754 protein-coding genes, 15 tRNA genes, 2 rRNA genes, 1 other RNA gene, 7 pseudogenes, 1 riboswitch and 6 other annotated features (2 of these 786 running past the window's edge) are annotated in these 751,703 nt (G+C 48.0%); of the genes and pseudogenes, 154 read left to right on the forward strand and 625 right to left on the reverse strand.

The features are described 5' to 3' along the window. The 6 genes from AC5LIL_RS07385 to AC5LIL_RS07410 form a co-directional block, all read right to left on the reverse strand. Positions 1-961, reverse strand: the 5' portion of a protein-coding gene (locus tag AC5LIL_RS07385; RefSeq protein ID WP_499825339.1) for a DUF58 domain-containing protein. Its footprint begins 101 nt before the window's first position; 961 of the gene's 1,062 nt are visible here — the first part of the coding sequence; its start codon is at positions 959-961; the stop codon falls past the left edge of the window. Positions 962-963: 2 nt separating this feature from the next. Continuing rightward, complete coding sequence (locus AC5LIL_RS07390; protein WP_339963045.1) at positions 964-1,887, reverse strand: AAA family ATPase; 924 nt, start codon at positions 1,885-1,887, stop codon at positions 964-966. Then, positions 1,884-2,654, reverse strand: a complete 771-nt coding sequence (locus AC5LIL_RS07395) for a hypothetical protein (RefSeq protein WP_499823742.1) — start codon at positions 2,652-2,654, stop codon at positions 1,884-1,886. The genes AC5LIL_RS07390 and AC5LIL_RS07395 overlap by 4 nt, the downstream gene beginning before the upstream one ends. Before the next feature lie 159 nt (positions 2,655-2,813). Next, positions 2,814-3,164: a DUF3916 domain-containing protein gene (locus AC5LIL_RS07400; protein ID WP_499823743.1), complete on the reverse strand. Its 351-nt coding sequence runs from the start codon at positions 3,162-3,164 to the stop codon at positions 2,814-2,816. A gap of 137 nt (positions 3,165-3,301) precedes the next feature. Then, positions 3,302-3,769 (reverse strand): DinB family protein, encoded by a 468-nt coding sequence (locus AC5LIL_RS07405; protein WP_339963042.1) that lies wholly within the window; start codon positions 3,767-3,769, stop codon positions 3,302-3,304. Between the two features lie 105 nt (positions 3,770-3,874). Then, positions 3,875-5,137 (reverse strand): solute carrier family 23 protein, encoded by a 1,263-nt coding sequence (locus AC5LIL_RS07410; protein WP_499823744.1) that lies wholly within the window; start codon positions 5,135-5,137, stop codon positions 3,875-3,877. Positions 5,138-5,419: 282 nt separating this feature from the next. On the opposite strand from AC5LIL_RS07410, the gene AC5LIL_RS07415 reads away from it, so the two are divergent. After that, the gene (locus AC5LIL_RS07415) at positions 5,420-5,542 is read left to right on the forward strand and encodes a hypothetical protein (RefSeq protein WP_255349577.1); all 123 of its coding nucleotides are present in this window, start codon (positions 5,420-5,422) and stop codon (positions 5,540-5,542) included. Between the two features lie 82 nt (positions 5,543-5,624). Beyond that, positions 5,625-7,195, forward strand: a protein-coding gene (locus AC5LIL_RS07420) for an IS3 family transposase (RefSeq protein ID WP_499823745.1) whose coding sequence is annotated in 2 segments (ribosomal slippage) — positions 5,625-6,264 and positions 6,264-7,195 — 1,572 coding nt in all. Because the reading frame shifts where the segments join, the coding sequence is not laid out codon by codon here. 249 nt (positions 7,196-7,444) lie between these two features. Here the strand turns inward: AC5LIL_RS07420 and AC5LIL_RS07425 are convergent. The 4 genes from AC5LIL_RS07425 to AC5LIL_RS07440 form a co-directional block, all read right to left on the reverse strand. Further along, a complete protein-coding gene (locus tag AC5LIL_RS07425; RefSeq protein WP_499823746.1) occupies positions 7,445-8,944 on the reverse strand; it encodes a PH domain-containing protein in 1,500 nt (499 codons plus the stop codon). After that, positions 8,941-9,468, reverse strand: coding sequence for a PH domain-containing protein (locus tag AC5LIL_RS07430; protein WP_499823747.1), 528 nt, complete (start codon positions 9,466-9,468; stop codon positions 8,941-8,943). The genes AC5LIL_RS07425 and AC5LIL_RS07430 overlap by 4 nt, the downstream gene beginning before the upstream one ends. Positions 9,469-9,533: 65 nt before the next feature. Further along, the gene (locus tag AC5LIL_RS07435) at positions 9,534-10,205 is read right to left on the reverse strand and encodes a WGR domain-containing protein (RefSeq protein WP_499823748.1); all 672 of its coding nucleotides are present in this window, start codon (positions 10,203-10,205) and stop codon (positions 9,534-9,536) included. 68 nt (positions 10,206-10,273) lie between these two features. Next, on the reverse strand, positions 10,274-11,365 hold the full coding sequence (locus tag AC5LIL_RS07440) for an FUSC family protein (protein WP_214692333.1): 1,092 nt from the start codon (positions 11,363-11,365) through the stop codon (positions 10,274-10,276). Positions 11,366-11,540: 175 nt separating this feature from the next. Here AC5LIL_RS07440 and AC5LIL_RS07445 point away from each other — a divergent pair, with 175 nt between their 5' ends. Next, entirely contained in the window at positions 11,541-12,161 is a 621-nt protein-coding gene (locus AC5LIL_RS07445) for an NAD(P)-dependent oxidoreductase (RefSeq protein ID WP_499823749.1), read from the forward strand. Between the two features lie 16 nt (positions 12,162-12,177). Beyond that, positions 12,178-15,564, forward strand: a complete 3,387-nt coding sequence (locus AC5LIL_RS07450; protein ID WP_499823750.1) for a dynamin family protein — start codon at positions 12,178-12,180, stop codon at positions 15,562-15,564. Positions 15,565-15,709: 145 nt separating this feature from the next. On the opposite strand, the gene AC5LIL_RS07455 is transcribed toward AC5LIL_RS07450, so the two are convergent. Further along, a complete protein-coding gene (locus AC5LIL_RS07455; RefSeq protein ID WP_499823751.1) occupies positions 15,710-16,690 on the reverse strand; it encodes a Gfo/Idh/MocA family protein in 981 nt (326 codons plus the stop codon). Between the two features lie 172 nt (positions 16,691-16,862). Between AC5LIL_RS07455 and AC5LIL_RS07460 the strand changes: the two genes are divergently transcribed. Beyond that, positions 16,863-17,582: a DUF5694 domain-containing protein gene (locus AC5LIL_RS07460; RefSeq protein WP_499823752.1), complete on the forward strand. Its 720-nt coding sequence runs from the start codon at positions 16,863-16,865 to the stop codon at positions 17,580-17,582. 121 nt (positions 17,583-17,703) lie between these two features. Here AC5LIL_RS07460 and AC5LIL_RS07465 read toward each other — a convergent pair whose 3' ends face one another. The 3 genes from AC5LIL_RS07465 to AC5LIL_RS07475 all read right to left on the reverse strand — a co-directional run bounded on the left by AC5LIL_RS07465 (position 17,704) and on the right by AC5LIL_RS07475 (position 19,523). After that, on the reverse strand, positions 17,704-18,363 hold the full coding sequence (locus AC5LIL_RS07465; protein ID WP_499823753.1) for a hypothetical protein: 660 nt from the start codon (positions 18,361-18,363) through the stop codon (positions 17,704-17,706). A 6-nt stretch (positions 18,364-18,369) separates the two neighbouring features. Further along, entirely contained in the window at positions 18,370-19,053 is a 684-nt protein-coding gene (locus tag AC5LIL_RS07470) for a hypothetical protein (protein ID WP_499823754.1), read from the reverse strand. A 101-nt stretch (positions 19,054-19,154) separates the two neighbouring features. Further along, the gene (locus tag AC5LIL_RS07475) at positions 19,155-19,523 is read right to left on the reverse strand and encodes a PH domain-containing protein (RefSeq protein WP_214692319.1); all 369 of its coding nucleotides are present in this window, start codon (positions 19,521-19,523) and stop codon (positions 19,155-19,157) included. Positions 19,524-19,642: 119 nt separating this feature from the next. Between AC5LIL_RS07475 and AC5LIL_RS07480 the strand changes: the two genes are divergently transcribed. The 5 genes from AC5LIL_RS07480 to AC5LIL_RS07500 all read left to right on the forward strand — a co-directional run bounded on the left by AC5LIL_RS07480 (position 19,643) and on the right by AC5LIL_RS07500 (position 22,444). Beyond that, positions 19,643-20,848 carry a cation:proton antiporter gene (locus AC5LIL_RS07480; protein WP_499823755.1) on the forward strand — a complete coding sequence of 402 codons (1,206 nt, stop codon included), beginning with the start codon at positions 19,643-19,645 and terminating at the stop codon, positions 20,846-20,848. 100 nt (positions 20,849-20,948) lie between these two features. After that, positions 20,949-21,245, forward strand: a complete 297-nt coding sequence (locus AC5LIL_RS07485; RefSeq protein ID WP_274665159.1) for a hypothetical protein — start codon at positions 20,949-20,951, stop codon at positions 21,243-21,245. A 28-nt stretch (positions 21,246-21,273) separates the two neighbouring features. After that, positions 21,274-21,753 carry a helix-turn-helix transcriptional regulator gene (locus tag AC5LIL_RS07490; RefSeq protein ID WP_499823756.1) on the forward strand — a complete coding sequence of 160 codons (480 nt, stop codon included), beginning with the start codon at positions 21,274-21,276 and terminating at the stop codon, positions 21,751-21,753. Beyond that, complete coding sequence (locus AC5LIL_RS07495; RefSeq protein ID WP_499823757.1) at positions 21,737-22,021, forward strand: hypothetical protein; 285 nt, start codon at positions 21,737-21,739, stop codon at positions 22,019-22,021. The genes AC5LIL_RS07490 and AC5LIL_RS07495 overlap by 17 nt, the downstream gene beginning before the upstream one ends. 18 nt (positions 22,022-22,039) lie before the next feature. Continuing rightward, positions 22,040-22,444, forward strand: a complete 405-nt coding sequence (locus AC5LIL_RS07500; protein WP_499823758.1) for a nucleoside 2-deoxyribosyltransferase — start codon at positions 22,040-22,042, stop codon at positions 22,442-22,444. On the opposite strand, the gene AC5LIL_RS07505 is transcribed toward AC5LIL_RS07500, so the two are convergent. Beyond that, a complete protein-coding gene (locus tag AC5LIL_RS07505; RefSeq protein WP_499823759.1) occupies positions 22,431-23,195 on the reverse strand; it encodes a helix-turn-helix domain-containing protein in 765 nt (254 codons plus the stop codon). The genes AC5LIL_RS07500 and AC5LIL_RS07505 overlap by 14 nt on opposite strands. A 127-nt stretch (positions 23,196-23,322) precedes the next feature. Here AC5LIL_RS07505 and AC5LIL_RS07510 point away from each other — a divergent pair, with 127 nt between their 5' ends. Further along, positions 23,323-24,561, forward strand: a complete 1,239-nt coding sequence (locus tag AC5LIL_RS07510; RefSeq protein ID WP_499823760.1) for an MDR family MFS transporter — start codon at positions 23,323-23,325, stop codon at positions 24,559-24,561. A 100-nt stretch (positions 24,562-24,661) separates the two neighbouring features. Next, positions 24,662-24,915 (forward strand) — a binding site (T-box leader). Positions 24,916-24,973: 58 nt separating this feature from the next. Next, positions 24,974-26,206: an MFS transporter gene (locus AC5LIL_RS07515; RefSeq protein WP_499823761.1), complete on the forward strand. Its 1,233-nt coding sequence runs from the start codon at positions 24,974-24,976 to the stop codon at positions 26,204-26,206. A gap of 67 nt (positions 26,207-26,273) precedes the next feature. Here AC5LIL_RS07515 and AC5LIL_RS07520 read toward each other — a convergent pair whose 3' ends face one another. Continuing rightward, complete coding sequence (locus tag AC5LIL_RS07520; RefSeq protein WP_274665152.1) at positions 26,274-26,660, reverse strand: NUDIX domain-containing protein; 387 nt, start codon at positions 26,658-26,660, stop codon at positions 26,274-26,276. A gap of 91 nt (positions 26,661-26,751) precedes the next feature. Between AC5LIL_RS07520 and AC5LIL_RS07525 the strand changes: the two genes are divergently transcribed. After that, positions 26,752-27,453: a CPBP family intramembrane glutamic endopeptidase gene (locus AC5LIL_RS07525; protein WP_499823762.1), complete on the forward strand. Its 702-nt coding sequence runs from the start codon at positions 26,752-26,754 to the stop codon at positions 27,451-27,453. A gap of 5 nt (positions 27,454-27,458) precedes the next feature. On the opposite strand, the gene AC5LIL_RS07530 is transcribed toward AC5LIL_RS07525, so the two are convergent. Genes AC5LIL_RS07530 through AC5LIL_RS07540 form a run of 3 tightly spaced genes read right to left on the reverse strand, consistent with a single transcriptional unit; the run spans position 27,459 to position 29,717 of the window. Continuing rightward, complete coding sequence (locus tag AC5LIL_RS07530) at positions 27,459-28,193, reverse strand: MerR family transcriptional regulator (protein WP_499823763.1); 735 nt, start codon at positions 28,191-28,193, stop codon at positions 27,459-27,461. A gap of 23 nt (positions 28,194-28,216) precedes the next feature. Then, complete coding sequence (locus AC5LIL_RS07535) at positions 28,217-29,194, reverse strand: serine hydrolase domain-containing protein (RefSeq protein ID WP_274665149.1); 978 nt, start codon at positions 29,192-29,194, stop codon at positions 28,217-28,219. Next, the gene (locus AC5LIL_RS07540) at positions 29,169-29,717 is read right to left on the reverse strand and encodes a Rossmann-fold NAD(P)-binding domain-containing protein (protein ID WP_499823764.1); all 549 of its coding nucleotides are present in this window, start codon (positions 29,715-29,717) and stop codon (positions 29,169-29,171) included. Before AC5LIL_RS07540 ends, AC5LIL_RS07535 begins: the two co-directional genes overlap by 26 nt. A 218-nt stretch (positions 29,718-29,935) precedes the next feature. Here AC5LIL_RS07540 and AC5LIL_RS07545 point away from each other — a divergent pair, with 218 nt between their 5' ends. Further along, on the forward strand, positions 29,936-30,751 hold the full coding sequence (locus AC5LIL_RS07545) for a diguanylate cyclase domain-containing protein (protein WP_339963019.1): 816 nt from the start codon (positions 29,936-29,938) through the stop codon (positions 30,749-30,751). Positions 30,752-30,765: 14 nt separating this feature from the next. Here AC5LIL_RS07545 and AC5LIL_RS07550 read toward each other — a convergent pair whose 3' ends face one another. The 7 genes from AC5LIL_RS07550 to AC5LIL_RS07580 form a co-directional block, all read right to left on the reverse strand. Further along, positions 30,766-31,455, reverse strand: a complete 690-nt coding sequence (locus tag AC5LIL_RS07550) for a toxoflavin lyase-like VOC family protein (RefSeq protein ID WP_499823765.1) — start codon at positions 31,453-31,455, stop codon at positions 30,766-30,768. Positions 31,456-31,496: 41 nt separating this feature from the next. Further along, complete coding sequence (locus tag AC5LIL_RS07555) at positions 31,497-32,243, reverse strand: hypothetical protein (protein WP_499823766.1); 747 nt, start codon at positions 32,241-32,243, stop codon at positions 31,497-31,499. A 14-nt stretch (positions 32,244-32,257) separates the two neighbouring features. Beyond that, positions 32,258-32,785 carry a DUF2199 domain-containing protein gene (locus tag AC5LIL_RS07560; RefSeq protein WP_499823767.1) on the reverse strand — a complete coding sequence of 176 codons (528 nt, stop codon included), beginning with the start codon at positions 32,783-32,785 and terminating at the stop codon, positions 32,258-32,260. 73 nt (positions 32,786-32,858) lie between these two features. Continuing rightward, entirely contained in the window at positions 32,859-33,497 is a 639-nt protein-coding gene (locus tag AC5LIL_RS07565) for a carbon-nitrogen hydrolase family protein (RefSeq protein ID WP_499823768.1), read from the reverse strand. Between the two features lie 127 nt (positions 33,498-33,624). Next, positions 33,625-34,536 (reverse strand): NAD(P)-dependent alcohol dehydrogenase, encoded by a 912-nt coding sequence (locus AC5LIL_RS07570; protein ID WP_499823769.1) that lies wholly within the window; start codon positions 34,534-34,536, stop codon positions 33,625-33,627. Positions 34,537-34,635: 99 nt separating this feature from the next. Continuing rightward, the gene (locus AC5LIL_RS07575) at positions 34,636-35,679 is read right to left on the reverse strand and encodes an ABC transporter permease (protein WP_499823770.1); all 1,044 of its coding nucleotides are present in this window, start codon (positions 35,677-35,679) and stop codon (positions 34,636-34,638) included. Next, positions 35,679-36,539 carry an ABC transporter permease subunit gene (locus AC5LIL_RS07580; RefSeq protein ID WP_499823771.1) on the reverse strand — a complete coding sequence of 287 codons (861 nt, stop codon included), beginning with the start codon at positions 36,537-36,539 and terminating at the stop codon, positions 35,679-35,681. The genes AC5LIL_RS07575 and AC5LIL_RS07580 overlap by 1 nt, the downstream gene beginning before the upstream one ends. Before the next feature lie 207 nt (positions 36,540-36,746). Here AC5LIL_RS07580 and AC5LIL_RS07585 point away from each other — a divergent pair, with 207 nt between their 5' ends. Then, entirely contained in the window at positions 36,747-37,061 is a 315-nt protein-coding gene (locus AC5LIL_RS07585; RefSeq protein ID WP_214783135.1) for a hypothetical protein, read from the forward strand. A gap of 19 nt (positions 37,062-37,080) precedes the next feature. Here the strand turns inward: AC5LIL_RS07585 and AC5LIL_RS07590 are convergent, their stop codons facing one another. The 4 genes from AC5LIL_RS07590 to AC5LIL_RS07605 form a co-directional block, all read right to left on the reverse strand. Continuing rightward, a complete protein-coding gene (locus AC5LIL_RS07590; protein ID WP_499823772.1) occupies positions 37,081-37,521 on the reverse strand; it encodes a hypothetical protein in 441 nt (146 codons plus the stop codon). Positions 37,522-37,605: 84 nt separating this feature from the next. Further along, positions 37,606-38,370, reverse strand: coding sequence for a DUF817 domain-containing protein (locus AC5LIL_RS07595; RefSeq protein ID WP_499823773.1), 765 nt, complete (start codon positions 38,368-38,370; stop codon positions 37,606-37,608). Between the two features lie 9 nt (positions 38,371-38,379). Beyond that, a complete protein-coding gene (locus tag AC5LIL_RS07600) occupies positions 38,380-39,240 on the reverse strand; it encodes a metal-dependent hydrolase (protein ID WP_499823774.1) in 861 nt (286 codons plus the stop codon). A gap of 200 nt (positions 39,241-39,440) precedes the next feature. Continuing rightward, positions 39,441-40,448 carry a helix-turn-helix transcriptional regulator gene (locus tag AC5LIL_RS07605; RefSeq protein ID WP_274664773.1) on the reverse strand — a complete coding sequence of 336 codons (1,008 nt, stop codon included), beginning with the start codon at positions 40,446-40,448 and terminating at the stop codon, positions 39,441-39,443. A 116-nt stretch (positions 40,449-40,564) separates the two neighbouring features. On the opposite strand from AC5LIL_RS07605, the gene AC5LIL_RS07610 reads away from it, so the two are divergent. Continuing rightward, positions 40,565-41,410 carry an alpha/beta fold hydrolase gene (locus AC5LIL_RS07610; RefSeq protein WP_499823775.1) on the forward strand — a complete coding sequence of 282 codons (846 nt, stop codon included), beginning with the start codon at positions 40,565-40,567 and terminating at the stop codon, positions 41,408-41,410. Positions 41,411-41,434: 24 nt separating this feature from the next. Here the strand turns inward: AC5LIL_RS07610 and AC5LIL_RS07615 are convergent, their stop codons facing one another. The 7 genes from AC5LIL_RS07615 to AC5LIL_RS07645 form a co-directional block, all read right to left on the reverse strand. Next, complete coding sequence (locus AC5LIL_RS07615; protein ID WP_499823776.1) at positions 41,435-41,848, reverse strand: YhfM domain-containing protein; 414 nt, start codon at positions 41,846-41,848, stop codon at positions 41,435-41,437. A gap of 99 nt (positions 41,849-41,947) precedes the next feature. Then, on the reverse strand, positions 41,948-43,366 hold the full coding sequence (locus tag AC5LIL_RS07620; RefSeq protein ID WP_499823777.1) for a glycoside hydrolase family 32 protein: 1,419 nt from the start codon (positions 43,364-43,366) through the stop codon (positions 41,948-41,950). Between the two features lie 19 nt (positions 43,367-43,385). Next, positions 43,386-44,816, reverse strand: coding sequence for a sucrose-specific PTS transporter subunit IIBC (locus AC5LIL_RS07625; RefSeq protein WP_274664777.1), 1,431 nt, complete (start codon positions 44,814-44,816; stop codon positions 43,386-43,388). A gap of 2 nt (positions 44,817-44,818) precedes the next feature. Continuing rightward, positions 44,819-45,757, reverse strand: a complete 939-nt coding sequence (locus AC5LIL_RS07630; RefSeq protein ID WP_499823778.1) for a carbohydrate kinase family protein — start codon at positions 45,755-45,757, stop codon at positions 44,819-44,821. A gap of 107 nt (positions 45,758-45,864) precedes the next feature. Then, positions 45,865-46,854 carry a LacI family DNA-binding transcriptional regulator gene (locus tag AC5LIL_RS07635; RefSeq protein ID WP_499823779.1) on the reverse strand — a complete coding sequence of 330 codons (990 nt, stop codon included), beginning with the start codon at positions 46,852-46,854 and terminating at the stop codon, positions 45,865-45,867. Positions 46,855-46,901: 47 nt separating this feature from the next. Further along, positions 46,902-47,378 (reverse strand): N-acetyltransferase, encoded by a 477-nt coding sequence (locus tag AC5LIL_RS07640; protein WP_499823780.1) that lies wholly within the window; start codon positions 47,376-47,378, stop codon positions 46,902-46,904. Positions 47,379-47,465: 87 nt separating this feature from the next. Beyond that, positions 47,466-48,329, reverse strand: coding sequence for a cation diffusion facilitator family transporter (locus AC5LIL_RS07645; RefSeq protein WP_499823781.1), 864 nt, complete (start codon positions 48,327-48,329; stop codon positions 47,466-47,468). A gap of 180 nt (positions 48,330-48,509) precedes the next feature. On the opposite strand from AC5LIL_RS07645, the gene AC5LIL_RS07650 reads away from it, so the two are divergent. The 5 genes from AC5LIL_RS07650 to AC5LIL_RS07670 all read left to right on the forward strand — a co-directional run bounded on the left by AC5LIL_RS07650 (position 48,510) and on the right by AC5LIL_RS07670 (position 53,368). Further along, entirely contained in the window at positions 48,510-48,821 is a 312-nt protein-coding gene (locus AC5LIL_RS07650; protein WP_026826028.1) for a hypothetical protein, read from the forward strand. Between the two features lie 40 nt (positions 48,822-48,861). Then, entirely contained in the window at positions 48,862-49,653 is a 792-nt protein-coding gene (locus AC5LIL_RS07655) for a class I SAM-dependent methyltransferase (RefSeq protein WP_499823782.1), read from the forward strand. 137 nt (positions 49,654-49,790) lie between these two features. Beyond that, the gene (locus AC5LIL_RS07660) at positions 49,791-52,184 is read left to right on the forward strand and encodes an immune inhibitor A domain-containing protein (protein WP_499823783.1); all 2,394 of its coding nucleotides are present in this window, start codon (positions 49,791-49,793) and stop codon (positions 52,182-52,184) included. Between the two features lie 107 nt (positions 52,185-52,291). Then, positions 52,292-52,362, forward strand: a tRNA-Thr gene (locus AC5LIL_RS07665). A gap of 310 nt (positions 52,363-52,672) precedes the next feature. Continuing rightward, a complete protein-coding gene (locus AC5LIL_RS07670) occupies positions 52,673-53,368 on the forward strand; it encodes a queuosine precursor transporter (RefSeq protein ID WP_214760835.1) in 696 nt (231 codons plus the stop codon). A gap of 38 nt (positions 53,369-53,406) precedes the next feature. On the opposite strand, the gene AC5LIL_RS07675 is transcribed toward AC5LIL_RS07670, so the two are convergent. Next, positions 53,407-53,655, reverse strand: coding sequence for a hypothetical protein (locus AC5LIL_RS07675; protein ID WP_214692196.1), 249 nt, complete (start codon positions 53,653-53,655; stop codon positions 53,407-53,409). 147 nt (positions 53,656-53,802) lie between these two features. Here AC5LIL_RS07675 and AC5LIL_RS07680 point away from each other — a divergent pair, with 147 nt between their 5' ends. The 3 genes from AC5LIL_RS07680 (at position 53,803) to AC5LIL_RS07690 (ending at position 55,228) form a co-directional block, all read left to right on the forward strand. Then, positions 53,803-54,159 carry a PilZ domain-containing protein gene (locus AC5LIL_RS07680; protein ID WP_499823784.1) on the forward strand — a complete coding sequence of 119 codons (357 nt, stop codon included), beginning with the start codon at positions 53,803-53,805 and terminating at the stop codon, positions 54,157-54,159. An 88-nt stretch (positions 54,160-54,247) separates the two neighbouring features. After that, positions 54,248-54,889, forward strand: a complete 642-nt coding sequence (locus AC5LIL_RS07685; protein ID WP_224860901.1) for a hypothetical protein — start codon at positions 54,248-54,250, stop codon at positions 54,887-54,889. 66 nt (positions 54,890-54,955) lie between these two features. Then, positions 54,956-55,228: a hypothetical protein gene (locus tag AC5LIL_RS07690; RefSeq protein ID WP_214745180.1), complete on the forward strand. Its 273-nt coding sequence runs from the start codon at positions 54,956-54,958 to the stop codon at positions 55,226-55,228. A gap of 65 nt (positions 55,229-55,293) precedes the next feature. Here the strand turns inward: AC5LIL_RS07690 and AC5LIL_RS07695 are convergent, their stop codons facing one another. Then, positions 55,294-55,422, reverse strand: coding sequence for a hypothetical protein (locus AC5LIL_RS07695; protein WP_256441151.1), 129 nt, complete (start codon positions 55,420-55,422; stop codon positions 55,294-55,296). A 60-nt stretch (positions 55,423-55,482) separates the two neighbouring features. Further along, positions 55,483-58,146: a cation-transporting P-type ATPase gene (locus AC5LIL_RS07700; RefSeq protein ID WP_499823785.1), complete on the reverse strand. Its 2,664-nt coding sequence runs from the start codon at positions 58,144-58,146 to the stop codon at positions 55,483-55,485. A 264-nt stretch (positions 58,147-58,410) separates the two neighbouring features. Between AC5LIL_RS07700 and AC5LIL_RS07705 the strand changes: the two genes are divergently transcribed. After that, entirely contained in the window at positions 58,411-59,445 is a 1,035-nt protein-coding gene (locus AC5LIL_RS07705) for a PTS sugar transporter subunit IIC (protein ID WP_499823786.1), read from the forward strand. A gap of 46 nt (positions 59,446-59,491) precedes the next feature. Here AC5LIL_RS07705 and AC5LIL_RS07710 read toward each other — a convergent pair whose 3' ends face one another. The 4 genes from AC5LIL_RS07710 to AC5LIL_RS07725 all read right to left on the reverse strand — a co-directional run bounded on the left by AC5LIL_RS07710 (position 59,492) and on the right by AC5LIL_RS07725 (position 62,796). Continuing rightward, positions 59,492-60,532: a GNAT family N-acetyltransferase gene (locus tag AC5LIL_RS07710; protein ID WP_499823787.1), complete on the reverse strand. Its 1,041-nt coding sequence runs from the start codon at positions 60,530-60,532 to the stop codon at positions 59,492-59,494. A 215-nt stretch (positions 60,533-60,747) separates the two neighbouring features. Beyond that, the gene (locus AC5LIL_RS07715) at positions 60,748-61,743 is read right to left on the reverse strand and encodes a Gfo/Idh/MocA family oxidoreductase (protein WP_499823788.1); all 996 of its coding nucleotides are present in this window, start codon (positions 61,741-61,743) and stop codon (positions 60,748-60,750) included. Positions 61,744-61,798: 55 nt separating this feature from the next. After that, entirely contained in the window at positions 61,799-62,287 is a 489-nt protein-coding gene (locus tag AC5LIL_RS07720) for a GNAT family N-acetyltransferase (RefSeq protein WP_499823789.1), read from the reverse strand. Positions 62,288-62,361: 74 nt separating this feature from the next. Beyond that, on the reverse strand, positions 62,362-62,796 hold the full coding sequence (locus tag AC5LIL_RS07725; protein ID WP_214783398.1) for an OsmC family protein: 435 nt from the start codon (positions 62,794-62,796) through the stop codon (positions 62,362-62,364). Between the two features lie 85 nt (positions 62,797-62,881). Here AC5LIL_RS07725 and cls (AC5LIL_RS07730) point away from each other — a divergent pair, with 85 nt between their 5' ends. Beyond that, positions 62,882-64,345 (forward strand): cardiolipin synthase, encoded by a 1,464-nt coding sequence (cls, locus tag AC5LIL_RS07730; protein ID WP_499823790.1) that lies wholly within the window; start codon positions 62,882-62,884, stop codon positions 64,343-64,345. 39 nt (positions 64,346-64,384) lie between these two features. Here the strand turns inward: cls (AC5LIL_RS07730) and AC5LIL_RS07735 are convergent, their stop codons facing one another. Then, on the reverse strand, positions 64,385-66,358 hold the full coding sequence (locus AC5LIL_RS07735; RefSeq protein WP_499823791.1) for a methyl-accepting chemotaxis protein: 1,974 nt from the start codon (positions 66,356-66,358) through the stop codon (positions 64,385-64,387). Between the two features lie 240 nt (positions 66,359-66,598). Here AC5LIL_RS07735 and AC5LIL_RS07740 point away from each other — a divergent pair, with 240 nt between their 5' ends. Then, positions 66,599-67,234, forward strand: a complete 636-nt coding sequence (locus AC5LIL_RS07740) for a peroxiredoxin-like family protein (RefSeq protein ID WP_499823792.1) — start codon at positions 66,599-66,601, stop codon at positions 67,232-67,234. Positions 67,235-67,569: 335 nt separating this feature from the next. Here the strand turns inward: AC5LIL_RS07740 and AC5LIL_RS07745 are convergent, their stop codons facing one another. The 8 genes from AC5LIL_RS07745 to adhE all read right to left on the reverse strand — a co-directional run bounded on the left by AC5LIL_RS07745 (position 67,570) and on the right by adhE (position 77,146). Beyond that, on the reverse strand, positions 67,570-68,223 hold the full coding sequence (locus tag AC5LIL_RS07745) for an alpha/beta family hydrolase (RefSeq protein ID WP_499823793.1): 654 nt from the start codon (positions 68,221-68,223) through the stop codon (positions 67,570-67,572). A gap of 9 nt (positions 68,224-68,232) precedes the next feature. Further along, the gene (pyrH, locus tag AC5LIL_RS07750; RefSeq protein ID WP_499823794.1) at positions 68,233-68,970 is read right to left on the reverse strand and encodes a UMP kinase; all 738 of its coding nucleotides are present in this window, start codon (positions 68,968-68,970) and stop codon (positions 68,233-68,235) included. Between the two features lie 156 nt (positions 68,971-69,126). Then, the gene (locus tag AC5LIL_RS07755) at positions 69,127-69,648 is read right to left on the reverse strand and encodes a GNAT family N-acetyltransferase (RefSeq protein ID WP_214692154.1); all 522 of its coding nucleotides are present in this window, start codon (positions 69,646-69,648) and stop codon (positions 69,127-69,129) included. Between the two features lie 141 nt (positions 69,649-69,789). Continuing rightward, complete coding sequence (locus AC5LIL_RS07760; RefSeq protein ID WP_214783416.1) at positions 69,790-71,697, reverse strand: PTS fructose transporter subunit IIABC; 1,908 nt, start codon at positions 71,695-71,697, stop codon at positions 69,790-69,792. After that, entirely contained in the window at positions 71,694-72,623 is a 930-nt protein-coding gene (gene pfkB / locus AC5LIL_RS07765; protein WP_499823795.1) for a 1-phosphofructokinase, read from the reverse strand. The genes AC5LIL_RS07760 and pfkB overlap by 4 nt, the downstream gene beginning before the upstream one ends. Continuing rightward, positions 72,620-73,363: a DeoR/GlpR family DNA-binding transcription regulator gene (locus AC5LIL_RS07770; RefSeq protein ID WP_214875742.1), complete on the reverse strand. Its 744-nt coding sequence runs from the start codon at positions 73,361-73,363 to the stop codon at positions 72,620-72,622. Before AC5LIL_RS07770 ends, pfkB begins: the two co-directional genes overlap by 4 nt. 135 nt (positions 73,364-73,498) lie before the next feature. Next, positions 73,499-74,413, reverse strand: a complete 915-nt coding sequence (locus AC5LIL_RS07775; RefSeq protein ID WP_274664825.1) for an alpha/beta hydrolase — start codon at positions 74,411-74,413, stop codon at positions 73,499-73,501. Between the two features lie 141 nt (positions 74,414-74,554). Continuing rightward, positions 74,555-77,146, reverse strand: a complete 2,592-nt coding sequence (gene adhE / locus AC5LIL_RS07780; protein WP_499823796.1) for a bifunctional acetaldehyde-CoA/alcohol dehydrogenase — start codon at positions 77,144-77,146, stop codon at positions 74,555-74,557. A gap of 389 nt (positions 77,147-77,535) precedes the next feature. Here adhE and AC5LIL_RS07785 point away from each other — a divergent pair, with 389 nt between their 5' ends. The 3 genes from AC5LIL_RS07785 (at position 77,536) to AC5LIL_RS07795 (ending at position 80,239) form a co-directional block, all read left to right on the forward strand. After that, positions 77,536-77,982, forward strand: coding sequence for a MarR family winged helix-turn-helix transcriptional regulator (locus AC5LIL_RS07785; RefSeq protein WP_499823797.1), 447 nt, complete (start codon positions 77,536-77,538; stop codon positions 77,980-77,982). A gap of 80 nt (positions 77,983-78,062) precedes the next feature. Continuing rightward, positions 78,063-78,776, forward strand: coding sequence for a YebC/PmpR family DNA-binding transcriptional regulator (locus AC5LIL_RS07790; protein WP_499823798.1), 714 nt, complete (start codon positions 78,063-78,065; stop codon positions 78,774-78,776). A gap of 143 nt (positions 78,777-78,919) precedes the next feature. Beyond that, positions 78,920-80,239, forward strand: coding sequence for a Na+/H+ antiporter family protein (locus tag AC5LIL_RS07795; RefSeq protein ID WP_499823799.1), 1,320 nt, complete (start codon positions 78,920-78,922; stop codon positions 80,237-80,239). A gap of 138 nt (positions 80,240-80,377) precedes the next feature. Here AC5LIL_RS07795 and AC5LIL_RS07800 read toward each other — a convergent pair whose 3' ends face one another. The 6 genes from AC5LIL_RS07800 to AC5LIL_RS07825 all read right to left on the reverse strand — a co-directional run bounded on the left by AC5LIL_RS07800 (position 80,378) and on the right by AC5LIL_RS07825 (position 89,935). Next, entirely contained in the window at positions 80,378-81,829 is a 1,452-nt protein-coding gene (locus tag AC5LIL_RS07800) for a glutamate synthase subunit beta (RefSeq protein ID WP_499823800.1), read from the reverse strand. Further along, entirely contained in the window at positions 81,826-86,265 is a 4,440-nt protein-coding gene (gene gltB, locus AC5LIL_RS07805; protein ID WP_499823801.1) for a glutamate synthase large subunit, read from the reverse strand. Before gltB ends, AC5LIL_RS07800 begins: the two co-directional genes overlap by 4 nt. Before the next feature lie 255 nt (positions 86,266-86,520). After that, a complete protein-coding gene (locus AC5LIL_RS07810) occupies positions 86,521-87,273 on the reverse strand; it encodes a TspO-related membrane protein (RefSeq protein ID WP_224860860.1) in 753 nt (250 codons plus the stop codon). A gap of 116 nt (positions 87,274-87,389) precedes the next feature. After that, positions 87,390-88,202 (reverse strand): aldo/keto reductase, encoded by an 813-nt coding sequence (locus AC5LIL_RS07815; RefSeq protein WP_499823802.1) that lies wholly within the window; start codon positions 88,200-88,202, stop codon positions 87,390-87,392. Between the two features lie 65 nt (positions 88,203-88,267). Beyond that, positions 88,268-89,062, reverse strand: a complete 795-nt coding sequence (locus AC5LIL_RS07820) for an ABC transporter permease subunit (RefSeq protein WP_499823803.1) — start codon at positions 89,060-89,062, stop codon at positions 88,268-88,270. Further along, entirely contained in the window at positions 89,063-89,935 is an 873-nt protein-coding gene (locus tag AC5LIL_RS07825; protein WP_499823804.1) for an ABC transporter ATP-binding protein, read from the reverse strand. A 121-nt stretch (positions 89,936-90,056) separates the two neighbouring features. Between AC5LIL_RS07825 and AC5LIL_RS07830 the strand changes: the two genes are divergently transcribed. After that, positions 90,057-90,620, forward strand: coding sequence for a TetR/AcrR family transcriptional regulator (locus tag AC5LIL_RS07830; protein ID WP_499823805.1), 564 nt, complete (start codon positions 90,057-90,059; stop codon positions 90,618-90,620). 36 nt (positions 90,621-90,656) lie between these two features. Here the strand turns inward: AC5LIL_RS07830 and AC5LIL_RS07835 are convergent, their stop codons facing one another. The 3 genes from AC5LIL_RS07835 to AC5LIL_RS07845 form a co-directional block, all read right to left on the reverse strand. Next, positions 90,657-91,769 carry an NAD(P)/FAD-dependent oxidoreductase gene (locus tag AC5LIL_RS07835; protein ID WP_499823806.1) on the reverse strand — a complete coding sequence of 371 codons (1,113 nt, stop codon included), beginning with the start codon at positions 91,767-91,769 and terminating at the stop codon, positions 90,657-90,659. Positions 91,770-91,844: 75 nt separating this feature from the next. Further along, positions 91,845-92,579 carry a Bax inhibitor-1/YccA family protein gene (locus tag AC5LIL_RS07840; protein WP_337873769.1) on the reverse strand — a complete coding sequence of 245 codons (735 nt, stop codon included), beginning with the start codon at positions 92,577-92,579 and terminating at the stop codon, positions 91,845-91,847. A gap of 26 nt (positions 92,580-92,605) precedes the next feature. Beyond that, entirely contained in the window at positions 92,606-93,130 is a 525-nt protein-coding gene (locus tag AC5LIL_RS07845; protein WP_026826070.1) for a type 1 glutamine amidotransferase domain-containing protein, read from the reverse strand. Positions 93,131-93,293: 163 nt separating this feature from the next. Here AC5LIL_RS07845 and AC5LIL_RS07850 point away from each other — a divergent pair, with 163 nt between their 5' ends. After that, on the forward strand, positions 93,294-94,088 hold the full coding sequence (locus AC5LIL_RS07850) for a thymidylate synthase (RefSeq protein WP_499823807.1): 795 nt from the start codon (positions 93,294-93,296) through the stop codon (positions 94,086-94,088). After that, positions 94,085-94,570, forward strand: a complete 486-nt coding sequence (locus AC5LIL_RS07855; RefSeq protein ID WP_499823808.1) for a dihydrofolate reductase — start codon at positions 94,085-94,087, stop codon at positions 94,568-94,570. Before AC5LIL_RS07850 ends, AC5LIL_RS07855 begins: the two co-directional genes overlap by 4 nt. 18 nt (positions 94,571-94,588) lie before the next feature. On the opposite strand, the gene AC5LIL_RS07860 is transcribed toward AC5LIL_RS07855, so the two are convergent. The 7 genes and pseudogenes from AC5LIL_RS07860 to AC5LIL_RS07890 all read right to left on the reverse strand — a co-directional run bounded on the left by AC5LIL_RS07860 (position 94,589) and on the right by AC5LIL_RS07890 (position 101,036). Then, positions 94,589-96,079: a GGDEF domain-containing protein gene (locus AC5LIL_RS07860; RefSeq protein ID WP_499823809.1), complete on the reverse strand. Its 1,491-nt coding sequence runs from the start codon at positions 96,077-96,079 to the stop codon at positions 94,589-94,591. Between the two features lie 169 nt (positions 96,080-96,248). Continuing rightward, complete coding sequence (fumC, locus tag AC5LIL_RS07865) at positions 96,249-97,652, reverse strand: class II fumarate hydratase (RefSeq protein WP_214761861.1); 1,404 nt, start codon at positions 97,650-97,652, stop codon at positions 96,249-96,251. 103 nt (positions 97,653-97,755) lie between these two features. Next, the gene (locus AC5LIL_RS07870) at positions 97,756-98,148 is read right to left on the reverse strand and encodes a reverse transcriptase-like protein (RefSeq protein ID WP_214761859.1); all 393 of its coding nucleotides are present in this window, start codon (positions 98,146-98,148) and stop codon (positions 97,756-97,758) included. Further along, positions 98,129-98,911 carry a 5'-3' exonuclease gene (locus AC5LIL_RS07875; RefSeq protein ID WP_214692097.1) on the reverse strand — a complete coding sequence of 261 codons (783 nt, stop codon included), beginning with the start codon at positions 98,909-98,911 and terminating at the stop codon, positions 98,129-98,131. The genes AC5LIL_RS07870 and AC5LIL_RS07875 overlap by 20 nt, the downstream gene beginning before the upstream one ends. Then, a complete protein-coding gene (locus tag AC5LIL_RS07880) occupies positions 98,892-99,239 on the reverse strand; it encodes a CobW C-terminal domain-containing protein (protein ID WP_499825355.1) in 348 nt (115 codons plus the stop codon). Before AC5LIL_RS07880 ends, AC5LIL_RS07875 begins: the two co-directional genes overlap by 20 nt. A 135-nt stretch (positions 99,240-99,374) precedes the next feature. Next, positions 99,375-99,842 (reverse strand): annotated as a pseudogene (locus AC5LIL_RS07885) (CobW family GTP-binding protein); the annotation flags it as partial. Between the two features lie 15 nt (positions 99,843-99,857). Then, the gene (locus AC5LIL_RS07890; RefSeq protein WP_499823810.1) at positions 99,858-101,036 is read right to left on the reverse strand and encodes an HD domain-containing protein; all 1,179 of its coding nucleotides are present in this window, start codon (positions 101,034-101,036) and stop codon (positions 99,858-99,860) included. A gap of 155 nt (positions 101,037-101,191) precedes the next feature. Between AC5LIL_RS07890 and AC5LIL_RS07895 the strand changes: the two genes are divergently transcribed. Next, a complete protein-coding gene (locus AC5LIL_RS07895) occupies positions 101,192-101,704 on the forward strand; it encodes a hypothetical protein (RefSeq protein WP_499823811.1) in 513 nt (170 codons plus the stop codon). Positions 101,705-101,740: 36 nt separating this feature from the next. On the opposite strand, the gene hfq is transcribed toward AC5LIL_RS07895, so the two are convergent. The 8 genes from hfq to AC5LIL_RS07935 form a co-directional block, all read right to left on the reverse strand. After that, on the reverse strand, positions 101,741-101,989 hold the full coding sequence (gene hfq, locus AC5LIL_RS07900) for an RNA chaperone Hfq (RefSeq protein WP_012726185.1): 249 nt from the start codon (positions 101,987-101,989) through the stop codon (positions 101,741-101,743). A 27-nt stretch (positions 101,990-102,016) separates the two neighbouring features. Beyond that, positions 102,017-102,952 carry a tRNA (adenosine(37)-N6)-dimethylallyltransferase MiaA gene (gene miaA / locus AC5LIL_RS07905; RefSeq protein ID WP_499823812.1) on the reverse strand — a complete coding sequence of 312 codons (936 nt, stop codon included), beginning with the start codon at positions 102,950-102,952 and terminating at the stop codon, positions 102,017-102,019. A 267-nt stretch (positions 102,953-103,219) separates the two neighbouring features. Next, complete coding sequence (locus AC5LIL_RS07910) at positions 103,220-103,699, reverse strand: SMI1/KNR4 family protein (RefSeq protein WP_499823813.1); 480 nt, start codon at positions 103,697-103,699, stop codon at positions 103,220-103,222. A gap of 129 nt (positions 103,700-103,828) precedes the next feature. Next, positions 103,829-104,419, reverse strand: a complete 591-nt coding sequence (locus tag AC5LIL_RS07915) for an AmiS/UreI family transporter (protein ID WP_499823814.1) — start codon at positions 104,417-104,419, stop codon at positions 103,829-103,831. A gap of 111 nt (positions 104,420-104,530) precedes the next feature. Then, positions 104,531-105,391: a PPK2 family polyphosphate kinase gene (locus AC5LIL_RS07920; RefSeq protein WP_499823815.1), complete on the reverse strand. Its 861-nt coding sequence runs from the start codon at positions 105,389-105,391 to the stop codon at positions 104,531-104,533. Between the two features lie 101 nt (positions 105,392-105,492). Further along, positions 105,493-107,022 carry a M4 family metallopeptidase gene (locus AC5LIL_RS07925; protein ID WP_499823816.1) on the reverse strand — a complete coding sequence of 510 codons (1,530 nt, stop codon included), beginning with the start codon at positions 107,020-107,022 and terminating at the stop codon, positions 105,493-105,495. A 175-nt stretch (positions 107,023-107,197) separates the two neighbouring features. Then, positions 107,198-108,196, reverse strand: a complete 999-nt coding sequence (locus AC5LIL_RS07930; protein WP_214783496.1) for an ABC transporter permease — start codon at positions 108,194-108,196, stop codon at positions 107,198-107,200. Continuing rightward, complete coding sequence (locus AC5LIL_RS07935; protein ID WP_214783499.1) at positions 108,189-109,109, reverse strand: ABC transporter ATP-binding protein; 921 nt, start codon at positions 109,107-109,109, stop codon at positions 108,189-108,191. Before AC5LIL_RS07935 ends, AC5LIL_RS07930 begins: the two co-directional genes overlap by 8 nt. Before the next feature lie 118 nt (positions 109,110-109,227). On the opposite strand from AC5LIL_RS07935, the gene AC5LIL_RS07940 reads away from it, so the two are divergent. Then, positions 109,228-109,977, forward strand: coding sequence for a GDSL-type esterase/lipase family protein (locus AC5LIL_RS07940; RefSeq protein ID WP_214745256.1), 750 nt, complete (start codon positions 109,228-109,230; stop codon positions 109,975-109,977). A gap of 31 nt (positions 109,978-110,008) precedes the next feature. Here AC5LIL_RS07940 and AC5LIL_RS07945 read toward each other — a convergent pair whose 3' ends face one another. Together AC5LIL_RS07945 and AC5LIL_RS07950 are read right to left on the reverse strand one after the other, a co-directional pair. After that, complete coding sequence (locus AC5LIL_RS07945; protein WP_499823817.1) at positions 110,009-110,680, reverse strand: GNAT family N-acetyltransferase; 672 nt, start codon at positions 110,678-110,680, stop codon at positions 110,009-110,011. Next, positions 110,667-111,797 carry a mandelate racemase/muconate lactonizing enzyme family protein gene (locus tag AC5LIL_RS07950; protein WP_499823818.1) on the reverse strand — a complete coding sequence of 377 codons (1,131 nt, stop codon included), beginning with the start codon at positions 111,795-111,797 and terminating at the stop codon, positions 110,667-110,669. The genes AC5LIL_RS07945 and AC5LIL_RS07950 overlap by 14 nt, the downstream gene beginning before the upstream one ends. Positions 111,798-111,877: 80 nt before the next feature. Between AC5LIL_RS07950 and AC5LIL_RS07955 the strand changes: the two genes are divergently transcribed. Beyond that, a complete protein-coding gene (locus AC5LIL_RS07955) occupies positions 111,878-113,077 on the forward strand; it encodes a hypothetical protein (protein ID WP_499823819.1) in 1,200 nt (399 codons plus the stop codon). Positions 113,078-113,092: 15 nt separating this feature from the next. On the opposite strand, the gene nhaC is transcribed toward AC5LIL_RS07955, so the two are convergent. From nhaC to AC5LIL_RS08025, 14 genes are all read right to left on the reverse strand, one after another. Then, a complete protein-coding gene (gene nhaC / locus AC5LIL_RS07960; RefSeq protein ID WP_499823820.1) occupies positions 113,093-114,520 on the reverse strand; it encodes a Na+/H+ antiporter NhaC in 1,428 nt (475 codons plus the stop codon). A gap of 135 nt (positions 114,521-114,655) precedes the next feature. Beyond that, positions 114,656-115,744 (reverse strand): amidohydrolase, encoded by a 1,089-nt coding sequence (locus tag AC5LIL_RS07965; protein WP_499823821.1) that lies wholly within the window; start codon positions 115,742-115,744, stop codon positions 114,656-114,658. Between the two features lie 16 nt (positions 115,745-115,760). Further along, entirely contained in the window at positions 115,761-116,105 is a 345-nt protein-coding gene (locus AC5LIL_RS07970) for a DoxX family protein (protein WP_078146805.1), read from the reverse strand. Positions 116,106-116,161: 56 nt separating this feature from the next. Continuing rightward, entirely contained in the window at positions 116,162-117,427 is a 1,266-nt protein-coding gene (locus AC5LIL_RS07975) for a S1C family serine protease (RefSeq protein ID WP_499823822.1), read from the reverse strand. A gap of 111 nt (positions 117,428-117,538) precedes the next feature. Further along, the gene (locus tag AC5LIL_RS07980) at positions 117,539-118,357 is read right to left on the reverse strand and encodes a fumarylacetoacetate hydrolase family protein (RefSeq protein WP_499823823.1); all 819 of its coding nucleotides are present in this window, start codon (positions 118,355-118,357) and stop codon (positions 117,539-117,541) included. Positions 118,358-118,412: 55 nt separating this feature from the next. Then, positions 118,413-118,868 (reverse strand): anaerobic ribonucleoside-triphosphate reductase activating protein, encoded by a 456-nt coding sequence (gene nrdG, locus AC5LIL_RS07985; RefSeq protein ID WP_499823824.1) that lies wholly within the window; start codon positions 118,866-118,868, stop codon positions 118,413-118,415. Next, on the reverse strand, positions 118,846-120,696 hold the full coding sequence (locus AC5LIL_RS07990; protein ID WP_499823825.1) for an anaerobic ribonucleoside triphosphate reductase: 1,851 nt from the start codon (positions 120,694-120,696) through the stop codon (positions 118,846-118,848). Before AC5LIL_RS07990 ends, nrdG begins: the two co-directional genes overlap by 23 nt. A 191-nt stretch (positions 120,697-120,887) precedes the next feature. Further along, entirely contained in the window at positions 120,888-121,718 is an 831-nt protein-coding gene (locus tag AC5LIL_RS07995; RefSeq protein WP_074035310.1) for a formate/nitrite transporter family protein, read from the reverse strand. Between the two features lie 212 nt (positions 121,719-121,930). Beyond that, entirely contained in the window at positions 121,931-122,581 is a 651-nt protein-coding gene (locus AC5LIL_RS08000) for a 50S ribosomal protein L25/general stress protein Ctc (RefSeq protein WP_214783525.1), read from the reverse strand. A gap of 165 nt (positions 122,582-122,746) precedes the next feature. Next, positions 122,747-124,564 (reverse strand): DNA mismatch repair endonuclease MutL, encoded by a 1,818-nt coding sequence (gene mutL / locus AC5LIL_RS08005; protein WP_339962286.1) that lies wholly within the window; start codon positions 124,562-124,564, stop codon positions 122,747-122,749. 4 nt (positions 124,565-124,568) lie between these two features. Further along, positions 124,569-127,097, reverse strand: a complete 2,529-nt coding sequence (mutS, locus tag AC5LIL_RS08010; RefSeq protein ID WP_499823826.1) for a DNA mismatch repair protein MutS — start codon at positions 127,095-127,097, stop codon at positions 124,569-124,571. 53 nt (positions 127,098-127,150) lie between these two features. After that, positions 127,151-127,582, reverse strand: a complete 432-nt coding sequence (locus AC5LIL_RS08015) for a YlbF/YmcA family competence regulator (protein WP_012726155.1) — start codon at positions 127,580-127,582, stop codon at positions 127,151-127,153. Between the two features lie 58 nt (positions 127,583-127,640). Then, positions 127,641-128,099 (reverse strand): GNAT family N-acetyltransferase, encoded by a 459-nt coding sequence (locus AC5LIL_RS08020; RefSeq protein WP_337873746.1) that lies wholly within the window; start codon positions 128,097-128,099, stop codon positions 127,641-127,643. Positions 128,100-128,109: 10 nt separating this feature from the next. After that, on the reverse strand, positions 128,110-129,576 hold the full coding sequence (locus tag AC5LIL_RS08025; RefSeq protein WP_499823829.1) for a phytoene desaturase family protein: 1,467 nt from the start codon (positions 129,574-129,576) through the stop codon (positions 128,110-128,112). A 137-nt stretch (positions 129,577-129,713) separates the two neighbouring features. Between AC5LIL_RS08025 and AC5LIL_RS08030 the strand changes: the two genes are divergently transcribed. The 6 genes from AC5LIL_RS08030 to AC5LIL_RS08055 all read left to right on the forward strand — a co-directional run bounded on the left by AC5LIL_RS08030 (position 129,714) and on the right by AC5LIL_RS08055 (position 133,694). Continuing rightward, the gene (locus AC5LIL_RS08030; protein ID WP_499823830.1) at positions 129,714-130,220 is read left to right on the forward strand and encodes a hypothetical protein; all 507 of its coding nucleotides are present in this window, start codon (positions 129,714-129,716) and stop codon (positions 130,218-130,220) included. A 33-nt stretch (positions 130,221-130,253) separates the two neighbouring features. Further along, positions 130,254-130,775: a DNA topology modulation protein gene (locus tag AC5LIL_RS08035; RefSeq protein ID WP_499825356.1), complete on the forward strand. Its 522-nt coding sequence runs from the start codon at positions 130,254-130,256 to the stop codon at positions 130,773-130,775. After that, entirely contained in the window at positions 130,772-131,122 is a 351-nt protein-coding gene (locus AC5LIL_RS08040) for a VOC family protein (RefSeq protein ID WP_499823831.1), read from the forward strand. The genes AC5LIL_RS08035 and AC5LIL_RS08040 overlap by 4 nt, the downstream gene beginning before the upstream one ends. 160 nt (positions 131,123-131,282) lie before the next feature. Continuing rightward, on the forward strand, positions 131,283-131,795 hold the full coding sequence (locus AC5LIL_RS08045) for a P-loop nucleotide/nucleoside kinase family protein (protein WP_337873743.1): 513 nt from the start codon (positions 131,283-131,285) through the stop codon (positions 131,793-131,795). A gap of 121 nt (positions 131,796-131,916) precedes the next feature. Further along, positions 131,917-132,684: a transporter substrate-binding domain-containing protein gene (locus tag AC5LIL_RS08050; RefSeq protein ID WP_499823832.1), complete on the forward strand. Its 768-nt coding sequence runs from the start codon at positions 131,917-131,919 to the stop codon at positions 132,682-132,684. Beyond that, entirely contained in the window at positions 132,681-133,694 is a 1,014-nt protein-coding gene (locus tag AC5LIL_RS08055; protein ID WP_499823833.1) for a pyridoxal phosphate-dependent aminotransferase, read from the forward strand. The genes AC5LIL_RS08050 and AC5LIL_RS08055 overlap by 4 nt, the downstream gene beginning before the upstream one ends. Before the next feature lie 22 nt (positions 133,695-133,716). Here AC5LIL_RS08055 and AC5LIL_RS08060 read toward each other — a convergent pair whose 3' ends face one another. Next, entirely contained in the window at positions 133,717-134,274 is a 558-nt protein-coding gene (locus tag AC5LIL_RS08060) for a maltose acetyltransferase domain-containing protein (protein WP_499823834.1), read from the reverse strand. An 82-nt stretch (positions 134,275-134,356) separates the two neighbouring features. Here AC5LIL_RS08060 and AC5LIL_RS08065 point away from each other — a divergent pair, with 82 nt between their 5' ends. Next, entirely contained in the window at positions 134,357-135,280 is a 924-nt protein-coding gene (locus tag AC5LIL_RS08065; RefSeq protein ID WP_214875665.1) for a DUF7916 family protein, read from the forward strand. Between the two features lie 37 nt (positions 135,281-135,317). On the opposite strand, the pseudogene hisIE reads toward AC5LIL_RS08065, so the two are convergent. The 9 genes and pseudogenes from hisIE to AC5LIL_RS08110 form a co-directional block, all read right to left on the reverse strand. Beyond that, positions 135,318-135,955, reverse strand: a pseudogene (hisIE, locus tag AC5LIL_RS08070) (bifunctional phosphoribosyl-AMP cyclohydrolase/phosphoribosyl-ATP diphosphatase HisIE). Continuing rightward, on the reverse strand, positions 135,904-136,671 hold the full coding sequence (gene hisF / locus AC5LIL_RS08075; protein ID WP_214692002.1) for an imidazole glycerol phosphate synthase subunit HisF: 768 nt from the start codon (positions 136,669-136,671) through the stop codon (positions 135,904-135,906). Before hisF ends, hisIE begins: the two are co-directional and overlap by 52 nt. Then, positions 136,664-137,377, reverse strand: coding sequence for a 1-(5-phosphoribosyl)-5-[(5-phosphoribosylamino)methylideneamino]imidazole-4-carboxamide isomerase (gene hisA, locus AC5LIL_RS08080; RefSeq protein ID WP_214745297.1), 714 nt, complete (start codon positions 137,375-137,377; stop codon positions 136,664-136,666). The genes hisF and hisA overlap by 8 nt, the downstream gene beginning before the upstream one ends. Continuing rightward, the gene (gene hisH / locus AC5LIL_RS08085; protein WP_499823835.1) at positions 137,355-137,942 is read right to left on the reverse strand and encodes an imidazole glycerol phosphate synthase subunit HisH; all 588 of its coding nucleotides are present in this window, start codon (positions 137,940-137,942) and stop codon (positions 137,355-137,357) included. The genes hisA and hisH overlap by 23 nt, the downstream gene beginning before the upstream one ends. Next, the gene (gene hisB, locus AC5LIL_RS08090; protein ID WP_214783567.1) at positions 137,939-138,526 is read right to left on the reverse strand and encodes an imidazoleglycerol-phosphate dehydratase HisB; all 588 of its coding nucleotides are present in this window, start codon (positions 138,524-138,526) and stop codon (positions 137,939-137,941) included. The genes hisH and hisB overlap by 4 nt, the downstream gene beginning before the upstream one ends. Next, entirely contained in the window at positions 138,513-139,529 is a 1,017-nt protein-coding gene (locus AC5LIL_RS08095) for a pyridoxal phosphate-dependent aminotransferase (protein ID WP_499823836.1), read from the reverse strand. Before AC5LIL_RS08095 ends, hisB begins: the two co-directional genes overlap by 14 nt. Beyond that, positions 139,526-140,743 carry a histidinol dehydrogenase gene (gene hisD / locus AC5LIL_RS08100; RefSeq protein ID WP_499823837.1) on the reverse strand — a complete coding sequence of 406 codons (1,218 nt, stop codon included), beginning with the start codon at positions 140,741-140,743 and terminating at the stop codon, positions 139,526-139,528. The genes AC5LIL_RS08095 and hisD overlap by 4 nt, the downstream gene beginning before the upstream one ends. Further along, positions 140,740-141,348 carry an ATP phosphoribosyltransferase gene (gene hisG / locus AC5LIL_RS08105; protein ID WP_214691980.1) on the reverse strand — a complete coding sequence of 203 codons (609 nt, stop codon included), beginning with the start codon at positions 141,346-141,348 and terminating at the stop codon, positions 140,740-140,742. Before hisG ends, hisD begins: the two co-directional genes overlap by 4 nt. Beyond that, positions 141,345-142,268 (reverse strand): ATP phosphoribosyltransferase regulatory subunit, encoded by a 924-nt coding sequence (locus AC5LIL_RS08110; protein ID WP_339962305.1) that lies wholly within the window; start codon positions 142,266-142,268, stop codon positions 141,345-141,347. Before AC5LIL_RS08110 ends, hisG begins: the two co-directional genes overlap by 4 nt. Positions 142,269-142,378: 110 nt before the next feature. On the opposite strand from AC5LIL_RS08110, the gene hisJ reads away from it, so the two are divergent. Then, positions 142,379-143,197: a histidinol-phosphatase HisJ gene (gene hisJ / locus AC5LIL_RS08115; RefSeq protein ID WP_499823838.1), complete on the forward strand. Its 819-nt coding sequence runs from the start codon at positions 142,379-142,381 to the stop codon at positions 143,195-143,197. Between the two features lie 151 nt (positions 143,198-143,348). On the opposite strand, the gene AC5LIL_RS08120 is transcribed toward hisJ, so the two are convergent. The 13 genes and pseudogenes from AC5LIL_RS08120 to AC5LIL_RS08180 all read right to left on the reverse strand — a co-directional run bounded on the left by AC5LIL_RS08120 (position 143,349) and on the right by AC5LIL_RS08180 (position 154,822). Then, on the reverse strand, positions 143,349-143,699 hold the full coding sequence (locus AC5LIL_RS08120) for a hypothetical protein (RefSeq protein ID WP_074034584.1): 351 nt from the start codon (positions 143,697-143,699) through the stop codon (positions 143,349-143,351). A gap of 200 nt (positions 143,700-143,899) precedes the next feature. Then, positions 143,900-144,475: a deoxycytidylate deaminase gene (locus AC5LIL_RS08125; RefSeq protein WP_337873735.1), complete on the reverse strand. Its 576-nt coding sequence runs from the start codon at positions 144,473-144,475 to the stop codon at positions 143,900-143,902. 51 nt (positions 144,476-144,526) lie between these two features. Then, positions 144,527-145,756: a toxic anion resistance protein gene (locus AC5LIL_RS08130; RefSeq protein ID WP_074034586.1), complete on the reverse strand. Its 1,230-nt coding sequence runs from the start codon at positions 145,754-145,756 to the stop codon at positions 144,527-144,529. Beyond that, complete coding sequence (locus AC5LIL_RS08135) at positions 145,740-146,462, reverse strand: 5-bromo-4-chloroindolyl phosphate hydrolysis family protein (RefSeq protein WP_214691961.1); 723 nt, start codon at positions 146,460-146,462, stop codon at positions 145,740-145,742. Before AC5LIL_RS08135 ends, AC5LIL_RS08130 begins: the two co-directional genes overlap by 17 nt. A gap of 197 nt (positions 146,463-146,659) precedes the next feature. Further along, positions 146,660-148,012, reverse strand: a complete 1,353-nt coding sequence (locus AC5LIL_RS08140; protein ID WP_214783584.1) for a sodium-dependent transporter — start codon at positions 148,010-148,012, stop codon at positions 146,660-146,662. 122 nt (positions 148,013-148,134) lie between these two features. Further along, positions 148,135-149,007 (reverse strand): diacylglycerol/lipid kinase family protein, encoded by an 873-nt coding sequence (locus AC5LIL_RS08145; protein ID WP_499823839.1) that lies wholly within the window; start codon positions 149,005-149,007, stop codon positions 148,135-148,137. After that, entirely contained in the window at positions 149,004-150,518 is a 1,515-nt protein-coding gene (locus AC5LIL_RS08150) for an ABC transporter permease/substrate-binding protein (RefSeq protein ID WP_499825357.1), read from the reverse strand. Before AC5LIL_RS08150 ends, AC5LIL_RS08145 begins: the two co-directional genes overlap by 4 nt. Before the next feature lies 1 nt (position 150,519). Continuing rightward, positions 150,520-151,236: pseudogene (locus AC5LIL_RS08155) on the reverse strand (ABC transporter ATP-binding protein); the annotation flags it as partial. 106 nt (positions 151,237-151,342) lie between these two features. Then, positions 151,343-152,068: a 3D domain-containing protein gene (locus AC5LIL_RS08160; RefSeq protein ID WP_285800655.1), complete on the reverse strand. Its 726-nt coding sequence runs from the start codon at positions 152,066-152,068 to the stop codon at positions 151,343-151,345. A 238-nt stretch (positions 152,069-152,306) separates the two neighbouring features. Continuing rightward, positions 152,307-152,759, reverse strand: coding sequence for a GDYXXLXY domain-containing protein (locus AC5LIL_RS08165; protein ID WP_499823840.1), 453 nt, complete (start codon positions 152,757-152,759; stop codon positions 152,307-152,309). Beyond that, positions 152,756-153,940 (reverse strand): DUF2157 domain-containing protein, encoded by a 1,185-nt coding sequence (locus AC5LIL_RS08170; protein WP_224862730.1) that lies wholly within the window; start codon positions 153,938-153,940, stop codon positions 152,756-152,758. Before AC5LIL_RS08170 ends, AC5LIL_RS08165 begins: the two co-directional genes overlap by 4 nt. Positions 153,941-153,957: 17 nt before the next feature. Then, entirely contained in the window at positions 153,958-154,158 is a 201-nt protein-coding gene (locus AC5LIL_RS08175) for a DUF2187 family protein (RefSeq protein WP_012726121.1), read from the reverse strand. A gap of 40 nt (positions 154,159-154,198) precedes the next feature. Then, complete coding sequence (locus AC5LIL_RS08180) at positions 154,199-154,822, reverse strand: NUDIX hydrolase (RefSeq protein WP_224860765.1); 624 nt, start codon at positions 154,820-154,822, stop codon at positions 154,199-154,201. A 112-nt stretch (positions 154,823-154,934) separates the two neighbouring features. Between AC5LIL_RS08180 and AC5LIL_RS08185 the strand changes: the two genes are divergently transcribed. Further along, entirely contained in the window at positions 154,935-156,473 is a 1,539-nt protein-coding gene (locus tag AC5LIL_RS08185; protein ID WP_499823841.1) for an FAD-dependent monooxygenase, read from the forward strand. Positions 156,474-156,523: 50 nt separating this feature from the next. On the opposite strand, the gene AC5LIL_RS08190 is transcribed toward AC5LIL_RS08185, so the two are convergent. Next, complete coding sequence (locus tag AC5LIL_RS08190) at positions 156,524-156,775, reverse strand: hypothetical protein (protein ID WP_214691944.1); 252 nt, start codon at positions 156,773-156,775, stop codon at positions 156,524-156,526. Positions 156,776-156,870: 95 nt separating this feature from the next. Here AC5LIL_RS08190 and AC5LIL_RS08195 point away from each other — a divergent pair, with 95 nt between their 5' ends. Further along, positions 156,871-157,158 carry a hypothetical protein gene (locus AC5LIL_RS08195; RefSeq protein ID WP_214691937.1) on the forward strand — a complete coding sequence of 96 codons (288 nt, stop codon included), beginning with the start codon at positions 156,871-156,873 and terminating at the stop codon, positions 157,156-157,158. A gap of 146 nt (positions 157,159-157,304) precedes the next feature. Here the strand turns inward: AC5LIL_RS08195 and AC5LIL_RS08200 are convergent. The 9 genes and pseudogenes from AC5LIL_RS08200 to recU form a co-directional block, all read right to left on the reverse strand. Continuing rightward, positions 157,305-158,653, reverse strand: a pseudogene (locus AC5LIL_RS08200) (IS1182 family transposase); the annotation flags it as partial. 329 nt (positions 158,654-158,982) lie between these two features. Then, a complete protein-coding gene (locus AC5LIL_RS08205) occupies positions 158,983-159,558 on the reverse strand; it encodes an NERD domain-containing protein (RefSeq protein ID WP_214783608.1) in 576 nt (191 codons plus the stop codon). A gap of 19 nt (positions 159,559-159,577) precedes the next feature. Then, a complete protein-coding gene (gene gpsB / locus AC5LIL_RS08210; protein WP_214691933.1) occupies positions 159,578-159,874 on the reverse strand; it encodes a cell division regulator GpsB in 297 nt (98 codons plus the stop codon). 4 nt (positions 159,875-159,878) lie between these two features. Continuing rightward, a complete protein-coding gene (locus tag AC5LIL_RS08215) occupies positions 159,879-160,424 on the reverse strand; it encodes an SLOG family protein (protein ID WP_214691931.1) in 546 nt (181 codons plus the stop codon). Then, positions 160,421-161,584, reverse strand: a complete 1,164-nt coding sequence (locus AC5LIL_RS08220) for a ribonuclease H-like domain-containing protein (protein ID WP_499823842.1) — start codon at positions 161,582-161,584, stop codon at positions 160,421-160,423. The genes AC5LIL_RS08215 and AC5LIL_RS08220 overlap by 4 nt, the downstream gene beginning before the upstream one ends. After that, positions 161,581-163,830 carry a DEAD/DEAH box helicase gene (locus AC5LIL_RS08225; protein ID WP_499823843.1) on the reverse strand — a complete coding sequence of 750 codons (2,250 nt, stop codon included), beginning with the start codon at positions 163,828-163,830 and terminating at the stop codon, positions 161,581-161,583. The genes AC5LIL_RS08220 and AC5LIL_RS08225 overlap by 4 nt, the downstream gene beginning before the upstream one ends. Positions 163,831-163,846: 16 nt before the next feature. Next, the gene (locus tag AC5LIL_RS08230; protein WP_499823844.1) at positions 163,847-164,407 is read right to left on the reverse strand and encodes a hypothetical protein; all 561 of its coding nucleotides are present in this window, start codon (positions 164,405-164,407) and stop codon (positions 163,847-163,849) included. Between the two features lie 80 nt (positions 164,408-164,487). Then, a complete protein-coding gene (locus AC5LIL_RS08235; protein ID WP_499823845.1) occupies positions 164,488-167,127 on the reverse strand; it encodes a transglycosylase domain-containing protein in 2,640 nt (879 codons plus the stop codon). Between the two features lie 20 nt (positions 167,128-167,147). Further along, entirely contained in the window at positions 167,148-167,774 is a 627-nt protein-coding gene (recU, locus tag AC5LIL_RS08240; RefSeq protein ID WP_214783619.1) for a Holliday junction resolvase RecU, read from the reverse strand. A gap of 357 nt (positions 167,775-168,131) precedes the next feature. On the opposite strand from recU, the gene AC5LIL_RS08245 reads away from it, so the two are divergent. Beyond that, the gene (locus AC5LIL_RS08245) at positions 168,132-168,983 is read left to right on the forward strand and encodes a DUF3800 domain-containing protein (protein ID WP_198930015.1); all 852 of its coding nucleotides are present in this window, start codon (positions 168,132-168,134) and stop codon (positions 168,981-168,983) included. A gap of 38 nt (positions 168,984-169,021) precedes the next feature. Here the strand turns inward: AC5LIL_RS08245 and nth are convergent, their stop codons facing one another. From nth to bshB1, 14 genes are all read right to left on the reverse strand, one after another. Then, positions 169,022-169,681 (reverse strand): endonuclease III, encoded by a 660-nt coding sequence (gene nth / locus AC5LIL_RS08250; protein ID WP_214691920.1) that lies wholly within the window; start codon positions 169,679-169,681, stop codon positions 169,022-169,024. Further along, positions 169,681-170,265, reverse strand: a complete 585-nt coding sequence (locus AC5LIL_RS08255) for a DnaD domain-containing protein (protein ID WP_499823847.1) — start codon at positions 170,263-170,265, stop codon at positions 169,681-169,683. Before AC5LIL_RS08255 ends, nth begins: the two co-directional genes overlap by 1 nt. Before the next feature lie 62 nt (positions 170,266-170,327). Then, positions 170,328-171,629 carry an asparagine--tRNA ligase gene (gene asnS / locus AC5LIL_RS08260; protein ID WP_337873729.1) on the reverse strand — a complete coding sequence of 434 codons (1,302 nt, stop codon included), beginning with the start codon at positions 171,627-171,629 and terminating at the stop codon, positions 170,328-170,330. A gap of 20 nt (positions 171,630-171,649) precedes the next feature. Then, entirely contained in the window at positions 171,650-172,837 is a 1,188-nt protein-coding gene (locus AC5LIL_RS08265) for a pyridoxal phosphate-dependent aminotransferase (protein ID WP_499823848.1), read from the reverse strand. Positions 172,838-172,857: 20 nt separating this feature from the next. Further along, positions 172,858-173,343 (reverse strand): hypothetical protein, encoded by a 486-nt coding sequence (locus AC5LIL_RS08270; protein ID WP_499823849.1) that lies wholly within the window; start codon positions 173,341-173,343, stop codon positions 172,858-172,860. Beyond that, the gene (locus AC5LIL_RS08275; RefSeq protein ID WP_015881492.1) at positions 173,340-173,525 is read right to left on the reverse strand and encodes a YpmA family protein; all 186 of its coding nucleotides are present in this window, start codon (positions 173,523-173,525) and stop codon (positions 173,340-173,342) included. Before AC5LIL_RS08275 ends, AC5LIL_RS08270 begins: the two co-directional genes overlap by 4 nt. 63 nt (positions 173,526-173,588) lie before the next feature. Next, positions 173,589-176,399: an ATP-dependent DNA helicase DinG gene (gene dinG, locus AC5LIL_RS08280; RefSeq protein ID WP_499823850.1), complete on the reverse strand. Its 2,811-nt coding sequence runs from the start codon at positions 176,397-176,399 to the stop codon at positions 173,589-173,591. Positions 176,400-176,505: 106 nt separating this feature from the next. Next, a complete protein-coding gene (gene panD, locus AC5LIL_RS08285) occupies positions 176,506-176,889 on the reverse strand; it encodes an aspartate 1-decarboxylase (RefSeq protein WP_015881490.1) in 384 nt (127 codons plus the stop codon). Positions 176,890-176,894: 5 nt separating this feature from the next. Beyond that, positions 176,895-177,725, reverse strand: a complete 831-nt coding sequence (gene panC / locus AC5LIL_RS08290) for a pantoate--beta-alanine ligase (protein ID WP_499823851.1) — start codon at positions 177,723-177,725, stop codon at positions 176,895-176,897. After that, positions 177,725-178,558 carry a 3-methyl-2-oxobutanoate hydroxymethyltransferase gene (gene panB / locus AC5LIL_RS08295; RefSeq protein ID WP_499823852.1) on the reverse strand — a complete coding sequence of 278 codons (834 nt, stop codon included), beginning with the start codon at positions 178,556-178,558 and terminating at the stop codon, positions 177,725-177,727. Before panB ends, panC begins: the two co-directional genes overlap by 1 nt. Positions 178,559-178,782: 224 nt before the next feature. Continuing rightward, complete coding sequence (locus AC5LIL_RS08300) at positions 178,783-179,745, reverse strand: biotin--[acetyl-CoA-carboxylase] ligase (RefSeq protein WP_499823853.1); 963 nt, start codon at positions 179,743-179,745, stop codon at positions 178,783-178,785. Continuing rightward, complete coding sequence (locus AC5LIL_RS08305; protein WP_499823854.1) at positions 179,718-180,857, reverse strand: CCA tRNA nucleotidyltransferase; 1,140 nt, start codon at positions 180,855-180,857, stop codon at positions 179,718-179,720. The genes AC5LIL_RS08300 and AC5LIL_RS08305 overlap by 28 nt, the downstream gene beginning before the upstream one ends. Next, a complete protein-coding gene (gene bshA, locus AC5LIL_RS08310; protein WP_499823855.1) occupies positions 180,854-181,975 on the reverse strand; it encodes an N-acetyl-alpha-D-glucosaminyl L-malate synthase BshA in 1,122 nt (373 codons plus the stop codon). Before bshA ends, AC5LIL_RS08305 begins: the two co-directional genes overlap by 4 nt. Further along, positions 181,972-182,655, reverse strand: coding sequence for a bacillithiol biosynthesis deacetylase BshB1 (gene bshB1, locus AC5LIL_RS08315; protein WP_499823856.1), 684 nt, complete (start codon positions 182,653-182,655; stop codon positions 181,972-181,974). The genes bshA and bshB1 overlap by 4 nt, the downstream gene beginning before the upstream one ends. A gap of 112 nt (positions 182,656-182,767) precedes the next feature. Between bshB1 and AC5LIL_RS08320 the strand changes: the two genes are divergently transcribed. Further along, positions 182,768-183,643, forward strand: coding sequence for a YitT family protein (locus AC5LIL_RS08320; RefSeq protein ID WP_074034617.1), 876 nt, complete (start codon positions 182,768-182,770; stop codon positions 183,641-183,643). Positions 183,644-183,684: 41 nt separating this feature from the next. On the opposite strand, the gene AC5LIL_RS08325 is transcribed toward AC5LIL_RS08320, so the two are convergent. The 27 genes from AC5LIL_RS08325 to prsW form a co-directional block, all read right to left on the reverse strand. Beyond that, a complete protein-coding gene (locus AC5LIL_RS08325; RefSeq protein WP_499823857.1) occupies positions 183,685-184,140 on the reverse strand; it encodes a GreA/GreB family elongation factor in 456 nt (151 codons plus the stop codon). A 61-nt stretch (positions 184,141-184,201) separates the two neighbouring features. Further along, positions 184,202-184,885, reverse strand: a complete 684-nt coding sequence (locus tag AC5LIL_RS08330) for a zinc metallopeptidase (RefSeq protein WP_074034619.1) — start codon at positions 184,883-184,885, stop codon at positions 184,202-184,204. A gap of 38 nt (positions 184,886-184,923) precedes the next feature. After that, positions 184,924-185,541, reverse strand: coding sequence for a DUF1405 domain-containing protein (locus tag AC5LIL_RS08335; protein WP_499823858.1), 618 nt, complete (start codon positions 185,539-185,541; stop codon positions 184,924-184,926). A gap of 88 nt (positions 185,542-185,629) precedes the next feature. Further along, positions 185,630-186,424, reverse strand: a complete 795-nt coding sequence (locus AC5LIL_RS08340) for a menaquinol-cytochrome c reductase cytochrome b/c subunit (protein ID WP_074034621.1) — start codon at positions 186,422-186,424, stop codon at positions 185,630-185,632. A 33-nt stretch (positions 186,425-186,457) separates the two neighbouring features. Continuing rightward, positions 186,458-187,129, reverse strand: a complete 672-nt coding sequence (gene qcrB, locus AC5LIL_RS08345; protein WP_214881436.1) for a menaquinol-cytochrome c reductase cytochrome b subunit — start codon at positions 187,127-187,129, stop codon at positions 186,458-186,460. Positions 187,130-187,148: 19 nt separating this feature from the next. Further along, positions 187,149-187,649 (reverse strand): QcrA and Rieske domain-containing protein, encoded by a 501-nt coding sequence (locus tag AC5LIL_RS08350; RefSeq protein WP_074034622.1) that lies wholly within the window; start codon positions 187,647-187,649, stop codon positions 187,149-187,151. Positions 187,650-187,759: 110 nt separating this feature from the next. Then, a complete protein-coding gene (locus tag AC5LIL_RS08355) occupies positions 187,760-188,200 on the reverse strand; it encodes a DUF2487 family protein (RefSeq protein WP_499823859.1) in 441 nt (146 codons plus the stop codon). Between the two features lie 160 nt (positions 188,201-188,360). Further along, a complete protein-coding gene (locus AC5LIL_RS08360; protein ID WP_499823860.1) occupies positions 188,361-188,894 on the reverse strand; it encodes a ReoY family proteolytic degradation factor in 534 nt (177 codons plus the stop codon). 23 nt (positions 188,895-188,917) lie between these two features. Continuing rightward, positions 188,918-190,192: a tetratricopeptide repeat protein gene (locus tag AC5LIL_RS08365; RefSeq protein ID WP_499823861.1), complete on the reverse strand. Its 1,275-nt coding sequence runs from the start codon at positions 190,190-190,192 to the stop codon at positions 188,918-188,920. Between the two features lie 29 nt (positions 190,193-190,221). Then, complete coding sequence (gene aroA / locus AC5LIL_RS08370; RefSeq protein ID WP_499823862.1) at positions 190,222-191,472, reverse strand: 3-phosphoshikimate 1-carboxyvinyltransferase; 1,251 nt, start codon at positions 191,470-191,472, stop codon at positions 190,222-190,224. Continuing rightward, positions 191,472-192,524 (reverse strand): 3-dehydroquinate synthase, encoded by a 1,053-nt coding sequence (locus AC5LIL_RS08375; protein WP_499823863.1) that lies wholly within the window; start codon positions 192,522-192,524, stop codon positions 191,472-191,474. The genes aroA and AC5LIL_RS08375 overlap by 1 nt, the downstream gene beginning before the upstream one ends. Continuing rightward, positions 192,518-193,681 (reverse strand): chorismate synthase, encoded by a 1,164-nt coding sequence (gene aroC / locus AC5LIL_RS08380; protein ID WP_499823864.1) that lies wholly within the window; start codon positions 193,679-193,681, stop codon positions 192,518-192,520. The genes AC5LIL_RS08375 and aroC overlap by 7 nt, the downstream gene beginning before the upstream one ends. A gap of 9 nt (positions 193,682-193,690) precedes the next feature. Further along, the gene (locus AC5LIL_RS08385; RefSeq protein WP_074034629.1) at positions 193,691-194,470 is read right to left on the reverse strand and encodes a CheR family methyltransferase; all 780 of its coding nucleotides are present in this window, start codon (positions 194,468-194,470) and stop codon (positions 193,691-193,693) included. Positions 194,471-194,572: 102 nt separating this feature from the next. Next, positions 194,573-194,992, reverse strand: coding sequence for a nucleoside-diphosphate kinase (gene ndk, locus AC5LIL_RS08390; protein WP_074034630.1), 420 nt, complete (start codon positions 194,990-194,992; stop codon positions 194,573-194,575). 91 nt (positions 194,993-195,083) lie between these two features. Further along, a complete protein-coding gene (locus AC5LIL_RS08395; RefSeq protein ID WP_499823865.1) occupies positions 195,084-196,046 on the reverse strand; it encodes a polyprenyl synthetase family protein in 963 nt (320 codons plus the stop codon). Between the two features lie 3 nt (positions 196,047-196,049). After that, positions 196,050-196,751: a demethylmenaquinone methyltransferase gene (locus AC5LIL_RS08400; RefSeq protein WP_499823866.1), complete on the reverse strand. Its 702-nt coding sequence runs from the start codon at positions 196,749-196,751 to the stop codon at positions 196,050-196,052. A gap of 20 nt (positions 196,752-196,771) precedes the next feature. Then, a complete protein-coding gene (locus AC5LIL_RS08405; protein ID WP_214875556.1) occupies positions 196,772-197,344 on the reverse strand; it encodes a heptaprenyl diphosphate synthase component 1 in 573 nt (190 codons plus the stop codon). 125 nt (positions 197,345-197,469) lie between these two features. Continuing rightward, positions 197,470-197,742, reverse strand: a complete 273-nt coding sequence (gene hbs, locus AC5LIL_RS08410; protein ID WP_074034634.1) for a non-specific DNA-binding protein Hbs — start codon at positions 197,740-197,742, stop codon at positions 197,470-197,472. 109 nt (positions 197,743-197,851) lie between these two features. Beyond that, positions 197,852-198,562, reverse strand: a complete 711-nt coding sequence (locus AC5LIL_RS08415; RefSeq protein ID WP_499823867.1) for a YphF family lipoprotein — start codon at positions 198,560-198,562, stop codon at positions 197,852-197,854. A 3-nt stretch (positions 198,563-198,565) separates the two neighbouring features. After that, entirely contained in the window at positions 198,566-198,766 is a 201-nt protein-coding gene (locus AC5LIL_RS08420) for a DUF2768 family protein (protein ID WP_074034636.1), read from the reverse strand. 94 nt (positions 198,767-198,860) lie between these two features. After that, the gene (locus AC5LIL_RS08425; protein ID WP_499823868.1) at positions 198,861-199,886 is read right to left on the reverse strand and encodes an NAD(P)H-dependent glycerol-3-phosphate dehydrogenase; all 1,026 of its coding nucleotides are present in this window, start codon (positions 199,884-199,886) and stop codon (positions 198,861-198,863) included. Positions 199,887-199,903: 17 nt separating this feature from the next. Next, positions 199,904-201,214, reverse strand: a complete 1,311-nt coding sequence (gene der / locus AC5LIL_RS08430; RefSeq protein ID WP_499823869.1) for a ribosome biogenesis GTPase Der — start codon at positions 201,212-201,214, stop codon at positions 199,904-199,906. A 138-nt stretch (positions 201,215-201,352) separates the two neighbouring features. Beyond that, positions 201,353-202,501 (reverse strand): 30S ribosomal protein S1, encoded by a 1,149-nt coding sequence (rpsA, locus tag AC5LIL_RS08435; protein WP_214691862.1) that lies wholly within the window; start codon positions 202,499-202,501, stop codon positions 201,353-201,355. 155 nt (positions 202,502-202,656) lie between these two features. Next, complete coding sequence (locus AC5LIL_RS08440) at positions 202,657-203,280, reverse strand: lysophospholipid acyltransferase family protein (protein ID WP_499823870.1); 624 nt, start codon at positions 203,278-203,280, stop codon at positions 202,657-202,659. Beyond that, complete coding sequence (gene cmk, locus AC5LIL_RS08445) at positions 203,277-203,951, reverse strand: (d)CMP kinase (RefSeq protein WP_214691861.1); 675 nt, start codon at positions 203,949-203,951, stop codon at positions 203,277-203,279. Before cmk ends, AC5LIL_RS08440 begins: the two co-directional genes overlap by 4 nt. 74 nt (positions 203,952-204,025) lie before the next feature. Next, positions 204,026-204,691, reverse strand: coding sequence for a flagellar brake protein (locus tag AC5LIL_RS08450; protein WP_499823871.1), 666 nt, complete (start codon positions 204,689-204,691; stop codon positions 204,026-204,028). A 14-nt stretch (positions 204,692-204,705) separates the two neighbouring features. Further along, entirely contained in the window at positions 204,706-205,362 is a 657-nt protein-coding gene (prsW, locus tag AC5LIL_RS08455; protein WP_214691859.1) for a glutamic-type intramembrane protease PrsW, read from the reverse strand. A gap of 107 nt (positions 205,363-205,469) precedes the next feature. Between prsW and AC5LIL_RS08460 the strand changes: the two genes are divergently transcribed. Next, positions 205,470-206,441, forward strand: coding sequence for an asparaginase (locus tag AC5LIL_RS08460; RefSeq protein WP_214745390.1), 972 nt, complete (start codon positions 205,470-205,472; stop codon positions 206,439-206,441). Between the two features lie 51 nt (positions 206,442-206,492). Then, a complete protein-coding gene (locus tag AC5LIL_RS08465; RefSeq protein WP_499823872.1) occupies positions 206,493-207,473 on the forward strand; it encodes a YpdA family putative bacillithiol disulfide reductase in 981 nt (326 codons plus the stop codon). A 38-nt stretch (positions 207,474-207,511) separates the two neighbouring features. On the opposite strand, the gene AC5LIL_RS08470 is transcribed toward AC5LIL_RS08465, so the two are convergent. From AC5LIL_RS08470 to AC5LIL_RS08500, 7 genes are all read right to left on the reverse strand, one after another. Beyond that, on the reverse strand, positions 207,512-208,780 hold the full coding sequence (locus AC5LIL_RS08470) for a Glu/Leu/Phe/Val family dehydrogenase (protein ID WP_015881453.1): 1,269 nt from the start codon (positions 208,778-208,780) through the stop codon (positions 207,512-207,514). 146 nt (positions 208,781-208,926) lie between these two features. After that, a complete protein-coding gene (locus AC5LIL_RS08475) occupies positions 208,927-209,853 on the reverse strand; it encodes a D-alanine--D-alanine ligase (protein WP_214783688.1) in 927 nt (308 codons plus the stop codon). A gap of 96 nt (positions 209,854-209,949) precedes the next feature. Next, positions 209,950-210,528, reverse strand: a complete 579-nt coding sequence (locus tag AC5LIL_RS08480; RefSeq protein WP_074034646.1) for an adaptor protein MecA — start codon at positions 210,526-210,528, stop codon at positions 209,950-209,952. 60 nt (positions 210,529-210,588) lie between these two features. Further along, complete coding sequence (locus AC5LIL_RS08485; RefSeq protein ID WP_214745396.1) at positions 210,589-211,452, reverse strand: MerR family transcriptional regulator; 864 nt, start codon at positions 211,450-211,452, stop codon at positions 210,589-210,591. Between the two features lie 128 nt (positions 211,453-211,580). Further along, complete coding sequence (locus AC5LIL_RS08490) at positions 211,581-211,781, reverse strand: hypothetical protein (protein ID WP_074034648.1); 201 nt, start codon at positions 211,779-211,781, stop codon at positions 211,581-211,583. Positions 211,782-211,822: 41 nt separating this feature from the next. Further along, the gene (locus AC5LIL_RS08495) at positions 211,823-213,250 is read right to left on the reverse strand and encodes a RecQ family ATP-dependent DNA helicase (protein WP_499823873.1); all 1,428 of its coding nucleotides are present in this window, start codon (positions 213,248-213,250) and stop codon (positions 211,823-211,825) included. Then, entirely contained in the window at positions 213,234-214,256 is a 1,023-nt protein-coding gene (locus AC5LIL_RS08500) for a YpbB family protein (protein ID WP_499823874.1), read from the reverse strand. Before AC5LIL_RS08500 ends, AC5LIL_RS08495 begins: the two co-directional genes overlap by 17 nt. A gap of 142 nt (positions 214,257-214,398) precedes the next feature. Between AC5LIL_RS08500 and AC5LIL_RS08505 the strand changes: the two genes are divergently transcribed. Beyond that, positions 214,399-214,647 (forward strand): ferredoxin, encoded by a 249-nt coding sequence (locus AC5LIL_RS08505; RefSeq protein WP_074034651.1) that lies wholly within the window; start codon positions 214,399-214,401, stop codon positions 214,645-214,647. Positions 214,648-214,806: 159 nt separating this feature from the next. Here AC5LIL_RS08505 and AC5LIL_RS08510 read toward each other — a convergent pair whose 3' ends face one another. From AC5LIL_RS08510 to smc, 84 genes are all read right to left on the reverse strand, one after another. Further along, entirely contained in the window at positions 214,807-215,766 is a 960-nt protein-coding gene (locus tag AC5LIL_RS08510; RefSeq protein WP_074034652.1) for an ABC transporter permease, read from the reverse strand. Next, the gene (locus AC5LIL_RS08515) at positions 215,763-216,827 is read right to left on the reverse strand and encodes an ABC transporter permease (RefSeq protein ID WP_214691853.1); all 1,065 of its coding nucleotides are present in this window, start codon (positions 216,825-216,827) and stop codon (positions 215,763-215,765) included. The genes AC5LIL_RS08510 and AC5LIL_RS08515 overlap by 4 nt, the downstream gene beginning before the upstream one ends. Beyond that, positions 216,824-218,350, reverse strand: a complete 1,527-nt coding sequence (locus tag AC5LIL_RS08520) for an ABC transporter ATP-binding protein (RefSeq protein ID WP_214745406.1) — start codon at positions 218,348-218,350, stop codon at positions 216,824-216,826. Before AC5LIL_RS08520 ends, AC5LIL_RS08515 begins: the two co-directional genes overlap by 4 nt. A 63-nt stretch (positions 218,351-218,413) precedes the next feature. Further along, entirely contained in the window at positions 218,414-219,502 is a 1,089-nt protein-coding gene (locus AC5LIL_RS08525; protein ID WP_499825358.1) for a BMP family lipoprotein, read from the reverse strand. Positions 219,503-219,632: 130 nt separating this feature from the next. Continuing rightward, positions 219,633-220,352 (reverse strand): GntR family transcriptional regulator, encoded by a 720-nt coding sequence (locus tag AC5LIL_RS08530; RefSeq protein WP_074034655.1) that lies wholly within the window; start codon positions 220,350-220,352, stop codon positions 219,633-219,635. A 402-nt stretch (positions 220,353-220,754) separates the two neighbouring features. Next, positions 220,755-222,959: an FtsK/SpoIIIE family DNA translocase gene (locus AC5LIL_RS08535; protein ID WP_499823876.1), complete on the reverse strand. Its 2,205-nt coding sequence runs from the start codon at positions 222,957-222,959 to the stop codon at positions 220,755-220,757. 62 nt (positions 222,960-223,021) lie between these two features. After that, a complete protein-coding gene (locus tag AC5LIL_RS08540) occupies positions 223,022-224,689 on the reverse strand; it encodes a ribonuclease J (RefSeq protein ID WP_499823877.1) in 1,668 nt (555 codons plus the stop codon). A 94-nt stretch (positions 224,690-224,783) separates the two neighbouring features. After that, positions 224,784-225,422: a M15 family metallopeptidase gene (locus AC5LIL_RS08545; RefSeq protein ID WP_353047391.1), complete on the reverse strand. Its 639-nt coding sequence runs from the start codon at positions 225,420-225,422 to the stop codon at positions 224,784-224,786. Between the two features lie 11 nt (positions 225,423-225,433). After that, positions 225,434-226,687, reverse strand: a complete 1,254-nt coding sequence (locus AC5LIL_RS08550; RefSeq protein WP_499823878.1) for a lipid II:glycine glycyltransferase FemX — start codon at positions 226,685-226,687, stop codon at positions 225,434-225,436. A gap of 3 nt (positions 226,688-226,690) precedes the next feature. After that, entirely contained in the window at positions 226,691-228,184 is a 1,494-nt protein-coding gene (locus AC5LIL_RS08555; protein WP_499823879.1) for a UDP-N-acetylmuramoyl-L-alanyl-D-glutamate--2,6-diaminopimelate ligase, read from the reverse strand. Positions 228,185-228,235: 51 nt separating this feature from the next. Then, the gene (locus AC5LIL_RS08560) at positions 228,236-229,453 is read right to left on the reverse strand and encodes a M16 family metallopeptidase (RefSeq protein ID WP_274663874.1); all 1,218 of its coding nucleotides are present in this window, start codon (positions 229,451-229,453) and stop codon (positions 228,236-228,238) included. A gap of 51 nt (positions 229,454-229,504) precedes the next feature. Further along, positions 229,505-231,721, reverse strand: a complete 2,217-nt coding sequence (gene pnp / locus AC5LIL_RS08565) for a polyribonucleotide nucleotidyltransferase (protein WP_499823880.1) — start codon at positions 231,719-231,721, stop codon at positions 229,505-229,507. A gap of 130 nt (positions 231,722-231,851) precedes the next feature. Then, complete coding sequence (gene rpsO / locus AC5LIL_RS08570; RefSeq protein ID WP_074034662.1) at positions 231,852-232,121, reverse strand: 30S ribosomal protein S15; 270 nt, start codon at positions 232,119-232,121, stop codon at positions 231,852-231,854. A gap of 124 nt (positions 232,122-232,245) precedes the next feature. Further along, entirely contained in the window at positions 232,246-233,172 is a 927-nt protein-coding gene (locus tag AC5LIL_RS08575) for a bifunctional riboflavin kinase/FAD synthetase (RefSeq protein ID WP_499823882.1), read from the reverse strand. Positions 233,173-233,188: 16 nt separating this feature from the next. After that, positions 233,189-234,103, reverse strand: coding sequence for a tRNA pseudouridine(55) synthase TruB (gene truB, locus AC5LIL_RS08580; protein WP_251126857.1), 915 nt, complete (start codon positions 234,101-234,103; stop codon positions 233,189-233,191). 42 nt (positions 234,104-234,145) lie between these two features. After that, positions 234,146-234,493, reverse strand: coding sequence for a 30S ribosome-binding factor RbfA (rbfA, locus tag AC5LIL_RS08585; protein WP_015881430.1), 348 nt, complete (start codon positions 234,491-234,493; stop codon positions 234,146-234,148). An 18-nt stretch (positions 234,494-234,511) separates the two neighbouring features. Next, a complete protein-coding gene (infB, locus tag AC5LIL_RS08590) occupies positions 234,512-236,713 on the reverse strand; it encodes a translation initiation factor IF-2 (protein ID WP_074034665.1) in 2,202 nt (733 codons plus the stop codon). Between the two features lie 21 nt (positions 236,714-236,734). Continuing rightward, complete coding sequence (locus AC5LIL_RS08595; RefSeq protein ID WP_015881428.1) at positions 236,735-237,031, reverse strand: YlxQ family RNA-binding protein; 297 nt, start codon at positions 237,029-237,031, stop codon at positions 236,735-236,737. Beyond that, positions 237,028-237,303, reverse strand: a complete 276-nt coding sequence (rnpM, locus tag AC5LIL_RS08600) for an RNase P modulator RnpM (RefSeq protein ID WP_214875499.1) — start codon at positions 237,301-237,303, stop codon at positions 237,028-237,030. Before rnpM ends, AC5LIL_RS08595 begins: the two co-directional genes overlap by 4 nt. After that, positions 237,300-238,463: a transcription termination factor NusA gene (gene nusA / locus AC5LIL_RS08605; RefSeq protein ID WP_214745422.1), complete on the reverse strand. Its 1,164-nt coding sequence runs from the start codon at positions 238,461-238,463 to the stop codon at positions 237,300-237,302. The genes rnpM and nusA overlap by 4 nt, the downstream gene beginning before the upstream one ends. A gap of 14 nt (positions 238,464-238,477) precedes the next feature. Then, positions 238,478-238,948, reverse strand: coding sequence for a ribosome maturation factor RimP (gene rimP, locus AC5LIL_RS08610; RefSeq protein ID WP_015881425.1), 471 nt, complete (start codon positions 238,946-238,948; stop codon positions 238,478-238,480). Between the two features lie 119 nt (positions 238,949-239,067). After that, positions 239,068-243,360 (reverse strand): PolC-type DNA polymerase III, encoded by a 4,293-nt coding sequence (locus AC5LIL_RS08615; protein WP_499823883.1) that lies wholly within the window; start codon positions 243,358-243,360, stop codon positions 239,068-239,070. Between the two features lie 74 nt (positions 243,361-243,434). Next, complete coding sequence (locus AC5LIL_RS08620; protein ID WP_499823884.1) at positions 243,435-245,135, reverse strand: proline--tRNA ligase; 1,701 nt, start codon at positions 245,133-245,135, stop codon at positions 243,435-243,437. Between the two features lie 32 nt (positions 245,136-245,167). After that, the gene (rseP, locus tag AC5LIL_RS08625) at positions 245,168-246,418 is read right to left on the reverse strand and encodes an RIP metalloprotease RseP (protein ID WP_499823885.1); all 1,251 of its coding nucleotides are present in this window, start codon (positions 246,416-246,418) and stop codon (positions 245,168-245,170) included. 3 nt (positions 246,419-246,421) lie between these two features. Then, the gene (gene dxr, locus AC5LIL_RS08630) at positions 246,422-247,579 is read right to left on the reverse strand and encodes a 1-deoxy-D-xylulose-5-phosphate reductoisomerase (RefSeq protein ID WP_214691839.1); all 1,158 of its coding nucleotides are present in this window, start codon (positions 247,577-247,579) and stop codon (positions 246,422-246,424) included. Between the two features lie 14 nt (positions 247,580-247,593). Beyond that, positions 247,594-248,391, reverse strand: a complete 798-nt coding sequence (locus AC5LIL_RS08635) for a phosphatidate cytidylyltransferase (RefSeq protein WP_499823886.1) — start codon at positions 248,389-248,391, stop codon at positions 247,594-247,596. 1 nt (position 248,392) lies between these two features. Continuing rightward, on the reverse strand, positions 248,393-249,130 hold the full coding sequence (gene uppS / locus AC5LIL_RS08640; protein WP_074034673.1) for an undecaprenyl pyrophosphate synthase: 738 nt from the start codon (positions 249,128-249,130) through the stop codon (positions 248,393-248,395). Positions 249,131-249,214: 84 nt separating this feature from the next. After that, entirely contained in the window at positions 249,215-249,775 is a 561-nt protein-coding gene (gene frr / locus AC5LIL_RS08645) for a ribosome recycling factor (RefSeq protein ID WP_074034674.1), read from the reverse strand. Beyond that, positions 249,772-250,497 carry a UMP kinase gene (gene pyrH / locus AC5LIL_RS08650; protein WP_214740153.1) on the reverse strand — a complete coding sequence of 242 codons (726 nt, stop codon included), beginning with the start codon at positions 250,495-250,497 and terminating at the stop codon, positions 249,772-249,774. Before pyrH (AC5LIL_RS08650) ends, frr begins: the two co-directional genes overlap by 4 nt. A 110-nt stretch (positions 250,498-250,607) precedes the next feature. Next, a complete protein-coding gene (gene tsf / locus AC5LIL_RS08655) occupies positions 250,608-251,489 on the reverse strand; it encodes a translation elongation factor Ts (protein WP_074034676.1) in 882 nt (293 codons plus the stop codon). A gap of 117 nt (positions 251,490-251,606) precedes the next feature. After that, a complete protein-coding gene (rpsB, locus tag AC5LIL_RS08660; RefSeq protein WP_015881415.1) occupies positions 251,607-252,347 on the reverse strand; it encodes a 30S ribosomal protein S2 in 741 nt (246 codons plus the stop codon). A gap of 152 nt (positions 252,348-252,499) precedes the next feature. Then, a complete protein-coding gene (locus AC5LIL_RS08665; RefSeq protein WP_499823887.1) occupies positions 252,500-252,886 on the reverse strand; it encodes a hypothetical protein in 387 nt (128 codons plus the stop codon). Between the two features lie 12 nt (positions 252,887-252,898). Further along, positions 252,899-253,669, reverse strand: coding sequence for a FliA/WhiG family RNA polymerase sigma factor (locus AC5LIL_RS08670; protein ID WP_214783733.1), 771 nt, complete (start codon positions 253,667-253,669; stop codon positions 252,899-252,901). 12 nt (positions 253,670-253,681) lie between these two features. Then, positions 253,682-254,167: a chemotaxis protein CheD gene (locus AC5LIL_RS08675; protein WP_074034679.1), complete on the reverse strand. Its 486-nt coding sequence runs from the start codon at positions 254,165-254,167 to the stop codon at positions 253,682-253,684. Then, a complete protein-coding gene (locus tag AC5LIL_RS08680; protein WP_499823888.1) occupies positions 254,160-254,759 on the reverse strand; it encodes a chemotaxis protein CheC in 600 nt (199 codons plus the stop codon). The genes AC5LIL_RS08675 and AC5LIL_RS08680 overlap by 8 nt, the downstream gene beginning before the upstream one ends. Beyond that, entirely contained in the window at positions 254,749-255,180 is a 432-nt protein-coding gene (locus tag AC5LIL_RS08685; protein ID WP_214691833.1) for a chemotaxis protein CheW, read from the reverse strand. The genes AC5LIL_RS08680 and AC5LIL_RS08685 overlap by 11 nt, the downstream gene beginning before the upstream one ends. A 12-nt stretch (positions 255,181-255,192) precedes the next feature. Continuing rightward, the gene (locus AC5LIL_RS08690) at positions 255,193-257,190 is read right to left on the reverse strand and encodes a chemotaxis protein CheW (RefSeq protein ID WP_499823889.1); all 1,998 of its coding nucleotides are present in this window, start codon (positions 257,188-257,190) and stop codon (positions 255,193-255,195) included. Positions 257,191-257,209: 19 nt separating this feature from the next. Then, a complete protein-coding gene (locus AC5LIL_RS08695) occupies positions 257,210-258,049 on the reverse strand; it encodes a MinD/ParA family protein (RefSeq protein ID WP_214875479.1) in 840 nt (279 codons plus the stop codon). Beyond that, positions 258,028-259,101: a flagellar biosynthesis protein FlhF gene (locus AC5LIL_RS08700; protein ID WP_499823890.1), complete on the reverse strand. Its 1,074-nt coding sequence runs from the start codon at positions 259,099-259,101 to the stop codon at positions 258,028-258,030. Before AC5LIL_RS08700 ends, AC5LIL_RS08695 begins: the two co-directional genes overlap by 22 nt. Next, entirely contained in the window at positions 259,102-261,123 is a 2,022-nt protein-coding gene (flhA, locus tag AC5LIL_RS08705; RefSeq protein ID WP_499823891.1) for a flagellar biosynthesis protein FlhA, read from the reverse strand. A gap of 13 nt (positions 261,124-261,136) precedes the next feature. Then, positions 261,137-262,231, reverse strand: a complete 1,095-nt coding sequence (gene flhB / locus AC5LIL_RS08710; RefSeq protein ID WP_499823892.1) for a flagellar biosynthesis protein FlhB — start codon at positions 262,229-262,231, stop codon at positions 261,137-261,139. Then, positions 262,228-262,998 carry a flagellar biosynthetic protein FliR gene (gene fliR, locus AC5LIL_RS08715; protein ID WP_499823893.1) on the reverse strand — a complete coding sequence of 257 codons (771 nt, stop codon included), beginning with the start codon at positions 262,996-262,998 and terminating at the stop codon, positions 262,228-262,230. Before fliR ends, flhB begins: the two co-directional genes overlap by 4 nt. Next, complete coding sequence (fliQ, locus tag AC5LIL_RS08720; protein WP_015881403.1) at positions 262,995-263,267, reverse strand: flagellar biosynthesis protein FliQ; 273 nt, start codon at positions 263,265-263,267, stop codon at positions 262,995-262,997. The genes fliR and fliQ overlap by 4 nt, the downstream gene beginning before the upstream one ends. 11 nt (positions 263,268-263,278) lie before the next feature. Next, a complete protein-coding gene (fliP, locus tag AC5LIL_RS08725; protein ID WP_074034688.1) occupies positions 263,279-263,944 on the reverse strand; it encodes a flagellar type III secretion system pore protein FliP in 666 nt (221 codons plus the stop codon). Beyond that, positions 263,941-264,435, reverse strand: coding sequence for a flagellar biosynthetic protein FliO (locus tag AC5LIL_RS08730; protein ID WP_274663863.1), 495 nt, complete (start codon positions 264,433-264,435; stop codon positions 263,941-263,943). The genes fliP and AC5LIL_RS08730 overlap by 4 nt, the downstream gene beginning before the upstream one ends. Next, complete coding sequence (locus AC5LIL_RS08735; protein WP_074034690.1) at positions 264,432-264,797, reverse strand: response regulator; 366 nt, start codon at positions 264,795-264,797, stop codon at positions 264,432-264,434. The genes AC5LIL_RS08730 and AC5LIL_RS08735 overlap by 4 nt, the downstream gene beginning before the upstream one ends. 13 nt (positions 264,798-264,810) lie before the next feature. Further along, complete coding sequence (gene fliY / locus AC5LIL_RS08740) at positions 264,811-265,929, reverse strand: flagellar motor switch phosphatase FliY (RefSeq protein ID WP_274663862.1); 1,119 nt, start codon at positions 265,927-265,929, stop codon at positions 264,811-264,813. Continuing rightward, positions 265,926-266,915, reverse strand: coding sequence for a flagellar motor switch protein FliM (fliM, locus tag AC5LIL_RS08745; RefSeq protein WP_074034699.1), 990 nt, complete (start codon positions 266,913-266,915; stop codon positions 265,926-265,928). The genes fliY and fliM overlap by 4 nt, the downstream gene beginning before the upstream one ends. 9 nt (positions 266,916-266,924) lie before the next feature. Then, a complete protein-coding gene (locus AC5LIL_RS08750; protein WP_214691824.1) occupies positions 266,925-267,377 on the reverse strand; it encodes a flagellar basal body-associated FliL family protein in 453 nt (150 codons plus the stop codon). Then, the gene (locus AC5LIL_RS08755) at positions 267,370-267,588 is read right to left on the reverse strand and encodes a flagellar FlbD family protein (protein WP_031421671.1); all 219 of its coding nucleotides are present in this window, start codon (positions 267,586-267,588) and stop codon (positions 267,370-267,372) included. The genes AC5LIL_RS08750 and AC5LIL_RS08755 overlap by 8 nt, the downstream gene beginning before the upstream one ends. After that, a complete protein-coding gene (gene flgG / locus AC5LIL_RS08760; protein ID WP_074034702.1) occupies positions 267,588-268,457 on the reverse strand; it encodes a flagellar basal body rod protein FlgG in 870 nt (289 codons plus the stop codon). The genes AC5LIL_RS08755 and flgG overlap by 1 nt, the downstream gene beginning before the upstream one ends. An 18-nt stretch (positions 268,458-268,475) precedes the next feature. Next, complete coding sequence (locus AC5LIL_RS08765) at positions 268,476-268,904, reverse strand: flagellar hook capping FlgD N-terminal domain-containing protein (RefSeq protein WP_214783760.1); 429 nt, start codon at positions 268,902-268,904, stop codon at positions 268,476-268,478. After that, the gene (locus AC5LIL_RS08770; RefSeq protein ID WP_214783762.1) at positions 268,876-269,940 is read right to left on the reverse strand and encodes a flagellar hook-length control protein FliK; all 1,065 of its coding nucleotides are present in this window, start codon (positions 269,938-269,940) and stop codon (positions 268,876-268,878) included. Before AC5LIL_RS08770 ends, AC5LIL_RS08765 begins: the two co-directional genes overlap by 29 nt. 22 nt (positions 269,941-269,962) lie before the next feature. Continuing rightward, entirely contained in the window at positions 269,963-270,532 is a 570-nt protein-coding gene (locus AC5LIL_RS08775; protein WP_274663859.1) for a MotE family protein, read from the reverse strand. 1 nt (position 270,533) lies between these two features. Then, positions 270,534-270,968, reverse strand: a complete 435-nt coding sequence (locus AC5LIL_RS08780) for a flagellar FliJ family protein (RefSeq protein ID WP_499823897.1) — start codon at positions 270,966-270,968, stop codon at positions 270,534-270,536. Beyond that, the gene (gene fliI, locus AC5LIL_RS08785; RefSeq protein ID WP_499823898.1) at positions 270,965-272,284 is read right to left on the reverse strand and encodes a flagellar protein export ATPase FliI; all 1,320 of its coding nucleotides are present in this window, start codon (positions 272,282-272,284) and stop codon (positions 270,965-270,967) included. The genes AC5LIL_RS08780 and fliI overlap by 4 nt, the downstream gene beginning before the upstream one ends. Beyond that, positions 272,271-272,996, reverse strand: coding sequence for a FliH/SctL family protein (locus AC5LIL_RS08790; RefSeq protein ID WP_499823899.1), 726 nt, complete (start codon positions 272,994-272,996; stop codon positions 272,271-272,273). Before AC5LIL_RS08790 ends, fliI begins: the two co-directional genes overlap by 14 nt. Next, positions 272,980-273,987, reverse strand: a complete 1,008-nt coding sequence (gene fliG / locus AC5LIL_RS08795) for a flagellar motor switch protein FliG (RefSeq protein WP_074034724.1) — start codon at positions 273,985-273,987, stop codon at positions 272,980-272,982. Before fliG ends, AC5LIL_RS08790 begins: the two co-directional genes overlap by 17 nt. Positions 273,988-273,992: 5 nt before the next feature. Continuing rightward, the gene (gene fliF, locus AC5LIL_RS08800) at positions 273,993-275,564 is read right to left on the reverse strand and encodes a flagellar basal-body MS-ring/collar protein FliF (protein ID WP_214783777.1); all 1,572 of its coding nucleotides are present in this window, start codon (positions 275,562-275,564) and stop codon (positions 273,993-273,995) included. A 22-nt stretch (positions 275,565-275,586) separates the two neighbouring features. Continuing rightward, positions 275,587-275,868 carry a flagellar hook-basal body complex protein FliE gene (gene fliE, locus AC5LIL_RS08805; protein WP_214760359.1) on the reverse strand — a complete coding sequence of 94 codons (282 nt, stop codon included), beginning with the start codon at positions 275,866-275,868 and terminating at the stop codon, positions 275,587-275,589. A gap of 13 nt (positions 275,869-275,881) precedes the next feature. Further along, complete coding sequence (gene flgC / locus AC5LIL_RS08810) at positions 275,882-276,310, reverse strand: flagellar basal body rod protein FlgC (protein ID WP_214783779.1); 429 nt, start codon at positions 276,308-276,310, stop codon at positions 275,882-275,884. Between the two features lie 3 nt (positions 276,311-276,313). Further along, entirely contained in the window at positions 276,314-276,682 is a 369-nt protein-coding gene (flgB, locus tag AC5LIL_RS08815) for a flagellar basal body rod protein FlgB (RefSeq protein ID WP_074035320.1), read from the reverse strand. A gap of 273 nt (positions 276,683-276,955) precedes the next feature. Continuing rightward, the gene (codY, locus tag AC5LIL_RS08820) at positions 276,956-277,735 is read right to left on the reverse strand and encodes a GTP-sensing pleiotropic transcriptional regulator CodY (RefSeq protein ID WP_214691812.1); all 780 of its coding nucleotides are present in this window, start codon (positions 277,733-277,735) and stop codon (positions 276,956-276,958) included. Positions 277,736-277,771: 36 nt separating this feature from the next. Next, complete coding sequence (gene hslU / locus AC5LIL_RS08825) at positions 277,772-279,142, reverse strand: ATP-dependent protease ATPase subunit HslU (protein ID WP_214745463.1); 1,371 nt, start codon at positions 279,140-279,142, stop codon at positions 277,772-277,774. Beyond that, a complete protein-coding gene (gene hslV, locus AC5LIL_RS08830) occupies positions 279,139-279,687 on the reverse strand; it encodes an ATP-dependent protease subunit HslV (protein WP_074034743.1) in 549 nt (182 codons plus the stop codon). The genes hslU and hslV overlap by 4 nt, the downstream gene beginning before the upstream one ends. Before the next feature lie 11 nt (positions 279,688-279,698). Next, positions 279,699-280,580 carry a tyrosine-type recombinase/integrase gene (locus AC5LIL_RS08835; RefSeq protein ID WP_214783782.1) on the reverse strand — a complete coding sequence of 294 codons (882 nt, stop codon included), beginning with the start codon at positions 280,578-280,580 and terminating at the stop codon, positions 279,699-279,701. Positions 280,581-280,764: 184 nt separating this feature from the next. Then, the gene (trmFO, locus tag AC5LIL_RS08840) at positions 280,765-282,075 is read right to left on the reverse strand and encodes an FADH(2)-oxidizing methylenetetrahydrofolate--tRNA-(uracil(54)-C(5))-methyltransferase TrmFO (RefSeq protein WP_214691808.1); all 1,311 of its coding nucleotides are present in this window, start codon (positions 282,073-282,075) and stop codon (positions 280,765-280,767) included. Then, complete coding sequence (gene topA / locus AC5LIL_RS08845) at positions 282,075-284,171, reverse strand: type I DNA topoisomerase (RefSeq protein ID WP_214745468.1); 2,097 nt, start codon at positions 284,169-284,171, stop codon at positions 282,075-282,077. The genes trmFO and topA overlap by 1 nt, the downstream gene beginning before the upstream one ends. A gap of 65 nt (positions 284,172-284,236) precedes the next feature. Further along, positions 284,237-285,031 (reverse strand): DNA-processing protein DprA, encoded by a 795-nt coding sequence (gene dprA / locus AC5LIL_RS08850; protein ID WP_499823900.1) that lies wholly within the window; start codon positions 285,029-285,031, stop codon positions 284,237-284,239. A gap of 50 nt (positions 285,032-285,081) precedes the next feature. Then, positions 285,082-285,999 carry a succinate--CoA ligase subunit alpha gene (gene sucD / locus AC5LIL_RS08855; protein WP_074034760.1) on the reverse strand — a complete coding sequence of 306 codons (918 nt, stop codon included), beginning with the start codon at positions 285,997-285,999 and terminating at the stop codon, positions 285,082-285,084. Between the two features lie 12 nt (positions 286,000-286,011). Continuing rightward, positions 286,012-287,172 carry an ADP-forming succinate--CoA ligase subunit beta gene (sucC, locus tag AC5LIL_RS08860; RefSeq protein WP_074034761.1) on the reverse strand — a complete coding sequence of 387 codons (1,161 nt, stop codon included), beginning with the start codon at positions 287,170-287,172 and terminating at the stop codon, positions 286,012-286,014. Positions 287,173-287,292: 120 nt separating this feature from the next. Beyond that, a complete protein-coding gene (locus AC5LIL_RS08865; protein WP_074034763.1) occupies positions 287,293-287,553 on the reverse strand; it encodes an EscU/YscU/HrcU family type III secretion system export apparatus switch protein in 261 nt (86 codons plus the stop codon). After that, positions 287,550-288,395, reverse strand: coding sequence for a hypothetical protein (locus AC5LIL_RS08870; RefSeq protein ID WP_499823904.1), 846 nt, complete (start codon positions 288,393-288,395; stop codon positions 287,550-287,552). Before AC5LIL_RS08870 ends, AC5LIL_RS08865 begins: the two co-directional genes overlap by 4 nt. A 14-nt stretch (positions 288,396-288,409) precedes the next feature. Next, positions 288,410-289,162, reverse strand: a complete 753-nt coding sequence (rnhB, locus tag AC5LIL_RS08875; RefSeq protein ID WP_499823908.1) for a ribonuclease HII — start codon at positions 289,160-289,162, stop codon at positions 288,410-288,412. A gap of 41 nt (positions 289,163-289,203) precedes the next feature. Next, positions 289,204-290,064 (reverse strand): ribosome biogenesis GTPase YlqF, encoded by an 861-nt coding sequence (gene ylqF, locus AC5LIL_RS08880; RefSeq protein WP_214745483.1) that lies wholly within the window; start codon positions 290,062-290,064, stop codon positions 289,204-289,206. Positions 290,065-290,076: 12 nt separating this feature from the next. Continuing rightward, entirely contained in the window at positions 290,077-290,619 is a 543-nt protein-coding gene (lepB, locus tag AC5LIL_RS08885; RefSeq protein ID WP_074034770.1) for a signal peptidase I, read from the reverse strand. Positions 290,620-290,701: 82 nt separating this feature from the next. Next, positions 290,702-291,055 carry a 50S ribosomal protein L19 gene (gene rplS / locus AC5LIL_RS08890; RefSeq protein WP_015881369.1) on the reverse strand — a complete coding sequence of 118 codons (354 nt, stop codon included), beginning with the start codon at positions 291,053-291,055 and terminating at the stop codon, positions 290,702-290,704. Between the two features lie 114 nt (positions 291,056-291,169). Further along, positions 291,170-291,886 (reverse strand): tRNA (guanosine(37)-N1)-methyltransferase TrmD, encoded by a 717-nt coding sequence (gene trmD / locus AC5LIL_RS08895; RefSeq protein ID WP_214783797.1) that lies wholly within the window; start codon positions 291,884-291,886, stop codon positions 291,170-291,172. Next, positions 291,876-292,391, reverse strand: a complete 516-nt coding sequence (rimM, locus tag AC5LIL_RS08900; RefSeq protein WP_337873694.1) for a ribosome maturation factor RimM — start codon at positions 292,389-292,391, stop codon at positions 291,876-291,878. Before rimM ends, trmD begins: the two co-directional genes overlap by 11 nt. A gap of 54 nt (positions 292,392-292,445) precedes the next feature. Then, positions 292,446-292,721 (reverse strand): 30S ribosomal protein S16, encoded by a 276-nt coding sequence (rpsP, locus tag AC5LIL_RS08905; RefSeq protein WP_015881366.1) that lies wholly within the window; start codon positions 292,719-292,721, stop codon positions 292,446-292,448. Positions 292,722-292,803: 82 nt separating this feature from the next. Next, positions 292,804-294,144 (reverse strand): signal recognition particle protein, encoded by a 1,341-nt coding sequence (gene ffh, locus AC5LIL_RS08910; RefSeq protein ID WP_214783803.1) that lies wholly within the window; start codon positions 294,142-294,144, stop codon positions 292,804-292,806. A gap of 11 nt (positions 294,145-294,155) precedes the next feature. Further along, on the reverse strand, positions 294,156-294,479 hold the full coding sequence (locus tag AC5LIL_RS08915; protein WP_074034780.1) for a putative DNA-binding protein: 324 nt from the start codon (positions 294,477-294,479) through the stop codon (positions 294,156-294,158). A 96-nt stretch (positions 294,480-294,575) separates the two neighbouring features. Further along, a complete protein-coding gene (gene ftsY, locus AC5LIL_RS08920) occupies positions 294,576-295,601 on the reverse strand; it encodes a signal recognition particle-docking protein FtsY (protein ID WP_074034782.1) in 1,026 nt (341 codons plus the stop codon). Then, positions 295,598-299,155, reverse strand: coding sequence for a chromosome segregation protein SMC (smc, locus tag AC5LIL_RS08925; protein WP_499823914.1), 3,558 nt, complete (start codon positions 299,153-299,155; stop codon positions 295,598-295,600). Before smc ends, ftsY begins: the two co-directional genes overlap by 4 nt. A gap of 114 nt (positions 299,156-299,269) precedes the next feature. On the opposite strand from smc, the gene AC5LIL_RS08930 reads away from it, so the two are divergent. Continuing rightward, positions 299,270-299,464 (forward strand): DUF1128 family protein, encoded by a 195-nt coding sequence (locus AC5LIL_RS08930; RefSeq protein ID WP_015881361.1) that lies wholly within the window; start codon positions 299,270-299,272, stop codon positions 299,462-299,464. Positions 299,465-299,505: 41 nt separating this feature from the next. On the opposite strand, the gene rnc is transcribed toward AC5LIL_RS08930, so the two are convergent. The 11 genes from rnc to AC5LIL_RS08985 form a co-directional block, all read right to left on the reverse strand. Beyond that, on the reverse strand, positions 299,506-300,222 hold the full coding sequence (rnc, locus tag AC5LIL_RS08935) for a ribonuclease III (protein ID WP_214693956.1): 717 nt from the start codon (positions 300,220-300,222) through the stop codon (positions 299,506-299,508). Positions 300,223-300,345: 123 nt separating this feature from the next. Then, complete coding sequence (gene acpP, locus AC5LIL_RS08940) at positions 300,346-300,585, reverse strand: acyl carrier protein (RefSeq protein ID WP_074034794.1); 240 nt, start codon at positions 300,583-300,585, stop codon at positions 300,346-300,348. Positions 300,586-300,643: 58 nt separating this feature from the next. Beyond that, complete coding sequence (fabG, locus tag AC5LIL_RS08945) at positions 300,644-301,384, reverse strand: 3-oxoacyl-[acyl-carrier-protein] reductase (RefSeq protein ID WP_214783809.1); 741 nt, start codon at positions 301,382-301,384, stop codon at positions 300,644-300,646. After that, complete coding sequence (gene fabD, locus AC5LIL_RS08950) at positions 301,377-302,297, reverse strand: ACP S-malonyltransferase (RefSeq protein WP_214745501.1); 921 nt, start codon at positions 302,295-302,297, stop codon at positions 301,377-301,379. Before fabD ends, fabG begins: the two co-directional genes overlap by 8 nt. A gap of 18 nt (positions 302,298-302,315) precedes the next feature. Beyond that, positions 302,316-303,305, reverse strand: coding sequence for a phosphate acyltransferase PlsX (plsX, locus tag AC5LIL_RS08955; protein WP_214745504.1), 990 nt, complete (start codon positions 303,303-303,305; stop codon positions 302,316-302,318). After that, entirely contained in the window at positions 303,302-303,871 is a 570-nt protein-coding gene (gene fapR / locus AC5LIL_RS08960; RefSeq protein ID WP_074034802.1) for a transcription factor FapR, read from the reverse strand. Before fapR ends, plsX begins: the two co-directional genes overlap by 4 nt. Positions 303,872-303,956: 85 nt before the next feature. Further along, a complete protein-coding gene (recG, locus tag AC5LIL_RS08965; protein WP_499823915.1) occupies positions 303,957-305,987 on the reverse strand; it encodes an ATP-dependent DNA helicase RecG in 2,031 nt (676 codons plus the stop codon). Beyond that, positions 305,974-306,861, reverse strand: coding sequence for an L-serine ammonia-lyase, iron-sulfur-dependent, subunit alpha (gene sdaAA, locus AC5LIL_RS08970; protein ID WP_499823916.1), 888 nt, complete (start codon positions 306,859-306,861; stop codon positions 305,974-305,976). Before sdaAA ends, recG begins: the two co-directional genes overlap by 14 nt. Before the next feature lie 12 nt (positions 306,862-306,873). After that, positions 306,874-307,536 (reverse strand): L-serine ammonia-lyase, iron-sulfur-dependent subunit beta, encoded by a 663-nt coding sequence (gene sdaAB, locus AC5LIL_RS08975; RefSeq protein WP_047795429.1) that lies wholly within the window; start codon positions 307,534-307,536, stop codon positions 306,874-306,876. Positions 307,537-307,599: 63 nt separating this feature from the next. After that, the gene (locus tag AC5LIL_RS08980) at positions 307,600-309,279 is read right to left on the reverse strand and encodes a DAK2 domain-containing protein (protein ID WP_499823918.1); all 1,680 of its coding nucleotides are present in this window, start codon (positions 309,277-309,279) and stop codon (positions 307,600-307,602) included. Positions 309,280-309,301: 22 nt separating this feature from the next. Further along, the gene (locus AC5LIL_RS08985) at positions 309,302-309,664 is read right to left on the reverse strand and encodes an Asp23/Gls24 family envelope stress response protein (protein WP_015881350.1); all 363 of its coding nucleotides are present in this window, start codon (positions 309,662-309,664) and stop codon (positions 309,302-309,304) included. A 252-nt stretch (positions 309,665-309,916) separates the two neighbouring features. Between AC5LIL_RS08985 and rpmB the strand changes: the two genes are divergently transcribed. Beyond that, positions 309,917-310,105, forward strand: coding sequence for a 50S ribosomal protein L28 (gene rpmB, locus AC5LIL_RS08990; protein WP_015881349.1), 189 nt, complete (start codon positions 309,917-309,919; stop codon positions 310,103-310,105). A gap of 57 nt (positions 310,106-310,162) precedes the next feature. Here rpmB and AC5LIL_RS08995 read toward each other — a convergent pair whose 3' ends face one another. The 13 genes from AC5LIL_RS08995 to gmk all read right to left on the reverse strand — a co-directional run bounded on the left by AC5LIL_RS08995 (position 310,163) and on the right by gmk (position 324,051). Then, a complete protein-coding gene (locus tag AC5LIL_RS08995; RefSeq protein WP_499823920.1) occupies positions 310,163-310,750 on the reverse strand; it encodes a thiamine diphosphokinase in 588 nt (195 codons plus the stop codon). Beyond that, a complete protein-coding gene (gene thiT / locus AC5LIL_RS09000) occupies positions 310,747-311,322 on the reverse strand; it encodes an energy-coupled thiamine transporter ThiT (RefSeq protein WP_074034820.1) in 576 nt (191 codons plus the stop codon). Before thiT ends, AC5LIL_RS08995 begins: the two co-directional genes overlap by 4 nt. A gap of 73 nt (positions 311,323-311,395) precedes the next feature. Then, a riboswitch (TPP riboswitch) is annotated at positions 311,396-311,496 on the reverse strand. 20 nt (positions 311,497-311,516) lie between these two features. Next, positions 311,517-312,173, reverse strand: a complete 657-nt coding sequence (gene rpe / locus AC5LIL_RS09005) for a ribulose-phosphate 3-epimerase (RefSeq protein ID WP_499823921.1) — start codon at positions 312,171-312,173, stop codon at positions 311,517-311,519. Positions 312,174-312,176: 3 nt separating this feature from the next. Further along, the gene (gene rsgA, locus AC5LIL_RS09010; protein WP_499825359.1) at positions 312,177-313,064 is read right to left on the reverse strand and encodes a ribosome small subunit-dependent GTPase A; all 888 of its coding nucleotides are present in this window, start codon (positions 313,062-313,064) and stop codon (positions 312,177-312,179) included. Between the two features lie 42 nt (positions 313,065-313,106). Next, entirely contained in the window at positions 313,107-315,056 is a 1,950-nt protein-coding gene (pknB, locus tag AC5LIL_RS09015) for a Stk1 family PASTA domain-containing Ser/Thr kinase (RefSeq protein WP_499823922.1), read from the reverse strand. A 5-nt stretch (positions 315,057-315,061) separates the two neighbouring features. Continuing rightward, entirely contained in the window at positions 315,062-315,796 is a 735-nt protein-coding gene (locus tag AC5LIL_RS09020) for a Stp1/IreP family PP2C-type Ser/Thr phosphatase (RefSeq protein ID WP_214745525.1), read from the reverse strand. A gap of 8 nt (positions 315,797-315,804) precedes the next feature. Then, the gene (gene rlmN, locus AC5LIL_RS09025; protein WP_214783832.1) at positions 315,805-316,890 is read right to left on the reverse strand and encodes a dual-specificity RNA methyltransferase RlmN; all 1,086 of its coding nucleotides are present in this window, start codon (positions 316,888-316,890) and stop codon (positions 315,805-315,807) included. Between the two features lie 4 nt (positions 316,891-316,894). Then, positions 316,895-318,226 carry a 16S rRNA (cytosine(967)-C(5))-methyltransferase RsmB gene (rsmB, locus tag AC5LIL_RS09030; RefSeq protein ID WP_214783835.1) on the reverse strand — a complete coding sequence of 444 codons (1,332 nt, stop codon included), beginning with the start codon at positions 318,224-318,226 and terminating at the stop codon, positions 316,895-316,897. Beyond that, the gene (gene fmt, locus AC5LIL_RS09035) at positions 318,213-319,613 is read right to left on the reverse strand and encodes a methionyl-tRNA formyltransferase (RefSeq protein ID WP_214783838.1); all 1,401 of its coding nucleotides are present in this window, start codon (positions 319,611-319,613) and stop codon (positions 318,213-318,215) included. Before fmt ends, rsmB begins: the two co-directional genes overlap by 14 nt. Before the next feature lie 11 nt (positions 319,614-319,624). Then, positions 319,625-321,949, reverse strand: a complete 2,325-nt coding sequence (gene priA, locus AC5LIL_RS09040) for a primosomal protein N' (protein WP_499823923.1) — start codon at positions 321,947-321,949, stop codon at positions 319,625-319,627. Beyond that, a complete protein-coding gene (gene coaBC / locus AC5LIL_RS09045) occupies positions 321,946-323,136 on the reverse strand; it encodes a bifunctional phosphopantothenoylcysteine decarboxylase/phosphopantothenate--cysteine ligase CoaBC (protein WP_214783844.1) in 1,191 nt (396 codons plus the stop codon). Before coaBC ends, priA begins: the two co-directional genes overlap by 4 nt. A gap of 58 nt (positions 323,137-323,194) precedes the next feature. Beyond that, the gene (gene rpoZ / locus AC5LIL_RS09050) at positions 323,195-323,404 is read right to left on the reverse strand and encodes a DNA-directed RNA polymerase subunit omega (RefSeq protein ID WP_015881337.1); all 210 of its coding nucleotides are present in this window, start codon (positions 323,402-323,404) and stop codon (positions 323,195-323,197) included. Further along, on the reverse strand, positions 323,404-324,051 hold the full coding sequence (gene gmk, locus AC5LIL_RS09055) for a guanylate kinase (RefSeq protein WP_031421596.1): 648 nt from the start codon (positions 324,049-324,051) through the stop codon (positions 323,404-323,406). The genes rpoZ and gmk overlap by 1 nt, the downstream gene beginning before the upstream one ends. A 131-nt stretch (positions 324,052-324,182) precedes the next feature. Between gmk and AC5LIL_RS09060 the strand changes: the two genes are divergently transcribed. Beyond that, the gene (locus AC5LIL_RS09060) at positions 324,183-325,874 is read left to right on the forward strand and encodes an Rqc2 family fibronectin-binding protein (RefSeq protein ID WP_499823924.1); all 1,692 of its coding nucleotides are present in this window, start codon (positions 324,183-324,185) and stop codon (positions 325,872-325,874) included. Between the two features lie 52 nt (positions 325,875-325,926). Here the strand turns inward: AC5LIL_RS09060 and AC5LIL_RS09065 are convergent, their stop codons facing one another. The 36 genes from AC5LIL_RS09065 to AC5LIL_RS09240 form a co-directional block, all read right to left on the reverse strand. Next, positions 325,927-326,865 (reverse strand): FUSC family protein, encoded by a 939-nt coding sequence (locus AC5LIL_RS09065; protein WP_214760403.1) that lies wholly within the window; start codon positions 326,863-326,865, stop codon positions 325,927-325,929. After that, positions 326,862-327,692: a hypothetical protein gene (locus AC5LIL_RS09070; RefSeq protein WP_499823926.1), complete on the reverse strand. Its 831-nt coding sequence runs from the start codon at positions 327,690-327,692 to the stop codon at positions 326,862-326,864. The genes AC5LIL_RS09065 and AC5LIL_RS09070 overlap by 4 nt, the downstream gene beginning before the upstream one ends. Positions 327,693-327,781: 89 nt before the next feature. Next, positions 327,782-328,408, reverse strand: a complete 627-nt coding sequence (gene pyrE / locus AC5LIL_RS09075) for an orotate phosphoribosyltransferase (protein WP_499823927.1) — start codon at positions 328,406-328,408, stop codon at positions 327,782-327,784. Continuing rightward, positions 328,392-329,096, reverse strand: a complete 705-nt coding sequence (gene pyrF / locus AC5LIL_RS09080; protein ID WP_427373011.1) for an orotidine-5'-phosphate decarboxylase — start codon at positions 329,094-329,096, stop codon at positions 328,392-328,394. Before pyrF ends, pyrE begins: the two co-directional genes overlap by 17 nt. Beyond that, on the reverse strand, positions 329,071-329,997 hold the full coding sequence (locus AC5LIL_RS09085; RefSeq protein ID WP_427373012.1) for a dihydroorotate dehydrogenase: 927 nt from the start codon (positions 329,995-329,997) through the stop codon (positions 329,071-329,073). The genes pyrF and AC5LIL_RS09085 overlap by 26 nt, the downstream gene beginning before the upstream one ends. Next, entirely contained in the window at positions 329,994-330,713 is a 720-nt protein-coding gene (locus AC5LIL_RS09090) for a dihydroorotate dehydrogenase electron transfer subunit (protein WP_499823928.1), read from the reverse strand. Before AC5LIL_RS09090 ends, AC5LIL_RS09085 begins: the two co-directional genes overlap by 4 nt. Next, complete coding sequence (gene carB, locus AC5LIL_RS09095) at positions 330,710-333,913, reverse strand: carbamoyl-phosphate synthase large subunit (protein WP_499823929.1); 3,204 nt, start codon at positions 333,911-333,913, stop codon at positions 330,710-330,712. The genes AC5LIL_RS09090 and carB overlap by 4 nt, the downstream gene beginning before the upstream one ends. A gap of 1 nt (position 333,914) precedes the next feature. After that, positions 333,915-334,997: a carbamoyl phosphate synthase small subunit gene (locus AC5LIL_RS09100; RefSeq protein WP_499823930.1), complete on the reverse strand. Its 1,083-nt coding sequence runs from the start codon at positions 334,995-334,997 to the stop codon at positions 333,915-333,917. Further along, the gene (gene pyrC / locus AC5LIL_RS09105) at positions 334,975-336,255 is read right to left on the reverse strand and encodes a dihydroorotase (protein WP_499823931.1); all 1,281 of its coding nucleotides are present in this window, start codon (positions 336,253-336,255) and stop codon (positions 334,975-334,977) included. Before pyrC ends, AC5LIL_RS09100 begins: the two co-directional genes overlap by 23 nt. After that, positions 336,252-337,166: an aspartate carbamoyltransferase catalytic subunit gene (locus tag AC5LIL_RS09110; protein WP_083600163.1), complete on the reverse strand. Its 915-nt coding sequence runs from the start codon at positions 337,164-337,166 to the stop codon at positions 336,252-336,254. The genes pyrC and AC5LIL_RS09110 overlap by 4 nt, the downstream gene beginning before the upstream one ends. Positions 337,167-337,295: 129 nt before the next feature. Continuing rightward, positions 337,296-338,600 (reverse strand): uracil-xanthine permease family protein, encoded by a 1,305-nt coding sequence (locus AC5LIL_RS09115; protein WP_499823932.1) that lies wholly within the window; start codon positions 338,598-338,600, stop codon positions 337,296-337,298. A gap of 50 nt (positions 338,601-338,650) precedes the next feature. Then, positions 338,651-339,184 carry a bifunctional pyr operon transcriptional regulator/uracil phosphoribosyltransferase PyrR gene (gene pyrR, locus AC5LIL_RS09120; protein WP_499823933.1) on the reverse strand — a complete coding sequence of 178 codons (534 nt, stop codon included), beginning with the start codon at positions 339,182-339,184 and terminating at the stop codon, positions 338,651-338,653. Positions 339,185-339,384: 200 nt separating this feature from the next. Beyond that, positions 339,385-340,296: an RluA family pseudouridine synthase gene (locus AC5LIL_RS09125; protein ID WP_499823934.1), complete on the reverse strand. Its 912-nt coding sequence runs from the start codon at positions 340,294-340,296 to the stop codon at positions 339,385-339,387. Further along, positions 340,296-340,769 carry a signal peptidase II gene (gene lspA / locus AC5LIL_RS09130; protein ID WP_214875366.1) on the reverse strand — a complete coding sequence of 158 codons (474 nt, stop codon included), beginning with the start codon at positions 340,767-340,769 and terminating at the stop codon, positions 340,296-340,298. The genes AC5LIL_RS09125 and lspA overlap by 1 nt, the downstream gene beginning before the upstream one ends. A 57-nt stretch (positions 340,770-340,826) precedes the next feature. Then, positions 340,827-343,553, reverse strand: coding sequence for an isoleucine--tRNA ligase (gene ileS / locus AC5LIL_RS09135; protein WP_499823935.1), 2,727 nt, complete (start codon positions 343,551-343,553; stop codon positions 340,827-340,829). 53 nt (positions 343,554-343,606) lie between these two features. Continuing rightward, positions 343,607-343,826 (reverse strand) — a binding site (T-box leader). Positions 343,827-343,829: 3 nt separating this feature from the next. After that, complete coding sequence (locus AC5LIL_RS09140; RefSeq protein ID WP_074034869.1) at positions 343,830-344,378, reverse strand: DivIVA domain-containing protein; 549 nt, start codon at positions 344,376-344,378, stop codon at positions 343,830-343,832. Between the two features lie 19 nt (positions 344,379-344,397). Beyond that, on the reverse strand, positions 344,398-345,168 hold the full coding sequence (locus tag AC5LIL_RS09145) for a YlmH family RNA-binding protein (protein WP_224860613.1): 771 nt from the start codon (positions 345,166-345,168) through the stop codon (positions 344,398-344,400). A gap of 3 nt (positions 345,169-345,171) precedes the next feature. Further along, positions 345,172-345,441 (reverse strand): YggT family protein, encoded by a 270-nt coding sequence (locus AC5LIL_RS09150; RefSeq protein WP_074034873.1) that lies wholly within the window; start codon positions 345,439-345,441, stop codon positions 345,172-345,174. Positions 345,442-345,445: 4 nt separating this feature from the next. Then, positions 345,446-345,916: a cell division protein SepF gene (locus AC5LIL_RS09155; protein ID WP_499823937.1), complete on the reverse strand. Its 471-nt coding sequence runs from the start codon at positions 345,914-345,916 to the stop codon at positions 345,446-345,448. A gap of 23 nt (positions 345,917-345,939) precedes the next feature. Next, positions 345,940-346,593 carry a YggS family pyridoxal phosphate-dependent enzyme gene (locus AC5LIL_RS09160; protein WP_499823938.1) on the reverse strand — a complete coding sequence of 218 codons (654 nt, stop codon included), beginning with the start codon at positions 346,591-346,593 and terminating at the stop codon, positions 345,940-345,942. Beyond that, positions 346,590-347,351, reverse strand: coding sequence for a peptidoglycan editing factor PgeF (gene pgeF, locus AC5LIL_RS09165; protein ID WP_274664030.1), 762 nt, complete (start codon positions 347,349-347,351; stop codon positions 346,590-346,592). The genes AC5LIL_RS09160 and pgeF overlap by 4 nt, the downstream gene beginning before the upstream one ends. 54 nt (positions 347,352-347,405) lie before the next feature. Then, entirely contained in the window at positions 347,406-348,548 is a 1,143-nt protein-coding gene (gene ftsZ, locus AC5LIL_RS09170) for a cell division protein FtsZ (protein WP_499823939.1), read from the reverse strand. Between the two features lie 46 nt (positions 348,549-348,594). Then, on the reverse strand, positions 348,595-349,881 hold the full coding sequence (gene ftsA, locus AC5LIL_RS09175; RefSeq protein WP_214691764.1) for a cell division protein FtsA: 1,287 nt from the start codon (positions 349,879-349,881) through the stop codon (positions 348,595-348,597). A 228-nt stretch (positions 349,882-350,109) separates the two neighbouring features. Further along, positions 350,110-350,880 carry a cell division protein FtsQ/DivIB gene (locus tag AC5LIL_RS09180; RefSeq protein WP_499823940.1) on the reverse strand — a complete coding sequence of 257 codons (771 nt, stop codon included), beginning with the start codon at positions 350,878-350,880 and terminating at the stop codon, positions 350,110-350,112. A gap of 14 nt (positions 350,881-350,894) precedes the next feature. Further along, positions 350,895-351,971, reverse strand: coding sequence for an undecaprenyldiphospho-muramoylpentapeptide beta-N-acetylglucosaminyltransferase (gene murG, locus AC5LIL_RS09185; protein ID WP_499823941.1), 1,077 nt, complete (start codon positions 351,969-351,971; stop codon positions 350,895-350,897). Continuing rightward, positions 351,968-353,305 carry a UDP-N-acetylmuramoyl-L-alanine--D-glutamate ligase gene (murD, locus tag AC5LIL_RS09190; protein WP_499823942.1) on the reverse strand — a complete coding sequence of 446 codons (1,338 nt, stop codon included), beginning with the start codon at positions 353,303-353,305 and terminating at the stop codon, positions 351,968-351,970. Before murD ends, murG begins: the two co-directional genes overlap by 4 nt. Positions 353,306-353,319: 14 nt before the next feature. After that, a complete protein-coding gene (mraY, locus tag AC5LIL_RS09195) occupies positions 353,320-354,279 on the reverse strand; it encodes a phospho-N-acetylmuramoyl-pentapeptide-transferase (protein ID WP_214745601.1) in 960 nt (319 codons plus the stop codon). A 21-nt stretch (positions 354,280-354,300) separates the two neighbouring features. Continuing rightward, a complete protein-coding gene (locus tag AC5LIL_RS09200) occupies positions 354,301-355,605 on the reverse strand; it encodes a UDP-N-acetylmuramoyl-tripeptide--D-alanyl-D-alanine ligase (RefSeq protein ID WP_499823943.1) in 1,305 nt (434 codons plus the stop codon). A gap of 57 nt (positions 355,606-355,662) precedes the next feature. Next, on the reverse strand, positions 355,663-357,810 hold the full coding sequence (locus AC5LIL_RS09205; protein ID WP_499823944.1) for a penicillin-binding protein: 2,148 nt from the start codon (positions 357,808-357,810) through the stop codon (positions 355,663-355,665). Continuing rightward, the gene (ftsL, locus tag AC5LIL_RS09210; protein ID WP_074034895.1) at positions 357,810-358,172 is read right to left on the reverse strand and encodes a cell division protein FtsL; all 363 of its coding nucleotides are present in this window, start codon (positions 358,170-358,172) and stop codon (positions 357,810-357,812) included. The genes AC5LIL_RS09205 and ftsL overlap by 1 nt, the downstream gene beginning before the upstream one ends. A 23-nt stretch (positions 358,173-358,195) precedes the next feature. Next, positions 358,196-359,128, reverse strand: coding sequence for a 16S rRNA (cytosine(1402)-N(4))-methyltransferase RsmH (gene rsmH, locus AC5LIL_RS09215; RefSeq protein WP_499823945.1), 933 nt, complete (start codon positions 359,126-359,128; stop codon positions 358,196-358,198). A 159-nt stretch (positions 359,129-359,287) separates the two neighbouring features. Further along, complete coding sequence (bshC, locus tag AC5LIL_RS09220; RefSeq protein WP_499823946.1) at positions 359,288-360,844, reverse strand: bacillithiol biosynthesis cysteine-adding enzyme BshC; 1,557 nt, start codon at positions 360,842-360,844, stop codon at positions 359,288-359,290. A gap of 24 nt (positions 360,845-360,868) precedes the next feature. Then, positions 360,869-361,228: a DUF3397 domain-containing protein gene (locus tag AC5LIL_RS09225; RefSeq protein WP_074034903.1), complete on the reverse strand. Its 360-nt coding sequence runs from the start codon at positions 361,226-361,228 to the stop codon at positions 360,869-360,871. Continuing rightward, entirely contained in the window at positions 361,222-362,061 is an 840-nt protein-coding gene (locus AC5LIL_RS09230) for a 2-dehydropantoate 2-reductase (RefSeq protein ID WP_499823948.1), read from the reverse strand. The genes AC5LIL_RS09225 and AC5LIL_RS09230 overlap by 7 nt, the downstream gene beginning before the upstream one ends. Before the next feature lie 120 nt (positions 362,062-362,181). Further along, the gene (rpmF, locus tag AC5LIL_RS09235) at positions 362,182-362,355 is read right to left on the reverse strand and encodes a 50S ribosomal protein L32 (protein ID WP_015881300.1); all 174 of its coding nucleotides are present in this window, start codon (positions 362,353-362,355) and stop codon (positions 362,182-362,184) included. A gap of 22 nt (positions 362,356-362,377) precedes the next feature. Further along, positions 362,378-362,905 (reverse strand): YceD family protein, encoded by a 528-nt coding sequence (locus AC5LIL_RS09240; protein ID WP_074034907.1) that lies wholly within the window; start codon positions 362,903-362,905, stop codon positions 362,378-362,380. A gap of 156 nt (positions 362,906-363,061) precedes the next feature. Here AC5LIL_RS09240 and AC5LIL_RS09245 point away from each other — a divergent pair, with 156 nt between their 5' ends. Continuing rightward, entirely contained in the window at positions 363,062-364,192 is a 1,131-nt protein-coding gene (locus AC5LIL_RS09245) for a tRNA(Met) cytidine acetate ligase (RefSeq protein WP_499823949.1), read from the forward strand. Here the strand turns inward: AC5LIL_RS09245 and AC5LIL_RS09250 are convergent. From AC5LIL_RS09250 to AC5LIL_RS09270, 5 genes are read right to left on the reverse strand one after another with little or no spacing between them, the layout of a single operon-like run. Then, positions 364,171-365,163 (reverse strand): SepM family pheromone-processing serine protease, encoded by a 993-nt coding sequence (locus AC5LIL_RS09250; protein WP_499823950.1) that lies wholly within the window; start codon positions 365,161-365,163, stop codon positions 364,171-364,173. The genes AC5LIL_RS09245 and AC5LIL_RS09250 overlap by 22 nt on opposite strands. Next, on the reverse strand, positions 365,160-365,654 hold the full coding sequence (gene coaD / locus AC5LIL_RS09255) for a pantetheine-phosphate adenylyltransferase (RefSeq protein WP_074034918.1): 495 nt from the start codon (positions 365,652-365,654) through the stop codon (positions 365,160-365,162). The genes AC5LIL_RS09250 and coaD overlap by 4 nt, the downstream gene beginning before the upstream one ends. Before the next feature lie 5 nt (positions 365,655-365,659). Further along, on the reverse strand, positions 365,660-366,226 hold the full coding sequence (gene rsmD, locus AC5LIL_RS09260; RefSeq protein ID WP_074034920.1) for a 16S rRNA (guanine(966)-N(2))-methyltransferase RsmD: 567 nt from the start codon (positions 366,224-366,226) through the stop codon (positions 365,660-365,662). A gap of 52 nt (positions 366,227-366,278) precedes the next feature. Continuing rightward, complete coding sequence (locus AC5LIL_RS09265; RefSeq protein ID WP_143406649.1) at positions 366,279-366,533, reverse strand: YlbG family protein; 255 nt, start codon at positions 366,531-366,533, stop codon at positions 366,279-366,281. Further along, positions 366,517-366,966: a YlbF/YmcA family competence regulator gene (locus AC5LIL_RS09270; RefSeq protein WP_074034922.1), complete on the reverse strand. Its 450-nt coding sequence runs from the start codon at positions 366,964-366,966 to the stop codon at positions 366,517-366,519. The genes AC5LIL_RS09265 and AC5LIL_RS09270 overlap by 17 nt, the downstream gene beginning before the upstream one ends. A gap of 153 nt (positions 366,967-367,119) precedes the next feature. On the opposite strand from AC5LIL_RS09270, the gene AC5LIL_RS09275 reads away from it, so the two are divergent. Together AC5LIL_RS09275 and AC5LIL_RS09280 are read left to right on the forward strand one after the other, a co-directional pair. Continuing rightward, the gene (locus tag AC5LIL_RS09275; RefSeq protein ID WP_271305028.1) at positions 367,120-367,854 is read left to right on the forward strand and encodes an ATP-grasp domain-containing protein; all 735 of its coding nucleotides are present in this window, start codon (positions 367,120-367,122) and stop codon (positions 367,852-367,854) included. A gap of 104 nt (positions 367,855-367,958) precedes the next feature. Then, positions 367,959-368,321 carry a YugN family protein gene (locus tag AC5LIL_RS09280; protein WP_015881291.1) on the forward strand — a complete coding sequence of 121 codons (363 nt, stop codon included), beginning with the start codon at positions 367,959-367,961 and terminating at the stop codon, positions 368,319-368,321. 62 nt (positions 368,322-368,383) lie between these two features. Here AC5LIL_RS09280 and AC5LIL_RS09285 read toward each other — a convergent pair whose 3' ends face one another. From AC5LIL_RS09285 to cyoE, 9 genes are all read right to left on the reverse strand, one after another. Further along, positions 368,384-368,659 (reverse strand): hypothetical protein, encoded by a 276-nt coding sequence (locus tag AC5LIL_RS09285; protein WP_074034927.1) that lies wholly within the window; start codon positions 368,657-368,659, stop codon positions 368,384-368,386. 5 nt (positions 368,660-368,664) lie between these two features. After that, positions 368,665-369,279, reverse strand: a complete 615-nt coding sequence (locus AC5LIL_RS09290) for an SCO family protein (protein WP_074034929.1) — start codon at positions 369,277-369,279, stop codon at positions 368,665-368,667. A gap of 21 nt (positions 369,280-369,300) precedes the next feature. Next, a complete protein-coding gene (locus AC5LIL_RS09295; RefSeq protein ID WP_074034935.1) occupies positions 369,301-369,762 on the reverse strand; it encodes a DUF420 domain-containing protein in 462 nt (153 codons plus the stop codon). Between the two features lie 23 nt (positions 369,763-369,785). After that, on the reverse strand, positions 369,786-370,709 hold the full coding sequence (locus AC5LIL_RS09300) for a cytochrome c oxidase assembly protein (RefSeq protein WP_499823951.1): 924 nt from the start codon (positions 370,707-370,709) through the stop codon (positions 369,786-369,788). A 134-nt stretch (positions 370,710-370,843) separates the two neighbouring features. Then, positions 370,844-371,173 carry a cytochrome C oxidase subunit IV family protein gene (locus AC5LIL_RS09305; RefSeq protein ID WP_074034939.1) on the reverse strand — a complete coding sequence of 110 codons (330 nt, stop codon included), beginning with the start codon at positions 371,171-371,173 and terminating at the stop codon, positions 370,844-370,846. 1 nt (position 371,174) lies between these two features. Then, positions 371,175-371,801, reverse strand: coding sequence for a cytochrome (ubi)quinol oxidase subunit III (locus AC5LIL_RS09310; RefSeq protein ID WP_015881284.1), 627 nt, complete (start codon positions 371,799-371,801; stop codon positions 371,175-371,177). After that, positions 371,802-373,670, reverse strand: a complete 1,869-nt coding sequence (gene ctaD / locus AC5LIL_RS09315) for a cytochrome c oxidase subunit I (protein ID WP_074035326.1) — start codon at positions 373,668-373,670, stop codon at positions 371,802-371,804. It lies immediately after the preceding gene. 38 nt (positions 373,671-373,708) lie between these two features. After that, the gene (gene coxB / locus AC5LIL_RS09320; protein WP_074035327.1) at positions 373,709-374,686 is read right to left on the reverse strand and encodes a cytochrome c oxidase subunit II; all 978 of its coding nucleotides are present in this window, start codon (positions 374,684-374,686) and stop codon (positions 373,709-373,711) included. A gap of 97 nt (positions 374,687-374,783) precedes the next feature. After that, positions 374,784-375,710, reverse strand: coding sequence for a heme o synthase (gene cyoE, locus AC5LIL_RS09325; protein WP_214783949.1), 927 nt, complete (start codon positions 375,708-375,710; stop codon positions 374,784-374,786). A 334-nt stretch (positions 375,711-376,044) separates the two neighbouring features. Here cyoE and AC5LIL_RS09330 point away from each other — a divergent pair, with 334 nt between their 5' ends. Then, on the forward strand, positions 376,045-376,950 hold the full coding sequence (locus AC5LIL_RS09330; protein ID WP_499823952.1) for a COX15/CtaA family protein: 906 nt from the start codon (positions 376,045-376,047) through the stop codon (positions 376,948-376,950). Positions 376,951-376,982: 32 nt separating this feature from the next. Here the strand turns inward: AC5LIL_RS09330 and AC5LIL_RS09335 are convergent, their stop codons facing one another. The 4 genes from AC5LIL_RS09335 to AC5LIL_RS09350 form a co-directional block, all read right to left on the reverse strand. After that, positions 376,983-378,335 carry a cryptochrome/photolyase family protein gene (locus AC5LIL_RS09335; RefSeq protein WP_499823953.1) on the reverse strand — a complete coding sequence of 451 codons (1,353 nt, stop codon included), beginning with the start codon at positions 378,333-378,335 and terminating at the stop codon, positions 376,983-376,985. A 53-nt stretch (positions 378,336-378,388) separates the two neighbouring features. Further along, positions 378,389-381,823, reverse strand: coding sequence for a pyruvate carboxylase (locus AC5LIL_RS09340; protein ID WP_499823954.1), 3,435 nt, complete (start codon positions 381,821-381,823; stop codon positions 378,389-378,391). Positions 381,824-381,858: 35 nt separating this feature from the next. Continuing rightward, entirely contained in the window at positions 381,859-383,094 is a 1,236-nt protein-coding gene (locus AC5LIL_RS09345; protein WP_499823955.1) for an FtsW/RodA/SpoVE family cell cycle protein, read from the reverse strand. Positions 383,095-383,180: 86 nt separating this feature from the next. Continuing rightward, positions 383,181-383,459, reverse strand: a complete 279-nt coding sequence (locus AC5LIL_RS09350) for an Fpa/YlaN family protein (RefSeq protein WP_015881276.1) — start codon at positions 383,457-383,459, stop codon at positions 383,181-383,183. Between the two features lie 172 nt (positions 383,460-383,631). On the opposite strand from AC5LIL_RS09350, the gene AC5LIL_RS09355 reads away from it, so the two are divergent. Further along, complete coding sequence (locus AC5LIL_RS09355) at positions 383,632-384,099, forward strand: hypothetical protein (protein ID WP_499823956.1); 468 nt, start codon at positions 383,632-383,634, stop codon at positions 384,097-384,099. Positions 384,100-384,199: 100 nt separating this feature from the next. Then, the gene (locus tag AC5LIL_RS09360; protein ID WP_214760428.1) at positions 384,200-385,396 is read left to right on the forward strand and encodes a multidrug efflux MFS transporter; all 1,197 of its coding nucleotides are present in this window, start codon (positions 384,200-384,202) and stop codon (positions 385,394-385,396) included. Positions 385,397-385,434: 38 nt separating this feature from the next. On the opposite strand, the gene AC5LIL_RS09365 is transcribed toward AC5LIL_RS09360, so the two are convergent. Together AC5LIL_RS09365 and AC5LIL_RS09370 are read right to left on the reverse strand one after the other, a co-directional pair. Continuing rightward, entirely contained in the window at positions 385,435-386,751 is a 1,317-nt protein-coding gene (locus tag AC5LIL_RS09365) for a PhoH family protein (protein ID WP_214695586.1), read from the reverse strand. Positions 386,752-386,784: 33 nt separating this feature from the next. After that, the gene (locus tag AC5LIL_RS09370; protein ID WP_214695585.1) at positions 386,785-387,234 is read right to left on the reverse strand and encodes a PNPOx family protein; all 450 of its coding nucleotides are present in this window, start codon (positions 387,232-387,234) and stop codon (positions 386,785-386,787) included. 115 nt (positions 387,235-387,349) lie between these two features. On the opposite strand from AC5LIL_RS09370, the gene AC5LIL_RS09375 reads away from it, so the two are divergent. Then, positions 387,350-387,550 (forward strand): YlaI family protein, encoded by a 201-nt coding sequence (locus AC5LIL_RS09375; RefSeq protein WP_074034957.1) that lies wholly within the window; start codon positions 387,350-387,352, stop codon positions 387,548-387,550. Between the two features lie 36 nt (positions 387,551-387,586). Here AC5LIL_RS09375 and AC5LIL_RS09380 read toward each other — a convergent pair whose 3' ends face one another. Continuing rightward, positions 387,587-387,931: a YlaH-like family protein gene (locus AC5LIL_RS09380; protein ID WP_074034961.1), complete on the reverse strand. Its 345-nt coding sequence runs from the start codon at positions 387,929-387,931 to the stop codon at positions 387,587-387,589. Between the two features lie 88 nt (positions 387,932-388,019). Further along, positions 388,020-389,864 (reverse strand): translational GTPase TypA, encoded by a 1,845-nt coding sequence (typA, locus tag AC5LIL_RS09385; protein WP_499823957.1) that lies wholly within the window; start codon positions 389,862-389,864, stop codon positions 388,020-388,022. 163 nt (positions 389,865-390,027) lie between these two features. Between typA and AC5LIL_RS09390 the strand changes: the two genes are divergently transcribed. Further along, positions 390,028-390,207: a DUF5325 family protein gene (locus AC5LIL_RS09390; RefSeq protein WP_074034965.1), complete on the forward strand. Its 180-nt coding sequence runs from the start codon at positions 390,028-390,030 to the stop codon at positions 390,205-390,207. A gap of 58 nt (positions 390,208-390,265) precedes the next feature. Here the strand turns inward: AC5LIL_RS09390 and AC5LIL_RS09395 are convergent, their stop codons facing one another. The 3 genes from AC5LIL_RS09395 to AC5LIL_RS09405 form a co-directional block, all read right to left on the reverse strand. Next, positions 390,266-391,519 carry an inositol monophosphatase family protein gene (locus tag AC5LIL_RS09395; protein WP_499823959.1) on the reverse strand — a complete coding sequence of 418 codons (1,254 nt, stop codon included), beginning with the start codon at positions 391,517-391,519 and terminating at the stop codon, positions 390,266-390,268. 78 nt (positions 391,520-391,597) lie between these two features. Continuing rightward, the gene (locus tag AC5LIL_RS09400; protein WP_015881266.1) at positions 391,598-391,786 is read right to left on the reverse strand and encodes a YkzI domain-containing protein; all 189 of its coding nucleotides are present in this window, start codon (positions 391,784-391,786) and stop codon (positions 391,598-391,600) included. A gap of 236 nt (positions 391,787-392,022) precedes the next feature. After that, positions 392,023-392,289 carry a UPF0223 family protein gene (locus tag AC5LIL_RS09405; protein WP_499823961.1) on the reverse strand — a complete coding sequence of 89 codons (267 nt, stop codon included), beginning with the start codon at positions 392,287-392,289 and terminating at the stop codon, positions 392,023-392,025. Positions 392,290-392,447: 158 nt separating this feature from the next. Here AC5LIL_RS09405 and AC5LIL_RS09410 point away from each other — a divergent pair, with 158 nt between their 5' ends. After that, positions 392,448-393,929, forward strand: coding sequence for an aminotransferase class I/II-fold pyridoxal phosphate-dependent enzyme (locus AC5LIL_RS09410; RefSeq protein WP_499823962.1), 1,482 nt, complete (start codon positions 392,448-392,450; stop codon positions 393,927-393,929). Between the two features lie 118 nt (positions 393,930-394,047). Here AC5LIL_RS09410 and AC5LIL_RS09415 read toward each other — a convergent pair whose 3' ends face one another. Continuing rightward, complete coding sequence (locus tag AC5LIL_RS09415) at positions 394,048-394,353, reverse strand: DUF3055 domain-containing protein (protein ID WP_074034985.1); 306 nt, start codon at positions 394,351-394,353, stop codon at positions 394,048-394,050. A 75-nt stretch (positions 394,354-394,428) separates the two neighbouring features. On the opposite strand from AC5LIL_RS09415, the gene aac(6') reads away from it, so the two are divergent. Next, complete coding sequence (aac(6'), locus tag AC5LIL_RS09420; protein WP_499823964.1) at positions 394,429-394,878, forward strand: aminoglycoside 6'-N-acetyltransferase; 450 nt, start codon at positions 394,429-394,431, stop codon at positions 394,876-394,878. A gap of 20 nt (positions 394,879-394,898) precedes the next feature. Here aac(6') and lpdA read toward each other — a convergent pair whose 3' ends face one another. The 4 genes from lpdA to pdhA form a co-directional block, all read right to left on the reverse strand. After that, positions 394,899-396,311 carry a dihydrolipoyl dehydrogenase gene (gene lpdA, locus AC5LIL_RS09425; protein ID WP_074034989.1) on the reverse strand — a complete coding sequence of 471 codons (1,413 nt, stop codon included), beginning with the start codon at positions 396,309-396,311 and terminating at the stop codon, positions 394,899-394,901. A 4-nt stretch (positions 396,312-396,315) separates the two neighbouring features. Beyond that, the gene (locus AC5LIL_RS09430) at positions 396,316-397,605 is read right to left on the reverse strand and encodes a dihydrolipoamide acetyltransferase family protein (RefSeq protein ID WP_015881260.1); all 1,290 of its coding nucleotides are present in this window, start codon (positions 397,603-397,605) and stop codon (positions 396,316-396,318) included. Positions 397,606-397,683: 78 nt separating this feature from the next. Beyond that, positions 397,684-398,661: an alpha-ketoacid dehydrogenase subunit beta gene (locus AC5LIL_RS09435; protein WP_074034993.1), complete on the reverse strand. Its 978-nt coding sequence runs from the start codon at positions 398,659-398,661 to the stop codon at positions 397,684-397,686. 3 nt (positions 398,662-398,664) lie between these two features. Then, the gene (gene pdhA / locus AC5LIL_RS09440; protein ID WP_015881258.1) at positions 398,665-399,750 is read right to left on the reverse strand and encodes a pyruvate dehydrogenase (acetyl-transferring) E1 component subunit alpha; all 1,086 of its coding nucleotides are present in this window, start codon (positions 399,748-399,750) and stop codon (positions 398,665-398,667) included. Positions 399,751-400,081: 331 nt separating this feature from the next. Between pdhA and def the strand changes: the two genes are divergently transcribed. Beyond that, entirely contained in the window at positions 400,082-400,621 is a 540-nt protein-coding gene (gene def, locus AC5LIL_RS09445; RefSeq protein WP_499823966.1) for a peptide deformylase, read from the forward strand. 1 nt (position 400,622) lies between these two features. Then, positions 400,623-402,248, forward strand: a complete 1,626-nt coding sequence (locus AC5LIL_RS09450) for an alpha/beta hydrolase (protein ID WP_499823967.1) — start codon at positions 400,623-400,625, stop codon at positions 402,246-402,248. Positions 402,249-402,287: 39 nt separating this feature from the next. Here the strand turns inward: AC5LIL_RS09450 and AC5LIL_RS09455 are convergent, their stop codons facing one another. After that, the gene (locus AC5LIL_RS09455) at positions 402,288-403,745 is read right to left on the reverse strand and encodes a phospholipase D family protein (RefSeq protein WP_499823968.1); all 1,458 of its coding nucleotides are present in this window, start codon (positions 403,743-403,745) and stop codon (positions 402,288-402,290) included. Positions 403,746-403,805: 60 nt separating this feature from the next. Continuing rightward, positions 403,806-405,473 carry a ribonuclease J1 gene (rnjA, locus tag AC5LIL_RS09460; protein ID WP_015881254.1) on the reverse strand — a complete coding sequence of 556 codons (1,668 nt, stop codon included), beginning with the start codon at positions 405,471-405,473 and terminating at the stop codon, positions 403,806-403,808. Between the two features lie 200 nt (positions 405,474-405,673). Between rnjA and AC5LIL_RS09465 the strand changes: the two genes are divergently transcribed. After that, positions 405,674-406,462, forward strand: coding sequence for a Cof-type HAD-IIB family hydrolase (locus AC5LIL_RS09465; protein ID WP_499823969.1), 789 nt, complete (start codon positions 405,674-405,676; stop codon positions 406,460-406,462). Positions 406,463-406,579: 117 nt separating this feature from the next. Here AC5LIL_RS09465 and tnpB read toward each other — a convergent pair whose 3' ends face one another. The 6 genes from tnpB to ccpC all read right to left on the reverse strand — a co-directional run bounded on the left by tnpB (position 406,580) and on the right by ccpC (position 413,443). Next, positions 406,580-407,668 (reverse strand): IS200/IS605 family element RNA-guided endonuclease TnpB, encoded by a 1,089-nt coding sequence (gene tnpB, locus AC5LIL_RS09470; protein WP_499823970.1) that lies wholly within the window; start codon positions 407,666-407,668, stop codon positions 406,580-406,582. A gap of 290 nt (positions 407,669-407,958) precedes the next feature. Further along, positions 407,959-408,621: a potassium channel family protein gene (locus tag AC5LIL_RS09475; protein ID WP_074035000.1), complete on the reverse strand. Its 663-nt coding sequence runs from the start codon at positions 408,619-408,621 to the stop codon at positions 407,959-407,961. 131 nt (positions 408,622-408,752) lie between these two features. Then, a complete protein-coding gene (locus tag AC5LIL_RS09480; protein ID WP_015881251.1) occupies positions 408,753-409,784 on the reverse strand; it encodes a cytochrome d ubiquinol oxidase subunit II in 1,032 nt (343 codons plus the stop codon). A 14-nt stretch (positions 409,785-409,798) separates the two neighbouring features. Continuing rightward, entirely contained in the window at positions 409,799-411,187 is a 1,389-nt protein-coding gene (locus AC5LIL_RS09485; RefSeq protein WP_214785218.1) for a cytochrome ubiquinol oxidase subunit I, read from the reverse strand. Positions 411,188-411,446: 259 nt separating this feature from the next. Beyond that, on the reverse strand, positions 411,447-412,568 hold the full coding sequence (locus AC5LIL_RS09490; protein ID WP_074035009.1) for an N-acetyldiaminopimelate deacetylase: 1,122 nt from the start codon (positions 412,566-412,568) through the stop codon (positions 411,447-411,449). Then, a complete protein-coding gene (gene ccpC, locus AC5LIL_RS09495) occupies positions 412,565-413,443 on the reverse strand; it encodes a transcriptional regulator CcpC (protein ID WP_214785219.1) in 879 nt (292 codons plus the stop codon). The genes AC5LIL_RS09490 and ccpC overlap by 4 nt, the downstream gene beginning before the upstream one ends. Positions 413,444-413,551: 108 nt before the next feature. On the opposite strand from ccpC, the gene AC5LIL_RS09500 reads away from it, so the two are divergent. Further along, complete coding sequence (locus AC5LIL_RS09500; RefSeq protein WP_214748368.1) at positions 413,552-413,938, forward strand: disulfide bond formation protein B; 387 nt, start codon at positions 413,552-413,554, stop codon at positions 413,936-413,938. 44 nt (positions 413,939-413,982) lie between these two features. Here AC5LIL_RS09500 and nadE read toward each other — a convergent pair whose 3' ends face one another. The 8 genes from nadE to AC5LIL_RS09540 all read right to left on the reverse strand — a co-directional run bounded on the left by nadE (position 413,983) and on the right by AC5LIL_RS09540 (position 419,566). Continuing rightward, on the reverse strand, positions 413,983-414,798 hold the full coding sequence (gene nadE / locus AC5LIL_RS09505; RefSeq protein WP_214748371.1) for an NAD(+) synthase: 816 nt from the start codon (positions 414,796-414,798) through the stop codon (positions 413,983-413,985). Between the two features lie 111 nt (positions 414,799-414,909). After that, a complete protein-coding gene (locus AC5LIL_RS09510; protein WP_214785220.1) occupies positions 414,910-415,704 on the reverse strand; it encodes a BsuPI-related putative proteinase inhibitor in 795 nt (264 codons plus the stop codon). 98 nt (positions 415,705-415,802) lie between these two features. Beyond that, positions 415,803-415,997 (reverse strand): hypothetical protein, encoded by a 195-nt coding sequence (locus AC5LIL_RS09515; RefSeq protein ID WP_214695545.1) that lies wholly within the window; start codon positions 415,995-415,997, stop codon positions 415,803-415,805. Between the two features lie 245 nt (positions 415,998-416,242). Continuing rightward, positions 416,243-417,334, reverse strand: a complete 1,092-nt coding sequence (locus AC5LIL_RS09520) for a virulence factor (protein ID WP_214695543.1) — start codon at positions 417,332-417,334, stop codon at positions 416,243-416,245. An 85-nt stretch (positions 417,335-417,419) separates the two neighbouring features. After that, complete coding sequence (locus tag AC5LIL_RS09525) at positions 417,420-417,659, reverse strand: hypothetical protein (protein WP_074035023.1); 240 nt, start codon at positions 417,657-417,659, stop codon at positions 417,420-417,422. Positions 417,660-417,727: 68 nt separating this feature from the next. Further along, positions 417,728-418,288, reverse strand: coding sequence for an NADPH-dependent FMN reductase (locus AC5LIL_RS09530; protein WP_499823972.1), 561 nt, complete (start codon positions 418,286-418,288; stop codon positions 417,728-417,730). Further along, positions 418,275-418,994 (reverse strand): alpha/beta fold hydrolase, encoded by a 720-nt coding sequence (locus AC5LIL_RS09535; RefSeq protein WP_499823973.1) that lies wholly within the window; start codon positions 418,992-418,994, stop codon positions 418,275-418,277. Before AC5LIL_RS09535 ends, AC5LIL_RS09530 begins: the two co-directional genes overlap by 14 nt. Next, on the reverse strand, positions 418,991-419,566 hold the full coding sequence (locus AC5LIL_RS09540) for a GNAT family N-acetyltransferase (protein WP_499823974.1): 576 nt from the start codon (positions 419,564-419,566) through the stop codon (positions 418,991-418,993). The genes AC5LIL_RS09535 and AC5LIL_RS09540 overlap by 4 nt, the downstream gene beginning before the upstream one ends. Before the next feature lie 149 nt (positions 419,567-419,715). Here AC5LIL_RS09540 and AC5LIL_RS09545 point away from each other — a divergent pair, with 149 nt between their 5' ends. Then, positions 419,716-420,447 carry a hypothetical protein gene (locus AC5LIL_RS09545; protein WP_499823975.1) on the forward strand — a complete coding sequence of 244 codons (732 nt, stop codon included), beginning with the start codon at positions 419,716-419,718 and terminating at the stop codon, positions 420,445-420,447. A 273-nt stretch (positions 420,448-420,720) separates the two neighbouring features. Beyond that, positions 420,721-421,008 (forward strand): hypothetical protein, encoded by a 288-nt coding sequence (locus tag AC5LIL_RS09550; RefSeq protein ID WP_015881237.1) that lies wholly within the window; start codon positions 420,721-420,723, stop codon positions 421,006-421,008. A 75-nt stretch (positions 421,009-421,083) separates the two neighbouring features. Here AC5LIL_RS09550 and ykzS read toward each other — a convergent pair whose 3' ends face one another. Genes ykzS through AC5LIL_RS09570 form a run of 4 tightly spaced genes read right to left on the reverse strand, consistent with a single transcriptional unit; the run spans position 421,084 to position 422,936 of the window. Continuing rightward, positions 421,084-421,278, reverse strand: a complete 195-nt coding sequence (ykzS, locus tag AC5LIL_RS09555; protein WP_074035038.1) for a protein YkzS — start codon at positions 421,276-421,278, stop codon at positions 421,084-421,086. Continuing rightward, the gene (locus tag AC5LIL_RS09560; protein WP_499823976.1) at positions 421,271-421,807 is read right to left on the reverse strand and encodes a hypothetical protein; all 537 of its coding nucleotides are present in this window, start codon (positions 421,805-421,807) and stop codon (positions 421,271-421,273) included. Before AC5LIL_RS09560 ends, ykzS begins: the two co-directional genes overlap by 8 nt. After that, a complete protein-coding gene (locus AC5LIL_RS09565) occupies positions 421,804-422,391 on the reverse strand; it encodes a phosphatase PAP2 family protein (RefSeq protein ID WP_499823978.1) in 588 nt (195 codons plus the stop codon). Before AC5LIL_RS09565 ends, AC5LIL_RS09560 begins: the two co-directional genes overlap by 4 nt. Continuing rightward, positions 422,391-422,936, reverse strand: a complete 546-nt coding sequence (locus tag AC5LIL_RS09570) for a phosphatidylglycerophosphatase A family protein (RefSeq protein ID WP_499825360.1) — start codon at positions 422,934-422,936, stop codon at positions 422,391-422,393. The genes AC5LIL_RS09565 and AC5LIL_RS09570 overlap by 1 nt, the downstream gene beginning before the upstream one ends. Positions 422,937-423,111: 175 nt before the next feature. On the opposite strand from AC5LIL_RS09570, the gene AC5LIL_RS09575 reads away from it, so the two are divergent. After that, a complete protein-coding gene (locus AC5LIL_RS09575; protein ID WP_031421499.1) occupies positions 423,112-423,621 on the forward strand; it encodes a YjcG family protein in 510 nt (169 codons plus the stop codon). A gap of 2 nt (positions 423,622-423,623) precedes the next feature. On the opposite strand, the gene AC5LIL_RS09580 is transcribed toward AC5LIL_RS09575, so the two are convergent. Together AC5LIL_RS09580 and fabI are read right to left on the reverse strand one after the other, a co-directional pair. Beyond that, on the reverse strand, positions 423,624-423,812 hold the full coding sequence (locus AC5LIL_RS09580; protein WP_015881231.1) for a hypothetical protein: 189 nt from the start codon (positions 423,810-423,812) through the stop codon (positions 423,624-423,626). A gap of 83 nt (positions 423,813-423,895) precedes the next feature. Further along, positions 423,896-424,669, reverse strand: a complete 774-nt coding sequence (gene fabI / locus AC5LIL_RS09585) for an enoyl-ACP reductase FabI (protein WP_214687872.1) — start codon at positions 424,667-424,669, stop codon at positions 423,896-423,898. Between the two features lie 149 nt (positions 424,670-424,818). On the opposite strand from fabI, the gene AC5LIL_RS09590 reads away from it, so the two are divergent. Continuing rightward, the gene (locus AC5LIL_RS09590; protein WP_214757156.1) at positions 424,819-425,985 is read left to right on the forward strand and encodes an FtsW/RodA/SpoVE family cell cycle protein; all 1,167 of its coding nucleotides are present in this window, start codon (positions 424,819-424,821) and stop codon (positions 425,983-425,985) included. Positions 425,986-426,195: 210 nt separating this feature from the next. Here AC5LIL_RS09590 and AC5LIL_RS09595 read toward each other — a convergent pair whose 3' ends face one another. The 3 genes from AC5LIL_RS09595 to yjbM are packed head-to-tail and all read right to left on the reverse strand — an operon-like array spanning position 426,196 to position 428,517. Next, positions 426,196-427,059: an RluA family pseudouridine synthase gene (locus tag AC5LIL_RS09595; RefSeq protein WP_499823979.1), complete on the reverse strand. Its 864-nt coding sequence runs from the start codon at positions 427,057-427,059 to the stop codon at positions 426,196-426,198. A gap of 3 nt (positions 427,060-427,062) precedes the next feature. Then, positions 427,063-427,860, reverse strand: a complete 798-nt coding sequence (locus AC5LIL_RS09600; protein WP_214684572.1) for an NAD kinase — start codon at positions 427,858-427,860, stop codon at positions 427,063-427,065. Between the two features lie 12 nt (positions 427,861-427,872). Next, a complete protein-coding gene (yjbM, locus tag AC5LIL_RS09605) occupies positions 427,873-428,517 on the reverse strand; it encodes a GTP diphosphokinase (protein ID WP_214684573.1) in 645 nt (214 codons plus the stop codon). Between the two features lie 109 nt (positions 428,518-428,626). On the opposite strand from yjbM, the gene AC5LIL_RS09610 reads away from it, so the two are divergent. Both AC5LIL_RS09610 and AC5LIL_RS09615 read left to right on the forward strand, forming a co-directional pair. Then, positions 428,627-429,208, forward strand: a complete 582-nt coding sequence (locus AC5LIL_RS09610; RefSeq protein ID WP_214872778.1) for a CYTH domain-containing protein — start codon at positions 428,627-428,629, stop codon at positions 429,206-429,208. A gap of 86 nt (positions 429,209-429,294) precedes the next feature. After that, positions 429,295-430,068 (forward strand): DsbA family protein, encoded by a 774-nt coding sequence (locus AC5LIL_RS09615; protein WP_499823980.1) that lies wholly within the window; start codon positions 429,295-429,297, stop codon positions 430,066-430,068. A gap of 204 nt (positions 430,069-430,272) precedes the next feature. Here AC5LIL_RS09615 and pepF read toward each other — a convergent pair whose 3' ends face one another. The 3 genes from pepF to cls (AC5LIL_RS09630) are packed head-to-tail and all read right to left on the reverse strand — an operon-like array spanning position 430,273 to position 434,678. Continuing rightward, the gene (gene pepF / locus AC5LIL_RS09620; RefSeq protein WP_499823981.1) at positions 430,273-432,075 is read right to left on the reverse strand and encodes an oligoendopeptidase F; all 1,803 of its coding nucleotides are present in this window, start codon (positions 432,073-432,075) and stop codon (positions 430,273-430,275) included. Next, positions 432,060-433,154: a competence protein CoiA gene (locus AC5LIL_RS09625; protein ID WP_499823982.1), complete on the reverse strand. Its 1,095-nt coding sequence runs from the start codon at positions 433,152-433,154 to the stop codon at positions 432,060-432,062. The genes pepF and AC5LIL_RS09625 overlap by 16 nt, the downstream gene beginning before the upstream one ends. Positions 433,155-433,166: 12 nt before the next feature. Then, entirely contained in the window at positions 433,167-434,678 is a 1,512-nt protein-coding gene (cls, locus tag AC5LIL_RS09630; protein WP_214695480.1) for a cardiolipin synthase, read from the reverse strand. An 83-nt stretch (positions 434,679-434,761) separates the two neighbouring features. Here cls (AC5LIL_RS09630) and AC5LIL_RS09635 point away from each other — a divergent pair, with 83 nt between their 5' ends. Then, positions 434,762-435,487, forward strand: a complete 726-nt coding sequence (locus AC5LIL_RS09635) for an SDR family NAD(P)-dependent oxidoreductase (RefSeq protein WP_499823983.1) — start codon at positions 434,762-434,764, stop codon at positions 435,485-435,487. Between the two features lie 38 nt (positions 435,488-435,525). On the opposite strand, the gene AC5LIL_RS09640 is transcribed toward AC5LIL_RS09635, so the two are convergent. The 4 genes from AC5LIL_RS09640 to AC5LIL_RS09655 form a co-directional block, all read right to left on the reverse strand. Beyond that, complete coding sequence (locus AC5LIL_RS09640; protein ID WP_499823984.1) at positions 435,526-436,758, reverse strand: DUF2254 domain-containing protein; 1,233 nt, start codon at positions 436,756-436,758, stop codon at positions 435,526-435,528. A gap of 64 nt (positions 436,759-436,822) precedes the next feature. Further along, entirely contained in the window at positions 436,823-437,479 is a 657-nt protein-coding gene (mecA, locus tag AC5LIL_RS09645; protein WP_274664951.1) for an adaptor protein MecA, read from the reverse strand. A 171-nt stretch (positions 437,480-437,650) separates the two neighbouring features. Then, on the reverse strand, positions 437,651-438,049 hold the full coding sequence (gene spxA / locus AC5LIL_RS09650; protein WP_015881217.1) for a transcriptional regulator SpxA: 399 nt from the start codon (positions 438,047-438,049) through the stop codon (positions 437,651-437,653). A gap of 177 nt (positions 438,050-438,226) precedes the next feature. Then, positions 438,227-438,364 carry a hypothetical protein gene (locus AC5LIL_RS09655; protein WP_015881216.1) on the reverse strand — a complete coding sequence of 46 codons (138 nt, stop codon included), beginning with the start codon at positions 438,362-438,364 and terminating at the stop codon, positions 438,227-438,229. 220 nt (positions 438,365-438,584) lie between these two features. On the opposite strand from AC5LIL_RS09655, the gene AC5LIL_RS09660 reads away from it, so the two are divergent. Beyond that, on the forward strand, positions 438,585-439,118 hold the full coding sequence (locus AC5LIL_RS09660; RefSeq protein WP_074035089.1) for an HD domain-containing protein: 534 nt from the start codon (positions 438,585-438,587) through the stop codon (positions 439,116-439,118). Positions 439,119-439,196: 78 nt separating this feature from the next. Here the strand turns inward: AC5LIL_RS09660 and AC5LIL_RS09665 are convergent, their stop codons facing one another. The 5 genes from AC5LIL_RS09665 to AC5LIL_RS09685 all read right to left on the reverse strand — a co-directional run bounded on the left by AC5LIL_RS09665 (position 439,197) and on the right by AC5LIL_RS09685 (position 445,121). Next, on the reverse strand, positions 439,197-440,147 hold the full coding sequence (locus AC5LIL_RS09665) for an ABC transporter ATP-binding protein (protein WP_074035095.1): 951 nt from the start codon (positions 440,145-440,147) through the stop codon (positions 439,197-439,199). Next, positions 440,147-441,220: an ABC transporter ATP-binding protein gene (locus AC5LIL_RS09670; protein ID WP_214785235.1), complete on the reverse strand. Its 1,074-nt coding sequence runs from the start codon at positions 441,218-441,220 to the stop codon at positions 440,147-440,149. Before AC5LIL_RS09670 ends, AC5LIL_RS09665 begins: the two co-directional genes overlap by 1 nt. A gap of 23 nt (positions 441,221-441,243) precedes the next feature. Next, entirely contained in the window at positions 441,244-442,269 is a 1,026-nt protein-coding gene (gene opp3C / locus AC5LIL_RS09675; RefSeq protein ID WP_499823985.1) for an oligopeptide ABC transporter permease, read from the reverse strand. After that, a complete protein-coding gene (opp3b, locus tag AC5LIL_RS09680) occupies positions 442,269-443,195 on the reverse strand; it encodes an oligopeptide ABC transporter permease (RefSeq protein WP_499823986.1) in 927 nt (308 codons plus the stop codon). The genes opp3C and opp3b overlap by 1 nt, the downstream gene beginning before the upstream one ends. Before the next feature lie 306 nt (positions 443,196-443,501). Next, positions 443,502-445,121 carry a peptide ABC transporter substrate-binding protein gene (locus AC5LIL_RS09685; RefSeq protein ID WP_339962389.1) on the reverse strand — a complete coding sequence of 540 codons (1,620 nt, stop codon included), beginning with the start codon at positions 445,119-445,121 and terminating at the stop codon, positions 443,502-443,504. A 269-nt stretch (positions 445,122-445,390) separates the two neighbouring features. On the opposite strand from AC5LIL_RS09685, the gene AC5LIL_RS09690 reads away from it, so the two are divergent. Together AC5LIL_RS09690 and trpS are read left to right on the forward strand one after the other, a co-directional pair. Further along, positions 445,391-445,762 carry a DUF3899 domain-containing protein gene (locus AC5LIL_RS09690; protein WP_214785238.1) on the forward strand — a complete coding sequence of 124 codons (372 nt, stop codon included), beginning with the start codon at positions 445,391-445,393 and terminating at the stop codon, positions 445,760-445,762. Between the two features lie 42 nt (positions 445,763-445,804). Then, positions 445,805-446,011 (forward strand) — a binding site (T-box leader). Positions 446,012-446,061: 50 nt separating this feature from the next. Continuing rightward, positions 446,062-447,063, forward strand: coding sequence for a tryptophan--tRNA ligase (gene trpS / locus AC5LIL_RS09695; RefSeq protein WP_499823987.1), 1,002 nt, complete (start codon positions 446,062-446,064; stop codon positions 447,061-447,063). A gap of 107 nt (positions 447,064-447,170) precedes the next feature. Here trpS and AC5LIL_RS09700 read toward each other — a convergent pair whose 3' ends face one another. The 15 genes from AC5LIL_RS09700 to AC5LIL_RS09770 form a co-directional block, all read right to left on the reverse strand. After that, the gene (locus AC5LIL_RS09700) at positions 447,171-448,826 is read right to left on the reverse strand and encodes a peptide ABC transporter substrate-binding protein (RefSeq protein ID WP_499823988.1); all 1,656 of its coding nucleotides are present in this window, start codon (positions 448,824-448,826) and stop codon (positions 447,171-447,173) included. 202 nt (positions 448,827-449,028) lie between these two features. Then, on the reverse strand, positions 449,029-450,561 hold the full coding sequence (locus tag AC5LIL_RS09705) for a peptide ABC transporter substrate-binding protein (protein WP_499823989.1): 1,533 nt from the start codon (positions 450,559-450,561) through the stop codon (positions 449,029-449,031). A 66-nt stretch (positions 450,562-450,627) separates the two neighbouring features. Then, positions 450,628-451,860, reverse strand: a complete 1,233-nt coding sequence (gene fabF, locus AC5LIL_RS09710; protein ID WP_214785241.1) for a beta-ketoacyl-ACP synthase II — start codon at positions 451,858-451,860, stop codon at positions 450,628-450,630. Next, complete coding sequence (locus AC5LIL_RS09715; protein ID WP_499823990.1) at positions 451,857-452,816, reverse strand: beta-ketoacyl-ACP synthase III; 960 nt, start codon at positions 452,814-452,816, stop codon at positions 451,857-451,859. Before AC5LIL_RS09715 ends, fabF begins: the two co-directional genes overlap by 4 nt. A gap of 85 nt (positions 452,817-452,901) precedes the next feature. Continuing rightward, positions 452,902-453,603, reverse strand: coding sequence for a 5'-methylthioadenosine/S-adenosylhomocysteine nucleosidase (mtnN, locus tag AC5LIL_RS09720; protein WP_499823991.1), 702 nt, complete (start codon positions 453,601-453,603; stop codon positions 452,902-452,904). Positions 453,604-453,657: 54 nt separating this feature from the next. Beyond that, entirely contained in the window at positions 453,658-454,131 is a 474-nt protein-coding gene (gene greA / locus AC5LIL_RS09725; RefSeq protein WP_074035127.1) for a transcription elongation factor GreA, read from the reverse strand. 66 nt (positions 454,132-454,197) lie between these two features. Further along, positions 454,198-454,833, reverse strand: coding sequence for a uridine kinase (gene udk / locus AC5LIL_RS09730; RefSeq protein ID WP_074035132.1), 636 nt, complete (start codon positions 454,831-454,833; stop codon positions 454,198-454,200). Positions 454,834-454,849: 16 nt separating this feature from the next. Beyond that, positions 454,850-455,491 (reverse strand): O-methyltransferase, encoded by a 642-nt coding sequence (locus AC5LIL_RS09735; RefSeq protein ID WP_214748553.1) that lies wholly within the window; start codon positions 455,489-455,491, stop codon positions 454,850-454,852. Positions 455,492-455,553: 62 nt separating this feature from the next. Continuing rightward, complete coding sequence (gene mltG / locus AC5LIL_RS09740; RefSeq protein ID WP_214785243.1) at positions 455,554-456,696, reverse strand: endolytic transglycosylase MltG; 1,143 nt, start codon at positions 456,694-456,696, stop codon at positions 455,554-455,556. 67 nt (positions 456,697-456,763) lie between these two features. Then, positions 456,764-457,060, reverse strand: a complete 297-nt coding sequence (locus AC5LIL_RS09745) for a DUF1292 domain-containing protein (protein WP_078146594.1) — start codon at positions 457,058-457,060, stop codon at positions 456,764-456,766. 13 nt (positions 457,061-457,073) lie between these two features. Further along, positions 457,074-457,496, reverse strand: coding sequence for a Holliday junction resolvase RuvX (gene ruvX, locus AC5LIL_RS09750; protein WP_015881197.1), 423 nt, complete (start codon positions 457,494-457,496; stop codon positions 457,074-457,076). A gap of 1 nt (position 457,497) precedes the next feature. After that, positions 457,498-457,764: an IreB family regulatory phosphoprotein gene (locus AC5LIL_RS09755; RefSeq protein WP_015881196.1), complete on the reverse strand. Its 267-nt coding sequence runs from the start codon at positions 457,762-457,764 to the stop codon at positions 457,498-457,500. Positions 457,765-457,801: 37 nt separating this feature from the next. Further along, entirely contained in the window at positions 457,802-460,444 is a 2,643-nt protein-coding gene (alaS, locus tag AC5LIL_RS09760; protein WP_499823993.1) for an alanine--tRNA ligase, read from the reverse strand. 309 nt (positions 460,445-460,753) lie between these two features. Next, positions 460,754-462,961 carry an SF1B family DNA helicase RecD2 gene (recD2, locus tag AC5LIL_RS09765; protein WP_499823994.1) on the reverse strand — a complete coding sequence of 736 codons (2,208 nt, stop codon included), beginning with the start codon at positions 462,959-462,961 and terminating at the stop codon, positions 460,754-460,756. Positions 462,962-463,031: 70 nt separating this feature from the next. Beyond that, positions 463,032-463,718 (reverse strand): hypothetical protein, encoded by a 687-nt coding sequence (locus AC5LIL_RS09770; RefSeq protein ID WP_499823995.1) that lies wholly within the window; start codon positions 463,716-463,718, stop codon positions 463,032-463,034. Positions 463,719-463,833: 115 nt separating this feature from the next. Between AC5LIL_RS09770 and AC5LIL_RS09775 the strand changes: the two genes are divergently transcribed. Next, on the forward strand, positions 463,834-464,382 hold the full coding sequence (locus AC5LIL_RS09775) for a VOC family protein (protein ID WP_214785247.1): 549 nt from the start codon (positions 463,834-463,836) through the stop codon (positions 464,380-464,382). A 56-nt stretch (positions 464,383-464,438) separates the two neighbouring features. Here the strand turns inward: AC5LIL_RS09775 and AC5LIL_RS09780 are convergent, their stop codons facing one another. From AC5LIL_RS09780 to cymR, 4 genes are read right to left on the reverse strand one after another with little or no spacing between them, the layout of a single operon-like run. Beyond that, positions 464,439-465,098 carry a tetratricopeptide repeat protein gene (locus tag AC5LIL_RS09780; protein WP_499823996.1) on the reverse strand — a complete coding sequence of 220 codons (660 nt, stop codon included), beginning with the start codon at positions 465,096-465,098 and terminating at the stop codon, positions 464,439-464,441. Between the two features lie 10 nt (positions 465,099-465,108). Beyond that, complete coding sequence (gene mnmA / locus AC5LIL_RS09785; RefSeq protein WP_214695422.1) at positions 465,109-466,230, reverse strand: tRNA 2-thiouridine(34) synthase MnmA; 1,122 nt, start codon at positions 466,228-466,230, stop codon at positions 465,109-465,111. Further along, on the reverse strand, positions 466,231-467,367 hold the full coding sequence (locus AC5LIL_RS09790; protein ID WP_499823997.1) for a cysteine desulfurase family protein: 1,137 nt from the start codon (positions 467,365-467,367) through the stop codon (positions 466,231-466,233). It lies immediately after the preceding gene. Positions 467,368-467,385: 18 nt separating this feature from the next. Further along, on the reverse strand, positions 467,386-467,793 hold the full coding sequence (gene cymR, locus AC5LIL_RS09795; protein ID WP_214695418.1) for a cysteine metabolism transcriptional regulator CymR: 408 nt from the start codon (positions 467,791-467,793) through the stop codon (positions 467,386-467,388). A gap of 60 nt (positions 467,794-467,853) precedes the next feature. On the opposite strand from cymR, the gene AC5LIL_RS09800 reads away from it, so the two are divergent. Next, positions 467,854-469,170: a replication-associated recombination protein A gene (locus AC5LIL_RS09800; RefSeq protein WP_432232817.1), complete on the forward strand. Its 1,317-nt coding sequence runs from the start codon at positions 467,854-467,856 to the stop codon at positions 469,168-469,170. A 12-nt stretch (positions 469,171-469,182) separates the two neighbouring features. Here AC5LIL_RS09800 and AC5LIL_RS09805 read toward each other — a convergent pair whose 3' ends face one another. From AC5LIL_RS09805 to AC5LIL_RS09815, 3 genes are all read right to left on the reverse strand, one after another. Then, on the reverse strand, positions 469,183-469,950 hold the full coding sequence (locus AC5LIL_RS09805; protein WP_214687847.1) for a tRNA threonylcarbamoyladenosine dehydratase: 768 nt from the start codon (positions 469,948-469,950) through the stop codon (positions 469,183-469,185). Between the two features lie 95 nt (positions 469,951-470,045). Continuing rightward, positions 470,046-470,232: non-coding RNA, 6S RNA (ssrS, locus tag AC5LIL_RS09810), on the reverse strand. Between the two features lie 74 nt (positions 470,233-470,306). Further along, on the reverse strand, positions 470,307-471,521 hold the full coding sequence (locus tag AC5LIL_RS09815; RefSeq protein WP_499823998.1) for a DASH family cryptochrome: 1,215 nt from the start codon (positions 471,519-471,521) through the stop codon (positions 470,307-470,309). A gap of 336 nt (positions 471,522-471,857) precedes the next feature. Between AC5LIL_RS09815 and AC5LIL_RS09820 the strand changes: the two genes are divergently transcribed. Further along, positions 471,858-472,511 (forward strand): YczE/YyaS/YitT family protein, encoded by a 654-nt coding sequence (locus AC5LIL_RS09820; protein WP_499824000.1) that lies wholly within the window; start codon positions 471,858-471,860, stop codon positions 472,509-472,511. 28 nt (positions 472,512-472,539) lie between these two features. Here the strand turns inward: AC5LIL_RS09820 and AC5LIL_RS09825 are convergent, their stop codons facing one another. Continuing rightward, positions 472,540-473,580 (reverse strand): alcohol dehydrogenase family protein, encoded by a 1,041-nt coding sequence (locus tag AC5LIL_RS09825; RefSeq protein ID WP_499824001.1) that lies wholly within the window; start codon positions 473,578-473,580, stop codon positions 472,540-472,542. Between the two features lie 100 nt (positions 473,581-473,680). Continuing rightward, positions 473,681-475,393 carry an ABC transporter ATP-binding protein gene (locus AC5LIL_RS09830; RefSeq protein WP_499824002.1) on the reverse strand — a complete coding sequence of 571 codons (1,713 nt, stop codon included), beginning with the start codon at positions 475,391-475,393 and terminating at the stop codon, positions 473,681-473,683. Between the two features lie 120 nt (positions 475,394-475,513). Here AC5LIL_RS09830 and AC5LIL_RS09835 point away from each other — a divergent pair, with 120 nt between their 5' ends. After that, positions 475,514-475,864, forward strand: a complete 351-nt coding sequence (locus AC5LIL_RS09835) for an iron-sulfur cluster biosynthesis family protein (protein ID WP_214748512.1) — start codon at positions 475,514-475,516, stop codon at positions 475,862-475,864. Next, complete coding sequence (locus AC5LIL_RS09840; protein WP_427373079.1) at positions 475,837-476,058, forward strand: hypothetical protein; 222 nt, start codon at positions 475,837-475,839, stop codon at positions 476,056-476,058. Before AC5LIL_RS09835 ends, AC5LIL_RS09840 begins: the two co-directional genes overlap by 28 nt. A gap of 114 nt (positions 476,059-476,172) precedes the next feature. On the opposite strand, the gene AC5LIL_RS09845 is transcribed toward AC5LIL_RS09840, so the two are convergent. From AC5LIL_RS09845 to secD, 8 genes and pseudogenes are all read right to left on the reverse strand, one after another. Beyond that, positions 476,173-477,351: a hypothetical protein gene (locus AC5LIL_RS09845; RefSeq protein WP_499824003.1), complete on the reverse strand. Its 1,179-nt coding sequence runs from the start codon at positions 477,349-477,351 to the stop codon at positions 476,173-476,175. Between the two features lie 117 nt (positions 477,352-477,468). Next, positions 477,469-479,241: an aspartate--tRNA ligase gene (aspS, locus tag AC5LIL_RS09850; RefSeq protein ID WP_499824004.1), complete on the reverse strand. Its 1,773-nt coding sequence runs from the start codon at positions 479,239-479,241 to the stop codon at positions 477,469-477,471. Beyond that, complete coding sequence (gene hisS / locus AC5LIL_RS09855) at positions 479,238-480,518, reverse strand: histidine--tRNA ligase (RefSeq protein ID WP_499825361.1); 1,281 nt, start codon at positions 480,516-480,518, stop codon at positions 479,238-479,240. The genes aspS and hisS overlap by 4 nt, the downstream gene beginning before the upstream one ends. 44 nt (positions 480,519-480,562) lie before the next feature. Further along, positions 480,563-480,797, reverse strand: a binding site (T-box leader). A gap of 38 nt (positions 480,798-480,835) precedes the next feature. Further along, entirely contained in the window at positions 480,836-481,279 is a 444-nt protein-coding gene (gene dtd, locus AC5LIL_RS09860; RefSeq protein ID WP_031421442.1) for a D-aminoacyl-tRNA deacylase, read from the reverse strand. A 16-nt stretch (positions 481,280-481,295) separates the two neighbouring features. Continuing rightward, on the reverse strand, positions 481,296-483,485 hold the full coding sequence (locus AC5LIL_RS09865) for a RelA/SpoT family protein (RefSeq protein WP_074035181.1): 2,190 nt from the start codon (positions 483,483-483,485) through the stop codon (positions 481,296-481,298). A 189-nt stretch (positions 483,486-483,674) separates the two neighbouring features. Continuing rightward, positions 483,675-484,193 (reverse strand): adenine phosphoribosyltransferase, encoded by a 519-nt coding sequence (locus AC5LIL_RS09870; protein WP_074035183.1) that lies wholly within the window; start codon positions 484,191-484,193, stop codon positions 483,675-483,677. Position 484,194: 1 nt separating this feature from the next. Then, a complete protein-coding gene (gene recJ / locus AC5LIL_RS09875; protein ID WP_499824005.1) occupies positions 484,195-486,489 on the reverse strand; it encodes a single-stranded-DNA-specific exonuclease RecJ in 2,295 nt (764 codons plus the stop codon). A gap of 99 nt (positions 486,490-486,588) precedes the next feature. Then, positions 486,589-488,806: pseudogene (gene secD / locus AC5LIL_RS09880) on the reverse strand (protein translocase subunit SecD). 211 nt (positions 488,807-489,017) lie between these two features. On the opposite strand from secD, the gene zupT reads away from it, so the two are divergent. Continuing rightward, positions 489,018-489,878, forward strand: coding sequence for a zinc transporter ZupT (zupT, locus tag AC5LIL_RS09885; RefSeq protein WP_074035187.1), 861 nt, complete (start codon positions 489,018-489,020; stop codon positions 489,876-489,878). 36 nt (positions 489,879-489,914) lie between these two features. Here zupT and AC5LIL_RS09890 read toward each other — a convergent pair whose 3' ends face one another. The 10 genes and pseudogenes from AC5LIL_RS09890 to AC5LIL_RS09935 form a co-directional block, all read right to left on the reverse strand. Continuing rightward, positions 489,915-491,687, reverse strand: a complete 1,773-nt coding sequence (locus AC5LIL_RS09890; RefSeq protein ID WP_499824006.1) for a methyl-accepting chemotaxis protein — start codon at positions 491,685-491,687, stop codon at positions 489,915-489,917. A gap of 181 nt (positions 491,688-491,868) precedes the next feature. Further along, on the reverse strand, positions 491,869-492,147 hold the full coding sequence (gene yajC / locus AC5LIL_RS09895; RefSeq protein ID WP_211781462.1) for a preprotein translocase subunit YajC: 279 nt from the start codon (positions 492,145-492,147) through the stop codon (positions 491,869-491,871). An 84-nt stretch (positions 492,148-492,231) separates the two neighbouring features. Next, positions 492,232-493,377, reverse strand: a complete 1,146-nt coding sequence (gene tgt / locus AC5LIL_RS09900) for a tRNA guanosine(34) transglycosylase Tgt (RefSeq protein WP_015881169.1) — start codon at positions 493,375-493,377, stop codon at positions 492,232-492,234. Further along, positions 493,374-494,417: a tRNA preQ1(34) S-adenosylmethionine ribosyltransferase-isomerase QueA gene (gene queA / locus AC5LIL_RS09905; protein WP_499825362.1), complete on the reverse strand. Its 1,044-nt coding sequence runs from the start codon at positions 494,415-494,417 to the stop codon at positions 493,374-493,376. The genes tgt and queA overlap by 4 nt, the downstream gene beginning before the upstream one ends. An 18-nt stretch (positions 494,418-494,435) precedes the next feature. After that, on the reverse strand, positions 494,436-495,437 hold the full coding sequence (gene ruvB / locus AC5LIL_RS09910) for a Holliday junction branch migration DNA helicase RuvB (RefSeq protein WP_214695364.1): 1,002 nt from the start codon (positions 495,435-495,437) through the stop codon (positions 494,436-494,438). 10 nt (positions 495,438-495,447) lie between these two features. Next, a complete protein-coding gene (gene ruvA, locus AC5LIL_RS09915) occupies positions 495,448-496,035 on the reverse strand; it encodes a Holliday junction branch migration protein RuvA (RefSeq protein WP_499824007.1) in 588 nt (195 codons plus the stop codon). Between the two features lie 203 nt (positions 496,036-496,238). Continuing rightward, a pseudogene (locus tag AC5LIL_RS09920) lies at positions 496,239-497,585 on the reverse strand (IS1182 family transposase); the annotation flags it as partial. Positions 497,586-497,914: 329 nt separating this feature from the next. Next, positions 497,915-498,994 carry a quinolinate synthase NadA gene (gene nadA, locus AC5LIL_RS09925; protein WP_499824008.1) on the reverse strand — a complete coding sequence of 360 codons (1,080 nt, stop codon included), beginning with the start codon at positions 498,992-498,994 and terminating at the stop codon, positions 497,915-497,917. Continuing rightward, positions 498,957-499,826, reverse strand: coding sequence for a carboxylating nicotinate-nucleotide diphosphorylase (gene nadC / locus AC5LIL_RS09930; RefSeq protein ID WP_499824009.1), 870 nt, complete (start codon positions 499,824-499,826; stop codon positions 498,957-498,959). Before nadC ends, nadA begins: the two co-directional genes overlap by 38 nt. Beyond that, positions 499,780-501,213 (reverse strand): L-aspartate oxidase, encoded by a 1,434-nt coding sequence (locus tag AC5LIL_RS09935; protein ID WP_499824011.1) that lies wholly within the window; start codon positions 501,211-501,213, stop codon positions 499,780-499,782. The genes nadC and AC5LIL_RS09935 overlap by 47 nt, the downstream gene beginning before the upstream one ends. Positions 501,214-501,308: 95 nt before the next feature. Between AC5LIL_RS09935 and AC5LIL_RS09940 the strand changes: the two genes are divergently transcribed. From AC5LIL_RS09940 to AC5LIL_RS09955, 4 genes are all read left to right on the forward strand, one after another. Continuing rightward, entirely contained in the window at positions 501,309-502,439 is a 1,131-nt protein-coding gene (locus tag AC5LIL_RS09940; RefSeq protein WP_214819439.1) for a cysteine desulfurase family protein, read from the forward strand. Then, positions 502,417-502,956: a transcription repressor NadR gene (locus AC5LIL_RS09945; protein WP_214695354.1), complete on the forward strand. Its 540-nt coding sequence runs from the start codon at positions 502,417-502,419 to the stop codon at positions 502,954-502,956. The genes AC5LIL_RS09940 and AC5LIL_RS09945 overlap by 23 nt, the downstream gene beginning before the upstream one ends. A gap of 107 nt (positions 502,957-503,063) precedes the next feature. Continuing rightward, positions 503,064-503,642 (forward strand): DedA family protein, encoded by a 579-nt coding sequence (locus AC5LIL_RS09950; RefSeq protein WP_214785267.1) that lies wholly within the window; start codon positions 503,064-503,066, stop codon positions 503,640-503,642. Positions 503,643-503,761: 119 nt separating this feature from the next. Continuing rightward, a complete protein-coding gene (locus AC5LIL_RS09955; RefSeq protein ID WP_499824012.1) occupies positions 503,762-504,535 on the forward strand; it encodes an NUDIX domain-containing protein in 774 nt (257 codons plus the stop codon). Between the two features lie 43 nt (positions 504,536-504,578). Here AC5LIL_RS09955 and AC5LIL_RS09960 read toward each other — a convergent pair whose 3' ends face one another. The 26 genes from AC5LIL_RS09960 to AC5LIL_RS10085 all read right to left on the reverse strand — a co-directional run bounded on the left by AC5LIL_RS09960 (position 504,579) and on the right by AC5LIL_RS10085 (position 526,660). Then, positions 504,579-505,856 (reverse strand): hemolysin family protein, encoded by a 1,278-nt coding sequence (locus AC5LIL_RS09960; RefSeq protein ID WP_499824013.1) that lies wholly within the window; start codon positions 505,854-505,856, stop codon positions 504,579-504,581. Between the two features lie 43 nt (positions 505,857-505,899). After that, entirely contained in the window at positions 505,900-507,189 is a 1,290-nt protein-coding gene (obgE, locus tag AC5LIL_RS09965; RefSeq protein WP_074035227.1) for a GTPase ObgE, read from the reverse strand. After that, on the reverse strand, positions 507,190-507,630 hold the full coding sequence (locus AC5LIL_RS09970) for a Spo0B domain-containing protein (RefSeq protein ID WP_274664648.1): 441 nt from the start codon (positions 507,628-507,630) through the stop codon (positions 507,190-507,192). A 66-nt stretch (positions 507,631-507,696) separates the two neighbouring features. Continuing rightward, on the reverse strand, positions 507,697-507,978 hold the full coding sequence (rpmA, locus tag AC5LIL_RS09975; RefSeq protein ID WP_015881155.1) for a 50S ribosomal protein L27: 282 nt from the start codon (positions 507,976-507,978) through the stop codon (positions 507,697-507,699). 12 nt (positions 507,979-507,990) lie between these two features. Next, positions 507,991-508,326 carry a ribosomal-processing cysteine protease Prp gene (locus tag AC5LIL_RS09980; RefSeq protein WP_074035231.1) on the reverse strand — a complete coding sequence of 112 codons (336 nt, stop codon included), beginning with the start codon at positions 508,324-508,326 and terminating at the stop codon, positions 507,991-507,993. A gap of 3 nt (positions 508,327-508,329) precedes the next feature. Further along, a complete protein-coding gene (gene rplU / locus AC5LIL_RS09985) occupies positions 508,330-508,638 on the reverse strand; it encodes a 50S ribosomal protein L21 (protein WP_015881153.1) in 309 nt (102 codons plus the stop codon). A 15-nt stretch (positions 508,639-508,653) separates the two neighbouring features. Then, positions 508,654-508,726 (reverse strand) — a sequence feature (ribosomal protein L21 leader region). A gap of 55 nt (positions 508,727-508,781) precedes the next feature. Further along, entirely contained in the window at positions 508,782-510,107 is a 1,326-nt protein-coding gene (locus tag AC5LIL_RS09990) for a ribonuclease E/G (protein WP_499824014.1), read from the reverse strand. 43 nt (positions 510,108-510,150) lie between these two features. Further along, positions 510,151-511,008, reverse strand: a complete 858-nt coding sequence (gene minD, locus AC5LIL_RS09995; RefSeq protein WP_499824015.1) for a septum site-determining protein MinD — start codon at positions 511,006-511,008, stop codon at positions 510,151-510,153. A gap of 5 nt (positions 511,009-511,013) precedes the next feature. Continuing rightward, positions 511,014-511,682, reverse strand: coding sequence for a septum site-determining protein MinC (locus tag AC5LIL_RS10000; RefSeq protein WP_243834777.1), 669 nt, complete (start codon positions 511,680-511,682; stop codon positions 511,014-511,016). 5 nt (positions 511,683-511,687) lie between these two features. Further along, a complete protein-coding gene (gene mreD, locus AC5LIL_RS10005) occupies positions 511,688-512,182 on the reverse strand; it encodes a rod shape-determining protein MreD (protein WP_083600174.1) in 495 nt (164 codons plus the stop codon). A gap of 1 nt (position 512,183) precedes the next feature. Continuing rightward, entirely contained in the window at positions 512,184-513,074 is an 891-nt protein-coding gene (gene mreC / locus AC5LIL_RS10010; RefSeq protein ID WP_074035245.1) for a rod shape-determining protein MreC, read from the reverse strand. A 13-nt stretch (positions 513,075-513,087) separates the two neighbouring features. Continuing rightward, positions 513,088-514,125, reverse strand: coding sequence for a rod shape-determining protein (locus AC5LIL_RS10015; RefSeq protein WP_214695333.1), 1,038 nt, complete (start codon positions 514,123-514,125; stop codon positions 513,088-513,090). Between the two features lie 198 nt (positions 514,126-514,323). Then, a complete protein-coding gene (locus tag AC5LIL_RS10020) occupies positions 514,324-514,764 on the reverse strand; it encodes a hypothetical protein (protein ID WP_499824017.1) in 441 nt (146 codons plus the stop codon). A gap of 74 nt (positions 514,765-514,838) precedes the next feature. Next, positions 514,839-515,669 (reverse strand): DUF2785 domain-containing protein, encoded by an 831-nt coding sequence (locus tag AC5LIL_RS10025; RefSeq protein ID WP_499824018.1) that lies wholly within the window; start codon positions 515,667-515,669, stop codon positions 514,839-514,841. A gap of 72 nt (positions 515,670-515,741) precedes the next feature. After that, on the reverse strand, positions 515,742-515,939 hold the full coding sequence (locus AC5LIL_RS10030) for a hypothetical protein (protein ID WP_499824019.1): 198 nt from the start codon (positions 515,937-515,939) through the stop codon (positions 515,742-515,744). A gap of 167 nt (positions 515,940-516,106) precedes the next feature. Then, positions 516,107-516,736 (reverse strand): RadC family protein, encoded by a 630-nt coding sequence (gene radC / locus AC5LIL_RS10035; protein ID WP_499824020.1) that lies wholly within the window; start codon positions 516,734-516,736, stop codon positions 516,107-516,109. 23 nt (positions 516,737-516,759) lie between these two features. After that, positions 516,760-517,344: a Maf family protein gene (locus AC5LIL_RS10040; protein WP_271305096.1), complete on the reverse strand. Its 585-nt coding sequence runs from the start codon at positions 517,342-517,344 to the stop codon at positions 516,760-516,762. Positions 517,345-517,485: 141 nt separating this feature from the next. Next, positions 517,486-518,193 (reverse strand): hypothetical protein, encoded by a 708-nt coding sequence (locus AC5LIL_RS10045; RefSeq protein ID WP_499824021.1) that lies wholly within the window; start codon positions 518,191-518,193, stop codon positions 517,486-517,488. Next, the gene (pilM, locus tag AC5LIL_RS10050; protein WP_499824022.1) at positions 518,190-519,755 is read right to left on the reverse strand and encodes a pilus assembly protein PilM; all 1,566 of its coding nucleotides are present in this window, start codon (positions 519,753-519,755) and stop codon (positions 518,190-518,192) included. The genes AC5LIL_RS10045 and pilM overlap by 4 nt, the downstream gene beginning before the upstream one ends. Positions 519,756-519,768: 13 nt before the next feature. Then, on the reverse strand, positions 519,769-520,521 hold the full coding sequence (locus AC5LIL_RS10055; RefSeq protein ID WP_499824023.1) for a prepilin peptidase: 753 nt from the start codon (positions 520,519-520,521) through the stop codon (positions 519,769-519,771). Positions 520,522-520,604: 83 nt separating this feature from the next. Beyond that, positions 520,605-521,099, reverse strand: coding sequence for a prepilin-type N-terminal cleavage/methylation domain-containing protein (locus AC5LIL_RS10060; RefSeq protein ID WP_499824024.1), 495 nt, complete (start codon positions 521,097-521,099; stop codon positions 520,605-520,607). Between the two features lie 142 nt (positions 521,100-521,241). After that, positions 521,242-522,459 carry a type II secretion system F family protein gene (locus AC5LIL_RS10065; protein ID WP_499824025.1) on the reverse strand — a complete coding sequence of 406 codons (1,218 nt, stop codon included), beginning with the start codon at positions 522,457-522,459 and terminating at the stop codon, positions 521,242-521,244. A gap of 6 nt (positions 522,460-522,465) precedes the next feature. Continuing rightward, positions 522,466-523,503 (reverse strand): type IV pilus twitching motility protein PilT, encoded by a 1,038-nt coding sequence (locus AC5LIL_RS10070; protein ID WP_499824026.1) that lies wholly within the window; start codon positions 523,501-523,503, stop codon positions 522,466-522,468. Then, positions 523,496-525,166: a GspE/PulE family protein gene (locus AC5LIL_RS10075; protein WP_499824027.1), complete on the reverse strand. Its 1,671-nt coding sequence runs from the start codon at positions 525,164-525,166 to the stop codon at positions 523,496-523,498. The genes AC5LIL_RS10070 and AC5LIL_RS10075 overlap by 8 nt, the downstream gene beginning before the upstream one ends. A 1-nt stretch (position 525,167) precedes the next feature. After that, positions 525,168-525,452, reverse strand: coding sequence for a hypothetical protein (locus tag AC5LIL_RS10080; protein ID WP_499824028.1), 285 nt, complete (start codon positions 525,450-525,452; stop codon positions 525,168-525,170). Then, positions 525,449-526,660 (reverse strand): G5 domain-containing protein, encoded by a 1,212-nt coding sequence (locus tag AC5LIL_RS10085; RefSeq protein WP_499824029.1) that lies wholly within the window; start codon positions 526,658-526,660, stop codon positions 525,449-525,451. Before AC5LIL_RS10085 ends, AC5LIL_RS10080 begins: the two co-directional genes overlap by 4 nt. 158 nt (positions 526,661-526,818) lie before the next feature. Here AC5LIL_RS10085 and AC5LIL_RS10090 point away from each other — a divergent pair, with 158 nt between their 5' ends. The 3 genes from AC5LIL_RS10090 to AC5LIL_RS10100 are packed head-to-tail and all read left to right on the forward strand — an operon-like array spanning position 526,819 to position 529,427. After that, positions 526,819-527,268 carry a prepilin-type N-terminal cleavage/methylation domain-containing protein gene (locus AC5LIL_RS10090; RefSeq protein ID WP_499824030.1) on the forward strand — a complete coding sequence of 150 codons (450 nt, stop codon included), beginning with the start codon at positions 526,819-526,821 and terminating at the stop codon, positions 527,266-527,268. Then, positions 527,210-527,770 (forward strand): PilW family protein, encoded by a 561-nt coding sequence (locus tag AC5LIL_RS10095; RefSeq protein WP_499824031.1) that lies wholly within the window; start codon positions 527,210-527,212, stop codon positions 527,768-527,770. The genes AC5LIL_RS10090 and AC5LIL_RS10095 overlap by 59 nt, the downstream gene beginning before the upstream one ends. 16 nt (positions 527,771-527,786) lie before the next feature. Next, positions 527,787-529,427, forward strand: coding sequence for a hypothetical protein (locus AC5LIL_RS10100; protein WP_499824032.1), 1,641 nt, complete (start codon positions 527,787-527,789; stop codon positions 529,425-529,427). A 46-nt stretch (positions 529,428-529,473) separates the two neighbouring features. Here the strand turns inward: AC5LIL_RS10100 and AC5LIL_RS10105 are convergent, their stop codons facing one another. Both AC5LIL_RS10105 and AC5LIL_RS10110 read right to left on the reverse strand, forming a co-directional pair. Next, the gene (locus AC5LIL_RS10105; protein ID WP_499824033.1) at positions 529,474-530,994 is read right to left on the reverse strand and encodes a hypothetical protein; all 1,521 of its coding nucleotides are present in this window, start codon (positions 530,992-530,994) and stop codon (positions 529,474-529,476) included. A 74-nt stretch (positions 530,995-531,068) separates the two neighbouring features. Continuing rightward, complete coding sequence (locus AC5LIL_RS10110) at positions 531,069-532,283, reverse strand: bifunctional folylpolyglutamate synthase/dihydrofolate synthase (RefSeq protein ID WP_499824035.1); 1,215 nt, start codon at positions 532,281-532,283, stop codon at positions 531,069-531,071. 109 nt (positions 532,284-532,392) lie between these two features. Between AC5LIL_RS10110 and AC5LIL_RS10115 the strand changes: the two genes are divergently transcribed. The 4 genes from AC5LIL_RS10115 to AC5LIL_RS10130 all read left to right on the forward strand — a co-directional run bounded on the left by AC5LIL_RS10115 (position 532,393) and on the right by AC5LIL_RS10130 (position 534,456). Then, positions 532,393-533,829 carry a protein adenylyltransferase SelO gene (locus AC5LIL_RS10115; protein WP_499824036.1) on the forward strand — a complete coding sequence of 479 codons (1,437 nt, stop codon included), beginning with the start codon at positions 532,393-532,395 and terminating at the stop codon, positions 533,827-533,829. An 89-nt stretch (positions 533,830-533,918) separates the two neighbouring features. Further along, on the forward strand, positions 533,919-534,095 hold the full coding sequence (locus AC5LIL_RS10120; RefSeq protein ID WP_158024788.1) for a hypothetical protein: 177 nt from the start codon (positions 533,919-533,921) through the stop codon (positions 534,093-534,095). Next, positions 534,092-534,283 carry a hypothetical protein gene (locus AC5LIL_RS10125; protein ID WP_499824037.1) on the forward strand — a complete coding sequence of 64 codons (192 nt, stop codon included), beginning with the start codon at positions 534,092-534,094 and terminating at the stop codon, positions 534,281-534,283. Before AC5LIL_RS10120 ends, AC5LIL_RS10125 begins: the two co-directional genes overlap by 4 nt. Next, on the forward strand, positions 534,280-534,456 hold the full coding sequence (locus AC5LIL_RS10130; protein ID WP_499824038.1) for a hypothetical protein: 177 nt from the start codon (positions 534,280-534,282) through the stop codon (positions 534,454-534,456). Before AC5LIL_RS10125 ends, AC5LIL_RS10130 begins: the two co-directional genes overlap by 4 nt. Positions 534,457-534,472: 16 nt before the next feature. Here the strand turns inward: AC5LIL_RS10130 and AC5LIL_RS10135 are convergent, their stop codons facing one another. From AC5LIL_RS10135 to AC5LIL_RS10250, 24 genes are all read right to left on the reverse strand, one after another. Further along, positions 534,473-535,228: a hypothetical protein gene (locus AC5LIL_RS10135; protein ID WP_499824039.1), complete on the reverse strand. Its 756-nt coding sequence runs from the start codon at positions 535,226-535,228 to the stop codon at positions 534,473-534,475. 71 nt (positions 535,229-535,299) lie between these two features. Continuing rightward, positions 535,300-536,049 carry a hypothetical protein gene (locus AC5LIL_RS10140; RefSeq protein ID WP_499824040.1) on the reverse strand — a complete coding sequence of 250 codons (750 nt, stop codon included), beginning with the start codon at positions 536,047-536,049 and terminating at the stop codon, positions 535,300-535,302. Between the two features lie 94 nt (positions 536,050-536,143). After that, entirely contained in the window at positions 536,144-538,795 is a 2,652-nt protein-coding gene (locus AC5LIL_RS10145) for a valine--tRNA ligase (RefSeq protein WP_214760515.1), read from the reverse strand. Positions 538,796-538,852: 57 nt separating this feature from the next. Beyond that, positions 538,853-539,075 (reverse strand) — a binding site (T-box leader). 47 nt (positions 539,076-539,122) lie between these two features. Next, positions 539,123-540,427: a glutamate-1-semialdehyde 2,1-aminomutase gene (gene hemL / locus AC5LIL_RS10150; RefSeq protein WP_339962430.1), complete on the reverse strand. Its 1,305-nt coding sequence runs from the start codon at positions 540,425-540,427 to the stop codon at positions 539,123-539,125. Next, positions 540,424-541,404 carry a porphobilinogen synthase gene (hemB, locus tag AC5LIL_RS10155; protein ID WP_499824041.1) on the reverse strand — a complete coding sequence of 327 codons (981 nt, stop codon included), beginning with the start codon at positions 541,402-541,404 and terminating at the stop codon, positions 540,424-540,426. The genes hemL and hemB overlap by 4 nt, the downstream gene beginning before the upstream one ends. Beyond that, positions 541,401-542,087: a uroporphyrinogen-III synthase gene (locus AC5LIL_RS10160; protein ID WP_499824043.1), complete on the reverse strand. Its 687-nt coding sequence runs from the start codon at positions 542,085-542,087 to the stop codon at positions 541,401-541,403. The genes hemB and AC5LIL_RS10160 overlap by 4 nt, the downstream gene beginning before the upstream one ends. Beyond that, on the reverse strand, positions 542,059-542,976 hold the full coding sequence (hemC, locus tag AC5LIL_RS10165) for a hydroxymethylbilane synthase (RefSeq protein WP_499824044.1): 918 nt from the start codon (positions 542,974-542,976) through the stop codon (positions 542,059-542,061). Before hemC ends, AC5LIL_RS10160 begins: the two co-directional genes overlap by 29 nt. Before the next feature lie 53 nt (positions 542,977-543,029). Then, complete coding sequence (gene hemA, locus AC5LIL_RS10170; RefSeq protein WP_214760507.1) at positions 543,030-544,376, reverse strand: glutamyl-tRNA reductase; 1,347 nt, start codon at positions 544,374-544,376, stop codon at positions 543,030-543,032. Positions 544,377-544,559: 183 nt separating this feature from the next. Beyond that, complete coding sequence (locus tag AC5LIL_RS10175; RefSeq protein ID WP_499824045.1) at positions 544,560-545,729, reverse strand: AI-2E family transporter; 1,170 nt, start codon at positions 545,727-545,729, stop codon at positions 544,560-544,562. A 110-nt stretch (positions 545,730-545,839) separates the two neighbouring features. Continuing rightward, positions 545,840-546,433 carry a ribosome biogenesis GTP-binding protein YihA/YsxC gene (gene yihA, locus AC5LIL_RS10180; protein WP_074032795.1) on the reverse strand — a complete coding sequence of 198 codons (594 nt, stop codon included), beginning with the start codon at positions 546,431-546,433 and terminating at the stop codon, positions 545,840-545,842. Further along, on the reverse strand, positions 546,434-548,734 hold the full coding sequence (gene lon / locus AC5LIL_RS10185; RefSeq protein ID WP_499824046.1) for an endopeptidase La: 2,301 nt from the start codon (positions 548,732-548,734) through the stop codon (positions 546,434-546,436). 73 nt (positions 548,735-548,807) lie between these two features. Then, complete coding sequence (gene clpX, locus AC5LIL_RS10190; RefSeq protein WP_015881113.1) at positions 548,808-550,076, reverse strand: ATP-dependent protease ATP-binding subunit ClpX; 1,269 nt, start codon at positions 550,074-550,076, stop codon at positions 548,808-548,810. 211 nt (positions 550,077-550,287) lie between these two features. Then, a complete protein-coding gene (gene tig, locus AC5LIL_RS10195; protein WP_427373123.1) occupies positions 550,288-551,580 on the reverse strand; it encodes a trigger factor in 1,293 nt (430 codons plus the stop codon). 89 nt (positions 551,581-551,669) lie between these two features. After that, positions 551,670-552,581 (reverse strand): hypothetical protein, encoded by a 912-nt coding sequence (locus AC5LIL_RS10200; protein ID WP_214749751.1) that lies wholly within the window; start codon positions 552,579-552,581, stop codon positions 551,670-551,672. A gap of 250 nt (positions 552,582-552,831) precedes the next feature. Next, positions 552,832-553,245: a group I intron-associated PD-(D/E)XK endonuclease gene (locus tag AC5LIL_RS10205; RefSeq protein ID WP_074032786.1), complete on the reverse strand. Its 414-nt coding sequence runs from the start codon at positions 553,243-553,245 to the stop codon at positions 552,832-552,834. A gap of 226 nt (positions 553,246-553,471) precedes the next feature. Then, the gene (locus tag AC5LIL_RS10210; RefSeq protein ID WP_074032782.1) at positions 553,472-553,984 is read right to left on the reverse strand and encodes a metallophosphoesterase family protein; all 513 of its coding nucleotides are present in this window, start codon (positions 553,982-553,984) and stop codon (positions 553,472-553,474) included. Positions 553,985-553,989: 5 nt separating this feature from the next. Beyond that, complete coding sequence (locus tag AC5LIL_RS10215; RefSeq protein ID WP_214695264.1) at positions 553,990-554,580, reverse strand: XTP/dITP diphosphatase; 591 nt, start codon at positions 554,578-554,580, stop codon at positions 553,990-553,992. Continuing rightward, on the reverse strand, positions 554,577-555,326 hold the full coding sequence (gene rph, locus AC5LIL_RS10220) for a ribonuclease PH (protein ID WP_214785298.1): 750 nt from the start codon (positions 555,324-555,326) through the stop codon (positions 554,577-554,579). Before rph ends, AC5LIL_RS10215 begins: the two co-directional genes overlap by 4 nt. Continuing rightward, the gene (gene racE / locus AC5LIL_RS10225; RefSeq protein ID WP_499824047.1) at positions 555,319-556,122 is read right to left on the reverse strand and encodes a glutamate racemase; all 804 of its coding nucleotides are present in this window, start codon (positions 556,120-556,122) and stop codon (positions 555,319-555,321) included. Before racE ends, rph begins: the two co-directional genes overlap by 8 nt. Positions 556,123-556,235: 113 nt before the next feature. After that, the gene (locus AC5LIL_RS10230; RefSeq protein ID WP_015881106.1) at positions 556,236-556,499 is read right to left on the reverse strand and encodes a phosphocarrier protein HPr; all 264 of its coding nucleotides are present in this window, start codon (positions 556,497-556,499) and stop codon (positions 556,236-556,238) included. 74 nt (positions 556,500-556,573) lie between these two features. Beyond that, positions 556,574-557,014, reverse strand: coding sequence for an acyl-CoA thioesterase (locus AC5LIL_RS10235; RefSeq protein WP_074032771.1), 441 nt, complete (start codon positions 557,012-557,014; stop codon positions 556,574-556,576). An 8-nt stretch (positions 557,015-557,022) separates the two neighbouring features. Beyond that, the gene (gene sdhB, locus AC5LIL_RS10240; protein WP_193343274.1) at positions 557,023-557,811 is read right to left on the reverse strand and encodes a succinate dehydrogenase iron-sulfur subunit; all 789 of its coding nucleotides are present in this window, start codon (positions 557,809-557,811) and stop codon (positions 557,023-557,025) included. Between the two features lie 8 nt (positions 557,812-557,819). After that, positions 557,820-559,577, reverse strand: a complete 1,758-nt coding sequence (gene sdhA / locus AC5LIL_RS10245) for a succinate dehydrogenase flavoprotein subunit (RefSeq protein WP_074032768.1) — start codon at positions 559,575-559,577, stop codon at positions 557,820-557,822. Between the two features lie 16 nt (positions 559,578-559,593). Next, positions 559,594-560,211: a succinate dehydrogenase cytochrome b558 subunit gene (locus AC5LIL_RS10250; protein WP_074032764.1), complete on the reverse strand. Its 618-nt coding sequence runs from the start codon at positions 560,209-560,211 to the stop codon at positions 559,594-559,596. Between the two features lie 223 nt (positions 560,212-560,434). On the opposite strand from AC5LIL_RS10250, the gene AC5LIL_RS10255 reads away from it, so the two are divergent. Further along, positions 560,435-560,827, forward strand: coding sequence for a YslB family protein (locus tag AC5LIL_RS10255; protein WP_243834707.1), 393 nt, complete (start codon positions 560,435-560,437; stop codon positions 560,825-560,827). Between the two features lie 25 nt (positions 560,828-560,852). Here the strand turns inward: AC5LIL_RS10255 and AC5LIL_RS10260 are convergent, their stop codons facing one another. Further along, entirely contained in the window at positions 560,853-561,629 is a 777-nt protein-coding gene (locus tag AC5LIL_RS10260; protein ID WP_499824048.1) for an aminoglycoside adenylyltransferase domain-containing protein, read from the reverse strand. After that, positions 561,626-563,416 (reverse strand): excinuclease ABC subunit UvrC, encoded by a 1,791-nt coding sequence (uvrC, locus tag AC5LIL_RS10265; RefSeq protein WP_499824049.1) that lies wholly within the window; start codon positions 563,414-563,416, stop codon positions 561,626-561,628. The genes AC5LIL_RS10260 and uvrC overlap by 4 nt, the downstream gene beginning before the upstream one ends. Before the next feature lie 70 nt (positions 563,417-563,486). Here uvrC and AC5LIL_RS10270 point away from each other — a divergent pair, with 70 nt between their 5' ends. Then, positions 563,487-564,800, forward strand: a complete 1,314-nt coding sequence (locus AC5LIL_RS10270) for a dihydrolipoyl dehydrogenase family protein (protein ID WP_499824050.1) — start codon at positions 563,487-563,489, stop codon at positions 564,798-564,800. A gap of 42 nt (positions 564,801-564,842) precedes the next feature. Here the strand turns inward: AC5LIL_RS10270 and mnhG are convergent, their stop codons facing one another. The 16 genes from mnhG to AC5LIL_RS10350 all read right to left on the reverse strand — a co-directional run bounded on the left by mnhG (position 564,843) and on the right by AC5LIL_RS10350 (position 578,557). Next, complete coding sequence (mnhG, locus tag AC5LIL_RS10275) at positions 564,843-565,202, reverse strand: monovalent cation/H(+) antiporter subunit G (RefSeq protein ID WP_015881097.1); 360 nt, start codon at positions 565,200-565,202, stop codon at positions 564,843-564,845. Further along, positions 565,180-565,476: a Na(+)/H(+) antiporter subunit F1 gene (locus AC5LIL_RS10280; protein ID WP_026826530.1), complete on the reverse strand. Its 297-nt coding sequence runs from the start codon at positions 565,474-565,476 to the stop codon at positions 565,180-565,182. Before AC5LIL_RS10280 ends, mnhG begins: the two co-directional genes overlap by 23 nt. After that, a complete protein-coding gene (locus tag AC5LIL_RS10285; protein ID WP_214785303.1) occupies positions 565,476-565,961 on the reverse strand; it encodes a Na+/H+ antiporter subunit E in 486 nt (161 codons plus the stop codon). The genes AC5LIL_RS10280 and AC5LIL_RS10285 overlap by 1 nt, the downstream gene beginning before the upstream one ends. Positions 565,962-565,968: 7 nt before the next feature. After that, positions 565,969-567,453, reverse strand: coding sequence for a Na+/H+ antiporter subunit D (locus AC5LIL_RS10290; RefSeq protein ID WP_499824051.1), 1,485 nt, complete (start codon positions 567,451-567,453; stop codon positions 565,969-565,971). Next, entirely contained in the window at positions 567,446-567,787 is a 342-nt protein-coding gene (locus AC5LIL_RS10295; RefSeq protein WP_015881093.1) for a Na(+)/H(+) antiporter subunit C, read from the reverse strand. The genes AC5LIL_RS10290 and AC5LIL_RS10295 overlap by 8 nt, the downstream gene beginning before the upstream one ends. Beyond that, positions 567,787-568,224, reverse strand: a complete 438-nt coding sequence (locus tag AC5LIL_RS10300; RefSeq protein WP_074032750.1) for a Na(+)/H(+) antiporter subunit B — start codon at positions 568,222-568,224, stop codon at positions 567,787-567,789. The genes AC5LIL_RS10295 and AC5LIL_RS10300 overlap by 1 nt, the downstream gene beginning before the upstream one ends. Then, the gene (locus AC5LIL_RS10305) at positions 568,196-570,637 is read right to left on the reverse strand and encodes a Na+/H+ antiporter subunit A (protein ID WP_499824052.1); all 2,442 of its coding nucleotides are present in this window, start codon (positions 570,635-570,637) and stop codon (positions 568,196-568,198) included. The genes AC5LIL_RS10300 and AC5LIL_RS10305 overlap by 29 nt, the downstream gene beginning before the upstream one ends. 347 nt (positions 570,638-570,984) lie before the next feature. After that, positions 570,985-571,299 carry a thioredoxin gene (trxA, locus tag AC5LIL_RS10310; RefSeq protein ID WP_015881090.1) on the reverse strand — a complete coding sequence of 105 codons (315 nt, stop codon included), beginning with the start codon at positions 571,297-571,299 and terminating at the stop codon, positions 570,985-570,987. 107 nt (positions 571,300-571,406) lie between these two features. Further along, the gene (locus AC5LIL_RS10315; RefSeq protein ID WP_214695236.1) at positions 571,407-572,372 is read right to left on the reverse strand and encodes an electron transfer flavoprotein subunit alpha/FixB family protein; all 966 of its coding nucleotides are present in this window, start codon (positions 572,370-572,372) and stop codon (positions 571,407-571,409) included. Between the two features lie 14 nt (positions 572,373-572,386). Beyond that, the gene (locus AC5LIL_RS10320) at positions 572,387-573,160 is read right to left on the reverse strand and encodes an electron transfer flavoprotein subunit beta/FixA family protein (RefSeq protein ID WP_074032747.1); all 774 of its coding nucleotides are present in this window, start codon (positions 573,158-573,160) and stop codon (positions 572,387-572,389) included. Between the two features lie 80 nt (positions 573,161-573,240). Then, entirely contained in the window at positions 573,241-573,819 is a 579-nt protein-coding gene (gene fadR / locus AC5LIL_RS10325) for a fatty acid metabolism transcriptional regulator FadR (RefSeq protein ID WP_214695232.1), read from the reverse strand. 79 nt (positions 573,820-573,898) lie between these two features. Then, the gene (locus tag AC5LIL_RS10330; protein ID WP_499824053.1) at positions 573,899-575,572 is read right to left on the reverse strand and encodes an AMP-binding protein; all 1,674 of its coding nucleotides are present in this window, start codon (positions 575,570-575,572) and stop codon (positions 573,899-573,901) included. Positions 575,573-575,708: 136 nt separating this feature from the next. After that, on the reverse strand, positions 575,709-576,173 hold the full coding sequence (locus AC5LIL_RS10335; protein ID WP_499824054.1) for a DUF4825 domain-containing protein: 465 nt from the start codon (positions 576,171-576,173) through the stop codon (positions 575,709-575,711). 12 nt (positions 576,174-576,185) lie between these two features. Then, on the reverse strand, positions 576,186-577,310 hold the full coding sequence (locus AC5LIL_RS10340) for an ABC transporter permease subunit (protein ID WP_499824055.1): 1,125 nt from the start codon (positions 577,308-577,310) through the stop codon (positions 576,186-576,188). Then, on the reverse strand, positions 577,300-578,181 hold the full coding sequence (locus AC5LIL_RS10345) for an ABC transporter ATP-binding protein (RefSeq protein WP_499824056.1): 882 nt from the start codon (positions 578,179-578,181) through the stop codon (positions 577,300-577,302). The genes AC5LIL_RS10340 and AC5LIL_RS10345 overlap by 11 nt, the downstream gene beginning before the upstream one ends. Continuing rightward, entirely contained in the window at positions 578,168-578,557 is a 390-nt protein-coding gene (locus AC5LIL_RS10350) for a GntR family transcriptional regulator (protein WP_074032742.1), read from the reverse strand. Before AC5LIL_RS10350 ends, AC5LIL_RS10345 begins: the two co-directional genes overlap by 14 nt. 183 nt (positions 578,558-578,740) lie before the next feature. Here AC5LIL_RS10350 and AC5LIL_RS10355 point away from each other — a divergent pair, with 183 nt between their 5' ends. The 6 genes from AC5LIL_RS10355 to AC5LIL_RS10380 all read left to right on the forward strand — a co-directional run bounded on the left by AC5LIL_RS10355 (position 578,741) and on the right by AC5LIL_RS10380 (position 581,724). Further along, positions 578,741-579,505, forward strand: coding sequence for a hypothetical protein (locus AC5LIL_RS10355; protein ID WP_499824057.1), 765 nt, complete (start codon positions 578,741-578,743; stop codon positions 579,503-579,505). 106 nt (positions 579,506-579,611) lie between these two features. Then, positions 579,612-580,022 (forward strand): MarR family winged helix-turn-helix transcriptional regulator, encoded by a 411-nt coding sequence (locus AC5LIL_RS10360; RefSeq protein ID WP_499824058.1) that lies wholly within the window; start codon positions 579,612-579,614, stop codon positions 580,020-580,022. Between the two features lie 23 nt (positions 580,023-580,045). Continuing rightward, positions 580,046-580,684, forward strand: a complete 639-nt coding sequence (locus tag AC5LIL_RS10365) for a nitroreductase family protein (protein ID WP_214785313.1) — start codon at positions 580,046-580,048, stop codon at positions 580,682-580,684. 27 nt (positions 580,685-580,711) lie between these two features. Then, positions 580,712-580,996 (forward strand): putative quinol monooxygenase, encoded by a 285-nt coding sequence (locus AC5LIL_RS10370; protein WP_026826548.1) that lies wholly within the window; start codon positions 580,712-580,714, stop codon positions 580,994-580,996. 1 nt (position 580,997) lies between these two features. Then, the gene (locus tag AC5LIL_RS10375; protein WP_499824059.1) at positions 580,998-581,363 is read left to right on the forward strand and encodes a DUF1304 domain-containing protein; all 366 of its coding nucleotides are present in this window, start codon (positions 580,998-581,000) and stop codon (positions 581,361-581,363) included. 82 nt (positions 581,364-581,445) lie between these two features. Beyond that, on the forward strand, positions 581,446-581,724 hold the full coding sequence (locus tag AC5LIL_RS10380; protein ID WP_499824060.1) for a CPCC family cysteine-rich protein: 279 nt from the start codon (positions 581,446-581,448) through the stop codon (positions 581,722-581,724). A 41-nt stretch (positions 581,725-581,765) separates the two neighbouring features. Here the strand turns inward: AC5LIL_RS10380 and AC5LIL_RS10385 are convergent, their stop codons facing one another. The 10 genes from AC5LIL_RS10385 to AC5LIL_RS10430 form a co-directional block, all read right to left on the reverse strand. Beyond that, on the reverse strand, positions 581,766-582,188 hold the full coding sequence (locus AC5LIL_RS10385) for a stage III sporulation protein AH (RefSeq protein WP_499824061.1): 423 nt from the start codon (positions 582,186-582,188) through the stop codon (positions 581,766-581,768). A 12-nt stretch (positions 582,189-582,200) separates the two neighbouring features. Further along, the gene (locus AC5LIL_RS10390) at positions 582,201-582,563 is read right to left on the reverse strand and encodes a hypothetical protein (protein WP_499824062.1); all 363 of its coding nucleotides are present in this window, start codon (positions 582,561-582,563) and stop codon (positions 582,201-582,203) included. A gap of 93 nt (positions 582,564-582,656) precedes the next feature. Beyond that, on the reverse strand, positions 582,657-584,195 hold the full coding sequence (locus AC5LIL_RS10395; protein ID WP_499824064.1) for a hypothetical protein: 1,539 nt from the start codon (positions 584,193-584,195) through the stop codon (positions 582,657-582,659). A gap of 128 nt (positions 584,196-584,323) precedes the next feature. Continuing rightward, positions 584,324-584,581, reverse strand: coding sequence for a hypothetical protein (locus AC5LIL_RS10400; protein WP_214775661.1), 258 nt, complete (start codon positions 584,579-584,581; stop codon positions 584,324-584,326). Positions 584,582-584,595: 14 nt separating this feature from the next. Beyond that, a complete protein-coding gene (locus tag AC5LIL_RS10405) occupies positions 584,596-585,060 on the reverse strand; it encodes a hypothetical protein (protein ID WP_499824065.1) in 465 nt (154 codons plus the stop codon). A 2-nt stretch (positions 585,061-585,062) separates the two neighbouring features. Then, on the reverse strand, positions 585,063-585,431 hold the full coding sequence (locus tag AC5LIL_RS10410) for a hypothetical protein (protein ID WP_499824066.1): 369 nt from the start codon (positions 585,429-585,431) through the stop codon (positions 585,063-585,065). A gap of 65 nt (positions 585,432-585,496) precedes the next feature. Further along, complete coding sequence (locus AC5LIL_RS10415; protein WP_499824067.1) at positions 585,497-587,416, reverse strand: DEAD/DEAH box helicase family protein; 1,920 nt, start codon at positions 587,414-587,416, stop codon at positions 585,497-585,499. Then, positions 587,409-587,738: a nucleoside triphosphate pyrophosphohydrolase gene (locus AC5LIL_RS10420; RefSeq protein WP_499824068.1), complete on the reverse strand. Its 330-nt coding sequence runs from the start codon at positions 587,736-587,738 to the stop codon at positions 587,409-587,411. Before AC5LIL_RS10420 ends, AC5LIL_RS10415 begins: the two co-directional genes overlap by 8 nt. Before the next feature lie 198 nt (positions 587,739-587,936). Next, a complete protein-coding gene (locus tag AC5LIL_RS10425; RefSeq protein ID WP_499824069.1) occupies positions 587,937-588,983 on the reverse strand; it encodes a phospholipase D family protein in 1,047 nt (348 codons plus the stop codon). A 307-nt stretch (positions 588,984-589,290) separates the two neighbouring features. Then, positions 589,291-589,494, reverse strand: coding sequence for a hypothetical protein (locus AC5LIL_RS10430; protein ID WP_499824070.1), 204 nt, complete (start codon positions 589,492-589,494; stop codon positions 589,291-589,293). A gap of 153 nt (positions 589,495-589,647) precedes the next feature. On the opposite strand from AC5LIL_RS10430, the gene AC5LIL_RS10435 reads away from it, so the two are divergent. Next, entirely contained in the window at positions 589,648-590,340 is a 693-nt protein-coding gene (locus AC5LIL_RS10435) for an ABC transporter ATP-binding protein (RefSeq protein ID WP_499824071.1), read from the forward strand. Beyond that, positions 590,333-593,557, forward strand: a complete 3,225-nt coding sequence (locus AC5LIL_RS10440) for an FtsX-like permease family protein (protein ID WP_499824072.1) — start codon at positions 590,333-590,335, stop codon at positions 593,555-593,557. The genes AC5LIL_RS10435 and AC5LIL_RS10440 overlap by 8 nt, the downstream gene beginning before the upstream one ends. 398 nt (positions 593,558-593,955) lie before the next feature. On the opposite strand, the gene dcd is transcribed toward AC5LIL_RS10440, so the two are convergent. The 8 genes from dcd to zapA all read right to left on the reverse strand — a co-directional run bounded on the left by dcd (position 593,956) and on the right by zapA (position 601,999). Next, positions 593,956-594,573 carry a dCTP deaminase gene (gene dcd, locus AC5LIL_RS10445; protein ID WP_499824073.1) on the reverse strand — a complete coding sequence of 206 codons (618 nt, stop codon included), beginning with the start codon at positions 594,571-594,573 and terminating at the stop codon, positions 593,956-593,958. Next, positions 594,557-595,981 carry a hypothetical protein gene (locus AC5LIL_RS10450; protein ID WP_499824074.1) on the reverse strand — a complete coding sequence of 475 codons (1,425 nt, stop codon included), beginning with the start codon at positions 595,979-595,981 and terminating at the stop codon, positions 594,557-594,559. Before AC5LIL_RS10450 ends, dcd begins: the two co-directional genes overlap by 17 nt. Beyond that, the gene (locus AC5LIL_RS10455) at positions 595,978-596,406 is read right to left on the reverse strand and encodes a hypothetical protein (protein WP_499824076.1); all 429 of its coding nucleotides are present in this window, start codon (positions 596,404-596,406) and stop codon (positions 595,978-595,980) included. Before AC5LIL_RS10455 ends, AC5LIL_RS10450 begins: the two co-directional genes overlap by 4 nt. A gap of 270 nt (positions 596,407-596,676) precedes the next feature. Continuing rightward, positions 596,677-597,087, reverse strand: a complete 411-nt coding sequence (locus AC5LIL_RS10460) for a DUF350 domain-containing protein (RefSeq protein WP_214760452.1) — start codon at positions 597,085-597,087, stop codon at positions 596,677-596,679. A gap of 13 nt (positions 597,088-597,100) precedes the next feature. Further along, complete coding sequence (locus tag AC5LIL_RS10465) at positions 597,101-599,455, reverse strand: endonuclease MutS2 (protein WP_499824077.1); 2,355 nt, start codon at positions 599,453-599,455, stop codon at positions 597,101-597,103. 15 nt (positions 599,456-599,470) lie between these two features. Next, entirely contained in the window at positions 599,471-601,165 is a 1,695-nt protein-coding gene (gene polX, locus AC5LIL_RS10470; RefSeq protein WP_499824079.1) for a DNA polymerase/3'-5' exonuclease PolX, read from the reverse strand. A gap of 67 nt (positions 601,166-601,232) precedes the next feature. After that, positions 601,233-601,769: a CvpA family protein gene (locus AC5LIL_RS10475; protein WP_074032727.1), complete on the reverse strand. Its 537-nt coding sequence runs from the start codon at positions 601,767-601,769 to the stop codon at positions 601,233-601,235. An 8-nt stretch (positions 601,770-601,777) separates the two neighbouring features. Next, positions 601,778-601,999, reverse strand: coding sequence for a cell division protein ZapA (gene zapA, locus AC5LIL_RS10480; protein ID WP_015881047.1), 222 nt, complete (start codon positions 601,997-601,999; stop codon positions 601,778-601,780). A gap of 217 nt (positions 602,000-602,216) precedes the next feature. Here zapA and AC5LIL_RS10485 point away from each other — a divergent pair, with 217 nt between their 5' ends. From AC5LIL_RS10485 to AC5LIL_RS10495, 3 genes are all read left to right on the forward strand, one after another. Next, a complete protein-coding gene (locus AC5LIL_RS10485; protein WP_251125655.1) occupies positions 602,217-603,425 on the forward strand; it encodes a dicarboxylate/amino acid:cation symporter in 1,209 nt (402 codons plus the stop codon). A gap of 70 nt (positions 603,426-603,495) precedes the next feature. Beyond that, on the forward strand, positions 603,496-604,341 hold the full coding sequence (locus AC5LIL_RS10490) for a GNAT family N-acetyltransferase (RefSeq protein WP_499824084.1): 846 nt from the start codon (positions 603,496-603,498) through the stop codon (positions 604,339-604,341). A 43-nt stretch (positions 604,342-604,384) separates the two neighbouring features. Then, positions 604,385-604,555: a hypothetical protein gene (locus AC5LIL_RS10495; RefSeq protein ID WP_214695154.1), complete on the forward strand. Its 171-nt coding sequence runs from the start codon at positions 604,385-604,387 to the stop codon at positions 604,553-604,555. A gap of 34 nt (positions 604,556-604,589) precedes the next feature. Here AC5LIL_RS10495 and AC5LIL_RS10500 read toward each other — a convergent pair whose 3' ends face one another. Continuing rightward, positions 604,590-605,891 (reverse strand): murein hydrolase activator EnvC family protein, encoded by a 1,302-nt coding sequence (locus tag AC5LIL_RS10500; RefSeq protein ID WP_499824085.1) that lies wholly within the window; start codon positions 605,889-605,891, stop codon positions 604,590-604,592. A 294-nt stretch (positions 605,892-606,185) separates the two neighbouring features. Beyond that, positions 606,186-606,704 (reverse strand): VanZ family protein, encoded by a 519-nt coding sequence (locus AC5LIL_RS10505; RefSeq protein ID WP_499824086.1) that lies wholly within the window; start codon positions 606,702-606,704, stop codon positions 606,186-606,188. 162 nt (positions 606,705-606,866) lie between these two features. Here AC5LIL_RS10505 and AC5LIL_RS10510 point away from each other — a divergent pair, with 162 nt between their 5' ends. Beyond that, positions 606,867-607,340, forward strand: coding sequence for a glutathione peroxidase (locus tag AC5LIL_RS10510; protein WP_499824088.1), 474 nt, complete (start codon positions 606,867-606,869; stop codon positions 607,338-607,340). A gap of 35 nt (positions 607,341-607,375) precedes the next feature. Here the strand turns inward: AC5LIL_RS10510 and AC5LIL_RS10515 are convergent, their stop codons facing one another. Both AC5LIL_RS10515 and AC5LIL_RS10520 read right to left on the reverse strand, forming a co-directional pair. Beyond that, a complete protein-coding gene (locus AC5LIL_RS10515; RefSeq protein WP_499824091.1) occupies positions 607,376-608,290 on the reverse strand; it encodes a CAP domain-containing protein in 915 nt (304 codons plus the stop codon). Between the two features lie 13 nt (positions 608,291-608,303). After that, positions 608,304-608,756, reverse strand: coding sequence for a MarR family winged helix-turn-helix transcriptional regulator (locus AC5LIL_RS10520; protein ID WP_214819315.1), 453 nt, complete (start codon positions 608,754-608,756; stop codon positions 608,304-608,306). Positions 608,757-608,873: 117 nt separating this feature from the next. On the opposite strand from AC5LIL_RS10520, the gene AC5LIL_RS10525 reads away from it, so the two are divergent. Then, complete coding sequence (locus AC5LIL_RS10525; protein WP_074032719.1) at positions 608,874-609,287, forward strand: organic hydroperoxide resistance protein; 414 nt, start codon at positions 608,874-608,876, stop codon at positions 609,285-609,287. 94 nt (positions 609,288-609,381) lie between these two features. Then, positions 609,382-610,224, forward strand: a complete 843-nt coding sequence (locus AC5LIL_RS10530; RefSeq protein ID WP_499824095.1) for a metallophosphoesterase — start codon at positions 609,382-609,384, stop codon at positions 610,222-610,224. Positions 610,225-610,252: 28 nt separating this feature from the next. Here the strand turns inward: AC5LIL_RS10530 and AC5LIL_RS10535 are convergent, their stop codons facing one another. From AC5LIL_RS10535 to abc-f, 3 genes are all read right to left on the reverse strand, one after another. Beyond that, on the reverse strand, positions 610,253-611,155 hold the full coding sequence (locus AC5LIL_RS10535; RefSeq protein WP_337873547.1) for a cation diffusion facilitator family transporter: 903 nt from the start codon (positions 611,153-611,155) through the stop codon (positions 610,253-610,255). A gap of 109 nt (positions 611,156-611,264) precedes the next feature. Beyond that, positions 611,265-612,023, reverse strand: coding sequence for a hypothetical protein (locus AC5LIL_RS10540; protein ID WP_499824097.1), 759 nt, complete (start codon positions 612,021-612,023; stop codon positions 611,265-611,267). Between the two features lie 11 nt (positions 612,024-612,034). Next, entirely contained in the window at positions 612,035-613,732 is a 1,698-nt protein-coding gene (gene abc-f, locus AC5LIL_RS10545) for a ribosomal protection-like ABC-F family protein (RefSeq protein WP_499824098.1), read from the reverse strand. A 367-nt stretch (positions 613,733-614,099) separates the two neighbouring features. Here abc-f and AC5LIL_RS10550 point away from each other — a divergent pair, with 367 nt between their 5' ends. From AC5LIL_RS10550 to AC5LIL_RS10560, 3 genes are all read left to right on the forward strand, one after another. Then, on the forward strand, positions 614,100-615,005 hold the full coding sequence (locus AC5LIL_RS10550; protein ID WP_339962472.1) for an MBL fold metallo-hydrolase: 906 nt from the start codon (positions 614,100-614,102) through the stop codon (positions 615,003-615,005). Positions 615,006-615,066: 61 nt separating this feature from the next. Beyond that, complete coding sequence (locus AC5LIL_RS10555) at positions 615,067-615,900, forward strand: aldo/keto reductase (protein WP_499824099.1); 834 nt, start codon at positions 615,067-615,069, stop codon at positions 615,898-615,900. A gap of 12 nt (positions 615,901-615,912) precedes the next feature. After that, positions 615,913-616,527: a PH domain-containing protein gene (locus tag AC5LIL_RS10560; RefSeq protein ID WP_214747806.1), complete on the forward strand. Its 615-nt coding sequence runs from the start codon at positions 615,913-615,915 to the stop codon at positions 616,525-616,527. A 43-nt stretch (positions 616,528-616,570) separates the two neighbouring features. Here the strand turns inward: AC5LIL_RS10560 and AC5LIL_RS10565 are convergent, their stop codons facing one another. Continuing rightward, complete coding sequence (locus AC5LIL_RS10565) at positions 616,571-617,092, reverse strand: DUF1836 domain-containing protein (RefSeq protein WP_499824100.1); 522 nt, start codon at positions 617,090-617,092, stop codon at positions 616,571-616,573. Positions 617,093-617,219: 127 nt separating this feature from the next. On the opposite strand from AC5LIL_RS10565, the gene trhA reads away from it, so the two are divergent. The 3 genes from trhA (at position 617,220) to AC5LIL_RS10580 (ending at position 619,962) form a co-directional block, all read left to right on the forward strand. Further along, positions 617,220-617,864, forward strand: coding sequence for a PAQR family membrane homeostasis protein TrhA (gene trhA, locus AC5LIL_RS10570; protein WP_074032708.1), 645 nt, complete (start codon positions 617,220-617,222; stop codon positions 617,862-617,864). Positions 617,865-617,951: 87 nt separating this feature from the next. Further along, positions 617,952-618,647: a DsbA family oxidoreductase gene (locus AC5LIL_RS10575; protein ID WP_499824101.1), complete on the forward strand. Its 696-nt coding sequence runs from the start codon at positions 617,952-617,954 to the stop codon at positions 618,645-618,647. Positions 618,648-618,744: 97 nt separating this feature from the next. Further along, positions 618,745-619,962, forward strand: coding sequence for an MFS transporter (locus AC5LIL_RS10580; protein WP_499824102.1), 1,218 nt, complete (start codon positions 618,745-618,747; stop codon positions 619,960-619,962). A gap of 22 nt (positions 619,963-619,984) precedes the next feature. Here AC5LIL_RS10580 and AC5LIL_RS10585 read toward each other — a convergent pair whose 3' ends face one another. Next, positions 619,985-621,079 carry an MBL fold metallo-hydrolase gene (locus AC5LIL_RS10585; RefSeq protein ID WP_499824103.1) on the reverse strand — a complete coding sequence of 365 codons (1,095 nt, stop codon included), beginning with the start codon at positions 621,077-621,079 and terminating at the stop codon, positions 619,985-619,987. 182 nt (positions 621,080-621,261) lie between these two features. On the opposite strand from AC5LIL_RS10585, the gene AC5LIL_RS10590 reads away from it, so the two are divergent. After that, positions 621,262-621,984 (forward strand): DUF4386 domain-containing protein, encoded by a 723-nt coding sequence (locus tag AC5LIL_RS10590; RefSeq protein WP_499824104.1) that lies wholly within the window; start codon positions 621,262-621,264, stop codon positions 621,982-621,984. Here AC5LIL_RS10590 and AC5LIL_RS10595 read toward each other — a convergent pair. From AC5LIL_RS10595 to AC5LIL_RS10610, 4 genes are all read right to left on the reverse strand, one after another. Then, positions 621,944-622,537 carry a Crp/Fnr family transcriptional regulator gene (locus AC5LIL_RS10595; protein ID WP_499824105.1) on the reverse strand — a complete coding sequence of 198 codons (594 nt, stop codon included), beginning with the start codon at positions 622,535-622,537 and terminating at the stop codon, positions 621,944-621,946. The two genes, AC5LIL_RS10590 and AC5LIL_RS10595, sit on opposite strands and share 41 nt — an antisense overlap. Positions 622,538-622,641: 104 nt before the next feature. Next, positions 622,642-623,229: an SCO family protein gene (locus AC5LIL_RS10600; RefSeq protein ID WP_499824106.1), complete on the reverse strand. Its 588-nt coding sequence runs from the start codon at positions 623,227-623,229 to the stop codon at positions 622,642-622,644. Positions 623,230-623,233: 4 nt separating this feature from the next. Then, positions 623,234-623,647: a disulfide oxidoreductase gene (locus tag AC5LIL_RS10605; protein ID WP_499824107.1), complete on the reverse strand. Its 414-nt coding sequence runs from the start codon at positions 623,645-623,647 to the stop codon at positions 623,234-623,236. 1 nt (position 623,648) lies between these two features. Continuing rightward, positions 623,649-624,305, reverse strand: a complete 657-nt coding sequence (locus AC5LIL_RS10610) for a DsbA family protein (RefSeq protein WP_074032702.1) — start codon at positions 624,303-624,305, stop codon at positions 623,649-623,651. Positions 624,306-624,428: 123 nt separating this feature from the next. Here AC5LIL_RS10610 and AC5LIL_RS10615 point away from each other — a divergent pair, with 123 nt between their 5' ends. Beyond that, positions 624,429-626,021, forward strand: a complete 1,593-nt coding sequence (locus AC5LIL_RS10615) for a diguanylate cyclase domain-containing protein (RefSeq protein ID WP_499824108.1) — start codon at positions 624,429-624,431, stop codon at positions 626,019-626,021. Positions 626,022-626,068: 47 nt separating this feature from the next. Here the strand turns inward: AC5LIL_RS10615 and AC5LIL_RS10620 are convergent, their stop codons facing one another. From AC5LIL_RS10620 to AC5LIL_RS10630, 3 genes are all read right to left on the reverse strand, one after another. Next, positions 626,069-626,743, reverse strand: a complete 675-nt coding sequence (locus tag AC5LIL_RS10620; RefSeq protein WP_143406611.1) for a DUF6241 domain-containing protein — start codon at positions 626,741-626,743, stop codon at positions 626,069-626,071. 145 nt (positions 626,744-626,888) lie between these two features. Beyond that, positions 626,889-628,163 (reverse strand): 2-oxoglutarate dehydrogenase complex dihydrolipoyllysine-residue succinyltransferase, encoded by a 1,275-nt coding sequence (gene odhB, locus AC5LIL_RS10625; protein WP_499824109.1) that lies wholly within the window; start codon positions 628,161-628,163, stop codon positions 626,889-626,891. A gap of 18 nt (positions 628,164-628,181) precedes the next feature. Beyond that, positions 628,182-631,034 carry a 2-oxoglutarate dehydrogenase E1 component gene (locus AC5LIL_RS10630; RefSeq protein ID WP_499824110.1) on the reverse strand — a complete coding sequence of 951 codons (2,853 nt, stop codon included), beginning with the start codon at positions 631,032-631,034 and terminating at the stop codon, positions 628,182-628,184. 337 nt (positions 631,035-631,371) lie between these two features. Between AC5LIL_RS10630 and AC5LIL_RS10635 the strand changes: the two genes are divergently transcribed. From AC5LIL_RS10635 to AC5LIL_RS10650, 4 genes are all read left to right on the forward strand, one after another. After that, positions 631,372-632,304 carry an ABC transporter ATP-binding protein gene (locus tag AC5LIL_RS10635; protein ID WP_074032697.1) on the forward strand — a complete coding sequence of 311 codons (933 nt, stop codon included), beginning with the start codon at positions 631,372-631,374 and terminating at the stop codon, positions 632,302-632,304. Beyond that, the gene (locus tag AC5LIL_RS10640) at positions 632,282-633,019 is read left to right on the forward strand and encodes a DUF2705 family protein (RefSeq protein WP_074032696.1); all 738 of its coding nucleotides are present in this window, start codon (positions 632,282-632,284) and stop codon (positions 633,017-633,019) included. Before AC5LIL_RS10635 ends, AC5LIL_RS10640 begins: the two co-directional genes overlap by 23 nt. Positions 633,020-633,084: 65 nt before the next feature. Beyond that, complete coding sequence (locus tag AC5LIL_RS10645) at positions 633,085-633,633, forward strand: cysteine hydrolase family protein (RefSeq protein ID WP_499824111.1); 549 nt, start codon at positions 633,085-633,087, stop codon at positions 633,631-633,633. A gap of 105 nt (positions 633,634-633,738) precedes the next feature. Then, complete coding sequence (locus tag AC5LIL_RS10650; protein WP_499824112.1) at positions 633,739-633,933, forward strand: hypothetical protein; 195 nt, start codon at positions 633,739-633,741, stop codon at positions 633,931-633,933. A 42-nt stretch (positions 633,934-633,975) separates the two neighbouring features. Here AC5LIL_RS10650 and AC5LIL_RS10655 read toward each other — a convergent pair whose 3' ends face one another. Then, on the reverse strand, positions 633,976-634,755 hold the full coding sequence (locus tag AC5LIL_RS10655; protein ID WP_499824113.1) for a sulfite exporter TauE/SafE family protein: 780 nt from the start codon (positions 634,753-634,755) through the stop codon (positions 633,976-633,978). A 33-nt stretch (positions 634,756-634,788) separates the two neighbouring features. Continuing rightward, on the reverse strand, positions 634,789-635,163 hold the full coding sequence (locus AC5LIL_RS10660; RefSeq protein WP_499824114.1) for a rhodanese-like domain-containing protein: 375 nt from the start codon (positions 635,161-635,163) through the stop codon (positions 634,789-634,791). Between the two features lie 115 nt (positions 635,164-635,278). On the opposite strand from AC5LIL_RS10660, the gene AC5LIL_RS10665 reads away from it, so the two are divergent. The 3 genes from AC5LIL_RS10665 to AC5LIL_RS10675 all read left to right on the forward strand — a co-directional run bounded on the left by AC5LIL_RS10665 (position 635,279) and on the right by AC5LIL_RS10675 (position 638,197). Continuing rightward, positions 635,279-635,575, forward strand: a complete 297-nt coding sequence (locus tag AC5LIL_RS10665) for a rhodanese-like domain-containing protein (RefSeq protein ID WP_015881009.1) — start codon at positions 635,279-635,281, stop codon at positions 635,573-635,575. A 33-nt stretch (positions 635,576-635,608) separates the two neighbouring features. Further along, positions 635,609-637,009 carry an MBL fold metallo-hydrolase gene (locus AC5LIL_RS10670; RefSeq protein ID WP_499824115.1) on the forward strand — a complete coding sequence of 467 codons (1,401 nt, stop codon included), beginning with the start codon at positions 635,609-635,611 and terminating at the stop codon, positions 637,007-637,009. Between the two features lie 66 nt (positions 637,010-637,075). Then, positions 637,076-638,197, forward strand: coding sequence for a TlpA family protein disulfide reductase (locus tag AC5LIL_RS10675; RefSeq protein ID WP_427373193.1), 1,122 nt, complete (start codon positions 637,076-637,078; stop codon positions 638,195-638,197). A 41-nt stretch (positions 638,198-638,238) separates the two neighbouring features. Here AC5LIL_RS10675 and nfsA read toward each other — a convergent pair whose 3' ends face one another. Further along, positions 638,239-638,988, reverse strand: a complete 750-nt coding sequence (gene nfsA, locus AC5LIL_RS10680) for an oxygen-insensitive NADPH nitroreductase (protein ID WP_214785359.1) — start codon at positions 638,986-638,988, stop codon at positions 638,239-638,241. A gap of 170 nt (positions 638,989-639,158) precedes the next feature. Here nfsA and AC5LIL_RS10685 point away from each other — a divergent pair, with 170 nt between their 5' ends. Further along, positions 639,159-640,052: a DNA/RNA non-specific endonuclease gene (locus AC5LIL_RS10685; protein ID WP_427373194.1), complete on the forward strand. Its 894-nt coding sequence runs from the start codon at positions 639,159-639,161 to the stop codon at positions 640,050-640,052. 84 nt (positions 640,053-640,136) lie between these two features. On the opposite strand, the gene AC5LIL_RS10690 is transcribed toward AC5LIL_RS10685, so the two are convergent. Then, entirely contained in the window at positions 640,137-641,606 is a 1,470-nt protein-coding gene (locus AC5LIL_RS10690) for a catalase (protein ID WP_499824117.1), read from the reverse strand. An 83-nt stretch (positions 641,607-641,689) separates the two neighbouring features. Continuing rightward, on the reverse strand, positions 641,690-642,286 hold the full coding sequence (locus AC5LIL_RS10695) for a DUF2238 domain-containing protein (RefSeq protein ID WP_427373195.1): 597 nt from the start codon (positions 642,284-642,286) through the stop codon (positions 641,690-641,692). 155 nt (positions 642,287-642,441) lie between these two features. Here AC5LIL_RS10695 and AC5LIL_RS10700 point away from each other — a divergent pair. After that, positions 642,442-642,853, forward strand: a pseudogene (locus AC5LIL_RS10700) (VOC family protein). 101 nt (positions 642,854-642,954) lie between these two features. Further along, a complete protein-coding gene (locus tag AC5LIL_RS10705) occupies positions 642,955-643,503 on the forward strand; it encodes a GrpB family protein (RefSeq protein WP_214785363.1) in 549 nt (182 codons plus the stop codon). 42 nt (positions 643,504-643,545) lie between these two features. Here the strand turns inward: AC5LIL_RS10705 and AC5LIL_RS10710 are convergent, their stop codons facing one another. From AC5LIL_RS10710 to AC5LIL_RS10760, 11 genes are all read right to left on the reverse strand, one after another. Further along, on the reverse strand, positions 643,546-644,271 hold the full coding sequence (locus tag AC5LIL_RS10710) for a class I SAM-dependent DNA methyltransferase (RefSeq protein WP_214785364.1): 726 nt from the start codon (positions 644,269-644,271) through the stop codon (positions 643,546-643,548). Then, complete coding sequence (rsfS, locus tag AC5LIL_RS10715; protein ID WP_074032684.1) at positions 644,271-644,618, reverse strand: ribosome silencing factor; 348 nt, start codon at positions 644,616-644,618, stop codon at positions 644,271-644,273. Before rsfS ends, AC5LIL_RS10710 begins: the two co-directional genes overlap by 1 nt. Positions 644,619-644,628: 10 nt before the next feature. After that, positions 644,629-645,186, reverse strand: coding sequence for a bis(5'-nucleosyl)-tetraphosphatase (symmetrical) YqeK (gene yqeK / locus AC5LIL_RS10720; RefSeq protein ID WP_214785365.1), 558 nt, complete (start codon positions 645,184-645,186; stop codon positions 644,629-644,631). Continuing rightward, on the reverse strand, positions 645,176-645,745 hold the full coding sequence (locus AC5LIL_RS10725) for a nicotinate-nucleotide adenylyltransferase (RefSeq protein ID WP_214785366.1): 570 nt from the start codon (positions 645,743-645,745) through the stop codon (positions 645,176-645,178). The genes yqeK and AC5LIL_RS10725 overlap by 11 nt, the downstream gene beginning before the upstream one ends. Then, entirely contained in the window at positions 645,742-646,038 is a 297-nt protein-coding gene (gene yhbY / locus AC5LIL_RS10730) for a ribosome assembly RNA-binding protein YhbY (RefSeq protein WP_074032681.1), read from the reverse strand. Before yhbY ends, AC5LIL_RS10725 begins: the two co-directional genes overlap by 4 nt. Positions 646,039-646,044: 6 nt before the next feature. Beyond that, positions 646,045-646,830, reverse strand: coding sequence for a shikimate dehydrogenase (gene aroE, locus AC5LIL_RS10735; protein WP_499824118.1), 786 nt, complete (start codon positions 646,828-646,830; stop codon positions 646,045-646,047). Beyond that, on the reverse strand, positions 646,827-647,939 hold the full coding sequence (gene yqeH / locus AC5LIL_RS10740) for a ribosome biogenesis GTPase YqeH (RefSeq protein ID WP_015880995.1): 1,113 nt from the start codon (positions 647,937-647,939) through the stop codon (positions 646,827-646,829). Before yqeH ends, aroE begins: the two co-directional genes overlap by 4 nt. Before the next feature lie 133 nt (positions 647,940-648,072). Further along, the gene (locus tag AC5LIL_RS10745) at positions 648,073-648,699 is read right to left on the reverse strand and encodes a YqeG family HAD IIIA-type phosphatase (protein ID WP_274663891.1); all 627 of its coding nucleotides are present in this window, start codon (positions 648,697-648,699) and stop codon (positions 648,073-648,075) included. Between the two features lie 125 nt (positions 648,700-648,824). Then, entirely contained in the window at positions 648,825-649,604 is a 780-nt protein-coding gene (locus AC5LIL_RS10750; RefSeq protein ID WP_499824119.1) for a phosphatidylserine decarboxylase, read from the reverse strand. Next, entirely contained in the window at positions 649,601-650,023 is a 423-nt protein-coding gene (locus AC5LIL_RS10755; protein WP_499824121.1) for a thioredoxin family protein, read from the reverse strand. The genes AC5LIL_RS10750 and AC5LIL_RS10755 overlap by 4 nt, the downstream gene beginning before the upstream one ends. A 75-nt stretch (positions 650,024-650,098) precedes the next feature. Beyond that, positions 650,099-650,293, reverse strand: coding sequence for a YjzD family protein (locus tag AC5LIL_RS10760; protein WP_074032676.1), 195 nt, complete (start codon positions 650,291-650,293; stop codon positions 650,099-650,101). A gap of 162 nt (positions 650,294-650,455) precedes the next feature. Here AC5LIL_RS10760 and AC5LIL_RS10765 point away from each other — a divergent pair, with 162 nt between their 5' ends. Then, positions 650,456-651,268, forward strand: coding sequence for a Cof-type HAD-IIB family hydrolase (locus tag AC5LIL_RS10765; protein ID WP_499824123.1), 813 nt, complete (start codon positions 650,456-650,458; stop codon positions 651,266-651,268). A 50-nt stretch (positions 651,269-651,318) separates the two neighbouring features. On the opposite strand, the gene AC5LIL_RS10770 is transcribed toward AC5LIL_RS10765, so the two are convergent. The 11 genes from AC5LIL_RS10770 to AC5LIL_RS10820 all read right to left on the reverse strand — a co-directional run bounded on the left by AC5LIL_RS10770 (position 651,319) and on the right by AC5LIL_RS10820 (position 663,484). After that, positions 651,319-652,167: a YitT family protein gene (locus tag AC5LIL_RS10770; protein ID WP_074032674.1), complete on the reverse strand. Its 849-nt coding sequence runs from the start codon at positions 652,165-652,167 to the stop codon at positions 651,319-651,321. A 146-nt stretch (positions 652,168-652,313) separates the two neighbouring features. Beyond that, complete coding sequence (locus tag AC5LIL_RS10775) at positions 652,314-654,611, reverse strand: glycoside hydrolase family 65 protein (RefSeq protein ID WP_499824125.1); 2,298 nt, start codon at positions 654,609-654,611, stop codon at positions 652,314-652,316. A gap of 215 nt (positions 654,612-654,826) precedes the next feature. Next, positions 654,827-655,072 (reverse strand): hypothetical protein, encoded by a 246-nt coding sequence (locus AC5LIL_RS10780; protein ID WP_499824126.1) that lies wholly within the window; start codon positions 655,070-655,072, stop codon positions 654,827-654,829. 34 nt (positions 655,073-655,106) lie between these two features. Further along, entirely contained in the window at positions 655,107-655,232 is a 126-nt protein-coding gene (locus AC5LIL_RS10785; protein ID WP_275531718.1) for a hypothetical protein, read from the reverse strand. Beyond that, a complete protein-coding gene (locus AC5LIL_RS10790) occupies positions 655,229-656,038 on the reverse strand; it encodes a YsnF/AvaK domain-containing protein (protein ID WP_499824127.1) in 810 nt (269 codons plus the stop codon). Before AC5LIL_RS10790 ends, AC5LIL_RS10785 begins: the two co-directional genes overlap by 4 nt. Before the next feature lie 87 nt (positions 656,039-656,125). After that, positions 656,126-657,067, reverse strand: a complete 942-nt coding sequence (locus AC5LIL_RS10795) for a YsnF/AvaK domain-containing protein (RefSeq protein ID WP_214685863.1) — start codon at positions 657,065-657,067, stop codon at positions 656,126-656,128. Between the two features lie 234 nt (positions 657,068-657,301). Next, entirely contained in the window at positions 657,302-658,345 is a 1,044-nt protein-coding gene (locus AC5LIL_RS10800; protein WP_499824128.1) for a LacI family DNA-binding transcriptional regulator, read from the reverse strand. A 54-nt stretch (positions 658,346-658,399) separates the two neighbouring features. Beyond that, positions 658,400-659,902: an alpha-amylase family glycosyl hydrolase gene (locus tag AC5LIL_RS10805; protein ID WP_499824129.1), complete on the reverse strand. Its 1,503-nt coding sequence runs from the start codon at positions 659,900-659,902 to the stop codon at positions 658,400-658,402. A 23-nt stretch (positions 659,903-659,925) separates the two neighbouring features. Beyond that, positions 659,926-660,759, reverse strand: a complete 834-nt coding sequence (locus AC5LIL_RS10810; RefSeq protein WP_074037639.1) for a sugar ABC transporter permease — start codon at positions 660,757-660,759, stop codon at positions 659,926-659,928. A gap of 1 nt (position 660,760) precedes the next feature. Beyond that, positions 660,761-662,113: a sugar ABC transporter permease gene (locus AC5LIL_RS10815; protein WP_074032667.1), complete on the reverse strand. Its 1,353-nt coding sequence runs from the start codon at positions 662,111-662,113 to the stop codon at positions 660,761-660,763. A 105-nt stretch (positions 662,114-662,218) separates the two neighbouring features. Beyond that, positions 662,219-663,484 (reverse strand): extracellular solute-binding protein, encoded by a 1,266-nt coding sequence (locus AC5LIL_RS10820; RefSeq protein WP_074037640.1) that lies wholly within the window; start codon positions 663,482-663,484, stop codon positions 662,219-662,221. A 370-nt stretch (positions 663,485-663,854) separates the two neighbouring features. Between AC5LIL_RS10820 and AC5LIL_RS10825 the strand changes: the two genes are divergently transcribed. Together AC5LIL_RS10825 and AC5LIL_RS10830 are read left to right on the forward strand one after the other, a co-directional pair. After that, the gene (locus tag AC5LIL_RS10825; protein ID WP_214785375.1) at positions 663,855-665,639 is read left to right on the forward strand and encodes a glycoside hydrolase family 13 protein; all 1,785 of its coding nucleotides are present in this window, start codon (positions 663,855-663,857) and stop codon (positions 665,637-665,639) included. 160 nt (positions 665,640-665,799) lie between these two features. Continuing rightward, the gene (locus tag AC5LIL_RS10830) at positions 665,800-667,158 is read left to right on the forward strand and encodes an MATE family efflux transporter (RefSeq protein ID WP_211781580.1); all 1,359 of its coding nucleotides are present in this window, start codon (positions 665,800-665,802) and stop codon (positions 667,156-667,158) included. A gap of 23 nt (positions 667,159-667,181) precedes the next feature. On the opposite strand, the gene AC5LIL_RS10835 is transcribed toward AC5LIL_RS10830, so the two are convergent. Beyond that, positions 667,182-667,916, reverse strand: coding sequence for an enoyl-CoA hydratase/isomerase family protein (locus AC5LIL_RS10835; RefSeq protein WP_214785376.1), 735 nt, complete (start codon positions 667,914-667,916; stop codon positions 667,182-667,184). Positions 667,917-668,067: 151 nt separating this feature from the next. Between AC5LIL_RS10835 and ybaK the strand changes: the two genes are divergently transcribed. The 6 genes from ybaK (at position 668,068) to AC5LIL_RS10865 (ending at position 673,314) form a co-directional block, all read left to right on the forward strand. Beyond that, positions 668,068-668,532 (forward strand): Cys-tRNA(Pro) deacylase, encoded by a 465-nt coding sequence (ybaK, locus tag AC5LIL_RS10840; protein ID WP_499824130.1) that lies wholly within the window; start codon positions 668,068-668,070, stop codon positions 668,530-668,532. A gap of 19 nt (positions 668,533-668,551) precedes the next feature. Further along, positions 668,552-669,250 carry a CDP-diacylglycerol--serine O-phosphatidyltransferase gene (gene pssA / locus AC5LIL_RS10845; RefSeq protein ID WP_031421233.1) on the forward strand — a complete coding sequence of 233 codons (699 nt, stop codon included), beginning with the start codon at positions 668,552-668,554 and terminating at the stop codon, positions 669,248-669,250. Between the two features lie 89 nt (positions 669,251-669,339). Beyond that, the gene (locus AC5LIL_RS10850; protein ID WP_214785378.1) at positions 669,340-670,089 is read left to right on the forward strand and encodes a carotenoid biosynthesis protein; all 750 of its coding nucleotides are present in this window, start codon (positions 669,340-669,342) and stop codon (positions 670,087-670,089) included. After that, the gene (locus AC5LIL_RS10855; protein ID WP_499824131.1) at positions 670,055-670,753 is read left to right on the forward strand and encodes a lysophospholipid acyltransferase family protein; all 699 of its coding nucleotides are present in this window, start codon (positions 670,055-670,057) and stop codon (positions 670,751-670,753) included. The genes AC5LIL_RS10850 and AC5LIL_RS10855 overlap by 35 nt, the downstream gene beginning before the upstream one ends. Then, the gene (locus AC5LIL_RS10860) at positions 670,750-671,817 is read left to right on the forward strand and encodes a glycosyltransferase family 2 protein (RefSeq protein WP_499824132.1); all 1,068 of its coding nucleotides are present in this window, start codon (positions 670,750-670,752) and stop codon (positions 671,815-671,817) included. Before AC5LIL_RS10855 ends, AC5LIL_RS10860 begins: the two co-directional genes overlap by 4 nt. Positions 671,818-671,847: 30 nt before the next feature. After that, positions 671,848-673,314: a phytoene desaturase family protein gene (locus tag AC5LIL_RS10865; RefSeq protein WP_499824133.1), complete on the forward strand. Its 1,467-nt coding sequence runs from the start codon at positions 671,848-671,850 to the stop codon at positions 673,312-673,314. Between the two features lie 442 nt (positions 673,315-673,756). Here AC5LIL_RS10865 and AC5LIL_RS10870 read toward each other — a convergent pair whose 3' ends face one another. The 12 genes from AC5LIL_RS10870 to addB form a co-directional block, all read right to left on the reverse strand. Next, the gene (locus tag AC5LIL_RS10870; RefSeq protein ID WP_499825363.1) at positions 673,757-674,599 is read right to left on the reverse strand and encodes a phytoene/squalene synthase family protein; all 843 of its coding nucleotides are present in this window, start codon (positions 674,597-674,599) and stop codon (positions 673,757-673,759) included. Beyond that, positions 674,565-676,043, reverse strand: a complete 1,479-nt coding sequence (locus AC5LIL_RS10875; protein ID WP_499824134.1) for a phytoene desaturase family protein — start codon at positions 676,041-676,043, stop codon at positions 674,565-674,567. Before AC5LIL_RS10875 ends, AC5LIL_RS10870 begins: the two co-directional genes overlap by 35 nt. Continuing rightward, positions 676,040-677,533: a phytoene desaturase family protein gene (locus AC5LIL_RS10880; RefSeq protein ID WP_499824135.1), complete on the reverse strand. Its 1,494-nt coding sequence runs from the start codon at positions 677,531-677,533 to the stop codon at positions 676,040-676,042. The genes AC5LIL_RS10875 and AC5LIL_RS10880 overlap by 4 nt, the downstream gene beginning before the upstream one ends. Positions 677,534-677,602: 69 nt before the next feature. Beyond that, the gene (locus AC5LIL_RS10885; RefSeq protein ID WP_499824136.1) at positions 677,603-678,634 is read right to left on the reverse strand and encodes a class I SAM-dependent methyltransferase; all 1,032 of its coding nucleotides are present in this window, start codon (positions 678,632-678,634) and stop codon (positions 677,603-677,605) included. A gap of 100 nt (positions 678,635-678,734) precedes the next feature. Then, entirely contained in the window at positions 678,735-679,118 is a 384-nt protein-coding gene (locus AC5LIL_RS10890; protein WP_214696141.1) for a YisL family protein, read from the reverse strand. A gap of 117 nt (positions 679,119-679,235) precedes the next feature. After that, positions 679,236-681,794, reverse strand: coding sequence for a sensor histidine kinase (locus AC5LIL_RS10895; RefSeq protein WP_499824137.1), 2,559 nt, complete (start codon positions 681,792-681,794; stop codon positions 679,236-679,238). Next, positions 681,791-682,153: a response regulator gene (locus AC5LIL_RS10900; protein WP_074032651.1), complete on the reverse strand. Its 363-nt coding sequence runs from the start codon at positions 682,151-682,153 to the stop codon at positions 681,791-681,793. The genes AC5LIL_RS10895 and AC5LIL_RS10900 overlap by 4 nt, the downstream gene beginning before the upstream one ends. 134 nt (positions 682,154-682,287) lie before the next feature. Then, positions 682,288-684,159, reverse strand: a complete 1,872-nt coding sequence (locus AC5LIL_RS10905; protein WP_339962503.1) for an ABC transporter ATP-binding protein — start codon at positions 684,157-684,159, stop codon at positions 682,288-682,290. Then, on the reverse strand, positions 684,156-685,880 hold the full coding sequence (locus AC5LIL_RS10910) for an ABC transporter ATP-binding protein (RefSeq protein WP_339962504.1): 1,725 nt from the start codon (positions 685,878-685,880) through the stop codon (positions 684,156-684,158). The genes AC5LIL_RS10905 and AC5LIL_RS10910 overlap by 4 nt, the downstream gene beginning before the upstream one ends. Continuing rightward, positions 685,873-686,355: a MarR family winged helix-turn-helix transcriptional regulator gene (locus AC5LIL_RS10915; RefSeq protein ID WP_499824138.1), complete on the reverse strand. Its 483-nt coding sequence runs from the start codon at positions 686,353-686,355 to the stop codon at positions 685,873-685,875. Before AC5LIL_RS10915 ends, AC5LIL_RS10910 begins: the two co-directional genes overlap by 8 nt. A 168-nt stretch (positions 686,356-686,523) precedes the next feature. Further along, a complete protein-coding gene (gene addA / locus AC5LIL_RS10920) occupies positions 686,524-690,141 on the reverse strand; it encodes a helicase-exonuclease AddAB subunit AddA (protein ID WP_499824139.1) in 3,618 nt (1,205 codons plus the stop codon). Beyond that, positions 690,119-693,556 carry a helicase-exonuclease AddAB subunit AddB gene (gene addB / locus AC5LIL_RS10925; RefSeq protein ID WP_499824140.1) on the reverse strand — a complete coding sequence of 1,146 codons (3,438 nt, stop codon included), beginning with the start codon at positions 693,554-693,556 and terminating at the stop codon, positions 690,119-690,121. The genes addA and addB overlap by 23 nt, the downstream gene beginning before the upstream one ends. Before the next feature lie 153 nt (positions 693,557-693,709). Here addB and AC5LIL_RS10930 point away from each other — a divergent pair, with 153 nt between their 5' ends. Next, on the forward strand, positions 693,710-694,096 hold the full coding sequence (locus AC5LIL_RS10930) for a truncated hemoglobin (protein WP_251125659.1): 387 nt from the start codon (positions 693,710-693,712) through the stop codon (positions 694,094-694,096). Between the two features lie 55 nt (positions 694,097-694,151). Continuing rightward, complete coding sequence (locus tag AC5LIL_RS10935) at positions 694,152-694,541, forward strand: hypothetical protein (protein ID WP_214785391.1); 390 nt, start codon at positions 694,152-694,154, stop codon at positions 694,539-694,541. Positions 694,542-694,573: 32 nt separating this feature from the next. Here the strand turns inward: AC5LIL_RS10935 and AC5LIL_RS10940 are convergent, their stop codons facing one another. The 10 genes from AC5LIL_RS10940 to AC5LIL_RS10985 form a co-directional block, all read right to left on the reverse strand. Next, complete coding sequence (locus tag AC5LIL_RS10940; RefSeq protein WP_015880958.1) at positions 694,574-694,984, reverse strand: hypothetical protein; 411 nt, start codon at positions 694,982-694,984, stop codon at positions 694,574-694,576. 127 nt (positions 694,985-695,111) lie between these two features. After that, positions 695,112-698,180 carry an efflux RND transporter permease subunit gene (locus AC5LIL_RS10945; RefSeq protein WP_499824141.1) on the reverse strand — a complete coding sequence of 1,023 codons (3,069 nt, stop codon included), beginning with the start codon at positions 698,178-698,180 and terminating at the stop codon, positions 695,112-695,114. Between the two features lie 86 nt (positions 698,181-698,266). After that, positions 698,267-698,737: a competence protein ComK gene (locus AC5LIL_RS10950; RefSeq protein ID WP_214785393.1), complete on the reverse strand. Its 471-nt coding sequence runs from the start codon at positions 698,735-698,737 to the stop codon at positions 698,267-698,269. A 127-nt stretch (positions 698,738-698,864) separates the two neighbouring features. After that, a complete protein-coding gene (locus AC5LIL_RS10955) occupies positions 698,865-700,205 on the reverse strand; it encodes an ATP-binding protein (RefSeq protein ID WP_499824142.1) in 1,341 nt (446 codons plus the stop codon). 26 nt (positions 700,206-700,231) lie between these two features. Further along, positions 700,232-700,894, reverse strand: a complete 663-nt coding sequence (locus AC5LIL_RS10960) for a response regulator transcription factor (protein ID WP_015880954.1) — start codon at positions 700,892-700,894, stop codon at positions 700,232-700,234. A gap of 303 nt (positions 700,895-701,197) precedes the next feature. Then, positions 701,198-701,404, reverse strand: coding sequence for a copper chaperone CopZ (gene copZ, locus AC5LIL_RS10965; RefSeq protein ID WP_074032640.1), 207 nt, complete (start codon positions 701,402-701,404; stop codon positions 701,198-701,200). After that, positions 701,401-703,512: a heavy metal translocating P-type ATPase gene (locus AC5LIL_RS10970; protein WP_339962508.1), complete on the reverse strand. Its 2,112-nt coding sequence runs from the start codon at positions 703,510-703,512 to the stop codon at positions 701,401-701,403. The genes copZ and AC5LIL_RS10970 overlap by 4 nt, the downstream gene beginning before the upstream one ends. An 11-nt stretch (positions 703,513-703,523) precedes the next feature. Then, a complete protein-coding gene (locus tag AC5LIL_RS10975) occupies positions 703,524-703,826 on the reverse strand; it encodes a metal-sensitive transcriptional regulator (protein WP_214739359.1) in 303 nt (100 codons plus the stop codon). A gap of 91 nt (positions 703,827-703,917) precedes the next feature. Next, positions 703,918-705,465, reverse strand: coding sequence for a long-chain-fatty-acid--CoA ligase (locus AC5LIL_RS10980; protein ID WP_214785396.1), 1,548 nt, complete (start codon positions 705,463-705,465; stop codon positions 703,918-703,920). Positions 705,466-705,565: 100 nt separating this feature from the next. Continuing rightward, entirely contained in the window at positions 705,566-706,039 is a 474-nt protein-coding gene (locus AC5LIL_RS10985) for a PTS sugar transporter subunit IIA (protein WP_214785397.1), read from the reverse strand. Positions 706,040-706,229: 190 nt separating this feature from the next. Between AC5LIL_RS10985 and AC5LIL_RS10990 the strand changes: the two genes are divergently transcribed. Further along, entirely contained in the window at positions 706,230-707,093 is an 864-nt protein-coding gene (locus tag AC5LIL_RS10990; RefSeq protein ID WP_499824143.1) for an aminoglycoside phosphotransferase family protein, read from the forward strand. Positions 707,094-707,155: 62 nt separating this feature from the next. On the opposite strand, the gene lplA is transcribed toward AC5LIL_RS10990, so the two are convergent. The 6 genes from lplA to AC5LIL_RS11020 form a co-directional block, all read right to left on the reverse strand. Continuing rightward, positions 707,156-708,145: a lipoate--protein ligase gene (gene lplA / locus AC5LIL_RS10995; protein ID WP_214696188.1), complete on the reverse strand. Its 990-nt coding sequence runs from the start codon at positions 708,143-708,145 to the stop codon at positions 707,156-707,158. Positions 708,146-708,216: 71 nt separating this feature from the next. Beyond that, positions 708,217-709,104, reverse strand: coding sequence for a Cof-type HAD-IIB family hydrolase (locus AC5LIL_RS11000; RefSeq protein WP_214785398.1), 888 nt, complete (start codon positions 709,102-709,104; stop codon positions 708,217-708,219). Positions 709,105-709,191: 87 nt separating this feature from the next. Next, on the reverse strand, positions 709,192-710,577 hold the full coding sequence (gene hemG / locus AC5LIL_RS11005; protein WP_499824144.1) for a protoporphyrinogen oxidase: 1,386 nt from the start codon (positions 710,575-710,577) through the stop codon (positions 709,192-709,194). Next, entirely contained in the window at positions 710,570-711,499 is a 930-nt protein-coding gene (hemH, locus tag AC5LIL_RS11010) for a ferrochelatase (protein WP_214696193.1), read from the reverse strand. The genes hemG and hemH overlap by 8 nt, the downstream gene beginning before the upstream one ends. Continuing rightward, positions 711,496-712,545 carry a uroporphyrinogen decarboxylase gene (hemE, locus tag AC5LIL_RS11015; RefSeq protein ID WP_074032631.1) on the reverse strand — a complete coding sequence of 350 codons (1,050 nt, stop codon included), beginning with the start codon at positions 712,543-712,545 and terminating at the stop codon, positions 711,496-711,498. Before hemE ends, hemH begins: the two co-directional genes overlap by 4 nt. A 116-nt stretch (positions 712,546-712,661) precedes the next feature. Beyond that, positions 712,662-712,967, reverse strand: coding sequence for a MerR family transcriptional regulator (locus tag AC5LIL_RS11020; protein WP_074032630.1), 306 nt, complete (start codon positions 712,965-712,967; stop codon positions 712,662-712,664). A gap of 121 nt (positions 712,968-713,088) precedes the next feature. On the opposite strand from AC5LIL_RS11020, the gene AC5LIL_RS11025 reads away from it, so the two are divergent. Beyond that, entirely contained in the window at positions 713,089-714,393 is a 1,305-nt protein-coding gene (locus AC5LIL_RS11025; RefSeq protein WP_224860203.1) for an ammonium transporter, read from the forward strand. A 352-nt stretch (positions 714,394-714,745) separates the two neighbouring features. Here AC5LIL_RS11025 and AC5LIL_RS11030 read toward each other — a convergent pair whose 3' ends face one another. Both AC5LIL_RS11030 and AC5LIL_RS11035 read right to left on the reverse strand, forming a co-directional pair. Further along, positions 714,746-715,879 (reverse strand): ABC transporter permease, encoded by a 1,134-nt coding sequence (locus tag AC5LIL_RS11030; RefSeq protein ID WP_499824145.1) that lies wholly within the window; start codon positions 715,877-715,879, stop codon positions 714,746-714,748. Continuing rightward, positions 715,876-716,613: an ABC transporter ATP-binding protein gene (locus AC5LIL_RS11035; protein ID WP_263600772.1), complete on the reverse strand. Its 738-nt coding sequence runs from the start codon at positions 716,611-716,613 to the stop codon at positions 715,876-715,878. Before AC5LIL_RS11035 ends, AC5LIL_RS11030 begins: the two co-directional genes overlap by 4 nt. Positions 716,614-716,783: 170 nt before the next feature. On the opposite strand from AC5LIL_RS11035, the gene AC5LIL_RS11040 reads away from it, so the two are divergent. Next, positions 716,784-717,035: a GlsB/YeaQ/YmgE family stress response membrane protein gene (locus AC5LIL_RS11040; protein WP_031421191.1), complete on the forward strand. Its 252-nt coding sequence runs from the start codon at positions 716,784-716,786 to the stop codon at positions 717,033-717,035. 47 nt (positions 717,036-717,082) lie between these two features. On the opposite strand, the gene AC5LIL_RS11045 is transcribed toward AC5LIL_RS11040, so the two are convergent. Continuing rightward, entirely contained in the window at positions 717,083-718,132 is a 1,050-nt protein-coding gene (locus AC5LIL_RS11045) for a hypothetical protein (protein ID WP_499824146.1), read from the reverse strand. A gap of 129 nt (positions 718,133-718,261) precedes the next feature. On the opposite strand from AC5LIL_RS11045, the gene AC5LIL_RS11050 reads away from it, so the two are divergent. Beyond that, complete coding sequence (locus AC5LIL_RS11050) at positions 718,262-718,690, forward strand: HIT family protein (protein WP_214696201.1); 429 nt, start codon at positions 718,262-718,264, stop codon at positions 718,688-718,690. Between the two features lie 40 nt (positions 718,691-718,730). Here the strand turns inward: AC5LIL_RS11050 and AC5LIL_RS11055 are convergent, their stop codons facing one another. Beyond that, complete coding sequence (locus AC5LIL_RS11055) at positions 718,731-719,066, reverse strand: hypothetical protein (protein ID WP_214696207.1); 336 nt, start codon at positions 719,064-719,066, stop codon at positions 718,731-718,733. Between the two features lie 168 nt (positions 719,067-719,234). On the opposite strand from AC5LIL_RS11055, the gene AC5LIL_RS11060 reads away from it, so the two are divergent. Together AC5LIL_RS11060 and AC5LIL_RS11065 are read left to right on the forward strand one after the other, a co-directional pair. Next, positions 719,235-719,591, forward strand: a complete 357-nt coding sequence (locus AC5LIL_RS11060) for a hypothetical protein (protein ID WP_499824147.1) — start codon at positions 719,235-719,237, stop codon at positions 719,589-719,591. A 61-nt stretch (positions 719,592-719,652) separates the two neighbouring features. Further along, entirely contained in the window at positions 719,653-720,216 is a 564-nt protein-coding gene (locus AC5LIL_RS11065; RefSeq protein ID WP_015880933.1) for an HTH-type transcriptional regulator Hpr, read from the forward strand. On the opposite strand, the gene AC5LIL_RS11070 is transcribed toward AC5LIL_RS11065, so the two are convergent. After that, complete coding sequence (locus tag AC5LIL_RS11070) at positions 720,200-720,538, reverse strand: DUF1878 family protein (RefSeq protein WP_224860194.1); 339 nt, start codon at positions 720,536-720,538, stop codon at positions 720,200-720,202. The two genes, AC5LIL_RS11065 and AC5LIL_RS11070, sit on opposite strands and share 17 nt — an antisense overlap. A 153-nt stretch (positions 720,539-720,691) precedes the next feature. Here AC5LIL_RS11070 and AC5LIL_RS11075 point away from each other — a divergent pair, with 153 nt between their 5' ends. Next, the gene (locus AC5LIL_RS11075) at positions 720,692-721,678 is read left to right on the forward strand and encodes a peptidylprolyl isomerase (protein WP_499824148.1); all 987 of its coding nucleotides are present in this window, start codon (positions 720,692-720,694) and stop codon (positions 721,676-721,678) included. A gap of 47 nt (positions 721,679-721,725) precedes the next feature. Here AC5LIL_RS11075 and AC5LIL_RS11080 read toward each other — a convergent pair whose 3' ends face one another. Beyond that, the gene (locus AC5LIL_RS11080; protein ID WP_499824149.1) at positions 721,726-722,685 is read right to left on the reverse strand and encodes an HD domain-containing protein; all 960 of its coding nucleotides are present in this window, start codon (positions 722,683-722,685) and stop codon (positions 721,726-721,728) included. An 81-nt stretch (positions 722,686-722,766) separates the two neighbouring features. On the opposite strand from AC5LIL_RS11080, the gene AC5LIL_RS11085 reads away from it, so the two are divergent. Genes AC5LIL_RS11085 through AC5LIL_RS11095 form a run of 3 tightly spaced genes read left to right on the forward strand, consistent with a single transcriptional unit; the run spans position 722,767 to position 725,076 of the window. Continuing rightward, positions 722,767-723,690, forward strand: a complete 924-nt coding sequence (locus tag AC5LIL_RS11085) for a CorA family divalent cation transporter (RefSeq protein WP_499824150.1) — start codon at positions 722,767-722,769, stop codon at positions 723,688-723,690. A gap of 35 nt (positions 723,691-723,725) precedes the next feature. Then, entirely contained in the window at positions 723,726-724,817 is a 1,092-nt protein-coding gene (dinB, locus tag AC5LIL_RS11090; RefSeq protein WP_499824151.1) for a DNA polymerase IV, read from the forward strand. A 40-nt stretch (positions 724,818-724,857) separates the two neighbouring features. After that, positions 724,858-725,076: a YhzD family protein gene (locus AC5LIL_RS11095; RefSeq protein ID WP_074032616.1), complete on the forward strand. Its 219-nt coding sequence runs from the start codon at positions 724,858-724,860 to the stop codon at positions 725,074-725,076. A 50-nt stretch (positions 725,077-725,126) separates the two neighbouring features. On the opposite strand, the gene AC5LIL_RS11100 is transcribed toward AC5LIL_RS11095, so the two are convergent. The 3 genes from AC5LIL_RS11100 to AC5LIL_RS11110 all read right to left on the reverse strand — a co-directional run bounded on the left by AC5LIL_RS11100 (position 725,127) and on the right by AC5LIL_RS11110 (position 728,532). After that, a complete protein-coding gene (locus AC5LIL_RS11100) occupies positions 725,127-726,905 on the reverse strand; it encodes an SLC13 family permease (RefSeq protein WP_499824152.1) in 1,779 nt (592 codons plus the stop codon). A gap of 127 nt (positions 726,906-727,032) precedes the next feature. Next, positions 727,033-727,404 carry a YlbF family regulator gene (locus tag AC5LIL_RS11105; protein ID WP_074032614.1) on the reverse strand — a complete coding sequence of 124 codons (372 nt, stop codon included), beginning with the start codon at positions 727,402-727,404 and terminating at the stop codon, positions 727,033-727,035. A 36-nt stretch (positions 727,405-727,440) separates the two neighbouring features. Continuing rightward, complete coding sequence (locus tag AC5LIL_RS11110; protein ID WP_499825364.1) at positions 727,441-728,532, reverse strand: DUF445 domain-containing protein; 1,092 nt, start codon at positions 728,530-728,532, stop codon at positions 727,441-727,443. 69 nt (positions 728,533-728,601) lie between these two features. On the opposite strand from AC5LIL_RS11110, the gene AC5LIL_RS11115 reads away from it, so the two are divergent. Both AC5LIL_RS11115 and AC5LIL_RS11120 read left to right on the forward strand, forming a co-directional pair. Continuing rightward, entirely contained in the window at positions 728,602-729,453 is an 852-nt protein-coding gene (locus AC5LIL_RS11115; RefSeq protein ID WP_337874637.1) for a PucR family transcriptional regulator, read from the forward strand. A 104-nt stretch (positions 729,454-729,557) separates the two neighbouring features. Then, the gene (locus AC5LIL_RS11120; RefSeq protein ID WP_214785409.1) at positions 729,558-730,655 is read left to right on the forward strand and encodes an ABC transporter ATP-binding protein; all 1,098 of its coding nucleotides are present in this window, start codon (positions 729,558-729,560) and stop codon (positions 730,653-730,655) included. Positions 730,656-730,697: 42 nt separating this feature from the next. Here the strand turns inward: AC5LIL_RS11120 and AC5LIL_RS11125 are convergent, their stop codons facing one another. The 3 genes from AC5LIL_RS11125 to AC5LIL_RS11135 form a co-directional block, all read right to left on the reverse strand. Continuing rightward, positions 730,698-731,348 (reverse strand): amino acid ABC transporter permease, encoded by a 651-nt coding sequence (locus AC5LIL_RS11125; RefSeq protein WP_015880920.1) that lies wholly within the window; start codon positions 731,346-731,348, stop codon positions 730,698-730,700. Continuing rightward, the gene (locus AC5LIL_RS11130) at positions 731,345-732,103 is read right to left on the reverse strand and encodes a transporter substrate-binding domain-containing protein (protein WP_074032611.1); all 759 of its coding nucleotides are present in this window, start codon (positions 732,101-732,103) and stop codon (positions 731,345-731,347) included. Before AC5LIL_RS11130 ends, AC5LIL_RS11125 begins: the two co-directional genes overlap by 4 nt. A gap of 126 nt (positions 732,104-732,229) precedes the next feature. Continuing rightward, complete coding sequence (locus AC5LIL_RS11135; RefSeq protein ID WP_499824153.1) at positions 732,230-733,957, reverse strand: phospho-sugar mutase; 1,728 nt, start codon at positions 733,955-733,957, stop codon at positions 732,230-732,232. A gap of 100 nt (positions 733,958-734,057) precedes the next feature. Here AC5LIL_RS11135 and AC5LIL_RS11140 point away from each other — a divergent pair, with 100 nt between their 5' ends. Then, complete coding sequence (locus AC5LIL_RS11140) at positions 734,058-734,873, forward strand: sulfurtransferase (RefSeq protein ID WP_214785412.1); 816 nt, start codon at positions 734,058-734,060, stop codon at positions 734,871-734,873. Positions 734,874-734,926: 53 nt separating this feature from the next. Here AC5LIL_RS11140 and AC5LIL_RS11145 read toward each other — a convergent pair whose 3' ends face one another. Genes AC5LIL_RS11145 through AC5LIL_RS11160 form a run of 4 tightly spaced genes read right to left on the reverse strand, consistent with a single transcriptional unit; the run spans position 734,927 to position 741,115 of the window. Beyond that, on the reverse strand, positions 734,927-737,359 hold the full coding sequence (locus tag AC5LIL_RS11145) for a glycogen/starch/alpha-glucan phosphorylase (protein ID WP_499824154.1): 2,433 nt from the start codon (positions 737,357-737,359) through the stop codon (positions 734,927-734,929). 22 nt (positions 737,360-737,381) lie between these two features. Continuing rightward, complete coding sequence (gene glgA / locus AC5LIL_RS11150; RefSeq protein WP_499824155.1) at positions 737,382-738,815, reverse strand: glycogen synthase GlgA; 1,434 nt, start codon at positions 738,813-738,815, stop codon at positions 737,382-737,384. 10 nt (positions 738,816-738,825) lie between these two features. Then, positions 738,826-740,019 (reverse strand): glucose-1-phosphate adenylyltransferase subunit GlgD, encoded by a 1,194-nt coding sequence (glgD, locus tag AC5LIL_RS11155; RefSeq protein WP_499824156.1) that lies wholly within the window; start codon positions 740,017-740,019, stop codon positions 738,826-738,828. Next, a complete protein-coding gene (locus AC5LIL_RS11160) occupies positions 739,961-741,115 on the reverse strand; it encodes a glucose-1-phosphate adenylyltransferase (protein ID WP_224860166.1) in 1,155 nt (384 codons plus the stop codon). Before AC5LIL_RS11160 ends, glgD begins: the two co-directional genes overlap by 59 nt. A gap of 154 nt (positions 741,116-741,269) precedes the next feature. Here AC5LIL_RS11160 and AC5LIL_RS11165 point away from each other — a divergent pair, with 154 nt between their 5' ends. Further along, complete coding sequence (locus tag AC5LIL_RS11165) at positions 741,270-743,057, forward strand: transglycosylase domain-containing protein (protein ID WP_499824157.1); 1,788 nt, start codon at positions 741,270-741,272, stop codon at positions 743,055-743,057. A gap of 47 nt (positions 743,058-743,104) precedes the next feature. On the opposite strand, the gene AC5LIL_RS11170 is transcribed toward AC5LIL_RS11165, so the two are convergent. The 22 genes from AC5LIL_RS11170 to AC5LIL_RS11275 all read right to left on the reverse strand — a co-directional run. Beyond that, positions 743,105-743,980, reverse strand: coding sequence for a hypothetical protein (locus tag AC5LIL_RS11170; protein ID WP_214785417.1), 876 nt, complete (start codon positions 743,978-743,980; stop codon positions 743,105-743,107). After that, the gene (locus AC5LIL_RS11175; protein ID WP_074032604.1) at positions 743,977-744,534 is read right to left on the reverse strand and encodes a DUF5366 family protein; all 558 of its coding nucleotides are present in this window, start codon (positions 744,532-744,534) and stop codon (positions 743,977-743,979) included. Before AC5LIL_RS11175 ends, AC5LIL_RS11170 begins: the two co-directional genes overlap by 4 nt. A 228-nt stretch (positions 744,535-744,762) precedes the next feature. After that, positions 744,763-745,236, reverse strand: coding sequence for a tRNA (uridine(34)/cytosine(34)/5-carboxymethylaminomethyluridine(34)-2'-O)-methyltransferase TrmL (gene trmL / locus AC5LIL_RS11180; RefSeq protein ID WP_026826698.1), 474 nt, complete (start codon positions 745,234-745,236; stop codon positions 744,763-744,765). 12 nt (positions 745,237-745,248) lie between these two features. Further along, entirely contained in the window at positions 745,249-745,689 is a 441-nt protein-coding gene (locus AC5LIL_RS11185) for a methylated-DNA--[protein]-cysteine S-methyltransferase (protein ID WP_499824158.1), read from the reverse strand. After that, a complete protein-coding gene (gene queG, locus AC5LIL_RS11190; protein ID WP_214785419.1) occupies positions 745,670-746,818 on the reverse strand; it encodes a tRNA epoxyqueuosine(34) reductase QueG in 1,149 nt (382 codons plus the stop codon). Before queG ends, AC5LIL_RS11185 begins: the two co-directional genes overlap by 20 nt. Before the next feature lie 67 nt (positions 746,819-746,885). Next, positions 746,886-746,956, reverse strand: a tRNA-Gly gene (locus AC5LIL_RS11195). Between the two features lie 330 nt (positions 746,957-747,286). Continuing rightward, entirely contained in the window at positions 747,287-748,216 is a 930-nt protein-coding gene (locus AC5LIL_RS11200) for a HEAT repeat domain-containing protein (protein WP_499824159.1), read from the reverse strand. Positions 748,217-748,282: 66 nt separating this feature from the next. Next, positions 748,283-748,363 (reverse strand) — tRNA-Leu (locus tag AC5LIL_RS11205). Positions 748,364-748,372: 9 nt separating this feature from the next. Next, positions 748,373-748,446, reverse strand: a tRNA-Cys gene (locus AC5LIL_RS11210). A gap of 10 nt (positions 748,447-748,456) precedes the next feature. Next, positions 748,457-748,531: transfer RNA gene (locus AC5LIL_RS11215), tRNA-Gly, on the reverse strand. A gap of 4 nt (positions 748,532-748,535) precedes the next feature. After that, positions 748,536-748,610: transfer RNA gene (locus AC5LIL_RS11220), tRNA-Gln, on the reverse strand. A 7-nt stretch (positions 748,611-748,617) separates the two neighbouring features. Then, positions 748,618-748,693: transfer RNA gene (locus tag AC5LIL_RS11225), tRNA-His, on the reverse strand. Between the two features lie 16 nt (positions 748,694-748,709). Beyond that, positions 748,710-748,780 (reverse strand) — tRNA-Trp (locus AC5LIL_RS11230). Between the two features lie 3 nt (positions 748,781-748,783). Continuing rightward, positions 748,784-748,867: transfer RNA gene (locus tag AC5LIL_RS11235), tRNA-Tyr, on the reverse strand. 5 nt (positions 748,868-748,872) lie between these two features. Continuing rightward, positions 748,873-748,948, reverse strand: a tRNA-Phe gene (locus tag AC5LIL_RS11240). A gap of 31 nt (positions 748,949-748,979) precedes the next feature. Further along, a tRNA-Asp gene (locus AC5LIL_RS11245) sits at positions 748,980-749,055 on the reverse strand. A 9-nt stretch (positions 749,056-749,064) separates the two neighbouring features. Beyond that, a tRNA-Met gene (locus AC5LIL_RS11250) sits at positions 749,065-749,138 on the reverse strand. Between the two features lie 16 nt (positions 749,139-749,154). Further along, a tRNA-Glu gene (locus AC5LIL_RS11255) sits at positions 749,155-749,229 on the reverse strand. A 20-nt stretch (positions 749,230-749,249) separates the two neighbouring features. Beyond that, positions 749,250-749,340, reverse strand: a tRNA-Ser gene (locus AC5LIL_RS11260). 11 nt (positions 749,341-749,351) lie between these two features. Next, positions 749,352-749,426: transfer RNA gene (locus tag AC5LIL_RS11265), tRNA-Asn, on the reverse strand. Between the two features lie 8 nt (positions 749,427-749,434). After that, positions 749,435-749,551, reverse strand: a 5S ribosomal RNA gene (gene rrf, locus AC5LIL_RS11270). Between the two features lie 95 nt (positions 749,552-749,646). Further along, positions 749,647-751,703: ribosomal RNA gene (locus tag AC5LIL_RS11275) — 23S ribosomal RNA — on the reverse strand (it continues 858 nt past the right edge of the window).

The raw sequence follows: 751,703 nt of genomic DNA on the forward strand, positions 1-751,703 counted from the left end.
CAAACGCGTTCGATTCATGAATCATCGCTAGTCGGACGAGAATGAGCCGTAATTGTTTTCTTCCTTCTCCCAGTGTAACACGGTCGACTTGATTGTTTTTGTCGAGTCGGTTGATTAACAGCTCCACTTTACAGTCTTCTTTGATCAAGTAAGAAACCAAATAGGCCGTCTGTTGAATCAAGTCTTCATAGTGCGCATGGAGCCCGTTCCCGAGCGGACCGCTCAAATCAAGGGAAATCGTGAACGTGTCGAGATTTTGTCGTTCGAACACTTTTGCCTGTACATGACCGACCTTTGAAGTGGCGACCCAGTCGATCTGTTTGGCGGGTTCCTTCTCATATCGTTTTGCACTCTGAATCATCAACGGATCGTTCAACGGAGAGTGCTTGACGATACGGTCACCCATCCGAATCATGCGAGATTCGGTGATTGGTGACTTCGTGATGGTAGGTAACACAATCCATGAGGGCGTATCCATCTCCTCATCCGTGAAAAAAAGAGTACCTAAATAAAACGGTAACGTGACACGCATCACACACGTATGAATCGAAGCAGGTCCACGCTTCACAGCCGAGACGCTCACATGATGTATGTCCTGTTCGATCCTTGTGTCGTATGCCTGTGCCCCGTCCTCGAATACCATCCGTTCATTACCCTCTAGTCGAATCAATAGCGGAACGCCAAGGGCAATGATTCGCTCATACCCATCGATACGGACGATACATGATGTCTCATCGTCGATGAACAAGAGATCTTCTTTCTGCCGGATGGAAAATGAGACTTCGTTTGAAAGTGTTCGAATGAGTCGTTTCCGGATGAACATGACGATTAATAATGCTCCGCATACATAAGCGATGGGCCATAAATAAGGCATCCACATGGTGAGGAGACCGAGACTGACATAAGCCGGCCAAAGTTGGTCCTGAAGGATGGACGGTGTACTGATTTCGACCTGTCGCATCGTTACACCTTTTCGACTGGGACAGTTACGGACTCGAGTACGTCCGCTAGCACTTGTCGCTTCGTCGATTTGATGTCCCCTTCAAGGGTGAGGGTCAATCGGTGTGAGAGAACGTGTGGCGCAACGGCTTGGACGTCTTCAGGCGTGACGAACTGACGGTCGTTCAAGTACGCATAAGCTTGTGAGGCTTTGACGAGCGCAAGTGTCGCCCGTGGGCTCGCCCCGACTTCGACTAACGGGTGTTGTCTCGTCTCGTGGATGAGTGCAAGCAAATACGTGACGACATCTTCATGAATCCGGATATTCTCGACTTCTTCTTGTGCTTCTAAAAAAGCTTCATTCGTCATCAAGGCATGCACTGTCTGTCTCGTCTTTGAAATCGTCTGCAGAATCAAGTTCCGCTCTTCGTCTGCCCCAGGATACCCAACTTGAAGAGACATGAGGAAGCGGTCGAGTTGGGCGTCTGGTAGGGCGAACGTTCCCGCAGACTCGATCGGGTTTTGCGTCGCGATGACGAAGAATGGTTTCGGTAGTTGATAGGTGACGCCGCCGATGGAGACTTGGCGTTCTTCCATCGCTTCAAGCAAGGCGGATTGCGTTCTCGGAACGGCGCGGTTCACTTCATCGATTAACAAGATGTTTGTGAAGATGGGACCGGTACGGTTCTCGAACGTCTGGGTCTGCATATTGAAGAAGTCTGAACCGATGATGTCAGAAGGCAGCAGGTCGGCTGTGAACTGAATTCGGGCGAAGTCTGCCTCAAAGCTTTTGGCGATGCTTTTCGCGAGTAACGTCTTCCCCGTCCCGGGCACATCCTCTAGCAAGATATGGCCGTTCGCCAAAAGGGCTGTGCAACATAATTTTGTGATTTCCGGTTTACCGAGGTAAATGCGGTCTAATTGGTCCAATACGTGTCGGATGGTCATGAGTTCGACTCCTTTTGTGTGCGTAGTAGGTATTCATCAAGTTGTTGGGTGAACGCTCTCTCACGTTGTGGTGAGATGTTTCCATCATCATAACGTGTCTCTAAATAGGTAAGTAGGGATGCATCGAGTTCGATTCGTTTCGCCCAAGTCGACAACGTCTCAGTTGGGCGACGACGTTTATATGGAGGTAACGCTGCTTCGAATTGAATCAACTGCTTTCGGATAGTCGATGCTGGTAATGGATTAACCGTTCGGTTTATCTGCATCGACGCGTTGTCAGAAGTCACTAGCGAGTGATCCTCGATATCTAACTCTCCCTCCTCGCTTTGTTTCTTCGAGGGGCGTCGTTTTTTCCAGAGCCACCATCCGAGCAAGATAAACAGTCCGGTTATCATGTATGGGAGGTAGGAGACGCTGCTCGTCTCTTCTCCTGACGGGTTTCCGTAAGAAGGGGATTGGTCATTGATCCGCTCTTTCGGTGTACCACCTGAATCCTCTTCTGAGTCAATCATCGCTCCGTCTGGACCATTTCCTTCTGGTTCTTCATATGGCGCGTCCCCACACCAAAAATCGACATCCGTCACTTCGAAAATCCCTAAAAACTTTCGTTTGTCATGACAGTCCGTGACCCAACTCGTGATGTCGCTCCCTGAGATGTCTAATGATTGGTAGTAGCGGTATCCCAGTTGACCGGAATAGGAGATGAGGGCGACAAGTAGTAAGGAGAATAGAATCCCTGACACAAAAATCGTTTTGGCTTGTTTCATCGGTGTTTCCGCTTATGTATATTCGGTTTGATTGTTTTCATCTGATGTGACGGCTCCTCTCATAGTCTAAATCCTTTTTTTGGAAATAGGATTAAATGGATTATACCATGAACTTTTACGGAATATTCAGTTATTTTTAGACATAAGAAAAATGCCCGTTCATTGAACGAGCATCCACAATTCTCTACCTTCATCTTCTTCGTCGAACAACCATTCTTCAAATCCATACACGCGAATCTCCTGGTCACTACGAATGTCCCATTTGTTCATAAACGTTTTTTTATGAGAAATCGGGATCCATTTTTGATGGGATGAATCACGCCGCATAAACGTTTGTAACTCCTCTTCATCTTCAAACACGAGAAGCTCAGAGTTCCAGAGTGTAGGAAAATCTAGCAGCACGGCAACTCGCACTCGCTCATCCACACGCAACTCTACTAGTCGTTTTGCTTCATCGAGCAGAATATGGATGATTGCCTGTTTGATTCGGGCATTATGTTGAATATCCAATAAAAAGGTTTATCCAACCGGAATCTTGGTATTGCAATAACCATTATGAAACTCAGTTGGAAAATCACGATGATTTTCTTGCATATTACGCTGAAGACGACTTAACTTTCGTTTCAGACCACGCACTTTCCGATGTCTCATTTCAGGATGGACTCAACTTGCTTCATATGGTGCCGGTCATGCTCGATGAATTCTCTGACAATCACATATAGTGAATATGGGACACCTTGATGCGGATCATGTGAGACGCCATTCGCTGTCGTTTTATAAGTCAGCGCTTCTTCGCTTAAGGAGTCAAGCATCGTGACGAGTGTTCGCCGACTATTGATGGATTCCTTTAGTACGGTCTCACCTGTCAACTTCTCGGTCCTTTTCGTCGCCCGCGCGTTGAACGAGTCAAAGTCAGGGAATATCATCCCTTCGCCGTTCTTCACCGATGGGATGATGACATTCAACAGATGATTGTCCCAATGGGCGATATGTAAGACGATTTGCTTTATGGACCACTTCTCCGAGTCGCTCTGTTTGTTCCAATCAGATTCACTCAGCTTTTCTAACGTCTTGAGCCATTCTGTGTACGATGCGAATTCTTGAATAACTTGCATCCAATCCCCTCCACGTTCGCTTTAAATTACTGCGATTATAGCACGAACGAGTCTTTTCAAATCAAAAAACGGCACCGTTCTTCCTGAACGATGCCGTGCGTATCTCTATAACCAGACTGGTAATGAGAAGAAAACTAAGAACAATACGGTCAAGACACCGACGACCGGACTGAGTGACCGGTAGCCCTTTTTGAACAAGACAATCATCGTGTACGCGATGAACCCGAGTCCGATCCCATCGACGATGGAATACGTGAACGGGATCATGATGATGACGAGAATCGCCGGGAAGGCATGTTCCCAGTTATCGAGCGGCAGATGCTTCACGTTCTGGAACATCATCATCCCGATGATGATCAACACCGGAGCGATCGCCGTCACAGGAATGATTGCAAAGAGCGGTAGCAATAAGAGCGATACCACGTACAATACAGATGTGACGAATGAAGCAATCCCGCCTCGTGCACCGACCGATATTCCGGCAGCCACTTCGACCGTCGAGACGGTCGGACTTGACCCGAACATGGCACCGGCCATCGTCGAGAGGCCTTGTGCAACGAGACCTTTCGGTGCATCCTTTTCTTTGTCGATTGCACGTGTCTGATTCTGGATCAAGCTGATGTTTTCAATCAACAAGACGAGCGTCAGTACACCGACCGCGACTAAGAAGAGCGGAGACGCAGATTCCGCGAACGAGATGTTCCCAAACACCGTGCCGAATGACTCGAAGAACGGTGACAACGAGAAACTTCCCGTCCACTCTAGCGTTCCCATCACGGCGCTGAGACCGACACCGAAACCGATTGTCCATAGGAAGCTGCTCGGTCCCATCTTCAAGAACAACAAGATGGCGACGAAGAGTGATAAAAAGGCCACCTGGACGTTACGCTCTCCGAGGTCACCGATGTGGAGCAATGCCCCACCCCCACCTGAGACAATTCCTGCCGCCTCAAGACCAATCAAAATGAGAAAGAGGCCGAGACCGACCGTCAATCCGTCATGGATAATCGGCGGGAACGCGTTCGCCAATTTCCTCGCCACCTTGGTGACCGTCAACAATACGACGAGTACACCTGAGACGAAAGAGACGGCGAGCGCGCTTTGCCAGCTCAATCCCATCTGTAAGACGAGCGTGTACGTGAAGAGCGCGTTAATCCCCATTCCTGGTAACAAGAGGAGCGGTAGATTGAAGAATCCCGCAATCAACGTCCCGATGATGCTTGTCAAAATCGCTCCGACGAGCGCCCCCTCGAACGGGAGTCCGGCTTGTGTCAAAATTGCCGCATGCACGGCCGGGATGTATGCTGTCGCCAGAAAGTTCAGCACGCCCCCGTATGTTTCTGTTTTCCATTCTGTTTGTTTTGCCATAGGAATCAATCCTTTATTGGCACCCTCACCCACCCGTGTATACACACGAGATTGATTATATCCTGTCAGACATCTAACAAGCAAGAGCGATTCGATTCAATTCCTTCTTTGGACCCATATATGAGACCGATTCCATCAAAAGATTCATTTTATAAAATAAGAACGTTTGTTCTTATTTTTAACGCCATTTTACGAACGAATCTGTTATAATGAAAGGGCAGGTTAACGCAGCAATAGTGGGGTCAGCCGCCAAGTCCACAATGGAGGAAGGCGGTGGTGCGGATGGAACAACTTTGGACCTGGGTTGGAGATTATGTCATGATCCCAATCCTCGCTCCGATCATCGTTCACTTGGTGATTCACCGAACATCCGATCGTGCAACGTCTGAACGCACAAAAAAATGACCCCCTCGGCGCTGATATGCTCCCCGATAGGTAGACAGATGAAATAACAAATCTGTTTATTCTAATTGGGGAGTGTTTTTTTATGGCGAGAAGTCGGCATTCGATCGAACAAAAACTGAGTGCGCTGCGCATGATAGAAGCAGAAACATACACATGGAAGGAAATTATGGAGGCCCATGACGTTTCTAAGGATGCCCTCCGGGTGTGGAAAGTGAAATTCGATACCGGTGGGATCGATGCGTTGAAGGAATCGAAGACATGGAAACTGTACACCAAGGAACAGAAGCTCGCGGCCGTCTGTGACTATCTCGATGGGTTCACTAAAATGGAGGTTCTCTCCAAACATCAAATCAGTGATTGGTCTGTTCTTCGGAGATGGATTAAGAAGTATACTGGTCATAGCGAGTTAACAGATTCGAGAAAAGGGATGGATCGAGCTATGGCAAAAGGGAGAAAGACCACATTCGAGGAACGCATGGAGATCGTCAGATATTGCCTGGACAATGGACGGAACTATCAACGGACGGCCGAGATGTTCGCCGTGTCGTATCAACAGGTCTATGGATGGACGAAAAAATATGACGCCGACGGCGTGCACGGGCTCGAGGACCGGCGTGGACGGACGAAGCAAGAAGAGGAACTGACCAACGAGGAGAAGCTCGAACGTCGCATCCAACAGATCGAGCGGGAGAACGAGCGCCTGCGGGCCGAGAACCTGTTCCTAAAAAAGTTAGAGGAGATCGAGAGGAGAGGTTGATCAGCCAGATCCGGCTACAATTGCGTTACATGGCCATCGAGGAAATGTCGACAACCGATACGTTCCCGGTCGTGCTCCTGTGTGAAATCGCGCAGGTCTCACGGGCCGCCTACTATAAATGGTTGAAGCGTACCGTCTCGGTACGCGAGGAGGAGAACCTGGGCCTACTGGAGGACATCCGCCTCCTCTACGACCAGGTGAACGGGACCTACGGCTATCGACGGATCACCATGACGGTCAACCGCAGACGACGCCAGCATGGCCTGCCGGCATACAACGAGAAGCGCATCTATCGTCTCATGCGCATCCATGAGATTCGTTCGGTCATCCGCCAGAAGCGAAAGCGGTACAAAAAATCGTCCCCGCAGCATGTGACCGAGAACCTGATGAACCGGGAATTCAGCGCGTCCCGACCGGACGAGAAATGGTGCACCGACGTCACCGAGTTTAAATATGGCGCCGGAAGGAAGGCGTATCTGAGCGCGATCATCGACCTCTATGACGGCTCGATCGTCGCCTATCGCGTCGGGAAGTCCAACAACAACGGACTCGTCTTCCAGACGATGATGCCAGCGATCGCGGGGCTCCGTACAGGAGCGGGTCCGATGATCCATAGCGACCGAGGGTATCAATACACATCGAGAGGGTTCAAACGCATAGTAGAAGACGCAGGACTGACCCACAGCATGTCCCGGGTCGGACGTTGTCTCGACAACGCCCCGATCGAGGGTTTTTGGGGTACCCTGAAAGTCGAGATGTACTACCTGCGTGAATTCCAGGCCTATAGCGAACTCACGTCGGCCATCGAAACCTACATATCGTTCTACAATCATGACCGTTTCCAGAAACGGCTAAACGGCTTGAGCCCTGTCGAATACAGGTCTCAAGCCGCCTAGTTTGGTTTTCATTATTTGCCCTGTCTACTTGACGGGGAGCAGTTCACGCAATGAGATGGGTCACTTTCTGATTCACTAACCATTGTGGCGGCTGGGACCACTCTTAAAGTGGGAGCCTGTAAGCCAGAGGTCGGTGTGTCCAGCACCGGTCTCTTTCTACTTGCATCATACCATACTTTATCCGCATTTTCAGTAAGAGAAACATCATTTGATACGAAAATCACAAATAATTCAAACGCTCAGGAAACTTTATCCTGAGCGTTTTTCATTCATTTCGTTATAACGGGAGAACCAGACGAGCATCGCGTCCGCTTCTTCTTTCGGAATGTCGTCAATTGTCTCGACGGACAAGAATCCTCCTCGAGTCGAGAACTGAACCGTACAAAGTCCGAATCGACGTTGCAAGAGCGATTGCTTCACTTGAATCTGTTCGATCCGTGGTTTGTCCGTCAAGAACGACCGGACGTTGAAAGTTCCCGTCCGCAATTGAATAAATTGATCGGTACGGACATATTTTGTCGTGACGTAACTGAGCACACGTCCCCCGATGATAATGGCCCATAAAAGAAGGAGCCACCATGCATAATCTCGGAAGAAATAGAGCACGAGTGCTGATAAGATGAAGCCGAACCAGCTGATTCGCAGTAGTTTGATTCCTAACGCTTTTTTTGGAAGTCGATGTAATTCATCCGACCATGTGAAGTGCGTGAAGTGTTCACGGAGTACTCGCATCGCACGGTCACGTCGAACAAACGGAAGAATCGTTGATGATTCGTCCTTTAATTCATCCATCGTTCCTGCTGCGACGAGTTCGACTCCGACGATGTGGAACCAGCGACGGATGAACGTCTCTTTGATTCGAATCGCTTGAATCTTCTCATAGGGGATCTCTTTTGCACTCCGGTTTAATAATCCTTTTTCGACACGAATGCGCTCCCCTCTTCGCTCGAGTCGGAAGTTCCCATATTTCAAGAAGTTGATGACCATGCCAATCACGACCGACAGCATCAACACCCCGATGACGAGAAGACCGATGACGATGATGGACGCATGGACGACATAATCTTCTACTTGGTTGAACGCCCCATCCAAATTGATGAAGTCATCAATCGAGGAGATGATTGTTGAAGCGACCGGGAAGATGGCGAAGACAGAGAGCGACGTGATAGAAGCCAACACGATTTCGCGCGTGGACAAGGCATATAACAGACGGCTTGGTAAAGATTCTGCCTGTTCAGTTGTCGCATCTGTCGTTTCTGGATTCTCTTCGGTTTGTGCATTCTGTTTCCGATGACGGACTTGCTCGAGAATCTCTTCCAGTCGTTTCGCTTCGGTCGGAAAGACACCAGCCAGTTTGAATGATGCATCGTCACTGTTGGCATTCGTATCAAACGTCAATTCGACGACGCCAAGCAATCGATAGAGGAAGGGACTGTTCGAATGAACGCTTTGAATTTTATAAAGCGGAAGCGATTTTTCTTTTTTCAACCAGTTCCCTTCGATCACATAGACAGTCTTTTCATCGAGGGCATATCGGAAGTTTAACCACCCAAAGAACTTCTGGACAATGTCAAGTAATAGAAAGAGTAGGATGCCGACTCGGATGATGATGCCGAAAGTCGATTCCCAGTCGTTGTTGAGCACAAAGAGTAAGACGATTGGAATGGCGAATGACTTGATGACTTCGAGAATACGCAGCACCAAAACGCGACTCGGGAGTCGATGCCATGTTAACGCGGTCTCGGTCATACGACATCCTCCTCTTCGATTCGTGCATAGATGGCAATCTGCTCACGGAGTGTTTTCGCGAATGACTCTTCAATCGCATAGATTTCGTGAGAACCGGCCGCTGTTCCGATGGTGATGGTCTGTAACCCGTATTTACGTAGAATCGGTCCTTGTTCCGCATGAACATATTGGACTTTCGTCATCGGGATGAGTACGTCATGTGTCGTGATGATTCCATGATGAATCCGGATTTCAAGCGGCTGGACATCATACGTGAATCGTTCCTGTTTCCACTTTTGGAACCAGATGATATCAATCAAGCTATAGACGACATCGATGACAAGTAGCACGATAAAGCCAATCTGTAGCCAAGTCGGCCAGTCGAACCAGTATGATGCGACAACGAGAGCTCCAGTGATGAGGAGACCGATGAGATAAAAAATCGCACTCGATAATCGAAAGACCGCCCGTGCCTCGATCGGAAGTGTTCCGCTGATTCGTTGTGGTGTGACACCTTCTTCTGGTGTCGGTGTTGTTTCTGACATGGTGAATCCCCCTATCGTTCTTATGTATCTGTCTCTATTGTATACGTGTTTCTTCTCGAAAAGTTTCAGGATTCGGTCGGGAATGTACTCAAGCGTTCATATAACTTATCAAACATAGACAGATCCTCTATTTCGAAAGCTTGTTTTAATCGATGGATGGCCGCTAATCCTGTTATTTTCAAATTACCTGTCAGCTTTCCCGTCATCTTTATGGAAGCAAACGCACCAGCGACGAGGACTTGATCACATGTATAGGCATATTCATACGTTGACCAATCTTCTGGGCCGTATACGTCTCGATCAATCCAACTTTCAATTAAGGCGTAAGCGTATGAAAGATAACAAAGGTCTCTATCCTTTCGGAGCACTTCTTCGTACATAACCAATGCATCGGCGCCAGCATCATTTCCGAACGGAGCATATTCTTCCGTACAATCCACAAAGAATTCATCGTTGAAACATTCCTGATACTTCGGATGAGAGGTCAGAAAACTCGGTCCAACTTCCGGGTCATCCACATACATATGGTTGTCCCAATCAAAAGGGCATTCAACATATCCTTTTCTCAACTTTTGACGAATAAGTTTTTCTGCTTCTTTCATACATTCCGAATCGGATTCAAAAGATTTTACTTGTACCTTTCCAATTGTCCCGATTTTTCCGTAGTTTACAGCAAATTCATCACCTATAACGATGATGTTCCAATACTTTGTGATGTGTTGAAAAGACTTCTTCATACTCAATGCCCTCTCTTCTATAACAAAATTAACTCTCTTAAAAAACGAGCCGAATGTCGGCCCGTTTCTCAGTCTTCAAAAAACCATTTCTTACGTGGTTCCACTTTTAAGTTATCTCCATGCTTCTTCATTTCCGTCACAAGGTAGCGTTCGAGTTCATTCATTGCCTTGACCCAGTCGGTCATCGTCGCTACGAGCGGCACGACAATGAGGATGAGTTCTTCCTCTTCTTCTCGCATCCTCTCGATCATTAACTTCGCAAAGTCAAAGTTCTCATGAATAAGATCCTCATCCCGGTCGATGAGGTGCTCGTTCTCAAGCTCATAAGCTGAGAACAGACGCTCATGTCGACGCAACAAATGCCGAATGTGGCGATACAACTCATCGCTCAATTGTGGAGGAAGTTGTTCAATCGTATGGAAATCATGATCGAGTTTCTCGATGACATGGAGCGCGGCTCGGTTCGTCTCAATCATCTTGGACTTCAGGACGGCACGACGGAAGATCGGAGTCTTCTTCTCGAGCCAACGATTCGCTTTGATTTCTTCTTCAAAATAGGCATATGTTTGTTTTGAATCACTATGCAACTTCTTCGTCTCAGGCAAGGATTCAAAGGATGAACGACCGCCTTCTGTTTCCGCAAACAATCGTGCGATCCGGACGACCATTTGAAATACCTCCGTCACCTGCTCTTCCAGTTTCCGTTCATATCGAGGTGGGAACAAAAGTGCGTTTACGATTAATGCAACAGTAATCCCCATCATGATGAGTAAGTAACGTTCACCCGCAAACACCCAAACCGGCATGTCCGACTGACTTGCCCCTTCCATGATGAGAATCGTCGTCAAGATGACGGTCCGTGTCGTCGATTCTAAATTTAAAAACAAAAGGATGGAGATGGCGATGATGATGACGAATCCGATGGCGATGGGTGTCGGATTCGGAGTGAGCAACAAGGACCCGACGGAGAGCAATGCCCCAATCAAGTTCCCTTTCATCTCTTCGATTAAGCGAAGTCCGGTCTGATAAACAGACGGGAGAAGCGCGAGTGACGCAGCGAGTGCCGGGACGACGATCTGTTGGAACTGAAACGCCTCGGCAATCAGTAAAACGATTGCGACCGATAGTCCGGTCTTAATAGTTCGAGCCCCAAATTTCATGTGATGGTGCCTTCCTCTCTTACGCTTGTCATATGTATTTTTTGCCTTCTTCCTCAATTCTAAAACGTACCACATTCTTTTCAAGCAGAATCGAACCATTTCAGGCAGTTTTGTGAACGCTTCCGTGTTATGATGGCGTTGGATATTTCTTTCATATTGATGGGGAGGGGTTTACTTGTCAACAATTGCTTTATTCGGCGGAAGTGGCCGTACAGGGGAACGGATACTTGAGCGTTTATTAAATCAAGGACATGACGTCAAACTTTTAACGAGACATTCGTTGGATTCAAAGGAAGGTGTCAACGAAATCATCGGAGACGCGACGGACAAAGAAGCAGTCCTAGAAACGGTACAATCTGCAGACGTCGTCATCTCGGCGTTAGGAACGGACAAACAAAACGTATTGTCTACATTCACACCACTCGTGATTGACGCGATGAAACAATTTGATGTAACACGCATCATCACAGTAGGGACCGCCGGCATCTTACAGGCACATGACAGCGACAACTATCGCTTTGAAACGAAAGAATCGAAGCGTTCGATGACAACCGCAGCAGAAGATCATGCACGGGCCTATGAATTATTACGAGACTCCGGATTGGCGTTCACAGTCATCTGTCCGACTCAACTGATCAATGAACCATCGAATGGAGACATCATTGTCTCAAAAGAAGTGTTAGGCACGAAACAATCAGGTCCAATCTCGAGAGACGATGTCGCCGAGTTGGTGCTGGATTGTTTAACGAATGATGAATATGTCGGACATCGTGTCGGCATCACGACGGAATCATAATTAGGGGATGGGAAACATGCACGAACAACGAGAACAATTAGCACGGCTTGCTTTAACCTTTCAACAAGAGGAGATGACGGACGCAGCACGACTCGCCCGCACCGCCCTACAAAAAGTAACGAATGAAGAAGTTTGGATTGCCGTCTGTGGTCACTTCTCAGCCGGGAAGTCGACATTGCTCAACGACTGGCTAGAAGATGGGTTCCTTCCAACAAGTCCGATTCCGACAAGTGCCAATATCGTCACGTTACGTGGTGGAGAATCAGCGGCAGCCGTCGCAATCAATGATACGGATTGGATTTCATTAGACGCTTCTTCCCTATCAAACATCAGTGACTATTGCAAAGTCGAGGAAATCAAGGAAGTCGAGTATACGATCGATCGGTTCCCATTTGATGAACATGTCGTGTTGATGGATACACCTGGGATTGATTCAACGGATGAACGACATCGCCAAGCGACGGAACGATCGCTCTTCTTGGCCGATCATTTGTTTTTCATGATGGACTACAACCATGTCCAATCGGAACAAAACATCGGACTGATGAAACAATTTAGCCGGGAAGGACGTCCCTACTCCATCATCATTAACCAAATCGACAAGCATGATGAGGATGAGCTTTCCTTTGTGGACTTCAAGGCGTCATTGACGAAAGCATTCCGTCATCATGACATCGTTCCAAATGACACGTTCTACATCTCACTTCGTGATTTAAAGCATCCACATAACGAAGTCGAGCGCTTGCGGTCGTATGTGCGACAAGTCATCACGGAATCGAGACAGCAGCAAGTCGAGCATGCGGATGCATTGATCAATACGTTGGTCCAACGCAACGAAACTTCGATTCAATCGACGTTGGATCAATTACCGACCTATGAGAAGAGTCCGAAGGAAATGCAATCTCGCCTGCACCGACTTGAGAAGAAACGGGCATGGTGGAGATCGTTCCGTCGTGAATTCTTCAAACACCAAGCGCCAATCGTCGAGAGCGCACCCATCATGACCTATGAATTCCGTGAATTGCTTCGTTCCTATCTCGAAAGTTGTGCCCCTTCATTCAAGGTCGGTCTTTTGTTCTCGAAAGAGAAAACAAAACAAGAACGTGCTCGTCGTGAAGACGTGGCCGTCAAAGAGTTCAACCGTTTGATTGATATGAATTTACGTCCGCACCTCGTGAAATATGCAGAAGACATCATTCGGGATTTGAAACTTCCAGAGACTCTCCTGCCGAAAGGTGATGTCCTACCGATTGCTCCGAGCTCACTCATCACCGAACAAGTAAAATCCGGTGCATCACTCAGTGGTGACACGGTGTTACAGTTTAGTCGTGACATCGAGACGGCCCTTGCGTCATGGGTGACGAAAGTTTCAGAACCGTGGGTCCATTCGACGGATACGTATATGAAAGCGGAAGTCGACATGCGCTTGGAACAATTTTCGACTGAAGAAGACGAGTTGTATGAAGCGCTCGATAATGAAGCATTACGCTTACGCCTATTGAACCGTCTAGATGCTATCGGTCAATATGAAGCGTTGCAACTTGATTCAGGTCAGTTAGATCAGTTGGCCGTTCGAAACTATGTCGATGCAACGTATCTCCCGGAAAAACAGTCGAATGTTGTTGAATCAGAGGTTGCATCGACGTCGATTTTGGAAGATGATCATGATTTATTTGATTTTAATTTTTCTTATGAAAATACGGTATGTGAAATATTAGAGAGTCATCCTTTATTCCGCTCTCGTGTGACGACTCTTCGTAAAAAAATCGATCGTGCGAAGCATGAACAATATACGTTTGCCATCTTCGGTGCGTTTTCAGCCGGAAAATCTTCGACCCTCAATGCCCTTCTCGGGGAGACGGTGTTACCGACCTCACCGAACCCGCTCACGGCGTCAATCACGAAGATTGTTCCGCCGAACGGCCGGACGAATCGTACAGCGACAATCACCTTCAAGTCACGAGATGAACTTGAGGATGAGTTACAAGGTTATGGGACTTCCCTCGCCTCACTCGATGTCGACCACCCGTTCGTCAATGCTGTTAAATCGGCACCGCTCGATTATCTCGGGCAAATGGAGACCGTCGACTATGACACGTTCTGCGCGTTCGTTGCACAAGAAGAGAAAAGCTGTATCGTGAAAGAGATTGAACTGTACCTCGACTCACCGTGGGCGCGACGCGGCATCGTCTTCGTCGACACACCAGGTGCCGATTCGCAGTTCAACCGACACAGCGAGGTGCAATTCGGTTACATGCGTGACGCGGATGCTGTCTTGTTCGTCACGTATTATAATCATGCGTTCACGGAAGCGGACCGAGAGCTCGTCATCCAGCTCGGTCGTGTCCAAGGGACCGGAGACCACGAGATGTTCTTCCTCGTGAACGCCTCCGATCTTGCGACAGATGACGAAGAACGGGATGCTGTCACAAGCTATGTCTCGCAACAGTTGACCGCGCTCGGTGTTCGACGACCGACCGTTCTCCCCATCTCAAGCCGAAACGCCATGCAAGGGAATGACGTAGGATTCGACCGATTCGTCTCGACGCTTGAACGCTATGTCGACAAAGACCTTCGTCTCGCGAACGCGATGCGTATACAGGAAGAGACGACAGCATTGCTCGCCGCCTTCGATCGCGTTTTACAAGAAGCGGAAGAAGACGAGTCGTTGAAAGAACAACGTCGAAAGCAATTGAATGCTGTACTCGAGAACCCGCCGGCACTCGATGTATCAGCACTCATCGACCTGTTTGACCGGGAAGCGAAAGAACTCCTCGCCCACCTCGAGACCCGTTCGCTTCTCCGCCTCTCGGACTTCGTCAAAGAGACCTTCCACCCGGTCGAGGTCGACGGGTCGAGGAAGAGCCTGGAGCGTGCACTTGGACGTACACTCGATAAATACGCCTATGACATCCAACAAGAGCTCCAAGTGTTTCAATATCGGTTGGAGCGATACGTTAAACGCGAATTCGTAGCCTTGGTCGAACGGTTGACCGAACGTCAAGCGTCTATCCTACCGACGCTTGAATTCGACCGTGAACTCGACGTGGCATGGCTTCGAGAGGCTGTCGAATCGATTCATCTCGAAACACCACCTTATCAGTCAGTATTGAAGCGCTATAAGAACGCGAGTCAATTTTTCGAGGGAGAGGGTCGGACGCAACTAAAGGATGAATTGACGGCACTCCTCCGTGACATGATTCGCACTCGTCTCGAGAGCATTCATCAGAAACAGCTCGAGCGGGCCAATGAGGAGATTAGAAATGCTGAAATCGAGATTGAACGAGAATGGTCGACCCAGGTGAAAGAACTTGCCGATGCAGAGCTCAGTATGTTGACGGACAGCCATTCCTTTGATGAGATGCGTGAACGACTCGAATCGCTCAGAAAGGAAACGGTATGAACACATTACTGCTCATCGGTCTCATCCCTGCTGTCGTCATGACGATCGTCTTGGGACTGTTTCTGAGATATCTCTATTTGAACAAAGAATAATGAGAACGGTCCTTGATGTGCACATGACATCGAGGACCGTTTTATTTGTGTACTTATTTGTCTGCTGGATAAACCACACCAACTTGTTTTCGTACCGTTGTCATCACATCAGCAAGACGAATCATATCAGTTCCTGAATGCGCATCCGTCTCTGATTTCCTAGCTTCGATTGCACGGACGAACGCTTCGACCTCATATGACATCGGAGCATTCTGCGCTTCTGATATGATTTCTGACGTGCCATTCCGTAACTCCAGACGGACATCATCGCACGTCGCAATATCGTCGATGATGATGCGTCCCTTTTCCCCAATGATCTCAGAAGGCGTCGATGTCGCATGAATCTTTGAGTGCATGACAACTACATCAAGGTCGTCATAAGAGAGAAGGACCGTACCACTCCCGTCCACTCCAGATTCCAACGTAACGCCGCTCGCCTGGATCTCATTCGGCTGACCGAACAGTTTCAAAGCAGGTCCGAGGAGATAGACACCAAGGTCCATCAACGAGCCGTTCGAAAAATCAGGATTGAACGTGTTCGGATTCTCCCCTTTTTTGTACAGGTCGTACCGTGAAGAATACTGTGATTTATTGAAGACGGCCCGGCGCACCGGAGCGATTTGTTCCATCGCTTGTTGAACCCGTTCAAGGTTCGGCATGAACAGATTACGTAGTGCCTCAAGTAAGACGACGTGGTTCTTCTTCGCGACTTCAATCATACGAGTGACTTCCTGGACGTTCGAGGCGAGCGGTTTTTCACACAGGACGTGTTTACCATGCTGCATGAACAAGATGCTCTGTTCGGCGTGAAGTGAGTTCGGGCTCGCAATATAGATGGCATCGATGACATCACTCTGAGCCATCTCTTCAAGTGACGTGAACGTATGTACAATGGAGTGATTTTCTGCGTATTCTTTAACACGTGATTCCGTGCGCGAGTAAAGTGCCGTCACTTCTACGTCATCCAACTGATGGATTGTCTCGATAAACCAGTCTGTGATGAAGTTTGTACCAATGATGCCGAAACGAATCATGTGAATTCCTCATTTCTATGTAGATTTTTAACAAGTTTGTTAACTAGGATGAACTCGAAGGTCCATGAGAAATATTGACTTGGTTCTTTTGAAATCAAGTAACAAAATATGAAACCTAGAAGAAGTATAAGCGTAGTTAACACTATACATCAAATTGATAAGGAGGATTACTATGAATAAAACAGATATATTGCTCGTTGGCACAACGCATCTAAACATGCCAAACAATGGTGATTTATTTATGCCGGACATGCCAGATGTGTTAAGCGAAAAACGTCAGTTAGAAATTAAACAATTCGTGAATCAATTAGCAAAATTTGAACCTACTAAAGTATGTGTAGAAATGAATACTTCAAAGAAAGAATACATAAATGAGCAATTACAACGTATCATTCAGCAGCCGGAATTAGCAACCGCTAACGAACGTGAACAAATTGCATTCCGACTTGCACAACAATCTTATCTAGATTTCGTATATCCAATCGATTGGAATGAGGATGAGGGATTCAGTTTAGAAACCATTATTCAAGATAAGAAGCAAGAAATGGAGCAAATATTATCATCCCAACAAGATGTCATGAATCATATCGAAAAAATATTTAAGAATCGTACGATTTCTGACTATTATAAAGAAATCAATCACCCTACAATTACATTATCTATGCATCGCGCCTATTTAGAGATTGCATCTCTTGAAGTGTCTGGTACTAGGTGGGTATCACACTACTGGTATTTTCGTAACTTAATGATTTTTAAGGAATTGATGTCACTAAGGGAATCAAATGATCGCATCTTTGTACTTTATGGTTTAGGACATATCCATCTGTTAAAGCAATTCTTGAGTGAGAGCGGATTATTTTCTGTTTATGATTTAAACACATATTTAGTATGATTTCGGTATGTGAAATAATACTCCTAGCTTTTTTGACCTTTAATTTTGTGACTAAATCCACTGACTCTCAATGCGATAAAGAATTCAATTGATTGCCCATTTAATCTACTTAATATCTTCGTTAACTTTCGACTAGTTCGGCACGCTTTCTATCCTCGAATGGCCAGCGATACACCTGCTCGTCTTTCATGACATAGGCAACACCGTCTTCAATCATCAATGACGAACAGTCAAGGAGATGACGGGGCATCGGATAGGAGTCAATCCGTCCGTTCATTTGGACATGGACGAGACGAGCATCGATTGAAGAGATGACCCAAACTCCATTCGTTGACGCACACATCACGTCACAATCATGAAGAGCTGGGGCCTTTCTCACTTCTTGATTGTACCGAAAATGTACGCTTCCCTCCTTTGAGAAACAGACGAGTGCCTCGGTAGAGATCCCATCTCCAAAGATGCCCTCGTCCCCATATCCAATCCAGATTCCCGTATCGTTCATTACAACTGCTGCAATTGCGTTTCCTGCATGAAAGGAATGATTGATCTGTCCATGCTTATCCAGCACCCACGCATTGATCGGTTCTCCTTCTAACGTAAACGCCCAAATGAACAAGTGACTCTCGTCAATGATTCGAATACCTGAGACATATTCATGCCGTCTAAGGTCTATGACCAGCTCATCCCAATTAATATAGAATCGATGATTGGACTTTACCAAACGAGCGGAGCCCATTGACTTCTGCAGATCGAAATCAACCACCTCTATTTCATCGTTCATACACAATCACCCCTTATCCTCTTCCAATCGCATGAACTGTAACGCCTCTCGAAACTGTCTAGATTCTTCATCAGACACTCCTTCATCCACATATCTCGATTTCCAATAAGGAGAGAGGTCAAACTCTTCAACACCGATCCGTTTGAACCAGTCCAAAACGGTCTCATTCGATTGATGCTTTAATGAAACCGGTAAATTCAAGTTGAACTGGATGAGCGCATTCCGAATCTCGCTATCGGTCCATTGAATCTCTTTAAATTCTACAAACTCTTTTGCTTTGGTCTTTCTCCGTCTTCGTTTTACGGCGTCACTCGAGAAATCAATGGTCGAGACGACACGCTTTCTTCTTCGCATCGCGATGATCAGTAGAATCATTAAAACAATCAATCCTCCAATAAGGAACCATAACCAGTATGAACTCCCTGACTCCGTCACCGTCCCATCTGCTCCGAACGTGTAATCTAGAAAGTCGATATTCAAGAACTGTAATTCATCGTCCTCTCTCATCTTGCGTGACTTCCCTTCATAAAAACCGCTGCTCTCACCATCCTCTCCAGAAAAAAGGAGCACAATCCCTCCCTCCGTAGGGTCGTGAAACCATTCCCAAAACAGACGAGCAAGATGGATAAATCCAGTCACCAACATCAAACCGCCGAGCATGATCATCAATAATCGGGTTGTAAATCGCATCGTAACCTCCGTCACACATTATGTCCTATCGTATCATGCAAGATTATGGATTGTCAGAAAAATCCAAATAAAAGGACCGAAAGATTTTTCGGTCCACTGTATTACAAAATTGCTTCCGCGAGCAGACGGTCGAACTTACGCACATCCACTTTTTTATTCAGATTGATTTTGATTGTTCCGGCGCGCGTGAACAGTTGGACTTCTGAGTTCAAGTCGAACATGCGTCCCGCGTTCTCCGTCGAATACATATTGATTGAGTCGTACGGAAGTGAGTAGACTTCAATCTTCTTCCCCGTGAGCCCTTGCGCGTCACGGACAATCAGGCGTTTGTTCGTGAATACGGCGACGTCACGTACCGTCTTGTAGGCAGCGACGGCCCGCTCCCCATCGATGAATGTCTCGGTGATATCACTCGGCACCTCACACTCTGAATAAAACGTCCACGACAAATCGCCAATTGGGTTTCCCATATCGATTCCTCCCTATATGAAATGAATGTACTATCCCCTATATTCCACATTTCTCGTTTGATTAGACCTTGAATGGGAAGATAGTGTATAGCATGTTGAATGTAGAGGAGGACGTCGTTATGATTGCGCAACAGGTGATCACATTACTACTCATTGGCTATTTCATTTATTTGATTGATTCCAAACGCAATTACTTCCCTGTTCCGGTCATCTTGGTCTTGATCGGGATCGGTCTCTCGTATATCGCCTTTTTTGATTCGGTGTTCATCTCAAAAGATATGATTTTCGAGGTGTTCCTGCCTGCACTTCTCTTTACATCTGCCTATCAGTTCAAATACAAAGATTTGAAGGACAATATTGGGATCATCACGATATTGAGTACGGTGGGCCTTGTCTTGACCGCCATCTTGATGGGATATGGCACATTTTGGATCAGTGAGTTCTTCACCCCGCTCAGCCTGACTGCTTCCTTCTTATTAGCGTCCATCTTGATTCCGACCGACCCCGTTTCCGTGACCGCGATTTTAAAGCGGAGTAAAGGTGAGAAGCGGATTGCGGATGTTGTCGAAGGTGAATCGATGGTGAACGATGGAACGAGTGTGGTCATCTTCACCATTTTTCTCAGTATGTTCGCAACGGGAGAGCGTTTCTCCACCTTCAATTTCTTGACCGAATTTTTGATTGTGTCTGCCGGAGGAATCGGCATTGGTTTCATTTCTGGATTTTTACTTAAGAAAATGATGATTGTCAGCTTTAAAAAGCATGAGCTTGTCATGTTGACGATTGTGACTGCATATGGTGCCTTCTACCTCGCCGATGCGCTAGAAGTATCTGGTGTACTCGCAACGGTGACAGCAGGTATGATGTTGTCTCACGAACTCGGAACAAAAGAGGATTACGAATCGGTCCAGCGTCACTTGGATGGTTTCTGGGACATCGTCATTCCGATGTTACTCGCTCTCTTGTTCTTATTGATTGGAATTGAAGCGACCAGCTATTTGTCTGTATCTCTCTGGACGTTCGCAGTTCTTTTATTCTTACTTTCAATCGTGACCCGGTTCATCGTCGTCGGCGGCCTCGTCTATTCGGTCCCCGTCTGGCGTAAGGAATTTAAAGACGATTTAACGGCGACTTCCTTACTCACGTGGTCGGGAATCAAAGGAACGATGTCGATTGCCCTCGTGCTCTGGCTAGAGGCAGAGAAAATTGCCGGGTCGAGCGAAATGATATCCCTCGCGTTCGCCGTCATTCTACTCTCCCTGATCTTACAAAGTATCGGTGTTTACCCACTGACGACATATTTAACGAACAAGCATGACGATTGATAGAGTCCTTCCTTGAGAAGGGCTTTTTTACGAATTGAAAATTGACTTTGTCTACTTTTAGTGTAAAATTACACTTGTAATATATTAAGAGGTGATTATGTTGGAAAACACTTCAACACCATCTGCTGCCATTTCTACTGGAGTGGTGACGGTTGTACTTGCACTTGTTGCATCGTATTTTACTCCATCGTTCTTAAAAGTCGGCATCATCTGGGATATCGTCGCTTTCTTAGTCATCGGCATCGCGACGTTCAGTTTTACATACCATTTTTATCAATCGAAACGGTTCACATATTGGCAATACATTTCCTGCTATATCGTCGTCTGTCTGCTCTTATTCACCGTGTTTCTCGGCATCTCATGGATTCTGATCTTCATTAGCTCGGCGTCACTTTGAGTTCTATGAAAAGGAGGGAAAAAATCATATGCAAAAATCTGAATTTATTGGACAGGTCTCTCGAAAAATGAAATTGATTCGTATTGAATCCCAGCATTCACAAGATGAGATGGCGAGTTTACTTGGTATATCCAAAAAAACACTCATTCAAATCGAGAAGGAACGGAATGAAGCGAGTTGGTCGACCGTAGTCACGCTATGCGCCTTGTTCAATGAGAGTGAGATCCTCATCCATTTAATTGGTGATGACCCGGTCGAGTTCGTCAAACTGATTGCGACCGCGAACACATATGAACCGAAAGAAAAGACGCTCGGAGGACGTGTTTTCTGGCACGCAATCGAAGAAGGACCATACTTCACTCTTCAACAAAATATCATCAGCGGACATTATCGTATCATCGACCTCGATCATGTGAGGTGGTACAGCACATTTGATGCGGAAGATGCCGAACAGGTAAGGTCGAAGTTGGAACATCAGCGTGAGGTTTCAGATGACACGAAAGCATAAAGATTTGGTGATGGCTTTCAGTCTAATCGTCATAACAATCGTCTACTTTTGGCAGATGCCAAACATCACGTATGACTACATTTGGTTAGTTGGCACAATCATTTTACTCGTCCTCTCGTCTATATCGATCACGGGCTTGATTCAATCATACGTTCCACTTTCTTTGATAAAATTCGTCCTGATTAGCGTGATTTTTTTCCTTGTACTCTGTTGTCTGTTGATCACCATGTTTTATGTCGTAGCGCTTTACCAGATGAATCACTTATAACGAATTGGAGGGTTTCCTATGAGATTTTATGTCGGTTCAAGTTTTGCGAATATCGAAGAAGTACGGTTCATACGTGATGAGCTGATGGCCCTCGGTCACACGCATACGTATGACTGGACACAAAACGACCGCGCCGCTTCAATTGATGCGTTACGCTCGATTGGCGAAGAAGAGGTTTCTGGAATTCAAACAGCGGACTTCGTTGTCATCCTGTTGCCTGGAGGCAAAGGCGCACACGTCGAACTCGGGATTGCACTCGGGACGAACAAACCCGTTTTCCTTTACGATTTGGGTGATCAAATGATGAATATGGAGGAGACGAGCACGTTTTATCATGTATATGCGGTACAACTTTGCGAGGGACCGTTCAGCGCCCTCCCCCACCAAATCCAAGATCGATTGAAGCTCTCTAATCACGCTTGAGCTGATGTCCTTTATTCTCACGGAATCGAGCCGGGGTGCAACCTACCCATTCCGTGAAATGCTTGTTCAGTTGAGCCGAACTGTTGAACCCGACTTCTTGACTGATTGCGAGTAGTGTAAGATCCGAATAGCGAAGGAGCGACTTTGCATGAATCAGGCGTTGTCTCGTGATGTATTGATACGGCGTCTGACCGATTCGCTCTCGGAAGTTTCTTATGAACTGATACTTACTTTGATGAACGATTCGACTCAATTCCTCGATGCGAAGCTCTGTATGATAAGAATCATGAATGACTCCCAAGACAGAGGCGAACATGTCTTCATCTTCTAAAGAAGTGTGAAGGAGGTGACTTTGAATGAACGTCATGACTTCAACTGTTGAATCCATCCCTAAAAACCATCGACTTGACCATTGCCCTAGCAACCTTCTTATAGACATGACCGCTACAGATGGAAACGTTGGATTCAATCTATTTTCAAATCCGCTCAAGCGACTTGCAGTAAATCGAAAACTCACGTAAGTCGCTTCAATTGCATCAGCGAACAGTCGAAAGGACTGATTCGGTTGAACTACAATCGATTCGCTATCTTGAAGTCGATATTCGAACGCATCCACCTCAATCCCAATCTTTCCCTCCAATACGAGAACCCAGACGATGTCTTCTACGCTCTCTTCTCTCTCTGTCGTCCAATCCCCATTAAAGGAGACATAACGTATGGCAACGTCAGGCAGTGTCAGTAATTGTTCCATATACCCCTCCAGATTATTGCGCAAAAATCGAGCAATATAGTGCACGATGAATCACTTCAAATCACGCATACTGTTCATAACAGTCAAGTGGCCACTTCGCTGACCTTATGAAAAGATGGTGATTCGCATGTTTCAATCGCTTCATCCCAATTTAAAAATACGACTTGCCTTAAACTTCTTTCAAAAACTGACTCAAACCGCCATATTTCCCTTTATGACGATTTATTTCGTTCGCCAATTCGGTGCGACGGATACTGGACCGCTCATCATCCTGACGATGATTGCCTCATTCATCGCAAGCCTCTATGGTGGTCTTCTGTCCGATCGATATGGAAGAAAACGCGTGCTCTTCATCGGAGAAATGCTACGATTCGTCTGTTATATCGGCATGGCAATCGTAGGTTCTCATATAATCGACAATGCCGTTTTATTATTTATCTTTTTCTTTTTCAGTAACCTTCTGAGTAGTGCCATCACACCTGCAAACGAGGCCATCTTGATTGATGATAGCCGACCCGAGCAGCGAAAATATTTGTATACACTCAGTTACTGGCTGATGAACGGGTCCATCGTCATCGGTAGTTTGCTCGGAGGTTTTTTCTTCGAACAACATCTCTTCTACTTGTTATTATCGGCAGCCATTCTTTCATTCAGATGTGTATTCCTGATTTCCTTCAAACTAGAAGACAACTATAAACCTTTACCGCGTAAAGGACATAAGACCACTGGTGTATGGACAGGTTACCAGACGGTCATGAGGAACCATCTCTTTTGGAAATACCTCGTCGCAGGGATTTTGACGTTGTCATTAGAGTTGCAGCTTACGCATTATCTCGCGATTCACTTTGCTGAAACGTTACACGTTGTCCCGTTCTTCCATTTCTCACTAGATGGGACGAAGATTCTCGGACTGCTTCGAGCGGAGAATACGATTCTCGTGTTACTGCTCGGTCTTGTGTTGATGCGTTGGACCAAATCTATCTCTGAACATGCGTTACTTTACACGGGTGTCACACTGTTCAGTCTTGGATTCGCCATCTTACCGGTTTCACATGATCTTTCAATGTTAGTGCTCGCAACGGCTTGTTTCACGTTTGGAGAACTGCTATATGTCCCCATCCACCAAGCCATGCTAGCTCGACTCATCGAAGACCACCTCCGCAGTCAATACTTGGCCGCGAACGGTTTCCGCTACCGAGGTGCGCTTCTCATCGGCGCAATCAGCGTCTCGACTTATGATGTCGTGTCACCTGGTTGGATGGCCATCACTTATATTTGCTTTGGTATATTGGCAATCTTCTTCTATCGTTCAATCTTGAAAGAACTGGATAAGTGTCAACCTTCAGAAATGGACCGAGCTTCCTAGATGACAACCATAGTTTAGTACCTTGAAGAAGATATACATCTTTTTACCAGAAACGTTTCCAATATTTTTCACAATATGCTATCCTTTTAAAAATGATCTGACAAACGCGATGAAGAGAACAGTACATCAATGAATCTTTCTAAGAGAGCTCCGTCTGGTGAAAAGGAGTAAAGAACGTTGATCGAAACAAGCCTCTGAGCAGCGCTATGGAACTCACCCCGAGGGATGTGGCGACGGGAACTCCCGTTATAGAGTTGAGGTATAGTCCGATTCATTCGGCAGTACCGAATAAGGTTCGTGCGGTGACGTACGGACGAACAGGGGTGGCACCACGATGAGAATCTCGTCCCCAAGAATTCGTTCTTGGGGGTGGGATTTTTTTGCGTTCCGAAAGTGATCAAAAATAGAAGGAGTGATTGACTTGAATTCGTTTCGAAAAACCTCTGCGCTACTGCTCGTTAGTGTCGGAATCTCAAACCTTGGTGCCTGGATATACTTCATTGCGCTCAACTTGATTATCCTAGAGATGACTAGATCCCCTTTCGCCGTCTCGATTCTCTATGTATTAGTCCCGCTCGCCTCGCTCGTCTCGAATCTTTGGTCAGGTAGCCTGATTGACCGGGTCGATACGAGACGACTGATGATGTTACTGGATGGTCTGCGTGCGTTCCTCGTATTCAGCTTAGGCTGGATTGATTCACTGTGGCTCATCTACGGGATCGTCTTTCTTCTCAATGTGATGAGCTCGTTATTCGAATCATCGAGTCTGGTCTACATGACGCAACTCGTACCTGCCTCGAACCGACAAAAGTTCAATGCGATGAAGAACTTTGTACAGTCATCCGGGTTTATTCTAGGTCCGACGATTGCAGGACTGCTCTTTCTAGTCGGGAGCCCAACATTTGCGATTTTCGTGAACGCGTTCGCACTCATCGTCTCGGTCGGTATGCTATCGCGCCTTCGGTCTCATCATCGAACAGAAGCGTCGATTGAACCATTCTCTGTAAGTTTCATTATCGAGGATTGGAAAATGGTCGTACGATTTGCATCAAATTCCAAATACGTGACGCTCATTTATGGATTGTTCTGTGTCATGACCATCTTCATGTCTGGACTCGATTCCTTGGAGGCGTCATTCGCGACCCAAGTCCTTCACTTGTCTGAGAGCCGATATGGCTTTCTCGTCAGTATCGCTGGGATTGGGATTATCTTTGGATCACTCATCAATTCAAGATGGAGTCACCGCTTGTCCTTATCGTTTTGTATTGGATTCGGGGCGATCATGACACCAGTCGGCTATCTTCTTTTCGCAAGTTCATCGTCATTCATGATGGCCTCGGTTGGATTTTTTGTCCTGACATTCGCGCTTGCCTTTGCAAATACAGGATTCTTATCATTCTATCAACACCATGTCCCGGTCGAAATCATGGGTAGGTTCTCTGGCGCTATCAATGTGGCAGAGTCGCTACTCGTCATCCTACTCACATTTGGGATTGGACTTCTTGCCGAAATGGTTGGGATTCGTCCAGTCTATCTCGCATTCTCGATTATCTTCTTCCTTGTTGGTTGTTACACCATACATGTCATGCGCGACCGTTCGAAACGGGAGTATTTCAATCACAATCAAATCGAAGAAGTTTCTTAAGTCATGAGCCGGTCGTTTTTATGCGACCGGCTTGTTCGATTCGGTGAATCGCTTCAATGATTTTTCATCATACACTCCACTGTTTAATCAGCTCAAGATCCTCTGGAAATGCAAGTTCCAATCGCTCTATTTCATGAATCGACCACCAATTGACTTCATCAATGTCCGAGTCGATAGTTGCGGTCGCCATCCGCTCGTCACACGTTGCCAAAAAATAGTGCGTTTCGACTTGGTAACTTGAGATGATGGCTCGTTTGATATGTAATCTTTGATTAATCGAAATGCGATAGCCCGTTTCTTCGAACACTTCACGCAGGCAACACTGTTCAGGAGTTTCTCCTTCTTCTAAACCACCTGATGGCAAACTCCATTTTTGTACGTCACGATTCTTTACGAACAGAACTTTCTTTTCGTCGTTGATGCATAAAGCAGCTGATCCAATCCACTGTTTCATAGTCTTATTACTCCTTTTTTATTTTTCTGCTTGCAGGTGACGTTACGTCACCCGATATGATGGGGCTACAACGACATGAGGAGGAAACACGATGTTCAGTCTAATGCAAAAGAAAACAACTCCCATTTGGACATGGAATCAGTTCGCAATCACAATGATTCTTCTATTCGGAGTGACGCCCCTACTCATCGAAAAACACTTATACAACTTTTTAGAGCAATCATGGGGAAACACCCTCTATTCAGGAACAAGTATTGGCTTGGCGTTAGCCGTAGTGTTTATGACTGTCCTCTATTTCGTCGCAATACGACCACGGACCATATCCCTCGAAACGTTAGGGCTTCGTCGTATTTCATGTAAAGACTCGAAGATAATCCTTCTATGGACGGTGGTATTAATTGTAATTAGTCTCATCATTGTTGTAATCCAAACCTATTTCGGCATCGGTACATCGAACATAAAAACAGAGAGTTTACAAAGTGACTTGTCGCTTATCTCCATACTGATTGCGTTCGGATCGGCAGCCATCGTTTCACCAATCTATGAAGAAATCTTTTATCGCGGGTTTTTATACCGCTTCTTTGAGCAACGATTTGGGGTTTGGATTGGGATGATCGTAAGTGCTGGAATTTTTACTCTCGCTCATTTACCGACAACAAACACATTACTCGTCAATTTTGTATCTGGGCTTGTGTTCGCCTGGGTTTATGAACGAACAAACTCCATTTATTCCAGCATGGTCATCCATGGTACCTTTAATGGGCTGGCCGTTCTATTGACTGCATTGGCATGAATGAATCAGTCTGCTATCTCTTGATATAGTGAATCAATATAGGCAAGAATCGATGCATTGATTGGATACAGTCCTAATTCATTCGATGCATCAGTTGATTTTCGAATCTTCCAAAATGATTCAATCAATTGCTGATTTTCTCCAAATGTCTCGTCTGTTAACCACGTCAAATCTTCTTTAAGAATTTGGGCTTCTTTTGAGGAAGGGGAGACCCCACGTTCGATTAGAATTTCGGTTCTCCGAATCAAGTTGATCCACTTTTTCGTATCATGCTCACCGTCTTCTAATTTAGGTAAAGTTGCTTTCAATGAGTCAGACTCTTCTTCCGAAAAATAGTCCGTCCATTTTTTCCGGTCATTTGATTTCGCTTGAATATGTTGTAGTTTCGTCCAATCGATTTTTTCATTTTCGAGCTTCATGGATTGAAGGAGTGTCATCGTATGATTCTGCGCCTGTTGCAATTCTTCTATCTTTCCTTCTAACGAGGACAGATGGGCGGACAAGATGCTTGTAAGAGATTCCTCATTTAAGATTCTCCGAATCTCATCGAGCGGGACGGTCATCGATTTTAAAAGCATGATTTTTTGAAGCCGAAACATTTCGTCATCACTATAAAATCGTTTCTGTACATCGTTCGTATACGAGGGGGTGACCAAATTGATTTGGTCATAGTATCGAAGCGTACGCACAGACACGTTCAGTTTTCTTGCGACCTCTCCCGTTGAATAGTGTCTAGCCAACGTTTATACCTCCTCACGTTATGTTATGTGTATGCACGTAGCACCTGTCCAATCATCCCTTCAAACTGATGAATTCCTTCATTCCGATTTGACAAACAAATCAAACATATTGGAGAGTTTTTCTCCATTACGAGTATGCTTTGAAACCCAATACCCCAACCGAACGAGAATCCTTTACTCGGTTCATTCGGATTTAGAAATAGACCATGTCCTACTTCAGCATTCATAGAAGAGGTTGTGAACAGGATCCTTCTTGACTCAGTATTCAAGAACCCTTTTGTCGTAATCGCGTTGACGAGCGTCGCTAAATCCGAAGTCGTCGTCCATAGACCGCTCGCTGCGGGATACGGGTAAAAACAAGTATATGCAGAAACGATTGATTCATCTGGCTCAATCCCATTAACGCCAAACTTCTCCACTATCTCCAAGTCATACGAACTCGTTTTCATATTGAGTGGTGTAAAGATGAAATCAGACATAATCTTTTCGAATGTAGATGACATACATTCCTCTATCGCATATTGAAGTAAACAGTAACCTGCATCTGAATAATGGAACTTACCTATTTCCTGTGACTGAACAAACACAGGAAGTTCATAATATGGTGTCGTGCCCGATAGGATTTCTTTCATTGACGGAAAGCTTGTACGTTGAACCGTTGTTCCAAACTGATTCGGTAAATCGACCAGACCCCCTTGATGTTGGATGAGTTGACGGACTGTGACCTGGGAACGCATACCATTTTGATCATTCAACGAAAAAGAGGCAAAATAGTCGTTGATTGGAGAGTCTAGACTCAGCTTCCGGTTTTCAACTAGCTTAAGAATAAGAATAGACGTTACAAGTTTACTGATGGAACAGGCGGCAAACATTCTGCCCTCAGGAGAAGCATCTCCCATTCGATATACAGACATTTCTTCACTCTCATTAACAAATACCATATCTATTTGAGAGACATGATGTTTCTTCATCAATTCACTCATTCTTTCTTTCGTGAGCATCCGATTCCTCCTTATTTATACCAATACACTGATAATCAAATTGTTGGTGCAAAGCGGTTAGTATACCCTTCACAATCTCTTCGTGTGTCAGCCAACGCCAAGTTTCATGCTCATAGATTGCGCCAAGTTGGACTTGTCGGTACGTTTGTTGTTCGTTTATGTATAAAGACCGTTTCTCCTGTTCGGAGTTCGCCTGGCTCCCTAAAATATGTAGAACATCTGCATGCAATGAATGATTCAAGATGATTTGCATCGCCTTCCCGGAGTCCCGGTGTACCCATGCAATGATTTGTTTGAATGGTCCGTACCGCTTGATCGATTCTTGTAGCCCTTTTGATAAATCCTGTTCGCTACGATAATCAAGTAGTAGTGAATGACACGTTTCAGGGTTTCGTCGAACGACTTTTGCCATTCTTTCCGGGTCTCGCCCGATGACAGTGACAAGATGTTCGCTTGCTAAACAAGATGTGACTTCAGCTAACATTCCGGTACCACCGACAATTAAAATATGTTTTTGATTCATGTCATCACCTCATTTCCATTATACACCAATCAATGAACTCTCTTTCGGTAAAGAAGTGTTCTGAAACATTGGCGTATTTTCAAAAATATCCCGTTATTCAATTAAAGAATCACTTATAATGAATCAAGTGTACGAATCAGTTTGAATGATCACTATTTCGGAAAATGGATAATAGTGTTACTATTGCAATTTATTTCTTTTAGGAAGGGGGAGATGAGATGCGACATTGGTCTGCCATGTCACTTCAACTGATTGCGCTCATCGTTGGCTCATTGATCGTAAGTACTCTATTGTCTTCTGTTCTGATGATGAACAATCTACCGGTCTGGTGGATGATTTGTATCCCTGTCCTCTATCTTTCAACGCTACTCATACACCGAGCATCTGGAGTCCTGATCTCGTTAGGGTTCGGCGCTTACTTTTTCATCATGATGTCTGGAACTACAATTCCCTTAAATATTCAACTACTGATTCTTCTGTTGTTTGCGATGTTGACGATTCTAGCTTACTTGCTTCAAGTCGGTTTATTTCGCTCACAATTTGCATTGAGTGTCGCAGAAGCGAGAGTCAGTCAATTAATTGCCGTCGATCCTGAGACCGGGTTCGATAATCGTAATCGATTCTTCATGGACCTTGAAGCAGAGCGGGATCGATTGATTCGAAATAGTGGAACGTTCGTCGTCACATTCGTCACATTACCGCTCCTCAACGATTTCGAAAAACGTTATGGTCGATCCGAATATGAATGGTTTTTAGATTATTTCAGTGACGAATTACATGAAGCGACACGACGGACTGATAAAAAATATCGGGTTGCCTCCGATACATTTGCCATCCTTTTTCCTCAAACCTCACTCGAAAATGCACAAATCGTTCATGAACGCATCAAACCACTGTTACAAGGATACTCTCGTCTAGATGGCGAACCACTTACTATTGATTGTTTAGATAAATCATTTGAAGTGACCTTAGAGAATTCATTTATGAGTTTGGATGAGATTCGGATGTACTTGAGTGAAGACGAAAAAAAATGAGTTCAGGAATGAACTCATTTTTTGATAGAACGAATTTGTAATTTGTGATTCTTATCGATTTCAATGACATATTGCCGATTGATCGTCATTTGAATAGGGCTCGGTATCGACAGCTTTGGTGAAAACAGCCACACACGACCTTCTGGCACCAATAAAATGTATGTATCGCTATTCGGTGCGCCTAAAAAATTCAGATGACGTTCATCGATTGGGTTGCCGTCTCGGCGGTGAATCTCGATATTCGCAAGTTCTTGTGCGACATGAAGCGGGTCTACTGCAGTCAAGCTCATCTCGCCGATTCCAAGAAAGTCATCAGTAGAAAATACCTCTGCATCACTTTCCGGGTTAATCGAATGTCGAGCAATCAATTCGACGACATTCTCGTCCGCATCGTAAAAATAAAGTGACGAGGCATCAATCCCTTCAAAGTAAATCTCATCCTCATCATCTTCACTCAAAAGTGAAACACGTGATTTAATCCATTCTTTCGCTTCTTTGAATCGATTGGACGGGATATTAATGGCGAAATGATACTGTCGCTCTCGAATGGTCGCTGCCTCTTGAAACACCAGCGCATCTTCACCTAGATTGATTCGAAAACTCGTCGAGTCTTCTTCAATGACTGATAATCCAAGTTTTTCCGTATAAAAACGTTTCATTTCGTCAAGCCGGTTCGTGTACAGTGTAGTTTCTGTGATTCTCATGAAATCCCTCCTCGCCTTCCTCATCACTATTCTTGATTCCTTCATTTGATCATTCGCTTGTATTTTTTATATGCTGTCGAACTCATATCCATGCCTAACAGCTCGTTACGAACGTCCCTCTGCCAAGTGTGTGGGTTGAAGCCAATCACTTGAGTCACACATTTTTCACTTGAATCGTCGAAAGTCAAAGCCAGTTGAACAAGTCCCTTCTCTATATAAGATTTGGCCAACCTCGGATTGTGTCGCATGAAATATTCTCCTAAAGAAAAGTAGGGCTGAACTGCCCGCGGACATCTTTCAATGGCCTTGACCAGATACTCTCGCTCCATATGTCTTAGCGATTTTGACATGCTTAGACAAATCAATGCAGAAACCTCAGCTGAAGCCTCTTCTATGCATCGATTCGCCACCTCAATGACTTCTTCGTCCATCTCGAAATCATTCCACCCTATGTCATATAACGCCAAGGCAAAATAGAAAGGTTTATCTGGATGGTATGAAAAGGCTGTTCGGCAAAACGCATTCACTCGATCATAATCTTCAATCCGATCCATCCGTTCATAACCGATAAGCAAATCCCAACGATATGAATCGGTCGGGTCAAGCATCACATGGTCGATCAACAGCTGCTCGATGTCCGGAGAGTTGCGCATGAAATGTTCAAGTTCATTGAATTGTTTGTCGTGAACAAGTACCTCGATTCGCTCTAACATGGTCTGCTGAATGGAAGTGAGCGCTTGATTTCCTGAATCTAAATCGAAAATCAAGGATGACTTCAATTGACTCACCCTGTTTACCTCCTTTATTCATCATCTTCAACGAGTTGGAAAATATCATCGACCCTCGACCTCGTGATGCCATTGCGCTGCTCGATGGCAAGAGGATGATTCGTCGGTTCGAGTTCGATCAACGGGCGTAGTCCGACTTCACGCATATGGACATTCGTTTTTAAATTGATGGTGTCCGGATAGATGGGAAGGTCTGTCGATAGCCAGCCGAACATCGGGTCGAGGTCAACACGAGCGGGTTCATCCCATGAATCGATGACTTTGAAAAAGTTATCCGGACTGAGTGATACCCAGACGTTCCAGATGAATGGATTCTCTTCCCCAATGACCGGAATCTCAAGGCATCCGTAAATGAAGAAGTGGGCTTCATCGAGGACACATACATCATCTGTCAATACGACACGTTTTTTCATCTCACGTGTTGTCAATCCGTTTAGAACTGTTGGCATCCTTGATCCAAAACCAACTTCACTTTCTGTATTCCTGCCACATTTTGAGCAAGTACAATTTTTGTTGTGTTTTCGTTTGAATGGGTATCTCATACATTCTCTCTTTCTATTTTTAAGTTAAAATACGGTATGTGAAATAACAAAATGCTAATAATATTATAATAGGTCAGACAATCATTGTACCTTTTGAAACAGTATCTAACACTCTCGTCCTCGTATCATTTTTCGATAGAAACACTTCTTCACCCTTTTCATCATAACAATACGCGATTGGTATCGATACACCACAATTTCGATACGACCCATCCGCGTGACTCGTTCCGATAATCATCGCTTTACGTTCCATCGCAGTCTTTCTCGCTTCTTCGGACCACTCCATGAATTGTTCTTCACTAAACATCCCGACCCCGATTGGATTGAATATGATTGATAGATGCTCATGATTCTTTAATCCCTCTACCCCCATAAAAATCTCCCTGCAAAGTAAGTATCCGTATTCCTCCGCTCCGTCCTTGACACTTGATGGCATGAACAAGCGCACACTTTCAGGTGTTTTCCGTCGCGTTAACAGCGTTTCACCTTTCTTATTTACAATGAGGACCCGATCTTTATTCGTATCATCCCGATAACCTAAAACAATTGCCGTCTTGAATGCACTAGCTAACTGACGGATCATATCTAATTCTGTATATGTACAATATCCCTCCGGATAGAGAATCAAGTCTACTGTCGGGTTCGCCTCAATCTCTAGCTTCAATTGCTTAAGATCTTGCTCCATTTTAGGTTGTCCAATTAATATATTCATCATTACTCCTCCGTCTCATTGCCCACGTCTGCTATTTATATGTAAGTGAGATGGTAGAACGTACCTCACTATGAAGTTCAACATTGATATCCTGTTTTCATAATACTATCAATCATCTGATTCATTCCTATTCAATTGTCACAATCACATTCCCAACTTTTCTCCCTTGATCGACATATCGGTGTGCCTTGACAATCTCATCCAGTGGATAAACCGAATCAATAACGGGTTGCAACTCTCCTGCTTCAAACAATTCGTTCAAGAACCTCAAATCCTCTTTTCGTTCACTCGCTGGCCCCTGTCCCGCAACAGAACGGAATGACCCGTTCTCCGCAACATGTTTTCGAGCCAATCGCTTATCAATTTTTCCAGACGCATCAAACACGACATCATACGTACCCAATTCACGGTCGTAGCCTTCTTTCGAATAGTCGACGACCACATCTGCCCCAAGTCGCTTCACGAGCTCGATGTTCCGCTCATGGCAAACTGCTGTGACATGTACGCCGAAATGTTTTGCAATCTGTACGGCAGTGGAGCCGACCGCACCTGATCCACCATAAATCAAAACATTTGTCGCATGTTCGATGTTTGCTTTCCGTAAAAAATGTAACGAGGTGGTCCCTCCGAACGGAAGTGCCGCCGCCTCGATAAAGCTGGCATGCTCGGGCATCTGAACCACACATTTCGATTCGTTCACGCAAGCAAACTCCGCATATCCACCAAACTTCATACCCGTGAGCGCATACACGTTGTCTCCAATCTGAAAGTTTTTCACACTACGACCTGTTTCGACGACAACACCTGCCAACACGACACCAAGAATCGGTTGTCTTGGCGCCTTGAACCCCATAACTATCCGCATCGGTAGTTTTCCGAGTGCAGGAACGTCCAGTGCGCGAAGTCGTCGATCTCCTGAGTGAACGGCCGATGCATGTACTTGAATCAGTAGCTCATTGCTTTTTGGCTTCGGGCGGTCTACGTTTTGAATGACGAACACGTCTGGTCCCCCATACGTCGTACAAATCGCAGCTTTCACGTTGATTCACTCCTTTTCTGATTTGTCACTTCATTCTGTTATATATGTTCCCGCAATCATGAGGGTTCAGTCGATTTGGCATAGAAAAACCAGATGACATCATACGATATCATCCGGTTCATTCTTTATTGATACACTCGCATCTACGAGAGAAAACGGATTGTCGAGCGACGCGGCTGCTGCTTCCGACTGTGCGATGTTTATTTCGGTCACCATCGGTTCTTGTCGACGTAGACGGAACGCCCGTTCGAGTCGACTGGTCAATAAATTAAAGATAAAAATCAGCGCTGCGAGCGCAATCGCAGGAATCAGGAATAGATGATTTGTCATCCATGTCATCGCTGTGAATTGTCCGAAATAGTATCCAAACATCGAAGACCATTCATAAATCGTCGGCATGACACCTTCATGTAAAAGAACAGTCCCGCCAAAGAAGATTCCAAACAATGAAAGATGAATAAGCAACATGAGCGTTTGTACGAACTGTTGCATAAAAACGATGACAAGCGTCGGAATCAGATGGGGCAATAGATGTAGTCTCACACGATGCCAGACACTCCCACCAAGCGTCTGGGCAACAATCATAAACTCTTGTTGTAACAATTGACGAATCTCCGTGATGAGATATAACGTGACGGCAGGTAACCCGAGAACGACTAAAACGATTAGCTCAATCTTCACCCGATCCCATAGTGGAGGAACTTGTGTCGAATCCCAAAAGATCATCGTCGAGGCGAGCATCATCAATGCGAGTAACGAAATCGGTAAAATCAAGAATCCATCGAGCAACGTTTTAAAAAAGTGATTCAATCGCGCTCCCCTGAAAGCAAGCGGTATCCCAACCAATAAACCGATGGTCATGCGCCCAAGTGCGACAATCGCACAGATACTAACGGTCCATTTAAATCCTTCCACGAGCATCTGGAATAAATCATATCCAGCATTGTCTGTCCCGAGCCATTGATATTTCGAAGGTTCAAGTGGTGGGATTCCGATGAGTCTCCCTTCATCCGAGTAGAGCATAAGCGTTTGATCTACGTTCCCATCACGAAACACGGTATTTCCAACACTCATCAACAATAGACCCGTGACGATGACAAAGCAGAAGATAAAAATCGGGTCACGCATTAATACGCGTCGCATCAAATCCCTCCTTTCCATGCATTCGGAATAATCCATTCAATCAGTAAATCCAACAGAAAAATCGGGATATAGATGACGAATAAGATGACCAGTAAGATCTCCATCTGCGGGTTGTAGACGGCGAATCGAAACAGTCCCTGGACGTTGAACAAATATTCTACGATGAGAAGTGTCGATAAGATGGTGATGATGTTTGAACGAAAAAAGAGGTAGAAGCGATAGATGATGTTCGGCAACAAATGGTTCCAAAACAGTCCTCTTGGTCGAATCCCTTTCGCTTGGGCAAGTTCAAGGTAAGAGATGGCTTCTTGTTCATGGATATGGATGGTCAACCATTTAATAAAGAAGAATAACGTTGTCAGTGTCAATGTGACAATTGGTAGAAATCGTATGTATTCTGCGAACCCACCAGCTACTTCGATTCGGTCAAACCCTGTTGCTCTATGTATAGAAATGGCGAGAAATTGTGAAAAGATTAACCAAAATAAATCAGGCACCATTTCGAGCGTTTGACTCGTTTGGTGCAGGACGGTGCGAACCCGTCTGCCGCTCCGATAATAGAAGTAGGCATACAGGAGACCAAGTATGGTCGACACGGCAAGCGCCGTCGTAAAAATGATGACCGACTCTTTGACGAGTGGCTCAAGTGCAGGCAATAAAGGTAAATCTGTTTGAGCGGTGACGTTGTAGTATGTAATCTCATCAAGTTTTTGGAGTTGGTCCAGCTGTTGTTGGATGCCGTTCCAGTAACTCGTCAGACTAAAATCTGTTTGAACGACGATCGTCGGTAGCGCACTGATTGCAATCAAGACAAAGAATGCGATGACAAGATGTGCAGATTTTCGTGCAATATAGGCCATAGTTCTGTCTCCTTTAGATGACATATCTCAATCGTAAGTGTGGAAGGACTCTCGTTATCTCTTCACTTTGTAAAGGGAATTATATCCAAAGACACGTTCCATTGATTCTAGCATATTTATTATGTGAATAGAAACAATTTTCAGAAATCATGATGGATAATGATGTATGCTATAATGGATTTATAGAAATATTTAGGAGGTTGAAGCATGTGGATTATTTTTGGATTGGCGGCCATTGGAGCAACGCTGTTGAACTTGACTGTCTTTATGATGGAGAAAGATTACAAACTGCCAATGGCGATTGCGCTGTCCTTGACTGCACTAACACTTTGCGCCGAGTATAGCCTAATCAATATGTGGGTCGATGCAGAGGACTGGGCTGCCTTAAAGGATGTGGTGCCCGGAATGTCACGCGCATTATGGTTCTTGACGATTGCGGCGATTTTCTTGAATCTCCTTCCGATATTTTTAGAGAACATTCGGCAAAAAAGATTCTCTTCCGATAAAAAACAATCCGATTGATTAGTGGAATGCTTCCATCTCAATCGGTTTTTTTACTTTTTTGTGAGTAAGTCGAAAACAACAACTGACCTTCCTCTGATCTCAACTCATAGTCAATCCCGCTTTGAAACTGCTTCGTCATCGTCGCGCGACATGTAAACACATGCCCCGGACCATATGCAACATCCGGAATTTCCTTGAAGCCATATGACCGCTCGCCGAACCATAGCGTCACGTTCGATGAACCCTTCGATGATCGGTCATCGACGACATAACATTCTCCCGTCTCGACGATGTAATTCGTCGTCATACGGTCGTACGTCTCCATTCCCGCCATTCCAAGTACAACCACTGATGCAAAGATCGCGATAGCAGCTTGACCTAATTTCACACGATCGCGTGTCTTCCGCCACTCCATCCAATAGATGACAAGAGAAGCGAGACACAATAATCCAATGAACCAATAGAATACAATTTCCAACAACCCAATCACCTCAATTTATAATACGAATTTCCTCGAAAAAAGATTCGAAGCTTCTCACAAAAAAACTCGACACACGTCGAGTTAAGTCGTTTCATACTCCAGCTTTCGCTTTTGCCAAGCGACAAGTAGGATGCTGATGATGACGAGTAGGAACCAAGAGGATAGTTTCCCTAAATCAACGATGGCCCAGCCGTTCAACTGGTCCGGATACGCCCAGCCGTTGTAAAAGGTCACAATATTTTCAGCAAGCCAGATGAAACAGGCAATCAAGAAGAACGAGAGCACGACCGGCATCTTGAATCGCCGGTCATCGAGTTTGTACGAGACAACCGAGCGGCCAAACGCCAAGAAGATAAGTGCGATCAATAGCCATCGCAGATCTAGCCAAACATGGTGCCAGAAGAAGTTGAAATAAATCGCAATGCCTAGTCCGAAAGCGATGATTGGGTTGGGCATCTTCGTGAACTGTAAATCGAGACGACGCCACGCTTGAACGACATAACTTCCGACGCTCGCATACATAAAGCCCGCATAGAGTGGGACGCCCCATACTTTTGTGAACGCCTCATCCGGATAGCTCCATGACCCCATCTGTACCTTGAATAGTTCAAGTCCGAGACCGATGACGTGGAACCAGCTGATGACTTTTACTTCTTCGATTGTTTCAAGTCCTGTTTTTACGAGGAACACTTGGACGAGCACACACCAGATAAATAAGACATCGTAACGGGGAATCGGCAACTCCAAAAATTTCGTGACGGCGAGTGCACCGAAGATGGCGACTGGGAAAATACAGCTGAGGGCTTGTTCATAAGCGAAAATAAAGAGATAACGGATGCGTCCCATCGATTGATCCTACCTTTCTATATATTCGTATAAGAAAGAAGACTTCCCGTCATAAAAACGTGGGTCAAAGACGCCGAGCCGTTCTTCATTTGCCACGATGACGACGAACGGTGACCATTTGGTCAATGTGAGCGCCTCTTGATTCGCTTCAAACAATGGTTCGAGACTTACTTGTTCGTCAGACGTCAAGTTGTATTGCAAGGTTGCCTCTTGGTAAATAGAGTCTGTATAAAGCGATACGTTTTCGTCAGTCTTTGTGATGACGGTGAACTGAGTCGGGATGAAAGAAGCCGAAAGGGCTACTTCGTCATGTTCATCTGCATATGTCTGATACAAGTAAGCTCCTTGCGCACTTTGAATCGCGACATACAGGACGAGGGCAGCCCATGCATACCGATACGTCTTATAGCGGACTTCTTGTTTACGCGCGACGAGCCAGGCGACCAAGAAGATTCCCCAATAGACAAAATCTACGATCGGAATCACACCGAACGTGATCCTCACGTCTGAAATCGGTTCAAAATAACCTGTCCCCCACGCATTGAACAAGTCGGATGTATTGTGGATGAACACAGACAATAGGGCCCACCAAAAATAGCGGATGTCCGTCACTCGAAAGAGGAGACGAACGAGTATGTAGATGAGCAGTGCAAAGAGCGGGACGAGAAAGATGGAGTGTGTGATGCCGCGATGCCACATCTGATACATCCCTTCCGTGTCCCATAGTCTTGAAATCACATCACTGTCCGGGATTTGACTCCCGACGAGCGTCGTGACGAACAAGGCTCGTTTTTCATGTTGTTGTAAATCACGTTTATCGGCTGCACCATATAGCGTTAAACCGAATAACGTATGTGTAATCGTATCCACGTTATACCTCCATAGCGAAAGAGACATCTCCCAATCAAGGATGATGTCTCTTCATGTTAGTTCTCTTTATCCATTTTCATGGCGCGTCTTGCGACGATCGTTACGAAAATGACAGCGACAATCGGAATGATCAATGGCATCCAATTCAACATCCGCCTGTCCCCCTTCATTAAGTGTCGCAAGCAGTATAGCACATCTGATTACTCGATGGATGAATGAATGCTTGTATTCTCATAAGTATTTGCCATTTTCTTAATCGTTGCCTTCATATGGTCGCGGAGCGTGAGTGGTTCAACAACTTCTACTTGTGCCCCTAAAGAGAGCAACCAGTAAATGAATCCGTCAGACACGGCCGCATCGAAACGGATGAGGAAGCGTTCTTCATGTTCAGACACAGAGACGTCTTCTCCTAACTTATCGAAAATGACCGGTAGAACACGCTCATCGACCGACAAGACGATTTGTTCATCCAAGCCGTTGTACATATTGAAGGACTTTTGGTAATAGTCATCTGGCAGATGGTGTTTCGGACGAATGGTGCCGTCTTCTACAATCTCGGAGTTGACGATTCGGTCGACCCGATAGTTCCGAACCTCTCCAATCGATTCATCGATCCCAATCAAGTAATACTGTTCGTGGTTCCAATGCAAGTCGATTGGATTGATGACATACCGCTCTCCGTCACGACGGAGTGGGAATGTCCGCTTTGTCACGTCAAATCCGATGACGTCCGTATATTGAAACGAGATGGCTTTCCGTTCATGAATCGCTCGCTGAATGCGGTCGATGTGGTACGGTATCTGTCCGTGCTTTTTCTTCGGTGTCTTAATGATCGATTGCAACGTCTTCGCTTCAGGATTGCTCGTCAGCATTTGAAGCTTTTCAACGATCTCTTCAGTCACGTCTTCCGAGATGAATTTGGCTGCGACGATCGCATCGACCATCATCCGAAGTTCGTGAATCTCGAACAAACGAGCAGAGTGCCAATATTTTTTGGCGAGACCATTCTTCTCCAACTCATCCTGCACTTCAAACCCCGAATTATTCAGTGCTTGGATATCGTCTTTCACCGATTTTTTTGCTAACTTAGAAGTATCTCCAATTGTTGACAAGTATTCGAGCAAATCTTCTAGTGTTTTAGGATTTGCTTCATCCGTGTAACGTTCGAAGAAACGTCGAACTTCAAGTAACCGCTCTCGGTTATTCACGGTTCTATCCCCTTTCATTTCTATATCTATAATATGTATAAACAGACATTATCATTTTATTTCCACGAAATAAAGGTATTTTCCATTACAAACTGTTTAAGGAGGCGCCATCTGAAGTGAAATATTACGCACACGTCGACGGCTCAAAAATTGAATATATAGACCGTGGTCACGGTCCTGTGATTGTACTGATTCATGGGACCCAGTCATCGAGTTTAGAACCATACCATGTGGACCAGCTCGTTTTGTCCGGTTTTCGGGTCATAGTCCCATCTAGACCCGGATATGGAGAAACACCGTACTCTTTTTCAGCATCTCCTCAACTCTTTGCATCCCGACTCGCTCACTTGATGCAAATGCTAAAAATAGATCGATATCATGTTTATGGCATCTCTGCCGGAGGACCGACCGCAATTGAGCTCGCTTCTCAAAACCAACGTGTACAAAGCTTGACGCTAGCTGCGGCTGTAACGAGTGTCGTCGATTTTCCGTATCGGGACACAGTCAGCAGAAATATTGTCCAACCTGCATTCATCGCGCTTCAATACATCATGAAACAATTCATTGCTCGTGCCATTCAAAAACATCCTTTCGAAGCGACAGCACGCATGATTCAATCGACGAGTGTGTTGGCACTCGAGACGATTCGGGAAGAGGTGTCTCCTTATGACATCTTCCTCCTCAAACGTGTCGCCAATCAAATGGCGTTTGGCCTTGGCGCACAGTTCGATTTGAAACAGCGTGTATCGAGCGAAGTCTTACTTGGTGTGTCGTGCCCGACCTATATCATTCACTCGAAAAATGACAAAGCAGTACCCGTTCGCCACGCCTATTATGCGAAGCGTTTGATCCCCCATGCTCAGCTAACAATCCTGAACAGCCCGGGTCACTTGATTTGGGTCGGACGGCAAGCTAGAAAATCAGAGCGACAAATCGAACGATTCATTCGATTCAACTCTTAAGCATCTCATAAAGAGGTGCTTTTTTTACGTATGTAACCCGAGGACATCAATCAATCGATTCGTACTATGTTCCGGTATCTTGTAGACCACGTCCTCCCGTCCAAATTTCGTGATGATACTTGGGCGGTTCGGTTGTCCTAGCCAAAGCTGATAGCATTCCTGTTCTCCACCCTTATAGTGCAACATAAGATCGAAATCAGGAGCCACTTCAATCTCAATGCCTTCGATTTCTTCTGAACTTCGGAGCATTTCCGCGAAGACCCGCACCTGGCTCAATTCATGAAACTCTAACGCTACTTCTGGATTGAATGTTCCGCGCTCTGATGACTCCGCCACCATCACTCGTTCCATTTCTTCTCTCTCGAGTTCTTCTGTATCGATTTTATAAGACATCGTCACTTTACGTATCTCACCTGCTAAACGAATCCATTTATCCATCACTCTAACCTCCCGTCTCGTTTTATATACGTTTGTTTTTGTGAAACGGTTTCAACATTTGGAAAATAAAAAAGCCGAGCAAACGCTCAGCTTTTACACTCATTCATACTTCCAACCAACTAATGTCGCATCCGCTCCGATGTAGCGAATCCGTTTCTCGTCGTCACTTGGGAAGACGCGAAGCGTTGCCACTGCGTCACCGTCATTGACGAAACATTCAACACTTGAGGAATCGACAAACAGATGAAGGGACGTGACCTCAATCACTTTTGTCCGAGTCGTCCCGAACTCGGTCGCGAACGGTTCACCCGCGTTTGTCCGATCGATGGTCAATTCGCGTGTATCTTTCTCGTACCGAATCACAAGCGACTCTTCTTCTGTCTTCAATAGTTCAAGCTCGAAGTCTTCTCCGGACGTCGACAATTTCAATTCATAACGTTCGGGCGAAATCATTTCGATATGCGTACCTGATTCGTCTGCGAACTGATTAGTTTGAAGTTGCTTCATTTCAGGGACTGGTCGTTGTTTTAATACGCCATCTTCAAGCGAGAGTTCTCGAGGAAGCGTCAACGCATGGGCCCAACCGTAGCGGTCCGTCGGATATTCAATCTCCGGTAAGCCCATCCAGCCGACTAGAATACGACGACCATCATGCTCCGTCGTTTGTGGAGCGTAAAAGTCGAAACCGAAGTCGAGCTCTTCAAATGACTCGTGCGTGAAGACGAGCGTTTCTAAATCAAGCGTACCTGTGACGTATCCGGATTGATAGATGTTGTGGTAGCGATGACCCTCAGGCTCAATCCCTTGAGGAGAAAAAATGAGGACATGTCTTCCATTCAGTTCAAACACGTCAGGACATTCCCACATGTAACCGAACCGCTCAAGCTCGGTCTTCACTTCACCTAAAAACGTCCATTCATTCAAGTCGGTCGAACGATATAAGACGACACATCCTGTCTCGTCCGTTCGCTGTGCACCGACAATCGCATAATACGATCCATCTTCTTCCCATACTTTCGGATCACGGAAATGTTCCGTGTAGCCTGCTGGAATATCCGGGATCGCCACATTACGACGCTCAATTACCCCGTCACGTAAGACACCGATAATTTGCGAGGCGTGACGCGTCCAATCGTCGGTACGATGATTCCCGGTGTACATCACGTGAAGGGTGTCATCAACGACGAATCCACTTCCAGAATATGCACCATGAGAATCTTCCTTCGTTTCAGGGACTAACGCCACCCCGCGGTCCGTCCAATGGACGAGATCGGGTGAACTGACATGGTACCAATGTTTGAGACCGTGAACTGGCCCGAGCGGGAACCACTGATAGAATAGATGGTACTCTCCATCGTAATATGCGAAGCCGTTCGGGTCATTGAGGAGGCCCGTAGGCGGCTGGATATGGTATCCAAACCGCCACGGGGATGCGGCCGTCTTTGTACGGAGCACCTCCATTTCGAGGGCGCTCACGTCACGGAGTGAACGATAACGTTCGGCCTTCGTCCAATTCATAGTGTCACTTCCTTTTTCATTACGCGGCTTGTTTGACCGCTTCTTTTTTTGCTTGTCGCTTCGCGAGGATGAATGTCAATCCAAATGTCACGGCGAATGCGATGGCCATACCGATGATATATGAGATGATCGAACCAGGTGCGATAGAAATGATTCCTGGTAACCCAGCAGCACCGAGCGCTACTGCCAATACGTCGTTTCCGACGATGAATGCAGAGGCGATAGCTGAACCGACGATGGCTGCGATGAACGGATAACGAAGCTTTAAGTTAACCCCGAACATGGCAGGCTCTGTGATTCCAAGTAATGCTGAGATTCCTGACGCTGATGCGACACCTTTCATCTTCTTATCAGCAGTCAAGAAGAAGACAGCGAGTGTAGCCGCCCCTTGTGCGACGTTCGACATCGCAGCGATTGGGAAGATGAACGATCCGCCAGTTTCGGCGATATCAGCAAGAAGTTGTGTTTCAATCGCGATGAAGCTATGGTGCATACCTGTAATAACGATTGGGGCGTAGAGAAGACCCATGATCAAACCACCGACGAATCCGAGTGAATCATACGTCCATACCAACCCATCAATGATCAAGTTCCCTGCTTCACGTGTGATTGGACCCACGAATGCGAACGTGATGAACGCTGTGAAGAGGAGTGAGAGTAACGGCGTAAGCAAGATATCAAGTGACGCCGGCATGAACTTCCGAATATTGATTTCAAGCTTCGATAAAATATACGTCGAGACGAGAACTGGTAAGACTTGTCCTTGGTATCCTAACTTCTCAATCTCGAGACCGAAGATGTTCCAAACCGGAATCTCTTCAACAGTTGCCTGTGCATAAGCATTGATCAAGTCCGGGTGAACCATGATCATCCCGAGCGCTGCACCAAGATACGGGTTACCCCCGAACCGCTTGGCTGCAGAGAAACCTATGAGTACAGGTAGGAAGACGAAGGCGGCATTTGCGAACGTATTGATCATTGCTGCGAGGTCTGCCATGCCTGGATACTGGTCAATCAATGAACGTCCTTCGAAGAACAAATCCGGTGCCGTCAATAAATTGTTGATCCCCATCAAGAGACCGCCGGCGACGATGGCCGGGATGATTGGAACGAAGATATCCGATAACATTTTGACAAACTGTTGGAGCGGGTTCATCTTTTTCGCTCCGGCTGACTTCACGTCTGTCGTTGACATGTCTCCAAGACCTGTCAATTGTGAAAATTCAGCATAAACCTTGTTGACCGTACCCTGCCCGATGATAATTTGGTATTGTCCTCCCGTTGAGAACGTTCCCTTAACCACATCAAGTTGTTCGAGTGCTTTCTCATCAACCTTTGACTCATCGTTCAATACGAGACGAAGGCGTGTCGCACAGTGGGCGGCTGCCGCTACGTTTTCTTTCCCGCCAATCGCTTCTAATATCGATGCAGCTTCTTTTTTGTAATCCATCTTCATTTCCCTCCTAACGTTTCATTCACAAGTTGTTGTGATGGAATTGCTGGAATAGCGCCATAAGCTGTACATGTTAATGCACCCGTTACGTTTGCATATTCGATGTCGGAACGTAAGCGTTCCGGGTCAAATCCGAGCGTCGCCAACCGATACAAATAAGCACCGACAAACGCATCTCCCGCTCCTGTCGAATCGACACTGTCGATTGAGATTGAAGGAACGATTTCATGATGCGCGCTTGTCGCAATCAACGTCCCACGAGACCCTAATGTGATCGCAATCTGTTTTGCACCTAATTGAAGTAGTGCTTGAACAGCGTCTTCAAGTTGCTCTTTACCGGTCAACAAGTGCGCTTCTTCTTCACTCAATTTAATGAAGTCTGATTCTGCGATGAAATGTCTCGCATCTTGTTTGAACTGCTCAAGGTCCGTGATCAACGCATCTCGATAGTTCGGGTCAAATGAGATGAACAAACCATCCCGCTTTGCAAATTGCAATAATTTGAAGTACGCGTCTTTTAGTTTTCCATCTAGTAATGCTGTCGCAGAACCGAAATGAATGAGATCACCTTTTTGAATCAATGACAAATCGATGGATTCAAACGCATAATCTCCATCACTTCCACGACGGAATGTGAAGTCCCGCTCTCCGTCCTCTTGAATCGACACAAAAGCGAATGTCGTATCTCCCGATTCAACAAGGTTATCTGTGCTGACTCCGTTGTCGGTCAACGTCTGTTTCAGGAAGAGACCGAACGGGTCATTCCCGACTTGTCCGAGAAAACTCGACTGTCCACCATGCTTACTGACGACTGCCGCCACATTTGCAGGTGCGCCACCTGCTTTTTTGACGAACGTCGTTCCGTTGACGAGGTCGCTCGAGGCATCCTCGCATACCCAGTCAATCAACAATTCGCCGATACAATGTACGGTGTTCATATCGTCCACCTCCAAAAATCTTATAAGTTCTACATACAATTGGTACCGGTTCCAATTTAGAATAAAAAATGTTGCGGAACCGGTTCCGCAACACAAATGTAAACGATTTAATTCAGCTTGTCAACGCTTTCGCGCACTTTTAATTCAAAAATTGTGAACGTTTTCATCGGGACGTCATTTCCTTGTAAAAGTTGAAGCATCATATCAGCCGACTTAGCCCCAGTTCGCCGATACGGAAGATGGACGGTCGTAATCGATGGATGTAAGACTTCCGTGAAATCATAGCCTCCAAAGCCACTGACAGAGATGTCATTCGGAACAGAAATCCCTTGATTCGCCAGTCCCTTCAATACACCAAGGGCAATATTGTCTGTTGCACAAATAATGAGTGAGGTCGAGCCAATATCTTTGACCAACCGTTCTCCAATAGGAATGGCATCCTCGATTTTAAAGGTTGTCTGAACGACTGTGACGCGTGCATCCGCCTCATGAAGCGCCTTCAAAAATCCATCGCGCCGATCTTGTCCGACTGCGATATCTGACTCCGAAACACCTACGTAGATGACGTCCCGATGACCCCATTTCGTGAACTCACTACCGAGGGCGTATGCGGCTTCATAGTCTGGGTAGACAAGACTGTGGACGTTATCATGCTGTTGACCAATCAGCAACACCGGGATTTGAATCGCCTCTATTGCTTCGAGGTGACGGTCGGTGACAGTCGTCCCGAGCCAAATGATGCCGGCGACCTTTTGTTTGGCGAGGTTGTATAATTGTTCAATCTCTCGTTCCGTCTGTTGTGCCGTGTTGACGACAAGCATCTGATAGCCTCGTTCTGTCAATCGTTCATCAATTCCCATCATTGTACGCGAGGCAGCGTAAGAATCGAGTCGCGGAACGATGACCCCAATCATCTTCGTCTGCTTTGACTTAAGACTTTGGGCGAATTGATTCGGTTCATAATTGGTTTCCCGAATGACCCGATCGAGCTTCTCTCTCGTCGCCTTCCCTACCGACCCACCGTTCAAATAGCGGGAGACTGTACTCTTTGCGACCCCTGCGAGTTCGGCTATATCTTTAATGGTGACCTGCTTCATCCTTACCCCTCCATATGAAAAAAGCTGACGTGCGAGACGCCGTCAGCTTAATGGTTTACTACATATCGTTTCTTAAAATTTAAATAATATAGACCGTTCCGCTTTTCAAATCCGTTTTGAACGAGCACTTGATGCATCTCTTGTTGATGTGGGCTTGTCGGTGGAATGCCGGCCCGGACTGTTTGTCCATCCATCAATTTTGAGTCCAATAAGGCGAGACGTAAACCTTCCGTCGCATATCCCTTATTTTTGTATGCATCGAACACCATCAGGTCAAGTTGGTAAACTCGGGCAAGCTTGAGCAACAAGACTTTACCGACAAGTTTGTCATCGACCATCAAGTCGTAATAAAAGTCCTCTCCGTAACTATGCTCTTCTGCATGATATAGTTGCTCCGACCCCATTTCTTCGAAGATTCCTTTCAACTCTTCAGCAGAAACGCCATATGCGTTTTCTCCATATTTCTGAAAATGTTCATATTCGATCTCATCAATTTGGCGAATAGGTTGACGCACGATGTTCATCCCGTGCCCTCCTTAACTAGTAGTTCAATATCTGTCTGCGCTTATTATAAACGAATCCAATCATGAAGCGCAAAAGATAACCGAACGTCAAATCGGTTCAATATGAATATGCACCGAATCGACCGCATGCTGTTCATCCAGTTTTCGTTCGATTTCGTCACACAATTCATGGGCCGCGTCCACGGTCAAATCACCGTCAACTGCAATCGTCACATCGAGCATTACGTGATTTCCTAAATGACGCCCTTTAATTTCCCGAACTTCTTTCACACGCTCAAATTGTTCAATCGTTTCCTCATATGTCTCGACAAGGTGTGGAGGGAATCCGTCAGAAAGTTGATGGGTGGCATCTAAAAAGATTTGAATCGCTGTCCGGACAATCATACCGGCAATAATGATTGCTAATACCGTGTCCATCCATGGAACTTGGAAATATGCGAATAAGACACCTAGTGTCGCACCAATAGAAATCATCGCATCGGCCAAATTGTCTTTCGCCGCAGCTTTGAGTGCCAATGACTTTGTTTTCTTCGCGAGGTTCAAGTTGAAGCAATACACCCCGAACATGACGAGCGCACTGGCGAATGCGACGACCGCTGCCAACGGGTTCGGTTCTGCATATGCTCCCCCGATTAAATTCGACAGACTATTAAAGAAGACGAAAATACCGACCGCAATCATGATCAATGAAGCGATGAGAGCGGAGATTGTCTCCATCTTCGCGTGACCATATTTATGCTCGGCATCCCGTGGTAACGCAGCAACCCGAATTCCAATATAGACGGCGACCGACGCGATAATATCTGTCGTATTGTTGAATCCATCGGCTAAAACCGCCTCAGATTCATATAAGTATCCGAAGAATACTTTTAATATAGATAAGATCAAATATGCCGTGATCGACACAATCGCTCCCTTGAGCGCTTTTGGTGGATGATTTGTAGTCTCCATCCGCCCACCTCCTTATTAGCTCAGTTAGTATAGCAGGTGAACTTCGTGTGGGGATAGAGAAACAATGTTTCTTACAGCCAAAATAAATGGAATATATTCCCGGTAGTTTCGTTTAACAAATTTTATGGTAAAGTAAACAGGAAGAGACCTTAAGGTTAAACCGCAAAAGAGGTGAAACAAATGTTTACAGAACGAGATGGAATCAAATTGCGTTTGGAACAAATTGACAGATTACTAGTGGATTTGAATCGTGAAGCGAAACAATTGATGGCGCGCCTTCGTGAGTTAGATGCGTCTGGAGAAAATCCTCACGAAGTATCTTTGAAACCTGAAGAGCGTGATACGTTGAAATCGTCAATCGACGAAACACTAGAAGCACTTCAAAGCCGTTCAAAACGTCCGGTGAACGTGAACGACGAGAAGAAGAAAGAACTTGCTTCTCACAAAGCACTGATTGACGAACTGTCAGATTTACTCAGTAAGAAAAAATGAGACGCGAGTGCGTCTCATTTTTTGTGAAGGAGCCCGTCCCATGTATATCGTAACCACTTGTTTACGTCCGACAGACGAAGTATTGTATCGAGCGCAAAAGCATGCCACCACATACAACATGAAATTTATCGAGCGACGCAAACATTCAATTGAAGAATTGAAAAAGCGGCATCACCAAGATGTACTTGTCTTTGACAAGCGACGTGTTGAGTTCACACCCCTGCAAAGTAAAGAGCCATTCTTTTTTCACCCTTCTAGTTCGGTCTTTCGGGTGAAGCAACTCAGTCGTGGCGGAACAGACCCACTCATTGACGCATTACAAGCAACACCTGGTGATCGTATATTAGACTGTACGCTCGGACTCGGATCGGACAGTATCGTCATGAGCCATGCCGTCGGTTCAACCGGTAAAGTAATCGGTCTTGAAAGCCAATTCATAACGGCACAACTCGTCCGGGAAGGCATGTCCGTTTGGGTCGAAAAAGATGAGCAGGTGAATGAGGCGATGCGCCGCATTGAGGTCGTTCATACGAATTCTCTCGATTATTTGAAATCGTGTGAGGAAAATTCGTACGACTGTGTTTACTTTGATCCGATGTTCGAAAAAACGATTTCAGAGTCGGTTCATCTGAACCCACTTCGTTCAATCGCCGACACCTCCCCACTCTCGGAAGAGTTGATTATTGAAGCGAAACGAGTAGCTAAGAAACGAATTGTCTTAAAGGCGCATTATGAGAGCGATGCCTTCAAACGCTATGATTTTACTCACATAAAGCGAAAAACATCGAAGTTCCATTATGGATATATCGACCTGGGGTCTAAGACTATTTAGTACATATTGACTAAATAGGTCTTTAGGCTCTTTTTTTGGTTATTATTTTCTGAATATTGACATTAATCAGACACAAACGGTACATTTACAACAAGCTCACACATTTTCCCATTATTTTTTACAGGAGGTTCATACAAATGAAAAAACGTTCCATCCGTCGAACGACGCTCGCGGCTCTCATGACATCTGCCATGACAGTCAGCATCGTTCCGGCTGCTGGTGCTGCACCGCTATCGGTTGCACCATCTGTACCGACAACGAGCGAGCTCGCTCCGTTCGACCACAACATCATCGATGAAGATCGTCTCGCAAAAGCACTCGAGAAGCGTGGCGTCATCAAAAAAGGATTGTCAGCATCTGAGCGCATGAAAGCGGTCGACGCGTATATCGCGAAAAAACAAGGTGAAGCGAAAGATCCACATAAGCACGACGACGAATTGAATGAGAAGGCTTCAAAAGCAAAAGAGAAGATACATACTCAATTCGAAAAAGAAACTGAACGAATTCTCGACAAAGCGAAAAAGGGACAAGCGAACTACCGTAAAGGAAAACCGAACGGTCAAGTGAAGGTTTCTCCGGCACAACAATCATCTTATAACGGTGCAGTGCGTGAAGATAAGGTCCTCGTCCTTCTCGTCGAGTATAGCGACTTCAAACACAATAACGTCGAACAAGATCCAGGCTATATGTATAGCGATAACTTCAGCAAAGAGCATTATGAAAAATACATGTTCGGTGACCAACCATTTGAACTCTTCAACGGAGAAAAGGTTCAAACATTCAAACAATACTATGAAGAACAATCAGGTGGCAGTTACACGGTCGACGGAGAAGTTTCTGAATGGTTAACCGTACCAGGAACTGCGAAAGACTATGGTGCGGATAGTGCAGCAGGTGGACACGATAACGTCGGTCCTGGTCCGCGTCAACTCGTTAAAGATGCGTTAAACGCTGCTGTCGCATCAGGAATCGATCTTGCCGAACACGACCAATACGATCTTTATGACTTGGATGGAGACGGTGATTTCAATGAGCCAGACGGCCTCGTCGACCACTTGATGATCATCCACGCTGGTACTGGTCAAGAAGCTGGTGGTGGCGCACTTGGTGACGACGCAGTATGGTCACACCGCTGGGTCCTCAACGGTGTTTATCCAGTAGCTAACACAGAAGCTGCAGTTCCTTACTGGGGCGGAAAAATGGCGGCGTACGATTACACGATTCAACCTGAAGACGGCGCAGTCGGCGTCTTCGCACACGAATTTGGACATGACCTTGGTCTTCCAGATGAGTACGATACGCAGTACACAGGTCAAGGTGAGCCAGTACAATCATGGTCAATCATGAGTGGCGGTAGCTGGGCTGGTAAAGTCGCTGGTACAGAGCCAACAAGCTTCTCACCACAAAACAAAGAATACTTCCAAAAAATCATGGGTGGAAACTGGGCGAACATCACAGAAGTCGATCTTGAAGACATCAGCTCACAAGGTTTTGTCTCACAACTCGACCAATCTGTGACGAAGTCAAACAACCCAGGAATCGTCAAAGTCAACCTTCCTGATAAGAAGATTAAAGGAATCGAACCAGCTTATGGCGAGCGCTACTACTACTCGACAAAAGGTGACGACATCCATACAGAAATGGCTACACCTAGCGTGAAACTTGGCGCGGACGGTGTTCTTACATTCGATTCATTCTATGAAGTTGAATCAGATTACGACTACTTGTATGTGAAAGCCGTCAGCGGCGGTAAAGAAGTTGTCCTCGATGTGTTCGGTGACGACGTCAACGGCGAGAACGAAGCTGGATACCCTGCTGAGACGACGAACGGTGCATGGGTCAACAAGTCTTATGACCTCTCACAATTCGCTGGACAAGATGTACAGATCGTATTCGAATACGTGACAGATGGCGGCGTCGCAATGAAAGGCTTCGCGGTCGACAACTTGTCAATCCAATCAGAATCAGCAACACTCTTCGCAGACGATGCGGAAGGTGCTGAAGCCGTCACACTTGATGGATTTGTCAACTCAGACGGATACGATTCAAAACCGCATTACTACTACCTCGAATGGCGTAACCACGCCGGGTCGGATATGGGTCTTCTCAACGGCCGTGGCGTGAAATACAACACTGGTCTTGTCGTGTGGTACGGTGATGACTCGTACACAGACAACTGGGTCGGTGTCCACCCTGGTGAAGGCTTCCTCGGTGTCGTCGACTCTCACCCAGAGGCGCTCATCGGAAACTTGAACGGGAAAGAGACAGTTGCAGGTAGCACGCGTTACCAAATCGCTGATGCTGCATTCAGTCTCGATAAGACACTCGCTTGGTACATCGATTCACCAAGTCGTGGTGTGTATGACTACAAAGCACAAGCTGGCGTGAAACAGTTCAATGATGCGAATTCGTACATCAACTCACTCATCCCAGATGCAGGACGTAAACTTCCGCAATACGGGCTCGTCATTGACGTTGTCGGTGAAGCGAAAGACAACTCTGCAGGTGCTGTTTGGATCCGTACAAAATAAGGATGAACCATTTGACCTCCAGTCTTCTAACAAAGAAGATTGGAGGTCTTATTATTCTGAAAAAGCTTGAAAAATGGAAGGAACGTGTGTAACATAGTTGGTGTAACGCCTCTGTAGGTTAGTGGCAGACCTCAGCAATGGTAATGCTGCAGCACGAGTTCGATTCTCGTCGGAGGCATCAAAAACACCGCTCAACGAAGCGGTTCAGAGCACTTCCTGTTTATGACAGGAGGTGCTTTCTTTTTGTCCGTTCCCACTTTCTTCATGTCGCGAGCGCACGTTTGTCGAATCGGTTTTTATTTTGTCGAACGATTATCCTTCTAGCTGAGTTTACAAGTCCACATTATAGAGTAGAAATAGCTAAAGGTTTCCTTTGCTTGCTAATACACTTCAGAATGAGTCTCCTTCATCACCTTGACATCATTTCCGTTCCTCTATAAACTTGAAAAGTTGAAATCATTGAATAGTTAGAGGAAGGAGCATGATTCATGCTAAACGAATGGTTATGGATTCCTTCTGCCATCCTTACACTCGGTCTTCTCGTCCTCAGTTACAAATTGTTCGGACGGGTCGGATTATATGCTTGGATTGCGATGGCTTCAGTTGTCGCAAATATTCAAGTCACACAACAGATTGTAATTGGCGGATACATTTTTACGCTCGGTAACATCGTCTACGGTTCGCTTTATTTAGCGACTGATATTTTGAACGAAAAACACGGACGAGCTGCGGCTCGAAAAGGGGTATGGCTCGGGTTCTTCATTTTGATTGTTTCGACGATACTCATGCAGTATGCCCTCTTGTATGAACCGTTCGAAGAAGCGCTCTTCATGCACGAAAGTTTTGAGGCACTCTTCTCGATGCTTCCATTGATCACACTTGGTAGCCTTGCCGCCTATCTCGTCTCTCAATTGTTTGACGTCTTCGTCTACTCGAAGATTCGCGCCAAAACGGGCGAGAAAAAACTTTGGCTCAGAACGACAGGTTCGACTGTGCTCTCACAGTTAATTGATACGTTCACTTTCTGTATCATCGCTTTCTGGGGAATGGATTGGGACATCTGGTGGAATATCTTCATTACGACGTACGTTGCGAAATTCGTGATTGCTTGGATGGCAACACCGTTCATGTACTATGCAAAACGCACGAATCCACAAGATGAAACCGAACAAGACGCTGCATAAGAAAAGCCGTAACTTCACTGTCGAAGTTACGGCTTTTCTTATGGTCGTTCAATCTGGATACGCACAGCATACGGACGGGCTTCTTCAATCGACGCCGACTCTCGACAGACGGTGATCGCCTTAAACGCATCAATGGCGACCGCTTCAATCGTTTGATCGTTCGTTTCGACTTCAAGAATGGTATAGGCAGGTAAACGCTCGAGTTTAACCCACTCCCCGTTACGTTTTTTTTCATAGATGACTGGTGTTTGAATCGAGTAACGTCGGAGTAAATCATGTACATTCATCTGATCTCCTCCCTATTTAAATCGTACACCCATTATAGAAAGCGTTTTCATATTTGTAAAGCGAGCTTATCTAAAAATTATACACATTTCCACTTCATTTCGAATTGTAAATGTCCGATATAGGGAGTAGAGAAATGGGGTGAATTGATGCGTTATCGCAGACAAGAAACTTTTCGCTATATTCTACCGAATCCCCGCACGATCCCATATCGACTCGTTTGGGAAGAGAAGGAACTTTATGAGGGAGAAGGACTTCTATTGAATGTGAGCTCACATGGACTGAAATTGCGCTCCGATTATCTTTTCCCACTATCCGATGATTTGCAGGTCCACTTCGTCCTCGATCTCGTTCCGACTCTTCAACCTATTGAGTTGATTGGACATGTCAGACATTGCAGTCAATTAGGTTCATTATACGATTATGGTATTTTACTTGATGCCAAAATGGAAGAAACGCAACAACTTGTCACGATGATTAAAATGTATGCACGTGAAAATAAATGAGAACATGCGCCATCGCATCTTCTCATTTTTTCGTGTTTCCAAAAGAGGGTATACTACTATTATGACTATCATTGGGTGAGGTGTTCGTATGACAAGAAAATTTCTATTGATTCCATGGGGCGTGGCCATTGCTTTGGCTATTTTCGGTCCGAACGTACCGTTCGACGGGCGTTTCTTACTTGATTTCGTGACGTATAATACGGATGCCTACGAAGGCTATTCTCTTTCCTTATTCAGTATTCTAGGTGTATTTCCATTAGCCATGTTCCCGCTGCTTTGGTCAGAAGTGAACCAATTGAAACCAAATCCGCTGTTTGCGGCAATCAGTAGTTTTTTTGTAGGAGGCTTCTTACTCGCTCCCTATTTGGCTTTTGCGAGACAATCCCCTTATCCAACTCCCGTTAAACCGCTTCCGACACGTATCCTTGGCGTCGTGTTGTTGCTGGTGACAATCGGATTGTTTATCGCGGCCGCAAATACAGGGAATGTAGCAGAATATTGGTCGTATGTGGAGAATAACCAATTTGTCCGAACGATGACTGTCGATTTCTTTTTATTGGCGTTTATTCAGATCACGTTAATGAACCGCGATGCGAAACGGTATAAGATGAGCCTTTGGCCTCTTCCATACATCCCGCTCTTCGGCTTGATCTTCTGGCTCATGATCCGGCATCAAAAACCGTTTAACGAGGCACCGCCAAAACGTGAGCGCGCCGAGATGAAACATTGATATCCTGTTTTGTCTCATGAACCGTTATACTAGTTATTAGTTTTTATTATCAAAGGAGATTATCGCATGCGCTATTTTCAAGTCACCTCTTATGTGACTGTTAAGAATGAAGAACTCGTGTTGAATGAATATGTAAAAGTGCCGAATCAAAAAGTAGATCAATTTTTAAAAGAGACGCTAGAGCTTGATCTGTATGACGATCGAGTATCGTTGCGTGAATGTGTTGTCGCAAAAGGAAAATGGGAATGCCCCGTCGGTGACTTTGTCATCACAGAGCATACGGATGAGAAGAAATTCAACCGTCTTCAAAATAGCCGTTCCTCAAAGACAAAAAAGTAACCTCGACACGAAAAACCTCCTCGTCTAATCAACGAGGAGGTTTTTATTTTTACAAGGTAGTTTGTTTATTCATCCGATTCTTCATCGGGATCTGGATCAGGGTGTTGGGTCGGAGCCGGTTTTTGTGCCGGGTTTGATTCATCATCCGGAATTGGATCTGGATGTACCCCTGGTTGTGATTCGTCTCGTTTCATCGTATCCCTCCTTCATCGTTACTCCATTTATTTATCCGTTTTGTTTATAGATGAAACGTATCAGTGTATATTTTGATTCCCAATCACTCGTCTTGAGATGGCTTTTTCAATCTCTACGATGATAAATACGACGGCTCCAAATGCCACTGGATAAATCCAATCTTCCCACGTAAGTGGAGCGGTCCCGAACAGCGTATGCATAAACGGAACGTACGTGATGAACAATTGGAGGGCGATGAGCAACCCAGATACGAGGAACGCGATTTTATTATCAAAGAAACGACGATTGAACGCTGGAACCAACTCGGTACGACAGTTATATAAGTGGAACAACTGTGCCATGACAATCGCATTTAAAGTAATGGTCTGTAATTTCTCGGTGGAGTAATCGAAATCTCCGAGCATGTAGTTGATCCATAAACTACCTCCCCCGATCAATATCGATACGAACGTGACACGGAAGATGTAATAGCGACTGAGAAGTGGAACGTTCGCCGGTCGTGGAGGACGCTTCATCGTACTCTCTTCAAGTGGTTCAAAGGCAATCGCTAATGAAAGAGTAATCGCGACGACCATGTTGACCCATAAGATTTGAACCGGGCTGAGTGGTGCTGCTGCGCCGAGTAAAATACTCATCGCAACGAGTAACGCCTGTCCGCCGTTCGTAGGGAGTAGGAAGAGGATGGTTTTCTTCAAGTTATCATAAACACGTCGACCTTCACGGACGGCGTTATAGATGGTTTTGAAGTTATCATCGACAAGAACCATTTGAGAGGCTTCTTTTGCGACTTCCGTCCCTTTGATCCCCATTGCGACCCCGATATCGGCACGTTTTAAGGCTGGTGCATCGTTCACACCGTCTCCGGTCATCGAGGTGATCAATCCATTCTCTTGTAACCCTTTCACGAGACGAAGTTTATCGTTCGGACTCGTTCGGGCGAATACGTCATTATGAACCGACGCCTCTTTGATTTCTTCATCAGACATGTCTGTCAGCTCTCGACCCTCGAGCGCCCCTTCCACTTCCATACCGAGCTCTTTTGCGATGGCGACGGCCGTATCCTTATGGTCACCCGTAATCATTTTAATTCGGATTCCAGCATCACGACACGCGGCGACTGCGTCAATCGCCTCTTGACGTGGCGGATCGACGATACCAAACAAACCGAGGAAAGTCAGACCATCTTCAACGTTCTCATGATCAATCGATTGTTTTGAACTGTCGACACGTTTTAATCCAGCACCGAGGACACGTTGACCGCGGTCAGCAATCTCTTTTCGTTTTTCATCCCAATATTCTTGTTTGAATCCGTCTGTTGTCGCCATATCAAATAAGCGATCCGGAGCCCCTTTGACGAAGATCATGCGCTCGCCTTTATACTCAACGAGCGTCGCCATGTATTTATACTCTGAATCAAACGGGATTTTAGAGATGACTTTAAGACGTTCAATCGGGCGCTCCGCTTTCTCAGCGACAGTTAATAAACACGCCTCAGTCGGGTCCCCATTGATGACCCAATCCCCATCTTCTTCGTTCAACTGTGCATCGTTACACGTCTTTCCGACAGTTAATAGGTCAATCATTGACTCATCGTCATCCAAGTCAAACGGTTGACCGTTTAATTCTAAGTCTCCGTTCGGTGCATACCCGCTACCTGACACCTCGATGTCATGTTTCGCCGTCACGATTTGTTTGACGGTCATCTCGTTTTTCGTCAACGTTCCGGTCTTATCTGTACAGATGACCGAGACTGCGCCTAACGTTTCAACAGATGGCAGACTTCGAACAATTGCTTTTTGCTCAGCCATATTCCGAACCCCGAGCGCCAAGATAATCGAGATGACAGCTGGTAATCCTTCTGGAATGGCTGCGACTGCTAGACCAATTGTCGTTAACATGAGTTCAACTGGTTCATAATCTCGTAAGAAATAACCGAATGCATAAATAATGACAGAGATAATTAGGATAGCGATGGAGACCGTCTGTCCAAACTTTGTCGTCTGACGAATCAGTGGCGTCTTCACGGTTTGTACTTCTGAAATCGACGCATTGATTTGACCAAGTTCCGTACCTTCTCCGATTGCCGTCACAATGGCTTTCGCACTTCCCGTCGCCACACTCGTTCCTGAATAGACCATGTTTTTTCGATCTGCGAGCACGGCCTCTTCTTTGACGACGTCTGGTTTTTTCTCGACCGTTGTGGCCTCACCGGTCAATGCGGATTCTTCCACTTTAAATTTTTCCGCTTGAATAACCCTAGCGTCGGCTGGTACCTTGTCGCCTGCAGCGAGTACGAGAATATCCCCGACGACGAGATCACTTGAATCGATTTCGGATTGTTTACCATCGCGAATGACGGTCGCTTTCGTCTCTAACAACTTTTTGATTCCTTCTAATGCTTCTTCCGCTTTATTCTCTTGGAGATAACCGACAACCCCGATGACCGTTACAACCAAGACGATGACAATTGTATCGATATATTCACCAAGGAAACCTGTGACAACTGCCGCTCCTAAAAGGACATAAACGAGAATATCATTGAACTGTCTTAAAAATTTTATGATTTCAGGCGTCTTCTCCTTTTCAGGTAGGACGTTCTTTCCGAACTCCTCCTGACGATTGGTGACCGTTTGTTTCGAGAGACCAGATTCTACATCAGTCTCCACGTGGGACTGAACCTCGTCTACTTCGAGCGCATGCCATTCCCTGTTTTCGTTCTGCATGTTCTTTCCTCCTCGACCAATACTTTATGAAAACATCTATCCCCTATCTGTTCCCAATCTGATGCGGCTCGACACGTCCAAACTTGTATAATTGATGTCATTTTTCAAAGAAAACGCTCCCATGATTCTTTATTTCTTCATGTAAACGGTATCATGAATCAATTTTGATTTTTCTGATGAAAATGGCTTTACAGAAGCCTTTCAATCATTGAATATAGAAGAAATTATGAACGAATACAGATAGATAGAAAGAAGGAAGAGTTTATGGTCATTATTCAAGGAATTGCACTTTTACTGCTCATCCTCGCCTTGTTCACACTTTTCAGTTACAAGGCGCCATACGGAATGAAAGCGATGGGCGCATTGGCAGGTGCGGCAATCGCAAGCTTTCTCGTCGAAGCATTCAACGCTTATGCCATCGGCGGATTACTGCCACTCCCTTTATATGAAGAAGTCGGGCAGGCAGCCGGTTCATTATCTGCTCCTGCTGCCGCAGCACTCGTTGCCATCGCACTCGGAATCAACCCCGTCTATAGCTTAATGATCGGGTTATCCGTGTCTGGTTTCGGGATCCTTCCTGGATTTTTCGCAGGATACATCTTGGCTCTGGCTGGCACACGAATAAACCGCTATCTCCCGACGGGTGTCGATATGATTTTCTACGTGATCGTGATGGCACCGCTCGCACGTCTCGTCGCTACTGGCGTGGACCCACTGGTTTCAAATACACTTGCACAAATCGGTGCAGTCATCGAACTCGCCGCGACGCAAAACCCGGTCGTCATGGGACTCGTTCTCGGTGGAATCGTTACTGTCGTGTCGACGTCACCTCTCAGCTCAATGGCTTTGACGGCGATGCTCGGATTGACTGGTGTGCCGATGGCGATTGCCGCTCTCGCGTTGACTGCATCCATTTCGATGAACTACCTGTTGTTCCGTCAACTGAAAATCGGTACGAAAAAAGACCAGCTTTCTGTAGCCATTGAACCGTTGACACAGGCCGACCTCATCTCGGCGAATCCAATCCCAATCTACAGTGTGAACTTTGTAGGGGGTGCAATCGCAGGATTGATTGTAGCGATGACCGGTATGATCAATGATGCGCCCGGGTCGGCTGCGGGTATTCCTGGTCTACTCGTCATGTATGGCTTCAACGACTGGCAGACTGTCACACTGACAGCTGTTGTTTTATTCATCCTTGGAATCGGATTCGGATTGATTGGAAGTCGACTCTTTAAAAACTTCCCGATTGTCCGACATACGGAAAAAGTTGAATCAACAGAAGAAGATGCCGCATAAAAAAATCGATGCCGCCGAACGAATTGTTCAAGCGTGCATCGATTTTTTATTTTGCTTTCGGGAGTGGGATATCCAACCTTACAGGTGTCCGGTAGATTGGAAAGTAATTAGATAATCCATGCAATTGAATATGCTTCGCATTTAATTGCTGATAAACCTGTTCGTTGAATACAAATTGACCAATGTAGTAAGGAAGCGGCTCATCTCCGGAAAAACTCAATTTAAAGTCATAGAGTGCATCCTGCCCGGTCGCCCCTCCCCCGAGATGAAGATGGAGTTTACCCTTTTCACCCGCCCGGCGAATCATTTCACTGAAGAGGAAATGGTTTGGACGGAGAGGTAAGTAATCCTTAAGAGACCCTCCAAGGTGATAATTGGCTCCCTCATCTCCGTACAATACCAGAACTCCTGCAACCACCATGTTTTCAAACACAGCAAATAGAAATTCCGCTTCAAAGGATTCGCTCGTCAGTAACTGAGTGAAATAAGAATCGGTATAATAATAGTCTTCAATTGCATCCCGACGATTCATGGTCGCCTCATAAAGATGCATAAATGTGTGAATGTCAGAGGCGTCACCACGCACGACAGTCAACTGTTCACGGATGGCTCGTTTCACGTTTCGCTTCGTCATTTTATGGAATCGCTCAGTCAAGTATTCATACGGTTCATCTAGTTGAACATGGACAGTCTGTCGTACTGGAATTGCTCTCCCGAATGTTTCCATAATGACCTCATCAATTCTTAATGGATGATAACGAATCGTTTCGGTCACCGTTTTCTTGTTCTCCTTGCGTTTAATGAAATGTTGCCTTGCGACTTTCACTTCATCATCTGTGAACTTCCCAACACGAAACGGACCACCATATCCATAAGCTGTCACAAGGTCATCATATTTTTCATTGATTCGGCGACGGATATATGGATATACAAGCATCCCTTTAGATGTGATGGCGAGAAACAGCTCTGGTGAGTCGTTCGATTCACAATTCACTTTGACATAATCAAAATGATCATACGCATCGCATGTTGTTAGATCCAACCATTTTTCCCATTCCATTTGGTCTTTGATGATTTTGAATTCCATCATCTCATCCCCTTTTCAGTAAGTGATTTCCATAACCACTTTTCCCATTAAAGGATGAGCACACCAGTGAAGAATTTAACTTTTTGTTGTTAACAATCAATATCCGATAAAGGTAATTCACGAAATAAATATCGTTATTTCTTTTTACGTTTTTGTTCAAAAAAAGAACGAACTCGCACTTAGGCGAATTCGTTCTTATAGAAGTCTTAAGGACATCAATCTACTGAAATCACTTGACCCGTCTTGGACGATTGTCGAGCGAGTTCGATCATTTGCGTCGTAAGTGTCGCATCCATTAATGAAACGACAGGTTGCCGTGTCTGATAGCTTTCGGCTAACTGATGATAATACATCAAATAGTCACCTTTCTCGATTTGAATCGTTTCGACCTCATCCGTCGATAAGATTCCAGTTTCTAACACGTCACTCGCCAACTTTCCATGCTTCAGTGCCTCTTCCTGAGGGTCAAGTCCGAACTTCACGAAGCTACCTTTCGTTCCATGGACTTCGAACCGCGGAGTTTCGCCAGCGATGAATGGATTCGAGCGAAGATACACTCGCTTCTCTCCATAATAGAATGTCACATAGAATCCATCGTCAGACTGTCCACCCTCGCGTTGAATCATCACATCCGCTTGAATCTTGTCAGGTTTTCCGAACAAGGCGAGCGTCTGATCGATGAGATGACTTCCTAAGTCAAACAAAATCCCTGATCCCGGACCTGCATTTTCACGCCAACGGTCCCGTACGTTCGGTCGGAAACGATCAAATCGGGATTCAATCACTTTCCACTCCCCTAACACATTTGAGTCGAGCAATGACTGAATAGTTAAGAAATCACCGTCATAACGACGGTTTTGATAAACGTTGACGATTCCCTCCGACTCCGCTTCGATGCTCATCAACTCAGATCCTTCTGCCGTTGTCAGGAATGCGGGTTTTTCAACCAACACATCTTTTCCAGCTTTGAGGCAGGCAACAATCATCTCTTTATGTAAATGTGATGGTGTCGTAATGACATATAAAGAAGCATCTGTCTGAAGCGCCTCGTCTAATGTCGCATACACCGTGGCACCCGGTAATTCAGCTTTCACTTCATCCGGACGCGATGACACGACCCCGCTCACTTCAAAAGTGTCAATCGCCTTTAAAAACGGCAGATGGAATGTGTTCGCTGAAAAGCCGAACCCTACCAAAATGGTTTTAATCATGAAAACTCCTCCTTTTCGCTTATATTATTGTATCAAAAAAAGGGTCCATAGACCCTTATGCACTCATGCTCTTATCTAATCTGTATTCGAACGTATTGTACCCGTTTCGTGAATCGACAAAGACGAAACCAAAACGTGGATAATAACTATTTAGAAATTCATTGTCAGCAACACAATCTAGACGAATTGGTTCATCTTCATCGGCTTCCTCTAGTACGTGCTCCATGAGTTGCTGCCCGACGCCACGACCTTTCAGCTTTTCGCTGACGACGATTCGATGGATATATTGTCCACGCTCACTGTCGTCCCATAAGTTGTCATCCCAGTCGTCCGGGGGTAACAAGGCGATAGAAGCTAAAATTTGTTGGTCATCTTCAAAGACATATACACTGCCTTCTGCAATGTCAGTGCGCACACGCTCTACGAGGTCCTGTTCCAAATATTCGGTCCATTGGTCGCTTCCTTGTTCATTTAGCGCTACGGCTCGTTGTTCGATTAGGTTCGCAATGTTGTTGGCATCGCGCTTCGTCGCGAGTCGAATCATAACGTCCTCCTTTAGTTATACAGTATTTGAAATACAAATATAACGGAGAACAGATTGCCTTTCAACCATCTTGCTCACTGTTGAAGTTCGAACGGTGTGACCTCGCCATCGTTTAATTGATAGCTGTAGGATAAAGTCGCGTTGAGACTATGTGAAACAGAACAATAGCGTTCAACAGATAGTTCAATCGCACGTCGCACTCGCTCTTCTGACATGTCGCCTTTCAGAATATACAAGATGTGAATGGCTGTAAAGCGTTTCGGATGATCGATTGCCCGAACCCCATCAATCTTCATTTCGAACGATTCTAACGGTTGACGCATCTTATGCAGAATGGAGACGATATCGATTCCCGTGCAAGACGCGGTGGCGTGAAGTAACATCTCCGTCGGACGAGGTCCCGTGTCGAGACCGCCCACGTCCTCGGACGCATCAAGTGTCACCGTGTGCCCCGATGGTGTATGCGTTTCAAACGCCATGCCTTGCTTCCATACGACTTCCATGTTCATTGTCTTCTCCCCCTATTTCATTTGATAGCAACCTATTCCCGCATTTGATGTATGATTAAGCTACAAATCGATTTTTAAGGGGTGTATGTTGTTGGATTGGTCCGTTATTTTCAGTTGGGGGCTATATATCGTCCTCGGGTTAAACTTATTGTTCGCACTCGCCGTCATTTTTGCCGAAAGACGTGACGTCGGCGCGACCTGGGCCTGGTTGCTTGTCCTATTTTTCTTGCCGGTGCTCGGGTTTATCATTTACCTGTTCCTCGGGCGACAACTCAAAAAGGATAACTTTTATAATTTGAGTGTGGAAGAACGCTCTTTTCATGCGCTACAAGTAGAAGCACAGCTCGAACAGATCCACACACGTCAGACGCAACTTGCGCAGCCACTGTTCGAAAAGTATGACCAACTGCTTCAAATGAACTTGCGCTCTTCAAAATCATTAATCAGTGTACATAACCGTTCCCTCATCTTACATGACGGCGAACAAAAGTTTAAGGCGTTGATGGATGATATTCGCTCCGCCGAAACCGAAATCAACATCCAGTACTATATCATCCAGCGCGATGCTCTTGGACAAGCTCTTTTAAAGGAATTGATTGAACGAGCGAAAGCAGGTGTCAAAGTTCGGCTTCTTTACGACGCGGTCGGTTCTCGCAGTCTTCGGAACTCTGACTTCAAAGAATTAATTGCAAACGATGGGGAAGTACGTGTCTTCTTCCCACCGACACTTGTGATGATCAATTTTAAGTTGAACAACCGCAATCACCGAAAAGTCGTCATCATCGATGGGAAGATTGGATATGTCGGTGGATTTAATGTCGGGACCGAATACCTCGGACTTGTTGAGAAGTTCGGTTATTGGCGCGATACCCATTTACGTGTCGAAGGAGACGTCGTCTACAATCTTCAACACCGCTTCATCCTGGACTGGAATTACTCAGGTCACCGCAAGCATGACCCGGAGAATACGTTCTGCTTTGCGAGACATGAGATTAAAGACAATTCGCCAATGCAAATCGTCACAAGTGGACCGAACTCGGACACGGAACATTTAAAAAATATGATGATTAAAATGATCATGTCAGCGAAACGACGGGTCGTCATCCAAACCCCTTATTTCATACCCGACACGAGTTTTATGGATGCATGTAAAATGGCACTCAACTCCGGCGTTCAGATGGACATCATGATTCCCGGAAAACCGGACCACCCGTTCGTCATGTGGGCATCGCTCTCCTTCCTTGGAGAGTTGCTTGATTATGGGGCAAACGTCTATCTGTATGATGAAGGCTTCCTCCACGCGAAGACGCTTGTCGTCGATGAGGAGATTGCGACGGTCGGAACGACGAATTTGGATGCCCGAAGTTTCCGTCTCAACTTTGAAGTGAACGCAGTCATTTACGACGAACGCGTCGCCCTCGAACTTGTTTCTTTATTTGAAACAGACACGGCGGTCAGTCGGACGTATACGATGGAAGACTATGAAAAGCGGAAATGGACAGTACGTGCTCGGGAGGGTGTCTCACGACTCCTCAGCCCGATTTTATAACGAAAGAAGCAGAGCTCGGCGCTCTGCTTCTTTTTCATTTTATAGTTTGAATCGTGAGACGAGGTCTTGTAGTTCTTCTGCCATCGTCGCGAGTGCCTTCGCCGATTGTGACACTTCTTCAATCGATTTCAACTGGTCGTCTGTCGTCGCTGCGACTTGTTTGGAGACACTTGAGTTCTCGTCGGCGATGTCAGCAATTTGGGATGCGGTCGCCGCTACTTCTTGGACGTTTGCCGCAATCTCTTCTACAGTTGCGGTCACATCTTCGATTCGCGGTGTCATCGCGACCGTTCGCTCTTTGATTTTCTCAAATCGATCTGCCGTCATTTCTGAAGAAATGAGACCGGCTTTCGTATGAGTGGACACTTCTTGCATCAGGTGGACGGATTGCTCCGTCTCCTGTTTGATGCGGTCAATCAATGCCGCAATTTGTTTCGTCGACTGTTGGGACTGTTCCGCAAGCTTTCGGACCTCGCTCGCCACGACGGCGAACCCTTTCCCGTTCTCACCGGCACGTGCCGCTTCAATTGCTGCGTTTAAAGCGAGCAGGTTCGTCTGTTCTGCAATCCCGTTGATGACCGAGACGATTTCCCCGATCTCACTTGAACGATGTGCCAACGATTGGATGACACCTTCAAACGTGACGACCGATGCATCGATTGCCTGCATCTGTTTAACGTTCTCTCGCACGGTCGTTGACCCATCTTCTGCTTCATTTGACGTCTCACGTGATAGTTCAGACACGTCCATCGAGCTCTCTGAGATGCGCATGATACCAGATGTGATGGCCTGGAGTGACGTCGCGTTGTCATCAAGTTGACGTTTTGAACCATCGGCACTGACCGCCATCTGGTCGACCGCACGAGCAATCTGTTCTGAAGAAGCGGAATTATGTGCGGAGTTCGCCATCAATTCCTGCGAAGATGCTGCGACTTGACTAATTGAATCGTCTAGACGAAGTAATACCATTCGCAGTGAGGCACTCATCTCATTGAAACTCTCTGAAACACGACCGATCTCATCGTTCGATAAGACGCTGATCGGTTCAGTCAAATCGCCGGACTTGATCCGTTCTGCTCCCTCGGTTAATAAGCGTAGAGGGCGCAAGATCGACCGAAGAACGAAGTATAGAAGAATAGCCGCCACACCGAACATACCGATAATGACGAACACGGTCGTCCAAAGGATGCCGACAGTCTCGTCTTGAATTTCACCATCGTATAGGGTCCCTGTGATTTTCCACCCTGTGAGCGGGTTCGTCACGAACGCTTTTTCGACACCCTTTCCATTCTCTTCAGCGGACAGGATTCCCTCATCTGTTGCAAAAACAGATTCCATCGATGACTCTTCTGATTTCTCTCCGACAGCAATCGATGGATGAATGACGACTTGTTGGGCCTCATCGAAGATGGCCACATATCCTTCTTCACCGATTTGAATATTCTTTGCGACTTCTGCAATATCATTCACGTCCACATCAACCGCCACGACCCCGCGACCATCTGCCGTCTTTTTAGAGACCGTGATCATCATTTTTTGAGAAGCGGCGTCTACGTATGGATTCGTGATGGCGACGTCTTGACCGCTCGCTTCTGCCGCCTCATACCAAGGACGAGTCCGTGGATCGTACCCTTCCGGCAATTCTTGCTCAGGATAGATCGTCATCGTACCTTCCGCTGAGGCAAAATAAATATTTGTCACTTTAGGGTGTGTGTCTAAGTATTCCGTGAACTTTTCTGCTAACGCTTGATTGTCTTCACCTTCTTCATAGATGGATGCATCAATCCGATTGGAGAAGAATGAAATGTCCGTCTGAATCGGAGCAATCAAATTCGTCACTTCATTATTCATCCGGTCTACCCCCGAATTGGCAGACTGGATCATTTGTGACTCGATTTTTTGTTTCGCCTGCGTATAAGCGACGACCCCGATCAATGTTGCTGGAATGAGTAGTAATAGAACTGATAAGACAATTAATTTTTGTTTGATGCTGATGGTACGCTTCTGTTTCATAAAACATCTCCTTACCCCGAATAGAATGTTCAAGAAGCATCGGTATGGGGTACCGAATCCTCCTTGGGTTACTTACAATATCGGTTAGGAAAAATAGATGTTAATCATTGATTGAATTATTCGAAAATTATTTTTCGGAAGCTGAAATGGAGATTCACTTTATTCAGAACATAACGACAAATCATTATATTCGTAATCTAAAATGTATTCAGTTAACATATCGGAAAAGGGGGTAAAAACATGAACACATTATTGGAAGAAATCAAAGCGTATAAAGATCAATTCAAGCAAAAAGCGCCGGCCGAAAAACAACGTTTGATGGCGCAGGCGACACAAGAATTGAAAGAATCAGGGGTGGCTGCCGGTTTAGCAGTCGGGGATCAAGCTCCGCTGTTTGAATTGTCTCATGCGGATGGGACAGAAGTCGGTTTGAAAACACTCCTTGAAAAAGGACCTGTCATCGTCACGTTTTACCGCGGTGGATGGTGCCCATACTGTAACCTCGAACTCCGAGCGTATCAGCGAGAATTGGCACAAATTGAGGAAAAGGGCGCCACACTCGTGGCAATCAGCCCGGAGACTCCGGATTACTCACTATCTACGAAAGAGAAAAATGAGCTCGATTTTTACGTGTTGAGCGACGTGGACAATCAAGTCGCACGCCAATTCGATCTCGTCTTTGATATGCCGGATTATTTGATTGAGATTTATGAGGCATCTGGTCTTCGCGTCGATGCACATAACGGCAATGAGGACTGGCAACTTCCGAAGCCAGCGACATTCATCATCCAACCGGATGGTACGATTTCATTCAGTGATGTGCCCGCTGACTATACAGAACGAGTCGACCCGAAAACGGTTATTGAAACATTGTAAAAAAAGGGAGATGACACGCGTCATCTCCCTATCTTGTTAACAAATAACATGTTCGAACTCGTCCTTCCGGCACCCACGCTTTCCACAGGCAATCCTAGAGCCGCACCGCAACTAAGTCGTTGCTGGGTCTCCGGCGGATTGCGTTCCTGTAGGAGTCGGGGCGCCGTGGGACGAGTCACACAAATGGCCGCCTGCTATGGCGGCCATTTGTTTTTTTCTGAAGCCACGACGGCCGAAAGCCCGATACATACTTCGAATCATTTAAAAGAGGAAAATAAGTAGGTAAACGCCACGCCACATATGATTGCAATCTCCCCATGAAACTCCCCACAGGTTCAATACCTTGAGGAAATAATAAATTGCTCCACGCGCTTGAGAAGTGTTTCAAGTAACCGGAGTGACCGGTATGTCTCTCCTGTGTACTCGAGACTATGATTCATCTCTTTGACAATCTCGAGTTCGGTCAAGGCCAGATGTTCAAGACGCTTCATTCTCTCATCTACATAATGTTGGTCCGCCGTTCCCGTTAGCACGAGCTGTTTACCTTTATGGGACAGGATCGCTTCGTATATGTCGTCTTGTTTCAACAACGGTGTCAACCAAACCAGTTTGGCATCATGAAACACGTTTCGGGTAAGCTCACTTGCCATCGCCATCGTACCGAGCGATTTCCCGACGATTATGTATTCATTAATAGAATGGAATTGTAGCACTTGGTCGATGACGAGACGAACATCGTCAACAATCGCCACTGATACATCGACTGAATCATACCGCTCATCCCGATAATTGTAGTTGATTTCAAGAACGTTCAATCCATTCTCTAAACAAAGTGCTGTCGTGTATCGAAACATCGGGGAATCATTCGTATATCCGTATCCCGGCAACAACATCACGAGCGTGTCGGATGACGAATCAGGTTGCAGGAACGAATACGAGACAGGTATTCCGTTTGTCCCCATGACTTGACCATCTGTTACTTCATGCATATCGTCCCCTCAATTCTGCAAAAGTTGCGTGTCATGGTGATGAATCATCGTTCCAATGGTCTCTCCTTGGAGAATCCGATGAATGGCGTTCCGTTCCTTGAAGTCGAACAAGTGAATCGGCAAACCGTGGTCTCTAGCGAGAAGTAATGCCGATTGATCCATCACTTTCAAATCATGTGCGATGACGTCGTTATAGTGTAGGGTTTCGTATTGACGCGCCTCCGAATCCAACCGAGGGTCTCGGTCAAATACGCCGGAGACACCGTTCTTGGCCACAAACAAGGCATCGCACCCCACTTCGATGGCACGCTGAACAGCCGGGTAGTCTGAAGAGACGAACGGTTGACCGTTACCGCCTGCGAAAATGACGACGTACCCTTTTTTCAAGTGATTGATGGCCCGAAGTTGAATGTATGGCTCGGCTACACTTGGCATTGGAATCGACGTCATGACGCGTACCTCTCGATTGGTATCTCGTTTCAAGATACCACGCAGCATCAATGAATTCATGACTGTCCCGAGCGTCCCGATGCTGTCAGCTTCCACTCGATTGATCCCCCATGCTTCTGCTTGATTCCCTCGGAAGAGATTTCCCCCGCCGACCATGACACACACTTCAACCCCGCTATTTGCGAGTGATAATATTTCTTCTGCAATCAGGCTGAGGCTCATTTCGTCAAAATTATCCGTTCCATCACCAGCCAGAGCGGCTCCACTTAACTTGATACAAATTTTTCGATGCTTCAATGTCTCTCAACCCTTCATTTGGAATTTTTTGTTCAATTCAGTATAAAAGAGTTGTTACAAACAGACAACGATTAGAAAGAAATATATTTATTTAAATGAACCTTATTCATTTCTTTAATACAAAAAAGACCGTAGAACATTCTACAGTCACTAAGCTTAGGCACCCATAATCGAATCATGACGGGTCGTTTCCCAACCGTACGCCACTTCACGGAGTAACAATTCACCAAATTCCCGATCCTTTTGGTCGATGACCTGCCCTTGTTTCCGCTCATAAAATGTGCGGAATGGGTTCATCTCAAGCGCCCAAATCAAAAGTCCCGCCTCGCACATCGATTGGACGGCATGTTCAAGGAGAGCGGACCCGATTCCGTTCCCTTGATGATTTTCCAAAATATAAATGGCATACACTTCGTTCGTATGGTCTGGATACTCACCCGTACGCTCTTCTCCGTAAAGGACGAAGCCCACAATCTCATCATCCACGATCGCCACAAAGCCGGCGACTTCCTGCCGACGAAGCGCTGTCCGCAATCGTTCTGCCCATTCGATGGAACCGGACGAAACTTTCAATAAATACTCAGTCGGAACGATCCCCCGATAGGTCGTACGCCATCCGTTCACACGCACTCTCGCAATCCCATACACATCATCTGGTTTGGCGACTCGAATGTCCAATGTGACCCCCTCCTAACCCGAAGCTTTACAAATAGTTTACCACAAATCCCCAACTTGCAATCCGAGATTATGTGAATTTTCATCGTTCTTCTGCTACAAAAAAAGAGCCGCCACCTCTACTGAGGCAACGGCTCTTTCGGTTTATGCGACTTCTTTTGATTGCACTGGTGTAGATGTTGTCAACGGCTTCTTCAAGAATGAAAGGAGCAATGCACCGACGAGGGCACCTGTCAAGATGGCAACGGCATAGAGTCCCATACTCATCGCGACATTTCCAGCACCTTCAAGAAGTGGGAAGACGAAGATTCCACCGTGCGGGGCCGGTAATTGAATCGCGAAGAATGCTGACAATCCACCTGCGATTGCAGAACCGAGGATGGCAGATGGTAGGACGCGAATCGGGTCAGCTGCAGCGAACGGAATGGCCGCTTCGGTGATGAATGAAGCTCCCATGATGTAAGCAGTCTTACCAGCTTCACGCTCTTGTTTCGAGAATTTCTGACGAGCAAATACGGTTGATGCAAGTGCGACAAGGATTGGTGGTACCATTCCACCCGCCATGACGGCTGCCATGACTTCTTGGTTTCCTGCTGTGAGAGCTGCCGTACCGAACACGTATGCTGTCTTGTTGATTGGACCACCCATATCGACTGCCATCATTCCTCCGACGATGACACCGAGAAGGATCGCATTCGCTCCACTCATGCTGTTCAACGTATCCATCAACCATGTCATAAGTGCTGCAATCGGTTCATTGACGACAAGCAACATAATCATACCTGAGATAAACGATCCGAGTAACGGATACAAAAGAACTGGCTTGATTCCTTCAAGCGAAGCAGGCAATTTCGCGAGTGCCTTTTTCAAGAAGAGGACAACGTAACCTGCCAAGAAACCGGCAATGAGACCACCGAGGAATCCGGCGTTCCCTTGGCTTGCGAGTACCCCTGCGACGAGACCTGGTGCGAGACCTGGTCGATCGGCAATCGACATCGCGATGAAACCTGCAAGAATCGGAACGAGGAAGCCGAATGCAGCTCCACCGATTGTCATCAACTGTGCTGCGAATTCATTGTAAGATGGATCATCCGGGTTAGCAGAGTTGATGCCCCAGAAGAAACTGATTGCGATCAAGAGACCACCTGCAACGACAAGTGGTAGCATCGCAGATACACCGCTCATCAAGTGCTTATAGACACCTGTACGTTGTTCTTTCGGTGCGCCAGACGTTTTGGAAGCTTCATATACCGGCGCATCTTGATTGACGGCACGATTGATGAGTTCTTCCGGTTTCCGGATCCCTTGTGCGACCGGTACTTCGATGACGCGTTTTCCAGCGAAGCGATCCATTTCCACGGCTTTATCCGCTGCGACGATGATGGCTGTCGCACGATCAATGTCTGCCCGTGTAAGCTCGTTCTTCACTCCAGTAGAACCGTTCGTTTCGACTTTAATATCGACACCCATCGCTTCCGCTTTTTGTTTCAAGCTGTCCGCCGCCATATACGTATGGGCGATTCCTGTCGGACAAGCCGTGACCGCTAAGATGAACGGAGCATCTTCGTTCGTCGGTTTGACGACTTCCGGCTTCTCTTCAGCCGCTTCCTTCTCCTCGATGGCACGGATGACATCGCTTTCAGAAGTCGCTGCATAGAGGCGCTCTTGGAATGCTGGGTCCATCAAGTAAACCGATAATTTAGAGAGCGTTTCAAGGTGTTCGTTATTCGCGTTCTCCCCTGCCGCAATCATGAAGAAGAGTCGGCTTGGTTGACCGTCCAACGCTTCGTAATCGACTCCTTCTGAGCGTCCGAAGGCGATTGCTGGTGTTTGGACAGCACTCGTTTTCGCGTGAGGGATGGCAATCCCTTCTCCGAGTCCAGTCGTGCTCTCGCTTTCACGTTTTAAGATGGCGTCACGATATCCATCGCGGTCAGATAGTTTGCCGGCACGGTCGAGGACATCGACGAGTTCTTCGATGACCTCACGCTTAGAGCTAGCACGAAGATTCAATTGAATCGTATCGCGTTGAAGCAAGTCCGTGATTTTCATGTTGTTTCCTCCATTCGTTTAAGTGGTGTGAGTTGTACTTGATCGATCAATCGATCAATATCTTCTTTTGAACAAAGACCAAACGTATATGCGGACGCACTACCTGTTGTGACAGCGTAGCGGAACGCCTCCTGTTCGCCTTTTTCTTTGACGTTTGCGACAAATCCGGCAACGAGTGAGTCTCCGGCACCGACTGAGTTGACGAGTTTACCGACCGGTGTGTTCGCCGTGACCGCGCCGTCCTTGTTGACGAGTAGTGCTCCATCTCCTGCAAACGAAATGATGACGTTTTTCGCGCCACGTTCGACGAGCTGCTCCGCATAAGGAAGCGCGTCGTCAAACGTCTCGATTTCTGTGTCGAACAATTCGCCTAACTCGTGATGGTTCGGTTTAATCATCAACGGTTCGAGCGAAAGGACTTCAAGCATGGCGTCTTTCGTCGTATCGACGACGAAGTCGGCACCCTTTTCGCGAATCGATTCAGCGATCGTCCGGTACAATGAGTCCGGTAAATTGCTTGGGATACTTCCCGCAAGAACGACGATGTCACCTTCATCGACTTGGTCGAACTTCGCTTTCAATTGTTCAAGTTCACCATCCGTGATGTTCGGTCCGCTCGCGTTCAATTCGGTCTCTTCTTTTGCACGAATCTTGACGTTGATTCGGGTATTTCCGTTCACTTCAACAAAATCCGTGTGTACGCCATGGTCGACGAGCGACTTATTGATGAAGTCACCTGTCGTTCCACCGATAAAGCCAAGAGCTTTCGTTTCTTTTTCATATTCTCGAAGCACAATCGAAACGTTGATCCCTTTTCCACCTGCACGTTCGGTCGTTTCTTCGATTCGGTTCACTTCTCCTAAATTTACTTCTGGTAATGTCACATAGTAATCAATAGAAGGGTTGAGTGTTAACGTGTAAATCATTTCGCATTCACCACCTTTGTTATTGTTTGGATGGAACTCATTGATGCATCGCTTGATGTGATCAATTGCGCAGCGTCTAACGTGGCGACTCGGCTGAACGTTCGTTTCCCGATTTTCGATGCGTCCGCGAGCACGTATGACGTCTGTGCCAATTCAATTGCCGTCTTTTTGACAAGCGCTTCTTCTGGGTCCGGTGTCGTGTAGCCTGCGTCAAGGTCGATTCCGTTCATTCCGAGGAAAGCGAGGTCAACTCGATAATTCATCATGCTCTCGCGTGCATTGTATCCGACGAGCGCTTGAGTCGACCGTTTCAATTCTCCGCCGATCACAAACGTCTTAATATCAAGATCAAATAATTCATTCGCTATCGGTAGACTGTTCGTGACGACGACAATTTTCTTTCCTTCTAAAAACGGTACCATCGCTTGAGTCGTTGTCCCGGCATCTAAATAAATCGACATCCCATCTTCAATGAAGGTTGCGGCCTTCCGTGCAATCGCAACTTTTTCATCGACGAAACGATCTCGTTTCTCTTCAAATGTCGGTTCTTCGTCAGGAGTCGCGATGAGTGTCGCTCCCCCGTGCACCCTTGCCAGATATCCTTCCGCTTCGAGGTCCGTCAAATCACGACGAATCGTCGACTCGGATGAATCCGTCAAATCAACCAACTCTTTCAATTTGACGACTTTCTGCTCAGATAAGCGTTGTAGTATCAACTGATGTCGTTGCTTCGTTAACATCTTGTTCCCTCCATACGTCTAATATAAAGCGTTTTCATTATAAAAACAATTAAAATCATTCAAAAACATTCAGATACATTCAATCTGTCACAATTATAACATAAAAAACGGTCATAAAATGACCGTTTTTTATGTTTATGACTGTTTTCTTAACCATTCCACCACTTCTTGCACGAGTTTTGGATGAATTGGTTCATCAATCGCCTCGCGGTATTCTTTATGAAGCGTCAGAAGAGAATGCGGTGAATCTCGCTTCACGAGAAGGTGATTCATGTCATCGATGATAGAGGACTTTACCTCCCCTTTCGTCTGAATCATATGGACGTGTTCCGGTGGGACTTGTACGTCACGTCCCCCTGTAATCGCAAGGACCGGAACGGTGACATGTTCTAACCGCTCCCGTACGTCATACGAGGCATGTTCGCGAATCCATTTTGCGTTCACGACTTGTCCTCTGTATTTAAAAGCGGAAACGTTCGTGCGTAAAGATCGCTCGAGCAAGTCATCCTGCCGCTGTCTTACCTTTTTCGCCACCCCTGTCACCCGGTAAAACATACCTTTCAATCCTTTGACACGTTCGACGTCCTTTGCTAAGGCATCTGCCTGATATAAAAACATCTGTTTCGATGACTCATGGAACCCTGACAATAAAATGAGTCCATCGGATTTCGTCTCCAATTGTACAGCTGGCGCAAGGACTGCCCCTTCACTATGACCGAGTATATAGAGATGATTCACATCTGCAAGTTGTCGAATCGTCCGCACGACTAGAATCGCATCGTTGATCAAATCATGTAACCCGACCTTATTGAAGTCACCATCCGACTTCCCGATTCCTTGTTTGTCATACCGAAAGACGTTATAGCCATGATCGTATAGCGCCTCAGCTAATTTTCCGTACGTATTAAAGCCGACGCCACCCATATTCCCGTCACGGTCACTTGGTCCGCTTCCACTCAACATGACAATGGTCGCCCGAGGCTCCTCATGCGAAAGAAAAGTTCCTGCAATCGTTCCATATGCTGTCGTAATCGTCATCTCTTGTTTCATCGTATCGCCTCCACTTCTATCATACCCGAAACGAACGACCAAAAAAATATGTCGTAACCTGTGCCGTTTCTTAACTAACCTTTTATCTCCTCAAAAAAAGTGCCCGCTCTCTCGAACGGGCACCTTGATTGATTTGATTTCTTATACGCCTTCGTATGCTGCGTACATGATTTCTTTCAACTCTTCAACGAGCGGCATTTTCGGGTTTGCCGTCGTACATTGGTCTTCGAATGCGTCGACTGCCATTTTGTCAATCTTCGCATCGAGTTCTGCTTTCTTGATGCCTTGTGCTTTGAACGAGAGCTTGATGTTCAAACGTTGACCGAGCTCGATGATCGCTTGGACGAGTGACTCGACACCTTCTGCTGTCGTACTTGCCGGAAGGCCGAGGTAACGTGCGATTTCTGCGTAACGCTCGTCTGCGATGAATGACTCATATTTCGGGAACGCCGCAAGTTTTGATGGGCGTGTCGCATTGTAACGGATGACGTGTGGCATAAGGATTGCGTTCGTACGACCATGTGGTACGTGGAACTCTCCACCGATTTTGTGAGCGATCGAGTGGTTGATTCCAAGGAACGCGTTCGCGAACGCCATACCAGCCATCGTTGAAGCGTTGTGCACTTTCTGACGTGCTTCCGCATCGCTACCGTTTTCATACGCTTTTGGTAGGTAGTCGAAGATCATCTTGATGGCGCGGAGGCAGAGGCCGTCCGTGTAATCATTCGCCATGACTGAAACGTATGCTTCGATCGCGTGCGTCATGACGTCCATTCCTGTGTCAGCCGTAATCGATGCTGGCACGGTCATGACGAACTCAGGATCGACGATTGCAACGTCTGGTGTGATTGCATAGTCAGCAATCGGATATTTCACGTTACGTTTTTTGTCTGTGATGACGGTGAACGGTGTCACTTCAGAACCTGTACCAGAAGTTGTCGGGATGGCGATAAACATTGATTTGTTACCGAGCGTCGGGAACTTGTACGTCCGTTTGCGAATATCCATGAATTTCTGACGAAGGTTTGAGAACTTCTCTTCTGGACGTTCGTAGAAGAGCCACATTCCTTTCGCAGCATCCATCGGTGATCCACCACCGAGTGCGATAATCATGTCTGGTTGGAAGTGACGCATCGCTTCGGCACCGTTCATGACCGTTTCGACAGATGGGTCTGGTTCGACTTGGTCAAAGATGCGGTACTCAACACCTGCTGGCAAGTTCTTGATGACTTTGTCAGCAAATCCGAGTTTGACCATCATTTCATCCGTGACGATCATCGCCCGTTTTTTTGTTGTGAGCGATTGAAGGTATTGCACCGAGTTTTTCTCGAAGTAGATTTTTTCAGGTACTTTGAACCATTGCATATTCACGCGACGTCTCGCCACCTTTTTCACGTTGAGTAGATGTTTCGCCGTCACGTTTTCTGAGACGGAGTTTTTACCGTATGACCCACAGCCGAGCGTGAGGGATGGTGTCATTTCGTTATAAAGGTCACCGATTCCACCGTGTGCTGAAGGTGAGTTGACGATGATACGGCAAGCTTTCATACGAAGACCGAAGTCAAGGATTGCATCATCATCTGTTGAGTGGATGACCGCTGTATGACCGAGACCACCGATTTCGAGCATTTTTTCAGCGATGGCGAATCCTTCTTCACGTGACTGAACTTTATAAGCACCGAGAACCGGGCTCAACTTCTCATGAGAAAGAAGTTCAGTTGCGCCGACCGTTTCAAGTTCAGCAATCAAGATTTTCGTATCAGCCGGTACGTTGAGACCTGCTTTTTCAGCGATCCACGCTGCTGGCTTCCCGACGATTTCTGGGTTGACCGCACATGTGTCCGTGCGAATGACGAGTGTTTCGAGTTTCGCTTTTTCTTCAGGTGAGCAGAAGTAGCAACCGAGTGCCGTCATTTCTGCCTTCACTTCTTCGTAAACTTCTTGGTCGACGATGATTGCTTGTTCAGACGCACAAATCATACCGTTGTCGAACGTTTTTGAAAGGATGACGTCTGAGATGGCCCGTTTCACTTTCGCAGTCTTATCGATGTAAGCCGGTACGTTACCAGGTCCGACACCGAGTGCTGGTTTACCAGTCGAATAAGCCGATTTGACCATTGCTGCCCCACCAGTCGCAAGAACCATCGCCACACCTGGGTGGTTCATGAGTGCTTTTGTTGCATCGAGTGACGGGACTTCAACCCATTGAATCAAGTTTTTAGGAGCACCTGCCGCTACCGCTGCGTCACGAAGCACACGTGCAGCTTCACTTGAACATTGTTGAGCGGATGGGTGGAACGCGAAGATGATTGGGTTACGTGTCTTGATGGCGATGATTGCTTTGAACATCGTTGTCGATGTTGGGTTTGTGACCGGTGTGACCCCAGCGACGACACCGACTGGTTCTGCGATGTATGTGATTCCGTTTTGAACGTCGTCTTCAAGAACGCCAACTGTTTTTTCTCCACGGAGTGAGTTGTAAATATATTCTGTCGCGAAGATGTTTTTGATCATCTTGTCTTCAAAGACACCGCGACCTGTTTCTGTATGTGCTAGTTTCGCAAGTGCGACGTGTTGCTCAAGACCAGCGAGCGCCATCGCTTGTACGATTTCATCGATTTTCTCTTGGTCGAACGTCATCAACGTATCGAGTGCGGCATGTGCACCCGCTACGAGCGCATCCACCATTTGTTCTGCCGTAGTTTCCACTTTTGCTTTCTCTTTGACTGCCATGTTAGGTTCCTCCTCATAATTGAGAGCTTTTAATGAACATATTGACTTGATGGAAGACACAATGTGATGACTGCTTTCAAGAGATTGTGCTTTCCTTCACATTCATAGAATACAATGTTTTTCAGAGTTTGTGGGTGACAACAATGTGAACTCTTTCACAATATTTTTTTGTCATTTGTTGATAGCCCTTGATTTTTAACTGTGTCCTCAGTAAAATCGAATACGTTTTCATGAAAACAAGTAATTCCGTTTATGTAAACGCTTACATCGATTGTGTCGAATCTATTTCTACTATGATGTATGAATCATCACATCAACCCGTTTTTAGGTTCAACTGCACCTAACTCGTGTATAATAAAAATAGAACCTAACTAGGAAGTGAATCTACTATGCCGAAACAAGATGCTGCGGACCAGTTTGTCAAACTGATCCCTTTAATTCGTCGTAAACTGCTACGTCGATCTGATTTCCCACAAATTCCGAACTTGAACTTCTCTCATTTCCATCTGTTGATGTTGATTGAGGACGAGGGGGCTGTCACAAACGGACGAATTAGTGAAACACTCTCCATCGCGCCGCCAAACGTTACCCCGCTCATCACGAAGCTGTTAAATGAAGGATATATTACACGCGTACCGGATGAACGGGACCGTCGTGTCATTTGGAACCAGTTGACAGAGAAAGGTGAGCGTATTTTACTCGAACGGAGAGACTCTTTCCGGAGGCTTTTTGAAGAGCGTCTAGCCTTATTAAATGAGGATGAAACCGACCGCCTCATTGACAGTTTGAAGACGCTCACCGAGATTGTTGAGAAGATGGATAAAGGCGACGAGTAAAACTTTTCTCGTCAATTCAAGCAACTTCTTATATAATCTGTAATGAATCTACGTACAAATGGAAAGAGAGATGACATGTAATGGGTCGTAAATGGAACAACATTAAAGAGAAGAAGGCGTCAAAAGACGCGAACACGAGTCGCGTCTATGCGAAGTTCGGTCGCGAGATTTATGTGGCCGCCCGTCAAGGGGAACCTGATCCTGAGTTGAACCAGTCATTAAAATTCGTTGTGGAGCGTGCGAAGACGTATAACGTGCCCCGTGCGATTATCGATCGCGCGATCGATAAAGCAAAAGGTGGCGACGAGGAAAACTTCGATGAACTTCGTTATGAAGGATTCGGACCGAACGGTGCGATGGTCATCGTCGATACGTTGACGAATAACGTGAACCGTACAGCATCTGAAGTACGTGCCGCTTTCGGTAAAAACGGAGGAAACATGGGTGTCAGCGGTTCGGTCGCCTACATGTTTGATGCGACTGCCGTTATCGGTGTCAATCAAATGTCGGCAGACGATGTCCTTGAACTCATGATGGAACACGACCTCGACGTTCGTGACGTCATCGAAGAAGATGAGACGGTCATCGTCTATGCCGAGCCAGAAGCGTTCCATACCGTTCAGACTGCATTCAAGTCTGCAGGGGTTGAAGAGTTCGCCGTCGCCGAACTGACGATGCTTCCACAAAACGAAGTGTCGCTCGATGACGATTCAAAAGAACAGTTTGAAAAATTAATCGATGTGCTCGAAGACTTGGAAGATGTTCGCCAAGTGTATCACAACGTCGATCTGTAACACGTAAGCGATAACTTTCACGAGTTATCGCTTTTTTTCATAATCGATTTGACAAGGGTCACATCATATGTTAAATTTCAAAAAGTCTTTATCATATTAAAGTGATACCAAGAGAAAGAAATTGTGAAAGGTGTTGGATGGAAATGAACGCAGTATTACTTGCAGTCATCGTCTTATTTGCACTCGCCATCAGTCGCGTGCACATTGTATTGTCCTTAATATTAGCTGCGCTTGTCGGTGGGCTTGTAGGAGGGCTCGGATTTAACGATACGTTGACCGCCTTCAGCGACGGTCTTGGCGGCGGAGCGAGCATCGCCCTTAGCTATGCGCTTCTCGGGGCATTCGCCGTTGGATTGTCGAAGACGGGTCTACCGGACGTCTTAGCTGAAAAGTTAATTGCGATGTCAGGTCGTGACGTGTCAGGAAAGCGCGTAATGTATGTCAAAGCGTTCTTGTTATCGCTTCTCTTATTGTTGTCAATCAGCTCACAAAACGTACTCCCGATTCACATCGCCTTTATTCCGATTGTGATTCCGCCGTTACTCGTCTTATTCAATGAGTTGAAGTTAGATCGCCGCCTCGTCGCAACCATCTTGACGTTCGGTCTCGTGACACCGTATATGTTGCTACCAGTCGGGTTCGGTGGCATTTACTTGAACGAAATTTTGATTGCAAACGTTGAAGCGAACGGCTTAGCAGTCGGAGACGTCAATATCATCTCGATCATGGGAATTCCGGCATTAGGGATGGTCGTCGGATTGATCGCTGCGTTCATTCACTACCGGAAACCGCGTTCGTACGAAACGATCGCACTCGGCCCGTCTGACTATGAAGTTCGCCAAATGAGCGGCTTCAAGATGATCATGACACTTGCCGTCGTTCTCATCGTCCTCATCGTCCAATTGCAGACGGAGTCGATGATCGCTTCAGCGGTGACTGGATTGATTTTACTCTCGATTTTCCGCCTCATCCCCTGGTCAGAGGCCGATGACATCTTCACGAGCGGGATGCGCATGATGGCATTCATCGGTTTCGTCATGATTGCCGCTAGTGGATTCGCAGCCGTTATTCGTGAAACAGGTGCCATCGAGCCGCTCGTCAACGGTGCGAGCGATTTGATGGGTGATTCTAAAATGATTGCAGCTCTTGTCATGTTACTTGTCGGACTCGTCATTACACTTGGCATCGGCTCGAGTTTCTCAACAGTTCCAATCATTGCGGCCATCTTCGTACCGCTTTGTGTACAGTATGGCTTCTCTGTCGAGGCGACGATTGCCATCATCGGGACTGCAGGTGCTCTTGGTGACGCCGGGAGTCCTGCGAGTGACTCGACACTCGGACCTACGAGTGGATTGAACGCTGACGGTCAACACGATCACCTTCGTGAAACGGTTTGGCCAACGTTCTTACACTACAACATTCCACTCATCATCTTCGGGGTGATTGCCGCGATGGTGCTTTGATCATTTTTTCCGTCGTGAATAAATGGTTCCTAATAAAATCAGGATGAGAATAAACCAGATTCCCGTATACATGAGGATTTCGGTGAACATAAAACTCCTCCTAAACAAAAGATAAGGAGCGACAGTTGTCGCTCCTTTTTATGATGAGGTTTTTAAAACGGTCTTGCAAGTATCGAGATACGCATCGACCACTTCTGCCACCTCTCGTCCTTCTCGAATTGCCCATACAATCAGGCTTTGCCCCCGCTTCGCATCCCCAGCGACAAAGACGTTATCCGTTTCCGTATGGAAATCTTTCGTCTTCTCGACGCCGATTTTCCGCAACTCGTGCTCTGGTCGTTCAAATCCAATGGCGACGAGGATGAGGTCCGCCGGGTACGTCTCCATCGAATCTTCCTCTACGAAGAAAGTCGCTTGACCATCCGGGTTGACGACTTTCGTCATCCTTTCCGTTTCAATCCCTGTGACACGTCCTTCTTTCGTGACGATTTGGTTGGAGCGAATCAAATATGTTCTCGGGTCTTTCTCATAGACCGCGAGTGATTCCGCATACGCATAATCGGTCGTAAGCGTGTCAGGTTGAAGTGGCCAAGGTTTCTCTGGTGCACGGAGCAACCCTTTTGACGGGTGCTTCCCAAATTGAACGACTGATTTTGCACCTTGACGGATTGCCGTCGCCACGCAGTCCGCTCCTGTATCTCCTCCTCCGATGACGATGACATCTTTGTCTTTGGCGTCATAATCAGAGACAAGGGGAGCTCCTTTTCGTTCATGCATGGATGCCGTCAAATAATCCATCGCCATTTCAACGCCAACGGCATCATCTCCGTCAATCCCGAGCGTGCGCTGTTTTTGAGCTCCGGTCGCCAAGATGACCGCATCGTATTCGTTCCGAAGCGATTCGACCGTTACATCCTTACCAACCTCGACGTTCGTTCGGATGACAATCCCCTCTTGTTCGAGTAACCGAACGCGACGACTTACGACATCTTTATCGAGTTTCATGTTTGGGATTCCATACATGAGCAGTCCTCCCGCTTCATCCGCTTTCTCGATGATGGTGACCGAATGACCCAATTGATTCAATTGATCAGCGGCGGCTAGACCAGCAGGTCCACTTCCGATGATGGCGACCGTCATCCCGGTTCTTCGATGAACCGGTCTCGGCTTCACCCATCCTTCTTCAAATGCCCGGTCGATAATTGTTCGCTCGATGGACTTGATGGCAACCGGATCTTCACTGATTCCGAGAGTACACGATCCTTCACAAGGTGCCGGACAAACCCTTCCCGTGAACTCCGGGAAGTTGTTCGTCTCCATCAAACGATGATATGCGCCCATCCAGTCCGCTTTCGTGACGAGCTTGTTCCACTCTGGAATATAATTATGAATCGGGCATCCAATCGTCTCTTGACCAATCAAATCACCGACATGACAGAACGGTGTGCCGCAGTCCATACAACGCGCGGCTTGTTGCTGGACCGATTCGTCATCCATTCTCGTCGCATATTCGTCATAATCTCTCACACGCTCATCGACTTGACGTTCCGGTAAGGTCGTTCGCGCGATGTTCAAAAAGTTATGTTTCATGCGGTACCTCCTTCAGTCACGACACGGAACAATTCAAGTGCTCTGTCTGCTTCACTCAATTCTGGGCGTTCCGCCTCAATTTGACGCATCACATCTAAGACATTCGCGTAGTCTCTCGGAACGACTTTCACAAAGTGTGAACGTACTTGTTCAAATGACTCTAAAATCGTCCGTGCTTTGACGCTGTCTGTGTGGAATTGGTGCGCTTCAAGAAGCGCATAAATTTGTTCGATATCTTCATCGCCCAACTCCCGTACGACGGAGACAAGCTCCTCATTGACGAGTTGTTCATAGGCTTGCGCTCCGTAAATATAAGCTGTCCCACCGGACATACCGGCGGCAAAATTTCGTCCTATCTGTCCGAGTACAAGAACCGTCCCACCGGTCATATATTCACACCCGTGATCCCCTACTCCTTCGACGACTGCCGTCGCACCAGAGTTACGAACGGCGAACCGCTCACCAACATGTCCGTTGAAGAACGCCTGACCGCTCGTCGCTCCGTACAAGCAGACGTTACCGGCAATCATTTGTTCACTTTCATCAAACGGCGCATGCTTTTCAGCAATCAATGCCAATTTTCCTCCACTCAAGCCTTTGCCGATATAATCGTTCGCATCGCCAATGACAGAGATAGTGATTCCGTTCGGTAAAAATGCCCCCAAACTTTGTCCGGCAGATCCACTAAGGCGAAGCGAAATCGTATCGTCCGGTAAACCGACCTGACCATGAACTTTCGTCACTTCAAAACCTAACTGTGTTCCGACCGCTCGATCGGTGTTTCGGATGCGACCTACGAAGAACGTCGGTTGGCCAGAAGTGATGGAACGTGATACAGCCGGGATGAGCTTACGATGATCGTATGAACGGTATGCCGGATGAGTGAGTTCTTCTCGTTCCGGCAACGGTGTCGGCATCGAAATCATTGGAGACAAATCTAGACGTCGCGCTTTCGGATGATTCGTCTTCCACACGCTTTCTTCGAGTAGATCTGTTCGACAGACCACTTCGTCGAGTGATGTGACACCGAGTGACGCCAAGATTTCCCGCACTTCTTCAGCCAAGAACGTCATCAAGTTGACGACATGCTCTGGTTTCCCCATAAATTTCTGACGAAGTACCGGGTCTTGGGTCGCCACACCGACCGGACAAGTATCTAAATGACATGCGCGCATCATGATACATCCGAGAACGACGAGCGGTGCTGTCGCAAACGCAAACTCTTCGGCACCGAAGATGGCTGCCATGACGATATCGCGACCCGTCATAAGCTTCCCGTCCGTCTCGAGCGTGACTCTTCCCCGGAGTCCGTTCAATGCGAGCGTTTGATGTGTCTCTAGGAGACCGAGTTCCCACGGAAGACCTGTATGCTTGATTGACGTCTTCGGAGAAGCACCGGTCCCACCGTCGTATCCGCTAATGACAATCGTATCCGCGTTCGCTTTCGCCACGCCTGCTGCAATCGTCCCAACCCCTGATTTTGAAACGAGTTTGACACTGATTTTCGCGTTCGGGTTCACATGTTTTAAGTCAAAAATAAGTTGTGCCAAATCCTCAATCGAATAAATATCATGATGCGGAGGCGGCGAGATGAGTCCGACGCCAGGAACCGATCCCCGGACTTCGGCGACCCATGGATACACCTTGTTCCCTGGAAGTTGTCCACCTTCCCCTGGTTTTGCCCCTTGTGCCATCTTGATTTGAATTTCATCGGCATGATATAGATATTCCGCCGTCACGCCGAAACGGCCACTCGCCACTTGTTTGATGCGGCTGATGCGCTCGTTCCCGAATTCATCCGGGACAAAGCGAGCACGGTCTTCCCCACCTTCACCTGAGTTACTTTTCGCACCGATTTGGTTCATCGCAATAGCGAGCGTCTCGTGTGCTTCTTTTGACAAGGATCCGAACGACATCGCTCCCGTCTTAAAGCGGCGTACGATTGCCGTGATCGGTTCCACCTCATCAATCGCCACCGGACGTTGTTCCTTAAACGCGAACAACTGACGGATAAATTGTCCCGACGACTCATGCAACTTCACGTAGGCATCGTAATATTTTCGCTCATTCTCACGGCAGGCGCGTTGCAACAAGTGAATCGTCTTCGGATTGAACGCATGCTCCTCTCCGTCTGCACGCCATTGGAAGTCACTTCCCGCTTCGAGCGGGCGGTTTGTCTCATATGCGTCTTTGTGGAGTGTTTTTGCCTCGTCTTCTAATTCAACGAATCCGATTCCTGACAGCTGAGACGTCGTTCCTCGGAAATGTGTTTCAATCAAATCACGGTCTAATCCAACCGCTTCGAAGATTTGAGCCCCACGATAACTTTGAATCGTCGAGATTCCCATTTTCGACATGATTTTGACGATGCCTTCAACGACAGCTTTTTGATAGGAACGAATTGCCGCTTCAAATGAATGAGTGATTTGTTCATGTTCGACCAAGTGTTGAATCGTCGCATAGGCAACGTAAGGGTAGACCGCATCGGCTCCATAACCAATCAAAGTCGCAGCCTGATGCACTTCTCGCACTTCACCACTTTCACAAATCACGCTACAGTTCGATCTCAAGTTCTCACGAATCAAATGTTGGTGAACGGCACTGATCACGAGGAGCGCCGGCATCGCAGCCCGATCACGTGACATATAACGGTCAGATAGGACAATGACGTTCGCACCATTTCGTACAATTTCGCTGACGTATTGCAAAAGGGCTTCAAGCGACGCCTCTAAATCATTTGTGAACGTCGTATCGACGCGTGCGAGTTTGAGTCGCTCACTAATTTGATCGAGTGTCGAACCATCGATGATTGGATGATCCAGCCACACACGTTTCGCGTGACCACGTCCGGTATGGACCGGATCACCTTGCGGACCAATCCAAGTGAACGTCGCTGTGACAATTTTCTCCCGTAAGGCATCAATTGGCGGGTTCGTCACTTGCGCGAAATGTTGTTTAAAGTAATGGAAGAGCGACCGAGGACGGGTAGAGAGAACTGCGATTGGTTGATCATGCCCCATCGACCCAATCGGATCTTTCTCATCGTTGATTAATGGAATCATATACTGTTCGATATCCTCTTTTGTATACCCGAACGCACGTTGCACACGATCTAGTTCTGAGACGTCTTGTTCCTGAACACCTCTATCTTCCACTTTCATCATTTGTTTGAGCCATTTATGATACGGCTCCGATTTTGCAATCGTCTCCTTGATTTCTTGATCGGGAATCAAACGTTTCGCAATCAAGTCGATCAAGAGCAACTGCCCAGGTCGTAGGCGCTGTTTTGATTTGACGTTCTCGGCATCGACAGGGATGACTCCTGTCTCTGATGACAGAATCAATTCTCCATCCAATGTCTCGACGTAACGCATCGGGCGTAACCCGTTCCGGTCTAAAATTGCACCGATCTGTCGCCCATCGGTAAATACGACGCCGGTTGGACCATCCCACGGCTCCATGATGGATGAGTGATATTGATAGAAGTCACGTTTGAACGGTTCCATCTTACCTTCAACAAACGGTTCGGGAATCAACATCATCGCCGTATGCGCAATCGATCGACCGGTGCGTGTGAAGAACTCGAAGGCATTATCAAGCATCGACGAATCACTGCCGTCCTCTTGGAGAACTGGGAACAAATGATTCACATCCTCAAACAAATCGGTCGATGTGACCCCTTCGCGCGCTCGCATCGCATCGATATTGCCTCGTAACGTGTTGATTTCTCCATTATGGACAATCATCCGGTTTGGGTGTGCACGTTCCCATGAAGGAAACGTATTTGTTGAGAAGCGAGAGTGAACGATCCCGAACGTGCTCTTATAATGCGGTGATTGCAAGTCCAAATAAAAGGCATCAATTTGAACTGGCGTCAGCATTCCTTTATATACAATCGTTCTCGTCGACAGGCTCGCAATATATAAGTTTAGCGATTCAACTTTTTCAATCTTTCGTCGGAGTTCATAGAACACACGTTCATTCGCATCTTCATCGAGAAACGGACAAGAGATGAACCACTGATAAATGACCGGTTGCGTCACGCGTGCATGTTCCCCGATTTGCGTTGCGTCCACGGGTACTTCTCGCCACTCGATAGTCGAACAGTCTAATTCATCTGCCATGCGTTCCATCAAATTTATTTTTTCCTTTAGCCGATCGTCTGATGGCTGAAAAAAAACCATTCCGACAGCGTAACGACCAGGTGACGGAAGGTTCATCGTTTGCGTGAAAAGTTCATGTGGGATTTCAGTCATAATACCCGCACCATCACCGGCATCGATGACACCTTGCCCTCCTCGGTGCTCTAATTTACATAGCATCGAGAGTGATTTACGGACAATCTCATGTTTTTTTAGTCCGTTTAAATTGACGTATAATCCAATCCCGCACGCGTCTTTCTCAAATCTTGAGTCATACAGTCCAACTCGACTCATATCATCGACCCCTTTCACTCACAGTTTCGTAATTAACATTCTGTTCTAAATATTCTGAAAAATCAAGTGGACTGTATGTATTTTTGCATAATAGGAATTGAATCTATTACGATTGAAAGCGTATACATAGCTGATATCAATAGGTTTTATCGTTTTAGTTATGTTAGATAAAGAATAAATATCCATGAATATTATTTATTTGTAGGTTCTTAAGAACATAAAAAAGGGATATCTTTATAGACATCCCTTTCGAACTTAGTGTTCAACTGTTTTTCGCGGGTGATGCAAAAACGATTTCGGACGCTTCCACAAGATCAAACCGATATATCCAATCGCGAGCAATGCGAGCGCACTGACGATGACGACATACAGTGTCCCTTCTTCGATTCTTGCAAAAATACCGATATAGGCCCAGACGAATACGAGTGGATAGATGAAATCGTGATGCCACCACATAAAGAGTAGGGCTAATACAACACCGACCATCAGCATGAGCGATGTCCATGCAAGTTCATCAAGACCTAATAAAGAAGTGATCTGTTCTGTCTTCATCACGACGAACGTATTGACAATCGTTGCGACCGACACCCAACCGATATAGATCGAGAACGGGAAACGATCGAGCCAACTTGTAGATGTGCGGAATGCAATATAGTATAGCCAGCATAGAGACGCTAAGAATGCCACCATGATTACGAGCGAGAGTACGAACCACTCATTCGTAAATGCGAGAAGCCACAATCCGTTCAACACACATGAAATCAGGAATCCTGCTTTCATACGTTCGGCCTGTCGATTGGCCGTCGTCCCTTTTTTCAATTGTAAGACTAACCAGACAAGTAATGCGACATAGATGACGCCCCAAATGGAGAAGGCATAACCCGCCGGTTTAAAGTAGATGTCAATTCGGTCTGAAACCGCGGCATTATCACCGCTCGCAAAATAATTGATGACGACGGTCGCTAGAAAAGCGACCCAGTTTACAATTGGCCATTTTGATAAGTCCATAAGCACGATCTTCTGAATGAAGATCAAACACCTCCTTTTAGCAACATAATAATCATTACCCGCATCCATGTGACTCTACACTTAGAAAGGGGCTCGCAAATGCGAGCCCCAAGTCATTAAAAGTCGATTTCGTCCGGATCTGGTCCAAGACGTTCACCTGTCGCCACCTGGTCGATTTTTGCTAAATCGTCCGCGTCGAGTGAAAAATCGAATACGTCGAAGTTTTCACGAATTCGGTGCGGTGTCACCGACTTCGGCAATGCGACATGACCTGACTCGAGGTGCCAAAGAAGCACAACTTGTGCAGGCGTTTTTCCATGCTTCTCCGCAATCTCCGAGAAGGCATCGATCTCTAAGAACTTCCCTTGCATAAGTGGACTCCACGCCTCAATTTGAATGCCTTCATCCTGGCAATAGTCCAACAAATCCGGTTGTGGAAGTTGTGGATGAAGTTCTACTTGGTTGATGAGTGGTGCCATCAGTCCTTCTTCTTTTAACGTCTCAAGATGATGTTCTTTGAAGTTGGAAACACCGATTGCTTTAATCTTTCCAGCTTCGTATAGTTCGATCAGGTCCTTCCAAGCATCGACGAAACCATCAACAGGCCAGTGAAGCAGACAAAGGTCTAAATAGTCTGTCTCTAGGCGTTTTAATGAGTCTTCAAATGCTTCTTTCGTCTTCCCTTCACGAATATCATCATTCCAAATTTTCGATGTGATGAATAGGTCTGAACGGTCGATTCCAGAGATTTTAATCCCTTTTGCGACGCCTTCTTCATTTTTATAAATGGCAGCCGTGTCGATATGGCGATAGCCAGTCTTGAGTGCCTCGACGACAGCAGCTGGTGCCTCTGTCTCATTGTCGACTTGCCATACCCCAAACCCAATCATCGGAATCTCTACTTTGTTTCGTAACGTAGCATATAACATTTCATTCATCCCCTTTTCTTTCTAACGAGCTGATTGTATCATACCCGACAATTTATTTCGGAAAACTAAATCGTTAAATCTTTTCGGGTAAAGCGGAAGAATGAGAGTGCTGAAAACACGATTAACAAGCCGATTAACCAAATAAAGTGAACAGCACCGAACTCTTCACGCATGATGGCCGGAGTATCGAAGAGAGAAAAGAAAGAGATGTTCCCTAACCATTCGAACTGCTCGCTTACTCCGTTGATAATATTCACCATCAAGAAGAACGTGAAGATTCCGCCAGTCACCATATAAGATTTACTACTGTCATCAAACAGACTGGCCAGCATATAGGCAACGACCCCTAATACGAGAAGCATGAGCGCTCCGTTTAATTGAAGCATCCATAAAACCGCATAGTCGATTTGTAAATCGAATAATACATCTGCCGCCATGAGACTGAAGCCATTCAACCCGACAAACAAGCCAACTCCAATGATCAGGATGACGAACGTAGACCATACATATGTGACACGAGAAATCGGAGCTGCCATATACAGCATGATTTCACCTGAATCGACCGGTTTGGCAAGAAGTTTCGAGGCGAACGTCAACGCAAACAACACGGCAAGTACATAAAAAATCAATCCATAGTAGTTACTCGACAATAAATTGAGCAGATTATCCATCGCCATCGTCGCATCAATTTGAAACACTTCGAGTAACTCAGGTGGTAGTGACTCTAATTTCGCCTCAATCAGTCCCGTTTCCTGAATGGATGGGAATATAGCGGCCAAAAAGAAGAGATAGACGCTTGTCCCGACCGAATAACCGAGAATCCAACTGCGATTCTGTTTAAACATTGAGCGTATTAACATTTATGTCGCCTCCCCGTAATACTGCATAAACAAGTGTTCGAGTTCGTCAGCGCCACTCTCCAAAGAACGAATCTCATAGTCGGCAAGCGTTCGAATCAAGTTGTTCAAGTCTTCTGGCGACGTGATGGCGACTTCTACGTGTATTCCATCTCGCGTTCCAGTCGTTTCGGTGAATCGGATTGCCTCTGCCTCAGAAGAAAACTCAATCTGATATCGTTTCACACTGTGCTGTCTAAGCTCTTCCATATCTTCCTCAATAATGATGCGCCCGTCTTTAATCAACGCGGCTCGATCACACGTCCGTTCCATCTCAGGAAAATGGTGAGAGCTCATCAGAATCGCCTTACCTGCTTCTTTTTCTTCGATTAGCCAATCAATCAAACGTTCTTGCATGAGCGGGTCGAGTCCGCTCGTAGGCTCATCCAAAATATAGACGGGTGCCTCTTTCATGAAGCACGTGATGATGGCGAGCTTTTGTTTCATCCCTTTAGACATCTTCCGAACTTTCGTCGACTCATCGAATGCGAATCGTTCGCGAAGTCGCAGCTCTCGTGCAGAATCCGTTTTATGCAAATGACGCGTCAACCGAATGATTTCTTCTCCGGTCATATGTTGTGGATAATTGATTTCCCCAGGTAAATAACCGACATTTCGTTTGACCTGCTCGGTTTCGCTCCAGCAGTCGAACCCGTTAATGGTCGCCTTCCCTTCGCTCGGTGTCAACAGACCCATTAGATGACGAATCGTCGTCGATTTCCCAGCACCGTTCGGTCCGATGAATCCAAAAATCGTACCGGGTAACACATCGAGTGACACATCAAAAATACCGTGGGTTGCATCGAATCGTTTTGTCAATCGTTCAATCCGAATCATCACAAGCCCTCCTTTTTTGAAATATAAGATTAATATGATTACAAAACTAGTATATCACGTTCTTTTTTGAAATGGAAATGGTATATTTATTACAAAACTATAGAAAGGAGTGCTCCGACCTATGGATGGATTCGCAAAACGCACCGAGGAAAAAAGACAGGCCATCTTACGTGCCGCATATGACTTGATGACAGAAAAACAATCTCGGTTTACCGTAAGTGAACTCGCGAAGCAAGCTCATGTCTCTCCCGTCTCGATCTACAATTACTTCGGCTCGAAAGAACAAGTCATCATTGAAGTGTTGCAGCAGATGACGGAAGAACAAATGAGTTGGATTGATGAACAAATTAAGTCGAACGCTCCGTTTGAGACGTTACTCGTCGATATTTTGAAACGAAAAATCAAAACGGCTGTTCTTTTTGATGAGACCATCACTACGATGATTCAACAAGATCCGAACTGGGAGCAGTTGGCGTCTCGTGGTTATGCATCTTTCGCCCGTTTAATCGAATACGGAAAACAAAAAGGCACTATTGATGCCACATTATCGACCACTTCCTACTTACGGTACGTTCAATTGATGCAACAGGCCATCCTGTCCGACCCGCATTTTTCAATCGGGGACATGAAAGAGACGATGGAAGACTATTTTCATTTCTTTTTGAACGGGGTCATTAAACGCTAAAAAGGTGACTGTCAATAAAGAGACAGCCACCTTTTCTTATGCTTTGAATATAAAGTCTTCAATCGGATAGAGTGAAAGGTCCACTTCACATTCGCCCGTCAGCACGAGTTCACTTAACACTTTTCCGATGAACGGACCGACCGTCAAACCGGATGACCCTAGTCCGTTCGCCACAAGCAATTGATTCGCCCCCGGTACTCTCCCGAGTACAGGAATCGAGTTCGGTGTGACCGGACGGAAACCGACTTTCGTCTCGATGAGTTCTGCTTCCGAAAGTCCTGGTGCTGATTCAAGCCCTTTCGTCAGCACTTCGTGGACACCAATCGCCGTCGGTCGAACATCGAACGCTTTACCTTTCTCATGGGTCGAGCCAATCACGACCTTCCCGTCTTCAAATCCAAGTAGATAACGTCGCCTTGGCGGCATGACAACCGGCCAATTCGAGGCATCGGTATCTTTTAACTGGACGTGAACGAGTTGCGCCTTTTCTCCGTCGACGCGCACCGTATATCCGAGAGGCTGTAACAGCTCCGGAAGCCACGCCCCATTCGCAAGGATGATTTCATCCGCTTCATATCGAGCTCCCTCACACTCGACGCCAATCGCGTCCCCATCGGTCAACCGTGCAGAACCGTATACAAATTTCACACCACGTTTCATAGCGACTCGTTCAAGTGCTGCACGGAATTTCCCACCATCCACACGTGCGCCACCTTTGACTAGAAGCGCATCATATTCATCTGATAGTGGAGGGAAAAGACGTTGTGCCTCTTCTGCTGTCAATCGTTCTAAGTCACCGATCTCTGGTGCTTCTTCGCGACGAACCATCGTCCGCTCCATCATTTGATCAAGTTTAGACTCTTCATGGAGTGCAAGTGTCCCGACACGTTTGTATCCAGTGTCCGTCTCCCCTTCAGTTTCCAACTCTTTCACGACATGCGGATAATAGTGTGCACCACCCTTAGCGAGTGCATACCATGCTTTGTTACGCCGCTGCGCAATCCATGGACAGACGATTCCTGCCGCAGCATCTGTCGCCCGTCCTTCTTCCTTACGGTCGATGACCGTCACGTCAGCTTTCCCAGCCAAATGATAGGCTGTGGAGACACCGACGATGCCCGACCCAATAATCACAATTTTTTTCATCATGTAGCTGCCTTTTCAGACAGATGAACACATCCTTTCGTGAAAAAATCATCGACCCAATGGATCGATGATTGATTGTTATTCTCTCATCGCTAGACGATACAGTAAGTCTAGCAATTCAATATACAACCAGACGAGCGTGACGATTAATCCAAACGCCGCCACCCACTCTAATTGTTTTGGTGCCCGCTCTTCGACTTGACGTGCGATGAAATCGAAGTCTAAGACGAGTGCGAGCGAAGCGACGATGACAATGACAAACTGTACGCCGATTGCAAGTGGGCTTGAACCTGTCATAAACGCCAATCCTGAACCGAACAGGCTCATGACGAGTTGGACAAGGTACAATAACATGACCGTAAAGATTGCAGCCATTACACCTGCTCTGAACTTTTGCGTCACTTTGACAAGACCTGTCGTATAGACAAACCACATCGCAAACGCGACGACGAACGTCGTCATGACGGCACGGCCGACAATACCAGGGACCATCGCTTCAAAGAAGTATGAAATTGAACCGACGAAGACACCTTCGACAATTCCATAGAGCGGCGCAACGACAGGTGCCGTATTCGGCTTGAACGTGATGAGTAACGCAAAGATGAAACCGAGGATGAGTGACCCGATCATGAGCGGGAACAAGAGCCCTTCCCCGATTGTAGGAACGACGAGCCACGTCGTTCCGGCTGCCGCTGTGACGAGAAGAAGCAAGGTGAACACTTTTGACCATGTCCCAGCTTTCGTCATCGGCTCGGCACTGTAAGCTGTAGACTGCATTGATTTACGAAGTAGTGGATTCGATTTTAAGTTCAACGTTGTATAGCTCCTTTATGATTCAATTACTGTTTTGCGAACACGTCGATAAACGCACGCATGTAGTCTGGTAGATCGGGTGGTCGACGACTTGAGACGATATGTCCATCGACGACAACAGGTTCGTCATGCCAAATGGCGCCTGCGTTTTCCATGTCGTCCTTGATTCCTGGTGTACTCGTGACGTTCACCCCGTCCAAAATATTCGCTGAAATCAAGACCCATCCAGCATGGCAAATTTGGCCGATTGGTCGTTTTTGTTCATCCATATAACGGACGAAGCCTTTCACAGAATCAAAACGGCGCAACAAGTCAGGTGACCAGCCACCTGGTACGAGGATCGCATCAAACGATGTGATATCCACATCATCGAATGATACGTCCGATTTCGCTGGCACACCATACTTCCCAATGTAGGCATGGTCTGCCTTTTCCCCGGCTAAAATGACATGCGCACCTTCTTCACGAAGACGGTGTACAGGATACCAAAGTTCTAAATCCTCGAAGTCATTACTGACAAGTTGAAGGACTTTCTTTCCTTGTAGTTTCATCAAACCCCTCCTTTTGTTCATTCCCCATTATACCCGAAACAGAGGTTCTCGAAAACGAAGAATCAAGGTTGTTTTTTCAGTATATGGATGGAATACGCTCCTAGATACTATATCTTGTGTTATCCTTTAGTCATCGAAGATTTAAAAGGAGGTTCATCACCTTATGAAGCAATATCATGATTTATGTCGACACATCCTCGAAAACGGAGTAGTGAAAGAGGACCGTACCGGCACAGGGACGACCAGCGTTTTCGGCTATCAAATGCGATTCAATTTACAAGAAGGCTTCCCCCTCATCACGACGAAAAAGTTACATACTCGTTCGATTATCCATGAACTTCTTTGGTTCATCTCGGGTGAGACGAACATTCGTTATCTACAAGAGAACGGAGTGCGGATTTGGAACGAATGGGCAGATGAAGAAGGGAACCTCGGCCCGGTATACGGCTCACAGTGGCGCTCATTCCCACGCCCGGACGGCTCGTCCGTCGATCAACTGGCTCAAGTGATTGAACAAATTAAAACGAATCCTGATTCAAGACGGTTGATCGTCTCCGCATGGAATCCTGGGCAGCTCGATGAGATGGCCCTTCCGCCGTGTCATTTACTTTTCCAATTCTATGTCGCTGATGGGAAGCTCTCTTGCCAGTTGTATCAACGAAGCGCCGACACATTCTTAGGTGTTCCGTTCAACATCGCATCGTATGCACTTTTGACACATATGGTCGCTCATGTGACCGGCCTAGAAGTTGGCGATTTCGTCCACACGCTCGGAGATGCTCATATTTATCATAACCATCTCGAACAAGTGGCACTTCAACTGTCGCGTGACCCGCGTCCGTTACCACAACTCAAGATTGTCCGTGACGTACCTTCAATTGAATCATTCCGTTTTGAGGACTTTGAGATTCTCGGATATGACCCACATCCACATATTAAAGGAGAAGTGAGCGTATGATTTCGCATGTGGTCGCGTACGGACTCAATCGGGAAATCGGGAAAGACAATGATTTATTGTGGCGATTGCCGGATGATTTAAAACACTTTAAATCTGTCACGTCTGGTGGCACGGTCGTCATGGGAAGAAAAACGTTCGAATCAATTGGAAAGGCATTGCCGAACCGACGGAACATCGTCGTGACGTCCGATTCTACTTTTAAAGCAGATCACATTGAAGTGTGGCATGATTTAGAACGCCTTGTCGAAGAAAGTCAAAACGAGGAATGGTTTGTCATTGGCGGCGCGACGCTATATGAACAGACTATGTCGATGACTAGTCGAATCTATGCCACCGAAGTAAACGCTTCGTTCGAGGCAGACACGTATTACCCTGAACGGAGCGGTTCATGGGCGATCCAGAATCAGATGGATCACCCGCAAGACGAAAAACATGCATACGCCTTTTCGTTCATACAATATGACAAAGCAGACATCGATTGATCATCGATGTCTGCTTTTTTAGTCAGGTAGTTTTTCTAACCATTGTTCAATTTTTTTCGTGATGACTTCATCCTGATTATCATCAGCGAAGTCGTCATAAATCGCTTCAAGTTCGGAGGCTGTGCGCTTGGAGACCGCGAGGATGTGACTGTATTTACCACGCTGTTCTTTCACAGCAGAGAGCGTCCCTCTCGCTTCATGGACGCGGGTGTCATCTAAGACGAACATTTCGATGTTGTCGTTACAAGAATACGCTTCATACGGACGGTACACGACCTCATAGCGACGATGCTCTTTTGGCAAGCGGTTTGCAAGCGATGTGTACGTGTTCTCGGACATTGTCACGTAAGCAATCCGCTTTTCCTCACGAACCGCCGACGTATATCGGACGACACGATTTCGACCATCACGTTTTGCCTTATAGAGCGCCTCATCTGCGTATGCACACCACTCTCCAAGCGTATATCCTGTTTGGCAGACACGGGTATATCCGATTGATACGGTCACTTGATGCTTGTACGGGAATTCCATCTCTTCAATCCGGGTACGGACGCGCTCTAGCACCGATTCGACAATCGCTCGGTCCGATACGTTCAAGAGAATTAAAAACTCTTCTCCTCCATAACGGATGAGCTCATCACTCGATCGAATCGCGTGTCGAATTTCTTCGGAGACACGATGGAGCACATCATCCCCATAAGAGTGACCGAACGTATCGTTCAACTGTTTGAAATGGTCGATATCAAGTAGCGCAACGGCAAAGCTCTCACCAGAGCGCTCTAACCTTGAGATGAAGCGAGAAAACGTCGCTTTTAAATATTTTCGGTTGAACGCACCCGTCAGTTCATCGACAAGTAATGCCTTTGAAACTAAACGAGACTTTTCAATATGTAGACCAAGACGGACTAACCGTTCCTCCATCGGTACCCATGATTCCCAATAGTCATCGAATCCGTAGGAATAGGCAGCGAGACGATAATGCTCATTCGTTCCGATGACAATAAGCGGAACGTAAAGTTTTCTCATCTTGCTCACAAACGATTGGATGTCACGTTCTTTAAACTGAGGCCATAGTTCGACGTCCATGATGATGGCTTTTGGGACGTCCTCATAGTCATACTCGACCGCTTCTTCGAGTGTTTGCAAGAATACAGGACGTGCTCCAAGCTTCTCAACACGCGACTTATACCGACTAAATGTCGAAAAACTCGCAGAAAGAATCAAAACGAGGTCCTCATCTTCTTGTTCAATTCCTAGAACGGTATGGATGTATCGTTTCACCGGTGAGATCAAGGTCATTGCCTCTGCTTGGGTAAGGACGCTAGGCAACTCCTTCGCATCAGACTCGACACGACTAAATATTTCTAACAGATGCATAAAGCGTCGCTGTCTAACCTCTTTCTTCACCCAATCAAGTAGAAACTCGATATCGGATTTAGGAATTTGTCTAGACTCTGATATTTTTTTTAAAATCATATGTATACGCTCAGTGAGTTGACCTTGCTCCATCTTCGTCCCCCCTATGTTCGTACTCCCCGAATTCTCTTATGTATCGATTATGCGACTTCTACAGATAAAATACAACTATTTCCTTATTTATTTTCTATTGTTTTACATATACCTAGTGCTTACGTCCTAAAATAGACATAGAAAAAAGCGGTCTTGCGACCGCTTTGTGTTATTTTTTCACTTTTAGGTTCGGTGATGTCATCTCTTCAGGACGAATCCATTGATCAAATTGCTCTTCTGTCAATAATCCTGTTTCCAATGCCGCCTCTTTTAAAGAAGTACCGTTTTTGTGTGCCAGTTTCGCAATTTTCGCAGCATTTTCATATCCGATATGTGGGTTGAGTGCTGTGACGAGCATGAGCGACTGTTCCACGTTACGAGAAATCACATCATGATTCGGCTCGATCCCGATTGCACAATGATCGTTGAATGAATGTAGGCTGTCCGTCAAGAGACGACAAGTCTGTAAGAAGTTATACATGATGACCGGTTTGAAGACGTTCAGTTCAAAGTTCCCTTGGCTTGCCCCGAAACCAATCGTCGCGTCGTTACCAAGAACTTGGGCGGCAACCATCGTGAGCGCTTCACTTTGTGTCGGATTGACTTTCCCTGGCATGATTGAACTTCCTGGCTCATTTTCAGGAATCGTAATTTCGCCGATTCCCGCACGTGGACCCGATGCCAACCACCGCACATCGTTCGCAATCTTCATTGCATCCATCGCTAACGCTTTTAAAGCACCATGTGTAAAGACGAGTTGATCATGACTCGTAAGAGCGTGGAATTTGTTTACGGCCGTGACAAACGGTTTACCTGTCTCTTCAGAAATCTTTTTCGCCACGACTTCCCCAAATTCAGGATGGGCGTTGATTCCGGTACCGACAGCTGTTCCACCGAGAGCAAGCTCTGTCAATGGTTCAATCGTCCGTTCAATCATTTGTTTTGAGAGTTCAAGCATCCGCACCCAGCCGCTGATTTCCTGACCGAGCGTGACCGGTGTCGCATCTTGAAGATGTGTGCGTCCGATTTTGACGATATCCATATACGCTTCCGCTTTTTGCGAAAGAGTTTGGTGAAGGGCATCGATTGCCGGCAAGACGTCATCTTGCACGGAAAGGATGGCCGCAATGTGCATCGCTGTCGGATACGTGTCATTCGAGCTCTGCGATTTGTTGACATCATCATTCGGATGAATCCAAATCGATTGCTCACGCGCATGCAATTTGATATTCGCAATATTCGCGATCACTTCGTTGACGTTCATGTTTGATTGGGTACCCGATCCCGTTTGCCAGACGACGAGTGGAAATTCAGCGTCGTACTTTCCTTCTAAAATCTCATCGGCTACTTCCGCAATGATTTCAGCTTTCTCTTCTTCCAGTACTCCAAGTTCAGCGTTGGCGAGAGCCGCCCCTTTTTTCAAGATTGCGAAGGCACGTATAATCTCAAGCGGCATCTTTTCTGCACCGATTTTAAAGTTCTCAAGACTACGTTGCGTTTGTGCTCCCCATTTTGCATCAGCCGGGACTTTAATTTCCCCCATCGTGTCCCGTTCGATTCGATAATCCTTCATGCTAAATTCCCCCTCTATAGTTGACTACGCTTTCATTTTAGCGAAAAACCATCTAAAAAGAAACGACTCAATCCAAAAAGCGACCAAGAATGATCTTAGTCGCTTACTTCGTTCCGTTTAATGCTTCACGTGCAATGACATCTGCACGATTTTCTGCACGAGGAATCCATTTGATAAAGACGTTCGGTAAATCATCATACGCAATCAACGCTTTGAGAAAGAGGGGTTTGGCCGAGGAATCTTTCATGAAACGTTGCTCCAACGCACGAACAATCACTTCCGCATCGGAGTAGAGCATGAATGACGTCTCTCCTTGCATCGTATGCGCCATTTCAAGTGCATAGGCACAAGCCGCTAATTCTGCATGGACACTGGACAAACCTTGCGTTTGACGCTTGAACGTCGAGACCGTACCGTCTGATGACTTAATCCAGACACCAAGCCCGTTCTCTTCGGTTGTCTGATTTGTTGCTGCGTCAAAATAAATGTGAACCAAATCGATACGCCTCCCAGTCCGTATTAATCGGCGCATGGATATCAATTTGTGACAGACGTTTAGATAAGAGCGCAATCTCTTCATGCCCGTCTAATTTTTTTGCAAACTTCTGATGTGGTGCCTCGAGCGTTGCATTTTGAACGTGCGTGTAGAGCGTTTCGACCGTATCGTAATGTTGAATCAAGATGGTTGCCGTTTTTGGCCCGATGCCACGAACGCCAGGGATATTATCGGAAGAATCACCTTGTAATGCTTTCACGTCGACAAACTGATATGGTTTCACCCCATACATCGCTTCAAACGAACTCTCATTGACGAGTTGTTCTTCACCTTTTTTCGGCATGATTTGAAACACGTTTGGTGACAATAATTGTAGTAAGTCACGGTCAGAGGAATAAAGATATGATTCTCCTGGGAACGCTGTCGCCACAGCTCCCATCAAGTCGTCCGCCTCATAGCCGGTCAATTCTGATTGTAGAATCCCTCGCTCGTCCAAGGCCGCTCTCAATTTGACATAGTCTTCGAAAAGCGGTTCCGGGAGTCCGTTACGCGTCGCTTTATATTCAGGATAAAGGGCATAACGATGCGTCGTTTCTCTCGTCCCGTCCCAAAAGAAAGCGATGTGTGAAAAGTCCGTCGTCCAGGCATCGACTTTTCGAAGCAACCCTTTCACCGTCACGTCTGGGTCGAGTGCTCTTCTCCGCTCCGTTGCAAAATAATAACGTGATAATAAGTTAAATCCATCAACGAGAATGAGTTTCATCTTGCTCCACCTCACATGCTTTTAATCCTCGTGCCAATGCATCGGCATCTAGTTCTTTTCCAATCCAGACGAATACCGAACGGTTTCCTTCATGTACCTCATTCGCAAATGTCGCGCCCATGAGTTGATTCGTTGCTTGAATGACGAATTTTCGATTCTCATCCTTTAGACGAACGATTGCCTTCATCCGATAGATTGAATCCTCATAATGCATCAGTACCTCACGAACATATCGCGTCACGCGTTCACGAGAGAGCGGACGATCTGCATTCAACGTGACGGCCCGAAGAGAAGAGACAGATTCGGTCGCTTCTGTAAGACGACTCAATTGTTCTTCATCGACTCGCGACAGTTGGAACGTGTTTTCAAGAAGGTCAAATGCCCCTTCCGTCTGGACCGTTTCCACTACACGAACGGTCGGATTGATTTGATTGATACGTGCTCGGGCATGTTTCAATTCCTCGCTCGAGACTAAATCTGTCTTGTTTAATAAGATCATGTCCGCATACGCGATTTGATGAATGCCTTCTTTGAATAAGTCGCGATCCATTTGACTGGCATCCACGACAGTCAAGATGGCGTTCATCTTAAAATGTTGACGTAAGTATTCGTCGTAATAAATCGTCTGGATGATTGGGGCCGGGTCTGCAACACCAGTCGTCTCGATGATGATTCGGTCAAACGTCTCTTTCTTCGACACGAGTTGATAAAACGTCTTACTCAAGTCATTTTGAATCGAACAACAAATACATCCGTTCGAGAGCTCAATTTGCTCCTGGTCCATCTTTACAATCAACTGTTCATCAATATTGACCGCTCCTAGTTCGTTGACAATTAAACAAATCTTCTCATCTGTCGCAGCGAGTAGACGATTCATATACGTCGTCTTACCTGCTCCTAAAAATCCAGTCACTAACTGTACGGGAATCATACTATCACCCTTTTCTTACAAATCTTCGTGTGCACGTGCCCATTTTTCGTAGCGCGCGTCTAACAAATCAATTAAATGAAGCATCCACGCCTCTGTCGTCATCGGTAATACACTCGAACCCCACTCACGTTTCCCGTGATGCGATAAGATCATATGCCAAATGCGGTGATGGACGTCAATCGGCAGACGAACATCTGCACGACGTAGCGTTTCTTCGAATAGCAGTCCACCATACGGCATATGTCCGATCAACGTTCCTAGCGGATTGATGGAAATCCCTGTCGTCTCACTCGTGCCATCGACAGGCGAAAGTTTTTCAAAACGGTTTGGACTCGATAACAGGTGACTGTATTCATATATTTTTCCGATGTCATGGAAGAGGATCCCTAGCGCAAGCTCATCCCAATTCAGCGGTTCCTTCCGCTCTGCCATCGCTTCACATGCCGCATATAATGATTCGAACGTACCTTTATAGGCTTGTTCGATTTTAACACCGTTCATCGTATTCCAAAGGTCGACTTTATGCAACTGCTCGGCTTCTTTGATCACACGGAACACCATTGCCAAATAGTCATCCTGTTCTTGAATCCGATATCCGAGACGCAACATGCAGACGGTATGCTTCAGCAATCCTCCTGCGTAATTGTGATGGTGATAAAGAGCTGCAGGCGATAGTACAAAGTCATCCCAGACGAAATCAAGGAGTCCGTATGCAATCTGTTGATAGGTCGGTGACAACTTATCGATTAAACTGAACAACTCATCTGCAAACTGTTCCATCGTCTCATCACTCGGTAACCCTGGGAGTAAAGAAATCGCCTCATCTTTTGAAATCGGTTGGACACGATCGATTGTAATCGACTTTGCACCATCCGGTTTTGGATAGACATCGATTTTCCCGGACAATTCGATGACACCCGATTCATAGATTGGAAGTAGTTCACTCTCATTTCCACGTAGCCAATGCTTCGCACGCATCATTCCGTTCGCTGTCGTGACACTTAACTGTAGCCATTTCGCCCCGCTTTTCCCTTCTCTCACTTCGACCGTGCTAACGAGCGCTTTCGTCTGAACAGGAGCCCCGTCTGGTAACTGATCTAATCGTTCTTTCGATTTTTCAATTTGCGGTATTTGAAATCTTTCACGGTTCGTCGATGAACCTGTGACCGAATCAATTTGTTGATAATAGTTCATGAACATTCCCTCCTCGCATCTTCTGACATTGTATCGCGTTTCCGCTCATTAGGCGAACATACTTTCTAGTAGGGTCATGATTTCACATTCATTATATTGAAAGCGCTTACGATTATTGGTACGATAAAGATAGTTCTACAAAGGGGGAAACGATAATGATTTCATTAATCGATACGTATGAGCGTTTCATCGCCTCGGGGGAAGCGACACGTTATGCACAAGAGCAACAATCCATTGAACATATTCTACAAGCGTCCAGTTGTCCGATAGAGGTTAAGGACTTAGAACAGTCACTCACTCATCTTTCCGGTAATCCATATGCAAAAGATGAGTCACTCGATAAAATCGTCGAACACGAGATGAAAGGTGCCATGGCCGCTCTCGAGCTATCTGGTTACCCACTCCAGACGCCACTTGCAAAAGCGGTCATCCTATCTGCTTTCACACGTACGAACCGCCTTAACATTGATAAGTTGAAAGAGCTGAGCCATGCCGACCTTCTAGTCCGGATTCAATCGGCAGAACGGGCATGGAAACGCACATATACATTGTTACACCGTTCGACCCCGTCACAGATTTGTGGCCAAATGGATTCGCTCCTTGGTGGATGTGCCATCCAGCGCGTCCTAGATGCAATCAAACAGCCCGGTACGTCAAAAACAGCATAAAAAAGGAGCGGTCCCCGGGCCGCTCCTTTTTTATGCTTATCCTTCTGTTACTTCGACTGCATCTGGCTCGTATAACGTGACGTTACGTGCAGGTGAGAATGTTGAGATCGCATGCTTGTAAATCAATTGTTGACGACCTTCCGATTCGACGATGACAGTAAAGTTATCAAATGATTTGATGACACCTCGAATTTGAAACCCGCTCACTAAAAAGACGGTCGTTGGCACCATTTCTTTTCGGAGTTGATTCAAAAAATGGTCTTGGATGTTGTAGCTCGCTTTCATGCTGGATTCCCCCTAGTCTTTATCTCTTTAAAATAATCGGAATTTTCGAAAAAACCCCTCTACATCATCATAAATATATTTATATGATAGTTCAAATGATTTTCGCCCCATATCCACCCAAATTCCATCAAATTGATGACGGAACCACGTCAACTGACGCTTTGCGAACTGTCTCGTATGCTGTTTCAACAAGTCTGTCGCACGGTCTTTCGAAATATCTCCCTCAACATAAGGAATGATTTCCTTATATCCGATGGCTCGCATCGCCTGAGTATCTCGATATCCTTTCGCCATTAAACTCTCTACTTCCTCAACAAGTCCTGCTTCCATCATCGCATCAACCCGCTGATTGATTCGGTCATAAAGAAGTTCTCGGTCAGCATGGAGGACGAATAATCGGTAATCATAATGTTCGGACGGCGCGCTGTCTGTCGTCTGCGCATCGCCTTGCATCGCCACTTCGAGCGCACGCACGACGCGACGGACGTTATTCGGGTGAATCGTAGCCGCACGTTCCGGGTCAAGGTGGACCAACTTTTGATGTAACGCCTCACGTCCCTCGACTTCTGCTAACCGTTCGAGATCAGCCCGCAACGCCTCATCCACAGGTCGTTCCACAAATTCATAGTCATATAAAATCGAACGAATGTACAAACCTGTTCCGCCGACGATAATCGGTAGTTTGCCACGGGCATAAATATCATCAATGGCAGCACGTGCCAACTGTTGAAAAGTTGCGACACTCATTGCGTCATCCGGGTCACAAATATCAATCAAATGGTGCGGGATTCCTTCGGCTTCTTCTTTCGTTACTTTTGCCGAACCGATGTCCATGCCCCGGTATACTTGAACCGAGTCACCTGAGACAATCTCGCCGTCGAACGCTTTCGCTAGTTCAATACCCGTCTTTGTTTTCCCAACAGCAGTTGGTCCGACGATGACGACGACAGGTGTTTTTTTCATACCTCTCACTCCTCAATTAAAAACCCGTCTCCTCACGAGACGGGCCATCAAATTCTTCTTTTTATTCTATCATCAAATACGACGGCAAACAGCATCCAACCACATAAAAGTAATCCGAGTAATAACACGAGTCCATCACTCATCTGCTTTCGCCTCCTTTAGCTTCCTCATTCCCACTTTTCACATTTTAGACACAAAATAGATGAGAAAAAAGCACACTCATGAAGAGTGCCAGTCAAAGTATATGAAGAAACCACTAATCAATTCTTACCTTCTGAACCAATCCCAAAAATGGGCACCTTGCGCGACAATCAAATAGTCAAACCAACGTTTAAAGCACATCGGAAGTTTTTCAATGTCATCTTGATAAGTCAAAAATTCTCCGACCCAAATGTAGTTTTCATGTTCGTTGACGACCTCACAGACAATCCATTCCCCATCCATACCGGTGCCGACGGGGATGAACTGCTCAGGACATTCCCATATTTCTCGATACTCGTTGATTTCTTCCACACTAAAAAGTTGGATCCCCCCACCGTATGTCGGATGGACAAATAGCTGTGCGCCGTTATGCATGTTCAAAACGTGTATCATGGCTTCTGGTGTTCTTTTTGGCAATCGTTTGATTTCAAGTTCTGTCGCAGGCTGATTGAAGGAAAATCGTAACGTGTCAACATCCCCTTCTTCCCTTTGTACTTTCAATTGATTGTCTGCAAGTCGACTTTTCAATGCTTCTAAGGCGATCAATCCACGGCCCCCTTTCTACGCAACATTTTCTGTTGAATGTAGTATATACCAAACCATTTCAATTTATACAAAAAGGTCATCCGATGCGATAATACCTCACCAGATGACCTCATATGTGTTTCTAGATACTCAAGCCACTTCTACGGCCTGTTTCGTTCGTTTGACGGAGACGATAAAGTATAGAATCGCCGTACCGCTCGCTGCCCACCAAATCATGTCATACAAGCCGTTCATGAGTCCGGCCATCCCGATCATCGCCGGGACAATCAGCGTCAACCACGACAATACGAGAGCGACACGTGCTGTGATGGCCTCATTCGGTCTGCCAAGTCCCATTCCGAAAAAGAAGAGTCCCCATAAGAGTGACCAGAAGAACCATGTCAATGCACCCATTGGATCGGCTACAGCGATTGCCATCACCCCATAAAAAGCAGCTGCAATCGAGACGAATAACGAGAACCAGCCGACGCCGCGTCCGTCTAAATTCAAAATAAACGTCACACCGACATATAAATAAGTGAACGCGAACAGATAGATGCTCGCAAGACCGAATTGTTCTTCAGGACTTGCGCCAATCAGTAACCACGTTGCGATAAACGTTTGCAAGATTCCCGTGAATAAACTGAATACACCGGCACTCTTCATATCGACCTTCCCGAGAAGGACGAGACTATTTAAAAATAGCGCGACGCCACCAAATAATAAACTTACGTTACCCACTCTCATTACCCCTTTTGTACAGATGTCTGACCTCTATTCTACTGTATCACTTTAGCTTGAATTCGCTTTCAGTGCAAGGGGATTTTTGATTGTTCACGAGAACGTCATCCGTTACTCATTTTCAAGCATCTGAATCGCTTCATCGATGCGTTCTTGCTCTTCATCTGAAAAAGTTGGATATTGTGGGTCGATTTGCTCGAGGACATCAATCATGACGGATGAAATGATATAACGACTGTACCACTCGTCGTCTGCCGGCAAGATATACCACGGTGAAACGTCCGTTGATGTGTGTGTGATCATCTCTTCAAAGATTTTTTGATAATCATCCCAATATTGCCGTTCTTCCACATCGCTGAACGAAAACTCCCAATTCTTCTTCGGGTCTTTCAGTCGTTCTAACAAACGATCACGTTGTTTATCTTTTGACACATTGAAAAAGAACTTGATGACTTCAAACCCGTTCTCTTTCAAGTACAATTCGTAATCGTTGATTTGACGATATCGCATTTTCCACACTTTTTCTTGATCCTCTTCATCCGGAAGTACTTCGTCCCCTAACAAGTCATGGACACGAGGAGCAATCACTTCTTCGTAATGAGACCGATTCAAAATGCCAACTTGACCTCTTTCCGGTAACAGGTCGTGCATTCGCCATAGATAGTCATGCTTCTTCTCTGTATCGGAAGGTTTCTGAAACGCATTCGTCTTTAACCCTTGAGCATTCAAGTTTGAAAAAATGTAGCTGATTGCCTCGTCTTTCCCACCTGCATCAAGTGCCTGTAACACGACGACGATTCCGGTCTTGCTCTCGGCGTATAGTCTCCAATGTAACTCTTTCAATCGTTCTACACTGTCTGGAATCAGTTCATCGGTCAATGTCGAATCATCGGGTTTATCTTTCACATGGGTAGAGAAATCACTCAACTGAATTTCCTTGTTCGGTACGGCCATATATTCTTTTAGATTCATGTTATTTCCCCTTTTCAGTCATCATTTCAATTTGATTTACCCTAAATCGACACAAAAAATCCCTTCCGAAATATTTCGGAAGAGATTTCACGTTTAGATTTTTAGTTGATTCCAACAGCATCAAACGATTTCGCAGCCGATACCGCTTGTGGGCTAGTTGCACCGTAAAGATCTTTCGCCGATTGAACGACCGCTTGGCGAAGGCTTGAGAAGTTAGATGTTGGCGTCAAGTAAACATTGAGCGCACGGTAGTAGATATCGCCCATTTCCATGACTCCGATCCCTTGAACAGACACACCGTAGTGTGATCCGCCGCTAGCTAAAAGGTATGCCGCTTTATTCACGATTCCAGAGTTGATGTGCACACCACCATTATCTTGTGTACCTGTGTAACGTTTCGAGTAGTGGTCTGGGTCTCCGTTTGCTGCCGGGTTTGCCATCGAACGAAGGCCGTCTCCCGCTACTCCAGGTGTGTAGATGTCCTCCCCTACCAACCAGTCGAAGTCTGTACCAACACTGTACTCGGCAACTGTACCAAAGATATCCGATACCGCCTCGTTAATTGCGCCAGACTCGTTCTGATAGATCAATCCTGCTGTATACTCCGTGACTGCGTGAGTCAATTCGTGGGCAACAACGTCAAGTGCCCCAGAGAGGTATGTGAATGTCTGACCATCTCCATCACCGTATACCATCTTGCTACCATCCCAGAACGCGTTGTTGTAGCTACGGCTATAGTGAACCGTCGAGTTGAGAGCTGCACCAGCGTTATCATAGCTGTTACGTCCATACGTGTTCTTATAGAAGTCATACGTTTTCGTTGCGTTGACGTGTGCCGAGACTGCTGCACGGTCGTATGTCGTGTTCAAGATGTTATCGACATCAGCCCAAAGTGAACCTGGAAGGCGTGTACGGTTTCCAGCATCGTACGTATAGATTCCTTTTCCACGTGTCGAATCTTGTAAGTAGTAGTATGAACCACTCTTCGTTGTCTTGAACGTCTGACTAGATCCAAGAACATCGATCCCTGTTCCTGTGTATGTAGTTCCTGTCACACCGTTCGTCGGTTTTGCGTGTGCTAACTGATCGAATTTATTAAGAACTTCTCCTGTTCCAGCATCAATGAAGTATGTCCAACGTGACGGCTCTTCGGCATCTAAAATCGTTCCGGTCACTTGATACGCGTAGACCGACTTGTCTCCATTTGGATAGACGATCAATTCCGCTTCAGGTTCGAGTTCGTAAGCACCTTTATGTCCGACAAGCGCTTTGTAGCTTGCGATGGCTTTCTTCTCGCTCAATTTGATTGATTTATGTAGATTCTTTACTGATTTTGCATCATCTACGACCGTTTTCAATTGTCCGGCTTCATCAACGACACCTACAACGACACCACCGAATACCGGAACACCGTCTACCGTCTGTTGTAACTTGACGACTTTACCAAGTTTGTCTGATTTCGACTCGATCGTTTTGAATTCACCTTTTGCTTTCACGAACTCTTTGACGATTGTCGTCGGAGCACTTTCAGATGGTTTCGTCAACGTGCCTGACTTCAATTCTGCCGCCCCGACCAATTGTGGTACGAGTAGGACACCTGCGATTAATGATGTAGATACAACTTTTTTCATGTGTTTGCCTCCTTTGTGATGATTCTTACTTTACACAGTTTCCCACAAACAATGTATCCAACTTTTTAATTATTTTGACAATTCTAAATATTGAGTCATAAGCACTATTTAGTTCTTATTAATAATCATTTAGCCACTAAAAAAAGTGCCACCCAGGAGGGTAGCACTATAGACATTAATATACATCTTTTTGCGTAAAGTGATAAAACGCGTACGCGAGAGCGGCCATCGACCAAATGAGAATGACGACTAGAGAAAACGGTAGAGTCATCCCTTCAATCGGTGGAGCTTGTCCTTCCAAGTAGGTATGAAGGCCGAAGTTGACGTTCACCAAGTACTTCGAGCTATCCCAATTTGATCCAAGCGACGTCAAAAGCGGTCCTGAAATGAGGACGGCCATCATAATCCCGATTCCGGTCGCCGTATTTTTCACCAATACCGAGATCATAAGTGAGATTGTACCGACGGCAGCTACAACAAGCCATGAGAGTCCCATCGACATGAGCAAGTATTCCCACATCGGCAAGGTGTGGACGAAATCGGTTGAGAAAGTTCCAGTCGGTGAAGCTTGGAAGCCTGTCAGGATTGGAGCTGCCCAACCATCCCACCCGAGAACAATTCCGGATATGGCGTAACTGACGACGGCGGTTACAAATATTAAAATTGACGTATACAAAAGTGTCGTCAACCATTTAGCAAGCAAAATTTTATAACGCCGTACCGGTCGGGACAGTAGCGTCTTGATTGTCCCGTCGTTATGCTCCCCACTGACGATATCTGCCATCAAGACGATGATAAAGAGTGGTAGTACGAGCGTCGTCCCTTGCGAGAAGAAGACACGCATAAACGTTGGAGCGCCTGGATAGTTCGGGTTGATATCATTATCTAAATAGTATTGATTCTGCTGCACTTGAAACTCAAGGATTTGTCTAAACTCATCTTGGACGTTCGCAGAAGCGAGTCGGTTTTGTGTATCGATAATCTCTTGCTGAAGATCGACACGCCAATCGATCGTCCCTTGCTCTTCACGTTGCTTCTCGATTTGACGATAGTTCGCGTATGTGAACATCGAGACAAGGACAATCAAGATGATCGAGACGACCATCAACCTGCGTTTTCGATGAATTTTCAATACTTCATTACGTATGAGTCCGAGTAAAGATGGATTAGGCAATGTGATCACCGCCTGTCAATGTAATGAAGAGATCCTCTAACGTTTGTACACGACGTTCGAGTCCGAACACGTCGACATCTCTCTCCATTAGATATCGATTCAATTTTGCTGTTTCCTCAACGTTCATTGATATTCGAATCGTTCGCTCATCGATCACGTCCGCTTGATCGATCCCTTCATAACCTTGAACGATTGGTAACACTTCAAAACTATTGGCGACATGCAAGTCGACCGTCGATGCGAGTTCTTCAATCAAAGCATCGACCGTCCCCACTTTGACAATCTTCCCGCGCGACATGATCGCGACTCGATCCGCTAACAATTCAATCTCCGCTAAGATGTGACTCGACACGAGAACACTCAGCCCCGTTTCTTCGACAAGTCTACGAATGAAAAGTCGTAAATCTCGAATCCCCATCGGATCAAGTCCGTTCGTCGGTTCGTCTAAAATAAGGACGCGTGGATTGTTCAATAATGCCTGTGCGATACCGAGCCGTTGACGCATCCCGAGCGAGTACGTCTTCACTTTATCGTCAATTCGAGCGGTTAAATCGACGAGGTCGATTACTTCTTGAATCCGTTTGTCATCCACGCCAGGCAACATCCGCGCGAACGCTTCTAAGTTCTCACGTCCGGATAAAAATTTGTAAAGTTCCGGGTTCTCAACAATCGCGCCGATTTGATTCATCGCTTGAACGAATTGCTTGTCGACGCGATAGCCACAAATCGAAACACTTCCTTTCGTCGGTTTAATCAATCCGACAATCATTCGAATCGTCGTTGTTTTCCCGGCCCCGTTCGGTCCCAAAAATCCGAAAACCTCCCCTGGATTGACTTCTAACGAAATATTATCGATGATTGTCTTTTTTCCAATCACTTTTGTCAGTTGATGTAACTTTAACGTCGGTTCCATTGTCTCACCTCTTTCTTTATTCTATCGGACAAAATTGAATCTGTCCTATTCGAACATTCACATAGGGCACATCGTCACATTTTTGATATGATGTCTGTATAGAAAGCGAGGTCAGCCCATGAAACATTCGAAATGGTATGCATTTTTAAGTGGCGCCGTACTTTTGACCGGAATCGCCATATATGGTCTTTGGATTGGTTATCAAGATATCGTCAATCCGCCAGAACGAACACTTTCCGTCTCTGAAGACGAACGTCCTGAGCCAGAAGGAGACATCTATGTCGCCCTCGGCGATTCGTTGACTCGCGGTGTCGGCTCGACGTCAGGCGCGGGATATGTACAACCTGTTAGTACAGTACTAGAAGAAGATGGGGTCCGTACACAAAATTTAGCTGTGTCTGGGGCACGTACTGAGGATTTACTTGCTCAACTTGAGCAGCCCGAAGTACGTCGGACAATTGAAAACGCACGATATATCACGTTGACGATCGGCGGAAACGATTTGTTCAACCGTGGGGAAAACGTCGACAACTTTGAATCTGTCGATATTCAACAAGTGGTCACGGATGCAAAGACAAACCTCGAAACGATTTTTTCTGAGATTCGTGCGCTGAACGACTCAGCTACGATTGTCTACATCGGCCTATACAACCCGTTTCAAAATGATGAGAACGGACAAGCGTTCAATCAGCTCATCCTCGATTGGAACGCCTCTGCGAAGCAATTAGCGAATGCGCAAAATATTGATGTGATTGACCCGTTCGCCTATATCTCTGATTTATCACGTGATCTCGCGACCGACCAATTCCATCCGAGTGACCGTACGTATGAAAAATTCGCGAATGATGTCCTTTTCGTCCTCGAATAAACAAAATCCTCGTCAGCTTGACGAGGATTTTTTACTTCTCATATCGAACAATCCACTGTTCCCCTTGTTTCATGAGACTAGTCCCGAACCAACCGGTTTGGAGTAACTCAACTTGTTTCATCCGTTCTTCCATTGGCACATCCATCACTTCTGATGTGGGTTGCCATGAACGATGAAGCTCTTTATAAAAGATATATCTGAGTTTCCCGCCATACTTTTCTTTCAATGCCCCGATTCGAAGTCCAAGCGTGAACTTGTCTTTCATACTTGGAATATTGAACGGTGCGACCGTCGCACAGACGACATCAAATCGGTCATCCACTTCAACTTGTGACATCAATAGTTTGCCCAAGTGCGTCTGCAACCCATATCCCCGGAAATCTGGATGAACATTCGTCACTTCCTGATAAAGGACACGTTCAAGCGAAACCTCCGGCCAGCCAATATCTCGTCCTAAATGTTCGTCGTCAATCGGCGGGATCAGCATGGCACGGAATGCGATCAGTCGCCCTTCAGCCGTTGCCCCAATCAACGTCTGATCCGCCAACAGCTTTGTGAATTCTTCAATTGATAATGATTGATAGTGCTCCGGTTCAGCCAAAGCTTGAATCACTGCCTCTTGAATCGACAACAACTCAGGTAAGTCTGACAACGTCAGAACATGCACTTGAAGCGGAAGACCTTTGATCTCACCTTGCCACATGTGAATCTTCTCCAATCACATATGAATCGATCGTCAGTTCACGCAATAAGTCCTCATCAACATCGATGCCGAGACCAGGACGGTCGTTCAATGAGATGATTGGCAAATCATATGTTAAGTTCCCGACATCCTTCCCGAAGCGGAGCGGTCCTGTCAATTCCACCGTTTTTACAATCTTACTAGAAAAGGCGACATGGAATCCCGCACTCGACGCAATCGAAGATTCGACCATTGAGCCGATTTGGCATTCAATCCCTGACATCTCCGCCATATGGACCAACTTCTTCGCCGGATAGATGCCACCGCATTTCATCAGCTTGATGTTCGCTTTATGGGCTACTTGCATCATCGTCAACCGTCTCATATCGTGAATGTCTTTCAGACCTTCATCAATCATGAGTGGCACCGAAATTTTTTGTTTCACTTCGAACATGCCTTCAAAATCATCCGCCTTGACCGGTTGTTCAACCCAATCGATTCCGTATGGTTCGAGTAGACGCATGGCTTGGACCGTGTTGGCCGCATTGACCCACCCTTGATTGACGTCGACCCGAATCGGAACATTTGGTCCAACGGCTTCTCTCACGGCTTTGACACGTGCAACGTCCGTTTGTACGTCGACCCCGACTTTCATCTTCACGGCCGTATAGCCCTGTTTGATTTGATCAAGAGCCTCTTGTGCCATGTGATCCGGTTCCCCGATACTTAAGACGTGTGTGACCGGGAACGACTCATGGTACCGACCGCCAATCCATTCGTAAATCGGTTGTTTCAGTTTCTTTCCGATCAAATCGTGACAGGCGATATCGAGCGCTGCTTTTGCGGCGGGAACACCTTTTATCGCGAGGTCCATCTCGTCATGAATCCGCTCCAAATGCATCGGATTTTTCCCGATCAATAAAGGTGCCAATAGATGACGGAGGACACTCACCGTACTTTCAGCTGACTCTCCCGTCACGTGTTCATCCGCTACCGCTTCCCCATAGCCAATCAGTCCGCAAGACGTGGTCATTTTGACGATGACAGATGGCATATCGTCATAACGATGATAACTCACGATAAATGGAACTTTTAGTGGGAATCGAACTGAGAAAATTTCAATGCTTTGAATGTTCAATTTCATCACTCCTTTACTTCGTCTACGCTTTCCTCTATATTGTCGTTATATAGTCGTTAAATTGCAAGGGGGATTTTGTGATGTCCATCCATATCGCCGTCGTCGGCTCACCAGCTTTTATTCAACATATTGTAAGAGGTTCTTCTTTACCCGATGTCCGGATTGAAGGGTTTCCTTATGATGACCCACGCGAAGCGAGAGACATCGCCCATCAATTACACTTTTTTGACGGTGTTTTCTTCTCCGGTTCATTTCCGTATTCGTACGCGATGGAGAAGGTGAACCTCCCGTATGCTCATCATGTCGTTCAAGATGATGTCGTCCTATTGACTTCACTCTTATATATGACGTTGACGCAACACGTCCAACTTGAACATCTATCGATTGACCTCGTCGACACGTCACGACTTGAATCAATGTTAGAGCCATTCCCCACTCGTATCTCGCAATCTCAAGTGAAACAGCTTCATCCAAACATGAATTTCGAGGACTTGATTGCCTTTCATAAACAACTTCAAGAAAACAAGAGGACACGATTCGCTTTGACGAGTGTCGAGCAGGTCCATCGTCGATTAGTAAGTGACGGCTATCAGAGTCAACTCATGATTGAACCACAAGAGAGGATTCTTCACCATTTTAATGATTTTCTTCAACAGATTCGATTGCAAAAATCAGATCAGTCACAATTTGCTATTCTTCACTATTCGAATTCGGGTGAAGAAACGTTAGCACACGTGACGGACCAACAGTTCTTCGGTGGCAAGTTGTTGCAATCGAATGAAGAGGGGGTCACAATCTTGTCGAATAAAGGCAAAATTGAGACCGCTATTTCAAATGGTGTTGTTTTACCGGATCTCTCGTCTGTTCATGTTGGCATCGGATATGGTTCAGACTATCAGCGTGCTCTCGACCATGCACGACTCGCGCTTTATGCAGAAAGTGAACGTCTGATGCGCATCGTCGATGATTCGAAGCGACTGATGTTCTCGGATCAACCATCACCCATTCATTTTCGTGTCACGCAAACACGAGTTTACGACATGATGAAACAGACCGGTATGAGTCCGACCAATATCGAAAAACTCATCCACTTCTCACAAAATCAACTTGAGTTCACGGCTAAAGAGTTGACCGATTACTTACATGTCACCCGTCGCACGACAGAGCGACTCATCAAAAAATTGGTTGATACAAAACTCGTTCATCCGATTGGCGAAGAGATGAGCTACAGCCAAGGTCGTCCGCGCACCGTCTATAAATTTCAATTCCCGGTCGATTGACGACCGGGAATTGTTTTATTGGGCTGCTTGCTTCACAACTGACTCTTCATGCTGAATGACGGCCATGCGCTCGATTGTGAATCCCGTAAAGGCGTACAGAATCGAAATGACCGGTACGATAAAGTTTAAGACGGCGTACGGCGCATATTCGAATGCCCCGACCCCGAGCGTACCAAGAATGAATACCCCACACGTATTCCACGGGATGAACACCGATGTCAATGTTCCACCGTCCTCAAGTGCGCGAGATAAGTTTTTTGATTGTAATCCCATTTTTTCATAGGCCCCTGCAAACATACGCGACGGGACGACAATCGAGATATACTGCTCCGAACAGGTCGCATTTGTCGCAATCCCAGCCAAAATTGTTGAAGCAATCAACGATCCTGCCGTTTTTGCCAACTTCAGGATTTGATTCATGATCGATTGAAGCATACCTGAATATTCTAAAATTCCACCGAACGTCATCGCAACGATTGTCATGGAGACCGTGTACATCATCGCATCAAGACCGCCCCGACTAAAGAGGTTATCGACCAATTCATTACCCGTATCAATGACATAGCCACTTTGAAGAGCACCTACGCTGTCTGAAAGTGACCCGCCTTGGATGAATACTTGAGCCAAGAAACCGAGTGCAATCCCGACAACGAGTGCTGGAATCGTAGGTACTTTTTTCGCGACGAGCAAAATGACAGCGAGCGGCACGACGAGTAACCACGGAGAGATGACAAAACTATCTTCAAGAATGTTAAGCGTCTGTGTGATCTCTGAAGAGTCCGTCGTCGAATCTGCAAACCGTCTACCAAGCCAAGCGTATACCCCTAGCGCGATGATGAGTCCTGGAATGGTCGTATATAACATGTGTCGGATATGTACGAATAGATTTGTATGAGTCAGTCCTGCCGCCAAGTTTGTCGTATCTGACAATGGTGACATCTTGTCCCCGAAATATGCACCAGAGATGACGGCTCCCGCAACCATCGGAGCTGGTATCCCCATACTCAGTCCGATCCCCATCCCTGCTACACCGATCGTTCCCATCGTCGACCATGAACTCCCAATCGAGAGCGCGACGACCGCACAGATGAGGCAAATAGTTAACAAAAAGTATGCCGGCGAGATAATCTTCAGTCCGAAATAGATCATCGTGGCAACGATTCCCCCACCAATCCAAGCACCGATTGTCAATCCGACCAAAATAATGATGACGACTGCCGGTAAGGCGAGACGAATCCCTTTATACATCATCTCTTCAATCTCTTTCCATTTGAACCCATGACGCCAGGCTACGAGCGAAGCGACCGCAGTCCCGACGATGAGCGGGATGTGTGGTCCTTGTCCGAGCTTGACGATTGAGATGAGCATGACAACAATCATCACACCAAGTGGTAAGAGCGCCCACCCTAGCTTCATGTCTTGCTTGTTCCCCGTTTTTTCCATCTAACTTCCTCCCCTATAGCGAAAATTCAGAATTGTCGTTATATTGTCGCTAATAACGTTATGATAGCGCTTACACTTACTTGATGCAATAAAAAAATGAGTGGACAGACATCTGTCTATCACACTCATCCTGAATTATGTTGCTGCAATTCGGAGCGCATCCGCAAGCAGGAGTGCCCCATCTTTTAACGCGTCACGGTCAAACGTCATATGCGGATGATGAAGACCTGGACCTAAATCAGCGCCGATTCCAATCATCGTCGCATCAAGCGTCGGTTTCTCAACGGTATAAAAATGAAAATCATCGCTACCTGACGTGACAATCCTCTCGACGAGAGCCGACTGACCGAAGCGTTGCTCGATCGCCTGCTTCGCAATTTGACTCGACTGTTCCCCAACGACCGCTCCTGGTGTGAAGTCTTGCCACTCCCACTCCAATGTCACACGATGAAGCTGACCAACATGGAGTAACATGTCTTCGACACGATTTCGCAGTTCGAGCAATTCCTCATTTTGTTGAGCGCGGACATCAATCGAGAACGTCGCATTTCCTGGAATGATGTTCATGTTGTCACTCCCGGCGTGTACTTTCGTCAACTTGACGGAGTGTGGCTCAAACGGTGATAAGTAAATACTTTTGAGCATGTGTTGAATCGTGAAGATGACATCGAGTGCGTTTTGCCCTTGATGCGGTCTTGCGCCGTGCGCGTCATCCCCAATGACCTCTCCCTTTAAGAAGAAGGCAGCACCATGCTGAATCGCCGCCGCATACTGGCCTTTCTTCAACTCTTCTTGTGGACGCAAATGAATCCCGAAGAGTTGCGTCACGTCTTCTAACGCCCCACGTTCGATCATGGCGAGGGAACCATTCCCTTGCTCTTCGGCAGGTTGGAAGATGAAACGGATCCGCTTCTGTAATGCCTCGTCCTTCAACTGTTCGAGTGCACCGAGTACCATGCTGATGTTCGCGTCGTGCCCGCATGAATGGTTCGCACGAAACGTACCGTCCACTTGTTGCCATAACGCATCGATATCGGCGCGGACTGCAATCACGTCTTCTCCCGATCCAATCTCAGCGATCACCCCGGTCACATTTTCAAACGTCCGATGTGGAATCGACCAGTCCGATAAAATCGATGAAATCGTTCGGGTCGTCTCGACTTCTTTCCAACTGATTTCTGGATGTGCATGAAAATGTTCAAACCATTTCAATACGTTTGTCATATGTATCTCCACACCTTTATATTTTTTTGACACCTTTGATGAGAACCCATTGAAGCGGGAGTCGTCCCCATGTGATCCATTTCGGAATGACTTTCCCACCGATTCTAGATGGCTTCACGGCCATATTGATATTGGCTGGGAAGACAGCGATAAAGAATGCCGGTAGCGTCCGTTTCACGAACGACGTTCCTTTGTTGAGTAAGAGCATCGCCCCGAAGACGACTTCCACGACTCCGCTCAGTTGCACCATCAAGCGGCGGAACGGCCAAGACTTTGGAATAATCGACATGAACGCCTTCTCTCTGACAAAATGTAAAATCCCTGCCCCGAATAATAACACCCCATATAAATTTCGTACCATATTTCATCCTCCTTTTGTATAAGCATAGCAAAAAAGGCGGGCACGTTGCCCACCTTTTACAATGCAGAACCGTTTGCGTTTTGAATCTCGACTTGAACCGTTTCCGTTTTTCCGTCACGGACATATTCGATGTCGACCGTTCCGTCCGTATCTCGAATCAATTCACTGCGGAGGTCGATGAACGAGCTGACGTCTTTGTCATTGATTTTCACGATGACGTCACGCGCTTCAAGACCCGCTTTTGCGGCTGAACTGTTTTGCTGAACTTCTACGATAATCGTTCCGGCCGTTACCGATTCAGGTAAATTGATTTGTTCCGTCAAGTAACCTGGAGGGAACTCTGACACATCACGTAGCGATACGCCGAGCGAAGGATGATTCACTTCTCCCGTCTGTTCGATTTGATTGATCAGCGGAAGGGCGATGTCAACCGGAATCGAGAATCCGACTCCCTCGACTTCTGCCGTCGCAATCTTCATCGAGTTGATTCCGACGAGTTGTCCTTCTTCGTTGATTAACGCACCACCCGAGTTACCTGGGTTGATGGCAGCATCTGTTTGAATGACCTCAGCGTTGAAGTCAGCCTGTCCGTTCTCATCCGTATCCACCGGCACGAGACGTGACGTCGATGAGACGACTCCGCGTGTCACGGAGTTTTCGAATTGTCCAAGCGGATTCCCGATGGCGATGACCGTTTGTCCAGGTTTCAATTCGCTCGATTTTCCGATTGAGATGACAGCTGGTACTTTGTCAGCATCCACTTTCAAGACCGCCAAGTCATACGTCGCGTCACTGCCCATGAGCGTTGCTTCTGCTGTCGTTCCGTCATTAAACGTGACCGTCAGCTTGTCTGCCCCATTAACAACGTGATGGTTCGTTGCGATAAATGCCGAGTCACCTTCTTTTTTGTAGATGACCCCTGAACCGACTCCAGCCTCAACCGCTTCACTCGAGAAGCCGGTTTGGGCGAAGTTGTTCACGGTCACGACGGCAGGCTGAGCGGTCGCTACGGCATTCGTGACTGAAGAGTCAGACACATTTGATGACGTTTGGACCGGAGTCCCTTGTGAGGTCACGTTCGTGTCACTCACACTCGTAGCGGGTTGGTCAATGAACGGGTAAGCGATTGCGCCCGTCAGCAATGCCCCGATGACCCCACCGACAAGTCCTGGGAACATGCGGCTGACGAATGAAGGTTTTGTCTGTGTTCGTACCATTGTCTTTTCTCGGTTGGATGAACCGAGTTCTGTATCTAACCAATCTTTTTGCTGTTCTGATTCATGTAATTGATCGCGTTCATTTGATTGATCGTGACGATCCATAATGATTCATCTCCTCTGTGTTATCTTCTACCCTTACTATAACGAAGAGGAACACTCATTTATAAAATGATAAATGAATTACAAGATTCTTCACATTTTGCGTCATTTCATTCAGACAATCACATTTCTTAGCGTGCCGAGACCTTCAATCGTCACTTCGACGGTGTCTCCCGTTTGAAGATAGGTCGGTGGTGTCATCCCATGCCCGACTCCGGCTGGCGTTCCTGTCGCGATGATGTCACCCGCTTCAAGCGTCATGCCTTTCGATAACGTACGAATGAGCTCGTCAATCGGACGAATCATATCGGCCGTCGTTCCGTCTTGGCGCGTCTCCCCGTTGACATTCGTTTTGATCCGGAGAGGAAATTGAAGCTCGTCCGGCGTCACGATGAATGGTCCCATCGGACAGAACGTATCGAGTGACTTACCACGGAAAAATTGGACATGCTCTTTTTGCACATCTCGTGCCGTCACATCGTTTAGAATCGTGTATCCGAAAATGTGTTCTTCGACCGATTCGATGTCTCGTCCCGACTTTCCGATGATGACGGCGAGTTCGCCTTCATAGTCAAGTTTTTCCGTCAATTCCGGATGGCGCTCGATGACAGCGTCCGGGCCGACGACTGAGGTTGGTGCTTTCGTGAAGATGACGAGTTTCCCCGCTCCCGCTGTATCCATCTCTTTCACGTGTTCTTCATAGTTCTTCCCGATACAAATCACATTTTTCAACGGTCGATACGGGGCAAGCAATTTCACGTCCGTCACTCGGTATGAAGGTGCCACGTCTAAATCAATATCCGGATCGAATTCTCGCGCAATCACTTCTAATAAGTTAGTCGTATGTACTTGATTGCTGACATCGTAGACGAAATCGCCCTCGATGATTCCCACTCGTTGCTCTTCTTGCATGTCAAAACTACACCATTTCATCTAAAATCCCCCTTTTTTAATCATTATACAAAAAATCGAGACATCTCTGCCTCGATTACACTTTATTCAAAAAGATGATTCGTTGATTACTCGATCCCCGAAAGCGGAGTCCCATATCTCGTAGCGACTGCTCAAAGCGACCGTCAACGAGTACATCGGCGTAGTCTAACACGGTTTGAATTGCTTCGTCGTGCATCGCTACCAGCTGTTCGATCGTATAACCCGTATAGACCCATACATTTTTACCGAGCGACTTACATGCCAAGACAAGTTTTGCTAACTCTGAAGATTGAAGAAACGGTTCACCACCTGAGATCGTGACGCCGTCCCAACCACTGATCTTGATGCGACGGACGATCTCATCCACTTCGAATTCCTCACCACCAGCTGGATTCCACGATGAAGGATTGTGACAACCTTTACAGTGGTGAGGACAGCCAGCAGTAAAGATGACTGTTCGAATCCCCGGTCCATCAACGACGGATTCTTCAACGACGGATAGAATGCGCATCGTGTTTCACCCTCGCCCGTTCTTCTTCTCGCTTCGCCGTATTCCAGCGGTCCATCGTCCCGACCAAATAGCCAGTGATACGGCGGATCCGTTCAATCTTCTCATCTTCTCCACAAGTCGGACAAGCCGCGTCAATTAATCCTTCAAGCCCGCAATTCCCGCACCGGTCGACGGGATGATTGATAGAACCGTAGCCGATATCATGCTGGCGCATCAAGCGAACAATCGCCTCTACCGCTTCCGCGTTATGGGCAAGGGAGCCATCGACTTCGACATAGGAGATGTGTCCCGCATCGCACAACGCGTGATATGGAGCCTCGATTCGGATTTTCTCGCGAATAGACACGGACTGATAAACAGGTATGTGGAAGGAATTCGTATAAAACGCACGATTCGTTACCCCGTCGATCATGCCGAACACTTCCTGGTCTCGCGTCACAAATTTGCCTGACAGTCCTTCCGCCGGTGTCGCAAGCAACGAGAAATTCAAATCGTATGATTCGGCCGCCGCTCGCATCCGATCAGCTAAGTGCGTGACGATATCGAGACCGAGTCGTTCCGCTTCACGCGACTCGGCATGTGTACTTCCCGTCAACACCTTCAACGTTTCGGCGAGTCCGATGAAGCCGAGTGAAAGCGTTCCTTGTTTCAAAACATCTCGGACCTCATCATGTATATGTAACTCCTCACTTCCACGCCAGACACCTTGTGTGTAAAGGAAACGGAACTCTTCAGCGCGACGCGTGCATTGATACTCGAATCGTTCAACCAATTGTTCGATGCCGATATCGATATATCGGTTAAGAATGCGATAAAAGTCAGAGAGTGACTCCGAGATCAGTGCCATCTTCACCAAGTTGAGTGTGGAGAAGGAAAGATTGCCACGTCCAACTGACGTCTCCTCTCCGTGCCGATTTCCCATAACCCGAGTGCGACAGCCCATGTACGCCACTTCAGATTCATGCGACCCATCATAGTAAGCGGCATTAAACGGGGCATCGATGAAGGAGAAGTTCGGGAAGAGCCGTTTGCCTGTGACACGACACGCTTCACGAAAAAGATCGACGTTCGGGTCGTCCTCGTTGAAGTTGATGCCTTCTTTTACTTTAAAGATTTGAATGGGAAAAATCGGGGTCTCCCCATTCCCTAATCCCCGTTCCGTGGCACGAAGTAGCTCACGAATGAGAATGCGTCCCCACTTTGAGGTATCCGTCCCGTAATTGATCGAGACGAAAGGGACTTGACCGCCACCTCGTGAATGCATCGAGTTCGCATTATGAATGAACGCCTCACACGCCTGATATGTCGCCGAGATCGTCTCTTCTTCTGCGAGTTGTTCCAATTGTGTCTTGTCCCATTCAACAGGCAGTGATTGGAGTCGGTTCAGTTGGCGCTCATATGTCTTCTCGACATACGGCGCCAAGTCGACGTCAAACATCGGGAACGCTTGACCCCCGTGCTGCATATTTTGATTCGCTTGAAGGATGATGGACGCGAGTGCCATAGCAGAGCGAATGTCCTTTGGCGACCGGATTGTTCCATGCCCCGTATGGAATCCATCTTTTAATAATTGACCGAGTGGTATTTGACAACATGTCGTCGATCCTGTGATGTAATAGTCGGCGTCGTGCACGTATAAATAGTTATCAGTGACGGCCTGTTTTGATCGCTCCGACATCAAATATGTCTGCGACAATTCTTTCGACACTTCTGAAGAGAGTCGTGCTAGTTTCCCAAGTGGGGACTTTCCGTCCACATTCGCATTTTCTTGTACTAAGTCTTGGTCTGGTAAGACGCAGACATCCTCATACAACTGCAGTAATTTCAAAATCTATCACCTCACTATATATGGACTAAAAACATTCATAAATGTTTTTTAAATCCTATATATAGATTATGACACGTATTTTTTACGAAGGTCACGAGTCGATATTGTGACAGTTTACTTGTGAGCATACGACAAAAAAGAGCCTCGTCTTCGGTAAGACAAGGCCCAACGTTATTTGTGACAAACGTCATTTATTTAGCAGCTTTGACGACTTTTAATTCGACTTCTTCCTCTAATTCTTGCGCCTCACGGAGACCTTTTGAGTTGAGCCATGTATAGATTGCTCCCATGAAGAGGGCGCCGCCGATAATGTTACCGAACGTCGCAGGAATCAAATTGTGGATCGCACCAGCCATGCTGATCGTCTCAGGGTGTGGGACGACGAGCGTCAAGGCGAACAAGACGAAGTTGGCGATGACGTGGTCGAATCCTGAAGCGAAGAAGACGGCGACAAGGAAAATCATCGAGAAGATTTGAGCGAACTCATTTTTCATTTGTTTCGGTAAGAAAATGGCGAGACAGACCATCCAGTTACAGAAGATGGCGCGGAAGAAAATTTCAACCGTCGTGTGATGCATTTTCCCCTCGACGACTGAGAACAGCCAGTTGTTCATGCCAAGTTCTTGGATGACGCCAGTCGGTGCAAGTAGTAACGCGAATAGGATTCCCCCAAGTGCGTTCCCGACGAAACAGAGTAACCAGACGAGCATCGTGTCGCTGAGCGTTGTATAGCCGCGAAGTGTCGACGTCGTGAAATACATCGTATTCCCCGTAAACAACTCCGCTCCCCCATAGATGATCATGACGAGCGCAATCCCAAACGAGAAGCCCCCGATGAGTGTCGTGAACGGTGATTCCGCTAAATACATACCGTTGACGACTTTCAATGTGAAGATTGAAGCAAAGCCGATAAAGATCCCGGCTAACATTGCCCGTAAAAAGTATTCCATTGGACGATAATGAATCATTTGCGAGGAAGCCTGTGCTTTTTTCCGTAATGATTCGAGTGCATGGATTTCCATTGATGCCATGTCACAAACCCTTCTTTCTGAATAATTAAATAGGAAAGTATCAGTTCTAATATGTGAAATCATTAACAATATAAACTGTACAGTGTCTGTTGGCAATCCTGTCTTTTATGAATTGACAGAGTGTTCACATCGTAATCGTTTACATATGGCGGATTTGTGACAAAGAAAAAGTGCTTCGATTTCTCGAAGCACTTTTTCTACAATTATTCTTTATCCTCAGTCGATTCTTCTGTTTCTTCAGAAGATCCTTCAGAAGCTTCTTCTTCAGTCGAACCTTCCTCTGATTCAGTTTCTTCCTCTTCCTCAGCAACCGGCTCATTCACAGAGGCGATGTGCATATCTGGTTCAGAGACAATCGTGTACGATTTGTCTTCTGGAAGATCTGCTACCGTCACCGAGTCACCGATTTCGAGGTCTGACACGTCAAGTTCGATGCGTTCAGGGATGTTGGCAGGTGTCGCAGAAACCGTCACTTTATAGAGCGACTGAGCGAGATATCCGCCTTCTTTGACGCCTTTCGCGTCGCCGACGAGGGCGATATCCGCTTCGACTTCTGTCTCTTCATCCATCTTCACAGCCATGAATTCGACGTGCTGATAGAAGTTTGTGAACGGATCTGTTTCTGATCCGTGCACGAGCGTGTTGATTTTGTTTCCATCGAAATGGAGTTCAATCAAGGCGTTGTCACCGTGGTCTCGAAGAATTTTACGAAGGTCCATCTCGTCAAACACGATTGGTGTGCTATCTACTTTATAACCATAGACAACTCCTAACGCTTTTCCTTCGTTACGCAACTTCGTGCGTAGTGAGCGTGGGCGTAATTCTCGTTTTGATACTTGAAGTTTGTTCGTCATTTTCTTTTCCTCCTACATGGATATACATTTCATGTCGACATCTTGAGGGTGAGGCAGTGAAAAAGCCACCTCTCAACCTCGATGCGTTGAGTGACATGTGTATAGTTTTCCCATGAGGACTCGTAAATAAACGTTACATCGTATTAAAACAAGGTAACAAGACGATTACATGACGCGTTTAAATAACTTCTCGAGTTCGTACGTGCTCCACTTCACGAGAATCGGACGACCGTGCGGACAAGTGAATGGAGACGTCGTACGACCTAAATCATCAATCAATTGTCGCATCATGTCCATATTGAGTGGATGATTCGCTTTGATCGACCGTTTACACGCCATGAGGATTGATGCTTCCTCACGATATTTCGCGATGTCAATCGAGCGTTGTTGAATCGCCATCTCCACTAGATCACGAATTGTACCCTCTAAGTCATGTTGCGGATACCATGTCGGAATCTCGCGCACGAGGAACGTGTTTCCCCCAAACGGTTCTAATGTGATACCGGCTTCTGCTAGAAGCGGGAGCACTTCTTCGATGGCGAGCGTCTCTTCTTGCGTGAACTCTAACGTTAACGGAATCAACAGAAGCTGATACTCTTTTTCCGGACGTCCTAACTGCTCATAAAACAATTCATACTTGATGCGTTCCTGGGCAGCATGTTGGTCCATCACGTACATCCCGTCTTCCGCTCCACAGACGATATAACTCGAGTGCAGTTGTCCGATGACGTCTAATGCTGGAAGACGTTCGGACTGAAGAACGGGTTCCTCGACCTGTTCTACCTGGAGCATCTCCGGCTCTGGTTCATGAACGAGCGGCGCCGGGTTCCACTGGGAAGGAGACGTGAGCGACTCTTTTCGCTCACGAGGAATCGGATAATTCCACTCGACCGTGTCTACTTGTTTAGGTTGCGGTTCCATCGAGAAGTCGAGTTTCGACTGTTCGGACGGTGTCTCTCGTTTTGGTTTTGATTCTTGTTTCACAGACGGAATGAGACGTTGCTCACGGAGCGTCAATTGAACGGTCTCTCGGATGAGCTGGCATAGTTCTTTTTCTTTCGACAAGCGTACTTCACGTTTCGTCGGATGGACGTTCACGTCAATCAACATCGGGTCCATCTTCACTTCGAGCACGGCAATCGGATAGCGACCAATCGGTAAGAGCGTATGATAGCCTTCGAGCACACTTTGTGTCAGTGCAAAGTTCTTGATGCTTCGACCGTTTAAGATGAGGGTCACATATTGTTTGTTCGAACGGGTCACTTCCGGGCGTACGAGATGCGCGCTCAACGTATAGTCGTTCGTCTTGCTCGACGCCGTAACGATTTGTGCGGCGACTTGTCGACCATAGATGGCGAGCATGACTTGTTTCAAGTCTCCATTGCCGTTCGTGCGCAATAATTCTTTCTCTTCATGAAAGACGGTGAAGCGAATCTCTGGATGAGACAGTGCCAAACGGTTCAACGTATCGGTAATGCTCGCGAGTTCTGTAGCCGATGTCTTCAAATATTTCAGACGAGCCGGTGTGTTGAAGAAAAGTTGACTGACCGCGATCTCGGTTCCGACATTCGCCGCCGCCGGATTCGTCTCCTTTACGACACCGCCTTCAAGCGTCATCTCAAAACCGTCTTCATCTGCTCGTTTAGACTTTAACGAGACGTGACTGACCGACGCAATCGAGGCGAGTGCCTCACCACGGAAACCGAGCGTCCGAATACGAAACAAGTCATGCTCGTCCCGGATTTTACTCGTCGCATGTCGTAAGAAGGCTCGGGCTGCGTCTTCTTCATGGAACCCATGCCCGTTGTCACGGACTTTGATGAGACGGATACCCGCCTCTTGTAAGTCGACGTCCACTTTCGTCGCTCCCGCATCGATCGCATTCTCGACTAATTCTTTGACAACGGAAGCCGGTCGTTCGACGACCTCCCCGGCTGCGATTCGGTTCGCGAGTTGTTCCGGTAACTCTCGAATGATTCCCATCGACTCACCCTTTCTTTGCGGTCTGTTGCAGTTCGTAGAGCGCCTGCATCGCTTCGATTGGATTCATTGCCAATAGATCGAGTTTGAGCAGCTGTTCTCGAACAGCGTCATTCGACTCGAACAATGACAACTGACTGACTTCTTCCACTTGAGGTGGAGCGGTTTGCTCGTTCAAAGCAGGTTTCGTTGCTTCGGATTCGAGTTCTGACAGAATCGTCCGTGCCCGGTCAATCAATGAATCTGGGAGTTCGGCCAATTCCGCCACGTGAATCCCATACGATTTATCCGCACGTCCTGGATGCACTTCATGGAGGAAGACGACACGCCCATCCCGCTCAATCGCCCGAACATGAACATTCTCAAGTGTCGGAATCGAATCCTCGAGCACCGTCAGTTCATGATAGTGCGTCGAGAAGAGTGTCTTCGCTCCGATTGTTGAGGCAATATACTCGACAATTGCCTGTGCAAGTGCCATCCCATCATACGTTGACGTCCCTCGACCAATCTCATCCAATAGAATCAGACTATTGCTCGTCGCCTCTGTGACGGCTTGTCGCGTCTCGGTCATCTCGACCATGAACGTCGACTGTCCGCTCACCAAATCGTCCGCCGCACCGATCCGTGTAAAGATGCGGTCAAAGAGCGGGAGTTCTGCTGCTTCTGCCGGGACGAATGAACCGATTTGATGAAGGATCGCAATCAACGCAAACTGACGCATATACGTCGATTTACCGGACATGTTCGGTCCGGTGATGAGTAACATTTGACGTGTGTCGTCAAGTGTCAAGTCATTAGCGACATACTCACCTCGCGGCAAGACCGTCTCAATGACAGGGTGACGGCCGCGTTCGATTTGTACGTGCGATGTAGTTTTCGGGCGTACATATTCTCGTCTTTCCGCTACAACGGCAAGGGCGAGGAGCACATCCAACTCACTGAGTGAACGGGCCAATTGCTGAAGAGCCTTCGTGTACGTCTTCACTTCTTCTCGAAGTGCGACAAACAAGTCATATTCGAGCGTACAGCTCTTCTCTTCTGCTCCTAAGATGAGGGCTTCCTTCTCTTTTAGCTCAGGCGTAATGTATCGTTCCGCATTCGTCAACGTCTGCTTCCGCTCATAACGCCCTTCTTCGAGCAACTTCGCATTCGACTTCGTCACTTCCAAGTAGTAACCAAATACGCGGTTATAACCGACTTTCAACGACTTGATGCCGGTTGCGATACGTTCCTGTTGTTCGAGGTTGGCAATCCACGATTTCCCGTTCGCTTTCGCTTCTAGCAGTTCATCGAGCTCTTCTGAATACCCGTGACGAATCATCCCGCCTTCTTTCGTCGAGATCGGAGGTGAGTCGACGAGGGCAGTCCGGAGCTGTTCACTCAACGTCTCGAACGAGTCGAGATTCTGTTCGATTTGCTGCAAGCGATCCGCTTTCACTGTTTGTAAGAGTGACCGGACAGAAGGCATCCGCTCGAGCGTGTCGCGAAGTTGGACGAGATCTCGCGCATTCGCTGTCCCGTACCCAACTTTTGCGACAAGGCGTTCGATGTCATAGACTCGCTTCAACTCTTCCTGTAGTTGATCGCGCAACATAAAGTCGTCCACTAAGTTTTCGACGGCGTCCTGTCGCTCTTTGATGCCTTGTTCTGTATAGAGCGGCTGTTCAAGCCAGCGTTTCAACAAACGACCACCCATTGCCGTCGTCGTCTCATCAAGTAGTGAAAGGAGTGACCCTTTCCGTTCTCCCGAACGAGCGGAACGAAACAGTTCAAGGTTTCGGGCCGTATTGGCGTCGAGCTGCATATGCTGTTCGACCTCATAGGCGACAGCCGGTTGCAAGTGATCGAGCGAACGCTTCTGTGTTTTCGTGAGATAGGCGAACAGCAACTCAAATGCCGAGCGCTGCGCCTCGTCTTTCGCACCTTGTGCGAGTGGACTCTCCCGCTTGTCCACTTGAATCGAGAGAGGAATGCCGGTCTGTTTTAACAAGTCAGCGAGTCGTTCATCCTCAACGATGACCTCGTTCGGAAGCAATCCTTCGATTTCTCGTAAGACGGCTTCTTCTGACGAGAGCGTCGTCAGCCACGATTCCCCCGTCGTCACGTCACCTCGAGCAATCCCAAAACGTCCCGCGACGTCCGAGATGGCGACGAGATAACGGTTCTCTTTTTCGCTTAGTGATGCCATGTATGTACCTGGCGTGATCACTTGAATGACTTCCCGCTTCACGAGCCCTTTTGTCGCTTTCGGATCTTCTGTCTGTTCACAGATGGCGACGTTGAATCCTTTTTCGATCAGTTGTTCGATGTAGATTGCCGCCGAATGGTGTGGGACACCACACATCGGAATTGGATGCTCAGCCTGCTTCCCATTTTTAGAAGTGAGCGTGAGCTCTAATTCCTTGGCGACAATTTGCGCATCTTCAAAAAACAACTCGTAAAAGTCGCCGAGTCGATAGAATAAAAAGGCGTCCGGATAGTCTGCCTTGATGGAGAAATATTGTTTCATCATTGGTGTCTGATGTACTTCTTGCATGTTAATTCACCTCTAGAAAGTACAACAGCTGACCATCGGCCAGCTGTGTCGTTTTAGTATCCGCAGCCGCCGCGTGCTTGTTCAGCCGCCATGCCGCTCCCTGTCTTCCCTGCAAGGACGTCTCCGTCCGTCGATTCGATGATGCGATCCGTCACAGAGTTCGCGAGCGTGACCGTCACGTATTGAAGCAAATCGTTCACTTCGACCTGTGTCTCCTGGAACGCTTGAACGACCGGGATTGAATCGAGTTCTTCCATCGCTTTATCAATCTTCTGCTCGACTTTCGCGAGTGCTTCCGTCTTGCCGTAATGCTTACAGTTGACGGCTTCTTTTTGTAAGAATTTGATTCGTTTAATCAACGTCTGTACGCGGTCACTTCCGTTCACTTTCGCTTCCGCTTCTTTGAAACGCGCCACTTCTGGTGTTTGTGCTAATACGTCTGCCAATTCTCTTGCTTTTGCAATTACTTGTTGATCGGTCACCATTGTAAACCCCTTTATGTCTATGATGTAATCGTGCTCAAAGGCACGTGAATGTTCTTTCTCATTCTAACATGAACGATTCGGAAACGGTACTAGCGGGATTCGTTGATTCTCGTAACATATCGACGTGTGGAATACGATCTTCTTGATACACATCACTTGTCCGTTTGAAGCCAAACGAGGCATAAAAAGGTTCCACATACGTCTGAGCTTGCAGATATAATGTCTCATGACCAAAATCCTTAATTGCAGCTTCCATCAGCTTACGAGAATGACCTTTCCCTCGATGCGTCGCTTTCGTGACGACACGTCCGATGGCGACTGGAGAGGCTTCCGTCAAAACACGAAGCGCAGAGACAATCTCTCCATCTTCTTCGATCCAATAATGGATGGCTTGTTCATCTTTTCCATCGATTTCTTGATACGGACAGTTCTGTTCGACGACGAAAATCTCAGTCCGTAGCGCCAGTAAGCGATACAATTCCAATGTTGTCAGTTCATCAAATGTTTTTTTCTTCATCAATATCCCCCTAATCAATCGTCACCCCGAGTGCTCGGGCAACATGTAACCCGCTCGTCATTGCGCCAATCGTCCCCGCCCCTGGAAATACGGTATCCCCGCATACATAAAAGTTCGGCAAGTCTGTGCGATAACTCGCGGCACGGAACAACGCCTGGCTTGGCGTCTGGGCATACCCCCCGACTGCGCCATGCGGTCGCTTCGTATACTTCACCCATGCACCTGGTCCACCAGGAAGGAGAAGTGACGATTCACGGTCCCAATCGGGAAATCCAGTCGCGACGACGTCGACGAGACGATTGGTCCAATCTTGTTCTAGTTTCTCATATGCCGCTCGGTCTTTCCAATGTTGCCATTCTGATAAATCGATATGTGTGGATACCGTAATGGTCCGTTCCGGTTTTTCTGTGCGCAACACGTCATCCGGCGCCGACATGGATATGAACGCATGCCCACTCGGTAATCGCTCGTGATAGATTTGTTGAAATAGTGGTTGCTGTTGACAGACATCCTCAGGCAAGACGAGGTAGAGGCTGAACGTGCCCCATTGCGATTGTTTCAACTGTCTTCGATATTGTCGTTTGAAGCGTCGTTGTTCCTGTCCTTTGAGAAGTTCGCTCGTCCGCTCAATCGGGATGGCGGAAACAATCACATCGACCAGTTCAAGTCGTCCTCTTCGATCGGTGATGAGCCATCCATCCGTCACTCGTTCGATGGACTGGACATCTCTCCCTAATTTCGTCTCGCCACCAAACGTTCGGACGGCGCGCTCTAACGCATGAGCCAATTGATACAGGCCACCTTCAACATAGTACGCTCCTTCGTGATAGACCGACAGCGCCACTGCACCGAGTAAATGACTCGCTTCTTTCGCACCGGTCTGCAAACTATCGAGCAGGACTCCATCGATAAATCGCTCGAACATCGTACCGTTTAGTCCATGACGAGCTAACGTGTCACCGAGTGGCCGCTGGAGTTTCAGGAGCGCTGTGATTTGATTCGGTCGAAAACCTTTCAGCGCGTAAAGCATGTCTGATGTCGTGCGTAGCGGAAGTGCAGGTAACTCTTGAAACAACGGACGAATCTTCTCAAAGTCACCCCACACTTCACGATAAAACGCATGGATTGCCTCGTGGTTCTCTGAGAACGCATGACTGAGCTCATCAAGTAGACGTTCTCGGTCGCGATAGTAAGTGAGGGTAACGTCAGGCAGATGAATGTCCATCACCTCATCCAATAAAGTGACCTCGACCGATTCGTCCAATTTCTCAAGGACACGCTGATGGACTCCACCTTTTTCAAATCCCATTCCGAGCGTCGCGCCTGCCGGGAACAAGTAGTCACCCCGTTGAAACTTGCCGGCACATCCTCCCCATTCACGCGATGCTTCAAAGACGGTTACGTCATGTCCTTTTTGCTGAGTTAGCGCAGCTGCCGTCAAACCCGCGACACCTCCACCTATGACCCCGATTTTCATGTACATCCCTCCTCTCTATATCATACCTGCTCCGTTAAAAAATTGAAGAAATGAATCGGTTTTTGAGATTCCAGCGTTCTTTTGAAGGGAACTGATTCTCCTATGCAGAAATAGTTTACATCTGAAAAGGTAAGGTGATGAAAATGCGTAGTCGTGTCATGGTTTATTTATTGATTCCCATCCTCATCTTTATTGGTATACTGATTACCCCACCTTCCGAGGAATCGCTCAAGCTCGCGACGATGACCGTCGTCAGCATCCAGGAGATGATTCCTTACGAAAAAGAGTATACGGTACAGAAAGTGCTAGAAGAGCGATCGGCGGACGACAAATCAGCCATCATCGAAGAATGGCGTCTCGAGCAAGGAGCGAGAACGTCTTATAGTTATGTGCTCAGACTGAGAGGATTTGACCATGTGACACAGATCGATGCAGGGGCTGCCAACACGAGGTCGGACGGGTATTACGCGATGCAGGCGCATAGCCCTATTTTCGAGACGGACAAGCCGGTGTCCACGAACTATCCGATTGTCATGTTCAGTTCGGAACAACGTCTCGTCATCGGACAGATGGATGTTCGGGTCATCTATGAAGAGGATGAGCAATTAAAGAAATGGATTGTATTGGAGGATGAACAAGAATAGATGAGCAACTTACGACTTAGTCGCAATGCAAATATGAAACGAATCCTCATCATCGGTTCAGGCGGTGCAGGGAAATCCACAGTTGCCCGTCAACTCGGTGAACGATTACACCTCGATGTCTATCATTTGGATGCTCTCATGTGGAGACCGGGATGGGTGATGGCGCCGAGAGAGGAACGAATCGATATTCAACAACAACTCGTGAAGAAAGATCAATGGATCATCGATGGAAACTTCGGGAACACGCTTGATTTACGTTTACAGGCAGCAGATACCGTCATTTTGATTGACCTTCCGCGAATCATTTGTGTATACCGCGTCCTCAAACGATTTGCCCGTTACCGTGGTACGACGCGACCGGATATGGGCGCATCCTGTGAGGAAAAGCTCGATTTCGCATTTCTGAAATGGGTTTGGAATTTTCCTGACATTCAACGGCCTGAGATGATCAAACGAATCGAACAATATTCTCATGAGAAACAAATCATTGTCTTAAAATCTCGGAAAGATGTTCAAAACTTTATTAATCAAATGAAAAGGCAGAAGTTTCTATGAACCCTATTCTTCACAAAATCGGTACTATCTTTATTCCGGTAAGTGACATTCAAAAGGCGCGTGACTGGTATTGTGATTTATTTGATTTTTCAACAAAAGGAGAGAGTTTATTCGACCATTTATATGTCATTCCATTAGAGGGTACCAACCTCGTTTTAGATAGCAAAATCTACTCAAAAGATAACATCATCCAGACACCACTGTTTCACTTAAATACGCACGATATTCATCAAGCTTATACTTATATGATTCAAAACGACATTGATGTCATCACACCAATTGAGCACGAACATTGGTTCAATTTCAAAGATCTTGATGGAAATGTCATCATGGTATGCAAATGCTAACATCGGATCAAAACTTTAGTCAGACAACTCAGATCATCCGGGTCGATTGTAAAGATGACTACCTTGGAGAACTGAGCCATTGTAACAAGTAAATCAAGTTGTATGAGTAATAAGATTTACTCCCACATAGATGTGAGGTGATCATCTGTTTTTTCTTCAAATGTCTGGAACACCTGGATCAGGAAAATCCACATTGGCTAAGCAAATCATCCAACACGTACACGCGGTCGTCATCGATCATGATGTTTCAAAGACCGCCCTACTCCATACGCTTCCCATTGGCAACTTCTCGGATCGAGAAATCGGGAAGATGGCTTATGATGTCGATTGGTCTCTCATCGAGTATCACCTATCACTTGGACAAAACGTCATTCTCGACAGTCCTTGTCTCTATGACGAATTGCTCGATAAAGGGATAGCGATTTCCACCAAGTACGGTGCAACTTATCGTTACATCGAATGTCGTCATGAAAATCACGAAGAAATTAACGCACGACTTCGAAACCGTGTCAGACGACCAAGTCAAATTGATCAGGTTTCGTATGAGAATTGGTCTAAAATGAATGAACACTGCAAACGACCTACAAACCATCCCTACTTACAAACCTATACGATGGACAATCGAGAGATTCCAATCGAGCAAATTATGTCTTATCTTTTAAAAAACCAATAATAAAACGCTTTCATTTCAAAAGCGTTTTTCTTTTTTTAATTTTTTGTATTTTTATGCTTTACAATTAATAATTATACATATACACTTAGTCTCATCTACAACAGGGAGGCATTATACACATATGAAAAAATGGTTATTAGCAGGTACACTTATGTTAAGCGCGGCTTTACTCGGTGCATGTAGTCAAGAAACAGAAGGTGAAGCGACAGAGCAAAAAACGCTCGTCATGGGGACGAGCGCCGATTACTTCCCATATGAATTTGTCGATACGGCAAACGGAGATGCGATCGTCGGATTTGATATTGAAATCGCGGAGACGATTACAGAACGTCTCGGTTACGAATTGAAGATTGAAGATATGGACTTCGGTAGCTTACTCGGAGCCTTGAACAGCGGGCGTGTCGACTTCGTCATGGCAGGAATGACGCCAACAGAAGAGCGTAAAGAGAATGCGGCCTTCTCAGACATCTATCTTTCCGCGACAAACTTGATCATGACAAAAGATGAGTCACTTCAGGCAATCAAAGATTTGTCTGGTAAGAAAATCGGTGTCCAAACGGCTTCGATTCAAGAAAACATCGCAAAAGAACAAGCGCCTGACGCTGAACTCGTATCGTTGAACAAGATCCCTGAAATCGTTCAAGAGTTGAATACAGGTCGAATCGATGCAATGGTCATCGAAGACACGGTCGCACAAAAGTATCTAGATCAAGACGACAGCTTCTATACATTCGCTTTAAAAGAGGATGGCGAAAAAGGATCAGCTGCTGCATTTAAATTAGATGATGAGTTACGCGACCAGTTCAACGAAGAATTGAACAAGATGATGGAATCTGGCGAAATCGATGAATTGGTGAAAAAATGGTTCTCGATGGAGCCGACTGAATGAGACAAGTCGAGCTGCCGATCTATCCCGTCGTTTATCCGACGGGACATCGGTTAAATCAAAATGAAAGTCAGTTCCCTTTACCTGACCGAATCAAGAGCCAGCTTGATTCGTTGACGTATCATGACTTACATGAATATCCGGTCGAACCGATCAATGAATTGTTCGAACAATATGCTGCGTACGTCGGTGTGACACCTGAGCAACTGCTCGTCGGTTGTGGAAGTGATGAGATGATTCATGTCGTGACGCAAGCATTACTCGCACCAAATGACATCGTCTTGTCCCCGGCTCCTGACTTTTCGATGTATCCCATCTTTACGACCATCGCCCACGGGCAACATGTTCAAGCCAATGATTTATCATATGAGGGAATTGTAGAAGCAATCGAGACGCATCATCCGAAGCTTCTTCTTCTCTCGAACCCGAACAATCCAACCGGGAAGCTGTGGACCGTGAAAGAGTTGACGCATCTCGCCTCACTCGTTCCTTACCTTGTGGTGGACGAGGCGTATATGGATTTCACACCGGATGACAGCATGATCCCGTTCATTGCAAACCATCCGAATCTCATCGTCCTTCGCACGATGTCAAAAGCGTTCGGATTGGCAAACGTACGAATTGGATTCATGGTGACAAACAACGAACTCGCTCACTATTTCCGTCAATTCATCCCACCGTTCAACATTAGCGGGGTGAGTGCAAAGATTTGCAACATCTTCTTAAAAGATGCAACTTATCTTCAAGAAACAATCGAATGGCATGACGAGATGCGGCAAAAGTGGGTATCCGCTTTTGAATCAATTGGTCACGTCCTCCCTGCCTCGACAAACTTTTTGTATATCGAGCTCGAGCAACTCGAAGCAGTATGGGCACAATTGACCGCATTGAACGTACACACTTCGAAACAACCGACGGGCATTCGAGTGACCATCGGTGACGAAGCGGCACTTCATCTCGCACATACAGCTATTCAGCAATACAAGGAAACAAGTCACGTAAAAAACTCCTGAACCTCATGTTCAGGAGTTTTTGTCAGTCGATCGTTTTGATCACGCGCGCCGGATTTCCTCCGACAACCGTCCGTGGTGGCACATCTTTTGTGACGACCGCACCAGATGCGATGACTGCCTCATCTCCAATCGTCACACCCGGATTGATGATGGCCCCTCCACCGATCCATACCCGGTCTCCAATCGTCACGGGTTTTCCGAACTCATACCCAGAGATGCGCTCAATCGGATCAATCGGATGTGTCGCCGTATAGATATGTACACCTGGTGCAAGCATACAGTCATCCCCGAAAGTGATGGGACAAATGTCTAAAAAGACACAGTCAAAATTCGCATAGAATCGTTCACCCAAGTGAATATTGTACCCGTAATCACATTTGAAGTTCGGTTCGAAGTAATACGACTCTTTCGTCGAACCGAGTAACGCACTAAGAATTTCTTTCCGTTCAGTCAAATCATCAATCCCGGAACGATTGAATCGTTCGGTCAATCGCCGGGCATGCTTCCGATCTTTAACGAGCGTCTCATCAACAGCTAAATATAATTCACCACGAATCATCTTCTCTTTTTCCGTCATCATAATCCCTCCTTACACTCAGTATAGAGGATTTTCAAATCATTTAGGGAATAGAGACAAGGATGAGCAGAAGGAGGAAGATGTGATGAAACGTATTTTAGAGTGTCGGGCAAGTGATTTTATCACGTTTAATCGTCAAGATTTAGTCGGGTCGATTCGAAAAGCAGAAGGACGAACGGTCATGGCGGAGGTCATCCCGACGGTGCAACCGCTCTACCCAGAAGTCACGAATGCAGAACTGGCAAGAGCGTTCGGTGCCGACTTGATTTTATTGAACATGTTAGATGTGTTCCATCCTTACATTAAAGGACTTGAAAGTCACGCGCTGTTCGGCGACATGCCAGGTGAGGAGATGAGTGACCATCCGATTTTGGAACTAAAGCGATTGATCGGATTGCCGATTGGAGTCAATTTAGAGCCTGTCGACTTTTCAGAGAGATCGTCTGAAATGAATGAAGTGAAACGAGGCAGACTCGCTTCAGTCGAAGCGTTCCAAAAAGCGTCTGAACTCGGGATCGATTTCGTTTGTCTGACAGGCAACCCGAATACCGGGGTTACGAATGAAGCAATCGAACAAGCGATTATCCGAGGGCGTCGTGAATTCGCTGGCGTCATCATTGCCGGAAAGATGCATCAGGCCGGTGTCGGCAGCGTGTTAGATCGCGACGCATATATCCGCTTCGTTGAAGCAGGGGCAGACATTATTCTTCTGCCAGCTCCAGGAACCGTTCCGGGTGTCCGTGAAGAGGCATTCCACGAACTCGTACAAGAACTGCAAGCACTCGGAGCACTCACGTTAGCCGCAATCGGGACATCTCAAGAAGGGGCTGATGTGGCGACTGTTCGTGAGATCGCACTCTCTTCAAAGCGTGGAGGCGCAGATATCGTCCATATCGGTGACGCCGGATTGTCTGGGATTGCCGTACCAGAGAACATTCAGGCACTTTCAATTGCCATTCGCGGGCGACGTCATACATACATTCGCATGGCTGCCTCGGTCAATCGTTGACACAAAAAAGGAAGGAGACGCGCTCCTTCCTTTTGCTTTACCATTCCGTGACGTCTCGACGAGGCTTCGCAGGCGTCGTCGTGCCGTGACGTTTGGCAAGTAACGCTTCTACATCTTCTAAGCGCACACCTTTAGCTGCCAATAAGACGAGCAGGTGATACAGAAGGTCGGCCGATTCTTCGACCAAATCTTCGTCCGTCATTGCGGCAATCACGACCTCGAACGATTCTTCACCGAACTTCTTCGCAATTTTTTCAACGCCTTGTTCAAACAAATACGTCGTATATGAACCTTCTTTTGGTTCATTCTTTCTTGATTGAATCAATTGCTCCAATTCATGAATCATACGTTCACCTCCGTAAAGAAACAACTTCGATTTCCGGTATGACAAGTCGGACCATTCGCATGGACACGAACAAGAAGCGCATCCTGGTCACAGTCGACGTGGATACTGACGACGTCAAGTGTGTTGCCGCTCGTCTCCCCTTTCATCCATAGCCGACCTTTTGAACGAGACCAGAATGTCACGACCCGTTCACGTAGCGTCTGACGGATGGCCTCATCGTTCATATATCCGAGCATGAGAACGGCCCCGTCTTCTTCTGAGACGATGATGGCGGGAATCAATCCATTTTCGTCGAAACGAACCGCATCGGCAAGTTGTGACTCGTGCATACGTGCTTCACCTCTTCTACTGTCGTTTTTCGGTCATGTAAGATGGAGGCAAGTAGTGCGGCATCGACCTTCTCGAGCGCTTCGACTACGTGCTCGGCATTCCCCGCCCCACCTGAGGCGATAATCGGAATGTCGACGACTTCGCGAAGTTGTTCTAAAATCGCAAGGTCATATCCGCTTTGCTTTCCGTCTTGGTTCATGGACGTGACAAGAAGTTCACCCGCCCCGAGTGCGGCCACTTGTTTCGCCCATTCGACCGCTAACAGTTCTGTCTTCTGTTTACCGCCATATGTGTACACATAGTATTCCCCGTCTTCAAATTTCACGTCGATCGCAACGACGATACATTGTGACCCGAAACGATCGGCCGCTTCTCGAATGAGACTTGGGGATTCGACAGCGAGCGTGTTCAACGATACTTTATCTGCTCCTGCTTTTAATAATGACGAGATGTCATCAAGTGAACGAATCCCTCCACCGACCGTCAACGGGATGAATACTTTCCGTGCCACTGCACTGACGACATCTAGCATCGTCTGGCGGCGTTCCGTACTTGCCGTGATGTCGAGAAAGACGAGTTCATCGGCTCCGGACTCATCATAATACTTCGCGATTTCGACCGGGTCACCGATGTCTCGTAGTTGAACGAATTCAATCCCTTTGACGACACGGCCTTCCTTCACATCGAGACATGGAATAATTCTGCGTTTAAGCATAACGCGCCTCCCATTCAATCAGTTCATCGATACTTACTTTACCGGAGAGGAGTGCTTTCCCAACGACGGCCTCATCAATCTTAGCCATCTTTAGTTCCTTCACGTCCTCTTCGGTCGTCACACCGCCTGAGGCAATGAGTGTGACGTTGACGATTTGGCGTAGCGCCTTCATGCGCGCAACGTTCGGACCATTCAGTTTTCCGTCAGATCCGATGTCCGTATACAGAATCGTCTCAATCCCTCGTTTGACGAGATCTTGAGCGACCGAGATGTCATCGAGCTTTGTCGCTTCCTGCCATCCGTTGATGGCGACCTTTCCGTCATATGCATCGAGTGCCACAGCAACTCGTTTGCCATACTTTTCAATCGCCTTGTCTAAAAAGTCAGGATCCGTAAATGCTTTTGTCCCTAAGAGGACACGATCCGCACCGGTTTCCATGACCGCATCGAGTGAGGCTTCTGAACGAATCCCACCACCCGTCTGTACGAGAAAGCCAAGAGACTTCGCATAACGGACGACATCTAAGTGACGCGGTTCGCCTGCCTTAGCCCCTTCTAAGTCGATCAAGTGAATCATCGGGACTTTTCCTTGCCACGCTTTTAATAATTCATACGGGTCACCGTATTGTTCTTCCGTCGAAAAATCGCCTTCCGTCAAACGGACGATTTTGCCTCCAATTAAATCAATGGCGGGTAGTAATTTCACGCTCGACCGCCTCCTTCCATTCTTGAAGTAAACTGAGACCGAACGCCCCACTTTTTTCCGGGTGAAACTGCATGCCCGTGACGAGTCCTTTTTGAACAATCGCGGGAACACGCTCTTCCATATAATCTGCTTCCGCCACAATATAGGCATCGTCCGTCACGGCGTGATAAGAGTGAACAAAGTAGACGTCCTCATCGCGAAGAATCGAGTTCCATCCAACGTGTGGAAGACGCTTCGCGCGCATTCGCTCAACCGTTCCCGGAATCAACCCGAGACCTTTCGTCGGCATGCCTTCCGTACTTGAATCAAACAAGAGCTGCATCCCAAGACAGATCCCTAAAAACGGCTTTTCCGTCGCCATCTTTTGTAATAGCGGGATGAGCCCCGTCTGTTCGAGTGATTGCATCGCTTGCGGGAAAGCACCGACCCCAGGAAGTAAAATGGCGTCCGCTTCTTCAATTTGGCTTGCATCATTCGTAATCACGACGTAGCAACCGATGGCCTGCAACGCACGTTCGACGTTGAATACGTTACCCATTCCATAATCGATGACCGCTACTTTCATCCTTCAATCCATCCTTTCGTAGAAGGGAGACGATCCGTCCCATCGCTCGAGACCGCCTCAGCAAGTGCTCTTCCGAACGCTTTGAACAACCCTTCAATCATGTGGTGTGAGTTCGATCCATACAGGACCGCGAGGTGAAGCGTGAGTCGACCGTTCATGGCAACCGCTCGGAAGAATTCCTCAGCGAGCTCGGTATCAAAATCCCCAAGCTTCGGATTGCGAATATCCGCTTGATAGACAAGGAAGGGACGTCCTGACACATCGACGACCGCTCGCGCTAACGTCTCGTCCATCGGCATGTAACTCGTTCCATAGCGGCGAATCCCGACTTTGTCTCCGAGAGATTTGGCGATGAGTTGACCGAGCGCAATCCCCACATCTTCCACTGTATGGTGGGCATCGACCCATGTATCTCCTTCAACTTTCACCTCTAAGTCCATCTGACTGTGAAAGGCAAGTAACGTCAACATGTGGTCAAAAAAACCGACTCCTGTTTGGATGGTGCTTTCTCCTGTTCCATCTAGATTGACTCGAATCTCAATTTTTGTCTCTTTCGTCTCACGCTTTAGTTCAGCTGTTCTCAACAGAATTCACCTCTTCAATCGTTTGTCGGATATAGGCATACGCCTCATCTGTCCCTGCACTGACACGTAATCCATCCGGAAACGCACGTACATGGACGCCTTTTTCAAGGAAGTGGGATGCCCACCCTTCACTGTCATCGGTTTTGACATAGATAAAGTTGGCACGACTCGGTAAAATCTCACCGATCGGTCGTAACAACTCAGTTAATTTCTCACGTTGCGCCGTATGGAACTGAATCGACTCTTGGATATACGTCTCATCACGCAATACAACGTTGGCGACCGCGGCACTGAGTCCACTCACATTGAACGGTGAACGGAACCGGTCGATCTGTTCGATGATTTCTTCTGACGCAATCATGAATCCAATCCGAAGGTTCGCAAGACCGAACGCTTTTGATAACGTCCGTAAAATGATGACGTTCGGATGCTCGTTCAAGCGAGACACAAATGAATCCTCCATCGTGAAATCGATATAGGCTTCATCCACAACGAGATAAGGGACACGTGTCGCAATGTCCGACAATTCTTCAAGTGTCCACATCTTACCGGTTGGGTTATTTGGATTCGAAATCAGAACGAGCTTCGGCTCATTCGTTTGAATGAGTTCGGTTAGCGCATCGTAACTCAATCCATGCTTATCCGGTTGCATGAAGTGCCCTCTCGCAATCTGTGTGTATATGCCATACATCGAGAAGTCTGGAGCCGGTGCGACCACACGGTCTTCCGTATCTAAAATGGCCTGACTTAAGATGGCCAACAGCTCGTCGCTTCCACTTCCGACCATCAGTTGCATCGTCTCGACTCCCGCATAGTTCGCATAACTCGCTTTTAAAGCAAGCAATTCTTCGACCGGATAACGGCTGAGCGCCTCGAGTGAAACGTTTCGAATAGCCCGTTCAAGCCGCTCTGGTAACGGATATTGACTTTCATTTTGATTGAGCGCGTATCCTGATACGGCATAGGGCACATATCGCGGGATGTTCTGATAATTTCGTCTCATACGTCCTCCATCCGAACAGCCATGGCACGGGCATGTCCTTCTAATTGTTCTTGTTTTGCGATTCGAATCGCAGCCTTTGTGATCGCCTCATCAAGCTCTGTCATCTCAAGGAACGTCTGACGGCGATAAAAGTCATCGACGGACAATCCGCTCGAGAATCGCGCCGTCCCACTTGTCGGAAGGACATGGTTCGGTCCAGCGATATAATCCCCGAACGCTTCCGCCGCCTCGTGACCGAGGAAGAACGACCCGCCGTGACGTATCGCACCCATCAACGTTTCAGGATTTTTGACGGCCAACTGGACGTGCTCCGCAGCCATCGTGTTCGCGTACTCGATGGCATCTTCTAGTGATCGAACGATGACTCCGCCACGTTTCAATGACTCCCTAGCGATCTCTTGTCGTGGTAAGAGCGAAAGTTGACGCTCAAGTTCTTGTTCGACTTCTTCACGAAGCGTTTCTGTCGTGACGAGTGCGATAGCCGTCGCCTCTACGTCATGTTCTGCTTGTGCGAGAAGATCCGCCGCGACCCACTTCGGATTTGCCGTTTCATCGGCAATGATCAACACTTCGGACGGTCCGGCTACAGAGTCGATGCCGACGATGTGCGAGACGAGCGCCTTCGCCGTCGCGACATACGCATTTCCGGGTCCTACAATTTTATCGACCGGACGAATCGTTTCCGTCCCATATGCGAGTGCGGCAACGGCTTGCGCGCCTCCGACTAGAAAACATTCATCTGCCCCTGCGATTTTTGCTGCAATCAAGAGGGAAATGTCAATCCCATCTGCTTTTGGTGGAGTGACCATGACGACTCGTTTGACACCGGCCACTTTCGCCGGAATGATATTCATCAGGACGCTCGACGGATAGACGGCTGTCCCACCTGGTACGTAGACACCGACCGAATCGAGCGGCATATAACGTCTACCGAGTCGGAACATCGTATCTTCGAACACATCATCTTGACGTACTTGATGCGTGTGGAAGGCGCGAATTCGTTCTGCCGCTAAGGTCAACGCTTCCGTCAGTTCAGCATACGCTGCCGGCGGGGTAAAGCGAGACAAATCGACAGATTCGATTTGGTCGATCCCATCGAATTGACGCGTCCATTCAAGGAGTGCTTCATCTCCGCGTGCCTCAACCGCTTCTACGATTGGTTTGACCGCTTCCGCCCAAGCTTCTCGCCGTGATCGATTCGTTTCTGTACTCATGCATTCTCCTCCTGACTCAGCTTTCGAATCCATGCCTTTAATTCGTCAGGCTGCTCTGCCAAAGCCGTTTCGCTCGTGATGAATTTTGCATTGATTGAAAAAATCGTTTCATATTCCTCTAAGTCATTCGCTGCTAACGTTGCACCTGTCTCGACGATGTCGACGATACAATCCGCTAGTCCTGTTAACGGAGCGAGCTCCACAGACCCATTCAACGCGATGACTTCTACGTTTTGTCGCTTTGACGCGAAGTGTGAGATGGCGATATTCGGATATTTACTCGCCACTTTTAATTTCTTTGTGCCATTACGTCGAACTTTCGGACCACATACGGCCATCCGACAGCGTCCAAACGGTAAGTCGACGACTTCAAGTACACCTGGCGTTTTCTCTCGTAAAATATCTCCACCAACAATTCCGACATCAGCCGCTCCGTGCATCACATATTTATAGACGTCGTCCCCTTTGACGAAAATAAATTCATGATCTCCTGCTTTTACTGTGAGTTCACGTCCCCGCTTCTCTGGCCAAACGGGTAAATCACGTTCGACAAAAAATTGACGAGCTGCTTTTTCAATTCGTCCTTTCGCAACCGCTACCTTCATTTGATCACCTCATCTAACTGTTCTAAATCGAGTGACATGCCGAACGCTCGTCTTGAGTGTCCGAAATGACCATATAGGGAATCGTATCGTCCCCCTGAAAGGACACGCTTTCCTTCTACACTTCCCGTCACGGTCAAACCTGAATAGTAATCGAAATCTCCCGTTTGACCGAAATCGTACGATACGTCTAGACCGATTGCACGCAAGTGTTGTACGGCCTCATCGACTTCATCGATGGCATCGTTTAAAGACTCTGGTGACTCAGCCCGTAATTCTTCGAGCGCTGAATTCCCAATTAAAAACGGTAGCTTTGCAATCAATGGATAGCGATACGTCTCTGCTAACTCACGTAACGATTCTAAATTTCGAAGTGCTAAGATTTTTCGGAATGTCCGTTCTTGAATGCCTGTCTCTTTCGCGATGAGCGAGATGACAGCCGCTGATCCGATTTTAATTGTCAAACGTTCAGTCGGCAGGACTCCTTCCGTCATATCGAGAAATGATTCGATAAGATGACTGTCCTTCTCTTCCCCATCAACCCACTCAAGTCCGAGCTGTTGCCGTTCATGTGGTTGACCGGAATGTTTGACCGTCCGACGGTAGACAGCCCCGGCGTACGCGACACGCATCGGTTCATGACCGTCTGCTAACTTTCTTGCGATTTGCAATGTATAGTCAGGGCGCATGACGAGGAGTTCCCCGTCATTCCCGAATAAACGATAATAGGCCGACTCGTCAAAGAGCGCCAAATTTTGATAGTGCGAATAGTATTCGAGTAACGGCGGGTCGATGACGGCATAACCGCTCGCCTCTGCCTTTTCTAAAAATGAAAGCATCCACCGTTTTGGTCGAATGACATCTCCTGATTGTAGTTCATACCATCCTTCTGGAATTGAACCTTTCGAATTTGACCAAATCATGATAACCACCCTTTATCTTATTATCACTTTACCAAACTAAAGTAGTGTGTTAAATTTATCAAACAGAGAAACACCTGTCAACCAATTGAACTGAAAAGGACGTGTAACAGATGTTTAACTTTACCCATGATGGCCATGTGCATACCCCATATTGTCCACACGGTACGAAAGACCCGATTGAACACTATATTCAAGTCGGGATTGAAAAAAACCTGCAAACGATGACGTTCACAGAACACGCACCGTTCCCACAGGTATTTATCGATCCGGTGCCGAATCAAGACTCCGCGATGTCGATCGACCTCCTTCCTGACTACCTCAATACATTGCATCAGATGAAACGACAGTATCAAGAGGTCATTGACATTAAAGTAGGACTAGAAGTCGACTTGTTGCCACGTCTAGAAGAAGAAACAATCGATTTGTTGAAACCATATGCTCCTCTACTTGATGAAGTCATCTTGTCCCAACACTTTTTATTAATAGATGGTGTATATATGCCAGTAGATTATTCTGCTGAAACGTTTGACGACATCGTTCAAGCGCTCGGTTCATTCGAAAACGCGATGAAAGCTTATTATGACTCGATTGAACGTAGTCTCAGCTTTCCATGGGAAACGATTCAAGTCACTCGGATTGGACACATCGACTTACCGATCAAATATCAAAAAAATTATGACTGGAATCGTTCAGCAGTCAGACAAGAGGAAGAACGTCTCTTGCGAGCGATTGCCGATCGAGGATTCGGCCTCGATTTTAATACCGCAGGACTTAGAAAACCTGATTGTGGTGAGCCATACGTCGCCGGACTCGCCAAAGATGCGAACCAATTGAACATCCCTTTCACGTTAGGATCAGATGCTCACCTCGCTAAAGATGTAGCCGCTGGTTTCGACATCATTGCACAAAAAAAAGCCACGTTCCTATGAACGTGGCTTTTTGACAGCGATCTAGCTATCTAGATCCCCATGCTTATGGTTGACAACGATATGGCGTTCCATTTCTTCATCTGTAAATATCATACCATAACGAAGAATAGATGCAACAAAAAATTGGGTGAAATGGTTCACCCAATTAAAATCACATCGCTGCGTATAAAGTTTTCAAGTCGTTTGTCGCTGCCTCATCCATTTGGAGGGCTACAAGTTCAACATATTGAAGGGCAGGATCTTGATCTTTTGATAAAGCAACGATTTCAGCGGCTGCCTTATCAAGTGCTAACAAAATGCCTGACACCCCGAGTGTCGGATAGTAACGAAGAAGTGCACGGACATGCTTAATCTCAGAAACTTCATTTCCATTGATGGTCAACGATTTGACTGCCAATTCCTGATGCATGCCAATCGCAAATTTATCTTCCCATACTTCTTCAAGCGTGATTAACGCTTCTACTTCATATGCACCATCTGTAAAGCGAACGTGTTTTTCCATGAACAAATTCCCCTCTCCTGAATCTACTTTTATTATATAAGAGATTTTAGAGAGTATATTGTGAAATATTGAACATTATGTGTAAAGTTTGTCTCACTTCATTTTGAACAACAAAAAAGGCCCCTCCGAAGAGGGGCGAATAATGGAAGAGTAAAACACCATTGGCAGTACATTAATAATATATCATCTAATGAAAACGTTTACAATGTATTTTTGTACATTTTTTCAAGTGGCATATGTAACACTTCAATCCCACTCTCACGCATTAATTCTAAACCGTCACCATGCTCATATCCGACCGCATAGACGACGCGGGCGACGCGCGCTGCAATCAGAGCAAGAGAGCAGGCATGACACGGTGAATGAGTAACGTAGGCTGTCGCACCGAACGCATTCGTCGAATCAGCAGCCAATTTTCCGATCGCATTGATTTCGGCATGAATCTCATGTTGCTTCGACCAGTGATGATGATCATACGGGTCCGTACATTTGATATATGTCACATCATCCCGGATGAGCCGGGCGGGCTCATTGATCATATCGAGATCCGATGATGCAACGTAGTCGGCATGCTTATAGAAGCCGTCTTCTTGCTTGATATAAATCTCATTACAGTTCGTATGACCAGAAGGTGTACCATTTAGACCAATTGAAATTGGTTTTTCATCTTTGACGATGACACAGGCAACACTTTTCGATGCACATTTCGAATGTCGTTCTGCCATCATATCGGCGAACAATAACCACGTCTCGTCCCACAATCGTTGTTTCTCCATGTAAGTCCCTCCTCGTAGAAAAGGAAAGTCTGATTGCTCAGACTTCCCTTCTTAATATCCTGTATCTTTTGGCAGTTCTTTATTTTTTGAGGCAATCTCAATGACTTTTTCTTTGAGCTCATGCTCCATCCGGTCGAGTTCACGTTCAGCGTCACGACGCTTTTGTTTACCTTCTTGTTGAATGCGTAACGTTTCATCAAGTGTCGAGAGTAAATTCTCGTGGGCTACTTTAAGGGATTCCACAGAGACAATCCCTTTTTCATTTTCTTGAGCGATTTCAATCGAAGAGTCTTTGAGCATCTTCGAGTTTTGCTCAAGCAACTGATTGGTCGTCTTCGTCACGTCCTGTTGCATGCGAAGCGCCGTCTTCTGACGTGTCAAACTGAGCGCGAGAACGACTTGGTTCTTCCAAAGCGGGATTGTATTGACGACTGCTGACTCGATTTTCTCAGCGAGAATTTGGTTGTTCTGTTGGATGACTCGGATTTGTGGCGCCATTTGTAGGCTGATGGTACGGCTCAATTTCAAATCATGTAGCTTCTTCTCAAATCGATCTGCCAATTGAATCATGTCGTTCAACTGTTGAAGTTTAGACTGATCTTTTGAAATTTCGACTTCTTGACGAAGTGGCGCGATTTCATGTTCACGTACATGATCAAGTTTCGTTTCACCCGCAGCGATATAGACGTTCAACTCTTCGAAATACCGCTTATTCTTATCATACATTTGATCGAGCATCGTGATATCTTTCATCAGACCGAACTTCGCACGATCGAGGTTATGGATGACCTCTTCCAAATAGACGTTCATTTTTTCGAATTGAAGCTTATAGTTTTCGGCTTTCTTCTTTGCACGACCGATGAGCGGGATGTTGTCCATAAAACTCTTTTTCTCCGGTTGAAGCATGTCCGGGTCCATCTTTCGGACGTTCTGCATTAAGTCAGACAAGAGTTTCCCCGCATCCCCGCCATCTTTCATTCGAACTTCCGTCAGAATTTGGTCAGAGAATTGTGAAAGTTCACGTTGAACGTTCGAGCCAAACAACATGACCGAATCTGTCTTTTTAATATCAATCGACTCCGCCAATCGTGTAATTCGCTCACGGTGCTCTTGAGGCACGTCTGGCTTGGCTTGGATGGCAGGTACTTCGTGAGGTTGTGAAACAGATGACCATTCCACAGATGGGTCGCTAAATCCCTCTGTTTCTGTTTTCGTTTTCGTATCAGATGTCAGCTCTTCTTCCGGCCATGACTGCCAGTTCGTTTCATTCGATGAAGTCATGTTTCTTTCTCCCTTCCGGCTGATCAGATAAGACTCGCTCCATCATGATCAGTTCGCGTTCGAAGTCTACGGCGTCATCTTCAAGAAGACGTCCGCGTTGTTCTTTAAATTTATCGACAATTAGTCGCATATTCGTGATTAATTGCTCTCGAGTCTCTTCTTGAATGACGACTCGTTTTCCTTCAAGTTCTTTAAATTTCAAAACGACCGAGACGAGGGAATCTAAGTAGAATGTGAACAAGTCTCGAACATGTTTTGCGTCTTGTGGATTTTCGAAAAGTTCTTCGAACAATTCGTGTGCTTCTTTGGAGACAGCTTTCATCTCACGCCTTACTTCCACATCTTTGATTTCAGGAAGGACGCGGTCAATCTGTTGTAGCTTCTCATATCCTTGTTCAATCGTCCGTTGCAAAAATTGAAGTTCTAAATCGTCCGTCGCCTCGAATTGACGCGCCGGGACGGGTTCCTCAATCGGCTTGAGGATTCTTGAACCTGAGAAAGGTTCGTCCTCATCGAGCAACAGTTTTTTCTTGGCACGCTTCGCGACCATTGTCGGTGTTCGTTGACGGTTTTTGCGCTTGTTCGTCGACCAGACTTCATTCAAGACGAGCGCCCCTACTATAATGAATAACCAGGAGAAATCGAATACGTTGATGGCAAAGTATATGACTGCCCCTGTCAGGGCCCATTTCATCCATGTTTTCATTCTTTTCACCTCATCTCATGTTACTTCTATTGTACATTACGAAACCTATCAAAAAAAGTTTCGTCATCCCTATCATTTTAGCATAATAAAATTCGTTGTTCCCTCCGTCCACAGGTGTAAAAACGAGTACCTATATCGACTTCTTTCCCGTTGTGCTATGAAAAAAACCGTAGACCTTTAAGCCTACGGTTTGTCTATTATGTTGTGACCCACGTTGATACCATAACAATGGCTACTGTCACAGGAATGACGTAGCGAATGAGCGCATGCCAGATCGGATAAAGCTTCTTACCCGGTTCTGACGTTTGAATCTCATCTTTCAAAATACGTTGATCGACGACGTATCCGACAAAGATCGATGTTAAGAGCGCCCCGACCGGCATCAAAATATAGCTGACGAGGTAATCCATCGTATCGAAGAACGTACGCCCATTCCAAATCTGTAAATCACTCAATAGTCCGAATGACAATGCAGATGGAACGCCTACGACGAACACGAGAATGGCTGCCGTTACGGTTACTTGCTTCTTCGTCCAAGTCGATTTCTTTTCGTTCAACCGATCTGTCACACCCGCGACAACAACTTCTAACATCGCGATTGACGACGTGATCGATGCGAACGCGAATAAGAGGAAGAACAACACCATAAAGAACCCGCCAAGTGGTACTTGGTTAAAGACAGCTGGTAATACAACGAACAGTAACGCCGGACCTTCAGCCGGATCAAGTCCTGAAGCGAAGACTGCCGGGAAAATAGCAAGTCCAGCTAAGAGTGAAACCGTGATGTTCAATAGAACAATCATGTTCGCAGAACGGTTCAACGTCCCTTTCGTCTTGATATACGACGCATATGTCAACATCGCCGCTACCCCTAACGATAAGGAGAAGAAGGCTTGTCCTAGGGCAAATAGTACCGATTCACCCGTCAATGCAGAGAAGTCAGGTTGTAAGAAGAAGCGGACTCCTTCCATCGCCCCGTCGAGTGTCAATGAACGGACGACGAGTACGATGAAGCTGATGAACAAGAGCGGCATTAAGATTTTGCTCATCCGTTCAATCCCTGCTTCGACCCCGCGTAAGACAATCAATAACGTGATCAACAAGAATAAGAATTGTCCGAGCACCGCGATGCCAGGTGTTGACACGACATTTCCGAATACATCTCCGAACTCGTCAGCTGTACGTCCAGTTAACGTCCCACTCAAACCGAGACCGATATAAATAAGGACCCATCCTCCAATAACACTATAGAAGGAAAGCAACAAGAAACATGCGATGACTCCTAAATAACCGATAATGCTCCAACGACCATGCCCTAATTGTTTGAAGGCAAGAAGTGCCGTCTTTTGAGTTGAACGTCCAACGATGAATTCACCAATCAATAATGGCAGACCAAGTAATAATGTGAACGCCAAAAACATGAGTAAAAAGGCACCGCCCCCACTAGTTCCAGTGACATATGGAAATTTCCATATCGCACCTAAACCGATTGCCGACCCTGCGGCAGCTAGAATGAATCCAATTTTTGAGGCGAATGAGTTTTGCGCCATGATTACCCCTACTTCCTGTTTTTCATTTCATTTTCATAATAATAGTGAAATACTAACACGGTTCAAGGGTCAGGACAACATAAAAACAGAGAAAAGTCTGAATACTTTTCTCTGTTGATGCTTTATGGCGTTAAAAACGTGAGAGCCTGCTCTCGAATCTGGATTGCTAAGTGATCTGTTTCAAAATGTTCACCGTCGATATCGATGACTTGTGGCTCATTCAACTCAACTTCGACATATGAAGTTTGAAAGTGATTCCACTCCTCTGATTTTTGATCGAGACCGAGCTGTTGGGCCAACAATTGTCGAATCATCGGAAATCCAATAGACGAACTGTGAACGACTTCTAACATGCCATCCGAAAACGATTGCGTCTCCAATTTCGTCGGTACGGTTCCGAGATAACTCCCGTTCCCTACATATAAGAAGCTGACGTCTCCTTCGTAAAGAAGTTCATCTCCTCGACGTAACCGAATCTGAAATGGGTCAGCTTCACGAAATTGGCGGATAGTTGCAAGAAAGTAGCCGATTGAACCTAAAGATTCTTTCTCGCCCGGGTCGATTTGACGTGACGTATCTGCAATCAATCCGACTCCAACGAAATTGAGGGCATACATCTCATCTACTTGAATCACGTCCACATGTTGCTCATGGTTCAATTTGATGATGCTCGCGGCTTGTGTTGGTTGAATAGGAAGATCGAGCGCTCGTGCGAAGTCGTTACACGTCCCTGCAGGAATGATTCCTACTGTCGGTCGCTCCTCAAGCTCTAACGTCATCAACCCATTGACTACTTCATTGAGTGTACCGTCTCCCCCGATGACAATCAGATGGTCGAACGATCCACTTTCTTTTGCAAATCGAAGTGCGTCCCCGATTTCTTGTGTCTTCTTGATGATGATTTCTTCATAGAGCGATTCAATCGTTCCGATGACTTCCCCGAGCATCGTTTCGCTCGTACCAGACTTCGGATTCGAAATAATCAATGCTCTCATAATAACCCTTCCTGTTCTAAGAAGTCTTTCGCTACATCATAGGCGCGTTCATTTCCGTACGCGACACGACGGTTCAATTCAGACATTTGTTCGTCTGTGATTTTACCTGCGAGCTGATTGAGTGCATCTTCAATTTCTGGATACTCTTCAAGCGTCTCTTCTTTCAAGAGCGGTGCCCCTTGGTAAGGCGGGAAGAATTGTCGATCGTCTTCTAGAACGACAAGGTCGTTCTCGGCGATATCAGGATCCGTTGCATAAGCGTCTACTAAATTGACATCTCCTCGTGAAATGGCACGATAGCGTAATTTTTGCTCCATCGAGACGACGGATGGGAAATCAAGACCATACTCGTTTTGAAGTCCTGGATATCCGTCTTCACGGTCGGTAAATTCAAGTGTGAATCCGGCTTGTATATCAGACTGAACGTTTCGTAAATCTGAAATGGCGGAAATGCCTTCTGCCTCTGCATAGTCACGTGGGATTGCGAGTGCGTACGTATTGTTAAACTGCATCGGTTCGAGCATGACGTACCCGTCTTCAGCAAGCGCCTCTCTAGCTTGTTCATATACTTCACGGGCATCGTTTGATTCGGGTGTTTCCTTGACGAGACTCGCGAGTGCCGTTCCGGTGAATTCTGGATAAATGTCAACATCACCAGATTGGAGGGCGCCCCATACAAATGTCGTCTCCCCAAAGTTCGGCTTCACCGATACAGTCAAATCTGTTTCTTCTTCAATCAACAACTTATACATATTCATAAGAATTTCTGGCTCTGGACCGAGTTTCCCAGCTACGACAAGGTCTGTCTCTTGCGAGCGACCAAATGCGAGCGGTGTGATGATGATGAGGGCGAGTACGGTAGAGACGGCAATCAATTTCGTCTTATTACGTGTCGCTGTCGCACCTTCCATCTGACGTAACAAGAAGTCAAACAGGAGGGCTAAAATGGCAGCTGGGATGGCACCCAATAGAATTAAGTAATTGTCATTTCGGTTAATCCCGAGCAAGATCAGCGTACCGAGTCCGCCTGCACCGACGAGAGCGGCAAGTGTCGCCGTACCGACGATGAGGACCATCGCTGTACGGATACCTGCCATGATAACAGGTAGGGCGAGCGGAAGTTCGACTTTCATCAAACTTTGATTCGGTTTCATCCCACAAGCTCGAGCTGCTTCAAGTAACGATTTGTCCACTTCATTCAAACCAGTGAATGTGTTTCGTAAAATCGGTAGGAGCGCATATAAAACAAGCGCAATGATGGCAGGTAATGCCCCAATCCCGACGAGCGGAATCATCAATCCAAGCAAGGCAAGCGAAGGAATCGTTTGAATAATCGCAGTGACGCCAATGGCGGTTTCAGCGATCTTCTTACGGCGCGTCAGCCAAATCCCTAATGGTACGGCAATTAAGACGGCAATCAATAGCGATACGACAGAGAGCTGTAAGTGCTCAATCAGTGCCTCGACAAGCTGTCCTTGTCTATTTTGGAACGTCTCAAGCATCCAGCTCACCTCTTCCACGTTGTGTAAATTCTAAGACGAACGGGTCTTCACTCGCCAAGATTTCTTCTGGTGTTCCGACTAGCATGAGTTCTCCATCACGCATTAACGCAATACGATCCCCGAGCTTCATCGCTTCTTGCATGTCGTGTGTGACAAAAAGAATCGTCTTACCGAGTTCGTCATTTAGTCGTTTGATGTCATCTTGCAATTGGCCACGGCTTATCGGGTCAAGTGCAGAGAACGGTTCATCCATAAGGATGACGTCCGGGTCTGCCGCTAAGGCGCGCAATACACCCACACGTTGCTGTTGACCCCCAGACAGTTCCGAAGGCTTCTTCGAACGTAGTTTTGGATCGAGACCGGCAATTTTCATCAATTCCGTTACCCTTTCTTTTGTTCGTTCTTTTTTCCATTTCAATAGTTCAGGTACGACAGAAATGTTTTCTTCCACTGTCAAATGGGGGAATAAAGCAATTTGTTGGAGCACGTAACCGATGTTACGACGCAATTCGAAAATATTGAACTGGTAGATTTCTTTTCCATCGATTAGAATTTTACCATCCGTATGATCAATTAAACGATTCACCATTTTCATTGTTGTAGTCTTTCCACAACCGGAAGGTCCGATCAATACAAAGATTTCTCCCTTTTCTACTGTTAAGCTTAATTCTTTGACGGCTAACGTCCCGTCCTCATAACGTTTTGATACATCACGAAACTCAATCAACCTGATCCCTCCTCGACTATTTCCAAAATGGAAATTCAAATAGTATTTTGCCCTATTTTCTGCTTTGTTAAACAAAAAAAGGCTCTCCTTCCGGAGAACCTCATCATTAATAAAGCGTAACTTGAATATGTCGACGCCCCCACTGGATGGCATCCTGTTTTGAATCGACGAGTAAATCGACGATATGTCCTTTGATTCTGCCGCCTGTATCAAGGGCAATCGCGTCACCGACACCTTGAATATGGACTTTAGAACCTAATGGAATAATGGCCGGATCGACGGCGATAATTCGCATTCCATTATAATAGATTGAATCTGTGACATCATGGCCGGTTGCTGTTAAGACACGACCGCCATAAGCTTTGTTGTCAGCCACATCATTTGAGTATGCTGTCGATTCGACTGTAATGACTTTTTTATTCGGCGACGTAGACACCGGTGTTGCCGTGGTCTTCTTGCTCGAAGAAGCCGCTGCTTGTTGTGCTGCCGCACGTTCTGCTTCTTTACGCGCTTCTTCCGCTTTACGCTCTGCTTCGAGTTTAGCAAGTCTTGCTTTCTCTGCTTCCGCTTCTGCTTTCGCTTTTTCAGCAGCGAGACGTTCTGCTTCTAAACGTTTCTCTTCAGCGATGCGTTTTTCTTCAGCAATTTTCTTTTGACGAGCGATTTCTTTTTGTCGTTCTTCTTCGATCGCTTGTCGTTCAAGTTCAAGAGGATTTTGGACGATCTTCTGTTCTGTCCCGATTCCGATCTGAGCAGCATCTGCTTGATCGACGAATGTGAACATCCCCATCATCGCGGTTCCAAATAGAATCATATATTTAATGAATTTCATCGTAGTAAGGTCATCACCTTTCTCGTTATGTAACGAACAGATGTTAATTTACCACGACCCGTCACATTCGAGTAGCCATTTCAACGAAGTGAAACATTCCTGACATATGACTTCAAAAGTGGTTACAGATTGTAACAATTGCAAAAAACGTTGCTATTACTAGGTTTCACAAAAAAATTACAGATTCGTTACAATAAGTCTTGTAACAAACCTGTAATCTCCCTGTCATGCGGTTTACTTATTCAATTGGCTTTAAATCATGCAATCTGAGCATCCCCCACGGTGCAACATCAACTTCCACTGTGAACGATTTTTCACCCTTGACCCTATCCACTTCATCTAGAGGGACACGATACGATCCCATTTCTTCTATATAAAGGTTACGGTCATAATAGTTCGCGCGTACTCCTCCGAAAAACGGTTTTGACTCCACTCGGTCGATGACAGCAAAACCATCTTCCCCTTGTTCAAACGAGACGTAAACGGTTCCCGTCTCCACATTATGACGGCCTTCGAATTCATCGTACTCCAGATAAATCGAGTCCCCAAAGTACGGATCATACGGTTCGAACGAGGTACCCTTGAACGTGTATGTCTCCCCCACCCACGAGATGGCGTAAACAAGGATGACAAACAAAATCGCAATCATGACTTGGACGGCAGGAATGATCCACGTTGACAACCGTTTCATGTCGTCACATCCCTTCTCGTACGATTACGCCACCATAATCCGAGTGACAACGCAAAGACGATCAGTGCACCAATCAAGAAGAAGAGAGATATATCGAGACGGTCCCAAACGTAAATGAAATAAATCGTCATCTGGACGACTAAGAAATAGATGAAGGCAAAGATGGTTCGTTGTCTCGTCATGTCTTGACGAACGAGATAAGCCAATGCAATCACTTCAATTAATACCGCCAAAAGAACACCAGAGTCCTCGAACAACGCGAACGGGATGACTGCGAGCAAACTTACCCACATCAAATCGCTCCGACGATGAATCAAGTAGACGGCAACGAGCGCAATGGATAAAAGCGTAGCCTCTATAATCGAAGGCGGTCTTTGAGAGAGCCAGCTTTCCGTGACGTTCACCAAATAACCGATGGATAGAATGGCTGCGACGAACAAATATACAGCTTGCCATGCAGCTTGTTTTCGATAAATGAGAAGCAGCACATGTAGAATAACAAGAGACCAAAGTGGCCATAGTCTACCTTCATAGTCGACATATTGTCCAAAAATGTTGAGAATGCCATAAAAGGTAAGCCAAGCGAACGTTCGGTCTAACGATTCTTCCACAAAATGGAACCATACCCATGTCACGATGAGTGCAAATCCGATCAACGTCAATCCGAGACTTTCGAAACTGTTCGTAACGGCCATAAATGCGGCGATAGCGGAGATCACCGAAAAGATGATGTGCTCATATATGATTCGGTGAAGGACTGCCATTGTGAACAAAATCCAAAATAGAAACGTCAACTGCCCCGAAAGGTTATACGTAGTAAAGATGACCGCCATGGTCGCTACAAAAAAGACGAATCCTAGTACTCGCAATAATGTCACGTACCTTGGGGTTTTCAATCGGACCCGTTCGGCAAACACATAAAATCCAACCATAAAAATGAGAAATAATCCAATCTTCAAAAGGTCGGGAATCGCCTGCCAATTGGCTGCGACGAAGCTGAATAGACTGAGTGCCAGTAAAATTGAACCGACAATGACCAAAACAGGCGGCTTGTGATCATGTTGCCCACTAGCCGCCCGTTGTTTATGTTCATAGTCGACTAGTCTTTTACCGGTCGCTTCATCTAACAAACCCGCCTCTTGCCATTCACGTACTTTTTTGTCAATGGACACCTGAATCATCCCTTTCGGAAAAAAGGTCAGCTGGCGCGTTCAATCAATTCTAATTCTGATTTTAGTAAAACTTGTTTTTCAAACTCGAGCCCGAGCTGTTGAAACTCTTCCATAATCGATACGTCTCCGATTACAGTATTGGTCAGTACGGCGGTCACTTCTGCGACCCATCCTTCACGAGTCGACTTCACGATATCACCTACGAGGAATTCTTCAGACACACCCATTCACTTCCAATCTAAATTTGTTTCTATCATTATAACGAAATTATGTCGGTTTGAATACGTTTTCTTTTATGCGTTGAATAAATTGTGTCAAAAATTTTCCAGTAAGTCCCCAAATGATATAGTCCTCATGTTCATAAAAAGGTTCTCTCATTTTAATTACCCGTTTTTTGTACGCTTTAGCATTCGCCAATCGGTCTAACGGAATATTTTGATCTGGGTTCATCGTCCACTCCATCTCCCCATGAAACGGGTCAATCATGAGCAAGGTGGATACCGGTACCGTAAACAAATGATCGACCTCATCTGTCTCTTTTACGGTCGGCAACTCCGCCAACATGCCCACAAAGGGATAAATCAATTGTCGATGGGGCGTGGCGAGCGGCCTCAATTTACCGATGACTTCGATTTGACTGGAGTCAAGCTCGAGCTCCTCACACGTTTCTCGAACCGCTGCTTCGACAGGCGTCTCCCCTTTTTCAAGTCGTCCACCGGGAAATGAAATCTCCCCAGGCTGCTGCCGCATCGTGTGGGCACGTACTTCAAAGACGACGTGCCATTCTTTTTCTATTTCAACGAGCGGTATCAAAACCGCTGCCGTCTGTTCATAATCCTCTTCCATTGTAAAGCTATCTCGAATTTGCTTTTCTTTGATCCATGGCTGCACACCGTTCACTCACCTTCCGTCATCGAATATCCTATACCGTTCTATACCCCACTTTTCGTTTAATCGCTGCCAATGTCGGAAATATCATTATTAATGATAGGAGTTGATCACTTTGGACGAACAAGTGGATGTACTAATCGTTGGAGCCGGACCGACCGGCCTAACACTCGGCCTCACCTTAGCCAGATATGGCGTATCATTTCAAATCATCGATCGAAAAACGACCCCGTCGGATAATTCTCGAGCCATCGGAATCCAACCGCGTACAATCGAAGTGTTTTCTCGTTTGGATGTTGCACAAGAAGTGCTCGAACGGGCACGGACGATTGAGCGAGGGAATCTCTACTTCTCAGGTCAATGGACGGCAAAGCTCGAGTTCTCAAAACTTGTCACCCCTTATCCGTTCGTGACACTACTTCGTCAAAATGAAACAGAAGAAATTCTAGAACAGGCCTTAAAAAAACATGGTCACTCGGTGAAGCGTGGAGAATCACTCTCTTCCATTACTCAATATCCATCGCGTACAATCGCTCATTTGACTGCTGAAGGCGGAACTCATCGTTCGGTCGAAGCGAAGTATGTCGTTGCTGCTGATGGCGCCAATAGTTCGATTCGTAGAATGCTCGCCCTCCCATTCAGTGGAAAGTCGTTCAAAGAGGCGTGGGTATTGGCAGATTTGAAAGCCGATTGGCCGATTTCTCGCGAAGAGGTTCACATTTTCTTCTCGGACCAAGGGGTGCTCGAAGTATTTCCACTCACGGATGAAACAATTCGAATCACAGGAAACCTACGGACCGATGAGTCGTTTGTCGAATCAGACCTCCAACAATTCGTGGAGCAACGTAGTCATATGCCCGTTCACATACACAATGTCGAATGGTTCTCGCTCTTTCGGGTTCATAACCGGATGGTCGATACGTTCATCCATAATCGCGTCATTCTAATGGGTGATGCCGCCCATATCAATTCACCGGTCGGGGGGCAAGGAATGAATACCGGAATTGCGGATGCATTCAACTTGGGCTGGAAACTATGGCTCCATTTGAAGACAGGGGCACCGCATCAAGTCGTCTCGACGTATCGGAATGAGCGTGAACATGTTGCCAGAAATGTACTACAGACGACAAATGTCGCGACTGTGATGCTTCAGACGACGTTACCGATGCTATTACCGTTTCAAGCGATTGGGGCAGATGTCTTCACTCGCGTCAATCTCGTCAATCAAAAAATCACGGAACGAATCTCTCAACTTCACCTATCCTATCCGAAATCTTTACGTATGCCGTTTCGCCGCGTCGCAGAAGGGAAGATATTCCCAGAGACGGAAATTTTACGAACAGATGATGGATTCCGGACGAAGATTTCAGAGATTGCCGACGGTCGCTTCCAAGTACTCGTTTTCGACGATGGCAAACGTGATTTGACGTCAATCTATGAGTACTTAAATCAGCATCATCCGTTCATTCAGACCATCACCTTGTCGAAGACGAGTCGTCCATTTTTCGACCAAGGGAATGAACTCGCCAAGTCCCTGTTTATGAAACGTGGTATTTTAGTCATTCGTCCGGACGGTTATTTATTGCACAAGCAACATCACGTCCGTCTAAAACCGCTGCAAGAGAAGTTGGCCGTCTGGCTTCCATCATCTTAAAAGTTTATAAATGGAGAGCCTCACCGAATTGGTGAAGCTCTCCATGTCATTTACTCTTCAACATTTACATACAGAATACCTGGTTTTGAGAGCGTCAAGTCATAGAATGCTTCGAACGCTTCGATATCTTCTAGCTTGCGAAAGTCAATCTTGTCAGTCTCTTCGTTCGGGATGGCAACGATAATCCCTTCCTCTGTCGACTTGATCATGCCCGTTTGTCCGTTGTGAATGCGAATATAGAGAACTTGTTGATCTTCAAGAAGCGAAATAGCCTCTCGTCTTGATTGAATCGGTTTTTTCATATAATCCCCTCTTTTCCATTTTAGTATAACGTTCAGTTCGTATTGCTTTCAACTCGCCACCCTATTAAACTTGTGTAAAGAAGGGGTTGAATGCGTTGGAAACATTATTCATCATTGTACTTGCCATCTTGTTCGTCATTTTAGTGACGATTCGGACGATTCGGAACTTAAAATGGATTCGCTTCGGTGAAGCGTTTGGGAAACAAGGGGAAGAACTTCTAGGTGACTATCATTACCTGACAGAACAGGGAATCACATGTCGCATCGAGCAAGGACTTCCGACCGGAAAGTTATTAAAGCCGCTCGCGAAAAACTTAGACGACCGTGTCGCACTATTCGTTCATCGAGATGATGCGGCAAAGGCAAGAGAACTCTTGAAATAAGAAGAAGGCCAAATACAATATTTGGCCTTCAGGCTGTTGACGAACCAGATCGCAAGATGCGATCTGGTTCGTCTTTTTTTATGTTCAACGAGCTTGAGGCGTTCTGTCCGACAAAAGATTGAAGAAATGTTATGTAGACAGTCCTTTCTGGCCAACAGGTTGGCCAGCTTCTTCATGTTTTGTGCGGTGGCTGCCACCAGATTGGCGCGTTGGACCTTCGCGGTCCCCCTGTAGAAGGTGAAACGGAGCCCGTGGAGCTCTTTCCCATCGGCGAACGAGCGCTCGACGGTCTGTGGCCGCAGTCGGTAGAGGGATTTTCCAGTCGCGGACAGGCGGTTCTCGTTCACCTGCTCACGGTAATGTTCATCGACGTGGCGTGTGATGTCCCTTCGGTGCGTCCGGCTGGACGTGCACTTCTCGAGGAGAGGGCAGTTCTGACAGATGGAGGGGTCGGACACGTAATGGTGATAGCCGTGGCGGTCCGTCGTCTGATAGGTGAGGCGCTGTCGCGCCGGACAGAGATATGCATCTTCCTCGGGCAGGTACGTGTACCGGGTCTTGCGGAACATCCCCTTCTTTCCGCCGAAACGCCTCCGGGCGATGACCCCGAAGATGCCCCGTTCGACGAGCGCCTTCGTCGATCCCGGTCGTGAAGTAGCCGGCATCGAGTGCGACCGCCTCAAGCGGGAAATGGAAACGTTCGAGGACATGGTCGAGCCGATTGAGATAGACGGTGCTGTCCGAGACGTTCCCGGGTGTGACGTGTACATCGACGATGAAATTGTGCTTGGCGTCGACCGTCCGATGCGCCAGCCAGAAAAAGCCTTCCGGCTTCTGGTCACGATACATGTATCCCGCATCCGGGTCGGTCCGGCTCATCTTGACGAGCCGGCGCTCCCTCTTCTCAGATGCCGGTTTCAGTTCTTTTTTCCGCGTTCGGCCCGTTCCTCGTTCACGCGGGTGAGAAGCTCGTCCTCGATCGCACCGACGACCCGTTCGACCTCTACCTTGTCGAATTTCTTCTTGTTCGCGTTCGCTCGGATGTGCGTGGAATCCGTTATCAGGATGCGTCCGGAGACGAGACCGTGAGATTCCGCCTGTCGGACGATGTCCTCGAAGATTTGTTGGAACACGTCGTTCCCCTGGAAGCGTCGGCGGTAGGCCTGGCTCGATCGTCGAATGGTCGGGAACCTTCTCATCGATGCCGAGACCGAGGAACCAACGATAGGCGAGGTTCGTCTGAACCTCCCTCACGGTCTGGCGCACGGAACGGATGTTGAACAGGGGTCCGAGTAGGATAATCTTGATGATGATCTCCGGATCGATGCCGGGCGTACCGGTGTTCGAATAGAGCGGGGCGCAGAGCCGGTGCACGATCGAGAAGTCGATGTGACGGTCGAGTCTCCGGACAAGATCGATCCTGCGGGACCAGCTGGTCCAACGTGGTCTTCGACTGGATCGGTTCATGTCGTTTCTCAGAATGGGCGCGATACATATCGGGTTCCTCCTTTTGATGACGGGCGAACTTGTTGTTTACCTTCTTCTTTCCCTGTTTGTAAGGGTTCGAAGTATGTATCAGGCTTTTTCTTCGGCCATCGAGGCCTCAGAAAAAGACAAACGGCCGTCAGATGACGACCGTTTGCGTTGCTCGCCCAACGGCGCCCCGACTCCGACAGGAAAGCAATCCGACGGAGACCCAGCAGCGACCTAGGTCGCGATGCGGCTCCGGGATTGCCTGCGGAAAGCGTGGGCGCCGGACAGGCGAGCGATATGATTCATGTTAGTCAACAAGCTGAAGGCCAAATACAATATTTGGCCTTCTTCTTATTTATGTACTTGTCGTTCAGAGCAATAGTAGGCAATTTGTTTAACGAGCGGTTCTGTCAACGTCTCAAGATTTGTTTTGCTGATGACCTGATTGACGAATGCGAAAGAATCCCCACAATTGGCTTTGACCCGCTTAAGCTTCAACTGTTCCGTCTCCGGGAAAATCAAGAATGAATAGACAGGAATCGCTTGCCCACATTCCTTTTTCAACCGTGTCCGTACTTGTTTCGTCATTCGCTCTAGCTCTGTGAGAGGATGTGGGTAGATATGCTTCCATCCCATAGATGTTTCCGTTCGACACTCGCGGTTCGTCAAATGGACAGGGGCTGGAGTTCGATTTAATTGAATCAAGAATACACCTTTCGGTCCGACGAGCACGTAATGAACGAGATCCTCGCCAAATTCGACTTGTTCAATCATCATCCAATCAAATCGACAGGTGTGCCTGATGTTTTCGACGAGACGATCTGTATAGCTTGTCGGTGCTTTCATCACTTCTTCTTTCGTTCGAAACAGCTTTCTTGATTGTTGTTTAACGGGTTGTTTTTCCGTAGCCGTTAACACTTGCAACATTCACTCCACCCCCTATTCCTTATTCGCTTGGTCCCACTTGCTTTCCGAAGACTGCTTTTTCAAGATTTGAAATGCGACGTAACATATCATAGTTCGACGCAACAGGTTGCGCTGGTTTTGTAGGTTCTGCCACTGGTGCCGATTCGCGACGCAATGAATCATTTTCTTTCTGAAGCCGTTCGATTTCTTTCGCCATCTTTTCATAATCGCGGATGACGACATCTAAAAATTGATCGACTTCTTCTTGCGAGTAGCCTCGTAATGCCGTTTTAAATTCTTGTTTATAAATTGCCTCTGCCGTTAATTCGGTTTGCATTGTATCACTCCCATTGTTGTTCCCATTGTTTTTCTTCCTCAATGACACGTAAATCTTCCTGTGTGATGAGAAAGACCTCCATATTTGGCTTTCGCCGAGCCCCTTCGACTAGAAAACGGGGACTTCCCTCCGTTTCTTCGTCATACAAGGTAATCAATCCTTCTGCTTTATCTAAAAAGAATGCAGTTTTTGCGCGTAATTGACTCGGATCCTCATATGGACGTTGCGTCAACGGTTCAAAGAAATCTGCTTCGAGTTGAAGTTGAACAAACAATTCTTGTTCGAACGGTTTATAGCGTTCGTCCATATTTAAGAACGGAGGAAATACCGCAATTTTAATCGGATATGTTTCTCTTAACTCTAACAATACTTGTCCGGCCCATAATTCACAACCGTTCGTTCCACTAAAGATGAACCATTCAGCACCTAATTCAATGACTTCCAGGATTTTTTTTCGGTAAGCTTCTTGAATGATGTCGATCCCCGGATGGTCCGCTTTGAAAATCCCAAGTTCATGGGGACGATATCCTGTGACGGCTACAACTTTCATGATCGCTTCCTTTCTAGACGGGCAAGCCGATGTTCGAGCTCGGCCTTCTCGCGATTAACGGTTTGACGCAAAACGGTGCGCTTTTGCTCGAGCAGTTCGACGGCTCGTTCCGTGTAATCAATCGCGAGTGCCACGTCCTTCTGTTTATGCTCTGCGTACTTGGCGAGCTCCACATACCCTTCAATCGTATGCAACGATTCAAAGAGCGGAATTGCTTGCTCCATACGACCTGTTCGTTTCAATAAGAGCGCTTGCCGCATGATGGCTCGTTTCGAAGGGTCAGACAGCTGCTCGAATTCTTTAAGTGCCTGCTCCTGCTCCCCTAGGTCATGCAACCAATGCGCACGCTCTTCTCCGAAATCGGTCTCAGGAGTCATGACGAGTTGACTGAGTCGCGTGTAAAGAGAGACGAGGCTCAAACAATCCGCATGATGGTGCTCAAGGACCGGCATGAGAATCTCAGGGTTGCGCTCTTTGACGTACTGAAAATAATGCATCGGAGCTAAAAATCCAGGTAGATCATCCGTCCGTCCGTGACCGAAATACGTTTCGACCGCTTTGAGCGACACCGATTCTAATCGCGGTTTCAACAATCGTCTTGCCGCATGTAGTAAATCGACATGACCGACGGAAGGCAATGCTTTTACCCGTGATTTGACAAACGTATGTCTCGTTTTGATTTGTGGCCAGTCAAAAGACTTTCCATTATAGGTGACGAACCGTACCTCATCCCCGATGTCCTGTAGAAAATGATAATAAAAGGCAGTCTCAAAGGCAGGATGAGGCAAGACATACTGAATCATTTCAAGTTCTTCCGCACGAATCCGTGCAAATCCGATCAAGAAAATCGACGTCCCGGACCCACGTAATCCGGTCGTCTCTGTATCCATAAACAAGACTTGATCCGGTTTTAAGTCGACCGCGAAAAACGGATGTTCCGTTTTCTGCATCATTCGTCTGGCGTCTCCGAACGCATAGTCGTGATAAATCTCATCGAGCGGATAGGTGTTTCGGATTCGGACACACCATTCTCCTTCGAACGTTAAAATTTCCCCACCTTGTTCAGTCCATTTCTGTTGTTCCACTTCATCAGGTGAGGTAACGCGCGGGCGTTCGACAGGTTCTTTCGTTTTAATCAATCTTGATAATTTTGCTTTCATAACGATCCTTTCAAAGCTTGTAACTGACGGATGACCTGATGCTTGAAGTCTCCATATCCAATCATACCGACACAGCGAGGGCATCCACTCTCACAAGGACAATCCGATACCGTCCGCTCTGCTGCCTCGAGCACCATATCTGCATCTTTATAGAGTGCCTCACTGAGGCCGATGCCACCAGGATAACGGTCATATAAATAAACGGTCGGTTTATTCGTATGAGTCGACTTCATTTGAATGGTTGTAAATAAATCGAGTGTATCACACATGAGATAGAGTGGGGCAAGCCGTCTGAATAAGTCACTGACCGCTTCGAGTTGATCTTCGAGATCTGCCTCCGAATAAGCAAAGCGCTCATCCAATGTGAACCATGTCGCCGTCGTATGCAGTTCTCGCTCCGGAAGATGAATCGGGCCTGAACCGATATTCTCATGCGTCCCAAATTTGATTTTTTTGAAGAGCGTGGCCATCGCAATGACCGACACTTCACCAAACGTTTTTGCACCATCCGTTTTGTTCTCTTCGAGCACTTTTAATTCTACTGCCAGATTCGCATCCGTATAGTAGTCGACATCGACACGACGGACGAACGCCTTCTTCTCTTCAAAGTCTAATTTTTCGACCTGATACTGTTCAGCTCCGTGTAAATAAATGGCTTCATCGTGTAACAAAGTCATCGCGCTGAACGTATCCATTTCACCGATCACTTGATGCTTCGCAGTTTGGTCGACGATGACGACATTCTCTTGGTCGCTCGTGCGAAGGGAGATATCGTGTGCCGGGAATGAATCGGTCATCCAATAGTATTTATTCGCTCGTTCGTGTAGCACTTGTGCGTCTGTTAGGAAATCTAAAATATCCTCTGTGTCGACCGTTCCGAAACGCTCTCCTTTTTGAAACGGTAGTTCAAATGCGGCACACTTCATGTGGTCGACTAAAATGATCAAGTTGTTCGGGTCAAGACGAGCCGCTTCCGGCGAACGGTCTAAAATCATGTCAGGCTGTTCGACGACGAGTTGATCAAGAGAGGAAGACGATGCGACGAATACGACGAGTGATTCAGAATGACGACGACCTGCACGACCCGCCTGTTGCCAGAGTGAGGCGACGGTTCCAGGATAGCCATTGAGGACACATGCTTGCAATTGACCGATATCCACACCGAGTTCTAACGCGTTCGTCGATACGACTGCTTTGATTTCGCCATTTCGTAAGCGCCGTTCAATCTTGCGACGTTCAGACGGAAGATAACCTCCTCGATAACCGACGATTGACTTTGGTCCGAGTTCTCGTCGTGTCAGTTCTTGTAAATACGTCAGAAGCACCTCGACTCGGACACGTGAACGTGCGAAGACGATGGTCTGGATGTTCGCTTCCACGAGCTTCGACGCGATTCGTTTCGTCTCAAGCGTTGCACTTCTTCGGATTCCGAGCGCCTCATTGACGACAGGAGGATTGTAGAAGACGAGGTGTTTCTTCCCTTGTGGCGCCCCGTTCCTGTCAATCAACACGACTTCTTCTTCCGTCAATAATTCGGCGAGTTCTCGCGGGTTTGCAATCGTCGCAGAAGTCATAATCCATTTTGGGTGACTCCCATAATAGGCACAAATTCGTTTCAAGCGGCGAAATACGTTGGCCACATGACTGCCAAACACACCACGATACGTGTGCAGCTCGTCGACGACGATGTATTCTAAGTTTTCAAATAGACGAATCCATTTCGTATGGTGCGGTAAAATACCGGAATGTAACATATCCGGATTGGTGATGACGATATTCCCCGCATCCCTGACTTTCGTTCGGGCAGCGGGAGACGTATCCCCATCATACGTGAAGCATCGTAAATTCCCTTCAAGTGCCTCGACCATCTCCATCAAGTCACTATTTTGGTCCTGGGCGAGCGCTTTTGTCGGGTATAGATAAAGTGCACGTGCTGTCGGTTTTTCAATCATTTTTGAAAGTACCGGCAAGTTATAACACAATGTTTTCCCTGATGCGGTAGGGGTCACAATGACGGTCGAATGACCGGCAGCCGTTTGTTTCACAGCCTCAGCTTGGTGCGTATACAGTTGCTCAATTCCCCGACTTTTCAACACGTTCGTCAACTGTTCCGGTACTTGCTCTGGAATGGGTGCATATTGTGCCGGACGTGCATCGACTGTATGCCAGTGACGAACGTTTTTGGCAAAGCTCGGGTCTTCTTTTAATTCTTGAATCATCTCTTCGACGGAGCGTGATTTTCGCATCAGTTCACCTTCTTTTTTATGAGTTCGAAGGTGCAAGTTCGACTACGGTTTGTCGGATCGATTGAATCCGTTCATCTCGTATCATTCTCGATACAGCGGGCATTTTTAAAATGGTCATGTGTTGAAACGTATCAGCCACATGTGCATTCTCTTCTTCGAGGCGGATGAGCGCGTCTGAAAATAGACGTTGTGTCGATCGACCGAATAAGACAATGGTATGTAGCTTCGTACATTTCGAATGAACCGCTAATAGATGTTTGGCGTAGCGTTGCACCGTTTTATAATAATCTTCGTCTGTCGATAACTGTTGACGGTTGCCACGAAGCAAGTCCGGATAGTAGGATTCTTCACCCGTGAACATCGTTTCGACTCCGATTCGTTTTAAGTAAGAATGTCCAATCGCTTCAGCGACGGTTTGATCTTGGATGAGACGTCCGAGTGGAATCGACTCTTTTAATAATAGATGGGAAAGCTTTAATCCGAGATGTCCACTGAGCGGTACGCCGAAATCGTCGTCTTGCAGTCGATCTATAACAAATAACACTTTCATCTTTCGCTTTAAAGAGAGTTGAACCATGTGTCACCATCCTGTTCCCTTTCTTTTCATTATAACAAAGTCATACGAAAAACAGGGCGCACAATGTCGCCCTGCCTTCCTTAGTTATTTCCGTTATTCGAATTGCCGTTCCCACGTTCCGTGGCTGGCGATTCATTATTCGATTGACCTTCTAGCGGAGCACCTTCATCGTCTCCGTCAGTCGGTTGGTCTGTTCCTTCATCCGTTCCTTCATCGGTCGCTGGCTCATCAGGATTTTGTTCGTCAGTGGTATCTTCACCGTTTCCGTTGCCGTTTTCGTTTCCGTTACCATTGTCGCTATTGTTCCCGCTACCGTTGTTCTCGTCCGATGGGTTGTCTTCATTGTTCTCTTCACCAGAAGGATTTTCTTCTTCCTCCTGCGGTTCTTCTTTCGGCACAATCGAGTAGCTCGCTTGTGCCGGGGCAGACTGCTGTTCACCCGTCAATGGGTTTGTCGCCTTGGCGACGATGGTGAACGTTGTGTCCCCTTCAGCCAAGTTTGCGATATCGATACTCGTCTCTCCCGTCGTACCGACGACTTGTTCACCGCCTTCTGCTGACCGTTGCGTCACGGTGAATGAGATGTCTGAATAGCCATCTGCTTGTGCGCCATCAAAATCGTATGACCACGTGACAGAACCGGCTTGTGAATCTTCATCATAGTTGACGCTTGCGCCTGTTGGAGCAGTCAATTTCTCAGGTTGAAGATCTTTTGGCTTCGTCCCTTTGACATAAAGTTCATTCCCGAGAGACAAGACAGAGTCTGGACGTTGGAAGCGATCTGGTTGACCTGAAATCTTTGTCGCTTCCTGCATGATATATTCAAAGAAATATTGTGCATGGTCAGGATCAAATTGTTCAGATGTTGCTTCACTCGATTTTCCCGTCCAAACCGAAATAGAATAGTCGGTCGAGTATCCTGTAAACCATTTATCTTTTGGAATGACATTTCCATTTTCATCTTTCTCATTCGTCGTACCCGTTTTACCAGCTACATCCCATGGGAATGCACCCGGTACATATGTCCCACCTTCAGCGCTCACTACGTCACGAAGCATATCGGTTAACATATAAGCTGTATAGTCTTCCATCGCCTGTTTCGCTTTGACTGGCGAGTTAATACTTGAGCCATCGTTAAATTCAATCTTTTGAATCAAGTGAGGTTTCGTATACATACCATTCGCACCGAGTGCCGCGTAGGCTGCGGCCATTTGCGTCGTACTCGCCTCTGCTGTACCAAGCGTGTTTGATTCAAGTAATTCATCACCAGCATATTCCGGTTCGATTCCAACGTTCTTTACAAACGATTCAATCGCCTCTTGACCGTACTCATCCCGAACTTCTCGGAAGGCACGAACTGCTGGCGTGTTCGCAGAAATCTTCAAATATTGACGCATCGTGTTTGGTCCGCGGAAACCTTGATAATAGTTATTAGGCTGGAACTTACCATCAAGTTGCGCATCAAGTAATACTTTACCAGTCGACCATTGTCCGTTCTCAATCCCTGGACCGTAGTCGAAAAATGGCTTCGCCGTTGACCCAATTTGATACTTCTCGTTTGAATAGTCACGGTACGTTGTATCACCTTGTTTTTCCTGATGACTATCGACAATCGCGACAATTTCACCCGTCTTCGTATTCAGTACGGTTGCACCCATTCTTAATTCCTCTGGGTAACCGTTAGTTTGAAGATTGACATTGTTTGATTTAATATCGCTATTGATTTTCGTGTGCAATTCTTTGTTGATTGACGTATATACCTTTAGACCTGTTCCGTAAATGTCTGACTGTTCAAGTCCGAAATCTTCTTCTAATTCATTGAGCACGCGTGAATAAATCGCACGTGTGAACGCCTCTTCTTCCGTCTCTTCACCAGGTGAGATGACGTCTGCGATGGCAACATCAAGCGCTTCGTTATACTGTTCTTCCGAAATGTGGCCGTCTCGCTTCATCGCAGACAAGACTTGTTCTTGGCGATAACGCGTCAACTCTTGGTCACCATTGATTGGATCGTATGCACTTGGACGTTGCGGAAGACCTGCAAGGATTGCCGCTTCTTGATAATTGACTTCAGAGACCGGCTTGTTGAAGTAGCGCTTCGATGCAGTTTGTACACCGTATCCACCACTACCATAGTAGTTTTTATTTAAATACATCTCTAAAATCTGTTCTTTCGTATACTCACGTTCAAGTTTGAGCGCGAGCCACTGCTCTTGAAGCTTCCGCTTCAACTTCTTGTCTGTTGAAAGAAACGACTGTTTCACCAACTGTTGCGTGATGGTTGATCCACCTTCTGCACCGAAACCGTCAGTCAAGTTGGCCACGACCGCGCCACCGATCCGACGTAAGTCGATTCCGTTGTGCTCATAGAAACGACGGTCCTCAATCGAGACGACCGCTTGTTGCATCACTTCTGAAATATCGTCGATGGAGACGTATTCCCGAATTTGACCGGCTCCTTCGAGCGGTTCACCTTCAGCAGAGATTAGCTGAATCGGATACGTATCGACGAGTTTTTCTTCGTCAAGCTCTGGTGCCGTTGCAATCGCATATACGGTATATGCCCCGAACGCGATGACTGCTGCAATAAATAATAAGAAACCTAATAAAAAGATGCGTTTCCACATCGGTTTTTTACTTTTCGTCTTTGATTGTTTCCCAGTTTTTTTGCGTTTATTCGTCGTCGAATCTTGTCGACGTGCGACCCTACTTCGCTCCATTCATGGTTCACTCCTTCTATTCAATCGAGCCATTGATCGAGCACCGCCAAATAGTCAATCGACGGCAAGGCTCTCGTCGGAACTTCAATCGCTTCCTCTTCGATAAAACGAAGTGGAATTGACTTGCGTCCCGTCAATCGTTGTTCCCACCACTGAACAAGTTGTTCCGTGGTCAATACATATTGCGTATTATAGCGACTAAAGCGGATGATGACAAAACAAATCCCTCCATGGCGTTCGCACTCGCGCATGTGTTCAATCTGGTGCTCGTGAAAGTTGCCGAGCGGAAACGACGTCTTGTTATTCGTTTCTTTCGCTTCAAAGTCAATGTACTTGCCGCGATACACCCCATTATAGTCAGTCGTAGATGCCTGTTTGAAATAGGCTTCCGTCACCTTGGCTGCACTTCGCTTTGGGTAATCGACTTTGACGATTTGTAGCGGTGTCGGTTTCTTATGAATGACGGCTCGTTGATGGATTCGGTAAAATTCATTCGTTTCATTCAACAATGTCTCCAAATTCATTCCGCGATTCGCATAGGTTGGAGAATTCGAGGGTTGTTTCGAAATTCCTTCCTCCTTTGGTGTCTTTGTCACTTTTGCTTTTTTACCGTTTGGATAATGGAACAATGTCGTCACCCCATACATACATATTAACAGGTCGGTCCACTCGTTCCTTCCGTCTCAGGTCTGATTGTCGACTTCTGTCGGTCGACACTTGTGTGGATTTACCGCAACACATATCGTACCAAACTCCCGTATGTTAAACTAGTATGTAAGCGATTGTGTATCCAAATTGAAAAGCTCTCGTCACGTAAGACTTGATTGTTTTTCTATGATAATAGCACCTCTTCTGTTTAACCAAGATTGTACATCGATAAACCTAATTGATGTCATTCTTAAAAAAAGTGTGCCATACCTGTGCAATTGATTGACCGAATCATCATTCGGAAATAAAATAGAATGCTTAAAGCCGTTACTGTTAAGCCGTTTTGGAGGGATTGGATGGAAAGTGGAAAGAAGTATGTCATGTTCGTCGACGAAACAGGTACACCGAAAGGAAACACGCAGTTCAATTTGACTGGTGTTCTAATGGAGTACAAATATTCAATCGATGCGGATGAGACTGGAATGCCATGTGAATTGAAGCGACGTCTTCACGCGTTCAAGCGAGATGTTTTTAAAACCGAGCAAATCCCGCTTCATTTAAAAGAAATTTTAAAAGCCGAGCATCCTTATGGGAAAGAAGATGGCATCACGATCGACATGTTGCGTGATTTTTGGGACAAGCTACCTGATTTTTTGCGAGGAATCGATTGTACAATCGTCAGTGTTGAAGTCGATAAACAAAAACTACATGACTTTTATTCGACGCCAAAAGATCCGTATGTAGTCGCCTTCGCCCACTTGATGAAGTCGTTCTATGCGTTCTTAGAGGAAACAGAGGCGGTCAGTGCACGCGTCGTCCTCGAATCTCGAGATGATTACCAGAACTTACTCATTCAAAAAGCATTTTTTGATATTTTCAACTCGGGCACGGTCCATCTCGATGTCGAAAAGAGTCGTCAAAAAATTAAAGGGTTCATCTTCTCTGAGAAACAGAACACGATGTATCAATCCGGTTTAGAAATCGCTGACCTCGTCTGTCTCCCACTTTCACGTGTCCGTCGAGGTGTGATCGAGGTAAAACCACGGTTCGTCCATTATGGGGACGAGAACCGAATCTTTAAAGCAATCAAGGACAAAATTTACATTCGTAAAGAAAGTCCAGACCAAGATTTCCGCAACTGGGGCTTCAAAAAGGTACCCATCACGAAAAAGCGTCGTGAGTGGAGCGACCATCCTTGGAATCATTAACACAAAAATGCATCGACACACATGTGCCGATGCATTTTTTATGTCGTGACTTTCGCGGATTTCATTCGTTTCTTTCCTTCCCGACACATATGAAGAAGCGGGCACGTCTCACAGGCAGGTCTCTGGGCTTTACAATGATAGCGTCCGAAGAAAATAAATTGATGATGGAGTTGTGACCACTCCTCGCGTGGGAACTTCTTCATCAACGTATCCTCGACTTGACGGACGTTATCTTTCCAGCGGCAAATGCCAAGACGCTTCGACACCCGCTCGACGTGGGTATCGACCGCAAAGGCCGGTTCATGGAACGCGACCGACAGGACTACGTTGGCCGTTTTACGACCGACACCTGGAAGGGCCTCAAGTGATGCCCGGTCCGACGGCACGATGCCGCCATGCTCGTTCACGATTTTTTCAGAGAGTGCCTTCACGTTCTTCGCTTTGTTCCGATACAATCCAATGCGTTTGATCAACGCCTCAATCTCTGAAACGTCTGCCGCAGCCATCGCTTCGACTGTCGGAAACGCTTCAAATAAGCCCGGTGTCACCTTGTTGACGAGGGCATCCGTCGCCTGGGCGGAGAGGGCCACGGCGACCACTAATTCGAATGGGTTTTGATGCGTCAGTTCGCAATGTGCATCCGGGAACATTTGCCTCATCGTATCAGACACTTCTTGTAACTGGACTTTCGTCAACATCATTTATTCCTCCGTTGATATTCCACGACATCCTCAAGCGTCTCGACTTGATGGTCCTGCCAGACGCGTAAGATTTTATCCATGTATTTGAAGTTTCGAACATTCCGAAGTTTCGCTTCGCGTAACGCGGCCATAATTAGTTCTTCGCTGAAATTATCTTCCGTCATCCACCCGACGATTTGTTCAATTTCAAACGGAGTGATTGTGCCAAATTCTCGTTCGAACGTATGGATAATATTTTCATTCAGCGTCTGTTGCGGTGCGATTTTTTCTTCTACTTGTAACGCCTCAAATAACGGTAATAGACTATATCGCTCGCTATTCCCTGACGCGTCAATGGCAATCAATTCTTTTTGCAACAAGCCGAGTAACACAGAACGCGCCTCATTCTCAGAGACGTTCAACCGTTTCCCTAACTCGCTCGGGAGTGGCATGACGATGCCTTCCCCCGTCATTTCAAGAAGATGGACGATGAGACTGAATTCGACAGGCGATAAGTCGAGTCGTCTAGCGTCAGTGAACAGTTTGCGCGGAATAACGACCGGACTTTGCTCGAATAATTGAATCAATTGATGTGCATCCATGTCGCACTTCCTTTCTAAGACACATCAATCGGGGATGACATGACGTCTTCCCCGATTAATCGTTAAGGGTGGATTCGGTTTAATAAACGAGGGAATGGAATGGCTTCACGAATATGCTCGATTCCACTAATCCATGCAACCGTACGCTCGAGTCCGAGTCCGAAACCAGAGTGTGGGACCGAACCGTATTGACGAAGCTCGAGATACCAGTCGTATGCATCTGTTTCATCAAGACCTTCTTTAATGATCTCCTCTTTTAGACGGTCGTAATCGTCTTCACGTTGAGACCCCCCGATGATTTCTCCATATCCTTCTGGTGCAATCAAGTCTGCACAAAGAACGAGCTCAGGATTTTCAGGGTCCACTTTCATGTAGAACGGTTTGATTTCTTTTGGCCAGTGCGTGATGAAGACTGGCTGGTCGTGTGCGTTAGCAATCGCCGTCTCATGCGGTGCACCGAAATCGTCGCCGTATTCGATATCGTCGAATCCTTCTGATTTCAAGAATTTGATTGCCTCTTCGTAACGGACACGTGGGAAAGGTGCCTTCACTTGTGACAACTTCTCAAGGTCACGTCCAAGGAATTCAAGTTCATCCTTACAGTTCTCAAGCGCTGATTGTGCGATATATGAGACGTATTGCTCTTGAATCTCAAGGTTCATGTCGTGATCGAAGAACGCCATCTCTGGCTCAATCATCCAGAACTCAATCAAGTGACGACGCGTTTTTGATTTCTCTGCACGGAAAGTTGGTCCGAACGAGAATACTTTACCGAGTGCCATTGCAGCGGCTTCCATATACAATTGGCCCGTCTGTGAGAGGTAAGCGGATTGACCGAAATAGTCTGTCTCGAACAACTCTGTCGTGCCCTCAGGTGCACTGCTCGTAAGGATTGGCGGATCGATTTTGACGAATCCTTCTTTATTAAAGAATTCATACGTCGCACGAATGATTTCGTTACGCACTTTCATAATCGCGTGTTGGCGACGTGAACGGAGCCATAAGTGACGGTTATCCATCAAGAATTCTGTTCCATGTTCTTTCGGTGTGATTGGGTAATCCACTGACTCTGCAATCACTTCTACATCTGTCACTTCTAATTCAAATCCGAGTGGTGTACGTCCACCATCCGACTTGACGTTACCTGTCACCCAGACAGAAGTCTCTTGTGTCACGCCTTTAGCAAGAGTGAACAATTCTTCGGAGACGTCAGCCTTCACGACGACCGCTTGAGCAAATCCGCTACCGTCACGTAGTTGAAGGAATGCAATTTTCCCGCTAGAACGTTTGTTGGCAATCCAAGCTCCGACGCGGACCGTCTGTCCTTCATAGTCTTTAAATTGGTTAATCGAAATTGTTGTCATATTCATTTCCATCCTTTCGCTTATCGAGCGCGCTTCGTAATGAAGTCTTCTACTCGATCGAGCGCTTCTAATACGCGTTTTAATTCTGTTGCATATGATAATCGTACGTAGTCTTCCTGTCCAAAACCAGAGCCTGGAACAAGTGCCACGTTTGCCTCTTCAAGTACTGCCTCGCACCAAGCATCGACTTTGTCGTATCCACTCTCAGTCGCGGCAACTTTCGCATTGGCATATAAGTAAAATGCACCTTGTGGCTTCAAGCAAGTGATTCCTGGAATTTGTTCGAGACGGTTGTAAACGATGTTGAGTCGCTCTTCAAACGACTGACGCATCATCTCTACATCATCCTGTGGTCCATTGTATGCCTCAACCGCTGCTGCCTGAGCGACAGATGTCGGGTTTGATGTGGAGTGAGACGCTAAGTTTGTCATCGCGCTGATGATTGTCGCATCGCCCACGGCATATCCGATACGCCACCCTGTCATCGCATGAGATTTTGAGACACCGTTGATGATGATCGTACGTTCACGCATATTCGGTAATGTCGCAATCGATACGAATGTTGCGTCACCGTAAATCAACTTCTCATAAATTTCATCGCTCACGACGAGAAGATTATGTCGAAGAACGACATCAGCGAGTGCCTGTAACTCTTCTTTCGTGTAAATCATTCCTGTCGGGTTTGAAGGACTGTTCAATATGACTGCCTTCGTACGATCTGTAATTGCACGTTCGAGCAGTTCAGGTGTCAATTTGAAGGATGTGTCTTCATTTGTATCGACATATACAGGTTCACCGTCAGCGAGTTTGATTTGTTCTGGATAACTGACCCAGTAAGGTGTCGGGACGATGACTTCGTCACCTTCATCTAAAATCGCTTGGAACAATGCGTAAAGCGCATGCTTTGCACCCGAAGCGACCATGACTTCATTGCGCTCATACGTCAGCTGGCTGTCCCGCTTCGTTTTTTCAATGATGGCGTCCTTCAACGCGACCGTTCCGCCCGAAGGTGTATATTTCGTATCGCCATCACGAGCCGCTTGACAAGCAGCATCGATGATTCGTTCCGGTGTATTGAAATCAGGCTCACCTGCGCCGAGTCCAATGACATCTTTGCCCGAAGCCTTGAGCGCCTTTGCTTTCGCTGTAATCGCTAATGTTGTCGACGGCGTGAGTTGTTTCACTCGTTTCGCTAATAGATGTTCCATCATTATCCCCCTCTAATTCTTCACATTTGATCGGTCAATTGGACGCGTCGAATAAACTCTCCAGTCTGTAACGTGTAATACGAATACGTATAAGATGCGTCTGCCTTTGTGACCACTTCGACTAGCGCTCTCTCGTCGAATCCGTACTTACAACTGATGAGTTGTCCGCCTGTATCTTGGACAGAACGAGCGCAGACATCATTCGCATTCACTTCACCGATTTCACGTTGTTCAATCTCGAGCTCTTCATCGAGTGGAACGAACCAAATCGAGTCTCCGTCCGCTTCCGGAAATACGACGTATGCCTCTGTCCCATTGAATAGCTCTCCTTGCCCCACTTGAACGTCTGGCGATTCCTCGTTCAATCGAATCAAGGCTTCCTCAATGAGTTGCTCTTTTTGATTTTCTGTGTGTCCGATCGTGAATCGATACATCACGCTAAAGACAAGGACGACACCGAGCAGTGCCGCCAGTAACGAGACGATCCATTTTGTTTTTCTGGTCATTCTGTACGATAGATGGTGAAGACCATCTCTTCCTTCTTCGGATCATTCACTTTCTTCTCAAGTGAAAGGCCGAACATCAAATCTTGACTTTTTAACGTCCGATTCAATAAATCGACAATCTTATAAACGTCCGCCGTCGGTTCGATGCGCACACTCGCAAGCGTCTCAATATTCGAATTCATGTTGACTCCTCCTCCAAAACCTATACGTATCATTATAAAACGATAACATCATGATGCCTAGCGTTATCTATCATTTCTTGTCACAGAGTTTTCCTTTTCATCTAAGAACAATTCTAACTCGGATAAGGATGTCTCTAGCGTCCCTTCAATCCGGTCCACCTTCGGTAAGCTATTGATGAATTGTTTCCCGTAACGAGTTGTCTCGACACGGCGATCGAACACAAAAATCGCACCATAATCCGATTTTGATCGAATCAATCGACCGACACCTTGTTTGAAACGAATGACTGCTTGAGGAAGCGAAAGCTCGAAGAATGGGGATTTCCCCATCGATTCAATTTTTTCCGAACGGGCTTGCATGATTGGTTGATCGGGCGGCGCGAACGGCAGACGCACAATGACGAGGCATGTCAACGCCTCACCTGGAATATCGACACCTTCCCAAAAGCTGGCTGTCCCGAATAAAATCGACTGTTCCATCCGCTTGAACTGTTTCGTCAATCGGCTTCGCGATCCTCCACTGACCCCTTGAGCAAGTAGCGTATAAGAAGGGTCGAGATGATCTTTTACTTGTTCGTAAGTGAGACGTAACAATTCATTCGAGGTGAAGAGGACGAGCATTCGCCCTTTTGTGACGTTTGCAATTTGAACAATCGATTGAGCGGTCTGATCAACGAACTGAGGAAGCGGCACATCATTGATCAATGGGAAGTCTGACGGAACAAACAGTTTTGCCTGTTCTTTAAAGTTGAACGGCGAAGGCAATACGACTCGTCTGACCGGTTCTCCTTCAAGTCCGAGTCGTCGTTCCATAAAACTAAATTTGCCCGAGACCGTCATCGTCGCCGACGTCAAAATCGTCGGTCTCTTCTTAAATAATCGTTCGTGCAGCAACGGACCGATTTCAACCGGTTGCGTGTAGACCGATGTCAACTTACGGTTGCCTAAATTCAACTCGACCCAACTGACCGCATCATCATTACGTGTCAGCATCGTCTCATAAATGACACTTTCGAGCTCACGGACGTCGCTAATCAATGTTTTCAAATCACTCAAAAGCGCGCGTTGTTTGAACGTCATGTGCTCTTTACGCTCATCGAGCAGTCGATGGAGATGTCTGAGTGACGTCCGTAGTGTACGTAACTTGTCCTCTAATCGATTCGCCACTTCACGAATCGGTCTGAATGATGCGCCTTCTCGCTCGAATCGAACGGTTTGCCGGGGTTCTTTTTTCTTTCCTAGCGACTGTAGTGCCGTCAAGAGGTCTTCGAGCTCTTCTTCGACCCGTGCGAGCGCAGAATCAATCTGTTGACTGAACGCTTCTGCCTCTTCTGTCACAGACGTCAAATCGGCTAGCTGAATGATCCGAGAATGAAACTTCCCGTCCGCACCGTATCCGAACCATTTGAACAACCGATCAAATTGGATGGCGTCAAATGTCACACCGAAATGGTGAGAGGCCACTTCTTCGACTTGATGTGCCTCGTCTAAGACGAGTGGAGTATCGGTCGGTAAGATGCCTGCCTGATGTTGCAAATCAGAGAATAAGAGTGCGTGATTCGTCACAATCAAATCTGCTTCTTTCGAACGGAGGACGGCTTTTGTGAAAAAGTCTCGGCTATACCAAGGGTCGAACCGTCCGAATTCACTTGAAGCATCAGCTTGAATCAACCGTTTAAAAGAAGCCGGACCTTGCATCGCAGATCCTGGGAATGAGAGTTCCTCTAAATCCCCCGTCTCAGTCTCGGTTAACCAGACGAGTACCATCGCCTTACACATCGAAACTAACAATCCATCATTCGACTCATCGAGTACCATCTCGAATTTTCGTAAATCAATATAGTTCCGTCTTCCTTTTAACAAGGTGAATTCAATTTCCGGAAAAATTTGTCGAAGTACCGGCAAATCCCGGTTCAGGAGCTGTTCCTGTAATTGAATCGTATGCGTACTGATGACGACAGGGCGCTTCGTTTCGAGTGCATGATGGGCACTCGGGATTAAGTACGCCAACGTCTTCCCGGTTCCCGTCCCCGCTTCGACTAACAACGTTTCCTCGTCGTCTAACGCTTTATAGACGTGACGCATCATTTCAAATTGACTTTGTCTCGGCTCAAATTGATCAAAGATTGACGGAAGCGTTTCTTCGATCGTGTGAAGGAGAAACGGTTCAAAGGGTTCTCGTTCTTCTGCCGGAACGAACGTATCGCTTGGACGGTGTAACGCAATCTTTCGATGAATATCAAAACGCGTTTCGTCGTCTGGTCGAATCCCAACCTCGAGGATGATTTCATCGAGCAACGGCTCGACGTGACTCGTCCACGATTCAGACAAATCGCGAAGTCGTTTCAATGTCACGACAGGTAAATCGCGCAAGCGCTCGAGCATTCGGATAAAAAGCTCGGCCGTTGCTTCCGCATCACTGAGTGCGCGGTGTGCGTCTGTATGTACGAGGTCGAATGTCTCAGATAACGCTTCTAGGGCATGACTCTCAAGTGTCGGGTAGAGGATGCGAGCGAGTTCAACCGTATCAATGGCCCTCCCCTGAAACGAAAGATAGCCCGCTTGTTCAAGGCTCTCGTTTAAAAAAGTTAAATCAAATGCGACGTTATGCGCGACAAATACCCGTCCATCTAGCATTTTCCAAATGTCGGGAATCACTTCTTCAAATGTTGGTGCATCACTTACGTCATCATCGCTAATCGTTGTTAATTGCGTAATAAAAGGTGGGATTGGTCGACCCGGTCGAATCAAGGTGCTGTAGCGCTCGATCACTTCACCATCTTGTACAACGACCGCCGCAAACTCAATCAGTTCATCACCGGACTTTACGGAATGACCCGTTGTCTCTATATCCACAATCACATACGTGTCCATAACATCCATCCCATCTTAGGCACGCTCGTGCTTTCTGTCTGTCTCATCTTACCATAGAACGAACGACGAAAAAACGAGGATGCCTTTGTCGACATCCCCGAATGTTTTATAAAATCGTGTGAGCGATTTCTTCGTAAAGAAGTTGATCGACCTCGTTTTGCTCGTTCAATACGGCTACTTTTGGACGATGTGTTTTCGCTTCTTCTGCAGTCATTTGACCGTACGCCATGATGATGACAACATCACCAACCTGGAAATGACGTGCTGCCGCACCGTTTAAACAAATCACACCAGAACCACGTTCGCCTTTGATGACGTACGTCTCGATTCGAGCGCCATTGTGGTTGTTCGTGATGTGCACATGTTCATTTTCCATGATGCCTACTGCATCCATCAAGTCCTCATCGATTGTAATCGAACCGACGTAGTGTAAGTTTGCTTCTGTCACCGTTGCTTTATGAAGCTTCGCGTGCATAAATGTACGAATCATTGGATTCATCCCTTCTTCCAAATCACATTATCAATCAATCGGGCTCGCTCAAACTGAACGGCCACTGCTATCAATATTTCCTCCGAATCGCTTGAAGCGTCAGCAAGCGTCGGATAGTCAACGAGTTCGACATAATCGATCTGACTGTTCGGAATCTCGTGTAATCGTTCGGTCAGTCGTTGCTTCACTTCTTCAAGATCATGACCTGCCTCAAGTGTTTCTCTCGCTGTCGTCAAAGCTTTAAAGATTTGACTCGCTTCTTCTTTTTCAACGTCTGACAAATATACGTTCCGAGAAGATTTGGCTAGTCCTGTCTCCTCACGAATAATCGGGCAGCGTCGAATCTCGACCGGGACAAAATAGTCTCGGACGTACCCTTCGATGAGTGCCACTTGCTGGGCATCTTTCAGACCGAAGTAAGCACGTGTCGGTTGAACAAGGTTAAATAATTTCGAGACGATTGTCAACACACCATCAAAATGGCCGGGACGACTCGCCCCACATAATACATCCGCCCCTTGGCGCACAGTGACACGAGCCATATCAAGCGGGTACATCGTCTCCGTCGTCGGATAGAAGAGAAGGTCGATACCGGCTTCTCTTGCCAACTTTTCATCTCGTTCGAAGTCACGAGGATATCGGTCGAGGTCTTCGTTCGGACCGAACTGAGTCGGATTGACGAAAATACTCATGACAACGACGTCATTCTCACGTCGTGCATTCTCGATAAGACTCATGTGCCCTTCATGTAAATATCCCATCGTTGGTACAAAACCAATCGTTTGATCCGTTGGCAACGTGTGACGTAACTCTTCAACTGTTGATACGATTTTCATCATTTTCCTCCGTACAGCGAGTCAAGCAATGACTCATCCATTGTGAACGTATGACGTTCAAGCGGGAATTGTCCAGCTTTCGTCTCTTCCACATAAGAGCGGATGGCATCTGTCGCCACTTCATTCACGTCGGCATATGCCTGAACGAATTTCGGTAAGCGGTCCACGCCATATTTTAATACGTCATGGTAGACGAGTACTTGTCCGTCGACTTCTGCCCCGGCACCGATACCGATGACTGGAATCGTCAACTCTTCTGCGATTCGTTTCGCCAACTGATGCGGTACACACTCAAGGACGAGCATCTTCGCACCGGCACGTTCGGCAGCCAAGCTATCTTGAAGCAGTGTCTCTGCCGCCTCAAGGGATTTCCCTTGTACTTTATACCCTTCTAGTACACCGACCGATTGCGGGGTCAACCCTAGATGGGCAACACAAGGCATTCCTACTTGAGTGAGTCGTTCAATCGTCTGAAGAACTTCACCTGCACCTTCTAGTTTGATCGCATCCGCATGTCCTTCTTGGAAGAGACGGGACGCAGCCTGAAGTGTTCGGTCAAAATTACCATGGTATGTCGCAAATGGCATATCCACCACGACGAATGTGTTTTTCGCTCCACGGCGAACAGCCTTCGAATGGTGAAGCATATCTTCTGTCGTCACCGGGATTGTCGAGTCATACCCGAGGACGACCATCCCAAGAGAATCGCCGACCAAAATCAAATCGACCCCAGCCGCTTCGGCAAGTTTGGCTGACGGGTAATCATACGCCGTCAACATGACGAGCTTTTCTTGCTCGTTCATCTTTTTCAATAATGAAGTCATCGTGTGCATCTGTTTCTCCTCCTAAACGTGGAGACAGGAAAGAATAAACGCCTTCTTACACGGTTGGCAAGAAGGCGCACGAAAAACAATTTCATGGTTTTCATGAGTAGTGTCCTTCTGTCCCTGTCAAAATGATCAAGGCAGACAACTGATTGTGACAGTCTGCAAGCGCGGTACACTTCAATAACTGATAGCGTCCGACACATTAAGTATAGTCGATGGTCTCGCTTTCATCAATCATTCCACACTGCAATCTCAGCAGAGTAGACCGGTTCAACCTTTCCTTCTTCTTCAAGGAGCAATGCGCCCTCTTTGGAAATCCCTCGCATGACCCCTGTACGAGAAGTACGAGAAGCGTTCAACGTGACTTTTTCATTCAAGTAGGCGGCATGTTGCATCCAATTGATCCGGATTGGATCAAAACCACTTTCGAGGAATCGGTCATATTCGACTTCAAGTTCAGCCAGTAGTTCAGCCAACAGTTCACTTCGACGGAATCGCTTTCCGGTCTCTAGATAAAGAGAAGTGGCCCGATGAGCTAACTCGTCTGGAATCTCCTCACCATTGACGTTCATCCCGAAACCTAGGATGACAGCCTGAATCCGATCACCCTCCGTCTGCATCTCTGTCAAAATGCCACCGATTTTCTTCCCATTCAATAATAAATCATTCGGCCACTTGATCATGACATCAAGATTTTGATGGTTGAGCGCCCGTGCGAATGCACTCGCTGCCATCAACGTCAGTTTCGATGCGTCTCGAATCGGCAAATCCGGTCTTAAGATGATGCTCGCAGCAATATTGACATGTTTTGGGTTATGCCAATGACGACCGAGTTGTCCTCGTCCGGCAGTCTGTTCTTCACTGATGACAATCGTTCCTTCCGACACATGCTGTTGCGCCAATTCATGGGCGATTCGTTGTGTCGTATCGACTTGTTCATACGCATGGACCGTCTGACCGAATCGACCTTTACGGAATGAGACAAATGCTGGTTCATCCAGACGGTCACTCTGTTCAATCAGTTGATATCCTTTACGGGGAATCGTATGGATCGCATATCCGTCTTGCTTCAACGTTTCAATGTGCTTCCAAATAGCGGTACGTGAAATATTCAATTGGCGCGCCAATTCTTGTCCGCTCCACACTTCCCCATTTTGTAATAACGTCAAGACACGCCCGCGCGTTGAAGCCATCGTCTCGCCTCCTCTTTTAATACGGTCCCGTGATTCGGAATCTCTTGTGAAATGACACGTCGTTCGAGATCAAGCAATAGATGCTTGATCGCCTCACCTGTCGCACCGAGTTCAAGCGCATCCCGTCCATTGAATTTCAGTTCTTGGCGGGACTGGATTGGGAGTGACTCCTTCAGTTCACGACTGCGGTCTGGTTCACCATTCATTTTAAAATAAGTCGAGAGAGTCGGCTCATCCGTCATATAAACCGTCATCACATCGAGTCCGGTCTCACAGAGCTGCGCAAGCACTCGAGCCTCCCGCTTGATTGCATTCGATCGTTTCCATGGCAGTAGCCATGCCTCATCTTTCGCGTGATAGAGGAAGATGGCCCATCCACTGACCGCATTCACTGGAGTGCGATCATCTTGTTGCACCCGTTGCATCAGTTCCGTCGTCACGTTCGGTAGATAGCGATGGATGCCGAGCTCGACCATCTCTGCTAACGCTTTTCGATAGGCCGGTCCCGTCAACAGTTTCTCAAACTCGATTGCGATGCGTTCCATTGCGATTTGTTCAAGCTTATGACTAAGCGAACTCGCTGCGTGACGCAATTCTTCGTGTAATGTGAAGTCGAGCTGAGACATGAAACGCAGCGCACGCATGATGCGAAGGGCATCTTCACCAAACCGCTCGAAAGGACTCCCGACCGTGCGAATGATGCGTTCATCTAGATCGTGTTGCCCTCCGAATAAATCGACGACTTGTCCGTCATGAAACGCCATCGCGTTCATTGTGAAGTCACGACGTAACATGTCCTCTTCAAGCGATACACCGAGTGCGACATGGTCCGGACGTCTTGAATCTGAATAAGATCCTTCAGACCGGAATGTCGTCACTTCGAACGGATGATGGTCGATGATGACCGTGACCGTTCCATGTTCGATACCGGTCGGGACCGATTTCGGGAACAGCGCCATCACTTCTTCCGGGAAGAGGGACGTGGCCAAATCGATATCGTCGGGCAAATTTCCAAGGACATAGTCCCGAACGGCTCCACCGACGATATACGCCTCGCCGCCATGTCGTTCAATCGTCTCGATAATCTGTTTTGCATACTCCCATTCTGTCATGATGTCACCACCTGTTCATACAAGCGTTCATATTGTGTCACGATGTCTTGTGAGGCGAATCGTTTCGATTTCACCAACCCGTTTTGTCTGAAACGCTCCTGTAACGTTGCGTCTGTCAACAGCTGTTGCATGGCCATAGCGGCTTTCATTGCATCGCCTCGTGGAACGACGAACCCGTCCTCACCGTCCGTGATCACTTCAGGTAGTCCGCCTGCGTCACTGACGACCGACGGGACTCCCGTTGCCATCGCCTCGAGTGCCACAAGTCCGAACGCCTCTTTGTCTGATAAGAGAACATGGACGTCACTAATGGAGAGCAGTGCAGCGACTTGCTCTTGTTTCCCGGCAAAGATGACTTGATCTTCAAGACCCATCTCTGTCACGAGGCGGCGCATGGCACCCATGAGCGGGCCGTCTCCGACGAGTAACAGTTTTTTATTTGGAACGTCCATCTTGTCGAACGCCTCGAGGACGAGGTCGACGCGTTTGACGGGACGGAAGTTTGAAATATGAATCACGACCCGGTCGTCTGTCGTTAAGCCGTATCGTTCCCGTAAGGTTGGGTCGAATTGTGGGGTGTATACCGATTCATCAATAAAGTTGTGAATGACTTGAATCGGCAAATTGCTAGCAATCCGCTCCTCTGTCTCCCGTTTCAAACTGTGTGAGACGGCCGTAATCGCATTAGATTGGCGCAACCCATATAAAATCGCCGGTTTCAATTCCTCATCCTCACCGAGAACGGTGATATCGGTTCCGTGTAGCGTCGAGACAATCGGCGTCTTCACACCGGCCATCTCACGCCCGAGCGCGGCACACACGGCATGTGGTACGGCATAATGTGCATGAATGACATCAAGGCCGAATGACTGGATGACACTCGCAATTTTCGCGGAGAGCGTCATATCGTACGGCGGATAGCGAAAGACCGAGTATTGGTTGATTTCGACTTGGTGGAACGTGATATTCGGATGATAGGCGTTCAAACGAAACGGCATACTGCTCGTAATGAAATGAACGTCATGTCCTCGGTCCGCAAGCTTCATGCCGAGTTCCGTCGCTAAAATACCCGAACCACCGACAGATGGATAACAAAGAATTCCGATTCGATACGTCATGTGAGCTCACCTGCCCGTTTGACGACATACGGTCGCACCCGTTTCAACCCTTCCGCATAAGCGACGCCAATCAAGCTCCCAAAATGGCGTTCACGGGCAATGACCCGTTCCACGTATGCATCGGTGAGCGGTGTTTTCACCCCATCGACTGGAGTGAACTGGCTAGCGTAACATTGGAGTGCCCGTGTCTTCACTTCAATCGTGTCACTAATATCAACGCATACATCCGGCTCGACATGTGCATTGATCATATATTGATACACACTTTCTGGTCGATATGCCGGAAGCTCCGGTAAATATTTTCGAATACCCGCGTTGAATAACGCCTCTGTCACGAGATAAGCGCATGCCGCATGGTCGGGATGGCGATCGACTTCATATGGATACAACAAGTGCGTTGGACGCTCACGTCGAATCAAGGAGACGATTGCCTCGAGCTGTTCTTCTCCCCCGTCAATTCCCCGATCTTTAAATCCGAGATTGATTCGGCGGACACCAAGCACGTCATCTGCCACACTGGCTTCCTGTTGTCTCGTTTCTACATCACCATTTGAAGAAAGTTCCGCTCTCGTCAAATCGACGTACACGACCTCAATCTTCTCTTTCGTCCATTGGGCTGTCATCCCTGCAATCCCGATCTCGATATCATCTGGATGTGCCCCGATGGCTACTACTTTCATTTACATCACCTCTTCTTTGAAAAGTATAGCCGACTCGTTTCTGAATGTCATATGTTCAGGGTAGTCAATCGAACTGTTTTTCGAGTACTCTATCTAAGGGGAGGTGAACCTGATGACGGTACAATTACCGATTCGTGTTCGAAATATTATTTTCATCTTAATAGGTTCTTTTATTTTTGCATTCGGCGTTTATCACTTCAACGTCCAAAACAACTTGGCAGAGGGTGGGTTCACCGGAATCACCTTGATTCTACGTGGTCTATTTGATATCTCGCCTTCCATCACGAACTTGGCGTTAAACATCCCACTCTTTTTCATGAGTTATAAGTTATTAGGTCGAACGACTTTCGTTTATACACTCATCGGGACGTTCTCATTTTCACTTTGGTATGCACTTATCGCTAAATATTCTACACTCGTCATCGACCTAACGGATGACATGGTGCTCGCAAGTTTGTTTGCGGGTCTCTTTATCGGAGTCGGACTCGGAATCATCTTCAACAATGGCGGAACGACGGGGGGCGTCGACATAATCGCACGACTCGTACAACGCTATATCGGCTGGTCGATCGGAAAGACGTTCCTTATCTTTGACTTCTTTGTCATCGTTCTCAGTTTGACGTATCTCGATATCCGCGAGGCGATGTATACGCTTCTCGCTGTCTATATCGGGGCACGTGTCATCGACTCGATGCAAGAAGGAACGTATGCCGGTAAGGCGGCGATGATCATCAGTGACCACCGGACTGCCATCGCCGACGGTATTCATGCGACGATGAACCGCGGCACGACAAGACTACTTGCCAAAGGTGGCTATTCGAACCGTGAACTTGAAGTGCTGTATGTCGTCGTCGGGCGAAATGAAGTGAATCGCTTGAAGACGATCGTCAAACAGATCGATCCTCATGCGTTCGTCACATTCCATCACGTCTATGAAGTGGGCGGAGAAGGCTTTACGTTCGATGAGAATCGAATGCCGCTGAAATAAGCAAAAAATCGCCTCGTTCATAGGAATGAACAGGCGATTTTTTATGGCTCGATGTTGAGCACCTCGACTTGAATCGTGCCTCCAGGCGTTTCAACTTGAATCGTTTGACCGACAGTCGCCCCCATCAAACTACGACCGAGTGGCGATGTCATCGAAATACTTCCTCGTTCTAGATCTGCTTCTGCCTCACTCACGATTCGATAGCTCTCGATCTCCTCGTCGCCTTCACGAATCACGACCCGATTCCCGAACGTCACGACTTCCGACTGTTCCGATTCGACGATTGTCACGTCAGCAAGCAGGCGTTTAAGGTCTAGAATATCCGCTTCCACCCGCTCATATTCCCGTACTGCCTCAGTATAGGTGACATCTTCTCGAAAATCACAAAATTTCCGCGCCGTACGTATACGTTCACGAGCATCCGTCCTGTCTTGCTCTAACATGGCTAGTTTATTTTTCAATTGCTCATGACCCTTCTCTGTCAGTTGCAGTTTCATCAACAACATTTCCTTTCATCACAAAATAAAAAAATCCCGCCGATTATGACGGGATTTCGTTCTACTCCTCACGTGGCATAAACACGATGAGTGCCAAACGGATGAGTTCGGCAACCGCAACGAGCGTTGCAGCCACATACGTCCATGCTGCGGCATTCAATACTTTCCGTGCGCCAGACTCTTCTGTCGCCGTCACGATGCCGTGTGACGTCAACTGAGCCATCGCTCGTTTCGACGCATCGAACTCGACTGGGAGCGTGATCAATTGGAACACAACCGCACCGAGCATCATGATGACACCGAGTTGTGCCAATCCGAGTGCACCGAACAAGAAACCACCGATTAATAATGGGAATGACAAGTTCGACGTGATATTGACGACTGGAACGAGACTATGTCGGACGCGCATCATCTTGTAGTCGGTCGCATCTTGAATGACGTGACCAATCTCGTGGGCCGCGATGGCTGCCGACGAAATCGTCGAACCTTGATACACTTCACGAGAGAGACGGACGACCTTATTGACCGGGTCATAGTGGTCGCTCATGAGTCCATCGACCATCTCGATTCGTACATTGTTGACACCGTTTTGTTTCATAATGAAATCAGCGACTTGTGCGCCAGTGACACCGCTTTGAAGCGGTTGTTTTAAAAACTGTTTGTACGTACTTTTCACTCGCATCTGAGCCCATAAGGGGATGAGCATAATCAGTGCAAGATAGAAAATATAGCCACCTAATGACATTTTCTATTTCACCTCTGCGTGTATTTGATAATTCGATTTTACATTCTTATGAACTTATTTTCAAGCGAAGGGCGTAGGACGAACGCATATCCCATAAAAAAACATAATCCCGTTAACCAAAACGAGCCGTAGCCGATCCACATAATATGTTCCGCGAGTGACGGATAGCGCGGCCATTGTCCGAGCACATAATCAACTACGTCATTATGAATTACCCAAATCAATGAACAGACAAACGAAGTAATGGTCCATTTCATAAATGGTGCGTAGATAAGTGCTTGAAGCGCCATCGCTCCATGAGAAATCATCAACATGACCGCCATTAAAATGGTGATGGTCGGTGCATCCACCGGTAACTCCCCTAAAAACATGATATTCATGATGACGGCCCAGACGCCGTATTTGATTAAGGTAATGAATGCGAGCGTCTCGAATAATGGAGAACGTTTATTCACGATCCACAACCCGAGGACGATTGTAAAGAAGAGGGATGCTGTCGGGCTGTCCGGGACGAACGGCCAATATACGTATGGTGTGTCACGAAGTTGAGGCTCATACCAAATATAACCGTAAATCGTACCGCCTAAGTTGATGACAAATAATAACGTCAGTACGATTCGATTCATTAAGAAAGTGTTTAAAAACGTCGGGTTCATGTTCTCAATCCTTTTTTCTTCAGTTTATCGCAATACGAATACATAAGTAAAAAAGTGTAGCCTGGTTTCTCAGGCTACACTTCATGGCTTACTCGTTATTTTCGCCGCCTTCACCATATGAAGCGATGAATTCAGATAGTACTTGTAAATCTTCAGGCGAGCCGTCCCACTGACCAGCAGGCATCGTCCCAATCCCGTTTACAGCGATATCCGCAATCTCTTCAGCTGTATACTGTGTCCCCACGAGTGCTGGAGCTGCTGCTCCACCCTCTAGGTTTTGACCGTGACAGTTCACACAAGATTGAGCTGAATAAATCTCATATCCTGGTGCAGCTGTATCAATTTCAGGACCTTCACCTGGAATTTGAAGTTCACCTTGAGCGTGAACTTGATCCCAGTGTGTCGTTTGAACAGATTCCCAAGTCAAGTAGAAGACTGAGAGAATTCCAAGCAACATGAAACTGATGGCGACTGGACGTTTCGCCGGACGACGCTCGAGACCTTGGTCAAGCCAAGGTGCGATGAGAAGTGCCGTGAACGCCAAACCTGGAATGATGACCGTACCAAGCAAGATCCAGTCTCCTGCAGCGAATTGATATTTGAGTAATTGATACAAGAACAAGAAATACCAGTCCGGTAATGGAATGTATGACGTGTTCGTTGGATCGGCGATATTTTGAAGCGGTGGTGCTTCGACGATTGTCAAAGCGATGAAGCCGATCAAGAAGACCGACCCTACCATCCACTCTTTAAGCAAGAAGTTCGGCCAAAACGCCTCTGTGCGTCCTGGGTATTCTGAATAGTCTTTTGCAATGTTTTGTTTCCGATTCGAGATTCCTACTCGAGAGTCGGTTACAAATTTCATCCCTTTACCGCGATGCATATCGTTTCTCCTCCTTTTTCTCCTCGAATCGGCTTATAGCGGTCCAGAAATACCTTGTTTACGAATCATCAAGAAGTGGGCCCCTAGTAATCCGAACAATGCAGCCGGTAAGAAGAAGACGTGGATGGCGAAGAATCGTGCGAGCGTGCTCGCCCCGACAATCTCACCACCGGCGAGAAGTGTCTTCGCAATACCACCGATGATTGGTACACTTTCAGCGATTTGAAGCGTAACTTTCGTTGCGAACAATGCTTTCATGTCCCATGGAAGCAAGTATCCTGTAAGTCCAAGCGCCAAGACGACGAAGAACAAGAGAACACCGACGACCCAGTTAAGCTCACGTGGCTTCTTATACGATCCCGTGAAGAACACGCGGAGCGTATGTAAGAATAACATGACGATGGCAACGGATGCGCCCCAGTGGTGCATCCCACGAACGATTTGTCCGTGTGCGATTTCATTTTGCAAATAGTATACCGACGCGTGCGCGTTGATGATATCTGGTACATAGTACATCGTCAAGAACATCCCAGATAGGATTTGAATGACGATTGTAAAGAACGTCAAACCGCCAAAACAATAGACAAATGCAGAGAAGTGATGAGCAGGGTTGACGTGTTCCGGTACTTCATGGTCTGCGATATCGCGCCAGAGCGGTGTGATGTCTACGCGTTCATCGACCCAATCATAAATTTTTTGTAACATCGGCTAGTTCCCCCTCTCATTACTGAGCGACTGGACTACCTAAATATAGGAAGCCGTCTTTTTCTTCTTTTTCATAACGTGCAAGTGGCGCTGTTGGTGGTGTACCCGGGATGTTCGTTCCATCTTTTTCGTAACGTCCTAAGTGACACGGACAGAAGAATTCTTGTGGACGAGTCGGATCACCCGCAAAAGCTACCTGACAGCCGAGGTGTGTACAAATCGGAGAGAGTGCGATGATTTCGCCACTTTCTGTTTTGTATACCCATGCCGAAAGCGTTTCTTCAAATTCGTACCAAGCATCTTGTGTTTGTTTCTTAAAGTCGACACGTTGCGGCTCAGTCGTGATGTCATCAAGACTCATTACTTTTACTTTGTCGCCTGCTCCAGATTTCTTCAAAACCGGATCGATCGCAAAGTTGACCATCGGACTGATCAATGTTGCCGCCATAAAGCCACCTACTCCAGTCAGTGTGTACGTTAAGAACTGACGGCGCGTGACTTTTGACCCATTTTGAGCCATTTCGTTCCCCCCTCATTCGTGTGCATAACCCCATAATTCTTTATGCATTCTTCACAAAAATTTCTCACTCAACAAAATAGTATATCAATAAAACCTCTACGTCAACCGCTTCATGTCGCCATCCAACGGCTCGAAAGTTCCGTGATAACTTGTGTCGCAAAATTTTGAACCATCGTGTGCGCCTGATCGCTCGACATCGCTCCTAGCGCAAGCGGTGGTACGAACAACATCGGCAAATCATATGGCTTGAAACGGACGTCTGACGCAATAAATAAAACGTGAGAAAAACCGGATGATTCCGCTTTTACCACCACATCTTTCACCAGTTCAACACCAGCTTCCACATCGGTGTAACTGATTGTTGGGCTGAGCATCGTCCGACCAGATAATTGTCGTTCTGTCTCAACCGTGACGGCATGAATGACTTCATAGCTTTCGGCTTTACGAACCATATCCTCACCAAACGCCAATTCTGCGAGCGGAACGATGAGCGTATCGACGTATTGTCGTTCGGCAATCGAGCGCAGTGCCCCTTGACTATCGAACCTCATCTTTTCCCTCCTCTCCAACTTATCTCATCATGTCTATTGTATCGTACATGACTTCGTTCACGTTTCAAACTTATGAACGAACTGTGAAATAATTGTGTATTCCTACGTTATTAATATACCAAAAAACAAGCGCCAACCGGAACGGAAGCGCTTGTTTTTTTCAAAATAATTTAGATTCCCTTACTTGGTGGAGTTGACTCGTCAAATTGCGGAATAAGTTTTCGTCCCGACGGTCGAGCGCTTTATCGATTTCAATCAATAATCGCTCTTCTTCAAATTGGGCAACGGAAGCCTGAATGACCGTTTGGGCAGAAGAAGACACTTCATCTTTCACTTCCGCAACCGGTTCGAACGGATTTTGCTCCACGATGTCAATCCAATTCTCATCAATCATCATGCCTTGAAAATTCAATTCTACATAAATTGGCCCATCGTGCAGACGGATGTCATGATACGCCTTTTCAGGATTCGTAGTCACAAGGTCTCCCCGTCGATATCGAAACGGTTCACCGTCAAATCCATACGCCGTCATCACAAGACTTCGTGGCGAGACCGAGGCGTTTGTTACGAAATGAACGTTGCCAAGCTTATCCGGATGTCTCAACCAGTAGTCAAGAATCCATTTCGCTTCACGTTTCCGAAGTGTATGATGAGCGACGAATCGCTTCAAAAAATTCCGTTTCCGCTCGACCATCTGACCTCATTCCCTTCCCTTTATCATTCTACGTCATCAGACAATTGTTCGAGCTGGTCTTCAAGCACTTGGCGATCTTCGAGGTCGACCACCAGTGCAAGCGATTGCTCGACCACACGGCGTGCGTCTTGTCTACGACCTTCCTCTATCAACAGTGTAGCCCATTCTGTCACAAATGACACGTCCTCTTTCATCATCGGCTCAATCGAGGCATACAAACTGACAGCTTCGTCATAGTCCTCTAGCTCATATTTCGCCTTCGCCTTATACCAAGTCATGAGCGGGGATGTCGTATGATCTTCGAGTGCATCAATTGTTTCGAGGACGTCATCGATTTCTCCTGCTTCGAATAAAATCGATAAGATTAATTCTGTCGCTTGTAGCGATTCCGGATTCAAGACGAGTGCTTCTCGAAGCTCTTTAACGGCACCATCGCGATTACCGAGCTTGAGGAGCAATTTTGCTTTCACGTGACGAAGTTCGTCATTATAGTCGTCGCGCGTGATTCCTTGACCGACGATTTCAAGCGCTTCTTCCGTCTGCCCATTCGCGTCCAGTGCTTCGGTGTAAGGAAGATAGAGCGAGGTAAAGTCCGGGTCCATCGCCTGAAGCTCTTTAAACTGCTTGATGGCAACTTCCTCTCGACCGATTCGATGTGCTGTCATCGCATGTCCGAAGACGGTATTTAAATTACGATGTGTTGCTTTTTCATACTCGTCGAGCGCTTCTTCGAACGACCCAACCATTGTGAGTGCTTCCGCATAGTCAGCTTGGTAATCGATTTCGGACGGCAAATTCATTTTAGGTAATCGTGCATAGAGCGGGATGGCCTGCTCGAACGACCCCGTCGAAGCGTACAATTCCGCCAACCCGTAAATGAGTAACGGTTCGTCCGGATTCTTTTCAAGAGCTTCCATCAATTTTTTCACAGCTACCTCGTCGAGCCCCTGAGATTGATACAAATCAGCTAATAAGACGAGACTTCTCACTTGCGTCTCCGCGTCATCTGACTTGACCTTCTCTAAAACAGCAATCGCCTCTTCTTCACGGTCACTGTCTAAATATGCCTCTGCAAGTGAAAGGGCGACGTTTGGGTCACCTTCGTAATCCACGTACAATTTTGAAAGGACTTCTGTCGCTCGGTCGGCAAGACCAAGCTCTAAATACAAATCAGCAATCGCTAAGCGATCATCATCCGACCCGTCTTTCTCAAGTTCTTCTATATGTGCAAGAGCATGTTCAGTCTCTCCTGATTCAAGCATCTCGATAATATGTGTTAATGCTGCTTCATCTAGCATGTTTCGTCCTCCTGGCCTTCGGTTTGTCGTTATTCTATCTCACGTTGAATCTGTTGTAAATCTTGACGGAAGCCGGGATAGCTGACATCGGACGCATCAATGCCTTCAATCTGAATCGTTTCATCCGTGACGAGTGTAGCGACTTGTAACATCATCGACAGACGATGGTCACCATGAGCCGAGACGTTTCCGCCATGAAGACGACTCGGTTTTACGATAAATCCATCCTCTTTTCCAACGATGTCCACCCCCAATTTTCGCAACTCCGAGACGACCACATCAATCCGGTCCGTCTCCTTCACTCTCAGTTCTGCTGCGTCTTTCACGATTGACGGAGAATTTGCCTGTGAAGCGACGAGTGCGAATAACGGCAACTCATCGATTTGTGACGGAATCAGATCCCCTTCTACGACCGTGCCAGACAGTTCACTTGTCGTCACCGTGACGTCACCGACCAATTCCTCCCCGATGGTTCGTTCATTGGAGATGATGACGTGTGCCCCCATCCGTTCGAGCGTCCGCAAAAATCCGATTCGCGTCTCATTCAAACAGACGTCCGTCGTCGTAACGGAGCTATTCGGCACGATGGCCGCCCCTGCCCAGAAGAAGGCAGCCGACGAAGGGTCTGCCGGTACATCGACCGTCGCGCCACTTAGTCGAGAAGGTTCGACACGAATGATTCGTTCCCCTTTTTCCGCATCAACAGTGAGCTGCGCCCCAAAGAGCGGCAACATTCGCTCGGTATGGTCTCTAGACAATATCGGCTCACGAACAATCGTCGTCCCTTCCGCACGTAACCCGGCAAGGAGGACAGCCGATTTCACTTGGGCGCTCGCTACCGGTAACGTATAGTCGATGGATTGTAGCGTTTTTCCTTCAATCACGATTGGCGCCAGATCACCTTTCACGTCCGCTCCCATTTCACGGAGTGGTGCGTTGACACGTCGCATCGGACGTTTTGACAATGACTCATCTCCCACGAGTTCAAATGACCCATCATACCCCGATAAGAGTCCAATCAACAAGCGCATCGTCGTCCCTGAGTTCCCGCAGTCTAATCGTGCCGAACGCGGTGACTCGATCCCCGTGATGAGGAGTTCGTCTTGTTTTTCAATCACTTCTGCTCCGAGTGATCGAATGATGTCGAGCGTAGAGCGACAATCGGCACCGAGTAGTGGATGCACGACGCGCGTCGTCCCAGTCGCCATCATGCCGAATAAAAGCGCACGATGAGTGATCGACTTATCACTCGGCACACGGATTGAACCGTTTAAACTCATCATTCCCACCATCCTTTCATCTGTTCAAATGTATGTTCAAGGTGCTCGAGCGGCACAGATTCAACGACAATCGTGTCACGGAGCAAGACGAACCGAATTTCGCCGTGACGATTCTTTTTATCCCGAACCATTTTTTCGACATATTGCTCGAACGGTTTCCAGTCAATCGGTGTGACATCGTTCAGACGAATCCAATCAAACAATCGTTTCGCCCGTGTCTCGTCTCCCGATAGTAAAAAGGCAAACACCATCCCATGTAACACCGCTTCTCCGTGAGGGATACGGTACGCTTCGACGGACTCAAGCGCATGACCGAACGTATGCCCGAAGTTCAGCCAAGCGCGAATACCTTGCTCTTGCTCATCTTTCTCGACAACTGCTCGTTTCACTTCAATGCCGCGTGCGAGCCATGTGACCCAATCCAATTCCTGATGTTCAGAAAGAGCGGAAAACAAGTCGTCCTCGAAAGAGGATTCGAGGACGTAACGTGATAAATACGCATGTTTCAATAGTTCACCGAGACCGCTCCGAACTTCTTGGATCGGCAAGGTATGAAGTCGAGAAACATTATAATAGACACCAATCGGTTGATAGAATGAGCCGATCGCATTTTTCGCAAGCGGATGATTGACGGCGACTTTACCACCGACAGCCGAATCGTGTGCTAAAATCGTTGTCGGGACTTGTATGTAAGGAACACCACGCATGTAGACACTCGCTAAAAAACCAGCCAAATCACCGATCATCCCGCCACCGAAAGCGACAATCAGAGTATGACGGTCGCATCCGTGTCTCAATCCTTCTGTGACGAGATGTTCGAGTTGCGATAACGACTTCGACGCATCACCCGCCTTGACGACAGATGAGACGACGCATGGGTGAACTTGCTCCAACTTTGCAAGGAACGATTCCCCGTAAAGCGCATCGACCCGTTCATCCGTGACGACCCAGAGCATCGGGTAACGTGACCAATCATTTGTTTCCATCCAGCGGTCTTGATCGTCGACGACAACCTGATACGGGGTCGATGCCGCGATTGGAATGGTCACCATACTCGTAACTCCTCTCGATACTCATTGATTCGGTGTTTTATTCGGTCCATCGTATCATGACCGAACGTCTCACATACTTCCTTCGCCATTTCAAACGCAATGACCGCCTCGACGACGAGTGATGCTGCAGGGACAGCACACGAATCGCTCCGTTCGATTTGAGCGAGGAATGCCTCTTTCGTATCAATATCGACTGATTGAAGAGGCTTATAAAGTGTCGGGATTGGTTTCATGACGGCTGAACAGATAATCGGCATACCCGTTGTCATCCCGCCCTCAAAACCACCGAGATGATTACTGAGTCGGGTATATCCTTCGTCTCCATATGCAATCGGGTCCATCACTTCAGAACCGGGACGGTATGCCATTTCAAAACCATCTCCAAACTCCACGCCTTTAAATGCGTTGACACTCAACACCGCCTGCGCAATTTTCGCATCCAATTTTCGGTCATACTGCACATATGAACCTAGACCTGGTACGACACCGTGCACTTCCGTACAGACGATGCCGCCAATCGAGTCTCCATTTGCCTTGGCTTCATCGATGCGACGCATCATCCGCTCAGCAGCTGCTTCGTCAAGCGTCCGAACGGGTGAGGCGTCAATCACTTCTTTTGCTTCTTGGAGCGATTCAAATGTACGTATCTTTGCCCGTTCTCCACCAATCACTTTGACGTAACTGAAGAGCGACACCCCAACTTGTTGAAGCAATTGTTTACAAAAGGCACCGACCGCGACGCGTGCCGCCGTCTCCCTTGCGCTCGAACGTTCCAAAACATCCCGCAAATCGCGATGGTCATACTTCATCCCACCGACCAAGTCGGCATGCCCTGGTCTCGGTCGCGAGACTCGGCGCTTGATTTCGACATCATCTTCGATTGGCTCGGCTTGCATGACGTGTTTCCAATGGGTGTGGTCTTTATTCTCAATCCAGAATGTGATTGGTGCGCCCGTCGTTTTACCGTGACGTATACCAGAACGAACATCTACTTGATCTGACTCGATTTGCATGCGACGCCCTCGTCCATATCCCGACTGACGTTTTTTCAACTCTAGGTTAATTTGATTTAAATCTATAGCGAGACCGGCAGGGGCACCTTCAATAATGACCGTCAGTCCCGGACCGTGTGATTCACCAGCTGTCAAATAGCGCATCTGTTCACCTCATCCATCTATTTTTTCGTAAAAGAAGCTTTGTTTCATCGCATATCCATAACGCTTAGGCTGGAAGATTTGTTCAGTTCCTCCGACAAACAAGATTCCTCCTGGTCGAAGGGCACGTTGAAACGATGTATATACTTTTTCTTTCGCTTCTTCCGTAAAGTAAATCAATACGTTTCGACAGACAATCAAATCAAAGTTCCGTTCATACACATCCGCTAATAAGTTGTGTTTTTTAAACGTCACGAGTTGTTTAATCTCATCCGAAATGAAATAGTCGTCTCCACGACGCGTAAAGTAGCGGCTTTTAAACTCGTCTGGCAAGTCGATGAGTGCACGTTCGTGATACTTCCCTTGTTTCGCCTTTTCGATGACGAGATCATCTAAATCAGTGGCCATAATGGAAAATTGAGAAGGTGCCAGATGTTTAGACAACAGCATGGCGAGCGAATAAGGTTCTTCTCCAGTCGAGCACGCTGCACTCCACACGCGGAGCTTTCCTTGACTCGAACGAATCAAGTGAGGCAGGATATCTTCTTCTAGCTGCTGCCAACGGATCGGATTGCGATAAAACTCACTTACGTTAATCGTCATTCGGTCAAGGAACTCCTCATAGAGCTGTCGATCTGTCTCCATCGCCTTTAAATATTCAAGAAACGACGCATATCCCTTCTTTTCGCGTAAGGCGACCATCCGACGCTTCATTTGCGCCTCTTTATATAAATTCAAGTCAATTCCAGACTTGATATAGAACTTTTTTACGAAGATGGCATAATCATTCATCACCAATTTCAACCTCAATTCTTTCTCATTTCCTCTTTCTTCTGACCACAGGCTTTTAGAAGGGAATCAAAAAAGGACAGGTTTCCCCGTCCCTTCGAAAAGTCATGAAACGTGTGAGGCAACTCCTGCGAACCAAAGTGCCAATTCGCGTTCTGCGCTGTCCACACTATCAGAACCATGAATTACGTTTTGTGACATCGTCGATGCAAAATCACCACGAATCGTTCCAGGTTGTGCATCGATCGGTTTTGTCTTCCCGATCATGAGACGAGAGACAGCTACGATGTCTTCCCCTTCCCATTCCATCGCGACGACCGGACCAGAAGTCAAAAACTCTACCAATTCACCAAAGAACGGCTTTTCCTTATGCTCTGCATAGTGTGCCTCTGCGACCTCAACTGACGGTGTCACCATTTCGAGACGGTTCAATGTATATCCTTTGTTTTCAAAACGTGAGATGATTTCCCCAATCAATCCACGTTTTACCCCATCCGGTTTAACCATTAAAAATGTCTTTTCCATTCCCCAAATCCCCCTAAGTCAATAAATGTGTACGTTGTACGTATTTAGTGTACACGCTCCTGCACATTTTTGAAAGGGGTTACATGGGCATTTACCATTTACGTTTCCCGATATATTGAGCGATTTCAATCAAAGATTGTTTGTCAGGCACATTTGGCAACCCATCGAGTCTTCGAATAGCGCGTTCAACATATCGGTCAATCGTGCGTTGGCTTCGTTCTAACGTTCCATTCCGCTGCACTTCACGCACGAGTGATTTTGTCATCTCCGTGTCCGTCGATGCGTTCACCTGACAGAGACGCTCGTAAAAAGTTGGATCCTCCGATGAATAGAGGAGCGGTAACGTTTTATGACCATGCTTTAAATCTTCTCCGACTGGTTTCCCGAGTTGGAAACTTTTTGCCGTAAAATCGAGTAAATCATCAGTCATTTGGAATGCCATCCCGATGTCATACCCAAATAAGCTTAATTGTTTGACGACATGAGGTGACGCTCCTGAAATAACAGCGCCTGCCGCACAACTCGTCTCAATTAAAAGGGCCGTCTTTCGTGCAATCCGATCTAAATATCGTTTAGGAGATTGACCCCAATCATATTGATCTTGGATTTGATTGATTTCGCCGACGCAAATCCGCTCCATCGTGTCCGCCATGATTCGCATCACTTCCGGAGAATCGATTTCGGATACGAGACGAATCGCCTCCCCGAATAACGTATTTCCAGTATACATTGCAACGGTCTCATCATACCGCTCCATCACGGTCGGTTTCCCCCGGCGAAGCATCGCATCATCGATGACATCATCATGAACGAGTGATGCCATATGAATCAATTCAAGACTTGAGGCAACTTTCGTCAAACGGATATCTTTCGTCTCACCGAATCCTGCGCTCAATAAAACGAAAGCTGGTCGGATGCGTTTACCACCAGCATCGAGTAGTTGGCGAGATGCCGATTCAATCACAGGGTGGTCCGTCCTGGCGCGAGTTGATAAAAATTGATCGATTTGATCAATCTCTCGGTTCATATGACGGTAAAGTCGCTTCAAAGACATGCTTCACCACTTCTTTCCTAGATGCATGGCACATGCACCTCCGGAGAATGTCTTCACTTCGACTTGTTCGAAACCGGCATCTTCAAACATGCGCTTGAGCGTCAGACGGTCAGGAAACTGATCGGTCGATTCTTGTAACCATTTGTATTGGTCGTATGAACCGGCAAACACTTTGCCGAACACAGGCATGACGGTCCCAAAGTAAAATCGATATAATTCTTTAAAGACGGGTGCCGTCGGTTGACTCGTTTCAAGACAGACGACCGTCCCGCCCGGTTTTAAGACGCGATGCATTTCACGCAACACCGTCATGTAATCCGGAACGTTCCGAAGTCCAAATCCGATTGTGACGTAATCGAACGAATGATCTCCAAACGGTAGCGCCATCGCATTTCCGTGTAGTAGTTCAATCGTCGGCATTGATTTTACTTTTTCTTCTCCCACTTTCAGCATATTCTCTGAAAAGTCGAGGCCTTTGACGACCCCCGTATTCCCTGCAGCTTCAGCCAATTGAATCGTCCAGTCAGCTGTGCCACAACAAACGTCTAGACATTTAGCCCCCGGAAAGACGTTCATTTTCTTCATCGTTGTCCGACGCCACCATTTGTGAAGTCGGAAGCTGATAATTGAGTTCATCGTATCGTAGCTCGGAGAAATGGACTGAAATACTTCGTATACTTTTTGCTCTTTTTCTATCGGTTGCAACGCGTAACATCCTTTCCGTTCTAAGCGACCGCGTGCGCGAGCAACGTGTTGAGTTGCTCCTTTTGGTCTTGTCTGAGCGCTGTCGCTTTCTTATCAATCATTCGTTTCCCACTTGTTGTCAAATAAGGTTGTTCAATCAGTTCGGAAAGTGTTTGAATCAATCCGACGTTCGCTTCGATCCAAATGTTCATCGATACGTTTTTATCGAGCAGTAATGTACATTTTGCAGCATTGACACGTTGTACAGACTGTCCGAATCGATCGCTATACGACGCTGGGAAAGCCGTCAAGATTTTATAAAACTGAGCCGAGGCGAAGTCGCCCGCGAGCACTTTTAATTGGCGCTCTAGCGACCCTTTCGGACTACTGTTCACTTGATCATGTAATTCGAGCGCCTGATGAGCGAAATAAGTTGCCATCACGAGTTGTCGATGCTCAATCGATTCCAAATCAATCATCTCGACCATCCAACGAAGCAACAGCATGTCGACCGCTGGTACAACCTCGTGTTTCGTCAAATAGGGATGATTCATACGTTGTTGGATTTGACGAGCAAGGTCTGTGACAACGAATTCATTTGTCAACTGTTCCATGCTATCCCCCCTCGTCCACTTCATTGTCATTCTGACATAGTATAGCACATTTTTGTCACATTCACGTCATTAGAACTCGCAAACCAAACAAAAAAGCCGCCTTTCGGCGACTTATGTATTGCTGATTACTTGACCGCATCTTTGAGCGCTTTACCTGCTTTAAATGCAGGGACTTTGCTCGCTGGGATTTCGATATCTTCTTTTGTACGTGGGTTACGGCCTTTACGGGCAGCACGTTCACGAACTTCAAAAGTACCAAAACCGATCAATTGAATTTTTTCACCGTTTTGGAGTGCTTCAGTGATAGATTCGAAAGTAGCTTCTACAACTACTGTAGCTTCTTTTTTCGAAACATTTGCTTTCTCCGCTACTGCTTGGATCAATTCAGTTTTGTTCATCACGATTCACCTCCTCTCACTAGGAGTTTACGGGATTAATCATATCGTACAAACGTTGATATGACAACATTTTTTGCGTGAATTCACGACATTCGCCATCAAAACAAGCTCAGTTGTTTAAAAAAACAACTTCTCCTTGTTCATCTATTGTATAGCCTTGTGAATAAGCAGGGGCGAATGGAGCGTCTTCATACAGCAAATAACGAATGTCTTCACCGATTTCTGGCGACTCATCCGTATTTTGAAGCGCTTCCTTCACATCTTCTCGATAGTCTACAAATAGTTGTCCGGTACCGTCTACGTAAATCGGGAGTTCGCGATCCGAATACGGGCTCGGGATGACCGGCTCCTCTGTGACAAAAATCTTGTCGTAATCGAGCGTGAACTGATTTTTCCCAATCGATCCATCGAACGGGAACTTCCCTTCTTTCGCCCGAAACGCATTAATGTTTGTCTGAAGCTGTTGCAAACGTTCCGACACACGCAAGTCGATCAATTTGACGGTCGGGTCCGTTTCGACATCAACGAGAATATATTGGAACAACCCACCGCCCTCAAAACTATTCGCTGGAGGATCCGCTAAATACCCTGGCACGAGCCGGGCAAACTCGATTGGATAACGCTCCATGAGCGGCGTTTCCGCTGGTTTTGTTTTAATGGGCAAGACCCCAGATTGTTCACGATATGCATCGACCGCACTTTGTACGGTATTCAATTGGTCTTCATACGGAATATTGTTAGCTCGTTCCGAGTCCGGAAACATGCATCCTGCCAACAAAGTCGTTAACAGTACGCTAACAGCGATAATGCTCTTTTTCATGGTCTATCCTCCCGTCGGTCCTGAGACGACGACAAAAATCATAATAACTGTCCCAAATAAGAAAATGATGAACGCAATCAGGCGCACAAGTGTCGCAAACCATCCGGTCAGTTTCGTGTGACTGATGGCGACCATCAGTGCAGCGATGGCAAAAGCACCAATCCCCGCAAATGAAATCCACATTTTGATGAGTGACGGTGTCACGTCTATCCCCCTACTTTCTCTATGTTCTCCAGACTTCAAGTGTAGCAAAAAAAAGCGAGGAACTGAACGAAAACGTCAGCTCCTCTCCAAAGTATTATTCTTCAAAATGAAATACTTGTTCCATCTCATGCTTTTGTGGGCGTCTCATAAGTTTTTTCACTTCATCATGAGGACTCTTTTCTTCAAATAGCACGTTATAGAGCGCTTCCGTGATCGGCATTTCGACGCCCGCTTCTTTCGCGAGCGAGTGTGCTGCCTCACAGGCACGGACACCCTCGACGACCATTCCCATGTTTCCGAGAACGTCTTCAAGCTTTTCGCCGCGTCCGATTGCATTGCCGGCCCGCCAGTTTCGGCTATGTTGCGACGTCGCCGTCACAATCAAATCCCCGATTCCTGTCAATCCAGAGAAAGAGGCCGGATTGGCTCCAAGCTTCACTCCAAGTCGGGCAATTTCCACAATCCCACGTGTCATGAGGGCAGCTTTTGCATTGTCCCCATAACCAAGTCCGTCGGTCATACCTGCAGCAAGGGCGATAATATTTTTGAGCGCCCCGCCATACTCGGCACCGACGACATCCGAGTTCAAGTAAACGCGGAATTGATCGTTTGTGAGCAGCTCCTGCACTTCGTCAGCGACATCGAGGTCCTCACAAGCAATCGTGATTGTCGTTGGTTTCCGAACTGCGACTTCTTCAGCGTGAGTCGGTCCGGTCAAGACACCAATGGCCCGACGTTTCGACGGGTCGATTTCTTCCGCAATGATTTCCGAGAGACGCTTGTGCGTTTTCGGTTCAATCCCTTTTGCGGCATGAACGATGGTGACCGGTTCCTTCAACATGGTGTTCAACTGTTTCGAGACAGGACGAATCGCCGAGCTTGGGACGACAAGGAAGACGATGTTGTGTCCGTCGAGCGCTTCCTTCAAATCTGTCGTGGCCCGAATCGATTCCGGTAACGGTGCGTCTTTCAAATAAAACGAGTTTGTATGAGACGAATTGATCTCGTCCACATGCTCTTGTTCACGTCCGTAGAGCAGGACGTCATGACCATTATCCGCTAATACGAGCGAGATGGCCGTTCCCCAACTTCCCGCTCCAATGACAGCTACATTTGCCATAAGTGGCACCCCCGTTATTAGTTTTTCTGACGAGCCACGATATGAATCGGCGTCCCAGTGAAGTCAAATGCTTTACGAATTTGATTATCTAAATAACGTTTATACGAGAAATGCAACAATTCAGGATCGTTGACGAACAAGACGAACGTTGGCGGCTCGATGGCAACTTGAGTCGCGTAGTTGATCTTCAAACGTTGTCCTTTATCTGTCGGTGTCGGGTTCATCGCGACCGCATCGACGATGACATCGTTCAATACGCTCGTCGAGATCCGACGACGATGTGTTTCTGCCACTTGCTTGATGACAGGCAACAATGTTTGCAACCGTTTCGACGTAAGTGCCGACAAGAAGACAATCGGTGCATAATCAAGGAACAAGAATTCTTTGCGAATTTCCTCTTCCATCTTCTTCATCGTCTTATCATCTTTTTCGACTGCATCCCACTTGTTGACGACGATGACAATCGCCTTCCCGGCTTCATGGGCGAGACCGGCAACACGTTTGTCTTGTTCGATGATTCCTTCTTCACCATCGAGGACGACGAGGACGACGTTTGAGCGTTCAATCGCCTTTTGCGCGCGCATGACGCTGTAACGTTCTGTCGATTCGTATACTTTTCCGCGTTTGCGCATACCAGCCGTATCGATGATGACGTACTCTTGTCCGTCACGTGTGAACGGTGTATCGATCGCATCGCGAGTCGTTCCAGCGATGTTTGACACGATGACACGATCTTCACCAAGAATTGAGTTCGTCAAACTAGACTTCCCGACGTTCGGACGACCGATCAACGAGAACTGAATGACGTCTTCGTTATATTCAAATTCATCCTTTTCAGGAGCAAGTTCGAACACTTGGTCTAACAAGTCACCAAGTCCTAAGCCATGTGTCCCCGAAATCGGGAACGGGTCACCGAATCCAAGTGAATAAAATTCATACATGAGATCTCTCATTTCAAAGTTATCCACTTTGTTGACGGCAAGGACAATCGGTTTGTTCGAACGGAACAACAAGTTCGCTACTTCTTCATCGGCTGCCGTGATGCCTTCGCGTCCGTTCACCATGAAGATAATGACATCCGCCTCATCGATGGCAAGTTCAGCCTGATGACGCATTTGGACGAGCAACGGCTCGTCTCCTACTTCGATCCCACCTGTATCAATCAAATGGAACTTACGGTTGAGCCACTCACCTGTACCATAAATACGGTCACGTGTGACACCTGGTTTATCATCGACGATCGAGACACGATCTCCGATGATGCGGTTAAAAATTGTGGATTTCCCGATATTCGGGCGGCCAACGATGGCCACTACTGGAATTCCCATAACAACACCTCACTAATCTTTCTATCAAAATTTCATCATTTCAACATTTCGAAACGCAACTTACCTATCATATCACAGGCAAAATTAAGTGACCATACAAAAAGAAGCGGGAGCATGACTCCCGCTTGAACGATCATCTTATTTAGAGTCGTCCGAAGATTCATCACCTGTCAATTCAGAGACAGAGAATCCTCCTTGGTCGCTGTATTCGTCGAGTAACGCTTGGTCATCATCTTGACGAGTCGGTTCAGATGATTCGAGTGCACGCATCGACAATGAGATTTTCTTATCATCGAGATGAACGTCTAATACTTTAACTTTCACTTCTTGGCCTTCTGATAACACTTCAGATGGCGTTGCGATATGACGGTTTGCGATTTGCGAAATATGAAGGAGACCTTCCACTTGTGGTGCGACCTCGACGAACGCACCGAACGTCACGAGACGTTTGACAGTTCCTTCGATCACATCACCCGGTTGAATTTTCCCTTCAATCGTTTCCCACGGACCTGGTTGTGTCTCTTTAATCGAGAGCTTCACTTTTTCATTATCCAAGTCGAGACCAAGGACTTTCACTTTGACGCGGTCGCCTTCTGTTACGACATCGCTCGGCTTCTCAACACGGCTGTGTGCCATTTCTGAGATATGGACGAGGCCGTCCACACCGCCGATATCAACGAACGCACCGAAGTCCGTCAAACGTTGAACCGTTCCTTCGATCACTTGACCGACTTCGAGCGATTCAAGCGTCTCTGATTTCTTGGCACTCATTTCTGCTTCGACAACTGCTTTATGTGACAAGATGACGCGATTTTTTTCGCGATCAATCTCGACGACTTTTACGGTAATTGGTTTGTTTAAATAAGACGAGAAGTCTTCGACAAAGTGACTTTCGACGAGAGATGCCGGGATAAATCCACGGATTCCGATATCGACGACAAGGCCACCTTTGACCTTATCTTTCACCATCACTTCAAACACTTCGCCCGATTCGAATTTCTCGACAATTCGATCCCATGCTGCTTCAGCATCGACGTCTTTTTTCGAAACGACCACTTCTTCGTCCGTGACTTTTTTAACTTTGACACGAATCTCGTCGTTCACTTGGAGTGATTCGTTTAAATCGTCTAGATGCATGCTTGATACTTCGCTAATTGGCAAAATCGCTTCGGTCTTATAACCGATATCGATCAGCGCTTGCTTGTCCTCGATTTTGACAACTGTTCCGGTCACAATTTGACCACGATTAATTTCAAAATCAGGCATATCTTTCATTTCTTCGACCATTCCAACACTACCCCCTCACGATGAGTACAAAAAGGAGCGCCCTGAGGCGCTTACACCTAGTATAAATCTCTTATAATTCCGAGAATTTGTCAAGGCGTTATGAAGATTGTACCTCTATTGAAAGAAGTTTAAACCTCAATTCCTCAAACCTATAATTACTTCGTGAATGAATGTTTCAAATAGAGGTCGGCAATTGTATCCATGATTAAGTCAGCCGCCTCTTGTGCGTTTGCCTTACGTTCCTTCAAAGGAGCCAAATCAATCGGCTTTCCAATGACGACACGCAATTTCGCACGAAACTTATATCTACCGATGATGGCAATCGGTAAAATGTGCGCGTCTGAACGCATCGCAAAGAAACCAACCCCGGCTTGCGCCTTTCCTAACGTCCCATCTTTTGAACGTGTACCCTCAGGGAAAATCGAGATGACCTCGCCTTCTTTTAGCTTTTGAAGAACAACTCGTAGCGCCTGACGGTCACCTTCCCCACGCGATACAGGAATTTGTCCCGCACGGTTCAAAATATGCTTCAATACAGGAACGCTGAAAAGCTCTTTTTTCGCAAAGAATCGTAATGGACGTTCTTTCGGAATCGCACATGCGAGGAGGACCGGGTCCCAGTTTGACTGGTGGTTCGAACAGACGAGAATCGATCCATCTTTTGGGACATGTTCGCGTCCGATGAATTCGACGCGAAACGATGCGAGTTGAATGATGTTCACGACGGCTCTAGCCATCCGATACATTCCAAACGGACCATTGTTCAACGGTTTACTCATGCTTTCACCTCTTCAATTAATCGTTCAATCGCCGAGACGACCCCATCAATCGACAACGTCGTCGTATCGAGATAATGAGCATCTTCAGCTTGACGGAGAGGCGCGACCTCGCGCTCTGAATCACGTTTGTCACGAAGAGCAATTTCTTCCTTCAATCGCTCGTAATCACTCGGGATTCCTTTTGACACATTTTCCTCATGACGACGGCGTGCCCGTTCTTCGACCGAGGCAGTCATAAACACTTTCAAATCTGCGTTCGGTAACACATGCGTGCCGATATCGCGCCCATCCATGACGACACCGCCATGCTTCGCCAAATCACGCTGTAAATCCATCAAGGCATCCCGTACTTCCGATTGACGGGCGACAAAACTCACATTATTCGTCACTTCACTAGAGCGAATGACATCTGTCACTTCTTGTTCGCCATCGAATACACGTTGCCCTTCTTCAGATGGCACGAGACGAATCGACATGTTCTCGATCATCTTTGCAAGTGCGGGACCATCTTCAAGATTAATCTCCTCGTTTAAAGCACGATATGTGACTGCTCGATAAATCGCACCTGTGTCTATATAGACATAGCCCAATTGTTTCGCCAACGACTTGGCGATTGTACTTTTCCCGGCACCAGCCGGTCCATCTAAAGCAATTTGTAACGATTTTTTCATACAAAACGGGTATCGAGTGTGCCCGATACCCTCCTCCTCTCGGTCTATAATCCCGAGAACATCATAACAGTTTTTTATCTTGAAGAAAATACAGACCCTGTCCGCTTACGCGCTTCAAGTTGAACGCGGAAACAGTATCGTAAAATCGTCTCCTGATCACGAGGGGTCAAATCTTCGAATGCCAAAGAAAGCTCTTGCTTCACTTCTTGTTTATGTATACGTACTAAACGACTCTTCACACGAAAGAGTTGCGGCGCACCCTGCTCATCTTCAATTCGGAACACAACGATGAGCGATTCGTTTACTTCAACGGGCACACGGTTCGCAATAATTTTCATACCGCCTGCCGATACGTCAAGCGACGTCGTTTCGAACGATTCGAAGTCTGCCCCATCTGCCGCAACAACTGTCACATCAATCATTTCAGGGACGCGCAAATATTCACGTCGTTGAATTCGTTTAATTTTTTTCTCATCCGGCATCTTGAAAGCATAGCGAATCGTCATCTGCGCATCACTGATTCGCTTCTCAACTTTCGTATCAAATGCGAACAATTGGTTATCCCCTTTGAAAAAGTAAACACGCATCTCTTCTTCTTCATGTAAGAAGAAGGTTTTAAGCGTCGTCATGTCACTTGGTGATTCAATCCAAACGATTTGATCCACAATAGCCGCAATCTTTGTTTTCCCCTCATTCCGTCCTTCTACTTCGATTCGTAATTCTTGTCCTTCTTTCAGCATACGCATGTTCCCCTTTATTTAAATTGACGACGATTGGACAGATTGGCTGCTCGTACAAGCAGAAGTGCAACCATCCATAAAATGACGATATAGAGCACGGCCGGCAACTTATGATTCGGTTCTAAAATCAAGATCAAATCAAACGTCCCGTGGATGACCGTTGCAGAAAAAATTGCCATAAACAGCCACACCCGCTCACGTGCCGAATGTTTAGCACGTCCCAAACAGTAGCCCATGACAACCGCAAACAATGCATGGCCGCTCACGGGTAAAATGGCGCGCCAAATCGCGATTTCTAATGAATCGTACACCCATAAGTATAAAAAATTCTCTAACGTCGCAAAGCCTAATGAGCAGGCGACCGCATAGAGAATCCCGTCGTAGTAATCATCAAAGACTTTATGTATATATATTGTATAATAAATCATAAACCACTTAAAAAACTCTTCGAGTAAGGCAGTGGTGACATATGCCTGCCAAAACGGACCAGTCAGTACCCCTTCTTCAACGAACGCATATTGGATAAACATGATCGGGAAAACAAGAACGGCCCCGGCCACGAAAGAACGAATCACATATCCGAGCGGTTCTGCTTCCAATTCATGCCGAAGATAGAAGTAGGAAAGAAGGGCAAGCCCTGGTGCAACCGCAGACAAGGCGATTGCGATCATGACGCATCTCTCCTTTCTCTCATTAGCATACACTGAATTGTCTGAAAGAAAAAGTGTGTAACGCCTAGAAAATGGAAATATCCATAAAAATAATTAGGAGGTCATTTATGAATCATTTATTACTTATTCACACAGGCGGTACAATCGCTATGTCCCAATCCGGTACAGGACACGTCGAACCGAGCGATGTGAATCCAATCGACGCTACACTTCCGAAGGCGACGGACATTGCCCACATTACAACGAAGCATTTCTCAAATATCCCATCTCCACATATGACACCCGATAAAATGCTTGAACTGGCTCAATTCATTCAACATGAGTTGACGCAGGACACGTATGACGGAGTCGTGATCACACATGGAACAGATACGCTTGAAGAAACGGCTTACTTCTTGCAGATTACGCTCGGTGCGCCTGTACCAATCGTCTTGACAGGAGCGATGCGTTCCTCGAATGAAGTCGGTTCAGACGGTGAATTCAATTTAATTACCGCTCTTCGGGTCGCAAAGAGTGAATCGGCTCGCGGAAAAGGCGTACTCGTCGTATTTAACGGAGAGATACACTCGGCCTTCAACGTCACAAAAACGCATACGTCATCCGTCGATACGTTCAAGTCGGTTCATTTCGGAAACGTGGGTATGGTCACAAAAGATCACGTACTCATCTATAGTCAACCGGCAACGAGACAGCCTAAAATGATTCCGTCCATCTCAAAACGGGTAGCTGTGTTAAAAGTCGTTGCGGGAATGGAGCCTGATTTGCTCGAATCGGTGATGGAACTTGGATACGACGGACTCGTCCTCGAAGTGTTAGGGCAAGGAAACGTCCCACCGACACTATTGCCGGCACTTGAACGTTTGGTCGAGGAAATTCCCGTCGTGATTGTCAGCCGTTGCTTTAACGGAATCGTCCAAGACGTATACGGGTATGCAGGTGGTGGGAAACAATTGAAAGAGATGGGGATCATTTTCTCGAACGGGCTAAATTCGCAAAAAGCTCGCCTGCGTTTACTCGTGGAACTCGAATCCGGCTCTTCTCAATCCGTGATGGAGCATAGCTTTAGCTTCCAGCAATAACCTTGCGCTTCCGCAGTCCCTTCCCTACAATGAGCAAAGAGGTGATTTTCAGTGAATAAACAAGCGATTATCGTGGGTGCTGGACCATGTGGTCTATCAGCGGCCATCGAGTTAGAGAAGATTGGGGTTTCTTGTACGGTAATTGAGCGAGGAAATATCGTTGATGCAATCTATCGATATCCGACCCATCAAACGTTCTTTTCATCTGCAAACCTGTTGGAAATCGGGGACATCCCGTTTATATGTAAAGATTTAAAGCCACGTCGACAAGATGCACTCGTTTACTATCGGGAAGTCGTCACCCGTACCGGATTGAACGTCCATCCGTTCGAGAACGTCGAATCAGTAGAAAAAATCGACAATCGGTTTGTCGTGACGTCAAGACATGAGCGTCGTGGGGAAATCGTTCGCGAGGCAGATTATGTGATTTTAGCCACAGGATATTATGGACGTCCTCGTATGCTCGATGTACCTGGTGAGGAGTTACCACACGTCCACCATTATTTCCACGAGGCCCATCCGTACTATCGACAACACGTCACCATTATCGGAGGAAAGAACTCTGCAGTCGATGCGGCAATCGAACTCGAAAAAGCCGGAGCGTACGTGACCGTGCTTTATCGCGGTGACTCCTATAGTCCTTCGGTGAAGCCATGGGTTCTGCCTAACTTCGATTCACTCGTCCGACATGAGAAAGTTCGGATGGAATTTGAGGCAACAATCGATCGCATTACCGAAGACGGGGTCTATTATTACCAACATGGGGAAGAGAAGCACGTGTATGCCGATCACGTCCTCGCGATGACAGGGTATCAACCAGATCATCATCTTTTTGAAAATGCGGGAATCACAATCGATGAGGAGAGCGGTGTTCCGACGTTTGATGAGGAATCGTTCGAAACGAATGTCGAGCATTTGTTCATCGCTGGTGTTGTCGCTGCCGGCAACGATGCGAATAAGATTTTTATCGAAAACGGTCGCTTTCATGGGAAAGCTATTGCAGATACAATCGCGAATCGTATTCAAGTATAAAAAAGTTCGGTCAACGCATGTTGACCGAACTTTTTTATTTAAACCCAACCGCGGAAACGTGACGCTTCCGCCATCTTACGTACACCGACCATATAGGCAGCGAGACGCATATCGACTTTGCGGGCTGAAGATGTGTTGTAAACCGTGTTGAACGAATGAACGAGTACTTTTTCAAGTTTTTCCTCGACTTCTTCTTCCGTCCAGTAATAACCTTGGTTGTTTTGTACCCATTCGAAGTAAGAGACCGTGACCCCGCCACTTGATGCCAATACGTCTGGAACGAGGAGAATCCCGCGCTCTGTCAAGATTTTCGTCGCTTCGTTCGTCGTCGGTCCGTTCGCCGCTTCCACTACGATGGAAGCTTTAATGGCATCGGCATTATCTTCCGTGATTTGATTCTCGATAGCAGCTGGCACGAGAATGTCACAGTCGAGTTCTAACATCTCTTTATTCGAAATCGTGTTTTTGAAGAGCGTCGAAATCGTACCGAATGAATCACGACGGTCTAACAAGTAAGGGATATCTAAGCCATTCTCGTCATGGATCGCGCCATACGCGTCACTGACCGCAATCACTTTTGCTCCTGCATCGTACATGAATTTCGAAAGGAAGCTACCCGCGTTCCCGAATCCTTGAACAACGACACGGGCACCTTTCAATTCGATACCACGGCGGAGTGCCGCCTCTCGAATCATGATAGCTACACCTTTCGCAGTCGCAGTTTCACGACCGTGCGAACCTCCAAGTACAAGTGGTTTACCTGTAATAAAACCTGGTGAGTTGAATTCATCGATTCGGCTATACTCATCCATCATCCAGGCCATGATTTGTGAGTTCGTGAACACGTCCGGAGCAGGGATATCTTTTGTCGGTCCTACGATTTGGCTAATGGCACGCACATAACCACGGCTCAATCGTTCGATTTCACGGAAACTCATTTCACGTGGGTCACAGACGATTCCGCCTTTCCCCCCACCGTATGGCAAGTCGACAATCCCCGCCTTTAAACTCATCCATACAGATAATGCTTTGACTTCTACCTCAGTTACGCTCGGGTGGAACCGAATTCCCCCTTTTGTCGGTCCGACCGCATCGTTATGTTGAGCGCGATAACCCGTAAAGATTTTCGTCGAGCCATCATCCATGCGAACTGGGATCCGAACGGTCAGCATGCGAAGCGGTTCTTTTAACAACTCGTACATCTCATCTGGATAGCCGAGTTTATCTAAAGCTTCGTGAATCACCTCTTGTGTCGATTCCAAGATGTTTTTTCGTTTTTGATGACCTTTTTCTTGATCCGTAATCATGAAGGTTTCCTCCCCTAAATTGTCAATTCTCCCCCAAGAATTAACCTCGTATTCGTTTAAAAGTATAGCTGATACGCGCTCAATTTGAAAGGGTTTTACAAAAATAATGAAAGCGTTTTCTTGAAGTATGGAATGATCCAGATGTCTTACTTCGACTCACGTTCGAGTGCTAGCTCCATAAAGCGTTCTAAAAGCTCACCGTATGAGATCCCGACTGTTTTTGCACTGTCCGGGAAGAGGCTCAACGGCGTCATTCCAGGCAGCGTGTTCGTTTCTAAAATATACGCTTCTCCCGTTTCCGATACGAGGAAATCAGAACGTGAATACCCTGAGCAACCGAGCGCACGGTGAGCCATGACTGCCGCTTGTTGCACTTCCGTCGTCAACTCATCCGAGATTTCGGCTGGACATACGTGAATCGAACCACCTTCTGTATACTTCGACTCATAGTCGTAAAACTCATTTTTTGGAATGATTTCAATGACAGGAAGTGCTTCCTCTTTCCCGAAGTTTCCGATGACCGGTACCGTCAATTCTTTTCCTTTAATGTACTGTTCAACAAGTACCGCTGAATCACATGCAAATGCTCGGTCAATTCCTGCACGTAACATCGACTCGTCCATCGCGATTGTCAAACCGTTCGAAGAACCTTCTTGTGCAGGCTTGACGACACATGGAAACTCATTTCCCCACTCAGCTACTTTCGCATCAATCGAATCCACAGATTCAATTAACACGTCGCGTGCCACACGGATGCCTGATGCTGCGAAGATGATTTTCGCTCGCGCCTTATCCATCGCAAGAGCAGATGCCAAGACACCTGACCCTGTGTACGGGATTCCCGCCATTTCTAGCAACGATTGGACGCGACCATCTTCGCCATATTTCCCGTGTAATGCGCTGACGACGACATCGACATCTAACGTCAATAACTCGTTCGCGCGTTCTGGATGAAAATCGATTGCCGTGACCTCATGGCCACGCTCCGTCAATGCCTCAATCATCCCTTGTCCACTTGTGAGGGATACCTCACGTTCTCCTGACACTCCACCATACAATACAGCGACCTTCATTCCAATCTCTCCTTCAACTAACTACTGAAAATTCATGTCTAATCATAACACGGACATGTCAAAAACAATAGAAACAGAAAAGTAAAAAAGCCGTACTTATGCGAATGCATCGTACAGCTCTTTCACGGCCTGTTCAGTTTGAATCGTTTTTCCATATTCCATCATGACGTACGGACTGACCGTAGTCGTTTTACCATATTCGGACAAAATGGCAGCGAGACGTTCTTCCACTTTCTCAGGTAGCACTTCCACGAAGTGGAGATAGTACCGTCCCTCATAGTGATAAAGTGCTCCACCCTGCTCAGTTTCATGTATATGTGGAAACAGTTGAATCGACGCGTTGATCACATCTTCGATATCATCAAACTGATAAATCAAATGATGAATGACATCAATTGTGAGTCGAATCTCAACTTGCTCGACATCAAGCTCTGCTATGGCCTCACCTTTTTGAACATCGATGACGAGACCATCACGAGGAAACATCGTCACATTCAAATCGACCGCTCCTTGTGGTGAGAATCCGTATTCACTCTCTGCTGTTTCAAGTAACTCTTTCCACAGCTGTTGACCGTTTTCCCCCACGATCGTATCGATAGCGATCCCACGTAACGAAAGCTCATTCGCAGTCACATATACACGAAGATGTTCTTTTGTTTGTTTTTCAAATCTCAATCGAAAACCTCCAGTGAATATTCAATCCTACTAATAAGCTACTCCCGTTTTAATCCCGTGTCAAATAGTTGATAACCATTTCGTCCACTCTTCTGGCGTATCACCAAGAAATGCATCATCGAACCGACTCCGTTCGAGGCTGACTGCGTATCCACCCGCCCCAATCTTTAATGTAGGGTGCTCTTCTTGAATATAGTGCATCGCCTCTAACAAGTTCGGGATATGGTCCGTTAACGTGCATGCGAAAATAAGGCAAGATGTGTCAATGTCGTGCAGCGCCTTGCTTAAATCTTCTTTCGGGAAGCCCGCTCCTAAAAAGATGACGTCGTACCCATGTTGGCGCAAATAAAGTGTAACAAACAACAATCCGATTTCATGCATCTCACCCGGTGCACAGACACAAGTGACTCGTGGAAGAAACGGGTTCATCGGCATTTGAAGTGACAGCGTAGAGAGACGCGCCCGTAAAAACGCCGTGGCGAAGTGCTCATGGGCAATCGTAATCGTTCCTTGCTCCCACTTTGAACCGATATCCATCAGTAACGGTCCAATGATATCTTTTGTGACCTTTTCAAAACTGAACGTATTGAACGCACGATTGATTAAATCATGCGCGGTCCGCTCATCAAAAGAAAGCAATGCCTGAAGCAGAGCATCCTTTAACTCTTCATCGTAAAGCTTCGCAGACGTCGGTTCTGGTTCAGGAGCTTGGTGGAGTTGTTGGATTGCTTGTGAGACCGTCAACCCTTCTTTTTGCTTGTCTACCACCCATTTAATTTTCTCGACATCTTGATCTGAATACAGGCGGTGACCTGATTCGGTCCGGCTCGGTACGATAAATTGATATCGCCGTTCCCAAGCTCGAATGGTCGTTGGATTGACACCGGTCAACGTCGCCACAGTTTTAATGGAGTATTTCGGCATCTCCGCCCTCCTCTCCTATTCGTTCTATGATATAAGTATATCCTCAATTAAAGAGGTTTACCCCTTTTATTGTGCAATCGAGTATTTTCCAAAAATAAAAAAAGGCACGGACCATGTCCGCACCCTTCTTAAAAAATGGCATCTCGCCCGATATATATGAAAATGAGAATAATCGCTAACATGGCGAAGGTTAGAGTCATCGCCAACGGGCGCTTCATCAAGTTATCGTTCAACTTCCTCTTCCGTTCATGCTCTTGCCTCTCCGATCGAGACGGCAGCGTGTCCGCCAACTGCTCGCGTAAAGAATCTGCCTGATTCCGATGTCGCAACGTATGCCCTCCTTTACCTTTTTTATCATTTTACTATGATATTATTCAAAGGAAAAGATTTGCGTCAACCGTATTTTCCATTCTGTCACATTTTTTCGAACGATTTGCGGTGTCTCAGGAAACTCAATCGTCCCACACACATCACAACATTCCTCTTGGTCGATTGTCGGCTCCGAAAAATAACGGAGTAAATAATCGCGTCGGCACGTTCGGATAAGAGCATAATCCATCATCTGTCCGAGTTGACGATAGCGATCACGTTTTCTTTCTTTTACCCAATCGACCGCCTCTTGAAGCGAGCGTTCAGACAGCATCTGCTTTAAAAGAAGGAATTTCGGGTCTTCTTCGTTCATCCTCAATAAGCGGGGTAATTGCGAAAGTGTCGTGCCATTTTCACACTCAAAGTATGCTAAGCGAATCTCTTCGTCTTTTGGATATTGACCATCAATCAAAAATTGTTGAATGCGTTCATCTCCATCCGCATAGAGGAGGACAGCAAACGCCGGCTCTCCATCACGACCTGCTCGTCCAATCTCCTGCATATACGCTTCCACCGTTGCAGGGATTTGATAGTGGATGACAGAACGGACGTTGTCTTTGTTCACACCCATCCCAAATGCACTTGTACACACCATGACCGACACTTCATTCCGTAAAAATTGAGATTGTACGAGTCGTCGGTCTTCCGTTGACATGCCGCCGTGGTAAAACAACGCGTCCTCTAGTTCAAACGCCAACGCTTCCGCTTCTCGACGTGTCGCCGTATAGACGACTGCAGGTTTTGGTATGTCTCGGACCAATTCTTTGAGTCGTTCAAGTTTCTTCTCTTTTTCAAGTCGTTCGACCATCAATCGAATTTCTGGTCGATTCGCAGAATGCACGAACTGCTCCGGTGAAAAGAGTGCCAACTTCTCAATGATATCTTGCTTCACGCTCTCAGGAGCCGTCGCTGTGACGGCCATGCATTGAGGACTCCCGATTTGTTTGCGTAGTTCGCCTAAGCGCGCATATTCTGGTCTAAACTCATGACCCCATTGTGAGATACAATGCGCCTCGTCAATGACGAGCATTTGAATCTTCACGTTTGAGAGTGCGCGTGTAACGTACGGAACGGCCAACTGTTCGGGGGAGAGATATAAAAATCGATAACGTTTCAAGTGATTGATGATTTCTTGTTTTTCTTCAGAAGACTCCATCGACGTCAAACGTGCGACACCACGTTCTCCCCGCTCTCGGATATGGAGCATTTGGTCTTCTATCAAAGAGAGGAGAGGTGAGACGATGACCGTCAATCCCCCATTTTTGATGTACGAAGGAAGTTGAAACGTCAACGATTTCCCTGCCCCTGTCGGCATGACGGCTAATACATCTTGCCCTTCTACAACGGAATTGATGATTTCATGCTGCCCAGGACGAAACGAATCATATCCGAACACGCGTTTCAATGTCGATTCATACAAATGTCTCACCTCGTTTCAACCTTGCGAACACAAGGCGTATTTGAAAGTAACTCACGTTGCCCATCTTTTCGAAGATAGGTTTCAAAGCCCAGCTCTCTGGGTCTCGCAGCTTCTCGATGGTGACGATATCGTCGCTCGGCACAAATTGATCGAGGGGAAAGGTGTCTAAATACATTGCCATCTCCACCACATGATCCTCGATCGTACTCGTTCGTAGTCGTCGGCGAGACTGAACTTGTTGAAACGAATAGCCTTTGAGAAAGAGATCATACGATTCACGTGCCGAATAGGTCATTCGCTCAGTCGACAATCCATACGTGAAACCCCGAAGCTTCGCCTCTTTCGGTAACACAGTTAACAGTTCATTCCATCCTGCTAAAAAATAAAGGCGAGCCGTCTCCGAATCGACATCAAGGAGACTGGCGATTTGTTCATAGGTCAGACCGGTCTCAAAGGCTCCCGTAAATCGATAGACGACCGCTGTCGCATATGGATCTCCAATGATGTCAAGCGCGGCCTCGATCTCATGATGGAATGTTTGCATAAGCACCTTCCAATCTCGATCGATCTGTAACAACTGTTTGACCCACTGTTCCGCGGGTCGATCGGCTTGAACGGGATAAAACGTCCTCTCATGTTCCCTAGACATGAATGTCTGAACAAAGAGGCTCAAACGTTTCCACGTCGTCGCATTATAATCACGGCGCTCTCCCCCTAAACGATTGAATAAATCCTCTACCGTTTCAGGTGAAGACAATAGGTTTCCCGCTTCTGTCAGTTTAAACTGTTTACGGTCCAGCCATCCCCGCTTTTCAAATCCTTTTAATAAAGACTCATATGAGTACGTCGTTTGAGGAAATTGACCAAAAACAGGCTCTAGCTCATAAAAGAACGCGTCTTGTAACGTCGTGGCCGAGCGCTTTCCGTTCAAGACATGGAACAGGCTACGTTCACTCCGTTCCCCGTTTAATCGCTTAATGGCCAGCAGTAAAACTCCATCTGCTAAATGAACCAAGTCGTCACATCCTTAAAAAAATCATTATCCTACCAAAAAGACACTCGTTTCCTCATTGAAATAATTGGGTATGTAGACTACAATTACTCGTAGACAGTAGATTGATTTCTAAGAGAAACGAACCGTTTGGAGGGTTATTATCATGGCAAAATTTACTATCGTCGATAAAGATACATGTATCGCATGCGGAGCTTGTGGTGCAGCAGCACCAGATATTTATGATTACGATGATGAAGGTCTCGCATTCAACTTGATGGATGACAACACAGGTACTGTGGAAATCCCTGACGAGTTGTACGAAGACATGATGGATGCATTCGAAGGGTGCCCGACCGATTCAATCAAAGTGGCAGACGAATCGTTCGATGGCGATGCATTGAAGTACGAATAAACTTGCAAAGACATATTGGTCAAATGACCAATATGTCTTTTTTTGTTCACTTCTCCATCCTACTCTAATCATGACAGCTCTAGCCAAGTATAACAAAAAAGGTTGTTTGGCTTAAGTACCAAACAACCCTCCTAAAATGGACATATGTCCTATTCCGGATTAACGTTTTCCTTTAATATATGGAATACCGACCGACTTCGGTGCATCTGCACGACCGACGAGTCCAGCGAGCGCAAGAATCGTGAGGGCATAAGGTGCAATCAAAAGTAGAAGCTGCGGCACGTTATTGATGACAGGCAAGTTGCTTCCGATAATCGATAACGCTTGGGCGAATCCAAAGAACAATCCAGCGCCGAGCGCTCCGAGTGGATTCCACTTCCCGAAGATCATTGCAGCAATCGCCAAGAACCCTTGACCAACGATTGTCGTTCCACTGAAGTTCGTCGTAACCGTGACGGCGTATACCGCTCCGGCAAGACCACCAAACGCACCAGAAAGCATGACGCCCATAAAGCGCATTTTCGTGACGTTGATCCCCATCGTGTCAGCTGCCATCGGGTGTTCTCCTACTGAGCGGAGACGAAGTCCGAACGGCGTCTTGAAGATAACGAACCAGACGACAAACGCTAAAGCGATGGCAACGAATGACGTGTATTGTACGTTAATGAAGAACATTTTTAATACCGGAATATCTGATAAAAATGGTACGTTCTCCTTCGCAATACGGTACTCGATAAAGTCAGTTTGACCTTTGTTGTAAAGCACACGCACAACGAAGATGGCGAGACCGATCGCAAGCATGTTGATCGCTACTCCAAGAACCGTTTGGTCTGCACGCCATAGGATGGCAGGGACAGCCAAGAAGAGCGAGAAGAGCGCACCGACTACCATCGCAACGAGCAAGGAGATCCATGGGCTAAATACACCGGCTCCTAAGTCTGTTAACGTGAGCGTAGTGATGATCCCTGTTGCGGCACCGATAATCATAATCCCTTCAAGGGCAATGTTAACGACACCAGAGCGCTCACTGAAGATTCCACCGAGTGCTGCGATAATGAGTGGAGTCGCATAGGCAAGCGCAACCGGTACGACGATATAGAGGACTTCTAAGAAGCTCATTTTTTCTCCACTCCTTTCTTACGATTTCCTTTAAGTTTCTCAATGACATAGTTAATGGCATAACCAGATGCCACAAAGATGACGATTGCTGCGATGATGACTTTAACAAGTTCAGACGGTACGTTCGCACCGAGCTGCATCGCCAATCCACCGATGTTCAATCCAGCAAATAGAATCGCTGCGAGAATGACACCGATTGCTGTGTTGGCACCAAGAAGGGCTACTGCGATCCCGTCAAAACCGACACCTGTGAACGATGCAGAGAGCGTCATACTACCGAACGTCCCGAGACCTTCCATCGCACCAGCGAGACCTGCAAACATCCCTGAGATGACAAACGAAAGGACGATGTTACGGTCAACGCTCATCCCCGCATATTGAGAGGCGTGTTTGTTGAATCCGACTGCACGCAACTCATAACCGAGTGTCGTACGTTGAAGAATGTAGTAGTACACAATCGCCGCGAGTACTGCAACGAGGACACCCCAGTGAAGACGTGAGTACGTCGTCAACTCTTGCAACCACGGTGACGCAAGCGATGCCGATTCATTGATTGAGTCAGTACGTTCGTTCGTTACGCCAATGACGCTACGCAAAATCGCGTTCGTCGTGTAAAGCGCGATATAGTTCATCATGATGGATGTGATGACTTCGTGGACGTAAAACTTCGCTTTCAAGAATCCAGGAACGAACGCCCAGAGTGCTGCCGCGACCATCGCCGCGAGAAGTGCAAGCGGTAAATGGATGAACATCGGCAAATCGAAGTTGATCCCTACATATACAGCTGCTACCCATCCGATCAATACTTGACCTTCTACCCCGATGTTGAATAGCCCCGTCCGGAATGCGAAGGCAACCGCGAGACCTGAGAAGATGAGAGGTGCTGCTGCTCGTAGCGTCTCCCCAACGGCATATGGGCTTCCAAACATCCCTTCAAACAAAGAGATAAAGCCTTGAATCGGGTCGTATCCACCAATCAACATGACGATGGCTCCGACGAGAAGTCCTAAAATGATGGATAGGAATGGAATGAGAAGTTGATTTAAACTTAATTTTTTCATTCTTTGTCGTCCCCTCTCTGACCGCCGGCCATCAAGAAGCCAAGCTCTTGTTCCGTCGTCTCTTTCGGATCACGAATTCCTACGATTTTTCCTTCATAAAGAACGGCGATCCGGTCGGATACGTGCAAAATCTCATCAAGTTCGAACGAAATAAGCAAGACGGCACGGCCTTTTTCACGTTCTTTGACGAGTTGTTCGTGAATGAATTCAATCGCACCGACATCAAGACCACGCGTCGGCTGTGCTGCGATGAGTAAATCAGGTGAACGATCGACCTCACGGGCAATGATTGCTTTCTGTTGGTTACCACCAGAAAGGGCACGAGCCGGAACGTCGATGGATGGAGTTCGGACGTCAAACTTCTCAATCAACGCCTTCGCTTTTTCTGCCACTGCTTTATAATTCATGAGTCCTCGTTTCGAGAACGGTTCTTTGTAGTACGTTTGAAGAACCATATTGTCACGAATCGAGTAGTCAAGGACGAGACCATGTTTATGACGGTCCTGTGGAATGTGTCCGATTCCAGCTTCCGTCATTTTACGCGGTGTATGACCCGTCACGTCTTTTCCGTTGAGCAAAACTTTACCCGACTCCGGTTTTTTAAGTCCCGAGATCGCTTCAATCAGTTCTGTCTGACCGTTGCCGTCGATTCCGGCAATCCCGAGTACTTCTCCAGCACGAATCTGAAGGTCCAATCCTTCGACAACCTTCAAACCACGGCTGTCTTTGACGACAAGTCCTTGAACGTCGAGAACGACTTGTTGCGGGTCGGCTTTCGAATACTCTGCATCGAAATTAACTTCTCGCCCGACCATCATTTCAGCAAGACTATCTTCGTTAACCGTCTCATCCACTTCAACGGTACCGATATAACGTCCACGGCGAATGACTGTGCAACGGTCTGCGACTTGCATAATTTCCTTCAGCTTGTGCGTGATCAAGATGATCGACTTACCTTCAGCAATCAGACGTTTCATAATTTGGATAAGTTCTTGAATCTCTTGTGGTGTCAACACTGCCGTCGGTTCATCGAAGATCAAAATATCTGCCCCGCGATAGAGCGTCTTCAAGATTTCTACACGCTGTTGCATGCCGACTGAAATATCTTCAATCTTGGCGTCTGGATCAATCTTAAGCCCATACTGTTCTGAAATATCCATGACCTTTTTACGGGCTGTCGCACGGTCAATCGTCACACCGCTCTTTGGCTCAAGTCCAAGGATGATGTTCTCAGTGACTGTGAATTTTTCAACAAGCATAAAGTGCTGGTGGACCATCCCGATCCCAAGTTCGTTGGCGATGTTCGGGTTTTCAATATCCACTTTTTTCCCATGCACACGAATCTCCCCGCCTTCAGGCTGATAGAGACCGAATAACACGTTCATGAGCGTCGACTTCCCCGCCCCGTTCTCTCCGAGAAGCGCATGGATTTCTCCTTTGCGCAATTGGAGTGTGATATTGTCGTTCGCAACGAACGTACCGAACTCTTTGCGAATATTTAGCATTTCAATTACATATTCCAAGGAAGTTCACCCCTAACTTTAAGTAAAGGGAGACCACATGGGTCCCCCCTTCACTCAAATGAATTATTTTACGTTTTTCATGAACTCTTCGAACTCAGCGTCAGTTGCTGGTGCAGTGAGTTCTCCGTCAACCAATTTTGTACGATATTCTTCAACTTTATCGAGAATTTCTTGTGAAACGTGCTTGTCAGAAGTTTCTGCGATGCCGACACCGTCATCTTTCAAACCGAACTCGATGATTTCGCCGCCTGGGAATTCTCCGTCCATCGTCTGTTTCGATACGTCATAAGTAGCTGTATCTACACGTTTGACCATTGAAGTCAACGTAACGTCTTCTGGAAGACCTTCTTCGTACTGGTCACGGTCAACCCCGATTACCCAAACTTCTTCGCCGTTCTTCTTACGGTTTTTCGCTTCTGTGAATACCCCTACACCTGTACCACCAGCTGCGTGATAGATGATGTCCGATCCAGAACCGTACATACCTGAAGCGATTGCTGTTCCTTTTTCAGCCGAGTTGAAGTCTTCTGCATACTTCACGTCGATTGTTGCTTCTGGGTTAACAGCCATGACACCCGCTTTAAATCCATTTTCAAACTTCTTGATCAAGTCAGACTCTACTCCACCGATGAAACCAACTTTGTCAGTTGTCGTTGTGAGACCGGCAATGACACCAACGAGGAATGAACCTTCTTGCTCTTTGAACGTGATTGAAGCAACGTTCGGAGCGTCAACAACCATATCAACGATTGCGAAGTTGTTGTCCGGGAACTGCTCAGCAACTTTTTGTACGTCTTCAGCCATCAAGAAGCCGATACCGTAGATCAAGTTGAAGTTGTCACGAGCCAATTGTTGCAAGTTTGGCTGGTAGTCCGCTTGTTTAGCTGATTGAAGGTATTTGTATCCTTCGTTTTCAGTCAAGTTGTTGTCTTCACCAAATTTCGTGAGACCTTCCCAAGCAGATTGGTTGAATGATTTGTCATCAACACCGCCAGTATCTGTAACCATTGCTACTTTAAAGTCGCCGCCCTCGCCGCCTTCGCCGTTTGAAGATGAGCCGCCTTCGTTGTCATCTCCACCGCATGCTGCGAGTACTGTAGAGAGTGTGAGTCCTGCTGCTAAAGCTGAGAGAATCGTTTTCTTTTTGTTCATCATCGTCGTGTTTCCCCTTTCGGTTCATAACAAATTTTGTTGTCATGTTATCAGTAGTCTTTACACCGGTATAAGAAAGCGCTTTCACGCTATTCCCCAAAAATAACTCTTCCGTTAAAAAACTGTTCGGTTACACTCGTTTACGTACGACATGGAAGTCGAATCGATCAGCTCGGAAAAAGTTGGCCGAATCGAGTAATGGTAAATCACTCTCATCGTAATGCAATTGTTTTAAAGCGAGTAACGGTTGGTCCGTCTGAAGTTGTGACGAAATTTCAGAGCTGACACTCGGTTCGATGTGCGTGATTGCGTATGCGACTCGACGTCCTACCTCTTTTTCGAGAGAGTCAAACAGAGACTTCCCTTCAGTCAATGCCTCAGGATTCGAGACGAGATGGGCCGGCACTTTGTCGACACAATAAACGACCGGTGTGTCATCCGCATATCGAATTCGAACAATCCGATAAATCGGTGAGTTCGGCTCAATCTTGAGACGCTCGGCTTCTCTCTCTGTTGCCAACACTTTCTCGGCCACCAATACTTTCGTTCCTGGTGTCATTTTTGCGCGTGTGATCATATCAGTGACACTGAACAATTCTTCAATTCCTGACGTGAATGGCGGTTTAGAACTAATAAATGTCCCTACTCCATGTTTTCGCACGACAAATTTCTCATCTTCGAGAATTCTTAACGCTTCACGAAGTGTCGCTCGACTTACTCCGAGTTGCTTTGAAAGCTCGAACTCTGAAGGTAACTTCTCACCTTCACGATAGACACCAGCGTCGATATCTTGCTTAATTTTCTCAATCACTCGAAGATAGAGCAATCGATGATCGAGCTTAATCGACATTGGCCTCACCACCTTTAATTTACTTACCAGTGCTCAGACATCTGACGTATGAATGTCCTTGCCAATATTAAGTATAGGGATTCGAGAATTAGAACGCAATAGTTTTTGTTCGGAATCAAGGAAATATTTTAAAAAACTATCTCCAACCGTACCTCTGAGTCCATTTTACCCATTTCGATTCAGTTTGAAAAACTTTTGTAAAATGTAAACGTTATTAAAAAATGTAAGCGTTTCAGTCATTTTTAAAAGTATGTACTAATAAACGTTATAGGACATATGTGCTATATTACATTTATATTATAGCGAACCTCTCTGATTTGAACGAATATTTCCATATCGTAGAAAAAGGAATAAAAAACGAACGATTGTATATCTATGTATACAATCGTTCGTTTTTTAAATTTATTCGTCTTGTTCATGAATTAATACTTTCCGTGGTTTCGAACCTTCTGACGGACCTACGTATCCCGCCTCTTCAAGCGAGTCAATCAAACGCGCTGCCCGATTATACCCAATTCGAAATCTTCGTTGAATCATCGAGGTCGAAGCCGTTTCCTGGGTAACGATGAATTGAATGACTTCTCCGAACAATGAATCGTCCGAGTCAATCGTCGTCACTTCTTCTTCTTTCGGCATCATCGCTTCTACGTACTGCGCACGTTGCTGTGCGATGACGTGATTAACGACCGTTTCGACCTCTTGATCGGAGACGAACGCTCCTTGGACACGTACCGGCTTGTTCATCCCATTAGCAAGCATGAGCATGTCGCCACGCCCAAGCAGTTTTTCTGCTCCTCCTCCATCTAATATCGTCCGAGAATCGGTTTGTGATGAGACCGCAAATGCGATGCGAGACGGGATGTTTGCTTTGATGACCCCTGTAATGACGTCAACCGACGGACGCTGTGTCGCCAGTACCATATGGATCCCGGCAGCCCGTGCCATTTGGGCGAGTCGCATGATGGCGTCCTCAACGTCATTTGAAGCGACCATCATCAAATCTGCCAACTCATCGACTATGACGACGATGAACGGTAGACGTTTTGCATCCTCATCATCGGACTTGTCGACGAGTTCATTGTATCCCTCAATGTTACGGACACCATATCGACTGAACAGCTCATATCGTCTTTCCATCTCGGCGACGACTTGTTTCAATGCCTGAGCCGCCTTTTTCGGATCTGTGACAACCGGTGTCAACAAATGCGGCACACCATTATAAACATTGAGTTCGACCATTTTTGGGTCAATCATCATGAGACGGACCTCATCCGGTCGAGAACGCATCAAGATGGATACAATCATCCCGTTGATACAGACAGATTTACCGGAACCTGTCGATCCTGCCACGAGTAAGTGCGGCATTTTGTTTAGTGAGATGCCGACAGTCTCGCCACTAATGCTTCGTCCGAGTGCAACGAGCAGTTTTGAATCGTCTTGTTTCACTGGGTCTGCCTCAAGCACTTCACGTAGACAGACTGGAGCGACTTCCTGGTTCGGTACCTCGATACCAATCGCCGCCTTGCCTGGTATCGGTGCTTCGATTCGAATATCTTTCGCGGCAAGCGCAAGTGCGAGATCATCACTAAGCGATGTGATTCGACTGACCTTCACACCGATGTCCGGCTGTAACTCATACTTCGTGACCGTCGGACCAAGGTGAATTTTCAATACTTTCACCCCTACACCAAACGACTTTAACGTCTTCACTAACTTAGCTGCATTCTCTTTCAAACGCGCATTTTCCCCAGATAAATCGGTGATTACCGGTTCCTTCAGATTCGTGAAAGGCGGGAGCTCATACGTATCCGAGACGTCTTGCGCCGCGGTCATCATCATCTCCTCGGTCGAGATCGATTCATCCGTTTCCGTAGACGGCTCCATTTTAGGCTCCTCTTTTTTCTCCGCGACAACTTTCTCACTGAATCCGACGATTGGGATGTCATTCATCGTGACCACATCTGATTCTGACTCCACCTCTAAATCGGCTTCTGCCAGCATCGGCTCAGGCGATGGTTTTCGCGACCGCTTCGGTTCTTGATTTTGCTTGTTGTCTTGTTTTTTTTCTGCTTTCGGTCTCGATTGCCATTCTTTTTTCACGGCCATTACGGATTCCTCTAGGCGATGATAGATGGTTCCCCAAATCGTTGGGACATAGAGGGAAACACCGAGGATAAAACAGACGATGCCTAAAAAGATGAGACCAAAATCAGAAAATAAGTATTGGTTTAAGCCATAAAGCGCACCGTTGACCCCACCGCGCTCATCTCCCCAAAGTAAATCTCCAAACAGTAGAAATGAGGCGGTCATACTGAGCAGTCCTGCTCGCTCCATCGGCTTCATCGGTTTTAATACAATCCATAACAAGATGGCAATCATCAAATAGGTGAGCGCACCCCAGCCACCAAACAGGTATTCCGACAAGTCAGATAGTTGCCGACCAATCCATCCAAAATCGAATAAGGCAAATACGAATGCGACGATGGAAAGAACGAAAATTCCCCATCCATATGTACGTGGCGCAATCGGCTGTTTTTTCCGTTTTCTCGTGTTTCGCGTTGTTGGTCGCTTCCGCTTCACGGGTGTTTTTCTCGTTTTTTGAGCCACTTTTAGTTCCTCCTAAAAAAAGAAGGCAAAAGTCAGATGACTTTTGCCTCACTCTCATTCCATTAAATCTCCATGATGATCGGCAAGATCATCGGACGACGTTTCGTCTGCTCGAATAAGAAGACGCTAAGTCGCTCGCGGATATTTGATTTCAATTCGGTCCAATCACTGCCAGCTTGCAGACTCTTTTCAATCTGTTTCGTGACAATACGGTTTGCCTCTGAAATCATTTCTTCCGACTCGCGCATATACACAAATCCACGTGAGATGAGTTCAGGTCCTGAAATCAATTTCTTCTGTTTCCGATTCAATGTGACCACGCAAAGCACGACCCCATCTTGTGACAACAAACGACGGTCTCGTAAGACGATGTTCCCGACGTCACCGACGCCAATCCCATCAATCAATACGTTACCCGCAGGAACTTTTCGGTTCATCCGGGCTTTTCGACCCGTGAACTCGACGACATCTCCTTTTTCGACGATGAAGATGTTGTTCGATTTGACACCGACTTGTTCAGCGAGCTTCGAGTGTGCCATTTGCATCCGGTATTCCCCGTGAATCGGTAAGAAGTATTTCGGTTTGACGAGGTTGAGCATCAACTTCAATTCTTCTGCCGAACCGTGTCCGGATACGTGAACTTTACGTTGGTTGTAAATGACGTTTGCCCCAGAACGGAACAATAAGTCAATCGTTTTCGAAACCGACTTTTCATTCCCTGGAATTGGTGTCGCCGCAATGACGACTGTGTCGTTCAAACGAATGTTCACTTGTTTATGCGCGTTACGTGCCATACGCGTCAATGCAGCCATCGGCTCTCCTTGAGACCCAGTCGTTAAGATGACGACTTTGTTATCAGGAAGACGATTTACTTGCGACAATTCGACGAGTGTCTTCGCTTTGAAACGTAAGTAGTTTAATTTTTGTGCGACTTCGACGATATTGACCATACTACGGCCAACGACCGCGACTTTACGGTCATTCGCTTCTGCGGCTGCAAAGACTTGCTGTAAGCGATGGACGTTCGACGCGAATGACGCTACGATGACACGACCTTCGGCTTGATAAATCACATCGTTCAATTCAGCACCAACAATCGATTCTGAACCAGTCTGACCCGGACGCTCCGCGTTTGTTGAGTCGGAAAGTAACGCGAGTACACCGCGCTGTCCAATCGCTGCTAATTTATTAAAGTCGGATTGTTTCCCGTCGACTGGCGTATAATCAAACTTGAAATCTCCGGTATGGACGATTGCACCTTGAGATGTTTGAATACAAACACCGACACAGTCGGGAATCGAGTGATTGACGCGGAAGAACGTGACGAGATGATCAGCGATAGTCAATTTCGTTTTGGCATCAATCATACGAAGGTCGACTTCTTTCAATAAACCGGCCTCTTTTAATTTCAGTTCAATTAACCCGAGAGTCAATTTTGTCCCGTATACCGGAACGTGTTTTAAATCGCGTAAGACGTAGCTGAGTCCACCAATATGGTCTTCGTGACCATGTGTGATGAAAATCGCTCGAACGCGATCTTTGTTTTCTTTTAAATATGTGATGTCTGGGATGACGATATCAATCCCGAGCATCTCATCGCCTGGAAACATGAGACCGGCATCGATGACGAAGATGTCGTCGTCTAGCTCCACGACGTACATGTTCTTTCCGATTTCGCCTACGCCTCCAAGCGCAAAGACGCTAATATTCTCTGTCTTCTTTTTTGACACTAACAAAAACCTCCTAAATGTTTCATATTCTGTTTCGTCCCTTATCGCTACTGAATATTGTATCGGAAAACGGCTTCATTGCCAACATTTCCGTTCAATCTAGTAGAGGTTTTAGTGTATCCGCAAGCGGTGCGACCGCTTCTTTATCCGGGCGTTTCCCTGCGTCGAGTTGTCGGATGGACAAGCCAAAGTCCATCTGGAGGTGCGGATAGTCAGGGAATGAGTTCCAGTCCCCACCCCATTCGAAACCGAGCGCCTTCCCTAATTCTCCGAGCTCTTGCCAATCTGGTACATCATTGCGATTACGGTCCGTACTTAAATCGTAGTCCGTTTTGTTTTCATGGATGATGACAAAATCGACTGCAAGTCCATAATTATGATAGCTCTGACCCGCTTTTGCATTCGTCACGACTTGCCCGGGTTCAGACCGGCCTTGCGCATATAATGCATTTTGCTCTTTCGCTGAACGATATCCTGACGTCAGTCGAACTTCGAGACCGAGACAAGAATGTGCCAAGCGCACGAAGGTCGCTCCCCGTTCCGCAACTTGCGGATGAAGGCGGTCGAAGTCAATATTGGTTCTTGCCAAAATAGTACTTTCTGCCTCTACGTTTCGCACACACATGTCCGCTTCAAACGTCGGCTCATCCACCCACGGTACAGGTTGTGGTTGCATATAAAAGTAAGCCAGCACTATCCCAATCAAGAAGGCGACCATCGCAAGTGATAACACGCCGGTCCACCTCATCTTCTTAACCGTTTACGCAGTCCTTTAAGGATTGGTAATCCTTTTTCAAGTGCCATATAGAGTGGACGATTCAAGACGAGGTCGAACTCTCCGACTTTCTCAATCATGTCACTCCCCCATCCGGACTTGAAGGCATAGAGACCCGCGTATTCATCATCTGGGTCTGTGCTGCCTGAGACACCGCCGAAGTCATATCGTTCGGCTCCGCTCTCTTTCGCCGCTTGCATCATCGTCCACTGCATCAAATGGTTCGGCATGAACTCACGGAATTCATTCGATGAGGCACCATATAAGTAATATGAACGTCGTCCCGCAAGTGTCAATAGCCCACCTGACAACACAACCCCATCCGGATAAGTCTTGTTCAGTTCGATGAGCTCAGGTAACGCCTGCTCAGCTTTTTGAATTTGTGCCACCGTCTGTTCTTTACGATTAAGAAGGCTTGTCCGTTTCTTTTCGACCGTTTCCTTCTCCAATCCACGTTCAATCTTTTCCAACTCTTTTTTTGCTTTTTCAAGCGTCGCTTGTTGCTGCTCGAGCGCAATTTTCGGTTCGAGCGTTGTCAAAAAGAGTCGCGCATCGTTCGGTTGGAGACAATCATATAGATTCTCAAAATAATCGAGACCTCGAATGGCAAACCCATCACGTTCTCCCGTCACTTTCATGAGGTCGGCAAACGTTTTTAATCCGTCTCGCCCGACTTCTTTACAGACGATTCCTTTTTTCTCCGCTAACCGGACGTTATAACGGAATTTATGATGGAATTTCGCAAAGATTTCTTTTTCACTCGGACGTAAATCTGTCTCCATCGTGAAACGAGGTTGTGCATAGTCAAAGCCACCCCCGTACCCTTTATGACGGAATCCGACAGCTTCCATTTCCGTCAAGAGGCCCGGCATCTCATCGCGGTCGATGTTTGGATCGATTTTAACGACAATCGCCTTGTGATTCGCAGCGATTCGTTTTGCTTCTTTTACAAGTGCCTGGAGAGACGCCACGTCATCATAATCCACCACTAATCCGCGTGGCGCGTAACATAGCGTATACGGTAATTTCGGGACGCGCTTAAATAACAGTAACGCCGCACCGGTCGTTAAACCGTCACGGGCAACCGCAACGCGCTCCGACGTCCACCCATTCTGTCGTTTTACGTCTCCCCAACTTGATAGTTGTAATAAATCACCACGATCATGTGCTTTGACGAAGTCGTCATGTTCTTTTTCTGTCAACGTAACTGGTTGTACTGCCATAAATCATGCTTCCTCCGTATTCAAAATGGTCGATCGGACAATCGCCTCTTCGTCGAGTGGCAATTTTTCGTTTCCGATAATTTGATATTTTTCGTGCCCTTTTCCTGCTAACACGATGATATTATCCGATTTGGCTAAACTTGCCGCGTAACGGACTGCTTCTTCCCGATCGCCGATTTCCACATAGTTATCATGCGTCATTCCGGCCGCAATCCCTTTCGTGATGGATTCATACGCTTCGAAACGTGGGTCGTCCGTTGTAATGATGACCGTCCCAGCGTAAGTCGATGCCATCTCACCCATTGCCGGACGTTTTGTCACGTCACGGTTCCCGCCCGTACCGATTAAAAAGACAATCTTCTCTTTCGGTACACCGACGAGCGATTTCAAACATTGTTCGATGCCATCCGGTGTATGTGCATAATCTGCGTATACGTTGTACCCAGGCACGTCTAGGCGCTGCATGCGTCCTTTGGCCGGATGAATCATTTCAAGCGCTCTAGCGATTTGCTCCAATGAGTATCCTGCTGCGAGGAGGCAACCTGTCGCCAGCAATAAATTATACACGTTAAAACGACCGATAAACTGTACGGTCACCGGTAGGCGTGTGCCTTGATAGTTCAACACAAAGCTCGTTTGAGACAACGTCTGTTCAATCTCTGACGCCATCAAATCGGCCGTCGTGTCGATTCCATATGTCAACACTTTAGCGCCTGTCATCGTCTCATAGAGAGCGCTCTGTGCATCATCCGCATTCAAGACGGCTACCTTCCCACGTGATGCCATTTGACCGAGTTGAGCGAACAACAATCCCTTTGCGCGGGCATAATTTTCAAACGTCCCATGAAAATCGAGATGATCATGGGTCAAATTCGTAAATCCGACAATATCAAAATCCGTACCGATGACACGACCGAGTTCGAGACCGTGCGAAGAGACTTCCATCATGACGTCCGTCACACCCTCATCACGCATTTGTGCCAGTAGTTGTTGCAGTTCTGAGCTTTGAGGTGTCGTATTTTTGCTCGGTACGACCTTGTCATTGATTCGTACCTCGACGGTGCCAATCAGGCCAGTCGAGTGTCCGAGGACGTCTAGGACATCCCGTAAAATCGTGGTTGTCGTCGTTTTACCATTCGTTCCAGTGATTCCGAACAGTCGCATCTGTTCAGACGGATACGCATAAAACGCCGAAGCCAAAAGACCGACCGAGCGAGAACTATCACGCACAATCAAGTTCGGAACCGATAGTTCGAGCGGTCGTTCACTGACAACCGCTACTGCCCCTCGTTCCACTGCTTGAGCCGCATATTCATGTCCATCGACCGTATAGCCTTTAATGGCGACAAACAACGTCCCCGGGATCACTTCCCGAGAATCGGTTGTCACGTGAGTCACCACGATGCCTTCAAGATTTGGTTGGTTAATGAGTTGTATCGTCTTCACTAAGTCCGTTAAGTTCAAGTCTTTCCCTTCTTTCACCTGTATCCTATCCAAACTAAAGAATACCTCTTAATCAGTGTAGAGAACTTACAATTCGGTTTCAAGTCACGCTTCGTTTGGGAGGACATATGACTTCGCTGGCTGATGTGTCAACACTTCACGAATCAACGCATTGACCTCATCACGCTTGATTTTCTCCACTTTTTGAATCACTTGTTCAATCGGCTCCACTTCATCAAGTAGTAACAAGTTCCGACCATTCCGATTCATCCGTGCGCTCGAGCTTTCATTCCCGAGAACGAGCGAACCTTTCAATTGGCGTTTCCCTTTATCGACTTCCTCATCCGTCAATCCTTCTTCGAACAAACGCTTCAATTCTCTTTCTAGAATGACCTCGACTTGATTCAACGTGTCTGGAGATGTTCCGACATAGATTGTAAACGTCCCATGATCGGCGAACGTCGTATAGTATGAGTAAATCGAATAGGCCAATCCTTCTTCTTCACGAATCGATTGAAATAACCGTGAGGACATCGTTGCACCGATGGCGTTGTTCATCAGTGCCAAGTGCGGTAAACGATCATCCGTTGCCGAGATGGCTTCATAGTTCCAACAGAGATGTGCTTGCTCTGTCTCCTTACGTTTCGTCAACGTATCATGGAACAGTTCTGGTTGATTGAGTTCTTTCGACGATTCCCTAGAAGGGATGTTGGCAAACCTACGCTTCACTGCCTCCATCAACTCTTCAGAGACATGTCCTGCGATGGAGACGACGATTTCTTCTGCCACGTACCGTTCTTGTAAATAATCGACGAGTTGGTCGCGTGTCAATCGATTGACGCTCTCCTCCGTTCCAAGGATTGGTTGTGCGAGGATATCGTCACGATATGCCGCAACTGCCAATAGCTCATGTACGAGATCTTCAGGTGTATCCTCATACATTTTGATTTCTTCCACGACGACACGTTTCTCTTTTTCGAGTTCTGTCTCATCGAGTACCGAATCAAACAACATGTCCGTCAAGACGTCGAGTGCCATGACCGCATGCTCGTCGAGCGTCTTCACGTAAAAACAAGTATGGTCTTTTGAGGTGAAGGCGTTGACGCTTCCACCAAGTTCATCGAAAAAGGAAGCAATTTCTTTCGCGTTTTTCGTCGATGTTCCTTTAAATAACATATGTTCAATCAAATGACTGATTCCGATGTTTTCAAATGACTCTGTTCGTGTCCCAGCTTTAATAAAGACACCGGTCGATGTACTGCGAGAACCTTCAATCGGTTCGATGATGACGCGGATACCATTTTGTAGTGTCATCCATTCCATATTCTCACTCCTATGAAAAAGGCCATCGCACCAAGACGATGGCCAGAATAATTAATTTGTCGAGCGCGGTGGACGACGGTCCCCGTCACGACGTGGCGGACGGCCTTCACGAGGTGGACGGCTTTCACGTGCAGCCTTCCGTTTCGCTTCATACGCTTCACGCTCTTCAGGAGATAAGCCTTCTAAAATGAGCGCTTTATGCGACGCGTTGACACGACCTTTATCATCGATTTCCGTAACTTTGACTTGAATCGTATCACCAAGCTTCACAACGTCTTCAACGTTTGCGACACGCTCGAGGCTGAATTCTGAAACGTGTACGAGTGCATCTTTTCCTTTGAAGAGTTCGACGAACGCGCCAAACTTCTCGATGCGGCGTACCGTTGCATCAAATACTTCACCGACGACGACTTCGCGAACGATGTCCCCGATCATCTTCATGGCAAGATCAATGCCTTCTTGGTCTGTCGAGGCGATGAACACCGTACCATCTTGTTCGATGTCAATCTTGACGCCTGTTTGGTCGATGATGCTGTTGATCATCTTACCACCTGGTCCAATCACATCGCGGATCTTATCCGGATTGATTGTCATCGTCACGATTTTCGGTGCATATTTCGACAATTGTGTACGTGGTGTGTCTAATGTTTCAAGCATATGGTCAAGGATGTGTAGACGACCGACACGTGCCTGCTCAAGCGCTTCTTCTAAGATTTCACGCGTGATTCCAGCAATCTTGATATCCATTTGAAGGGCTGTAATCCCATCTTTCGTTCCGGCAACTTTGAAGTCCATGTCACCGAGGTGGTCTTCGAGACCTTGAATATCTGTCAAGACCGTGTAGTGCTCCCCTTCCATGATGAGGCCCATGGCAATCCCAGCGACCGGCGCTTTGATTGGTACACCTGCATCCATCAAGGCAAGCGTCGAGCCACAGATTGAAGCCTGTGAACTTGAACCGTTTGATTCAAGTACTTCCGAGACGAGACGAATCGTATACGGGAAGTCTGCTTCTTTCGGAATGATTGGCAAGAGTGCGCGCTCACCGAGTGCCCCGTGACCAATCTCACGACGACCTGGTGCACGGACTGGACGTGCTTCTCCGACCGAGAACGGTGGGAAGTTGTAGTGGTGCATGAAGCGCTTGTTCTCTTCTAAGCCGATTCCGTCGATGATTTGCGCATCGCCGATGACACCGAGTGTTGCGACCGACATGACTTGTGTTTGACCACGTGTGAAGAGACCGACACCGTGTGCGCGTGGAAGCAATCCGACTTCTGATGCGAGCGGACGAATGACATCTGGGCGACGACCGTCTGGACGGACTTTGTCGACCGTGATCAAGCGACGGACTTCATCTTTGACGAATTTGTTCAAGATGCCTGAAACTTCTCCAAGTTTCGACGGCTCATCAGCAAGGCGCTCTTCATACATTGCCACGTATTTCGCAATCACTTCGTTGATCGCTTCATCGCGGGCATGTTTCTCTTCCACTTGAACCGCTTCAACGATTTCAGGACGAGCTGCTTCAAGCTCTGCTGTGAGTACCTCATCGTATTTCGAGACCGTATATTCAAACTTCGGTTTGCCGACTGCATCAACAATCTCTTGTTGGAACGCAATCAAACGTTTGATTTCTTCATGCCCAAACAAGATCGACTCAAGCATGACATCTTCTGGTACTTCGTTCGCGCCAGCTTCAACCATGTTGATGGCAGTCGATGTACCTGCAACTTGAAGTTCAAGATCCGTTTTCTCCATTTGAGCTGTCGTTGGGTTGACGACGAATTCACCGTCAACACGGCCGACCGTCACACCTGCGATTGGACCATCGAATGGTACATCTGAAATCGAGAGTGCGATTGACGTTCCGAGCATTCCCGCCATTTCAGCCGAGCAGTCTGGATCGTTCGACATGACATAAATCATGACTTGAATGTCATGACGGAATCCATCTGGGAAGAGTGGACGAATCGGACGGTCGATGAGACGTGATGTCAAAATCGCATTTTCCCCCGGACGTCCTTCACGGCGAAGGAATCCTCCTGGAATTTTACCTACCGAGTAAAGTTTTTCCTCATAGTTGACCGTCAATGGGAAAAAGTCTAAATCTTTTGGTGCTTTTGAAGCCGTTACTGTCGCAAGGACGACCGTGTCACCATAGCGAACGAGCGCCGAGCCATTTGCTTGCTTCGCAAGTTGACCGACCTCTACAGACAATGGGCGTCCGCCCCACTCTGTAGAGAATACTTGTTTCGTACCTAACATGTACATTCTCCTCTCAAACCTTATCTAGTTTATTATGTAACTCTATCTTACGAATGTCTAATCATTTTCCTCTTAACAAACAAGAAACGGACTAGGACGTTGTCCCAGCCCGTTAAACAGTCTCGATCGATTAACGACGGAGACCGAGGCGTTGAATCAATTCACGGTAGCGCGTAACGTCCTTGTTACGAAGGTACGTAAGCAAGTTACGACGACGTCCAACCATTTTCAAGAGACCGCGACGTGAGTGGTGGTCTTTCTTGTGTGTACGAAGGTGAGCGTTCAATGTGTTGATTTGTTCAGTCAACACTGCCACTTGTACTTCCGGTGAACCAGTGTCACCTTGTTTAGTCGCGTATTCCGCGATAATTTCGTTTTTACGTTCTTTTGAGAGTGCCATTGCCTCTCCACCTCCATTTAATTAAAAATTGCCGCGTTGCCGAGCCGGCGTTGGTGAATCGACCAGCCAAGCGAAACGGTGTACTTTGCGTACTTGACAAGGATAGCGTAACCGCAACCGAAAGTCAAGATAGGATTGAGCGTGCCGATACCTCATCCTGTTTCAGTTGAGCGACCAATGCATCTAACCCATCGAACGCTCGCTCGTTACGAATATACTGAACCCACTCGATCTCGATCACTTGCCCGTACAAATCCTCCGAAAAGTCAAAGAGATGACTTTCGACAGAGACTGCTCCCGTCTCATAGAACGTCGGACGACGCCCGACGTTGGTCATCGCCTCGAACGTCCGACCATCAGGGAGCGTGACACGTGTCGCATACACGCCGAGTCGTGGCATGACATATGAGGCGTCCATCAACACGTTTGCTGTCGGGAACCCGATTGTACGCCCTCTCGCATCTCCGTGAATGACTCCACCGCAGATGACATAAGGGGCACCGAGTAACTCTTGAGCCGCGTCGACGTGGCCTTCAGCTAATAATTTACGAATTCGCGTCGATGATACCTTTTCTCCATTCATCGTCTGTTCTGTAACAATGGACGTCGTGAACTGATCGCGAGAATGGTATGGGAGTGTCTCCATCGTCCCTTCACCGAACTTGCCGTACGAGTAATCAAATCCTGCCGTCACGTGTACGGCTCCAGCAGCAATCAAATAATCGTCGACAAACTGTTGAGGAGATAATCCAGCCAACTCTTTCGTAAAGGTCAAGACGAGACATCGCTCGACCCCGAGCGCTTCGATTCGTTTCAATTTTCGGGATAGCGGTGTGATATAACGGACCGCGTCGGATTTGTTTGAGAGTACTTGTTTCGGGTGTGGGTCGAACGTGACGACCGTCACCGGAAGGTTATGCTCCGCTGCAACACGCTTCGCATGATTGATCACGGCTTGATGCCCTTTATGAACACCGTCAAAAAAACCGAGTACCATGACCGATGGATACAGGTCAGGCGTTTCTGGATAGGTGAGATGTCTTGTTTCCATACTGTCAATTTCCCCCTTAGTCGATGGCCAGCATGACCTCGACTGTAGCGTCTGTCGTTCCATCTTGTCTTCGATATAAAGCAAGAGGGATTCCTTCTTCATTATAGACAGTAAATAACTCAAATTCGAGCGAAACGCCGTTCAGCTTGCCACCATTCCGAATATACCGCTCCCGATTCTTTGGAATCGTGATGGCTGGCCAACGTTTGATGACCTCTTCGAGTGGGATGACATGCGCCATTCGTTCTTCGACCGTCTCTAATGCCTGTAACTGTTCGAGGGATATAGCGTTCGCTTCTTCGAAAGAGCCGGAGCTCGTGCGTCTCAGTTCGCTCATATGGGCAGGGTAACCGAGCTTCTCACCGATTTGTACAGCGAGTGTACGAATGTACGTCCCTTTTCCGCAATCGATTTCCATTTGGAAACGACATACTCCTTCTTCAAACGTTAACTCGCTCGTCCGCTCCAGACGGTGAATCTCGACCATCCGACGGGGGCGTTCTACGGTTTGGCCTTTGCGGGCGTACTCATACAGTTTCTTCCCATTGACCTTGACCGCTGAATAATAAGGTGGAATCTGTTCAATCGTTCCGACCAATTGTCGCATCGCTTCATCAATCTGTGACTCGACCAACTCATTCGGTGTGACTGTCTTCTGTTCTACGACCTCGCCATGAGCGTCCTCGGTCATAGTGGCCGTCCCGATTGTCACCTCGGCCACGTAACACTTGCCCTCATCCGTGATAAAACGAGATAACTTCGTAGCACGTCCTAAACAGATTGGTAATACGCCTGTCACTTCCGGGTCAAGCGTGCCCGTATGACCCACTTTTTTCGTTTGAAACAACTTTCGTAACTTGAACACGCAGTCATGACTCGTCATGCCTCGGTCCTTATCGAGTACAAGCACTCCGTTCGGTTCCAACTTCATCCCTCCATACAAAAAAGGGAGAACGATGTCTCCCCTTTCAAATTATTGGTCTTTGTTCAAATCACGAATCAATGAATCGATATGGCTACCATATGCGACCGAAGAATCGTATTCAAACGAGATTTCTGGTGTTTTACGAAGACGGATGCGGTTCCCGATTTCGCGACGGATAAATCCTTTCGCTTTGTCGAGACCTGCTTGCGTTTCTGCTTTCACATCTTCCTCATCACCGAGCACCGTATAGTAGACCGTCGCTTGTTGTAAGTCCCCTGTCACATCAACGCTCGTAATTGTAGCGTTCTTTGTACGTGGGTCACTCACTTCCCGTAACAAGACATCTGTAATCTCTTTACGCATTTGCTCGGCAACACGTTGGGCACGAATTTTCATACGTGATCCCTCCTCACATTATTTACGTTCGACTTCTTTCATGACGAACGCTTCAATAACATCTTCTACTTTGATGTCATCAAATTTCTCTACTTTAATCCCACACTCATAACCAGCCGCAACTTCTTTTACGTCATCTTTGAAGCGGCGAAGCGTATCGAGCTTGCCTTCATATACGACGATTCCGTTACGAATAACACGAACACCAGCGTCACGTGTGATTTTACCTTCAGTCACATAACAACCTGCAATCGTACCGACTTTCGATACTTTGAAGACGTCACGGACTTCGACTTGACCAGTGATTTCTTCGACGAACTCAGGGTCAAGCATCCCTTTCATCGCGCTCTCGATTTCTTCGATTGCGTTGTAGATGATGCGGTGGAGACGCATTTCAACATTTTCCTGTTCAGCCATCGAACGGGCGTTACCGTCAGGACGTACGTTGAAACCGATGATGACGGCGTTCGCAGCTGATGCGAGAATGACGTCACCTTCTGTGATGGCACCGACACCTTGGTGAACGATGTTAACTTTGACGCCTTCGACATCAATCTTACGGAGTGAACCAGCCAATGCTTCAGCCGAACCTTGTACGTCTGCTTTAATGATGACGTTCAAGTCTTTCACTTCACCTTCTTGAATACGGCTGAACAAATCGTCAAGGCTGACTTTCGCTGATTCACGGCGTTGTGACTCGAGATAACGTTGGTAACGTTTTTCTCCGATTGCACGTGCTTTCTTCTCATCTTCAAACACGATGAACTGATCACCGGCTTGTGGCACATCGTTCAAACCTGTGATTTCAATCGGTGTAGATGGACCGACTTGTTTCACACGACGACCGATATCGTTAACCATTGCACGGACGCGACCGAACGTGCTACCGACAACGATTGGGTCACCGATACGAAGCGTACCGTGTTGAACGAGAAGCGTTGCAACAGGTCCACGACCTTTGTCGAGTTTTGCTTCGATGACTGATCCACGAGCTGGCATGTCGGGCGTCGACTTGTATTCTTCGACTTCAGATACGAGAAGAATCATCTCGAGCAACTCATCGATTCCTTCACCTTTAATCGCAGAGATCGGAACGAAAATCGTTTCGCCGCCCCACTCTTCCGGAATGAGACCAAACTCAGTCAACTCTTGTTTGACACGGTCAGGGTTTGCCCCTTCTTTGTCCATTTTGTTGACCGCAACGATGATTGGAACGTTCGCTGCTTTCGCGTGCGAGATCGCTTCCTCTGTTTGTGGCATGACGCCATCATCAGCCGCGACGACGATAATGGCGATATCTGTCACTTCCGCACCACGTGCACGCATCGTTGTGAACGCCGCGTGACCTGGCGTATCGAGGAATGTGATTTTCTTGTCGTTTACAGACACTTGGTACGCACCGATATGTTGCGTGATCCCACCCGCTTCTCCTGCAACGACTTTCGTGTTACGAATCGAGTCAAGAAGTGTCGTTTTACCGTGGTCAACGTGACCCATGATTGTAACGACCGCTGGGCGCTCTTCAAGATCATATTGTGAGAAGTCAATCTCAACTGTTTCGAAGTCTGTCTCATCGACGACGACTTCTTTTTCTACTTCAAAACCAAACTCTGAAGCGAGCAACTCGATTGTTTCGTCATCGAGTGTCTGGTTGATTGTCGCCATCACACCAAGACCCATCAATTTCATAATGATTTCGTTTGGTTTTTTGTTCATTTTCTCTGCGAGGTCAGAGACACTGAGCACATCCTCATACTTGATGACGTTCCCCATCTCTGCTTCTTGAGCGAGACGAGCCGCTTTACGCTGACTTGTCTTCGAATTTGGATCGGCTTCTTGTGGCACAGCCGCTTTTACCGGCTTGCCTTTACCTTTCCCTTTTCCGCGTTTTTTATTGCGCGGATCGTTGTTGCGGTTGTCGTTACGATGTTGACCACCGCGATTATTTTGACCGCCACGGTTTTGTTGCGCCGCTTGCGGACGTGACTGTTCTTTTTTCTCTTGTTTCGGCTCGTTTGAAGTTGAAGTCGCTTTCGCTTCAGCTTGCTTCTCAGCGCGATATTTTTCTGGATTGAATACACGGTCCAACTGTTTGACTGTCTCATCATCGAGGACGGCCATGTGGTTTTTCACCGGTTTGTTCAATTTTTCTAGTTGAGTAATGACTTGCTTACTCGTTACATTCTGTTCTTTTGCAAATTCATAGACGCGTTTTCCCAAAGCATCCACCTCCGTTAATAGTTAAGAGAGAAGTTGCTTAAGCTTGTTCGCAAATCCGGATTCTGTCACCGATACGACGACACGCATATCTTTACCGAGTGCGGCACCGATCGTATAGCGATCGCTCACTTCAATCAGCGGCACTTGATAAGATGCACACTTGTCGGTGACTCGTTTTTTCGTCGAGGCACCTGCATCTCCGGCTAGAATGACGAGCTTGGCACGACCCGCTCGCACATCCTTTAATACAAACTCTTCTCCCATCGTTACTTTCCTTGCTCGAGCGGCAAGGCCTAACAATGATTCCCACTGACTCATGATTCGTCACCTGCGGCAGCTTTCAACTGCTCATACAAGTCATCGCTCGTTTTCACTTTCAAATGATGATCGAGCGTCCGTTTTTTCTCTGCTTGACGAACAACATCGATATCTTTTGATAAGTAGGCACCGCGACCGTTCACTTTACCCGTCTGATCGATGACCACGTCACCTTCAGGCGTTCGAACGACACGAATCAATTCTTTCTTCGGGAGCATTTCTTGTGTGACCACACACTTACGCAAAGGAAGTTTCTTTTGCTTCATGGTCATTCCTCTTCTTTCACCACAGCTGTTTCAACTGAAGCATCTGATAAGTCTTGTTCAACTTCATTTTGAACAATTTCTGGTTCTGATTCAACTTTTTCAGCGAACGTATCGAACAAATCGAGTGCTTCCGCATCTGTCTCGCTCTTAATGTCGATTTTCCAACCAGTCAATTTCGCTGCGAGACGAGCGTTTTGACCACGTTTTCCAATCGCGAGTGACAATTGGTAGTCCGGTACGACGACTGTCGTCGACTTCGCAGGCTCATTGACATAGACGGCAACGACTTGCGCCGGGCTGAGTGCGTTTCGAACGAATTCTTTCGGGTCTTCAGACCAACGAACGATATCGATTTTCTCACCGTTCAACTCGTCGACGATCGTTTGGACACGTTGTCCTTTCGGTCCGACACATGCGCCGACCGGGTCAACGATATCCGAGTGCACTGCAATTTTCGAACGGTCACCTGCTTCACGCGATACAGACATGACATCGACTGTTCCGTTTGAAATCTCAGGCACTTCAAGTTCGAACAAACGGCGCAAAAGTCCCGGATGCGTACGCGACACTTGAATCGCAGCTCCTGAACCTTTTGTCGTTGAATCAACTTTCGTCACGTATACTTTGATACGGTCGTGAATCTGATACGACTCGTTCGGCATTTGTTCGTTCGGAGTGAGGACTGCTTCGATGTTGTTCTCAAGACCGATATACAAGTTGCGCGGGTCAAAACGCTCCACAATCCCTGTCATAATCTCGTCTTCTTTATCTGCGAAGTGGTTGTAGATGCGTTCACGCTCCGCTTCACGCATCTTCTGCGTCACGACTTGTTTCGCCGTCATCGCTGCGACACGTCCGAAATCACTTGGTGTGACTTCTTCTTTATGGAAGTCACCAAGTTCATAGTTCGGGTCGATTTCATGTGCTTCCTCAAGCGAGAGCTGTTGGTCTGGTTGTGTGAGACGTTCGACGACTTCTAAAAGTGCGTAGACACGAATGTCTCCTGTCACCTGGTCGAATTCGACTTTCACATGCTCATTCGGGTTCGCGACGTTTCGGCGGTATGCAGAAATGAGCGCTTGTTCGAGAGCGTCGATAATAATATTTTTGTCAATTCCTTTTTCTTTGGCAATCTGTTCGATTGTAGTGAGTAATTGTGGACCCATCTTCTTCCCTCTCCTTAACTAAACGTGACCGCTAAGCGGGCTTGTGCAATTTTGTCTACCGGTAGCGATACCGCTTTTTTTCTCGTCTTGATGCGTGTCTCGATCACGACCGTTTCCCCATCATATGCCGTCAAAATTCCTTCAAACTCCTTGGCACCATCGATCGGAGCGAACGTTTTCATGTAGACGTTTTTGCCTACAGCACGTTCGAAATCACTCGGCTTTTTAAGCGGACGCTCCGCACCAGGACTCGAGACATCAAGATAATAAGCCTGTTCAATCGGATCGGTTTCGTTCAGTTTTTCCGAGAGTTGTTCATTGATATTGACGCAATCGTCTAAATCGACGCCCCCTGGTTTATCGATGTAAACGCGCAAGAACCAGTCTGGACCTTCTTTTACGAATTCCACATCGACCAATTCCATGTTTTCTCGTTCGACGATTGGCAACGCAATCGATTCAACGACTTCTGTTATTTTGGACACTCTCATCCCTCCTTCTGGCTTTTACATACAAGAAAGGAGTAGGGTTCCCTACTCCTTTCCGTCGTAGTATCCAACTTTGTTCGATACCAATATATCATATTTTCCCGACAAATCGCAACTTACACCCCAAAATCAAAGAATGAGAGTTGGTTCTCATCAGGCAAGCCTTCGAGACATTTCATCGTATCAAGTGTCTCGATGACCGTTTTCGATAGCTTCGCTCGTTTGCGTAAATCTTCTTTCGAAAGGAACTGCCCTTCCTCCCTCGCTTCGACAATCGCTTTTGCCGCATTCGTTCCGAGCCCATCGACCGCATTGAATGGAGGAATCAACGTATTATCCTCAATCAAGAACTCTGTCGCGCTTGAACGATACAAGTCGATATTTTGGAACTTCATGCCCCGCTCAAGCATCTCAAGCGCAAGTTCGAGGACCGTATGCAATCCTTTATCTTTCGCTGTCGCGTCGAAGCCTTTTTCACGAATATCCGACATCGCTTTACGGACGGCTTGAGGACCTTTGATCATCGCAGATAAGTCAAAGTCCCCGGCGCGCACGGTGAAGTAGGTCGCATAGTACAGGATAGGATGATGCACTTTGAAATACGCGATACGAACGGCCATCAAGACGTATGCCGTCGCGTGCGCTTTCGGGAACATGTATTTGATCTTCTTACAAGAAGAGATATACCATTCCGGTACATCGTTCTCCCGCATCTCTGACTCCATCTCCTCTGTGAGACCTTTCCCTTTACGGACGGATTCCATGATTTTGAAGGCGAACGATGGCTCGAGCCCTGCGTAAATCAAATAGACCATGATGTCGTCACGACAACCGATAACGTCTTTCAGTTCACACGTCCCGTTGTAAATCAGTTCGTTCGCGTTACCAAGCCACACATCCGTCCCGTGAGACAGACCTGAGATCTGAACGAGCTCCGAGAACGTGGACGGTTTCGTCTCTTCAAGCATCTGACGGACGAACTTCGTCCCAAACTCAGGAATCCCAAGTGTGCCGGTCTTCGACTCGATCTGTTCCGGTGTCACTCCGAGCACTTCTGGCGAGGAGAAAATTTTCATGACGGTCGGATCGTCTGTCGGAATCGTTTTCGGATCGATCCCGGATAAGTCTTGGAGCATCCGAATGACGGTCGGATCATCGTGCCCGAGAATATCGAGCTTCAATAAGTTGTCATGGATGGAATGGAAGTCGAAGTGTGTCGTTTTCCATTCAGACGAGTTGTCATCCGCCGGATATTGAATCGGTGAGATATCCGCGATGTCCATATAGTCAGGAACAACGATGATTCCACCCGGGTGCTGCCCCGTCGTCCGTTTCACGCCGGTAACCCCGGAGACGAGACGATCGACCTCAGCGTTTCGATAAATCTTGTCGTTCTCGGTCGCATATCCTTTCACGTACCCATATGCCGTCTTATCCGCAATCGTTCCAATCGTGCCGGCACGATATACATATTCTTCTCCGAACAACACCTTTGTATAGGCGTGGGCATGCGGTTGATATTCACCCGAGAAGTTCAAATCGATATCTGGCACTTTGTCCCCTTTGAATCCAAGGAACGTTTCGAACGGAATATCATGTCCATCTTTTGTATACCATGTGCCACATTCCGGACACTCTTTGTCCGGTAAGTCATATCCCGAACCGACCGACCCGTCGTTGAAGAAGTGCGAATGTTGACAGTTTGGACATACGTAGTGCGGCGGTAGCGGATTGACCTCGGTGATCTCTGTCATCGTAGCGACGAGACTCGACCCAACCGACCCACGCGAACCGACCAAGTATCCGTCGTCTAGAGATTTCTTAACGAGTTTATGTGAGATTAAGTAGATGACCGCAAATCCATGGCCAATGATCGATTTCAATTCTTTTTCTAGACGTGCCTCAACGATTTCAGGAAGCTCGTCCCCATAAATCGAACGGGCCATGTCGTAGCTCATATTCCGAACCTCGTCATCCGCCCCTTCAATTTTCGGCGTATATAAGTCATCCGGAATGATTTGAATCGATTCGATTTGATCGGCGATCGCATTCGGGTTCGTGATGACGATTTCACGTGCCAAGTCGTCACCAAGAAACTTGAACTCTTCCATCATTTCCTTCGTCGTCCGGAAATGGGCGTGTGGCAACTCTTTTCGAGTATTGATAAAGTTTGCCCCACCTTGAGTACGAATCAAAATCTCACGATACGAGCGGTCTGACCGATCGAGATAGTGCACATTTCCTGTCGCACATACCGGCAACTCGGCTTTCTCCGCTACACGGATGATTCGTTTAATGATCTCACGGAGCTCCATCTCATTCGCGACAATCTCTTTATCGATCAAATGATGATAGAGCGCCGGTGGGTGAATCTCGATAAAGTCGTAAAACGACATCATCTTCTCGAGCTCATCATCTGACTTGTTCAAAGCAGCGTCAAAAATCTCACCATTGTCACAAGCCGAACCAATCAATAGTCCTTCACGGCGTTTCACGAGCTCTGAACGTGGCATCCGTGCCATCCGATATAAATAATCGATATGAGAGAGTGAAATGAGTTCGTATAAATGACGAAGTCCTGGCTTTTTATTTTTCGCATAAATCGTCGCATGAAACGGACGAATCTTCGACACGTCACTCCCGACTTTGGCGTTCAACGAGCGATGCGTCGTCATCTCAAACATCTGTTTGGCGAGGTCGAGAAGTTTCATCAACAAATACGCTGTCGCTTCCGCGTCATAAATCGCACGGTGATGCTGAGTCAATTCGATATCGAATCGCTTCGCAAGCGTGTTTAGTCGGTGATTCTTCAAGGTCGGCATCAATGTACGAGCCAGCTCGAGTGTATCGATGACCGGGTAATCATCCGGTTCATGACCTCCGCTCCGAAGTGTCGCCTCGAGGAAGCCCATGTCGAACGATGCGTTATGGGCGACGAGGATACTGTCACCACACCATTCGACGAACTGTTTCGTGATGACTTCTGGGTCAGGTTGTCCTTGAACCATGTCATCCGTGATTCCCGTCAACTCGATCGTCGTCGCCGACAACGCATGTTTCGGGTCAGCGAACGCCTCAAAGCGGTCGATGATCTCCCCATCCTTGATTTTGACACCAGCGAGCTCGATGATTTTATTGTAGACGGCAGAAAGTCCCGTCGTCTCGACGTCAAAGACGACGTATGTTGCATCATCTAATGACACATCACTTGGATGATAGGCGACCGGAACGCCATCATTGACGACGTTCGCCTCGACCCCATACAACACTTTGATGTCATTTTTCTTCCCGGCATAATACGCTTCCGGGAACGCTTGGACACCAGCATGATCGGTAATCGCAATCGCACGATGTCCCCACTTAGCAGCACGCGCGACGAGAGCGGACACGTTCGTGACTGCGTCCATTTGACTCATCTGTGTATGTGCGTGGAGTTCGACCCGCTTCTCACCTTCCCACTCATCTCGGGGTGGCTCGACTTTCACTTCTTGGAGTTGCGACGCCATCATGCATAGTTCACGCATGAACGAATCATCCTCGACTCGTCCTGCCGTTTGAATCCACATGCCCTTCTTGACGGCACTGAGCATCCGGTCGTCATCGTCATCGCGCGCAAACACTTTCACGATGAGCGAATCCGTATAATCCGTCATTTTGAAAGTGAATAGCTTTTTCCCACTCTTCAGCTCTTTTCGCTCCGCAGAGAAGACGAGACCACGAATCGCGACGCGGCGCTCTTCTTCGATGATCGTCTTGATTGGGACAATCTCATCTTTGATGAGCGCACCCATCCGAATCTCTGTGATGGGCTCGTCATTCGTTTCCGTCGCTTTAGCGAATTGTGCCGCAAGCGCCATTTTCGCTTGCTCGATATCTTCTTGTACCACTTGTTCACGTAAAGCCTGACTGGCTTCGGCGTCTTCAGAAAAGTGTGCCTGACACGGTTTTTTCGTGAACCCATAAGCGCTATAGAGCGCTTGGACTTCTTGACAGAGCTCTTTGTCCACATAGCTCGCCTCAGGTCCGGACCGTACCGGGATCAACAATTTATTCTGTTCAAATCGCGGTGAGACCGATCCGAAATAGCTTCGCATCGCTCCGGACACTTGACTCAACTCACTGACGATTCGTGGCCAGTAATCGATATAGTCCTGCTCGCTCCCACCTTTTGCTGTCGAGAACCGCGCGTACACTTCGTCAGCGAACGTCGCGTACCGATTTTCTAACCGACTCATGAACAATTGATGGACGTCGTACGGTAAGACTGTCGGAAATGTAAAATAAAACGTCCACGTACGTCGTTTTTTATTGACGACGAGTCGTGAGAGTTCCGCTTCGTCGAACAGGTCTGTCTCAGTCGTGATCCCAAGATCACTTAATAATAGTTGCATCTTTTGATTTGCTTCCACGGGTCCGTCTTTCCCCCTTTATGCCAATTCGACAAATGAAGGTGACCGCTTACGCTGTCACCTTCATCCATTAATTAATGAACTTCGCTAAATTTTGAAGTGATGACTTGTTTCAATTCGTCGATTGAAGTTTCAATCACTTCGCCTGTGGCACGTACTTTTACTTCAACGATTCCTTCACCGGCTTTTTTCCCGACGTTGACGCGAATCGGAAGACCGATCAAGTCTGCATCGGCAAATTTGACGCCCGCTCGTTCTTTTCGATCATCGAACAAGACATCGTACGTTTGGCCGAGCTCTTCATAAAGACGATTTGCAAGTTCAACTTGCACCTCATCTTTCGTGTTGATTGCAATCAAATGAAGATCGAACGGCGCCACGTTTCGTGGCCAGATGATTCCACGATCGTCATGATGTTGTTCGACGATGGCAGAAAGTGTCCGTGACACACCGATTCCATAGCAACCCATGATGAGTGGTTCAGCACGACCTTCTTCGTTTAAGAATGTCGCTCCCATCGCCTCTGAATAACGTGTCCCAAGTTTGAAGACTTGCCCGACTTCGATTCCGCGAGCGAAACGAACAGGACCCGACTCGTCAGGTGCTAAATCGCCTTCGACGACGAAACGTAAATCATGATAAGTCAATTCTCCTAAGTCACGCTCGGCATTTACGCCTGTGTAGTGCGTGTTTGCTTCGTTCGCTCCACAAACAGCGTCCACGAGATACTTGACCGCATAGTCGGCAACGACTTTAACTGGCGCATGGATTGGTCCGAGCGTACCTGGTGCACACTTGAACAACTCGACGATTTTTGCCTCATCTTCGAGTTGAATATCGAGTCCACCGAGTGCGTTCTTCACTTTGACCTCGTTCGCTTCGTGGTCGCCACGAACGATTGCCATCACCGTCTCTCCATCCACATTGAATAGGACAGATTTGATGGTCGTCTTTGGATCGACGTTCAAGAATTTCGCTACGTCTTCAATCGTGCGATTTTCTTCCGTGTCCACTTTTTCGAGTGGACGTACGTCAGCTTGTTGCATCTCATAACGGTCGAGTGTTTCTGCCATTTCAATGTTCGCCGCATAGTTCGATGAATCGGTATAAACGATCGTGTCTTCACCGATATCAGCGAGCGCTTGGAATTCGTGCGTATCTTTCCCGCCGATTGCTCCAGAGTCTGCGACGACCGGACGATACTTAAGACCTGTGCGGTCGAAGATGCGTGAGTACGCGTTATACATGTTTGTATATTCTTCGTCTAAGTCTTCTTGTGTCGCGTGGAATGAGTATGCATCCTTCATCAAGAACTCACGTCCGCGAAGCAATCCAAAGCGCGGACGACGTTCATCGCGATACTTCGTTTGAATCTGATACAAGTTCATCGGAAGTTTTTTATACGAGTTGAGCTCGTCTCGGACGATTGATGTGATCAATTCTTCGTGTGTCGCACCGAGTGCGAAGCGACGGTCATGGCGGTCAGTCAATCGCATCAATTCAGGACCATAAATGCCCCAACGTCCCGTCTCTTCCCATAGTTCTGCCGGTTGGATGGCCGGCATCAATAACTCTTGTGCACCCGCACGATTCATCTCTTCACGGATGATTGTTTGGATGTTGTGTAACACTTTATGTCCGAGTGGAAGATAAGAATAGATTCCTGCCGCATTTTGACGGATGAATCCTCCACGGACGAGAAGTTGATGGCTGACCGCTTCCGCGTCAGCCGGTACTTCTCTCAATGTAGGCATGAGCAATCTAGATTGTTTCATACAGTTCAACGTTTCCCTTCTCTACAAACAGCTTATTTAAAGAATGATTGAATGTCGTTCCAAGTGACAATCAACATTAAGATCATCAATAAAGCGAACCCGATAAAGTGGACGAATCCTTCCTTTTTCGGATCAATTGGACGCCCTCGCACCGCTTCGAATAAGAGGAAAATCAAACGTCCTCCATCCAAAGCCGGGAGTGGGAGCAAGTTGAAGATGGCGAGGTTGACAGAAAGGAGCGCTGTCCAGTTCAACAGCATAATCAAACCGCTCGCTGCCACTTCGTCTGTCATCCGTACGATTCCTACAGGTCCTGCCAATTGATCGACACCAACTTGTCCTGTCACCAAATCACCGACGGCTGAGAAGATGAGGGTGGACATCGTCCACGTCGTCTCAGCACCTGTCGTCACGGCTTTGACCGGTGAACGCTCTAATGCGTTCGTGACACCAAGAATCCCGACCGTTTCGCCATTTTGTTCAACCGCTTGTGGTGTGACGGTGACGGTCGCCTCCTCACCATCGCGGACGTACGTGACATCCGTTGGCGTATCGGCGCGGTCAGCTAGAGCCGTGCGCAAGTCGAGCCAATCCGTGACTGGTTCGCCTTCAATCGAAACGATTTCATCTCCACTCATCAACCCTGCCTCATCAGCGGCTGAATCAGGTTGAACGGTACCGATTTGACCATCATTCGTCGGCGTTCCTTGAACGAGACCCACGATAATGAGCAAGATGAACGCTAACACGAAATTCATCGCTGGACCGGCTGCAATCGCCAAGACCCGTTTCCATACCGATTGGGCACCGAACGTGCGATCATACGGTGCGATTTGAATTTCCATCCCTTGGTCGACAAGAAGTGTATCCCGTTCTAACGAATAGACACGCACTTCCTCATCGATGAGGAGCTGTAATTTTAATTCATGCGTCGCATCAAATTTATCGACGGTACCGACGACTTGAACATCTGTAGCGGTGTCCGGCTGAAAATAAACCCGATCCACTGTGCCTTGTTCGGTTAAACGAAGTCCAACGTGTTGCCCTGCACGTACTTCAATCGGTTCGAAATCTTCCCCAGCCATTTTGACATAGCCACCGATTGGTAAGAGACGGATGGTATAGAGCGTTTCATTTTTACGGAATGAAACAATTTTCGGACCGAATCCGATTGCAAACTCGTGACAGAGAATGCCTGCCCGTTTCGCCATGACGAGGTGTCCCCACTCGTGTACAGAAATGAGAACCCCGAACATCAGGACGATGGCGATAAAAGTCGTCATGATTTATTCCCCACCTTCAATTCCTTGCTGAATCTGTTGACGTACTGCCCGGTCTACTTCTAGAATTTGTGCGAGCGTCGGTTCGGCAATCACTTCATGTTGAGCCATCGCCTCTTCAACGAGTCGTTCAATTTCTAAGAACGTGATCTGACCGTTTAGGAACAGATCCACTGCCATTTCATTGGCCGCATTCAGGACTGTCGGCATCGAGCCGCCGATTCTTCCTGCTTCAAACGCTAACCGAAGTGCCGGATAACGGTTGAAATCAGCCTCTTGAAAATGTAGCTTACCGATTTCTTTCAAGTTTAACCGCTTATTCCCCTCAATTTCAAGCCGCTTCGGTTCCGAAAGCGCATAGAGAATCGGTCCCCGCATATCCGGGTTTCCGAGCTGTGCCATCACGGCTGCATCTTTAAATTCGACCATCGAGTGAATAATCGATTCACGATGCAAGATGACTTCAATATCATTATAATCGATATCGAACAGCCAGTGTGCCTCGATCACCTCGAGCCCTTTATTAAACATTGTCGCAGAATCGATTGTGATTTTCGCCCCCATCGACCAGTTCGGATGATTCAATGCATCTTCAACCGTCACGTCGGCTAATTCTTCCCGCGAACGGTCACGGAAGCTTCCACCAGACGCTGTTAAAATAATTTTTGAAACATCTTCTCTTCGTTCCCCATTCAAACACTGGTAGATGGCAGAATGCTCGCTATCGACCGGTAAAAGTTTAACTCCATGTTCTTTCACGGCCGCCTTGACGAGGTGCCCTGCCGTAACGAGTGTTTCTTTGTTGGCGAGTGCAATATCTTTTCCTGCTTGAATCGCAGCAAGCGTCGGCTCGAGACCGACCGCTCCCACGACTGCTGTCACGACGATATCCGCGCGTTCTGCCGTCGCACACTCTTTGAGACCTTCAGGACCGATGAAATATAGAGGTTCATATGTAAGGCGCGGCTTCAATTGTTCGAGTACCTCGATACTTGTCGCCGACACATATTTTGGTCTAAGTCGATTGATCCATTCCGTGGCGACATCGACGTTCGTGCCGAACGCATACGCCTCTAATTCAAACAGGTCGGGGTGCTGTTCGATGACGTCACATGTCTGCACGCCAATCGAACCTGTCGCCCCAATTAAGCTAATTCGCTTCATCTCGACACTCCTTCTTATAGCAGATTAAACACCCAAATGACGGTAAAAACCGCAATCATACTGTCGAACCGGTCAAGGATTCCTCCATGCCCAGGTAAGAGATGACCTGAATCTTTTACTCCGAACTGACGTTTATAAGCGGATTGTACCAAATCACCGAGCTGTCCGACGACGGCAACGACAATGGCTAAAATAATCACTTCTAATACCGGTAAAATCGGATCGATCCAGACGAAGATGATGCCGAGTATAATGGCCGATACAATTCCGCCGATTGCCCCTTCAATCGTCTTATTCGGGCTGATCGATGGCCATAATTTTGCCTTCCCGAACGCTTTCCCAGTGAAATAGGCTCCAGAATCCGTCGCCCAAATCATGAACAAGATGAGCAACACTTTCGACAACCCGTCGTCAGACAGGCGTACGAGTGCGAAACTTGAGAAACCGACGACCAAGTAGACAGCGGATACAAAATAGAACCCAGCATCTTCATACGTGAATCGATTTTTTGTGACGACTGTCCAAAACAGTAATAACACAAGCCCTAATACGAGCCACTGTTCAATCGTGAACGGCATCTCGCCCGTGACGATTCGCGTTTCCAGTAACAACAAGACGAACGGGAAAGCAACGAGGAGCGATGTCACTAAAAATGGGAACGCCAACAGCTTATGTTTTCGCATCAATGTGAATTCGCTCAATCCAATGAGGGCGAGAATCCCCATTAAAGAAACAAAGGCGTTACCACCGAGTGCGATGACGGTAATAAAGATTGCGCCCGCCCATAGGCCTGTAATAATTCGTGTCTTCATGTTACACCCCACCAAAACGTCGCGTGCGCGCGTTGTAAGATTCAATCGCTTCTACAAAATGCTCACGCTTAAATTCCGGCCACAATACTTCTGTGAAGTGGAGTTCAGCATATGCGCTTTGCCATAGTAAAAAGTTTGACAGTCGTTGTTCACCACTCGTACGAATGATGAGATCCACATCTTGAACGTGAGTCATGAGTCGTTCACCGATTAACTGATCATCCACGGCGTCTGGTACTAGCATACCAGACCGTACATCCTCGGCAATGCTACGCATCGCTTGGACAAGTTCATCCCGACCACCATAGTTGAGTGCAAAGACGAGTTTCAAACCTGTATTTGTAGCGGTCCGTTCTCTCGCCTGATCGACAGCCTCCCGCGTCTCGCGTGGAAGCTTCGTCGTGTCCCCAGCGACGAGCACCTGAACATTTTGTTCATGAAGTTCTTTCAAATCGGTCTCTAAAAATTGTTTCGGCAACTTCATCAAGAACGAGACTTCCTCTTCCGGACGAGTCCAGTTTTCCGTAGAAAACGCGTAAAGCGTCAGTGATTGAATCCCGAGTTCTTGCGCTGTCCGAACCGCTTCACGGATTGACTTCATCCCTTCTCGGTGACCCATGATGCGAGGGAGACCACGTTTTTTGGCCCAACGTCCATTTCCATCCATGATGATGGCTACGTGCTCAGGAACACTTAATTCTGCCTCGATTTTTGTTTTAGGATTCACCCATTTAAACATTCTGTTATCCTCCTGATTGTATGAAAGAAGGACCCTCTCAGAAAAAGGGTCCCCACACAGCTTTTTGGTATACCACTTCCGTGATTACACTTCCATGATTTCTTTTTCTTTCGTTGCTGCAGATTCATCAATCTTCTTGATATACGAATCCGTCAACGTTTGAACGTCATCTGCATATCCGCGGAGATCGTCTTCTGTTAACTCGCCATCTTTTTCGAGTTTTTTCAAGTTTTCGTTAGCATCACGGCGAACGTTACGGACAGCGACTTTCGCCTCTTCCGCATATTTCTTCGTGATTTTAACCAATTCTTTACGACGTTCTTCCGTCAAGGCAGGAATCGCCAAACGGATGACTGTTCCGTCAGAAGATGGAGACAAGCCGAGGTCTGCCTTTTGAATCGCTTTTTCTACTTCAGAAACCATTGATTTATCCCATGGTTGAATCAAGAGCAAGCGCGCTTCTGGTGTATTGATGTTTGCTACTTGATTGAGTGGTGTCGGAACACCGTAGTAATCAACTTGAACAGGATCCAAAATCGATGCGCTGGCACGGCCAGTGCGAAGCGTACCAAAATCACGTTTCAGTGACGTGTGCGCTTTTTCCATTTTTTCTTCAGCTGTTTGCAATACTTCTTTGACACTCATGAATTGACTCCTCCTACTACCGTCCCGATATGTTCCCCGAGTACGACACGTTTAATGTTACCTTCTTCAAGCAATGAGAATACAATCAATGGAATGTGATTGTCCATACAGAGTGATGTTGCCGTTGAGTCCATGACTTGAAGCCCGTCTTTTAAGACATCAAGATAAGACAACGTATCATATTTCACTGCAGTGGCATCCAATTTCGGATCGGCAGAGTAGACGCCGTCCACATTGTTTTTACCCATTAAAATGACATCGGCTTCGATTTCAGCAGCGCGAAGCGCAGCTGTCGTATCCGTTGAGAAATATGGGTTTCCTGTACCCGCTGCAAAGATGACGACGCGACCTTTTTCAAGGTGACGCATTGCCCGGCGACGAATGTATGGCTCAGCAACTTGTCGCATTTCAATTGATGTTTGGACACGCGTTTGGACACCGTACGTTTCAAGGCTGTCTTGAAGGGCAAGTGAGTTTAAGACAGTGGCGAGCATTCCCATGTAGTCTGCGTTTGCCCGGTCCATTCCAAGTTCACTACCCGTCTTTCCACGCCAAATGTTTCCGGCACCAACAACCACGGCCACTTCTACACCCATCTCGATCAATTCTTTAATTTGATTTGAGATTGAGTTTACAATGTTAGGGTCAATCCCATAACCTTGATCTCCAGCGAGCGCTTCTCCACTCAATTTTAACACAATTCGTTTATATTTCGGTTCCATAACTTTGCCTCCTCTTGCTTGAAAAAAGGGAACACGCTCCCTTAACGAACTAACTCAAGGTTATAAAGACGTGTTCCCAATTTTGAATGCATCATATACGATGACGCAGATTATTTTTTAAGTTGGTTCATAACTTCTTCAGCAAAGTTCTCTTCACGTTTCTCCATACCTTCTCCTACTTCGAAGCGTACGAATGAGTTGACTTTCCCGCCTTTAGATTCTACATACTTACCAACTTTGAAGTCGCCGTCTTTTACGAACGTTTGGTCTACGAGGCAGATTTCCTCGAAGTACTTGTTCATGCGACCAGCAATCATCTTCTCAACGATGTTAGCAGGTTTGCCTTCGTTAAGAGCTTGCTCAGTCAAGACTTTCTTCTCACGGTCGATTTCTTCAGCTGATACTTCATCGCGTGTCGCGTAAAGTGGACGTGCTGCTGCAACGTGCATTGCAACGTCTTTTGCAACTGTTTCGTCAGACGTGCCGTCGATTACGACTACAGAACCGATGCGACCACCCATGTGGAGGTACGTACCGAATACAGCGTCGTCAGCTTTTTCAAGAACAGCCACACGGCGGAGTGAGATTTTCTCTCCGATTGTAGAAGCTTCTTCTTGGATGTACGTTTCAAGTGTTTTGCCTGCTTCGTAATCAGCTGCGAGTGCTGCTTCTGCAGTTGTTGCGCCTGAAGCGAGTACTGCTTTTGCTACGTTGTTGACGAGTGTTTGGAACTTCTCGTTCTTCGCAACGAAGTCTGTTTCTGAGTTGATTTCGACGAGCACAGCTTTGTTGCCTTCAACTGCTACTGCTGTCAAACCTTCAGCGGCGATACGATCACCTTTTGCTGCTGCTTTAGCGATTCCTTTTTCGCGAAGGAAGTCGATTGCTGCTTGCATGTCACCGTCTGTTTCAACGAGTGCTTTTTTGCAATCGAGCATTCCTGCTCCTGTTTTTTCACGAAGTTCTTTTACCATTGCTGCTGTAACTGCCATCGGAAATTCCTCCTTGTAAAACTTACGAATTTTAAGAAAAAGCACGAGGCTTTTTGAATACTTGTCCTAAAAAAAGGTGATAAAAGGCTTTCCCTTTATCACCTATTGTCTCACTGATTACTCAGCTTCTGTAGCTTCAGCTTCTGTCGCTACAGCTTCTTCAGCAACTTCTTCTTCACCTTGCTTCGCTTCGATGATCGCATCTGCCATTTTCGAAGTGAGCAATTTAACTGCACGAATTGCATCGTCGTTCGCTGGGATAACGTAGTCGATTTCATCTGGGTCACAGTTTGTGTCGACAATCGCAACGATTGGGATGTTCAATTTGTGAGCTTCCGCGATTGCGATACGCTCTTTACGTGGGTCAACGATGAAGAGGGCGTCAGGCACACCAGGCATATCCTTGATTCCGCCGAGGAACTTCTCAAGACGAGTCATTTCTTTTTTCAAGATGATGACTTCTTTCTTAGGAAGTACTTCGAACGTGCCGTCTTCTTCCATTTTTTCGAGTTGCTTCAAGCGGTTAATACGCTTTTTGATTGTTGAGAAGTTAGTGAGTGTTCCACCCAACCAACGCTCGTTAATGAAGAACATTCCAGAACGGATTGCTTCTTCTTTGATTGTATCTTGAGCTTGTTTTTTCGTACCAACGAAGAGGACGTTTCCGCCTTCTGCCGCGAGTTCACGAACAAAGTTGTAAGCTTCGTCTACTTTTTTGACCGTTTTTTGAAGGTCGATGATGTAGATCCCGTTACGCTCTGTGAAGATGTATTTCGCCATTTTTGGGTTCCAACGGCGTGTTTGGTGACCGAAGTGTACACCAGCTTCAAGCAATTGCTTCATTGAAATTACTGCCATGATAAATTTCCTCCTTGTGGTTTAAAAAAGTCCTCCGCCTCGTTCATTGTTGTATTCCGACCTTTCGGCACCGAGGAATATCATCCCGAGACGTGTGTGATGTGTTTAACACCGAGAACTACTATAGCATATGTCACGAAATCCGGCAACTCTCACTTTTTGCGAAGTTTCGCATATAGCGCAAGTTCACCTTCCCCTTTTCCGAGGATGCGGGCCGCGTCTCGAACCGAATGGCGCAGTAACACATCGTCTACGTCAACCGACGTTGTTGACTTCTCTTCATTCAACTCATCGGACACGGACTCAACGTTTGCTTCAACAAGTATAGAGTCTTCCCGATGAACGTCCGCTTTACGCTCTACCGGTTCTTTCGTGACAAGGTCGTTCATCGACTCCATGAACGAGAGAAGCAACGTCTCCGTTTCATGCTTCTCCCGTTCGAGTCGTTCAATCCGTTCTTGTAACGTCTGGACTTGACGGTACCCGAATAAAAAACCGTAAGCAACCAAACAAGCCGTTACTACATACACAATATACACTTGTTCATCTCCTCACGATGTCTTTTCTTCTAAATAGGACCGTCCAAGCGCTTGTTTCAACGTTTTCAAGGCCTTTGAATGAATTTGAGAAATGCGGGAAGTCGATAATTCGAGCACTTCCCCAATCTCAGTCAATGTCAATTCATCAAAATAAAATAACGATACGACGAGCCGTTCTTTTTCCGATAGATGGTCCACTTCTGTCGCGAGCACATCAATCAACTCTCGTTGAAGTAGTGTGTCTTCCGGTTTTTCGGAGTCCGGGTCGAAGTACGTGACTGACATGACTTTGCCTTCCTCTTGTAACGTCACGGCCTCGTCGATCGACAACATGTTGGCGAAATACCCCTCTGCCATCGTTCGTTCGATTTCTGAAATAGGAAGATCACAAGCAGTCGCCAACTCATTCTTCGTCGGAGCGCGATGAAGTGATTGCTCAAGTTGTTCTGCTACCTGATCGATTTTTTTCACTTTCTCACGAACCGAACGAGGTAACCAGTCTACTTTGCGCAATCCATCGATAATAGCTCCTCGAATTCGAAACGCAGCGTACGTATCAAATTTATTGTTATGCTCTGGATCATATTTCATAAGGGCATCGTACAATCCCATGTAACCCAAACTTTTCAATTCGTCGCGTTCGACGCTCTTTGGAAGCGTCACGATCATCCGTTGTACGTGGTAGTGGATGAGAAACTCGTAATGTGCTAGTAGTTCGTTTGCTGTATCCATATCACGGTCCGTATTCCAGCGATCCCACAACTGTGTAAGATGAGTCGTCATGTCGATCCCCCCTTATAGTTCTTTCGTACCTACGCTCACCGTCCGAATCGATAAGACCGATGTCGCAACATCGAACTCAATCGTCCGTCCGTTATGACCGCCACAATCTTCGGCCACGAGCGGAATCCGATGAACCTTTAATGCTTGACGAATCGCCTCGGCGTTTCGTTCACCGATTCGCATCGCTTCATTCTCATATTTAAATTGAAACATTTGTGCCCCACCAGCCATTTTCGCTTGTAGCCGCGTCGCTCCCTCTCGTTTGAGAGAACGGACGAGCGTATCGATGGCTGTGTCCGCATATTTTCCTACTTCAATCGCTTGATTCTTCCGCGCAATGGTCGAGTCAGGTAACATGACATGCGCCATTGCCGCCAATTGGAGACGAGTGTCATATAAGATGACGCCTACACACGAACCAAGTCCGGCTGTCCGTAACCGATTCGGTGCCGTCGTTTGCTTCCACTCGGCGATGCCAATTTTTAAAACGTCAGCCATGACCAATCAACCGTTCTTGAATGCGTTTGAGTGAACCATGTGTTGGTAGGAACAACACATGTCCTGCACTTACTTTTTGATCAATCATAAAGGTCGTATCGATATACAGTGCGGCGTCTTCCTCGGGTTGAACCGATGTGACGACAAACTCGACGATCGATCCTGCCATATCGATGGCGGTAGCCGGTACTTGAATCATGATTGGAGTCTGCAACCAATCCCCTAATGCACGTGCGTACGCACCACTCATAATATTCCCGACTTCTTCCCAGGCTGATTGTCCAAGTTCATCACCAGATCGGAATGAAAATGGCATGCCGATCAAAGTCGAGACCATCTGCTCGGCGTCCTCGACAGCGAATAAAATAAGAATCATGCCACGAATCTCACCGTCTAACTCGAGCAGCACCGAAGCGACGTGTCGCTCCGGACCACCAACCCGGTCTGGCAAATAGGAGATCGGTTCCATCTCTGCAGAAGAAACCGTGATGTTGACCGGTTTCGCTAACATAGCGGATAACGCAGTTGCCGCATGCCCAGACCCTATATTTCCCAGTTCCTTTAACAAATCTTGCTCAAACTCACTCAGCATACTGTTCCTCAAACAACGCATTCGCATCGAGAAGCGAGAAGAGTTTATCTTCCCCTTTGGCGATTGCGGTCAAGTGTGCTGAAATCATGTCGCGACTCGATTCCGGAATTGGTTCGATTCGTACTTCATCACTTTCGACAACTTCGTTTGCACGGTCGACGATGAAGCCTGCATCTCCTTGATTCAATGATGCGATTAAAATACGCGTCTCATCCGTCGGTTCGACTTCTTCATAACCGAGACGTAAACGAAGGTCGATGACCGGTGTGACGACACCCCGAAGGTTGATGACCCCTTTCACGTGTGACGGGGCGTTCGGGACGCGTGTGATTGGCTGAAGCCGCTCGATTGAACGGACCGATTGCACATCGATCCCGTACGTATTTTCTTCAAGTGAAAAGACTACCCATTTCTGTTCCATCCAAATTCCTCCTTAAAAGAGATCGTTACTATCTACGATAAGGGCGACGCGACCGTCACCAAGTATGGTCGCACCTGAGATAGCTGGAATCCCTTCAAGATACGTACCGAGCGGTTTCATGACAATTTCTTGTTGGCCAATCAAATCGTTGACGACGACGCCAACGAGTTTGTTGCCTTTTCGAACGACGACGACCGGGAATTGGGACTTCGTTTCAGATTCGATTCCGAACATTTCTTTCAAATAGACGAGTGGAACCAATTGCCCACGGAAATCAAAGACGCGCTCACGATGCGCCGTCAAGATGTCCGCCTCATCAAGTAAAGTCGTCTCAAGAATCGATGACAACGGAATCGCATACGATTCCTCGCCGACTTGTACGAGCATGGCCGAGATGATGGAGAGGGTGAGTGGCAAGCTGACTTGGAATTTCGTCCCTTGTCCCGCTACCGTCTCTAACGAAACGACACCACCGAGCGACTCGATTTTATTTTTGACGACATCGAGTCCGACTCCACGACCTGAAAGGTCTGTCACCACATCTGCTGTCGAGAAACCTGGGGCGAAGATCAACATCGCCAACTCATTCTCAGACATCATGGTCGCCTCTTCATCTGAAATGACACCACGTTCTAGCGCTTTTGCACGAACTTTATCGACATTGATCCCTGCGCCGTCATCTTCAATTTCGATGAAGACACGGTTCCCGCCGTGATAAGCACGAAGGGCGAGCATGCCTTGTTCCGGCTTCCCAGCTTGTACGCGTACTTCTGGACGTTCGATTCCATGGTCGATCGCATTCCGAATCAAGTGAACGAGCGGGTCGCCAATCTCATCGATGACCGTACGATCTAGTTCTGTCTCCGCACCCGAAATATCCAATTGAACTTTCTTATGGATTTCTTTTGCGACCGACCGCACCATACGCGGGAAGCGATTGAACACTTGTTCGATCGGCATCATGCGAAGTGTCAAGACGAGAGATTGTAGTTCGTTCGTACCCCGCTTGATTTTTTCAACCGTTTCATTCAATTCTGGTTGCCCCACCTCGTCAGCGAGTCGTTCCAAACGTCCACGATCGATGATGAATTCTTCGAACAAGTTCATGAGACGATCGATTCGTTCCAAGTTGACACGAATCGTCTTCGCTTGTGCCTGGGCCGCAACTTGTTCTTTCGTATCTTTCGTGTCTTTTTCTTCCTGATCTGAAGCTGTCTGCACCACTGGTTCTGGGACTATCGCTTCGGCTGTCACTGCGACTTCTGGTTCGCTTTCTGACGCCCCTGTGAACACATTGACTTCGACACGTTCCACTTCCGACACTTGGGCGATGGCGTGTTCGATGACTTCCGCTGTCTCTTGTGAGAGGAACAAGACGTCAAACGATAAGTCGAATTGCTCTTGTTCAATCTCTTCTGTCTCCGGATGTGTCCGTACCACTTCACCGAGTTCTTGAAGGCGATCAAACACCATATACGCCCGAGCCGCTTTTAAGACGACAGCGTCTGATAGTTTCACAGTGATTTGATACGCTTCAAATCCAGTCTGTTTCGCCTGGTCGATGACCGAGTTTGTGTAAAGGTCGACGTCGAAAGTGCTCGACTCTTTCGCTTCAGTGACCACAACCTCTTTTCCACCGATGAATGATTGGAATGCGGCGACCGTTTCAGAAACATCCACGTTTGCCCCTTGTCCCCCGTTCTCGATATCGGCAATCATGTCTTCCATTTGTTCCATCGCGATGAACATCGTATCCAACAAGAGTTGGTTGCTTTCTTTTTTACCACCACGAACGAGGTCGAGTGCACTTTCCATCTCATGCGTTAAATTGGCGACGCGTTCGTACCCCATCGTCGAAGACATCCCTTTTAACGTATGTGCAGACCGGAAAATCTCTTGAACGACATCCGCCCCACCCGACTGCTCTAACTTAAGTAACTGTGTGTTGATCGATTGGATATGTTCTTGGGATTCATCTAAAAACAACCCTAAGTATTCGTTCACGTCCATCTTTATTGCCTCCCTGTCGTTATACTCGGTTCCATTGTTTCCGTAAGTTCCCCATCAAACGGTCCATCAAGTGACGTGGTTTTGGAGGCGTTCCCGTAAGCGTTGTCAAAATTCGTTCGAGCCGCCAGCTAATATCACTTTTTCGATTGTATTGATAAAACGGGACTTGTGCGATGACTGCCTTTCGGACTGAAGGGTCATCCGGTAAAAATCCGAGGAATCGAATCGTCTTATTTAAGAACTGCTTGCATGCGACTTCCATCCGTTCGAAACATTGCAGTGCTTCCTCTCCAGACTGAGCTCGGTTTACGATGACGCCGAGTGGTAAGTCGGGATATTGATGATGCACTAGTTTTGTATATGCGTACCCGTCCATGAGCGAAGTCGGTTCCGGTGTTAAAATCAAAAACATTTCGTCACACCCCGCAATAAATTGCAGGGAGGTGTCCGTCGCCCCGGCGCCCATATCGAAGAGGACGTAATCATATGCGGTCAGTACTTCGAGTTCTCGCATGAGAAATTGCATGTCATCATCTGAGAGATGGACGAGTTGGTCTTGTCCACTCCCTCCATGTAATATATCGACACCATGCACATTTTTCTGAACAGCTGCAGCCAATGGAATACGAGCTTTTACAGACTCGATCATCGTTCTCGACTTCATTGCGTTCATCAAGATGTGAACGTTGGCCATGCCAATATCAAAGTCAACGATCAACACCCGTTTTCCGAGCTCCGAAAGGGCGATTGCCGTATTGACGCAAACGTTCGTCTTTCCAACGCCGCCTTTCCCGCTCGCAAAAGCGATGGTCGTCGGATGGACATCATTGATTGCTCTTAAACGCCTTGCTTGGTCCATCTGGCCCACCCTTCTTTCTCAAACAGCCGTTTCGTCAACGCCTCCGCATCTCCTCGAATCAAATCATCTGGCACTTCTTGACCGTCTGTCATCCATGCGACAGGCAAGCCGCTCTTTTTCACCATTCGATACATCGCGTGGATGTCACTCGTCTCATCCGCTTTAGTGAAGATGAGCGAACTGAGGGGGAGGGATTCGAACTGGGAATAAATCATATCCATATCTTTCATTTTGGATGTCAAACTCAATACAAGCGATAGACTCGTTTCCGTGAAGTCATGATGTTCGTGAAATTGTTCCACGTATGCTGGGTCTCGGAAGTTTCGACCTGCCGTATCGATCAATACAATATCTTTTCGCGCAAATAATTGCTTCGCTCGCTTAAAATCATGAAAGTCGTATGCCACTTCGACAGGGATATTCATAATTTCAGCGTACGTCTTCAACTGTTCGATGGCCGCGATTCGATACGTATCTGTCGTAATCAGCCCGACCGTTTTGCCTTCTGTCAATTTGAAATGTGCAGCTAGTTTGGCAAGTGTCGTCGTTTTTCCGACACCCGTCGGTCCGGCGAGCATGACATAGCGCTTCGCTTCAGGTGGCTCGACGAAAGTCGATTTAACTTGCTCATACACGAATCGTTCTGCTACTTCCACAGACTTCGTCGTATAGTAAAGCTCGTTCAACGTCTCTTCCCATGACTCTTCTGCGAACGACTCCGTCGAAAGTAACGCGTCGATGTGCTGTAGTGACGAGTGCAGCCTTGGTGCTGTCCCTCCTACCATACGAGGTGTTGACGGTACTTGAGGTGATGGCGTTGGTGCAGGTGCTGTGGTCGGCTCTGGCCGAACCGATTCTGTTCGCCTTGGCTTCGTGACCGCCTTCTCTTTTTCGAGTGCGGCGATGACTTCCACTTGTTTCGAAGCGAATAAACCAAACCATCCGGTCTTCACTTGCCGCGAATTGAGGATGACCGCTTCATCACCTAGCTCTTGCTTCACTTTCGTCATCGCCTCAGCCATCGTTTTTGCTGTAAATTTTTTAATTTGCATTTAAATCACCCCAATACTTTTCACTTCGACGGAACTGAGTAACTCGTTATAGGCCAAAACAGGCACATCTGGATAGTATCGTTCGAGCAACTGTCGGACGAACAATCGAATCGTTGGTGAACATAAAATCACCGCCGATGCACCGTAGCGTTCGAACATCGACAATTGTTCGCCCGTACGTTCGATGATCTCACGTGCTTGCTCCGGGTCGAGCGCCAAATAGTTCCCAAACTCGGTCTTCTGTACGGCATCTTGAACGGTCTGTTCCGTCTGACCACCAAACGTGACCACATACAATGGACCTTCTGGTGGCTTGACTTGGTCGGTCAGCTGACGAGATAATCCTTGGCGACAATATTCCCCGAGGATTTCTGCATCTTTCGTTACCTTTCCGTAGTCTGCCATCGTCTCGAACAAGAGAGGCAAGTTTCGAATCGATACGTTCTCTTGTAATAAGTGACGTAGTACTTTTTGAATTTCACCGATCGAGAGGACTGAAGGCGTCACATCTTCTACAAGAACCGGATGAGTTTCCTTCAAGTGCTCGACGAGTTGTTTCGTTTCTTCACGACCGAGTAAATCAGCGGCATGCTTTTTCAGCGTTTCGGTCAAATGTGTCGCGACGACGGATGGTGGGTCTACGACAGTGTACCCACTCATTTCAGCTCGCGTCCGTGTCTCCTCATCAATCCAAAGGGCAGGAAGTCCGAATGCCGGTTCCGTCGTTTCAATTCCATATACTTCTGGGTCTTCAATCCCTGGGCTCATCGCCAAGTAATGGTCGAGTAACAACTCCCCTTCTGCAACGACGTTTCCTTTCACCTTGATGCGATACGCGTTCGGCGAGAGTTGTAGGTGGTCGCGAATACGAACCGTCGGCAAGATAAAACCGAGTTCGAGTGCAAGCTGACGACGTATCATGACGACACGATCTAACAAGTCACCGCCTTGTGACTCATCCGCAAGGGGGATCAAGCCGTAGCCGAACTCGAATTCAATCGAATCGATTTGTAAGAGCGAGACGACAGATTCTGTCGGAGCCATCGAAGGTTCTTCTTCCATAATCGGTTCCTCCGTTACCTGCCGGATGTTTCGTCGCATCGTATACGCTCCGAAGAACGCTGTACCTGCGATGATCATCGTCACTGGAATAAGTGGAGGTGACACGAAACCGAGCAAGAAGACGATGCCGCCTGCGATATAGAGAAGCGATGGGTTTTGACCGAGCTGGTCGATGACATCCTCCCCTAAATTGCCGTCTGAGACGGCACGGGTCACGATGATCCCGGTCGCTGTCGAAATCAAGAGTGCTGGGATTTGACTGACGAGTCCGTCCCCAATCGTCATAAGCGAGAATGTTTGGAATGCCTCCCCGACCGGTAGTCCCATTTGAACGACGCCGATAATGATTCCGAAAATCAAGTTAATCGTCACGATGATGATTCCGGCGATAGCATCCCCTTTGACGAACTTGGATGCCCCATCCATCGAACCGTAAAAGTCGGCCTCGCTTTGAATTTTACGGCGACGCATCTGCGCTTCCTTGTCATCAATCAATCCGGAGTTCAAGTCAGCATCGATGGCCATCTGTTTCCCTGGCATTGCATCGAGTGTGAAGCGGGCGGATACCTCAGACACACGCTCGGCACCTTTTGTAATGACGACGAACTGAATGATGACGAGGATCAGGAAGACGACGAATCCGACAAGGACATTTCCTCCGATGACGAAGTCACCAAAGGTCGCAATAACTTCCCCTCCATACCCGTTCGAGAGAATCGAGCGGGTCGTCGATACGTTCAATCCGAGACGAAACAACGTCACGATCAATAAGAGAGAAGGAAATACGGAGAAGTCAAGCGCTTCTCTGGCATTCATCGCCACAAGTAAGATCATGAGGGCGATTAAAATATTTACGATGATTAAAAAGTCTAATAAAAAGCCCGGTAACGGGATGATCAGCATGATGACAATCATCAAGACACCAATCAAAACTGCAAAATCTTTTGCTTTTACTGCCAACACATACTCCTCCTCAAGACGGTTGCTTCATTTGATAGACGAACGCGAGCACTTCCGCGATTGCTTGGTAGAATGATTCGTCCACCACTTCTCCAATATCGATTTGTGCGTAGAGCGCACGTGCGAGCGGCTTGTTCTCGACAATCGTCACATCGTGCTCTTTTGCGACATCTCGAATATGAAAGGCGACTCGGTCGACCCCTTTTGCGACAACGAGCGGCGCAAAATCTTTCGTGTCATCGTAGCGGATGACGACCGCGTAATGGGTCGGGTTTGTGATGACGACGTCGGCATTCGGAATTTCTTGCATCATCCGTCGCATCGCCATTTCCCGTTGTTGCTGCTTAATCTTGGATTTGATGAGTGGGTCACCTTCCGAGTTTTTATACTCGTCCTTAATGTCTTGCTTTGACATTCGAATCGATTTTTCGAAATCAAATCGTTGGTAAAAAAAGTCGAGTAATGCGAGTGCGAGCAAGGCGACACTTACCCAGAGCCCAAGCTCAATCGTGATCCCTGCGAGCGCGACAATCGATTCTCGAATCTGTTCGACGGCCATTCGGGACAATTCTTTTTGGTTTTGCCAAAGGACAGCAACAGCGGTTGTCAGGATAATCAAAAATTTGAATAAGGACTTTAAAAATTCGACGACCGCTTTCATGCTGACGATCCGTTTTACCCCTTTGATCGGGTCGATCCGTTCGAGCTTTGGCTGGATTGCTTCCAAAGAAAACAACGTTCCAACTTGTAAATAGTTGATGAGAATCCCAAACACGACAGCGACGATGAAGAATGGAGCCAAAATCAGTCCGACTCGAAGCATCAAGTCGATGACCATTCCTGACATGCCCTCAGATATATTGAACAGTAAATATTGTGGGCTAAGTAAATCACCGACTAATGAAAGCAGTTGTTGCCCAATCATTGGTCCGAAGAATGACAGCATGAGAAACATGGCAAAGAGCGCGAATGCTCCCGTCAAATCAGCAGATTTCGCGACTTGCCCTTTCTTTCGTGAGTCCTCTCGTTTACGCGGTGTCGCTTTTTCTGTTTTTTCACCTGCAAAAAACTGTAGATTGACCGATAAAGGATATAGAGGCTTCTTCATGAGGCATCTCCTAGTATGAGCATAAAGTCGTGCATGACTTCTTGTAATAGCGGAATGAACTGACTAATGCCCGTCAATGTCAATCCCATCAACAACACCATGACGGCAAATCCAGCAATGAGTTTAAACGAAAAACCAATTGCAAAGATATTGAACTGTGGCGCCGATTTTGCTAAAAATCCAAGTGCCAAATCGACAAGTAGTAATGATGCCATCATCGGCAAAGCCAATTGCAAGGCGACCATCATCGTCATCGTGACAACTTTCACTGCCATCATGAGTGAGGCTTCCGAGAAGTTGATCATCGGTTGACCGGGTGGATAGATTTGAAAACTGTAATAAATGCCGTCAATCAGGAGTAAATGTAAATTACTCGTCAATAAGATAAACAAGGTAAAAATATAATAAAATCGTCCAATGAGCGGAGACTGTCCGCCAAACATCGGATCATATGCGGAAGCCATCGCCAATCCGAGTTGAAGATCGATGACCCCTCCGGCAATTTGCGGAGCAAAAAAGAGCATGTTAATCAATAGTCCAAGCAACAGTCCGATCATGACCTCATAGACGACTTGCAAGACGAACGCATTCGTCATCTCGATTGGCTCGGTCAATGTGAACATTGCGTAATACGCTAAAAACGCGCTAAATCCGACGCGATGCATAACCGGCAACTGCCTCGTCGAGAACAATGGGACACTGACAAAGAAGCCAGAGAGTCGCGCAAACGTCAGACCGTACATACTGATGAAGTCGACCGCATTCATTTCGACGCAACCTCGACCATCAGCTCAAAAATCAGTCGCGTGAACCCTTCAATTTGTTGAAGCATCCACGGTCCAAAGATGACAAGACCAATAAAGACCGAGATGATTTTTGGAACGAACGAAAGCGTCTGTTCTTGAATTTGAGTCGTGGCCTGTAAAATCGAGATCACGAGACCGACAATCAGTGAAATGAGTAGCAATGGCATTGAAATTTTTAATAATGTCCACACACTCTCAGTTGCCAAGTAAATGACCATTTCTTGTGTCATGTCCGTTCCCCCTACATACTTCTAAGCAATGACTCCACAATCAAGTGCCAGCCATCGACCAATACAAATAACAATAATTTAAACGGTAAGGCAATCATGACCGGTGGTAACATCATCATCCCCATCGACATGAGGACACTCGCAACAACCATATCGATAATTAAAAATGGCAAGAAAATCATGAATCCGATTTGGAAAGCCGTTTTTAACTCACTAATCGCATATGCCGGAACGAGCGCGAGAAGCGGTACGTCATCAAGTGATTCAGGCTGCTCGTAGTTCCCATACTTCAAAAAGAGTTGCAAATCTTCTTGTCTTGTATATTTCGACATGAATTCTTTCATCGTTCCGCTCGCTTCATCAAACGCTTCATCTTGAGAGATTTTATCATCGAGATAAGGTTTTAATGCGTTCTCATTCAAATCAGAGAGAACGGGAGACATGACGAACAATGTAATGAACAAGGCTAATCCGACAATCAACTGGTTTGGCGGTGTTTGCTGTGTACCGAGCGCCGGTCGAATGAAAGATAAGACGACGACGACACGTGTGAAGCACGTCATCAAAATTAAAAAAGATGGTGCAAGTGTCAATAACGTCAGTAAAATCAAGAGTTTGATCGATGTGGATGTACTGTCTGGTGTCTCTAAATTGATTAATTGCTCAAACGTTGTCATGACTTCTTCCTCACTTCTTCTAGTTGAGCAAGTTGTTTCTTAAAGGTATCCAAAAATGCATTCGAATTCGCCGTTCGGAGTGATAAAGGTTCCGACTGCTCCTCGTCCACCGCTTCCGCATCGAGTCGATCAATCAATTGAATCGATTCCCCGACGCCGAGGACATAGACTTGATCTCCAAGCTTCACGAGTTGGACGGAACGGTCTTTTCCGAGTGGGACGCCTCCGAGATGTTTCATATGCTGAGTCGCTTTCACACCTTGTGTTTTGGAACCGAGCCAACGCATCAAGACGATGAAACCGCCGACCACGACTACGAGACTCAACACGACTTTCACGCCATTCCCAATCGTTGACGCTGTCGTTGGAACGTTACTTTCCAATTCTTCTGTCTGTTTTTGCTCGAATTGTTGGTCTACGGTGGCGGCCTCAACCGTGGTCGGAATATAAAGACCGACCACGAGAAGAATAATCAACCACCATTTCTTCATTGTGCGACCGTTTTAGAAACCGCTTCGATGACGCGCTCTGCGTTGAACGGTTTGACGATGAAGTCTTTCGCACCTGCTTGAATCGCATCGATGACCATCGCTTGTTGCCCCATCGCTGAACACATGATGACTTTTGCGTTCGAGTCGAAACTACGAATCTCTTTTAATGCTGCAAGTCCGTCCATCTCTGGCATCGTGATATCAAGTGTGACGAGGTCCGGTGTGAGCTCACGATATTTTACGACCGCGTCAGCTCCGTTTTCTGCCTCACCTACTACGTCATATCCGTTCTTTGTCAAAATATCCTTGATCATCATACGCATGAACGCTGCGTCGTCTACTACTAATACTTTTGCACTCATTCTAATTTCCTCCTTAAACGATTCCGATCCGCTCATGCGGTTGAATAATTTCTGTTACACGTACCCCAAAGTTTTCTTCAATGACGACTACTTCTCCTCTAGCAATCCGCTGTTGGTTGACGTAAATATCAACAGGTTCGCCTGCTAGCTTGTCGAGTTCGATGATTGAACCTTGTGATAGCTCGAGTACTTCCCGGACAGATTTTTTCGTTCTGCCTAGTTCGACGGTCACGTTCAACGGAACGTCATACAGTAATCCTAAGTTCGCCGGCACGGACTCTTGCGGAGCCGGTGATTGGAGCGGCATGAATTCTGCTTGGCTTACCGCGACCTCCGGCATCGATTTTTGCTTTTCCGGTTGTGGTTGTGCCTGTGGTTGCGCCTGTGGTTGAGGTTTCGGTGCCTCGGCTTTCGGCTGTTCTTTTACAGGCTCCACTGCCGTTTGTGCCTCACCGGTCGCTTTCATCAATTCGTCGACCAACTGTTTTCCAAATTGAATTGGTGCAATTTGAACAATTGTCGAGTCAATCAATGTACCGACTTTGAGATTGAACTCAATGAGCACCATCGTCTCCCAAAGTTCGAGGCGGTCGATAATGGTTTGATTTTTCGTCGCATCAAACACTTCGACAAGTGGTGGAGAAATGTCAATCTTCTTCGAGAATACTGTCGATAAAGATGTCGCGGCAGCACCCATCATCTGGTTCATCGCTTCTTGAACGGCCGATAAACGAATCTCATCAAGGCTTTCAGGATCGACGTTCTCTCCCGTCCCACCTAACATGAGGTCAGAGATGATAGCCGCATCTTCGCGAGTCAAGACGAGGACATTTTCACCCTTTATCCCTTCCGTGTACCCGACACGTAATGCCACATGAGGCGTCGGATAACGCTCACGCAACTCTTCGATTCTCACTTCACTGACAACCGGTGTCGTAATTTCTACTTTTTGTTGTAGCAACGTCGACAATGCCGTTGCTGAGTTTCCAAACGAAATGTTTCCGATTTCCCCAAGAGCATCGCTTTCCATCGAATCTAGGTGCTCTTCTTTTTCCGCCTTTGGCGTCGGCGTACTGTCGCTTGTCCCACGTAGTAACGCGTCAATTTCATCTTGTGACAGCATTTCACTCATTGCTCTTCCTCCTTCACACGGTGAAGCACCTGAACCGCCATCCGCTTCCCGCTCACACCGACTTGCCCTTTAAATACTTTATTCTCCCCTACCATGATAGATAGAGGTTCTTTCGCCACTTGATCAAGTGCCAAACAGTCCCCAACTTCAAGGTGCAACAGATCACCAAACGTGATTGTCGTTTCGCCTAGTAACGAGACGACCTCGACCGTCGAGTTCATCAACTGGGCTTTGAGTGGTTCTTTGCTTGACTCACTCGCATTACGACGATTCGCCTCCTGCATCCAGTAATGACTCGACAACTTCGACAAGACCGGTTCGATTGTCACGAATGGAAGACAAACGTTGATCGTTCCGCTCACTTCGCCGATCGTCACCCCGATCGAGATGAGGACGACCGTCTCGTTTGGTGAAACGAGCTGTAGAAACTGCGGATTTACTTCCACTGCAGACATTTCCGCCTTAATTTCCGCAATCGATTCCCACGCATCTCCATACGTTGAGAAGGCACGCTTATATAATTGCGTCAGAATGCGCATCTCGATTTCTGTGAACGATTCAATTTTGTCCATCTCGACACCCGGACCGCCGAGTAGACGGTCGAGCATCGCATAGGAAATGTTCGGATTGACCTCGATGATGAATCGTCCGTTTAACGGTGGCGCTTCAATCAAGTTGATCATCGTCATACTCGGAATAGAATGAATAAATTCATCGTACGGTAGTTGTTCGACCGAGTTGACGGAAAACTGAACATATGTGCGCAGTTGGGCCGAGAAGAACGTCGTTAACATGCGAGTGAAGTGCTCGTGAATTCGAGTCAAACTGCGAATCTGATCTTTTGAAAATCGGACGGCTCGCTTGAAGTCATATTGCCGAACTTTCTTTTCTTCCTCTTGCGCAAGAAAGGAATCCGCTTCGACATCCCCACTGCTTAGTGCAGATAGTAAGGCATCAATTTCTTGTTGAGACAGTACTTCTCCCATGATGCCACCTCACTGAATAATTTTCTTCGTCATATAGACGCGTTGGACTTCACCTTCTTCAAGCAGTCCATTAAGTTGTTCTCGTAGTGTCTGTTCAAACTTTTGCATATCTTCTTTTGTTGCTAACTGTGTTTTTGTCATTCCAGCCAAATCCCCGAGAATGACGTTGTGTACTTGGAATTTACGTAACTCTAGATTCTCCCTTGTTTCCAAAGAATCTGTGACAATCGTGAATTGAACGTTGATGAAACGCTCATCTTGAATGTTCGTCGTCATGTCATCGGTCGTGAAGCTTCGTTCCGCCAATTCTTCGGCAGTGACCGGTTTCGTTTTAGCGGTGACGTTATCTCCGAACACGTATTTATATGTCATGAAGCCGGCTCCGCCCATGACGAGTAGGACGACTAGTAAGATGATGACAACCTTCAGGCCGCCACCCTTTTTCTTCTCTTCTTCACTCATCTTCTTCACCTCTTGTGAACATCGTTCCGACTAAACCGATTGAGCGGTAAAAGGCTTCAGTTCGTTCAATGATTTGATCTTTCGTTTCTTTCACGAGATATGTTTTGCCATTAAACAATTGGATAATCGTGTCCGGTTCTGCTTTCACCGTTTCGATGAGCAAAGCGTTGAGCACGAATTCCTCACCCCGAAATGCCGTGACGCGAATCATCAGCGTTTCAAGTTGACGAGTTCTTGAAGAATCTCGTCTGACGTTGTAATAATTCGTGTGTTCGCCTGGAAACCACGTTGTGCCACAATCATTTCCGTAAACTCTTCAGAAAGGTCGACGTTCGACATTTCAAGAGCACCTGAAACGAGGTTACCTCGTCCTAAATCACCGGCTGCCCCGATGAGTGGGTCGCCTGAGTTTTGAGATTGTAAGAAGTTGTTAGCACCGACTTTCGATAAACCAGCATTGTTGCTGAAGTTTGCCGTCACAATATAGCCTGCTGTCTGAAGTGCACCGGCTGCATCGACATAACTGACTTGACCGTCTTTTCCAATCGACAATGAACGTGCATCTGTCGGAATTGAGATTTTCCCGTAAGCCGTCGATCCTGCCACGACGTCAGGAATATTCCCAGTCAAGTTCGGAGCAGGTAGGTTAGCAGCAGGTTTTGCACCCGTTCCTAATAAGTACGTTCCTTCACCTGTTACCAAGTCACCGTTATTGTCCGTATAAAAGTTACCAGCACGTGTGTACTGTGCTTGTCCGTTGACGATTGTGACGAAGAAGCCCTCACCCGAGATACCGACGTCTAACGCACGTCCCGTATTTTGCATCGCTCCTTGGTTGTAGACGTTATCGACCGTTGCCATCGTCCCACCAAGACCGACTTCTTTCGGGTTAATCCCTCCGGCCGTCGCTCCGTTCCCGCCTGACGCACTACCGACTTGTTGACTGACGAGGTCTTTAAACGTGACACGACCCTTTTTGTAACCGAACGTGTTGACGTTCGCGATGTTGTTCCCGACGACGTCTAATTTCGATTGAAAGTTCTTCAGACCACTGATCCCTGAGTACATTGCTCTTAACATAATAAATTCCCCCTATGCTTATTTGATGGAAGTGATATCGTACACGCTGATCGATGTGCCGTCTTCAAGGTCGGCCATGTATCCAGTTAAATCAGATCGTGAAATCGAGACGACACGGCCTGAGCCTTTTGTCGTTTCTTCACTCGATTCCGAACTGTAGTCAATCGTTTTACCAATCATGCTACTGAATTCAGAAATCGAGGCCATATGACGGTCAACCAATACCGAATCGAGTTGTTTCGAAATCGTTTGCATTTGTTCTAGCGAAGAAAATTGCGCCATCTGAGCGATGAACTCACGGTCTTCCATCGGTGACATCGGGTCCTGGTTCGCGATTTGAGCGAGCAGCAACTTCATAAACATGTCCTTGTCATATTGATTCGTCGCTTTCGGAAGCGACTGGTCTGGCAAAGTAAAATCATTCGTCTTCGGCTGGATGCTCGTCATCCTCAGATCCTCCTTTTGGTTGTTCCTGCGGTTGTTCCTGTTCCGGTTGCTCGGAACCGTCTGGCATCGTCGATTTCGCATCGAGTGCTTGTTGTGTCAAGTTGACCTCGACCCGAACGTTTTGGGAATGAGGCATCAACGTTTGTTGTAACTGCTGGACTTGTGACTGAATCAGTTGCTTCGCCTCTTGATTGCTTGCGAACAACTTCACGACAAGTTCCCCGTTCTGCCGTTCTAGCTTGACGACGAGTTCTCCTAGCTGTTCTGGATAAAGTCGTACCGTAAACACTTTCGATCCATCCGCTCCACTTTGAAATGGTGCTTTTTGAAGTGCTGCCTCAATCCTTGCCTGTAAGTTTTCAGGCAAGGATCCCTTCGAGGCATACATGACCGTCTCTACATCAATTTGTGGTCGTGACCAGTTCAAGCCTTTCGGTAACCAATCCACGTTACTTGATTGAGGGAGTGCTTTTGCTGATTTAATGGTTTCAACGTAAGGCATGACGGGAATCTCTTTCGTGTTGCCAGTCGGTCCATTAAATTGTGCAATCACCCGTTGAATCGTTTGGATCTGCTTCCCAAGTTCTTGATTCGGGACAGCAGGTGTCACACGACTTTTCGCAGACGGATCTGCCTGTTGAATGATGCCACTACTTGAACCAGTTGTCTGAGCAAGCGCAAGGGGCGCATCCTCAGCATTGCTAGACGGCATGGACAAGTGCCCGAGTACGCCTACATATGCATCCATAAACGTCCGATATGCATCTTGCGGAAGTGATTTGAGCCATTTCAAAGTTTCAGGTTTTTGAAACCATGTCTCAAGTTCCTGCGCCACTTTTTCGAGGTCGACGAGTTCTTCAGATAATGCGCCTTCTTCAAGTTGAGGAAGCCCCGCCTGCTCCCCCGAGCCTTGCATTGGGGCAAGCATGGCGGATAAGAGGCTTAAAAAACCGCCTGCCCCCTGTGATTCGCCTTCCGTTACTCCGGTACGAGTCGCTGAACCTTGAATGGCTTGAGTTAGTAACGCAATATTCAATGTGGGTCCTCCCTTCTCATGTTCATTGGAGAAGCTGCGTCACAACTGCAGCTTGTTGCGCATTCATCCGCCCTAAAATATCAGCCTGTTGCTTCGGTGATAGTTCTTTCAACAGTTCGGCCACTTGCGGACTCTCTAGTTCTCCCATGATGGCTGCCGCCTGTTTGGCAGACATCTCTTCATACACACTCGAAATGTCAGATGTATTTTCCTCTTCCGTTGTGGCTGCTGCAAGTTCGGAGACGAGTCGGTCACGTTCTCGAATTAGGTCGGTGATCTCTTCTTGCCTTGCTTTCACTTCATTTGTCAGTTCTACATTTTCATTTCGAAGTTTCTCAATCTCACTGTTTGCTGCTTTCAACCGGTTTGTGGCGTCACTGTCGATGCCCGTCACGTTCACTTTCGCCTCAGACGAATCAGGCGTTTCTGATGTCTTTCCGTCCTCGCTAACTGGTAGGAATGGTACAGATAGAAGTGGACGATCCATCGCATAATTCATGACGACCATTCCGCCTACTAATATGAAGATTGCTGGAATGAGGACCAACGCAACAATCATTTGTTTGCCTCGTTTATTGTTCTCTTTTGCCATGCTACTTCCCTTTCCCATGATGAATCACAGCGAGTTCGTCCATCATTAGTTGCTCTGTGAGTTTTGCCGCTGTCATCTCTTCTAAACTGACCTTTTCATGTAGCGTCACATATTTCTTTTCTTCCACTACTTTCCCAAGAAGTCTTTCTTGCGAGGCGTGATAACGATTGCGCGCTTGTTGAACGACGAGCTGTTGCGTTTCGATTTGACGCTTCACCTGCTCACGCGTTTTTTCTCGGTACTGAGACATGAGTAAATCAATATTCCCTTGCTGTTCGTCTTGATGTTTAATCAATGACTCATACATGAGGAGAAGGTCATACAACACTTCCATTTCCGTTTCGAGTTTCGCCTTGAAGCCTCTAACTTCTGAAGCCGCATCTTCTTTCTCATGTTCAGCAATTGGCATGATTCGTTCTAGAATAAGTCTGTTCATGATTCACCTCGCGCGATATGTAACAAATGAGTCATCGTTTGTTGGAATGCGGCGTCTTCTTCAATCGATTGTTTCAAAAATGTCAATAAGTATGGATACTTCTCGATTGCGGTGTCAATCGCTGGATTCGACCCTTTTTTATATGCGCCGATGTTAATCAAGTCCTCGGCATCGATATATGTCGCCAGCCAACTTCGAAACGTTTGTGCCGCTTCACGATGTGATGGCGAGGCGATTTGGTTCATGACCCGACTAATTGACTTCAAGACATGGATGGCAGGAAACTGTCCACGGTTCGCAAGCGCGCGGTCCATGACAAAGTGTCCATCTAATATCCCACGCACCGCGTCGGCAATCGGTTCGTTCATATCGTCACCATCAACGAGGACCGTATAAAATGCTGTGATCGATCCGGTCGCCGCCGTCCCGCTTCGCTCTAATAATTGCGGGAGCATCGCAAAAACAGACGGTGTATATCCTTTTGATGTCGGTGGCTCCCCCGTCGCAAGTCCGATCTCTCGTTGGGCCATTGCAAAGCGTGTCACCGAGTCCATCATGAGCACCACTTCTTTACCTTGGTCACGAAAATATTCAGCGATTGCGGTTGCCGTGTATGCCCCTTTCAATCGCACGAGCGGTGGTTGGTCGCTTGTCGCCACAATGACGACAGACCGAGCCATTCCTTCTGGACCGAGCTCTTTTTCAATGAATTCCTTCACTTCCCGACCACGTTCCCCAATTAAGGCGATGACGTTAATGTCTGCAGAGGAGCGCTTGGCAATCATGCCGAGTAACGTGGACTTCCCGACCCCAGAACCGGCAAACAATCCGACACGCTGCCCTTTTCCTACAGTCAGGAGACCATCGATCATACGAACACCCGTCGACAACGTATCTAAAATCCGTGGACGATTCAACGGGTTAGGAGGTTTACGTTGAACATCATACCGCTTACCTGTTGCAAGTCGTTCACCTGACAGAGGTCGTCCTAGTCCGTCAAGCACTTGTCCAATCAGTTCCTCACCGACGGGGACTTGGAGCATCTTCCCGGTTCCTTTTACTAAACAGCCTGGTGCAATCTGTGTCGTTTCACCGTATGGCATAAGAAGGACGCGCTCTTCATTAAAGCCCACCACTTCCGCTTCGACCGACTCATTTGATGGGAGCATGATGAAACATCGCTCTCCGACAAACGCACTCGGTCCATTTGACTCGATCATCAACCCTACGACCCGACAAACTCGACCGATTTTGCGAGTGAACTCGCCATCCGTAGACTGTTTGATCGTATCAATGACCTGCTCAATAAGCGCCATCCGCTAAAACCTCCTCGATTTTGGCTTGGATTCGTTCGAAACTGTAGGATAGATCCAATTCATTACCTCGATGTGGGGACTCAATGCGTACGGACGTTTCATTTAAAGAGCCGTCTCCACGATATTTCAAAGGTGGTGTCTCTTCATCACGCCACATCGATTCAAATCGTTGAATCGAAGCAAGGCGAGTGGGATGAACGAAAATCGTTAACGCTTCCGCATCAATGAGTTGCGCCATCTGTTCTTGAATCATCGCCGCAAACAACGCCTCATCTTTTCGAACAAGGTCCGTCGTCACTTGCGCACTTACCGCAATCGCAAGGTCAATGAGTTGAACTTCTGCCTGTTTCCATTTTTCTTGGAACAGTTGTTCGAGTTCAGTGGAAACCGAGTTTAGACGTGTCGTAACGTCCTCAAACTCGGCATATCCATCTTGTCTTCCTTGGAATAGGCCCGCTTCAAAACCTTCTAATCGAGCCTGTTCATATGCTTCTTGTTTGAATCGTTCGAGTTGCTCGAATTCTGTCTGCTGAAACTGTCGGAACGCTTCTTCATCCTGCCTTAATTTCTCATAACGCGACTCGATGACTTGATGATGGTCGATGCCATCAGTCGGGTCAGGAATGGATGTTTCCAATCGTTTTGATTCGATCCGCTGTGGAATATGCGATGTCGCACGTTGACGTTTGATCACATTAGACAACGATGTCATCTCCCCCACCACGACTGATCACGATCTCACCGACGTCTTCTAGACGACGGATGATTCCGACGATTCGGCTCTGTGCTTCTTCGACGTCACGCAATCGAACAGGTCCCATAAATTCCATATCTTCTTTAAACGTTTCGACCATCCGTTGAGACATATTTTTGAAGATGATTTGTTTCACTTCTTCTGACGACACTTTGAGTGCTAGCAACAGGTCGTCGTTCGCCACTTCGCGAATGATTCGTTGAATCGCACGTGAATCGAGTGTGACGATGTCTTCGAAGACAAACATACGCTTCTTGATTTCTTCTGCGAGTTCAGGATCTTCAATCTCAAGTGCATCGAGAATCGTGCGCTCGGTCGTGCGATCGACACCATTCAACACTTCGACGACCGCCTCGATTCCACCTGACTGGGCATAATCTTGCATATCCGTCTGCGAGAGGTTCTTTTCAAGGATTTGTTCGACTTCATGAATGACATCCGGATTAAGTCGGTCCATCGTCGCAATCCGTTTCGCAACTTCCGATTGAATCTCAGGAGGAAGTTCCGATAAGATTTGCCCTGATTTGACCGGCTCCAAGTGAGCTAAAATTAGAGCAATCGTCTGTGGATGTTCGTTTTGAATAAAGTTCAGCAACTGTTTCGGGTCGGCTTTTCGAGCAAACTCGAACGGCCGAACTTGTAAAGTCGACGTCAACCGATGAATCAATGCCATCGCTTTTTCTTCGCCGACCGCTTTTTCAAGAACTGTTTTGGCAAAGCCAATCCCACCCTGGGTAATGTAGCTCTGAGCCATCGCAAGTTCGTGGAACTCACCGAGAATACTCTCTTTCTCTTCTGGAGACACCTTTTTGAGCGCTGAGATTTGAAGCGTCAACTGTTCCATCTCTTCTTCCGAAAGATGTTTATAAACATTCGCTGCCACTTCTGGACCTAATGAGATCATGAGCATTGCTGCTTTTTCTCGATTCGATTGTTTGGCATAGTTCACGTTACTCACTCCTCAGACATCCAAGTACGAAGCAGTTTAGCAAACTCTTCTGGATTACTTTCAGCTAATTTTTCTAACTGTTTCTTCTTCACAGCCCCTTCGCCTCGTTCCTCGAGGTCTAGGTCAGGCACTTCATCTTCATATGGAACTTCCCACTCGTTCGTCTCTTCCCCTACTTCTTGTTTGCGTCTACGCATTGCGAAGAAGATCAGGGCAAGTAAAACGACTGCTCCAGCTGCTGCCGCGTACATCCACCATGGTGTAGGCTGCTCTGTCGTTGCCACCTCTTCTGCCTCAGCAAACGGTCTCGAAACAACGACTACTTTTTGTTCAAGCTCCGCATCTGTGATGGCTTCGTCCGTTTTCGCTAGTGATGTTCGTATGATGGAATACATCATCGTCTCCAGGTCACCTTCAAGCTGTGGGTCAATACTCGTCGCACCGTCTGGTGGTTCTACAATCAATTGCACCCCAAGGTCGCGGATGGTGTACGGTGCATTTTGAATCTGTTTCGTAATGCGATTCACTTCATAGTTGATGATTTCATGATTTTTTTCACTTTCTTCTGTGCTGTCACCTGTAGCAGCAGGGAAGTTGATCGTGTCATTCTCACCGGTCCCAGTCGCTTCTGTCGCCGTTCCCGTACCGCCCGTATACGCCTCTGCAATTCGTTCAGCCGACGTCACGATACCTTCCATGTTTTCTTCATTGACTGGCGTAACAAGGTTTTGTTCTTCGGCCGTCTGAGTCGTATCAATATCTGCTGTGACAGAGACAAGAACGCTTCGTTCACCAAGAAGAACAGATAACATCTGCTGAATTTGTTGACGGACGTCTTTTTCAACTTGACGTTTCAGTGCCAACGGATCAGTGGAAGAGCCACCCGCCACAACGGTTTGATCAAGGTCATAATACGTAAAGTATTGGTCCATGATTGAGATGTTCTCAGGTTTTAAGTTCGGGACACTTTTACTGATCAAATGGTAAAGACCTTTGACCGTGTTTGGTTCTAGATTCGTTCCTGCTCCGATATTTAACACGATCGAGGCTGTCGGCTCACCTTGGTCTTCCGCTAAAAAGACTGACTTCTCAGGAAGCGAGATGATGACTTTCGCTTGGTTGATTCCTTCGATTTGAGTAATGAGCCGCTCGAGTTCCGTCTGCATCGCACTTCGTTCAATGACCGCCATTTCTCGGTCTGTTGTTCCGAAACCAGCATTTTCACTGAAGAAACTATAGTCAATCGACCCGGATTTTGGAATCCCGGCCGCGGCAAGGCTCACTTTCAATTGGTCGACCATTTCATTTGGCACATATACACTGACCCCGTTCGAAGTCGCTTTAATTTCCGACTTCACACCGTCCGCTGTCAGTTTCTCTGTCACTTCCCCCGCTTCTTGTGCGGATAAGTTCGTGTACAAAGGTGCCATATTTGGTCGTGCAAGGAAGAAAGTGAGTAAGAGTGCCGCGATTAAAATGACCGCGATGGAAATACCCCAAACGAGTTTTCGCTTCTTTGGCATCGATTTCAGCCCATCGGTCATTGATTTGAATCGTTCTTTTAATTGTTCATTCATCGCAACTTGTCATCCTCTACAATTAAACTTGCATTCGCATCATTTCTTGATAGGCTTCAACAGCCTTGTTCCTCACCTCGATGGCAAGTTGCATCGCAATCGACGACTCTTCACTTTGGATCATAACTTGATGAAGGTCAGCTTTCCCGACAGCTAAATCTTGACGGGCTTGACTCGTTGCTTGTTGTGTCTCGTTCAACGCATTCATCGCTTCATTCAAATATGACCCAAATTGAGATGGGTTTGTTTTGTTCATTGATGGCGTGATCTCTGGGCTCATCAATTGAATCGGATTAATTTGCATCTTTCGTCACTCCTTATCCTTTTCCAATCTCCATCGCTTTGACGAGCATTGCTTTTGATGCGTTCATCGCGGCAATGTTTGCTTCGTAAGAGCGGGTCGCACCCATAAGGTCGACCATTTCTTTGAGTAGATCAACGTTCGGCATTTGAACATACCCCCGCTCGTCTGCATCAGGATGACTCGGATTGTAGGCAAGCTTATACGGCGCATCGTCTTCAATGATTTGAGCTACCTGGACCCCACCATTGACGGTGTTTAACTGTTTACGGAAAGGTGCTTCCTGTAACACCGTCATCTTTCTCGTATACGGTTGCCACTCCCCATCGACAAGTTTCCCTCGAGTCGTCTGGGCGTTGGCGATGTTCGCCGATACGGTATCCATTCGTAAACGTTGAGACGTTAAGGCAGTAGCTGAAATATGAAAACTATCAAACATTCCCATCGATTAGCGACCTCCTCGAATAACAGACTTCAATCCACCTAGCCTACGATTTAATTGCTCCATCATCGCCTCATACTGGAGTTGATTACGTGCCAGTTCACTCATCTCATAATCTAAGTCGACGTTGTTGCCATCACTTCGCATCGCTCCACCTGCACGATCGATGACAGTAGACTGCGTCGAATCACTCGGGCGCCCACCTTGGAGCTTCAGTCGCATTTCACTTTGGAGCGTCTGTTCAAATACGGCTTGCTTTGCTTTGAAGTTTGGCGTATCGATATTCGAAAGATTATGACTAATCACTTTTTGATTGAGGACTGCATGATTGACGGCTTGCTTGAGTAATTGATAGTCACTACCAATCCAATTCACGGCGTTCACTCGCTTTCATATACTCATTACTGATATATACCTGATTTGGAAATTCTACTATTTCATTGAAACAAATCTGTAACAGTTCTGAAAGATATTTTTTAAAACATAGGTAAATGGCTTCGTATCTTTTTGTCGAATTAACGACAAATTCTGAAAATGATTACTTTTGCACTAAAAAAAACCGCTTCTTCAATGAAGAAAGCGGTTTTTTAGGAACAAAGTCCCTTTTTATAGTGTTTTCAATGGAAAATACACATCTAAAGTTGTGTTTCAGTTTGATTTCAGTTTTTGCAATTCAAACAAGAAGTTATCATTTAATATCTTGATATACGTTCCCTTCATTCCTAACGAACGTGATTCAATGACACCTGCACTTTCTAGTTTCCGAAGTGCGTTCACGATAACAGAACGTGTGATTCCCACACGGTCGGCAATTTTGGAAGCAACTAACAACCCTTCGTTTCCGCCGAGCTCTTCGAAAATGTGTTCAATCGCTTCAAGCTCTGAATACGACAATGAATTGATTGCCATTTGAACGACAGCTTTTTTACGGGCTGACGTTTCTGCTTCTGCCGCCTTCTCACGAAGGATCTCCATGCCAACGACCGTCGCACTATATTCTGCGAGGACGAGGTCATCTTCTGTGAACTCGTTAGCCAATCGACCTAACACGAGCGTCCCAAGACGCTCTCCACCACCGATGATTGGGACAATCGTCGTCTTTGAGTTGAGGAACAAATCGTGGTTCTCTACAGGGAACGCTGTATACTCGCTGTCAATATCGATGTTCGCTGTCGTTTCTTTCACATTGAACAAGTTTGATGCATATGGTTCTGGGAACTGTCGGTCAACGAGAAATGCCTTCATGCGGTCATTCTCAATCTGTTGTTTGATCGCAAAGCCAAGTAGGCGACCACGACGGCTCACGATAAACGTATTGGATTCAAGCACTTCACGCATTTTATCCGCCATTTCTTTAAAATCAACGTGCGCACTCGCTTCTTGTTGAAGCATCGTGTTTAATTGGCGAGTTTTGTCTAGTAAATTCATAATGTCTATTTCCTCCCTGTATGTGCATACAGAATCTTATAAAATATATTGGCTGAGGTCTCGATCATCCGCGATCGACCCAACTTTAGCTTGTACATAAGCGGGAGTGATCTCCACGCTTGTTTGCGGCATATCTGCCGCTTCAAATGAAAGATCTTCTAACACGCGCTCCATAATAGTATAAAGGCGACGCGCGCCGATGTCATCGGTCTCGCGATTGACATGTGTCGCAATTTTTGCGATTTCTTCAATCGCTTCATGCGTGAATCGGACCGTGATTTCTTCCGATTCCAATAATGCGGTATATTGTTTGATTAACGCCTGAGATGGCTCTGTCAAGATTTTGACGAAGTCCTCTTCCGTCAAGCTGTTCAATTCGACACGAATCGGGAAGCGTCCTTGCAACTCCGGAATCAAATCAGACGGTTTGGCCATATGGAACGCTCCAGCTGCGATGAAGAGAACGTGATCGGTTTTGACCGGTCCGTACTTCGTGACGACCGTTGACCCTTCGACAATCGGAAGGATATCGCGCTGCACGCCTTCACGAGAGACACCAGCATGGTCTTGCGACTTCGTTGCAATCTTATCGATTTCATCGACGAAGATGATGCCCATCTGTTCACTACGTTGCACCGCTTCATCATGTACTTCGTTCAAATCCAGAAGATTTTCAGCTTCTTCCGCTATGAGAAGCGGTCTCGCTTCACGGACGGTCAACTTCCGTTGCTTCCGTTTCTTCGGAACGATTTGTCCGAGCATATCTTGAAGGTTCGATAACCCTTCCATTCCTTGCCCTTGGAACAAATCCATCGTTTGCTTTTCTTCAAGCTCAACTTCGATGACTCGGTCTTCTAGTTCACCGAGCTCGAGAAGACGGCGAAGCTGTGCCCGATCATTCTTTGACGTATCCGTTGTGGATTCAGGCTGTTGTGTCTGCCCACCGAACAGCGCCTCGAACGGGTTTGATGCACTTGGTGTAGCTTTCGCTTTCCCTTGTAAGGCATCTAGCAATCGTTCTGTCGCTGCTCGCTCTGCCGGCTCCTTCACGTCTTCTTTCTTCTCTTCTTTCACGAGACGAACGGATGCTTCGACGAGATCTCGTACCATCGACTCGACATCACGACCGACGTAACCGACTTCCGTAAATTTCGTCGCTTCCACTTTGACGAACGGTGCCCCGACCAACTTCGCTAAACGACGTGCGATTTCGGTCTTCCCGACCCCAGTCGGTCCGATCATCAAAATGTTTTTCGGTGTGACTTCATCACGAAGGTCTGCACTTAATTTCTGACGACGATAACGATTACGCAATGCAATCGATACAGCTCGTTTGGCGTCCTTCTGACCGATTACGAACTTGTCCAGTTCCGATACGATTTGTCTTGGTGTCAACTCTCGATTCATTCAGCATCGCCTCCGATCGTTTCTACAATAACTTGATCATTCGTATACACGCAAAGCTCACCGGCAATCTCGAGAGCGGCTCGTGCGATTTCTTCCGCTGACTTCTCAGCGGAATGGCGGACGAGTGCACGCCCTGCTGCGAGTGCGTAATTACCACCCGAACCGATTGCAAGGATCCCGTCATCCGGCTCAATCACTTCTCCATTCCCAGAGACGAGCAGTAAATGGTCAGCATCCATCACAATCAAAAGCGCCTCGAGTTGCCGCAAGATTTTATCGCCGCGCCACTCTTTGGCAAGCTCGACCGCGGCACGCGGTAAGTTACCGTTATACATTTCAAGTTTCGATTCAAACTTTTCAAACAATGTGAAAGCATCGGCTACACTGCCTGCAAAACCGGCAACGACTTTCCCGCCGTATAAGCGTCTGACTTTCTTCGCTTTGTTTTTCATGATGACGGCATTCCCGAATGTGACTTGGCCATCTCCACTCATCGCGCACTGGCCATTGTGTCGAACTGCAAAAATCGTTGTTGCATGAAACATATCGTAACCTCCTACTTTCTTGGATGTGTCGCTTGATAAATCGAACGTAATCGTTCAGTCGATACGTGGGTATAGCGTCCGGTCGTCGACAAGGACTCGTGACCGAGCAACTCTTGGACAGCGCGCAAATCCGCTCCCCGCTCCAATAGGTCCGTTGCAAAGCTATGTCGCAACGAGTGCGGGGTCAACGGCTTATGTACCCCACTGTCTTTTCTCAAGCGCTTCATGACATACCGAATTTGGTCTGTTGTCATCCGATTCCCTTTTTGACTCAAAAATAATGCGCTTTCCGTCGGGAGTCCGACATCTTTCCGTATTTCTACATAGCGCTTCAATGCTTGTACGGCATATTGACCGATTGGAACGTACCGTTCTTTCTTTCCTTTCCCCATCACATGGACGAAAGATAAGACATCGTCAAAGGAAGATAGGTTCATCCCACAAAGCTCTGCGACACGGATTCCCGTTCCATACAACACCTCAATGATGGCGACGTCTCTCGCCTGTAAAAAAGGGTCGTCTTGCATGGAAGCCGCCTCTAACAACCGTTCGACTTCAGACGGTACGGCGAACGTCGGCAAGGATTGTCGCTTTTTCGGTGAAGTCAGGTCGTGGAACAAGGGCTCTCCCCCATGTTCTCTCGCCATATATTTACCGAACTGTTTAAGGCAAGATACTTTTTGGGACACTGTAGACGCGGCCAATTGCTTCTCATAAAGGACATATAAATAACGCCGCGCCGTCTGTGCATCGTAGGGATCTTGATGCGTCGATTGGCAATATGCGGCGTACTGGTCGAGCGTTTGCTCGTAGGAGCGTTTCGTATGAGGAGACAGTCGACGTTCAATTTGGCAGTAGCGTAAAAATGATTGTCGATCCTCTAAGAATCCCATTTTATCGCCTCCTCGATGACACGTAAAAACGCATGTTCTCGTCAAATCGAAATTAGCATAGCATACAGAATGTACAGTGACAATAGATAGTCGTTCAATAATCTGAAAATTTTCAAAGTATGAAACAAAATACACAATTGAAACTTTATTTCAAAACAAAAGAGCCAAAAACTGGCTCTCCTGTTCAAAGGTCCTTAAACTGTTGAATCGTTTCTAAAGCACGGTTGGCGTAACGCTCGTACCGCTCTTGTTTTTTCATTTTCTTCGGAGCGTCCTCTAAAGATGGGACCAATCCAAAGTTCGCATTCATCGGTTGGAAATGCTTCCCGTCCGCTGTCGTGATGTAGTGCGCCATCGAACCGAGCATCGTTTCACGTGGTAAAACGACGAGCTCTTCTCCTGCGATCATCTTCGCTGCATTGATTCCCGCCAACAATCCTGACGCTGCTGACTCCACATATCCTTCTACTCCCGTCATCTGACCGGCAAAGAATAATGTGTCACGCGTGCGCGCCTGATACGTCGGTTTCAACAAGCTCGGCGAATTGATGAACGTGTTGCGGTGCATGACACCGTAACGAACGATATCTGCATTTTCGAGTCCAGGGATGAGACGGATGATACGTTTCTGTTCGCCCCACTTCAAATGCGTCTGGAAGCCGACCAAGTTATAAAGCGTTCCTGCCGAGTTGTCCTGACGAAGTTGAACGACCGCATACGGACGTTTACCCGTCTTCGGATCTTCTAGACCGACCGGCTTCATCGGTCCGAAGAGAAGTGTCTTCTTCCCACGCTCAGCCATGACTTCAAACGGCATACAACCTTCGAAGTAAATCTCTTTTTCGAACTCTTTTAACGGAACGACTTCCGCCTTGATCAATTCCTCGTAAAAGACGTCAAACTCTTCTTCTGTCATCGGGCAGTTCAAGTAAGCGGCTTCACCTTTATCATAGCGCGACTTCAAGTATACTTTATCGCGATCGATCGTATCGCCATCTAGAATCGGAGCGGCCGCATCGTAGAAGTAAAGATAATCTTCCCCTGTGAACGCTTTGAGCGATGCCGATAAATCCGGAGACGTCAATGGCCCTGTCGCGACGATGACAATCCCTTCAGGAATTTCTTTTAATTCCTCGGTATGCACCGTGACGTTTTCATGGTTCTTCAACTTCTCAGTGATGAACCCAGCAAACTCATGTCGGTCGACAGCAAGGGCGCCGCCAGCTGGGACGCTTGCCGTATCTGCCGCTTTCAAGATGAGTGAGTCAAGTGTACGCATCTCTTCTTTCAAGACACCGACCGCGTTTTGAAGCCCGTTCGCCCGAAGCGAGTTCGAACAAACGAGTTCTGCGAATTGATCCGTGTGGTGCGCCGGTGTTTGACGGACCGGTCTCATTTCATACAAATCTACTTGAATGCCACGCTTGGCGAGTTGCCAAGCTGCTTCGGAACCGGCCAAGCCGGCTCCGATTACAGTTACACGTTGTTGCAACATTAATCCTCCTCTTGCTGATGTACCTCGGTATGGGTACATTTCGTACATTGATATTTCACGCCGTCTTTAATTTTCTTCTCGACCATCAAACTGTCGCATACTGGGCACGGTTTCGCAACCGGTTTATCCCATGAGACGAACTCACATTCTGGATAGTTCGAGCAGCCATAGAAGAGGCGACCTTTTTTACTACGACGTTCCACGATTTGTCCGTCCTTACAGTCTGGGCAAGGGACACCAATCTCAACTTGAACTGGTTTCGTGTTCGTACAGTTTGGGAAGTTCGAGCAAGCCATAAACTTACCGTATCGACCCATCTTGATGACCATCGGTGAACCACAAACTTCACAATCGATTCCCGCAGGCTCATCTTTCACTTCAATCTTTTCGATTTCTTCTTCGGCACGCTTCAAGCGTTTCTCGAACGAACGATAGATCGGGGCGACGACTTCCGTCCACTCCACTTCTTTATGCTCAATCGAGTCAAGGAGCGTTTCCATGTCGGCCGTGAACTGGACGGTGATAAAGTCATTGAAATATTCATCAATCATTTCAATGACGAGTTCACCAAGCTCAGTCGGAAGGAACTTCTTCTCTTCTAAGACGACATAGCCACGACGTTGAATCGTGTCAAGTGTAGGGGCATATGTCGACGGGCGACCGATACCGAGCTCTTCCATCGCACGGACGAGTCGTGCTTCCGTGTAACGCGGCGGTGGTTGCGTGAAGTGTTGCTTCGGCTCAATCGCTTCAAAGCTGACCGTATCCTCGACTTCAAGAGGTGGTAACAAGCCCTCTTTCTCTTGGTTCGTATCCTCGATATCATCATCTTTCGATTCGATATATACTTTCATGAAACCTGGGAATTTGACGGTCGAGCCATTCGCACGGAAGATCATTCCGTTCGATTCTACATCGATCTTGACGGTATCGAGTACGGCAGGTGCCATTTGACTCGCAATCAAACGTTCCCAAATCAATTTATAAAGGCGCAACTGGTCACGAGACAAATAAGGTTTTAATGAAGCAGGGTCGCGGAGTGCCGATGTCGGACGAATCGCTTCGTGCGCATCTTGCGCGTTTGCCGCTTTCTTTTCCTTTTGCTTCTGTGAGGCGACGTATTCTTCACCGAATGTCGATTCGATGTATTCTTTCGCCTCTCCCTTCGCCAAGTCCGAGATTCGTGTCGAGTCTGTACGCATATACGTAATCAAACCGACCGTCCCCTCTTTCTTACCGAGGTCGATTCCTTCATATAATTGTTGGGCGAGCATCATCGTCTTCTTCGCACGGAAATTCAATTTACGTGCCGCATCTTGTTGCAACGAACTTGTCGTGAACGGCAACGAAGCGTTGCGTTTACGTTCTTTCTTCGTCACGTCGATGACTTTGAATTCGTCGTTGATGGCATCAAGGACAGCTTGAGCGTCTTCTTCCGACTTCAATTCCATCTTTTTCCCATCTTTTCCGTAAAATGAAGTCTCGAACGTTTCCCCATCATGATTCAAGTCGAGCTTGATCGTCCAATATTCTTCTGGGTCGAACGCATTGATTTCGCGTTCACGGTCGATGATCATCTTCACGGCAACCGACTGAACTCGTCCAGCAGATAGTCCTTTTTTGACTTTCTTCCATAATAACGGACTCATCCCGTATCCGACGAGACGATCTAAAATCCGTCGTGCTTGTTGCGCATCGACGAGGTCATGATTGATTTTACGTGGATGTTTAAATGATTCTTTAATTGCATCTTTTGTGATCTCGTTAAAAACGACACGACATTCAGTCGTTTCATCTACGCCGAGAGCGCGAGCCAAATGCCAGGCAATCGCTTCCCCTTCTCTATCGGGGTCGGCTGCGAGAAAGATTTTTGTGGCTTTTTTCGCCGCTGTCTTCAATTCTTTCAATACGGGTCCTTTACCACGGATGGTAATATACTTCGGTTCAAAGTCGTGTTCGACGTCTACACCGAGTTGACTCTTCGGTAAATCGATGACGTGTCCCATCGAAGCTTTGACCATATAATTCGGACCTAAATAACGTTTAATTGTTTTTGCTTTCGCAGGTGACTCAACGATCACCAAATATTTTGCCATACATCTGCTCCCCTTTTAGAGGTCATTTAAATCCCTACCATAATATTCATGTTCTCACCGGTTTGTCAACGTACAATCCTGAGATCTCGAATAATTTGATCGGAATTCGTCAATGGAATCGCGCCTTCTTCAATCAATCGATTCGGTCCTTCCGCCAATGGATCAAGCGGTGAACCGGGTACGGCGAACACCGTCTTTCCCTGCTCTAGCGCGTGTCCGACCGTATTCATCGTTCCGCTCTTTCGTCTCGCCTGTAAGACAACGAGCGTGTCACCGAGACCGCTCACCAATCGATTTCTTTCCAAAAATTGAAATTTTTGAACAGGTGTGTTTGGGGCATACTCACTCAAGAGAATCCCTTGCTTTGGAATCCGTAAGAGCAACTGTCGATTCGCTGCTGGATAGAGGTTGTTCAGTCCAGCTCCGAGCACCGCCACGGTCGGACGATTCTCATTTACTGCATGATGGTGGACGAGACCATCAATGCCAAGCGCTCCACCCGAAACGGAAACAGTTTCTTCTATTAAAGAGTGATAGTGTTGCACTAACGATTGACTAATTCGATTCAACTCACGACTTCCGACCATCGCGGTCGTTCTTTCTTGTAGTACCTCTAAATCTCCATCGTAAAACAAACAGTACGGCGGGTTGGGAATCTCGAGCAAGCGTATCGGGAACGTTTCATCTTCCCAAGTGACAAATCGAGTAAACGATTCGGACGATCGGAGCGCAGCACTAGCTCGCTTCCAGACATGTGAAGAAAAATGAGTGCGATGTGCTTCTAGCGTTCCGTTCAAATAATGATGCACAAACTCAACCGGAATTCGTGCAGCGGCAAACCGAGCTATTGTTTGATTCATCACAATCTCTCCTTTAAAAAAATGAGGGATGCAAGCATCCCTCATGATTCTTATGTCGTCGGTTGACCCGTGACACACGCTTCGTATAGACCTTCATTTTTCAAGACACGAATCAACGTTTCACCGATGACAGCTGGTGTTTCAGCTACTTCAATTCCATTCGCGTTCAACGTCTTAATCTTTTCAGCAGCCGTCCCTTTACCACCTGAGATGATTGCGCCGGCATGTCCCATACGTTTGCCTTCAGGAGCCGTCTGTCCGCCGATGAAGCCGATGACTGGTTTCGTCATGTTCGCTTTCACCCATTCAGCCGCCTCTTCTTCAGCTGTTCCACCGATTTCCCCGATCATGATGACAGCTTTCGTGTCCTCATCTTCGTTGAACGCCTTGAGCGTATCGATGAAGTTTGTTCCGTTGACTGGGTCTCCCCCGATTCCGACAGCTGTCGATTGACCGATTCCTGCCGTCGTCAACTGATGAACCGCCTCATACGTGAGCGTTCCAGAACGTGACACGATTCCGACATGCCCTTTCGTATGAATATAGCCAGGCATGATTCCAAGTTTTGCTTCTCCTGGAGTGATGATTCCAGGACAGTTCGGTCCGATCAAACGAGCCGGCTTGTCTTCGAGATAGCGTTTCACTTGGATCATGTCCACTACAGGAATGCCTTCAGTGATACAGATGATGAGTTCGATGCCACTGTCCGCTGCTTCCATGATTGAGTCAGCTGCGAAAGCTGGTGGTACGTAGATGATCGATGCGTTTGCACCAGTCGTCTCGACCGCCTCAGAGACAGTGTTGAAGACTGGAACGTTGTCGAGAACGGTCGTACCACCTTTACCTGGTGTTACCCCGCCGACTAATTTCGTGTTATAAGCAAGCATCTGTTCACCATGGAACAAACCTTGCTTCCCTGTAATCCCTTGAATGATGACTTTCGTATCTTTATTCGCCCAAATACTCATGTCGTTTCCCCCTTATCGAACAAGTGCTGCGATTTTTTCCGCACCGTCAGCCATCGAGCTAGCTGTCGTGATCGCAAGTCCAGATTCATCGAGAATGCGCTTCCCGGCATCAACGTTCGTTCCCTCTAAGCGAACAACGAGTGGCAAGTCGAGTCCGATTTCTTTCGTAGCTGCGACAATCCCCTCTGCGATGATGTCACACTTCATGATTCCACCAAAAATGTTAACGAAGATTCCTTTGACTTGGTCATCAGACAGAATCAATTTGAACGCTTCTGTAACTTTTTCTTTTGTCGCACCGCCACCTACATCGAGGAAGTTAGCGGGTTCAGCGCCGTAATGTTTGATGATATCCATCGTTGCCATCGCAAGGCCTGCACCGTTGACAAGGCAACCGATGTTTCCATCAAGTGCGATATAGCTGAGGTCATGTTTTGATGCCTCGACTTCACGTGGATCTTCTTCCGTCGTATCACGAAGCGAAAGGATATCTGAGTGACGATAAAGTGCGTTGCTATCGAAGTTCAACTTCGCATCGAGCGCGATGACGTTTCCGTCTTTCGTCGTGACGAGCGGGTTGATTTCCGCGATTGTGCAATCTGTCTCGACATATACTTTGTACAACTTCATGACCATGTCACTGAACTTGTTCACAAGTTTCGTCGGGACTTCCATTTTGAATGCGAGACGACGTGCTTGGAATGGACGCAAGCCCACAACCGGATCGACGATCTCTTTATGAATCTTCTCAGGTGTATGTTCAGCGACTTCCTCGATGTCCATACCACCTTCTGATGAACCCATGATGACAATTCGGCCGATCGAACGGTCAAGCACGAGTCCTAAGTAAAATTCTTGGTCAATCGCAGAACCTTCTTCGATATAGAGACGCTGGACAACTTTTCCTTCCGGACCTGTTTGGTGTGTCACGAGCGTTTTTCCGAGAATCTCTGTCGCGTATTGCTTCACTTCTTCATCTGTCTTCGCAAGTTTGACGCCACCTGCTTTACCGCGGCCACCTGCGTGGATTTGAGCTTTTACAACTTTCAACTCACCGTCAAGCTTAGCAGCTGCTGCTACAGCTTCTTCAACAGTAAAGGCTGGATAACCCGTCGGAACGGCTACCCCAAACTCTCTTAGCAATTCTTTCGCCTGATACTCATGGATATTCATATGTTTTCCCCCTTAGTCCCCTTTAATATCGGCACGTCTATTGTAACGAAAAACTGAAAGCGCTGTCTATCGTTCTTGCTTTAAGTTTTCATCTTTTTTTCACATATAACCCTAGACAAATCAAATTTTATCTTGTTCCATCTGATAAAGAAAGACAAAAAGTTCGGCAATGACTTGATAAACGTCCTCCGGAATCTGCTCTTCGATGTTTAATGCTGAGAGTAAGGATAGGAGTGCCGGGTCCTCATGAACAGGAATTCCGTTCGCTTGAGCAATCTCAAGCATCCGCTCAGCGACAATCCCCGTCCCTTTCGCCACGACGTGCGGGGCATCCATTGATTGCTCATATGACAGAGCGATTGCTTTCTTTGGATCGTTCATATTTGGAGATCCACCTTTCCAAGAGGCGCAAATGTTTCTGGCACACGCTCACGCTTTTCTTCGTATGAAAAAGAAGACAAATCGAAATCGACGCGTTTCAACCCTTCTTTTAGAAGCGGTTCGTATGTACGGACGTATGGACTCAAATCATGTTGCTCATTAAATACCCGAACGGATACATACCGTTTTTGAATCAACACATCGATTCCCGTTTCGCCGAATCGTGGCGTTTCAAGAAACAAGACGATTCGGGCATGATCAGAATCAATCGCCTCTCGTTTTGGTGCTTCTAAACGAAGTTGAACGTTTTCAAATGGACCTAAATGCGGTATGTGAAATGCTTGAGCGACGAACGGGGGGCTTTGGGTCGCATTGAACGCTTCCTGAGCTCGCACGAACTGCTCGAACTTCGGCTCGCCTTTCGCTTTGAAAAGTTCGCCGACGAGCGCCTTTACATCAGACCCCGCTCCACTCTCTAGCATCGTTTTCCCGGCTGTCTTGACCGATTCTGGTGTCGGAATCGGTTCACGTATGAAACGGGCAAGTTGTTCCCCTAATGTCTGGAGAGGTGATTTGGAAGCCATGAGCGCTTCTGTCGCTTGTGGGACGACTTTCAAGACGAGCTTCGGCTCGACGTCCGTGACGACCATCTTATACGTCACGTTCTCTTTCACGTTCGCATTGACACCGACCCGGAATATTCCTTGCGGCAACTGCATGACTGCCTCGTTTCCGGGCAGAAGTTGTAACACCTTCCCGACAATTGTATTCCCGAGCAAAAGCGGTCGCGACGTCTGTTCGGTCACTTTGAATGGTAAAACCCCTTGATGATCGATGCGCAACGCCATCACTCCTTTCACATATGCTTGATGGGGGCAAATGTACGACGGTGGATTGGTGTCACCCCGTAGCGTCTCAACCCTTCTAAATGAGTCTCCGTCCCATACCCGGCGTTATTGGCAAACCCGTAACCAGGATACGTTCGGTCGTATTCTTCCATCATTCGGTCCCGGACGACCTTAGCGACAACACTCGCCGCAGCGATTGAGACGCTGAGCGTGTCCCCTTTAATCAAGGACTGCTGAGGAATGTCGAGGTCCAGTTTCATGGCGTCAATCAATAAAGCATCGACCTCCCCGACTTGACGAATCGCCTCTATCATCGCAAGCTTCGTCGCCTCATAGATGTTGATCTCATCGATTACCGCGGGCTCGACAATACCGACACCGATTCCCGCGACTTCCATGATGTGATCGTATGCCGTGTCTCTCGCCGTTTTCGACATTTTCTTCGAATCGTCCAACCCTGCGATATAAAACCCTTCCGGTAGCAAGACGGCAGCTGCCACGACCGGTCCTGCGAGCGGACCACGCCCGACCTCATCGACTCCGACAATTCGAGTGAACCCTTGTGCTTTCCATTCACGTTCATACGTCATTCGACGCTCAAAATCGTCCTGTAATGCCTGTTCTCGCTCGAATTGGCGCACTTTTTGCCGAAGCAACGTTTGCACGCCTGCTCGGGGGTCTTGTGACAAGGTTGGGAAGATTTGTACCCATTCTTCATATCGGATGTCCGCTAGTTGTTGTTTAATCTGTTGAATCGTCACGTTCTTCCTCCTATTCAAAAAAGCCCTGTTTTCACAGGACTTTACGCCATTTCATGGTCAGCCGGTGTCTCAAGCGAGATCCGTCCGATTTTTTCATGCCGTAGTTCATTCAAAAGTAGTTCGCTCGCCTTCTCAAAATCGACGTAACCTCCACTGATGAGACCGCGCTTCTTCCCAATCATCTCAAGGAGTTCCACGCCGTCCTCCGGTAACGTTTCGAGTTTGAAGCGTTCCTTTAATTGTTCAGGATAACGAGCATGCAACTCACGAACCGTATACAAGGCGATATCATCCAAATTGAGAATCTCGTCTTTGATGGCGCCGGTCGCGGCGAGACGATATCCGACGAGTTGGTCCTCAAACTTCGGCCAGAGAATACCTGGCGTATCTAAGAGCTCCATCTCGCCACCCTTCATCTTGATCCACTGTTGACGCTTCGTCACACCCGGTCGATCGCCTGTGATGGCAATGTTACGACCTGCGAGACGGTTGATGAGCGTCGACTTCCCGACGTTCGGGATCCCGATGATGAGCGCACGAATCGGGCCAGGGTTACGTCCCTTTTCACGCATGCGATCATGTTTTTCTTGCATCAACTTTTGCGCGCCTGTGATGAGCTGTTTCAAGCCTTTGCTATGCTTCGCATCAACCGCGACGACTTCGACCTCTTCTCGCTTCAGAGCACGTAACCACGCGTCCGTCACGACAGGGTCGGCCATATCCGCCTTGTTGAGGACGATGAGTCTTGGCTTACCAGCCGTAATCTCGTCGACCATCGGGTTACGACTCGATTGTGGCACACGTGCATCCACGAGCTCGATGACGACATCGATCAATTTTAATTTTTCAGTTACTTGTCTTCTTGCTTTGGCCATGTGGCCAGGAAACCATTGAATTGCCAAAAAAGCACCACCTTAATCTTCTACCGTGCCAACATCGTCGAGCGGCCAGAAGATGAAGTTCGTCTTACCGACAATCTCCTCTTTCGACACAAATCCGATTTCACGACTGTCCTTCGAGTTTTGACGGTTGTCTCCCATGACGAAGTATGAGTCTTCAGGGACGACTGACTCGCCTGTCACTTGTTCAAGCGTGAAGTTCTCCGTCAGCGGGAACCCGTTCATCTGTGCGCGGAACTCGTCTAAATACGGTTCTTCTACCGCTTCACCGTTAATATAGAGCACGTCATCTCGATATTCGAGCGTGTCGCCTGGAATGGCGATGACACGTTTAATATAATCTTTTGATTCTGTCGCATGGAATACGACGATATCACCTCGGTCTAGCTCACCAACATAGTTCGAAATTTTACTGACGATCATTCGATCCGCATTGTGGAGTGTCGGCATCATCGACTCCCCTTCAACGATGACAGGAACGAAGATGAACGTCCGGATGACGAACGCGATGACAAGAGCGACAACGATGGCCTTGAGCCAACTAAACACTTCTTTCAACTTCACTCACTCCTCTATCCATTTGAACTTATTGTACTAGAAAAAAAGAAGCTTGTCGCAAGCGACAAGCTTAATTCCCATCTTAACGACGGATTTCTTTAATACGTGCTGCTTTACCGCGAAGGTTACGGAGGTAGTAAAGTTTCGCACGGCGAACTTTACCGTAGCGTACGACTTCGATTTGTGCAACGCGTGGTGAGTGAAGCGGGAATGCACGCTCAACACCTACGCCGTAAGAAATCTTACGGACTGTGAATGTTTCGCTGATGCCGCCACCTTTACGCTTGATTACAACACCTTCGAAGATCTGGATACGCTCACGCGTTCCCTCTACAACTTTAACGTGGACACGTACTGTGTCACCAGGACGGAAAGCAGGTACGTCCGATTTGAATTGTTCTTCTGTGATTTCACGGAACAGTTTTTGTGTGTTCATGAATCATATCTCCTTTTTCTTCAATGTTCATATCTTCATATGCCCAAGCATCCAATAGCGGAACATCGGTAATCGATGGGTTTAACCCACATGCTCAAACATAGCATATATTTCTCAATCGCGCAACGATTGGAGAAACTTTTTATCGTCTTCTGTCAGCTCGAGTTGCTCGAGTAGATCCGGTCGACGTCTGTACGTTCGCTCGAGTGATTGTTCGCGTCGCCACGTCTCAATGCGGGCATGATTGCCAGAGAGGAGGACGTCCGGTACTTTCAACCCACGAAAATCGGCAGGTCGTGTATAGTGCGGATATTCCAGTAGACCGGTTGAGAACGAATCATCCTCGTGGCTCGCCTGATCGCCGAGGACGTCCGGGAGCAGTCTCACCGTCGCATCGATCATCACCATCGTCGCAAGCTCGCCACCCGTCAAGACAAAGTCGCCAATTGACACTTCGTCTGTCGCCAGTTCATCGTGGATGCGTTGGTCGAATCCTTCATAATGCCCACACAAAAAGATCAGGTGTTCTTCCCGCGCCCATTCTTCCGCCATCTGCTGATTGAACGGCTTTCCGGTCGGTGTCGTAAGGATGACACGTGGTGACTTCGCCTCGATCGAGTCAAACGCATCAAAGATCGGTTGTGGGGTAAGCAACATGCCCGCCCCTCCCCCGTACGGATAATCGTCAACCTTATGATGCTTGTTCGTTGAAAAATCCCGGAAATTGATGAACGACATCTCCACTTGTCTGAGCGCTTTCGCGCGGCCGACGATGGAATGGTCGAGCGTCTTGAACATGTCCGGGAATAACGTCAACACATCAATCTTCATCGTCAATCATTCCAGGAATCGGTGTGATGACGACACGTTTCTCTTCGACGTCGATCTCTTTGACGACCGATTCGATATAAGGGATGAGGGCATCCGATTTACCTGGACGTTTGATGACCCATACGTCGTTCGCACCCGTCTCAAAGATATCATCGATCACACCGATCGACTCACCATCGACGATTGCCTCACAACCGATAATCTCATGATAGTAATATTCGTTCTCCGAGAGATTATGCACGTGTTCGGCATGAACATATAACTTCAAGCCTTTATATTTCTCAATGAGGTTGATATTCTCAAACCCTTTGAACGTGACGAGATGGAACTGCTTATGCGGACGATACGTCGTGATCGTCATCTCTTGTTTCGTTCCGTCCACGTCAAGGAACAACGTGTTCCCTTTTTTAAAGCGTTCTTCCGGAAAATCTGTCGCCGCCAAAATCTTTACTTCCCCTTTAAGGCCGTGCGTATTGGCGATTTTCCCAACGTATAACCAATCCATTCGCGTTCCCTCCTCAACAAAATAGGCCGACCTCAGAAAAGGTCGGCCACATCATTACTTCGCGTTTTTCGCGTTGTGGAATTTCTCCATGATCCCTGCTTTAGAGAACAAGTTACGTACTGTGTCAGATGGCTTCGCGCCGTCTGCCAACCATTTGAGAGCGAGTTCTTCGTTGATGCGAACTTCAGCTTCTGGTTTTGCAACCGGGTTGTAGTGACCAACTTGCTCGATGAAGCGACCGTCACGTGGTGAACGTGAGTCTGCTACAACGATACGGTAGAAAGGTGATTTTTTTGCGCCCATGCGCTTAAGACGAATTTTAACTGCCATGGTAATATACCTCCATCATGTGTTTAAGAATTGACAACTTTTATAGTATACAGCTTTTTTGTCCGACTGACAAAAGTTTTTGTTAGAAGAACGGAAGACCTAAGCCCTTTTTCTTCCCTTTCATTTGTCCTGACATTTGCTTCATCAGCTTCTTCATGTCATCGAACTGTTTAATGAGACGGTTCACTTCTTGAATCGAGCGACCGCTACCTTTTGCGATCCGCTTCCGACGACTCGCGTTGAGCACTTCCGGGTTGGAACGCTCATGTTTCGTCATCGAGCGAATGATCGCTTCGACGTGATCGAGTTGTTTCTCGTCGATTTGGACGTTCTTCAACCCTTTCATCTTACCTGCACCAGGTAACATCGAAAGTAATTCATCAATCGGGCCCATGTTTTTCACTTGACCCAACTGTTCAATGAAATCATCGAACGTGAATGACGCGTCACGAATTTTGCTTTCTAGCTCTCTCGCTGCGTCTTGGTCCATCTGTGTCTCGGCTTTTTCAATGAGCGAGAGCACGTCCCCCATTCCAAGGATCCGTGACGCCATGCGTTCTGGATGGAATGGTTCGAGGGCATCCAACTTTTCGCCGAGACCGACGAATTTAATCGGCGCTCCCGTGACTGCCTTGATCGAAAGGGCTGCCCCGCCTCGTGTATCTCCGTCGAGCTTTGTGAGCACGACCCCGGTGATTCCGAGTTTCTCATTGAAACTGTCGGCCACATTGACCGCATCTTGACCTGTCATCGAGTCGACGACAAGGAAGATTTCATTTGGTTTGGCAATCGTCTTCACATTTTCGAGCTCACCCATGAGCGTCTCGTCGATATGAAGGCGACCCGCCGTATCGATCAACACGAAATCGTGATGATTTGTTTTTGCGTACTCGAGTGCTTTCGTCACAATCTCTTCCGGCTTCACTTGATCGCCAAGTGAGAAGACCGGTAAATCGAGTTGTTTCCCGAGTGTCTCGAGCTGCTTGATTGCCGCCGGACGATAAATATCCGCCGCGACGAGAAGTGGACTGCGGTTATGCTTTTTGCGAATCAAGTTCGCTAGCTTCCCGGTCGTTGTCGTCTTACCTGCCCCTTGCAGACCGACCATCATGACGACTGTCGGTGGTTTCTGACTGAATGAGATCGGGACGACATCGCTTCCCATCAAATTCGTCAACTCTTCGTGAACGATTTTGACGACTTGTTGACCTGGCGTCAATGATTTCATGACATCCTGACCAACCGCGCGTTCTTTCACGTCATTGACGAATTGCTTGACCACTTTAAAGTTGACGTCGGCTTCTAGTAAGGCGAGGCGAACCTCACGCATCATCTCTTTGACATCAGCCTCAGAGATTTTCCCTTTACCGCGCATCTTTGAAAGCGTCGATTGCAACCGTTCTGATAATCCTTCAAATGCCATGCTCCAGCCCCCTACTCTAAATTCTCAAGCGCAGAAATCGTAGCCTGCACGTCATCCGTGAGCTCGACTTGACGTTTGAGGGTCTGAAGAAGTTGCTGACGCTGTTCGAATTTTTCGAATAGAGCGAGCTTTTCCTCGTACTGTTCAAGCATCGTTTCTGTACGCTTTATGTTATCGTAGACCGCTTGACGGCTGACTTCAAACTCTTCCGCTATCTCTCCGAGCGAGTAGTCATCTAGGTAATAAAGAGACATATAGTTGCGCTGTTTCGGTGTGAGGAGCGCTTGATAGAAATCGATGAGATAGTTCATGCGATTCGTTTTTTCGAGCGTCAAACCTTTCACCTCCACATGTTAAGTGAAATCCCTTTACAACTACCAATAGTACAGCCGTGCCTAGTACTTGTCAAGTTTTTTTCTTAACAGTAAAACTTAGGCGAGGTCTTTGTTTGTGTCCTCATTTTCAGTTGAGTCCTCTTCTGATTTGTCCTCGAAAACGTCTCCGAACAACCCCAGGACGAACTGCTCTGGGTCAAACTCTTGCAAATCGTCCATCTTCTCCCCGAGACCGACATATTTGACCGGAATATCGAGTTCATTTCGAATCGCGAGAACAATCCCACCTTTTGCTGTACCGTCGAGTTTCGTCAAGACGATCCCGCTCACGTTCGTCGCTTCTTTGAACGCTTTTGCTTGAATCATAGCGTTTTGTCCGGTCGTTGCATCTAATGCGAGTAACACCTCATGTGGTCCGTTCGGGACTTCTCGTTCGATGACCCGCTTCACTTTTTCAAGTTCTTTCATTAAGTTCACTTTATTTTGAAGGCGTCCCGCCGTGTCACAGATGAGCACGTCCATGTTACGTGACTTCGCAGATTGAACTGCATCGTATACGACGGCAGCCGGGTCAGACCCTTCCGTTTGACGAATGACCGGTACTCCGACGCGTTCGCCCCATACTTGAAGTTGCTCGATCGCTCCTGCACGGAACGTGTCTCCTGCCGCGAGCATGACGTTACGACCTTCCGACTTCAATTGATGCGCCAGTTTCCCGATTGTCGTCGTCTTTCCGACCCCGTTCACACCGACAAACAAGATGACCGTGAGCCCGTCTTGCATGTTCAGTTCGCGGTCAGATTCGTCTTCCTGAAGGCGTTTCGCCACCACTTCAACGAGAGCATCCCGAACAGCGACCGGGTCCTTCAAGTTGCGTCGTTTGACTTCTTCTTTCAAGTCTTCGACAAGGTCCATCGTCGTCGTGACGCCGACATCCGCTTGGATGAGCAGATCTTCGAGTTCATCGAAGAAGTCCTCATCCACCTCGCGAAAACGGTAAACGAGGTCGTTGACGGCACTCGCAAATCCGTCACGCGTCTTCGTCAATCCATCTGTAAACTTTTGTGACACCTCTTGGGTAGATGTCGTTAATTTTTCTTTTAATTTCTTGAAAAAACTCAACGTGATTCCTCCATCTCTTCATCCATTTCTACGACACGTTTTGCTTCAGACAGTTCGACCGATAACACTTCGGACACTCCGTTCTGTTGCATCGTGACGCCATAAAGCGTATCTGCCGCTTCCATTGTACCTTTTCGGTGCGTGATGATGACAAATTGCGTGTCGATTGAGAGCGTGCGAATATATTCCCCGAACCGATGTACGTTCGCCTCATCAAGCGCCGCTTCGACTTCATCGAGGACACAGAATGGTACCGGACGCGTTTTTAAAATCGCAAACAGTAAGGCGATTGCCGTGAGTGCACGCTCTCCTCCAGACAACAGACTGAGCGTCTGAAGCTTTTTGCCAGGCGGTTTGGCGACGATCTCAATCCCTGTATTCAACAAGTCGGACTCATCGACCAATTTCAAATCGGCTTCGCCCCCACCGAACAACTCGGTGAACGTCTGTTTGAAGTGTGCCCGAACGTTCGTATATGTCTCTTTGAAAAGACGTGTCACTTCACGGTCCATCTCGGCGATGATCTCATACAAATCTTCTTTCGCACTGACCAAGTCATCCCGCTGTTCAGACAAGAACGTAAAGCGTTCGTGAACGCTATCGAACTCCTCGATCGCATTCAAGTTAACCGGTCCGATCTCTTCAATTTGACGAACGAGTAATTTGAACTCTTCTTTCGCCTCATCAAGAGGAATCTCAAGCGCCGGCAAGAGTTCTGCAACGAGTCCGTGTTCCTCTAACGCATCTAGCTTCCACTGCCGTTTTAATTCAAACTCTTGTTTCGCCGTCTCTAGTTTTCGAACGACTGCTTCCGCCTGACGCCGTGCTTCCGTTGCCTGATCGACGCGCTGACGCATGATGCGGTACGCTTCCTCGTTTGACTTGAGCGTTGCCGTCATCTCTTGAAGTCGCCCTTGAATGTTGCTGAATTCAAGTTTGGCCGTAGCGAGCGTCTCTTCTAACTCGGCAGATGAGACGACTTCCCCACTGTCGAGTCGCGTGAGCTCACGATTCATCTGATCAGTGCGTTCCTGTAGACGCTTCCGTTCAGTCGTCAAGCGCTCCACTTCATAACGAACCCGTTCTTCTTCGAGCGTATGGCGTTGTAGGTCGAGCTCGTTTTGACGAAGCAACGTTTCAAGTTGCCCCGTACTTTCGGCACTTTTTGCCTGTTCGGCACGAAGCGACTCTAGTCGAACACGAATGTCCGCTTGCTCTTTATCCGTATCCGCCAACGTTTTCGTCAAACGTTCGAGCTCGGCTGTCGACGTCTCAATCGTTTTCTCATAACGCAGCATCTCATGATCGAACAGTTCAAGTTGTGACTTGGCATCAAGCGAGGCGCGTTCGGCGGTACGGTAAGCAGCCTCGACTTCTCGAAGGGATCCTTCGACGGTACGTTTCTCGTCTCGTAGCGTTGATAATGCTTCAGTGATTGTCTTCAACGCTTCCGTGTATTCTTGAAGACGTTGTTTTTGCTCATGAAGCATCGCAAGCCCTTGCGTCAATCCTTGTTTCAAGTCGTCTAACTCACGCGATTGCGTGAACAAGGCCACCCCTTGCTTACGACTCCCACCGGTCATCGAACCACCGACGTTCACGATGTCTCCTTCGCGCGTGACGACGCGGAAACGGTATCCGGTCATTTGCGCAATCCGGTTCGCGACTTCTAATGTCTCGGCGACGAGCACCGAACCGAGAAGTGATTTTTTCAACGTTTCGAACGACTCGTCCGTCTCGACTAAATCAGATGCCACTCCAACAAATCCAGTCATCGATTCGAGGCGATGTAACACCTCAGTCGGTACAAATCTTGGTTTGATCGTCGTCATCGGTAAGAACGTCGCGCGACCTGCGTTCGCTTTGCGCAATCGATCGATTTCATGACGTCCGACTGTCTCGTCTTTGACGACGACATGTTGTTGCGTCTGTCCGAGAGCCGTCTCGATGGCGGCTTCATACGAAGGACGAACACGAATCAATTCAGCGACGGCACCAAGCACACCTGATGAACGGTCTTTCAATACAAACTTAACCGCATGGAAATATCCTTCATACGATTGCTTCATCCGTTCGAGCATCTCAATCCGATCTTCCGTCTTTTGACGACGACGTTCGAGGTCATAGTAAGACGTTTCTGCCCGTGTCAACTTTTCGCGGATCGCCGTCTCTTGGTCGCGAAGTTCCGCTTCTTTTTTACTTAGTAATTCGAAACGACCTTGCACATCTTCGTATCGTTCCCGTGTCGCTTCGAGTGTTGCTTCTTGTGAAGACCGATCATCAAGACGATGTTTGTTCTCACGAAGGAGACGTTCTTTCGACTCGATGGCGACATCAATATCCCGTTGCTCCCGCTTTTGTTGGTTACTGATTGTCGCTCGTGTTGTCGCGAGTTCGAACGCCTCACTTTGTAACGCTTCGATCTCGACATTGAAATCACGCGAGGCGGCTGTCAACTGTTGTTGAAGCGTATCTCTCGCCTCGGTCGTTTGTCGCAACGTATCTACTTTTTTAGACAATTCATCACGAACGACCACCAGTCGAGTCTCTAGCTCTTCCATCTCGGCGCTCACTTCTTCACGTTGACGGACGAGACGCTCTTTCATCTCGGCTCCATGCTCTTCTTGTGCTTTCGCGAGCTTGATGTCACCGGTCAAACGTTCGACATACGTCGACTGTTCGCGCTCTTTTTGGTTCATCTCGGATAACTCGTCACGAAGGGTCGATAGCGTAGCCTCAAGTTGACTACGTTCCTCCGTGAGGTGTTGTACCGAACGATCACAATCCGATAATTGCTTGATTGATTCTGTATGACGTACCGTCACTTGTTCAATTTCTTGTTGGAGCAACTGAATTTCGGCACCCATGATCCCCGTCTCGAGTTCGTCATGACGGGCCTTGGCCACTGTATATTCCCGAGCGAGCGCCGCCTGCTCACGAAGTGGTTCCACCCGATCGGCCAATTCAAACAAAATGTCGTCGACACGTGACAAGTTCAATTCAGTGTCTTGCAATTTACGCTCAGCCTGTTTTTTACGCTGGCGATACTTGAGGACACCCGCCGCCTCTTCGATGACGGCACGGCGGTCTTCCGGCTTACCGGAAATGACTTGTTCGACTCGACCTTGCCCGATGATCGCGAATGCATCACGGGAAAGACCTGTGTCTAAAAAGAGGTCAATAACGTCTTTTAGACGACATGGTTTTTTATTCATAAAATAGTCGCTGTCCCCACTTCGGGTCACGCGACGGGTCACACTCACTTCTTCATAAGGGAGATGTAACTGTTCGTCGCGATTATCGAGGACGAGCGTGACCTCCGCGACGTTTCGGTGATTCTCACCTTCACTTCCGGCAAAGATGACGTCTTCCATCTTGGCACCGCGAAGTGATTTGGCCGACTGTTCTCCAAGTACCCAGCGAACAGCGTCCGATATATTGGATTTTCCGCTTCCGTTCGGCCCTACTACAGCCGTGACGCCGGGACGGAAATCTAATTCAATTCGCTTGGCAAATGATTTAAAGCCAGCGAGTTCGATTCGTTTTAAGTGCATCGTGACCATCCTATCCGCAGTAAGCATTCATCTGTATATTTTACCACAGTTAACAGTTCGTCAAAATGACAGAATCATGCTATTCTTAAAAGAACTGTAGAAAGGGGAATACAGATGACGAATGAACAGATGATTGAAGCGATTTTAGACAAAATGAACATTATTAACCGCGGTGCAATCAAGGCGGAAGAATATAATGCGGCTGACCCATCAGCGGTGAAAGAGATTTACGAGTACGTAATGACACGTTCTTCCCTCTCTTTATCGGAAGTCGACGGGATTGTCGAAGAACTCGGTCAATTGACATGAAAAAGGAGTGGAACCATTGTGAATGGTCCACTCCTTTTTGTTTATAGATCAGCGTAACGTCGATTGAACGCGATGAGCGCTTCTTTAGCAGCCAACTGCTCGGCTTCTTTTTTTGAGCGCCCAACTCCCTCCCCGACGATGTCGTCGCTGAGACGTGCATGGGCAACGAATTCACGGCTATGCGCCGGTCCTCGCTCCTCGATGATTTCATACGTGACCGGACCTAAGCCTTCCCGTTGCACACTTTCCTGCAACTGGCTCTTGAAATCGGTCTGTTCTTCAAATACACCCGCTAAGACTTTCGGAAAAACCGCTTCGGCGAGGAATCGTTCGACTGCCTCAATCCCTTGGTCTAAATAAAGAGCACCGATATAGGATTCGAAGACATCGGCAAGTAGTGCCGGACGTTTTCGTCCACCGGTCAACTCTTCACCTTTTCCAAGCAAGATGAAGTCAGAGAAAGCATAGGCCTCCGCAAAATTCACGAGTGACGGTTCGCAAACGATCGCCGCCCGTAATTTCGTTAATTCCCCCTCGGAGCGCTCCGGATAAGTCTCATATAGGAAGCGGGATACGGTCAACTCTAACACGGCATCCCCTAAAAATTCTAAGCGTTCATTGTCTTTTCGTAGTCCACGTTGTTCATTCACATAAGAAGAGTGTGTGAACGCCTGCATGAGCAAGTCGTGATTCGAAAACTGAACGTCTAAACGCTCTTCTAATGACTTGAATAATTCTAAGATGCGTGCCCGTTCCATTTCCTGACGCCGGCGACGCTGCGCCGACCCTTGACGGTCAAACCGTCGTTTGTCTTTTGTCATAGTTCCCTCCATGAATAAGCACAAGCCCACCGCTCGAAACCGAGCGGTGGGATGGCTTGATTACACTTTTGTTTCGATATACGCTACTACGTCGCCAACAGTCGCGAGCTTCTCAGCGTCTTCGTCTTCAATCGTGATGTCGAATTTGTCTTCGAGGTCCATCACCATTTCCATTACTTCAAGCGAGTCAGCGCCAAGGTCGTCCTTGAACGATTTCTCTGCAGTGATCTCAGAAATGTCTTTCCCGAGCTTCTCTGCTACTGCTTCTTGTACGTCTACTAAAATTTGTTCTTTTGTCATGATAAAATCCCTCCAAAGGTAAGTATATTAAATGTCTGTCTATTGGTAAAGTTCTCTTTTACACCATCGTCATGCCGCCATCGACGGCAATCGTCTGACCCGTCACGTAAGCGGCTTGTTCAGATGCTAAGAATGAGACGAGGTTCGCCACATCTTCGACTTGTCCGAAACGATTGAACGGAATTTGCTCGAGTGTAGCGTTCCGCTGTTCATCTGTCAAGGCATCAGTCATATCGGTTTGAATGAAACCTGGGCAAACGGCATTGACCGTCACATGACGACTTGCGAGTTCGCGTGCCACTGATTTCGTCAACCCAATCAATCCTGCTTTTGCAGCCGCATAGTTGGCTTGTCCGGCATTCCCAGTAATCCCGACGACTGAGGCGATATTGATGATTCGCCCCGATTTTGATTTGAGCAACGATCGTGTGACCGCTTGCGATGTGAGGAACGCGCCTTTCAAGTTCGTCGATAAGACGTCATTGAAGTCCGCTTCTTTCATCCGCATGAGTAACCCGTCACGTGTGATGCCTGCATTGTTCACAAGACAATCGACGCGTCCGTACGTATCGACCGTCGTCTTGACGAGCGCTTTAACGTCGTCAGCGTTTGAGACGTCCGCCTTCACGGCCGTAGCATCGCCACCTGCTTCAATGATGGCCGCCACGACAGCGTTTGCTTTTTCTTCACTACCCGAGTAATTCACGACGACTCGGAAGCCGTCTTCCCCTAAACGTTTCGCGATGGCCGCACCGATTCCACGGGACGCGCCAGTCACGATCGCTACTTGATCATGCACGAACTTCTCCTCCTAACGAGGCGACTTCTTCCAACGTGGTCGCCTTTTGAATCGATACATTCGAATCGATTCGTTTAATCAACCCCGAAAGTGGTGACGATGGACCGAATTCGATGAACGTGTCCACCCCGTCTGCAATCGCTTTTCGAACACATTCTTCAAAACGAACAGACGAATATAGTTGTTTCGTCAACAACGCTTTCAGATGTTCGGGATCACGATGCACAGCCGCATCCACGTTCGAAATGAAATCGACAGACGCTTCTTGGAACGGTGATGAGGCGAGGACATCTTGGAAACGTGTCGCCACCGGCATCATATATGAACTGTGGAACGCACCGGAGACGTTTAACGGCAATACCCGTTTCGCGCCGGCTGCCTTCAGTTCTACACTCGCCTGTTCGACCGCATCGATCTGCCCGGAAATGACAAACTGACCAGGGCAATTCAAGTTAGCGATTTGAACCAAGTCTCCACTCGCACTAATTTTTTCAGTGATATGAAGCGCTTCTTGAAGATCGGTCATTCCGACGACTGCCGCCATCGTCCCGTCTTTTACAGAAGACATCAAATTACCACGTTCTCGAACGAGCACGGTCGCCTCTTCTAAATCGATGACCCCCGCTGAGACGAGCGCCGCATACTCTCCTACGCTATGTCCGATGACGACATCCGGTGTCGCACCGTTTGCCGCATAGGCTTGTGCAAGCAACGAGGCATGTGCCACGATTGCTGGTTGTGCGACTTCTGTTTCTTGTAGGTCTTCTTTCGACCCGGCAGACATGACTTCAAGAAGGTCAAATCCGAGTCGACGCCCGATTGCCTGAAGGGCTTCAGGTTGGTCTAAAAAGGTCTGTCCCATTCCAACGGCTTGAGAGCCTTGTCCCGGGAACACCCATGCTACTTTCCCCATGTCCTCACCTGCTTTCGCTTAGTCTATCGCTTTGGCACGCTTGATTTTATCGACGACGTCGTGGTCTACCATGATTTTCGCCTGTTTCAACGCACTCGCAATCGCAAGTGCGTCGCTCGATCCGTGTGCCTTGATGACAGGCGCATTGATCCCGAATAATCCGGCTCCCCCATGTTCACGATAATCAAGCGTTTCTTTCAATCGTCTTAATTTCGGCTTTAAGATGAGAGCGGCAAGTTTTGATACAAGGTTGCTCGTGAATTGTTCTTTCATCATCTTCATGAGCATCGCTGAGGACCCTTCTACACCTTTTAACAAGATGTTACCGGCAAATCCTTCCGTCACGATGACGTCCACGTCTCCCGACATCGCTTCACGCGCTTCGACATTTCCAACAAAGTGGACAGGGGCCTGTTCAAGGAGGGGGAACGCTTCTTTCGTGAGCGCATTTCCTTTTCCGGCTTCCGTCCCGATATTGAGAAGGGCGACACGCGGTGAATTGATGCCACGGACATGTTCTGCATACAGTGAACCCATGATTGCATAATCCACAAGATGTTCGGCTTTCGCATCCGGATTCGCTCCGACATCCAGCACGACGACACCACTACCTGTATATGTAGGGAACGTCGGAGATAGTGCCGGACGCTCGATTCCTGGGATTCGTCCGATGACGAAGAGAGAAGCTGCCATCAAGGCACCGGTGTTCCCGGCAGACACGAGAGCATCCGCTTTCCCCTCTTTAACAAGGTTTGCCGCTACGACGAGCGAGCTGTCCTTTTTGCGGCGGACCGCACGAACAGGCTCATCCTCACCTGTAATGATTTCACTTGCTGGAACGACCGTCACACGAGGATCGTCAAGTCCGTAAGAGGCAATTTTCACCTCGTCACCGACTAGAAAGAGTTCCATCGGTTCATTCGGATATTGTTCGACGAACCGTTTCACACCTTCTACGATTGCTTTCGGTGCGTGATCGCCACCCATTGCATCAATTGCTAATTTCATGCTTGTTCCTCCTCACCACGTCGGTAAATCGTGAAGTCGCCTTCAAAAACGCGCTCCTCACCGACATAACTTTCGACCGTGACGTCTGTTCTCCCGTCCCCTCTTAGCTTCATCACACGAGCCTTGGCAACGACTCGCTCTCCAAGATGAACCTGGCGACTAAACCGGATTTCCGCTTTAGTGGTCAACGCCAATTCATCATTGATGAGCGCCACCGCTAACGAGTTGGCTTGCGCGAACAGGACGTGCCCACGTGCAATCTCATTGCGGCTAAAGACGTGTTCTTTTTCTATATCGAGGACAGAAATCGCAGAGTCATCGAGTTTCAAGTCAATCATATCACCGATGACCTCGCTCATTGAAAGCGATTTGACTTCATCGAGGTGCTCGGAAGCCACATGTTTGATTCGTTCCCTCACTTCTGGAATTTTTAATTCCATCCGGTCGAGTCGAATCGTCTGGATGCTGACGGAAAACTGTTTTGATAGTTCTTCGTCTTTGATGAACGGGTTGCGCTCAATCGTTTCTTGTAACAAGCGTTGCCGCTCTTTCTTAGGTACCCGCATTCAGTTCCCTCCTAAACTAATCGCTAAAGAACTTAATACCTGGTACTAATAGCAGTATATATTCTTTAGTCGTCATTTTCAAGTATTATTCTAACCTTTCCCCAACGAGAAGGTCGAGTTGTTTCAAATAGCCACGTAATCCTTCGTATTGGGCATCATGCCAAAAGGCGTCGCTCCCGAGAAGTTTCACGGCATCTTGCATGGCTACTTCCATCACTTTTAAATCGAGAACGGGATCTGCGACCCGGAAGCTCGGAAGACCGCTTTGGGCGGTACCAAAGAAATCACCGGCACCACGTAACTCTAAATCTTTCTCTGCCAATACGAATCCATCGTTCGTCTCTGTCATCGTTTTCAGTCGTACTTTCCCGACATCTGACTTCGGGTCCCCGACGAGGATACAGAACGATTGATGGGCACCACGACCGACGCGGCCACGTAGCTGGTGCAATTGCGCGAGACCGAAACGCTCGGCGTCATGGATGATGATGAGTGAAGCGTTCGGAACGTTCACCCCGACTTCGACGACCGTCGTCGATACGAGAATTTGCGTCGCATTGTCAGCAAATGACTTCATCACGTCGTCTTTTTCTGCGCTCGATAGCTTTCCATGCATCAGCCCCACAGAATAGTTCGGAAACCGTTCTTTCAACAGTTCATACAAAGCCGTCGCACTTTCGACCTCAAGCGTATCCGACTCCTCGATCAGTGGTGCGATCACATATGCTTGACGACCGAGAGACAGTTCACGGTCGACCATCGAATGGACACGGTCGATTTGGTCTTGCTTCGCCCAGTACGTTTCAATCGGTTTTCGGCCTTTTGGCATCTCATCGATTGTTGAGACGTCCATCTCTCCGAACGCGCTGATGGCAAGTGTCCTCGGAATCGGGGTCGCGGTCATATATAAGACGTCCGCAAATTCCGCTTTATCGCGAAGTTTCTTTCGTTGTTCGACACCGAATCGATGTTGTTCATCCGTAATCGCCAAATGTAAGTTCGAAAACTCGACGGGTCCTTGAATGAGTGCATGTGTCCCCACGATGATGTTGACGTCTCCTGATTGAATTGCCGTTAGAAGCGCTTCTCGCGCCTTTCCTTTCACTGAGCTCGTCAAGAGAGCGATGGTGATGCCGAACGGTTCGAACAATTCCTGTAAAGACGTCGCATGTTGTTCTGCTAAAATCTCAGTCGGCACCATCAACGCCCCTTGATACCCCGCCATGACAGTCGCATACAAGGCAATCGCGGCAACGACGGTCTTCCCGCTCCCGACATCCCCTTGTAGCAATCGATTCATCCGTTCTGGCTTCTCCAAATCGGATACGATTTCACGGATGACCCGTGTTTGGGCTCCCGTCAACGGAAATGCGAGTCGTTTGACGAACTCGTTCAATTGATGCTTATCGAGTTGAAGGGCCCGACCGTTTCCTGACCGCTCCATTTTTCGAAACGCCTGTAATTTCAATTGATACATGAGGCATTCTTCATAAACATAACTCCGTCTCGCCTGCTTATACGTTTCCACGGTATCCGGAAAGTGCATGCCGCGTAGCATATCCATTCGGTCTTCAAGTCGATACCTGGCCCGTATGGACGGCGGTACCCGCTCCGGAAGCTCGCCCACTTGTTCGAATGCTAACTTGACGATCCGACTAAAGTTCTTTTGCGTAAGACCCGCTCGTAATGAATAGATTGGTTGAAGTCCGCCTGACGGAGCACCGAACTCGAGGTCGGTCGCGCTGATCGTCATTCGATTCATGTCCCATTTCCCTTTGACCGTGACGGTCTCGCCGATTGCTAACTTCTCTTTATAAAACGCACGGTTGAACATCGTCACTTGGACCGCATAACGTTCTTCTAACAACAATCTGAACTGAAGTCGATTCTTACCTTTACTATAGTAGCGAACGAGCGGTTCTGCCTGGACTGTCCCACTCCACTTGATCAAGTCACCGTGAACGGCAGTCGTTACGGTCCCACTATTATAATTCTCATAACGAAACGGGACGTGCTCTAGCACGTCCTCGATTCGAACAAGTCCCATCACTTCTAGTTTTTTGGCCATCTCCGGCCCGACTCCTTTCAGAGTCGTCAGTCGTTCATTGTTTTGCATCTTCTTTCGCTCCAAATATATTTCGTTCGAGGCGACGAGCCGTCGGCGTATTCGCCAGCCCACCTTTCGCCGTCTCTTTCAATGCGGTCGGCATCATTTGACCGACTTCATGCATCGCTGAAATGACTTCGTCACAAGGAATGCGTGATGTGATTCCCGCGAGAGCCATGTCCGCCGCAACAATGGCGTTGGCACCACCCATGGCGTTTCGTTTTACACATGGGACTTCAACGAGTCCTGCCACCGGGTCACAGACGAGACCGAGCATGTTCTTAAGGGCGATCGCGAACGCCGTCGCCGACTGGTCCGGTGTCCCGCCGGCTGCTTCGACGATGGCGGCTGCAGCCATTCCGGTCGCTGAACCGACCTCTGCCTGGCAGCCACCTGCCGCTCCCGAGATCGAGGCGTTGTTCGCTACCACGAAACCGAAAGCACCTGACGTGAACAAGTAACGAATCATCGCATCGCGGTCCATCTCGAGACGGTCTTTCACAGCGAATAACGTTCCAGGTACGACGCCTGCACTCCCCGCAGTCGGTGTCGCACAAATCCGTCCCATCGCCGCATTTACTTCGTTCGTCCCGATGGCTTTTGACACGGCATCTAAAATGAGGTCTCCAGCCAGTGATTTACCTGATCGGATATACTCTTGCATGAGTACGGCATCGTTCCCCGTCAATCCTGTCACCGATGTGACACCTTGAAGGGCGCGTTCAACCGCTTCTTCCATGACCTCGAGGTTACGGTCCATCATCCCGACGATGTCCTCCCGGCTCGAGCGTCTGACGTGCATCTCTTGTTCGATCATGACTTCAGAAATCGGGATGCCTCGTTCTGTGGCAATCGTCACTAACTCTTCTACTGATTTAAACATCTCACATTCTCCTTATTCCCCAAAAATAGCTATCCGTTCGATTTGCGGTAACCGTTCCAGTTCTGCGATCACTTCAGCAGGAATCGTTTCATCAATCTCAATCGCCATCAAAGCTTGCATTCCTTTTTCGTGGCGACTCACTTCCATATGCCCGATGTTTAATTGATGGTTTGCCAAGACGCCGGTCACTGCAGCGATGGCGCCGAATCGGTCATGATGCAAGACGACGAGTGCAGGTCCCCCACCTGTCAATTTCAACGGGAACCCATTCAGTTCCGTGATCTCAATCGTTCCCCCACCGATTGAAATCCCGACGATTTCAAATGTCCCGAACTCATCTTCGAGCAAGACACGCGCTGTATTCGGATGATCCGTCAACAAGTCGCTCGTCTCAAAGATGACCTCGATTCCTTTTTCGCGGGCGATGTCTAACGCCTGTGGAATCCGCAAGTCAAACGTATCAAATCCCATGATTCCACCGACGATCGCGACATCCGTACCGTGACCCCGATACGTGTCCGCAAATGACCCATAAAATGTGATGTGCGCGGTGCGGGGCGTTCGCCCGAATAATTTCCCTGCCATCAGCCCGATGCGTGCGGCACCGGCCGTATGCGAACTCGACGGCCCGACCATGACAGGGCCAATAATGTCAAACACACTACGATATTTCACTTCATTTTCCCCCTTTCAAAAATCCCTACCTTCATTATACAGAAGGTAGGGACTTGAAACAGCTTATTCCACACTAAAAATATAAGAGTAAAGCGGTTGTTTGCCGTCGTGTACTTCAATCTCAATCTCATCATTTACAGTTTCGATATATGACGTCAACGCTTCCACGTCTGATTCAGATGAGCCTTCACCTGTTAAGATCGTGATGATTTCATCATCTGCTTCGACGAGTGCATCGACCAACTTTTTAGCCGCTTCGAGGCTTGACGTCGATGAAGAAACAATTTTCTTCTCTGCGATTGCCATATGCTCGTCTTTCTTGATTTCCACGCCATCGATGCTCGTATCACGAACAGCGTAAGTGACTTGACCAGACTTCACAGTCGCGGCAGCCGCTTTCATCGCTTGTTCGTTCATCTCGACATCCGCCTCTGGGTTGAAGGCGATTGCCGCCGCAAGACCTTGTGGGACCGTCTTCGTCGGGATGACAGAGACGCCGCATGGTGCGACAGACGCCGCTTGCTCAGCAGCCATGATGATGTTTGAGTTGTTCGGGAAGATAAAGACATGTTCCGCATGTGCAGATTCAATCGCCTTGACGATATCTTCTGTCGATGGGTTCATCGTCTGACCGCCTTCGATAACATGTGCCGCCCCAAGCGAACGGAACAATTCACTGACACCTTCACCCATTGCCACCGTTACGATCGCAAATGGTGCTTTTGGCTTCTCGGCCTGTTGAACACCGTGCTGATTTGCGCCGTGTTCTTCTTCAAGGATTGTCGAGTGTTGTTGACGCATGTTCTCGATTTTGACTGCAACGAGTTCACCGAAACGCTGACCTTTCGTGATGACCTCACCTGGAGTCTCGACGTGAACGTGAACTTTTAAGAGTTCTTCGTCCGCGACGACAAGGAGAGAATCCCCTAGTTCTGACAATTCGTTACGGAATGCGTCTTCATTGAACGGCGCATTCTTTAACTTATCGTCTTGGAAACGAACCATGATCTCCGTGCAGTAGCCGAATTCGATGTCTTCTGTTGACATGAACCCTTGTGCTGCATGGGCATGATGTTCTGCCTCAATCAACGCATCCATGACAGGTGCATGTGGTTTCTCGAGTTCTTTTCCTTCAAGGCTTGCAAGGAATCCTTCGTAGATGACGAGAAGACCTTGACCACCTGAGTCGACGACGCCGACTTCTTTTAATACCGGCAACAAGTCCGGTGTACGGTCTAACGATGCTTTCGCTTCTACGATGACACGTTTCATAAATTCAGTGAAATCACTTGTCGACTCTGACGCAAGAAGCGCTTCGTCGGCCGCTTCACGAGCAACCGTCAAAATCGTTCCTTCAACCGGTTTCATAACCGCCTTGTATGCCGTGTCGACACCGCGCTTGAGCGCCTCTGCAAAATCAACAGTTGTCAGTTCCGCTTTGCCTTCAACCGCTTTACCGAATCCACGGAACAACTGACTTAAAATAACGCCTGAGTTTCCACGTGCTCCCATAAGTAGTCCACGAGCAAACTTCGATGACACCTCTGCGATATCTGATGAGTTCATCGCTGCTACTTCTTTCGCACCCGACGTCATCGTCAAGTTCATGTTCGTTCCCGTATCTCCGTCTGGAACCGGGAAGACGTTAAGCGAATCCACATAATCTGCGTTTTGGCTCAAGTTGGCCGCTCCGTTCGCGATCATGTTTGAGAGCGCCAATCCATCTAAACGTTTTAAACCCACACCAAATCCTCCTCCGTTTTCGTCAGTCATTCGTCAGACGAACGCCTTGAACGAATATATTTACCGACGAAACGTTTAATCCTAAAGTTTCTCCGAGCGTATACTTCACTCGGCTCTGCACGTTGTATGCAACTTCAGATACTTTCGTTCCGTAGCTTACAATGATGTGCATGTCGATATGTACGTCTTCATCTTCTTGACGTACGACGACACCACGCGCGTAATTTTCACGTTTTAATAATTCAGCAATGCCGTCTTTCAGTTGTGCTTGTGAAGCCATGCCGACCACACCGAAGCATTCCATCGCCGCACCACCTGCGAGTGTCGCGATGACGTCACTTGTGATGTCAATATTGCCATATGTTGTCTTCATTTCAATTGCCATATGGAGTAGCCTCCTTTATTCGGAATGATTCCTAATGTACATTCTACAATAAGTACCTAGTTATTAAAAGAACCTGCTCCAGAAACTCGGTCAATTAACGCGATAACCTCATTCATTATTCAAATCCTTGAGAGTAATGTCAAGTTTTTTTCTTGTCATGGTACGATTTTCTAGTTGCATCGGGAAAAAAGCCGTGCTAATATAAACGAGTGTCTATTAGGACGAACCCACATAAAAAAGGAGGGGAAACGCATGGCACGTAAATGCTACGTAACAGGTAAATCACCTAAATCAGGTAACAACCGTTCGCACGCACTCAACAAGACAAAACGTACTTGGGGTGTAAACGTACAAAAAGTTCGTATTCTCGTTGACGGTAAACCGAAACGCGTTTGGGTTTCAGCTCGCGCACTTAAATCAGGTCTCGTTGAACGCGTATAATACTTATACACGAACGAATAAATCCCAGCGGCATTCGCCGATGGGATTTTTTTTTGCTTATTTTTTGATGATCATGACAAGAACCATTCCGTGATGGACCGTCAATCGGGCAGACGCTTCGGTCCATTCATTCGAAATCGTCAACGCCTCCCCACTCTTGACCTCATGATGGTCGAGTGGATATTTGACACCTTCAATCGAGATCGTGGCCGTCTTCCAAGGCATGAAGGAAAGATAGTGCCCGTCTCGCTTCATAATGACCTCGCTACCTGTTCTCACGAGATAAACCGTTTGACCTTCTCCGTGAAGAACCATCTCCGGATACGTTTCAAGTAAGCCGACGTTCGCAAACGTCATATCGATGCGTCCGCCTAAGCCACCATATACATCCATCCGTGTCGCCCCGCGTTCTCTCGCGAACGCTAGTGCAATCTCTAAGTCCGTCACGTCTTTCTCCGAAGGATAGCGTAGCGCCTCCTCAGGCGGTAGTCCTTTAAACGAATCAAAGTCCCCGACCACGACGTCTGGCATGATCTCTTCATCTAATAATCTTTGATATCCACCATCGACACCGATGACAAAATCGGCATCACGCGGTAAGTCCGGAATGGGTTCCGGACTAGCCGCGACTATCAAAATATTCATTGACGGAGATCCCGTGTCGCCACACGCGTGAAACGTGGTGCTGTCGTGAAGAGGAGCACTAACACGATGGCTGAGATGACAAAGGATGGTGCCATATACGTAGCATTGTAGCCGAGTGAATAGGCGACGACCGGACCTTCTGCATATTCAGCAAAGAAGACAATTCCCGAGATGACGTGCGCCGCGTATCGTAACATCGAACCAAGGAGCGCCCCGAGTACTAAATATGTGGCAAGCGTCTTCGTCGCCCCGTTGCTCGCAGCTTGCTTCACACGCCCCGCGAACACTCCGGCCATTCCGACGAGACCATAAGCGACCGTATAGTCGAGCAGGAATTGTACAGGCGTGAAAATATAGGCACCGAACAAGAGTTGAAGTGTCCCGACGAGGGCACCTGTTGCGAGACCACCTTTTAATCCGTGGCGGAATGCCATCACAAAGATCGGGAGCATCGCTAAACTGATGGATCCCCCTTGTGGCAAACGGTATGGAATGAGCAAATCAAAAATGAGCCCGAGCGCTGCAAACAATGAAATTTCAATGAGCGCTTGTAATTTGAAACGTGATTTCATCTTTCTTCCTCCTTTATTTGGTTGAACGACAAAAAGCAGCATGACGTAAACGCCATGCTGCTTGGATTCGCAACGTGCATTTTCGCCACATCCCTACGTCCGTGTGAACGGAACAGGTTCAAAGGGTTAGCGTATGCCTCTCAGCCACATGATGTGACACCCCTTGCGACTCTATCTTGTTGTTCTATCGTCGATTATACACGAGATGCGCCACGAATGCTATCGATGGCTGCTTTATAATCTGGTTGATTATAGATGGCTGATCCCGCAACAAGGACATCAGCCCCTGCGTCGATGCAATATTTTGCCGTTTCCGCGTTGACACCACCATCGATTTCAATCTCAAAATCAAGCTGACGGTCTTGGCGGAGATGACTGAGTGCTGAAATTTTCGGTACGACCGATTCGATGAAGGCTTGTCCCCCGAACCCTGGGTTGACGGTCATGAGCAATACCATGTCGACGTCCGCAAGCACGTGTTCAATCGTCGAGAGCGGTGTATGCGGGTTCAAGACGACTCCGCATTTTGCGCCAGCCGCTTTGATTTGTTGCAAGACGCGATGCAAATGGTTCGTCGCTTCCACGTGAACGGTCACGATGTCCGCTCCCGCTTTCACGAAGTCTTCGACATAGCGTTCCGGTTGGTCAATCATCAAATGCACATCGAGGACCATGTCTGATTTTTTACGCAAGCTTGCGAGGACCGGCAGACCAATCGAGATGTTCGGCACGAACTGTCCGTCCATGACGTCAAAATGGATATAGTCCGCTCCCGCTTCTTGGACAGCTTTCACTTCCGCCTCCAAATTGGCAAAGTCGGCCGCTAAAATAGATGGTGCAATTTTAATCATCTGTCAATACCTCCGTTTTCGATCGTTTAACTCTTCCATAAAGGTAACATAATTCTCGTATCGTGTTGAAGCGATTTCACCATTTTCAACGGCTTGTTTGATGGCACATCCCGGTTCATTCAGATGAGCACATCCACGGAACTTACAATCGTCATGGCGTTCCACGAAATCAGGGAAGCACCATCTGAGTTCATCTGCCTCAAGTTCTTGCGGAAACTCCAAGCTTGAAAATCCAGGTGTGTCGGCAACAAGACCATCCGCTAATTGAATCAACGTCACGTGACGCGTCGTATGCTTTCCACGACCGAGTGATTTAGAGATTTCCCCTGTCGCCAACTCGAGCTCTGGCGCGACGGCGTTAAGTAACGAACTTTTCCCGACACCGGTCTGACCGGCGAAGACGCTCGTCTTCCCTTTGAAGAGACCGCGCACTTCATCCACTCCGTGCGCTTGCTCCGTCGATGTCTCAATCACGTCATACCCGATGGCGCGATAACGTGCAATCGCTTCTTGTATCGGCTCGACTTCATGTTCATCGAGCAAGTCCATCTTCGTCAAGACGATGATTGGATGAATTTGCTTTGACTCGATGAGGACGAGGAAACGGTCGAGTAAATGATATGAAAACGCCGGTTCTTTTACTGAAAAGAGGAGGAACGCCTGATCGATATTGGCAATCGGCGGGCGAACGAGGTGGTTTTGACGCTCTTCCACCTCTAAAATATAGCCGGTCCCATCTTCTTGATCTTGAATCACCACATCATCGCCGACGACCGGTGAGATGTTGCGTTTTCGAAAGTTTCCTCTGGCCCGACAACGAATCTCTTGATTCGTCTCGGTCATCACATCGTAAAACCCGCCTTGAAGGCGAATGATTGTTCCTTTCATTATGACTACCTCCTTTAAAAAAGAGGTGACGACACCGTCACCTCTTTATTGTGCCTCTTCAGCTTGTGCATATGTGACTGAATCTGTTCGGACAATCTCACCATCGACTTCAATCGTCGCCGTCCCGACTTCGTCAGGGGCAATGACGAGCGTATACGAATACGTTGTCGTCTCTGTGATTTGATCACGAAGCACCTCAATCTCACCGCGTGCGTCAACCGTACGAATCACGACTTCGACCGTCTTCGGTTTCTTGTCTTTGTCCGGTTGCTCGACTTCCACGGTCACTTCACGTTCAATTGAAATATCAGTCGGTTCAACGCCTTCCGATACGATGACCGTGAGCTCCGTTCCCGGGTCGACTGCTGTCCCGGCTGTCGGAAGTTGACGGATGATTTGACCTTTTGGAACACTTGTCGAAAATTCATCCCGCTTCACGATTTTCAATTTGTTCTGTTCAGCATAAATGGATGCTTCGTCGAACGTATATCCAGCAAGGTTCGATAGTTCCACTTTGTTGCTTCCTGTCGAAACGACGAGTGTGACCGTCACCTCTGAAGGAACGACCTCTTCACCTGGGTCGACCGATTGCGAAATCACGTCTCCACTATTCACCGTTTCGGAAGCTTCTGTTGTGATTTCAAGGTCGCTGAATGCCAAGTCTTTCAACATACGTTCGGCAGCAGTTTGCGAGAGACCTTCTACGTTCGGCATTTCGACCGTCTCTTTTCCGGCCGATACGACAATCGTCACGGTCGTTCCGCGTTTTGGCTTACGTCCTTCTTGCGGGTTTTGCGAAATGACCTCACCCTCCGCAATATCATCGCTCGCCCGTTCTGTCACTTCGACGACAAACCCGGAAGCTTCAAGCTCTGTCGTCGCATCCCCGATACTCATACCGACGACATCCGGCACGACGGAACGCGACATCTCATCGGCAACCACGTAAGCGGCAATGCTTCCACCAATCAATAGAACGATGAGTAAGATCCAAATCCACCATTTTCGTTTCTTCTTTTTCACAGGCACCTCTTCCGGTTCCTGTTCTTTTGGTGGCGTGACCGGTGGTGGTGTCACGGGCACATCTTGTTTTTCTTCCGGCACGACCGGTGCCATTACGAGCGTCTGGTCGAACTCGTCTTGATTTGCCGAGAGTCGTCTCGGTTCATTGGCACGTTCACGGCTCAACGCGGTCATGCAATCTTTTTTAAAGGCTGCGACCGATGCATGTCGGGCACCCGGTGATTTTGATAAGGCTTGCATGACACAGTTCTCAAGCGCTTGTGGGATATTCGGATTTAAGTCCATCGGTCGAATCGGGTCATCTTGCAAATGTTGAAGGGCGACCGCGACCGGCGTCTCGCCGATGAACGGTACACGACCCGTCAACAATTCATAAAGAACCGCACCGAGCGAGTAAATGTCCGATTTTTCATCCGCAAATTTCCCACGAGCTTGCTCGGGTGAGAAGTAATGGACAGAACCAAGGACGGACATCGTATGCGTCAACGTCGCATTCGACATCGCGACAGCAATCCCAAAATCGGTCACTTTCACGTTTCCATGCTGATCGATCATCATATTCTGCGGCTTGATGTCCCGGTGAATGATTCGGTTCGCATGGGCGTGGTCAATCGCATCACAAATCTGCCCCATGATGCGCAACGCCTCATCGACAGATATGTATTCTTCCTGCAAATATTGTTTTAACGTCATGCCATCGACGTGCTCCATGACGATATAGTATAAATCATCTTCATCGCCGACGTCGTAGATGGCGACGATATTCGGATGGTTCAGACTCGTAGCCGCGTGGGCTTCTCGCTCGAACCGACGTATAAATTGTTCGTTATGTGAGAATTCAGATCGCAACACCTTGATGGCGACGGTTCGGTTTAAAATCTCGTCATGAGCCCGGTATACATTTGCCATGCCTCCGCTGCCGATTTGTTGTTCGATCCGATAACGATCGTTGATTCGTTCTCCGCTTCGCATCGGATTCATCCTCTCTTTCTATCTGTGAATTGAACGAGGGCGACCGTGATGTTGTCGCTCCCTCCCAATTGGTTGGCTTCCGCAATCAGTTGATCTGCCTTTTGATCAGCTGATACAGCTTGTTGTAAAACGTGTTGAATCGCCCCATCGGTCAGATGTGTCGTCAATCCATCCGTACAAATTAAAATCACATCAAACTCAGGGTCAGCGAGCACTTGTACGTCAGGCTCGACTTGTTCGCTTGAACCGATCGCTCGGGTGATGACATTTCGTTTCGGATGAACGCGCATCTCTTCTTCCGTCAATTCACCGAGCTGTTTGAGCACGTTGACGTAAGAATGGTCTTCTGTAAGACGCCTTAATTCGTTCGCTTGCAGGGCATAGACACGGCTATCGCCGATATGAACGATGACAACTGTCTCTCCGTTCCAACAAACGGCCGCCACAGTCGTTCCCATCATGACAAGGTTCGACTGTTTCGCAAACTGCAACACTTGTTCATTCGCCAAGTGAATGTGATGGCGGAACCATTGTTCGATGTCGACAGGGGTCGACGGGAGAGACGGGAAAGCCCGTCGAAACTCTTCAATCACGATTTGACTCGCGACCTCTCCCGCTGCATGTCCACCCATCCCGTCGGCAACGAGCGCAATTCCTGAGAAGGCATCGCCTAAGATTAAAACTGCATCTTCATTTTGTGTGCGTACTTGTCCACGATCTGTTCGAAATGCTAATTCCATCTTTCTGATTACCTCGTTTCTTGTTCGCGCTCCTTCGCTCGAAGTTGCCCACAAGCAGCATCGATATCCGAACCTTGTTCGCGACGAATCGTCACGTTCACATTGCGGTCTTTGAGCACTTTTTCGAAGGCAAAGATTTGAGCTCTCGGTGTGCGTACGTAGTCGCGTTCCAATACGTGGTTGACTGGGATCAAGTTGACGTGACATTTGATGCCTTTCAACAAGTCAGCCAATTCGTGGGCATGGTCTTCCGTATCGTTGACGCCACCAAACAATCCGTATTCGAACGTGATGCGACGACCGCTCTTCTCCGTATAGTAACGGACGGCATCCATCAACTTGTTCAAGTCAAACGCACGGTTGATTGGCATGAGACGTGTACGTAGTTCTGTCGAAGCCGCATGAAGAGAGATGGCGAAGTTGATGCGCATACCTTCATCGGCAAACTTATAAATTTTTGGAACGATTCCGCTCGTTGATACCGTGATGTGACGGGCACCGATATTAAGGCCGTTATCATGGTTGACCGTACGTAAGAAGCGCATCAACTCATCATAGTTATCAAACGGTTCACCAATTCCCATGACGACGATCGAGTCAACACGTTCGCCTGTCGCGTCTAGGGCGCGCTGTACATCAAGAACTTGTGCCGTGATTTCACCAGCTTCTAAGTTACGTTTCAACCCACCGAGTGTTGAGGCACAGAACGTACAGCCGATCCGGCAACCGACTTGTGTCGTGACACAAATGGAGTTCCCGTACTCGTGACGCATGAGAACCGTTTCAATTGAATAGCCATCTTGAAGTTCGAACAAGAATTTGATCGTACCGTCTTGCGATTCTTGTTTGACCAATTCTTTCAACGTTGTCAGTTGGAACGACTCTTGTAATTGGTCACGAAGTACTTTTGGAACGTTCGTCATATCGTCGAATGACGTGACACGTTTGACGTACATCCAATCATATAATTGTTTCGCACGGAATGATTTTTCTCCTGCTTCCACGACCCACGCCTCAAGTTCAGGGAACGTCAACGAATAAAGTGACGGTTTTGCGCCTAAAAGTGGATTCTTTTCTACTGCTTTTGGATTCATTGTTTTATACCTCTTTCTTAAATGCGGCGATATAGAAGCCGTCGGTCCCGAATGTCGTCGGTAATAGTTTTAATTCAGCACGGTCCGATGCCATGATCGGACGAACAGATTGCGGCAGACGCTCTTTTAGCGTCTCGTCCCACACCAATCCTTTTGACAATACATAGTCAGCCTGCGTCTCGTTCTCGGACGGATCAATCGTACATGTCGAGTAAACAAGCGTACCACCTGGTTTGAGCAGTGGCAATACGGCATCAATGATTTGTCGTTGAATCTTCGGTAAGTTTTCTAACTGGGCTTTGTCTTTCGTCCACTTGATATCTGGCTTCCGACGAATGACACCAAGACCCGAACAAGGAACATCTAGAAGAATACGGTCAAAGCTCTCTTTTTCAAACCGTTCACCTGCCAGACGAGCATCAAGGGCAAGTGCGGTCACTCCATTGATGTGAAGACGTTTGGCTTGCTGGTCGATCAATTTCGCTTTATGTGGATGTAAATCGAGTGCTGTGAGCGAACCGTTCTCCATCCGTTCTGCCGTGTGCATCGCTTTCCCACCAGGGGCGGCACATGCGTCTAAAATCTGATCATCTTTCGACACACCGAGGGCATCTGCGACAAGCATCGAGCTCTCATCTTGAATCGATAAGAGGCCTTCCTCGATGAACGGGGTCGAATGGACGTTGCCCGATTCGACGACGAGTCCGTCGCTTGATAGTTCAGAGCGTGACGTCAAGACACCTAAGTCGGCCAACCGGTTCATCATGTCGTCGACAGACGCTCGTTTACGGTTGACGCGAACCGTGACAGGAGCCGGCTCATTGTTCAATTGACAGATGGCTTCTGCTGTTTCCACCCCATATAGGTAAATCCAATCGGAAACGAGCCATTTCGGATGACTATGTTCGATCGAGATTCTTTCCGCATCTGTCAACTCGCTAAAATCAGGGAACCCTTCACGGAGAACGTTACGTAACACCCCGTTCACGAATTTGCTCGTTCCGAGATGGTGTCCTCGTTTTTTCGCGATTTCGACCGCTTCGTGTAAGACGGCACGATCTGGCACCTTATCGAGGTAAAAGAGTTGATATACACTCATCCGAAGAAGCGGAAGGACGAACTTATCGAGCTTCTTCGGCGAACGGATTCGATCGTTTAAGATGTAATCCAACGTTCCTTTTCGACTGAGTGTCCCGTAAACGAGTTCGGTATACAGACCGACATCTTTTGGGGCGACTTTCTTTTGTTTTAATGCGTCATTGACGGCAATCGTTGAATATGCGCCGCCTTGTTCAATTTTTATCAGCGTATCAAGCGCTGCTTCACGTACGTTCATGAGTTCCTCCTAATCGGTCACCAACACGCAACTTCTGTCCAGCTCCACGCATGAAGGTCGCACCATCCATTCGTTTTTTCCCTGCTGGTTGTAAGTCCGTCACTTTGATGGCAACGCTGTTCCCAGTTGCCACGACGAACCCGTCCTCTTCAAGTCGAACGACTTCTCCAGGTTGCCCTGTACCCGTCGTCTTCTCTCCCATGAACAGTTTCACGCGTTCACCTTCAAGCGTCGAATAGGCAGTCGGGAATGGATTCATCCCGCGAATGTGATTATAGATGGCTTCCCCACCCATACTCCAGTCGATTTGTTCGCGCTCACGGCTGATGTTCGGTGCAAACGTCACATCCCGCTCATCTTGAGGGACCGCTTCAATCCATCCTTCTAAGAAAGCTGGAAGTGTACGGATGAGAAGATCGCTTCCTGCTACAGCCAGTTTATCAAATAACGTTCCGACCGTATCCATTTCTTCAATCGGAACAATCGTATTGGCAATCATGTCACCTGCGTCCAATTTGTCGACCATATACATGATTGTCACACCTGTTTCCGACTCACCATCGATGATGGCTTGATGGATCGGGGCACCTCCACGATATTTCGGAAGTAGCGAGGCATGGACATTGATTGCTCCGTGAGGCGGTGCCTCGAGTAATGCGGTCGGCACGATTTGACCATACGCTGCCGTGACGATGAGGTCCGGACGTAACGCTAAAATTTCTTCATAATCCGTGCGAACTTTCTCAGGTTGCAAGACAGGAATGCCGTGACGTAGTGCATACTCTTTCACAGGCGTTGGTTTCAGTTCACGTTTTCGTCCGACCGGTTTGTCCGGTTGCGAGACGACACCTACGACATTGTATCCTTCTTCGAGCAGTCGCTCAAGTACAGATACCGCAAATGTCGGAGTTCCCATGAAGACGATCCGTTTGTCTTTTCCAGGGTTTGGAACCGCGAGCTTATCTGTGAATAAGACGCCATTCAAATGATCCATCTCATGCTGAATCGCCCGGGCGAAGAAGCCGCTCGCTTGAATCGTATGCGTGCGTCCTTTCAAGTCCTGATTTTTGACGACAATCGACTCATGACGTTCCACGAATCCAAATTCGCCTGGGATGCTCAAACACCCTTCGAGTCCGACCTCACGTCCTGACGTCTCGATGATTTCAGGATTGATCAAGACGAGAGGACCCGTCTCATCATCGGTATGGACGACTGCGAGTCGTTGATTCAAGTTGACCTGTGGTGCCGCAACACCGACTCCATCATACTCATACATCGTATCAAACAATCGGTCGACCGTTTGACGCAATTTTTTATCGAACTTCGTTACCGGTTCGCATGTTACGCGTAATATATCGTTCGGTACTTCTACTACTTTATACATGTCTCTCCACCTCACATGAATACGTATGGGTTCACATCGATACTCATTTGATATTCTTTCTTACTGATCGCTTTCGCTCTTGCTTGTTGAAGGCGAGCTAACTCCGCGTAGAGCGTTTCAGGTTGTTTCGTTTTAATGAACACCTGATAACGATACGCATTCTTTAATTTTGATAACGGGGCAGGCATCGGACCGTTCAAGCGGCTGTTCTCCACTTGTGCCTGTAAAAAGTCTGATGCAAACAGTTCCGCCTCCGCCTTGGCGACGAGCGGATTTTCTGCCGAGAACGTGACGAGCGTCAAAAACCAATACGGCGGATGGTTCCCGACTTGACGAAGACCCATCTCTTTGGCGAAGAACGTCTCATAGTCGTGTTCACTCGCTGTCTCGATGACATAATGGTCCGGATTGTACGTTTGGACGAACGCCTCACCTGGAAGTTTTCCACGACCGGCTCTCCCTGCCACTTGGGTGACAAGTTGGAACGTCCGCTCGGTCGCACGGAAATCAGGCATCCCGAGCGTCGCGTCTGCCGCAAGTACTCCGACGAGCGTGACGTTTGGGAAGTCGAGTCCTTTGGCAATCATTTGGGTGCCGAGTAAAATGTCGGCCTCTCCTTCTTCGAAGCGTCGTAACAATTGTTCGTGCGATCCTTTCCGCGACGTCGTATCTTGGTCCATTCGGATGATCCGCGCCTCCGGAATCCGATTCAACAACTCCGTCTCGATCTTCTGGGTGCCTGATCCGAACTGCTTGATTTTCTTACTATTGCACGATGGACACGTTGACGGCATGCCGACTTCGTAGCCACAATAATGACACTTCAATCGATCACCATATTGATGATACGTTAAGTTGACCGCACAATGCGGACATGTCATTCCTTCCCCACAGTCCCGACACATGACAAATGTCGTAAACCCACGGCGATTCAACAGAATGACACATTGCTCTTTTTTCTCGATCCGGCCGAGGATTCCATTAAACAATTCCTCAGAGAACATCGTCGTATTGCCTTTTGCCAGTTCACGGCGCATATCGATAATGTGGACCGGTGGCATCTCTCCACCGTACCGTTCTTTCAAGTGTAAGTAGCGATACACACCCTTTTGCGCCCGGGCGTATGACTCGAGCGAAGGTGTCGCACTCCCCAACACGACGGGACACCCATGATAGCGGGCCCGCCAGATGGCGACATCGCGCGCATGATAGCGCGGATTCTCTTCTTGTTTATACGTCGTCTCATGCTCTTCATCTAAGATGATGAGGCCGAGACGGTCGAGCGGCGCAAAGATGGCCGAACGAGCACCGACGACGACGTCGACTTCCTTCCGCTTAATTTTACGCCACTCATCATACTTTTCCCCTTTAGAAAGGGCACTGTGTAAGACTGCGACGCGTTCACCAAAGCGACGTTTAAAACGTTTTACCATCATCGGCGTCAAACTGATTTCCGGCACGAGCAAGATGGCCTGCTTTCCTTCATCAATGACTTGCCCAATCGATTCTAAATACACTTCGGTCTTTCCGCTACCGGTCACACCGTGTACAAGTAACGTCTCGCCTGCATCCGCCTCATGGATTGCCTGGACCGCGTTCGCCTGACTATCGTTTAACTGCACCGATTCCTGTACTTGTTCAATCGTCGCGTACGGGTCACGATTCAATTCCACTTCGGTCAACCGCACCGCACCGAGATCTTCGAGCTTTTGAAGTTGCGGACGAGTCAAGCCGATTTGGCGTAATGCCGACCAATACATACGTGGCGTCTCTTCTAACGCTTGAATCGCTTCTAGTTGCTTTTTCGCACGTTTCGAGACGACTGTCGGATTGAGCAGTTCGACGACGATGTCTGTTTTGACTGTTTTCTTTTCTTTCAGAACGGGAGCGAGGGTAAGCTCCCCTTTTTTAGCAAGTCCGAGAATGACCGATTGAATGTCTTTCGGATATTCCGATAAATGTGTCCCGAGACGAACACCTTCAGGCACATGCCCCTCTTTAATTTCTTTGTCGTAACTAACTTTTAGCGCTGCCGGTAGCATCGCAAGGAGTGCAGAAGAACGGAAGCATAGCGTCGTCTCCTTCACATGGATGGACAAGTCGAGCAGTTCATCCGTTAGTGAGGATTCTTCATCTAATAAGGCTTCGAGCGGCTTCAATCCATCTCTCGTCCCGTCCGATGTGCCAACGACGATTCCTAACAGACGGCGTGAACCGAATGGAACGGAGACACGCATCCCCGGTTCAATCAAGGATTCGAATTGTTCGGGTACTTCATAATCAAACGGACGATCAATCGTGATCACCGGTGCATCAACATGGACGTGGGCAATCATTGGACCGCTTCCTTAAAGTGTGTGAGCAACTCGAACGCCAACTGTTTCTTCGACTGTTTCGGAAGTTGAAGCGTCGTCCCATCGGCGTGGAACAGGACAGCCTCATTATCATCTGCACCGAATCCGACGTCACTACCGGATACATCGTTTGCAACGAGGAAATCGACGTTCTTTTTCTTCAGCTTCGCTGCCGCATGTTCTTCGAGTCGTTCCGTCTCCGCAGCAAAGCCGACTAACACTTGATGGGTCTTTCGTTCACCGAGTGTCTTGAGAATGTCTGTCGTTTCTTCGAGTTCGATTGTGAGTGGACCATGCACTTTTTTATGTTTCTCTGCATGGACCGTTTTAGGACGATAATCCGCGACTGCCGCCGACTTCACGACGAGGTCGAGTGATTCGAAACGACTTGTCACTTCCTGCAACATCTCTTCGCTCGATTTGACGGGAATGGCCGTCACACCGTCTGGTACGGGGACTTGAAGCGGACCATGGACGAGGGTGACACGGGCACCCATATCACGTGCCACTTCTGCGAGCGCCACACCCATTTTTCCTGAAGAGTCATTTGATAAGTAACGGACGGGGTCAATGCGTTCTACCGTCGGACCAGCCGTAATCAATACTTCTTTTCCGAGGTATAGTTTCGGGACGAACTGGCTTTCGATGATGCGCACCAAATCTTCTGGTTCCGGTAGACGTCCACCGCCAATCCAGCCACATGCCAAGTTACCGACGCCTGGTTCGATCAACTGATAGCCGTAAGATTTTAACGTCTCGATATTCCGCTGTGTGGCAGGATGTTCGAGCATGTTCACATTCATCGCCGGTGAGACGATCACTGGGCACTTCGCCGCTAGGATCGACGTCGTGATGAAGTCATCTGCAATCCCGTTCGCTAATTTCGCGATCGTGTTTGCCGTCGCAGGAGCGACGACGATTAAGTCACTCGAGTCGACGACATCGATATGTGCAATCTTTGTTGGATCATGCTCTTCAAACACATCGGTATAGACCGGATTTCGACTGAGCGCCTGGAAGGTCGCCTGACCCACGAATTGTTCTGCCGACTTCGTCATCGCGACGCGAACATTCGCTCCGGCTTGAACCAATTTCGATGTGAGCGCACACGCCTTGTAGGCGGCGATGCCACCACTCACACATAACAAAATAGTACGATCCTTCACCATTCCCAAACTCCCCCTTATAGACAATGAGACCCAAGTCGCAAACGACTTGGGTCACACTTCATCCGTTGTTTTTTTCGTTCACGATGATTGTCGTATCACCCGAAAATAGTTCTTCTAACGCTTGACCGACCGGCTTATATGATTTTGGCTCGGCGACTTTCGGTGCTTTTCCATCTTGAATCTGACGCGCCCGTTTTGCAGCGACCGTAACGATCGTATATTTTGACGGGATAGTACGTTGTAAGGCATCAATCGAAGGGTATAACATTAAATGACCTCCATCATGGCTTTTTTATAGAGTGACGCAACACGTTCACGTTTACAATGCTCAGCTGTCACAATCGCTTTAATCCGATCGATGGCTTTGTCGACCTCGTCGTTCGTGACGACGTAATCATAGGCGTCCATCAACTCGATTTCTTCACGCGCGACGAGCAGGCGTTGCTTGATGACTTCTTCAGACTCCGTGCCTCGTCCGATTAGACGATTGCGAAGTTCTTGAAGACTTGGTGGTGCCAAGAATAAAAAGACGGCTTCTGGGAGAAGTTCCTTCACTTGGAACGCCCCTTGCACCTCAATTTCAAGAATGACATCTTGGCCGCTTTCGAGCGTTTCACGCACCCACTCTACAGGCGTCCCGTAATAGTTGCCGACGAACTCGGCGTGTTCGAGCAATTCTTTTTGTTCGATCATGCGTTCGAACTCTTCTCTCGATTTGAAGAAGTAATGCACTCCTTCGACTTCCCCTTCACGTGGCTTTCGAGTCGTCGCCGACACCGAATATTGAAGGTTATTGTCCTCTTCCTCGCGAAGAGCACGACAAACGGTCCCTTTTCCGACACCGCTCGGTCCAGACAAAACGATTAATAATCCTCGTTCTTTAAAATTCACTGCAAGCCCTCCATCTTCTAACATCACATTTAATTATAATAGCAGTCAATCAATTGTCCCGGCAAGAAGAAGTTCGGATTTCCTACTCCATCGTACCATATTTTCTGTTTTTCTGATAACGTAGAGACAGAAAATGAACAAAGGTGATGAGATCATTGGCTTATGATGGATTAATGACATATCGTGTCGTACAAGAATTACAATCGCTCGTCGGAGGACGAATCAACAAAGTACATCAACCGTATTCTCTCGATTTGATGCTCCAAATTCGTTCGAACCGACAGAACGCGCAACTACTCATATCAGCAAACGCGATGTATGCCCGTCTTCAATTGACGGATACACCGATTAAAAATCCGCAAGAACCGCCGATGTTCTGCATGATGCTACGAAAACATGTAGAAGGCGGATTTATCACGGCGGTCGAACAAATCGGTCGTGACCGTGTCATCGTCATCTCCGTCCGCTCTCGAAACGAGCTCGGTGATGAAGAATCGAAAAAAGTCTACATCGAGTTGATGGGACGTCACTCGAACGTCGTCTTAACTACAGAAGACGGGAAAATATTAGATGCAATCAAACACCTCCCGCCTTCGCAAAACACGTATCGAACGATCATGCCGGGTAGTGAATACCTCCTCCCGCCAGAACAACATAAGTTCGACCCGTTGTCTGATTTGACGGAAGGGTTGAAGCGAATCGACTGGAATGCCGGCAAATTGGACAAACAAATCGTCGCCACGTTCGCTGGGGTCAGCCCTCAAATCGCTCAAGAAGTCGTGCACCTCTCGAAGATGCCGAACCGTGAATCGATTCAGCAAGCGTTCGAGAACGTATTGCGTCAGCTTGAAGGACCTTATGTGTTCCAACAACTCGCTTCTGGAAAGGAACGTTTCGCCCCGATCGTATTGACGGCAGGAGAAATCGTATCCGAGGAAACATATGCATCGAGTAAAGAAGTGCTCGACCGTTTCTTCTATGAGAAAGCGAACCGTGACCGCGTCAGACAACAAGCCCACGATGTGGAGCGGCTCTTGAAATCCGAACTCGAGAAGAACTTGTTGAAGCGCCGCCGTCTCTTAGAGGACTTAAAGGCGACAGAACGAGCGGACGAGTTACAAAAGTTTGGCGAGTTGTTGACGACGTACTTGTTCCAGCTTGAAAAAGGGATGCGTGTCGCTGAAGTCGTCGATTACTACGATGAAGAGGGTGCGACCATCTCGATTCCGCTCGACCCGCTCAAAACGCCGAACGAGAATGCGCAACAATATTATAAGAAGTACAACAAATTAAAAGTTGCTAAAGTCGAAGTGAAAAAACAACTCGAATTAAACGACGCGGAAATCGACTATTTGGAGACGCTCACCGCCCAGCTCGATGTCGCCTCTCCATCCGACCTACTCGAGATTCGGGAAGAGCTCGCCGAAGAAGGATACATCCGTCAAAAACGTCAAAAGAAAAAAGCGAATCCAAAGATTTCGCTTGAAGCGTACACGTCTTCGACGGGAACGGAATTCTTCGTCGGGAAGAATAATACCCAAAACGACCATCTGACGTTCAAGTTCGCACGCCGTGATGAGATTTGGCTACACGTCAAAGACATCCCGGGTTCTCACGTCATCATTCGTTCCACGGACCCCGATGAGACGACGCTTCTCGAAGCCGCATCGGTCGCTGCCTACTTCTCGAAAGCACGCGCATCGAGCGGTGTGCCCGTCGATTATACGCGCGCCCGCTACGTGAAAAAACCAAGCGGTGCCAAACCCGGGTTTGTCATCTATACGGATCAACAGACCGTCTACGTGACACCGGATGAGCAATTGATGAAGTCGCTGAAACAGTCATAAACGAAACCCGCCATGTTCTGATGGCGGGTTTTTAGTAAGGAAACAACTTGATTTACGCTTTCGGGTCATGCTTAAATGCTTCGAGCTGTTCATGATAATCGAGCAAATGCCCGTGTAAAATTTCTGAAACGGATAAATCTTCGTGCGGCAACCTAAAGAGCGAATACGGTTTATCACACGTATAGAGAATATCGTGATGGTGCGCGAGTAAATATAAGAACTCCGATTCGAACGCCTGACGTTCTTCCTCGCTCATGAGTAAGAAAGCTTCCCGATGCTCGGCTAGACTTTCTAGCAACAAGACGAGCTTGTCTTCGAGATGAATGAGCAAGCGATACTGCTTGATTGTCATATACTTCAATTTCACGTTCGTCACTTTCATATCCTCTTGAAGCATCATATGCAGCTCCTGATGACCAAGGATGCGGGCACGCGTCTCTAACAGTTCCGCCGGTGAACCGACGAGTTCACGCCAATGGTGGAACAAATAAGATGAAGTCTTTCTGACCTCGCTCAACAAACGATCTTCATACCGCGGTGGCAAGAACGCATAGTTCACACCAAGTGAGACGAATACACCGACCGCCGTCAACAATGAGCGTGTCCATGCATAATGGAAGAAATCCGAAGTCGGGTTTTCTAACATCATGACGATGGCGAACGCCGCGTACGTCGACATGTGTGTCTTATCGAATGTCGTATTGAGCGTGAGCGACACGATGACCGCTATACCAATGGAAATGGGATTGACGCCGAACAAATAGACGATGAATAGTCCACACATGAGACCGACGACCGTTCCAAAGATTCGACTGAACACGATTTTAGACGAGCGCTTGACGGTCGGTTGCATCGCCACGACTGCTGCGATTGCACCCATTCCAGAATAAATTCCGAATACATACCACGAGATTGCGACGGTGATTGATACGGCAATCCCGGTCTTTAACGTACGAAGCCCGATTTTCGGGATGTAGCGTTTTCCATTCATTTCAGTTCGACCTTCCCTGTCTCAGAAATCAACTCAACGACAGGTCGATTCGATGTCGACAACTGATAGACACCTGGTTCGACTTCATCGTAACGGTCGCTACTTGAAATTTTCCCAGTCGTCGTCACGTTCACTTGCCCTGTCGCATGTTTTGGCGCATAACTAAGCGTTCCTGCTTCCGTTTGAACCGTCATCGCCTGGTTCACGACAACGTCTGTGATGGTCGCATGACGATAAGAACGGATATCTCCCGTTACGAGACGCGCGGATTCGATTGTCGTATCACTCTTCGTCTCGATTCGCAGACGATCACTATCGATTTGCTTCAAATTGACGGCGTTCGCATTCATCACAATCGTTTTCACGTTTAACCCTTGCCCGGTCACTTGTTCAGCACCGAGATGGACCGACGTCATCGAACTCGGTAAGGCAACGCGAAGCTTATAGCGGGACGGTTCATCACTGGCCCGACTGCCGAAATAGCTGAACCATCCATACCGCTCGACGACATAGATGGTATCGCCGACCGATTTTACTTTGATACGTCGTTCTTTCGAATTGGTCTGCACCACTTCGATCTGTACTTTTTCATTTGGACTACGCACGAACTCGACATTCCCATGATACGTCTCGAGTCGTAACTTCTTCATTTGGTATCGATCTTCATACTGGTCCCCTAACGCCAACAAATGGCTGAATACGAATAAATTCACGAGAAAGAGCGTCGGGATGACCGTCAAGACGAGACCGAAGGCGATTTTACGATGTTTCGGGATTGCCCGAAATCGTGCGCTCCATGTTTTTTCTTTGCTTCTTGAATACGCCATATGCCTCTCCTTCTTAGTTCACTTTCATCAGTTTACCATGAAGTATGACATATGCCGAATCGAAAAAGAATCCGCCCGAAGGTGGATTCTTAAGATGTGACGAGGTCGCTCCAGGCGCGAGGGTCTTGTTGCCACTCGCGAAGAGAGTGAATCTCTGATTGGGTTAAGTTCCCTGTTGATTCCGCAACCTCGACCAATTCGGGGAATGTCGTCAAGGAAGTGGCACTGATATTTGCACCCGCTAAATTCTTCTCTAAAATCGGCAATCCGTAAGAGAAGATGGCTTGAATGCCGATGACCTCACCACCCGCTTCACGAATCGCATGGGCTGCATCGATACTCGACATACCTGTCGACAACAAATCTTCGATGACGAGCACGCGTGCTCCGCGATCGAGTTTCCCTTCGATTTGATTCCCCTTCCCATGACCTTTCGCACTCGAGCGGACGTAAATGAATGGGAGACCGAGACGGTCGGCAAGTAAAGCGCCGTGTGGGATACCGGCTGTGGCCGTTCCCGCGATGATATCGACTTCTGTTGTCCCGACTGCGTCCACCAATCCATCGATGATCATGTTACGGATGTCGGGATAACTGAGCGTTAACCGGTTGTCACAATAGATTGGGCTTCTCAACCCGCTCGACCATGTATATGGCTCCATCGGTGATAATGTGACGGCTTTAATTTGTAATAAGGCTTCAGCGATTTGTTTCATATGATTGTCCCCATTCCATCATAAATTGTTCATACATAGCTAACGGATCATTTGCGCGTGTAATCGGGCGACCGACAACGATTGCGTGGACACCGGCGAGTCTCGCTTCATGCGGCGTCGCGACACGTACTTGGTCGTCATCGGTTTGACCGAGTCGGATCCCAGGTGTGACCGTCATAAACGCGTCACCGAGTTCCTGATGAATCATCTTCGCTTCCTGAACAGATGCAACGACACCATCAAGTCCCGCCTGCTTAGCGAGCGATGCCTGACGGATGACAGCTTGATCAAGTCGACCCGTTATCCCGAGCTCCGTCTGCATCATCTGTTCATCCGTGGATGTCAATTGGGTGACACCAATCAAACGGGTCGTGTCATTTTCTTGGCGAAGCCCATCCAACGCATAGCGCATCATCTTTTCACCGCCTAGCGTATGCACGTTCGTCATCGCGACTCCAAGCTTTCCGATTTGACGCATCGTGCGACGTGCCGTCTCTGGAATGTCATGTACTTTCACATCGAGAAAAACCGGATACCCGAGGTCGACCAACTCTTCGACAAAGCGTCCACCTTCCCGATAAAACAGTTCCATCCCTACTTTGACAGCAGGTCGGCCCGGGAATGGTTTTAATAAATGAAGCGCCTCATCGCGTGTCTCCACGTCAAGGGCGAGATACAAGTTGTGCATATGCTTTCCCCCTCACGTCCAGTATATGATCGATTCCAAGTGAATCGAGTCGTGCCGGTAATGCCTCGATGATTTCTTGACAAACATATGGATTTTCAAAATTTGCGGTACCGACTGCAACAGCGGACGCTCCCGCATAGATGAATTCGAGAACGTCGTCGACCGTCCGAACGCCGCCCATGGCGATGATTGGGATGTCGACCGCTTGCGCGACTTCATATACCATCCGGACCGCCACCGGTTTAATGGCTGGACCTGATAATCCGCCGATTCGGTTCGCCAAGATCGGTTGCCCGGTTTCGATATCGATCCGCATCCCGACGAGCGTATTGATCATCGTCAAACCGTCCGCCCCAGCCGCTTCGACTGCACGCGCCATGTCTGTGATTGACGTGACGTTCGGGGACAGCTTCACATAGACCGGCTTACTTGAAGCCGCTTTGACGAGTCTCGTCAATTCCGCAGCCATCACAGGATCCGTCCCAAACTGCATCCCCCCACACTTCACGTTCGGACATGAGATGTTCAGCTCGATGGCTTTGATGGTCGGGTCCGCACTGATGCGACGTGCGACTTCCACGTATTCGTCTGGCGTCGACCCGGCGACGTTGGCGATGATCTCTGTATCGAAAGTGGAGAGGAACGGCAATTTCTCCTCGATGATTGCATCGACCCCTGGATTTTGAAGGCCGATCGCATTGAGCATCCCTTGCGCCGTCTCTGCGACACGTGGCGTCGCATTTCCGAATCGTGACTCTTCTGTCGCTGCCTTGATCATGATGCCGCCTAAGATGGAGAGGTCATACAGTTTGGCAAACTCTTCCCCGAATCCGAAACATCCAGAAGCCGGGATAATCGGATTTTTCAACTGGAGTCCTGGTAACTCGACATGTAATCTCATAACAGCACCTCTTCCGCATTGAATACCGGTCCATCGCTACATACTTTCACATAGCCTTCCGGCGCTTTGCAGACGCAAGCAAAGCAAGCGCCGATGCCACAACCCATTCGATTTTCAATCGAGATGTAACGCTCCGGAATCGGTGAAGCGGCGACCGCCTTCAACATCGCTTCTGGACCACAGCTGAATAACACGTCCGCATCGATGCGTGCGAGTGGTCCCGTCACAAATCCGCGTTCCCCGTGGCTCCCGTCAACGGTCGTGATGATTGTTTCCCCGAGCTCTTGAAATGCTTCTTCATAAAAGACGCTCTCTTTTGAATCAAACCCAAGTATCGCAATCGTCTCAATCCCCATCTCATGTAGACGACGTCTGACGTAGTAAAGGGGAGGTACCCCGATTCCACCACCGACAAGGACAATCCGTTTCCCATGTTGTGCGAGCGGAAACCCGTTGCCGAGTGGTCCGAGGACGTCAAGTGTGTCCCCGACACGCTTGTTTGCCAACTCGGAAGTCCCTTCTCCGATTACCTTATATAAAAATGTGACTTCTTCTCCTTCAACGTTCGCCACCGACAACGGTCGACGTAACAGACCGGACGTCTTGATGTGAAAGAACGTCCCTGGGGCGATTTCCACCCCAGGACAACGTACTTTCATCTCCATCGTCGCTTTTGCGATTTGGCGATTGCTGATGATGGTTACGTCACGTCTCATACCATCACCCCGAACTTTGTGAATGCCGGAATGCTGACCGTTTGGAACGACAGGCTTTCAATGACTTGTATTAGCGCTTCGACCGTGTCGAGCGATGTGAGGCACACTGTGCCTTGCTCGGCGGCCGTACGACGAATCAAGAAGCCGTCTTTCGTCACGAGTGCGTCGCGACTCGTCGTATTGATGATCAAGTCGACTTCCCCGCGCTCGATCACGCTGAGCATCGTCTCACCTGATTCTTGAATCTTCCCGACCCGACGGACGCGCATCTGCTCCGCTTCTAGTCCATCTGCCGTACCGCTCGTCGCCATGAGACGGAAGCCGAGACGGTCAAATCGTTTGGCTAAGGCAATCGCCTCCTCCTTGTCGTGATCCGCGATTGTCATGAGGACGTTTCCTTTTAAGGCGATGTTCATTCCAGCTGCGACAAGACCTTTATAGAGTGCCTTTTCAAGAGTCCGGTCTGTTGCCATGACTTCCCCTGTCGATTTCATCTCAGGTCCAAGCGACGGATCGACTTCTTTCAATTTCGCGAAAGAGAAGACCGGCACTTTGACAGAGATGCTGTCTGACTCGGGATGGATGCCTGTTCCAAGACCAAGTTCTTTCAAGCTCGTTCCGAGAATTGTTTGCGTCGCAATTCGTGCGACAGGTAAACCTGTCACTTTTGAGATGAACGGAACCGTTCGGCTCGCACGCGGGTTTACTTCGATGACATACAAATCATCCGCATAGACGAACTGGATGTTGAGAAGCCCTTTGATGCGGAACGCTTTCGCCAACTTGATCGTGTAGTCGACGACTTTTTGCTTCAACGCATCACTGAGGCGTTGTGGCGGATATACTGCGATTGAGTCGCCAGAGTGTACACCGGCACGCTCGATATGCTCCATGATGCCTGGGATATAGACGTCCGTCCCGTCACAGATCGCGTCGACTTCAATCTCAATCCCCGTTAAATAGCGGTCGATGAGAACCGGACGATCTTTCGAAGCGATGACAGCGTTTCGCATGTAACGCTCGAGCTCTGACTGTTCATATACAATCTCCATCGCCCGTCCGCCAAGGACGTAAGATGGTCGGACGAGTACCGGATAACCGAGGTCGTTCGCACATGCAACCGCCTCTTCGACGTTCGTCGCTGTCTTCCCTGGTGGTTGAGCCAATCGTTCAGCTGACAAGGTAGCCTCGAACGCTTTCCGGTCTTCCGCGCGATCGATGTCTTCTAATGATGTCCCGAGAATCTTTACGCCGTTCGCTTCGAGCGATGCCGCCAAGTTGATGGCGGTCTGTCCACCGAATTGAACGATGACGCCGAGCGGATTCTCGTTATCGATGACTTCTAACACATCTTCCGTCGTCAACGGCTCGAAGTACAGGCGATCGGAGATGGAGAAGTCTGTCGAGACCGTCTCTGGGTTGTTGTTGATGATGATGGCTTCATATCCGGCGTCACGAATCGTCTGAATCGAATGAACGGTCGCATAGTCGAACTCGACACCTTGACCGATTCGAATCGGACCTGATCCGAGGACGAGGATTGATGGGCGGTCTGTCTTCACCGCTTCGTTCTCCACTTCATATGTCCCGTAGAAATATGGCGTCTCCGATGCGAATTCCGCCGCACACGTATCGACCATCTTATACACAGGGCGGATGTTCCATCCGTGACGTTGCGCACGAATCGTCTCAACGTCTGTCTCAAGGATTCGGGCGATGGCGACGTCACTGAAGCCGAGTCGCTTCACGTCGAGCAAACGCTCTGACGTCAATGGCTCCGATGCAAGTTGTTGCTCGGTCTGCCAAATATGGTTCAGTTTGTGTAAGTAGAAACGATCGATTTTCGTCAATTGATGAAGCGCTTCTACCGTGTATCCGCGGCGAAGAGCCTCATATACCATGAACAAGCGCTCGTCTGTCGGGTGAACGAGACCGTGCTCGAGCTGTTCTGTGCTCAAGTCCTTAAGTTGCGGGAGATATAATTCCTCCATCCCAAGTTCGAGCGAGCGCACGGCTTTTAAAAGCGCCTCTTCTAAGTTTCGACCGATGGCCATGACTTCACCCGTCGCTTTCATTTGTGTGCCTAAGCGGCGATCCGCGGACTCAAACTTATCAAAAGCGAAACGAGGGATTTTGGCAACGACATAATCAAGTGCCGGCTCGAATGAGGCGTAGCTCGTCTCGGTGACCGGGTTTTTTAGTTCTGACAACTTATAGCCGACAGCGACTTTTGCAGCGAGTTTGGCGATCGGATAGCCTGTCGCTTTTGATGCGAGCGCCGAGCTTCGTGAAACACGTGGGTTAACTTCGATGACGTAGTATGTGAAGCTATCTGGGTCGAGAGCGAACTGGATGTTACATCCTCCTTCAATCCCGAGTGCCCGGATGATGTCGAGCGAGACGCTACGAAGCATCTGATAATCGCGGTCCGATAACGTCTGAGTCGGTGCGAACACGATTGAGTCTCCTGTATGGACACCGACCGGGTCAAAGTTTTCCATCGCACAGACGATGATGGCCTGGTCGCTCGAGTCGCGCATGACCTCAAACTCGACTTCTTTCATCCCCGCAATCGACTTCTCTAACAACACTTGCGTCACTGGACTCGCCTTTAAACCAGATTCGACGATTTGCTCGAACGATTCACGGTCATGGGCAATCCCTCCACCGGTTCCGCCGAGCGTGTAAGCAGGTCGAATGATGATTGGATATCCGATACGCTCTGCAAATCCCCAAGCAGAATCGAGCGTATGGACGATTTCACTCTCAGGAACGCCATGCCCGAGTTCGAACATGAGGTTCCGGAACTGCTCACGGTCTTCAGCTTGCACGATGGCCGCTAGGTTCGTTCCGAGTAATTCCACCCCACAATCGCGTAATACTCCCCGCTTATCGAGTTCAAACGCCAAGTTCAATCCCGTCTGACCTCCGAGTGTCGCGAGTAGCGCATCCGGGCGTTCTTGGCGGATGATCCGCTCGACGAATTCAGGTTCGAGTGGTTCGATATACACGCGGTCCGCTGTCGTCGGGTCCGTCATGATCGTCGCCGGGTTCGAGTTGACGAGAATGACCTCGTAGCCTTCTTCTTTCAAGGCAAGACATGCCTGTGTACCAGCATAATCAAATTCTGCTGCTTGTCCGATCACAATCGGTCCTGATCCGATTACAAGGATTTTCTGAATATCTGGTCGTTTTGGCATGTCAAATTCCCACTTTCTGTTTGTTTTCTTGAACGAGTTGCATGAAACGGTCAAATAAATCGTTGGCGTCAAATGGTCCTGGTGCTGCTTCCGGGTGATACTGTACCGAGAATGTCGGATGATGCAGATGTTTCACTCCTTCGATCGTGCCGTCGTTGACCGCGCGATGCGTCACGATGAGCGCTGTATCGAGTAGTGATGCCTCCTCTACTGCGTATCCATGGTTTTGAGATGTGATCGTCACGGCGCCTGTCTCTAATTCAAGGACAGGATGGTTCGCCCCACGGTGTCCGAACGGAAGTTTGAATGTGTTCGCCCCGTTCGCGAGCGCGATCAGTTGATGACCGAGACAAATCCCGAACATCGGTGTCGTCGGCATAAGTTGTTGAATGAGTGGAATCGCTGTCGGGACGTCTTTCGGATCCCCCGGTCCGTTCGACAACATGATGCCATCTGGCTCGTACCGCAACACGTCTTCTGCAGTAGTGTCATGTGGGAAGACGATGACTTCACAGTCCCGCTTCATCAACTCGCGCATGATGCCAAGTTTGGCCCCGAAGTCGATCAACGCGATCCGTGGACCCGTACCCGTACTTACATACGTCCGTTTCGTCGAGACGCGTGCGACTTGATCGTTCGGAGACAGTTCGTTAAAGCGAGACTGTACCTCGTTCCATGTCAACTCACCATCGACGAGGACACCTCGCATGACACCTTGCGCCCGTAAGTGACGTGTCAACATACGCGTGTCGATATCGGATAACCCCGGGATACCAAAGCGAGTAAGCGTTGCATCTAGCGTCGCCGTGGAACGGAAGTTCGACGGTGTGTCGCAAGCCTCTTTTACAATCAATGCTTTTGCCATCGGAACTGTCGTTTCGAAGTCTTCACGATTGACCCCATAGTTTCCGATCAACGGGTTCGTCAGCACGATCATCTGGTCGCAATACGACGGATCCGACAAAATTTCTTGATAACCGGTCATACCTGTTTGGAAGACGACTTCCCCCATCGTATCCGCTGGTGCCCCGAATCCTTTACCGACAAATTTCATTCCATCCTCAAGCCATAATGTTCGTTTCATCAAATCGCCCCTTATATACAATTTCGCCACCGACCATCGTCATGACCGGCCATCCGACAAGTTGTTTCCCCGTAAACGGTGTGTTCTTTCCTTTTGAATAGAACGTCGACGGATCCACCACTCGCGTCGTTTCTGTATCGATTAGTACCAAATCGGCATCCGCCCCAACTTTCAGTTCACCTCTTGATAATCCAAATACGTCGCTCGGACGCTTTGTCATCCAGTCGATTAACTGATGTTCTTTCATGATGCCCGTCTTCACGAACGTCGTGTACAGAAGCGGGAACGCTGTTTCAAATCCGGTAATCCCGAATGGTGCACGCTCGATGCCTTGCGCTTTCTCCTCTGCCGTATGTGGGGCATGGTCTGTCGCAATCATGTCAATCGTTCCATCGAATAATCCTTCAAGAAGCGCCTGTCGATCGTCCTCGCTTCGGAGCGGAGGATTCATCTTGAAGTTGGCATCAAGCCCTGGGATATCGTCTTCGCTCAAGACGAGGTGGTGAGGAGTCACTTCGGCGGTCACTTGAATACCTGCCCGCTTCGCATCTCGGATGACACGGACCGATTGCCGCGATGAGACGTGACACACGTGATAATGACAGCCCGTTTCTTCAGCAATCAGCACATCTCGGGCGATATGGATACTCTCTGCAAGACTTGGAATCCCTTGAATCCCGTGCGCCTCACTGAACTTTCCTTCGTGGACCGATCCTGCTTTTAGCGTATTGTCTTCACAGTGTGCGACGACGGCCTTGTTCAAGCGTTTCGCTTCACGCATCGCTTGCCGCATCATCGCCGCTGATTGAACACCGACCCCGTCATCGGTGAAGGCGAATGCATCTGATAGAGATTCCATATCAACCTGTTCTTCACCGAGCTGCCGCTTCGTGATGGCAGCGTATGGAAGGACACGGACGATTGCATCTTGCTCAATCTTTTGGAGGAGCGCGTCCATCGTGACGCGATCGTCTGGTACCGGTCGCGTGTTGGGCATCGAACAGATTGTCGTGAATCCGCCCGCCGCTGCCGCCATCGTTCCCGTTTTGATCGTTTCTTTCGCTTCGCCTCCCGGCTCACGCAAGTGGACGTGGACATCGACAAGTCCTGGTGCGAGCAAGTAACTCGTCGCATCGATGACTTCTTCCCCGGCTGTCGACCCGTTATAATCGAGCGATTCGATTTTCCCGTCTTTCAAGAGGATGTTTGTCGTGCGTTTTGTCCCGTTGTCATACCATGTCGCGTTTTGAAGTATCATTGTTGTCCTCCTAATGCTCGATTTAAGATGCTCATGCGTGCATAGACGCCGTTCTTCATTTGCGGGAAGATGCGTGAGCGTTCATGCTCGATCAGACTGCCCGCAATCTCGACATCCCGATTGACCGGTGCCGGATGCATGATGATGGCTCCTTCTTTCATCCGCTCGACTCGCTCGACCGTCAGTCCATATCGTGTGTGATATTCCTCTTTCGAGAAAATGTCTCCCATGATATGACGCTCGTGCTGAACCCGTAACAGCATGATGACGTCACTTTCTGCTAGCACATCATCAAGTTCTTTACGCTCAAGCCCCATGGAATCATCCCACCATGAGGCTGGGCTGCATCCGACGACGTTTGCCCCGAGACGCTTCAACACACTCGCATTCGATCGAGCGACGCGGCTGTGAACGAGGTCTCCACAGATGGCAACGTTCAATCCTTGGAACGTTCTGAACTCTTCAAAGATTGTGACGAGGTCGAGTAGGGATTGGGAAGGGTGTTCACCACTCCCGTCGCCCCCATTGAGTACCGGGATATTCAACTTCTCAACGAGCTCATGGTAGTATCCCGCTTCCGGATGTCGGATGACGAGTGCGTCAACTCCAATCGCTTCGAGCGTCTTACATGTGTCGTATAGGGTCTCTCCCTTCGTGACCGATGACGTCGTCACATCGAACGGAATCTCTTGCATGTTCAAGTGTCGCTCGGCCATTTGAAACGAGTTTTTCGTACGCGTCGAGTTTTCAAAGAACAGGTTTGCGACCGTCTTCCCATCAAATAGTGGGGGTAGGTCCCCTTGCTTATAGCGCAATGACTCTTCAATCATGCCCATGATCTCATCGAGTGAGAGTGTGTCTAAGCTGACGAAGTGTTTGACTGGTTTGACATTCGTTTGCATCGTATTCATGTTCGTCTCCTCCTTTTGTTAGAGGCAAAGAGAAAAGGCGCCTCTTCACCGATGTGAAGGGACGCCTTTATTTGGGCAAGGTACACCCAAATAAACGAGCCTTCACTTTGCCGACCTCACGGGATCGAATTAAAAGTTACTTGCTTGTTTCGTTTCTTCAGTTGTGTTGACTTCCACGACCGTCTCAACTTCTTCTTTCGGTAAGATGGCGTTTAAGAGAATCCCGACTACCGTCGCGAGCGCCATCCCTTGTACAGGGAAGCTGCCGAGTTGAATCATCGCACCACCTAGCCCGATGACGAGGATGACCGATGAGATGATCAAGTTGCGTTTTTCTGCCAAATCGACGTTGCTCTCTACCATCGTCCGTAGTCCGTTCGACGCGATGACCCCGAATAAGAGGATCGAGATGCCACCTTTGACTGGATTCGGAATCGTTGAGATGAATGCCTCGATATGACCGAGGAATCCGAAGCTGATGGCCATGAGCGCCGCTCCAGCGATGACATAGACACTGTAGACGCGTGTGATGGCCATGACGCCGTTGTTTTCACCGTATGTCGTACATGGTGGACCACCGAGTGCGGAAGCGACTGCTTTCCCTACCCCGTCACCGAGTAGCGTGCGATGGAGGCCAGGATCTTTCATCGTCTCTCGTCCGATGATTTTAGATGTGACCATTTGATCGCCGATATGCTCGGTCATTGTGACGAGTGCGACCGGTACGATCGCGAGGAGTGCACCGACTTGCCACATCGGCATGTAGTCGACGAACACCATCGTGAAGTCAGGGAGTTGGAAAAAGCTTGCTTGTTGGATTGGTGAGTAATCGATGATTCCGAATGCTGCAGCAATCCCGTAGCCTCCGACGATTCCGAAAAGGATTGGAACCGCTCCCCAAACTCCTTTCAGTTTTGTCATGGCGAGCATCGTGATTCCAAGTGTCAGGAGTGCGATTGTCATGAACGTTCCGTTATAAACTCCGTCTTGATTCATCGACATGTCGATGGCGACCGGCGCGAGCGACAAACCGATGACCATGATGACCGGTCCGACGACGACTGGTGGGAGCAACCGGAGCAACCAGTTGACGCCTGTCTTATAGATGATTAAGGAAACGACACCGTATACCGAGCCGGCAATGATTCCGCCGAACAGTGCGGCTTCGACACCCCATTGCTGACTGACCGCAATGATTGGGGCGATGTAGGCAAAACTTGAACCGAGGTATGTTGGGACTTTGAAGCGCGTAATCGCTAAGAATGAGAGCGTGGCCACTCCGGAAGCGACGAGGGCGACCGATGTATTCAATCCTGTTAAAATCGGGACTAAAATCGTCGCTCCGAACATGGCGAAGACGTGTTGAAGACTGAATAACAGCCATTGTGGAAAGTGAGCTGGACGCTCGTGGATGTGTAGAACGGGTTGTTTCATATTGAATTTCTCCTTCCTGGCCTCTCTGGACCACCTTAAAGGTTTTAAGATTATTGCTGATTGATTGTCACTTCATCTGCCTTGTCGACTTCACTGAGTCGGACGACGACTTGCTCGGACTTCGATGTCGGAACGTTCTTCCCGATGAAATCAGGTCGAATCGGAAGCTCCCGATGTCCCCGGTCAATCAAGACCGCGAGTTGGATATAGTCTGGGCGACCATGGTCAACGAGTGCGTCCATTGCGGCACGGACCGTTCGACCGGTATATAGGACGTCGTCGACGAGGACGACGGTCTTACCGTTAATATCATGTGGCAACTCAGTTGCCTTCACTTCTGGGTCTAACGATTTTTTTGATAAGTCATCCCGGTAAAGCGTGATGTCGAGATTCCCGAGTGCGACCGGCTTGCCTTCAATCTCTTCGATCCGGCGCGCGAGTCGGTCAGCGAGCGTCTCGCCTCTCGTCTTGATTCCGACGAGGACGACATCGTCGATTCCTTTATTCCGCTCGATGATTTCATGAGCGATTCGTGTCAACGCTCGACGGATGGCTGATTCATCTAAAATGACGGACTGTTTCACGTCACTCCTCCTTTCATGCTTCATTCAAAAAAAGAAGACTCCCTCGTCCGGCTGGAAAGGGAGTCTTCATCAAAAACGGCAGTCTGGTGCCGGGTTGAATTGACGTTAGTGTGACCGCGGTCACAATCCTTTCACAGCCTCTCTGGACTGGGTTTAAAGGTGTTATGCTTCCTAGACTATAAATCGGAACGTGACAGAAGTCAACGAGTTTTCTCGATTTTATCTAACTTTGCAAGTTCTGCCTTAAAGTCTTCTGGAAGTGGTGCCTCAAATTCCATCCATTCTTTCGTACGTGGATGATGGAAACCGAGCGTCGCCGCATGTAGGGCTTGACCGCCTAATTCAATTGTCCGACGTGGTCCATATTTCGGGTCGCCTGCGAGCGGATGCCCGATATAGCGCATGTGCACACGGATTTGGTGTGTACGACCTGTCTCGAGTTTACACTCGACGAGCGTGAAGTCTTTGTAGCGCTCGAGCAGGCGGAAATGCGTCACCGCTTCTTTCGCGTTCTTGTCCGTCACGGTCATACGCTGACGATCATTCGTATCGCGACCAATCGGTGCCTCGATCGTCCCGAGTTCGTGAACGAGTTCGCCGTGAACGAGCGCAATATATTCACGTTTAATCGTCTTGTCTTTCAATTGACTCGCAAGTGATTCATGAGCCAAGTCATTTTTAGCGACCATAAGGAGACCTGTCGTATCTTTGTCGATTCGATGCACGATTCCAGGGCGCTTGACGCCATTGATGCCTGAAAGGTCATCACAATGTCCGAGAAGTGCATTGACGAGCGTTCCAGACGTGTGCCCGGCAGCAGGGTGAACGACCATCCCACGTGCTTTATTGACGACAATCATATCTTCATCTTCGAATACGATTTCAAGCGGAATCTGTTCAGGTAACACTTCGAGTTCCACCGCTTCCGGGACGTTCACTTCGATTTCATCGCCCACTTGGAGCTTATAGTTTGGTTTAACGGCACTACCATTGACGAGAAGTGCCCCTGTCTTAATCCATTCTTGTACTTGTGAGCGTGACCATTCTCCACGGTCGCTCACCCACTTGTCGATCCTTGCCTTTTCATCGGCGACAAAAGTATAGGATTCCATTACGATTGTCCCCTTTCTTTGTGTAATTTTTCTTCAAATAAAATCCCGATGACCATCAAGATGACACCAAACGTGAGTGCCATATCGGCCACGTTAAAAATCGGGAAGTTATAGCCAAACGGATACGTATCAACAAAATCGACGACTTCACCGCGGAACAGTCGATCGATAAAGTTACCGATCGCACCGGCCAGGAGCAGTCCAACACTGTATCCGAGAAGCTGATACCCGTTCACTTCTTTATGCAGGAAGTAAACAAGACCCGCAACGACGAGAATCGTGATGACGAAGAAGAACGCCATCTGTCCTTCTAACATCCCCCAAGCCGCTCCTTTATTGCGATAAGAGGTCCAGTATAACAAGTTCGGGATGACTTCAATCGATTGACCGATTGTCATCGTCTGAACGACCACCCATTTTGTGAGTTGATCGAGCAGAATCAAGATGACGGCCAATCCGTAATATCGTTTCATATGCGTCTCCTTTCAAGCCGTTAAGAAACCGGAGTGGGGACGCCACTCCGGTTCGTCTTAACCGATTACTGATGCACAGCGTGGGCAAAGCTCAGGATGCTCTTCGTTTTGTCCAAGCTCTGTCGAGTATGTCCAACAACGTGCACAAGCGGCACCATCTGCTTTCTTGACTGTGATTTTCGTCGTCGCATAATCGACGTCTGCCGTCTCAGCCCATTCTACTTGTGATACTTGAAGCAACTGACTGACGTTATCGATTGTTTCCAATAACGCCGCAGTCTCTGCTTTCGGTGCGAGAATCAATTTTGCCTCGAGTGGTTTCCCAATCAATTTCTCGCCACGTGCGATTTCGATCGCTTTGAGGACATCGTCACGGAAGACGAGGAATTTCGACCATTTCTCAAGCAACGCTTGCTCGTCAGCAGTCAATGCATCCACTTCTTCTAGATCCGTCAAGAAGATGCTTGCTTCCGACTTCCCAGGAACCTCTTTCCACGCCTCATCGGCAGTGTGTGGAAGGACTGGAGCCAAGAGCTTCGTCAAAAGGACGACCGCATCGTACATGACCGTCTGAACGGCACGACGGCGGAGATCGTCTTCACGCTCGATATAAAGGATATCTTTTGTAAAGTCGAGATAGAACGATGACAACTCGTTAACGCAGAAGTTATGAACGAGATGATACACCGCCATGAAGTCAAACGTGTCATACGTTTTGACCACTTTTGCTTGGAGTTGTTTCAGTTTCGTTGCCATGAAGCGATCTGCCTCTGGCATGTCGTTGAATGCGACACGCATCGACGGATCAAATCCGTTCAAGTTTCCAAGAAGGAAACGAATCGTGTTACGCATCTTACGGTATACTTCTGACACTTGTTTAAAGTTGTCGTGTGAAGCGCGAACATCAGACTGATAGTCGACCGACGCGACCCAAAGACGAACGATTTCAGCACCATATTGCTTCACGAGGTCGTTTGGCGCAATCGTGTTACCGAGTGATTTCGACATCTTACGTCCATCCCCGTCAAGAACGAAACCGTGGCTCAAGACGTTTCGGTATGGCGCTTTGCCCGTCGTCGCAACAGCTGTTGAGAGTGACGAGTTGAACCAACCGCGGTATTGGTCAGATCCTTCAAGATAAAGGTCAGCCGGGCGACGTAGGTTTTCACGTTCCTCTAATACACCAGCGTGTGAAGAACCTGAATCGAACCAGACGTCCATGATGTCGAGTTCTTTACGGAATTCGCCGTTCGGGCTGTTCGGATGCGTGAATCCTTCAGGAAGTAGGTCTTTTGCTTCACGCTCATACCAGACGTTCGAGCCGTGCTCACGGAATAAGTTTGCGACGTGGTCGATCGTCTCGTTCGTGATGATTTCCGTTCCATCCTCTGCATAGAAGATTGGGATTGGCACGCCCCATGCACGTTGACGACTGATGACCCAATCTCCACGGTCACGGACCATGTTGTAAAGACGTGTCATTCCCCATTCCGGAACCCAATTCACTTCTTCGATTTCACGGAGCATGTCTTCACGGAAATCTTTGATGGAAGCGAACCATTGCGGTGTCGCACGGAAGATGACCGGTTTTTTCGTACGCCAGTCATGCGGGTACGAGTGTTTGATGAACTTCAAGTTGAGCAAGTAGCCGTTCTCTTCAAGTTTCATCCCGATTTGTTTGTTCGCATCTTCATAGAACAATCCTTCGAAACCAGGCGCTTCTGCCGTCATGTAACCACGGTCATCGACCGGGCAAAGGACATCCAAGCCGTAAGCCTGTCCGACACGATAGTCATCTTCCCCGTGCCCTGGTGCTGTATGGACGAGTCCAGTCGCATCCGCTGTGACGTGGTCGCCGAGCATGACGAGTGATGTGCGGTCATACAACGGATGTTGAGCCGTCATATATTCAAAGTCGCGACCGTTCCATGAACCGCTCACAGTGTAATCAGTCCAGCCGAGCGCAGTCGTCACTTCTTCAACGAGCGTCTCTGCGACGATATAGCCTTTTCCTTCGTGTTCGATGCGCGTGTACGTCAATTCATCACTCACTGCGATTCCGAGGTTCGCCGGGATTGTCCAAGGCGTCGTCGTCCAGATGACGAAATGATCGTCAGACGTCAATGTGTCTTTTCCGTCTACGACGCGGAATGCCACGTAGATGGCTGGTGATTTTTTATCGTAATATTCAATTTCCGCTTCTGCGAGTGCAGACTCCGAAGACGGCGACCAGTAGACTGGTTTCTTCCCTTTGTAGATGTATCCTTTTTCAGCCATCGTTCCGAACAAGCGGATTTGTGCCGCCTCATATTCCGGAAGGAGCGTGATATATGGATTTTCAAAGTCTGCAAGAAGACCGAGACGTTTGAACTGTTCACGTTGTGAGTTCACTTGTTCCATCGCATATTCTGCACACTTTTCACGGAATTCAGCGACCGTCATTTCTTTACGGTTGACGCCAGCTTTTTGAAGGGCGTTCTCGATTGGAAGACCGTGCGTATCCCAACCTGGAATCATTGGAGACTGGTATCCGTTCATCCCTTTGAAACGGACGATGATGTCTTTTAAGACTTTGTTCATCGCATGTCCCATGTGGATGTCGCCGTTCGCATATGGAGGACCATCATGTAAGATGTATTGTGGTTTCCCTGCATTTTTTTCTTGCACCTTGTTGTAAAGGTCCATGTCTTCCCATTCTGTTTGCATCGCTGGTTCGCGTTTTGGTAAATTCCCACGCATTGCGAATTCTGTGTTTGGCATTAATAGCGTGTCTTTGTAGTTCATCGAAACTCCTCCATCAACATTTTTTAGAAAACAAAAAAAACCAACCCATCCCTGATAGGGACGAGTTGGTTGACTCGCGGTACCACCCTACTAGTCTCACGTTCGTGAGACCGCTCTCGGTAACCGATAACGAGGTCAGGCGGTCACGCTTACTATAGTTCAGCGTGACGACTCATAGGGGATACCGATTCAAGTCTTTCTCTTAGGCTCTCACCGTCCCTAAGTCGCTTCGTAGGTATGACTCGATCGACGCGTCCTACTCAACGTGTTGATCATTTATCCATGTTGTTCTTCATTCTGTGTGACTTCGTGGTCATTATACGCAAGTTCTGATCTATCGTCAAGAACCGTCTGCACAGGCGGCTCCCCGACAATCGTCTCCCACTCGGTGCTGTTTAAGAGCTCCATTTGGGCGTCGACGAGGACACGGAAACGTGTTCGATACAACTCGACTTTTTTGAGCATTTGAACGACTTCACGTTCTGCAAGTTGCTCTTTACGTGCCGCTTCTTCTTCACGAGCGTACGCTTCACGCTCCGCTTGTTTCAAGATGAGGCTCGCTTCTTTTTGCGCGTTGTTCTTCACTTCTTCCGCTGCTTCCTGCGCGACGATGATTGACTTGTTCAATGTATCTTCCATCGAGGAGAAGTAGTCAATGCGAGCTTGCATATCGTTGACAAGTTCTTCATACCGTCGATTCTCACGAATCAATAGTTCAAACTCTTTAATGATTTGATCTAAAAATTCATTGACCTCATCGATGTCGTACCCACGAAAACGGGAAGAGAATTCTTTATTATGAATATCAATCGGTGTCAACGCCATTCGACTTTCCTCCTAAAATTTAACGTATGGTCCCATACTGGATTTTAATCTTTTCACGTTTGGTCGAACCAAGGATCTCCATCATCTTAATACGACCGTATCCACGGACGGATAAAAGATCATCTGGTTCAAGCAAGAAGCTCGGATCTTCAATGACTTTATGATTCACTTTACAGTCACCGTGTTTCACGAGCGCCTGAGCTTTCTGACGAGATATGTTGAGTACCTCGCTCACAACCGTATCAAATCGCAACGAAGAGACGATGCCGAACCCTTCGACCCACTCTGTTTTCGGAACGACGAGTATGTCATCCTTCGCAACAGAAGAAATGCGAACTCTTGCTTTTCCGACACGTTCCAAGTTCATTTCGATGAACCCGACCGCTTCGCGGGTCGTAGCAAACTGGACGATTTCCTCTTCCAGGACGACGTCCCCAAACTTTTGACGCTTTAATCCAGCATTCAGTAAAGTTCCAGTCACTTGTCGATGTGTCAGGTCAACAAATTTTGTCGGATATTCAATACGACGAATCTCAATTTCAAAATCATCGGTATTCAGCTCATAATACTCTGGCGCCAAAATCAGCCGACGTCGTTCAGCTCCTTCAAACCCGCCATCGTCGTGAATGACGAGCTGTTTACCGACAAGCTGTTTGACGATTTGCTGTTCGCGAGGGTCTAAAAAGTCCGTCAACTTCAATACATAGCTGTTCTCGACTTGTTGTACCCAATCCAACACTTGTTCAACGAACGCCCGTTCACTTGGTCGGTAGTGATCATAAACGCTCATACATCACCCGAAAATGGCAGCGATACCGGCTTGTGCCATCCGAAGCACGAACAATGCGACGATTGGAGAGATATCGAGCATGCCACCGATTGGTGGGATAATCCGTCGGAACGGTGCTAAAAATGGTTCACATAAAAACGATAAAATTTGTCCGAACATGGATTCACGTGCGTTCGGGAACCATGATAATAAGATATAGCCAATCAGGACCCAACTATAAATACCAAGCAAAGTACTTAACGTATTGCCTAAGGCAGGGATTACGTTTTCCATTCAGTTACCACCCTTTACTGTGAAGTTCATCCTCCGAAATCAAGTTTGAGATTGAACCAGTCAATTCGACATTGTTCGGAGTACACAGAATCGTGTTATGTCCAATCGAAGTCATCGATCCTTCTAGCGCATATACGACACCAGAAAGGAAGTTGACGACTTGACGTGATTGCTCTTTTGACATGCGCTGAAGATTGACGATGACAGCACGGTTTTCTTTCAATTGATCGCTGATATCTTGCGCTTCAGCGAATACACGTGGTTCAGCCAATACGACTTTCGAGCGTTCTTTCTTCTTCGTATTCAATGCCACGAGATTGTTTGCTGATTTTGGGCGATCCTCTTGTCTCACGACCGTTGTTTCAGTTGAAGAAGTTGCTGATGTGTTTGCGACGGCAAACTCTTCTTCTTCGTATGTGCTGTTCGGATCTTCCTCGAGTCCAAAGAAATCTTTCATTTTGTTTTTGATTGACATAACGGATTCCTCCTTAAGATATATTATTGCACAAGTACGGTACCAATACGAACAAACGATGCGCCTTCTTCAATCGCGATTGGATAATCGTTTGACATCCCCATCGATAGCTCCGTGCAAGGGGCGTGTTCAAACCCTTTTGCGGTCACTTCATCACGTAATCGACGTAAACGACCGAACGTCTCACGAAGGACTGACTCTTCTTCCGTGAACGGTGCCATCGTCATCAACCCGATGATTCGAATATGAGGATACTGTTTACAGTTCTCGATGAAAGGCATAACTTCCTCTATTTCAAGACCATGTTTTGAATCTTCTCCTGACGTATTCACTTGAACGAAGCAATCAATCGTCTCGCTCGCTCGTTTATCGATCTCTGCAGCGAGTGATAAACGATCCAATGAGTGAATAGCTGCCACGTAATCGATGATTTGTCTCACTTTACGTGTCTGTAACGTGCCGATGAAGTGAAACTTTGCATCTTCTGGCATGCCGTTCACTTTCTCAAGTAAGGAATCTGGACGATTTTCACCGAAGTCACGAATTCCTTCTGCGTAGAGAGCATTGGCCACATCTACGCCTACCGACTTCGTGACGGCAATCAAAGTAGGCTCCACATCTTGAACGTGAGCTGCCATGATGGATTGAACTTGTTTTACGTTATCTGAAATACTCACAATTTACGCTCCTTGACGATGACTGCCGCAAATCGACGTTTCGTTTCTCCGTCTCGATACGAGAAAAACGGGGTGCTTGCGCCAGTCGATAAATTCGATTGCATGACGGACGTGTCATGTTCGTTTGCCAACACTTCATTGACGGCTTGGAGTGACAACAAGGCGTGGTCGCCCGACTCCTGTCGAACGGCTTTTTGATAGGCAGTCGGCGAAACGGATTGAACCGCATCTAGCACTCGACGATCGACCTCATATTCATTCCCAGCAATCGCTGGACCGACGAGCATGTCCACTTCTGTCGCATCGATGCCTTGTTCTTCAAACGCTTGGATCATGGACGTGACGATATTACCGACGGTCCCTTTCCAACCCGCATGAGCGACACCGATGACTCCATGGTCTTTCGCACAGAAAAAGAGAGGTACGCAATCTGCAAAGACGAGAGCGAGCGGCAATGCTTCTTCTTTTGTGATCAGTCCGTCTGTTTGCGAAATCGCCTCGTCATATCGAAACGCACCTTTGCCCTTGTCCGCTGAATCCACGCTTTGGACCGTTGTCCCGTGCACTTGGTCGGCCCAAACGGAGTCTTCTAGCGAAAGATTCGCCTGTTGAAAGAACCATTGACGATTTTGAATGACTCCCTCAATATCATCGCCGACATGAAGACCGACGTTTCCGGCATTGTGTCCGTTCGTCCGTGTCGTCACGTAAGCATGATAGCGATTCGTTTCGGTTTCCCATGTATGTAACAGTTGCATCGGTTTCTCCTTTTTTAGAAAAAGGGATGCCGAGTCACGGCACCCCCTTGTTGTTTAGTTACGGCGTTGTCTCACGAACGCAGGGATGTTGATCGTCTCGTCTGGGACGTCTCCTCCATACACTGGGCGATGGAAGTTCCCTTCGTCTTGTTGAGCCGCTTCATTTGCTTTTGGTTGGGGTTCCTTGTTCTCAACCTCTGGCTGTTTTTTCGGCTGCTGAAGGAATGGGTTTGTCCCTTGCGCTTCCTCAGCAAATTCAGTTGCAATCACGGTGACGATGATTTCATCGTTCAAGTTTTCGTTGATGACCGAACCGAAGATCAAGTTTACTTCTTCATCTGCGGCACTTTGAACGATTTGAGCTGCTTCTGTCACTTCATACAAGCTAAGGCTGAGCCCACCTGTAATGTTCATCAAGACACCTTTCGCTCCTTCGATTGAAGATTCGAGAAGTGGTGAAGAGATTGCTTTCTTCGCTGCTTCAACGGCACGGTTTTCACCTGTAGCAACACCTACACCCATGAGTGCAGATCCTTTTTCTGTCATGATCGTCTTCACGTCAGCGAAGTCAAGGTTGATGAGACCAGGGATGGCGATCAAGTCAGTGATCCCTTGTACACCTTGACGAAGGACGTTGTCCGCTTCACGGAAGGCTTCGATCATCGGTGTGTTGCGTTCCACGATTTCAAGAAGCTTATCGTTTGGAATGACGATGAGTGTATCTACTTTTTCTTTAAACGCTTGAATCCCATGTTGCGCGTGTTGCATGCGCTTCCGGCCTTCAAACATGAATGGTTTTGTGACGACACCGACTGTGAGCGCGCCGATTTCTTTTGAAATCTCAGCGATGACCGGTGCAGCACCAGTTCCTGTCCCGCCGCCCATACCAGCTGTGACGAAAACCATATCCGCTCCATCAAGCGCTTCAATCAATTGTTCGCGGCTTTCTTCTGCCGCTTTTTTACCGATATCCGGATTCGCACCAGCACCGAGACCACGTGTCAATTTGGCACCAAGTTGAAGTTTCACATCGGCTTTCGACATATTCAAGGCTTGAGCATCCGTGTTGACAGCGATGAACTCAACTCCTTGTACCCCATGTTCAATCATACGGTTAACGGCGTTTGAACCGCCGCCTCCGACTCCAATTACTTTAATTTTTGCTACGGCGTCAATCGCCTCATCAAAGTACATCATTCAGGTATCCCCCTACTTATTTTCCAAGTTGTATTACAACGTCAGCTTAAACGCCAAATAATTTTTCCATCAAACGACTAAAACCTTTTTTCGACTCTTGATCGGTCTCGTATTCGTTCTCTCCAACATGAGTATCGGTCGGTTCCTGCTTATTGTGAAGCGTTTCGTAGCGAACTTCCGGTTTTTCGAGTTGAGATTTTGAAACGTGATGATCACTCATTAAGACATATTTCAAAACACCGACTGCTGTCGCGTATTTTGGATGTCTGACGCCAATCGACGACGGTTGATACAATCTCGTCTTTTGACCCATGACACGAGTCGCTAACTCTTGAATACCTGGTAGAGCAGCAGCTCCACCGCAAAGTAAGTATCCGCCATTCAGCATCGGAACACCTACTTTTTGAACCTTATTCAACATAAGGGTAAACATTTCCTCTATTCTCGCCTCTAAAACATAGCTAATTTCTGACTGTGGTTCGAACGCCACTTCCCCATTGATGTTCGTGTAGGAGAAACCTTCTGTTCCATCAGCCATTTCTTCGAGTGCGAGACCGTATTCTTCTTTCGCCACTTTGGCGTCTTGATATTTGCAATTTAGCTTATAGACCAAGTCTCTTGTCATATGGTCTCCACCGACTGGAAGGATATACGAGTAAACGAGATCTCCGCGATAAAATACCGAGACCGTCGTCTTTTCGTGCCCGACATCGACAAGACCAATGCCGAGGTCGATTTCATCTACAGAAGCTGCACTCATGCCGAGCGCGAGGTTCCCTAAAATAAATCCTTCGAGGTGTAATCCGGCACGTTCAATCGAACGACGAATACTATGTAAAATTGTCTTCGATCCAGTAACCATTTTCCCATGCATTTCTAGTCGATAACCAAGCATTCCACGAGGATCGACGACACCCGTTTGTTGATCCACCGTGAATGATGATGGGATTACATCGATGACACTCATCTCATCCGGTAATCGCATCACTTGTGCTGAATTGATGACTTCCATCACGTCTGCATCTGTAATTTCCTGATCTTCCCGCTTCACGGATGCGATTCCATGACATGGGGCAATTTGGATATGTTCCCCTTCGATGGCAACGTATACAGATCGAATTTGATCACCTAACGATGTCTCCGCGTGTTCAACGGCCTGTTTGATCGCTTGGACTGTTTTATCGATGTCTACGACAGCACCACGTTTCACCCCTGCAGACGGTGCACACCCTTCTGCCAAAATATTAAGCGTTCCGCCGAGCAATTCACCGACGACGAGCTTAATCTCTGACGTTCCAATATCTAATGCGGCCACATAACCATTCGCTTCCAAAAGGGAAACACCTCCGCTCTATAATTTTCCTTTGCAAATTACATGACAAATATGACAGATATCCAAAAAAATTGTTGGTTTCGACAAGATATCTCACGTCTAAGTTTACAACAAATAAGATAGTGAGAAAAGGTAGAATCCTACAATTTAAGCGGTTTCGCGTTATCAATTCGTTTACAAACGACAAAAAAACAGCCCTTATGTGTCTAAGGACTGTAATATAACTGATTATTCATTCGTTTTCTTGTATGGAACAAAGTAAAAACCACCATCCATGACGACTGTTCCTTGCTGACCTTTCGGAATGTTTTCATAGATTTCTCCATATTTCGAAACGGTCTCGCTTAATTTCAGTGTCGGGGTGAGAAGCGTATTTCCGTCATTCATAAAAATCTCGTAACGTGTCGGCTCTCCCTTTTGTTTAGACAGGATGACTTCCGACATACGCGCTCGCGTCGCGTCATCGACTTGTTCCAACTCACTGGCAATCTTTTCGAGTTCTTTTTCCGAATTGAACTCTCTAAGCAGTGGACCATCTTTTAACTTCTGAGGGTCGGTAATGGTGCCTGTCGGATGAAGTGAGCCGTCTGCTAAAACGACGACATCTCCCGTCTCCGCACGAGCATAGGCAATCATCTTCTCTTCTGTCACGTTTACGTGAACCACGTTATACCAAGATCGGTCAATGTCTACTCGTTTGATACCCGGCAACTTTTCCATTTGGTCACTCATCTTGCTCGGTGATAGACTGACAAATTTTGTCGATGTGTCGAGCTCCATGTCTTGAAACACGTAGGATTCATCAAGCCAGTATAGCCCAGATACGTTCACTTCTTTCACGTTTGACATCGAAGTTTGCATATAGACCACGAGTAGGATGAGAATTCCAAACAAGGAAAGCACGGAGAACATCCGACGGTTCGCTTTTTTCCGTCGCTGCTTTTTCATGTACGGAATACGGTCTTCTAGACTGCGTACCGTTTGTTGGTTTGGTTCCATCGGATTCTACTCCTTTATCGAATGACTTCTTCTACTAAGTCGGCTAATGCATCCGACGCGTCCGGATATCCGAGGGCACGGGATGCGTTCGCCATCTCATTTTGTTTGCCAAGCACTTGGCGAATCGCTTCGACGAGCGTCTCTCCTGACAACGACTCCTCTTTCACGAGTAACGCTGCACCGTTTTCAACAAGGGCAGAAGCGTTCTTCGTCTGATGGTCTGCTGTCACGTAAGGGCTCGGAATCAATACGCTCGGTAAACCGAGGGCGGTCAATTCAGAAATCGTCGAAGCTCCCGCACGCGAGACGACGATTGACGTACAAGCGAGTAAGGCAGGCATATCATAGACGTACGGATGAACGTGTACGTTTTCAGACGATGGGGCTTCTTTCGATACAGATTCGTAATGCACTTTCCCTGTGACGTAGAGCACGTTGATTGGTAAGTCTGAAAGCGCTGGGATGGCCTCAGTGACGGCACGGTTGATTGCTTCGGCGCCACGGCTCCCTCCGTAAATCAATACGATTGGTCGTTCATCGAGATTGTACTGTTCTCGTACAGCTGCATCGTCGACTTTCGTCTGTAGCACTTCACTTCCACGCGGATTTCCAATCAAGCGTACGTTTGCCCCAGAGAAATGAACATCTGACCCTTTAAAGGAAAGGGCGACCCGATCCGCCTTTTTCGATAAAAACTTATTCGTTAACCCTGGGATACTGTTTTGTTCATGCAAAATGGTCGGGATACCGAGTTGTTGCGCCGTATAGACGACCGGTCCTGAGACAAATCCGCCCGTTCCGATGACGACATCCGGTTTGAATGCTGCCATATCTTTTTTAAGAGAGCGGACAGCTTTCAAGAACCAATACGCCGTTTTTAAGTTCTCGAGGGAGAGGGACCGTTTCAATCCAGCGATTTGAATCGATTTGAACGGGACACCTGCTCGAGGAACGAGATCGGCTTCTAACCCATTCTCCGTTCCTACGTATTGTACCTGTAAATTCGGGTGACGTTTTTGTAACGTCTCAATCAATGCGAGGGCCGGATAAATATGACCGCCGGTACCTCCACCAGAAATCATGACTTTCATCGGTTCGCCTCCTCATATGCGCGAACGAGATGGACAAACTGTTCGCCTCGTTCTTCAAACGTCTTAAATTGGTCCCAACTCGCACAAGCAGGAGATAAGAGAATGACATCTCCCGTCTCAGATTGTTCAAACGCGAGTGGAACGGCGTCTGCTAACGTCTCGACCGTGAAAGATGGAATCTGTCGGGATTCCCCAAGCTCTTTAAAACGCTCTTTTGTCTCCCCATACGCGACGACAGCTTTTACGTTTGAGAGAGCTGGCGCGAGCGAAGACAAGTCCGCACCACGTTCGAGTCCTCCACAAAGCCACACGATCGGAGCATCAAATCCTCGTAGCGCCGCCTCCGCCGCAACGTTGTTCGTCGCCTTCGAATCATTGTAGACGGTACGTCCGAGAACATCACCTAAACTTTCAGTTCGATGTGCGACACCGCCAAAGTTTCGTAATACACGCTCGACGTGTGTTTTTGGAAGTGCAAACGGTTCGACCAACAAAAGAGCCGCTAATACGTTCTCGACGTTATGGGCACCACCTAATGCCAATTCATTTACACGAATGATTCGCTCTCCGCGTACCGTGACCCAACCGTCCACAACGGACGCATCTCCTCGCTCAAAGCTGAACGTATTCGGTTCAAGATGAGCCGGGACACGTTTCATCACTTCAGCGTCTGTCACTTTGACGACGATTTGGTCGTCACGTGTCATCTGACGGAACAAGTTTCCTTTTGCATCTGCATACGAGTCGAAGTTGCCGTGATAATCGAGATGGGCTTCTGATAGATTCAGCAACGCTGCCGAACGCGGATGGAAGGACTCGACCCCCATCAACTGAAAGCTAGACAGTTCAATGACAATCAATTCGCCCGCTTTCGCGTTTGTCGCGACCTCGATGGCCGGGAATCCGATGTTTCCCGCGAGATGAACCGGGCGCTCTCCGCCTTTGAGTAACTCATAGACGAGTGTCGTTGTCGTCGTCTTTCCGTTCGAGCCTGTGATTGCGACGAATTCTGCTTCGGTTGCCATGTAGGCGAGCTCGACTTCCGTGTAGATTGGAATCTCACGGGACATCGCTTCTTGAAGCAATGGGATGTGATACGGAATCCCTGGATTTTTCACAATCAACTCTGTCTCATTCAACAAAGCGAGGGGATGTTCATTAAACACCGATTGAATCCCAAGTGACTGAATTTTTTCCTGTTCGTCTTCGGGAGGGATATTCCCCGTATTGATCGTCACATCCGCTCCCGCATGATGCAGATACGTCGCCGCTGCGATCCCGCTCTTGGCGGCGCCGAGGACGAGAACTTTTTTACCGTGCCATTGCTTTTCCATCTGTCTCTCCCTTTTTACATGAGTAGTAATGATAAACCTGCTGTAATTAAACTGATTCCACCAAAAGTAAGAACGATTCGCCATTCCGACCAACCGACCATTTCGAAGTGGTGATGAATCGGGCTCATTTTGAAGATGCGCTTCCCTGTCGTTTTAAATGAAAGAACTTGCAAGATGACGCTCAATGTCTCGATGACAAAAATGATCCCGACGAATACGAGAAGTAACTCAAGTTTCAACATGAGCGCTAGTCCTGCAACGGCTCCACCTAATGCGAGCGAACCTGTATCGCCCATAAAAATCTTCGCCGGATATTTATTGAAAACGAGGAACCCGATCAATGCGCCGACGACGGCGAATGCGAACCAGGCAATCCCAAGCTCATCTTGTGCGAGCGCATAAATCCCAAAGAATGTGAACGTTGGAATCGCCGAGAACGAGACGAGACCGTCAAGGCCGTCCGTCAAGTTGACGGCATTTGAGAAGCCGACAAGCCAGAAGATGACGATGGCGATATAGAACCAACCTGTCTCAAATGAAATCGATGTGAATGGAATCGAAATCGACGTATCAAGCTCTCCACCGAGTGATAGGAACCAGGCGAACAGAACGGATACGACAATTTGACCAATCAACTTCTGAAGTGACGTCAACCCGAGGTTTCGTTTATTCACGACTTTAATATAGTCATCTAAAAATCCGATTACCCCGAACGCCATCGTCACGAATAGAAGTGTCCCGAATCCGGCGACCGCTTCCCCGAAGATGACAGACACGATGAAGCCGACTAAGATGGCGAGCAAGATGACGATTCCGCCCATCGTCGGCGTTCCCGATTTCTTCTGGTGCCAGCCTGGACCTTCATCACGAATCTCTTGTCCAAATTTTAACTGACGCAATGCCGGAATAGCTCGCGGCATGACGATTAATACACTTAATAATGCACTGATTAAGACAATTAAACTAATTAACATGTTGCTACCTCACTACTCTATTTATTGAACGAGACGCTCAAGCGCCAGTCCTCGAGATGCCTTTAACAATACCACAGTATCCGGACGTTGATAACGATGAAGGAGCGCCTTCGCTTCCTCCACGTTCGGGACACATGTGACGTTCACACGCCTGTCTTGAATCCCACCCGCAATCCATTTCGCCTTTTCACCGACGAGAATACAATCCGTCACAGGAGATGTCACGACGTCACCCACTTGTGTGTGCTGGGCTTGTTCATCCGCTCCGAGCTCATACATATCGCCAAGGACGAGCACGCGCTTCGAGAAGCCTTCGAGTGACTTGACCGTTTCGATTGCCGCAATCATCGATGTCGGGCTCGCATTATATGCATCGTTGATGAGATGTGCTTCACCGAACATCTGCTTCTCCATTCGCATGGTCGTCAGTTTGATACGGTCAAGACCACGTTGAATCATCGTATGATCGAGTCCGAACTCGAGACCGCACGCGATGGCATAAGCCGCGTTTCGGATTTGATGGGCACCGAGCACCTTCAGTTCGTACAAGTCACCATTGTATTTAAAGATGGATGCATCGAACGTCGTCTCGATCACTTCGATTTTCCCGTCCGCCGTCTCATCGTATCCAACTCGATAGCCTTGACCGGCAAGAAGTGGTTCGTCCGCATCGACGATTAATCGTCCGTCCGGTTTAAGACCAGCCTTGATTTCAAGCTTCGCTTTCGCGATACCTGTGCGTCCGCCGACTTGTTCACCATGTGACTCCCCAATGTTCGTGACAAATGCCACGTCCGGTTTGGCAATTTTCGATAATTGCTCGATTTGACCAAATCCGTTCATGCCCATCTCCAACACGGCCACTTCCGTGTCGCGCGGCATGCGAAGGACGGTGAGCGGTAAACCAACGTCCGAGTTGAAGTTTCCAGCTGTCTTGTGCGTCTTGAATTTTTCTTCAAGTACGACGGCAATCATATCTTTCGTAGACGTTTTTCCGTTTGATCCGGTAATGGCGACAACGAGTGGATTGATTTCCTCTAAATAGCGTGCCGCTGCCGTTTGCAAGGCGTCGATCGTCGATTTGACAGGGATGACGAACACATTGTCCGGTTGAGGGCGACCTTCTTCCCAAAACGTGACGATGGCCCCTTTCTCAATCGCTGCTTCGATGTAGTCATGACCGTCAACACGTGCACCGACGATCGGGACAAATAGTCCTGCCCCATTCTCATCTCTCGAATCTGTGGCGACGCGTTCGACGAGACGATTGTCTTCCACGTCGATCCCAAACCAAGACGCTAATTTTTGAACTGTCAATTGTTCCATACAAACTTCCTCCTCATACATAGGAAAAGAGAGCCGCAGCCCTCTTCATCTCGTGCGTTAATTCGATGGTGTCTCCAATTTCACTTTCAAGGAGGCACCCGTCTTGACAGGTTTCCCTTTGCCAATCGATTGCGATGTGACAAATCCGGTACCATCAATTTCTAAATTTAATTGATAAAGCGTCGCTAAACGTTTTACATCTCGTAACGACCACCCTTTTAATGTTGGCATCGTAAACGAATTACCCGTTTTTAGCAACAGTCGCTCACCGACGACATAAGATTGTCCTTTTACAGGACTTTGAGCCGTCACTTCATCCCCTTCACCTAAGACGATCGGATTGAATGAACTGTCAGTCGCCTCTTTTACGACATCTTCACGGTTTTTACCGATGTACGATGTCGTCGTCTTTGTCGAGGCATCGACTGCTTTTTCTTGTTTTTCAGGTTCGACACTCCGGTAACGTAACGCGACATCCATCACGTCTTTGAAGAGTGGCGCCATGATGCGTGGTCCCGTTGTCGACGAGTCACTGTTCGGACGATCGACTGCGATATACATGACGAGTTCCGGATCGTCTTCCGGTGCCATCCCGACGAATGAGTGAATGTACTGTCCGCTCAAATACTTTCCGTTCTCAGCGATTTGGGCAGTACCCGTCTTCCCGACCACTTGATAGTTATCTAACGCATACAGTTGGCCTGTTCCCACATCGCTATTGACGACACCGTCGAGTGCTTCACGCGTCTTTTTCGCAGTCTCTGCGGTAATCGGTTGACCGACCACTTTCGGGTTCGTCGTCCGAATCGTTTCGCCCGTCTCGCTGTTGACAATCTTCTTAATGACGTGTGGTTGTTTCATCGTGCCGTCCGTTGCAATCGCAGATGTCGCCTGCAAGATTTGCATTGGCGTCACCGCGGTCGATTGTCCCCAAGCTGTGATCAAGACGTTCATCGGACTCTCAAAGTCGAATTGACTATTTACCTCGCCAGGTAAATCAATCCCGGTCCGTTGATCAAACTTGAACGCTTTAAAGTAATCTTCATAGCGACTGAGACCGAGTCGTTCGTTCGCTAAGATCGAGAACGCGACGTTCGACGAGTGCCAGACGCCTTCTACCATAGGAATGGTACCCCATCCGGTAATGTTGTAATCATTAAATACCGTCTTGCCGTATTTGTATGATCCTGACTTGTACAACTCGTTCGGATTATATACGCCCTCGTTAATTGCAGCCGCCAACGTGAAAATTTTCATCGTCGACCCTGGCTCAAAGCGAGACGAGACCGAGAAGTTACTGTATGAGGAAATTTCACGCGTGTTCGGGTCGAAAGATGGACGGTCCGATAAGGCGATGATTTCTCCTGTTTTCGGATCCATAATGATGGCCGTCGCATTTTTCGGTTCATATTCCTCATATAACTCATCCATCTTCGTCTCGAGAAGCTGTTGAATCCGATGATCAATCGTCAGTTGCACATCAGCCCCGTCTTCTGGCTCGATTTTTAATTGTTCATCGCTCGAGACGAGCTCGCGCCCTGCCAAATCTTTTTCGAATCGATACAAACCATACGACTCACTTAAAATATCGTTGAGCGATTTTTCGATTCCGAGTTCACCCACGAGCTCGATCCGACCGTTTTGGTCAATCTTTTGCGCATAGCCGATGACAGAAGATGCGAACACTTTATTCGGGTAGTAACGTTTCGGTTCTTCGACGAACGTAATACCCGGAAGTTCGAACGCTTCGATTTCTTCTTTTTGTTCAACGGTTAAATCACGCCCGGGAACACCGAACTCGATTTGGCCGCGGTCGACATTTTGCTCCAGTCGCTTTAAGATGTCGGCCTCTGTCATCGGAAGCACGGTCGCGAGTTGTTTCGCAGCTTCTTCGAACTCGTTTGGCATGAGCGTCTTCCCTTCGACCCGCTTGCCACCAAGTTTTAATACGGCGACAAGTCGATACGAAGGAATGTTGATGGCAATCGGTTGACCAAAACGGTCATACACTTCGCCTCGTTCGGCTTCTAACGTACTGACTGCCTTCCACCGCTGCTCTTCAGCGAACGCCAACATATTCTCGCCTTTATATGTATGCGTGACAGACAAATAAAGAAACCATCCGACAAAAAATAAAAAGAGTGGGGTGAAGCAGACAATCGCTACCCACGCCACTCTTTTTTTACTCTGTTGTAGAGAATTCATCAATCAATCACCTTGACGTTCTTCTCATTGAATTTCATTCCGAGTTTCTCGGCAATCGCGTAAATTCGTTCTGGCGAGCTTAGTTGGGCGATTTCATACTTTAGTTCTTCGTTTTCTTTTGCAACCCCATTTACCTGCTGGTTGACGGCTGCCGTATCACGCATCATGTTATACGCTTCGTTGTGTTTTGACACCGTGATGCCACCGAACACGACCACTGAACCAATCATCACTGGATACAGGATCGATTCAAACAAGGTCAACGTGCGTCGTTTTGGAGCAGGTATTGGTCGTTCTTGCGGAATCGGATTTCGATTCGGTGTAACTTGAGGCTGCAACGCCTTACGGGCAGCTTCTGGCATCAGGTATCCCTCCTACAAAGTGATTATTTTTGTTTTTCGGCCACTCTCAGTTTTGCCGAGCGTGAACGACGGTTATCTTCGAGTTCTCCTTCACTCGCCACAATCGGTTTGCGTGTGATCAATTTGAGTTCAGGTTCGAACTCTTTCGGAATAACCGGCAATCCTGGTGGTAACGGCGGGTGTTGGCTCCGTTCTTTAAACACTTGTTTACAAATTCGATCTTCTAATGAATGGAACGTAATAACACAGATGCGTCCGTTCACTGCGAGTATATCAATCGCATCTTGAACGGCACGGTCGAATACGTTCAACTCGTCATTGACGGCGATTCGAATCGCTTGGAACGTCCGTTTCGCTGGATGACCGCCTTTGCGTCTTGCTGGTGCAGGAATTGCTTCTTTAATTAAGTCGACAAGCTCAAACGTCGTCTCAATCGGTTTATCGGCACGGGCTTGCTCAATCTTTCGTGCGATTTGTTTTGAAAACTTTTCCTCCCCGTATGTAAAGAAAATACGAGCAAGTTCTCCAAACGACCATTCATTCACAACATGATAAGCTGAAAACTCTCGCGAGCGATCCATTCTCATATCGAGCGGCGCGTCGTAATTGTAACTGAATCCACGTTCTGCCTCATCAAGCTGAGGCGATGAAACGCCTAGGTCGAATAGTACGCCGTCCACTTTCATCACACCATGTTGGGCGAGTTCTTCTTTCAAGTGAACGAAGTTGCTCTTTATAAACGTCACACGGCCTTCATAAGGAGCCAATCGCTCTTTCGCGTGCGCGAGTGCGACGTCATCTTGGTCGAACGCATATAGTTGTCCCGTCGTTAAACGCTTTGCGATTTCTTCACTATGACCCGCTCCACCTAACGTACAGTCCACATATATACCATCTGGTTTGATGTTCAATCCTTCAATGGACTCCATTTTTAAAACCGTTTCATGCTCAAACATTCAAAAAACCCTCTCAACCTACATATTTCAACTGTTTTATTACACTTACTTTATCATAAAAATGTCAAGGTCCGTACAGGTTTTTAGTGAAAAGAGGAAACAAAAAGGTAACAACAAAAAAAAGCTCCTGACAAATGTCAAGAGCTGTTCAAAAAAAGGTTATACCTTGAACAAACATCGCTCCGCTTCCGATTGCTCATAAGCGTGCTTCATCCGCTCAAAAATATCCAAACCATGGCGATTCAACATCGGGACCATCGATAAAATACGCTCTTGAGGCGCATTCATTGGGAACAGTCGAGTCGAAAGATGAATGCGGCGTGCGTTCAATCGATATTGATCACGTTTTGCCTCGCCACGCATCTCATCTGCCAACCGTTCGAGAACGTGTCTCGACTTCGACTCAAATCGTCTGCCGTGACTGCGGGCTTCCTGGCTGACCGCCTCCGTGAGTGTCCGATACGCATATAACTTCGCTTCGAACGCCTCATCATCAAACGGATGATCAGGCAGTGGGTGTTTCATATATTCCTCAAGTGTGACGCCTTCTTGTCGTAATTTCTTTTCATCGTTACTCGAGACGATTAACCCGCCGAGGCGTGGTAATAGTAGCGGCATTTTCCATCCAATCTCGTGGAATAACGGACGGAGTTGCAGCCAGTAGGCGATTTCTCCAGGACCAGCGACGTAACCAAGCGTCGGAAACAAATAGTCTTGCATAAGCGGTCGAGAGACGACGTTGTTTGAAAAGCGTTCCGGGTGTGCCTCGATTTCATTGAGCAATTCGGTCTCCGTGAATCGATGCCCACGTTTTGTTGTGTATACCGAGTCGATTTTTGTGAGCAGCTCACGCGTCCCGTCATGATAAAAGAGATGTGCCGCCTCTTTATTTAACTCGACAGATGGCATGCCGTCTTCGAAGGCATGTTCAAGCGCTCGTTGCAATGCGTCATGCTGTTCGATCAGTCGACGGAACATCGGACGTTCAAGTGCGCGGACGTCACTCGCGTGCGGGTCAAACAACAAAAAGTCGTTCCCTACGAAACGGCGCATCATTCCTCCAAAGAACTGCGCGAACGAATGACTTTCTTGAATGAGTTCAATCAGCTCCTGATACAGACGTAATGTATGGGGCGTCTCCGTCTCGTTCAACAACATCCGCTGCGCCATTTGTACCAGTTCAAGTTTCACTCGATCGAACTCGAGTTCCCCTACAGATGCTTTCCCTGCTAACGGAAGCGTGGATAATGCATCTTTTTTTAACGTTCTCGAAAACGTCTGGGTCGTGAAGACATGATTGATTTCCGCGAAGTCATGATCTTCCGTCGCCATCCAAAAAATCGGAAGGACCGGTTTGCCGAGCTTCGCTTCCGCCTCTTTCGCTCGTTTGATGACCGCTAGCAATTTGTATACAGCGAATAGAGGACCTCCGTACACGCCGACTTGTTGACCGGTCACCATAACGTATGCTTCACGCTGTTCGAGCAAATCGAGATTCGCTGATAGACGTTCCGATAGTTCCCCGAACTGCTGTTGCTGCTGTTTTAAAATGTGGACGAGTTCATGGAGATGGTCGTAAGAACGTCCTGCAATCTCCGTTGCGCGCTTCTCGACTTCATCCATACCTTGATAATCGAGCCAGCGCCCGTACCCTTCTGCAATTTGTATCATCGGGGATGTGGGTGCGTATAGGGCATCAAATGCTTCTACCTTCACGTATAACAACTTCCTTTCAATCAATCAACGAATCATCTCTTGGGCCACGCCGATCGCAAATAAAATCGCATGCGTCGGGACTAGGATTAAGAAGAGCAAGCGCCAGCCGTGAACGAACATCTTCGTGAATAACACTTCCTCATAACGAATCCGCTGCCAGATTGCATTGATCGGAAAGATGGCGCAACACGCCGCAAGCAACAGAAGAAACACTTCCGTCCCGAAGATGGCCTCCAGTAAAACGCCACATGCATAGAACCAGAGCACGACCCCAGCATCGCAGGCGAGTTTGAATGAGTTGATTGATTTCGGCATAATTTTTCTAAGTATCATATACACCATAAACCATAAGATGAGTGGAAATGAAACGATATACACTAACACGATGCGCTCGCTCCTATAATCAGTTTATGTAGCAGTGGGATGACTGTAAGTGAAATCTTCATTTGTTCGGCTTTCTCAATCACTGGTTTTAGAATCGCATCCACTTCTGTCGGTCGTCCCTCTTCAAGATCACGCAACATAGAAGAACGATTTTCGGCAGTGCGTTCGATGATCGACTCGATATAAGCATACGAGACACGCTTTGAAAATAACGGCGTTAGTTCCTCGTAGATAGAATGCGCAATTTCACGATATGGTGCGTTTACGAGCGCCCCATTCGGAACACGGCATAGTGCTGTAATGGGATTGATGATGGCATTCGCAAAGAGCTTTTCGATCACGACTTGTTCGATGTCGTCTTCCCAAATGACCTGAAGGGGACTATCTTGAAGTGTGATTGGAAGGAGACCTGTCATGCTCCCGATTCGAATACGCCCGAGTCCACGATGCTCGATGATGTTCCCTTGTTTCGTTACCCCGTGTTCAACGACACCTATATGAAAACCACGTTGTTTCGCATAATCTAGATGGGCAATCCCGTTCGAGCAAATGAAGACCGGAACGGCTCCAGAGAGTCGTTCCGTCGCCTGTTCGACTTGATGGGCTTTCGTCGTGACAAAAAAGAGATCTTGGTCAGTTTCTTCTAATGTGGCACTAGATTGTAGCGATACATATGCTGACCCACTCGTCAAACCTGTCCGTGTGATTACAATCTTTTCAGGTGATCCGCTTCGTCCGTATACCGTCACCTCATAATCATCAGCAAGCAAGGATGCCATCAATAGTCCGACCGCCCCGTTCCCGATAATGCCAATCCGTTTAATGGAGTTCATACATGCTCTCCTCCTGAATAGAACTATTTTCGCACAAAAAGTTTACCACATCTTCTCGCCATGACCCAAAAATGACAAACAAAAAAGAAGTGACCTGATATCAGATCACTTCTTCTCGCATTATTTGCTTGTTACTTCTTTACCGTTGTAATGTCCGCAAGATTTGCAAACACGGTGTGAAAGTTTCATTTCGCCACAGTTCGGGCACTCGTTCATACCAGGTACGTTGAGTTTGAAGTGAGTACGACGAAGACGTTTGCGAGTTTTCGACGTTCTACGGAATGGTACTGCCATCGTTGTCCACCTCCTTGAAAAGTTAACCTTCCTCGTTCTCTTTTTTCGAGAACAGGTCGGCCAGTCCCGCGAATCGCGGGTCAATTTTTGGTTGAGCGTCCGGCTGTTCGTCAGTGAGCGTCCAGCCTTCCCCTTCAACCTGAGTTTTGTCTGTTTCGTTCCCGTAAACTTGCATCGGGACGTCTAACATGATGAGCTCTTTTACAATCGGTACAAGACTGATTGTATTTCCTTCTGGCAAATTCACGTCATCGAATTGCTCCGTATAACGCCCATTCTCCAAAAAGAAAGGCTCGAGCGATTCAATATCAAATTCATAAGTGACGTCTTCTAACGTTCGCGCATCTGGCAACGTCAGATCACCTTGAATCTTCAGATTGAATGTAACTTGATTAGATGTGAACGATGCATCCCCGTGCACATGCACCGGGCGAATCGAACGGATATCCGGATGGAGCTGAGTTAGCTCTGGTAGTTCTACCATCTCATCGATCGTAAAACCGTCACCCTGGTTTCGGAGCTTAAGTAGCTGTGCAATAGACCATTTCATCCGAATCACCTCAATTGCAACAATATGAATTATAGATAGGCCAACTTGTTTTGTCAATGTTTTTTCTTTACACTAAAATCAGTTGACGACGGCGCTTTGCCAAAGCGTACTTACTCATCTTACACCAATCCATACGACAATGCAAAGGAGTAAATCATGCAAAAGACGGCCATTATCGCAGAGTACAATCCGTTTCACAACGGGCACTATTATCAAGCGCAAACCGCACGTCAAGAAACCGGGGCTGATGCCATGATTGCCATCATGAGTGCCCAGTTCACACAACGAGGAGAACCAGCCTCATTCGATAAGTGGAAACGGGCAAGAGCGGCCGTCGAGAGCGGGGCAATCGACCTCGTCGTCGAACTACCGACCAAGTATGGGGTACAACGAGCGGACCGCTTCGCTATGTCCGCCGTCTCAATCGCCGAACTACTTCGTTGCCAAACGCTATCGTTCGGAAGCGAAAGCGGCGATGTCGACGCCATCCTTCATGCAGCGCAGTCCAATGTCGAAGAGACACCTCCATATAAAGAGGCACTCCATCAAGCGCTACAAGAAGGTCATTCGTCGGCGCAAGCTTCGAGTCGGGCTTTCCGTTACGTCTATCCGTCGTTTGATTTGACACGTCCTAATAATATTTTGGCGTATCATTACGCCAAAGCAGCAAAGACGATTCAATTACATACTGTGAAGCGTCTCGGGGCAGATTATCACGACACCTCACTCACAGACGTCATGTCGGCCACCGGCATCCGGGCCCATTACCTAGAAACGGGTGAAGTTCGTGCCGTCCCGGCATCGACAGAAGCGATGTTCCAGTCGCAATCGATGACGCATTGGGAACTGTATTGGCCCGTCTTACAATACAAACTCAGGACGTTACCGCTCCATACGTTGAGCGAGCTCGTCGGCATTGACAGTTCCCTCGCACCTCGCCTGAAACGAGCAGGATTCGAAACGTCATTTGAACGTGCCCTCACATCCGTTTCGACACGTCGCTATACGCGCACATCGATTCAACGAGCGTTCGTCTCCGTCCTTCTGCACTGGTTAAAAGAAGAAGCACCGACTCGTTTTGATGATGTTCCATACGTGAGACCGCTCGCGTTTAATGACATCGGCCGTTTGGCATTACGGGATGTGAAACAAGAATTGCCGCTCATCGGTAAGTACGATGAACGGCTCGATTTTGAAGCGCGTGTCACTGAGGCGTATCGACTGCCGCTTCATAACGACACATTGATTGAACACCGCCAGCGACCTCAGTTCATCTCTTCTAAATAACGGATTGCATCTTCGACCGTCTTGACGGGCACGACTTCTATGTCACTGTCGAGACGGTCGCGCGATTCAAGCGCTTTCTCATAATTGGAACCGGCCGGGACGAAAAAGACTTCTGCCCCTTCCTCGTCCGCTGGGACAATCTTTTGCCACGCGCCTCCGATTGGTCCGACATTTCCTTCTTCATCGACGGTTCCCGTGCCGGCGATCCGCTTTCCGTTCGCCAAATCGCCAGGCGTCAGCTGGTCATAAATTTCTAACGTGAACATCAATCCTGCGGACGGCCCCCCGACATTCGTCAAAGCGACATCGACTTTAGGGTCTGCTGTGATCTCTTGGACGGGGAGTGGCTCATAAATACCGATCCCGACGCGGTCACCACTTTGGTCGATCGGTTGAATGAGCGTCTGCACGATACGCTCCTCCCCGTCTCGCTCGATCGTCAACTCGACTTCATCACCGGCATCCGATTCCATCACTCGATTTAAAAAGTCCATACGTGTCGCAAAAGACATTCCGTCGATTGCCGTAATGACATCGCCCGGCTTTAAGACGTTGGCGGCGAGAGATCCCGGAATCGGCGCAGAGACGTAAATCCCTTCAAAATCGACCGTCACTTCTTCGCCAGCGAGCTCATATGCATATTGGATTGCCGCTTGTTGAGAGGAGTCCATCAAAAGTTGTTGACGTCTGTCGTAGTCCGCCTCACTTTCTCCATCGTATAAATAACGACTAGATAAATTGGCTTCTGTGAACGGTGTGACCCAACTCTCCACTAACCAAAACGGTGTCGCTCTCCTTTGTGAGATGGTCACCATCATCAGTTCCCCTTCATCCTTTTCGCCACCTTCGACGGTCAGGAACTCTTCAATCGACGTTGCGGCACCAGGTGAAGAAATGTAATAAGGGAGCGGAACGAAGAGAAATAGAAGAACAGTGACGAGCAGACCAAGTCCGATTTTTAGTGATTTCATTGTCCCGAACTCACTTGATACTTTTTACGTAACGCGACTTCGACTTGCTCTGGGACGAGTTCATTAACTGATGCACCATATTTCGCTACTTCTTTCACGATAGATGAGCTAAGGAATGAGTATTGACTGTTCGTCATCATAAACAATGTTTCCACGTTCTCATTCAACTTCTTATTGATTGATGCGATTTGAAGTTCATATTCAAAATCAGATACGGCTCGTAATCCACGCACAATTGTTGCCGCTTCTCGCTCCGCAGCGTACTCGACGAGAAGTCCACCGAACGCGTCAGCCGACACGTTCGGAAGATGTGTCGTCACCTCTCGGATGAGTCCTAATCGTTCTTCCACATCAAATAGTGGGGCCTTGCTTGAATTTTCAAGGACGGCGACAATGACTTCGTCAAAGATGGCCGCCGCTCGTTCGATAATGTCTAAATGTCCATTTGTGATCGGGTCAAAGCTCCCCGGGCAAATCGCAATCCGCTTCATTTGTTTCACTCCTCAATCGATGCATACTCATAAAAGCTGATTGTGATCACCTCTGAGTATCGCTGTTCTTTAATTCGTTCAAGTCGTCCGATACGTTCCGGTAATGTCACGTCGCTCCCGTGTTCACAGACGATGACGCCAACATCGATCAACATGTCAGATTCATCAATCAGTCGTAAGAAATTCTCGTGCTCTTCCGCATGATACGGGGGATCCATAAAGATCAGCTTAAACTGTTCCTTCTGTGCGCGAAGTTGCTCGAGCACCGCCTTGGCGTCTTGGCGATACACGTTCGCCTTGTTTTCATAATGGGTCGCCCGCAAGTTTTCTTGAATCGTTTGCACGGCTTTCGGTTGACGGTCGACAAACACCGCTTCGTCACACCCTCTCGACAACGCCTCGATGCCAAGTCCACCACTGCCCGCATAGAGGTCTAACGCTTTCCCACCAGAAAAATAGGGTCCAATGATGTTGAATAACGATTCCTTTACTTTATCTGTTGTCGGCCGCGTAGCCGTTCCTGGGACCGCCTTTAAACGGGTCCCTTTTCGTTCTCCAGATATGACACGCATGTCTTTCCCTCCAGCAGAAAAGATGAAGGTGATGCCACCTTCATCTTTTTGTTTATTTCGATTTTGTCTCGTACGTTTCGGAAATGAATGGACGCTCGCTCCGAACGACCGCTTCCACGAACGGCAATGCCTTTACTTGTTCGAGTACAGCTTCATGACCTTCGAGGTCTGTATAAAGAAACGCATACTTCTCTCGTTTTGAGACAAAGTACAGATTCGCATAACGTCTTAACGCTTTCACTTGTTTCAAGGAATTCACGTATACGACGAACCCGATCCGTTCATTCAACTTAGACGGCGCATCCACAACTTCCGCCTCCTCCGCAACTGCCACCACCGGAACATCCACCTTCGTCAAAGAATGGATTACCAGTCGGGACCTTGATTTTAGGAGAGACTGAATGAGCTAATAGTTCACTCACTTCCCCTAACAACTTATCCAAGCTTCGTTCTGCTTTTTTGAACGCAGCAATTTCCGGCTGAACGTCAAGACGACGTTTGACGAGATGCATCTCTTTCTTGATGCGGTCGTGGTCCGGATGGTGCTTCCCGAACCGCTGGACGTACTCATAGTCTTCTTTCATCTTTAGGAACTCGCGCTCGATTTCCTTCGCTTCTTGTGATGCGAGACGTGCCGCTTTCGTTTGAATATATGTTTGAAACGATTCGCTTGCTTCAATCAAATCGGTCAATTCTTCAGTTTGATCGAGCAGGGCAATCGTCTGTTCAGTGATTATCATACCCCTCACCCTTTCTGCCATGATTTTACCACAATTGTTTCCCTATGTAAGCAATCCACACTATAATTGAAGTTGACCGCAAGGCGTTCAATGTAGAAAGGAAGTGAATAGACGTACCCAGTGCGTCTGTATATGAAAAAAGTTTCTTTTAATATGATCCGATCAGCCGGAATCAAGACGGATTATGCGAAGCCTGAATATTATTATGATCAACTCGATAAAGTACGCGAAGCTGACCTCGTTTTATTCCCCGAGTACTGGATGGTCAATTCCATCATTTACGGGATGAACAAAGCCATTTTCCCATCTCCTGCGACATATCATCTCGGGCACGACAAAATCGAGATGACACGTGCCTTTAAAGCGACGTACCCTCACCGTATTCCCAAGACGCTCATCTACGGAAAAAATCCATACACGATTGAACGCGTGTTGGAAGAGTTCCACTATCCGTTCGTTGCCAAAAAAGCCAAATCCTCTATGGGACAAGGGGTTTGGCTGATCAAGAACGATCAAGACTGGTTAGAGTATGTCGAAAATCACGATACGTTCTATGTCCAAGAGTTCATTCCAAATGATCGCGATTTACGAGTCATCATTATTGGTGAAGAAGTCGTCGGTGCGTATTGGCGCGTCAGTGAGGCGTTTTTGAACAACGTCGCCCAAGGCGCTAACTTCTCGTACGAAGACATTCCTGAAGACGTCGTCAAAGAAGTTCAATCGATTGCGAATACGTTGCACATCAACCATGCAGCGTTTGACGTTATCGTGACGGAAGAAGGATTTTATATCTTGGAATTCAACGTCTTTTTCGGTTCGGAAGGACTGCTCCCACTCGGGGTAAAGCTCCCTCAAAAAATCGAAGAATATTTATCTACATTAAGCTGATCAATCGTTCATCTTTTTTTCACAATTTGAACACACGTTATTCCAAGAACGTTTTTGAATATGGTATGATGACATATGAGGTTTATTCGAAAAGGGGGATTATGATGAAATTTGAGCAGTTCCACATCGAGGGAAAAGAAATCCGTTTTGGTTTGCTCGAGACGATCATGGATCATCATCATTTCATCCGTGAAGGTGCTTGGGATTATGAGCGTGCCACGTATGATATGAAATATGAGAAACAATCGACTGGCGAAACATTCTATCTTCGCTTACCTGTATACGCCATTGAAGGTCAAATCGAAGATCGTCACGCTGTTGTTAAAATGCTTACACCGATTTTAGGGAAGCATTATTATCCACACGGTGTTGAATACGATGAAGTCTTCCCAGAAGAAATCGTCCGCGACTGCGAACGTCGCCTAAAAGCACTCGCAGAAACACTAGAAGTCAAACCCCTTGCATAAGCAAAGGGGTTTTTGATTACAAACAAAGCCCACAGAAGACGATTCGTCTCTGTGGGCTTATATTAGTTGGTCGCAATGATGGTCAGCGTCACATCGACCTGACCGAGCAATAAATCAAATTGGTCTCGAACGTAGCGATACAATCGCTCCGCCTCGACGAGTGGTAAAGATGCAATGATTCGATAATCATAATGGTCTTTCGATTGAGATACGACTTTCACTTCTTTTAAGCCGAACTCAATGGCGCTACATGCGATTAAATCTTCAATCGCCCGTTCTGCAATCGTCACGTCTCCGTATGAATAGTCATTCCCAATCACAGCCATCGTATCGTTCATGGTGATCACTCCTTTTCATTCGCGAGTACTTTAACGTCCTCCATGATAGATTCGATATCAACGGGTTCATCCCCTGCTGTCGCCATCTGAGCGACGGCACGAACATCATGATGACGGTCGATGACGTACATCGTCGTCGCATGCGTCACAAGCCCGCTGTTCGCCTTCGAATAATAAAATTGCAGCTGTCGTGTGATTCGGTCAATGTCGACCTGGTCACCCGTCAACATCTTCCATCCGTTTGGCTCCGCCTGGAACGCTTCCCCGTAGTTTTTGAGTACGGGGACCGTGTCCACTTTCGGGTCGACCGTGATGGCGACGAGCTCTACGTCTGAACCGTATAGATTCTCTGCCTTCAACTCTTTCTCAAGCTTCATAAAATCACGTAGCGTGAGCGGACAAATATCAGGGCAGTTCGTATAAAAGAATGTGACAATTTTTACTTTCCCATTATCGGAATTGTATGTTTCTTCATTCAATGCGTTCGTCAATGTGAACGGGGTTGGCTCTTGGATGACCGGCAAGTCGTCTTGGTTGAAGAATACAAAATACACGGCTACTCCGATGACAACGAGCGTTAGGACCGTTAAACCGACCGTCATATAGCTATTCCGTTTCATACAACTCTCCCTCTCTATGGATCATCCTCCGATTATTGCGCGGAATACGTTCGTCGTTTCACCCGGGTCATAAGCAACATAGAGAAGAATATAAACCGTCACACCTGTAATGGCCGTGAAAAACCAGACAACTGATGCTTTCGGTCCGATTTTACGGTGTTTCTCAATCTTGTTTTTATAACCGAGATACAAGGTGATCAAACCGAGGACGCCACCTGTAGTCGCGAGTAGGATATGGAAGATCATAAAGCCGAGATAGAACGGTTTGACAGAATCCGGTCCCCCGAATGCCGTGTTCCCAACAAAGATGGTACGTGAGACGTAAAGGATGAAGAACGTCGTCGCTGCAATCGCGGCCGCCGTCATCACTTTCTTATGTTTTTCGATGTTGCTACGGTCTTTTGCGATGATCACCCATCCGATGGCGACAAGAATCGCACTGATGACGATGAATGTCACACTAATTAAGGCAAGATAGTTCATCAATGTTTCCCCTTTTGTTCTGTTTAATTTTTCTCATTTGTTTCTTGCGGAGTGAAAGACATGCCTTCATCGAGAGCAAGAGATTTCGTACGGCGTACCCAACCGAAGAAGGTCCAGCCGAAGAAGAAGCCGTAAACGATCTCTTGACCGAGTTTCATCAAGACGCCACCGAACCGTTGATCTTCGAGGGCACTGTTCGTCGCTCCCATGAGCGCCTCTAAGTTAATCCCCGACACGTCCCCATTCGGTAGACAATATCCAAGTACCCTAGCGAACGTCTCCGGGTCCGTATACGCGTTATATAGCGTCGTTTGACTGAAGATGATGAGCGCACAGGCTGGTGTTAACAACACTCCATTGGCGACAATATACACCATTCGTTTTAAGTCGGACATGCCTTCCTCTTCGTCTGTGACGAGCGGAACGATGACCGGGTACCACATCGTCAAACTAAAGACGAATAATGCACCGTGGAAGATGCGGTGTACGCCATAGTTCGTCAAGACATAGTCAAATACGACCGGCATGTGATAAATCGAGAACAATGCGTTGAATAAAATGAGCGCGATGAGTGGCTTTGTTAAAAACTTAAACGTTGGCCCAATGAATTTGAAGCTAAGTACTTTTTCAAACACCCAGTACGGTAGACCATACACGACGAGTGCCGGTGCCAAAATATAGACGAGCACCATTTGGAACATATGCACCGATAAAATGATATGTGCCAACACATCAATTGGACTTCCGAAACCGATATAATACAAGACAATTGCAAACAACATACTAAACTTTTGTAATAACGTGGTCGAGGCATATCCTCGCTTCGCCATTCTCTCTGTCACGACGGCATATAACACATAAATCCCGACCATGAGCAATCCGAACAGCGGACTCCATAACGTGAGCCAATCAAATTGATTGAGCAGCTCCGACGTATTCCAGAGCATCCGTTCACCCCTTTTCTTTCTCTCCCTAACCTTTGAAACCGTTCACTTCAAGATTACTATTCATTCATTTTTGAAGTAAAGGAAAAAGGACCGAATCATCCGTGTTTCCACAGATGTTCAATCCTTTGTCACAATTACCAAATGAGTAAGCGTAGTGCCGCGACCGTGATGATGGCGACGAAGATGCCTAACCACATCATGACGACGATCCATGTGTTCCCACGGTTATTCATATGCATGAAAATATACAACTGTAGGAAGACTTGAATGACCGCCAAGATGATTAAGAAACCACCTGCTGCCCAGACTGGCATCAGTTCCGCATAGACGGCACCGAATGCCACGAACGTGAGTAAAATCATCATGGCGAAGCTGATCAACTGAAGTTGATACTCGCGCTTCGATTCTGCTTTTACTTCAAGCTCTAATTGTTTGTGTGATTCGTTCATTGCTCGTTTTTCCATATTAGTTCACCATCCCTAAGAGGTAGACGATTGAGAAGATGAAGACCCAAACAACATCGATGAAGTGCCAGTATAGACTTGATACATAAAACTTCGGTGCGTTGTACACATCGATTGGGCGGTTCCAGTTACGAATCAAGAGTGTCGTAATCCAAAGAAGACCGAACGTAACGTGTGCGCCGTGGAAGCCGACCAACGTGTAGAAGGCTGAACCGAATGCGCTCGACGTGAACGTGTGACCGATGTGGTAGTAGTGAATGAACTCGTAAATCTCAGCACCAAGGAATCCTGCACCAAGAAGGAGCGTCACAATCAACCAAAGCTTCATACGCCCTGGATTGTTTGCTTTCATGTTCATCATCGCAAGGACACTTGTCAGTGAACTTGTGAGGAGGAGCATCGTCATGATGAAGACGAGCTCCATTTCGAAAATGTTATACGAGCGTAACTCCTCTGGCGCACCAGAGTTCAAGAGACCAACGTACGTTCCAAAGAGCGAGGCGAAGAGGACGGTCTCTCCACCAAGGAAGAACCAGAAGGCCACATATTTATTTTTCCCTTCCAGTGTTGCTTTCTCTGGATTGGCCGGGATACCGGTCACTGGGTGTTTTTCTACTGCATGTGCCATTTATTGTTCTCCTTTCTCACGAATCGCTTTCAAGTCTGCTTCGACTTGTGACTTCGGAATGTAGTAGCCGTGATCGTCAATCCAAGAACGTAGGAACATCGAGACGAACGTCATCGCTAATCCAAATCCGATCAATGACCAACCGACGACTGTGTTATCCATCTGGAAGATGGCACCGAGTCCTGCGATAAAGAGGCCGAGTGACATGAAGAACGGAATGAGCGAGTTGTTCGGCATGTGGATGTCCGAAACTTCCTCAGCGACTGACACGCGTTTGTTTCCTGCCATTTTCTCGAGCCAGAACGTATCAAGTCCTTTGACGAGTGGCGTTTGTGCAAAGTTGTACTCCGGAGTCGGAACAGGAAGTGTCCACTCAAGCGTACGCCCGTCTCCCCAGTGGTCTGGTTTGACGCGTTCTTTTGACAAGAAGGCTTTCACGACAGCGATGAGTAAGACAATCGTTGATACACCCATGAAGAATGCTCCGGCTGTCGAGAGCAAATTAAGTGTATCCCAACCTTGACCACCGAGGTACGTGAAGACTCGACGTGGCATACCGAACAATCCGAGGAAGTGTTGCGGGAAGAACGTCAAGTGGAAACCGATAAAGAACAACCAGAACTGCCAGTATCCAAGCTTTTCAGAAAGGGCTTTCCCGAACATGAGTGGGAACCAGTAGTAAAGACCTGCGAAGAGACCGTATACAACCCCACCTACGATAACGTAGTGGAAGTGAGCGACAACGAAGTAGCTGTCGTGGTACTGGTAGTCAGCCGGTGCGACTGAAAGCATAACCCCTGTCATCCCACCAACGAGGAATGAAGGAATGAACGCGACTGAGTAAAGCATCGCCACGTTAAATTTAATTTGACCGCCCCACAGTGTGAAGAGCCAGTTAAAGATTTTAACACCGGTCGGTACAGCAATCGCCATCGTCGCAACAGCGAAGATTGAGTTCGCAACTGGACCAAGACCGACTGTGAACATGTGGTGAACCCAAACCATGAATCCAAGGAAACCGATGAGCATTGTCGCGAAGACCATCGTCGTGTAACCGAAGAGGCGTTTACGCGCAAATGTTGGAATGATTTCCGAGAAAATACCGAATGCCGGTAAGATCAAAATGTATACTTCCGGGTGACCGAAGATCCAGAAAAGGTGTTCCCAGATGACAACGTTCCCACCGAGTGCTGGGTCGAAGTATGCGGCTCCAAAGAGTCGCTCAAACATCAACATGAACAATCCGACCGTAAGTGGCGGGAATGCGAAGACGATCAATGCCGATGCAACGAAAGTCGTCCATGTGAAGAGCGGCATGCGCATGAGCTTCATACCTGGCGCACGCATGTTCAAGATTGTGACGAGGAAGTTAATCCCGGCCATCAATGAACCGAAACCTGAAATCTGAAGACCGAGGGCGTAGAAGTCTACCCCTGTTGCTTCCGGTTGAGTCGAAAGTGGAGCGTAAGCTGTCCACCCTGCGTTCGGTGCTGCTCCGAAGAACCAGCTCAAGTTAAGCATGACTCCACCGAAGAAGAACAACCAAAAACCTAATGAGTTAATGAATGGGAACGCAACGTCGCGTGCCCCGATTTGAAGTGGTACGACGGCGTTCATGAAACCGAATAGCATCGGCATCGCCGCTAGGAAGATCATCGTCGTCCCGTGCATCGTAATCAATTGGTTAAACGTTTCACCGCTGACGAAATCGTTCATTGGTTTAACAAGTTGCCAACGAATCAGTAATGCTTCAATTCCACCGAGAAGGAGGAAGAAGATTCCTGAGAACAAATACAAAATACCGATTTTTTTGTGGTCAACCGTCGTAATCCAATCCATGATGCCATTGTATTTACGCGATTGCTGCATTGCAGTGGTCTGTGCCACGTGAAATCCCCCTTTTCCCGTTAGTCAATCTTCTGCTCATACAAGAAGTCAACGAGTGCGTCTAATTCTTCGTTGCTGATTTGACCTTCATTGAAACCTGGCATGAGAGCCCCTTGTTTCTTATCTTGCGGGTTACGAATCCACTCTTTCAAGTTGTCCTCGTTGTTTTCAAGGTAACCTGCGAGCCACTCGCGATCGCCGAAGTTCGTTAAACTTGGTGCAACTTTACCGCCGCCGTGACAGCTCAAGCAGCTTTGAACATACACTTCTTCACCTGTCGTCAAGTTCGTGTTGTCTGCGACGAGTTTCTCACCGTTCTCGTCTTGCTTGGCTTTCATGTCAGCGAGCCATTGATCATATTCTTCTTGCTCGAGCGCGATGACTTTAAAGTCCATAAGGGCATGTGACGGACCGCAAAGCTCTGCACATTTCCCGTAGTAAGTACCTGGTTCATTTGCATGTAACCACATTTCGTTATCAAGTCCTGGGTTTGTATCTGTTTTACCAGATAAAGCCGGTACCCAGAATGAGTGAATGACATCTTTTGATGTCAAATTGATGCCGACGCGTTTCCCAACTGGGATGACGAGTTCTTGACCTGTCACGACACCTGCTTCTGGATACTCAAATTCCCACCAGTACAAGTTTGCTGTAACGTTGATTTCTTCTTCTTTTTTCGCTTCTTTCGCTTTCGCGAGTTCGACAGTCGTTGTGATTGTCGGAACAGCGAGAATGATGAGAAGGATAATCGGAACGACTGTCCAAATCATCTCAAGTGTACTGCTACCTTCAACTTGCTTCGGAATCGATTCATCTTTCCGACGGAACTTCATGAGCACGTACACGTAAATGACCGATACGATGATGAGTACGAAGAGCATGATCGCCAAACTGATGAGAATGATGCGGAGCTGAAGCTCAGCGCCTTCTCCCATCGGCTTCAATGCAGACAATCCCTCTTGACCGCAACCTGACAACAGGACTGCGAACATCATCATCGGGACGATGCCAAACAGAAGCTTCTTAAATGATTTCACAACAATCCCCACTTTCTCCCAAAATGATGTGTAATGGTTTTCTATATAGTGAGTGCGATTATGCCATTGCTGCTGTCAAAATCAGCGCGATAATCCACACGACTAAATAAATTAATGAATAGAAGAACATTTTGTTTGCCCACTTAATTTCGTCCTCGGCATTGAATCCTTTCAATCCGAGATACAACCAGTAGCCCCCTAAACCGGCTGCGACTGTCAAGTAAACAAGACCATAGTGCATAAATAAGAGCGATGCCGGAATCAGCGTCGCAATCCACCAGATGATCTGCCGTTTTGTGATGGCAAATCCGTTCACGACCGGAAGCATCGGAATGCCTGCCGCTCGATACTCTTCCGTGCGTCGCATAGCGAGCGCTAGGAAGTGAGGTGGTTGCCATAAGAACATGACAAGAAACATGAGCCACGCATCAATATACAAGTTCGGATCAAGTGCTGCCCAACCGATGAGCGGTGGAACGGCTCCCGAAATACTACCGACGACCGTATTGAGCGTACTCGTACGCTTCAGCCACATCGTATAAATCACGACATAAAAAAATGCCCCGATTAAACCGAATACAGCGGCGACGTACGATACAAGGAGCAATAACAGAGTTCCTAACGCAAGTTGTGTCAATCCGAGGAGTAAAATTTTCTCCCCTGAAATCTTGCCGTTTACACTCGGTCGATTGTCCGTACGATCCATTAAGTAATCGATATCTCGGTCCACAAAGTTGTTTAGGTAACAACTCCCCGAAATCACGAGTGCGCTTCCTAACATCGTTAATAAGAGCTGTGGCCAAACTTCAAACAAATAAAGGACTGGCGTATCGCTCTGATACGTCGCTGCCACGAAGAAACCTGCAAACACCAACATCAAGTTGGCGCGAACGATTCCCATTTTCGCTAAGGCGACGTAATCTCGGAATGACGTTGACTCTGTATATTCTACATCTACGGTCATTCCTGGGTTGACTTTTGTCATACTGACCCCCCCCACATAATCACGAAATCCTCGCATTCTCTTCACAGAAAAAACACAATATGAACAAAATACACTTAACTCTCTACAAAGATACCATATTTTTTTATAAAATACGCCCTTTATGCTTGTAAAATAGCGAGTTTTTTGTGTCTATAGTGTGATATTTGTCACACCTTATGTGCCTTACTAATATTAGAATAACGTTTTTGATAACGATTGCAAGCTTTTCCATTTCGTTTTTTGAACGGAAAGCCGTATAATAAGTATGGCGAAAAAAATATAAATAAACAAGGTACATTTTTAACGGATTTTGATTAGAAGCAGGTGGTATTGCATGCATAAAAAACTCGCGTTTTTCTCAGGGTTTGTCACCCTCGGAATGATGCTTGTCCTCATCATGGGTGGAACCGTGACGAAGACAGACTCAGGGGATGGTTGTGGGACTGACTGGCCACTCTGTCACGGTAAGTTGATTCCGACCAATCCAAGTGTTGAGACGATGATCGAGTACAGTCACCGCGTCGTCTCGGGAATCGAAGGTCTCTTGATCATCGCACTCGCCATTTGGACGTTCATCGCGGTCAAACATCGTGTCGATGTGAAAATCTTCGCGTTTCTCGCATTTATCTTTATGCTCATCCAATCGATTATCGGAGCAGGGGCGGTTATTTGGCAACAATCAGATGCCATCTTGGCCCTTCACTTCGGAATTTCTCTCGTCTCGTTTGCATCGCTACTCATTTTGACGATTCTATTATTCGAAGGTGACCGAAAGCATAAAGTCGTATCCAAACGGTTGAGATCTCATCTTTACGGTCTTTCGATTTACACGATGGTTGTCGTGTACACAGGAGCCTATGTCCGTCACCTCGGTGCTACATACGCTTGTGTCGGTTGGCCGATTTGTGAACAAGAAGTGTGGACGTTTGAGTCTTATGTTCAAATGGGTCACCGTGTGATGGCTGGACTACTTGTCTTGTACACGTTGTATGTCCTCTATCTTGCTCGAAAAGAGATGAATCGATTAATCGAACGCGGCATGATGGCGTCCCTTTTCTTCATTCTTCTTCAAGTCGGGACTGGCGCATGGATCGTACTCGGTGGACACGCCACGTACGTGCCGCTCCTCCATGCATTCTTGATCACTTGCTACTTCGGCATCCTGTCCTATCTCGCTTACCATGCGTACCGTTCGACAGACCGACAAAGTGATTCACAATTAAAAGACATGAACGGGTAAGTAAACAAAAAAGCGCCGCGGCGCTTTTTTGTTTACAATTCTTTAAATCGTTCGAGGGCACGCTCTCGCGCTTCTTTATGGTCGACGAGCGGCATCGCATAATTGTCTCGCTCTGACGGGTCCGGAAAATGAATCGATTTGTCTGTCACATCTTTTAGCTCCGGCACATACTTCCGGATGAACGTCCCATCTGGGTCGAACCGTTCAGATTGCATCGTCGGATTAAAAATACGGAAATACGGAACAGCGTCCGTCCCGACCGAGGCGGCCCATTGCCAACCCCCGATATTCGAAGAGGCCTCGTAATCAATCAACTTCCTCTCGAAATATCGTTCCCCTTTCCGCCAATCGAGAAGAAGATGTTTCGTCAAGAAGGATGCGACAATCATGCGTAGACGGTTGTGCATCCATCCGGTCTCGTTCAATTGACGCATCGCTGCATCGACAATCGGATAACCCGTCTCCCCGTTACACCACTTTTCGAACTGCTCCTCATTATCTTCCCATTCGAGCGATTTGTATTTGTCATTGAACGGTTGATCTTTCAATCCTTTTAACTTCGCCATCACCATATAATAAAATTCGCGCCACAACAGTTCGTCGTAATACGTGTCGCGTCCTTTAGATTTTCTGGCGGACAGCACCTGCTCGGTGATCGTACGAATCGATAATACACCGGTCCGTAAGTATGGGGATAATCGGCTCGTCCCGGCAATACTCGGGATGTCACGCTTTTCATCATAATCGACCATCCGATCATTGACGAAGCGGGTCAACCGCTTCTTCGCTTCGGTCTCCCCTAAGCCTTTCCACTCTCGCTCACAGCGTTTGAACAAGTCTTTCAGTTCTTTCGGCTGCTCGTTTTTCGAGCTGATGAAATCTGTTAAACGATTGATATCGACATCGTACGGTTTCGGCGGTTGCTCAGCATAAGCCGCTTTTTTGAACGGGGTGAACACTTTATACGGGTCTCCACTCTTCGTGCTGAACGCATCGGGATGAAACAGATGCCGGTCAAGGAGTCGTACGACTTTCACCTCTTCACCAAGTGCCTCGATGACACGGTCGTCTCGCTGTTTGAACGGTTCTACATACTCCGCATTGAAATATAGAGCATCTATCTCCCCGAGCTGTTCCACGAAATCCTTCTCCGTTTCCGCGACGAGCACTCGAAGCCCCAACCCTTTTGTTTCCAAATCATCCATAAACGTTCGCATCGTCGAGAAGAAATAATCGTGACGGACTTCGAACGGGTCACAATATTTCGGGTTTAGCCAAAAGACGAAAGCGAGGTCATCCCCCTCTTCCATATCGTTCAGCGCCCGGTGAAGCATATGATTATCGGTCAATCTAAAATCCGATCGAAACCAACATACTCGTTTCATCATTCCCACTCCCATCTACAAAAAAGAAGCATAGCGAACTATGCTTCTTTTGATTATACAAATTCAATCAACAAGTCGTCACTTTGTATTGTGTCGCCTTCTTTAATATGGATGGCTTTGATCTCGCCATCTTGTGCTGCCTGAATCGTCGTTTCCATCTTCATCGCTTCCGTGACGAGTAGCTGCTCTCCACGATGAACACGGCTTCCCGGTTCGACCAACACTTTTAAAACAGAGCCCGGCATCGAGGCACCGACTTGTTTCGGGTTCGAACGGTCCACTTTCGGACGGCTTGTTGTCGCGGATTTGACGTTCACGTCTTTAATCTCGATCTCACGCGGTACGCCGTTCATTTCATAAGAGACGAGACGAATGCCATCTTCGTTTGCCGCACTCACTTGTACGAGCTTGATGATCAACGTCTTCCCTGTCTCGATCTCAACTTGAATCGTCTCACCGACGTTTAATCCGTAGAAGAACGTCAACGTGTCGAGGACGGATACGTCACCGTACGTCGTCGTATGTTTGACATAGTCTTCGTATACTTTTGGATAGAGCGCGTGGGCAAGAAGCTCAAAGTCTGTGACCGGTCGCTCAAACTTCTCGAACAACTCTTGGCGTGCTGATTCAAAGTCATATGGCTTGATTAGTTTACCAGGACGAACGTTCAGTGGCTCCTCCCCTTTTAAGATGACTTGTTGGACATCTTTCGGGAAACCGCCAGGAGGTGTACCTAACTCGCCGCGCATCATCTCGACGACCGAGTCTGGGAAGTCGAGTTGATGGCCACGCGTCATCACATCCTCTTCTGTCAAGTTGTGCTGCACCATGAAGAGCGCCATATCACCGACGACTTTCGAAGAAGGGGTGACCTTGACGATATCACCGAACAACATGTTGACACGGGCATACATCGCCTTCACTTCTCCCCAACGGTCTCCAAGCCCGACTGCTTTCGCTTGTTGCTGAAGGTTCGAATATTGACCACCTGGCATCTCGTGTTCGTATACAGACGGATGCGGTGCGCGCATATCACTTTCGAACGGTTCGTAGTTGTGGCGCACGTCTTGCCAGTAATCACTGATCACTTCGTATTGTTTCGGGTCAATCTTCGGTTGTCGTTCGTGGTGGTTGAGCGCGTAGACTAAACTTCCACCTGAAGGTTGCGATGTCATCCCTGACATCGAGCTTGCGGCAACGTCGACGATATCGACACCAGCATCCGTCGCACGTGCGTAAGTGAAGATTCCGTTACCTGAAGCATCGTGTGTATGCAAGTGAATCGGTAAATCGACCGCATCCTTCAATGCTGACACGAGAGCATAGGCAGATTCCGGTTTCAATAAGCCGGCCATATCTTTAATGGCTAGAATATGCGCACCACTCGCTTCAAGTTTCTTCGCAAGGTCAATGTAGTACGGAAGATGGTATTTCGGCCGGTTGCCGTCATACAAGTCACCTGTATAACAAATCGCCGCCTCCGCTACTTTTCCTGTCGGTAGCGTCGCATCAATTGCCAATTGAATCGACTCTAAGTTGTTAAGACTGTCGAAGATTCGGAATACATCGACTCCTGCATACGCCGCTTCATGCACAAACTTCTCAATGACGTTGTCCGCATAGTTTTTATACCCGACCGCGTTCGCGCCGCGAAGTAACATTTGAATCAAGACGTTCGGCATCTTCTCGCGAAGCTTCATAAGACGTACCCATGGGTCTTCTGACAAGAAGCGGTAGGCAACATCAAACGTCGCCCCACCCCATGCCTCGACTGAGAACAATTCTGGCATCAACTTGCTTGTCGGCTCTGCGATATTGAGAATGTCTTGCGTCCGCATGCGCGTCGCGAGCAATGACTGGTGCGCATCACGCATCGTCGTATCCGTCAATAACAGTTCTGGTTGACGCTTGATCCAGTCAGCCAGACCGTCTGGACCGAGTTCCGTCAAGATTTGTTTCGTTCCCGGTTTTGCTTCTGTCGGTAGGTCTTGTGGGATACGTACCGAGCGGCTGATCGGTTTGTCTTTCAGACCGACTCCTGGGAATCCGTTCACTGTTACATCGCCGATATAGTTCAACAACTTTGTCCCACGGTCTTTTCGTTTCGGGAAGACGAACAGTTCTGGCGTCTCATCGATGAATGACGTGTTGTAGTCCCCATTGATGAAGTTCGGATGCTTCATGACGTTAATCAAGAACGGGATGTTCGTCTTGATTCCACGAATTCGAAACTCATTCAAGTTTCGTACCATTTTCGAAGCGGCTTGTTCGAATGTCATGCCATGCGTCGACAGTTTGACGAGAAGCGAGTCATAGTACGGCGAAATTTCTGCACCGACGTACGCGTTTCCGCCGTCAAGACGGACACCAAAACCACCTGGAGAACGGTATGCCATGATTTTCCCTGTATCCGGCATGAAGTTGTTCCCTGGGTCTTCTGACGTTACACGTGATTGAATCGCATAACCGAGGAGTTTAATGTCCTCTTGTTTCGGCATTTGAATCAGATCACCGTGAAGCGATTCTCCTTGTGCGATCATCAATTGCGTTTGGACAATATCAAACCCTGTGACCATCTCTGTGATCGTATGCTCAACTTGGACGCGTGGGTTTACTTCGATGAAGTAGAATGATTCATCTTCTGTCACTAAAAATTCAACCGTACCGGCGTTGACGTATCCGACGTGACGCATAAGTTGAACCGCCGCATCACAAATCGCTTGACGTGATTCTTCGGATAACGTCACACATGGTGCCACTTCGACGACCTTTTGATGTCGGCGCTGCACCGAACAGTCACGCTCGAACAAGTGAATGATGTGACCGTGCTCATCTCCGAGAATTTGAACCTCGATGTGCTTCGGACGTTCAACTAATTTCTCTATGTACACTTCATCAGAACCAAATGCTTGTTTCGCTTCCGATTTTGCACGTTCAATCAAATCTTTCATTTCCGCTTCTGTACGGATGACACGCATCCCGCGTCCTCCGCCACCCATCGATGCTTTGACCATGAGCGGGAAGCCGTGTTCGTTCGCAAACGCTTCTGCATCTTCATACGATGTGAGTGGACCGTTCGAGCCTGGGATAACAGGAAGACCTGCAGCAATCGCACTCTGACGCGCCCGCACTTTGTCCCCGAACGCATGCAAGTGTGACTCGTGTGGACCGACAAAGATGATGCCCTCTTCACGGCAACGTCGTGCGAGGTCAATGTTTTCTGAAAGGAAACCATATCCCGGGTGAATCGCGTCACTGCCTGACTCCTTGGCGATGCGAATGACACCTTCGATATCGAGATACGCATCAATCGGCTTCTTATCGAGTCCAATCAAATAGGCTTCATCCGCTTTAAAGCGATGTAATGAACCGCTATCTTCTTGTGAATAGACGGCTACAGTACGAATGCCTAACTCAGTTGCTGCTCGAAATACGCGAATGGCAATCTCCCCACGGTTTGCAACAAGTAACTTTTTAATTGGTTTCAAATGAAATCCCCCCGTTAATAAAATTTAAATGTTTCTTACCTGACCACATGAAGCGATGAACGTTGAACGTTCTCTTCGGACTTCATCCGAATTTCTTCTCGTCGTGTCGCTTCTCGATGACGGTTACGCATCGAGATACTACTAAGTACCCCGAGAACACCCATCATCATGATCAGCGACGTCCCCCCATAACTGACCAGCGGCAAGGTCACACCTGTCCCTGGGAACCAACCAGACATCGCACCGATATTGATGGCTGTTTGAATGATGATCTGTGATGCAATCCCAAACGAGACGAACATCGCAAAATGACTATCCGCATGATTGGCAATATGAATCGCGCGAAACGCGATAAAGAAGAGTAGTACCAAAACCGTCAGCACACCGAAGAACCCTAACTCTTCGGCAATGATTGACATAATATAGTCGGTTTCGGGTTCTGGTAAATACCCATACTTTTGAAAACTGTTCCCGAGTCCGACACCGGTCAATCCACCATGTACAATCGAGATGATCGACATGAGCAACTGATGACCGTATCCTTCCGGGTCCATGAACGGGTTGAACACGACCTCAATCCGGCTCCGTTGATTCTCTGAGAAGATTGTCGTGAACAATAAGAACACAGCACCGACACCGGCTAAAATCCCAGGAATCAAAATTCGAAGGGGTGCCCCGACTCCGAACCACATGAGAAGCATGATGGAACCGAGAACGAATAGTCCCCCCATGTCTGGCTGTCCATTGATGGCGATGGCGTAGAACGAGAAGTAAAAGAGAACCGGTACTAAGAAGAAGGCACCGATTTGAGCGCGCCACCCTTTTTTCACGATGGCAGCCCGAGCGAGACGCCCCGGTAATCCTTTCAACTCATTATTCCATAGCTCGTGGTAATAGTTCGCAAGCAGTATGATGAGAACAAATTTGGCGATCTCGACCGGCTGAATGGTGAATCCGCCGATAATGAGCCATGCGCGTGCACCGTTCAATGGTGGCATCGCCCATGTAACAAATAGCAAGATGACCGAGACAGCATACATACTGAGACGAATGCCTTTCTTCCGAAACATCTCATAGCGGAACAATGTTGCAATCAAATAAACAAAGATCCCGATTCCTACGTAGACGAGCTGGCGATAGAACAAGCTACTATTCGCATAGTCCCCACGATTCCAAACGCTCGCACTGTAAATCATGATCGAGCTGATCCCGACGAGTAAGAGCACTGACAAAAACAACGCAAAATCAAAATACCGAAACCGTGTTTTCATGTATTCACTTCCTTATGTAAAACAATCCGACGACCCTTATAAAAAAATACTCAAACAGCGCCACTTGCACAGTTTGAGTATAAGGTTCATAATTCTGAAGCTTCTGCCAAGGCAGACAACTTTTGTTCCAATGAATCGAGCAGTCCTTTACCTTCAATGTCTGAAATGAGTCCAAGACGAACCGCAAAATCAATTTGGCGCGATAGTCCAAACATATGTGTATCAAGCACCTCTTCATAAAGCGGGCACTTCGGCATTTTTAGGTTTTCTAACTGCACTTCAATCAGACAACGGATTTTTTCAGCATCCGCCTCGAGTAACTGAAGCGCTTGCTCCCGTTGGATTGCAGCCAAATTTGTCGCCACTACGACCCCTCCTCCGTACGATGACAGACTGTTTGTCATAACTCAACTGTACATTATCTTTCATCATAATTCAATGTACAGTATGGATGATTGCGACATTCTTCCTCTTTTCCATTTTAAGATAAAGAGCGCTATAATGAAATGTGTAATGTGTATAAAGGGGGATGTAAGCATGATTTTTCCACTAGACGGAGCGGTTCGTCACAGTTTGACGATTGACCCGACCGTATGGATTTTTGACGACCGAAAACGAAAGATTGAAGAATTAGACTCTGTGACGGAGAATGACCGTGAGGCCTACTATGCGAAAATGGGGAAAGCATGGGACGATGGTCTATCACAAGGAACAAGAATCGACCACAATAAGCCGATGTCTCGTCAAGACAAGGACGCAGCTTTGCGCGATTCGTTCGCGATGCCGCTCGCACCATTTTTGAACAATGCCGAACCTGTTGATTTGGCCACGCATGTCCGTTTTTACGGAGAAACGGTGTTGACGCTGACGCTTAGTGAAGCATCACGCGTGTACTTACAATTTTCAAAAGACGGGAAAGTACTCGCTGACGGACCGGTCTACGTATTATATGAAGATCAGGTCATTCGCCAAGTGAATCACATCACTGTACTGAGCAATCAATGAGAAGGGACTTTCCTTCTCATTTTTTGGACTTTTTAGTTCATAAAGTGTAATATGTAGTGTATTGACTACGAATTGAATAAGAAAGGTCGTGACGCTTACAATGCCTTTATGGAAACGAAATTTAATAGTTGTTTGGATCGGTAGCTTCTTGACCGCCGCTTCAATGAGTCTCGTCCTCCCCTTCCTGCCGTTGTTTATTGAACAACTCGGGGTGAAGGACCCTGACCATGTCGTCACGTGGTCGGCGATCGCCTTTGGCGCGACGTTCCTCGTGGCCGCCATCGTCTCCCCGATGTGGGGGCGTCTGGCTGACCAAAAAGGGAGAAAGTTGATGCTCATTCGAGCGAGTCTCGGAATGGCTATCGTGATGTTTCTCATCAGTTTTGTGCAAGACGTATATCAACTGGTCGGGTTGCGTTTACTCATGGGTGCCGTTTCTGGATTTATCTCAGCCGGCATCACCTTAGTCGCTTCCCAAACCCCAAAAGAGAAAAGTGGCTGGGCGCTCGGTACCCTGTCGACTGGTGGAATCACCGGTGGTCTACTCGGTCCGCTCATCGGCGGACTACTTGCAGACTGGATTGGGCTTCGATCCGTTTTTCTCTTTACCGGAAGTGCACTCTTCCTAACATTCCTGATTACGCTCTGGTTCGTAAAAGAAGACTTCGTCCCAGTGAAACGTGAAGAACTCGCTTCAGTGAAGTCCATTTTCGCCTCACTGCGGCATCCACAATTGATTGTCGGGTTGTTTGTGACAACGTTCCTTATCCAGTTCTCAACACAATCCATCGGACCGCTCTTGACATTATATGTACGTGAATTAAATCCGCATACGACCGCACTTGCCTTCATGGCAGGAATTGTCGCATCTGCCCCCGGACTTGCCGCGCTCTTTTCGGCGCAGCGTCTCGGACGATTATCGGACCGATACGGGGCAGAACGGATCTTATTTTGGGCACTGCTCCTCTACAGTTTATTCTTAATCCCGCAAGCATTCGTCACCTCGACGACTCAACTCATTCTGTTACGCTTCGGGATTGGATTTGCGACCGCTGCGTTGATGCCATCCGTTCAGTCGTTGCTGAGGCAGCATACTCCAACCGCTGCAACCGGAAGAATCTTTTCCTATAATCAGTCCGCTCAGTTCATGGGAAATCTACTCGGACCGCTATTTGGATCCCAAATCGTAGCACACTTCGGATTTTCCGCACTGTTCATCGTCACAGGATTGATCATGATTTCAAACGCCTTTTTAGAACGGACGAACGTCCAATCGCTACAACTCGATACAAAATAACGCCGAGCGCTTAGCTCGGCGTTATTTGTGTATCTCGCTTATAACAAGTCGGCCGCCAATCTTGCGAGAGACGAACGCTCCCCTTTGACAAGTTGGACGTGACCGAAGACATTTTGTCCTTTGAATCGTTCAACGGCGTATGTCAATCCGTTCGAATATTCATCTAAATACGGATGATCGATTTGGTACGGGTCACCGACGAGAACAATTTTCGAGTTCTCCCCGACACGGGTTAGAATCGTCTTGATTTCATGTTTCGTTAAGTTTTGAGCTTCGTCGATGATGATGAACTGGTCGGGCATGCTTCTTCCTCGAATATAAGTGAGCGCTTCGAGTTGAATCGATTTCATGCCGGCCAGAATATTTCCTAGCTCATCTTTTGAATTGGCACTGAAGAGAAATTCTAGATTATCATAGATCGGTTGCATCCATGGACGTAATTTTTCTTCCATCTCACCTGGCAAGTAGCCGATATCGTTCCCCATCGGGACGACCGGTCGGGCAACGACGAGCTTGTTGTATCGTTGCTCGTCCTCAACGAGTGAGAGTCCTGCCGCTAGGGCAAGGAGCGTCTTTCCGGTTCCCGCTTTCCCGAGTAACGTGACGAACGGAATGTCATCTCGCAACAATAAGTCGAGCGCCATGCGTTGTTGGACGTTTCGTGGATGAATTCCCCAGATGTGGTCAGCGTCGAGCGCTAGCGGACGAACAATCGGTTGGAGCGTGTCGACAACCGCGAGCGCACTCGCTTTCGACACGTTACTTTTTAACACGACGAACGAATTCGGATATAACGTTTGTTTCGTCAATGCGGATGTCGGAAGTTGGCGTACTTTATAAAATTCATCGATAAGTGATTGATCGACCTCGATTTCACGATAGCCGGCATATAAATTCGTCGTATCGACGATGTGGTCGGTCAGATAGTCTTCGGCATCAATTCCGATTGCGTCCGCCTTCACACGGACCAGTATATCTTTTGAGACGACGACGACTTTATGGTTCGTGTCATGCTCGTATTGTTTCATTAATTTTAAGGCAACGAGTAGGATGCGGTTATCGTTCGTCATCACGTCGAATGGAATATCGACTTCGTGTTCGTGTCCAATCTCGACAAAGAGACGTCCACCGTTTTCAAGTGGGACGCCGTCATGAAGTTTCCCCGAAGTTCGGAGCTGGTCTAGGACACGCGACGTTTCACGGGCGTTTCGCCCGACCTCATCCATGTTTCGTTTTTTACCATCAAGTTCTTCTAAGACAATGGCCGGGATGACCACGTCATGTTCTTCAAATTGAAATAAGGATAGCGGATCATGTAGGAGTACGTTCGTATCGAGTACATACGTTTTTTTCATAGACTTTGCCGCCCCTCGACTATAGGATGGTAATCAAGAATGAAGACTTTCTTTCACTTCACGGTCTAATTTTTCCGCCGCTCGGATATCATACGTTTTCGTGATTTCGGGCTGAGCGTATGCTGCACCATAAAATGAGATATTTCTCACTTCTTCGACATGTCCTTCAAAAAAACGAAGATGAAGGCTCGGTTTTACCGCTGGCTCAAATTCTCGGATGGATGAAAGTAGAACATGATAGGACTGACCATCTTCGATAAAGATGAGACCCGCTGTCTTTTCAGTTGATAAAATCGTCACGATATGCGAATTTTTGGTTAAGGCGAACCGCATCGTGTCCTTGTCGAGTGCTTGCACCCAACTGATGGCATGGCTGATTGGCCAACGCTTTGCCTCATCAAAACCGACGAGAAATGTTAACGGCATGTCATTCAACAATCGCTGTTGAGCGGCTGTCAATTCAAACGTTGCCTTACTCGCCATTCAACTCCCCTCCTTTTAACCGGGTATGGTTGTACCATTCTCCCTTACCGATTCAATTCCCTGCTTTCAACGAATGAAATCATGCTATACTCATCCTATAGAGGAAGGTGAGAAGATGCGTGTAAAATGTTCTCTTTGCGATAAAGTCGAAACGATCGACTCATGGTCGTTTGAAGCAAAACGATTGCGCAACAAGCCGGCTAAAACGTATATGTGTCAAGACTGTCAGGAGCGAATCAGCGAACGTACGGCTGAACGCGCCGCATCTGGACAATTCAAGTTATATCCTACATTTCGACAAAAGCGAAATTGGTAATGAAAACGGGCGCCTCCGAAGAGACGCCCGTATTTTTTATGACTCGACTGCATCCTGACGACGGTTCCACCAAAGACGACCGCGATAGATGGCCAACACGATGGCCATGACAGCAAGTACTTCTGGAATCGGCCACGTGAAAAAGACGAGCGCCATCGTACCTGCGCCAAGTGCAAGTAAAATATAGACGATCAGTGATTTCCACCATGCCAATTGTTTTGCAAAACCAAGCTTAAAGACGAGAATCGTCAGTAAGATGACCGTGACAACGAGTGCGTTGAATCCGACCGAAAAATCGTTCGGGTCGCTCCCGACACCTAGCATCGAGGCAATCCACGGAACATCAATTTGTGTGATATCGATTGTTTGAGAAGCTTTCAAGACAAAGAGTCCCCCTTTATTTCATACACATCCATTCTACACTATTCCATGCAAAAGGGAACGCCGAAGCGTTCCCTTTTTCACCTACTTATTCTTTACCAAGTTTACGACGCTTGTCAGCTTTCTCGCGTTCGTTCTTGTTCAAGATTTTCTTACGAAGACGGATTGACTCTGGCGTGATTTCACAGTACTCGTCATCGTTCAAGAACGTGAGCGACTCTTCAAGTGAGAAGACGCGCGGACGTTTCAAGACTTGTGTCGAGTCTTTTGCTGAAGCACGCATGTTTGTCAACTGCTTCCCTTTAACGGCGTTAATCGCAAGGTCGACGTCACGGTTACATTCACCGATGATCATTCCTTCGTATACATCCGTACCTGGCTCGATGAAGATCGTTCCACGGTCTTCGAGTGCACCGATTGAGTAAGCCGTTGACTTCCCGTTTTCGATACAAACCATAACACCACTGCGACGACCACCGATATCAGCTGTGATATACGGACGGTACTCTTCGAACGTGTGGTTCAAGATTCCGTATCCACGTGTCGCCGACAAGAATTCGTTACGGTAACCGATGAGGCCGCGTGATGGAACGATGAATTCCATACGTGTCTGACCGTTATCGTTCGTGTTCATGTTAGCAAGTTCACCTTTACGGAGACCAATCGACTCCATGACTGAACCTGTGTACTCTTCTGGTACGTCGATGATCACGCGCTCAAACGGCTCAACTTTCGTACCGTTTTCGTCTTCACGGATGATAACTTGTGGCTTCGACACTTGAAGCTCGTAACCTTCACGACGCATGTTCTCGATCAAGATACCGAGGTGAAGCTCACCGCGTCCTGACACGACCCACTGGTCAGGAGAATCCGTGTTTTCTACACGAAGTGACACGTCTGTCTCAAGTTGTTTCATCAAACGCTCTTCGATCTTACGTGCAGTGACGAAGTCCCCTTCACGTCCTGCGAACGGCGAGTTGTTCGTCATGAAGCGCATTTGAAGTGTTGGCTCATCGATACGAAGGAGCGGAAGTGGCTCTTCTTTACCGACTGGCGTAACTGTCTCACCGACGTTGATGTCTTCCATACCAGCGATGGCAATCAAGTCACCTGCTTTTGCTTCTTCGATTTCGACGCGCTTGAGGCCGAAGTAACCGAACAATTTCGTGACACGGAGTTGCTTCACCGTACCATCTGTCTTACAGAGTGATACTTGCTCACCGACTTTGATTTTCCCACGGAAGACGCGACCTACACCGATACGACCGAGGTAGTTATCGTAGTCGAGCATCGTTACTTGGAATTGAAGTGGCTCATCTGAGTTATCCACTGGAGCTGGTGTGTTTTCAAGAATTGTATCGAGCACGTGTGTGATCGTGTCTTCTTGGTTTGCTGGATCAGGATCGAACGAACTTGAACCGCTGACAGCCGATGTATAGACGACAGGGAATTCAAGTTGATCTTCATCTGCGCCAAGATCGATCAAGAGATCGACGACTTCATCGACAACGTCGAGTGGACGAACCATCGGCTTATCGATTTTGTTAACAACGACGATTGGACGAAGTCCTTGGTCGAGTGCTTTTTTCAATACGAAGCGAGTCTGTGGCATACAGCCTTCACGCGCATCGACGACGAGGATAACGCCATCAACCATACGCATGATTCGCTCAACTTCCCCACCAAAGTCTGCGTGACCTGGCGTATCTACGATGTTAATGCGTGTATCTTTATAATCGATTGCCGTGTTTTTCGCGAGAATTGTGATTCCGCGCTCACGTTCGATATCGTTCGAGTCCATCGCGCGTTCTGCGACTGCCTCGTTCGTCCGGAAAGTACCAGACTGTTTCAATAATTCATCGACTAACGTTGTTTTACCGTGGTCAACGTGAGCGATGATGGCTACGTTACGAAGGTTTGTTCTTACGTTCATGTAGTTATTCCTCTCTTATTTAAAAAGTTTCAGCTTTTCTTCAACTTTAAGAGTATAGCACACGTCACAGTACCTTTGTCGAGTGGAATCGACTGTGAACGTTTTCATTGGACGTTTTTTATCATACAATGGGGTAGAGAAGAGAAAATAAGGAGGAGTCTCCATGCAGCTTATGTTTCTATTGATTGCCATGGCCGTCGTCGCTGGATTTGTTGGCATCGGCATCGGGGTGGCTGAAGGCAGCGCCGCTATCATTTTAGGAAGCCTCGTACTTAGTGGTGTCGCGACGTTCTTTGGTATTCAATTACGTCGTCGCATTCTTTCTGATCGTCAATCTTCATAAAGAAAGAGGGTTGCTCTGACAAAAGTCGAGCGAACCCTCTTTCCTTTTATTTGATGATTCAAATCGGACGCGTCAAACAGATGCGGTCACGTAAAATCAAACCATCTTCCTCAATCGGATCGTATCCATGCTGTTTAAAATAATCACGTTCCACAGAATCAAATCGGAATCCGGCTTGTTGATAAAAGCGCAATTGCATGATGCTTGAATTCCCAGTACAAACGAGGAGTTCTTGACCGCCGAGTGTTGTCGCCCGTTTTACCGCGTCTTGTAGCATCCGCTGACCAATCGTTTGGTTTTGTCTCTCCGGCTTCACCGCGATATTGACAAGCTCGACCCGTCCTGACCCGTGTGATACGAGCATATAGGCACCGACGATTTCTCCTCCGAGTAACGCTTTAAATGTTCGTCCTGTTTGAAACTGTTCTCGCACCATCGCTTCATTCGGATTCGCTAAAACGAGCAGATCACGAATTTCTTCGTACGATTCATGTTCCACGATTTGAAGATCCGGCTTCGCTTCTGGGGTCACCCCTTTTGCGATGACATAGTGTTTGATGACGTCATTGACGAATGTCTCGCTTCCTGCCAATACAGATGTTCTCCCATCGTATCGAATCGGTTCCCCATATAAGGAAACGACCCGTCCACCCACTTCCTCGACAAGCAATTTCCCTGCAGCATAGTCCCACGGCATGTTGCGCATCGTAATGTATCCGTCCACTCGTCCTGCGGCGAGCCAAGCAAGCTCAAGCGATGCAGCGCCATGCGCCCGTGTCCCAATCGAATCTCGAACAATCGGGGCAAGGATTTCCGGGGCAATTTGATGGTTCGGCGTGACCCACGTCGCATTCATACTTAAAAATGCATCTCGTACATGATGTTCATGTAGATTCGTCAATGTTCGTCCGTTCAATGTCGCACCATACCCTTTTCTGGCCATAAACATCTCATCCGCCATCACGTCATAGACGAATCCGTACTCTACGACTCCATCGACCATCACAGCTACCGAGATGGCGAACATACGCTTCTGATGAATAAAGTTTAACGTCCCATCAATTGGATCGACGAACCATACCGTTCCTGATAACGTGTCTGGCGTATCCGTCGTTCCTTCTTCCCCCATGATTTGATGGTCCGGGAATTGGTTTTGGATACGGCGGACAATCAGCTGTTCCACCGCTCGGTCAATCTCAGTGACCAAATCTCCTTTTCCGGTCTTTCGTTCCACTTCATAATGTTGATCAATCTCGCGACGAATCAGTTCTCCCGCCTGTTTGATTAAATCGACTGCAAACCATTCTATCATCTGTGATCACCTCAACTGTATTGTACCAAACAAAAACCAGTATCCGCTCGGAATACTGGTTGAATGTGTGTGTAATGGTCAGGCTTCGAGACGCAATAATTCTTGGCGGTACTTCTCCAACCGATGCTTGCTAGCCTGAACTGTAGCATCATCCTGTGACGCCATCGCATCGAAAAGGGTTGCCAATTCATAATCAATCTCCAAGCGCAGCACCGGAATCCGTTTTTCTGCGTCTTTTCTTTTGAATGCCTCAATCACTTGTTTCATAAGATGCCACACTCCTTTTGTTGGGCTACAAGTTACGGTTTAGTGAGTTGAATTGAGTATATCAGATAAAATTCGAAAAAGAAAGAGAATTGTCTGACTATTTTGAATTTTTTATCTTAATGGATATATTCCCAATTTCAATGCCCTTAAACCTGAATAAGTGTTAGATAACTGTACCCGATTTAAAGAAGAAATAACAAAAAAGCATGCCTGAATTTGCTCGGGCATGCTCGGACTTACATTTTAATCATCTTGCTCGACGACTTCATCGCTGTTTGAACGGTACGATACGTAGAATATCCAGTCTGTTCGTCGTGAACCGCGTTCAGTTGTTTCTCTTCTGACTTAGATGTTACGATTTGCTTGAAGGCTCGATACGCGTCTAGGAAAACCTCACGCTCGACTCCACCTTCGTTCGCTTGTGCGACAACATTATAAAACTCGACGACCTCGATCAATTCATCGGTCGTCCAATCCGGATTAATCGGATAATTAATTTGCATATTGTTCACCTCGACACTCATTGTATCAACAAAAAAAACTATTGCAAGTTACGTCAGAAATCTCTATAGTTTTTTTGTTGCTTCTTTTTTTAAATCAACATATAACGTAACGATATTATTCATCTAATAAATATACTGATTCCAAGGGGGATTTACGATTGAAATTAAAAGGTGCTACTCAGCTCGAAACGCCACTATTTGACACGTTACTTGAACATGTCGACTCAAATCCGATTGCGTTCCATATTCCTGGTCATAAGAGCGGGAAAGGGATGGATCCGGAGTTTCGTGACTTTATTGGCGAAAACGCCCTAAAAATTGATTTGATTAACATTGCCCCACTCGATGACCTTCATCATCCAAAAGCGGCAATCGCTGAAGCGGAACGCTTGGCGGCAGAGGCGTTCTGTGCTGATGAGACCTTTTTCTCCGTTCAAGGAACGTCGAGTGCCATCATGGCGATGATCATGGGCGTCGTCGGACCGAACGAGAAAATCATCGTGCCACGAAACGTGCACAAATCGGTCATGTCCGCGCTCGTCTTGACGGGTGCGCACCCGGTCTTCATCCACCCAGAATTCGATGAGACGTACGGCATCGCGCACGGAATTACAGCAAGTGCCGTAGAACGTGCACTCGAGCTTCACCCGGATACAAAAGCCGTACTCGTCATCAACCCGACTTATTTCGGTGTCGCGGGTGATTTGGAGCGCATCGTTGAGGTCGCTCATGCACAAGATGTACCTGTACTTGTCGATGAGGCACACGGTGTCCATCTTCCGTTTCACGATGAACTTCCACTCTCGGCAATGCAAGCGGGAGCGGACGTGGCGGCAACGAGCGTGCATAAACTTGGTGGCTCGATGACAGGAAGTTCCATTTTGAACGTACGCCGTGGTCTCGTGTCACCTGAGCGGATTCACGCGATGCTTTCGATGATCACGACGACCTCAACATCATACTTGCTCCTCGCTTCTCTAGATGCAGCGCGTCGACAGCTTGCGACGAAAGGTCATATGATGAACGAACGTGCGCTTGACCTTGCTCGAGCAGCACGGACAGCAATCGGTCAAATGCCAAACTTGTCGGTTTACGGACACGCGGAGCTTCACTCAGAATCGACTTATGCACTCGATGAGACAAAAGTTCTCGTATCGGTTCGTGAGCTCGGTGTGACAGGATTTGAAGTCGAGAAGTATCTTCGTGAGAAACACCGCATCGAAGTCGAGATGTCAGATCTATTGAACGTGCTCTTCATTGTCACGTCAGCAGACGATGAGTCGACGATCCAAGCATTGATTGAAGCGATGCGTGACGTCGTGTCTGTTTATCAGAAGTCTGGGAATGACTCATTATCGATCATGCTTCCAGAGATTCCACCATTGGCGCTAAGCCCGCGTGATGCGTTTTATGAAGAGACGGAGACAATTCCTCTTGAGAACGCCGTCGGACGCATTTCAGCGGAATTCATTATGGTGTACCCACCAGGGATTCCAATCATCATTCCAGGTGAATTGATCACAACGTCGACACTCGATTACATTATGGCCAACATCGAAGCCGGTCTTCCAGTTCAAGGTCTTGAAGATGAGTCTCTTCAGATGATCAAAGTCATCCAACAAACAAAAGCGATTCGCTAAACAAAAAATGAGCCGGTCATCGTGACCGGCTCATTTTTTATGTCATCTCAGAAAAGGTGGCTGTAGATGATCGAATTGCTTCCCCTATTGCCTATTATAAGAAAACGCTTACATTTTTTCAAGTATCAATTTCTTCAGATGCTTCTGTTTTTTCAACTAGGCAGAGTCGTAAAAATTCAGCAACGTGCTCTGTGTCATTCAAGTTAATACCGAGCATCGGATACAATTGACGAGGCTCTTCTAAAGCATGCAGATCGAGAAGGGCCGATTGACCCGTTTGCATACAGACGACTAATACCTTGCCCATGAATTGGTGTGTATAGACGAAACCAAAGTCATAGCGGGCAGCTTCTGTCTCAATCCCGGTGAAACGTACACGACTCGTCTCGGATACGGTATATAATAACTCCTCATCGAATGCCATCAGGATTCCCTCCCTTCTCTCTTCACAAGTATTTTCCTTTATACTACAAGTATGAAACCTAAGGAGAGAGTCATCATGAAAATTGAGTATGCCAAATCGTCAAACCAAGAAACACTCGCGCAATTGATGCATGAGCTATGGCCCGACGCCCCGATTGAGGAATTGCGGATGGAAGTCAAACTCGGTCTTGCTTCAAAAAAAATGCATTATTTCATCGCATCCTCTGACACAAAAGCGATTGGATTTTGCCAGCTCAGCTTCCGGCATGACTACGTGCCAGGTTCAAGCATGTCTCCGACAGCTTATGTGGAAGGAATCTATGTCGTTGAATCCGAGCGTCAGAGAGGTGTCGCTGCCCGTCTGATTGATGCTGCGTCCATGTTCGCTGCACGTCATGGTTGTATCGAACTGGCATCAGATACTGAACTTGAAAACGAGAGCAGCCAACAGTTCCATGAGAAAATCGGATTCAAAGAAGTCGAACGCGTCGTCACCTATATCAAAAAACTCTCTCACGAAACGTGAGAGAGTTTTTTCTAGCGTGCTTATTTAACGACGTGGATTGGCATACCCATTGCGATTTCAGCAGCTTCCATTGCCATCTCACCGAGTGATGGGTGAGCGTGGATTGTAAGTGCGATATCTTCAGCAGTCATACCAGCTTCGATTGCGAGACCAAGCTCAGCAATCATATCTGATGCGCCAGTACCCGCGATTTGAGCACCGATCAAGAGACCGTCCTCTTTGCGAGTGATAAGCTTCATGAAGCCGTCTGGCTCGTCAAGTGCAAGTGCACGACCGTTCGCTGCGAATGGGAATTTCGAAACTGTGATTTCGAGTCCTTCTTCTTTTGCGAGTGGTTCAGTGTAACCAACCGTTGCGAGTTCAGGATCTGTGAAGACGACTGCAGGGATTGCAGAGTAGTCGAGGTAAGCCGGCTTACCTGCTGCTGCTTCCGCTGCGATTTTCGCTTCGTAAGATGCTTTGTGTGCAAGTGGTGGTCCAGGAACGATATCACCGATTGCATAGATGTTTTCGTTCGAAGTCTTACACTGGTCATCGATTTCGATGATTCCACGGTCGCTGATTTTAACGTCCGCGTTCTCAAGACCGATGTCGCCTGTGTTTGGACGACGACCAACTGTGACGAGGACATAGTCCGCTTCAACAGATTGCTCTTCACCGTTTACTTCAAACTTAACAGTTACGCCGTCTTCCGTTTCTTCGACACCTTTAGCAAGTGCGTTCGTGTGGATTGTGACGTTCCCTTTTTGTTTGAGCTTCTTCTTAACGATTTGCGTCATTTGTGGTTCGAAACCAGACAAGATGTCGCTAGCGCCTTCTACAACAACTACTTCTGTATCGAAGTTAGCGTATGCAGTACCGAGCTCCATACCGATGTATCCACCGCCGATGACGACGAGTTTCTTCGGTACTTCAGGAAGTGCCAATGCGCCAGTTGAAGAAAGGACGCGTTTTGACCATTTGAACGATGGAATCTCGATTGGTGTAGAACCAGTCGCAACAATCGCTTTTTTGAATTTGTAAGGAGTTGAGCTGTCTTCTGTGATGACACGAACTGTGTCTTCAGAAGCGAAGAACGCTTCACCTTGAACGATTTCAATCTTGTTTCCTTTAAGGAGACCTTTGACACCGCCAGTCAATTTGTTAACAACTGACTGTTTCCAGTCTTGAACTTTTGTGAAGTCCACTGACACGTTGTCAGACGAGATTCCCATTGAATCGTGTCCTTTAGCGTGTTGGAAGTTGTGTCCAGCTGTGATCAACGCTTTCGATGGGATACATCCGACGTTTAAGCAGACACCACCGAAGTTGCCTTTCTCAACGATTGTTACTTTCATTCCGAGCTGTGCGCCACGGATTGCGGCAACGTATCCACCAGGACCGGCACCGATGACAAGCAAATCAGTTTCTTGTGCGAATTCTCCTACTACCATGTTCTTATCCCTCCATCATTAGAAGTGCTGGGTCTTCGAGCAAGCGTTTCACCATGTTAAGAGCGTTCTGTGCAGTCGCACCGTCGATGAGGCGGTGGTCAAAGCTGAATGAAAGTGCAAGTACTGGCGCAGCAACGATTTCACCGTTCTTCACGACAGCTTTCTCAGCGATACGTCCGATACCGAGAATTGCAACTTCTGGGTGGTTGATGACAGGTGTGAACCATTGTCCACCAGCAGAACCGATGTTTGTGATTGTGATCGATCCGCCTTTCATGTCTTCCCCAGCGAGCTTACCTTCACGAGCTTTACCTGCAAGTTCGTTAATGTTTGTAGCAAGTGCATAGATTGATTTACGGTCTGCATCTTTTACGACTGGTACAACGAGTCCGTTGTCCGTGTCAGCTGCGATACCGATGTTGTAATAGTTTTTGTAAACGATTTCTTCGTTCACGTCATCGATTGAAGCGTTGATTGTTGGGAATGCTTTCGCTGCAGCAGTCAATGCTTTCACGACGAATGGCAAGTACGTGAGTTTCACGCCTTGGTCAGCCGCGACTTGTTTGAAGTCTTTGCGGAGTGCGACGAGTTTTGTAACGTCGACTTCGTCCATGAGTGTAACGTGTGGTGCAGTGTGTTTCGAGTTAACCATTGCTTTCGAGATGGCTTTACGGATTCCACGGATTTTCTCACGTGTTTCAAGTTCTGGAGTCGCTGACTCGTAAGGCTTGATTTCCGTTTTCGCAGCTGCTGCTGGTGCTACAGATTCTGTTTTCTCTGTTGTAGCTTCTGCAGACGGTGCTTCACCGTTCGCGAATGCATCGATGTCTTCTTTCAAGACACGACCGTTGTCGCCAGAACCGTTTACTTCACGGATGTCGACACCTTTTTCACGTGCATATTTACGGACAGATGGCATTGCGATGACACGCTCAGATTTGTGAAGTTGAACGTCGCGTGGCGCGTCTTCTTTCACATCTTCTTTTACGTCTTCTGTCTTCTCTTCTGCTTTCGGTTGTTCAGGTGTTTCTTCTTCACCTGCTGGTGCGTCGCCTTCGATGTCAAACGTAATGAGGACGTCGCCGACTACGGCAACTGTACCTTCAGAAACTTTAACTTCTTTGACTGTACCGTCGACTGGAGCTGGGATTTCAACGACTGCTTTGTCGTTTTGTACTTCTAAAAGAACATCGTCCTCTTTGACCGTATCCCCTGCTTTTACGAACCACTTGACGATTTCACCTTCGTGAATACCTTCACCGATATCTGGTAATTTAAATTCAAATACTGCCACTGGTTTTTCCTCCCATCAATTCATCATGTAAACACGACAAGGGAGAAGATTCTCCCTTATCATTTATTCGACACGATCTTAGAAGTTCACAACTTCCTTAACTTTTGCAACGACATCTTTATGGTCTGGTAACCACATGTCTTCACCTTGTGCAAATGCGAAGACTGTGTCTGGTGCAGTTACTCGAAGAACTGGTGCTTCGAGGTGAAGAATTGCGCGTTCTTGAATTTCAGTTACAACGTTCGCAGCGATACCTGCTTGACGTTGTGCCTCTTGAACGACGATCGCACGACCTGTTTTCTTAACAGATTCTACGATTGTGTCGATATCAAGCGGGCTCACTGTCATGAGGTCGATGACTTCAACGTTGATGTTTTCTTTTTCGAGTTCTTCCGCTGCTTTAAGTGAAGTATGCACCATCGCACCGTAAGTGATGATTGAAACGTCTGTACCTTCACGCTTCACATCTGCTTTACCGAGTTCGATTGTGTAATCACCTTCAGGTACTTCGCCACGGAATGAACGATACAATTTCATGTGCTCGAGGAACACAACTGGATCGTTGTCACGGATTGACGCGATCAACAAACCTTTTGCATCGTAAGGAGTCGACGGAATAACGACTTTAAGACCAGGTGTCTGAGCCATCAAACCTTCAAGGCTGTCCGCGTGAAGCTCAGGTGTCTTAACTCCACCACCGAATGGTGAACGGATTGTGATTGGTTGGCTGTAAGCGCCGCCTGAACGGTAACGCATACGTGCCATTTGAGCTGCGATTGAGTCGAATACTTCGAATACGAATCCGAAGAATTGAACTTCCATGATCGGACGGAATCCAGTAAGACCTAGACCGATTGCAAGACCACCAATCCCTGATTCAGCGAGTGGCGTGTCGAAGACACGGTCTTCGCCGAGCTCGTCTTGGAGGCCTTCCGTTGCACGGAATACCCCACCGTTTTTACCAACGTCTTCTCCGAAGAGAAGTACTTTCTCGTCGCGTTTCATTTCAACGCGCATCGCATCAGTAATCGCTTGGATCATTGTCATTTGAGCCATAACTTACTTCGACTCCTTTGCAGTATATTCTTCAAGCTGTTCTTTCAAGTTTGAAGGAAGTTCTTCGAACATGTTGTTGATGAAGTCCGAAACTTTTTGTTTTGGTTCTTTGTCAGCTTGGCTGATTGCTTCTTTCACATCAGCTTTCGCTTGCTCGATCACTTCGTTCTCCATGTCTTCGTTCCAGAGTTTCTTGTTCTCAAGGAAGAGACGGAAACGTACGAGTGGATCTTTTTCTTGATACTCTGTGTCGAGTTCTTTTGTACGGTAACGTGTTGGGTCATCCCCAGCGAGCGTGTGTGGTCCGTAACGGTAAGTGAGTGACTCGATAAGTGTCGGTGTTCCTTCGAGTGCGTCTACGCGAGCTTGTTGTGTAGCTGCAAGCACTGCAAGAACGTCCATTCCGTCTACTTGGATTCCGTTGATTCCAGCTGCAACAGCTTTTTGCGCGATCGTTTTAGCTGCTGTTTGCTTCTCAACTGGTGTCGAAATAGCGAAGCGGTTGTTTTGAACGACGAAGATTGCTGGTGATTTGAATGCACCTGCAAAGTTCAATCCTTCGTAGAAGTCACCTTGTGATGAGCCACCGTCACCTGTGTAAGTAATAGCGACATTTTTGTTGCCGTTGCGTTTGAGGCCCATTGCCACACCCGCAGTTTGAATGATTTGTGCACCGATGATGATTTGCGGCATCAATACGTTGACACCTTCAGGGATGCGGTTTCCTGCCACGTGTCCACGTGAGAACAAGAACGCTTGATAAAGCGGAAGTCCGTGGAATACGAGTTGTGGAATGTCACGGTATCCTGGAAGGATCCAGTCCTCTTTGTCGAGCGCGTATTGCGTCCCGATCATCGTCGCTTCTTGACCTGCCACTGGCGCGTAGAATCCTAGGCGTCCTTGACGGTTAAGTGAGATGGCGCGTTGGTCCCAGATTCGAGTATAGACCATGCGGCGCATGAGTTCCTGAAGTTGCTCGTCCGTTAGGTCAGGCATTGCGTCTTGGTTGACGACCTCACCCTTCTCGTCGAGAATACGGAACGTTTGGAAGTTTTCTTCCACGTTTTGAAGTACCTGAACGTTGTTCATTCGTTTCACCTCATCCTTTCAACTATGAGACAATTGTCTTTTTTGTGATCAAACACTATCTCAAATCTTACGTGTATCTGTCCAAAAAAGCAATCTGTATTAACGTAATTCAGGAAAGTTATGCTCTCCTGCCGTTTCCTAGTTAGTATAAAACGGGTTGTTATAATAACGCAAAAAATATGCTTACCGAAATAAAACGCTTACATTCAAGGGATATGACATTCATTTTGTCTCTGTATCATTTTCGTTTCACCTTCTGTACCATCCACATTCTTCTCTCTTTAAATATGATATAATCAATCATATATGTTTTACAGAAAGGAAGTTGCACATGTTAACGATGAAAGACGTCATTCGCGAAGGAGACGAACGACTCCGCACACGTTCAATTGAAGTACCGATTCCGCCAACCGAAGAGGACTTGGCGTTACTCGACGAGATGGAGACGTTCCTCGTCAATAGTCAAGACCCAGAGATGAGTGAAAAATACGAGTTACGAGGTGGTGTCGGAATCGCCGCGCCACAACTCGGGGTAAACCGTCGTTTCTTCACAGTCTTGCTACAAGAAGAGGAAGAGACGTTCAAACTCTCAATCTTCAATCCTAAAATCACGAGCCACTCCGTCGAACAGACATTTTTAAACGGTGGGGAAGGCTGTTTGTCGGTCGACCGCGTAATCAAAGGAAATGTACCTCGTTTTCGTCGAATCACATTAGAAGGGTTTGACCGAGACGGACAGCCAATCAAGCTTCGTCTTCGGGGAATGCGCGCGATCGTGTGTCAGCACGAGCTCGACCATTTGGACGGCATCTTGTTCTATGACCGAATCAATATGTCGAATCCGCTAGACACATACGGCGAACCGATTTAACATGTTTAGCTCGAGAAAAAAGGCACTGTTGTTACTATTCCCATTTTTATTTCTTTTAATCGGCGGATGTGTGCGCATTAATTACGATGCGACCGTGCATTACGATCAATCCGTTTCACTCGAAACCACATATGCTTTCCGCGACCACCCGGTGATGAAGTTGCTCAATCTCAGGCTCGACTGGGATACGTGGAAGGAGCAGGCGGAGGAAAACGGGTACGAGACAGAAGATTATTCAAGCGCCGATGATTATGAAGGAATGGTCTTGAAAAAGACGTTCCGCAATGTGGATGAGTTGCAACAGATTAAAGAAGAGTGGAAAACGGGGCCAGCTGGAATTCTCGTCCCTCCTGACATTCAATTCGATATCGAGCAACGAGAAGGCATTTGGTTTGATTCTTACACGATGCAGACGAACCTCGACCTCCGACTTGACCAGGTTGACTTACCGGGTGTCGAACTATCGGGCTCTCCAAAAAAATTAGCCGAGCGCTATATCCGTCAAGCCGACATTCGTTTTAACTTGACTGTTCCGACCGGTGTGTTCGTGGAGGACGGGACCGGACTTGATCTTCGATCGATGAAGCATGTCGAATGGCAAGTGTACGGAGGACGCCAAAATAACTTAAAACTCGTCGCCCATGTGCCAAACGTTAAAGCATGGGTGATCACCATCATCGTATTTGTCGCAGCGATTATTTTAGGGTATTTCATTTGGCGTAAGTATCGAAAAAACATCGGTAACCCTAAAGAAACATCGATTCGTTCGCGCCTGTTGGGGTTATTGATTGTCTCCCTTTCACTCGCATTGATTGTCGGGACATTCCGACAAGAATTGGCGAATGAGCGACAATCCGAGGCGATTCGCCAAGCCTCGCAGACGAACGAATTTATCCCTACGTTCGCGGTGCATGGTCTACTTGGGACCGACCGAACGTTCCTCCGCTTCTCGCAAGCGATGGAACAGAGCGGTCAGGCGACCGACGGCGCCCTTTGTACGGTTACCGTCAAAGGAAAAACCGACTGCGAAATTTATGACTACAGCTCGAATCGTCCAATCGTTCGCATCGAGTTCGAAGATGCAGAAGCTTCTTTGAACAATCAAACGAAATGGTTAAATGCTGCCATTGAAACGTATAAGAAAACGAGAAACCGCTCATTCGATCGCATGTATATCCTCGGTCATAGTATGGGTGGCGTTGCGGCTGCCAACTACATTTTGAATCAGGAGACATACATCATCGATAAGTTCGTCACGTTCGATAGCCCATTTGGGGGCACCCGACTTGCAAACTTCGGCCTATCGGCTAGTAACTTTGGAATCAACACAGGTAGCCCTGCCATCCGTGACTTATCACCGAATTCGGATGGGTTACAGGCCTTCCAGTCAAAACTTGAGACGTGGCCACGATCTGTCCAAGTCCTCTCCTTCTCTGGAAGAGGCGGCGAGTTCAATTTAATCGAGCCGGAAAGCTCTCTGTTACTCGAAGAGTACACGAATAATATTCAAACAGAGACCGTACCGTACGACCACTTCTCGCTTCACCGTAAGAGTGACGTCTTGAAAGAGACCGGGAAATTCTTATATGAATACACGAACGAGTTTAATCCAATCGAGACGAACTAACGTCAAAACAGCTATCCTTAATCTGAGGATAGCTGTTTTTTAGTATGTCATCGTCCATGTCACTTTTTGAAGCCAATACATCACGTACTTTCCGAGCGGGAGATCGGTTTGAATCTCGTCATATGCCACAGTGTACGTTTCATCCTCATTATTCCATAAGCGATTGAAATAATCGTCTACTTCATCAAAGAAAGCTGTATCGTCTTCTCCTTTTACTTCGACGTCTGCCTCAAGGTTGTAGTCGTTCATATTTCGTGTCGTATAATTCCCAGAACCTAGGACGACTGTCTTCTCTTCACCGTCCACATAGAGGATTTTTGGATGATATTGTTCTTTGCCGACCTCATACCAACGAATTTCGATTTGTTCAGGATTGACGGTATTCAGTTCTGCCGTCACAGGTAAGTTCGGCAATCCCGATTTTGAACGACCAAATGCGTTCGTATTCGGGTCGAGAATCATGTTCACGGTCACACCTCGACCGGCGGCATCTTCAATCGCTTGAATGATATTTCGATCAGCCAAATAGAACATACCGATCCATATCGTATCCCCTTCCGTCGCCCCGTTCATCGCATCGAGCACTGACTCCTGGATCTTCCCTTCCGTGACGTAACGAATCTCCATCGGCGCCTCGGTCGGTTCGCTCTCAATCGTTGACAACGCCTCATCATCCGGGAAACGTCGCGCATCGCCTTTGGAGAACGTCGCGACCGCTTGCTCCCCTTCCACAATTTCTTTTAAAATAGGGCCTTTTAAATGGACACCGACGTTAGAGTGATATCCACTTGCATCATGCGGGTTCGCCGATAGCACAAACCCTTCATTTTCTGTCACCATCACTTTTCGATGGTTCGCTTTAATGTTCAGTAATCGTAAATACGCCCGGACGGTAATATCCGGTGCCGACGAGGCCATCGGATTCGGCAACCAGCCGTCCTGACTATCCCCAAACCATTGAATCGCCATCCGATAAAACGTGGAGTACAAAATGTTCGGGTCACGAAGTGCGTCGAGATTCGTGTATACGACTTCGACTCCCGCCTCTTCAAGCACATCGAAGTGGTCGGAAACGTGTCCGTTATACGTCGTATTGATATCGTCTGTAATAAAGACGACTTTCAAATCCGGGTATCGCTCTATTTGCTCTAGAAGAGCTGATGACAATCGCGATGTGATATCCGGATATTGTCGGTCTTCATTGGAATATGGATTGAATAAGAAAAAGTCCATGACGATATATTCCTCAGCTTCTCGAATCGCTCGCTCGACTTCCTTAAAAATTTCTTGCTCGACAATCTCCGTATCCTCTCCTTGATATGTCAAATCATGAAGAAAATCGATTTGATCGTCTGAAATGAGATATGGTTCAGATTGTCGTGACACCCCATCCGGTAACGGTTTCACTTGATGATACACAAGTGTGATGAGAAAAATGACCGCGATGATGACCAATCCCCACTTGAGCCATCCTTTTTTCCCTTTTTCCTTAGCCATGAGTTCCCCTCCTCCTTCGCGGTTCAAAAAACGGGCTGTAGTCACCTACAGCCCGTTCGATCATACTTCCATAATAATCGGCAGGACCATCGGGTGTCTCCGCGTCTTTTGTGCCAAATACGGTGTGAGCGTATCAGATACGAGTTGCTTCATCTCCGACCACTTCATCTGTTTATTTGACAACCCTTGCTCGACCGTTTTCTTCAACAGACGTTCGCCGTCACGAATCAAGCTACCTGATTCACGCATATAGACGAATCCACGCGAGATGATATCCGGTCCTGAAACGAGTTTACGTGTTTTGCCATCGATACTGATGACAACGACGACAAGTCCATCTTCAGAAAGGATACGACGATCCCTTAATACAATATTCCCGATATCGCCGATTCCATTCCCATCAATGTAAACGGCGTTCGCAGAAATTTTACCAGTGACCGCAGCCGACTCAGAATCGACAGCGAGCACTTCTCCGTTATCCATGACGAAGCTATTTTCTTTCGGAATCCCAACTGATTCAGCAAGCTCCGCATGTTTCTTCAGCATGCGATACTCTCCGTGAATCGGCATAAAGAATTTTGGATTGAGAAGACGAATCATTAACAACTGTTCTTGTTGTGAACCGTGTCCAGACGTATGAATGTTCGTCAATTTCCCGTACACGACGTCAGCCCCTGCTTTATACAACTGGTCAATCGTCTTCCCGACCGAGATGGCGTTCCCCGGAATCGGAGAAGATGAGAAGATGACCGTGTCTCCTGGGATAATCGACACTTGACGGTGTGTTCCGTTCGCGATACGACTAAGCGCGGCCATCGGTTCACCTTGTGAACCGGTACAAAGAATGGCAATCTCGTTCGGGTCATAGTGACGCATTTGATTCGCTTCAATGATCATCCCTTTCGGAACGTTGATGAATCCGAGCTCTTGCCCGATCGTCATGACTTTCTCCATGGAACGACCGAAAATCATGAGATGACGCCCAGTCTCAGCACAAGCATCGACGACTTGTTGTAAACGATAAATGTTCGATGCGAATGTGGCGAAGATGATTCGACCGTCCGCTTTACGGAACGTCTCGCTAATCGTCCCCCCGACGACGCTCTCACTCATGGTGAAGCCTTCGACTTCCGCATTTGTCGAATCAGACAAGAGGCAGAGCACGCCTTCTTTTCCGATTTCCGCCATCTTCGCGAGGTCGGCAGGTTCACCGACTGGAGTGAAGTCGAACTTGAAGTCACCTGTATGGACGATGTTCCCCTGTGGTGTTTTGACGACAACACCGAGCGAGTTCGGAATCGAGTGCGTCGTCCGGAAGAACGAAATGCTCGTTTTACGGAACTTGATGAGTGAATCCTCATCGATTTCGTGGAGTTCCGCTTCACGCAACAATCCATGCTCCTCGAGTTTTACTTTAATCAAACCGAGCGCAAGTTTCGTCGCATAAATCGGTAATTGGACTTGCTTGAGTAAGAATGGAATTCCCCCGATATGGTCTTCGTGACCGTGCGTGATGAATACCCCTTTTACCTTGTCCTTGTTTTTAATCAAATACGAGTAATCCGGAATCACATAGTCAATCCCAAGCAAGTCATCCTCTGGGAACATGATTCCCGCATCGATGACGATGATTTCATCTTGGAATTGAACAACGTATGTGTTCTTCCCGATTTCTCCTAGTCCGCCTAATGCGAACACGGCTGTTTGGTGGTTCTTAACAAACTTCATTTAATCTCTCCTTACTTCAATTATTAATACATCTATGTGAAACATAAGTGATTCTCGAATATGTCCGTAAGATTCTTTTTTCATTATAGCTCATATCATGGCAATATTTCACTAACGATGTGATATTCGTGGTAGTTTCCCTATTTCGTGTTATCCTTTTAGTGGGATCGAAAAACATATTTTTTAGACAAAGAGAAAGAATGGTGAATCAAATGGAAGATCAAAAAGTTGTTTTTTTCGACATTGACGGCACACTCTTGCATGAAGGTAGCTATATTCCACCTTCAACGATTTCAGCGATTCAAGCGCTTCGTGAAAACGGCGTCGAGACATTTATCGCGACGGGACGAGGACCAGCGATGTTATCAGATATCCCGGAACGTGTCGGAATCGATAGCCTCGTTTGTTACAATGGTCAAATCGTCGTGCATAAAGGTGAAATCGTGTATCGCAACACCCTATCTAAAGATGCGCTCGGTCGTTTGACGACTCATGCCGCTTCGAACGACCATACTCTCGTCTACCTGGGACAAGATCGCGGCGGCGCTTCAAAACCGGATGACGCCATCGTCAAGCAATCTCTTGGAGAACTCGACATGCCGATTCCGCGCTACGAACCAAACTTCCACACAGAAGAAGACGTCTATCAAACGCTCCTTTACTGTACACCTGAAGATGAGCATCACTATCTCGACGCCTATCATGAGTTCGACTTCATCCGCTGGCATCCACATGCGATGGACGTCATCAATAAAGGTGCAAGTAAAGCCGACGGCATTCGTCACTTTATCGAAGCGAACGGTTATCGACTCGAGAATACGTACGCGTTTGGAGACGCTTTGAACGACTTGGCCATGCTCCAATATGTAGGGACAGGGATTGCCATGGGAAATGCTCGTTCTGAAGCGAAAGACGTTGCGGACTTTGTGACGAAATCGATTCTTGAAGATGGCATCGAATATGGATTGAAAGCGATGAAATTAATGTGAACTACTCGCCACTTATTTGCCTCACAAATTGAAGGGGGAGCTTCTTGGGAAGACCGTACTTTTACTAGCCACGGTTGTTTACCAAGCTCGTCGGGTGGTTCCCACCCTGAAGGATGTTCAGTCGGCCAACATCAATAGGTTGATGCTCGCGTTGATGTCACGGTCATGATGCGCGCCACAGACACATGTCCATTCACGGACATCCATCGCCTTCTTCTCGCCCTTTACGCCGCAAGTGGAGCAGATCTGAGTGGATGCGTACCAAGGACCTGCCTTGATGAGCGTCCGTCCGTAGAAGTTTGATTTGTACTCGAGTTGACGGACGAACTCGTACCAACTGACATCGCCAACCGATTTGGCTAAGCGTCGGTTCTTCATTATGTTGCTCGATTTCAATGTCTCCACGACGATGACTTGATTCTCGTCAACGATCCGTCTCGACAGTTTGTGGAGGAAGTCCTTACGTTGATTCGCAATCTTTTCGTGTTTCTTGGCGAGGATCAACCTGGCCTTCTCACGATTCTTGCTCCCGATCTTCTTGCGTGACAGCGCGCGTTGCGCCTTCTTGACCTTCGCTTCGGATTGTCGGAGAAAGCGAGGGTTGTCAATCTTCTCCGAGACCATCGCATCGTTCGTCATGATGGCGAAATGTTTTAGGCCGAGATCGATCCCGACCTTGTTCTCGGCTGGGATCCATGGTGCATCCTCTTGATCGACGAGGATGGAGACAAAGAACTTGCCCGTCCTCGTCATCGAGACCGTCGCCGACCGGATGACGCCCTCGAACGGGCGATGTTGTGTGAACCGCACGAACCCGACCTTCGGCAGCCGGACTTTTCCCGCCTCGATGCGGATCGTGCCGTGCTGGTTGTTCGTCGTGTAGGAGGCACGCGACCGTCGTCTCGATTTGAAGGCCGGGAAGCCGCCCGTCCCGGCGAAGAACTTCGCGAACGCGGTGTCGAGGTTCAGCTTCGCGTTCGCGTTCGCGAGACTGTCCGCCTCGGCGAGGAACGGGAACAGGGGCTTGTAGGATGCGGGTGTCGCCGGTTTCCGTCTCGTCACGATCCCCGCTTTCGCCTCCTCGCGGATGGCGATGCGGTCCTCGAGCAGCTTGTTGTAGATGAACCGGGCGCAGCCGATCGTCTTGATGAGGAACTCGGCCTGTGCCGGCGTCGGATGGAGCCTGTATGTGTAGCCTTTCAGCATGTCCGTCCCTTCTCCCTCCAGAAGATCGTGATGTGTCCTCCTCATCCGATACCCGCGGAGGGGGAGGGAAAATCTGACGGAATCACGAACTTCTGTTCGTCACATCTGTCACAGGGAAAAAGAGTTTTGGACCGGGCGATTCATCCCCCACCTCCGCCGGGCTACGCCCCGAGACGCTTAGAGGAGGGAGAATTCTCGCCTGATTTAGTTAAAAAAGAGACCTCTTGCGTCAAACCGCCGAGTTGGATCAATCGATTCAACGATCACGGTATCGCTCAAGAGGTCTTTTTTTATTTCGAACGTAACGTCCGTTCAAGTCTGTCTAAATCGGTATCTTTTCCGATGATAATCAAAATATCTTCTGATAAGATCATCTCATCCGCCTGCGGCGAAATGATGACATCATCATCACGACGAATGGCGACAATGTTGACCCCATACTTCGCACGGAAGTCCAAATCGATGAGCGATTTGTTCGATAACTTATCTGACGCTTTAATTTCAACAATCGAATGTTCATTTGATAATTCAAGATAATCTAAAATGCTCTGGCTCATCAAACCGTTTGCGATTCGAACACCCATGTCACGTTCTGGGTGGACGATATTATCTGCACCGATGCGACGGAGAACTTTTTCATGGTAATCGTTTGTCGCTTTGACAGTGATGATTTGGACGCCAAGTTCTTTTAAGATCAACGTCGTTAAAATCGAAGCTTGAATGTTTTCACCGATGGCAACGATGACGTGTTCAAAGTTACGAATCCCCAAACTCTTCAACACGTTTTCATCTGTCGTATCCGCGATCACGGCATGAGTGGCCAAACCCATGAACTCATTGACGCGTTCTTCATCTGAATCGATGGCGAGGACGTCATATCCGTTTGAAGACAACTCACGGACGATTGACCCACCAAACCGCCCTAATCCAATGACTGCAAATTCACCTGTCATGATATTACATCCCTTTCCTACACATGTTCTCTTCTTGATTCTTCGTTCAGTGTAACTGATTCCACTTGAAAACTCTATATAAAAAAACAAGATGGGATCTCCTCCGTATGAAGGAAATCCCATCTTTTCAATCACGCTTTTCCGCTCGAACGTTTCCCACGTACATAATCGTTGTCAAACAGGAACAAACGGAGCAACAAGTAGAGCGCCGGAACGAGAAGGAGCAACCCTAAGATGAATACGATGACGAGTGCCACCGCCATCGACTCGTTGACGACACTTCCATTGATATCGATATACGGATACAAGATATACGGTAAGTGTGAATATCCGTAGCCGAACCATGCCATGAAGAATTGTCCCATGACCATCAAGAAAGCAATCCCGTAATTTCGCTTCATATAAACGAATGAGACGGCAATCACGAAGAAGAGGAAGCTCATTGCGAACCACCACCAGTTTCCTCCTAAGATGCTCTCGTAGTGCCAAGCAGCTTGCGACTTCAAACCGAAGAAGACGAGCCCAGAAGCGATAATCGTCGGAACGCTCCAGAATAGCGCCCATTTTCTGACGAGTTCGACGGCATTTTGATCGCGTGCCTTGTCCGCATAGAACAAGAGGAACATCGCGCTAATATAGAGGACTGAAACAATCGCCAAGATGACGACTGTCCATGAATAAAAATTGGTGAACAACTTCGCGCCGTCAAAGAAGACGCCGTTTTCCGTCTCGGTGATGAATCCACCTTGACTGACCGTCAATACGGTCGACATCGAAGCTGGGATGAGTAATCCTGTGGCTCCGTATAGGAACATATACAGCGTGCTTTCTTTCGACCCATAGTTCGCGAATGCGTAAAAGCTACCGCGAATCGCGAGTAAAATCAACACGACGGATGCCGGAACGAGTAACGCCGTTCCATAGTAATAAGCTGTATCCGGAAAGAATCCGACAATCCCGACGAAGAAGAAGACGAAAAACACGTTCGTCACTTCCCACGTCGGTGACAAATACCGTTTAACGAGACGGTTCACCAAGTGATCCCGTTTTGTATAACGGCTATAGAATGCGAAGAAGCCAGCACCGAAGTCAATCGATGCGACGATGAGATAGCCGTATAGAAACGTCCATAAGACGGCAATCCCTAACTCTTGAATTTGCATGTCATACCCTCCGATCACACTTCATCCGCAAACATCGCTTCACCGCGATGTTCGGATTGATTTAGTTCTTTCCCTACTGGGTTCTCTTTGAACAGACGTGATAGAACGACCACCGTGACTGTCCCGAGTACCGCATAGAGGATCGCGAAAGCGACAAGCATCCAACCGACATTTGCCGACGTCGTAGCTGCTTCACTCGTACGCATCAACTCATAAAGTGCCCACGGTTGACGACCAAATTCAGCGAAGAACCAACCGAATTCAATCGCTGCCATCGCAAGCGGTCCACCGGCTGCGATCGCAAAGAGCATCGGTTTACTGAACTGGTTCAAACGTTTAATATAACGCCCTAATACGAATAGGAAAGAGATGAGCGCTAGAAGCATCCCGATTCCGACCATCGCATCAAACAAGTAGTGAACAAAGAGCGGTGGCTGGTCCTCTTTCGCAAATTCATTGAGACCTGTCACTTCATAATTCGGAACACCGCCGGCAAGAATAGAAAGCGCGTAAGGAATCTTCAAGGCGCCTCGGACTTCATATCCGCCTTCACCGTCATCTTCTAACCAACCACCAAGAATCAACTCAGCCTCGGAGGAGGTTTCAAAGTGCCATTCCGCTGCTGCTAATTTATCCGGCTGATATTGTGCCAAATACTTACCTGAGAAGTCTCCGACAAGTGCTGTCGCAATCGCAAAAATCAAAGCGACTGTCATCGTCAAGCGAAGACCTTTTTTGTGATATTCGATTGACATCTTGTCGAGTTGATTACGACGTTGACGTAACAACTGTACAGCTGCAATCGCCGCTAGGATGAACGCAGACGTTAGAATCGCAGACGTCAATACGTGTGCCATCTTCGTCGGCATAGCTGGACTGAACATCGCCTCAAGCGGACTGACGTTTGCCAAACGACCGTCAACGATATCAAATCCTACCGGTTGGTTCATAAAGCTGTTTACCGTTGTAATAAAGAACCCTGAGAACAATGCACCGACTGCGACTGGAATCCCGAGAAGCATATGATGCCACGGATTTTTAAACCGATCCCACGTGTACAAGTAAATTCCGAGGAAAATCGCTTCAAAGAAGAAAGCGAACGTCTCCATGAATAGTGGAAGTGCAATCGTTTGACCCGCAACGCGCATCAAGTTCGGCCATAATAGCGAAAGCTGAAGACCGATTGCTGTACCCGTTACAACCCCAACTGCTACAGTCACGACATAACCGCGTGACCACCGGCGAGCCATGAGGGTATATTTCGGGTCTTTTTTACGAATTCCTAAAAATTCTGCCAATAAGATTAAAAGTGGAACCCCGACGCCGAGTGTGGCAAAAATCACATGAAAACCTAAAGTGAGTGCCGTTAATGCTCGGCTCATCAGGACAGGATCTTGAAACATCTATTGATTACCTCCTATCTCTCTCTATCGCTTCGAACCCATGTATGAAACGACAATCACAGATGAATACCCTTCGATACTTCCATCATAATGATTTTATATTGCGCTGTAATGTCTCAATGCTCGAGTTTGCAAAATGTTCACATTTGAGCAATCGCCACAGAATTGTCGCTTTACATTCATATTTGATTCCCTCTTTGCTCACACTTCACTCTTTTTTGGGCACACTAAAAGCGGTCTCAACAAAGACCGCTTCGTGTTATTGAATCATGACCGTTCGGAAATAGTGGTCAAACAATTCGATGGCTACTTCAATCGCTCGTTCGTCTGGATTGAGCGTCGATTGATGGAGACCTGACCCCATATCGTTCACACCTAGCCAAACCATGAATCCAGGAACTTGTTTCAGCATATATCCGAAGTCTTCCCCTGTCATGGCGGGAACACATGTCTTATACGAATATCCTACCTCTTCGACCGCTTCTTCGAACTGATAAAGATAGCGCTCATCGTTGACGACTTCGTGATAGCGATTGCCGAATTCAAGGTCAATTTGAACGTTGTACGTCATTTCAACACCGGCGATGATTTGACGAATCCGGCTTTCAAGTACAACCATCTCCTTGTCTGATAACGCGCGTACTGTCCCATCTAACTTGGCTGTATCGGCGATGATGTTCTCTTTTGTTCCCGCTGCGACTTTCCCGATGCTGACGACCGCACTTCCCATCGGATCAATGTTCCGTGACACGATGGTTTGCAGTTGCATGATGAGGGCGGCTTGGACGATAACGGCATCAATTCCTGCGTGAGGGAATGCGCCGTGCCCTCCCTTTCCATGAATCGTAATATGGAGTTCACGTGCGCTTGCGAATAATACACCTGGTCTAGAAGCTACCATCCCGACCGGATATTCAGGCGCGACATGTAATCCAAACAGCGCGTCCGGACGGAAGTGATAGAATAATTCGGATTTCGCCATCGGCTCCGCCCCGCCTGGCCCTTCTTCAGCTGGTTGGAAGAAGACGACAAGATGGTGGTTGAACGGGACTTCGACCGCCCGTTTGATCAATCCGAGTGCGATGGACATATGGACATCATGGCCACACGCATGCATCATACCTTCATGAATCGATGCAAACTCCAATCCGGTCTCCTCGGTAATCGGCAACCCATCCATGTCGGCCCGATACCCAATCGTCTTCTCCCCGACGAGACCATCCACACGTACGAAAAGACCCGTCCGCCAGTGCGTGATATGAACACGTGGCGAATCGAGCGAACGAATCAGTTGTTCGAGAGTCGCTTGCGTTTTGAATTCTTCATATCCGGCTTCCGGGATTAAATGCAGTTGTCTTCTTGCTTCGATTGCCCAATTCATGATTCAGTCTCCTTCGTAACTTCTTCAACAATGTTCCAAAATGCTTGTACTTGTGCCAATTCCAACATCGATTCTGTCGACAGCATCCATGTGTCCCGAACGAGCGGGACACCACTCGAGGACGTCAACGGAATCTTGTTCATTTCATTGACATCTTTAATGGTCGACTCCGGTAAAATGGCGAAGCCGATTCCATGTAACGCCATCTGTTTACACGTTTCAATCTGGTCGACGACGAGTGTGGTGAGCGGCGGGCTCGAAAATCGTTCCTGCCACCATTCTAATATTTCCTGGTAATATGTCGAATCGCTCTTAAACTGAATAAATGAGCGTTCGTTATTTTTTAGTTGGGAGAGGTCTGTCATTTTTAAATCGACCAAGTGTAAGGAGTCAGAGAACAGCTTCATGCGCTCCCCGCGCCAATCCGGATTCCCTCGAATGATGCCGATATGAAAATTCTCCTCAAGCATGTAACGCATCATTTCACTCGACCATCCGGTGACTAACTTGACACGGACAGACGGATATCGCTCCACGAACGTCTTTAACACTTTCGGGAGCCAATACTGACCCATGATGGAAGCGACAGCAATCTTTAACGTGCCATATACTTCTCCCGGATTTGCCGTCAGCTCGCTTCGTAACTCTTGTTCTTCACTGTACATTTTCTTGGCGAACTCGATGATCTTCTCCCCGTCTGGCGTCAAGGCAAGACCACGTGTCGAACGGACAAAGATTTTTTTTCCCCATTGATGTTCAATCGTCACGAGCCGTTGACTGAGCGCCGGTTGGGAGACGAATAACCGCTCCGCCGCTTTGCGCATATTCAATTCTTCTGCAAGGATAATCAACACTTCTACTTCCGATACTTGCATGACGTCACCTGTTTCTCTATCGTTTGAAAGATTGTATACTGAATAAGTATTTGTTTCAATGTATCATATCATGTTTATTCATCAATTTGATTGTTAGGAGGAAATCTGATGCAACGTCATCATTTCGCCTTTATCGTTGCGACCGTCGCGACGCTTGGCAGCCTTTACTTCTCTGAAGTCATGCTCTTTTTACCATGTAAACTGTGTTGGTTCCAACGTATTTTTATGTATCCACTCGCCATCTACTACTTGACGATCATGCTGACCGCCCGCGATGTGAATCGATTGTTCGTCGGAATCATGGCCGGCGCCGGCTGGTGTATCAGTCTTTATCACGTCATCCTAGAACGTATTCCGAACGGAGAAGCCTTCTGCACGAACGACTGTCTCATTCGCTGGGTGAATTACTTTGGTTTTGTTACCATCCCACTTCTCAGTTTTATCGCCTTTACATGTATTCTCATCATTCAATTTGTCCCGTTCAAAAAAGCGTAAGACATACAAAGGAGAAGCCGTCATCAAGACAGCTCCTCCTTTTCTTATTGCCACCACTCGTCGTATAGAGAAGCAGGCATGTGATGCTTATGACGTGAACGTTTGAAAATCGTCTCAATCCGCTCCGCAATCACCGGGTCGATGGATTTACCTTCTAAATAATCATCTAATTGGTCATATGTCATGCCGAGCGCCACTTCGTCAGGCAGGCCAGGACGACCGTCTTCGAGATCTGCTGTCGGCACTTTATAAATGACTCGTTCATGCGCCTCTAGTTCGTGAAGCAACGCTTTCCCTTGACGTTTGTTTAAACCAGTCAACGGTGTGAGGTCACACGCCCCGTCTCCGTGTTTCGTATAGAATCCCGTCACATATTCCGCTGCATGGTCCGTACCGACGACAAGTGCACCAAACGTTGCCGCGATGTCATATTGCGCCTTCATCCGTTCACGCGCTTTCGTGTTCCCTTTATGGAAGTCACTCAACTCAAGACCTGTCGCTTGTCGGAACGCTTCTACCGATGCGTCGACGGCAGGTTTGATATTGACGGTGAGTGACTTGTCCGGACGGATGAACTCGAGGGCGAGTTGGGCATCATCTTCATCATGTTGTTCGCCATACGGTAATCTTACCGCATAAAACGTGTAGTCCCCCGCATCTTCCGCTCGTAGTTCTTCCATGGCGAGCTGACACAGTTTCCCTGCCAAACTAGAGTCTTGTCCACCTGAAATTCCAAGGACAAGTCCTTTCGCACCGGCACGTTTCACATACGCTTTCAAGAAATCGATTCGTTGACGAATCTCCGCCTGCGGATCGATGGTCGGTTTGACATGTGTTGATTCGATAATATGTTGTTGCATGAATGACCCTCCCATAATTCTCTCATTTCGTTTTATTGTCTGATAATTCACAAACCCCGTCAACTAGCGACATACAAAAGAAAGACGGAAACAATCGTTTCCGTCTCATGATTATTGAATTTGGAATGACGTAACTTCTCCACCAATCGGTGTCAATTCGAGGAATAATTTTTGACCTTCCGCTGGTGCTTCATCGAGCAACACACCAAATGTGAAGCTTCCGCCTGTTACTTCTGCCGCACCCTGTGCATACAAGTTATGCCCGTCTGACACAGACCATTCAAACTCTACTTCTTCCGTGAAGCCACTGACTTGAATCATCGTATCATTCAAATCAATTTTTACGTCACGGAACGCACCGTCTGTTTGCGGTTCAGATGCAGGTGTTTCTTCTGGCGTTTCTGTTGTGTCCTCTTCTGGCTCTTCTGCTACTCGTTCAACAGTGAAAGACGTCTCATCCGTCACGGCGATCTCCGGTGCCCCATCGACTTGGCCGAGCCCGATCACTTCGACTGAGTATTCACCGGCTGCCAATTCTAACGGGAAGACTTCATCGAATACTTTTTGCGAGTCTGCTTCCCACGTCTCTTCGATAATCGATTCCGTGAACATATATTCGCTACCATAGTCAAACACAGTTTCGTCACCTTGTTTGATGATCAATTGGAAACGTTGTGATGAGTTGAACGTCACCTTCGCCGCCTCTTCATTCGGATTCGTCATCTTGACAGTTGCTGATAATGTATTAGCTGACGCGTCATATGCCATTTCCGTGTCAAGTGTTAATGGAGCTGGTGGTTCAGACGAATCGCTATTCACTTGACTCGGTTTCGCCTCTTCTTTTCCACATCCTGCTACGACTAGTATGATTGCCGTCACGACGGCGAGTAACCAAGTTTTTTTCATGGATCCCACTCTCCTCAACAAAATAAAAAACGTCTATAGCACTAGTGTATACAAAGTGCAGACGTTTGTAATGATTTCCCTTATATTATTTACCTTTTTTACGAAACTTTAGCTTGTTCCATGTACTGTTGCCAACCGGTCATGAACAACGAATCAGCGATATCGAGATCAGACCGGACTTGAGCCGAAATGGAGAACGTCTCACTATGCATTGATTCAAACGTGACGACCATCGTCTCTCCTACCACTTCTTTATAAGCTACAAGTTCAGGCGTTTCTGCAAACAACATCATAATTATGGCTCCTTTGTTCATCTGTGATAAACCTAGTGTACCAATCTAAAACCAAGATTTAGGTCCTATCGTTCGACAGGGGAACAGTGACATTTTACCTATTGTCGAAACGCTTACATCAAATGTTAGTCAAATGGTGAAATGTGCATTTAAGAGATCGAAAAAGAGAGGAAATCCGCCTTGCAGACACCTCTCCTTTCCTGAAAATGTAAATGAAATTGATTCATCACATGTCGAACGAAACATCATTTCGTGCGGTTTGAAATTTGTTGCCATACGGTTCCGAGAGCCGTTTCTCCGCTTGTGATCCGTTCTTTTGCGAGTCGTGCCTGTAACGAAACTTCAAATTCACGGTCTTGTTCGGCAACTGTTAAAGCCGGAACAGCGCGTTCGTCTCCACAATCGAATAAGAAACGAGCCGCACGCCAACGAACGAGTTTATTCTTGTCTTTCAGCGCTTCAATCATCGAAGGTTGAGATTGAGGTAACGCCCAATCTGAGACCGTATCCCCGGCCGTACGTCGCACGATTGGAGATGCATCTACGAGTGCTTGTTCAATATATGTGACATATTCCTCACGACGTTCTTCAAACATCCCGATCATGACGACAGCTTGTCGGCGAATCGCCATCACGGAATCTTCGAGTGCACGGCGGAAATACACCATATTTTCGTCTTGAATGTCCAATTCGTCCAAGAAAGCCATCCGGTCTTTCCAATTGTCAGATTGCAAGTGGTTCGCATTTGCTTCAAAATCAGCCTCGCGCCCAAACGCTCGAGCAACGATGCGCTCCACTCGTTCTTGTGGATACGCAGCTTCTAACTCTTCTTGAGCGACGACACTGACCTCATCCAGTTCACCATAGCGTGGGGCTTGCTCCACCCAACGGCGGTCTTGAATGACATTCTTCACTTGTGCTTGAACTTCCATGGCCGCGTCGACAAATCGTTTCGACAGCCCGATCCGTTTTTCCTCGTCACCTTTGACGAGTTTCAACTGCATCGGGACATCGAGCACGAACTGGACGGATACATGGACCGGTTCATAGTCTGTATCCATCTGTGCAGATTCGACTTCCTCGACTTGTTCCCCGAACGCCCGTCGGATTTCATTCATCACGTCATGCCAGTCATGTTTTGGATGACGCTCGACAGCGAGAAAATCAGATACCGCATATACCGATTTGACGCCTCGAAGCCCAACGATTTCTTGAATAATGGCTGGGGCATCCGTACTCGCTTTGTCATATGTGGTGCCTCTCCCTTCAAACGGAGGGTCCACAATGATTTTCAAGTTATTCGGACTTGGTGTCGGTTCAATTGCTACTAGTTTCATCCTCATCACCTCACTCTCAATCGTGACGAAAATGACAAAAAAACGCAAGCGAGTCGCTTGCGTTCGAATCACCTATCTATTTTATTTAGAACAACGCAATAAACTGCTGGAGTGAATACGTCGTACCATCCACAGTAAACGTGTCGTCCTCTGAAATCGGTTCAAGGAAGAAACGTTTTTCACCATTCTCTTTTACGTAACCAAAAATATGATTGGATTGATAAAACAATTCAACAATCGTCATCCGTCCAAACGTCATTCCATCATTCATTACCGCTCGATCACCTAATTCGCCGCCATTGTACAGTTCGATGTAAGTTTCCATTTTGGTGTCGCTCCTCTTGTGTTTGTTTTCACAATTCCTTTCTATCAAACAAAAAGAGCGACTTCAAGTTAATTTTTTGCGTTACGCTTCCAAAATTCAATCCATTTACGATACTCCAATAATGTTTTATTGATTTGATGAATCGATTTTTCATCATGTAATCCAGTATTATCAATCTTCTCTTTACAATGTGTAATGAAAATTTCATTTCCCGGTAAAACATTTGCACGATTTGTGGCAAATACTTGTCGGAGATGAATTTGACATCTGGCCGTTCCGAGGATGCCTGGTGAGGCACCAGCAATCATGACCGGTTTATCTCGAAGCGGCGTCCCCGGCTCGAGCGATAACCAGTCGATCGCATTCTTTAAGACGCCAGGGATGCTATGGTTATACTCTGGCGTGACAATCAATAATCCATCGGCTTCTCGAACGGCCTGCTTCAAAGCGGCCACATTTTCCGGTTCATCCGGATCAATCAAATCATCGTTGAACAGCGGGAGCTCAATGGAGACGATTTCAATATCAAAATCATCTTTAGCAAGTTCAATAATTGAATGTAAAAGAGCGGTATTAAATGATTTCTTTCGAAGACTCCCTGACATGGCGATTAATTTATATTTTTCCATGCTCTACCTCCTGAATCCACTGATTCACGATTTCTGCTTCTTCTTCAGGACCTTCCATCATCCCCATGTGACTGTATGGGACAATCACTTTCCTATGACTCTCAGCACCTAAAAATGCCCGTGTCTCGTCCATATTCGGATCTTTCTCCCCATAAATGAATAAACCAGGGAGTTCGGTCACCTGAACAGTATCAACTTCGTCTTCACGGTCACGAATCGCTCGTTGTGCGTTTACAACCCCTTCAACCGACATCTCGTATCCAATCTCGATTGCTTGTTCGATGAGTGCAGGATTTGACTCCTTCGAAAAGACATTCGGGATCATCCCGTCGATAAACGGCTTCACCCCTTCTTCAATGACCTTGTTGATTGCCCCGTTCCGTTTTTCTTTTGCTTCTTCTGAATCAGAGGCAGCGGTCGAATGCATCAACCCAAAGCCGGATAGTTTTTCAGGATATCGACGAACGAGGTTGGTCGTCACATATCCTCCAAACGAATGTCCGATAACAAGTGGTTGTTCAAGGTTTCGGAGTCGAATCTCTTCCATGACCCAATCTGCGAACTGGTCCATCGTTTCTGGTCCGACTTCCGTTCCTGCATGACCCGGAAGTGTGAATGCATGAACCTCGGCATTCAATAACGGTTCTAGCTGTTCAAAATATGTGGGCGAACCGCACAATCCATGTAACAATACGAGTGCTTTCATATCATCGAGTGCTCCTTTTCTTCCCATTCTGTTTTAAGTAGCCGATACATCGTCAAATCCATGAATCGACCATGGCTATATGCATAATCATGTAAGAGACCTTCTTCTATAAATCCGAGTTTTTGTACAAGGCGATTCGATCCTTCATTCCCTGGTGCCACCAAGGCGGAGATTCGGTGAAACTTGAACTCTTCGAATCCGTGTCGGATGACGGCAGTTGCCGCTTCAAATGCCACCCCTTGTCTCCAATAATGGGGCGAGACTTCAAATCCGATTTCAGCCCGGTAATATTGGGGCGTCCAATTATGAAAACCGATTGTGCCGATCAACTCGTTTGTCAATCGATCGCAGATAGCCCAACGAATCGCTTTGCCTTGTTGGAACTGGTCTTTGAAATAGGCGATGACATTTTTCGCCTCATAAACAGCAAGCAACGGGTCCGACCCATAATAACGCATCACTTCTTCAGTGGATAAAATGGTATAAAGTGCTCTAGCATCACGCGGTTCTAGCTCTCGCAGGATAAACCGGGGCGTAGCGAGCTCAGGAAAACTACGTTTCAATCCCCACATGTGGAACCCGCCTTTCCTATTCGTTTCCTCAAGTATACTTCTATTTTCCCAAATGTATCGAACTCAACCCTCTCGAACCGTCTCAAGATAGCGGAAATCATGTGTTTTTGCTACTATAAGTGTAGTATGTCAAACTGAGGGGATACCATATGTCAAAACAACTCTTTTATTTAAAACAAGACCGAGATGTCCAGCGCTTTACGTTACATGGCGTGACATTGGTCGACATTACAGAGGCCCTTTCCGTCACGAGACCGATGATCATTTGTCGAACCGATATCAAAGGAATGAGGCAATCTTCTAGGTCGCGTTTCCGATATATCGAAGCGCATGAGCTCTCTTCATTCTCGTCTAAGTATTTAAATAACCAAACGACATTCACTGCAATCGATTTCCCGGACTACAATACGCTTGAGACGCTGTCGGATCACGAAATCGCAGAGATCCTATTTTTAAGTCATATGGAGCGCGGGATGAAGAAGCCGTTTCTGGATTCAATTGATAATGAGATTGCGTTCTTCAATGAAGCGAACGACCGTCACAGCAGTCTCTACATCCGTGATTGGTCGACGATCAATCGTTTCGTTCAAAACATGTTGCAAAGCAAACTGGACCGAGACATCCGAAACATTAGCTTCGTGCCGATTCCGCTCCCTGTCATCGATGAATTGCTCGATTTGGCACCTCAAGGGCTCATCATCGATTTTGATCACACGAAACGAAGTCTATTCAATCGTCAAATCGTAATCTCCTTCTATGTGGCCGGTCGCTATGAAGACATGTCCGTCCTCGAAGAAGACTTTGATGCCAAAAAGGAATCAATCGCGCTGAAAGGTCAGCTATTGTATCGCCGTCGCACGTGGCACATTGAACGGTTATAAGGTCATGGATGTAAGAAATGCAATCGAACCTCTGAAAACGAGGTTCTTTTTTGTTATTTTCAGACCAATTGTTTAAAGACAAATCCCTTTATGAACGGGTGTGAACGCTATTCTTAAAAATTGATAACAAATTGTCTTAATTTTTTGTTAAATTAACACTTTTCTTTTTCGGACGAGGCGTTATACTAGGAATAACCTTCTGGAGGAATGGAAGGCAATATAGAGAAAGCGAGGTGAAAATCTATTCATCACGCGGATGGATAGATACACGAAATGGAACAACTGAAAGTACAAGGAGTCTCTTCGTTCACCAAGTTTGCGACGAATGGAAAAATGCTGAAACTTAAAGATGCTCACGCAGGGGAACAACGCATTTCACTTCAGGATGCGACTGACATTCAAGTCTCTCTGCTCGACGAGGACCATTCGCGCTTCACTATATTTGGTCATGCCCACCCACTTGTGGAACTGACCCTTCCTCACAACTCTTGTGAAGTCCTCTATGCATGGTTACTCCACAAGATGAAACGACAAAAAATCAAACTCGCTTCGAACGCGTAAAAAAATGAGGTCTTGTCTCCATGTGGGAGAAAGACCTCATTTTTATATTAAGTGAAGAAAAAGTCGTACGCTATTTTATGATGAGGTCGGTGCAACTGGATTGCGGCGATAAATTGTGATTCCGCCATGCTTGGCTTCACCTACAACTTGGAAGAGCCAGCCTTTCTCAATCAAAATCGTACGAGCGTTCAAAAAATCTTCTCGGGGCACTTGGACTTCATCTATTTCTTTATCGAGTAATTGCTGAAACGTCATTTCCCAATCAGTCATGTCCATTCTCCTTACGTGCGTCTTCTTCTCGAATCCATTCGAATAAACGATAACCCGACTTCAATCGATCTGTTGCATCCCATAACTCGGTCGGGACGACGTGACCGGAATCGATAGTCTCATCTCCTGCAAAGACGACACGTTCATTCGTCATCTTTTCAAGATAGTCGAGCGCAAACGATAAGATTGACGTCTCCGAGACGTGCCCACTTCCCTGCAAGGCAAAATCGTATGACTCGTCTCGTTGATTATTCACGAGTAACGTTCGTCCCCCGTCAAGTAACGCCATCGGAGGGACGGCATCAACGTGGAAAACTTCATACGAGCGATACGTTTCCTCATCATAAGCTAATAAAGGAACGAATTGACGTTGACTCGTCCATTTTTTTAATTGGAATAAAATCTTCATGGAAGTGAACCACGTGGCCCCCTCCATTTTCTTCTCTACTAAAATCGTAGGGACCGACGCTTCATCCGCTTCTTTCTTTTGAACAAATAACCACTTCTCTACATCTACAATGACGATCAAACCGTTTTCCTCCTTATAATCCATTCAGATAAGGCGATCATAGTCAACGCGACGAGCCAGCCTCCAATCACATCACTAAAGTAATGGACGTTCAAGACGACTCGACTGAGCGACACCGCAAGGACGAGGCATAATAGTACGAAGATGGCGAATGGTGACTGCCTCTTTCGGTATAGCACATAAGCCGTCAATCCATATAACGCAAGTGACCCAGATGCATGTCCACTCGGAAAGCTATATGTCGTCGCATCGAGGGACGCGTCAATAAGCGGACGGTCAATCCCGTAAACAAGCTTTAGCACTTGTGTGAAAAGAAGTGTCCCAATCCCAACGAGCGCGAGTCGCCAAGCTTCGACGCGGTCACCGCGCCAAAACCAAAATAATGAACCTAGAATTGAGAGCCCGACTATGACTTGAGCGCTCCCTAATTCTGTGACGTATGCAAATACACGATCGGGTAACGGCTGTAACAACTCATACACGAACGTATTCATAGGGCCAACTGCTCCCAAAACGACAAACACCGACACAATCACATAAGCAATCGTCCCGGTGATGACCACCTGCATCGGTGTCAACTTCATCAATACAACCCTTTACGTTCACGCATCTCTTCTTCACCGAAGTCGACCATGTCGCGAAGACGGTGTGCCAGCCGCCCAGACGCGTTCGCTGCAATCGCGCCGACGAGGTCGTCCATGAACGTATGCACTTGACCGTCATCCATTTTCGTATCGAGCTGTTTGATAATGCCGATCTTAGCCTTGTCTAAGTACCCGAACGTTGTTACGGCAATCGAACCATATGTGTTCACGGCACCAATTGCGATCGTTTCATCAACTCCAAATAAGCCTTCGTCAGATGCGATGATAGACAAAAGCGGTTCAGACAGTTGACCCTTCTCCGCCAACATATCGAGCTCCGATCCGACGAGAATAGCATGTTGCAATTCACGTTTTTCGAGAACCGCCTCGACGGAATCCTTACAATCTTTTAGCGAAAGATGCGGCGAATAAGGGGCCTGCATCTGGTAGACGATTTCGGCAATCGATTCAATCGTGACGCCGCGCTCGAGTAAGCGAGCACGAGCTGCTTCTCGAACGTCACGTGAGTGTGGTAAGTGTTTCATAATTGGCGCAGGATCGAAATCCCGCTTCACATCCCTTCGTTCAGAGAGTCATCATCTCTCTAGTTAATATAACCATTATACTGAAAAATCGAAAAAAGACGAACCCTGCTTTGACTTCCCTCATTAAATCGGTCATCATAAACATGTAGGTTAAACGATTAAAGGGGGAAGAGGAATGAAGATTGGGGTAGTCTTATTTCCGTCTAAACAAGTGCAAGATTTTGCGAACTCTTATCGAAAACGGTATGACACAAAATATGCGTTGATTTCACCTCACGTGACCATCAAGGAACGGACTGAGGTGTCCGAAGAAGACTTGCCAAAAGTACTGGAGTACTTGCAACAAGTTGCGGATTCGACTAAACCGATTCAGTTAAAAGTCGATGGCGTTCGGTCTTTCGCACCAACGAACAATGTCTTGTACTTAAAAGTGTTGCCGACACGTGATCTGTCGACTCTTCAGCAACGATTGCATGAAGATGTGCTCAGCCAAGCACCGAAATATGAATTCTTGCCGCACATCACGATTGGTCAAGATTTGACCGATGCCGAGCTGTTCGACGTCCTCGAACGTATGCGTATGGAGCAGGTTCATTTCGAAGAGACGATCACTCGGATGGCCGTCATGTATGAACTCGAAAATGAAACATGGAACGTCTATGAGACGTTCCGTTTCCGAGGCTAACCTTATATGCTCCGGTCGACATAGCGACCGGGGTTTTTTTCTTGCTCTTCTTCAAGCCATTCTTCACGTCGAGGTCGGATTCGTTGGACACGTTTGATTCGTGTCACCGGTTCGATGCTCGCTCGACCTGATGGCTGGACTTGTCGGTTGACGTATTGTACGACAGTAAAATCAATCTGATAAGGACCCATGATCTGACCTCCTTCATAGGTCCTTACCCGATTTATTCACGAGGTAATACAAAAATGGCGCATCACTGCGCCATTCCCCAAACTTATAAAATATGGTATCCGCTATCTACATGAATGACTTCTCCGGTCACGCCGCTTCCCATTCCCGAGAGGAGGAAGAGACCTGTCGAAGCCACTTCTTCTGCCGAAACATTTCGACGCAACGGCGCCTTCTGTTCAAGTTCAGAAAGAATACTGTTGAAATCGCCGACCCCTTTGGCTGACAATGTACGAATCGGACCAGCTGAAATGGCGTTGACACGCACACCGTGGGGACCGTATTCGTTCGCCAAATACTTGACGCTCGAATCAAGGGCCGCTTTGGCGACACCCATCAAGTTGTAGTTCGGAACAACACGCTCGCCGCCGAGGTACGTGAGCGTGATGACGGAGGCGTCTTGTGCGAAGTAAGGCTTCGCCGCTTTCACGACTGCCGTCAAACTATATGCTGAGATGTCTAACGCCTGTGCGAACTGACCACGTGTCATTTCTGAGAATTCACCGCGCAATGCTTCTTTGTCAGCAAACGCGATCGAATGCGCGATTCCTTGAATCTCGCCCGCTTGTTCGTGAATCGAACAGAATGTTGAATCAATTGCTTCGTCATTCGTCACATCACACTCAAGTAGGATCGCTTCTTGCTTCAACTCACTTGCGAGTGACTCGAGACCTGATTTGAATCGTTCTGCCGCATACGTTAACACGAGCTTCGCCCCTGCCTCATCAAGCGATTTGGCAATGGCCCATGCAATCGAGCGCTTGTTGGCAATCCCCATGACGACGTACGTTTTATTCGTTAATGTTGGAAAAATTGACATCATAAACTCCCCTTTTTAGTACCTGGTGATAATATCTGTTATCAGATTACAGAAAGGTTTCTGTTTTGTCAACCGACTCGTTACGTATTGCGATTTTTTTAAGTTGCGGTAAGATAAAATACGTATAGAAAGGGTGATTCGACTTCATTATGAACCGTATACAATCATATTTTAAAAGTTTAGATACGACACTGTTGACCATCGTCTTCCTATTGATGATCATCAGTCTCGGTGCAATCTATACCGCTCAACCGATGTTGCCAACGCGACTTCAACATATCAACTTCGCTCTTGAACAAGGCATTCGTTATGTCATCGGCTTTTTTGCGATGTTCGCAATCATGACGATCGAATATGAGCAACTCCGGAAAATCCATTGGTACTTATACGCATTCGGTCTACTTCTGCTCGTCGGTCTGATTCCGCTTCGTGACACGTCGCTCGTACCGAACATCAATGGGGCATATGGATGGTATAACGTACCTGGATTCAGTTTCCAGCCGGCCGAATTCATGAAGCTCTTTTTATTGATTTCCATGTCGACTATCGTCTACGAGCACAATAAACGTTATGGCTCGTCACAACTCGATACGTGGCTCCTCGTGAAACTGGTATTAGTGGCCATCCCGCCGCTCGGTCTGATTGTGACACAACCGGACTTAGGGACCGGGCTCGTCTTGATGACGATGCTCGGCGCCATCATCATCGTCTCGGGAATCGGTTGGAAGTGGCTTCTCGGTCTCTTCAGCGCCGCGGCTTTGACCATCGGCACGTTCATGTATCTGTTCTTTGCCCATTTCGAAGTCTTGCAAGCATTCGTACCTGGACACGCCCTCAACCGCTTCCAGGCCTGGATATATCCATACGAATATTCAGATGACTTGGCATTCCAATTGATCAAATCGCTACAGGCGATCGGTTCTGGACAGATGTTCGGAGTGGGATACGGCCAGGGCCTCGTCTATTTACCGGAATCTCACACGGACTTCATTTTTGCTGTTATCGCAGAACACTATGGGTTCATCGGCGCAGCTCTCGTGATCATCGTCTTCTTCCTATTCCTCTATCGGATGATTCACATTGCATTAGAGTCTAGTAGCGCGTTCGGAAGTTATATCGTCACCGGCGTTATCGCCATGTTCACGTTCCAGGTGTTCCAAAACATCGGTATGACGATTGGTGTCTTGCCAATCACTGGACTCACCCTTCCGTTCATCAGTTACGGGGGGACAGGGATTATCATGAACATGATTGCCATCGGTCTCGTCATGAACGTTGCCTCTAAATCAAAAACCTATATGTTTGATGATGATTGACAAAAGAGGCTGGGACATAACCCAGAAATTTTATAAGAAAGAGGTCCCCGTGAGCGACTCGTTCGCGCACAGGGGCCTCTTGTCATTTTATGGGTTCGTGCATTTCGGACTAAACAGAAAAGAAGGGGTCCGGCCACCGAAAATCGGTGACCGGACCCCTCTTTTTATCAAAAGTCTTTAAAACCAGCTAGTTATGTCCTAGCCTCTTCTTTATACAGTTCGAAAATCTTCCGGAATTGGCGCCTCAATCTGAATCTCATCCCCTGTCATCGGATGAATGAATCGCGCAGACGCGCTGTGAAGGGCGTGACGGGGCATACGAGCCGTCCCCCCATACATGGAGTCCCCGATGAGCGGATGACCGATATGGCGCAAATGCACACGAATCTGATGGGTCCGTCCCGTCTCGAGTCGAATCGTCAATAACGAGCCGCTCCCGAACGGCTGACATGCGAGGATGTGCGTGATGGCGCGTTGTCCCTCAGTTGTCACGACTCGTTCCATAATCGAGTTCTCGGCACGCCCGATCGGTGCATCAATCGTTTGAGGCGTCACTTCTTCTTCGACCAATGCCTTGTACGTACGCATCAATCCATTCGCTTTCTGAAGTTCGCTAAATCGATGATGGATAAATCCATACTTTGCAAATAAGACGACACCGCTCGTATCGCGATCGAGTCGATTGATCACATGAATCGCAGATGACAGACCGATACGTTGATAATAGCCGATTACAGCGTTTGCAAGTGTATCGGTCGGATGTAGTCGTGATGGGATCGTAGCAATCCCTGCCGGTTTATCGACCGCCAATAGCGTATCGTCTTCATACAGAATTCGAATCGGTCTTTCCGAAGCGACCATGTCGAGTGATGGGGATTCGGGCGGGAATCGCACGATCACTTCATCTCCTGGTTCGAGTTCATGCCTTACGGTGCGGTGCATGCCATTCACTTCAATATCGCCTTCATGCTTCACGAGCGTGAGCATCTTTCGAGAAATGCCCATATCTTGCATTAAAAAGTCGCGAAGTGGGATGGCTTTCTCCACAACGCGACGAATCGTAAACCCTTGCATTCGTTACTTTCCTTCCTCGATGAACGATTCGCGAACTCGGCGCCAGAATGGGAAGGGCCGGAAACGAGCGAACGTCACTTTTTCTTTTGCGACCGCGCATCGAATCGAGACGACATCCGACCAGGACAACGCTTCCTGATGGTCAAACGCCAATTCGAATTCGGTTTTCGTGTGCGGCTTGATTTTCACTTGATGGTGTTTTGGTAAGAGAAGCGGTGCGCCGATCGTTCGATACACTAGGTTGTTGATCGAAGCCATCTCGGTCACTTGAATGGCTTCGATCGATGGGTGAACGATCGCTCCACCGAGTGCCTTGTTATAGGCGGTCGAACCCGATGGTGTCGAAATACATAACCCATCTCCACGGAACGTTTCAAAGTAATCGTCTCGAATCGATAAATCACAGACGAGCGTTCGCTTGTAGTTCTTAATCGTACAGTCATTCATCGCCAATCGACGATCGGTCTCTCCGTTCTCATAGTCAATGAGCACTTCGACGAGCGGATAGGAGACCGGCTCGAACGATTCGCTTGTGATCATCTCGGTCAATTCATCCAACTCATCCGGTTGCCAATCGGCATAAAAGCCGAGATGCCCGGTATGAATCCCGACAAGTAGCGTTTCATCGAGTCGGTCGATGTATTTATGAAACGCCTGTAACATCGTCCCGTCCCCTCCGACCGATACTACGATTCGGGGCTGTTCAGATAATGTATGCCCGGCGGCTTGAAGTTTTTGAGTCAGTTCCTCGGCGATCTCCGCTGATCGCGTATCTCCCCTCGATACAATCGCAAACTGCATATCGGTTTCCCCCTAGTCTTCGTCCGTTTTCACGTTCATCTCTTTATCCCGAAACACCTGCTGGGCGTCCTGAATTTCAACGCGGAGTTGGCTCATCTCGGCATCGAGTAAAAAGGCCGCCTCGGCTGCACGTCTCAATCGTTCCTGCACTTCAAGAGGCATGTCACCATCATATTTATAATTCAATGAGTGCTCAATCGTGGCCCAGAAATTCATCGCAAGCGTGCGGATTTGCACTTCAACGAGCGTAGGGATTTCACCTTGAATCGTCTGAACCGGGTACTCGATGATGACATGATACGATCGATAGCCCGAGTCTTTTTGATGGGTAATGTAATTGCGTTCTTCCACTATTTTAAAATCTGTTCGACGATGTAGCAAATCCAAGACGTGAACGATATCATCGACAAATTGACACATGATTCGTAATCCCGCTATATCCTGCATATCCGTCGCCAATTCATGGTCAGCGATATTTTTTCGTTTCGCTTTCTCGAGAATGCTCCCGACCGGCTTCACTCGACCTGTGACAAATTCAATCGGAGAATGGTCATTTTGGGACTTGAATTGCTTTCGAACGGCTTTCAATTTGACTTTCAACTCGTCTACCGCGATTTGATACGGTACTAAAAACTGATCCCAGTTCATTGATTGCATACGCTGTCACCACTTTCGTTCTTTTCCGGAAAAAACGCGTCCTTTCCGTATGTATCCGTTTGTATGGTATCATAAACGAACAATTGTTCATAGAATGGAGCGATGATTCATGACCCAAGAAGTGGAAATTGAATTTAAATCAATGTTGACGAAAGACGAATATGAGACACTCCTACGTGCCTATCAGCTTGATGATCAGGTTCGTTGGCAAGCGAATGACTATTTCGATACCCCTTCCTTTCAGCTAAAAGCGAACGGGGCGGCACTTCGGATTCGCGAGAAGAAACAAGGTCAAGTGCTGACGTTGAAGCAACCAAACGAGGTTGGATTGCTTGAGACACATGCCACTATTACAGAAGATGAGGCTGAGGATCTGTTTAAGTACGGTATCATTCATGACGAGCAAATGAAACAGGCACTGGCCCCGTTCCAGCTGAATGCACCGCTCGAACATCTCGGTCGACTCGAGACGAATCGGGCAGAGTTGCAGACAGAAGACGGTCTACTCGTTTTGGACGAAAGCCATTATTTGGAGACGAGCGACTATGAAATAGAATTTGAAGTGACGAATGAAGAAGAGGGAAAACGTGCGTTCGAAGGACTTCTTGCAAAACACGGTCTCCCCTATCGTCCCGCCAAAAATAAAATCGTCCGATTCATGGAATTAAAAATGAGTCGGTTGGAAGGTTGAGCAGATACATTGCCAACCTTTTTTTTTCGTTGCTACAATGAGTTTACAAAGTTAAATGAGTTTTTTGCCGAGAGGAGGCGACACAAATGGAACTTGAACAATGTAATGGGTCATCCTGTTCACTGGAAGAAACTCCTATTCAAGTAACGTATAAGCCATTGGAGTTATTCTATTTCATGGACATCTCGAGTCCTGAAAATTTTCACGTGATGACACTGATCAAAAAGTTAGAGATTGAATACGGACATGTGATTCGTTTCCGAATGGTCTCTACCGTTCCTAGCTGTGTTGGCGGATGTCAGGAAGAAGTTCGCCTTCTCACAATGATCAAAGCGCTAGAATTACAAGGGAAACGTCATGCGATGCGTTTTTTACGTCATTTGCATGTGAATGATTTATTCTCTGGTAAACAGTTAGGCTCAATTGATTTATGGGAAATCGCACGGTCTTTCGAAGAGTACGGTCTTGATTTGGATGAACTTGAAGCCGATCTTCAATCGAACCAGCTCTTGAATGCTTTAGCAGTCGATCATCAAGTGCTGAAAGATTGGGAGATTGAGTCATTGCCCGCTCTTACGTTCGTGACGCGCGATGAAGCATTGAAGATTGAAGGTGTCTATCCGTACGACGTGTATCAATCGGTCATGACCGAATTGCTCGGTTATGCCCCGAGTCGTTCGACTGACTGGGATGTAGCCAAAGTCTTGGCTCGTTATGACACGTCGACGATTACTGAACTATCGTATATTCTAGACTTAGATAAAACTGTGATTGAACGCGAACTGAAGAAGCTTTCCTTGCAGCAACGCTGCCGTCCTGTACCGGGATGTAGCGGTGAAGCATGGGCGCAAACGAAATAAAAAAGAACCCCACGGCCGGGGAGCCGTGGGGTTTTTGACGTCTCAAGCGGGGACAAGAGCCGTCGTACCTTGAGGCCCGGGGAAGGCCTGCAAGATGGGAGAAAGTTTACGGTCAATAAAGGGGTTTGTGATTGATTTCACACTTATAATATACCTAGTCCCGCTTCATCTGACAACTAGTTTGTGCACATTGTCACATATTGTTCACGAGAACAATAATGATTCCATTTCATCGAGCACTGCTTCGAACTGATCAAGCGCTTTGAGGACTGGTTCTTTCGTCGTCATATCGACACCTGCCGCTTTCAAGACCTCGATTGAATAGTCGCTAGACCCAGCTTTGAGGAAGTTATCGATGTAACGACGTACGGCCGGCTCCCCCTCTTCCATGATCTGTTGCGACAACGCTGCCGATGCTGAGATACCCGTCGCATATTGATAGACATAGTAATTGTAATAGAAGTGCGGGATACGCGCCCATTCATACGAAATCTCTTCATCGATGACGATTTCTTCTCCGAAGTAGCGTTTGTTCAACTCTAAGTACGTCTCATTCAAATACTCAGGTGTGAGCGATACGCCTTCTTGAGCAGCCTTGTGAATCATATGCTCAAACTCAGCGAACATCGTTTGACGGAACAACGTCCCACGGAATGTTTCGAGTTGATTGTTCAACAAGTAGAGACGTTCTTCTTTTGCCGTCCGCGTTTTCAATAAATGGTCGTTCAATAACGCTTCGTTTGTCGTCGACGCGACTTCTGCTACAAAGATTGAATAGTCGCCATACGGATACGGCTGTGACGTACGCGTGTAATGGCTATGCACCGAGTGACCGAACTCATGCGCGAGCGTGAACAAGTTGTTGACGTTGTCCTGCCAGTTCATAAGGATGAACGGTTGTGTATCGTATGCTCCTGATGAATATGCCCCGCTCCGTTTACCGCGTGTCTCTCGTACGTCGACCCAACGTGAATCGAGACCGTCTTTGACGATTTGAACGTACTCTTCTCCGAGTGGTGCCAAACCATCAACCATCAACTGTTTCGCTTCTTCGTACGACACTTTCATCTCTACGTCTTTGACGAGTGGTGTGTACAAATCATACATATGCAACTCATCTAATCCGAGCGCGCGTTTCCGTAATGCGACATATCGATGCAACAAATCAAGACGCTCGTTCACCGCTTCGACCAGACCGTCATATACAGACTCTGGAATCGCATTATGGTGAAGGGCTGCCTGTCTTGCACTCTCAAACTTACGGACAGTCGCATAGAAGTTATCTTTTTTCACACTGCCTGAGAGCGTAGAGGCAAACGTGTTTAAATACTGCCCATACGTCCCGTACATCGCTTTAAAAGCGTTCTCACGGACACTTCGATCACTCGATTCGAGGAACGTGATGTAACGTCCGTGCGTCAATTCGACCTCTTCCCCTTTTTCGTTCTTCACTTTCGGGAATTTCAAATCCGCGTTATTGAGCATACCAAACGTCGAACTCGATTGTCCGAGCACGTCTCCAGCCTGCGCAAGAATTGCTTCTTCCGCTTCCGTCAATACGTGTGGACGTTCTTGCGCCAACTCATCGAACGCATGACGATACACGCGAAGTGACTCGTGTTGCTCCATAAAGGCTTCAATTTGAGCTTCATCGATTGAAAGAAGCTCTGGCGTCATGAAAGCGAGTTGGGCTGAAATTTGCGAGGCGAGTGAGCCTGCACGGTCATTCAACGCCTGATAATGACTGTTCGCTGTATCTTCATCGTAACGCATGTGCGCGTACGTATACAGTTTATGTAACTTACGAGAAAGCTCATCACGGAGTTGTAACGCTTCGTATAACGTTTCTGCCGATTCACCGAGTTTTCCTTTAAATCCGATTAATGCCGGTACCTGCTCTTTCAATGCTTGAAAATCTGCTTCCCATGCTTGGTCGTTACTGTAGATCGTCTCTAAATTCCACGTCTCTTCGACTGGAACTTGTTGTCGTGTCAATACTTCTGACATACGTTCACTCCCTTTTCTGATTGGTTCGTCGATTGTAACATCAATCGCTGAAGTCCTTGAAACAATCGTGTATCGTGAGGTCTCGCCTCTTCATAGGTGGTTGGAAGCACCCAAGTCGTGACATCACACGATAGACGACATGCATTCAAGAGTTGTTTCCATTGTACATGAAATGACTGGGAAAAGTCGCTTGTCGGTGTCACTCCGAACTGGCGGCACGTCTTTTGAATGCTCCATTCCACTGAATCATTCGGTGACTCATAGCGATTTAAATAGAGGACGATTTGAAACTCAATCGGATGAATGTGTATTCCCCAAAGTGACGTGAGGGGAAGATAGCAGGCTGTCGGTAACAAGGCGGGGATCACCCCTAATGGGTACAGACGATTTAAAATGAGACGTCGATTCTTTGGGGATGGATAGATTGGTGACATTCGCTTTCGTCGAATCATCTCCGTCCATTCCAATGCATTGAACCGATAATATGCTTCATAGGGGGAAGTGGTCACTGAGGACGAGACTTCCCAATTTCCGATTCCATACTTGATTGAAATGGGAAACCCATTGAAACGCACCAACTGTCCATTTTTCACTGTCATCAACCGATGTCGCCGAAACAGTTCAAGGCGCATCCACGGTTGAAACGATTGGTTCATCTTTAAATCAAGACCGCTCGCGAGCCAAATTACATCCAAACCTGCTCGTTTATAATCATTCGTTCGCGCGACATACTCTTCCGCTACCAATGGAGATGCCTGAATCTCAAACACGGTTGGGTTCTCATCCACATTCGTAAGAATGTCTGCCCGACGATTCTTAATCGTCACTTCTTGGTCGACAGGGTATCCTCTTTCTTGAAGCCATTGGCACACTGCCCATTTATCCTGATGGTGCGTAACGGATTCTGCTCTCCCACACGTATGGATGTGGGCGAAATGTAGCCGACGTTTCGCTCCTTCCTTTAGAATCAACATTTCCTGGCACGTCGGACATCGAAAAGGAGCAAGCTGCTCCGCCTGCATTCGATTTAGAGTAAAGGAATCAACGATATCCCCTTCTCGACCGATCGCAAACCGCATCTTGCTCCCCCCTTATAGTAGTGGTGAAAACATTCTGGCCAATGATTCTACGAGTTTTATAAAAAATGAGCGCTTCGCAAACTCTTCTAATACAAGTTCATGAGACCCTTCGAAATCATGATATAAGTCTTGTTTCAACTGATGGACCGAATTCGTGTTGTACAAAAGAGCATTCACTTCGAAGTTCAAATGGAAACTACGAAAATCCATGTTCGCAGTCCCAATCGTGGCAAGTCCGTCATCGACGACGATGACTTTTGAATGCATGAATCCTTCTTCGTACAAATAAATCTTTACCCCGGCCAACAGTAACTCCTCATAATAGGAACGACTCGCATAAAAGACGATTTTATGGTCCGGATAGCTCGGTAAGACGATCCGAACATCGATGCCCGATAGAGATGCTGTCTTCAAAGCACTCATAATGTCCTCATCAGGAATCAGATACGGGGAGGAAATATAGACGGACTTTTTCGCAGCATTGATCAACGAGAAATAAATCGATTTCATCGTCTCATATGGTTCATCGGGTCCGCTGGCAACGATTTGGACGCCTCCACTCGCGCTTCGTACCGTTTCGAGCGGTTCTAAATAGAATGGCGTGAACAGCCGTTCTCCCGTCATGTAGTACCAGTCTTGTAAAAAGATCAACTGTAACTCGGACACCCCTTCTCCTCTGACATACAGATGGGTGTCGCGCCAAAAACCAAATTTAGAGTGTTCGCCTAAATATTCATCCCCTACGTTCAAACCTCCAGTGAATGCTTCTGTTCCGTCGATGACGACAATTTTTCGATGGTTTCGATAGTTCGTCTTACTCGACACGAGCGGAAGGACGACTGGGAAGAACGCCTGCACTTGGACGCCAGCTTGTTTCATCTCCTCGAAAAACGTACTGCTCGTATGAATGGAACCGACGGCATCATATAAGAATCGAACTTCGACCCCTTTTTTGGCTTTCTCGATTAAAATACGCTGAATTTCCCGAGAAATACGGTCTTCCCGAAAAATGTAATACTCTAAATGGATGTGCCGTGTCGCGCCTTTTAGAGCAGGCAGTAACTTCGAGAATTTTTCACGACCGTTCGTCAAAATCTGCGTGTACGTATTCGAGGAGACGGGCAATTGGTTTAACGAAGAGGTGAGATGCATCAACTTCTCATAATCGTCATGCGCAAACATCAGTGACGGAGAGAGCGTCATCGCTTTTTGCCGATAGGCCAAGTACGTCTCTTCGTCGAGCATCGCCTTTTCTTTGAACATCCGTTTACGACGATAGTTCTGACCGAACACAAAGTACGCAAATAGCCCGATGACAGGAAAGCCAATCATGACAATCGCCCAGATCAACGTGCGTTGCGGGTTGCGATTTTCAAGCAAAATCACAAGCAAAATACTGAACGTTGTCAAAAAGACGAGAATCGAGAAGAGCCCGATCACTTGTGAGCTCCAGTAATACGATAATATCGCAATGAGTCCTGCGAGCAAAATAAGGGAAAAGAGTACTTGTATGCGTCGCAACATATTATAACCTGACCTCGTTTCTGTCGTGTATTATCATTAATTATACATCGTAACGCCAATTTTTTGAGGGGAGCGAATGAATTATGGGGACTTTTCTAATCACAGGTGCGACAAGCGGGATTGGGCGCGCCGTCGCCTTGCAGTTAACCGAGAATGGACATCGTGTCATCGGAATCGGTCGTGATGAGACACGGGGGGCTTCTCTCGAATCAGATTCGAACGGATTGGCCACGTTCATCCGGTGCGATCTCCATTCAGCGGAAGACATCGATCACCTCTTTAGACATTTAAAGGAACAAGGGGTGACGTTACATGGTCTTTTCAACAATGCCGCAACATTCGGTAGACCCGGTACACCGGAGCGTTTGTCTCAAGAGTCATACACTGAAGTGTTTGATATCAACCTCTATGCACTGAACACCGTCACACAACGCGCCATCCCTTTGCTTGCTCAAGGAGCGAGTGTCGTCAATAACGCCGCCATCGTGGGACACGTCAAATTCCCTCCTATGCTCGCTCATTACGCCGCCTCGAAGGCCGCTGTCGTTGCCTTGACGAAAACGTTCGCACACCGAATGAAAGGAAAAGTTCGATTTAACGCCGTCTGTTTCGGTCCGGTCGATACACCGCTCAGTCATAAACTATACGGTGGAGAAGCAAAATTCAAAGAGGCAATGACCCATCATTTCCGGGGACATGCCGCCCTACCGGAAGAAGTCGCACCGGTCGTCGAATTTTTATTAACCGATTCCTCAACTTATATAAACGGGCAAGCCATCACGGTCGATGGCGGATATACGCTCTCTTGAACAGAGACCACCTCTTCTTTTGAAAAGGTGGTCTCCTGTCATGTCGTCATCTTTTTAGCTCTCCCTATTTTATTGCGTAAATAGTTCTGTTCTTTCGAATGAAGACTTTCCCAATCAATCACATCTTCAAAATAATCAATCATCTCATCAAACGTCGAATCTAGCGTCTCATGCGCCTGGAGACGCGCCATTCGAATCGCCTCGAACACGGAGCCCATCACAAATATGTCTTTACTCGCGTAAGTCTGCATCGGCGATAGCGATTCAAACAGAATCGTCTCAAGCGTCTTTCGCTTCACATGCCAATCAGATTCCCCGTTCGAGTATAAAAAATCTCCATCCGGCAGTTCGCAAAGTTCCCGTAAAATATCTCCGATGTAATGAATCGCATGAATCGCCGTATTCGGGTCATTGATTCCTGGAGAGATTCCACGTAACGCAATCTCACTCAACTTTTCAATCGCAAATGAAGGGTCTTGCATCGAGGACCGCACTTCGCCGATCTCAAATAGCTCGATGTCCGGGGCATCCTCACCTTTCCAAAATCCGAGTAAATCCCCTTTTGCGACAAATTCACCTACGGCTACGACCGATTCAAAGTCCGTCTCATGATCTCCCTGCTTCTCTCTTAAAAATAAGCGGATATACCCCGTCTGCGGCGCCCGTACCGCTTGACCTTCAAACGAATGAACAGAACGTGGTAAAACGAGATTCACGTCATCTGACTCGACGGCGTCTTTTTGCTCACTGATTACCGATAGTGCTTCTTTATGTAACGCGGATAACAAACGTTCTGCCTGGATCGAGACACTGATGGTCTGAATGAACTTGACAAACGCCCAAATCGAACCAATGACTAAGAGCACACTGATTCCTGAGGATAATACGACACCGTCATCTGCCGTTCGGACGAGGAATAAGTTCGAAATCCCGTAAACGGTTGTCAAAATGAAGAGACCGAGCGTATGCTTAGCCGACGTGTTCGTCAAAAAGTTATTGATGGTCCGTGGAGAAAACTGTGAAGAATACGTCGTCAACACGACAAGGATTGTCGAAAAACTAAACGTCATCATCGTCATAAGGCTCGTGAACGTCGAAGACAGTACGGATGCTGCCGAGTCCAAGTCCAAATAAATAAAGTCCGGTAGTAAATCTCGGAAAAACTCACCGAACAGTTGTGTCAACGCTGTTAACACAATGCCCCCCATCCCATATAAAAATGGAACGAACCATGCACTATCGTCAAGTAGTAGTCGAATTCGTCTCACCATACCCACACCTCTTTACCATTGATTTGAAAAAATCGCCTGTCCGTCTGAACAGGCGATTGATCATTTAGAAGTAATGACGCACTTTCGCGAAGACGTCGCCATCGAGAATGAGTTTACCATACTCTTCAAGCATCGGTTGCGTCTGTGTACTAAATGTTAAATATTCTGCTAGAAGACTGAGTGCATTCTCTTCGTCTTCAGGCTCCATTTCATCCGGGAAATCAATCCACAAATAGTAACGGTCTTGATAATGATATAGTTTCAAATCAAGATCACTGAACGTTTCACCTGCACGCTTACTCAGTGAAATGATCGCCTCGAAATCATCTGTTTCCATCGCGAGTGGCGCCCAAGCATCTGCTTCCGCTTCAAGCTCATCCAACTCACTCAATTGATCGAGTACCGATTGTTGATCTCGTGCTTCATCAATCGCTGAGCGAAGAAGCGAACCGAGTTCAGAATCGTCTTCCGTATCCATCACATTTTTCGCAATTGTCACGGTCACTTCTAGACCTTTTTCAAAAGCTTGGACTTGAATCCACAGTGGACCATCAAACGAGATGTCTTCACGTTCGTGAGCCTCGTCCATCATCTGCCAGAACAGCTGCTCGCCACGTTCTCGGTTGTACCAAATTTCATCACGTGCGAAGCCACGTTTTTCGATGTCCACATATGTGATGAAAAATTTGACGGTATTGTCATTGATGCGCTCAATTTTCACGATTGTCCACTCCCTTCTCACCTCGCTCCCAATTCACATAAGGAGGAGAGGGGAAATTGTCTTGTTATCTTTGTACCCTTTTTGACATCGTTCAATCTAGATGACGGGTTATAACTTTATTTTATAGGAAATAATCGATAATAAAAAGCACACTGCTTAAACAGTATGCTCTCATTCATTCACAAGTCGCTGTGCTTCTTGCAATTGGAACGTCCGAACCTTCCGTGGCAAGAATCGACGAATCTCATCCTCGTTGTATCCGACCTGTAGTCGTTTTTCATCAATCAAAATCGGACGACGTAGTAAGCCCGGATATTCTTGAATCAAATCATACAATTGTTGAAGCGATAAGGCATCAACGGATACATCGATTTTAGAAAAGACTTTAGAACGAGTTGAAATAATCTCATCCGTTCCATCTTCTGTCATACGTAAGATTTGCTTAATCTCATTAAGTGAGAGCGGTTCTGAAAATATGTTTCGTTCTGTAAACGGGATATCGTGTTCTTCGAGCCAAGCTCGAGCCTTTCGGCAAGATGTGCAGCTTGGAGACGTATAAAGTGTGACCATTTTTCTTCCTCCCTGATCGAGTATGCGTCCATCTTTTTAAGTGACTCTATTTGTATACCCAAATTCGCATCCACTTAATTATAATAATTCTTAATTATTAAAACTTCAATGATATTCTTTATCATTCAGATATGAAAAGAGGGCGCATTCGTTGAATGCGACCTTGAATGACCCATCTCAAGATGCCGGGATTCGAGACACTGGTTGAGACACCGTCTCTTTCCCTGGCTTGACTTGCAAGTCTTTCAACTTTTTCTTCAACACTTCTTTCAAAAGTCGTTTTTTCTCTCGTAGAACTTTGTCACGTTCTTTCATGGCCTCTCACCCCCGTACAGCGTAAGCAACCGACCGAGCATTACCGATTCTGAAAATCTTGAACTTGCACTAATCTACAAGTAAATTATAGCACATTTGTTTGTGAAATGTGAATCATTCTTACGAGTTCATCATTTCTTTACACGTATATCATTTGCATTACATACAAAAAGCCTGTATAGTTTATAGAAATAACCTTTTTCTTTTAAGGAGGAGAGCGATGATGAGAATCACATTAGAAACGATTATGGGACATCCGGTTACCCAGAAATATTTAACTCGATCAGGCTTAAAACATGCTGTAGACGTTTGTGAGCGCGCTCTCGAAATGGCAACGAAACGTGGTCTCGATACAGATCTAGCGACGAAAGCTGCGCTACTTCATGATATCGGTCACTATGAATGGTATACAGAAGGCAAATGGAATTATGACTTATATCGTCAGAACGATATTCATGCGATTAAAGGTGCGGAGCGAGCGCACAAGCTACTCATTCGTCTCGGGGAAGACCCTGCCCGTGCCAAAGAGATTTCTGTCATGATTCTCTTGCATACCGATTCCTATTTACCACCAAGTCGAATTCAACGGACCCCGCTTCAACAGCTCGTTCACGACGCAGATACGTTCGTGGAGCAGCCGGGCGGTCTTCATCATTATGAGACAATGGAGATTGAAGATGCACTAGCTCGCGTCCGTCAAATCGATGCCATCGTTGAACGCCTCTCAAATTTACCGCGTATTTCAAACGGATAATCTGTCACCTAGCTCATTAGGTGACTATTTTTTTGCGCTAAAAAACCCTGACTTCATTTAGAGGTCAGGGTCATCGTATTAAACGAGTTGTGCTTTGTATGCTTCGTACTCTTCGTCCGTGAGCGAGACATAGTGTCCTGGCTCGACTTCGCGAAGTGGTGGGATACTCGAATCTTCATCCGAACGTCCAACTGGACCTTTCGAAGTTGACTCGTATACGATCCGTTTACGTGTACGTTCATGCTCCGGATCCGGAAGCGGAATCGCTGAAAGAAGCGATTTCGTGTACGCATGAATTGGGTTCTCATAAAGGCGATCTGCTGTCGCAAGCTCTACGAGGTGACCTTGATACATAACACCGATACGGTCAGAGATGTATTTAACCATCGACAAGTCGTGGGCGATGAACAAATACGTCAAATCGCGATCGCGTTGCAATTCTTTCATCAAGTTGACGACCTGCGCTTGAATCGAAACGTCAAGTGCAGAAATCGGCTCATCGGCGATGATGAAGTCTGGTTCAACCGCAAGGGCACGGGCAATCCCGATTCGCTGACGTTGTCCACCTGAGAATTCGTGTGGGTAACGACTCGCGTGCTCTTTCGTCAAACCAACCGTTTCAAGAAGGTCATACACGCGGTTCATACGATCTTCTTTCGTCTTCGCAAGACCGTGAATATCAATCCCTTCTGCGATGATATCCGCAACCGTCATACGCGGGTTAAGCGATGCGTATGGATCTTGGAAAATCATTTGCATAGCACGGTTGAATTTCAACTTGTCAGCTTTTGATTTTTTACCGTGGACGTTTTCGCCTTTGAACACAACGTCGCCGTCAGTCGCGTCATAAAGACCGATGATTGTACGTCCTGTCGTAGACTTCCCACAGCCAGACTCTCCTACGAGTCCGAGCACTTCACCTTTGAAAATATCAAACGAGATTCCGTCGACCGCTTTGACAACGCGGCCACGGCCAATTTTAAAGTGCTGCTTCAGGTTTTTTACTTCGAGTAATTTCTCGCGTTCCATTATTCAGCACCACCTTTCGTAAACGATTTTGCGAACGCACTGTCCGGACGATACTTGAGAGCGAGTTCACGAATCGCACGTGGCGGACTAACCACTGGTGCTTGTGGGTGTAATAACCAACTAGAAGCAAAGTGTGTATCACTCACCTGGAACATCGGTGGCTCTTTCTCAAAATCAATCTTCATCGCGTATGGGTTACGCGGTGCGAATGCATCCCCTTTTGGAGGATCGAGCAAGTTTGGAGGCGTACCCGGGATTGCCGGTAACGCTTCGTTACGGTCATCTGTCGGACGTGGCATCGAACCAAGAAGTCCCCATGTATACGGGTGACGTGGCTCATAGAAGATTTCATCGACTGTTCCCTTTTCGACAAGACGACCTGCATACATAACAGCGACACGGTCAGCCATGTTCGCAACAACGCCAAGGTCGTGCGTGATGAAGATAATCGCTGTGCCTGTTTTTTGCTGAATGTCTTTTAAAAGTTCGAGAATTTGCGCTTGAATCGTAACATCAAGTGCTGTTGTCGGTTCATCGGCAATCAACACTTTCGGGTTACATGCGAGTGCGATCGCGATAACGATACGCTGACGCATCCCACCAGAGAGTTGGTGTGGGTACTGTTTCAAACGCGCTTCTGGGTTTGGAATCCCTACAAGTGTCAACAATTCGAGCGTACGTTTCTTCGCATCCTCACCTGTTAACCCTTGGTGTTGTTTCAACCCTTCTGCGATTTGTTTGTAAATCGTCATTGTCGGGTTAAGTGATGTCATCGGGTCTTGGAAAATCATTGCGATATCGCGACCACGAATTTTAAGCATTTCTTTTTCCGAAAGTTTCGCCAAGTCTTTCCCTTCGAACATGATTTCTCCGTTCGTGATTTCACCTGGAGGGTTCGGAATGAGACGCATGATCGCCTTCGAAGTAACGGATTTACCTGAACCCGATTCTCCTACGATAGCGAGCGTCTCGCCTTTTTTCAAATCAAACGATACGCCACGAACGGCTTGAACCGTTCCTGCATATGTGTGGAACGAGACCTCTAAATCTCGGACTGATAAAATCGTTTCCATGCACGAGTCCCCCTCTTTCTTTTTTATTTACGCATTTTCGGATCGAACGCATCACGCAAGCCATCGGCAAGCAAGTTGAAGCTGACCATGAGCAAGACGATGATGACCGACGGGATAATAAGAAGGAACGGGAATGTCCGTAGTTCTTTGTATCCATCGTTGATCAACGTACCAAGTGATGCCTGTGGCGGTTGAAGCCCGATCCCGATAAAGCTGAGGAATGCCTCGAAGAAGATGGCAGATGGAATCGTGAACATGAGCGTGATGATAATCGCACCCAATGTGTTTGGAATCAAGTGTTTGAAAATCAATCGCGTACTAGATGCACCAAGTGTGCGAGCTGCCAAGACAAACTCTTGGTTTTTGAGTTTTAAAATCTGACCACGAACGAGTCGACTCATCCCGATCCAACCTGTGATGGCCATGGCGAGGATGATGGTGAATACACCAGGGTCAAAGATTAAGATGAACAAGATGATTAAGATCAAGTTAGGTACACCTGTCAAGATCTCAACAATACGTTGCATGATGTTATCCGTACGCCCACCGAAGTATGCTGAAATTCCACCATATGCCACACCGATGATTGTATCGATGATGGCCGCAACGAAACCGATGAAGAGGGAAATACGTGTCCCTTCCCAAATACGTGACCAGAGATCACGACCGAGGTAGTCCGTACCGAACCAGAAGTTCTCTTCTACGTTCTTTTGTTCGTAGAAGTCGATATCGCGACCACCGAGTGTCGCCATTCCATCAAAGCCAGCCCATTCAAGACCTGTGACTTTTGGCGGAAGTTTTGCTTGTGAAATGTTTTGTTCGTAGGCATCACGACCCGACAACATCGGTCCGAACAATGCAAGTGCAACGAGAATTAAAATAATCGATAGCGAGAGGATGGCCGCTTTGTTTTTCTTTAGGCGCATCCATGCATCTTGCCAGAAGTTTAAACTTTTCCCAGCGATTCGTTCACCAAGCTGTTCATTCATCTCAACAGGTGTGAACATGTCTTGGTCGAACTGTTCGTAATTCTTTTTGTTTTCAATCATCAGTTATTCCCCCCAAGACGAATACGTGGGTCAACAACCCCATAGAGCAAGTCGACAAGCAAAATGATAATAATGAACAATCCTGAGAAGAACAATGTCGTTCCCATGATGACAGAGTAGTCGTTCAACGTGATTGACGTGACGAACAATTCCCCAAGTCCTGGTACAGCGAAGATTTTCTCGATAACGAACGTACCCGTTAAGAGTCCAGCTGTCATCGGTCCAAGAATTGTGATGGCAGGAATCATCGCGTTACGAACCATGTGTTTCCATACGATCGCATTCCCCGTCAACCCTTTCGCTTTCGCGAGCGTGACATAGTCTTGTCCGGTAACCTCTAGCATCTCGGTTCGGACGAAACGAGCAATCGCTGCTGTCACACCGAGCGACAATGAGATTGTTGGTAAAATCGTATGAGCTGGTGTTTCCCAGAACGCGACTGGAAGCAACTGCAATTTAACTCCGACATAGTACTGAAGGAGGGCTGCAAAAACGAACGATGGGACAGAAATCCCGATTACCGATACGAACATTGAACCATAGTCAATGACCGTATTGTGACGAATCGCCGCAACAACACCTAACAATACGCCTACAAAAGTTCCGAGAACTAATGCTTGGAGCCCTAATTGTGCCGAAGGACCGATTCGTTCCATAATCAACTCAGTTACTGGACGGTTCGCCGTACGGAATGAAACGCCAAGGTCGCCTTGGAGCATATTTCCGATGTACGTCGCATAGCGGACCGGAAGCGGATCGTTGAGTCCGTAACGGTCATTCAATAATTGAATTTGTGATTCTGTCAGTTTTTCCTGGTTCTGATACGGTGAACCTGGGAGCAGGTCCATCAGGAAGAACGTGAACGTGGCAATCAAGAAGAACGTGATGAGGCCGTAAGTCAGCCGTTGTAGGATATAACGTCCCATGAATAAAAACCCCCTGTTTTTTCTAATTCTTTCTACTACTTGCACCAACAGCTTCACTATGACATATGACCTATTTTTCAAATTCACAAAATGAAAGGAATATTCTGAAAGAATAGCGTATACGTCATCTCAAGGCTCTTAGCACAGCGGCTGAAAACAAAGAATATTCTTTTCAGAGATTATTCTGAATTTTCACTGTTACTACATTATACTTTACCAACAAAACATTTGAACAGTATTTTCTCTAACTTCAGTAGATTTTTTTAGAAAATCGGGGACATGCGGTTCGCATGCCCCCTCATCCCATTACTTGATATCAACGTATTTGTACTGGTAATCAGCACCGAATAGTTGACGGTTAAAGTTTTCGATGTTTGGACGAATCAAGTACGCCACACCAGCTTGATAAATCGGCATGATCGCTTGATCTTGCTCAATCAAGAGAGCCTCAGCTTCTTTGAACAAGTCATAACGTGCATCGATGTTTGTTTCAGCAGACGCTTCGTCAATCAACTGGTCATATTCAGACGACGCATAGTTGATGTCGTTTTGTCCGTTGTCTGATGTGAAGATCCCAAGGTTCGTAAGTGGATCTTGGTAGTCAGGTCCCCAAAGTGCGAATGACATTTGGTAGTCTCCGTTTGCTTCACGCTCAAGTTTGTTGTTGAAAGGTTGTTGAGCGATTTCAACCGTTACGTTCGGCAAGTTCGACTCAATTTGACCTTTCATGTACTCAGAAATTTGTTTTGAAACTTCGCTATCGAACGAGAGGAGTTCGATTGTTGTCGCTTCTCCGCCTGTTGCTTCTTCCCAAAGTGAAGCAGCTTCGTCAGCGTTTGTTTGGAAGTACTCAACACCTTCTGTGTAATCCGTTCCGTCTTCATATTTGATGAAGTCTTTTGGAATGAATGATGTTGTTGCAATTGAACCGTTGTTCAAGAGTTGGTCGATAATTCCAGTTGGATCGACCGCACGCGCGATGGCTTTACGTGCATTTACATCGGAGAAGATTTCATCTTCGTGGTTGAATTTGAAATATCCGATGGCAGAACGAAGACCTGTGTTGTAATCTTCATCTTCCTGGAAAGCAGCAACTTGTTCTGATGCAAGACCTGCATAGTCAACATCGCCAGCTTCATACAAGTTTACGACTGTAGATGTTTCTTTGACGACGCGAACATCAACGGCTTCAAGCGCGACGTTGTCTTTATCCCAGTACGTATCGTTCTTTGTTAAGACATAACCTTGTTCACGATCCCACTCTGTCCATGTGAATGGTCCGTTGTAGAGAAGGTTTTCAGGATTCGTTGCGAAATCTTCGCCTTTTTCAGTCGCGAATGCTTCATTGATCGGTGTGAATGTTCCGAATGAAGTAAGTGAAAGGAATGATGGGTCTGGACGCTCGAGTGTGACTTCGAGTGTTTTCTCATCAATTGCTTTAACGCCAAGCTCTTCTTTCGGTGTGTCACCTGTGTTGATCGCTTCAGCGTTTTTAATTGTGTTCATGATGTATGCATACTGTGAACCTGTTGCAGGATCAACAGCGCGTTGCCATGCATAAACGAAATCGTTGGCTGTAACTGGCTCTCCGTTTGACCATTCAGCATCACGAAGTGTGAATGTGTAAACAGTCTCATCTTCATTTACTTCTGGTTCGCCTTCAGCGAGAGCTGGTACGGCATTTCCATCTTTATCAAGACGGTAAAGACCTTCCATTGTGTTAGCGATTAAGTTGAATGCGACCGCGTCTGTAGCAAGAGCCGGATCGGCTGTTGTGATGTCTGACGTATCTGTCAAACGAAGAACTTTTTCTCCGTTTGAAGAAGAACTGCCGCCATCAGAGTCTCCGCCTGTCGAACAAGCCGCGAGTACTGAACCGAGTGCCAAGATGATCGTCATCATGAGCAGAATCGATTTTTTCTTCATTGCGATTTCCCCTTTCGTATTGAAAAGCTAGCCGTTCGTCGAATAAACATCTTACTTTTTCTTTAATTTTCTGAATATTTCATAAAGTATTCGACGAAAGAACGTTAGGGCTATTGTAAGAAATTTTTAATCAAACTGTCAACTACTGAATAAAACGCTATCATGCTACTTGAAATTCATACTCGCATTCTTCCCTGCCTTACTAGTATCATAGAAGAAACGCGGAACGGTTGCTCGTTCCTTTTATGGCGTGAAAGGAGATTACATCGTTGAAAAAGTTTCGAAATATATTGATTGTTTGGGGGATTGTCACAATCCTGTACACCGTTTGGTCGATTTTTTCATATTTCCGAAGCGAATCTTTCCTGTTTCATTTGAGCGGCGGTCTATTTGTTTCGGGTATTCTCACGTTTGCGATCGGGATGTTCTCACATATGAGTGCGACAGGATTGTTCGATGGCATTATGTATGGTTTCAAGCGAAGTCGACGTGCAAAACTCAAAGAAATTGATGCGGATTATGAAGAGGATGAAGAAGAAGAAGACCCTGAAGATCGGCAACTCCGTAAGCAATCGGCTTGGAACTGGGTGTTTGTCGGTGTCGGAAGTATCGTTCTTTCGTTTCTCGTTGCGTTGATTTAATCTTTTCGAGAGCATGATCCTATGCTAAACTTAATGCAGAATAAGAACACTTGGATGAAGACAAGTAATTCAAATCACCTTTTCCTCAGAGAGTCTACGGTGCTGCGAGTAGATGAAAAGACTTGAATGAATGGACTTCGGAGTGGCTCGCTTGAACATGAGTATGGCGAGACGATTCACGCCCGTTACAGCGTTCAAGTGGCATATTTTATGCAAATTTGGGTGGCACCGCGGTTATTCGTCCCGATTTATTCGGACGGACGACTGCGGTTTTTTATATTCTTCGGAGGTGTATACACATGGCAACGATTTTTTCAGGAATCAAACCGACCGGCGTCGTGACGCTCGGGAACTACTTAGGCGCGATGAAACAATTCGTCGATCTTCAAGATGACAACAATGCATATTATTGTATCGTTGATTTGCATTCCATCACCGTACCACTCGACCGTGTCGAGTTAATGAACAACACACGAAAACTAGCGGCACTTTATCTCGCTTCTGGTCTCGACCCAGAGAAAGCGACAATCTTCGTTCAATCTGAAGTGAAGGCGCACGCTCAACTCGGATGGATGTTAACATGCATCGCGGGAATGGGTGAGCTTGGTCGCATGACACAGTATAAGGATAAATCGCAAGGCAATGAGAATGTTGGAGCCGGATTATTCGTTTATCCAACACTTATGGCATCTGACATTTTGTTATATAATACGGAACTCGTTCCAGTCGGAGATGACCAAAAGCAACATATCGAATTGACTCGTGATTTGGCGGAGCGCTTCAATAAACGTTACTATGAGACGTTCACGATGCCTGAACCACTTATTCAAAAAGAAGGCGCACGCATCATGTCTCTCACAAATCCCGTGAGAAAAATGTCAAAATCCGACACGAACGCCAAAGGATACATTTCGATGCTCGACGAGCCGAATGTTATCCGTAAAAAAATCAAGAGTGCCGTAACTGATTCAAGTGGTATCATCTCGTTTGACCGTGAGAACAAACCAGGAATTTCGAACTTGTTAGAAATTTATTCGCTTTCGACAGGTACCTCAATCGATGACCTCGTCAAGCAATATGAGAACTCAAATTACGGTACATTTAAACAAGATGTGGCAGAAGCAGTCGTCGCCTTGCTCGAACCGATTCAAGCTCGTTATCACGAACTGATCGATTCTCCAGAACTCGATGAAATTCTTGATGCCGGTCGTGCGAAAGCTGAAGCCATCGCGAATAAAAATCTCTCGAAGATAGAAAAAGCGATGGGCCTTAGTCGTAAACGTGCCAAAGTGAAAAAATAAGTTTGTCTTCTTAGAACTCTCCAAGCGAGAGTTCTTTTTTCGAATAAAAAACTGCACATAAAAAGAGAGACAGGCGTCCCTGTCTCTCTTTTAAGCGTGAAATGAAATTATTCTTTACCTTCGATTGAAGCCCACTTGTAAGAGTAGTCCGCACCGAATGCGTGCTCAACGATACCTTTAACATACGGTTTCGTGAGGCGAGCCGATCCACGTTGGTAAACTGGAGAGATTGCATTCTCTTCAAGAACGATTTTCTCTGCAGCTTGAAGGTCAGCCCAACGCTGTTCAGCATCTGTGCTTGACTTCGCAGATTCAATCAACTTATCGAACTCATCGTTCGACCACTTACCACGGTTGTATGGTCCGTCTGTAACGAAGAGGTCAACGAATGTCATTGGATCTTGATAGTCAGGGCCCCAACCAGCGAATGTGAATTGGAACTCTCCTTTGTTCTCAAGGTCAAGTTTGTTATTAAACGGCTGTTGCTTGATTGTAACTGTCATACCTGGAAGGTTCTTCTCAAGTTCACCTTTGATGAACTCACCGATTTGCTTCGCAGACTCAGAGTCATAGTTAAGGAGTTCAAGTTCAACTGAATCTGTTCCGAGTTCAGAAAGTCCTTCTTCCCAAAGTTTTTGAGCTTCTTCCACGTTGTATCCGCCGATGTCGCCGTTTGCTTCACGGAAGTCTTTTCCGTCTGGACCCGTTACGAAGTCTTTCGGTACGAGGTAGTTAGCAGGAACTGAACCGTTCGCAAGAAGTGTCTCTGAGATTGCAGCTTTGTCGTAAGCACGGTCAATCGCGTTACGGATTTTTTGGTTGTCAAGAGCTTCCACAGCAGTGTTGAACTGGAGGTAGAAGAGTGTTGGCTCAACGACAGTTGAGAAGTCTTCGTTATCTTGATACTGAGCAACGAGCTCAGAAGTCAAGCCTGTGCGGTCAACGTCACCGTTTTCATACAAGTTAACACCTGTTGAAACTTCTTTAACGACTTTAACGTTGATTTCTTCAAGTTTAACTGTGTCTGCATCCCAATAGTCTTCGTTCTTGACCATTTTCCAGCCTTGCTCGCGCTCCCAGCTGTCGAGTTTGAACGGTCCGTTGTAGAGAGTTGTCTCTGCAGATGTACCGAAGTTTTCGCCTTGCTCTGTATCGAATGACTCAAGTTTTGGCATGAACACGCCGAAGCTTGTCAATCCGAGGAAGTAGTCAGCTGGTGCTGTCAATTTAACTTCAAGTGTTTGATCGTCGATTGCTTTAACGCCTACTGCATCGCGCTCGCCTTCGCCAGTGTTGTACGCTTCCGCGCCTTCGATGACTGACATAACGTATGCATATTGTGAAGCGTTATCTGGGTTGAGTACTTCTTTCCAAGCGTATTCGAAGTCGTTCGCTGTGACAGGCTCCCCGTTTGACCAAGTCGCGCCTTCACGGATTTTGAACGTGTATGTTTTCCCGTCTTCTGAAACTTCGTGAGATTCAGCCATACCTGGAGTCGGCTCATCGTTCTCATCCATGCGGTAAAGACCTTCGTTAACGTTGTTCAAGACGTTGAACGATACAGCGTCTGTTGCGAGTGTTGGGTTAAGTGAAGGAATATCTGAGCTGTCGAGCAAGTTGAGGACTTGCGCTTCGCCTGAAGACCCTTCATTTGATGATCCTTGTGAAGAATCTGTTTCATCCCCTGTCGAACATGCAGCTAGGAAAGCACTTGAAAGAAGTGTAACCGAAGATGCTAAAGCAAAACCTTTTTTCTTATTCATTGCGATGACCCCCTGATTTTTTCGTTTTAACGAAGTGAATGATGGTAGAAAATTCAGTCATTTCTTCTGACAGTATTTGTTACCAAAATCCCGTTGATGCAATAATACAATATTCTGATAATTTTGCAAAGTGTTTATTTTGATTTTTCTAAAAAATTTTCTCTATAGTCAAAAAGCCCGCCAAGAGCGGCGGGCCTTTAGCTCAATTTTCATATTTTTTCGAAAAGGTTAGGACATATGAAGGACCGATGACCGGATAACCAATCTGATCGTATCCTTTTTCAACCAAATAAGAACGTCCTGCTTGATAGATTGGCATAACAACCGCCTCTTCTAACAGCTTTGCTTCCGCGTTTCGTAAAATGATATTACGTTCGTCCAAACTTTCAGTTGAGCGGGCCTGATCCATCAGTTGATCGTACGACTCATTTGCATATCGACTTGAATTGAGCACATCGTCAGACTCAAATTGAGTCAAATAGGCAGATAGCATCGGATAGTCCGGTTGCCATCCTGACAACGAAAAGGAATAATCTCCTGAGACTTCTTTCCTAACTTTTTCTCCAAGTGGTAGCTCTACAACCTTGACGGTCAACCCGTCCAATTGTTCCAAATTCTCTTTTAATCTTGTCGAAATTTCACGTGCTTCTTCATCGACAAAGCTAAGCAATTCAATCTCGATCGTTTCTTTTTTTAACCGTTTTTTCACGGTTTCAAATAATTGGTTGGCATCGCCTTCCAACTCTGCAACCAAAGCCTCCTCATCCATGACGAGAAGTCGTTCCGTCGTTCGTTCCGCTCGTGCAAGCGATTCTTCAAGTGTCGTCCGCTCAAGCATCAGTGCGAGGGCTTGTCGAAACGCAACATCATCGAATGGTGCTTTTTCAACGTTTGGTTTTAAATAAAACACGCCACTTCGCGGAACGTCCTCAATATTCATGACTTCCTCATCAATGGTAGAAGTGTCGAAGTCATAAGGAATCAAATGCATTCCTGATGTCTCATTCAAATTTGATTCACTTCGAATGATGATCGTTTCAAGCGTAACATTGTCAGCCTCACGATACGTTTCGCTTCTATGTAACGAGATGCTTGTATCATTCATTCGATCAAATTCAAACGGACCGTTCGTTTCTAACTCATCCCATGATGTCACGGATGGTTGTGGTAAAAACGCTGGCATGGCAAATATTTCTTCGAACCCTTCCATCGGGCGGATGAGTGTGATTTCTAGCGTTCCTTCATCAATTGCTCGAACGCCTAACGCGTCTGGTTCTTGTTGTCCGAGCCCAATTTCTTTTGCCGCTTTGACATCTGCGAGTAAGAAACTAAATGGTGAGTTCGTATCGTCATCGACGAGTTTACGGAAATGATCGACGAACGTTTGTGCCGTTATCGAATTGTCTTCTGTCGTCACACTTTCTTTCAATGTGAACGTATAGACTGTTCCGTCTTCAGATCGTTCTAGCTTCTCGACGAGTCCCGGCTCAATCGCCCCATCTGCGCCGAATCGATAGAGTCCTTCATATAGATGTGACAAAACCGTTTGCGATGCCGGGTCAATCGCGAGCATGACGTCCGGTTGAGTCGGAAGGGATTCCCCATGAATCGTAATTGTTTGTTCTTCTGGTGGTAGTAGTTCACGTGACTGCTCTCGTTGTTCGTTCCAAATAAATAAAAAAAGGATAAGGACTGAACCTAACAAGGCGGCCACGATGAATGATTTCTTGTTCATTCGTTGCACTCCTTTCTGTTAGACCAACCCTTATACCCTAACCTTTTTTGAATGATTTTTCTACCGTCAGTTCGTCACTTTCGCAAATGCGAGTGTCGCATTGTGGCCCCCGAAGCCAAGTGAGTTACTGAGTGCATACTGAATGTCAAGTTCCCGATTTCCTTCACGTACATAGTCAAGGTCGCAATCTGCTGCAGGTGATTCACAGTTGATTGTCGGATGAATCTTCCCTTCATGAATTGAAAGGGCTGTGATGACTGCCTCGACGCCACCTGCTCCTCCGAGAAGATGACCAATCATCGATTTCGACGAGTTGACTGCGAGTTTCTCAGCGTGTTCCCCGAACACACGACGAATCGCTTTCGTCTCAAGCATATCGTTGAGCGGTGTACTCGTCCCGTGTGCGTTGATGTATTGCACGTCTTCCGGCTTGATTCCCGCATCGCGAATCGCCTCACTCATTGCTTTTGACCCGCCTTCTGCTTCTGGTGATGGTGCAGTGATGTGATAGGCGTCTGAACTCATCCCGTATCCGACGACTTCTGCATACATTTTCGCTCCACGTGCCTTCGCATGTTCATACTCTTCTAATACGAGTACGCCAGCGCCTTCACCCATGACAAACCCGTCGCGGTTCTCGTCAAATGGACGGCACGCTGTATTCGGGTCCGGATTCGTTGAAAGTGCTTTGTTCGAACAGAAGCCTGCGAACGAGAGTGGTGTGATTGGCGCTTCCGCTCCACCGGCGAACATGGCAATCGCATCTCCTCGTTGAATGACGCGGAACGCTTCTCCGATTGAGTTCGTCCCTGATGCACATGCTGTCACCGAACAATTACTTGGTCCTTTAGCCCCCAGGTAGATCGACACTTGTCCGCTCGCCATGTTCGGAATCATCATCGGGATGAAGAACGGGCTTACACGACGCGGTCCACGGTCATGAAGGATGGCTGACTGCTTGTCGATGGTTTCGACGCCACCGATTCCGCTCCCAATCCACGTTCCGACTTCATCGGCAATCGCTTTTACATCGAGTCCGCTGTCTTTATGGGCAGCGTCTGCCGCCAACAGTGAGTATTGAATGAACGAATCCATTTTACGTGCTTCTTTTGGTTCGACCAAGTGTTCGATGTTCCACTCTTTTACTTCCGCTCCGACTTTCGCCGGATATTGGCTAATGTCGATTTTCGTCAACGTATCGATCGCGTTGTCCCCTTTTAAAAGACGGTCCCACATTGTCGACACGTCGTTTCCTAACGGTGATACGACTCCTAATCCTGTCACTACTACTCGTTTCATGAATGATTCCCCTCCGTAATTGTTGCATGATTCCATGTCAGACAGCTTGCACCCCACGTGAGTCCGGCTCCAAACCCTGCGATGACGACCGTTTGTCCATCTTGGATTTTACCAGACTTGACGGCTTCCGCTAAGGCGAGCGGGATTGATGCCGCTGATGTATTCGCATGGTCTTGAATGGTCATGACGACTTTCTCTTCTTCTAAATCTAAACGTTCCATCGCCGCATCGATGATTCGACGATTCGCTTGGTGCGGTACAAGGACGTCGAGGTCGTTCAACGACTTATCGGCCTTGTTTAACGATTCGAGCACAATCTCCGGCATTTTCCGCACGGCGAACTTGAACACTTCGCGACCGTTCATGACAATCTTTCCTTCATCGTTTTCATACAAGTGCTTGCCACCTGTACCGTCACTTCCAAGTACGATGGAGTCGATTGAAGCGATCTCGTCTTCCCCGAGTACGACAGCTCCAGCTCCGTCTCCGAATAGGACAGCTGTCGACCGGTCATCCCAGTCAATCAAACTTCCCATCTTCTCTGCTCCGATGACGAGCGTTTTCTTGAAGCCTTTCGAGTCCATAAGGCTTTTCGCTGTATCCATGGCGAAAATAAATCCGCTACATGCTGCACTGATGTCGAACGCCACAGCGGCTTTCGCGCCAAGATTCGCCTGAACCACGCACGCGGTTGCGGGGAAGGCTGGCGCAGTCGCCGTCGCACAGACAATCGCCTCGATCTCATCGATGCTGACTCCAGCGCTCTGTAACGCCCGCTCTGCGGCACGTGTCGCCATATCCGAGACTGATACGTCACTTTCTGCTAAATGTCGCGCCTCGATGCCTGTACGCGTACGAATCCACTCATCGCTCGTATCCATTCGTTTTTCTAAATCGATATTTGTCACCCGATTGTCCGGTAAGAACGATCCGATGCCGATGATTCCAATATTCATATCGTCGACCCCTATTCTTAGTATCTGGTACTAATATAAGGGAATAAAAAGAGGATGTCAATGCATCCTCTTCATGATCAATCGATTAAGCTTGTTCGAGGCGTTTCGTGACAGCCATGACCATCTTCGCAGAGTTGATCGACGCCGTTTCTAAAAATTCATCAAACGATAAGTTCGCCTCTTCGTCCGCGCTGTCTGAAATCGAGCGTGTGACGACGAACGGAACACCGAACTGGTAACACGTTTGCGCGATTGGAGCAGCTTCCATCTCGACGGCAGCGACGCCATCGAAATGGCCAAGGATGTCCGCTACACGTTTTGAGTCGTTGATGAACGAATCCCCCGTTACGATCAATCCTTGATGCACGTTCACGTCCGGTAAGTTTTCAATCACATCTTTACAGACGCTGACGAGCTTTAGATCGGCTTCATACGCTGGTGGCATCCCTGGTACTTGTCCGTACTCATAGCCGAATGCTGTCACGTCAACATCGTGGTGACGTACTTCTGTTGAGACGACGACGTCACCGACTTTCATCCCTTTTTTAAATCCGCCGGCAGAACCCGTATTGATGACGACGTCCGGTTTGAATTTATCAATCAAGAGTGTAGTCCCAATCGCGGCATTGACTTTCCCGATGCCTGACTTCAAGATGACGACTTGCATGTTTCCAAGATACCCTTCATAAAAATGATAGCTTGCGATTTCTGTATCTTTACGTTCAGTTAGTTCGTTCCGAAGCAAATTCACTTCTTCTTCCATCGCACCGATGATTCCAACTTTCATACCGATTCCTCCTCAGAAAGAGAGCGACTTCCAAAATGGAGGTCGCTCAACAACTTATTTGATTTCTTTGATTTCGACGATCATGTCGCCACCTGGTGTTTGAACCGTGACCACATCTCCGATCGTACGGCCAAGAAGTGCTTTCGCGATTGGTGATTCGTTCGAGATTTTCCCTGTGAACGGGTCTGCCTCGGCACCACCGACGATTGTGTATGTCTCGTCTTCGTTATCTTCTTGGATGAAGAATGTTACAGTTTTCCCGATTGAGACAACCGAGTTATCGCCTGCATCATCTTGAATGATGACTGCGTTGCGGAGCATTTCTTCTAATTGTGCGATTCGTCCTTCGACCATCGCTTGTTCTTCTTTCGCCGCGTCGTATTCCGCGTTTTCTGATAAGTCACCGAAATCACGAGCAATCTTAATATTTTCAACGACTTCTTTACGGCGGACCGTCTTCAGTTCGTTTAATTCATTCTCGATCTTCGCTTTTCCGTCTAACGTCATATAGTGTTGTTTTTCAGCCATTTCTGTCACTCCTTCATTGTCTCCTAGTATATTACAGCTAGGGTAAATTGAAAACGATTTATTTCCTCACGCGCGATTACGCTCAGTGAGCACCCAACGGATCTTCGTCACGAGTAAATCGATTGCGACAAAGTTTTCTCCGCCTTCAGGAACGATGATGTCCGCATACCGCTTCGTCGGCTCACAGAACTGCAAATGCATCGGACGAACGACATTCGTGTACTGTGCCACGACCGAATCGATCGAACGTCCACGTTCATTGATATCCCGCTGCATGCGGCGCAGGATGCGAACGTCAGCATCCGTATCCACGAACACCTTAATATCCATCAATTCACGCAAACGGGCATCTTCAAGTGCTAAAATCCCTTCAACGATGACGACATCGACCGGTTCGATCAAAATCGTCTCATCAGAGCGCGTATGGGCCGCGTAGTCATATACCGGCTTCTCGACAGCCTGATGTTGTTGCAATTGTTGGATATGTTCAATTAGCAAATCGTTATCAAAGGCGAAGGGGTGGTCGTAGTTTGTCTTGTACCGCTCCTCCATCGTCATTTCAGATTGATCTTTATAATACGCGTCTTGTTCAATCATGACGACCGATTGACCTTTAAACGCATCGACGAGCGCACGGGCCACGGTCGTTTTTCCAGATCCGGTACCCCCGGCCACGCCAATAATGACGGGTTTATGTTGCATCAAAGTTAAGTCCTCCTCATCGTAATTTACGACTGATTGCTAGGCCATCACCAAGGGGCAAAATTGCAGTATGATAATCGGTCCGTGCCATCAATTGCTCAGTAAACTGTTTCACGAGACGGACAAGTCGGCGTCGACGTCGGTCGAGTACTGACACGTCCTCGAGTAAGACGTCCCCTCGTAAAAACAAATTATCGCTGTAAATCGTACCACCAATTGGTACTAAAGCGCCATACCCATCAAAAAATTTTTGATATTGTCCTTTTGCCGCATCAATAAACACGGCATCGAACTCACCTTCAATCGAACCAATCAATTCAACGGCGTCACCGTGAATCAATGTGATGCGATCGCGAACATCAGAACGTCCGATAAAACCAGTCGCCTCTTCGAAACGACGAGCATTTCGTTCAATCGTGACGATTTCGGCATCTGGTAACAACTCTGCCATACGGATTGCACTGTAGCCAATTGCCGTCCCCACCTCAAGGATGCGGGTCGGTCGCTGCATCGCCAACAAAGAGAGAAGCACTTCAGAGCCCGTCAAGTCCATGATTGGAACGTGATGTTCTCGCGCAAATGCCTCCATCTCCGTCAGTAGCGGAGAGCGGTCGTTGATCAATTGTTCTACATATCCCTCATAGGATGCATGGTCCACTCGTTCCACCTCTTAACTCTCTTCATTCAAACGACCGGAAGCATCCGCTTCCGGTCGTCCCATCAATTACTGTTCGCTTCTTCAAACGCTTCCCATTCGGAACGGTACTTATTGACGTTTTGTTGATGGTCCTCATAATTGACTTCGAACAAGACCTCCCCATTCGGGAACCCTTCACGTGGAGGGCGTGCATAGAAGTAAATGTTCTCTGTGTCATTCGGGTTGAGTACCGCCTCAAACGCGTCGCGACTGACAGCCGCGATTGGACCAATCGGAATCCCTTCATAACGATACGTGTTATATAAGGAATCGTTCTCCAAATCTGCGAATGAAGTGAAAATCGATGTCTCCCCCGTGCCATACCAGACGGTCGGATCAGACTGTAATTTCATGCCGTCGTTTAGACGATTTTCAAAGACACCGGCAATTTCTTTCCGGTCTTCCGTTGAAACAGCTTCTTTCTCGACTACCGATGCGAGCGCGAGCGTCTCATGGAAGGTGCGTCCTGAATCAGCCAAACGACCTTTGTACTCTTGATACATGCTTTCAGTCGGGAGTAGCATCTCATCGATGATTTCAGTGAGTGTTACCCCTTTGTTGAATTCATATGTTGCCGGGAACAGGTATCCTTCAAGCGGATGATAAATGCCTTCCTGCAATACTTCCTCCGTCAACATCTCATGCTCGTTCACGAGCGAACTGATATATTCACGGTCACTCAATTGTTCGGAAATCTCTTCTTTCGGAATATCGGCCTCTTTCGCAAGTCGCGCGATGACCTGGTCGATTGTGAACCCTTCCGGAATGACGAGCTTGATATCAGGAACCACAATGACTTTACCTGTTTGCAACGTTTCAATCAACTCATCGATTGATTGAGATGGTGACAACGTATACGTCCCCGCTTGGAACGATGACTCGTTTTTAAAGCGTGTATAGAAACGGAAAATCGTGCTACTCCTTACAAGCCCATTCTCTTCTAGTAATTCACCAATATATCCCGAACCGGCACCGAGTGGGACTTCGACCTCAACGGTTTCCGTCGATGTCGGATCAATCGGTTCGACGGAGCGCTTCACGAAGACGTAAGCGAGTGCCGAGCCTGTGGCGATGACGAGAAGGAAGATGGCAAGGATGACAACCGTGATGCGACGAACAATCCGGTTGCGGGCACGTTTCTCATCTGACATAGATGGATGATTCATGCATTTCTCCCCTGTTCATTTTATAAAGAGAGGCGACGAGGGAAATCCCTAGCCGCCTGTCCCCTATTTAGTCTAGACCGACTTCGTCATTGACGATATCGAATGCTTCCATGACCTCTTCGAAGTCTTCATCGTCTTCGACGAGCTTCAAGATGAATTCGCCATCTTCAAGTTCTTCAATTTCAAATGCGTATACTTCGATTGTGTCTTCATCTTCTGTTTCCGGAGCGCCGACTGGTTCGAGTACAACGAATGTTTTCTTCGAACGGTCGCTTGTCATACGGAAAATTTCTGCAAATAAATGCTCGTCTCCATTTTCATCTGGAATACGGTACATTTCTTCTTCACGACGGATTTCTGCCATGAGAGATTCCTCCTTATTTCCCGGAACGGTCCAGGTAGTTTTGTAAAATCATCACGGCCGCCATTTTGTCGATGACCGCTTTTCTCTTTTTGCGGCTGACATCTGCTGAAATGAGCATCCGTTCCGCTTGCATCGTCGTTAATCGTTCATCCACCAACACGCAAGGTAAGCCTGTCTGTTCGGTGAACGCCTCGGCAAACGCCTCTGACGCCTCACCGCGCGGACCGACTGTTCCATTCATGTTTTTCGGGTGACCGACGACAACTTCTTTCACATCGTACTGCTCGATAAACGGACGAAGGAGACGGACGGCTTCGTCAAAGTCGGGTTCGGTCCAATAGACCGTCTCCACACCTTGTGCCGTCCATCCCATCAGGTCACTCACCGCGACACCAATTGTCTTCGATCCGACATCGAGTCCCATGACTCGCTTCATATTAATCCTCTCTACGATCGTTCAAATACGATTTGACCAACTCTTCGAGAAGTTCATCCCGCTCAATTTTGCGAATCAAGTTTCGCGCATCATTATGACGTGGGATGTAGGCGGGGTCACCTGACAATAAGTATCCCACGATTTGATTGATCGGTTGATAACCTTTTTCCTCGAGTGCTTGATATACCGTAATCAGCGTCTCACGTGTGTTAGCACGTTGATCATCTTCTGGAAAATTGAATTGCATCGTGCGATCCATTTGGCTCACAAGAATCCACCTCTTTCCGTTTGCACTTCACACTCTATTATGCCAGTGATTGGACGTAATGTGAAGCAAACTTCAATGCTTCGTCCAGTTTTGTTGCATCACGGCCACCTGCTTGTGCCATGTCAGGACGACCGCCACCACCGCCGCCACAGCGTGTTGCGACTTCTTTAATGAGTTTTCCGGCATGGAAGCCACGGTCGTTCAAGTCTTTCGTCACACCTGCGACGAGGTTGACCTTCTCACCGTTCGCCGACCCGAGGATAATCACGGCAGAACCGAGCTTCCCTTTCAAGTCGTCGACCATGCTACGGAGGGCATCCATATCTTGTCCATCGACACGCTTCGCAATCAATTGAACGTCACCAATCGTTTCGATTGCATCCGTCAATGAAGAAGCTTCGATGTTCGCAAGTTTTGCTTTGAGCGATTCTGAAGCACGCTCCACGTCTTTGATTTCAGCCTGGAGTGCTTGAACACGTGCTGGAACCTCGAGTGGTTTCGTCTTCAACAGTTTCGCTGCCGCTTCGAGCGTCTCGATTTGCTGGTTCATTACTTCGTATGCGCCAGCACCTGTGACCGCTTCGATTCGACGCGTTCCTGCACCGATTCCTGATTCAGACAAGATCTTGAAGAGTCCAATTTCAGCCGTGTTAGATACGTGGCATCCACCACAAAGCTCAACCGAGTAGTCCCCAGCCGATACGACACGAACGACATCGCCGTACTTCTCACCAAAGAGTGCCATCGCACCTTTTGCTTTCGCATCCGCGATATTCATTTCTTCGATGTCGACACCGATCGATGCCCAAATCTTCTCGTTCACTTGACGCTCAATCGATTGAAGCTCTTCAGCCGTCACTTGACCGAAGTGAGAGAAGTCGAAACGAAGACGATCTGGTGTCACGAGTGACCCAGCCTGGTTGACGTGCTCGCCGAGCGTGTCTTTCAAGGCACGGTGAAGGAGGTGCGTCGCCGTATGGTTTTTCACGATCGCTTGACGTGAGTCTTGGTCAACCGTTGCTGTCACTGCCACTTCCGCTTTCGCGACGCCTGACTCGACTGTGACCGTGTGCAAGTTTTGACCGTTCGGTGCTTTCGATACATCTTTCACGCGAAGAAGGAAGTCTTCGCCAACGATTTGACCTTTGTCACCGATTTGACCGCCGCTCTCAGCGTAGAATGGCGTTTGATCGAGGATCACTTGTGCCTCTTCCCCTGCAGCGACGACGTCAACGAGTTCCCCGTCGTGAATCAAGCTGACGATTTTCGCGTTCGTCTCAAGGTTGTCGTATCCGAGGAATGTCGATGGCATCGTGATGTCCGCGAGTACGCCAGACTGGATTTGCATCGATTCAACGTCAGCACGCGCTTGGCGTGCACGTTCACGTTGTTCATTCATCGCTTCTTTGAAGCCGTCCTCATCAACCGTCATCTGATGGTCTTCAGCGTATTCGATTGTCAATTCGAGCGGGAAACCGTACGTGTCGTATAGACGGAACGCGTCTTGACCGCTGATCACGTTTGCTCCTGCTGCTTTTTGCGCTTTCGCGACTTCGTTCAAGATTGCGAGTCCATCGTTCAACGTTTCATGGAAACGCTCCTCTTCGTTCTTGATGACTTTCTTGATGAAGTCTTTTTTCTCGTTCACTTGTGGATAGAAGTCGACCATGATGTCACCGACGACGTCGACAAGTTCATACATGAACGGACGCTCGATGCCAAGCATCTTCGCATAGCGGACCGCACGGCGGAGAAGACGACGGAGGACATATCCACGTCCTTCGTTCGACGGGAGTGCCCCGTCACCAATCGCGAACGATACGGTACGGATGTGGTCAGCGATGACCTTGAAGGCAACATCCTTGCTGCTATCTTGACGATATACGTCGCCACTGATTTTTTCTGTCTCACGAATGATCGGCATGAAGAGGTCGGTATCGAAGTTTGTCGGTACGTCTTGAAGGACGCTCGCCATCCGTTCGAGTCCCATCCCTGTATCAATGTTTTTACGTGGAAGCTCTGTGTAGTTCCCGTGCCCGTCATGGTTATATTGGCTGAACACGATGTTCCAGATTTCAAGGTATCGCTCGTTTTCCCCACCTGGATAGAGTTCAGGGTCTGTCGGGTCGTCTCCGAACGCTGGTCCACGGTCGAAGAAGATTTCGGTGTTCGGACCAGATGGGCCTTCACCGATTTCCCAGAAGTTATCTTCAAGTGGGATGATGCGGTCAGCCGGCATGCCGAGGTTCAACCAGATTTGTTTTGATTCTTCATCGTCCGGGTGAATCGTGACAGAGAGGCGATCTGGGTCGAGACCGTACCATTCGTCACTCGTCAAGAGTTCCCAACCCCATGTGATTGCTTCTTCACGGAAGTATTCTCCGACCGAGAAGTTTCCGAGCATTTCGAAGAACGTATGGTGACGTGCTGTCTTCCCGACGTTCTCGATATCGTTCGTACGAATCGATTTTTGTGCGTTGACGATTCGTGGGTTCGCAGGGATGACACGTCCATCAAAGTATTTCTTCAATGTCGCGACACCAGAGTTGATCCATAGAAGAGTCGGATCTTCGACCGGTACGAGCGACGCACTCGGCTCAACGCTGTGACCTTTTGATTTGAAGAAATCTAAGTACATTTGGCGAATCTGTGCGCCAGTCAATGATTTGAGCGGTTTCATGAACAATTCCTCCTTATTTCTGAACGAAACGAAAAAAAGCGATGCCTGCCCCTGTGGAAAGGGACGAAAGCATCGCTTCGTGGTACCACCCTCGTTCGCACGGTAAACACCGTGCCTCGAACATCCGTTAACGTGGATGAGGCGCCCAGGTTGAGTGGGGACTCCAGAATAGCTTCGGTCGGCCGACCCCCATCTTCTCGCAGCCTAGGAAGATGTCTCTGTAGAGGCGGTGACGACGTACTCATTTCCTTCATCGTCTGTATCGTTTCAGTTGTCTATTCGTCATTATCACACGCGCTTATGAAGACGTCAAGACTTCCCGCCTAAGCGTTCGACCAATTTTGTCCGTCGTACGGGTTCTTCTTCACGTGTTGCCGCCTCGAGTGCCCGTACGTCTCCGAACAACAGCAAGCTTTTCTTCGCCCGTGTCACGGCCGTATAAATCAAGTTTCGCGATGAGCGGAAGCCGCCGTTAAAGAAGACCGGCATGAGTACGATTGGGAACTCGGACCCTTGTGACTTATGAATCGTGATGGCGTAGGCGTGGGTGAACTGATCCCATTCACTACGATTATATTCGACTTCCGTCTGATCGAATCGGATATAAATTTTATCGACTTTATCAACGTTCTCTTTCGCGTAGAAAATATTCGTAATCTCACCGATGTCCCCGTTATAAACGTTCTCCTCGGCGTTGTTGACGAGTTGTAGCACTTTATCCCCATTTCGGTAAATGCGAGTCCCATGCTTCACTTCACGGGCACTCGATTTTGGATTGAACACGTGTTGAAGCGCTTCGTTCAGCCCATCGATTCCGCACACGCCTCGATACGTCGGAGCGAGCACTTGGATATCAAATGGTGAATACCCTTTCCGGAGGGCCGCTCCTGCCATCTGACAAATCGCTTGAAGCGCCGACTCTTGGTTCGCCGTGTAGAAACGACGGTCCGGGAGCGCCGCCAATAAGTCTTCTGGCATCTTTTTAGCGTTCAAGGAATGGGCGAGACGTAAAATACTCGACTCCGATGCCTGACGGTGGACGACGTCGAGACGGACGACCGGAATCCCGTCTGTCGCCATCAAATCGGCGAGCACTTGTCCTGGTCCGACTGACGGGAGCTGGTCGCGGTCCCCGACGAACAAGATCTTCATGCCGTTCGGTACCGCTTTGAGTAAGCTTCTGAACAAGAAGATATCAATCATCGACGCCTCGTCGACGATGAGCACTTTCCCCGCAAGTGGGTTCGTCTCATCGACTTGGAACGAACTTCCGTCAAACTTTAACAGACGGTGAATCGTTGATGCCGGAAGACCCGTCGATTCACTGAGCCGTTTTGCGGCCCGACCCGTCGGTGCGGCCAAGACGAACGGGAACGGTTGGTTCGGGACAGGCTCTAACTTCCAGTCGAATACGTCACTCAGTGCATGAATGATGCCTCGAACGACCGTCGTCTTCCCCGTACCCGGACCACCGGTGAGTACCATAAGCGGTGATTTGAGCGCGAGCTCAATCGCTTCTCGCTGTTGGGTCGCGTATTCGATCGAAAACATCTCCTCGACACGTCCGACCGCGTCAAAGATTGTCGTCATGTCCACGTCTTCCGTTGTCGATGTCGCCATAATACGAGCCAACTCTTCTGCCGCCTTTCGTTCAGCGCGGAACACGCGAGGGTGATAGACGACCCCATCATCGATGACGACCCGCTCGTCTTTTGCGAGCGACTCTAATGCCGTGACGAGCGCATCCCCCGGGTCTGCCCCGATGATTCGAGGCATCTCCGCTTCGAGTTGCTCCGCCGTCACATAGAGATGACCGTTCCCTTGTTCGAGCTCTAACACGTAAAGCACTGCTGCCGCGATACGTTCAGGATGAATACCTTGAATCCCGAAATGCGCGGCGATGGCATCCGCCGTCTTGAATCCAATGCCTTGTACATCGTACATGAGCGCATACGGATTCTTCTCAATCGTCTCCATCGCCCGTCCTTCATATTCTTTATGAATCTTTGAGGCGAGACGCGGTGTCACGTCAAACGGAGCGAGAAACAAGAGCAGTTGGTCGACCCCGTATAAGACGTTCAGACGTTCCGTGATCACACGCGCCTGCTTTTCTTTTAACCCATCGACTTCTGACAGGATACTCGGATGTTTCACGATTTGGTCGATGCAATCATCCCCGAGCGTATCTGCGATCTTCTGAGCGGTCTTTTGTCCGATTCCGGGAAAGGAACCGTTCGTCAAAAAGCGGACGGCTGCTCGTTTCGTCATCGGAACGACGCGACGAATCCAATCGGCCTTCATCTGTTTTCCGAATCGGGGATGTTCGACAAGACGACCGTGCGCCTTATATGTCTCCCCTTTTTCGATGCCGACCCCGACGCCAGCGATGACCATCTCGGTCTCGTCCGTCTCAAAATTCTTTTCTTTTATTCGTACGAGCGCAATGGTGTGCGCTTCTTCTTCTGATTGAAACAGGACTCGAATGACTTTTCCAGTCAACTCGTAAGGTGCTGCCATCATATCCGACACCTCCAGCTATTTTTCCATCATTCATTATAGCCCGAGATGAATCGATTGAACAAATGACCTAGTCGAACAGACTCAAGATTTGCTCGATTCGGTCGAGGTCGACGACTTCCAAAATGCGAATGAGTTGTTCGAGGTCGACCCTGTCCAAGATGCGCTCCACCTGATCCAGGTCCACTTCTTCAATCAAGCGTTGGATTCGGTCCAAGTCCCCCGACGCCTGATACGCTTCGAGTTTTGTAAAGAGCTCGGTCTTCTCGATCCGAATCGAATCCTCCAACATCCCCCGAGCACCAAATAGGACGAGACCGATGACCGCCAATTGAATCAACCAATTCGTCACGACTTTCCAGAATGGGACGGTCTGTCCGATGAATGGGATGAGCGGGATGAACGTTAATTGTAGGAGCAACATCCCGACCTGAACGTATACGTTCGGAATCACCAAGCCTAAAATCGCAAGAATCAATGGAACGATCCAGCCGCCCCCGACATGTTCAGACGTGAGTTGCCAGGACTTCTGTTCCGCGTACATATAATGAACAATCCATCCGACAATGAGGAGCGCCACGAATAGAATGAGCAACAGCGTTAAAAGCCCCTGCGGTTCGACGACCACTTGATATAAAATCGTGTTCGTCCACTTCCCATCCGCAAGTCGCTGATTCACCGTTTCAAATAATTGCGTGATCCACACATACTCAATAATGAAAAATAAAATGACACTGACCATGCTAAATTTTCGCAAGTCATTCGACCTCCTTCTATAAAGTGTCATTCCCTCACTTCAAGACAGCTAGTCGCGTTTTTGATTTGAAGAAAGCGGGAACTGTTCGAATGACACATTGAAGGAGGAGTCATATATGGGTAAACGAATTCCAGTCAGCGGATTATGTGAACTTGTATTGGAAGTGACAGATATGGAAGAAGCCGTATCCTTTTGGCATGAAAAATTAGGTCTCCCCGTCGTCGAACAATGGGTCGGAGACGATGCTGAGCCAAGTGAATCGCAAGAACAAGCGAATGAGCCATGGGCAACGTGGCTCTACATCGGAGGGAATACGCGGCTAGGGCTTTGGCTAAAACGTAACTTTACAGAAGAAGAGGATGCGAACCGAAAACAGGACGTGACCGAGTGGGACACGCTCTATGATGAAGGTGGGGTCCACGTCCACTGTGCGTTCTTCGTTCCGATGGAGTCGTTTGAAAAGGCACTCGAGATCCTAGATGAGACCGATGTGCCTGTAAAACTACGGACGTGGGACGAGGACGAGACAAAGAATGGGAAAGAACGCTCGGCATACTTCAAAGACCCGAGCCACAACATCATCGAACTGTATACGAAAAATATGGACGAGGCATACGGCGACTTCGCCGGAGAACCCGTCAAAATCACGACGAAACAACTTTAATTGCCACCAAAAAAGTGCCATCGCTCTATTGCGATGGCACTTTCCTATTCAAGAGATCAGTTCCCGAGCAGTGCGTCCATCTTCGCGATGGCGTCACGTGCGAGTTCGTGATCTGGTTGCATCTCAAGGACGCGTTGAAGTTCGGCATACGTCCGTTCCTGGTCACCCAAGAACGCATACGCGATTGCCAAGTTGTAACGGGCATCCGTATGGCTCGCATCGAGGTCGAGCGTCTCTTCTAACGCGACGACCGCTTCTTCAAGCTGTTCACTTTGTGCGAGTGCAAGTCCGTATTGGAACGTGATTTCCACGTCTTCCGGCGATTGTTTCTTCGCTTCACGCAGGCGCGGCATCGCACGAACGAAGTCACCCATCGCTTTGTACGTCAAGCCGAGCATGAAATGAAGATCGGCATCATCCATCCCCGAGAGGAGCGCTTGGCGAAGCGACGCTTCTGCCGTCTCCAATTGCTCGAGTTCATAGGCAAGGGCACCTTTCGCATAATGCGCGGCACCGAACGAGTCATCGAGTTCAATCGCTTTGTCATAGAAGATGACGGCACGATCGTAATCGTTGATCGCCTGAAGTAACGTCCCCATGTTGACGAAACCAGTCGGGTCCGTCGGGTTCGCTTCAATCGCCTCATTGAAATGTTTGGCTGCCTGTTCGAATTCACCTTGCTGCATCGCTTGGATGCCTTGTTCGTTTGCGTTCATATCAATCACCTCATCCGATATAGTCGAGTCGTTTTCCGTTTCGGTACGCTTCGTCAATCGTTGCCCCACCGAGACAGATGTCGCCATCATAGAAGACGACCGCTTGTCCAGGAGTGATGGCACGTTGTGGCTCATCGAATTTGACGAGTACTTCGCCGCCCTCAAGTGGGGCGACGGTGACCGGCACGTCTTGTTGACGATAGCGGAACTTCGCCGTCGCCCGGAATTCTCCTGTAGGAGCAGCCCCTGTCCACGACAGTTTCGAAGCGAGAAGCGCATCTGAATAGAGTGCGTCGTGATGGAAGCCTTGTCCGACGAACAAGACGTTGTTCTCGACATCTTTCCCGACGACGAACCAAGGGTCCCCATCGCCACCGATTCCGAGACCGTGACGCTGTCCGAGTGTATAATACATCAACCCGTCATGACGTCCTTTGACGACACCGTCGAGCGTCCGCATTTCACCTGGCTGTGACGGAAGGTATTCCGACAAGAACTCTTTGAAGTTCCGCTCACCGATGAAGCAGATTCCGGTCGAATCTTTTTTCTTCGCTGTCGCGAGTCCTGCTTCTTCAGCAATGACACGTACGTCTTTTTTGTCCATATGACCGATCGGGAACATCGTCCGCGCGAGCTGGTCTTGAGACAATTGGTTCAAGAAATACGTTTGGTCTTTGTTGTCGTCTTTCCCACGCAACAAGCGGTGTTCTCCGTCGACGTATTCTACTTGTGCATAATGACCGGTTGCGACAAAATCCGCACCGAGTCGAAGCGCATGGTCCAGGAACGCCTTGAATTTGATTTCTTTGTTACACATGACGTCCGGGTTCGGTGTACGACCGAGACGATATTCTGCCAAGAAATACTCAAAGACACGGTCCCAATATTCTTTTTCAAAGTTGACCGCATAATATGGGATCCCGATTTGGTTCGCGACGGCGATGACGTCTTCATAGTCCTCTGTCGCCGTACACACACCGTTCTCGTCCGTGTCGTCCCAGTTTTTCATAAAGATTCCGATGACGTTATACCCTTGTTCTTTCAATACATGGGCCGTCACCGATGAATCGACGCCACCTGACATCCCGACGACGACCGTCGTCTCTTCAGGGGCTTTCGTGCGTAAATTCATCTATCTCACTCCGTTCATAAATGTCGAGACGACTTCTTGTAGTCGCTCCGCGAGCCGTTTCGCGTCCTCGATCGAGTTGCCGTGGCCAAAACTGATTCGAACAGACTGACGTGTCCGCTCTAAATCCCCGTACATCGCCGACAATACGTGGGACGGTTCGACCGACCCTGCCGTGCAGGCACTTCCGCTTGAAATCGCCATGCCCCGCATATCCATCATGATGAGGAAGGGTTCAAGGTCAATTCCAGGAAGGTATAGGTTCACGATGTGAGGTAAACGATTTGATCCGTTCACCTCATAAGATACGCCTAGTTCGTCAAGGCGCTGACGTAGCGCCAGATCGAGCGACTCATAGAGAGCCACTCGGTCCTCACGCTCTGCCATGACGAGTTCAGCTGCTTTTTGGAATCCGACGGCACCCGGAACATTTTCCGTGCCGGCTCGACGTTTACGTTCTTGTTGTCCACCAAAAGAACGTGACGCTAATTTTACACCTGTTTTCATGAAAAGAAAACCGATACCTTTTGGTCCATTCACTTTATGTGCGGACGCCGACAATAAATCGACATGAATCGCCTTCACATCAATCAGTTCTGTCCCGAGGGCTTGTACCGCATCGGTATGAAAAATGGCGTGATGATCTCGTAACAACTCACCGATTTCTTGAATCGGTTGGCGTGTCCCGACTTCGTTATTGCCGTACATGACCGATACGAGAATCGTGTCATCCCGTAAAGCTGAACGCACGGCGTCGACAGTGACGGATCCCGACGCATCGACATCGAGATACGTGACGTCGAAGCCCTCACGCTCGAGCTGTTCCATCGCATGAAGAACGGCATGGTGCTCGACTTTTGTCGTAATGATATGTTTGCCTTTTTCCTGATGGGCATATGCCGCACCGAACAAGGCATAGTTATCTGACTCCGTCCCACCCGATGTAAAGACGATCTCGTTTGGTGAAGCACCGATCCATTTCGCGAGGACGCGACGTGACGAATCGAGCGCCGCCCGCGCGTTACGCCCAATCCCGTGAATGCTCGACGCGTTTCCGTACGTCTCTAAAAAGTAAGGGGTCATCGCCTCGAGGACTTCCGGTCGCATCGGCGTCGTCGCAGCGTGATCAAAATAGTTCATGTAAGGGTCACCTCGTTCTTAAATATAAAACATATAGCCGTCTGACTCTTCCTCGGCAAGATCGGCGAGTGTCGTTTCGTCAAGGACGGTATCGATGGCTTCTTTGATTTTATCCCAAAGCTTCCGTTTCACCGCATCATCTGCTTCAGATTCCTCGACCACGGCTAACGGTCCTTCGAGTAAGCGAATGATTTCACCCGCCGTCACTTCTTCTGCCGGTTTGACGAGCTGATAGCCACCGTACGCGCCGCGTACACTCTTGACGAGTCCACCATTACGGAGTGGACCGATCAATTGCTCCAAATAATGCTCCGGCAACTCATGCCGTGCCGCAATCTTCTTTAAGCTGAGCGGCTTGTTGTCTGTCTCTCGTGCCAACGCAATCATGATCGTTAAGCCATAACGGCCCTTTGTAGATATTTTCATCTTCAAGTCTCCTTCTGTTATACTAATCGAACAAACGTTTGTCGAAAGGAATGGTTACGTATGCCTGATTTGTTTCATCAATCGAATGGCGGACCGCTCGCCAACCGCATGCGCCCCGAAACGTTAGATGACGTCATCGGACAGCGCCATATCATCGGTGAGGGCAAGCTACTTCGCCGTGCCATCGAAGCCGACCGACTCGGCACGATTATCCTATACGGTCCGCCTGGCACTGGGAAGACGACACTCGCCCGTGTCATTTCGAATTATACGAAAGCGACATTTGTCCAATTGAACGCCGTCACAGCCAAACTCGATGAATTGCGGAACGTCATTCGTGAAGCGGAGTCCCGGTTTGACTATGAGGACGAGCGCACGATCCTCTTTTTAGATGAGATCCATCGATTTAATAAGCTTCAGCAGGATGCGCTCCTCCCTGCCCTTGAGTCCGGAAAACTCGTCCTCATCGGAGCGACGACCGAAAACCCAAGCTTTGAAGTAAATGCCGCCCTCTTGTCACGGGCGACCGTATTTCGGCTTGAACCACCAGGTGCCGAGGAGTTACGTATCGTCCTTGAGCGTGCGCTACACGACTCACGTGGGCTCGGAAATTACCCGGTGAAGATGGATGAAGCTGCCGCTGACCATTATATCAAAATGGCGGATGGTGACTACCGTGTCCTATTGAACGCACTCGAACTCGCCGTCTTGACAACGCCAGAAGTGGATGGACAAATTCACATCACGCTCGAGGTCGCGGAAGAGTCGATTCAACAGAAGTCGATCAAATACGATAAGACGGGTGACCGACATTACGACGTCATCTCGGCGTTTATCAAATCGATTCGTGGGTCGGACCCTGATGCAGCGCTATACTGGTTAGCCGTCATGATCGAGGCTGGCGAATCGCCGCGCTTCATCATGCGTCGCCTTTACGTCCATGCCGCCGAAGATATCGGAATGAGTGATCCGAACGCACTACTCATCGTGGATGCGGCGGCTCGAGCGAGCGAATACATCGGTTTCCCGGAAGCCCGCATCCCGATTGCAGAAGCCGTTCTCTATTTGGCGACCGCACCAAAATCAAATGCGGTCATCACCGCCATCGATAAGGCACTCCATCACGTCCGGACAGTCGAGGGTGGACCTGTCCCCGTACATCTCCGTGACGCTCATAGTCCAGGGGCTCGCGAACTCGGAAACGGGGTCGGATACAAATACCCACACGATGAAAAAGATGGGTTCGTCCCTCAAAACTACTGGCCAGAAAACTTAGCCCGTAAACGACCAACCTACTATAAACCGACACCACGTGGATTCGAGCAACAGATTCAAAAACGGCTCGATTATTGGGAAAAACGACGCGACTCGAAATGAGCCAGCGTCGTTTTATTTTTGGATGCGGTTAATTTCGACGCCCGCTTTTTCGAGCAAATCGTTAATGACGTAACCGGCAGCCACAAGTCCTGCAACCGATGGGACGAACGCGTTCGAACTCGGTGGCATCTTCGCTTTGCGGATCGGAGCGTCTTTCTTACCGACGACTTCATTCACGTCTTCGCGCGTCACGATCGGTGACTCATCTGAGAAGACAACCGGAACACCTTTGTAGATTTTTTCTTTACGTAGACGGGTACGGACCATCTTGGCAATCGGGTCATATGACGTATCTTTAATGTCGACGACTTTGATACGTGTCGGATCCATCTTATTCGCCATCCCCATGCTCGAGATGACCGGGATGCCGCGACGCTTACATTCCACGATTAAATGAATCTTATAGATGATCGTATCTGAGGCGTCGATGACGTAATCGATATTTTGAGCGAAGAACTCTTCGTATGTCTCTTCTGTATAAAACATTTTCAATTGGACGAGGTCTAAGTCCGGGTTAATGTCAAGAAGACGCTTCCCCATCGCTTCGACTTTCGGTTGACCGACTGTCGACAATAATGCATGGATTTGACGGTTGACGTTCGTGATGTCGATGTCATCTTTGTCGACGAGGACGATGCGCCCGACGCCACTGCGCGCAAGTGCCTCTGCCGCAAACGAGCCGACGCCACCGACACCTAAAATCGCGACCGTTTTATTCTTTAGAGCATCAAGGCCTTCAGAGCCGATGGCCAATTCATTTCTTGAAAACTGGTGTAACATATTTCTTCCTCCAACTAATTCTATTTTCTCATACTATTTTACTCGGAATTATAATCAAAAAAAAGACGTCTCGCGACGTATTTACAAAAAAATCGATGGGGCCCGGAGTGCCGTGACGATGCCCTGCTTTTGAACCTGCGTATGCAGGTGGGTGACCTAGCGTTTCCTTCACAAGTCCTCCTGCACGTGATGAGGCAGTTGATCTGGTTAGCAGTTCGGTCTCCCGTATTCAAAGTGTTGGCTCAAAATAACGAAGGCGGCTCTCGTACACCTCAGGTATCCCATCTGTTGATTTAACTATAGCGCTTCTGTAAAAAGAAGTCAATGAGAAACACCGACTTCTCGTGACAGTTTGGTCACAACCATTTGTTACGAAACGCACGATCTGGGTCATACGTGAACTGTTGACGATCGATGTTGAAACGTCGGTCGCGTGAGTCGTTTCCGACACCCGCCTGGTACGCCCAATTCCCCCAATTGCTCGCGACATCGTAATCGATCAGTTTCGATTCAAAGTAGGCAGCCCCGTAGCGCCAATCTTGCTTTAACTCTTTGGCAAAATAATTGGCCACGATTTGCCGTCCCCGATTGGACATCCAACCCGTCGCATTCAATTCGCGCATAAACGCATCAACGAAATCGACGCCCGTCTCTCCCCGTCGCCACTTTTCAATGACATCCGCCTCAACGCGCCAGTCTTTTCGCTTCGACCGGATACCTTGTGACCGAAACAATTTCTTCCCTTGTTCGAGTGCAACCCATTGGAAAAATTCACGCCACAAGAGTTCAAAGTAGAGCCAATAGGTCGATTCGTTCACTCCATGCGTTCGTTCATGCGCTTCAAGTTCAAAAAACACCCGTCGTGGCGATAATGATCCGTTCGCCAAATACGCAGACAGCTTCGTCGAGTCATCGACCCCAAACCCATTCCTCGTCTCTTTATATGTTCGAATCGGTACGGACAAATAGTCATTCAATCGACGCTTTGCTGCCAGTTCGCCACCTTTAAACGGAAATGCTGTCCTCGGGTCCTGCTCGATTTCTTGCATCGGAAACGGGAACGTCACCTCGCGTGTGGCAGCAGTCGCTTTTCGGGAAATTAGTTCACGAGGACGGACATCATATTCGACCGCTTTTCGAAACTCTGTGAAAAGAAACGGTATTTTCTCAAACGGGATGTCATCCTCTTCAAATAACGTGAATCCATCGAACGCCTTGTACTCCCCCTTCCACTTTTTCATCACCTCTTCTTCACGCCGGCGCTCATTGTACCCGATGGCCCGTTGAAATAAGAGACGGTCGGTCGGGTCGAGCGTTTCGATTGGATGACCGACATGGACAAAAAATGGGATTCCGAGCGCATCCAATGAACCGGCCACATCTTCTAACGAGTCTTTCAGGAAGTGGAGTCGTTCGCTCCCGAGTGGAATGACACCATAACGATTTTCAACGAGTTGTTTTGGACTAATAAAATAATGACTTTCAATTGGATCATCATGACGCAATGCTTCCTCGAGGGGTAAATGATCATCGACACGCAAATCGTTTTGATACCAAATGATTGTTTTCATGAATAGACCTCCTCCACTCCTTAGTATGATGGGTTTATATACGGTCCATAAGAATAGAATGTGCTAGAGATATGTTTTTAAAATCAATTTGTGTGGAATATATTGTTCTAGAAGAGAAAGGGGTGCAGCATAATGGCTAAGAAAGGCAAAATGGGAACACTGATCAAAATTGCGACGGCGGTCGCTCCGTTCGTCTACGATTACTATAAAAAGAACAAAGCAAAGAAATCACCGAAGAAATGAATCCAGCGTCTCAGCTAACAAGCTGAGGCGTTTTTTTCATGTTTTCAAATCGAATGTGCTAAGATAAATCAATCATTTCATGGAAACGAGGCGATGTTCGTGCAAGTCCGATCCATCCACTTTTTACGCATTCTCTTCAAATGGGGTCTTTTCATGACCGGGCTGTTCTTGCTCGCACTCGGGTCATCGATCATGATCACAGCAAATCTCGGGGTTTCCACATGGGACGTCCTCCATATCGGGATTGCCCACCATCTCCCGATTTCAATCGGAACGGTCATCCTATGCGTCGGACTTCTACTCGTCCTATTCAAATACATACTCGACCGCGTCCGTCCCCAGTTCGGCACGCTCGTCAACGCGGTCTTTGTCGGGGTATTTATGAACCTGATCTTGAACGAGCAATGGCTCCCGACATTCGATGGATTATTTGTAAACGTCGTTTGGCTCACGTTCGGGATATTCGTCATGGGGATGGGAGCCGGTTTGTACGTCGCTGTCGGATATGGAGCCGGTCCACGCGATGGACTAACACTCGCATTAGCAGACCGTTTTAATACGTCTGTCCGTTCCATGCGGACCTGGATGGAGCTGGTCGCCTGTCTCATCGGTTGGGCGCTCGGGGGACCGCTCTTCTTCGGTACCGTCCTATCCATCTTCCTCATCGGTCCGTTCTTCCAGTTCTGGTTGGAACGCTTCCGTCTGTTCATCGCCTACGTCGATCGCTTGAAAGTCAAATTTGCATGAAAAAGAGAGGGATCACCCCCCTCTCTTTTTATGTGTTCGGAATCAAGACAATCTTTCCGAACTTACCGGATTGTTTGAAATACGTTTGTGCCTCACGCGCTTCTTCGAGCGGGAACGTCCGATCAATGACCGGTTTCAGCTTCCCTTCTGCAATCGACCGCAACATTTCTGCGAATTCATAGCGTGTCCCGAGCACAGACCCGTACATGGCGATATGCTTCAAGTAGAGTGTCCGGAAGTCGAGATGGGTCGTCTGTCCGCCAGCAGAACCGGATATACAGAACTTTCCGCCCTTCTTCAATACTTGAAGAGACACACCAAACAACGCATCTCCGACAACGTCAAGCACGGCATCGACCGGACCACCGTTCGCAGCGATGATGTCCTCCGCAAGCGTCTCAGAACGATAAGAAAAGACTTCCGTTGCCCCAAACGCCTTTAACTCTCTCTCATTCTTCAAATCACCAACGATGGCGAACACTTTCGCACCAAAAACGTTCGCGGCAATTTGAACGTTGAGCGAACCGACGCCACCGCTCGCACCCGTGACGACAATCGTTTCACCGGTACGGATGTGTAACTGCTCGTTCATATGCCATGCCGTGAGTCCACTCACGGAAAAGACCGCACTCTGAACAAAATCATCAAGTGGCATATCAAAACAAAGGTCAGCCGGCCAGGCTACGTATTCTGCGTAACCTCCGTCATATTCCGACCCGATAAAGGACATATCGTCCGACAAATGTTCTTTTCGTTCAGGACCGCTCGAGGTGAATGGGAACAAGACGACGTGTCGTCCCATCCAAGCTTGATCGACCCCATCCCCGAGCTCGACGACTTCACCTGTGATGTCTGAACCGGGAATGCGTGGGAACTGGACGCCTTCCGGGCGCCACCCTGACTTCTCGCCAGTTCCATACGCCCCTTCTCGCATCCATATTTCTGTATTGTTAATGGCACAGGCGCGTACCTTAATCAGCACTTCTCCAGTTTTTGGTGCCGGTTTTGGGATATCGACCACTTGGAGTTGATCGACATCACCGTATCCTACGACTTGTACAGCTTTCATGGTGTATCTTCCTCCCTCTCTTTCGCTCATCCATATGTATTTACCCACGAACCACCTATATCACGCCAGAAAGGCCACCTTTTAAAAGGTGACCTCCCGTTTAAAGCTGTTGACGTTGTAATAGGTTCGTGAAGACGCCGCCTTTTTGGCTAAGCTCTTCATGCGTTCCATCTTCTACGATTCCTTCTGCCGTCACGACAAGAATCCGATCGGCATTTTTTACTGTCGCTAAACGGTGGGCGATGATGAGCGTCGTTCGATTCGCCGCCAATTCATTGAGTGAATCTTGAATGATGGCCTCCGTTTCCGTGTCGAGCGCCGAGGTCGCCTCGTCCAAAATTAAAATCGGTGGGTTTTTCAAGAACATGCGCGCAATGGCAATGCGTTGTTTCTGACCACCCGAGAGCTTCAGTCCACGTTCCCCGATTTGTGTGTCGAGACCGTGCTCGAGCTCCTCGACGAGCGTCCCGAGATGCGCTTTCTCGACCGCGTGCATGATGTCCCCATCGGTCGCATCGAGCTTCCCGTAAGCGATATTCTCACGTAGCGTACCCGCAAACAAGAAGACGTCCTGTTGTACGATTCCGATTTGACGACGTAAGCTCTCTTTCGTCATGTCGCGGATATCCATGCCGTCGATCGAGATGGCACCATTCGTCACATCATAAAAGCGAGGGATGAGTGAACAGATGGTCGTTTTCCCCGCTCCGCTCGTCCCAACTAATGCGACGGTCGTCCCTGCCTTGATTGACAAGTCAATATCCGTCAACACTTGGCGGTAGTCCGAGTAGCCAAACGAAACGTCGTCAAAGACGATATCACCCTTCAACGTCTCGACCTCGATGGCGTTCGAACGGTTCTCGATGTCTGGCTCCTCATCGAGCAACTGCGTGAATCGCTTGAACCCGGCCATCCCTTTCGGATACATTTCGAGAAGTGCCGTGATCTTTTCAATTGGCTTGATAAGTAAGTTCATGTACAAGATGAACCCGACGAGCTGTCCGTATGATAACTGACCCTCGTACGTTAAGTACGCCCCGTAGACAAGGACGAGCAACGTCATCAGACGCGTCGTGATGTAAATGCCCGCGAGCGATGTACTCATGACGCGATATGCTTCAATCTTCGAGCCACGATAGAAGTTGTTGTCTTTTTGGAAACGTCCGATCTCGAACGCCTCGTTCGTAAACGACTGGACGACACGTGCCCCAGACACACTGTCCTCGACACGTGCGTTCACTTCCCCGATGTTCGTGTACATCTTTTGCCACGCCTTGTTCATATTCTTATTCGCATACGTGATCATGATGATCAGGAACGGTACCGCGACAACGGTGACGAGTGCGAGTTCCGGGTCGATCGAGAACATGATCCCGAACGCACCGAGTAACGTCATGATGGCGATAAAGAAGTCTTCCGGTCCGTGGTGCGCCACTTCCCCGATGTCGAACAAGTCGTTCGTGACCCGGCTCATCAAATGTCCGGTCTTATGATTATCAAAGAATCGGAACGACTGTTTATGGATATGTGTGAACAACTCTTCCCGCATGTCTGTCTCGATGTTGATCCCGAGCTTATGCCCCCAGTAGTTGACAACATACTGCATCATCATGGCCAATATGTATAGAATCAACAGACCGATGCTGACGATGATAATCCAGTTCCATTCCCCACCCGGCAACAAGTCGTCGATGAACCATTGAACGGCGAGCGGAAACCCGAGTTCAAGTAAGCCGACGAGAATTGCGAATGAAAAATCGAGGATAAATAGCTTTTTATGTGGTCGATAATAACTAAAAAAACGTGAAATCATTCTCTTTCCCCCTTCTCAACACTCTAAGTGTACGCTTTTTTCCGAAAGGTGGAAAACAGGATGCATCCCTTTTTCATTCTTTTTTCGATCGGCGTATAATGAAAGTAAGGAGTGATACACATGCATGTACACATTACAGAACGTGCGCTCGAACGAATCGAGTCATTGAAGGGCGAACGTGAGGGACAAATGCACCTTTTCTATGAGACGGAAGGTTGCGGCTGTGGAAATAGCGGGATTTTCGAAATTCGATACGTCACGGAGAAGACCCCAGAAGACGTCGAAATCGAATCGAACCTTGGTCCGATCTTAATCAAAAACTGGACGAAAGTATTTTTAGACGAACAGATGAAAATCGACTTCCTTGAAGACCGTCGTACGCTCGTCTTGAAAAGTGACGGACAAGTATTCAATTCGAACCTTCTCGTCACGGACGGCACAGGTTGTCAGTTGAACGTCCCGAGCCGATGAAACAGACGTTGAAACAACATCCGAAACTCCTTATTCTCTTTTTCGTGAGTTTCGGGATCGGGCTGCTTGGGATTTATTTAGCGTTCATCGATTCAGTCTATACGATGTCCGCAGTCATCGCCTCGCTGTTTGCGTTTGGTTTTGCGTTGCAGCGAACAGCAAAGTATATGCAACGCGATGAGGAAAAAAATTAAGGGAGGTATCGTCTTTCAGGGACGAATCTTCCTTTTTTATATTCAAAAGAAAAGGGTTCGCATTTGCGAACCCCCTCCCTTCATAAAACCGTACTACCGATGACATTTATCGTTTTACTTCACATCAATGACGTAGAAACGAACCAATCCCTCACCATCTAATTCAGCATACGCTAATTTTCCATCTTTAAAGACCGGCTTGGATACCGTTCCACCGTCATTCGGTAAATACGAAACGGTCTCTTCTTTTAAATCCGCGATAAGCAATCGATTCATCCCTTCACGGAACAAAATATAATCGTCACGCAAATAACGAAACGCATCGAACGTAATGTTTTTCTGCGAGCCGTTATACACGTATTTCACGTTGGACGGAGTTGCGGATATAAATTCGACTCTTCCTTCTTTGCCCAGAGAGACGAACTTGCTTCCTCGTTCGAAATCAATCAATGCCCCACCTTCTTCATCAAATGAACCATCGGTCGTGACTAATCTACTCGTCAGGTCACCTTCGTTGAAGACACTTTTATGTAGGATTAATCCTTCCTCACCCGAGCGATAATCAAAGATATATTCTCCGTCACGCTTTCCCTCTTCTTGGAGCGTGAATGCCTCAATTGTTTGAATCGAATCAGACATCGGCGAGAACTGCATGACCGTCGTCTTCGTATCCGACGCCGACGCCTCATAATCGACCCATGTGACGGTATCATCGGAAGCTGTTACATAAGGAACGGGCGTCTCAAATCGACTAGTCCCTTCCGCTATTTGTTCAGGTTTTTGTTCGTCCAACGACATCGTAAAAATCGACCATTCATATGCATATCCTTCAGCCTGTACATATTCAACCCAAAACACTTCATCTTGAATCCCGACAAGATTCCCAATCGTTTTTGAGGACGTATGAATAAGATCGTTTGTATTACGCTCCGTATCGTACACATTTATTTGACTGCTGCTTTCTTCAATCAACTCCGTATAGACGATTCGGTTGCCAGTGATGTGCTCTGGTGCGATCATCGGTACTTGATCTGCAAAGAATAAAGATAAGTCATACGATTCCACTTCCCCAATCGGTTCGCTCTCTCCCGCACTTTGTAAACGGATGGCTGGTTCCGATGTTTCCTCTGGTTCGGATGTTGCTGGTGCATCCGGTGTCGATTCTGTCGTCGACTCCTTCTTTTGAACAACCTCTTCCACTTCTGGTGCAGCTTTTGTGTCATCCGTACACCCGGATAACATCGTTGCAACCCCTAGACATACCCCTAATGCCAACGTATTAATTCGCTTCAACATTTCCCCTACTTTCAAAATACATTTTATTCCATAATCGTATCATAACCTTATACAAAGTTGTCAGAAAAATATAAAAAAGGATTCGCCGAGAACGACGAATCCTGTTTAAGCGTATTATTTTTTCTCTTTTACTGCCGTACGAATCGACAACTCTTCAAGTTGCGCGTCCGCGACCGGGCTCGGTGCTTGCGTGAGCAAGTCGCTTGCCGAAGCCGTTTTCGGGAAGGCAATCGTGTCGCGAAGGTTCGAACGACCCGCAAGAATCATGACGAGACGGTCGAGACCAAGTGCGATTCCCGCGTGTGGTGGTGTACCGTATTCGAACGCTTCGAGTAAGAAGCCGAACTGTTCAACTGCTTCTTCTTGCGTGAAGCCGAGCAATTTGAACATGCGCTCCTGGATGTCACGCTCGTAAATACGCTGTGAACCGCCACCGAGCTCGTAACCGTTCAAGACGAGGTCATAGGCGATGGCGCGTACGCTTGCCGGGTCTGTCTCGAGAAGGTGAAGGTCTTCACGGTTTGGCATCGTGAACGGGTGGTGGTTCGCATAGAAACGACCGTCTTCTTCTTCAAACGTCACGAGTGGGAAGTCCGTCACCCATAGGAAGTTGAACTTCGACTCGTCGATGAGACCGAGGTCGTGTCCGAGTTTGACGCGGAGTGCGCCAAGGCTGTCTGCGACGACAGTTGGTTTCGATGCGACGAAGAGGAGAAGGTCTCCTGCTTCTGCATTCGTCGCTTCGATCAACTTCTGTGAGTACGTTTCGTCGAAGAACTTCGCAATCGGACCGTTCAAGCCTTCCGCTGTCACTTTGAGCCATGCGAGACCTTTCGCACCGTAGACCGCTGTGAACTCTTGAAGCTTGTCGATGTCTTTACGTGAGAAGTTGTCCGCCTCACCTTTGACATTGATCGCTTTGACTTGTCCGTTTGATTCGAGTGCTGCGTCGAATACTTTGAAGCCCGCACCTTTCACGGCGTCAGCTACGTCGATGAGTTCGAGGCCAAAACGTGTGTCCGGTTTATCTGAACCGAAACGACGCATTGCTTCTTCATGAGTCATGCGTTCGAATTTCGCTGGTGTATCCGTACGACCGAGCGTCGATTCCATGACTTGTCCCATCATTGATTCCATCATCGCCATCAAGTCTTCGATGTCCATGAAGCTCGTCTCGATGTCGACTTGCGTGAACTCAGGCTGACGGTCTGCACGAAGGTCTTCGTCACGGAAGCAGCGTGCGATTTGGAAGTAACGGTCAAATCCTGCGACCATGAGCAACTGTTTGAAGAGCTGTGGTGATTGCGGGAGTGCGTAGAACTCACCACCGTGGACACGGCTCGGTACGAGATAGTCACGTGCACCTTCTGGTGTCGACTTCGTCAAAATTGGCGTTTCGACTTCGAGGAACTCTTGCTCCGTCAAGAAGTTACGAATCGTGTTCGACGTCTTCGAGCGGAGACGGAACGTCTCTTGAAGCGCTGGACGACGAAGGTCGAGGTAACGGTATTTGAGGCGAAGGTCTTCTGAGACGTTTTCCGCTTCATCACCGATCGGGATTGGTGTCATCTTCGCCGCGTTCAAGATGACGATCTCAGACGCGATGACTTCGATGTTTCCTGTCGGCATGTTCGGGTTTTTGTTCTCACGCTCGAGAACCGTTCCTTTCACGTCGAGGACATACTCGCTACGAATCGTTTCCGCGAGTTGGTGGACTGCTTCGTTTTCCGGGCGTACGACGACTTGGACGATCCCTGTGCGATCACGAAGATCGATGAAGATGAGTCCTCCGAGGTCACGACGTTTTTGTACCCATCCTTTTAATTGTACTTCTTGGCCGATGAGTGACTCTGTCACGCGGCCGTTCATATGTGTGCGTCCGATCATTGTCCTGCTCCTTCCGATAGTTCACGAATTTTGTCTGCGACGGCCGAGAGTGGCACGTCGACTTGTTCACCAGTCGTCATATCTTTCAAGGCGGCTGCCCCACGTTCGACTTCGTCATCCCCTAAGATGACTGTGAACTTGGCTTTCAGGCGGTCCGCCTGTTTGAATTGTCCTTTGAACTTGCGTCCTTGGTAATCACGGTCTGCCTTGAATCCTTCCATACGAAGGAGTTGTAAGAGGCGTGTCGCCGTCAATTCGACTTCTTTCTCGCCTTGGGCGACGATAAAGACATCAAGACCTGTCTCGAGTTCAGGTAAGACTCCTTCATTCTCCAATGCGAGGATGAGGCGCTCCAATCCGATCCCAAAACCGATTCCCGGCATGTCCGGTCCGCCGATATCTTGTACGAGACCGTTGTAGCGTCCACCGCCACAAAGTGTCGTGATGGCTCCGAACCCTTCTGCCTCGGACATGATTTCAAACGCCGTGTGCGTGTAATAATCGAGCCCACGAACGAGCGTCGGGTCGACTTCGTAGGCGACGCCGAGTGCATCGAGTTGTGCGAGCACTTGGTCGAAATAGGCTTTCGATTCTTCGTTCAAATATTCAAGGATTGACGGTGCTGTCTTCATCGACGGGTGATCGCGGTCGACCTTACAATCCAAGATGCGAAGCGGGTTCTTGTAAAGACGTGACTGACAGTCTTGGCAAAGTTCGCCTGCCACCGGCTCGAAGTGACGGATGAGCGCATCGCGGTGGGCGTTGCGGCTTTCCGCGTCCCCAAGCGAGTTGACGACGACTTTGATTTTCTGAAGCCCAAACGACTTGTAGATCGAGTAGGCGAGGCTGATGACCTCAGCGTCAACGGCAGGATCGCTACTGCCAATCGCTTCGACACCGTATTGGTGAAGCTGACGGAAGCGGCCTTTTTGCGGACGCTCGTAGCGGAACATCGGTCCCATGTAGAAGAGCTTCGTCGGTTGGTCCGGATTCCCGAACAGTTTGTTCGTCACGAACGCACGGACGACAGATGCCGTTCCTTCTGGGCGAAGTGTGTACTCGTCTTTCCCTTTCTTCACGAGCGTGAACATCTCTTTTTGTACGATGTCCGTCGTTTCCCCGACACTGCGTGTGAACAGGTTCGTTGTTTCAAAGATTGGTGTGCGGATCTCTTTATAGTTGTAACGGGCGCTCATGTCGCGAAGTTTTTCCTCGACATATTGCCACGTCTCGACCGTGCCCGGAAGCAGGTCTTGTGTACCGCGTGGTGCTTTCATCATCACATTTCCCTCCTTAAAAAATACAAAAAGGCCCTCGTCCGCAAAGGGACGAGAGCCTGTGTAAGTTTCCCGTGGTACCACCCTCGTTGCAGAGCCATTACTTGAAACTCTGCCACTCGAAATCGGTTAACGCCCGATGAGACGGCTCCCCCTACTTATTTTCAAGGGAGCACCTCCAAAGTGTCGTTCGGGTCATCATCCAGTCGATGCTTTCAGCCAAGGCATCGCTCTCTTTGCTGGTGGGTTGACCGTACTCTTCTTTATCATAGGTGTTTGACTATATGCTTCATGATGCCGAATCAAGCCGGCATCTGTCAAGCGTTTTTTTCGAGCATGAGTGTGACCGGTCCGTCATTGACGAGTGCGACGTCCATCATCGCACCGAAGCGTCCCGTCTCGACGACGAGCCCGTTTGACCGGAGTCGCTCATTGAATTTTTCATAGAGCGTCTCGGCCATGTCCGGTTTTGCGGCCTTTGTAAAAGCAGGTCGCCGCCCTTTCATCGTATCTCCATACAATGTGAATTGCGAGACCGACAAGATTTGACCGGACACATCTTGAATCGATAAGTTCATCTTTTCTTGATCGTCCTCGAAGACGCGAAGTCCGGTCACCTTATCGGCGAGCCAGTTCACTTCTTCTTCAGTATCTTCATGTGTCACACCGACGAGAAGCAAGTATCCGGCGTTGATTGCCCCGACGACTTCTTCCTCGACTGTGACCGATGCTTCTTTCACTCGTTGCAATAATACACGCACGTTCCTCTTCCTTTCGTCACGTCATCATGACTCGGCTGACCGAATACACGTCTGAGATTTGTTTGATGCGCTCGACGACTTTCTGCAAATGATTCACGTTCGGAATCGAGATCGTCATCGAGATGCGCGCCTGTTTGTTTTGGTCGCCCCGACCACTGACGGCCACGATATTCGTATTCGTCGCCGATACCGCTTGAAGGACGTCGTTCAAGAGACCTGAACGATCATATCCCGTGATTTCGATATCGACGTTATAGTTCTTCTCTTTCGCCTGTCCGACTTCCCATTCGACGTCAAGAAGACGCTCCGGATGTTGTTCGTTGACGATGTTCAAGCAGTCTTTCCGGTGAATCGAGACGCCGCGTCCACGGGTAATGTATCCGACGATCTCATCTCCTGGGACCGGGTTACAGCAACGGCTCATACGGACGAGCATGTTGTCGATCCCTTTGACCGTTACGCCCGCTTCCGTCGTTTTCTTCTTCGGTGCCTGACTGACTTTTAGTTCGCTGATCGCTTCAGAAAGTTCGAGTTTCGGCTCTTTCCGCTGTTTCTCCGTCAATTTATGTGCGACTTGAGCGGCCGTGATGCCTTGGTAACCGACAGCGGCATACATCTCTTCCTCGTTCCCGAAGTTGAACTTCTCGACAACGATACTGAGTGCCGGCTCATCGATCACTTCTTTCGGTTCAAAACCAAGCTTCTTGATTTCTGCCTCGACGAGATCTTTCCCTTTCTCGACGTTCTCTTCACGCTGTTGACGTTTGAACCATTGACGAATCTTGTTCTTGGCCTGACTCGAAACCGCGAGTTTCAACCAGTCCTTGCTCGGTCCATAACTGTGCTTCGACGTGATGATCTCAATGATGTCACCCGTCTCGAGTTTATAGTCGAGCGGCACCATCCGACCGTTCACTTTCGCACCCGTCATTCGATGACCAATCTCCGTATGGATCCGGTAGGCGTAGTCGATCGGGACAGAGCCTTTCGGCAATTCGAATACGTCCCCTTTCGGTGTGAAGACGTAGAGCATATCGCTAAAGAAGTCGACTTTGAGCGATTCCATGAATTCCTCAGCATCGGTCGTATCTTTTTGAAGCTCAAGAATCTCACGCAGGTGCGCAATCTTCTCATCGAACCCGTTCGTCGAGACGTTCTTCCCTTCTTTATACGCCCAGTGTGCCGCAATCCCGAACTCGGCGATAAAATGCATGTCTTTCGTCCGAATCTGAACTTCGAGCGGCTCACCTTTCGGCCCGATCACGGTCGTATGGAGCGACTGATACATGTTCGGCTTCGGCATGGCGATATAATCTTTGAAGCGTCCTGGCATCGGCTTATATTGCGTGTGGATGATCCCAAGTACCGCATAACAATCGCGAATCGAGTCGACGATAATGCGGACCGCCATCAAATCATAAATTTCATTGAATTCTTTTTTATGCTTCACCATCTTATTGTAGATGGAATAGATATGTTTCGGTCGGCCGTTCACGTCGGCATCGATATGCACTTCTTCAAGAACTCCGTTCACTTCCGTGATGACAGAAGTGACGAGCGCTTCTCGTTCCGTTCGCTTCTGTTTCATCATCGAGACGATCTTGTAGTATTGCTGCGGGTTGATATAACGTAACGAAATATCCTCGAGCTCCCACTTGATCGTCGAGATCCCCATCCGGTGTGCGAGCGGGGCAAAGATTTCAAGCGTTTCTTCGGCCTTTTGGACTTGCTTTTCTTTCGGCATATGCTGAAGTGTCCGCATGTTGTGAAGACGGTCCGCGAGTTTGATCAAGATGACGCGCACGTCTTCTGCCATCGCGATGATCATCTTTCGATGGTTCTCGGCGAGCTCTTCTTTTTTCGACTTGTATTTGATCTTACCAAGTTTCGTGACGCCATCGACGAGCATGGCCACGTCCGGACCGAAGTCGTCCGTCAATTGTTGTAACGAAATATCCGTATCTTCGACAACATCATGCAAGAGCGCTCCGATAATCGTTGTGGCATCTAAGCCGATATCAACGAGAATACCGGCCACTTGGACCGGATGGAGGATATAGGGCTCGCCCGAACGTCGGAACTGACCGGTATGATGAAGTTTTGCGTATTCGTAAGCGCGTTTCACTTCGGCTATATCGTCGTCACCCATATACTCCCCGAGCGCGTCGAGAAGATCCTCAATACTTACGATTTGTTTTTTGGTCATAACATTCGACACCCTTTTTCTAACCGCTCCAATCGCCTCGGATTCGTCGCAGCATGGTAGTAGTTTATATTCAAGATTCTCTAATTTTTATAACCATTATCGAAAAAATCTGACGACCTGTCAAAGGTTGTAGGTTATTTTCCTCAAAAACTATTCAAAAACGGGAAGCATATGCTTCCCGTTTAAACATTAGTCTTCGTATCGGATGAGTGAGAAGACGTCATATCCTTCAAGACGCTCACGTCCACCGAGTCCGTCGAGTTCAATCAAGAACCCGATTCCTGCCACAACTCCACCGAGTTGTTCAATCATTTTGATTGTCGCTTCAATTGTTCCACCTGTCGCGAGCAAGTCGTCGAGGATGACGACTTGTTGTCCAGGTTGGATTGAATCTTTGTGCATCGTTAAGATGTCTGTTCCGTACTCGAGACCGTATGATACACGTACTGTCTCACGTGGTAACTTTCCTTCTTTACGTACAGGTACGAACCCGAGTTCAAGTGCATATGCTGCCGGGCAACCGACGACAAATCCGCGCGCTTCCGGTCCAGCAATCAACTCTGCTCCACGTTCACGTGCATAAGCGACGAGCTCATCTACCGATTTCTTGTAGACTTCGCCATTTTGCATGAGTGACGTGATGTCTTTGAAGCTGATTCCTTCCTTCGGGTAATCCGCTACTTCTTTAATATGATGTTTGAAATCCATTTTATGTGTATGCCTCCTGCATCTTGTTCGATCGCAACGATTGTAACCGCTCTTTGAGCTCCGCCAATGACGCGTATACGAAACGCTCTTCGAGTTGTTGGCGCCCAATCCGGCGTTGATAGCACGGCGCCTCGGTCAAATCGCGTTTCGGTGCTTCTGGATTGACTCCAGGCAGTCCGTCTTCCATTGTAACAAGAAATTCGAGTTCAGAGAATACTTGATGCATAAATTGAATCGTATTTTTTGACCATTTTCGCTCTTTTGACAGACGAATCAGGTTTTCACGTAGATTTTTCCGTTCGCATGTCGCCATGTGTACGTAATACGTTCGGAAATCCTCACGCGAAGGAAGCCGTTCAAAGAACGAGTCCCCTTGACCGAACGCGCAATAAATCCGCTCGACGCCTTCATGAAGCTTTTCTGCGAGGACATCTTCATCGTCAGGCAGATCGAGCAGGACGACGAAACGATTGAGCGGCTCATCTCCTTCATGGAGCGGGTAGTCTTCCGTTGTTCCCTGGAACGATAAGAACGACGTATGTTCTTTCGGTAAGTCCTTCAACTCTTGTACCGATTTTTTCTTGCCGCGATAGTCAAACACTTGGAAGTCATCGACGCGTAAGTCTTGAATCATGAGTTGAGGCTTTCGCATCCCGTTCCATTCATTCACTTGAAGACTGCCCATCACCGAGATGTGAGCCATCTGTGAGATTTCCGAGACGACATGTCCGAAACCGAAGCCGATGCCGTCGAGTTCACGCTTGTCTCCGGCGAGCTGTACTTTCAAGTGTGTCGCATCACGTCCGATTTGACGAATGTCGCGCAGTTTCGCATCTGCGACGACGACGCGGGGAGACGGGTTGCCCATCCCGAACGGTGCTAGTTTCGCAATCTCTGAAATCAAATCGAGCGAGACGTCATTGACCGTCAGCTTCAAATCGACGTTGACCCGCGGCACGAATACGTCATCTGGAATTATTTCCGCTTGGCGATTCAGTCGTTCACGCAATTCGGCGACGTTCTCGGACTGAAGCGTCATCCCGGCAGCGGCCGGATGCCCACCGAAGTGCGGCAAGATGTCTTCATTTTTCGAGAGTTCTTTAAATAAGTCAAACCCGTCAATCGAGCGACCCGAACCTTTCGCCTTGCCCGTCTCCGGGTCGTGGCAAAGGAGAATGACCGGACGATAGTACGCCTCGACGAGACGAGAGGCGACAATCCCGACGACACCCGGGTTCCACTTCTCACTCGCGACGACGAGCACACGGTCCTCGGTCATCGATGCTTCGACGAGTTCTTTCGCTTCAGCCGTAATCGTTTTGACGATGTCTTGACGTTCTTTATTTTGCTTGTCGAGTTGTTTCGCAAGTTCGAGCGCTTCTTCAACGTGTTCGGCAAGGAGCATTTGAAGCGCCGGCATCGCCGAATCGAGACGGCCCGCCGCATTGATCCGTGGCCCGAAGGCGAAACCGACCGATTCTTCGTTTAACACGCTATCACCAAGACCACACACTTCACGTAATGCTAAAATACCTGGTCGTTTCGAAGTTTCGAGTGCCGCGATTCCTTTTTTTGCGAGCAATCGGTTCTCACCGTCGAGTGGGACGAGGTCAGCAATCGTTCCGAGAACGGCCAAATCAAGGAGTTCCTCTGGCATTCTTCCTAAAACGGCATGTGCCACTTTGAGGGCGACCCCCGCACCGGCGAGTTTATCGTATGGATATCTCGGGTCGATGTGCGGGTGGATGATGGCATACGCATCCGGCAATGTCTCTTTCGGCTCGTGATGGTCCGTGATGATCAAATCGACACCGAGGTCTTTTAACAGTGTTGCTTCTTCGATCCCCGAGATCCCACAGTCCACCGTGATGACCAAGGTGAATCCTTCGTTCGCAGCCCATTGGAACGCTTCCTTGTTCGGTCCATATCCCTCCGTGAAACGGTTTGGGATATAGCACTCGGCCATGACACCAACCTCGGTCAAAGCGTGCCACATGACCGAAGAGGCACTGACACCATCGACATCATAGTCGCCATAGATGAGCACCATCTCACCCTCGTCCGCCGCCTGCTTGATCCGGGATACGACTTTTTCCATCTGTTCAAACAAATACGGGTCATGAAAGACGAGTTCTTCCTCGGCATACAAAAATGCCTTGGCCGCTTCTACATCCTGATGTCCACGCTGAACGAGCAACGTCGCAAGTTGTGCTGATATATTTAATTCGTTTTGTAAACGTGTGACGTCGTCCGGGTTCGTTTTCGGATAGAGCCACTGTTTCTTCGAATGGTACATGTCCTTCACTCCAATCAATTGTAGATTATAGCAGACCACGTGAAAGATGTGCCGTCTTGACATTTAAAAAGGTCTCCCGCTTGAAGGGAGACCCACTCGTTACGCCTCTGTGACCGGCGTATCTTTTTTCTTGTTGATGGTCGTGCGTTTAATAAGGAGCCACAAATACGATGCAATGAAGATCGAAGAATACATCCCCATGAGGAGACCAACGATGAGCGCGAGCGAGAAGCTTTGAATTGATTCTGCACCGAACGCATACAAGGCTATGGCTGTAACGAGTACTGTGATGACCGTATTCACGGACCGAACGATTGTCTCTTGAATCGACTTGTTGATGATCGACTCATAGACGTCCATCGACTTGATTTTTCGTTCTTTCTCATACGATGTGATATTCTCGCGGACCCGGTCGAACGTAACAATCGTATCGTTGACGGAATAACCGATAATCGTCAGGATCGCTGCGATGAAGTATAAGTTGACTTCAACTCCAAAGAGCGAGAATGCGACGATCATGAAGAAGGCATCGTGTAACATCGCCACCACGGTCGCAACCGCATAGGAGAACTGGAAACGGACCGTGATATACAGGATGATCCCAATCGACGCAACGGCTACCGCGTACAAAGCATTTTTCGCCAAGTCACGACCGACTTGAGCCGAGACGGTGCTGATGTTCGGGTCGTTCCCGAACTGTTCTGTGAACGCCGTCTTGACGTTCGCGACTTCCTCTTGACCCAATTGTCCAACAAACGTCACGTATGCCAAACGTCCTTCATCAGCATATTGGACGCTCGAAATCTCTTGGTTGACACCGGCATCGTTGAACGCTTGTGTGAATTCTTCTTGCGAGACACGTTCTTCTGTTAAAATCTCGACACGTGTTCCTGAAGCAAAGTCAATCCCAAGGTTCAATCCTCGGAAGAACAAGAGACCGATTCCGAGAACGACGATTGCTGTCGAAACCAAGAACATCGTGCGCATATGTTTGACGTAATTCCATTCAGTAAGCTTAAAGTTCACGGATTTCACTCTCCTTCACACCAAACCATCCTTTACGTTTGTCGAACAGACGACTTGAGACAAGGAGGTGCATCAAATAACGTGAGATGAATACGTTCGAGATGAACGTCATCCCGATTGAGATCATGAGCATGACGGCGAACCCTTTGACCGAGCTTTGTCCAAAGTAGAACAAGACCGCAGCCGAGATGAGCGTCGTCAAGTTGGCATCAATGATCGTACTGAGGGAACGACGGTTACCTGCACGGAATGCCGACAAGACCGACTTCCCAGAGCGGAGCTCATCTTTGATTCGTTCCGCCGTGATGATGTTCGCATCGACCGCCATCCCGACCCCGAGGACAAGTGCCGCAATCCCTGGGAGCGTCAAGACCGCATTGATTCCATTGAAGAACAACATGATCAAGTTAATATACAGTACAAGCGTGATGATCGACACGAGTCCAGGTAGACGATAGAAGAACAACATGAAGATGAACACGGCAATGATCCCGATTGTAGCGGCAAATACCGTTTCTTCTAATGCGTCTTGACCGAACTGAGCCGATACCGACGTCGAGTAGATTTCGTCAAGTTTGACCGGGAGCGCCCCTGCGTTCAAGATGTCCGCAAGGCGTTGACCGCTTTCCGCGTCAATTCCACCACCTGAGATGATGGCTTTATCCGATAAGATCGGACTCGTTACCGAAGCATCTGACACAATTTTCGAGTTCTCTTTTTGAACTTCTTCCTCATATGTGTCGCCCTCTTCATAGTCGAGCCAGATGACCAGACGGTTCTCAGGAGCTGGACGTTGTGCAATCTCAGATGTCACTTCGCCAAACTTGTCGGCCGATTGAAGTGTCAGCTCAACGACCGGTTGTCCTTGTTGGTTGTAGCTGAGCGCTGCCCCACGCGGCGCCAAGTCTTTCCCGTCGAGCAAGACGTTGTCATCCACGTCACGGAACGTCAATTGTGCTGTTGACGAGATGACTTCGCGCGCTTCGTTTTGGTTCGATACGCCAGCGAGCTGGACACGGATTCGATTGTTCTCTTCGATTCGAACGTCCGGTTCGGAAACCCCTAGGACGTTGATTCGGTTGTTGATGGCGCGAACGGTTGCATTCATCGCCGACTCGTCGATGACGTCGCCGTCTTCGAGCGGTTGTACTTCATACAAAACTTCGAATCCACCTTTTAAGTCGAGTCCGAGGTTTGTGTTCTTGACGACCCAAGGTGTCGAGAACACAGCGAGCAGGATTGTCGCAATCATGATGATCGCGAAAATCGCAATGTTGCCTTTTTTGTACATACGACTATTTCCTTTCTAAACCACTGTTCTTGATGTAACTTCTCTCGTTAACATTACAAATTTTCTAAACATTTATCAATCATTTTCCTAAAATTGTAACGTCTATTCACGTAAATGTAGCGTTAATTTGCATATAAGACTAAATGTTGCGCAAGGGCAAAACTTCATGTATGATGTAGCTAACATCACAACATCAAAGGAGTCTTTCCACATGGACAGCACAATCATTTTTGCGTTTCTCCTCACCTTGTTCGCAGGGCTTGCGACGGGAATCGGGAGTATGATCGCATTCTTTGCGAAACGAACAAACACGGCTTTCTTGTCCATCTCTCTCGGATTTTCAGGCGGTGTCATGATTTACGTATCGTTCATCGAGATTTTCCCAAAGGCACTTGAGGAACTTGTCGGTGCACACGGGGAATATACCGGAACGATTTACACCGTCCTCGCGTTCTTCGGGGGAATGTTCTTGATTGGTATGATTGATAAGTTCATCCCGAAAATGGAGAACCCGCACGAGGTCAAGTTCGTTGAATCGATGCAGAACGATCCGTCAACGCAAGAGTTGGCAACGACAGCAACAAATGAAGCGGCTCCAATCAATCATCCTGAGACACAAAGTCGTCTAAAGAAAATGGGGATTTTCATGGCACTCGCCATCGGGATTCACAACTTTCCGGAAGGACTTGCGACGTTCATCTCGGCGCTCGATGACCCAACCGTCGGTGTGGCCATCGCCATCGCCATCGCACTGCATAACATTCCGGAAGGGATTGCCGTCTCCGTCCCGATTTATTATGCGACAGGATCACGGAAGAAGGCGTTCAAACTTTCGATGTTATCCGGTCTCGCCGAACCAGCTGGGGCTGCCATCGGATTTTTGATTCTCATGCCATTTTTAAGCGACACGGTCTTCGGGCTGTTATTCGCGGCAGTCGGAGGGATCATGGTCTTCATCTCACTCGACGAGTTGCTTCCTGCCGCCCGTGAATATGGGAATGCCCATCATTCAATGTACGGAATGGTCGCCGGGATGATTGTCATGGCGACGAGTCTTATCCTATTAATGTAACAAGCAATGCCCTGACGCGAGACGTCAGGGCATTTGTCATGTCGTCTTAAACACATGGACGACATCTTTTAATTCGGACGACATATGACTCATCGTCTCTGCGATGCTGTTGATTTCTTGAATCGCCGCAAGTTGTTCCTCGACATTGGCCCCCGCCTCTTCGACGCTCCGTTGTGTCGAGACGGCGTTCGTGGACATATCCTCGACCGAAACGGCAACTTCTGTCGTATTGGCACTGACTTCTTCTGTCGCAGCGGCAATCTCACTCATCTGACGCGACGTCTCTTCAATGACCGATACAATCTCACGGAACGCCGAGGCGACTTCACCCATCTGTGATACCCCACTCTCGACATGCACGCTCGATTCTTCAAACGCGGTCTCGACTTGCTCCGTGTCTCGCTGGATGTCACGGACGACGGTCTGAATTTGAATGGCAGATTGCTTCGACTCCTCGGCAAGCTTTCTCACTTCTGCCGCGACGACCGCGAAACCTTTCCCATGTTCTCCCGCACGTGCCGCCTCGATGGCCGCATTGAGCGCAAGCAAGTTCGTCTGTTCCGTAATGGCCGTGATGGAGCGGGTAATCTTCTCAATCTCAAGCGACTGGTTCGAAAGACGAGTCACCATCTGTTGCGTGAGCTCATTGGCGCGACGAATCTCTTGCATTCGTTTCTCCGCTAATTGAACGGTCTCAAGCCCACCGTTTGCCGCTTCAAGTGTATGAATCGTCTGTTCATTCACGCCTTGTGACGCTGCGGCAATCTGGTTCAATCCATCAACCGCTTGATTGACGCCAATCGTCCCTTCTTCCGCTCGTTTAGACGACCCTTGGGCCGCCACATTCATGTCTTCAAACAAACGAGAGACACCTTGAGTCGTTGTCGCCACGTGGTCCGTACTCGCATACAGTTCTTCTGAATAGGCAGTGACTTTTTCTGAAGCTTCTCCTACCCGACGAATCAATCCGACAAGGTTATGTTTCATCTCGTTGAAAGCCGTGACAAGGTCTCCGAGCTCATCGTTTGAGGCAACCTCAATATCTTCGCCCGTCAAATCCCCGCCCGCCATAATTCGTGCTTGACGACCGAGTCGGTTGATCGGTTTTAAGAAGAGACGTTGCAGGGCGAGCAAGGACAGGATTCCAATCACGACACCGACGACGCTGATGACAAGCATCCAGAGGATCGAGCTCTCCGCTTCGGCTTGCACAGCCTTCGTCTCTGACGCGAGGAGATCACCTTTGTATTCGACAAGGTCTGTCACCGTCATCCGAACACGGTCCGTCGTCGGCGTCACGCTCGTATTGAGAACCGTTTTATACCCAATCTCATCTTGTTGCTGGCGAAGTTCGATGGCACGATTCATTTCACGGTCCAACAACTCGTTAAATTTCTCCAAATCGCCCAACCAAGATAAAATCTTCTCATCTGAAGAGGATGCCTTCAGTGAAGCCATCAACTCGTCACGCTGCTCCTGGACACTTTGCAGACTGATGAGTGTTTTCGGATTGGCAACGAGCATATAGTAATTCAAATAACGTTCCGCATCGGTCACCGCGAGCGACAGATTTTCAGCCAACAGCATCTCCTGTGTCCCCTCGCTCAACACCCGGTCATATGCGGCAGTCGATTGTCTCAGTTGATATGAACCAAGCGCCCCGACAAGAACGAGAGCAATAATTGTGGGTACTAGCGCAATCGACATTCGTCTTCTGAGAGAAGAACGTCCCTTCTGTTTTGTACCACTCCGCTTCCATGTCCACCCTTTCCAATTCTTTATCGGTCGTACCAATCGTTTCACGTCCATGTCATCCGTTCTCCTTCATCTCGAATTTCTTCTCAACTTGACATTAATGCAAACGTTTTCATGAATCAAATCGATTTTTCGAAATGAGGTGGATGAATCACCGAATTGACATACTTTGTCAAAAAACAGTCGCTTTTCTATAAAAAAAGCGTCTGACCATAATGGTCAGACGCTTACTGGCTTATTCCTCAAATGAGGCATTCGCTTTTTTCACGACTTCCGCAACTGCGCTTCGGTTGAAACGGAGAAGCGATTGATCGCATTTCAAAACGACATGTGTGTCTTCGATTTGATGAACGACGCCGTGTAAACCGCCGATTGTGACAACGTTGTCGCCACGCTCGAGGGCGTTTTGCATCGCTTGAACTTCTTTTTGGCGTTTCGTCTGTGGACGAATCAACAAGAAGTAAAATACGACGAAAATCAAGATCATTGGTAATAACGCAACGATTGTTTCCATGAGTAACATTCACCCTTTCCTTCAATATCAGGTTCATTATACCGTGAAACTGAAGCATTGTCACACAATGTCCGACACGTTTGCTTAGAAATTCTTCGCGTTCGGCTTGTTGTAGCCGTATTCTTCGAAGAACTCTTCTTTGAAATCGAGCAAACGGTCTTCGCGAATCGCTTGACGAACCTGCTCCATCAACTTCACAAGGAAGTGAAGGTTGTGTGTCGTACATAAGTGAAGGCCGAACATCTCGTCCGCACGAATCAAATGATGGACATAGGCACGTGAGTAGTTCTTACACGTGTTGCAGTCACACTTCTCATCAATCGGGCCGAAGTCTGTCTTATACTTCGCTTGCTTGATTGTGACGCGACCTTTCGAAGTCATGAGCGTCCCGTTCCGTGCAATCCGTGTCGGGAGGACACAGTCGAACATATCAATTCCACGAATCGACCCTTCAATCAATGCATCCGGCGAACCGACACCCATCAAATAACGTGGTTTGTTTTCCGGCATGAGCGGCGTCGTGAACTCGAGGGCACGATACATGACGTCTTTCGGTTCACCAACCGAGAGACCGCCGACCGCATATCCTGGGAAATCGAGTGAGACGAGATCTTGTGCACTTTGACGACGAAGGTCCTCATATTCCCCACCTTGAATGATCCCGAAGAGCGCTTGGTCTTCTGGACGCTCGTGTGCCTCAAGGCAACGTTCTGCCCAACGGCTCGTGCGTTCGACCGACTTCTTCATGTATTCATGCGTCGCCGGATAAGGTGGGCACTCATCGAATGCCATCATGATATCCGAGCCGAGCGCGTTTTGAATCTCCATCGCCTTTTCCGGTGACAAGAACAACTTGTCGCCGTTCAAGTGGTTTCGGAAATGCACGCCTTCTTCTTGAATGTTTCGGAGGTCGGCAAGTGAGAACACTTGGAAGCCGCCTGAGTCCGTGAGAATCGCGCCGTCCCAGTTCATGAACTTATGAAGCCCGCCAGCTTGTTTGATGACCTCATGTCCCGGGCGGACCCATAGATGATACGTGTTCGACAAGATAATGTTCGCACCCATCGCCTTTACCTGTTCTGGTGCCATCGTCTTGACACTCGCTTGCGTCCCGACCGGCATAAAGACCGGTGTTTCGAACGACCCGTGCGGCGTATGGACGATTCCGTGCCGCGCTCCGGTCTGTTTACATGTGTGAATGTGTTCGTATGTGACTGCGTGTTTTGTCATTGTGTTACTTCCTTCCTCGTGATGAGCATCGCGTCTCCAAAACTGAAGAAGCGGTATCGTTCTGCGACCGCAGTCCGATAAGCGTGTAAGATGATGTCGCGCGTCGCGAATGCCGAGACGAGCATGACGAGTGTCGATTTAGGCAAGTGGAAGTTCGTGATCAATCCATCGATTGCTTTCAATTCGACACCAGGGTAGATAAAGATATCCGTCCAGCCCGATGACTCGACGAAGTCCCCATGGTCTCGCATGATTGTCTCGAGCGTGCGTGTCGATGTCGTACCGACCGCAAAGATGCGACCGCCACTCGACCGGACATCTCGGAGCGCTTCAGCCGATTGAGCTGACAACTCGAAATATTCGCTATGCATCGTATGTTCTTCAATCGAATCAGCCGTCACCGGACGGAACGTACCGAGACCGACGTGAAGCGTGAGCGGGATCAACCGAACACCTTTCGCCTTCGCTGCCTCGAGCAGTTCTTCTGTAAAATGAAGACCTGCTGTCGGAGCGGCTGCACTGCCACGTTCCCGCGCATAGACCGTTTGATAACGATCTTGGTCATCGAGTTGTTCACGGATGTACGGTGGGAGTGGCATCGTTCCGAGTTCGTCTAAAATCTCGTAGAAGATACCGTCGTAGTCAAACTTGAAACGACGACCTCCTTCCGGGAGTTCCTCGACGCATTCCGCGCGGAGAAGTCCGTCACCGAATTCGACGATGGAACCGACGCGAACTTTTTTCGCCGGTTTGACGAGTGCTTCCCATACGTCGTCCTCCGTCTGCTTCAACAAGAGCAACTCGACTTTCCCGCCTGTTTCTTGTTTCGCTCCGAAGAGACGAGCCGGTAAGACGCGCGAATCGTTGACGACGAGCGCATCTCCCTCGTTCAAGTAGTCGAGCACGTCACGGAAATGACGATGCTCGATGTCTCCTGTCTCACGGTCCAACACGAGCAGACGTGAGCTCGTCCGATCGAGCAACGGAACTTGCGCAATCAACTCTTCTGGCAATTCAAAATCATAATCGTTTACGTTCAATTGAATGTCTTGCATACCTTACTCCTCTTCCTCTTCATAACCAAAATGCGACTTGGCAAACTGTGTGATCATCCGTCCTCGCGGCGTCCGCTGCAAGAACCCTTGTTGTAATAAATATGGCTCGTAGACGTCTTCGATCGTCTGAGCATCCTCGCCGATGGTTGCGGCGAGCGTCTCAAGCCCGACCGGTCCCCCTCCAAATCGTTCCACCATGGCCCGAAGCAATCGGTGGTCGACTTCATCGAGTCCGAGTGCATCGACGTGTAGACGGTCGAGCGCATCGGATGCGAGCACCGGATCGATTTCTTTCGTGCCGGCCACTTGCGCGAAGTCACGGACTCGACGCAAGAGACGATTGGCGATTCGCGGTGTCCCTCGCGAGCGCTTCGCAATCGCGCCACTCGCCTCAGGTGAGATCGAAAGGCGGAACAGCTGGGCCGTCCGACTGACGATGGCCGCGAGTTCATGTGGCTCATAGTATTCAAGTTTCAATGTGACCCCGAAACGGTCCCGAAGCGGTGCCGATAACATCCCGGCCCGCGTCGTCGCCCCAACGAGCGTGAACGGCGGCAAATCGATGCGTACGCTTCGTGCCATCTCACCTTGTCCGTAGACGATGTCGAGACAGTAATCTTCCATCGCTGGATAGAGAATTTCTTCAATCGTCCGGCTCAACCGGTGAATCTCATCGATAAATAAGACGTCACCCGGCTCAAGTGTCGAGAGGATCGCTGCCAGGTCACCCGGGCGTTCAATCGCTGGTCCGGCGGTCGTCTTGATGCCGACGCCCATCTCGTTGGCGATAATTTGCGCGAGCGTCGTCTTCCCGAGTCCCGGTGGTCCATACAATAGGACATGGTCGAGCGTCTCACTGCGAAGTTTAGCGGCCTGAATGAAGACCGACAAATTGCCTTTCGCCTTTTCCTGCCCGATATATTGCTCGAAGCGCTGCGGACGTAAGCTCCACTCTTCAGAGTCTTCATATTGCTGATGAGATTGTGACAACAATCGTTCGTCCATAGCTTCCTCCTTATTTCAATAACAGCTGTAGCGCGCGTTTTATGTACGCGTCGGTCGTCAAGATCTCCCCGCTCAATGCTTTGCGGACTTTCGCGATCTCTCGTTCAGAATATCCGAGGGCGACGAGCGCCTCACACGCCTCGTCGAGTTCTGATGCACCTTGTGCGAATAATCCTTCGTTCGGCACATAATCCGGTGCAAGTTCGGATAACTTCCCTTTCAAGTCGAGTGCCATCTGTTTGGCCGTCTTCTTCCCGACTCCCGGGAACTTCGTCAAATACTTCTCATTCTCGGTTTCAATCGCATCGATCAACGCGTCGATATCTCCAGAGGCGACGATGGCGAGTGCCCCTTTCGGTCCGATGCCGCTCACGCTAAGGAGTTTATTGAAGAGCTCCCGTTCCCGGCGTGACCGGAAACCGTATAGCGTCTGTTGATCTTCACGGACGTAATGATACGTAAACACGATTACATGTTCGTCTTGTTCACGATAAAAAAACGGGTTAGGCACATGTACTTTGTAGCCGACGCCCGAGACATCTAACGTTATATATTCCGCACACACATAGGCGACGGGTCCTTTTACGAATTCAATCACGGTGTAATCTCCTTTTCGGTCGGAAAAACTGCATTTATTGTACCATAACGAGCGATATGAAAAAAGGACAGGCGTTTGCCTGTCCTCAGGCTGTTGACGAACCAGATCGCAAGATGCGATCTGGTTCGTCTTTTTTTATGTTCAACGAGCTTGAGGCGTTCTGTCCGACAAAAGATTGAAGAAATGTTATGTAGACAGTCCTTTCTGGCCAACAGGTTGGCCAGCTTCTTCATGTTTTGTGCGGTGGCTGCCACCAGATTGGCGCGTTGGACCTTCGCGGTCCCCCTGTAGAAGGTGAAACGGAGCCCGTGGAGCTCTTTCCCATCGGCGAACGAGCGCTCGACGGTCTGTGGCCGCAGTCGGTAGAGGGATTTTCCAGTCGCGGACAGGCGGTTCTCGTTCACCTGCTCACGGTAATGTTCATCGACGTGGCGTGTGATGTCCCTTCGGTGCGTCCGGCTGGACGTGCACTTCTCGAGGAGAGGGCAGTTCTGACAGATGGAGGGGTCGGACACGTAATGGTGATAGCCGTGGCGGTCCGTCGTCTGATAGGTGAGGCGCTGTCGCGCCGGACAGAGATATGCATCTTCCTCGGGCAGGTACGTGTACCGGGTCTTGCGGAACATCCCCTTCTTTCCGCCGAAACGCCTCCGGGCGATGACCCCGAAGATGCCCCGTTCGACGAGCGCCTTCGCCGATCCCGGTCGTGAAGTAGCCGGCATCGAGTGCGACCGCCTCAAGCGGGAAATGGAAACGTTCGAGGACATGGTCGAGCCGATTGAGATAGACGGTGCTGTCCGAGACGTTCCCGGGTGTGACGTGTACATCGACGATGAAATTGTGCTTGGCGTCGACCGTCCGATGCGCCAGCCAGAAAAAGCCTTCCGGCTTCTGGTCACGATACATGTATCCCGCATCCGGGTCGGTCCGGCTCATCTTGACGAGCCGGCGCTCCCTCTTCTCAGATGCCGGTTTCAGTTCTTTTTTCCGCGTTCGGCCCGTTCCTCGTTCACGCGGGTGAGAAGCTCGTCCTCGATCGCACCGACGACCCGTTCGACCTCTACCTTGTCGAATTTCTTCTTGTTCGCGTTCGCTCGGATGTGCGTGGAATCCGTTATCAGGATGCGTCCGGAGACGAGACCGTGAGATTCCGCCTGTCGGACGATGTCCTCGAAGATTTGTTGGAACACGTCGTTCCCCTGGAAGCGTCGGCGGTAGGCCTGGCTGATCGTCGAATGGTCGGGAACCTTCTCATCGATGCCGAGACCGAGGAACCAACGATAGGCGAGGTTCGTCTGAACCTCCCTCACGGTCTGGCGCACGGAACGGATGTTGAACAGGGGTCCGAGTAGGATAATCTTGATGATGATCTCCGGATCGATGCCGGGCGTACCGGTGTTCGAATAGAGCGGGGCGCAGAGCCGGTGCACGATCGAGAAGTCGATGTGACGGTCGAGTCTCCGGACAAGATCATCCTGCGGGACCAGCTGGTCCAACGTGGTCTTCGACTGGATCGGTTCATGTCGTTTCTCAGAATGGGCGCGATACATATCGGGTTCCTCCTTTTGATGACGGGCGAACTTGTTGTTTACCTTCTTCTTTCCCTGTTTGTAAGGGTTCGAAGTATGTATCAGGCTTTTTCTTCGGCCATCGAGGCCTCAGAAAAAGACAAACGGCCGTCAGATGACGACCGTTTGCGTTGCTCGCCCAACGGCGCCCCGACTCCGACAGGAAAGCAATCCGACGGAGACCCAGCAGCGACCTAGGTCGCGATGCGGCTCCGGGATTGCCTGCGGAAAGCGTGGGCGCCGGACAGGCGAGCGATATGATTCATGTTAGTCAACAAGCTGAGGACAGGCGTTTGCCTGTCCTGAAGCGATTACCGTGCGAGCATACGTTCAAGTGCACGTTTCGACCACTCTGTCGTCTCAGCATCGACGCGAATGACGTTCACAGGGTCCGTCTCGAGCGACTCGAGCGCCCAGAGGAGATGTTGCAAGTCGATTCGGTTCATCGTCAGACACGGACACATGAACGGGTTCAACGAGACGATATCGAGATGCGGGTACGTCGCCGCCAATCGGTTCACGAGGTTCATCTCCGTCCCGACCGCCCATTTTGTCCCGGGTTCACTCGCATCAATCTTGTCGATAATATACGACGTCGATCCGGCCTCGTCGGCTGCCTGCACGACATCAAACGTACATTCCGGATGGACGATGATGCGACGATCCGGTTCGCGCTCACGGAACGATTGAATTTGCGAGACCGTAAATTTCTCATGGACAGAACAATGCCCTTTCCAAAGAATGACCCGAATCTGTTCGAGTTCTCCTTCTGCCACTAGTTCTTCGCGGAGCGGATCCCAGACGGCCATCGCCTCGAGCGGGATGCCAAGGTCATACGCCGTATTCCGTCCGAGATGCTGGTCGGGAAGGAACAAAATGCGCTCTCCTGCTTCTAGCGCCCAGCGGACGATTTCATGTGCGTTCGACGATGTGACCGTCGCCCCGCCATGACGTCCGACAAATGCCTTGATGGCCGCCGTCGAATTGACGTATGTAATCGGGATGATTCCTTCCCCGAACTGCTCCGTCAATTCTTCCCACGCAATCTCTGTCTGATCGATATCAGCCATGTCTGCCATGGAGCAACCGGCCCGCATATCAGGTAAGACGACAATCTGGTCGTCGCGTGTCAACATGTCTGCTGTCTCCGCCATGAAATGCACGCCACAGAAGACGATGAATTCCGCTTCGCTCATCTGTTCTGCGAGGCGTGCGAGCTGGAGCGAATCCCCTGTCGCGTCCGCGAATTGGACGACCTCGTCTTTTTGATAATGATGCGCCGGTAAGAAGAGACGTGTCCCGAGCCGGTCCTTGACCGCTTGAATCCGCGTCTCCATTTCCTCCACTGATAGATTAGCGTACGTCGGTGGGAGTGTTCCGAGTAGTTGCATGTTTCATTCCTCCTTGTAAATTCATACTGCAGTCGAGCGCCCGTACCGAGTGGGTCAACTGACCGAGTGAAATGACATCGATGCGAATCCCTTTATAGTCGGAAATCGTGTCGAGCGTGATGCCGCCAGACACTTCGATGGTGACATGGTCCGGAATATGCTGGACCCATTCTCGCAGTTCATCGGGTGTCCGATTATCGAGCATCACAATATCCGGATTCGCTTGAACGGCTTCTAAGAGTTGCGCGAACGACTCGACCTCGACTTCGATTGGAGTTGTATGACCGACTCTTGAGCGCGCGGCGTGAATGGCTTTTGTCACACCACCGAGTGCGACGATATGGTTATCTTTGATCATGACGGCATCGTCGAGGCGGAGCCGATGGTTGTAGCCGCCACCGACACGAACGGCGTACTTCTCAAGCATGCGGAGTCCTGGTGTCGTTTTCCGCGTATCCGTGACGTGAATCGAGTCGTCATCGAGCGCATCGACACATTGACGTGTCATCGTCGCAATCCCGCTCACACGCTGAATCACATTCAATAGGACGCGTTCCGTCTCTAATAGGACACGAGTCTTCCCTTTCAAGATGATCAGTTCATCGCCTGGTTCAATCCGCTTCCCGTCATCTCGGCAATCCACCAATTCGAGTTGCTGCATTCTAGCGAGCTCTTGGACGATCGGCTTCCCGCAGAAGACGCCTTGCTCTTTTGCGATGATGGTCGCGATTGACTCGTCGTGTTCATCGATCAGCTCACTCGATAGATCGCCATATCCGATATCCTCAATCAGAAACTGTCGTAGCTGTTCGCGTAGATAAATCGTGTTCATCGTACCTCTCCATTTCGAGGATGCTTTGCGCGATGAGGCGCGCCGCATCAAGTTGTAAAGTTTGTTCACTTAATTGTCTTGTCACGTGTTTCGTCAAGGTCAACGTTTGGGTATTTTGTAAGAAACATTTCATTTCGTCGTGATTCGGTGAAATCGTCAACCACTTGCCGATTTGTTGGCGGAGCGAACGGAACGTGTCAGGTGAGATGTCATACGCCATCACATCGCTCGTTGCAAAGCCTCTGTCCTTCACTTGAATCGCCTCGGCGACACGTTTTCCGAACACCCAGCATTCCAAGAGTGAATTCGAGGCGAGTCGATTCGTACCGTGTACACCTGCTTCCGCCACTTCTCCGACGGCATACAAACCGTCGACGTCCGTTCGACCCACGTCATCCACTTCGATTCCCCCCATATGAAAATGAAGCCCTGGGCGAACGGGGATTTGGCGAAGGTCGATGCCTAACTTGTCACACGTCATTGCGAGTTTCGGGAACCGGTCACGTAATCGCGTCACGCCAGACGTATCGAGAAAGACGTGTCCAGCCTGGTCTGTCAGGACACGGGCCACCACGTCTCGAGGGGCGAGACTCCCAAGCGGGTGATGCGCCATCACATCGTTTCCAGATGTATCGACCAGTCTTGCACCGGCACCACGGAGCGCCTCGGTGACGAGATGAGGTTCATCGGCGGCCAACAAGGTCGGGTGAAATTGGATCCGCTGTAAGTTCGTCAGTTTGGCCCCGCATCGATTTGCCAAGACGAGACCGTCACCGGTCACCGTCTGCGCGTTCGAGGTCCAATCGACAAGTCCACCGATTCCGCCGGTCGCGAGAACGACGGCACCTGCCTCGATGTGTAGCCATTTTTCTTTCTGAAACGCCAACGCACCGACGACTCGTCCTTCCTTCATCACAAGGTCATGGACGAGGACGTGTTCGAGCATGTTCACGTTATCCGGTAAAGACTGGCGCAAGTGCCGCATGACATGTCGACCGGTCTCGTCACCCCCGGCATGAAAGATGCGATGCAACCGATGAGCCCCTTCCCGTCCGAGGGCATACCCGTCCTCGTCACGATCGAAGCGGACACCGAACCGTTCCATCTCTTTAATCGCTCGACGTCCTTCTTCAACGAGAATGTCGACGCGTTCTGAGAACGATGTCTGATTCGAAGCAAGCATCGTGTCTTCTTTATGTGCCTCACTCGTCTCCTCGAGATACGAGCTCGCAATTCCCCCCTGTGCCAAATCGGAGTTCGTCGACGTCGCCTCCCCTTTGGAGACGAGGAGGACAGACAAAGAGGATGGCACATGTAGCGCCGTCGTGACGGCGGCAAGTCCTGTTCCAATAATCAAAATGTCGGTTTTCTCTATATGTAAAGACACTTGTATATCACCTGTTTTTCATATGTAATGTTGACTTGTAAACTAGTTTCGCATAATTTTGTGTAGAAGACAACATGAGAAAAGGGGAGTCCATGATGAACCGCTACTTCGACTACGCCGCTACACATCCTATGACACATGCAGCATTAGACCATTACGTGGCTATGGCCAAAAACGTTTATGGGAACCCATCATCACTCCACGCGCACGGATATATGGCTGAAGATTATTTGACAGAGGCACGGCGACTACTTAAACAAGCACTAGGACTCGATGTCTTACGTGGTAAGTTATTATTTACTGGAAGTGGTTCTGAAAGTAATTACATCGCGCTGACGAGCTTACGGAAACGCATGAAAGGAAAAGAAGTCATCACGTCCTGGCACGAACATGATTCGGTCGCCCTCCTGCTTGAAGAATGGGAACGCGAAGGGATCATCGTCCATCGCTTAAAATTGAAAGACGGAAAGTTTGATTTGGAGACGTTCACGCACTTACTCGACCGTGACATCGGACTCGTCACGCTCCAACACGTCAATTCCGACACGGGATGGGTGTTGCCGCTCCATCACATCCAATGTCTCCTAAAATATAAAAAGATTCTCTTTCACGTGGACGGGGTACAGGCACTAGGGAAAATCCCGATTTCTGTGGAAGGAATCGACGCCTACTCGTTCAGCGCCCATAAGGTCGGTGGTCCAAAAGGGATCGGTGCCCTCTATATGGAACGCTTGATTCCCCCACCTTACTACCCGGGTCATCACCAATACGGGATTCGTCCGGGTACGATCGATGTTCCAGGAATTAGCGCCTTCGTCAAAGCGCTCGGGGAACGTCAGGATCAATTGACACGTTTTCAGAGAAATTTCATGGCGTTTCGTGCTATCTTGAAAGAGAAGACGTCAGCGTATGTCCATTGGCTCGAGTTTGACGAACAAAGTCCCGCTATCTTTTCCTTCGTATCCCATCAACGCGACGGACAATGGTGGATGACCGAGCTCGACGATCTCGGGTTCCAAGTATCCGCCGGGTCAGCATGTCGCGCCGGTCAGAACGGACCGAACCGCATGCTCGAAGCACTCGGATATGAGACGAGCGCCTGCCACGGCCTCGTCCGCATTTCCTTCGGCGCACAAACGACCGTCGAAGACACATCGGCCCTCGCCGATGCCATCGTCACTTTAGCAAGGAGAGTCGAACATCATGAACAAACGTTTAGCCGGTGAAGAACGCCGTCGCACTTTACTTCAACTGATCGAATCGAGCAATGAACCGATCACTGGATCTGAACTGGCAAGGCATGTATCCGTCAGTCGCCAAGTCATCGTCCAAGATTTGTCGCTCTTAAAAGCGAAAGGTCACCAAATCGTCGCCACCGCTCGCGGTTACGTTTATTTGCACGGCGACTTCACCCCGTCTACTTATTCAAAAAAGGTGGCTTGCCGCCATACGGCAGAAGAGATGGAGGCAGAGATGAACGCCATCGTCGATGAAGGGGTCACCATCAAAGATGTCATCATCGACCACCCCGTTTACGGATCCATCACGGGACAGCTCATGGTGAAGAGTCGACGTGACGTCCGCGCCTTCCTCGAACGGGTCAAGGCACACGGGGCCTCACCGCTCTCGCAATTGACCGGAGGATTACATGTCCATACACTTGAAGCCGATCATCAGGAAGCGATTGATGCCGCGGTGAAAGAGCTTGACCGGCTCGGTATTCTCGTATCCGAATTAGATTGAAGAGATGTCACGAATATGTGACATCTCTTCTTTTTCTTTTCAGTCATGTCCGTTATACTGATGGATGGAACAAGTTTCCTGCAATCACTTTGAAAGGAGATCTCGTCATGAACGTCCTCGAGCACATGCTTGCCGTATGTGGTGTTTTCAGCATTCCTCTCGGCATCTTCATCCAATTCATCCCGAACGAACTCGTTCTCGCATATGGCGGCTTTCTCGTCGATTCGCATGACGCGTCTTTCTTCCTGATGTTCCTACTGGCGTGGGTTTCCTTCACGCTCAGTCAGATCGGTCTGTACTGGATTGGTCGATATGGTGGGCGTCCCGTCGCCTTGAAGCTGTATCGTTATTTCCGGATTCGGCAAGACAAGCAACTGCGGGCCGAGCGCTGGTTTGAGAAATACGGGGCATGGATCGTCTGTCTCAGCCTGTTCTGGCGCCAGCTGTTCGCGGTCAGTGCCGGCGTGATGCGCCTGTCGTTCCGAAAGTTCTTGTCGGTGACGACCGTCATTTTTGCCGTCTGGTCATTCATCTTCATTCATGTCGGGATGATGCTCGGCAACAACTGGCGGATGATTGGCCACTTCATGGACGACATCCTGCCCTTCCTGGCGCTCGCCATCGGAATTTTTCTCGTCGTCCGTCATCTTCGTCAGCAACCAAAACATGTGAAAGAATCAGCGTAACGAACGCTGATTCTTTTTTTGTCGGAAAGGGAAACGCTATCATCTGTCGAATAAGAACCATGTAAGCGAATCGCGGTCACACAAACAGGACACCGCACAACGAAAAAGGAGGAATCACCATGTTCCATCGCCGTAAAACGTATACGATTCGACCTGAACGCCTGCAAGAATTCACCGACTTCTTCCATACATACATCTATCCGATTCAAGCGTCCCATGGCGCTCGCCTCGTCGGACGCTGGGTGACCGAAGACAAATCCGAGGTCATGGCATTATGGGAATATCGGGACCGTGAACACTATGAACAAGTCGAGCGGGACTACCGTGGTAGCACGTTACGACGGGACGCCATGAAGCAGCGAGCCCGCCTCGGAAAAGACCTGTATATCAAGTCGAGCGAAGAGTTCATGATGCCGACCGGTCACTACACGCCGCCGCGTGCGATTGTCTGTGTGACAGCGTATATCACGAACGAAGCAGGTGAAATCCTCCTCGTCAAAAACATGCACCGGAACGATTCGTTCGAGATGCCGGGCGGACAGGTGGAAGAGCACGAGTCACTCGTCGACGCCATCCACCGTGAAGTGAACGAAGAGACAGGCGTGAAAATCGAGGTCGAAGGCATCACGGGAATCTATCAAAACGTGTCGTCCCGCGTCCTCTGCGTCACGTTCCGCGCAAAATATGTATCCGGGGACCTCAGACCACAAGCCGGGGAAACACAGGAAGTCGGATTCTACAAAGTCGACTCGCGTAACGTCGGTGACTATATCAAACGGGAGCACTTCCAGATGCGCTTCCTCGATGCGATCGACCCTGTATATATGCCATACGCCATCTACAAAGTACGTCCATACGAATTGATTGAGCGCATCGAGCGCCAATCGGTGTAACGCAAAAAGGGATGATCCGCTATGCGCGAATCATCCCTTTTCTTTATGCTTCTTCTTGTAGGCCTTCTTGCTGTGATTGTCCAGTCTCCACTAACAGTTTCCGGACACGGCGTTTTTCCACGTGGAGAACGGTGAACGTCATATCTTGATACGTGACTTGTGCACCTTTCTCCGGAATGTCGCCGAGTAATTCAACGAACCAACCGCCCATCGTGTTGGAATCGACGTCTGGTTCCGCAATCCCCATCTCTTCGGCGAATTCATCGACGTTCATGTCAGCCATACATTCGTAGACCCCTTCACGGAGACGTCGGAGATAGACGACGGATTCGTCGTGCTCATCCCAGATATCGCCGACGAGTTCCTCGAGCATGTCTTCTAACGTGATGAGACCCGCCGTGCCCCCGAATTCATCGAGGACGACAGCCATGTGAGATTGTTTCTGTTGGAGAATCGGAAGTAGTTCAATCAATTTCGTCTGTGGTGACACGTATGTGAGCGGTCGGATGAGCGAACGGACATCCGTCACTTCATCCTTCATCATCGAACGTAAGAAGTCACGTTCTGACAAGACACCGATGACGTTGTCAATCGAGTCTTTGTAGACCGGCAAACGTGAATGTCCCCCACTGAAAATCGTGTCTTTGATTTCATCGAGCGAATCGTCGATGTCGACAGCCAAAATATCGATTCGCGGCGTCAAGACGTCATCGACGGTAATATCGTTGAAGGCGAAGGCGCTATGGACGAGCTCAGCTTCCGTCTCACCAAGCACACCTTCCTCTTCTCCCATATCGACGAGCACTTTCAACTCTTCTTCCGTGACTGACGGCTCCTTGTCTTTCATCCCGATCATCCGAAGCGTCAACTTCTTCAACCCAGTGAAAATCATCGTCACCGGTTTGAGGACTTTGACGAGGAACACGAGAATCCCGCTGATAAGAAGCGAATACTTCTCCGCAAACTCTTTGGCGAGCGACTTCGGTAAAATCTCACCGAAGATCAAAATGATGACCGTCGTCGCGAACGTCGACACGAGAAGACCCGTACCGCCACTAAAAATCGACGTGGCGATGGCGGTCGATACCGTCGCCGAACCGATGTTGACGATGTTGTTCCCGACGAGGATCGTCGAGAGCGTATCGTCAAAGCGGTCGACGAGACTGAGGACGCGTTTTGCGGCTTTGTCGCCGTCTTCTGCCATCCGAATCATCCGAACACGGTTTACACTTGAAAGCGCCGTTTCTGCTGATGAGAAAAACGCTGACAACATGACGAGAACTACATATAGAATTAAACTTGACGAGGGCACAGGGTCCACGTTAGCTTCACACTCCGTTTCTTCTTAACAAATAATTTTTTTCTTACTCCACGAACTCGAATTCGAAGTCGAGAATCGCAACAACGCTACCGTCTTCGGCACCGAGCTTACGAAGATCATCATCGACGCCCATCTGACGCATTTGACGAGCGAATCGTTTGATCGACTCATCATGGTCAAAGTTCGTCATCTTGAAGAGCTTCTCGATGCGAGGGCCCGTGATCACGAAGCGATCGTATTCATCGATGTGGATTTGATAGCCTTTCTCTTCCTTCTCATAACGATACACGACACGAGGCGTCGCTGTCTTCTCTTCAAGCTCATCGAGTGGGAATTCAGGTGTCGTATCGACAAAGTTCGCCACTTCGATCAACAAGTTACGAAGGCCATCTTGTGCGAGGGCAGAAATTGGGAAGACTTTGACATCGTCTCCTACTTTCTTCTTGAACTCTTCAAGATGTTCCTCTGCGTCCGGCATATCCATTTTGTTCGCCACGACGACTTGTGGACGCTCGAGGAGACGTAAGTTATACGACTCGAGCTCACGGTTGATTGTCGTGTAGTCTTCGAACGGGTCGCGTCCTTCCATTCCACTCATATCGATCATGTGAACGATGACTTTCGTCCGTTCGATATGACGAAGGAATTGGTGACCGAGACCAACGCCTTGGCTAGCCCCTTCAATCAAACCTGGAAGGTCGGCCATGACGAAGCTACGGTCGTCCGCTGTCTTGACGACACCGAGGTTCGGTGTGATCGTCGTGAAGTGGTACGCGCCGATTTTCGGACGTGCCGACGAAACGACAGACAGAAGCGTTGATTTCCCGACAGACGGGAAACCGACGAGTCCGACGTCTGCGAGGAGTTTCAATTCAAGACGCAATTCACGCTCTTGACCTGGTTCACCGTTCTCCGCGATTTCTGGAGCCGGGTTGGCCGGTGTCGCGAAACGACAGTTCCCACGTCCACCACGTCCACCTTTGGCGATCGTCGCTTGTTGTCCGTGCTCCGTCAAGTCGGCGATGACCGTATCCGTCTCTGCGTCGAATACGATGGTACCAGGTGGGACTTTGACGATAAGCGGCTTCGCTTTACGTCCGTGCATCCCTTTTGACATCCCTTTTTCGCCATCGTGGGCAATAAACTTCTTCGAATAACGGAAATCAACGAGTGTGCGTAATCCTTCTTCTACTTCGAAGACGACGTCTCCACCGTGACCACCGTCACCACCTGCAGGTCCACCATCTGGGACATACTTTTCGCGACGGAAGGCAACCATCCCTTTTCCGCCGTCTCCAGCTTTTACAAAAATATTAACCTGATCGACAAACATTTATTTCCCCTCCTTTATGTGAAACGTAGTCATCTCTACGTTCTGTTCGTACACATCGGCTGACGTGAGCACGTCTTCCGGGACTTCTCCCGTGACGCGAACCATCAGTCCGTCCGTGAACGTCACATGAATCGGCCCGTCCGTGTCTTTCAACAAGCGGACAAGCATCTCTGCCACTCGCGCATCATCGATGGCGAGTTGGTCGGTCGAAATCGTATACGTCATCCGTCCTTCCCAATTCGCTTGAATCACGACAAGGCTCGTCTGTGGCACGTTCAACCGAACGAGCGCACTCTCCTCGTCGGCCTGTTTCCGATAGCGTTCGTAAAGTTCCTCGAGCTTATTCGGATCGAGTGCCGCATAGAGCGAGATCAATTGAAGCCGATTCATCCATTCGTGACGGACGGTCGATAAGAGCTCGAGTGTCTGTTCTGAATCCATTTGATCCTCTCCTAGAAAAAAAGACTCTAACCAAAAAAGTGGCTAGAGTCTTCTGCGTCGTTCAACTTACGCGACTGGGTAAACGCTCACTTGTTTCTTGTCGCGACCAAGACGCTCATAGCGTACTACGCCGTCAACTTTCGCAAACAAAGTGTCGTCGCCACCACGGCCAACGTTTTCACCTGGGTGAATCTTTGTACCGCGTTGGCGGTAAAGGATTGATCCAGCTGAAACTGTTTGTCCGTCAGCGCGTTTTGCACCGAGACGTTTCGAAATTGAGTCACGACCGTTTTTAGTCGAACCAACTCCCTTTTTCGAAGCGAAGAACTGAAGGTTCAATTGTAACATGAGGTCCACCTCCTATTGTTCAATTTGGATATATTCACCGTAGCTTTGGGCGACCGTGTCTAACTGCACGAGCATCCCTTCTAATAACAGTTGGGTGCGTTCCATATCCTGCGGTGATAAGTCAGGATACGTCTCGACATAAAAGTAACCACCCTCTGTTTGATCTGCCATTTCTACAAGAAGCGATTGACCCGCAAGCGTTTCGACGGCGTTATAGGCACCAAATATGATGGCTGAAACACCGGCGCACACCAAGTCAGAACCAGGTTCTGCAAAGTTGGCATGACCAGTCACTTCGACGGAGCGAATCGAGTTCGCCTCGTCTCGTCTTACCTTGACCCGAATCATAGCTTACGCTTCGATTTTCTCGATGCGAACTTTCGTGTAAGGCTGACGGTGACCTTGCTTACGACGGTAGTTTTTCTTAGCTTTCATTTTGAAGACAGTGATCTTCTTAGCGCGGCCGTGTTTTACCACAGTACCGACAACTTTAGCGCCTTCTACGAGTGGAGCGCCGACTTTAACATCGTCACCACCAACGAAAAGAACCTCACCGAATTCTACAGTACCTTCGACATCAGCATCGAGTTTTTCGATGTAGATCTCTTGACCTGCTTCAACTTTGATTTGCTTACCACCAGTTTTGATGATTGCGTACATATACGTGCACCTCCTTGTTAAACTCAGACTCGCCATCCTGGGCAGGGCAAATACCTTTAAAACCCGTTCTGTGCGGTTGTAGCCATTTGGGTGCTTCCAAACGAACTAACGTTATAGATAATACCACTCTCAATTATTCATTGTCAACGGCGAGATAAGAAATTCTGACATTCTGCGGACGTCCCGTAAAAGGCGAACTCCGGCTCCCCTTCGACGAGGTGTACGTCAATGTCAAATTCATGCCAGGAAGCGTCATGCCACTTCTTAGGTAGTGCGAGTACGACCGCCTCGTATTGCCCACTCAGATCAAGGAGCGCGCGTTCAAACTGCGAGAAGACGGCCAGTTTCGACGGCTTGCCTCCATATGTCATCCGGTCTTGGATCGAGCGTCCGGTCCGCTCCCGTGACAATTCGAATAAGCCCATCCGTGTGAAGCCGTACACTTCGACGCGTCGTGGGTCACGTGCCCCGAGCTCTTTCAACTTTTTCAGGAGACGAGTTTGACCATCTTTCGAGCCGCGTAGGAAGTCGATGACAATCATGCCGCCGATGTTACGTAAGCGCAACTGCTCCATGATCGTATAGAGCGCCGCTTCATTGATTGTGTCGGCCGCGCGCCCCTTGTCTTTGACGGCGACGTTCTTCCCGCTGTTGACGTCGATGACGGTCATCGTCTCGACTTGTTCGATCAAGACGAACGCCCCGCCATCTAACCAGACGGCACGACTCTCGAGCTTTTCAATCGCCTCGTCGAGACGCTTCGCCTCCGGGATTCGACCTTTCCCGATGTGACGTTTCACGGGAACGTCCAAGCGTTCGACGCGAGCTTGTCCTTCCTTGTCGTTCAAGAGGACCGACTCGACCGCATGGCGCCGTACGAAATGTTCACATAGTAGTTCGTCTTGCCCGTAACGCTGTTCGATCACAGCTTTCGCACGGTCGCGGAGTAGATCGAGTTCTTCCTGTAAGGCGTCTGGTGCCACTTGTCCGGCCTCCGTCCGAAACAGGACCCCTTCCTCTTCTGAAAGCGCAATCGACTTCGAGAGACGGTCCTGCGTGACGAGGTCGAGCTTCCGACTGAACAGTTTCCGACGACCGTACGGGAAGTAGACGAGGTAACGTCCACCGAACCGAATGTTTTCGGTCACTTTATGATGCTTGCCGTTGATGCCTTCTTTCGTCACTTGCACGAGTCGTTTTTCCCCGACGACAGCCGCTTGTCCGATGGCAGGCACGTCCGGATACGAGGCCAGTGCGCGAAGCGTCTCCGCAATCGGTAAAAAGAACGTCGTCTCCCCGTCCGTCAAAAAAGCCGCACCGAGTGACGGATGGATCCGTTCAATCGCAGCCTCGACAATCGTACCGACCGATAATTGGTCGACGAAGCGTTCTTCGACCTCGAGTAACCGTTCCCCGTCCACGAGCATCGCCCGTTCAATGGAAGGTGTTCGTTCGTAGATTAACTTCATGTGCACCTCTCCTTTCGACAGAAAAAGGCAACTTTCGTTGCCTTTACCCTTTTTTCATTCCAAATTTCATCATGAGTCGTGCCCAAAAGCCGACCGGCGCCGTCTCTGTCTGAATCGACATGAGCGGGACCGATTCGCCGAGGATGCGACGCGTGATGTTGCGGTACGCTTGTCCGGCATTGTTGTCCGGGTTCATCGTGACCGGTACCCCGCGGTTCGCAGCGGCAATGACTTCCTCATCATCGATGACGACGCCAAGGAGGTCGATCGACAAGATGCGCATGATGTCATCGATATCGAGCATATCGCCCGATTCGACGAGGTGGTTCTTCACCCGGTTGACGACGAGCTTCGGTGCTTCGATGTGACTCGCTTGCTCGAGCATCCCGATGATGCGGTCCGCGTCTTGAACGGCCGCCTTCTCAGGCGTCGTGACGACAATCGCCTCGTCCGCTCCAGCAATCGCGTTCATGAACCCTTGCTCGATCCCTGCAGGGCAGTCAATCAAGACGAAATCATATTCTGTCTTCAACTGGTCGACAATCTCTTTCACTTGCTCAGGATTGACCGACGTCTTGTCTTTCGACTGTGCGGCCGGAAGTAAGTACATCTCTTCGAACCGTTTGTCGCGAACGAGCGCCTGATTCAACTTACATTGTCCTGTGATGACGTCGACGAGGTTATAAATGCTCCGGTTGTCGAGTCCGAGAATGATATCGAGGTTACGCAACCCGATATCCGTATCGACGAGGCAGACCGAGTGTCCAGACAAGGCGAGCCCCGTCCCGATGTTGGCGGTCGTCGTCGTTTTCCCGACGCCCCCTTTTCCTGATGTCACGACGATGGCTCTGCCGTTTTTCACTTCTTTTTCTGTATGTACAGGCTCCACTACTTGCTCCATTCCACTCACCCTCTCTGTAATTCCATTGCATATGCGTCTTTCAGACCGGTCATGACGTGGCGGAGACGTGTCATCTCAATCCCGTCATTCGTCTGATACGCACAACCCATCTCAATCTCAGGAAGTTCTTCCTCATCGTCGGACGTGAGAACATGTTCGCCGATTGCCAAAAACTTCGGATGGAGGAGGCTCGCGGTAATGACCGCTTCTTCCCATCCTTCGACACCCGCACGCACATTTCCTCGTATCGTGCCCAAACAATAAATACTTCCTGTCGCCCGGACCTCAGAACCGGGATTGATGTCCCCGATCACAAGCACCGAGCCATCAAACGCGAGGACCTGTCCACTGCGAATCGTCCCACTATGATAATGGAACGTCTTTCTGCCGTACGTCGCTTTCGCTTCTTCCGTCAACATGACATCGCTCGACAAGTCTTCAATATAAAAAACGCCATGACGAGCGACGACCTCACGAATTTGACGTGTCAGCTCCTCGTCAAGATAACGAGTACCCGCGTGCAACTTCAGGGCAATCTTACCGGACGGCGGCTCCATTTCTTGTAATGTCGCTTCAAAGTCCGTAAGCACCTCGTCGATGCCACTCTTCGGATTGAAGTGGATGGCAATTCCGTTGCGATGTCCTTTAATCGTAATGTGTCGTTTACGCTCCATCATGGCTACCCTCTTTTCACAACAGGTCGGATCGTCACATACCGCATCATCGGATAATAAAGAATCACGATGGCGATGGCATTGACGAGCACGGTCCCTGGAATCTGTTCAATCAATAGTGTTTGAATCGTCATCAACGTCCCACCGATTGCTGCCATGATCCCGTATATCGCAACTGTGAATACGACAATCATGAACGTGAAGGTGATGGTGACGGAGAAGAAGTTCTCACCTATATATTTTAACACGAAGCTGGCTAAGAGAGGAATGAGTGAAAAAGTAAATACATAAATTCCGAGCAAGTCGGTGTAGACGATATCATACAGCAATCCGAATACAAGACCGAACCCGAGCGCCGTCTCCCATCGACCGTACAGACTGACGAACATCAGCCCGATTAGCGTCAATAAAAGATACGGCGTGGCATAGTGCCACGAGAAAATCGATGCCCATGTTCCTTCAATAAGAAAAAGGAGGAACAGGGCGATGAACACTTTCATGTTACTCACCCGCTGCTCCTCCTTCCTCGGGACCCGTTAGAAACGGTTCGTCTAGTGTCCGATCAATCACGTACATTTGTGAGAACTCATTGAAGTCGGCCTCCGGTTTGATCCGGGCGACTTGAGAGACGCCATATTCGTCCGTCTCGATCGACTCGATCGTACCGATGACGAGTCCGGCCGGGTAACGTCCTCCGAGTCCAGAGGTCGATACAATTTCTCCTTCTTTCAGCTTGACGCTATTCGATACTTTCGTGAAGAATAACTCGTTCGTCTCCGTATCGAAGCCGTCAATCGTCCCATACGTCGCTTTGCCGTCAGCATCTTTGACGACAGCCGAGACGTTGTTCGTCCGGTTGTTGTCGCTGAGCAGCTGCACTTGTGACGTATAGGCACTCGTTTGAATGACACGACCGACCATCCCGCTCGCCGCGGTCACGGCCATGCCTTTCTCAACGCCGCTTTCAGAACCGACGTTGATGGTGACGTAGCGTTGCCAATCGTTCGGTGTCCGCCCGATGACCTCCGCCGGAATGAGGTCGAAGTCGCGTAACGACTCGTCTTTCGCTTCGACCATTTTCCGAAGCTCCTCATTCTCACGGCGCAAATCATCTGCCTCAACCGATACCTCAGCATACTTCGCCAAATGTTCTTTCAGTTGACGGTTCTCTTCGTAGATGTCGCGGACGTCCGAGATGGATGAGACGGTCGAGTCCATCCATCCGATTGGTACCGCGAACACTCGCTGGAACGTGCCGACCACATCACGCGTGACGTCTTGGTACCAGGCTGATTCCGATCGTCCTCGAATCGAAACCCCTAAAATGACGAAAAACAAGATCAGTACAATTAGCGTGATGATGAGCTTTTTATTACGTACGAATCGGCTCATCGTGTCTCACCTCTCATCGACGTGACGAGATGCCTGATTTCGAACGGAGGACGTCCATCATTTCAAGAGATTTTCCTGTACCGACTGCTACACAGTCGAGTGGCTCATCCGCAACGAGTGTCGGGATGTGCGTCTCGTCTGAGATGACGTCGTCCAAGTTTTTGAGGAGCGCGCCGCCGCCAGTCAAGACGATTCCACGGTCCATCACGTCAGCCGCGAGTTCTGGTGGTGTTTGTTCGAGCGTCTGCTTGACACCTGCCAAGATCGCTTCGACTGTATCTGAGAGTGCTTCGCATACTTCTGTAGATGACACTTCAATTTGTTTCGGAAGTCCTGTCACGAGGTCGCGACCACGGATTTCCATCTTCTCCGCCTCGTTTGATGCGTCGATACGTGCTGAACCGACTTCCATCTTGAGCGTCTCGGCCGTACGTTCCCCGATCATGAGGTTGTACTTGTTTTTGATGTAACGAATAATGGCGTCATCCATTTCGTCACCACCGACACGAATCGATTGGCTTGTCACGATGCCGCCGAGTGAGATCACTGCGACTTCGGTCGTACCGCCACCGATATCCACGACCATCGAGCCAGTCGGTTCCCAAACCGGGAGACCTGCGCCGATTGCTGCCGCGAACGGTTCTTCGATTGTATAAGCTTCACGAGCGCCTGCTTGTTTTGCCGCGTCTTCAACAGCGCGTTTTTCAACAGACGTGATGCCACTTGGCACACAAATCATGACGTTCGTTTTCGATGAGAACAAACCGCCTTTTGATTTTTGCGCTTGCTCCATGAAGTATTTGATCATCGTTGCTGTCGTTTCAAAGTCAGCGATAACGCCGTCTTTCATTGGACGACGAGCAGAGACGTTCCCTGGTGTACGTCCAATCATATCTTTTGCCTGGTTACCAACGGCCTCAATTCTACCTGTATCTGTGCGGAACGCCACAACGGACGGTTCACGAACAACAATTCCTTGACCCTTTACGTAAACGAGCGTATTAGCCGTTCCAAGGTCGATTCCGATTTCTCGGTTAAAACTACGAAACATAGGTGTTGCTCCTCTCTTCGTTACACTATTTTTTATTATAACGGAAAAATCATGTTTGAAAACGTTCATTCGATTACAGGTTATTTACAATAACCGCATCTCAGTCCTGTCTCACCGTCTACTAGTTTGCCTTCTTTTGAGGAAAAAGGCAAATCAAAAAAAGCAGACGCGAGTAGGCGTCTGCCTAATAGAGAACGGTTACAAACCAGGTTGGAGCGGGAGTAAAAGCATCGCTCCGTAAAAGAAGACCGAAAAGATAAGCACCGGTCGAAAGAAACGGGATGGTTTCACGCGCGTCGCCCCGGCTAAAAAGCTCGATGTCGTCATAACGAATATGTAGATCCCAACGTACATAAGTAGCAAGCGGACGGGCACCGTCCAAATGCCAAGTTGGTCGAGTTCGTTGAAAGTGAATACAACCAGACCAAGATAGGCGATGAGTGATAAAATGCCTACCCCGACACCGACGAGCGGTGAGACGCGATTGAGCCAGTGGTCCTCATCGAACCGAAGGAATAGCGTCGTACTCACGAATAAAAATAGAACGAACAAAGCGAGCGAGAAGATCGTTGTGTCTAGATGGACGTAGCTCACAAGGAGCGATACGCCAAGCATGAACAACCAGATGATTTTTTCCATGTTGAACACCTCACCTGACAATCTTACCAAAGTTCACAAGTCAATTGGAGGAAATTGTATATTTCTTTTCTTAGTCATAGTTTCTTTAACGTATGCAAGGTAGTTTGTTGCAAGGAAACGTGAAGATGGTCTTCGTTTAATCGGATGTACAGACCTTTTAAAAATGTTTTCACGTTATGAACAACGTACCAGTATCGTTCATCATCAAGGTGTGGCTTGAGATTCGCAACATCCTGCGGCAAACTTTCTAGCTTGCGACGAACAGCTCCGATATCCATCCCACGATCGAGTAATCGAAGGAGCGGGTTGATGAGACGTTCCTCCTCATCATGCGCCAATATGTCAGAACGCATGATTTGTACGATGATGATATTGAACAGTTCAGGAAATGACTTTGGCTTGAGTTTGGGATTTGCGATGAGCTCGTCTACCGCATCTGCAGCGTGGGCGATCGAGTGGGCCCACCCATTCCCATTTACGTATCCTCTTGTGTCTTTCTCTAATGTTAAGTATTGAATAAGAGCAGTCTTTGTACGCTTGAACTGCTCCTCTGTCAAAAAATTCTCTTCTATATCTCGATGGAGGATCAATGCCATCAGTAAGGTCGTGAACGCTCTCGTGAAAACGTCGTCCGACTTCATTTTCTCTATCCCATGAAATAAAAGAGACTCCACGGACGTTTCAAGTAGCTCACTCATCTTGTCAATTTCGATGTCTTTTTGTTCAACGATGAGGCGAAAGAACATTGTGTATATGAGTCGATCACGGAGTTCGCCGTCCGGTGATCCGATATGCTGAACCATACTTGTGAGAATGGCTTCTTTATTTTTTTCGTAATACGTCAGATTTCCATCTTTCATCATCCGAAGGGTTTCTTTTAATTCATCTTCCGGCAATACATTCATATTCCAACACCGCTCTTCTCAATTTCATTCTTTATCTAATTTTTAGCCAAATTTTAGTTTAGATATCACTATTCATTCATGTCTTTCATTCGAATGTTGTGGTGACTCTTCTCCACCGGAATTAATCATCCACAAACTTAACATCAAACAAATCAATCCGCCCAGTCCCGTCGTAATCAAGGACAATTGCTCATCAAAAAAGGATTTACTGACTGCTAAGAAAATAAGAAATCCCCATCCAATCACATTCCATATCGTGATTTGCGACAAATTAGACACCTCCTGTGCGCAAAGTAATGCATGATCATTTCTGCCCTCTTCAAATTTTACATCTTCCTTCATCATTTTCCAACTATATACAAAAAATAAAGAGGTGTCGTCATTCTATAAGACAACAAAATAAAAAAGCAGACATCCCGATGCCTGCTTCCCACTTCTCACCCATTCATATATCCTCGCTGCTTCATACTGACGTAATGGTCTTCCCCAATGATGACGTGATCGAGACAGGCGATGCCGACGATGTTCCCTGCTTCGACCAACCGCTCGGACACTTCGATGTCTTCTCGACTCGGCGTCGCGTCCCCACTCGGATGATTATGCACAGCGATAAAGCACGCCGCAGACAACTTGAGCGCTTCGCGGAACACGTCACGCGGATGCACGATTGACGAATTAAGTCCACCAACAAAGAGCGTCTTCTGGGCAATCAGTTGATTTTTCGTGTTGAGATACAGACAAACGAAATGCTCCTGATTCAAAAGCCGCAATTCATCCCGCAACAACTCATACGCATCTTGCGGCGACCGAATCGTCGGCATACTCGCTTTCGGTTCTTCGACGTATCGAATCCCAATCGTGAATGCGGCCAGGAGTTGCTCCGCCTTCTTCTTCGTCATCCCTTCGATTTTGCACAAGTCATGGACGGACGCCTGTGACAGCGCCCGTAACGTCGGATACACGTCCGAGATACGGCGTGCCGTCTCCATCGGGTCCGGTCCCCGCCCTCCGATTTGAAGCAATCTGGCGATGGCGGTCTCTACACTACGGTCAATCACCATGGTCATTCCTTCACCTACTTTCAAGGCATTCACAGGAAGCGAGGCGTCACCCCATGCCGGTCGAGCGTCTTGACAAGCGGATGAATCGGCAAGCCGACGACGTTATAAAAATCACCTTCGATTTTCTCAACGAAAAGACCACCCGACCCTTGGATGCCGTATGCTCCCGCCTTGTCGTACGGTTCTGTGGAATCAAGGTAATCTTCCATCCAACTCTCCGGAATCACATCGAATGTCACATGCGTCGTCGTGACGAACAAGTCCTGCGTCGCACCGATGATGCTCACGCCTGTGAGCACTTCATGGGTCGAGCCGGATAAGCGTTCGAGCATCCGTTTCGCATCCTCACGGTCCGCTGGCTTCTCCAAGATGACGCCGTCTAAGACGACGACCGTATCCGCGCCGATCACGATAGCATCTCGATGATCACGTGCCACATCCATCGCTTTCTCACGAGCGAGACGGGCAACGTAATCGCTCGGGGACTCCTTGCCGTCCGTTCCTTCCGTCACGTTCGATGGGATGACCTCATGCTCGATTCCCGCTTTACGCAGTAACTCCGTACGTCGTGGTGACATCGAGGCGAGAATGACACGCTTCTGTGTTGAATTCATTGTATCGACTCCTTCTCTTCTTCTAAAACGGGCTTCCTTGCAGTTTCACACTTCTCTGTTGATTGTAGGCAACACGGGTCGTAAACACAATCACTCGGGTCGAAAAAAACGCCCCTTCATTTTTTGAAGGGACGTGTCAATTCATGGTGTCGTATAGTCGTAGACTGGAATATCCTTCTGTTCGAAAGCCGGTTCCGGGATGTAACGATCTGGTACGAGCTGATCGAGGTCTGGACGATAGAAGGCATCCAGCTCGACCGTAAAATCAAGCGCCTGTACTTCTTCGACCGTATTTGGTCCCGTCTCGGCTGGTCCCGTGAACTGGACCGTCCGCAACACATGGATGCGGTTCATCGACTCAATCGATTCCAAGAACGAGACGAGGGCATCATACGTTTCGGCCTGAAGGGTCACGGTCGAACGAATTGTCGAGGCATTGACCGGTGCGACGTCCGTCGGTTCAGCCGGTTCATTCGTCTCACTGACGTCGGCCGGATTGAACGGCTCGACTGTCTCAGGTACCTCAGACTCAGCTACTAGCCCATCGGCGAACGCGATACTTGTGACATCGACGCCAGCTAATAAGCTTGCCTGAGACAACGCCTCGACGACCGTATCGAGTGCAGGTGCCGTCGGAACGCGTGTCTGGAGCGTTTGTGAGTCTGCCACGTCTACGGCTTTCCCTTCTTGACGCAACAGTTCAAGCTTCGTCCGTTCGAGCGAGAGGTCTCGCTCGAGCGCTTCGACTTCTCCTTGTTTGATGAAGTACGTATAACCGAAGTAAGCCGGAGCTATGATGGCTGCGAGGAGGCAAATCGCAAATAACGCATAAATTGTCGAACGCTTCATTGACTCACCACCTCCGCATCTGCTTCCTCTTCTTCAGTCAATTCTTCCTCCACGTCTTGGAACATGAACGTGAACTCTCCGATGTAGCGTGGAAGGGGGTCTTCTTCGAATGAACTCTCTTCTTCCTCTTCTGCCGACTTCAATTCGGTCGTCACGCCGAGAAGCTTCACGTCAAGGAAGCGTTCATCGGTCATAAGCGAACGTTGGAAGGCGTTCAAATCTTCAAGCGTCTCAAATTGTGTCCGCACGCTCATAATCGATCCGTCCGCGTAGTTATACGTCAACACGTAACCCGTCGGAGGCAATTGTTCGGTCAGCGCCCGAAGTGCCGGCACCGCATCTTTCTCCATGTCCGTCAACGCCGTCACGGTCTGGTCGAGCGAGAGCACTTGTTGTGCTTTCGAGTTCACTTGTTCCGTTTGATAGATTTCAACAAGTTGGAGTTCCTCTTCAATACGTGCTTGTTCTGCTTCCAATTGCCCCACCTCATAGTAAAGGTAACCGGCAGCGCCTCCTCCGAGGAGAAGTGCGACAAGTCCCGTCACGATTGGCCAACGGAGCGTCACATCGGTCGAGTTGATAAAGTTCGTATCCTGGTCCCGTTGAAGGGTCGCCATCCCGAGTAAAGGAAGCATCTGATGCGATAGCGGTGTCCCATGGGCAATCGCGAGCGGTTGTTCGACTCGAGTCACGGAGACGAGAGATTCGGCTTGAATCATGCGGACGAGGTCATCCACTTCAGATACTGTACCCGAGACGTACAAGTGGTCGATGGCACGACCATCCGTCCGTAGCGAGTAACGATAGAAATCAAGGAATCGGGCGAGTTCGTTCAACCAGTCATCCATCTGGTTCGCTTTCATCTCATCCGTCCCGTTGTATGTATACGTCACGACGCCGTCTTTCGTCCCGACTTGGTACGGGAGGTCTGACTCAATCGAACGAATGAAGCGAATCTGTCCTTCTTCTAACACCAACAATTGATGCGAGAACGGGGTCACATGCCAAATCAGTGTCGACTGAAGTGAATCGATCTCCGATAAACGCATGACACCGTTCGCGACCGCGACAGAGCGTGGCGTGATTTTCTTCAAAGCGAGACCACGTTTTTTCATGTACGAGCGCAGCGACTTCGTCAGCTCAATCGATACGGCATGAAGCATGACGTCCGTCTTGACCCCGTCTTCGCCTAACACTTCATAATCGAACGACACATCATCGAACGGTAAGATGATGGAACTGCCGATTTCCATGAACAAGTAGCCACGAATCTCATCCTTCGGAATCGTAGAAGGAATCTCGACTTTCCGTGACAACACTTCCGTCTCATCCAATGCGACCGCGCACGTCATTCCGCGACGAACTTTCAATTTACGACAGAGTTCGTCGAAGGCGAGACTGAACGCCGTCTCATCGAGAATCTTTCCTTCGCCATACGCATCTTTTGCCAACTGAACCGAGGCGCTTCGTTTGAACACACCTTGTTTGATGACGGCACCGTGGATGCTGAGTGCATCAAACGAAAAATAGGTGACCGTCCCTTTCTCTATCCCACGACTCATGATCGTTTTCCCCCTACATCAACTCAAAATACCAATCAAAAAAGCTTTCACTAAACCAAAACGTCAACATCGTCCCGAGCGCGATCGATGGCACGAACGGAATCGGTTGTTTTCGTCCAATTTTCTTTGAGGCGATCAAGCCCACTCCGACAACCGCTCCAATCAAGCTCGACAAGAACAAAGCGACGAGGACATCTCGAGGACCGAGCACGAGACCGATCATAGTAAACAATTTGACGTCCCCTGCCCCAAGTCCCCCTTTTGAGACGAAAAAGACGGTCGCTAAAAGAGAAAATCCGAGAAGCGCCCCAGCAAGCGGTGACCACCACGTGGCTCCTGTGACGTATGTAAGGACGAGTAATATCGGTGCCGTGATCCGCAAGATGACGTTCGGCACGAGCATCGTTGATAGATCAGATACGGCGAGGGCCAACAACGTCGATAAGAAGGCGAACGCGAGGAGCGTCGTCATACTAAATCCGTAAAGTGTAAAGCTATAGCCATATCCGATAGCTCCGAGCAATTCAAAGATCGGATACGTCGGCGCGATCCGCTCGCCACACCCACGGCATCTCCCACGAAGGGCGAGATAGCCGAAAATCGGGATGAGTTCCCACGGTGACAATTCGTGACCGCAAGACGGACAATGTGAGCGCGGTGTCACGATAGATTGATTGCGTGGCACGCGGAGCCCGACGACGTTCGTGAACGACGTGATAACCGCCCCGAGGACGATGCTATATAAGAATCCAATCAATTCGATCAAGGGAGGATCCTCCTTTTGTCAGTATATGCCAAAAACAGAAAACCGGCTAGGCTGAGCGAGTGCCCAGCGCCAGCCGGAGGGAATTATGGAGCAGTTGCTAAATTACCACTTTCTTTATTAAGAGAACTTTCGCCTTTATCTACAAATTTGAACTTAGATCCTGTCAAATTAACAGTATAAGTGTATGTCCCGCTACTTTCAGTTATGTCTACTGTAGCTACTGAATAAGCACTTCCGCCAAACGGATCTTTCATATCACTAATATATGATTGAGTTCCTACAATTCGCGGTGTAGTCCCCGCAGCAGCAGTATCAGTTTTTACTTTGAAGTCTAAACGCGTTTTGTCTAGTACAGGATTCGATGCAGTATACAATTTTGCCGCACTGACCATTTGTTTTGCATCAGCAACCATTGCATCCTTTTTCGAGTTCTCGATAATCCCACCAATCGCAACAACCGCGATGGCTGCGATAATTCCTAAAATAACAACGACAACGAGCAACTCGACGAGTGTAAGTCCACGCTCATCTTTTAATTGTTTGGCATCTTGCCAAATCATTTTCAACTTCTCTACCATGATTCATTCTCCCCTTTTGTGTGTTGTGCTGCATGTAAGCTAGATTTATTACGAAAGACCTAAACTAGAAGTAGAACAATTTTACTATACCTTCTAAATAAAGTATTGAAAAGGTATATTTTCAAAACTCTGCATATTCCGTTTACTGATTTTGAATATCGCCATAGATTTGGAACATCGGAACGACAATCGAGATGACAATCACCCCGACGACACTCGCTAGGACAACGATGAGAAGTGGCTCGATAATCGACTTGAGTCGATCCGTCGTCGTCTCGACCTCTGTCTCATAAAACTCGGCGACTTCGTTTAACATCGAATCCAAATCCCCGCTTTCTTCCCCGACCGCAATCATTTGCGTCATGAGTGGTGGGAAGTTCGAGTTGCGCATGAGCGGTTCGTGGAGCGGGATCCCTTGTGCCATCATTTCCCGTGCCTCCGTCAATCCTTTTCGGATGACGCGGTTCGACACGATACGTTCCGTGATCTCGATGGCTGTTAAAATCGGAACCGCTGCCTGTAACAGGACGGCCAAGCTTCGCGTCAGTAGCGCGATTTGCGACTTCGTCACAATCGGTCCGAAAATCGGCATCTTGAGCAGCAAGCGGTCGATGACGAATCGTTCTCGGTCCCGCTTCAACATCCACGTGAACACAAGCACCCCGAGTATGGCGATAGCGAGTAAGAGCCACCAGAACGCCGCGATAAAGTCTGAAACGGCGACGACGATTCTCGTGATGAGCGGAAGCTCACCGCCGAGTTGACCGAAGATGCTCGCGAACGTCGGAACGACGTTTACCATCAAGAAAGCGACGACACCGATGGCGACAATCGAGACGACCAACGGATACGTCAAGGCGGATATGACTTTCCGCTTCACATCATATTGTTTCTGGAGTTGGAGCCCGATCTGGTCGAGCGCCTCCTCCAAGTTCCCACTCGTCTCCCCGGCAAGTGCCATCGAACTGAAGAAGTTCGAAAAGATGCGTGGATGTTTTTTGATCGCCTCGGAATAGGCAATCCCTTCTTTCAAGTCATCCTCGACTTGACTGAGTGTCTTCTTCAAGACTTTCGATTCGGTCTGTACCCGCAAGATGGACGTCGCACGGACAATCGGCACCCCTGCTCGGATGAGCGTCGCGAACTGTCTGACGTACATGATTAGATGTTCGATTTTGACCCGTTCCGGTAGGATGTTGACCTCTTTGTTTAAGCCGGTCGACTCGAGTTCGGACAAGTCCGTCACAAGAATCGATTCTTGGCGTAACTTATCTTTTGCCTCCCGAAGCGAGACGGCCGTGATGCGACCTTTCTTGCGCTTCCCGTTCAGGAGCTTTCCTTCGTACTGAAATATCGCCATCACTCATCACCTCATCTCTTCTGTCGGGACGGCGTTCGGATTGATGATCCCTTGCCGTACGAGCTGTTCAATCGCGGCATCCATCGACTGCATCCCATGCTGGCGACTCGTCTGGATGACGGTCGGAAGCTGGAACTCTTTTTCATTTCGAATCAAGTTGGCGACCGCCGGGTTCCCTAGCATGATTTCCATCGCGGCGACACGACCTTTCGGCACATCGATTCGTGGAAACAATCGTTGACTGACGACCCCGAGCAAAACGTTCGCGAGCTGCGTCCGGATTTGATCTTGCTGCTCGGCCGGGAACGCATCGATGATTCGGCTCACGGTCGACATCGCACTCGATGTATGGAGCGTCGCCATGACGAGGTGCCCCGTCTCGGCTGCTGTCATCGCCGTCGAAATCGTTTCCAAGTCACGCATTTCCCCGAGCAAAATGACATCCGGGTCTTGGCGCAAAGCCGCTCGTAGACCGCTCACGAACTTCATGACGTCCGAGCCGATTTCGCGTTGGTCGACGATGCTTTGGTCGTGGGAATGCAAATATTCGATCGGATCTTCTAACGTGATGATCCGCTTTCGTTGCGTCCGATTGATCTCGTGAATCATCGCCGCAAGCGTTGTCGATTTCCCAGACCCGGTCGGCCCCGTCACGAGGATGAGACCGTGCGGTTTTTCAATCAATCGCTTCAACACTGTAGGCAAGTTGAGTTCATTTAATGTCGGGATTTCCCCGGAAATGGAACGGAATGCGATGGCAATCGTTCCCCGCTGATAATAGGCGTTGACACGGAAACGTGAGACACGCGGCACCCCGAACGAGAAGTCGAGATCACGTTCATGCTCGAGCCGTTCACGCATATCCTCCGTCATAATTTCTTTTAAAAAGGCTTCAAGATGATGAGGCAATACTTTCTCCTCACCCATCGTGATGAGACTCCCGTCTACCCTAATGATTGGTGGCGAACCTGCCGTCAAATGAATGTCTGAGGCGCGTCGCTCGACCGCATTCGTCAAGATGACTTCAATCGATTGATTAATCATAAGCACTCTCCGTAATGACCGTTCGTAATATTTCTTCAGTCGTCGTCAACCCGGCTGCGACTTTTTCTAGTCCGTCAGCCAGTAAGAACGTCGCTCCTTGTGACTTCGCGTATTCCACCATCTCAGATTCGGTCGCCTGGTTCATAATCATCCGTCGTAATCCTTCGTTGATTGGAATTACTTCATGGATGGCGAGACGCCCTCGGTATCCTGTCGAGTTGCATGAAGAACATCCTTTTCCACGAACAATTCGGTCGATGTGAATGCCTTCTGCCTCGAAGAGACGTTGTTCACTTTTTGAGACCGGTTCTGCCTGACCACAGTCACGACAGACGCGTCGTACGAGACGTTGCGCGACGAGCCCGGTCGTCGAAGCGGCGACGAGGAACGGTTCGACACCCATATCGACGAGACGGGTGATGGAACTGATGGCCGAGTTTGTATGTAGTGTAGATAGGACGAGGTGTCCTGTAAGTGAGGCCCGAATGGCAATCTCGGCTGTTTCGGTATCACGAATCTCCCCGACCATGACGATGTTCGGGTCTTGTCGTAAAATCGAACGAAGACCAGATGCGAACGTCAAACCGACTTTGGAGTTGACCTGAACTTGATTGATCCCATCGAGCTGATACTCGACCGGGTCTTCTACCGTGATGATGTTTTTCGTCTCGTCATTCAACTCTACTAGTGAGGCATAGAGAGTCGACGACTTCCCTGAACCGGTCGGACCAGTGATGAGAATAATGCCGTTCGGACGTTTGAGCATTTCGCGATACGCTTGCTCGTTTCGTTCCCCGAATCCTAGTTTCGTCAAATCTGTCAGCCCTTGTGACGAGTCGAGCACTCGAATTACAATCTTCTCCCCGTACATCGTTGGGAGCGTCGACACACGGAAGTCATAGGCGCGATTGCGTAACGTATACTTAATCCGCCCATCTTGTGGGAGACGACTTTCCGTGATATCGAGGTTACTCATGACTTTGAGGCGTGTCAGCATAACACTTTGAATTTTCTTCGGATAAATCGTTTCCGTACGCAAATCTCCATCAATCCGAAAGCGGACATGAAGTTGTTTCTCATGTGGGTCGAAATGGATATCTGATGCTCGTTGATCGATTGCACTCAAGAAGATTTGGTTCACGAGACGAATGATTGGGGCATCGTCCCGACTAGTCGTTTCTTGTCGATCCATATCCGGTGCATCTTCCTTTAAAATCTCGACGAGTGAATGATCCATCTCATAATAACGACTGATTGTCTTTCGAATCTGTTCACGTGTCGAAATACCAATCTCGATATTCATCCCAGTCTGCAAACGAACGTCATCGATCGCAATCAAATCGAGTGGGTCGGCCGTCGCAATATGAAGCGTGTTTCCAATCAATTGATACGGCATGACATCATGTTTTTGTGCCAATGCTTTCGGCACGAGTTTCGTGACGGTCACGTTGATATCTTGTGCATACAGCTCGATAATCGGCACATGGAGTTGTTCATGAATCATCTGAATCAATTGCGTTTCGGTAATGTGGTTCAACCGAATGAGTGTGTCCCCCAGCTTTTCACCTGGGCGTTTTTGTTCGAGCGCTTCATCGAGCTGACTCGTCGTTATGAGTCCGGCCTCGATGAGCATCTCGCCGAGTCTTCGTTTCGTTCGTCTCACGTCACTTCACCATCCTCTGAGGAGCCTCCTCTTGCTCGACTTCCCTCTCTTCGACGAAAGTACTGGCCGTCACTCCACCAATCAATATGACAAGGAGTAGGAACCACGCCCACCATGCTTGCGTCAACGACTCCGTCACCATGTAGTAAATTCCTGCTGAAAGAAGTGCTGTCCAGACACTGATGAGTAATTTCGTTTCACGCTTCTTCATCGATGGGACAGACAAGGCGAATAACGTCAATGTGGCCAATACCCAAAAACCAAGTAAAATCATATAACCAATCATCCGACTGCCTCCTGATCTGCAGGGTCTTCTTCAAATACGGGCGGTTCTTCAAAGTCGTCATTTAGTTCATCGTCAAAAGTCGGGTCTTCTTCCACCTCTTCATCCGGGAATGTTGGAATGACCGGTTCGACCGGTTCAGGTGGCGGAAGTGGGACCGAGCTCTTCGTCACGATTTCCGGTGTCGGGGCATAAAAATCAAATCCGAGCAACTCCATCGTTTCTCCTTCTTCCGTCACTTTGACGCGATACAACTTACCTGACTGGCCAGATTGTCCAGATTGTGTGACTGATGAGCTGCCTGCCGGAAGTGACGAAGAGAAACGGACGACTTTTTGATAAGGAACCGACGTCACTTCTTCCACTCGCGCCTCGTAAGCCGATTCAAACGGTTGACCGAGTAATTGGACGGTCACCGCATTCCCTTCATTCAAAACGAGAATGGCGTATGATGACTTCTCACGGTTTTGCACCGCAAAGTTCGAGCGGGCGTCCACTTTCGTGTCATATCCAAGTTCGACACCAGACGGAAGCGTCTCATGCGGCACACGTTCAAGAATGGCGAACGGCGTGGCAGCGAACATGCGATAAAACGAAGAGCCAAGTGTCGTGAGCGCCTCAAAGTCTTCCCCGAACGATTTGAGACTAAAGATATCACCTGCTGCCATCTCGAATCCGTTCATTCGGTCGAGCGCCGACTGCATCGCCGGAGTCGGGCTCACGGTAAATGAAGCAACGACTTCACTCTCTGCCGCGACTTGTTCCAATGCGACCGTTGACTCAAGCATCGATGCCGCTTCCATCAAGGCCGGGGCAATCATCGTCATCGTCACAGGTTGACCTTCGAGATAAGGTTCGACTTTTGACTCATCGATTGCGGTCAACAATGGGTATTCACCGTCATCCGGGATGGCATCGAGCGTGTTCGGTACGTCAAACGTCACGACTTCTTTTCCGATTTCAATGACGGTCCCGTCCATCAGATTGACCGAAAACGGCATCGTGTTGAAATCTTTGATGGCGTTATCGAGACGAACGTCAGCCTCTTCCTTCGTCATTCCCGAAACATCGACGCCCGCGACTATTGTTTCTGTATATGTAGTGCTTGATTCGGCGGACGCATCTAAGTAATTGACGAGTCCGATGGTCGGCAACGTCACGAGTGCAACGAGTCCGATCAGAATGAAAAGATGCATCCCATACCGCTTCATGTAAAAATCCCCCTATGTTTCATCTGTCTACTATTCTATGTATCCGTTCAGTGTGTAACTTTAGTATAATATGTATTGTACAAAAAATAACAATTTATTCATTATTCCATACGTTATTTACCGATTGTTTTACTTTTTTTGAATAGGAGGTCAACGTTTTGTCGCATAACCAAAAAGGGTTTACGCTCGTTGAAGTACTCGTCTCCATTATCGTCGTTTCTATCTTGGCAGGAGCCATGATGAGTATCTTCTCGCAAAGTCTTCAAATTACCTCTTCTGATTTAGATCGAACGGTTGCAAATCAAATTGCACAAAGCACGTTACATACGATTGAACGCAGAGCGAAGGAGTCTGACACTTCATTTTCTCTTGATGCGTTGAAAACAGATGTGAATGGAACTTGTGATTTATGTTCGACCACAATAAATGGTCGCGATTATTCGATTGACATTGATTCCGTTCAAACTTCTTCGAACGTTATGGACGTGACCATCATCGTTGATTCCGATACGTTACTCCAACCAATCACGCTGAAAGGAGTCGTGACCGATGCGAGCCTCCATGAAAAGTTCCCTGAAACGAGCAATCCAGAAGCTACAACGCCCTGAAGAAGGTGTCACACTTGTTGAGTTGTTGTTGGCGCTCGTTATTTCCACCATCTTCGCCGGAATTATCATCACGGTATTTTTATCTGGGACGCTCGGCTTTCGTTTGACGAATGATTCTAGTTCTCTTCGAGCAGAAGCGGACTATTTGATTGCTTCGGTCATGCAGGACTTGAACCAAACAAAATTTGATGCGATGACTGAACGTAATGGGGTCTATACGTTTCACGTCTTAAATGACCCGAAAGTATCGGCGAATGGGATTTTGTATCGTGAAAGCGGCTATCTCGATACCGGCAAAACATTATCCGCTGCTTCCTTCTCTTCTTCTACGAATGATGTCGTACTCCAATCGATGGACATTTCGATTGTTGACGGTGCCGTCGAAGCGAGAGTCAATCAGCCATCCTACTATAAGTCTGGCTTGATTGAACTGACAATCACACTATCTCCAGCCAATGATCCATCTGAGACGAAGACATTCAAGAGTGCCATCCCATTCTGAAAAGGAGTTTGTACCTATGAAGCAAGATGAACGAGGTTACGTCCTCATTCTTGTCCTCGTGACCATGGCGGCATTAGCCGTCTTGTCACTTGCTGCCATCCAAGTCAACTTAGCGACAAATAAACAGACCATCATTCGCGTTGACGAGACACAACTCGATGCCGACGTCAAAAGTACGTTAAATCTTCTAGTTGCTGATTTAAAGACAACATTTCCGATTCACGATGAAGCAGATGTACCTAATTACATGAAATCGGAGCAAGCCTTTCAAGACGAAATAAATTCGTTACTCGTGAGTAATCAATCATATACCGGAAACCAATTGTCCGGAGATAACGATGTCGTCTATTCGATTGAACGCTCTACTGCAGATCGAACCGATGCCCCATTCACAACTGTCCTCACACTGACAGCAACGGGCACGACAGTCCCAAAAGCCGAGCAACCAATACAAACGGCTACGTACACACAAGAAGTATATGTGACCGCCCTGCCATCTTTTTTGTATTACGTACTCGGGTCTGACGAGCAGCTGACAGTCAATGGTCCACCTAAAATCACAGGAAACATCTTTGTCGGAAATAGTGATGCTTCGACGAATGAATTAAACGTTCAACGAACTGCATTCTACCAACTAGGTTCAACAAAGAAATCACTTGAAAATAGTTCGACAAGTCGATTTTATTTGGACGGAAAAATCGATTTAGCACCTGGAGCGACTTGTGATGGTTGCGAGTTAAACGAATATTTCACGAGTGACACGACACCGATTGCAGGAGAAAAACCAAAGATTGGCGAGATTGATTCATCCTTCTCACCATTCAATTTCGACTATTCGATTATTCAATACGTCAATCGCTTCCAATCTGCTACGAAACTAAGCTACGAAGATGCGCCTGCCACTTCCATTTTTAATAGCGGACGGATACCAGCAATCTCAAGTCCTCCTTACTTGGAGCAGCCCAACCTCGGATTGACGGAATATATCGACAAACAGCAGATTGATGCGATTGATTCTCTTAAAATCATCACATCACCCGTCGCCGCTTCTACCATTATTAGTGAATCGGTCGCGAGCTCTAACGTGCCGCTCTTATTCGATGGGGACGTCATCATCGAAGCGATACGTCCAATCACAATTAGTCGCCCACTTATTGTGAATGGAAACCTTACGATTCGAGGAAATGTCGCGTTCAATACGACTGTATACGCCCTGAAAGATGCCTTTATCGACCGTGCTTCCATCACAGGGGTCAGCCAATCCCAAAATAGCTCTCTCGTTCTGTTAGCGAAAGGAAAAGTGCTGTTAAATCGAATCAATGAATTTGAAGATGCGACGACACCGCTCCAAGCATTTTTATACAGTGACTCAGAGGAGAAGAGTAAACTGTACGCAGTTGGCTCAATCATCAATATAAAAGGTGGTCTTTATAGTCGTGGTCCACTAGAAATCAATACGTTCCGGGGGACGTTCCGCCCACTACCAGCCCAAAGTGCAAAAGAGGCCCAGTTTGCACCAGGTAACCGGACCCAGACCGATGATATCGAAAAATCACGCCTGATCATGACGTATAACGAAGGCGTGTTTGAACAAATCAATACGTTACCTGTTTCCAACCAACTTCAACTGTTTACCGCACGTCCTGTCAAACAATGAACATAAAAAAAGAAGCCGACATCAAATCGGCTTCTTTTTCGTATACTTAGTAAAAATCACCAGCTGGTGTATCGATACCAGGGTTTGGATCTGTCCCGTCTTTCACTTGAACGTAGAAATATTGAGAAATGGGCTCGGGGCCCCCACCATTCGGGAATGAGGCGCTGACATCTTGTGTAACAAGTCCCACTTTCGCAAGTCCTGGTTTCAACAGTTTGAGTTCCCCCTGTTCGATTCTTAGCACATCTGTCCCTTCCAATACCGTCAATCCATAGCCCGTAACGTTCGCTGTATCCGGATAGAAAGTGATTTGTTTCCCATACGAATATGGACTGTCGCTCATGTACAGGATGACGTTCGGCGTTGAAATCAACTGCGGGTATTCTTTGACGTCGATCAATGTTCGTTTCGATTGTCCTGGATAATCTGTAAGTTCACCTAGTATTGTCACGCCACCCTGACTCCCGTGTTCGGCACGAACCGTTGCAACGTTCACGCCAGTTTCAGAGACAGACAACGCAGTGGATGAGGACGTCCAGTCTACCCCTAATGGTCCACTCAATTTAGACCCGTCTAATTTCTTCTGGTCTAAGGTAATGGTCACAGATTGTTTGATGAGGGTACCTTCTGCATCTTGATATACCCATAGTTCGTTCGGTTTCGGATTCAATGCGAGATCCGGCAACTTCACCATCACTTTTAAATCATTTGACTTCACGACATAACCATTCGGATACGTATATGTCGCTCGAATTGTCGTCTCCCCTACTATTTTAGGAAAAATCGATACCGTTGTTCCGTTTGACTTCAGTCCGACAATCCCATCGTTGTCGCTTTCCCATCTCACCTTAGAAGAATCGATGGTACCCGTAGCGTCTACGTTCGTACTAGCATCTTCTCCTACATACAACGTCAACGTATTCGGAACGGTCAAAGTCGTTCCTTTTACTGTAACGGTTTTAGATGATAGTGTCCCTGGACTGCCATTTATGTCACGATCATGCTTCGTTGTACCTTGTCCAGAATGCTCCGCATAAAAGGTATACGCAAACTTACCAGAATTAAATGTAAATGTTCCAGGTGTTGTCGCGGTTAAAGGAATGGAGAATTCAGAAATCAGTGAGTTTTTATTCAGTACTTTGTTACATTTATTATCATTCTTCCCCTTCTCCTTCATACATTCTAGCGAAAACTTTCCTGTTAACTCTCGCGTCTCTTTATTGAAAGCAAAACCTTCAGGTAAGTCTTTATTATCAGGTACCGTAAACTCCTTAGGAATCTTCTCCACAATTTCCGCATTCCATTTGATTAGTTCATAGGAATTTAGACTAGGACGGCCTTTCACTTCATTTAGAATTTTTTGGGGGTCAAAGGTATACGTCAACGTAAAGATTGATTGCACCCAATCTTCGTCTGGAGATATCGTTCGAATGACTTCACCATTAACTGGTGTCGTGATCGGATAATCGCTATCTTTCTTAGCAAACGTTGAGGAGTAAATAGAAAGGATGAATACTGTCGCAATCAATATGATCAGGCCGTACTTGGATCTCGGATGCTTGAACATGGAAAGTCCTCCAGTCGGTTTGTCGTCACACTTCTTCAGTTAATTCATACCCTTTCCAATCCCATTTAACAAGTTCATTTTTTCAAACTTTGGAAATGAGTTCTTACTTCACTAATGAAATAAAGAGACCCGGTCACAATCAACGTCTTACTCGTCGGCGCTTCCATCCAATCGTTTAGCCATTCTTTCCATTCAACGAAGCGTGCTCCATCTTTTATAAGCTGCTCTTTCGTTCTCGCACGTGGAAAATCAAACGTCGTCTCGTACACGTCGCCAATCTCTTGAAGCGCGTGAATCATCGTGTCACGGTCCTTGTCCGCTAAAATCGCTGTCAGCACGGTCACGTCTGTCTCTTGTTTGGCTTGCACAACCAATGCCTCGATGCCTTCCTGGTTATGTGCCCCATCCAAGATCACACGTGGTCGTTTGGAGACGAGTTCATATCGCCCCGGATGTTGTGCCCGCTCAAGACCAGAACGAATTGCCTTTTCCGTCCAACCGAGATGACGCGCTACGGCAACGGCACATGACCCGTTATAAGCTTGATGATGTCCCGTCAATCCGAGCACGACAGGCGGCATCCCTTCATACGTCACAATCGTCTCAGCCCCGTCCTCGATTTCTGTCACAAGTGTTCGTACATCATGAATCGAAGCGCCCACGTCTTCTCCTTTTTGAAGCAACAGTTCAATCAACTTTTCCTCACCGACACTATGGAACATCGGCACGTCATACTTCATGATGCCGTATTTCTCCATCGCAATCTCTTCAAGCGTATCCCCGAGAATCCCTTGATGGTCATGTCCAATCGACGTCACGATGGTCGCAAGTGGATGTGTCAACACGTTCGTCGAGTCGAGTCGTCCCCCGAGACCGACTTCCCAAATGATCACATCCGGACGCGTGTCATCAAAATAGCACCATGCCATCATCGTCAAGAGTTCAAACTCCGTCAACGTCTCTGGCGCCTCGTCCGCACACGCTTTGACACGGTTCGCCACGTCGACGAGCGCGTCTTCTTGAATCGGTTCCCCGTTCAACATAATCCGTTCCTCGAACTGAATGATATAAGGCGACGTGAACGTTCCGACGGATAATCCATTCTCCATCGCCATTGCCCGTAAAAAGGCCACGGTCGATCCTTTTCCGTTTGTCCCTGCCACATGAATGGATGGACGTTCTTCTAACCCTAGTTGCTCAATCATCCAGTTCATCCGCTCAAGACCCGGTTTGATCCCGAAGCGAAGCTGTCCACTCAACCAATCGAATACATCTTGTCTCGTCTTCATCTTCCACACTCCTACTGTTTACACTTCTGTTTCATCTTATCAAAATTCACGACAGCCGTTATGGAAAACAGTCTGTGCTATACTCGAAGCGAAGAAGGAGGCATGCGCCATGACAACTGACTGGAACTTCGAGGCGACGTACCTCGAACTACGTGACATCTTTTACGACCGTGGACCCATCCATCCGGTCGACAATCCAACACTTGTCTTGTTTAACGATCCATTAGCCGCGTCGCTCGGGCTTGATGCACAAACACTCAAACAAGACATCGATTTACTTGCAGGCAATCGTCAAACCGAGACGTCGTTCTCGCAAGCCTACGCCGGACATCAATTCGGCAACTTGACGATGCTCGGAGACGGACGGGCCCTCATGCTAGGGGAGCACGTGACTCAAGACGGGAAACGTGTCGATGTGCAACTCAAAGGCTCTGGACCGACGGAGTACTCTAGAGGTGGCGACGGACGAGCCGCCCTCGGGCCGATGGTACGGGAATTTATTATCAGCGAGGCGATGCATGCACTCGGCATCCCAACGAACCGGGCACTCGCCGTCGTGCAGACCGGGGAAGCCATCATGCGTCAAGGTCCAAAACATGGAGCCATCCTGACCCGGGTCGCCTCGAGTCACTTGCGTGTCGGGACGTTCCAATTCGCGGCAGGTGCCGGCTCCATCGATGACGTCATCGCGCTCGCGGAATTTGCAATCAAACGTCACGACCCAGACCTCATCGATGCACCCGATCGCTACGAACAGTTTCTCGGACGCGTCGTCGAAAGACAGGCGAGACTCATCGCTAACTGGCAACTCGTCGGGTTCATTCACGGGGTGATGAATACGGACAATATGTTCATCAGTGGAGAAGGTCTCGATTACGGACCGTGCGCATTTATGGATACTTATCATCCGGAGACGGTCTTCAGTTCGATCGACCGGGAAGGACGATACGCCTACGGAAATCAACCGTACATCGGGTCTTGGAACCTTGCCCGACTCGCAGAGACATTGCTGCCGCTCCTTGGGGAGACGAAAGAAGAAGCAGTCGATGTGGCAAACAAACAGCTCACACGCTATACGGAGTTGTATAAAGAAGCCTACTTTACCGGACTCGCGCACAAGATCGGCGTATACGTCCGAAAAGACGGTGACGATGCACTAACCGATGAACTGCTCCGCTTGATGATGGAGACAGAGGCAGATTATACGAATACGTTCCGTTCGTTGACGCTCGGTGAAATCGATTCGCTTTCATTCGCAACTCGGGAAGATGGGAAGGCGTGGCTTGACGCTTGGCAAAAACGCCTAAGCGAACAAGGTCTACCAGACGAGGACGTAAGTCGAATCATGTGCCAATACAACCCGGCCGTCATTCCTCGAAATCATCATGTCGAAAAAGCGATTCAAGCAGCAGAACGAGGCGATTTCGGACCGACCGAGGCGCTACTCACGATTTTACTTGACCCTTATAACTACGACCAACCGTCTGAATACGTATCAGCAGGTCCACCGTGGACGTATCCGTACCAAACGTTTTGTGGCACATGAACCATTTCGCATTCGCGAGATGGTTTTTTTGAATCATTTTCCAATCTTCAAACGTAAGATAAGGTATTACAAAATGGAGGTACTTATATATGCGCTTACTCACCTCACTCGTCTCATTAGGATTTGCCTGTTTACTCGCACTCGAACTCTGGCAAGCCCCATACTTAAGCAATATCGTTTGGGCGATGCCCGTCTTTTTCTTGAGTGTGTCGTTCGTCCAGTACATGAAACATCTCAATGAGTCGGAATGGAGTGACACAAAATGAAAAAACTGATTCCATTGATCCTCATTACCGCTTCAGCATCTTATGTAGTGTATAGTCTATATCTAACTTTAGTCGGTCAACCGATTCAGCCACAGTTGACTGGTGTGGCGATTGGTCTTCTTTTTACATCTTCATACTACATCACAACAGGCCGTGTGCCGTTTTGGAGTGAAGAGGAAGAGGCATGAAACGCATCTATATCGCTCTCCTGGTTATTGGTGCGGCTCTATATTCCACGTATATCGTTCACCTGTTTCGAATCGGTTTCACGACCCCACTGTTTACTCAACTCCCGATGCTATTAGGTATTGGAGTCATCGTCTGGTGGCTCATTCAAACAAGACCCGAACGTCGCTCTTGACGCTCGGGTCTTGTTGTTATTCTGAATCATGAAAAGGAAACGACACAGATGAAGGTTCCGGTAGAGAATCAGCTAGCTTCAACAACTCCTCTTCCGAGATATTTCCCGTTACGATGATCAGCTTACCTTGAGATAAGTAATATAAGCCGCTCCCGTATGCTTGCTCCAGTAGGTATGGTTTTGGCTGATCCGACATCTCCCCTTCGATTTCAGTGAAATCGTCCGTCTCAATGATACTGATGAGGCGTGTCTCATCGTATAACGTCCAAAGCTTCACCGGCCAATCGTTAACTGAATAGTCAGAGCTGATGACTTCCATCTCTTTGACTGGAAGATTTAATCCCTGAGTAGACGCACTGGACGTATCGGGTACCCCGAAGCGTTGCATCCCGCGTTGCGCCCATCCCTTCTTTTCATCATGAATGAATACGCCAAACGGGTTTTCACGGTCAGGGACGGTCATCGCAACTAAACCGATTCCTCCGACCATCGTCTCCGTTAAAATGTGATCCTTCGACAACTGTTTTGTTGAGCCATCTTCATATTGAAGGGTGATTTGTGCCACGACCGCGTCAGAGACCTTTTCTGTCCCTAGTGGTACTTCGGCAATCATCGTCCCTGTCACTTCTGCGTCGGGAAATTGTGATTCATCGATTCCTTCCACTTGCTCTACTTTTTTCACCTCAACCGTCTCCACAGACTTCGTCTCTTTTGGTGCCATACACCCCGCTAGCCCCAACACAAGAACACAGATTACCCCGATTCGCTTCATCTCATACCCCCATTTCCATGATTCCTAATGTTTAGCACCAATCCAAAATCTCTTTTGTACATAAAGAATCTTTATTCTGATTCATCGAAAGGAAACGACACAGATGAAGGTTCCGGTAAAGAATCAGCTAGTGTCAACAGCTCTTCTTCAGAGATGTTTCCTGTCACGAGAATCAGTTTGTCTCGACTGATGAAGTAGATTCCATTGCCGCTCGGCTGGTTCAATCGATCATACTCCACTCCATCTGCATGACGATTGATTCGCTCACCGTCTCCCACACTGAATGCATCGGTCATCAAAATGGTGACTAGTTGCGTCTCATCATATAACGTCCACAGTTTTACAGGTCGTTCCACGTCATCGATTTCACTATCGATTGTATACATCAAATCTTGTGGGAGCGCCAAGTCGTGACGTCTTTTATCAGAAGCGTCAGTAATCCCAAAATGCTTCATCCCGTGCATGACCCATTCCTTGTCACGTGAATAGTGATATACCCCGAAGGAAGGTGTTTGGTTCGGATGACCAATCGCGATCAATCCGATGTCTCCGACTGTCGTCTCATAGATGACATCGTTTTTAGAAAGGTGTCCTTCTGACCCGTCCTTGTATTGAAGTGTAATTTGCTGAACCACCGCATCTGATAGCGATTCGGTGCCTTTTGGTACATCTTCAACTAGCGTACCTACCCATTCAGGCGAGGTGGTCACTTCAATCGTCTCAACTTCATCTCTGTCTTTCTTTATAGACTTCGTCTCTTCTGATGTCGTACATCCAGTCAGCCCCAACACAAGAACACACATTAACCCGATTCGTTTCATCTTGTATCCCCTTTTCTACATCTACCTCTCCAAATTCTACCAAAACACAAAAAAACCTTCTTCAGAGAATTCATCTCCAAAGAAGGTCCATGTCTTATTTACGCAACTCTTCTAAACGGGCGCGGACCGCGTCACGCTTGTCGAGGTAATCTTTTTCTTTTGCTTTCTCTTCGTCGATGACGTGAGCCGGTGCCTTGGCGATGAAGCCTTGGTTTCCGAGTTTCTTCTGTACGCGCTCGACTTCTTTCTCATACTTCGCCACTTCTTTTTCAAGACGCGCGATTTCTTCTTCGAAATTGATGAGGTCTGCGAGCGGGATGAAGAGCTCCGCTCCTGTCATGATCGCTGACATCGACTTGTCCGGAGCCGTGAGGCCACGTCCGATTTCAAGCTCTGTCGCATTCGTGAACTTGCCGATCGTCATTTCGTTCGCGCTCAAGTAACCTTGTGTCGCATCGTCGCTTGTCGAGATGAAGAGCTGGATTGGTTTCGACATCGGTGCGTTCACTTCGGCACGGATGTTACGAACCGAGCGGATGACGTTCATCACAGCTTCAAACGCTGGAACCGAATCTGCGAAGTGAAGGTCGTCACGACGCGTCGGGTAACTTGCACGAACGATTGAATCACCTTCGTGCGGCAAGTGCTGCCAAATTTCCTCTGTGAGGAACGGCATGAACGGATGCATGAGACGCATGATTGAATCAAGCGTGTGCGCGAGGACCGAACGTGTCGTGTGCTTCGCCGCTTCGTCTTCACCGTAGAGCGTGAGTTTCGCCATCTCGATGTACCAGTTACAGAACTCTTCCCAGATGAAGTTGTACAAGTAGCGACCTGCTTCACCGAACTCGTACTTGTCGACGAGGCGTGTCACTTGGTCGATCGTATCGTTCAAGCGTGTCAAGATCCACTTGTCAGCAAGCGTCTTCTCGCCCGTGAGGTCGATCTCTTCCACTTTGAGTCCATCCATGTTCATGAGAGCGAAACGGCTCGCGTTCCAAATCTTGTTCGAGAAGTTCCATGTCGACTCGATCTTCTCCCAATAGAAACGAAGGTCGTTCCCTGGTGTCGAACCTGTGAGGAGGAACCAACGGAGTGAATCCGCTCCGTACTGGTCGATGACTTCCATCGGGTCAACGCCGTTACCGAGTGACTTCGACATCTTGCGTCCTTCCGAGTCACGGATGAGACCGTGGATGAGAACATCGTTGAACGGTTGTTTCCCTGTGAACTCGAGTGATTGGAAGATCATGCGTGATACCCAGAAGAAGATGATGTCGTATCCCGTAACGAGCGCGCTCGTCGGGAAGTAACGGTTGAAGTCCGGTGCGTCCGTATCCGGCCAGCCCATCGTTGAGAACGGCCAAAGCGCTGACGAGAACCATGTGTCGAGGACGTCCTCGTCTTGTGTCCAGTTCTCACTGTCCGCTGGCGCTTCTTTTCCTACATACACTTCGCCTGTCTCGTTATGGTACCAAGCTGGGATGCGGTGGCCCCACCAAAGTTGACGGCTGATACACCAGTCGCGGATGTTCTCCATCCAACGGAGGTACGTGCCTTCGAAGCGTTCTGGGACGAAGTTGACTTTCGTGTCGTCGTTTCCTTGTGCCTCGAGTGCCGCTTTTGAGAGTGGCTCCATGTCAACGAACCATTGTTTCGAAAGGTATGGTTCGATGACTGCGCCTGAACGCTCTGAGTGACCGACCGAGTGCGTGTGCGGTTCAATCTTCACGAGTGTGCCGTCAGCCTCTAAGTCTTTGACGAGTTGCTTGCGGCACTCGAAGCGGTCGAGCCCTTCGTACTTGCCAGCGTTCTCGTTCATCTTCCCGCCTTCGTCCATGACGAGGATACGTGGAAGTTCGTGACGGTTTCCGATTTCAAAGTCATTCGGGTCGTGGGCAGGCGTGATCTTCACGCAACCTGTACCGAACTCCATGTCGACGTAGTCGTCCGCAACGATCGGAATCTCACGGTTCATGACCGGAAGCATGATCGTCTTGCCGATGAGGTGTGTGTAACGCTCATCTTTCGGGTTGACGGCAACCGCCGTATCCCCGAGCATCGTCTCTGGACGTGTCGTCGCGATCTCGATGTGACCTGAGCCGTCAGCGAGTGGATACTTCATGTGATAGAACGCACCCTCGACTTCTTGGTAAATAACCTCGATATCCGAAACGGCCGTCTTTTGAGCCGGGTCCCAGTTGACGATATATTCGCCACGGTAGATCAAGCCTTTCTCATACAAGCGAACGAATACTTCTTGAACGGCTTTTGAGAGCCCTTCGTCGAGTGTGAAGCGTTCACGTGAATAGTCGAGGCCGAGACCGAGCTTAGACCATTGGTCGCGAATCGTCTTCGCGTACTCGTCTTTCCATTCCCACGTCTTCTCGAGGAACTTCTCACGTCCGAGGTCGTAACGCATGACGCCTTCTTCACGGAGTTTTTGTTCAACTTTCGCCTGTGTCGCGATGCCGGCATGGTCCATTCCCGGGAGCCAGAGCACGTCATAGCCTTGCATGCGCTTGAGACGCGTCAACAAATCTTGGAGCGTCGTGTCCCAAGCGTGACCGAGGTGAAGTTTCCCCGTAACGTTCGGTGGTGGGATGACGATCGTGTACGGTTGTTTCGAATCGTCCTCATCTGCTTTAAATACATCATTCTCTAACCAGTAGTCGTACCATTTTGACTCCGTCGCACTTGGGTCGTACTTCGTCGGCATGGTAATTTCATTTGTTTCATGGGCCATGTGTGGCGCCTCCTCTATATCTTAATGAACACAAAAACGGCTTCTCTCGTCCTATACGCTAAGGACGAAAGAAGCCGTGATCTTCCGCGGTACCACCTTAGTTCGCCAACAAGTGGCGCACTCAAAATCGAATAACGGTCGATGGACCGAACTTTCTTACTCCATTCAGAAAGTCAGCTCCGAGGCGACTTCCGCGTCCATCCCTCGCAACCTTTCACCAAGCGGTCGCGTCTCTAAAAAGGAATGGATGATGCGTACTACTCCTCATCAAAGCAATTCATCATATCTGTTAAATAATTGTAGCGACAGAAACGTCAGCAGTCAAGATTAGAGTGAAAACTCTTCTTGAAGCTCCTTGAACGTCGCTTCGACCGCTGCAATCGTCTTCTCGATATCCTCATCCGTATGCGCCGTCGAGAGGAACAATCCTTCGAACTGTGACGGTGGCAAGAATACGCCGCGCGCTGCCATCTTCTGATAGTACGAACGGAACATCTCGAGGTTCGCCGATTTCGCTTTCTCGAAGTTCGTCACTTTCTCATTCGTGAAGAAGAAACCAAACATCGAGCCGGCACGGTTCGTGTCGTGCGGGATGTTGTATTTCTCACCGGCCTGCGTGAATCCTTCCGCGAGACGGTCTGCCTTCCGCTCGAACTCCGTATAGTGCTCAGGCTTCAGTTGCGAGAGTGTCGTATAACCGGCAATCATCGCGAGTGGGTTACCTGAGAGCGTACCCGCTTGATAGATTGGACCTTGCGGCGCAATCTGTTCCATGATTTCACGTTTCCCGCCGTAAGCACCGACCGGAAGTCCACCGCCGATGACCTTACCGAGACATGTGAGGTCCGGTGTGACACCGAAGTATCCTTGTGCACAGTTGTACCCGACACGGAAGCCCGTCATGACCTCATCAAAGATGAGAAGCGCGCCATTTTGTTCCGTGATTTCACGGAGTCCTTCGAGGAATCCTGGTTGTGGTGGTACGAAGCCCATGTTTCCAGCCGCTGGTTCGACGATGACACCAGCGAGATCGTCGCCGTATTTCTCAAACGCGACGCGGACTGCGTCCAAGTCGTTGTAAGGAACGGTGAGCGTGTGGCTTGCGAGTTCTTTCGGTACACCTGGTGAGTCCGGAAGACCGAGTGTTGCGACACCCGAACCGGCTTTAATGAGAAGCGAGTCGCCGTGTCCGTGGTAGCATCCTTCGAACTTCAAGATCTTCGTCTTCCCTGTATAGCCGCGTGCGAGGCGAAGTGCTGCCATCGTCGCTTCCGTACCCGAGTTGACCATACGAACCATCTCGATTGATGGGACGCGGTCGATGACGAGTTCTGCCATCTTCGTCTCAAGCTCGGTCGGCGTTCCGAACGTCCAGCCTTTTTCAGCTTGTTCTTGGATCGCTTTCGTGACGACAGGGTCACGGTGACCGAGGATGAGTGGTCCCCATGAGAGGACGTAATCGATATACTCGTTGCCGTCGATGTCATAGACGCGTGAACCTTCACCACGTTCGGCGAAGATTGGTGTCATACCAACCGATTTGTAGGCACGGACCGGACTGTTGACACCGCCTGGCATGAGTGGGCGGGCTTGTTCGAACGCTTCTTGTGAGCGCGTTTGGTTGTATGTCATGCGTAGTCTCCTTCCAAATAGCGACAAACGTCTTTTGCGAAATACGTGACGATGAGATCGGCACCGGCACGTTTGAATCCGACCATCGTCTCCATGACGATGCGTTCTTCGTCGACCCAGTCGTTGAGTGACGCGGCTTTAATCATCGCGTACTCTCCGCTCACGTTATACGCCACAATTGGCATATCGAGTGAGTCGCGCATATCACGGATGATGTCCATGAATGCGAGAGCCGGTTTAACAATCATGAAGTCGGCACCTTGTTCGACGTCAGATTGTGACTCGCGGAACGCCTCACGACGGTTCGCCGGGTCCATCTGATAGCCTTTACGGTCGCCTTCCCCTGGAGCTGATTGGGCAGCGTCACGGAACGGTCCGTAATACGCCGACGCATATTTCACGCCATAGCTCATGATCGGGATGTGGCTAAACCCGTTTTGGTCGAGACCTTCACGGATGGCTGCAACGAATCCGTCCATCATCGAACTCGGTGCGATGATATCGGCACCCGCTTGTGCTTGCGTGATAGCTGTCTGGACGTGAAGAGGAAGCGATGCGTCGTTATCGACGTCCCCGTCCTTCACGAGGCCACAGTGACCTGTAGACGTGTATTCACACAGGCACGTATCGGCGATGACAGTGAGCTGTGGCGCCCACTCTTTTACTTTACGGATCGCTTCTTGGACGATGCCGTGGTCGTGATACGCTTCACTGCCTTCCGGGTCTTTATGTTCCGGCACTCCGAACAAGAGCACGGATCGGAGACCGAGGTCGACGATTTCTTTGATCTCTTCTTCGAGTCGGTCAAGTGAATAATTAAAGACGCCAGGCATCGAGCTGACTTCACGTTTAATGTTAGTCCCTTCAATGATGAAGAGTGGGTAAATCAAATCTTCTTTCCGAACATGATTTTCACGTACGAGGGCACGCATCGACTTCGATGAGCGAAGACGACGGTGACGGTCAAACTGGTTCATGAAAAATCCTCCCCTACACACTGTATTAATGCATCCATAGTATAACATTCTGGCACTCGTACCGGTAACGTCGACACTTGTCGGACGGCACGTGCGGTCACTTCGCCGATGGCGTACCACGTCCCATTGAAGCGGGACAAGTACGGTGTGAGCGCCTCGACGGCCGACGGGCTCAAGACGAGCAGTGCCTTCACGGTCTCGAGTTGTTGCTGTTGCGCCGGTGTCAGTGGCACTGGAATCGTCTCGTAGACGACCCAGTCCTGCACGTGAGAGAGCATCGTCATATGCGACGTGTTCGCCAAATTGCCACGTGCGAACAAGACGACCTCATCGGCGGAAACAACATCGCGTAACTGCTCAAAGAGCGCCTCACCCGTATACGTCTCCGGCATAAGCGAGACGGTAAACCCTTCCGCTTCAAGCGCCCGTTTCGTCTTCTCACCGACAGCAGCGACCTTGACATCACGCGTCAGATTTCGAAGCGCGGGCACCGCGTTTTGACTCGTGACGACGAGCCAATCGAATCGTTCCACGGGTGGTGGGACGTGCGTCTCTCTCGTCTGAATGAGCGGGACATGATGAACGGAAAGACCGCTCGCCTCGAGCAGCGCCCGTTGCGAAGCGGTCATTCGTTTCGTTCCCGTGTACCAGACGTCACTCATTGACCGAGGCGAGGATTTCACGCCCGCCACGTCCAAGCAATTCTTCTGCGACGTCCATTCCGAGTGCGACCCCGTCCGTTGACGTTTTCGTCACGCGGAGCACTTCTTTCCCGTCCACTGACGCGATGAGGCCCGTGAGCGTCACTTCGTCACCGTCGACCGTTGCGTAACCGCCGACCGGGACGTGACAGCTTCCTTCGATGGCTTTTAAGAAAGTCCGTTCCGCTGTCGCGGCTTTTGCCGTCACGTCATCATGTAACAATTGAAGCACTGCCGTTACCTCTGCATCGTCTTTACGGCTCTCGATCGCGAGTACGCCTTGTCCGACAGCAGGTACCATGACGTCCGGGTCAAGCGCTTCGAAGTCGACTCGGTCCGTCCACCCCATCCGTTCGAGCCCGGCTTTCGCGAGCAAGATGGCGTTGTATTTTTCCGAGTCCAACTTCTTAAGACGCGTGTCGATGTTTCCGCGGATCCATTGAATCTCAAGGTCAGGACGTGCCGCTAAGATCTGTGCCCCACGACGGAGTGAGCTCGTTCCGACGATTGAACCTTTCGGAAGCGTCTCGAACGTGTAGCCGTTCTCGCAGATAAGGACGTCACGTGCGTCGACACGTTTCGGCATGCAGCTGATATAGAGTTCTTCCGGAAGTTCGGCTGGAACGTCTTTCATGCTGTGGACGGCGAAGTCGATATCCCCGTCGAGCATCTGTTGTTGAATCTCTTTGACGAATAGACCTTTCCCGCCGACTTTTGACAATTGTACGTCGACGATTTGGTCCCCTTTCGTCACGATTTCTTTAATTTCGAACTCGTTTTGTGCTCCGGCTTTCTTCAATTGTTCGATGACCCATTTCGTTTGAGTCATGGCGAGTTGGGAACGGCGTGAGCCGACGATGATTTTTCGCATGTTGAGTCTCTCCTTCATAGAAAAAGGCGACACACGTCGCCTTTTATATCTTGTTAGCGCATCAATGCGCGAAGTGGTGCTTTCGCAGAAGTGGCATCTGTTTCTTCCACTTCGTCTACCGGTTGTTCTGGTAACTCGACATCGAGTCCGAACGTCTCGACAAACTGTGCGATTCGAACGTTCGCGTCCGGCTGTGCCGCTGCGTCTTTAATATAGTCAATCGGATCACGAAGCATCTGGTTGATGATCGACTTCATATGCTTTCCGATGACTTTCTTGTCACGTGCTGACAAGTGGTCGAGCTTACGCTCTAGACTCGTCATTGTGTCTTCTTGAATATCAAGTGCACGGGCACGCAACTCGTTCATGATCGGTACGACACCGAGCGTGACGAGCCATGTTTGGAACTCTTGAATCGCTTCATCGATCTTCATCTCGATCTTCTCGGCCTCGAGGAGACGAGCTTCGAGATTCTTGTTGACGATTCCATTCAAATCATCGACATCGAACAAATGAACACCTGGAAGTGTCGCGACCGCTGGATCGATATCTCGCGGCACAGCAATGTCAATGAGAAGAAGTGGACGTTCACGGCGCAACAATTGTGCCGCTGCCACATCGTCATATCCGATGACGGCGTCTTTCGCTCCGGTCGAACTGATCAAAATATCCGCATCGAGTAAACCACATGCGATTTCACGAATCGAATGGGCACGGCCTTTGAACTTGTCCGCAACAGCTTTCGCTTTGCTCTCCGTCCGGTTGAAGACGGCGATTTGTTTGGCACCAGCCTCGAACAAATTGAGTGTTGTCAGTTCACCCGTTTCTCCGGCTCCGACGACGACGACCTGCTTATCTTCGAGCTGTTGGTACATTTCTTGTGCGAGCGTCACGGCAGCCGAGCTGACCGATACAGACATTTCCCCAATTTGCGTGTCCGTATGGGCGCGCTTGGCGAGTGTGACCGCTTCTTTGAATAATTTGTTGAAGACAGTTCCTGTCGTTCCATGCTCTTGTGCACGGAAGAAACTCGTCTTCACCTGACCTAAAATTTGTGTTTCCCCGATGATCATCGAGTCGAGGCCCGATGTGACACGGAACAAGTGGCGAATCGCCTCTTCCCCTTCTCGAATCGACAAGTATGGTGTGAACTGCTCCATCTCTAGATTGAACCAGTTCGCCAAGAAACGTTTCGTGTAATAACGTCCAGTATGGAGTTGATCTGTCACGACGTACAGCTCCGTCCGGTTACACGTAGACAAAATAACCGACTCGAAAATGCTCTTCTCTTCGCGAAGTGCAATCATCGCATCCACGATTTCTTGCTCCCCAAACGAGAACTGCTCCCGAATCGCGACAGGGGCTGTCTTGTTATTTAGTCCAACGACGACAATATGCATGTATCTCTTCCCCTCATCTAAAATCCACCGACGGTTGTCTCTTCTTTTTTCAATCTCTACCGTACATTATAACAGTTCTTATCTGGTAACTATAATCTTCTGTTTGATTTTCCTGAAATAAAATAAGAACTTTTTGTGACAAAAAGAAGTAGAAATGGCGAAACCCCATTTCTACCCTTCTTCTTATGAATGTGGTGAGTTTGGATCCGTAATAATAGAGCTTTCCGTCTCTTCTTTGTCCAAATATTGTTTACGCTCTTTTAGTTTATAGATGCGAACGATATTCTGGACAACTGTTTTGGCGACCGCATAGAACGGTACGGCGATGAGCATCCCGATGATCCCGGCCAAGTTCCCAGCCACGAGCAAAACGATGATGATTGTGAGCGGGTGGACTTTCAAGGACTTCCCTTGAATGAGCGGCGAGATGACGTTCGATTCGATCTGCTGCACGACAATGATGACGACGATGACCCATACAACTTTGATTGGATCTTGAATGAACGCGACCACTACTGCTGGTGCAGCTCCTAAGAATGGTCCGACATACGGGATGATATTTGTCACCATCATGAAGAGCGCGAGCAGGATAGCATAATCCACACCGACGATCCAAAGACCGATGAGCGACGTGATCCCGACGAAGAACGCGACGAGCAACTGTGCGTTGACATAGCTTCGCACCGTCTCGTGCATGTCATGCAAAATGTGACGCGTCTCTTTTTCGTAGCTCGATGGCAAGAGTTTGACGATAGCGTCCGGCAGACGCTTCCCATCAAGCAACATGTAAAGAAGCATGAACGGGATGACGACAATCGTGATGACCGCTGACGTCACGAATCCGACGACTTGACCGAATGACGACGCGATGTTTCCGAACAAGTCTCCTAAATACGACGTGATATTCGTCGTCAAGTTGCGGAACATCTCATCATTCTCTGCCATGAAGCGTGACAAGAACTCATTTTGGAGTAATGTGTCACGGACGGCGAACGCTTGTTGTTGAAGCTCTTTCGCGATACTCGGCATCGCATTGATGAGCGATGTGATTTGTTCAGCAAGGACCGGTCCGAGAATACTGAAGACGATGGTAAAGATGAGTACGAGACCGATCAGTGTCATCGCGACCGCAAGTGCGCGTTTCCCTTTCAACCGTTTTTCTAAAAAGTCGACGATGCCGACCAAGAAATAAAAGAAGAGTCCGGCCACAATGAGTGGGACCGTGACGAGTGCCAAAATAACTTGAATCGGTTCAAACACGAATGAGATCTCTGTTCCGACCCAAATGACTAAAAAGATGGTCAGCGTCCAAAAGAGGGCGCGGTACCATTTGTTTTCAAACATGCGCTGCATTTCTCCACCTCGTTTACGATTATGACTATGTACTAACTATGATTATACGATAATTACCCGATTGCGGGATGAGAAAAACAAAAAGGCGAAGGAATCCCTTCGCCCATACTTCATTCACCTTCCGTGATGAGTGCGTAAATTGCTTTCCACGCATCGTCTTTTCCTTCTGCTGTTTCGGCTGAGAAAGCGACGAAACGGTCAGATGGATCGAACTGAAGCTTACGTTTTACCGCTGCCTCGTGCTTTTGACGCTGGCTCTTCTTAATCTTATCGAGCTTCGTCGCCACGACGATGACAGGAATGTCATAGTGCTTCAAGAAGTTGTACATCGTCACATCGTCACCTGTTGGCTCATGACGGATATCGACGAGTAAGACGACGCCGCGAAGCGCCTCTTGGCTCGTCAAATATTGCTCCATCATGACGCCCCACTTCTCACGTTCCGTCTTCGATACTTTCGCATAACCGTATCCTGGAACGTCAACAAACATGATTTCATCATTGATGTTAAAGAAGTTGAGGGTCTGAGTCTTTCCTGGTTTTGAAGACGTCCGTGCGAGCGCCTTTCGTTGGCAAATCTTATTGATGAACGACGACTTCCCGACGTTCGACCGTCCGGCAAGCGCCACTTCCGGCAACTCATGGACCGGGTAATGGTCTGGCGCGACGGCACTCGTCACGAATTCTGCTTTGTTGATCTTCATTTAATTTCCTCCAAATGCTACATCTAGTACTTCATCGAGTGTCGTCACGGGAACGAACGTCAGTTTCTCACGCACCGTTTCTTGAATGTCATCGATGTCTCGCTCATTATCTTTTGGAATGACGATGGTCGTCAACCCGGCCCGATGAGCGGCGAGCGCTTTTTCTTTCAATCCACCAATTGGTAAGACGCGTCCACGGAGCGTGATCTCGCCTGTCATCCCGACATCACGATGGACTTTTTTCCCAGTCAACGCGGAAATGAGTGCGGTCGCAATCGTAATTCCGGCCGATGGTCCATCTTTCGGGACAGCCCCTTCCGGAACGTGAATATGGATGTCTTGTCGCTCATAGAACGTCGGGTCAATCCCAAACCGTTCCGCATTCGCGCGCACGTAGCTGTATGCCGTCTGTGCCGACTCCTGCATCACATCACCGAGTTTACCCGTCAACTGAAGTTTGCCTTTCCCTGGGGCGAGCGCCACTTCGATTGTGAGCGTGTCTCCACCGAATGCCGTGTAGGCAAGACCTGTCACTGCACCGATTGAGTCCTCGGTCTCCCCTTTTCCGTAACGATACTTCGGCTTTCCGAGATACGTGATGATGGCTTTCTTCGAAATCGTGACCCGTTTTTTCTCACCGATTGCGATTTGTTTCGCTGCTTTACGGCAGAGCGAACCGATGACGCGTTCTAAGTTCCGGACACCCGCTTCACGTGTGTAGCGGCGTACGACTTCATAGAGCGCATCTTCTTTGATCGTCAATTGGCTCTTCTTCAATCCGTGCTCTTTCAACTGTTTCGGCACTAAGTGGCGCTTCGCGATTTCGACTTTCTCGAGCTCCGTATACCCACCGATTTGAATGAGTTCCATCCGGTCAAGGAGCGGTGCCGGGATTTGAGAGACGTCGTTCGCTGTCGCGATGAAGAGGACGTTCGATAAATCGAACGGTTCTTCGATGTAGTGGTCCGAGAACGATACGTTTTGCTCAGGGTCAAGTACTTCGAGCATCGCCGACGCCGGGTCTCCTCTGAAGTCAGATGCCATCTTGTCGATTTCATCGAGTAAGAAGACCGGGTTCTTGCTTTCCGCTTGCTTCAACCCGCGGATGACACGTCCTGGCATCGCACCGATATACGTCCGGCGGTGACCACGGATTTCTGCCTCATCGCGTACCCCACCGAGTGAGACACGAACGAAGTGACGTTCAAGCGCCGAGGCGATAGAACGGGCGAGCGACGTCTTCCCGACCCCTGGAGGTCCGGCGAGACAAAGGATTGGTCCACGAAGCGAGTTCGTCAACTGGCGGACGGCCAAGTATTCGAGGATTCGGTCTTTCACCGACTCCAAGCCATAATGGTCATCGTCGAGGACGTCTGCCGCATGTTTCACATCGAGCTTATCTTCCGTCTCGATGCCCCATGGAAGGGATGCGACCCAGTCAAGGTAGTTACGGATGACCGCATACTCCGGCGACGTTTGTGGGACGACGTTCAATCGCTCTGCTTCACGCATGACGTTCTTTCGAGTCGTCTCTGGCAAGTCGAGCGCTTCTAACTTCTCGAGGAGGCGGTTCGGCTCAGACTCTTGCGTCTGGTCACCGAGCTCTTGTTGAATCGTCTTCATCTGTTCTCGTAAGTAGTACTCGCGCTGCGACTGCTCAATCGACTTCTTCGTCCGCTCGCGCATCTCTTGCTCGAGTTCGATTACTTCCACCTCGTGTGCGATGATTTCAAGCAGCTCAAGCCCTCGTTTGACCGCATCTGCTTCTTCGAGCATCGCTTGGCGAAGTTCGACATCGACATCAAGTTTCGACGTGATATAGTCTGTGAGCGACTCGAGCCGCTCATACATTTCGAAACGACGACGTTCGTCCGGGGACATGCCTTTAATATTCGCGACAAGTTTACCGAACTGCTCTTTCAACAGTCGGACGAGCGCCGTACGCTCGACCTCTTCCCCTTCAGCAAGCTCGAGTGGTTCGACGTTGGCGAACCAGCCTTCATCCGTCGATTCGACCGAGTCGACGCGGACACGCTCTTTCCCGACGATGCGAACCCGAATCGTCTCGTTCGACAATTCGCTCATTTTAGCGATATGGACACGCGTTCCAATCGTGTACAAGTCTTCCGGTTCTGGTGATTCGTTCCCGGTCTCTTTTTGAGTGACGACAATTAAATCCGTCTCATGCTCCTTTGCAGCAAGGAGCGCCCGAAGTGATAACGGGCGTCCGACATCGATTGTCACACCGATGAGCGGATATACGACGACTCCTCGCAACGGAAGGATTGGTAATTTTTCCATCTACAACGCCTCCTGTGCAAAAAGGCCCAAAACTCGGAGTATGCCGAGTGTTTGAGCCTTCTTCGTTAACAAATTATGCTGTCTCTTTGTTGTCCCCTGTCTGTTCGACAGTACCATCACGAAGGACGTATTTCGGACCGGCAAGACCCGTAATCGTTTCATCTGTGATGATGACTTTCTCGATATCGTCACGCGATGGGACGGTGAACATCACATCGAGCATCATTTCTTCGATAATCGAGCGGAGACCGCGCGCGCCAGTCTTACGTTTGATTGCAAGTTTGGCGATTTCGATCAATGCCTCGTCTGTGAACGTCAATTCGACATCGTCAAGCTCGAGCATTTTCTCGTACTGACGAACGAGGGCATTTTTCGGCTTCGTCAAGATTTCAACGAGTGCTTCCTCGTCGAGTGTCGTGAGCGTCGCCATGACTGGCAAACGACCGATGAACTCAGGAATCAAACCGAATTTTTGAAGGTCTTCAGGAAGTGCGCGGGCGAGCAAGTCTTCTTGCGTCAACTCGCGATTCTCTTGATCGTTTCCGAAACCGATGACTTTCTTCCCGATTCGGCGTTTGACGACCGATTCAATCCCGGCGAATGCTCCGCCGACGATGAAGAGAATGTTTGTCGTATCGATTTGGATGAATTCTTGATGCGGATGCTTACGTCCACCTTGTGGCGGTACGCTTGCTGTCGTGCCTTCAAGAATTTTAAGAAGTGCCTGCTGAACGCCTTCACCGGATACGTCACGCGTAATCGATGGGTTTTCAGACTTACGAGCAATCTTATCGATCTCATCAATATAGATGATTCCTTTTTCAGCCTTCTCGACATCATAGTCAGCTGATTGGATCAATTTGAGCAAGATATTTTCGACGTCTTCACCGACGTAACCCGCTTCCGTCAAGCTCGTCGCATCCGCGATTGCGAATGGGACGTTCAAGACGCGAGCCATCGTCTGGGCGAGAAGCGTCTTCCCGCTACCAGTTGGTCCGATCATGACGATGTTCGACTTCGCAAGTTCGACATCATCTGAACGGCCGCCGGCGTTGATTCGTTTATAGTGGTTATAGACAGCTACTGAAAGCGCACGTTTGGCGCGGTCTTGTCCAATGACATAATCGTCTAGAATGTTACGAATCTCTTGTGGTTTCGGAATGTCTTTGAATTCGACTTCTTCCTCTACACCGAGCTCTTCCTCAACGATTTCATTGCAAAGTTCGATACACTCATCGCAAATGTATACGCCTGGACCGGCGACTAACTTACGAACTTGTTCTTGCGATTTTCCGCAAAACGAGCACTTGAGTTGCCCCTTTTCCTCGTTAAATTTGAACATTCGATACACCCCTTCTGTGGTGAAAATGGATGTAAGTGCGATAAATCGCGATTTGTATTTTCTGGTGCGATGCACCGTGAAAAGACATTTTACATCTCTGCGTTGAAATAATTGTAGCATGAACATATTGCGACTTCAAAGAATTACACATCTAAAGTGTTGTGACAGAAAAAAGGACGACCGCTAAGCAGTCGTCCCACTAAAAATCAACTTACTTCGCTTTACCGTTTTCAACGAGGATGTCGATCGCTTTACGGAATTTGAGGTCACCTTTAAGTGTCTCAAGACCGCCTTGTGGAGCGAGCATCGTACGGAGTTGGTCCGGTGCGATGTTGTAAAGTTTAGACATTTCTTCAAGCTCTTTCTCAGCATCTTCATCAGATACTTCGATTGCTTCTTTTTCAGCGATTGCTTTCAAGACGAGACGAGCTTTAACGCGCTCTTCAGCTTGCTCTTTCATCTCTTCGCGCATTGCTTCTTCAGAAGTACCAGTGAGTTCGAAGTACATGTTAAGGTCGATTCCTTGTGAAGATACACGTGAACCGAACTCTTGTACCATGCGGTCTACTTCTTGGTCAACGAGAACTTGTGGTACGTCGATTGTCGCGTTAGCAGTCGCCTGCTCAACGAGTTGGTCGCGCATTGTACCTTCAGCTTCTTGTTTCTTACCAGCTTCTAAACGTTCACGGATGCTCGCTTTCAACTCGTCGAGTGTCGAAACAGACTCGTCGATGTCTTTTGCGAACTCGTCGTCGAGTTCAGGAACTTGTTTTGTTTTCACTTCGTGAAGTTTGACTTTGAATGTCGCTGGTTTACCCGCTAAGTTTTCAGCGTGGTACTCTTCAGGGAATGTTACTTCAACGTCTTTTTCTTCACCAGCAGTCATGCCGACCATTTGCTCTTCGAATCCTGGGATGAATTGACCAGAACCGATTTCGAGTGTGTAGTTCTCAGCTGTGCCGCCTTCGAACTGCTCACCGTCAGCGAAACCTGCGAAATCAAATACAGCTGTATCGCCGTTTTCGATTGCACCTTCTTTAACAGCGAGTTCTGCGCCTTGCTGTTGAAGTGCTTCAAGTTCTGCTGTTACTTCGTCTTCTGTTACTTCAGTTGAAACAGCTTCGTACTCGAGGCCTTTGTATTCGCCAAGCTCAGCTTCTGGCTCAACCACGAATGTCACTTTGAAAGCGACTGGTTTGCCTTTCTCGAGCGTGCCGTCTACATCGATGTTTTCGAGCGCGATTGGTTCGAAACCAGCTTCTTCAACCGCACCTTGGATTGTGTCGCGGTAGAGAATGTCGAGCGCATCTTGATAGAGCGCTTCTTCTCCATACATTTTGTTGAACATTGGGCGTGGCAATTTACCTTTACGGAAGCCAGGCACGTTCAAGTCTTTGACGACTGTTTTAAATGCGGCGTCAACTGCTTTATCAAAAGCTTCTGCAGGAGCTTCGTACGTGAGTACGCCTTGGCTACCTGATGTTTTTTCCCATTTTGCTGTCATGCTAAGTCCCTCCAACAATTCGTTTATACCGTACAAAAATGTACAACAATCCGTATTATAGCATAAATCCTCGGTATGCACACAAGGATTTAGTCTAATAACGCCTGTGTGAAGCGCAGATCCGCCTCTAAAATCGCAGCTGCCAAACCGTCGACTGCCTCGTCATGCAAAATCGCTTGTTTCGCCTGTACGAGCGCCTGTTCCACGTCCGCTTTTTCGGCTGGCACATACGGATAATGCGTGTACATATAGTTCATCAACAACTGAGTCCCGATCTCATCGCCCTCAACTGATTTCTGAAGCGAGAGGACGGTCTTCTCCCACGTCTCGATGTGCGATGTCGCTTCCATTTGCGACATCTCGTTTGTCGAATCCCCATCCGACCACTTGATGACCGCGAGTTCGGCAAACGCCTTCTCTAACACGATTAATTTGACGAGCTTCGGTCGCTTGGATACGAGTAGCTCATGAAGCACATTGTCGAGCACCGAATCGATATTGAAATGAACATGTTGCAACGCCTCGATTTGTTCCCCTGTACTGCCGCGCGTCAACGTCCGTTTCAATTTGGCGATGGCCGCAGGAAACTCGGTCATTTTCAACACTTGAAGCACCTGATGTGCCTGTGTGTTGACCGTATCCTTTTTGTCTTGCCATTCGAGATACTGGTTGATCCAGTGCGCCGCTTCAAACGGCTGGTCCCGCATGATGTAATACTGCGCAATCTGTAATCCGCCCGAAGCCGGTTCTTCCGCTTCCGCCATCTGGATGGCGACGAGTTCCTGCAACTTCTCGAGCGTTTCCGGGTCGTCCGGTTTTTCCATCGCACATTGGAAGATTTCCATGAAAATAAACGGGTCACCCGGAATCGCCTGATACCAATCCCATAAAATCGGTTCGATCCGCTGTCGTTCCCCAGAGGCATCTGCTTCTTGAATCATCTTATGCAGGCGCGACCAATTCCCGGGGAACGGATAGTCCTGGTCCTTTTCCTTCTCCATCTTCCCTCACCCTCTCTTCCATTCCCTTTCATCTTCCGTTAGGACGCGATTCCTTGTCAATCGATTTCCCGGAAAATGAAAAAAGAGACGTTCTCCGTAGAGAACATCTCTATTTTAATGGAAGCGTCCCAAGAGGGATTCGAACCCCCGACCGACGGCTTAGCTTACCACCATGACTTTCGTCACCAACATCGTGTTGTTTGTAGTCTGGACTATATCTTCACCGTTTCAGGTGCGACACGTGTAGTCTCTACGGAACCTCACGATAATCATCTGCAAAAAGAATATTTTGCTTTTGATTATTCTTTGGTGTTTTTACCCTCAATGAAATAGATTTTTCAAAAAGATTCGGTTCAAAGTAATAACAGGTATCAGTCTGTGGACAATATACACAGTATACATCAATTTCATCTTTGTTTATAAACCGCGTCTGAACTCCACTCGCGGTACTATAGCTTGAACGAAACCGAACATTTAGAACCCCGTTTGTGTTTAGTTCTCTGTACTTAACTTGAATCCGTTTAAACTGGTTGTCTTTGTAAACAACTAAGTCAAACGGTGCATGTTCAGTTGCAGGGAACAAAATCATAAACCCTTTTTGATATAAATCTACTTGAGCCTTTAAAACACCTAAATCTCCCTTACTTTTTGTGTGATGATACATAAAACATCACTCCTTAAGAGATCGTAAGTTTCCTCGGTATTACCATCAGCATCATCTGTTAAGGCTTCACCGATATAGTGTCGTCCACTTTATAGGTTTCTGTTTCCCTATAAAGGCTCCTATTTGTCTTGAAGGCCGTTGCTCTATCCTGCTGAGCTATTGGGACATTGACATGAAAACTATAATAGAAAAATGGTTTCCTGTCAATCGATTTCCCATTCGAAACTCATAGTTTTCCTGCGATGTCCAAATCTTCGACGTGAGAACCGTCTTCCGATCGATAAAAACGTACCGCCGCTTCCCCGTTTTCTAGGTCAAGAAGCGCATACGTTTTGTCCGAACGTCCCCGTGGCATCCGAATCGAACCCGGGTTGATGTAGACGACCCCGTCCTCGATCAAAGCACCCGCCACATGCGAGTGACCGAACAAGACGACGTTCGCGCCCACTTCTTCCGCCCGGTAACGCAGCCGATTCAAGTCAAATTTGACGTCGTGATGATGCCCGTGGACGATGAGGATTGTGCCGGCATCCGTCGTCTCGATCCGTTCGAGCGGAAGGTCTCCCCCAAAATCACAATTCCCACGGACCGTTCGATACGGCAATAGATGTTCATCGACAAGTGCGAGTTGTGAATCGCCGCAATGGAACGCGTCATCAATCTCCGCCTCGTGTCGTTCAAAAATCGTTGTCAATTCTTCCGTCAGACCATGACTATCACTCACTATTAGAAAACGCATAAGCTTCATCCTTTCATGAATGGAATGATTTCTGCCTCCAGTTTTCGTAATGCCTGTCCACGGTGACTGACGACCGCTTTTTCTTCACGTTCTAGTTCGGCCGCCGTCTTGTGGAGCGATGGAACGATAAAGAGCGGGTCGTATCCAAAACCGTTCTCGCCACGTGGGGAATAGCCGATTGTCCCTTCAATTGTTCCGCGAACGGTCAACGTCTCTCCTGTCGGTTTCGCCAGACAGAGGGCACAGACGAAGCGGGCCACGCGATTCGTTTCGCCGTTCAATTTTTCAAGAAGAAGCGCATTGTTCGCCTCATCCGATTTTTCAGGACCGGCGAAGCGAGCTGAATATACACCAGGTGCCCCGTCGAGCGCGTCGACTTCAAGACCGGAGTCGTCCGCGAGTACGGCATGCCCGAAATAGGCAGCCGCTTCCGTCGCTTTTAACGCCGCATTTTCTTCAAATGTCGTCCCTGTCTCATCTGTTTCCGGCGCATCCGGATAGTCGAGTAGTGATTCGACCTCAAATCCGAGCGGTGTTAACATCCCTTCTAGTTCTTTCACTTTTCCAGGATTGTGTGTCGCAATGATCAACTTCATAATGTCTCCTCCGAACGTTCTCCGACGTACCACCAAGAAGCACCGAGCGCCTCTTGTGCCGTCTTGAATAATGATTCGATTCCGTGTTGTGCAAGCGCGAGCATCTCGTTCATCTCTTGAAGCGTGAACGTCGCCTCTTCACCTGTCCCCTGTACTTCGACGAAACGACCGCTTGCCGTCATGACGACGTTCATGTCGACTTCAGCCGCCACATCTTCCATATAGTCCAAATCGAGAACGAGTTCATCGGTACGTCCGACCGAGATGGCCGCGACGCCTTCTTTGATTGGTGTATCGTCGAGTTTCCCTTGACGGATCAAACGATCGACGGCGAGGACGAGGGCACAAAAACCACCCGTGATGGATGCCGTACGCGTACCGCCATCCGCTTGGATAACGTCACAGTCAATCCAAATCGTGCGTTCGCCGAGACGTTCCAAGTCAACGACCGAACGGAGTGATCGGGCGATGAGACGCTGAATCTCCATCGTTCGACCCGATTGCTTCCCACGTACCGCTTCTCGGACAGTCCGGTCACCTGTCGCACGTGGCAACATGGCATACTCGGCATTGATCCAGCCTTGCTTCTTCCCACGAAGGAAGTTCGGAACACGTTCTTCGACAGTCGCTGTACAAATCACTTTCGTATCACCAATCGAAATGAGGACAGACCCTTCCGCATGCTTGTTCACATGCGGTACGATCTCGACTGTTCGTAATTCATCAAATTGTCTCGTATCACGCAATGCCGGTCACCTCGACTTTCTCCGCATGGACCGGACGACCGAGCCATTCGCTCGCTAGTCGGTCAAATAGTTCAATATCCCCCGTCGCATAAAAGGCATGGGATGGGACAGTATCTAATCCGTTCTCGAGCTCTTGATAATCAAGCATCGCTGCGACTTCGAGCGCCGTCTCGTCACCAGACGAGATGAGGTGCACGTTCGGCCCGACCACGTCCTGGATAACAGGAGCAAGGATCGGATAATGCGTACAACCGAGAATGAGTGTATCCATCTCGGAAGGTTGTAGCGGACGCAGCGTCTCTTCCACGATTTGACGGACGCGCTCTCCTGAAACGTCTCCCGCTTCGACGAGCGGGACGAACGGTGGGCAAGCGAGTGAGTACACGTCGACCTCACCAGCTACGTGACGAAGCGCCTTCTCATAAGAAGCGCTCTCAATCGTCATCTTCGTACCGATGACACCGATATGTTTGTTTCGCGTCCCTTTGACGGCCGCACGGGCACCTGGGTCGATGACACCGATGACCGGGATATCGAGGCGTTTCCGCGCCTCTTTCAAAACGACTGCCGTCGCCGTGTTACACGCGATGACAATCATTTTGACGTCTTTCTTCAATAGAAACTCAATGAGTTCCCATGTATAAGCTTCAATCTCATCGTGCGGACGCGGCCCGTATGGACAGCGTTCCGTATCCCCGATATAGATAATTTCTTCTTTAGGGAGCTGGCGTATCAATTCTTTGACTACCGTCAACCCGCCGACTCCTGAATCGAGGACTCCAATCGCTCGTTTCATTTTGCATCACTTCCATTCTCACCTATCTTACCAAAAAACATCAGACGGAAAAAGAAACGTTCCCATGACAAAAAAAGACGAGGTCGCCAGTGGCGCCTCGTCCCTTACCCGAATTACTGAGCAAGACCTTCGCTAGTGAGCATGTCAGAAAGCGTGTTGATCGCTTCTTCTGCATCTTCACCTTCAGCAGTGATCTTGATTGTAGAATCTTTTGCGATACCGAGTGAAAGTACACCCATGATCGACTTCAAGTTAACTGTTTTACCATTGTACTCGAGGTTGATGTCTGACTGGAACTTAGAAGCTGTGTTAACCAACTGAGTAGCTGGACGAGCGTGAATTCCTGAATCAGCAACGACTGTGAACGTTTTTTCCATGAGATGATGGTCTCCCTTCAAAATTCAATTCTACAGGCGAACCGGCAGAATATTTTTTGTTTGTGAACTCATTATCAAATGATAGCGGATTCGCAAAAATTCTGCAAGCGGTTTTTATATTCCGGAGTCCATTCCGTTGGACGACCTTCCTTCGTCAAATGAACGAGGCTCGTTCGTCCCGCGAAGAGGAGTTGCTCTCCGTCATATGCCCCGTAATGAATATCACATGAAGTGTTTCCGACCGTCAAGATATTGGCATGCACGGTCAGCTGTTGACGTGGCATGACTTGTCGAACATAGTCACATTGCGCATCGGCGACGACGACAAACCCGTCCTTCAAGGAGAATCCTGTCGCTTCTAACAACTCGATTCGCGCATCTTCGAAATAGATGAACGGGATCGTGTTGTTCATGTGACCATACGGATCGCACTCCGAAAAGCGGACTTTCACATCGAGCGCGACCCCTGCTTTGACACGTGTTTCCCAACCTGGCTCTCGAAAGTACTTGGTCATCGGCTCGCTTATGCCTCGACCGCAGAACCGGTGCGACCTTTGTCACTACCGAAGAACTGTTTGAACGAGTGAAGCGTCGTTTGACGGTTCATCGAAGCGATAGACGTCGTGAGCGGAATGCCTTTCGGGCAAACTTCGACACAGTTTTGTGCGTTTCCGCACTGCATGATGCCGCCGTCTTCCATAAGGGCTTCGAGGCGGTCTTCCGCGTGGAAGGCACCTGTTGGATGCGAGTTGAAGAGACGGACTTGCGAAATCGCCGCTGGACCGATGAAGTCCGACTTGTCGTTGACGTTCGGACACGCTTCAAGACAAACCCCACATGTCATACATTTCGATAACTCGTATGCCCATTGACGTTTGTTTTCTGGCATACGCGGTCCTGGACCGAGGTCATACGTTCCATCGATTGGAACCCATGCCTTCACTTTTTTCAATGCGTCAAACATGCGTTGACGGTCGACTTGAAGGTCACGGATGACCGGGAACGTCTTCATCGGCGCGAGGCGGATCGGTTGCTCGAGTTTATCGACGAGCGCGGTACACGACTGGCGTGGCTTCCCGTTGATGATCATCGAGCAGGCACCACACACTTCCTCGAGACAGTTCATGTCCCAGTTGATTGGTGTCGTCTTGTCGCCGTTCGCGTTGACCGGGTTACGGCGGATTTCCATCAATGCCGAGATCACGTTCATGTTCGGACGGTACGGCACCGTGAATTCTTCAGTATATGTCGCTTGATCCGGTCCATCTTGGCGTTCGATGATGAAGCGGATGTCTTTTTGTTCAGATTGCATTGGCGTCGTCATTTCGTCTTCGCCCCTTTCTTCGAGTAATCCCGTTTACGTGGCGGGATTAACGAAACATCGATGTCTTCATACGAGATATCGACTTCCCCATCTTTGTAACGTGCCATCGTCGTCTTCATGAACTGCTCGTCATTACGTTCCGGGAATTCCGGTTTGTAATGGGCACCACGGCTCTCGTCCCGCTTGAGTGCGCCGAGTGTGATGACGCGTGCGAGGTCGAGCATATGGTCGAGCTGTCGAATGAACGATGCCCCTTGGTTGCTCCAGCGTGCCGTATCCGTAGCCGAGATGTTATGGAAACGTTCACGCAATTCTTGGATTTTCTTGTCCGTCGCTTCGAGCTTGTCGTTATAACGAACGACTGTGACGTTATCCGTCATGAGTTCACCGAGTTCACGGTGGATTTGATACGCGTTCTCTGTCCCGTCCATCGCAAGGATGTCGTTGAAGCGTTCAATCTCTTCACGCTCGTTGAAGTTGAAGAGCGCGTCTGAGACGCTTTCTGTCGCTTGGTCGAGACCACGCATGTAGTTGACCGCTGCAGGACCTGCTTCCATTCCGCCATGAACGGCTGAGAGGAGTGAGTTCGCCCCGAGACGGTTCGCACCGTGCATCGAGTAGTCACATTCACCGGCTGCGAAGAGTCCAGGGATGTTTGTCATTTGATCGTAGTCGACCCACAGTCCGCCCATCGAATAGTGGACTGCCGGGAAGATCTTCATCGGTACTTTACGCGGGTCGTCCCCTACGAATTTCTCGTAGATTTCGAGAATCCCACCAAGTTTGATGTCGAGTTCTTTCGAATCTTTGTGAGACAAGTCGAGGTAGACCATGTTCTCGCCGTTGACGCCGAGTTTTTGGTTAACACATACATCGAAGATCTCACGTGTCGCGATGTCACGCGGTACGAGGTTTCCGTATGCTGGATATTTCTCTTCGAGGAAGTACCATGGCTTCCCGTCTTTGTATGTCCAGACACGTCCACCTTCTCCACGAGCCGATTCACTCATGAGACGAAGTTTGTCGTCCCCAGGAATCGCAGTCGGGTGAATCTGGATGAACTCCCCGTTCGCGTAGACTGCACCTTGGCGGTAAACCGCTGCCGCTGCTTGTCCTGTGTTGATGACCGAGTTTGTCGACTTACCGAAGATGACCCCTGGGCCACCTGTCGCCAAGATCACCGCGTCCGATGGGAACGCTTTAATTTCCATCGAGCGCAAATCCTGACAGACCGCACCGCGGCAGATGCCTTCTTCATCGATGACGGCACGAAGGAATTCCCATCCCTCATATTTCTCGACAAGACCTTGTGCTTCATAACGACGAACCTGCTCATCGAGTGCATAGAGAAGTTGTTGACCAGTTGTCGCTCCAGCGTATGCCGTACGGTGGTGAAGCGTTCCACCGAAACGACGGAAGTCTAAGAGACCTTCTGGCGTACGGTTGAACATGACACCCATCCGGTCGAACATGTGGATGATTTTCGGTGCATTCTCTGCCATTTTTTGAACAGGTGGTTGGTTAGCGAGGAAGTCGCCTCCGTAGACCGTGTCGTCAAAGTGTTGCCAAGGAGAATCACCTTCCCCTTTCGTGTTGACGGCCCCGTTGATGCCACCTTGGGCACAAACTGAATGTGAACGCTTGACCGGTACAAGCGAGAATAGTTTTACCGGAACACCCATCTCTGCCGACTTGATTGTCGCCATGAGTCCAGCTAGACCGCCACCGATGACGATCAAACTTTGATTTGCCATGTAAAATTCCCCCTAATTACAAGATGCCTGCAAACGTCAAAATCGAACGGATGCCGACAAAAGATAGTGCCAAGAACACGACACCTGATACGTAGCTCATGAGACGTTGCGAACGAGGTGACTGTGTGATTCCCCACGTGATCGAGAACGACCAAAGACCGTTCGCGAAGTGGAACGTAGCCGAAAGGATTCCGACTATGTAGAAGATTAACATGAGCGGGTTGTCGACGATGTTTTGCATCATCTCCGCATTGACTTCTACCCCGCGTAATTTCGCTAAGCGCGTTTCCCAAACGTGCCAAGCGATAAAGATGACGAGGAAGACCCCTGTGAAGCGTTGGAAGAGATACAACCAGTTGCGTGCGTATGAATAACGGTTCGAGTTAATCGACCCGAGAAACGCATAGTACACGCCGTACACGCCGTGGAAGATCATCGGCAATGCGATAATCGTCACTTCAAGGAAGTACAGATACGGTAAGTTCCCCATGAATTTTGCTGCTTTGTTGAATGACTCCACCCCATCGACGATGTAGTAGTTGACCGATAAGTGAACGATCAAAAACAAACCGATTGGAATGACCCCAAGTAGCGAATGGACTTTACGACTGAAGTAGTCACGATGCGCTGCCATTCTAGTTCCCCCTTTTTTACGAGCATTGGCTCGTATTGTCAATAAAAGCGTTTTCAAATGCAGATATAGCTTTCTGACTCCTATTCTACTCTTGTGAAAATTGTATGACAAGATAACCTAGCCGATTTGTGCCACATTCTTTTCAAAAATACAGGATGACCAAATTCCGATTGGTCGTTATAATGATATAGAGAGATTGGAGTGATGGGATAGAATGGAAACGATGAGCCAACCAATTTTCGCGATTGAACTTCTTCGCGACTATGTGTTGACGGACTTGCTTGGTGAAGATTACGCCCAAGTCATCTATTGGTCAGGAAAACGGGTCGCCCGCAAATTCCCGACGATGTCTGACGATGAACTGACTGCATTCTTCGACGAGGCAGGTTGGGGAGCGTTGACGCTCAAAAAGGAACGTGGGAGTAAATTTACATACGAACTGATCCCACCGCCCACGACCCAAGCCAAGGCGACCGGTTACTATCAGCTCGAAGCTGGATTTTTAGCCGAACAGATTGCAGGTCGTTTCCAGTGCGTCGCGGAAGGATATGCCGATCCCGCCCGAAAAACTGTCCAAATCACCGTCCAACTAGACCGGAAAGACGATTACGAATAAGAGTCGATGCCAAACGCATCGACTCTTATTTTTGTTTCTGCTGAAGTTGTTGACACATGTAGAGACGGAATACGTTGAGTTCATGTTGATCAAACGTCACGTCATCCCCTTCATAGCCCTGATTCGCCTTACGAACGACAGCTATAACATTTCCCGGAAAATGTCCGTTCTCTATCATCCAACCGAGCGCTTCTTGTTTCGAGAGAAGGACACGTTCTTGTTCATAGGCCAGTCCGCGTAACAAGTTCAACACGCAATAGATCGGATTTTCATCCATCGTATCGAGACAGTCGAACGCATCTGCCCGAATCGCATCAGAAAAATGAGCGGAATCGAATCCGCAGAGCAATTGATGAAGTGGCTGTCCGCGCCAAGTGATGCCTCGTTCTAAAATCATCAACATATGAGCTGCCAAATCCGGATCGGTGAATCCTTGTTGCAATTCGGTTCGCTCTTCCCTACCTGCCTTTTCAAAACGTGAGCGCCACCCTTCACTATAGTGAAACTCGAAGGGACTCGGGTGACACCAGTCTTTTAGCTGCGCCGTCGTCATGATGCTCAGTTCGAGCGGATATGGTTCGTTGGAGTATGAGAGGCAACAGTCGATGAGTTTTTGTCGTTCCTCCCGAGTCAATGCGTTCGATACGACGAGCAACAAATCTACATCACTTCGTTTCGGATGAAAGCCACCCATTGCTAATGAACCATGAATGTATATATGCTGAACGGTTGGTAGAAATTCATCAATCGCTTTCACGAATGTAGCGATTGTATTCTCCACGTCTGTCGGAAGCTGTCTCATTCATCCGTATCCTCGTGCACATATTGAAGGACGGTCTCCGCCAGTTTTTCCGGTAGTCCCGCTTCTTTCAATTGTTCGAGTGAGGCCAGACGAATCTGTTTCATCGACCCGAAATGACGGATGAGCTGTTGACGACGCTTCGGACCGACTCCCGGAATCTCATCTAAAATCGATTTTGTCATCTTCTTCGTGCGCAAGCTGCGGTGGAAGGTGATGGCGAAACGGTGGACCTCGTCTTGCATCCGCTGTAATAGATAAAAAGCACTCGATCGTGGATGAAGTTCCACGACCGCACCATGTTCTCCGAACAACAGTTGGCTCGTCCGATGTCGGTCATCCTTTTTGAGTGAGCCGACCGGCAAGTCGAGCCCGAACTCATTTTGGATGACGTCGAGCGCTGCATTCAATTGCCCGATTCCTCCATCAATCAATAGGAGATCCGGTAGACGCTTGTTTTCCGTCAACAGGCGGCGGAACCGTCGCCGCACGACTTCGCGCATCGTCTCGTAATCGTCCGGCCCTTGGACGGTTCGAATCTTATATTTCCGATACTCTTTCTTGAGCGGCTTCCCGTCTTCAAAGACGACGAGCGCCGATACAGCGTCCGCCCCTTGAATGTTCGCGTTATCGATGATGTCGACACGCGACAAGTTCGGGATGCCGATTGCTTCCCCAAGTTCACGCATCGCGAGTAACGTCCGCTCTTCGTCTCGGGCGAGCAATTCGAACTTCTCATTCAAGGCGATTGTTGCGTTCTTCGTCGCTAAATCGAGCAGTTGCTTTTTCGCCCCTCGTTTCGGCTGCATCACTTTCGTGCCGATGGCGTCATTTAATAAATCGAGACGGACCGTTTCCGGTACGAGGATTTCTTTTGGCACGACGTTTTGTTCATAGAACTGGACGATGAAACTTTCGAGTTCTTCGGAAGGCTCTCCATGCATCGGGAAGAGCGAGACATCTCGCTCGATCATCTTACCGCCTCGCATGTAGAACACTTGGACACACATCCAGCCTCGGTCAAGCGTATAACCGAAGACGTCTCGCGCCGTCGGGTCGGCCGTAATCATGTTCTGTTTGTTCATAATCGATTCGACCGCTCGAATCTGATCGCGTAGTTCAGCTGCCCGCTCGAACTGCATGTCTTCAGCGGCACGTCCCATCTCGACATTCAGCTTGGCGAGCGTCTCACTCGTCTCACCGTTCAGGAAACGACGAATCTCGTTGACGATCTCTTTTTGCGAATCCATGTCGACCGCGAGCTCACAAGGTCCTAAGCACTGCCCGATGTGATAATAGAGACAAAGTTTCTTTGGCATCGGCTGACATTTACGGAGCGGGTAGAGTTTATCGAGCAGACGTTTCGTCTCGTTCGCCGCGTAAGCGTTCGGATACGGTCCGAAGTAATGTCCGCCGTCTTTCTTCAGCTTACGTGTCGTCAATAGACGCGGATACGGTTCGTTCGTAATTTTGATGTACGGATACGTCTTGTCGTCTTTCAGGCGAATGTTGTACTTCGGGTCGTGCTTTTTGATGAGCGTCATTTCAAGGAGCAACGCCTCGAGTTCGCTCGCCGTCACGATGTACTCAAAGTCACGGATCTCTGCGACGAGGCGCATCGTCTTGATGTCGTGCGCGCCCGTGAAGTAAGAGCGGACCCGATTCTTGAGGTTTTTTGCTTTCCCTACATAGATGACCTCGCCATATTCATTTTTGTGCAGATAGCAACCCGGTTCGTCCGGGAGTAGCGCCAATTTATGTTTAATGTGGTCGGTATGACTCAATTCCATTCACCTCAGTTTAGCTTCCTCCTGGACGGGAAAAAGAGTGTGATATCTCGTCAGAGGAGGATTTTATATTATGAAACGATACGATGTCATCATTGTCGGTAGCGGATCAGCCGCGAGCCAAGCCGCCACGATTTTACGTGACGCCGGTAAAGAAATTGCCATCATTGAAAACTGGACGTTCGGAGGAACGTGTCCCCAACGTGGATGTGACCCGAAAAAAATGCTCGCCGAAGGTGCCGAACTACTCGCCCGGACCGAGCGCATGCGCGAGCTCGGCGTCGAAGGCAGCCTATCCCTCGATTGGTCGTCCTTTAAAAAGCGGATTGATGAATATCGCTTCTCGATTCCTACGTCAAAAACGCAACATTGGAACGAGATGAACATTGATTTATATCAAGGGGAGCCTCACTTTATCGATGAAGACTCGATCGTCATCGATGGTCACGAGCTCTCCGCCCCTCAATTTTTAATCGCGACGGGCCAAACACCACGTCCTCTCGACATCCCAGGTGGCGAACTGGCCATCATGAGCGATGATGTGTTCGACCTCGACACGTTACCGAAATCGATTCATATTGTCGGTGCCGGTTATATCGCTTTTGAATTCGCCCATATCTTCCGACGCTTCGGAAGCGACGTGACCCTTCTCATTCGCTCACGTGCGCTGAAGGCATTCGACCCAAACGTCGTCCATCGGCTCCTCGAAGAATCAAAACGAATCGGGATCACTGTCCGACACGACGTCGAACCGACACGAATCGACGGGAACGTCTTAACGTTATCAGATGACTCTACCCTTGAAGGAGTTGTCCTTAACGCCACCGGGCGAATTCCAAGCATCGAGCGACTTCATCTCGAAGCAGCAGGCGTCAATGCCGATCATCAAGGTGTTCAGGTGAACGAGCATCTCCAGACGAGCAATCCGAATATATACGCCGCCGGAGACGTCGCTAACAGTCCAAATCCCGCCCTCACTCCGTTCGCCGGTCAGGAAGGTCGTCTCGCTGCATTGAACATGCTTCATGGGAATACGCGGGCACTTCCCGAGCGCCCGGCACCGACCATCGTCTATGCGACCCCACCGATTGCCAAAGTGGGTCTCACCGTGGAGGAAGCGGAAGCCGAGGGCATCGACTTCGACGTGAAAGAAACGGACATGTCCCATTTCCTCACCTATTCACGCATCAATGATGCGACCGCCTATTCGAAAGTATTGCTGAGTGCGGAAGGTCATATCATCGGGGCACATCTGATTGGTCACCATGCCCCAGAACTCATCAACCTGTTCTCTTTCATTATACAGAACAAACTGTCGCATCAGCACGTGAAGCACTTAGAAGTCGCCTATCCGACGGCCGCCTCCGACCTAACCTATCTGATCTAAACAAAAGACGGGACTCGCCTCATGGCGAATCCCGTCTTTCACTTATTCGATTCCTTTATCCTTGTCTTCTTTCAATGCGTCTTGTAACGATTTTTCCCAAAGCGGGACACCCTTCGCGTGCGCCGCACGTGAGATGAGGTGCCCCCCAACAGGAGCCGTCAAGAGGACGAAGAAGAGACCGAGCAAGAGTCTTGCATCAAATACCCGTTCATCGACATATACGTGAAGCACGGCCGCAAAGAGGACGAACATGACACCGAGTGTCGCACTCTTTGAGGCAGCGTGTGTTCTCGAATAAATGTCTGGGAGGCGGATGAGACCGATCGCGGCGACGACCGTGAAGAAGACGCCGATGATCGTGAAGATGCCGGTAATGAGATCAAAGATCATTGTCGCGGTCATGTTGGATAATCTCTCCCCTCTCTAAGAATTTCGAGAACGCAACCGTTCCGATGAAGGCCAAAATACTGAGTAGCAAGATGACTTCAAAATATAGGGTCGTATCGAGCAGAATCGACAATAACGCGACGACCGAGATGAGCGCGATTCCGATGGAGTCGAGCGCGATGACTCGGTCTGCCGTCGTCGGTCCTTTGACGACGCGATACAACATCATCAACATCGCAAGCAAGAGAATGGCGAGCGAGATGTAGATGAGAATGTCTAGTAAATCCATCACTCTGTCGCCTCCTTAATGCTTGATTCAAAGTTATCATAAATGTCTTTTTGCAAGGCTTCCTTATCCGGCATGTTGAGCGCGTGGATATAGAGCACGGAATTGTCTTTTGACACCTGAACGACGAGCGTCCCTGGTGTGAGTGTGATCAGCATCGAAAGCAAGCTGACTTTCCATCCTTTGTCGAGAGACGTCTCATATCGGAAGATTCCTGGTTGAATCTTGAGCTTCGGACTAAGGACGAGACGTAACACCTCGAAGTTCGCGAGGAACAGTTCCCGGATGAAGATGAGGAGCAATTTAAACAGACGCCAAACGCGTGTGAAGTAAAAGCTGCCTCCCCCTGACTTGAAGAATCGGCGCATCATGAACAAGATGAGCAATCCGAGTAGATATCCGACGAAGAATCCGCTCGTTGTGAACGATCCCGTGAGGAACATCCAGATGAACGCCAAGAAAAAGTTAATCAAAAGTTGATAAGCCATCTGTGTTTCACTCCTTTATCACGGCATCGATATAGATTTCTGGATTGACGAGCGGCTCAATCGCTTGCGTGATATACGGATGGATGGCTTCTGCCCCAAATCCGTATGCGACCGCAATGATGAGCAACAAGAAGACCGGTACAATCAAACGTTTCGTATATGGGACGAGTGGTCCGTCATACTCACGCTTCGCCTCTCCCCAGAATCCGTTCAAGAAGATCTTCATGACCGAGTAGAGGACAAAGAGACTTGATAAGAGGACGAGAAGTGGTCCGAACAGTTCTCCTTCGTCCATCCCACCTGATACGATCAATAACTTCCCGAAGAATCCACTAAGTGGCGGAATCCCTGCAAGCGAGAGCGCTGCGACGAAGAACGTCCATCCGAACAGAGGGAAGCGTGTGATGAGTCCACCCATATCGCGCAATTGACCGGATTTGGTGATCCCAATCATCATCCCGACGAGCATGAAGAGAACTGCCTTGATGATCATATCGTGAATCAAGTAGTAGAGCGACCCTTCAAGGGACGTCTGCGTGTTGACCGAGATTCCGTACAAAATGACCCCGACCGCAATCATGATGTTGTAGATGATAATCAGCTTCACATCGTTATAAGCGATAGCCCCTGTCATCCCGATGAAGATCGTGAGGACAGCGAGCACCATGAGGAACGTCTGTAAAAACTCACCGTTTCCATCAAAGAGTAGCGTGTACGTCCGTAAAATCGAGTAGACCCCGACTTTCGTCAAGAGTGCCCCGAACATCGCGAGAATCGGTGTCGGCGCGACCACGTACGCTCCAGGGAGCCAGTAGTGAAGTGGGACAAGTGCCCCTTTCATCCCGAAGACGATGACGAACAGGACACCGATGACAGTAATGACGTCCGGGTTATCGACGAGCGGGATCTTCATCGCCAAGTCTGCCAAGTTGAGCGTACCTGTAACGCCATAGAGCAAGGCGACCGACATGACGAAGAGTGCCGAGGCGATGATGTTCACGAGCAAGTATTTGATGGACTCACGTAACTGGACGCCACGTCCACCGAGTACAATCAACACGTATGAAGACATCAAGAAGACCTCGAAGAAGACGAACAAGTTGAAGATATCACCTGTCGTGAAGGCACCGTTCACCCCGACGAGCAAGAAGAGCATCGAGATGTACAAGTAGTTGCCTTCATATGAGTCTGAGAAGTAATGGACGGCGAACCACACGATGAAGAGCGTGAGGAGAGTCGACGTCGTCACGAGTAGGGCTGACAACATATCCGATACGAGCGTGATCCCGAACGGTGCTTGCCAGTTCCCGAGGTTGAGGGTTTGAATCCCTTCCGTGGAGACCGTGTGCACAAGGAAGAGTGACACGATTGCCGTAATAACTAAAGCTCCAAGAGCCATCACACGCTGCAGCTGGACCCGTTTTGGCATGAACATCATGATGATGGCCGCAAGCGCAGGAATGACGATTGGAAAGACCGGTAAGTTAATCATACGATTCTGTTCCTTTCATTTCTTCCATATTGTCCGTGCTGAGCTCCTGATACGTGCGGTAGGCAAGTACGAGGAAGAACGCCGTCACCCCGAAACTGATGACGATTGCCGTCAAGACGAGCGCTTGCGGTAACGGGTCTGTGAATTCAGTCACACCGTCGACGAGGACAGGGGCTGCCCCTGTCTTCAAACCTGCCGTCGTCAAGACGAGAAGGTGTGCCGCGTGACTGAACAAGGCTGTGCCGATGATGATGCGTAACAAACTTCTTGAGAGAACAAGATAGACGGCACACATCGTCAAGACACCGATAATGATGCTAACGAAGATTTCCATTATTCACTCTCTCCAATCGTTTGTATAATCGTCAAGGTGATTCCGATGACTACGAGATAAACCCCTAAGTCGAACGCAATCGCCGTGTGGAGCGTCTGTTCACCGAGAAGTGGTAAGTCGAACTTCCCGTAAGCATGCGTCAAGAACGGACGACCCAAGAATACCGAGTGAAGACCTGTCGCGAGTGCAATCAACAATCCACTTGCCGTCATGAGACGGTAGTCGATTGGGAGCACGTTCGCGAGCGTCTTCGAATCAAATGCGAGTAGCAACAAGACGAGTGCCGCGGATGTCATCAATCCACCGATGAACCCTCCACCTGGTGAATAGTGACCGGCAAAGAACAAATCGATCGAGAAGATGACGATGATGAAGAAAATGATAATCGCGGCCGTCTGCAAGATGACGTCATTGACGCGTCTGCTGTTTTGCTTCATGTGCACCTTCTCCTTTCGTACGTCGTGTTGTTCTAAATTTAATCATCGTGTAGATCCCGAAAGCCGCAATTCCAAGAACGACGATTTCAAACAAAGTATCAAATCCACGGAAGTCGACGAGGACGACGTTAACCATGTTTTTACCTGCTGCAAGCTCATACACGTTCTCTTTGTAATACTCGGAGATCGAGGTGAGCGATTTATTCGTGAGCGCCATGAAGCTGAGAAGCGTCACGGTCGTCCCGACGAGAATGGCCACAATGGCATTCCCGACTTTGAAACGCATCCGTACTTCCTTCTTGCTGATGTCCGGCATGTGATAGAACACGAGCAAGAACAAGGCAACCGAGACCGTCTCGATGACGAGCTGTGTGAGTGCCAAGTCAGGTGCACCAAAGAAGACGAAGAACAGTGCCACGCCGTAACCGACAACCCCGAGTAAGATGATGGACGGTAGACGCGAACGCATAAATAGAATCGCGAGCGCCGCAAGCATCACGACAGCGCCGAGCACGTATTCATACGGTGCAATCTCTGCCAAGTTCTCGAACGAGAATCGGTACATATCGAACCACCAGATGCTAAAGAGCATCATGCCTGAGAGGAAGACGAAAATATAGATCAAATACGACCGGATGAAACCAGTCATGTAGTTGTCTTTAAAGCGATATGCCGCCTTGTTTGACCAGACGAGCGTACCATCGTATATCCCGTTGAGCGTCAAACGATGTGGGATCCGATTGTAGATGCCCATCCATTTGCCCATTTGCCAGAACAACAATGAACCGAGAAGGATAACCCCGATTGTCATATATAGTTCAGGCGTGAGACCGTGCCAGAAATAAATATCTACCTTTACATCTTGCCCTTGCGCGACGAGTGTCGGATAAATCGACTCGACGGCCGGTTTGATGAGCGAGTTCGACAAAACGTTCGGGAAGAACCCGAGACCTACAACGAGAAGCGCGAGGATGGCCGGCGAAATCAACATGCCGATCGGCGCCTCATGCGGTTGTTTTGGCAATTGATCGAACTTCGCTTTGCCCATGAACGTCCGTGTAAACAGCATGATGCTGTAGATGAACGTGAACACACTTCCGACGAACGCGATGACCGGAAGTAAGATTCCAATCGTATCGAGTGCGAAGAAGTCGGCCGAGAAGACTTTCGTCGTCGCCTTCAAGAACATCTCTTTACTCAAGAAACCATTAAACGGCGGAAGACCGGCCATTGATAACGAACCGATGACGGCAATCGTGAACGTGATCGGCATGACCGTCATCAGACCGCCAAGCTTACGAATGTCACGTGTACCCGTCTCGTGGTCGACAATCCCGGCCATCATAAAGAGCGAGCCTTTGAATGTCGCGTGGTTGATCAAATGGAAGATTGCTGCGATCGTCGCGACCATAAAGATATTGTCATCCATACCGTCATAGTGGAGCGCAGCCGCACCAAGACCAAGGAGTGACATAATCAACCCGAGCTGACTGACTGTCGAGAATGCCAAGATTCCCTTCAAGTCGGTCTGCTTTACAGCGTTGAACGAGCCCCAGAACATCGTAAACATCCCGACCCCGGCAATCGTCCATAGCCAGACTGATGACTCTTGGAACACCGGGCTCATACGGGCCACGAGGTAGAGACCCGCCTTGACCATCGTTGCCGAGTGGAGGTACGCACTGACCGGAGTCGGTGCTTCCATCGCGTCAGGCAACCAGATGTGGAACGGGAACTGCGCCGATTTCGTGAACGCCCCGAGCAAGATGAGAATCATCGCGACAAGGAAGAACGGGCTCTCGGCGATGACGCCAGAGTTCGCGACCATATCACGAATGCTGTACGAACCAATCATCGACTCGAGTAAGACGATCCCCCCGAGCATCGACAATCCACCGAATACGGTGAGAAGCATCGACTTCTGTGCGCCGTAACGTGAACGCTCTTTCTCATACCAGTAACCAATCAACAGGAATGATGAAATCGATGTGAGCTCCCAGAACATATACATGACAATCATGTTGTCCGAGAGAACGACCCCGAGCATCGCACTCATGAACATCAAGAGATACACATAGAAATGCCCGAGTGACTCTTTGTCCTTATTCAAATAGTAAATGGAATATAAGACAACGAGTGCGCCGATCCCCGTGATGAGGAGGGCGAACAGTAGACTGAGTCCGTCAACGTATGCCGTGAAGTTGATCCCGAGGGACGGCATCCACGCAATCGTCTCTGTCACGACGTCCCCTGCACTCGTGATCGGAATGAATCCGGCGAAGTAGGTGACGAGCACGACCGGTACGATCAAAACGAACCAGCCAGTATGAATTTGCTTCATCCCCCGAAACAAGAACGGGATGAACGGTGCCGCGAGAAGCGGCAACAAAATAGCTAAATGTAACACCGACAAGAAAATTCCTCCTTCGAACAGAGTCGTACAATAGATTGAGCCGTAAAGTAAGGTCACTTGACTCCATCATGTCTTCCTCATGAGTATAGCGTAAATTTTCAGTCTGTTTCCATGATAAAAGCTTCCAGTCCGCGCACGCCCTCACTAAAATTCCGAATCTTTTAAATATGAAGGAAGCCGACGGAATTTCTTCAAAAAAAATTTTGAAATCAGACGATATGTATCGGATTTTTCCGTAAATGAGGGTGTGTGGAATAACTCAACCTATTCCCTACTTGCCTGTCCTTTTCCTTCTTTTCCGTTCGACAAAACAAAAAAGCAGCCGATTTCAATCGGCTGCTAAGCAATTATTGTGCTGTTGCGATAAACTCTTTCAATGCTTCTTTTGGTTGGAAGCCCATTGTTTTCGAAACAGGCTCGCCATCTTTGAACATCATGAGTGTCGGGATACTTTGGATTTGGAAAGCACCTGCGACTTCAGGGTTTTCGTCGACGTCGAGTTTCACGATTTGGACTTGGTCACCCATTTCTTGATCGAGTTCTTCGAGAACTGGCGCGATCATGCGACATGGTCCACACCAAGTTGCCCAGAAATCAACGAGGACTACGCCCTCTTTTACATCTTGTTCAAACGATTGAGTCGTTGCGTGTTTAATAGCCATTTGTAAAAACCTCCCCAATAAGATGAGAGAGTCCTGATGTAGAACTCTCATGCAATTCATGTTCAGAGTATACCACGGAGGGTAACAACCCCAAAACGTTTTGCTTATTAGCTATTGACGAGGTGCTTGCGGAACTCTTCTGTCAACATTGGGACAACATCGAACAAATCACCGACGATGCCATAGTCCGCCACACTGAAGATGTTCGCTTCCGGATCCTTGTTGATCGCGACGATGACCTTCGCGTTACTCATCCCTGCCAAGTGTTGGATTGCTCCAGAGATTCCGCATGCGATGTAAAGGTCTGGTGTGACGACTTTACCAGTTTGTCCGATTTGAAGCGCATAGTCGCAGTAGTCGGCGTCACATGCTCCACGTGAAGCACCGACCGCTCCTCCGAGAAGTTCAGCCAACTCTTCAAGTGGTTTGAAGCCGTCTTCGCTCTTCACGCCACGTCCGCCTGCGACGATGACTTTCGCTTCCGCCAAGTCGACTTTCCCAGTCGCCTTACGAACGACTTCTTTGACGATCATCGCGAGGTCTTTCAATTCGACTGCTGGCGTTTCAACTGAGACGCTTGCACCTGCTTGACGCGCGAGTGCGTCGATGTTGTTCGGACGAATTGTGAAGAACATGACCGAGTCTTTGAACTTCACTTTCTCGAACGCCTTGCCTGAGTAGATTGGGCGAACGAATTCAGCGTCACGACCTGTTCCTTCGATAGAGACGACGTCACTGATGAGTCCAGCATCGAGACGTGCCGCGAGTTTCGGTGCGATGTCTTTCCCGAGTGCTGTGTGTCCGAGGACGATCATGTCCGGACTTTCTTGCTCAATCAACTGACGGAGCACTTGCCCGTAGCCGTCTGGCGTATAGTGTTTGAGGCGATCGTCTTCAACGACGAGGACACGGCTTGCGCCATACTCCCCAAGTTCTTGCGCGAGTGATTGCACGTGATCCCCAATCACGACTGCCGTCACATCGTCTGTCAATTGCTTCGCCGCAGCGATGGCTTCGAATGATACGTTACGTAACGCGCCTTCACGCGCTTCTGCGAGTACTAAAGCTTTCATCTATGATCTCCCCCTTAAATGACTTTCGCTTCCGTGCGAAGAAGTTGTACGAGCTCGCTCACTTGTGTCGACATGTCGCCTTCAAGGATACGGCCGGCTTTCTTCTCTTCTGGCAAGAATCGTTCAATCGTCTCGATTTTCGCTTCGATTTCATCTTCATCAAGGTCGATGTCGGTGAGTTCGAGTTCTTCGAGTGGTTTCTTCTTCGCTTTCATGATCCCAGGCAAGCTCGGGTAACGTGGTTCGTTCAACCCTTGTTGCGCCGTCACGAGAAGTGGGAGTGCGACTTCGATGACTTCTGTATCGCCTTCGACGTCACGTGTGACCGTAGCCGTCGTGCCATCGATTTCAAGAGCCGTGATTGTTGTCACGTAGTTCATGTCGAGAAGTTCTGCGACACGTGGTGCGACTTGTCCGCTACCGCCATCGATTGCAACGTTCCCTGCAAAGATGAGGTCTGCATCCTGTTCTTTCAAGTATGTGGCGAGCACTTTTGAAATCGTGACGTGGTCTGCATCTTCGACATCGTCCTCGATTGAGATTCGGACAGCTTTGTCCGCTCCCATGGCGAGCGCTGTACGAAGCTCTTTGTCCGCGTCTTCTGGTCCTACCGTGACGACCGTGACCTCTCCCCCGAGTGCATCACGTTTTTGAATCGCTTCTTCGACCGCATATTCGTCATACGGGTTGATGATGAACTCAGCGCCGTCTTCTTGAATTTCCCCATTCTCGAGCTGAATCGCTTCCTCAGTATCAAACGTACGTTTCAGCAAAACAAAAATATTCATGGTTGATCCCCCTTTAGTCAATTCTTTCCCATCATTCATGAATCAGCATTCATTTTTTGAGCTAGTGATAGGGCTCACTGTTAAGTAAGCCCCTTCTTTAACATATGGTGCACATTCGGAAGCGTCGACATCAAGTCGTACTTGAAGCCGCTCGCCATCCAACTCGTCACAACCTCATCGATTGTGCCGAAAATCATCTGACGGGCGAGTCGATAATCTAGATCCTTGTCGAACTCTCCTGTCTCGATTCCGTGTTTGACGACCGAATCGATCAAATTCAAGTATGGTTTGAGCACTTCTCCAATTTTTTGGCGAAGCACCAAGTTCGACTGTCGGAGTTCGATTTGTGTCACGACGGCAAGGTCGTAATCGGCCGACAGTTGTTTTAAATGTGATTCAATCAACTGATACAATTGATCTCCGGCTGTCGTCTCGTTCCCGATTTGTTGTTTCGAGTAGTCGATGAACAGCCCCATCTTCGCTTGGAACAACTCGATCAAGAGATGCTCCTTGTTTTTGAAGTACAAATAGATCGTGCCGTCCGCGACACCCGCCTCTTTGGCGATGGCTGTCACCTTTGCACCGTGATAGCCATGATTGGCAATTACTTTGACCGCCGCATCAATGATTCGGTCACTTTTCGAAATATGATTTGTCATTAACCCCAAGCTCCTTACCGCTGCAGAAAAATGAATGATGGTTCATTCATTTATTATTCTATCATGCATACGCTTGGTGTCAACTGCTTTGTTTCACTTGTTTCGCCTTCTCTTCGTCGACGAGGACGCGGCGTAAAATCTTACCGACGAACGTCTTAGGCAACTCGTCACGGAACTCGTACAGCTTAGGCACTTTATAAGCCGCGAGTTTCTCACGACAATGTTTGTCGAGCTCTTCTTCGGTCACGCTCGACCCGTCACGAAGGACGATGAACGCTTTGACCGTCTCACCACGATACGGGTCAGGGACACCGATACAGACCGCTTCCTTGACGGCCGGATGTTCGTAGAGCACTTCTTCGATTTCACGTGGATAGACGTTGAATCCACCGGCGATGATCATATCTTTCTTCCGGTCGACAATATAGAAGAATCCGTCCTCACCCATATAACCGAGGTCACCCGTCGCGAGCCATCCATCTTTCAAAACGGCTGCCGTCTCCTCCGGTTTTTGCCAATAGCCTTTCATGACTTGTGGACCGCTCAGCATGATCTCGCCGATCTCCCCGATATCTGCTTCCGTCTCTCCGTCTGCTTTTACTATTTTAGCAGAAGTATCCGACAGCGGCGCACCAATTGAGCCGACGATCCGCTTATCCCATAAGAAGTTCGCGTGCGTAACCGGCGACGTCTCAGACAAACCATATCCTTCGACGATGCGACCACCCGTGATCTTTTCGAACTCCTCTTGCACCTCAATCGGAAGCGGTGCCGAACCTGAGATACACGCTTCAATCGATGACAAGTCGTATTTTTTCAGTTTCGGGTCGTTTAAGATTCCGACGTACATCGTCGGAGCTCCTGGGAAGAAGTGCGGCTTTTTCTTTTGAATCGTCTTCAGGACATCCGTCACTTCGAAGCGCGGCACGAGCACAAGCTCATATCCGTTCGTGATCCCGAAGTTCAGACAGCACGACATCCCATAGACGTGGAAGAACGGAACGACACACAAGACGCGCTTCTCGTCCCCGCGATTATACTTATAGAATAAGTTCGTGATTTGATCCGCATTCGCCGTCAAGTTGAAGTGCGTCAACATGACGCCTTTCGGAAGTCCCGTCGTCCCTCCTGTATATTGAAGAACCGCGACGTCTTCTTTTGGATCGATGTCGAGCGGCGTGACCGGATTAAAGTCTTTGTAGTCTTTAAACGGCGTCGAGCCGGTCGTGTCGATGACAATATTATTTTCTCGTTTCACTTTGATTGGATACAGCTTGTTTTTCGGGAACGGTAAGTAATCGGCGATACTTGTCGTGATCACGGTTTGGATCTCCGTCTTTTCACTGACGCGAAGCGTTTTCGGATAGAGCAAGTCGAGGGTAATGACGATTTTGACGCCCGCATCCGTGATGAGGTTATCAAACTCTCGTTCCGTATAAAGCGGGTTCGTCTGGACGACGGTCCCTCCTGCATAGAGCACGGCATAGAACGAGATGACGTATTGAGGACAGTTCGGGAGCATGAGGCTGACGCGGTCCCCTTTTTCAAGTCCTTTCGCTTGGAGCATCGTGGCGAGTCGGCGTGCGGCATCATCGATTTCCGCGAAAGTCCACTCTTTCCCGATAAAGGAGACGGCCGTACGATTCGGATAATCCTTTGCTGCGCGAGACAATGCCTCATAGAGCGGCTTTACCTCGTAATCAATCGACTGGGGCATACCTTCTGGATAATCTTGTAACCACGGTTTGTTCATCGCTGTTCCTCCTTGGAAATGAATACTCATTCAGTTAACTCCATTATAATGCTAAGAAAACGCTTTCATCTACCCTTTACCCGATAATTTTCAGAAAATATCAAAAAAAGCGATTGGATTTGTCATCCAATCGCTGTCATACCCGCCTAAAATAGGAATTGTTCGAATCCAGCTGTTCCAACTTCTGATTCATTAATTGTTGTAACTCATTCTCGTGACGAATGTTCGAGAAATCCGTTCCGAACCACGCTTCCATCTCTGGCCGGGAGAAGGCATACGTCCGGTTCGGGAAAGCAAAGCGGACGATCTCCGCATTCGGAATGAGCGTGAAGTAAGTAGCCGCATTCCGAATCGCAAGACGCTCTTGCTCCGCTCGCTCCATCTCTGGATCTTCATAACGGACGGTCAACCCATAGGGACGCTTCTTCGTCTGCAACTCGACCGATTGATAGCATTCGTGTAGCGGTAAGCTTCCGGCAATCCCGACGACGGCGGCATTGTCCCCGACTTTCGAACCTTTATATTCAAAGACGTTCGGTTCCGGATTCGTGCAACCTACTAGTGAGATGGCGAGAACGAGCAACAGACAGAAGCGTTTCATAGGTGTCCCTCCTTACGATTTGAGTTTCAAGTTGAAGCGGTAGAGCAAGCGTTTGGCGAGTAAGTGCGCCAAGAAGGCTGCAATCACAAAGCCAATCACATACAAGATCATGTTTTGCGGGTACGAGATGACCGAGAACAATACGCCACCTAACATCGCGAAGCAAATGACAATGACGATATGGATGAGCCACAACCAGCTCGAGAACATGAAGAAGCGTCCGTTGTTCTCTTGCGGTGCTTCCTTGAACATCCACAACCCGAGACCGAATGTGAGCGCGATGTTCGCGATCGCAAGGATCGGGGCATACGTGATAAAGTCATTCCACACCGATTGATCGGTATACACTGAATACATATCGACATTGAAAATATTGTTTAGCGGTGACAAAATTCGCATCGGGATACTCTCGAACGCTTCATCAAAGAACGAGAAGAGTCGATCTGGGAAGAAGGCGTAGAGTGAACCTTGGACGAGGAGTAAAATCCCCATCGGAAAGACGAGCGCGACAAACGTCCAGATGACTTGTGAGATGGACTCTCCGCCAAATGATCCCATCCATAACGAGAGCGAGAAAAATGAAATTCCGGATAGCATCAAGAATAGAATCATCGCAATCACCTTGAACTCTTTTCCTTCCATCAAGAAAGAGTAATCGGAGAAGCGGATGATGAGGAACATCAACGTCCCACCAATCAAGGTCGATGTTACAATTCCTGTCGCACCGAGTACCCATTTCGATATGTATAGCTGGGTACGCGTGTACGGTAACGACATCGTGAAATCGGACATTTGACTATTGCGTTCACTTCCGATCAACACGGACGCCATGAGGGCACCGAAGATGACAAACAAGAAAATGACACCGCCTGACGGAATGAGTCCGTTCAGACCTCCGAGGTATCCGTATCCAGATCCATCCCCGAAGAAGTCTTCCAGCACCATCTCGTTCACATCACCTGTCACGATATCCGGGAAGTCGCTCGGGTTTTGTTTAATTTCAAGAATTTGTTGTTCGTACGCATACATATCCGTCCACACCGGCACCGTGAAAGCGACGATCCCTAAGAAGACGAGCAAGATCCAAAGCAGCGACACTTGTTTCCAATCTTTCTTCAACAACACTTTAGACGGCATGGGCTTCTCCTCCTAACTGGATACGGAACACGTCTTCGAGAGACATCGGGATCTCTTCGATGAGCATCGGATTGTATGAATCGATGAACGTCTCGAGCTCGTCCGTTCGTTCTTTCGCCATGAACAGCACGACACGTCCTGTCACACTAATGATTTCGATATCTTTTCGTTCGAGCAACTCGACCGGAACATGATCGTTGAAGACGACTTGCCACTTGATGCTGAGGGCACGCGCCTCTTCGAGCGACATGATTGCTTTGACGCGCCCTTTCTCGATCATGATGATGCGGTCGGCGATTCGTTCGAGTTCGTGCAACTGGTGGCTCGAGACGATGATCGAGCAGTTCCGCTTCTCGACCTGGGCGATCATCAGTTTCAACACGTCTGACTTGGCGACGACGTCCAAACCGTCCGTCGGTTCATCAAGCAGGTAGTATTTCGCTTGGACGGCGAAGGCGAGTGATAACGTGACGAGCGCCTTCTGTCCTTTTGACAGCTGGCGAATCTTTTTGTTCTCGATGTTGTAACGCGTCAACGTCTCACGGAATGCGGAACGATTGAACGATGGATAGATTGATTCGTATAAGTCCATCGCCTCGTTTACCGTATAATGTTTGAGCGCATCCGCTGAATCCGGTACGAAGATGACGTCCCGCTTCAATCCGGCGTCTTTAAAGATACTTTTCGTTCCATAAAGTACGTCTCCCTGATCGGGGCGGATGATTCCGACCATCGTCCGGAGAAGTGTCGTCTTGCCGGCACCGTTACGCCCGACGAGCGCAACGATTTCTCCTGATTCGACGGTAAAGTCAATTCCGTCCAAAATCGTCTGACGGTCGATTTGTTTACTCAATTGCTCAACTTTCAGCATTGGCTTCCCCTACTTTCTCATATTCGGTCCGCAATACGTCGATGGCTTCTTCTAATGGCACATTCGCATAATGGCAATCAATCGCAATCTTCTTGATCGATGCGATGACCGGTTCTCTTGATGCATCATCGTCTACCCAGTCTTCGGAAACGAACGTCCCGCGCCCGCGTCGCATCTCGAGGAGACCGAGTCGCTCCAACTCCTGATACGCCTTACTGACCGTATTCGGATTGATAACGAGGTCGGTGGCAAGTTCACGCACTGACATCACCTTGTCTCCCGGACGTAAGATACCGCGGATGACGAGCTCTTTCGTTTGATTGACGATTTGTTCGTAAAGCGGTTCTGAGCTCTTCATATCAATTTTGTATAACATGGGTCACACCCTCTCATAGTCAATGTCACTCTTTAAGTGTATTATATGTATTAGTACACGTAATTGCAATAGTATTTCGATGGCACTTTCAGTTTACAGGGAAATGGAAATGATTTGAATAAGACTTTGGACCGAGGTTTCTCCTCGATTTATCAGGTACATTGGGAAAGAGGTGACGAAATGATGAAAAAACGAATCGTGGCAGGCATTGTCGGCGGGCTTCTCGCTGGAGGGTTCTTCGTTTATACGACGATTGAAAAATCCGAGGCACGAGATGCATATAGTACTTATGTAAAAGAAACGTATCAGGAACAACCCGACATCGAACTGTCACGTGATTGGAAGATGGGCGGTTATGTCGGGGAAGTCACATTGACGAACGAACCGTTCGCCGGCACTTATGTTCTCGAGACGTATGGAGATGGCTCCATCCATGACAACGTGCTCGAGACGTATTGGGAACGTGAGGCGGAACGAACGATTCACGAGCGGCTCGTGTCACAAGGAATTTTAAAGGAGGAAGAGACCGTCCGTGCGGAGGTGCCGATCGGTGTGTCCGATGAAACACAAGCCAACGTCAGCCCGACCCCGACGTCTATCTATGAAACGAATCCGGAAACGTATCTCGACGTCTCAATCATGTTTCATGAAGACTGGAACAACACGGACGAACAAAAACAGCGCATTCTCAACGTCATCCGTGAAATCGAGCCTGACGTTTATTTGATCCATTTCTCGTTCGACGGGAAGCCAGGTGGCAATGACGACTATACAGAACGGTACATGATGTTCACGCGTGAAGCGTCTGATATCGACCCGTCATTCCTCGACGTGCGGACGATTGAGGATTTGAACGCCTACGACCGTCTTTACGGATTCGACGAGACGACGTTCATGACAGAATATCATTTTGATGGCACTCCCATCGAAGACGAGACGACACGATAATTTCGGTGTCGTCTTTTTTTGAGCGTTTGACTTTACAAGCAATCCGAAACGTTTTATCGTTTGACAAGTCAACGATTGATAAGTCAATTGAGAAAGGTGGGACGCAATGGACCTACGTGAAATCAGCCGATTACTTTACCAAATCAAGTTGGCGGAACAAAACGTCGCATCGTCGTTCGAACGGGAAACAGGATTCAGCCTGACCCGCTACGAGATGCTACAAGTCGTCAAAGAACGAGGCGTTTGTTCGCAACGTCTGATTAAAGAAGAAATGAAAATCGACAATGCCGCCATCACCAGACATTTAAAGATCCTCGAAGAAAAAGGATATGTCGTCAGAGAGCGGAACGCGGAGAACCATCGCGAGATGTTCGTCCGTGTGACAGAGAAAGCAGAGCAAGACCTAAGGGATTGCGAGCGAGACGAACAGGCCAACCACCTCGTCTTACAAGCCTTGTCCGCTGAAGAGATTCAACACTTATCCGGACTGCTTCAAAAATTGAACAGTCACACCTAAACAGAGAAAGAAGGAATTCACCAATGGCAACTACATTCGAAAACAATACATTCAAAGACGTCATGTTCGGTCGTAAATCAATCCGTGTCTATGACGAGAACGTGAAAATCTCACAAGAAGAGATGCTCGAGATGATTCAGGAAGCAACGACTGCCCCATCATCGGTCAACATGCAACCATGGCGCTTCGTCGTCGTTGAAAGCCCAGAAGCGAAAGAGACGCTCAAGCCGCTCATCAAATTCAACACGCGTCAAAACGACACGTCTTCTGCGATGCTCCTCATCTTCGGAGACATGGAGTGCTACGAGTACGGCGAACAAATCTACGATCAAGCGGTCGCAGAAGGCAAAATGCCACAAGAAGTTCGTGATCAACAGCTCGGCGCGATCATCCCTTACTACAAAAACCTCTCGAAACAAGAGATGAACGACATCGTGAAGATTGATGCGAGTCTCGCAGCGATGCAATTCATGCTCACAGCACGTGCACACGGCTATGACACGAACCCAATCGGTGGTTTCGAGAAAGACCAACTCGCAGAAGCGTTCGGTCTCGACAAAGACCGTTATGTACCGGTCATGATCTTGTCTGTCGGGAAAGCGGCAGAAGAAGGTTACCAATCTGTACGTCTTGACGCTCAAACGGTCACTTCATTCAAATAATTTATTTAATAATCGGAGGAATCAACCATGATCTTAGTCAACGCCACATTTGACATCCAAGCATCACAACGCGAGAACTTCTTGCGTGACATCCAAGTCTTGATCGACTCATCAAAACAAGAAGCGGGCTGCGTCGGATATGACCTATACGAGTCAACGTCTGTCGAGAACCGTTTCGTCATGATCGAGAACTGGGAAGACCAAGCCGCTCTCGAGCAGCATAACCAAAACCCGGTCCTCATCAACTTCGCACAAAACGTTGCGAACTACGTGTCTGCGAAACCGGTCGTGCAAGTAGCAGCGGTCAACTAATATGTCGACGCTCACCCTTGTGCTCGGGACGCTCGTCTCCATCGAGTTCTTCTATATCTTCTATTTAGAAACGATTGCGACAGCCTCTTCCTCAACGTCACGCGTCTTCCGTATGTCGAAAGACGAGTTGACGAGAGACTCGGTATCGGTTTTATTTAAAAATCAAGGCGTGTATAACGGATTGATCGGGGTCGGGGTCGGGCTCTTATACGGGCTATACGTCTCCCCCAATCCGGTCGAGATTGTCACGATGATTCTGACATATATCATTCTCGTTGCCCTATATGGCAGTATCACGAGTGACAAAAAGATTATCCTGACACAAGGTGGGCTTGCCATCTTGACGTTGATCTCGATGGTGATGTGATGACAGAAAAAGCGTTCGACCTGAGAAAAGGTCGGACGCTTTTTTGCTTGTATCCACTATACTAAACAATGAGGTGATGATCTTGAGATACACATGCCCATGTTGTGGCTACCAGACGTTAGAAGAAGAACCTCCAGGCACATACGATATTTGTGGAATTTGTTTTTGGGAAGATGACGGGGTTCAATTCGACGATCCCGATTATGAAGGCGGTGCGAATACGGTATCGCTTCGACAGGCTCAACAAAATTATATTCAATTTGGTGCGAGTGAACGACTTTTTTCTGACTCTGTCAGAAAACCACATGAATGTGATAAAAAAAATCCGGACTGGAGACCGTTCCCCAACAAGCTGGCATAATGGTAGGTCACCCGTATAAGAGATGACCTTAATCATTCAGCTCATTGAACCTGCCTCCACAACGCTTCATCGACGACAAAGAACGATTCATGGGAACATACCGCAAGCACGCACGTCTCCCCCTTATAAAACATCAAGTCTTCGGGCAGTTCCGGATGAATCCATCTGAACAATGAGCCACCATGCTCTTTTAGGAACTGTGCTGTCCGATAATTCATATGTAACGAATATAGATACGCCGTATCCCCAGATAGTCTTGTCGTCTCCCATTCACTTACGATGGTTCGTTCCATCAAATCCCAGCGAATCTCTTCCGTCAGTACATCCATATACGCCAGGCGCTCTTCTTCGCTCTCCATTCGGCGCCTGTCTTCCACGAACGCAAAGTGAGTACAGTGCTCAAGCAAAGTATCGATGAGCGCCTCATAGCGCTTCCCCTTTATATCCTGAGTGATCATCAGCATGCTTCAAGTCTCCTAAGGCGAAGAAACAAAGATACCCGTCTCTTCCGTAATCTCGAACGAATCTTGATTCCATCTCACTTCAATCGTCCCGACTCGTTCGTGTTCTTCGACACTTCGATATAATCGCCTGACCTCCATGTCGAAAGTGAACAAGCCACTGGACTGTTTCATATACCCTTCTTCATTCACATATGTATTTGTCTGATCACCAATCAGCGTAAAAGAGTCACAGCTCTCATCTTCACATTGTACCGAATACGTTTCCTCGAACCAGCTCACAAAGTCATCCATATCTGGACTTGTCGTATACATCGGTGCCGCCCAGACTCTAGCTACAATCAACACAATAAAACCGAAGAACAACCATTTTTTCATATACTCTCCCCCGCTTTCACTATCCAAAGTCTACCATATCCAAATCATCAAATAAAAAACCGCCCTGACCGAAGTCAGAGCGGAATTGAGGTCTTACAAGACGAAAATCGCTGCAGATACACCGACGACACCGACGAGTGCCATCGCATATACCGGTACACGTGGCATTTCGCCATTGTTGTCGAGTGCTTTCCCAAACATGAAGAAGACGATTGGGTGCACGAGGAACGGCATCGAGAAGATGAGCGGGATGAGAAGCGAGGCTTCCGTCCCGAACATGCCGCCTTGAACCGCTGCGAACAAGCCGAAGTGCGAGATCGCTGACGATTGTGCCATCGTCGTGTAATCAAATGCAATCGTGCTGAACGTCAAGATGACGAGACCACCGAAGACGGCCATCATCTGCCATCCAAACGAGAACTGCATAAGGGCTTTGACTTCTTTGAAGTCTTCCCCGTTTGCTGCACGCAAGTTTTTCAACGAAAGCGCCGTAAGCGCGAGACCGACCAAGACGATGATCATCGTCGGCCAGATCCAGAGCGCGCCGTTGTCGGCACTGACCGCGAGGATCGAGAAGACGAAGATATGTCCGAAGAACGGGATGTTGATCATGATTGGCGCACGTTTCGCCGCCACTTGACCGAAGTCACCAGCCGTACATGCTCCTGTGAGACCACTATGTGAAAGTGACCCCGCCATACCTGGCGCGAGGTTACGGATGTGACCCGTACGAGCAAACCACATGATGAGTGCGATTCCACCGAACATCCAGAACAACTGTCCGAAGAAACCGTACACGAGAATCGAGTTCATGCCTTCGATGGCGAACGCGTCACCGATTCGTGAACCACCAACCATGAAGTTGGCAGCCAAGACGACCGGAATCCCTGCGAAGAGAAGCGCACGGACAGTCGGTCCATACGTCCAGTTATGGAAGATGGCACCGAGTGCTGACGAAATCAACATCGCAAAGAAGATTTGCGGAAGTGCGATGATCGGCTGAACTGCTGTCGCAATCAGGAACGAGACGAACAAGATGACAAGCAAGAGGACTGTCTCGATGACACCTTTTTGCATGTATACTTTCTTGTCCTGAATCTGTGCTTTATGGTCGATGAGTAAGAACGACACCGCAAGACCGAGGAGTGCGAGGATTGGGTAGTAAAGCGCAATCCCTTCTGCCGTACCTGGCTCGATTGCCATACGGAAGAATCCTTCCAAACCGACGAGCAAGAAGAACGAACGAAGGATGAAGATGAACTGCGTACGTCCCGTTCCGAGGAACATCTCCTCTTTTGCAGGAACGACGATGTCTTCCATGTCGAGCTCTTGTTTGCTTAAGATTTTACGAAGTTCCTGTCCACCGACGAAGAACGAAACGACTAACGCGATGATCGTCGTCCGTGACAAGAAGTCGACGAGCGGGAATTCAGGAAGACCCGGTGTCGCGATGCCGAGCTCGACCATACCGAATCCGAGACCGAGACCGAAGATGACGATGACGAGGATCGGCGAGAAGCGCGTCCCAGCCACGACCATACGAGATAAAATGACCATCGGGATGATGAAGGCCATAAGCAACCAGAATTGGTTGATGAGTTGCATTTGAGATAATTGCTGTACAAGTTCCATTGACTAACCCCTAACATAATTTTTAGCACACAATATCGAAGTGTACAGGAATGAACATTGTGTGACAATAGGGTGTGATGTTTTGTAAACATTGAAAGCGGAACCAAGTGAAATTGGTCCCGCTTTCGTTAGTTATTGGATTGTCTGAGACCCCAAATGCCTTTATTTCCAGCGGAATAAAAGAGGTCCTCTTTCCCGGTAAAGCTCGCTGAATCACTGGAATGCGCACGAATCTGTTTATTGACGTGCCCTTTCCAATCTTTATATCGATCGAGCTCGAGTTGGTAGTATGATTTTTCGACATATGCATAAATGTCTTTCAAGGATGCCGTCCCACCGTGGTGTTGGAGGGCGAATTGGATTTTGCGTAGTAACAGGCGTTTCATATTATCCCACCTTTCTACTTCTGTTTCATTTCAAAGTAGTCTTCTAATTTGTTTTCAACCGCTAATTGAATAGCAGCATGCGCTTGTTTAGTCGGAATGCAGTACTCTTCTCTGACAATGAGTTTCCCATTCGCATTCTCAAATGGTGATTTACCTGTTCTTGGTGATTCTGTCGTCAAGGCTTTAAACGGTAGCGAATTTAGATGACGTTCGATTTCCTTCTGTGAAAATGATTCTTGAAATATTTTAGCGATGCCATTCAAAGAATGTTCTTCACTTTGCTTTCTTACTAAATCATAGTACTCTTTTGCGATCATATCAGCTGATAATGGGTGAAACCAATCTTCATACCCTCTGTTAAGCATGACTTGGATAACATTCATTTTATATGTACCTTGACGCGCAAAACCATCAATAAAGTTACAAAAAGACTGTATAGCAATCTCTGATGAGTTGATAGTTATTTTATCGTTCAGCATGCTCATCCTTTCGCTTTCCGACTAAAGTAGTAATGTAATCGAACATCTACAATCTGTTTAACCCATTCATAAACGGTTAGATTGCGGAACGCTTCATTGAATTCAATATGCAGAGTTTCATCTTCTACATAAAACGGTCCTTTGGCAATTTTATTGAATGGCATTCGTAACAATAATTTTTCAATTCTTTGTTGATGGAATGGTTGCTGAAAGTCTTTTGTCTGTCCATCAATATGCTGACGATATGGTTTATTTTTAATGTAATCATAAAAAGGAAGAGCGGCTTCAGATGCTTTAATTGGATTGTACCAGTTCTCTTCTCCTCGTTTTAGCATAATTGAAAGTACAATCATTTTATAGCTTTTGGTCATGCTCGTGTATTCCACCTCGACAAGAAGCGACTTTACATCATTGTATGTTCTCGCTTCTTCCTCACTTAGTTCTCCGAGTTTATGCAAGAATCCGAAGAACCACCAAGCTTTCTCCATTCGGAACGATAAGCGTCTATAGAGTACTCTCCTCGTTGGATTAATTCCATGTAGCTCGGGCGCCTACCCATTTCTTCTTTCACCATAAAATAATTTTGTTCAAGTAATTGCTGACGCGTTGAGGAACGTGTCACCATTTTCTTCAGTAAGTCAACAGTCTGTAAATCAAACTCTATTGTACATGACGAAGGTAAATCAATCGTAGTTGGTAAGGAACTCACTGTATCTTGTCGGCTAGTAGTCAACAAAGCCAGTTTCTTATCAATATTTTTATAGTTCCCAATTAAATCGATAATCGTACAATGCGTCTTTCCTTTTGATAGACGTAACCCTCGTCCAATTTGTTGGGTGAATACTGTCAATGATTCAGTCGGACGACAGAACAATAGCGTATCGATTTCAGGAATATCGACACCTTCATTAAATAGATTCACTGCAAAAATGATGTCCAATTGTCCTTGCTTTAATTGGGCAATTACTTCCGTTCGATCATAATCGGCCTGACTATGAAGTGCTACCGCTTGTACTCCTTGCCTCCTGAAATAATCAGCCAAATATTCAGCTTGTATAACGGAAGAACAAAAGCCGAGTGCTCTCGATTGATGATGCTCTGACCAAGCTCTATAAATCTTCTCAGCAACACTTTCTTTTAACTGTTCTGCCAATAACTCTTCTTGATCGTAACGACGTCCATTGATCAGACGAATCTGAGAGTAGTCGATTTCATCATAGATTCCAACGTAATGAAACGGGGTTAAAAACGATTCTTCAATCGCTTCCGTAAAGTGCATCTGGAAGGCGACGTTATCATCACAAAGTGCATATACGTCTCCCCCGTCTAAGCGGTCAGGTGTAGCAGTCAAACCGAGTAAGAACTTCGGTTGAAAATAATCTAGCACCCTACGGTAGGAAGGAGCAGCCGAATGATGAAACTCATCCACGATAATCAAATCGAATTGCTCCGGACTATATTGTTCCATTCTTTGTTTCGAAGCTAACGTTTGAATCGAGGCGAACACAACATCAGCAGTTTCTTGATCTCGTGATTCACCTCCTAGTAATAACCCGGTCTTCCAGTCGGTCGCAACATTGAGGAATGACTTTTCTGCTTGTAACAAAAGTTCCTTTTGATGCGCGACGAAAAGAACACGTTTAAATTGACGAGCAAAAAATGCACTTAAATACGTCTTTCCTAATCCAGTCGCTAAAACGAGCATCGCTTTCTTTCGACCTTCTGCCATCGTTTCCCGAAGTGCCAACAACGCCGCATCTTGAACAGTTGTCGGTGTAATCGAATCATCTTCTATGTAGACGGGAGAATGCTCAGCGACCTCCAGCTCTTTCATTCGATCCTTTCGCGCCTCATACTCTTCGCGATACGGCTGTAACGAGACCGGATTCATCATTTGTGCATATTCACTATAAAATAACTCATGGAACGCAGCGACTGACTCTTCAAACACTTCCTCTGATACACTCGAAGGAATTTCAACGTTCCATTCCACTCCATGATTGAGCGCACTATGCGACAAATTCGAGGAACCGACAAAGAATGTACCGCTTTTTATTGTACGGAACAAATATGCCTTTGGATGGAACGATCTCCCCTTGGAGCGGTAGAGCCTGAGCTCGATATTCGGGATTTTTAGAAGCATATCCAGCGCTTCAGGGTTGGTGAGATACAGATAGTCCCCCACCAAGATTCTGATTTGCGCACCGCGTTCACTCGCTTTTCTTAGCGAAGCGGATAATTCTTTCACTCCCGACACTTGTGCAAACGCGACGACCATATAAATTTCAGTCGCCGCGTCTATGTGTTCTTGTAAAGGAGTGCCAAGGTTGCTCGTATGGAGTCGTAAGTCACTCATGATCCAGAACCTCTTCTAAAAATAGTCCCTTCTCAAATCCGCCGCGTTTTTTACGTTTCTCTTCACGAATCTGATTCAATTCATCAAAGTCTGCTCCATGCATGTTCCCAAGTGTATAGACCAATTCCAAAATGTCAGCTAACTCTTCCAGCGACTCTTCATCAATGTTTGTCTCTTCATACTCTTTGATTTCTTCATAAAGTTTCAAGCGCGCTTGTTCAAAGTGTTCGGCTTGGCTAAGTTGCTTTACAATTGGGACTTTTCCTGATTGATGAATAATTTCAGGAATGCGGTCGCGGATAAGTTTATTAAAACTAGGCACTGTAATCCTCCTTCAATTTTAATCATCAAAAAGTAACTTGAATAAATTACGTAGAATCATATTATTAAGCCATAGTACTATAAGTGAACTGATAATCTTCAACCCTATATTTTTTCCTATTTATTTACTGAACAATCCTGCATATCTAATTATAAATTATACTTTTAATAGTCAATACTTTTCTGGTAATACGGATATTTAGACTTGGTTTTCCATTTCACTAATCAAATAATGTGCAAAATCTTCATTTAATCTAATTTTATCTGCTCCTCTATTTAAACTTCCCAAAGAATCACCACCTCTGTGAGTTAAAATGGAGCCAGTGTATTTGGAGCGCACTTTTGACAAGGTTAAATCAAACTGATTCCATTTAGTACTATACAAGGGAAATAGATTTTTCCCTTCAACTTCCCACTCCCACCTACTACCGTTACTTAAATTAATTACATCTGAAATTACTTCGAAATATCCCAATAATTTTGTAGTTCCGACACCATAACAAATTAAGATATCTCCTACCTCTACTGCAACTGGTCTTTTTGCAAAATGTAGCTTTTCAATAGACGCATTTAATACTCTGCTAGTTTCAAAAGGTTTTTCGGCATATCCTACAGGTTTTAAAAAATATTTTTTCGAACTGTTAGTATCGGCTTTTTGTTCACTTCTTTTTTGTTTTTTATTTATTATATCTGTTATTTTCAATTTGATTTTCGTTTTAGATGGTAGCTTATTTTTAGCCTTGTATGTATCAATCATCTTAATAATCTCATCTAAAGTATTGTAATCTAATTCGATACTATTACACTGTAATTTTGATATCGTATCAACTAATACTTTGTTATCTTCTAACATTACTCCCCATTCATTTTTCTTCTTCAACCCTGATTCCGTAAAGTTAGCAGAGGTAATAATCCCTCTATACTTACCATTATTAATACCTATGTATAATTTTCCATGTAACTTATTATCTATACGAACAGAGTATTTTATATTTGCTTGTTTACATCCCAAACAAAATAAAAACAGCGCGTTAGATTTCTTAATTAAATCGGGTGAATGATCTTCTAAAGTGGTTATTAAAATTATTTCTTTAACATCTCTTTCTCTTACTTTATTAAAAAATAACTTATAAAAATACGGTGACTCTGACATAAATGGGCTCGCAATATACAATTTTCCAGAATGAAATAAGATGTTATCTAACGCATCAAAATGATTTTCTGATAAATTATTTATAACTTTCATATTACCCCTCCTCATTCCTGATTTTAACATTACCTTATTTTTCACAATCTGCAATGATAAATGCATTAATGCAAATTAAAAGAGAGCAGAATATTCATCCTTAGACAAATCTACTACTCCTAGTTTTAAAATATGTTATAGCTATCTTTATAAAGAAAATTTAAGTGATAGCTCTTAGTGAACTACCTCAATTTAGTTATTTATTAAATATTGTTTTGTTAAAATGTACTGTAAAATCTACTTTATTGTTTACCTTAACTTGTGAAACGGTTCTTCCTATTTAATGCTATGTTTGAACTTTATTCTTTCACTCCACCACCTCGAACGCCTTCACATACGCCACATGATCCAACATCACAATCAACTCGTCCTCAAATTGCACGAATCCATCACTCGCATGTCGAAACGCTTGATAGATCGACTCCAATGCCTCATATCGCGTATCGGCTTCTACCATATACGTCAGTACTTCTTCATTGATCAAATGGAATTCGATTTCGAATGATTTCATCTTCTCTCCTCCTCACTCTTCTATACCCGTTCCCCATTCGAAAAAAATACAGCTATACATTGGAATGTTTTTCCTCTAATCTGATAATAGTCAGAATATTACGTCCTCTTACATATTTTCACTAAATATTAGGTAAAGGAGAGATTTAACGATATGACTTATCACTTCACATGCGAACACTTAACAAAACGATTTGATACGGGTGACGTCAAAACGGTCGCCTTACAAGACATCAACCTCCGCTTCGAGCATGGGGATTTCATCTCCATCATCGGACCATCGGGGTCTGGGAAGTCGACTCTCCTCAGTCTGATTGGTACACTCGACCGTCCGACAGAGGGCACGTTGCTCTTCAACGACGAACCGATCTCGACGCTATCTGCGAAACAACTCGCCGACTTCCGTTTCGAGAACATCGGCTTCATCTTCCAACAGTTCCACCTCATCCCGACACTGACGGCGCTTGAGAACGTCATGTCCCCGCTCTTCGGACGAAAAGTCGATTACGACGTCCATGAACGTGCGCTCGAACTGTTGAAAGAAGTCGGTCTCAGCGACAAAGTCGATTCGTTACCGTCCCAACTGTCAGGTGGTCAGCAACAGCGCGTCGCCGTCGCCCGCGCCCTTATTCATCGACCAAAATGGCTCCTCGCTGATGAGCCGACGGGGAACCTTGATACACACACGGGTGACGTCATTTTTGATCTATTGATCCGCTTGAATCGCGAGAACGGATGTGGCGTCCTCTTCGTCACCCATGACCCGGAACTCGCCGACCGGGCCAACCGAAAAATCGAGATGCGCGACGGGCAAATCGTCGCCATGAGCGACGTCCATCATGCTTAAGTTCATCTGGAATTCATGGTGGCGGAATAAGGAACGATTCATCCTGCTCATGGTCGGGATGCTCATCGTCAGTACCGGACTCAGCTATCTTCTCGGTGTGACCCAGGCGAATAACGGGACAGTCGTCAACGAGCTACAAAAGCGTTGGGACTCGTCTTATCACATCGTCGTCCGTCCGGAAGGCAGCCGAAGCGTGACCGAGGACTTGAACTTGCTCGAGCCAAACTATATGAGCGGACTCGAAGGCGGGATCACGCGCGAACAGTACGAGACAATCCAACAGATTGCCGACATCGATGTCGCGGCACCGATTGCCATGATCGGGTCGACTTATTCGAGCTCGTTCACGCAAACGCATACGTTTGATAAAGCGGGTCTCTATCGCCTCAAGATGAATACGCTCATCGATACGGGCATTGAAAAAATCAATGATTTCCAAGACTTGAAAGCCTACTTTTGGGTAGGCTGGATGCCGAACGGCGATACCACACATATCGGCATCGGTCCGACCGCCCTATATGAAGAATTCCCACTCAGTTACGGAAGCGATGTCATGCTCGCGGGGATCGACCCGGTCGCCGAAGCGAAACTCGTCGGGTTAGACGATGCCGTACAAGCGACAGCGTTCAGTCGTTACTTCAATGAAGAGGATGTCCCAGAACCTTACGATGAAGACATCACGACAATCCCGATTTTGATGAGTACAAAAGACTACGTCGATGCCTCGATCAACTACACCATCGAAGAAGTCGATGCCGATACGAGCGACCAAGAAGCCTTTATCAAAACCTATCTCGAGAAAGGGAAAGGGGAGTATCTAGATAGCTTGAAAGGCACGAAAGTCGCTTCATACGACTTTACAGCCCAACAAATGCACGACAATATCACGAAACACATTTTAGAAGGGAAACCGCAGCCACAAGATCCTCGTGTCACCGTGGAATACACTTGGCTTTCCGAGAAGGCGTCACCGCTCGTCTATGAAGGTGTGACGAGCCCGTTCCCGAAACGTTGGCCGTATTCGTATCAAATCAAACCGTTCCTCGCTGAGGGTCAAGTGAAGTATGGGCAAGAAAGTATGTATCGCAAGTCCAATTTATACGCGGAAGACCTCAACGATGTACCGAAAGTAAGATATAACTATATCGGACTATTCGACCCATCGAAACTGAAGCTATCAAAAGATCCGTTGACGGAACTCCCGATGGAGACGTATTTCCCGGCAAGCGCCGAATGGGTCATGAACTCGAAAGACGAGCCGGTCAACCCACCGACGACCGTCAAACCGACGAATAACCCATATAGCTTCTTGACGAAGCCACCTTCGATGTTGACGACACTCGATGCGGCGTTCGCCATCGCCGGTGACAAGGCCATCTCGGCCATTCGTGTCAACGTGAAAGGCGTGGACGTCTTGAACGAAGAGAGTGAAGCGAAGCTCCAAGCAGTCGCCAAAGAGATCGAGGACAAGACCGGTCTCATCACCGACGTCACGCTCGGTTCGTCACCACAATACGCCGTCACCTATCTCCCTGGCTTAAAAGGAGAAAGTTCGCTCGGTTGGATCCAGCAGCCATGGATTAAGATCGGGTCGTCGATCACGATTTTCCAAGAAGCGAAGCTCGGCTTCTCTGGTGTCGTCGCGAGCGTCATCCTCGTCGCGATGTTGTATGTGTTTAGCTCAAACATCATCATGTTGTACGCTCGGAAGAAAGAGTTCGCCATCCTCTTGTCGCTCGGTTGGCGTCCGAGTCAGCTCTCGAAACTGTTATTCTTAGAAGCCACGATCCTCGGGTCGATGGTCGCGCTCATCTCGTGGATGATTCTCGGGACCTTCCTTTGGACGGCAGCTGGCTCGACATCGATTACCCGTATCTTATTGATTGGCCTAGCCGGTCTCTTGATTTACTGGCTCGGGACACTGATTCCAATCCGACTTGTCCGTCGCATCAAGCCATATGAGACGATGCAGTCCGGTGAAGTCTCAAAAGGGCGACGCCTCGGCCGCTCTCGCTCAAGCGCCGGCATGAGCTTGAACCAACTCGTGACGTATTGGCCACGGACGTTGTTGTCGATTCTTGCCATCGCCTTACCGACGAGTCTCTTCGGCTTCTTCTTGTTCGTCACGTTCCGTCTCCAAGGTGTCTTGTATACGACGTGGATTGGGGAGTTCGTGGCACTTGAAGTCGGGACGATGCATTACGTCGCCATGGGGGTCGCCTTACTAATTGCGATGCTCACGACGACCGAGATCATGTGGCAAAACGTCTCTGAACGAAAACCACAACTCGCCGTCTTGAAAGCGCTCGGTTGGCAGAACACGTCCATCCGTCGTCTCGTCTTGACGGAAGGTGCATTGACCGGATTCTTCGCCGGACTACTCGGCGTGACCTTCACCATCATCATCGTCACGATCATGTATCAACAGTTCCCGACGTCAGAGCTACCATTCTTGTTTGCGACCATTCTCATCCCGGTCGTGACAGGTATCTTAGGTGCAATGCTTCCTGCTGAACGTGCGGTCCGCATCACCCCGGCTGAAGCCATCGGTGGGCATGTCGTCAACCAAAAACAAGTCGAGAAACGATTCCGCTTCGTCCTCGGAACGACAGCGACGGCACTCGTCGTCGGAATCATCAGCTTGTTCGTCTTTACGTCACCAGAAGTCAAGCCGGTCACGGAAGAAGGGAAATCGACACCAGCCCCGACCGCACAGACGACGGGTGCGAAACAGGCTGATTTAAAAGCTGATAAACCGAAAGAAGCCAAACACACAACACCAAAAGAAGATGACCTTCAAAAAATCATGAACCTTGGTACGTTCCAAACGTTTATTGGGGATCCAAAAATGAAGAAACGTGAATTCCAAGTGGGTGAACCTGTTTACGCTTCTCCGGACGGAACCGAACCGGAAGATGGCAAACGATTCGTCAGCCTACCGATCTCGTTGTACAATGAACCAGATCAGTATGAGGGCACTATGGATTATCGTCCAAACGGTTTCCGCATGTACACGCCAGATGGGACGGAGTACAGTCCGGTCGACATGGTCAACCACAATAAGAAAGCATTTCGGGGTGGCTTCATTTACACACCAGGTGAGAAATCCGAAATTGATTTAGTCTTCCTCGTTCCAGAGAAAGAAAAAACGCTCGTCTTGTATGCATCAAGCGGTGCGATGCCGAAAGTGTATACGATTAAAATTGAAGTAAATTGAATCATACCACGTAACCTAGTTTGAATAGAAAAAAGAAAGAGGCCATCTGAGTGCGAACGAGTCGCGCCAGATGGCCTCTTTCTTTTTATGGGTTCATATGCATATTTCGATATAAACATATAGGGGCGACCTCTGATAGAGTTAAAGGGACCAAACCATAGATTTGGAGGTGTCACTATGTACAAAGAGTATACTACGAACTAGTGAATTTTGCCCATATTTAGTAGTGCGGCTCACGGAGAACGACATCTCTTTCACTGTCCACGACCTCATCGAATAAATCATAGATAAGGAGTCCGGTACACTCTGGCGAATGACGGGCTCGATATGAGGAACGAATGACAATCTTCGGTCTTCGCGAAATAGTTACGCGGAGACCGAAAGGCAATAACTTATCTTCATTCAACATTTTTAATTCGTGAGAATTTCTTTAAAACATCTAAATCGGAATCTCTATTAATTTGTGATAAAACAGGAGAAGTATTACTTATATATTTTGATAGTGAATTCGCAATGTATGATTCAGGAGTAGATTCGCATAAAAAAAGTACTAATTGAATCAATCTCATTCCGCACTTCAGTTTTATGGCACTTACTCCGTTATTCTCTAGCTGTAAAGTAAGAGTTCCAGCATACCCAGGATGCACAATAGAAGTTACATTCAAACCAATTCTATTTAGTGATGAGCGAGTACTTATCATTCCTAAGGTATCTTGTGGAATTTTAATATATTCAAATGAGTTAACTAACACTAATTGATTAGGATACAAAATAAAGTCATCACCAAATGACCGAAATGTGGATTGGAAAAACTGGCCTATTGGTTCTTCTACAATTCCAATTAATGGAGTTCTAGTAGGAATCGCGACTTTGAATTCAGTTCCCAGTCTCAAATCGATACTTGCTCCATTCAACTGCGTTTCTTCTAATAGCGGTGTTACAACTAGCTTTTCATTCGCATCATCATCTTCAATTTCTAACCTTTGCTTTATCATATGATTACTGAGAACTGACATGGTTCCACCGCCTATGTATGTGTGCTGCTACTAAACCTTTTCTTACTAACGTGTTTATTACCTCCCTAACATTATAGTCTTTTTCATTTTCACTAAGATGATCAGTTAATACCTGTTTATGCACTAAATATGAATGCCATCCAGCGTTCAAAATACTAATGCTATCTACTGGATTATTGTTCAATTCATTTGGGGGAATGAAATTAGATATTTTCTTTGAAAGTTTTGGCACTATATCTTTAAAAGTATTTGAACTATAATGTATCTTTTCGGGAATCATTTTTATTACTTCATTAATAATATTATCCAAATTATCAAGTAAAATTTGTTCAATTAACTCATATGATTCATTATTCAAGTTAAGTCTATAAATAAAAAATTGCTCTCTATAATCTAAATATCTATCTTCTTCAAAGGTTTTGGCTGAGATCCACTTTTCCTCACTTCTCCTAATAATTTCGTTAATTTCATCTTCAAAAACTTCAAAATAACCCAATTTTTTCAAAGTTTCTATTCTTACAATGCTTCTAACAGAAGATCTAGGATGAGAGGAAGCGAATCTATCGTTCAACTGACCTTCTTCTGAAAGTGAACTAAAAGTAAAAATACTATCTCCAGAGAAATGTGAAGCAGGCCCATATAATAAAATACCAGCTATATCAGCAACAAATTCTTTTAGCCAATTACTCAGATAGTCCATTCCTAGAATCTTAATTACATTTTGATGTTTAATACGTTCGACTTGTTCTTTAGTCACCACAGAATCATCTTTTATTTTAAAATCGATAAATTCAGTTAATTTAAACGTATTTGGATGCTGTAATAGTCTAGGAATCAAAGATGCTGATATATTTAGATTTGAATGTAAATCAAAGTAGTGTCCCAGTTCGTGACCCATTACACAACCAAGTAGAACATCATCTTTATGAATTAAAGGAAATATTATTATTATTTTTTGTTCTTCATCAAGTTGTAGTTCTGGAAATAACCTAACAATATTATTTACGAAATGACTCCACACATCACCTATCGCATAATTTAATTCCCATGATGGTTGAGTAAAAAACAGCGTTTCATTCCCAAACTCCGTTATTAATTCCTTTGCAGGTATCATAACCTCCATAGGATGATTAATCACATTTGATTGAGAAACATAACTAACAATCTTACGTAAATCATTAAATATTAATTGATAAAATTTTATTTCATAATAACTATACACTTCCATTTTAGTAAACTTATCTTGAAGGAAATTACATATTTTAGATAATTCAGATATAAAATCAGGAATTTCTTCAGATGGATAAGCAGTTAACTTTAGCTTTTCGATTTGATTAAACAAAGCAAAAATCTGATCATGATGAATTTGTAATGAGCTGTCAAAGAAATGATCATCCTGTTGGCTCACCAATCGAAGAAGTTCCTTGTATTGTCCGAATTATTAATATTGAGATGAATAATCAAATTTGAAAGAAATTTAACTAAAACATTCTTTTCACTTTCATTAATTGCAGGTAAACTCGTTAACACATTAATTATATTATCTGTATTTTCTAAAAAAGATTTATCAAGAATGTCTTTAGTATCAAAACTACTAGTAATAAGTGAGTAAGATTCTGCACCTCCCAATATCAACGGTTCAATGAATTTTCCCATATAATGATCTCTCGCATTACTTATTAATTTCAAAACTGTAGAAATCTCTGATTTTTTCACTACGATATTATCAGTATCGATTTTTTCTATTAAGTTCGATATTTCTTGAATCAAATACAACTTTCCTAACTTGTTACTACTATAAAACTCATTGGTTTGTTCCATTGCTAACAACATTCATAATCCTCCTCAAGTTTAATAACAGTAATTATTAAAATTCAATAAACTTGATCTTTTTCCTTCATCAAATGATAGACAAATCAATTATTTTACAATTCCAAAAATAATTGATTTGTTTTCTATTTACCCAGTTATATAAGATATATTCAAAGAAACATTTATTCATGTTTAATTACTCAATAAAAGATATACCATAGCGCCGCTGCCACTAAGAACAGCCCGGCCCCGATGAACAAGATTTTTGCCAATCGTTCGTATACCATGTCTTCACCTCACCAATGCCGCGCCGACGACGAGGGAGACCCCGATCGACAGCAAGAATGCCAACAACCCGACGGCGATATTTCCTTTTTGAATCTCGTCGTTCACCTTCAGCGTCGGTGTCAAAAATTCAAACAACCAGTAGGTCGCGAGGAGCAAGATGAAGCCGAATCCTCCACCGACGAAGATATCGATCGTGCTATCATGATAGCTCTCGACCACACGGAAGATGTTGGCGAGACCGACAATCTTCCCACCTGTCGCCAAAGCGACGGCGATATTTCCTTTTTGAATCTCGCGCCAGTTGCTGTATGGCGTCGTCACCTCGAAGATGGCAAGACCGACGATGATCATCAGTCCCGCCATCGAATAGAGGCCGAACGACTCCAGCATGACGGCAAACGTAATCGTACCCATTCCCCGACTCCCCTTACTTCAGTTCGACGACCGTGACACCGAGTCCACCTTCACCCATTCCTCCTGGGCGTTGACTCTTCACGTGACGATGTCCTTTTAAAAATTCTTGTGTCGCCTGACGCATCGCTCCTGTACCTAAACCATGGATGATACGGACGTTGTCATAGCCTGACACGAGTGCTTCATCGATATACTTATCTAGACGCATGAGACCTTCTTCGACACGGACACCGCGGAGGTCGAGCTCGGACTTCGTCGAACTCTGACGTTTGAGCGAGCTTCCTTTCGATTGAAGTGGCTTCTCTTTCGATGGACCGATCTTCTGAAGGTCGTCCGCTTTGACGTTCACTTTCATGATGCCGACTTGGACGTTGTACTCGTTGTCGTTGATTTGTTTCACGATGTAGCCTTTTTGGTTGAACGTCGTCACTTTCACTTCTTCGCCTTTACTGAATGTACGTTTCTGTTGGGCTTTTTGTTTCACTTTTTGGATCTTTTTCTCTTGAAGCGTCGGTTTGGCCGACTCGAGCTCTTTCTTCGCCGCGATAATCTCGTGCTCTTTGACGATGCCCTGCTCCCGAAGCTTCTTCAAGCGGTCGATGACTTCGTTCGCCTGACGCTTCGCCTGTTCGACGGCCTTCTCGGCTTTCGCCTCGGCCGCACTGTACAAGTTGTCGCGTTCGCGTTCGAATTCGGTCATCTTCGCTTCAAGCGCTGCCTGTTCTTCTTCGAAGTCATGGCGTTTGACGAGGAGTTCTTGCTCGAGCTGTTCGGCGCGTTGTTTCGCCGCTTCGAGCTCGTTGATCATTGATTCGACCGATTCGGCGTCACTACCGACGTGGCTTCGTGCCTTGTCGATGACTTGCTCGGACAGTCCGAGGCGACGGCTGATCTCGAAAGCGTTCGAGCGACCCGGCACACCGATCAAGAGGCGGTACGTCGGGCTGAGCGATTCGATATCGAATTCCATCGAGGCGTTCATGACGCCTTCGCGGTTATAGGCGTATGCCTTCAGTTCCGAGTAGTGCGTCGTCGCAGCGACACGTGCCCCGCGACGTTTCACTTCATCGAGAATCGCGATGGCGAGGGCGGCGCCTTCTTGCGGGTCCGTCCCGGCACCTAGCTCATCGAAGAGGACGAGTGACATGAAGTCGATCTTGTCGAGCATACCGACGATGTTCGTCATATGTGAGCTGAACGTCGAGAGACTCTGTTCGATTGATTGCTCATCGCCGATATCGGCATAGACGGCGTCAAACACAGAGAGTTCTGTCCCGAATTCTGCCGGCACATAGAGACCTGACTGTACCATCAACTGGAGGAGTCCAATCGTCTTCAACGTGACCGTCTTCCCGCCGGTGTTCGGTCCCGTGATGACGAGCGACGTATAGTCTTCCCCGAGCTCGACCGTGATCGGCACGACCTCATCTTTCGGGATGAACGGGTGACGTGCCTGTTTCAACTTGATTTCACGGTTGTCGTTCAATTTCGGCTCGGTCGCTTTCATCTCTTGTCCGTAAGCGACTTTCGCAAAGATAAAGTCGAGTTCGGCCAACACGTCGAGGTTCGTCATGATCGCATCATGTACCCCACCGACTTCGTTCGAGAGCGCACTCAAAATCCGATCGATCTCGGCGCGTTCCTTCAAGCGAACTTCTTGAATCTCGTTGTTAATCGAGACGATGGCTTGCGGCTCGATGAAGAGCGTCTGACCGGAAGCCGACTGGTCATGGACGATCCCGCCGAACGCTTGACGGTACTCTTGTTTGACCGGCACGACATAGCGATCGTTTCGAATCGTGACGATGGCGTCTGAAAGCATCTTCGCGTTGTTGCGGAGGATGTTGTCGATTCGCGAACGGACACTGCCTTCATAGCTTCGGAGCTGTGTCCGAAGTCCTCGAAGTTGTGAGCTCGCCGAGTCTTGGACCGTCCCTTGGTCATCGATCGCATGACGAATCGACTGTTCGACTTCGATGAGCTTCGTCAACTTGTCCGCATACTCATCCAGACGTGGGATCCGAATCTCTTCGTTGTCCTCGTGCAGCTTCTCGAAGAAGTTCTTCACTTGACGCCCGCCATACATGACGGCAGCGACGGCAAGCAGTTCGCTCGTCGAGAGGACCGAGCCGATGGCAGCCCGCTTCACTTCCGCGCGGACGTCTGTGAGCCCACCGAGCGGCAGACGGTCACGGAGACGCACGACCTCGGTCGCCTCTTTCGTCACATTCAAATTCGAGAGTACTCGGTCGTACGAGTAGTCCGGTTGCATCTTGAGCGCCAAATCTTTCCCGAGCGAGCTCGATGCATGTCCGGCAAGCTGTTGACGCAATTTTTCATATTCTAATACGCGTAACGCGTGATCCATCTAGCATGTTCCTTTCTATCGCTTCGCCGCGAAGAACGCCTTGGCGTCTTCAAACGAGAAGCAGTTGATAATATCCGATGGTTCGAGATAGGCTTTCCGTGCGTGTAACACGCCGAGTGCCATATCTTCCATCATGTCCGGGTGGTGTGTGTCGGTGTTGATCATTACTTTGACGCCCGCCGCCTTCGCCTTCTTCAGCGTCGATGCCGTCAAATCGAGGCGGTTCGGGTTCGCGTTCAATTCGAGCGCCGTCCCCGTCTCTTTTGCGAGGGCGATCAACTTGTCCTCGTCGATCGGATAGCCGTCCCGGCGACCGATGAGTCGTCCCGTCGGATGCGCGATCACATTGACGTATGGGGAACGGCAAGCGTTCTCGAGACGTGCCATGATTTCGTCGACGGATTGGTCCATCTTCGAATGGATCGAGGCGACGACATAGTCGAGCGTCTCTAAAAATTCTGGCTCGTAGTCGAGCGTCCCGTCAGGACGGATATCCATCTCGACGCCACGCAACACGTTCATCTCATGTGTCTTTGCAGCTTCGCGAATCTCCTCACCTTGTGCCTCGAGTCGTTCTTCGGTCAAACCATTGACGAACGTCAAATACTTCCCGTGGTCGGTGATGGCCATCCACTCATAACCGCGCCCTTTCATCGCCACAACGATCTCATCGACGGTCAACTTCCCGTCCGACCAGACCGTGTGCATATGCGCGTCTGCCTTGATGTCCTCGAGCGTGACGAGTTTTGACAAGTCATGCTCGAACTCGGCGTGCCCTTCCCGAAGCTCGGGTGGGATGAACGGGAGTCCGTACCGTTCAAACAGTTCTTCTTCCGTTTCCGGTTGCCACAGCCCGTCTGCCGTTTCGACTCCGTATTCCGAAATCGACTCCCCTTTCGCTTTCGCGAGTTGGCGCATGCGGACGTTGTGGTCTTTCGAGCCTGTGAAATGGTGAAGCGTCGCGGCGAATGCGCCCGGTTCGACCATACGGAAGTCGACCGATACCATTTCCTCACGTTCGAGGACGAGCGATACTTTCGTCTCCCCTGCCGCGATCACTTCATTGATGAACGGCAAGGCGAGCAACTTCTCTCGAAGCGCGATCGGCTCCTCGGTCGCAATGATAAAGTCGAGGTCTTTACACGTCTCTTCTGCTCGGCGGAAGCTTCCCCCGACAGAATGACGTAAGACGAGCTCTTCTTTCTCCAACACGTCGTTAATCTCTTCGACGATTGGTCGCATGACCGCATAAGCCAATCGTTCCGGACGCGACTCGAGGTTCTTCGCTGCGGCGAGCAGCTTCTCGACACTTTTCGCCCCGAATCCCGGGAGTGAAGCCGCCGTCCCGTCTTCAAGCGCACGGATGAGGGACTCTAAATCGACGACCCCGACTTCACGGAGTTTGGCGAGTTTCTTCCCGCCGAGTCCTTGAATTTTCAAGAGCTTCATCAAGCCGAACGGGATTTCTTCCTGTAACGCTTCGAGCACCTCACTGCGACCTGTATCCCGATACTCTTCAAGGACGGCCGCCGTTCCTTTGCCGATGCCTGAGATGGACGTCAAGTCGTCGATATTCTCGAGCTCGAGGTCTGTATTCTCCAGTGCCGTTGCGGCCTTACGGAACGCATTGATTTTAAACGGGTTCTCCCCTTTAATTTCCATATATTGCGCGATCTTCTCGAGCAACATCATCGCTTCTACTTTATTCATATGCTTCCCCCTCTTCACACAGAAAAGACCGAGATACAAGCACTAGCTTGCATTCCGGCCTGTCGTGTCACAACATCTTATTTGAAAACCAATCCGATAGATATGGCGTGTCTTGAATGATAAATGTCGCAAGCGACGAATTGTCGACGGCATTTTGAACGCCTGCCATCGGTACGAACGCGATCACCCAAAGGATGAAGAATGTGATGACATACGCCTCGAAGAATCCGAGGACTGCTCCGATCAACCCTTTTAGTTGACGCAAGATCGGCAAGTCTGTCAAGAAGTCGAGCATCGCCAAGATGAGATGCAAGACAAGTTTCGTGATGAGGAACAAGACGACGAACCAAAAGACATTGTAAAACGTCATCTCAATCCCTGAAAGCGAGTTGAGGTCCAAGACGCCGCCAGGGAGCGTTCCATCAAGCTGAGATGGATACGGAATCCAGAGCTTGAACGCTTCGGCTAAATCTTTATAGTACGTGTTGGCGACGAGAAAACTGATGATGAGCGCGACCCAATGGCCGAGCTGTAGAATCGCGCCGCGACGGAAGCCGTTGACGATTCCAATAAACAAGAAAAACAGTATAAGTAGCGTAACCATGGATTGATTTATTCTCCCATATTTCGTTTAGTTTTGACGTGGTCGCTCGCGATTTGAATCGCAGCCAAGACCGCCGCCTGACGAGCATCTAAATGAGGGGATTGTTCACGAATCTCGCGGATCTTACTGTCGACCAAAAAGCCTACTTCCCTCACATGATCAGCGGGTTCTTCGCTCACGATCGTATAGTCTTGACCCGCAATGTGAATCGTTGTTCGTTGTAACTGCACGCGCACCCCTCCTTTACGTCTGTCAGCATTAATCATAACATCGTTTTTATATTAGGAAAAGGAGAAGCCCCTTCCCTTGATATGTACAACATTTTCTATTACCCTTCTATGAAGTTGTCAAACGTCTTTCTTCAGGAAAATTGCAAGAGATGGTGGCATCATTTCGTAAAATGTGCGAAAATATCAACTATTCAAACAAACAGAAAGGGTGATTGATTTGAAATTACGCATTGGCCTCTTAGGTCGCATCATCATCGCGATTGCTTTCGGGATTCTGCTCGGGAGCATCGTACCAGAAAGTCAGAACTGGATCGTTCGGACGTTCGTGACGTTCAACACGGTCTTCGGGCAGTTCTTAGGCTTCGCCATCCCACTGATCATTCTTGCTTTCATTATCCCTGGAATCGGGGAACTCGGAAAAGGAGCAGGAAAATTAGTAGGACTCACAGCACTCATCGCTTACGCTTCAACAATTGTCGCAGGGACGCTCGCATATTTTGCAACGAGCAACTTGTTCCCGCAAATTTTGACACGGTCGACGGAAGGAGCCGAAAACCCAGAAGAAGCCCTATTGAAAGGGTTCATGGAATTTGAGATTCCACCGGTATTCGGTGTCATGACCGCACTCATTTTAGCTTTCGTCATCGGGATCGGGATTGCCGCGATTGAAAGCAAACGGTCACTCGACCTCGCCATGGATTTCCGCGATATCATCGAGCTCTTAATCAGTAAAGTCATTATTCCATTACTCCCATTCCACATCGCCGGAATTTTCATGAACATGACGTACGCTGGTCAGGTCGCTGAGATTCTCTCGGTGTTCTCACTTGTCTTCGTCACAATCATCGTCCTTCATTTGACGATGCTTATGATTCAATACTCAATCGCAGGTGGTCTCAACAAAGAGAATCCGTTCAAGTTGCTCAAGACGATGATGCCGGCTTACTTCACAGCTATCGGGACGCAATCATCGGCTGCGACGATTCCAGTCACGCTTCGCCAAGCGAAGTTGAACAACACGGATGAGGGTGTCGCAAACTTTGTCATCCCGCTCTCGGCAACGATTCACTTGTCAGGCTCGACAATCACACTCACGTCAGTCGGTGTCGCACTCATGTACTTGAACGGCATGCCGATGTCTTACGCGATCGTCCTTCCATTCATCCTCGCACTCGGTGTGACGATGATTGCAGCACCTGGTGTTCCAGGTGGAGCCGTTATGGCATCGCTCGGATTGTTCGGCTCGATTCTCGGGTTCGACGCGACGATGCAAAGCTTGGTCATCGCACTCTACTTGGCGCAAGATAGCTTCGGGACAGCTACAAACGTCACAGGTGACGGTGCCATCGCAAAAATTATCCACTACTTCAAACACAACACGAAACTTCTCGACAACACAGCGTCGAAACAAGAAGATATCGCATAACGTACAACGCATAAACGGGCAAGCCATCAGGTTTGTCCGTTTTTGTCTACATCGAATAGGAGAGATACATATGGAATGGATTGAATGGAAAGACCCGAATCACTTCGCTGACCGCGTCATGGACGCATTGTTAAAAGAAGAAGCCAAGAACAGCTTAATGATCGGCGTATTGAATAACGTGATTCAAGGCATTTATGAGGCGTTTCATCAATTTACCGTCGAAGAGAATGGTAAACTCCTCGCCATCCTTCAAGTGACACCGCCCCATCCGCTCCATTACATCGTCGTGGACTCGGAACAAGAGGAAAAACTCCCCGCTTTCATCATCCCGCACCTTCTCGAAAACGAGATCCCGTTCACCGAGGTGGTCTCAGAACGTGTTCAAGCCGAACGGTTCGGGAAAACGTGGCAAGAAATCACATCTGGGACGAGTGAGATGTTCATGTCACAAGGTCTTTATCGACTCGACGAGGTAGAAGACATCGAGATGGCGAAAGGCCACATGCGAAAAGCTACAACAGCCGATCAAGCACAGCTCGAAGCCTGGTATAGCGCCTTCGAAGCTGAGTCGGGACTTCGTTCGTCACCACCTGAAAAAGTGACGAAAGCAATCGACACGATGCTCAAGAATGATGACGCCGTATTCTGGGAAGTCGATGGACAGCTTGTCTCGTGTGCGAAACGCGCACGTCCGACCGAGAACGGCATCACCGTCTCCTTCGTCTATACGTCACCTGACGCACGTGGAAGAGGTTACGCACGAAGTCTCGTTGCAGACCTTAGCCGCCAGTTACTCGAGACGAAGTCGTTCTGTGTCCTCTATACGGACTTGACGAACCCGACCTCAAACAAAATCTATCAAGAAGTCGGGTACGAACAGATCATGGACTCTGCTTGGGTCCGACTCGCTAGATGAAACGAATCGCCTCCCCTATACTATTAGGTGGAGGCGATTTTTCATGGCTAGATTCCGAATTGTTTTACGTGCACTTGGCGTGGCACTCCTTCTTTATATGTTAATCGTCGGTGGACAGAGCGTCCTTGATGACCCGAACATCGATACGCTATGGCTCAGTGTCATCGGTGCCGCACTCCTGACGTTTATCGTGTATCAGGCAACAAAAAAGTGATCGACGCATTCGTCGATCACTATCTTTGTGTTGATTAGAAGAATGATGCTGGGTTGACTGTGCTTCCCGCGCTCGATGAAGAGTATGAGTAACCGCCACGGTGAATCTCGAAGTGAAGGTGTGAACCTGTCGAGTTCCCTGTGCTACCCATGCCGCCAAGGTTTTGACCTTGTGACACGCGTTGACCCGCTTTAACTGAGACCGAGCTCATGTGTGCGTATACTGTCGTCCACACTTGTCCGTTGATGACGTGTGCGATCATAACGTGGTTTCCGTATGCACCACCCCAACCTGCACGGAGGACCGTACCAGTTTGTGCTGCATAGATCGGTGTACCAACTGGACCTGCGATATCAAGACCGTTATGGAACGAGTATCCGTTCGCACCGCTCGCTGCGCCCCATCCTTGTGAGAGGCGACCGCTTGCCGGACGTTGGAACATCCCGCCGCTCGCTGGTGCAGATGCTACAGGTGTTGATGTTGACGCGCTAGAACCACTGTTACTTGAGCTTGCACTTTGTTGCTTTTTAGCAGCTGCTGCCGCTGCCGCTGCGCGACGCGCTTCTTCTTCAGCACGGCGTTGTGCTTCGATTTCTGCTTGAATCGCTTGTTCTTGAGCTTTGAGCGTATCTTCCATCTCTTGTAGGCTCATAAGTTTTGATTCGAATTTCACTTTTTCAGCTTCGAGTTTCTTGATTTTCGCTGCACGCTCTTTCATTTTTTGATCGAGCTCTTTTTGGCGTTTTTCAAGCTCTTCTTTTTGCTTTACGAGTGAATCGCGTTCTGCTTTTAATTCAGCTTGCGCTTTTGCAAGTTTTTCTTTCGTTGCTTCATATTCTTCGAAGATCTGTTGGTCGTTCTCTTGAATCGTACCAGCTGTGATCATACGTGTGATCAAGTCACCGAAGTCTTTTGAACCGAAGATGAACTCAGCCCAGTTGACTGACGAGCCACCGTTCTTTTGCATCGTCGCCATGCGGTCTTTCATGAGTTCTTCTTGTGCTTTCATTTTTGCTTCGTATTTTTTGATTTGCTCTTGAAGCTTTTGAATTTTTTCTTCAGTTGCACGGATCTCAGCTTTTTTCTGAGCGACATCGTTGATGACGTCTTGGAGTTCAGCATCTAACTTGTTGATTTCTTGTTGCTCTTTGCTGATGGCTTGTTCACGTGATTGAATCGAAGAGTTTGCTTTCGACTGCTCGCTGCTATTCTTTTGTCGTTGTTCTTGTACTTTCTTCTGCTTCTCTGTAAGTGAGGCTGCATAAGTCGGTGACGTTCCGCCGATCAAGAGTGCGCCTAGAGTGACTGTGGCTGCAAATTTCTTCAAGTTACCCAATGTGCTTCCCTCCGCTGATTCCTGTGTATTTTTTATCTATAATCGTTCAAGTATTTTCTATAAGATCAGTTGCGATATTTCATTCGCTCTGTGACTCATTATAGCAATCTAAACCAAAAGTTATTTTACACTTATATTTCATTCGTATGACATTGACCTAATTTAGGTTTTATCCCTTAAAAAACGTGGGTATAGACAATATTTTATTTGGTTTGTTGTCACAAAATAGTTTTTAAAATAAGAAAAGCACTTGAAGAAAGCGCTTTTCACATAACAACCTATATCATTTTTTGACTACCTTAATGCCACATATCCGGCTCGTTTCCCTCGTTTTCGTTTTGAACGAAGTGATAAGAAGCCACCGATGAGCACGACTCCAGCAATTGCCCCACTGCTGTCCAATAGGACATCTTGCAGTAACGGCGTCCGCTCCGGTGTCAAACTCTGATGATACTCATCAAAGATGGCGACCGTATTGGCGAGCGTCCAAGCGAACAATAGATTCAGCCCGGCATGAAGGCTCGTTCTCGAAATCGCCTTGACGAACAAGGCGCCAAGAGCGAAAAAGGTGACGAAATGTGCCGTTTTCCGCATCAAGAACTCGATGAGCCCGACTGTCCCTAACGTGTCGAGTGACACTTCTTTTCCTGCATAGTCAAACTCGACGTTCGCTAACGTCGGCTCAATCCAGCTCCAATCGAATCGCTCGAGTGGCGAAACGATCGACTGGTCTGAGTAAGGTGTTGCACTCGAGAAGAATAATCCAATCAAAATGAGCGCAATCCATATAAATTCATTTTTTAAAAGTCGCATAACACCGTTCCTTTCTACAACGAGTTTCATTATACGGATTGTACTTCACGAAATATGTAACAGCGACATCATGATTTTATAACAATTTGATTGCACGCAACGCGTTCAAAGTCGAGATAGCGGATTTCTCTTGGTATACTACAGATAAAAGGGGGATTCAATATGATTTATGATTTTGAAGCATTGGACATGAAAGGTCAGTTACAATCGTTAGCTACATATAAAGGAGACGTCTTACTCATCGTCAATACAGCGAGTAAGTGTGGATTCACGCCACAGCTCGAAGGTCTCGAGTCGCTATACAACTCGTATAAGGGACAAGGTCTTCAGATTTTAGGTTTCCCTTGCAACCAGTTCGGACATCAAGATCCGGGCTCAAATGAAGAGATTCAAGAGTTTTGTCAACTTAACTATGGCGTATCGTTCCCGATGTTTGCGAAAGTCGATGTGAACGGAAAAGACGCGCACCCACTCTTCACGTATCTCTCAAAGGAAGCACCTGGACTGCTCGGATCGAAAACAATCAAATGGAACTTCACAAAGTTCTTAGTCGACCGTGATGGAAACGTCGTCGAACGCTTCTCGCCACAGACGACACCGGCCGAGATTGAGGATGCGGTCAAAAAACTCATCTAACACAAAAAGGATGGCTCCGAGGTGGAGTCATCCTTTTATCTAGGGGTAATGAAGTTGATCGTATAGAACGGACTGTTTTCATCATTATAGGCGAGCCCGACGGCAGCATGACTGAATCGAGGTTGCATGATGTTCTCGCGGTGCCCCTTCGAATTCATCAGCCCCCAATGTGCGTGAAACACGCTCATCTGCCCCATGGCCAAATTCTCTCCGGCCATCGAGTACGACAGTCCCGCTTCATCCATCCGGTCAAACGGGTCGCGTCCTTCCGGGTCCGTATGACTGAAGAAGTCGTTCTCCGCCATGTTCTGACTGTGCGCCCGAACGACCGGATAGAGTGGCTCATAATCAGCGAGCGCACTCAACTCATATTTTTCACGGTCCCAGTTCATCAGGATTCGCATCAACTGTTCGTTCGCGACGGTCCCTTCCGCAGAAACATCACCGTAGTACCCATCACTCGCCTCTTCCACTCGGCGGTCAACCGACAAGACCCCTTTCAAGCGGTCATCGTCATGTTGGTCGAAGAAGAGCGTGACATATTGTCCATCAATCGCAAACACCGAAAAGGATGGATCGTCCGGGATCAGGTAGCGATTCAATCCTTTGTTGTAGGACGTCACTTTCTCAAAGCCGATTTCCTCGACTTGGTCACGTGTCGTCTCATCGAGCACGAGACCGCGATACGTGCTTTCGGTCTCGAACTGATAAAATCCTTTTTTGGCGCCGTCCTCGTCAATGAGTTCAAGGCCACGATCTCCACCACGTTCCACTAAGTACCAATCATGCCCGGCATATTGGCTCGTGAACTTCGGTGCATCCGTCGCACGTTCCGTCGCCACCTCAGACTCCACTTGAATGCTCGTCGGGGCAGAGACGTTCGGCATTTCATATTGCCAAGCCATATACAATCCGATCCCCATCAAGAGGATGATCAATTTTCGAAACATGGCTCCTCCTTCCTTACTGCTCGCGCTGACGCTCCCCGAAATCGTGAAGTCTCTCCTTGATATCGGTGAGCATCCCCATGTATGCGACATATGTCGCTTCGTCTATATTTAGCATACCACTGACTTGTAACGGCACATCGGCTGCCTGCTCACGCAACGCGCTACCACGATCGGTCAAACGAACGACGACTTTTCGCTCGTCGTCTGTCGCACGACTCTTTTCGACATACCCGATTTGAATCAATCGTTTCACGAGGGGCGACAATGTGCCCGAGTCGAGCGTCAGCCTCATTCCGAGTTGACGCAAATCGATGCCATCCTCTTCCCATAAGACGAGCATGACCAGATACTGACTATATGTCAGGTTTAACGGTTCTAAAATTGGGCGATATAAACGGGTAAGCTCTTTTGAAGCGGTATACAATTGAAAACAGATTTGGTGTTCGAGTTTTAAAGTTTGTTCCATACGTAATCCTCCGTACTCTTCTTTAGCCAAGCATATCACTTGCGAAACTTTTTGACTGCTCTATAATTTAAATTGTGCACAACTTAATTGTTTAAAATGAAATGGAGGAATTGAATCATGAAATCACTATTCACAGCATCAGCAACTGCAATCGGTGGCCGCGAAGGTCATGTGAAATCAACAGACGGCGTCATCGACATGGACGTCTCAATGCCAGGCGCGAAACACGTCGATGGTGCGACAAACCCGGAACAACTTTTCGCAGCGGGATATGCGGCTTGCTTCGGTAGTGCCCTCAACCTCATCATCGGGAAAGAACGTGTGAAGACAGACGGATCGAGCGTCACAGGTCATGTCACATTGAACCAAAACGATGAAGGGTTCTTCATTTCAGTCGAGCTTGAAGTCGAAATCAAAGGTGTCGACCAAGCGACAGCAGAGCGCCTCGTTGAAGAAGCACACCAAGTGTGCCCTTATTCAAAAGCGACGCGCGGCAATGTCGATGTGAAATTGACAGCCAAAGCAGCATAATCATCCATCCCGCTCTTATGGAGCGGGATTTTTTTGCTTCCCCTAGCGTGTCGGGGTAAGATAAAAGAACGATGAGGGAAGGGAGGGAGCCGTGATGAAGAAACGTAAATCGACGTTCGTGTTTGTCGCGCTCGGCATTTTGATGTTCACGGCGACGTATAATGCGCTGACCGTTCAGACATACGACGTCCCATCTGACAAGCTGTCAGCGGATGAATCGCTTCGCATCGTGCTCCTCTCTGACTTACATAGCGCCTCGTACGGTTATAAGCAATCGATTTTAATCGATCAAGTCCGGGCCCAAAAACCGGATCTGATCGCCATGCCGGGGGACCTGCTCGATCGCTATCGTTCTCCTGAACCTGCTTTTGAGCTTGTCGAGGGACTCGCTGGCATTGCGCCGATGTATTTCGTAACCGGGAATCATGAGATTGATGACTCCGCAGACTATATTCGTCATGATGCCAAAAATGTATTTCGCTCACACGGGGTGACCGTTCTCGAAAACGAATGGGAGCCGATTACCGTCAATGGGGTCAATCTCGTCATCGGTGGATTAGAAGATCCGTTACGAACATATAACGAAAATATTTACGGGAGTTGGGAAACGGACGCCTCGACAGCCATGCGAGATGTCGACCCGAACGAGACGTTCAACGTGCTCCTCTCCCATCGTGCCGAAGAGGTCGACACGTATGCCGACTTACCTTTTGACCTCGTCTTATCCGGTCATGCCCACGGCGGACAAGTGAGGATCCCATATTTATTGAACGGGTTGTTCGCCCCTGATCAAGGGTTCTTCCCGAAATATGCAGGCGGTCTTTATGAACACGAGACGTTCACCCACGTGATCGGACGGGGATTCAATTATAGTTTCAACGTACCGCGCATTTTCAACCCACCAGAGATTGTGGTGATTGATGTGCACGGCAAATAACGGACACTCGGATGAGTGTCCGTTTTGCTTACCAAATGATACGCTCCTCGCAACATTGTCGCTCCCGTTCGACTTGCACCGTCGAGCGCTCGAACGTCCCATATTTTCGAATCCGTTCCGTCACTTGACGTAACACGGCCTGATCGTCCGTATCTTCTCCAATCAACACATGGCACGTCGCCGCATGCTCACTTGATGAGATTGACCAGACATGCAGGTCGTGTACTTCTTTCACCCCTTCGACTGTGGCAATCTCTGCTTGCATCGCCCGGACATCGATTTGTTCCGGTGACCCTTCCATCAAGATGTGAATCGCATCGCGCGTCACGCGATAACCGCTAATCAAGATGAGGATGGCGACAAACGCACTCGCGACCGGGTCCGCCCACGTCCATCCGAACAACATGATCAAGAGTGCTGCCGTGATGGCACCGACTGACCCCAGCAAGTCTCCGAACACGTGAAGCAACGCACTCTTCACGTTCAAATTATCTTTCTCTCCGCGCATCAAAATCCAAGCGGCGAGGATATTGACGAGTAGTCCGATGATGGCGACCGCGAGCATTCCCCCACTCAAAATTTCCGGTGGGGCACTCAACCGCTGATATGCCTCGAATAAGATATAAATCGAGATGACGAGTAACGTCAGCCCGTTAATGAATGCCGCTAAAATTTCAAAGCGTCGATATCCAAACGTACGGTTCGGTGTCGCCGCTTTCGCCCCGAATCGAACGGCTAGGAAACTGAGTCCTAAAGCCGCCGCATCTCCGAGCATATGACCCGCATCGGATAAGAGTGCCAAACTGTTCGTCCATAGTCCGCCGATGACCTCGACGACCATGAACGTCGCAATCAACAGAAAAGCGAGAAACAGCGCACGCTGATTCGTGGAATGATGATGGTGATGGTCGTGATCATGATGATGTCCCATAACTGACGCCTCCTTCTACTTCTTATCTTATTCCATTTTTCCGAAACATTCAAACGTTAATTTGAATGATAAGTCATAAAAAAACGGGAGATTCCTCTCCCGTCTTGTCTCACTTGTGCTCGAGACGCACGCGCATCACACCGCTGTATGGGAACAGCTTCAACTGAACCGTCTCTCCTTCGTACCAAATCCCAGTTGCTTGTTCGTTCGTCGGTGTCACGTCAGGCGTCACGACTGCCTGACGGTCCCAATCGACGGCACGCACTTTTTGGTCTCGTACCATCAAGAAGAATCCATCATAGAAATGATATTCGTTCACTTGGTCACGCTGAACGGCAGTCGGGCTACCGAGTTCGGCGCGCACGGTCGCCACATCTTTGCCAATCCAATCAAGGACGGTCCCCGAAGCGCTCGGGACGACTTGTTGCCATGCGGCAATCACGTCATCGTCCGACAAGGCCGGAGCTTCTGTCGTCACACTCTCTTCCGTGACCCACCCCGTCATACGCTCATTTAGCTGTACTTTCACGAAGCCACTGACCGTCTCCAAACGTTCGAAACGATCACCGAGGTCGGCTTCATAGACGACTGCGACACGGTCATCTGCATAGACTTTCGTATACGGTTGCCCGATATAGATTGTATCTGCAGACTCGGTTTCGGTATCGGACGGTTGTTCCGACTCGGAATCGACCATCTCGGTCGCAATCTCATCTGATTTCGGTAAAGCAGACTTTTCTTTTTTGTCGATCAGTGCCGCGAACGCGATGATCCCGACTAAAGCGAGGACCAAGGCTACAGCAGTCGTCACCCGGAACACTCGTTTACGCTTTCGTGTCGTCGCGCGCGACAATCTTCCTCCATTCATGTTCTTCACTCCTACTCGATTCGATTCATTCCACTCGTTTCGTCAAATGGTAGGAGGTTTCCTGCCTCATCAAAAAATTTCAAGTCGTGTTTTGTCAATTCGTCCATCGTTTGCATCATCTGCTCGACATCTACCGGTTCATCGTTCTCCATATTCTCACGAATACGAATCGTTTTACCGAGCTCGAGCGTCCGCGAGGTCAAGCGATGGAAATAACGATCATGCGTAATGAGAAGCAATCCACCCGGGTAAACGTCTAACGCCGTCTCGATTTGTTCCCGTGTCGCCACATCTAAATAGTTCGTCGGTTCGTCGAGTGCCAACAGATGCGCATCGGAGAAATAGAGAATCAGGAAGGCAATCCGACACTTCTCGCCCATACTCGCCTCGTTGATCGGTCGATGCACCTCATCCCGACGGAACAAAAAGTGAGCCAGCAGTGTCCGAGCCTCCGTCTCCCCAATGTCACTCTGGGCGAGTAACGCATCGAGCAATGTCCCCGTCTTCGGTAAACGTTCGAGCGTTTGCGAAAAATACCCAATCTTCAGACGAGGATGCCGTTTAATCACACCAGAAAGCGGTGCTCGTTCACCGATCAGCACATTCAACAACGTCGTCTTTCCACTTCCGTTCGGTCCGATGATGGAGAGACGTTCTCCTTTTTGAATCGAGAAGGAAATCGGTTCATAGAATGGGTTGTCGTATCCAAACGTCACCTCTTCACACGTCAGCCACGTCTTCGCTTCGAGCTCATCGGCCGCAAATTGGACGGAGATGGTCTTTTCCTCTTTCGGCTTTCGTGGACGGTTGTCTTCGAGCTGTTTTAGCTTCTGTTCCCTCGCCTTCATTTTGACGGCGAGATTGGCCGCTCCTTTTTGCGCACCGGGACTGCGGACACTGGCTGTCGCTTTCGCCTTCAAGTGCCAGCCTTTGTACTGGGCAATCATATCGAGCAACTCTGCTTTGCGGCTCACGTAGCGGGCATGGGCTCGCTCGTCACGCAGACGTTCATCCTCTTTTTGACGTCGATACGCCGTATAGTTTCCCGGATATCTGGTAACTTCCCCATCCGACAGTTCGAGGATGACCGTCGCAACATCATCCATCAGTTGACGGTCGTGGGAGATGATCAGCACCGTTCCCTCGAATCGGTTCAGCCATTTCGTGAGCCAGTCAATCGACTCGACATCCAGATGGTTCGTCGGCTCGTCGAGTAGGACGACGTCGATCTGCTTCATCGTCAACGTCGAGAGCTGTGCCCGCGTCTTCTCTCCCCCGCTCAAATCGTTGATGTTTTGGTCGAATTGACCGTCCAACCCGAGTCGGGTCAACGCTTGCGTCGCCTCTTGCTCCAAGTTATACACATCGAGTGCGAGCGCTCGTTCATAGGAACGCATGACTCGCATCTCATCACCAGACGACACCTCTTCATAAAGGGCGTACCGTTCAGGATCGCTCCGCATCACCCACTCGAGTAGTGGCATACCTTCGGATTCGATCGTTTGCCGGACGAGCCCGACTTCACCGTGACATTCAATCGCCCCGGCTTGTGGCGTCAATTCCCCTGTTACGAGTCGGAAGAGTGTCGTCTTCCCACTTCCGTTCAGCCCGAATAACACAGCGCGTTCTCCGGCTACGACCTCAAACGAGACCGCTTCAAATAATGGTTTCCGGTCGTAATCGAACCGGACTTGTTTCATAGCTAACATCTGTTTCACCTCGCTCATTTTTCCGATACGCGATGAAACAAAAAACACCATCCGCTCAAAGTGCGGTGGTGTGAAGGAATCCGTTCAAAGAGGAAAGAAGATGCTTCCCGCACTTGAAAAATGGACACACTTCACCCGTGACTGTTCAAGCGAACAGTGATGATTCGTCTCATCGTTGGAGTGAACATGTTTTTTTCATGGCACGGTGTACCTCTCTTTCCTAAGTTACTGCCACCTTATCAAATTGAAAGCGGATTCGCAAGGGCGCACCCCACAATCTCCCATTTTTTCTACTCCTTTAGGCGGATGCGATACACTCTTTCCCGCGTTATGATGACAGTATATTCGAACAGTGAGGTGATGCATGATGCGTCGACGCATCCTCGTTCCGAGTGCCGTCTTGGCGAGCGTCGGAACGTTTCTTTATACACGATTCAAACGACGGCTTCCCCGCCCACGTTTTAAATGGCCGGAACGTCCAGAGCTGATAACCATCGATGAGACGCATGTGCAAGCGACGTGGATTGGCCATTCGACCGTCCTCATCCATTGGTATGGACTCAAAATTTTGACGGACCCCGTCTTCTCTAAACGAATCGGTGTCCATTTAGGACCGCTGACAATCGGAATGAAACGTCACACGGCCCCCGCCCTCTCCATCGAGGATGTCGGACCGGTTGACGTCATCCTGCTCAGTCACGCCCATATGGACCACTTTGACCATAAAAGTTTAAAACGACTCATCACCCGCGAGACGATCGTCGTCTCCGCTCCAGGGACGAGTCGCCTGCTCCGTCGATACCCGAGCCTGCAAACGCTCGAACTGCATCCGCATGACAAAGTGACTTTGGCGAACGGACTCGATGTCCGGGCCATCCCCGTCAAGCATTGGGGCAACCGTTTCCCATGGGACAAACATATGGGCTATAACGGCTATCTCCTCAAATACAAAGGGATCCGCATGCTGTTTGCGGGAGACACGGCGTACACCGACTCCTTCAAAGGGCTCGCTGACCGTGAACCAATTGACCTCGCGTTCTTCCCAATCGGCGCTTACCAACCGGACTCGTTCCAAGAGGCGCACTGTACCCCCGAACAGGCTTGGATGATGTACAAAGAGAGCGGGGCGAAGCGCTTCTTCCCGATGCATTGGGACACGTTCGTCCTCTCTTATGAGCCGGTCGAGGAGCCGTATCATCGGCTCGTCGCGGCCGCAAAACTGGACCGTGACCAAATTGTGATCAAGTCGCACGGGGAAAGCATCCGCCTATAGTTTTTCCTTTCCCTTCATGCAAAATTTCGGTAACGTTAAAGACGAGAGGGAGGGATTTGTTATGGAATGGACGACGTTAAATAATGACGTCAAGATGCCGATGCTCGGGCTCGGTGTGTATAAGGTCGAAGACGGCGCAGTGACGGTCGATACGGTCAAAGCTGCGCTTGAAGCGGAATATCGTTTGATTGATACGGCCGCGATTTATCAAAACGAAGAAAGTGTCGGGCAAGCGCTTCGTGAAGCAGGCATTCCTCGGGAGGATGTGTTTGTGACGACGAAGCTTTGGAATGAGTTCCACGGGTTCGATGAGGCGCTCCAAGCGTTTCAGGATAGTCTCGACCGACTCGGTCTTGAGTATGTCGATTTGTTCCTCATCCACTGGCCGATGCCACGTTTCGGGAAGTTCGTCGAAACGTATAAGGCACTCGAACAGTTATACGAAGAAGGACGTGTCCGTGCAATTGGCGTCTCGAACTTTGAAGTCGAGCACTTAGAACAAATCATTCAGTCGTGCTCAATCGTCCCGGCCGTGAACCAGGTCGAGATCCATCCGTATTTGTCTCAAAAGGAATTGATTGCTTTCTGCAAACGATATGACATTCAAATTCAGGCGTGGAGTCCACTCATGAAAGGACGCGAAGCGCTCGAAGACGACACGATTGTCGAGATTGCGAACCGTCACGGCAAGTCACCGGCTCAAGTCATCTTGCGCTGGCACTTACAAAACGGGGTCGCCGTCATCCCGAAATCGGTGACACCGAGTCGAATTAAAGAGAATATACAGGTATTCGACTTCACGTTGACGAAAGAAGAGATGGCGGCGATCGATGCGCTCAACCGTGATGAGCGGACCGGCTCCGACCCGAAAGAGATGCATAAAATCCATTATTGAGGAGTGAATGACATGTTCAAAAAACTGGCTTCTGATTTGACTGGCTTTAGCGACATCGGTGAGGTGATCGATCCGTCCGACTTCGATAAGGCGGATGCGGATGATTACGTCCTTCACGAAGACAATGAAAAGATTTATTTCTTGATCAAGTCGAAATCAGATGAGTATTGTTTCACCAACTTGTCGATGATCCACCTCGATGGAACGAGCGCCATCAGTTCGAAGCGCGTCCTCTATCGTTATCCGTATTCACATTATCCGATCAAGCACGTCATGTTTGAGACGGCGGGTACGGTCGACCTCGATGTCGAAGTCAAATTCTCAATCGGCGACAAAGCGTACTCGATCGACATCAACAAAAAGCAAATCGAGCATGTGAAAGATTTGTATAAGGCACTTCTCGCAATCGAAGAGATTCAACGGGAAGGTCGTCGTATGATGGAGTATGCGAACACGTCGCTCACACACTCAGTGTCGATTTTGAGCGGGCTCCGCGAAGGCGACATGAACGTACCGAACACGTTCAAGGAATTGAACGAGCAATCGTTCGATTGGCTACAACGTCACTATCATGAATGGAACCGAAAAGACTTCGGAGCGGTATACGAGAAGTACATCAATAACTAAAAAACAACTCCTCCGTGGGGCATTCGCCCTCGGAGGAGTTGTTTTATTTCTCATCATCAATCAACTGTTCGGCCAATCGTTGATACAAGTGGCTCATGTGTACGGCAGACGCAATGGCGAGCGACCGTTGGATACCATTCTCTTTTTCGACCGATGTGCTCAAAAGCGTGTCTGCCTGCGTTTCAAACGCTTCTAAATTCTTCACTTTCTGCGCTTGATACGCTTCATAAAAATCCTCGAGTGAGAACGTCTCGTCCGACTCGTTCAACGGTCGGAGCGTCTCTTTGATGTCATTGATCGACAGGAGACCTTTCATCTCATAAATCAAACTGAGTAACATCAGATGTTCGTTCGTATACTTTTTATTTTTGACAGGATGGAACAACTTGCCCTTGGCGTAGTTGTTGATCATCGTCTTCGTCAAAATCGTCTCATCCTCGTCCCGCTTCATCTTCCCATAATGTTGCTCGAACAATTGGATGACCTGGTCCATGTATAAATCGACAGTCGGCAATACGTCCCTCGGGAGCGTCCCTTCTGTTTCGGTAATATTTTTCGCTTTCATCCGTCTCACCTCACCTTCAAGTATAAAGAAAACTCTCATTTGTCGAAAGGTACACCTTGCTGTTTGTTCCTCTTCAGTATATCATGTAGTTATCGATACTACATGATGTGATAAGGAGTGTTTTTACATGAATTCGATTTTCCGTGAACCGATCAACGCGCTAACGCATCTCGCTGGCGCGGTACTCGCTTTCATTGCGCTGATTGCGATGGTCGTCAAAGCTTCACTACTCGGCTCGCCCCTTGCGATTATGGCTGCGATTTTATTCGGGATCAGCCTCGTCTTTCTTTACTTATCGTCAGGTCTTTACCATAGCATCATCGCCTCACCGAACGTCATCGCCTTCTTCCGGAGAATCGACCATGCGATGATTTACGCATTGATTGCGGGTACATATGCGCCGCTCACGCTACTCGCGCTCGAGGGACCGACACGCTGGGTCCTCTTCGGTACCGTACACGCACTCGCCTTGTTCGGCATCGTCTTCAAACTCGTCTGGTTCCATGCCCCACGTTTCTTATCGACCGCGCTCTACATCGGGATGGGCTGGCTGTCCGTCTTCTTTATCGGACCGCTGCATGACGTGATTGGTAACGCCGGCATCTTCTGGCTCGTCCTCGGGGGCGTCATGTATACGATTGGTGGGCTCATCTACGGGTTCAAGCCAAAATTCGTCAATTGGCGGGGATGGGGATTCCATGAAGTGTTCCATTTGTTCATTTTGTTCGGAAGCTTTGCCCACTTCGTCTGCGTCTTCTGGTACGTCTTTTAAGTCCTCCTCGTGGAGGGCTTTTTTTGTGAGCCGTTTCCTGTACTTTGAATTCAAGATTTCCTACACTAAGGACAGGAGGGATTCATGATGAAAATTGAAGTATGGTCAGATTATGTCTGCCCGTTTTGTTATATCGGGAAGCGTCGTCTAGAAGAGGCGCTCGAACAGTTCCCACAGGCAGACCAAGTAGAAGTCGAATTCAAGAGTTTCGAGCTCGACCCGAACGCGCCGACGAACGATTCACGCACCATTTATGAGGCACTCGCAACGAAATATCGTATGTCGATTGAGCAAGCAAAAGGAACGACGGCACAAGTCGCGGCTCAAGCCCGCGAAGTCGGACTCGATTACGACTTTGAGAACATGGTCGTCACAGGTACACTCGACTCCCATCGTTTGACGCATTATGCGAAGACGGTCGGGAAAGAAAAAGAATTGTCGGAAGCGTTGCTTCAGGCTTACTTCGTCGATGCCAAACACATCGGGAACCACGATGTCCTGCTCGAGATCGCGACAAGCGTTGGTCTTGACCATGACGCTGTCCGTGACGTCTTGACAACGGACGTGTATACGGAAGACGTCCGGGCCGAAGAGAAGCGCGCAAGCGATCTCGGGATCACAGGTGTCCCGTTCTTCGTATTCGACAACAAATACGGAGTGTCTGGTGCTCAACCGACGGAAGCGTTCACGCAAGTGCTCGAAAAAGTCTGGTCTGAAAATAACCCGTCAATCCAAGTCCTATCGAACGGTGCGACGTGCACCGACGACAACTGTGATATTTGATTGATGAAGAAGCCGACGTTCGGCTTCTTTTTTGTGGTATTCTCCACCCTACTACTTGATAATAGTGATTAGCATATAAGAATCGAGGACTACATCTATGTGGAAAAATCGGAACGTCTGGATCATCTTGACGGGCGAATTCGTCGCCGGTCTCGGTCTATGGCTCGGCATCATCGGTAATTTGGAATTCATGCAAGACCGTGTTCCCTCTGACTTTGTGAAGGCGGTCATTCTCGCCATCGGGTTACTCGCCGGGGTCGCCATCGGTCCGCTCGCCGGACGCCTCACTGACCAAGGCTCTAAGAAAAACATCATGCTCATCTCAAGCATCGTCCGAGCGCTCAGCGTGCTCTTCATGTTCGTTGCCATTGAGACGAATTCGGTCGTGTGGATGGTCGTCTTTTTGATTATTTTACAAGGGTCGGCGGCTTTTTACTTCCCTGCCCTACAGGCAGCGATTCCGCTCATCGTGAAAGAACGGGAGCTCCTCGCCTTGAACGGCGTCCATATGAACGTTTCGACGTTGTCACGTGTCATCGGGACGGCGATTGCCGGTGTCTTGTTGACACTGATTTCGCTCCGTAACGTCTATGCGCTCTCCCTCGTCGCCTATCTGTTGCTTGCGGTCGCGACGCTCTTCTTAAAGCTAGATGAATCGAAGACACCGTCGGCGAAAAAGATCGATGCGAAGGCGTCGAGTGGCTTCAAAGATGTCTTTCCAATCATCAGATCGATCCCGGTCATCTTCATGACACTCGTCATGACGCTCATCCCCCTCCTCTTTATCGGAGGATTCAACTTGCTCGTCATCAACATTAGTGAGTTGCAGGATTCGACCGCGATCAAAGGATGGATTTATACGGCGGAAGGACTCGCCTTCATGACAGGTGCCTTCATGATCAAACGGATTGGTGAAAAATTCTCGGCGTTCTCGATTTTATTCTCGTTCTCGTTTTTGATTGGTGTCGCACAACTGATGCTATATTTTGCGGATATTCCATTTATGTCGATTGCGGCATTCGTCCTCTTCGGCTTCTCGGTCGGTTGCTTCTTCCCGACGGCGGTCACGATTTTCCAGACACGGATGCCAAAAGAATATCACGGGCGCTTCTTCTCGTTCCGAAACATGCTCGACCGGATTATCTTCCAAATCGTCCTTCTCGTGACAGGATTCTTCCTCGATTTGATCGGACTTCAGCTCATGGTCGTCTTGTTTGGAATCAGTTCGATTGCGATGACCGCAGCGTTCCTCGTCTATACACGTAAACATAAACTGCATATTGAAGAAGACTCTGCTGAGAAGATCTCTTCTTAATTAAAACAAGCGATGACCGATGTCATCGCTTGTTTGCGTCTTCGAGCTCTCGCCACCATGTCGTCGTATCATTCCGACCGTCGAGTGTGATCCGCTCCCCAATCTTCGGAGTGAGGACGACCTCTTTCGGTAAGAGGGACGCCATCTGTTCCGCCGGGTCAAACCAATCGTGGAACGACAGCGTGAACGCCCCCCAATGAATCGGCATCATTTGGTCAGCGCGTAAATCGTGAAACGCCTGTGCCGTCTCTTCCGGCTGCATATGGACGTCTGGCCAGCGCACGTCATATTGTCCGCATTCGAGTGCGGCGAAATCGAACGGTCCGTACTGTTCACCAATCATCTTGAAGTGCGGCGCGTAGCCGCTGTCCCCGCTGAAGAAGAGACGATCTGTCTCGCCGAGGACGACCCATGACGCCCATAACGTGCTGTTGCGATCCGTCAGAGAACGACCGGAGAAGTGACGTGCCGGCGTACAGACGAACGTCCAATTCCCGAACGTATACGACTCGTTCCAATCTCTCTCCACGATTCGCTCAGCACCGACACCCCATCGTTTCAAATGACTCCCTACACCGAGTGGCACGATGAACATGGCGACCTTGTCTTTAATCGCAAGGATCGTCCCATAGTCGAGATGGTCGTAATGGTCATGCGTCAACAAGACGACATCGATTTCAGGCAAGTTCTCGAGGTCGAACGGCAAATCTTCACTGAAACGCTCATTTTTGGCAAACGGAAGCGGCGATGGGCTGCGTCCGAACATCGGGTCGACGAGCATCGTCTTCCCGTCCATTTGTACCATGAGCGCCGAATGACCGAGCCAGTAAATTCTCGTGAAGCTCGAACCTGTCTTCTCCTCGAAATCGATGGGCACAATCGGAAGGCGTTCACTCGGCTTACGAAGCGACGTCACATCACGATAGTCACGAGCCATCGACACCATGTCCTCTGCGGAAAAGTTCATCGGTGTCTCGTATTGATTACGGAATTTCCCGTTGACCTGGTTCGGGGATTGAATTGATTTCGGTTTTCGTCCGAGTGGTTTGTACTGTGTCAGAATCGTCCCGGTGACAGCCGCCATTCCGACTAATGAGAGCAACATCGTCTTTTTCATCTAGATCCTCTTTTCTACAAGTTCGTTGCATTGATTATAACGTGCATGTCTTCATCTTATATCGGTTAGTATGCAGATTCACTTATCTTTCAAAAAAATGGCGTGCTCTTGACTTAAGTCAATGTGAGCCCGCTCCCACCCTTTTATGATGGAGACAAGATCATTCGAAAGGAGTTTTTCTCATGAACCATTCATCTGTCCGTTCACAACGACGTGCCGCGCTTTGGTCCGGGATCGCTCTCGTCCTCATGGCACTCGTTGCCTTTTTCGCGCAAGGGTACGTCTACCAATCACTCGTCATTGAAAATCAGGCGATAACGACGTATGAACACTTACTTAGTCATCCGACACTGTTCCGTTTCGGCATCATCGGCTGGGGGATCATTGTCGTGCTAGACCTGATTGTCGCTTACGGATTATACCGTTTCTTCAAACCGTTCCGTGCCACATTCGCCTTACTCGCCGGGACACTTCGCTTTATTTATACGCTCATTCTCGCCTTCGCTGTTTTACGCCTCGTTGAAGCCGAGCGTCTTCTCCACACATCTGCTTCAGCTAGACAAGTGTATGAAACGGTCTCATCATTTGAAACCATTTGGTCGCTTGGCTTGATTGTATTCGGCCTTCACCTCATGGCAGTCGGGTGGATGGTGATGCGGACCCGAATCATTCCAAGAACCATTGGAATCCTACTCGTCGTCGCCGGTTTCAGTTATACGATCGTTCATGCCCTTTACCAATTCCCCACGCTTGAAAGCATGACGACTCGACTCGAGCTCATCCTCATGCTTCCGATGTTCGTCGGCGAGTTGGCCTTTGCCGTATGGTTGATCGTGAAAGGAAGAATACTTCCTATACATGATGTCACTCGACAATCCGCAGGTGACGCGTCGCCCGCTTCTTGATTCGACTGAGTGACTCCGGTGTGATGCCGAGATAGCTCGCCAGTTGATACTGTGGGACCCGATGAACCAAGTCAGGTCTCTTCTCCATCAAGGTCTGATACCGCTCCTCCGGTGTGGACGACATGAACGAGGCAAACGCATCTCGCATCGTCCCCATGTCTTCTTGCATCATGTCACGCGTCATCGCCTCAAGGACAGGATTCCCCTCGTATTGTTCCTGCTCTGTCGCAAGGTCTCCGACGACGAGACAACATTCCTCTATACACGCTAACGAATACGGTGATCGTCCATCTGCATGATGTTTCGTCAATATGGTGATGCTTTGTTCTTCCGTGATGAAATCGACAGTGTGGTCGTTCCCGTCTTCGTCGACTTTATATTGACGAATGCAGCCACTCAGCACGAAATAACATTTGGTCGGGACGTCTCCTTGATGCAATAGAATTGTCCCTTTCGGAAACATGGCAATCGGTACATCCGCTACCAACCGCTCACACTCGTTATCACTCAAATCCGTAAACCGTTTCATGTATTGAATCAAGACGTCTTTCATCCCGTTCACTCCTTTTCAAGGAAAACCGATCTAGTCCCTCAAGCATAGCAGGTTTCACAATTCAAAAAGACCTGCCCCACTGCTTTGGTGGGACAGGTCTTCGATTAAGATTTTTGTAAGATTTTAATGTCGTTGATGATGTCTTCTATCGGGACGTCTTGGAAACCAGGATACGCTTTGATGATTTTGCCTTCCTGGTCGACCAAATAGAAGTACGTACCGTGGTCGACTTGTGTACCTTCTTCAGGCTTCCGGACGAGTGCTTTGAAGTTCTCTTGGGCGAACGTTTCAATCTCGTCTTGCGAGTAGCCCGACAAGAACTGCCAATCCGCTTTCGCCAGGTCATAACCGCTCATGAATTCTTTCATCTTCTCTGGAGTGTCCACGGTCGGGTCGACACTGAACGAGACGAATTGCACGTCTTCGACGCCCTCTTCTTCGAGCGCTTCATTCAGCTTCGTCATGTTATACGTCATCGGCGGGCAGACCGTCTCACAGCTTGTGAAGACGAAGTCTGCCATCCACACTTTCCCTTTTAAATCTTCGAGACTGACCATCTCTTCTTCTTGGTTCATGTATTCAAACGATTCGACTTCCCAGTTGAGCGGGTCCTCGATTTCTTGTCCGCATCCTGCTAGGACGATGAGCATCGTCATCAAACTACCAATCCACCATTTCTTCACACGTTCCAACTCCTTATCGCTTTTTGACATTCCACATGAGGATGGTGATGAGCGTGAAAGCCGTCAATGCGAGGAACGGAATCGTGATGAATCCGAGCCAGTTGATGTATTGACCGCTGCACGGAACACCTTGTGCACAAGGCTGAATTTCTGCAAATCCCGGCACTTTTTGTACCAAGTAATGGTAAAGTGAAACAAAACCGCCTATGATAGTAAGCGGTAACACATATTTTCGCACCGCCCGATCTTCCGTGAAGACGGCAATCCCTAGGATAATCGTCAGCGGATACATAAAGATGCGTTGAATCCAGCAAAGTTCACATGGCACAAACTCCCGAATCTCACTGAAATAGAGACTCCCGAGTGTCGCCGTCAACGCGACGAGCCAAGCGAGATACAATCCATATTTTTCGAAAAATGACTTCATCTTATAGATCCTGCTCGATCAACTGTTGGATTTGTTCGTAGTCGAATGGGTCCTCGAGCATCACACCGTTGATCATGATCGAAGGTGTGAATTGAACACCGTTCTCTTTCACAAGCCCGTCGTCCGTGCTGACTTTTTCGAGCACGGTCGAGTTTTCGCCAAGGTCTTGTTCAAGTTGTGCCAAGTCGACCGATGTCGTCTCACCTGCGATTTCTTTCAACTTCTCGACCGTCACCCATGCGTTGTCGTGTTGTTGTGAAGCCGGTTGCGCGTCATAGAGCGCTTTATGGAACTTCCAGAACGATTCAGGATCTTGCTCGTACACCGACTCGGAAGCGAGGGATGCCAAAATCGATTCTTGTCCGTGGAACAAGACGTTAATATAGCTGAAGCTGACATCTTCCTTGTCGAGATAATCCGCTTTCAGTTGCGGATAGATCGTTTCGCCCCACTGTTTACACGATGGACATTTATAATCTCCGAACTCGACAACCGAGACTTTTGCGTCCGAGTCTCCGAGTGTCGGTTGTCCCTCGATTGACACGTGATCGCCTCGGTCGACCGTTGTCGGCTCATCTTGATTGAGCAAGACGAACACCAATGCAATCAATGCGACCGCGACGACGGTCATGATGACCAACCATTGATTCTTTTTCATTCTCTTCACCTCTATTTATTTTTCGACTCGTCTTTCATTATAGCGGAAGCTCTTTCACCTATCACGTGTTCGACTCGTTTTTCATAATTGTCTTCATTTCAAGCTTTAGGAGGTTTTACTCGCATGATCAAGTCTTTTACGATGCGCCTCGGTCTCATTTTGGCGCTCAGCATCGCCACGCTCGTCTTTTTACTGACGATTGCACTCACATCCCTGATCAGTCATCGGGCATCTGATTCGCTCGAACAAGAAATCGGGGAACGTCTTTCTACGACATCACATCAATTGGCGGACAAACTCGACTTTTATATGTGGTCACGCTATCAAGAGGTCCAACTTTTACAAGGGCTCGACCTAGAAGACCCGGACGCGACACGACGACTCCTCAATCAAGTTCAGTCGAACATTCCAGCATTCTCTTGGATGGGTGTCACGGATGCGGAAGGGACTGTCGTCGCTTCTACGAACGGCATACTCGAAGAGGCGTCCATCGCTGAGCGCCCGGTGTATCTCGAAGCGAAAGAAGAGCCTTTTATCGGTGACGTTCACGAGGCGGTCCTCTTAGCTGAACTGTTACCGAATCCGACGGGTGAACCGCTCCAATTCGTCGATATCAGTGTCCCCTTATTTCAAGACGGGACGTTTCAAGGGGTGCTTGCCACTCACTTGAGTTGGGCATGGGGAAAAGAAGTACTCGGACATTTTAATCGGACGCTCCATGAACAAGTCGACGATACGGATTTGTTCGTCGTCAGTGAGCGAGACAACGTGGTGCTCCTCGGTCCAAACGACCTAATCGGAAAACCGCTCCCCGTGTCGTTTACGGAAGGAGCTTCCGTGAAAGAATGGGAGGATGGACGGGACTATCTGACGGGGATGTCGATTGGGGAAGGGTATGATGAATATCCTGGACTCGGTTGGCGTGTCGTCGTCCGTCAACCGGCAGCCATCGCTTTCGCACCAGTTGACGCGCTAGAAACGAGAATTCTATGGATTGGTCTCTTCGCATCGCTTGTGACGGCCGTTCTCGGTTGGTTACTCGCTTCCGTCGTGACGAGACCGTTGAAACGAATTACTGAAACGGCTTCGCTCATGGAGCAAGGAAAAGTAGATAAATTTCCGCATCAATCCGGAATCAAAGAGATTGAGTCACTCGCATTCGCACTGGAATCGCTCGTCACATCCCTTACAGAGTCAGAATCGGAACGGGTGCACTTTGAGCTCCTTGCGAACCGTGATGCGCTGACCGGTCTCTCGAACCGCGTCGCCTTACGTGAGCAGTTGAATCAACTGCACACTTCGAAAGAGCCATACGTTTTCTTTTATATCGACCTCGATGGGTTCAAGGCGGTAAATGATACATACGGTCACGCGGTCGGCGATGAATTGTTAGTCGAAGTCGCAAGGCGGCTACAAACACTTACAATCGATGACATCTATCCGGTCCGCTTGAGCGGGGATGAGTTCTTTCTCATGTTCCCAAGACATGAACGTTCGATTCAAGATATTCAAGAAATCGGAACATCCATCATTGATACGCTCTCAACCCCTGTGATGCTCGGTCTCCTGTCGGTAAAGGTCGGGGCAAGTATCGGCGCATCGATTTGGTCGCCAGCCGAGCCTCCACACGTCGCCATCGAACAAGCGGACGACGCCTTATATCGGTCAAAAGCGAACGGGAAAAAGCGGCTTTCGTTCCATGAGTCGTTCGAATGATTACTGGCACCCATACGAAAAGGAGTTCGTGATGAACTCCTTTTTGCTTACTCTTCGGTTTCCATATTCACGTCTTCCTTCTGCTCTTCCTCTTCGGGCATCGGCTCCAAATCCATCGTATATACGTATTCCTCACCGAAGTTGTTTAAGATGAACAACTCTTCTTCCGCACGTGTCGCGAGTCCGTTCGAAAATCCGATGACGGCGTACATCTCCTCTAGAAGAAGATCTTGTTCTTTGTCAATCTCATCAAAGATGGCTTGTTCCCATCGTTCGATGATTTGACCGAGTTGACGATAATCTTCGGACTTGATTTTATTCTTGTCCCGTAGCAACTCTAAATAGTCGCGGACCTCTTTCAGATTGTCGTGCGTCATCGGGATGGCACCCGCTTTTTCTGTCGCCAAGATTTTTTGGTGCGTCATCAGATGCATCGCATCGACGAGATTCCCTTTGTTTAATTTTTTCTCATCGTCAAAGACGAGTCCCGTCGTCTCCTGCGGGTCGATCCGGCGCGTCACGTTTTGACGCTGTCCGAGCGGGTCTTCTTCTCTAATGATGTCAATCAATTCAAGCGCTCGTTCATACTCTTCTTGCGTCAAATTGTCCCGGTCGAGCTCACTTTGATTCGGTCCCATCCAATACTGATAGAATGCATATGTAGCAATGACCACTATTACTAAGACAAGTCCCATCCAAGGAACCCATTTTTTCCATTTCATTTACCATTCACGCCCTTTTACTGATTCTCTCCATCAAGGATAACATATATACCTTGCTAAAAATTCCAATAAAAGGTTTTTAATCATAGCCTTAAACAAAAAAGTACCCGCCTCCTGATATCGGAGCGGGTACTTCCTCTGTATCTTATGCCTCGAACAACAATTGTTCTGGATCTTCAATCATCTCTTTGATGTGCTTGAGGAATGTCACAGCCTCACGACCATCTACGATTCGGTGGTCATATGAGAGTGCGACATACATCATCGGACGGTTTTCCATCGTGTCCGCGTCGATTGCGACTGGGCGGAGTTGAATCGAGTGCATCCCAAGGATGGCAACTTGTGGTCCGTTCAAGATTGGTGTTGAAAGAAGTGAACCGAACACGCCACCGTTTGTGATCGTGAACGTACCACCAGTGAGGTCACTCAAACCAAGCTTGTTGTTACGCGCTTTATCCGCAAGGTGAAGGATGTCTTTCTCGATTTCACCGAAGTTTTTACGATCTGCTTCACGGACGACAGGGACGACGAGACCGTCTGGCGCCGATACGGCAATCCCGATATCGTAGTACTTCTTCAAGACGATTTCATTCCCTTGGATTTCAGCGTTCAAGTAAGGCATGCGCTTAAGAGCCGCGACCGCTGCTTTCGTGAAGAATGACATGAAGCCTAGTTTGACATCATTGTCTTTCACGAACTTCTCTTGGCGACGTTTACGAAGTGCCATGACTGCCGACATATCGATTTCATTGAACGTCGTGAGCATTGCTGCCGTCTGTTGCACTTCTACGAGACGGTTGGCAATCGTTTGACGACGACGTGTCATCTTGATGCGCTCTTCTTCTTTCCCACTCGCAGCCGGTTGCGGTGCAGGTGCTGAAGCAGCTGGTTTTTGCTCTTTCACAGCTGGTTTGTCTTCATGTTTTGAGACGTCATGGACATTGATGCGTCCAATCGGATCATTCGTTTGAACAGCTGAGAGGTCGATGCCTTTCTCACGAGCGAGTTTGCGAGCAGCAGGTGTTGCGATTGGTCCTTTACCTGGACTCGCGACGTGCTCTTCGCGTTTCTCCACTTTCTTACCTTCTTCAACAGACTCCGTTTTCTTCTCAGTCGGCGCTTCTGTTTTTGTTTCTGTCGCGTTTTCTGTCTTCGTCTTCGTCGCGACAGCTGTTCCGCCACCAGAACCTGAACCGAGACGTGCGATGACGTCGCCAACTTGAACCGTATCCCCTTCTCCGGCAAGTTGTTCTTCTAACACACCCGCTTCGTCAGCCGGGACTTCGATATTGACTTTATCGGTCTCGAGCTCGACGATAGCTTCCCCTTTTTCGACTTGGTCGCCTGGCTGTTTGAGCCACGTCGCGACCGTTCCTTCCGTAATGGATTCTGCTAATTCAGGTACTTTAATTTCGACCACAATGAGTTCCCCCTTAACTTATTTACGATCTTTTTGGTATGTGCTCGTGCCTGCACCGCTCGAGACGACGTCGCGAGAGAGTGCTTCACGGATGATGCGTGCTTGTTCTTGTTTATGGGCTGTCGGATTTCCTTCAGCCGGACTTGAGCGTCGGCGACGACCGATATAACGAACATCGAGTCGGTTCGTCGTGACCGCTTCAAGGCGAGGCTCGATGTACGTCCAAGCCCCCATGTTTTTCGGTTCTTCTTGTACCCAGACGATTTCGCGCGCGTTCGGATAACGGCTGATGATGTCACGAATCTCACGTACCGGGAACGGGTAGATTTCTTCGACCCGAATGATGTGCAAGAAGTCGAGTGACTCTTCTGACTTGCCGACCGCTTCCGCGAGGTCGATCGCCATCTTCCCTGTGCAGAAGACGAGACGTTCGACTTTCTCTGCGTTCTCACCGAGACCTGGCTGTTCAACGATTGGTTTGAAGCTCTCTTCCGTGAACGCCTCGATTGGTGACGTCGCAAGCGGATGACGAAGCAGACTCTTCGGTGTCATGATGATCATCGGACGAATCTCTTCCTTGCCGAGCATTTCAGCTTGACGACGGAGAATATGGAAATATTGTGCCGCAGACGAAAGGTTTGCGACTGTCCAGTTTTTCTCACCGGCAAGCGTCAAGTAACGCTCCATCCGTGCACTCGAGTGCTCTGGTCCTTGTCCTTCGTAACCGTGTGGCAAGAGCATGACAAGCCCTGATTTTTGACCCCATTTCGCACGACCGGCCGAGATGAACTGGTCGAACATGACTTGCGCCGAGTTCGCAAAGTCACCGTACTGAGCTTCCCACAATACGAGCGTGTCTTGGGCGAATACGTTATAACCGTATTCAAATCCAAGAACTGATCCTTCTGAAAGCGGGCTGTTGTAGACAGAGAACGAAGCTTTCGCCGTCGACAGCTGATGGAGTGGTGAGAACTTCTTCCCTGACTCGACATCGTTCAACATGATGTTCCGTTGGGCGAACGTTCCGCGCTCCGAATCTTGACCGCTCAAGCGTACCGGCGTACCGTCTGAAAGAATCGAAGCGAAGGCGAGCGTTTCCGCATGACCCCAGTCGATTTTTCCACCTTCACCGAATGCGTCACGGCGACGATCGAGTACTTTTTGAAGTTTATGGAACACACCGAATCCTTCTGGCCAGTCAAGCAACTCTTCGTTCAATTGAGTGAGGAGTTCGAGTTCCACGCTCGTATCGACTTTCGGGAATCCTTTATGGACCGCGTCCGGCAAGACGATGTCAGCATCCTCTTCTTCAGAAGGAACGAGGTCGCGTGCTGCTTTAAGCGCCTCTTCGATCTTTTGTTCGATTTGTGTTTTCTCATCTTTTGTCATGACGCCTTCTGCCTCAAGTTGCTCGGCATATACGTGACGGACAGACTGATGTCCTTTGATTGCTTTATAAAGAACCGGGTTCGTATTCATCGGTTCGTCCATTTCGTTGTGACCGTAGCGACGATACCCAATCAAATCGACCAAGATGTCCTTATGGAATTTGGCACGATACTCACTGATCAACTTCGCGACGGCGACACATGCTTCCGGGTCGTCCGCATTTACGTGGAGGACCGGAATCTCATATCCTTTGGCGATATCACTCGCGTAACGTGTCGAACGTGAATCGTTCGGGTCCGTCGTGAAACCGATGGTGTTGTTCGCAATGACGTGAACCGTTCCACCCGTACGATAACCCGTCAAGTTCGTCATGTTGAGCGTCTCCGCGACAATTCCTTGTCCTGGGAACGCCGCATCTCCATGAATCAAGATCGAAGCTGCCAAATCATCTTGTTGTACAGCCGAACCTTTTTTAGAACGATCATCTTGCGCGGCACGCGTGTACCCTTCAACGACCGATCCGACGAATTCAAGGTGACTCGGGTTGTTCGCCAAATTGAGACGTACTTCTTTTTGTTGTTCAAGCACTTTTCGGTCAAGACCGAGGTGATATTTCACGTCGCCTGACCAACCGAAGTTGATGCCGATTGATCCTTCAGACGGAATCAATTCTTTATTTGGTGCATGTTGGAACTCCGCAAAAATCATCTCGTACGGCTTGCCGAGTACGTGAGCGAGTACGTTCAGACGTCCACGGTGCGCCATTCCGATGTTGATATGTTCAGACCCGCTCGAGATCAGGCCTCCGACCATTGCGTCGAGTAACGGCACCATCGCATCCAATCCTTCGATGGAGAAGCGTTTCTGTCCGACATATGTCTTATGAAGGAATGATTCAAACAGTTCTGTCTCAGCTAGACGTTTGAACAATTCGATTTTTTCTTCTTTTGAGAAGGTTTGTTTCAATGCGCCTTGTTCGACTTGACGGCGAATCCACTTCTTCTCTTCCATATCGTCTAGGTGACGGAGTTCGATTGCAACCGTCCCTGTATAGACATCAAGCAAGTGACGGAATAACTCAAGGGCACTCGCATTTGGTTTCGGTGCATCGTCTGAAAGAAGACGGGCCGGAATTTGTTTTAAATCTTCTTCTGTCAAATCATAACGAGACAGTTCGAACAATTCTTGTTCGCGCGGATGGTCTTTCAATGGATAAATATCCGCCGCCTTATGACCGAACGCACGGATGTCGTTGACGAGACGTGTCGCCGAGACGACCTTCTCTAAGTCAAACGACGGACCCGAGGCCGGTACTGCTGTCGGTGATGATTCTGGTGCCCCGTTCTCGTCGAAGTATCGACGTGTCTCCTCATCGACCGAAGACGGGTCTTCTAAATATTGCTCGTACAGTTCAATGATGTAGCCTAAGTTAGGACCATAAAATGCTTGCGATTTCTCGTGAACATTCGACGACTCTCCCATTGAATAAATCCCCCTTATCCATTCCTAAACGTCCAATCTGTGAACGCTTTCATTTTAACATGTAGCCCGAAGCCGTTCACTCTTCTCTTACCCTAGTGAACAAAACCAAATCTTGCCTCTTACGCTCAACTTCATACTACACCTTTCATGCTAGAAAGACCCTTACAAATTCACAATTCGTCCATACTATTCCGATAAGTTTTGCTTATCGATAAATTGTGTCTCAAAAGATTTGTTTCAAACATTTCAAAAAAAGATGAAACCTTATTTCAAACAAGCCCGTAGAAGGGGATGTAGGAAGAACACTATCACTCATAAAAGAAAGTTAGGTGACCACATGTTATCCGTACAAAATGTCCATAAGAAAATGGGAAAAGCAACGGTATTGACGAATGTCAGCTTTGATGTCGTACCAGGTGAAATCTTTGGTTTCCTGGGGCCAAACGGTGCCGGGAAGACGACAACTATTCGAATCATTACAGGTCTCATGCCTGCAACACACGGGACCGTGACGGTCGATGGGTATGACGTCGCGAACAACCGCCAAGAGGCGCTCAGCCGAATCGGAGCCATCGTCGAGAATCCGGCGTTTTATCCGTACATGACCGGTCGTGAGAACTTGATTCACGCCATGAACTTGATTCCGAACTTAAAGAAAGTCGATTTGAACGCACTTGGTGCGCTCGTCGGACTCGACGGAAAGCTCGATATGAAAGTCAAACAGTATTCGCTCGGGATGAAACAACGCCTCGGGATTGCCCGCGCCTTGTTGCATAATCCAAAAGTACTTATCCTTGATGAGCCAACAAACGGTCTAGACCCAGCCGGGATTGCCGACCTTCGGAATTACTTACGCCACCTTGCGGATCACCGCGGCATCGCCATCCTCATCTCGAGTCACTTGTTGAGTGAGATGGAACTGATCACGGACCGCTTCGCCATCATTGACCAAGGACAAATCAAATCAGTAGAAGACGGTCAGACGAAAGCCGATAGCGTCATCCTCTGTAAAGTAGCGAAAGAACAGATGAGTGATGCACTCGATGTCGCAGCTCTCGCTTTCGATGATGTAAAAATCGTTCAACAGTCTGCCGAGTCGTTCATCGTGCCACGTCAGGAGACCGATATCCCTGTCCTACTGAAGCGGTTGATTGAACGTGATATCGCCGTCTATCAGATCGGCATGAAGCACGAGTCACTCGAAGAACAATTCTTGAAATTGACGAAAAAAGAAGGAGGTACGAACAATGCGTTCATTACTCAGCAATGAATGGATGAAATGGCGCCGCACGATTAAACCTTACGTCGCCTTAGGTGTATACACCGCGATCATCCTCATCGTATACGCTGTATTAGCCAGTGGTGAAGGGACACCAGAAGCGGCATCGTTCTTTGAATTCTCAACGATGGGCGCCATCGCCTTCCTCAGCATCTTTACCATCGTCTTTACAGCCGAGATGGTCGGGAATGAGTTGAAATTTGATACGCTGAAGCACCTCTTGATGAGTCCGTATTCCCGAGACCGCATCTTGTTGTCAAAACTCGTTATGGCCGTTCTCGTCATGTTGCTCCAATTCGTCTTTATTTTAGTCGTCGCGTTCGGGTTCTCACTCACGTTAGACGGCTCTGTCACATGGGACGTCGTTCGCCCTATTCTCATCAGTGTGAGCGGACCAATCTTCATCATCTTCTTGACGCTCATGTTCTCGGTCGTCTTCAAGTCAGTCGGCGTCGTCATCGGTTTTACGGTGCTCGCGAACTTCGCCTCAAGTATCATTGGGGGTCTTCTCGTTGCCTGGAAACCTGAACTCGCAAAATGGATCGTCTTCTTGCATTCAGACCTTTCTATTTATGATGTGAATCCAGAATTCATGAAAGCGATGGATGCTACGATGGGCTTCTCCATCTTCTATGTCGCCCTTCATATCATCGCCTTCTATCTCATCACGGCATTTATGTTCCGTAGCAAAACGTTTGCGGAATAAGCATACTTCAAATGAAAAAGTGGTACCTCTTTGCTATAGGAGTTTTATAGTAAGGAGGTATTTCTATGTCTAAGACGGCATTACTCATTATTGATTTGTTCAATGATTTTGATTTTGAAGGTGGCGACATGCTACGTAAACATACGGAAGCGATTGTTGAACCGATTCTTGAGCTTAAAAAGCATTTTAAAGAGTTGGACTTGCCCGTCATTTATTGTAACGATAACTTCGGACAATGGAAAGATAGCACGGAAGACATCATTGAGTATGTAAAAGCTTCTAATGGTGAACATATTGCCTCGCAAATCGAACCGGAAGATGAAGAGTATTTTATTATAAAACCAAAGCACTCCACTTTCTTTGGAACTCAGTTAGATATTTTACTTCGTCAGTTAAACGTGACGAAATTGATTTTTACCGGAGTCGCGACGGATATTTGTATCCTCTTTTCTGCAAATGATGCATATATGCGTGACTATAATATATATGTACCTCGTGATTGTGTGGCGGCAGAAACATCAAAACGTCACGAAAGTGCCTTGACGATTATCAATAAAGCACTGGGAATTGAAATATCTCCTGTGTCTGAATATATGAGTCACATTCAAAAGTGATTTATAATAATCATCGCGGTCACAAAACCCCAACATTTAGAACGTTTTAAAGCTCTTCTTTTAAGCTATTCTTAAGTTATAACTGTCAGTAAAGGGTGTGATATTTTGTACCTAACAATCGGATTAGCCTTGCTCGTCTGTTTGCTTGCAATGATTTTCACTATTATGGTCGGGCTCGGGAAAGACCGCTCCACGTACAACCAAAAGAAGAGCTGGTCGATGGTATCTTGGCTCTACATCATCTTGCTTCCTGTCTCGTTCATCGGACTCGGACTCCTCTACTATTTCATTACGAAGTAACGTAAAAAATCACGACGCCAGAAAATAGGCGTCGTGATTTTTTCATGCGATTAAGTCGCTCCAAATTTTGATGGTACTCGCTAAGATGAGTAGCGCTAAAATCCATTGGAGTGCTTTCGTATTCATATTCTTCCCGACATTCGCCCCGATTGGAGCGGCAATCAGGCTCGCGATAATCATAATGATGGCCGGACCCCAGACAATTTGATCAGTGATGATTTTACCGAACGTCGAGCCAATCGACGAGATGAAGGTAATGGCGAGGGAACTCGCGATCGCCATCTTCGTCGGGATGCGTAAGACGACAAGCATGATTGGCATGAGAATGAACGCCCCCGCTGCCCCGACGATTCCCGCCGCAATCCCTACGACGAAAGCAGAGCTTGCCGCAATCACTTTGTTGAACTGCACTTGATCAAGCGGCATGTCGTCCACTTTCGGCTTCGGCAAGAACATCATGATCGTCGCAATCGTCGCTAGTACGGCATATACGACATTGATCATCGTCTCCGATAGAATCGTCGACCCGTATCCTCCAATGAAGCTTCCGATCAAGACCGCCACACCCATGTAGAGGATCAACTGTTTGTTTAAGTATCCACCCTTACGATAGGCATAAATCCCACCGATTGTCGCAAAGAACACTTGAATCGCACTAATTCCCGATACTTCGTGCGCGCTGAACGCCGCAAATCCTAAGATTGGTGGAATGTATAACAGCATCGGATACTTGATGATCGACCCACCAATCCCGACCATCCCTGAAATGAACGACCCGATAAACCCAATAAGAAAGATTGTAATGATAAACCCGAACTCCATATTGACTCCTCCATTTGCTCTCGTATTCTCTACTTATTCGATCGATTCCCAAGCCATCATTCCGCCTGATACGTCATAGATTTCCGTATAGCCGGCATCCTGTAATTGACTAGCAGCCTGGGCACTTCGGTTACCGCTTCGACAGATGACGTAGATTGGTTCGTCTTTCGGATACGACAGTTGGTTTGCATCTAATGAAGAAAGTGGTGCGTTCACCGCCCCTTCGATATGCCCCCCCTCGTATTCCGATACTTCACGTACATCAAGAAGCGTTATTTCCTCGTTTTCCAATTTGTTTTGTAGAGTTTCAGCATCAATTTTCGTGATTTCATCCTTTTCTGATGTGATTACAAAGATAAAAATCACCATAACAACCAAAATCCCAACAAATAAGGAAATTTTCTTCATGTTTTTCCCTCCAATTCTTTTCACTTGCGCTCATTATACCTTAGGGGGTATATTAAAGCCAACGAAACATTCTCGTTGCCAAAAACCTTAAACACGAAAAGGAGATCAAAGACTCATGAAGACGATTACGACTACTGAATTAGAAGCGTTACTTCAAGCTGACGACTCACTCAACCTCATCGACGTACGAGAGGTTGATGAATATGCTGGAGGTCACATTAAACAAGCGAAAAACGTACCACTTTCTGAATTCGGGGCAAAAGTCGATGAGCTCGATCGCTCTAAACCGATTCACGTCATTTGCGCAGCCGGTGGACGCAGCATGAACGCATCTGCTTACCTCGACTCACTCGGATTCGATGTCACGAACGTCGACGGTGGGATGATGAGCTGGCAAGGCGAAGTCGAATAAAACCATTACATTCATTTATAGGGGGAAATCCACATGCTATTACGTTATTTTTATGATGAGAAATTAGCACAAGCTTCATATATGGTCGGATGCCAAATGACAGGAGAAGCCATCGTCATCGATCCGGCCCGTAACATCGAGCCATATCTTCAAGAAGCGAAAAAAGAAGGCATGAACATTGTCGCAACAGCTGAAACACACATTCATGCGGACTTTGTATCGGGATCACTCGAACTTGCGAAGCGCACAGGTTCGAAAGCTTATTTATCAGATGAAGGCGATGCTTCTTGGAAGTATGCGTTCGCCAAAGACATCGACGCACAACTCGTCAAAGAAGGCGACACGTTCAAAATCGGAAACGTGACACTTGAAGTCATGCACACACCGGGTCACACACCAGAACACATTTCGTTCCTTCTGTATGACCGGAACCAGACACAACCGATGGGCATCTTCACAGGCGACTTCGTCTTCGTCGGAGATATCGGTCGCCCCGACCTCCTCGAAGAAGCAGCCGGTGTGAAAGGAACGACGGCAATCGGCGCGGAACAAATGTTTGATTCACTCAAGAAATTCATGGCGCTTCCCGACTTCGTTCAAGTTTGGCCAGGACACGGTGCAGGCAGTGCTTGCGGGAAAGCGCTCGGCGCGATTCCAACGTCGACGGTCGGTTATGAGAAAGCGACGAACTGGGCGCTTCAAATGACGGACAAAGATGCCTTCATCAAAGAGTTGACGACGGATCAACCAGAACCGCCGAACTACTTCGCCATGATGAAGAAAGTGAACAAAGAAGGCATTCAAGTGACAACGAATGTCGCTCGTCCTGAAGTCGTCGGTTCAGATCGCCTTGATACACTCGTCGAAGAGACGCAAGTCGTCGACACGCGTAAAGGAGAAGACTTTGCGAACGGACACGTACCAGGTACAATCAACATCCCGTACAACAACAAGTTCGTCTCGTGGGCTGGCTGGCTCGTCAACTTCGACAAAGACATCACACTCATCGCAAGTGCGGAAGATGTCGATCAAGTACAGACCGACCTTCAATCAATCGGTCTCGACCGTCTTCGCTTCATCGTTCCGGTCGAAGAGCTCGACGCTTCACTCTTGACGGAAACGTATACGGACGTGACGGCAGAAGAAGCAATCGAAGCTGCAGAAAAAGGTGACGTCTTCGTCCTTGACGTTCGTAACGCGACAGAATGGAACGCGAGCCATTACGAAAAGGCAGAGCGCATCTTGCTCGGTAAACTCACACGTGATCACGAAGGTCTTCCGACCGATCAAACGATTGCGGTCCACTGTGCATCAGGCGTACGCTCACGCATGGCTGCAAGTGTCCTTCAATCGCTCGGCTACAAAGATATCCACAATATCCTTGGTGGCTACGGCGCAATGAAGACTGTCTTGAACGCTCAACAAATCAAGTAATGTTATACTGACTATGAATATGGCGCCCGCTTCGAGAGGGGCGCCTTTTGTTTAGGAGGGAAAGACGTGGTCGCTATCGGTCCACTTAACATTCGTGTCGATTTACTCATTTTTTTAGTAAGCCTTGGTATCCTTTACGGGATCTTTCGTTTCCTCGGTCTGAAGAGTAAGCAACGCGAAGCCGTCATCGGTACATGGTTTTATGGATTCCTTGCCTGGAAAGGAAGCGCCATCCTCATCGGTCTGTTGACGACTCGTGATATTTCTCTTGCTCTCTATGCTACAGGAGGGGTATGGTCTCAATGGATCGCGGCCGTTGTTGTCCTTTGGCTCGTCTATCGACTCGATCGAGACCTTTTAGGATATTGGATGCTGAGCGGGCTCCTCATCTGGCTCGGGATGACGCTCGCGGTTCCGGTATACGGGACGATATTCTCTCTACCCGACCAGCCGATTCATCTTTGGAGTGCTGTCCTTATCCTCATACTATTCGGGATGACATGGCGTTGGATGCATGCACCGACTCGAGGACACCTCCTTTGGACCGTCCTTGGCGCATCTAGTACCTGGCTGTTTCAGTCGTATGCGGTTGGACAAGTTCAATGGTGGATGATGGGCATCTCCTTCATCCTGCTCGGGCTTTCGCTCTATGTCGCTCGTCCTTCAAGAAGAGTCATACAATTGAGTATCGGTGCTCTCGTCTTGCTCGCGATCGTGAATGCTGCCCTACCGGAACGCGCGACACAAACGATCATGACAGAGACGGCATCGACCGGGCTAAACATCGGGCAAATTCCCCCATCGTTTGAGTTACAACGAACTGACGGGAGTACGTTCGACTTAGCAGCGTTACGCGGTCAACAAGTCGTCGTTAACTTTTGGGCGTCCTGGTGTCCTCCGTGTCGTGCAGAAATGCCGGACATGGCGGCGTTCGCGAAAGAGCGAGACGACGTGACGATTGTCGCCGTCAACACGACGACGAGCGAACGTGACCCGGACAATGCCATCTCGTTCGTCGAACCGTACGAAGATGCGTTTACTGTCGTCTATGACCGTGACGGTCAAGTCGGAGATGCGTACCGGATTCAGGCGATGCCGACGACATATGTGCTCGATGAATCCGGTGTGATCATCGCAAAACAATTCGGTGCCATCGATAAGAATTGGCTCGATGCTCAAGTAAATTGAACATGACAAAACCGCCGACAGTGATTTGTCGGCGGTTTATCTTATTGCTTCAAATATCCTTGTGCTTTCAAGAAGTCTTTGACGTCAAGACGCGTTGATTTTGACAACATGCGTCCCATCTGTCCAGTCCACGTGTCTTTACGCGGGTTCGAGCCACGGACCATATAGTAATCGTGGATCAACGCATCGTAATCGGAAAGGGACTGCTTCATACGTTCTGGATTCGCTTCATACGTGTTCTCATGATAAACATGCTGGAACGGCAAGCGTGGTTTTTGATCTTCGACTGAGGCCGGTACACCGACGGCCATACCGAAGAGCGGGATGACCCGTTCCGGCAATTCGAGCACTTCTTTGACCGCAAAAAGGTCGTTCCGAATGCCACCGATATAACAGATGCCGAGCCCCATCGACTCTGCCGCTACGGCCGCATTTTGTGAGGCGAGTGCAGCGTCAATCACAGCGACAAGCAACTTCTCATCAGTCTCAAGCGTCGCAGACACTTCCGCTTCCTGTAGCTCACCAATCATTTCATGGCGATGCAAATCCGCACAAAAGACGAAAAAGTGACCGTTCTCGACGACATAGGACTGGTTGCCCGCAATCTCGGCAAGTCGTTTCTTCTTCGCTTCATCGGTCACCCCGATGATGGAATAGGCTTGGATAAAGCTAGACGTCGATGCGCGTTGAGCGCTCTCAACGATGGTTCGGATTTGTTCATCTGTTAATGTCTCGTCCGTAAAGTCACGGACGGAACGGTGGTTCAATAATGTCTCAATCACTTCGTTCATACGTTCTTCCCCCTTTTTTTCAATCTTGGCACAAGCTTTCTGAATCCACAAATGAGAGGAATCCGTCGGGCACATTTTGAAGGAGGACGCTCACTTCTCGTTTTCTTATGCTATCATTATAGACTACATAGAAAATACGACAGCGTAACTTCGAATAAGGAGCGAGATATATGAAAAGAATGCCATTTTACATTCCATTCCTGCTTGGGGTGTTTCTCCTCTCCGGTTGTACGGATGCCGATGTGAGCGTCCCGACGTCGACTGAAGAAACCGTCGAAGAGGAACCGACACAAGAAGAACAGACAACCGAGACGCCTTCACCTGAACAGGAAGAAGATTTATTTGAAGGCTATACACAAATTGAGGTCGATGGCGGTGATCAGTCCGGAACACGGGAAGCGAATGTCGTCGTCGATATCGGCTTCGGCGACCGTGAGTACTGGGCGTTCACGAACGAGCATGGTCAATTGATTCGTGTTATCGCCGACGAAATCACGCTTCAAGACGATGAGACCGAAGACGTCAATTCTTCTGGTCGCTATTATTCAGACGAGGCGAAAGTTCCGGGTGTCGAAGACCCGAATCTCGATGAAGGTCATATCATCGCTGATTCGCTCGGTGGTGTCTCGAATGCCTATAACATCACACCACAAAACAGTGCACTCAACCGCTACGGGGACCAGGCGTTCATGGAAGATGTCATTCGAAAGGCTGGCGGTGCGAAAGACTTTGAGGCGATCATTACCTATCCGAACACGACGACACAGATTCCTTCCCGCTACCAGTATACGTATACCGTACGAGGCAACACGGTCACGGATACGTATGGTAACGAGGACCCGGAAGAAGTGAACGAATCGCTCGATTTGACGGACGACTCTCCACCTGACGTGACGACGGAACCGGTCGAGGAGCGAGACTTATCCGATATCGACGTTGACGGAAACGGACAAGTGACGATCAAAGAAGCGAAAAACGCCGGATTCGAGATGCCGATCACACGTGATCATTGGTTGTATCAATACATGGACGACCGAGACGGTGACGGGATGGTCGGTGAATAAGTACAATAGACGAGACGTTCCTCTATGAAAGGAGCGTCTTTTTGCATTCAAAAAAAACCGCGGCACAAGACCGCGGTTACATGCTTAGTTCGACATTTGGTTCAAGAATGGTGCGAGATCAACGTTCAACTCGTTCGAGAGACGCTCCCCGAGTTCACGATCCGCACGATAGAAGTTGCAAATCAAGAGGAGAACGGTCTTCTCATGACGAACTTCTTTGATATGCGCGACGAGGTTACGGATTAGCGCGTCCTTCTCTTCCTGAGAATAACGGCGATACACTTCTCCGGCCTGACCGAAGTCGTTCGTCTTCTCAATCTTCTGACGACCTGTCACGCCTGTAATCGGTTGCGGCGTTTCAATATAGTCCGCGTTCGGCTTCGGTGCGTCTTCATAGCGGTTTGGCTCGTAGTTGACCGGACTCGTCTGTTGCTTGAACGGCATCGCCCCGTCACGCTGGTTGTTCGCGACTTGAGCGAACGGGCAGTTGATCGGAAGTTGGAGATAGTTCGGTCCGATACGGTGACGCTGCGTATCCGAATACGAGAAGAGTCGTCCTTGGAGCATCTTGTCTTCCGACGGCTGGATTCCTGGGACGAGAACCCCCGGGTTGAAGCCGACAGATTCTGTCTCGGCGAAGAAGTTGTCGACGTTCTTATTGAGCGTCATCGTTCCGACCAATTGATACGGGATGACGTCTTCGAACCAATCTTTCGTCGCATCGAGTGGGTCAAAGTCGAAGTTGTCCATGTCCGCTGGGTCTAAAATTTGCACATATAGATCCCATTCCGGATAGTCTCCTTGCTCAATCGCGTTGAACAAGTCACGTGTCGCGTGGTTGAAGTCTTCCGCCTGAATCTTCGCGGCTTCTTCCATTGACAAGTTTTGAATGCCTTGCTTCGGTACCCAGCGCATCTTTATGTACACCGTGTTGCCGAATTCATTCACCCACTTGAAGGAATGGACGGATGACCCTCGCATGTGGCGATACGATGCTGGGATTCCCTCGTCACTGAAGAGATGCACGAGCATGTTCGTTGATTCCGGTGTGAGCGACATGAAGTCGAAGAAGCGGTCTGGGTCTTGAAGATTTGTTTGTGGGTCCGGTTTGAGCGAGTGAATCACGTCCGGGAATTTAATCGCGTCACGGATGAAGAAGACCGGCAAGTTGTTTCCGACGAAGTCATAGTTTCCTTCTTCTGTGTAGAACTTGACGGCGAAACCACGTGGATCACGAAGCGTTTCTGGTGAACCTAAGCCGTGGATAACGGTCGAGAAACGCGCAAACACAGGCGTCTCTTGCCCCTCTTCTTGCAAGAATGCGGCTTTCGTATATCGTTTCATACTATTTTTTACAGTGAAGACACCATGCGCCCCTGCCCCTCTCGCGTGAACGACGCGTTCTGGTACGCGTTCACGGTCGAAATGCGCTAATTTCTCAATTAGTTGATAGTCTTCGAGAAGCGTCGGGCCCCGACGACCCGCAGTGATGGAGTTGGCGTTATCCCCGATTGGTGCGCCTTGGTTAGTAGTTAGTTGACGGTGTTGATCCATATGATTGCCTCCCATTATTTATAATCATTACAATCTTGATATTAATCAAATATTAGAATAATTACAAATAAAAAGCTCGTGAATCACGAACTTTTTTTCATGTGTCTCTTTTGTTTGGCTTTTTCACGTTGATGAAGCGTGACGACGAAGAACGCGGCGAGCACTCCACCAAGTGACCCAGCGATGATGTCGACCATCGTATCGTCGTTCCCGTTCCCTTGCATCGTTGTGTTTAAGACGACGTCGGATGTAAATTCATACATCTCCCAAAGCGCCGCACCAGCCATAGAAAAGACGACGATATAGACGAATAAAAATCGTTTCGGAATTTCGGTTCGAATGTCGTCATCGAGTCGACTGAAAAAGTCGAACCCTAAAAATGCGAGAAAGATACCGCTCAAAAGATGAAGGAATGTGTCCCACCAGCCGTTCCCGTACAGCCCGACGATGGACCCTAAATACTGTGAGGCAAATAAGAACAGGATATATGCGACCTTCATCTTGCTATCGAGCTCTGTTTTGAACATCTTCTCAATGAAAAACGGGATGAGACCAGAGATGATCCCGGCTCCCGCCACACTCGCATCGAACCAGGATTCTTCAATGATTGATGTCACGAGCATGACCGCCATGAACAAGACGAATCCGAATTCGAGGATACGCCCTTTCGAGAGCTTCATGTTACTTCGCCTTCTTTCGTCTAGTTTGTTCTCTATAAGCTCTATTCCCAACTCTCAATCGTGTTCAACCACACAATCAAATTTAGTTGGACTCACTTGTTTTTTACGAACATTCGTTCTACAATGTATATTATGAATCCTAGGAGGAACTTGCTATGCCGATCAATCCGTATCTCAACTTTAATGGGAATTGCCGCGACGCCGTAAACTTCTATGCGGACGTTCAACCATGCCGCTCCAGACATCATGACGTTCGGTGACCAACCTGGTCCAGACGGTCAACCGGTGCCGAGTGAAATGGCCAATCTCGTGCTGCATACCCGACTATCGATTCACGGCTCATCGCTCATGTTTTCTGATGCGATGCCTGACGGACCGGTCACGTTCGGGGACAACGTCACACTCGCCGTCGTCACGGACGACCTCGATGCCATCCACCGCGAGTTCGAAGCGCTAGCGGTGAACGGCCGTGTCTTGATGCCGCTTCAAGAGACGTTTTGGAGCAAAGCGTATGGTATGCTCGAAGATCAGTTCGGTGTCCAATGGCAGTTTAGCCACGAAGCATGATCGTCCAAAAGACCTCAAACACATTTTTATGATGAGGTCTTTTGTTCGTTTCAAGATTAGCTTCGCCATAGAAAGTACTTTCAAGGAGATGAATCAAACTCATGAAAGAAGAGAATCCTGATCACTTAACTATTCCTGTTTGGGCATATGAGGCGATTGAAATAGAAGATGCAAATATGCAATGGGAAACATATGGTCTACGTGAAACAAGAGAGTTGTCTGACGTACTTTCAAAATTTGATATTAAGGGAGTAGAACATATAGGTAGTACAGCGGTTCCCGGTCTACCTGCAAAACCCATTATTGATGTGATGATTCGAATCGAATCATTTGTAAATATGAATGCGATTGTTGATACTTTAACCGCATATGGTTGGCACTATGTACCACCTGAATTGGATGGAAAGCCATGGCGCAGATTTTTTGTGAAAGTGAAAGATGATAAACGAGTTGCTCATTTGCATCTCATGAAAGGCACAGCAAAACGGTGGGAAGAACAAATTGAATTTCGAGACAAGTTACGGGACTCTCCTTTGCTCGCAAAGGAATACGGGCTTCTAAAAAAGCAGTTAGCGACTGAATTTCGTGAGGACAGAGAAAAATATACTGAAGCCAAAGCTGAATTTATAAATCGAGTATTAAACTCCTGATACAGATGAAGACCCCATCGCTAATCTACGATGGGGTCTTCCTTATTTTTGGGCAACGAAGAAGATGCGTTCGGCATCCGCTCCCGGTGCATGTTCGGTGAAATCAGAAGTGACCGATTTGACGTGGAACCCGGCACCAATCAACCATTGCATGTACTGCCCTGGTTCATATGTCCGTTGTTCATGCGTCTCTTCGATCCGTTCGTACGTCCCGTCTTCAAGCGCGACGAAGAACGTCAAATCATGAACGACCGAGAGCGGTGCCTCTCCCGGGTCGGCAAACCAGATATACGAGCAATCTTCCCCGTTTGACGCGTACGTCTTTTGGTTGAAGAGCGTCTGCATCTTATTCGGCGCATGGACATCAAAGATGAACAGCCCGCCCGGTTTGAGTTGGTTGAAGACAGATTCGAACGTGTCGATCACATCTGCCTCATCCCGCAGGTAGCAGAGTGAGTCACAGAGGATCGTCACGGCATCGACCGGTTCCGGTAACTCCAACTCACGCATATCTTGTTCCCAAAGTGGCAACTCGATTTCTGCTTCGAGTGCCTTTTCTTGTGCGACTTCGAGCATCGACTCCGATAAGTCGATCCCCATCACATCGTAATGTTCGGCGAGGCGAATCGTAGCCGATCCTGTCCCACATCCGACATCCGCGAGTGTCGCGCCATCTTGGACGTGACGACGCACGAAAGCGACCCACTCATCATACGGCGCGTCTTTCATTAACTCGTCGTATACATAGGCGAATCCTTCGTATGCCATTAGCCGACTTCCACTTCGACGTGCGGTGCGTCAGCCCACAATTTCTCTAGGTTGTAGTAATCACGGTCGTCACGATGGAAGATGTGGACGACGACGTTCTCGAGGTCAGCGAGTACCCAACGTGCCGTGTCCATTCCTTCAAACTTGTGGAGTGGTAGGTCGTTTTCGCCAGCGACATCTTTGATCTCACGTGCGATTGCTTCGACTTGCTTCTCCGAGTTCCCGTGACAGATGACGAAGTAATCCGCGATCGGCGAGATCCCTTCCATGTCGAGTACAACGATTTCCTCGGCACGTTTATCGTCAGCCGCTTTAACAATCAATTCTAATTCTTCTCTTGCAGTCATATTGACCCTCCTAAGGTGTATTCACAAAATCATTATACGTTTCAATCGTCAGTGGAAAAATGCGCACCGACTTCTTCAATAAAAATTCAATCGTTTGGCGCAGTGTCGCGACAACCGCCCCTTCGAGCGAATGCGCTGCCTCTACTCGCAGGCGATCAACCCCTGGATAATTCCGATTCGGTTCGATGGCATCGGCCACGAACAGGATCTGATCGAGACGAGACATCCCAGGCTCTCCCGTCGTATGATTCCGAATCGCCGATAATACGGTTTCCTCGAGTTCATACCGACGGGCAAGCAAGATCGCACCGACCGGCGCATGCAACAATTCGTCCCCGTACTCAAGAAGACTTGAATCAAGTCCCTCTTCGATGACGACTTGACGCATCTCTTCCGTGTCAAAGTACTTGGCGTAGTCATGAAGCATTGCTGCTAGACGAGCCTCTTCGACGTTCTCGCCGTACTGAACCGCCATCCGCTCTGCCGTCTCGACGACACCGAGCGTATGGATATAGCGTTTTTCTGGTAGCGTCTGTTTAATCAACTCATGCGCTTCTTCAAACGTCATACAGCTTATGCTCCTTCACATACGTCTCGACGAGCGCCGGGACCAAATATTTGATGGATTTGCCTCGCTTCGCCCGCTCCCGAATATCGGTGGACGAAATCTCAAGTTGCGGCATATCGATTGGACGAACGTCCGCCTTCTCTGGAATCAAGTAACGCGTCCCAGGACGGGCGACGGCACCGAATGCAACGAGACGGATAAGTGTCTCATAGTCGTGCCACGATTCGAGTGCGACGAGCGAATCCGCTCCGATCAAGAAATAGAACGTATCGTCTGGATGCTGTTCAATCAACCGCTTCATCGTCTCCACCGTATAGGACGGCTCACTCCGCTCAAACTCAATCAGGTTCAATTTGAACTCTGACTGACCTTGAATGGCGCGGCGGGTCATCTCGATTCGATGGTCTGCCGAGCTGAAGCCGACCTTGTGTGGCGGAATCGCAGCCGGTAAAAACCAGACTTCATCGAGCTCAAGTTGTTCGCGAGCTTGTTCGGCGATCAACAGATGACCGAGATGCGGCGGGTCGAACGTGCCCCCCATCAAACCGATGCGGCTCATGGGAGTTTGATTTGGCGATTTTCTTTCTCAGTCGCCTCTTTGTATAAGACGATGACTTTACCAATGACTTGAACAACCTCAGCTTTTGTACCTTCTGATAATTCGCCGGCCACGTCTTTTGGTGTGTCCATGCAGTTTTGAAGTACTTGAACTTTGATCAATTCGCGTTTTTCGAGTGCGTCCACGATATCTTTACACATCGCTTCGCTGACCCCATTCTTCCCAACTTGATAGATTGGTGAGAGATGGTGCGCTTCTGCGCGTAAAAAGCGTTTTTGTTTACCTGATAGCATAGTATATTATTCCTCCAATAATCCTTCGATTAACTTTTTTCCGATGGTTTCGTCCGGTTTCACGCCCGTCCATTTTTCGAACGAGAGCGCGCCTTGCCCGACGAACATGGCTACCCCTGTCACAATGACGGCCCCGCGATGTTTCGCTTCACGAAGCATCGGGGTGACAAGTGGACGATATATGATATCACAAACGACCGTGTTTTGTCGTAGTCCTTCTAATGAAAGTGGTGTCGAGCTCTTGTCCATGCCGACAGAAGTCGTCTGAATGATGACCTCATATTGCGAGACGTCGACCTTTTCGAACGTCGTGTACGTGACATCGAACACGTCTGCGAGTTCTTTTGCCCGTTCGACTGTCCGATTGACAATCGTCACCTGACGCGTCGGTAGTGCCTGTACGATTCCACGCGCAGCCCCACCCGCACCGATGACGAGGACTTGTCCTGTCCAATCGGTGAACGGTGTCAGTGCTTGGACGAGCCCTGCACCGTCTGTATTCGTTCCGACAAGGCGTCCGTCTCGCTTATACACCGTGTTGACGGCACCGGCAAGTTTCGCTGCCTCGTCGAGTTCATCAACGTAACGAACGACCGCTTCTTTATACGGAATGGTGACGTTGAATCCGTCCCATTCTCCGCCCCGCATCGCTTCGAACAAAGCAGCTAAGTCGCTCGCCATGGCGTCAATGGCCTCATAACGCCCGAAAAGCCCAGACGCCCTCAACCACTGCTCGTGCAGCTGGGGAGAGAGCGAATGAGCAATCGGGTGGCCGATGACAGCCAGATTCATACGAGCGCCTCGCGGAGCGTGACTGCGACGCCTTTCGGAGCCCAAGCCGCAATGCGACCGCCTTTACCGTGAATCGCGACCCATCCGAGGCCACTGAACACGATGTCTGTCTTCACACCGTCTCGTAAGCTGAATTCATGGCGTACGAGTGGTGGTAAGATTTCGAGCGTCTTCTCGTTCGGGGGATTGAGCATTTTCCCAATATGCTGGTCATAGAGCTCATCCGCGCGTTCGAGTTTTGTACGGTGTGCTTTCAACTCGTTCGACATATAGATGACGAACGATCGTTTATTGCCTTCCAAGTAATCCAAGCGTGCCAAACCGCCAAAGTAGAGCGTCTGTTGCGGGTTTAATTGGAACACATGTGGTTTGATTTCTTTTTTCGGCGTAATCGTCTTCAAATCTTTTGCATCGACGTAATGCGCCATTTGATGACGGTTGATAATCCCTGGTGTATCGTACAAGTTCGCATCATCATCAAGCGGGATGTCGATCAAGTCAAGCGTCGTTCCCGGGAAATGACTGACGGTGATGATGGCTTCATCCTCTTCACCGAAACGCTTGATCACCTGGTTGATGAGTGTCGATTTCCCGACGTTCGTACAACCGACGACAAAGACGTCTTTGCCTTTTCGGTAATATTCGATCTTCTCCGCGAGTTCATCGATGCCGTGTCCTTTTTTCGCACTGATCAAGTGAACGTCAATCGGGTTCAAGCCGAGCTCTTTCGCTTCAGCCTTCATCCAGTTCGCCATCCGGTTCGGGTTGACGGATTTCGGCAACAAGTCCACCTTGTTCCCGACCAAGAGGACCGGGTTCGACCCGACAGAGCGTTGTAGTCCCGGGAGCCAGCTGCCATTGAAGTCGAAAATATCGACAATCTTGATGACGAGTGCTTCTTTTGAACTGATGCCGTTCAAGATGCGCAAGAAGTCATCATCTGACAACTCGACGTCTTGAACTTGGTTGTAATGCTTCAATTTGAAGCAACGTTGGCAAATGACGATTTCTCGGTCAAGTGCTGATTTTGGTGCATAGCCGACCCCGTTCGGGTCTTCCGTTTGGATGGCTACGCCGCACCCAGCGCAATATCGTTTGGTTTCTTCCATAGTTGTGCTTACTGCCGTTCAGGTTTCCCCTTCTTCATTCGCCGTAGCACCTCGCTGCTACTCCTGAAGCGTTAATTCCGACGCCTTGGTCGCCGTACATGGGCAGCCTCCTTCTTCCTGTGCGTTCGAGGTCTTATTCATCTTTTTTATGTGAATCTTTGGAATGTGGATGCATCGCTTCGCCGATTTTTTCAGCAACCGCGACTTTCGCCCGCTGCGCGTCGACAGCAAGCTCTTCCACTTTTTTCGTGATCAATACATACTTCCCGCGACGCTTCATATGCGCAAAGACAACCTTCTCAAGCATCCGGTTGAATTTCGTGACAAGCCCGTCCGTTTTAACGACAGGTTGAACGTGGATGACATGGATGCCGGCCATATTCGCACCGAGTACGTCCGTAAACAACTGATCCCCTAAGAAAATGGCTTCCTTCGGTGAATAGCCATATTTCGAAAGTGCTGCTTTAAATCCTGATGGTAACGGTTTTCTCGCACGAGCGACATAATGAAGACCAAGCGGCTCCGTAAACGTCCGTACACGGTTCTCGTTATTATTTGATACGACAATCACATCGAAACCGTATGATTTCACTTTTTCAAGCCACATCAATAAAAGCTCAGGCGCATGCGGAACATCCCACGCCACGAGTGTATTATCAAGGTCGGTCAAAATGACACGTACCCCACGGTCTTTCAATTCTTGTAAGTCGATGTCAAACACAGACGCGACGAACTGTTTCGGATAAAGTCGATTAAACACGTAAAATTCCTCCAATTAGCTAAACGATTCAACTACTTATACAAGTATTGATATCCCTTCTATGGTAAACGAAAACCGACCAAACGACTAGTCTATCGTTCGGTCGGAAGAAAATTGATACAAAATTAGTTGGTTTTGATCGTCCCGATGACTTCACCGAGTCGAACCGGACCCCTTTTTCCATGGTCCATTTGAACCGCATCTTTCTCAAAACAAAGCACGACCGTCGAACCGAATGAGAAGTATCCGACTTCTTGCCCTTTCTCCGCTTGATCGCCCTCGAGCGTCCACTCAATCGTGTTCACGTTCAAGGCACCGACCATGATATGCTCATACGTCCCAGCTGGACTGTCAAAGCGCGTCACACGACGGTAGTTGCGAGAGAGCGGTCTCACCGTCTCCGTCAATCCGAGCTCATTTACGGGTGCCGAGAGGTCCCCAAGTTCATAGTGACTGAGCACGCGACCCGAGAGAGGCGTATGAACGCGGTGATAATCGCGCGGGCTGAGGTACAGGACAACGACCGTTCCACCTGCGTAACGTCTCGCCTCTTGTTGAGAACCGAGCAACTCCGCAAGCGTATACGACTGTCCTTTCACCTCAAAACGGCTATCCTCTGAGATCGATTCGATGACCGATAACTTTCCGTCACACGGTGAGACGAGTGTTTCGGAAGACTCATCGATCGTACGGGCTCCCGGTTTCAAATGACGTGTGAAAAACGCATGGAGCGACGGATAGGCATGAAGCGGTTGTTCTGCTTCATCCACTGCAATGTCATACACTTTGGCAAAGGAAGGAATCAAGTGGCGACTCACGCTTGATTCTGCAAAGCGCTTCAAGCGTGTGGCAATCCAAGGCGAGGCGTTCAACTCAAATAACGTTTGGTAGAAACGACGCTTCATTCCTCTTTTGCCTCCTCATTTTTAAAGAATGTTTCGTATTGTTGCTCAGAGACCGCACCTTCAATGCGACCGACTTCTTTTCCATCTTCGAATCGGATGATCGTTGGCGTCCCATTGATGCCGTATGTTTCCCATACGTTATGGTCTGCCAAGTTGATTGATACCGCATCGTATTCTTCGATGAGTGGTTCGACATACGGTTTCACTTGCTCACAATATTCACAGCCCGTTTGCCAGAAGTAAGCGACAACCTCGCCATCCTTGTCTAACTGTTGCTGCAATTCGTCTGCGGTGACGGCATTGACGCCCTCTTCTTCATTGGCTCCGTTTAAAAAGAACAACAGACCGATTCCGATGACGATAATCGCTCCGATGATGGCGAACGTGATAAAATTCGCGCGTTTTTCAGGGTTTTTCATATGCATGATCCTCCTCTTATGTTGGATAAAGAAAAAAGACTGACTCATGCACGAGTCAGTTTGATTGTAGACGGCTTACTTCTCTTGTGCAACGTCGCTGATTCCCATGTCTTGGTTTAAGACATCGAGAAGTGCAACGAAGATTGTGATGGCCACGCCAAATCCTGTCGCGAGCATCGCGTTGAACTCTACACCATCAACAGCAGAAATGATAAACACCGCTGTATTTGAGAGCACAATCGCCCAGATCAATGTCACTAAATAACGCATTGAACGTCCCCTCCATCTCACAGATGATTCGTAAAAATTCATACGACATTAGTATAGCATTGTTCGAATGGAATATGCGACTTCGATTGTATATTCTTTCCGTCGAATCGAAAAATGTGATACGGTCGTAGAAACATCATTGTGAAGAAAAGAGGATGACTGATGTCACGTTATTTAATCGCAGTTGATTTAGATGGAACGTTATTAAGAGATGATAAAACCATTAGTGAACGAAATCTCCGTGCCCTTCAAGCGGCACGTGAAGCTGGCCATGAAGTCATGATCGCGACAGGGCGTCCAAAGCGCCATTCAATCATGTACTATGAGCAAATGGGATTGACGACTCCGCTCGTCAACTTCAACGGTGCCCTCGTGCATCACCCGAAAGATGTGAATTATGCGGTCACACACCGACCGATTCCCCTCAAGACCGCACACGATATCATAGAAGAGGTCGCCGATACGAAAGCCCATAACATCGTCGTCGAAGTGACCGACCACGTTTATTTCCAAAAGGACCCGCAAGAGTTTTACAGCCCGTATGCAGAACGTGCGCTCAGCGTCACGTCTGGTAACTTGTTGACGCACTTGCAGGATGAGCCGACGTCACTATTGATTCACGCGACAAAAGACCATGTGGCGCACGTCCGCTCGCAGCTCGACGACCTTCATGCCGAGGCCGTATTGAACCGTCAATGGCGCATGCCGGAGCACATGATTGAAGTCATGAGCAAAAACACGTCGAAGGCACTCGGACTCCAGGAAGTCTCGAAGCACTTGAACATCGACCGGAAGCAGATTATCGCCTTCGGTGACGAAGAGAACGACCTTGAGATGCTTGACTATGTCGGGACAGGTGTCGCGATGGGGAATGCCATCGACCAACTGAAAAACGTGGCCAATGAAGTGACGGCTTCGAACATGGATGACGGGATTGCCCTTTTCCTAGAAGAACGACTTGGGATCAAGTCATAACGAAAGCACCGACCTAGAAAAGTCGGTGCTTTTTGTAATTCGTCTATTTTTTAGCGACGGAACGTTCCTTCGACGTCCTCTGTCGGCAAGATATTGATCCAAACCGATGGGTCCGCATCTTTACAGATCCGTGTGATTTCACGAACCTCGTGTCGTTGGGCGACCATCATGAGCGTTGCTTTCTCGACTTTCGAGTACGTGCCGATTGCCGGCATGAGCGTGATGCCACGGAACACGTGTTGATGCAATTCTTTCGTGACTTCATCTGGATGGTTCGTCACAATAAAGAGCGTCTGACGCTGCGTATTCGTGTAAATCTCATCGATGACTTTTGATGTCACATACAAGAAGACGATCGTATAGAGCGCTGTCGGCCATCCGAACAAGGCACCTGCTGCGAGCGCGATCATCATGTTCATCAAGAAGAGGTAGACACCGACCGAGTTGTTCGTGAATTTCGCAAGAATCAACGCGACGATATCAAAGCCTCCCGTCGAGGCACCGTACCGAATCGTAATCCCCGATCCGATCGCCAAAAGCACACCGCCGAACACTGCGTTCAATAACGGGTCGTCCGAGAGGAGCTGCGATTGCGGAAGCATACGAATGAACAACGTAACCGAGGCGACACTGACAAGCGTATGGATCATCATATTCCGCCCGAGCATAAAATAACTAACGACGAGCAGTGGTGCGTTCAGAATAAAGAACCAGAGCCCTTCCCCTAGTTCAAACGGTGTACCAGCTAGTAGTGCTGTCAAGATTTGGGCAAGACCCGTAAATCCTGTCGAATAGACGCCAGCTGGAATTAAAAATAATGTCATGGATAAGGCAACGAACAATCCTCCGATGATCGAGACAACCCCGATTCGTGTATGTTCTTTAACGGCTTCCGTCAAGCTTCAACTCCCCTTTCTCAAAATAGCTAAGAATCAAGATAACATAGATTATTCATGCTGCATACAGCAAATATGCAGGAAATCCGATAAGTTTTTCATACAAAAACAAGCCGACCGAGGTCGGCTTGTTCGTATGAAGCAATTGGTCACGCTTTCACTGTTTCAATTGTAATCGATTCATTCGCAGGAACCGTTACTGCATTTCCATACACGTGAAGCGTTACATCTGTACCACCTGTTTGTTGGATTGTCACTTGTTCACGTGATGATGTGACCGTCAAGTGATGGCCACGCCAGAGCATGTTGAACGAGTAACCGTTCCAGTCCTTCGGAATCATCGGGCTGAACGAAAGGTGATCCCCTTGGATGCGCATGCCTGCGAAACCATGAACGATGGACATCCATGAGCCGACCATCGATGTGATGTGCAACCCATCTTCTGTATCGTTGTTGTAGTTGTCGAGGTCAAGACGTGCTGAACGTTGATACAGTTCAACCGCTTTGTCCTCATACCCGACTTCTGCCGCAATGATCGAATAGACACATGGCGACAAGCTCGACTCATGAACCGTGCGTGGCTCATAGAAATCGAAGTTCGCACGTTTCTGTTCAAGCGTGAAGCGATCACCGAACGTGTAGAGTCCTTGTAGGACGTCCGCTTGTTTGATGAAGTTTGAGCGAAGGATGCGATCCCACGACCAGTTTTGGTTAAGTGGAAGGTGTTTCGGATCGAGGTCCTTCACCAAAATCTGCTCTTTATCCATGAAGCCATCCTGTTGCATGAAGACATCTGGCACGAGGTCATCTTTTGGATAGTACATCTTTGTTTGGATATCCGCCCACTTCGCAAGTTCAGCGTCTGTGATGCCAAGTGTCGACACGAGCTCTTCGAGACGTGCAGGTTCTGCTTCTTTCAAGTAGTTATACACTTCTTGCGTGTACTCGAGCGTCCACGCGGCAATCAAGTTCGTGTACCAGTTGTTGTTGACGTTATTGTCGTATTCGTTCGGACCTGTGACGCCTAGGATCATATACACGTCTTTGTGTGGCACAAAGTTGACGCGGCTAGCCCAGTAACGCGAGATCTCGACCAATACTTCAAGTCCGTATTGTCCAAGGTAAGACTTATCGCCTGTGAAGTTCGTGTAGTTGAAGATCGCATGGGCGATTGCACCGTTCCGGTGAATCTCTTCATGCGTGATCTCCCACTCGTTATGACACTCTTCCCCGTTCATCGTGACCATCGGGTAAAGCGCACCTTCCATACCGACATTCTTCACAGCGTTCTCTTTTGCTTGTGGCAATTGATTGTGACGGTATTTGAGCAAGTTCCACGAGACCTCTGGTTTAGCAGTCGCCAAGTAGAAGTGGAGGCAATAAGCTTCCGTATCCCAATACGTCGCACCGCCGTACTTCTCACCTGTGAACCCTTTTGGCCCGATGTTGAGACGAGAATCTTCGCCCGTATACGTTTGATACATGTTGAAGATGTTGAAACGGATTCCTTGTTGCGCTTCGATATCTCCATCGATTCGAACGTCCGCATCTTCCCAACGTGCGAGCCACGCTTCCGTCTGTTCAGCGAGGAGCGTCTCAAATCCTTTTTCAAATGCCGCTTCGACGCGTTTCATCCCTGCAGATTGAAGATCCTCAATCGCATGGTCGCGGTTCGTCACGACAGATACATATTTATAGGCTGTCGCCGTCTCACCGGCAGTCACATTGACCGTGAATTTGTTCGCCACGAAGAGGTCTGTCGCTTCAAGCACTTCACAACGAGCGCTTTCTACGTCCGCAATCATCGATGCCGTAACGTGCCAATCGAGTTTTTTCGTCTTCGTCGTCACGAAACCGAAGCGTTCTTCGATGCCACGGTCGACCGGGAGCCAGAACTTCTCATCGTAGTTCGAATCTTCATTCTCGACATCGCCGTCTAAGTATGGCGTGAACTCGATTTTCGCTTCGTAGTTCACCGGTGTGACGTTGTAACGAATCGCTAATACTTCTTTATCGACGATGGAGAAGAAACGGACGACTTCCACTTTTGTCTCTTCTGTGCCGTTCATCAATGTGAACGTCCGTGTGAGCACACCACGCTGCATATCCAATTCGCGAGTAAAGTCTTTCACGTCCCATTTCGCCAAATCGACAGGTGTTCCATTGATCGCGACGCGTAGACCGATGACGTTTGTCGCATTCAATACTTTGGCAAAGTATTCAGGATATCCGTTCTTCCACCAACCGACACGTGTTTTGTCCGGGTAATAGACGCCCGCCACATAGAATCCCTGGTGCGTATCATTCGAGTAATCTTCCTCGAAATTTCCTCGCATCCCCATATGCCCGTTTCCGAGCGATGTGATTGATTCAGCAAGACGGTTTTCTTTCGGGTGAAGACCTTCTTCTGTTACTTTCCATTCATCGACTGCAAACAATCGTTTCATCTGTCTGCCACTCCTTTTTCTCTACAAGGCTACCTTCGACGGACAACAAGTTCATGCAACCGTTTGTCTATGAAAGCGCTGTATTTAATCTCACCTTTCATTTTACACAACTGAAGAGAGAATGCAATCGTTTGCATAAAACTTTTTCTTTCTTTTTTTCATCACATTTTTTAAACAAAAAGACTGCCTCTCGCGGAGACAGTCTTAACGGGTCATCATCTTTGATTTTCTTCACCGAACGCCTCATGACCTTCAAAGGCCGGGTTGTTCCCGTCATTGAATCCTGTGTCCGGTTCGTCGAGGATGAAGGCGTAACCTCCGTTCATAATATCCCCGTACGCCCGATTGACGTCGTCGTCAGCAAGACCGAGGTCGAGCAAGGCCCGCTTCACTTCCTCTTCGCCTTCCGCGACGCCAGAGAACTTCTGCATCCAGTTCGCGCTCGCTTCCTCGATTTTCACGTCAGTATTTCGTTAGACGAGCGAGACGTCGTCTTTATCTTTCGCGACAACGAACACATCGCTCTCGTCGTACCCCTCTTCGGTCAACTGTCAACTGATCAATCTTGGCGACGAGTGCCGCTTCCTCTTGATATGTGTCTACAAATCGACGTTTGCTCATCGTGTCTCATCCTTTCGCGTTGTATGGTCTTCGACCGTGACATCGGCTTGCCCGACTTCGATCACTTCGATTTCTTCCTTACGGAGCGTTTCGTTCATCGTTTTGACGTCTTCCGTCACTTGTTTCCGGACGATGATTTCTTCGACGACGACTGGGCGCTTCACGATGAAGGCCCGTTCCTCGATGACTTGAATCCGTAAGTGGTCCCCTTCGTCAATCGTCCGGATACCCGGTTGATCGAAGTCGTAGTCTTCAATCACATCTTCCGACCCTGTCGTCCGCTCCACATGGACCTGTTCCCTCCGGACCGGGACTTCAATCTCTCGCTCGGTCTCCGATACGTGGCGATTGATGACGACTTCTCCGGTTTGGACCGCTTGTTTCTCGACAGTCAGCCGTTCCTCGTGCAAAGCGAGCGTCTGTTCTTCAGTCTCTGCTACCGGTTCCGTCTTCGGACTCGTGGCATCAAAACGTTGCTCGCTCCGGTCCGCATCGACGTATAGGAAGAGTCGTCCTTGTTCGACTTCTTTCGCGAATCGGTCTTGCTGCTCTGACGTCAAATGCATGCTTTTGAGCCAGCGTTCGATTGGCCGCTCGCTCGATGTAACGAGTGAAGCGACCGTACCCGGTTCATCAGTGACGAGGACGTAGAGGTTCGAATGACGACGGACGGCATCCGCCACATCGGCCTGTTTGACGAGGACATACATATCTTCCTCTTTATAGCCTTCTCGTTTCAAGTCGACCGTTCGATTGAGCAGCGCCTCAGGTTGATCAAATATTTCAGAAATAATCACTTGTTTCATGGCGTTCCTTCCTCCTCTGGTCAATTGGCGAAAAAAAGGATGGTCCCTCAGAGAGAGCCATCCTTGTCGAGGTACTTGTACAATCGATTAGAGACGGTCGCGGTCGTCACGACGCGTATGATCGCCATCACGATGGCGAAGGTCATCTTCCCCTTCGATATGCGCCTCTTCTTTACGCAACGTCTCACGTACCGTTTCTGTATCTTTTACTTTCTCTTTGCCGACGACGATTTCTTCGGCCACGACGTCTTTCTTCGTCACGTCGACGCGTTCTTCTGTGACCGGTACGCGAATCTCATCGCGGTCCTTCGTCGCATCGAACGAATGTCCAGTCGCTTCACGGTCTCCATCGACGCGGCGACGTTCGACGTATACTTCGTCGCGCTCGACTTCGACATCGACGCGCTCTTCGTGCTCAACGACGTCTTTCTCGACGCGAACTTCTCCTGTTTGCACGCGTTCTTTGTTCACTTGAAGACGCTCTTCATGAAGCTCGAGTTTTTGCTCATCGGTCAAATCGGTGCGATTTCGGATGTCGTCATCCATATCGTTAAAGCGATCGTTTGTAAGGCCTGCACTTGAAGCTCCAGTCATCCCGACATCACGTGCGGTCATATTGCCCGCTTCATTCCCTTCAGATCCGTAACCAGCTGATGTACGACCACCTTCGAACGTGTCGTTGCGACCGTCATCGAAGACGCCATTGTCGGTATCTAATAAGAGGACCATACCGCCGTTCTCGATATCTTGGTGATGACGTGCCGTCTCTTCTTCCGAGAAGCCGAGTTTATCGAACGTATGACGGACTTCGTCTCCACCGTCTGCGACTCCGAAGAAGCGATCGAGCCACGATGCTTTCGTTTCTTTTACTTCTGCATCCGTTTCGCCGCGAACCAGTGAAAGGTTCGACTTATCTTTTACAACGACGTATAAATCGTCTTCGCGGTGCCCCTCGGCGCGAAGTTGATCAATTTTTGACACGAGCTCTGACTCCTGATAGTAAGTGCCTACATAACGTTTGTTATCCATGATTGTATCTCCCTTTCAAATTCTTTATTTTTTTGGTTATAGGCTGGGCGGATACGTAATGATCTGCCATTCGGCCGGTAATGTGGATATTCCCTTGCAACTGCCTTTCAATCGTTTCTTTCACAATTGTAATCGGTTTGTAACGTTATGACTTTTGACCGATTGATTCTTCTTCTATCGTATGCATCCAGATTGCACACAAAAAACCTTCCGCCTGACACGGAAGGTTTGAAATCACTCGACAATTTGGGTTTTCTTTTTCTGACCGCACGACTGGCGCACGACCAAATAATGGGGGACAATGACGCGTTTCCCATAAGGCGGCGCGCTATCGCCAATTTGTTCAATCAGACAGTTCGTCGCCTCAAAGCCGAGACCGAAAATGTTGATCTCGACCGAAGTGAGCGGCGGGTTCGAGTGTTCGGCGATATAGACGTTATTGAAACTGACGACAGCCACATCTTCAGGAATCTTGAGTCCCATTTCGCTGAGTGTACTGATGACCCCGAGTGCCATCATGTCATCACTGACGACGACAGCAGTCGGTGGCTCTTCATTTTGAAGCAGTTCACGGACGGCTTTTGCGCCACCTTTCGTCATGAACTCGGCTCGTGCGATATAGTCCTCACATACCGGAATGCCCGCTTCCATGAGAGCCGTCGCGTATCCGTTCCGGCGGTCTTGTGTCACGGCGAGTTTGTCCGATCCCCCGATGAAGGCGATGCGTCGGTGACCTAGATTATAGAGATGCTTCGTCACTTCGCGTCCGGCCAAATAGTTGTCCGTATCGACGTACGTAATCGAAGAAGCGTCCCCGAACGGCTTCCCGACCACGACGAACGGAAACTTCGTCTGACGTAGATATTGGACGACTTGGTCGTCTTCGCGTGAATAGAGGACGATGACACCGTCGACACGGCGTCCCTGTACCATCTCGATCACACCCGACAATACCTCTTCCTCTGTCACACCGGTCGTCATATAGAGTGAATAACCGTTTTGATGCGCCTTCGTACTGATTCCTCGCAACACTTCTGGGAAGAATGGGTTTTGAAGCGTCTTTGTTGCCGCGCTCGGCATGACGAGACCAATCGACTGTGTCGAGCGGTTGGCAAGACTTCTCGCATGAATGTTCGGATGGTAACCGAGCTCTTCCATCGAGCTTCTGACTCGTTCTTTTGTCTTCTGACTGATTCTTGGGCTGTTGGCGATGACGCGAGATACCGTCGACGGCGCGACGTTCGCATGCTTCGCAACATCTTTAATTGTGATTTGCATGGTGTTCCCCCTGCTTCCGTGAATTCAATTCGTGCCTTTCGGCGTGTCATATCTTTATTTGCGGCGCTTCCACATGACCAAACCTGTCAAGAAAATCGGAATCGTGACAACAATCAACCCGATCATCCACGGATTTACCGATGACTCCTCAACAATGTAAGCGTTCGCACTTTCGCCAGATAGTTCAATTGTAAACGTTCCGCGTTGATTTGTGACCAGTTGTGAGAATAATAGACCACGAAGTCTTGTATCTTCCCCGATTTCACTGACCTCGATCTCAATCTCTCGATCCTCACTGTTCATGTTGATCGCATATATCGCGACGTCATCCCCATCTTTACGTTCAAAGACGGCCATTCCATCTTCCGATGCGATCATACGCTGTTCACCTGTCGCAAACACAGGATACTCTTCACGCATGCGGTTCATCGTTGCGACGTATTCGTGTAACTCTTCATTTCCCGGGAATTCAGTCATGACACGGTTCGACGGGTCGGCTCCACCTGTCTGAGCATTTTCTGTTCCTTGGAAGACGATTGGCATACCCGGTGACGCATAGAGTGCGAACAACCCAAGACGTAACCGTCGTTCCGCCGATTCCACGCCGCCGAGTTCAGCCATATGCATGAACCGTTCGACATCATGGTTATCGAGGAACGTCGCCATCTGATTCGGGTCGTTAAAGAACGTTTCGGCATAGCTTGCGGCAACATCGATCTCATCGACGTTCGCCTGCTGTTGCGTCATCGTTTTTGATACCCGGTCGTAGAATGTAAAGTTCGTGATGCTGTTGAATCCAAGGTCGTCATATTGCGCGACATATTGTGGGTCTGGGTCAAATACTTCAGCGAGTAAGTAAAAATCTGGGTCGACCGACCGAACACCTTCGACAAAGTCTTTCCAGAACGCTTTATCGACGTGACGGACCGTGTCGAGACGGTAACCATCGATATCTGTCTCTTCGATCCAGTACTTCGCCGCGTCGATCAAATACGATTTGACTTCCGGGTCTTCTGTCTTAAAGTCCGGTAAGTCGAATAACCAGTGCGTCTCGACCTGCTCCTGGTCTTTCCAGAATACGATCGGCAACTGTTCGTGGAACCATTCCGGTTTTTCTTCCACCCATGGATGGTTCGGGCCGACGTGGTTGACGACGAAGTCGAGAATGACTTTCATGTCTCGCTTGTGTGCTTCCGCGACAAGTTCTTGTAAATCTTCTTTCGTCCCGAATTGCGGGTCGATGTTATAAAAATCCTTAATCCAATACCCGTGATAGCCGTCCGGCATATTTTCAAAAACGGGTGTCAACCAAATCGATGTGAAGCCGAGTGACTCGATATAATCGAGCTTTTCGATGACCCCACGGATGTCTCCGCCATGAAACGCTTTCGGATCATCTTTGTCGACTTGCTCATTGTTGTCCGGGTTCCCGTCAACAAATCGGTCGACCATAATAAAATACATGCGTTCTTGTTCCCAAGTAGCAGCTTCCTTTGCACCGACGATTGTCGGAAACAAAAGAAGCGACAGGAGCACGAGCACGACGCCTCGCCTCATATCGCTTCCTCCTTTTACGAGTATTATCCTTTCGTACCACCCGCTGTAAGACCAGAAACGAAGTAGCGTTGGAACATGAAGAACAAGATGACGATCGGAAGGGCTGAAAGAACCGCACCCGCCGCGAATAACGTGAAGTTATTATCGAACTGTTTCGAGATCATGTTGTAAAGACCAACTGCCAATGTTTGTTTCTCTGGTGAACGAAGGACGAGCGATGCCAAGATAAAGTCGTTGAATGGTCCCATGAAGTTAAAGAGAGCAATCGTTGCGACAATCGGCTTCGCAAGTGGCAAGATGATTTGCCAGAAGATTCGGAGGTGACCTGCACCATCCATGCGGGCAGCTTCGTCAAGTTCTTTTGGAATCGTGTCGAAGTACCCTTTCGCCAAGTACGTGTTCATCGGAATCGCACCGCCTGCATAGAGCAAGATAAGTGCTGTATGTGTGTCAAGAAGGTTGAGCATGTTGAGCAATACATAAATCGCGATGATCGCAACGAACTGTGGCACCATTTGAAGGACAAGGAACAAGACGAGTGAGTTCTTCCGTCCGACGAAACGGTAGCGTGAGAAGACGTAACCAGTAATCGTCACCAAGACGACAGAGAGCGCCATCGTGATGAAAGCGATTTTCAACGTGTTCACATACCATAAACTATAATCCGAAATCGTTAGGTCAAACAAGTTTTTATAGTGAATAAACGTCGGGTTAGCTGGAATAATTGTTGACGTAATCGTACGCCCCGGGTTGAATGATGTACCGACAACCCAAAGCATCGGATAGAGAATGATGATCGACGCAAGCGTCAAGATGACATACGAGATCGCCAAATTGATTCGTTTTTGTTTTTTCATATCAGATCATATCCTCGTCTTTGAAAGATTTTGTCCGACGGAACTGGATCACGGCAAGTGTCATGATGAAGAATGACAAGATGAGTGTGATCGCAGCCGCAAGTCCGTATTGCGGGTTGGCACCGAGAGACAATTTGTAAATCCAAGAAATCAAGATGTCGGTACCGCCGGCCGTTTGTCCAGGTACAGCAGGGCCACCGCCATTAAAGAGATAAATGATGTTGAAGTTATTGAAGTTGAACGTGAACTGCGTGATCAAGATCGGTGCAGTTGCGAACAAGAGCATCGGCAATGTGATCAAACGGAACTTATCAAAGATGGTTGCTCCGTCAATCGTTGCTGCTTCATATAAGTCACCAGGAATCGACTGAAGGACACCTGTCATAAGCGTCATGATGAACGGGAATCCGAGCCACCATTGAATGAGAACGAGTGCTGTTCGTGTCGCCGTCGGATCGGTCATCCAGTTGACTGGGTCAAGACCGAGTGCCGGCAAGATCGTCGTATTGAATACCCCGAACGATTCGTTGAACATCGAACGGAAGATCAAGATCGTGATGAATGCTGGAACTGCCCAAGAAAGAATCAAGATTGAGCGGAACAAGCGACGGAAACGAAGACCTTCTTGGTTCAAGAGTACCGCAAGGAAGATCCCGATTGCGATAACACCTGTCGTTGAAGCGACCGTCCAGACAAGCGTCCAGCCGAGTACGCCGACGAACGTGTCACGGAAGATATCGATTTCAAAAATACGCGTGAAGTTCTCGAATCCGACCCATTCGACGAGTTTCGCTGGTGGTGCGTTGTTATAGCGATAGTTCGTGAAGGCGATCAAGAACGTAAAGATCAATGGAAGAATAACGGTAAACACTAACAAAATGAGTGATGGGATTAACATTAAGTATGGGAATCCATGGTCACGCAAGTTGCGAAGTTGCATTTGGAACGATGGAAGGTTTAGATGCTGATCACGAGCGCGACCGACACGATAGGCGTCACGAATGTTCCAAACATAGAACGCGATTCCGAAGAAAAGTAAAATTAACGCGACAATCCCCTCGACCATCAAGAAGATGGAGTGGTCGTTACGAGGTCCTGGCACTTCACCAAGCGTGATCAATCCCCAAAGTCCTCCACGGTCACCTGGTCCGGCGCCCGCCCCTTTGAAAAATAGATCATAGTTTACGGCAAAATAAGATACGACGACGATAAAGAACGCTACCGCCTTCGCGTATTGTTTGTTATATAACTGTCCGAGTCCCGGAATGATGGAAAGTAGTCCCGCGTTCCGAGCATGATTTGTAGGCTTGTCCGGGCGTTGGTCCGGTGTTTTAGGGTTCGCAATTGCAGCCATCCTCAGTTTCTCCTTTCGATTTGAGCAAATCAATCAAGCAAACGTTTGCTCAATGCTAGAAAATGAGGGGGAACGCCATGTGGCGCACCCCGTCATTTCAATTCCTTATTGGTTGTTTGCTTGGATTTGTTGCTCGATGACTTTCACTGCATCGTCTGCAGATTTTTGTGCATCTTGTTTACCAGTCGCTACAAGCTGAAGTGCTTGTGCCATTGGCTCCCAAACTTGTCCCATTTCAGGAATGTTCGGCATTGGGATTGCGTTTGTCGCTTGGTCGAATACCGCTTTCGCAACTTCGTTCGACGTGATTGTTTCGTTCGACTCGAGTGCTGCTACTGGTGGGATCTCGTTGTATGCTTCAAACATTGCCAATGCGTTTTCTTCGTTCGTCAACTCTTGAAGGAACATTTCAGCCCACTCTTGGTTTTCTGTGTAAGCTGAAAGGGCATATGTTTTCACACCCATGAACGTCTTGATTGGCTCACCGTTCGGAAGTGTTGGCATTGGAGCCGCTCCGAGGTTTACGCCTGCATCTGTGTAACCAGCTACAGCCCATGGTCCGTTCATGACTGAATGTGCTTTCTTCTCAGTGAAGAGTTGGTCCATCGCTTGGCCGCCAGACTCACCGATCAATCCTTTAGGGAAGAGGCCTTCTTCGTACCATTTGCCGATGTATTCGAATCCTTCAACTGCGCCTTCGTTGTTCAAACCGATATCAGCTGGGTCGAGTGCGCCACCGTCTTCTTTGAACACGTATCCGCCGAATCCAGCGACAACACCGTGTGCGAAGTAGAAGTTATCCCAAAGTGCGAGGAATCCGTACTCGCCGTCAGCTTTCACATCGTTTGACAACTTGTAGAGGTCGTCCATTGATGCTGGAGCTTCAGCCATCAAATCTTTGTTGTACATGAGAACTGGTGTCTCAACTGATTTTGGATATCCATAAGCTTGACCATCGAACATGACAGCTGATTTCGCAGCGTCTGTGAATGCGTCAAGTGATCCTTCGTCAGCGATTGGAGCCAAGTGACCTTGGTCAGCGATTGTACCGATTTGGTCGTGCGGTACGAGAACGATGTCTGGACCTTTTCCAGCTGGACCGTCAAGCGCAAGCTTGTCTTTTTGGTCTGTCATCTGTACTTCGACGACTTCAACTTTTACGCCATGCTCTTCTTCGAACGCCTTCGCAACTTCTTTCGTTGTTTCAGACTTTTCGATGTCTTCCCAGATGACGATCTTTTCAGGTTTGTTCTCGCTTGAAGAACCACCTTCGTTAGAAGATCCGTTGTCTGTTCCGCCACCACATGCAGCAAGTGCACCGAATGCGAATACTGCTGTTGAAAGTCCTGCTACCATTTTTTTCATCTTCATGATGAAAAACCTCCCCAAGGAAATAGTATGGTCAGATTTGCGCAATCGCACGACCACGTCAATTTTAAAACTCCGCTACGAAATTGACACGGTAGTGAAAACGTTTGCATCCTCACCTCAATTTTTATTATACAGTTGTGAAAGCGTTTTACAAGTCTTTTTTTACACTTTTTTTACGTCTGTTGACCCATTTATGTAATTTATAAAATTTTGTTCTCAAATCTTCACTTTTTATGAGTTTCAGCAATTGACAAAATGTAAACGCTTTATTACCCTTTGCTTGAGCAAACGTTTTCGCAACACCTATTCTCTTTGATTCACAGTGTTGTAAAATGATGTCATCCCCTATAAAGAAAGGAATGTTTTCCTTATGATGAAAGAAGCGATTTATCATCGTGCTATGTCCCCGTTCGTTTACAAATATGACCGTGAGACGATCCACATCCGTTTTCATACGAAACGTGGTGATATTGAATCGGTCGATTTGATTTGGAACGACCCTTATGATTGGCATTCTGAAGACCCAGCTATGTGGAACTTTGACCCGGACAAGCCGAGCTACTGGCGTACATACGAGACTCCAATGGAGAAAATCGGTTTTGACGACGCCTATGACTACTGGTTCATCGCCATCAAACCACCGTTCCGTCGCCTTCGCTACGGATTCCGTTTGAATGATGGACAAGAGACAGCCGTCTATACCGAAAAAGGATGGTTCGAAGAAAAACCACTCGATGATACGGGCTATTACTTCTGTGTCCCGTTCATCAATCCGATTGATATCTTCCACGCACCGTCATGGGTGAAGGACACGGTTTGGTATCAAATCTTCCCGGATCGCTTTGCCAATGGAGATGCTTCACTTAATCCAGAAGAGACACTGCCATGGAACTCGACAGAGCCGACAATCACAAACTTCTTCGGTGGGGATTTCCAAGGGGTGATTGACCATATCGACCACTTGGTCGAACTCGGGATTACCGGAATCTATTTCTGCCCGATTTTTAAAGCGACGACGAACCACAAGTACGATACGCTCGACTATATGGAAATCGATCCACAGTTCGGGACAAAAGAGAAATTTAAAGAAATGGTCGACCTCTTGCACGAGAATGGCATCAAGGTCATGCTCGATGCCGTCTTCAATCATGTCGGATATCACCACCCATGGTTCCAAGATGTCGTCGAGAACGGTCCGGCGTCTGAGTATCGCGATTGGTTCTATCTCCGTGAATTCCCAATCGTGACGGAGCCGAAGCCGAACTACGATACGTTCGCGTTCGAAAAGAACATGCCGAAGATCAATACGGAGCATCCAGAGTTGAAAGCTTACTTATTAGATGTCGCCCGTTACTGGGTCGAAGAATTTGGCATCGACGGATGGCGCCTAGACGTCGCCAACGAAGTTGATCATGCGTTCTGGCGTGACTTCCGAAAAGCCGTCAAGCAAGCGAACCCGGAAGCCTACATCCTCGGGGAAATTTGGCACGACGCTCAACCTTGGCTACAAGGCGACCAGTTCGATGCCGTCATGAACTATCCATTCACGAACGCGAGCTTGAACTATTTCGCACTCGACCGGACGACGGCTTCTGAGTTCCGCAACGAATTGACGCGCGTCGAGATGATGAACACGATGAACGTTAACGAAGTCACGTTCAACTTGATCGACTCACATGATACGCCACGTGCGTTGACGCGGGCGAAAGGTCATAAAGGAAAGTTCAAGCTATTGATGACCTCGATGCTCACATACACAGGTAGCCCATGTATTTACTATGGGGATGAAATCGGACTCGAGGGAGAACAAGACCCGGGTTGCCGCCGCTGTATGCCGTGGGACGAAGCCGAAGAAGACCGTAACCTCTTCCGTTACATTCAAAAGCTCATCCAGCTACGGAAAGACCATCCCGTACTCGCGAATGCCGGCTCGTATCGCTTCAACTTGGTCGACGACGCCAACAATGCCGTCATCATCGAACGATGCACGAAAGATGAGACGTACTTGGTCTACTTCAACAACTCGGACTCTACTTCGAAACTAAGTCCGCTCGGTTATCGTGGCGCCGCCTACGACTTGTTACATGACCGCGATCTCGAGTCACTCGAAATTGAACTAGCACCATTTAGTGCAGCTATTCTGAAATTGAAATAATTTCGAAAATCACCTGATTTCTTCGGGTGATTTTTTTGTTGAAAATAATTTAGCAAACCCCCTATCTTTTTCATTTCATAAGGAGTAAGATGACCTTTGACATTTTTACAAAACAAATAGTTAACAGAAAGAATTATAGAGAAAAGGGAGAATACACTACATGCAGACGAAACAAACGGAACAGCTCACCCTGTTCAAACTGTCGTGGCCGATTTTCATCGAACTTGCCCTCCACATGGGAACCGGGATCATCGCCACATTGATGCTCGCACATTACTCAGACGCCGCCGCTTCGGCCGTCGGGGTTGCCAACCAAATTTTAAACGTGTTCTTGATTGTCTTCAGTGTGACGTCTGTCGGGGCGACCATTTTGATTGGTCAGGCCATCGGAGCTGGGCGCATGAAGAAGAGTCGTGACTTCGCCCGCTCCGCCGTCAGTTTGAATATGTGGCTCGGTGCAATCATGGTCGTCGTCATCTTCTTGTTCGGTGAAACGTTTTTGCGCCTATTCGGTCTATCGGATGAACTGTTTGCACACGGGCTGTTGTTCCTGCAAATCGTCGGCTTGTCGTTATTCACCGAAGCGCTCATCATGGCGCTCAGTTCGATCCTCCGAAGTCACGGGATGACGAAACATGCCATGCTCGCGACGCTTCTGATTGATATCATCACTGCTGTTGGTGCCATCTTTGCCGTTACCGGCTGGTTCGGACTTCCGGTCACTGGCGTTGCCGGTGTCGCTTGGGCCATCGTGATTGCACGATTCGCCGCCATGGTCCTGTTGTTCTGGCTCGTCAAACGGAAACTTATGATCCGCTTCCCGTTAAAAGAAGTGATTCGTCCGAAGAAAGACGACATCCAGTCGCTCCTTCAAATCGGTGTCCCTTCTGCCGGAGAGAACTTGTCTTATCAAGCTTCACAGATCATCATCACCGGTTTCATTGCGACGATGGGAGAAGCTTCCCTCGCCGCACGGGTATACGTCATGAACTTGTCGATGCTCGCCTTCTTGTTCACCGTCGCCGTCGCGCAAGGGACACAGCTCTTGATTGCGCGAGATATCGGGGGCAAACGTTTCAAAGAGGCGTATCATCGCGCCGTCAAAACATTGAAGATTGCCATGTTCGCCTCGTTCGTCGCCTCTCTCGGATTGGCGGTGTTCAGCGAGTCGCTACTCGGTCTCTTCACGTCAAATCCTGACATCATCGCGGTCGGAGTGCCAATCTTATGGGCAACGCTCATTTTAGAGCCAGGGCGCGCCATGAACATCGTCTTGATGGGATCGTTGAAGTCCGTTGGGGACGTCCGCTTCCCGGTCATGATTGGGATTGCCTCGATGTGGGGTGTCGCCGTGGCATTCAGCTACTTGTTCGGTCTTCAAATGGGGCTCGGCATCCTTGGGATTTGGCTCGCCTTCTCCCTCGATGAGTGGTTCCGCGGATTCTTCGCGTTCCGTCGTTGGAAATATGGGACATGGCAACAAAAAGGCTTCCAGTTCGAAGCCAAATCAACCACGTAAAAAAGCGGCCGCGGCCGCTTTTTTCATTTCATTAAAAATGCCTGCATCGCCTGGCGGTGTACGTCCGTGTCCCCACACTTTCGTTGCCAATCGATTTCTTCATTCAATCCCTCTTCAAATGAAGTGGCTCGCATGAGTGCCTTCATCCCTTGTACAGCAACCGGTGATTTCGCAGCGAGCGTCTCAGCGTATGACGTCAATCGCTCCGTATACATCGCATCTTCCACGAGCTCTGTGACGAGTCCGAATGTGTGCGCCGCCTCTGAGTCAATCGTACTACCACTCCACAACCAATCTAATGCGAGGTCATCTCGCATGAGTCGACGTAAGTGATACGGTCCGCCTGCATCTGCGACCAACCCGATTTTAATGAACGCCGAGCTGAACTTCGTCGACTTGGCGACGATTCGAACGTCTGCCGCGAGTGCCAAACTGAGTCCCGCTCCTGCGACGACACCATGAATGCCCGCGATGATTGGCTTACGGCATGAGAAAAGCGCACGGACGAGTGGATGATACACCTCTTCTAAATATTCCCCGTAATCTGCATCGCTCTCAATCGTTAAATCTTGTCCAGATGAGAATGCCCGTCCTTCGCCGACAAGGACGATGACGCGAACCGCGTCGTCCTGATCAAATTCATCGATTGCCGTTTTCATTTCACGTAACAACGTTTCGTTTAAGGCGTTCAGCTTTTCAGGCCGGTTTAGTTTCAACCACCCTACCCCATTGTGCGTCGTCAATTGAATCGTCTCCACTTTCATTCCCCCTTATAAAATGAATCACTGTTCATTTCTTCGCCATTCCGCCAAACTCCTTCCTTTACTGAAAAGTTTTTTGAAGTTCAATTGCCGTGAAGTTGGTTGATTTGCTATTCTAAAAGGAGTCGGTCACGAAAGGATGAGTCAGATGCAACTGACAAACGCCGCTCGGCAACTGAAACAAAAGAAGATTCCGTTCGCTTATCATACGTATGAAGTCGATGAAACCGATGTCTCTGCCAAACATGTTGCGGAGACGCTTCAGAAACCGCTCGATGAACTGTACAAAACGATTTGTCTCGTGAACGAGAAAAAACAATACGCCTTCTTTCTCATTTCCGGAGAGCGTGACATCGATTTAAAGGCAGCCGCGAAAGCTTGGGGGGCGAAGAAAGCATCGCCTGTCCCGATGAAAGAGCTCGAGGCACTGACCGGATACATCCGGGGTGGCGTCTCTCCCATCGGGGCGAAGAAGCCGTTCCCCGTATATCTGCACGAGGCAGCTAAAGAGAAAGAGACCATCACAATCTCTGCCGGGAAACGTGGTTATCAAATCGAGTTGAAGCCAAAAGATTTACTGCAATTCACAAACGGTCGCTGGTTCAGCCAATGACCTTACTGGGGGCAAAATTATGTGGAAAGAACGCATCCGTTCGTGGGTTCCAAACTCCTTTACGTTCGGAAACTTATTTTGTGGTGTCGTCGCGATTGTCTACGCCGCACGTGGTGACTTCTCAAACGCCACACTATTAATCATCATCGCGATGATGCTCGATAGTTTAGACGGGCGCCTCGCCCGTATGCTCGGAGTCGCTGGGGACTTTGGGAAGGAGCTAGACTCGCTCGCTGACATCGTTACGTTCGGTGTCGCACCGGCAATGCTCGCCTATTATACGTTTTTCATTGATTACGGCAATTATGGATTGTTCTTTGCGGCACTCTTTCCGCTATTCGGTGCATACCGTCTCGCCCGCTTCAACTTGTCTGCGACAAACGTTGCGGCAAGTTACTTCTCAGGCGTCCCGATTACGGCCGCCGGTGGACTTCTCGCCGTCATCACGACGTTCGGGGACCGCGTCAGCGAACTGTTGACACCGATTTTCTTCACAGGGCTCGCCCTGTTGATGGTCAGCCGTGTCCGCATCCCGAGTTTTAAAGATGTGCCACTGCCACGTCACTCGTTCATCATTACGATCAGCCTCGTCTATGTGACGTACATGATGTTCGCACGTTGGAAAGAATGGCCGACGTTCTGGTTTATCGCCGTCCCGTTTTATGTCTTATTCATCGCTTTCTCGTTCGTGAAAAGACGGAAACGGATGGCCAATTAAGAGTCTCGTTCGACGAGGCTCTTTTTTTGTACATGCATTTGTTAGACGAAGACTAAGATGAGCTTTAGAATGAAAGAAGAGGTGATGGAATGAAAGTGTATCCGTTTATTTGGAAATGGTTTATTGTCTGGTATTTCATTGGGTTGATCTTAGTCGGATTCGATTTGCTTCCGCCTTGGTTAGAATGGGCGAACCCCGTCTTTTTATGGCTCGCCGGCGCGATTGGTGGAACGATTCTTTATCAAGGGATTCGACAAGGTGTTTGGATTGTTCCGTTTATTTTCTTCGGTTCGATCGCCGTCGAGACACTTGGCGTAAAAACAGGGTTCCCGTTCAGCGAATACGTCTATGCCGAGGCATTCGGTCCGACAGTCTTTGGAGTCCCTGTCACAATCGGTGCGGCGTGGCTCGCTGTCATTGGCTCTAGTTTTGCCGTGGCTCGACTCTTCACGTTTCGCAACAACATTTTATGGCTCGTCCCGATTCTCGCCGTATGGCTCGATATGGCAATCGATCCTGTAGCAGCAAACGTGAAAGGCTACTGGGAATGGGCAAATGACGGCTTGTATTATGATATCCCGACGCAAAACTTTATCGGTTGGTTCGGGTTATCCCTTATTTTCTCATGGTTGTTACAGCGTCACGAACGAGCTGTCGATTCTTTGTTCATCCAGCACGGCGTTTACTTGTTCGTCATGCTTCATGCCCTCTTTGGCGTCACGGCCGTGAACGCAGGTCTCTATGGAATCGGCTTCCTGAGTATTCTGACGTCTGGGGTGATTCTTTTAGAAAGGAGAGTTCGCGATGATCGAGTCACACAAAAAGAAATGGTTCAATAATGTATTCTCAACATTCGTAAGGGAACGTCAGATTCGTCCGACGTTTCATAATATTTTTATTCGAACCGATGATATCCCGACACCTGGTTTAATCTTAAGTACGCACAGTGCTTGGTGGGATGGACTCGTCATGTATATGGTGAATGAACATTTTTTGAGACATGACATCCATGTGTTGATGGACGAGGACGGATTGCGTCGTTTCCCGTTCTTTCGTCACCTTGGGGCCTTCTCTGTAAAAAAAGGAAGTCTATCCGATGTGCGTGCTTCCCTCGCCTACGCGAATGAGTTGATCGCTTCAGGCAAATCGGTATGGATGTATCCACAAGGTCGAGAAGTCCCTCAAGAAATGCGTCCGATTGAAATCGAATCTGGGGCGACCCTGTTACTGAATGAGCGTCCCCTTCATTTATGTGCCATGTATTATGCATTTGAAAGCCATGCCGAGCCCGTTGTCTACGTCCGATTCCGAAAATACAGCGTGACCTCGTCGACTCGGAGAACTCAAAAACAAGAGATTGCGCAAGCGCTCGAGCAGTTGTATGACGATGTCAGAGATGACGTCATCACACGTTCGACCGCCTATGCTCCTTTGTTCCGTCCGCGACGCAATCTAGCCGAATGGACAGAAACGTTCGTTCGACTCGGGAGGAGGGGCTCATGATTCTTTGGTTCGTGACCCTCTGCATGCTCATCTTCACACTCGTGAATCTAGCGTTTTTACGACCACTCGCAAAAACCGGGAAAGCTATGGCGACAGCCGTCTGCATCCCGATGCGGAACGAGTCACGACATGTCGACCGATTGATTACTAATTTACAAATGGCGATCCCGGAGAATACTCATGTCTACATTTATGAAGACCGCTCCGAAGACGATACATATGAACGATTACATCGCGCAATCGGAGACGATTCCCGATTCACCGTCATTCAGGGAGTCCCTTTACCTGATGACTGGGCCGGGAAAGTCCATGCCTGTCATCAGCTCGCAACACATACGACTGAACCGTATCTCCTCTTTTTAGATGCGGACGTCACCATCGATTCGAGCTTCATCCCCCGCATGCATGCGACACTCGCTCGTGAAAAGGCTGTCTTTTTATCCGGATTTCCTCAATTTCCGACATCGACATTTCTCGGGAAATTGTTGATTCCGATGCAACATGTGCTCATCGCCCAACACCTGCCTTTGTTCTGGCGAAAAGTGAAACACCCAGCATTCGCGGCAGCGAACGGAATGAATGTACTTGTCGAACGAAATAGTTACGAAGAGATTGGTGGGCACGCTTCGATCCGTTCATCGTTGATTGATGACATCGATTTATGTCGTATGTTCAAGCGTCATCAAAAAGTGACGTCACTCGTTCAAGTCGCCCCGTTCATCTCTTGTGATATGTATGAGACGAATGAAGAAGTATGGAGCGGGTTTTCAAAAAACGTATTCAAGGGAATGAATGAATCAGTAGGACTTGCCTTGTACTTCTTGACGTATTACGGGATTCAGTTGACCGCCATGTTCGCATGGCTATTTTCACCAAGTTGGCAAACGATTAGTGCGGCACTCTTCGTACTCCTCGCCCGACTTGCTGTCGACATAAAATCTCATGGATCCGGTACATGGTTGCATCCAATCAGCTTGATCGCTTATCTGACCTTACTCGGGAACGCCGTCATCCGTAAATGGAGACGTCTACCGATCACGTGGAAAGGTCGCCATTATTCCTAATCGAGCGTTTTACTTAAGGGGGACAAATGTATGAAACAAATTGTTGTCATTGGAGCAGGGCTAGGTGGCCTGAGCGCTGCCGTCACGCTCGCCACACACGGCTATGACGTCACGGTCATTGAGAAGAATGAACATGTCGGCGGAAAACTTATGCCCGTCATCACCGACGGGCACCGTTTCGACTTCGGTCCGAACACCATCACGATGCCAGATGTCTTTCGTTCCGTCATCCGAAACAGCGGTGCCAATCCTGATGACTATTTTGAATTGATCAAACTCGATCAACATACCGTCAATCATTATTCGGACGGCTCCTCGTTCACATTTAGCGCCGATCGGGCACAGCTTGAATCGGAAGTGCGACGATTGACGAATGACCAAATGAAGAAAAATCAATTACAAGCTTATTTAGATGAAGCAGAGAAGTTGTTCCGAATCGCGAACGAACGCTTCTTCACCCGTATGGAGACAAAATTAGATCCGGGCCTTTGGGCGGACATGGTAAAAGTACACCCGCTGCAAAGTCTGCATGCCCTTCATCAGAAATACTTCAAAGATAAGCGCATCATCCAGGCAATCGACCGATATGCGACGTATATCGGCAGTAGCCCGTACGTGACACCCGGCACGTTCGCGCTCATCTCTCATTTAGAATTGAATGAAGGGGTCTATTTTGCCAAGGGAGGCAACTGGAACATCGCCAAAGGGTTTGCGAAGCGAGCGAGTGAACTCGGGGTGACGTTCCGACTCGGACACGAAGTGACGAAAATTGAAGTCTTGAACGGGAAAGCCCATGAAGTCGTCGTTGATGACAAAGAAGTCATCTCTTGCGATGCTGTTCTGCTCAATGGCGAGCTGCTCACGCAATATCCTCGACTTGTCGATGCGAAAGACCGTCCTTCTTTCCCGGTCCCAACTCGCGATACCGTCGAGCCGTCCATCTCTGCATTCGTGTTAATGATCGGGTTATCGAAACGCTTGAACCTTGCTCATCATAACGTCTATTTCTCTGACGACTACGAGCGAGAATTTAAGGCACTCTTCCAAGAAGAACGCTATGCAGACGAGCCGACCATCTATATCTCCAATTCATCCGCAACTGACCCATCGATGGGAGAGGCAGGAGACAACTTGTTCATCCTCGTCAATGCTCCCGCGCATTTGACGGACATTGATGCCGATACGTATGAGCATTTGATACGTCGTCGGTTGCGCGCGTTCGGTGTCGATTGGGAAGAAGAAGAGGTTCTCTTCCACCGACGTGTGACACCACAAGACTTGAGCCGTGACTTTTATGCATATTACGGTGCTCTTTATGGCACGTCGGCCAACTCGAAAAAAGGTGCATTCTTTAGACCAGCAGCCCGCTCGACGGACGTGTCGAACATCTGGTTTGCAGGTGGTTCGACCCATCCTGGGGGAGGGAGCCCAATGGTCACGCTTTCAGGACAATTCGCGGCACGATCGATGTTAGAGGACATACCTCTGACAATATGAACATTTTGTGAACGCGAGTTTCGACACTTGTCGACAATTGAAAGACGTGATAATATCATATTCGAGTTCAAGCAGTTCTGTAACGTTGGTTACACCTGTAGCGATCGAATGGCTTCCCCGAGCCTCATCGCGTTTTGAACTTGTCACACCCGAGAAAAAGTGATGAGCGAGTTTCCCCACTCGTATCCCGTAGTTGAGACAGCTTGCGTATGATGTTCCCCCTTAGTCCATCAAGCATCCTGTTTCAACGAAGATGTCCCAACTGATTCATTCCCCATGAATCCCGGCACATCTTTAGGGCTTCATCACAAATCGATTCATTCATTTCCCCGATGAATGGATCACATAACGCTTACGCCACTTTTGGTCCCCCGCCAAAAGTGGTTTTTTTTTGCGCAAAAAACTGTAGACGCCTAAAAGCGCCTACAGTAAACCTGACATCTTATAGTTTTGCTAGCAACTTTCCTTTTTGGAGCGTCGATACGTATGCACGCTTTGTGAAGACGTCATATCCGTTCGCTCGAGCCGCATCTAGAATCCCTTCGTACAGGAGCGCTGCCGCTTGCACTGGCTTTCGACTGGCCAGTGGATAGAGGTGATGGGCTCCACGTGCGCGTTCATACAAGAATTCCGCACGTTTCGCCAACGCCTCCCATAATTCGATAAAAGCAGGTGTCACTTCTCGTTGCTGTAACATCTCTTCAGTTACAGCGAACTGTCGCATCATTGTCCGTGGTAAATAAATGCGGTCTCGGTTCAAATCTTCCCCGACATCTCGCAAAATATTTGTCAGTTGCATCGCAATTCCAAGGTCAATGGCACCTTGCCGAAGCTGGCGTTTCGTCGCAGCGTCTTGATTCGGGACAAGAATCGGGAGTAGCATCAGACCGACCGTGCTCGCCGCATAGTAGCTATATTGCTCGGTCTCTTCGAGCGTCTCATACCGCGACTTATGTAAATCCCACTTCATCCCCTCTGCTAGCTCGAAGAAGGGATCGACGTCCATCTCATAGCGCTGCCAGACATCTCGAAGGGCAACCCATAGTGCATCGTCTTGATCATACCCGGCCAAAAAACGATCGAACGCATGCAAAAACGACGCCAGACTTTCTTCTGGACGGTCCGATTCATCAACTGCATCATCAAGGGTCCGACAAAACGTATACACAGCCATGACCGCTTGACGATCTGGTTTTGAGAGCAAAGAGAAGGCCCGATAAAAAGTCAGCGAGCCTTTCTTCATGATTTCCTCACATTGACGATACGCTTCTTGTGTCGTCACGATGTATTGCCCCCATTTCTTCTTCCATTTTTTTCACGAGTAACTGTGATCCAATCATGACAATTGGCACGCCACCACATGGATGGACAGATGCACCAACCGCATACAATCGTTCGATTTTTGGGAACGGTCTTGCCTGTGGCTTGAAGGCGGCTGATTGAGACAACTTCGGTGCAATCCCAAAGCTTCCTCCTTCAAATAGACCGAAACGCTCAGCATCCATCGGTGTCCGGACCTTCATCTCGGTCACGCGCTCACGAAAACCTGGTACGAGTGCCTCGATTCGTCCGAATAGATGGTCAATCGTTCCTTGCGTCTCAAAGTCTTCCCGTTCCAATTTACGAGGTACGGGAACGAGGACATATAACACGCTCGTCCCATCCGGCGCGAGTGTCGCATCAATCCGTGATGGATTGAACGTGTACATCGCCGGATACTCACTTAGTTTACCATCCTCAAAGATTGTGCGCATCGATCCTTCAAAATCGTTTGGCAAATCAAATTGATGGACTGGTAAATCGAGTGCTCCATCAACGGTAAAGTACAGAAGTAACGTACCGCTGGACGGTTCGTATGTCTTTGGTGTGACGCCATCAATGAGTCGCTCCATGAGTGGGAAGTCCCCATTCACGACAACCGCGTCATAAGACACATATTCGTCATTGACCGTGACACCGTCCGCCACTCCGTTTGTGACGTGAACGCGATTGACGGTCGCATTCATCACGAAACGGACACCTCGACGCTTCAGCTCTTGTTCCATTTTCGCCGCAAGCGAGAAATATCCTCCTTTTACGTACCAGACGCCCTCTTCCTGTTCACGATACGGGATCAGTCCATATAAAGAAGGCGTCGCATAAGGATTACCACCGATATAGAGTGTCTGTAAACTGTAGGCGACTCGTAGGCGTTCGTCCTCAAAGAAACGTTTCATGTTCGCATGGGCGGTTTCATATGCTTTCAGACGCATCAGGAGGAGCAATAGTTTAGGTTCGAATAGTTCCGTCTTTGATGCGTAGCTTCGGTCCAAAAACGTATCGAATCCAATCCGATACTCTTCTTTCTTCTGCGACATATAATGACGAAACGCGTCCCCTTCACCGAACGTCCGCTCGATTTCTTCTGCCTGTCGTTCGATATCGCGATATTTGTAGAATGATGTCCCGTCTTGATAACGCAAGCGATAGAGCGGGTCGACTTCGAGTAACTCGACTTCACTTTCCGGTAACCCTGCTTCCATCAACTGTTGCTTCAGTTTACTCGGTAACAAAACAATCGTCGGCCCTTCATCGACTTTCGCCCCATTCTCAAACTCAACATAGTTCAACCGTCCACCGACGCGTGCTTCTTTCTCATAAATCGTGATGTTTAGCGACGGATTCCGTTTCGTCAATAAGAGGGCGGCATAAAGTGTACCGACCCCGGCTCCGACAAAGCTGATGTTCATCGGCCGACACCTGCCCGTTCACGTAACAGGTTCGTCGTGATTCGCGCCGATTCAAAAATCGTCGGAAGTCCACTCCCCGGATGCGTTCCACCGCCGACGAGCCAGACGTTGTCGAGCTCTTCAAATTGGTTGTGCGGACGGAAATACATCATTTGCGAAAGATTATGGCCAAGGTTAAACGTCGCTCCTTCATATACACCGAACGTCTCCCAATCCATTGGCGTCAACGTCTCCATCACCTCGATATGTTGTCGGATGCCTTGGTACGGTGACCGTGTCTCAAGGGCGTCGAGCACACGTTCTGTCATCGTCGTCTGTAGCTCGTCCCATGGGAGACCGGATAAGTTATTCGGTACCGGTACGAGCACGTAAAGCGATGACTTTCCTGCAGGCGCGAGCGTCGGGTCGATGCGTGAGGCGTTTTGAACGTAGAATGAGAAATCCTCACTCAGTTTCAATTCTTGCGTCATCTCTTTGACGTTCAACTCATAATCGTCTGCAAAGTGAATCGAATGGTGTGCCACGTCTTCGTATATGTGATCAAGTCCGAGATAGAGCATGAATGTCGAGCACGAATAGCGCTTCTTCTTCAGTTGATTCGGACTCCACTTCGATAGTTTACCGTCAGGAACGAGCGACGTCATCGCATGTGCAAAATCAGCACCGATTACGACTTCATCGAACGCATAATGGACGCTTCCGGCCACGAGACCTGTCACTTTCTTGTCCTCCATGAGGAGGCGCTCCACCGGTTCTCCTAGACGAATGGAGCCACCTTCTTCTTCCACGACTTTCGCCATCGCATGGCAAAGTTGATTCACTCCCCCAATCGGGTGATGAACCCCATATGCGTGTTCCATATACGATAAAATGGAGAAACCGCCCGGGCATTCCCAAGCGGACATGCCTAAATATTTTGCTTGAAAGGTAAACGCATACTTTAGTTCTTCGCTCGTGAAGTACTCGGATAAGACATCATAAAGCGACTTCCCAATCGACAGAAACGGCAGTGCTTTGAGTACGCGCAACGAGACGTAATCGGTCAATTTATCATGTGCGGTCTGTAGGACAGGCATCAACTTGGACAACTTGATTGCCTGTTCGCTCATGAATCGTTCATACCCTTCCCCATTTCCCGGGAATTGTTCTTCGATGGCTTGATGCATCTGATCACGATCTGTCGTCATCGAGAGTTGACGCGTACCGCGGTCGAAATACAAATCATACATCGGTTCGAGCCGCTTCATCTCGACGTAATCATGTAAATCGCGTCCGGTTTCTTCAAAGATTTCTTCTAAAATATATGGCATGTTTAAAAATGTAGGTCCTCGGTCAAACGTGAATTCGCCGACTTGCAGGCGTGACGTCCTCCCTCCGACAAACGGTTGTTTCTCAAACACGGTGACGTCTACCCCACGATGCGCCAGTAGCATCGCAGCAGCCAATCCACCAGGTCCTGCCCCTATTACGGCAACTCTTTGTTTCGACACACTCAACAACTCCCTATGTGAATAGTCTCTTATGCTTCTCTATCATTATAGAAATGACCGGAGACAAGTTCAATTTTCAATCGGTTGATTGAGCAGGTTCTTTCTTCCTCGCTCGGCGATGACGATGTACCAAGATCCTTCTGGGATGAATGGGATAAATCGAATTTGTTCAAATCCGACTTCTTGCATTTGTAGGCGTAATCGTGGAATGGTCGGGAGCGGATACAAGTTGTCATGAAGAGTCATGAATGCGTTGAATGCGGAAGCGAATCGTCCGCCCAGTGCCGTCTCTGCAAGCGGCGTCACGAGAACTGCGACCCCGTTCTGTTCTAAACGATTCCGAAGTCTCTGAAGCAGCTTGATCCGCTCTTCTGGTGAAAAGTAATAGAGCATATTGTTCATCATGACCGCATCGAACTGCTCGTCCGTTTCCCAGTTCATAAAGTCAGCGACTTCAAAATGAATATCACCCCGTTCATCACGAGACCGCGCCTCTTCGATGACCTCTTCCTCTAAATCGATGCCTGTCAGTTCCCAACTCGGTTCGAGCGCTTGTAATTTACGTAAATAGCCACCGTGGCCACATCCGATATCAAGCATCGATTGGACATTTGCCTGGCGTAATAACTGCTGTACAATCGGGAAAGCGACCGTCTCTACGAGGGTCGACGTTTTTGCGACGACTTGACCGTGCTCGGCCCCATCAAATGTCTTTTGTTTTCCGGACTCTAAAAATTCCGGGTAAGCGATCAACGCAGGGATGTGGAGTTCCATCATCTCTTGAAGCATGAATCCAATGCTCCGTTCGTCGTTACCAGATAATTGATATTTTAAGCCACGTGTCGGGTAATAGCGCCAGCCTCTCTTCTTCAAATGACGCACTGCGACCCCGACTTCTAACCAACGCTCTAGTGCAAGTTGCGTCACCGGGCGTTTGAGTCGCAAGTTCATTTCCGCCACGCTTGCGCCACCTTGAAGCGCATCGAAAAAGCCAAACTTATATCCGATATATCCGTGCCATAGTGGTAAAAATGATTCTGTTTGTTTCATCCATTTCCGTGCATGTAATACGCGTGTCCATTCAGTCATTTGTTGATCCATCGTTTCACCTCATCGTCATGATTACTGATTTTTTTATTTTCCCCTAATAATTTGTGTACAAACAAAAAATTCCCACTTCGGTGTGCGAAGTGGGAAAATCTTATTGAATGAAGCTGTTGAAGAATGATTGGCCATATGGTAATGCGTAACCGATAAAGATTGTCACAAGTGCCAATACAATAAATCCGCCGAACAAGGCGTTTGATGGTTTTTTCTTTTTCACTTTGACGAGCGTCATCTCACCGAAGATTAGTGTCAATAAACCGACTGTGATTTTCACGTGATAGAACGTGCCGCCTCCGTTTAATTGAAGGTAGAGATAAAGTCCTGTTCCGAATGCGATGAGTAACATGAGTCGAAACGCCATATGTGCGATCTTTCCACTCTTGTTGCCGTTCTTATAACCGATATAGGCCACGGCAAACAAAATAAGTAATAAAATCCAGCTCGTAACGTGCGTGTGCAAGAATGCAATCAGTGGCATTCTAATGCCCCCCTTTATGTTGTTGTACAGTCTTCATTGTACACGAACCTTCTCCTGATTGGTCAAGCGAACGCTTACTAAAAAAAATGAGCCATCCTTCAAGGATGACTCATTTCATTATACTGGTGTCGTCTCTGCCTCTTGGACAGCATATTCATAGCTAGGAATTTCAACGATGAAGGTCGACCCTTCGTGTTGAATCGATTCCACATGAATTTGACCGTTATGGCCACGGACGATTTCTTGACAGATCGGTAACCCAAGACCCGTTCCGCCGATTTCGCGGCTATCGGAGTTATCGACGCGATAGAACTTATCGAATAATCGATCGAGCGCGTCGCTCGGAATTCCAATCCCTTCGTCCTTCACTTTGATCGATACGATATGCTCATGATGGGCAAGCTCCACCGTAATCTTTCCACCACGTGGAGAATACTTCACGGCATTCGACAATAGATTACTCATCAGCTGCTTGAACTTCTGGCAGTCAACGAACAACTCATAAGGACGAGCATCATCCGCAATCAATTCGAATTCGTGCTTCAAGGAAGACGCTTCATAAAACGTCAACATATCACGGACGACCGGTTCGATATCAAGTTGTTCCCGGTCGTACATTTGACTACCGGATTCCATCCGCTGCACATCGAGGAAGTCGTTGACGAGGTGCGTCAGACGTTCTGTCTCTGCATGGATTGTCTCTAAATATTTTGCTTGTTTCTCATTTGGTAACTGTTTCTTCACCATCAATTCTGTAAAACCGTAGATGGACGAGAGTGGTGTCCGCAATTCATGAGAAATCGTTGAGATAAACTCGCTCTTCAGTCGCTCAGCTTCTGTTTCACTCGTGATATCTCGGAAAACGAGAAGCGTCCCTTTCGAAAGACCGCCAACGATAATCCGTTCCGCATACATCTGCAGGTTCATCTCACCTTTACGGATCGAGAAGCTGACGCTGTCATGCGGGAAGTCTTCGGTGAACAAGCGATTCGTATACTTCGTAAAGTCCTCCGCTTGGTCTACGGTTTCGACAAGACGATTGCGCCACTCTTCCCATGATTCTTCTTCAAGGTCCTGCGTGCTGACATCACTCAGTTCTGGGAACATCTCGTAGAGTGGTCGGTTCACGAATACATCATCCGTCGCATGTTCGATATAGACGACCGCCTCTCGAATCGAATCGAGAATGCGTTCCGTCTTCCCTTTCTCCCGTTTCATCTCTTCGAATAAACGCATCCGTAAGAGCGAGAGTGAAAGCTGACGAGCGAACGACATGATGTCACCCATCTGCGTCTGTGTGAAACGGTCTTTATAACGGACCAAATAGATGAACGCGATGATTGAGTCATCCGTCGGGTCATGGACCGGCACCGCCGTCTCGAACATATAGTACGGATACGGGAGTGGGTGGTCACTTGCGACTTGTTTCGACGAATGCACCGTCGTCTTCAATGTCATTGCTCGTGTCAATACAGAATTCTCACTATCGAGCAACTGGCGTGACAATGTGTCATTCAAACCATGGCTCGTCACGCGGTACGTACCTGATTCATCTACGAAGACGAGTGCGCCGACTTCCGAGTCCGTAATCGTAACGAGTTTCTCGATAATCTCTGGATAAGCCGTAAGCGAATCACGTGACGCTAACGTCTCCGTCAATTCGTTCCGGTAAGCGAGATGTTGTTCGTTTTGTTGTGTCTGTTCGAGAATCTCTTCAAGCTCTTGTTGCTGTGCCTGTAGCTCTTCTTGTTGGGCAATCAATTCTTCTTGTTGTGCTTGAAGTTCATGATTCTTTTCAATCAAATGACGTTCGTTGTCACGAAGTGTCTCAGCCATCTTATGGAACGAGCGAGACATCGTCCCGATTTCGTCTTCACGTTTCATTTGATCACTCAAGTCGACGATTTCACCTTTCAACAAACGGTTCGATGCAATCGAAAGTTTTGAAATCAAACGTGTTTGACGACGAAGGAACGGTTGGACGAATAACAAAATTAATGCGGCGAATGAGGCGATGCTCATGATCCACAAGAATTGAAGCATGTTATTGTTTTGGCGCCATTCCGCGTAAACGGTCTCTTTTTCAGACGCCATCAACTGACGATAGTTTTCGAGAGACGATTCGACTTCATCAATCGGTCCTAAAATATCGATGCCACGCTCCGGGTTAAATTGAACGAGACCTTGGTCAATTAAACGTTGAGCTGTCGGTAACTCAGCAATCGTTTCCGCATCGATAAACGTTTCCGTAACTTCACCATCAAGCTGTGCCTGCGCATACTCATACGTCACCGGAATGATGACGTCATAGTAGAAGTCATGGAACTGTTGCAAATCTTCTGCGAACAATTCACCTTGGCGAGTTTGTACCTGTGTTTTAAACCAGTTAATTTCTTGTTGGAACTTTGCTTCGTTCGCACTTGAACGTTCTAGCGACGCCGTATCACCAAACAAAAGATACCCGCGCGTGTCATATTGATCGGCTTGCCATTCATCCCAAAGCGTCGTCAACCGATCGACGCGTTCGTCTACTTGACGTAAACGAGCCTCATTCGCCTCGAGTCGATTCTCGATATACACATATGTCAGAACCGATCCAACCAACGCAATGGCGAGGAATGAATAGAGGACGACCATGATGTCTCGCCCAAGTTTTTGTTTAAACCACCTTTTCACTTCACGATGCCTCCTATGATTTTAACGAGTTCAAGTGGGCTGAACGGTTTTGAAATGAAGTAGTCGACCCCAATCTCATTCGCGCAATCACGGTCAGATTGTTGGCTTTTCGCTGTCAACATCATCACTTTCGTATCTTGTCGCCCTGGTAACTTCCGTACTTTTTCAATGACCTCAAGCCCTGTCATCCCAGGCATCATATGGTCCACAATCACCAAATCATATTCGTTCTCTTCAATCAATCGATAGGCCTCTACGCCATCTTGTGCCTCATCGATATCGTATCCTTCGTCTTCTAATGTATCCATCACAAGCATGCGTAGTACTTCTTCGTCTTCCGCAAGTAAGATTTTAACCATAATCGTTCCTCCATTTTTTATCCCATTTTTTTATTTTAACGGATTTGTAATTGTTACACAAAATAAAAAGACGTACGAAACTCATCTTCGTACGTCTTTTGCCTAATCAATAGCGCGCAAAACCTGTATTCTTCTTATACAACTTCTTTTTCAGCGAACTGACTATTATATAAATCTTCATAAAATCCACCTGCTTCGAGCAGTGATTCGTGTGTGCCTTGTTCGATGACGCGACCTTGGTCCATCACTAAGATGAGATCCGCATCCTTGATGGTCGATAAACGGTGTGCAATGACAAAACTCGTTCGCCCATTCATCAACCGCTTCATCGCCTGTTGAATCAAAATCTCGGTGCGCGTATCCACACTCGATGTCGCCTCGTCCAAAATCATAATCGGCGGATTTGCGAGAACCGCTCGCGCAATCGTCAGTAATTGCTTTTGACCTTGTGAGATATTATTCGCTTCTTCATTCAAGACGGTGTCATATCCGTCTGGCAACGTCCGGATGAACGAGTCCGCATGCGCCGTCTTCGCCGCGTTGACAATTTCATCTTCTGTCGCACCGGTTTTCCCGTAAGCGATGTTGTCACGGATTGTCCCATTAAACAACCACGTATCCTGTAAGACCATCCCGAACGTATGACGTAAATCTTGTCTCGACATTTTACGCGAGTCTTTCCCATCAATCAAAATCTCTCCATCGTTCAATTCATAGAAACGCATGAGAAGGTTGATTAATGTTGTTTTCCCGGCACCGGTCGGACCGACGATGGCTACCGTTTGTCCCGTCTTCACGTCGAGATTCATATCTTGAATGAGTAGATTCTCTCCATATCCAAAATCGACGTGACGGAATGCGACATTCCCTTCAGCTCGCTCCAATCGATAAGTCGTTACTTCTTTCACTTCTTCCTCTTCGTCTAACAACTCGAATACCCGTTCCGCTGCAGCGACCGTCGACTGGACGATGTTTGCGATGTTCGCTGTTTGCGTAATCGGCTGGGTGAACTGTCGCGTGTACGTGATAAACGCTTGAATGTCCCCGATGGAGATGCTTCGTTGCGTGACTAAAATCCCACCGACGACACTGATCAACACGTAACTAATGTTCCCGATGAACATCGTCATCGGCATGATGATCCCTGATATAAATTGCGCCTTGCGTCCGGCATCGTAAAGTTCTTCATTCACCTCATCAAACTCCCGGACGGCTGTCTCTTCACGACCGAACGCTTTGACGACCGCATGCCCGGTATACATTTCTTCCACGTGACCGTTTAAACGTCCGAGATGACGCTGTTGATCGGAAAAATATTGTTGTGATCGCTTTAGAATCGGGCGAATCGCAAAGATTGTGAGAGGTAAAGACACGAGAGAGATGACCGTCAACAGTGGACTGATGGACAGCATCATAATCAAGATTCCGACAATCGTGACGATTGAGGTAATGAATGACGTCACACTTTGTTGAAGCGTGCTCCCAATCAAATCGATGTCGTTCGTCACTCGGCTCAACGTCTCTCCATTCGAACGACCATCGTAATATTTGAGCGGCAATCGTTCCAATTTTTTATTGACGTCTTCCCGCAAATCATAGACCGTCTTTTGCGCAACGCCTGACATTAAATACTGTTGCACGTAGTTGAATAGACTGCTGATGACGTACAGTCCTGCGAGTAACGACAAGATTTGCCCGATTCTCGTGAAATCGATTTCTGCGCCTGGTACACCGGTGAATTTCGCATAGGCGCCTTCAAAGAGTTCCGTAATGGCAATCCCCATGATTTTTGGACCGGCAATCATAAAGACCGTACTTAGAATCGCTGCGACGAAGACCGCAATCAATGTGTTTCGCCGTGGTTTCAGATAGGCAAGCAGACGACGGAACGTGACTTTGAACTCCTTCGGTTTCTCACCCATCATCATCATGTTTCCACCGCCAGGACCCCCTGGACCACCGTGCCCGCCATGAGTTTGTCGCGTCGTTGTTTGTTTCTCACTCATGCGATTTCCTCCTCAGACAATTGCGACTTCACGATTTCTTGATAAACCGCATTCGTCGCAAACAATTCATCATGTGTACCGATTCCGGCCACGCTTCCTTCTTCTAACACGATGATGCGATCGGCATCCATGATCGTACTCACCCGTTGCGCGACGATCAATACGGTCGCATCTTTTATCTCTTCTTTCAACGCCTTACGTAACGCAGCATCCGTCTTGAAGTCGAGTGCCGAAAAGCTGTCGTCGAATACATATAGATCTGGTTTTCGAACGAGTGCCCGTGCGATGGAGAGACGTTGCTTTTGTCCACCAGATACGTTCGAGCCACCTTGCTCAATCACAGATTCATATCGATCTGACATCTTCTCGATAAAGTCGCTCGCCTGTGCGATTGACGCGGCATGTTCGACTTCTTCGGTCGTCGCATCGGCTTTCCCGTATCGAATGTTCTCAGCAATTGTACCGGTGAACAGTAACGCCTTTTGCGGAACGAATCCGATTTTCGAACGGAGCTCCTCTTGCGGTACGGCTTGAACATCGACCCCGTTCACGCGAATTTCGCCAGACGTTACATCATAAAATCGTGGAATCAGATTGACGAGTGTCGACTTACCAGACCCTGTTCCACCGATCACCGCCGTGACTTCTCCTGGGTTTGCTGAGAAACTGACATGTGATAATGCCGGCTCTTCGGCACCTGGGTAAAAGAACGTGACATCATCAAACACGAGTGTCCCGTGTTCCACATCGGCCGTTTTCGTGCCGTCATCGACGAGTGAAGGAGTCATCTCGAGCACTTCATTGATGCGATTCGCAGATACAGATGCTCGCGGAATCATGATGAACATGACAGAAGCCATGACGAGCGCGAACATGATTTGCATGACATATTGAATGAACGCCATCAAATCCCCGATTTGCATCGCCCCGTTATCGATTCGGATGCCTCCGAACCAGATGACGCCGACGACGGTCAAGTTCATGACGAGCATCATGGCCGGCATGAGGAACGCCATGATTTGGTTGACTTTAATCGAGACGTCCGTCAATCGTTCATTCGCCTCTGTCAAACGAACTTGCTCTTCTTTTTCACGATTAAAGGCCCGAATGACACGAATACCCGTCAAATTTTCTCGTAGGACGAGATTCAATCGGTCCAATCGTTTTTGTACTTTCTTAAAGAGCGGCATCGCCTTCCAGAAAATGAGGAAAATTGAGATGACGAGAACAGGCATGGCGGCAACGATGACAAGTGACAACGTTGCATCTTTTGACGTCGCCATGATCAAACCACCGACGAACATGATCGGTGCACTGACGACCATCCGAAGCATCATGATGATGACTTGCTGGACTTGCGTGATGTCGTTCGTCGTCCGCGTGATGAGCGAGGCTGTGCCGACACGATCGAACTCTTCCAGCGAGAAACGCTCGACATGGTTAAACACACGTCTTCGTAAGTCACGTCCGAATCCCATCGCCGCTTTCGATGAATAAAAACTTGCCACGACCGCTGCAAGCGCCCCGAGTCCGGTCACACCGAGCATGATGCCACCCATTTGCCAAATATAGCCCGTGTCTCCTGTCACGACCCCGTTATCGATGATATCCGCCATTAATGTCGGTAAGAATAAATCTGCTAACGACTGGGCGAATACAAATAACAAGACCATAAGGACGGCCCATTTATAAGTAATCAAACGTTTTAACAACTTAATCATGACGACATCCTCCTTCACAATCGATGAATCCTTCGTTCAACCCATCTGCAATGTGTTGATGCGCTTCAATCATATGGCGATACGTCTCTTCATCTAAACGAGCGAGGATTTGATTCAACTGTTGTTCGGTTCCTTCCTCCTGCTGTTCAATCTCCTCAATCAATCGCTTGCCGGATTGATCGATTGTCAATACCACTTCGCGTCGATTGTCCGGGTTAATGTCTCGACGAATGAGCCCTCTTTCCACAAGTCCATCCAATGATTGACTCAACGTACTCTTCGGCATCCTTGTGCGCCGAACCAACTCTTTTTGAGTGATCGCCCCTTGTTCATTCAACATCATCAGTCCGTGAAGCTGTGGCAAGGTAAGGTCATTTTTTTGGGCCGTCTGATGCATGAGACGAATCAACACACGTTGGACGCGCCAAAACGATTGCATCATTTCCCGCGCTCTTGTTGCGCTCATTTCAGTCATGTTTCTTCACTCCTTTTATCGTTCCGTTTCGGATTGTTCTATATGGAACAATTACTTATATAAAATAAATTACTCCTCCTCAACTCACTTGTCAATGATTTAGAATGTGAAGATGCACATAACAAAAAGAGCGATGTCATATAGCTGACATCGCTCAACGTGTAGCCTTTATGAAGTTGTCACCGTGACGATTTCCTGTAAATCAAGTGAGTAAATGAGCGTCTGTTCGACGCGAATCTCCCAAATCGTCTCAATGGCCTCTCGGTACAGCTGCAACTGAATCGCGTATCGCTCACGGAGCCGCTCGTGTGCGTCTTCACGAGATTCGGACAAATGAACAACGGCATCTGATTTATAATCCAACAGGACATACGATGTTCCGTCGAAATACAGACAGTCGATAATCCCTTGAATCAAGACGTCCTCATCCGTAAACTGTCCATCCGGGTTAACTCGTTCAGCCGGAACGGTATAGGTGAACGGAAGCTCTCGCCACGCCGTGCCGCGCTCAAGCGCGTCGGCGAGCGCTTGCCCGACGTCGGTCTGGAAAAATGCTTCGACGTCAGGAATGGCAAGACGCGCCGTCTCAGCCTCGACCGGGCTCAGCATACCGTGTCTCTCCCATTGATCGATTTGATCGACAATCGGTTGGTTCGGATCAGCCATTTGGAAAATCAAATGTAACGTGGTCCCCCGTTCGGCACCGGTCTGTTTCACTTGACGCCATTTCGGCTCCCGATAAGGTGTATCGATTGGACGAACCGGGTCTTCGAAGGCGGCTTGTTCCAGTTGCATCGCCCGTTTTAATTCCGTCACCGTCTGTTTCGCCGCTGTGCGTACAGCATCCTGAGCTGGATAGCTATAAGTTAACGCTTTGTGGACGGCACGAATCGTCTCATCCTCATTTTGAATAGGAAAATCAATTGCTTCAAATCGTTGCACATGGTGGAGTTGTGCCATCATTTCTTGAAGTGTCGCAATCTCTGCAAGATCGTCTTCTCCAATCAAACGATACGTCCACGAAGTCGATTCATAAAATGAAGCGGGTACCGTGAAACCGAACGACTCGATAAATGTCGAGGCACTCGGCAACCGTAAGAGTGCTGGCGCAATCCAATCCAAGTACGTTTTCGCCTCTCGTCTCGCCTCACTTGCTAACAATTCCCCAGATTGCCCGACCTGTAGCCATTGCTGGAGCTGCTTGGCTGAATCTCCAACCGTACCGACGAGAATGAGTTTCTCTTTTGCCCGTGTCAATGCGACATAGAGGACACGCATCTCTTCGGCTTTCATCGTTGCGTCCAAATCTCGTCGGATCATTTCTTTCACGAATGTTTCCGATTTCGTACGTGTCACGACATCAATCGCATCGAGTGAAATTCCATATTGCTTATGGAAAATGACGCGCTGTTTCTGGTCGAGTGTATTGAACTGTTTTCCGAGCTGGGCGACAATCGTCACCGGGAACTCAAGACCTTTTGATTTATGCACGGTCATGATGCGAACGACGTTCTCCTCATCGCCGAGAGAACGTGCCTCGGATAAATCTTCCCCTGTATCTTGTAAACGGTCCATGACACGTAAGAAGCGATACAGTCCACGATAGCCGCTTCGCTCGTAAGAGAGGGCGCGGTCATAGAGCGCTTTTAAGTTTTCCTGTCGTCCTTTCCCACCAGGCAATCCACCCGAGAAGTCATAAAACCCAGTATCGTTAAACAGCTGTTGAATCAGTTCAGATAAGCTATGATTGCGTGCATACGTACGCCAGTGGGAAAGACGATCGAGAAAATCTCCACACTTCACGCCAAGCTCGTCATCGTCATCCGCTTTTGCTTTCAAAGCTTCAAAGAAAGAATCTTCGGACTCGAGTCGGATTCGTGCCAATTCCCCATCATCGAATCGGAACATCGGGGAACGGAGCGCACCGGCGAGCGGGATGTCCTGTAGGGGATTATCAATTACTTTCAAGAGAGCAAGAATCATTCGAATCTCTGTCGCTTGAAAATAGCCGCCATCTGAATCCGTATAAGCCGGAATGTTGTACTGTGTCAAAATGTCCATCAACTGTTCAACCCGCCCTTTTTTCGAACGGACGAGAATCACGATGTCCCGGTACTCACAGTTTCTTAGTTGACCCGTCACTTCATCCGTCACTTTGAACGGTTCTTCCCCAGATACTAATTCTAGGATTCGAGTTGCAATCGCTCGTCCTTCGACTTCCTGTTTCGATAATTCGCGACTTGTCCCGTCGACGATCATGAATTCAGGATTCGCTGGAATCGGTTCATATTCACGACCCGGCACGAGTTGAGCGGCCTCATCATAAGCGATTTCTCCGACCTCTTCGTCCATGAGCTGGACGAACAAGTCATTGATTCCGTGAAGCACCTCTGCCCGACTGCGGAAGTTTTGAGAGAGATCAATTCGTTTTCCCGTGTCCGCCTGTTTGAAGCGCGTCGCCTTATCGATGAAGAGACCCGGTTCCGCATGACGGAACCGATAAATCGACTGCTTGATGTCTCCAACCATGAACAGGTTCCCAATCTCTTCCCGTTCATTTGCGACCAGGTTGATAATCGTTTCTTGAATTTCGTTCGTATCTTGATATTCATCGACTAGTACCTCGACGAAACGTTCCTTGTATAGAGCGGCGACATCAGACGGTCCATCCTCCTGCCGTAAAATGGCGAGCGCATAATGTTCCAAGTCGCTAAAGTCGACGAAGGCTCGGTCACGTTTCGCTTGCTCATACGCTGTTCCGAACGCACGGACCGTTCGGACGAGCGTCTTGACGAGAGGTTGTTGCATCGAGACGCTCTCTAATAGATCCGCCCCACTGACACGTGCCCGTTCAGCAGCTGCCGTCAACTTCTTCTTCGCTTGATCGTACGCCGGTTTGAGCACCTCATGATAAATTTGATGCTCCTCTTTTTTAGGGACGGCTTTCATCGTTCCAAACTTCATCGCACGTGCAGCCGTTTCAAGTTCACTCCAGACAATTTCTTCCCCTTCTAACTGTTCAAACGGGAAAATCGCCTGACGAATGTTTTCCGACTGCGGTTCATAGCCTGCAACCCGAAGTTCCGCCTCGAGCTTCCGAAGATCACGCACCGCTTTCTCAATGTCCTGCCACAGCATGTGACCGAACTCGATGAGGATGGCTTCATGATCCGGGTCATCGCCGAACGAATACATCGAAATGAGTTTGTCCAAATAGGCGTCAGGGTCTGGGAGTGTACGAGCATAATGATAAAGACCAAGAATAAGGTCTTCGATTTCGCTATCGCTACGGTCTGACGTATAGGCATCGACAAGGGCGAAGAAATCCGTATCCTGCTTTCCGTACTCCTCTTCAAGCACCTCTTCTAACACATCATCTTGTAAGAGCACGAGGTCACGTTCTTCCGCAATCTTGAATGCCGGGTCTAAGTCTAACAAATAGTAATTCTCACGAATCACTTCTAAGCAAAAGGAATGGATGGTTGTAATGAGAGCCCGGTTCAACATTTGTCGTTGTTTTCGGACGTACTCATTCGTCGGGTCGTCACGTAACGCCTCTTCGAGCGCCTTTGCGATGCGTCGCTTCATTTCTGCAGCTGCCGCGTTCGTAAACGTGACGACGAGCATACGGTCTGCCGTCAACGCATCCGCTTCGTCCAGCAATCGGCTAGACAACCGTTCAACGAGAACTGCTGTCTTTCCTGAACCGGCCGCAGCCGAGACAAGTACGTGACTTCCCCTCGCTTCAATTGCGGCGAATTGATCATTCGTCCATTTCACGGTCATCCCCTCCTAACTCCTGAAATACATCTTCTTTCTCTAACTTTTTCAATTTGCGTGGTTCATTCGCGAGCGCCTCGTCAAAATGGCAGACACTCTGGTACGGACACGTCTGACACGGGCGGCGCTCTTTATATTCGTAAGGTTCTACGTCAATTTTTCCTTCATACATCTCTTCGGCACTCGATTTGACGACGTCAAACGCATGGTCCATCAATTGTTCGAGTTGAGGTGGTGTGACAATCTTCTTCAGTGTATTCGAATCAGGTGTGCCATCTTTTTTATATTTGACCGGGATGACGATTGATTTTTTCGAAGATCCTTTCGCAGAGCGGTCCATCATCTCCAAAATTTCCGGATCGTCGACCAACAACCCCTGCATCTGATACGACTCCAATACTTTCTGTCGCGTCTCTTCCTCAGAACCTGCCGGTGGGACGAGTGGGCGATGAACGTGGAAATACAGTGCCGCAGCCGGCGCCACGTTCTCTTTCGTCCATACCTCTGCCTGTTCAATCAGTACTTTCAAGTAGATGAGCATCTGCATGGCAAGACCATAGTAAATTTCCGCGAAGTCGACTTCACGTTTGCTCGACTTATAATCGACGATACGAACGTACAGCTGATCGTGGACCATCGCCGTGTCGACACGGTCGATGCGACCGATGAGTTCACACGTGGCCCCATTCGATAATGTGAATGAGACAGGCGGGAACTGTCCACTCCCGAACGCGAGTTCAAACGCTTTCGGGTCAAATCCGTCCCGCTTCGACTGTTCAATCAATACTTCTGCCGTTTTGCTGACGACGTCCGTCAATTTTTTCTTTAAATAGGCGTAACGATTTGAACTCATCAGAATGGCGTGTTGAATTTCAGGCGTCACGAGTTCTACTGCTTGTTCCGCTAAGTTCACACATTCATCAGGTGCTACATCTCGCCATTCTTTTCCGTCCATCTGCACCGTTTGTGACATATGTTCAATCGTTCGGTGATACAAGTTTCCGATATCCGGTGCCTCGAGTCGATACAATCGGCGTTCCTTCAGGCGCAAGCCATAACTCGCAAAATGTTTGAACGGACATGCTTGGAACGTCTCAAGTCGCGAGACACTCGCCCGAATCGACGGTGTATAAAGAGATTTAGCCACATCGTCGTCTAGTGATTTCGGGATATTTTGATAGAACAGGGCGCTCGTCAACAACTGCAAACGTTCACGACCATCCGGATGTTTTAACAGTTCGTTATAGACGGCGAACCACATATCTTGAATCGGATAATGACGACTCAATCGTTGCAGTTCAAGAGCCGTGACCGCTGCCGTCTGGTTCACGTTCGTCAAAAAGGCGAATTGGTCACGTGGTCGGTGCTCTCCTGCTTCAGCAAAGTGTGTCTTAATGATGTTTTTATGGAGACGCACCTTCAAATCAGCGATGAAACGTGCCGGTTGAACCGCCTTACCGGTCCTGTCGACGAGGGCGTAGCTAATATAGAGACGCTCACTCGGTGCCGTCACTGCTTTATATAAGTAATACGTTTCATCATCGAACAAGTGCTCGGTCGCTTTCCCGGCACGCAGTCCGTTCTCATGCATGAAGTCCAAGTCGTGATCGGTCAACAGTTTGGATTGTGTCGTGACGAGAGGGATTTGGTCTTCATTTGCCCCGAGCAAGAACACCACTTTCTTATCAATCAATCGACCACGGACATAGTCCGTCACCGTCAACTGATCGAGTGAAGGTGGAATGAGCGCATAACGTAGACTATCTAGCCCAGTGTCCATCATCTGAAGAAACAGTTCCGTCGACAACTTCTCTTCCGGAGCTGCCGCTTCCAATTGTTCGAGTAGATGTAAGACCGCGTCCCACACTTGGGTATGCTCACGCGCTTCGAGCAACTGCGCTTCTTCAATCGCCTCGTCACGCCAATGGGTCAGACAGTCGGATACACCAATCCGCTCCAAAAAGGCATACATGGCATGCGTATAGGCTTGCATCGTCTTCGCCTGCTTCAAATCCGCTAACAACGGATCGAACGTTTCGATGACGCGTTCCCGGTATCGATTCAACTCCACTTCGACGTCTAGCTCTTCACTCGTCAGTCGCGCTTCTTCACCTGTACGACGACGCAATTGCCATGCATCGTGCCAATGATAGTGTTTGATTCCGCGCTCAATGACGAACGCTTCGAGACGGTCAACGGACGTGCGTCGATGTGTCGGGTCGAGGACGACGAGTTCCGTCTTCAATGCCCGGAAGACCGCCTCCTCCCGATAGCTACGCAAGGCGATGTCGATGGTTGCTTTCAACAATTCGACGAGCGGATGGTCAAGCATCGGTTGCCGTTCATCTAGGAAGTAAGGGAGCCCCATTTTTTGTAACGCCTGCGATGCCAAATCGCCATACTCTTCGAGTGAACGCGAAATGAGCGCGATATCTCGGTAACGATATCCTTCTTCACGGGTGAGTCGGATGACTTCTCGAACGGCCGCTTCCACCTCGACAATCCGGTCGACGGCAGCATGTAAATCGACGCGGTTCTCTGCCCCTGTATACGGCTCTGCCGTCATCTGGTCAAACGTCGCCTCTAAATAGCGAAGGCTTGGATGCGTATAGCGATAGATGGTGTCATACGGTTTGTCGACCGATGGAAGTTGCCGTTCCGACAAGAGTTCCTTGAAGCGCATGAGCGTCCGTTGCGTCGGTCCAAACAATGGGTCAGGACGATACATCGATGAAGGATCTAGCGTCAGCAACACATCGACGTCGACTTTTTCCGCAAGACCGACAAGGACGGCTAATTCCTGCTCCGAGAACTCATTAAATCCGTCTACGTAAACACGGACTCCCGTCAAATCCGTCTCGGGCAACAGTTGCAACAGGACGTTGAAGTAATCTTCCGCATGTAGTGACTTCCCTTCTGTCATCTTTAAAAATCCTTCATAGATGATGGAGAGGTCCTGTAACTTCAAGGCACGATGTTGCGCTTGTTCACTCAACCGCAACAGATGTTCGGGTTCGACAAGTCCTCGCTTCAACATCGAAATCAATTGGTTCAACTCTTCATAAAATCCGAACTGGTTCATCGTTCGACGGAACAAGGTCAATCGTTCCTCGCTCATCTCGACGACTCTCCGCAACAACAGATGTGTCCCCGTCTGATCTAAAAATTGGTCGGTCGCCACTCCCGCATCCCGCATCATCAAAAATGCAAGACGGCGCATCGACAGCACTTGGATTCTTGTCGAGCCGCGTAGGCCGTCCACTGTCGCCATCTTTTTCTCCATTTCAAACGACATTTGGTCCGGCACGATCATATAAATCGTTGGTCCGCTCGGGTTTTGTTTCAGTTCTTGAATAACCTGTTCGATCATCCGTTCACTTTTCCCCGTTCCCGATCGACCAACGTGAAAGGTTACTGTCATTTTAGCGAACACTCCTTCCCTTTTTTCTTTCATTATGAACCATCCGCTCTTATTTGTAGAGGGAAACCTCCTCTTTACCCTAGTCAAAAAAGTCACAGCTTGCATCATTCCCATTTTTGCTCGAAATCGATTAGACTGAACGTATGAGGGGGAATGAATGTGAGTGCCTATGAACAATTTGGAGGCGAAAGCGGCGTTCAACAACTCGTTGACGCGTTTTATGACCTCGTCTATGCCGATCCGATTCTACTTCCGCTGTTTCCGGAAGACAAAGAACGGGTGAAGCAACACCAATTCGAATTTTTAACCCAATTGCTTGGTGGTCCGAAGTTGTATTCGGAACGTCGCGGTGGTGGGAATTTAGCGATGATTCATCATGAACATCCGATTTCTGAGACCCATGCCGGGCATTGGCTCGGATGCATGGAGCAAGCGCTCAAGACAGTCGATGCGCCAGAATCGATCAAACGTCAGCTCTTCCAGCGACTGATCATGTCCTCTTCGAATGTCGTCCGGGTTTGCTCACATCATTTTGAGTAGTCACAACTATAAAAAGTGGGTATGATAGGAAAGTAAGTAAAGGAGGTCGTTTCACATGACAGAAGAAGAAAAAAAAGAAGTCGTCTCATCTGAAGAAGAGGGGACAGAAGAAAAAGAAGAAACGGTAGTCCTCGCCGACGCGCTTGATGAAGCTAACGAAGCTGCTGAAGCAGAAGAAGATGAGGACGATGATGAGGATCAACCGGAAGAGAAGAACATGGATCACATCAAAGGCGTCTTCAACTACGATCATGAAAATGGTCGTGAGTACCGTGTCGTCTTTTACAACGATCGCAAAAACTTAGTGTTCCGTGAACTTGGAAACGGCAAAGTCGAATTTGTCGGACGCTTCACGGACGATGCATACGACGAAGAAAATGAGGCAGAAATGCGTGAACTCGGGCAACGTGAACTCGAGCGCATCCTCGCTGAACGCTTCAAATAAAAAAATCGCCGAATTTTTCGGCGATTTTTTTATTAGTTCTTCTTATTTCGTTTCTTTTTACGGAGTGCGTATGCGACTCCAGCAATCCCACCGACAACGGCAAGTCCGGCAACAACCGGAACGAGCACACGTTTCGTCGGGATCATCTCTTTCACACGCTCATACGGTGTTGGTGTCGAGAACTCTAACTGTACGGCTGTATCGCCATGTCCATGCGCCCGTGCCTTACGTGACGCATCCGTGACGACGACACGTCCCGTCGTCCAACGACGATTGCCGTATTCGTCTACATATGGACGACGTACACGTTTCACGTCGCGTACCATCTTCCCACGCGCACGGTCTGGTCGAACGACACGCTCACTCGACCAAGAACGGCTCCCAGTCACACTGTATGCGGGTCGTACCTTACGGCGATTAAGCCAAGTATATGAATCGTTCATCTTCAATTCCCTCCCATACTGTTCAAAACCTCTCTTCTAATTATACCCATACAACATCACCCAAAACATGTGACAAATGGTTCAAAAAAAGATGTGACACCATACGGCATCACATCTTCAAGCTGAATCATTCTGTAAACGGTTTGTCCTTGTGACGGCGTTTCGCCAAAATCAGGTAGTATGCCGGGACAAGCACGAGAGTCAATACAGTCGAGAATAGAATACCCGATACGATGCCAATCGCAAGCGGTTTGAAGAGCGGGTCTTCTCCAAGTGCGACCGGTAAGAGGGCGACGACTGCAGTAAGTGCTGTCAAGAGAATCGGACGAATCCGAGCACGTCCGGCTTCGTACACGGCGGTCGTGACCGGTAAGCCTTCACGAATGCGTTGTTCGATAAACTCGAACAGGACGACTGCGTTCCGGACGACGATTCCCGCAAGCGATACCATCCCCATCGATGCCATGAAACTGAACGGCGTCTGTGTCACGAACAACCCGACGACCGCTCCAGCAATCGCGAGATAGATTGTGAATAACACGAGAAGTGGTAATGACAATGAGTTGAACTGGAACGCGATGATCAAGTAAATCAAGAACAAGACGACGACGAACAATGTCGCAAGCTCTAAGAAGAACTCATTCTGCGTATCACTCGCTCCGGACTGGTCGAACGTGATTCCTTCATCTTCTAACCCAGACTTCGCGTCATCCAACACTTGCTCGACATCTTGCTTGAACGCATCTTCATCCATGCCTTCACTCGCATAAATTTGGAGTGTGACCGAACGTTCTCCGTTCTCGCGAGGAATCTGTTGAATTTGCTCCGTTGTCGTTTCTGTCACGAACGTGCTAAGCGGTGCAACAGGTGGACCGGCTTCCGTTTCGACCGGGATTAAAATGTCATCAAGCGCAAGTGCCTCACGGTTTGCTTCCGCATCGATGACAATCTTCACGTCACGCTGTTCCACTCCGTCATCGAACGTGCCGATTGGAATCCCGTCTGTGACGAGTCGGATTTGATCACTGATGGCTTTCGCCGTGACACCCGCTTGGGCCATCTCCTCACGATTTAGCTCGTATGTGAGCGTTTGGAACGGCTCTTTGATGTTATCGAGGACGATGGCACCATCGATTTCTTCCAAGTCGGCCTTCACTTGGTCCCGTGCAGCGACGAGCTGATCAATCGTTTCGCTACGCATTGTGAATTCGACAGGAGCCGATGCCGGTGGTCCTTGTTGTTGCGTATCTAAGAAGATTTCTGCATCAGGATATGCTTCACGCAATTCATTCGTGTATTTATCAATCAACTCGATAGCATCGATTGATTCATTATCGACACGAACGACGACTTGCCCTGTGTTTTCACCGGACTGATCGAGTCCACCCGTGAATAGACCAGGAAGTCCACCCCCTGCAAAGATCGATGTTTCAACGACCCCTTCTTCTTCTTGGAACCTTGCTTCGATTTCTTCAAGACGTGCTTCTGTCTCTTCTAAATCTGTCTGTACAGGCAACGTCACACTCGTTACCACTTCCGGACGATTCGCCGCCGGGAAGAACTCAAACGGCGTGAGAAGAATCAAACCATATAACGCTGTCGTGATGACGAAACCGACAATCCCGAACGTCCATGGACGTTTCGCGACACTCGGTAACAGACGGTCGGCATAGAAGTTACTGAGACGATTGAGCGGTCCGCCGAGCCAACCTGGTTCACGCTTCGATACTTTCACTTCTTTTCGGTTCAAGCGATACTGTGCGATCGGGACGAGCGTCAAACTGATGACCATTGAGGCCAAAACAGAGAGCGCGAGCACCGTCGGCAAGGCACGAATGAAGTTTCCGTTCGCGCCAGACAGTAGCGTGAGCGGAAGGAAGGCGAAGACGACCGCAAGTGTCGACGTGACAATCGATCCCCATACCTCTTTCGTTCCGCGAACTGCTCCGAGCATCGCGGAATCACCACTACGATACCGTCGTAAAATATTGTCGTTGACGACGATCGCGTCATCGACCAAAATTCCCAAGGCGATGATTGCTCCGATAATCGAAATCTGGTTCAAGTCGACCCCGGTGAACTGTAACGGGATCAACGCGATCAAGAATGACAATGGAATTGCCAAACTGACGATAATTGACCCAGAGAACGTGAGACCAATCGTTGTCACGGCGATGACGGCGATGATTGCGATAATGAATTCACGCGTCAGCGACGAGAAGATTGCATCGACAGCCTTCGCCTGTTCATAATACGGAACAAGCTCAAAACCGTCCAAATCTCCAAGACCGTCTTCTACTACCTCATTGACACGGTCTTGCATCGTTGGGATATCCAAACCTGACTCAATCGGTACAGTGATGGAAACGGCTGGTTTTCCGTCTAATGAAACGAGGTCCGTCTCACTTTTCGCCGTCTCTTCAACCGTTCCGACATCTTCTAACAAAACTGGCTCTCCATTGAACGAACCGACAATGACTTGCTCCATGTCGTTCACATTCGTCAAGTTATCGATCGCCAGTTGATAGATGCCTTCATCGGTCGATTGGCGACCGAGTGGTGTCGTCTTATACTCTTCGTTAATTGCTGTCAACACGTCAGGGAAGGCGAGCTGCCGTGCACTGAGTTCTTCGGAGTCAAGTGAGACGACATACTCTTGCTCCGGTAGACCTTTGACGGTGACCCCTGTCACACCATCTGTTCGCAGAAGGTTCGATTCTAATTCCTCGATGTCTGCACGAACATCCTCGAATGATTCACGATCATCCGCTGTCAACAAGTATGAGGCGACCGGTAATTGACCGAGCGAGTCATTGACTGTCGGTGCGAGTGCGTTTTCTGGTAGCTTTGGTGTTGCGTCAGACAAAGCTTGGCGTACGTTCGCCTGAAACTCTGCCTGGTCAGTCCCATCTGCATACTCGACCGTAATGTTTGAGAACTCTGAAGCCGAAATCGACGTCACGTTCTCCACTCCTTCTAGACTACGTAGTTCTTCTTCTAACACGCCAGTCACACTACGTTCAACCGTTTCGGCAGTCGCACCAGGATATGGTGTTTGAACGAGTACGATGTTGATTCCCGTTTCAGGAATCTCACGTTTAGGGAGCTGGAAGAACGTCAGCACACCTACGACGATTGCGACGAGAAGAAACACGATGACCAGTTTCCCTCGCTCAATCATTTTTTCAAAAAACATAAAAACCCCTCACTTTCGGAAGATGTGCAAATACACATATGATATCTCTTCTTCATCATAGAGGGGTTTCGTATTGAATTCAATCCTTAAGCGTGTTGCAATGTGCTGTCATGGAAACGTTTTTGAAATGCGTATGATAATTCGATTGACCGTTGTTTTTGCCTTGCCACCGTATGGTCGGATACGTGAACCTTGACCGATTCACCTGTCAAAAACTGAATGAGTGTCTGATTTCCGTCTTTTTTGATGGCTGTCACGTGCTGAAAATTGATCCACGCACAGTCTGGGCTCTCCTTTGCAATCGTCGGAAAGAAGACCGCGTCAGCGTGCCAATCCATCACAACAGGTGTCTTCCGATGTGGACCTAGGACGTGACGCGCAGCTTCGATTCTACCTTGAATGCTCGATCCATAGTACAAACATGCATGTTCTAATAGGTCGATGGGTGACCCTTTCACTCGCGTCACGCCTTCCGGTTGATACACGAGCGTCTCCGCTTCGCCAAACTCGTTAAATACAGGAATTAAAGCTCTCGTTTCATTGGTCAATCTACTCATCTTTTCATCCCCCATAACGTATGTAATGACTTACATGTCATTCATACCAGGATTCTGCACGCCCCGCAAATCGACTTTTTGACATTTCCCATAAAAAAACCAGCCGTTTCTTGGCTGGTTTTCAAAATCAAGCGTTAGATTTTAAAGCATGGTTCGGTTTGAGTCGCGGAAAATAAAATCTCACCGCAGTTCCGTCTCCTGTATTTCGAAGGGACACTTCTCCTGTGTGAAGTGTCACAATTCGTTGGACGATAAATAATCCGAGCCCGAACTTCCCTTGTTTCCCACGAGAGAACTGATGGAATAAATCAAGGCTCTCGTCAACGGGTGGTCCATCATTAAAGATGATGATTTCCACGCCAGACTCGTCTCGGTTTAAGTCAATTCGAATACATGTTTCCGCATAACGAAGCGCATTGTCGAGAACGTTCTCAAACGCGACCCGGATCTGTTCCCCATCCCCGAGCATCTCTCCACCTTCACCGTTAATTTCCCAATCAAGCCGCCCTCTCAGTTTAAAGCGCGCCACAAGGAGTTCCATCAACTTATCCAGATTGATCGGTTCAAGTTTCATCTCTTGTCCTTTGAAATATTCGAGTTTCGTCACATACAGCAAGTCGACAACTTTCTTTTCAAGTCGAGATGCCTCTTCGTCAATAACTTCAGAAGACCCCTTCAAGTCTCCCGTCGGATAGATCCCGTCCCCGATCGACTGGGCATATCCACGGATGACCATAATTGGCGTCTTCAAATCATGTGAGATGTTTTGAAGTAACGCTTGTTGAGCGAGATCCTGTTCCTTCAATTCTTTGCGCATCGCATCGATTGAATGGGCCAATTGTCCAAGTTCATCTTGTCGATCTAGCGGAAGAGCCGTCTCCCATTGGCGATTCGAAATTTTCTCGACCGCACGTTCCATCTCGACAATCGGTTTCGTCAACTGGCGAGACATGAGCAGTGCCGGGATGAGCGACAAGAGACTGATGACACCAATCAGAATTGAAATGCGCAAATACAACGTCGAGACTAATTCACGACGGTACGCATCCCAAGCGTAGGATGCTTGATAGACGATCGTACCATCGTATTCATTTTGACGAATGATGTAATAGACGTCTTCCCCGTCAATCGTCGTCTGATATCGCTCGACTTGACCACTTTGATTCAATGCTTCCTGATACATGCGGTTCGTCAATTCGAGTGGTGCCGATCCGTAGATGATTCGTCCGTTCGGAAGAAAAATCAATTGGTTGACCGAACGCGACTCTTGCTGACGTCGGTCATACTCGATTGGATTTTGCGGATAATTCTCCAACTCATTCGTATTGCCCAAATAATAGTCTACATCTCGTAACGTCTCATATACTTGTTCATCGATGAACTGGGTGATGGAAGAGCGTATGGTGATCAAAATCATGAGCGCGAGGGTCACGATGATGAGAAGGATGAGTACCCATATCTTCCACATGAGACGCTTCGGCTTGAGAGCGTTCATCATGGTCTGACGAGACGGTAGCCGATACCGTAAAGCGTTTCGAGCTCGAGACGGTGCAATTTCTTACGAACGCGGCGCACCAAATCATCGACGACTCGGTCCGAACCGAAATAATCGTTCCCCCAAACTCCTTCAAGAATCTGTTCACGCGATAAAGCCGAACCCGGATGTTCGAGGAAGAGAAGGAGTAAGTCGAATTCTTTCGAAGTCAAATCAATCTCTTCATCCCCGTGTTTGATGAGTCGTTTGTCCGGATAGATTGTATACTCTCCGTACTCGATATGTTCATTCGACTTCGATCCGTAGACACGATCAATCAGTTTTTTGACGCGAATGACAAGTTCTCTCGGGAGGAAAGGTTTCGCAATGTAGTCATCCGATCCCATCTCAAGACCAATGATTTTGTCGATGTCCTCGTCTCGGGCTGAAATGAAGATGGTCGGTGTATTGGCATTGACGGCCTTAATTTGTTTCAGCAATTGAAAACCATCCAAGTCCGGCAGCATGATGTCGAGCACCCATAAGTCTGGCTGATCCGGGATCGCTTCTTGCGCGGATGTCCCGTCCGCGAATGAGCGAACGTTGTATCCTTCCTGTTCTAGATACGTGACGAGCATTTTATTCAAGTTTGCTTCATCGTCGACTAAGTAGATTGTATACATTCAAGTCACCTCAACACGTTTTTTCTCATCATATCAAACAATTGTCGTGAAATGATGGGAAAGGTTTAGAGTCAAAAAAAGAAGGCAACGAAATCGCACCTTCTTCAACGTACTGAATTTGTTCGTAGCTGTTGCGCCAAAAACGCTGTGCCCCCACTAATCAACGCCAACACTCCACTGATCATGATGATTTCCATGATGTCCGCCTCCCGTTGATACCGATTCTCATTATCAACTTAAATATAGCACACATCCTATTTGTTGAATACAACAAAAAAGTCCCGATTTCACTCGGGACCCTTCTTATGCCTTTACGTCGTATCCTTGCTCTTCGACTGCTTCGACCATCGCCTCGCGTGAGACAGAATCTTCGTGAATCACGTCGACCCGATGCTCTTGAAGAGATACGGTTGCTGATTCGACGCCGTTCAATTCGTTCAATGCTCCCTCAACGGCAGCCTTGCAGTGATTGCATGTCATACCTTCTACTGTTAACGTTGTTTCTTTCATGATGATGATCCTCCTTGTGTTTTTAATCGTAATGCGTTCAAGACGACAGACACCGAACTGAACGCCATCGCCGCACCGGCAATCCATGGGGCAAGTAACCCCGCTGCAGCGACCGGTATGCCAAGACTGTTATAAGCGAGCGCCCAGAACAAGTTTTGACGAATGTTTTTCATCGTCAAACGGCTCATATTCATCGCCCGGCTCACACCTTCAATGTCATGCCCTACAATTGTAACATCTGCCGCCTCGAGTGCGACATCTGTACCGCTCCCAAAAGCAATCCCGACGTCTGCGACCGCAAGGGCAGGAGCATCGTTCATACCGTCCCCCACCATGGCGACACGGCCTGATTGCTTCAAGCGTTCGATTTGGTCCGCCTTCTCGACCGGAAGGACTTCGGCAATGACATGATGATGCGGAAGGCCAAGTTCGTCGGCAATCGCATAGGCGACTTCTTTTCGGTCACCCGTCAAGACATACACGTCACGTGTTTGGCTAAGTGCTTGCACGACATCACGGCTTTTCGGTTTCAATTGATCCTGTAGTCCGAACGCCGCGACAATCCCGCTCTCATCTGCGACATAGACCGGGGTCATCGCCCGCATCGACCAATCTGGCAAGTTGTACCCGAGCTCTTCCATCATCCGAACAGACCCGATGATGAGTTCTTTCCCATCAACGACCGCTTTGACACCACGACCCGCCAGCTCTTCCACTTTCGTCACGATACCATCACCGTGTTCTCGACCGATTGCTGCCGCCAAAGGATGTGTTGATTGCCGTTCTGCCATGACAGCACGGCGGAGCGCCGCTTCATCTCCGAACGTTTCTACCACTTCCGGTGTTCCGTTCGTCAATGTTCCTGTTTTGTCAAAAACGACGATGTTTGCTTCATTGAGTGATTCGAGTTGCCCGCCACCTTTGAACAATACACCTTGCTCTGCCGCTCTTCCCGTTCCGACCATGATCGATGTCGGTGTTGCCAAACCGAGCGCACACGGACAAGCGATGACAAGTACTGCGATCGATGCGCGAATGGCCGTATCGATATCATTTAAAAGAAATGCCCAGACGGCAAATGTGACGGCACTTATGGCTACGACGATTGGCACGAACACACCAGAGATACGGTCGGCCTGCCGTTGAATCGGCGCCTTATCCGTTTGTGCCTGCTCGACGACACGGACGATTTGAGCGAGCATCGTCTCTTTCCCGACTCGTTCTGCCCGCATGAGGATTCGGTGGGACTGGTTGATCGTACCGCCGACGACTTCAGCCTCAACCGTTTTCTCGGCAGGAATCGATTCACCGGTCAACATCGATTCATCGATGACCGTCTCTCCTTCGATGATGCGTCCGTCCACCGGAATCTTCTCTCCTGGACGCACAACGAGAACGTCACCTACTTTGACGAGCTCAACGGCGACAGACCGTTCTTCTCCGTCAACAAAGAGGATTGCCTCTTTCGCCTGAAGCGATAAGAGTGATTTCAACGCATCGGTCGTCTTCTCTTTCGCTCGTCCTTCTAACCATTTCCCGAGCAGGACGAGCGTGATGAGGACGGCACTCGTTTCGAAGTAAAGATGCGGATTCATCGGATGTACAATCATTTCAAAAATAGAGTAAAAGTATGCGGCCGACGTTCCCGTCGCGACGAGCACATCCATGTTCGCCGAACCGCTCTTTAAGCTCTTATAGGCCCCTTGATAAAACTGTGCGCCAATCCAAAACTGCACGGGCGTCGCAAGAGCGAGTTGCCACCATGGGTTCATCAGCCATGGTGCATGAAATCCGAGTCCTGGTATATGCGTCAACATGACGAGGAGTAAAGGTGCCGACAACAAGGCAGAGATGATGACTTTCCGCTGTAATGGACGTAAGTCATGCGGTGGCGCCATCTCCACTTTTGGTTCAGCTCCGTATCCGATCTTCTCGATTCGGGCGATTAGCTCTTCTTCTGTGATCCCTTCATCGACACGGATGGTTGCCGTCTCGAGCGGCAGGTTGACGGTCGCTTCGACTCCGTCCATCTTGTTCAACACTTTTTCAATTCGGGCCGAACAAGCTGCACAGGTCATTCCTTGTATGGATAACTCAACGGTTTTCATGAAATCCCTCCTTATTTTTTGATGCGGCTGACAATCGTCATCAATTCATCAATGTAAGGTTCCATGTTTTCCGTCTCACTTGCGTGAACCAAACACTTGCGCATATGACGCTCTAACAGTTGCATCTCGACTTGCTTTAGCGCGGCCTGAATGGCTGACGTCTGTGTCAAAATATCGACACAATAGCGGTCGTTCTCGACCATCTTTTGAATCCCCCGGACTTGTCCCTCGATTCGTTTGAGACGCTTTCCGAGTGCCTCCCGCTCAGCATCATCACGCGGAACGAGTGGTTGGTCATGCAAAAATTCATCCATGTTGATCACCTCACCATTAATATACCCCTACCCCGTAACAGTGTCAAACGAAAAGGTAAAAAAGGAACGACTCGTAGTCGCCCCTCTCTACTCAACTATTTTGGAATGCCTCGCTCTTCAAGACGGTTCGTAAAATCTTACCAGTCGTATTACGCGGAAGCTCTTCGATGATCTCAATATAAGTTGGTTGCTTATACTTCGCTAATTTCGTTTGTGTGTATGCACGAATGTCCTCTTTCGTCACATTTTCATGTTTCGTGACGACGAACGCTTTCACCGCTTCCCCTTGCTCCGCATCCGGCACACCAATCACCGCTGCTTCCACGATATCAGGATGTTGATATAGAACTTCTTCTACCTCACGAGGGTATACGTTATAACCTCCGACGATGACCATGTCCTTTTTCCGGTCGACGATATAGAAATAACCGTCCTCATCACGTCGCGCCAAATCTCCTGTATAGAGCCAGCCGTCGCGGAGTGTGATCATCGTCTCTTCCGGTAACTTATAATACCCTTTCATGACGTTCGGTCCACGTACAATCAACTCTCCGACTTCACCGACGCCGACTTCTTCCCCAAGCTCGTCGACGACTTTGTTTTCGACGTGAACGATAGAAGGTCCGATCGATCCCGCTTTTCGCTCTCCGTGAAGCGGGTTGAAGCAAGTGACCGGTGACGCCTCAGACAGACCATACCCTTCGAGAATTTTACATTCGAACATCTGCTCAAATGACTCGAGCAATTGGACCGGTAAACTTGCCCCTCCTGAGACGAACACGCGGACATGTTTCAACGCGGACGTATAGGCCGGTACTTTCATCGCCGTCTGCAGCAAGAAGTTGTACATCGTCGGTACTCCTGCAAAGAACGTCACGCGATGCTTTGGCACCAAGTCAAATACATCTTGTGGTGAGAACTTCGGTAAGATGACAATCGTCGCCCCACGAAGGAGTGGTGCATTCACAATGACCGTCAAACAGAAGACGTGGAACATCGGCAATGCGGCTAACGCTTTATCCTCTGGTGTAATGTCCAAATACTCCCCGATTGAATGCGCATTCGAGAACAGGTTCTGGTGCGTCAATAATGCGCCCTTCGGCTTCCCGGTCGTCCCACTCGTATAGAGAATGACGGCAACCTCTTCTTCATCGACTTCAATGAACGTTCCTTCTGTCGCAGCGAACGCTTCCGCGAAAGGGATAAACTCAATTTCGCCTTCACGCTTCAATGCCGGTACGTCCGCATATGGGACAGAGATGACGAGTTTCAACTGAGGTAACTTCGAGAGTGCCGCTTCTGCCTGCGCGACGAGCGGTGACAAGCCAACAATTCCTTTGACGTCTCCATCAAGTAGAATGTAGGCCATTTCATCAGGCGTGTATGTAGGGTTGATCGGAATGACGACCCCTCCACGTGACAACACGGCGAAGTACGCGATCAAGAACGCTGGGCTGTTGCCGAGAACGAGGGCGACGTGATCGCCTTGTCCAATCCCTTTTTGTTCAAGCGTCGATGCCATCGCCTTGACTTGCCCATAAAACTGTTCGTAACTCACCGTGTCTTCCCCAAACACGTACGCAGCCTTTTGCGGGTGAGCGGTCACCACTTCTTGTAGTGACTTGACTAAGTTTGCCATGGTAATCCCCCTTTAAATGAATGATGATTCACTTTTGAGCCATAAAAAAGAGCACGTTGTCCGCGCTCTTTTCAATTACTTCTATTGTACATGAAATGTTTCAATAAGAAAACGCTTCCAAAAAGTTCGTTTGTAAGTGATATAATCCCGTTCGGCTTTGAACGTGAACGAGCGCTTGGAGCGACTCATCATCCATAAGTAAATCATCAATCAATTTGTGATACGCCTGCTTTTTCGGTTCCGTCGTAGCTGTAATCAATAAGATGGCTTTCGCGTGAATCGTTTCACCAGTGATCGTCTTCATCTCGCATGGATTCAACAGATGAAGGAGTGAGATGCCGTCTCGTTTTGAAATCGAGAGCGGGACGTCGATGACAGCAACCGGCTCGGCCACGTCACTCACTCCGGACGGAATAATCGCTTCTTGATTCAGGATCACTCGTGTAAATGAAGAATCGACAATCTCTTTACGTTCCAACTCTAGCCCTATCGCCATGACAGCCCGTTCAAACGTCGCTTGTTCCGTCACCCACATCCGACTTGGATCCATCCATTCACTGAGCCTTCGATACATCGTTACTCCTCCTATTTTGATCAGCATCTACGAAAGCGTTTGCATAAATTATGATACGCCTTATTTTTTCTAGGTGCAATCCGTAGCATCATCGTTCACGAAACTGCCAAACATCTATAATCCTTTGCTATACTTTGCAGTGAAGTATTTTAGTCAGATGTATAGATTTTTGTGTTGAGGGGGGAGAACATTGCTCGAAAAACTTATTCATATCTTTGATTTGGACATCCAACATTCCGCTCCTGTTGAAAATTCATTTAGTTCAACTGTTTATCGATGTGTGCAAACTAGTGGTGAGACTGTCTATGTCAAAATCCCATTCTCGAGAGTGAAATTGTTTCGTGAACTTGAAGCTTACCGACTTTTAAAAGCTCACATTCCAATCCCGACATTGCTAGACTTTTGGACCGGTGATGAACATTCAATCGGTGCCCTGCTCTTGAAAGAATCAACCGGTGTACAACTTTCCGTAGATTCATCGGCCACAATCGCTTTTCAGGTGGGACAAGTGCACGCTAAGATGCATTCCATTCCACCACCAGCTAATCAAAAGATCACATATATCGAAAATGTTTTTCAAGAGTGGCCACAATTTCTAGATCGTCAATTTTATAGTTTTGCGATAGATGCAAAGCCTTTGTTGGAGGAATCATTATATAACAAAGCCATTCATACTTTTGAAAAAATGAAACTGCAGCTCCCAGAATCTGATGGACCTAGTTTTATACATATGGATTTTAGACCAGGTAATATCCTTGTCACATCATCTGAAGTCTCAAGTTTGATTGACTTTGAAACCGTTCGTTTTGGTTCAACAGAAGTCGATTTCACTAAGATTTATCGGGACTATCTGAGTCATGACTTACAGTTATATGAAGCCTATCAAGAAGGCTACACAAGTATTCGACCATTGATCGATCTCGAACGTGTTCTTCCGTTTTATCGATTTACTGATGCTTTTAACAGTATTGGGTGGTGTAACCGTAGAGGACTTGAACAAAATATAGATTTTTATGAGAGAAACCTAGACATCCTTAAAGCAGAAATAAGTTAACCTTTCTTTGAATCACATCAAAAAGGTGTTTCGGAAATGCATCCCGAAACACCTTTTTACTTTTAACTAATCAAATCAACCAATTCCTCGAGCTCAACATTTCCGAAGTAGTGCTTCAGATCGAGTTGTAACAATTGCTCGCGGATAGCCGCACGTTCGAAACGAGTCCCGACGAGCGCCTGTTCGACATCTTGGATGTCACCGACACCGAAGAAATCACCGTAAATCTTCGCTTCAGTGATTGTCCCTTTGTTGACGTTCAAGCGGACATCGATTGTCCCGATTGGGAAACGACGTTTCGACTCGACATCAAACTTCGGCGATTTCCCGAAGTTCCAGTCCCAGTTCGCATAACGTTCTTTCGAGATATCATGGACAATTTCCCAATCCTCATCACGAAGCACGTAACGCTCTGGCTGCTCTCCATCGTAAATCGAATGGAGCAACGCCTCGACGAAATGTTCCATCTCCATCTCACGCTCTAAAAATTCAGTGATGTTCGCTACACGACTACGGACCGACTTAATTCCTTTTGAGCGCATTTTCTCTTCCGAGACATTGAGCGAGTTGACGACTTCTTCAATGTTCGAGTTGAACATGAGCGTCCCGTGGCTGAACATACGTCCGCGCGTCGTGAATTGTGCGTTCCCACTGATTTTACGTTCACCGACCTGAATATCGTTACGGCCTGTTAGCTCCGCCTCGACACCGAGGTTACGTAAGGCATCCACGATTGGTTGCGTGAACTTCTTATAGTTATTGAACGAGTTGCCATCGTCTTTTGTGATGAAGCTGAAGTTCAAGTTTCCTTCATCGTGATAGACGGCACCGCCACCAGAGAGGCGACGTACGACATCGATGCCGTTCTCTTCAATGTACTTCAAGTTGACCTCTTCAGACGTGTTTTGGTTTTTCCCGATGATGATCGATGGACCGTTAATATAGAACAAGAAGTAGTCTTCATGGTCTACGTTCAAGTGTTTTAAGATATACTCTTCGACCGCCAAGTTAAGCTTTGGGTCGCGGATATCTGGATTAAAAATAAATTTCACAGTCTATTTCCTCCTAGTCGGATGTTCGTTACTCGTATTATACGAGACGAGACGATGACTCGACAAATCTTTTACTTCCACTCACCTGTCATCACTCGTTTCAAGGCGTTCGCCACCCCATACTCGTCGTGACGCTCTGTGACGTGGTCGCTGATAGCAATCAAGTCCTCATGGCTGTTCCCCATTGCAATCCCTTTTCCGGCCACTTTGAACATCGGTACGTCATTCAAGTTATCACCGATGACGACGACTTCTGATAAATCGATACCGTAATGTTCAGCGAGCTTCGTCACACCGTTTCCTTTATCTGCGCCGTGTGCCATCACTTCAATGTTGTCATTACCTGAAGATGTGACGTACACACCTTCGACTTGTGCTTCGATTTCTTTCCAAAGCGCCGTCATTTTCTCGAGATGGCTTGAGAACGCGATGAACTTATAGACACGTCCTGCTTCCTCACGAATGAAGCTCTCGATGTCGTCGACAATCTTGACGTCTTCATTGACATAGTAGCGATTCTTAAAGAATTCATACATCTCGAGCGAGCGGTCGTCACCATTCGCTTTCAGGTTTTTCATCGATGCTTCAATCAAGTCGCCACGGCTCGCCACGAGTCCAGCTTCCGTGTACATCTCGTAAAAGACGTCCGCATACTTATGGTCTTGATGAAGGACTTCAATGACCTGAAGTGCCTCTTCGATCGTCAAGTCGATTTCATGAAGGACTTCTCCTGATGTGTCGAGCACGCGTCCCCCATTCGACGATACGATTGGGCAAGAAAGGCCGACCTCATCTAGGATTTGTTTCGCATTCACATAGTTGCGCCCCGTCGCAATTGCGAATCGAATGCCTGCTGCCTCTGCTTCACGAACGATTTCTGCCGTCTCGTTCGCAATCTTGGTGTGGTTGTGCAAAATTGTACCGTCCATGTCTGATACAAAAAGTTTATACGTTGCCATCTTCCATCACTCCTTTTTCTCTTTCGCTTCTAACTATAACAAAAAGAGAGGGATTCGGAACAATCCGAACCCTCCCTTCATCAAATCTCAATTTTTTTCACGCAATGCTTTCACTTGTTCCCGCACACTCTTCACACAGTCTGGCATCCCGATTCCGTCATAGGCGATTCCAGCCAGAATGACTCCAGGATATACCCGGCTCATCTCGGCACGAAGCGCTTTGACGCGATCCGCATGAAAGACGGCATACGGTGGCAGACCGTCACGAAGTCGACTGACGACTGTCTGAATCGGATCACGGTGAATTTTCATGAGACCTCGAAGATCATGTAACGCTGTCTCGATGATTTCTTCATCGGACGCTTCCACGATGTCATCTGCCCCCGGTCGACCTAAAAAGACACGGAGGACGTGATATCCTTCCGGCACGGCATGTGGCCATTTTTGGTCGATGAACGTACAAGCCGTTATCGTCACGTCTGCTTCCTGACTCGTCACAAATCCTGTCCCAACGAATGGGAGCTCGATATCTTCTTCTTTAAAGACAAGCGAGCAAGTCGCCGTCGCATGCGGTTTCATATCCGCCAAAAAGTCACTATCGACTTTCGGGAGGAACTGACGAATGAGGCGTGGTGGGACCGTCAATACGAGATGATCCGTGTCGATATCTCCACGATTCGTGAATAATCGATACCCGTCCTCACGCTCGGACACTTGCTCGACGGAACAGTTCAATACGACCTCCGTCCGTTCCAATCGTTCGGCCAGACGATCCGTGAGCGATTTTAGTCCTCGTTTTAATGAGGCAAACTGTCCTACTTTTTTCGCCCCAACTTCAGCGACCCGTTGTTCGGGACGTAGATGACGCATCCCTTCATACAAGTTCCCGTATTTCTTTTCTCCCTCGATGAACTGAGGGAATGTCGACATCGCACTCATTTGATCGATGTCCCCGGCATAGATACCAGAGAGCAACGGTTCGATCAAGCGGTCGACAATCGGGTCCCCGACACGTTCACGAAGGTAAAGACCAAGCGAGACGTCCGAATCTGGTGCTTCTACATCAGGTGGTGTCAGCAACATCTGTTTCAAGTTTTCGTGTTCTTCTTCCGAGAGCAACGTCGTCTCACGAAACGCGTTGACATCTAGCGGAATTCCCATCACTGTCTGCTTCGGAATCGGATGGAGTCCGTCATGATGGAGAACGTAAGCCTGTCCGACGCCGTTTCGAACGAGTTCATCACCTAAACCGACGTCTTCAATCAATTCTGTCATAGCTGTCTTTCTAAAAACGTACGAATCCGGTCCACGTTCAACCGCAAACTCGCCCGTCTCATACGTGTCAATCTTCCCACCGAGACGGTCTGTCGCCTCAAGCAATGTGATTGAAACGTCTTCCGGCAAATAACGCTCCGCATAAAAAGCGGCGGTGAGACCTGTGATCCCACCACCGACAATCGTAAATTTACGCATGATGCACGATCACGCTTTCCATTCGATCCGCGATGGCTTCGATGAAGCTTCGCTCTGCATTTGGCATAGCTGGACGTGCGTAATGGACACCGAGGCGGTCACAGACGACTTTACATTCGACATCGTTATCGAACAATACTTCGAGGTGATCTGCGACAAAGCCGACCGGCGTGTAGACGAACGCTTCATAGCCATGCTTTTCATAAAGTTCAGCCGTTAAATCTTGCACATCCGGTCCAATCCATGGATCCGGTGTATTTCCTTCTGACTGCCAACCGACTTCCACGTTCGGTACACCTGTCGCCTGAGCAATCTTATCTGCTGTCTCTTTCAATTGATCTGGATACGGGTCGCCCCCAGCCAAAATCTTTTCAGGAAGACTGTGTGCCGATACGATGAGACATGCTTTTTCAGCCGGTACAGGCAAGTTCGCAAACGTCTCTTTGATCGCCTCTGCCCACCAGTTAATAAATTTCGGCTCGTCATACCACGAGTCGACTGAACGGATGTCGATGCCATACTTCGCTGCTTCTTCATGAGCACGACCGTTATATGACTTGACGCTATATGACGAGTAATGAGGTGCCAAGACGACCGATACCGCTTCTTTGATGCCGTCGTTCGCCATTTGCGCGACCGCATCTTCTACGAACGGTTCGATATGCTTCAATCCGATATACAGTTTGAACTCGATTTCACCTACATGGCGCTCATTCAAGATGTCACGAAGCGTCTCCGCTTGATCGATCGTGATTTTTGCGAGCGGAGATACGCCGCCAATCGCTTCATAGCGTTCCGTCAAATCTTGGAGCGCTTCCGGCGATGGTTTACGTCCGTACCGAATATGCGTGTAGTAACGTTCGATATCTTCCGGCTTGTACGGTGTCCCGTACGCCATGACAAGTAGTCCGACTGTTTTCATGATTCATTGCCTCCCATTTTTTCGCGTGAGTAATCGTGAATGAATGCCGTCAATTTGACGAGTACGGCTGGATCGACTTCCGGGAACACCCCATGTCCCAAGTTGAAGACGTATCCTGGCTGCTTCATTCCTTCATCCAAAATCTCTTTTACCTTCTCTTCGATGACCGGCCACGGTGCCAGTAAGAACGACGGGTCCAAGTTTCCTTGGACAGCCTTTGTGATCCCGCGGTCGCGCGCTTCTTGTACCGATAGACGCCAATCGAGTCCGACCACATCTAGTGGAAGGTCGTGCCATTCTTCGATTTGATGGCTCGCTCCGACTCCATGCATGATGAGCGGGATGTCGAGGGAACGTAATTCTTTGAAAATACGTTCCGTCGTCGGCTTGATGTAACGCGCATAGTCTTTACGGCTGAGCGTCCCGACCCACGAATCAAACAATTGGAACGCTTGAATGCCAGCATCCGCTTGCGCCTTCGCATACGTGATGACCATGTCACCGAGTTTTTCCATCAACGCATTCCATACATCCGGTTCTGCATACATGAGCGCTTTCGTACGATGGTAGTTCCGTGACGGACCACCTTCGATCATGTAGCTCGCCAATGTGAACGGCGCCCCTGAAAAGCCGATGAGCGGGACTTCTAATCGTTCCCGAAGTAAACGGATTGTGTCGAAGACGTATGAGATATCATCTGGGTTTAACGGTTTTAAGCGTTCCACATCTTCCATCGTTCGATATGGATTGTCGATGACCGGTCCGATTCCGCTCTTAATCTCGACATCCACCCCCATCGATGGAAGTGGCGTCATGATGTCTTTATATAGAATGGCCGCGTCGACTCCGAGTTGTTTCACCGGAAGTTCCGTGACATATGCACAAAGTTCAGGATCATGCGTGATCTCGAATAGTGACCTCGTCTTTTTAATCTCTCGATATTCCGGTTGATAGCGTCCGGCTTGGCGCATATACCATACAGGTACATAGTCTGTCGCCTCTCCTTTAAACGCTTTTAAAATAGTATCGTTCATACGTCGCGTCATTCCCCTCTAAATTTCTCCTACACTCTTTATTCTCGTGTTTGTGAACTCAAAAACATTATACAGAAATTAATTAGAATTATGCTAATGTGAAGCATTTTCATTGTGTTTTCTTTGTGTCATTTTTTTGTCGGAAATGTTCGGAAAGCCGAATTCAACTGACCGCGAATCAAATCGTCACGCTGCTTCGCCGATAATCGACGCTCTCGCTCTTTAATATCTTGAATTCGCCATCCATCTTCCAATTTAGTCGCCACTTCAACCAAACGCTCCACGTCATGGAAAGAATATTTACGTGAACCGCCTTTCGTACGTTCAGGAAAGACGAGACCTTTTTCTTCATAATAACGGACCTGACGCTCAGAAAGTCCCGTCAACTCAGTCACGACACCCATCCCAATCACTTTCTTCGATTTATAGTCCATTTGCCCTCGCCCTCCTCAATAAAAAAACTATGTCAGATAATCTGACAAAATGCAATCCAACATCAAATTTTCGTTTTACACTGAAGTCAACTTTTGGAAAGCACCTAAGAAAAAGGAGGGCATGAACATGGAAGACATTCTCTATTATATGGACACGCTGTATGTACTCATCGCTGCATTGCTCGTATTGACGATGCAATTAGGTTTCGGATTACTCGAGACAGGGACGCTTCGGGCGAAGAACGCCGGTCACGTCGCGGTCAAACAAATTATCAGCCTCTCTGTGGCGGCACTCGCTTTTTGGGCGGTCGGATTCGGCCTCTCGTTCGGTGACGGAACGACTTGGTTTGGGACAGAAGGATTCTTCTTAAGCGGATCGTTCACAAGCCTCGACTGGGCGAACGTATCAATCGACATCAAATTCTTATTCCAGTTATCATTCGTTGCGGTATCCCTCGCTATCGCTTGGGGTGGATTTGCGGAACGGGCTAAGCTTTCTGCCTACGTTCTCTTCGGTATCTTCTTCGTCGCCATCCTCTACCCGATTGTTGCACGCTCAGTATGGGCTGGCGGAATGCTCGGATCAATGGGGATGCAAGACTTCGCAGGTTCGGCGGTCGTTCACCTTCAAGGTGGGATGGCGGCTCTCATGGCGACTATCATCTTGAAACCACGTCGCAAGACGGAATCACTCGCTGGTCACAACCACGTGTTGACGGTCGTTGGCGGTCTCGTACTTTGGCTTTGCTGGTTCGGATTCAACGCTGGTTCAACGATGTCGGTCGCTGACGGATTCTTCGGTTACGTGGCGTTGACAACAATGCTCGCAACAGCAGCTGGTGCGCTTGGTGCCCTTGCCATTGTCATGCTCCACCGTAAGACGGCAGACATCCCGACGATCGTCAACGGTGTTCTCGGAGCACTCGTTGCCATCACAGCAGCTTGTGCGTTTGTAGAGCCTTGGGCAGCAGTCGTCATCGGTGCCCTCGCATCGATTGCAACTTACGGAACGAGCATCTTGATGGCAAAATATGTGGACGACCCACTCTGCGCCTTCTCTGTACACGGCGTGGCTGGTATTATCGGGACACTCGCACTCGGTTTCTTCGCTTCTCCTCGACTCGTCGAAATTACAGGTATCGGTTCTGCCGGTCTCTTCTACGGCGGCGGATTGACACAGCTCGGCGTTCAGACACTCGGCGTATTGATCGCCATGGTCATCGCTGGTGGCGGAAGCTACGCGTTCTTGAAACTCCTTGACGTCACAATCGGTCTTCGCGTTACAGAAGAACAAGAAGATGTCGGTCTCGATATCGCAGAGCATGGTGTATCAGCATATGGTGAAGTCGAAGAAACAACAGAGAAACCAGGACGCCTTCCGAAGATTCTCGGTTCGAGCGTATCGGTTATGTCTCCTAAAAAATAATTCGAACTATCGATTGATAAGGAGGGGTTAGTCACCAAAATATGGTGACTAACCCCTTTTTCGCTTTACACCAATTCAAATAACGGTAAAATGAAGTCGTGAAATTTTTACGCATCATGACATTTACTGGAGGTATGACTTATAAACGCTCTTGATTTCGCACTATTCTTACTCGTTTTTATTTCCGTTATGATCTTCTTTTTTGTAAAGTTCATCAATCGACCGAAAAGAAGATGAACAACTATTAACATGTCAAAAAATCATCTATCGCTTAATACAAAATGAAAGACGAACGAGATGTTGTTTGAACCGTCTCGTTCGTCTATTTTTTTGTATATCTATTCGTCACTATTTACGTCAACCGTCTCAAGTAATAACGAATGACCACAATGGATAAAATCAGCCCGACTGCCGCGTCCCATGTCGCACCAAATCCAACCGAGGCGAGCACGAGCACGATGGATTGCACGATGAGTAACCGCATCGCCCACCACGAATAGCCTTCGATTCGCTCTTGACGGGTGATTGGTAGCCAGGACACAATGGAAATCGCCTCTAACCGTTTAAACAATGGAACGAGCTGTAACGCTGTCAGCCCTACAAATAGTGGTGTGACGAATCCTACATACCAACCGCCTGACATCCACATGACGATGAGCGCCACCGCCGTCAATCGAAGAATCAGGTCGAGGGAGTCGTTCGAACGAATAATCCGAAGACCGTACACGTAACGGGACGCATCGACGCGTTGGAGCACTCGTTTTTCGAGCAGCTTTGTCAGAAGTCGTCGTTCCCGCACTTCTTCTTTCAAGGTCGGCAAGTCGACGAACCAGCTGATGACTCGTTCAAACTGAGCCCGACTCTTCTCCTCAAGCGCCAACCAGTGTAAAAGTGGGATTCGTTCGTTTCGTTTTACATGTAAGAAAATGAACGACATGAACGCGGGCACCCACGCCCACTCTGTCCAATCCATTAGAAGACATGCGCCGCTCACGAGCGCGAACGGGACGATGAGCCATTCGCGTACCCCTTCCACTTTTGCCAATCGACCTGCAGCCGAAAGTAACATCATCGTGACAACGAACGATAATACCTCAATTCCCGTATAGCTCTCCGTCCGCACGAGAAGCGGCAATAAAATGAGTAAGACGAGAAGTGCTCGGATTGTCGCAAAGCCGATATTGAACAAGCGCACACCAATCATATAGGAACGAATCATCCCTAGTTCCGGGAGGAGGAACACTTGATCCGCCTCTTGGATAAACGTTCTCGGACGATGACCGAGCGGGATGAGAATGAGAACCGCTGCGGCAATCCACACCCCCGGAAACGTCCCATCAATTCGTTCTAAAAAGTTGTTGTAGACAAATGCCCCGTAAATCAAAGTGAAGTAGAGTGTGAACAAGAGTCCGCCGTTTGCGACGTAGCGACTATATTTGACGACCTCTTCCATCCAGTTGCCGAGTCTTGATGTAAATCGATTCATGACGACCGTTCCTCCGACGCAATCGCCTCTACATAAATGTCATCGAGTGTCGCATCAGGTGACAATTGATACTTGTCTCGCAACTGTGCGGCCGTCCCGTTCGCGATGACGACACCTTGATGAAGGAAGACGAAACGGTCGCAATGCCGCTCCGCTGTCTCAAGAATATGGGTCGACATCAAAATCGCACAGTCTTGTTTGTACTCATCAAACAGTTGGAGCAACTGACGAATCGCTAGTGGATCAAGACCGACGAACGGCTCATCGACGATGAGGAGCGGCGTCTTCGTCACAAGGGCGCATAAGATCATCGCCTTTTGTCGCATCCCTTTTGAAAAGACGGACGGGAACCAAGTAAGTTGTTTTTCCATTCGCATTTCTTTTGCTAAACGCTTCGTCCGTTCGGTCAATTCTTCAGGACTTACGTCATATGCTTTCCCCATCAACTCAATGTGTTCTTGTAAGGTTAACGTCTCGTATAAAATCGGTGTCTCCGGTATGTAACTTACTTTCTTACGATACCTTTTTTCTGAAGACTCTAATGTTTCTCCATCAATTTCGATTTTTCCGGATAGTGGTGACAAGAGACCCAAAATGTGTTTGATCGTCGTCGATTTTCCAGCTCCATTTAGCCCTATCAACCCAACAAGCTCTCCTTTTTTCACTTCAAACGAAACGTCGTGCAAAACTTGCTTTCCGATATATCCGCCGTTCAATCGATCGACGTGCAGCATGAAAACCACACCTTTCATTTTCAACTTTTTTTCGTGATATATGTTTTAAATGTTGTCACATGGGAATAATCTGAACTGTAAGGCATTTTAAAATAAAACATCAATACTCCCATTGTTCCACAAAATCGTTGAAAAGAACAATGGGCAAACAGAGGAAGGAGAAATGAATTATGGGGTTTATTCTTTATTTGATTATCGGAGGTATCATCGGTTGGTTAGCAGGATTAATTTTAGGTAAGGACGTACCAGGTGGAATCATCGGTAACATCATCGCAGGGATCATCGGTGCTTGGTTGGGTGGACTCATCTTCGGTGATTTCGGACCAATCGTAGCGGATATCGCGATTATCCCAGCTCTTATCGGTGCGATTATCCTTATTTTAATCGTATCGTTCGTCATGAAATCAATGCGTAAGAAATAATTATTTATGTACAGGAGGGGCTTCCATAATGGAATGTCCCTCTTTTTTCATTGAATCAATAAATACATCGCGTCATTTTTTTCAATAAACTGCTTCTCCGTTTCAAGACCAAAGAACGTGAAGAATGATTCGAAGAAGGATTGACCGTAATCCCACTCTGTTCCGAGTTTGTGTTCTGTCTTTTCATTTGGTTCGCCGAGTAATGCAATCAAGTCGTCTGGTCGTTTATCAAGATCGATTAAAACTGACTGCACGTCTCCCTTTTCAAACACGACAGTCAATCGCTCATAATCCCATTCATCGTCACGTTTCCCATCTGGCTCTCCTAACGTTTCTTGAACCTTTCCTTCTGATTGTCCAATCAACGAATCAATCGTTTCTAACGGATGACCGGTTTGCGCTTCTACTTCGATCTCAATCAACTCTGCCCGCTTCAAATCGAACTGTCCCACAATCGCTTCACTCGATTCCGGCATCAATGCATACTCGAGCGATTCAGGAGATGTTAATTGAATCGTCTCTGTTTCGGACACCGTCTCACCATTCGCCACGGCGACCGCCTTCACATCATAACTTCCTGGCATCTTCTCGAACGTGAATCGTCCGTTCGCTTCATCAATCCGACCGACGCGCTGCCCATCGACCCAAATATTCGTCAACGGTACGTCTGAAGTGACATCGATTCGTTGTGGCAATAATTCAATCCGATAATCTGAAAAGCCAAAGCGCCCTTCACCTGTATCAATCAATCGAAACAGCCCTTCCGCTTCCATGCCTTTCGTCCGATTTGCGCGATCTTGTGCGACTTCGGCGATGGCATCGCCACGAATGGATTTTTCATCGTTCAGCCAGCCCATAAACCGCAGTGCCTCAGCACGCGTTAACGTTTCGCCTTGATATTCTACCTTTTCCTCAAAGAAAGCACGGTCTTCCTCTAATAAGGCCTCTTTAAATGCGACGTGAATCTTATCTTGCTTCGCCGCTGGTTTGTATCCATATATATAGAAGACAATGGCTCCGACTAAAATAGTGAAAATAGATAATAGAAGAATCATTTTGGAATGACGTTCTTTCTTTCGACTTCTTGTATACGACATCTTTTCGCCTCCTTTCTTCAGTGCTTACTTCAAGTATAAAAGGAATCATTCTCTCTTCCAATCGTTCTTGCGCCTGAATTTCCGTGGTATGATGAAACAGAAATGACTTTTTAGAATGGAGGAATATAGATGCATACCGATCCAACCTGTATCTTTTGCAAAATCGCTCAACAAGAAATCCCGTCGTATCGGGTATATGAAGATGAGGCGGTCGTCGCTTTCCTCGACCTCTCGCAAGTGACAAAAGGTCACACGCTCGTCATCCCGAAACATCATGCGAAAAACGTTTACGAGCTACCTGAAGAGGTCGCAGCGGACGTCTTCAAACGCGTCCCGACCATCGCGAAGGCCATTCAACGCGAAACAGGGGCAATCGGCATGAACGTCTTGTCGAATGCTGAGGAAGTTGCCGGACAAACGGTCTATCACTTCCACATTCATTTAATTCCACGTTTCGGACACGAAGATGGATTCGGAGCAAAATGGATTACACAAAATGATGCGTTCACATCTGAAGAACTCACAACCCTCGCATCGAATATTCAATCACACGTTTAAGACAGACCGAGACCCGTCAATCGATGACGGGTCTCGTTTTTTATGATTGATTGATTGAATCAAGGTGACGTTTCCGTTCTTCTTCTAATTGCGCTCGCTCGACCTGAAGTTTGATTGCCACTTCGTATAACTGTTGACGCGTCTTAACAGATGTCGCTTGTTCAAATTCTTTTCGTAATTCAGTTAGACGGGTATCTATTTCAAGCATACGTTTTTCTCGTATCGATTCTTCGCGTGCCTGCTCTGTTTGTTTCGACGCTTCATACCCCGCCTCTAGTGTGTTCATAATGGAGTCGGCCCAAGTGTCATCTCCCAGTCGTTTCGCAGCGAGATACAGGTCAAGCATGTCATCTACCCAACGCTTCGCTTTCTCCACTGAGGATCACCTTCCTTTACCTGTATTTTAAAATAAAATGATTTTTCGGTCAAAATTGAATGTTCTGAAAAATTTTATTTGCGATATAGGTTTTTAATCACTCTTTTTTGGTAAAATAATATGAAAAGAATGTAATTCGGATTATCCGAGCTTGAGGAGGGGAATGTTTTGTCGAGTCGCCAACGTCGAGATTGGATTGCTTTCGGCTTTGTTTTAGCATTTTTAGGAGTTGCCACGTTTAAAAAACTGGCGCGAGGTACCTCAAACGATGCTGCTGCTCAACAACATCGAGCATCCACAATCACTACGCTAAAAGAACAATTTGGGAATGTGGCGAAACATGCATCGCAAGTTGCCGCCGCAGGGAAATTGCAAGGAAAAGAATTGACTGATCAAGTGAAAGCCGAAGTCGAACGCTATCAACAAGACATTCAGCCTTCAGTCGAGCGAATTCAAGGGAACCTTCAGGAACTCTCGAACGTACAGTCTGCTATGACTGACAACACTGTCAATCAAACACAGTGAGTGTTTGAGGTCATCGTCCGTCGATTACTTTTGATTTTTTATCCGGAAAGGATGGATCGAAATGGAACACGAAAAAGAATTCACTGGCCCTGAGGCCATGCTCTATAGCCACAAAATTATTCAATTGAGTAAGGCTTTGTGGAAAACCGTCGAAAAAGATTGGCAAAACTGGATTAAACCATTTGATTTAAACATCAATGAGCACCACATCTTATGGATTGCCCACGCGTTAGGCGGCGCATCGATCTCTGAAATTGCAAAATATGGCGTCATGCACGTCTCGACCGCTTTCAACTTCTCGAAGAAGTTAGAAGATCGTGGATTACTTACGTTTTCGAAAAAAGAGACGGACAAGCGAAACACGTATGTCCAATTGACACCTGAAGGAGAATCGTTGTTGCTTGAAACGATTCACGCGTTTGATCCAGAAGGAAACGGCGTATTCCGCGCTTCACTTCCGCTCCAAGAACTTTATGGCAAGTTCCCTGACTTAACAGACATGACGGCCATCGTGCGTCGTTTATATGGGGACAACTTCATGGATATCTTTGCTGAAACATCAAAAATGATCACAGAAGAGGCAGGCAGACGTCCTGATGAGGATGAACTCAGTCAAGAAGCCTAACCTGCCGATAGAGTGGCTCTGTGACGTCTAACTCGATTCCTTGACGGACGCATGCCCCAAGAATCGTTTTCACGTCTAGCCTTGAATCTAACATACCCACAAAATGGACGAGCAACGGTTCTATGGACGTAAACCCATAGCGCATTTGCTCGTTTTGTCGTGCCCGAATATCCTCAAGCAACTGATAAAACGCCTCTACGTCCTGCTTCGTCAAGTTCGCTCGAATCACTTCATATTCAAACGGACGGTCCGTCCAATCGACAATCTCGAGTAAGATCTTCATCTGATATGATAAATGCTCGACCTTCTCTTCTAGTGACACTACCCTCACCCCATCATTTCACATTCTATTACATCATTATACGACAGGATTGTGTGCTATGATACTGTACAGACAAGAGAACAGCTGTCATGATTAGGAAAATGTGATATAGTCGGACTTAGAAACTTTAAAGAATTATTAGGGGTGGAATACATGTCAAACGGAATGACAAACGAACCAAAAAAGCAAGATAAAAAATTCTCAACCGGCGCTCTCGTCGGTGCATCTGCACTCGCACTGATCATCGGTGCTGGCGGCACATACGCAGCGACAAACGCAGGTGGCGAATCAGACGATTCAGCAGTCGTCACATATAAAGGCGGCGAAATCACACGCGGTGAAATCGCGGACATGAGTTACGACCGCATGGTGCCACAACTCGCATTCCAAGAGACGATGAATGCACTTCTTGAAAAAGAATATGGTGATCAAGTCGAGCAAGAAAAAGTAGATGAAGAGTTCAGCAAAACAGAAGAACAATTCAACTCAAAAGAAGAATTCGAACAAGCGATTCAACAAGCCGGCATGAGCGGCACAGAAGAGTTCAAAGAAGCGCTTCGCGGACAAATGCTTGTCGACGTAGCAAAATCTGAACTTGTCGACGTGACGGATGAAGAAGTTGAAGCACAGTTCGCAAAAGAAAACGTGGAAGTGGAAGCTAGCCACATCCTCGTCGAATCAGAAGAAGAAGCACAAGACATCATCAAACAGTTGAATGACGGTGCAGACTTCGCTGAACTCGCGAAAGAAAAATCAACAGATACAGGTTCTGGTGAAAAAGGTGGAGAGCTCGGTTACTTCTCTACAGGCACGATGGTACCTGAATTCGAAGAATATGCATTCAAAGAAGACGTGGTTGGAAAAGTCTCTGAGCCAATCCAATCGCAATTCGGTTTCCACGTCATTAAAGTGACAGACCGTAAAGAGAAAGACTTGAAACTCGAAGACGAGAAAGACCGTATTCGTGAAGAGTTGGCAACAGAAAAATCAGCTTCTGTCGATGCAAACAAAATTTACGCGGAGTTGATTGAAAAATACAACGTTGACGTAAAAGATGCAAAAGCAGAGCAACAATTTGACGCTGTCAAAGAAGCAATCAAAAACGCAGACGAGTCTTCTGAAGAGTCGACTGAACAATAAGACAAAAATGGCACTCCGTAATGGAGCGCCATTTTTTTATGGACATATTATAACTTTGGACGATAGAAGGCACGGTTATCGAGTGCCATGACACGCTCCGTAAACGTACCCGGCTCGACACCTTCATACGCTTTCTCGAACATGTTCATCCGCGCGTCGATGTTGTCGATGAAGAATAACATCTCCGCTTCAGGGAGTTGTGGCGTATTCGCCGATCCCCACTCCGGTTTCCCATGATGACTTAAGACGAGATGTTGCAACAACGTCGTCACTTCTCGGTCCGTCCCGAGCTCACGTGAGACGACTTCTAGTTCAGATGCCATGAGTGAGAGATGGCCGAGCAACTTGCCTTCAAGCGTATATTCTGGTGTAATCGCATCCGACAACTCGATGACTTTCGCCAAGTCATGCAAGATCACGCCCGCAATCAACAGGTCTCGGTTCAACGACGGATACAGGTCACACATCGTGTCCGCAAGCTTCAGCATCGACATGACGTGGAATGCGAGTCCGGAATAGACCGCGTGATGATGTCGCACAGCAGCCGGATACGTGAAGTATGCCTCTTCGTGACGATTGACGACTTCTTCAACGAGACGACGAATCTCATCGTGTTGAAGTGACGTGACGAACCCACGGATTGTCGTTTCAAGTTCCGACTTCGGAATCGGCGCCGACCGAACGTACGGAGCGATATCGACTTCTTGCTCGATGATTGAAATTTGCTTCAACTTCAATTGCGTCCGTCCACGATAGTCCATCACTTCACCGGCCGCATGGACGATTTTTTTCGTCGCATACTTTTCGGTATCCGAACTATCCCATAATTTCGTTTCGATTTCGCCACTCTCGTCGCAAAGGATTAATGTTAAATAAGGCTTTCCGTTCCCGGCAAGTCCCTTATACGATTGTTTGATCATGACATATTGGTCTAGCGTGTCGCCCACTTTGAGCTGACCGATTTTTGTCGTCAATGAAAGCACCTCTCTCTTGTTCAGTACCTTCATCTTATCGAAACTTTGCGACAGATGCCAACATTCCTGACAATTTGGGAATACTACTACTATAGCGAATTGGAGGAATAGACAATGGAATGGGATTGGTACACGCGCCCCGAGGATTATGTGGAAGTAGATTCTCGATATGCACTGGCCTATACGTATTGGCTCGAGCAGTTGACGACCGCAAGTGTCACTAAAATCGTGGTCGAGGATGGTTATATGTACGGGTCACTCACACTCGACTACGAGCAGTTAGAACGTGAGCCTCAGAAGATTGGGCACTATTTTATCGGGCCTGATTTTTTATGGACGATTGGATTTGACGATTTGCATCACGAATCAATCCTTGCGAAAGACTGCAACTCACCGATTGAAGCGTTCTATGAGTTGCTTGCCGAACGGATGAACAATTACTTTCACGGAATCGATGAATTCGAAGAACGACTTCTCGTGGCACAGCGAGAAATGGCAGGACAAGTCCCTGCCACGTTCATGAATGAAATCTTTGGTCTTCGGAGTGAGATCGAACGTTGGTCCGATACCGTCACTCCTTATAAAGAACTTGTCATGGCAGGACGTGAGGCCTTTCTCGATATCGACCTACAGACGTTGAGACCTTATCAACTTGCGGATTATCGAGTAAGTCGACTATTGACGTTGATCAATCACTATCAAGGTGACGTCATCGCGATGACAGACCTCGCCTCGACACTTTCTAACTTTCGGGGAAATGAAATCATGAAGGCGCTCACCGTCTTCACGGCACTCACGACCCCTGTCGTCGCGTTCGGCGCGGTATGGGGGATGAACTTTAAAGCGATGCCTGAACTGGACTGGCCGCTCGGTTACGCGTTCGCCTGGTTGATGATTCTATTCTTCACCCTTCTTATTCAAGTATGGTTGAAACGGAAGAATTGGATTGGTTCGTTGTTACAATTCCCGAATCAAACCACTTCATCAAAGAATAAAACGAAACAAAAATCTAAAAAAACGAACAAAAGTTCGTTATAATAAAGAAAAGAGATTTGCACAGGAAAGGTGATGTTATGGAACGACTCATCATTCATGTGGACATGGATGCCTTTTATGCCTCCGTCGAACAACGGGATCGTCCAAATTTACGTGGAAAACCTGTCATCGTCGGTGGACCACCTCACAGTCGTGGAGTCGTTGCCACTTGTTCATATGAAGCGAGGAAGTACGGCGTACACAGCGCGATGTCATCACGTCGCGCTTTTGCCTTGTGTCCACACGCCACGTTTGTCAAACCACGATTCCAAGCCTATCGACAAGTCAGCACACAGGTCATGGACATCTTTAAGTCGGTCACTCCTCTCGTCGAACCTTTATCCCTTGATGAAGCCTATTTGGACGTGACCGAAAATACGCTGTTGAGCACATCAGGTCCGTATATCGCCCGCTATATTCTAGGCGAGATTAAACGTCGTACCGGTCTTACGGCATCCGCTGGCGTCGCGCCTTCAAAATTCGTCGCAAAAATTGCGTCCGGCTTTGATAAGCCGAACGGCCTTACCGTAGTCTCGTCTGAGAAAGTCGCTGATTTCCTCGCTCCCCTCTCCATCGAAGCGATGCATGGTGTCGGAAAAGTGACCGCCCAAACGCTTTATAAAAGTGGCTATCATACAATCGGTGACCTTCAACAAGCTCGTCCCGAACAACTGAAGGCCATCTTTGGACATGATCGCGGACAACAACTGTATGAACTGGCACATGGACGAGATACGCGTCCTGTCGTCGCCACACGAGAGCGTAAGTCGATCGGATCGGAAACGACGTTTGCGTTTGACATCGACGACCCCGAAGAAGTATTCGAACGGGTCATTCCCGAAATGGAAGACGTGTTGCGTCAGCTCGATCGTCGCGAACTGAGTTGCCAAACAGTCACCATCAAATTAAAGACGAGCGAGTTTCAGGCTAGAAGTCATCAAATCAAATTGAATCATCCGACGCATGACCATGATGAGATTCGACGACTAGCAAGACGCCTCTTCGATGAGATGAATGTCACCGAGCCCGTTCGCTTGATTGGACTGACCGTATCGGACTTGATTCCTCGAACTGAATCCACACGTCAACTGACATTTGACGAACTAACGAAACCTTCTCTTGAAGAATGAATGACCATTCATTAAAATAGAGAAAAAGGGGGTCATGTGAATGGAGACATACACGGTGACAGGATTCGAAAATGATGGCACACTCGTGTTGAATGAAATGTTCGAAGCGAGCGATGATCAATCGGCCAAACAGCAAGGACTCGACATGCTTCGAGCAGCAGGGCATGAACATAAAGGTGCGCGCATCGTTCGCCGGGGACAACTCATCTATTTCGAACGCTGCAAATTACCGGGGAAATTAAAAGGAACGGCATCTTAAGACAAGGCAGACCGACATAAACGGTCTGCCTTTCTCTATTCAACACAACGTTAGAATGGAAAGAGAAACAGAATCATCAGGATTCCGACGATCCCGGTGAGCAGTTGTAACGGCACACCGACTTTGACAAAGTCTATAAACCGATAGCCTCCTACACTAAACACCATCGCATTTGTCGGAGAACCGAACGGTGTCATGAAAGCAAGGGAGGCTGAAATGGCGACAGCGATGACGAACGGGACTGGACTTACCGCCATGGATTCCGATAGAGCGATGGCTAGCGGAATAAACAAAATAGCAGTCGCGGTGTTCGAGATGATTTGACTGAGGACCATCGTCGCAAGAAATAAAACGACGAGGACCCAGGCTGGACCAAAGCCCGCGAACGACTGCCCAATCCAGTCGACAAGCCACGTCATGATCCCCGCCTTCTCAAGCGCTGTTCCTACCGGGATCATCGCGGCAATCAAGACGAGTGAAGACCATTGAATCGATTGATACGCAATGTCTAGGTGGCGCACGGCGCCGCTCATCACCATCGCAAGTGCTGCCAGCCAAACCGCAACGGTCGGATCAACCCATTCAAACACGAACAACGTCATCATCATAACCATGATCACACCTGCCGCAAGTTGATGATGACTCGACACCGTCCGATTCGCTACATCCGTCACCCGCTCGTTCGAGAGGAGTAGTCGTGCCTCTTGTTCAACCCGCTCTAAATCGTCCCACTTCCCTTGTACCATCAACAAGTCCCCTTGTTTTAGCGGCGTATCTTTCAGGTGTACTTGTGCAATTTCTTCTTGTGGGCGGATGACACGCAAGACGTTCACATGAAACTCATTCCGTAACTGGCTCTCATGAAGACATCTCCCTACAAGTTGACTCGACCCTGGAATCGTGAACATGACGATGCCACCGGTCTTGTCATAGACGTTTGTTGCCTCAACCTGCTGAAACGGAATGTGTTGTTGTTCCGAGAGAGAACGGACTCGCTGCTCATCCCCACTGACGAGGATCGACCCGGCACGCAATACGGTGTCAGCGCGAGCAGTTTCGTAATGCCGCCCTATCCCTTTCACTCGTTCCTTTAGGACGATGATACCGTCACGCGACCATTTCAATTCACTTAGTCGTTTGCCAATCAACGGATGTACCTCGTCAATCGACAGGACATACACGTTCGGGTTGATCGTCTCGATTGCACCGCCTCCATCCCATTCCCTTGAACGATTATCTTCGAGCAAGCGATTTCCGACGAGACGAAAATAGAACAAGCCGACAATCATCACGACCGCACCGATTGGGAGCAAAGAAAAGAAGCCAATCGGCACATCAATTAGACCTCGTAGCGATTCAGCTGCGACAAGGTTCGGCGGTGTCCCAATCAATGTCATCGTCCCTCCGATGCTCGAGAAGAAAGCAAGCGGCATCAGATACGTCTTTGCGGATCGTTTGATTTGTCGTGACATCGCCATGACGACAGGAATGAGCAATGCGACCGTCCCTGTGTTCGACATGACGCTTGAAAGCAAGGCGACGGTCAACATGAACAAATAAAAGAGTCGTGTCTCACTTCCGTTCGCGTACGGAATGAGTGCAGATGCCAATCGTTCCGCTAAACCGGAATGAAACAACCCTGCTCCAACGATGAACAGTCCAGCAATCATCAAGACGACTGAATTTGAGAATCCCGCCATCGCCTCACCCGGCGTCAATTGATTAGTTAGGACGAGACATAAAAGACCAATCAATGCGACCAAGTCTGCTCGGAGCCAACCTGTTATGAAAAAGAGAATCATCCCGAATAGAATGAGCACGGTCCACATGCCAGTTCACCCTTTCCCCATCATTATACTTTCATTATAAACCCTCTATGAAAACGCTTACTTCAATCTTGTGACAATCTCATCAACAAAAAAGCGGATGGCTCAATCGCCATCCGCTTCTCACATCTTATTGAACTTCGTTTTCATTCACCATCGGCGCGTAAAGCTCCTCAAGTGGTTTCATGATGATTTTCGTTACTTCTGTAACGAGCTGGTGCATGCGTTGCTCTTCTTGCATGAGCTCCATGATCAATTCGTTCTGTTGAACGCTCATCATTTTCGTTTGCGCATCCATCATTTCCTGCTCAGAGATTTCTTCTCCTTGCATTTGCTTTTGTTGAAGCGTCATTTGGATGTTACGGAAGTCAGCGAACAACTGGTTCGCTTCCGCATCCGCATTGACACGATCGTATAAAGAAGAGAGTGTTGTGAACTCTTCAGAATCGCGAAGTGCTTTCTCCAATTGGTAAGCTTGGTCGTACAAGTTTGTTTGTGACATGTAACGTCCTCCTAAATGCTATTAGGGTCTAGCTCATCATAAGATGGCAATTAACCCTTGAATCAACCCAATCATACCACCTAACAGCGCTCCAAGCCATGTTATTGCCCGGAACTCTCGTTTCGAGATCGATAACACGATTTCTTCGAGGTACGAGGTGTCGAGCGACTGGACTTGTTGCTGTACGATTTGATCGATTTTTAAGCGGTCCATGATCGTCTCCATTTGATTCGTGAAGCGCTCAATGACAAGGGTGACCCCTTGAGGCACGAGTTCATCGACGACACGAGATTCGATGGACTCGGTATACGACGAGACCGGTCGATCCAACAATTGTCCGATTGGCAAACGCGTGACGACTTGTTCGGTGATGCCATCGATGAGTCGAGCTTCTAAACGTTCATCCATCAACGTATCGACCGTCTTTTCACTGAATCGTTCGAACTCACGTGTAATCATCGTCGTCATGCCGTCACGAGTCGACTGACCTCGTAAAATATTGACGATTTCTGGACGAACCATCTCAACAAAATTCATATTTTGAATAAATCCTGCGATAAACCCAAGTCGACGTTGAACGAACGAATCGACCATATGACGAAGTTGCGCCTCACCTTCAGGAGAATAAAAATACTCTTCCGATTTGACAAGAAGTGCGTCAACAATTTCAGGAATGACTGCTCGTACGCGGTCCATTCCTTCTTCTCCAAGCAATTCAAACAACTTCCGTTCTTTCACGTCGGCCATGACGCTCGTTAGCTCATCACGTAACTTTTCATCCGCCGACATAAGGATGCGTGCCTCTGCATTCGGATAGAGAGGTTCTACGAGTTCTCGAACGGTTTTATCCGAGCGTAGCATCGCCTGAACTTCTTGTTGCGCAAAGTGAGTAATATGCGTCGTCACTTGGTCATCCAATAATCGTTTTCGCATGCCTTCCGGCGTCAATAAGTGTTTGACGACCGTTTTTCCTAAGCTTGATGCCAATTCATCCCGACGTTTCGGAATGAGACCTGGTGTAAAAGGAATCCGGAATGAACCGATATATTTCGGTTCATGTGGCCGGAACAACATCTTGATGGCGAGAAAGTTGGTCACGCCACCAATCGTCGCCCCAATCACAATCATGAGTAAAATCTTTAATAACCCGTCCAAACTGCAAGCCTCCGATCTGAAATATGATACATTGTTGATGAGGTGATAGTATTGAATACGTTTGATCGTATTAAATCGATTTTTCCGACTGCTGTCCATCGGTCGGAAGATGCATCTGGGGACCTTGACTGGTTCGAGACGCAAGATGGTACCATATTTGGGCTCCCGACGTTCGAATTGACCGAACGTGAACAGCAATTGCTCCGCATGTGGGCGACCCCGTTCCTTCAGTCCGACCCACATCAGCGAAAATGGCAAGAACGCCTTCAAGATGAGACGTACCGTCTTGAACAATCATTCCGGCTCATCTCTCTTTCCCTCCAAGAAGCAGAAGAGGAAGCGTTCGAATCATTCATCAGCATCATCCACGACTTCATGCCACATGCTGAAATCGTGTTGATCACAACCAAACATATCGAACTCATCGAACGAGACACGTTTGTCGACCTTCAGGAGTTCGAGGACGTCTTGCGTGCCATCGCGAGCGATTGCTTCATCGAAGCACACGCTGTCTATAGCGAACGTTCTCAAGGTCCTCTCGCCCGTGTATATCGTCAACATCAACTGCTCATGCCATACGCTCGTCTATCTACTAAAACTTACCCTGCTAGTCAATTATTATACCATTATTTACTACAAGAGCAGGACTTAAAAGAGCGGAACCATATCACGGCCTCACTCATGGAGATGCTTGATCTATCGACGATTGAACTGCTTGAGGCGTTGTTCAGTCATTCATTGAACGTCTCCCATACGGCCAAAGCGCTCTTCATGCATCGAAACACGCTGAATTATCGACTTGATCGTCTGTTCGAGACGACGGGTTATGATGCACGGAAGTTCTATGACGCGAGTCTCCTTCAATTAATGGTCACGTTGCACAAATCCGATTGACGGTTTTTGTGCAACTTGTCTATATTCAATGCAAGCGGTTTCATCATATAATCGTTCTTGTAAGCGCTATTATACACACACAGATTCTTTAGGAGGCTAACGACATGGCAGAAATTCGTTTAGAACACATTGATAAAATTTACGATGGTGGCGTCAAAGCCGTCAGCGATTTTAACTTACACATCAAAGACCGTGAGTTCATCGTCTTCGTCGGACCATCTGGTTGCGGTAAATCGACGACACTTCGTATGATCGCAGGTCTTGAAGAGATTTCAAACGGTGACTTTATCATTGACGGGAAACGAATGAACGATGTCGCTCCTAAAGATCGTGATATCGCCATGGTCTTCCAAAACTACGCGCTCTATCCGCACATGAGTGTCTATGACAACATGGCGTTCGGCTTGAAGCTCCGTAAGTTCCCGAAAGACGAGATTGATCGTCGCGTAAAAGACGCTGCTCGTATTCTCGGGTTGGAAGAGTACCTCGAGCGTAAACCAAAAGCGCTCTCAGGTGGACAACGTCAACGTGTCGCTATCGGCCGTGCCATCGTTCGTGATGCAAAAGTCTTCTTGATGGATGAGCCGCTCTCGAACTTGGATGCAAAACTTCGTGTACAAATGCGTAAAGAGATTATCCAGCTCCACAACCGTTTGGACACAACGACAATCTACGTTACCCACGACCAAACAGAAGCGATGACACTCGCAACGCGCATCGTCATCTTGAAAGATGGTCTTATCCAACAAGTCGGTTCGCCGAAAGAAGTATACGACAACCCAGACAACATCTTCGTCGCTGGTTTCATCGGCTCACCTTCGATGAACTTCTTCCGCGGTACGCTCGCTGAAGGTAAATTCATCACGAACGGTGAAGAAGTCAACGTTCCAGAAGGAAAAATGAAAACACTCCGTGACCGTGGCTATGTCGGAAAAGAACTCGTCCTCGGGATTCGTCCAGAATCAATCCATGATGAGCCAATCTACATCGACTCACCAACGACACACACGTTCAAAGCGCACATCGACGTCGCTGAGCTCATGGGTTCTGAGTCTTACCTCTACGCTGAACTTGGTGGACAACAGTTCACAGCACGTGTTGACGGCCGCTCGAACATCCACATGGGTGACGATGTCGAACTCGCACTCGATATGACAAAAGCGCACTTCTTCGACGGAGAAACAGAAGCAGTGATCCGTTAAGGCATACAAAAAACCTCGATTCAGATGAATCGAGGTTTTTTCTTATCGAATCGCATAGCGCTGTTCGAGCTTGTGTTGACCGGCTTGAATCAAGGTCGATAAGATCCAGTAAATCGAAGCCGAGAACAAGAGCAACGGCATGACCAAATACGTCGTTGCCGCAATTTGGTCAGACACATACGTTAACTCCTGGACCGCGATGACCGAACCGAGTGACGTCGACTTGATGATGTCGATGACCGAGTTCGAGACAGGCGGGATGGCGCGAGAGAGCGCCTGTGGGAAAATGATGTCTTTGAAACGCTTCATTTTCGGGATTCCTAGCGCGACACTCGCCTCTACCTGTCCTTTGTCGACAGAGTTGATGGCTGCCCGGAACGCTTCCGAGATATAGGCCGCAAAGTGGAATCCAAGTCCGAAGATGAGCGCCTGCATCCCACTGAGTTGCACGAACCCAGTGAGACCGACATACAAAATCAATAATTGAAGTAAGAGCGGTGTTCCACGGAAGAACGAAATGTACGTCCGCGTGAACAACCGTACAATTTTAATCGGGCTACTATGAAGTAAAGCGATGATCAGACCGAGCGCCAAGGCGAGAAGAATCGACAGGACACTGGCGATCAACGTGAGCTGGACGGCTTCAAGATAGACCGAGCGGTTATCTATAACGGTCGTGATCAGTTCATTCATTGACTGATGTCCTCACCGAAGTACTTCTCACCGATTTCCTGCATCGTACCGTCTTCTTTCATTTCCGCAAGTGCATCGTTCAACTTCTCAAGAACGTCGCTATCTTGACGTGTCATGAATCCAGCTTCACTCGTGTTGAAGATGTCACCGACTGCTTTGACGTCATAGCCTGTTTTTTCAAGCTCTGTCAAGATGAAGAGACGGTCGTTCAATGCTGCATCAAGACGACCGACTTCGAGGTCTTGAAGCACTTGGTTCGCCCCTTTGTAGTATTTCACTTCAGCGCCAGCTTCTTCAGCCATTTGTGCATAGACTGAACCTTGTGTCGATCCGACTAATTTGCCGTCGAGGTCTTCTACGCCTTGGATGTCGTTGTTATCCGAACCAACGATGACTTGAGCTCCTGATACCGCATACGGGTCAGAGAACGCATACTTCTCTTCACGCTCAGGTGTGATGCTCATTTGGTTGGCAATCATGTCAATTCGTTCTGCATCAAGTGCTGGAACGAGTCCTTTGAAGTCCATTGCCTCATACTCTACTTTATAACCGGCACGTTCTGCCGCTTCGTTCAAGACGTCGATATCATATCCCATCAATTCACCTTTATCTTTGTATGTGAACGGTGGGTATGTCGCCTCTGTCCCGACAGTGATGACTGCTTCGTCCGCTCCACTGTCTGTCTCGTTACCGCAAGCTGCGAGAAGCCCGACTGAAGCTCCGATTGCGAGTACGCTTGTTAATGTCTTTTTCATGATGATTCCGCCTTTCCTATAATCCTTATATGATTACACGGTTTTAAACAATAACCTCATCATACTGGCGTGATGTCTTCATGTCAAACAAAAAACATCACCCTATCGCTAGAGTGATGTCTCTCATCAATCGATGGCTTTCGCCTGTTTCATGACGTCCGCTTCAATTGCTTCACGTTTCGATGTCGTCTTCTCGGCACGATTCGCATGCACACTAAAGTAAAACTTGATTTTCGGCTCAGTGCCAGATGGGCGAAGGCAGAACCAAGACCCGTCGGCAAAGACGAATTTCAAGACGTTCGATGACGGCAACTCGATTGCTTCAGACGTGTTCGTCCGTAAGTCGGTCGCCACTTGTTTCTTATAGTCTTCGAAACGAACGACTTCGTATCCCCCGACTTCTTTCGGCGGATTGGCACGGAACGCTTCCATCATACGACCGATTTGTTCGAGACCGGCTTTCCCTTTCAATGTCATCGACTGTAATGACTCTTCGTAGAAACCGTACTTCTCATAAATCGACTGCAACGCATCATAGAGCGTTCGACCGTGCTGTTTATGGTATGCCGCCATTTCCGCTGCGAGTAGACAAGCCTGAACCGCATCTTTGTCACGGCAGAAGTCACCGATCAAATAGCCATAGCTTTCTTCATAGCCAAAGAGGAATTCATATTCGCCTGATTCCTCGTATTGTTTGATTTTCTCCCCGATGAACTTGAATCCCGTCAACGTGTTCTCAAGATGCACGCCGTATGCTTTCGCAATCGCAGCCCCGAGTTCTGACGTGACAATCGTCTTGGCGACAAAACCGTTCGATGGGAGTGTTCCCGTCTCACTCTTTTGTGACAAGATGTATTCCATCAAGAGCGCACCTGTTTGGTTACCAGTCAAGACGAACCATTCTCCGTCACGTCCGCGCACCGTCAAACCGACACGATCCGCATCCGGGTCCGTCGCCATGAGCAAATCGGCCCCGACGCGATCCCCGTATTCCATCGCCAGTTTAAACGCTGCTTTTTCTTCTGGGTTCGGATAACTGACGGTTGGGAAAGCACCATCTGGTTCTGCTTGCTCTTCTACAATCGTCACATGGTCAAACCCATACGCTTTCAACCCTTCCATGACCGGACGGCGTCCCGTCCCATGGAGTGGCGAATAAACGATTTGAAGGGGGCTGTCCTGTACGTCACGATGAATCCGAATCGACTGGAGTGCTTCCATATACGCTTCATCGACGGATGGGTCGACTGTGACGAGTAGTCCTGTTTGACGAAGCGCCGCCTCATCTTCGATATCGATCTTCAACTCATCTTCAATCGCATTGACGTAACTGACGAGTTCATCCGCTTCTGCTGGCGGAAGCTGTCCACCGTCTGCCCCATACACTTTGAACCCGTTATATTCAGGTGGGTTGTGACTCGCCGTGATAACGATACCACCGAACGCATTCAAATGACGTACGGCAAACGAGAGTTCCGGTGTGGCGCGCAAACTTGGGAACAAGTACGTCTTGATCCCGTTTGACGCAAGCGTTCGTGCCGCCTCTAATGCAAACTCTGGTGAAAAATGGCGCGAATCATGGGCGATCACGACGCCGTGACGTTTCGCTTCTTCTCCTGAAGCTGCGATAAAGTCAGCAAAGCCTTGTGACGCTTTTCGAATCGTGTATACGTTCATTCGGTTCGCACCCGGTCCGATTTCTCCGCGCATTCCGCCTGTCCCGAACTCAAGCGTCTTATAAAATGCGTCTTCTAACGTTGTCTCATCTTTTGCGAGTTCCTCAAGTTCCGCTCGTAAATGCGGCTCAAGTCCTTCAAATTGATTCCAACGGTCATACGTTTGTTGCCATGTCATGATTCATTCCCCTTTCACCCTCAAAAAATTCAATCGAAGTACTCGCCAATTGCTTCCATCTTGTATACGATGAGAGTAACGAAACCTCGAGGTGATATTAATGTTTCCAACAATGCGTGCCCAAGAATTAAAACAAATCGTGCATACGAACTCGATTCGTTTCATCGATTGCCGATATTCGCTAAACGACGCGTCCTATGGTAAATATGTCTACCGAAAGGGACACCTTCCGAACGCCGTCTTTCTCGATTTGATGGAAGACTTGTCCGGTCCGCTCGGCGAACATGGCGGACGTCACCCGCTCCCCTCGAAAGAAGCGTGGACGGCAACGCTCCGTCGCATCGGCTTGAAAAAAGAAGATTTGGTCGTCATTTATGATGACGGCTTCCCATTCGCAGCTCGTGCGTGGTGGCTCTTCAAGTGGGCCGGTCACGAACGTGTCGTCGTCCTAGAAGGCGGTATTCAATCTGGCATCACTTATTGCGGTGAGACCACAACTGAGGTACCGAACTATCCAGCGAGTGACTATACTCCAGATTTTAAAGACGACATGATTGCGACACTCGAAGAAGTGAAAGCCGCCACGAGCGGTACACTCTATGATTCGCGAACAGAAGATCGATTTAACGGGACACATGAGCCGATTGACAAAAAAGCAGGTCATATCCCGAACGCATTGCTCTGTTCTTATGCCGAGGCCATCACAGAGCTAGGCACATTAGAAGACTTTCACGATTTAAAAGAACTCTACAAGGATGTTCTTTCCGTCGACAATCCAATCTTTTATTGCGGTAGCGGCGTGACCGCCTGCGTCAATATTCTGGCGCTGCACGCTCTTGGGAAAGACGATGTTCGACTTTATCCCGGATCCTATTCTGACTGGATCAGCTATCCAGAAAACGAGGTCCACCCGTAACGGGTGGATCGTTTTTATTTTACACCGAAGTTAATGCTATTCCAAAATAATCTTTATTTAACGCTCGTCGGCTTAATGTTCCAAACTGCGTTTGCATATTCCGTAATGGTACGGTCGCTCGAGAAGATTCCTGACTTTGCCGTGTTGACGATTGAGCTCTCTGCCCAACGCGGACGGTCGCTGAAAACTTCGTCGACGCGTCGCTGTGCTCGCATATAGGAGATGAAGTCTTTCAATACGAGGAAATCATCGTTATAGACGAGGAGTGAGTCGAAGATCGACTGGAATTGATATTCACCGACCTTATCGAATGTACCGTTGACGAGACCATCGACCACATCTTTAATTTCTTGGTGGGCATGATAAATTTCCGCCGCATGGTATCCCCCGAACTTTTTATAGTTCATGACTTCTTGTGGGGATAATCCAAAAATAAAGATATGGTCGTCTCCGACCGCGTCACGAATCTCGATATTGGCACCGTCTAACGTACCGATTGTTAACGCACCGTTCATCATGAACTTCATGTTACCGGTACCCGACGCCTCGTAGCTCGCTGTCGAGATTTGTTCGCTCAAGTCAGAGCCTGGGAAAATACGTTCTGCCATCGAGACACGATAGTTCTCAAGGAAGATGACTTTAATGAATTGGCTCGCCCGCTTATCTTTATTGATCAACGTGGCAAGGGCATTGATGTAGCGAATGATTTCTTTCGCGTAATAGTACCCCGGTGCCGCCTTGGCGCCAAAAATAAATGTACGAGGAACCATCGTAAACGTCGGATCCGCTTGAATCTTCAAGTAAAGCGCATGGATATGAAGGGCATTCAGGAGCTGACGCTTATAGGCGTGGAGACGCTTGACTTGAACGTCAAAAATAGAATGCGGGTCAATCGTTTCTCCCGTCTCCTCCTGAATATAAGCAGCCAAATCAAATTTATTTTGTTGTTTCACATCCATCACGGTTTCTTGGAAGCTCTTATCTTTCGAGACACCCATCAACTTTTCTAAGTCGTTCGGATGCTCGATCCATGACGGTCCAATCGCTTCCGTGATTGCGTCAGACAGTCGCGGATTCGATTTCAAAAGCCAACGTCGATGCGTGATCCCGTTCGTCTTGTTGTTAAAGCGCAGTGGGAACATCTCGTATAAGTAACGCATCTCGCGCTGTTTTAAAATATCGGTATGGATTTGGGCAACCCCGTTCGTGGAATGTGAGCCCACGACAGCCAAGTTGGCCATGTTGATATGCTCATTCGACACGATTGCGATTTCACCCATATGTGATTCAAGATGAGGATAGTTGACCAATACGTCCCGACAGAAACGTCGATTGATTTCCTCGATAATTTGATACACGCGAGGTAATAGCCGTTGATACATCTCGACCGGCCATTTCTCTAGCGCTTCGGCGAGTAACGTATGGTTCGTGAACGACATGACGCTCTTCGTGATGCGCCACGCCTCGTCCCAACCGTACCCATGCTCATCCATCAAGATTCGCATCAATTCAGGAATCGCAACAACCGGGTGTGTATCATTAATATGAATCGCATAGTGATCGCCTAATTGTTTGAGCGACTTATTGCGCTTCATATAGGAAGCAAGCATCGATTGAATCCCCGCCGACACAAAGAAGTACTGTTGTTTCAAACGTAGTACTTTTCCTTCATACGTCGTATCATCTGGATACAAAAATTCCGAAATGGTCGCAATCGACTGTTTGTGTCGCAACAAGTCTTTGTATGTCCCTTTCGTTTTTTCTAAGTACGCCTCATCGTCAAGCGGCGACTCCGCGTTCCAAAGACGTAACGTATTCACGACGTCATTTTGATAACCGATAATTGGCATATCATAAGGTACGGCTCTTACGACTTCATCCGGGTGATGGACGACGCGCAACCGGTCTCCGATTTGCTTCATCTCAATCCATCCGCCGAAGTTGACATCGACCCCTTTATCCTGACGTCTCGTCTCCCACATATTGCCGTCACGGAGCCAGTTGTCCGGTAACTCGACTTGATATCCGTCGACAATCTTTTGTTTAAAGAGACCATATCGGTAACGGATCCCGTTTCCGTGTCCAGGTAAACTGAGCGCGGCCAATGAATCGAGGAAGCAGGCTGCTAAGCGGCCAAGCCCCCCGTTCCCAAGTCCCGGTTCTGGTTCTAACTCCGTGATGTCCGTGAAGTCGTATCCAAGATCCTCAAGTCCTTCTTTGACGAGCTCTAATACGTCGAGACTCAATAAATTATTGTATAGGAAACGACCCAATAGAAATTCAAGCGAGAAGTAGATGACCTGTTTACTATGTTTTTCTTCTTGACGGTCTCGCGTGTGAATCCATTTTGGCATGGCCTGTTCGCGTACCATCGTTGCCAAGGTTTGATACACTTCCTGCTCTGTCCCATCTTCGATTGACTTCCCATTTAATGCGATGAATCGTTCTTTAAATGCGTCGACAAAGCTCTGTTTATCTGTGAACATAAATCAAGTTAGCTCCTTCCACTCATGCGAATAAATGATATAACTCACGATATTGCTTGGCGGATTGTTTCCAGCTAAAGTCCGCGGTCATCGCCTGATGGACGAGGGCATGCCAATTTTCTTTCTCATAGAAGACACGAATCGCTTTTTCGATTGTTGCCAACATCTCATGGGCATTGTAGTTCATGAACCCGAATCCGGTCCCTTCCTGTGTGAATTCGTTATACGGCTTCACTGTATCACGAAGCCCACCTGTCTCACGTACAATCGGCAATGTGCCGTAGCGCATGGAAATCAATTGACTAAGTCCACAAGGTTCAAAACGTGACGGCATTAAAAAAGCATCCGATCCAGCGTAAATCAAGTGAGCGAGTTCGATGTCAAAACCGATATAAGAGCCCACTTTCCCTGGATGTGCTACTGTCATTTCGTGAACGATTCCTTCATATTCTGGTTGTCCTGAACCAAGGAATGCAAACTGGCATGGCAATTGACCGAGTTCTTCAAACACGCCATTGATTAAATCGAGCCCTTTTTGGTCGACAAGGCGGCTGACGAACCCGATGAGCATGACGTCATCTCGCACTTCTAGACCGAGTCGTTCTTGTAACGCCCGTTTATTCGCAAGCTTCCCTTCTTTGTACGTATCGAGGTCATACGTTTGTTCAATACGTGCATCTGTACTTGGATCATTCGTTGCCAAATCAATCCCGTTTAAAATCCCTCGAACGTCAACCGCGCGATGACGTAATGCCCCATCCAATCCTTCCCCGTAGTATGGTTCCATGATTTCGTCACGATACGACGGGCTGACGGTCGTAATTTGATCGGAATGAACGATTCCGGCTTTCATATAGTTGACGAGGCCGTTATGTTGAATCCCTTCGGCTGTAAAATGTTCAGGACCGAACTGTAACAGTTCACCGAGAATCTCTTCAGGGAAAATCCCTTGGTATTGCAAGTTATGGATAGTATAAACCGTACGAATGCGTTGATACGCTTCAATATGTTGATAGTGAATTCGTAAAAAGGCTGGTAAAATGCCAGTTTGCCAGTCATGACAATGAAGAACATCAGGCACTTCTTCCATCTTCCCAATCATTTCGAGGACCGCTCGTGAGAAGAAGGCAAATCGTTCCGCATCATCAAAGTGTCCGTATAAGACACCGTCACGTTTAAAGTAGTATTCGTTATCGATGAAGTAATACGTGATCCCATCTCGCTCTAATTTCAAGACAGCGCCGAATTGCTTCCGCCAACCGACCGGAACGATGAGGTCGAATAAATACTCCATCTCGTCCACATATTCAGCAGCAATTGAGCCATATTTCGGCATGACAACACTCACTTCTTCTCCTAAATCCGCCACCGCTTGAGGGAGCGAACCGACAACGTCGGCCAGCCCCCCCGTTTTCATAAACGGTGCCGCTTCTGAAGCAACATACCAAATTTTCATAAAATCCTCCTCACACCACTGTTCGCTTCGCGATGACAATCGGTTCGTCGATTGTGCCTCGGATGACCTGGCCTCGTTTTACGACGACTTCCTTATCAAGGATCGCGTTTTCAACGACAGCGCCTTCTTCAATGATTGATTTCGATGAGATGATTGAGTTTTTCACGCGCGCGTGCTTGCTGACTTCAACACCACGGAAGAGAATACTGTTTTGAACTTCTCCATGGATTTTACATCCGTTCGCTACGAGCGCTTCGTTCACTTTCGACCCTTTCAAATAACGAGTCGGTGGCTCATGCTTAATCTTCGTATAGATGTGTGGGAAGTCATAAATAATCCCTTCTCCACGAAGCAATCGCATGCTTTCGTTATAGTAAGAGAGCACGGAATGGATGACTTGCATTTTCCCGACATAATGATAGCCATGCACATGCAAACGATGGAGCTGCGGACGAATGACACCGTCTAACAAATCATATTCTCCTTTAGACGTCGCTTCGTCGACGAGGCGCATGAATAGATTTTTCGACATGATGATGGTTTCGGTATAAGCATATTCATCATCTGGTGAAAAGCCACGTTCTGACACGCCAACGACACGATCGTTTTCGCCGAGACGAATTGGACGACAGTAACCACACTTCTGCTCATGTGTCGTATAGGCGAGCGTGATGTCCGCCCCCATCGACTTGTGATGTTCGAGCATGTCGTTATAGTCGATCGTCGTCAATACATTCGATCCCGTAATGACGACGTACGGTTGTTTGCTGCGAATGAAGTGTTCACGGTGCATCGAGAAGTTCGCCAAATCACCGAGGTACGCTTCCCCGTCCGGTTTTAAGGCAGGTGGGAAAATGTGTAGTCCCCCTTGTGAACGGTCCAAATCCCATTCTTTCCCCGAGCCGAGATGGTCCATCAACGAGCGGTATTTGTCTAACGTGAAAATTCCGACTTGACTGATGTTTTGCGTAATCATATTCGTCAACGTGAAATCAATCAAACGATAACGTCCCGAAAATGGAACCGCTGCTAAGTTGCGATGACCTGTGAATTCCGGAAACAGACCTTGCTCCGTACCTAAGTTAATGACCCCTAATAAATCGTTCGTCAACAGTAACGCCTCCTTGCGTCGATCTTTAGTCGTTTCAAACTCGTTGTTTGAAGACGGTTCCGCTTTCAATGTTTTCGTGTGGTTCAATAACAACGATTTCACCACCCGGTTCACCGACTGTCGCGCCGTCTTCAATGACTGCACAGCTTGCGACAATGGCTCTGTGAATTGTTACATCCTTCCCGATTCTAGCCCCCGGCATGATGACCGAGTCTTTCACGAGCGATCCTTCGCCGACACGAACGTCATAGAATAGAACCGAATGTTGTACTTCTCCTTCGATATGACACCCTTCATTGATCACAGACTGTTCGACGCAAGCATCTTTTCCAATATATTGCGGTGTCTGATTCGGGTTAACCGAATAGATTTTCCAGTTCGGATCATATAAATCGAATGGTGGTTCTTCCTCAAGAAGGTCCATATTTGCTTCCCAAAGCGATTGAATCGTTCCAACGTCTTTCCAGTAGCCTTTAAATTTATAGGCGAAAACATCAAGCCCTTGGAGAAGCGTGTTTGGAATAATGTTCTTTCCGAAGTCAAAGCTTGATGTTTCATCTTCCGCATCTTTAATCAAATGTTCGCGCAAGACGCTCCAGTTGAAGATATAAATCCCCATCGATGCCAAATTACTCTTCGGATCTTCAGGTTTCTCTTCGAACTCATTGATGCGTAGGTCATCCGCCGTGTTCAAGATCCCGAAACGTGAAGCTTCGTCCCACGGCACTTCCATGACGGAGATCGTCACATCGGCTTGTTTTTCTTTGTGGGCTTCGAGCATCTTCTCGTAGTCCATCTTGTAGATGTGGTCTCCTGATAGGATCAAAACGTAATCCGGATCGTAATCGTCGATGTAGCTCAAGTTACGATAGATCGCGTTCGCTGTCCCTTCGTACCAATTTTTCCCCGACTGTGCTTGGTAAGGTGGGAGAATGGCTAAGCCCCCGTTACGACGATCTAAATCCCATGCCGTCCCAATTCCTAAGTAACGATTCAATTCAAGCGGCTCGTATTGCGTCAACACCCCGACTGTTGTAATTCCCGAGTTCGTGCAGTTTGACAATGGGAAATCGATGATTCGGTACTTTCCGCCAAAATGAACGGCAGGCTTCGCCGTTTTTCGCGTGAGAGGGCCCAATCGTTTTCCTTCTCCTCCCGCAAGGAGCATCGCAACCATTTCTTGCTTCATAAATAATAAGCCTCCTCAAAATCGTAATATACAATCCCTTTTACCCTTTTTCGCCCTTTCCTAAAGTATTCCTTCTCAAATTATTATATGATAACGTTTACATTTTTATTTTTTTGTAAATGTGACGATATAATGAGTAGAAAGAGGTGAAACGATGAGAGCTTGGATTGGAATCTTGTTTTTTGCAGGACTATTGGCGACTTCTTTGACGCTTGCGAATGCTTTGAAAGAAGAAATCGAAAAGACAAATGAAATTTTATCTTGGGGACAAGAACTGGTGTCAGAACAACCACTCTCGTCGAAGCATGCAATCACGCTCGCGTACAATGGTGGCGAACAGCAGATTTACTTGGCAGGTCGCCGAAATGACGTCTCTCCAAAGGCATTACCTGAACACATTCAAGAAGCCATCATGGTCATTGAAGACCGAAAATTCAATGCCCATCCCGGCTATGATTTGAGCGGGATTGCCCGGGCATTTATTAATAACGCGAACGAGACATCTGTGCAAGGTGGAAGCACGATCACCCAACAGCTCGCGCGAAATGTTTACTTAACTCACGAACGGACATATGAACGAAAAGTGAAAGAATTATTGATTGCACGAGCATTAGAAAAAAGTTATAGCAAAAAAGAAATTTTGACCGCCTATAGCAACGTTATTTTCTTTGGACATAATGTTTATGGTATTCAATCCGCGGCCGATACATACTTCTCGAGACCGCTCGCCGACCTCAACTGGAACCAACTCGCCTATTTGTTGACAGTGCCGAACAATCCGTCATTGTATGACCCGCTCAATCCGTCAGATGCTTATTTCGAGCGAAAAGACCGGATTTTGACACAACTATTCGAGGCTGGCGCCATCTCAAAAAGCGCCTATGATCAATATCATGGTGTGAAACTGCAAGCCACTTATCGAAGTCAAACGATTCAATATCCGGACTATATGGATACGGTCGTTCGTGAAGCGATTCAGTTAGTACGCTCTCGATACGATTTGGATGATGCCGAAGCACGAGACTATTTATCGACGCATGAAGCGACGATCGAGACGTACCTGTCGACGGCCAAACAGACGAAAGCGAAGCAAGTGATGAGTCAGTTGCCATCCGGGTTAAACGGAGGATATACGGAACTGACACCACAAGGACGAATCGTAGCGATGGTTGATTCGGAAATGACACAAGTCGGTGAATTCAACCGCGCAACGCAAGCCTATCGTCAACCGGGGTCCGCAATCAAACCGATTCTCGTGTTCGCCCCATTCATTGAAGAGACGGGGGCGACGCTTGAGACGGTTCTCGATGGACGACCAGCTTGCTATGGTTCTTATTGTCCAGGTAACAGTCATAATCGCGTGTTAGGAGATGTGTTATTGAAAGATGCGGTCGCCTATTCCTACAACACGCCGGCCTTGGCTGCTTTCTCCACAATCGATCAGCCACGAGCCTATGAGACGGCTGATATGATGTTCAGTCAATGGGATGAACAGGACGAGAACTTGGCGAGCGCGCTCGGTGGTCTCACACAAGGCGTCTCTCCGAAAGAACTTGCGGCCGCCTACACACCATTCTTAAACAAAGGCGTCTATACGTCGGGTCATACGATTAAACAAATCACATTCAAAACGGATGAGCCCGCATTGACGCCTATCTTGACCGAGGAGGCAGTCTGGTCTCCCGATACGATAACTACGATGAAAAAGGCTTTAGCGACCGTCACGACATACGGGACGGGACGTTACGCGAGTAAGCTGAAACGCGATTATGAGTACCTCGGAGGAAAGACAGGGACAACAAACGATAATAAAGATATGTGGTACGTCGGACTTACAGATCAAACGATCACCGCCATTTGGCTCGGGGCCGACACGCCGCGCCCGTTCCCCGAACTCGCCAACCGTGCTTACCCGGCAATCATCTGGACAGAGGCGCATTAATCAAAAAGAGTCAGCCGATTTTCATCAGCTGACTCTTTTTTGATGACTTACACGCTGCGTTCGATTCGCATATGATAATTTCCCCAGTGTTTCAATAATTCATCGTGATTTATGAGTTTCCATGGGTTAAAACGAACTTGACCGTGCTTGTTGAAATATAGGTTTTCTCGAACACAGTAGCTGGCGTGAATAAGTTGCTCTTGTTCGTTCCAAAAAGTAAGGACGTCACCTGCTTCCGGAACAGCATCCGTTACCGTTTCAAAACCGCTCTGCTGAATCGTCTGAAGAAATGTCTCCGGATGAATCCACTGGTGAATCATCCACTCATGTTGTGTAGCTGCGAATAACGTCGCTGCCAGACAGTTACTCCCTTCATATATCGGAAATGTGTTCGCATATGTAACGAGATGTGCTGGTGTCCGTTCATCACATCGTTCCCCTTCCCACGTATCCCATTCTTTCGCATAGCGATAGATAAGCGAATGACGGGTTTCTGTCGAAAGCTTGTTCCAGTTCGACTCGTCTAAGACGATGAAAGATTCCCCACCCTTCTCCACGATCGCGTCATCGGATACCTCATTCCGCTGCTCAACCGTAAGAGGTAACACAAGCCCACGATTCGTCTTCACCTGATATTCAAGAAAACGCGACTTGACGTCATGTCGTAAACCATCAATCGCGTTTGACGGGGCATGGACAACATGTGTGACGCCTTCCCCCATCATCCATGTCAGATAGGCATTCGAAAGATACGGATTTTTATATGCGGGGTGACGGGAAAACTCTCCTCTCGGTAAAATGAGGACACTACTCGGCAATTCTTCAAAGAAAGTAGAATCGATCCAGTACAACGTTTCTTTTGGAACAAACGTCTGACACCACGCCTCTATTTCATCAAACGTCGGCTCAAATTTCTCTCTCATAAGATGATATCCCCTACAGAGTTAAACAGCCGCAGAATCGACCATCCTAATCCACTGATCAATGTCGCCCACATGACACCTTGCATGAGCAACAAGCCGATGGCACGTGGAACGGACATCGATTGACTCACTTGCCAGACGTAGTAAAAGAGATACATCAATAACGTACAGACGAGGACGGCCATGACGGCAAGTAATGTATTGAGAAACAGAAAACTGATCCCAGAACCAATGAGGAAAATAATCGCCCCAGGTTTAAGCCGATGGAGTGACGTCCCGTTTGTTTCTCGCGCAAAAAAAGCGAAGCCGAGTTGATTGAACGTATCGGCGACCAGTTTGAGTGCACTAAACAACATAAAGAAGATGGTGAAGAACACGACAAGTACGAATACTTTCGTTTCTTGCACGGATAACAGTTCGATGATTTCACTATATACGCCAATTTGATTCAGCCACTGGATCACATACTCGGACGTCGCAATCGCAAGTGACATGGAAAACAAAATAATTCCGATGAGTGGGGCATAGCTCAGTAAGTACACATTCGTTTTCATGTTCCTTCTCCAATTTCACAGTAATTTCTTATATTCAGTGCAATTCTACTACCAAGTATATTATACTATTTATAGTTATGGAGATTAAAAGGGGGATTTTTGGATGGGCCTATTATTGATGGTTGGAATCAGCGTCGTCTTCCTCGCAGCGATTTTGACAGCTGGATATAACCGTAAACCTGAGGGTAACGAATAAGAGCCGGGATTCTTACGAATCCGGCTCTTTTTTTATTTCAACCCTGCATATCCCTGTTGGCGTAGGGCCTCATATACAATGATGGCAGCTGTATTCGACACGTTCAATGAACGGACGAGGTTCGATTGTGGAAGACGGATACAACGGTCTAAGTTGTTCTCGATGACTTCCATCGGTAATCCTTTCGTTTCACGACCGAATACAAAGAAGTAGTCGCCTTCTACGTCCGAAACGTCTAAATCACTCGGATATTGTTCCCCGTACTTCGTGATATAAAAGAATTGGCCGTCCGGGTGCTTCTCCCACAATTCTTCTAACGAATCATGATAACGTACATCGACAAACTGCCAATAATCTAACCCTGCACGTTTCAACATTTTATCGTCTGTCGAGAAACCGAGCGGACGAATCAAATGGAGAACCGAGTTTGTCGCCGCACACGTACGTGAGACGTTCCCTGTATTTGCTGGTATTTCTGGTTGAAACATTACGACATGAATCGCCATAGTTCATTTCCCTCACTTTTTCATCTCAAATTCAAGTAGGCGTTGCTTTTCAGACACCCCTCCTGCAAAGCCGACAAGCTTCCCACTGCTTCCAATCACCCGATGACACGGAAATAAAATCGGTAACGGGTTTCGGTTGAGTGCTTGGCCGACGGCACGAACTGCTTTCGGCCGACCGATTTGTTCTGCAATTTGTTTATATGTCCGTGTCTCACCATATGGAATCGTCAACAACGCATCCCATACTTCCTGTTGAAATGGTGTTCCCTTCATTTCGATGTAGGCACGATCTGATTCATGGAATCCATGCTGCTCGACGCGCATCATGAGATGTTGTAACCAGTTAGGGGCTTCTTCTGACGGTTCATGTGTGGTGAACTCAAGAGCTGTCAGTTTGCCCGCTGCGTTTAATTCATAAGCTAACGGTCCCCATTTAGACGACACGATCTTCATGTGCCCACTCCTCTCGATAGATACGAATCTCTTCATGTACCATGTCAGACACTTCTTTACGTTCAATCTCTTCAAAAATCGATTCGGCATCGGGACCAAGAATCGCACCAATCGCCCATACCGCAGTCGCTCGCATGTCTTCACGTTCATCGTTTTGGATGAATTCACGTAAAATCGGGATCGCAGATGGTTCCCGATAATGTGCGAGCGCCAAGATCGCATTTCGCTGAATCGGTTTCTTTCCACGCCATGCGCCAGATAAATGTCCGAATTTTTGTTTGAACTCTCGGTTACTCAATGTCAAGAGCGGCTCTAAGAGCGGTTTGACAATTTCTGCTTCCGGCAACAATTCTTCGTGGTGACGCCAATCCTTTTTACGGTTGTACGGGCAAACTTGCTGGCACGTATCACATCCGTATAAGCGACCTCCGAGCTTCGAACGAAACTCTCGTGGCATCAACGTTTTCATTTGTGTCAAATAGGCAATGCAACGTTTCGCATCTAGTACGCCCGGTTCAACGAGTGCTGTCGTCGGGCAGGCCGTCATACATTTATTACAGTCGCCACATCCATCTTCAATCGCTTCATCCGGAGGCAAGTAAACATCTAAAATCATTTCCCCCAAATATAAGTACGATCCCTTCTCAGGTGAGATGATGGAGCAGTTTTTTCCGCTGAAACCGATTCCGGCACGTTCGGCGACGGCTCGGTCTACGAGCTCACCCGTGTCGACCATCGAGCGCGTACGCACTCCAGGAACCAACTCTTCAATGTACGTTTGAAGCTTCTCTAATCGATTGCCGACGGCACGATGATAATCCAGCCCCCATGAGGCTCGGGCAAATAGCCCTCGTCTCTCTCCAGCAACACTTCGAGGTGCATCCTTCAACTTACTTGGATAGGCAATCGCAATCGCAATGATTGACTGGGCTTCTTCAAGTAAAAGTTCCGGGTTTGTACGCTTGTCTAGGTCGGGTTCTTCAAACCCAGAGGCAAACCCTTTCTTTTGCTGTCGAATGAGTCGCTGTTTCATGACGATGAACGGATCAGCCGTCGTCACTTTCAACTCATCGATTCCGATGGTTTCGGCATACTCGAGGATTTGTTGTTTTAATGTGTACGGGTCCATTCCGTTCACCTCCTCTATATATTTTCGCATACAAAAAATCTCTCCGCCACTCGGCAGAGAGATATGAAGCGGGTGAAGAGAATCGAACTCTCGTCATCAGCTTGGAAGGCTGAGGTTTTACCATTAAACTACACCCGCATGAAATATTGTTGTCGTTCAAGCGACTACAGTTAATATACACCTATACCATTAAACTGTCAACAAATATTCGTAAGTTTTTCTAAAATCGCTGAAAAAAATATTTCAATATACCTTAATCACTAATATTATGCCTGTACAAATAACGATTCAAGTGGTCTGATCACACGAAATGCTCGTCCATGCCCTTCTGTCTCAACATACGTTAACGTCCTCAATCGTCCTGATTGATACATATTGATCTAAAGGAAGGAATCTTAGGTATGGTTATTTTGCCCTCACTCCTTCTCATAATGGAGATTCATTCAAGTAAGTTTCAGGATGCTCTTTCTAAGATAAAATATTCTGTCGCCGCAGCCACTCTTGTTCGTGAGAAAACAAGAAATCCCACTTTTTCTTAATCATCCAGTCAATTATTCGAATCACATCTACGTGATCAGGATAGCGAGAAAGAAAAGTCATCGCCACAATCAACGCGTCGTCCTCAACGATTCGCTTTCGACTGATCAGTTGCCGGACACGTTGGATGATGACCGGGATAGCACTTTCATTCCCATGAACGCTAATCGCATACATTGCTTCATACTTCACTTCAATCGAACGACGACTCATACATTCAATAAATAGAGGTAATAGCGACTCATCGCCGAGTTGTGTAAGTGTTCGAATCGCAGATGATGCTACGCCTCCGTTCTGATGTTCTGCTAGCTTGATAAGAGACGGAATCGTTTCCTTATTTCCTACGTACGACAGTTCCCCAACAAGATATTGAAGAGCCATTGCATCATGAGCTTGAACCGCTAATTGGGTACGTAAGAAACATTCGGCTTCAATTGGATCACAAAGATGAAACACCTGAATAGCATCATATTTAACCTGCCAAGCGGAGTGTGTCGCATACGGAACCAATTGTTTTACAGATACAATCCCTTGATACCCATCGTCTAGTGTTGCGAGATGCCCTAATAAACTCGACAATACATATTTGTTCGATTCAAGACCTAACCGATCAACGAGAAACAAAAAGACATCACGATCACCTAGGTGTCGCCCAATATGGTAGAGGATAAAATATAGCGAGTCACGTTGTTCATGCGATTCTAATCGCTCGACCAAATCGATTGCGAGAGGAATGATAGTCCGGTCTTGTAGCGTCTCGGCATAACGAAATGCATGCCACGAGATGGAGTCATCACTCGTATTTGTATCACCTTGGTGATTCATTCGTTCGATTAAATCGAGTAATTGTTGCTCCGTCATATCAAGATCACCTCAATACATTTTTATATACAAAAAAGACCCTAACCTCAGTTAGAGTCATACGGATACCGGTGGTCGGAGTCGAACCGACACTCCAGAGGAACACGATTTTGAGTCGTGCGCGTCTACCAATTCCGCCACACCGGCATATTATGTTGGAGGCGCCAGTCGGAATCGAACCGACGATAGAGGAGTTGCAGTCCTCTGCCTTACCACTTGGCTATGGCGCCAAAAAGTCATTGGAGCGGAAGACGGGATTCGAACCCGCGACCCCGACCTTGGCAAGGTCGTATTCTACCACTGAACTACTTCCGCAAAATGGCTGGGCTGGAAGGGATCGAACCTTCGCATGTCGGAATCAAAATCCGATGCCTTACCACTTGGCTACAGCCCAATAATAATGGGGCGACTGAAGGGAATTGAACCCTCGAATGCCGGAATCACAATCCGGTGCGTTAACCACTTCGCCACAATCGCCATGATTAAATTAAAACAGGGGCAGCAGGAATCGAACCCGCGCTGACGGTTTTGGAGACCGTAGTTCTACCGCTAAACTATGCCCCTAAGTGGTGGGGGGGGGCGGATTCGAACCGCCGAACCCGAGGGAGCGGATTTACAGTCCGCCGCGTTTAGCCACTTCGCTACCCCCCCACATATGGTGGCTTTGGACGGAATCGAACCGCCGACACAAGGATTTTCAGTCCTTTGCTCTACCAACTGAGCTACAAAGCCATATGTAGTCTTGATTTTTTAAGAATAAAAATGGCGGTCTCGACGGGATTCGAACCCGCGATCTCCTGCGTGACAGGCAGGCATGTTAACCCCTACACCACGAGACCGGACATTAATTGCGGGGGCCGGATTTGAACCGACGACCTTCGGGTTATGAGCCCGACGAGCTACCAGACTGCTCCACCCCGCGACGATATAAAATTAAATGGTGACCCGTACGGGATTCGAACCCGTGTTACCGCCGTGAAAGGGCGGTGTCTTAACCGCTTGACCAACGGGCCATGTTTGAATTTTGAAAAACTGGCGGAGAGCAAGGGATTCGAACCCTTGAGACGGTTTTGCCGCCTACACGAATTCCAATCGTGCTCCTTCGGCCACTCGGACAGCTCTCCAAAAGAGAAAGTGGCTCCGCAAGTAGGATTTGAACCTACGACCTACCGGTTAACAGCCGGTTGCTCTACCACTGAGCTATTGCGGAACGATCTTGCCTGGCAACGTCCTATCCTCACAGGGGGAGATCCCCCAACTACTTTCGGCGCTGAGACGCTTAACTTCCGTGTTCGGCATGGGAACGGGTGTGGCCGTCTCGCTATCGCCACCAGACAAGTATTATATTAACATTATTTATCGATAATGTCAACATATTTTAGAGAGATTGTTCTCTCAAAACTGAGGATTCATCAACACAAACCATAGACTAGATCAAAGCCTCGACCGATTAGTATCATTCAGCTCCACGTGTCACCACGCTTCCACCCATGACCTATCTACCTCATCGTCTCTGAGGGGTCTTTCTTGATTGCTCAAAGGGAAATCTCATCTCGGAGGGGGCTTCATGCTTAGATGCTTTCAGCACTTATCCCGTCCGCACGTAGCTACCCAGCGATGCTCCTGGCGGAACAACTGGTACACCAGCGGTGCGTCCATCCCGGTCCTCTCGTACTAAGGACAGCTCTCCTCAAATTTCCTGCGCCCACGACGGATAGGGACCGAACTGTCTCACGACGTTCTGAACCCAGCTCGCGTACCGCTTTAATGGGCGAACAGCCCAACCCTTGGGACCTACTCCAGCCCCAGGATGCGATGAGCCGACATCGAGGTGCCAAACCTCCCCGTCGATGTGGACTCTTGGGGAGAATCAGCCTGTTATCCCCAGGGTAGCTTTTATCCGTTGAGCGATGGCCCTTCCATGCGGAACCACCGGATCGACTAAGCCCGACTTTCGTCCCTGCTCGACTTGTAGGTCTCGCAGTCAAGCTCCCTTCTGCCTTTGCACTCTTCGAATGATTTCCAACCATTCTGAGGGAACCTTTGGGCGCCTCCGTTACTGTTTAGGAGGCGACCGCCCCAGTCAAACTACCCGCCTGACACGGTCCTCCAGCCGGATTGACGGCTGCGAGTTAGAGACTCTATACGCAAAGGGTGGTATCCCAAGGGTGTCTCCACCGAAGCTGGCGCTCCGGCTTCACAAACTCCCACCTATCCTGTACATCGCGTACAAAGCCTCAATATCAGGCTGTAGTAAAGCTCCATGGGGTCTTTCCGTCCTGTCGCGGGTAACCTGCATCTTCACAGGTACTATGATTTCACCGGGTCTCTCGTTGAGACAGTGCCCAAATCGTTACGCCTTTCGTGCGGGTCGGAACTTACCCGACAAGGAATTTCGCTACCTTAGGACCGTTATAGTTACGGCCGCCGTTTACTGGGGCTTCGGTTCAGTGCTTCTCTTGCGATGACACATCCCCTTAACCTTCCAGCACCGGGCAGGCGTCAGCCCCTATACTTCATCTTGCGATTTAGCAGAGACCTGTGTTTTTGCTAAACAGTCGTTTGGGCCTATTCACTGCGGCTTATGTTGCCATAAGCGTCCCTTCTCCCGAAGTTACGGGACCATTTTGCCGAGTTCCTTAACGAGAGTTATCCCGCGCGTCTTAGAATTCTCATCTCGCCTACCTGTGTCGGTTTGCGGTACTGGCGCCGACCTCCTCACTAGAGGCTTTTCTTGGCAGCGTGAAATCCGGTGCTTCGCCCTACGGGCTCCACGTCACAGCTCAACCTTGGTGCCGGGCGGATTTGCCAACCCGACGGCCTCGCTGCTTGTCCGTGCACTTCCAGTCGCACGGTCACCTTATCCTTCTGCGTCCCCCCATCGTTCAAACGGTGGTACGGCGGTACAGGAATATCGACCTGTTGTCCATCGCCTACGCCTTTCGGCCTCGGCTTAGGTCCAGACTAACCCTGAGCGGACGAGCCTTCCTCAGGAAACCTTAGGCTTTCGACGGAGGGGATTCTCACCCCTCTTTTCGCTACTCACACCGGCATTCTCACTTCCAAGCGCTCCACGGCTCCTCACGATACCGCTTCACTGCTGCTTGGAACGCTCTCCTACCATCCCTTACGGGATCCATAGCTTCGGTGGTATGTTTAGCCCCGTTACATTTTCGGCGCGGCGCCACTCGACTAGTGAGCTATTACGCACTCTTTGAATGGTGGCTGCTTCTAAGCCAACATCCTAGTTGTCTGTGCAGCGCCACATCCTTTTCCACTTAACATACACTTGGGGACCTTAGCTGATGGTCTGGGCTGTTTCCCTCTCGACTACGGATCTTATCACTCGCAGTCTGACTCCCGAGTACAAGTTGCTGGCATTCGGAGTTTGACTGAATTCGGTAACCCTGTGGGGGCCCCTAGTCCAATCAGTGCTCTACCTCCAGAACTCTTCACCTCGAGGCTAGCCCTAAAGCTATTTCGGAGA

The organism is Exiguobacterium sp. RM11 (assembly GCF_059821525.1).

Bases quoted from the DNA above. Each gene is read 5' to 3' on its own strand.
- AC5LIL_RS07390 (WP_339963045.1), bottom strand. From the start codon at position 1,887: ATGACCATCCGACACGTATTGGACCAATTAGACCGCATTTACCTCGGT.
- AC5LIL_RS07395 (WP_499823742.1), bottom strand. From the start codon at position 2,654: ATGAAACAAGCCAAAACGATTTTTGTGTCAGGGATTCTATTCTCCTTA.
- AC5LIL_RS07405 (WP_339963042.1), bottom strand. From the start codon at position 3,769: ATGCAAGTTATTCAAGAATTCGCATCGTACACAGAATGGCTCAAGACG.
- AC5LIL_RS07410 (WP_499823744.1), bottom strand. From the start codon at position 5,137: ATGGCAAAACAAACAGAATGGAAAACAGAAACATACGGGGGCGTGCTG.
- AC5LIL_RS07415 (WP_255349577.1), top strand. From the start codon at position 5,420: ATGGAACAACTTTGGACCTGGGTTGGAGATTATGTCATGATCCCAATC.
- AC5LIL_RS07425 (WP_499823746.1), bottom strand. From the start codon at position 8,944: ATGACCGAGACCGCGTTAACATGGCATCGACTCCCGAGTCGCGTTTTG.
- AC5LIL_RS07430 (WP_499823747.1), bottom strand. From the start codon at position 9,468: ATGTCAGAAACAACACCGACACCAGAAGAAGGTGTCACACCACAACGA.
- AC5LIL_RS07435 (WP_499823748.1), bottom strand. From the start codon at position 10,205: ATGAAGAAGTCTTTTCAACACATCACAAAGTATTGGAACATCATCGTT.
- AC5LIL_RS07440 (WP_214692333.1), bottom strand. From the start codon at position 11,365: ATGAAATTTGGGGCTCGAACTATTAAGACCGGACTATCGGTCGCAATC.
- AC5LIL_RS07450 (WP_499823750.1), top strand. From the start codon at position 12,178: ATGCACGAACAACGAGAACAATTAGCACGGCTTGCTTTAACCTTTCAA.
- AC5LIL_RS07455 (WP_499823751.1), bottom strand. From the start codon at position 16,690: ATGATTCGTTTCGGCATCATTGGTACAAACTTCATCACAGACTGGTTT.
- AC5LIL_RS07460 (WP_499823752.1), top strand. From the start codon at position 16,863: ATGAATAAAACAGATATATTGCTCGTTGGCACAACGCATCTAAACATG.
- AC5LIL_RS07465 (WP_499823753.1), bottom strand. From the start codon at position 18,363: ATGAACGATGAAATAGAGGTGGTTGATTTCGATCTGCAGAAGTCAATG.
- AC5LIL_RS07470 (WP_499823754.1), bottom strand. From the start codon at position 19,053: ATGCGATTTACAACCCGATTATTGATGATCATGCTCGGCGGTTTGATG.
- AC5LIL_RS07475 (WP_214692319.1), bottom strand. From the start codon at position 19,523: ATGGGAAACCCAATTGGCGATTTGTCGTGGACGTTTTATTCAGAGTGT.
- AC5LIL_RS07480 (WP_499823755.1), top strand. From the start codon at position 19,643: ATGATTGCGCAACAGGTGATCACATTACTACTCATTGGCTATTTCATT.
- AC5LIL_RS07490 (WP_499823756.1), top strand. From the start codon at position 21,274: ATGCAAAAATCTGAATTTATTGGACAGGTCTCTCGAAAAATGAAATTG.
- AC5LIL_RS07495 (WP_499823757.1), top strand. From the start codon at position 21,737: ATGACACGAAAGCATAAAGATTTGGTGATGGCTTTCAGTCTAATCGTC.
- AC5LIL_RS07500 (WP_499823758.1), top strand. From the start codon at position 22,040: ATGAGATTTTATGTCGGTTCAAGTTTTGCGAATATCGAAGAAGTACGG.
- AC5LIL_RS07505 (WP_499823759.1), bottom strand. From the start codon at position 23,195: ATGGAACAATTACTGACACTGCCTGACGTTGCCATACGTTATGTCTCC.
- AC5LIL_RS07510 (WP_499823760.1), top strand. From the start codon at position 23,323: ATGTTTCAATCGCTTCATCCCAATTTAAAAATACGACTTGCCTTAAAC.
- AC5LIL_RS07520 (WP_274665152.1), bottom strand. From the start codon at position 26,660: ATGAAACAGTGGATTGGATCAGCTGCTTTATGCATCAACGACGAAAAG.
- AC5LIL_RS07525 (WP_499823762.1), top strand. From the start codon at position 26,752: ATGTTCAGTCTAATGCAAAAGAAAACAACTCCCATTTGGACATGGAAT.
- AC5LIL_RS07535 (WP_274665149.1), bottom strand. From the start codon at position 29,194: ATGCTCACGAAAGAAAGAATGAGTGAATTGATGAAGAAACATCATGTC.
- AC5LIL_RS07540 (WP_499823764.1), bottom strand. From the start codon at position 29,717: ATGAATCAAAAACATATTTTAATTGTCGGTGGTACCGGAATGTTAGCT.
- AC5LIL_RS07545 (WP_339963019.1), top strand. From the start codon at position 29,936: ATGCGACATTGGTCTGCCATGTCACTTCAACTGATTGCGCTCATCGTT.
- AC5LIL_RS07550 (WP_499823765.1), bottom strand. From the start codon at position 31,455: ATGAGAATCACAGAAACTACACTGTACACGAACCGGCTTGACGAAATG.
- AC5LIL_RS07560 (WP_499823767.1), bottom strand. From the start codon at position 32,785: ATGAGATACCCATTCAAACGAAAACACAACAAAAATTGTACTTGCTCA.
- AC5LIL_RS07565 (WP_499823768.1), bottom strand. From the start codon at position 33,497: ATGAATATATTAATTGGACAACCTAAAATGGAGCAAGATCTTAAGCAA.
- AC5LIL_RS07575 (WP_499823770.1), bottom strand. From the start codon at position 35,679: ATGCGACGCGTATTAATGCGTGACCCGATTTTTATCTTCTGCTTTGTC.
- AC5LIL_RS07580 (WP_499823771.1), bottom strand. From the start codon at position 36,539: ATGGCCTATATTGCACGAAAATCTGCACATCTTGTCATCGCATTCTTT.
- AC5LIL_RS07585 (WP_214783135.1), top strand. From the start codon at position 36,747: ATGTGGATTATTTTTGGATTGGCGGCCATTGGAGCAACGCTGTTGAAC.
- AC5LIL_RS07595 (WP_499823773.1), bottom strand. From the start codon at position 38,370: ATGGGACGCATCCGTTATCTCTTTATTTTCGCTTATGAACAAGCCCTC.
- AC5LIL_RS07615 (WP_499823776.1), bottom strand. From the start codon at position 41,848: ATGGATAAATGGATTCGTTTAGCAGGTGAGATACGTAAAGTGACGATG.
- AC5LIL_RS07620 (WP_499823777.1), bottom strand. From the start codon at position 43,366: ATGAATTGGACGAAGGCCGAACGTTATCGTTCACTCCGTGACGTGAGC.
- AC5LIL_RS07625 (WP_274664777.1), bottom strand. From the start codon at position 44,816: ATGGATTACAAAAAAGAAGCTGCATCGATATTAGAAGCGATTGGCGGG.
- AC5LIL_RS07630 (WP_499823778.1), bottom strand. From the start codon at position 45,757: ATGAACACCGTACATTGTATCGGCGAATTGTTGATTGACTGGGTATGC.
- AC5LIL_RS07635 (WP_499823779.1), bottom strand. From the start codon at position 46,854: ATGAAGCAGGTCACCATTAAAGATATAGCCGAACTCGCAGGGGTCGCA.
- AC5LIL_RS07640 (WP_499823780.1), bottom strand. From the start codon at position 47,378: ATGAACATCGTGCGTCAACCTATTCGCCAAATTGATGAGATCGAATAT.
- AC5LIL_RS07645 (WP_499823781.1), bottom strand. From the start codon at position 48,329: ATGGAGACTACAAATCATCCACCAAAAGCGCTCAAGGGAGCGATTGTG.
- AC5LIL_RS07650 (WP_026826028.1), top strand. From the start codon at position 48,510: ATGTTTACAGAACGAGATGGAATCAAATTGCGTTTGGAACAAATTGAC.
- AC5LIL_RS07655 (WP_499823782.1), top strand. From the start codon at position 48,862: ATGTATATCGTAACCACTTGTTTACGTCCGACAGACGAAGTATTGTAT.
- AC5LIL_RS07660 (WP_499823783.1), top strand. From the start codon at position 49,791: ATGAAAAAACGTTCCATCCGTCGAACGACGCTCGCGGCTCTCATGACA.
- AC5LIL_RS07670 (WP_214760835.1), top strand. From the start codon at position 52,673: ATGCTAAACGAATGGTTATGGATTCCTTCTGCCATCCTTACACTCGGT.
- AC5LIL_RS07675 (WP_214692196.1), bottom strand. From the start codon at position 53,655: ATGAATGTACATGATTTACTCCGACGTTACTCGATTCAAACACCAGTC.
- AC5LIL_RS07680 (WP_499823784.1), top strand. From the start codon at position 53,803: ATGCGTTATCGCAGACAAGAAACTTTTCGCTATATTCTACCGAATCCC.
- AC5LIL_RS07685 (WP_224860901.1), top strand. From the start codon at position 54,248: ATGACAAGAAAATTTCTATTGATTCCATGGGGCGTGGCCATTGCTTTG.
- AC5LIL_RS07690 (WP_214745180.1), top strand. From the start codon at position 54,956: ATGCGCTATTTTCAAGTCACCTCTTATGTGACTGTTAAGAATGAAGAA.
- AC5LIL_RS07695 (WP_256441151.1), bottom strand. From the start codon at position 55,422: ATGAAACGAGACGAATCACAACCAGGGGTACATCCAGATCCAATTCCG.
- AC5LIL_RS07700 (WP_499823785.1), bottom strand. From the start codon at position 58,146: ATGCAGAACGAAAACAGGGAATGGCATGCGCTCGAAGTAGACGAGGTT.
- AC5LIL_RS07705 (WP_499823786.1), top strand. From the start codon at position 58,411: ATGGTCATTATTCAAGGAATTGCACTTTTACTGCTCATCCTCGCCTTG.
- AC5LIL_RS07710 (WP_499823787.1), bottom strand. From the start codon at position 60,532: ATGGAATTCAAAATCATCAAAGACCAAATGGAATGGGAAAAATGGTTG.
- AC5LIL_RS07715 (WP_499823788.1), bottom strand. From the start codon at position 61,743: ATGATTAAAACCATTTTGGTAGGGTTCGGCTTTTCAGCGAACACATTC.
- AC5LIL_RS07720 (WP_499823789.1), bottom strand. From the start codon at position 62,287: ATGATTCGACTCGCGACGAAGCGCGATGCCAACAACATTGCGAACCTA.
- AC5LIL_RS07725 (WP_214783398.1), bottom strand. From the start codon at position 62,796: ATGAACATGGAAGTCGTATGGAAGCAAGGCATGGCGTTTGAAACGCAT.
- cls (WP_499823790.1), top strand. From the start codon at position 62,882: ATGTTGTTGGATTGGTCCGTTATTTTCAGTTGGGGGCTATATATCGTC.
- AC5LIL_RS07735 (WP_499823791.1), bottom strand. From the start codon at position 66,358: ATGAAACAGAAGCGTACCATCAGCATCAAACAAAAATTAATTGTCTTA.
- AC5LIL_RS07740 (WP_499823792.1), top strand. From the start codon at position 66,599: ATGAACACATTATTGGAAGAAATCAAAGCGTATAAAGATCAATTCAAG.
- AC5LIL_RS07745 (WP_499823793.1), bottom strand. From the start codon at position 68,223: ATGCATGAAGTAACAGATGGTCAAGTCATGGGGACAAACGGAATACCT.
- AC5LIL_RS07760 (WP_214783416.1), bottom strand. From the start codon at position 71,697: ATGAAAATCACGGACTTGCTTCAACGCGATACGATTCAATTGAATCTT.
- pfkB (WP_499823795.1), bottom strand. From the start codon at position 72,623: ATGATTTACACGTTAACACTCAACCCTTCTATTGATTACTATGTGACA.
- AC5LIL_RS07770 (WP_214875742.1), bottom strand. From the start codon at position 73,363: ATGTTAACGAAGCAACGACATCAGTTGATACTACAACGCTTATCTGAG.
- AC5LIL_RS07775 (WP_274664825.1), bottom strand. From the start codon at position 74,413: ATGAAACAAGAGATGACGATTACGACAGCATATGGAACGATTGCAGGA.
- adhE (WP_499823796.1), bottom strand. From the start codon at position 77,146: ATGGCAGTCAAAGAGAAAGCAAAAGTGGAAACTACGGCAGAACAAATG.
- AC5LIL_RS07785 (WP_499823797.1), top strand. From the start codon at position 77,536: ATGCCGAAACAAGATGCTGCGGACCAGTTTGTCAAACTGATCCCTTTA.
- AC5LIL_RS07790 (WP_499823798.1), top strand. From the start codon at position 78,063: ATGGGTCGTAAATGGAACAACATTAAAGAGAAGAAGGCGTCAAAAGAC.
- AC5LIL_RS07795 (WP_499823799.1), top strand. From the start codon at position 78,920: ATGAACGCAGTATTACTTGCAGTCATCGTCTTATTTGCACTCGCCATC.
- AC5LIL_RS07800 (WP_499823800.1), bottom strand. From the start codon at position 81,829: ATGAAACATAACTTTTTGAACATCGCGCGAACGACCTTACCGGAACGT.
- gltB (WP_499823801.1), bottom strand. From the start codon at position 86,265: ATGAGTCGAGTTGGACTGTATGACTCAAGATTTGAGAAAGACGCGTGC.
- AC5LIL_RS07810 (WP_224860860.1), bottom strand. From the start codon at position 87,273: ATGGACTTATCAAAATGGCCAATTGTAAACTGGGTCGCTTTTCTAGCG.
- AC5LIL_RS07815 (WP_499823802.1), bottom strand. From the start codon at position 88,202: ATGTTATATGCTACGTTACGAAACAAAGTAGAGATTCCGATGATTGGG.
- AC5LIL_RS07820 (WP_499823803.1), bottom strand. From the start codon at position 89,062: ATGTTAATACGCTCAATGTTTAAACAGAATCGCAGTTGGATTCTCGGT.
- AC5LIL_RS07825 (WP_499823804.1), bottom strand. From the start codon at position 89,935: ATGATTCGGATTGAACGATTGACAAAACGATTCGATGCAACCCACGGT.
- AC5LIL_RS07830 (WP_499823805.1), top strand. From the start codon at position 90,057: ATGGATGGATTCGCAAAACGCACCGAGGAAAAAAGACAGGCCATCTTA.
- AC5LIL_RS07835 (WP_499823806.1), bottom strand. From the start codon at position 91,769: ATGATGAAAAAAATTGTGATTATTGGGTCGGGCATCGTCGGTGTCTCC.
- AC5LIL_RS07845 (WP_026826070.1), bottom strand. From the start codon at position 93,130: ATGAAACTACAAGGAAAGAAAGTCCTTCAACTTGTCAGTAATGACTTC.
- AC5LIL_RS07850 (WP_499823807.1), top strand. From the start codon at position 93,294: ATGAAGCAATATCATGATTTATGTCGACACATCCTCGAAAACGGAGTA.
- AC5LIL_RS07855 (WP_499823808.1), top strand. From the start codon at position 94,085: ATGATTTCGCATGTGGTCGCGTACGGACTCAATCGGGAAATCGGGAAA.
- AC5LIL_RS07860 (WP_499823809.1), bottom strand. From the start codon at position 96,079: ATGGAGCAAGGTCAACTCACTGAGCGTATACATATGATTTTAAAAAAA.
- fumC (WP_214761861.1), bottom strand. From the start codon at position 97,652: ATGAAGGATTATCGAATCGAACGGGACACGATGGGGGAAATTAAAGTC.
- AC5LIL_RS07875 (WP_214692097.1), bottom strand. From the start codon at position 98,911: ATGAAACTCATTCTCGTTGATGGATTTAACTTATTATCACGTTATTAT.
- AC5LIL_RS07890 (WP_499823810.1), bottom strand. From the start codon at position 101,036: ATGAACTATTATCAACAAATTGATTCGGTCACAGGTTCATCGACGAAC.
- AC5LIL_RS07895 (WP_499823811.1), top strand. From the start codon at position 101,192: ATGATTTCATTAATCGATACGTATGAGCGTTTCATCGCCTCGGGGGAA.
- hfq (WP_012726185.1), bottom strand. From the start codon at position 101,989: ATGAAAGCGAGCTACAACATCCAAGACCATTTTTTGAATCAACTCCGA.
- miaA (WP_499823812.1), bottom strand. From the start codon at position 102,952: ATGAAAAAAACACCTGTCGTCGTCATCGTCGGACCAACTGCTGTTGGG.
- AC5LIL_RS07920 (WP_499823815.1), bottom strand. From the start codon at position 105,391: ATGAATCTAAAAGAATATATGGCCGTACCGAACAAGGAAATTCAGTTG.
- AC5LIL_RS07925 (WP_499823816.1), bottom strand. From the start codon at position 107,022: ATGAAAAAAGTTGTATCTACATCATTAATCGCAGGTGTCCTACTCGTA.
- AC5LIL_RS07935 (WP_214783499.1), bottom strand. From the start codon at position 109,109: ATGGAACCGACGTTAAAGTTACATCAACTGACAAAAGTGATTGGAAAA.
- AC5LIL_RS07940 (WP_214745256.1), top strand. From the start codon at position 109,228: ATGAAACATTCGAAATGGTATGCATTTTTAAGTGGCGCCGTACTTTTG.
- AC5LIL_RS07945 (WP_499823817.1), bottom strand. From the start codon at position 110,680: ATGTGGCAAGGTGAGATCAAAGGTCTTCCGCTTCAAGTGCATGTTCTG.
- AC5LIL_RS07955 (WP_499823819.1), top strand. From the start codon at position 111,878: ATGTCCATCCATATCGCCGTCGTCGGCTCACCAGCTTTTATTCAACAT.
- nhaC (WP_499823820.1), bottom strand. From the start codon at position 114,520: ATGGAAAAAACGGGGAACAAGCAAGACATGAAGCTAGGGTGGGCGCTC.
- AC5LIL_RS07965 (WP_499823821.1), bottom strand. From the start codon at position 115,744: ATGACAAACGTATTGAAATGGTTTGAACATTTTCATGCACATCCAGAA.
- AC5LIL_RS07970 (WP_078146805.1), bottom strand. From the start codon at position 116,105: ATGGTACGAAATTTATATGGGGTGTTATTATTCGGGGCAGGGATTTTA.
- AC5LIL_RS07975 (WP_499823822.1), bottom strand. From the start codon at position 117,427: ATGGATCGTCACGATCAATCAAATGAACGCGATCAATTACATGAATCA.
- AC5LIL_RS07980 (WP_499823823.1), bottom strand. From the start codon at position 118,357: ATGAAATGGTGTAGTTTTGACATGCAAGAAGAGCAACGAGTGGGAATC.
- nrdG (WP_499823824.1), bottom strand. From the start codon at position 118,868: ATGCGCATTCTATCCGTCGTTGAAGAATCCGTCGTTGATGGACCGGGG.
- AC5LIL_RS07995 (WP_074035310.1), bottom strand. From the start codon at position 121,718: ATGGAAATCCATGCACTCGAATCATTACGGAAAAAAGCACAGGCTTCC.
- AC5LIL_RS08000 (WP_214783525.1), bottom strand. From the start codon at position 122,581: ATGACGAACAAACTTCAAGTATCAAAACGAGAATTACGCCCACGCTCA.
- mutL (WP_339962286.1), bottom strand. From the start codon at position 124,564: ATGGGAATCATTCGAGAGTTACCGGAACAACTCGCGAACCGAATCGCA.
- mutS (WP_499823826.1), bottom strand. From the start codon at position 127,097: ATGCAAGAAGTACATCAGACACCAATGATGAAACAATATTTCTCCATC.
- AC5LIL_RS08015 (WP_012726155.1), bottom strand. From the start codon at position 127,582: ATGGTGACCGATCAACAAGTAATTGCAAAAGCAAGAGAATTGGCAGAC.
- AC5LIL_RS08020 (WP_337873746.1), bottom strand. From the start codon at position 128,099: ATGAAGAAAAAAACATTTGATGAACTGACAACATTGGAATTGTATCGC.
- AC5LIL_RS08025 (WP_499823829.1), bottom strand. From the start codon at position 129,576: ATGAAAATCGGGGTCATAGGTGGAGGTGTCGCGGGTTTGACGGCAGCT.
- AC5LIL_RS08030 (WP_499823830.1), top strand. From the start codon at position 129,714: ATGAAAATGCGTAGTCGTGTCATGGTTTATTTATTGATTCCCATCCTC.
- AC5LIL_RS08035 (WP_499825356.1), top strand. From the start codon at position 130,254: ATGAAACGAATCCTCATCATCGGTTCAGGCGGTGCAGGGAAATCCACA.
- AC5LIL_RS08040 (WP_499823831.1), top strand. From the start codon at position 130,772: ATGAACCCTATTCTTCACAAAATCGGTACTATCTTTATTCCGGTAAGT.
- AC5LIL_RS08045 (WP_337873743.1), top strand. From the start codon at position 131,283: ATGTCTGGAACACCTGGATCAGGAAAATCCACATTGGCTAAGCAAATC.
- AC5LIL_RS08050 (WP_499823832.1), top strand. From the start codon at position 131,917: ATGAAAAAATGGTTATTAGCAGGTACACTTATGTTAAGCGCGGCTTTA.
- AC5LIL_RS08055 (WP_499823833.1), top strand. From the start codon at position 132,681: ATGAGACAAGTCGAGCTGCCGATCTATCCCGTCGTTTATCCGACGGGA.
- AC5LIL_RS08060 (WP_499823834.1), bottom strand. From the start codon at position 134,274: ATGATGACGGAAAAAGAGAAGATGATTCGTGGTGAATTATATTTAGCT.
- AC5LIL_RS08065 (WP_214875665.1), top strand. From the start codon at position 134,357: ATGAAACGTATTTTAGAGTGTCGGGCAAGTGATTTTATCACGTTTAAT.
- hisF (WP_214692002.1), bottom strand. From the start codon at position 136,671: ATGCTTAAACGCAGAATTATTCCATGTCTCGATGTGAAGGAAGGCCGT.
- hisH (WP_499823835.1), bottom strand. From the start codon at position 137,942: ATGAAAGTAGCGGTCATCGATTATGGAATGGGTAACGTATTCAACGTC.
- AC5LIL_RS08095 (WP_499823836.1), bottom strand. From the start codon at position 139,529: ATGAGACGAAATTATCAGAACATCCCGCGATATGTGCCCTATGCCGTA.
- hisD (WP_499823837.1), bottom strand. From the start codon at position 140,743: ATGAGTACAGAAACGAATCGATCACGGCGAGAAGCTTGGGCGGAAGCG.
- hisG (WP_214691980.1), bottom strand. From the start codon at position 141,348: ATGAAGGTAGCGGTTGCGAAAGGACGAATTGAAAAAGCAGCTCGTCAA.
- AC5LIL_RS08110 (WP_339962305.1), bottom strand. From the start codon at position 142,268: ATGATTTGGTCAAATTCGAAAGGTTCAATTCCAGAAGGATGGTATGAA.
- hisJ (WP_499823838.1), top strand. From the start codon at position 142,379: ATGTTTAACTTTACCCATGATGGCCATGTGCATACCCCATATTGTCCA.
- AC5LIL_RS08120 (WP_074034584.1), bottom strand. From the start codon at position 143,699: ATGGAAAAACACGTTCGCTTTACAGATGGTGCATATGAAGTAGAAGCG.
- AC5LIL_RS08125 (WP_337873735.1), bottom strand. From the start codon at position 144,475: ATGGAGAAACAACGATTGTGGGACGAGACGTGGTTATTGTTCGCCGAT.
- AC5LIL_RS08130 (WP_074034586.1), bottom strand. From the start codon at position 145,756: ATGACTTCATCGAATGAAACGAACTGGCAGTCATGGCCGGAAGAAGAG.
- AC5LIL_RS08135 (WP_214691961.1), bottom strand. From the start codon at position 146,462: ATGAAAACATGGATGAAATGGGCCCTGACAGGGGCAGTCATATACTTT.
- AC5LIL_RS08140 (WP_214783584.1), bottom strand. From the start codon at position 148,012: ATGGCGCAAAACTCATTCGCCTCAAAAATTGGATTCATTCTAGCTGCC.
- AC5LIL_RS08145 (WP_499823839.1), bottom strand. From the start codon at position 149,007: ATGAGAGCATTGATTATTTCGAATCCGAAGTCTGGTACGAGCGAAACG.
- AC5LIL_RS08160 (WP_285800655.1), bottom strand. From the start codon at position 152,068: ATGAAATTCATTAAATATATGATTCTATTTGGAACCGCGATGATGGGG.
- AC5LIL_RS08165 (WP_499823840.1), bottom strand. From the start codon at position 152,759: ATGAAACGGTTGTCAACGTGGATCATTCCTGCCGTCCAAGTCATGATT.
- AC5LIL_RS08170 (WP_224862730.1), bottom strand. From the start codon at position 153,940: ATGATTCAGGTGTCCATTGACAAAAAAGTACGTGAATGGCAAGAGGCG.
- AC5LIL_RS08175 (WP_012726121.1), bottom strand. From the start codon at position 154,158: ATGGGTGTGTCTGAAGAATTCCTCGTAGGTGATATCGTGAAGTCGACT.
- AC5LIL_RS08190 (WP_214691944.1), bottom strand. From the start codon at position 156,775: ATGAAAAAACCGATTCAATCAAGACGAGAGGCTATTTCGCTTCTTGAA.
- AC5LIL_RS08205 (WP_214783608.1), bottom strand. From the start codon at position 159,558: ATGTTGCAAGTGTTAACGGCTACGGAAAAACAACCCGTTAAACAACAA.
- gpsB (WP_214691933.1), bottom strand. From the start codon at position 159,874: ATGCAAACCGAATTAACGGCAGAGGCAATTTATAAACAAGAATTTAAA.
- AC5LIL_RS08215 (WP_214691931.1), bottom strand. From the start codon at position 160,424: ATGAAAGTTGTAGCCGTCACAGGATATCGTCCCCATGAACTTGGGATT.
- AC5LIL_RS08220 (WP_499823842.1), bottom strand. From the start codon at position 161,584: ATGAAAGCAAAATTATCAAGATTGATTAAAACGAAAGAACCTGTCGAA.
- AC5LIL_RS08225 (WP_499823843.1), bottom strand. From the start codon at position 163,830: ATGCGAAAATCACGCTCCGTCGAAGAGATGATTCAAGAATTAAAAGAA.
- AC5LIL_RS08230 (WP_499823844.1), bottom strand. From the start codon at position 164,407: ATGGTTCAACTCTCTTTAAAGCGAAAGATGAAAGTGTTATTTGTTATA.
- AC5LIL_RS08235 (WP_499823845.1), bottom strand. From the start codon at position 167,127: ATGGAGCGAAGTAGGGTCGCACGTCGACAAGATTCGACGACGAATAAA.
- recU (WP_214783619.1), bottom strand. From the start codon at position 167,774: ATGTATGGGGTGACGACATTGTTCCATTATCCAAACGGTAAAAAAGCA.
- AC5LIL_RS08245 (WP_198930015.1), top strand. From the start codon at position 168,132: ATGGAAAGTGGAAAGAAGTATGTCATGTTCGTCGACGAAACAGGTACA.
- nth (WP_214691920.1), bottom strand. From the start codon at position 169,681: ATGTTGACGAAAGTCCAGTTACAAGAAGTGTCTGATACGATGAGGCAA.
- AC5LIL_RS08255 (WP_499823847.1), bottom strand. From the start codon at position 170,265: ATGGATGCACATCAATTGATTCAATTATTCGAGCAAAGTCCGGTCGTT.
- asnS (WP_337873729.1), bottom strand. From the start codon at position 171,629: ATGACAACAATTTCGATTAACCAATTTAAAGACTATGAAGGACAGACG.
- AC5LIL_RS08265 (WP_499823848.1), bottom strand. From the start codon at position 172,837: ATGGAACATCTATTAGCGAAACGAGTGAAACAACTCACGCCGTCGACA.
- AC5LIL_RS08270 (WP_499823849.1), bottom strand. From the start codon at position 173,343: ATGACCAGAAAAACAAAATGGATCGTCTCGTTACTGGCGGCACTGCTC.
- AC5LIL_RS08275 (WP_015881492.1), bottom strand. From the start codon at position 173,525: ATGAATTCGAATATTGAGACGCTTGCGAGTGTGCGCATCGAACCGACG.
- dinG (WP_499823850.1), bottom strand. From the start codon at position 176,399: ATGGACACGTATGTGATTGTGGATATAGAGACAACGGGTCATTCCGTA.
- panD (WP_015881490.1), bottom strand. From the start codon at position 176,889: ATGATTCGTACATTTATGCACGCGAAGCTTCATAAAGCAACGGTGACA.
- panC (WP_499823851.1), bottom strand. From the start codon at position 177,725: ATGAAAATCGTATCAACAGTTGAAGAGTTACGTCACACGTTGCCAACG.
- panB (WP_499823852.1), bottom strand. From the start codon at position 178,558: ATGCACACGATGACTTCATTATTGAAAAAGATGAACGAGCAAGAAAAG.
- AC5LIL_RS08300 (WP_499823853.1), bottom strand. From the start codon at position 179,745: ATGGCTTCAACGCGCGGGCGTGTCTTGACGTTATTACAAAATGGGGAA.
- AC5LIL_RS08305 (WP_499823854.1), bottom strand. From the start codon at position 180,857: ATGACAGAATGGGAGTATGCAAAACAGATTATCGAGACGATTGAACGA.
- bshA (WP_499823855.1), bottom strand. From the start codon at position 181,975: ATGACGTATCGAATCGGAATTCTTTGTTATCCATCTGTCGGTGGTTCG.
- bshB1 (WP_499823856.1), bottom strand. From the start codon at position 182,655: ATGAAAGTAGTAGCCATCGGGGCACATCCAGATGATATCGAGATCGGG.
- AC5LIL_RS08320 (WP_074034617.1), top strand. From the start codon at position 182,768: ATGACGGTACAATTACCGATTCGTGTTCGAAATATTATTTTCATCTTA.
- AC5LIL_RS08325 (WP_499823857.1), bottom strand. From the start codon at position 184,140: ATGAAACTGCAACTGACAGAGAAGGGTCATGAGCAATTGAAAAATAAA.
- AC5LIL_RS08330 (WP_074034619.1), bottom strand. From the start codon at position 184,885: ATGTCATTAGGTGGCTATATTTTCTATCTTGCACTGATTATGCTCATC.
- AC5LIL_RS08335 (WP_499823858.1), bottom strand. From the start codon at position 185,541: ATGAACCCGACGTTTTTAAACACTTTCTTAATGAATCGAATCGTACTG.
- AC5LIL_RS08340 (WP_074034621.1), bottom strand. From the start codon at position 186,424: ATGCATCGCGGTAAAGGGATGAAATTTGTAACCGACTCTCGAGTAGGA.
- qcrB (WP_214881436.1), bottom strand. From the start codon at position 187,129: ATGTTACAAAAAATTTATGATTGGGTCGATGAACGCGTAGACATCACA.
- AC5LIL_RS08350 (WP_074034622.1), bottom strand. From the start codon at position 187,649: ATGGCTCAAAATGGGTCAAAAGTCACGCGCCGTCAGTTCTTAACGTAC.
- AC5LIL_RS08355 (WP_499823859.1), bottom strand. From the start codon at position 188,200: ATGAGGTTCGATAGTCAAGGGGCACTGCGCTCGATTGCCGAACGACAA.
- AC5LIL_RS08360 (WP_499823860.1), bottom strand. From the start codon at position 188,894: ATGGTCGAGCGGAAACGGAATTTTTTGAAGCGATTCGTCGCTCATCAT.
- AC5LIL_RS08365 (WP_499823861.1), bottom strand. From the start codon at position 190,192: ATGCTAGATGAAGCAGCATTAACACATATTATCGAGATGCTTGAATCA.
- aroA (WP_499823862.1), bottom strand. From the start codon at position 191,472: ATGAGTTTAAACGGTTCAATCCGTGTGCCGAGTGATAAGTCGATCACT.
- AC5LIL_RS08375 (WP_499823863.1), bottom strand. From the start codon at position 192,524: ATGGTGACCATTCCAATCGCGGCATCGACCCCGTATCAGGTTGTCGTC.
- aroC (WP_499823864.1), bottom strand. From the start codon at position 193,681: ATGCGCTATTTGACAGCTGGTGAATCACACGGTCCGGGACTGACGGTC.
- AC5LIL_RS08385 (WP_074034629.1), bottom strand. From the start codon at position 194,470: ATGAATGATTATGCCATCTTCGTAAAAAAGTTCTATATCAAGTCTGGA.
- ndk (WP_074034630.1), bottom strand. From the start codon at position 194,992: ATGGAAAAGACATTTTTAATGGTTAAACCGGATGGGGTAAAACGTGGA.
- AC5LIL_RS08395 (WP_499823865.1), bottom strand. From the start codon at position 196,046: ATGTCTTTGAAGCGACTTTACCGTCATATGAACCGAGAGATTGATCAA.
- AC5LIL_RS08405 (WP_214875556.1), bottom strand. From the start codon at position 197,344: ATGGAACAGTTGACAAATGAATTCGTTGTCACAGACCTTGCTCGTCAA.
- hbs (WP_074034634.1), bottom strand. From the start codon at position 197,742: ATGAACAAAACTGAATTGATCCAAGCAGTAGCGGAGAAAGCAAATGTT.
- AC5LIL_RS08415 (WP_499823867.1), bottom strand. From the start codon at position 198,562: ATGAAAAAGAGCATTATCGCTGTTAGCGTACTGTTAACGACTTTGTTG.
- AC5LIL_RS08425 (WP_499823868.1), bottom strand. From the start codon at position 199,886: ATGGCAAATGTAGCTGTCATTGGAGCGGGAAGTTGGGGAACGGCCATC.
- der (WP_499823869.1), bottom strand. From the start codon at position 201,214: ATGGGAATTCCAGTAGTGGCCATCGTTGGCCGCCCGAATATCGGGAAA.
- rpsA (WP_214691862.1), bottom strand. From the start codon at position 202,501: ATGGTCGAAGAAATGAAAGATATGCCTGATTTTGAAATTAATCGTGGT.
- AC5LIL_RS08440 (WP_499823870.1), bottom strand. From the start codon at position 203,280: ATGAGTAAACCGTTGAACAATGGTCCGTTTGGAATGTATCGGATGGCT.
- cmk (WP_214691861.1), bottom strand. From the start codon at position 203,951: ATGAAAAAATCGTTACAAATTGCTTTAGATGGACCGGCTGGTGCCGGG.
- AC5LIL_RS08450 (WP_499823871.1), bottom strand. From the start codon at position 204,691: ATGCTGAAAGAAGGACAAGAATTACGAATCGAAGTAGAAGGACGGAAT.
- prsW (WP_214691859.1), bottom strand. From the start codon at position 205,362: ATGATCGCAATCGCCTTGTCTGCGGTTGCACCAGGGCTTGCCCTTCTT.
- AC5LIL_RS08460 (WP_214745390.1), top strand. From the start codon at position 205,470: ATGAATCATTTATTACTTATTCACACAGGCGGTACAATCGCTATGTCC.
- AC5LIL_RS08470 (WP_015881453.1), bottom strand. From the start codon at position 208,780: ATGATTACGGATCAAGAAAAAGGTCATCAAAAACGAAAAAACATCTTG.
- AC5LIL_RS08475 (WP_214783688.1), bottom strand. From the start codon at position 209,853: ATGAAGGTCGCTGTATTGTATGGTGGAGTGTCAGGAGAACGTGAGGTA.
- AC5LIL_RS08485 (WP_214745396.1), bottom strand. From the start codon at position 211,452: ATGCCGAAATACTCCATTAAAACTGTGGCGACGTTGACCGGTGTCAAT.
- AC5LIL_RS08505 (WP_074034651.1), top strand. From the start codon at position 214,399: ATGGCAAAATTTACTATCGTCGATAAAGATACATGTATCGCATGCGGA.
- AC5LIL_RS08510 (WP_074034652.1), bottom strand. From the start codon at position 215,766: ATGAGCTTCTTAGAAGTCCTCTATATCGTCGTACCGGTTGCGCTTGCC.
- AC5LIL_RS08515 (WP_214691853.1), bottom strand. From the start codon at position 216,827: ATGAAAAAATTAAGTTTAAATCAACTTCTCATTCCATTCCTATCCATC.
- AC5LIL_RS08525 (WP_499825358.1), bottom strand. From the start codon at position 219,502: ATGAACAAAAAGAAAACGATTCTCTCAGCTTTAGCAGCAGGACTCACA.
- AC5LIL_RS08530 (WP_074034655.1), bottom strand. From the start codon at position 220,352: ATGTCGATTAAGCTCGATCATCGATTGCTCTATCTTCGAGTGATTGAG.
- AC5LIL_RS08550 (WP_499823878.1), bottom strand. From the start codon at position 226,687: ATGGCAGTACAACCAGTTACGTTGACAGAAAAAGAACATGACGACTTC.
- AC5LIL_RS08560 (WP_274663874.1), bottom strand. From the start codon at position 229,453: ATGGAATGGATGACACTACAAAATGGTATCCGCGTCATCATCGAACCG.
- pnp (WP_499823880.1), bottom strand. From the start codon at position 231,721: ATGTTAGGTACGAAACAAGTATTCTCTACAGAGTGGGGCGGACGCCCA.
- rpsO (WP_074034662.1), bottom strand. From the start codon at position 232,121: ATGGCACTCTCAAAAGAACGTAAAAACGAAATTATCGCGGAATACGCG.
- AC5LIL_RS08575 (WP_499823882.1), bottom strand. From the start codon at position 233,172: ATGGAAACAAGACATCTCACCTATCCAGAAACGCCTGACCTGTATCCA.
- truB (WP_251126857.1), bottom strand. From the start codon at position 234,103: ATGAAGTTGGAACCGAACGGAGTGCTTGTACTCGATAAGGACCGAGGC.
- rbfA (WP_015881430.1), bottom strand. From the start codon at position 234,493: ATGAAAATTCGTGCCCAACGTGTTGCCGAGCAAATGCGTAAAGAGATT.
- AC5LIL_RS08595 (WP_015881428.1), bottom strand. From the start codon at position 237,031: ATGAGTCAGTGGGAATCATTGTTAGGCCTTGCCGCTCGAGCAAGGAAA.
- rnpM (WP_214875499.1), bottom strand. From the start codon at position 237,303: ATGACCATGAAGCAAAAGAAACTTCCTTTGCGTAAGTGTGTGGTCACA.
- nusA (WP_214745422.1), bottom strand. From the start codon at position 238,463: ATGGGTCCACAATTACTCACTACAATCGAACAGATTGCCAAAGAAAAA.
- AC5LIL_RS08620 (WP_499823884.1), bottom strand. From the start codon at position 245,135: ATGAAACAATCTAGATTGCTCATGCCTACATTGAGAGAAGTACCGGCT.
- rseP (WP_499823885.1), bottom strand. From the start codon at position 246,418: ATGACGACTTTTATCGCCATCGTCCTGATGTTCGGGGTTCTCATTTCT.
- dxr (WP_214691839.1), bottom strand. From the start codon at position 247,579: ATGAAGCGAATTAGCTTAATTGGGGCGACAGGTTCGATTGGCGTGCAG.
- AC5LIL_RS08635 (WP_499823886.1), bottom strand. From the start codon at position 248,391: ATGAAGACACGAATTATTACAGGCCTATGGGCGGGCGCAATCTTTATT.
- uppS (WP_074034673.1), bottom strand. From the start codon at position 249,130: ATGTTTAAATGGGTGAATCCTAAAACAAAAATCGAGGCAGAATTAAGT.
- frr (WP_074034674.1), bottom strand. From the start codon at position 249,775: ATGAGTGTCAAAGAAGTATTGCAAACAGCTGAAGAAAAAATGGAAAAA.
- pyrH (WP_214740153.1), bottom strand. From the start codon at position 250,497: ATGGAACCGAAATATAAACGAATTGTGTTAAAATTGAGTGGAGAAGCG.
- tsf (WP_074034676.1), bottom strand. From the start codon at position 251,489: ATGGCAGTTACAGCAGCAATGGTAAAAGAACTTCGTGAAAAAACAGGA.
- rpsB (WP_015881415.1), bottom strand. From the start codon at position 252,347: ATGGCAGTAATTTCAATGAAGCAATTGCTTGAAGCTGGTGTACACTTC.
- AC5LIL_RS08670 (WP_214783733.1), bottom strand. From the start codon at position 253,669: ATGACGACTCATCTTACACAGTTGTGGGATCGCTGGAATACGGACCGT.
- AC5LIL_RS08675 (WP_074034679.1), bottom strand. From the start codon at position 254,167: ATGGCTGACGTTTTAAAAATTGGCATCGCCGAGTGGAAGCAAACGACG.
- AC5LIL_RS08680 (WP_499823888.1), bottom strand. From the start codon at position 254,759: ATGCTGAGTGAGTTTGAGCAAGATTTGTTAAAGGAACTGGGAAATATA.
- AC5LIL_RS08685 (WP_214691833.1), bottom strand. From the start codon at position 255,180: ATGGAACAGAAATGGGTAGTCTTTTCACTTGAAGAAAATACGTACGGG.
- AC5LIL_RS08690 (WP_499823889.1), bottom strand. From the start codon at position 257,190: ATGGACGTGAACGAATACTTAGGGTTGTTTTTAGATGAATCCCAAGAA.
- AC5LIL_RS08695 (WP_214875479.1), bottom strand. From the start codon at position 258,049: ATGGACCAAGCAAGGCGTTTAAGAGCAATCAATGATGTCCATCCGACG.
- AC5LIL_RS08700 (WP_499823890.1), bottom strand. From the start codon at position 259,101: ATGCAAATTAAAAAATTTACAGCAAAAACGATGGCTGAGGCGATGACG.
- flhB (WP_499823892.1), bottom strand. From the start codon at position 262,231: ATGAAGAAGCCTCTATATCCTTTATCGGTCAATCTACAGTTTTTTGCA.
- fliR (WP_499823893.1), bottom strand. From the start codon at position 262,998: ATGAATGCGGTCGACTTCATCAGTATGTACGGTCTGACGTTTGCGCGA.
- fliQ (WP_015881403.1), bottom strand. From the start codon at position 263,267: ATGACACAAGAAATGGTCATTTACTTGGCAACTGAGAGTGTGTGGACA.
- fliP (WP_074034688.1), bottom strand. From the start codon at position 263,944: ATGACAACGTTTGAGCAATTAATCAATTTAGAGACACCAGACAGTACA.
- AC5LIL_RS08730 (WP_274663863.1), bottom strand. From the start codon at position 264,435: ATGAAGAAATGGTGGTTGATTATTCTTCTCGTGGTCGGTCTTTATATT.
- AC5LIL_RS08735 (WP_074034690.1), bottom strand. From the start codon at position 264,797: ATGAGTGCAAAAGTATTAGTAGTAGACGACGCAGCGTTCATGCGTATG.
- fliY (WP_274663862.1), bottom strand. From the start codon at position 265,929: ATGAGTGAAATGCTGTCACAAGATGAAATTGACGCGTTACTACGTGGG.
- fliM (WP_074034699.1), bottom strand. From the start codon at position 266,915: ATGGGAGAAGTACTGTCTCAACAAGAAATTGATGCCTTACTATCTGCA.
- AC5LIL_RS08750 (WP_214691824.1), bottom strand. From the start codon at position 267,377: ATGAGTGAAGAAGAGAAGAAAAAGGGTGGCGGCCTGAAGGTTGTCATC.
- AC5LIL_RS08755 (WP_031421671.1), bottom strand. From the start codon at position 267,588: ATGATTCGCGTCACGGCATTTCGGGGTGAGGAATTCGTGCTCAACGCT.
- flgG (WP_074034702.1), bottom strand. From the start codon at position 268,457: ATGTTAAGAGCAATGTACTCAGGGATCAGTGGTCTGAAGAACTTTCAA.
- AC5LIL_RS08765 (WP_214783760.1), bottom strand. From the start codon at position 268,904: ATGACGAGCATCCAGCCGAAGACGAATGATTTTACTTTGCCAGACCAG.
- AC5LIL_RS08775 (WP_274663859.1), bottom strand. From the start codon at position 270,532: ATGGCAAAAGAGAACAATAAACGAGGCAAACAAATGATTGTTGCGTTG.
- AC5LIL_RS08780 (WP_499823897.1), bottom strand. From the start codon at position 270,968: ATGAACAGACTTATTCTAGAACGAATCATGCCAATTGCTGAACATGAG.
- fliI (WP_499823898.1), bottom strand. From the start codon at position 272,284: ATGGCGCTTATTGAGCAGGTCATTGATACGATCAAACAGTCTACGGAT.
- AC5LIL_RS08790 (WP_499823899.1), bottom strand. From the start codon at position 272,996: ATGACATCGTTGTCTAATGTGATCAAACGTCAACGTGCGACATCGCAT.
- fliF (WP_214783777.1), bottom strand. From the start codon at position 275,564: ATGAATGAACAATTAAAAGAACGATTCAAATCAATGACCGATGGGCTG.
- fliE (WP_214760359.1), bottom strand. From the start codon at position 275,868: ATGCAAATTAATCCGATTCAATTGATGAGCCCAGAGATCACGCCATCA.
- flgC (WP_214783779.1), bottom strand. From the start codon at position 276,310: ATGGGAATGTTTGATAGTTTTCATATTTCAGCTACTGCCTTAACGTCT.
- codY (WP_214691812.1), bottom strand. From the start codon at position 277,735: ATGAATTTACTAGACAAAACTCGCCAATTAAACACGATGCTTCAACAA.
- hslU (WP_214745463.1), bottom strand. From the start codon at position 279,142: ATGAATCGAGAGTTGACACCAAGACAAATCGTATCGGAACTGGACAAG.
- hslV (WP_074034743.1), bottom strand. From the start codon at position 279,687: ATGTTTCATGCAACAACGATTTTTGCAGTTCGACACAATGGCCAGTGC.
- AC5LIL_RS08835 (WP_214783782.1), bottom strand. From the start codon at position 280,580: ATGGGATTCTTAGAGGATCGACAATCATTTTTACGCTACTGCCAAATT.
- trmFO (WP_214691808.1), bottom strand. From the start codon at position 282,075: ATGTTGCAACAACGTGTAACTGTAATCGGAGCCGGCTTGGCCGGTTCC.
- topA (WP_214745468.1), bottom strand. From the start codon at position 284,171: ATGGCAAAATATTTGGTGATCGTTGAGTCACCTGCGAAAGCAAAAACA.
- dprA (WP_499823900.1), bottom strand. From the start codon at position 285,031: ATGAATCAAACAATAGCTCGGTTTGCCGCTGCACGAATTCCGGTTGAG.
- sucD (WP_074034760.1), bottom strand. From the start codon at position 285,999: ATGAGTATTTGGGCGAATAAAGATACGAAAGTCATCATTCAAGGGATT.
- sucC (WP_074034761.1), bottom strand. From the start codon at position 287,172: ATGAATATCCATGAGTATCAGGCGAAAGAATTGCTAAGAGAGTTTGGG.
- AC5LIL_RS08865 (WP_074034763.1), bottom strand. From the start codon at position 287,553: ATGAACGATCCAAAGAAAGCAATCGCTCTGTCATATGAGCAATCAATG.
- rplS (WP_015881369.1), bottom strand. From the start codon at position 291,055: ATGAACACACAAAAACTGTTCCGTGAAATCACAGAAGAACAATTCAAA.
- trmD (WP_214783797.1), bottom strand. From the start codon at position 291,886: ATGAAGATTGATGTGTTGACGTTATTCCCGGACATGTTCAAGACGCTC.
- rimM (WP_337873694.1), bottom strand. From the start codon at position 292,391: ATGGATTGGTTATACGTTGGGAAAATCGCCAATACGCACGGCCTTAAA.
- rpsP (WP_015881366.1), bottom strand. From the start codon at position 292,721: ATGGCAGTTAAAATTCGTCTTAAGCGCATGGGCGCAAAAAAATCACCT.
- ffh (WP_214783803.1), bottom strand. From the start codon at position 294,144: ATGGCATTTGAAGGATTATCAGAACGGTTGCAATCGACGCTTTCAAAG.
- smc (WP_499823914.1), bottom strand. From the start codon at position 299,155: ATGCACTTAAAACGAATCGAACTCGCTGGCTTTAAATCATTTGCCAAG.
- AC5LIL_RS08930 (WP_015881361.1), top strand. From the start codon at position 299,270: ATGACGAATGAACAGATGATTGAAGCGATTTTAGACAAAATGAACATT.
- rnc (WP_214693956.1), bottom strand. From the start codon at position 300,222: ATGGAACGGGCACGCATCTTAGAATTATTCAAGTCATTAGAAGAGCGT.
- acpP (WP_074034794.1), bottom strand. From the start codon at position 300,585: ATGACAAAAGAACAAATTTTAGTAGACGTACAAGAAGCAGTAGCAGAG.
- fabD (WP_214745501.1), bottom strand. From the start codon at position 302,297: ATGGGGAAAGTAGCATGGGTGTTCCCGGGACAAGGCTCTCAAGCCGTT.
- plsX (WP_214745504.1), bottom strand. From the start codon at position 303,305: ATGAAATTAGCAATTGATGCAATGGGTGGCGATCACGCACCGAAAGCA.
- fapR (WP_074034802.1), bottom strand. From the start codon at position 303,871: ATGCGGGTACCTAAGAAAGAGCGGCAACGCTTGTTACAAGAAACGATT.
- recG (WP_499823915.1), bottom strand. From the start codon at position 305,987: ATGCAAAACAATGAACGACTGACGACTCTGAAAGGAGTCGGGCCGGAG.
- sdaAA (WP_499823916.1), bottom strand. From the start codon at position 306,861: ATGTTTAAATCAGTAGAAGAGTTAGTGACGATTGCCACAGAACGAGGC.
- AC5LIL_RS08985 (WP_015881350.1), bottom strand. From the start codon at position 309,664: ATGGCAATTGAAATGAAGACAACATATGGCAATATTGACATCACAAGT.
- rpmB (WP_015881349.1), top strand. From the start codon at position 309,917: ATGGCACGTAAATGCTACGTAACAGGTAAATCACCTAAATCAGGTAAC.
- AC5LIL_RS08995 (WP_499823920.1), bottom strand. From the start codon at position 310,750: ATGAATATTTTGATAGTCGCGGCTAGTCCGGAACCCATTCCGGACTTA.
- thiT (WP_074034820.1), bottom strand. From the start codon at position 311,322: ATGAAATCACGTTTCAAATTACAAGCGCTCATTGAAATTTCATTGTTT.
- rpe (WP_499823921.1), bottom strand. From the start codon at position 312,173: ATGATTAAAATTGCACCATCTATTTTAGCGGCCGACTTTGCCAATTTG.
- pknB (WP_499823922.1), bottom strand. From the start codon at position 315,056: ATGCGAAGCGGAGAACGAATCAACGATCGTTATCGGATCGAACAACAA.
- AC5LIL_RS09020 (WP_214745525.1), bottom strand. From the start codon at position 315,796: ATGGAATTAGCATTTCGAACAGATCGTGGACAAGTACGCACACAAAAT.
- rlmN (WP_214783832.1), bottom strand. From the start codon at position 316,890: ATGAATCCAAAAGCAGTAGAAAAGAATCCACTTTTAGGCGCAAAACCG.
- rsmB (WP_214783835.1), bottom strand. From the start codon at position 318,226: ATGAACGTACGTGAAGCAGCGCTTGATACGCTGATAAAAATTGAACAA.
- fmt (WP_214783838.1), bottom strand. From the start codon at position 319,613: ATGTATAAAGTAGTAGAAGTACCGAACGATATATTACGCGTAACATGC.
- priA (WP_499823923.1), bottom strand. From the start codon at position 321,949: ATGATTGCCCACGTCCATGTTGATGCACCGGTGATCACGATTGATCGT.
- coaBC (WP_214783844.1), bottom strand. From the start codon at position 323,136: ATGGTGAAGGATCGTACTATTTTGTTATGTGTGAGTGGTGGCATCGCC.
- rpoZ (WP_015881337.1), bottom strand. From the start codon at position 323,404: ATGTTATACCCTTCGATTGATGCCTTACAACGTACTATCCCGTCAAAA.
- gmk (WP_031421596.1), bottom strand. From the start codon at position 324,051: ATGTTAGAAGATGGAGGGCTTGCAGTGAATTTTAAAGAACGAGGATTA.
- AC5LIL_RS09065 (WP_214760403.1), bottom strand. From the start codon at position 326,865: ATGAATGGAAAACGCTACATCCCGAAAATCGGGCTTCGTACGTTAAAG.
- AC5LIL_RS09070 (WP_499823926.1), bottom strand. From the start codon at position 327,692: ATGGCGTATTCAAGAAGCAAAGAAAAAACATGGAGCGCACGATTTCGG.
- pyrE (WP_499823927.1), bottom strand. From the start codon at position 328,408: ATGAAACAAATCGCTGAAGCCTTATTACAAATTAAAGCCGTCACATTA.
- pyrF (WP_427373011.1), bottom strand. From the start codon at position 329,096: ATGCACAACTTGTATCTCGCCCTTGACGTGGAGACACGCGATGAGGCG.
- AC5LIL_RS09085 (WP_427373012.1), bottom strand. From the start codon at position 329,997: ATGAGATTACATGTCGAGTTACCAGGACTCCAGTTGAAAAATCCGATT.
- AC5LIL_RS09090 (WP_499823928.1), bottom strand. From the start codon at position 330,713: ATGAGACGTGACGTAACCATCATCAGCAATCGCCAAATCGCAAAAGCG.
- carB (WP_499823929.1), bottom strand. From the start codon at position 333,913: ATGCCAAAACGACCAGATATTCAGAAAATCCTTGTAATCGGATCAGGA.
- AC5LIL_RS09100 (WP_499823930.1), bottom strand. From the start codon at position 334,997: ATGAAACGAACATTATGGCTTGAGGATGGAATGAAATTTGTCGGTAAA.
- pyrC (WP_499823931.1), bottom strand. From the start codon at position 336,255: ATGATACTTCAAAACGCGACATGGTATGACAACGGGACAAAACGCACG.
- AC5LIL_RS09110 (WP_083600163.1), bottom strand. From the start codon at position 337,166: ATGAATACGATGCAAACGAATGTCAAACCAGTCAAACACTTCGTCAGC.
- AC5LIL_RS09115 (WP_499823932.1), bottom strand. From the start codon at position 338,600: ATGAAACAACCCGTTCTACACATCCACGAGCGTCCAGCTCACTTTCCA.
- AC5LIL_RS09125 (WP_499823934.1), bottom strand. From the start codon at position 340,296: ATGGAATCCTATACTTTTGTCGCCGATGAAAAGGCAAGGATCGACAAG.
- lspA (WP_214875366.1), bottom strand. From the start codon at position 340,769: ATGAAACGATATTACGGATTGGCCGTCATCTTGATTCTGCTCGATCAA.
- ileS (WP_499823935.1), bottom strand. From the start codon at position 343,553: ATGAACTACAAAGACACGCTATTAATGCCAAACACAGAATTCGCAATG.
- AC5LIL_RS09140 (WP_074034869.1), bottom strand. From the start codon at position 344,378: ATGGCGTTGACACCGATTGATATTCATAATAAAGAATTCTCTTCCCGT.
- AC5LIL_RS09145 (WP_224860613.1), bottom strand. From the start codon at position 345,168: ATGAGCGTTTATGATCACTACCGACCAAGTGAACGGGCGTTCGTTGAA.
- AC5LIL_RS09150 (WP_074034873.1), bottom strand. From the start codon at position 345,441: ATGGAAAACGTAATCCCTGCCTTAGGCAATACGTTAAGTACTTTGCTT.
- AC5LIL_RS09155 (WP_499823937.1), bottom strand. From the start codon at position 345,916: ATGTCAATCAAAAACAAAATGAAAGATTTCTTTGGACTCGAGGAAGAT.
- pgeF (WP_274664030.1), bottom strand. From the start codon at position 347,351: ATGCAACTGTTACATACATGGGAAACCGAAACGAATCGCTATCATGCT.
- ftsZ (WP_499823939.1), bottom strand. From the start codon at position 348,548: ATGATGTACTTTGATGAGGCGATTGACGCCGTAGCAAAAATTAAAGTA.
- AC5LIL_RS09180 (WP_499823940.1), bottom strand. From the start codon at position 350,880: ATGGAACCAAACCAACAAACGGTACGCAGTCTAGAAGACCGTATTCCG.
- murG (WP_499823941.1), bottom strand. From the start codon at position 351,971: ATGAAAGTCATGATTTCTGGTGGAGGTACCGGCGGTCATATTTATCCG.
- murD (WP_499823942.1), bottom strand. From the start codon at position 353,305: ATGGAAAAGCAATGGCACGGTAAAAAAGTTCTCGTCCTCGGCGCCGCC.
- mraY (WP_214745601.1), bottom strand. From the start codon at position 354,279: ATGTTAATTAGTTTAATTGTCTTAATCAGTGCATTATTAAGTGTATTA.
- AC5LIL_RS09200 (WP_499823943.1), bottom strand. From the start codon at position 355,605: ATGGAACAATTGACAGTTCAAAAATTAGCGTCTTGGTTTGGGATCGAC.
- AC5LIL_RS09205 (WP_499823944.1), bottom strand. From the start codon at position 357,810: ATGAATTCTCTACAACAGAGTAAAAAAAGAGTGGCGTGGGTAGCGATT.
- ftsL (WP_074034895.1), bottom strand. From the start codon at position 358,172: ATGCCAGAAGCTGCCCGTAAGGCGTTGCAGCCTCAAGTTACACCGAAT.
- rsmH (WP_499823945.1), bottom strand. From the start codon at position 359,128: ATGTTTGAGCATGAAACGGTTTTAAAAATGGAGTCCATTGAAGGATTG.
- AC5LIL_RS09230 (WP_499823948.1), bottom strand. From the start codon at position 362,061: ATGAACTCCATTAAACGGATTGGCATTATCGGGAACGGGGCGGTCGGA.
- rpmF (WP_015881300.1), bottom strand. From the start codon at position 362,355: ATGGCAGTACCATTCCGTAGAACGTCGAAAACTCGCAAACGTCTTCGT.
- AC5LIL_RS09240 (WP_074034907.1), bottom strand. From the start codon at position 362,905: ATGAAATGGTCTATTGCACAGCTACTTAAGCTCCGAAACCAGGGTGAC.
- AC5LIL_RS09245 (WP_499823949.1), top strand. From the start codon at position 363,062: ATGCAAAAGACGGCCATTATCGCAGAGTACAATCCGTTTCACAACGGG.
- AC5LIL_RS09250 (WP_499823950.1), bottom strand. From the start codon at position 365,163: ATGAAATCACTAAAAATCGGACTTGGTCTGCTCGTCACTGTTCTTCTA.
- coaD (WP_074034918.1), bottom strand. From the start codon at position 365,654: ATGAAGCGGATTGCGATTTGCCCGGGGAGCTTTGACCCGATCACAAAT.
- rsmD (WP_074034920.1), bottom strand. From the start codon at position 366,226: ATGCGTGTCATATCTGGAGAACGAAAAGGGACCCGTTTAAAGGCGGTC.
- AC5LIL_RS09270 (WP_074034922.1), bottom strand. From the start codon at position 366,966: ATGATAATCACTGAACAGACGATTGCCCTGCTCGATCAAACTGAAGAA.
- AC5LIL_RS09275 (WP_271305028.1), top strand. From the start codon at position 367,120: ATGATCCGATCAGCCGGAATCAAGACGGATTATGCGAAGCCTGAATAT.
- AC5LIL_RS09280 (WP_015881291.1), top strand. From the start codon at position 367,959: ATGAAATTTGAGCAGTTCCACATCGAGGGAAAAGAAATCCGTTTTGGT.
- AC5LIL_RS09285 (WP_074034927.1), bottom strand. From the start codon at position 368,659: ATGAACGATACGATGGCTGTGATTGGGAATGACTATTCATACGGAGAC.
- AC5LIL_RS09290 (WP_074034929.1), bottom strand. From the start codon at position 369,279: ATGAAACGGAATAGCTATATGACGGTCGGTTTAACGGTCCTAACGCTC.
- AC5LIL_RS09295 (WP_074034935.1), bottom strand. From the start codon at position 369,762: ATGAACTATCTTGCCTTAATTAGTGTGACATTCATCGTCATCAGTGCG.
- AC5LIL_RS09300 (WP_499823951.1), bottom strand. From the start codon at position 370,709: ATGCTCTGGAATACGTCGGAGCTGCTCAATCAATTTGATTGGCTCACG.
- AC5LIL_RS09305 (WP_074034939.1), bottom strand. From the start codon at position 371,173: ATGGAAAAACGAGCAATGAACGAATCACACAAACAATTAGAGCTTGAA.
- AC5LIL_RS09310 (WP_015881284.1), bottom strand. From the start codon at position 371,801: ATGGCACATGCAGTAGAAAAACACCCAGTGACCGGTATCCCGGCCAAT.
- ctaD (WP_074035326.1), bottom strand. From the start codon at position 373,670: ATGCAGCAATCGCGTAAATACAATGGCATCATGGATTGGATTACGACG.
- coxB (WP_074035327.1), bottom strand. From the start codon at position 374,686: ATGATGATGTTCGCAGTCCTGTTGTCAGGTTGCGGTCAAGAGGGATTG.
- cyoE (WP_214783949.1), bottom strand. From the start codon at position 375,710: ATGACAAAAGTCAACCCAGGAATGACCGTAGATGTAGAATATACAGAG.
- AC5LIL_RS09330 (WP_499823952.1), top strand. From the start codon at position 376,045: ATGCATAAAAAACTCGCGTTTTTCTCAGGGTTTGTCACCCTCGGAATG.
- AC5LIL_RS09335 (WP_499823953.1), bottom strand. From the start codon at position 378,335: ATGAAACGAGTATGTTGGTTTCGATCGGATTTTAGATTGACCGATAAT.
- AC5LIL_RS09345 (WP_499823955.1), bottom strand. From the start codon at position 383,094: ATGAAAACACGGTTTCGGTATTTTGATTTTGCGTTGTTTTTGTCAGTG.
- AC5LIL_RS09355 (WP_499823956.1), top strand. From the start codon at position 383,632: ATGATTTTTCCACTAGACGGAGCGGTTCGTCACAGTTTGACGATTGAC.
- AC5LIL_RS09360 (WP_214760428.1), top strand. From the start codon at position 384,200: ATGCCTTTATGGAAACGAAATTTAATAGTTGTTTGGATCGGTAGCTTC.
- AC5LIL_RS09365 (WP_214695586.1), bottom strand. From the start codon at position 386,751: ATGAAAAAAACGTATGTACTCGATACGAACGTACTCCTACATGATCCG.
- AC5LIL_RS09370 (WP_214695585.1), bottom strand. From the start codon at position 387,234: ATGGCGAGTAAGGCAACGTTTGAATTGACAGCCGCTCAACAGCGATTG.
- AC5LIL_RS09375 (WP_074034957.1), top strand. From the start codon at position 387,350: ATGCGTGTAAAATGTTCTCTTTGCGATAAAGTCGAAACGATCGACTCA.
- typA (WP_499823957.1), bottom strand. From the start codon at position 389,864: ATGAACGTAAGAACAAACCTTCGTAACGTAGCCATCATCGCTCACGTT.
- AC5LIL_RS09390 (WP_074034965.1), top strand. From the start codon at position 390,028: ATGCAGCTTATGTTTCTATTGATTGCCATGGCCGTCGTCGCTGGATTT.
- AC5LIL_RS09395 (WP_499823959.1), bottom strand. From the start codon at position 391,519: ATGATAGAATGGTTTGCAGTCGATTTAATCAAACAGGCGGGAGAACTG.
- AC5LIL_RS09400 (WP_015881266.1), bottom strand. From the start codon at position 391,786: ATGAAACAAGTGATTGAGGCATTCAAAAGAAAAGACGCAGAAAAACGG.
- AC5LIL_RS09405 (WP_499823961.1), bottom strand. From the start codon at position 392,289: ATGCAAATTAATTATCCGATTAATCCGGATTGGACGACCGATGAATTG.
- AC5LIL_RS09415 (WP_074034985.1), bottom strand. From the start codon at position 394,353: ATGGCATTCGATGAGGAGTTATTATATACCGTATCCGAGACGAGTCGT.
- lpdA (WP_074034989.1), bottom strand. From the start codon at position 396,311: ATGGTAGTAGGAGAATTCGCACAAGAAACTGATTTGCTTGTCATCGGT.
- AC5LIL_RS09435 (WP_074034993.1), bottom strand. From the start codon at position 398,661: ATGGCTCAAATGACAATGATCCAAGCGATTACTGATGCGATGCGCGTT.
- pdhA (WP_015881258.1), bottom strand. From the start codon at position 399,750: ATGAACAACGTTCAGGTACTTCAAAACGTGGAAGAAAACTTCCAAACG.
- def (WP_499823966.1), top strand. From the start codon at position 400,082: ATGTTAACGATGAAAGACGTCATTCGCGAAGGAGACGAACGACTCCGC.
- AC5LIL_RS09450 (WP_499823967.1), top strand. From the start codon at position 400,623: ATGTTTAGCTCGAGAAAAAAGGCACTGTTGTTACTATTCCCATTTTTA.
- AC5LIL_RS09455 (WP_499823968.1), bottom strand. From the start codon at position 403,745: ATGGCTAAGGAAAAAGGGAAAAAAGGATGGCTCAAGTGGGGATTGGTC.
- rnjA (WP_015881254.1), bottom strand. From the start codon at position 405,473: ATGAAGTTTGTTAAGAACCACCAAACAGCCGTGTTCGCATTAGGCGGA.
- AC5LIL_RS09465 (WP_499823969.1), top strand. From the start codon at position 405,674: ATGGTGAATCAAATGGAAGATCAAAAAGTTGTTTTTTTCGACATTGAC.
- tnpB (WP_499823970.1), bottom strand. From the start codon at position 407,668: ATGCTGAAAGGCTACACATACAGGCTCCATCCGACGCCGGCACAGGCC.
- AC5LIL_RS09475 (WP_074035000.1), bottom strand. From the start codon at position 408,621: ATGACAGGTGAATTTGCAGTCATTGGATTAGGGCGGTTTGGTGGGTCA.
- AC5LIL_RS09480 (WP_015881251.1), bottom strand. From the start codon at position 409,784: ATGCAAATTCAAGAGTTAGGGATTGCCGTCTTATGGACGTTTCTATAC.
- AC5LIL_RS09485 (WP_214785218.1), bottom strand. From the start codon at position 411,187: ATGTTTCAAGATCCTGTCCTGATGAGCCGAGCATTAACGGCACTCACT.
- AC5LIL_RS09490 (WP_074035009.1), bottom strand. From the start codon at position 412,568: ATGAATTGGGCAATCGAAGCAAGAAGACAACTGCATTTAATCCCGGAA.
- ccpC (WP_214785219.1), bottom strand. From the start codon at position 413,443: ATGCAAGTATCGGAAGTAGAAGTGTTGATTATCCTTGCAGAAGAATTG.
- AC5LIL_RS09500 (WP_214748368.1), top strand. From the start codon at position 413,552: ATGCAACGTCATCATTTCGCCTTTATCGTTGCGACCGTCGCGACGCTT.
- nadE (WP_214748371.1), bottom strand. From the start codon at position 414,798: ATGCAACAACATATTATCGAATCAACACATGTCAAACCGACCATCGAT.
- AC5LIL_RS09510 (WP_214785220.1), bottom strand. From the start codon at position 415,704: ATGAAAAAAACTTGGTTACTCGCCGTCGTGACGGCAATCATACTAGTC.
- AC5LIL_RS09515 (WP_214695545.1), bottom strand. From the start codon at position 415,997: ATGATGTTGTTTGCAGAAACGCCTGAACTTGTAGCTTATAAAGAAGTG.
- AC5LIL_RS09520 (WP_214695543.1), bottom strand. From the start codon at position 417,334: ATGAAACTAGTAGCAATTGAACCGACACCAAGTCCGAATAACTTGAAA.
- AC5LIL_RS09525 (WP_074035023.1), bottom strand. From the start codon at position 417,659: ATGGAAACTTACATCGAACTGTACAATGGCGGCGAATTAGGTGATCGA.
- AC5LIL_RS09530 (WP_499823972.1), bottom strand. From the start codon at position 418,288: ATGGAAAAATATAAATTAATCGCCATGTCAGGGAGTCTTCGAAAGAAA.
- AC5LIL_RS09535 (WP_499823973.1), bottom strand. From the start codon at position 418,994: ATGAAAGCACTCGTATTGTTACATGGATTGTGCGGTTCGCCCACATAT.
- AC5LIL_RS09540 (WP_499823974.1), bottom strand. From the start codon at position 419,566: ATGTGGGGATTGAAACGTAGTTTTCCTGAGCTCGCTACGCCCCGGTTT.
- AC5LIL_RS09545 (WP_499823975.1), top strand. From the start codon at position 419,716: ATGTCAAAACAACTCTTTTATTTAAAACAAGACCGAGATGTCCAGCGC.
- AC5LIL_RS09550 (WP_015881237.1), top strand. From the start codon at position 420,721: ATGGAACAACTGAAAGTACAAGGAGTCTCTTCGTTCACCAAGTTTGCG.
- ykzS (WP_074035038.1), bottom strand. From the start codon at position 421,278: ATGACTGATTGGGAAATGACGTTTCAGCAATTACTCGATAAAGAAATA.
- AC5LIL_RS09565 (WP_499823978.1), bottom strand. From the start codon at position 422,391: ATGAAGTTGACACCGATGCAGGTGGTCATCACCGGGACGATTGCTTAT.
- AC5LIL_RS09570 (WP_499825360.1), bottom strand. From the start codon at position 422,936: ATGAAACACTTACCACACTCACGTGACGTTCGAGAAGCAGCTCGTGCT.
- AC5LIL_RS09575 (WP_031421499.1), top strand. From the start codon at position 423,112: ATGAAGATTGGGGTAGTCTTATTTCCGTCTAAACAAGTGCAAGATTTT.
- AC5LIL_RS09580 (WP_015881231.1), bottom strand. From the start codon at position 423,812: ATGGGTCCTTATCAGATTGATTTTACTGTCGTACAATACGTCAACCGA.
- fabI (WP_214687872.1), bottom strand. From the start codon at position 424,669: ATGTCAATTTTTCCAACATTAACGAATAAAACGTACGTCGTCATGGGG.
- AC5LIL_RS09590 (WP_214757156.1), top strand. From the start codon at position 424,819: ATGAACCGTATACAATCATATTTTAAAAGTTTAGATACGACACTGTTG.
- AC5LIL_RS09595 (WP_499823979.1), bottom strand. From the start codon at position 427,059: ATGCAAGGGTTTACGATTCGTCGCGTTGTGGAGAAAGCCATCCCACTT.
- AC5LIL_RS09600 (WP_214684572.1), bottom strand. From the start codon at position 427,860: ATGCAGTTTGCGATTGTATCGAGGGGAGATACGCGATCAGCGGAGATC.
- yjbM (WP_214684573.1), bottom strand. From the start codon at position 428,517: ATGCAATCAATGAACTGGGATCAGTTTTTAGTACCGTATCAAATCGCG.
- AC5LIL_RS09610 (WP_214872778.1), top strand. From the start codon at position 428,627: ATGACCCAAGAAGTGGAAATTGAATTTAAATCAATGTTGACGAAAGAC.
- AC5LIL_RS09615 (WP_499823980.1), top strand. From the start codon at position 429,295: ATGGAACTTGAACAATGTAATGGGTCATCCTGTTCACTGGAAGAAACT.
- pepF (WP_499823981.1), bottom strand. From the start codon at position 432,075: ATGTCAGAAGTATTGACACGACAACAAGTTCCAGTCGAAGAGACGTGG.
- AC5LIL_RS09625 (WP_499823982.1), bottom strand. From the start codon at position 433,154: ATGCGGTTTGCGATCGGTCGAGAAGGGGATATCGTTGATTCCTTTACT.
- cls (WP_214695480.1), bottom strand. From the start codon at position 434,678: ATGTTGCGACGCATACAAGTACTCTTTTCCCTTATTTTGCTCGCAGGA.
- AC5LIL_RS09635 (WP_499823983.1), top strand. From the start codon at position 434,762: ATGGGGACTTTTCTAATCACAGGTGCGACAAGCGGGATTGGGCGCGCC.
- AC5LIL_RS09640 (WP_499823984.1), bottom strand. From the start codon at position 436,758: ATGGTGAGACGAATTCGACTACTACTTGACGATAGTGCATGGTTCGTT.
- spxA (WP_015881217.1), bottom strand. From the start codon at position 438,049: ATGGTCACACTTTATACGTCTCCAAGCTGCACATCTTGCCGAAAGGCT.
- AC5LIL_RS09655 (WP_015881216.1), bottom strand. From the start codon at position 438,364: ATGAAAGAACGTGACAAAGTTCTACGAGAGAAAAAACGACTTTTGAAA.
- AC5LIL_RS09660 (WP_074035089.1), top strand. From the start codon at position 438,585: ATGATGAGAATCACATTAGAAACGATTATGGGACATCCGGTTACCCAG.
- AC5LIL_RS09665 (WP_074035095.1), bottom strand. From the start codon at position 440,147: ATGGAACGCGAGAAATTACTCGAAGTAAAAAACCTGAAGCAGCACTTT.
- AC5LIL_RS09670 (WP_214785235.1), bottom strand. From the start codon at position 441,220: ATGGAAACGATTTTATCAGTCCGAGATTTAGAGGTCTCGTTCCACACA.
- opp3C (WP_499823985.1), bottom strand. From the start codon at position 442,269: ATGATTGAAAACAAAAAGAATTACGAACAGTTCGACCAAGACATGTTC.
- opp3b (WP_499823986.1), bottom strand. From the start codon at position 443,195: ATGGGACGTTATATCCTACAACGGCTGACTTACGGCCTCATCACGTTC.
- AC5LIL_RS09685 (WP_339962389.1), bottom strand. From the start codon at position 445,121: ATGAAGAAAAAATCGATTCTGCTCATGATGACGATCATCTTGGCACTC.
- trpS (WP_499823987.1), top strand. From the start codon at position 446,062: ATGGCAACGATTTTTTCAGGAATCAAACCGACCGGCGTCGTGACGCTC.
- AC5LIL_RS09700 (WP_499823988.1), bottom strand. From the start codon at position 448,826: ATGAATAAGAAAAAAGGTTTTGCTTTAGCATCTTCGGTTACACTTCTT.
- AC5LIL_RS09705 (WP_499823989.1), bottom strand. From the start codon at position 450,561: ATGAACAAGAAATCATTCATCGTGGCCGCCTTGTTAGGTTCAGTCCTT.
- fabF (WP_214785241.1), bottom strand. From the start codon at position 451,860: ATGAAACGAGTAGTAGTGACAGGATTAGGAGTCGTATCACCGTTAGGA.
- AC5LIL_RS09715 (WP_499823990.1), bottom strand. From the start codon at position 452,816: ATGAATATTGGAATCATCGGCATCGGATCGTTCTTACCGGACAATCGG.
- mtnN (WP_499823991.1), bottom strand. From the start codon at position 453,603: ATGAAAGTTGGAATCATCGGTGCGATGGAAGAAGAAGTGAATTTGCTT.
- greA (WP_074035127.1), bottom strand. From the start codon at position 454,131: ATGGCTGAAAAACAACACTATATGACGTTAGACGGAAAAGCGAAGATC.
- udk (WP_074035132.1), bottom strand. From the start codon at position 454,833: ATGCAACATAAACCCGTCATTATTGGCGTGGCCGGGGGTACCGGATCT.
- mltG (WP_214785243.1), bottom strand. From the start codon at position 456,696: ATGAATCATCCATCTATGTCAGATGAGAAACGTGCCCGCAACCGGATT.
- AC5LIL_RS09745 (WP_078146594.1), bottom strand. From the start codon at position 457,060: ATGGCAGAAATCCGTCGTGAAGAAGAAATGTACCGTATTCCAGATGAA.
- ruvX (WP_015881197.1), bottom strand. From the start codon at position 457,496: ATGAAGCGAGTCATGGGACTCGATGTCGGATCGAAGACAATTGGTGTC.
- alaS (WP_499823993.1), bottom strand. From the start codon at position 460,444: ATGAAACCGCTCAAATCATTGACTGGCGCACAGATTCGCCAAATGTAC.
- recD2 (WP_499823994.1), bottom strand. From the start codon at position 462,961: ATGGCAGCACCTTACGAGTTGACTGGAAAAGTCATTCGAGTCCTGTTT.
- AC5LIL_RS09775 (WP_214785247.1), top strand. From the start codon at position 463,834: ATGGGTAAACGAATTCCAGTCAGCGGATTATGTGAACTTGTATTGGAA.
- AC5LIL_RS09780 (WP_499823996.1), bottom strand. From the start codon at position 465,098: ATGAACGCAAACGAACAAGGCATCCAAGCGATGCAGCAAGGTGAATTC.
- mnmA (WP_214695422.1), bottom strand. From the start codon at position 466,230: ATGAATTTACGCACGAAAGCCCCTGAAGAGACGACGGTCGTCGTCGGG.
- AC5LIL_RS09790 (WP_499823997.1), bottom strand. From the start codon at position 467,367: ATGAACTATTTTGATCACGCTGCGACGACGCCGATGCGACCGGAAGTC.
- cymR (WP_214695418.1), bottom strand. From the start codon at position 467,793: ATGAAAATATCTACAAAGGGCCGTTATGGCTTAACGATCATGATTGCG.
- AC5LIL_RS09800 (WP_432232817.1), top strand. From the start codon at position 467,854: ATGCCTGATTTGTTTCATCAATCGAATGGCGGACCGCTCGCCAACCGC.
- AC5LIL_RS09805 (WP_214687847.1), bottom strand. From the start codon at position 469,950: ATGTTACACCAGTTTTCAAGAAATGAATTGGCCATCGGCTCTGAAGGC.
- AC5LIL_RS09815 (WP_499823998.1), bottom strand. From the start codon at position 471,521: ATGAAAACAATCATTTGGTATCAAAACGATTTGCGTGTCGATGATCAT.
- AC5LIL_RS09820 (WP_499824000.1), top strand. From the start codon at position 471,858: ATGTTCGTGCAAGTCCGATCCATCCACTTTTTACGCATTCTCTTCAAA.
- AC5LIL_RS09825 (WP_499824001.1), bottom strand. From the start codon at position 473,580: ATGAAAGCTGTACAAGTCGTAGGATACGGTGATGTCGATCAACTCCAA.
- AC5LIL_RS09830 (WP_499824002.1), bottom strand. From the start codon at position 475,393: ATGATTTCACGTTTTTTTAGTTATTATCGACCACATAAAAAGCTATTT.
- AC5LIL_RS09835 (WP_214748512.1), top strand. From the start codon at position 475,514: ATGCATGTACACATTACAGAACGTGCGCTCGAACGAATCGAGTCATTG.
- aspS (WP_499824004.1), bottom strand. From the start codon at position 479,241: ATGATCGGACGCACACATATGAACGGCCGCGTGACAGAGTCACTCATC.
- hisS (WP_499825361.1), bottom strand. From the start codon at position 480,518: ATGAAAGCACCACGCGGTACACAAGACCTGCTTCCGGGCACGGTCGAG.
- AC5LIL_RS09865 (WP_074035181.1), bottom strand. From the start codon at position 483,485: ATGACCAAAAAACAAATCGTAAGTATTGAGGATCTTCTCGACGCGCTC.
- AC5LIL_RS09870 (WP_074035183.1), bottom strand. From the start codon at position 484,193: ATGGATTTCAAACATCATATTAAAGAAGTAGCGGATTACCCGAAGGAA.
- recJ (WP_499824005.1), bottom strand. From the start codon at position 486,489: ATGTACCATTCGAAGAAACAGTGGCTCTATCCGAAAACGAACCCGGAC.
- zupT (WP_074035187.1), top strand. From the start codon at position 489,018: ATGGACAGCACAATCATTTTTGCGTTTCTCCTCACCTTGTTCGCAGGG.
- AC5LIL_RS09890 (WP_499824006.1), bottom strand. From the start codon at position 491,687: ATGGACGTGAAACGATTGGTACGACCGATAAAGAATTGGAAAGGGTGG.
- yajC (WP_211781462.1), bottom strand. From the start codon at position 492,147: ATGGAAACAATCGTTGCGTTATTACCAATGATCTTGATTTTCGTCGTA.
- tgt (WP_015881169.1), bottom strand. From the start codon at position 493,377: ATGACAAAACACGCAGTCACATACGAACACATTCACACATGTAAACAG.
- ruvB (WP_214695364.1), bottom strand. From the start codon at position 495,437: ATGGACGAACGATTGTTGTCACAATCTCATCAGCAATATGAAGACTCT.
- nadA (WP_499824008.1), bottom strand. From the start codon at position 498,994: ATGCAACTACTCGGAACACTCCCACCGACGTACGCTAATCTATCAGTG.
- nadC (WP_499824009.1), bottom strand. From the start codon at position 499,826: ATGAACACGATTTATCTACGCGAACAGCTACGACAGTTTCTGATTGAG.
- AC5LIL_RS09940 (WP_214819439.1), top strand. From the start codon at position 501,309: ATGAACCGCTACTTCGACTACGCCGCTACACATCCTATGACACATGCA.
- AC5LIL_RS09945 (WP_214695354.1), top strand. From the start codon at position 502,417: ATGAACAAACGTTTAGCCGGTGAAGAACGCCGTCGCACTTTACTTCAA.
- AC5LIL_RS09950 (WP_214785267.1), top strand. From the start codon at position 503,064: ATGAACGTCCTCGAGCACATGCTTGCCGTATGTGGTGTTTTCAGCATT.
- AC5LIL_RS09955 (WP_499824012.1), top strand. From the start codon at position 503,762: ATGTTCCATCGCCGTAAAACGTATACGATTCGACCTGAACGCCTGCAA.
- obgE (WP_074035227.1), bottom strand. From the start codon at position 507,189: ATGTTTGTCGATCAGGTTAATATTTTTGTAAAAGCTGGAGACGGCGGA.
- AC5LIL_RS09970 (WP_274664648.1), bottom strand. From the start codon at position 507,630: ATGGATTCAGAACAGACACTCGAGCTCTTATCGACCGTCCGTCACGAA.
- rpmA (WP_015881155.1), bottom strand. From the start codon at position 507,978: ATGTTACAATTGAACCTTCAGTTCTTCGCTTCGAAAAAGGGAGTTGGT.
- AC5LIL_RS09980 (WP_074035231.1), bottom strand. From the start codon at position 508,326: ATGATTCGGGTCAAGGTAAGACGAGACGAGGCGAACTCGATTCGCTCC.
- rplU (WP_015881153.1), bottom strand. From the start codon at position 508,638: ATGTACGCAATCATCAAAACTGGTGGTAAGCAAATCAAAGTTGAAGCA.
- AC5LIL_RS09990 (WP_499824014.1), bottom strand. From the start codon at position 510,107: ATGAAGTTAATCTACGAACGAACACCTTCCATTGAACGGGCGATGCTC.
- minD (WP_499824015.1), bottom strand. From the start codon at position 511,008: ATGGAGCAAGTAGTGGAGCCTGTACATACAGAAAAAGAAGTGAAAAAC.
- AC5LIL_RS10000 (WP_243834777.1), bottom strand. From the start codon at position 511,682: ATGGAGCGTAAACGACACATTACGATTAAAGGACATCGCAACGGAATT.
- mreD (WP_083600174.1), bottom strand. From the start codon at position 512,182: ATGAAAGTGTTCATCGCCCTGTTCCTCCTTTTTCTTATTGAAGGAACA.
- mreC (WP_074035245.1), bottom strand. From the start codon at position 513,074: ATGAGCCGATTCGTACGTAATAAAAAGCTCATCATCACGCTAATTGTA.
- AC5LIL_RS10015 (WP_214695333.1), bottom strand. From the start codon at position 514,125: ATGTTTCGTAGTTTTAACCGAGAAATCGGAATCGACCTTGGAACGGCT.
- AC5LIL_RS10020 (WP_499824017.1), bottom strand. From the start codon at position 514,764: ATGGAAAAAATCATCTGGTTGTTCATGCTTGGCGTATCGCTCCTTGTG.
- AC5LIL_RS10025 (WP_499824018.1), bottom strand. From the start codon at position 515,669: ATGAATGTATTGCCGGAAGATGAATTAAAAGAAACCCTTCGGATGATG.
- radC (WP_499824020.1), bottom strand. From the start codon at position 516,736: ATGACCATGGTGATTGACCGTAGTGTAGAGACCGCCATCGCCAGATTG.
- AC5LIL_RS10040 (WP_271305096.1), bottom strand. From the start codon at position 517,344: ATGAATTCAACACAGAAGCGTGTCATTCTCGCCTCGATGTCACCACGA.
- AC5LIL_RS10045 (WP_499824021.1), bottom strand. From the start codon at position 518,193: ATGAAGCGTTCGACAATTTATGCGTTATTTGCGATTTGCCTCCTCGCA.
- pilM (WP_499824022.1), bottom strand. From the start codon at position 519,755: ATGAGTCGTGGGATAGAGAAAGGGACGGTCACCTATTTTTCGTTTGAT.
- AC5LIL_RS10060 (WP_499824024.1), bottom strand. From the start codon at position 521,099: ATGGTAGAGAAGTTGAAAATGATTTGGCAAGATGCCAAACAATTAAAA.
- AC5LIL_RS10065 (WP_499824025.1), bottom strand. From the start codon at position 522,459: ATGGCGATATTTCAGTACGAAGGAAAGCTCCTGAACGGGAAGCGCAAG.
- AC5LIL_RS10070 (WP_499824026.1), bottom strand. From the start codon at position 523,503: ATGATTAATCAATCGATTGAAGTCATCTTGACGAATGCGGTCGAGCGA.
- AC5LIL_RS10080 (WP_499824028.1), bottom strand. From the start codon at position 525,452: ATGATTGGTTATATGATTTTACTTGGTTTTTGGGTATTGGCCACATTG.
- AC5LIL_RS10085 (WP_499824029.1), bottom strand. From the start codon at position 526,660: ATGAAGCGGTATGGGATGCATCTTTTCATTCTGATCGGACTCGTTGCA.
- AC5LIL_RS10095 (WP_499824031.1), top strand. From the start codon at position 527,210: ATGCGAGCCTCCATGAAAAGTTCCCTGAAACGAGCAATCCAGAAGCTA.
- AC5LIL_RS10100 (WP_499824032.1), top strand. From the start codon at position 527,787: ATGAAGCAAGATGAACGAGGTTACGTCCTCATTCTTGTCCTCGTGACC.
- AC5LIL_RS10105 (WP_499824033.1), bottom strand. From the start codon at position 530,994: ATGTTCAAGCATCCGAGATCCAAGTACGGCCTGATCATATTGATTGCG.
- AC5LIL_RS10110 (WP_499824035.1), bottom strand. From the start codon at position 532,283: ATGAAGACGAGACAAGATGTATTCGATTGGTTGAGTGGACAGCTTCGC.
- AC5LIL_RS10115 (WP_499824036.1), top strand. From the start codon at position 532,393: ATGACAACTGACTGGAACTTCGAGGCGACGTACCTCGAACTACGTGAC.
- AC5LIL_RS10120 (WP_158024788.1), top strand. From the start codon at position 533,919: ATGCGCTTACTCACCTCACTCGTCTCATTAGGATTTGCCTGTTTACTC.
- AC5LIL_RS10125 (WP_499824037.1), top strand. From the start codon at position 534,092: ATGAAAAAACTGATTCCATTGATCCTCATTACCGCTTCAGCATCTTAT.
- AC5LIL_RS10130 (WP_499824038.1), top strand. From the start codon at position 534,280: ATGAAACGCATCTATATCGCTCTCCTGGTTATTGGTGCGGCTCTATAT.
- AC5LIL_RS10135 (WP_499824039.1), bottom strand. From the start codon at position 535,228: ATGAAGCGAATCGGGGTAATCTGTGTTCTTGTGTTGGGGCTAGCGGGG.
- AC5LIL_RS10140 (WP_499824040.1), bottom strand. From the start codon at position 536,049: ATGAAACGAATCGGGTTAATGTGTGTTCTTGTGTTGGGGCTGACTGGA.
- AC5LIL_RS10145 (WP_214760515.1), bottom strand. From the start codon at position 538,795: ATGGCCCATGAAACAAATGAAATTACCATGCCGACGAAGTACGACCCA.
- hemL (WP_339962430.1), bottom strand. From the start codon at position 540,427: ATGACATACAACCAAACGCGCTCACAAGAAGCGTTCGAACAAGCCCGC.
- hemB (WP_499824041.1), bottom strand. From the start codon at position 541,404: ATGAACCAGTTTGACCGTCACCGTCGTCTTCGCTCATCGAAGTCGATG.
- hemC (WP_499824044.1), bottom strand. From the start codon at position 542,976: ATGCGAAAAATCATCGTCGGCTCACGCCGTTCCCAACTCGCCATGACT.
- hemA (WP_214760507.1), bottom strand. From the start codon at position 544,376: ATGCATATTGTCGTCGTTGGACTAAATAACAAGACAGCCCCTGTCGCG.
- AC5LIL_RS10175 (WP_499824045.1), bottom strand. From the start codon at position 545,729: ATGCAGCGCATGTTTGAAAACAAATGGTACCGCGCCCTCTTTTGGACG.
- yihA (WP_074032795.1), bottom strand. From the start codon at position 546,433: ATGAAGATCAACAAAGCAGAATTCGTGACGAGTGCCGTCGCGCCAGAC.
- lon (WP_499824046.1), bottom strand. From the start codon at position 548,734: ATGGAAAAATTACCAATCCTTCCGTTGCGAGGAGTCGTCGTATATCCG.
- clpX (WP_015881113.1), bottom strand. From the start codon at position 550,076: ATGTTCAAATTTAACGAGGAAAAGGGGCAACTCAAGTGCTCGTTTTGC.
- tig (WP_427373123.1), bottom strand. From the start codon at position 551,580: ATGACAGCAAAATGGGAAAAAACATCAGGTAGCCAAGGCGTACTCACG.
- AC5LIL_RS10200 (WP_214749751.1), bottom strand. From the start codon at position 552,581: ATGGAGAAGGAAAAGGACCAGGACTATCCGTTCCCCGGGAATTGGTCG.
- AC5LIL_RS10205 (WP_074032786.1), bottom strand. From the start codon at position 553,245: ATGTATCATCACACAAAAAGTAAGGGAGATTTAGGTGTTTTAAAGGCT.
- AC5LIL_RS10210 (WP_074032782.1), bottom strand. From the start codon at position 553,984: ATGCGTTTTCTAATAGTGAGTGATAGTCATGGTCTGACGGAAGAATTG.
- AC5LIL_RS10215 (WP_214695264.1), bottom strand. From the start codon at position 554,580: ATGAAGTTGATCATTGCGACACACAATCCTGGAAAAGTGAAAGAACTA.
- racE (WP_499824047.1), bottom strand. From the start codon at position 556,122: ATGAAACGAGCGATTGGAGTCCTCGATTCAGGAGTCGGCGGGTTGACG.
- AC5LIL_RS10230 (WP_015881106.1), bottom strand. From the start codon at position 556,499: ATGGAAAAAACGTTCACAGTCGTTGCTGATTCAGGAATTCACGCTCGT.
- AC5LIL_RS10235 (WP_074032771.1), bottom strand. From the start codon at position 557,014: ATGACCAAGTACTTTCGAGAGCCAGGTTGGGAAACACGTGTCAAAGCA.
- sdhB (WP_193343274.1), bottom strand. From the start codon at position 557,811: ATGCAATCTGAACAAAAAGACATCCGCTTCATCATCGAACGCCAAGAT.
- sdhA (WP_074032768.1), bottom strand. From the start codon at position 559,577: ATGGCAAATCAAAGTTTGATCGTCATCGGTGGCGGTCTAGCTGGACTC.
- AC5LIL_RS10250 (WP_074032764.1), bottom strand. From the start codon at position 560,211: ATGGCAGCGCATCGTGACTACTTCAGTCGTAAAGTCCATTCGCTACTT.
- AC5LIL_RS10255 (WP_243834707.1), top strand. From the start codon at position 560,435: ATGAGCCAACCAATTTTCGCGATTGAACTTCTTCGCGACTATGTGTTG.
- AC5LIL_RS10260 (WP_499824048.1), bottom strand. From the start codon at position 561,629: ATGAGACAGCTTCCGACAGACGTGGAGAATACAATCGCTACATTCGTG.
- uvrC (WP_499824049.1), bottom strand. From the start codon at position 563,416: ATGGAATTGAGTCATACCGACCACATTAAACATAAATTGGCGCTACTC.
- AC5LIL_RS10270 (WP_499824050.1), top strand. From the start codon at position 563,487: ATGAAACGATACGATGTCATCATTGTCGGTAGCGGATCAGCCGCGAGC.
- mnhG (WP_015881097.1), bottom strand. From the start codon at position 565,202: ATGACCGCGACAATGATCTTTGATCTCATTACCGGCATCTTCACGATC.
- AC5LIL_RS10280 (WP_026826530.1), bottom strand. From the start codon at position 565,476: ATGGATTTACTAGACATTCTCATCTACATCTCGCTCGCCATTCTCTTG.
- AC5LIL_RS10285 (WP_214785303.1), bottom strand. From the start codon at position 565,961: ATGGCTTATCAACTTTTGATTAACTTTTTCTTGGCGTTCATCTGGATG.
- AC5LIL_RS10290 (WP_499824051.1), bottom strand. From the start codon at position 567,453: ATGATTAACTTACCGGTCTTTCCAATCGTCATTCCTGCGCTTGCGGCC.
- AC5LIL_RS10295 (WP_015881093.1), bottom strand. From the start codon at position 567,787: ATGGAAATCTTCGTTAGCATCATTATCGGTGTCTTGACGATGTGTGCC.
- AC5LIL_RS10300 (WP_074032750.1), bottom strand. From the start codon at position 568,224: ATGAAGCAAAACAGCAGACGCGTCAATGACGTCATCTTGCAGACGGCC.
- trxA (WP_015881090.1), bottom strand. From the start codon at position 571,299: ATGGCTATTAAACACGCAACGACTCAATCGTTTGAACAAGATGTAAAA.
- AC5LIL_RS10315 (WP_214695236.1), bottom strand. From the start codon at position 572,372: ATGAAAGCTTTAGTACTCGCAGAAGCGCGTGAAGGCGCGTTACGTAAC.
- AC5LIL_RS10320 (WP_074032747.1), bottom strand. From the start codon at position 573,160: ATGAATATTTTTGTTTTGCTGAAACGTACGTTTGATACTGAGGAAGCG.
- fadR (WP_214695232.1), bottom strand. From the start codon at position 573,819: ATGACAAATCATATTTCGAAAAGTGACCGAATCATTGATGCGGCGGTC.
- AC5LIL_RS10330 (WP_499824053.1), bottom strand. From the start codon at position 575,572: ATGAACAAACCGTGGTTACAAGATTATCCAGAAGGTATGCCCCAGTCG.
- AC5LIL_RS10335 (WP_499824054.1), bottom strand. From the start codon at position 576,173: ATGAAACGCTTCTGTCTGTTGCTCGTTCTCGCCATCTCACTAGTAGGT.
- AC5LIL_RS10340 (WP_499824055.1), bottom strand. From the start codon at position 577,310: ATGCCGTCTAAAGTGTTGTTGAAGAAAGATTGGAAACAAGTGTCGCTG.
- AC5LIL_RS10345 (WP_499824056.1), bottom strand. From the start codon at position 578,181: ATGCTGAAAGTTGAGCAATTGAGTAAACAAATCGACCGTCAGACGATT.
- AC5LIL_RS10350 (WP_074032742.1), bottom strand. From the start codon at position 578,557: ATGTTATACAAAATTGATATGAAGAGCTCAGAACCGCTTTACGAACAA.
- AC5LIL_RS10355 (WP_499824057.1), top strand. From the start codon at position 578,741: ATGAAAAAACGAATCGTGGCAGGCATTGTCGGCGGGCTTCTCGCTGGA.
- AC5LIL_RS10360 (WP_499824058.1), top strand. From the start codon at position 579,612: ATGGACCTACGTGAAATCAGCCGATTACTTTACCAAATCAAGTTGGCG.
- AC5LIL_RS10365 (WP_214785313.1), top strand. From the start codon at position 580,046: ATGGCAACTACATTCGAAAACAATACATTCAAAGACGTCATGTTCGGT.
- AC5LIL_RS10370 (WP_026826548.1), top strand. From the start codon at position 580,712: ATGATCTTAGTCAACGCCACATTTGACATCCAAGCATCACAACGCGAG.
- AC5LIL_RS10375 (WP_499824059.1), top strand. From the start codon at position 580,998: ATGTCGACGCTCACCCTTGTGCTCGGGACGCTCGTCTCCATCGAGTTC.
- AC5LIL_RS10385 (WP_499824061.1), bottom strand. From the start codon at position 582,188: ATGCTGATGATCACTCAGGATATAAAGGGGAAGCGCTATGAGGCGCTC.
- AC5LIL_RS10390 (WP_499824062.1), bottom strand. From the start codon at position 582,563: ATGAAAAAATGGTTGTTCTTCGGTTTTATTGTGTTGATTGTAGCTAGA.
- AC5LIL_RS10395 (WP_499824064.1), bottom strand. From the start codon at position 584,195: ATGGAACTTGTACAGCAATTATCTCAAATGCAACTCATCAACCAATTC.
- AC5LIL_RS10400 (WP_214775661.1), bottom strand. From the start codon at position 584,581: ATGAAACGCCTGTTACTACGCAAAATCCAATTCGCCCTCCAACACCAC.
- AC5LIL_RS10405 (WP_499824065.1), bottom strand. From the start codon at position 585,060: ATGCTGAACGATAAAATAACTATCAACTCATCAGAGATTGCTATACAG.
- AC5LIL_RS10410 (WP_499824066.1), bottom strand. From the start codon at position 585,431: ATGACCAAAAGCTATAAAATGATTGTACTTTCAATTATGCTAAAACGA.
- AC5LIL_RS10415 (WP_499824067.1), bottom strand. From the start codon at position 587,416: ATGAGTGACTTACGACTCCATACGAGCAACCTTGGCACTCCTTTACAA.
- AC5LIL_RS10425 (WP_499824069.1), bottom strand. From the start codon at position 588,983: ATGAAAGTTATAAATAATTTATCAGAAAATCATTTTGATGCGTTAGAT.
- AC5LIL_RS10430 (WP_499824070.1), bottom strand. From the start codon at position 589,494: ATGAAATCATTCGAAATCGAATTCCATTTGATCAATGAAGAAGTACTG.
- AC5LIL_RS10435 (WP_499824071.1), top strand. From the start codon at position 589,648: ATGACTTATCACTTCACATGCGAACACTTAACAAAACGATTTGATACG.
- AC5LIL_RS10440 (WP_499824072.1), top strand. From the start codon at position 590,333: ATGCTTAAGTTCATCTGGAATTCATGGTGGCGGAATAAGGAACGATTC.
- dcd (WP_499824073.1), bottom strand. From the start codon at position 594,573: ATGTCAGTTCTCAGTAATCATATGATAAAGCAAAGGTTAGAAATTGAA.
- AC5LIL_RS10455 (WP_499824076.1), bottom strand. From the start codon at position 596,406: ATGTTGTTAGCAATGGAACAAACCAATGAGTTTTATAGTAGTAACAAG.
- AC5LIL_RS10460 (WP_214760452.1), bottom strand. From the start codon at position 597,087: ATGGGTACGATTACGTTTGCCGTCATGCTGGAGTCGTTCGGCCTCTAT.
- AC5LIL_RS10465 (WP_499824077.1), bottom strand. From the start codon at position 599,455: ATGGATCACGCGTTACGCGTATTAGAATATGAAAAATTGCGTCAACAG.
- polX (WP_499824079.1), bottom strand. From the start codon at position 601,165: ATGAATAAAGTAGAAGCGATGATGTTGCTCGAGAAGATCGCGCAATAT.
- AC5LIL_RS10475 (WP_074032727.1), bottom strand. From the start codon at position 601,769: ATGGTTACGCTACTTATACTGTTTTTCTTGTTTATTGGAATCGTCAAC.
- AC5LIL_RS10490 (WP_499824084.1), top strand. From the start codon at position 603,496: ATGGAATGGATTGAATGGAAAGACCCGAATCACTTCGCTGACCGCGTC.
- AC5LIL_RS10495 (WP_214695154.1), top strand. From the start codon at position 604,385: ATGGCTAGATTCCGAATTGTTTTACGTGCACTTGGCGTGGCACTCCTT.
- AC5LIL_RS10505 (WP_499824086.1), bottom strand. From the start codon at position 606,704: ATGCGACTTTTAAAAAATGAATTTATATGGATTGCGCTCATTTTGATT.
- AC5LIL_RS10510 (WP_499824088.1), top strand. From the start codon at position 606,867: ATGATTTATGATTTTGAAGCATTGGACATGAAAGGTCAGTTACAATCG.
- AC5LIL_RS10515 (WP_499824091.1), bottom strand. From the start codon at position 608,290: ATGTTTCGAAAATTGATCATCCTCTTGATGGGGATCGGATTGTATATG.
- AC5LIL_RS10520 (WP_214819315.1), bottom strand. From the start codon at position 608,756: ATGGAACAAACTTTAAAACTCGAACACCAAATCTGTTTTCAATTGTAT.
- AC5LIL_RS10525 (WP_074032719.1), top strand. From the start codon at position 608,874: ATGAAATCACTATTCACAGCATCAGCAACTGCAATCGGTGGCCGCGAA.
- AC5LIL_RS10530 (WP_499824095.1), top strand. From the start codon at position 609,382: ATGAAGAAACGTAAATCGACGTTCGTGTTTGTCGCGCTCGGCATTTTG.
- AC5LIL_RS10535 (WP_337873547.1), bottom strand. From the start codon at position 611,155: ATGGGACATCATCATGATCACGACCATCACCATCATCATTCCACGAAT.
- AC5LIL_RS10540 (WP_499824097.1), bottom strand. From the start codon at position 612,023: ATGAATGGAGGAAGATTGTCGCGCGCGACGACACGAAAGCGTAAACGA.
- abc-f (WP_499824098.1), bottom strand. From the start codon at position 613,732: ATGTTAGCTATGAAACAAGTCCGGTTCGATTACGACCGGAAACCATTA.
- AC5LIL_RS10550 (WP_339962472.1), top strand. From the start codon at position 614,100: ATGCGTCGACGCATCCTCGTTCCGAGTGCCGTCTTGGCGAGCGTCGGA.
- AC5LIL_RS10555 (WP_499824099.1), top strand. From the start codon at position 615,067: ATGGAATGGACGACGTTAAATAATGACGTCAAGATGCCGATGCTCGGG.
- AC5LIL_RS10560 (WP_214747806.1), top strand. From the start codon at position 615,913: ATGTTCAAAAAACTGGCTTCTGATTTGACTGGCTTTAGCGACATCGGT.
- AC5LIL_RS10565 (WP_499824100.1), bottom strand. From the start codon at position 617,092: ATGAAAGCGAAAAATATTACCGAAACAGAAGGGACGCTCCCGAGGGAC.
- trhA (WP_074032708.1), top strand. From the start codon at position 617,220: ATGAATTCGATTTTCCGTGAACCGATCAACGCGCTAACGCATCTCGCT.
- AC5LIL_RS10575 (WP_499824101.1), top strand. From the start codon at position 617,952: ATGAAAATTGAAGTATGGTCAGATTATGTCTGCCCGTTTTGTTATATC.
- AC5LIL_RS10580 (WP_499824102.1), top strand. From the start codon at position 618,745: ATGTGGAAAAATCGGAACGTCTGGATCATCTTGACGGGCGAATTCGTC.
- AC5LIL_RS10585 (WP_499824103.1), bottom strand. From the start codon at position 621,079: ATGAAAAAGACGATGTTGCTCTCATTAGTCGGAATGGCGGCTGTCACC.
- AC5LIL_RS10590 (WP_499824104.1), top strand. From the start codon at position 621,262: ATGAACCATTCATCTGTCCGTTCACAACGACGTGCCGCGCTTTGGTCC.
- AC5LIL_RS10595 (WP_499824105.1), bottom strand. From the start codon at position 622,537: ATGAAAGACGTCTTGATTCAATACATGAAACGGTTTACGGATTTGAGT.
- AC5LIL_RS10605 (WP_499824107.1), bottom strand. From the start codon at position 623,647: ATGAAGTCATTTTTCGAAAAATATGGATTGTATCTCGCTTGGCTCGTC.
- AC5LIL_RS10610 (WP_074032702.1), bottom strand. From the start codon at position 624,305: ATGAAAAAGAATCAATGGTTGGTCATCATGACCGTCGTCGCGGTCGCA.
- AC5LIL_RS10615 (WP_499824108.1), top strand. From the start codon at position 624,429: ATGATCAAGTCTTTTACGATGCGCCTCGGTCTCATTTTGGCGCTCAGC.
- AC5LIL_RS10620 (WP_143406611.1), bottom strand. From the start codon at position 626,743: ATGAAATGGAAAAAATGGGTTCCTTGGATGGGACTTGTCTTAGTAATA.
- AC5LIL_RS10630 (WP_499824110.1), bottom strand. From the start codon at position 631,034: ATGGGAGAGTCGTCGAATGTTCACGAGAAATCGCAAGCATTTTATGGT.
- AC5LIL_RS10635 (WP_074032697.1), top strand. From the start codon at position 631,372: ATGTTATCCGTACAAAATGTCCATAAGAAAATGGGAAAAGCAACGGTA.
- AC5LIL_RS10640 (WP_074032696.1), top strand. From the start codon at position 632,282: ATGCGTTCATTACTCAGCAATGAATGGATGAAATGGCGCCGCACGATT.
- AC5LIL_RS10645 (WP_499824111.1), top strand. From the start codon at position 633,085: ATGTCTAAGACGGCATTACTCATTATTGATTTGTTCAATGATTTTGAT.
- AC5LIL_RS10655 (WP_499824113.1), bottom strand. From the start codon at position 634,755: ATGGAGTTCGGGTTTATCATTACAATCTTTCTTATTGGGTTTATCGGG.
- AC5LIL_RS10660 (WP_499824114.1), bottom strand. From the start codon at position 635,163: ATGAAGAAAATTTCCTTATTTGTTGGGATTTTGGTTGTTATGGTGATT.
- AC5LIL_RS10665 (WP_015881009.1), top strand. From the start codon at position 635,279: ATGAAGACGATTACGACTACTGAATTAGAAGCGTTACTTCAAGCTGAC.
- AC5LIL_RS10670 (WP_499824115.1), top strand. From the start codon at position 635,609: ATGCTATTACGTTATTTTTATGATGAGAAATTAGCACAAGCTTCATAT.
- nfsA (WP_214785359.1), bottom strand. From the start codon at position 638,988: ATGAACGAAGTGATTGAGACATTATTGAACCACCGTTCCGTCCGTGAC.
- AC5LIL_RS10685 (WP_427373194.1), top strand. From the start codon at position 639,159: ATGAAAAGAATGCCATTTTACATTCCATTCCTGCTTGGGGTGTTTCTC.
- AC5LIL_RS10690 (WP_499824117.1), bottom strand. From the start codon at position 641,606: ATGGATCAACACCGTCAACTAACTACTAACCAAGGCGCACCAATCGGG.
- AC5LIL_RS10695 (WP_427373195.1), bottom strand. From the start codon at position 642,286: ATGAAGCTCTCGAAAGGGCGTATCCTCGAATTCGGATTCGTCTTGTTC.
- AC5LIL_RS10705 (WP_214785363.1), top strand. From the start codon at position 642,955: ATGAAAGAAGAGAATCCTGATCACTTAACTATTCCTGTTTGGGCATAT.
- AC5LIL_RS10710 (WP_214785364.1), bottom strand. From the start codon at position 644,271: ATGGCATACGAAGGATTCGCCTATGTATACGACGAGTTAATGAAAGAC.
- rsfS (WP_074032684.1), bottom strand. From the start codon at position 644,618: ATGACTGCAAGAGAAGAATTAGAATTGATTGTTAAAGCGGCTGACGAT.
- yqeK (WP_214785365.1), bottom strand. From the start codon at position 645,186: ATGACGTTTGAAGAAGCGCATGAGTTGATTAAACAGACGCTACCAGAA.
- AC5LIL_RS10725 (WP_214785366.1), bottom strand. From the start codon at position 645,745: ATGAGCCGCATCGGTTTGATGGGGGGCACGTTCGACCCGCCGCATCTC.
- yhbY (WP_074032681.1), bottom strand. From the start codon at position 646,038: ATGCTATCAGGTAAACAAAAACGCTTTTTACGCGCAGAAGCGCACCAT.
- aroE (WP_499824118.1), bottom strand. From the start codon at position 646,830: ATGAATCTGGCTGTCATCGGCCACCCGATTGCTCATTCGCTCTCTCCC.
- yqeH (WP_015880995.1), bottom strand. From the start codon at position 647,939: ATGGAAGAAACCAAACGATATTGCGCTGGGTGCGGCGTAGCCATCCAA.
- AC5LIL_RS10750 (WP_499824119.1), bottom strand. From the start codon at position 649,604: ATGAAGCGTCGTTTCTACCAAACGTTATTTGAGTTGAACGCCTCGCCT.
- AC5LIL_RS10755 (WP_499824121.1), bottom strand. From the start codon at position 650,023: ATGAAAAACCCTGAAAAACGCGCGAATTTTATCACGTTCGCCATCATC.
- AC5LIL_RS10760 (WP_074032676.1), bottom strand. From the start codon at position 650,293: ATGCGTTATTTAGTGACATTGATCTGGGCGATTGTGCTCTCAAATACA.
- AC5LIL_RS10765 (WP_499824123.1), top strand. From the start codon at position 650,456: ATGTCACGTTATTTAATCGCAGTTGATTTAGATGGAACGTTATTAAGA.
- AC5LIL_RS10775 (WP_499824125.1), bottom strand. From the start codon at position 654,611: ATGAAACGATTGTTTGCAGTCGATGAATGGAAAGTAACAGAAGAAGGT.
- AC5LIL_RS10785 (WP_275531718.1), bottom strand. From the start codon at position 655,232: ATGAGCAAACGTCGATTTGTAGACACATATCAAGAGGAAGCGGCACTC.
- AC5LIL_RS10790 (WP_499824127.1), bottom strand. From the start codon at position 656,038: ATGAAACAAGTGATTATTTCTGAAATATTTGATCAACCTGAGGCGCTG.
- AC5LIL_RS10795 (WP_214685863.1), bottom strand. From the start codon at position 657,067: ATGGATAACAAACGTTATGTAGGCACTTACTATCAGGAGTCAGAGCTC.
- AC5LIL_RS10800 (WP_499824128.1), bottom strand. From the start codon at position 658,345: ATGCAAATCACAATTAAAGATGTTGCGAAGCATGCGAACGTCGCGCCG.
- AC5LIL_RS10805 (WP_499824129.1), bottom strand. From the start codon at position 659,902: ATGAGGCGAGGCGTCGTGCTCGTGCTCCTGTCGCTTCTTTTGTTTCCG.
- AC5LIL_RS10810 (WP_074037639.1), bottom strand. From the start codon at position 660,759: ATGAAAAAACAAAAACGAATCAATTTGGCGATCTCGTATGTCATCTTG.
- AC5LIL_RS10815 (WP_074032667.1), bottom strand. From the start codon at position 662,113: ATGGCTGCAATTGCGAACCCTAAAACACCGGACCAACGCCCGGACAAG.
- AC5LIL_RS10820 (WP_074037640.1), bottom strand. From the start codon at position 663,484: ATGAAGATGAAAAAAATGGTAGCAGGACTTTCAACAGCAGTATTCGCA.
- AC5LIL_RS10825 (WP_214785375.1), top strand. From the start codon at position 663,855: ATGATGAAAGAAGCGATTTATCATCGTGCTATGTCCCCGTTCGTTTAC.
- AC5LIL_RS10830 (WP_211781580.1), top strand. From the start codon at position 665,800: ATGCAGACGAAACAAACGGAACAGCTCACCCTGTTCAAACTGTCGTGG.
- ybaK (WP_499824130.1), top strand. From the start codon at position 668,068: ATGCAACTGACAAACGCCGCTCGGCAACTGAAACAAAAGAAGATTCCG.
- pssA (WP_031421233.1), top strand. From the start codon at position 668,552: ATGTGGAAAGAACGCATCCGTTCGTGGGTTCCAAACTCCTTTACGTTC.
- AC5LIL_RS10850 (WP_214785378.1), top strand. From the start codon at position 669,340: ATGAAAGTGTATCCGTTTATTTGGAAATGGTTTATTGTCTGGTATTTC.
- AC5LIL_RS10855 (WP_499824131.1), top strand. From the start codon at position 670,055: ATGATCGAGTCACACAAAAAGAAATGGTTCAATAATGTATTCTCAACA.
- AC5LIL_RS10860 (WP_499824132.1), top strand. From the start codon at position 670,750: ATGATTCTTTGGTTCGTGACCCTCTGCATGCTCATCTTCACACTCGTG.
- AC5LIL_RS10865 (WP_499824133.1), top strand. From the start codon at position 671,848: ATGAAACAAATTGTTGTCATTGGAGCAGGGCTAGGTGGCCTGAGCGCT.
- AC5LIL_RS10875 (WP_499824134.1), bottom strand. From the start codon at position 676,043: ATGAACATCAGCTTTGTCGGAGCCGGGGTCGGTACACTTTATGCCGCC.
- AC5LIL_RS10885 (WP_499824136.1), bottom strand. From the start codon at position 678,634: ATGGATCAACAAATGACTGAATGGACACGCGTATTACATGCACGGAAA.
- AC5LIL_RS10890 (WP_214696141.1), bottom strand. From the start codon at position 679,118: ATGCCACTGATTGCATTCTTGCACACGCACGTTACGAGCTGGATTTTA.
- AC5LIL_RS10900 (WP_074032651.1), bottom strand. From the start codon at position 682,153: ATGGTTAAAATCTTACTTGCGGAAGACGAAGAAGTACTACGCATGCTT.
- AC5LIL_RS10905 (WP_339962503.1), bottom strand. From the start codon at position 684,159: ATGAGTGAGAAACAAACAACGACGCGACAAACTCATGGCGGGCACGGT.
- AC5LIL_RS10910 (WP_339962504.1), bottom strand. From the start codon at position 685,880: ATGATTAAGTTGTTAAAACGTTTGATTACTTATAAATGGGCCGTCCTT.
- AC5LIL_RS10915 (WP_499824138.1), bottom strand. From the start codon at position 686,355: ATGACTGAAATGAGCGCAACAAGAGCGCGGGAAATGATGCAATCGTTT.
- addA (WP_499824139.1), bottom strand. From the start codon at position 690,141: ATGACCGTGAAATGGACGAATGATCAATTCGCCGCAATTGAAGCGAGG.
- addB (WP_499824140.1), bottom strand. From the start codon at position 693,556: ATGACAGTAACCTTTCACGTTGGTCGATCGGGAACGGGGAAAAGTGAA.
- AC5LIL_RS10930 (WP_251125659.1), top strand. From the start codon at position 693,710: ATGAATGTGAGTGCCTATGAACAATTTGGAGGCGAAAGCGGCGTTCAA.
- AC5LIL_RS10935 (WP_214785391.1), top strand. From the start codon at position 694,152: ATGACAGAAGAAGAAAAAAAAGAAGTCGTCTCATCTGAAGAAGAGGGG.
- AC5LIL_RS10940 (WP_015880958.1), bottom strand. From the start codon at position 694,984: ATGAACGATTCATATACTTGGCTTAATCGCCGTAAGGTACGACCCGCA.
- AC5LIL_RS10945 (WP_499824141.1), bottom strand. From the start codon at position 698,180: ATGTTTTTTGAAAAAATGATTGAGCGAGGGAAACTGGTCATCGTGTTT.
- AC5LIL_RS10950 (WP_214785393.1), bottom strand. From the start codon at position 698,737: ATGAGTAGATTGACCAATGAAACGAGAGCTTTAATTCCTGTATTTAAC.
- AC5LIL_RS10955 (WP_499824142.1), bottom strand. From the start codon at position 700,205: ATGTGGAAGATATGGGTACTCATCCTTCTCATCATCGTGACCCTCGCG.
- AC5LIL_RS10960 (WP_015880954.1), bottom strand. From the start codon at position 700,894: ATGTATACAATCTACTTAGTCGACGATGAAGCAAACTTGAATAAAATG.
- copZ (WP_074032640.1), bottom strand. From the start codon at position 701,404: ATGAAAGAAACAACGTTAACAGTAGAAGGTATGACATGCAATCACTGC.
- AC5LIL_RS10970 (WP_339962508.1), bottom strand. From the start codon at position 703,512: ATGAAAACCGTTGAGTTATCCATACAAGGAATGACCTGTGCAGCTTGT.
- AC5LIL_RS10975 (WP_214739359.1), bottom strand. From the start codon at position 703,826: ATGGATGAATTTTTGCATGACCAACCACTCGTTCCGCGTGATGATGCT.
- AC5LIL_RS10980 (WP_214785396.1), bottom strand. From the start codon at position 705,465: ATGGCAAACTTAGTCAAGTCACTACAAGAAGTGGTGACCGCTCACCCG.
- AC5LIL_RS10985 (WP_214785397.1), bottom strand. From the start codon at position 706,039: ATGTATCGAAGGCTCAGTGAATGGATGGATCCAAGTCGGATGTGGGTG.
- AC5LIL_RS11000 (WP_214785398.1), bottom strand. From the start codon at position 709,104: ATGGCAACGTATAAACTTTTTGTATCAGACATGGACGGTACAATTTTG.
- hemG (WP_499824144.1), bottom strand. From the start codon at position 710,577: ATGCGTAAATTTACGATTGTCGGTGGTGGGATCACAGGTCTCACCGCC.
- hemH (WP_214696193.1), bottom strand. From the start codon at position 711,499: ATGAAAACAGTCGGACTACTTGTCATGGCGTACGGGACACCGTACAAG.
- hemE (WP_074032631.1), bottom strand. From the start codon at position 712,545: ATGACGCGACGTATGAACGATACTATTTTAAAAGCGTTTAAAGGAGAG.
- AC5LIL_RS11020 (WP_074032630.1), bottom strand. From the start codon at position 712,967: ATGGACTATAAATCGAAGAAAGTGATTGGGATGGGTGTCGTGACTGAG.
- AC5LIL_RS11025 (WP_224860203.1), top strand. From the start codon at position 713,089: ATGAACATGGAAGACATTCTCTATTATATGGACACGCTGTATGTACTC.
- AC5LIL_RS11030 (WP_499824145.1), bottom strand. From the start codon at position 715,879: ATGAATCGATTTACATCAAGACTCGGCAACTGGATGGAAGAGGTCGTC.
- AC5LIL_RS11035 (WP_263600772.1), bottom strand. From the start codon at position 716,613: ATGCTGCACGTCGATCGATTGAACGGCGGATATATCGGAAAGCAAGTT.
- AC5LIL_RS11040 (WP_031421191.1), top strand. From the start codon at position 716,784: ATGGGGTTTATTCTTTATTTGATTATCGGAGGTATCATCGGTTGGTTA.
- AC5LIL_RS11045 (WP_499824146.1), bottom strand. From the start codon at position 718,132: ATGTCGTATACAAGAAGTCGAAAGAAAGAACGTCATTCCAAAATGATT.
- AC5LIL_RS11050 (WP_214696201.1), top strand. From the start codon at position 718,262: ATGCATACCGATCCAACCTGTATCTTTTGCAAAATCGCTCAACAAGAA.
- AC5LIL_RS11065 (WP_015880933.1), top strand. From the start codon at position 719,653: ATGGAACACGAAAAAGAATTCACTGGCCCTGAGGCCATGCTCTATAGC.
- AC5LIL_RS11075 (WP_499824148.1), top strand. From the start codon at position 720,692: ATGTCAAACGGAATGACAAACGAACCAAAAAAGCAAGATAAAAAATTC.
- AC5LIL_RS11080 (WP_499824149.1), bottom strand. From the start codon at position 722,685: ATGAAGGTACTGAACAAGAGAGAGGTGCTTTCATTGACGACAAAAATC.
- AC5LIL_RS11085 (WP_499824150.1), top strand. From the start codon at position 722,767: ATGGAATGGGATTGGTACACGCGCCCCGAGGATTATGTGGAAGTAGAT.
- dinB (WP_499824151.1), top strand. From the start codon at position 723,726: ATGGAACGACTCATCATTCATGTGGACATGGATGCCTTTTATGCCTCC.
- AC5LIL_RS11095 (WP_074032616.1), top strand. From the start codon at position 724,858: ATGGAGACATACACGGTGACAGGATTCGAAAATGATGGCACACTCGTG.
- AC5LIL_RS11100 (WP_499824152.1), bottom strand. From the start codon at position 726,905: ATGTGGACCGTGCTCATTCTATTCGGGATGATTCTCTTTTTCATAACA.
- AC5LIL_RS11105 (WP_074032614.1), bottom strand. From the start codon at position 727,404: ATGTCACAAACAAACTTGTACGACCAAGCTTACCAATTGGAGAAAGCA.
- AC5LIL_RS11110 (WP_499825364.1), bottom strand. From the start codon at position 728,532: ATGATTGTGATTGGGGCGACGATTGGTGGCGTGACCAACTTTCTCGCC.
- AC5LIL_RS11120 (WP_214785409.1), top strand. From the start codon at position 729,558: ATGGCAGAAATTCGTTTAGAACACATTGATAAAATTTACGATGGTGGC.
- AC5LIL_RS11125 (WP_015880920.1), bottom strand. From the start codon at position 731,348: ATGAATGAACTGATCACGACCGTTATAGATAACCGCTCGGTCTATCTT.
- AC5LIL_RS11130 (WP_074032611.1), bottom strand. From the start codon at position 732,103: ATGAAAAAGACATTAACAAGCGTACTCGCAATCGGAGCTTCAGTCGGG.
- AC5LIL_RS11135 (WP_499824153.1), bottom strand. From the start codon at position 733,957: ATGACATGGCAACAAACGTATGACCGTTGGAATCAATTTGAAGGACTT.
- AC5LIL_RS11140 (WP_214785412.1), top strand. From the start codon at position 734,058: ATGTTTCCAACAATGCGTGCCCAAGAATTAAAACAAATCGTGCATACG.
- AC5LIL_RS11145 (WP_499824154.1), bottom strand. From the start codon at position 737,359: ATGTTCACAGATAAACAGAGCTTTGTCGACGCATTTAAAGAACGATTC.
- glgA (WP_499824155.1), bottom strand. From the start codon at position 738,815: ATGAAAATTTGGTATGTTGCTTCAGAAGCGGCACCGTTTATGAAAACG.
- AC5LIL_RS11160 (WP_224860166.1), bottom strand. From the start codon at position 741,115: ATGAAGCAAGAAATGGTTGCGATGCTCCTTGCGGGAGGAGAAGGAAAA.
- AC5LIL_RS11165 (WP_499824157.1), top strand. From the start codon at position 741,270: ATGAGAGCTTGGATTGGAATCTTGTTTTTTGCAGGACTATTGGCGACT.
- AC5LIL_RS11170 (WP_214785417.1), bottom strand. From the start codon at position 743,980: ATGAGAGAGAAATTTGAGCCGACGTTTGATGAAATAGAGGCGTGGTGT.
- AC5LIL_RS11175 (WP_074032604.1), bottom strand. From the start codon at position 744,534: ATGAAAACGAATGTGTACTTACTGAGCTATGCCCCACTCATCGGAATT.
- trmL (WP_026826698.1), bottom strand. From the start codon at position 745,236: ATGGCGATTCATGTCGTAATGTTTCAACCAGAAATACCAGCAAATACA.
- AC5LIL_RS11185 (WP_499824158.1), bottom strand. From the start codon at position 745,689: ATGAAGATCGTGTCGTCTAAATGGGGACCGTTAGCTTATGAATTAAAC.
- queG (WP_214785419.1), bottom strand. From the start codon at position 746,818: ATGGACCCGTACACATTAAAACAACAAATCCTCGAGTATGCCGAAACC.
- AC5LIL_RS11200 (WP_499824159.1), bottom strand. From the start codon at position 748,216: ATGACGGAGCAACAATTACTCGATTTAATCGAACGAATGAATCACCAA.